Here is a 922,746-nt window from a genome sequence, read left to right as displayed (position 1 = left end):
GCAGCCGAAAATGGAGTTGACGGAATAGGCGCCGCCAAACCCGCCCTCGGCGCCGCGCCAACTGCCATTGCGGCACACGAGCAATCCGGATCCGGTGCCTCGGGCGATCAACCCTTCGTCGGGGCATGCCGCGCCATAGCTCGCCCCGCCGCCCAGCAGCAAATACCTCCCGTGAATGCGGTCGTTCACATGAAGTTGCCCCCCGACGGCGGCATTGCGGGCCATATGCGCATCGCCGTAAACCGTCGCGTTGCCGCCGATGTGCGCCTGGGCAGCCACATGCATGTCGCCGCCGGCATCGAATCTGCCGTTGACTCGGGCATCGCCATCGAATTGCGCGTCACCTCCGAAGTGGGCGCTGCCGTCGATTTGCGCACCGCCAGCCAGATGCGCGTTACCGCCCACGCGCACGCCGCCTGCAACCGAGAGTGGCCCCTGGAAGTCCGGATCACGAGCGTCGCGAACGCGCAGGTACCTGTCGTAACCGGCGCGATCGAGTCCCGCCCAGATCGCGACGGTACCGGGCGCGAGGGTCGTCATGTCGCTCGCCGGGGGATTGGGCAGGGAGAACGCCGTGCCCTGCAACCGGGCCGGCGCGAGCCGCTGCACCGCGCCACCATAACCTTGCGTGGCAGCCAACACCTGGGCAATGGCCATGTCGTTGGGTTCAGCCAGGGAACCCGACGTGAGCGGTGATCGGCTATACGCCACCGCATCGATGCGACACCCCTCGCCCGGGCAGCCCGCGCCGGCCAGGAAACGCAACGCCGCTTCGCCACCCAAAGGCGGCTGGGCCGGAAAATCGACCGAGAGAAACCCTGCGCGCTGCAACTCTGCCAACGTGGGCGCGAGCGGCGCGGCAAACGGCGGAGGTGGCGCACCGCCGGGATCCGGTGCAGGAAACGCGGCCAAGGCATCGAAGTGCTTGAGCAAAGCGCCATCGAGCGCCCGCTTGATCTCGAGATACCAGACGCCGGTGGCGGTCGCAGCGGCGTCCTCCACCTGCTGCATCCACTTCGACGCGCCCCAGATGGCGACCATGACCGCCAGCGCCGTCGCCAGCGCAAGCTCGGCCAACGCAAAACCGCGCTGCGCGTGCCGCCGCGCGCCCAAGGCATGCGCCAGCTTCCCGGATGCGCCGAACCCATCGGCCTGCACCTCGTGCGTGGCCGAGTCGCGCGCGCCCATCGCGTTCGCACCCATCTCAGCGCACGACAAAGGAAAAGGTATTCACGTCGCCACGTGCACAACGGGCGTCCGCCAACGCCGCGTTGTAGACCATGGGCGGTTGCTGGGTGGCGTCCTTGACGACCGTGTCTGCGCCCGATCCGCCAACGCGGATGATCTCCGCCATGCGCTGCATGACCGAGGCGATGCCGGGACATGCTGCGTGACTCACATGATCCAGCGTCAGGGTGAAACCCGACCCCAGCGCACCGCCCGCCACGGCGCTCGGCGCCAGTGTGACCGTCCCGTTGCCCGAAGTGCCGTTGCCGCCCAGATTGTGCGCCACGATGGCCGAATCGCCGTCGCCCGATACCGACACCACACTCGAGTCGCGCAGGGCATTGGCCAGAACGCCCGTTCCCATGCCCGCATAGGGCGCCGTGCCGATACCCTGTGCGTTGGCCTTGGTGCGGGCGACGAAGCGCTGCAACGCTTCCCCGACCTTGGGCACTTTGTTTTCGATGACGTAGTTGCCGATCGCGGGAATCCCCACGATCGCGATGAGCAGCACGATGGCCGTGACGATCGACACCTCGATCAACGAAAAGCCGGACTGTCCGATCGACTGCGGCGGATAGGGCTTGGTAAAGGCATGGCGTGCGAACATAAACTTCCTTTTCAGTTAAGACGCTGCATCTTCAGGCAGCGCATATCACAGCGGTAATCGGCGTCTTGCACCCCTTGATCGACTTCTTCAAGCCTTCAACGGGTCTTCCTAAACCGATGCATGAAACTGCGTCATCGAACGTCTCAGTTCGTCGATGACCGCGTAATGCCAGAACGCCACGCCAAGAATGAGCGCCAGCGACCCGAGCAACAGCGACCAGCGCAGGACCGAGGCGTGCAGCACGACACGGTGCATCACGTGGTTTTCGACGCGATCGCGCGCAAGCGACAAGGCCATTCCAAAGCCGCGCGCGAGGATCAAATCGGACAGATACCACCAGGTCTCACGATCGATGAGGCCGGTGTCGAACACTTCGGCCCCCGACGTGCCGGCGTCCAATCGCGCCAGCATGAGATCGACGTGCCACGCCAACCACGGCCGCGCGCCATGGCGGTAGGCCATCAAGGCATCGCGCAACCGTGCATCGGCACTGACATGCTGCCGCAAGAGAATCGCGAGCATGGCGAGAAAGCGGATGCACTGCACATCGCGATACAGCCGCCCGATGGCCATGCGATCGAACACGGCCCGCCGTGGGCCCACTGCCCGCGGCAACGACAACGTGATGGCCACCAGCCCGACTGCCACCAGCACGGCCAACGGCAATCCAAGCACGCGCAACAGTGCCGATGTGTGCCACAAGGCGCGCGTGAGCCCGCCGTAATACTCAAGCGGCACGGACTGAAAAACCTGCTGCAGCTTTGGCACCGTCAGCCATGGGATGGCGCCGAGCAACGCGATCGCGACCCCGCACGCGGCGAGTCCTGCGGCAGTCGTTCCAAGCAGCACCGCACGGGTCTTCTCGATCAATTGCGCAGCCCGCGCCAGATCGCGCAAGGTCGCCGGCAATGCACCGGCACCGGCGTCCTGGGCTGCTCGCAGCAAGGCAACCTCGCTCTCGGGCAATGTGTCTTCCCACGTGCCGTGCAGATCGCCGCCGGTCTGACGATAGCGTTCGAGCCAATAGGCGGCCAGGCGTCCGCGCACCGTGCTGCGGCCATACCGATAGACATCGTCCTCGAACACGTCATGTAGCGTCTTGCGGCCATCGACATCGGCGAGCAAGTGAGCGAGATAGCTGTAGTAATCCGCGCGCTGCGTCCGAAAGCGCCAGGCGTCGAGCCGCAATCCCAGGGCATGGGCACGATCGGCCACGTGCTCGATCAACAGGCGCACTGTGAACCCTGCTGCATCAAACATCACGCTTGCTCCCGATCGACCGTTGCCGCGCCTGCGCAATCGACTCGAATGCGCGAAACCGCATTTCGATCGCCCGCGGATCGACCCAGCCTTGCGAGGCCTTGTATACGGCGCATGCCATCGCCGATTTTCCCGACATGTCCTCGTGATCGAACGGGGCGTGCGGGTTTCCGTATACATGGTCCTGCAGGCGGGCGTTATCGCGCTGCCGCACACACGTCAGAAAGAACGGATCGTCGCCGGGCTCGACCACTTCAGCCGCCACGGTTCGGCCGCGAATGCCGCGCAGATCGTCCGGCCGCGCACCGCCGCATTGCGCGCATCCGTCGGGATTGCGAACGCGGATGAGACTGGCGTCCAGCGCATAGAGCGTCAGGAAACGCTCGCTCCAACGTTGCCACCACGCGCCATCGCGCCACATGCCATCGACACCCCTGGCGCCCTGCCACAGCGCGGTCAAAGGTAATGCGCAGTGATCGCACAAGCGTGGCAGCAACGCTTGGTAGACCAGCAACTTGAGCACACCCGGCGTGGCCAGAAAATCTCGCGACACACCAATGAAATCGGACGCCAGGCGCTCGGGAATCATCGCGGCCGAGCCGGTATGCGTGGTGGTGTAGACACTGACGCCCGAGCCCGCCACATCCATGAACGCACGGCCGGTTTCGCGATCGCGGACCTCGCCGATCAACAGATCGTTCATGGCGGAGCGTTTTAGCGTTTTCAACTTTGCATCGAACGCGTGGGTATCGTCATCGTCGAGGGCGCGCCCCACCGTATTCTGCAAGGCATTGGGAATCAGATACTCGACCGGGTCTTCCATGGTGATGACCTTGCGTGTGGGCGCAATGTCGCGCATGAGCGTGGCGAGCGTCGTCGATTTGCCGGAACCCACGACGCCGGCCAGCACGACTGCGCCCCCTTCGGTCAACCGCGCACGCTCCAGGGCGTCGATCTGCGTAGGCAGGTAGCCCAGGCTGAGCAGCGAACGCGCGGCGGGATCGGCATCGAGATGCAGCATCCGCAGGCACACGGAAGGACCGCCATCGGTGGCCAGAGATGCCCAGCGCAACATGATGGCGTGATCTTCGACGTCCAACCTTATTCGTCCCTGCTGTTCGACCGTGGGATCGAAGATCGCCCCATTGCCCCCGCGCACGCTCATCCACGCTACCCCCAGCACATCCATCAGGGTCGACGTGGGGATGCGGCGAAAGCGCTCCGGCACGACGTACTGTCCGTTGATGGTGTAGCGAATCTCGGATTCAGGCAGACGCGATGCCACATTGAGATGCATATCGCTTGCGCCTTCGCGCACGCCCCAGGCGACCCATTCGTGGAAGATGGTGGCCAATGCCGAGCGTCGGTGCCCTGCCCGATCGGCCAACCGCAGGCCAAGCGTTGCCACCGTCATCTGACCGCGCGACACCGCCATCAGCAGGGGCGCGGGCAAACGGAAGCGCGCGGGGGCATGCAAGCGGAATCCTTGATGCACAAGCACGCGCTCCAGCTCATCCAGCGAATCGGAGACGACGTAATCGGCCAGGCAGAAGATCGCCACGCGATCGCCCTCGAGCATCACGGGGCACACCCGTCCGGCAAGCGCGCCCAGATCGACCGCCTGCGCCAGCGCGCGCACGAACGCCGGCTGCAAACGCGCCAGCGCCTGGCGATCGTCGATCCTGGGAGCCGCGTGATCCATCGGCATCGGCGTCTTCATCGGCGGCTCCCCGCTGAGAGCATCACAGGCGTGGCGCGCGCCATGTCGGAGGCCAGGTCGGCATGCTCAGGCACCGCCTGCGCATCGCCGCCGGCAAACGATGAGCCAGCCGGCGTCAGACATGCCGAACGCTCGACCCCTGCCCGCCGCAGGACGACACATTGCCGCGCATGATCGATGCGGACGATGCCGTCACCATCGTTGTGACCGGCGTCTTTGCCGCGCGGTAGCGTGCGCAAACGTTGCCGCTCGCCGTCGATCGTGATCTCAGCCGTCAACGCTCCCCCTACGCCATAGATCGCGTTCAACACGACCGGCTCCTGCTCGGTCTCGCGTGTCAGCGATGGCATCCCGCCGGCGATCGCGCTGGATACCCCACGCGGCGGTGTCGAAGGCCGAACGATGGCCAGCAAACGATCGATCCGTTTTCTTTCGGCAACGAGCGCGGCCTGCGCATCCAACTGCAAGAGCGTTTCGACGGTCGGCGCAGCCGACCAGCCAGTTGCCCCTTCGGTCGTCGGCGCTATCTCGATCTTTTGCGACGCCGGATCGGAACTCAAGCTGCGATCGGATTCGGCGTTGGCTTCGGCCGGCACCGCCATCGGGCCTAAACAGACCGTGGCGGCAAAGACCGCGCAGCGGCGCGTATAACGACAAACGTCAAAGAGGGTCATAGACAAGTCCGGTAAGTCGTGCGGTGAGGGGGCTGAGCTTGATCGAGACATCCGGCGGCGTGTCGACACCGACCGTGATTTCGTGCCAGGCAATCGTGGCCGGCGGATGCGCGAGCAATGCGAACGATCGCAATGGGCCCTCCAGACGAAGCGCGCGTTGCCACAATTCAGGCATCGCGGCTGTGCGGGCGATCGGCAACCCCGTGGCGTCTACGGGAGGAATCAACGGCACCGCCTGGCGCGCCGATAACGACACGTGCGTGAACGCGGCGCCAATGCGCTGCATGTGGCTGGCAAACTGCACATCGACCGCCTGCTCGTGCCGTTGAGTCTCCCGCTGCGGCCACGTCACCACCGCGCGAAGCGGGGTTACGGCAGAGGGCACCGTCCACGTCAATGCGGCACCTTGCAAGAGATCGAACCGCACGCCCCAGCCCGGGGGCACCCGAGTATTGAAGAGGGCATTGGTGGCGGTGGACACATCGCGCACGAATTGCGCTTCGCATCGCCAGACGGTAGTCGCCGCGCGGCAGGTGGCCTGACGCAAGCCCCACCCCGCTACATCGATCGGCAAGCGCTCGAGACTGCCCATCACGCGCCGCAACTCGTCAGGCAAATGCACTTGTGTTGCGCCCCACTGCTGCTGCACCGCCGAGTGCCACAGCAGCGCGCGTTGCGCGGCCGACAATGTTTTAGAGCGCGGCGGCTCGATCGGATGCGCAGGCTGAAGCGCGCGCCACACCAGTGCAACGACGACGACCGCCGTCGCGCCCAGCCCCAACCCCACCTTGAAGCGGCGCACCATCCGCAGCCACGCAGGCTGGACGGCGCGCAACGCCCACTGCGTCGCGGGTTTGCCGCACAGCGCATGCAAAAACGCGTCAGCATCCGGCACATCGACCGTGCGGCAACCGGGCAAGACCCGCACTAGAGCCTCGAGCGCGGCATGGGCCTCGGCCGGATCCTCGAAAAGCGTGTCGGTGCGAGCGATGACCGTGCCCTCTTGCGCGGCAATGAACCACATCCGGCCATCGGGTAACGGCACCAACGCCGCCGCGATTCCTTCCGGGCACGTTCGCGCGAACGCAAGCGCCGCAGCACACCACTGTCGTGCGTGCAGGGTGGGCAGTTGCCCGTAGCCGGCAACAATGCCGCGTTCGCCGCCCCACACGTAATGCGTGGCCTGCGCGCGGCGAGCCCGCGCGCGAGCCTGGCGATCGGCATGTCCGCCGATGAGTGGCGTCCAATGCAATCCAAACAGCCAGACCGCCTCGCCATCCATCGATAAGTGTGCGTAACGCGTCGGCACCGGCGGCACCGTCATGGCAGAGGACGTGTGCTTGCTCATCGTTCAGTCCTCCTCGACCTGAGCCGTGACGATGACCACGGTGGTGTGCCGAGCCTGTCCCAGTTTGTCCTGCCCGCCGGCGATGAGCGGCAGGCCATCGCCCAGGCGACTGCGCGATGCATCCGCCTCGTCACGCTCGAATCCGGAGATCACCATCGGTTGGCCCGGGCGCAGTGCCACCTGCTGGACGGTGCCGTTGCCATCCACACTGATCTGCTGCAGTTGCATCGGCGTATCGCGATGGCCGAACGTGACGGTCTTGAGCGGTTGCGCAACGGTGTTGTCGTAGGCGACCGACAACAGGATCTGGCCGTCGTCCTGCACATCGGGCACGAGGGTCAACAGCGAACCCACGGTTTCTTCCTTCTGACTCACCGATGTCTGCGGCGCAGCGTTCAAGGTATTGGCCGCCCCGCCGACCGCACTTACCGTTTGCACCTGATCGATATACGTGAAGGTGTTGCGCACGGCATGCGTGACCGGCCGACGATTGAGCGTCATGACGGGAATGCTGCTGTGACGCCGTACGCTGCCCATCTCACTCAACGCGGACACGATGGCTTCGGACCCGCGAAACAATCCGGCACCCAGCGACGCGCCGAGCGTGCCCGCCTGCTGCACGGCGCTACCCGGCATGAGCGCCGTTGCGCCTGCGCGGCCGGCGGCATACACCAGGCTCCAATCGATCGACTGATGCGCATCCCGCTTGAGCGTGATCGTGAGCTCTTCGAACAGCAGACGCACACGACGTGTGAGCACGCGATTCTCGCGTTCCAGGAAAGCGGCGACACGGTTCAGGGCGGGCGGGGTATCGGTCACGACGATGGCGCCTCCGGCACCCGCCTGGGCCGCCACCGTACCGGCGCGCGTGAGAAAGGGCTCGATCCGTGCGCGCACGGCATCCAGCGTGTCGTGCGCGGCCAGCGTCAGTGCCGTGTTCGAGGTGTTGTCGAAGCCGCCCGTGCCCTGCCTTGCGGACCGTCCCAATCGCGCATCCGCACTGGCGCCCAATGTGAGCGCGCGCACGGTGAATACGCGCGTCTCGGTGCGATAGAACACGATGTGGTCGTCTGCGTAGCGCCAGTGCACGTCGAGCTGCGCGGCAATACGGTCAAGCACCCGCGGCAACGGCTGCGGCCCGTGATCCAACGCGGCCGTCATGGCGGCGTTCAGTGGGGCACTTTGGTTACCCTGAAGACGCGGCAGGAAGGCCTCCGGCGGCAGCAACGCTTCCGGGGCAATACGCACCGGAATACCGGTGGCGCGCATGATGCGTTCGGCCAGTTGCGGCAAACGGACTTGGCCGCCGGAGAACATCAGTGTGGTGTCGACCCGCGCACGCAAGGCGGGCGGCAACGTCACCTCGCGCGCCAACGGTTGCGGCCGGCCGGCGAGCCAGGGCTGCGCCACGTCCTGACTGGCCCGCCGCACCGCAGGATCGGTCAACTCGTCACGGAATCTCGCATGTGCCGACTGTACCGTGCGCTCGTCGCGCGCCACGTCTGCCCGCCGCTGCAGGAACTCCGCTGCGCTGATGCAGCCGTTCAATGTGAACGCCGAGAAGATCACCGCGATCTGCAGCCTGCGGCTTGATGCTGCGATGACGGCGCTCATACCGACGCCCCCGTCTCGCTGCGGGGCTGGCAGGTACGCGCATAGGGCACCACACGCAGCACCTTGTTGCTGTAGAAACAAGGTTGAATCGGCCGTTCGGCAAGCTCGGTGGCCGCGAGCAATGCTCGTACGGCATCCTTGAAATCACCGTCGAACGACGCCGTGCCAGCGACGGGGATGTCGACATCGACAGCCCAGTGCTGGGGATCGAACGTCCATCCGGCAAGGCCCGCCCACCGCGCCAGACCCCCGCGAAGCGTGACGTCCTCAGGACCGATCCGGAAGCGCGCGCGGGCGGCCACCGACGCGTCTGGCGAGCCCACGCTCGCGGCCGGGCCAGGTGACGGTACCGGCCGCCCGGCAACGCGAGGATCCTGCTCTATCAATGGGCGATGGGCAATCGCGGCATGATCCGGCACGCCTGGCGCCGGCCGCGTCAACGCGATCGACGCGGCGGCCGCAGCCTCTGCGGCCCCAGTATCCGTGGCGATGCGGTCGGCATACGCCTTGAGCGCGCCGCCCTGAAAGACCAGCCCTGCCCGATGACCCGCCACCACGACATAGGGCGGATGACGCCGGTACGCGACGGCACGCGCGCCCGCCCCACGACCCGAGAAAATGGCCGGTACCGCTTGATCGGGTGCGAACTGAAGCCAGACATCGCGGCCATCGTCGAATACCTGCAGCGGTGCCACGCGCCGGTCGCCGGACAGGCGCCAGTCGAAGTTGGGCGTACCAGCCAACTGCGGTGCGGATTCGGACGCCGCCCTGCCCATATCCCAAGGCGACGACGCGCACCCAGAGATCGACATCATCCCGATCGCAAGCAAAAAAAACCTCACGCCACTTCTCCGGCAACGCATTCCGAAAATGGAATGCAGAAACCGAATGGTGGCGTGAGGCGGTCGGCCTAACTAGACTGACTTATACGAACGGACATTCGCGCAACGCACGTTGTCCGGCAACGCAGCGATACTCAACGCGGCAAGTTCTTGGCGCGTGCCTGCACGTTGTTCAATGCTGCCATCGGCGGCGTCTTGCCTTCGAAAGCGTCGTCGAGCTCACGGTCGATCACGGGCTGGATGCGATCGTAGTTGGCCATGCGGAAACCGCGCTCATTGGCGGTGGGATTGTCACGCATCGAGGCGATGACGGCTTGCGCGCCCGGCACCTTGCTGTAGAACGACACGTCCGACGCGCGGAACGCCGCATCGGTCAGGGGCAGGAAGCCCGTGCGCTGATGCCAGGCGGCAGCCACGACCGGTTTGGACAGGAACGCCAGGAAGCCCGCGGTGGCCTTTTCTTCGGCTTGCGGACGGCCATCCATGGCCCAGAACGCCGAACCGCTTACGAACGGACGGCCGCCTTGCTTGGTGGCCTGCGCGTAGAACGGCAGCGGTGCCACGCCGAACGACAGCCCGCGCTTGGCATTGAACTCGCCGAATGCGCCCGAACCGGACGTGAGTACGGCACATTCACCGCTCGTGAAGGCCTTGTCGGCTTCGTTGCCCGAGGTGTGCTTGGTGAAGAGCAGCGAGCGCTTCCAGCTCACCATCAGCGAGATGTGGCGCATGTAGAGCGTGTCGAACTGGAAGTTCGAGGCCACCTTGCTCACCGTCAAGCCGTTGGCATTGGAGGTGTAGGTCTGGTTGTTGATGGGCGCCAGATTTTCGATGTGCACTTCGACCTGGTCGCTGGTGGCGTACGGGCAGTCGCTTTGCGCCACGTCACGCAGCTTGAGCAACTCGCCTTGAAGATCCTGCCACGTGCGCGCGGGCGCCTTCACATCGAGACCGGCCTTCTTGTAGAGGTCGGTGTTGTAGAACATGACGGGGATTTCGGCCATGAACGGGAACGCCAGCAAACGGCCCTTCGCGTCCTTGGTGAAGCTCGCGGTGCCCGGCAGGAACCAGTTCAGGTCCTTGATCGGGTACTTGGCCAGCAGCTCGTAAAGCGGCAGCACGGCCTTGTGCTCGGCAACCACTTCAGGCGAGTGATTGTCTTCGAACTGCACCAGATTGGGCGCCTTCTTGGCGCTGATCGCGGCACGGGTCTCCGACTGCAATGCCTGCTGCGACGGGAAGGCACGGGTCTTCACGACAACATCGCTCTGGTCGCTGTTGTATTGCTTGACCACCTTGTCGAATTCCGCCTTGTTGGTATCGCTGAGCGAATGCCAAACCTGGATTTCGGTCGCTGCCTGTGCCGCAGATCCGGCGGCAAGAGCAACACCTACTGCGCATGCATACCGAACGGCGAGCATGGTACGGGACGCGCCCGACAACAGAAATTTTTTCATAAATCTCACAAACCGAGAAAAGGAAATTCGGGCTCGGGCCGTCGTCCGGACAGGAGATCGGCCAATGCCCGACCCGAACCTGCGCCCATCGTCCAGCCGAGCGTGCCGTGACCTGTATTGAGATACAGATTGGCGATGCGCGTCCGGCCGATGAGCGGCACGTTCGAAGGGGTGGTCGGGCGCAAACCCGACCAGTAACGGACGTCTTCGACATTGAAGGCGTCGGGAAAAAGCGTGCGTGCGTAGTCGAGCATCGACGCGCAGCGGCGCGCATCGAGAGCGCGCGAATAACCGGAAAGCTCTGCCGTGCCGGCCAGGCGAAAACGATCGCCGAACCGGGACATGACGAGCTTGTGCGAACTGTCGCTCAAGCTGACCGTGGGCGCGAGCGCGCCGGGCCGTACGGGCAAGGTGAGCGAATAGCCTTTGGCAGGATAAACGGGCACCCTCAGGCCGAGCGGTTTGACCAGCGCGGGGCTGCCCACGCCCATGGCCACGACGAAGGCGTCGGCTTCACGGGTGCCGAAGCTGCCGTCGGCGCCGATCGTTTCAACCGCGCGGATCTGTCCGCCCTCGGGGATCAATCGCGTGACCTGCGTGTCGTACTGAAAAGCGACGCCGGCGCGCGCGCAATGATCGGCCAGGGCCAGGGTGAATTTGTGGACATCGCCGCTTTCATCGTCGGGTGTGAAGTCGCCGCCGACGATGCTGGCGCGATGAGGGCCCAGTGCCGGTTCGAGCGCCACGACCTCGTCGGGCGAGACCACGCGCCGGTCGATGCCCAGGTCGCGCATGATGCCGCCGCCGCGCTGCGACGCTTCGAATGCCGCCGCGTCGCGATAGAAATGCAGGATGCCGCGCTGCACCTGATCGTATTCCAGGCCCAGCTCGCTACGCATGGCGCGCAAGGTGCTGCGACTGTACTCGGACAACCGGACCATGGCGCGCAAATTGGGTTCGAAGCGTCCGGGCAGACATTCACGCAGGAACTGCAGGCCCCACGCCCATTGCCGCGCATCCAGACGGGGCCGAAACACCATCGGCGCATCGTCGCGCATCATCCAGCGCAGCAGTTTGAGGGGTGCGCCCGGGCTGGCCCAGGGTTCGGCGTAGGAAACGGAGATTTGCCCGCCGTTGGCGAAGCTGGTTTCCTGGGCGGGGCCGGAGCGGCGATCGATGACGGTGACGTCATGGCCGGCGCGCGACAGCCACCATGCTGTCGATACGCCGATTACGCCGCTGCCAAGAACCACAACCCTCATGCCCGACCGACTCCAAGACGCTTGCCGGCGGTTACAGCCGCCAGGCCAAAACGGGCGCCGCAATCGACGCCGATCGGGCAGTGTACATCGCCGCTCAGCCGCTCGACCGCGCCCCGCGCAAGCACGCGGGCCGGGCGTTGCAGGGCCGCATCAGGTAGCAGCGAGATCGGCCTGCGACGTGAAGGCATCGGCAAAAAATTCAGCTTCAGGCAAACCGCGCTGGGCGACGAACTCGCGGCGCGCGGTATCGACCATGATGGGCACGCCGCAGGCATAGACCTGGTAGCCCGACAAGTCGGGAAAGTCGGCCATGACGGCTTCGTGCACGAAGCCGGTGCGCCCATGCCAGCCATCTTCCTGCAGGGCATTGGAAATGACGGGCACGAAGGTGAGCTGGGGCATCGTATCGGCCCACGACTGCGCCATGGCGCTCATGTAGAGATCATTGGGGCGACGGCCGCCCCAATACAGGTGCACCTGGCGTTCGATACCCAGATGCGCCATGTGTTCGACAATGGCCTTGATGGGTGCGAAGCCCGTGCCGCTAGCCAGCAGCACGATCGGCTTGTCGCTATCTTCACGCAGGAAAAACGAGCCGAACGGCCCCTCAAGACGCAGAATCTCGCGCTCTTTCATCTGCGTGGTGCCTGCGCCGAACACGTGATCGGTAAAGCGGCCACCCGGCAAATGACGCACGTGCAGCTCGAGCGGGCTGCCCGAATGCGGCGCGCCGGCCATCGAATAGCTGCGGCGCGCGCCATCCTTCATGATGATTTCGACGTACTGACCGGCGTAATACCGGAACGGATCGGCCGCCGGCAATTGCAGCTTGATGATGGCCACATCATCGGTCATACGCTCGAGCACTTGCACACGTGCCGGCAGCTTGCGGATCTGGATATCGGTGGCGAGCCGTACCTGCGGCGCGTCGATCACCATATCGGACTGCGGCTTGGCCTGGCAGAACAAGGTAAACCCTGCCGCGAGATCCTCAGGGCCGAGCACCTGCGCTGGATGGGGGCCGGCGTCGAAGTCGCCTGATACCACGCGGCCCTTGCAGGACGAACACGCGCCGTTGCGACAGCTATAGGGCAGGACGATGCCCGAGGCCAGCGCGGCGTCGAGCAGCGTTTGACCGGGTTCGGCAGTGAAATGGTGCTGGCTGGGCTGAACGGTGACCTGGAAGCTCATGATGGCGATGCGTAGTGCCTGCGAACGGCAATGGATTCGAATAGCCTGCCATTCTATTATTTAATTCGGCCCGGGACGAACCGGGGCTTTTCAGGGCGGTGCTGCGCTGCGAATGGGCCGGATTGCGTATCAAAAATCGTAGATGACCTCGACCGCGTCGCCCACCCGCAGCACGGCACCCGGCGGCGCGTCAACAATACCGTTCTCGCCGAAAATCACCCCGCCCTCTTGCTGCCGGTAGCCGGCGAGGGTGGCACCCGGCTCGGTATGCACACTGGCATCGCGGGGGTCGACATTCGGAATGCCGCAGCGCGCGCACGGCTTGACGAAGCCCAGCCGGATGTCACCCACCCGCAAGAGTGCGATGTTGTCCTCGTCGAAGGCGTCCAGACCGCTCACGACGATATTCGGCCGGAACCGGTCCATATCGATGTCGGCATGGCCGGCGGCGCGCAAACGGCGATTGACGTCCTCGAGCGAGGCCTCGTTGGTGACGAGCAGCGGAAAGCCATCGGCAAAGCCGAAGGCGTTGGCGTCCGCCATGCCCGACGCGTCCTCTTCGTGATTCTCGATCCAGGCCCGCACGCGAGCGGGATCGGCCAGGCGTTGCGCCTCGGGATGCACCCGCACCAATTTGCAGGGCACCTGCAGAAATGCCGAGCACCAGGCGGCGGCCTCGGCCGAGTCGTTCTGGGCATCGAGCGTTTGCGAAAATACCGCCACCTGCCGCGGCTCGCCGCGCGGCACGCTCAACGGCACACGCAACGTGGGCATATCGGGGCCATCGAGCACCAGCGCGTCGGCTTCGATCGCAGTGCGGATCAGCGCCATGCGGGGATAGGCACGCTGCGTCATGAAGCCGCCGGCATCGGCCACGATCATCCACTGGCGATCGTGTTGCAGGCCCGCGACGCCGATGGCCGCAGCGTCCAGCGGGATGCCGGCGCAGGACTTGACGGGATAGATATACAAACGCGAGACGACGATAGACATGGCGAAGCCCGGAAGAATGGCGCGATAGCGGCGCAAACAAATCGAATCCGCGCATCATGCCTGATCGCCGGGACCACGCCAAGACTGCGTTGTCATCGGTAGGCCGGAACCGTGCGACGGCAGCGACGAAAGGCAACGCTCAGCGCGCGACCCCACAAAATAAAACCCCGACCGGGGTCGGGGTTCTGCGGCAGGGCCTGAGCCACGTCAACGCGATGGCCTGAAGGCGCTTGCGCCATCGTGCGCCTCGCGCTTAGCTCAGCTCAGCTCACGATCTTGAGCGAATCGAGCGGCGTGAGCGCCTTGAAACTCTTGCGATGGGCAATGTGTTCGGGGCGCGGATCCAGCCCGTACTTCGGCGGATTCAGCGTGTTCTCGACGCTGTTGTACACCATGAACACATTGGCGCGGGGCCACGGCGAAATATTGCCGTTGGAGCCGTGCATGGTGTTGCAGTCGAAGAACACCACCGATCCGGCCTTGGCCGTGATGGGGGTGATACCGCCCTGCTCCACCAGCAATTGCAGGCTGACCGGATCGGGCACGCCGTACTCCTGCTTCTTGAGCGACTGCTTGTAGTTCTCGTCGGGCGTCTCGCCCACGCACGAAATGAATTGGCGGTGCGAACCGGGCACCAACATCAACGGGCCATTGCAGGCGTTGTTGTCGGAAAGCAGAATCGAGCAGCTCAGCGCCCGCATCGAGGGCATGCCGTCTTCGACGTGCCACGTTTCGAAATCGCTGTGCCAGTAGAACTCCTTGCCCTTGAAGCCAGGTTTCATATTGGCGCGCGACTGATGCATGTACACCTCGGAGCCGAGGATCTGACGCGCGACGTTGACCAAGCGCGGATCGCGCGCCAGGCGCGCAATGATCGGGCTCAACACATGCACCATGAAAATGGAGCGCACGGCATTGCTATTGGGTTCGGTAATGGACTCTTCACGGCGGACGATCGCCGGATCGCGCGTCATGCGTTCGACTTCGGTCGACAGCGCGCGCACTTCCTCTTCGGGGAACAGATCCTCAAGCAACAGAAAGCCATTGCGGTCGTACGAATCGATCTGCTCGCTGGATACGCCATCGGCATAAGTGCCGCCACCGTAGACGACGGGATCCTGACGCGAAATGATCGCGGAGCCGCGATCGGTACGTGACGCATATGGATCTTTTGCAGGTGAAATCATAAAACTACCTCCCTATCTTCCGGGCCGCTCAAACCATTCGGCCCGGCTTCGAACACGCTTGACCGCAATCGCTTCGCCGCCAGGGCGGAGTCGGTCGGGCAAGTCGGTGCTCTCATCAACGGTCCGAGACGCGACACGCGCCCCGGAACTTGCCCTTATGCGTTACGCCGCCGCTTTTTCCGGCAAGGCGTACACACCATCGGCATCATGCACTTCCTGACCGGTGAGCGGCGGATTGAACACGCAGATCACACGCAGCGCTTCCTTGCCGCCGCACAGCCAATGCTCGTCGTTCTTGTCCAGCGCATATACCACGCCGGCACCGAGCTCGTGACGCTTGCCGTCGGCCACGACCTCGAGATGGCCGTCGCCCTCGATGCACCAGACCGCTTCAAGGTGATTCTTGTAGTGGATGTGCGTGCGACCGCCCGGGAAGATCGTGGTTTCGTGGAATGAAAATCCCATGCCGTCTTTCTGCAACAGCACGCGGCGGCTCATCCAGGTATCCGTACGGACTTCGTCCGCGGTTCCGATCACATCCTTGACATTACGTACGATCATCGACGCTTTCCTCCAAATTTAAGAACACGTGCGGAGCCTTGACCGGCGGCATCGCCGAGCACTTCGCCCAGGCTGCGTTCGATCACGTCCAGACCACGCGTCAACAGTTCATCTTCGATGGTCAACGACGGCAGCAGCTTGAGCACTTCGTCGTTGGCCCCCGACGTTTCGATCACGACACCGTGTTCGAACGCCTTGTGCGCAATCTGATTGGCCAGGCCATGATCGCCGGCGGTGACCAACCCTTGAATCAACCCACGGCCGCGCACTTCCAGGCCGGCGTTGGGATAGCTGTGCGCCACGTTCTCGAGCCAGTCGCGAACGATGCGTTCCTTGCGGGCGATTTCTTTCGAAAACGCATCATCGGCCCAGTACGTATCGAGCGCTTCGGCAGCGGTGACGAACGCGAGGTTGTTGCCGCGGAACGTGCCGCTGTGCTCGCCCGGCTTCCAGATATCGAGCTCGGGCTTCATCAGCACCAGCGACATCGGCAGACCGTAGCCCGACAGGGACTTCGACAGCGTGATGATGTCGGGGCTGATGCCGGCCGATTCGAAGCTGAAGAAGCTGCCGGTACGGCCGCATCCAACTTGAATGTCGTCCACGATCAACAGCATGTCGTGACGCTTGCACAACTGCTCGAGCTCTTTGAGCCAGCGCAGCGTTGCCACATTGACACCACCTTCGCCCTGCACGGTCTCGACGATCACGGCGGCGGGATGATCCATGCCGCTGCTCTTGTCTTCGATCATGCGCTCGACATACGCCATCGTGTCGACGTCGGGACCGAAGTAGCCGTCGTACGGCATGAACGTGGTGTTGCCCAGGGCATAGCCCGAGACATTACGGAATTTGCTGTTGGCGGTGGCGGCAAGCGAACCGCCGCTCACGCCGTGAAAGCCATGCGTGAACGAAATGATGTTCGAACGGCCTTTGACCTGGCGCGCAATCTTCAACGCGGCTTCCACGGCATTGGTGCCGGTGGGGCCGGTGAACTGCAGTTTGTAATTCCAGTTGCGCGGCTTGAGCAGCACGCGATCGACCGTTTCGAGAAAGTGTTGTTTGGCGCTGGTGGCCATATCAAGGCCGTGCACCACGCCGTCCGACTGCAGATAGTCGACCAACTTTTCCTTGAACACCGGATTGTTGTGGCCGTAATTCAAGGTGCCGGCGCCACTGAAGAAATCGATGTATTCGTTGTTTTCTTTGTCGATCAGCAGCGAGCCGCGTGCTTGATTGAAAATAACCGGAAACGAGCGGATATACCCGCGTACTTCGGATTCCATACGGTCAAAAATCTTTAGGTCCATGCTTTTTTCCCTCCCTGAAATGAGTTGCTGAATGGCAGACCGGGCAAGGCCAACGCCTCAAACCCGGCTTCTGCCGGCTCGCGCCGCCTTAGAGCGGCGTGAGCATGTCGATATCGAAAGGCCCGATGCGCAAAAGACGTTCGTCTTCGTGTGCGTCGTCGCCCAGGAGCGTGGCGTCGAACAACGCCGTCTCGGCGATCGGCGCCTCGGCGGCGAGCGCCACGGCCTCGAATGTCTTGCGGGACGCGATGTTGTCCGGGCCAACCGTGGTTTCGATGTAGCGGATCGGCTTGGCCGCGCAGCGCCACACCAGTGCATGCAGCATGCGGGCGGCCAGGCGTGAGCCTCGGGCACGCTCATTGACGGCCACCTGCCACACGAAGAGCACATCGGGCTTTTGCGGGGGAATGTAGGCAGAGACGAAACCGTCGATCTCGCCAGACTCGCCAACCGCGACCACGCACGTCTGCGAAAAGTGTTCGCAGAGCAAGAGATAGGCGTAGGTCGAATTGGTATCGAGCGGCGGGCAGTCGCCGATCAGGCGGCTGATGGCGGCGCCATCTTCACGGCGCGGGGCGCGGAATACGGTGCCGGTTTCAACATCGGATGGGGCGATCAATTCGTCGACTGTCATACCACCAACCCCGACTCGGGCGGCGCGCCATGCGTAGGCACTTCCAGAATCGGCGATTGCGGATCGGCGCTGGGCTCGGCGGCCTGGCCCCCCTTTTCCATCAGCGCCACGATGCGTTCGAGCGACAGCGTGATCGTGGCCTGTTCGAGCTCGGGCAAGGCATTGAGCGCGTCGGCCAGATGCTTCTGCAAGGGTGACGGCGCTTCGCCCGCCAGGACGATGCCGGCGTCAGTGGGCCGCACGAAGACGATGCGGCGATCTTCTCGGCCGCGTTCACGGCGGATCAGCCCTTTGTCTTCAAGGCGATCGAGGATGCCGACAACGGTGCTCGGGCTGACGTGAATCTCGCGGCTGATCGCGGTCGCCGTCAGCGGACCGTTGGCGATGACAGCGCGCAAGCACATCAGTTGGGGCGCAGTGATGTGACTTACCGCCGCCAGTTGGCGCGAATGCAGCGCGATCGATCGCGTGATCTGGCGGAGCGCCCGCAAGATCCGCAAGTCGTACTGATGCGTCGGTACTGTTGGGGTATTTGTCATATGTGAAATAACTTCACTCCAATTAATTTCAACACGAATGATATCGACGTGAATGAGTGATGTCAAACCTTGACGTTCACGATAAAGGTAATTATCCCCTGGCTAAATCTGTCATCTGTGACATATTCCGCCGCCAATTCACCGATTGGTCGAATGCCACCCCGCGACTAGGCACACGAATGATTTCCGTCCAAGCCTCCGGTATCGCAGCGTTTTTCCGACGCGACGGTCGCGCAATTGGTTTGCGTAGCGAATCATTCGAACATAAATCGATTTTAACTATCGCCTCAATAAGTATGATTAACTTACAAGTAGCCGACGAAAAAAAACACCCCGAAGGCCGGATCGGGATCCAACCTTCGGGGTGCTCCATGTTGCGCATCGGACTGACCCGGTGCGCGTCCACATCAAAGCACTGGTGAGAGCAGCGGCGATTTCGGCCGCACATCGAGTTGCCGGCCTTTGCGGGCCCGTTTGCCCATATAGATGATGAGTTCCTTGTTGCCGAGGATGTCTTCGACTTCCTTGTTGCGGTAGATCCCCACCACGCGCAAGCCCTTTGGCCCCACCGGAACCACCTGCGACAACGTGTCGTTGCCGTCAAGCCCCATCAACGTCGTTCCCTTGCCGCCGCCCGTCATCACTTTGATTTCAGCCAGCTCGACGAGCAGGAATTTGCCTTTGGCCGAGAGCAACGCCAACCGGTCGGCGCCCTCGAAGACCGGCACCGGACGCAGCAGCACATCGCCCTCTTCCAACGACACGAATTGCTTGCCTGCGCGTTGCCGGCTCATCATGTCGCCGAGCTTGGCCACAAAGCCAAAGCCTTTTTGCGTCGACAACAGCCATCGGCTTTCGGTACCGGCGACGAGCATATGGACGATACGGCGATGCGGCTCCAGATCGATCATGGTCGTGACCGGCTGGCCGTCACCCCGCGCCGACGGCAGCGCCGCAACCGGCACGCTGTAGGCACGGCCGTTATCGCCGATGGCGATCATGGTGTCCGTCGTGCGGCACTCGAACGCGCCGTACATATCGTCGCCCTGCTTGAAGGTGAACTGACTGGCGTCGTGCCCGTGACCCTGACGGGCCCGCAGCCAGCCCTTCTGCGACACGACCACCGTCACCGGTTCGTCGATCACTTTCGTCTCGAGCACGGCGCGCTCGGCGGTCTCGATCAATGTGCGGCGATCGTCGCCGAAGGCCTTGGCGTCGGCCTCGATCTCGCGCACGATCGTGCGCTTGAGCGAGCTCGGGTTGTCGAGCAACTCTTGCAGCTTGATTTGCTCTTCGCGCCGCGAGGCCAATTCCTGCTCGATCTTGATACCTTCGAGCCGCGCCAATTGACGCAAGCGCATTTCGAGAATGTCTTCAGCCTGGCGGTCGGACAGGTTGAAGCGCGCTTTCAGCGCTTCCTTGGGCTCATCGGCTTCGCGAATCGTCTTGATCACCTCATCCACATTCAAGTAGACGGCCATGCGCCCCTCGAGCACGTGGATGCGATCGGTCACACGGTCAAGCCGGAAACGGCTGCGGCGGGTGACGGTATCCGTGCGGAACGCCAACCATTCGGTGAGGATATCGCGCAGGCCCTTCTGGCGCGGACGGCCATCGGTGCCGATACACACGAGGTTGATCGGCGCACTGCTCTCCATCGACGTCTGCGCGAGCAGAATATTGACGAATTCTTCACGATCGATGCGCGAGCTCTTGGGCTCGAACACCAGCCGCACGGCCGCGTCCTTGCCCGATTCGTCGCGCACCGCGTCCAACATCGACAGCATCACCGCTTTGGACTGCTGCTGATCGGCAGACAAGGCTTTCTTGCCGGCCTTGATTTTCGGATTGGTGAGATCCTCGATCTCTTCCAGCACGCGCTGACCCGAGGTGCCCGGCGGCAATTCCGTCACCACGAGCTTCCACTGACCGCGTGCCAGCTCTTCGAATTGCCAGCGCGCCCGGGCTTTGAGCGAGCCCCGGCCATTGGCGTAGATCGCGGCGATTTCGGCAGCGGGCGTGATGATCTGGCCGCCGCCGGCGTAATCCGGCCCCGGGATGATGCCGAACAGTTCGGCGTCGTCCAGCTTGGGATTCTTCAGCAAGGCCACGCAGGCTTGCGCCACCTCCCGCAGGTTGTGCGCAGGAATTTCAGTGGCCATGCCCACGGCGATGCCCGATGCGCCATTGAGCAGCATCATCGGCAGGCGCGCCGGCAACAGCACCGGCTCCTGCTGGCTGCCGTCGTAGTTGGGCATGAAATCGACCGTGCCTTCGTCGAGTTCATCGAGCAGCAGGCGGGCGATGGGCGTAAGCCGCGCTTCGGTGTATCGCATCGCAGCGGCGTTGTCGCCGTCGCGCGAACCGAAGTTGCCCTGTCCATCGATCAACGGATAGCGCAGCGAGAAATCCTGCGCCATGCGCACCAGGGCGTCATACGCCGCCTGGTCGCCGTGCGGGTGATACTTACCCAGCACGTCACCGACGACGCGTGCCGACTTGACCGGCTTCGCGCCAGCGGCCAGACCCATGGCCTGCATGGCGTACAGGATGCGCCGTTGCACGGGTTTCTGGCCGTCGCCCACATCGGGCAACGCCCGGCCGCGCACGACGGAAACGGCGTAGTCGAGATAGGCCTGCTCGGCGTACCGCGCAAGCGTGATGGCCGGATCGCCGGACGGCGTATCGAACAATCCAGGTTGAGTGCTGTCTGTCATGGTCCTACATTCTTGTTGAGTCGCCCGGCCGCGTCATCGCGCGGACGAGGCTTCAGATATCCAGTTCGGCAAGGTTGCCCTTGTCCTCGATCCACGTGCGGCGCTGCGCCGACTCGCCCTTGCCCATCAGCATGTCGAACATGCGCGTGGTTTCGGCGGCGTCGAGTTCGCCATAGCCCACCGGCAGCAAGCGGCGCGTGTCCGGATTCATCGTGGTGTCCCACAGCTGCTCCGGACTCATTTCGCCCAAGCCCTTGAAGCGGCTGATGCTCCAGGCACCTTCGCGCGCGCCTTCCTTGCGGAGCTTATCGAGCACCACCTCGAGCTCACCGTCGTCCAGGCAGTACACCTTGCGCGCCGGACGCTTGCCCGCGGCCGGCACGTCGACGCGAAAGAGCGGCGGCTTGGCGATGTACACATTGCCGGCTTCGACGAGCTTGGGGAAGTGCTTATAGAAGAGGGTCAACAACAGCACTTGAATGTGCGAGCCATCGACGTCGGCGTCGGACAAAATGCAGACGCGGCCGTAGCGCAAACCCGACAAGTCGGGCGTATCGTTGGGGCCGTGCGGATCGACGCCGATCGCCACCGAAATATCGTGAATTTCATTATTGGCGAAGAGCCGGTCGCGGTCGACTTCCCACGAGTTGAGCACCTTGCCGCGCAGCGGCAGAATGGCCTGGAATTCTTTGTCGCGGCCCATTTTGGCCGACCCGCCGGCTGAGTCGCCCTCGACCAGGAACACTTCGGTACGTGTTGGATCGCTCGATTCGCAATCGGTCAGCTTGCCGGGCAGCACGGCCACACCCGAACTCTTGCGCTTCTCGACCTTCTGCAGCGAGCGCGCCCGGGCCTGGGCCTGGCGAATCGCCAGCTCGGCCAGTTTCTTGCCGTACTCGACGTTCGAATGCAGCCACAGGTCCAGCGCCGACTTGGCGAAACCGCCGACCAGCCGCACTGCGTCGCGGCTGTTCAACCGTTCCTTGATCTGCCCTTGAAATTGCGGATCCAGCACCTTGGCCGACAGCACGAAACTCGACCGGGCGAACACATCTTCCGGCAGCAGCTTGACGCCCTTGGGCAACAGGCTATGAAGTTCGGCGAAGCTCTTGACCGCGGTAAAAAGCCCGTCGCGCAAGCCCGCTTCGTGCGTGCCGCCTGCCGGCGTGGGAATCAGGTTCACATACGATTCGCGCACCGCAGCGCCGTCTTCGGTCCACGCCACGACCCACTGCGCACCTTCGCCGTCGGCGAAGCTCTCATGGTCGCGGCCGGCATACTGCTCGCCTTCGAACAACGGAATCATGAGTTCGGCGCCGCCCAGGGCTTCGGACAAATAGCCCTTCAAGCCATCGGCGTAATGCCAGGTTTTGGTGTCGCCCGTTTTTTCGTTCTTCAGCGATACCCGCACGCCCGGCAGCAGCACCGCCTTGCTGCGCAGCAGATGCGAGAGTTCGGCCAGCGGAATATTGGGGCTGTCGAAATATTTTGGATCCGGCCACACCTGCACCCGCGTGCCGGATTTCTTGCGGCCCGCTTCCGGGTAAGGCGCCAGCGGTTCGACCACGTCACCGCCCTTGAACACCAGCCGGTTGACGGCGCCGTCGCGCCACACCACCACTTCCAGTTTGGTGGCCAAGGCGTTGGTCACGGATACGCCCACCCCGTGCAATCCGCCGGAGAAGGCGTAAGCGCCGCCGCCCGCCTTGTCGAATTTGCCGCCGGCGTGCAGCCGGGTGAAGACGAGCTCGACCACGGGCGCGCCCTCTTCGGGGTGCATCCCCACGGGGATGCCGCGACCGTCGTCTTCGACCGCCACGCCGCCGTCGGCCAGCAGCGTGACTTGAATGTTCTTGCAGGTGCCCGCAAGGGCTTCATCGGCAGCGTTGTCGATGACTTCCTGGATGATATGAAGCGGATTGTCGGTACGGGTGTACATCCCCGGGCGGCTACGCACGGGCTCGAGTCCTTTCAGGACCCGGATCGACGCTTCGGTGTAACGCGAGGTGGCCAAGTTATCCCCAAGTTCTGTGGAAAAAAACCGACATTTTAGTCATCGCGCCAGCATTGGCGCGGGTTGAGCTGGGTTGGTCAGCAGTTAAGCAGCCCCATGTCGGCCCCGAGCATCCTACACAAGATTGCCGATGCCGGCCGGAGGGACTCCGGTGGTATGCTCCTATTTTCTCTCTTCCATTGCCCGCGCGACCGCGTTTTCTGCCGCCGTCCCGCCCAACTGAGCCAGTGCGACCACAATGAGCGATCAAATCAAGCACGTCACCGATGCCTCCTTCGAAGCCGATGTTCTGAAGTCGAGCCAGCCTGTGCTCGTGGACTACTGGGCCGCCTGGTGTGGCCCCTGCAAGATGATTGCCCCCATCCTTGAAGAAGTGGCGCGCGACTACGCTGGCCGCCTCACGGTTGCCAAGGTCAACGTCGACGAGAACCAGGATACGCCTGCCAAGTACGGCATCCGCGGCATCCCCACGCTGATGCTCTTCAAGGACGGCGAAGCTGCCGCCACGAAGGTCGGCGCACTGTCGAAATCGCAATTGACTGCATTTCTCGACGGCGCGTTGTAAACTACGTCTTTCGTCATTTCGCGCGGGTCCGTCCGTGGCCCGCCGCCTCAACGTCTTCATTCCTCTCCCTTTTCCACCACGATGCACCTTAACGAACTGAAGGCGCTGCACGTCTCGCAGTTGCTCGAAATGGCCGCCGGCCTCGAAATCGATAACGCCAACCGTCTGCGCAAGCAGGAGATGATGTTCGCCATCATGAAGAAGCGCGCCAAGCAAGGCGAGCAGATCTTCGGTGATGGCGTGCTCGAAGTGTTGCCCGACGGTTTCGGCTTCTTGCGCTCGCCCGAGACGTCCTACCTCGCCAGCACCGACGACATCTACATTTCGCCCTCCCAGATCCGCCGCTTCAATCTGCATACCGGCGACTCGATCGAAGGCGAAGTGCGCGTGCCCAAAGACGGCGAACGCTACTTTGCGCTGGTCAAGGTGGACAAGGTCAACGGTGTGCTGCCCGAGTCGCTCAAGCACCGCATCATGTTCGAGAACCTGACGCCGCTGCATCCCGACTCGCCGATGAAGCTCGAACGCGACATCAAGAGCGAAGAGAACCTGACCGGCCGCATCCTCGACATCTTTGCGCCGATCGGCAAGGGCCAGCGCGGTCTGATCGTTGCCAGCCCGAAGTCGGGCAAGACGGTGATGATGCAGCACATGGCGCACGCCATTTCCGCCAACTTCCCCGATGCGGTAATGATCGTGCTGCTGGTGGACGAACGCCCGGAAGAAGTGACCGAAATGCAGCGCACGGTGCGCGGCGAAGTCGTCGCCTCCACGTTCGACGAGCCCGCGACGCGTCACGTGCAAGTGGCCGAAATGGTCATCGAAAAGGCCAAGCGCCTGGTCGAAATGAAGAAGGATGTGGTGATTCTGCTCGACTCGATCACCCGTCTGGCACGTGCCTACAACACCGTCGTGCCCGCCTCGGGCAAGGTGTTGACCGGCGGTGTGGATGCCAACGCCCTGCAGCGCCCCAAGCGCTTCTTCGGCGCGGCACGCAATCTGGAAGAAGGCGGTTCGCTCACCATCATCGGTAGCGCCCTGATCGAAACCGGCAGCCGCATGGACGAAGTGATCTACGAAGAGTTCAAGGGCACGGGCAACTCCGAAGTCCACCTCGAGCGTCGTCTGGCCGAGAAACGGGTGTACCCGTCGATCAACCTCAACAAATCCGGCACCCGCCGCGAAGAGTTGCTGATCAAGCCTGACGTGCTGCAAAAGGTGTGGGTGCTGCGCAAGTTCATCCACGACATGGACGAAGTGCAGTCGATGGAGTTCATCCTCGACAAGATGCGCGCCACCAAGAACAACGCCGAATTCTTCGACATGATGAAGAAGTAATCGACGCCGGTTTGCCGTCGAGCACGGCAACCTGCGGTCAAAAGCCCCGACGTGATCGGGGCTTTTTTACGTTCGCTCAGTTTTCGACGTGATCGCGTACGGCTTTTGCCGCATCGTGCGGGCCGCCGCTGATCGTATCCACCGGATTGACCTGTGGATCGTCCCAAGGCCCCGACACGCGATATTGCATGGCCATCGCTTTCGAAAGTGGACGCTGGAGCACCCATTGCGTGAGAAACGCGCCAATGCCGATAATGGGATTGACGGCCAGGCCGGCCGCGACGGCGGCACCGCTCACGTCAAGATTGGGCACGACCAGGGCATTGACGTCCCAGCGTTTGGCCACCAGGTTCGATGAACCGGCCAAGACGATCGCGGCCACTGGGCCGTTGATCTTGTAGTCGTCTGTGGACACATTCCCGTTGGCGACGCGAAGATGTCCACGCACGGTGTCGAAAGGGAAGCCGTCGCGTACGAGGTCGGCTGGATTGGCCTTGAACGTGGCGATGCGCTCGAGCGATTGCAGCGAGAGCAGCTCCAGGAGCCGCGCCGACCGCGATGTGACGTGCACGAAACGGCCTTTGTCCAGGGCCACATCCACGTCGCCATCCACATCGGCTGCCCGATAGCTCCACGGCAGGTTGTGCCATGTGAGCCGGGCCTGCACCGACCCCGAACCGCCCCGCACGGTGTCGGCATGCCCCAGGCGATTCAGCAGCTCGCCCAAGTCCGCAATATCGATGTTCGCCTGCGTGGTGAGGCCGCGATTGGCGCCACGCAATTGCAGCGTGCCGGTGGCATTCAATTTGGCCGCATCGTTTTCGATCCGCAGTTGCGTCAAGCGCCAACGATCGTCGCCGCGCGCCGTGGCATCGCGCTCGCCCACCACTTTGAGCGAACCCAGGCGCATGCCCACATAGGTCAAGGCCTTGATCTCGACATCCATGCTGGGAATGTCCAGCGGGGGGTCGTCCTCCGAAGGCGCGTCGCGCGCCGCTTCGACAGCGGTATCGGCGCTGTCGGTTTCGCTCAGGATCAATCGATCCAGGCGCACGATCCATTGTTCGCGGCCGGCATCCACACCCTGGCTCGGCGCCGTGGCACTGCGCCACTGCACGCGTCCCTTCACTTCCTTGGCGTCCACATCGGCTTGCCAAAGCCCGGTTTGCGGCCGGGTCAGACTCGCCTTCATCGCGGTCCACTGGTGCCCGCTTGCCTGCAGGCGTTCGAGGTCGATGTCCGCGCGATCCAGCCATACCGGTGCGGTGCGCGGCGCGCCGATCGCGGCGGCATTGGCGGCGGCCGCCGGTGAAAGCGCCTTGGTGGGGGTGCGGGCGGCAATGCTTTCGTCGCGCTGATCCTGCACGACGCGCCAGGCATCGAGATCCAGAAACGGCATCGCGATGCTGGCACGGATGCCCGCAGGCGGTAACGCCACCTCGCGGTTCACGCCGATCGCGCCGCGCGTAAACAGGAAGGCGCCCTCCGCCCCCGGCGCCCACTCGATGCGCGCCGTCAAACTATCGCCGCCCGTCACATCGAGCCACCGCCGTCCCTTCACGCCACTATCCCGCGCACCGCTCCAGGATACTTTCACGGGCCGGGCGGTGGCCGCGTTCTTCCCCACCGGCGCCGGCAAGTCGATGGCCACACCGACCAGGTCGCTTTCGATCGTCGCGTCCACGACACCGCCGCGTCCGTAGGTCAAGCGACCGCTGTAGGCGGCGCCGCCCGTTACGCGCCGGGTCAACGGATCGTCCAGCAAACGGGTCGCCTCGGCCGCCGTGGCGTTGCCTTTGAATGTGAGGTTTTGACCGCTGCGCTTGAGCTCGCCCACGATCAAAAGCGGTCCGCCCAAAAACCGGGATCGCAGGCCATCCGTCGACACGCCCTGCTCGTCGAATCGCAGCGGCCCGGTCAGTTGCGTGGCCGCCGGCACGGTGGGCGCAAACTGGAACGTATTGTTGTCGAAGCGGGCTTCGCCGCCGATCTTGGCGTCGGCGATGTGCGTGAGCGGCAAATCGAGATTCAGATCCAGCCGCATCTCGCCGGTGCCCTGGGCGCGATCCAGGGCGTGATCGAGCAGTTCGCTCAATGGTGAGCGCTGCACGAGATGGATGTAGGCCGGTACGGTACCGCGCGTGGTGCCCTTGAGCATCAGCACGGCATCGTGCTCGAGATTGGGGATGGCTGCGTGGATGGCGCCCAACGTGACCCGCGGCTCGCTGCCGACGGTGAGCACGGCGCCGGGCGCCGTCTCGATCTTGAGCGATTGGCCCTCGATGACGACGTTCCCCGCCACGTTTTCCACTCGCGGCCAGCCCGGTTGAGTGCCCTCGGCCGGGGCGTAGTCGATCGTGGCGTCTCGCACATTGCCGGCGAGCAAGAAGCGGCCCCCCTCCGGCGCGTCCACAAACGGAAAGTCGCGCAAATCCCCTTTCAGCACCACGGAGGCGCGTGGGATCGCTCCTGCCACGAGGCCCTTTTCCAACCACTCGCGGGCGTCGACGTTGACCACATCGGGAAGATAGCGATGCACGGCGGCCAATCGGCCATCCGTCAGCTCGGCCTGAAGATCTGCCGTACCTGCGGGCGATTTGCCACCGCTTCGCCACTGGCCCTGCGCCTGCACTTTCACGTCGGCATTGGCGACTTGCGCACGACCGATCGTCGCTTGCCATTGCCCCGTCGCGTCGCGATAAAGTGCGCCATCCAGGGTGCCTTCGTCCACGACCACCGGGCGGTCGGGATAGGCCTGCGGCACGTCGACAACCGCCTGCTTGAGTTGCGCGCGGATCGTCATGCGCTCGCGTTCGGGGCGCTTGACCACGGGCCAGACGTCTGAGGCCACCAGCGTGCCGGCATAGCCCTCGGCGTGCAGCGTAGCCTGGGCGAACCGCAACCCCACAGGCTGCTCCGCCGAAGGCGCGCCCGAGTCGATATCGCGCGCGGCGGCATCGAAAGCGACCTGGCCTACGCGGCCATCGCTGAAGTCGGCCCAAACCCGCGCCGCCATGCGTCCCTTGACGCTGGGCACATCCACCCAGGGCTGCCACGCATCCGGGATCGCGCCGTCGAGCGCGGCATAAGCCCGTCCGTGCCAACGCGGCGACGTGTCTGCCGCCTCGTGGCGCAGGGCCCGAAAAAATCCCGCCTCGAGTTCAAATTCGCCACGCACATCCAGGGTGCCTGCCAGCGCCTGCGGCCCCTGCGCCTGCATCGCGAAACGATGCGTGCGAAAGCCGTTGCGCAACGCCAGGCTTACGTCGGTAAACGTGACGGCCGGCGCGCCACGCCGTTCATCCAGCCAGGTGAGATTGCCTTCGACCAGCGAAATGTCGCCCTGGTTGGAGAGCCACTGCAGCACCGCATTACGGCGCAGTCGATCGGGCTCGCGCGTTTCGGAAAGATCGATAACCTGCCCGGCGATCCATAACCGGTTATCGGCGTCGCGCCGCGCCTGCAGAGTCAGCCCCTTGAGTGTCAGGGCGGCGAAGCGCGGTTCGAGCCTGAGCACACTGCGCCAGCCAAGCACGGCCGACACATCGGGCAAAACCAACAAGGGTTCGGTGGGCCGCTCGAAAATGACGACGCGCTTGGCGCGCAGTTGAGGATGCAGGCCTTTCCAGTCGGCTTCGATACTGCCGATGGTCACCTGGGTATCCAGGGCATCGCCCAGATAGCGTTCGATATCGGGTCGCCACGCGTCCACATTGGGCAGCACGAGATAGCGCACACCCAAACACACCAGCGACACCAGGATGATCCCACTCACGAAGGCCCAGTACGCGCAGCGGAGGAGAGTTCGGCAAAAAGACACGGGCGGGCAACTGGGCGGGAGTGGGCGACATGCGGTATTGTCCCCACTTATACCCGAATCACGTCCCGCCGTCTCTCGAACACCTTACAACTTATGTCCGCTTCCGTATCGCTTGCCCCCGCCCTTGCCTGGTCCGGACACCTGCGTCGTCGCCTGGATGCCTTGCCGGCGCTCAGATCCTGCCTCGAAAACACCGTCCAGTCCCCGGTCACGCCCGCCGTGCTCACGAATTGGTTTGAAACGTTGTCGGGCGCACCGCTGGGGGCACATTTGACGCAGGAGCGTTGCCGGGCGAGCTTGCGACAATTGCGTGAGCGTGTGTTTTGCACGTTGATGGCCCGCGATATCGCGGGCCAGGCGCCACTGGCCGAAGTGGTCGGTGCCATGACGGCGCTGGCCGATCTTGCGGTCGCCGCGGCATATCGTTGCGTGGCCGCCGAAATGGTCGAGGTGCACGGCATGCCGCGCGACCCCGCCACCGGCGCGCCTCAAGAAATGCTCATCATGGGCATGGGCAAATTGGGCGGTTGCGAACTGAACGTGTCGTCGGACATCGATCTGGTGATGCTCTACGGCGAGGAAGGCGAAACCGACGGCCGGCGCCCGATCAGCCACCACGAGTTCTATGGCCGGCTGACCCGCCGCATGATGCCGATCATCTCAGAGGTGGATGCCAACGGACAGGTGTTTCGCACCGACCTGCGGCTGCGGCCCGATGGCGACGGCGGACCGCTCGCGTGGAGCCTGGAGGCATTCGAGAATTATCTCGTCGGTCAGGGGCGTGAGTGGGAACGTTATGCCTGGCTGAAGGCGCGCCCGATCGCCGCCACGGCGTTCGAAGGCAGCGACAGCACGGCGCAATATCGCCAACTCGAGATGTTGCGCACGGCATTCGTCTATCGCAAGTACTTCGATTTCGATGCGCTGGCGTCGCTGCGATCGCTGCGCGAACGCATCCGCCAGGATTGGGAGCGCCGTGCCTCTGCCCGCAGCGGCATCGATACGGCCAACAACATCAAACTGGGCGACGGCGGCATCCGCGAGATCGAATTCGTGGTGCAACTGTCGCAGTTGATCCGTGGCGGCCGCATGCCGGCGCTTCAACTGCGGGGATTGCTGGAAGCGCTGCAGTGCGAGCGCGACGCCGGCGTGCTGCAGCCGGACGACGCCGACCGGCTCGCCGCGGCGTATGGGTTCTTGCGCCAGGTGGAACACGCGCTGCAGTACCGCGAGGATGCACAAACGCATTTGCTGCCCTCGGATCCGGAACTGCGCGTACTGCTTGCGGCGGCCATGCGCCAGACGCCGGACGCGTTCGAAGCCGAATTGGCGGCGCATCGCGCCTTCGTAGCGCAAACCTTTCGCAACGCATTTCGTACGGCAGGCATCGAAAGCGAGAGCAGCAGCGAGACGCCGCAACCCTGCGCCGACGCTACGCCCGACGACGCCGAAACACGGCTCACGACGCTCGTCGAAACGGCTTTCAGTGGCGATACCACGCCATTGCTGCAACGGGTTGAAGCCCTGCAACGCAGTCATCGGGTGCGCACCTTGCCCGACAACAGCCGCAAGCGCCTGGAGGTGCTGCTGCCCGCCGCCCTGCAAGCGGCCGCCCGCACGGACGCGCCGATCGAAGCGGCTGCGCGGCTGCTGGATCTGATCGAAACCATCGCGCAACGCAGCGCGTATCTGGCCCTCCTGGCCGAGTTTCCGGAAACGCTGGCGCGCGTGGCCCGCATGATGGCCGCCAGCCCTTGGGCGGCGCAATATCTCACGCAGCACCCGCTGCTGCTCGACAGCCTCATCGACTGGCGCACCCTCTTCCAACCGCTGGATTTTCCGCAGATCGCCGCCCAACTGACGCGCGACCTGAATGCCTGCGTCTTGCCCGATGGCGAACCCGACGTCGAACGCCAGATGAATCTGATGCGTGACGTGCAACGCCAGGCAAGCTTCCAGTTGCTGGCGCAGGATCTCGAAAACGAGCTCACGGTGGAAAAGCTGGCGGATCAATTGTCTGCCCTGGCCGATCTGCTGCTGGACGAGACGATCCGGCGCGTGTGGCCGCTGGTCAACAAGCGGCCCGAGCTGGAACCGAAATTTGCCGTGATCGCCTACGGCAAATTGGGCGGCAAGGAACTGGGCTACGTCTCCGATCTGGACATCGTGTTCCTGTTTGACGACGACCGGGACGACGCGGCCGAGGTGTATGCAAAGCTGGGGCGCCGCATGACATCGTGGCTATCGACCATGACGTCTTCGGGCCGGCTGTACGAAGTCGATCTGCGGCTGCGCCCCGATGGCGATGCCGGGCTGCTGGCCGTGTCGGTCGAAGCCTTTGCCTATTATCAGCAGAAGCATGCGTGGGTATGGGAGCACCAGGCCATCACGCGCGCCCGGTTCGCGGCGGGTCACGCCGCCGTGGGCGAGCAGTTTGAAAAGATCCGCCGCGACGTGCTGCTGATGCCGCGCGATCCGGAACGGTTGCGCGAAGAAGTGTGGGGCATGCGCGAGAAAATCGGCGTGGGCCATCGCAACACCAGCGACCGTTTCGATCTCAAACACGACCATGGCGGCATGGTCGATGTGGAATTCACGACGCAATTTCTGGTGTTGCTGCAATCGGCTGCCCATCCTGACCTGGCCGAGAACCTGGGCAACATCACCCTGCTGCGCCTGGCGGCACGCGCGGGCCTCATCGCCCCCGATATCGCCGAAAATGCCGGCAACGCCTATCGCGTGTTTCGCCGGCTGCAGCATCAGTTGCGCATGCAGGGCCATGAGCGTGCGCGCGTCGCACCCGAAAAGATGGCCGCGCACCGGGCTGCCGTCGATGCCCTGTGGCAATCGGTGCTGGGCGCAGACGCCCCGGCGACGAAAGCGTAAAATAGCGCTTTTACCCAGAAGATCGTTGAAGCTATGTCCGAATTCGTGCGCCCCAAGCTGGATCTGCCGCCCGGCCGCAGCAAGGTGCTCATGCACTCGTGTTGCGCGCCCTGCTCGGGCGAAGTCATGGAAGCCATGCAGGCTTCCGGGATCGACTACGCCATCTATTTCTACAACCCGAATATCCATCCGGTGAAGGAATACGAGATCCGCAAGCAGGAAAATATCCGCTTCGCGGAGCAGCACGGCATCCCGTTCATCGATGCCGATTACGACATGGATAACTGGTTCGATCGCATCAAGGGGCTCGAGAACGAACCCGAGCGCGGCGAACGGTGCACGCAATGCTTCGACATGCGCTTCGAGCGCACGGCGCTCTACGCGCACGAGCACGGCTACGACACGATCACCAGTTCACTGGGGATTTCGCGCTGGAAGGACATGCAGCAGATCAATGGCTGTGGTGAACGCGCGGCCGCCCGCTACGACGATCTGGTGTACTGGACCTACAACTGGCGCAAAGGTGGCGGCTCGGCGCGCATGATCGAAATCAGCAAACGCGAGAACTTCTATCAGCAGGAGTATTGCGGCTGCGTGTATTCGCTGCGCGACACCAACCGCCATCGCCGTTCGCAGGGCCGCGACCGGATCTATATCGGTGTGAAGTTCTACGGCAAGGATGGCTTGGTCAACGACGAGACGCTGTAAGCCTGGCGCGCAGCGCGACGTTTCGATATCTGCATCGCAGCCGCACTCATGCGGCTGTTTTTACATCCGCCGGCAGAGGTGATGCGCATCTGGTGCGTCATTTGCGCCATGGGCGCCATCCGCGTCAAGTGCCCGTGGCGCCTCATGTGCCCGTTGTGCCTCACGTGCCAGTTGTGCCTCACGTGCCAGTTGCCTCACGTGCCACTTGCGACAGGCGGCGCACCAAGGGTTCGAACAATTCGGCTGACGTATTGCCGTAGCCCAGCACCAGCCCGTTATCTTCAACCCCACGGCACATCGCGAAACCCGATAAGGGATCCGGTGCCATGCCGTGCTGCCTGGCGTCTGTCGCAATGCGCTCATCGGGATAGGCTGCGGGCAGGCGCACGGTCAAATGCAGGCCGCTATGACCGCCCAGGATCTCGTGCGGCACGTCCAGGTGCAGGCCGAGCGCCTCGCGCAAGCCCAATTGCCGCTCGCGATAAAGCCGGCGCATGCGGCCGAGATGCCGGGCAAATTGACCGCTTTCGATGAACTCGGCGAGCGCCAGTTGCTCGTGACGATGGCCGCCACGCAACAGCTCGGACAACGGCTGCGCCATATCGACCATCAACGCTTGCGGCAAGACGATAAATCCCAATCGCAGTGCGGGAAACATCGTCTTGCTGAACGTGCCCACATACAGCACCGGTGCGTCCTCGACCAGCCCCTGCATGGCCACGATAGGCTCTCCGGCATGGCGAAACTCGCTGTCGTAGTCGTCTTCGATAATCCACGCCCCATGCGTGCGTGCCGCGTCGATCAGCGCGAGGCGGCGAGCAATGGTCAACACGGCGCCGGCGGGGTACTGGTGCGACGGCGTCGCGTACACCAGGCGCGGCGGTTGGGTACGCCAATCCTCTCGCGTGGCCACGATACCGTCGGCGTCGACGCGCATCGGTAAGATACGCAGGTCGCCCCCATGCATGGCAGCGCGGGCCCCCCGATAGCCGGGCTCTTCGATCCAGGCGGTATCACCAGGATTGGAGAGCAACCGCACGCACAACGACAACGCCTCCTGCGCGCCTTCCGTGATGATGACTTGATCGGCTTCGCATCGCACACCGCGCGCGATCGCCAAATGACGGGCAATGGACGCGCGCAGCGCGGGTTCGCCGGCCGGCGCGCCATAGCCGAGGGTCGCCGGACCGGCATGACGCAACGTGCGATCGAGCGTGCGGCGCCATGCCGCCAACGGGAAATGCGACAGCGCCGGAATGCCGGGCCGCAAGGCGGCTGTGCTGTCGCCACGCGGGCGCGACCGCTGCAAGCGCGTCACCCGGTCGGCAGCCACGGGCGCGTGCGCTTTCCGTGCCGGTGTGGCCGGACGCGACAACGCCGCCACTTTCGTACCCTGCCGGTCGGGATGGAGGAAGCCCTCGGCGGCAAGCTGCTCATAGGCCGACGTAACCGTGTTGCGTGAGATGCCTAGCGACTGCGCCAAAGCACGCGTGCCGGGCAGCCGGCTACCCGGCAGCAGCCGTCCCCCCAGAATCGCCATGCGCAAACGGGTGTGCAACTGGCGCTGCAAAGACGGGGCGTCGCCGTCGCGTGCCAGCGGCGCATCGAGCAGCGTTTGCGCCCAGTCATCGAAGCGGGTGCGGCTTTGGGGCAGCATGTCGAGAGTCATCGAAGGGTCAGGGCCTGTCAATTTGAACGATCGACGCGGGCATGGCGTCATTGTGTGGTCGGGCAAGCAACTCATTGTGTGGTCGGGCCAGCAATCCATTGCGTGGCACCATTAAATGTACGCCATCTGGAACTTTCCGAGGTGCCTGGCAAGCGCTATCTTTTCGTTGGGGCCGGCACGTCGCCAGCCGCTTTACGAGAAGAAGTCTGCCCATGTCAGCCGTATTGAATGCGTACCAACAACCCGTGGGCCCCGATCTGCCCCAATGGACTGCACGCCCCCGTCCTGCGCGCACCACGCTCGATGGCAGCCACTGCCGCATCGAGCCGCTGGATGCCGCGCGCCATGGCGACGATCTCTATGCCGCCTACGTGCAGGCCGCAGACGCTCGCGACTGGACCTATCTCACGGTGGGTCCGTTTGCCGACCAGGCCAGCTTCCGCACGTATCTCGAAGGCGCCGCGGCCAGCACCGACCCCCTGCACTTTGCCATCATCGATCTGAAAACGGGTCGCGCGGTGGGCACCTATTCGTTGATGCGCATCGATCCGGCCAACGGCGTAATCGAAGTCGGCAACGTCAATTTTTCCCCACTGCTCAAGCGCACCGCGATCTCCACCGAAGCCCAGTATCTGTTGATGCAATATGCCTTCGATGCGCTGGGCTACCGGCGCTACGAATGGAAGTGCGACAGCTTGAATGCCCCCTCGCGCAAGACAGCCGAGCGCCTGGGTTTCCAATTCGAGGGCATCTTCAGGCAGGCGCTCGTCTACAAAGGCCGCAGCCGCGACACGGCGTGGTTCTCGATTACCGATCGCGAATGGCCTGCGGTAGGCGCGGCGTTCGAACGCTGGCTGGCACCGGAAAACTTCGACGCACAGGGCCGGCAGCGCGTATCGCTGACGGACATCCGCAACGCCCTCGACACCGACGGTGCCGCCGTGCCGCCGGTGCGCCAGCCTCCCCCCACGATTCGTGCGTTGACCGAAGCCGACTACGCTCAATGGCTGCCGCTGTGGCGCGGCTATCAAACGTTTTATAACGTGACGTTGGGCGACGCGATCGATCGGCTCACCTGGTCGCGTCTGCACGATGCCGCAGAGCCGATGTTCGTTTTAGGGGCCTTCGATTCCCAGGACCGGCTCGTCGGCATCGTGCACGCGATCTATCATCGCTCGACGTGGACGGAAGGCATGTACTGCTATCTGCAGGACCTGTTTACGGTGCCCGAATCGCGGGGCAGCGGCGTGGGTCGTGCGCTCATCGAAGCGGTCAGCGCGCATGCGAGCCAGGCCGGTGCAGGCCGCCTGTATTGGCTCACGCACGAGAGCAATGAAGCCGGCCGAGCGCTGTATGACAAGGTGGCGCAAAACGCGGGATTCATCCAGTATCGCCGCCAGCCTTGAGGGTAATGAGCGGCGTCGCGTCCGCCTGACACCGGTCAGAAAGAAACGCAAAAAAAAGACCGCGATCGGTGACGATCGCGGTCTTTGGATTGACTGCAGGTGGGCCTGGTCCAGTAGTCGGCAACGGATCCCAAGTGCATCGGGACCGCTGCCTGTCTTGCTTACTGCAGCGTGCGCGTAAAGACGAACTTGCCGTCCTGCCAATCCACCGGCACCACATCGCGCGGGCCGAACTTGCCTTCGAGGATCAGGCGTGACACCGGGTTCTCGATCTTCTGCTGAATCGCGCGCTTCAACGGCCGCGCGCCGAACACCGGATCGAAGCCCCCGCGAGCGATTTCCGCCAGCGCGGCATCCGTCACTTCCAGCGTCATGTCCTGCTGCGCCAAACGCTCGCGCAGACGTTGCAGTTGAATCGTGGCGATCGATTCGATGTGCTTGGCATCCAACCCATGGAACACGACCACTTCGTCGATCCGATTGAGGAACTCCGGACGGAAACTTACCTTCAGCTCATCCCACACCGCCGACTTGATTTCCTCGTACGGCTGACCGGCCATCGCCTGGATGTGATGCGAGCCCAGGTTGGACGTCATCACGATCACCGTATTGCGGAAGTCGACCGTGCGGCCTTGGCCATCGGTCAAGCGGCCATCGTCCAGCACCTGCAACAGCACGTTGAAGACATCAGGATGCGCCTTCTCGACCTCGTCGAGCAGGATCACGCTGTAGGGCTTGCGCCGCACGGCTTCCGTCAGATAACCGCCCTCTTCGTAGCCCACATATCCCGGCGGTGCACCGATCAAGCGCGCCACCGAATGCTTCTCCATGAATTCGCTCATGTCGATGCGCACCAGATGATCTTGCGAATCGAACAGGAACTCGGCCAAGGCACGCGTGAGTTCGGTCTTCCCGACGCCCGTCGGACCCAGGAAAAGGAACGAACCATAGGGCCGCTGCGGATCCGACAACCCGGCGCGTGAACGACGAATCGCATCGGACACCAGGCTGACGGCTTCATCCTGCCCCACCACACGATTGTGCAGATAGCTTTCCATGCTGAGCAGCTTGTCGCGCTCACCCTGCATCATCTTGGACACCGGAATGCCGGTGGCACGCGACACGACTTCGGCAATTTCCTCTGCCCCCACCTGCGTGCGCAGCAGGCGCGGCTTGTCGCCCGGCTTGGGCGCTTCGTCCGCATTGCTTTCGGCGGCCTTCAGGCGCGCTTCGAGCTCAGGCAGCTTGCTGTATTGCAGCTCGGCCAGCTTATCGAATTGACCCTTGCGTTGCAGCTCGGCCATCTCGCCGCGCACATGCTCGATCTCTTCCTTGATGGCTTGGCTGCCTTGCACGGCGGCTTTCTCGGCTTTCCAGATCTCCTCGAAATCGTTGTACTCGCGTTGCAGCTTCTCGAGCTCTTCCTCGATCGCTTGCAGACGGCGCTTGGACGCATCATCGGACTCGCGTTTGACGGCTTCGCGCTCGATCTTCAACTGAATGATGCGCCGGTCCAGGCGATCCATAACCTCGGGCTTGGAATCGATTTCCATGCGGATGCGTGCACCCGCTTCATCGATCAAATCGATGGCCTTGTCCGGCAGGAACCGATCGGTGATGTAGCGATGCGACAACTCCGCCGCCGCCACGATCGCGGGATCGGTGATCTGCACCCCATGGTGCAGCTCATAGCGTTCCTGCAACCCGCGCAGGATGGCGATGGTCGACTCCACATCGGGCTCGTTGATCAGCACCTTCTGGAAACGGCGCTCGAGCGCGGCATCTTTCTCGATGTACTTGCGGTACTCGTCCAGCGTGGTGGCGCCGATGCAATGCAGCTCGCCGCGCGCCAGCGCCGGCTTGAGCATATTGCCCGCATCCAGTGCGCCTTCGGCCTTGCCTGCACCCACCATCGTATGCAGCTCGTCGATGAAGACGATGTTGCTGCCGTCATCGGCAGCCAACTCCTTGAGCACCGACTTCAGACGCTCTTCAAACTCGCCGCGATACTTCGCGCCGGCCAGAAGCGCGGCCAGATCCAGCGACAGCACGCGTTTGCCGCGCAGCGTTTCAGGCACTTCATCATTGATGATGCGTTGCGCGAGCCCTTCGACGATGGCCGTCTTGCCCACGCCGGGTTCACCGATCAGCACGGGATTGTTTTTCGTGCGGCGCTGCAGGATCTGGATCGTGCGGCGAATTTCATCGTCGCGGCCGATCACCGGATCGAGCTTGCCTTCGCGTGCGCGTGCCGTCAGATCCTGGGTGTACTTGCTCAGCGCTTCGCGGTTGGACTCGCCTTCGGCACCGGTGACGTTCTGGCCCCCACGCACGGCGTCCACGGCCGCTTCGAGGGCTTTTTTCTGCAGGCCCGCATCACGCAGGATGCGACCGGCCTCGCCCTTGTCGTCGGCGAGCGCCAGCAGGAAAAGCTCGCCGGCAATATAGGTGTCGCCACGTTTGGCGGCTTCTTTATCGGTGCGGGTGAGCACCGACTGCAGATCGCGGCCGATCTGCACATTGCCATCACCGTTCTGCACTTGCGGCAGGCCCTTGATGGCGGTGTCCAGGGCCGTATTGACGCGGTTGACCGCGACGCCGGCGCGCGCCAACAGGCTGGACGCCCCGCTATCGGGATCGCCCAACATGGCGGCAAGCACGTGCACCGGCTCGATATAGGGATGGTCGTTACGGGCAGCCGCGCTTTGCGCATCGCCCAACGCCTGCTGAAACTTGGTCGTCAGTTTGTCGAATCGCATGATTTCTTTTTGCTTGTAGAAGGGAGCCGCATCAGACACGGGCTCGATGCACAAAAGGTGCGGGTGCAAGGCGCATTTTTCAATAGCCGCATGACACGCTAACGCGAATTCGGCAAATTGCGCAGAGAAAACCGAACATCGGCCCTTTTAAGGGTCAATTCCGTCACACAGGCGCGGTCTAACTCCTTACAATACGTCATATGTCATTCAAAACGACCGTACTCGCATGTTGAAACGCGTCACGCCTCCCCTCGAGAACCCGAATTGCGCCACCTGCGCGTTGGGGCACGAGTGTGTGACGATCGGCATGGCCCCCGCCGAAGCCGAACGGCTCGATGCACTGATCTCTCATCGTGCGCGCTTGAATCGCGGCGACGCCTTGTACCGTTTGGGCGAGCCGGTGCGGGAGGTGTTTGCAATCCGCTTCGGTTCGATCAAAACGCAGATCGAGGATCAAGCCGGGCACGCACAAATCACCGGGTTTCATCTGGCAGGCGAACTCATCGGCTTCGACGGCTTGGCCACCGGCACGCATGTGTCGGGTGCCACGGCATTGGAAGATGCCGAGGTGTGCGTGATCAAGCTCGAGGCGATCGACAAAGTGGCCACAGCGTTGCCCACATTGCAAAACCAGTTTCGCCGCCTGATGGGCCGCGAGATCTTGCGCTCGCAGCAGTTGCTGCACACGGTGGGCGGGATGCGTTCCGAACGCCGCCTGGCGTCGTTCCTGATGAGCCTCTCGCAGCGCTATGCGCGCCTGGGCTACTCCGAAGCCGAGTTCAATCTGCGCATGAGCCGCGAAGAAATCGGCAACCACCTGGGGCTCACGCTCGAAACGGTGAGCCGGTTGTTTTCGAAGTTTGCGCGCGACGGCGTCCTCAATGTGCGCCAGCGCAGCGTGCGCATCATCGATATGCCGCAATTGCAGCGCATCCTGAGCGACGAGCACTGAAGCACGTACGCTCATCCGGGTCACACACCAGCGCAAACGGGCATCGTCTTCACGATGCCCGTTTGCCTGGCGGCTTGCGCGCCTATGGCTCAACATTGGGCGACGACGCGCCTCCCGCGCTTTCGCTTCCCGCCCCTACACTGCCCGCCCTTACGCTGCGCGCACCACGCGCGGGCTTTCTTCATGCCCGTGACTATCGAACTGCGTGGCTTCCGTTGACCCGGTCAGCGCGGTGGTCGATGATCGACCGCCTTCGATGGCTTGCGTAACGGCATCAAAATAACCCGTGCCCACCTCGCGTTGATGCTTCACCGCCGTGAACCCCAAATCGGCTGCGGCAAATTCCTTTTGCTGCAGTTCGACGAAGGCGCTCATCTGGTTGCGCGCATAGCCGTGGGCGAGTTCGAACATGCCGTAGTTCAGCGCATGGAAACCGGCCAACGTAATGAACTGGAACTTGTAGCCCATCGCCCCCAGCTCGCGCTGGAACTTGGCGATCGTGGCATCGTCCAGATTCTTTTTCCAGTTGAACGACGGTGAGCAGTTGTAGGCCAGCAGCTTGCCCGGATATTTGGCATGAATGGCATCGGCAAAGCGCTTGGCGTAGTCGAGATTGGGTGTGGACGTTTCGCACCAGATCAGATCGGCATAGGCGGCATAGGCCAGGCCGCGCGAGATCGCCTGATCGATGCCGGCGCGCGTGCGGTAAAACCCTTCCACCGTGCGCTCACCGGTAACGAATGGCTTGTCGTTTTCATCGATATCGCTCGTCACCAGATCGGCGGCATCCGCATCGGTGCGCGCCAAAAGCACCGTGGGTACGCCCATCACATCGGCCGCGAGCCGCGCCGATACGAGCTTGGCCACGGCATCTCGTGTGGGCACCAGCACCTTGCCCCCCATGTGCCCGCACTTCTTGACCGATGCCAGTTGATCCTCGAAGTGCACACCAGCGGCGCCGGCGGCAATCATGGCTTTCATCAGCTCAAAGGCGTTGAGCACGCCGCCAAAGCCGGCTTCGGCATCGGCCACGATCGGTGCGAAGTAATCGATGTAGCCGGCGTCGCCCGGCTCTTTGCCTTCCATCCACTGAATCTGGTCGCAGCGCGAGAGTGCGTTGTTGATGCGCGTAACCACCTGCGGCACAGAGTTGGCCGGATACAGCGACTGATCGGGGTACATCTCACCGGCGCCGTTCGCATCGCCCGCCACCTGCCAGCCAGACAGATAAATCGCCTTCAGGCCTGCCTTCACTTGCTGCATCGCCTGGTTACCGGTCATCGCACCCAGCGAATTGACGAACGGCTCATCCTGCAGCAACTGCCACAAGCGCTCCGCACCATTGCGCGCCAGCGAATGGGCGATCGGCATCGAGCCGCGCAGGCGCACCACCTCTTCGGGGCCATAGCCCCGCTTGATCCCTTGCCAGCGAGGATCCTGATCCCAGTTGTTCTGAAGCTGACGCGCTGCATGTTCACGTGTAGACATCACTATCTCCTTGGGGCTTTGTATGAAACCGGCAGGTTTCGGTCGATTGAAAGCGGGTGATTCGATGGCTAAAGTCTAGGCGCGTCGTGCAGTGCAAAACCGAGTCAAGTCCTCTACAAGACGAATTTTATTATTTAACGATATCAACCACTTGCAAGCGCCGTTTCGCAGTGCGAAACGACATCGCTGCGCATGAAATGCGCAGTGAGCGCGTTGCAGCATTGCGTTTCATAGCGTGAAACGCCGATGTTGCATCATGAAAAAACGGCAGGCTTGACGACTACAATGGGCGGTCTATCCATCGCCCTTGAAGCCGCTTATATGTCCTTGGCTGACGCCCCGTTGGGGCACACCGTCGCATACCCCAATCAATACGATCCGTCGCTGTTGTTTCCGCTTCCGCGGGCAACCAATCGCGATGCCCTTGCGTGGGCGAGTCTCGGGAATTCCGCCGGCAGCGCCGTACCGCACCCGTTGCCGTTCGACGGTTGCGATATCTGGAATGCGTATGAGGTGTCGTGGTTGAATGCGCGCGGCTTGCCGCAGGTGGCGATGGCACGATTCTGGTTTCCGGCGACGAGTCCCAACATCATCGAGTCGAAATCCTTCAAGCTCTACTTGAACGCGTTCAACAACACCCGTTTGAGTCACGCCGACGAACTGCATGCACGTTTGACACACGATTTGAGCCACGCCGCCGGCGCCCCGGTGCAGGTTGCATTGATCCTGCCCGCCGAGTTCCACACGTTACGCATGGGCGAAGGCTTGGGTATCGACATCGATGACCAGGACATCGAGATCACTGGCTATTCGCCGGATGCCGCTTATCTGAGCGCCGACGCCGCCGCACCGATCGTGCAGGAATCGTTGCGCTCGCGGTTGCTGAAATCCAATTGCCCCGTTACCGGCCAACCCGACTGGGCCACCGTGCACATCGATTACCGTGGCGCGCCTATCGATCGCGCGGGCTTGCTGCGTTATGTGGTGTCGTTTCGGGATCACGCCGAGTTTCACGAGCACTGCGTGGAACGCATGTTTGTCGACATCATGGCGCAATGCCGCCCGCAGACGCTATCCGTCTACGCGCGCTACACACGCCGTGGCGGACTGGACATCAATCCCTGGCGCAGCAATACCGGCGCCCCGCCGCCGGCAGACCTGCGTACGGCACGTCAATAGAAGCGGCGCACGCTAGAAGGCATACAGGCGCGCGGGGTTGTCGACAAATATTGCCTGGCGCACCGCACCGTCCAGCGTCCAGCGATCGATCAGGTCGGCCAGCGCACCCGCCTGCGGCGTCTCGCCGGACAACTCGGTATGGGGCCAATCGCTGCCCCAAAGCAGCCCACCGGCGCGCGCGGCGATCAATGCTTGTGCGAAGTTGCCGATATCGTCGTGCGGCCAAGGTTGGCGGCTCAACCGATAAGGCGCGCTGAGCTTCACCCAACACGCCGACCGTGCGAAGAAGTCGACAAAAGCATCTCTATCGCCGGGCGTATCCGGCCGTCCCATGTGATCGATGACCAGCGGCACGCCGGCGCGATCGGCCAAGGTGCGCAGGTCCCACACGGTCGCGCCGCCGCCACCACTGGCCGACGTCAAACGGATCTGCACCTGTAGATGCCACCCCAGGTGACGCACCCGCTGGCACAGGCCGATCGCGTCCGTGGTCGAGAGCACGTGCGGATTCACCAGATTGAGACGAATGCCCCGCACGCCCAGGTCGTGCATCTGCTGCAACTGCGCATCGCCGATATCAGGCGGCGGCACGACCACGCCTCTGAAATGCGAACCGCCGGCGCGCAATGCATCGAGCAGCGCGCGGTTGTCCAGCCCATACACGCTGGGCTGAACCAGCACGGCGCGGTCGACGCCGAGCGCCTGCATCACGCGCCGGTAGTCGTCGAGCGTGCAGACGTGCGGGGTATAGCCCCTACCCGTGGCGAGGGGATAAGCAATCGGATCATTGAAAACGTGCAAATGGGTATCGCACGCGTGGGCGGGCAGCCAAGACGTGCTGGGCACATAGACCTGAGGCGGCGGGGCACAGTCGGGTGTGGGAGGTAGGGTCAAGACGATATCCAAGGGTCGCGGCACAAGGGCGAACATGCCAAGCGGCCGATGGATTGTCAATAATCACGGCAGACTAATCAATAATTACCGCTCACTGCAAGGCACATCTACGGGAAACCACTAGTGACGGCAAGACGTGGTGCTCTATAGTATTAATAATGCGATGGCGTCGACCATGCAACATGGGCGTGACCATTAGAAAAAAGAAAACCACTGGAGACGCCTCATGACCACCCCTTTCAAGGCCCCCGCACGCCGGCGGTCCGCCACTCTCGCTGCGCTCGCCGCGCTTGGCCTCACGTGCGCGCTCGGCGCACAGGCGATTGCCGCCGAGCAGCAAACCATCACGATGTGGAGCCACTGGCCCGACGAGGCCTCCAAGCGCACGTTCATCGAAGCGCGCGTCAAGGAATTCGAGGCCGCCGATCCGCAATGCAAGGTCAACCTGCAGTTTGTGCAGAAAGCCGACCTCTACACCTCAGTCAAGACCTCGGTGCGCACCGGTCAGGCCCCGGATATCTTCTGGCTGGAACCCGACGAAATCGCATTCGCCAAGAGCGGCTATCTCGAACCGCTCGACAACTACATCGACCTGAATAATCTCGAGGATTGGGCCAAGCGGTCGTGGACCTGGGAAGGCAAGGTATACGCCATGCCGCAGGAAGCCTATTCAGTCGAGCTGTATTACAACGTCGACCTGATGAAAAAGCTTGGGGTGCAGGTGCCGGAAAACGGCCAGATGAACCAGGCCCAGTTCACCGACATGGTCAAGAAATCGGTAGCGGCGGGCATCACCCCGCTGGCGCAAGGCGTGGGCGACCGGCCTTATCCCGGCGCGTATTTCCTCGGCGAAGTGCTGCTGCGCAAATTGGGACCCGACGATTACGGCCGCCTGCTGACCGGCAAGCTCAGCTTCCAGGATCCGCGGGTGGTCGAAACGCTGACCTGGGTGAAAGAACTCGTCGATGCGGGCGCCTATCCCAAGAGCCTGGCGACGTTGAAGTTGGGCGAGTCGCACTATTACTTCCACACCAACCCCGGCGCCTTGATGTTTCCCATCGCCAGCTGGTACACGGGCCGCGCGTTCGTCTCGCCCGACAAGGGTGGGCAGCCCAAGGATTTTTCCCTTGGCCTGATGAACTATCCCGTGATGAGCGATAGCAAGTGCCCCGAGTGCAAGACCCTCGCCGTGGGCGGCAGCTACGTGATGTACGCCCGCAGCAAGAAAAAGGAATGCGCCGGCAAGATGCTGAAGTCGCTCGCCACCGTGGAAAACGGCAACAAGTGGATGGAAGGCGTGCTGTTGCAGACCGGCGTGAAGACCGATCCGTCGCGCATCACCGGCATCTATGCGCCCTATTTCAAAGCGCTGCTCAAGCGCAGCGAAGGCGCCACGTTCTTCATCGGCACACCGCTGCACTTCATGAGCGGCAAGTGCGGCGACACCTTTGCGCAAGTGCTCAACCGGGCGTTTCCGGGCGGGTTTCTCAGCGTGAAGGAGGCGACCGCACAGATGGACGCCGCCTGCACGGCGAAGTCCTGACGTCGTCGGAACGCTGACATGACCCGTTCCTCATCCCCAACGCCGGCGGGCCTGCGCGGCGTGCTGGCGCGTTGGTTTGCCGCGCCCGAAACCGACTCGCGTCGTGCGTCGATGTTTACCTTGATGGTCTTCCTCGCGCCGGCGCTGCTGGTGTACGCCGCGCTGACGGCCTATCCGGTGGCGCGCACGTTCTACAACAGTTTCTTCGTGGTCGCAGACATCTCATCGTCCGAGTTCGTGGGCTGGGATCATTATCTGGCCGTGCTGCGCGATGAAACGTTCTGGGCCGCGGTGCGCAACACCGCGATCTGGTCGGTGGTGGGGCCCATTCTCGATGTGGTGGTCGGGCTGCTGCTGGCGTTGTGCCTGTATGCCGGCGTGCGTTTCGGGCGCTTCTTGCGCGTGGCCTGGTTCACCCCCGTACTGTTGTCGTACGTGGTGGTCGGCATCATGTGGGTGTGGATCTACAACTACGACTGGGGCGTGGTCAACGCCTTGCTGCGCGCGGTGGGGCTGGGTGGATTCGCGCAGGCCTGGCTGGGCGATCCGAAGTATGCGCTGGGTGCACTGATCGTGACGCACGCCTGGAAGTGGGCGGGCTTCAACATGGTGGTGTGCCTGGCGGCCCTGCACTCACTGCCGTCCGAAGTGCTGGAAGCCGCCGAACTCGATAACTGCGGCTGGTGGCACAAGCTGGTGCACATCATCGTGCCCATGCTCTGGCCCACCTTGCTCAATCTCTACATCCTCGCCTTCATCGGCAAGATGAAGGTGTTCGATCTGGTGTGGATCATGACCGAGGGCGGCCCGGTGTGGGCCACTGAAACGGTGTCGACCTACGTGTACAAGCGCGCCTTCAACTGGAACACCTTCGACCTCGGCTACCCCTCGGCCATCGCCGTGGTGTGGTTCTTCGTCGTGGTGGGTTTCGTGCTCCTCTTCAACTTCTTGTTCCGGTCTCGCGAACGGATGGAATACTGACATGGCAGACCTGCCGGCGGTTCATGCTGTCCCTGCCTACCGCCAGCGCGCAAGCGTGGGCGAGACCTTGTCGCGCATGCTGCGCAACGGCGGCCTGATGGCCGTGGTGGTGCTTTACACGCTGTACTCGGCGTTGCCCTTCGTGTGGGTCGGCACGATGTCATTGCGTACCACCGCGGAGATCAGCGCCAACCACTTCGCGTGGCCGGAAACCTTTCACTGGGAAAAATTTCGCATTGCGTGGGTGGATTCCAACTTCGCACAGTACTTCTGGAACAGCACGCTGATCGTGGTCTCGGCAGTGGCCATCGTGACGGTGCTGGGCGCGGCCGCCGCGCATTGCCTGGCCCGCTACAACTTCCGCGGCAACCGCCTGGTGTATTTCATTCTCTTCAGTTCGATCGTCTTCCCGCCGCAGATCATTCTGATCTCGCTCTTTCAGGTGTTGGTCGAGTATGACCTCTACAACTCTCGCCTTGGATTGATGATCGTGTATGTGAGCCTGCAATTGCCGCTCACGGTGTATCTGCTCGAGAGCTTCTTTGCCCGCATTCCGCAGGATCTTTTCGATGCGGCCAAGATGGACGGGTACTCGGACTTCGAGATTTTCTGGCGCATCGTGGTGCCGGTAGGCATGCCGGCGATTGCCACCACGGTGATCCTCAACTTCATCCAGCTCTGGAACGAGTTCCTGTTTGCCGTAGTGCTGCTCAGCGACCAGGACTCGCGTACGTTGCCGTTGGGCATTCGCGCCTACATGGGCGATTACTTTCAGGATATCGGCATGATCGCCACCGGCATGATGATCGCCGTGATCCCCGTCGTCATCCTCTACGCATTCTTCTCGGAAAAACTGATCCAGGGCATGACGGCCGGTGCCGTCAAGTAAAGCCGTCGACGTTTTTCTCGTGTCATCTACAGGAGCATCCTCTTGGCTGCGGTTCACCTAGAAAATATCTACAAGCGCTACAAGGGCACCGCCCAAGCCGCCGTCGAAGATGTGTCGCTGTCGGTCAAGGACGGCGAATTCATGGTGCTGCTCGGGCCCTCGGGGTGCGGCAAGTCCACCACGTTGCGCATGATTGCGGGGCTCGAGTCGATCAGCGAAGGCACGCTCGCCATCGGCGATCGCAAGGTCAACGACGTACCCGCCAAGGATCGCGACATCTCCATGGTGTTCCAGTCCTACGCGCTCTATCCGCACATGAGCGTGGCCGACAACCTCGCATTCGGACTCAAGCGGCGCCACGTCGCCCCGGCCGAAATCACATCGCGGGTGAATGCCGCGGCGGCCGTACTGGGCCTGACGGAATTGCTGGCCCGCAAGCCGGCTGCCCTGTCGGGCGGCCAACGCCAGCGCGTGGCGCTGGGGCGCGCCATCGTGCGCGAGCCCAAGGCCTTCCTATTCGACGAACCGCTGTCCAACCTCGATGCATCATTGCGCGTGCGCACGCGCAATGAACTGGTGCGCCTGCACAAGCAACTGGACGCCACGATCATCTACGTCACGCACGATCAGGTCGAGGCCATGACCATGGGTCAGCGCATCTGCGTGATGAATAAGGGCCGAGTGGCGCAGATCGGCAAGCCTCTGGACGTGTACCGTCAGCCGGCCGATGCCTTCGTCGCGCGTTTCCTGGGCAATCCGCCGATGAATGTGCTCAAGGCACGCCTGCACACCGACCAGGGACAGCCGGCCGTGCGTCTGGCAGGCGCGTCGATGTCGCTGGCGCGGTGGAATCGGCAAGTGGGCGCGGGCTTGCCGCGAGAAGGCGAGGTGCTGATCGGCATGCGACCGGAAGAGATCTCGGTCGAGACGGCGGTCGAGGGTGCAAATAGCCTGCGCGGCGTGGTATCCGGCGTTGAGCCGCTCGGTGCCGAGACGTTGGTTCTGGTCGAACTCGATGACGGCGCGGGCGAAGTCACCGCGCGCGTGCATCGCGACATCACCGCCAGCCTGGGCGACCGGATCGGGCTGCGCGTACCGGAATCCGCGATCTATCTCTTTGACGCGCACACCGAAAAATCCATTCCGCACGACGGTTTGCAATGAGCACGCCGGCAATCGAACCGCGGTTGCGCGTCGGGCTGATCGGCGCGGGATGGGTCACGCAGCATCATCTGGCGGGTTGGCAGGCCATTGCGGACCGGGCTGAGGTCGTGGCCATCGCCGATCCGAACCTCGACCAGGCGCATCGGCGGGCCGAAGCGTTCAACATCACGCATGTGTTTGCATCAGCCGAAGCGATGTTCGACAGGATGACCCTGGATGCTGTGGATATCGCCGCACCGCGCGAGACCCATGCACAGCTCGTGCGCCTGGCCGCCTCGCGCGGCGTGGCAGTGATGTGCCAGAAACCGCTTGCGCCCACCTACGACGAGGCCGTACAGGTGGTTGCCGATGTCGCGGGCCAGACCCGGTTGATGGTGCATGAGAACTGGCGTTTTCGGCAGTACTACCGCGACCTGGGGACGTGGCTGGCCGAAGGCCGGATCGGCCGCGTGTTGCAAGCCGAGATGACGCTCTTCACCTCGGGACTGGTGCCCGATGACAAGGGGCTGCTGCCCGCACTGGAACGGCAGCCCTTCATCGGCACGCTCGATCGCGCCCTGGTCATGGAAATCCTGATCCACCATATCGATACCCTGCGCTACCTGCTCGGTGATCTATCGCTGCAGTACGCCCGCCTGGGTCATGCCAGCGAGGCGATGCGCGGTGAAGACCGTGCCGCGATCTGCTTCGAAACGGCGCAAGGCGCGCCGGTGCTGTTGATGGCCAACCTGCGGGTGCATGGGCGCGCTGCGGCCCAGTCCGATCGCCTCACGCTCATCGGCGAGCGCGGCACGATCGAGCTCGAAGGCATGACGTTGCGCTGTCTGGGCGAGCAAGCCGCCACGCTACAATATGATGCCCCCACGACCTATCTCGGGTCCTACGCAGCGGCGATTGCGCATTTCGTTGACGGCCTCGATCGCGGCACACCCTTCGAAACGAATCCCGAAGACAATCTTCAGACCCTTTCACTGGTCGAAGCCATTTACGCACGTGGGGGCAGTGCAACGGAACAGTCATGACGGAGCGGGCGTTGATCGATCAGGCAGAGGAAGCAGCCGCGCTGGACGTGGCCGACATTGCCAAGACCTTGGGCGAGGACATCATCTTCGGGCGTCTCGCCCCGGGTGAGCGCCTGACCGAAGACACCTTGATCGCCCGCTTCCGCGTTACGCGCCATTTCGTGCGCCAGGCGCTCGCCGATCTCGAACGCACCGGCATCGTGGTGCGGGAAAAGAACAAGGGTGTGGCGGTGCGATCGCTCACCCCGTCCGAAGTGCGTCAGATCTATGAAGTGCGCGAATTGCTGCAACGGCAAGCCGCCCTGCGCATCCCGCTGCCGGCGCCCGCCGCGGTGCTGGAAGAACTCGAGCGCCTTCATGCCCATTACGGCGCGTGCCTGCGGGCACGTGATTTCACTGGCGTGCATGAAGCCAACGATGCGTTTCACCTGACCATGTTTGCCGCATGCGGCAACCAATACCTGGTGGCATCGATCAAGCACTACATGTGGTTGACGTTGCCGGTGCGCGCCAAACGCACGGCAGACTATGCGCACGCGATCGCCTCCGAACGCGATCACTACATGATCATCCAGCTGCTCAAGGGCACGGACAGCTGGGCGCTTGCGCAATTGTGCGTGGATCACCTGCAGAGCGCGAAGGTGGAATACTTGAGCAAAATCAGCGGGCAGTACGACTGAGCGACAGCGGACGGATCGACCGATCGAATGCTTGAGTGAGTGATCTGCCGGGTGACTGAGTGACAAGTGACTGACTGACCGCCAGACGGAGTCACAGAGTGATTCAGCCCCGGACGCGCGTGACCTACTCCGCAGCGCTGGGCAGCAGCACCATGTCCGCGCCTTCTGCACCGAAGAACAGCAAGTGGGTCTCGAACCAACGAAACTGCGCGTTTGGCATCCCCTCGACGAATTTCTTCGCGACGAGCTGATCGTCCTGCACGCGATAGACCCGCACATAGCCGTCGAGGTAATACATCCAGTCCGATCCCCCGCCCGGCATCGACATGCGCGGGACGAGATCCGAGAAGCCGTACGTTCTCGAGAGCTGATAGTAATAGTGGTGATTCGGGCTGTAGTGCCTGCCTTCGTAGGGCAGCCCGCGAAGATTGAGGAAGGCGTATACCAACGCCGCAACCACCAGGGCAAGGCCCCACATCTTTCTCGCGCGTGTCATGGCGCTCGCCTATCTCGATCGCGTGGCGCGAGCCCAATCGCCTGCTTCAGCCCGAACTGCGCCCTGCTTGCCAGGCATCCCTACTGCCCTGCCCGGCGCGCGTTCAGTGCAATCCATTGAGCGAGCAATGCCGCGGCAACGAAAGCGATACCGGCGCCGATCCACGGGCCGCGCAGCATGCCCACATCCAGCATCAAGCCGAAGAGCATCGGCCCCACGGCCGCACCCACGTCCATGCCGCAATACACGAGGCCATAGACCGAGCCGACGGCGCCCTTGGGCGTCACGCGGCGGATCAGCATGTCGCGCGAAGGCGCGGCCACGCCGGAGCAAAAACCCGCCACCATGATGACGGCTGCCGCCCAGCCGGCGGGTACGCTGCCTGAGGCGAGCAGCACCAGCGTGGCTCCGGCCAGCACCAAAGAAATCGCCACGATGCGCTCGACGTGCGGTTGTGCCGACACGAGGAACCCGCCTGCGATCATGCCGATTGCCGAGGCCACCATATAGCCGGACAACGCCGAGCTGGCGAGAATGGCCGTGACACCGTACAGGTCGTGGAGCAACGGAATGGTGTAGTTCTGCACCGACGACAGCGCAATCGACGTGCAGGCGAAAAAGAGGAAGGCGCCCCATAAGGCGGGTTTGGCCAACAGCGCGCGCAGCGTTTCCATCGCGGTGGGCGTGGCGACGGCCGGGGCCGGCTCATCGACCGATGTGGGCGGCACGACCTGCTCGCCGGGGGTGGCCGCACGCAAGGCCGCGTCGGCCTGGGCCGGCGAGACGGCGGCGGACGCCGAGCCTGCTGCTGCCGGTGCCCCGCCTGTGGCGGCGCTATTCGCACTATGGGCTGCCTTGCGCGCCGTGCCGGGCGAGGTCAACAACCCGCGGGCAAACACCGTGAGTGCCAGCACGACCACCACGAGCACGGCCACGCCGAACGCGGCGACGCGCCAGCCCCACAGCGTGGTAAGCGTCGCGATGAACAACGGCGCCAGCGCCCACCCGAGGCTGCCGGTGAGCCCATGCGCGCTGAAGGCATGGCCGAGGCGCCGGCTACTGATGCGATGATTGATGAGCGAGTAGTCGACCGGGTGAAAGACCGAATTACCTACGCCCCCCACGCAAGCCGCCAACAGCAGCATGCCGTAGCCGGTGGCGGTACCGATCAGGATGGCGGCAGCAACGAAGCACGACAAGCCGAACCACAACACCGGGCGGGCCCCGATGCGGTCGACCACGAATCCGGAGGAGGCCTGCCCCAGGCCGGACACCACATAAAACGCCGACACGAGCAGGCCCAGGCGCGCAAAGTCCAGGTCGAACGCCTGCGCGAGGGGCACATACAAGGAAGGGATAACGAGCTGGAAGAAGTGCGAGGCGGCGTGGGCAATGCCGATGACCGCGATGGTCAGCCAGTCCTGCCGCCGCAATTGCGGCGTATCCGACGCGTCGCCGGCCCAAGAGGCTGGCGTGGCGCTCACTGCGATTTTTCCCGGATCGCGGGCCAGGCCCGCTGCAGGTAATAGCACATCGACCACACCGTGAGAATGGCCGCGATGACGATCAGCACCATGCCGACGATGTGGGCGCTGACGCCATACACCGGGCGGTAATACAGCAAGCACGGAATCGCGATCATCTGCGCGGCCGTCTTGAACTTGCCCAATCGATGCACCGCCACGCTGGCGCTGGCGCCGATCTGCGCCATCCATTCGCGCAAGGCGGAGATGGTGATTTCACGGCCGATGATGATGAGGGCAATGAAGTCGTCGACGCGGCCCAGGTCGAGCAGCACGAGCAGTGCGGCACATACCATCAGCTTGTCGGCCACGGGGTCGAGGAACGCGCCGAAGGCCGACGTCTGGTTCCAACGGCGGGCGAGCCACCCATCGAACCAGTCGGTGAGCGCGGCGACCACGAAGGCGGCCGCGGCGAGCGTATCGCGTACCGGCACTGACATCCAGGTGTCGGGAAGATAGAACAACCCGACCACCATAGGAATCATGGCGATGCGCAGCCAGGTCAGAATGATGGGTACGTTTAAAGGCATGGTGGGCGTATGCTACATCAGTTGCTCGGGGTTTACCCGAGCGAATTAGCCGCGCAGTGACTCGTAAATCCGTTCGGCCAGCTCTTGCGAGATGCCATCCACGGAAGCCAGCTCCTGAATACTGGCGCGCGACACGCCCGAAAAGCCGCCAAAACGGGTGAGCAATCGTTGGCGCCGCCGCGCGCCGATGCCTTCGATTTCCTCCAGCCGCGACACGTTTCTCGTTTTTGCCCGCTTGGCGCGCATGCCCGTAATGGCAAAACGGTGGGCCTCGTCGCGAATCTGCGCAATCAGCATCAGGGCCGCCGAACCGGGCCCCAACGCGACCGCCGGCCGCTCGTCGGCGAAGATCAGCGTTTCCAGGCCAACCTTGCGGCCCTCCCCTTTGGCGACGCCCACCAGCACGTGGATGTCCAGGCCCAGCTCGGTAAACACTTGCCGGGCCACTTCCACCTGGCCCTTGCCGCCGTCGATGAGCACGAGCCCGGGCAGTTGCGCTTCGCCATCGGCCACTTTTGCGAAACGGCGGTTGAGTACCTGCCGCATGGCGGCGTAATCGTCGCCCGGGGTAATGCCGGCAATGTTGTATCGCCGATACAGCGAGGGCTGCATGTCGTGATGCTCGAACACCACACAGGAGGCTTGCGTCGCTTCGCCTGCGGTATGGCTGATGTCGAAGCACTCGATCCGCAACGCATCGAGCGCGGTCTCGTCGGTATCCATATCGAGCGCTTCGGCCAGCGTCATCGTTCGGGCGGCGCGGGCACCGGATTCGGTAAGCGCGCGCGCCAGGGCCATTTCGGCGTTGCGCTGCGCCTGCTCGAGCCACGAGCGGCGCGTGCCCTGCGGCCGGCTCAGAAATCGCACCTTGGTGTTGCCCTCGTCGGCCAGCAATTCGATCAAGGCCGGGTCGGGCAGTGCCGTATTGCTCACGATCACCGCCGGCAATGCCCCGCCGGCGTAATGCTGGCCCACGAAGGCCTCGAGAATGTCTTCGGCCGATTCGGCCTCTGCATGGCTGGGGAAAAACGGTTTGTCGCCCAGATGCCGACCGCCGCGCACCATGGCCAGGTTGACGCACACGCGCCCGCCGGCCATCGCGATGGCGATCACATCGGTATCGCCACCGGCGGTGTCTTCCATCGTCTGCTGATGCAATACGCGCGACAACGCGCCCATCTGATCGCGCAACGCGGCCGCCCGTTCGAATTCGAACACTTCGGCGGCCTTCATCATCCGCGTTTCGATTTCACCCAGCACTTCCTTTGCCTGGCCATTCAGAAAGCGCGAGGCCCGTTGCACGTCGTTGGCGTAGTCGTCAGCCGAAATATTGCCCACGCACGGTGCCGAGCACCGCCCGATCTGATGCAGCAAACAGGGCCGGGAGCGGTTGGCGAACACCGAATCCTCACAGGTGCGCAGCAAAAACACCTTTTGCAGGATCTGGATGGTTTCGCGCACGGCCCACGCATTGGGGAACGGCCCGAAAAATTCGCCGCGTTTGTTGGTGCCGCCCCGGTAATACGCGATGCGCGGCCACTGATGGCCCGTCACCCACAGATAGGGATAGGATTTGTCATCGCGAAACAGGATGTTGTAACGCGGTCGCAGGCGCTTGATCAGGTTGCTTTCGAGCAGCAACGCCTCGGCCTCGGACCGCGTCACGGTCACCTCCACCCGATCGACGCGCGACACCATCTGGGCAATCCGCGGACTGGCCAGGTTTTTCTGGAAATACGACGACACGCGCTTCTTGAGATCGCGCGCCTTGCCGACGTACATCACCTCGCCGGTGTCGTCCAGGTGCCGGTAGACACCGGGCAGATGCGGCAGATCAGAGAGAAACGATTTGAGATTGAAGGTGTCGGGCATGCTGGTAATACGGATCGCTTTGCAGGGCATCCCAGGACAACGCCTGAGTGTGCGGCATGAGCCGGCGCAGGCGAGCCACCGAATCGGGCTGGAGGGGTCGCGTGAAGCGAGAGAGCAAGTCGTCGGCCCAGTCGGGATGATTGCATACCAACGCCATGTCGCAACCGGCGTCGAGCGCCGCCTCGACGCGGGCCAGAATGTCACCGGCGACCGAGGCTGCGGCCATCGTCAGGTCATCCGAAAACACCATCCCATCGTAGCCCAGGCGCCCGCGCAAAATCTCGCGCACCCAGATCGGCGAAAATCCCGCCGGACGCTCGTCCACTTCAGGATAGATGACGTGGGCCGGCATCACCGCCGGCAGAATCAGATCGCCAAGCCAGGTATAGGGCGCGGCATCGTCGGCCAGAATCGTGTCCAGACTGCGGGGATCGACCGGAAACGCCACATGCGAGTCGGCCCTGGCATAGCCGTGTCCGGGAAAATGCTTGCCGCACGCCCCCATGCCGGCCAGTGCCAACCCTTGCAGCACCGCGCGCGCCAGCATCGCCACCACGCGCGGATCGCGGTGAAAGGCACGCGTGCCCACCACCTTGCTCACGCCGTAATCCAGATCGAGCACGGGGGTGAAGCTGAAATCCACGCCGCAGGCGCGCAACTCGGCGGCGAGCACATAGCCAGCGGCGGTTGCCTGCTGCATGGCCAGAAGAGGGTCGCCATCCCAGACGCGGCCCAAGCCGGCCATGGGCGGCACGGCCGTAAACCCGTCGGTACGAAAGCGTTGCACGCGGCCGCCTTCATGGTCGACGGCAATGAGCAACGGCTCACTGCGTGCGGCATGGATAGCCGCGGTCAACACCACCAATTGGGCCCGATCGGTGAAATTGCGGGCAAAGAGAATCACCCCGCCCACCGCCGGCTGGCGCAGGCGTGCGATCTCGCGGGAAGTGAGCGTCGTGCCCGCCACATCGACCATGATGGGACCGGGCGGCAAGGTATTCAAAGCGTCAGCAAGAGACATAACGGCAGGATATCAATCCGTAAAACCAATTCGGGAACCACCGATGGCAGCGGGTAAAAAAAACGATTGGGCACTCACGCGCGCCGAGTCTCGACAATGACGTAAGCGGCCGCCATATCCGACTCATCGGTGATCGACACGTGCGCCGCGCCAAAGCGCTCGTCGTACCAGGCCTGCAACTCGGGACCGATCACAAGCATCGGGCGGCCACTGGGCGCGTTCAAGGTTTGCACACGCGTCCAGGTCATGGGCATGCGCATGCCAAGGCCGATCGCCTTGGAGAATGCCTCCTTGGCCGCAAAACGGGTGGCCAGAAAGCGAATCCCGCGGGCAGGATCGCGGGCGCGTCGGGCGAGGAACTTGTCCATTTCCTGGGGGCCGAGAATCTTGGTGGCGAACCGGTCGCCATGACGCGCAAGCGCGCGCTCGATACGATCGACGCGCAGCAAATCCATGCCGATGCCCGCAATGGCGGCGCCGTTGTTGCCGCTACCCACACTCATGATGATGATCCGTTCCTGGCTGTTGCCCGCTATTCGAAATCGGGTGGCGTGTAAGACATTCGAAATGATACGCGAGCGGCAGCCTTGCTCCCGCGCGATGCGGATCCTGCCGGCCAGCCGACCCTGCCTTGGGGCCGGCCATCGGCGGGAGGTATCTTGGCGCTACACTGCCTCGCATATAACGAGAAGAGGCGGAGATCGGTCATGCGGTTGTTGCTGGCGGAAGACAATCTCGATCTGGGGGACGCCATCGAGAGCAAGCTGCGCGGTGCGGGCCATAGCGTCGAATGGGTGCGCGATGGCGCGGCCGCGTTGCGCTACGCGGGCGAAGGCAATTGGGATGCCCTGGTGCTCGACATCATGCTGCCCGGAACGGATGGCTTTGCCGTGATCCGGGCGCTGCGCGCAGCCGGTGTGGATACGCCCGTGCTGGTGATCACGGCGCGCGCCGAAATCGAAGACAAGATCGACATGCTCGACCTGGGCGCGGACGACTATCTCGTCAAGCCGTTCGACCTGCGCGAGCTTGAGGCGCGACTGCGCGCCCTCATGCGCCGGCCTTCCGGGCAGACGACCAGCCACCCCCACTACGGCAATCTCGTGGTGGATCAGGCCGGCCGCACGGCGAGCATCGACGGCCTGCCGATCGAGCTCGGCCGGCGTGAGTTCCGCCTGCTGGAAATTCTCGTGTCGCGGCTCGGACAAACGGTGACGAAGGAACGCCTGATGGTGCAACTCTTCGACGCTGAAGATGCCTCGCTCAACGCATTGGAACTGCTGATTTCGCGTCTGCGCAAGAAACTCGCGGCCGCGACGTTGGAAATCGTCACGATACGGGGCGTGGGCTATCGGGTGACGGTGCATGACGGGGCTTAAGTCGTTTTCGATTCGCCGACGGATCTTCACGGTGGCCTGCCTGTTGCTGATTGCGGCCACGCTTGCGCTGATCGCGTTCCTGCGCGGTTATGCCCATTCGGCGTCGGACCAGGCATTCGACCGCCTGCTGGCGGCATCGGCGCTCACCATCGCAGGGTCGGTGCAGATGGGCGACGACGGCGTTACGGTCGAACCGCCCTTCTCGTCGCTGGCCATGATGTCCGGCCAGGAGCGCGTGTTCTACAGCGTGCGCGATCCAGCGGGCGAGCCCATTACCGGCTACGACGATCTGGCACCTGCCTTGCCGCTGGCCGCGTCCGCCACCCCCGTGTTCGCCGATCAGCGCTACCACGACGATCCGATCCGCGTGGTCACGGTGGGCCGTCTCGTATCAGCCGCGCAGCACGTGGGCTGGGTCACCGTGCGGGTGGCCGAAACGCGCGGGGCGCGCGAAGTGCTGGCCGCAGAAATCCTGAATCGCAGTGTGGTGCCGCTGGTCGCCCTGGTGCTCGTGGCGCTGGCGCTGATCTGGTTCGGCCTGCGGCTGGCGTTTTCGCCGCTGCGCACGATGGAACGCGCATTGCGCGAACGCGCGCCCGACGACTTGCGCGCCTTCGACGCGCCGGTGCCGCGCGAAACGCAACGCCTGGTCGAAGCGCTCAATGCGTTCATGCACCGCCTATCCGGCGTGATGGCAACCCTCAACGATCTGGTCGCCGATGCGGCGCATCAGGTTCGCACCCCCCTTGCCTCGTTGCGGGCACAAGCCGAAGTGGCGCTGGACGAACCCGATCCCGAACGCTTGCGTGAACGCGTGGTGCGCATTCATCGCAACGCCACGCAAGCCAGCGATCTGATCAACCAATTGCTGATGGATGCCACGATCAGCCATCGCCTGGGCACGCATGGCCGCGACTTCGTGGGCGTGGCCGAAACCATCAACGAAACGCGACGTCGCATCGGCCCCTTGCAAGTGCCGCGGCTGAAAATTTCCATCGCACCCGACGTGCGGCGCGCACGCATTTCCGGCGACCGGCTGGCGTTGCGCGAAATGCTGCGCAATCTGGTCGACAACGCCTTGCGTTATGCGCCGGACGGCGACGTGGAGATTCACGCCACGCCCGTATCGAACTACCGCGTCGCCATCACGGTGCTCGACCGCGGCCCCGGCGTGGCCGACGATGAAAAAGAAACCGTGCAAGCGCGCTTCGTGCGCGGGCGCAGCGGCGCGGATTCGAGCGGCTCCGGACTGGGACTGGCGATCGTGCGCAATGTGGCCGAGATGCACGGCGGCTCACTGCGCCTGCAGGATCGGGCCGGTGGCGGCCTGTCGGCGCGCGTGGTGTTGCCCCTGGCCCGCGGACGCGTGCATGCCGGCGGCAATATCTCGCGCCCGATGTCTCCACACCCCACGACAGCACGCCCTGCACCGGATCGCACGGCGCCGGTCACCCGCGCGCTGGTGCTGTTTGCGTTTGTTTCGATGATGCTGCTGCTCGGGCAGCCCGACGCCCGCGCCATGGAAACCGATGCACCGGCATTGACCACCGAACCCGGCACCACTGCCGTGCCGCGCATGATCGAAACCCGCTACCCGGCGCCGCGCCCATCGGGCCGCACGCTCGTGATTGCCGGGCCCACGGATACGCCGGTGGTGGTGCCGGTGATTCGCGGGTTTCAGGAAGAGCGGCCCGACGTGGATGTGGTGTATCGCGAAATGGGTGGCCGCGAAGCCTACGACGCCACGGTGGCCGGCAAACTGAACGACGTCGATGTGCTGATGAGCTCGGTGGCCGATCTGCAGGTGCGCCTGGCCAATGACGGCTTTGCGATGCAGTACGCCTCGCCCCAAGCCGCGCGCTTGCCGACCTGGGCCAAATGGCGCGATGAGGTTTTCGGCTTCACGTTCGAGCCGGCAGTCTGGATCTACAACCCCGATCGATTCACCGAGGCCACGATCCCGCGCACGCGGCAGGATCTGGTCGCGCTGCTCGAACGCGAACATCAATCGCTGCAAGGCCGCGTGGGCACCTACGACATCGCCGTGAGCGGCGTGGGTTATCTGCTGGCCGAACAGGACGAATTGCTGTCGTCCAACTTCTGGGGGTTGACCAATGCGCTCGGGCGGGTCGATACGCGCCTGTCCGCCACATCGGCCGGCATCCTCGATGCCGTCGAACGCGGCGACATGGACATCGGCTACAACGTGCTGGGGTCGTACGCGCTGGCGCGCCAAGCCGAAGGCGCGCGGATCGGGGTGGTATTCCCGCGCGATTACGTGCTGGTGCTGGCACGCTCGGTACTCATCATGCGGCGCGCACCGCGCCCTGAGCTCGCGCGCGCCCTGGTCGACTATCTGCTCTCGCCGTCCGGTCAGTCCGTGGCGTCAAGCCAGTCGGGGCTGGGCTCGATCATGGAAGACACCCCTGGCCGATGGACGGCGGAAAAGGTGCTGGCGCGCTCGCAAGGTATCGTGCAGCCCGTAGTGATGAGCCCGGCACTGCTGGTGGGATTGGACCGGCGCCGCCATTCGCGCTTCATCCAGAACTGGAGCCGGCTGATTACCGATACCGGGATTTCCCTGATACCGCCAACCGCACCGTGACAGGACGCTGACAGTAAGCGACTCCTATGATGCATCACGCCGGGCGTAGACCCGCTGCGATGAATCCTAATGGAGAAGACACTATGTTTGCCCAGTCACGTCTGACGGCCGCGTGCGCCGTCGCTTTCGCCCTCGCCACCGGCAGCGCCATCGCGCAAACCGTGCCGCAAGGGTATCCCGCCGCCTACCAGAGCATCATCGACGGCGCGAAGAAAGAAGGCAAAGTCGTCATCTACTCGACCACCGATACGAAGGCCGCCGGCCCCGTCATCAAAGCGTTCGAAGCCGCCTATCCCGGTGTGAAAGTCGAATTCAATGACATGAACAGCACCGAGCTGTACAACCGCTACATCAGCGAGCAAGCGGCAGGCGGCACCAGCGGTGACCTGGTGTGGAGCTCGTCGATGGATTCGGCGCTCAAGCTCGCCACCGACTACGCGCAAAACTACGCTTCGCCTGAATTGCCCAAACTGCCGAAGTGGTCGGTATGGAAAGACTCGGCCTACGGCACCACGTACGAACCCGCCGTCTTCATCTACAACAAACGCCTCGTGCCCGAAGGCGACGTGCCCAATTCGCACGCCGCGCTGGCCAAGCTGATTGCCGCTCAGTCCGACAAGTACAAGAACAAGGTCACCACCTACGACGTCGAGAAATCGGCCGTGGGTTTCATGCTCGCCGTGCAGGACAGCCGCAACGACAAGACGTACTTCGAAGATCTGGCCAATATCGCCAAGGGCGGCCTGGTGGTGCAATCGTCCACCGGCACGATGATGGAACGCGTGTCGTCGGGTGAGAATCTGATCGGCTACAACATCCTGGGCTCGTACGCCGAAACCCGCGCGAAGACCGATCCGTCGATTGGCATCTCCTATCCCAAGGATTACACGCTGGTGCTCTCGCGCGTGGCCTTCATCAGCAAAAAGGCCAAGAACAAGAACGCCGCCCGCCTGTGGCTCGATTTCCTCCTGTCGGCCAAGGGTCAGGACGTGCTGGCCAATCAGTCCGATCTGGCCTCGATCCGCGATGACATCCCGGGCGACAACGACGTCGATGGCATGACCAAGAAGCTGGGCGACTCGCTCAAGCCGATCCCCGTGGACGAAACGCTGCTCGAGTATCTCGAACAGAACAAACGCCTGGACTTCATCAAGAAGTGGCGTACGGCCGCCGGTAAGTAACCGGCCCCTCGTTCCCCGCGTTACCGAATCTGCCGCCGGCACACCGCCGGCGGCGTTCTCAACGCACGCTCCATCAGGACGATTCAATGCTTGCCCTACGCAGAAAATGGCAATCCTTGCCCCGCGGCGTGGTCGTGGTGCTCACAGCGATTGCGATATATGTGCCCTTGTCGCTGATTGTTTATCAGAGCTTTCTCTCGGCCCCCTTCTTTCAACCGTCGAAGGTATTCAGCCTCGACGCGTTCCGGTTCATTTTTGCCGACGACGATTTCTATAAGGCGCTCAAGAGCGGCTTTATCCTGGCCTTCGGCCTGGCGATCATCGCTATCCCCTTGGGCGGGATGCTCGCGTTTCTGATGATTCGAACCGACCTGCCCGGCAGACGCTGGATCGAGCCGTTGATTCTCGTGCCGATCTTCGTCTCACCCATGGTGCTGGGCTTCGGCTATGTGGTGGCAGCCGGCCCCGTCGGCTTCATCTCGCTGTGGGTCAACGACCTCATCGGCTTTGTGCCCTGGAACGTGTACTCGCTCACCAGCATCGTGATCATCGCCGGTTTGACGCACGTGCCGCACGCCTATCTGTACATCTCGTCGGCCTTGCGCAGCATGGGATCCGACGTCGAAGAAGCCGCGCGCGTCGCCGGTGCGTCGCCGTTGCAAGTGATGGTATCGGTCAGCCTGCCCATGGTGCGGCCGGCCATCCTTTACGCCACGGTGCTGCTCTTCTTCCTGGGACTCGAAGTGTTCGGCCTCGTGCTGGTGCTGGGCGACCCCGAGGGCAACCTGGTGTTGGCGACCTATCTGTATAAGCTCACGAACAAACTCGGCATCCCGTCGTATCACTTGATGGCGGCTGTGGCCGTCGTGCTGATCTGCATGACCGTGCCGTTGGTCGCGCTGCAACGCCGCCTGATGCGCACGGCCAACCGCTTCGTCACCGTCAAAGGCAAGGCGTCGCGCGCCCGGCCGTTGCCGTTGGGCAAGTGGCGCTGGGTGGCGGGTGCAGTCGTGGCATTCTGGTTGATCGTCACCATTGCGGTGCCGCTCCTGGGTGTGGTGCTGCGAGCGTTCGTGTCGAACTGGGGCATGAACATCAACCTGATGGAAGTGCTGTCGCTCGATGCGTTTCGCACGGTGTTCTCGCAGCCCAATTTGATTCGCGCCATCGTCAACTCGGTCGCGATCGGTGTGTTCGGCGGTGCCGCTGCAGTGCTCTGCTACACCTTCGTGGGTTTGGCCATGCACCGCAAGCCGGACGGGGTCACCCGCTTCATGGATTACAGCGTGCTCGTGCCGCGTGCGGTGCCCGGGTTGCTCGCCGGCTTGGCGTTCTTGTGGGTGTTCCTGTTTGTGCCGATGTGGCTCGACAACTCGCTTGAGGACGGTTGGCTCTCCGTGCTGCCCTTCGCCGAGTGGCTGCGCGAGAACCTGGTGGAAGCCTTGCGGTCGTTGCGCAGCACGATCTTCAGCGTGTGGCTGGCCTACACCGTGGTGTGGATCGCTTACGGCCTGCGATTGATCTCTTCGACCTTGCTGCAAGTGGGCCCCGAACTCGAAGAAGCCGCGCGCAGCGCCGGCGCCACCCGTTCGCAGGTGACCCGCCACGTGACTGTGCCCTTGGCCAAGTTCGGCCTGATCGGCGCGTGGTTGTTGATGTTTCTTATTTTCGAGCGCGAGTATTCGACCGGTGTGTATCTGCTGTCGCCCGGCACCGAAACCATCGGTTCGATGCTGGTGTCGCTCTGGGCGGCCGGCGCCATCGATATCGTGGCCGCGCTTTCTCTGATCAATATCGTGCTCGTGGTGGTGGGTCTCGGCATCGCCCTGCGCTTTGGAGTGAAATTACATGATTGAGCTTTCGGTAGAAGACCTGCATCTGGACTACGGCGATACGCCGGTGCTCAAGGGCGTTTCGATGGACTTGAAGCAAGGCGAAGTCGTCTCGCTGCTGGGGCCGTCGGGAAGCGGCAAGACCACCCTGTTGCGTGCCGTGGCCGGCCTGGAAGGCCCCAAGGCGGGCCGCATCAAGATCGGCGAACGCGTGGTGTACGACGGCGTGGCGCGCAACGAAGTACGTGCCGAAGATCGCAATCTCGGACTCGTGTTTCAGTCGTACGCCCTGTGGCCGCACAAAACCGTGTTCGAGAACGTGGCTTACCCGCTGAAGCTGCGCAAACTGCCCGCCGCGGAAATCAAAGAGCGCGTCGAAGCGGTACTCGGCCAATTGGGCTTGGGTCACCTCACGCAGCGCCATCCGCATGCCTTGTCGGGCGGACAGCAACAACGCGTGGCGATCGGCCGCGCGCTGGTCTACAACCCGCCCGTGATCCTGCTGGATGAGCCGCTATCGAACCTGGATGCCAAATTGCGCGAAGAGGCACGCGCCTTCTTGCGCGAGCTGATTTTGCGGCTGGGGCTGTCGGCCCTGATGGTGACGCACGATCAAGGCGAAGCCATGGCCATCTCCGATCGCATCCTGCTCTTGAACAACGGCAAGATTGAGCAGCAAGGCACGCCGCAGGAAATGTATGGCTCGCCATCCACCCTCTTCTGCGCCGAGTTCATGGGCAGCAACAATCGTCTGGCCGGCAAGGTCACCGAATTGCGTGACGGCGCGGCGCGCGTACAGGGCGAAGGCTGGTCACTGTGGGGCAAAGCCGCCGCGGGCGTGCAGGAAGGCCAACCGGCCACGGCCGTCATCCGCGTCGAACAAGTGCGTCTGGCCGCGGAAAACACCGAGGACAACGCCATTGCGTTGCCGCTCGTGACCAGCATGTATCTCGGCGACCGCTGGGAGTATCTCTTCCGTGCTCCCGGCGAAATCACGGCAGGCAAACTGGCGCTTCGCGCCTACGGGCATGAAAGCCTGCCCACCGCTCAGCATCGCTTGTCGCTCCCGGCCAAGCACGTGTGGGTGTATCCAAGCGCCTGACCGTCAGCGCAAACACGCTAGGCACATCGTGCCACGCCGTCGGGCGGCCATACCGCGCCCGACACGTTGACGGCCTATCTCACCGCGACGTCTGGCGGGGAATATCCCTTGTAGCGGCGGCCGATGGCCGCCGTCATGCATTGCGGCACTGTTTATTTGCCGCTGCGCCGCAATGCCATCGCGTCGGCGTTGAGCGTGAGCAACCATTCGGTGAGCACACTGCGCGGCGCCATGTCGACCGTACCCGCCATCGTCGCATCGGTACGCCTGCGTCCCGACGTGCCGCGCTTGATTTCACGCGGCGACATGCCGAATTGCCGCTTGAACGCGCGCGAAAACGCGCTCTGGTTGCCGAAGCCCCACTCATAGGCGATATCGGCAATGTTGCGCTGCGGATCCGACGCCATCGACTCGAGGCATCGCGTCAATCGTCGCGACTGCACGTAGCGCGTAAACCCGCCGCTCGATTCGAAAAGCCGGTGCAACCGCGACCGCGAGACGCCGAAACGCTCGCCCACCACGACCGGCGTCAGGCTGCCCGCCGCGAGATTCGCTTCGACGTAACGCTGAATCCGGCGCGCGATGGGCGACACCGCAGCCGGCTCGGCGGCATCGGCCGCTGCGCTGGCGGCGTTCACACTCGCCGAAATCAGCGCGATCGACCCGGGGATCAGCCACGATAGCGCGTCGGGCGACAACTGCGGCAGATGGCGCACCAGCGACATCACGTGTTCGTGGAGCAAGCGTCCAACCGCACTATCGGCCGACACATGCGCGAAGTACGGCACGCCGTGCACATCTTCCAGCGGCTTGAGCGTCAATCGAGGGATCGTGAGAAAGACGCAGTGCGCCTCGCCCATCCGCACCTCCTGGCGCGCAGCCAGATCGAGCAGCACGATATCGCCGGGCGCGACTTCGAACGTCCCGCGCTCGTTGCGAATGTGGGAGACGCCCTCGATGTGGGTATAAAGCATGAGGTGATCGACCTGCGCACGGGCGCGCGCATCGTGATCCCGAATCCAATGCTGGGTGGAGAGGCGCGTATCCGAGACGATGACCGGACCGGGATGCCAGAGCCGCACGTGCGCGTAAAAGTCGCGATCGGCCGCCATGACCGGAGGGGTTTGAACATCGCTGTTGGCCCGTGTAGCGATCGCGCTGTCGTCAGCGTGGATCGCGCCGTCGTCATCGCGGATCGCACCGTCGTCATCGCGGCCGAACGAGAGGACGTCGAAGTAGGCTTCGATAAAGTGCTGCCACGCAGCACGCGCCTCGGATCCTGAGGGGTAGCGGCTGCTGTCGAACGCCAAGGCCTCGCATGATGCTGCATTGCTGGCCATCTGTAGTCTCTGCACTCGAACAAACGAGTCTAATTACGATTATATATTTCAAGATACTACAGCTCGTCCTGGCTGTCGATGGCAATACGCGCAGGGTGTGTCACATACAACATAACGGCTTGTATCCGGCACAGCGCGCACACTTTGCGGCACAACGGGCACAATTTCCGCGCAGTTGCGCTCACATACTTCAACCTCGTTTGAACGATGAGGACGCGCGCACCCGTGCGTACCCGTCAGCCCTCAAAGGACAGCCTGGTGAGCGGAGGAGACTTGGAACGCCGGTATCGAGAGGCGCGGCGCGACGACACGTTGCAGCTCGCGCTGTCGACGTGCGAGCGCCTTGCGGCGCAAGCGTTGGCCGCGTTATCGCACCAGACCACTGCCCCATTTTCGGCCGCACAGTTCATGGCCCGCGCACGCGACGGCGGGGTGCCCGCCACCCCGGCGTACACCCTCATGCAAATGGAATCGGTGATCTGGCGCAGTGGCGCCCACGAGAACGACCCGTCTGACGATACGGGCGGCCCACCTGGCAACGAAGACGAGACGCCGGACGAGGGCAACGACGCGCCCGACGCGTAGCGTGCGCTTCCGGTTAAGCCAGGCGTACGGCGTACTGCGTTTCGTGTTTGACAGGCGCCCCATTTAAGGGCGCGCCCATCCTCGGAATCAGACGGCCGGCGGCGGCATATTGCCTTGCGCCACGTGCGCGGCAATCATCAATGCTTTCATATCACGGATGGCTTTTTCCCAACCATCAAAGACCGCTTGCGCCACGATGGCATGACCGATGTTCAATTCAGCCAGCCCCGGCAACGCCGCGATCGCGTGCACGTTGCCGTAATGCAAGCCGTGGCCGGCATTCACGCGGAGTCCCAACTTGATGCCGAACGCGATTGCGCGTGCAATCCGCTGCACTTCGTGCTGGCACACGGCAGCCTGGGCGGGATCGTCCGACACATGCGCAAACGCGCCCGTGTGCAACTCGATCACGGTGGCACCGCACTCGGCGGCGGCCTGGATCTGGTCGGCTTCGGGATCGATGAACAACGACACGCGCGTGCCTACATCGTGCAGGCGCGCGACGGCCGCAGTAATGGCGGCGCGACCGCCCAGCACGTCCAACCCGCCCTCGGTCGTGAGCTCGTGACGTTTCTCGGGCACCAGGCACACATCGCTCGGGCGAACCTCGCACGCGATCGCCAGCATTTCCTCGGTGACGGCGCACTCGAGATTCATGCGGGTGAGCAACAGCGGACGCAGGGCGCGTACGTCGGCATCCTGAATATGGCGACGATCTTCACGCAGATGCAGCGTGATCAGATCGGCACCCGCCTCTTCCGCACGCAACGCCGCAGCGACAGGGTCGGGGTAAATCGTCTTGCGCTGCTGACGCAAGGTTGCGACGTGATCGATGTTGACGCCGAGTTCTATCATGTTGGCCAAGCCGCCCGCTCAAAAGCGAGTACTTTAGCGCATCGGCACGGCTTCCATAAGCTTTTGGTCACGTGCTGCCGATACCCCTCGGGTCACCCGCCGCCAGTATCGTCCTGCACGAGCCGGCCGATGAACACGTAGCCCATCCCATGCACCGTGTGCAACGGTAACCGCAGCCCGCTCGCGCGTACCTTCTTGCGCAGCCGGCTGATTGCCACGCTGATCGACTTGACCTGGCAACCGGCTGCACTGCGCACCAGCGCTTCGCGCGAAAGTTCGCGCCCCGGATCGCTCAACAGCGCCTGGAAGAATGCCCGCTCCACGCCCGTGAGATTGATCGGCGCGCCCTGGGGCGGCACGAGCACCCAGCCCTGAAAACGCACCCACCACTGCCCGCGATTGTCGTCGGCGGTCACCTTGCGCCCCCCTCCCGAACCGAGCGCCGATCCGATCGTGGCACCGTTGCGCGCTCGCAGATCGTGGTCGAAACGGCGAGCACCGTCGTCATGGGTGCGCGCATCGCGATCGCTGCCGCGCCCGTCCATATCGAAGGCCCGTTCGGCCAGCTCGCCGCCCCGGTAGATCTCCTGCGCCAGCCGTGGCAGACCCTCGAAAAATCGGCCGGCCTCGTGACGCCCGGCGTCGTGCTCCACGTTCGGATCGTGCGACCCCACAGGACGAGGCCAGGCACGGCCACGCGTTTGCGCCCGCAGCAGCGCAGCAAGCTCGCGCATGTCGTATGCGTGATCCAGACACAGGTCTGCCCCGGCCTGCAGCGCATGCAGGCGCTCATCGGCCGAACAATCGATGGAGTCGACCACAATGCTCATCGAATAGTTGGCGCGCAATTGCGGCAACAGCACGTCGATCAACGCAGCCGTTTCCGGTGCGCGGCGCAACAGCACGGCATGGGTTGGACGCTGGTTGATGACGTTATAGAGCGCCGCAAGATCGCGGCAACCATAAACGTGCAAACCTTGCGCAGACAACCCATGGGCGGTGTTGATGCGCAAGGTTTCGTCGGTATCGAGCAGGGCAACGCAGGGGGTATCCATCGGCACTCCTTGAGAAAACAACGTACATCTCAATAGCGCCAAAGATTACGATCTACCGCCGTTGCAACGACCATTTCCTCCAAAAAACAGACGAATCCGACGTGTTGCATCACGTCGGACAGCGCACCCGCTCAGCGTTTGCCGTCGGGCAACTGCGACTGGCCATAACCTGCACGAAACGGATAACGGGTGAAGATATTCGCAACCGATTGCTCGAGGCTTTTCGCCGTCATCGCCTGGGAGGCGTCGTCGACCTGGCCCGACGTCACGCCTTCCCACACCAACTGTTTCTTGCGAGCATCGACCAAATCCACATTGACCGTGCCCTCGTTATAGCGATAGACCTCGTCGCCCCACGCGTAACCAGGCCAGCCGCCATAGAAGCCGCCGCGATAGCCGTAGTACGCCGGAAATGGCGAAGGCGACACACGGGTTTTTTCTTCGATCCGGGTGTTGAAATTCACGAGCAGGTCGGGATTGGATGCCGAATAGGTATATCCCCGCATCTCCATCTGCCCCTGTGCGGCGCGCTTCAACCGCTCGGTAACGAGCGTGCTGTAGCCGTTCTTATCCGTACCGGCCGGCGACACGAAGCCGAACGTGCGGTAGCGCGAAAAATCGGCGCTGGTATCGTAATCGGATCGCACCTGCGGCCCTGTGGCGCACCCCGCCAACAGCGCGGCAGCAGCGATCAGTCCCAGCCCTTTCGTCACATTCATGATGAGTTACCCCCGTTTGGTAATCATCATGATGCCGTCAACAGACGCTTGAGGCAACGACGGCCGCTTACCTGGATGGATACCCGCTCAGCGCATCGCGCATCTGGCGGCGCAACGGCGTGTCGTCCGGAATGTCGCCCACCAGTGTCTGCCGCGCACCGGCGAAGCGCTCGCCGGTGCGAAGGTCGAGCTCCTGCACGATCCGACCCTGCTCATAGACGAAGGCCACGTCCGCCAACGCGAGCACGTCATCCACGTCGTGAGTGATCATCAGTACGGGGATATTCCATTGCTCACGCACCTGCGCGAGTTCCTGCCGCAACGCCCCGCGCAGCATCGGGTTGAGCGCCGCAAAGGGCTCGTCGAGCAGCAGCACCTTAGGCTCGCAGGCCAACGCCCGCGCCAGCGCCACCCGTTGCTGCTGGCCGCCCGATAACGTGTCCGGGCGACTGTCGGCCATGTCGGCCAACCCAAAACGCGCCAACAGCATCTCCACCCGCTCGCGATCGGCCGGCGCGGGCCACCGACGGCGCCACGACGTCAGGCCAAAGCTGATGTTTTCCCGCACCGACAAGTGCGGAAACAACGCGTAGTCCTGAAACAGATACCCGATGCGGCGCTCGGGCGGGCTCAGATCGATCCCTCGTTCGGCATCGAACAAGGTGCGGCCATCGAGCAGAATTCGTCCGGCGGTGGGTTTCAATAACCCCGCGATCGCTTGCAGCGTCAATGACTTGCCTGCGCCGGAGGGACCGTACAACGCCGCAAAGGGCGCGTCCGTGGCAAAGCGGACCGCAAGCTCGAAGTGCCGCTTGCCATCCTGCATCCGTAATGCCACATCGACGTCGATCATAAATGCCCAGATTGATTAAGAAACGATGTGAATCGTGTGCGCCTCGCGCGATCAAGAAAGGATCTGAATCGTGCACGCCATGCGCGACTCAGATCGAATCATATAAAACAGCTGGACCTGCGGGCGCGGTGCATGTTCAGGGGGCCCATCAAGGCTTGCCGAAACCGTAACGTGCCAACACTTCCTGGGCCGGTGCCGAGGCGAGGAAGTCCACGAACTGCTGCGCGAGCGCCTTGTGCTTGGTGTCCGCGGTCAACGCGATCGGGTACGAAACGGGGGAATGGCCACCCACGGTCAACGCGATGTTCACTGTATCCGGCATGATGGCCGCGTCGGTGCGATACACGAAACCTGCCTCGACCTCACCGCGGCTCACGTAGTCGAGCACCTGGCGCACGCTATCGGCCTGCACGAACTTCGGCTCGAGCTTGCTCCACAACTTGGCGCTGTCCAACGCTTCCTTGGTATAGCGCCCCACCGGCACCGTGGCGAGCTTGCCCACCGCGATGCGTTTGATATCGGCGCGATCAAGATCCTGGAGCGTTTTAACGGCCGGGCTGCCCTGCTTCGGGGTAATCAGCACGAGCGCATTAGTGACGAAATCCTTGCGTGTCGCGGGGTCGATCAGCTTTTGCTCCACGCCCTTATCCATGGTCGGCTGATCGGCGCTGGCGAATACATCGACAGGCGCGCCTTGGCTGATCTGCTGCAGAAGCGTGCCGGAGGCGGCAAAGTTCAGACGCACCGTGTTGCCCGGCGACTGCGCTTCGAATTGCTTGGCCAAATCTTTGAAGGCGTTTGTCAGGCTGGCCGCAGCTGAAACGGTCAGTTCATCGGCAAACGCGGAAAACGGAACGGACAAAGCGAGAACGAGACAAGCAAGACGGGAGCGGTGGCGCATGGCATTCCTCTGGATGGGCAAAACAATGAGTGAAATCGACGACGCAGTGATCGGGATCGACGAACCGCTCCCTCAACGAAGCGAAAGGTAGCGGTTGGAAATCACCAGAATGGCAATGGAAATGACTGACGTCACGAGAACGAGCAACAGGGAAAGGTCGTCCTCACCTGCCTGCACCGCGTCGTAGATCGCCATGGATAATGTCTGGGTTTGATTGGGGATCGAGCCCGCCACCATCAGGGACGCGCCAAACTCGCCCATCGCTCGGGCAAACGCCAGCAGCGTGCCGGCCAGAATGCCGGGCCATGCCAGCGGCAGCGTCACCCGCAAAAATACCGACCACCGCGATTGGCGCAGGGTACTGGCTGCCGCCTCCAGCGAGCGGTCGACGCCTGCGAACGCCGAACTGGCCGATTTCAAGACCAAAGGCAACGCCACAATGGCCGACGCCACAACAGCACCGTGCCAGCTGAAAATGATCGTGTAATCCAGGTGCTCGCGCAGCCAGGCGCCCAGAGGACTGCGGCGCCCGGCAGCGACGAGGATCGCGTAGCCGATGACGGTAGGCGGCAACACCAGCGGCAGCATGAATACAGCCTCGAGCACCGTGCTGCCAAAGAAACGTTTGCGCGCAAACACCCATCCAAGACTGACGCCCGCGATCAATGCCAGGAGGGTGGCGAAAGCAGCGACTTTCAGGGAGAGGACAAGCGGAAACCAATCGAAGGCATCAAACGCAGCGTTCGTCATATCCGGGAGAATACAACGAAATTCGAACGATCAGCGTGACCATTGAGATCGACTACTTGGCGAGCATCGCCATGAGCACGGCGATATCGTTAGCCGCAGCCGCCGCCGCCGTCTCTTCAATCGAACGATAACGTTTGATCAACTCATGCCCGGCATCGGTAACCGTCGTTCCTCCGCCTTTGGCGCCCCCCGTCATCGTTGCAACGGCGGGATGCTTCAGCGATCGGTTCAATTCGTCGATCAACAGCCACGCACGTCGATACGACATGCCGAGCTTGGCGGCGGCGGCAGTGATCGACCTTTCCTGCACGATTGCCTCAAGCAGCGCGACCTTGCCGGGCCCGATGGCAATATCCGCGTCACGGTAAACGCGAAGACGAAACTGCGTATGAGAGGTCATGGGGGTGGTTATAGCCCGAGATCGACGAGAGTTGGCCACGAATGCATGGCCCCCTGCCGGTATCGTTATCCCAACAGCAACGCGTCGTCAGACAGCTTTTCGCCGCGCACCCGCTCGAACATCTGCAGCAGATCCGGCACGTCCATTGCACTGCGCTCGGGCCCGCTCACATCGAGCACCACACGGCCCTGGTGCAACATCACCGTGCGCTCACCCACATCGAGCGCCTGCCGCATGCTGTGCGTGACCATCATTGTGGTGAGACGATTTTCGGCCACGATGCGCGCCGTGAGGTTCAGTACGAAATCGGCGGTGCGTGGATCGAGCGCCGCAGTGTGCTCGTCCAAGAGCAAAATGCGCGATGGCTGAATCGCCGCCATCAACAGGCTCACCGCTTGGCGCTGACCACCGGAGAGCAACCCGATACGGTCACCAAGCCGATTTTCCAAGCCCAGCCCCAGCGTGGCCAGGCGTGCGCGAAAATCTTCGCGCGATGCGGCTTTCACGGCTCGCCCAAGGCCACGCCGTGTGCCACGCGCCTGCGCCAGCGCCATGTTCTCTTCGATGGTGAGATCTTCGCAGGTGCCCGCCATCGGATCCTGAAACACACGCGCCACCTGATGCGCGCGCGTCCAGACGGGTTGCCTGGTGACATCCACGCCGTCGATATCGATACGTCCCGTATCCACCGGCAGATCGCCGGAAACGGCATTGAGAAACGTCGATTTTCCCGCGCCGTTGGAGCCGATTACCGTGACGAACTGCCCCTCTTCGATCGCGAGCGACATGCCTTGCAGCGCCCGGTTCTCGATGGGCGTGCCAGCGTTGAAGGTGATGTGCAGATCCTGTGCATTCAACATATCAGCGCCCCCTGCCCTTGAATATCCGTCGCTTGACGTTCGGCAACACCAAGGCCAGCGTGACCAGCACGGCCGTCACGAGGTTGAGGTCCTGCGCCTGCAGGCCGATGAAATCGCTGTTGAGAGCCAACGCAATGAAGAACCGATAGACGATTGCGCCCAGAATCACGGCCAACGTCATCATGAACAAACGCCGCGACGGCAACAGGCTTTCACCGACGATCACCGCAGCAAGACCGATGACGATCGTGCCGATACCCATTGAGATGTCGGCACCGCCCTGCGTTTGCGCGAAGAGCGCGCCCGCCAGCGCCACCAGGGCATTGGACAAGGCCATGCCACCGAGAATCATGCGGCCGGTATTGACGCCCTGCGCGCGCGACATGCGCGGATTGGCACCGGTCGCGCGCAGGGCGAGACCGGTTTGCGTCGACAGGAACCAGTCGAGCAACAGCTTGGCCACGATCACCACAACAAGCAGCATCAAGGGTCGCGCCACGTAGTCGCTCAAGAACGCCGGCTGCAGGATGCTGAATACGGTGGGCTCCATGATCAGCGGTACGTTGGGCTTGCCCATGATGCGCAAATTGATCGAGTACAACGCGATCATCATGAGAATGCTGGCCAGCAGATCCATGATGCGCAGACGAACATTGAGCCAGCCCGTAAAGAGCCCCGCCACGGCCCCCGCGCCGGTGGCGGCAATCGTCGCGAGAAACGGATCGTGCCCGAATGAAATCAACGTGGCGGCAACGGCACCGCCCAAGGGAAAGCTGCCGTCGACCGTAAGATCGGGAAACCGCAGCAAGCGAAACGAAATGAGGACGCCGAGCGCGACGAGACTGAAGATCAGTCCGATCTCAAGCGCGCCCAGCAATGAGAACATCGACATGTAGGCGCTCGTCGATTACTTGATGATTTGAGCGGCCGACTTCAGCACCGCTTCGGACAGCGTGATGCCCTGCTTCTGCGCCGCGCCCGGATTGACGAAGAGTTCGACCTTGCTGCTGCTCTCGGACGGAATCGCGCCCGGCTTTTCGCCTTTGAGAATACGCACGACGATCTTGCCCGTTTGCACGCCCAGCGCACGGTAATCCACGCCCAGCGCGGCAATCGCGCCACGCTTGACGCTATCGGTATCCGAGGCGATCAACGGTACTTTGGCGTCATTGCCCACTTTCACGAGCGACTCGTAAGCCGACACCACGTTGTTATCGGTGCTGGTGTAGATGACATCGACCTTGTCGATCAAGCTGCGTGCCGCCGAACCCACATCCACCGAGCGCGGTGCCGCCGCTTCCACCAGCGTCATGCCTGCCTTGGGCAGCAGTTCCTGCAGTTGCTTGACCACGACCACCGAGTTGGCTTCGCCGGGGTTGTAGACGATGCCGACCCGCTTGGCCTGCGGCACGATCTTCTTGATGAGTTCGATTTGCTTGTCGAGCGCCAGCCGGTCGGACACACCCGTGACATTGGTGCCCGAGGCTTCCCATCCCTTCACGAGCTGCGCCGCCACGGGATCGGTCACGCCGGAGTACACCACCGGCACATCCTTGGTGGCGGCCACGACGGCCTGGGCCGAGGGCGTGGCGATCGCAACGATGGCATCGGGGCGGTCGCCCACGAACTTGCGGGCGATCTGGCCAGCCGTACCCGGATTGCCCTGGGCGCTCTGGTATTGCCAACGGAGGTTCTTGCCCGCGTTGTAACCGGCTGCCTTCAGCGCATCCTGTACACCGTCACGAATGGCATCCAGCGCGGGATGCTCGACGATCGCGGTCACGGCAACCGACTTCTCCTGTGCCAGCGCGGGCGCGCCCGACAACAGGGCGGCCATGGCAGTGGCGCCGACGATGGCGCGAACAGACAGGCGATTGAACATGGGTGGACTCCTTTATCTCGTGGACGGGGCGATACGCGGTCGACGCTTGAAGTTTTGCTTGTGGCGCGCCGCTTGCTAGATTTGAAAAAGCGATAGTCTAACGTGACCCGCGTTCGACAGTGTCCGGGCTTTCCCTGTGTTGAATGTAAGTCGGACTTATGTCGGACAACGCACGCAACAAGCCGGGTCGAGGCCCGATATACTGGCAACTTAACTGGAGAACGTTATGCAACGACGCGCATTAGGACGATCAGGACTGACGGTCCCCCCGCTGACTTTCGGCGGCAACGTTTTCGGCTGGACCGTAAGCGAAGTGGACGCGTTCTCGATCTTGGATGCCCTCGTCGATGCAGGTCTGAACTTCATCGACACGGCTGACGTGTATTCGCGCTGGGTGCCAGGAAACCGCGGCGGCGAATCCGAGGTCATCATCGGCCGCTGGCTCGAAAAAACGGGCAAGCGCGATCAGGTCATCATCGGCACCAAGGTCGGCATGGACATGGGTCCCGGCGCGAAGGGTCTGGCGCCTGCCTACATCAACCGCGCTGTCGACGATTCGCTCGCTCGTCTGCATACCGATTACATCGACCTTTATCAGGCCCACGAAGACGACGAAAGCACCCCGTTGGCCGACACCCTCGGCGCCTTTGCAAAGCTGATCGAACAGGGCAAGGTGCGCGCCATCGGCGCCTCCAACTACACGTCGATTCGACTGTCCGAAGCGTTGATCGAAAGCGAGCGTCACGGCCTGCCCCGCTACGAGAGCATTCAGCCCGAGTACAACGTGTACTCGCGCGAACCCTATGAGTCCGGCATTCAAGCCGTCGCCACGGCTCAGGATATCGGTGTGATTCCTTATTTCGCATTGGCGGCAGGGTTTCTGACCGGCAAGTACCGCAGCGCTGCGGACGCCAGCAAGAGCTTGCGGGGCAAGAAGATCATTGAGAAGTACCTGAATCCGCGCGGAGAGCGCATTCTTGCGGCGTTGGATCAGGTTGCGGAAAGCACAGGCGCCACGCTCGGCCAGGTCGCCCTGGCCTGGCAACTGGCACAGCCGGGCATTACCTCGCCGATTGCGAGTGCCACCTCGCTCGAACAACTGAACGAGCTGGTGGCGGCCGCGCATTTGGAGCTCGCCCCCGCAGATATCGATGTGATCACGCAAGCCAGCGCATGGCAAAAGGAACACGTTTAAGGGGAATGGTTTTAAAGGCAAAGCAACGCCGCACATCATGCCGTGCGGTTGTCGCGAAGGATGGCGGGAACGCGCCGCACCGCGTGCACCTTGTTTGACGCCGTGCTTGTTTCGGCCGCAAACGCAGCAGCCCGGATCGATTCGAATACCGCGAATCGATCCGGGCTGTTTTGGTTAAATCCGGGCTGTTTTGGTTATTTGGTTAATTCAGGCCGTAACGCTCGCGCAGCACGTTTTTCTGCACCTTGCCCATCGTATTGCGCGGCAGTTGATCCACCACGTGGATACGCTTGGGTACCTTGAAGTTGGCGATGCCCGCTTTCAAGGCCTTGAGGATAGCTGCGGCATCGAGTTCCACACCCGGCTTCGCCACGACGACGGCTACGACCGCTTCGCCGAAATCCGGATGCGGCACGCCGATCACGGCCGATTCCGCCACGCCCGGCAAATCATCCAGCACCGTTTCGATTTCCTTGGGATAGACGTTGAACCCGCCGGTAATGATGAGATCCTTGCTGCGGCCCACGATCGACAGATAATCGTCCGGCACACCCGGCGCACCGCCGAAACGGCCCACATCGCCGGTCTTGAACCACCCGCCTGGCGCAAACTCTTCACGGGTCTTCTCAGGCATGCGCCAGTAGCCGGAAAACACGTTCGGCCCGCGCACCTGCACATTGCCAATCTCGCCCGCCGGCAACGCTTGATTGCCATCGTCGACCACACGCACCGACACGCCCGGAAGCGCGCGGCCTACCGTGCCACCCAGTCGTGCGCCGTCTTCGCGCCGGTACGGGTTGGAGGTGAGCATATTGGTCTCGCTCATGCCGTACCGCTCAAGAATGGGCTGCCCCATCCGGTCGGCAAAGCTTTCGAACGTTTCGGTGAGCAACGGCGCCGAACCCGATACGAACAATCGCACTTTGGGACACACCGATCGGTCGAAGCGCGAGTCCGCCAGCAGCCGCACGTAGTAGGTGGGCACGCCCATCATCACGGTGGCATGCGGCAAGGCAGCCAGCGCCTCGTCCACATCGAACTTCGTTCGCCACAACATGCGCGCCCCGGCCAGCAACGCGCCCTGCGCAGCCACGAACAGCCCATGGACGTGAAAGATCGGCAACATATGCAGGAGCACGTCGTCGCCGCGCCACCCCCAGTAATCGCGCAGCGTAAGCGCATTGGCGGCCAGATTGCCGTGCGACAACATGGCGCCCTTGCTGCGCCCGGTCGTGCCGGAGGTATACAAAATCGCGGCCAGATCGTCGGCCTGTCGCACGACGGTCGCGCACGTATCCGGGAAATGCGCGGCCGCGGAGATGAGGGTGCCGTCACCGTTGGCATCGAGCGTGAACCCATGCACCGTGCCGGATGCCGCAATGCGGCGCTCGAGCAGCGGCGCCATCCACGCCATGTCGGCGCTGCCGTACACCACCACTGCAGGCTCGGCATTGCCCAGGAAATAGTCGAGTTCGCTTTCGCGGTAGGCCGTATTGAGCGGCAGATAAACCAGGCCGGCACGCAGCGTGGCCAAATAAAGCATCAGGGCCTGCGGTGACTTTTCGGTATAGGCAGCCACTCTGGCGCCCGCCGGCAGATGGAGCGAACCCAGCAGATTGGCCATTCGCGCCGTGGCCGCGTCGATATCGCGCCAGGTATAGCGTTGCGTGGTGGTTTCGATGGCCACCGCATCGGGTTTGCCGGAGAAACCGGAAGCCAGCAGCGTGAAAAGATTATTCGCGCCGCCCAGCGCGTCGGTCGAAACCACCATCAAACGTCTCCAGAATGTTCATCGCAATCGGGATTATCGCAAGCGCGCGATCGCCCGGCTGACGACGGGGGTACCGTCGTTCAATCGAGCCAGATTGTCGTCGAGGTCATCGAGCGCGTAAAGGTAATTGACCATCATGGCGCTGGACTGAGCGATCCCTTTATCCGAGCGATCGGCCGCCCAGTTGAGCCGTTCAACCCGAGCACCGTTGCCCAGGTGGAAGCGCGCGACGGGGTCCAGGGGCTGGCCATTCTTCATGCTGGACAAGTAATGCGCAGCAAGCTTGAACGCGGCGCGCTGCACGACCTCATTGGCGCTCCCGCGGGCTGCCTTCTGCAGCCGCGCCACCCAGCGCTCGCCGTCCGGCAAGCGGCCACGCGGACGTTCTTCCGGCTTTTCCCGCAGCAGCTTTTCAATGGCTTGAGCATCCTGCTTCGCCAGCCACTCGTTGAATCCAGGAATCGGCGAGAGCGTTGCAAACGATTTGAGCTTGGGCAGGTCCTCCACCATCGCATCGATCACGCGCTTGAGCAGAAAATTGCCGAAACTGATGCCGCGCAGCCCCGCCTGGGTATTGGAAATGGAATAGAAAATGGCCCACCGTGCACGGTCGAGATCGCCGGATGGCGCCTTCGTATCCAGCAACGACTGGACGTTGTCAGCCATGGTGGGCGAAAACGCCACTTCCACGAAAATCAGAGGCACATCCGGCATCTTGGGATGGAAATAGGCATAGCAACGGCGGTCGCCGGCCACGCGATGGCGCAAGTCTTCCCACGACTGGATCTCGTGCACCGCTTCATACACGATCAACTTCTCGAGCAGAGACGCCGGCGAATCCCACGTCAAACGGCGCAGTTCGAGCAGGCCCACATCGAACCAGGCCGAGAGCAGATCCTGCAGCGTGCTGTCGAAAGCCGGGAGGCCCGGCACCTGTTTGCGCCACTTGAGCATATCCGTGCGCAGTGCCACCAGAAAGCGCAGTCCATCGGGCAACGCATTCATACGTTTGAAGAGACGCTGGCCGCCGCCGATGTCGGCGTCGTCGATCGATTGGGCAGCTTGGGTCAATGTGGTGAGCAAGGCCCGCCGCACGCGCGCATCGGCGGCAAGATAAGCGGCACTCCATTCACGCGCCAGGCGATTGGCCGCAACGTCGGTCAGCCGGGCCGAGAGCAGCGCCTGCGCTTGTGCGGCGGTAAAGCTCACATCGCGATCCCACAATCGGCCGATACGGGCCATCAGCCCGGTCGCTGCGCCTGCTGCTGCATCGTTGTCAGCGGCATCGGCCCGTGCGGGCGAAGGGCTGGTCGGCTTTGCCGCAGCAGCGGACTTACCGGAAGGCGCGCGACCGGCGGCACGCGGATCTGGGGACGACATGGCGACACACTCCAACGTTTTCTCCCAACGCACGGCGCGCCGAGAACCTACAAACTTCGAAGATGTTAGCAGTCGTTGTACGAACTTTGAAGGTGCGTTAACGCGAAATTGCTACTTTTAACGACCAAAGATCCCGGTATTTTCGACTGACTTTGCGACCGATTGGACTGATCGCAATAGGAGGGACCAGGGCGCACCCCACAAGGGCGGTCTGGCGTCCGCAAATCATCCAGATCCGCCTAGACGCTGAACACACCATCCTTGGCATATGCCATCAGTGCCCGCCCCCATCGGCGCGCCGGCAGGCCGAACTGCGCTTCGACCTCTTCGGCTCGGGCCATCAATGTGTCCGCCTCGATGGCGATCGGCGGCCCGGTGAAGGCCAGTGCAATACGGTTGCCGGCGTCGATCTCAGGCAACAGCACCACCCGCTTGTCGAAGGCGCGTTCGATGTGATCGATATTGCGCGGAAAGCTGTCGTGGTCGCCGAACAGGTTGACCGTCATCACGCCGACGTCACCCAATGCACGCCGGCAGTCGCGGTAGAACGCGACGCTGTCGCGCACCGGACCGCGGGCCTCGGCGTCGTACAGGTCGACCATCAAAATCGGCGTGCGGCCGCGATTGAGCGGATCGGCCACCCAGGCGGCGGCATCCATATGCTCGACGTCCAGACGCGCCTGCGGCGGCAGCTTGAAGAACATCTGGCAAGCGCTGGTGACGCGCGGATTCCATTCCACGGCCAGCACCTGGCTCCGGGTGCGCTTCAAACAAAATCGTGCCAGCGAGCCCGCGCCCAACCCCAGCAAACCGATGGCGTCACTGCCCTTCGGCGGCGCCAGGAACAACAACCACGCCATCATCTGCGCGGTGTATTCGAGCACGAGCTCGGTCGGCGCGCGCACCACCATGGCGCCCTGTATCCAGGCCGTATTGAAGTGCAGATACCGCACGCCATCCGATTCGGATAGCGTGGGTTCGTCGAGTTCGGTGGGAAGCGAGTAGGCAGGCATGGGCGGCATTGTAGCCAGCCCCGCCGCTTACATCCGCTCGAAGATTGCCGCGATACCCTGGCCACCGCCGATGCACATCGTCACCAAGGCATAACGCCCCTTGATGCGTTGCAATTCGTGCAGCGCCTTGACGGTGATGATGGCACCGGTGGCCCCGATGGGATGCCCCAGCGCGATACCGCTGCCGTTGGGATTGACGCGCGCCGGATCGAACTCGAGTGCCTTGGCCACTGCGCAGGCCTGAGCGGCAAAGGCCTCATTGGCCTCGATCACGTCCATTTGATCGATGGTGAGCCCCGCACGCTTCAACGCTGCCTGTGTGGCCGGCACGGGGCCGATGCCCATGATCTTGGGATCGACGCCCGCGTGGCCATAGGCCACCAGCCGCGCCAGAGGTTGCACGCCGCGCTTGCTGGCCACCTCCGCATTCATCAGCACGATGGCGCCCGCCCCGTCGTTGATGCCCGAGGCGTTGCCCGCCGTGACCGTACCGTTTTCCTTTTGGAAGACGGTCTTGAGCTTGGCCAGGCTTTCCAGCGTCACATCCCGGCGCACATGCTCATCCGTGTCGAACGTGGTGTCGCCCTTCCGGGTCTTGAGCACGACCGGCACGATCTGATCGCGAAAGTAGCCCGCGTCGATGGCGGCCGCGGCACGGCGATGCGACTCCACCGCCAGCGCATCCTGTGCGGCGCGGTCGATGCCGAACTTCGCCGCCACATTCTCCGCCGTCACGCCCATGTGCGAACGATCGAAAGGATCGGACAAGGCGCCCGTCATCATATCGAGCAATACGCTGTCGCCCATTCGCGCGCCGAAGCGATGCGCAGGCGAAATATACGGTGCGCGGCTCATGCTTTCTGCCCCTGCACCCACGGCGATGTCGGCGTCGCCCAGCAGAATCGATTGCGAGGCCGAAATGATGGCTTGCAGACCGGAGCCGCACAAGCGATTGACGTTGAAGGCAGGCGTTTCCTTGGCCAGTCCGGCACCCAGGGTCGACACCCGGGAGAGGTACATATCGCGCGGCTCGGTATTGATGACGTGCCCGACGGCCACATGCCCGACTTCGTCCGCGCCCACACCGGCGCGCGCGACGGCCTCGCGAATGACGGTGGCGCCCAGGTCCGACGGCGGCACATCTTTGAGACTGCCGCCAAAATCGCCGATGGCGGTACGAACGGCGGCGGCAACGATTACTTCAGTCATAACGATCCTTTGCAAGGCGCGACGCACTGAGCGACGCTCGATCCCTATAGTAGTCACCCAAGGCGGCACTTTTCAACGTAGGCATCGGATGCCTGTCCGATGGGCGGTCGAGATTCTGAGTGCGTGCGACCGAGCGATATCCCGGTTAGAAATGATCTCGGCATGGCGCTCACGGCCGTTGGCCTGTCGTTTGAGGCGATAACGAAATCCTATCGAAAGTGCACAAAAGAATATTAGACAGCGATGGCTCGAACGTCGATAGTCGTCTGCGATATCGATTTTCAACTCATCGTGGCCTCGGATAACCGTGGCCCGCCTCCCACCGCAACCCGCCTCACACACACTGGAACCCGCCTCACACGAAAACGTCACATGGTCCTCGCAACACCTCCCGCCACGCTTCCAATCCAGCCATGATTACCGCACTCGATCTTGCCTACATTCCCGAAGAAGACGAACGCCTGCGCGAGCACGTGCGGGCGTTTCTCGACCAGCGCCTGGCAGAGACGCCACCGGATATCCGCGCGCGCTCGTGGATGGAATTCGACGCCGACTTCAGCCGCGCGCTGGCCGAACGCGGCTGGCTGGGTTTGACGCTGCCCCGCCAATACGGCGGCGCCGAACGCAGCGGCTATGCGCGCTTCGTGCTGACCGAGGAACTTCTCGCCAGCGGCGCGCCGGTATGCGCGCACTGGATTGCCGACCGCCAGAGTGGCCCGCTGATCCTGCGCTACGGCACGGCTGCGCAAAAGGATTTTTATCTGCCGCGGATTTGTCGTGCCGAAGCGTTTTTCTGCATCGGCATGAGCGAACCCAACAGCGGCTCGGATCTGGCGAGCATCGGCAGCCGCGCCGTGCCGCGCGATGGCGGCGGCTGGGTGTTGAACGGCAGCAAAATCTGGACGACCTACGCCCACCGCGCGCACTACATGATTGCCTTGGTGCGCACGTCGGGCGATGCCGCCGCGCGGCACGCCGGGCTGTCGCAAGTCATCATCGATCTGTCCTTGCCTGGCGTCACCGTGCGGCCAATCGAAGACCTCGCAGGCGACGCGCACTTCTCCGAGGTGTTCTTTGAAGACGTGGTTCTGAGCGCGGATGCGTTGATCGGCACTGAAGGCGACGGGTGGGCCCAGGTCAACGCCGAACTCGCCTTCGAGCGCAGCGGCCCCGAACGCATCTACTCCAGCATGGTGCTCCTGGAAACCTGGATCGACGCCTTGCGGACCGACGGCCATGGCGACCCGCATGCCGTCACGCTGCTGGGCAGTTTGCTGGCCCGCCTGGCTTGCCTGCGCGCGCTATCCCTCTCGGTGGCGGGCAAACTCACACGCGGCGAATCGCCGGCGCTGGAGGCCACCTTGATCAAGGATCTGGGCACTGAACTGGAGCAGGATATGCCACGGCTGATTGCCGATGCGCTGGGCGCCCAACCGGAGAAGCCTGTTCCCGAACCCTTGCTGCGCACATTGCGCTATCTCGAATCGGTGAGCCCGACCTTTTCCTTGCGTGGCGGCACGCGCGAAATTCTGCGCGGCATCATCGCCCGCGGCCTTGGTCTGCGTTAACGCTTTTGGACATCCCCATGGACGATATGTTTGGAGACGCGGCCGAACGCCTGTTCGCCGCCACCTTTACCCCGGCCCTGCAGCGCGCCGCAGCCGTTGGCGACGGGCGTAGCGTTGGCAATGCAAACGTCGCCGATACCGATCACGGTGAGCGCGCGGGTAGTGGCGAGGCATTGGAAGCCGCCTGGTCGGCCTGCGAGAACGCGGGCTTCGCCGACGCGCTCCTGCCCGAAGCGGCCGGTGGATTGGGGCTGACGCTGGACGCGCTTTTCACGACTGCGCTCGCGGCAGGCCGCCATGCCTTACCGGTGCCGCTCCTTCACACCGCCCTCATCGCGCCGGCCCTGCATGCCGCCGGGGTCACGCGCCCCGCGGGATCGATTGCCCTGGCACCGTTCGCGCAACGCGATCGCGAGCACCTCCATGCGCGTGCCCTACCCTGGGGCAAGACGGCGAGATGGGTCGTGGCGCAGTGTGGAGAAGAGACGCGCCTGCTCGATGTCCATGAGGCCGTGATCGCGCCCGATGCGACCTATGGCAGCGAGCAGGCCGACCTGCGCTGGCCGCGCACCGCCGGTATGCCCGTGGCCATCGATGACGTGGCGGTGATCGCCGCAACCGCGTACGCAGGCCTGACGGCCGGCGCGATGCAACGCGTACTCGAGATGACCGTCGGCTATGCCGAAGATCGCAAACAATTCGGCAAAAGCATCGGCAAGTTTCAGGCGATTCAGCAGCAACTCAGCGTGATGGCCGAGCTTGTGGCGGCCGCACGCATCGGCGCGCAGATGGCGTTTCAATCCGCGCATACCCGCCCGGATCCGCTCCTTGCCGCCGTGGGCAAACGCGCCGCAAGCGCGGGCACCCCGGTCGTCGCAGCCACGGCGCACGCCGTGCATGGCGCCATCGGCATCACAGCGGAATACGATCTGCATCGGTATACGCGCCTGCTGCATCAATGGCGGTATGCGGCGGGCAGCGAATCGTATTGGGACACGCGCATCGGTCATGCAGCGCTTGGGTCAGCGGATCGCGCCCTTGACTTCATGCGCCTCAGACTCAACCCCAATGTCGTCCCCCCAACATCGCATCGCGCAGGCGGCCGGCTGATGCGCTGGCGCCATCGCGATTGATCACGATGGATAAGCTCAGCGCGCCGCGCGCATCGTCATCGAGCAGATCGATAAAACGTACGTGAGGATTGCTGTACGCACGCGCCACGGCGGGCACCAGCGCCACGCCCATGCCGCTGGCCACCAGACTCACCACGGTCTGCACCTGAATCGCCTCCTGGCTCACGCGCGGCGAAAATCCCGCGCGTCTGCATAACTCGTGCGTCACGCTGAAGAGTCCGGGCACTTTGTCGTGGGCGTAAAGCACGAAGTCCTGTCCGCGCAGCGCATGCAAGGCCACGTGCGCTGCGCCTGCCAGCGCATGGCCGGTCGGCACGGCCAGGATCAGATCGTCGCGCTCGACCTGCGTCACTTCCAGATCCGGATCGTCGGCGATGGGACCGCGAATCACGGCGGCGTCGATTTCGTTTGCGCGCAGCATATCGATCAAGCGCACCGTCGTTTCTTCGCGCAGTGCCAGTTGCACTTGCGGATAGCGGGCGCGAAAACGCGGCAAGCACTGCGGCAGCAAGGCGTAGGTCGCCGACCCCACGAACCCCAATCGCAAATCGCCGAGTTCGCCCAGCGCCACGCGGCGCGCGGAGCGTCGCGCCTGATCGGCGAAGAACAGGCTGCGGCGGGCATCTTGCATCAAGGCCTCGCCTGCCGGCGTCACCGTCACGCCTTTGACCGACCGATCCAGCAGTTTCACGCCGACGGCATGCTCCAGCTTCTGTATCGACACCGACAATGCGGGTTGCGCAATGTGCAGCACATCGGCCGCACGGCGAAAGCTGCCGAGCTCGGCGATGGCGACGAACTGGCGAAGCTGGCGGAGATCCACAGACATAACGCAACGGTATCGGTTGATATGAAACCTATATTAGACCGCTATACATCACCCGACTAGCATCCCTGCGTATGACCACACCGCATGTATCGCCCGATGCCGCCCCCCTTACGCCCACCGTGTCGCCCGGCGCCCTCTGCGGCGTGCGGATTCTCGATCTCACCACAGTGGTGTTCGGCCCCTACGCCTCGCAGATCCTGGGTGACTACGGCGCAGACGTGGTCAAGATCGAAGCCCCGGGCGGCGACTCCACCCGGCAAACGGGTCCGGCGCTCGAAGCCGGGCTTTCGGCCATTTTCCTTGGGATGAATCGCAACAAGCGCAGCGTGGTGCTGGACCTCAAGCAGTCCGACGCGCGCGCTGCCCTGCTGACACTGATCGATCGCGCGGACGTGATCATGCACAGCATGCGACCGCAAAAGATGGCTAAGCTCGGCTTGGACGCAGCCACGTTGTGCGCCCGCAATCCGCGCTTGATCTACGCCGGTTTGTACGGCTTCGGCGCGGGCGGCGCCTACGACGGGCGACCGGCCTATGACGACATCATTCAAGGCTTGTCGGGTGTGGCCGACATGATGGCGCGGCAAGGCGGCGCGCCGCGTTATCTGCCGACGATCGCAGCGGATAAAACCTGCGGCCTGATCGCCACGCATGCCATCCTCGCCGCGTTGTTTCAGCGCGAACGCACCGGCCGCGGTCAGGCCATCGAAATTCCGATGTTCGAATCGATGACGTCCTTCATGCTGGTCGAACACATGTATGGCCGGCATCTGGTCGACGCCCCGCCCGAAGACCGCACCGCCGGTTACCCGCGCATGCTGGTGCCGTGGCGCCGGCCCTATCAAACCGCCGATGGGTACGCCTGCGTGCTGCCCTATACCGATACGCACTGGCGTCTGTTTTTCACCCATGCCGGCCATCCCGAAGATGCCGACGACCCGCGTTTTGCATCGATTGCGTCGCGCACGCGCCATATCGGTGCCCTCTATGAGCGGGCGGGTGCCATCGTCGCCACCCAAACCACGGCGCATTGGCTGGCGCTGTGCGAACGCCTGGAAATCCCGGCGGCACGCGTCAACGGCCTGGACGAACTGGAAGACGATCCGCATCTGGCCAGCGTGGGGTTTTTCGTCGACCTCGAACAGAACGGCCACCACTACCGCTTTACGCGCAATCCCGTCACCTTGGCCGACTCGCAAGTCGCGCCCACGATGCCGCCGCATCTGGGCGCACACACGCGCGAGATCCTGCGCGAAGCAGGACTGGACCCCGCCCATATCGAAGCCATGCTGGCCAAAGGTGCGGCAATCGATCGCGCCTCGGCGGCCCCCCCCCTCACACAAGGAGAACACCCCATGACCGAACAACGCCCCACCACACTGCTGGGCCGAGGCTTCTACTGGCAGGAAATCGAGGTTGGCCAGCGCTTTCATACCTTCAAGCGCACGGTGACCGAAACCGACATCATCAACTTCATCAGCGCCACCGGCATGCTGGAAACGATTTTCATCGACACGACATTCGAGCATGGCGCCATCCAGGGCCGCCCGGTGCCGGGCGCGCTCACCTACGGTTTGATCGAAGGCATGCTGATGCAGACGATGGTGCAAGGCACGGGCCTCGCGCTGCTCGAGGTGCACAAGAAGATGCTGGGGCCGGTCGTCGCCGGCGACACCATTTGGGCCGAAGTGGAAGTGACCGGCGTGCGGCCCACGTCGAAACTCAATCGCGCCGTGGTGACCTCGGCCATTCTCGTCAAGAATCAACATGGCAAGGCCGTGATGGATTACACCGCGGTGCGAATGCTGGCGGGACAACCCTAGCCGCACCCGCCCTTTCCGCCTTGTCAGGCCCACCACAACAATAACGGAGACAACATGACAAAGCATCCTCTCAACATCCTGCTGGCCGCGCTTGGCGCATGCGCGAGTGTTGTGTGGCCGGCCGGCGCCAGTGCGGCCGAAAGCGCCTGGCCGCAACGGCCGATCACGATGATCGTGCCCTTTCCGCCGGGCGGCCCGACCGATCTGGTGGCCCGCGTGCTGGCCAAACAACTGACCGATCAAATGGGTCAGACCATCGTGGTCGAGAACAAAGGCGGTGCCAACGGCAACATCGGCATGCAAGCGGCCGCGCTGGCCAAGCCCGATGGCTATACGGTGCTCTACAACACCTCGTCGATTGCCCTGAGCCCGAACCTGTATGCGAATCTGGCGTTCAATCCTGCGAAGGACTTCACTGCCGTGTCGTCGACGGCCGTGATTCCACTTGTGTTGCTCGTGCATCCATCAGTGCCGGCCACCGACGTGAAATCCTTCATCGATTACGCGAAGTCGAAAGACGGCGCTTTGTCGTACGCGTCGGCAGGCGCCGGCAACGTCACGCATCTGGGCGCGTATCTGTTTCTGCAATCGGCGGGCGTGAAAGCCACGCACGTGCCTTATCGGGGCAGCGCACCGGCAATGACCGACCTGGTGGGTGGGCAAGTGCAATTCAGCACCAATACGCTGAACGACTCGCTGCCGTTCATCCGCGATAACCGCGTGCGCGCGTTGGCGGTGACGAGCAAGGTACGCAGCGATCGGTTGCCCGATGTGCCCACTGTTGCGGAGACGGCCATTCCGGGATTTGAAGTGGGCGCCTGGCAAGGTGTGGTCGTGCCGGCCGGCACGCCGCAAGCGATCGTGCAAAAGCTCAATGCCGAGATCGGCCGGGCGCTGAAATCGGACGAGATGCAGAAGCAACTCGCCGTGCAGGGCGCGCAGGCGCTGGGCTCAACGCCCGAGGCCTACGCGCAATACATCAAGAGCGAGACCGCCCGGTGGGGCGAGGTGGTCAAGGCCGCGGGGGTGAAGCTGGACTGACCTTGGCAGGGCCGGCGTCCTGCGCATCGGCCACGGCCTGCGCATCGACGCGCGGGGCGTCGGCGGGTTGTGCGTCGGCCACATGCCCTGCAGCAGATCGCCCGTCTGCGGCCATGGCGTTGTTGCGCAGCTCCTCTTGAGTCACGGCGACAACGCCATCGTCCGACGTCGCCGACGCCGCATCGTCGGCTGGCGTCATACCATCATCCACCGGCGTGGGATTGACGAGCTCGACCACCTTGCGGCGCGACAACATGCCGACGAATTCATCGTTCTCGTCGGTCACCGCCATCGGCTCATTGCTGTTGAGCAACTTGGCCAACACTTCATCGAGCCCGGCCGTGGACGGCACCGTGGTGAGATCTTCCACGAAGCGCGCAATATCGCGAGCGTTTTCGCCCACGGCACGGCGGGCGGCGTCGAGCGTCAACACGCCGGCCAGCCGCTTGCCGTCGAGCACCGGCGCATAACGCCAATCGAGGGCCTGCAACCGCTCCAGCACATGCGCCGGACGCGAACGCATCGTGAGCGTCAAGCGCGGCGGGTTGACCGCGTGCGTGGCGTTAAGCACTTTGCCCCGATTGACATCCTGCAGGAACGCCTGCACGTAGTCGGTGGCCGGATTGAGCAGAATGTCTTCGGGCGTGCCCTCCTGCACCAGCTCGCCGTCTTTCAGGATCGCAATCCGGTTACCCAGGCGCAGCGCTTCGTCCAGATCGTGCGTGATGAACACGATGGTCTTATTCAACCGCGCCTGCAATTGCAGCAGATGATCCTGCATTTCGCGGCGAATGAGGGGATCGAGCGCCGAGAAGGCCTCATCCATCAGCAGGATTTCCGCGTCGGTGGCGAGCGCCCGGGCCAGGCCCACGCGCTGCTGCATACCGCCCGACAACTGGTGAGGATACTGGCTCTCGAAACCCGCCAGGCCCACTTGCTCCAGCCAGCTTCGCGCCGTGGCCTCGCGGGTCTTGCGATCCACGCCTTGCACCGTCAAGCCATATGCCGCGTTATCCAGCACGGTGCGATGGGGAAACAGGCCGAAGCGCTGGAACACCATGCTCATCTTCTTTTGACGGAAGCGCTCGAGATCGCGGTTGTTGAGCTTCATCACATCCTCGCCATCGACCAGGATCTGGCCGGAGGTGGGATCGATCAGACGATTGAAGTGGCGAATCAGCGTCGACTTGCCCGAGCCCGACAGGCCCATGATGACGTAGATGCTGCCCTCTTCGATCGACAGGCTGATGTCGCGCAAGCCGAGCGTGTGACCGCTCTTGGCCAGCAGGTCGTCCTTGCCGATCCCGGCTTGCGCTTCGGCCAACCACTTCTTCGGATTGGAGCCGAAGACTTTATAGATATTCTTGACTTCGATCTTGCTCATCGTTGGCCTCCTTGGCGGCGGACACGGTGTCCATAGGATTGGGTGATGCGGTCGAACAGCACGGCGAGCACGACGATGCCCAGACCGGCCAACAACCCGCGTCCCACCTCAAGGCGGTTGATGCCCAACAACACTTCATAACCCAGGCCGCGTGCGCCGATCATGGAGGCGATCACCACCATCGACAACGCCATCATCGTGGTCTGGTTGATACCCGCCATGATGTTGGGCAGGGCCAGCGGCAATTGCACGCCAAACAACTGCTGGCGCGACGAGGCGCCGAACGCACGCGAGGCTTCGAGCACTTCGCGGTCGACCAGACGAATCCCCAGATCGGTCAGGCGGATGAGCGGCGGTACGGCATAGATCACGGTGGCGATCAGCGCGGGAATCTTGCCCAGGCCGAACAGCATCACGACCGGGATCAGATACACGAAACTCGGCATGGTCTGCATCACATCCAGCACCGGCAGCATGATCGAACGCAGCCAATTGATGCGCGCCATCAGGATGCCCAGCGGAATACCCACCAGCACGGAGAGCAAAGTGGCCATGATCATGAGGGACAGCGTCTGCATGCCGGCATCCCACAAGCCCAGCACGCCCAGCAGACACAGCAGCGCGCCCATCGCCAGGCTGAAGCCGATGCGACGGCTGACGCCGAAGGCGATGACGATGGCGGCAATGACCACCACCCACCATGGTGTATTGCGCAGCAGTTGCTCGAGCCAGACCAGCACATCCAGAATCGGCTGCGACAGGTCCTCGAGATGACTGGCGTAATTCTCGACCAGATGATCGACGAAGCCGTCGATCGCCCCGCGCACGGCGCGGGCAGGAATAATTTCGGGAAACATGAATAAAACTCCGCGGAGTCACGCCAGGGGCGGCGCAACTAGCAAGTCGCGCGCCGCAAACCGGCATGGGGAGGAGAAACAACGACACCGGCCACTTGCGGGCACCGGCAATGAAAGAAAAGATCGAAGCGGGAGACACCGCTTCGCTCATGGGCGCGCCGTCTGGCGGCGCGCCCGGATCACACAATTACAACGCCGCCTGGACGCGCTGGGCGACGTCCGCCGGCACCCACTTCATCCACACGTCCTGCTGGTTTTTCAGGAACCAGGTCGAGATGTCCTTCGAATCGTCACCCGACTCTTCCATGTGCGCCAACGTCTTGTCGATCACGTCGGTCGGCACCGACATCTTCGAGAAGAAGGCGGTGAGCTTCGGGGCATCCTGCGTGAACTGCGTATTCAACGCGGTGAACACTGGATTGTCCGGATACGCGCTGGGCTCGGGATTGGCGCACTTGGGCGACGTCAGGCACTTGTGCTTTTCGGCGTCGTAGGGCGGCAGTTCGAGCTTGACCAGATCGAGCGCCCCCACCAGCGGCGTCGGATACCAGTAGTAGAAAACGATGTTTTGCTTGCGCTTGTAGGCAGACATCAAGGCGGCTTTCTGGGCCGCGCCGGTGCCGGGCGAATACAGCGTGTAGCTGTCGTCGAGCTTCAACGCGCGATAAAGATTGCTGCTGGCGACTTCGCAGCCCCAGCCTGCCGGGCAGCCGTAGAAGCGGCCCTTGCCGGGTTCTTCACGATCCTTGAACTCGTCCTTGTACTTGGGCAGGTCGGCCGCGCTTTTCAGCTCCGGCAGACGATCGGCCGTGTACTTCGGAATGAACCAGGCCTCGCCACCGGTATACAGATCGGCGACCCGCTTGACCTTGCCGCCCTTCTCGGCACGTTCCCACGGCTCGGCGACGCTGTTGAGCCAGACCTCGGTGTTGACATCCAGGTCGCCGCGCTCGAGCGCCGCCAGTGCGGGCAGCGTCTCGGTGGGCAGCACCTGGGTCTTGCAACCGTAGCCCTTCTCGACGATGAAGCGTTGCACATCGGCCAGGACCAGATTGGACTCCCAGTTCATGCCACCGAAATTGACAGGACGGTTGACTTCACACGTGGGGGTATCGGCGGCTTGAGCGACACCGCAGGCAGCGAACAAGGCGGCGGCGATGGCGAGATGCTTGGGGGAAAACGACATGGGTTGAAATCTCCTATAGGTGGCAGACCGAAGCCGCCCTGGCAGGGCGTTTCGATCCTGGCGCTAAAGGGGAATGCATGGGGCGCAATGCCCTAACAGACCGGCTAGCAGGTGGGCTGGATCGAGAGATCCAAAACCCGCGCAAGGCGCATCGGGATAACGCGGCGGTGCATGGCGTGCATTACGGGAACACACTGCACCGCACAGGCGTCGGATCGGGCAAGCCACAAGTGGCGATGCCGATCGCAATCTCGATGTGCGAAAGATGGGTGCAACTGAACGACGAAGACAGCATTTTAGACAAAACTTTACCTGCCGCCAAATGCAAAGGCCGATTTCCGTAACATTTCGCGCACTTTTGGGCCATTTCCCAGGGGCAATGGGCGCCGGCATCGCCTGCTCAGTAAATGGCAGGGAGATCGCGCCAGTTGCATTACGTGACAAATCAGTGGCTCCCGGCGCTTGCGCGCGGGGAACTTACGGATAACTGAATACGGCAATCCGACGTGCGCAAAAATACCGCATTGCAACATCTGCAAGCCGATCACATGCCGATGGCGCGCTGTCGCATCACGCCTTGCGGACGATGTAACTCTGCTCCGCCGGCTCGATCTGCGCGTCCGACTCGGCATAGATATAGTCCCGCCGCCAGGGGTAAGCCAGATCGGCAGGATCGTCCAGCTCGTCGCTGCGACCGGTCGCTGGTGGTTGTGCGAGGATCTGATGCAGTTCCAGCCACCCATGCTCGAACCCCATCGCGCACCCCGCAAGATACAAGCGGTAGGCGCGCAACGAGCGCTCGCCTTGCTCGCCGGTGAGCACTTGACGCGCCTCGTCCATCCGCGCTTCGAGTGCATCGCTCCACGCCCACAACGTGCGCGCATAGTGAGGCCGCAGGTTCTCGACATCCACCGCCTCCAGACTGCCGTTGGTCATCGCTTCGAGCACGCGGCTCACATGGGTCAATTCGCCACCTGGAAAGATGTAGCGCTCGATGAATTCGCCCATGCCGTTGCCCAGCTCCGAGTTGCGCACGCCGGCAGCTGTAATGCCGTGATTGAGCACCAGTCCGCCTGGACGGAGCAGACCGTTGAGCTTGGCAAAATAATTGACGAGTTGCGCTCGCCCCACATGCTCGAACATGCCCACCGAGGCGATCTTGTCGAAGGGTTGGGCGGAATCGAGCGTGCGATAGTCGCGCAGCTCCATGCGCACGCGCCCCGACAGGCCCTTTTCCTCGATCAGCCGGTTCACATGCGCATGCTGGTTACGCGAGAGCGTGATGCCCGTGGCGTCCACGCCGTAATGCTCAGCCGCCCAGAGAAGCAAGCCGCCCCAGCCTGCTCCCACATCCAGAAACCGTTCGCCGGCATTCAGGCGCAGCTTGCGGCAGATGTGATCGAGCTTCGCTTCCTGCGCCTGGGCCAGCCCCATATCGGGCGTGCGGTAGTAGGCGCACGAATAGACGCGACGCGGGTCGAGCCACAGGGCGTAGAAGTCGTCGGAGAGGTCGTAGTGGAATTCGATTTGCCTGGCGTCGCGTTCGATCGAGTGACGCCAGACCGACATCACCCGCTTGACGATATCGGTCAGCCAGCCGCCACGTGCGGCCTCCACGGGCGATCCCGGCAGCGAGGCGGCCGCCGCGCGCATCACATCGTGCATGGCGCCGTCGATATCGACCCGCCCTTCGACATAATCCTGCCCCAGAATCCCCACATCGCCACTGGCCACGTGGGCCAGCGCCTTGGCGTCCTTCACCGTGAAGGTGACCTGTTCGTCAGGCGGGCCGAGCCGTCCGCCGTCGGGAAGAATAAGCGCCACGCGCACCGGCAAACTCTTCAACTTTCGATCAACAGCAGACTGCAACGGATTCACGATGCCCTCTCCAATAGGTCGGTACGAGCGACTTTATCGGAAAAAAGCGTAAATCTGTATGTAAGGTGCCGCATGATAAAGTTACCGGTCGTACCGCCGTCATCGCCTGCAGACCATGCCCCCTTCCCGTTTTGCCGCCAGCCTGCCCGGATGGCTGATCCTCATGGGCGCGCTGACGGCCATCGGTCCATTTTCGATCGATATGTATCTGCCGACCTTTCCGCGGATCGCCGCCGATCTGATGGTGTCGCGGGGAGACGTCGAGCGTACGCTTGCCGCCTACCTCGTCGGGCTGGCCACTTCACAGATTTTCTACGGCCCCATCAGCGATCGTTTCGGTCGCCGAATTCCGTTGATGGTCGGCCTGACCATCTATATGTGTGCATCGCTCGGCTGCGCCCTTGCCGGAACGATCGAGTCGCTTACCTTCTGGCGGTTCGTTCAGGCCATCGGCGGGGCCGCCGGCATTGTCATTCCGCGCGCCGTGATTCGCGACAATTACGACACGCAGCAAGCTGCCCGCGCGCTCTCCCTCCTGATGCTGATCATGGGTCTGGCACCGATTCTGGCCCCCATCGTCGGCGGGCAGGTCGTGAGCTTCACCTCCTGGCGGGCCTTGTTCTGGATCATGCTGTTTGCGGGTGCCGCATTGATGCTGTCGGTCATCTTCATCATGCGCGAAACGCTCGCACCCGAGCGTGTGGTCACGCTCAGTTGGGCCAATATCATCGGCAACTTCCGCGCGCTGCTGACGCATCGCGGTTTCGTGGCGCACAGCTTCGCCGGCGGAATGGGCCAGGCGGGGATGTTTGCGTACATCATCGGCTCGCCCCGGGTGTTCATCGAGGTGTATCACGTCGACCCGAAATGGTACGGCGTGTTGTTCGGCATCAACGCCATCAGCCTGATCGCGGCCTCGCAAGTCAGCGCCAGGCTGCTCCGCACCTACAAACCGCAGCAGTTGCAGCGCCCGGCGCTCAACTTCCTGGCATGTGCCGGCATCGCCACCTGTGCGTTGAGCGTCGCGGGCGTGATGACGCTGCCGATATTGATGGTGTGTCTGATGGCCTACATGGCCTGCCAGGGGTTCGTGAACCCCAATTCGGCCGCGCTGGCGCTCTCCGATCAGGGCAAGCGCCTGGGCGCGGCATCGGCGCTGTTGGGCACGCTGCAGTTCACGTGCGGGGCGACGGCCGGGCTCTTCGTCAGTATCTGGCAGACTGAATCTGCCCTGCCGCTCGCCACGATTATGGGGGTTTGCGCCAGCTTGTCGTGGTTCTCTGGCCGCATTGCACGTCGTGCGACTTGATTCCGGGACCTTTTTCGTTTTAGAATCTACGGCTTAACCAAAACTTTTCGTATGAAGCGCGCATTTAGCAGTCGGCGCTTCATTACACAGATCGCCTTTACGGCCTTGCCCCCAATCTGCGTGACCTTAACGCAGATGTATTTTTGGCAGAAGCAGGTTTGCAATTCACGTTTGCGGCCTCGGATGAAAAGATACTGAAGGCAATGCCGGCTTGGCAGCTTCATTTAAAGAGGTGCAATGATGGCACGCGTATGCCAAGTAACCGGCAAGGGCCCCATGGTGGGCAACAATGTTTCGCACGCGAACAACAAGACCAAGCGTCGCTTCCTCCCCAACCTGCAATCGCGCCGGTTCTGGGTTGAGAGCGAAAACCGCTGGGTCCGTCTGCGCGTGTCCGCTAACGCGATCCGCACGATCGACAAGAACGGTATCGAATCCGTTCTGGCCGACCTGCGTGCCCGCGGCGAACTGGCCTAATCGGCCCCTCCTAACCAGAACCTAACAGGAGCCCGACATGGCCAAAGGTATCCGCGAAAAGATCAAGCTCGAGTCGACCGCCGGCACGGGCCATTTCTACACCACGACGAAGAACAAGCGCACCATGCCCGAGAAGATGCTGATCAAGAAATTTGATCCCGTCGCTCGCAAGCATGTCGACTACAAGGAAACCAAGCTCAAGTAAGCTTGGATGGTCCTGCCACGCGCCCTGGCGGCTGCGATGGTTTCGTCTCAAAAAAGGCTCCCTAGGGAGCCTTTTTTGTCGTGTGCCGATATGCCGCTCTGGCGCTGCGCCAGAGTGGCGTATCAGGCCTGAGCGCCCATTGCTGGATCGCTCACCGCATCGCGGCCATTTTCGACGCGCCCGGCAAAGCGCCGGTAAAACGCCTCCGATCCGCTCATCTTCACCTCGAAGTCGTACCACTGTCCGCTATCGGCCAAGCGCCATCCCTGCTCCACCACCTCGCCCGGCGCCACGTTCAATACCCAAGGACCATCGGTGCGATAGGCCAACGCGCGAATGCTGACTTCGCACGGCGCGGCACCGGCATTCGACACCTTGACCGACACCGCAGCGCCGGCCGGGTCATAGCACACCTGGATCTCAGGCCTTGCAGCGGATGCCGATGCCGCACCGCTTGCGGGCAGTTCGCCGGCAAAGTGCCGGTGGTAGCCATTTGGCCCCAATACCCACAGATCGTAGCGTCCCGCATCGGCGGGTTGCGGCAGCCACACATCGTCCAGCGTCTTGCCCGCCTCCACCATGTACCGCCTCGGCAGGAGGTCGAGATGAAGCTTGTCATACACATGGAAAACCGCGCCTGCCGTGCCTCCATTGGCAAACAGTAATTGCACTTGGCGCGCATCGGTCTGCACTCGCGCACTGGTGTGCAATACGTAAGGCAGCGCGCGCGATGGCCGCGTGCCGCTTGCCTGCTGCGGCCGCACCTGATTGGCCGGCACGGGGATCTGGGGCAGCGCCTGTTGCGCGGCCCGCCGGGCGTCCGCCTCGGCACGCGATTGGCGTCCAGCCAGTGCCGGCAACGCGTCGGCGTTAGGCGTTTTGAAGTTGAATGCGGACGTGAGATCGCCGCACACCGCTCGCCGATAGGCGGAAATATTGGGCTCCATCACACCAAAGCGGGCTTCCAGAAACTGCAGCACCGAGGTGTGATCGAATGTCTGCGAAGCCACCCAGCCCCCTCGGCTCCACGGCGAAATCACATGCATCGGCACCCGCGGCCCGGGCCCATAGACGCCACCATCAGGCTGCGGCTGCTTCACCGTGCCCGGCGGGTTCGGATGGATAAACCGCTCGAAGGCCACGTCGCTATCGGGCAACGTGGTTTTGCCGGCCGGTGAGCCGTCTGGGTTCAACGAAGGCGCGGACGGCGATGGGATGTGATCGAAATACCCATCGTTTTCGTCGTAGTTCACGAGCAGTACGGTCTTGCTCCACACGTCAGGATTGGCGGTGAGCGCGTCCAAAAGCTCCTGCACATACCAGCCGCCCTGCACCGGGCTCGACGGCCCGGGATGCTCGGAATAGGTCTCGGGCGGAATGATCCACGACACCGCGGGAAGACGGTTGTTCAACACATCCTCGCGCAGGCTGCCCAGCAATCCGCCATCGGGCATCGTGTTGCCGATGCCCTTGTACAGCGGGTTGCCAGGATCGTCGATGGCGGGATCGTAAGCTGGCGAAACCACCTTGCGATCGCTGCTCACGCGACGGCTGGGCGGGGCCAGTTCATTGGCGCGCCGGAACTGCCTGAACGCCATCATCTCGTTGCACCCGAAGTTGTCGGGCATATTCTGATAAACCTTCCACGACACGCCGGCCGTTTCCAGACGTTCCGCATAGGTGGTCCACGTATAGCCGTCGGTCGACGGGCCCATATTCGGATCGTTGAACTCGTTGTTCAACACCGCCACGCCCGCACCGGTGGGGCCATTGGTGCCCGTCCAGTAAAACAGCCGATTGGCGATCGTGCCGGTATGGATCCCGCAGTGATAGGCATCGCACAATGTAAAGGCGTCGGCCAGCGCATGCTGGAACGTCACTTCCTGCTCGCCGAAGTAGGACATGGCCACGGGCGTTTTGTGGCGCGCCCATTCGTTCATGCGCCCGCCATCCCAGGCATCCTGGCTGTCGCGCCACTGATGCGGCGTCCCTTTCACGCGCTGCGCATTGCCGCGGCTTTCGTCCAGGCGATACGGCAGCACGATCTTGCCGTCCTTGTCCTTCTGTTCCCACACACTCAAATTGCCGGCGAGCGGGATCGTGAAGCGATCGCCAAACCCCCGCACGCCGCGCATCGTGCCGAAGTAGTTGTTGAACGAACGGTTTTCGAACATCACCATCACGACGTGCTCGACGTCTTTGATGCTGCCCGTGAGATTGTTGGCGGGAATGGCGAGCGCGCGGCGAATCGCCGGCGGAAACAAGGACAGCGCCGTGCCGGCACCGGCGACAGTCGCGGCCGTGCGCAAGAAATGGCGACGGGGATGATCGGTCATGACAACTCCTGAAAAGCGAAGACGCACAGGGCAAACGCAATCGAGTATTTGCGGCAGCGCGTGGCAAACGTGCCGGGCACGTTGCAAAACAAGGCGAACGAATGCGACAGCGCGCGGCGGCAACTGAGCAGATGCCGAAACATCGGCACGCCGTCATTTCGCGCGGCGATCATGGCGCGCATTGCAGTTGGCGCTCCGGGGGCGTGGGCGGCGGTGTGGGATCGCCCGGCGTCGTGGGCGGATCGACCGGTGTGCCTGGGTTGCCGGGCACGGCAGGCGGCGCTGGCGGGGCGTCGTTGTCGTCATCGCCGCCACAGGCGGTCAGGCCCATGCTCAACACGGCGATGAAAGCGAGCGGGACGGCTCGCCGATGAAACCACTGCATCGTTGATACTCCTGAGATCGTTTAGCTGAGATCGTTCAAGCGAGACAACCGAAGTCGTCACATCACAAACTAGACCTCCGGGATGACGACGGCATGAACCCTCATGGCGAGGATGTACGCAGTTGTTTCGATGGCCCGAATTGCAGGCGTCGTCGCCGCCGGCCCAATCCCAAGCCTCACCATCAGCCCGGTCCGATACGGCGATTCGACTTCGCCGAGCCAATCCACTAATATCTCGATATCAAGATTCTTTATGTAGAGATAGATAGACCGATGTCGGATCACGTTGATTTTGTGCTTGCCCAATGGCGCGCGGCCCTGCCCGAGACCCCTGTGGACGATATGGCGGTGGTGAGCCGGCTGTTTCGGCTGGCGGTCGTTGCCACCCGCGAGGTCGACGCCACCTTCAAGCAACATGGCTTGAACCAAGGCGAATTCGATGTGCTGGCCACGGTGTATCGCTCGGGCGCGCCGTATCGCCTGACCCCGCAGCGGCTCATCGACGCCCTGTTGCTCTCTTCAGGTGCGATGACGAACCGCCTCGACCGGCTGACGTCGGCCGGCTGGATCGTGCGTGAGCCCAATCCCGACGACCGGCGCAGCCTGTTCGTCACGCTCACCGATGCAGGGCGCGACAAGACCGATGCCGTGCTGCACGATTATCTGGCGGCGCTGGCGCGCCTGACGGCACCGCTGGATGGTCCACAGCACGCTCAGTTGGCCCACCTGCTCAAAACGCTCCTTACCGATCACGACAGCCGCGCCAAAGGCGGTATCACTGCATGACTTCCCACCGCTCACTCAGTACCCCTGCCGCGATCTTCGCGGTGGTCGCCATCATCCTGGTCGGCCTGAGTCTACGACCGGCGCTTGCCGCAGTGGGACCGTTGCTCGATGCCATCCGCGCATCGACGGGGTTGTCGTTTCAGGCGGCAGGCTGGGCCACCAGCCTGCCGATTCTCGCCATGGGCGTGCTCGCCTTGGGCGGTGCCGCGCTCTACGCCATCGGCATGCGCCGTGGCATCGCCATCGGCGTGGCCTTGATCCTGATCGCCAGTGTGCTGCGAATCTGGTTCGACACGACCACCGGTTTGCTCCTTACCGCAGCACTCGCCGGCATCGGGATCGGTGCGGTGCAAACGCTGATGCCCGGCTATATCAAGTATCGGTTTCCGCACGGTGCCGAACGCGTGATGGGACTCTACGTGACGGCCATCATGGGCGGTGCCGCATTGGCGGCCATGACGGCACCCACGCTGCTTCCCGCCATCGGCTGGCAATATGCACTGGCCGCGTGCGCCATACCGGCCGTGCTGGCGCTGGCGGCCTGGTTTGCCGCAACGCGCACGCGGGCCTCGGTATCCGCAACTACGCCCGGCACGCGCACCCCGCCCACCGGCATACCGCCCACTCATCCCGCGCGCCGTCTGCGCACCTGGGCCCTGGCGTGCGTCTTCGGGATCGAGACGGCCTGCTACACCCTTTTGCTTGCCTGGCTGGCGCCCTTCTATCTTGAACGCGGGTGGTCCGCATTCGACGCCGGCGCGTTGCTCGCCGGATTGACCGTGTTCGAAGTGATTGCCGGGCTGACGGTCTCTACTGTAGCGGCGCGCTTTCCCGACCGGCGCGGCCCGCTGATCGTCTGCATGGGGCTGGGCGTTACGGGCTTTGCCGGGCTGATCTTCGCGCCCGATGCGCTCGCCTGGCCCGCCGTGGCGTGCCTGGGATTGGGCGTGGGGGCACTGTTTCCGCTCACGCTGATCCTGACGCTGGATCACAGCAGCCGCCCGGAGCGCGCAGGCGTTCTGACGGGCTTCGTACAGGGCATCGGCTACCTCATCGCCGGCAGCATGCCCTTCGCCGCCGGCCTGTTGCGCGACGAGTTGGGCACGTTCACAGCCGCCTGGGGCGTGATCGCCGTGGCGTTGCTCGCGGCCATTCCGCTCACCGTGCGCTTCTCGCCGCGCAGCATCGCCCGGTTCGAACCCGTGCCCGAGCATGCTGCCGCGCCTAGTTCCCCATCCGCCTCGGCATTCAGTCCCACATGAGCCCTTCAGCCACGCCCCCGTCCACCCCGCCGGGCCTGCCGCCCCTCACGCGTTTCATGGTCGCGCTGATGGCCTTGGCCACGGGCCTGGTCGTGGCCAGCAACTATTACGCGCAGCCGCTGCTGCATACCATCGGCCAGGCGTTTGGCGTCTCCAACGCCGCTGCCGGCACCATCGTCACGGTGGCGCAACTCAGCTACGCTGCCGGCCTGCTGTTGCTCGTGCCCCTGGGCGACCGGCTCGAGCGCCGCACCCTGATCTGCGGCATGACGCTGGTATCGGCAGCAGGCCTGCTCGTAACGGCCAACGCGACCAGTCTGAGCATGGTGCTGCTGGGCACCGGGATGACCGGGTTCGTGTCCGTCGTGGCCCAGATCCTGGTGCCATTCGCCGCCACGTGGGCCGCGCCCGAGGTACGCGGCAAAACCGTCGGCACGATCATGAGCGGTCTGTTGCTGGGCATCCTGCTGGGACGCACCCTGGCCGGCGGCCTGGCCGAGATCGGCAGTTGGCGCACGGTGTACTGGGTTGCCGCCGCACTGCTTGTGGTCATGGCGGGCCTGCTGTGGCGCCGCTTGCCGGTCAACCGCGAGCGCAGCACCTTGAGCTATCCCAAGCTGGTGGGGTCGGTGTTCATGCTGTTCGTGGAAGAACCGCATTTCCGCACCCGAGCTCTTCTGGGCGCCAGCGTATTCGCCTCGTTCAGCATGCTGTGGACGTCGCTGACCTTTCTGCTCGCGGGCCCCGCTTATGGATTCAGCGATGGCACGATCGGGCTCTTCGGCCTGGCAGGTGCAATGGGCGCCGTGGCCGCCGGCCGCTTCGGGGTCTTCGTGGATCGAGGCTGGGGCAACCGGTCCACCGCCGCCGCGTTGATGCTGCTCGTGGCGTCCTGGGGCGTGCTGTTTGCCGCCGAGCACGCGATCGTCGCGCTCATCGCGGGCATCCTGATTCTCGATCTAGCCGTTCAGGGCGTGCATATCACCAATCAAAGCGCGATCTACCGGTTGCGTCCCGAAGCCCGCAGCCGGTTGACCTCCGGCTACATGACGGCCTACTTCATCGGCGGTGCGGCCGGTTCGCTGGCTTCGGCAGCCGCGTTCGCCCATTGGGGCTGGCACGGCGTGACCACGATCGGCGTCGCATTATCGGCGGCCACATTGGCCTACGCCATCGGTTCGCGCCACGCTCGTATCCAGTAAGCAGGCACAGGGGGCGCGCAACTCTTATAATCGACGGTTTTGACGCTGGCGTGCTGCCGGCGCCAACCGCCCTTTCGTCCCAAGAGTCCCATGCAGGAACGCTACAGTCCCCTTACCGTCGAATCCTTTGCCCGTGAAGATTGGCAGACTCGCGATGTCTATCGCGTCACCGAACACGCCCTGGCGGCCGACGGTTCGGAAAAGCCGAAGTTCTACGCCTGCTCCATGCTGCCCTACCCCAGCGGCAAGCTGCACATGGGCCACGTGCGCAACTACACCATCAACGACATGATGGCGCGTCAGCTCCGCATGCGGGGATTCAACGTGTTGATGCCCATGGGCTGGGACGCGTTCGGGATGCCGGCCGAAAACGCCGCCATCAAGTCCAAGGTGCCGCCTGCAAAGTGGACCTACGACAACATCGCCTATATGAAGGGCCAGATGAAGGCGATGGGCCTGGCGATCGATTGGTCGCGCGAAATGTGCGCCTGCGATCCCAAGTACTACAAATGGAACCAGTGGCTGTTCCTGAAGATGCTCGACAAGGGCATCGCGTACCGCAAGACGCAGGTCGTGAACTGGGATCCGGTCGACCAGACGGTGCTCGCCAACGAGCAGGTGATCGACGGCCGCGGCTGGCGTTCGGGCGCACCGGTCGAAAAGCGCGAGATTCCCGGCTACTACCTGCGCATCACCGACTACGCGGATGAGCTGCTGGGCTTCGTGCAGGATGGCCTGCCCGGCTGGCCCGAGCGCGTGCGCCTGATGCAGGAAAACTGGATCGGCAAGAGTGCCGGTGTTCGCTTCGCGTTCCCCCACGAGATCCGCGATGCGTCGGGCGCGCTGATCCAGGATGGCCGCATGTACGTCTTCACGACGCGGGCCGATACCATCATGGGCGTGACCTTCTGCGCCGTCGCGCCCGAGCACCCCCTGGCCACACACGCCGCTCAAACCAATCCCGAACTGGCCGCCTTCATCGAACTGTGCCGTCAAGGCGGCACGACCGAAGCCGAAATGGCCACGCGCGAGAAAGAAGGCATGCCCACGGGCCTGCAGGTGAAGCACCCCGTCACCGGCAACCTGATCGACGTGTGGGTCGGCAACTACGTGTTGATCACCTACGGCGACGGTGCCGTGATGGGCGTGCCGGCCCACGACGAGCGCGACTTCGCGTTCGCACGCAAATACGATCTGCCGATCAAGCAGGTGGTCGCCGTCGAAGGCAAAACCTACGACGACACGACCTGGCACGATTGGTACGGCGATAAGCAAACCGGCGTCACCGTCAACTCCGCACCGTTCGATGGCCTGTCGCACACAGCCGCCGTGGATGCCGTCTCGCAAGCGCTGGCCGCACAAGGCTTGGGCGAAAAGCAAACCACGTGGCGCTTGCGCGACTGGGGCATCTCGCGTCAACGCTACTGGGGCACGCCCATCCCGATCATCCACTGCGAAGATTGCGGTGCGGTGCCGGTGCCCGAGGCCGATCTGCCGGTGGTCCTGCCTGACGATCTGATTCCGGATGGCAGCGGCAATCCGCTGGCCAAGCACGAGGCCTTCCTGTCGTGCACGTGCCCGTCTTGCGGCAAGCCCGCACGCCGCGAAACCGACACGATGGATACCTTCGTCGATTCGTCGTGGTACTACATGCGCTATACGTCGCCGGACAACGATCAAGCCATGGTCGATGCCCGCAACGACTACTGGATGCCGATGGATCAATACATCGGCGGGATCGAGCATGCGGTCCTGCATCTGCTGTATTCGCGCTTCTGGTCGCGTGTGATGCGCGACATGGGTCTGGTCAAGTTCGACGAGCCCTTCACCAAGCTGCTGTGCCAGGGCATGGTGCTCAACCATATCTACTCGCGCAAGAATGCCCAGGGCGGCATCGAGTATTTCTGGCCCGAGGAAGTCGAAAACGAGTACGACGAGAAAGGCGCGATCACGGGCGCTCACCTGCGCGCCGACCAGTCCCCCATCACCTACGGTGGCGTGGGCACGATGTCGAAATCGAAAAACAACGGTGTCGATCCGCAATCGCTGATCGACACGTTGGGCGCCGATACCGCACGCCTTTTCGTCATGTTCGCCAGCCCGCCCGAGCAAACGCTCGAGTGGTCCGATTCGGGCGTGGAAGGCGCGAACCGCTACCTGCGCCGACTGTGGTCGCAAGGCTATGCCAACCGCGAATCGCTCGCGCGCGGCCTTGCAGCCAAGGTCGATTTCGCGGATGCGCCGTCGGCCGTCAAGGATCTGCGCCGCGAGGTCTATGGCCTGCTCAAGCAAGCCGACTACGACTATCAGCGCATCCAGTACAACACCGTGGTGTCGGCCAGCATGAAGCTGCTCAACGCCTTCGAAAACGCCGTGCTGCCCGAAGGCGCGGTGAGCGACGCGGCGCGTGCCGAAGTCTTCGGTATCCTGCTGCGCGTGATCTACCCGGTCGTGCCGCACGTCACGTGGCACATGTGGCGCGATCTCGGTTACGCCGATCAATACGGTGAGCTGCTCGACGCGCCGTGGCCGCAGGTCGACGAAGCGGCGCTCATCGCCGACGAAGTCGAGCTGATGCTGCAGGTCAATGGCAAATTGCGCGGTGCCATTCGCGTGGCTGCCACGGCGGAACGCAGCGCGATCGAGGCATTGGCAGCCGGGCACGAGGCCGTCGAACGCTACCTCGAGGGCCGTCCCCCGAAGCGGGTTATCGTGGTGCCCAACAAACTGGTTAACGTGGTCGGTTGATGAGGTCTAGCATGAATTCTGCGCGTCATTTCGGAGCCGCCCGAGCCCTTTTGGGGCGTGGCCCCCGATGGCTTGTCGCCTCGGCGGCGCTGGCGTTGCTCGCCGCCTGCGGCTTCGCGCCGCGCGGCACGTCGCCGTTGCCGTTCAACACGCTGTATGTGGGCGTGCCCGACAATTCGCCCTTCGGTGCCAGCTTGCGGCGCCAACTGGTCGCGGCCTCGCCCAACACCACGATCACCGAAACGGTGAAGGGTGCCGAAGCACAGCTGCAACAGGTGTCGCAGACGCAAAACCTGCGCGAAGTGTCGTTGAACTCCGCGGGCCGCGTCGAGCAGTACGAACTCACGTTGCAGTTCACGTTCCGGTTGATCGACGGCAAGGGCAATGTGCTCCTGCCCGATACGCTGCTTACCGTGCAGCGTGAACTGCCTTACAACGATCAGGTCGTGCAGGCCAAGGAAGGCGAAATCACGGTGCTGTTCCGCAATATGCAGCAGATTCTGGTCGATCGCATCGTGCGCCGTGTCACCTCCCCCGAAGTGCGCGAAGCCGCGCAGGCCGTGGCGGCCGGGCGCCCCATCAGCGCCGACGTGCCCGTGATCGACCCGTCGGTCACGCTGCCGCAGACGCGCCCACCTGTGTGGGAACAACAACGCGTGTCGCCCATGGACCGCTATTGATGCGGATGTGCGCATGACGCCGCCGCTCGATGCCGACCGCTTCGTCGAGCAACTCCGCCGTTCAGGCGGCACGCTCGCGCCGCTGTACGTCATCAGTGGCGACGAACCGCTGCTCGTCACCGAAGCGCTCGACGCCATGCGCGCCGCCGCGCGCGCGGCAGGCTACACCGATCGCAACACGCTGGTCATGGATGCACGCAGCGACTGGAGCGCCGTCGCGGCGGCCACGCAAAGCGTGTCCCTCTTCGGCGACCGCACCTTGGTCGAAATCAAGTTGCCCACCGGCAAGCCGGGCAAGGTGGGGGGTGAAACGCTGGCGGGGCTGGCTGCCAAACAAGGCGGCCAGACGAATCCCGATACGCTCGTCGTCATCACGTTGCCGCGCCTGGATAAAACCACGCGCGACAGCAAATGGGCCACGGCGCTTGCGCGCGCAGCCGTCTCGGTGGATGTGGGCACGATCGAACGCACGCGTCTGCCCGCCTGGATCGGCGCGCGGCTGGCCCGCCAGAAGCAGCAGGCCGACCCCGCCACGTTGCAATGGATTGCCGACAAGGTCGAGGGCAACCTGCTGGCGGCCCACCAGGAAATCCAGAAGCTGGGATTGTTGTATCCCGAGGGCGCGCTGGCGGCCGAAGACATCGAACGCGCCGTGCTCGACGTGGCGCGCTACGACGTATTCGGCTTGCGCGATGCCATGCTGGCAGGCGATGTGGCGCGCACGGTCCGCATGCTCGACGGCTTGCGGGCCGAAGGCGAAGCGCTCCCGCTGGTGCTATGGGCAGTCGGCGAAGAAATCCGCATCCTCGCCCGTGTGGCCGACGCGCGCGCCAGCGGCCAGGACATGAATGCGGTGATGCGCCGCATGCGCATCTTCGGTGCACACGAACGTCTGGCGCAGCAGGCCTTGGGTCGCGTGGCGGCGCGTGCCTGGCCGGCGGCCGTGCAGCACGCACACGACGTCGACCGCTTGATCAAGGGCATTCAAGTGCCCGGACGGCTGAGCGATCCTTGGGAAGAAATGACGCGGCTTGCCCTGCGCGTCGCGGCGGCAGGCGCGCCGCGCCCTCGACCTCGACCGTAACGCCCACGCTCAAGCCAAGGCCGCGCGACGTGTCGGGGCCGCAGGTACGGATAGCACGTCTGCCCTCGCCCGCTGATCCGTCGTCCCCCACTCGATCGCCGTGGCAGCCGCGCCGATAGCCAGACGGCTCCAGGCACCCCCTGAATATTCATTGCCAGATACATGATCATGACGTCCTCTCTTTCCATTGAAGACAAGCTGCACCGCATGGGCGAATCTGCCCGTGCCGCTTCCCGTGTGCTGATGCGCACGTCCGACGCGGACAAATCGCGCGCCTTGCTGGCCATGGCCGATGCGCTGCTGGCGCAACGCGACACCGTGCGCGCCGCCAATGAGCGCGACCTGGCCGCCGCCCGCGCGAACGATCTCGCACCGGCCCTGCTCGACCGCCTGACCCTCACCGATCGCGGCATCGACCACATGGCGGCGGGCCTGCGCCAGATCGCCGCCATGCCCGATCCCGTGGGCCGCATCAGTGAAAGCACGTTGCGGCCCAATGGCATGCGCGTGGCCCAAATGCGTGTGCCGCTGGGCGTGATCGGCATCATTTACGAATCGCGGCCCAATGTGACGATCGATGCCGCGTCGCTTTGCCTGAAGTCCGGCAACGCCGCCATCCTGCGCGGCGGCAGCGAGGCCCTGCACGCCAATCTGGCGCTGGGCGAGATCATCCGCGCCGGCCTGGAACATGCGGGCCTTCCGTCCACCGCCGTGCAAGTCATCGACACACCCGATCGGGCCGCCGTGGGCGCGTTGATCACCATGACCGAGCATGTGGACGTGATCGTGCCGCGCGGGGGCAAGAGCCTGATCGAGCGCCTCGCACGCGACGCCCGGGTGCCGTTGATCAAGCACCTCGATGGCAATTGCCACGTCTACATCGACCGGGCTGCCGACGCCGACCGCGCGCACAGCATCGCGTTCAATGCCAAAACGTATCGCTATGGCGTGTGCGGATCGATGGAAACCCTGCTCGTGCATGCGTCGCAGGCCGATACTGTGCTGCCGAAGCTCGCCCAAGCCTTCATCGACCATGGCGTAGCGTTGCGCGGTTGTGCACGCACGTGCGCACGCGTGCCGCAAGCCACCCCGGCCACCGATGAAGATTGGGCCACCGAATACCTCGGTCCGATACTGGCCATTCGCGTGGTGGATGATATGGACGAGGCCATCGCTCACATTGCCCGCTGGGGCTCGGGGCACACGGATGCGATCGTCACGCAGGATAGCGATGCAGCCACCCGCTTTCAGCGCGAAGTGGACTCGAGTTCGGTATTGGTCAACCTGCCCACCTGCTTCGCCGACGGCTACGAATACGGGCTGGGCGCGGAGATCGGCATCTCGACCAACCGCCTGCATGCGCGCGGCCCCGTGGGCCTGGATGGCTTGACCACCTACAAATGGGTGCTCAACGGCGAAGGCCAGACGCGGGGGTAGCCTGACGGCGAACGATACAATGCCGCTTTAGCGACCGTATCGGAACCCCCGCCATGACCATGCTTTGGATCAAGACGCTGCACATCGTATTTATCGCTTCCTGGTTTGCAGGCTTGTTTTATTTGCCGCGCATCTACGTCAACCTGGCGCAAACCACCGATGCGGCAACGCGAACCTGTTTGATCGGCATGGCCCGCCGCTTGTTCCGGTTTACGACTATTCTGGCAGTACCCGCCATCGTTTTCGGTGTGTGGCTGTTCATGGGCTACGGCATCGGCATGGGCCCCGGCAACGGCTGGATGCATGCCAAATTGTTGTTCGTGGTGCTGGCCATCGGCTATCACCATGCCTGCTGGATCATGCTGCGCAAGTTCGAAGGCGATCGCAATACCCGTTCGCATACGTTTTATCGTTGGTTTAACGAAGTTCCCGTCGTGCTGCTGTTCGTCATCGTTGCGCTCGTCGTCGTCAAACCGTTTTGATGACCTTCTGTCTGATGACTTTTTGCTTTCCCGCACATGACTACTGATGATTCCGATTCGCCGCGCAAAACGCTGACGGCCAAACGCGACCCCGCCACCGACGCCCCTGCGGATGCGCCCAAGCGCACGCGCAGCGGCGCCCGCGCGCGCCTGGTCGCGCAAACCGAGCGCAGCCGCCAGCAAACGCAGCGCATGGCGGCCACCGAATTGCCGCCCAAACCGGCGGCGGGCGAAAACGCCGGCGACGAGCCCGCCAAACCTGCCGTCGTGCACCGCCCGGCACCCCCACCGCGCGAATCGCGCTTCGGCCGTGACGACGCGCGCAGCGATCGGCCCGCCCGCTCGCCGCGTCCCGATGGCGGATCGCGCTTCGAACGCCCCGACGGCCGTGCTGCCGGTCCCCGTGGCGACCGTCCCGAGCGCAGCGCCAGTGACCGTAGCAGTGCAGACCGTGGCAGCGCCGGCCGCAGCAGCCCCCAACGCGGCGCCTCCGACCGCGGCGCTGACCGCTACGATCGCGGCGGCCGTCCAAATGACGTCGATCGTTCCAATCGTGCCGAGGGCCGCGACCGCCCCGCGCGTGAAAATGAGCGTTCCAGCGACGAGCGCCCGCGTTCGCGCAACGCCAGCGTGCCCAACGACGACCGCGATCTGTCGGCCAACGCCGCCTCGCGGTTTGCCGTCCAGGTGCCGGAGGTCGAGCGCTTCGGTATTTTCGCGTCGTGCCCGCAAGGTCTGGAAGACGCGTTGGCAGCAGAAATGCAGGCCTTGGGCTTCGAGGATGCCACCCCGGGCCGCGCCGGCTGCCAGTTCAGCGCGGACTGGGAAGGCGTGCAGCGCGCCAATCTGTATTCCCGGTTGGCCACTCGCATCCTGGTGCGCGTCGCGCAAGCGCCGATCAGCACCGAAGACGACATTCTCGAGCTGGCGCGCGCCACGCCCTGGGAGCGCTGGTTCGGTGCCGAGCACACCTTGCGCGTGGACACCTCCGCCATTCGCAGCCCGATGCAGAGCTTGCAGTACTGCAATCTGCGCGCCAAGGACGGCATCTGCGACCGCCTGCGCGAACTGGAAGGCGAGCGCCCCAGTATCGACACCGTGCGCCCGGATGCGCGTGTGCACCTCTTCCTCACGGCCGATACTGCCACGCTCTATCTGGACACCTCGGGCGAGTCCCTCTTCAAGCGCGGCTGGCGCCTGGACAAGGGCGAAGCGCCGCTGCGCGAAAACCTCGCCGCCGGCATGCTGGCCCTCGCGGGCTGGGATCCTTCTGCACCCCTGCTCGACCCGTTCTGCGGCAGCGGCACGATCCTGATCGAGGCGGCCTGGATCGCGCTCGGCATTCCGCCGGGTATCGCACGCCCGTTGGGCTTCGAGCGCCTGCGCGGCCATGATGCCGCCAAGTGGCAAGCCGTCAAGGACGAGGCCGAGTCGCGGATCCAATCGCACCTCGAAACGCCGCTTATCGGCTACGACATCGATCCTCAGGTCATCGAATTCGCCCGCAACAATATGGAGCGCGCGTGGCTTGCCGACGAGGCCATCCGTTTCGAGGTGGGCGATGCGCGTCATATCGAAGCACCGGCCCCCAGTGGCTGGATCGTCACCAATCCGCCTTACGGCGATCGCTTGCCGTTGGAAGACGACACGCTGCTTCCCGAATGGGCCAGTTGCCTGAAGCGCAACTTCGATGGGTGGCAGTTGCACGCCATTTCGAGCGACATGAGCTTTCCACAAGCCCTGCGACTGAAAGCTGCCCGCCGCACGCCGCTCTTCAACGGCGGCCTCGATTGCCGCCTGTTCGGCTTCGATATCAAGAGCGGAGATTTTCGTAACACTTAAGTTGGCGGTATCCCTGGAGACGTGCTTGCACAAACCTAGGGATAACCCTAGAATTGAAACTTCAGTACCGATTTTCCCCTTGGGGGCTTTACCGCCCCTTTTAAGCCCGCCTCTTGAAGGCGGGTTTTTTTTGGCCAAATCAAATGCGCCCGGCGCCCCATCAGCCCCATTTGCCGGGGATGCGTGATAATACGGCCCCATGACCGTCACGCTTCCGACCAAAACGCCCAGCCGATTCCGCCGCTTCGCCTGCATGATGTATGAAGGCGTGCTGTTGTTCGGCGTGATTTTTCTGGCCGCCTATCTTTTCGATACGCTCACCCAGAGCAAGCATGCGCTGATGTACCGGCATGGTCGTCAGGCGTGGCTCTTCCTGGCGCTCGGCGTGTATTTCATCCTGTGCTGGCGTCGGCGGGGCCAGACGCTGCCGATGAAGACCTGGAACATCAAACTTGTCGATCGCGACGGTCAACCGCCCACGCTCGGCCGCCTCATCCTGCGCTACATTCTCGTCTGGCCCATGATTCTGGCCGCTGCCGGTCTGGTATGGCTGGCTTCGCGCGCGACCGGATTCAGCTCGACCGACATGCTCATCGTGATCGCGCCCTTTGCCGCATTTGCCTGGACCTGGATCGATCGCGACGGCCAGTTCCTGCACGATCGGCTGCTGGGTACCCGGCTTGTCGATGTACAACCCGGCAGGAAGGTGACCAGCGCGGGCACTGCCGATCCCGTGGCGCCCTAGCGACACCTTGGGCGATCGCGCACAGGAGGCGCCCCCCGGCGCCGCCGGTAGCGCGACCCCGGTCATCGACGCGTCACAAGACTGTCATGACAATGTAACGCCCGTGCTTTGAGATAGTCGTCACACGCACTCTCAAGGGCAAGAACGGCATGGTGACGGAGATCGACCCCACGCACTGGCGCACGCTGTGGATCTCCGATCTGCATCTGGGCAGCGCGGCCTGCTCGGCCGAGAGTCTGCTCGACTTCCTCGATCGCCACGATGCCGACACCCTCTATCTCGTGGGCGACATCGTGGATGCGTGGCACTTGAAACGTTTCGGCCATTGGCCCCGGGCGCACAACGATGTGGTTCAGCGCATCCTGCGCCGCGCCCGCAATGGCACCCGGGTCATCCTCATCCCTGGCCGCCGTGACCCGTTCGTGCGTGATTGGGCGGGCGTTTCGTTCGGCGACATCGATATCGTCGAAGAGGCCATTCACCGCATGGCATGCGGGCGACGGCTGCTCGTCACCCACGGCGACCAGTTCGACAGCCGCTGGACCACTCGTCTGGCGGGGATCTATCACACCGTGCAGCGGTGGCGCGATGAGCGGCGCAATCCCGAGACCGCGGAACGGGCCAACGATGACCGGGAAGATGGCCATCAGCGCGGCCGCGCGGGATATCTGCGCCAGGTGCAACACGTCGGCCTCAATGAAGTGCGCCGCCGCATGCTCGACGGTCTGATTTGCGGTCATGCCCACGCCCCCGCACTCGAGACGGTGGACGGGCTGATCTACGGCAACGATGGCGATTGGGTGCACAGCCTGTCGGCCATTACAGAGGATCACGAAGGCCGCCTGAGCCTCCAATATGGTCAGCCGCAGGCGCGGCGCTTGCCCTCATCGCGGGACGCCACCCGCCCCTTGGCGATGCCGGCGTTGCCTTCAACCCTGCGCCGCTAGAGGCATCCGTACAAACCCTAAGGGTTTCGGCCGACACGCACACAAATATTGCAGTTCACGTCCCTCTCCGTCATGCTTGCACATGGCGACGACGGCCCTGCTCGCGGGTGCGTAGTGTCGTAAACCTGCTTTCTCTGCTGCAAAGGGCCATGAACGACCAATATCAAGCGCTCTATCAAACCTTCAGCTGGCTCGTTCCGACGCAGTTCAACATTGCCCAGGCATGTTGCCACCGCTGGGGCGAAAGCACCGCCGATGCGCGTCGCATCGCCATCTTCTACGAAGATGAACAGGGGCAACGCGAGGTTTGGACATACGCGCGACTGACAGAGGCGACCAATCAACTGGCCAACGGACTGCTGCGCATGGGTGTGCAGCGCGGCGACCGGGTTGCAGTCGTACTCGGCCAGCGTCCCGAAACCGTGGTCGCCCAGATGGCGATCTTCAGCGTGGGGGCGGTATTGCTGCCGCTATCGTCGTTGTTTGGCCCGGATGCGCTCGAGTCGCGCCTGCGCGACGCCGAAGCCCGTGTGGCCATTGTCGACGAATCCTCCAGCGCTCAGGTCATTGCGGTCGCCGAGCGCATCCCTGCCTTGCAGCAGATCGTCGGCATCGGCTTTGCCGACGAGCGCGTGCTGCCTTGGCGCAGCCTGCTCGCCCGGCAACCCACCGAATTCAAACCGCTGCCTACGCGCGCACTCGATCCCGCCATCCTGCTCTATACGTCGGGTACCACCGGTACGCCTAAAGGCGCGATGCTCCCGCATGCTGCCTTGATCGGTAACTTGCCGGGATTCGTGGCCTCGCAAGATTGGTTTCCCAAGACCGGCGACGTGTTCTGGTCGCCCGCCGATTGGGCATGGACAGGCGGGCTGATGGACGCGCTGCTGCCCACGCTGTACTTCGGGCATCCCATCGTGGGCACCAGCGGCCGGTTCTCGCCGGAACGCGCCTTCGAGCTGATGGAGCGCTACCAGGTCACGAACACGTTTCTCTTTCCGACTGCCCTCAAGCTCATGATGAAAACGGTGCCCAAGCCACGCGACTATTACGCGTTGGCCCTGCGCGCCATCATGAGCGCGGGCGAAGCCGTGGGCGAGCCGGTATTCGACTGGTGTCGCGATGCCCTGGGCGTCGTCCCCAACGAGATGTTCGGTCAAACCGAAATGAACTACCTGGTCGGCAACAGCGATGGCCGCTGGCCCGCGCGCCCGGGCAGCATCGGTCGCCCCTATCCCGGCCATCAGGTTGCCGTCGTCGATGCCGAAGGCAACCCCGTGCCGGCCGGCACGATCGGAGAAATCGCGCTCAACCGCTACGACATTCACGGCTACCCCGATCCGATCATGTTTCTGGGTTACTGGCGCAACGAGGCCGCTACGCGCGACAAGTTTTCGGGCGACTGGTGTCGCACGGGCGATCTGGCCAAGGTGGATGAAGACGGCTATTACTGGTATGCCGGCCGTGCCGACGACATGTTCAAATCCTCCGGCTACCGCATCGGTCCAAGCGAAATCGAGAACTGTCTGATCGGCCATCCGGCGGTCGCCAATGCCGCGGTGGTGCCCAAGCCCGACGCCGAGCGAGGCGCCCTTGTCAAAGCCTACGTCGTGCTCACGCATGACGCGGCAATGCAATCCAGCGAAACCATCAGCGCCGATCTGCAAAATTATGTGCGCGAGCGGCTCGCGACCTATCAATACCCCAAGGAAATCGAATTCGTCGATACCCTGCCGATGACGGCCACGGGCAAGATCCAGCGCAACATCCTGCGCCAGCAAGAGTGGGATCGCGCCCAGGCAGCCACCTTGTCGTCGTAATGACCGCCCGATAACACTGGAGTGTTTGGTATGCCTTTGTACGAACTGGACGGCGAAGCGCCGATTGTCGACGCAAGTGCCTATATCGCCGACAGCGCCGATCTCATCGGCCGAGTACGGCTGGAAGCCGGCGTCAGCATTTGGTCGCACGTCTCGATCCGAGCCGACAACGACACCATCGTGATCCAGGAAGGCACCAATATCCAGGAGTCCAGCGTCCTGCACGTCGACGCGGGCCAGCCCATGTCCATCGGGCCGAACGTGACGGTGGGCCATCAAGCCATGTTGCACGGCTGTACCATCGGTGCCGGCAGCCTGATCGGCATGCAGGCGATTGTGCTCAATGGCGCCGTGATCGGCAAGAACGTGCTGGTGGGCGCCGGCGCCATCATTCCGGAAGGCCGTGAGATCCCCGATAACGTCCTGGTGATCGGCATCGGCAAAATCGTGCGCGAACTCAGTGCCGACGAGATTGCCAATATGCACGGCAATACCCGTCATTACGTGGAACGCGGCCTGCACTACAAGACGGCGCTCAAGCGGGTCGGCTGACGCGTCGGTGGGCACGCGGCCATTGGGGCTTTTCATGGCATCCAGACGCGGATCGGCTAACATTCCAGCATGACCGATCATCTCAAAAAATACCTGCTGGAAGACCGCACCGTGCGCGTGCAGGCCGTTCGTCTGCACGACACCTGGCGCGCCGCGCAGGTCAATCACCAGTATCCGCCCGCCATCACCAAGCTGCTGGGCGAACTGGTCGCCGCCGCCACGTTGCTGGCCGCCAATCTCAAATTCGAAGGCGCCCTCGTCTTGCAGATGCAAGGCGACGGCCCGATTGCACTGCTGGTCGTCGAATGCCGCGCCGATCTCAGCCTGCGCGCAACCGTCAAGCTGCGCGAAGAATATGTGGTGCCAGATACCGGCTCTCTGCAGAGCCTCGTCAACCCGGGCGGCAAAGGCCGCTTCATCGTGGTGCTCGATCCGCAAAGCCGCCATACCGGCCAGCAAGCCTATCAAGGCATCGTGCCGATCGAAGGCGACACCGTCGCCGACGTGCTCGAGCACTATATGAAAGCGTCGGAACAGCTCGATACCCGCATGTGGCTCAGCGCTGACGGCGATCACGCCGCCGGCATGCTCGTGCAGCGCCTGCCCGATAACGGCGGCAGTGCGGCGCGCGCCGGCATCAGCGAAGAAGAAGCCGTCGAAGCGGCCGCCGAAACCTGGCGTCGCACCGTGCACCTGGCGTCCACGATCAAGCGCGAAGAACTGCTTGAACTCGACACCGATACGCTGATGCATCGCCTCTTCTGGGAAGAAACGCTCGTCGCCTTCGACCCGCAAACCGTGCAGTGGCATTGCCCCTGCACGCGCGAGCGCGTGGCTGAGATGCTGCGCATGCTGGGCCGCGACGAAGTCGAGGACATCCTGGAAGAACAGGGCAAGGTCGACGTGGCCTGCGACTTCTGTGGCAAGCCGTACCACTTCGATGCCGTCGACTGCGCGGAGCTGTTCATCGACAAGCCCAGCTTGTCGTCGCAGAACCCGCCAACGATGCATTGATCGTCAATGCGACGCGCATCGGCAACACGATCAATGAAGCATCGACCGGCCATGGCAGGATACAAGACAATCCTCGCGATCGTGGCCGGTTTCGCGGCCGCTTTCGTGCTGCTCGGCGGCATTTCCGTGGGTTACTCGCCGATCAGCATCGTGCTGCTGGCAGCCGTCGGCGTCCTCTTCGGTGCCGTGGCCGCGCCGGAAATCGAGCCCGGCCTGTTTCGCCGTCCCATCCTCTGGCAAATGAGCTTTACGGTGCTGGGTTGCATATCGGTCGCAGCCCTGCTTGGTGCCGCCTTCGAAGGCTACGCCCTGGCTGCGATCGTGGGCATCGTCGCAGGGTATCTCGGGCCATATTGGATCCGGCAAGTGCGCTTGCCGTAATGAAACCGCGACCTCAATCCCTGCGACATGTCTGAATCCAATACCGACCTGCGCGCTTTTTCATTCGTGCTCGCCGTACCCGATCTCGAACGCAGCGCAGCTTATTTCCGTGATGCGCTCGGCTTCCGACTGGCGTGGCCGGAAGGTTCGGGCTGGCAACTCGTTTCCCGGGGCGCCGTGCGCATCATGTTGGGCCATTGCCCAGATGCGCTCGCGCCGGCAGACATCGGCGATCACAGCTATTTCGGCTATCTGCATGTGGACGATGCCGACACGCTTCACGACGAGTTTGTCGGCCGCGGTGCCATCATTCTCCAACCGCCCATGGATCGTCCCCACGGCATGCGCGAGTTCCTGGTCGCCACGCCAGACGGCCATCGCTTGATGATCGGTCAGAATGTGCCGACCGCTCCCAAGGGATGACGACGCGGATCGCAGGTCACCCAATCTGCAACGTCCGAATCTTTTTGCCTTGCAGTTGAAACGTGTAATCCACGACTGCTGGGCTACCCGGAAAATTACCGGCCAACCTGGCCGACATGACGACCTGACCGTCACTTTCCCGGCACGCCAGCGGCTCGACGGTGTATCGATATTTCTGCCTGGCCGCTTGCTTCCACTGCTTGATGGCAGCGATGCCCTCAATCGTTTTACCCTCGTCCTTGACGACCGCATCAGCTGCGAAAAACGCCTCCAGGCGATCAACGTCCGGGTCGGCTTCACTGTCGATGTAGGCTTGAACCACGGCGGGCAGCGTCGGCGTCATTTGCGTTCTCCTTGAAGATTTTCGATGACGCTATGATCCGATAGCCCGATCGAACCCACAAGAACGCACAAAAAAGTGAGTGCCCCTTGAGCGTAAGAAAAATCTATACGGCCGATATAGCCGCCAGAGATGTAGAGGCCGTTTTCAAGCTTCTGCGAGGCAAATGGAAGCTCCTGATTCTGTTTCATCTCTTCGATGGTCAGGTCCAGCGCTTCTCGGATCTCGAACGGCGAGTAAGCGGCATCACCCAAAAAATGCTTGCCCAGCAACTGCGCAGCTTCGAACGCGATGGCATCGTTGTTCGTACCGTTTCCGGTGACGTCCCGCCGCACGTGGACTACCGGCTGACACCGTGGGGGCAACAACTGTGTCCCGTTCTCGATAGCATGCTGGAATGGGCCGAGCACTATCCCGCCAGCGCCGGCGATGCCGACTAAGCCGCTAGCCTTACGCTACCCATGCGCCGCATTGATGCGTACACTTCCGGCATGCTGCGCATCGACAATCTCACCAAACGCTATGGCGATCACGTTGTATTCCAGGGGCTCACACATGAGTTCCATGCTGGATGCCTGGCGCTATGCGAAGAAGAAAGCACCGGCAAATCCACCTTGCTGAGTATTGTCGCGGGCGTTATCGCGCCGGATACCGGCGACGTATGGATCGATGGCCATTCAATCGTTCAGACGCCGCAGCTCGCCAAGACGCGCCTGGCTTATGTGCCTGACAACTGCATGGTGTTTCCCACGCAAACCGGACGGGGACTGCTTGAACAGATCGCGTCGGAAAGAAACGTCGCCCTTGACGATGCCGTCATGGCTATCGCGCACCGACTGGGCTTGGAACCGCATCTGGACAAGCGCTTTGAACAAATGTCCACGGGGACGCGCCGCAAGGTGTATCTGACGGCTGCGGCCTTGGGCGAGCCTGCCGTCGTCATCGCGGACGGCGCGAGCAACGGGCTCGATGCACCAGCGCGCGCCGTGCTCGCCGACCTGTTCAAGACCTGGGCGCAGGATCGCGTCGTTTTTTTTGCGAGTCACGATGCAGAACTGGTTGAAGCATGCGAAGCTAAGGTACTCAACCTGGCCGAATCGCGCTGAGTCACCTGCGGCGGATATGCCTTGCGGTTTGATGCAGGCGGCACCTGTGAATCGCTATCTATCGTCTGCTCGATACATCGATGTGTAGGCGCGCCAAAGTTCCCGACATAACGATCGAGCAACCGCCGAGGTCGCGATGAGTTTCATGGGCGAGCACAATCAGATCTGCCGCGCTGCAGTCGCATCGCTTGGCCGCGAACTAGCGGCGTGGCGGCCCTCCAGGGACCGAGCGACCTTCGGCGTCGAAACGGTGCTGTCCGTCGCACTTGCCGTTGGCGCCGCACATGCACTGCATCTGTCGAACACCTGGTGGGCCGCCATCAGCGGTTTCGCCGTCATGCAAACGAGTTTCACCGGTTCCGTGCAGCGTGCTGCGCACCGGATGCTGGGCACGCTGAGCGGCGCCGTATTGGGGATCGTTGCGGGGTCTTCGCTTGGAGATCGGCCCTGGCTGTTCGTTCCCGTCCTCGCCGGGATAGGCGGTGTGGCCGTGTACTACGGCAATGGCTCTCGCGCCCCTTACGCATGGGTGCTCGGCGGCGTGACCGCATTACTGGTGACATATGAAGCGCATCTTCTTCTCTCCGTCAGATCCACCGCGATATTCGCCGCGCTGCGAGTGGCCGAGGTAGCCGTCGGCACAGTGTCGTGCGTGATCGTGACAAGCGCGTTTCATTTCGGACCGCGTTGGTATGCACGTGCGCGTGCACGGCCAGCGGTACCTGCGCCTGCTCACGCGGATCATGACGTCGGCACGCCCGCCATGCCGGACAAGCCGTCTTCAAACGCCATGCAGCCCGGTCGCGTATTGCTCAGTGTGCAGAGCGCACTTGCCGTCGCGATCCTTGCCACGCTCACCTACTCCCTGAATCTGCCAGGGTTTGCACAAGCCATGGTCACGGCGATCGCGGTGCTGATACTGCCCGCGGGTGCGCCCGCACACGACATGCGACGACCGATCACAGAAAAGATGATGCATCGTCTGCTCGGATGCTTGCTGGCCGGCGCTCTGGGCATCGCGTTGCTGCCCTTGATGCAAGGGCAGGTTGTGCTGTGTATGCTCGCGCTATCTTTCGGCGTGTGGATAGGGTGCCATGTGCAAACCGGTCAAGAAGGTGCGAGCTATGTCGGCCGGCAATTCACGATCGCGTTCATCATGGTGTTCGTGCAAGATCATCAGTGGTCAGCCGACCCCGTTCCTGCGCTGATGCGGCTATCGGGAATACTTGCCGGGATCGTCGTGATCACAGCGGTTGTGCTCGCAACGAGCCGGCTGCATGGGCCATCGGCCTTTCGCATATCGGCGAGATAGAAACCAGGGCATCAGGCCGCGCCGGCTCTCACCTAACGGCATCCCAATCAGCGCTTTTTCGATCGGCGCGACTCGAACGAGACAGCAGTATGCTTGATTGCTTTGCCCACCTGTCTGTCGGCATGTCTTTATATCTGTTTTCCTTCATTTCTGGAGCATCACCATGGTCCAAAGAAACACGATCTGCCTTTGGTATGACGGCGCCGCCCAAGACGCCGCCGAGTTTTACGCCCGCACGTTTCCCGACAGCGGAGTAGTGGCCGTCCATCGTGCGCCAGGGGATTACCCCGCCGGCAAACAAGGCGATGTCATCACGGTTGAATTCACCGTGGTGGGCATCCCCTGCCTTGGCTTGAACGGCGGGCCGATGTTCAGGCACAGCGAAGCCTTCTCCTTTCAGATCGCGACCGAGGATCAGGCCGAAACGGATCGCTTGTGGAACGCCATCATCGATAATGGCGGCCAACCCAGTGCATGCGGGTGGTGCAAGGATAAGTGGGGATTGTCTTGGCAAATCACGCCAAAGGCGCTGACGGATGCGATTACCGATCCGGACGTCGCTGCGGCCAAACGCGCATTTGCAGCGATGATGGGCATGACTAAAATCGACATTGCTGCGATCGAAGCCGCCCGTCGGGGTGAGTGAAGACGCTCGCGCGACGTGGTTTGGACTGGGCTCGCCGCCGCCCACGCGTCATCGCGTTGTCGGAAGGCCGCATGCCATTCAAGTTTGATGAGGAAGACATGCGTTTTTTGGTGGTCGGTACGAGCGGTGCCGGCAAGTCGACGTTTGGGCAGGCATTGGCAGCCGCGTTGCAGTGCCGCTTTGTTGAACTGGACGAGCATTATTGGGGCCCGCAATGGACACCCGTTCCGCATGCCGACTTTGAAACGGCCGTGCGCGCGGCCACGATAGGCGAACGTTGGGTTGCCGACGGCAACTACAGTGCCGTGCGCGACGCGCTCTGGCCGCGCGCCACCCATGTGGTGTGGCTCAACTACAGCCGGCGAGTCGTGTTCATGCGTGTGCTGCGGCGCACGCTGCGCCGAGGCGTGACACGATCGAAACTCTCGCACGGCAATCGCGAATCCCTGCTCACGGCATTTTTTTCCAGAGACTCGATTCTTTGGTGGTCATACTCGACCTTCGAGAAAAACCAGCACAAGTACGCTGCGCTTCGCCGAGATCCTGCTTATGGGCATCTTGAATGGACGGAACTGAACCGGCCGTCGCAAGCGAAGGCGTTCATTGCAAAGCAGATGCGCGCGCCAGCCTGAGCCATCCGTTTACGGCGAAAGTTCGGCGCACGACATGCGCACTACGTATAACTCGCACTAGCGGTGCGTGGCCGGGGCAGCCAGACTGGCCTGCATGTCGCCGTCTGCCCTTCCGATCTCGTTGCTCATGCCATTGCCGCGGCGTCCACTCGTGCCGTTGCCACAGCCATCACTCGTGCCGTCGCCACAGCGTTCATTTTTGCCGTTGCTGCGTCGTCCGCTCATGTCGTTGCCGGATCGTTCTCCCGTATCGCCCAATCACCGTTTGCACTGGGGGGCGCCCCGTGGTCTGCACGTGTCGCTGTCACTGAGGGTGTCGCCGGGTTCTTGCCCGCCGGCCTCATGGCGAGCGCGTCAAACGGGCCAGGCGCTCATCGAATTCGCGATCGTGGCGATCCCGATACTGCTTGCAGGCGCGGCCATTATCGAAGTGGCGCGGTGGCAAGCCGCGCGCATGATGGCGGGCATGGCACTCCTGGAGGCCGCACGTGCAGCCAGCACGCAGCATGGCCACCCTGATGCGCTGCAATCCGCTTTTGAGCACGCGCTGCGGCCTTGGTTTGCCGCCAGCGGCAGCCATCACGACAGCGCTCACCGCCAACGGACCCGCTTCGCAACAATCGAGGCGCAGCTTGCGCAAGCGCCCTATCGAGTGCAGATCGATGCGCCAAACGACGACCACTTCGCCCGCTTTGCCGATTCAGCGCTCAAGCTGGCCGTTGCAGGCAGCCGCAAGATCATCAACACGGACTATCTGGCCGAGCAACACGCAAGATCGAAAAGTCGGCGTGCGGCAAGCGGCGACACCATTTTCGACGCCACCACACTCAAGCTGCGGTTGACCTATCTACATGCGCCGATCGTCCCAGGCGTGCGTGCCCTCGTGCAGATGCTGGGTGCGTCGAGCGATGCCTTCGGCACGCAGGCGATTGCGCAAGGATTCATCCCGATTCGACGCGATATTGCACTCGAGATGCACTCCCACCCCGTGCAGTGGACCACCGTCAATCACGCCATGGCGCGCGTCGTCCATACGCGCGCGTCATCCTCCCCAATGGTGCCACCCACAAGCGCCACGCCGCCCACATGGCAGTGGGGAACGCCGTCGATTACGCATCCAGGCGCCGGCCCAACACCGCCCGCAGGCCATGGATCGGAGGGGCCCGATGCGTGGCGGCCCATCACCGAACCCGATGTACCGACAACAGATCCCCCACCTGGCGCAGGAGACGATCCATCCGGTGCCGGCACTGAGGGGGACAGCCCGTCAGATCCTGCCTGCGGCACAGTGATTTGCTGCGATCGTTGAACACCCACCGCAGCGCTGGGTGCGCAGCGGTGGCCGGTTGACCTACTACTTAAACAATGACGCCGCAGCCAATTCTGTATAAAGTTTTATACGAAGGTGCCTGATGGATAAAGAAATTCGCTGGGCTGGCTTAGCGTATAGCGACCTTCTATCTTTTCCCGTCGAACCACGTCGACAGGCTGGGTTTCAGCTGGGCAAGATCCAAGCGGTCTGGATCCGGCAGACTGGAAGCCCTTCGATGAGGTAGGAGCCGGCACACGAGCCAACAGGACAAGCGCATCGCCGAAAAGCGCTATAGCGCAATCGTCAACGCCAGGAAAAACAAGCCATGAAGATCGACACTGAGATCCGCCATGTGACCAAGCCGGGAGAGAATCTGTTTTTGCAACTTGGGTTCCCACCGGAAGAAGCCAAACGCCTGCAGTTGGCGTCACAAAAACATATCAATGACACAAAGCAGCTTAAGGAACAACTCATGGCAGAGCTCGCGGCGTGGATTGAACTGCATCATTTGAAGCAGGCCGAAGCGGCTGAAATCTTAATGCTGTCCCGACCGCGCGTGTCTGATGTGGTGAACAGGAAGACGACCAAGTTCACAATCGATACGCTGGTCGAAATGCTCAGCCGCATCGGCAAGCCTGTTCGGTTGGCGGTGGGTCAGTAAGGCACCGTCACAGCCGATCTCACTGCGCCGGCGGTGCCAGCATCGTCTTGATCACGGCGGCCATGCGCGGCGCCAGAATACTGCCGGCCTGAGGCCGATAGATGGCGCTATAGGTGTTTACAGGCAGAGCGGGTCTGATATCCAGCGACATCAACCGACCCTCAGCAATGTCGTCGCGGCAAAAGGTTTCTGGCAGATTGGCCACCCCGAAACCCGCGACTGCCAAGGCTTTGAGTCCTTCGAGGCTATTGCACGAAATCAATGTCGGCAGCGCCGCATGGTGCTCGACAAACCACCGTTGCACGATTCCGTTGAGCACTGAGCTGCTGGGTTGCAGGATCAGCGACAAGGTTGTGAGCCGCGCCGGCGTAATGGGAACCTCGCCGTAATCGAAGTTCGGACTGCACACCCACAGGTTGATGCTTTCGAATAACGTCATCGCAGCCAGTCCGTCCAGCAGGACGGGCGTGGGCACGATGACCAGATCCAGCTCCCCTGCACGGAGGTCCTTGATCAGGTCGAACGTGAGGCCTACACGGGGTTCGAGCATCACATGTGCGTACTGCGATCGGATGCCTTCCACCAGCGCGGGCAACCACGATTTGGCAATCAGTTCGGTCATGCCGAAGCGAAACCGCCGGCCCACGAATTCGGGGCTGCTCGCCAATTCTTCAATGGCATCGCGGCGCTCGAGAATTTCCACACCCAGCCGAAGCACTTCATGGCCCTTTTCACTCAACTTGAGCGCCCGGCTTTGACGGTCGAAGAGCGCCACGCCAAGACTGCTTTCCATTTCGAGCAGACGTTTGGAAATCGCCGACTCTGTCGTGAATAACCGCTCAGCGGCGCGAGCAAGACTGCCGCAGCGCGCCAATGCATCCAATGCTTCGAGTTGCTTGATGGTGATCATCGCGAGTTGTTCCTCAAAGGCTGCGTGCCAGATTGCCGGGATAACTGCTGCGGTCTTTGCAGAAGCTAAACCAGCCAGCATCGTTGCTTACCCAAACGCCGCGCCAGCCACCTGATGAGCCGTTGAAAAAACGCCCGCGACAGCAGCGGGCGATCGACGACCAGGTTGCGGCCACGAGAGACGGCAAGCAGTTTGGCCAAGTTTTTCGATACTGGAATAAAACGCTAGCTTAACTTGGATTCATTTCGCTTATCTTCTTCAGAGCGGAATGCCATGATGCAAAAAAAGGAGCTGCACATGGATACCCCGCTTTCGTTTGACCCCACGCTCACCGACGCCTATCGCGCCCTCTCGACCTCGCTGATCAGCGACAACCTCGACCGGCTGACGGGCGCTGTCGGGCTGCGCGCGCTTCATGCGACGCCACGTCTGGTGGGACGCGCCTTTACGGTCAAGACCCGTCCCGGCGACAACCTGTTCGTTCATCTTGCGCTCGACCTGGCCGCCCCCGGCGATGTGGTTGTGGTGGATGCGGGCGGTGACGTGACCAATGCACTGGTGGGCGAGATCATGCGCCGTTATGCCGAGCGCCGCGGCCTCGCAGGGTTTGTGATCGACGGCGCCATCCGCGACGCCGATACCTTCGCGCAAGGCAACTTCCAGTGCTTTGCCCGTGCGGTTTCCCATCGCGGCCCCTACAAGAATGGACCCGGCACCGTGCGCGAAGCGGTGTCCATCGGCGGCATGACGGTTCATCACGGCGATCTGATTGTGGCTGACGGCGATGGCGTGATCGCGATTCGCCCCGATGTGGCGACGCCGCTGCTTGCCCGCGTGCAGGCGTCACTGGCGTACGAGACCGAACTGATGCGGCAAATTTCCGTGGGCGAGTTCGATCGCAGCTGGCTGAATGATCTGCGTGCCAAGCACCAGTAAAAGGCACTGGAAACGCTTCGCCCCATCCCACCGCATCACCTCTCATTCTGGACGCCAAGACGATGTCACGTAAAACCTACCTTCCCTTGCTCACCAATGAAGAAGCCGCCGCAGCCAGCCGCGCAGGCGAGGTATTGCTGCTGCCACTCGGCACGGTGGAGAGCAATGGGCCCCATCAGATTCTCGGCTGCGACTTCATCGTCGCGGAACGCTTGGCCGAAGTCGTTGCCGCACGGACCAACGCTTTACGCATGCCCACGTTCCACTACGGTATCTCTGAGTTGCATGGCGGCCTGCCGGGCACCTTTGCACTTTCAGAACCGCTCTTCACGCAGATGATCGAGGCACTGTTGCGCGGTGCGGCCCACAATGGTTTCAAGCACGTTGTTCTGTTCAACTGTCATCGTCACAACCACCAGCCGATCGAGATCCTGGCGCGCGCGTTGCGCCGTGAGCAGTGCATCGGGGTGGCCGTCATCGATCCGCTGGAAGTCGCGCGCGATCTGGCACGCGAGCAGTTCGCGGGCGACCCGGCGGGTGCGGTGGGTCACGGTGGCGAACCGTTGATGTCGCTGATCGCGCACCTCAACCCTGACGATATTCGGATGGATCGTGCCGCGTCGCCTGACCTGGCCACGTTTCACGGCCTGCAGGCGCTGTCGTCCACCCGCTTCAAATTCGGCGGCAGCAAGGTTGGCTTGTTCCCTTATGCCGAGGAGGTCAATGCGAGTGGCGCGTGGGCAGACCTGTCGACCATGAGCGCCGAGCGCGGTCAGATCGCCTTCGAGCGCCTGTGCGACTTCACAGTCGATTTCGTCGAGGCGTTTCGCGCGATGCCGTTGATCGCCGAACACTCCCCACGTGGGGCGAATCCCGGGGCAGGCGCATGAACCGTCCCGCTGACACGGCCGCCTATGTCCGGCATGCGCTGCTGTTGCAGCGCTACGAAGGTGACGACGCCTTTCTGGGAGAGGTAACCGTCGAGTTCGAACGCCTGCGCGACATGGCGCAACGCCTCGACGACCCGCAGTTGCCGCACACGTTGCAGCCGGCGCCGGAGTTCACGCCATGAAGGTGACGGCACACGATATCGCGGGTCAGATCGCTCGGGGTGAGCGCAGCGCGGCAGAGGTTGTGGCAGCGGCATTACAGGCGATCGACCACGATAATCCTCGCTTGAACGCCTTCACCGCCATCACCGCCGATCGGGCGCGCGCCGAAGCGGCGGCGATCGACACGCGCCGGGCGCAAGGCGAACCGCTGCCGCCTCTGGCCGGCGTGCCCTATGCCGTCAAAAACCTGTTCGATGTCGCGGGGCACGTCACGTTGGCCGGTGGCCGCGTAAACGCCGGTAATCCGGCCGCACTTGCCGACGCGGCGCTGGTGGAACGCATGCATCACGCCGGCGCCATCCTGGTGGGCACGCTCAACATGGATGAACATGCCTATGGCTTTACGACCGAGAACACCCATTACGGCGCATGTCGCAATCCGGTGGATGTGACGCGGGTCGTTGGCGGCTCGTCGGGGGGCAGCGCGGCGGCCGTGGCGGGCGGTATCGTTCCGCTGAGCTTGGGTTCGGACACGAACGGCTCGATTCGAGTACCGGCGTCGCTGTGTGGCATCTACGGGCTCAAGCCCACGTATGGACGACTTTCGCGCGCAGGCGTCTTCCCATTCTCGTTCAGCCTGGATCATGTGGGACCGATGGCGGCAACGCTGGACGACCTTGAACTGGCCTACACCGCACTGCACGACGCGCCGCGCGACCGCCAAGCCGTGCCGACGCGGCGCGGATCGCGGCTGCGCGTGGCCGTGCTTGGCGGATATTTCGACGAATGGTCGAGTGCTCCGGCGCGCGCCACCGTCAATCATGCGGCACGCATCCTCGGCGCCAGCGAAATCGTGACCTTGCCCGATGCAGCACAGGCCCGCGCGGCGGCATTCATTATCACTGCAGCCGAAGGCGGCGCGTTGCATGCCCCGCGACTGCGCGAAGCGTATGCGCAGTTCGAACCGCTCTCGCGTGCGCGTCTGGTTGCGGGCAGCCTGGTGCCTGCCGAGTGGGTGCAAAAAGCCCAGCGCGTGCGGCGCCGTTTTCTCGAGCAAGCCAAAGCGGCATTCGATCGCTACGACGTTCTGCTCGCGGCCGCAACGCCGGTCTCGGCACCCAGGCTGGGCGCAACCACCATGACGATCGGCAACTCGGACGTTCCGGTGCGGGCTGGGCTGGGACTGCTCACGCAACCGATTTCCTTTATCGGATTGCCCGCGTGCAGCGTGCCGGTACCCATGCCAAACGCCGCCCTACCGATCGGGGTGCAGGTGATTGCCGCACCGTGGCGGGAACAGGATTGTTTTACTGCTGCGCGCATTCTCGAATACGCCAGTAGCGGCCGTTGCCGTCCGGCCTGAAGATATCGCAAAGACGGCATATAAAAACCAAGGGGAATACCGATGTTCAACGCATTCAAGCACACAGCAGGCGCAACGGCGGCCGCTACATTGGCCGCTGCATTATCGATAGGCGCAGTGCACGCCGCGCCCTATCCCGAGCGCAGCATTCAAATTGTCGTACCGGTAGCACCGGGCGGCAACACGGATATCGCCACACGATTGCTGGCTGCAAAGCTTAAGGATCGGTTGCACCAAAGTGTGGTCGTCGAGAATCGTACCGGCGCGGGCGGGGGCATCGGGGCCGACTACGTTGCGCGCGCCAAGCCCGATGGCTACACACTGCTTTCAGCATCGAACGGCCAACTGGCGGTGAATCCCGCCGTCAACAAGAAACTCTCCTACGATCCGATCCGCGACTTCGCGCCGATCGGACTCATCTCACGCGTGCCGCTTGCATTGACCGTGCCGGCAGATTCTCCCATCACGACACTGACGGCGTTCATCGAAGCCTCGAAAAACAAAGCTGGCGGCTTGACCATCGGAACGTCGGGCACAGGCGGCGCCCACCATTTGGTGATGGAAGCCTTTGCTTCGCAAACCGGCGCCAAGCTGATCCAGGTGCCTTACCGCGGCGGCAACGCCATCATCCCGGACCTGATCGCCGGCAGCATCGACGGCACGTTCAACGAATTGCCCAATGTGATCGCATTGCATCGCGAAGGCCGGGCGCGCATCATCGCCATCGCTTCCACAGACCGTGCAACCTTGCTACCAACGATTCCAACATTCGATCAAGCGGGTGTAAAAGGGTTTACTGCGTACAGTTCAAACGGTTGGCTGGCGCCTGCGGGCACCCCTCCGGATGTGATTGAAGCCTTGCGCGCCGCGCTGGTGGAGGCCCTGCACGATCCGGCCGTGCGCAAACGCTTCGAGGAAATGGCGCTGATCATCGCGCCGGAGAACGAGACGTCCCCTGGCCAATACGGCGCCATCATGCAGCGGGATCTCGACGCCGCTCGTCATACCGTGGCCGAGCACAACATCAGCATCGAGTGATGGCAGCGCGTGCCTGGCTGCCAATACATCAAGCCCGATGCGTTCCTGAAAGCGAATGGCGGTTTTGATTCCTGGCGGATCACCGTTTCATAAGCCGAATCCGATTCACGACGGCAGCGACGCCCCACCGCAGATCGCGATATCCTGCCCGGTGATCGCGGCGGCGGCGTCGGAGAGCAAGAACGCCACCAGCGTGGCGATCTCTTCCGGTTCGATCAGTCGACCCAGTGGCGGCAAACGCGGTGCGCTGGCCGCGCGTGACGGATCCTGCAGCATGCCAGTGGCGGTGGCTGCCGGCGACACCACGTTTACCGTCACACCGTGGGCCGCCACTTCACCCGCCCAACTGCGCGCCATCGCGATCAGCGCGGCCTTGGTCGCCGCATATTGACCACGCCCAGGCATACCCTGCGCCACACGGCTGCCGACGAACACCACACGGCCGCTGCCACGAGCTGCCATCGCGGGCACCATGACATCGGCCAGGCGTGCCGCGGCGTCCACATGCAGCCGCCACATCAGCGCCGCGCCAGCGTGGTCGAGTTCACCCAGGCGCCCGACCCGCAGCACGCCGGCGGCATGCACCAGCGCATCCACGGGCGGCAATGCCGAAGCGGTGCGTGCAATGGCTTCACCATCTGCCAGATCGACGGTCACCGGCGTGAAGCCCGCTTCGGCCAAACTGGGCGGCGCGATATCCAGACCGCTTACCCGCCAGCCTCGGCCGAGCAGATGCGCCGCGATCGCCCGGCCGATACCGGCACTGGTACCGGTCACCACGGCATGTTTATTGTTCGACACGGATATTGCCCTCGGTCACGATCTTCTGCGAACGCGCCATATCCTCATGCTGAAACTTGGCGAAGTCAGCCGCAGAACCGGGCGTCAACAACAGGCCTTGTTCGACCAGCCGGTCGCGCATGTCGGTACTCAGCGCTTTATTGACCTCGGTGTTCAAGCGGGTGGCGATATCGGCAGGCAGTTTCGCCGGCCCCCACAAGCCATACCAACTATAGAACTCGTAGCCCGGAATGGTTTCCGCCACGGTAGGCACTTCCGGCAGATTGGGTGCCCGAGCCGCCGATGTGACGGCCACCACCTTCAGCATGCCGGATTTGTAGTACTGCAACGAGCCCAGAATGGGATCGATAAACCCGTCGATTTGTCCCCCGATCAGGTTGTTGAATGCCGGCGCCGTGCCCTTGTAAGGCACGATCAGATACTCCAGATTGCCGGCGCGCTTGAGCAGCTCGGTCGACAGATGGCCTGCCGATCCGATGGAGCCTACCGCAAACGTCATCTTGCCCGGATTGGCTTTGGCATACGCCATCAACGATTTGATGTCGGTGATCGGCAAGTCCTTGTTGATCGCCACCGACAACGGCGCTTTGGCAACCAACGCAATCGGCGTGAAGTCGCGCTCGACTTCGTACGGCACCGACTTCATCGTCATCTGCGCCGATGTAAACGTGGATGCATTGAAGAGCAAGGTGTAGCCATCGGCGGGGGCCTTGGCAACGAGATCGCCCCCGATCACGCCATTGCCGCCGGAGCGATTTTCAACCACGATGGATTGCCCCATCTGCTCGCCCAGTTTTTGCGCCAGCATGCGGCCCACGATGTCGAGCGTGCCACCCGGCGGAAAGGGAATGACCATTCTGATGGGTCTGCTGGGATAAGTGTCGGCCGCTGCGGCTTGCGCCGAGACGGCAAACGCGACTGCCGTGCACACCGCGCCCACGATCTGTTTGATCTGCATGAAGTTGTCTCCTCGTTTTAGTTATCGAGACCGCGTGCTGAACACGTCGGCCGTACTTTCTGGTGCATCTGCAAACTCAGTCGCCCGTACACGTACGAGCGCTTCCCCGTCGCGCCGTCAACGCGTCAGCAATCCCGCCTGCTTCACCGCCGCGCGCAGCGCGTCCATCTCTTGCGCGTTGGGTGCTTCGGTGGGCGGACGCACCGTGGCGTCGTCGAGCACACCTGCCAGATACATTCCGCCCTTCATGCGCGCGTGAGCCTCTCCAGTGGGCTCACCGCCGCCATACACGGCATCCTTCAGCGGCGTGATCAGCGCCTGCACGGCCATCGCCTTCTTCAGATCGCCGGCCTTCACAGCATTCCACAGGTCGATGATGAGTTGCGGAATGAATGTGGCGAAGCCCACCAGGGCGCCATCAACGCCTTGCACCATCGAGGCGAGCAAATATTCATCATGGCAGGTGAGAATGGCCTTGCTGGGATCGGCTTCGCGAATGGCTTGGATGTCGCGCGCATATTTGTTCATGTCGCGCTGTCCCACCTTGAACGCCTGCAGGTACGGCAAACGTGCGAGATCGGCGAGCAGTTGCGACGAATACGCGGCACGGGTCCAGGCGGGATACACATGGCACACCAGATCGAGGTCGGGCGCCGCCTGGTGAATGGCATCGAAGTACTGCAACGCATGGCCGGGCGTAAATCCGAAGCGCAGCCAGTGGTGCGGGGGCATGACGTCCAAGGCGACGGCGCCGGCCTCGCGGGCGGCGCGCGCATGATCGGCGGCATCGGCCAAGCCCTCGCACACGATCGATGAGATCACCGGCAGCTTGCCGCGCAGTTCGTCGGCCACGATACGCGTCACGTCGGCGCGCTCCATCGGGGTGAGCGAAAACACCTCGCCCGTATGACCGTTGGTCATGATGGCGACCACGCCGTCATGACCGGCCAACCATGCCGCCAGCTTGCGCAGGGCCGGCTCGTCGATGCGGTGATCGGGCGTGAAGGGGCAGGAAATGGCGGGTATGATCCCTCGATAATTATCGATGGCAGGCATGGATGTCTCCGGGTCTGGTTATAGGTGTGCGAACACACGTATGTTTTCCCAACCGCAGGCCTGCGTCCAATACTCGAAACGCATACAACTATCCATAAACGACCATGGGCCCTGGCAATCGACCGCTCGACCTCGAATGGCTGGAAGATTTCTTATCCCTGGCCGAAAGCGGTAACTTTTCACGCGCCGCCGAAGCGCGGCGCATCGCCCAGCCTGCTTTCAGCCGGCACATCCGGGCGCTTGAAGAATGGGTGGGCGTAGACCTTTTCGATCGCAGCGCGCATCCCACGGCCCTGACGGCGGCGGGCAAGCGCATCCATCCCCTGCTCGAAGATGTGCTGGCCGGGCTGGAGGCTGCGCGCATCAAGGCGCGCATTGCGCATGACCTTTCTGCAGCCAGCTTGCGCTTCGCCGCGACGCACGTGCTGTCGGTCACGTTTTTTCCGGCGTGGCTGGCCACCATGGAGGCGCAGCTGCATCTCGGTCCGATCCAGACCATGTCGGACAGTGCCCAAGCCTGCGAAGACCTCATGCTGCAACGCCGCGTGCAGTTCGTGCTGTGCCATGGCCACGCGATCGCGCCGAGCCGCCTGGATGAGGCACAGTACCCCATGCGGGTACTCGGACAAGACGTGCTCGCACCCGTGTGTGCACCGGACGGGACCGGGAAACTGCGCTACACAACGGGGCAAAGTGAACCGCCGCCCCTGCTGGCATACAGCGAGGTCTCGGGATTGGGGCGCATCATGCGTGCGCAATCGCGCAGCGCGTTTGCACACATCGGCGAAGACGCAGCGTCCGGCCGTGCCAACGTTGTGTTTACGGCGCATCACGCGATTTTGTTGAAGGCGATGGCGCTCGCCGGCCGCGGCATCGCCTGGCTGCCCTTGAGTCTGATCGGCGAGGAACTGGCAAACGGCACACTGATGCACGCCGGCGACGAGGCGTGGCGCATGGCGATCGAGATTCGGCTTTATCGGCAGCCGGCCGACATGGCGCCGGCAGCAGAAAACCTGTGGCAACTCACCCGCGACGGCGTTGCACCGACATAGTCAGTCGGCACTAGCGCCGGGATGTTGACGGCGCTGATTATGCCCAGCGGGGGCCACGTGCGCCAAACGCTTTCGGTATGGACGCGTGCGGGTATTGACGGCAACAGAGCGAATGGCTGACGTGAAAATCGCTGCAGGGATTGTCGGCGGCGATGATGGACCGCTGCAGGTAGGGCTCGCTGCAGCAACGAACGACCGCGATTATTGAAGGGCCCGCTTATTGACGGCGCTCGGTGCCAGCCGGTTGTGCAGGGCGTGAGCCTGTGGTGTTGGCACCGGCCGGTGCTGCGCGCGAAGGCGTGGTCGTCGCGCCGGCAGGCGCGGTACGCGACGGTGTGGTTGTGGCTCCCCCGGACGCAGGCGCAGACGCCCCCGACGCCGGACGTGCCGGATTGGCTCGAGGCTGTGCCCCAGGTACCCGACCCGACGCGCCGTTCTGCACTGGCGGCTTGGTAGGATCCGTGCCCGGCGGCGCTTCGCCGGCGGCAGCTGCACCGATGGACGTATGCGCGCCAGCCGGTGGTGCCGTGTGCTGCGGCAGGATCTGCACGTAGACCTCGCCTTCGCGCATCATGCCCAGATCGCCCCGTGCACGTTCTTCCAGTGCGCCCGTGCCGGTTTGCAAGTCTTGCACTTCGGCGTCGAGCGCCGCATTGCGCGCGCGCAAGCCTTCGTTCACCGTTTTTTGTTCGGCAAGCGCCCCTTGCAATTCCCAGGCATTGAACCAGCCGCCCTTACCCAGCCACAGCGGGTACTGGATCAGCGCAGCCAGCACAACAACGATCAAAAACACCAAACGCATGCGCAACACACCTAATACGCGAAATCAGGGCAGCGCCGTGTGCGGCGCTGCCCTATTCGATCAGCGCAGATTGTAGAAGGCTTCGATGCCCGGGTAGGAAGCAACTTCAGCCAATTCTTCTTCGATACGCAGCAACTGGTTGTACTTGGCCATACGATCCGAACGCGACAACGAACCGGTCTTGATCTGCATGGCGTTCGTCGCGACTGCGATGTCGGCGATCGTCGAATCCTCGGTTTCGCCCGAACGGTGCGAAATGACGGCCGTGTAGCCCGACCGCTTGGCCAGCTCGATTGCCGCAAAGGTTTCGGTCAGGGTGCCGATCTGATTGATTTTGATCAGGATCGAGTTGGCCACGCCCTTCTGAATGCCTTCTTTCAGAATTTTCGTGTTGGTCACGAACAGATCGTCGCCCACCAGTTGCACTTTCTTGCCCAACTGATCGGTCAACAGCTTCCAGCCGTCCCAATCGCCTTCGGCCATGCCGTCTTCGATCGAGATGATGGGGTACTTGTCGCACCAGGTGGCGAGCAGATTCGTGAACTCTTGCGAGGTCAGCGAGATGCCGCCCTCGCCTGCCAGATGGTATTTGCCATCCTTGTAGAACTCGGAACTGGCGCAATCCAATCCCAGCGCGATCTGCGTGCCGGCTTCGTAGCCCGCTTGCGAGATGGCCTTCAAGATCAGCTGAATTGCCGCTTCGTGATTGGCCACGTTGGGGGCAAAGCCGCCTTCGTCGCCCACGGCGGTGGACATGCCTTGATCGTTGATCAGCTTCTTCAGGGCGTGGAACACTTCGGCGCCCCAACGCAGCGCTTCGCGAAAGCTCGTGGCGCCGACCGGCAGGATCATGAATTCCTGGATATCGAGCGTGTTGTTGGCGTGCGCGCCGCCGTTGATCACGTTCATCATCGGCACGGGCATGCTCATGGCGCCGCTACCGCCGAAGTAGCGATACAGCGACAGACCCGACTCTTCGGCCGCGGCGCGTGCCACGGCCATACTGGCGGCCAGGATGGCGTTGGCGCCCAGGCGCTCTTTGCCTTCGGTGCCGTCCAGCTCGATCAGGGTGCGATCGACGAAGGTTTGCTCTTGGGCATCCAGGCCCATCAGGGCTTCGGAAATTTCGGTGTTGAGGTTTTCAACGGCGCGCAGCACGCCCTTGCCCAGATAGCGATCGCGATCGCCGTCACGCAGCTCGATGGCCTCGCGCGTGCCGGTGGACGCGCCGGACGGCACGGAAGCGCGGCCCATGGCGCCGGATTCCAGCAGGACATCGCACTCGACCGTGGGATTGCCCCGCGAATCCAGAATTTCGCGGCCGATGATATCGACGATTGCACTCATTCTCGTAAACCCCCAAAAAACAAAGAAAGCGTTGCAGCTATCCGGCGTGAAACGAAAGCCTGGACGAGCCTTGCGCGACCGGCGCGCGTAATGGTTGACGATTGTACCCGCCACTCGGGTGCCGGACGCCCAAAAAGAAAAAGGGAATCAGCTGGTCTGCCGATTCCCTGTGGATCACCGATGCGGATGCTTACACACCCTGCACAATGATCATGTTCATGTCGGCCGCACCTTCACGCGCGTTGCGCGCACGGCGGTACTGCCAGGAGTCGTAAAAGGCCTGCGCCTTTGCCATCGTCGGAAACTGCAGCAGCACGGTACGCCCGGGGTCGCGGCCCTCGAGACGCCGCGATTCGCCGCCGCGTACCAGCACCTTGGCATCATGGGCCGTCATCGCGAGCGAGGACAGGCGCTTGTACGCTTCATATTGGGCCGGCTTGGTCACATTGACATCGACAATGATGTAGGCAGTCATCGTTTCTCCTTCAGAATTGCGATTCGAGAAATCCGTTTTTCTTGGTGACGCGATCGAGTTCGACCAGCGTGGCCAACAGATCCTGCATGCGTGCCAGCGGCACCGCATTCGGACCGTCGGACATGGCATTGGCAGGATCGGGGTGGGTTTCCATGAACAATCCCGCCACGCCTACGGCCACGGCCGCACGTGCGAGCACCGGCACGAATTCGCGTTGCCCGCCCGATGAGGTGCCTTGTCCACCCGGCAACTGCACCGAGTGTGTGGCATCGAATACCACCGGGCAATCCGTCTCGCGCATGATGGCCAACGACCGCATGTCCGACACCAGATTGTTGTAGCCGAACGAAGCGCCACGTTCGCAGACCAGAATGTTCTGACCGTCGCCACCGGCTTCGATCGCCGCGGCGCGCGCCTTGGCGACCACCTGCAACATATCGTGCGGGGCCAGGAATTGACCCTTTTTGATATTGACCGGCTTGCCGCTGGCCGCGCAGGCGTGGATGAAATCGGTCTGACGGCACAGGAATGCCGGCGTCTGCAACATGTCTACAGCGGCCGCGACTTCGCCGATCTGATCGATCTCGTGCACGTCGGTCAGCACCGGCACGCCCAACTGCGCGCGCACGTCCGACAGAATCTTCAAGCCTTCCGCCATGCCGGGACCGCGGTACGACTTGCCCGAACTGCGGTTGGCCTTGTCGAACGAGCTCTTGTAGATGAACGGGATGTTGAGCGCTGACGTGATTTCCTTCAGCCGCCCTGCCGTCTCGAACGCCATCTCGCGCGATTCGATTACGCAAGGACCGGCGATCAGGAAGAATGGATGATCGAGACCGATATCGAAGCCGCAAGCCTTCATGCCGTTTCCTTGGCGCGTGCCTGGTGGTTCGCGATCGCAGCCTTGATGTAGGCCGAGAAGAGCGGATGGCCATCACGCGGGGTGGACGTGAACTCGGGGTGGAACTGCACACCCACGAACCACGGGTGCTGCGGCAACTCCATGATCTCGGGCAGGTTTTCAGTGGGCGTGCGCGCACTGATCACCATGCCGGACTCTTCGAGACGCGGCACATAGACGTTATTGACTTCGTAACGGTGGCGATGGCGTTCGTTGACTTCGGCGCCGTAAATGCTGAACGCGCGGCTGCCGGGCTTGACCGGGCACGCTTGCGCGCCCTTGCGCATGGTGCCGCCGAGGTCGGAGGTGGTGTCGCGCTTTTCGACGCGGCCTTCACGATCCATCCACTCGGAAATCAGCGCCACGACCGGGTGCGGTGCAGCGGGTTCGAACTCGGTACTGTTGGCACCGCCCAAACCGGCCACATGGCGCGCGTACTCGATCACGGCCAATTGCATGCCGAGGCAGATGCCCAGATAAGGCACATTATTTTCGCGTGCGAATCGAATTGCCGCGATCTTGCCTTCGGTGCCGCGCTTGCCGAAGCCGCCCGGAACCAGAATCGCATCCAGCGACTTGAGCGTATCGGTGCCGTTGGCTTCGATATCTTCCGAGTCGATGTACTGGACCTTGACCTTGGAGCGGGTGTGGATGCCGGCATGCACCAGCGCTTCGGTCAACGACTTGTACGACTCGGTGAGGTCGACATACTTGCCGACCATGCCGATCGTGACTTCGTGCTCGGGATGCTCGAGCGAATAAACCAGATCGTCCCACATCGACAGATCCGCGGGCGGCGGCGTGATGCCCAGCGCTTCGCAGACGAGATTATCCAGGCCTTGCTGATGCAGCATGGATGGAATCTTGTAGATCGAATCGGCATCCCACACCGAAATCACGGCGTCCAGCGGCACGTTGGAGAACAGCGAAATCTTGGCGCGTTCGTCGTCGGGCACGACCCGGTCGGCGCGGCACAGCAACGCATTCGGATAGATCCCGATTTCGCGCAGCTTCTGCACCGAGTGCTGGGTGGGCTTGGTCTTGAGTTCTCCGGCCGAGGCAATGAACGGCACCAGCGTCAAATGAATGAACGCGGCACTGTTGCGGCCCATGCGCAGGCTCATCTGGCGCGCGGCTTCCAGGAACGGCAGCGACTCGATGTCGCCCACGGTGCCGCCGATCTCGACGATGGCCACATCGGTATTGCCGTTCCAGGCGGATTCCGCACCGCGTGCGATGAAGTCCTGGATTTCGTTGGTGATGTGCGGGATCACCTGAACCGTCTTGCCCAGATAATCGCCGCGGCGCTCCTTGCGCAGCACCGATTCGTAAATCTGGCCGGTGGTGAAGTTGTTCACCTTGCGCATGCGCGCCGAGATGAAGCGCTCGTAATGGCCCAGATCCAGATCGGTTTCGGCACCGTCTTCGGTGACGAAGACCTCGCCGTGCTGGAAGGGGCTCATCGTGCCGGGATCGACGTTGATATACGGATCCAGCTTGAGCATCGTGACTTGAAGGCCGCGCGACTCGAGAATGGCGGCAAGCGACGCTGCGGCAATTCCCTTACCCAGGGAAGAGACCACGCCGCCGGTGACAAATACATACTTGGGCATTGTTTTAACGCCCGATGGGGATCGGGCGGGTGCGGGAAATTTGGATTATAGCCGGGCCGAACGACTCTTTCGATACCCCCGAGCGCATTTGTGCAGTCCGCCCTTGCTATGATCGGCCTGCTACGCCCGGCAATGCGCCGGGCTGGAAACCCGGAGCTTTTTTTGCAACTGCCCCGCAACGCCTCCTTCTCCACCCCAGCCCGATGGGCACTGTGCGCGACGGCCATTCTCATCGTCGTCCACTTGGTGGACATCGTGTTCGAGACGTTTACCGGCCCGTTTGCTCAGCAGGCGCGCACGCTCTATGCCATGTGGTCGTTCCAGCGGCTGGTGGGCATCGGCATGCTCTTCAATGGCGCCGTGGCGTGCGTGGCGGCGTATGCGCTCATCGCGCGGCGCATGGCGGTGCCCCGGCTGCGGCACGCGCAAGCATTTGCGGCGCCGGCCCCTGCAGTGGCCGCAGTCGGCGCCCCGCCGCTATGGCGCTTCGCGCTGATCCTGAGCGTGATGGCACTGGGGGCACACCGGCTCACGCCCTATCTCTTCGGCGGCGTGCTGGAAACGATGCAATCGCTGGAGGGGCCCGAACGATTGGTCCGGATCGCCATTACGGGGGTCGACATGCTGCTGGCGGCCTTGGTGACTGCGCTGCTGGTACAGATTGCCGTGTGGCTCGCATGGCGGCCGAACCGTGCCGCCACCCGGTCCCCGGCCTCTCTGGGCGCGGCCTACACCGCTTCGCTCTACGGTGCGATGTTCGCCACCTTATGGCTCACACAGTTGCGCCTGGGCTGGGCGACCGATTTGATTCCGGAAACGTCGATAGCGCTGGAGCTACCGCTGCTGCTGTTGGTGCCGTTGCTGGTGGGCGCCTACGCGCGTCACCTGGCCACTGCCGCCCTGGTGCTGGGCGACGGCCCACAAGACGCCGGGGCAGACGCGCTCTGCACCGAACAGGCGCGACCGGGGCTGCGCACTGGCGCCACCCTGAAGGCGGCGCTGTTCGGCTTCATTCTCGCAGGCCTGGCGGCCTGGATACTGGTCCAGGCGTTGAATCTGGTGGCCCCGCTTTTCGAGTGGGACAATGCTCTGGGCCTGGTGGTGATGGTTGCGGCGATGCCTGCGGCGATCAAGCTCAGCATGCGCAAGCGCTTGAAGCAAAGCGGCCCCTGAACTACGCGGCGGCCTCGACGCGCCGCCGCCAGACCTGCCCGCCTGATTCGCTTGTTTGACTTGGCCGCTTGAACTGGACGCCAGACCTGCCCGTCTGATCTGCCGCCAACCAGCCAACCTGCCGCGCGCCCTCACACAGGCAACGGGTCGCCTCAAGCAGCGGACCCGCGGAATACCGGCCCAATGACCCAACGACCCGATAACGATGGGCCGACGAGCCAACGGGCTGAACCTCAACCCGCCAGCGGCTGCGTGCGCGATGTGAGCCAGGCGGCCACTTCGGGTTCGACCAGCGGCACGATCGCTTCCCGCACCTTGTCATGATAGGCGTCGAGCCAGGCGATTTCGTCGGGCCGCATCAAGCTGAGATCGATGCATCGCACATCGATCGGGCACAAGGTAAGCGTTTCGAAATTCAGGAATTCGCCTAGTGCGGTTTCCTGCCAGGGGCGATTGGCCACGAGGTTTTCGATCCGCACGCCCCACTGGCCGTCACGATAAATGCCCGGCTCGTTGGACGTGATCATGCCCGGTTCCATCGCCATGTTGGGATTGCCCGGCGAACGATAGGAAATCACTTGTGGGCCTTCGTGCACATTCAGGAAGTAGCCCACGCCGTGGCCGGTGCCATGACCGTATTCCGCGCCGCCGGCCCAGATCGGCGCGCGCGCCAGCGCATCGAGCGCGGGCGCCGGTGTGCCACGCGGAAAGATCGCTTGCGATAGCGCGATCATGCCCTTGAGCACCCGCGTGAAATCCTGCTTTTGCGCGGCGGTGGGGGTACCCACGGCGACCACGCGCGTGATATCGGTGGTGCCCCCCACATACTGGCCGCCCGAGTCGATAAGCAGCAGGCCATCACCTTCAATGGCGCTGTGCGCCTCAGGCGTGGCGCGGTAGTGCGGCATGGCACCATTGGCATTGAAGCCGGCAATCGTGGGAAAACTCAGCCCCACGAAGCCCGGCCGGCGCGCTCGCGCCGCGGTCAACCGTTCATCCACGGTCAATTCGGTCATGGGCGTTTTGCCCTGGTTGGCGTCGAACCAGGCAAAGAACTCGCACAATGCCGCGCCATCGTTGGCCATCGTCGCGCGCACGTGCGCCAGATCGTCGTCGGTCTTGCGCGACTTCAACAGTGTGGACGGATTGATCGCTTCCACGCGGTGCACGGCGGCAGGCACGTCGGCCACGCCCCCTACCGTGACGCGTGCCGGGTCGATGAGCAAGGTGGCGCCCGCGGGCAATGCCGCCAAGGCTTGCGGCAAGGCAAAATAATCGTCGACGACAATGCCATCGCTGGCGAGTTCGGCGCGCAAGGCCGCGTCGATGGTGCCGGCCGCCACGAACAGCGTGACCGTGTCCCGACCGATCAGCGCATGCCCCAGAAAGACGGGGTTGTAATCGACATCGCTGCCGCGCAGATTGAAGGCCCAAGCGAGATCGTCGAGCGTGGAGATGAGGTGTACATCCGCCTTGTGCTTGGCCATTCCTGCACGGATGTGCGCCAGCTTGGCCGCACGCGGCTCGCCGGCGTAAGGCGCGGCGTGGGCGTACACCGGCTGGGCCGGCAGGCCGGCTCGGCCCGGCCAGATGGCATCGAAGAAATCGTGCGCGGTATCCAGCACGATGGCCGCAACGGCGTCGGTCGCCATCGCGTCGATCGACTGATCGGCCAGCGCACCTGCGCCACCGTCCGCGGGCGGCACGGTCACGACGTTGGTCGCACCCAACGCCAGCGTCAGCGCGCGTTCGGCATTCAAACTCAATACATGGGCGTCGACCGCCACGCGGCGTGCGCCGGTTGCAGCACCCAGCGACGCGAAATGCTCCGCGAGCCACTTGGGATGCGGCAGTATGTCATCCTCACCCAGGCGCATCAGCACGATGCCGGATCCGGCCAACTCCGCTTCGGCCTGCGACCAGTAGCGGCTATCGGCCCACAATCCGGCAAAGGTATCCGTGACGACCACGGTGCCTGCCGACCCCTTGAAACCCGACAGCCACTCCCGGCCTTGCCAGCGCGGCGGCACGTATTCCGACAAATGGGGATCGGATGTGGGCACGACCACGGCATCGACGCCGGCCTCGCGCATGGCGGCCCGCAATCGGGCAACGCGTTGTTTGGGAGTATCGGGCGTCTGGGTCGTGGCAGGCATCAAAGGGTTATCTCAGCATGAAGGACATGGCGGCCAGGCTATTGAGCATGCGCACGGCGTCCCCCATGCTGGCGGCATTGAACCGCACGAGGTTGCCGTCGACGCGCTCGAGCGCCGGCCACAGACAAAACAGATCGGCGAGCGCCGAATTCTGCGTCTGCAGTACGCATTCTATAGGCGGTGCGATCACGAAGGGCTTCAATGCGGACAAATTGGACAGCGCGTTCTGCACGCCGATCTGAATCCGGTCTCGCGACAGCGCCGGCGACAGCGTGACGCCCGTGCCCTGTCCGCGCGCCACTTTGGTTTCGACCCAATGCGTGGCCGGAAACAGGCTGCGGTTTTCCGAAATGAACACGTCGTCGCCCGTACCGATGGCCACCGGCACGCCGCGCTCGCCGGCCAGCGCGCCGTAGATGCCGGCTTCACCCAGCTCCATGCCATTGAGGGTGACGCGTGCAAAGGCAAAACCGTTGATGGTATGCGCGAGAATGCCGCGGCCTTGAGCACGGGAGTGATAGCCGATCAGGCAGACCGCATCGCAGCCCTCTTCCAGCCCCGACATCATGCCTAACTGACGGGGCTTGCCCAGCACCAGACGGGCGCGGGGATCGATCGCATCCGGCAGCAGATTGCGAAAGCCGCCGTGCGAGTCGTTCACCAGCACTTCGGACGCGCCGGCCGCGAATGCCCCCTGCACGGCCGCGTTCGCTTCGCCGGTCATCCAGCCCCGTGCGCGCTCGTATTCGCCATTGCCCGGACGGACTTGCTCGGCATGAAACACGCCGGCCACGCCTTCGATGTCGGTGGAAATCAGAACTTTCATGACGGTATCCCGGTGCGGAACAAATGATCAGGGGGCAGCGTGCGCGGCACGCCAGGTCGGCCAATCGGTGATGGTGTCGGTAATGGCGGCGCGCAAGTGGCCGCCGCGGCCCATCACAGTTTTGGCACGCCACAAGGCGTTGACGATCGCCTGCTCGCAGGCTTCGGCAGCCGCTTCGAAAAGCGGGTCCAGCAGCGTTTCGTGTACGCACGTCACCGCCGGCATGGGCGTCTTCGCATCGTGCGGCACGGTATAGGCCGTTGAAAAGGCCAGCGCGATATCGCCGCTGCCGTGGCCGAACACGGAACCGGTGCGGGCCAGGCCGGCGCCCGCGCGCAGTGAGAGCCGACGCAGTTGCCGCGCATCGAGCGCGGCATCGGTGGCGAGCAGCAGAATGATCGAGCCTTTCTCGGGCGCCCGTGCGGCCTCGGCATCGTGGGCCAAGTGTCGGCCTACCGGATGCCCGGCGACGGTGAGTTGATGCGGGCGGCCGAAGTTGGACAGCACCAGCGCGCCCACCACGGCCGGCACGCCAGCCAAGGCCACACAGCGCGAAGCCGTGCCGATGCCGCCTTTGAAACCGAAGGCGGACATTCCCCGCCCCGCGCCCACGGCGCCTTCGGGCACCACGACATCGGCAGCGGCCAACGCGCGATCGTAATGCGCGCGCGTGACGGCCATTGCCTGGATGTCGTTCAGATAACCGTCATTGCATTCGAGCACCAGCGCGTTGACCGTGGGCCACGCGCGGCCGATCTCGGGATTGGCTTCCACGGCCGCGCGAATCTGCGCGTCGGCCACGGCCGGCACGCCAAACGTGTTGGTCAGCGCGATCGGCGTTTCCATCACGCCCAACTCTTCGATCTGGATCAGGCCGCAACTTTTGCCGAAGCCGTTGATCACGGTGGCGGCCGCCGGCACCTTGTCGCGGTAGACATCGCCGGCATGAGGGCGAACCACGGTCACGCCGGTTTGCAGTGCGCCGTCGGCAATCGTGTCGTGGCCGACAGTGACGCCGGCCACATCGGTGATTGCGTTGCGCGGGCCGGCGGGCAACCAACCCACACGCGGCGTGGCGGTCGTCATCGTTTACTTCCGATCGATCTTGGGATCGAGCGCGTCGCGCAGGCCGTCGCCCAACAGGTTGAAGGCCAGTACCGTCAGGAAGATGGCGATCGCCGGGAAGATCGCGATGTGCGGCGACATCACCATATCCGCGCGCGCTTCGCTCAACATCGCGCCCCATTCGGGCGTGGGCGGTTGCGCACCCATGCCCAGGAACGACAGGCTGGCGGCGGTGATGATGGAGGTACCCACACGCATCGTGCCGTAGACCACGATCGGGGAGATCGTGCCGGGCAGGATGTGGCGCATGATCACGGTCCAGTCCGAGGCACCCACGCTCTTGACGGCTTCGACGTACGTCATCTGCTTGATCGCCAGCGTGTTGCCGCGCACGAGACGCGCAAACGCCGGCACGCTGAAGACGGCCACGGCCACGATCACGTTGATCATGTTCGAGCCCAGAATGGCGACCACGCCGATGGCGAGCAGCATCCCGGGGAAAGCCAGCAGTACGTCGGACAAGCGCATCGTGATGCGTTCCCACCAGCCTTCGTAATAGCCTGCCATCAGGCCCATGAAGGTGCCGACGACGGCGCCCATGGCCACGGAGAGAAAGCCTGCAGCCAGCGAAATACGCGCGCCCATCAGGATGCGGCTGAAAATATCGCGGCCCAGCGAATCCACGCCCAGCCAATGCGTGGCATTGGGCAAGGCATTGAGCGCGTCGTAGTCGAAGAAGTTTTCGGCGTCGAACGGCACGATCCACGGCGCGAACACGGCGGCAATCACGAGCAGCAGCACGAACACGCCGGCGGCGACCGCCAGCTTCTGCTTCTTGAACTTGCGCCAGAACTCCGACGCGGGCGTACGAACGTCGTTGACGACGGGTGCGGTGACCGGCACGGCGGCATTATCGGTAACAGTCATGCCGGCCTCACCTGTAGCGGATGCAGGGATTGATTGCGCCGTAGAGCACGTCGACAATCAGGTTGATCAGAATGAATTCGAACGAGAACAGCAGCACGAGGCCCTGAATGACGGGGTAGTCGCGCTGCGTGACGGCGTCGACCAGCAAACGGCCCAGGCCCGGCCAGTTGAAGACCGTTTCCACCACGATGGAGCCGCCCAGCAGGAAGCCGAACTGCAAGCCCATCATCGTGACGACGGGAATCATGGCGTTGCGCAGCGCATGCTTGATGATGACGGTGCGCTCCGAAAGCCCCTTGGCGCGCGCGGTACGCACGAAGTCCTCTTGAATCACTTCGACGAACGAGGCGCGGGTAAATCGTGCCATCACGGCGGCGACCGCGGCACCCAGCGTGAGCGACGGCAGGATGTAGTGCTTCCAGGTGGAGGCGCCCACCGTGGGCAACCAGCCCAGGTTGACCGAGAACACCTGCATCAGCATCATGCCCAGGGCGAACGCCGGAAACGAAATGCCGGAAACGGCCAGCGTCATGCCCAGGCGATCGGGCCACTTGTTGCGCCAGACCGCCGACACGATGCCGATGATCATGCCGAACATCACGGACCAGATCATGCTGGCAAACGTGAGGTACAGCGTAGGAAGAAAACGGTCGGCGATTTCAGTCGACACGGGGCGCTTGGTGCGCAACGAGGTGCCGAGATCGCCTTGCAACATGTGCGAGAAATAGCGGACGAACTGTTGATGCATGGGCAGGTCGAGGCCCAGATCCTTGCGTACCAGCTCGACGGTGGCCTGGTCGGCCTCGGGGCCGGCGGCAAGTCGCGCGGGATCGCCCGGCAGCATATGAACGAACAGAAACACCACCACGGCCACGAGCAGCAGTGTGGGGATCATGCCCAAAAGACGTTTGACGATATAGGTCAGCATTGCACTTCCTGCGCTCGCGCCGCCTGCCCCGTGCGGGGCGGCGGCGCGATGGGTAAAGCCTGAGTTTTTACTGCTTCAGATCGATGTCGCCGAACCAGAACGAGGTATCGGGCATCACGTACACGCCGGAGAGGTTCTTGCTCTGCACGGAAACGTTGTTCTGAGTCACCAGGAAGGCCCAGGGCGCTTCCTTGTAGATGATCTCTTGCGCTTCTTTGTAGAGCTTTTCCTTCTCGCCGCGATCGGTCGTGGCCAATGCCTTCATGATGTTGGCGTCGACCTGATCGTTCTTGTAGTACGAGATGTTGTTCAACACGGGCGGGAAAGCGGTGCCCGACAGCAACGGACGCAGGCCCCAGTCGGCTTCACCGGTCGAGGACGACCAGCCGGCGTAGTACATGCGGACCTTGGCATCTTCAGGCTTCTGCACCTGCTGCACGCGCTGCACGCGTTGACCCGATTCCAGCACTTCGACCGACACCTTGATGCCGACTTGCGCCAGTTGCTGTTGCAGGAACTGAACCACCTTCACCGACGTGCCGTCGTTGTAGGCCGACCAGAGCGTGCTTTCGAAACCGTTGGGGTAACCGGCTTCCTTCAACAGTTCGCGCGCCTTGGCGGGGTTGTATTCCCACGGGTTCATTTTGTAGGCAAAGTCCACGCCCTGGGGCACGACGCCTTCAGCCGGGCTGGCGTAGCCCGAGAATGCCACCTTGGCCAACGCTTGCTTGTTGATGGCGTAGTTGATGGCCTGGCGAACCTTCACGTCGTCGAACGGCTTTTGCATGACGTTCATCGACATGTAGCGCGTCATGATCGACTTCTTGTCGACCACATCCAGCTTGTCGTTCTTGGCCAGCGAAGCGGCTTGTTCGAACGGCACCGGGAACGCAAAGTGGGCTTCGCCCGTTTGCACCACGGCCGCGCGCGTGTTGTTGTCGGTGACGGTACGGAACGTGATCGTGTCGACCTTCGGATAGCCCTTCTTCCAGTAGCCGTCGAACTTTTCGACCTTCATGTATTCGGCGGGTTTCCACTCGACGAACTTGAAGGGACCGGTACCCACGGGGTGGAAACCGATTTCCTTGCCGTATTGCTTGAGCGCGGCAGGCGAGATCATCATCGCGGCGGGGTGAGCCAGCGCGTTGATGAAGGCCGAGAACGGCTCCTTCAGCGTGATGCGGATCGTGTTGGCGTCGACCACTTCGGTCTTGGCCACGCGGTTGAACTGGGTGTAGCGGGCCAGGCGGTTCTCGGGGTTCGAGACGCGGTCGTAGTTGACCTTGGCGGCTTCAGCATTGAAGTCGGTGCCGTCCTGGAATTTCACGCCTTCGCGCAGCTTGATCGTGTAGACCAGGCCGTCGGGGCTCACTTCGTAGCCCGTGGCCAGGAGCGGCTGGATCTTCAGGTCCTTGTCGAACTCGAACAGGCCTTCGTAGTAGGCCTTGCCGGCCGCCTGGTTCAGCGTGCTGTTCGTGTTGTAGGGATCCAGCGTTTCGAGAGCGATGGAGACTGCGAAGGTCACGTCCTTGGCTGCGTGAGCCAAGGGCGCCGCCAGCACCCCGAAAGCCAGCGCTGCGGCGGCCACGAGACGGGTTGGGCGCAATGTTTTCATGAAATGCACTCCTGTTCCGCGAGGGAATCGGTTTGATGGAAAGAAAGGTACCGCAAGCAAAACAAACAACGATCGATCAGTACGCGCCGCCCACCGGGTGACGCGCCACAAAATGGTCCGGACCCACTTGCACCAGCGGGGCGACTACGGGGTCGTCGCCCAGATTGCGGATCGGGCTGGGGATTTCATCCACGAGCAATGTGCGCTTCAGGTGACGGCGCGCCGGATCGGCGATCGGCACGGCCGACATGAGTTTCTTGGTGTAGGCGTGTTGCGGATTCTCGAAAATCGCACGACGCGGGCCGATCTCCACGATCTGGCCCAGATACATCACCGCCACGCGATGGCTGATACGTTCGACCACCGCCATGTCGTGCGAGATGAAGAGGAATGCCACGCCCAGATCGCGTTGCAGATCGATCATCAGGTTCACGATCTGTGCCTGGATCGACACGTCCAGTGCAGACACGGACTCGTCTGCGATCACGACTTTAGGGTTCAACGCCAACGCACGTGCGATACAAATCCGTTGCCGCTGACCGCCCGAAAATTCGTGCGGATAACGCTGTGCCATCTCCGGCGGCATGCCGACCCGCTCGAGCAGCTCGGCCACGCGCTTGCGGGCCACCTCGCCCTTGGCCACGCCGTGCACCAGAAGCGGCTCCATGATGGAGAAGCCCACGGTGACGCGCGGATCCAGCGACGCGAACGGATCCTGAAACACGAACTGAATATCGCGGCGCAAGGCCTGCAGTTCACCGTGCTTGAGCTGCACGATATCGCGGCCGCCGAAGCGAATTTCGCCACCCTGCGAATCGACTAGGCGCAGCAGCGAGCGGCCCGTGGTCGACTTGCCGCAACCCGATTCGCCCACCAGCGCCAAGGTCTCGCCGGGATACAGATCGAAGCTGACTTTCTCGACCGCGTGCACGCGACGGCGCACCCGATTCAGAATGCCGCCCCGCACGTCGAAACGCGTAATCAGTTCGCGCACGCTCAGCACCGGCTCGCGCGCCTCGGCGGGCTGTTCGAGCGGCGTGGGTGCGGCTTCGGCGATGGCCTCTTCCTTGGCCGCATCGACCACGGCCACGGCCTTGTCGCCGAACAACTGCACCAGCGGAAAACGCGCCGGCTTGTCGGTGCCCTGCATCGCGCCCAGCTTGGGCACGGCCGACAGCAATGCTTGCGTGTAGGGGTGCTCGGGACGCGCGAAAATCGTTTCCGACGGGCCTTCCTCGACCTTGTCGCCGCGATACATCACGAGCACGCGGTCGGCCACTTCGGCTACCACACCCATATCGTGCGTGATGAAGATCACGCCCATATTCATCTCATCCTGCAGTTGACGGATCAACTGCAGAATCTGCGCCTGGATGGTCACGTCCAACGCGGTGGTCGGCTCATCGGCGATCAGCAACGCGGGCTTGCACGCCAAGGCCATCGCGATCATCACCCGTTGACGCATGCCGCCCGACAATTGATGCGGAAAGCGATCCATGATGGCGCGCGCTTCCGGAATCCGCACCTGCTCGAGCATGCGCAACGCTTCGGCACGGGCCGCTGCAGCATCCTTGCGTTGATGCAGGCGAATCGACTCGGCGATCTGCTCACCGGCGGTAAATACCGGATTGAGCGAGGTCATCGGCTCCTGGAAAATCATCGCCATATCGGCGCCGCGCACGCGACGCATCGCGCGCTGGTTGGCCGCCGTCAAGTCGATGATCTCATCGTTGCGGCGACGCAGGGCGATCTTGCCCGTCAACCGGCCGCCGCCGTTTTCCACCAGGCGCATCAGCGCCAGGGAGGTGACCGACTTACCCGAACCCGATTCGCCGACGATGGCGAGCGTCTCGCCGCGATCGACGTGGAACGACAGATGTCGTACCGCTTCGACCGTGCGCTCGGAGCCCACGAAGCGGACACCCAAGTCGTCCACCTGGACGACGCGGTTCGCTGGGAGCGACGGGGTTTGAATATGTTGGGCCATGCTGTGAGAAAACCTTTAACGACTGCTTCTAAGTAAACGCTTAACGATAGATGGCGGTAACCGGCTTTTCGCCGACCCGCGCATAACCGCGATACATCCCTTCGGTATTGAAGGGCAACACCACATTGCCCGCGGCATCGACGGCGATCAGCCCGCCCTTGCCGTCGATCGTGGGCAACTTGTGGTGCACCACGCTATCGGCAGCTGCGGCCAAGGTCGCGCCCGCATACTCCATCTGAGCCGACACGTCATAGGCCGCCACCATGCGAATGAACATCTCGCCGGTGCCCGTGGTCGACACGGCGCACGTGCGGTTGTTCGCATAGCAGCCCGCGCCGATCATCGGCGCATCGCCCACGCGGCCCACTTGCTTGTTGGTCACCCCGCCAGTGGAAGTCGCCGCAGCCAGGTTGCCCTGCGCATCCACCGCCACGGCGCCTACCGTGCCGAACTTGCGATCGGGATCGATCGGCTCGGGCGCGCGCTGCACACCGGCCACCATGGCCTGGCCATCGTGGTCGAGCACGGCGGCATCGGGGTGCTCGGCCTGCACGCGCTGCAATTGCTCGCGGCGGGCATCGGTCGAGAAATAGCTCGGATCGACGATATCCAGGCCCTGTGCGCGGGCAAACGCTTCGGCACCCTCACCCACGAAAAACACGTGCTTGCTGTCGGTCATGACGCGGCGCGCCGCCAGAATCGGATTGCGCACGCAATTCACATTGGCGATCGCACCGGAGCGCAATGTGGCACCGTCCATGATGGAGGCGTCGAGCTCATGGGTGCCGGCGCTGGTGAAGACGGCGCCGTGACCCGCATTGAACAGCGGGCAATCTTCCAGACGCGTGACGGCCTCGGTCACGGCATCCAGGGCACTGCCGCCCTGGGCCAGCACGGCCTGGGCCGCGACGAGAATATCGTCCAGCGCGGACAGATATTCGGCTTCTTTTTCGGGCGACATCGCCGCGCGCGACATCGCGCCGGCGCCGCCATGAATGGCAATTACGGGTTGCATCAACGTTTTCCTGAGTCTGCGCCGTGGAACAGCCACGGCATGACGGATTGGGTCACGCCCATCGCGGCGGCCACGGAGTCCTTGGCGCGATAGGCAACGGCTGCGCTCAAGCCTTCGATGAGGCCCAGCGCAGCGGTTTCGGAACTGGACGAGAGTTGTCGGCTCGTCTGGGCATACAACGCGACCGTGGCGGTAGGCGCCAGCGGTGACGTCGGTGAATCGGTCAACACCAGCACGGGCACGCCGTTCTTTTGCGCGGCCCGCGCCAGGGTGACCGTGTCGGCCAGATAGCGGGGAAACGCGATCGCGATCAGCAGATCGCGCGGCGACATGCGCGACATCTGCCGGGCGGCATGCGACACGCCGCCGGGGCCGGAGAGCAGCTCGACCGTTCGGCAGTGCATGCACAACCCGCGCTGCAAGAGGCCGGACAAAAAGCCGCTGGCGCCGAAACCGACGACAAACACCCGCTCGGCATCGAGCACGGCCGCAACGGCGCGCTCACAGGCATCGGCATCCAACGACTGAAGCGTACGTTGGGCGTTGCGGATATCTTCTTCGAGTGTGGCGGCAAAAACTTGAACGGCCGAGGCCGACGTGGACAGCGCCAACTCGGTGCGCAACTTTTCGACCGGTGCCAAGGCGGCTTCAAAGCCGCGGGCCAGCTCGGAGCGAAACTGAGGATAGCCCGGCAGATCCAGCGCACGCGCGAAGCGATTTGCCGTCGCGATCGACACGCCGACCGCAGTGGCGAACTCGTCGATCGTCATGGTCGCCACCCGAAACGGGTGCGCCAACACATACTCTGCCATCCGATGCTGCGTACTGCTCATCCCCGCTTGCGCACGCGCAATACGGTCGGAAATGCTGTTGGGTGAGGTGGTAACGGCGGACATGGCGCGACGGCAAGCGTCTGAAAGTGAATTTACATGACGATTTTAAGCAAGAAAAGAAATTTTCATCCCTAGGATAAACCCCTAGAAACCTGTCAGATCCGAAAATGGCGTTCCAAGGCCCCGGCCAGCATCGTGGCGGCAGGCATCTGCGCCGCACTCGGCGCGCTGAGCAACACCACCTCGTGGGGTGCGATGGCGGGTAGTCCGGTCAACACGCGCATGCGGGTGGTCACGCGGGAACGATCCACCACACTGACAGCCAGCCCCACTTCCACACAGGTCTCGATCGCCTGACTGGAAGGGCTTGCCAACACCACGCGCCAGGCATGACCGGCCCGATCCAGGCTGTCAGTCATTGCCGTACCGTACGGACAGCCCGCGGCGTGCAGCGCCAGCGGCAACGGATCGGGCAGTGGCACCGGCATCGTGGCCCCGCCTACCCATACGGGCTGCACCATGGCCAGCACCGGCATCGCGTGATCGTCTGCCACGCGTCGTGCGGTGACCGCCATATGCAAGCGCTTTTTGGCGATCTGGTCCTGCAAAGTGCCGCTGGGCGCCGTGGTGACGTCCAGCACCACGTTAGGCCACGCTGCGGCGAATCCGGGCAGGATGTCGCGGATGACATGGGCGGCATATTCGTCGGGGACGCCAAAACGCACGCGCCCCGCCACCTCCGCGCCAAAGAGCGCGCCAAGCGCCCGATCATGCGCCTGCAGCACCTGCGCCGCGTGCTGGGTAAACCGCTCTCCCAACGGCGTCAGCGTGACGGATTGATTATCGCGATCGAGCAGCCGACCGCCTGCGATCGCCTCCAGTCGCTGCACATGCACGCTCACGGCGGCCGGACTCTTATGCACCTGTTCTGCCGCGGCGCGGAATTGGCCCAGGCGCGCCACTGCCTGAAAGGTGCGCAACAACTCGATGTCGAGGGTTCGGTTCATAGGACGGGCCCTGTATGGATCATGCGCACCGCCGCCGCAGGCGCTAGCCAATGATCTTGTTTTATTGAACTACCTATCCAATAGGTTTTGATTTATTAAATCTTTCCGTGAGCCTACCGTCAAGGCTTCACTGGAGATGACATGACCACGACTGCATCGCGCGCCCTGCCGCCTGGCAAGTCCGAACGACAAGCGCCGCCCGTACCGCCCCATCGGCCCGCGTCGCGCGTGCAGCGACTGATCGACGCCTTGCCGTTGCTCGTGCTGGAAGGCGGCCTGATTCTCGCGTGGAGCTCAGGCTTCATCGGCATGCGGTTCGCGACGGATCACGCCCCTGTGTTCACCGTTTTGCTTTGGCGGTGCCTGCTGGTGGCGATCGTCCTGTTGCCCTGGGTCATGCGCAGCCTTCGGGCAGCCCCAGCGTCGGTGCTGCTGCATCACGCGGCCATCGGGTTTCTGTCGATGGCGCTCTATCTGGCTTGTGTGGCGCGTGCCATCGAGCTCGGTGTATCTGCCGGCTTCGCGGCGCTGATCGCCGATCTCATGCCGATCGGCACGGCCTTGTTGGCCACGGTCGTCTACCGGGCTCGGCTGAGCGCTCGCGTCTGGGCGGGACTGGCCATCGGCCTGGTGGGCGTGCTGATCGTCGGCCACGATGTGCTTGCCGCAGGCGACGCGCCGCTCTGGGCATATGCCCTGCCCTTCGTCAGCATGCTCGCCCTGGCGATTGCAACGCTATGGCAAAAGCGCACGCAACATGCGCAAGCGCTGGGCGTGTTGCCCACGTTGTGGGTGCAATGCGTGATTTCCGGCGTGGCCTTCGGCGCCGTCGCGGCCTACGATGGTGAATTCATGCCGGTGTTCACGCCCGGCTTTGCGGCGGCCACCTTGTGGATGGCCGTGCTGGCAACGCTCGGCGGTTATGGCCTCTATTGGATATGCCTGCGCCGCTCGTCGCCCACGCGCGTGGCCAGTGTGCTCTATCTAAGCCCGGGTGCCACGGTGCTCTGGGCCTGGGCCATGTTTGGTGAGCCGCTCTCCTGGCGCATCGCCATCGGCGTGGCCATCTCCGCGGTCGGCGTCTGGCTGGTGATCCGCGCCTCGTCTGACGAATAGATCGAGCCGCCGCGCCGCACTGGCGTCTCGCTTGTCACCCCATCATGCGCGAAGGCACCGGGCTCCCCATAAGGGAAAGCCGATCGGGATGGGATCCCGATCGGCTGTGAGCGTGCGTGATGCGTTGGCGGTGAGCTTACGTCATGCCTCGGCCGTGCACGTGCGTCATGCCTCGGCCGCTTTCACCGAGGCGTTCGCCCGCCGATGCGACGCTTCCAGCGCAACATACCCCAAGGTCGCGATCAGCAGCGGGGCCAGGTAATAAATCGCCCGGTAGACGACCAAGGCCCCAATCAATTGCGAACTGGGAATCTTCGGCGACAGAAACGCCACGAAGACGGCCTCGATCACCCCGATGCCACCCGGCACATGCGCCAAGGCACCCGCCATGCCGCTCAACAGAAACACGCCCAGCACCAGCCAATAATCGGCCCGCTCTTCGAGCAAAATCCAGATGATGCAGCCGATGCTGGCCCAGCTTGCAATCGCCAACGCGTTTTGAACCACGGCAATCCGGAACGACGGCAGTTCGATGTCATGGCCCTTGATCGTCCATTTCTTGCGTTTGGACAGTCCGCACATGGCGATATAAGCCACGCCCGCCAGCACCATGGCGCCGCCGATCAAACGCAATGCTCCGGTACCGATCTCCCAGCCCTTGGGCGCCTGCAATAGCCCAGACGCGAAGATCGCCCCTGCGAGCAAGCAGTAGCCGATCCAGTTGGTGGCCAGACTCAAACCGAGGATGCGCGTGATCACGCCGTTTTTCAAACCGAGTTTCGAATACAGGCGATACCGAAACCCCACCCCGCCGATGAACGATCCCAGGCTCAGATTGAACGCATAACTGATCGCACACACCGACAGCACTTTCCAGTTGGATAACTCATGGCGCGTGTACCACTTGCCCACCAGATCGTAGGTCGAGTACAGCATGTAACTCAGCAGCGCACACGCAGACGCCAGACCGAGCACACTCCACTTCGTATCGTGAATGGCTTTCACGACCTCGTCCCATTTCACCTCGCGGGCGAGCATGATCAAAAACACCACCACGCAGCCGACGAAGATCCACATGAGGATCTTTTTGATCAGCGGCCAGTTGCGAACGGTCCACGCCCACACGCCCTGTTTATCCGACGATTTCGCGTTCGCGCTGCTGCTCATGACTCAATTCCTGTACGGGGGGCTCTGCCGTGGTCAAGGTGAACTTATGCGTCGGCAACATGCTTACCCAAGCCGGGAAGCGGCGCAAAAAGTGGAAAACAACCACACCGATGAAGGTGCGATAAATCTTGCGCCGAGGGCGCTCGTTGGGTTTGATCTGCTTGCAGTGGTTATCGATCAACTGCTGCAGATTGTCCCGCAGCACGCGATTGAACGCCGCGTCGCGGATCATGACGTTGGCTTCCAGGTTGAGCGACAGGCTCAACGGATCCAGGTTGCTCGACCCCACTGTGGACCATTCGTCGTCTGCGATCGCCACCTTGCCGTGCAACGGCCGCTGGCAATATTCGAAAATCTGCACACCGGCCGACAACAGATAGTCATACAGCATCGACGCGGCAAGCTTGGCGATCGGCATATCCGGTTCGCCTTGCAGAATCAGCCGCACGCGCACGCCACGCTTGGCGGCGCGGCGCAAATCGCGCAGCAGGCGATAGCCGGGAAAGAAATAGGCGTTGGCCAGCAGAATCTCGGATTTGGCGGCGCGAATGGCGATGCGGTAATGCTGTTCGATATCCGTTGGATGGTCGACGTTGTCGCGCGTGACCAGTGCGGCCGACGCTGTGCCATTCTCGCCCGCCGGCAACGATTTCAGGCGCTTGCTGCGGCGCTGCCACCAACGCTTCGGTTTGACGGGCGCGAGCGCCATGCGCACGAATTGATGGATGTCGTCCACGACGGGACCGCGTATCTCGACCGCGTAATCCTGCTTGGCCTCAGGCCCGAATTCGGCCAGATGGTCGAGGCCGTAATTGATGCCTCCCACGAAGGCGATCTCACCATCGATCACCACGATCTTGCGATGCATGCGGCGAACCGGATTGGTACGCACACCGAACAACTTCGACGTGGGATCGAACACATGAAAGCTCACGCCCACGGCAGTCATGCCGTCGATGAACGCCGGCGTCAGATCGGCAGATCCCCAACCGTCGACGAGCATATCGACGCGGACGCCGCGTTCGGCAGCCGAGATGATCGACGCCCGCAGTTCCTGCCCCACCTTGTCGTCAAACAAAATGAAGGTCTCGAGCATGACCTCTTTTTTCGCTTCACGAATCGCTTCGAACACACGAGGGTAAAACTCCTCGCCGTTTTCAAGTAATTTGAAAGCATTGCCTTTCGTCCAATGCGCACTCATACCACTACCTCTGCGGCCAACGGCGCGTGATCCGACAAATGCGTCCAGGGACGCGGTGGCAATGCCAGCGGACGAAACTCGCGGGCATTGCGAACATAAATACGATCCAGGCGAAGGATCGGAAACCGTGCGGGAAACGTTTTGGCGGCTTTGCCGTGCGCGTCGACGAATACTTCGCGAACGCCGGGCACACGCATCAGTCGGCGATGCGCGTGCAAGCGCCAATCGTTGAAGTCGCCCGCAATCACCAGCGGGGCGTCGGGGGGAATTTGCTCTTCGATCAGCCCGGACAGCAGTTCGAGTTGCTGTTGGCGATGCGATTCGCGCAAGCCAAGGTGCGCGCAGATCGCATGGATCTGCGGCCGATTCCCTGGCGGCTGCAGCACGCAATGCAGCAGCCCGCGCTTTTCCTGCTCACCCACCGATACGTCGAGATTGTCGTAGCGCACGATCGGGAACTTGGACAGCAACGCGTTGCCGTGATGACCATGCGGATAGACGGCATTGCGTCCATACGCGAAATCGGTCCAGATCGTGTCGGCCATGAATTCGTAATGCGTGGTCGTCGGCCAGTCGGCCACTTTGGCCGCGTGGCGGTGATGCTCACCGAGGACTTCCTGCATGAACACGATATCCGGCCCCACGTCGCGAACGGCCTCACGCAGGTCGTGCAGAATGAACCGCCGATTGAAGAAGGTGAAACCCTTGTGCGTGTTGACCGTTAAAACTCGTAAGCTCAGATCTGCTGCGCCATCGGTCATGATGCCCCGGTTGCTTTGTCATAAACGCGCGGTTACAGCAAAACCCGTGCCCAAAAACAAAAAACCCCGATAAAACCGGGGGTTGGCCAACATGGGCGGCAGTGATGTGACGATAGCGTTGTGCCACACGCCCGAAGGTCAGCCGGCGAGCCGCGCCGGCCGCCGACCGATCCTTCGCAGCATTTATGCCGCTACTGCCGACACGTCCACCTTGGCGCCAGTCTTGGACTGAATCTCCTCGGCGGTCACGCCAGGTGCCGTTTCGATCAATTTCAAACCGGCATCCGTCACTTCCAGTACACCCAGATCGGTAATGATCAGGTCGACCACACCGACGCCGGTGAGCGGCAAGGTGCACTCGGGCAGCAGCTTGAGATCTTCGCTGCCGTCCTTCCCGCGCGCCACATGATCCATCAGCACCACGACCTTGTTGACGCCAGCCACCAGATCCATGGCGCCGCCCATGCCCTTGATCATCTTGCCCGGAATCATCCAGTTGGCCAGATCGCCGCGCTCGGAGACCTGCATGGCGCCCAGGATCGCCAGGTTGATCTTGCCGCCGCGAATCATCGCGAACGAGTCTGCGGATGAGAAAATCGACGAGCCGCGTTGCGTGGTGACCGTTTGCTTACCGGCATTGATCAGATCGGCGTCGACCTGATCCTCGGTAGGGAACGGCCCAATGCCCAATAGTCCATTTTCCGACTGCAGCCAGACTTCGATGCCTTCCGGCACATAGTTGGCGACCAGGGTCGGCATGCCGATACCCAGGTTCACATAAAAACCGTCTTGCAGTTCTTTTGCCGCCCGTGCGGCCATTTCTTCACGTGTCCATGCCATTATTTTTTCTCCTCAAGCCGGGCGGACGGTGCGTTGTTCAATGCGCTTTTCGGGCGAAGCATTGAGCACGATGCGGTGGGCATAAATGCCGGGCAGATGAATCTCATCCGGATCGAGGTCGCCGGTATTGACGATCTCTTCGACCTCTACGATGGTGATCTTGCCGGCCATGGCCACGTTGGGATTGAAGTTCCGCGCCGTGCGGCGGAACATCAGATTGCCGCTGCGGTCGGCCACGTGGGCCTTCACCAGCGACACGTCCGGCACCAGCGATTGCTCCATCACGTACTGCTTGCCGTTGAACTCGCGGATTTCCTTGCCGTCGGCCACGATGGTGCCCACGCCGGTGGCCGTAAAGAATGCCGGTATCCCCGCGCCACCGGCGCGCAGCTTTTCAGCGAGCGTGCCTTGCGGCGTGAATTCGAGCTCGAGTTCGCCCGCCAGGTATTGGCGCGCGAATTCTTTGTTCTCCCCCACGTAAGAGGCAATCATCTTGCGGATCTGACGCGTGGTGAGCAATTGGCCCAGGCCGAAATCGTCGACACCGGCGTTATTGCTGATGCACGTCAATCCCTTCACGCCCGAGTCGCGCAACGCGGCGATCAAGGCTTCCGGGATACCGCACAGGCCAAAGCCGCCCACGGCGATCATCTGACCATCCTGGACCACTCCCGCCAGCGCCTCAGGGGCGCTTGCATACACTTTATCCATGACTCCTTCTTCCTTATTGGTTTGATCGCCGTCAGCAGACGTATTGTTATTCCAGCCCAGCGCGGCGGCCGCCCGGCCGGATACTTTCCCGGTTATTGCCCTAGATACTAACTAATGTTCGCGCTTGAAAGTGACACCACGGACTTTTTTAAGACGAAGTCCCTCCGGCCAGGCCAACGTGGGGGCGTCGTGCCGACGGACTGGCGCCAGCCCCTGCTTGGCGTCCGGGCGCGCCAGTCAAGCGTTATGCGCCGAACGTTCTGGCCAGCGCGGCCAGCACATGCTCCGGCCACGGCAACGAACGGCCCGTCTCGGCATCCACCCATACAAGTACGTTGCTGCCGCTGGCGTACTCCAAACCGGGTTCGGCCTCGTTCTCGATGACCAGCTGAAAGGTCAGGCTCGAGCGGCCGACGCGCGTGACGTGGTGCGTGACCACCGTTGTCGCCGGATAGACCAGCGGCTTGCGGAAATCGCATGAGGCGTGCGCCAGGATCGCGTACTGATGCTTGGGCTGCACATTCATGCTGCTCGCATGAAAGAGCTGGATCCGTGCCTCTTCCATCAGACGGAAGTAAATGGTGTTGTTGAGATGATTGAGGGCATCCATATCGCCCCAACGCAGCGGAATCGTGCAGCGGAAAGTCTGTCCCGGCTGCAGTGCGGGAGCGGCTCGTGCGGGGGCGTCGCCCATGTTGCGGTTCTCTCTATGTAATCGGCAAACGGCCATGTTACTGCGCGATGCAAGCGTTGCCCGCAGTGCAATACAATCAGGCGATTACCGGCCGCAGCGTAGCGGCGAATATCTCGCAGGCAATGAGATGTGCGCCGCGGCAGAAGGCCTCAAGACTTATAAAACTCAGCAGGGAGTCGGGACATTATGTCTGAACGGGAATCGATGGAATACGACGTTGTCGTAGTAGGCGGCGGCCCAGGCGGCCTCGCCACGGCAATTCGTCTGAAGCAATTGGCGGCCGAGCGCAATCACGACGTCAGCGTCTGTGTGCTTGAAAAAGGCAGTGAGATCGGTGCGCACGTGTTGTCCGGTGCCGTGATGGATCCGGGCGCGTTGACCGAACTGATCCCCGACTGGAAAGCCAAGGGCGCGCCGCTCAACGTGGCCGTTACCGAAGACAAGTTCCTTTTCCTGAGCGCCACCGGCAGCCGCGCCACCCCGAATTGGTTGTTGCCCGCCTGTTTCCAGAATCACGGCAACTACATCGTGCGCCTGGGCGACGTCACCAAATGGCTGGGCGAGCAGGCCGAGGCCCTGGGCGTTGAGATTTTCCCGGGCTTTGCCGCTGCCGAAATCCTGTATGACGAGGCCGGCGCCGTGCGCGGCGTGGCCACCGGCGACATGGGCGTGGCCCGCGACGGCAGCCACACGGCGCACTACCAGCCCGGCATGGAGTTGCACGCCCGTTACACCGTATTCGCGGAAGGTTCGCGCGGCCAGTTGGGCCGCCAACTTATCGACCGCTTCAAGCTCGACGCGGGCCGCGATCCGCAAAGCTACGGCATCGGCATCAAAGAACTGTGGGAGGTCGATCCGGCCCAATCCAAGCCTGGCCTGGTGGTGCACACCGCCGGCTGGCCGCTGGACTCGGATACCTACGGTGGCTCGTTCCTTTATCACCTCGATAACAATCTGGTGGCGGTGGGCCTGGTGGTCGGGCTCGATTACGCCAATCCCTGGATTTCGCCGTTCGAGGAATTCCAGCGCTACAAAACCCATCCCGCGATTCGCAAAACCTTCGAGGGCGGCAAACGCATCTCGTATGGCGCGCGCGCGCTCACAGCGGGTGGACTGCTGTCGCTGCCGAAGGTGGTGTTTCCCGGCGGCGCGCTGGTGGGCTGCGAAGCGGGCTTCCTCAATGCCTCGCGCATCAAGGGCAGCCACGCCGCGATCCTCACCGGCAAAATGGCCGCCGAAGCCGCCTTCGACGCCGTTGTGGCCGACCGCAAGCAAGACGAACTCACCGCCTATCCGGCCGCTTTCGAGCGCTCGGCCTTGTACGAAGAGCTGAACAAGGCGCGCAATTTCAAGCAATGGTTCAAGAAGGGCCGCACGGTCGCCACCGTGATGACCGGCGTCGAACAATGGCTGCTCAAGGGCAAGATGCCCTGGACCATCCATCGCACCAAGCCCGACCATGCCTGTCTGCAACCGGCGGCCGAATGCGCCCGCATCGACTATCCGAAACCCGATGGCAAGCTCACGTTCGACAAGCTGAGTTCGGTGTTCATCTCCAATACCAACCACGACGAAAACGAACCCGTTCACCTCACGCTCAAGGATCCGAGCGTGCCGGTCAACGTGAACCTGGCGAAGTACGGCGGGCCGGAAGCGCGATACTGCCCGGCAGGCGTGTACGAGTTCGTCAAGGACGACAGCGGCGCCGACCGACTGCAGATCAATGCGCAAAACTGCGTGCATTGCAAAACCTGCGACATCAAGGATCCCACGCAAAATATCGTGTGGGTGGCGCCGCAAGGCGGTGAAGGCCCCGTGTACAGCGGAATGTGAGCGTGACACCGCGCATCCTGATCGTCGGTTGCGGCGATCTCGGCACCCGCGCCGCGCGCCTTCTGGCCGCGCCCCACGCGCCGCATGGCGCGGTGCCGGCCCAGGTGTGGGGGCTGCGCCGTCATCCGCCGATGACGCAGCCGGCACAACCGGGCGATCCGATCTGGATTGCGGCCGACATCGGCGATCCCGCCACCCTCTCTTCCCTGCCGCCAGGGATCACGCACCTCGTGTTTTGCCAGACACCCGGCGGGCGTACGCCTGAAGCCTATGCGCGCGCTTTTCTCGACGGCCCGCGCAACATGCTCAATGCGTTGGACCGCAAGACGCTCGAACGCATCGTGTTCGTGTCGTCGTCGGCCGTGTACGGCGAGCACGCGGGGGCCTGGATCGACGAAACGACGCCCACCGGCCCGCTGGGCTTCAACGGCCGCATTCTGTGCGAGGCCGAGGCCAGTTTGTGGGCTGAGTTTCCGGCGACAGTGGTGCTGCGTCTGGCGGGGCTCTATGGCCCCGGGCGTACCCAACTGCTCGATCGTCTACGCCGCGGCGAAGCGCACGTGCCGCCGGCATCGCCGCCGCAGTGGGCCAACCGCATGCATATCGAAGATGCCGCTGCGGCTTGCGCGCATCTGCTCACGCTCGCCACTCCCGAATCGCTTTATTTGGGCGCGGACGATACGCCGCTGCCCCTCGATATTCTTTACCGCGATCTCGCGCACGCCTTGGGGGCTCCCGCGCCCCTTCCCGGCGACCCACCCAAAGGGGTGGGCAGCAAACGCATGCGCAATGCGCGTCTTCGCCAGAGTGGATTCGTTCCGCGCTGGCCCGATGCCCGCGAGGGCTACCGTGTTCTTATCGCTCCCACATGAAACTTGTACGCTTTGCCGGTTTGCTGATCAGCGCAGCCGCGTTCGTCAGCCCGACCTTGTCGGTTGCGGCTGCCGCCCCGCTCAACTATGACGCCTGGATGAACCGGCAGGCGCCCGCGGCCGACCCGCAGGCGCGCGACGCCTTTGTGGAAAATCTGCTGCGGCAGATGACACTGGACGAAAAAATCGGCCAATTACGGCTGATCAGCGTGGGCCCGGACAATCTGCGTCCCGATGTGATCAAGGACATCGCCGCAGGACGTATCGGCGCCATCTTCAATACCGTCGTCGCACGCGACATCCGGCCGATGCAACAAGCTGCCGTCGACAACAGCCGCCTGAAGATCCCGCTCTTTTTTGCCTATGACGTGTTGCACGGTCATCGCACCGTCTTCCCGATCGGGCTGGGATTGGCCGCCAGTTGGGATATGGAAGCCGTCGCGACCAGCGCGCGCATCGCCGCGCAGGAAGCGGCAGCCGATGGCCTGGACATGAGCTTTTCGCCGATGGTCGATATCACCCGCGATCCGCGCTGGGGCCGGGTATCGGAAGGCTATGGCGAAGATACGTGGCTCACCTCCCGTATCGGCCAGGTGGTGGTGCGTGCCTATCAAGGCACCGACCTCACCGCACCCGACAGCATCATGGCCGGGGTCAAGCACTTTGCGCTGTACGGCGCGGGCGAAGGCGGACGCGATTACAACACCGTCGACATGAGTCCGCAACGCATGGCGCAGGATTATCTGCCGCCGTACAAGGCCGCCGTGGATGCCGGCGCGGGGGGCATGATGATTTCCCTCAATTCGATCAACGGGATCCCCGCCACGTCCAATAAATGGTTGCTTCAGGACGTGCTGCGCAAGCAGTGGGGCTTCAAGGGCCTGACGATCAGCGACCATGGCGCCATCCACGAATTGATGCGCCATGGCGTGGCGCGCGACGGCCGCGAGGCTGCCAAACTGGCCATCCAGGCCGGCATCGATCTGAGCATGAACGACCGTCTCTACGCCGAACATCTGGCGCCATTGCTGCGCGACGGCGACATCGCGCAGGAAGACATCGACCGCGCAGTGCGCGACGTGCTCGCCGCCAAATACGATCTCGGCCTGTTTGCCGATCCGTACCGACGACTCGGCCCGGCATCGGAAGATCCGCCGGACGTCAATGCCGAGTCGCGTCTGCATCGCGAAGCGGCGCGCGATATCGCCCGCCGCAGCCTGGTGCTGCTCAAGAACGACAAGCAAACACTGCCGCTGCAAAAGCAAGGCACGATCGCCGTGGTCGGCCCGTTGCACGATAGCCAACGCGATGTGATGGGCAGTTGGTCGGCGGCCGGCGTGGCCAAGCAATCGGTGTCGGTGCTGACGGGCATGCAGCGCGCCGTGGGCGATCGCGTGCGGTTGATCACTGCACACGGTGCAAACGTGACCGACGACCCCGCCATTCAGCGCTACCTGAACGAGTATCTGCCCGATGTCGTGGTCGATCCCCGTCCCGCGCAAGCGATGATCGACGAAGCCGTGCAAGCGGCGCAGGCGGCCGACGTGGTGGTGGCCGTGGTGGGCGAGGCGCAAGGCATGGCGCACGAGGCCTCGAGCCGCACCGATATCGACGTCCCGCCCAGCCAGAAGCGTTTGCTGGAAGCGCTCAAAGCCACCGGCAAGCCGCTGGTGATCGTGTTGATGAACGGTCGCCCGCTGAGCCTGACTTGGGAAGATGCCAACGCCGATGCCATGCTCGAAACCTGGTTTGCCGGTACGGAAGGCGGCAACGCCATCGCCGATGTGCTGTTCGGCGACTACAACCCAAGCGGGAAGCTGACGATGACGTTTCCCAAGAACGTGGGCCAGGTGCCGCTGTACTACCAGCATCTGAATACCGGGCGTCCGTTCAATCCCGCCGCCCCCAATAAATACACCTCGCGCTACTTCGATATCGAGAACGGCCCGCTCTACCCCTTCGGTTACGGTTTGAGCTACACCCAGTTCAGCCTGTCCGATGTGAGCCTCTCGAGCAAAGCGATCAAGGCGCGCGATCCGTTGACGGCGAGCATCACCGTACGCAATACCGGCAAACGCGCCGGCGAAACCGTCGTGCAGCTGTATCTGCAAGATTTGGCCGGCTCGATCAGTCGCCCGGTCAAGGAACTCAAAGGTTTCCAGAAGGTGATGCTGCAGCCCGGCGAGCGGCGCACGCTGCAATTTCCCATTACCTACGACGACTTGTCGTTCATCGGCAACGACCTCAAACGCGTGGTCGAACCCGGCGATTTCAAGGTGCATGTGGGCCTGGATTCGCAGGATGTGAAAGAGGCGCAATTCACATTGCAATAACGCGGCTGAGGCACCTGCCTCATCCGCAGCGTTTACCGCTTTGAAACAGCCGGCATCGCCCGGCTGTTTTTTTGTCGGGTGCGACGCCTAAAGGATGACAATCCAAGTTTTACCGCTGATAGAATGTTTCACCATGAAAGGCGCGGAGTTCGACTCGAGTTCAGTATCTGTCAACACTGCCGCACGTGCAGGATCGAAGCTCGGCCTCGAATTGGAAATGGCGGTCGTCGACCGTGCATCCGGAGCCAGTCATCCTGTCAGGGGTTATTTCGAGCGGTTGGCCGAACGCCGCCGCAAGCGAGGCGAACCGGTCGCCGAAACCAAGCTCGGTGGCCGCCTCGTCGATCTCGCCGGCCCCGCCGGCCATAGCGGTCTGGACAACGCCTTCAATCTGCTGGAAACCGCGTTCGATCCCATCGTGGCGCCCGACGGGCTCGACGCGCTTCATCGCATCGTGGTGGCGGAGATTGCCGATGCAAACACGGTGCTCGCCGAAGAAGGGGCGGTGCTGCTGAATGCCGCCGAGCATCCCGATTGTGCGTTGAGCGACGCGTGGTACCGCAGCGTCGTGGCCCCACGCCGCGTTTATGCCGAGATGGCCGGCTTTCGCGGCTGGCGGCATCAATTGGGGATCGACGCCAAGGCGCAGAACAGCCCGTGCACGGCCATACCCATCGCCAATGCCGCGCGCGCGCTGAATGTCATCCTGGCCCTGGCGCCGGCCAATATCGCCCTCTTTGCCAATAGCCCGCTCGAAAACGGCCGCGATACCGGCCTGCAGGAAAACCGCCTGACGCTATGGGATCGGATGTTCAGCGGCACCCGTTTCGCCTGCGATCATCGGCTGCAGCAGCTGCCGAACGCACCGTTTGCCGACCTGGGCGCTTACTTCCGCTGGATGTTCGGACCGGAAACCGTGACGCGCGCCCTGCCCGCCTCCACCGGGGCCAGCTACAAGTCCGGCGCCCACGTGTACCTGAACGACAACCCGCCGCTCAGCGCATTCCTTCGCAGCGCATCGTGGCCCGGCGTCACCGACGACGGCGACGCCATCGTGCTGGCGCCTGAAAGTGCCCATTTCGTGCATGCCCAATTCGGCAACTTCATCGACGCCCGCTGGCGCTACCGGCTGGCCGATTTCCCGGACCTGCCCGTCCTGCTGCGCGCCTGGGAAACGCCGGGCGGACTCGAAGCCTTGTTCGCACAACACGGCGTGGACGGGTATATCGAAGGCCGCGCCCCGGGCGCCAACTTCGCCGACGCGCAACTGCTCGCGCTGGCGGGAGAGGACATCTGCCGAACAGTGACCATCGCGCCATCGGCCATTCAACTCGGCTTGATGCGCAATCTCGACGAGGCCGAAGCGCTGGTGCGCCAATGGGGTTGGGCCACGCTCGCCGCGCTGCGAGCCGATGCCATCCGCTACGGCATGGCGTCGGACCGTATCCAGGCGCTGGCGCGCGACACCCTGGCGGTGGCCCGAAGCGGGCTGAACGGGGACGAGGCAAAGTGGCTGGCATACGCCGAATACGTGGCCACCACCCGGCAAACCGGCGCCGATCGACTGCGCCAACTCTGGCGGGCGCATGAAGCGCGACCGCGCGACCGTCTGGCGCTAGTGTGTGGTCAGCGCCACTGTTTGGCGCTCTGACGTGACCTCGTCACGCACTGTGGCCCCACTTTCTCGCGCGCTCGTGCTACACCTGCAACTGCCGTCGGATGGAACGTTTCGCGCCGATCCGTTACCTATTGGGTTCAATTTGCATTACCGCGCCCAGCCCTATGCCTAGTTCGCTCTCGCCGCATGCGTCAACCCGACCGCCGCGACACCCCATTCTGGCGGTGACGTTGGCGAGTCTGATCGTGCTCGTGCTGGCGCAGGCGCTGATCGGCTCGTTGAGTCTGGCCGCGTTGAATCGGCTGATGGCGCAAACGACGGCCGACCGGATCGAGGTCACTGCACGCAGCCTGGGCGCCGAAATCCAGAACGGATTGCGGTTGGGAAAGCCGCTGGCGCAATTCTTCGGTCTGGACGATATCCTGCGCAAGTCGTCGACGGGCGATCATCCCCCCTCGTTGCAGGTGGTCCAGGTGGACGGCACCGTGCTCGCCAAGCGGCAGGGCGATGGCCGCGCCGACATCGGCGGCGATGCGCAGGCGCTACTCGCTGCGCTGGCACTGCCCCCCACACGCGGACACAGTCCGCCGCCCGATTCCCGCGAAACGCCTGTGCGGCTGCCCTCGGGCACTGCCATGATCGCGCGCGACCAAAGCGTGACGATCGCCGCCCCCCTGATGAACACCGCCGGCCAATTGACGGGCGCCATCATCGTCGATGTCGAACGCAATGCGCTCGCCTGGCGTGAGCTGGTGGTGCGCAACACCACCGTGCTGATCCTGGTGACCGCGTGCGGTGGCTTGCTGCTGGCCGTGGGATTCCGATTGTTCGCGCCGTATGGCGGATCGACTGCCGGCAGCCGCGCCCGTTTCATCGTGCCGCTGGTGGCCATTCTGCTCGCACAGGGGTTGTACGCCGCCTACACGATCTCGAACTTCCGCACCGTGTGGCTACAGGTCACGCGCGAAAACGCCAATATGCTGGCTGAGGGGATGCAGCGCGACCTCAATCGTGTGCTGGGCTACGGCTTGACGGTGTCGAAGCTGCGCGGGCTGGAAGCTCCATTCACGCGTTTGCAAACGTCGTTTCCGGCCATCGGCCAGATCGCGGTCACCGATGCCGAAGGCAAGGTACTGGCCGTGAGCCGGCTGCCCGACATGCCGAATCCCGGGCTGGATCTTCGGCCCGACCTGACGTTCTCACTTCCGCTGAATGACGCCAATCCGGCGCAATCGGCCGGACAGCTCAGCATCACGCTCAACGCCGCCATCATCGATGACGGCGTGCGCAATCGCGTGATCGACGCGTTGACCGTCAGCGCCGTCGCGTTGATCACGGCGATGGAAATGCTGATGTTGCTGTCGCTGCTGATGATCACCGGCACGTTGCCGACGCGGCGCGCCGCCGATGAAATCCTGAAGCAGGACGACCGCGGGCAAGCGGCGCTGGTCGGCCGGTTGGCACGGCCGGTGATGTTTTCGTTTCTGTTCGCCTGGGCCTTGCCGTTGGGATTTCTGCCTGTGTATGCGCGTACGCTGCCTCCCGGAGCGCTGGACTTGCCGCCCAATCTGCTCTTGGCCTTGCCGATCTCGGTTGAAATGGCCTGCGGCCTGATTGCTGCGTTGCTGGCCGGCCGCCTGACCGATCGCCGCGGCTGGCAAACGCCCGTGATCGCCGGACTTGGCGTCGCTGCGGCGGGCATGCTGGCCTGCGCGCTGGCCAGCACATTGCTGGGGTTCGTGGCCGCACGCGGCCTGGTGGGCTTCGGCTACGGACTCGCGTGGATGGGGTTGCAGGGATTCATCGTCACGCGCAGCGCGCCCCAGGCACGCGGCCGCAACATGACGAGCGTGATCGCCGGTCTTTTTGCTGGACACTTGTCGGGCGCGGCCGTGGGCTCGATGCTGATGGAGCAAACCGGCTACCACACGGTGTTCGTGGTGGGCGCCACGATGCTGATCCTGCCGTTGAGCGGCGTCTGGTTCTTGTTGCGTCCCTACATGACGGGGCCGCTTGCTGCGAAGGCCGGCGCCGTTCCCGCCGCCAGTGCCCCGTCCGCCGCCGAAGCAGGTGCGGCTGCAAGTGCGACGGCGGTGGCGCCTGCGCCGCCTGTCGCCCGCGCACCGGCACTGGCTGCCCCGCCGCACCGGCTGGCCGAAACGATCAGGCTCGTGTTCACCCGCGACTTCGGCATGTTGCTGGCGGGCAGCATTGTGCCGTTCTCGATCGCACAAGTGGGCCTGATCTCGTTCGCGCTGCCGTTGTACCTCGAGTCGCAGGGCGCCGCCGCCTCCAGCGTGGGCCGCATTTTGATGCTTTACGGGCTGTGCGTGATCTATGTGGGTCCCATCATGGGACGAATCGCGGATCGCAGTGCATCGAAGAAGCGCTGGATCGTCGTGGGCGGCATGATCGGCAGCCTGGGACTCATGGCGCTCTACCTCAACAGCGGTATGCTCGCCGCTGCGGCCGCCGTACTCTTGCTGGCGTTGGCAAGCTGCGCCAGTGGCGCGTCACAATCGCCGTACATGCTGGGGTTGCCGCACGTGCAGGCGTACGGTGCAGCCGGCGCCACCAGCGTCATGCGCGCGGCGGACAAGCTGGGCCAGATGGCCGGCCCATTGATCGTGGGCGGCCTCTTCGGCGTGGTGGGCATGGGCACCGGCCTGGCCGCCACCGGCGCGATCTACCTGTGCGCCACGCTTGCCTTCTGGGCCTTTGCGCCTGCGGGCGCTCCCAAAAAAGAAACGCTGACATAACCTCCCCAGGAGAAAGCCTTTGACTGCAGCGCTGCCGCTTTCCCTTTTTGCCAGCGAACGGGTATACGCCAAGATCTATCCGCAAGCGGTGGCCAATAACCTCGCGATACTCAAGCGCGCCTTGGCGCGAGAAGACGGCGGCGACGCGCCACGCGTCTGGGCCACCGTGAAGGCCGATGCCTACGGCCACGGGGTGGCGCACATCATGGCCGGGCTGCGCGCGGCCGACGGTCTGGCCGTCATGCACCTGACCGATGCGCATATCTGCCGCGATGCCGGCTGGAGCGGTCCCATCCTGGTCATGGCCGGCCTGGCCCACGCCTCGGAGATTGCGCTGCTCGATATGCCCGACCTGCACCTGCTGCTGTCGCGTGAGCCGCAACTGCAATGGCTGGCCGCAGCACCGGCCTTGCGGGCCACGCCCACGGTGTGGCTGCGATTTCGCGGCGATATCGGCATGGTCGGTTTCGATGCCGCCAGCTACCGATCGGCCTACGCGCAATGCCAGTCGCTGGCCGGCACGGGCCGCATCGGCGGGCAGATCGGGCACCTCAACCACTTCGGCAGCGCGGAACGCGCCGACGGCATCGACGAAGCATGTGACCGCTTCCAGGCCGTCACGCACGATCTGCCCGGCCCGCGCTCGACCAGCAACTCCGCCGCCATCATGCGCCATCGCGGGCATGCCGCCATGAACGACTGGGTGCGCCCGGGCTTGACGCTTTACGGTGCGAGTCCGCTTGCCGATCGCAGTGCGGCCGACCTCGGCTTGCTGCCGGCCATGTCCCTGCACGCCCGCGTCCTCGATATCCGTACGCTGGCGGCCGGCGATCGCATCGGCTACGGCGGCAATTTTCAGGCGCCCTCGCCCTTGACCGTGGGCCTCGTCAACTGCGGCTATGCGGACGGTTATCCGCGCCACGCGCCGGCGGGCACGCCAGTCATGGTGGCAGGACAACTCACCCGTACATTGGGTACGGTCACCATGGATTTGATGACCGTCGATCTCACCGGTTTGAATGCAGACGTCGGCGCGCCCGTCGTGCTGTGGGGCGATCCGAAGCTTCCAGTGGAACGCGTGGCGGCCTCGATGGGCACCATCGCCGCCGAACTGCTGACCGGCCTGACGCGCCGCGTGCCCTTGCTCACTGCACCGATATCATGAGTACCGCTTCGCGCCTTACCGTTACCGCACACACGTGCGTCCCCGTCGACCACCGCAGGAAGCTGCCCATGCACCTCACCGCCGCCGCGTTCGCGTTATGCCTGGCGCTGTTTGCGCCCGTTGCCATGTCGGCGCAACCCGCCACGCCGCAGGCCATCCCCACGGCGGAGAAGGAAAAGGTGTTTCCGACTACGCCGCGCGCGCGCGCCGATGGCAAGCGCTGGCGGGTGGGTTATTTCGAAAGCGGCGACTACAGCGAGTATCCGCGCACGATGAAGGTCCTGGTCGAAGGCATGGAGCAACTGGGCTGGATTCAGATCCCCACGATTCCAGAGGGGCTCGACGGCCATGCCACGTGGACGTTCATTGCGCGTAATGCGCGCAGCGATACGGTCGAGTTCGTGGATGACGCCTATTGGCAGCCCGGCAACTTCGATCCGGTCAAGCGCCCGGGGGTGCGCCAAGCCATCACGGAACGGCTGACGACGAAGCAGGACATCGATCTCATCATCGCAATGGGCACCTGGGCCGGCCAGGATATGGCCGCGCTGGGCGCGCCGGTACCCACCATCGTGGGCTCCACCAGCGATGCCGTCGGCGCGAAGATCGTCAAAAGCGCCGAAGACAGCGGCTACGACAACCTGCACGCCCGCGTGCAGCCGGAGCGCTATCAGCGTCAAATCCGGCTGTTCCACGAAATCGTGCCGTTCAAGACCCTCGGGCTGGTGTACGAAAACAGCCCGGAAGGCCGCACCTATGCGGCCGTCGATGCCGCCACGCAGGTCGCCGCCGAACTCGGCTTCACGATTCGCAGTTGCGACGCCCGCTCCAATGGCATCGACCTCGAACTGGCCAAGCAGAATGTGCAGGAGTGCTACCGGCAGGTCAGCACGCAGTCGGATGCCGTGTACGTGACGGTGCATCGCGGGCTCACGCCCGACAACGTGGGCACGGTGGCCAATATCCTGCGCGAGGCGAAAGTACCCAGTTTCGCCATGCTCGGTTCCGAGGAAGTAAAGAAGGGATTGCTGATGAGTCTGGCGCAGGCCGATTATTCGTACGTGGGCCTGTTCTATGCCGAAAACATTGCGCGCATCTTCAATGGCGCGCAACCGCGGTCGCTCAGTCAGATCTGGATCGATCCCGCCAAGATCGCGCTCAATATCGAAACCGCACGCATCATCGGTTTCGATCCGCCGGTAGATATCCTGCTCGCCGCCGACGAGGTGTACGAGTCGCGCTGATCGCCAGCCCAACGGTCGTACCCCGTCGCGTCACACCTTCGGCCGGCGCATTTTGAAGAGATTGTCCGGCGTGATGCCGAAATAGTCGGCCGGACCGCCGCCTCGCATGATCGGTTGTGCGGCTGCGGTGTCGTAAATGCCGTCCACAAGCAGTCGCTTGTCGATGTGAATGCCGACGACTTCGCCCAGCACCAGCCATGTGTCCACGTCGTCGCCCGCCGCCGTCTTGAGCTGAATGATCTGCGTGGCGCGGCACTCGAAGCTGACCCGCGCCCGGGCCACGCGAGGCACGGCGATATGCGTGGATGCCACCTTTTCCAGGCCAGCGTAGTCGAACTCATCGACCTCGGGTCCCACGGCGGCACAGGTCTCGTTCATCGCCTCGGCCAATGGACGGGTCACCAGGTTCCAGGTGAATTCGCCGGTGGCCGCCACATTGGTGACGCTATCTTTGTAGCCAATGCTGGAAAATCCGACGATGGGCGGCACGTAGTTGAACGCGTTGAAAAAGCTGTAGGGCGCGAGGTTGACCGCACCGTGCGCATCCTGAGAGGCCACCCAGCCGATCGGCCGCGGCGCCACAATGGCATTGAAGGGATCGTGCGGCAGCCGGTGGCCTTCACTCGGCGTGTAAAAGTGGAAGTCGGCAGGGGTATCGTGCGATTGAGCGGTCATGGATGCAACGTCGCCAAGCCGACTCAACCGCAGCGCACGGCGGTGATCGCGCCTTGTGCGTCGACCAGCACATTCAGGCGGCTGGGGTTGTATTCCATGGTGATCATCTCGCCCGGCTTGAGCACACGCGCCGAGCCGGAACCCGATTGGCTGCGCAACTGATCAAGAACGGATTGCGACATCGCGGTGCCGATCGCCTTTTGCACCGGGCCGCTGTTGCACTCGCCGGCCTGCCCGGGCCCACCTGACACCAGGCCTGGACTGCGCCCGGTATCGGCGCTCGCGCTGGCAGATGGGGAGGATCCCGAGTTCATCATCGAGCAGCCCGCCAAGCCGACCACGGCCGCCATCGTCATGAGTTTCCAAGTCATACTCGCTCCAACATTTGCATCGTTAAAAAAGGTAATCCCGGTGCCACGCGACACGCATCGATCAGCCTCGATGCCGTTGATGGCAGCAACCGACGCATCATGAGCGGCGTCAGTCACTGCTCCATTCTATTCGCCGCGAATTCGGCGCGTTACGCGCCGCCTCATTTTCGGCAATTCAGTCGACAGGTCAGTCGGCGCGCATTTTTTCGATCTGCTGCTCGCCGGCCCGCCGGGCTTCATCTTCGGTTGCATAGCCGGTGGTCGCACGCTCGATGCGCGGCATGGTGCCGATATCGCCCTCGACCGCTGTAACGACCCAGATGAATTTGCCGTCGGCCGTCTTATCGATGGCAAGCGTCGCTCTGATTTTTTCCGACATAACGATCTCCTGATGATTGAGTTGTGCCGTTGATGAGCAAGCCCGGTTCCCGGCGCCGATCGCCATCCTGCCCCCATTCGACGCCGCCCGCATAAACGGGGACAGGCATCGAACTCGCTGCGGTGCAATAAGGGAATACAACCGTTGTCAGGGTTTGACAAGGTGGTTATGTTCATAAGCTGGGTCATGCTCGCACGCATCTACGCACCGCCCGCACGACGAACACACCAACGGAGTTTTGAATGGCACTACGCTTTACACGCGCTCTGGCGTGCGGCTCGGCCGCCGTTTTTCTTGCCATGGGAGCCACGGGATCGGCTTGGGCTCGCGACCTCACGATCGCACTCAAAACCGAGCCCAGCGCCATGGATCCGCAGTATCACGCGCTCACTCCCAACAACCAGATCGCTCAAACCATCTTCGACCCGATGATCCTCCTGGACAAGGATCTCAAGCCGCAACCCGGTCTGGCCGAATCGTGGACTGTCGACGGCAAGGTGTGGACGTTCAAGCTGCGTCCCAACGTCAAGTTCTCCGACGGCACACCGTTCACGGCGGAAGACGTGGTGTTCACCTACGATCGTATTCCGAAGGTGCCCAACAGCCCGTCGCCGTTTACGCTCTACCTCGGTTCGGTCGCCAAGACGGAAGCGGTGGATCCGATGACGGTGCGCATCACCACCAAGGAGCCGTCGCCCTTGCTGCTGGTGAACCTGGCGCAACTGCCCATCCTGTCCAAGAAAGCGGCATCGGGCCCGGCTGCCGAAGGCAAGACCACCATGCAGCTCAACAGCGGCGATGGCTTGATCGGTACCGGTCCTTATAAATTCGTTTCCTGGCAGCGGGGTTCGGAATTCATCCTGGCCCGCAACGATAACTACTGGGGTGCCAAGCCCACCTGGGATCGCGTCATCTATCGCCCGATGACCAATCCCGCCGCCCGCGTGGCCGCGCTGCTGGCCGGCAACGTCGACATGATCGAAGATCCCCCAACGGACGATCTGCCCGCGCTGAAGAAGAACAAGGCGCTGGCCGTCGAGGAAACGCCTTCGGTGCGCACGGTGTATGTGGCGCTGGATCAGTTCGCCGAACCCAGCCCGGGCATCAAGGGCACCGACAAGAACCCGCTGAAAGACAAGCGCGTGCGTGAGGCGTTGTCGCTGGCGATCAATCGCGACGCCATCGTCGAACGCGTGATGGGCGGCGTGGCCCTCGGCGCCGGCCAGATGTTGCCGTACCCGATGTTCGGCGCATCCAAGGCGCACTCGGTGCCCCCGAAGGCGGATATCGAAAAGGCCAAGAAGTTGCTGGCCGATGCCGGTTATCCCAACGGGTTCGAGATCACGCTGGGCTCGCCGTCGGGCCGTTACGTCAACGACTCGAAGGTCGCCCAGGCCGTGGCCGGCATGTGGAGCCGGATCGGTGTGAAGACGAACGTCGACGCCATGGCGCCGCCGGTATTCTTCAAGAACCGCGACAGCTATGCGTTCAGCGCTTACCTGGCCGGCTGGTCGGTGTCGACCGGCGAAATGTCCAATGCGCTGTCGTCGTTGCTGGTCACGCCCAATCCGGCCGCGGGCCTGGGCACGACCAACCGCAGCCGTTACTCCAACCCCAAGATGGATGAGCTCGTGGCGCAATCCGGATCGGTGATGGACGACGGCAAGCGCGCCCAAATGCTGCAGCAGGCAAGCGACCTGGCGATGAACGACTATGCCATGTTGCCGCTGCATTACGAACTGTCCGTCTGGGCCATGAAAAACGACATCCAATACCAAGGTCGTCCGGATCAGGTCACGCTGGCGCAGTTCGCCACGCTCAAGAAGTAAGCGATTCGTGAAGTAAACGGATGGTGAAGTAAACGATTCGCGGGTGGTGCGTGCGATGCGCGCCACCCCCGCCCGAATCGCCGAATACCGCAGCGCGCGTCGTGCACGCCTGCTGTCAACGAGAGTGAACGCTGTGCTAGCAACCATTATTCGCCGGCTGCTCCAGACCGTCGTCGTCATGCTCGTCATGTCGGCCCTGGTCTTTGTCGGTATCTATCTTGTCGGCGACCCCATTTCGATGTTGGCCAGCCCCGAAGCCACCGAGGCGCAACGCGACGCCATCCGGGCCTCGCTGGGATTGGACCTTCCGCTGTGGCGCCAATACCTCGTCTTCATGGGCCAGGCCGTCCAGGGCGACTTCGGCAATAGTTTCCTGACCGGTGAGCCCGCCATGCGGCTCATCCTGCAACGCGCGCCCGCCACGCTCGAACTCGCCATCACGGCCATGCTGCTGTCGGTGCTGATCGGCGTGCCGCTCGGCATCCGCGCCGGGCTCAAACCGCAGGCGGTGTCGTCGCGCGCCATCATGACGGGCTCGGTGCTGGGGTTTTCACTGCCCAACTTCTGGGTTGGCCTGATGCTCATCATGGTTTTCGCCGTCACGCTGGGCTGGGTGCCCGCCAGCGGTCGCGGGCAAACGGTTGCCATCGGCTCGCTCAACCTGAGCATCTTCACCGTCAGCGGCTGGTTGAGCCTGGCCTTGCCGGCGATCACGATCGCAATGGCCAAATGTGCCACCATCATCCGCGTCACCCGCGCCGCCACGCGCGAGTCGCTGCCGATGGATTACATCAAGTTCGCCCGCGCCAAGGGGCTCTCCGAGCGCCGCGTGCTGGGTGTGCACCTGCTCAAGAACATCCTGATTCCCATCGTCACGGTGGCGGGTTTGGAGTTCGGACAGGTCGTCGCTTTCGCGGTGGTTACCGAAACCGTCTTTTCGTGGCCCGGCATGGGCAAACTGCTGATCGACTCCATCATCAATCTGGATCGTCCGGTCGTGGTGGCCTACCTGCTCCTGATCGTGTTCTTCCTCGTCATGCTCAATCTGGTGGTGGACATCATCTATACCGTGCTCGATCCCCGCGTTCGTCTGGAGGGCCGTCGATGAGCCAAGCCGAAATCGTTAAACCGGCAATCGCCGCGGCCCGCAAACCGGAAGGCCCGTGGCGCCGTTTTTTTGTCGACTTCTTCGCCAGCAAACTCGCCGTCGTCGGCCTGATCCTGCTCACCGTGACCGTGGTCGCTGCCGTTTTCGCGCCGTGGATCGCGCCGCAGAATCCGTTCGACATCGGCACCCTGGACATCATGGATTCCAAGCTGCCGCCGGGCAGCGAAAGCGGCGACGGCACGATGCGTTATCTGCTGGGCACCGACGGCCAGGCGCGCGATCTGTTCTCCGCCATTTTGTACGGCTTGCGCACCAGTCTCATGGTGGCCGGCATCTCGGTGTTCTTCGCGTTTGCGATCGGCGCCACCGTCGGCCTGATCGCCGCCTACTTCGGCGGCAAGCTCGACGCGCTCCTGATGCGCATCGTCGACATTCAATTGTCGTTTCCGGCCATTCTCGTGGCACTCATGCTGCTGGCGATCCTGGGCAAAGGCGTGGACAAAGTCATCATCGCCCTGATCGTGGTGCAATGGGCCTACTTTGCACGGGCCGCACGCGGCGCAGCCCTCGTCGAACGCAACAAGGAGTACGTCGAGGCGGCGCGATGCATGTCGCTCTGCTGGTGGCGCATCTTGTGGCGTCACTTGCTGCCCAACTGCATGCCACCGCTCATCGTGATCGCCACCATTGATCTGGCGCACGCCATCGCCCTCGAGGCCACCCTGTCGTTTCTCGGCGTGGGCGTACCGGTCACCGAACCGTCACTGGGCATGCTGATCTCCAACGGCTTCGAGTTCCTGCTGTCGGGCCGCTACTGGATCTCGTTCTTCCCGGGCATTGCCCTGGCGATCGCCATCATCGGCATCAACCTGGTCGGCGACCATCTGCGCGACGTGCTCAACCCGCGCAACGCGAACTAATTCAATGCAACACGGCATGGCAACTTCTCAAGCAGATTCCGCGGCTGCGGCGCCCATCCTCGATGTGCGCGGCCTGCAAACCCACTTTTTCACCCGCAACGGCGTCGTCAAAGCCGTCGACGGCGTCGACCTCACGCTCAAGCCCGGCGAGATCCTCGGTCTGGTGGGCGAGTCGGGCTCGGGCAAGAGCATCACCGGCTTTTCGCTGATCGGCCTGCTCGATCCGCCTGGACGCGTGGTGGGTGGCGAAATCAACTTCGACGGCCACGACCTGCGTCACGCCACGCAAGACCAGTTGCGCGATGTGCGCGGGCGCGACATCGCCATGATCTTCCAGGATCCCATGATGACGCTCAACCCCGTGTTGCGCGTGGATACGCAGATGATCGAGGCGATCCAGGCGCATCGCAAGGTGAGCCGCGACGAGGCCCGCAACCGCGCCCGCGATGTGCTCACCATGGTGGGCATCGCTTCGCCCGACGAGCGGTTGCGGTCGTATCCGCATCAGTTTTCGGGCGGCATGCGGCAACGCGTGGCCATCGCCATCGCCTTGCTCAATTCGCCGCGCCTGATCATTGCCGACGAACCCACGACCGCCCTGGATGTGACCATCCAGGGCCAGATCCTGTATGAAGTGCAGAAGCTCTGTAAGGAGACCGGGACGGCGCTGATCTGGATCACTCACGATCTGGCCGTGGTGTCGGGTCTCGCAGACCGCGTGTCGGTGATGTATGCCGGGCGTATCGTCGAGACGGGCAGCACCGCCGACGTCATCGGCCACCCGCAGCATCCTTATACCCACGGGCTGATCGACTCGATCCCGCGCCCCGAAACCCGCGGCGCGCCGCTCGCCCAGATTCCGGGCATGACGCCGTCGCTGCTCAATCTTCCCGAAGGCTGTGCGTTTCGCACGCGTTGCCCGCGCGCCACCGAGGTCTGTACGAAGGATCCGCAGCCCGTCGAAATCCGCCCGGCGCAATGGGTGCGCTGCTGGCATGCCGGGGAGCCCGATCCCAAATGAATGCGCCTGTGAATACGCTCTCCCCGCCCACCGGCGCCCCCGGCCATCTGGCCGTCGACAGCCCCGTGTTGGCGTCCGACGCCCCCTTGCTCGCCGCGGCGCCCAACGCGCCGCTGCTGTCGCTGCGGCAAGCCGAACTCAAGTTCTCCCAGCCGCTGGATATCGCCGGACGCATCGCCAATGTGTTCGGCGCCGGATTGCACTCGAGTGTGGTGCATGCGGTGGCCGGCGTCGACCTGGATGTGCAACGCGGCGAGGTGATCGGCATCGTGGGCGAATCCGGGTGCGGTAAATCCACACTCGGCCGCATGATCGCCGGCATCCTGTCGCCCACCGCCGGCGAAGTGCATTACCAGGGCATGCCTGTGAAGGCGATGAGTGCCACCCAGCGGCGCGCCTATGAACTCGGCGTGCAGATGATCTTCCAGGATCCTTACGCGTCGCTCAACCCGCGCATGCGTGTGCTGGACATCGTGGGCGAGGCGCCCGTGGCACACGGTCTGGTGTCGTCGCGCGACAAGGCCGAATACGTGGCGGGGCTCATGCGGCAAGTGGGCCTGGATCCGGCCTATGCGCAGCGCTACCCGCATCAGTTTTCGGGCGGCCAGCGGCAACGCATCGGCATCGCCCGGGCACTGGCCTTGAAGCCCACGGTCATCGTGTGCGACGAGGCCGTGGCGGCGCTGGACGTGTCGATCCAGGCGCAAGTGCTCAACCTCTTTGCGCAACTGCGCCGCGACCTGGGACTGACCTATCTGTTCATCAGTCACAACCTGGGCGTGGTAAGCCATGTGTCGGATCGCGTGGCGATCATGTATCTCGGCCGCATCGTGGAAATCGCCGCCACCGAGACGATTTTCGACCGCGCGAATCACCCCTATACTCAAGCGTTGCTCAAAGAGTTGCCCAGCCTGACGCCGGGCCGGCGCACCTACCAGCCGATCAAGGGCGAGCTGCCCTCGCCGCTGGCGCCGCCCTCGGGCTGCACGTTCCACCCCCGCTGCCCGCACGCGATGCCGCGGTGCAAGACCGAGCGCCCGCTATTGCGCACGATCGCATCGGGGCACACGAGCGCGTGCCATTTGAACGACATGGAAGGAGCACAGTAGTCATGCACATCAGCGATTCGGCCTTCGAACCGTTCATCCTGGCCGCGCCACGCGCGCCGGCCTTGCCGCTCGTATGCGATTCGCCGCATAGCGGCACCACGTATCCAGCCGATTTCGGCTTTGCCGTGGCACCTGAGGTGCTTCGCACCGGCGAAGACACGCACGTGCACGAGTTGTGGCACACCGTGCCCGATGTGGGCGGCACGCTGATCGCCGCGCAGTTTCCACGTACGTATATCGATCCCAACCGTGAGCCCGACGACATCGACGTCGGGCTGCTCGATGCGCCCTGGCCGGGCGATGCCCGGCCCTCCGAGAAAAGCCGCCTGGGTTACGGCCTGATATGGAAGCGCGCCGGCGGACAATTGATCTACGATCGAAAACTCACCGTGGCCGAAGTGCAGCAGCGTATTGCGCGCTATCACGCGCCGTATCATGCAGCGATGGGCAAAGCGATAGAAGCGGCCTACGCACAATTCGGCGCGGTGTGGCATTTGAATCTGCACTCGATGCCGGCCGACTCGTACGAAGTGCTTGAGATCGACAGCCCGCACCGGCTGGCCGACTTCGTGCTCGGCGATCGCGATGGCACCACGTGCGATCCCGAACTGGTCGATGTGGTGGAACGCACCTTGCGCGCGCATGGTCACACCGTGGCACGCAACGATCCATTCAAAGGCGTGGCATTGATCGCCCGCCTGGGTCGGCCCGCCGAGCGCCGTCACAGTTTGCAGATCGAGATCCATCGCGGTCTCTACATGAACGAAACCACTTTCGAGAAAAGCAAAGACTTCGGCACCCTTCAGAATACGTTGACGCACGTCTCCGAAGCCGTTGCCGACTACATCCGGAGTTCGCTATGAAAACCCTAGAAGCCATCCAACGCGCGCACGGCGAATTGACCGCCATCCGCCGCGACATTCACGCTCATCCCGAAATCGCTTTCGAAGAAGTTCGCACCTCGGCCCTGGTGGCCGAACGTCTGCGCGCCATGGGCATCGAGGTGCACACCGGCCTGGGCAAGACCGGCGTGGTGGGCATCCTGAAAGCCGGGACCAGCGGCAAGACGATCGGCATCCGTGCCGATATGGATGCCCTGCCGATGCCCGAGCTCAACAAGTTCGACCATGCGTCGAAAAACGCAGGCCGCATGCACGGCTGTGGTCATGACGGCCACACCACGATGCTGTTGGGCGCGGCCCAATACCTCTCGGCCAACCGCGATTTCGATGGCACCATCGTCTTCATCTTCCAGCCCGCCGAGGAAGGCGGCAACGCCGGCGCGCGCGCCATGATGGAAGACGGCCTGTTCGAGAAGTTTCCGTGCGATGCCGTCTTCGGCATCCACAATATGCCCGGCATGCCTGCCAATCACTTCGGTTTCCGCACGGGCCCCTCGATGGCCTCGAGCAACCGTTTCGACATCGTGATCAAGGGTACTGGCGGCCACGCAGCGCAGCCCAACAAGTCCGTCGACCCGATCGTGATCGCGGCCGAAATGGTGCTGGCGCTGCAAAGCGTGATCTCGCGCACGCGCGATCCGCTGGATCCCGCCGTGCTGTCGATCACGCAGATTCATGCCGGCGACGCCTACAACGTGATCCCCGGCGAAGTCGTGCTGCGCGGCACCGTGCGCACGTATACCACCACCAATCTGGACGTGATCGAAGACACCATGCGCCGCATTGCCACCACGCTGCCGCAAGTGCATGGCGCCACCGGCGAACTGGATTTCATCCGCGCCTATCCGCCGCTCATCAACTGGGAAAAGGAAACCGAATTCGCCGCGCAAGTGGCCGAAGAGGCGTTCGGCAAGGAAAACGTGAGCCGCAATATTCCGGCGTTCATGGGTGCCGAGGATTTCTCGTTCTATCTCGAGAAAGTACCGGGCGCCTATCTGTTTCTGGGTAACGGCGACGGCGACCATCGCGAAAAAGCCTACGAGGGCATGGGCCCCTGCCAGCTGCACAATTCCAATTACGATTTCAACGACGCGCTGCTGCCGGTGGGCGCCACGTATTGGGTGAAGTTGGTCGAAGCCTATTTGCCCAAGTCGGCTTGAGTGTCGGCCTGGCCGCTGCATCGAGCAGCGGCTGGCCGTTGACTTGCAATCGGCGCCACCCGCATCACCCACGACTGAGGAGGCACCGATGCGTATCGAGATGAACATGCGCCACGTCGAAGCGTTTCGCGCGGTCATGATCTCGGGAAGCGTGGTGGGTGCGGCGAAAATGCTCAACGTCACGCAGCCAGGAGTCAGCCGAACGATCGCGCTGCTGGAGATGCGGCTGGGCTATGCGCTCTTTCACCGCAACGGCAGGCGGTTGGTGCCCACCTCTGAAGGTGAGGCGCTCTATCGGGAAGTTGAGCATCTCTACGTCGGCATCGACCGGATCACGCAGGTCGCCTACGACATCCGGCATCACCGGGCCGGCGCACTGCGCCTGGCGACACTGCCCGCGCTTGCCCAGTCGCTCGTGCCTGCCGTGATCGCCAGATTCATGCTGACGCGGCCGCGCGTTCGAATTTTTGTACAAACGATTCCATCGAATCAAATCGCAGAACTCGTGGCGACGCGTCAATTCGATCTGGGCATCGTCGAACTGCCCCTGACGAAATCAGGGGTCAGCATCGATCCCCTGCCCTCGGCACCGGTGGTGGTGCTTTTACCGGCGGGCCACCGTCTAGCTCATCAACCCGTCATATCGCTGATCGATCTTGCGGTAGAACGGCTGGTGCTGCTCTCCCCGCAAAGCTATCTGCGCTATGAAATCGACAATGCCTTTACGTCCGTCGGCTGCACGCCCGACGTGGTGGCGGAAACACCGACCTCGCCGATGATCTGCGCCCTGGTGGCGGAAGGCGCGGGCGTTGGCCTGGTGTCGGCCTGGACCCCGCTCACGATTGCGGATGCACGCGTGGTCCAGGTACCGCTCAAGGAAAACCTGCAGTCGCAATACGCGTATCTGCGACCCGAAGGTGCCATGCCGATGGCGCTTGCCGATGAGTTTCAGGCCTTGCTGGTCGAGCACATGCAGGCGATGACGCCACCCGAAGGACGTCAAAGCGCCGCCGGATCAGCCTTGCCCGGGTCGATGCCGTAACGCTCGATCGCTTCGCGCATGCACGTGCGCGCGATCGTGCCGTCGTCGGCCAGGGCTTTGAGCGCAGCGAGCACGATGAAGTGCCGGTCGACTTCAAAGAACGTGCGCAGCGATTCGCGCGTATCCGACCGCCCGTAGCCGTCGGTGCCGAGCGCCACAAACCGGCGCTGACCCACGAACGGGCGAATCTGATCGGCCACGATCTTCATGTAGTCGGTGGCCACCACCAATGGCCCCGTCCGCCCTGCCAGGCACGCCTCGGCATAGGGCACGCGCGGCTCGGCATCGGGGTTGAGCAGGTTCCAGCGTTCGGTCGCCATACCCTCGCGGCGTACTTCGGTGAGACTGGTGCCGCTCCACACATCGCTGTCCACGCCAAAGTCATCGCGCAGCAGGTCGGCGGCGGCGATCACCTCGCGCAGTATGGCGCCACTACCCATGAGTTGCACGCACGGTCGCGATGTCGGTGCGCAGCGATCGGCCTCGCTTGCCCGCAACGACGGCGGCTCGCCGCCGGTCCCCACCCGCACCTGCTTCAACACGTACATGCCTTTCAGGATGCCGTCCTGCATGCCCTCGATCAAACCGGGATGCGGATAATTTTCGTTGAGCAGCGTGATGTAGTAGTAGATGTCTTCCTGATCGACATACATGCGCCGCATGCCGTCATGGACGATCACCGCCAGTTCGTACGCAAACGTGGGATCGTAGGACAGGCAGGTAGGAATCACCGACGACAGCACATGGCTGTGGCCGTCGTCGTGCTGCAGGCCCTCGCCCATCAATGTGGTGCGCCCCGAGGTGGCCCCAAGCAGAAAGCCTCGCGCACGCGCATCGCCTGCGGCCCACGCCAGATCGCCCACCCGTTGCATGCCGAACATCGAGTAGAAAATGTAGAACGGGATCGTCGTCACACCGTGATTGCTGTAGGACGTGGCCGCCGCGATCCAGGACGACATCGCACCCGACTCGTTGATGCCCTCCTGCAGGATCTGGCCGTCCTGCGCTTCTTTGTAGTAACTCAACTGCCCGGCATCCTGCGGCGTGTAGCGCTGGCCGAGATGAGCGTGAATACCGATCTGGCGAAACAGCCCTTCCATGCCGAAGGTACGCGATTCGTCGGGCACGATCGGCACCACGATTTTGCTCAAGGCCGCGTCCTTCAGGAGCGTGCCGAGCATGCGCACAAAGGCCATCGTGGTGGAGGCACTGCGCTCGCCGCTGTCCTTCAATTGCGCGGCGAACGTTTCCAGTGGGGGGATGGGGAGCGGCGCGCCTTGGGTCACGCGAGAAGGGATATACCCGCCAAGCGCGGCACGGCGCGCCGCGAAGTATCGCGCTTCTTCGCTGCCGGGTGCAGGCTTCAGATAGGGCATCGCTTCGAGCTGCGCGTCCGCCACGGGCAAATCGAACCGATCGCGAAACGTCCGCACGGCATCCACGCTCATCTTCTTCAACTGGTGATTGATATTCAGGCCCTCGCCCGCCTCGCCCATGCCGAAGCCTTTCACCGTTTTGGCGAGGATGACCGTGGGGCGTCCCCGGGTGCGCATCGCTTCACTGTAGGCGGCATGCACTTTCTCGGCATCGTGCCCGCCGCGCGCAAGCTTCCAGATGGCGTCGTCCGACATATCCGCCACGAGCTCGAGCAGCTCGGGGTACTTGCCGAAGAAGTGCTCGCGCACGTAGGCACCGCTTTGCGATTTGAAGGTTTGATATTCCCCATCCACGCATTCCATCATGCGTCGACGCAGCAATCCGGTGCGGTCGCGCTGCAGCAGCGCGTCCCAGCCGCTGCCCCAGATCACTTTGACGACATTCCAGCCTGCGGCGCGGAACGTGGCTTCGAGCTCTTGCATGATTTTGCCGTTGCCGCGTACCGGTCCATCCAGACGCTGCAGATTGCAATTGACCACGAAGATCAAGTTGTCGAGCCGCTCGCGCCCACCCAAGGCAATCGCCGCGAGCGATTCGGGCTGGTCCATTTCACCGTCGCCGAGGAAAGCCCATACGCGCCGATCCTGATGAGGCTTGAGCGCGCGATATTCCAGGTAGCGCATGAAGCGCGCTTGATAGGCTGCCGTAAGCGGCCCCAGTCCCATCGACACCGTGGGGAACTGCCAGAACGCGGGCATCAGCCGGGGATGCGGGTAAGACGACAATCCCTCACGCCCCGCCTCGCGGCGAAAGTTGTCGAGCTGGGCCTCGTCGATGCGGCCTTCGAGATACGCCCGGCCGTAAATCCCAGGTGCCGAGTGCCCCTGGATATACACCAGGTCGCCTTCGAACGTATTGGTGCGGCCCCGAAAGAAATGATCGAACCCGACGTCGTACAGCACCGCCGCCGAGGCATAGGTGGCGATATGCCCGCCCACGCCCGAGTGCTTGCCCGCACGCAGCACCATCACCATCGCGTTCCAGCGAATAAAGGCATTGATGCGGTGCTCGAGCGCCAGATCGCCGGGGTAAGCCGGCTGCAACGCCAGCGGAATCGTGTTGACGTAGGCTGTGTTTACCCGCCCGTAAGGGTCGCCATGACGCGCCTCATCGCGGTCGAGCAGGCGATCGATCAGGTAATGCGCGCGTGGGCGCCCTTCAACGGCGACCACCGCGTCGAGCGCATCGAGCCATTCGCGCGTTTCCTCGGGATCGACATCGGTAAATTCAACGGGCGGGGTCATGCAGGTCTCCGAAAGCAATGGCTGTGGCGGCTCGATCGCCGGTCGCATCGACGATGGATCGGTGTCCGATCGACTGGCGAAAGATCGACGGATCGAACCGCACTTCATATAACGATTGCATTTGCAATCGTTGCAACTGCAATTGTACGAGCGTGATTTAGAATTGCAACTGCAACCACTTTGCAAGGCTTCATCATGGCAAGCGCCCCGCCCGATCTTTGGTTCTCCTTCGTCCGCACCCACCGCCGCATGATTCGTGAGATCGAGCGCCGGCTGGCGGCGGCTGGGCTCCCTGCGTACGCGTGGTACGACGCGCTTTGGGGCTTGGAAAGCGGGCCTGACGGCACACGCCGCATGCACGAACTCGCCGACGTGCTGGCCATCGAGCGATACAACCTCACCCGCTTGATCGACCGCCTGGAGAAAGAGGGTCTCGTCATGCGAACGCGCTCGGCCGATGACGGTCGCGCAGCCTTCGCGGCGATTACGAAGGAAGGCCGCGCACTGCGCAAGAAGATGTGGAAGATCTACGAAACCACCGTGGCCGAATTCTTTTTGGATCAATTCACGGCAGCCGAGCAAGCTGCGTTTGCTCATGGGCTGGATCGGGCCTCGGCAGCCGTTCAGGCAGCCGACACCGACATCTGACCCTCCGTCGGCGACCCCGCACCGGGGCAGATGACCGCCTGCCGTTTCGCTTGCCGACTCGCTTGCTGTTTCACTTGCCGTTTCGCCAGCCGTCTCACCTGCCGGCAGGCGCGGGTGGTCGTACACGACCCGGTAACCCGTTCATTTCATCGCTTTGATGTGGCGATGCGTCATGGCCTTCGCACGTCAAATGCCTCCCCGCAACGTGCCGCGCGAGCGATGTGTTCGACCACGGCAATCGAACAAATTGAAGTGAACTGACAATTTTGTTGCGAACCCGAAATATTCCCTTTTTCGCATCAATATTACTAATCGTTAACGTGGCAAAAAAGGCAAAAACGCGTTAAATACCGCTCGAACTAATCCGAATGGTGTAAAACACTCACATTAGTGGTTACTTTTCTGCTCATTTATTACAACTTCACACAGTTGGATGGATGATTCGGTTTTTTGTGCATTGCAATGCCGGGAAAGAATTACATGAGTCATTCCAGCGACATCGCCAATCTCTACGGTCACTTCGATGGCAATGCCGTCGAGTATCAAGAATCGATGCAACAGAGCGACGCGATTCACGCCAAGTCCCGGTGGCCGCTGCTCGCCGCCACTGTGTTTTCCAGCGCAGCGCCCCCGCCCGTGGTTCGGGTTACCTCAGCCACTGCCGCAACGGCTGAACCGGCATCCGTCCACGTTACCGTTGCCTCTGACGACGGCACCCCTGTTGCCGAACGAAAAGCGCAGTTCGTCGCGCCACGCCGCAAGGTACTGAGCAGCGCGGCACTTTCCGATTGGGCCACCACCACGGCCGCCACCGCGCCCACGGAAGCCGACGTGCGCATTGCGCGTCAGTACGAAACAACGTGATCATCGTCGCATTGGTGTCTACAAAGGGCGGCGTCGGACGCACGACCCTGACGGCCAATCTGGCCGCGGCCTTGAGCGACCAGGGTCGCACCGTCTATGCCATCGAAATGGATCCGCAGAACAGCCTGCAATGGCATCTGGGCTGTGCGCCCGGCAACGTCGACGGCTTGGCGCGTGCCACGATCGCGGGCGCTGCCTGGCGCAACGCCACGCGCACGGTAGGCAAGGTGACGCTGTTGCCCCACGGCGCATTGGATGAAGTCGATCGGCTGGCGTTCGAACAGGCACTTTATGCGCAGCCCGATCTGCTGCAACGGCACCTTCTGGCGCTGGCCGTGCCCGACGATGCCGTGGTGCTGATCGACACCGCCAGCGGCCCATCGGTTTACCAGCGCCAAGCGTTGGGCGCAGCCGATATCGCACTGATGGTGATGCTGCCGGACGCAGCGTCTTTCGCCGGCATGACCACCATGACGCAACAAGTGCAAGCCTATGGCCGCGCCGGCGCCAAGTTTTTCGATACGGCCGTCATCGTCAATCAGATCGACAACGCCCGTCAACTCGCCAAGGATGTGGTGCGCGTGTTGCCCGGTGCCCTGGACGACGTGCCATTGGGCCGCATCCATCGCGACGAATCGGTGGCCGAAGCACTTGCCTGCCAAGCCTTTGTCGCCGACTACGCCCCCAACGCGATGGCCACGGCCGATATCGCCTTGTGCGCGCAGGCGCTGGGGGCACGCATCGACGCGGCGCAATTCGCCCAGGACGCGCAGGCATGAGCGCCCGCCCCGCGTCTTCTGCGCCCACCTCGGCCGGATCGGTGACACCGCTCAGGCGCGGGTTGCGCCTGTTCGCCAGCCGCGGCATCCGGGTGGTCGCACTCTTGATCTCGGCAGTGCTGCTTGGGCTGGCGATTACGGTGCCGCTCGATCTCGAGCAGCAATTCGGCTTTGCCGTGAGCACCTTCCTGGTGGCGTTGGTACTGCGGCGCTTCGCCAATCGGTTGGCGGTGCTGATGATGATCGTGCTGTCGTGCACGGCATCGCTGCGCTACCTGTACTGGCGCGTGACCGAAACCGTCGCCTTCGAAACCCCTGTGGACGCCTTTTTCGGCTGGGGGCTGGTGGCGGCCGAGCTGTATGCACTCACGGTGCTGCTGCTGGGTTACCTGCAAACCGCGTGGCCGTTGCAGCGCAAGCCGGTGCCACTGCCGGCCGATAGCCGCACATGGCCGACGGTAGACGTGTTCATCCCCACCTACAACGAATCGTTGAACGTGGTGCGTCAAAGTGTGTTCGCCGCGCTCACGCTGGATTGGCCTGCCGACAAGGTGCAGGTCTTCGTGCTCGACGATGGCCGCCGCCCCGAGTTTCGTGCGTTTTGCGAAGAAGTCGGCGCGGGCTATATCACGCGCGAAGACAACCGCCATGCGAAAGCTGGCAACCTGAACTGGGCGCTCACGCAAACGGACAGCGAGTACGTGGCGATCTTCGATTGCGATCACGTGCCCACGCGTTCATTCCTGCAGATCTGCATGGGCTGGTTTCTCAAGGACGCCAAGCTCGCGATGCTGCAGACGCCGCACTTCTTTTTCTCGCCCGATCCGTTCGAGAAGAACCTCCACACGTTTCGCAAGGTGCCCAACGAAGGCGAGCTGTTTTACGGTCTGGTTCAAGACGGCAACGACCTCTGGAACGCGTCTTTCTTTTGCGGGTCGTGCGCCATTCTGCGGCGCAAACCCTTGCTCGAGATCGGTGGCGTGGCCACCGAAACGGTCACCGAAGATGCGCATACGGCGCTCAAGCTGAGCCGCGCCGGATACGACACCGCTTATCTGGGGCTGCCGCAAGCCGCCGGGCTCGCGACCGAAAGCCTCTCGGCCCACATCGGTCAACGTGTGCGCTGGGCGCGCGGTATGGCGCAGATCTGCCGCATCGACAACCCGTTGCTGGGCCGCGGACTGAACCTGGGCCAGCGGCTGTGCTACCTGAATGCCATGCTGCATTTTTTCTACGGCTTGCCGCGGCTGGTGTTTCTGACCGCACCGCTGGCGTATCTGTTTTTCGGCGCCCATGTGTTTCAGGCGTCGGCGCTGATGATCACGGTGTACGCATTGCCGCACATCTTTCACGCCAGCATCACCAACTCCCGTATCCAGGGCCGCTTCCGGCACTCGTTCTGGAACGAAGTCTACGAAACAGTGCTGGCCTGGTACATCATGCGCCCAGTGCTGCTGGCGATGATCAACCCGCGCCTGGGGAAGTTCAACGTGACCGCCAAAGGCGGCGTGATCGAGCAGGCGTACTTCGACAAGACGATGGCCAAGCCCTACCTGGTGCTGTTGTCGCTCAATCTGGCGGGCCTCGCCGTCGGCGTCTACCACCTGGCGGTCGGCACCATAACGCCTGACGTCATGATCACCATCGCGATCAATCTGGGCTGGACGATTTACAACATCATCATCACGAGTGCCAGCGCGGCGGTCGCTGCGGAGTCGTTGCAGATGCGCGGCGACCCCCGAGTGGCCGTCACCCTGCGCGCCATGATCGGGCTGCCGGACGGCAAGACCATCGCCTGCGAGACGTCCGACTATTCGCAGACGGGCGTGGGCATTACCCTGCCCGACGGCGTCGCCATTCCTTCCGGCACGGCCTTGCATGTGTCGCTCTTTCGCGGCGATGAAGAGGGCGTGTTTCCCGCAACCGTGGTGTTCAGCCGCGGCGAACGCCTGGGTTTGCAGTTCGACACCTTATCGGTCAATCAGCAAGTGGAACTGTCGCAGTTGACGTTCGCGCGGGCCGACACATGGGCCAATAGTTGGGGGCAGCGCAAGCCGGACAAGCCGCTTACCGCTCTCTACGAAATCACCGCGATCGGCATGGGCGGCATGCACATGCTCATCCGCCAAACCGTCAAAGCCCTTTTTCCGCGCTGGTCGCGCGCCTACCTGGCCGCACGCCGCAAACCGGTTATGCCCGCCCCCGAAACGAGACTGCCATCATGACCACCCCCAGTATTCGCGCCCGCGGCCCGAAGCACCGCCGCGCACTGCTCACCGTACTGGCCGCGATGATCGGCGTATCGAACGTGGGTGGCGTGTGGGCCGCTGCCGCAGCCGATGCGCTGGCCACGACAGCCTCGGCGCCGGCGTCACCCAGCGGCGTTCGCACCTACCGTCTCACGCTCAAGGAACTGGGCGCGCAATATCCGCTCAATCTGGCGGGTGTGGACGGCACCAACGGCGTGCCTTTCGGTGTGCGGGCCGACGAGATCGTCACCGCTGCGCGCGTCAGCCTGAACTATGCCTACTCGCCGGCACTGCTGCCGGACCTGTCGCACATCAACGTGATGGTCAACGGCGAAGTCGCACACAGCATCCCGGTGCCGAAAGAGGACGGGGGCAAATCGCTCAAGACCGACATCGATCTGCCGGTACGCCTCATCACCGATTTCAACCGTCTGAACCTGCAACTCATCGGCCACTACACGATGGGGTGCGAAGACCCGCTGCATTCGAGCTTGTGGGCCAACGTGGCCAACGATAGTGTGCTCGAGCTGACGGTCGCGCCACTCAAGCTGCAGAACGATCTGGCGTTGTTGCCGCTGCCGTTTTTCGATCGCCGCGATGTGCGCCCGCTCAATCTGCCGTTCGTGCTGGTCGGCCAGCCCGACAGCGCGCTGCTCGAAGCGGCCGGCACGCTGTCGTCGTGGTTCGGGGCGCTTGCCAGCTACCGCGGCGCCCGCTTTCCGGTAAGTCTGGATGCCTTGCCCAAAACCGGCAATGCCGTCGTGCTGCTCGCGGGCACGGCCGCCCTCCCCGGAATGAATCTGCCGGCAGCGCAGGCGCCGACGATTTCGCTGCAAGCCAACCCGAACGATCCGATGGGCAAGTTGCTGGTGATCTCGGGCCGCGATGCCGCCCAAGTGAAAACGGCGGCAGCCGCTTTGGCGTTGGGAACGCAAACCCTGTCTGGCCAGACGGCCACGATCGTCAAATTCGATGCCCTCGCGCCGCGCGTACCGTATGACGCGCCCAACTGGGTACGTAGCGATCGCCCAATGAAATTCGGCGAGCTCGCCGAATCGCGCGATCTGAATGTGGCCGGCTATCGGCCAGATATCGTACGTCTCAACTTGCGTCTGCCGCCCGATCTCTTTGCCTTGCGCGACAAGGGCGTGCCGGTCGATCTGAAGTATCGCTATACGCCGCGTCCGAGCAACGACAAGTCGACGCTCAACATCAATGTGAACCGCGACTTCCTGCAGTCGATTCCGCTGAAGTCGGTCGAGCAACTGGGCGGCTCGGATTCGCTCGTGGGCAAACTGCTGAGCGACGATACCCTGCCTGCGGACAAACGCATGCAGATCCCGCTCTTCATGCTGCCACCGCGCTCGCAGATGCAACTGCATTACTACTACGACTATCTCAAGCAGGGCGAATGCCGCGATGTGATCATCGACAACGTGCGCGGCGCCATCGATCCGGATTCGACGATCGATATCTCCGGCTATTCACACTTCATGGCCATGCCCAACCTGGCCGCATTCGACCAGGCGGGTTACCCGTTCACGCGCCTGGCCGATCTCTCCGAGACCGCCGTGGTGCTGCCGGAAAACCCCACCGCGCGCGATTACAGTGCCTACCTTGCGCTGGTGGGCCGTCTGGGCGAATCGACCGGCTATCCGGCCACGGCCGTGACCGTGACGAGCGCGAACCAGATCGACGCGCAACGCAATAAGGACCTGATCGTGATCGGGTCCGGCAAGAACCAGCCCTTGCTCACGAAATGGGCCCAATACATGCCGGGCAACATCGAAGGTGCCGACAAGCGCTTCGTGATGTCGGATCTGGTGTATCGCCTCTCGGGCTGGGGCACCGCACCGGCGCGCCGCGATGCCATCACCCTGTCGAGCGACGGATCGGATGCCATTCTGGCCGGCTTCGAGTCGCCGCTGCAACCCGGCCGCAGCGTGGTCGTGGTCGCCGGCAATCGTCCCGAAGGTCTGGACGATGTGGTCAACGCCCTCCTGGTATCGGAAAACGACGCGCACCGTATCGAAGGCAGTCTGGCCATCATTCGCGGCAAGCAGGTCGACAGTGTCGTGGCGGATCAAACCTACTACGCGGGCAAACTCGAGCCGCTCCAATATGCCGCGTGGTACTTCAGCCGTCATCCAGCGATGTTCCTGCTGGCCTGCCTGGCCGGTGCGGCACTGCTGGCCAGCCTGCTGTTCCTGTCGCTGCGCAAGCGCGCCAAGCGGAGACTCAAAGCGTGATGCCGCACCTGCAACGCTGGCGTGACGCGCTCGGCGCCGCCGGCCGCCTGCTGACGATGGCGGGACTGGCGCTCGGCGCCATGACGCCCCACGCTGCCCACGCCGCCGCGCCAGGATGCCCCGTCATGCCGTGGCCCTTGTGGCAAGAATTGGAACAACGCTTCATCCAGCCCGATGGCCGCGTGCTCGATGCGAGCACGCCTGAAAAACACACGTCATCCGAGGGCCAGTCGTACGGCATGTTTTTCGCCTTGGTCGCCAACGATCGCGAACAGTTCGACCGACTCTGGGCATGGACGGTAGACAATCTCTTTGCCGGCGATGCGGCCGCACGCCTGCCGGCCTGGTTCTGGGGCCTGGCGCCCGACGGCACATGGCGCGTGCTCGATGCCAACTCGGCGTCCGATGCCGACCTATGGTTTGTGTATGCCCTGCTGGAAGCCGGCCGCGCCTGGCAGCGGCCCGACTACACAGCGGCAGCCAAACGATTGCTCACGCGCATCGAACAGGAAGAAGTCGTCACGCTGCCGGGCCTGGGCCCCATGCTGCTGCCGGGCAAAGTGGGCTTTGCCACCCCGCAGGGCGAATGGCGCCTGAATGCCAGTTATCTGCCGCTGCCGCTGTTGCGCCGCTTTGCGGCCGAGCACCCGCAGGGCCCCTGGCGCGCGATGGCCAGCGAAACGGCTCGCGTGTACGAAGGCGGTCACACCACCGGTTTCGTGGCCGACTGGATCGGCTACCGACGCGACGCCAACGGCCAGGGCCATTTTTATACCGACCCGGTTAAAGGCGATATCGGCAGTTACGACGCGATCCGCACCTACATGTGGGCCGGTATGACGCCCAAGAGCGATTCGCAGTCCGCGCGCCTGCTTCAGGCCACGCGCGGCCTCGCAAGTGCAACGGCGCTGACGGGTGAGCCGCCCGAGGCCGTCACCATCACGACGGGCCTCACGCGCGGCACCACCGACTTCGGTTTCTCGGCTGCCCTGCTGCCCTACTTGCACACCACGGGCCAGCACGCTCAACTCGAGCGTCAGCAGGCGCGCGTGCTGGCGCGCATGGATCAGGCGCGCGCGGCCGCCGATGCCGCGAAAACGCAGGCGCCTTATTACCACTATGTGCTCAGCCTGTTCAGCCTCGGCTGGCTGGACGGCCGCTATCGCTTCGGCGAACGCGGCAGCCTGAACCTTTCCTGGAAAAAAGCATGTCCAAGCGCCACCGCCCCCTAGCAGCCGGTCTGCTCGCGCTCGCGCTCGCGCTCGGTCACGCGGCATATGCACAAACCGATGCGCTCACGCTCCTGATCCAACAAGGTCAGTATTGGCAAAAGCAAAGCAATCCCGAGCGGGCGACCGAAGCGTGGCAGAAGATCCTGCGTATCGATCCCAATCAACCCGATGCGCTGCTGGGGCTGGGACAGGTCGCCTTGAGCGCCAATCAGCCCGAGCGCGCCACGCAATATCTGGCACAACTGCGCACCGTGGCTCCCGATGCGCCACAAACGGTACGGCTGCAGCAGGCCATCGCGCTGAGCCAGGGCGAGGGCAAGCAGAAGCTTTCCGAAGCGCGCCTGGCCGCGCAAGCGGGCGAACTCGATCGTGCGGTCGACGGCTACCGCTCGGCGCTCACCGGCATTGCCGCGCCGCAAGGCCAGGTGGCGTTGGAGTACTACGAACGGCTCGCCTATCAGCCGGCGAATCGGGATGAAGCGATTGCCGGCCTCGCGCGTCTGTCGCGCGACTCACCGGCCGACATGGAAGTGCAATTGGCCTACGCGCAAGCGCTGACGCTCAATCCCGCAACACGTGTAAGCGGTATCGAACGGCTGCAGACGCTGGCGCAGCGTGCCGATATCGGCGGTGCGGCACGCGAACGCTGGCGTGCCGGGTTGACGTTTTTCGGCGAGGCGCCGCCGAAGTCCACGGCGCCGTTGTTCCAGGCCTATCTCGCGGCGCAACCCGATGACGAAGACATCAAAAAGCTCGCCGCCAACATCGGCAAAGCGCCCGTCGGCAGCAGCGATGCGGCACCGGCAGCCGACCCCGTGCGCCTGCGCACGGCGGCGGGCTTTCGCGCGCTCGATCGCGCCGACCTGACGGTCGCCGAAGCCGAGTTCGGTGCGGCATTGCGTGCGCGTCCCAACGATGCCGAAGCCCTGGGGGGCCTGGGCATCTTGCGGCTGCGCCAGGAAAGCTTTGCGGAAGCGCGCGCGTTGCTCACCCGGGCCACCGCGCAAGGCGGCGGTGCCCGCTGGCGCAATGCGCTCGATAGCGCCACGTACTGGACGCTCTACAACCAGGCCGCCACGGCACGCGCGGCTGGCGACACCGCGTCGGCGCAAACCCTGCTGCGCCAGGCATTGAGCATCGATGCCGAAAGCGCGGCCGCCCAGAATGCGATGGCCGAGTTGCAAGTCGCGTCAGGCCGGCTCGATCTGGCGCAGGCGATTTACGAACGCGTCCTCACCCGACATCCGAACGATGCCCAGGCCGTACGCGGGCTGGCCGGGGTGTTGGCCGAAAGCGGCCAGACCGCGCAGGCACAAGCCTTTGTGGCCGGCCTCAGTGCTTCACAGCGTGCTGCGCAGGGCGACGGCGCGCCGTTGCAGGCTGCCGTCTCGGGTGGCGCCGCCCGCGCCGCGTTGCAACGCGGCGATGTGGCCGCAGCCCAGAACGCCTTGCAGCAAGCCGTGCGCGACGATCCCCTCAACCCTTGGCTGAATGCCGAGTTGGCAAGGGTGTACTTGAAGCGCGGCAACACCGCAGAGGCGCGCCGGGTGATGGGTGCCCTCACCACGCGCAGCGGTCAGCCGCAAAGCCTGTACGCCAGCGCCGTGATTGCGGCTGAAGCCGGCGATCAACGCGGCGCGCTGGCCACCTTGGGCACCATCGCGCCCGGCGATCGCACGCCCGAAATGGCGCAGTTCGAAAAGCGCGTCTGGGTGCGATCGCAAGCCGAATTGGCGTCGCGAATGAGTCAGTCCGGACGCCGGCTCGAAGCCATTCGGCTGTTGGGTGAAGCCCTGCCCTACGCCAACCAGGATCCCGAGATGCTCGGCGCGGTGGCCAGCGCCTATGTGGATGTGGGCGATACGCCTCGTGCGTTGAATCTGTTGCGCAGCGCAATGGGCGCACAACCCACGCCGGCCCTCAAACTCCAGTACGCGCAGGTGTTGCTCAAGGCTGGACAGGACGTCGAACTCGTCAACGTATTGCGCGATCTGCAGGCGCAACCCCTCGGCCGCGCCGATCAGATCGCCTACGATGATCTGCGCGCACGCTATGTGATCCGCCAGGCCGATGCCTTGCGCGAGCGCGGCGATCTGGTTGCAGCCTACGACACACTCTCGCCGGTATTGGCCGAGAAGCCCGAGGATGTGGGCGCGGTGGGTGCACTGGCCCGCATGTATGCCGCCGCCGGCGACTATCCGCAAGCGCTCGATCTGTACAAACAACTGCAAGCGCGCAACGCCGACAGCCTCGACGTGCAATTGGGCGCGGCGCAAATGGCCACGCGGTTGAAAGACTACGCCTATGCCGAACAGGCCATCGATCGCGCGCTGACGATTGCGCCGCGCGACGCCGACGTGCTGACGACCGCTGCCCGCCTTTATCGCGATCAAGGCAAGACCGGCAAGGCTGCGGATTTCTTCAAACAGGCCCTGGCCGCGCGCGGCAATAGCGGCACGGCATCGCCGCTGTCGGCCACCGCGGCCAAATCCGCCAATCCTTTCGTCGGCCTGCCCGGCCAACGTGCGCAGGCCGCGGCCAACGTCGGCAATGCCCCCGTACCGGTGCCGGCAGCCTTCGCGCCGCGCGCAGGTGCGGCGGGCGGCTATCTGCCGCCGCCGGTTGCAGCGACCCCGCCCACGGCCCGATACGCCGCACCGGGTGCCTCGAGCGGAGCCGCGCCGCAATACGCCGCCTACGACAGTGCGCCACCCTATGGGGGTGCACCGGTGGCCCCCGGTTACGCCAATGCGGCCTACCCCGCGCCCGGCTACGCCACGCCAGCCGCCATGGGCAATCCGGCAGGCGGCGACAACAACGCCCCGCTTTCGGTGCAGGACGAGCTCAATCAACTGCTTGCACTGCGCAGCCCCACCGCGCAAGGCGGCGTGCTCGTGCGGCAGCGCAAGGGCGAGAAAGGCACCAGCAATCTGGTCGACGTGCAAACGCCTGCCACCGTGCGTTATCCCGCCGGCGACGGCATGCTTGCCGTCACGGTCACCCCCACCACGCTGAACGCCGGCCGTGTCAGCAATACCGACAACGCTGCCGCGCGTTTCGGCGGCGGACCGCAAGCCAGTCTGGCGCAACCCAATGGCGACCCCGGCAAGCAACGCGATTCGGGCGTCGGCCTCTCGGTGGGCTACGAAAAAGGCAACCTTGCCGCAGACATCGGTTCCACCCCCATCGGCTTTCGCTATCCCACAGTGGTGGGCGGCGTGAAAGTCACCGGCGCCGTCGGCGACGTGGCCGGGTTGTCATATCAAGCCGAGGTGTCGCGCCGTGCCGTCACCGATAGCGTGCTGTCGTTTGCGGGTGCACGCGACAACCGCACCGGTCAAAGCTGGGGCGGGGTCACCGCCAACGGCGCGCGCGTGCAACTCGTACAGGATTATGGCGATGCCGGCGTCTATGGCTACGGTTCATTCCACAGCCTGGTCGGCCACAACGTCGAGTCGAACACCCGTGCCGGTGCCGGCGTCGGCGTCTATACCCATCTGCTGCGCGAATCGGATCGCCAGCTGACCACGGGCGTCAACCTCACAGCCACCGGCTACGACAAGAATCTGCGCTATTTCACATACGGCCACGGCGGCTATTTCAGCCCGCAGGAATTCTATGCGTTGAGCGTGCCGGTGAGCTGGTCGCAACGCGGCGATCGTTTCAGCTATCTGCTCAAGGGCAGCCTGGGCGTGCAACGGTTCAAGGAAGACGGCGCGGCCTACTTCCCCGGCAGCAGCGGCCTGCAGGCGGCCTCGGGCGATGCGCGTTATGACGGTCAATCCAAGACCGGACTCGGCTACAACGTGTCCGCCGCGGGCGAGTATCGCATCAGCCCACGCCTGTCACTCGGTGGCGCCCTGTCGATGGACAACGCTTCCGACTACCGCCAGTGGATCGGCGGCCTTTACGCCCGCTACACCTTCGAAACCATTGCCGGACCGCTGGCACTGCCGATCGAGCCGTTCCGCTCGCCCTACGGTCCCTGATTCTTCTTTATCCCGGAGACATACATGATCACTTCCGTGCTTGCAGGCCTGACGATTCTGATCGTCGGCGACAGCCACATGACCACGCCCAGCTATCTCATCACCACGCTGCAGGATGGCCTGGTCGCACAAGGCGCGAAAGTCCATTCGCTTGGCATCTGCGGTGCGAACGCCGGCGATTGGACGAAGGTCACGCCCGGCACCTGCGGCGGCGCTGAGCGCACCGGCAGCGAGGCAGTCAAGATGCTGGGCACCGCACCGGCCACGCGCCCCATCAAGGAACTCATCGCGGCCGACAAACCCGATCTCGTGATCGTGGTGCAGGGCGACACGATGGCCGCCTACGACAAACCCGATTTCCCGAAAACCTGGGCATGGCAGCAAGTGATCGCGCTGACCAAGGACATTGCGTCCACCAAGACCGCCTGCGCCTGGATCGGACCGGCCTGGGGCACCGAAGGCGGCAAGTTCGGCAAGACGTTCGCCCGCGTGAAGCTCATGTCCAGCTTCCTCTCCGCCAACGTCGGCCCCTGCACCTATATCGATTCGTTGACGTTCTCGAAGCCCGGCGAATGGGCCACGCTGGATGGCCAGCATTTCACCGCCCAAGGCTACAAACAATGGGGTGCCGCCATCACCAATGCGCTCGTGCAAACGCCGGCGATCGCGGGATTGAAGAAATGATGCCTACCGTTTTCATGCGCACGCTGCTGAGCCGCGCCGGCATCGCACTCCTGCTGGCGGGTACCGCTACGCAAGCTGCCGAAACGCAGTTGTACGAGACGGGCCCGTCCGAAGATGCATCGTTCGTGCGGTTCGTGAACGGTACGGCGCAGCCGGTCGCCCTGGCGGCCAACGGCAAGCAAGCCACCGTCACGTTGGACGCCGTCAAACCTGCAACCGACTACATCCCGGTCAAAGCCAACAGCGCCATCTCAGGCACCCTGACGCAGCCGCCCGGCCCCGCCGCGAATGTGAGCCTGAAAGTGGCTCCAGGTGCATTCTCGACCGTGATTGCATTGAACCAGGCAGGCGCGTTGAACACGCTGATCGTGAGCGAGACGCCGGACGACTTCAACAGCATGAAGGCATCGCTGGCGTTCTATGCCGCCGATGCCACTTGCACGAACGCCGGTTTGAACGCCGCCGGCCGCGATGTGGCGATCTTCTCGCAAGTCGAACAAGGCAGCTTGAAACGCCGCAGCATCAATCCGGTCAAGCTTGCCGTACAGCTCGTCTGCGGCGGCCAACCGCGCGGACTGGCACTGGATCTCGGCGAACTCGAAGCCGGCCAGCGCTATAGCGTTTTCGCGGTGCCTGCCGCGGAAGGCTCGCGACTGCTTCTGGCACCCGACACCCTGGCACGCTGACCGCGTCCGCTCGATTCCCGCAACCCGAAAGCAGCCCCATGGTCTTCGCGTCCCTCGAGTTTCTGACGCTGTTTCTGCCCACGTTCCTGATTCTCTACGTGCTGGTAGGACAGCGTCTGCGCAACGCCACGCTGCTTCTCTGCAGCTGGGTGTTCTACGGTTGGTGGAGCCCACTTTTTTTGCTGCTTTTCATCGCCATCACGATTCTGGGCTGGGGTGGCGGCATCGCGATCGATCGCGCGGGATCGGATCGTCGGCGCAGCATCGTGCTCACCGCGTTGATCGTCGTCAGCCTGGCCATTTTGTGCTGGTACAAATATGCCAACATCGTGGTCGAGACGTTCAACAGCGCGCGCGTTTACGCAGGCGCCATGCCGCTCGAATGGCAGCGCGTCGTCCTGCCGATCGGCTTGTCGTTCATCATCCTGCAATCGATTTCGTATCTGATCGACGTGCAGCGCCGCACCGTGCCGGCCGACTACAGCTTCATCAACTTCGGGGCGTATCAGGCGATGTTCGTGCACCTGATCGCCGGCCCCATCATTCGCTATGACTGGGTCAAGCGCGAACTCGTTTCGCGCGCGGTCGACTGGACCAACTTCTCGTTGGGCGCACGGCGCTTCATGATCGGCATGAGCATGAAGGTGCTGATTGCCGATACGCTCGCGCCCATCGTCGACATCGCTTTCGCCCTGCCGCAGCCTTCGCTTGCCGACGCGTGGCTGGGATGCCTGGGCTACACGCTGCAGTTGTTCTTCGACTTTGCCGGTTACAGCGCCATGGCGATCGGACTGGGGCTCATGCTGGGGTTTCATTTTCCCGAAAACTTCATGCATCCCTACCTCGCCCGCAGCATGCAGGATTTCTGGCGGCGCTGGCACCTGTCGCTCTCGACCTGGCTGCGCGACTACCTCTACATCCCGTTGGGCGGCAACCGAGGCGGCGCCTTCAATACCTATCGCAACCTGCTGCTGACCATGGGCATCGCCGGCCTGTGGCACGGCGGCGACAGCTGGAATTTCCTGCTCTGGGGCATCGCGCATGGCCTTGCCCTGTGCGCAGAGCGCCTCTGGACTCGACAAGGTCTGCCCGATCTGCCGCGCCCGCTCGCCCATATCGCCACACTGCTCTTCGTGATGTTGGCCTGGACCTTGTTTCGTGCGCATACGCTGGACTCGGCGCTCACCATGTATGCCGGCCAATTCGGCCTGCACGGCATCGCCTTGGGCGACGCGCTTCGGCTGGCGATGCGGCCGGCGCAATGGATGACGATCGTACTGGGCATCGCCTGCTGCGTGGCTCCCGCATGGGGTCCCTACTGCTTGCGCCGCGGTGGCGCTTGGGCGCAGGGCGCGGCGCTCGTGTGGCCCATTCCCGCATTCCTTCTCGCGTTCGCGCTGATTGCCAGCCGCGGCGCCGTCCCTTTCCTGTACTTCCAGTTCTGATGACGCGCCCACCCGACGATCCCACCTCCGCCACGGTCGCGCATGCGCCCGGCGTTCTGCGTGCGCTGCCCGGCGCCGTCTTCATGCTGCTCATGATGGTCGGTTTGGCCACCACGCTCTGGGCCACGTGGCGTGGCCATCTCGATCTGTTTCCACAGGGCGTGTCGATACCGACCTTCATGGATGGCCGCGTCATGCAAAAGATGGCGGATTCGCTCAGCCTGGCGCCGCTGCCTGCCGAGTCGGCAAAGCTCGAACGCGGCTTCAGTTGGCGCGCCATCGGTGACCTCGGTCCGCGTGTACGCCAAGGCTGCCCGGGATGGCTGTTTCTGGCCGATGAACTGCGGCCCTACCCACACGCCGGCCGCGACGCCGACGCGCGCATCCAGGACGTGCTGGCCGTCAAGCGCGAACTCGCGCAGCGCAAGATCAATCTGCTGGTCGTCGTGGTGCCGGACAAGGCACGTATCGAGGCCCAGCAATTGTGCGGCGTCGCAAGGCCATCTTCCTTTGCCTATCGCGTCAAAAATTGGACTGCCGCGCTTGCGCATGCGGGCATCGATACCCTCGATCTGACGCCGGTGCTGGCCGCCGTGCAGGCCGATCCGCAAGGCATGCGCGCCTTTCTGCGCACCGATACGCACTGGAACGAAACCGGCGCAGCCGTGGCAGCCGCCGAAATTGCCAGGCGCGTCAACAGCCGGGGCATCAACGTCACGCCGCGCGTGGATTACACGACCGCCACCACGCAAGCGGCGCGGCCGGGCGATCTCGTACGCCTGGCAGGCATCGACTGGCTGGCCCCGCAGCATCAGCCGCAGCCGGAAGTGGCGGCGAATACGGTATTCAAGAAACGCGACGCGGCACAGCCTGGTGCATCGCCCGTTGCGGCCGGCACGCCAGCATCGGCGGTTCAATCGACGCCATCGGCCTCTGCACCGTCATCGTCGTCAGGCACATCGAACGACGCGGCCGACGATCTGTTTGGCGACGACAACCTGCCCACCGTCGCACTGATCGGTACCTCCTTCTCGCGCACGTCGAACTTCGTGGGTTTCGTCGAACGCGACCTGCATACCCGAATCGGCAATTTCGCCAAAGACGGCGGCGATTTCGAAGGGTCCGCACGCGACTATTTCGGCGGACCCGCGTTCAAGGAAACGCCCCCGAAACTCGTCATTTGGGAAATTCCGGAACGCGTGATCCAGGCGCCGCGTGACGGCCTGCCGGTGTGGACCACGAGCAAGAAGACGAGCGGCGCGCAATAACGCCGACGTCGCTCGACAGCGATCCAGGCGCCGACATCTCACGCCGTTGAACGGGCCTTCGCCCGGCGCGTCTGCGTCATGCCATCGTTCGGTCACATTACATGTTCATACTCGCCGGCATGTTCTCTTACCGGCCCATGACCATGAAAATGCAACTCGCGTTGTCCATCGCCTTGATCGGCGGTGCTGCCCTTTTGCCCGCGCTCGACGCACATGCCCAGGATTGCCCGCGTGGTGCACTGGACGCGAAGTACTGCGATCGCGATGGCGACATGGTGGCTGACGCGCCCGAGGATCCCAAAGCGTGGATCGATCCCTCGACGTTGGTGTTTGCCTATACGCCGGTCGAAGATCCCGAGGTGTATCGCGGCGTGTGGGATGGCTTTCTGAAGCACCTCGAAAAAGTCACCGGCAAGAAAGTGCAGTTCTTCCCCGTGCAATCCAATGCCGCCCAGCTCGAAGCCATGCGCTCGGGCCGTCTGCATGTGGCGGGGTTCAACACCGGCAGCAATCCGCTCGCCGTGAACTGCGCGGGTTTCGTGCCGTTCACGATGATGGCCGACAAGAAAGGCAACTTCGGCTACGAGATGGAAATCATCGTGCCCGCCGACAGCACCGCCAAGCAGATCACCGATCTCAAAGGCAAGACCATCGCGTTCACCTCGCAAACGTCCAACTCCGGCTACAAGGCCCCGTCGGCGCTGCTGGCAAGCACGTACGGCATGACGGTCGACACGGACTACAAGGCTGCCTTTTCGGGCAAGCACGACAACTCCATCATCGGCGTGGCCAACAAGGATTACGACGCCGCCGCAGTCGCGAATTCGGTCATGAATCGCATGGTGGCGCGCAAGGCTGTAGATGGTGCCAAGTTGCGCAGCATCTACAAATCAGAACCCTTCCCGACCACGGGCTATGGCTACGTCTACAACCTGAAGCCCGAGTTGGCGGCCAAGGTGCGCGAAGCGTTCATGTCGTTCAACTGGGAGGGTTCCACCCTGCTGGCCGAGTTCGGCAAATCCGAGCCGCCCCAGGAAGCCTTCATGCCCATCACCTACAAGCAGCACTGGGCCGTGGTGCGCGACATCGACGCCGCCATGAAGATCAACTACAGCTGCAAATGAGCACGGCGCAAGTCACGATAGCGCAGGATACGGCGCCGGCGCTGCTGACGCTTCAGGGGCTCTCGAAGCGCTACCGCACAGGCGATCTCGCACTGCGCGAGGTGGATCTCAGGGTGCCGGAAGGCCAGGTGCTGGCGCTGATCGGCCCCTCCGGCGCCGGCAAGAGCACGCTGATCCGCTGCATCAATCGCCTGGTAGAACCCACCTCAGGCCGCGTGCTGCTCGATGGCGCCGACATCGGCAGCGGCAACGCACGCACCTTGCGCCAGCATCGCCGCAAGCTCGGCATGATTTTTCAGGAGTATGCGCTGGTCGAACGGCTGAGCGTGATGGAAAACGTGTTGTCCGGACGCTTGGGCTATACCGGGTTCTGGCGCAGTTGGCTGCGCAAGTACCCGCAACACGATATCGATCAGGCCTTCGACTTTCTTGATCGAGTGGGGCTCGCGGGCTTCGAGAACAAGCGAGCCGATGCCCTATCCGGCGGTCAGCGGCAACGGGTGGGCATCGCACGCGCGCTGATGCAGAGCCCTCGCTTGCTGCTGGTGGATGAACCCACCGCGAGTCTCGATCCCAAAACGGCGCGTCAGATCATGCGACTGATCTGCGAGCTATGCCGCGAACGCGGATTATCGGCCGTGATCAACATTCACGACGTGGCGCTGGCCAGCCAGTTCGCCGATCGGGTCGTGGGCCTGCATAAGGGCGCCATCGTGTTCGACGGCGTGCCGACCACCCTGGATGCTGCGGCGTTGACGGCCATCTATGGCACCGAAGACTGGGGCACGCCCGCGTCCGCTAAACAAGACGGCGCATCCGATCGTCCCCCCGCCTCGCCACCGCTCGATACCCCGCTACGCGTCGCCTCGGCGACGGCATGACGCCACGTTCGATGGGGTGTTATGCAAGGTGCATGCGCCTGCATCCGCTCAGGCATCGGCGCTCGCCCATTTGCATGCGGCAGGTTGGCCGCTTCCTGATTTCTCCGCCCTGTCACAGGCCCTGCCCGCTATGACCTCGCTACGCACCTGGCACCGACCGCCCTTCATTCAATCGCCCGTCTGGCGCATGGCGTTGTGGATCGCCGTTGCGCTCTATCTGATTGCCGCGACCACCTCGATCACCATCAGTTGGGATCGCCTGGCCGAAGGCCTCGTGCGCGGCTGGCGCTTCGTGGCAGCGTTCTCCTCACCCGACTTCGTCACGCGCTGGCGCGAGATCAGCGAAGGCGTGCTGGAAAGCGTGGCGATGGCCGTGGCCTCGACCTGCATCGGCGTGGTGTTGAGCATTCCCGTTGGCCTGGGCGCCGCCCGCAACATCAGCCCCGTATGGATCCGGGTGAACTGCCGCGGCTTCATCGCCGTATCGCGCGCGTTTCCGGAACTCATCATCGCCATCCTGCTCGTCAAGATGTTCGGCTTCGGGCCGTTTGCCGGGATGCTCACCTTGGTGATTGCATCGATGGGATTCCTCGCCAAGCTGCTGGCCGACGACATCGAAGCCGCCGACCGCGCCCAGATGGATGCCGTCGCCGCGACGGGCGCCTCGTGGCTGCAGTGGGTGACCTATGCCGTGATACCTCAGGTCATGCCGCGCCTGATCGGCCTCTCGCTGTACCGGCTCGACATCAACTTCCGCGAAGCTGCCATCATCGGCATCGTGGGCGCCGGCGGCATCGGCGCCACATTGAATACGTCCTTCGATCGTTATGAATTCGAAACGGCCGCGGCGATCCTGTTGCTGATCATCGCCATCGTGATGCTGTGCGAATACGCTTCGGGTGTCGTGCGCCGGAGGTTCATGTGAATCGACTTTCCCCTCCCCTGTGGCAACGCCGCACGCGATCGGCGCAATGGCTCATCTGGCTTGGATGGCTTACCGCTGCCCTGGCGTTCTACCTCAGCGGTAAGCTGATCAGCGACAACACCATGTGGGTTTTCGTGGCCGACGCCCCAAGCGCCGGTTGGGACATGATCGCGCGCATGTTTCCGCCCCGCTGGCCCTACGCGCAGACCATCCTCCGTCCGCTTTGGGACACCCTGAACATCGCTACCCTGGGCACGGCAATCGGCACGCTCATCGCGATACCCGTCGCATTTCTGGCGGCGCGCAACACCACCCCCAGCGTCCTTGTGCTGCGCCCCCTGGCGTTGACGATAATCGTGGCCTCACGCTCGATCAACTCGTTGATCTGGGCCATTCTGCTCGTCACGATCGTGGGGCCCGGCGTGCTCGCCGGCATCATCGCCATCGCATTGCGGTCGATCGGCTTCATGGGCAAACTGCTCTACGAAGCCATCGAGGAAGTCGATGCACGCCAGGTCGAAGCCGTCACTGCGACCGGCGCCACTTCGGCTCAGGTGCTCACCTATGCCGTCGTGCCGCAGGTGCTCCCCGCTCTCGTCAGCACCGCCGTTTACCGCTGGGACATCAACATCCGCGAATCCACCGTGCTCGGCATCGTGGGCGCCGGCGGCATTGGGCTGCCCCTGGCCGCGTCGATCGACACGTTGGCCTGGCCGCAGGTCACGATCATTTTCATCGCCATTCTGGGCACGGTGATCTTTGCCGAATGGTTATCGAATCGCGTACGGCAAGCGATCATTTGAAGGCTGACAATCGGGCCGGGTGGCCCGATGGCGTGCGTGCGGCCTCATCGCTACCGCACACACGCGCTTCAACCCGCTCAGTTCCCGGCGTAAGTCTTGGTGCTGTAAAGCGCCGCCGGCAACTTGCGGATCACCGGCAATTGGGATACCGGATCCTTGGGCAACCCATCGATATACGTCTGGAACACATCGCTATCGAGCACACCGATATCGGTGCGGCGATCGGCGGGAACCTTGGCCAACGTGGCATACCCATCACCACCGGTCGCATTGAAGCTCAACACGAACAGCTTGTACGTTCGCGTCGCAGTCAACGGCGCCCAGGTGCCTGACGCGGCATCGAACACCTCGATATTGCTTGCGCGCTGCCCTTTGGCCTGCGCCGCATTCACATCGAAACGCATGCCGCCGGTGTAGGGATAAGGGCCGGTGGAACCGCCGGTCTTGTACACCGCATCCAGGCCGTCCTCGATCATGCCGCGCGCCTCGTCGCCCGTGATGTCCAGACGATAAAGCAGGTTGCCGAACGGCAGCACTTCGATCACATCCGCTGCGGTCACATTGCCGGCCATCGGCACACGCACGCCGCCGCCGCTTTGCAGGGCAATGTCGGCGCCACCGTAGCTGGCATTGGCCACCTCCAGATAAGCTTGCGCCACGAGTTGTTGAATATCCCCGCCCCGCAGGCTCACCTCGCCCAGCGCATTGCACGCCGCGCTCGAGCGACTGTAATCCACCGTACCCGCGCCCCCCGGCACTCGGCGCGAGCAGATCTCGTCGGGTGCTTGCGCCACGACCTTCGCCTTGAACACATCCACTTCGGCCTTATAGGGGGCCAACACTGCGGTCGCTTGCGCACTGGGTGCGGTCACGCGCAGAAAGCCGCTCGCCGCAATGTCGTTCAAAAACGCATTGCGATCCGCAGCCGATGCCGGTGCGCCGCCAACCTGGAACGTGTCGCCGATCAACACATGCGGGGTACCGCCGCACGCGGTCACGCGACCATCGATGTCGAAGCTCACCTTGATTTCGCCCACCACCTGCGTGTACTCCCACGCTTGCGCCAGGCACACGGTGTCGCCGTCCTTGTTCTTCAGGGGCTCGGCATACGCGCCGGCCGGCGAACCCACGCCGTAGGTGGTCATCGCCGCAGGCCCGAGGAGCGTGTGCGAGTCCCCGCCCACCACTACATCCACCCCACTCAGATTGGCGAGCACCTGACGATCCAGGCTGTAGCCGATGTGGCTGAGCAACACGATCTTGTTCACGCCCTGCGCGGTCAGCCCATCGATCGCACGTTGCGCAGCTACCGTCTCTTCTTCGAACGTGGTATCCGGATCGGGGCTCGACGAGCCCTTGGTCTTGAGTGCCACCGTGAGGCCCACGATACCGATCTTCTCACCTTCGCGCTCCACCACAACGGCAGGCCGTACATACCCTGGTGCACGGCTGGCATTCAGCGCCGATGCGGCGCCGAAGTTCACGTTGGCGCTCAATACGGGGGTCTGGCAACTGCCGCCATGCAAGCGGTCGATAAAGGCTTTGAGCTCGGTGTCGCCTTTATCGAACTCGTGGTTGCCCAACGTAAACGCATCGAAGCACACCGTATTCATCATCGCGGCATCGGCTTCGCCGATCGCGCCTGCACGATTGAAGTACAGCGTGCCGGTCAACGCATCGCCCGCATGCAGCTTGAGCACATTGCCCGCGTTCTGCGAGAGTTCATCGAACGCGGTTTTCACGCGCGGAAATCCCGCCGCATCCACGGTGGCGGCCACGCGTGTGCCAGCCGCATTCTGCAACTGCAACGTCTTGGCCTTGCTGTCGAGATTGGAGTGCTGGTCGTTGATGTGCAAGATCGTCAGATCGATTGCACGTGCGGTGGGGCTGGGTTCAGGCGGCGCAGGCTCTGGCGCGGGCTGCGTGGGTGTGGGCGTTTCCACGGGCGTGTCGTCATCATCGTCGCTGCCGCAACCGGCCAGCAATCCTGCGCTGAGCAGCGCCGCCAGCAGCAGCTTGCCGCCACCAACCGGCAGTGCGCCGCGTGATTCGATGTGCCCCTGCGGCATCTTATGTGCGTGTTGCATTGCGCGCGATCCTTTCGCTTATAAGGAGTCGCCAGCGTGATCAGGGCACGTGACACGCGCATTAAAATGCGGAGTCTTGATGAAGAATCAGACGTTGAAATCGTTCGTCATGACGGCGTCAATAAATGACGGTAAGGCAAGCGAATCGGCGAACGTATTACGCAAGGCTGCGTGTCCATCCTGGCCATCGACGCAGTGAGCTACGCCAGCAGGCCATCGACGAATCACGGGTATCTGGATGATAGGCATCGCTGGACAACGTCGCAGTCGATGACATTTCTTACTCCCTATAGATCGATATCTTTTCTGTAAAAACACACGAATCAGGGTGCCCACCGCATCGAAATGAATGCTTCCATCACTCAAAGAAAAAGGCCCCTGACATCCACTGCCGCGATCAACTCGCAGCGTGAACATCAGGGGCCCGTGCACTGCGTCACGTCATACCGTCATCTCAAATCGGCTTGGCCAACTGCTCCAGAATCGCCGGATTTTCAAGCGTCGAGATGTCTTGCGTGACCTCTTCGCCCTTGGCCACCACGCGCAACAGTCGGCGCATGATTTTGCCCGAACGGGTTTTCGGTAAGTTATCGCCAAAACGAATGTCCTTGGGCTTGGCGATCGGACCGATTTCGCGACCCACCCAATCGCGCAGCGTCTTCGCAATGGCCAACGCTTCGTCGCCTTCAGGACGGGCACCCTTCAGCACCACGAAAGCCACCACGGCTTCGCCGGTGGTGTCGTCGGGCCGGCCCACCACAGCGGCTTCAGCCACCAACTCGTGCGAGACCAATGCCGACTCCACCTCCATCGTGCCCAGACGATGTCCCGATACGTTTAGCACGTCGTCGATACGGCCCATGATCCAGAAGTAGCCGTCGCTGTCGCGCTGCGCACCGTCGCCTGCCAGGTAATAGCCTTTGAGTTCGGGCGGGAAATAGCTGCTCTTGAAACGCTCGGGGTCGCCCCAGATATTGCGGATCATGCCGGGCCACGGACGCTTGACCACCAGGAACCCGCCATTGCCCTGCTCCACGTCGCCACCGGCTTCGTCCACGATCGCAGCGGCAATGCCCGGCAGGGGCAGCGTGCACGACCCTGGCTTCATCGGCGTCGCGCCCGGCAACGGCGTGATCATGTGGCCCCCGGTTTCGGTCTGCCACCACGTATCCACGATCGGGCAACGTTCACGACCGACCTCTTTGTAGTACCACATCCAAGCCTCGGGGTTGATCGGTTCGCCCACCGTGCCGAGGATGCGCAAGCTGCTCAAATCGAAATGTTTGGGATGCGTGTCGGGATTCGTATCGGCAGCCTTCACCAGCGACCGGATCGCGGTAGGCGCCGTGTAGAACGTCGTCACCTTATGGCGATCGATCATTTCCCAGAACCGGCTTGCGTTGGGGTAGGTCGGCACGCCTTCGAACACGACTTGCGTCAGCCCGGCAGCCAACGGGCCATAGGTGATGTAAGTATGGCCCGTGATCCAGCCCACATCGGCCGTGCACCAGTACACATCGCTGTCTTTGGCGTCGAACGTCCACTTCACCGTGAGCAACGCCCACAGCAGATATCCGGCCGAGGCATGCTGCACGCCCTTCGGCTTGCCGGTGGATCCCGATGTGTAGAGGATGAAGAGCGGATGCTCGGCATCGACCGCCACCGGCTCGCACGTATCGGCCTGATTGGCTTCTACATCGTGCATCCACACATCGCGCGCCTCGTCCCAGTTGACCTTGCCGCCGGTACGGCGATACACGATCGTTTTCTTGACGGCGTCGCAGCCGCCCATCTTGAACGCATCTTCCACAGCGGGTTTGAGCGGAATGGTCTTGCCGCCGCGCACCTGCTCATCGGCAGTGATGACAAGCGTGGCGCCGACGTCGACGATGCGCTCCTGCAAGCTCTTGGCCGAGAATCCGCCGAACACCACCGAGTGCGTGATCCCCAGGCGCGCGCAGGCCTGCATGGCCACCACGGCCTCGACCGACATCGGCATGTAGATGATGGCGCGATCGCCCTTTTTGTAGCCCAGCGCCTTGATGCCATTGGCAAATCGGCAGACCCGCGTGAGCAATTCGGCGTAGCTGACATGCGTGACCTTGGCATCGTCGCTTTCGAAAATCAGCGCGGTCTTCTCGCCCTTGCCCGCCGCGACATGCTTGTCCAGGCAGTTGGCCGACACGTTGAGCTGGCCGTCGTCGAACCACTTGTAGAACGGCGCATCCGATTCGTCGAGCACGCGTGTGAATGGCTTCAGCCATTCGAGTTGCTCGGTTGCCTGCTTGCTCCAGAATCCATCGAAGTCGTCGTCGATGGCTTTGCATAAGGTGCGGTACGCATCGAGACCCGAAATCGTTGCGGTATCCACCAGCGCTTTGGGCGGTTGGAATACGCGGGTTTCATGCATGACGGACTGAATGGCGTTGGACATGGGGTCTCCTATTGGTTTCTATCCGCGCAAGCGGTGAACCGTGAAGGCCACCCTATCGCCAAGCTCTTACTGACACCTTACGCAGACGCTATCTCGACCGACAGAATACCAGTCCTGATCCCCTAAAAGCCGTCAGTAAAGTTGGCTCATGTGACCGGGTCTGTCCGCTTCGTATAAAAGCCGACCGCCTCGTTGGGATCGCGAGTGCGGGCGAAGGGCGGCAGGCCGCGCCACAGGCGTTTGCCGTAGGGCTTGTCGACCAGACGGGTGTCGCCTACCACCAGCACGCCCCAGTCTTCGATCGTGCGGATCAGGCGCCCCGCCCCCTGCTTGAGCGAGATGGCCGCGTCCGGCAATTGAAACTCGGCAAATGGATTGCCGCCGCGCTCGCGACAGGCGCGCAGCCGCGCTTCGATCACCGGATCGTCAGGCGGTGCGAACGGGAGTTTGTCGATCGCCACCAGCGTGAGGAGCGTGCCCGGCAGGTCGATCCCTTCCCAGAAACTCGCACTGCCCACCAGCACCGGATGCTCGAGCGTACGAAAGCGATCCAGCAAGTCCCGGCGCGTCGCATCGCCCTGCTTGAGCAGCGGCCACTCCACGCCATCGCGGTCGAAGGCATCCTCGAACAAGGTCGCAAACCGGTCTACCGCGCGCAACGTTGTGCACAAAATCAAGGCGCCGCCCGGGCTGGCATGCAGCATCGGCATCAACACCTCGACGAACCGCTCGGCAAACTGCGGAGAATGCGGCTCGGGCAATCCGCGCGGCACATACAGCAGGCCCTGGGTGGCGTAATCGAAGGGCGAGGCCCACTGCCCCGTACGCGCGCCCGACAGCCCAAGCTGACGCGTGAAGTGCCCGAAGTCGCCTGCCACCGACAACGTGGCCGACGTCAAAATCCAGGACTGGTCGGAACGGCGGAAGCGCGAAAACGCGCGCGCGACCGACAACGGCGCGGCATGCAAACGAATATGATGCGCGCCGAGTTCGACCCAGCGCACCGCCGGACCCGTCCAATTGGCCCAGGACGACTTCGGCGCAGCCGCCCCGGACACGCCCGGCGCCACGAACCGCGCATCGGCGGCCTTGGCATCGGCCGGCGTCTGCCCCCAACCGGCGCCCGGCACCTTGCCATCCAGCGCATCGGCAAGTTGCTGCACGCCGTCTTCCGGCTCGGCGTCGTCTTCCTCGGCCAGCATGGCCGCCTGACCGCGGCCGGGCTCGCTCCAGCGCTTCAGGCGAACCATCAGATCGGCCCCGGCGCGCGCAGCCGCGGTGAGGTCGGGATGCTTTTCCGACACGACGCTCAAGGCCTGCACGACCGTTTCCAGCGTATTGCGCAGGGTTTCGAGCGCCTCGTCGAAGGCTTCGGGTTCGGGCATGGCTTCGAACGTCGCCTTGCGGCCCGGCATGCCTTCCAGCGGCGCACAGGCCAGACGCAATTCGCGCGTGGCTTGCTCAACGCGGCGATTGGCATCGCTCCAGTTGGTGACTTCGCGCGCGTGCGCCAACCCCGCCACTTCAAGCATGCGGCCGAAGTCGAGCAACTGATGCGTGGACACACTACTGCCCAGAAAGCGCGTCGCGGTGTCGGGCAATTGATGGGCTTCGTCGAAAATCACCGTATCGGCCTGCGGCAGCAAATCGGTAATCCCTTCTTCACGCAGCATCAGGTCGGCCATGAACAATGCGTGGTTGACCACCACGATGTCGGCTTCCTGCGCTTGCCGTCGCGCCTTGACCACGAAGCAATCGCGGATGTGCGGGCACTCCTGGCCCAGACAATTCTCGCGGGTGGAGGTCACGCGCTGCCAGATGTCGGCGTCTTCAGGCACCTGGCCCAGATCGGCGCGATCGCCGGTCTGGGTTTGCTTGGCAAACAACTGGATCTTGCGCAGCTGGCCGACTTCGGTCCGCGACTTCAGCGCGCGTTCGTCCTCGCCCAGGCGTTCAAGATGGTAATGGCACACATAATTGCCGCGGCCCTTGAGCAACGCGGCCGTCACCGGCATGGACAGCGCCTTGCGCACGCGCGGCAGATCGCGGCCGAAAAGCTGATCCTGCAATGTGCGCGTACCGGTGGAAATCAGTACCTTGCCACCACTGGCAAACGCGGGAATCAGATACGCCCAGGTCTTGCCGATACCGGTGCCCGCCTCGGCCACCAGGGTGCCGCGCTTGCGGATGGTTTCGTCGATCGCCTGCGCCAACTCGATCTGCGCCGCGCGCGGCCGGTACCCGGGCAACGCTGCCAGCGGGCCCTCTTCGGAAAAGAATTCGGAAATATCGACGTCGAACATGCGCGCAACAGGGCCAGGACAAGGGCGCATCATACTCGGTGGGTCACCGCCACCCGCGACCGCAATGTCGCACTGTGACCAAATGTGCCACGCTGCGCCAGGCGGAAAGCCGTACCGGGTATGGCACAATCCGGCCCTTGTTCGACGTTCGCCGCCTGACGAGATGACCCAGATTACCGCTACCACCACCGCAGCCGAAGACACCGCCCGCATCCTTGCCCAGCTCACCACCGAGTTGGGCGCGCGGCCCTCGCAATTGGCCTCCGCCATCGAACTGCTGGATGGCGGCGCAACCGTGCCGTTCATCGCCCGCTACCGCAAGGAAGCGACGGGCGGTCTGGACGACACCGTGCTGCGTAACCTCGAAGTGCGCCTGGGCTATCTGCGCGACCTCGAAGGCCGGCGCGCCGCGATTCTCGAATCGGTGCTGCAACAGGGCAAACTTACGCCCGAACTCCAGCAGGAGCTCAAGTCGGCCGATACCAAACAGCGTCTTGAAGACCTGTACGCCCCCTACAAGCCCAAGCGCCGCACTCGCGCCCAGATCGCGCGCGAAGCGGGCCTGGAGCCGCTCGCCGACGCCATCCTGGCCAACCCGACCTGCGATCCGGCTGCACTCGCCGAAGGCTATCTGAACGCCGAAGCGTCGATTGCCGACGCCAAGACGGCCCTGGACGGTGCCCGCGATATCCTGGCGGAACGCTTTGCCGAGAACGCCGATTTGCTCACCCACATGCGCGAGCATTTGTGGTCGACCGGCCTCATCTACTCCAAGATGGCCGACGGCAAGGAACATGAAGGCGCGAATTTCCGCGACTGGTTCGACTTCAACGAGCCCCTGCGCACCCTGCCCTCGCACCGCATTCTGGCGCTGCTGCGCGGCCGTCAGCAAGGCGTGCTCGAACTGCGCATGGGTCTGGAAGCCGAGCTCGAAGCGCAGACGCCGCATCCCTGCGTGGCGCGCGTAGCTGACTTTCTCAAATTCGGATCGAAACCGTTTGCACTGGACGCGTCGCCGCGCGACCGCTGGATGGGCGAAGTGTGCCGCTGGACGTGGCGCGTCAAACTGTTGACGACCTTCGAATCGGAAGTCATCGCCCGGTTGCGCGACGACGCTGAAGCCGAAGCGATTCGTGTATTTGCCGCCAATCTCAAAGATCTCCTGCTTGCGGCCCCCGCCGGCCCGAAAGCCGTGCTGGGCCTCGATCCCGGCATCCGCACGGGTGTGAAGGTAGCGGCCATCGACCGCACGGGCAAAGTCGTGGAAACCGCCACCGTCTATCCCTTCGAGCCGCGTCGCGATCGCGAAGGCGCCATCAAGGTCATTGCTGCGCTGGCCGCTCGCCACAACATCGAACTCGTCGCCATCGGCAACGGCACCGCATCGCGCGAAACCGAAAAACTGGTTGGCGATCTGATGGGCTTGTTCCCTGAGATGCCGCTCACCAAGGTCGTCGTGTCCGAAGCCGGCGCCTCGGTGTATTCCGCATCTGAAATCGCCGCACAGGAATTTCCCGACCTGGACGTTACGTTGCGCGGCGCCGTCTCGATCGCGCGCCGGCTGCAGGATCCGCTGGCCGAACTGGTCAAGATCGATCCCAAAGCGATCGGCGTGGGGCAGTATCAGCACGACCTCAACCAGCGCGAACTGGCACGATCGCTTGACGCCACCGTGGAAGACTGCGTGAACGCCGTGGGCGTGGACGTCAACACCGCCTCGGCAGCGTTGCTGGCCCGCGTGTCGGGTTTGAACAGCCTCCTGGCACGCAACATCGTCGCCTGGCGCGATGAAAACGGCGCCTTTCCCACGCGCGACATGTTGCGCAAGGTACCGCGCTTCGGCGACAAGGCATTCGAACAAGCCGCCGGCTTCCTGCGCATTCCCAACGGCGACAACCCACTCGATGCGTCGTCGGTGCATCCGGAAGCCTACCCGGTGGTCCAGCGCATCGTGGCGCGCATCAAGGCCGACGTGCAAACCATCATCGGCCAGCGCGAAGCCCTCAAGGGCGTCTCACCGTCAGAATTCACCGACGAGCGTTTCGGTTTGCCCACGGTGCGCGACATCTTCGCCGAACTCGAAAAGCCCGGCCGCGATCCGCGTCCGGAATTCAAGACCGCGACCTTCAAGGAAGGCGTGGAATCGCTCAACGACCTGCACGTGGGAATGATCCTGGAAGGCGTGGTCACCAACGTCGCCAACTTCGGGGCTTTCGTCGATATCGGCGTGCACCAGGACGGATTGGTGCACATTTCGGCGCTGGCGGAAAAATTCGTCAAGGATCCGCGCGATGTGGTGCGCGTCGGGCAAACGGTCAACGTCAAAGTGATCGAAGTGGACGTCGCGCGCAAACGGGTTGCACTCACGATGCGCCTGAACGACACGGCAGCGCCCGTTCGTCGCAGCGCCGATGGCGCCCCGCCTCCGCGCGGTGGCAATGCCGGCGGCGGCCGCCGTCCGCAGGGCCAGCAAGCTCAGGCATCCAAGAGCGACGGCGCGATGGCTGGCGCACTTGCGCAAGCATTTGCCAAGCTTAAAAAGTAAGGCGAACGTAAGACGTAGAGCGTAGAACGCCAGACCCCGCAAAAAAATCCCGCTTCAATTCAGAAGCGGGATTTTTCTTTGGCAGCACAGTTGGCCGCTCTGCGGTTACTCCGCCTGCGACATCGCGGCCAACGTCTCGCGCACATGCGCCATGCCGGCGTCGCGCTCGGCGGTGTCGGCGCCGGCACGACCGTAGGCCACCAGTTCATCCCCGACCATCACGCGATAGCGCAAACCGTCGATGACCAACTCGACGTTGGCATCGGACGACTGCAACAGGCCAGTGATGCGCCCGGCTTCCTTTGGCTGTGCGAAAGGCTCAGAGGTGAGCAACTCTTCGCCCGCGGCATCCAGCAGGCGGAAACGGAAGCTGCCGTCTTCGTCGCGGAAACTCACGAAGCGTGCGCCCTTGCCGCCCGACTTGGCCTTCGACTTGCCCGCCTTGGCCACCGTCGCACTTTGGCGCAAGCCCACAGCATCACGAATCTGTGCCATGAAAGGCGTGGCCAGACTGCGCGCCTTGATCGCACCGGCTTGCAGGATTTCCTCGATACGTTCCGGGTGGGCGATCAGATCGTCGTAACGCTCCCGCATCGGCGCCAGATCGCGCTCCACCCGTTCGCACAGCGCCTGCTTGGCATCGCCCCACCCCATGCCGCCTTCAAGCTCGGCACGAAACGCCTGCGACTCTTCGCGCGTGGCGAACGCTTTGTACAACGTGAACAGATGCGAACCGTCAGCATCCTTGGGCTCGCCCGGCAACCGCGAATCGGTAACGATGCGCATGATCGCCGCGCGCGTTGCCTTCGCCCCCCCTTCGAACAAGGGAATCGTATTGTTGTAGCTCTTCGACATCTTGCGGCCGTCCAGCCCGGGCAACGTGGCCACGTCTTCCTCGATCACCACATCCGGCAGCACAAACAAAGGCGACGTCGGCGCGTACAAATGATTGAAGCGCTGTGCGATATCGCGCGTCATTTCCAGGTGCTGCACCTGATCGCGGCCCACCGGCACTTTGTTCGCATTGAACAAAAGAATATCGGCCGCCATCAGCACGGGATAGGAAAACAGGCCGAGCGTCACGCCATCGTCGGCTTCCACACCCTTGGCCGTATTCTGGTCGACAGACGCTTTGTACGCGTGCGCACGATTCATCAACCCCTTGGCCGTCACGCACGTGAGCAACCACGAGAGCTCGGGAATCTCAGGGATATCCGACTGACGATAGAACGTGACGCGCTCGACATCCAGACCGGCGGCAATCCAGGTGGCCGCCAATTCGAGCCGCGAACGCGCGATGCGTTCGGGATCCTCGCACTTGATCAGGGCGTGGTAATCCGCCATGAAGAAGAAGGCGTCCACGTCGTGCTGTGTACTGGCACGGATGGCCGGGCGAATCGCGCCCGCATAGTTGCCCAGATGGGGAGTGCCGGTGGTGGTAATGCCTGTCAGAACGCGCGTATTCATTCGAAAAATGCTTCAGGTGTGAGGCCAGTGCACAGTGTAACGTGCTCGGCCCACCCTACCGCTGGCGCGCGCTGAACACTTGCCGCAACACCATGGCGATCGCAGCGGTCGGCACCGAAATATGCGTTTCGTCCGGCAAGGCCGCGTAATGCGTGCGCAGCCCGAAACCCGACAACGCCTGCAACCGAACGGCTTGCGCCTGGGCATCCTGCAGTGTTTGCGGCGTTTCTGCGCCACCTGCCAGCACCAGCACACTGTGCCGCACCGGCTTGAATGTCCCGTCCTTCACCTGAGCGGTAAAGTGCTGTTCCTCGGCGATCAAATAACGGTCTTGCCACCAAAGCGACGGGCTCACCGCCACGTAATGGGTAAACAGCGACGGCGCCGTAAACAAGACGTGTAGCGCATACATGCCGCCAAACGAATGGCCGAACACACTTTGCTGCGCTGGATCGACAGGATGCCGTCGCGCGATTTCCGGCATCAACACATCGCGCAGAAACGCGGTGAATGCACCGTCGCCGCCCAGCAACGGGCGGGTGTGTGAACCACTGGACGCCGGCTTCGCGTGCTGCGATGCCGCTGGCTGCGGCGAGAAGTCGTGCGAACGGCGCTTGAAATCGAGCGGCTCATCGGTGGGGTACCCCACAGCAACGATGATCGCCTTGCCATACAGCTTCGACTGCATCCGGCGCGCCTCGTGAAAGCTTGCAAACGTCGCATTGCCATCCAGTACGTAAAGCACAGGATGACCCCGTTCGTCAGCCGGCTCCGTGGGTGGCGAAACCATGATGCGGTAAGGCAGTGCGTCCGGGCCCGCCGCTTGAAGGGCGAATTGGTACGCGCCGGGCAGCACGACCGGCGCCGCGTCAGCAGTTTCGGCAGCGTCGGGGCTCGCCTGATGGACGCCTTCGCGCAAGCCCGCCGCAACGGGCGTGCGGTCGTTGGTGGCCCAAGCATCGCGTGCGCATGAGAACAGCACCGCGCTCCATACTGCAGCGATGCAAACCACACGTTTCATCCTGGCGCTACGTCTCTGCATCATCTCCCCTCCTTACCAGCGATAGCGCAGCGAGCCGATCACGGTGCGGCCCTGACCGCGATAGCAGAAGCCGGCGTTGCAAACCTGATCGTCCCGGTCAAACAAATTCTGCGCATTCAATGCCACTCGCCATCCTTTGAACTGCGCCGAATTGCGACCGAGATCGTAATGGATCGCGGCGTCGATGAACGTGTTGCTGGGGTTCCTGGCGATGTTGCCCGACGTGGTGAACGTGTCGCTCGTGTAACGGACGCCGGCGCCCGCGCCAAGTCCCGCCAGCATGCCCGTGGGTTGCGTATAGTCCAACCAGGCTGACGCAACATGACGCGGCGTGACGGCTGGCGTTTTGCCCAACTCGGCGGCCGAATTGCTGCCGACGATCTTGGCGCGATTGTAGTTATAGGCCACCAGCAGATCCAGTCCGGATGTCAGGTTGGCCGTGCCTTCGATTTCGATGCCCCGTGAACGCAGTTTGCCCACCGCTTCGGAAGCGGTGGTGCCCGGAATCGCACGTACCGCATCGCGCTCGGTCAGTTGATACGTCGATAGGGTCACGAAGCTACGCGCGCCTTGAGGTTGGAACTTCACACCAGCTTCAACTTGCTGGCCACGTGTGGGATCCAACGCCGACCCGTTGATATCCATCGCCGTCGTTGGATTGAATGACGTCGAATAACTGACGTAGGGAGCCAACCCGTTATCGAACAGATATAGGGCACCCGCTTGATATGTCATCGCGTTATCGGTCTGGCGACCCGTGGCCACACCGCTCAGCAGGTTGCGCTGATCGCGCTGCGCATTATCGAAACGCGCACCCAGCGAGAAGCGCCACCGGTCCAACGCCATTTGGTCGGATGCGTACACGCCCGTCTGACGGATGCGGGTGCCGCTCTTGGACGTGATATCCGGTGTGGGCCCTGACGCCCCGATCACTGGGTTATCGATATCCAGCGTCGGATAAAAACGGGCCGGCAAAGTACCCTGTCCCAACGACGACTGGATCCACTGATAATCCACGCCCATCAGCGTTTTGTGACTAACCGCTCCCGTCGCGAAGTTTGCCTGCGCCTGGTTGTCGATCACGAACGTATCGAGTTCGCCGCGCAGCGCGACGGCCGAGCGATTGATCGACGAGGTGCCGGGGATAACGCCGGCGCTGGTCAGATAGCGCGCCTTCTGATTCACCAGCCCATAGCGCGCGTTCTGACGAAACGTCCAAGTGTCATTGGCCTGATGCGACAGCCGATACCCGACTTGATACTGGGTCTGCTTCTGGTAGTCATAATCGCCGTCGCTCACGCGCGTATGCGTAGCGCGTCCATCGCGATTGAAGAGCCCAACGTTGGAATCGGTTTCGTCTTTTTGTACCTGTGCCAGTACCGTCAATTCGGTTTTTGCCGACGGCCGCCATGTCATCGCCGGCGCGAGGAACAACCGATCGTCTTCGATATCGCGAATGGCCTTGGCATCGCGCGCCAAACCCGTCACCCGATAGGTGACCTCGCCACTGTCGCCGAGCGGTCCGCCCACATCGAATGCGCCTTGATAGCGGTCGTGATTGCCGCCCTGAACCTCGACTTCGCGCAGCGGCGTATCCGTGGGCATTTTGCTCACGCGATTGATCAGACCGCCTGGCGTGCCCTGACCATACAGCACCGACGCCGGGCCTTTGATCACATCGATACGTTCCAAGCCATAAGGCTCGGTATTGAAGTAAGTGTACGATCCGGCTCCCTGACGCAGGCCATCACGATAATCGCCAGTGGTGTTGACGGCGAAGCCTCGGATGTAAATCTGGTCGAAGCGCGGATCGAAGCCGAAGGCGCCGGTCGTCACGCCGGCGGTATAACGCACCGCTTCGGGAATCGACTGCACATTGCGGGCCGTCAGTTGATCGCGCGTCACGACCGAGATCGAACGCGCAGTTTCCAGAATGGGCGTATCCGTCTTGGTCGCCACGGCGCTTTGTGTGGCCACATAGCCATCGGCCGGCCCGAACGCCGACTCGCTGCGCGCCACCACCGTCACCGGCTCCAAGGTGGTCGTGCCGCCGCCCTGAATCGGAGGCAACGCACGTAATGTAAAGGCACTGCCACCTGCCGGCACGGCGCCGACGCCACTGCCTTGCAACAGCCGATCCAGAGCCTGGCGGGCTCCGAGGCGCCCCTGCACGCCGAGTGAGCGACGTCCCGCCGTCACGGCGGCTTCGGCGGAAATCGTCAGGCCGGACTGCTGCGCGAACCGTACGATCGCGGCATCCAGCGGGCCCGCCGGCACCGCATAGTCGCGCAGCGCCACGGTGCTTGCCGCGCTGGATGTCGCGTCCTGGGCCCACAGAGACTGCGTGGGCGCAAGTGTGATCGACGTCATGCCGGCGGCCATCAAATAGGCGCGAAGCGATGCGGGACGACGAGAACGGGGGACCTGACGGGGCATGGCGGGCTTTCCTTATATGAGCGATGCGTCCAGGCGAAACGACGCTGCGCGGTGGATCGATATCAGGTATGCCCCGCGAGATTCACAAACCTGCCATGTCCGCTCAAAATAAGTTGTAAATGCCTGCGGGCACCCACTCGCGCCGCGTCACACTCGATCGATCACGATCCAGTAGCGCGTGCGGCGCACGATCCGTACCGGAAGCGTCTGCGCAATCACCTGAAGTACGTGATCGGAGTCCCGCAGCGCAAAGGCGCCGCTCAAACGCAGGTCGGCGGCCGTCTCGCGGCATTGAATGATTCCCGGCCGATACCGACTGAGGTCGGCGCAGAAGTCAGCCAATCGCGTGTTTTGCGCGGCGAGCATCCCTTGCATCCACGGCGCGTAAGCCGCGACGGTCGATCCCTGCAACGCACCTTGGACGCGATCCAGGCAGCCGGATTCGCCAGTGGACAAGGTGACTTCGGTCCCATGAACGTTATTGCTTCGAAGTCGCACCCGACCCGCCGCAACCGAAACATAGGCCCGCGATTGACCCGGTTCGTCCAACTGCACGCTGAACCGCGTGCCCAGGGGTTCCGCCACACCATAAGGCGTCAACACACGCAGTGGACGGCCCTGCATGCCCGGCGCACTTTCAATCGCAATTTCTCCGGCATACAAAGCGATATCGCGGCGCCTCGCGTCGTACCGTACGTCCAGCGCCGTGCCTGTATTCAGGCTGAGCTGCGTGCCATCTGGCAATCGCATGGTGCGCACCTCGCCGACGGCGGTACGCTCATCGGCGGTCCAGGCTCGCCAGGGCGCAATGCCCTGCACGCTCCAGGCGAGCATACCTGCTCCGCCGCCTGCCGCAAGCAGGACCAGCATGCGGCGCCGGCGGTCATCGATCTTGTCGGTTCGCGCCAGTACGGCGTCGGCGTGGGCGGCGGCAAGATCCCCGCTGCACCCGCTCACCTCGCTGCGCACGTTTTGAAGACGCTGCCACACGCGCTGATGCAGCGGATCGGCCGCGCACCAACGGGCGCACGCTTGCCGCTCTTCAGGAGTACACACGCCCGATGCAAGCACCACATACCACTCGATGGCTTCGCGCACCACCCGCCCCTGCGCATCGTCAGCGCCATCGGCGCGCCGGTGTTGCGGCCCCGTCATGCGTCGTCGTCCCACATCACGCGATAGCATTGCGCCATGGCGCGGCTCATCGCTTTCTGCACCACATTGATCGACACGCCAAGCCGATCGGCAATGTCGGGATAGGTGCAGCCGTCGAGCTGCGACAACAAAAAAATTTGCCGCGTGCGTGCACCCAGACCGTCGAGCATCGCATCGAGGGCAGCAAGCGTTTGAAGGATTTCCAACCGGACTTCAGCGCTGGGCACTAAGACCTGCGGCATGGCTGCCAAAAGCTCGTTATAGGCGCGTTCGAGATCGGCACGGCGAAAGTGATTGGCCAGCACGCCGCGCGCTACTGTACGCAGATAGGCACGCGGTTCGCGCAACGCCTCGCGATGGCGCGAGGTGAGCACGCGCACGAAGACGTCCTGCGCCAGATCGGCGGCCTGGTGCGAGCAGTGCAGCCGACGCCGCAGCACCTGTACCAGCCATCCGTGATGCTCGACATACAGTCGCTGCACGCACCCGGTGTCGAGGGGAGGCGCGGTCATATGCCTTTCACATCATGGCAAACACGGGTGCCGCCACTGCGCAGCCCGCGCCCAGCCCCAATGCCACACGCGGCCGGTAGGTGAGGATCCAGATCAGCGCCAATCCGGCGAGTGCCAGCATGCCGATCCACTCGATCACCCCGTACGACCACCCGTATGCCTGCGCTGCGGCCCACAGCGACAGCGTCAGGGCCAAGGCCCCGAACCAGCGCAGCGGCACCCGATGCCGGCTTGTGATCGCCCGATCGAAGAAATCTTCGTAGTGGCGGTCCATCGCCAAACACAACGCGGCAAAGCCGGCGTAGGCCAAGCAGAAGGCAGCGATCGTCATAGCGTGACCTCATCGGGGTTGATAGGCGGAAGCTGGCGGCAAGGCGTCGTCGCGGCGCTCGGGCGGCGCCGCTGTGGCGGTCTTTACCGGCGGCGCCACGGCAGGTGCGGGTGAGGTGGGCGGCGCTTTCGCAGCGGTGCTCGTGCCCGGCGCGACGGCAGCAGACTTCGCCATTGCGCTGGCCTCACCGGACGCTGCCGATGCCGCCTGGGGCGCGGCACGCGGCGCCGCTTTGGGCTTGACCGCTGCCGGCGCTTTGGCCTTGTGGCGGTTCACCTTCCAGGACAACCACACACAAAAAATACCGGACGCGATCATCGTCAGGTCAAAGCCTGCCATCACCCAATCCTGCGCCGGCAACGATTGCCCCAGATGCCTGGACGTCGTCAGGGCGTTGACGATCGGTACCGAGAGGAACAGCAGGCCCGCCAAGGCATTCAGATCGCGCCACGCCTGGCGCTGGCGTACGAAGCCGTACACGAAGGCGGCACCCCAACTCCAAAGAAAAAGTTTGACCTCCCAGTTCGCGTGATCCGGGAGATCGACCGGCAACAGGCGGTTGGCCAGAAAGAACACCGGCATCGCGATCAGCAACCCTGCAATGGTGCCGCTGTTCAGGCTATCGACCAGACGCAACGAAAAGCGATTGGCGGCGTCCTTGCCCGCCTTCTGGCGGCGCTTGGCCACCCACAACACCAGACCGCTCGCGACCATTGCGGTGCCGGCCAGGCTTACGATGAAGTACAGCCAGCGCAGCCACGGCTTGGCGAACTTGCCCAGATGAAGGCCCACGATCGTGCCGACGGTGGTCATGATTGCACTGTCGTTCTCGCTGGCCGACGTGACCTCGCCCGTTACGCCATTGAAGATCATGGACGGCGGCAAACGACCGTACGACACGCGTTCCGACACCAGCCGCGTCAGCGATACGGTCATCGCGCTGTCGCCCGGATGATTGACGGTCACGCGCCCCACACTGGCACCGCCCCAGGCGGTATTGGCTTGGGTAATCATGTTCTCGATCGGCGCCATGGGTGCCGGCACGTTCGTGCGCGGCTTGGACGCAAACGAGGGATAGGCGTCTGCCGTGAATTGATTCGGCGTCTCATACATCGCGTAGATACCTGCCGGCATCACCATGATCATGAAAAGCATCAGGCCACTGAACGTGATCATCAAATGAAATGGCAGCCCGAGCACCGAAAGCGCGTTGTGCCCGTCCATCCACGATCGTTGCCCGCCCTTGCCGGGCCGGAATGTAAAGAAATCCTTGAAGATCTTCTTGTGCGTGATGATGCCGCTGATGATCGCCACCAGCATGAACATGCCGGCAATGCTGGCAAGCCAGCGCCCCCACGGATAGCCCATCTCGAGTTCGTAATGAAAGCGATAGAAAAAATCGCCCCCGCGCGTTTCGCGCGATTGCACGGCTTCGCCAGTGGCGGGATCGAGCTGCACGCGCTGGAAGCTGCCGCGGCCCGTTTTGCCGGGCTTCTGGTAACTTACTTCGATCACTGGATCGCGATCCGAATACGGCATGACGAACCATCGCAAGGCATCGGGCGCATGCGTCTGCAGATAGCGCACGCCGGTGATCATCGCTTGATCGGACGTCACGGCCTGAACTTGAACTTCGGGCTTCATGTAGGCCGTGATTTCGTCCCGGAAGAACGCCAGCGTGCCCGTCATGAACATCGCATACAGCACCCACCCCAGCAATAGCCCGGCCCAGGTGTGCAACCACGACATCGACTGCCGAATGCCCTCGGGCTGGGCCTCTGCGGCCGCGTTGCCCTTTACGTGATCGACCGTCGTCATACGCCCAGCACCCATCTTTTCAATGCAAACAAACCGCCAAACACCGCGATCGGCCACAGCACGCCCTTCCAGGCCCGCCACGCGTCACGCACGGCAAACACCCAGAGCACCACGCAGGTATACGTGACGAACGACAGCGTCAGCCCCGCGGTGACCGCGTCCACACGGCTAACGGGTAGCCAGACGGCCAGGCAAGCGGCGCTTGCCGAAGCGGCGGCGTAACCGCCAAAAATGGCGGCGATCGCGCGCGAAAAAACCGCAACGCGATACCAACCCCAGGATGCGCCAGGCGCCGGTGCTCTCATGTCTTGTTCTCGAATGTCAGGGTCGACACGTAACGAATGCGTTGGAAGGGTTGGCCGTCGAACTCGCCGGCCGACTCTTCACGATGCGTGGCCTCGGCCACGTACTGTCCAGGCCAGGGGGTGTCTATTTCGATCTGCCCTTTGGCATCGGTTTTGAAAACGTACTGCGACTTCGTCGGCCCGAACACAGTGACGGCTTTACCCGCCAGAGGTTCGCCCTTGAACATCAACGTCAAGGTGTTGCTGTTTGCTGAGGCCGGCACCAGCTCGAGATCCAGTGTGCATGCGGTCGATGTCCGCCCCACCCTGGCTTCGAACTTGACGAGGTCATCGTCGAACACGATCGGATTCTGCAAGCGCACGTCGCGTCGGGACGCGCCGTCGATCCCGATCGCATCGAAACCCGCCATCGTGCCCGCCCGCGCCAAGTGCGCAGCGTCGCGCCCGCGCGGCTTGGCCAGGATCTCGTACACCGCACGCACCTTGGGCTCGCGGGTGTCATCCACCCACTCACCGTAGTAAGCGCGCGCCCCTTGGTCGGGCGATCGTTCCACCCACACCATCTGGGCGCTCACGCCGTGCGTGACGCCCGCCAGTGCGGCAGCCATCCAGATGGACTTCAGATTCATCGTGGTTCGTTCTCCAAGCCGCTAATTATAATGATATCCATTCCTAATTAGTGACTTAGCTTATTCCAGACTGCCTGGGCGAAATGTGGGGCGTTGATTACCAGCGGTAGCGCAACGTGGCGCGTACCGAGCGCTGATAACCGTACCAGCACCACGACTCCGACGAGCACGACGCTACGTATTCTTTATCGAACAAGTTGGTCACATTCAGCGCGACGTTGATCCCCTTGAACTGAGGGTTCATGCGGCCCAGGTCATAGTCGATGGCAGCATCGACCAAGGTTGCATCCGGCACCTTCAATACGCCGGAGTCGTCTGCACTGGCACCCAGGTAGCGCACGCCGGCGGCAAGACCCAAGCCTTGAAGTGCGCCGTCCTGCAACTGATAACGTGTCCACAGCGACGCCTGATGCTTGGGCACGCCGTAAGGACGCTGACCCACGCGGCTGACACCCTGTGCGTTCGGGTTGTCTTTGGTGTACTTGTTGCTGATGAACGAATAGTTGCCGATCACGCTCAGGCCTCGTGCTACTTCGCCGCGCGCTTCAAACTCCATCCCGCGCGTGCGGACTTCGCCCGTCTGCACGACGCAATTGGCTTGATTAGGTGTGCACCCTGGGGCCGTTGCCGTCAAATTTTGGCGACGAATGTCGAAGCCGGCTGCGGTAAAGATGGCATTCGATCCGACCGGCTGATATTTGACGCCGATCTCGTACTGCTTGCCTTCGACGGGATCCAGCGGATTATTGTCGACATCAAAGCCGCTTTGCGGTTCGAACGATTCCGAATAGCTGACGTAGGGCGCAACGCCGTTATCGAAGTTGTAGATGGCACCGGCACGGCCGGTGAAGGCTTCGGAACGTGTGGTTGGGTTGTGACGAACGGCACCACTCGCCAAGGTTTTCGTGTCGCTAACCGAGCGCGCCCAGTCATAGCGACCGCCCAACACGATGGACAACTTTTCGATCTTCAACTGGTCTTGCAGATAGAGGCCGGTCTGATATTGACGCTGTTTGGCAAACGACGTCCACGTCGGATCCGGGATATCCATGTGGTAATCCGGATTCAGTACATCCAGCGATGGCGCGGCGTCGAATGCGCTGTTGAGCGTGCGTGAGTTCTGATGCTGCAGATCGAGCCCGGCAATCATCGTGTGTTGAACCGCGCCCGTGCCGAATCGCGCCTGCAGATTGTTGTCCGTCACAACGGCGTCATACTCGGCGTTCACGCCACCCTTGTTCCGCCGCAAGAACAGCGCATCCGGATCGACATAACCGCTGCCGCTTGAGTTCGTGTACACCGTGCGATAGATGCCCTCCGCGTGCGTGAAGCGCGCGCTCGATTTTGCCGTGAACGTGTCGTTGAACTTGTGCGACAGCTCGTAGCCGATCGAGTGGTGACGACGATTGCTGGTCTCGTAGCCTGCGTCGCCATCATAGAAGCTCGGATCCAGCTTGATGCCATCCGGCGCGCGGCGCAGCGAACGCAGGGCCGGTACGCCACCGTACGAACCCATATGCGGGTCGCGCTGGATGTTCGCCAGCAACGTGAAGCTGGTAGCGGCCGACGGGCGCCACGTAAATGCAGGCGCGATGTAGTAACGGCGTTCCTTGGTGTCGTCCAGCTGACCGTCGGACATATAACCGGAGCCAGTCAAGCGGTACAGCAACTTGCCTTCTTCATCCATCGGACCGGTGAAGTCGAAGTTTGCGCGGCGATAGTCGAAGTCGCCCAACTGCAGCTCGACTTCACGCTGCGTGGTGTCCAACGGACGCTTGCTGGTCAGGTTCACCGTACCGCCCGGGCCGCCTTGGCCATACAGCACGGATGCCGGACCTTTCAGCACGTCGACGCGTTCCAGGCGATACGAATCGACTTGAGGCAGGGCATCGCGCGAGCCGTAGACCCGCAGGCCGTCGAGATAAGTGGTCGCCGAGAACCCGCGCACATTGAACTGGTCCAGACGGGTCGCGGCTGCGCCACGCGTTTCGGGCGCCACGCCCGAGGTGTAGCGCAGAATCTGGTTCAGGGTGTAGGCGCCCTGTTCGCGCATCTGGTCTTGGGTGATCACCGAGATCGATTGCGGCGTCTCGATGATGGGCGTATCTGTTTTCGTCGCGGTCGAACTTACCGGCGCCGTATAGCCGAACGTGGGCGAGGTCGACGTGGCATCCACGCCATACACCTGAACCGGTGCCAGGGTCGTCACATTGCTCGACGCTGCGGCCGTAGCGGTGGGTGTCATTGTGGAGGTGCCTTGCACCGTTGCAGCCGATTGCGCCCACACCGGGGCGCCAGTGGCGGCCAGCATAACCAATGACACTGCCGACATCGCCTGTAAAGACGGCCGGGTCCGCGCACTCCCCACGCGCAACCTCGAAGAAAACATGATGAAACCTTACAAAATATTGACTGAGGCTGGATGATAAATGATAACTACTATCGTTATCAATTTCTTTAATGAGGAATGTGGCTTTCAGGCCTCTTTCAGCAACGTTGCCGGAGGAGACAAACATTACGAACGCGATATCGAGGACGGATGTGCGTCCATTCGCGCAATGAAAAAAGCACTGCGCCCACCCGGGGGCTGCAGTGCTTCAAATACATCTTGATGGACGAAACGCCCCCGATGGTCTTGCCGATCTTCGGTCTCGACGGGCAGTTGCAGCTTGCGAAGAAGGCGCTATGGGGCTCCCGCCTCAAGACGTCTACAAGGTTCGCACCTTACAGATCAACCGTCTTCCGACGCTCCGAATCCAGATACTCCTTGGATTGCATCTCCATGATGCGCGATACCGTGCGATGGAATTCGTTGGCCAGCGTACCGTCGGTATACAACTCCTCCGGCTCACACGCGGCGGACATGATCAGCTTGACCTTGTGGTCATAGAACACGTCAATCAACCAGGTAAAACGGCGCGCCTCGGACGACTGCCGCGGGCCCATCTTCGGCACGTCGGACAAGATCACCGCATGGAAACGGCTGGCCAACTCAAGATAATCGTTTTGCGATCGCGGGCCGCCGCACAGGGTGGCGAAGTCGAACCACACCACGCTGCCGGCGAGCTTCTTGGCACGGATCTCACGATGCTCAATACGCAACACCGGCTCTTGCGCGGGCGTATCCGACAACCGCTTGAACGCTTCGTCCAGCGCGGCTTCGGCAGCCTCATCCAATGGCGTGTGATAGCACTGCACCTGCTCAAGCGAGCGTCGGCGGTAGTCCACCCCGGCGTCCACGTTCATGACGTCCATCTTGGCCTGGATCAAGGCAATCGCCGGCAAAATACGATCGCGATGCAACCCGTCGGGATACAACGTCGAAGGTTCGTAATTGGACGTCATCACGAACGACGTGCCGTTCTCGAACAGCTTCAACAGCAGGCGATGCAAGATCATGGCGTCGGCCACGTCGGATACATGAAACTCGTCAAAACAGATCAGGCGGTATTTCTTGGCGATGCGCTTGGCCACTTCGTCCAGCGGATCCTGCATGCCCTTCACTTCGTCGAGCGAACGATGCACGCCGCGCATGAACTCGTGAAAATGCAGCCGCGTTTTACGCGTCACCGGCACAGTCGCGAAAAACGCGTCCATCAAAAAGCTCTTGCCCCGCCCCACGCCGCCCCAAAGATACACGCCACGCGGCACGTCGGGCCGCGTCAGCAGCTTCTTGAGGGCATTGGACCGCTTGCCCTTGAACGCCACCCAATCGTCGTAAAACGTTTGCAGACGATCGATCGCGCGGGCCTGCGCCTCATCGGGCTGATAGCCGCGCTCGGACAACTCGGCGTGGTAATAATCTCGGACGTTCATATTCGGACAGGGGCCATTCAATAAAAAAGGGGCGGGTCGTAAAACCCGCCCCCATCACACGTGAATCACGTGGGGTCGCAATCAGAAGTTCAGTGCGCGCTTATCGACAGCCAACGCCGCTTCCTTCATGGCTTCCGACAAGGTCGGGTGCGCATGGCAGATACGGGCGATGTCTTCAGCGGCGCCGCGGAATTCCATGATCGTGACGGCTTCCGAGATCAGCTCCGACGCCATCGGGCCCACGATGTGGACGCCAAGCACTTCGTCGGTCTTGGCATCGGCCAACACTTTCACGAAACCGGTCGTGTCACCCAAAGCGCGTGCACGGCCGTTGGCCACGAACGGAAAGCTGCCGGCGCGGTATTCACGGCCTTCGGCTTTCAGTTGCTGCTCGTTCTTGCCGACCCATGCGATTTCGGGTGCGGTGTAGATCACCCACGGCACGGTTGCGAAATTGACGTGACCGTGCTGACCGGCGATACGCTCGGCAACGGCAACGCCCTCCTCCTCGGCCTTGTGCGCGAGCATCGGACCGCGCACCACGTCACCGATGGCCCACACATTCGACAGATTGGTCTTGCAATCTTCGTCCACAGCCACGAAGCCGCGCTCGTCGAGCTTCAGGCCCACGGCAGCAGCGTTCAAGCCACCGGTGAACGGCACGCGGCCGATCGAGACGATGAGCTTGTCGACCACGAGGGTTTTGTCGGCGCCCGAGGCGTCCTGGTAAGGCAGCGTGACCGACTTGGCCGTCGCTTTCACTTCGCCGATCTTCACACCGGTTTCGATCTTCAGGCCTTGCTTCGTGAAAGCCTTCATCGCTTCCTTGGCCACTTGCGTATCGCAAGCTGCGAGGAACTCGGGCATGGCTTCCAGGATCGTCACGTCGGCACCCAGGCGGCGCCACACGCTGCCCATTTCCAAACCGATCACGCCGGCGCCGATCACGCCCAGCGTCTTGGGCACGCCACCGATGCGCAGTGCGCCGTCGTTGGAGAGCACCTGCGTTTCGTCGAACGGCAGACCCGGCAATTCACGGGCGGCCGAACCAGTCGCCACGATGATGTGCTTGCCCACGAGGTCGTCTTCCGTCTTGCCGGTGACCTTGATGTTCCAGCCGCCGTCCACCTGGCCGGCGAATTCGCCCTTGCCGTGGAAAAACGTGATTTTGTTCTTTTTGAACAGATACAGCACGCCTTCGTTGTTCTGCTTCACCACCACGTTCTTGCGGGCCAGCATTTTGTCGAGCTTCAGGCTCAAGCCCTTGACTTCGATACCGTGCTCTTCGAAGTGGTGATTCACTTGCTCGAAGTGCTCGGACGACTGCAGCAGTGCCTTGGACGGAATGCAGCCCACGTTGGTGCACGTGCCGCCAGGTGCCGGCTTGCCGTCAGCGGTTTCCCAAGCGTCGATGCAAGCGACCGACATTCCCAATTGGGCAGCGCGAATCGCTGCAATGTAGCCACCGGGACCTGCGCCGATCACCACCACGTCAAACTGTTTGGACATAACCATCTCGCAAAAAAAGTTCAGGGCGGTTCGAACTCGCGTTCAAACCCCAGAGCGCTAGAAAAACGCGGCGCCTGGGCGCCGCGTTCATCCTGCCGACGCTTACAGGTCGAGCAGCAGGCGCTGCGGATCTTCCAGCGCATCCTTCATGGCGACCAGCGCCAGCACGGCTTCGCGGCCGTCGATGATGCGGTGGTCATAGGACAACGCCAGGTAGTTGATCGGACGGATCACGATCTGGCCCTTCTCGACCACGGCGCGTTCTTTGGTGGCGTGAACGCCCAGGATGGCCGATTGCGGCGGGTTGATGATCGGAGTCGACAACATCGAACCGAACACGCCACCGTTGGAGATGGAGAACGTGCCGCCCGTCATTTCTTCGATCGTCAGCTTGCCTTCGCCGGCACGCTTGCCGAATTCGGCGATCTGCTTTTCGATTTCGGCGATGCTGAGCTGATCGGCGTTACGCAGAACCGGCACCACCAGACCGCGCGGGCTGCCCACGGCAATACCGATGTCGAAATAGCCGTGATAGATGATGTCCTTGCCGTCGACCGACGCATTGACGACCGGGTACTTCTTCAGGGCGGCAACAGCGGCTTTGACGAAGAACGACATGAAGCCGAGCTTCACGCCGTGCTCTTTCTCGAACTTTTCTTTGTACTGATTGCGCAGGTTGATGACAGCCTGCATGTTCACTTCGTTGAACGTCGTGAGGATGGCGTTTTCCTGCTGCGATTGCAGCAGACGCTCAGCCACGCGAGCGCGCAGACGGCTCATCGGCACGCGTTGTTCCGGACGGCCATCCAAAGACACCTGGGCCGGCGCGGCCGAGGCTGCGGCAGCCGGCTTGGCGCCGCTTTCCGAGGCCGACACAGCGTCGCCCTTGGTGACGCGGCCACCGCGACCCGTGCCGCTGACGGACGACGGATCGACATTGCTGTCGGCCATGATCTTGGCGGCAGCAGGCGAAGCGGCGGTGCTGGCCGAACCGGCAGCGGGTGCCGACGCGGCGGCAGCCGGCGCAGCGGCCGCAGCAGCCGGTGCAGCAGCTTCAGCCTTCGGAGCCGGCGTTGCAGCGGCAGCGCCCTTGCCTTCGGTGTCGATGCGGGCGATCGGCTCGCCGGAGGTGACCAGGCTGCCATCGGCCTTGACGATTTCGGTCAAGACGCCCGAGGCCGGTGCCGGCACTTCGAGCACGACCTTGTCGGTTTCGACTTCAATCAGGATCTCGTCCTCTTTGATTGCATCGCCCGGTTTCTTCTTCCACGTCATGAGCGTGGCTTCGGAAACGGACTCGGACAACTGGGGGACGACGACGTCTTTGATAGCCATGATGTATGTATGCCTTATGAATTTTTTCGAGTTGCGAGATCGTGATTACTTGGTCAGCATGAAGCCTTTGAAGCGCGGCGCCAGAGCGGCGTCGACCAACGCCTTTTGCTGCTCTTGGTGCTTGGCCAGGTAACCCACTGCAGGCGATGCCGACGCAGCGCGTCCGGCGTAGCTCAGCTTCTGACCTTCACGCATGTTTTCGTACAAGTGGTGCTGAACGTAGAACCAGGGACCCTGGTTTTGCGGTTCGTCCTGCACCCATACGATCTCGGTCGCTTTCGGATATTTGGCGAGTTCGGACTGGAACGACTTGTGCGCGAACGGATAGAGCTGTTCCACACGCACCACGGCGATGTCGTCGATCTCGCGTTCCTTGCGTGCATTGACCAGGTCGTAATAGACCTTGCCCGAGCACGCCAGCACGCGTTTGACCTTGGCGGCATCGACGGTGTCGCTGACTTCGCCGATCACCGGATGGAAATGACCGTTGGCCAACTCGTTCAACGGCGAACCGGCGTCCTTGTTGCGCAACAGCGACTTCGGCGTGAGGATGACCAGCGGCTTGCGGAACTGGCGGATCATCTGACGACGCAGCAGGTGGAAAATCTGCGCGGCCGACGTCGGCTGCACCACCTGGATGTTGTTGTCGGCGCAAGACTGCAGGAAGCGCTCGATACGGGCCGACGAGTGCTCCGGGCCTTGACCTTCGTAACCGTGCGGCAGCATCAAGGTCAGGCCGGATTGACGGCCCCACTTGGCTTCACCGGCAGTGATGAACTGATCGATCACCACTTGCGCGCCGTTGACGAAGTCGCCGAACTGCGCTTCCCAGATCACGAGCGTGTTGGGCTCGGCGCTCGAGTAGCCGTATTCGAAAGCCAGCACGGCCTCTTCGGACAGCACCGAGTCGATGACCGTAAACGGAGCCTGCCCTTCCGACACGTTCTGCAGCGGAATGTAGGCGCCGTCGTTCCAGCGTTCGCGGTTTTGATCGTGCAGCACGGCGTGGCGGTGCGTAAACGTACCGCGGCCCGAATCCTGACCCGTGATGCGGATGGCGTAACCCGATGCCACCAGCGAAGCAAAGCCCAGATGCTCGCCCATCCCCCAATCGAGGTTCTGGTCGCCACGGCCCATGTTGCGGCGGTCGTTGAGCAGCTTGGCCACGAGCGGATGAACGGTAAAACCGTCCGGCACCGTGGTGATGCGCTCAGCCAGGCGCTTCAGTTCGGCCAACGGCACGGCCGTATCGGCTTGATCGGTCCACTTGGCGTTCATGTACGGCGACCAGTCGATCGCGTACTTGCTCTTGTAGTCGGTCAGCACGGGTTCGATCGTGCGCTGGCCGTCTTCCATGAGCTGGCGGTAGTTCTTGACGAATTGATCGCCCTCGCCTTCGCTCAGCACGCCTTGCGCTTCGAGCTTGTCGGCGTACAGTTTGCGCGTGCCGGGATGATGGCCGATACGCTTGTACATCAACGGCTGCGTGAGCGACGGGGTATCTTGCTCGTTGTGGCCCAGCTTGCGGAAGCAGACGATGTCGACGACGACATCGTGATGGAATTCCATGCGGTACTCGAGCGCGAGCTTGGTCACGAACACAACGGCTTCGGGATCGTCGCCGTTGACGTGGAACACCGGCGCCTCGATCATCTTGACCACGTCGGTGCAATACAGCGTCGAACGCGAGTCGCGCGGGTCGGACGTCGTGAAACCGATCTGGTTGTTGATGACGACGTGCAGCGTACCGCCCGTGCCGTAACCGCGCGTTTGCGCCAGGTTCAGCGTTTCCATCACCACGCCCTGACCGGCAAACGCCGCATCGCCGTGCACCAGCACCGGCAGCACTTGCACGCCAGCGTGATCGCCGCGGCGCTCTTGGCGCGCGCGCACGCTGCCTTCAACCACGGGGTTGACGATTTCAAGGTGGGACGGGTTGAACGCAAGCGACAGGTGGACCGGACCGCCACGGGTCGAGACATCGCTCGAGAACCCGTTGTGGTACTTCACGTCGCCGTCGGTCAGACCTTCGGCGTGCTTGCCTTCGAACTCGGCAAACAGATCGCCGGGCATCTTGCCCATGATGTTGACCAGAAGGTTCAGGCGGCCGCGGTGAGCCATGCCCACGATGACTTCCTGCACGCCCTTGTCACCGGCGTGATTGACGATTTCGTCCATACACGCGATGAAGCTCTCGCCGCCTTCCAGCGAGAACCGCTTCTGGCCGACATACTTCGTATGCAAAAAGCGCTCCAGCCCTTCGGACTCGGTCAACTGCTGCAGGATGTGGCGCTTTTCTTCAGCGGTGTAATTGGGGGTGCCCAACGACGTTTCCAGGCGCTCCGAGATCCAGCGCTTGGCGGCCGGGTCGGACATGTGCGTGAATTCGGCACCCACGCTGCGGCAATAGGTATCGCGCAACGACTTCAGGATCTCGCGCAGCGTCATGGTGCTGGCGGTCGTGAAATAGGTATTGGTGGCCGAATAGACCTGGTCCAGATCCGATTCGCTCAAGCCGTAAAAGGCCGGATCGAGCTCGGGAATCGTGGGGCGCTCCTGGCGGCGCAGCGGATCGAGATCCGCGATGCGCGAGCCGAGCGAACGGTAGGCGCCAATCAGCGATTGGACCGAGACCTGCTTGCTGGCCTTGTCGAGATCGGGCGCCTGGCCGCGAACGACATGGAACGCATTGGCGCGTGCGCGCTGTGCGAACGATTCCACGATCGGCGCATGCGCCTGATCGCGTGTGGATTCCTGGCCGTCCGTAGCTGGCGCATGCTGCAACTGATCGAAGTAGTTGCGCCAATTTTCAGGAATCGCGCTTGGATTGTCGAGATAGGACTCATAGAGCTCCTCGACATAGGGCGCGTTACCCCCGAACAAATAGGACGTGGATAGGGATTCTTTTTCCGAAGACATTAATTGCTTCACCTTGCCGGGTGTCTCACCCGATGCGATGCAGGAAAACCTTCCGCGACACGGCTTAACCGGTTAGCGGATAGCGGGGGCAGAAGGCGACGTACTAGCCTTGATAGCCGTATCCAATGAGTATAGCGCCTTGAAACGTCCCCCGTCTTTGAGTGCGTTACATCGCTGTGGAAGTTACACGACATGGTGCGATGCCGCATGATCAACACGTCGGCATCCTCTGGAAAGTCCACCGATACGGCGGGCAAGATGAGTACACCTCCCGAACAGAAAAATTATTTCAGTCGATGTCGCATCCGGATGGACAAGTCGAATGCAACAACTTGGGTCTCTCCAGCGCCAGGTCGCCATCACGTTTTCAGCACCCGCCGTGCAATGAAAAGCGCCACGATCGCAAACACGCCCAGCCCCAGCCCCTCGGCCGTGCCCGCAAATCCCTCGCCGACCAGCGCCAGCGGTGTGCTACTGCCCGAGGCGCCAATGACCCCCGCCAGCATGACGCCCACCAGACTCTCGCCGACGATCAACCCCGAGGCGATCAACACGCCGCGCCGGTTGGGCGCATCCGCGTACGCCGCCTCTTCCGCCCCGGCTGCGCGCGCCCGGCGCGCGAGCACACCCGCGATTACCCAGCTGAGCACCGCACCTACCACCAGCGGCGCACTCACGGTAGGCGGCAGATAGATACCGATGCCGACCGCCAGCACCGGCATCCGCGCCACCTTGCAATTCCGCGCAAGCACGGCGTCCACCGCGATCAGGGCCACGCCCACGGCCGCGCCGATCGCGATCATGGTCCAGTTCAGCTGACTGGTGAAGATGCCGCGCGCAATCGCCAGCATCAACGTCGCCTGGGGCGCAGACAACGCCTGACCCGCGTCCATGTCGGCGCGGGGCATCGCATCCGAAAAACCGTAGGCGTTATAGAGCAGTTCGAGCACGGGCGAAATCACCGCCGCCCCGACCACGCAGCCGATCAAGAGTGCCACCTGCTGGCGCCACGGCGTGGCGCCCACGAGCCAGCCCGTTTTGAGATCCTGAAGATTGTCGTTGGCGATCGCCGCAACGGCCAGTACGGCAGACACTGAGAAAATCGCCAGCGCGATCCCCATGCGTTGCCCGTCGGGTGTCGCCAGCAGCCCGTCGCCGCGTCCGATCAACAGCATGAGGGACGACACCAGCACCATCGCCACGATGCCCACGCCCGAGATCGGGCTGCTCGACGAGCCCACCAGCCCGGCCATGTAACCGCACGCGGCGGCCACCAGAAAACCGAAGATGAACGCAAACAGCACGCCGTACGCGATCAACCCCCAGAACGCCGCGGGCGTCACCGGCACACCGCGCAGGAACACGTGAAAGCACACCACCAGAATGGCCACCAGCACCAGCGTGACGATACCGATCCAGACCGGCGGCAGGTCGCGCTCGGTGCGCGGCACGGCTGAAAGCCGTTCTGCGCTGCTCCGCAAACTGCCGAAGGAGGCCTTCATCCCGGCCAACATGGGTTTGAACAATACGGCAAGGGTCCACAGCGCCCCTACCCCGATCACGCCGGCGCCGATGAACCGTACGTGCTCGCTCCACTGCGCGGTGGCAAACTGCTGGATCGTCTGCCCGGCAGGCATCGGCGTGGTCGCCGTCAGAATGGGAACGGCGATTCCCCAGGCGATGACCAATCCCGTCAACATGGCGATACCGGCCACGATGCCGATCAAATAGCCTGCGCCCAACAGCGCCAGCGAGAAGCCGAAGGGCACTCGAAAGACCGACGTGCCCACGGCAAACCAATAGCTCCAACTGTCGCCCAACACACGCAAACCGGACGCCGCGAAACTCACCACCGCGGCAATCCCGCCGCCCAACGCAATGTCGCGAATGCCGGGCGGCGGTCGGGATGATGCACCTGCTGTGTTGGTTGATGATGTCCCCACGGTGCTGAGTGACGATGTCCCTGCAGTCGTAAGCGACGACGCCCCTGCAGCGTTCAGCATCGATGGGTCCGCAGGCATACGGCTGTCGGCAGACGCCTTGGCACCCGCCTCGCTACCCACCCGCAAAATCTCTGCGGCTGCCACCCCTTCCGGATAAGGCAGATCGCTTTTCACCACCATCACGTGGCGCAATGGAATCGAGAACATCACGCCGAGCATGCCGCCGGCGGCCGCAATGCCGAAGGTCTGCCAAAACGGGAAGCCCTGCCAATGCCCCATCATCACCAATGCGGGCAGGATGAAAATGATCGACGACAACGTGCCCGCCGCCGAAGCCTGCGTCTGCACCATATTGTTTTCAAGGATATTGGCATCGCGAAACAGCCGCAGCACCGACATCGAGATCACCGCAGCCGGAATCGCCGACGAGAATGTCAGCCCCACTTTCAGCCCCAGGAACACATTCGAGGCGGTGAACACCACCGTAATCAGTGCCCCCAGAATTACGCCGCGCAGCGTCAATTCCGGCAGCAACGTGCCGTCGGGTATTCGACCATCTCGATTCATTGCGCTCTCCTCAAGCCCTCGGCATCGTCTGCTGCGATGCGCCACGGCCGCATGCAAGCACTCGTCATACCCGGATTGATGTGTCGGCGATCGCCCATGCGCGCGTGCTTTCTGTTGAAATAGCGCATTGCCGTAAACGCGTGGCCACGTGCCCGCCTTGTTCGGCGCGTTTCGCGCACCCGTTCGACATCCGAAGTTCGCGCTTCATTCGCCCGGACGACGCGTGCGCCGCGCTACCCTTTTTTTCCTTTCTGCAGCAGGCCTATCAGCATGGACGATACCTTTACCAAGTTGGCGTTGGACTACCACGCTTATCCCACCCCGGGCAAAATCTCGGTCACGCCGACCAAGCCGCTTGCCAATCAGGACGATCTGTCGCTGGCCTACTCTCCCGGCGTCGCCGCCGCTTGCATGGCCATCTTCCACGAGGGTGACGAGGCCGCCGCCAAGTACACTTCGCGCGGCAATCTGGTTGGCGTCATCACCAACGGCACCGCTGTATTGGGGTTGGGCAATATCGGCCCCCTGGCCGCCAAACCGGTGATGGAAGGCAAGGGTTGCCTCTTCAAGAAATTTGCCGGCATCGATGTGTTCGATATCGAACTCGCCGAAAACGATCCGGACAAACTGGTCGACATCATCGCCGCGCTCGAGCCCACGCTCGGCGGCGTGAACCTTGAAGACATCAAGGCGCCCGAGTGCTTCTATATCGAGAAAAAGCTGCGCGAGCGCATGAAGATCCCGGTCTTCCACGACGATCAGCACGGTACCGCCATCATTTCGTCGGCCGCCATCCTGAACGGCCTGAAAGTGGTCAACAAGGAAATGTCGCAGGTCAAACTGGTGTGCTCCGGCGCGGGCGCCGCGGCCATTGCCTGCCTGGACTTGCTGGTGCACCTTGGCGTTCGCCGCGAGCACATCTACGTGGTCGATTCACGTGGCGTGATCTGGGAAGGCCGCGATGAAAACATGGAGCCCAACAAGGCCCGCTACGCGCAGAAAACCGATGCGCGCACCCTGGCCGACGTCATCGCCGACGCCGATGTGTTCCTGGGTTGCTCGACCGCCGGCGTGCTCACGGGCGACATGGTCAAGACCATGGGCGACCAGCCGCTGATCCTGGCACTGGCCAATCCCGAACCTGAAATCCGTCCCGAAGTGGCTCGCGCCGCGCGTCCGGATTGCATCATCGCCACGGGCCGCTCGGACTATCCGAATCAGGTCAACAACGTGCTGTGCTTCCCGTTCATCTTCCGCGGTGCCATGGATGCCGGCGCCACGCGCATCACCGAAGAGATGAAACTGGCGTGCGTGAAAGCCATCGCCAAGCTGGCCCAGGCCGAGCAAAACGACGAAGTGGCCCGCGCGTACGCCGGTCAGGAGCTGAGCTTCGGTGCCGACTACATCATCCCGAAGCCCTTCGACCCGCGCCTGATCGTCGAAATTGCGTCGGCTGTTGCGCAAGCGGCCGCCGACTCCGGCGTGGCGCTGCGTCCGATCGAAGACATGGATGCCTACCGGGCGAAATTGACGGCATTCGTTTACCACTCCGGTCAACTGATGCGTCCGCTCTTCATGCAGGCGCGCAAGGCCGCCAAGCGCGTGATCTACACCGACGGTGAAGACGAACGCGTCTTGCGCGCCGTGCAGGTCGTGGTCGACGAAGGCGTGGCTTTCCCCATTCTGGTGGGCCGCCCCAGCGTGATCGAAATGCGGGTGAAGAAATGCGGCCTGCGTCTGGTGGCCGGCCAGCACATGGAAATCGTCGATCCCGAAGACGACGAGCGCTTCACCGAAACCTGGACGGCCTATTACAAGCTCAAGAGCCGCGACGGCGTGACGCCCGAAATCGCCAAGGCGATGATCCGCAAGCACAACACCCTGATCGGCGCGATGCTGTTGAACCGCGGCGACGGCGATGCCATGCTGTGCGGCGTGGCCAGCCGGTATGACCGCCAGCTCGACTATGTGAATGATGTGATCGGCCTGAAGCCGGGTGCGAAAACGTTTGCCGCCATGAACGTGCTGATGCTGCCCGAACAAACGCTCTTCATTTGCGACACGCACGTCAACGAAGATCCGACTGCCGAGCAAGTAGCCGACATGACGATTCAGGCCGCTGAAGAAATGCTGCGGTTTGGCGTGGTCCCCAAGATTGCGTTGCTCTCGCACTCCAACTTCGGCAGCCGCCCGTCGGCCTCGTCGCGCAAGATGGCGCAGGCGCGCGAACTGATCGAAAAGCTGGCGCCAAACCTGGAAGTGGATGGCGAAATGCATGCCGATGCGGCCCTGTCCGAATCGATTCGCCTGAAAGCCTTCCCGGACAGCACCCTGAAAGGCCGTGCCAACCTGCTGGTCACGCCCAATCTCGACACCGGCAACATCACGTACAACATGCTCAAGATGACGGGCAGCAACGGTATCGCGATGGGCCCGATCCTGCTGGGTGCCGCGCGCCCGGTGCACATCCTCACCACCAGCGCCACGGTGCGACGCATCATCAACATGACGGCTTTGGCGGTCGTGGATGCACAGCAGGAAGCCGGGCTGGTCGCCCGCGGCGTGGTGTAAACCGCGACCCCACGAGGCGTCGACCGGGTGAGCACGCCGGTCGACGTGTGGCGAAGACGGCGAGGCGTACCCTGACTGCGCCGTCGATACGCAGCAAAAGCCCGATCCTGGATCGGGCTTTTTTTTCACCCTAAAATCATTTTTCCCCGAGACTCACCGAAAGGCGCGCCCATGACACGGATTGACGATTCGAACGCCCTCACCTTTGCACCCGAAGTCATCGCGGCGCAGGATGCGCTCAAGGCCGCGGGGATCGGTGCCGCAAACATCCTCGTGCAGCCGTTGGCTGAGGCACGCGAAACCAACCGGATTTTTCAACGTTTCCTGAACGTGCCGGTACCGGACGTTGGCCACATCGTTGAGCATCGCCTGGACCACTTGGCGCACCCGGTCAACGTGCGGCTGTACTACCCGGCATCGGAGCGCCCTGGCCCCCTTCCCGCTTATCTTCACATCCACGGCGGCGGGTTCGCGCAGGGCGATATCAATAGCCTGGATCGATGGAAACGCGAGATTGCCAATGAGGCCCACCTCGTCACGGTAGGCATCGAATATGCCCTGTCGCCTGAAGCGCATTACCCCGTCGCGATCGAGCAGGTCATCGGCGCATTGCGCTGGTTGCGTGACCAGGCCGCTACGCTGGGGCTGGACGGCGAGCGCATTGCGGTCGGCGGAGATTCTGCCGGGGGGAACCTGGCGCTCAATGCGCTATTGCGCCTGCGCGATCAAAACGATGACTTCGTCAAAACCGGCATCATCATCTACGGCATGCTCTCGGCCGACCACGACACGCCATCGCACCAAACACTCGGCGATGGACGCTATGGCCTGTCGACCGAAAAGCTGGCGTGGTATTGGGAACGCTACGCCGGTGACGCCGCGCGTTTGCAGGATCCCGGCGTGGCCCCCCTGTACGCCGACGTCAGCCACCTGCCGCCCCTGTTGTTGCTGGCGGCGGCACTGGACCCGCTGCTCGACGACACCTTGAATCTGGCCAGGAAGCTTGACGCCGCCGGCCAGCCCACCGAGCCTCGCATCTACCCGGGCGTACCGCATGCGTTCATCGCCATGACGCGCATTCTGCCCCAGGCGCGCGAAGCGCGCGACGATGTGATCGCACATCTCAAGCAGCATCTTTTCATCCCCGCCGGCATTTAGTCTTTTGCAAGCGCGCGGTCGCGAAAGCCCGGCACCTCCCAGGCGCGCATCGCCGGCGCCGGCGCCGCGTGGCGTTCGATGTCGACCAAAGCGGATTGGGCGCTCGGCCCTTGCGCCAAGCGTGAGGTACCGACGTCCGCCGTCAACACATTTGGATTGCCGTGACGATCCAACGTTCCGTCGGGATCGGACCACGCACCAGTGGCCATGATCACCACGCCCGGCGTCAGTCCCGCATCGACACGCACGCCGGCAAGACACGCACCGCGATCGTTATGCACGCGCACCAGATCGCCATCCGCGATGCCGCGATCTGCCGCATCCTTGGGGTGCATCGCGATCGGTTCGCGGCCCTGAATCTTGTCGCGACGCGAGAGCTTTGCTGGATCCATCTGACTGTGCAGCCGATTCTTCGGTTGATGGGTCAACAGGTGCAAGGGCCATTTGCGCGCCAGCTGCGCGCCCAGCCATTCTCGTGGCGGCAACCATGCCGCATGACCCGGACAGTCGTCGTATTCGAACGCGGCAACCGATTTTGAATACAGTTCAATGCGGCCCGAGGGCGTGCCCAGCGGCTTGGCGATCGGATCGCGGCGAAAGGCCTCGAACAGCACATACTCGCTGTCGGCCGGCGGCAATGCCGCATAGCCTTGCGCCCAGAATTCATCGAACGTCGGCAACGGCACGCCGCGATGGGCGCAACCGGATCGCATGCCCTCATACACATGACGGCACCACGCCATCTCGCTTCGCCCTGCAGTAAAGGTATCCTCAAACCCCGCACGTTGTGCCAACGCCGCAAAGATATCGAAATCGTTGCGCGCCTCACCCTGCGGCGCGATTGCGCGATGCATGGCAAACACATAGGGGTCGCGTGCCGAACCGCCCACGTCGCAGCGCTCGAGCGGCGTGGTCGCGGGCAAGACGATATCGGCGCGGCGCGCCAATGGTGTCCACCACGACTCATGCACGATCACCGTTTCTGGTGCGCGCCACGCTTCACGCAGGCGATTCTGGTCCTGATGATGGTGAAAGGGATTGCCACCGGCCCAATAGATCAGCTTGATATCGGGATAGACGTGCTCGGTGCCATTGAATGCATACGATGTTCCAGGCGCAAGCAACATGTCGGCAATGCGCGCGACCGGAATGGCAAGACCAGCCGGGTTGCGCGGCACCGGCACCTCCGGCCCCGGCAAGGGACGGTGAGGATGCCCGATCCCGTTGAGCGACCCATGGCCGAACGCGAAGCCGCCGCCAGGCAGTCCGATCTGCCCCACCAGCGCCGCCAACCCGATCAGCGCCCAGTACGGCTGCTCACCATGTTCGGCACGCTGCAATGCCCACGCCGCCGTGAGCAGACTGCGCTGCGCGCTCACCCGATGCGCCAACGATCGGATCACCTCTGCCGGGATGCCCGTGATGTACGACGCCCAGTGCGCATCCTTGACCTGGCCATCGCTATCACCGCGCAGATACGCCGCCCACGTATCGACACCGACACAATGCGTTTGCACGAACGCCGCATCGTGACGCGATTCGTTCAACAACGTATGCGCCATGCCGAGCATGAGCGCCGTGTCGGTATTGGGTCGAATCGATATCCACTGCGCCTCGATGCCCGATGGAATATCCGCACGCGTGGGGCTCACCACAACCAGTTCGATCCCGGCCTCCCGGGCCTGCTTCAGATACCCCGGCAAGCTGTGCAACCCCGCCCCACCGGAGGTGACCTGCGCATTTTTCAACGGCATACCGCCAAACGCCACGATCACACGCGTGTGATGCAGCACGCTCGCCCAATCCGTCACATCGCCACTCACCGGACTGGCCGTGCCGATCACATGCGGCAGCAGAAACTGCGCGGCGCCCCAACTGTAGTTGCCGATTTGATCGACGCACCCGCCACCCTGAAACAGGAACCGCCGGATCAGGCTGCGCGCGTGATGCACGCGCCCGGCCGACGACCAACCATATGAACCGCCAAAGATGCCGGACGCACCGTAATCGCGCCGCACGCGTGCCAACTCGCCGGCCACCATATCGAGCGCCTCATCCCACGGCACCTCGACGTACGTGTCGCCTTCGCGATCGCGATTGCCTTTGAGCCAACCGCGCCGCACCGCCGGACGCTTCACGCGCAATGGCGAATGCACCATCTCGGCAATCGAGTTCAGCATGGGCGACGGCGCCGCATCGGCCTCGAAGGGTTCGCAACCGATCACGCGGCCTGAGTCGACCACGGCGGTAAAAGCCCCCCAATGGGCCAGCGACGGATGGCGTGTCAGTGTCATGCGATCCTTTAAGGGCGGAGAAAACCATGAAGGGGCGACGGTGCAATCCGGCACCCGATCGCGCGCGCGTCGGAATGCGAGCCGATCTCCTGCGCACTGAAATCATACGTCCTGCGTACATCAACGGCCGCCGCCGGTCACTGCGACCGTATCAAAACGCGAGGGGAAGCAACGGCATCATCGAAAAGTGGCCGGCCCCGCTCGTAGCGGTTATTTTCTGGTGTCTACGATCACACAAAAGAGGAATCGACGATGGGCCTTCGAGAACGGTTGTTCGCACTGGCGCTACCCGCAGCGATACTGATGACGCACGGCCTGCCCGCACACGCCGAAACCGCCACGCTCAAAGTGAAAAGCGCCGTCGCCGCCAAGGATGAGCACACCGCTATCGATGTGATCGATGTGACCCTTGCGCCCGAAAGCCGTCGCGACCTGGCCGCGTTCACCAAAAACCGCGTGGGCAAGCGAATTCATTTGCGCGCGGGCGATGTACTGCTCACCTCCGTCACCGTGCAAAGCCCGATCGCATCCAGCAGCCTGCGGCTCACGGCAGGCGTGCAAGGATTCGGCGGCAGGTCGGCCGACGAGATTGCAAACCGGCTGAACCAGGGTGGATCGCTGTCGGTGTCGGACGAAAAGTAGCGCAGCGTGGCCGGTATCCTCAATCCCCTCGCCGCCCGATCGCGCACCAGGCAGAGCGCGCTCGCGTGGATCCTGGAAGCCTTCGAGCGGGATGCGACTTACATGCACAAGCGGATGTTCGGTTGCGACGCGGCCTATATCGACGGCAACTTGTGCGTGGTCGTGGCCGACCGCGACGAGCCCTGGAATGGGGTGCTCGTATGCACATCGCAAGATCGCCACGCGGCCCTGATTGCCGACGTCCCCGCGTTGCAGCCCCACCCCGTACTGGGCAAATGGCTCTACGTGAGCCAACACGATGCCGGCTTCGAAGCGGCGACCGCATCGATCACGTCGCTCATCCTCGAACGCGACCCACGCATCGGCGTCGAACCGAAACCGCGCACGCGCCGATCGAAGACGCGCTGACGTTCGGTTGCGTGCCACCTGCGGTTATCCCCCAACGACACAGGCCACGCTTTCCTCTACCCTGATGCTTTGCGATTCACACCGGCAATGAGCAGACAGCATGAGTAAAGAACAGGCATTCGAACACGCAGCGCGCACGTTCACCGACGGCAGCTTCGAGCGCGAACTCGCACGGCGCGTGGCCGTGCCCTCGGTGAGCGGTCCGGGTGCCGATGACGCGCCATTGATGGCGTACTTCGAGACCATCCTGCAACCCGATCTCGAATCGATGGGTTTCACCTGTGCTTATCTGCCCAACCCGATCGCGGGCCAGTCGCCCTTTCTGCTCGCCGAGCGTATCGAATCGCCCAACGCGCTCACCGTGCTGAGTTACGGCCACGGCGACGTGGTGCCCGGTTATGACGATCAATGGGAAGCCGGCCTGTCGCCCTGGACGCTCACGCTGCGCGATGGCGCCTGGTACGGCCGCGGCATTGCCGACAACAAAGGTCAGCACACCATCAATTTCGCAGCCCTGCGCGCGGTGCTGGACGCCCGCCATGGCAAGCTGGGCTACAACGTCAAAGTCTTGTTCGAACTCGGCGAAGAGCGCAGCTCGCCCGGCCTGCGTCAAGTGTGCGCGCAGCATCGCGACGCGCTCGCGGCCGACGTATTCATCGCCTCCGATGGCCCCCGCGTGAGCATCGACGAGCCGACGATCTTTTTGGGATCGCGTGGCTCGCTCGTCTTCGAGCTCTCGTGCAACCTGCGCGAAGGCGGACTGCATTCGGGCAACTGGGGCGGCATCATGAAGAATCCCGCCGTGCTGCTGGCCAACGCGATCGGCACGCTGGTGGACGGACGCGGCCGGATCGTAATTGACGGCTTGCTGCCGCCCGCCATCCCGGAGCCCGTGCGCGAGGTGCTGGCCAAGCTCACCGTCGACAGTAAAAGCCTGGGCAAGCGTATCGACGACGATTGGGGCGAGCCGGGCTTGACCGCCGCCGAGCGCCTCCTGGGATGGAACACGCTGGAAGTGCTCACGTTACATGCGGGCAATCCCGCCAAACCGGTCAATGCCATTCCGCCATCAGCAAGCGCGCACGTACAACTGCGTTTCGTCGTGGGCACGAACTGGCGCGAGGCCGAATCGATCCTGCGTGCCCATCTCGATCAGGCGGGCTACACAGACATCAACGTCAAGATCGTGCGCGGATCGCCCGCCACACGTCTTGATCCGGCCAGTCCCTGGGTCACATGGATAAAAGACGCGATCGCGCAGGCCACCGGCGCCGAACCTTCGGTGGTGCCCAATCTGGGCGGCACCGTACCCAATGACGCCTTCTCCGAGATCCTGGGCCTGCCTACGATCTGGGTCCCCCACTCGTACCCCGGCTGCAAACAGCACGCCGCAAACGAGCATTTGCCGCTGAACATCGTGCAACAGGGATTGCGCATGATGACGTCGGTGTTCTGGGAGCTGGGCGAAGCCCCGGCGCAGGTGGCATGGCGCGAAGCCAATACACCGGCCACAACGCAAGCCGCAACGCAGTCCGCCACGCAAGCTGCGACGCAAGCCAACGCATAGGCGGAACCGCGGGCAAAACCGTACCAAAGGCGCCCACCCTCACTGCATCCAGAACCCGCCGTCCATAAAAAAACCCGAGGTCCCCCTCGGGTTTTTCACATCGACTCGCGCGCGTGCCGCGCACGGATTTCAGTGGATCAACGCTTGTCCATCGGGGGCACCGGACGGGTGACCGGGCCGGTAAACAGCTGACGCGGACGGCCGATCTTGTAATCGGGATCCGACAGCATTTCGTTCCACTGGGCAATCCAGCCCACCGTGCGAGCCAGCGCGAAAATCGCGGTGAAGAGCGACGTGGGGATGCCGATCGCGCGTTGCACGATGCCCGAGTAGAAGTCGACGTTCGGGTACAGCTTGCGTTCCACGAAGTACGGATCTTCCAGCGCGATGCGCTCGAGTTCCATGGCCAGCTTGAAGAGCGGATCGTCTTGCAGGTTCAGCGCTTCGAGCACTTCCTTGCACGTCTGTTGCATCAACTTGGCGCGCGGATCGTAGTTCTTGTAGACGCGGTGACCGAAGCCCATCAGGCGTACGCCCGAGTTCTTGTCTTTCACCTTCTCCATGAACTCGCCCACTTTCTCGACGCCGCCATTGGCCTGCAGCTCTTCGAGCATTTGCAGGCACGCTTCGTTGGCGCCACCGTGAGCCGGACCCCACAGGCACGCCACGCCGGCGGCGATGGCCGCAAACGGGTTCGTGCCCGACGAGCCGCACAAGCGCACCGTCGAGGTCGATGCGTTTTGTTCGTGGTCGGCGTGCAGGATGAAGATGCGATCGAGCGCACGCTCGACCACTTCGTTGACCTTGTAGTCTTCGCACGGCGTGGCGAACATCATGCGCAGGAAGTTGCCCGTGTAGGACAAATCATTCTGCGGATAGATGAACGGCTGACCTTGCGAGTACTTGTACGCCATCGCCACCAGCGTCGGCATTTTGGCGATCAAGCGGATCGCAGAAATGTGACGGTGCTGGGGATTCGTGATGTCGTTGGAGTCGTGATAGAACGCCGAAAGCGCGCCCACCAGACCCGTCAATACGGCCATCGGGTGTGCGTCGCGACGGAAGCCGCGCAGGAAGAAATGCAACTGCTCGTTGACCATCGTGTGATGGGTCACCTGATGATCGAAATCTGCCTTTTGTTCGGCGTTCGGCAGATCGCCGTTCAGGATCGTGTAGCAAATGTCGAGGAAGTCGCAGTTGGTCGCGAGCTCTTCGATGGGGTAACCGCGATACAGCAGTTCGCCCTTGTCGCCGTCAATATAGGTGATCCCCGACGCGCACGCAGCCGTCGACATGAAACCGGGATCGAACGTGAACATGCCCGTCTGGCCGTACAACTTGCGGATATCGATTACGTCCGGACCTTCCGTGCCTTGAAACACGGGAAACTCTACGGACTTGCTGCCATCCGAAAACGATAGGGTGGCTTTCTTATCGGACAATTTCATCGTTATTTCCTCAGATAATTTAGAGCGCGCGCATCTTGCCGATGATGTCATGGATCAAAGGCGTATCCAATCCACCTTCGGGTTGAGCGCGGTTCAGCAGAATGTCGAGCAGTTCGTTGTCTCCAAGCTCGAATAACTGCGTCAAGGCAGTCACGTCGACATCCGTCAGCTCAGTCTCGTAAGCATCCAGATATCGCGTAAAGATCAAATCGTTTTCCAGCAAGCCGCGACGCGCCCGCCAACGCAGACGCGCACGGCCCAGCTCCGAAAGCTTTTTTGCGCCGGAATCCTGCGTCACACCGACCGCCGGACCATCAACTCTTTGATCTTGCCGATTGCCTTCGTCGGATTCAGACCCTTGGGACAGACATCGACGCAGTTCATGATGGTGTGGCAACGGAACAGACGATACGGATCTTCAAGGTCGTCCAAACGCTGGCCGGTCGCCTCGTCGCGGCTGTCCGCGATGAAACGATAGGCCTGCAGCAGACCGGCAGGACCCACGAACTTGTCGGGGTTCCACCAGAACGAGGGGCACGAGGTGGAGCAGCACGCGCACAGAATGCATTCGTACAGACCGTCGAGCTCTTCGCGCGCTTCCGGAGTCTGGAGGCGCTCTTTTTCGGGCGGCGGCGTATCGTTGATCAGGTAGGGCTTGATCGAATGATACTGATTGAAGAAGTGCGTCATGTCCACGATCAGATCGCGGATCACGGGCAGACCCGGCAGGGGCTTGAGAACGATGGGTTCCTTCAGCTCACGCAGGTTAGTGGTACAGGCAAGACCGTTCTTCCCGTTGATGTTCATGGCGTCGGAGCCGCAAACACCTTCGCGGCACGACCGGCGCAACGCCAGGCTGTCGTCGACGTCGTTCTTGATGCGCACCAGCGCATCGAGCAACATCTTGTCGGTCGGCTGAAGCTCGACGTCGAGCTTCTGCATGTACGGACGCTCATCCTTGTCAGGATCGTAGCGGTAGATCTCGAACTTCACGATACGTTTGGTGCTCATGCCAGCATCCTGCTTAGAAAGTACGTGCCTTGGGCGGGAAGGAATCAACCGTCAAAGGCTTCATCTGAACCGGTTTGTAATCGAGACGGCTGCCTTCCGAATAGAACAGCGTGTGCTTCAGCCAGTTCTCGTCGTCGCGCGTCGGGTGATCGTCCAGCGCGTGCGCGCCACGGCTTTCAGTGCGGGCCGCAGCCGAGTGGATCGTCGCGCGGGCCACTTCCGTCATGTTCTCCAACTCGAGCGCTTCGATACGCGCGGTGTTGAACACCTTGGACTTGTCCTTGAACGCGATGTTCTTGGCCTGCTCGCAGATGGCTTCGATCTGAACTTCGCCTTCCTTGAGCATCTCGACCGTGCGGAACACACCGCAGTGCTTCTGCATCGAGTTGCGGATCGCCTGACCCACGTCCTGCGTTTTTTCGCCGGTCTTGCGCTGTTCGAGCGCATCGATGCGGGCCAGCGAAAAGTCGAGCGACTCTTGCGGCACGGGCTGATGCGAACGTTGGCGTTCGAGGTGCGAATCAACGATGTGATTGCCGGCCGCGCGGCCGAACACCACCAGATCGAGCAGCGAATTCGTACCCAGGCGGTTGGCGCCGTGCACCGAGACGGCCGAGCATTCGCCGATGGCGTACAAGCCATTGACGACCTTGCTTTCGCCGTTCAGCGTGGACATCACCTGACCGTGGTAGTTGGCCGGAATGCCGCCCATCTGATAGTGGATGGTGGGCACGACGGGGATCGGTTCCTTGATCGGGTCCACGTTGCCGAACTTCATCGCGATTTCGCGAATCGACGGCAAGCGCTTGTTGATCACGTCGGCGCCCAGGTGGTCGAGCTTGAGCACGACGTAGCTGCCGTCGGGACCGCAACCGCGGCCTTCCTTGATTTCCTGATCCATCGAGCGCGACACGAAGTCGCGCGGGGCCAGATCCTTCAGCGTGGGCGCATAGCGCTCCATGAAGCGTTCGCCATCCTTGTTGAGCAGGATGCCGCCTTCACCGCGCACACCTTCGGTGATCAGCACGCCCGCGCCGGCCACGCCGGTGGGGTGGAACTGCCAGAATTCCATGTCTTGCAACGGCAAACCGGCACGTGCCGCCATACCCAACCCGTCGCCGGTATTGATGAAGGCGTTCGTGCTCGCGGCCCAGATGCGACCGGCACCGCCGGTGGCCAGCACCGTCGTCTTCGCTTCCAGGATGTAGACCTCACCGGTTTCCATTTCGAGCGCGGTCACGCCGACGACGTCGCCGTCATCGTTGCGCAGCAGATCGAGGGCCATCCACTCGACGAAGAACTGCGTACGGGCCGACACGTTGCGCTGGTAAAGCGTATGCAACAGGGCGTGGCCGGTACGGTCTGCGGCCGCACAGGCGCGCTGAACGGGCTTCTCACCGAAGTTGGCAGTGTGGCCGCCGAACGGACGCTGATAAATCGTGCCATTGGCGTTGCGATCGAACGGCATGCCCATGTGCTCGAGCTCGTACACGGCATTCGTGGCCTCGCGGCACATGAACTCGATGGCGTCCTGGTCACCCAGCCAATCCGACCCCTTGACGGTGTCGTACATGTGCCAGTACCAGTTGTCTTCGCTCATGTTGCCCAGCGACGCACCGATACCGCCTTGCGCCGCAACCGTATGCGAACGCGTCGGGAACACTTTGGAGAGGACTGCCACCGAGAGACCCGCTTGGGCCAACTGCAGCGAACAGCGCATGCCGGCTCCGCCGGCGCCAACGACCACCACATCAAACTGGCGGCGCGGCAATGAATTCTTGACAGCGACCACGGCTTATAGACTCCAGAGAATTTTGGCGAAAAACGCGAGCGAACCGGCCAGCCACAGAATGGTCAGCACATGCAGGGTCAACCGCACGCCGACGGGCTTGACGTAGTCCATCCAGATGTCCCGCACGCCGATCCAGGCGTGATAGACCAGCGAGGCGAACGCCAGGGTCGCCAATATCTGCCCCAAGGGCAGCGAAAATACCGTAAACGTGAAAATTGCGCGCCAGTTCTCGAACGTGAATCCGGACATCGTGAGGATGCCAATGAGGATCACGAGGGTGTACACCGCGAGAATGACGGCAGTGATGCGCTGGGCCAGGAAGTCACCCACACCGTAGTGGGCACCGACGACCAGGCGCTTGTTGCCGTAGTTTTTCGACATTGCCATCTCACCACACTCCGAACAATTTCAGCGCAAAGACCAGCGTCAACGCCAGGCTGACACCAAACACGATTCCAGCGCTTTTTTGCGCCGCTGCCTTGTCAAGGCCGATGTGCAAGTCGAGCATGAGGTAGCGAATACCGGCACAGAAGTGATGCAGATAGCCCCACATCAAGACCAGAACGATCAGCTTCATGATCGGGTGCCCCATATAGGCGGCAACGTCGTTGAACGTTTCTTGCGAGGTCACGCTTGCTGCGAAGAGCGGCAGAATGACCAAGGGCAGACAGAGAAAAAGCAGAGCGCCGCTTACGCGGTGGAGAATGGACAGCTTGCCGGCGAGAGGCAGGCGGTAGCTCATGAGCTGCGTTACGCTGATATTGCGAAACTGCGGCCGCGGCTTGGCAACTGGGTCGGACATGACAACCTCGGGGTTACATACAAAAAATCGGTGTGAACAACGACTGTCCCGTCGGGACAAACGCACTATTTTCGCCCAATGTATGGGTCGGTATCAAATCGCCTCTGAAAACCACGTTAATTCAAACTATTGCGGTAGTGATAACGGTCGGTCAGATACCAACCTCGCCGGATTTCAACCGGCCGGTCGCCGTAGCTGTATGACAGCCGGTCGACCTGCAAAATAGGTGTGCCCTGATCGATGCGCAAAATACTTGCAGCGTCTTCATTGGCGGCCACCGCCCTGATTTTTTCGTCGGCGCGCACCATGCTCACCCCGAATTCGGTTTCGAAGAGCGCATAAAGCGGGCCGCGATTGCGCGCCAGCACTTCTGCCGTAAGCCCTTTGAACACCCCACCGGGTAACCAGATGTCGTCGACCACCGACGGCACGTCGCCAAAACTGAGCAGGCGCCGGATCGCGACCACCGTTTCACCGGTCCGCAGATCGAGCACCCGCGCGATGTCCAGGGGCGCGCGCAAGCGCTTACAGGACAGAATCCGACTCTGCGCCGGCTGGGCATCGCTTTCCTGATCGGGTGCCAACCTGAGGAAACGAAAACGCACGCGCGCCTCGTTATGAGTGGACACAAACGTGCCGCGACCCTGCCTGCGTTGCAACATGTGCTCAGCCGCAAGCTCATCCACGGCCTTGCGCACCGTCCCTTGACTGACCTGAAACCGCGCGGCCAGGTCGAGTTCGCTGGGGATCAGTTCGCCCGGCTTCCACTCGCCCTGCTGAAGGCTTTGCAGCAGCAACGCCTTGATCTGCCTGTAGAGCGGGCTGAAAGCCGCACTCTGCGGCTTATCCGCGAGCGATGATCTGACGAGGGGTTCGGGCCTGGGTTCTGCCATGGAAGATTGGGTAAACAGGCGAGCACGGGGCTCGCGTCGGGGTGCATTGTCGCACAGCAATAAAATTCTGGCAGCCATCTTATGTCTTATATAAGATATAAGAGGCGTTGACGCTTACGTCAATTCGATCTAGGATTCGAGACCTGCCGATGCAAGGCTTTCGAAAGCAGCCGCATCGGCCACGCATTACACTGTTCGACGAGATTTTTTCTCGTCAAACTACTACGGAGATCCGCTTCATGTCCAAGCCCGCCATGCGCGTTGCCGTCACCGGCGCCGCCGGCCAAATCGGCTATGCCCTACTGTTCCGTATCGCCTCCGGCGAAATGCTGGGAAAAGACCAGCCGGTCATCCTGCAATTGCTCGAAATCCCCGATGAAAAAGCCCAGAAGGCGCTCAAGGGCGTCATCATGGAGCTGGACGATTGCGCTTTCCCGCTGCTGCAGGAAGTCACCGCCCACAGCGATCCGCTGACCGCATTCAAGGATATCGACGTCGCCCTGCTGGTCGGCGCCCGTCCGCGCGGCCCCGGCATGGAGCGCAAGGATCTGCTGAGCGTGAACGCCCAGATCTTTACGGCGCAAGGCAAGGCACTCAACCAAGTGGCCAAGCGCGACGTGAAGGTGCTGGTCGTGGGCAACCCGGCCAATACCAACGCTTATATCGCCATGAAGTCGGCACCGGATCTGCCCGCCAAGAACTTCACCGCAATGCTGCGCCTGGACCATAACCGCGCGCTGTCGCAGTTGTCGGCCAAGTCGGGCAAGCCCGTCGCCGAAATCGAAAAGCTGATCGTCTGGGGCAACCACTCGCCCACGATGTATCCCGACACCCGTTTCGCGACGGTTGGCGGTGAAAGTCTGCAGAAGCTGATCAAAGACGACGCATGGAACAAAGACACGTTCATCCCCACCGTGGGCAAGCGTGGCGCCGCCATCATCGAAGCCCGCGGTCTCTCGTCGGCGGCATCGGCTGCCAACGCCGCCATCGACCACATCCGCGACTGGGTGCTGGGCAGCAACGGCAAGTGGGTCACGATGGGTATTCCCTCGGATGGCTCCTACGGCATTCCCGAAGGCATCATCTACGGCGTGCCGGTCACGACCGCCAATGGCGAGTACACCCGAGTGGAAGGCCTGGAAATCGACGCGTTCTCGCGCGAACGCCTGGACTTCACCTTGAAGGAATTGCTCGAAGAGCGTGACGGCGTGGCCGATCTGCTGAAGTAAATCCTGTGAATGATCGGGCCCGCTTAGTCGGGCCCGATTGTTATCTCCCGCCGCACGTTCGCGAATCCATCCCTTCGGAGCCTGTCATGTCCCGTTCCCCCTCTCCCGGTGCCCTCTTCCGCCAGGCCCTGGCTGAAGAAAAACCGCTGCAGATCATTGGCGCCATCAACGCCAATCATGCGCTGCTGGCCAAACGCGCGGGATATCGCGCCATTTATCTGTCCGGCGGCGGCGTGGCGGCAGGTTCGCTGGGCTTGCCCGATCTGGGCATCAATACGATGGACGACGTGCTGACCGACGTGCGCCGCATCACCGATGTCTGTGACGTTCCCCTGCTGGTGGATATCGACACTGGTTTCGGCGCCTCGGCCTTCAATATCGCCCGTACCGTCAAGAGCCTGATCAAATTCGGCGCTGCCGCCTGCCACATCGAAGACCAGGTGGGCGCCAAGCGCTGCGGTCATCGACCCGGCAAGGAAATCGTATCGACCGAGGAAATGGCCGATCGCGTCAAGGCCGCGGTAGATGCCAAGACCGACAGCGACTTCTTCATCATTGCCCGCACCGACGCCATCGCCAGCCACGGTGTGGATGCCGCCATCGAGCGTGCGATCAAGTGCGTGGAAGCCGGCGCGGATGCTATCTTTGCCGAAGCCGCCTACGATCTGCCCACGTACGAAAAATTTGCCAAGGCCGTCAGTGTGCCGCTGCTGGCCAACATCACCGAGTTTGGCCAGACCCCGCTTTTTACCGTGGAAGAACTTCGCGGCACGGGCGTCGGCATGGTGCTCTACCCGCTTTCGGCCTTCCGCGCCATGAACAAAGCGGCAGAGAATGTGTACACCGCCATCCGCCGCGACGGCCATCAGAAGAATGTACTCGACACGATGCAAACGCGTGACGAGCTGTACGACCGCATCGGCTATCACGCATTCGAGTCGCAACTCGATGCGCTGTTCGCAAAGAACAAGGGCTGAGCACTGCCCCCACCATCCTTCGAAGGAGTTGAGACATGAGCAGCAACGAAACAGAAAAGACCGGGTTCAAGCCCAAGAAGTCAGTCGCGCTCTCCGGCGTCGTCGCCGGCAATACCGCATTGTGTACCGTGGGTAAGAGCGGCAACGACCTGCACTATCGGGGCTACGATATTCTCGATATCGCCAACACCAGCGAATTCGAGGAAATCGCCTATCTGCTGGTGCACGGCAAGCTGCCCAACGAAGGCGAACTACGCGGCTACAAAGCCAAGCTGCGCAGCCTGCGCGGCCTGCCCATCCAGCTCACGGCCGCGCTCGAAGCGCTGCCCGCGGCGAGCCACCCGATGGACGTCATGCGCACGGCGGTATCGGTGCTGGGCTGCATCCTGCCCGAGAAAGACGACCACAACGCGCCGGCCGCGCGCGACATTGCCGATCGCCTGATGGCCAATCTGGGCTCGGCCCTGCTGTACTGGTATCACTACAGCCACAACGGCCAGATCATCGACGTCCAAACCGACGACGACAGCATCGGCGGCCACTTCCTGCACCTCCTCCACGGCAAGAAACCGTCGGAAGAGTGGGTGCACGCGATGCACGTCTCGCTCAACCTGTACGCCGAGCACGAATTCAACGCCTCAACCTTCACGGCCCGCGTCATCGCAGGCACCGGTTCGGACATGTACTCGGCTATCGCCGGCGGCATCGGCGCGCTGCGTGGCCCCAAGCACGGCGGCGCCAACGAAGTGGCCTTCGAGATCCAGAAGCGCTACGACACGCCGGATGAGGCCGAGGCCGACATTCGCAAGCGTGTGGAGAACAAGGAAGTCGTGATCGGCTTTGGTCACCCCGTGTATACGGTGTCCGACCCGCGCAACAAGGTCATCAAGGATGTGGCCAAGAAGCTGTCGAAAGACGGCGGCAGCACCAAGATGTACGACATCGCCGAGCGGCTTGAAACCACGATGTGGGAAGTCAAGAAGATGTTCCCCAATCTGGATTGGTACTCGGCCGTGAGCTATCACATGATGGGCATCCCCACTGCGATGTTCACGCCGCTCTTCGTGATCGCGCGCACCGCCGGCTGGGCCGCGCACATCATGGAACAGCGCGTCGACAACAAGATCATTCGCCCCACGGCCAATTACGTGGGCCCGGACGATCAGAAATTCGTGCCGCTTTCGAAGCGCAAATAAAACAAACGAGATCAGAGGAAGACTTTAGATGTCCGCACACATTTCCAATGTTCGTCCCGAGCCCGATCAGGTCCTGGTCGATATCGTCGATTACGTGCTCGACTACCAGATCAAAAGCGATCTGGCGTATGAGACGGCGCGCAACTGCCTGATCGACACCCTGGGCTGCGGCCTCGAGGCGCTGGAATATCCCGCCTGCCGCAAACTGCTCGGCCCCGTCGTGCCCGGCACGGTAGTGCCAAATGGCGCCAAAGTGCCCGGTACGCAATTCCAGCTCGACCCCATCCAGGCCGCGTTCAACATCGGCACGATGATTCGCTGGCTGGACTTCAACGACACGTGGCTGGCTGCTGAATGGGGCCATCCGTCCGACAACCTCGGCGGCATTCTCGCCACCGCCGACTGGCTCTCGCGCAACGCCGTCGCCGCCGGCAAGCCGGCGCTCTCGATGCGTGACGTGCTTACGGGCATGATCAAGGCGCACGAAATCCAGGGTTGCATCGCCTTGGAAAACTCGTTCAACAAGGTCGGTCTGGATCACGTGGTGCTGGTGAAAGTCGCCTCCACCGCCGTGGTTGCGCAGATGCTGGGCTTGAACCGCGACGAAGTGCTCAACGCCGTCTCGCTCGCCTGGGTCGATGGCCAGAGCCTGCGCACCTACCGCCACTCGCCCAATACCGGCAGCCGCAAGAGCTGGGCGGCGGGCGACGCCACCAGCCGCGCCGTGCGCCTGGCCCTGATCGCCAAGACCGGCGAAATGGGCTATCCGTCGGTGCTGTCCGCCAAGACGTGGGGCTTCTACGACGTGCTGTTCAAGGGTCAGCCCTTCAAGTTCCAGCGCCCGTACGGCAGCTATGTGATGGAAAACGTGCTGTTCAAGATTTCGTTCCCGGCCGAGTTCCACTCGCAAACGGCCGTTGAATGCGCAATGGACATCAACAAGCTTCTCGCTCAGAAAGGCAAGTCGGCCGAAGACATCAAGCAGATCACGATTCGCACGCACGAAGCCTGCATCCGGATCATCGACAAGAAAGGCCCGCTCGATAACCCGGCCGATCGCGATCATTGCATTCAATACATGGTGGCCGTGCCGATTCTCTTCGGACGCCTCACCGCCGGCGATTACGAGGACGAGATCGCCGCCGATCCCCGCATCGATGCCCTGCGCGACAAGATCGTCTGCGTTGAAGACACCACGTTTACCCGCGATTATCACGATCCGGAAAAGCGGTCGATCGCCAACGCTGTCACCGTCGAATTCAACGACGGCTCCAAGCTCGACGAGATCGTGTGTGAATACCCCATCGGCCACAAGCGCCGCCGTGGCGACGGTATTCCGCTTCTGGAAGCCAAGTTCCGCACGAACCTGGCGCGCCAGTTCCCGGCCAAGCAACAACAGCGTATTCTGGATATCTCGCTCGACCAGAAGAAGCTCGAGGCGATGCCGGTTCACGAATACGTCGATCTCTACGTGATTTAAGTCGACGGCGTGATTCAGGTCGACTGCATGGGAATGCGGTCGGCAGCATCACCCAAGCGGCCCTGGCTGAATGGATCCGGAAAGCCGGATCGGTTCAAGCGGGCCGCTTTTTTCATTTCAGGAGCCCTGCATCATGACTGTTCCGGTTACCCATCTGGCCGACGCGAACCGCTTCGAAGCCATTGTCGACGACATCACTTGCGAACTTGATTACGCGCTGAACGATGGCGTGATGACGATTCTGCATACCGGCGTGCCGGCCGCCGTCTCGGGTCGCGGCATTGCCGGCGATCTCACCCGCGTGGCCCTGGATACGGCGCGCGAAAATGGCTGGCGCGTCGTGACCGCGTGTTCTTACGCGGCCGAGTATGTGCGCCGCCATCCGGACTATGCCGACCTGACGGTTTGATGCGTTGACGATCTTATGATCGGTGACGGCGTGATTGCCTGGGGATCACGACGATGGCCCGTGCAGCGCCGACAGCGCCACAACCGGCGCCCCGGGGCCTGAAACGATGGCATCGGAGCGTCGATCGGCATTGACCCTTACAATCGCGGGTTATTCCTTCACTCGCCCGCCGCATTCCTCATGAACTCACCGGTTATTGCCTACGTGCTGCAGCTCAGCTTCAGCACCCTGGTGGCCTGTTTCGTTGCTGCCACGGTCTCCGCCATTTTCATTTACTTCAATACGCGCAAGATCAACCAGGCCATGAAACACCCATACCTCGAACATCGCACGTTCGAGCAGTATCCGATGGCGATTCGTCTGGGTATTCTGCTGGACTATTTTCTGCGCGTGACGTTTCCCACGTCGAAACTGTGGCTGGCGGGTCACGCCAATCGCATGCTCAAACACGTCGATCCCAAGAAAATCTCGCTCGGCCTCAAATGGCCGCTGGTGGGGCTCTGGGGCGGCTGCTTTCTAGGAATGATTGCCATGATCGCCATGTGGACCACCCTGCTGGTGTCACGATGAGCCGCGAACGTCCGTGCCCCTGCGGCAGCGGCCGCATGTACCCGTCGTGCTGCGCACGCTGGCACATGGGCTCGTTCAAGCTGCGCGCCCCCGATGCCGAAACGCTGATGCGCTCGCGCTATACGGCGTATGTGATGGACGACCTCACCTACTTGCGCGATACATGGTGGCCCGAGACCCGTCCGGCCACCATCGAACCCAATCCGGCCGATCTGAAATGGCTGGGATTGCAGGTCAAGGGCGTCGAGAACATCGATGCGGACAATGCCGTCGTCACTTTCGTTGCCCGCTACCGAGTGGCCGGCCGCGGCATGCGCATGCAGGAAACCAGCCGCTTCAAGCGTTCGAAAAGCCGTTGGTACTACGTGGACGGCGACGTCAGCTGATTGTGCGGGCGCATCCGTCCAATCGAACGGCATGTGTTGCATCGATCGGATGACGCGTCAAAAAAACGGCACGGCCTGTGCTTCGGGGGTTCGGAGACAGGCCGTGCCGTTTTACTTGAACGCACGAACTTGCCTGGGTGCGCTGCCCGGCGCTCATCATGAGCGATCAGGCGCGCTCAGGCAGAGATCAATAGCGGATGCCGGGGGCTTGCGGAGCCGGCGCCATCGGGGCGGGAGCCATCGGCGCAGGTGCGGCGCCTTGCGGCATCGGAGCCGGTACCGGGCGACCGGCACGCGGCATCGGCGCGGGGGCAGCGCCCGGAGCATTGACCTGGTTGGCGGGTACCTGGATGGTCATTTCACGCAGCACACCGCCGCCTTCCACGCTACCCATGGTGCGGCCTTGGCCGGACATTTGCGCGACGCAAGCCGAACGGTCGGCGGCGGGCAAGGCATTGCAACGTGCGGTGGCGTTCTGGTCGTACTGCTGGTTTGCGTTCACCAGGCGGCTGCGCATGGCTTCCTGGCGGGCAGCGCCAGCTTCCTGCAAGCAGACGTTCTTCGGCTGAGCGGTCTGGCCGGCGTTGCATCGGGCAACGTCGGCTTGATATTGGCGTTGAATCTCGGTGCGCGCCGAATCGGCGGCGAAGGCCGACGATGCGGAAGCCAGCAGCAGGCCAGCGGTACACAGAGCAAGGCTCGGCAAACGAACAGACATTCGACGTGCATTCATAGAACACTCCTATTTTCGCCCAGCAGGACGGATTGCGATTTAACGTACGGCATCGGAAAAGCGTCGCGGCCTCATCTGCATGAGCGATATAGACCTTTGACGCCAGTCCGACCCCGACGCGATGGCGGTTACGTTAGCAAGCGCTATGCCGCGGCCTTGCTCATCCCATTCCCACGTATCCCCCATCTTGATGTTGGTGCAGCGCATAACGTTAAGCCGGAAGCCTAAGTCATTGACTTCGCTGCATTACGGCAACACTTTATCGTGAAGTCGAAAATTTATATTGCACTGCAATACGATGAGCATAAGATGAAGACTCACCCACGCAGCAGGACTTCTCAGGGAGAAGACCATGAGCATCAAGTCACTCGCCAATGCCCGTCTTACCGATACATTGGAACGCAGCCTCGTCGAAGTGGAAGCTGAGCATGCACGACAGATCGCACCGAGCGTCGGCCGATTCGCCGGCCGCGCGGCGCACGTGCTTGGCGCTTTCGCCTGGATGGTGCAGGACACGCTTCGCGCGCAACGCGCCGGCCGACAGCAGCATCCGGTGATTTCGGCCTACCGCGCCAACTGATGGCCAAAGTTGATCGCTGCGGTTGATCCGCTGGCGGTCGGCTGAAGGGGCACACCGAACACCTGAAGTGTCGGGCGTGCCCTTTTTGCTTTCGCCGCGCTTTAAGACTGACGCCCGTCGTTATGCCGGGTTGGCTCGCGCTTCTCGACATCCTCGCGCGGCTCGCCGTCTTCATCCACCACCGTATCGAGTTCGTTGCCCAATACATCCTCGGCCGACGAAGCCGGCACACGCGTCAACGGCCGAGGCGTATGCCCCGGCGCAGGGGCGTTTTCCGCCACCTGAACCCGCACCGGCCGGCCCAGCGCATTGCCCGGCGGCAAAGCGCGATCGGTGCCCTCCTCGCCCGCTGTTTGCGCCAGATTGACGTTGGCGCCAGGCGCCGCGCCCCGCTTGTCTTGCCCGAAATACACGACGGTATGCGGATACGGCAACTCGATGTTGGCAGCATTGAAGTGCTTTTTCACCAACCGGTTGTAGCCCCGCTGCACGGCCCACTGCATGCCCGGCGTCGTCTTGATCAGCACACGGATCGTGAAACCGCGCTCGTTGAGCGCCGTCACGCCCGGGATCGTCATGTCTTCCAGGATCTCCGGCGCGAGCACGGGATCCAGCTTCAACTCTTCAAACGCTTGTTCCAGGTGATACATGGCATCGTCCACGCTTTCGCGATAGGCCACCGTGTATTCGCCCAAGTGGTAGGAGAAATCGCGCATGTGATTGGCGACCGTGGTCACTGACGAGAACGGAATCAGGTGGTAACCGCCATCCAGCGTGCGAATGCCCACCGACCGGATCGTCAGCTTCTCGACCGTGCCGAATACACCTGCCGCCTCGACCACATCGTTCTGATTCATGCCGTTTTCGAGCTGGATGAACACGCCTGTGATGATGTCCTGCACCAGCTTCTGCGCGCCGAAACCGATCGCCAGGCCAACCACGCCGGCCCCTGCGATCAGCGGCGCGATATCGATGCCGATCTGCGACAGCAGAATGAGGATCGTCATGGTCACGATCACGATCAACGCAGCGTTACGGAACAGCGACAGCAGCGTTTTCTCGCGCGCACTGGGCGCGCCCTTGCCTGACGACACACTCAACCGATGCTCGATGATGCTGGCAATCACCGTCCAGGCCAGGGCGGCGACCAGCAGAATGATCGCCACGTGAATTACCGTGCTCACCGTTGCGCGCCCACTCTCCGAAGCAATCCACACCGCCAGATTGAAGGCCTGCCACGCATCGAACACGACGAGCACGACGGCGATCAGGATCAGCATCCGTATGCCCTTGAGCGTGGCGGGCACGTACGCGTTGAGCCGGGCCTCGAGCATGGGCAAACGCGCCCGCATGTCGTCCGAGAGCCGGAGCGGCCGCGACAGCGCCAGACTCAGGATCGACGAGAGCAGCATGCCGATCGCAATGGCAATCAAGGTTTGCACCGTGGCGCGCGCCATGAACGGCAATGCATCCTGCGGCGCGATCTGGCTCACCACCAGCAGCACCGTGAAATAGGCGATTGCAGCAAGATGCCACACGCGCGCCAGCATGCGGATCAGGGTGCCGAAAAACGCCGTCGAGGCGCGATCGGCCCGGGCCTCGAGCCGATGACGAATCAGCGCGCGGTTACTCCAGATCACCCGTACGGCATAGATATAGACGCCAAGCATGATCAGCAGGCCCAGCATCTGCCCCACTGCGGCCGAGAACATGGCCTTGACCAGCGGCACCACGATCAGCATGCCGTAACCGGTCAGGCTCACGACCACCGCCAGCCAGCGATTCCAGTACGTGGCCACATCGTCGGCCATCGGCAGCAAGCGCAAATGGCCATAGCGCGTGGCGAACACCACGCGGATCAGCACCTTGGTGATCTCGACTGCCATGAACGCATTGATGAAAAAGAGGTCCAGCGTTCCGATCGAGCCCTGCCGGCCAGTGCCGAAAAGTCCCACGCCGTAGCCCACCAGGCAGGCAAGCAACACGACTGCGAGATCCACCAGGAATGCCGCGCCCATGGCGATCGCGGAACGGTACCAGCCGCGCGCGTGAAAAACGCGATGGCACGACGAAGAGCGCGGTGCCGCGGCGGCCGCCACCGTATCGGCATGCGCCGGACTGACCGGCCCGGCAAGCGCGTCGTCCACCTGCGGCGAAGCCACCACGTCACCGTCGGGCAACGGGCCGATCTGTGCAGCGGCCGGCGCAGCGTCCTCACCCCTGGCCACCCAGACGTCAAGGCGCGCGAAAATCAGTCGGGCCAAGGCGCGCAACACCGCAAAGGCAATCACCGTGGCCAACAGCACGATGGCGAAGCTGGTAAGCGCCTGGGTCCACTGCGCCCAGGTCACGCCACGCGCGCCCCCGCCGCTTCCCAACGACTTGAAGGTGTCGATCGCCTCGCTCACGTCCAGCGCAATTCCCGCCACGAACGCCTGTGTGCCGTCGGCGATGCGCCGGCCAAGCGATGCGTCGCCTTGCTCCTCCGGCAAGGTGAGCTGGGCGTTGGACGCCGCGGCGATCGACTTGTCCGTGGCCGATGCGCCTTTGGCGGGCGCCGCAGGCGATCCCTGGCTCGATCCCGCGGCAGGCGGCGCTGCGCCCGCAGCCGGCGCAGGTGCAGCACTGCCCGACGCCGGTGCCGTGGCGGCCGGTTGCCCGGCGGCCAGCGTGCGCAGCTGTTCAATCAGTTGCCGGCGTGAGGATTCGTTTTCGAGGGCGTCGGCCAGGGCCCCATATGAAGCCAGGCCTGCGCCAGAGCTAGCCGTTGCGGCAACATGCGCCGGGTCGGACGCCGTTGCAGTGCCCGGTGCCGGGTTCCCTTGCGCGGATGGTGGTGAGCCGGCCGACGGTGCGGCCGAGTCGGCCTGGGCCCAGGCGCGCGGCGCCCACAGGCAGACACTACTGATCAACAACACAATAAACAGAAACGGCGCCCAGACCGGGATGCGGCTTCGAGGAAGATGGGGGGTGGTGTTGGCGATCTCCCGCAAGGGCGCCCTCCGTGTGAATTTTTTTGGGAAAAGTGCCGGGTGCGGCGCACGACCGTACCCGGAAAAGCCCTAGAGGATAACAAGCCCTCTGCGGAAGACCTGCAACAAGGGTCAAATTCAGCCCTGTCTTATATAAGATACAAGACCTTGAAGTCCGCGCGGGTTGGCACTAAAATCACCGCCGTATCGTCTTCTCCACCCCTCTCTTTCAAGGCCTGCAATGCTCGAATCGTATCGCCAACATGTCGCCGAACGCGCGGCGCAGGGCATCCCCCCGCTGCCCCTCTCCGCCACCCAAACTGCCGATTTGATCGAGCTGCTGAAGGCGCCTCCCGCCGGCGAAGAGCAGGTGCTGCTTGACTTGATCACGCACCGCGTGCCCGCCGGTGTGGACGATGCCGCCAAGGTCAAGGCGTCCTACCTCGCCGCCGTCGCGCTGGGCAAGGAGAGCTGTGCCCTGATTTCGCGCAGCCGCGCGACCGAACTGCTCGGCACGATGCTGGGTGGCTACAACATCGGCCCGCTGGTCGAGTTGCTGGATGACGCCGAAGTCGGCGGCATTGCGGCCGACGCGTTGAAGAAAACGCTGTTGATGTTCGATGCCTTCCACGACGTGAAGGAAAAAGCCGACGGCGGCAATGCCAACGCGCGCAGCGTCATGCAAAGCTGGGCCGATGCCGAGTGGTTCACGAGCCGTCCGGAAGTACCGGAAAGCCTGACCATCACGGTCTTCAAGGTCACCGGCGAAACCAACACCGACGATCTCTCGCCCGCGCCCGACGCCTGGAGCCGCCCGGATATTCCGCTGCACGCCCTGGCGATGCTGAAGAACCCGCGCGATGGCATCACCCCCGAAGAGCCCGGCAAAACCGGTCCGGTGGCATTCATCAACAGCCTGAAGGAAAAAGGTCACCTGGTTGCCTACGTCGGCGACGTGGTCGGCACGGGATCGTCGCGTAAATCGGCCACCAACTCGGTGCTGTGGTTCACCGGCGAGGATATTCCCTTCGTGCCCAACAAGCGCTTCGGCGGTGTGTGCCTGGGCAGCAAAATCGCCCCGATTTTCTACAACACGATGGAAGACGCCGGCGCCCTGCCGATCGAGTTGGACGTGTCCGACATGAACATGGGCGACGTCGTCGAACTGCGTCCGTTCGAAGGCCGTGCCCTGAAAGACGGCAAGGTCATCGCCGAATTCTCGGTCAAGTCCGATGTCTTGTTTGACGAAGTGCGCGCCGGTGGCCGCATTCCGCTGATCATCGGCCGCGGCCTGACGGGCAAGGCGCGCGAAGCGCTGGGCCTGCCGCCCTCGACGCTGTTCCGCCTGCCGCAAGATCCGGTCGATACCGGCCGCGGCTACACGCTGGCACAGAAGATGGTCGGCCGCGCCTGCGGTCTCACCGACGGCAAGGGCATCCGCCCGGGCACGTACTGCGAACCGAAGATGACCTCGGTGGGCAGCCAGGACACCACGGGCCCCATGACCCGCGACGAACTGAAAGATCTGGCTTGCCTGGGTTTCTCGGCCGACCTCGTCATGCAGTCGTTCTGCCACACTGCCGCTTACCCCAAGCCTGTGGACGTGAAAACGCACCACACCCTGCCGCAATTCATCAGCACCCGTGGCGGCATTTCCTTGCGCCCGGGCGACGGCGTGATCCACTCGTGGCTCAACCGCATGCTGTTGCCCGACACGGTGGGTACGGGCGGCGATTCGCACACGCGTTTCCCGATCGGCATTTCGTTCCCGGCCGGTTCGGGCCTGGTGGCGTTCGCCGCCGCCACCGGCGTGATGCCGCTGGACATGCCTGAATCCGTGCTGGTGCGCTTCAAGGGCAAACTGCAGCCCGGCGTCACCCTGCGCGATCTGGTCAACGCCATTCCGCTGTACGCGATCAAGGCCGGCCTCCTGACGGTGGCCAAGCAAGGCAAGAAGAACATCTTCTCGGGCCGCGTGCTCGAGATCGAAGGCTTGCCGGATCTGAAGGTCGAACAGGCGTTCGAACTCTCCGATGCGTCCGCCGAACGTTCGGCCGCCGGTTGCACGGTGCATCTGAACAAAGAGCCGATCATTGAATACATCAACAGCAACATCGTGATGTTGAAGTGGATGATCGCCAATGGCTACGAAGACGAGCGCACGCTGGGCCGCCGCATCAAGGCGATGGAAGCCTGGCTGGCCGATCCGCAATTGTTGCAACCGGACGCCGATGCCGAGTACGCCGCCGTGATCGAAATCGATCTGGCCGACGTGCACGAGCCGATCGTCGCCTGCCCCAACGATCCGGACGACGTGAAGACGCTGTCGGACGTGGCTGGCGCCAAGATCGACGAAGTGTTCATCGGCAGCTGCATGACCAACATCGGTCACTTCCGCGCCGCGTCCAAGTTGCTCGAAGGCAAGCGCGACATTCCGGTCAAGCTCTGGGTGGCACCGCCCACCAAGATGGATGCGCAACAGCTTTCCGAAGAAGGCCACTACGGCGTGCTCGGCGTCGCCGGTGCGCGCATGGAAATGCCCGGCTGCTCGCTGTGCATGGGTAACCAGGCGCAGGTGCGCGAAGGGGCAACCGTGATGTCGACCAGCACGCGCAACTTCCCCAACCGCTTGGGCAAGAACACGTTTGTGTACCTGGGATCCGCCGAACTCGCCGCCATCTGCTCGCGCCTGGGTCGTATCCCGACCAAGGAAGAGTACATGAGCGACGTTGGCGTCATCGCCGAGCACAGCGACAAGATCTATCAGTACTTGAACTTCGACAAGATCGCCGACTACAAAGACGTCGCCGACGTGATCGAAGTCTGATCGGTCTTTAGAACGTTTCGATCCGCGTGCTTCGTGCAGCGGATCGATAATGAAAATGCCACGATGTATTCGCATCGTGGCATTTTTTTGCGCGCGAGCCGGGCAAAGGCCCATCGCCGGCCATGATGGCCGCCGGCGACGAGGCCGGCGTCCGGCCAGGAGCGCCGTTGAGCCGGCGTTGCGTTACGCAGCAGTCGTCTTCTTTTCCAGACTCACTGCCGTCATATAGCCCACCGCTGCGCCAAAGCCGTCCTTGTAGTTGGCCTTGATCAGCGGATCGAGCACCGGCTTGACCACGTTGTGGATCGCGCCCCAATCGCCCGCGTGCTGGAAGTTGGCCGTGATGTACGTCCAGCCGTTGATCTCGTCCACCGCCTGCAGGCCAGTGGCTTCCGCACCGGCCGGCGTGGACAGGATGCGCGACAACGCTTTCGTGTCGACGTTGTACGCCCACAAGAAGTTGTTGACGTGATTGCCGCTGTCCTCACCGATGAACAAGGTGCGCAACTTTTCCGAGAATTTGATGTTGTCGGGGCTGGCGATGTTGTCCGGGTTGGCGGTATTCCCCAATGCATCCGCTGCGATGTCTTCGCCCAGCAACAGCATTTTCGATGACGTGGGCACCCACTCGCTGCCGATGGCGCCGCCTGTGGTGTCGACCTGGCTACCGGCCAGGGTGTGGGCCAGAATGCCGCCTGCCTTGACCACCTTGGGCAAGGCAATATTGGCCGACGCGCGCCACGTCTTGTCGCCCTGAATCATCGACGCCTGGATGTTGGCCAAAGCCGAATAGGCGATCTTGTCCTTGGCGTTGACGGTCGTGCCTTCCATCTTGGTGAACGCCATGCTCGCGCCCAACAGATCGGCGTAGCGGTGCGTTTCGAGAAACGCAGCCGCCTGCTCCATACCCGGCACCAGCTTGACCCAGTTGGCCACGCCATCCGAAAACACTTTGGTGAACGACGCATCGACCGGATCGACCACGCGCACATCCATGATGTCGCTGGTGACGAGCGTATTGGCCAGCGCTTCGATCTGCGCACTGGTGGCATGACCCATCTTGATCCACTGGATGCCGGCGCCGGCCGCGTTCACATCGAGCGACAGGCCCGGGGCATAACGCGCCACGTACAAATGGCCGGAGGAAAGGTCCTTCGGACGATCCGCGACGAACATGAACAGGCCACCGTTGGTGTAATCGTCGCCCATCAGCACCGTCTGATTGTCGGGCATGACTTCGACCAGCTCGTGCGAAATGCGGCCCATGCAGTAGTGCTTCACAACCTTGCCGGTGCCGTCAGGCTGCACCGTAATCTCGGGCATGTGGCCATAGTGATACGGTTTGGCGATAGCGGGGTCGTTGTACACGCGCTGGCTGAAGGCGGCAAAGCTCTTCTTCACGCTCAGGGCGGCCGCATCGGTGCGCGTGGTGCTGGTGATGGCGGCGGCGTCGGGCTCGTACTCTTCGCTGGACAAGTGCGTGTTCCACGGTGACAAGCTGGCGCCGCAGGTGATCCACAATCCATGCACCGAAGACGTATCGACGTTGTGATACTTCACCAGCGTCAGGTTGCCCGTGGCCTGATCCTGATCGAGCGTGAGCACGCCGATCGGCGACGGCAGTTGACCGTACGTGCTGTTGCCGGCCAGATCGTGATCGTTGTATTCGAACTGCACCACGACGAATACCGGCTTGCCCGTAATGCCGGGCACATTTGCATTTTCGAGCGCGAGCATCGACATGCCGTCCGGGCAATTGGAAAAGAATTGACGCGCCGAGCCCGGCACCGACGTATCGATAATAGGCTTGTTATTGATGTCGTAATAGCCACCCGACAACATCGTGCCGCCGTTGCCATCCGGCACGAGGTCGCCGGTAATGAAAAACGGTTTATAGGCGAGCGTCATCGTTTCTTTGCTGCCGTCGCTGAATGTGAGTTCCATCGCCGACTCGACCAAGGTGGTCGCCATCTTGGCGGGATCGCTCAGATTGGGCGCGGCCATGGACGTGAATGCAGCCGAGGTGAAGGTGACGACCGGCGGCGGCGTGACGGGCGTGCCGGTGTCCTCGTCATCGTCGTCATCGCCGCCACAGGCGGTGAGCAGACCCAGCGAGCCGAAGCTGGCCAGCGGCAACACAGGCGCGCCGCTGAGCATCTTGAGCAGGCGACGACGAGATTGGTTATTCACTTCCGACATTTTTTAGGACTCCAAGTTGAATCGAGGCGAAGCGAATCCTATTTGTCGACTGTGACAGTTTGAATGTTGAGAAACGTTCGGCGACGCGACAGCAACAGATGTCCGTCCACATGCAAAACTGCACGTGGTTTCATTAGATTGTCATGCACTTATGCCGCGTTACCGGCGATGCGCGCTATTCCGTCTTTCATACGAGTGCGCAATGGACGCAGTCTGTGCTATACACCCCCAAGGTGCTGCCGCTGTACACGCCGACGATGACGTGTCTGTGAATGGCGCCGCCGCCCTCTGGAGATGCTCCCCATGCCCGTTCGTACCGAAATTGCCGTTCGCCCTTATGACGACAAGGATGGTCCCCGGCTTCTCGACATCTTTCATGATGCAGTCCATCGTGGCGCAGCGGGCGAGTACTCCGAAGAACAGCGCCGCGCATGGGCGCCGGAAAACATGGATCTCGCGGCCTTTACCGCAGCACTCACCACGCAGCAAACCTGGGTCGCCGAGATCGACGGCACGGTCGTCGGTTTTTCGGATCTGGCGCCAAACGGCTACGTCAACATGATGTTCGCGCATCCCGACTACCAGGGCCAGGGCATCGCCACCACCTTGCTGTCGCAAGTCGAACAGGCCGCCACCACCCAGGGCATGCAACGCTTGATTACCGAGGCGAGCGTGACCGCTCGGCCATTTTTCGAAAAGCGCGGTTTTATGCTGACCGCCGAGCAATGGGTACCGCTACGCGGCCAGACGCTGACGAACTTCTTGATGGAAAAGTGGTTGACGCGTTAAGTGCCGCCCGTCAATCGGGGGTTGCGAGCAGCTTCCCCGTGCGCGAGTAAAAAATCCAACAGATCGCAGGCGGCATCTTGCGCACCGCTGCATTCTCGTTGCCTGCCGACGTTTGCAAGCGGATAATACAAACCATTCTTATTGCGTTGTTTGTTTCTATCCAAGGCGATCCATGTCGACTGCGCGTCCGTCTGCCCCCTCCGCATCCTCCCCCGCAAGCCAATTGAAACCGTTGCCACTCGCCGTGCATCTGGCGCTGACCTCGGCACTGATCGCCGCCGCGATCGTGCCCACGATGGCTTGGGCGCAAACCGTGCAAAGCCCCGTGACCACGCTCGAGGCCACCACGGTAACCGGTGAGGCGAGCATCGCCACACCCTCGGCTGCGCCCTATGCCGGCGGACAAGTGGCCCGTGGCGGCCAGCTGGGCGTATTGGGCAATATCGACAACATGGATGCCCCCTTCGTGGTGACCAGCTTCACGTCGAAACTGATCGAAGACCAGCAAGCGCGCACGCTGGGGGATGTGGTCAAGAACGACCCGTCGATCCAGGTTGGCAATGGTTTCGGCAACTCGGCCGAAACGTTCTCCATTCGTGGGTTCGCGCTCAACAACGACGACCTGTCCTTCAACGGCCTGTACGGCATCCTGCCCCGTCAAGTGCTGCCCACCCAAATGATCGAACGGGTTGAGGTGTTCAAAGGCGCAAACGCGTTCTTGAATGGCGCGGCGCCTGGCGGGTCGGGTCTTGGCGGCTCGATCAATATTCAACCGAAGCGTGCGGGCGAGGATCCCCTTACCCGCGCCACCATCGACTACACCAGCGACTCGCAGGTCGGCGGCGGCGTGGACATCGGCCGCCGCTGGGGCACCGACAATAAGTTCGGCATCCGCGTCAACGCGGCTCATCGCGATGGCGAAACGTCGGTCGATGACGAAAATCAACGCCTGACGGTGGGAACGGTGGGACTGGACTTCCGCGGCGAGCAACTGCGCGTATCGCTGGATGCCGGATACCAGAAATACCGCTTCTCGCAGCCGCGTCCGACGATCCGCGTCATCGGTACCGACGTGCCGTCTGCGCCGTCCAACCGCACGAACTACGGCCAACCTTGGACATACTCGGAGTTGGAAAGTACGTTTGGTGTGCTGCGGGCGGAATACGACTTCAATAACAACTGGATGGGCTATGCAGCGGCTGGCGTCAGCCACGATCGCGAGCTTGGCGACTACGCCACGCCGAACGTCGATGGCAGAGGCATCGGTACCTTCAGCCGGCTCTCGGTGCCTTACGATCGCGACTCAGCCACAGGCGAAATCGGGTTGCGTGGGCAATTCAAGACTGGCGCGGTGGGTCACCGCGTGAATGCCGCCCTATCGGCATCACGCATCAAGGGCGCTACGGCCTACGAGTTTGCGAGTGGCGGTGCCATCGACATCAACAATCCGGTCTATATTCCTCGCCCGGCTGGTGGCTTGATCGCTGGAAATTTCAGCGATCCCGACGTGACCGATCGCCGTCGCCTCTACAGCGTTGCACTGTCCGACACGCTGTCTTTCCTGGACGATCGCGTGCTCTTCACCGCCGGCGTTCGCCGCCAGACCCTCAAGCAAGACGCCTTCGGTTATGACGGCGTGCAGACCGCCGCCTACAACGACTCCGTGTGGACGCCGGTGTTTGGCGTCGTGGTCAAGCCGCTGGATTACATGTCGCTCTATGCCAACCATATCGAAGGCTTGACCGCCGGCGATAGCGCCCCCGCCGACGCAATCAACTTCGGCACGACGCTCGCCCCTTACCGCACCAAACAAACCGAGGTGGGCGTCAAGCTCGACTTCGGCACCGTCGGCGGCAGTGTGGGTGTGTTCCAGATCGAGAAACCCGAGGCCTACACGGATGTCGTTACTGGGGTCTTCGGTCGCGCCGGCGAGCAGCGCAACCGCGGCATCGAACTCAACGTTTACGGCGAGGCCACGCGCGGCGTACGCTTGCTGGGCGGCATCACCTTCATGGACCCGGAACTGCGCGACACGGAAGTCGCGGCGCAGAACGGCAATGACGCGGTAGGCGTGCCGCGCTATCAAGCCGTGATGGGCGCAGAGTGGGACGTGCCTTACGTCAATGGCCTGACGCTGCAAGCCTATGCCCAGCGCCGTGGCTCGCAGTACATCAATGCCAATAACTCGGCCAAGATCCCGGCGTGGAACCGCTTCGATCTGGGTGCTCGGTATGCCACCAAAATCGACAATCGCAATGTGGTGTGGCGCGCCGGTGTCGACAATGTGACCGACAAGCAATACTGGTCGACAGTGGGCAACGACTTCGCCCAGATCACGCAAGGCCGTGGCCGCATCTACAAACTGTCGATGTCGGTCGACTTCTGACAGCGACTGACAACACGCGTTCGATGGCGTGCGGCGCGCGATCGAAGCGTTCACATCAGCAAACGCGCACCAATGCAATCATCGTGCGCCGACTACGCACCAGCATGACGCCCAACGCCCCATATCGGGGCGTTTTTTTCGTCTGCTGACAGCGCATCGTAAGCAATACCAAGTGTAAGAAATTGGCATCGATATTGCATGTGTCTGGGTCCTACGCGCCTGCCGCGCGGTTTTTTTCAGGACCCCGAACACATCATGACGCTGCACCCCGGTTCACTTTCCTTCCGCATCCTTGCTCGCACAGTCATCGCAGCCGGATTATTCGCCGCTGCGCTGGCCGCCACGCCATCTGCGCACGCCGCGTATCCGGAACGCCCGATTCAAGTCATCATTTCCTTTCCGCCCGCCGGCGCCACCGACGTGATGGCGCGTGCCGTCAGCCAGCAACTGGCCGCCGAACTCGGTCAATCGGTAGTGGTTGAGAATCGCCCGGGCGCGGGTGGCATGATCGGCATCACCGCAGCCGCGCGCGCGCCGGCCGATGGCTACACGCTTTATCTCGCGGCGGTCACCAACCAAGCCATTGCCGAAGCGTTGTACACGAACAAGCAAGCCACGCTGGAAGGCGACTTCGTTCCCGTGGCGGGCGTCGGCTATGCACCGCATGCGCTGGTGGTGCCCGCCACTTCACCCGCAACGGACGTCAAAAGCTTGATCGCCATGCTCAAGGCTTCGCCAGGCAAATACAATTTCGCCTCGCAAGGCACGGGCACGTTGTCGCACCTGGAATCGGAACTCTTCGTCTCGAAAGCCGGCGTACAAGCCGAGCACATCCCCTACAAGGGCAGCTCGCAAGCCCTCCCCGAACTGGCCAATGGCACCTCGGCTCTAATGTTCGACAGCATCACAGGATCGCTGCCGCTGGTGCAGGGCGGCAAGCTCAAAATGCTGGCTGTGGCGTCGAGCAAGCGGGTGTCGTCCCTGCCCGATGTGCCTACCGTGACGGAAGCCGGCTTGCCTGGATTCGAGGCCGACAACCTCTTCGGCTTTGTGGCGCCGAAGGGCACGCCGCCCGCCGCCATTGCCACGCTGCAAAAAGCGCTTGAGAAGGTGCTCGGCTCGCGTGCACTGATCGAAAAGGTCGCCGCTCAAGGCTCCGACCTGGTCTATATCGGACCGGACAAATTCAAAGCCGACGTGGCGAGTGAAATCGCCACCTGGGGCGGTGTGGTGAAAAACGCCGGCATCACGCCGCAGTAACGCTTTACGCTTCGACCGGGCGGTTGCGCGTCACTCGCCCGCGATCGCAGCCGCGCTGCAAGCGGAGTTGCCCACGCTAGCGCTCCAGGCACCCCAATAGCCGAACACCGTTCGCGCTTTTGGGGTGTTTTTACGTCTGCGGCGCGAAGTGCAGGGTGCGATATTCGTCCAACGATCGTCACGAAAAGCGTGCATCATTCTTGCTGAACGGCTGCCCATGCAATGGTCAGCCGTGCCGGCAACCTTGACCGCCCCACAAGTCTTATATAAGATATAAGACCTAAGAACTTGATACGTTTTGGTCCTCACTAGACATGACAAACGGCTCAAAACGCCACAAAATGGCGTTCTCTATTGTGGACACACCCTACCCTCGGAGTCCTTCATGCCGCATAACACGTTCAACACACTAAAAAACTTCAAAATCGGCAGCCAGTCCTGTCAGTACTATTCGCTGCCCGCACTGGGCAAGGCGCTTGGGGTAGACGTGCAGCGATTGCCGATGTCGATCCGCATCGTGCTGGAATCGGTATTGCGCAACTGCGACGGCAAGAAGGTCACCGAGGAGCACGTCAAGCAACTGCTCAACTGGAAGCCAACCGCCAAGCGCAATGACGAAATTCCGTTTGTCGTCGCGCGCGTCGTGCTCCAGGATTTCACCGGGGTGCCGCTGCTGGCCGATATCGCCGCGATGCGCGCCGTAGCTGAAACCATGGGCAAGAACCCCAAGGCGATCGAACCGCTCGTGCCCGTCGACCTGGTCGTCGATCACTCGGTGATGATCGATTACTTCGGTACCAAGAATTCGCTCGACCTGAACATGAAGCTCGAGTTCCAGCGCAACAAGGAACGCTATCAGTTCATGAAATGGGGCATGCAAGCGTTCGACACGTTCGGCGTCGTGCCCCCGGGCTTCGGCATCGTCCACCAGGTCAACCTCGAGTACCTGGCGCGCGGTGTGCACTTCGACAAGACCAATAAGGTTTACTACCCCGACAGCCTGGTGGGCACCGATAGCCACACCACGATGATCAACGGCATCGGCGTGGTCGGCTGGGGCGTGGGCGGCATCGAAGCCGAAGCCGGCATGCTCGGTCAGCCGGTGTACTTCCTTACGCCTGACGTTGTAGGCGTCGAATTGAAAGGCAAGCTGCGCGAGGGCGTCACCGCCACCGATCTGGTGCTCACGATCACCGAGATGCTGCGCCGCGAGAAAGTGGTGGGCAAGTTCGTCGAGTTCTGTGGCGAAGGCACGGCCAGCCTGACCGTGACCGACCGCGCCACCATCGGCAACATGGCACCCGAATACGGTGCCACGATGGGTTTCTTCCCCGTCGACGAACGCACCATTTCGTACTTCGAAGGCACCGGCCGCACGAAGGACGAGATCGCGGCATTCGAAGCCTACTTCAAGGCGCAGAAGATGTTCGGCGTGCCCAAGGCCAAGGATGTCGACTACACCACGTTGCTGAGCTTGGACCTCTCAAAGGTCGCGCCCTCGCTTGCCGGGCCGAAGCGCCCGCAGGACCGGATCGAAATCGGCAACGTCAAAACGCAATTCACCGATCTCTTTTCCAAGCCGATCGCCGAGAACGGCTTCAACCAGGCCCCGGAACGTCTGGGTCAGGTATTCACCACCAGCGCCGGCACCAAGGTGCAGAATGGCGATATCCTGATCGCCGCCATCACGTCCTGCACCAATACGTCCAACCCGAGCGTCATGCTCGCGGCCGGCCTCCTGGCCAAGAAGGCCGTGGAAGCAGGCTTGAAGGTGCCCAAGCGCATCAAGACTTCGCTCGCTCCCGGCTCGCGTGTCGTCACCGAGTATCTGACGAAGACCGGCCTGTTGCCTTACCTCGAAAAGCTCGGCTTCGACGTGGCGGCCTACGGTTGCACCACGTGTATCGGTAACGCAGGTGACCTCACGCCCGATCTGAATGAGGCCATTGCCGACAATGACCTGATCTGCTCGGCGGTGCTTTCCGGCAACCGCAACTTCGAAGCGCGGATTCACCCGAACATCAAGGCGAACTTCCTGGCCTCGCCGCCATTGGTGGTGGCTTATGCGCTGGCCGGCACCGTGCTGCGCGACCTGATGACCGAGCCCGTGGGCCGCGGTACCAAAGGCGATGTATGGCTGGGCGATATCTGGCCGTCGTCGGACGAAATCGACGCGGTGCTCAAGTTTGCGCTGGACCCCAAGGTGTTCAAAGCCAACTATGCCCAGGTCAAGAGCAACCCCGGCAAGCTGTGGGAAAAGATCAAGGGTGTGGATGGCGACGTCTACAACTGGCCTGATTCCACCTATATCGCCGAGCCGCCCTTCTTCAAGGACTTCGGCATGACGCCCGCTGCCATGCCGGCCGTCACGGGCGCGCGCGCCTTGGGTATCTTTGGCGATTCGGTCACAACCGACCACATCTCGCCCGCTGGATCGATCAAGGAATCGTCGCCCGCCGGCAAGTGGCTGAAAGAAAACGGCGTGCTGAAAGCCGACTTCAACAGCTACGGTTCGCGTCGCGGCAATCACGAGATCATGATGCGCGGCACGTTCGCCAACGTACGGATCAAGAACCTGATGATCCCGGCCGCCGCTGACGGCACCCGCTTCGAAGGCGGTGAAACGCTGTTCCAGCCCACCGGCGAGCAAATGTCGATCTATGACGCCGCCATGAAATATGTGAGCGAGAACACGCAAACCGTGATTTTCGGCGGTGAGGAGTACGGCACGGGTTCGTCGCGCGACTGGGCAGCCAAAGGCACGCAACTGCTGGGCGTGAAGGCGGTGATCACCCGCAGTTTCGAGCGCATCCATCGCAGCAATCTGGTGGGCATGGGCGTGCTGCCGCTGCAGTTCATCGGTGACGACAGCTGGCAATCGCTGGGCATTACCGGCCGCGAAACGTACGACATCACGGGTCTGGAAAACGGCATTCGTCCGCAGCAGGACGTGACGCTGACGATCCATCGCGAAGACGGCACCAAGCAGGACGTGAAGGTGCTGCTGCGCATCGATACGCCGATCGAAGTGGATTACTACTTGAACGGCGGCATCCTGCCCTTCGTGCTGCGTCAGTTGCTGGCCGCCTGATCGCACACGTGCACAACCCAAAACGCCCGGTTCGCCGGGCGTTTTTTTATGCGGCGCGGATGGGAAGCAGACAGCATTGCCCCTAAACGCAGGGTGTTGGGTTCAACCTTGCGGATCGGCCTATCTCGCGGCGCGGGCAGCGGTTAAACTAACCCGTTCCGCTTCAACGACAGGATCGCCCCTCCGTCATGCCCCGTGCCCGCCGTTCTGCATCGCCCCGCCTGACCCGCGACGCCCAGCGTCTCATCGCGCTTGCCGACGGCCTCGATCGTTCCGGCAGCCGTGTCGAAGACCAGTTCTGGGAGTCGCAGTTTGCCCAGGCCATTCCCAAACTGCTGAAGGCCGGCAACGATGCGCCGCTTGAAGCCGCGCTGGAGCATCTCGCCCAGAACCAGCCGGGTGCCTACGAAGTGCTGATCGAACAGGCCGAAACACTGTCCGAATCCGCCGTGGTCGAGAAGAACGGCGTGCGCTACGACGTCCTGCTGGTCGTGGCGCCGATCGTGGCCTGGACGCGCTACACCATCCCCACGGGGCCGCTGCCAGCCGCTGCGCGCGAGGCTATCGTGGCCCAGTTGCACGGTCATATTCTGGCCGACGATGTGCGCGTGGCATTGATGCCGCATCTGGTCTGCATCGACCAGATGCCCCGCACCTTCTCGGAAACCTGGGCCTGGCTGCAGCGCCTCGGATCCCAGGCGCTGGGCGCCGAAACGGCAAAGCCTGCGCTTAACGACGATGGCGAGATTGCCAACATGCTCGCCGACACTCGCTATGTGGTCGCCGCCGCAGCCGTGCCCGCAGGTTCCCCGATGTTCCAATGGCAAAACGCGCAGGCCGAAGATGGCGCCACGCGCGACAGTTGCCTGGCCGCCTGGATCGAGCAGGCTCAGCCCACGTTGGCAGCGCTCTTGCCGGGTTGCGGCATCGAGTGCCTGCTGCCCGATGCCTATTACGTCAGCAATCGTGAAGCGGATCGCCGGGTGCGCCCGCTGTCGCTGCGTGCTGCCGTAACGTGGCTCGAAGGCGCGGTCAACCTCGAACCCGCCGCCTTGCGCGCAGTGATCGCCGGTTGCGGCGAAACGCGGGCCGACGAGTATCGGATCAGCTTCACCGCGCGTCAAAGCAACGACGTGTTCTACGGCTGCGTGTGGCCGCTTTACGGCCGTGAAGATGACGCCATCATTCCCGAAGGCCAGCCGGATACGGTGGACGAGATCGTCGCGCAGTTGAAGGAACTCGGCGTGACCGAAGTGCGCCGGATTCCGGGCGTTGTGCCCGCTGAGTACTGCGAAGACTGCGGCGCGCCGTTCTTTCCCAATCCGCTGGGTGAGATGGTGCACGCCGAACTGCCCGACGACGCCGACGCCACGCCGGCGCATTTTCACTGAGTCGTGCCCGCTACACCCGCGATTACCGCCGACATCTTTTGCCGGGTCGTCGATAACTTCGGCGATATCGGCGTGTGCTGGCGGCTCGCGCGGGGTTTGACCGCCGAACACGGCTGGCATGTACGACTCTGGGTCGACGACCTGCACAGCTTTGCGCGGCTTGCGCCCACGCTCGATGTTCAGGCGCCCCGGCAGATGCTGGACGCGGTCGAAGTGATTGCGTGGCGCGATGCTGCGCCGCATGCGAGTGCCGGGCCGTTGATGCCTCAAGACGTCGTCATCGAAGCCTTCGCCTGCGATCCGCCTGCCGGGTTCGTGACGGCCATGCAGGCCATGGCCACGCCTCCCGTCTGGATCAATCTCGAATACCTGAGCGCAGAAGACTGGATCGAGGGCTGCCACGGTTTGCACTCGCGTCGTCCGGACGGCCTCGAAAAGATATTCTGCTTTCCCGGCTTTACAACCCGGACCGGCGGATTGCTGCGCGAGCGCGATCTGTTGCTTGCACGCGATCGGTTTCAAGCCGATCCCAACGCGCAGGACGCTCTGCTCAAGACCTGTGGCGTGCCGGCCAATACGCGCACACGGATCGCACAAGGCGCCGCTGTGGTATCGCTGTTTTGCTACCCCGATGCACCGTTGCAGGCGCTTTTCGCCGCCTTCGCGCAGCGCCACCGTCCCAGTGTGCTGATCGCACCGTACGGCGTCGCCCCGCAAGCCGAATCGTCATTGGCCGCGCTACCGCCTGCCGAACGCGCGCAACTGGTGCTCTGCCGCATCCCGTTCGTACCGCACGAGGCGTTCGACCGCCTGCTGTGGCTGGCGGATTTGAACGTGGTGCGGGGCGAGGATTCGCTGGTGCGTGCGCTCTGGGCCGGGCGCCCGCTGCTGTGGCACATCTACCCCCAGGAAGACGCCGCACACGAGGTCAAACTGAATGCCTTCCTGGCACGCACCGGCTGGCCGGAAGCCGCCCAGGACGCCAATCGCGCATTTAATGGCGCAGCGCTGGTGAACCGGCCGTCCGGCAAGGTTGCCCCGCTGCCCGCCCAAAGCGACTCTCCTGAAGTGCGCGCTGCGGAGCGCGCCGATTTTGCCCTGGTGCACGATGAGACCGCCTGGCAGGCGTGGCACGCTGCCGCCCAGCGCTATGCCGCCACCGTCGCTGCACATCGCGATCTGGCCAGCACGATCGCCAACTATGGCGTGCGCGCGACGGATTGATCGCGAAAAAAAGACACAACTGACAGGAAACGCTAGAATATTGGGTTGTCTTTTTTAGTGCTCGCCCGGCAAAGACTCTGGCGGAGCATTCCCCAACGGAGTTTTAGTAATGAAAACCGCTCAAGAATTGCGAGTCGGCAATGTGGTCATGGTTGGCCAGGACCCCCTCGTCGTTCAAAAGACCGAATACAACAAGTCCGGCCGCAACGCTGCCGTCTGCAAACTGAAGTTCAAGAATCTGCTGTCCGGTTCGGCCAGCGAGTCGGTCTACAAGGCCGACGAAAAATTCACCGTCGTGAACCTCGATCGCAAGGAAGTGACGTACTCCTACTTCGCCGATCCGATGTATGTGTTCATGGACGAAGAGTACAACCAGTACGAGATCGAAGCCGACAGCATGGGCGATTCGATCAACTACCTGGAAGACGCGATGCCTGCCGAAGTGACCTTCTACGAAGGCCGCGCCATCTCGGTCGATTTACCCACGACGATCGTGCGCGAAATCGTCTACACCGAGCCGGCTGTCCGCGGCGACACGTCGGGCAAGGTGCTCAAGCCTGCCAAGCTTTCCACGGGCTATGACATCAGCGTGCCGCTCTTCTGCGCCATCGGCGACAAGATCGAGATCGACACCCGCACCAATGAGTACCGCAGCCGCGTGATGTAAATCACCTCTCTGCGCTACAAGAAAGCCCCCGCGCTGAACCGCCCCCCGCTCTGGGATCGGTTCATTGCCGGGGGCTTTTTCTATGCGAAGCCATGTCTCAGCCCACGATTCTCGTCGTTGACGATCACCGCAAAGTGCGAGAGCCGCTCGCGCTGTATTTGCGACGCCACGATTTCAACGTCGTGACGGCAGGCGACGCTGCGCAAATGTGGTCGATGTTGGCGCACACTGCGTTCGACGCGATCGTGCTGGACGTCGGCTTGCCGGATGGCAACGGATTCGATCTCTGCCAGACGTTGCATCGCCGCATGAACGTGCCGGTGATTTTATTGACGGCACTGGGCGAATCGGCCGACCGGGTGCGGGGGCTGGATCTGGGCGCGGACGACTATGTGGTCAAACCATTCGAGCCGCGAGAGCTGGTCGCGCGCATCCACAGTGTGTTGCGCCGCCGCGGGGTGCAGCAGACCAAGCAGACGGAAGTCATGCTGGCCCCCGCGCCGACGGCCGATCTGCGATACCGCTTTGCGAACTGGACCTATGACGCCGGCGCCAACGTGCTGAGCCGTCCGGATGGCTCGTGGGTCAAACTCAGCACGGCGGAAGGCCGTCTGCTGCACGTTTTTCTGCGGCATCCGCAAACCGTGCTGGCGCGCGATCGCCTGATCGATCTGGTCACGCGCCCAGGCGCCGAAGTGTTCGACCGCTCGATCGATCGCCAGGTCAGCCGCCTGCGCCTGAAGTTATCCGATCCCACCCGCGAAATCGACCTCCTGCGCACCGTGTGGGGCGACGGGTATGTGCTCACTGCGGACGTCACATGCCTGGCATCCTGAGGCGTCTGCGTCCCGAACGCATGGCCACGCAACTTGGCGTGCTGTTCGTGATTGCACTGCTCACGTCCAGCGTGATCGCCGCCGTATGGCTGCAAAACGTCGGCGCACTGATCCATCCCCTCTCGCGCTCGCATGTGCTCTCGGTGATGGCCACCGCCGTCGAAGCCACACGGCGTATGCCACCGACCGCGGCCGCCACATTTCTCACCGACGTGTCGGACGACGCGACCCGGCTGTGGGTGGCCGGCAGCGCAGACGTACCGCCCTTCGAGATGCGGCCCGAGGAGCGCGCCATCGCCCGCGATCTGCTGGCTCGCGCCGGTTTGCGTGACGGCACGCCGATTTTCATGCAGCTCGAGCGCGTCACTGGCGATCATGCGCGTGCGTTTTTTCTGTCGCCCGCTGGTTGGGCGCCGTTGCGGCTGCGCACGAGCATTCAGCTGCCAAACGGTACCTGGCTCAATGCCCTCCAGCACCCCTCCGGTGGCTACGAATGGCAGCGCATTCTGGCGTACTCGTTGCCTGTGAGCACCTTGCCGGTGTTGCTCGTCGTGCTGTTCTCGATCTATCGCGTGGTGCGCCCGATCAAACGCCTGGCACAGCATGCCGAACGATTCAGCCGTGGCGAAACAGTGCCGCCGCTCGAACCCAGCGGACCGCTGGAAGCCCGGGAGCTCACCGCGTCGTTCAATACGATGCAGCAGCGCATTACCCGGCACATGCAAACGCGCACGCGCATGCTGGCCGCGATCAGTCACGACCTCAATACGCCCATCACGGCGCTGCGCCTGCAAGTCGAACTGATGACCCCGTCGGACGCCCGCGACGACATGCTCGAGAGCTTGAATGAGCTGCGCTACATGGTGCGCGAAACACTGGATTTCGTGCGCGGCGATGCGGTGGCCGAGCCCACCTCGATGGTGTCGTTGAACGCGCTCGTTGACGACTTGTTGCGCCGCTACACCCTGATGGGCAAGCCGGTGCGGTGGGCGCAGGCGGATCCGGTCCGGTGTCTGTGCCGGCCGGTGGCGCTCAAGCGTGCGATCACCAACATCATCGACAACGCCTTGCATCACGGCGGCGACGCGCACGTTTCATTGCGGCTTGCGCCATCCCAGGCGATCGTGCTCGAAGTGCTCGATCATGGCCCCGGCATTGCGCCGGATATGCTCGAACAGGTATTCGAACCCTTCATTCAAGCCCGCGAGCGCACCGACGGTGCCGCGCGTGAGGCCGATCTCATCGGCATTGAATCGAATGACGGCACTCATCGCGATACGCCCGGCCTTGGATTGGGGCTGGCCATCGCCCGATCGATCGTCAACGCGCACGGCGGCGAGCTGACGCTGGAGAACCGTCCGCCCGCCGGGCTGTGCGCAGTGATACGACTGCCGCCAGGCGGCATCAGAACGTGATGCTGGCACTCACCCACACATTGCGGCCGTAATTGACGGTGCCGTACGTGTCATCGTCCAACCGTTTATCGGTCAGGTTGTTCAATGAGGCATTAAGCGTCAGATTTTTGCTGACGTCGTAAGAGCCGCCAAGATCCACCGTCGTGTAGGCGGGCGCCGGCTCACCGTCGATCGTGGTGCCGTATTCCTTGCCGTAGTAATTGAGCGCCGTCCACACGCTGGCCTGGTTCGAAAACGCCCACTCACCCCGCAAATTGGCCTTGTGCTCCGGAATCAACGACAGCGGCGCGCCGGCATTGGCGCCCCCTTTCTGCTTGGAATCGGTATAGGTGTAATTGGTTTTGATGGCCACGGTAGGCATCACGTCCCACCGGCCATTCAGCTCCAACCCCTTGATCACCGCGCGATCCAGATTGACCCGTTGCATGATGCGGTAGCCATTCCACCGGTCGTTGGTGGTAATGGTCGAGAGCTTGTCTTTGACGTCGTTGTAGAACACGGTGGCGCCGGCGGATAAGTTATCGCGGTTGGACCACATCGCCGAGACTTCATAGTTCGTGCTCGTTTCCGGATCGAGATCAGGATTGCCCAACATCACGAACGTATTGCGACGCAAGTACGCATAGCCCGGCACCACCGCCCGAATCTCCGGCGCCTTGAAGCCGCGCGACACTCCGCCTTTCAGCGTCCAGTTGTCCGTCGTGCGCCACACGCCGTACAGACGTGGACTCACATGCGAGCCGTATTGTTCGTGATCGTCCAACCGTACGCCACCCGTGAGCGAAAACCGATCCGTCATGGCCCATTCGTCTTCGACGAAGACGGCTTTCTGCACCACGCCAAACGTGTACTGGTTGCGATCGCCCAGGCCCTGGTTCCAGTCATGCACCTTGCCTTGGTTCCATTGCACGCCGCCGGTCGCAATGTGATTCGCAAACGGCACGACGAGCTTGGCATCGAACACCGTGTTTTCGACCTCCGGTTTGCGGCCATAGACGTCGGTTTGATCGGGCGTGGCCAGGCCATCGCGCGATGTCTTCTCATGCGAGATCGACATATCGGACTGCGCACGGCCCCAGCGCGCATGGTTGGAAATCGACCAGTGGCTGCGATCGTTATCCTGCTGGCGGGTCGCCCAGTTGGGACTCAGGCCGTTGCCGTTGCGCAGCCTCGTTTCACCGGCTTCAAAGAGAAATTCCTGATTCACCGTAGGCGTAACGGCCAGGCGCACCGTGGCGTCGCGATGACGTGCCTTCGTATAGCCCAACGTGCGCTCGACGTCATCATCGGACTGGCGATCCAGATAACGGCCCCACGCCTGCAGGCCCAGCAGGTCGGTCTTGATCGGACCGTTCAGGTAGAACTGCGCCTGGCGCGAGTTGCCTTGGTCGCTGTGCTGCTGCGCGGTGTAATCCAGCGTCAACGCGCCGCCCCATTCGTTCGCCACTTTTTTGGTGATGATATTGATCACGCCGCCCATGGCGTCCGAGCCATACAACGACGACATCGGTCCGCGCACGACTTCGATACGCTCGATCGCGGCCGCCGGCGGAACAAAGCTTTGCTCGTAACCCCGGTTGCCGTTCACACGGGAATCGCGCCCGCTCTGCCGTTTGCCGTCGACCAGAATCAGCGTGTAGTCGGGCGGCATGCCGCGAATCGAAATATCCGCTTCGTTCGCGCTGCCGTTGACGACCACGCCTTCGACGTCGCGCACAGCGTCACCCAGGTTGCGCATCGACCGGCGGCGCAGTTCTTCGCCGGTGATGACGGTAATCGATGCGGGCGCATCTTCAACCTGCTGTTCGAAGCCCGAAGCGGTGACCACGACCGCATCCATCGTGGCGGGCGCATGGGTTGGCGCGTTGGGTGGCGTAGTGGCGGACTGCGATTGGGCTGCAGTGGCCGTAGCAGCGAGCGTCAGAAGTGCCCATGACCACCGGGGCGGCGAAGAAGACATAACGTTCCTTGGCGTAATCAAATGAAAACGAGAATCGTATTCATTCGTCGCCCGGAATATTGGACAAGATAAGACAGGAATGCCTGCCTTGAACCGCAGCGGTGTCCCCTAGCTGGCGGTCGATTACGCTGCTGTGTTCGCGTCGCCCAAAGAAAACACCCCAAACGCTGGCGGCATGGCCAAACAACGTTGGGGGTGATGGCGATGTGGGCGCCTGATTGCGATGCTTCCGTTGCAGCGCTTCCGTTGCAATGCTCAGTCGCAGCGCTCAGTTGCAGCGCTTCACTACTGCAACGTCAAATGCAGCGTTTAATCGATGCTCGCATCATGTGCGCGTTCGCGTACGAAGAACGCTGCCACCAATCCCAGCGCCACGCCGAACATCACGTAGTACGCCGGCGACATCGGCGAACCGGTGGTGCGGATGAGCCAGGTGACGATGAACTGGGCGAAGCCGCCAAAAATCATCACCGCCACGTTATAGGCCATCGACATACCCACCGAGCGAACGTTGGCAGGGAACATTTCGGCCATCACGGTGCTGAAGACGCCGAAGAACGCGGCGACGAACACGCTGATGATCACCTGCACGATCAGCAGCTTGCTGATCGACGGTTCATTGGTCAGCCACGCGTACAACGGCAGCAGCACCACCATGTAGCCGAGCAGCGAACCGATCAACAGCGGGCGGCGGCCAATGCGATCGGACCAGGCACCAATGAACGGCATCAGCACCACCATCAAGGCGGCGCCCGCCATCTGAACCAGGAAGGTATCGTGCAACGGTAGTTTGAGCGTCACCGTCGAGAACGTCACGAGGTAGGTGAACGTGATGTAGATCGAGACGGTGCACGTCACCACGAGGCCCATGCCGACGAGCGTTTCGCGACGATAGGTGCGCAGCATTTCGAGCACGCCGATCTGCTTGACCGTACCGGCCGCCTGCGCCGCCTTGAGTTGCTTGAACGCTTCGGGCTCTTCCACGTTGCGGCGAATGTAGATCGCCACGGGCACGATCAGCAAACCGAATGCGAACGGCAGGCGCCAGGCCCAATCCATCAACTGCTGCTGGGTGAAGATATCGGTGATCAAGGTACCGATCGCAGCGCCGAGCAGCAGTGCGGTCATCTGACCGGTCATCTGCCACGACCCGTAAAAGCCGCGTTTGCCGGCCGGAGCCAGTTCGATCAGCAGCGCCGTCGAGGTGCCGAACTCACCGCCGGCGGCGAAGCCTTGCAGCAGACGCGCCATCACGATGAACATCGGCGCCAGCAGGCCGACTGCCGCATACGTGGGTGCCAGCGTGATCAGCGCAATGGCGACGGCCATCAGGCCGGTCACCATCACCATGGCCGCCTTGCGGCCCTTGCGATCGCCGTATAGCCCCAAGATGATGCCGCCTACGGGCCGCATGAAGAAGCCCACGCCGAAGACGGCGGTGGTCAACAGAATCTGGTTGATGTTGTCGCTGGGATCGGCCGGGTTGCTCGGAAAGAAGAGCTTGGCCACGATCGGGGTCATGAAGGCGAAGACGAGGAAGTCATACCATTCGAGCGCATTGCCGATAACGGCCGCGAGAATGTTTCTCTTGGGAACTGCTTGCTCTTGCACGAAAGGTCCTTTATTGCGGGACGATTCCTGAGGTCGTGCGCGAGGCACGCCTAAGCCTGGAGCACAGCGCGCATCGGCCCACAGGAGGGTTGTAGGATGTCTGCGGCCGTGACTTTACCTCTTTTGCGCCCGCCCGACAGTCCAAGTGCAACTTCTGCAAGTACGACGTCGACCCGACGTCACCCGCGCGATGTCGGCCAATGCAACGTCGACCCCTGCGAGCGTCACACGATGCAACCTTTGTCCGCGCACGATCGGTCAGTGCAGATTGTCGTCGCCGTCGAAGATATCGGGCAGCGCCACGATATCGATGCCGTCTTCCGCAAGCGCCGCCTGTTCCTCGCGGGTGGCCGTACCGCGAATGGCGCGGGTATCGGTGTCGCCTTCATGCATCTTGCGCGCTTCCTCGGCAAAACGCGGGCCGACGTTTTCGGCGCGGCGCACGAACGCCTTCACCTGTTTGAACACTTCCACCTGCAGTGCGGCAAGTCGCTCGGGCGTCATGGGTTCGCCCTTGCCGCTCGCCCCGCCAGGCACGGGGGCCATGGCCGACGAACGACCGACGTCGGTGCCGCCCGCCGGTGCACGATCGCGCGAAGGCGATGACACGACGGCCGGGTGCAAGTGACCCACGTTCAGGCGCGGGGCCGACAGGCGCTTGACGACCTGCGCATCGCCGCATACCGGACAGACGATCAGCCCACCGGCATGTTGCGTCTCATAGTCGTCATGCGAGCGAAACCACCCCTCGAAGACGTGGTGCTGCGCACACTCCAGATCGAAAACTTTCAGGCTCATGCAGGTTAAATGGGGGTAGCGGGCTCGAACACAAGCCGGGGCACGGCGGCCAGCAATCGCTGGGTCATGGGGTGCTGCGGGTGGCGCAACACCGATTCGGCCGGGCCTTCCTCGACGATGCGACCGCCATCCATGACGGCAATGCGATCGGCAAGGTACTCGACGACACCGAAATTGTGGGTGACGAAGAGATATGCAATTCCCAGCTCGGCCTGCAACTCGCGCAGCAAATCCAGAATCTGCGCCTGTACCGACACATCCAGTGCGGACGTCGGTTCATCGCAGATCAATATTTTAGGCGAGACGGCCAGCGCGCGGGCGATCGCGATGCGTTGCCGTTGTCCGCCCGAGAATTCGTGGGGATAACGCGACACTGCATCGTCCGGCAAGCCCACACGGTCCAGCAGGCTGCGCACGCGGTGGGTACGTTCGGTGGCGCTCAGATCGGGGACGAGCGCGTGCACGCCCTCCTCCAGGATCGCGCCCACGCGCATGCGCGGATCGAGTGACGCAAACGGATCCTGAAACACGATCTGGATATCGCGCCGCAACGCGCGCAACGGCCGACCGCGCGCCGCCAGCAGATCTTGCCCGCCCAGCGTTGCGTTGCCCGATACCCGCGCCCCGCTGGTGAGTTGCAGCAACGCCTTGGCGGTCGTGGTTTTGCCGCACCCCGACTCGCCCAGAAGCGCCAGGGTTTCGCCGGCACGCAGGTCGAACGAAACGCCGTCGACCGCCTTGATCCAAGATGCCGGGCGCCGCAGCACGCCGCTGCGAACCGGGTAATGCACGCGCAGATCTTTCACCACAAGCAGCGGCGCACCGGACGGCGTCACCCGCTCGACAAACGGCCGGGCCGCACCTGCCGCCCGCGCGGCCTCCTCGCGCACGCCGCCGGCGGCCGAAAGCGCATGGCCGCGCTTCTCGAATGTGGGAATGGCGTCAAACAGCTCGCGCGCATAAGGATGGTCGGGCGCGGCAAAAAACCGATCCGCCGGCGCACTGGTGACGATTTCACCGGCGCGCATCAGTGCCACATGATGAGCGGTGTTGCGTACCACTGCCAGATCGTGCGTGATCAGTAGCATGGCCATGCCGAGATCCCGCTGGATTTCGGCCAGCAGGTCGAGCACCTGCGCCTGCACCGTCACGTCCAGCGCCGTGGTGGGCTCGTCGGCAATCAAAAGTGTGGGTTCGGCCGCCAGGGCGATCGCAATCATCACCCGTTGCTTCTGGCCGCCCGAAAACTGAAACGGATAGTCGTCGATGCGTCGTTCGGGCTCCGGAATGCCTACGCGGCGCAGCCAATCGATGGCGCGTGCGCGGGCCGCCCGGCCGCGCAGGGTCGTGTGCGCCTGGAGCGTTTCGACGATCTGATCGCCCACCCGCATGACGGGATTCAAGCTGGTCGCAGGCTCCTGGAAAATCATGCCGGCGCGTGCCCCGCGCACGTCGCGCATATCTGCTTCGGACAGTTGATTGACATCTTCACCGGCGATGACCACCGCACCGCCCATCACCTGGGCCGCGTCCGGCAGAAGGCGCAACAACGAGAGCGCGGTCACGCTCTTGCCGCATCCGGATTCGCCCACGAGCGCAAACGTTTCGCCGCGCGCGATCGTCAGCGCCAGGTCCTGTACCACCGAACGAATTCCGGCTTCGGTCGCCATCGTGATGTTCAGCCCCGATACCTCGAGCACCGGCGCCGTGCCTGTCATGGCCTGATCGCGCGCGCTCATTGCGGTACTCCCGGTACGGTAGGCGTGGCTGCCGCCACCGACGCCTGCCCCTTGCGGCGCGGCCGGAATCGCTGGGTGCGCGGGTCGAACGCCGCGCGCACCGCATCGGCAAACAAGTTGGCCGCCAGCACCAGCGTCAACATAAACAGAAAGGCAGTGAGCAAGCTCCACCAGATCATCGGATCGCGCGACATCTCGAGCCGCGCGCCATCGATCATCGAACCGAACGAATTCATGGTGGGATCCACGCCGATACCCAGATACGACAGCACGGCTTCGTACAGCACCAACCCCGAAAATTCGAGCACGATCGTGATGAGCACGATGTGCATCACATTGGGCAGCAAATGGCGGCGCATGATGGTGAAGTGCGATACCCCGAAAGCCCGAGCGGCCTGCACATAATCGAGTTCGCGCAACTTGAGCGTTTCGGCGCGCAGCAGACGGCACAGTCCCGACCAGCCGGTCAGGCCGAGAATCATGCACAGCATGAAGAGCCGCAGGTCGGCACGGGCAGCCGAGGTGGGAAAGAGCGTGGGATTGGCGTCGATATATACCTGCATCATCAATACGCAGGCGGCCACCAGCAGCACGCCGGGGATCGAGGTGAGCGTGGTGTACACATACTGGATCACGTCATCGACACGGCCTTTGAAATAGCCGGCCGAGATACCCAGAACCAGCGCCGGCGGCAGCATGGCCAGCGTGGTCAGGCTCCCGATCACCAGCGCGGTGCGAATACTTTTGAGCGATTGCCACAGCACATCGTTGCCGGTGTTGCCGGTGCCCAAGGCGTGGTAGCCGCTCGCCAGGCCGCCCAGGCCACCCACCACCACGGCCAGAATCGCAACGGTGCCCCAGATGGCCCGCCAGGGCATGTCGGTCTCGCCGCGCATCCAGGCGCGCCGGGCGGCAGCAAAGCCCACCCCGCGCCGCGCTTGCACGGCGGTCATCGCCACGGCCGCAATCAAGGCGAACACCAGACCGGCGGCGACACCCGCAAAGAGGCGCCAGGCAATGTCGGGACCGCGTCCGCTATCTGGATCGGGCAAATGCGCGCCGCCAAACTTCAGCCGCGGAAAATCGCGCACCGGCTGATCGTTGATGATTTCGGTTTCCTTGGTGAACTGACGCGTGGCCAACGGCTGCGAGTACGTTTTTTCGGGGCTGGCCAGCACCGTGCCGTCCAGCAAGCCATCCAGCGCCGACTTCACGATGGGGGCATACAGCTTGGGCGCATCGGGCGCGGCATTGGCCACAGGCGGCAAGAGCGGACGGTAGTGGATGGAATCGAGCAAGCCCACCGTCACGAAAGCCATCAGGATGACCGCCGAGCACATCGCCGGTGCGTCGGTCGCAACCCGCCGCCACGTCACACGCAGCGTGGGCGTGCGGCGCACATGCCAGATGTACAACAACACGCCGGCCACCATGCCGAACATGGCGATATCGGTCCATAGAAAAACGAATTCAGGCATGGTCGCTTACTCGAATCGAACGCGCGGATCGGCGAAGGTGTAGGAGATGTCGGCCAGAATCAGCCCCACGATGTATAGCGCCGAACCCAGAAACACCATGGCGCGCACGATGGAAAAATCCTGTGCGTTGATGGCATCGATGGTGTAGCTGCCCAAGCCGGGAATGCCGAAAAACGATTCGGCGATCAGGCTGCCCATGAAGAGCAATGGCAAGCCCGATACCGTACCGGTAAGGATGGGCAGCATCGCATTGCGCAGCACGTGACGAAACATCACCGCCGTTTCAGAGAGCCCCTTGGCTCGTGCGGTGCGCACATAATCCTTGCCCACCTCTTCCAGAAACAGCGTTCGATAGAAGCGTGCCTCCGGCCCCAAACGCGAAATCACACCCACCAGCACCGGGAGCGCGAGAAACTTGATCGCGTCCAGCCCGTTCAAATATCCCGAATAGGGCACCAGCCGCAGCAGTTTGGAAAACATCCACTGCCCCGCGATGATGTAGAACAGGCTTGAGATGGAGAGCAGGAGTACGCAAAGCACGACCCCCCAGAAATCGAGCCGCGTCGCCCGGAAAAACACCAGCGTGAACGAAAACACGATGCTCACGATGATACCGAGCAGAAAGGTCGGCACTGCCAGCGCCAGACTCGGACCCATGCGGTTGAGAATTTCGCTGCCAATGCTGCGACCACCATCCGAGGCGCCAAAATCGAACTTCAAAAGCGGCACCGAACGTTGGTAGAAAATCGTGTCGGTCACGCGCGCCGTGCCTTCGGCCGCACGATTGATGAACAGCGGCTTGTCGTAGCCCCGTTCGCTTTTCCACTTCTCGACCGCGTCCTGGCTGACGCGCTGGCCGCCGATGGCCAGACGCGCCATATCGTCGGGCGTGTTGACGGCAAAAAACAGCGCAAACGTAAATAGATTGACGCCGATCAGAATGAGCACGCCATAGCCCAGGCGCCGAGAGATATAGGCGATCATGCGGAGTCCTTCGCGTTGGCGCGAGCCGCCGCGCCAAAAGCCGTGCGCGTGCTGCGCCGGCGGTAGGTGACATAAGCGGGCAAAATCGCCAGCGCAATAACGAGCGCCAGCACGATCAGCGGCCACCAGATGGGGTTGTTCCATTCCCGGATCTTGGCGTCGCGCAAAACGGGATCGATCTTCATGTACTGCAGGGTATTGCGCACCATCTGCGTGGGCTTGGCATTGCCTACCCACTGATGATAGGCACCGCCCGAGAACGGAAAGTAGCCGAACATCCACGGCGCATCACGCTGCACGAGTGCCGTCATCTGATGGATCAACTGCTCTTTTTCCGGCCCGTCATCCAATGTTTTCATCCGCTCGAACAGCTTGTCGTATTCGGGATTGGCATAGTTGGACGCGTTTTCGCCGTTGTGATCGGCCTTGGCGTTCGGGCCGTACAGCAAGAATAGAAAATTCTCGGCGTCCGGATAATCGGCCTTCCAGCCCCACAGGAACAGTTGTGCCGCACCGCGGCGCATCTTGTCCTGAAATCGGTTGTAGTCGGTCGCGCGCACGTCGAGTTGCACGCCGATGCGTGAAAGCTGCCGCCGCATCCAATCGAATCGGGGATCGGCACCCGCCCCCACCATCGAGTCGTAGTGCAGCACCAGGGGCGCGCCCGTCTTGGTGGCGCGGCCGCTGGGATAACCCGCTTCGGCAAGCAGACGGCGCGCTTCATCCAGCGACTTGCGTTGCGGCCGGCCACCCACGTCGTCATACACCGTTTTATTCATGCCGGCGGGCGGCGGCTGGTAACCCAGCACGCCTGGCGGCACCGGGCCATGGGCCACTTCGGCCTGACTATTCTCGAACACCGCCACGTATTCGTCCCAATTGAACGCAATACTGATGGCCTGACGCAGCTTGCGGTTTTTCTCCTGCTGCTCGGGGGTGTCGCCCTGCCCCACCACCGGGTCTTTCCAGTTGAAGCCCATGTACCAGTTGGACGTCTCGACCGTCGTGGGCAGCGCGATGCCGCGGTCTTGATAGAGCGACGCCTTCTGGGGCGAGTCGCTCGCGGCCACGCGCATGCTCACGCCATATTCGCCGCGATCGAGTTGCGGCACATCATAGTAGCCCTGCAAAAACTTGCCCGAGAGCGGAATCGCTTCCTTTTCCAGGCTGAACACGGCCCGATCGATGAACGGCGTGGGCTTGCCGCAATCGGCGAGCAGGCCCGCGGCGGCATCGCCCGGTTCGCCCTCGCAGGGATACGGCTCGCCGTGAAAATTGGGATTGCGTTCCATGACGTGACGGCGATTCTGAATCGACTCCGTCAACATATAAGGGCCCGTGCCAACCGGCCAAGTATTGAACGACAAGTCACGCGCGGCCATGCCGGGTTGGCTGTAGAACCGATCGGCCTCCCAGGGAATCGGCGCCACGAAGGTCATCGCCAGCCAATACTTGAATTGCGGATACTTGCCTTTGATGCGGATACGCAGCGTATGCGGGTCGACGGCCTCGATGCCCGGGACGTCGGTTGCGCGCAAGTCGAGCCACGGCAGATCACGGCCGCCCGGCGGCACGCCTTCGCGCAGCTTGGCATCAACCTGCTTGAGCTGAGCGCCGTACGCATCGAAGCCGACGATGTAATCGGCCATCAACGAATAAATCGGCGAGGCGACGCGCGGACTGGCGAGGCGCTTGATGCCGTAGGCATAATCGGCTGCCGTCAGTTCGCGGGTTCCGGTTTCCTTGAAATCGGGCACCGCGACGATATCTTTCAGGGCGTCCGGCGCCAATGGAAAATAGGTGCTCGTGCCGTCGGCCTTGGTGGCAAACGCCGGATGCGGCTGAAACCGGACGCCCCGGCGGATGGGGATGTCGTAGATACTCTCGGCGATGGCGTCGCCCGGCGCGTCGTCGGGCAAGGGGCGTCCCTGTGCGTCCACATAGCGCGGGGCCAACACTTCCGCCGCCCCGCGCGGCGTCAGCACATAGGGTCGCTTCAGGTAGTCATAACCATATAACGGTTCGTATATGTTGTAGGTGAACGTGGTTTCGTCCACCGAATACGACTGCGCCGGATCGAGGTACTTGGGCGATCGGCCCGCAAAGGCCGCGAACAACGTATTGCCCGATTCCGCCCCCGCTTCGTAGGGACTATTGATCGGACTCGCCGCCGTCGCAGGGCCCGCCGCACCCGACATGGCGGCGATTCCCAACACGGTATTTCTCAACCATACGATCCAACCCATGACCCACCTTTCGTGCAATGCCCACGGAAGGATAGCAAACGCCGTTTTTATCAGTCACATTGGGCTTGGCGCCAGCAGTCGTAGCGCCACTGCCAAGGGGCTTTGGGATCGCGTTCGGCCCACAATCCACGGCGGGCAGCGCTTGCCTGGGACTGCAAACCGGGCAACGTCTTATCGCGCAGATACTCGCCTTTGCGCGCAGTGTAGGCCCAGGCAAATCCCGCCCGCACCTGCTCGCGGCTGGCGGTATCGCCATCAGGCGCGACCAGATCGCAGATGCTGCGCTTGTACTGATCGGTGTCGTAGCAACGCGCGGTAATCGTTTTACCGGCCAACCACTGACCCAGATGATCCTGCGATGCATTGCTGAACGGCTGCCCCGGCTGTTTGCTGCCGTGGCCCTGCTCCGGCGCATCGATGCTGTCCAGACGGATCTTGAGCTGCTCACCCGAGGCGGTGAGGAACGTGACCGTGTCGCCATCGGCAATGCGAACGACGCGACCGCTATAGGTGCCGCGACCGGGCGCCGAGGCCGTGCGGCGGGCCGCGTCACTCCCTTTATTGGCGGTGTCGCGATGCTCAGCCGGAACGCCATTGGGCCCCATTGCCGACACATCGATATTCCAATAAGCGGCCAACGACCCGGTCACGGCCACCAATCCGGCGATCACGATGCCGGCTACTTTCTTTTTCATACGCTGGCGAAACTGCCTGGTGATGCGACGCGTCAAAGCCACCCCGTCTTACGAAAACGCCAATAGAGAAAACTGCAGGCCGACACGATCACGCCGAGCGTGACCGGATAGCCGTACACCGATTTGAGTTCGGGCATGTGTTCGAAGTTCATGCCGTAGATGCCCGCGATCGCCGTGGGCACGGCCAGGATGGCCGCCCAGGCCGCGAGCTTGCGGGTTGTGTCGTTTTGCGCCGATTGCCCGATCATCAGACTCGCTTCGAACGCAAACGCCAACGCCTCACGAAACGAATTGATGAGTTCATCCACGCGCACCACGCGGTCGGCGACCTCGCCGAAGTAGGGTCGCGCATGCACATCGATGTTCGAGACCTCCACCCGCGACAGGCGCCGGCAGATCTCGGCCAGCGGCGAAATCGCGGCGTGAATGCGCAGCAGATCGCGCCGTTGACGATAAACGCGCCGCACATCCGAATCTTTCTGACCGCGAATCAATAGTTTCTGCTCGGCGTTTTCGACCACGTGTTCGAGCTTGGTGGCCGCGGCCACATAGCGGTCGACCAGCAAATCGAGCAGTTCTGCCGCGACGAAGTCGCTGCCGCGCGCCAACAATTCCGGCGCATTCTCCAGCCGCTCGCGCAGTTCGCGATGCGTGGAGACCGCACCGCGGCGCACCGTCAACAAATAGCCTTTGCCGATCAGGATCTGCGTTTCGCCGAAGATTGGACGTTCGTTGCCCACCTCCACCGTGATCGCCACAACCAATACGGCGTTGCCGAAGTCGATGATCTTGGGCCGGCGATGCGGTGCCAATAATTCCTCTTCTGCCTTACAGCCAATATTCAGTTCGGCGCTCACACGCTTGAGCAATTCTGGATCGGGATCTTTCAATCCCAACCAGATCAGGCCATGCTGGCGCGACACGACGTCATGCAGATTGTCGATCGACACATCCTGCCCGCGCTTGCCGTCCACGTAGCAAATCGATGCCACGACGGCGCCGCCATGGGGATCGGCGGAGGCATCGCCTGCCGCGGGTGTGGCCGCGGTATCGGCTACCGACGGCACCCCGATCTCGTCGCTCGTGCCAGGATCATCCGTGAAATCCTCGGAGAAAGTATCGTCCTGCGCGTCTTCGCTCTGCGCTTTGGCGGGGTCCGCATCGAACGGACGTTCGGTTTTCGCCATGGCTGCCTCATATCTTGTCGGGTTCGCGCGGTCCGCAGCGCATCGCCCAAAATGTCGCGCCGATGATATCACCGGCCTCCCGCGATGCGCACCCGATCAAGGGTCGAACGCGTCACCGCGCGCACCGCATGCGGCGGGCCTGCATTGCTCGCAGATGCACCTGCGTTTGCGATATGGCATTGCAGTCGATGCCGATCGCACGTCGCTGCCTTGATCGATCGATCGCTCGGTCGTGTTCCGGCCACACGCGCGGCGACTTGGAGGTGAGTAGGTACTGCGCTTGCTGCACGCTGCGCCGGATCGGGTCGCGCGGCGAGGAAGTACGGCGCGTTCGCGATCGCAGGTACGCCGTCGCCTTCGAACGCGCATCCGCACCTCTCTAAACAGGATCTTCGCCATGGCGCCAAGCGTCACACCTGCACGCACAACCGCGCTGCGCATCGGCATCTCGGGCTGGCGCTATCCTCCATGGCGCGGCACCTTCTATCCCGACGATCTGCGTCAAGCCGACGAATTGCTGTACGCGTCGCATCAGCTGCCCACGATCGAAATCAATGGCACGTTCTACAGTCTGCAAACGCCGGAACGCTTTGCGACATGGGCCGCGTCCACGCCGAGCGGCTTTGTGTTCAGCGTCAAAGCGCCGCGCTACATCACACACATCCGGCGGCTGCGCGACATCGAAGAGCCGCTAGCCAACTTCTTTGCCTCCGGGCTGTTCGCGCTGAAGGAAAAACTCGGACCCGTGCTGTGGCAGTTTCCGCCGAGCCTGGCATTCGATCAGGCGCGCTTCGAAGCGTTCGCGCGCGCGTTGCCCGCCGATACCGAGGCCGCCGAGCGGCTCGCCCACAAGCACAGCCATCGGCTGGACGGCCGCGCGATGATGACGGCCGACGCGCCGATGCCATTGCGCCACGCCATCGAAGTGCGGCATGAAAGCTTTGTGAGCGAGGCGTTCATCGACCTGATGAAAGCCCACAACATTGCGATCGTCACGGCAGACACGGCCGGCAAGTGGCCGCGCATTTCTGCTGCGACCGCCGATTTCGCCTATGTGCGTTTGCATGGCGACAGCGCGCTTTACAGCAGCGGCTACACGGAAGACGCAATCGCCGCATGGGCGCACACGTTATATGGATGGTCGCGCGGCGAAGACACGCCGCTGCCCGGAAGCCGCGTGGGCGCACATCCTCCGGCCGATCATGCGCGTGATGTTTATTGCTACTTCGACAACGATTTGAAGGTGAAATCTCCGCGCGATGCACGCCGCTTGATGAGCGCTCTTCATTTGCCGATGGCACCAATCGAAACATAATCATGCGTGCATGCGCTTTCACACCATCTTCGTTTTTGAGATCATGATTGCTGCGTGCACGCGACGAACCGCTTCCTAAACATCAATTAGTTGATCTTTAATTGCAGATTGCCTTGTCAGCGTGAACCATTCACATAACACTTGCGCTATAAAGCACGGTATTACGCGGCACCACGCTAGACCTTGAACGCTAAAGCGGAGAATAAACACATGGGCTCAACAACACCCAACAAGCCAGACGCGGCTTCGGATCACACATCCGAGCCCAATAAGGAACCGGTGGCCACTTACCAACAAGCCGTCGACGAGGCATTGGATCAATCCTTCCCGGCAAGCGATCCGATCCCGCCCAGCGTCGCTGAAAAAGCAGATGCCCCCACTTCCACCGCCAAAGACGAAAAGGACTGGACCTTGAATTCCGACACCAACAAAACCCCGAAGAAAAGCCCGCGCAAGCCGGCTGCCAAAAAGGCCGCACCTGTTGCCGCTGATGCCGTTGCCGCCGCACCTGTCGCCGCAACCAAGCCCGCAGCCGCCAAGCGCGTGACCAAGAAGCCTGCCGCCAAGAAGTCGACGGCCGCGACCACCGCCGCCGCGACGACCGCGCCCGCCAAGAAAGCAACGGCCAAGAAAGCCGTCGCCAAGAAGTCGACCGCGAAAACGGCCACCGCCACCAAGGCCGTGAAGAAAGCGACGACCAAGAAAGCGGCTGCCAAGCCGGCCACCGCCAAGAAAGCGACGGCGACCAAATCGACGGCCAAGAAGGCCACCGTGAAGAAAGCTGCCGCGACGAAAGCCGCCAGCAAGTCGACCGCCAAGAAAGCCACCACCAAGAAAGTTGCCGCCAAATCGGCAACGGCCAAGAAAGCCACGGTAAAGAAAGCCGTCGCCAAGAAAGCCACGGCGAAGAAAGCGGTTGCCAAGAAAGCACCCGCCAAGAAAGTGGCGGCCAAGAAAGTTGCCGTGAAGAAAGCGCCGGCCAAAACAGCCGTCAAAAAGGCAGCCAAGAAAGCCGCCAAAAAAGTCGCCGTGAAAAAAGTACCGGCCAAGAAAGCCGCCGTCAAGAAAGCACCGGCTAAAAAAGCTGCTGCCAAGAAAACGGTCGCCAAGAAAGCCAGCGTAAAGAAAAGCGCCGTCAAGTCGACGCCCAAGAAAGCCACCGCCAAGAAAGCCACCACCAAGAAGACCCCGGTGACGCGTGCAGCCGCCAAGAAGTCGACGGCCTCGAAGTCGACGGCCAAGAAAGCCACGGTCAAAAAGACCCAGGCCAAAAAAGCCACGCGCCGTTGATCGGCATGCGTCTCGCAGGCGGTTATCCGTCTGAACGATGACGCTGGTGCATCAAGCGCAAAATGCCACCCCTAGGGGTGGCATTTTTTTTGGGCGCGCGCGGCACCATCGCCCAACAACCGCCTGTGCGCTATTGCCAGATCGACCGAATGCGGCTGGCGATATCGATGCGCTTCTCGGCAAGTGCCGGATCGGCGGGAGGCAATGGCCCCAGAGCGGGCGGCTTCGGGAGCAACTCGAACTGCGCCAGCATGCTGTCTGGAATGAAGCGGGTGCGCGAGCCGTACACGTGGCGATCGCCCATGGCGCTTTGCTGATGCACATAAAACCGTTGCGGCACCACCAACTGCAATTGCTCTTTGGCCCGCGTCATCGCCACGTACAGCAGACGACGCTCTTCCTCGATCTCCTCGCTGCTGCCGGTGGCCATATCGGACGGAATGCAGCCATCCACCACATTCAATACATATACCGCCTTCCATTCCTGCCCCTTGGCCGAATGGATCGTCGACAGGATCATGTAGTCCTCGTCGCGTAGCGGCACGCCGGATTCGTCGCTGGTGGCATCCGGCGGATCGAGCGTGAGTTCGGTGAGGAAGCGCTCGCGTGTGCCATAACTGGCGGCGATGCGCGCCAGTTGATCGAGGTCGGCACGGCGCACCGCATGATCGTCATACAGGCGCTCGAGCTGCGCGCCGTACCAGCCAATCGTGAGATCGATGTCGGCAGGCCAGCTCAATCCCGGCGCGCGCAACTGGGCGTAGCACGCGGCAAAGGCCGCCCAGTCTTCCGCCGAAGCGCCGGCAGGCTTGAAGGCGCTCACCACTTCGGACGACTCGCGCGAACCCATCAGCGTGTCCATCAACTTGCCTGCGGTGGCCGGCCCGATCCCGGGTATCAATTGCGCCACGCGGAAGCCGGCGATACGCGACTGTGGATTGTGCGCAAAACGCAATACCGCCAGCACATCCTTGATATGTGCGGCCTCGAGAAACTTCAAGCCGCCGAACTTCACGAACGGGATATTGCGCCGGGTAAGTTCGAGCTCGACCGCCGCGCTGTGACTGGACGTGCGAAACAGCACCGCCTGCGATTTGAGCGTGGCCCCTGCCTCGCGATTGGCCAGTACTTGATCGGCGATCCATCGCGCCTGACCTGCATCGTCGCTCACGGTGACCAGCGCCGGGCGCTGGGGCGACGGCCGATCGGTCCACAGATTTTTGGCGAAGCGCTCGCGCGCCAGGCCGATCACGGCGTTCGACGCATCCAGGATCGATTGCGTGGAACGATAATTTCGGTCGAGCGTGATCACCCGCGCGGGTTGCGAAAAATGCTGCGGAAAATCGAGAATATTGCGCACCGTGGCGGCGCGAAACGAGTAGATCGACTGGGCGTCGTCACCCACCACCGTCACGCCCTGCCCCGTGGGCTTCATCGCCAGCAGCACTTTCGCCTGCAGCACGTTGGTGTCTTGATATTCGTCCACCAGCACGTAATCGAAGCGATTGCCAACATCGCGCGCAATCTCGGCATCCCCCATCATCTCGGCCCAATAGAGCAGCAGGTCGTCGTAATCGAGCACATGCTGGTCTTGCTTGGCCAATATATAGGCGCGAAACAGCTGCTTGAGCTGATCCTCCCACTGCGCGCACCATGGGAAAGACGACTTGAGCACATCGGCCAGGGAGGCCTGACTGTTGACCACGCGCGAATAGACCGACAGGCAGGTGCCCTTGAGCGGGAATCGTGTTTTGCTCTGCGTGAAGCCCAACTCGTGACGCAGCATCCCGATCATATCTTCGGCATCGCCTCGATCGAGAATCGTGAAGGTGTCCGAGAGCCCGATGCGCGGCGCGCAGTCACGCAACAGCCGCGCACCAATGCTGTGGAAAGTGCCCGCCCAAGGCAATGAGGGTGGCGCATAGCCACTGCGCATCCCCAACGCCCGCTGCAGCACGCTACCCACCCGCCGCTCCATCTCCATCGCCGCGCGGCGCGAGAACGTCAACAACAGCATGCGCTGCGGATCCGCGCCATTGCGAATCAAGTGCACGACACGGTGCGCCAGTGTGTTGGTTTTACCGGACCCGGCACCGGCAATGACCAAAAGCGGCGTGTGCATACCATCGGCGATGCCGTGCTCGACGGCATCGCGTTGGGCGGTATTGAGCTCGTCCAAAGGATCGGGCGTGGCAGGCTGGGAAGGCGCAGGCGTAGGGGTCATGCGATTATTTTACTGTATGGGCATACAGATGTTTGGAAGCGCTCTTTTGCACGGCAACACCCTGCGCACGTTATTAACCGGGCACAGCATTTGCGTCATGGCAATCACATGATTATTTGCGATATCGACACATTCGGTGATTTTCGCCGACGTTCGAATCGATTTACCAAGCCCTTAAAGGAGCCCACAACATGTCCGATAAAATTACGACGTTGCTGAATGAACTGGTGGAAACCTCGAAGAATGGCGAATTGGGTTTCAAAGCCGCCGCCGAGGATGCCAAGAATCCGCAACTGAAAACGGTATTCTCGCGTCGCGCGAGCGACTGCGCCTCCGGTGCTGCCGAGCTGCAGGCGCTGGTGTCGCAACTGGGTGGCAAGCCCGAAGATAGCGGTACCGTTGCCGGTGCCGTGCATCGCGGCTGGTTGAACCTGAAGGCTGCCGTAACGGGCCGCAGCGATCTGTCGATCCTGGAAGAATGCGAGAAGGGTGAGGACGTGGCCAAGAAGAATTACGGCGACGCACTGAAAGAGCCGCTTCCCGAAAATGTTCGTGCGGTCGTGCAAAAGCAATACGACGGCGTGCTGAAGAACCACGACCAGATTCGTGATCTTCGCAACGAATACCGCGCCGCCGAAAAGGCCTAAGCGGAAGACGGCGCCCGATGGGCGCCGTTACCATAGAGGCTAGCCCTGCTCCCTGCACGGCTAGCCTCTTCGCTTTTCGGGACCCTGCCTTGAATCCCAATGCCTCGATTGCCGTCGGCACCGCATCGTGGACCGACAAGTCTCTGCTGGCCAGCAAGCGGTTCTATCCGCCAAGCGCGAATACCGCCGAGGCGCGGTTGCGCTACTACACCACACAGTTTCCGCTGGTTGAAGTGGATGCCGGCTTCTACGCGATGCCCACGCCGGCGCGTAGCGTACTGTGGTGCGAGCGCACGCCGCCGTCGTTCATCTTCAATGTGAAGCCGTTCCGGTTGTTTACCGGGCATCAAACGCCAGTGAGCAGTCTGGACGCCGATATCCGCCAGGCGCTACCTGCGGGGCTGCCGGCGACGGTCTTCATCGATCAAGTGCCAAGCGACATTGTGGACGAACTATGGCGGCGATTTCTGCTCAGCCTCGATCCCTTGCGCATGGCCGACAAGCTGGGCATGGTGCACTTCCAGTTTCCACCCTGGGTGCGCAACGATGCTCGCGGCCGCGCGCGCATCGCCGATTGCGTCTCGCACATGGAAGACATGACAGCCGGCGTCGAGTTGCGTCACCACAGCTGGTTTGCGTCACCCGCGACCACCGCCAGCACACTCGCTTTCGAACGCGAACTGGGGGTGGTGCATACCGTGGTGGATAGCCCGCAAGGTTTCGACAACACCGTACCGGACATCTGGGCGGCCACGCATCCGGAATTGGCCCTGGTGCGCCTGCATGGCCGCAATCAGGCGGCGTGGAACGCCAGCGGTCCGGCATCGTCGAGTCGCTTCAACTACGACTACGCGCCGCACGAACTGGCGGAACTGGCCGAACACATCCGGCGACTGGCGCAAAAGATCGAACGCACGCACGTCGTCTTCAACACCAACTATCAAGACCAAGGGATGCGTAACGCGAAGGGACTGATGTCCGCGCTTGACGCGTCGCTCCCGCTCCTCAATTGAAAAAGGAACCGATATGTCAACTCAAGCCAAATCGCTCGAAAGCCTGCTCACCCGCCGCGAACTGTTGCGCGATGCGTGCTTCATCAACGGCAAGTGGCGCAGCGCCAAAGCCGGCGCCACCATCGATGTGAGCAATCCGGCCACAGGAAAAACGGTGCTGTCGGTACCGAAGTTCGGCCGTTCAGAGACGACCGAAGCGATACGCAGCGCGCAGAAAGCGCTGCCCGCCTGGCAGGCGCTGACCGGCAAGGCGCGCGGCGCGATCCTGCTGAAATGGGCAAACCTGATGATGGCAAACCAGGATGATCTGGCGGCCATCATGACGGCCGAACAAGGCAAGCCGCGCGCCGAGGCCGCGGGCGAGATCGCTTACGCCGCCTCGTTTCTCGAGTGGTTTGGCGAAGAGGCCAAGCGGGTCGACGGCGATGTGCTGCAGAGCCCGAAGGCCGGCCAGCGCATCATGGTGCTGAAGCAACCGATCGGCGTCTGCGCCGCGATCACGCCGTGGAATTTTCCGGCCGCCATGATCACCCGCAAGGTGGGTCCCGCCTTGGCGGCGGGCTGCACCATGATCGTCAAACCGGCGAGCCAAACACCGCTATCGGCGCTGGCGCTCGCCGTGTTGGCCGAGGAAGCCGGTGTGCCGCCGGGCGTGCTGCACGTGATCACGGGGTCTTCGAGCGACATCGGCGGCGCATTGTGCGAAGACGATACCGTGCGCAAGCTGAGCTTCACCGGCTCGACCGAAGTGGGCCGCACCCTGATGGCGCAATGCGCGCCCACCATCAAAAAGCTCTCGCTCGAACTGGGTGGCAACGCGCCTTTCATCGTGTTCGATGACGCCGATCTCGATCGCGCCGTGGAGGGCATCCTGGCCTCGAAGTACCGCAACGCGGGTCAGACTTGCGTCTGCGCCAACCGCATCTACGTGCAAGCCGGGGTATATGAGGAGATCGTCCAGCGTCTGGTGAAAAAGGTCGACGCTATGAAAGTGGGCGATGGCTTCGAAGACGGCGTCACGCAAGGGCCGCTCATCGACGAACATGCAGTAGAGAAAGTGCAGAGTCACATCAAGGACGCGACCGAAAAAGGAGCAAAGGTGGTGGCGGGTGGCAAGCCACACGCATTGGGCGGCACTTATTTCCAACCGACAGTGGTGCGCGACGTCACGCAGGACATGCAGTTTGCGGTGGAAGAAACGTTTGGCCCGGTGGCACCGCTTTTCAAATTCGATGACGAAGCGCAAGCCATTGCCTGGTCGAACGCCACAATCTTCGGCCTCGCAGCTTACTTCTACACCAAGGATTACGCACGCATCTGGCGCGTTTCTGAAGCATTGGAATACGGCATCGTCGGCATCAACACCGGCCTGATCTCCAACGAAGTGGGCCCCTTCGGCGGCGTAAAGCAATCGGGACTGGGGCGCGAAGGATCGAAATACGGCATCGAGGATTATCTCGAGTGCAAGTACCTGTGCGTCGATCTGGGGGCCGGCGGGTAAACGACCCGCCTATGCGCGCAGCGCCGCCAGAGCGTCGGCGCTGCTGCGCGCCACCTTCAAGGTAAGCAGCTCATCCGCGCGGGTTTTGCCCAGATTGATCGCGGCGATGGGCTTGCCATCGGCTGCCGCGGATCGCACGAAGCGAAAGCCCGAATACACCATCAACGACGATCCCACCACGAGCACAGCCTGTGCGCGCGCCAGCGCAGCCAGCGCCCGATCGACGCGATCGCGCGGCACATTCTCGCCGAAAAACACCACATCGGGCTTGAGAATGCCGCCGCACACGGGGCACGGTGGTACGACAAAATCGGCGAAATCGTCGCGCTCCAGGTCGGCATCGCCATCCGGCGCCTGCACTGCCTCCAGATGCACCCAATCGGGATTGGCCTGCTCGAGCCAGCCCTGAAAATCGTGGCGGTCGAAGAGCGAATGGCACTGCATGCACACCACCCGGTCGAGCCGGCCATGCAGATCCACCACATGACGACTGCCGGCCGATTCATGCAGGCCATCGACGTTTTGCGTCACCAGCAACTCAACCTGCCCGCGCGCTTCCATGTCGGCAAGCGCCAGATGCGAGGCGTTGGGCGAGACCGAGCCAAAGCGTCGCCAGCCGATCATGCTGCGCGCCCAATAGCGTGCCCGATCAATTTCCGCCCCCATGAACTTCTGAAAATTCATGGGCGGCGGCCGCTTCCACTGACCGTCGCGATCGCGATAATCGGGGATGCCGGAATCGGTACTCACCCCGGCACCCGTCAGTACGAAGAGCCGGGGATAACGCGCCACGAAATCGCGCAGCTGTGTGAGATCCTCAGCCACCTCACTCACCCAGGAACTCCGCCACGGCTTCCATGCCCTCGATATGATCCGCCACCACCTTGGCGATAAAGGCGATCGGAATGGACAGCAACGTGCCCCAGATCCCCCATAGCCACGTAAACAGCAGCAGCACCACGAAAACGGCCACCGCGTTCATCTTGGCGATCCGTCCGGACATCCAGGTGGTGACGACCACGCCGATCAGCATGGCGATCACGACCGAACTTCCCATCACCACCAGCGCCGGACCGATCTGACCGAACTGCAGCATTGCGGCCACACCCGTGCCGATTGCCGTGAGCAACGGTCCAAAATACGGAATGATGTGCAACGCTGCCGCCACCACCGCCCAGGTAGCCGCGTTTTCCAGGCCCAGCAGGCGAAACGCGCCCCAACTCAGCAACCCCAGCGCCACGTTCGTGACCAACATCATCATCATGTACATATGAATCGAGTGGTTGATCTGGTCGAGCATGTGCACACTGATCTTTTTCTGCGATAACGATGTGCCGGCCACTTTCACGAACTTGCGCTTGAAGGTGTTGCCCGACAGCAGCAGGAAGAACACCAGAAAAAGCACCATCGTGGCCTGACCCAGAAAGGTGGCCAGGCTCCCCGCCCCCGAGATCAGCATCGCCTCGAAGCCGCTGCCCTGATCCACAACCACACGCCGCGCCCCGGTCGCCTTGTTGGCCTCCTGAAATACACTCGCTGCCCCGCGCAACTTATCGATGAACGAACCATCGCCGCTGGCAAACCCGCCGAGCGTACGCGAGACCTTGCTGGAAATTTCGGGCAGCGAATTGATGATCCCGCTGACCTGATCCTGCATCACGTAGCCGATCCCGCACAACAAGCCGATGATGACCAACATGACGATCAATGTGCCGAGCGCACGCGGCACGCGGCGGCGATCCATGAAAGCCACCGCGGGATCGAGTGCATAGGCAATCACGATGGCCATGACCAGCGGCACCATGAATTCGGCAGAATATTTGAGCGCAAACAGCACTGCCAGCACGGTCAGCGTGGCGAGGCACGCCCCCCGGGCGCTGATGTGCGGCAAAGGATGAGACGTGTCGGGAATCAGTCCCGCGCGTTCCGCCGTTACCGGCTTATCGGCCGCAACCGACTCTCTGACCTCGCTGTAGTCTTCGTCCGTGGACGACGCAGGAAGGGTTGGCGCAGCATCAGCCACAGTGTTTACTCCTAAGGGGACAGCGCCCTGTAAGCAAAAAACCGGCCCAGGGGCCGGTTCCACATCGATGGCCAGGCCACTGCCCACCAGGGGTTTCCCTGACAAGGCAGTGACGATGCCTCCGATTATCCCTGATCGATCACACGAGCGGGGGATCGCTGTCGCGCATGGGGTGGCGATGCAACGCCAGCGCGGCGATGAACTGCTTGGCTGCCGCCGAGCCGTCGGCCGAGGCCTTTTCCATCGGCACAATAATCAAACCCGAATCGTCGCTGCCGTCGGGCAGCTTGGGCGGAATACCGGCCACATCGAGCAATTGGCGGCCTGCACCCAGTGCGAGGATCGTCTTGCAGTGGCGATACTGGTCGCGCACATACTCGACGATGTGACCGTCCGACTGAAGATTGGCGATCGCACCTTCGCCATCCGGAATGATCAGGCCATCGAAAAGAACCGTTGGCGTATTTTCCATCGACGCCATGGCATCGAGCTTGTCGCCCTCAGCCGTGGTCACGCCGCCCAGACGCTTGCCAACCAGCAACGGCACGGCACCCGCATCGACCAACGCCTTCTGGATCTGCGTGAGCGTGGCGCCATTTACGCCGTCGGCCACGAGAATCGCCACCTTGCGGGTACGGATCTCGCCATCGCCCGGGCGCGCCGTCAATGACAACGCATGCGATGCGGTCACTTCCGGCGTGTTGGGCTGCTCCAATACACGCGGCAACGCCGCGGGCACGTCCATGCCCAGGCCGTCGGCCACGCGCTGCGCCAACTCAGGCGACACATTCACCAGCATCGCCAACACGCGTTCGCGAATGGCCGGCACCGTCAGCTTGCTCAACTCGAAACGGAAGCCGCCCACGATGTGGTCTTTTTCCCAGTCGGCCTGGCTATTGAAAAACAGCGTGGCTTGCGTGTAATGATCGGCGAACTTCTCCGGCTTGCCGCGCACCTTGTCTTCCTGCACCGGTTGCGGGAAGGACACGAAGCCCTTGGCACCCGCCTGGAACGGACAGCCGCCACCCAAGGAATTGGGTTCGTATGCCACGCGCCCGCGATTGACGGTTTGACGATGAATGCCGTCGCGCTGGTTGTTGGCGACAGGTGCCAACGACGAGTTGATCGGGATCTCGTGGAAGTTCGCGCCACCCAATCGGGTAATCTGGGTGTCCGTATAGGAATGGATACGGCCAGCCAACAGCGGATCGTTACTGAAATCGATGCCGGGCACCACGTGCGCCACGCAGAACGCCACCTGCTCGGTCTCGGCAAAGAAGTTATCCGGATTGCGATTGAGCACCATCTTGCCCACGATCTTTACCGGGACCAGTTCTTCAGGCACGAGTTTGGTCGCATCCAGAATATCGAAGCTGAAGCTCTCGGCTTGCTCTTCCGTGAAGATCTGCAACCCCAGTTCCCACTCGGGATACTCACCGGCTTCAATCGCTTCCCACAGATCGCGGCGATGGAAGTCGGAGTCGGCGCCCGAAATCTTGACGGCTTCATCCCACACCAGCGAGTGGGTGCCGAGCTTCGGTTTCCAATGGAATTTACAGAACACCGACTCGCCGGCTGCGTTGATGAGGCGGAACGTATGCACGCCAAAGCCTTCCATCATGCGATAGCTGCGCGGCAGACCGCGATCCGACATCACCCACATCAACATATGGGAGACTTCCGGCATCAAGGACGCAAAGTCCCAGAACGTGTCATGCGCCGAGGCCGCCTGCGGCATGCCGTGGTGCGGTTCGGGCTTCACGGCGTGGATCAGATCGGGAAACTTCATCGCGTCCTGGATGAAGAACACCGGAATATTGTTGCCCACCAAATCCCAGTTGCCTTCATCGGTGTAAAACTTGACGGCAAAACCGCGCGCGTCGCGGGCGACATCGGTCGAGCCCCGCTCGCCCGCCACCGTCGAGAAGCGCACGAACACCGGCGTAATCTTGCCGGCTTCGGCAAACGGTGCTGCGCGCGTGTACTGCGTGAGCGCTTCGTAAGCTTCAAAATAACCATGCGCCGCCGAACCGCGGGCGTGAACGATACGCTCGGGAATGCGCTCATGGTCGAAGTGGGTGATTTTCTCGCGCAGGATGAAGTCTTCGAGCAGCGTGGGACCGCGCAGGCCGGCCTTCAACGAGTTCTGGTTGTCGCCGATCGGCACACCATGATTGGTGGTGAGCACTTGACCGGAGGCATCGGCGCGCCGGGTGTCGAGGCTGTCGATCGTGGCATTGGTACCGATCGTGGGCTCACCCGAACCGGTTTTTGCCGACGGGTTCGATTCCGACAGCGTGCTGCCCGACACATTGGCCGGCACGTCGACATGGGCGCCCTCGGGCGGATTGACGGCGTTTTCACGGCCGAACTCGCCCGGCTTGTTCGCGTTGAACGGCATGCGGGCGACGGCGGCGTTGGTATCCGCCGCGTGCTGCACGAGCGGATCGTTGCTGGAACCCTTGGCCGGGGCTTTGGAGGGGGCACTGCCGGTGTTTCGTGTGGCGGCCTTGTCGGCCGTGCCATTCGATTTTTTGACCACGGGGAATCTCCGATTGCATTGACGTGCGGCCGATCGTGCTGACCGAAACGTGGGGTAAGGCGTAAGCGCAAAGCACGCCTGGCCATTCAACCCCATACAGCAATCCTTGATCCCAAACACAAGAGCGCCTCGCAAGCGGGCGCTCTTGTTACGTTCTCGTGCGTTCAAGGCAACGCTACGAGGGTGGATGACTCGGCATGGCCGCTGCGATACAGCGATCCGATCGATACCGGCTGCCCTCTCCTAAATCGCGGCCACCGCAACATCCTCGCGCGCACGTGGGGTCGCCACTGTGTCGTAACCTTGGGGATTGCCCTGCTGCCAGTGCCAACCGTCGCGGCACATATCGGCCACACTGCGTTCGGCCGACCAACCCAGCAGCGCCTGCGCCTTGGTCGAATCGGCAAAACTGGCAGCCACATCGCCGGCTCGCCGCGGCGAGCCCAACCAGGGGATCGCAACGCCCGTACTCGATTCGAACGCTGCGATCAGTTCGAGCACGCTGGTGCCCTGCCCCGTCCCCAGATTGATCGCCGTAAAGCCGGGCTGTGCATGAACGTAGTTCGCGGCGGCGACGTGACCGCGTGCGAGATCCGTCACATGCAGATAGTCGCGCACGCCGGTGCCGTCCACGGTGTCGTAGTCGTCGCCAAATACGCTCAGTTTTGCGCGTCGTCCCACGGCCACCTGCGTGATGTAGGGAAAGAGGTTATTTGGCGTATCGGCCGGATTCTCGCCGATCAAGCCGCTGGCGTGCGCGCCGATCGGATTGAAATAGCGCAGGGTGACGGCACCGAACTCGGGGTCTGCAGCACAGAGGTCTGCGAGCATGTCCTCGACCATGGCCTTGGTGCGGCCATACGGATTGTTGGGCACCATCGGATGATCTTCGCGCAGCGGCAAATGCTGCGGCACGCCGTACACCGTGGCCGACGAACTGAACACCAGGCGCTTGATGCCGTGATCCCGCATCGCATGCAACAGGTGCTGCGTACCGATGACGTTGTTGTCGTAATACTTGAGCGGATCGGCAACCGATTCGCCTACAGCCTTGCACCCGGCCAGATGCAGCACCGCCTGAATGGGATCGCCCGCACGCGCCCAGGCTGCCAAGACTGCTGCCACGGCGCCGGGGGTACGCAGATCGCCTTCCACAAACGGTACCGCGACGCCCGTGATCCGGGCAACGCGATCCAATGACTGCCTGCTGCTGTTGCTGAGGTTGTCGAAGACCACCGGGCGAAAGCCCGCGGCAATGAGTTCGACCAAGGTGTGGGTGCCGATATAACCGGCCCCACCCGTGACCAACAACGATAACGACATACCGAACTCCATGAATGAATAGCGACGTGGCGCGGCTAGAACGGAAGTTCCAGATCGGGCGCCACGTTCAGTAGCTGCTTGCGAAACTGGCCTTGTATCCGGGCCAACGCGCTTTCGCTGTCGCCCTCGAATCGAAACACCAGTCCAATCCCTGAACGCGATGCTCGCGCCAGGCCAAATCCATCGGCGTAATCCACGCGCAATCCATCCAGCGCCACCACCGATTGTGCGCCCTGGAAGGTGCCTTGTTCCTGCAATCGCGCCACCAGCGCGCGCTTTTCGCGTTCGGCACCGGGGAGCCGGATCTCGGGCGTGGCGCATGACTGCGGCAACGCATCGAGCAGCGCGGAAGCGTCGTCCACCTGCGATACCAGCTCAAGCAATCGCGCCGCCGCGTAGAACGCATCTTCAAAGCCGTACCAGCGTTCGCGAAAGAAGAGATGGCCGCACATTTCACCGCCCAGCAGGGCGTCGCTCGCCGCCATGGCATGCCGGATCTCGCTGCGGCCACTGGCCGCCATCTGTGCGGATCCGCCGTGAGCGGCGATGTCGCGCGCGACGTTACGGCTGCTCTTGACGTCGTAGACGATTTTAGCGCCGGGTCGGCGCGACAAAAGATCGCGGGCGAAAAGAATCAACTGCCGGTCGGGCCAGACGATGCGGCCGCTTTTGGTGACCACGCCAAGCCGACTGCCGTCGCCATCGAACGCCAGACCCAGCTCGCAGTCCGAATAGCGCAGGCAATACACCAGATCCTGCAGATTTTCGGGCACGCAAGGGTCGGGCAAATGGTTGGGAAACGCCCCATCCACCTCTGTAAACAACCCTACGGTTTCGCAACCGATCGCGTCGAAGAAAGGCGTCGCGATCGCGCCGCACACGCCATTGCCGCAATCGACGGCGATCTTCATCGGCCGCTTGATGCGGATATCGGCCGCCACCCGCGTCAGATAGCACTGCAGCACGTTCATCGTGATGCGATGACCGGGCGTGCGAGCGTCGTCTTCAGGGAGCGAGAAATCGTCATGCAGTTGACGCCAGGTCGGCGCATCGGCCGGCTTGCCGTCAAAGGCCAATTTGAAACCGTTGTAGGTCGACGGCAACTGACCGCCCGTGACGGCAACCGCCACATCCACGTCATGCAACACTGCGGCAAATTGTGCCAACGGTGTCGGCGCCATGCCGACATCGATCACATTCACGCCGCCGGCGCGAATGCCTGCCTGCAATGCCGCCGACAGCTCGACACTGCTCGAGCGACCGTCGCGGCTGACCACGACAGCCCGGCTGTCCAGCCGTTGCGCCTGCCGCGCAACGGCTGAGCCGAGCCGATGCGCATATCGCGCATCGATCTCCGCAGGGAAGACACCCCGCACATCGAGTGCATCCGCGCTCGATGATGAGGTTGGGAAAGCGACGCCGCGGCGGGCGTTCCGAAGCGGCGTCTGACGCATGTCAGGTCGTCGTCGAGTAGTAGTCGGAACGCGCGTAGCGATAGCGACCGTACTTCGAGCGATAGCCCAACTTGCCGGGAACGAGCTTCAAACCGTTGAACAACACGCCTGCCACGGGCGCACCGGCCTGAGTCAAACGCTTCTCGGTTTCGCGAATCTCGCCCACGGTGTTCATGCCTTCACGCGTCACGATCATGACGGCAGCCGCATGCGACCCCACCACAGCCGCATCGGAGCAGGCCAGCACCGGCGCGGTATCGATGATGACGATGTCGTATTGCGACGACAGGGCATCCAGGCATTCGCCGAAGGCAGGCGAGGCCAGCAACTCGGACGGATCGAACGTGACGTTACCCGTCGAGATGAAATCCACCCCGTTGGACATATTGCGCTTGCGCACGTCTTTCAACGGCACCGTGCCGGCCAGGACTTCGAACAGACCGCGTTCGGTGCCCGTGCCGTAGTACTTGTTGAGCTGACCGCGACGGAAGTCGGCATCGATCAACAGCACCCGCTTGCCGATGGCAGCCTGGATGAACGCGAAGTTGGCCGATACGAACGACTTGCCCACGCCAGCCACCGGACCGGTAAAGACGACGATGTTGTTGTCGGTATCGCGCATGGCCATCTGCAGCACCGAGCGGAAACCGCGCAGGCTTTCGATGGACGGCGCATTGCCGTTGCTTTGCGCCAGCAGCGCGCCACCCTGGGCGTTCTTGCGACGGCTCTTGCGCCACAGCTTGTCTTGCTCATCGCTGTAGGGAATCGTGGCGAGCACCGGCAGACCGGTAAAGCGCTCGACTTCATCCGGATCCGACAGACCGCCGAACAAGGCATTGCGCACGAACGCGAACAGGATGGCGAGGATCGCACCGATCAGGGCGGCGACGGCGATGATCAGGGCCGGCTTCGGTCCGATCGGCAGTTCCGGCACAGCGGCGTTATCCAGCAGACGTACGTTGCCGACCTTGCCGGCCTTGATCAAACGCAGTTGCTGCGCATTGTTCAAGAGCGCCGTGTAGAGCTCGGTATTCACCGTCACGTCACGCGACAACCGAACGATATCCTGTTCGAGGGTCGGCAAGGTGCGGATGCGGGCGTTCAAACGCGTGGCATCGGTGGTCAGCAAAGCGATCTGACGGTCGATGGCTTGAATGCTCGGATGCGAGCCGGCGAAACGGGTAGCCAGTTCCGAACGACGCGAACGCAGTTCGGTCAGCTTGGTTTCCGAGTCGACCGATTGCGCCAGCACGAGCTTGGATTCTTCGCCCAGGTCGATCGTGCCACGCGAATTGCGCAAGCTGCTGTAGCGCTGTTCGGCTTGATCCAACTGCTGCTTCAAGAGCGGCAACTGCGTGTCGAGGAACGTCAACGACTTCTCGGCCTGTTCAGCCTTACGGTTGACGTTCTGACGCACATATTCGCGGCCGATCTCATTCAAAACCGCAGCCGTCATGACCGGATCCTGACCTTGCAAGGTCACGCCGATCACGCCCGACTGACGGCCGCGTTCGAAAATGCCCATATTGCCCTGCAGGCGCTCGGTTTCGACCAGCTTGGAGAAGCGCGTCACGTTGTAGCGCGTGCCGGTGGCGCCCACCAGGCTATCCACCCGGATGTTGATCACGCCATTCGGCACTTCGAAGCGCTCGTCCTGACCGACGCGACCCTGGAAGGCGCGATCGTTGACGTTGTCGCGCAGCGAGTACATGCCCTCGCCCACCTTCACGATCTCCATGCGCTCGGACACGAGTTCGGGCGGCACTTCCAGCTTGCCGATTTCGATTTTCTCGTGACCCCATGCATACCCGCCAAACTTCAGAAACGACGGTACGGTGATCTTGTCGGCACGCTGTGCGAACCACTTGCCGATCACGGGAAAGTACTTCGGCTGGGCGTTGGTCGCCAGGCCGAAGGCATCGACGGCGGGGCCGACGACCATGCGCGAACGCAGCACTTCCATTTCACCGGAGGCGGCCGGCTTCACATCGAAGATGGCCGACACATCGCCGAGCAGGGTGCGCCCGCCACCGCCCCCTGTCGGGGCTTCCTCTTCCACCTGGACGGTGATGTCGGCCTGATAGACAGGCGGTTTGAACAACACATACAGGGTTCCGACGATGGCAAACAGCACCGTGACGCCGAGAATCATCCAGCGGTTCGCAACCAGTACGTCCAGGTACGAAGCCAGTGGCGTCTCGGGCGACGCTGGCCGCTGCGTCACCGGGGGTGACTCGATCGCTTCAATAGGCAGGTTCATTTCAGATCTCTAAAAATGTCAGGCAAAGGTCAAGCCGTGCTCAACGTACGGAGCCAACCGTTTGCACTGTTTGGGCGCTCGGGAACAACAAACTGATGAAGCGGTTCCACCGGACCAGGTTGCCGGCGTCAACGAAGACGACATCCTTGGGTTCGAGTTGGAACTTGGCACCGACGGCCAGGGCCGAAGGCGACGATGCATCCAGGTGATAAACCAGCGGCATGGCGGTTTCGGTGCTGCGGACAACGAATACCTTGCTGCCGTCGGCGGTGAGCTGGCTGGGACCGCCGGCTTCACCCAATGCGTCGGTCAGGGTCAATGCGCCATCACGCAAGGGCATGGCGAGCGGCTTGGTCACTTCGCCCATCACGTACACCTGGTTTTCGCTGCTCGGCGTCACACGAACCGAATCGCCCGAACGCAGAAACAGGGTGTTGGCATCGATGCCGCGACGTTCCAGTGCCGTCATGTCGACACGAATGCGTTGACCGGCGCGGGTCACATAGATGCGGCTGCGGTCGCCCGTGGCCAGCGCACCGCCTGCCTGATTGATGGCTTGCGACAGCGTCATGGGCACATCGGTCATGGCAACGGCACCCGGCGTCTTGACTTCGCCGTCGACGTACACGCGTTGGCTGCGATAGCCCAGCACGCGAATCGTGACCTGCGGTTCCTGGATGAATCCGCCGATACGACGGGTCAACGCCAGCCGCGCCTGGTCTTCGGTCAGACCGACAACTTTGAGGCGTCCCACATAGGGAAACTGGATGTATCCGTCATCCGAAACGGGGTATCCCGGGATCCCTGCGGCGGCATCCCCAACGGTTACTGCTGCCGGGCCTGTACCGATGCTGTAGGTTTGCGTCGGAAGGACCAGCTCGGGGTGGTCCCAGATCACCACGGAAAGGATGTCACCCGGCCCGATGGTGTATTGGGTGGCTTTGCCGACCAGGGCACGATAAGCGTTGTCGGCAAATTGCTCGCGCTGCCGAAGATCGTCCATCACCAGAGCGGGCGTCAGGATCTTAACGACGGGAGTGGAATTGGGATCTGCGGGGTCGACAGGCAGGCTTGCGTCGAACCGCATCCCAGGGGCGTAGGCGCAGGCGCCGAGGGTCAGCAAAAGCAGTGCGGCGCCAGCGGCGCGGCAGAGAGTTCGGAAGTGCGGGTTCATTGGCAGTCCGTGCGAAATGTAAGAGTCAAAGGGGACACAAGCCGAGGCCTATCGGTGAGGCAGATTGCACTCCGATTTGCGGCAGACGCACATTGGACGAATGGCCTACACCTTCTACTCATGCCTTTGGACGTTTCTTGCGATCCGGTCCACGCCTATGATTTTTGTGCCATGCGGCATTTTTGTCGCCACGGTGCGAAACCCCGTTTTCCCGGTGTTTTGCGGAACGTCAGGAGCACAGAATGAATACGCCGTTGAACGACGCCTCGCATCGTCCGCCCGGTCGCGGCTACCCGTATCGGGCGTTGGACGCGGCCGTAGTCCTGTGCACGGGCATCCTGTCCGCGCGCTGGCAGTTCGATCAAAACGTCCCTCCCCTGCATTACTTCCTCGCCTATCTATGCAGCATGGCGACTTTCGCGCTTTTCCCTGCCTTCGGTCTATACGCCTCATGGCGCGGTAGACGCCTGGGAGAATGGGCCGCACGCAGCCTGCTCGCCTGGATCTGCATCTTTACGTTAGGCATCTTCATCGCCTTCCTGATTCACCAGGTCGCCACGCTCTCGCGTCTGGCCACGGGCATCTGGTTCGTTTCGGCCGCCGCCACACTGGTCGGCATGCGTGTGGCCGCCTTCTTCCTGATGCGTGCCGCCCGCGATCGCGGGATGGATCAGAAGCGGGTGTTGATCATCGGTTTCGGCCCGCTGGGGCACGATCTTTGGCGCCGGGTGGACCGCTACCGCGGCGCCGGCTATGAGGTCGCCGGGATCTTCGCCCAGGAGCATGAGCGGCTGCCCGCCGGCGTGCTGCGCGTCGAATCGCTCGAAGATCTGCCCACCATCGTCAACGAACAGGCCGTGCGCGAGATCTGGATCGCCCTGCCGATGGAAGCAAGCCCCCGCGTGCGGGAAGTGCTCCATCATCTGCGTCACGATCTGGTTGAGATTCGCTGGATCCCCGACGTGATGTCGGTCGAACTGCTCGGCCATCGCGTGGGCGACTTCCTGGGGATGCCCACCATCCATCTGAACAGCCTGCCTGCCTCAGGCATCCGCGGCATGGCCAAGGAAGTGTTCGATCGCACCTTCGCCGCCTGCGTATTGTTGTTTTTGGCGCCGTTGCTGCTGGGAATCGCAGCCGCCATCAAGTTCACGTCGCGCGGCCCGGTGTTTTTCCGCCAACCGCGTCTGGGCGTGGATGGTCAGGTCTTCAACGTCTTCAAATTTCGCACGATGACCGTGCATAGCGAGCACGGCCAGGTCACACAGGCCACCCGCGACGATGTGCGGGTCACCAAGCTGGGCGCGTTCCTGCGCCGCACGAGCCTGGACGAGCTGCCGCAGTTCCTGAATGTGCTGCGCGGCGAGATGTCGGTGGTGGGTCCGCGCCCGCATGCGCTGGCGCACAACGAGCAATACAAGGAAATCGTGGCGCGCTACATGATGCGCCACCGCGTCAAACCCGGCATCACCGGTTGGGCGCAGATCAACGGCCTGCGCGGCCAGACCGACACCCTGCGCAAGATGAGCGATCGCGTGGAGTTCGACATCTACTACATCCAGAATTGGACGTTCCTGATGGATATGCACATCATCATGCGCACGGCCTTCTCGGGTTGGACGGGCAAGAATGTTTACTGACGCCGTGCGTACGTCCACGCCCCCCCTCCATTTGGCGTATGACGATTTTCGACAGGCTGTGGCGCATATGCCACTGGTGTCGATCGATCTGATCGTCGAGAACGCCAACGGCGACTGCCTGATCGGATTGCGGCGCAATCCGCCGGCGCGCAACTGGTGGTTCGTGCCCGGCGGCCGGATCCTGAAAAACGAATCGCGCGATGAAGCGCTCGAGCGCTTGTTGCTCGAAGAACTCGGCGCCGGCTTGAGCGCGGGCGCCCTGCCCCGCTTCACCGGTGTGTACGAACACTTTTACGACGTCGACTTCACCGGTACGGCCGGTACCAGCACGCATTACGTGGTGCTTGCCTATCGCGTGCGACTCGACGGCGATGCGGGGCAGTTGCCTCGCGCCCAACACACAGACTACCGGTGGGTTTCTCCCGCCGAGATCAACACGGATGCCACGGTGCATCCCTACACCAAAGCGTATTTCACGGAGTGAACGCGATGACGAACCCGTTACCCGAATATCAGCCCGTCATCCTCTGCGGAGGATCCGGCTCGCGGTTGTGGCCGCTGTCTCGTGAACTGTTGCCCAAACAGTTCATCCGCCTGACGAACGACCGCAGCCTGCTGCAGAACACCCTGCGGCGACTGCAGCATGCGCCCAGCGCCCGCCCCGCCATCCTGGTCTGCAATGAAACCCACCGTTTCATCGCCGCCGAACAGGTGCTGCAAGCCGGTGGCGGCCCGGTCGAGTTCCTGCTCGAGCCGTCGCCCCGCAACACCGCCCCCGCCATCACCGCGGCCGCGCTGCGGGCGATGCGCGATGGTGCCGACCCCATCCTGCTGGTGATGCCGTCTGATCACGTCATGGAAGACGACGACAATCTGGCCGTGGCGTTTGACGCCGCACTGACCGCCGCCAACGAAGGCGCGCTGGTCACGTTCGGCATCGTCCCCACCGCCCCCCTGACGGGCTATGGCTATATCCAGGCCCACGGCGCCGACCAGAGCGCGAGCGATGGCGTTCAGCCCAATGCGCTGAAGGTGCAGAAGTTCGTGGAGAAGCCTGACGCCGCCCGCGCCGCCGAGTTTCTGGCCTCCGGCGATTATTACTGGAACAGCGGCATCTTCGCCTTCAAGGCGTCGACGTTTCTGGCCGAAATGGCGCGCCACGCCCCGGAAATCCTGAACCAGGTGCGCGCGGCTGTGGCCGTGGGCACCGGCAGCGACGACGCCTTCAGCCTGGCACCCGAGCCTTTTGCGGCATGCCCGAACGATTCGATCGACTATGCCGTGATGGAACATACGGCGCTGGCCGTGGTGATTCCGCTCACGACCACGTGGAGCGACGTGGGCGCGTGGGATGCCGTCTGGGACATCGCCGCCAAGTCGACCGACGGCAATTCGGTCAGCGGCGACGTCGTGCTGAAGGATTCGCACAACTGCCTCGTCCATTCGACCCATCGTCTGGTGGCCACGATCGGACTGGAAAACATCGTGGTGATCGAAACGGCCGATGCGGTGCTGGTCGTGCACAAGGATCGCACGCAAGACGTCAAGCCGATGGTCGAGCTCTTCAAGACGCAACATCGCCACGAAATGACGCACCATCGCGAAGTGCAGCGCCCCTGGGGCTCGTACGACTCGGTGGGCACCGGCCCGCGCTACCAGATCAAGCGCATCATGGTGAAACCGGGCGCCAAGCTCTCCTCGCAGATGCACCATCACCGCGCCGAGCACTGGATCGTGGTGTCGGGTACGGCTCGCATCCGCAATGGCGACAAAACCTACCTGCTCACCGAAAACCAGTCCACCTACATACCGTTGGGTGAAGTCCACAGTCTGGAGAACCCGGGCAAGATCCCGCTGGAACTGATCGAGGTGCAGTCGGGCGCTTATCTGGGAGAGGACGACATCGTCCGTTTCGACGATATCTATGGTCGTGTCTGAGCCCGTTCTACACCCGATTCGCGCGCGTCGTTGCCTGCCGATTCTGGCGCTGTTCTTCATTACGCTTCTGGTTCTGGGCAATCTGCCGCGCATGGCGGCAGACATGTCCCAGGCCTTCGGCGACAAGCATCTGCACTTTGCGGCCTACGGCTGCATGGCGGCGTTGCTGTACATGTCGTTCAACCGGCACGCGTTCTGGGCCGGATGGATGGGGGCACTTGTCCTAGGCATTGTGGACGAGACCATCCAATCTTTTGTTCCGTATCGTTCGGCCAGCCTATTAGACCTTTTGGCCGATGCCATTGGTGCAGGGGGGACAGTAATCTTCCTTCACCTGATCCGAACCGCCATGCCCCAGGCGTGGCAACGGATCACCCGAACTCTCGAAGGCGCTGCAGCCCGCCAGCGCCCTATTCCCTCCACGCGCGTTTCGCGCAGATCGAACTAAGGAACCATCATGCCGAAAAAGGCGTTGATTACTGGTATTACGGGTCAGGACGGTGCGTACCTCGCCGAACTGCTTATCGGCAAAGGCTACGAAGTGCACGGCATCAAGCGCCGCGCTTCGATGTTCAATACTGCCCGTATCGATCACCTCTATCAAGACCCGCATGAATCGTCGCGCCAGCTGGTGCTGCATCACGGCGACATGACCGACTCGTGCAGCCTGACGCGCATCGTGCAGGCCGTGCAACCCGACGAAATCTACAACCTGGCCGCGCAAAGCCACGTGGGCGTGTCGTTCGAAGAGCCGGAATACACGGCCAACGCCGACGGCCTGGGCACGCTGCGCCTGCTCGAATCGATCCGCATCCTGAAGCTCGAAGAAAAGACGCGTTTCTACCAAGCGTCGACCTCGGAGCTGTATGGCCTGGTGCAGGAAGTGCCGCAAAAGGAAACGACGCCATTCTATCCGCGTAGTCCTTATGCCGTGGCCAAGCTGTACGCCTACTGGATGTGCGTGAACTACCGCGAAGCCTACGGCATGTATGCCTGCAACGGCATCCTGTTCAACCACGAGTCGCCCCGCCGCGGCGAGACGTTCGTGACCCGCAAGATCACCCGTGCGCTTGCCCGCATCGTGCTCGGTCTGCAGGATTGCGTCCACCTGGGCAACTTGTCGGCCCTGCGCGACTGGGGTCATGCCCGCGACTACGTCGAAATGCAATGGATGATGCTGCAACAGGATCAACCGGAAGATTTCGTCATCGCCACCGGCGTGCAATACAGCGTGCGTGACTTCATCAACGCTGCCGCCCGTGAACTCGGCGTCGTGCTCGAGTGGCAAGGCGAAGGCGTGAATGAGACGGCCACCGTGCTGTTCAGCCCCGCCTTCGACAAGCTCAAGCGCGGTCAGGTGATCGTGCGCGTCGACCCGCGCTACTACCGCCCCACCGAAGTGGAAACGCTCCTGGGCGACCCCACCAAGGCGCGCGAGAAGCTGGGCTGGACGCCGACCACGTCGTTCGACGAACTGGTCAAGGAAATGATCCAGAGCGATCTGAAAGAAGCCAAGCGCGATGCGCTGGTGGAAGAAAACGGCTACGAAATCTTCGCCTACAAGGAATGACGGTCATGAGCCTCACGTCACAGCGCGTCTTCGTCGCCGGCCATCGCGGGATGGCGGGTTCCGCCATCGTGCGCGAATTGCGCCGGCGCGGATATGAGCACATCGTGACTCGGTCGCGTACCGAGCTCGATCTGATCGATCAGGCACAGGTCAAGGCGTTCTTCGAGACGGAGAATATCGGCGTGGTCTACCTGGCAGCCGCCAAAGTAGGCGGCATTCTCGCCAACGATACCTATCCGGCCGATTTTCTCTACGACAACCTGATGATCGAGGCCAACGTCATCCAGGCGGCGCATGCTGCCGGGGTGGAGCGCCTGGTGTTTCTGGGATCGTCGTGCATCTATCCGAAGCACGCCGAACAGCCGATGCATGAAGATGCGTTGTTGACGGGTCCGCTCGAACCGACCAATGAAGCCTACGCGATCGCCAAGATCGCCGGGCTGAAACTGTGCGAAGCGTATGCCCGCCAGCATGGCGCGCGCTACATCTGCGCCATGCCGACGAACCTCTACGGAGAGAACGACAGCTACGACTTGAATAACAGTCATGTGCTGCCGGCCTTGATTCGCAAGTTTCACGAAGCGCGCGAAGCCAATAGCCCCACGGTCACGTTGTGGGGCAGCGGCAAGCCGTTGCGCGAGTTCCTGTATGTGGACGATCTGGCAAGCGCCTGCGTGACGCTGGCCGAATCGGACGCCGCAGCCGGCGTCTATAACGTCGGCGCCGGTAGCGATATCACCATTGCGGATCTCGCCACGATCATCGGCGAAGTGGTGGGTTACGACGGCGAGATCGTGTATGACGCGACCAAGCCTGACGGCACGCCGCGCAAGCTGCTCGACTCCTCGCGCATGCAGGGATTGGGCTGGCAGGCGCAGACCGGTCTGCGTGACGGCATCGCACAAACCTATGCGCACTACCTGGCCGGCCGGGTACATGGCGCGGCCCCCACCGTGGATCAAGCGCAATGCCTGGTTTGATCCGGCGCGCCCTCAAGGGCAATGCGTCATTCTGGGGCCTGGTGGAGTACGGTGTCGGTCCGCTGACGGCGTTGGCTGCCGTGCCGTTGCTCTTCGGGCAGCTGGGCACGGTGGGCTACGGCCAGTTCGCCATGGTGTTGGCGCTGGCCGGCTTCGGCAACGTCGCCAATCTCGGGGCGGCAATCACCGCCACGAAACTGGTGTCTGAACGCGTGCACGAAGAAGGCGGCGCCGTGCGCGGTGCGTCCGTCAGCGTGGCGCTGGTGTCCCTGGCGCTGGGCGTGGTGGCGATCGGCGCCGTCATCGCCTGGCTTGCCATTCTGTTGTTCTGGCCGCATGTGACGTTCGGCGGGTTGCCGATCGCCGCGTTGGCACTGCCTGCCCTGGCGGTGTATCTGGGTCAGCAGGTCGATCAATTATTCAGCGGCTGCCTCAAGGGCAGCGAGCATTTTTCAGCCACGGCGCTCTGCGAGGGCGGCGGGCGCATCGCGGCACTGGCGATTTCGGTCACGGTGGCATTCATGACGAAGTCACCGGCCTTGACGGCGCTGGCGCAGGCGGCGGGCTTGCTGTGCACCGGGCTGCTCAAGATGCACCTGTTTGCACGTCAACATGGCCGCAGCGTCATCCTGCCGCACTACGACAAGCCTGCGATGGGCACGGCCTTCCGCTTTTCCCGCTGGTCGTGGCTCAACAGCCTGAGCGCGTTGGCGTTTGGCTCGGTCGATCGTGTGCTGGTGGGTAGCCTTTTGGGGCCGGCCGTGCTGGCCATCTACACCGTCGGGGCGCAAGTCGGTCAGATCATCCATACGGTATGCGTCGCCCTCTTCCAGAAAGCGATGCCGCGCGTGAGCCGTCTGCTGTCGCAAAGCAAGGAAGGCGTGGCCCCGGGCCGTGAAATCCGCAAGATGGTGCTGGTCAACTTTGCACTTTCCGCGATCGGCACTGTGCTCGGCCTGGCCTTCGCCGGACCGCTCCTGCGGATGCTGGCCGGTGAAGACGCCACGGCGCACTTGCATACCTTCCAACTGCTGATCGTCGCGTCGGGCCTGTTGTCGTTGAACGTGGCGTCGCACTTCTCGCTGCTCGGTCTGGGCAATGCGCGCGTGGTCGCACTGCTCAATGGCGGCGCGGGACTGGTGATGATCGGCGTCCTGGTTTTTGGTGTCCCGTTGATGGGCGAACCCGCTGCCGGCTGGGCACGGATTCTCTATGCACTGGTCACGCTTCTCGGCATCTGGGTGGCGTTTCGCGAAACGCGCCCGATGGCATCTCCGATTGTTTCTCCCGGCTTACGGTAAAAAATTATGTTGAGGGCTTATATGTACAAGCGTCACGCCGAAACGACCGCCACACTCGTCGACTTCGTCAGCGGTCTCAAGCCCGCCAAACCCGTACCGGCAGGTCGGCTTCCCAAAATCAGCATCATCACACCGTCGTACAACCAGGCGAAGTTTCTGGAGCGCACGATTCTTTCCGTGCTCAACCAGAACTATCCGCGCCTGGAGTTCATCGTCATCGATGGTGGTTCCACCGACGGCAGCGTCGAGATCATCAAGCGCTACGAGAAGTACCTGACGTACTGGGAAAGCGCCAAGGATCGCGGCCAGTCGCACGCCTTGAACAAAGGCTTTGCGCGCGCCACCGGCGATTATGTAGGCTGGCAGAACTCGGACGATCTGTATTACCCCGGCGCGCTGCTCAAGCTCGGCGAAGCCGCCTCGCACGGCCGGCCTTCGATCGTGAGCGGCAACCTGCTGGTGGCCGATGCCAACAATAAGGTTTTGCGCCGCGTGCACTACACGCCCATGACGCGCCGTGAGCTTACCGTCATCAAGGCGTCGATCCCCAATCAATCGGCCCTGTTCCGCCGCGATCTGTTCGAACGCCTGGGCAGCATCGACGAGAGCATGCGCTATTGCATGGATCTCGAGCTGTGGAGCCGCTTGTTGAAGGAAGGCCCCAACAAAGTCGTGCCCAGCGCGTACGGCGTATACACGTCGCACGACGAAACGAAGACGGCGCTGCTCGACGACGTGCATCGCAGCGAACGCGCGATGATCGTCGAGCGGATCCAGAAGTCGGAACCTGGAATGGGGTCGTTCTTTCGCCTGTCGTGCCGCGCCGCGCAAGTCGCCGCGCACGCACGCCAGGGCGACTTCCCCTACCTGATGGACAAGCTGCTCACCAAGATGGTGGGACGCGACACGTGGAATGCTTACTAAAGCGAATGCCGCCATGCCGAACATCTATCATAAATACTCGACCCTGCCGCTTCTAGGATGGGCAGCGTTCACGGCGCTGTGCCTGAACGAAGAGATGTTCATCATCGGCGTGGGGTCATTCAAGCTCTCGCCGTACGACTTGCTGTTCGTCGGCATCCTGCTGGCCAAGTTCATTCGCCTGGCCGAGCCGTCCGCCTATCAGTTGCCTGGCGGCAAATTGGGCGGCATCCTGGCCTTTGCGGGCTTTGCGGTGTTGTATTGCCTATTCATGGCCGGCAACCAGCCGGGCATCGAAACCGGCGACGTCTTCCGCGATCTGCGGGTGGTGTTCTATTTCCTTTTGATGCCTCTGCTTTGCTACAAGGACATCAATACGCCGCATGCCCTGCGCATGATGCAGTGGTACCTGGTGGCGGCCGGGGTATTCGTGGCGCTGTACGGCCTGGGTGAACAGGCCTTGGGCTTCAGCGTGTCCAACCCGGTGCGCAACGTTCGCCTGGGCATCTGGGTGCTGCCGTTCTCGATCGTTTCGCTCTTGTACTTCCGCCCGCAACTCGGTATCAAGACGCGCACCTCGTACGCCTTGATCCTGTTGATGTTGATGACGTTGGCGTTCTCGCTCAACCGCAGTCAGTATCTTCAGGCCATCGTGGCGATCGGACTGGCCATGCTGATGGGTGGACGCGTCAACGCCATGCGCCGGGGCATTGCGCTGTTTGGCCCCGCGCTGGCGGTGGGACTGAGTGCGTTTTGGGCGATCGGCTACATGGACGTGCTGATCCAGCGGATCTTCAGCGTGGGCGAGCTCGAGTACGACTCCAGCTACGGCGCGCGGATCCAGGAATACGTGGGTCAGATGGAGTTTTTCCGCGAAGCCCCGATCGTGGGCAAGGGCGCGGGCTTTCGCAGCTGGGTGATGGGCGAGAACGGCTTCGAACTCAGCACGTTCGCGCACAACTCCTGGTCCTTCTACCTGATGAAGTTCGGCATTCTGGGCACCACCATCATCATGCTGCCCTGCGTGTTGATGATCATGTTCTCGCTCCTCAGAAGCTATGGCAACCCGACGCTCGAACTGCATCGCCGTTATCTGTTGGCGTGCTTCCCGGTTTACCTGTTCGTCGACTCGCTGTCGGGCGGGTTGGCCTATGCCCCCAAAACGGTATTTATCGGCTTTCTCCTGGCTTACTGCCTGGCGCTCTTGAACAATGCTCGCACGTGGCCTCGCGCCACTCCCGCCCAACCGGCTCCCGCATATACCAGGATCGCGCATCATGCTTGATATTCTTTTCGTCTCGCCCGACTTGCATCGGGGCGGTGTGGGACGTTGCGTCTCGTTCGTGGTCGATGCGCCCACGGCGGACGGCGCCACGGTGGGCCTCTTTCTGGCCCGCGGCCGCGACGACGCCTATCCGGTGCGCAACCCCCGGGTCGTTCAGGCGCTGGGCGTGATCGAGTCGTCGATCGGACTGCTGGCACGCCTGCCCTATGTGGCCTGGCGTTTGTACCGCACCGTCAAGCGCGAGCAACCCAAGGTGGTCTGCACGCACGGTCTGCTGTGCAACGCGATGATCATTCCCATCAAGTGGCTGCTGGGCAACCGCTTCCGCACCGTCGCTTTCGAACACAATAGCCCCAGCACGCATTACGCCACCACGCGTTTCGGCGGTTTGAAGCGCGCGCTGCTGTCGTATTGCTATCGGCGCCATGACCGCATCGTCGGCGTATCGCAAGGCGTGACCCGCGATCTCGAATCGATGTTCCCGGCACTGCGCGGCCGTTGCCATCACATCTACAACGGCATCTCGCTTGAGCTGGTGCGCCAGATGGTGCAAGTGGCCGCAGCGATGCCGGTGTCACCCACCTTTCGTATCGTGGCGCTGGGCCGCCTGGTCGAGGCGAAGGACTATCCCACGCTGATCAGTGCCGTCTCCATCCTGAACGATCCGGAAGTCGTCGTCGACATCATCGGCGACGGCCCCGATCGCGCGCTGCTCGAAGCGCAAATTGCGCGCGAGCCGTCGCAAACGAAAATCAATTTTCTCGGCCATCTCGACAATCCGTTTCCGAATCTCGAATCGGCGGATCTGTTCGTGCTGCCGTCCAAGCGCGAAAGCTTCGGCAACGTCCTCGTCGAAGCCCTGGCCTTGGGCAAACCCATCGTCGCGGCGGACTGTCCGTCCGGCCCGGGAGAAATTCTGGATCGAGGCCGCTACGGCGTGCTCGTGCCAGTGAGCGACCCGGCCGCCATGGCCGCCGCTTTCCGTCGATTGATCGATGACGCCCCCGCTCGCGCCAAACTGGCCGCCGGCGGCCCGCAACGTGCCGCCGACTTCTCGTTGGAATCGCACTGTGTGGCGGTCTTCGATCTGTTCCGTCCGCTAATGAAACCGTCATCCTGACCCGGAGAATCCCGTAATGGCCCGCATTCCTGTCTCGGTCGTCGTCATGACGAAAAACGAAGAAAGAAACATCGCCAAATGCCTGCAAGGTTTGCAGGATTTCGACGAGATCTTCGTCATCGACTCTCACAGTACCGACGCCACCTGCAGCATCGCCACGTCGATGGGCGCCAAGGTCGTCAATTTTGCCTGGAACGGCCAATACCCGAAGAAGAAGCAGTGGTGCCTCGAGCAGCTGCCTTTCTCGCACCGTGTGGTGCTGTACGTGGATGCCGACGAAGAAATGACGCCGGAGCTGGCCGAGGATATCCGCCGCGCCGTGCCCCAGTTCGACGGCAAGGTCGCCGGCGCGTTCGTCGCCTTCGACTATGTGTTCTGCGGCAAAAAGCTCAACCACGGTCATCGCGTGTTCAAGCTGGTGCTGCTGGATCGCGAGCGTTCGCGCTTCCTGGATTATGACGACCTGGACGTCGCCAATATGTGGGAAGTCGAAGGCCACTACCAGCCCACCGTGGACGGCAGCACGATTGCGCTCAATGGCCGCATGGTGCACAACGACCACGACTCGCTGTATCACTACTTCGACAAGCACAACCGCTATTCGGATTGGGAGGCCAAGCTGCGCGTGAAGGGCTTGCTCAACGATCCGCGCGAAGCCAACGTCGGCATGCGCAGCATCATGAAGAAGGTGTTCCAGGCTCTGCCGTTCAAGGGCCCCACCGCCTTCGTGCACAGCTATCTGTTCAAGCTTGGTTTTCTGGACGGCAAGGCGGGCTTCGATTTTGCAGTGGCCCGCGGCTTGTACTACTGGCAGATCGGTTTGAAGATCGACGAGTTCGAGTCCGAAAGTCAGAAGCGCAAGGCTCGCCCGACTGCCGTGGCGACACCCGCCGCGCAGGCCGGTAAGTAATCCGGAGCGCCACAGATGGATACCTTGCAACGGCTCGATCAGTTCAGCGTGGCTCCCGGGTCACGCGGACGCTCGGCGCTTTACGTTCAACTCTGGTGGGTGGTGCAGGCGACGCTCTTTCGCGGCTCGCCCCAGATTGCCTATGGCTTTCGCCGCTGGCTGTTGCGTTGCTTCGGCGCGAAGGTGGGCACGAAGGTGCTGATCCGCGCCACCGCCACCGTGACTTATCCCTGGAAGGTCACGATCGGCGACTACTCGTGGATCGGCGACGATGCCGTGATCTACAGCATCGGCCAGATCGTGATCGGGGATCATGCCGTCGTCTCGCAACGCAGCTATCTGTGCGCGGCCGATCATGACGCCGCGCAGATCGATTTCCCCATCCGCGAACGCCGCGTCGATATCGGCAGCGGCGCGTGGGTGGCCACGGATGTGTTCGTGGGGCCCGATGTGACGATCGGCCGCAATACGGTCGTCGGCGCCCGCAGTTCGGTGTTCAAGAGTTTGCCCGACAACATGATTTGCCACGGCACGCCGTGCCGTCCGGTCCGCGCACGCACGCTGCGTGATGCCGGAGTTGTCGCGGCATGAAGATCCTGATCTATGGCGTGAACTACGCGCCCGAGCTGACCGGCACCGGCAAGTACACCGCCGAGATGGCGGCCTGGCTGGCGGCGCGCGGACACACCGTGGACGTCATCGTGCCGCCGCCCTACTACCCGCAATGGCGCATTCAGGACGGCTATCGCGCAGGCGCGTACATGCAGGAAACGATCGATGGCGTGACGGTTCACCGCGCCCCCATCTGGGTGCCGCCGCAACCCGGCGGCGTGAAGCGTCTGATTCACCTGGCCACGTTTGCGCTGTCGAGCCTGCCGACGCTGGTTCGGCGGGCACTCGGCCGACCCGACGTGGTGATGATCGTGGCACCTGCCCTCTTCTGCGCGCCTGCGGCATGGGTTGCCGCGCGCGCCAGCGGTGCGCGCGCCTGGCTGCACATTCAGGATTACGAAGTGGATGCGGCCTTCGAGCTGGGACTGCTGAAAGGCCGTTGGCTGCGCCGCATGGTGACGGCTTGCGAAGGCGCGCTGCTGCGCCGCTTCGACCGCGTGTCGACGATATCCAGCCGCATGCTGGCGCTGGCCACCGCCAAAGGGGTGCGTGCCGACCGTCTCTTCAGCTTGCCCAACTGGATCGATCTGCACGCCATCCAGCCCACCGAGGGCGTGAATCCCTATCGCGCCGAATGGGCCACCGAGCCCGGTCATAGTGTGGCCATGTACGCCGGCAACATGGGCGGCAAGCAGGGACTGGAAACCTTGGCGACGGCCGCCTATCTGCTGCGCCATGAGCCCATCGATTTCGTGTTCTGCGGTCAGGGTTCGGGCCGCGAGGAGCTCGAACGGCGTTGCGCCGGACTGCGTAATGTGCGGTTCCTGGATCTGCAACCCGTCGAGCGCCTGGGCGATCTGCTCAACGCGGCCGACATTCATTTGCTGCCGCAGCGCCGAGGCGCTGCCGATCTGGTCATGCCGTCCAAACTGACCGGCATGCTGGCCAGCGGCAAACCGGTGGTGTGCGGCGCCGCCGCCGGCACCGAGCTCGCTGCGGTGGTGGCCCAATGCGGCATCATCACGCCGCCTGAGAATGCCCGCGCGATGGCGCGCGCGGTACGTGCCTTGGCGCACGATCCGCAGCGGCGCGCCACACTCGGCCGAGCAGCCCGCACCTACGCCGTTACCACGCTGGATCGCGATGCCGTCCTCACGCGACTCGAGCAGGCCCTGCTGGACAGCGTCGCCGCCAAGCCGGGTGCGCCCGCGCAAGCGGCGGTAAGACGGGGCTGAGAGGCTTCGGGCCGACGCCATTCGCTGGCGTTGCCGATGGCACTGTAAGGCATCACAGCCGCATCAAGGTCGCATCAAAGGAAACGCCGGCGTCATGACGACGCCGGCGTTTTTTATGGGACGCGATGAATCATTGCGCCACCGTTGCGGGATACTGCCACAAGTCGATCGAGGGTGACGGTCGCAGTTGAGCGACCGCTGTCGGCGCGTCGCCGTTGGACGGTCACTGCAGGATGGCTGCTGCCGAAGGGAAATGGAACGCTCCGGTGCCTATGGTGAAGCGACCACGCACGATCTGCACCCGCGCCAAAGCGCCTGCAGACCGCACGCGCGGTGCTTACAGCAACCCTTGATGAATCGCGATGAAGGTCGCCTCGGCCTGGTTGCGGGCGTTCAACTTCCAGTACAAGGTGCGCGCATGGCTCTTCACCGTGGCGACCGAGATCCCCATCTCAACGCCAATCTCCCGCATGGTGTTGCCCTGCGCGAGCAGCTTCAGGATGGCCAGCTGACGCGGTGTCAGCGCGCGGCTCGAGATGCCATCCACTTCCATCGAGCGTGAGCCGTCGCGCCGGCCCTGCGGGTTCGATCCATTCACCAGTGCCAGCACCGGTCGGCCATCGTTATCCGAGGCGGTTTGCGCCGGCGGCCGGGGAAAGCACTCGCCTTCCAGCATGACCAGATTGATGGCGAGCAGAATCGCCTCCGGCGTGGACGACCGCGGTATGAATCCGCGGAACTCGGCACGCACGCACGCCGCCAGCAAAGCTGGATCGGGCGAGGCATACAACATGATGGCGCGATCGGGCGAAAACAACGATGTTGCCAACGCAAACGACTGCAATGTGGCGTGATCGGCATCGCCGGCGCCAAACAACAACAGCTCGGCGTGAATGTCGGTATCCGACTTCACTGCCGCAAGTTGTTCAAAAGATAGTGCATGTACATCGTCAAACCCCGGCACCCCATCCAGCAGGTGCTTGAGCGCGACGCGCACTATCGCGTAGTCCTCAATCAATACGATCGTCATTCCGTGCAACGCCCCGTTCGCACTCACTTGTGCCCACGTTGACACGCGATGCAGACAGCCTCTGTCCGATACGCGTGCGGCATGTTTTCTTCCATGCCTTACGAGGGACCCACTCCCATGCTCGTTCACTCAAACGCGGTGCATGTTGCGTTGCGTGAATAAGCACTGAATCCAAGGTCATGCTATCAGCGTGCTCCGCGAATTCCTCTCGCTCAAGAGGATGACGCGATGGCCTAGTCAGGTGGGCTGATGGGGCCCGCCGAGACTCAAGCCTGACGCCGAGCCAGGCCATAACGCGAATCGACGGCAGGAGGTGCCTGACGAGCCGGATCCCAATCGAGCGTGGCGCCGCGTTGCAACGCAGCGTAAACAGCCTCGCCCTTATTCTTCACGTGCAGGCGCTGATAGAGCGTGCAGGCGTGCGTCTTGGCCGTCGCCACCGAGATGTTCAGCAACCGGCTGACCGTCTTGATCGGGTAACCACGCGCCAGCAGCACCAGCACTTCATATTGGCGCGGCGTGATCTTCAGCAACTGGGCACCGGCCGTCACGGGCATCGCGCCTTTCAGATCGGGTACGCCGCCAGCGGTTGCGCTCTCGTCTTTCATTGCTGCGAAGCCGGGGCCCGCAGTAACCGGCATGGCATTGCCGCTCGGAAAGCACTGACCGCCCGCCATCACCAGACGAATTGCCGCTTCCAGCACTTCGATCGAGGCCGTCTTCATCAGGCAGCCCAGCACCGTGCCATCAGGCAAACCCTGCGGCGGCATCTGCCAGGTGTTGGCTTCGGTCAGCAACAGAATGCGCTTCGGTTGCAGCGTGCGCTGAACTTCCTTCAGTGCCTGCCAACCCGCCGTCGTATCCACCGGCAGACCGAAGATCAGCAACTCGACGCCGACGTCGCTTTCCGGCAGGTTCGCTACCTGATCGATGTCCAGCGCCGAGATATCCCAGACACCTTCGATCTTGCTCAAAATTTCGCGCAGACCCAATCTCAGGAGTGGGTGTGTTTCGATAAGGACCATTCTGGCCATGTTGATTCCCCTGCTGCGCCCCCGGCTTACGGGAGCAAAAGAGCTAAAGACAAGTACCTAATCAATACTGCCTACTTCGGGTAAACATTGCGTCTCGCCCTGTTCACCTTCTGAAACCTAATTAGGATGGTGAACATCATTCCGAGTACGCCAGACGGATGTTAGGAGCAGCCTGTTGCGAAATCAACGTCACACAAATGGTGGATTAGAAGCACAAACAGAAATCATGACGCAATATTACTGAATAAAGGGCAAATGCCGATTTATTGCGCTTTCTTTTAATACTTTAGGCTGAGATTAGACGACTAGTCTCATCCAAAATTGCGACTTTCTAGGCGCTTGAAATAGAACGATATTTTGTAACTTTGTGCGGCGCAGCAGCAACGGCAACACTAGGGAAGCTTTGGAAATACAGACATTTCAGCTTATTGCACCCGCCAAATCTGTAACTTATGACAAAGTTATTGCATTGCATTAAGTTGTAAGGCCGAAGTAAGACCGGCAGATTTGCGACTCAGATAAAGCCGTCAGCTAGATAATATATTTATTATTTTATTTGGATAATCTACTGCTTAAACTGCCGGTCAAATACCAACCAACTATTCGACGTATGCGAAATCAAAAACAGTCATTCCCTTTGTGTGATGGCAATGATGCATGGACGGCCGTGACCGATTGACCAGTCGGGCGTAATGAATCGGCCCTTCCGTTTCTACATACTCATCGGGTGTGAGGGTCACGATACGGTTCAGTGACACACCCTTGCCGTAATGGCAGAAGCCCTGGTACTGGGCACAACGTGTGAGCTCGCCTGTGGGCGAGACGACGATGCCGGCATTGCGCGCCCGGGACGGGCTGCGGACCACAGGATTGGCCTGATGCGCGGTCCACGAAGTAGACGTCGGGCTATCTGCGTAAAACGCAAACAACTCATCGGAATGGCTATAACCATTCGCGCGATCAATATTGGTGAGCAACCACCATCGCCCATCGCGCGGAAAAATAATCGAATCCACTGCCGACACATCTTTCATAAGTGTGGAGGCAAGCTCCCACTTCAAAGGAAAGTCGACGCACTTCCATAACTCAATCGTACGATTCCCACAAGTTTCCGGCATCATAAATATGCTGCCGTCGTGCTCGAAGATGTAAGGAAACGACAAATGATAGGGTAAATCCAGCACAACGCCCAGGAAAGTGAACTTGCCATCGATGTAGGATGCTGCCGAAATCTTTCCTTTTCCTTCAGAGAAGGCGTAATCCTCGAAGAACACATAGGGGGTGCCGTCATGGGTGTAGGCGAAAGGATCAGCGTAAAAGGAGCCCTTCGGTGCGGTCAGCACCTCTGCCGGTGCGGAAAGCGTCTGCGCGGGAGCATCCGCGCACATGCCGATGCGCCAGGTGACGTTCTTTCGGACCATGCGCAGCCACATCAGATTAGTCATCAGCGCCGTTTGCCGCATCAAATAAGCCGCGCTCTGCCAGTTGTCAGGGCGCGAGCGTAGATCGATCGCCTCGCCCTGAAGCGTTATGGGCAACTCGAGCTTGTGCGGCGTGAGGGTCAGCCGGTTGAGCGCATCGAACAGCATCAGGTTGCCCAGGCTGAGCGAGCGCACGTGGTTCTTGAGCCAGAACACCTCGGTATTGAAGGTGCGCGACTCGATCAGCGCATCGGTTTCGCATGCACCGCCCATACGCCACAATTTGACGGACGTATGATCGGACCGCGCCATGACCTGCCAGAAGCCGGCATGCCGGTCGCACACTTGCGTCACATCGGCGTAGGACAATTGCCATAGTCCCATCGGTGCGAAACGCACCATCGTGCCGCGTAGCACCGGCATCCCGAGCGCAATGACCAGATCGAGCGGCGCAGCGCGCGACAATCCGGCCAGCGATGCGTCCGATACCGTCATGACGCCGTGGGCATCGCACGAGGTATCAACCTCATAATGCGACAGCGCCTGCAAATCCGGCACCGGCGCCGCCTCGTCGATCAACACCCGCTCGCGCGCCGCCAGCAACTTCGATTCCAGCCGGGCGAGCCCGCGATAGAAGATCGATGTGCGAGGATGGCTGGGCGCTGAGCGCGCGCCACTGCGCTTTTCGCGCGCAATCAGAACGGTACAGTCGATGTCCGATCGCGCGCGCACCCAGGCAATCACATCGCGTATCCAGCCTGGCTGATCTTCACCGTCGATCAGAATCCCTACCGTTAGTGTCTTCATTGGAAACCTTGCCTCCGCAATTGCCGTCAATATGAAGTAGTGACTGACACACGCTTGCATAGTGCAATGTTGTCGCTCCCACATCTAGGCTGCATTCAGGCTACGGCGTCCGATTTAACGGCACGGGTAGGGACGCGTCTTAGGGCTACCTCCGAGGCTGGCGCATCAGCGTCAACGTACTTCTTCCGACTCGGCCATCGGCGGGTACGCCGGCCGCCGTCTGCTCCATACGCACGGCATCCCGCGTCTTGGTGCCAGGTATTCCATCGGGCACGCCGACGTCGTATCCACGGGCCTGCAGCACCGTTTGCACCTCTTTGATTTCTGCGCGCGACAACCCAGGGTCATCGGTTGGCCAAGGCGTTTTCAACGCAGTGCCGCCATCGATACGGTTGATGAGGAGGCCTACAGCAAGTGCGTAGCGCTTCGATTGGTTGTAGTGCAAAATCGCGTCGAAATTGAAGGTGGCCATAAAGGCGGGGCCATTGGCACCGGTTGGCACAAAGAGGTAGGTTTGCGCCGTGCCGGGCAATTGCAGGCGCTGCGCACCGACCAATGGCGAGCCATCCGCCAGCGTAACGCCCGCATCCGCCCAGGCTGAGGCGGCCCGACGACCGCCAGGTGCCATGACCTCGGCATCGGCGTTCTGCGGCAACGTATTGCGCAGCGATGCGGGCAACCGCACTTCCGTCACGGCCGGCAATCCATGCGTCCATTGCGCGCCCCGCTTGCGCAGGTGATTGGCCGTCGACGCCAAGGCGTCCGGCAAGGAACCGTAAAGATCGATGCGGCCGTCGCCGTCACCATCGGCAGCCAGCTCATAAAATGAGGTTGGAATGAACTGCGTCATCCCGAAGGCGCCACTCCACGAACCCACGAATGTGGGCGCTTGCACCGTGCCGTCACGCAGCAGGCGCACCGAGGCGTACACGTTCTTTTTCCAGAGCGGATTGGTTTCCGTACACGCGCGGGTCACCCAGGCGTCCAGCACATTGGTCTTGCCCAGCAGACTGCCGTAGTTGGTTTCGATACCGAAGATGGCGACCAGCACCTCCGGGTCGACGTCATAGCGCCGCGCGATATTCTGCAGATCAGCACCGGTCTTGACCAGAACCGCACGGCCTTGCGCGACGCGCTCGTCATCGACGGTCTTGGCAAGGTAATCCCACCAGGTTTCTCGTCCTTCAGGTTGACCCTTGCGTGCCGATACCGTGGAGGCCAGCAACTTGGCATTGGCGGTATAGCGATCGAAGTCGGCCACCGACACCCCGTTGGCGGGCGCCGCACCGCGCATTTGCGCCATGCAGGCGGACGCATCGGCGTCGGCTTCGAGCGCCTGTACGGGTGCCGAGGCAAGCAGCGAAAACAAGACCGAGAGCGCGCCGGCGGCAGTGGCGCCACGCTTGAGTGACCGGTTTGACGGCATCGAATGTCCCAAAGAATGAGGAAAAACCCCTACCCTGCCCGAATCGGACGGGGTCGTCCAGTCGGATGACAAAAGGGCGCCCGGCACCAAGCCGTGCGCCCTCATTCCATAACGATCGCGCTATGAGGCCCGTTGGGCTACGCCGTCGTGACCGCTCCCATCCGCCAGGAAGGGGTAGTCGGTGTAACCATGCTCGCCCCCGCCGTAGAAGGTCGTCTGATCGGGTTCGTTCATCGGAGCATCGTCGCGCAGGCGGCGCACGAGATCGGGATTGGCGATGTACAGCTTGCCGAATGCGATCAGATCGGCCTCGCCCGACTCAACCGCCTTCAAGGCCAGGGCACGGTCGTAGCCGTTATTGGCCATCCACAGCGCGCGGCCGCCGGCCTCTTTATAGACGCGGCGCAATGCGGCGTAGTCGAAGGGGGTATCACCTTGCTTGAAGTCGCGCGCGCCACCCGTGGCGCCTTCGATGATATGAACGTAAGCCAGGGGATACTGGGCGAGCTTCTGCACCACGGCTTCGAACAGCGTCTGTGCATCCGGATCCGACGCATCGTTGGCCGGCGTCACTGGCGAAATGCGGATACCCGTGCGGCCTGCGCCGATCTCCTGCGTGATGGCGTCCAGCACCTCACCCAGGAGCCGAATGCGGTTTTCGATCACGCCGCCGTATTCGTCCGTGCGATGGTTGCTGCCCGAACGCAGGAACTGGTCGATCAGGTAACCGTTCGCCGCATGAATCTCCACGCCGTCGAAACCGTTGTCGATCGCCGCCCGGGCGGCACGGCGATAGTCCTCGACCAACCCGGGCAATTCGTCGATCTCCAGCGCGCGTGGCTCGGAAGTCTCCACGAATTTGCCCTTGCCGTCCTCGATGATGTAAGTCTTGGCCTTGGCGCGCAGCGCGGACGGCGCCACCGGCTTGCCATCATCCTTCTGCAGGGAGGTATGCGAAATCCGGCCCACATGCCACAACTGCACCACGATTTTGCCACCGGCGGCATGCACCTTGTCGGTCACGTGCTTCCAGCCCGCCAGTTGCTCGTCGCTGTAGAGTCCGGGCACATCGGCATAGCCCTGACCCTGCTGCGTGATCGCCGTGGCTTCGGTGATGATCAACCCGGCGGACGCGCGTTGTTCATAGTAGGTGGCCGTGATGGGGGCCGGCACGGCGCGCGGCGAACGGTTGCGCGTCAGCGGCGCCATCACGATGCGGTTGGCCAGATCGATATCGCCAGCTTTCACGGGGTCGAACAGCGTTGTCATGAATCATCCTTTTCTAAAACGGAAGTAGGCGCACGGGAGAGCAAACGGCGCGCCCGAAACATCATCACCTTACATCCAGCCGATATCAAACAATAATCCTACATTTCTTCTGGTTATATGGATAAGTCGAGAAGTTAGTTTGCCCCATCCAGGTGCGCGGGCATGATCGCTCTCACAAGGCCATCGGCCCATTTCATTCTGGAGAAGTACGTGATCAAGCGAATCCTCGCCCTGTCCGCATTGGCAGTCTCGACCGTGACGGCGGCGCCCGCATCGGCGCAACAAACGATTTTGAACACGTCGTACGACATTGCGCGGGAATTGTTCACGGCCATCAATCCGAAGTTTCAAGCCGACTGGAAAGCCAAGTCCGGCCAGGATCTGAATATCGAGCAATCGTTCGCTGGCTCGTCGCGTCAGGCGCAAGCCATCCTGCAGGGGCTGAAAGCCGACGTGGTCACGTTCAACCAGATCACCGACGTCGATACACTTGCGCAGCGCGGCTTGATCAAGAAGGATTGGCAGAAGGCGTTTCCCAACAACAGCTCGCCGTACTACAGCACGATCGCGTTTTTGGTGCGCAAGGGCAATCCCAAGCAGATCAAGACGTGGGACGACCTGACGCGTGACGACGTGAAGCTGGTGTTCCCCAATCCTAAAACCTCGGGCAATGCGCGCTATTCGTATCTTGGCGCATGGCTGTATGCCAACGAGAAGTTCGGTGGCGACGATGCCAAGAATCGCGCGTTCGTCGGCAAGCTGCTGAAGAACGTCGAGAGCTTCCCCACCGGCGGGCGCGGCGCCACGGTTGCCTTCGCGCAAAACAATCAGGGCGATGCGCTGCTGACGTTCGAATCCGAAGTCAACAACATTGCCGCCAGCGACGAATTCAAGGCATTGGGCCTCGAAGTGGTGGTGCCGCCCATAAGCGTGCTGGCCGAATTCCCGGTAGCCGTGGTCGACCGCGTGGCCGATGAGAAAGGCACGCGCAAGGTGGCCGAGGCGTATCTGAACTATCTGTACACCCCCGAGATCCAGAAACTGCTGGCCAGCTTCTACTACCGCGTGCACGACAAGGCGGTCGTGCAGGAAACGGCCAAGCAATTCCCGGCCATCAAGCTGATCAATCCGCAGGACGTGCTGGGCGCGTGGGACGATATTTCCAAAACGCACTTCGCCTCCGGCGGCGTCCTTGATCAGTTGCTGGCGCAAGGCCGCTAAACTGCGATAACGCTCGACCCTCGATCCCTGCGGTCGGCCGCCTTTCCCAGGCGGCCGATTTGCATTTTCCGGTTCCGCCTCTCGCATGTCGTTCTTCAAACAACATCCCACCCTGCCCGGCTTCGGCTTGAGCTTTGGCGTGAGCGCCCTGTTCATCACGCTCGTCATTCTGGTGCCCTTGGCCGGACTGCTCGCTTATCTGAGCAATATGTCCGGCGCCCAGTTCCTGGCCGCCGTCACCGATCCGCGTGTGGTGGCCAGTTACCGCGTCACGCTCACAGGCGCGGCCTACTCCACCCTGATTGCCCTGGTGGTGGGATTGCTGCTGGCGTGGGTGCTGGTGCGCTACCGTTTCCCCGGGCGCGAACTGCTCGATGCCCTGGTCGATTTGCCTTTCGCCTTGCCCACCGCCGTGGCGGGCCTGACGTTATCGGTGCTGCTGGCGCCCAATGGCTGGGTGGGCCAATGGCTGGCCCCGTTCGGCATCAAGGTGTCGTACGCCTTTCCCGGATTGGTGATCGCGATGGTGTTCACCAGCCTGCCCTTCGTGGTGCGCTCGGTGCAACCCGTGCTGGCCGAGATGGGGCCGGAATATGAAGAAGCTTCGCACACGTTGGGCGCCAACGATTGGCAGACCACATGGCGCGTGATCCTGCCTGCGCTCGTGCCCGCTATCTTCACGGGCGCTTCGCAAGCCTTCATCCGCAGTCTGGGCGAATTCGGCGCCGTGGTGATGATTGCCGGCAACATCCCCTACAAAACCGAGATCACGTCGCTGATGATCTTCGTACGGCTGTCCGAATACGACTACGCCGCGGCCTCGGCGATCGCCTCGGTCGTGCTGGGTGCCTCGTTGCTGTTGCTGTTCTTGCTGCAAGTGCTGCAAGGCCGTTTGCTGCCGTGGCAGCGCCCGGGGGTATGAGATGAAACCGCAATCGTTCAAACAATGGCTGCTCGTGGCCCTCGCCGTGATCGCTGCACTGCTGTTGCTGGTGCTGCCGCTGGCGTTGATCTTTGCGCGCGCGCTGTCGGGCGGCTGGGCCATGCTGGTCGCCAATCTGCACGAGCCCGACATGATCGCGGCGATCCAGCTCACGTTGCTGGCGGCCGTCATCACGGTCCCGGTCAACCTGGTGTTCGGCATCCTGATGGCGTGGTGCGTCACCCGCTACGACTTTCGTGGCCGCAAGCTGCTGATGACGTTGATCGACATCCCCTATGCCACCTCCCCCGTGGTGGCAGGCCTGTGCTACCTGGTCGTGTACGGGTTGGAGAGCGCGGTAGGCAGCTGGTTTTACGCGCGCGATATGCAATTGATGTTTGCGTGGCCGGGCATCGTGATGGTCACGATCTTCGTCACCTCGCCCTTCGTGGCGCGCATCCTGATCCCACTGATGCAATCGCTGGGTACGGAGGAAGAACATGCCGCCCTGACGCTGGGCGCCACCGGCTGGCAGATCTTTCGCCGGGTAACGTTACCCAATATCAAATGGGGGCTGATCTATGGCACGGTGATCACCAATGCCCGGGCAGTCGGTGAGTTCGGTGCGGTATCGGTGGTGTCGGGCGCGATTCGCGGCAAAACGGTAACGCTGCCGCTGCTCATCGAGCAATTGAACGACGACTACAAAACGGTAGGCGCGTTTACCGCCGCCGCGTTGTTGGCCTGCATGGCGTTGTTGACGCTCGTGATCAAGACCGTCATGCAATGGCGCGGCAACCGCGCCGGCAGCCCGGCAGCGGTGCCCTCGGGCCCGACGCATTGAAGCGATCGGCGGCTAAATCCAACGGCGTGTGACGGGCGATTCCTCACGACGCGTCCCCAGTACGTGACTGATCGCCGTTAGCCGATCGACGTCGGGTCGCGCTCCGGCCCGGCCACCACACCGCTGTCGTGCAAGCGCCCGATGGCCCCGCTGTCCAGTCCCAGCACCGTGGCGAGCACCGCATCGGTATCGGCACCCAGGAGCGGCGCCGGCCGCACCGGCTCGCGCCCGGCATCGCCTAAGCGCACGGCCGATCCCGCCGTCAGGTGTTCGCCCACGCCCACCGTTTGCACCCGCTCGAACACCGGGTTGGCCACATTGACGCGAGCATCGTGCGCCAGCAGGTCGCCCACGGTGCGGTATTGCCCCCAGCACACCTTGTTCGCATCCAAGGTGGCCGCAATCGTTGCAAACGACCGGGCAGCGAACCAGGGCTCGAAGATGGCCAGCAAGGTATCGCGGGCCGCGTAGCGCGCGGCCTCCTGCATGAAATCCACGCCCGATCGGGCCTCGAGCTGCGCCACGGCGGACGCCGCGTCGCAAGCCTTCACCAATGCCTTCCACTGCCCGGCCGAAATGGCGGCAACCATCACCCGCTTGCCATCGCTCGACCCAAAATCGTGGCCAAAGGCGCCGTAGATGTGGTTGCCGATGGATGGCCGCTCCTGGCCCAGCAGTTCGGCTTCGGCCAGCACACCCAGATGCGCCAGCGTCGTGAACGCCATATCGGACAAGGCCAATTGCAAAGCCGCGCCCGTGCCGAACCGGCGCCGCCGATCCACCGCCGCCGAGATGGCGAACGCCGCTTGATAGGCGCAGGCGATATCCCAGGCGGGGAGCACGTGATTGACCGGATGCGTGACGTCGCCGCCGCCCGTCGTGGCGGGATAGCCAGTGGCGCAGTTGACGGTGTAATCGACTGCCGTAGAACCGTCGCCGTTGCCCTGGATCACGCACGTGATTACATCGTCGCGGCGTGCCTGCAGCACGTCGTGCGCCAGCCACGGTGTGCCGATATTGGTGAGCAGCACGCCCGCGTCGGGTCCGGGAGCGGTTACCAGCGCCTGCATCAGCTCACGTCCTTCAGGCCGGCGAATATCGATGGCGATCGAACGCTTGCCTTTGTTCAAGCCGGTCCAATACAAGCTGCGCCCGCCAGGCATCAGCGGCAGGCGGCCATAGTCGATACCGCCGCCGATCAGATCGACGCGAATCACATCGGCGCCGAATTGGGCCAGCGTCAAGCCGGCCAGCGGCGCTGCAATAAACGCCGAGCTCTCGATCACGCGCAACGGTGCCAGCATGGGATAGGTCATGGCGATTCCTTCAAGCGCGTTCGAAGAGCGCGGCAATGCCCTGCCCGCCGCCAATGCACATCGTTTCGAGCCCATAGCGCACATTGCGGCGCTTCATCTCGTGCAGCAGCGTCGTCATGATGCGCACGCCGGTGGCGCCTACGGGATGGCCGAGCGAAATGCCCGAACCGTTGACGTTCAAGCGATCCACGTCGTCCCAGTCCCAGCCCTTCAATACCGCCAGCGCCTGGCAGGCAAAGGCTTCGTTAAGCTCGACCAGATCGATGTCCTTGAACGACAGCCCGGTTTTGCGAAACAACTTCTGCACGGCAGGCACCGGGCCAATGCCCATCACAGCGGGTTCGCAACCGGCCGCCGCCCAGCCCGAAAGAAAGCCGATGGGCTCCAGACCCAACTCGGCCAGCCTGTCTTCGGCCACGATCAGGCATGCTGCCGCCGCGTCATTCTGCTGGCACGCGTTGCCGGCCGTCACTACGCCGTCTTTCATGAGCGGACGCAATGCGGCCAACTGCTCGAGCGTCAGGTCGCCACGGATACCCTCATCGGTGGCGAATACCAGCGGATCGCCGCGACGCTGCGGCACCGACACCGGCACCACCTCGTCGGCAAACGTGCCGCGCGCCCAAGCCTGAGCTGCCTTGCGATGACTGCTAAGCGCAAAGGCGTCGGCTTGCTCGCGCGAGATGGCGTAGTCGCGCGCCAGGTTTTCGGCGGTTTCGATCATGCCCGAGATGCGACCAAAGCGGCTTTCGGGCTGCGACCGTTCCCGGCCACGCTCCAGACGGTCGTGGAACTTGACCGTGCCGGCGCGTGCGCCCCACCGCATCGAGGTCGAGTAATACTCGACATTGCTCATGCTCTCCACACCGCCTGCCATCACGACATCGGCCGCGCCGCTCTGGATCATCATGGCTGCGGTCGCAATCGCCTGCACGCCGCTGCCACAGCGGCGGTCGAGTTGCATACCCGGGACGTCAACCGGAAATCCCGCCTCGAGCGCTACCCACCGACCCGTGCACGGCACTTCGCCATTGGCATAGGAATGGGCAAACACCACATCTTCGATCAAGGCCGGATCCAGCCCGGTTCGCTCGACCACCGCGCGTGCAACCGTGGCGCCCAGGGTTTCGACGGGCACACTTTTCAAGCTTCCGCCAAATGCGCCGATGGGCGTGCGCAAAGGGGATACGATGGCTGCTCTTCTCATGCTGTTCTCCAAAGACGCACCAGCGGGCTCATCGGCCCAGCGGGATCGTCGTGAATACGGGGGATTGCTTGGCAAAGAAGGCGCGCACGCCCTCCTTGCATTCGTCCGAACTGAAGGCTTGATCGCTCATCGCCAGCGACTGCCGGATCGCGTCGGCTTCCGAGCCATCCAGGGCCAGATCGATGGCGCGCTTGCACAGCGCCAAGGCGCGCGCCGGGCGCTGTGCCAAGGTCTCGGCCAGCCGCAATGCAGTGGCAAGACTCTGCCCTTGTGGCACGACGCGATTGACCAGTCCCCACGCCAATGCGGTCGCCGCATCGATGGGTTCGCCCAACAGCATCATCTCTTTGGCCCGCGTCTCGCCGATGCGGCGCGTCACGCGCAGCGGGCCCCCACTGCTGGGAAACACGCCCAGCTTGATTTCAGGCAACGCCAGACGCGACACGTCCTCGATCACGATCAGATCGCAGCAGGCGGCGATCTCCAACCCGCCGCCGAAGGCCAGACCGGCCACCGCAGCCACGGTCGGTTTTGGAAAATGATCCAGAAACGCGAAGATCTCATTCTGCCGGCCGAGCTTTTTCGGCACCACCTGGCCCGGTGCCATCAGATCGTGAAACTCACCGATATCCGAGCCCGCGCAAAACGCCCGTTCGCCCGCTCCGGTCAACACCACGGCGCGCACGGTATCGTCTACCGCCAACGCATCGAGCGTGCGGCCCAAGGCATGCGTGAGGCCCAGCGTGACCACGTTCAGCGGGGCGTTGTCCAGCGTCACGATCGCCACGAACCCCTGACGGCCAACGCGTATCCATTCGCGGTCTTCAGCCATAGCGGCCACCGGTCACATGCAAGGTTTCGCCGGTGATGAAGCTGGCACATTCCGAGGCGAGAAACGCCACCGCATCGGCGATATCGGTGGGATGCCCCACGCGCCGGATCGGTTGCGACTTGATCGCCTTTTCCTTGATCAGATCGTAGCTGGGCAAAGACTGCACCATCTCGGTTTCCATGAAGCCGGGCGCCACGGCATTGACGGTGATGTTGTAGCGGCCCTCTTCCAGCGACAACGCCTTGGTCAGGCCGATAATCCCGGCCTTCGCCGCCGAATAATTGGCCTGCCCCGGATTGCCGTAATGGGCGCGCGACGAGATATTGACGATGCGACCCCACTGCTGGGCGATGAAGTGCGGCATCACGGCGCGGCACGTCAGAAAGCTGCCTTTCAGGATGACATCCAGCACCAGATCCCAGTCGTCATCGGTCATCCTGGTGATCAACCCATCGCGCGGGAAGCCGGCGTTATTCACCAGCACATGCACGCCGCCGAACACCGCAATCGTCTCGTCGACCAAGGCCTGCACATCGGCCGTGCGCGTGATGTCGCCCACGATGCAATGCGCCTTCAGGCCTTCTTCGTTGATCTCACGCGCCGTCGCTTGCGCAAGATCGGCATTGATATCGGTGACGACGACGCGGGCGCCCTCGCGCGCCAACCGCTTGGCCGTCGCCGCTCCAAGACCACGCGCCGATCCGGTCACGATGGCCACTTTGTCGTTCAATCCCAAATCCATAGTGCTCACTCCTGTTCGTTCAGATTCAAATCAGCATTCAGCATTCAGCATTCAGCAATGCAACCTGCCGCGTTACTTGCCGCGTTACGCCAGATCCACGCGCCCCGCCGTCAGCACCACCACCTCCCGCGCGGGAATGCTGCAGCGAAACGACATCACGCGGCCGTCGCGCCACATCTCGGTGCGCAGGGTTTCGCCGGGATACACCGGCGCGCTGAAGCGCACCCGCATGCCGCGCACGGCATTCGCGTCAAAGCCCAGCATGGTGGCCACGATCGCGTGCGTGGCCACGCCCAGCGTGCACATGCCATGCAGGATCGGTTTCTCGAATCCCGCTTGCCGCGCGATATCGATATCCACGTGCAACGGATTGAAGTCGCCGTTGAGCCGATACAGCAGCGCGGCGCCCAGTGCGATCGGCAGATCGCACGTTGCATCGGGCGCGCGATCGGGCAACGCATGCGGCGCGGCAGGCGCACCCTCGCAGCCGCCGCAACCGCCATTGCCGCGCAGCATCGTGGTTTGCGTCACCGTGCCAATCGCCCCGCCGGTGTCGGCATCGACGATCTCGCGCGACTGCACCATCAACGCACCCTTGGCGGCACCTTTGTCGTATATGGCTGACACCCGATTGCGGCCCACCACGCGCGCGGCCACGGGCACCGGGGTGTGCAGCACATAGGCTTGCTCGGCATGCACCAGGCGGCGCCAATCGATTCCGGTTGTGGGATCGTCGGCCCAGAATCCCGGATAGGCCAGCAGCGATACCATCGTGGGCAGGGCCTGCAGGTCCCGCTCATACACAAAGCGCAGCTGATCGGCATTCAGCGGATCGGTGCCCATGCCCACACTCAAGGCATACAGCATGGTGTCGCGGGTGTCGTACCGGTGCACGATCGGCGCAAACTCCCGCGCCATCAACGCCTGCGGATCGAAGGCAGTCGTCATACCGCGTCTCCGATATCGAGCACCGCATCCGCGGCATACGCCCCTTGCCCCACAGGCAACGCAAACACGGGATTCAGATCCACCGCTTGCAGACGCGGACCGGCTGCGACGGCAAACGCCGAGAACTGCGAAAGCATGTGCGCCAGCGCCGCGATATCGACGGGCGGCGTACCGCGCGCCCCTTGCAGGATGGCCGCGGACCGGATGCCCAAGATCATCTCCTGCGCCACATCGGGCCCGAACGGACAGCGGTGAAACACCACATCCTTGAGTACTTCAACGAAAATGCCACCCAAGCCGAACATCGCCACCGGGCCAAACACCGGATCGCGATGAATGCCCATGATGCATTCCACGCCGCCCGCCATCTGCCTGGCCACGAGTACCCCTTCGATCCGGGCGCCGGGCACGGCCGCGCGGGCACGCGCCATCAGCAAGGCAAACCCTTCGCGTACGCCGGCGGCATCCGCCACGTTGAGCAGCACGCCACCGATCTCCGATTTGTGCAAGATATCGGGCGACAGGATCTTCATCACCACCGGATACCCCAGTGCATTTGCGGCTGCGACGGCGTCATCGGCGGTTTCGCACGCGCGTTCCGGCACGCTCGGCACCCCGGCTTGCGCCAGGAGCTGCTTCGCTTGCGCCTCGGAAGGTGTGGTGGGCGGCAACTTGACGGGCGCGATCTGCGGCGCAGGCAAACGCGGCTTACCGGCAAAAGCATCGCCAAACCGGCCCATTGCAGCGATCGCCGCCACCGCACGCGACGGATCTTCGAACACCGTCAAGCCGTCGTCTTCATACTCCGCCATCCGTTCTGGATCGGCTAACAGCGACAGCACGAACAGCCGTTCGGGATGGCGTTCGCGCACGGCCTTCAGTTGCGCGCGCAGTCGGGGCGCAATCGACGGCGCGCCGCCCGTGTACGTGAAGAATCCCAGTACCGAGCCGTATCCCCCTTCCTCGATCACCGCGTTGGTGAACGTGCCCGCCAGCGACATATCGTTCAGAAACTGGGCGGTGCAGTCCACCGGATTGCGTGGTGACGCAAACGGCAGCAACGCCTTCAGCTTGACCTGCGCCGCCTCGGGCATCTCCGGCATCGGCAGGCCCAGCGTTTCGGCGGCGTCCGATACCAGCACACCCGCCCCGCCGCTGACCGTGATCATGCCCAACGTATTGTTCGCCGGATAAATCCGGCGCGTGGCCAACCGGGCGACATCAAGCATATGCTCGGTGGAGGTCGCACGCACCACGCCGAACTCCTTGAGGACGGCGCTTGTGATGGCATCATCGCCTGCAATCGAAGCCGTATGCGATTGCGCTGCGGCGCTCCCCACCACGCTCGTGCCCACTTTCATCATCACCACGGGTTTGCGCGCCAGGCGTGCCGCTTCCAATGCCGCCATGAACCGCTGGCCATCGCGAATGCCTTCGGAGTACACCGCGATCACGTCGGTATCCGGATCGTCCACCATCATCTGGATCACATCGCCCAGGCTCACGTCTGCCTCATTGCCCGTCATCACCACAGACGAAAGCCCGATGCGGCGCTGCCTGGCGATACACAGGATGTGGCCGCCGTACGCGCCCGACTGGCTCGCGATCGCCACCCGCCCCTGGTATGGAAAACCCATCTCCACGCTGGAGACGAACGTGCCGTAAAACCCATTGCGCGTATTGATCAGGCCAAGCGAATTGGGCCCCAGGAGCCGCATGCCGCTGCGGCGCGACGCCTCGACCATCCGCTGCTGCAGCACCGCGCCTTGCGGATCGGCTTCAGCGAACCCTGCGGTAAACACGATCGCGGCGCCCGTGCCCCGCGCCGCGAGGTCTTCGATCGCGCCCACGGCCAGCTTGGCCTGAACGGCCACGATGGCCACATCGGGCGCTTCGGGCAGATCGTGCACCGATGCAAAGGCCGGCAAGCCCTGCACCGACGAACGCGCAGGATTGACCGGGTAGATACGCCCCTCGAAGCCCTGCGAGCGCATGTAATCCAGTGGCCGCCCGCCGATGCGCAAGGGGTCGTCGGAGGCGCCGATCACGGCCACCGCGCGCGGGCTCAGCAGCCGTTGCAGGCCCGTGCACGTATCGGAGGAAGCAGAAGCAGGATTGGCAGACATATCGCCCTCTTCAAAACGGATGGAAAATGCGCCGATCGAGATCGACGCCGTCGTTGCACACTGTGTCGACGTAACGACGAATGACGCGTTACTGGATCGTCACATCAGCCTGCTTGACCACGCCGCCCCAGCGCGTGACCTCGCCCGACACCAACGTGCCGAAATCGGCTGGCGTGCTCCAGTGAGCCCGAAAGCCCTGGCCTTCCAACCGCTTTTTCAGATCTTCGCTCGCCAGCGCCTTCTTGATTTCGGCGTTCAGCCGATCGACGATCGGCTGCGGCGTGCCGGCCGGCACCATCAAGCCATTCCAGGCTTCCACATGAAAATCGGGCACACCGGATTCCGCCACCGTGGGCACATCCGGCAGCACGGGCGAACGTTCCTTGCCCGTGACGGCGATCGCGCGCAACTTGCCGCTCTGCACATTGGGCAGACCCGAGAACATCAGATCCATCACCACTTGCGCATTGCCGGCCATCACGTCCGTCATCGCCGGCGAACTGCCGCCATAGGGAATGTGCGTCATCTTGATACCCGCTGCACGATCCAGCATCTCCGTCGCCAGATGAGTGGACGAGCCATTGCCGGCCGACGCGAAGTTGAGCGAACCGGGTTTGGCCTTGGCCTGAGCGATCAAGTCCTGCACCGATTTGATCGGCAGTTGGGGATTGACCATCACCACCAACGGCCCGCTCGTCAATTGCGAAACCGGAGCGAGATCGCGGCGGATGTCGTAGCGCATATCCTTGTAGATCGACGGTGCAATCGCATGGCCGGTCGTCACGAGCACCATCGAATAGCCATCGGGCTTGGCCCGCGCCACCTGCTCCGCGCCGATATTGCCGGACGCGCCCGCCTTGTTCTCGACGATCACCGGCTTGCCCAGCGAATCCCCCAGCTTTTGCGCCAGCAATCGCGCCACGATGTCGTTCGTGCCACCCGGCGTGTACGGCACCACTAGCGTGATGGGCTTGCTGGGAAAATCGTCTGCTGCAGTCGCGGTGGCGCTCATGCCGAGGACAAGCGCAGCGGCCAGAGCGGTCGCGCAGAAACGCGGGGTGAAACGGGGCATTGCAGTCTCCAGGTTATGTTCACTCGCGGCTTGAGGCCGCGGCGATGTTTTTTTCATGTTAGGTGGCGATCTATACTCAAACAAATACTTTTCATCGCGCGATCCATACATGGGATGTATATGGAACTTCGACAGCTTCGCCAGTTCATCGCCGTGGCCGACGCGCAGAGCTTCAGCCGCGCAGCCGAAAAACTGCACATGGCTCAGCCGCCGTTGTCGGTCGCGATCCGCAAATTGGAGGAGGAAGTGGGTACGCCGTTATTCGAGCGTGAGGCTCGTGGCGTACGTCTCACGCCGGCCGGTCATGCCGCGCTGGATGCCGCACGGCGGTGCCTGGTCGATGCAGACGACGTGATCACGCGCGCGCGTCTCGCGGCCGATGGCGATGAGGGCACACTGCGCATTGGGGTGATCGGATCGGTGATCTTCGGGCTCATGCCGCAGTTCATCAACCAATACAGCACCCGACATCCGCGGGTGCGCCTGGAAGTGCGCGAAGCCACGAACTACGAAATCATGACGGCGTTGGCCGACGGCACACTCGATGCCGGTTTCGTGCGGGTGCCCACCACACGGGTCAGTGGCGTGCAGTTGTTGATGATCGAAGAAGATGTGTTTTGCGTCGCCATGCCGTTGACGCATCCGCTCACGAGCAAGAAAACACTGGTGCCGGAAGATCTGAACGATCAGCCTTTCATCGGCTACTCGCCTTCACGCGCCGGCGGCCTGCATGCGGCCGTCACATTGCTGCTGCGGCGCGCGAACATCACGCCCCGCCTCACGCAGGAAGCCGTGCAGGTGCGCACGGCCATCGGTCTGGTGGAGAGCGGCCTGGGCGTGGCGCTCGTGCCGCAGATCAACGTGGCCCACATGCCGCGCAACGTCGCCTATCGGCCGTTGCGCAAGCAGCCGCCCGATACGCACATCGGCATTGCCTTCGCGTATCGGGAAACCAACGAAACCCCGCCTGCCAAGCGATTTCGGGAGATGGTGGGGGCCACGAAGGTGCGGCAGGGGAAGTTCTAGCTTACTTCGCCTTCAACAGCTCGCCCACTTCCAGCAGGACCATCTCGTTGTCATCGGCCACGTTGGGATCGCGGCTGCTTGAGAACGGCAGGTTATTGTCGTTGCCCACCACAATGTGCGTGCCATCGACCACGTCCACGTTCTCGATCGTAAAGAACGGGAACGTGAGCACACCGTTGTTCAACGGCTTGCGTGCCGCCTTTTGCGGATCCTTGATATCCAGCAGATCGATATAGCCCACCTTGCGCAGCGACTTGCCCACATTGCTGTCGTCGAAGGCCACCTTGTACACGCGCTTGAACTTGGCGATATCCGAGAAGCAGGTCGTGCCCTTCTCACCCGCCGGGCAAGCCTTGTCCGCCGTGCCTTCGCCATTGTCGCGCTCGATGATGAGACCGCTTGTGGCGTCGATCATATTGAAGTCACCGATCGCATGACCCGGCTGCTCCAGCGGGTACATCCAGTGACGGCCCGTCCACGCTTCCTGCTTCACGTCGAACTCGAGCACGCGCAATGCGCTTTTTCCTTCGTATTGTTCCGGGCCTTTGCTCGCGGCATCCCACAACCGCCCTTCTAGCAGCGCATACAACTTGGCACCGTCCTTCGACGCCGCCATGCCTTCGAATCCCTTGGAGCGGCGCACCTGGAAGTTCATTGCATCGGCCGGCCATCCGGGTGTGGCGACGGCGGGATTATCCGGCGAGCGCACCGGCTTGCCGTCGACCAGCGTGTCGAACACTTTCAACACGCGACCTTGCATATCCGTCTTGATCAGATAAGGCCCGAACTCGTCGCCGATCCAGATCGCACCGCCCGCAAATTGAAAGCTCTCGGGATCGAAATCGGCACCGGTGAGATACCGGGTTTTGGAACCTTCCTGAACGATCCGAAACGGCACCTGCTTGTTGGGGTCGCTCAGGAACACCGTCGCCAGGCGCTGAAACTTGCCCGTCTTGAAGTCGATCTTGTAGTGATTGAGATAGAGCATCGAATCGGCCGAGTTGGCCTTGGCGCCCAAGCCGTTATCGGTCAGGATCCAGAAGCTGCCGTCGGGCATGTGCTTGATGCCTGAATGCCCTTGCGCCGGCTGCCCCTTGAACGGCAACGACATGCCGGTGGGACGATTGTTCGACATGCCCATTACCGTACCGACTTTCTCGGTACGTTTGCCATTCGAGAACTTGCCGCTCGTGGTGAGATCGGCGGGCGCGTTCTCGGGCGGCGTAATGAAGGTTGCGGCCGGCAAGACGGCGTGCCCGGCCAACGTGGCGGGATAGGCTGCGGCCGCCGTTTGCGCGTGCGCGGCGAGCGACACGCTGCACAATGCAGCGGCGATTAACGTAGAAGTGACGGTATTGAAGCGCATGGCCGGAGCGGCTCCCACATGGAAAGAACGCACACGATGAGGCATGCTTGTGTCATGACCATGACAGCGGCCAGCGCGTCGTGCAGCCACCCGCAACGCGCCGCGAACGCACAAAAAAAAGGTCTCGAAGCATTCGCTTTGAGACCTTTTTCAAACCATGGATGAACCATGGAAAATTCTGGTGCGCCCGGCAGGATTCGAACCCACGACCCCTTGGTTCGTAGCCAAGTACTCTATCCAACTGAGCTACGGGCGCTTTGGTAAAGAGGCGACTTTATACCATGAAATTTTGACCGTTTGCAAATCGATGCGAAAGCCCGTTATTGGCAACCGTTCTTTTTGAAATCGATCACCATGAAGCCATCGTGCGCGTAGCTGTCGAAGCGTTCGCCGCGCACCTTGTATTCCGGCCGGCATGTGGTGCGAATGACCTCGGGCACGTCTTCCGTTTCGATGAACGGGTAGTTGATCCCGAAGAGGGCCAGATAGAGTTCGCTCGTCCAACCGGTATCGTCCAACGTCTGCGGCAACACCGTGTCCAGCACCGGGAAATGGTTGAGGATCAACGCGGCCACGGGCGACGGTTTCACGAGGCCATGGAAGTACATGCCGCGTGGCGCGCCCTCGCGTGTGTTGTCCAGCCGGCTCAATATGCTTGCCGCAATCACGCTGTCGTAGCGCTCTTGCGCATGCAGCGCATTGCCGTAGGCAAACACCAGCGAGTACGCGTAGATCATCGGCACCAGCAGGAAATACCGCAGGATGGGCGCGCGCTTTTCGATGGTCAGCAGAAACATCAACGCTACGGCGTACAGTGCTGCGCCGAAGCCGATCATGGTGCGCGGCTCCATCACAGGATCTTTCAGCGCGAGCAAAATGCCGAAGACGAAAACCGGGATGCAGAATGTGGCGATGACCGCGAGGGCCGCAACCACGATGCCTGCGGCGCTGCGATAGATCGTGGCGTAGCGGCCGGCGCGGTAAAGCGTGCCAAGGAGCGCCACGATCGTGAGCGGCAACAGAATCCACATGGTGCTGGGCGTCAGCGCCGTACCTAATGTGGCGTAGCCTGTCTGGATATTGCGCCACACGGCCGCGGGCAAATCGCCATTGAGCGAAACGAAATCGCGGTGCGACATCGCATAGCTGCCCTGCACCAGTTGACTGGCGCTCACTTCATACAGCACATTGCTAAGCAGCAACGCGCCCACGCGCACACCCAACTCGCGCCAGATGGCGGTGGGCGTGGCCTGACGCGCGACGGCATACAGCACGGCCGTGATCGATAGGATGATGTAGGCGTTGAGCGCCGCCTGATACAGGCACAACAACAGGAACAAACACACCGTGGACCATAGCAGCTCGACCTTCCATTCCCGCCGCAAGGTGAACGGCGCGATCGCAAAGGCCAGGGCCAGGCACATGCTCCAGACATCGAAGCGATACGACAGGTTGGAAAGAAAGAAGGGATTGGCGACCAGCAGGAACGCGGCCATCATCGCAAACGGGCGCGTCGAGACGGGTTGCACCCGGCACAGGCCCCATAAGGCCAACGCCACGCTGACTGCACCCAATACCAATGGCAACGGCGCAAGATCGACCACGATGGGTTCGGAGATGCGCAGATTCAGCAACATCATGATGCCGTCGGCGAGCGGACGGCCATTCGTGGACCAGGACGCATAACCATTGGCCACGCGGTCGAGATCGTCGAGGTAGTACACGTTTGCCAGCGCAATCGGCAGCACGTAAAACAGGCACATGGCCAGCGCCAGCGTCAACAGAAACTTGGACGGCGTAGTACGGAGTGATTCCACGGATGACATCGGGCAAAACGTTCAACTTCGGCACGCGGCGAACGCGGCCGGCCAATCCGCACTTTGCCCGAATTGCGCGCCCTAAAGTAGTGCAGAATCAAAAAAAACGGGAAAGTTGGCGTTTTCGCAACTTTCCCATCCTGCATCATCGCGAAGTGCTGCATTGCACGATGAAGGGGCTGACATCACGCTGAAGTCAATGCCACCGCGCCAGATTCCGCGTGGCTATGCCGAACGTCCATCGGTTCGCATACCCGTAACGACGACCGCCGCCGGAATCTCGACGGGGTCGATGACGTCAAGCGTCATCAATGCACGTAGTAAGCCTTGATGCTGTCCACCAGCGTCTGCAGATCCTGTCGCGATACATCGAGGTGTGTGACCAGCCGCGTGGGCCCGCCGTAGGTTGAGCGCATCAAGATGCCCTGCGATTGCAAGTGCTGCTCGAGCGGCTTGGCATCGGCGTCGGGAATGCGGAGGAACACCATATTCGTGGCTTGCGACAGCACATCGATCTGGGCGACCTCGCCCAACGCGCGAGCCAGCCACGCAGCATTGTCGTGGTCTTCGGCCAGACGGTCGAAGTGATGATCGAGCGCGTAGTGACAAGCCGCCGCCAGCACGCCGGCTTGCCGCATGCCGCCGCCCAGCACCTTGCGCCAGCGGCGCGCACGCTCTATCAACTCGGCATCGCCCACCAGCACCGATCCCACCGGCGCACCCAAGCCCTTCGAAAAGCAGATCGACACGGAATCGAACGACTCGCACATCTGCTGCAGTGTGGCCTTCGACGCTACAGCGGCATTGCACACACGTGCGCCGTCCAGATGCACCGACAACCCCAGCGATCGCGCCAGCGCTGCCGCATCGCGCACATAATCGGCCGGCAACACTTTGCCGCCAATGGTGTTTTCCAAAGCCAGCAAACGGGTGCGCGCGAAGTGCGGATCGATGGCCTTCATCGCACCGCGAATCGCGTCGAGCGGCAAACTGCCGTCTGGCGCATGTTCCAGCGGCTGCGGCTGAATGCTGCCCAGCACGGCAGCGCCACCGCCTTCATATTTGTAGGTATGCGCCTGCTGGCCCACCAGATACTCGTCACCGCGGCCGCAATGCGCCATGAGGGCCGCCAGATTGCTTTGCGTGCCGGTAGGAAACAACAAGCCGGCAGCCTTGCCGGCGCGCTCTGCCACCACCGCCTGCAAACGATTGATCGTGGGATCGTCACCGTAAACGTCATCGCCCAGCTCGGCCGCGACCATCGCGTCGCGCATGCCAGGAGTAGGACGGGTAACGGTATCACTGCGCAGGTCGATCATGAACGGCTCCGAAAGTTGAGGCCATGATCGTACTCCCCGTTGTCGTCGAACGCGGGAAGATTTGCGGTGGATCGCATGCAACGGGCGTGCAAAGCCGGAATGGTGTCCAGCGACATCGCGGCGCGGCGTGAGCGTAGACGTCGCGATGACACGCTGGTGGCGACGTCACACCGAGAGGTTTAGGCAAGGATCAGCGCCAAATCGGCTTTTCGTGTCGTGGGCCGTAACGCTATCGTGAAGGCTCGACGAACGTCTGACAAAGGACATGTGATGCCCCAATTCAACGCAACATCGACCGCCGATGATGTTCTGGCCAACGTGGATCTTCGTGGCCGGCGATTTCTGGTGACGGGTGTGTCTTCGGGAGTGGGCCTCGAAACGGCCCGCGTGCTCGCGTCGCGCGGCGCTGAGGTGGTGGGCACGGTGCGCGATATCGCGAAAGCTGACAAAGACGCCGATAGCATCCGCGCCGCCGCCAGGCAAAGCGGTGGCAGCCTGCAATTGATTGCGCTCGATCTCGCATCGCTCGCAAGCGTGCGCGCCGGTGCCGACGGCCTGTTGGCGGCGGGTGCGCTGTTTGATGCCGTGATCGCCAATGCCGGCGTCATGGCTACGCCCGAGGGTCGTACCGTCGATGGCTTCGAAACTCAATTCGGCACGAACCACCTGGGCCATTTCGTGCTGATAAACCGTATCGCCGCGCTGCTGCGGATCGGCAGCCGAGTCGTCGTGCTTTCCTCCAACGGCCATCGCGGCGCCGATGTCGACCTCGACGATCCAAACTTCGAGCACAAGGCGTACGACCGCTGGGCGGCCTACGGTCAGTCCAAGACGGCCAACGCGCTCTTTGCGGTGGAGTTCGATCGCCGCCATCGCGATCAAGGCATACGTGCCGCTTCGGTCATGCCGGGCACCAGCGATACGCCGCTCATGCGGCACCTCGGCCAGGAGGATCTGAAGGCGGTTTTCAATCAGATCGCGTCCGATCGCAAGGCCGGAGGTGAGGCGCCGCTCAAGATGAAAACGGTCGAGCAGATGGCCGCGACATCCGTGTGGGCGGCCATCGTGGCCGACGCCGATGACATCGGTGGCCGGTACCTCGAGAACTGTCATGTTGCAGAGATCGACGATGTGCCCGGCATTCGGGACGGCGTGATGTCTTATGCGCTGGATGGCGAGCGGGCAAAAGCGCTGTGGATCAAAAGCGAAGCATTGGTCGGCGAGCGTTATCGATAGCCGGGTCATCCTTCATTCTTGAAACGACCGCCGTTTGGCCGAACGCAGCACAAACAAAAAAGCCTCCGACTTGCGTCGAAGGCTTTTTGCAGAAATGTGGTGCGCCCGGCAGGATTCGAACCCACGACCCCTTGGTTCGTAGCCAAGTACTCTATCCAACTGAGCTACGGGCGCATATTGACGGCATACGCTAAAAGCGCCACCGCTGCCCCAATGAAGCCTACGCTCAAATCAGTATGATCAGACTTTGAAAACTTGATTTGGCCTTCACTGCGGCTGGCTGATCGGTTTGCTACGAACATCCCGTCAACCAAGACAGCGACTATAACACGAAAAAAACTAACCCTGCAACGTCACCTTCTCGCCGAGTTGTTTTTTCACTTGCGTGAGTGCCGGCGGCAGGCCTTGCTGCAGCGTCTGGAACAACTCGCGATGCAACGCCAGTTCCTGTTTCCACGAATCGGCATCGATGCCGGTGATCTGGTCGAACTGCGCTTGCGAGAAGTTCAGGCCGTCCCAGCTGATATCCGTGTAGCGCGGCGTCACGCCAAACAAATGCTCTTCGCCTTCGGCGTTGCCGTCGATACGTTCCAGCATCCACTTCAGGACGCGCATATTGTCGCCAAAGCCGGGCCAGATGAACTTGCCGTTCTCGTCGGTGCGGAACCAGTTGACGCAGAAAATATGCGGCAGCTTGAAGCCACCCGCTTCCAGACGCTTGCCGAGCTCCAGCCAATGCGTGAAGTAATCGCTCATGTTGTAGCCGCAGAACGGCAGCATGGCGAACGGATCGCGACGCACCACGCCTTGCTGGCCCGTTGCGGCGGCGGTCGTTTCCGAACCCATCGTGGCTGCCATGTAGACGCCTTCGACCCAGTTGCGCGCTTCGGTCACCAACGGCACCGTGGTCGAACGGCGGCCGCCAAAGATGAAGGCATCGATCGCCACGCCTTGCGGGTTATCCCACTCGGGATCGAGCGCCGGATTTTGCTCGGCCGACACCGTAAAGCGAGCATTGGGATGCGCCGCCTTGCGGCCGGTTTCGCGACCGATCTCGGGCGTCCACGAACGGCCTTGCCAATCCGTCAGGTGCGCGGGTGCGGGACCCATGCCTTCCCACCAGATGTCGCCGTCATCGGTCAGTGCCACGTTGGTGAACAACACGTTCTGACGCAACGATGCCATGCAGTTGTAGTTGGTTTTTTCGCTGGTGCCCGGCGCCACGCCGAAGTAGCCGGCTTCCGGGTTGATGGCGTACAAACGGCCATCCGCACCCGGCTTGATCCAGGCGATGTCGTCGCCGATGGTGGTGACCTTCCAGCCCGGCAAAGCAGCGGGCGGCACCAGCATCGCGAAGTTGGTCTTGCCGCAGGCCGAGGGGAACGCAGCAGCCACGTGCATCTTGCGGCCTTCGGGCGAGGTCACGCCCAAAATCAGCATGTGCTCGGCGAGCCAGCCTTCTTCGCGGCCCATCGTGGAGGCGATACGCAAGGCAAAGCACTTCTTGCCCAGCAAGGCATTGCCACCGTAACCCGAACCGAACGACCAGATTTCGCGCGTTTCGGGATAGTGCACGATGTACTTGATGTCGTTGCAAGGCCAGGCCACATCCTTCTGGCCGTCTTCCAGCGGCTTGCCCACGCTGTGCACGCAAGGCACGAACTCGCCGTCGGTGCCCAGCACGTCATACACCTTCTTGCCCATGCGCGTCATCAAGCGCATGTTGACGACCACGTAGGGCGAGTCCGAGAGCTCGACGCCGATGTGGGCGATCGGCGAGCCCAGCGGGCCCATCGAGAACGGAATCACATACAGCGTGCGACCGCGCATGCAGCCCGTGAACAGATCGCTCAGGGTGGTGCGCATCTCAGCCGGATCGCACCAGTTGTTCGTGGGGCCGGCATCGGCTTCGTTGGCCGAACAGATGTACGTGCGATCTTCCACCCGCGCCACGTCGCTCGGATCGGACCACGCCAGATACGAACCCGGACGCTTCTCCGGATTGAGTTTTTGCAAGGTGCCGGCGTCGACCATTTGCGCGCAAAGGCGGTCGTACTCTTCTTGCGAGCCGTCACACCACTCCACTCGGTCGGGCTGGGTCACGGCGGCAATCTCGGCCACCCATTGCTTCAGTTTCTCGTGCTTGACCCAAGCCGGGGCTTGGGCAGCGGTGCGCTTATCGATAGTCGGAACAGCACTCATGGTCGAACTCTCCTGCCTGGCGATCGGACGATCCTGTTGCGGATCGTCGCTTTATTGCTCGGATGAACGAATCGGCCGCCATCCATCGCGCGGTAACGCGATGTCATGCGACCGAAACATTGACTATAAACCGGCCTGCAAATTATGAATAATCATCCTAATGGTGCATTGCAAGCAGCTGTAAGCAATCCGTCCCCGGTTGTCGGCGTATTCCGGCGATAGGGGGGCACGCGTCCAGCGCCCATTGCCTGATGATCAACCGCGATAGGTCTTGGGCGGACTGCCCAGCGTCCGATGGAACATGGCCGTAAACGCGCTCGGGCTCTGATAGCCCAGATCGAGCGCCACCGTGGTGACGGTTTGCCCCTCCGCCAAGCGCCGTACCGCTTCCAGAAGCTTTGCCTGTTGCAGCCAGCGCACGAACGTCAGCCCGGTTTCGCTCAAGAATCGCCGGTAGAGGGTTTTACTGCTGATCCCCAAGCCGGCGGCGTACGCCTGCGTATCCAGCGGCTCAGCCAGGTCGGCCAGCACCCGGGCGCACAAGGCACGCAGGTCGGCGCTTTCGGGCAGCGGCAAATCGAAGCCGCAGGACTGCAACCGGCGCAGCTCAGCAAGAATCAGCGTGGTTAGAAGCGGATAGTCACTGTCGCGCGCGGCGTCTGCCGCGGCCTGAACCGCGGCCGCATCCTGCACCGACGGCGCATCCGCCGTCACGCGAACAATCAACTCCCGCATCAGGGGCGTCATGTCGAGCACCGCGCAGTCATCGGGCATGCCGGCGATATGTTCAGCGTCGATGTACAACGTCCGCATATCCACCGATCCAGACATGCGGATCTCATGCACCACATGCGCGGGAATCCAGAGTGCGCGCGTGGGCGGCACGATCCACAGTCGGCGAGGGGTGCCTACCCGCATCACGCCGCTCGCGCCAAACAAAAACTGCGTGCGCGCGTGCCAATGGGGCGGGATATGGAAATCCGGTTGCAGTAGCCGGCGTCGCGTCACCATGGCGGGCGCATCGGCGTCCGCCACCTTGATCTCATGCGGTGCGGGCGGCAGGCCTCCCTTCGATTCGCTCATGTCCATTTCGCGATAGTTTCGGTCATAAAGTCGAAAGACAGAATCACGCCAGTTTCTCACAATGCCATCAATGCGGTCAGAAGCCGCAGCCCACCCTCACCTTCCAATGCACGCGACGCCAGCGATGAACCCAGCCAACCCATCCGATCCCTTCACTACCGAGCCCCGTGCGCATCCCCGCGCCGTCATGCTGCTGCTGAATATCGCGCACGGCATCGATCACATGTTCCTGCTGATCTTTGCTGCTGCGGTCACCACCATTGCAGCCGAATTCGGCTTTGCGCGGTGGGAAGACTTGATGCCCTATGGCGTGGCGGCCTTCTTTCTGTTCGGTATCGGCTCGTTGCCCGCCGGCCGCCTGGGCGACATGTGGGGCCGCCGCAGGATGATGCTGCTGTTCTTCTTCGGCATCGGCGGCGCGGCGATCCTGTGCGCGCTCACGCAAAACGCGTGGCAATTGGCCGCCGGATTGGCGCTCATTGGCGCGTTTGCCGCCATCTATCATCCGGTAGGCATCCCGATGATCGTGCAAAACGCCCCCAACCCGGGTGCCGTGATTGGCGTCAACGGACTCGCCGGCAACCTCGGCGTTGCGCTTGCCGCGTTGATCACGGGGTTGCTCATCAAAACGATCGGCTGGCGTGCCGCGTTCGCACTGCCCGGCTTGATCGCGATCGTGTGCGGACTTCTCTTCATGCGGGTATGCCCGCACGAAACGGAAGCGCCCGCCAAGCGTCGTGGCCGCGCAGCTGTGGCGCTCAATCCCGCCCAACTTGCGCGCGCCTTCGCCGTCATGACGGCGGCTGCGGTTACCGGCAGCCTGCTCTTCAACTTCACCACCAATGGCAACGCCCAGCTTTTAAGCGAGCGTTTTCGCAACATCGTCGAAGATCCCGCGCTGCTGGGCGCGATGCTGGCGGCGATCTACGCGCTGGCCTCGCTCGCGCAGGTGGTCGTGGGACGATTGATCGACCGCGTGTCGCTCAAACCTTTGTACCTGTGCATCGCGCTGGCGCAGATCCCGTTGCTGATGTGGGCATCGGTGGCGCAAGGATGGGGGTTGTTTGCTGCCTTGGTAGGCGCCATGGTGTTTATTTTTGGCGCCATCCCCTTCACCGACGCCATGATCGTGCGCTACGTCGACGACCGCAGCCGCTCGCGCGTGGCGGGCATGCGCCTCACCGTGTCGTTCGGCATCAGTTCGCTTGCGGTGTGGTTACTGGGCCCCGCCGTGAAGGAGATGGGATTTACCACCTTGTTGGGCGTGATGGCGGCGATTGCGGCGTGCACTGCGGCGATGGTGATGCTGCTGCCGACCGAGCCAGCGAAGGTGGAGGCCGCAAAGGCCGTCGCTTGAATGTCAATGCGGCCGTTTTAGTGTCAAGGCAGCCGCGTGAGTATCAAGGCAACGGCTTGAGTGTTACGGCAGCGGCTTGAGTATCAAGGCGACGGCCTGGCAAGGGTGGGCCGTTGGCTTAGGGACGTGACCACATCGTCCAGTGCGGCGACGATCTCGGCAAACGCAGGACGGCTATCGCGATCCTCGCTGATGCACCGCTCCTGCAACCCATCCAGTATGGCGAATTCAGCAGGCGAAGCATCCCGCTCGTGGCAAGCCAGCGCCAGCAGCTCTTCCAGCAACAAACCAAACGCCCGCACCTCGATGCGCCCATAAGCTTCTTCGGTGGCGTCGTAAAACGACGCTGCGCCAAAGTCGCCCAAAAACGCACGTCCATCATCAGCGTAAAGAATGTTGTGCGCATACAGGTCGCCATGCATGATGCCCCGCGCGTGCAGATGTCGCGCGGCATCTGCAATCCCGCGTGCCACGCGCAGCGCCGCGGCAAGCGTCAAGCGCTGCCCGGGCGCATACACATCGCGCGTGCAACTGGCAAAGCTCGGCGGATCCGCCAAGTTGCCAAGGCTCGAATCGATCAACGCCAGTACCAGGCCTTCCGTGCGATCGGGGTGATTGTCGATGCGTGCATGCACCGGGATCAGACTGGCATGACCGCTACCGGCAATGCACGCTGCCATCTCGTTTTGCGGCAACCCGTCGCTGGTCACCGCCCCTTTGAAAAGCTTGATCGCCACGGGCTTCGGCGTATCGGCAGCGGTTTGCGCCCACTCGCCCCGATAGATCACGCCCGACGCGCCTTCGCCCAGCTTTTCCTGCACGTCGATCCGATCCCAGTCGACATGCACCGGCACGTCGTTGGCACGGCCAGCCGCCTCCTCAGCGGCAAAAACCGGATTGCCCGCCACCGCCAGCCACGCCAGCCTCGGCAAGGCGTGCAACCACGATGGCAGCGCCTCGAGCCGATTGGCCGACAGCCGCATCAACTCGATCTCCTGGCACTGCGCCAAGGTATCCGGCAACGCCGTCAACCGATTGCCGGCCAACAGCAGCTTGCGCAAGCCGGTGCAATTGCCGATCTCTGCCGGCAAGGCAGCGATCCGATTGTCGGTGAGCGTCAGCCACTGCAGGGTGGGTGCCAGCGACGCCCCGCTCACCCGTTCGATCGCATTGGCTTTCATGCCGAGCATGGTGAGCGCGGGGCATCGGCCCAGGACGTCGGGAATATGGTCGAACGCGTTAAACGACAGAAACAGGATCCGCAGCCTATGCAGGCGATCGAAGTCCGCTGGCAATTCCGTTAACGCATTGCCGCTCAGATCGAGAATTTCCAAGGTATCGGCAAGCGATAGGATCTCGCGCGGGAATGTGGTGAGGCCACCGGCGATGTGAAGCTGGCGCGCGCCTGCCAACTCACCGGCGCGCAGTTGGGTCAAGGTGTCTGTTGCGGGGTTTTTATCTGGCATTGCTGGCTGGTAAGGTGTGTCGGTCGCCAACGAGTCGACGAAGTTCATTCGGTGGCCGTTTGTCCGGCGCCGTGTGTTCACAGGCTATTTGTCGGACGCTAGATGTGTGACGCGCTCCGCCAGACGCAATGCCTATGACGCGTTGAATCTCTCGCTACCGAGCGCCGGCGATTCGATTGGCGCAGTGTAATCGGCACCGTTCGTGCTCAATGCCCATCAAGTTGAAAACGTTCGAATCGGTGCAATGCCTCGTCGATACGCGCTTGGTGCCGCGCGGCGTTCCCCTGCCCCACCCACGTCCATTGCTGCACCAGCAACTTGCGTTGCGCGCGATCCGTTTTGAGATCGATGGCCGCCACTACTTCATCGTCCACCAATACCGGAAGCGAAAAATACCCATACACGCGCTTTTCCTTCGGCACATACGCTTCGAATCGGTGCTCATAATCGAAGAAAAGCTGCAGTCGCTTGCGCTGAATGATGAGCGGATCGAAGGGCGAAAGGATATGCACGCCGGGACGTGTCGGCGCCGCTGTCAGCGCCGCGTCGACAAGCGCCGGCCTTACCCAGTGCGCAACCTGCTCGCCGCCTGCGATCACCGCCGGCACAAGCTGGCCCCGGCGCACGCGCGCCTCGATCACGGCCCGGATCATCGGCTTGCGCTTGGCGTCCAGATGGCAGATCGAATCGAGGCTCACCACGCCTTGCGAACGCACGGCCCGATCGAGCAGGTAATCCAGTACCTGCTTTTCAGTCGCTGCCCGCGGTGCCTTCTCCCACCCGAAATGGCGATCGATGAGCTCGTAGGTTTTCAACATGCCGGCACGCGCACTGATCGTGACGGCGCCGTTGTAGAACGCCAATTGCAGCGCACGCTTGGAGGGCTTTTTGCTTGCCCACGCATGAGTTTTCTCGACGAGCTCGTCGTCGGCAATGTCGCGAATGGACAGCGCACCGTCGCGCCGAATACGCGCCAGCACTTTGCTCAGTTCCTGCTTGCTCACCGAATCGAACCCATTGCCAGGCGCCAGCCGGTGCCGCTTCATCTCGCCGATGAAGCATGGCAGGTCCGCTATCGGCACATACGACAGCGCATGCGTCCAATATTCGAACACCGACTTATCCACCGACTGCGCTTGCCGCAAATGGTCGCGACGGTAATCGGGAATGCGGCTGTACAGGATGTGGTGATGGCATCGTTCGATCACGTGGATCGTATCGATCTGCACATAGCCCAGATGTGCAATGGCCTGCGGCGTGGCCTCGGGGCCGCTGCCAAATGGCGCCGGCTCGGCCAACCCCTGCGCCCGCAGCCAGATCTGACGCGCAATGGACTGCGGCAAAACGACGGGCTTAGCAGGCAAACGAGGCATAGGGCAAAGGTTGTAGAACGGTTATCGACGCCGGATGCGTGACGATTGCCGGAATGGCAATGCACGAGGCAACGTCGCATAAAGGTGCAACGCTTGGCAGACGAGACAAGACAAACCACACATCACGCGCCAATGCCTCGCACAAGCATGAATCAGAACCGAAACGGCCAGAAACGCGAAAGCCCCTGAGTCCGTTGGCGTACCAACAAAATCAGGGGCTTAAATACTTCTTGGCGGAGACGGAGGGATTCGAACCCTCGATGCAGTTTAACCCACATGCTCCCTTAGCAGGGGAGTACCTTCAACCACTCGGCCACGTCTCCGCGAAGCACAGGATTCTAGCACGGTTTTTTAATCACTACGCCGCGCCAGCCTTCTGTGTTCAAACCTTGTCGGTTCCCGGCGCTTGATCCAGGCCAAAAGCCTTGTGCAACGCGCGCACGCCGAGTTCCATGTACTTGTCGTCGATGATGACCGATGTCTTGATCTCGCTGGTGCTGATCATCTGGATGTTGATGTTGTCGGCAGACAGCGTCTGGAACATCAGGCTGGCCACGCCGACGTGCGAGCGCATGCCGATACCGACGATGGACACCTTGGCGACTTTCTCATCGGTAACGAGTTCGCGGGCCTGAACGGCCGGGATCACGTCGCGCTTGAGCACGTCGACGGTGCGCTGGAACTCGTTGCGGTTGACCGTGAACGAGAAGTCGGTCGTGCCGGCAACCGATTGGTTCTGCACGATCATGTCGACATCGATATTGGCCGCGGCCACGGGGCCGAGGATGGAGTAGGCGATGCCGGGCTTGTCCGGAACGCCCAACAACGTGATTTTGGCTTCGTCGCGGCTGAAGGCGATGCCGGAGACAACGGCGGCTTCCATTTTTTCGTCTTCCTCAAAAGTAATCAGCGTGCCCGAACGCATTTCGTCGTCGAGCGGAATGAGCGGGTCAGTCAGGGATGACAGCACGCGGGTCGGCACACGGTATTTACCGGCGAACTCGACCGAGCGGATCTGCAGCACCTTGGAGCCCAGGGAGGCCATTTCGAGCATTTCTTCAAACGAAATGACGGCCATGCGGCGTGCTTCCGGCACGACGCGCGGATCGGTGGTGTACACCCCATCCACATCGGTGAAGATCAGGCATTCATCGGCCTTGATGGCGGCCGCCACGGCCACGGCGGAGGTATCGGAACCGCCCCGCCCCAGCGTGGTGATGTGGCCGTCGTCGTCGATGCCCTGAAAGCCCGTGACCACGACCACCTTGCCGGCATCGAGATCGGCACGGATGCGCGTATCTTCGATCGAGGTAATGCGGGCCTTGGTATAGGACGAATCGGTGCGCACGGGCACTTGCCAGCCGGTGTAGCTGCGGGCAGCGACGCCCTCGGCTTGCAGGGCAATGGCGAGCAACGCGCTGCTGGCCTGCTCGCCGGTGGCGGCAACCATGTCGAGTTCGCGACCGTCGGGTTGCGGCGCGAGTTCGCGCGCGAGCCCCAACAAACGGTTGGTTTCACCCGCCATGGCGGAGGGGACAACAACGACCTGGTGGCCTGCGGCATGCCACTTGGCGACGCGACGCGCCACATTCTTGATGCGCTCGACCGAGCCCATCGACGTGCCGCCATACTTATGGACGATTAGGGACATCTATCTCATTCTCTGGCAATGGTTCCCTGCCGAGGGCAGCTGGCAGGCAAAGCTCACTAGTGTAACGCGTGATGATGACGTTGAGAACCGTTCAGGTTTTCTCGACGCAGATACGACCGCGTACGCAGACGATGCAGAACGCGCCGTGCTGCCATCGCAACTGCCGATCGTGGCCCAGACTATGCAACTGACGTAGCTGCCGCACCAGTTCGCCCAGCCGGGCATCGGTCGGCATGGGTGCTCCCATCCGATCGAGCCAGTGGCGCAGCACCTGCCGTTGCCGGGCGGGCGACAAGGTGCGCCACGCCGCGAGCGACACGCTGGCGCCGTCCGGCGCCGGCTCCAACCGCGCCAGATCTTCTGCAGCCACTTCGGCGAGCATTTCACTCGCCTCGCGCATGTGCCGGGCATGCCGCGCCAGAATGCCGCGCCATTGCGGCCAGCGCGCGTTGAGCACCGGGGCGAGCAACGTGCGCACGGCGGCGCGCGTATAGGCCGCGTCGGCGTTGCTGGGATCGTCGACCGGTGCCCACCCCGTGGCCTCGGTGAACCGCTCGGCGCAGGCACGGATCACGGCGCGGTCGATCTCCAACCATGGGCGTACGAGTGTGAGACCGGAACGGCGCGTGTGTGCGGCCATGCCGCCCATGCCGGCCACCCCACTGCCGCGCAGCAGCCGGAGCAGCACCGTTTCGGCCTGGTCGTCGCGATGGTGCGCCATCCATAGGGTATCGATACCGGCGGCCGCCGCCATCTGCCCAAATGCCGCATAACGCGCCTCGCGTGCCGCGGCTTCGATGCCGCGGCCGGTGTTGCGCGCGACGTCAACGTGCACCACATCGAGGGGCAGATCAAGCCCCGCGCACAAAGCACGAACGTGGTCGGCCCAGCGATCGGCCTCGATAAACAAGCCATGATGAACGTGAAACGCGCGAACGAATCGAGCGGATAATCCCGCCTCACGCGCCACGGCAACGGCCGCCAGGGCAAGCATGGCGGAGTCGGCGCCCCCGCTGAGAGCAATGGCGATCCGGGCGTGGGGATGCGCCGCGAAGGCCTGCCGCACGGCGTCGAGCGTGACTGGGCTCAACACCCCCGAATGCGCGACCATGTCAGACATCGGGGCGGCGTCGCGATCGCGCAGGCTGAACGGTTAAGCCCGCACTTCCTGGAAGCGGCCATAGCCCATCAGTCGCTGAATGCGCTGATCGACCAGTTCTTCACTCGATTGACCGGAGAGCTGGCGCAAGGCATCGCTCAACGACCGGCGCAGCAGGCGCGCCATGACGCGCGGATCGCGGTGGGCGCCGCCCACGGGCTCATTGACCACGCGGTCGACCAGACCGAGATCTTTCAGACGCGGTGCGGTGATCGCCAGCGCTTCGGCGGCCTCGGCCGTTTTGTCGGCACTGCGCCACAAAATGGAGGCACACCCTTCGGGCGAGATGACCGCATAGGTGGCGTATTGCAGCATCAGCACGGTGTTGCCTACCGCCAGCGCCAATGCGCCGCCCGAGCCGCCCTCACCGATGATGGTGGTGACGATCGGCACCTTGAGCTCGGCCATCGCGTAGATGTTGTGGCCGATGGCTTCCGACTGACCGCGCTCTTCCGCGCCGATGCCCGGGTAGGCCCCGGGGGTGTCGACGAACGTGAAGACGGGAATCTTGAACTTCTCGGCCAGACGCATCAGGCGCAACGCCTTGCGATAACCCTCGGGACGCGGCATACCGAAGTTGCGCATGGCGCGCTCCTTGGTATCGCGGCCCTTCTGATGACCGATGACCATGCAGGCTGCGCCATTGAAGCGCGCCAGGCCGCCGACGATGGACTGGTCGTCGGCATACATGCGGTCGCCGTGCAGCTCGTGGAAATCGGTGAAGATTTCGCGCACGTAGTCCATGGTGTAGGGGCGTTGCGGATGGCGGGCGACGAGCGCGGTCTGCCACGGCGTCAATTTGCCGTAGATTTCCTTGGCCAGGCTTTGGCTTTTTTGCTGCAGCCGGCTGATTTCATCCGAAATATCCACCGCCGAATCGGCCTGCACATAGCGCAGTTGCTCGATCTTGTTTTCAAGTTCGGCCAGCGGTTGTTCGAATTCCAGGAATGTATTGCGCATGGGAAAAGATTCCGTTGAAGGGCGTCTGCTATCGGGCTCAGTACTGAACGGCGACTGCGTCCAGACTGCGCCACAAATACCAGGTGGCGACGGTACGCCAGGGCTGCCAAGCGTTTGAGACCTCTCGCGCCTCGAAGCGGGAGACGGGCTCGCCGCTAAAGTAATGGAGCGAGATCGCCTTTAGCAAGCCCAAATCGTCCAGCGGCAGGACATCCGGCCGCTGCAAGTTGAAGATCAGGAACATTTCTGCGGTCCAGCGGCCAATACCGCGGATGGCGACGAGCTCGGCGATGACCTGCTCGTCCTCCATTTCGGACCAGCGATCCGGATGCACCCGTTTTTCGGCAAAGTGCGTGGCCAGATCGATCAGGTACTCGGCCTTGCGCAGCGACAAGCCATTTTCGCGCAAGCCGGGCACGGTGGTCTTGAGCACCGACGCAGGCGACGGCCGTTTGCCGGCGAGGTCTTGAAAGCGCGCCCACAGGCCATCGGCCGCTTTCACGGTGATTTGCTGCCCAATGATGGCGCGCGCCAAGGTAATGAACGGCGTGGTGCTTTCCCCCAGCCAGGCTTCGGGATGCTGAGGGATGATTTTCTTGAGAATGCGATCGCGTTCGGTCAGGTCGGCGACGGCCTCATCCCAATACGCGGGCTTGATCGAGGCGGTTTCGGCGATAGACATTCGTACGGATCCTTGGGGGCTTGAAGCTGTGGGCACTTCAGGCCCGACGCCATTGGGTGATACCGCCGGCCTTGTCGTCGAGTTCGATGCCGGCGGCACGCAAAGCGTCGCGCAGACGATCGGCTTCGGCAAAATCACGGGCCTGCTTGGCCGCGCCGCGCGCCGCCACCATGGCATCGATATCGGCGTCGCCCAGCGTATCGGGACGTTCGGCAGCGCCCGCCGAATAACGGCTCGACCACTTGAAGTACGCATCCGGCGCCTGTTGCAACAGGCTGAGCACGCCGCCCAGCGCCTTCAATTGCCCCGATACCGCAGCATCCTTGGTACGGTTCGCCTCCGACGCCAGTTCGAAGAGCGCGGCGACGGCGCCCGAACTATTGAAGTCGTCGTCCATCGCCGCCGTGAATGCGACGGCGGCGGGCGCAGCCCAATCGATGTCGACCTCTGCCGGCGGCACATTGAGCAACGCCTGATAAAGGCGATCGAGCGCGCTTTGGGCATCGGCAAGGTTATCGGGCGCATAGTTTTGCGCGCTGCGATAGTGATTGCGCACGATGAAAAACCGCAGCATCTCGGCTTCACGCGCGTTGACGGCATATTCGGCCGCGTCATCGCCCGGCTCGCCCTGCGCGATCGTCTGGCGGATCGTGCGGAAGTTGTTGAGCGACTTCGACATCTTGTCGGCATCGACCATCAACGGGCCGCAATGGATCCAGGTATTGGCCAAGGTGCCGCCAAACGCCCCCTCGGACTGCGCGATTTCGTTTTCGTGGTGCGGAAACTTCAGATCGGGGCCACCGCCATGGATATCGAGCGGCTGGCCCAGGAGCGCATTCGCCATGGCCGAGCACTCGATATGCCAGCCAGGGCGGCCCATGCCGTAGGGCGACGCCCACTTGGTATCGTCGGGTTCCTCAGCCTTGGCCGACTTCCACAAGACGAAATCGAGCGGATCGCGCTTGGCCGATCCCACGGCGACGCGCTCGCCGGCCCGCAGATCGTCGAGTGTCTTGCCCGACAGCTTGCCGTAGCCCGGAAACTCGCGCACCGCGAAATTGACGTCGCCATCGTCGGCCTGATAAGCGAGGCCACGGGCCTCCAGCTTGCTGATGATGTCGACCATCTCACCCACATACTGCGTGGCGCGGGGCTCGCGATCGGGCGCTGCGACGCCCAGGGCCCGCTCATCGGCATGCATGGCGTCGATATAAAATGCGGTGACTTCGCCCAGACGCTTGTTGGTCTGGACGGCGCGGCGGATGATTTTGTCGTCGATATCGGTGATATTGCGGACGTAATCCACGCTGTAGCCGCTATGGCGCAGCCAGCGCTGCACGACGTCGAAACTGACGAGCATGCGGGCGTGACCGAGGTGGCAATAGTCGTACACCGTCATGCCACAGACGTACATCCGCACCTTGCCCGGTTCGACCGGCTTGAAGGCTTCTTTCTTGCGGGACAACGTATTGTAAATTTGCAGCATGGCGCTAACGTCTTGGCCGGGGCTAAAATGGCGGTCTTTAAGTATAGCAAGCGGGCGCACGACGGCGCACGGGCGGGTATGCCCTCGGTCGTCACCGCCCGATATATCGGATGAACTTGTGACCATAACGCAGCACGCTTTATCGATTGCCCTGGCTTGTATGCTGGCCGGCGCATCGACGACGGTCCTTGCGGCCCAGGCGGCGCCTGGCGGTGCCTTGTACCCGTCGTCCTCGCCCACGGCCACCACGCTGGACGATCCCGTTCGCGAAGGCGGCTGGGAAGGACTTGCGCGCCTGCTCGACAAAGCCCGGCCCAGCGTCAATACCGCGCTGCAGCCCACGCCATCGCAGGTCACCAACCGCATCGAGCTGCTGTTGAGCCAAGGCCGTTACGACGAGGCGATCGCGCTGATCGAAAAACGCAAGGCGGAACTGGAAGCGCGCGCGCCGTTGGGCGGCGGCACGGATGTGCAGCTCGAGTTTCTGCATGCCCGCGCCTTGTCCGAAACCGGCAAGCCCAACGAAGCCATCGACATCTACAAGAACATGACGGTGTTGTATCCCGAGCTCCCCGAGCCCTGGAACAACATGGCTGCACTGTATGTGGCACGCGGCGAGCTCGAAAGCGCCGAAGAAGCGCTGCAGGCGGCACTTCGCGCCAATCCCAACTACACCACCGCGCGCGCCAATCTGGGCGATGTCCAGATGATGAAGGCGCAACGTTCGTATCAGCAGGCCGGCACCGGCGCGCCCAAGCCCGTCTCCCGCCCTGCTTCCCCTCCCGCCCCCACAAAGGCGCCGGGCACCGGTCGATGACCGGCTGTACAGCGGCTTTTTTGGCCCCGTGGAATTCCCACGCTCAAGCACAGGACTCGTTTCGAGAATGATGACCCGTTTCTTGCAATCGCCTCTGCTGCGCGCGTCGATACTTGCCGTGTCGATGTTGGCCGTCGCCCCTCTGGGCGCCCAGGCTGCGCAGCCCACCTCTACCACTAAGAAAGGAACCGCCTCCATGTCCACGACTCCTCGCGTCGCTCTGCAAACCAACCTCGGCAAATTCGTCATCACGCTGGACGCCGAAAAAGCGCCCAAGACGGTTGAGAATTTCCTCACTTACGTGAAGGAAGGTTTTTATGACGGCACGGTGTTTCACCGCGTGATCGACGGCTTCATGATCCAAGGCGGCGGTTTCGAACCCGGCATGAAGCAAAAGCAGACGCATGCCCCGGTTGAAAACGAAGCCAACAACGGCTTGAAGAACAACCGCTACACCGTTGCCATGGCGCGCACCAGCGACCCGCACTCGGCTACCGCCCAATTCTTCGTGAACGTGGCCGACAACGACTTCCTGAACTTCAGCTCGCCCACGCCCAGCGGCTGGGGCTACACGGTATTCGGCACGGTGACCGAAGGCACCGACGTCATCGACAAGATGCGCGGCGTGAAGACGGGCAACCGCGGCTTCCACCAAAACGTGCCGGCCGAAGACATCGTGATCGAGAAGGCCGAAATCGTTGAGTAAGCTTGTTCTGCCAGGCACAATCTGGCTCGCTTCGGATCTGCACCTGGGTCCTCAGGCACCGGCGACGCAGGAGGCCTTTCTGGCCTTCCTGCAGGCCGCGGCCGACGAGGCCGATGCCTTGATCCTGCCCGGCGACATCTTCGATGCGTGGATCGGCGATGACGTCATCCGCGCGGCGCCGCCCTGGTTGGCCCAGGCCCTCGCGGGCCTGAAAGCCACCGGTGCGCGCACGCAGTTGTGGATCGGCCATGGCAATCGCGACTTTCTGATGGGTCAGGAACTGGCAGACGCGATCGGCGCACGCCTGCTGCCCGACCCGGTCACGCTGGTCACGGATTTCGGCGAGATTCTGCTCTCGCACGGCGATGCATACTGCACCGACGACGCGGCCTATCAGCAGTTTCGCGGCATGGTGCGCGATCCGCGCTGGCAGAATGAGTTCCTGTCCAAGACGATTCCCGAACGGCTCGCGCTTGCGCAAGCCGCGCGCGGCGAAAGTGTGTCGGCCAATCAGGCGAAGTCGGCCGAGATCATGGACGTCAATGCACAAGCGGTGGCCCAGGCGTTTGCCGACGCTGGCGTCGGCTTGATGGTGCATGGCCACACGCATCGGCCTGGTCGGCATGTCGAGATGATCGAGGGCCGCCGGCGCGAACGCTGGGTGTTGCCCGACTGGGACCTGGATCATGCCCAACCGCCTCGCGGCGGCTGGATGGTCATCGATCGCGATGGCCCGCAAGTCTTCGATATCGATCTGGAAGACTGACTTCGGCGCGCTTGTTGGCAGGTCTGCCACCTGGCGTAGCCGAATCCTGCGCCCTCACCCCCGATTGGGCCCCACGCCCAGAAACGACCCGCCGGCATCGAAGTCGCACACTTGCTGTGCGATCTCGATCACGCTGGCCACGACCGGGTTCATCAGCGACTTCTTGAATACCGCGTAATAACTCACTTGCGGCAGCGGCGGACTGACGCGCAATTGCAGCAGTTCGCCACGCGCGACCAGCGGCGCGAAGTAGGCCGGGGGCAGATAGCTGATGCCCATGCCGAGAATCGTCATCTGCGCGACCACGCCCAGGCTGTTGCATGACAGCACCTGCTTCACGCTCAAGCCCTGCTCGGTAAACCAGGCGTCGTACAGGTACGAGAGCGCCGAATTGGTGGGCTGCGTAATCACGGGGTATGGAGCCAGATCCTCCGGCGACAGCATGCTCGACGAATCGATGTCCAGCGACGGGCTGCACATCCACACATTGCGGATCGTGCCCAGCGGGACGCAGTCGTATTCGTAGCTCCAGAAGGGTCCGGGCATGATCGCCAGATCCAGGCTGTCGTCAACGAGCCGTTGATACAACGTGACGCCGCCATCGATCTCGGGCAGCAACTGCACCTTGGGATGTTGTTTGCTGACCTGACTGATCAAACTCGCCAGCCAGGTGAGCCCGACCAGTTCCGTGGCGCCCAGCCGCACACTGCCTTCGACGTTGGCCGCATCCCCCAGTTGCTGGACGATGTTGCTGTTGAGCGCCAACATATCGCGCGCGAGCTCGGAAAGCTTGCGGCCACGGTGCGTGAGTCGCAACGTGCGCGGACCGCGCTCGAAAAGCGGCGTGCCGGCGAAGGCTTCGAGCTCTCCCACCCGCTTGGCGATGGCGGATTGCGTGGTGTGCAGCTTGCGCGAGGATGCGCTGAAGCTGCCGAGCTCGGCACTCCAGTAAAACGCTTCGAGTTGTTTGAGCGTGACCATCGACGACAGGGCAAGGCGCGGGGAACGCGTAACCATACCATCGTCCCCCAGCGCGGCCCTGCCGCCTTACGCCTTGTGCAGAATGTCGGCGAGAAAGCGCTGCGCGCGCGGATGTGCGGGCGCCGTAAAAAACTGCTCGGGCGTCGTCTCTTCCAGGATTTGGCCCGCATCCATGAACACCACGCGGTCGCTCACGTCGCGCGCGAAGCCCATTTCGTGCGTGACGCACACCATCGTCATGCCGTCGCGAGCCAGCGACTTCATCACCTGCAGCACTTCGCCCACCATTTCGGGATCGAGCGCGCTGGTCGGCTCATCGAACAACATGATCGGCGGCTTCAACGCCAGCGCGCGAGCGATCGCCACCCGCTGTTGCTGCCCGCCCGACAGATTGCCGGGATAGGCGCCCACTTTCTCGGCCAGGCCCACGCGCTCGAGCAACTGCATGGCTTCGCCGGTGGCCTCCTTGCGCGAGCGCTTCTGGATGGTGGTGGGCGCGAACAACACGTTGTCCAGCACCGTCATGTGCGGGAAAAGGTTGAACGACTGGAACACGAAACCAATGCCCTGGCGCAGAGTATTGAGGTTGACGTTTTTCGCGTACACGTCCTGACCGTTGACCGTGATGGCACCCTTCTCGATGGGTTCCAGACGGTTGATCGTGCGGATGAGCGTCGATTTGCCGCTGCCCGACGGGCCGCATACAACGACGACCTCGCCCTGCGCGATCGTGAGATCCACATCGCGCAGCACGTGATGGGGGCCGTACCACTTATTGACTTTGTCGAGTTTGATCATGGGATGAGTCACCGATATCGATTAGGCCATGGCGCGCGCGCGGCGCACACGGAAGTCCAGCCAGTACAGGCCGCGGCTGAGCGTGAAGCACACCACGAAGTAAATGATGGCCAGGATGCCGAAGACTTGCAGCGGCTTGGTGAGCACCAGATTGTTGACCTGATTGGCGGCGAAAGTCAGTTCGTTCACGCTGATCACATAGCCCAGCGACGTTTCCTTGATGGTGGAAATGAACTGGCTGGTCATGCTGGGCAGCACGTTGAGCATCGCTTGCGGCAACACCACGCGCCGCATGGTGGTCCAGTAACCCACACCCAAAGAGCGCGAGGCCTCGATCTGCCCCTTCGGAATCGCCTCGATGCCCGAGCGAATCACTTCACTCAGATACGCGCTTTCATAGATGACGAGCGCGCATACCAAGGTGGTGAAGCCGCTTACGCTGTAGCCCGTGAGCTTGGGCACCGCGAAGTAGGCCCAGAAGATCAGCATCAGGAGGGGCATGCTGCGCACGATCTGCACCAGCCCCGAGGCGAACAACGCCAGCGGCCGGATGCTGCTCACGCGCGCCAATGCCAACAGCAACGCTAACGGCAAGGACAAGGCCAGGCCGCAGATCGCCAGAATCAGCGTGAGCGCGAGTCCGCCCAACGGGCCGTTGGGATATTGGCCCACCAGCAGCGTGGGCCAGAAGTCGTGAAGGATCTCAAGCACGGCCGCTGCCTCCCGCAATGCGGTAGCGCGCAGCGATGCGCGAACCGACGAACAACAGGAGGAAGGAGCCGGCGATATACATCAGGGTCGCAGCGCCGAAGGTCGCAAACGTGCGATACGTTTCGTTCTCGATTTCGCGCGCCTGATAGGTCAGCTCGACCACGCCGATCGCCATGGCCACGCTGGTGTTCTTGAACAGCAACAAGGCACGGCCCACGAGCGGCGGAATCGAGATGCGCAAGGCCTGCGGCACGATGATGTGGCGCATGCACTGGATGTAGCTTGCGCCCAGGGCACGCGAGGCCTCGAACTGCGTGGTGGGGATGGCGCGCAACCCGCTGCGGATATCCTCGGCGATGTAGGCCGCCGATCCCAGCGCCAGCGCGATCGCGGCCAGCGAGAGCTCCGCATTGTGCTGATACAGCCAGGTGCGAAAGCCTTCCGGCAGCAATTCGGGCATCCCGAAGTACCAGAACAGCACTTGCACCAGAAGCGGCACATTGCGGTGATATTCGACGTAGATGTCGACGAACCAGCGCGCCACGCGAACGTTGGTGGCGCGGATGACGGTCAACAGAATGGCGATGGTGAAGGCCATGGTCCAGGCCACGAGAAACAGCTGAATCGTGGTGACCATGCCTTGCCACAATTGGTGCAATTGGGCGGCATCGAGCATAAGGGAGTCCTCGCAGTACGGACAAAAAAAACGGCGCGGGCGCGGATCGCTGCTGCGATCGCGCGCCCGGTGGCCGTGGCGATCAGGCCGTGGCCGTCATCAACCCGCGATCGGGCCGATCACAAACGAGCGCTTGAGCTTGTAAGGCGTTTCAGGACCGAACCACTTCTCGAAGATCTTCGCGGCATCGCCCGATTTCTCGGCATCGTCCAGAATCTTGTTTACCGTTTCGATGAATCGCGGCTCCGATTTACGCATGCCCAGGCCCCAGGCTTCGTCGAATACCGACTTTTCCATGATGGTTACCGGCGCGGTAGGCGGACTCTGGATCACCAGGCGCGCGAGCACGAGTTCGGAGGCGAACTGGCCGTCCACTTTTTTCTGCTGCAGCGCCAGGTAGGCCGCCGAGCTGTCCGAGTAGCCGATCACTTGCGAATCGGTCAAACGCGCCTTGATTTCACGCTCCGAGCTCGAACCCTTGGTGGCACCCACGCGGCGGCCATTGAGTTGCTCGATCGTGGTCAGGCCCGAGTCGGCGCGCACCAGCAGCTTTTGCGGGCTCACGTAGTAGCGGTTGCTGAACGCGATCTGCTCGGCGCGGTCGGGCGAGTAACCCAGGTTGGCGGCGAGAATATCGACGCGCGATTCGTTCAGTTCAGGCACGCGGGCCGCGACCGACAACAGCTTGTAGTTCACGCGCACACCGATCTTGTCGGCAACCAGCTTGCAAAAGTCGATGTCGTAACCAATCAGCTCGCGGGTGGAGGCGTTTTGAAAGCTGAACGGCTGCGACGTGCCCAGCGTGCCGCAAACGAGTTCACCACGTTGCTTGATATCGTCGAGCTGGTCGGCCGAGGCGCTGGCCGAGACCAGGGCGGCGGCGGCGAGCACGCCGATCGACAGTACGGATTTGAATGGCATGGATTTTCCCCTTATTGATAAACGGCCGCGGGCGGCCGACGGCAATGCAGTCGAGATCAGACGAGCTTTGCGCAGGCAGCGCGGATACTCTCGCAGCCCGCCGCGATATCTTCCAACGCGGCGGCGAACGAAAGCCTGAACGTGCCGGGCGCGCCATAGGCATGGCCGTCGATCACGGCCACACCGGCTTCGCGCAGCAGGTAATTGGTGAAGTCGGTATCGGTGGCGATTACGTCGCCGCCGGGCGTCTTCTTGCCCAGCAAGGCCGAGCAGTCCGGAAACACGTAGAACGCGCCCTCAGGCACCACCACCTTCAATTCTGGCACCTTCTGCAAGGCGGCCACTGCGGCGTTGCGACGTTCGCGGAAGCGATCGGCAAAGATCTGTACGCACGATTGGTCGCCGGTCAAGGCGGCCAATGCAGCGGCCTGGCCCACCGAGGACGCGCCCGACGTGCTTTGCGATTGCACGATGGCCATCGCCTTGATGAGTTCGTCGGGGCCGGCACCGTAGCCGATCCGCCAGCCGGTCATGGCATACGCCTTCGAGACGCCATTGATGGCCAAGGTCCGCGACGCGAGGGCGGGCTCGACCTGCAGCGGATGCACGGTGGGCGTATCGGTGAAGTTCAGACGTGCATAGATATCGTCGGTCATCAGCCACACATGCGGATGACGCGCGAGCACGGCCGTGAGCCTGGCCCAGTCGTCGCACGAGTAAATGGCGCCGGTGGGATTGCTGGGCGAGTTCATCAATACCCACTTGGTGGCCGGCGTGATGGCGGCTTCGAGCGCCTCGGGCGTGAGCTTGTAATCGGTTTCCGGCGTGGCGGCCACGATCACGGGCTTGCCGCCGTTGACGATCACCATGTCGGGATAGGACACCCAGAATGGTGCCGGGATGATGACCTCGTCACCGTCGTTCAGCGTGGCGGCAAGCGCATTGAAAATCACTTGCTTGGCGCCGGTGCTGACGATGATCTGGTTGACCGGATAATCCTGACCCGTATCTTCCAGCATGCGCGCGCGGATGGCGCGGCGCAGCGGTGCGGTGCCCTGGGCGGGCGGATACTTGGTCTCGCCGCGATCCATGGCGGCCTTGGCGGCTTCGCGGATGAACTCGGGCGTGAGGAAATCCGGCTCGCCGATGGTGAGATCGATCACACGGCGGCCTTCTTCGCGCAGTTGCGCAATGATGGCGCGCGCGGCCACGCTGGGCGAAAGTTTGATGCGGCGAACGCGTTCGGACACAAAGCTCATTTGGCGGCTCCCAAGGCGGCGAGCGCGCGATCCATCCACGGCTTCTCGTAGGTGCCCGACAGAATCTTCTCTTTCGACACGGCCTCGTCGCGCTCTTTCTTGAGCGCCAGGGCCAGCACGGCTTCGGCATGCGCTGCGGCAATGACCACCACACCATCGGCATCGCCCACGATCACGTCGCCGGCCTGCACGACCTGGCCGCCTACCGAGACGGCCACATTGATTTCGCCCGGGCCGTCTTTGTAGGGCCCTTTGTGCGACACGCCACGCGCAAAGCACCCGAAGTCGTTGGCGGCAAACACGTCCGCGTCACGCACGGCGCCGTCGATCACGAAGCCCACTACGCCGCGGCGGCGCGCATCCATCATCATCAATTCGCCGACGAGCGCGTTATTGCAGTCGCCGCCCCCGTCGACCACAATCACGTCGCCGGCTTGTGCCAATGAAATCGCCTTGTGGATCATGAGGTTGTCGCCCGGACGGGCCTTGACCGTGAGCGCGCGGCCCACGATGCGCGACGTGCCGCCATGCAGCGGGCGCAGTCCCACCACGCCGTACAAGCGGCCCATGCAGTCGCTGATCTGCGCGGCGCCAACCGTGCGATATTGGTCGAGAACGGCATCCGAAACGGCAATACCGTCGCGGTCAAGAATACGAAGGCCAATCGGGTTCATGGTGAAACGACGCGCTTATGCAAACAACGAAGCGCTTATTTGACCCGTCCTCGCCTGATCCACAAAACGATATAAATTCGGGGGGAAGTACGAATTTAATTCGTATCAGGTGGGATGCCTAGATGTGCTGAGGGGCACTGAGGAGGCGCGGACGCGATGGCGACACGGCGAGGCGACGTGGCAACGAAGCGATGAAACGGCGTTACTTCGCGTACTTGTCGATCACGCGCGCCAGCTCGGCGCTTCGGCTCAGATCCAGGCACTGCAACACGTGCAGCGAACGGCCGCTTTTGCTGGCATAGGGTGATTGCATATGCCGTTCGACCACATGACCGATCTCGTCGTACACCTCCACATCCGACTCGCCCAGCTCCACGTAAGCGGCTGCCGCTCGCCCGGCGTCTGCGGCGAACGGCGTATCGGGAAAGGCCTGAGCGAGACAGTGGCTGATGGCAAGATCGATCAGGCGCAAGCGCTCGGGACCCGCCTTGGCGGTGCTGATTTCGGTTGGCGTTGTGGCGTTGGAAGCAGCGGCGAAAGGCACGGGCGCCCATAGCGCCCCCATCAAGGACCACTGAACCGCACGCCGCCAGAACGCCGTCGTCAGTGAGGTCGAGAGCGTCGTGGTGAGCGCAGTCTTCGGCCCCGTCGACGCCGGCACACGCTCCTGCGCGGGCATCAGGCGGTGCGCGTCAGCACCCAAATGCCGACGATGATGCCCAGTGCAATGCGGTACCAGGCAAACGGGCGATAGGTGTGATTGGCCACGAAACGCAGCACCGCGCGCACCACGAAAATCGCGCTGATGAAGGCACCGAGAAAGCCCACGCCGATCGCGGCCATGGCCTGATCGTTGAGCAGGCCGAAGTTCTTGTAGCCGTCATACACGGCCGCGCCCAGCATCGTGGGCATGGCCAGGAAAAACGAAAACTCGGTGGCGACCTTGCGCTGAATGCCGGCCACCATACCGCCGATGATCGTGGCACCCGAGCGCGACGTACCCGGGATCATGGCCAGGCACTGCGCCGCGCCCACGCCCAACGCCTGCTTCCAGGTGATTTCCTCGACTGAATGCGCCGTGGCACGGCTTTCGGTTACGGTGTCGTCCGCATGCGGCGCACCGCCCGAGGGCGTGGCCTTGGAACGGCGTTCGACGTAAAGCATGATCAAGCCACCGATGATGAGCGTGACCGCCACCACACCGGGGTGATAGAACAGCGCCTTGATCGCCTTGATGAAGATCGCGCCGATGATGGCGGCCGGAAAGAAGGCGATCAGCAGATTGCGCATGAAGATGCGCTCGCCTGGCACCCCGGTGACCGTGCCGTGCACCAGCTTCCAGATCCGCGCACGGAAAATCCAGATCACCGCCAGAATGGCGCCGAACTGGATCACCACTTCAAAGACCTTGCCCTGGTCGGACGAAAACTGAATCCAGTCGCCCACGAGGATCAAATGCCCCGTGCTCGAAACGGGGATGAATTCGGTCAGGCCTTCAAGGATGCCCAGGAAGAAGGCCTTGATCAAATGTAGAGTGCTTTCGGTCACGATGGTTACGCCTTCGGGCTAGCAGGTGCGGCGATGCGTCAGGATGACGTATCGGCGTCGTCGTCAGGATTGGGAATGTCGTACGGCAAACGCTCGACGCGCACGGATGCGATCCGGCGCCCGTCGAGGCGGACCACTTCGAAACGGTGGCGCGCATGCGGACTGATGTGTTCGCAGGCATCGCCCGGCTGAGGCAACTGGCCGAAGCGCTCCAGCAGATAGCCGGCAAGGGTCGAATATTCCTGCTCTTCGTCGACCAGGCCTTCGATTTCCAGTACCTGCTCAACATGATGGATATCGGCCGCGCCGTCGATGCGCCAAACGCCCTCGCCTTCTTGTGCGATATCGGCCACTTCGTCTTCATCCGGAAACTCGCCGGCAATCGCCTCGAACACGTCGATTGGCGTGACCAGACCTTCGATGGCACCGAACTCGTCGGCCACCAGCACCAGTTGGCCGCGCGAGCGTTTGAGCACGTCCATCAATTTCAGGATGCCCGTGGACTCGGGCACGATGATGGGATCGCGCAAGCGCTTGCGGCTGATGCGGCCGTCCGTGATCAGATCGGCGATCAGATCCTTGGCGCGGCCGATCCCCAACAACTCGTCGAACGAACCGCGGCATACCGGGAAAAAGCTGTGCGGCACGCTCACCAGCTGCGCGCGGATGGTTTCGGCATCGTCATCGATATTGATCCACGACACATCGGTACGCGGTGTCATGATCGAGGTAATGGGCCGTTCGGCCAGGGTAAGCACGCCGCTCACCATATTGCGCTCTTCCACGCCGAAGGCATGAAGCACTTCCGCATCCGGGCTGGTCGGGGCATGCACTTCATCGGGCGTGGGCGGGCGCTTGCCCAGCATGCGCAGCACCGCCGAAGCGGTACGTTCACGCATGGGACGCCGGGCGTCCATCTTGAGCAGGTTGCGTCGCGCCAGTTGATTGATGGCTTCGATGGCGACCGAGAACGCGATGGCTGCGTACAGATAGCCCTTGGGCACCTTGAAGCCGAAGGCTTCGGCAAGGAGCGAGAAGCCGATCATCAACAGGAAGCCCAGGCACAGCACCACCACCGTGGGATGCGCGTTGACGAAGCGCGTGAGCGGCTTGGACGCCAGCAGCATGACGCCCATGGCGATCACGACGGCGATCATCATGATGGCGAGGTGATCGACCATCCCGACCGCAGTGATCACCGAATCGAGCGAGAACACGGCATCGAGCACGACGATCTGCGTGACGATGACCCAGAAACTGGCGTAGACGCGCGGCCCGCCTTCGCTTTCCTGGTGGCCGCCCTCGACGCGCTCGTGGAGCTCCATCGTGCCCTTGAAGAGCAGGAACAAGCCCCCGATCATGAGGATCAGGTCACGTCCGGAAAAAGTGAGGGGTCCCACGGAAAACAGCGGTTGCGTGAGCGTGACCAGCCAGGACATGACGGTCAACAAGCCCAGGCGCATGACCAAGGCCAGACTCAGGCCGAGGATGCGTGCCCGGTCGCGCTGGCTTGGCGGAAGCTTGTCCGCCAGGATGGCAATGAAGATGAGGTTATCGATCCCCAAGACGATCTCAAGGACGACAAGGGTAAGCAAGCCGACCCACGCGGCGGGGTCTGACAGCCACTCCATCAGGTACTCCAATAGTTCATCAGCCGGCAATCGTACCTAAAAAAAGGCCGATCCGTCGGTCATCTTCGCGCACCTCCGCCAAACGGCGGAGGTGACAGCTGCCTGTCAGCAGCCGGATTTACGCCTCTTTGGGCGCCATGCTGGTCAGCATCTGCGTGAAGATCTTGGGCGAGCCCGCGATGACGTTGCCGTGATCCAGCCACGTCTGTTCACCGTCGAAGTCGCCGATCAGGCCGCCGGCCTCGAGCACGAGCAGGCTGCCCGCCGCGAGATCCCAAGGCTTCTGACCCACGGCGCAGTACCCGTCGAGACGGCCGCAGGCGACATAGGCCAGATCCAGCACGGTGGAACCCGTGCGGCGCACGCCGAGGGCCTTTTCCGACATTTGACGAAAACGCGGCGAATGGCCGCCATCGGCGTCGGCCGAGCCGGGCCAATGCGAACCCAACAGCGCTTCATGAAAGCGGATGCGGCCCGATACACGTACCCGGCGGTCGTTCAGGAACGCACCGCCCCCACGGCTGGCCGTAAAGAGTTCGTTGCGCGACGGGTCGTAAATGACGGCTTGCGTCATCTGGCCACGCTGCATGAGCGCCACCGACACCGCGTAGTGCGGGAAGCCATGAATGAAATTGCTGGTGCCGTCCAGCGGATCGATGATCCATTGCGAGTCGGCCTGTTCCGGGCCTTGCAGGCCGAACTCTTCGCCCAGCACGGCGTGGTCGGGATACGCCGTGCGCAGGACTTCCGCGATCGCCTCTTCGCAGGCGCGGTCGACTTCCGTGACATAATCGCCCGGCCCTTTGCGCGCCACGGCCACTTTATCGAGATCGAGACTCGCCCGATTGATGATGGTACCGGCGCGACGTGCCGCCTTGATGGCGGTGTTGAGCATGGGGTGCATAGAATTCCGTAATTTTGCAGATGAAAAATGATGGCCGCACCGCTTGCGCCGCGTCGCCAAACACGCCATTTTAAATGACTCACGACTTTTCACGCGTTCGCTTCGTCATGGTGCAGCCCAGCCACCCCGGAAACGTCGGTTCGGCGGCCCGCGCCATCAAGACAATGGGGTTTTCGGAGCTGGTGCTCGTGGCCCCAAAACTGCCCGACATGACGGCGCATCCCGACGCGATCGCGTTGTCGAGCGGCGCCCAGGATGTGCTGGCTGCCGCCCTCATTTGCGACACGCTCGAAGACGCGTTGGCGCCTGTGACGCTGGCCTGCGCCCTCACGGCCCGGGTGCGCGATCTCGGACCGCCGCAAAGCGATATCCGTGAGGCGGCCCATATTACCCAATCTCACCTGGCCGAGTATCCGTCGGGTCGCGTGGCGCTGGTGCTGGGCACCGAACGCAGCGGCTTGACCAACGAGCAGATCGCCCGCTGCCACCGCATTTGCCATATTCCGGCCAACCCGGAATACAGCTCGCTGAATGTGGCGCAGGCGCTACAACTGGCGGCCTGGGAGATGCGATATGCGCTGCTCGTGGCCGCCGAAGCACCGCTGCTCCCCCCGTCGCGCGCCCTCAGCCCGCAGCCCGGCAGCACGCCGGCAACCAGCGAAGCCGTCGAAGCGTTCCTCACGCATTGGGAAACCGCGTTGGTCGCCACCGAGTTCCTGGACCCGCAGCATCCCAAGAAGCTGATGCCGCGGATGCGCCATCTTTTCGGCCGCGCCGGCATGACGCGCGACGAAGTGGATATGCTGCGCGGCGTATGCACGGCGATCCTGTCGCGCATCAAGGGCCGCAACAAGTAGAAGGGCTCAGCGCCGCGGCGCAAGCGGCGCAACGCGCGTGTTCGTGGACGTGCTGGTGCTCGCGTTCAACCCGTAACGCCTGCCCGGCGCCCGGACAGACGACAAAAAGCCCGGCCAAAGATGAGCCGGGCTTTTTATTGGGAGCCTGCCACACGCTGCCGGACTTCGCCCGGCAGCGCCGCCGATCAGTCGACCTTCGCGCCCGAGGCCTTGACCACCGGACCCCACTTCTCGACTTCAGCCTTCACGAACGCGCCAAATTCGGCCGGCGACTGCTTGGCGCCGACAGCACCCAGCTGCTTGAAGTTTTCCTGCACGTTGGGCTTGTCCTGCGCCTTGACGATCACGTCGTTCAGCTTGGCGATGACATCGGGCGGGGTGCCGGCGGGGGCCAGCAAACCAAACCAGGACGACACGTTGAAATCAGGGAAGCCCGATTCCTTCATCGTGGGGATATCGGGTGCCGTGGGCGAACGTTCGGCCGTGGTCACGGCCAATGCCCGCAGCTTGCCCGACTGCACGTGCGGCCAGGCGGCCGGCATGTTGTCGAAGTCATACTGCACCTGACCGCCGATCAGATCGGTCAAGGCCGGTGCGCTGCCGCGATACGGCACGTGCAGCACGTCGATACCGGCCTGAATCTTGAACAGCTCGCCCGCCATGTGGATGGAGGTGCCGCTGCCCGACGACGCAAACGCCAGCTTGCCCGGATTGGCCTTGGCGTGCGCCACCAGTTCCTGCACCGACTTCACCGGCAGGTTGGGGTTCACGACCAGCAGGTTGGGCACTTGCGCGCCCATGGCCACTGGCGCGAAATCCTTGAGCAGGTCGAACGACAGGTTGGGATAGAGCGTGTAGTTGATGGCGTTGGTGACCGCTGCGAAATACAGGGTGTAGCCATCAGGTGCGGCGCGGGAGGCTTGCTCGGCGCCGATGTTGCTGCCGGCGCCCGGTTTGTTCTCGACCACGAAGGTTTGACCCAGGGATTCGGTCAATTCCTTGGCCATGATGCGGGCCACGATATCGGTGGTGCCGCCAGCCGAGAAGCCAACGATAATGCGCACGGGCCGGTCGGGGTAAGCCGCCATCGCGGCGGCAGGCACCGCCATGGCCGTTGCCAGACCGGCGGCCAATAGCGTTTTGCGCCAGGCGCGCGCGAAAATTCCGCTGCTCATACTGTCTCCTCGTTATATGTCCATCTATTGGACGCTAAAATAGTTTTGCGGGTCGATTCTGCCCGTCCCGAAACCATAGAGCAAGCCACCGTCCACAGGACGGACGAGCATGCCAACGAGGAGACCACGGTGCGGCACCCTGCCGCGCCGATATTTGCCCATGATGGATACCGATACCAACGGCGCCGGACCCCGTACGCTGCGCCGCGGACTCAATGTGCTGGCGGCTTTGCGCGACGCGGGCGAAGCCGGCGCCAGCGTCACCGAGCTGGCACGCGTCACCGATATACGCCGCCCCACGATATACCGTTTGCTGGACGCCTTGCTCGATGCCGGACTGGTGATGCCCCTGGCCGGCACCAAGCGCTACCGCGCGCATTGGTCGGCGTCGTCTTCGGCCGCCGACCCCGATCCCCGCATCGCACCCGCGTTGCCCATGCTGCGGCGATTGGCCGAGCGCACAGGCGACGCGGTGTTTCTGGTCGTGCGCGACGGCGCGGACTCGTTGAGTTTGCAACGCGAGATCGGCAGCTATCCGGTTCAGATCCTGGCGACCTATGCCGGCAAGCGCCAGCCGTTGGGCGTGGGGTCAGGCGGCATGGCGATTCTGGCGGCGCTGCCCGACGAGCAAGCGTTTGCCATCGTCGATCGCAATGAAGACCGGCTCGACGAATATGGCGGCATGACCGCCGCAGAGATGAAGCGCCTGATCAACAACACGCGCTCGCGGGGCTATTCGGTCGTGGGCAACCATGCCGTGCGCGGCGCGCTGGGAGTGGGCTGTGCGCTGCTCGATGCGCAGGGACTGCCGCAATTGGCAGTGAGCGTGACCGCCATCATCGAACGGATGCCGGCCACGCGCCAGCGCGCGATCGCGGGCTGGATACAGGACGAACTGGCGCACTACCGGCCGTGATCGCCTCAGCGCGGCGGTGGTAACACCGTGCCCGTCGGGGGTGCGACGCCGTCGCCTGCAGGCTGCGGCTGGCCCGTCGCGCCGCCCTCGCCCGCTGCCTGCGGTTGACCGCTCGACACGTCATACACCGGCACCGGCGGCTTGAAGCCTTTCTCGTCCAGCATCTGACGGGTGGTGCGCAGCAGGTCGCCGCGCATTTCCCAGTACTTGCCGACTTCGGCCCAGACGCTCACCATCACCACGACCACGTTGTCGCGATACTCATTGACGCGGATGACCGGCGCCGGATCCTTCATGATCATCGGATGCGCATCCACCAAGGCCGTCAACTGCGCCATGGCCTGGTCGAGATCGTCGCCATAACGGATCCCCACCGGCATATCGAGCTTGCGGGTGGTGTTGCGCGAGAAGTTGGTGATGGTCGCGTTCCACACCACACTATTGGGCAAGGTAACGTGCACGCCATCGCCTTTCACCAATCGCGTCAGGAACAGGCCCACTTCGGCCACCGTGCCATCCGTGCCCGAGCTCAACGCGATGGCTTCTCCCGCACGAATCGGACGCAAGACAAGCAGCATGATGCCGGCGGAAATGTTCTGCAGCGTGCCCTGCAACGCCAGACCGATGGCCAAGCTGGCGGCGCCCAGCACGGCAATGAGACTCGCCGTCTGTACCCCGAAGCGTGCCAGCACGGCAATCACGGTAAAGATGCGCACCACCCAGACGACGGCACTGTAGAACATCGGCACGATGGTCGCGTCGATACGCGGCGAGCGCTGCGCCGCGCGGCGCACCCAGTTGCCCAGAATGCTCGACAACCACCAGCCCGCAATCAGAATCAACAGCGCGATGACGAGGTTGACCCCGATATCGAAGAATTTCGGCACGAGCGCCGCGAAACCCAGGTACATATTTTCCATACGAACTCCCGATGAAGCCAAACCTGCAAAAAAGATCGGGTTCAATGTATCAGATCGATTTTCAGATCGCGCGCAGGTGGTTGTCCCAGGCTAGGCCGCTCGCGGCGGGCAATGTGACGATCGGCGGGCGCGCGGGTGACACGCGTTCGAGCGTGCCGTTGCCGCTGCTGAACAGGAAATCGTCGTCGCCCAGAGGGGCGATGCCGCAGCCATCGTGCAGTGGGGTCACGCCCAGATAACGCCCGGATGACGCTTCCCAATACACCACCTGCCCCCCCACCGGGCTGGAGGTGGCGATCACGTGACCGCTCCGGTCTGCCGTCACCGAGCCGATGTAATTGCCGAACCCGCGCAAGACTTCGGGCGGGCCCGCAAACAGTTCCGGCGCGTGCCCGCGGCGATGCCGCCCCACGAGCGGCGGCCGGTCGCCGGCCGGTCCGTTGTACTGGCAGCCGAACCAGAGCGTGCCATCGCCCGCCAGCCCCAGGTGACGCAACGACAGCGCCCCCAGGCTGCGATCCAGCGTCACATGCTCCAGCAACGTCCCCGAGAGGGCGTCGATGTAGTCCAGCGACGGCGTGATGGCGCTCTCGTTCAACGCCAGCTTGCCGTAATCGGGATGCGTCAACACGCCGCCGTTGGCCACGCACAACGTGCGGCCGTCCGGCATCGCAATCACTTCATGCGCGCCGATGCCACCGCCATCGAATTCACCGATGCGCCGGTAATCGCCCCCGGCGCTCGCGTCATAGACGCCCAGCACACTGCGGCCCTGCTCGTAATCGTTTTCGGCGGCAATCAATCGCGTGCCGTCCGGGGTGAAGACGCCATGACCAAAGTAATGGCGGCCCGCCGGCAACGGCAACGCCTTGGGTGCCTGCTTGCCGGCCAGGTCGAACGCCAGTGCGAAAAATCCGGGCTGGCGCCCAAACGCCACCGCCCGGCCGCGTGCGGGGTCGATGGCAAAGCTGTGACCGCGGTCAGGCAGCGGCACCACGATGTCGGTTGTTCCTTGCGCGTTCATCACAACAGCTTCGAACCGGCCCGCGCGTTGCCGGGCAGTCAGGTAGCGCGGCGCCTCGCTCGCCGCCCAGGCCCGCGCAGCGGTGCGGGGCGCACAACCGGCCATCGCGGCCAGTGCCACGAATTGCCGGCGGTCAATCGCCATCGAGCGCGTTGAAGCCGATCGTCACGCCAAAGTACGCCGCCAGATCTTGATCGACCAATTGCTTGGCGTTCTTCGACGTCAGTGCCGTCAGGGTCAGCAGGCGATACCCCTCATCGGATGCGGCTGCCGTCTCGAAAGGATGGGCGACGGCCGCGACCGTATTCGCAGCGCGGGCGAGTTCAGCCTGCGTCTGCTCGCCGATCCATGCCTCGTCGGCGCCATAGCGAAAACCGCCGGCAACAAGAAAGTCGCGCATCGCAGTGAGATTGGCGGCCAGCGCCGTGGTCGTGAGATCGCTGCGCCAGAATGCGGCACGCCTGGGCCGCACCTCGCCCACGGCCTTGCCCAGCACCGGCGCCAGATGGACGTCGCGCGCAAACTGCAGGCCGGTCGACAAGGCTTTCAGCGCTTCGGCGGCCACTTCCTGCTGGCTGCGGTAAAGATTGTTTTGCGGGCCGGGCGTACGAAATTGCTTGCCGAAATCCGCCTCCGCCCCCCAAGCGCCCGTCAAGTCGGCTGCGATGCGCGCCAGATTGGCCGCCACGGCGGCGGACAACGCGCAGGCCGCCGCAAACGTCGGCGCGGTAGGTGTGGCCAGCACCTCGCCATCGCCGTACAGCAGCCATTCCAATGCCGGCAGGCCTTGCACGGCCACACTGCGCCCATACAACCCGCCCGGTGCCAGATCGGCAGCGTCGGCTGCGCGCACCATCGTGCCTAACTGTCGCGGCACGATATTGCGAGGATCCGGCCAAAACGCGATGCGCTCATAGCGGTTGTCGGCCACCAATGGGCCGAAGCGCAAGAAAGCAATGGCCAACCACGCCTTCACCGTTTCGCCGAAAGCCGCCTTGACGGCACCGGCTTGGGCCGGTTGCGGCGCGGGGCAATAGCGCGTCAGGGCAGTGCTGAGTGCCGTCGTGGCGCTGGCCCAGCGCTGCATGGCCGGTGCAACGTAACCGGAGGCCAGGCGTTGCCCGAGATCGGCGGGCACGGGCGCGGCATAGGCTGGCGGAAGCGCGGCAGCGCTTGCGGCAAGCAGAGCAATCGCCATCACGCAGCGGGAGACACGCATCACAAAGACTCCAGAAATCGAATCAGGTCGGCCCGCTCGGCGGGCGACATCGCCACAACCCGGTCACGCGACGCTTGCGCTTCGCCCCCGTGCCAGAGAATGGCTTCCAGCAGTGTGCGGGCCCGGCCGTCGTGCAACCAGGTGGCTTGGGGGTTGACGGTCTTGGTCAAGCCGATCCCCCAAAGTGGCGGCGTGCGCCATTCGCGTCCGTTGGCTTCGCCGTCCGATACCCCGTCAGCCAAGCCATCGCCCATGTCGTGTACCAGCAGATCGGTATACGGCCAGATCAATTGAAAGCGGTGCTCGGGGCGTTCGGCATCGCGGCGCGTGACGTACTTCGGGGTATGACACGCAATACAGTTGGCCGCGTAAAACACCTGCTTGCCGGCCAGCACGCGTGCATCGTCGATGTCACGCCGCTCGGGCACGGCGAGGTTGGACGAGTAGGTCGCCACGAAATCCATCAGGCGGCCCGGCACCTCTTCGTCGCCCAGGCGCGGCTGCGCGCCGTGCGGCATCTCGAAGCACTGCTTTTGCGCCGGCGTGCAATCGCCGTAATGGCTGGGAAACATCGGCGTGGACAATCCCATGTCGTTGGAAAACGCCACCGCCGATTGCTGCGCGACGGTAGGCTGCGCCGCCTTCCAATTGAAGCGGCCCAGCACTCGCTTGCCGGTCGCGCCGTCGTGCACCCAGTTGGGCTTGCCCGACACCCCGTCGGCGTGCACGCGTGCAGCGTTGGCCAGGATATCGTTCTCGTGAATGGCTTCCAGCAAACCCAGCCCGATCATGGGCGGGGCCAGCCGCGGCGATATCTGAACGTCGGGATGCATGGGGCCGTAGCCCAGATCGGCAATGCGGTAACGCGGCGCCATCAAGGTCGCCGACTCGCCACCCGCCAGCGCCACGGGCACTTCCGTATATTGGATGTCGAGACTGCCCTCGCCGGGCATGCCCGCCACGGCAAAGTTCTGCAGTTGCACGCCATACACCGGATCGCCCACGTCCACCGCCTGCGAGCGATCCACGGTCTTGTCCGACCCCGGGGTTTGCGGCACCGTGGCGACAGCCCCGGGCACCGGCGGCACAGCCAGGCGCATCAGCAGCGCCACGGAATCAGGACGCTCCGAGACCTCGAAGCCGGGAATCGTGCCCCGGCCGTCCTTCACATGACAGGCCTGACAGGACCGCGCGTTAAAGAGCGGCCCCAAGCCATCGGACGCTTGGGTGGACGACGGCGCCGACACCCAATCCTTGCGAAAAAGCCCGTTGCCGATCAGGAAATTCTGCCGGCCTTCGAAGGTCAGATTGGCGGAGGGGTGCGAGAAGATATCGGCGTTGATCAGTTTCTTGATCGTGGTGGCGCCCGCCTGCATCAATTCGAAGGGCTCTGCCTTGGAGAAATCGGCGGCGGGCGCCGTAACGTCAGCCACGCGTGCGCGATCGGCCGGCGTCAGGTCGTCACGCTGCAAGGCGCTTGGAGCGCTTGGAGCGGTTGCGACGGTTGAAGCGGTTGCGACGGTTGCGGCATGCGTGACGGGGGCCGGCGTGCCGGCGACTGGCGCATCGGCCGACGCATTGGGCGCCGGCTGACTGGCGCTCCAGGCCGCTGCGCTGACGACCAGCACCGCGGCGCCCCCAAGCAGAACGCGCCTGTCGATCACTGGAACACGGCGTTGGGATTGTCGAGGCTATCGGAGCCTTCGAGCTTGATATCGCCCAGTTCCAGGGCCACGATCACCCGCTCGATGCTGCGCGTTTGATCGATCAGGCGATCGATCGCACCCTGCACGACCGCGTTGCCTTCCTTATTGCCTTCCGCAATCATCCGGTCGTACGTCTCGACCTTCTCGGCGCGATCCTTCAACACCGTCATTGCGGCCACGGTGGCGTCGAGCTTGGCGCGCACTTCGGCATCGAGCTTGGGATCGCGCGCGCGCACCAGGTCGGAAAGGCTGGCGCCGCTCACTTCCTTGCCGTCTGGGCGGACATACTTGCCGAGATAAACGTTCCGAATACCCAGCTGATTGTAGAAGTGCGAATTGTGGGTGTTGTCGGCAAAGCAATCGTGCTCTTCTTCAGGATCGTGCAGGATCAGACCTAGCCGCATGCGTTCCCCGGCCAGTTCGCCGTAAGACAAACTACCCAGCCCGGTCAGCATGGCGGTCAACCCGGCCTTGGGATCGGTCACGACCGCTTGGCGCGCGGCGCCCTTGCTGTCCCAGTTGCCCACCATTTCTTCGAGATCGGTAACGAGCAGATCGGTGACCGCCTTCAAGAATTGAATCCGGCGTTCGCAGTTGCCACCGGTGCACTGCCTGGGATCGAAATCGGTATACGGCCGATTGCCGGCGTGCCGCTCCTGCGGCGTGCCGGTGCGATCGGCGGGAGCGGGGCCCGATCCGTTGAGATCCTGACCCCACAACATGAACTCGATGGCGTGATATCCCGTGGCCACATTGGCCTCATTGCCATCGGCCTCGTGCAGCACTTCAGACAACAGCTTCGGCGTGATGGTGGTGGCGTCGATCGCTTTGCCGCCCACGGTGAGTTTGGGATTGGCGATCAAGTTGACGGCGTAATACGCGTTGGCGTCGCTCTCGGTGCCATAGGAGGCATCGACGTAATCCAGCATGCCCTCGTCCAGCGGCCACGCATTCACGCGCCCTTCCCAATCGTCGACCACGGGATTGCCGAAGCGAAACGCTTCGGTTTGCTGATACGGCACGCGTGCGGCAATCCAGGCTTCACGCGCTTTGCGCAGCGTGGCATCGCTGGGCGTGGCGATCAGCGCGTCGATCGCGGCGCGCAAGGTTTTTGCCGTCGACAACGCATCCTGATAAGCGGCCTGCGCAATATTCGAATAGGTCGCCACCACCGCAGTCGGTTGAACGTCGGCCGCGTGGGCCACGCCTGCCGACAACGCCGCGGCCAACGCGGCCACCTGCATCAATTTGCGCATTGCGCACTCCTTCAAGCGCGCAAACAGCCCCGCGGGCCGTCGCGCATAGCAGTCAAAACACGGGAGATGAAATTGTAAACGATTTACGTTCGCGCATTCAGCATGAAGTCAGCATCCCAAGCCTGCCCCACGGATGATCATTGGATCGCCGGGACCCGGCCAGGCTGACGCCATGCAATGCGCACCGAAACAGTGCCTCACGCTCACATGCGGTGCATGGAAAACAGAAATAAAGCGGGTCGCTAGCCGGCAAGACATCCTCTGCGCGCCTCCAGCCGTGCCGCGGCGGCACGCTGCCGATGCGCCACGCCATCGACCACGCCGCTGAATAACTGGCGACATTCCAACCGAATTTTCGTCGGCAAAAATTGGCATCGATATTGCTTTCGAAACGGGTATACAAGTTTGTCGCCAAGTGCGCAGACTGGCCTTCACTTTCGTAGGAGTTGTCATGACCACGCGTTCCCGCCTTGCCGATCCCACCCGCCGCCGCCTCGTTCAAACCGCTGCGGGCGCCTTGACCCTTGCCGCGATCGGCGCGCCTGCCGTATTGCGGGCCCAAACCGCGCCCAAGATCCGCATTGGGTACTGGCCGGTCGCTTCGGGCCTGCCCTTTTATGCCGCCATCGAAAAGGGCTACTTCAAGGAGGCCGGGCTGGACGTGGAGGCCATGAAATTCGCCGGTGCCCAGCAAGTGATGGAAGCCATGCTTTCGGGTCGGTCGGATGGCAGCGCCAATGGCACCGGGTCGGGCAACCTGGCGATCGGCGAAATTGCGTCGCCCGGGCTCTTCAAGATCTTCTGCGCCAATCCGACCAACGCCAAGTACGTGCTGGACGAGTTCATTGTGCCCAAGGACAGCCCCATCCAGTCGATCGCCGAACTGAAGGGCAAGCGCGTGGGCTCCGGCCCTGGCATCCAGAACATGACGCTCACAAAGGCAATTCTGGAGAAGGCCGGCGCTACGGGCGCGACGGTCACCGAACTGGCGATCAGCCAGCACGTGGCTGCCGTGGCGGCAGGCCAGCTCGATGCCTGCTACACCCTGGAACCCACGGGAACGGTGGGCCGCCTGAATGGCACGACCCGCGTGCTCGAGCCGGGTGTGGTGGCGAAATACATTCTGGGCGACCCGATGGCTCCCTGGTTCGGCGGCTCGGCCACGCTGACCACCGAATTCATCAAGAAGCACCCCGAGGTCACCAAACGCTTCATCGCGGCCTATCTCAAGGGCGTGGAGCTCGTGCGCAATCAGCCGGACGAGGCGCGCCCGTTCATGAAGGGCTACACCGCGATCGAAGGACCGATGACCAATGAAGTGCCGCTTGCGGCATACACGATGTACAACGAATTCACGCCCAGCGATATCGCCTACTTCCAGAAGTACTTCGACCTCTTCACCGAGCGCGGCGTGTTTTCCACCAAGGTGGATGTGGCCAGCCTGATCTACAAGGGTTGAGCATGACCGCAGTGACCACCACACCCACCACAAAGGCGCCGCGGCCATCGTACGCGTCCCGTTTGCTGCCGCTGATCGGCCCGATCGTGTTGTTCCTCGTCTGGGATATCGTGGTTCGGCTCAAGCTCGTGAGTCCGGTGCTGTTGCCCACGCCCTGGGCCACGCTCGTGGCGCTCTTCAACGGGCTGATGGGCGGACCGCTGCTCACCGACTTCCTCGCATCGCTGTCACGCATCATGCAGGCCTTCGTGCTGGCCGCCGTGGTCGGCGTGCCGCTGGGTGTTCTGCTGGGCAGTAACGAGCGCGCCTATCGCAGCGTCGAATTCCTGATCGACTTCTTCCGATCCACGCCCTCGTCCGCACTCATTCCCCTGTTCCTGATGATTTTCGGCGTGAGCGATCTCAACAAGGTCGCGATCGCCGCATTTGCAGCGGTACTCGTCATCTTGTTCAACAGTGCCTATGGCGTGATCAACGCCCGCAAGCAACGGGTGATGGCAGCACGTGTGATGGGCGCGACCCGCTGGCAGATCTTCAAGGATGTGCTGATCTGGGAAAGCCTGCAGCCCACCTTCGTGGGACTGCGCAGTGGCGTCTCGATGGCACTGGTGATCGTGATCGTGGCCGAGATGTTCATCGGATCGGAAACCGGCCTGGGCAATCGCATCATCAATGCGCAGCAGGTGCTGAACGTGCGCGACATGTATGCGGCCATTCTGGCGGCCGGCGCGCTCGGCTACATCCTCAATATCGTCTTTCTCGTGCTCGAGAAACGTGTCGTGCACTGGAGCGGCCGCTAATGAATACCGTCGTCAACCCGCTTCTCGCGCCTTCGCCTGTGGGCGCGCCGTTCAAGCCCGGCCCGGCCGGCACCCACATCACCATTCGCGGCCTGACGAAGTATTTTGCAGGCTGGCCGCTGTATGAAAACTTCGATCTGGACATTCCCAAAGGCAAAATCGTTTCGGTATTCGGTCCCAACGGCTGCGGCAAATCGACGCTGATCAATATGATCGCCGGCTTGATTCCGGTAGATCAGGGCGAGATTCTGTTCGACGGCAAATCGCTGGCGCAAACCAAGATCGGCTATGTGTTTCAGAACTATCGTGAAGCCTTGTTCCCCTGGCTGCGCACGATCGACAACATTGCCTATCCGCTCAAGCTGGAAGGCCGCCCGAAAGCCGACGTGAACCGTCGCCTCGAAGAACTCGTCGCCTCGTTCGACGTCAAATTCGACCTCAATCGTTATCCCTACGAGTTGTCAGGCGGACAGCAACAAACCGCGTCCATCATGCGAGCCTTGGCACCCGGCCCTGAAGTGCTGTTTCTGGATGAACCGTTCTCGGCGCTCGACTTCGAAATGACGCTTTTCATCCGCGAAAAACTGCAGGAGGTGTTCATGACGACTGGCACCACCATGATGCTGGTATCCCACGATCTGGAGGAAGCCGTCTATCTCGCCGACGAAATCCTGCTGCTCACCAAACGTCCCACCCAGATCGCGCGCATTTTGAAGTACGACGATGTGCGACCCCGCACCGTAGACACGCTGAGTGAGCCGAGCTTCATCAGCGCCAAGAAACTCAGCCTGGAGATCTTTCAGCAAGAGGTGCGCAAATAGTGGCGCTGGCGCTCACGATGATGCCGGCGTCACGCCGGCACGTGCGCGCCGGCGGCCACCTCGGCTTAGCGCCGGTTCAAGCGCCAGCGCGGCGCCACGCGCCACAGCACCCGACGTTTGGGCTGTGCGGGTTGCAACCAGCCGCGCAGCAGGCGCGTGATGACCGGAATGCACACGAACGACAAGATCGGCGTCATCGTGGCCGTGGTGATGAGTACCCGCCAGAACAGCGGCAGGCTTGCCAACTGATCCTTGAAGATGAACGAGAACAGCAGCAGCATCGGGAAGTAAGCGATCCAGATGCTCACGGCCTGCTTCCAACGCGGCGGCGCCAGCTTGGGCGAACCAAACCACGTATCCATGCCGCTCGCGCGATCGATCCGGCTTTCAAGCACCAAACCCGTTCCGCGCTCCAGCCACATCCGGCGCGGCAGCGAGTGCTCGAAGCGATGCAGGCTGTCGGGCGCGTCGAAGCGCATGACGATTTGAAACTGGTCACCGCCTTCCGGCGGATGCAGCACACCCGATCCCAAAAAACCCGGAAAGCCGGCGGCCAGGATTTCGCCCTGTCGCATCCACTCGCGAAAGTCGGCGTAACGCTCCGGCGAGATGTGCCGGGTAACCATCATGGTGACGGGGGCGGAATGGGCTTGCGTGTGCTGCATGGTGACACCTGGAGAATTCGTGCCGCGGCAAAGTGCGCTGCGTCAGTACTTACCCTAGCAAAACCTGTGCCAACTTTTGTGCAGCGCAACACTGACCGAGGCAGACGTTGCGTCACCGATCTGCGCAATCGGCTCAATGCCTGGGCAGACAACGCATGGCGGCGATGGAAGTGAGATCAAGGGGTGGATAAACCGCCAAGTGACCGGCCGGATGCGAGCACGCCTCGCGATCGATCCAGCGCAGATTGCGACTGCAACGCCGCCACGTGCCCTGCACGATGACCCAATATAGTGAAAACCCTTAAATCAGCACCATATCGGTGCACATCGGAGATTGTATGGAAATCAACCGCCCCGACGTCCTTGCGACGCTCACTGCAGCGTTCGAACGCTACGAGCGCGCGCTGGTCACCAATGATGTGAAAGTACTCGATACGCTGTTCTGGAATAGTCCTCACACGGTGCGCTACGGCGCAGGCGAAAATCTCCACGGCTTCGACGCCATCGCTGCGTTTCGCGCGAGCCGACCGGGAGCAGGTCTGGATCGCACGATCACTTCTCAGGTGTTGACCACATTCGGCGATAGCTTCGGGACGGCAAGCATGACGTTTACGCGCGCTGGGAGCGACGCGATCGGTCGGCAAAGCCAGACCTGGGTGAAATTCGCTGAAGGCTGGCGCGTTACGGCAGCGCATGTCAGTACAATGAAGCGCGGCACCTGACGTGCGAAACAATAGTTATGCACGGCAAATGTGGACAACCTTGAGGAAAGCACGTGCGCAGGTGGAAAAAGCCTAGTGCCACCAAGGAGTTACCCCACGCGGGCAGAATGCGTGCAACGGCACGCGTGTGATTGCCGATTCTTTGCCGCAAAACGTGTTGAACGCGATCCACTCGATATGCTGTGGATGCGCCTAGGGTTATCCCCAGGAAATGTGGACAAGCCTTGGGATAGATTGCTGGCAACCGCGCATTCTCCCGGTTTTTCATGCACTTAAGTGCACCGGGTCAAAACTGTCCATGTGCGCATGAATTGCGCATTTCAGGACGTGAAAGCGCCAAAAAGCCTGGATGCATCACCAGTGGTTGCACAACCCGAATCATCTGAGAAAGTGCCTGCAGATGCCGCGTCACGCCAATGCCGAAGATGGTGGACATCCACATCGCCATTTGATCGGCAAACTTATCCCCAAGAAATGGGGATAAGAGTACGGAAACCCACTTGAAAACTTTCAAATGCCCAATGAATTCAAACGCTTACACCTGGCGAGCCGAATCTGTCCAATATCGCAGGCGAGGCACTTTTCGAGTTGATTTAGGCTGCCATGCAGACAGCGCGCGCTGTTATCCCCAGCAAATGTGGACAAACCTAGGGAAAGCAGCCTAAGAACTCATCAAAGTGCTTTGAATTCATCGACTTAGCAGTAGTGAGCCAATGTTGTGCATCAAGCCGAGATAACGGAACGCTCTCGTTGATCGAGCGGGACTGCCCCACCGGCCTGACTTATCCCCAAGAAATGTGGACAAGCCTAGGGACAGCTCGCTGGCAACACCTGCTTTACTAGCCTAATCAAGCACTTGCACTCACCGGGCTCCTTTGAACCACTGAGCATAAAACGCAAGCCGCCCGGTATGCAGTGAATGCAAACCGGGCGGCAAATGAAGTTGTCCCCAGGAAATGTGGACAAGCTTTGGGATAGCTGGCTGGGAACGTTCAATTCCCCATATCGTTCAATGGCTTATGCCTACCGGGTCATTATTGTTCACATCGGCATTGAGGCAGGCCAATCGAGCGACGTCGCAACGCTTAATCTTCGGCGCTGCTGTCGATGCGCAGGCCAATCTTGATGCCCACCTGCCAATGCTTGACCTTGCCATCCACCACATGGCCCCGCGTCTCGGTGACTTGGAACCACTCGATGTTGTGCACCGTCTCCGACGCCTTTTCGATTGCACGACGAATGGCGTCGTCCGTCGAGGTCGTGGAAGAACCGACGAGTTCGATTTGCTTGTATACGTGGTCCGACATACATCACTCCAATTGTTGGCGTTAGGTACATCGATTCAAGCAACCCCCGTGCCGGAAGCAGCGCGGGGTCGAGGCAGTTAAAGCACGTCCGAGCCGTCGTCAGGGCAATTGCTTTTCAACGTGCCCTGCGTCACCACGCTACCGGGCGCCACATCGCGCGTAAGCCACACATTGCCGCCGATCGTGGAGCCTTGGCCGATCACCACCCGGCCGAGAATGGTGGCACCCGAATAAATCACGACGTCGTCCTCGACGATCGGGTGGCGCGGCAATCCCTTCTCGAGGTCGCCGGTAACGGTCTTGGGAAAGCGTTTCGCACCGAGTGTGACCATTTGGTAGAGACGCACGCGCTCACCGATGATCGCCGTTTCGCCGATGACCACACCCGTGCCGTGATCGATGAAGAAGCCCGCCCCGATTTGCGCGCCGGGATGAATATCGATGCCGGTGGCCGAGTGCGACAGTTCCGACACCACGCGTGCGACCAACGGTGCGCCCAGACGATACAACGCGTGCGCCACACGGTGGTGAATCACCGCCGACACGCCCGGATAGCACAGCAGCACTTCATCCACACTGCGCGCGGCGGGATCGCCGTTGTAGGCAGCCATTACGTCGGTGTCCAGGAGCCGGCGCATGGCCGGCAGCCCCAACGCAAACTGACTGACGATCTCTGTCGCGTGGCGATCGACTTCACCCTGGTCAGGCACCACGCCGCCATGCGTACTGCGTGCCACATGGCGCAGCGCGAGTCGCACTTGGGCGTAAAGCGTATTCAAGGCGGAGTCGAGGTTGTGCCCGACAAAGAAATTTTCGCTCTCTTCGCGCAGATCCGCCGGCCCCAGACGCATGGGAAACAAGGCCCCACAGAGCTGCTCCATCACCTGTTCGAGCGCATCGCGCGAGGGCAGATCGCGGCTGCCGGTTTCGCGCTGACGCGAATGCGCCGAGCGCCAGTCGCGGCGCGCGCCGTGCAACTCGTCGACGATGCGGGCCAGTTGCCAGTTATGCGGCACCGTGCGACCGGTGGTATCGAGCGCCGCGCTCACGTCACGAGCGGCTGCGGCGTCGCCCGGTGCGAGCAGGTTGTCGGGATGGGTAGGTTGGTTCATAACCTGATCTCTTGAGCAAGGATCGATTAAATATAACAACTCACTCATCTTCGCGCCCGGGAAAACCCCTGTTTAAAAATGGAGATCGTCAGCCCGGTTATATCGATACGGCCGAATCGATCGTTTCGTTCATAAGTCGCAGCGCTTTTTCACCGTGACTGTATATCCCAGTTGCGCACTCGCCGCTTCGGCCTCGTGTCGCACAGCCGAAGCGATCGGCCCAGCCGCATCCGGATCGAACCCGCCCGACGCTCCCAACGCTGTGAGTACGGCACACACGCGCCCTGAGTAGTCGTACACCGGCGCCGCTACGGCGCTGATCCCGGGTAGATACGTATCGCGCACCACGGCACAATGCGCCGCGATGACATCGCGGCGCAGGTTGCCGATGGGATCCGACGCGTCGAGCTGCCGGCGCCGGGCCGGGGCGGCCGCCGCGATCTCCGCCTCGGCCAGCGCCCGCACCCGCGACTCGTCAAGCGCCGCCAGAAATGCCCGCCCCGTCGCCGACCACACCATCGACATCACTGATCCCACGCGCACGTTGACGGTAACCGGCAAGCCGGGCTCTTCGAAACGCACGATGGTGGGCCCCAAATTGCCCATAACGGCCACGAAGCTCGTGACCTCCAACGTTTCCCGCAACCGTATCAGCGAGGCCTCGGCCACCCGAATGGGATCGGCCTGACGCATGGCGGCCAGCCCGATCTGAATGGCCTCGGCGCCCAAATGGTAGTGCTGCGACCCCGTATCTTGCGACACGAGATTCTCGGCCATCAGGCTCACGAGATAGCGATGCACCTTGGCCGGGCTCTCGCCCACGTGCGCCGCCAGCGCGGTGAGGCTCGCACGGCCATTCAACTGCGCCAGCCCTTTGAGCACGGCCATTCCCAACTCCGCCGACTGCACGCGTTGACGCCGCTCGCGCGAGCGCGGCACGGCGGTGGTATCTCGCTCGGCATCGGCGTTGGAGGCAGAAATGGAAGGCGGCAAAGACATGCGTGGCGGCTCGCTGAAAACCGGTGCGGTCAACCGGTACCGATAGAAGCATTGAGGGAAATCCCTGAGTCAAGAGATTACGCAATGCGTACTAGAATTACGCAAAATCATAACAGTGAAGTACCCCGAGGAGACAACATGAAGAAGCTTATCGCCTGCGGTTTGCTTGCCCTGCCCATGCTGGCAGCCAGTCAAGCATTTGCCCAAGCCCAGGCCTATCCCAATAAACCTGTTCGCTGGTTGGTGCCCTACGCCGCCGGCGGCGGATCCGACTTTCTGGCGCGTACCATCGGACAATCGCTGTCGTCCAAACTTGGGCAGCCAGTCGTGATCGAGAACAAGCCAGGGGGCAACACCGCCCTTGCCGCGGCCGAAACCGCGCGCGCGCCAGGCGATGGCTACACGGTGCTGTCGGCCGACAACGGCACGATGGTGTTCAACCCCGCGCTCTATAAAACGCTGTCGTATCAGGTGAAGGATCTCGCACCCGTCTCGTTGATGGGCAAGTTTCCGATGATTCTGGTCGTAGGGCCTAACACCGGCATCACGAGCGCGAAGGACTTCATTGCGCAAGCGAAGGCCAAACCGGGTGTGTTCAATTACGCGTCCGCCGGTTCGGGCAGTCCGCACCATCTGGCCATGGAACTGCTCAAAACCCAGACGGGTCTGACGATGGTGCACGTGCCCTATCGCGGCGCAGCACCGGCTTTGGCCGACGTCGCAGGCGGCCAGGTACCCGCCATGATGGTCGATCTGGCGGCGGGTGCCGGATTCATCTTGGGCAACAAGGTACGTCCGCTTGCCGTGGCCAATCCCACGCGATTGAAGCAATTGCCCGATGTGCCTACCTTCAAGGAATTGGGCATCGACGTCGAAGCCGCGGCATTGGTCGGCATGGTGGCCCCCGCTACCACGCCCCCTGCCGTGATCGACACGCTGAACAAGCAGGTTGTGGCCGCCATCAAGGATCCGACGGTCAATCAGCGCATGATCGACTTCGGTGTCGAACCCGTGGGCAGCAGCGCCGCCGAGTACGACGAGCTGCTGAAAGCCGAAACCACCCGTTGGCACAAGCTGATCAAAGATCTGAACATCACGCTCGACTAATCGTCGTGCTCCACCCGTGACGTTCGTTCGAGCGCACGCGAAGGCCACCTCGACGTGCGGCCTTCGCACGTCGCGGCTTCGATCGGACGTCCCTTTCTTTCTGGAGCGATCCGCATGACTCTCCCGCACCCTGCCGCCGCTCGCGGCTGTCCCATCGCCCATGGCGCCCTCTCCGATCAACGCTCACCCACCGGCTGCCCCGTCAGCCAGCGGGCGGCCGACTTCGATCCCTTCGAAGAAGGCTATCAGCAGGATCCGCCGGAGTACGTTAAATGGGCGCGAGAGCAGGAGCCCGTGTTCTACAGCCCGAAGCTGGGCTACTGGGTGGTCACGCGGTACGCCGATATCAAAGCGATCTTCCGCGACAACATCACGTTCAGCCCGTCGAACGCACTGGAAAAGATCACGCCCACGGGCGACGAAGCCAATGCCGTGCTGGCAAGTTATGGCTACGCCATGAACCGCACGCTGGTCAACGAAGATGAGCCGGCCCACATGCCGCGCCGGCGTGCGCTGATGGATCCGTTCACGCCCGAAGAACTCAAGCATCATGAGCCGCTCGTGCGGCGGCTGGCGCGCGAGTATGTGGACCGGTTCATCGACGACGGCCGCGCCGATCTGGTCGATCAGATGCTGTGGGAGGTGCCGCTCACGGTGGCGCTGCATTTCCTCGGTGTGCCCGAAGAAGATATGGACACGCTGCGCAAGTACTCGATCGCCCATACCGTCAATACCTGGGGCCGTCCCAAGCCTGAAGAACAAGTCGCTGTGGCACATGCCGTGGGCAACTTCTGGCAGTTTGCCGGCAAGGTGCTCGAGAAGATGCGACAGAACCCTGACGGCGCCGGCTGGATGCAGTACGGCATTCGCAAGCAACAGCAGCAACCCGATGTCGTCACCGACTCATACCTGCATTCCATGATGATGGCCGGCATCGTGGCGGCCCATGAAACCACGGCCAATGCCACCGCGAATGCCATGAAGCTGCTGTTGCAGCATCCCGACGTCTGGCGTGAAGTGTGCGACGACCCCAGCCTGATTCCCAACGCCGTGGAGGAGTGCCTGCGGCACAACGGCTCGGTAGCGGCCTGGCGCCGCCTGACCACGCGCGCGGTGCAGATCGACGGCGTCGATATCCCCGAAGGCGCCAAGCTGCTGATCGTGACCTCGTCGGCCAACCACGACGATCGCCATTTCGAAGGCGGCGATCTGTTCGACATCCGCCGCGACAACGCCAGCGATCATCTGACATTCGGCTACGGCTCGCACCAGTGCATGGGCAAAAATCTCGCGCGCATGGAAATGCAGATTTTTCTCGAAGAATTCACGCGCCGGTTGCCGCACATGCGACTTGCCGAGCAAGATTTTTCGTATGTGCCGAATACCTCGTTTCGCGGCCCGGAACACGTCTGGGTCGAATGGGATCCCGCGCGCAACCCCGAGCGTACCGACGCGCGCGTGCTGCAATCGCAAACGCCGGTGCGCATTGGCGAACCGTCCAAGCATGCCATCACGCGCCCGGTCGTGGTCGAGCAGGTGACGCCAGTCGCCGACGGCATCGTCAAACTGCGCCTGGCCGCCCCGGATGGCCGCCCGCTGCCCCGCTGGACGCCCGGTTCGCATATCGACATCGAATGCGGCACCAGCGAGATCAGCCGTCAATACTCGCTGTGCGGCGATCCGGACGACACCGGTGCCTACGAAATCGCCGTCCTGCGTGAGCCCGCCAGCCGTGGCGGATCCGCCTGGGTGCACGGCACCCTGCGCGCGGGCGACCGCCTCAGGATTCGCGGCCCCCGCAATCACTTTCGTCTGGACGAGAATGCCGGCAAGGTCATCCTCATCGCGGGCGGCATCGGCATCACGCCGATCAGCGCCATGGCGCGGCGCGCCCAGGCCCTCGGCATCGACTACAGCGTGCACTACAGCGGGCGCCGTCGCGCCACCATGGCCTTCGTGCCCGAACTCACCGCGCTGCACGGCGACCGCCTGCACGTTTATGCGCAAGACGAAGGCCGCCGCAACGATCTGGGCGCCCTGCTCGCCCAGCCGCAGCCCGGCACCCAGGTCTACGCCTGCGGCCCGCAGCGCATGCTCAGCGCCTTGGCCGAGCACTGCAACGCTTGGCCCGCCGACGCCTTGCGGGTCGAGCATTTCGAATCCACCCTCGGCACGCTCGACCCCACCCGCGAGCATGCCTTCGAGGTCGAACTGAAAGATTCCGGCCTCGTCCTGACCGTCCCGCCCGATCAAACGCTACTCACCGCGCTGCGTGCGGCCAACGTCGACATTCAAAGCGATTGTGAAGAAGGCTTGTGCGGATCGTGCGAGGTGCGGGTGCTCGCCGGGCGCGTGGATCATCGCGACGTGGTGCTCACTCGGGCCGAACGCGAGGCCAACACCAAGATGATGACGTGTTGCTCGCGGGCATGCGATGGCCGATTGGTGATCGAATTGTAGGAAAAAGGCGGCCTGCGCGGGCGGGCAATAAAGTGGCGGGCACGCTAAACTCACCGGTTGATCCATCACCGCAAAAAAGCCCGTTTCAATGCAGGAATCCAAGGCCCCGCGGGCCGATTCGTCCCGCCCGCCCGCCAGCGCTCCCGGTCACACACCCATGATGCAGCAGTACCTCCGGCTGAAAGAAGAAGCCGGCCATCTGCTGCTCTTTTATCGCATGGGCGATTTTTACGAGATGTTCTATGAGGACGCCGAGCGCGGTGCGCGTCTGCTCAACCTCACGCTGACCAAGCGCGGCGCCAGCAACGGCGCGCCGATTCCCATGGCGGGGTTGCCGGTGCACGCCATGGAGCAATACCTGGCGCGCCTGGTGGCCGCGGGTGAATCGGTCGCCATCTGTGAGCAAATCGGCGATCCGGCGTTGTCCAAGGGCCCCGTCGAGCGCCGCATCGTGCGCATCGTTACCCCGGGCACGCTCACCGACGACGCGCTGCTGCCGCCCAAAGCCGACCGCGCCGTGGCCGCCGTGCACCTCGGCAAAAACGGCCGTCAACCGCGGGCCGGCCTGGCGTGGCTCAATCTGGCCAGCGGCGAATTCCGCCTGACCGAATGCGCATTGGACCAGATCGAATCCGAACTGCACCGCATTGCGCCGGCCGAGCTCATCTGCGCCGATCGCACGCAATTGACGTTCGTGTTTGAAGGCGCCCGGGCCCGCGTCCCCGATTGGCACTTCGAACACGACGGTGCCTTGCGCCATCTCACCGCGCACTTCAAAACCGATGCGCTGAGCGGTTTCGACGTGGACGACATGCCGGTGGCCGTGTGCGCTGCAGGCGCCCTGCTGCGTTACGCATCGCGCACGCAGTCGGACACCCTGCCGCATGTGCAGACGCTCACGGCCGAGCGGCCGGGCCAGTATGTGCTGATGGACCCGGTCACGCGCCGCAATCTCGAGCTCACGCAAACGTTGTCGGGCGAAGACGCCCCGTCGCTCTTTTCGATTCTTGACGACTGTCGCACACCGATGGGCAGCCGGCTTCTGCGCCGCTGGCTGCATCATCCCCTGCGCGACAACGCGCCGGTGCAGGATCGGCAGGATGCGCTCAGCCTCCTGCTCTCTGCCGAGATCGATGGCGACGTGCTGCATCGCCAACCCGCCATCGACACCCTGCGTCGTCTGCTCGACGTGTTTCCGGATATCGAACGCATCGCCACGCGCCTGGCGTTACGGTCGGTGCGGCCGCGCGAACTGGCCAGCCTGCAGCAGGCGTTGGTCGCGTTGCCCACGTTGTGTGGCCATCTCGCCAAGCTTGCGCTCACGCCCCATTTGCGCGATCTCGCCACACACCTGTCGCCCGATGCGGCCTTGGCCGACTTTCTGAGCCGCGCGATCCAGCCCGAGCCCGCGGCCGTCATTCGCGATGGCGGCGTGATCGCAACCGGCTTCGACAGCGATCTCGACGAACTGCGCACCCTGGCTACCGATGGTGGCGCGTTCCTGATGGAACTGGAAACCCGCGAACGCGAACGCACGGGCATCAACAACCTGCGCGTCGAGTTCAACCGGGTCCACGGCTTCTACATCGAAGTGACGCGCGGCCAGGCCGACAAGGTGCCGGAAGATTACCGCCGTCGCCAGACGCTCAAGAACGCCGAGCGCTACATCACGCCCGAGCTCAAGAAGTGGGAAGACCGGGTGCTGTCGGCGCAAGACCGCGCGCTTGCCCGCGAAAAATGGCTGTTCGAACAAGTGCTCGACACGTTGGCGCAGTATGTGACGCCACTCTCGCGCGCCGCTGCCGCCCTGGCCGAGCTGGATGCCTTGATGTCGCTTGCATGTCATGCCCAACAGCACGGCTGGACGGCACCTGAACTCAGCGAAGGCGCCGAGATCGATATCGAGCAAGGACGCCATCCGGTCGTCGAGCGCGCCATCGAACGCTTTACGCCCAACAGCAGCCGCCTGGACGGCACGCGCCGCATGCTGCTCATCACCGGCCCCAACATGGGCGGTAAGTCGACCTACATGCGCCAGGTGGCCTTAATCGTGCTGCTGGCCCGCATCGGCAGTTTCGTGCCCGCCACCCGCGCGCGCATCGGCCGCATCGATCGCATCTTCACGCGTATCGGCGCTGCCGACGACCTGGCCGGTGGCCGGTCGACGTTCATGATGGAAATGACCGAGGCCGCCGCGATCCTCGCCTCCAGCACACCCAACAGTCTCGTGCTGATGGACGAAATCGGCCGCGGCACGTCCACTTACGACGGTTTGGCGCTCGCCTGGGCCATCGCCCATCGGCTGATCACGCACAATGGCGCGCTCACGCTCTTCGCCACGCATTATTTCGAGCTCACCCGCATGCCGGCCGAGCAGGCCACGGCCGCCAACGTGCACCTGGCGGCCGCCGAAGCGGCCACGGGCATTGTCTTCCTGCATGAAGTGCGCGATGGGCCGGCCAGCCGCAGCTACGGGATTCAGGTTGCGCAACGCGCCGGTGTGCCGGCCGCTGTGATTCGCCACGCCACGCGCGAACTCGAACGTCTCGAAACCCAGGGCGCTCCCACGCCACAGTTGGGCCTGTTCGCCGCCCCCGGCGAAGCCGACGCGCGCGCCGCCGAAATCGAATCGCTCGAGCGTGCCGCCGCCGAAGGCGACGCGTTGCGGCTGGCCGTGGCCGCCATCGATCCCGATAGCCTCACGCCGCGCGAAGCGCTCGACGCCCTCTATCAACTCAAACACAGCCACCCATGACCCGCGATCGCCAGCACCCGCCACTGGGCGACATCACGCCCGAGGTTTTCATGCGCCAGTATTGGCAGCGCAAACCGCTGCTCATACGCCAGGCATTCCCGGCATTCAAGCCGCCTATCAGCATCGCTGGGGTCAAAAAGCTGGCCAAATCGGACGAGGCCGAATCGCGCCTGATCTCACGTGAAGGCGACGCATGGCAAATGGAAAGCGGCCCGTTCGGGTCGTTGCCCAAGCGCACCGATCCCGACTGGACACTGCTCGTGCAGAGCGTGGACCTGCATGACGACGCGGTGGCGGATCTGCGCGATGCCTTCCGCTTCATCCCGGACGCGCGCCTGGACGATCTGATGATCAGTATCGCCGGCGTAGGCGGCGGTGTAGGGGCACACTTCGACAGCTACGATGTGTTCCTGCTGCAAGCCGTGGGCACACGCCACTGGCGCATCGGCCAACAAAAAGACTTGTCGCTGAAACCGGGCTTGCCGTTGAAGATCCTGAAGGATTTTCAACCTGAAGAAGATTTCGTCCTCGAACCCGGCGACATGCTTTATCTGCCGCCGCACGTCGCGCACGACGGCATTGCGCTGGATGAGTGCATGACGATTTCCGTGGGATTTCGCGCCCCCACCATGGCCTTTCTGGCGCAAGGCATGCTTGAAGCGGCAGCAGACCAGATTCGTGCCCGCGCCGGGATGGGCGCCGGCCCCTTTGGCGAGCCGCCGCTTCCCGGGCCGGCACTGGCTGGTCGCTACCAGGATCCCGGTGAAAAGCCGGCCGCGCAGCCGGCGCGTATTCCCGACAAGCTGATCGACGCCAGCCTCAAGGCCGTCAGTGCCGTGGCATTCGACACCACGCTCGCCACCCGATTTCTGGGGTGCTGGTTGACCGAGCCTGGCCCATCGACCCAATTCGATAATCCCAGCGACGATGCGCCGGATTTGACCGTTGAGTGGCCCACCGGCGCCACCTTCAAGCTCGACCGGCGCACCCGCATGCTGCATCGCGACGGCAACCTTTTCATCAATGGCGAAGTCGTGCCCGGCAAGCCCTCGGACTTTTTGATTGCCTTGGCCGATGCGCGGCGGATGAGCGTGCCAAGCGCGAAAGAGGCACGCGTCACACCGAGCGTGAGGCAGCTTCTGGACAACTGGGTGCAGGACGGCTGGCTACTTATTGAGTAAGTAGTTCCCACCATAGACACATCCGGTCAGCTCTGACACTGCTGTGTTAAGACTGTTTCGTTTGGGACGCGAAGGCTTTAATTTTCACACGGAACCTTTGCGGCGATTCAGGTAGTCTGTGGCATCGCTTCAACGCGAAGCACGCAATTTTCTTTTTTACAAGAGGAGCTACCCTATGTTGAGCAAAACATTGATCGCCGCTTCGGTTGTGGCCTTTGCCCTGACCGCCTGCAAGAAGGCTGACGAACCCGCTGCCCCGCCCGCCACGCCGACGCCCTCCACGGCACCGGCAACGCCTACGGCACCTTCGACCGGTGGCACGATGGGCGGCACCACGACGCCCGCCACGCCGGCCGCTCCCGGTACGGGCACTGGCACCGCACGTTAATCTCGCGGCGAGCCAGAGCGCATGATCGTATGCGCTCGATGACGGTCCAGCAACGCTTTGGCGGCTGGGCCGTTTTTCATGGCCAAATAAAAAAGCCGATCCTTGAATCAAGGATCGGCTTTTCTTTCCGTTGAAGACCGGGGCGTACGCGCCCGGGTTCAACTGTGTCTTACATCTTATCGCGCAACACGCCGAGCAACCGCTGAGCCGTAGCGCTGTTATCGCGCTGCCCGTTGGGATCCAACACGCTCACGCGCGTGGTGCCGGCCTGCTCGACCAATTTGATACGGTATTGCGCCGCTGCCGCACGCTTGTCACCGCCAAACAGGCGGCTGAAGATGCTGGGCTGTTCGTTTTGCACGCCCGTGTCAGTATCCACATAACGCACGAAGTATTCACCCGTCGAACGATCGCGATCGTCCACGGCGAAGCCACCCGAATCCAGCGCGATACCCACACGACGCCAGGCCCGGTCGAACGACTCGGAAATCAACAGGCCCGTGCCGTCGGACGACACGCCTTGCACGGTGGGCTTTTGCGGCGACTTCTCAGCGGACGCCACGATCTGCTTGGCCTGATTGACGTCGGTGCCCAGATAAACCATCAAGCGTGCGATCATCGCGGCATTCAAACCAGGATCTTCAGCGCCCGGTTCCCAACGCACTTGCATGCCGTCGTAACCGATGCGTTTTTCTTCCATCTGCTGATGGCTGATATAGATCTCGGTGCGATTGCCCACGCGCTCGACGCGCGTGCGGAATTTTTCGCGCTGGCCGCTATCGTAGGCGCTATCCAGAATCATCCCCAACGCCTGGCGCAGCCAGCTTTCGGGAATCTTGGAACGATTTTCGGCCCAGGCCGTTTCGATCAGGCCAGATTTGGGATCGTTGGTTTGCAGCGTGAAGCCGGTATCGGTCCAGAAGTCGACGATGCGCGGGAAAAGCGCCTCGGGCGGCTGGTCGATCACGAGCCAACGCAGGTCGCCATCACGTTCGACGCGCATGCCCTCGGGCTGCACGAGCACATTGGACGTTTTGGTGGCTGCGCTCTGCTGCATCTGCGCCTGACCTTGCTGCTGATACTCGGAGAACGTTGCCGAACCCGAAGACGGCGCGCGATATCGCGGATCGTTGGCAGCCTGCGTCAGGTCTGGGGGAATACTCAGCGGGTCGCCACGCGGCGCCGTACTTTTGTAGTCGATGGATTCTTCACGACCCAGCATCTGATTGATACTGCTGCAACCGCCCAGCGCAAGCAGGGCAGCCATTATGGCCGATACGCCAACATGGCGTGTATTCATACGTGTCCTCACGATTGATTTACAGCAGTCCCGCGTCGCGCAACGCACCGCGCACGACGTCGTGGTTTGCCGCACTCAGCTCCGACAAGGGCAGACGATAGCCCAGAGCCGTAAGCCCCATTTCTGCAAGCGCCCATTTGACCGGGATGGGATTGGCCTCGACGAAAAGAAGCTTGTTTAGACGAGCAAGACGCCCGTTAAGTTCGCGCACGCGAGGCACATCGCCCGCAAGCGCCGCCGCACAGAGGTCATGCATCATGCGCGGTGCCACGTTAGCCGTGACGGAAATATTGCCGCGCGCGCCCAGAAGAATCAGCGCCGCAGCAGTGGGATCGTCACCACTGAACACTTGGAAGCTCGCCGGTGCCTCGCTCAGGAGCAGCGCGCCGCGGCCGATATCGCCGGTGGCTTCCTTTACTCCGATGATGCCGGGCACCTCGGACAGGCGCAGCATCGTATCGTGGCTCATGTCGGCCACACTGCGGCCCGGCACGTTATACAGAATCGTGGGCAGATCGACGGCTTCGACGATGGCCTTGAAGTGACGGTACAAGCCTTCCTGTGTAGGACGGTTGTAATACGGCACCACCGACAGGCCGGCATGCGCGCCGACTTCCTTGGCGCGCCGCGACAAATGAATCGCTTCGACCGTGGAGTTCGCGCCCGTTCCGGCGATCACCGGAATCCGGCCGGCGGCGTGCTCGACGGCGATGCGAATCAATTCGGCATGCTCGTCGACCGACACCGTGGGCGATTCGCCCGTGGTGCCCACCACAACCAGCGCATCCGTACCCTCTTTGACGTGCCAGTCGATCAAGGCGCGATACGCGTCCAGGTCGAGGGCGCCATCGGGCTTCATGGGAGTGACCAGAGCCACCATGCTGCCCTGGAACGTTACGCTTGCGGCGGATGCCATAAATCAGGACTCCAGCGCCCGGCAGCGTCGTGCGCCCGGGCCCAAAAATCGTTAAAGGACGGAAAGTTTAACGGATACGCACGAACTAGAGAAACCAGCCGACGAAGGCCTGCCCCAGTTCGAGCACCGGCCGCAGCAGGGTCCACAGCACCCCGGTCGCCAAAAGCACCAGCACGATCATCAAGCCGTAGGGCTCCAGGCGCGAATACTGCCATGCCCAGCGGTGTGGCAACAAGCTGAACAGGATCCGCCCGCCGTCCAGCGGCGGGATCGGAAACAGATTGAGCGCCATCAGCACCAGATTGACCTGAATCCCGGCAATGGCCATCTGCGGCCAGAAATCCTGCAAGCTGCTCGTATCGGAAATCATCAGGCGCAGCGAGATGGCCCAGATCACGGCCATCACCAGATTGGAGGCGGGGCCCGCGGCCGCCACCCACAACATGTCACGCTTGGGGCGACGCAACCGTCCAAAATCCACCGGCACCGGTTTGGCCCAACCGAACAGCATGCCGGCCCCGCCCAGCATCTTGGAGGCGAGCAAAATCAGCAGGGGCACGAGCAACGTGCCGACCGGGTCGATGTGCTTGATGGGATTCAGCGTGATCCGGCCCGCTTGCGCGGCTGTGGGGTCGCCGAACATGCGCGCCACATAACCGTGGGCGGCCTCGTGCAGGGTGATCGCGAAGATCACGGGAATGGCGTAGACCGCAATGGTCTGGACGATGTCGTTCATGCGGCGATTGTAGGGGGATCAGGCCAGACCAAGTGTGGCAGGATCGCCGGCACCCAATCGCACGATCAGCGGGGTGTCGTCTACCAGATCGATCACCGTGGTCGGTGTACGGCTGCAGGAACCGCTATCCACAATGCCGGCAAGCTGGTTGCCCAGCAGCCGTTGAATTTCTTCGGCATCGTTGAGCGCATCGGTTTCGTTGGGCGGAATGAGCGTCGTCGACAACAGCGGCGCACCGAGCTGCTCGAGCAAGCTCAGCGTAACGGGATGACTCGGCACTCGAATGCCGATGGTGCGGCGGGACGGATGCGACACGCGGCGCGGCACTTCCTTCGTCGCTTCGAGAATGAACGTCCAGGGGCCAGGCGTGGCCGCCTTCAACAAACGGTACTGGCGATTGTCGACCTTCGCGAAGTGCGCGATCTCGGTCAGATCGCGGCAGAGCAGCGTCAGGTGGTGCCGATCGTCCAACCCGCGCAGCCGGCGCAAGCCGTCCGCCGCTTCCCGATCGTCCAGATGGGCGATTGCCGCATAACTGGAGTCGGTCGGCACGGCCAGCAGTCCGCCGTTATCCAGCAGCTGCGCAGCCTGCTTCAGCAGACGAGGTTGGGGATTATCTGGGTGGACAGTGAAAATTTGAGCCATGGGGCATGCTAACACTCAAGTTCTCGTCCCGGGCGAGCCGAAGGCTGTCCGCTGACCGACTAGCCCTTACCTTCTCAATGTGAAGAGATCAGGAAGCGTCAACGCGAAACCGACCTGCCGGCGCTCGCCGAAAGCATAACCACCCTGATCGGCAGCGCCGCCAGCGTGGCTCAGACGTTCTGGAATCGGCCGGATTTGCGCCACTGCCGATAGGCTTCGATCGAACGCGCGATCTGGGCATGAACGGGTGGCCATTCGCCGTCGGGGTCGATCCAATCGATGCCCACCGTTTCTTCGCCGTCGAAACCTGCGGTGCCGCTGTAATCGCGACAGTGCAGCAGCGCGGCGTGATATTGGCACACATGCCCGTTGGGCAACGTCATCGTCTCGATATCCGGATCAGACGAGTAGCCGAACATCTCGACTTCGCCCAATGTGAGTCCGGTCTCTTCAAGCGTTTCGCGCCGCGCCGCATAAATCACGCTTTCGCCCAATTCGATGTTGCCGCCGGGCAACCCCCACATCCCCAAGTAGTCGCCCCGGGCCTGCATGAGAAAGCGGCCATCGGCATTTTCGATGAAGATGCGAACGACGGGACACAGCAAGGGCTGCGCGCCTACAAGCGCCCGCAAACGGCCAATGGTCGAGTTGGCAAAATCCGACATCGGCGTTACTTGGGCGCCGCCGCCACGACGCCATCCGTGAGCGCGTCCACGATATCGCAGCCATGCGAGACCGCCACGTGCACGGCATCGCGCGGACTATCGACATGGTCACCCTTCGCAAACTTCGGCACCACGTAATCCTCGCCGAAGCTCTGGATCATGTTCGCACGCGTGACGAGCACCGTGGCGGTGAACTGTGGCGCGGTGCCGTCATCGGCCGAGCCACCGGGAAATTCACGCGAGACCCTCGCATTGAGGCGAAAGCCTTTGTAGACCAAGTTGTTTTGATGCACACGAAAACCTTTCAAGGCCAAGCATCACGCCCCTTGGCGACAGGGAAGTGCATAGATTCCAACAAACACGGCGCAGGCTACACGTCATGCATTTAGCTTTTGATGGTAGCCGGAATCGTCGGGGTCGGATAGCGCTTTGCGTCGTGGATTTCCCCGATCGAACCGCACGCCCCTATTAAAACGGTTATCGAAACCGTCACAGGCATGACACATGGCACAACAATGCAATCGGCCACCGCGACAACGGCGAAAAAAACGTGCTAGAATTTCGTTCTCAGCAGTACAGCGGTGGCTGTAGCTCAGTTGGTAGAGTCCTGGATTGTGATTCCAGTTGTCGTGGGTTCGAGCCCCATCAGCCACCCCATCTTGCATTGCGCTTCATGCCGATGCCCCGGTTCTTCGAGATACTCGCCGAACTGTCCTGACGCCAATGTGCCGTCAATCCAACCCCCCTCTTTGCATCGCGCCGTCAGCTTGCGTTTTCGCGTGCACGTGTTTCGCTTGCGCGCCGTTTCGCCCGCTGTGGTAGCAGACCAGTGTGCCACGCCACGCCTCGCCACGCCTCGCGCGGCATGCCGACAGCGGCGACACCGGCCATCACCGCAATTAACGCCGCGGTTAACCACGAACGCACTGTGCTGCGATGAGACGCGAACGTCCCGCTGCGCCAGGCGGTTGCAGAACCGCGCAGAGGCTACGTTCCGCTTCGGCGTGCCGAGCTGACTTGCGCGTCCGAAATCTCAACGAGCGACTCCATGAAGATGTAGCCGCGCGAACGCTCGCCAATCAGCGGAATCACCATGTCGTTGCGGCTGCCTCGCGCGCGCAATCGGGAAACCAATATGGCCAGACGATTGCGCGCCCGGTAGTCGTGATCGTCCAACGCATCGAGCAACTCTTCGAACGATCCACGATGGTCATTGGCGCGCGCCAGCAATGAAATGACAGTGGCCTCGGCTGCAGCCAACTTGAGCACCACACCATCAGGTGCGGTCAACAATCCCTTGACCGCGTCGACTTCCCATGTGCCCGGCATGGCCTTCGAGACGCGACCTTGAGCAAGGGCCTCGGTAATGACGCGAGCACGGTCTAGACATTTCTTTAGTTCTTTGAGGAGCGCGGAACTGTTAGACATATTCATCATGACAAATGATTAGGTGCCTAACGCCATCGCCCTCCTGCCGGAGTTTGTTATGCAATCTTAGACAGCCGAAATTAATGGGCTTGACACAACCAAGCTCCATTCCTTGGCGTGTCAGCTGAAAATCTTACTACTGCTCATCCGTATTACCCACCCGCAAAGCCCATAATCGCAACGCGATAAAAGACATCAAATGCAATTGGCCCGCAATCATTCGATATGGGACGCAATCGATAATCACGCTGTGACATCGTAATAAAAGTTACTTGCTCAGGGAGGGTCGTTTTTCCAATCATCGACAACAGGCTGGCTTTGAGGCTTCAGACCCGGCCGCCCCGCCTGCAAAACCCGCTTGACGGCATCAATAGCGCCACACTGATGCCCTTCGATCGCATCATGCGCCCTGCACAAGCGGCATGATTTCCGATCATTTCCGTTCATACGCGATGTCATTTGATCGCTAGGACGGCATTTGTGGCAGATTCCCCACACTTAATGCCTGCGTTCAAGTCTCCTCGGGGGGCAAAAAGCGATTGATCTCGCCATCGCCTACAGCAGTGCCCGCATTCGGTGTGTGAATGTCGGGAAGCAGCAGCCTTACGCTGCCATCGGTCTGACGGACAGCGCCCTCCACGAAAAAACTCCGCGGCTCCGAAAAATATTTGATCGCAAAGCGCACACGGGCAGGCGCATTCTTGTCGATGCCATCGAACGCATCAGGTGCGCAGCCTTTCACGATCAACGCGCCGGCGCTTGCCGTGGTCTCGGGCAGGCTCACTGCAGCTAAAAACGACACCGAACGACAGGCGATCTCGGTCGCCGTGCTCGATCCGTCGACGTGCAAAGACTCCAGCGTAATCGCCGTCACTTCCCATTCTTCCGCACCGGACACGGCACCCGCTTTCGATGTATTGGCCATTGACGATCCTTGTTGATGACACGGTTGTGACCGGCCGACGCCGCATAAGTTGTGCCACACCGTCACCCGCACGGCGCGTTCATCGCAGCGTCATACCGCGTTTCTAGAATGCGACCGCACCCCTTGGATTACCTCTGCGTGATCAAGCGGCCGAGTTTCATTCAACGCTCCCCCCGACGCATGCTCCCCTATAAACGATGCAAGACGCTGGTTGCGATCGCCATCATGACCGCAGCCCTGACCGCCTGTGGCGGCGACGACAACGATTCGCCACCGGTCGAGTCCACGCCAACGCCGGCCCCGACGCCGACACCGGCCCCGACGCCCGCGCCTGAGCCCGGCACCCCGGCACCCGTGCCGACACCCGATCCCGCACCACAGCCGGAACCCGAACCCACGCCCGCGCCCCAATTGCGCTGCGCACCCTGACGCCCTTTTGCCTTCAAAAAAAATGACTTCACGCCGTAATTTTTTGCAGACCGCCTCGGGCGCAGGATTCGCCGCCGCCACGCTGGCGGCGTTTCCGCCGAGCATTCGCCGGGCGCTGGCGATCCCCGCCAATAACGCCACTGGAACGATCAAGGACGTCGAACATGTGGTGATCTTGATGCAGGAGAATCGGTCATTCGACCACTACTTCGGCACGCTCAAGGGCGTACGCGGCTTTGGCGACCGGTTCACGATTCCAATGCCCAACGATCGAAAAGTGTGGCAGCAGGAGCGCAGCACTGGCGCGCTCCTGACGCCCTATCATCTGGACGGCAGCACGAACAACGCGCAACGCGCCGATGGCGCGCATCACACCTGGAAAGACAGTCAGGACGCATGGGATCATGGCCGCATGTCGCAATGGCCCAAGCACAAGAAAGACATCTCGATGGGGTACTTCAAGGAAAAGGAGATTCCGTTTCCGTTCGCGTTGGCCAATGCCTTCACGCTCTGTGATGCCTACCATTGCTCGATGCACACCGGCACCGATGCCAATCGCTCGTTTCATCTCACCGGCACGAACGGCCCCACCGCTTCGGGCGCCGCATTCGTCAACAACGAATGGGATGCCATCGACGGCCTGCCGTCCTCGGCCAATATCGGCTACACCTGGAAAACCTATGCCGAACGGCTGGAAGCCGCCGGCGTGAGTTGGATCTCCTACCAGAACATGCCCGATGAATGGGGCGACAACATGCTGGGTGCGTTCCAGCAGTTTCGCCAGGCCAACCTGGCCTCTGGCTTTCCGGTGTCGAGCGGCGGCGCACCAGGCAGACCGTACGCGCAAACGGGCCAGGCGCTGCCCTATCATGCGTACAACCCGATCACCGATAACGCCGCCAACCCGCTCTACAAGGGCGTGGCCAACACCCTGCCCGGCACCACCCCGGAAGCGTATCTCGACGCCTTCAAGCGCGACATTCAAGCCGGCACGCTGCCGCAAGTGTCGTGGATGAATGCGCCATCGATTTACTGCGAGCATCCCGGCCCGTCCAGCCCCGTACAAGGTGCGTGGTTCATTCAGGAGGTGCTGGATGCGCTCACCGCCAATCCCGAGGTTTGGAGCAAAACGGTGCTGCTGATCAACTTCGACGAGAACGACGGCTACTTCGATCACGTGCCGTCGCCCTCGGCCCCGTCGCGAAACACCGATCGTTCGCTGGCCGGCAAGTCCACCTTGAGCGACGCCGACATGGCGTTCGAGTACTTCGACCAGCCGGCGCCTGCCGGGAGTCGTGTGCAGCCGGCGCCCGATGGCCGGGTATATGGTCCGGGTCCGCGTGTGCCGCTGTATGTGATCTCGCCGTGGAGCCGCGGCGGCTGGGTCAACTCGCAGGTGTTCGACCACACCTCGGTACTGCGTTTTCTGGAGCAGCGCTTCGGCGTGGAAGAGCCCAATATCAGTCCGTACCGCCGTGCCGTGTGCGGCGATCTGATGACGGCATTCAACTTCGCCACGCCGAACAATGAAGCCTTGCCGGCACTCAACGGCCGCGCCACGCGCGATGCCGCGGATCAACTTCGCCGCGCCCAGCAAGCCCTGCCGGCCATGCCTCTGCCGCTCGATATGCAGTTGCCGCTGCAAGCCAGCGGCACGCGGCCGTCGCGTGCCCTGCCTTACGAACTGCACACCAGTGCGCGAACCCAGGCGAGCGGCACGGTCGACCTGATCTTCTCCAATACGGGTACGCAAGCGGCCGTTTTTCATGTGTACGACAAGTACAACCTCGAACGCCTGCCGCGCCGGTACGTGGTGGAATCGGGCAAGTCGTTGACCGATACCTGGAATGTGTTTCAGGACAATCTGGGTCAGTACGATCTGTGGGTGCTGGGGCCCAATGGCTTTCACCGGCATTTCAAAGGCGACACCAACCAGATCGCGACCACGCAAACGCAGCCGGAAATTCGCGTGTGCTACGACATCGCGAACGGTCATGTCTATGCCGAGATGATGAATGCGGGCACGCAAGCCTGCACGTTCATCATCACGCCGATGGCATACCGCACCGACGGCCCGTGGACGGCCGCAGTAGAACCGAGCGCCACGGCGTCGCGCCATTGGCCCTTGGCAACAAGCGGCCAGTGGTATGACTTTGCGATCACCGTGGAGAACCATCCGGGGTTCTATCGCCGCTTTGCCGGCCGGGTCGAAACCGGGCGGCCCACGGTAAGCGATCCGGCCATGGCCACGCCCTGAACACCAGGGCAATGCGTTGAGCGCGACAGCGATACCTTCCGGCGAAGGGTCTGCATGACGCCAATACGCCGCGAATCGGCGATATATCCGTAAAGGGTTCGCGATGCCGTCGCCAGGACTTGTTATCCTAGCGCGGCATCGACTCGACCACTTATTCGCCTTATGGATCCTTTCCGCGCGCTATTGGCCGAATACTGGCCGCACATCGTTTTTACCGTCAGTACCGTGGCCGGTACCGCTGCGGCGATTCACGCCGCGATGACCAAGCAGGATGTGCGCGCGGCGATCGGTTGGGTGGGCGTGGCCTTGCTCTCGCCGTTCTTTGGTGCCCTCTTCTATCTGGTCGCCGGCGTCAATCGCATCAGGCGCACGCAGGTGGCGCAAGAACGTGACGCGACCATGCTGCGCTACGCCACGGTGCGCGAAGCCGCTGACGTCGACGTGATGCCCATTTCAGGACCGCAGTTCGCGTCGCTCAAAGTGCTGGGCGACCACGTCAGCCAGTTTCCGCTGCTGGGGGGCAATAAAGTGGAGCCGCTGGCGGGTGGCGATGAGACCTACCCTGCCATGATCGCGGCGATTCGCACCGCGAGAGTCACCATCGCGATGCAAAGCTACATCTTCGATAACGATCGCATCGGCCGCGAATTGGCGCAGGCGCTGATCGACGCGGCCAAGCGCGGCGTGCAAGTGCGCGTACTGATCGATGCGGTGGGTGCAAAATACTCGCGGCCACCCATCATGGGCGTCCTCACGCGCGGTGGCGTGCGCGTGGCGCGGTTCATGACCAACCCGCTGGGCGTATGGCGCATGCCTTATGCCAATCTGCGCAGCCACCGCAAAATCCTGGTCGTGGACAACAGCATCGGCTTCACGGGCGGCATGAACGTACGCGAGGCGTTCGTCGCCAGCCTTGTAGGCGACCGCGTCAACCGCGATACCCACTTCCGTTTCGAAGGTCCGATGGTCACGCAACTGCTATCCGTATTTGCCCACGATTGGGACTTCACGACCCGCGAAGCGCTCTCGAACGACACCTGGTTTCCGCACGGCACTCACCCGGCCAGTGGCGCCACGCCAGTGCGCTGCGTGGCCTCGGGGCCCGATCGCTATATCGGCAGCACGCATCAGATGCTGCTGGGCGCCCTGGCGGTGGCGCAACATCACGTGCGCATCCAGTCGCCTTACTTCCTGCCCGATCTCGCGCTCGTCGGCGCATTGGCCACCGCCGCACGCCGCGGCGTGATCGTCGACATCGTCATTCCCGGCATCAATAATCTGAAACTGGTGGATTACGCGATGTCGGCCCAGCTCGATCAGGTGATGCGCACGGGCTGCCGCGTCTGGCGTGCGGGCGGTGCGTTCGATCATTCGAAACTGATGACGGTGGACGATGCGTGGTCGTACACGGGATCATCCAACCTCGACCCGCGCAGCCTGCGGCTGAATTTCGAACTCGACACGGAAATCTACGATCCTGCCGTCGCCACCTGGATCAACCAGCGCATCGATGGCCTGATTGCCACCGGCCGCCGCGAAACGCTCGCAACTCTCGCCGATCAATCTTTTGCCAAACGGCTGCGCAACAAGATCATCTGGCTGGCCAGTCCGTATCTGTGACTCAAAACGTGTACTGCACGCTCGCCCCGGCATACCAAGCCATGCCGGCCGCGGGTTCGTAATAGCGTCCGTTGCCATCGCCCACGATCACCGAGCCGATATAGTTGCGATCCGTCAGGTTATCCAGGCGCACGGTTTGCCGGAAGGTCCAGGGTCCCGTCTTCTGCGTGAATGTCGTGCGCCAGTTCAAGAGCGCATAACCCGGCGCCGGGCGATCGCGGTTGGTGTCTTCCACAAACACCTTGCCGCGCACCACACCTTCCACGGCCGTACTCACCCAGGGTTGCGGCGTCCATACCACTTCGCCGAAGAGGCTGTTCTTGGGCACACCGGGCAGACGATTGCCGCTGTCGATCCGCGTCGTACCTGCGTCGAACGATTTGTCGTAGGTGGCGTCGAGATAAGTCCACGCGCCATTGAGTGCAACGGTGGGCGCAATCTGGCTTTCCACCGACAATTCAAAGCCGCGGCGCAATGTCTTGGCGGCGTTCTGATAGGTGGTGCGGCCGCCCAAGGAGCCGGCCACGACCAGCTCATCCTTGGTGCGGATCTGGAACAACGCTGCATTCACTCGGGTATTGCCGAATCGGGTCTTGATGCCGGTTTCGAGTTGCTCGCTGCGTGACGGCTGCAGGCCGGCGTTGAAACCGGCACCGTTGGCCGCGTAGGCCGACTCGGTAAGCGTGGGCGTCTCGAATCCGGTCCCGGCACTCGCATACACATGCACATCGGGCGTGATGGCATACAAGGCGCCCACTGCGGGTGTGGCGCGCTCGTAGCGTTGGCTGCCGCTATCGTCACCGTTGAGCAGGTAACGGTCGTCCACCTTCAGCTTGACGGTGTTGTAGCGCAAGCCTGCCTGCAGGGTCCAATCGCCGAGCAGCCAATTCGCCTGCACGTAGGGATCCAGGCTGGTGGCGGTATCGATCTCGTTGCGGCGCAACGCGCCCTTCACGCCCAGCGTGGACCCCACGAAGTTTTCGTAGCCTTGTCGATCGTCGCGGCTTTGATCGAAATCCAGTCCAGCGGTGACTTCAAGCGCACCGCCACCGAGCATGAACGGTTGCGACCACTGGATGCCGCCGCCATAGAATCGGCGCGAAAAGTCGATCACGCCACCCGACTGACGGATATTGGACTGCACCGCCCGAGGGATCGACTGATATTGGGTCACGTCGCGCTCACCGCCATAGGCATTGAGTTTGAGCGTGCCGGTGCCGATCCGTTGCGTGTAATCGATGCCGACCTGATCGTTGTCGATACTCTTGCGGGTGTTGTAGAGCAGCGCGCTGGGCGCGGCCTGACGCCGGTCGGATTTGTACTCGTCCCACGTCAAGCCTTGGGGATCTTGCGTGTTTTTCTGGCTCAGCCCGTTGTACACCACGCGCAAGGTGCTGGTATCGGTCGGTTGCGTGGTGATCTTGGCGAAACGTTGATCGCGGCGCGCCTCGCTGTGGTCGCGAAAGCCGTCGGTGTCCATGCGGGACGCATCGAGCACAAAGCCGATGCCATTGACCTCGCCTTCCGCACCCAGCCGATTCTTGCGCATACCGTACTTGCCGAACAAGGTTTCGGCCGTGATGCGCGGATCGCCCTTGCCGTCGCGCGAGAACATCTGAATCACGCCCCCGGCATTGCTGCCGTAGATCGTGGTCATCGGTCCGCGCAGCACCTCGAAGCGCTCGGCCGTATCCAGGTTGAACGTGGCCGCCTGCCCCTGGCCATCCGGCGTGCTGGCGGGAATGCCATCGGTGAAAAGCTTGATGCCACGCACGCCGAAAGCGGCCCTCGACCCAAAGCCGCGCGAGGAAATCTGCAAATCCTGGGCGTAATTCTGCCGGTTCTGCACCACCAATCCCGGCACGCGGTTGAGCGCTTCCGACGCATTGATGCGCAGTTGGCCTTCGCCGATCTGCCTGGCATCCACCACGTCCACCGAAAACGGCGCATCGAAACTCGCGATCTCAGAGCGGCTGCCGGTGACCACGATCGGGTTCAACACGTCGGTCGTGGATTGCGCGAACGCGCTCGTGCTGACGGCAATGCCGCCCAGGAGAAAAACATAGGATTTCATGCGGGGATTCGGTGAGGGAATGCAAACGTTATGGCAGTTTAGCCCGCTGCGCTGCGGCACACCTGTGAGCATTGGCGTCGATGTTGGATTCGTGCCGCAGTTGGTCACGATTTACAACCTTTCCAGCGATTGAAATTGTGCGTCGCAGCATGTAGGCTGAACTTCAGTTTTCCATGAGGATGTATCTCATTGCGTAGCCTACTTCTGCTCACCAACCGCCATCGTGCGCCGTCGACCAACCGCGCCTTTGGATTTTTACTGGCCTTCAACGCGGGCGCCCTCAACGCCGGCGGCTTTCTCGTATTGCACCGCTACACCTCGCACATGACCGGATTTGCGTCGCAGCTGGCGGATGCGATCGTCACCGGAAAAACGTGGCTGCTGCTGGGCGCTTTGGGCGCGATCCTGGCGTTCATGATCGGTGCGGCAACCTGCGCCGTGCTCATCAATCTCGGCCGCCACTACCGCCTGCACAGCCTGTATGCGCTGCCGCTGCTGCTGGAAGCCGCGCTCTTGTTGCCGTTCGGCTTGGCGGGCGCCGATACGGTGAAATTCATGACGCCGTTCGCCGTCCCGATTACGGTACTGCTGCTGTCGTTCATGATGGGGCTGCAGAACGCGGTCGCGTCCAACTCATCCAAGGGCAGCATCCGCACCACGCACATGACCGGCAATCTGACCGACTTCGGCATCGAGCTCGGCAAATTCCTGTATTGGAAAAGCGCGCGGTCGCCGCGCGGTGACGGCGTGCGTCACAGCACCGGCCGCATGGGCATGACCGGCGGCCTGATGGCGATGTTTATCCTGGGCGGCGGCATCGGCGCACTCGGCTTCAAATACATCGGCTTTATCTGCGTGGTGCCGCTGGCCGCGCTGCTGCTGGCGCTTGCCATGCCCGATGTCGTGCGTGACGTACCGTGGCGCCGCACGTCCACCCCGTCCAAACTTTTCAAATCACGCACGTAAAGCGACGGACTTGAAAACGCGTTACCGCGCAACCGGGCTTCACGCCGCTGAAGTAAACCGCAGCACCATTTGCTGTTCGTCGAACCAGTTGCCGTCGACGAAGAGGGCTTTGGGTTCGTGGCCGTATTGCACGAAGCCCAGGCTCTCGTACAGGGCACGGGCATGCAGGTTCGAAGCGGTCACGCTGAGTGTGACCTGCCGAATCTGGGGCAGCGTGCGGGCGTGCGCGATCATCGTCTGCATCAGGCGCCGCGCCAGTTGCCGACCGCGAGCGTCAGGATCCACGAATACGCCCCAGATCAACGCCTTATGGCGCATCTTCGCAGGCCGTTGGCGAAACAGTCCCACCGAGCCCACCATGCGGGTGCCGATAAAGGCGCCAAAGAGTGCCGTGTTGTCGTCCGGCCCGATACGCGCAGCCCACGCGTCTTCGCTCAGCACGGCTTCGTCATCAGGACTGGCGCCGAACGCGCTGGGCGCATCGCGCAACATCGCCAAACGCAGATCGCGGAAGCCCGCCACATCGTGCCGATCCAAAAGGCGGATCTGCACAGGTTCGCTTGAAGGGGGTGGGGTCGAGCAGGAAGGGGCGGCGGATGTCATGTGGGAACGGCGGCGTGGCAACGGCAGGAGTTGAAAGATACCCGCTCAGCAGGCGCGCGGCAATGCCGGCGCGCCCATTGAATGCCGCCCCCCTGCTTCTTATCCCGCTTTCAAGCGGGTTCGACGCCGCAGGGCGCCGATCCGCGTCGTGGGTGCCAGCGTGTCAACACCGGTCTGACACGACAGAAATTACTTCTTCTTGGGGCTGCACTGAGCTTCGCTGTAGGTTGCCTTGTCGAACGGCGTCAGGCCAGGCGTCACATAGGCCGTGCAGGCAAACTTGCGGCCGCGCGCCGTGGTCGCGTCGTAGCTCAATTCCTGGCCGCCCAACGCGTTCTTTTCTTTGTACTGAACGTTCGCGACCGTCAGCTCATCCGACGATGCCAACCCGAGCGACTTGGCCGTCGTGGTCTGCATTTCCGTCATATTGATTTTCGTCGAGCCGCAGGCCGCGACAAGCAAGGACACACCGGCCACCGCGGCCAATCGAATCAGCGATTTGTACATTTTTGGCATTCCAGGAGATCGAGAAAGGCGCAAAAATAATGGCTTTCCTGATCAACGGCCGGCGCTTGTGCACTCGGTTTCAAAACATACCGATGGTTTACAAAGCGTACTAGTACACCTCCGTCAGCGTATAGAATCGCACTCGCGCCCATCGAAACACAGGACTCATGTCGAAAAAGATCAGCTCACCGCGTCAGGAAAATTGGGATCAGCGCCTGGGGTTTCTCATGCACGACGTGTCGCGTCTGCGCCGCAAGGTGTTCGACGACGTGATGAAACCCGTCGGCATCACGCGTTCGCAATGGTGGGTGATGGCGCATCTCTCACGCCACGATGGCATGAGTCAGAGTGACCTGGCGGATGTGCTGGAGCTTGGCCGCGCTGCCCTGGGCGGATTGGTCGACCGGCTGGAGGCCACCGAACTGGTGCGGCGCGAATCGACGCCGGCCGATCGCCGCACCAAACTCGTTTTCCTGACCGACAAGGGTCGCGGCATGATCGACACCATGCGCGGTCAGAGCGATCGCATGAGCGAGGTCATTCTGGCCGGCCTGGATAACGACGATCGCTTGCGTCTGACCGAGATGCTGACCACCGTCAAACGCAATCTGCTCGAATACAAGAACGAGTGACTCACACGATATCGTCATGCAGGCGGATCAGCCGCTTGCCGATGTTCTCACCGCGATACAGCCCGGCAATCGCATCCGGCGCCGCATCGATGCCCTCGAGCACTTCCTCGCGATAGTTCAATCGGTGCTCGCGGATTTGCTGTGCCAGATAAGCGACGGCTTCTTCGTAACGCGATTCGTAATCCCACACCAGAAAACCTTGCATGGTGGCCGTCTTGTTCAGCAAGTGCCGCTCAACCCGCGGCCCCGTGGGCCAGGGTTGCCAGTTCGATACCGAGGCCGTCCCGCAAATCACGATGCGGGCATTCTTGTTGATGCGCGGCACCACGAGGTCGCTGATGCGGCCCGACGTATTGTCGAAGTACACGTCGACGCCATCCGCGCTCGCCGCGTTGAACGCTGCCTCGAAATCGGCCTCCTTGTAATCGACCGCAGCATCGAAGCCGAACACGTTCCGGCATAGGGCGACCTTCTCGGCCCCGCCTGCTATGCCGACCGTCCGGCAGCCCCATCCCTTGGCCAGTTGGCCCACCGCCGAACCGACAGCGCCCGCAGCCGTCGACACGACCACCGTATCGCCCGCATGCGGCCGGCCACATTCCTTCAACGCGAAATAGGCCGTGACGCCATTGATCCCCAATACGCCCAGCGAAAGCGACAACGGCAGATCGCGCTCCCTGACCTTGCGGCGGATCGCGCGGCCATCGGTGATGGCGTAGTCCTGCCAGCCCAGCATGCCCATCACCACGTCGCCCTCCGCATAGTCCGGATGGCGCGACGCGACCACCTGCCCTGCTGCGAACGACCGCATGACCTCGCCAATCCCGACCGGGTCCGAATAGTTGGCGGCGGCGTTCACCCAGCCCCGCATGGCGGGCTCGACCGAGAGATAGGCGTTGCGCACCAAAATTTGCCCGGCTTCGAGTTCCGGCACGGACGCCGTCTCGATCTTGAAATGTTCCGCCTGGGGAATGCCGGCGGGGCGGGACGCGAGAACGACCCTGCGATTGACGAACGGCGACGACATGACATCCTCCTTTTCCGGTATTGTATGCAACCATACAATATGGCAGTATATTTTAATGGCACAGACGGCCCGAAGGCCGCGCCTCACGACATCCGGCAGGAGACAGCCATGGCAGGACGCTATTACGAACAGTTCAGCGTAGGGCAAACGTTCACGCACGACATCCGGCGCACCGTTACCGAAACGGATAACGTACTGTTTACCACCATGACCCACAATCCGGCGGCCATTCACCTGGACGCGGAGTACGCCAGCCACACCGAATTCGGGAAACCCCTGATGAACAGCGCCTTCACGCTGGGGCTGATGGTGGGCATATCGGTGGGTGACACGACGCTGGGCACCACGGTGGGCAATCTCGGTTGGGACGAAGTGCGGTTTCCGCGTCCCGTGTTCGTGGGCGACACACTGCATGTGACGTCGACCGTGCTCGAACTGAAAGCCAGCACATCGCGTCCCGATAACGGCATTGTGGTGTTCGAACACGTGGCGTTCAATCAACGCGATGAAGTCGTGGCCACCTGCAAGCGCGTGGCGCTGATGCTCCGGCTGCCCGGTTCTTCGCAACCCACGCGCAACCCGGAGGGCTGATCATGGACTTCGCCTTGAACGACGATCAAGTCGCCATCGTCGACGCCGTGCAACACGCGTGTGCGCCTTTCGACGACGAGTACTGGCTGCGCCGGGATCGCGAAGGCGGCTTTCCGGAAGACTTCTATCGCGCCATGGCCGATGCGGGCTGGTTGGGCATCGCCATGCCCACGGCCTATGGCGGCGCAGGCCTCGGCATTCTGGAGGCCGCGCTGATGATGGAAACGGTGTCGGCCACCGGTGCCGGACTATCGGGTGCCTCGGCCATCCACATGAACGTCTTCGGCCTGCATCCGGTCGTGGTGTACGGCAGCGACGAGCAAAAGGCGCGCTGGTTGCCCCCCATCATTCAAGGCGAGCAGAAAGCCTGCTTCGGCGTGACCGAACCCAATACCGGGCTGAACACCCTGAAGCTCAAGACGACCGCCGTGCGGCACGGCGACAAGTACGTGGTGCACGGTCAGAAGATCTGGATCTCCACGGCACAAGTCGCCGACAAGATCCTGCTCCTCGCGCGCACCACGCCGATCGATCAACTCGATAAGCCTTCACGCGGCCTGAGCCTGTTCTACACCGATCTCGATCGCAGCAAGGTCGACGTGCGCGAGATCGAAAAGCATGGGCGCAAAGCGGTCGATTCAAACGAGCTGTTCATCGATGGCCTGGAAATCCCGGTGGCCGACCGCATTGGCGAAGAAGGCCGCGGTTTCGAGTACATCCTGCACGGCATGAACCCCGAGCGCGTGCTGCTGGCAGCCGAAGCTACGGGCCTGGGGCGTGCAGCCCTGCGGCGCGCGGCCAAGTATGCGGGCGAACGGATCGTATTCGATCGGCCGATCGGCCAAAACCAGGGCATCCAACATCCGCTCGCCGAACGCTGGGTCGAGCTTGAAGCCGCAACCTTGCTGTATCAGCGCGCCGCCTGGTTGTATGACCAAGGCCAGCCGTGCGGCGGGCAAGCCAATGCCGCCAAGCTGTTTTGCGCCGACGCGGGCTTCCGCGCGTGCGAAACGGCACTGATCACGCACGGCGGCATGGGCTACGCCCGCGAATATCACGTGGAGCGATATCTGCGCGAAGCCATGCTGCCGCGACTGGCCCCGGTGTCGCCGCAACTCATCCTTTGCTACATCGCCGAGAAGGTGCTGGGGCTGCCGAAGTCGTACTAAAGTGGCATGAGGTTGCATGCCGTCAGAGCATTCGTTTGCCACGCGTAAACGAGCCGACAGGAGACAAGTCTTGAAGAAAGCCAAGAAGGTCATCATCACGTGCGCCGTCACGGGGTCGATCCATACCCCCAGCATGTCGCCGCATCTGCCCATCACGCCGGACGAGATCGCCGATCAGGCCATTGCCGCAGCAGAAGCGGGCGCCGCCATGCTGCACCTGCATGCCCGCGATCCCGCGACCGGCAAGCCCGATCAAAGCCCCGAGCTGTTTGCCCAGTTTCTGCCGCGCATCAAGCAGCACTCGGATGCCATCATCAACATCACGACGGGTGGCGGCTTGGGCATGACGTTGGACCAGCGCCTGGCGCCCGCGAAGTGGGCGCAGCCCGAAGTGGCGTCGATGAACATGGGGTCGTTCAACTTCAATATCTCGGGCGCAGCGGGCAAGCTGGAAACGTTCAAGCACGACTGGGAAAAGCCGTACCTGAACATGACGCAGGATTTCATCCTGTCCAACACGTTCTCGCAGATCGAACGCGGCCTGGCCGAGCTTTCCGCCATGGGTACACGTTTCGAATTCGAATGCTACGACGTCGGCCATCTCTACAACCTGGCGCACTTTGCCGATCGCGGGCTCGCCAAGCCGCCCTTCTTCGTGCAATCGATCTTCGGCATCCTGGGCGGCATCGGCGCCGATCCCGACAACCTGCTGCACATGCGCATGATCGCCGATCGCCTGTTCGGCGACGACTACTACCTCTCTGTACTCGCGGCAGGCCGGCATCAGATGTCGTTCGTCACGATGAGCGCCTTGCTGGGCGGCAACGTGCGCGTGGGGCTGGAAGATAGCTTGTACGCGGGCCGCGGCAAGCTGGCCACTTCCAACGCCGAGCAGGTCGCCAAGATCCGCCGCATCCTGGAAGAACTGTCGTTCGAGATCGCGACGCCCGATGAGGCGCGCGCCATGATTCAAACGAAGGGCCGCGACAACGTTGCCTTCTGACTCGACCGGGATGAACTGACATGGATGCATTGAAAGGCTTGCGGGTGGTCGACTTCTCGAAGGTGTTGGCCGGCCCGCTGTGCACGCAGTATCTGGGCGACATGGGCGCCGAAGTCATCAAGGTCGAGGCGCTCAACGGCGACGACACGCGCCGCTGGCCGCCCTTTCGCGATGGCGACGGCACGGTGTTTCTGAGCGCGAACCGCAACAAGCAAAGTATCGCGATCGATCTGAAAACGCCCGGCGGCAAAGAGGTTGCACAACGCTTGATCGCCTCGGCGGATATTCTCGTGGAGAGCTTCGGCCCGGGCGTCACCCAGCGGCTCGGCATGGATTACGCCACGCTGCACGCGCAATATCCCAGCCTCGTGTATTGCACGATCACGGGCTTCGGCACGGAAGGTCCGCTGAACCGCGGCAAGGGCTACGACGTCATTCTGCAGGCGTTCAGCGGCATGATGTCCATCACCGGGGATGATGCCGGCCCGGCCGCGCGCAGCCCGATTTCGCCGATCGACCAGGCCACCGGCATGCACGCGTCGATCGGCATCCTCGCCGCCGTCATCAAGCGCATGCAGACGGGTGTGGGCACGCATATCGACGCCTGCCTGTTCGACACGTCGCTCGCATTCATGGCGTACGTGATGCAAAGCTACTGGGAGCGCCACACCGAGCCGCGCCGCTGGGGCTCGGCGCACGAGTCGCTCTGCCCCTATCAGGTGTTCGACACCAGCGATAAGCCGATGCTGCTGGGTGTGGCGAACGACACCCTTTGGCAGGCTTTCTGCCGCGAGGTCAACGCACCCGAGTTGGCGCAGGATCCGCGCTTCACCACCAACGCCGACCGTGTCGCGCATCGCAGCGAAGTGCTGGCGGAAGTGGGCGCGCGGCTGGCGCCCCACTCCTGCGCCGATTGGCTCGCGCGCTTCTCCAAAGCCGGCATCCCGTGCGCGCCCATTCACGGCATCGGCGAAGTGCTCGACCACCCGCATACCCAGGCCAGTGGCATGGTGCATCACTTCGACGTCTCGGGCCATCGCGACCTCAACGTGATTGCGCAGCCCTTGCGATTCGACGGCCAACGCCCCCAACCCTCGCGGGCCCCCCCGCTGCTCGGCGAGCACACGCGATCGATTCTCGGCGACCTGGGCTACGACGAAGACCAGATCGCGGCTCATCTTGCGAGCGGCGCGTTGTTCAGCCGCCCTGCCACCGTTTAGCGCGCCCACCTGCTCAAAGGAGCATCGTCGTGTCCATCGATCTTTCAGTTGCCGGTGGCATTGCCACCATCACCATCAACCGCCCCGAAAAACGCAACGCCCTCGATCAGGCGCACTACGACGCGCTCTCGGCCGCTTGGTGCGAAGTGCGAGACAACGACGCCATCCGCGTGGCGGTCGTCACCGGTGCCGGCGATCAATCCTTTTGCGCCGGCGCCGACATCAAGGCGTTTCTCGGCGATGCGCCGCCGCTCAACGCGCTCATGCACACGCAGCAATCGCAATTGCTGAACCGCGGACTGGAAGTATGGAAGCCTGTCGTGGCAGCGATCAACGGCTACTGTCTGGGCGGTGGCATGACCTTGCTTCTGGCCACCGATCTGCGCGTGTGCGTGCCCACCGCCACCTTCGGCTTGAGCGAGGTCAAGCGCGGCGCGTTTCCAGCCAACGGCGGCACGCAGCGCATCGCGCAGCAGCTCCCGCATCCGATTGCGATGGAAATGCTGTTGTTGGGCGACGCCATCGATGCCACGCGCGCCGAGCGGTGGGGCCTCGTGAATCGCATCGTCGAGCCGGCCGATCTGCTGCCCACCGCTATGGATTACGCCACCCGGCTGGCCGCCAATGCGCCGCTCGCCGTGCAGGCGGCCAAGGAACTCGCCTTACGCAGCCGCGACGCCGACCTCGCCACGGGCTTGCGCATGGAACAACTGTTCTTGCGCATTCTGCAGAACTCCGAAGACCTGACCGAGGGCCGCGACGCATTTGCCGAAAAGCGTCCGCCGGTGTTTCACGGACGCTAAACCGATCGCCATTTCCTGTACGGCCGGCATTGCCCCCGATGCCGGCGGCCAAAAATCAAAGGAACCTGTCATGCCTTTCCGATCCCTCCTCTTCGTTCCCGGCGATAGCGAGCGCAAGCAAGCCAAGGCTGAGAGTGTCGGCGCCGATGTGCTCATCCTCGACCTCGAAGACTCGGTCGACATCAGCCGCCTGCCCATCGCGCGCGATATGGTGCGCGACTATCTGACGGCGCACACCGCGCGCCGCGCGCAACTGTGGGTGCGCATCAACCCCCTGGATTCCGGCCTGGCGCTCGATGACCTCGCGGCTGTCGTGCGCGGCAAACCCGACGGCATACTGCTGCCCAAGGTGGCAGGCGGTGCCGACATTGCGTTGCTGGACAATTACCTCAGCGCGCTGGAAGCCCGCGATGGTGTCGCAGCAGGCACGATCGGCATCCTGCCGGTCGCCACCGAAACGGCGCAGGCGCTGTTTGGTCTGGGCACGTACTTCGCCAAGTCCGAGCGCTTGCGCGGGCTGACCTGGGGCGCGGAAGACCTGGCGGCTGCGGTCGGCGCCATCAGCAATCGGCTCGACGATGGCGAATACGACTTCACCTACAAGCTCGCCCGCTCGTTGTGCCTGCTGGGCGCGCACGCCGCAGGTGTGGCACCCATCGACACCATCTGGGGCAACTTCCGGGATGCCGAAGGGCTGATGCGCGACGCCAAACTGGCACGCCGCGCGGGCTTCACCGGCAAGATCGCCATCCATCCCGATCAGGTGGGCCCAATCAACGAGGCGTTCACGCCTACCGATGCCGAGCTCGCCCGCGCCCAACGCATCGTGCAGGCGTTTGCGGACTCACCCGGCGTCGGCACGCTGCAGCTCGATGGCGAGATGCTCGACCGGCCGCATTTAAAGCAAGCGCAACGCACCCTGGCGTCGGCACCCGCCGCCGCCTGACGCTGTCAGGACGATCGGCCATCAGAGTCCGGCGTCTACCCAGGAGACAAACCATGCGATTCCCTTTCAAACCGTTCTGCATTGCCGCGTGCCTGGCCGTTGCTGCCACGGCCCACGCGGCGGACACCTATCCCAATAAACCCATTCGCATGGTGACGGCGTTCGGCGCCGGCAGCGCCAGCGATATCGTGGCCCGCATGCTGGGCGAACGACTGGGTGCGGCGCTGGGCCAGCCCGTGATCGTCGAAAACAAACCCGGCGCCTCGGGCCAGGTGGCCAGCGATTTCGTGTCACGCGCCGACCCCGACGGTTATACGCTGATGCTGGCCACCAACACCACGCACTCGTCCAACCCTTATCTCTTCACCACGTTGCGCTACGACCCCATCAAGGATTTCACCCCGCTCGTGCAGGTGTGCAACTTCCCGTTCGTGCTGGTGGTGAGTTCGAAGCTGGGGGTGGACGACGTGAAAGGACTCGTCTCTTACGCCAAAACGCATCGCGACACGATGAACTACGCGTATGGCAACAGCACCGGCCAGATCGCCGCAGCCTCGTTCAACAAGATCAGCAACCTGGGGGCCGATGCCATTCCCTACAAGAGCACGCCGCAGGCGATGACGGACGTGATCGGCGGACGGGCATCGTTCATGTTTGTGGATCTGGCGTCGGCCGCGGGGCAGATCGAAGCCGGCAGCCTGAAGGCGCTCGCCGTGTCCACCGAAAAGCGCAGTGCACTCGCGCCGAAGCTGCCCTCGATCTCCGAAGCACTCGGTCAGCCTGGGTTTGACCTGGCGGCATGGGTCGGCATCTTCGGTCCCGCCAAGATGCCGCCAGCCGTGTCGGATCGATTGAGCACCGAGCTCTACAAGATCGTGTCCTCCAAGGAAGTGCAGGATAAGCTCACGCAGATGGGCGCCGAGCCGACGCCCTTCAAGGCCAGCGAGTTCGGCCCTTATGTGCAGCGGCAGTTGGGTGTATGGGGCGACAAGGTGAAGCAAGCCGGGATCGAACCGCAATGACGCCGCACGAGGACCTTCCCATGGATCCGCCGGATCCCATGCTCGACGAACGCGTCACCGTCGAGCGCGATGGCGGCGTGGCCATCGTGCGCCTGAACCGGCCCGATCGGCTGAATGCCCTGGCCGAGCCCATGAAGGAAAAGATGGGCTCGGTATTCGAGTCGCTTAGCCGCGACCCCGAGGTGCGCGCCGTGTTGCTGTGCGCCGCGGGCCGTGCATTCTGTGCCAGCGGCGACGTGACCTCGATGGGTGCGTTCACCGTGGATTCGGCGCAGGATCGGCTCAAGCGCGCGCATCGCATGATCATCAATCTCGCGCGCATCGATAAGCCCGTGATTGCCGCCGTGCAAGGGCCGGTGGTGGGTATCGGCTGGAGCATGGCGTTGGCTTGCGACACGATCATTGCCGCTGACGACGCCTACTTCGCACAGGTGTTCAAGAACGTGGGCCTCACCCCGGATGGCGGCGGCGTGTTTTTTCTGGCGCAGAATCTGGGCGTGCTGCGGGCGAAGGCGCTGGTGCTGTCGGGACGCAAGGTACCGGCCGAGGAAGCGCTTGCGCTCGGACTCGTCGAGCAGGTGGTTGCCGCCGAGGCGCTGTTTGACACCGCCCTCGCCCACGCGCACACGCTCGCCGCCGGCCCCACGTTGGCGTTCGCATTGGGCAAGCGGATGTTCAAGCACGTTGACACCCCCGCTCTCGAAACGTTTCTGGACGCCGAGTCCTGGGCGCAGTCCGTCGCCTTGTTGAGTGAAGACCATGCGGAAGGCGCACGCGCCTTCCTTGAGAAGCGTAAACCGCAGTTCTCTGGCCGCTGAGGCTGGGAGATCGCCATGCATGCACTGTCCCGCACCCTCGCCGCTGTGATGATCACGGCGGCTATAGCCGCCGCCGGCGCCCTCTCCCCCGCCTATGCGCAGCGCTTTCCCGATCACGCGGTGCGCTTGATCGTGGGCTATGCCGCAGGCGGCGGCACCGATCTGATCGCGCGCATCGCTGCCCAGCATCTCGCCGAAGAACTCAACGTACCGGTGATCGTCGAAAACCGTCCGGGCGCAGGCGGCAATATCGCGACCGAAGCGGTGGCACGCGCGACACCCGATGGGTACACGTTGCTCCTGGCCGCCAACACCGTCACCATCAACCCCAGTCTTTACAAGAATCAGCCTTTCGAGCTGGAGCGCGATATTCGAGGCGTGGGCGTGATTGCCAATTCACCGATCGTCTTGCTCACGAGCCCCGCCTCGCCCTATGCGTCATTCAACGACATGATTACCTATGCGAAGGGCCATCCCAACGCGATCAGCTACGGCACGCCGGGCGTAGGCACGCCGCAGCATCTGGCAGTCGAATTGATGACGCACATGACCGGCGTGAAAATGACCCACGTGCCGTACAAAGGATCGAGTCAATCGTTGAGCGACGGCATGGCAGGCCATATCGGTCTGGTATCGGCCGCGATCAATTCGGGGCAGCCGTTCATGGTAAGCAACAAGCTGCGCGCATTGGCGGTGGCCGACTCCAAGCGCGTCGCCAGCTTCCCCGATATGCCTGCCGTGGGCGAGATCGTGCCCGGCTACGAAGTGCGTATCTGGTACGGCATCATGGCACCGCGCCGCACGCCCGATGCGATCGTCGCGCAGCTCAACGCCGCGCTGGGGCGCGCCGTGGCCAAACCCGCCATGGCCACGCAGATGAAGGAACAGGGCTATGAAGTGGCGTTCGACAGCCCGGCCAACATGGACCGGCAGGTACATGCCGATATCGAAAAATGGGGCGCGGTGGTCAAAGAGGCGGGGATACAGCCGGAGTAGCGGCGGTCTCGTCCAACGTCAATGGCAGCACCGTGACGTTGGGTAAAGACGCGAGCAGTTGGGGATCGAGCAACAGCTTCGCCTCCCGCACGCCGGCGCCCATCACCACCTGATCGCGCGTGAGCACGGCGGCATCCACCAGCACCGGCCAATCGGCGGGCAAGCCGTAGGCCGTGATGCCGCCGAACGCCATGCCGGTTTTCTCGGTGGCGTCTTCGCGCTTGGCGAACGACAACCGCTGCGCACCGAGCGCCGCCTTGACCGCGCCGTTCACATCCAGGCGCCGCGACCCGAGCGATACCAACGCGGCGTGATGCTCGCCCCCTGCCTTCTTGAATTTGACGATGATGGTATTGGCGCAATCTTCCAGGCCGAAACCGAACCGCGCGCTGAAGGCGGCCGTGTCCGACGCGTCATCGGGCACGGCAAACACAATCAAATCGTCCAGCGGGGCCGCATCGGCCACGCACGCAGGAAGATGTGCCGCAATGCGATCGCGTGCGATAACGTGCTGCGCAATGGCGGCAGCGCCAACAGCGGACGACATACAGGCTCCTTGGGACGTGGTCGAGGTGCGCGATGCGACGAACCGGATCGCTTCCGCATCATATCGTGCGCCCAGAGTGCCGAGGCGCAGACCCGATCGCGATAGCGCCATGGCGCTCGGCACGGCTATTGCACACGTCGCTCAACCTGTTTCACCCCTACAATCGACCCAGAATGAACGATATGTCGACCTCCCAGCCCTCGGGCGCGTCTTCCAGCCATGGCGTCATCATGACTCTCTCTACGCAAGACCTGACGGCGCTGCAGCGTGCGAAAACGCTACTCGAAAATCCGGGTTTTGCCGCGCAAGTCACGAACGTGGTTGGCGCGCCGATCGAAGCGGCCTTGAAGCGCCTGCCCGACGGCGTTCATCGCAAGCTCGGCGATGCCATCGAAAGCGCCCTGCTGAAAGTGGCCACGGGTGCAGCGCGCACGATGAAAGACACCCCCGGCGGCACCCCGTCGACCAAGCTGCATACGCTCGGCGCCGCGGTGTCCGGTGGTGTGGGCGGGTTTTTCGGCGCCTGGGCGCTGCTGGCCGAAGTGCCCGTTACCACCGGCATTATTTTTCGATCGATCGCGGATATCGCACGCAGCGAAGGCGAATCGGTGAAAGAAGCCGCCACCCTGCTGGCGTGCGTGGAGGTGTTTGCGCTGGGTGGCGCATCGGATGACGACGATGCTTTCGATAGTGGCTACTACGCGGTGCGCGCCGCCATGACGCAACAGGTCAAGGCCGCCACCGATTTTCTGACCAAAGCCGGCACCGACTCGTCCACCCCGGCACTCGTGGCCTTGATCAAGAAAGTGGCCGAACGACTTGGGGTGGCCTACACCGAAAAGCTCGCGGCACAATTGGTGCCGGTCGTGGGTGCCGTCGGCGGCGCTGCGGTCAACCTGCTTTTCATCACGCACTTCCAGAATATGGCGCGCGGCCACTTCGTGGTGCGCCGGCTCGAGCGGCAGTATGGCGTAAGCGCTGTGCAGGACGCCTACAAGGCACTGCCGCTCAAGGGTTGAGCGATTGGGGAATGCCCTCCCGATCGCGCGCCGTCCGTCGGCATGAATACGCAAACGCACATCGTTCGATCCCCGCCGCTATGCTTTCGTTTGCGAAGCGGCTTTCCACTTTCCATCGGGCTGCCGGCACATGGAAAACAACCAATTCTCGCGCGCGGTGCCTTGCATGAACGTCGCGTGCAGCTTGCGGCAGGTGTTGCCGGCAACGGGTGCAGCAGTGCCATCGGCATACACCTGGCCGGAAATTGCTGTTTTGCGTGTCGAGGGACTTTGCCATAGCGTCACAGCGCCGTCCTTCGCGTTGTTGAGCGCTTTCGCGCTCGCGTTGGTAAACGCCGCATTCTCCTCCTTCGTCATCGATCCGAAGAGCGAATCCTTGAGAGGTTGTCCGTATATCTGAGCGTGACCGACACCGTTCACACCCACCAGGAGAATGATCGCGAGCGTACTTCTCGACCAGGAATACGCTGGCCGCGTTGTGTATGAATTCAGCATTGCATTTCTCCGTTCGATCCCATGTGGAAATCGACATGGCGATTCAATTCCCGGGCACGTCGCAGTCTGACGGGAGCATGCCCAGGCGCGACAGCATGCGGCTTTCCTGCCTGCGATTCGACGCGGTCGATAATCGGCGCGCGTCGAACCACATGCTCAGGGGTATCTGCCATCCGCTACCGCTGCTTTGTGCTGGCGTTGAGCTTCTCGATAACCTGATCGATCGAGAATGAAGCGGGACGTTGCCGCGGCGGAAAATCCTTGTAAGTGGCCAGATAATTGCCCACTTTCTCCACTGCCGGCAGCAGCAGAAACGCACGATCCACAAACCACTTCTCGTACAAGATGGATCCGTCCACCGAATACTCGAAGGGATCGGCCTTCAAATCCATGATGATCGGCGCACGCAAGGTCGTGAGCGGATTGCGCCAGATCTCCATGCCTTTGGCGTACTGCACCCCAAAGTTGTACTTGAAGCGTTCATCGCGATACGCCACGAGCCCACCATCGTCGTCAAAATAGACGAACTCCTTGCGCGGCGATTCCGTCACTTCGCCTTTGAGCATCGGCAACTGGTTGTACCCATCGAGATGCACCTTGAACGACTTTGCGCCTACCGTCGTCCCTTTCAGGAGCTTGGCCTTGACATCGGCGTCACCCGCGGCCGCGAGCAATGTGGGCAGCCAATCCTCAGCGGAGAACATACCCGGCAGCACGGTGCCCGGCTGAATCACGCCCGGCCAACGCACCAGCGCAGGTACGCGAACCGCCCCTTCCCAGTTGGTGTCCTTCTCGGATCGGAAAGGCGATACGCCCCCGTCGGGCCACATGTTCTTCATGGCGCCGTTATCCGTGGTGTAGATCACGATGGTGTTGTCGGCGACGCCCTGATCCTGCAGGAATTTCAACATCTCGCCAATCTGACCGTCATGCTCGGTCATCCCGTCGGCTTGCAGGCCCAAACCGGTCTTGCCGTCCGCATTGGGGCTCAGGTGTGTGAACACATGCATGCGGGTGGTGTTGAGCCACACGAAGAAGGGCTTGTCGGCTTTGACCTGACGCTCGATGAAATTCTTGCTCGCGCCGATGAACTCCAGATCGACCGTCTCCATCCGCTTTTTGTTGAGCGGCCCGGTGTCTTCGATCTTGCCGTCTGCCGTCGCCTTGATCACACCGCGCGGCCCGAACTTCTTGCGAAACTCGGGATCCTTGGGATAGTCGGGATTCTCCGGCTCCTCCTCCGCGTTCAAGTGATAGAGGTTGCCGAAGAACTCGTCGAACCCGTGTGCCGTGGGCAGATACTCGTCGCGATCGCCAAGGTGATTCTTGCCGAATTGCGCCGTGGCGTAACCCAGGGGTTTCAACATATCGGCAATCGTGGGATCTTCTTTTTGCAGTCCTACCGCGGCACCCGGCAGACCCACCTTCGTCAATCCGGTACGGAAAGGACTTTGCCCGGTGATGAAGGCGGCCCGCCCGGCGGTGCAGCTTTGCTGACCGTAATAGGTGGAAAGGAGTGCCCCTTGCTGGCCGATGCTGTCGATATTGGGCGTGTTGAACCCCATCATGCCGCGGTTCCAGATGCTCAGGTTCCACAGCCCGATATCGTCGCCCATAAGAACGAGAATATTGGGCTTTTTGCCGCTTGCCTGTGGGGTGGCCGGCGACGCTGCCGGTTGCACCGGCGGCTGACTGACGGTGCCCGAAGCACCCGTGGCGGCAGAGGCCTGCCACCCGAAGCCGCCGGCAAACATGCCGGCAGCCAACGTCAATGTGATGATGCGCTTGCTTCTCATGATTGGAACTCCCAGTGAAATAGTGAGTCTTGCGACGCGACTTCGACTGCTCTTCCGACTTTCACGTACGACTACCACCCCCCCTTTCAGGGATTCGTTTCGAATGCATAGACACGGTTCCATTCGTTCGCCATATCGACCACGGTCCAGCCACGCTGCGTGGCTTCATCCAGCGCCCGATCCAGACGTCCGATCTTCGACTGGCGGTCGTAGGCCCATTCGCGTTTCGCATCGGTGTGATGCACCAGGCCCGCGAATCGTTTGCCGCTGCCGGCCATCGTCCACTGCAGCATCTGCAGATCGCCATCCGAATTGCCGAAAGCGAAGATGGGACGCCGGCCGATGAACTTGTCGATGGAGACGGGCTTGCCCGGTCCGTCATCGTTGAAATCGAGCTTGGGTGTGCGCATCAATACCGGCTTGCCATCCACCATTTTGAATTGCGTCACGACGGTGCTGCCGATGACCTGCTCGGGCGGGATGCCGTAGGCGTCTTGCGTCCAGGCGCGCATGAAAGCCACTTCGCCGCCCGATACGATGTAGACCTTGAAACCATTGGCACGCAGGTAGTCCAGCAGTTCATGCATGGGTAGAAAAGTGAGCTTCGAATAGTGCTGTTTGAATCGGGGATGCTGCGCACTGGCGATCCAGGCCTTCACTTTTCCGGCGAAAGCATCGGTGGTCATGTTGGTGTGGGTCACCGCCAGGATCTTCATGAGTCCTTGCGCACCCGACTGGCCAAGCGCAGCGTAATCGCGCTCGATTGCGGCCTTGAAGGGCTGCGTGGTCTTCCACTCCGGATGCTGCGGCGCCATCTTCCTCACTTCGTCCAAGGCGAAGATGATCTGGAAGTACATCGGTTGTTCGCTCCACAGCGTGCCGTCGTTGTCGAATACGGCGATTCGGTCTTCCTGCGGCACGAAGTCGGGCGTTCCGGCATTGGTCACCGTCTCGACGAACGCGACGATCGCTTGTTTGGAAGGTCCGTCGCGCCACGACGGCAAGGGCTCTTGCGCCAACGCCGCGCTCATCGCGCCCGTCGTGAGCAACAGGGCCAGCGCATAGGCCCAGGCGATCGCCAAACGTCTATGGATCGAGTGCGATGTCATATCCAATCTCCTTTTGCGGACCGTGCCGACTCACGTGGCGGCCGAGGATTCAAGGGGGCCAGCGAATGCCTAAGCATCGATGGATTTGCGTGTTTGAACCGCCGCCGCAAGGCGATCAGCATGTCGATAAAGGCAGCGTTACCTTCCCATTGCGGTCGGTGCGCGCCATAGCCGCGCCGCATGAACGCGTCGGCCTGCACGGCGTAATGAGGCGGCAGCGGATCGAGTGCGGCCGACAAGGTTCGCGTGCCACGGATGCGGCGCAGCCACAGATAGAGGGCGTTTGGATCCGGATCGCCGTGGCGCGACTGGCGCAGGCGTCGCCAGGCGTAAGACTCGGACGATCGCCATCGGCGCCGCGCCTTGACCCACAGCGCGCGCGTCCGCTGACCCAGCGCACGCCGATACCGCCAGAGCACTGCCAGCACCACGATGAGGAGCAGCGCGACGGTACCCATGGCGATCGTGGCGCCGTGCAGCACACGTCGGGTGCCCTGGCGCAATTGCGTTAAATCGGCCGCGATGGAAAATGGCGCCGCGGTGGCAGGCGCGGCGACCACGTCGACCGAGGCGCCAGGCAGCGAAAGCGTTTCGACCTTCCCGCGCTGAATGTTCCACCATGTGATCTCGATCGGTGGCAGCGCCAAGGCACCAGGATCGGCTTTCACATACGACGCGCGATCCACGCGGCGCCCGCCGGTCACACCCCCCCGCCCGTCCGTCAACGTCACAACGTCGGCCGCCCCGTCGTAGCGCACGGCGCCTTCAACGTCCGCGAATGCTGGTGGCGGCATCAACATGGCTTGCGCGCCGTCGGCTACGAGCGTCACCTCCCGCATGACCGATTCGCCCGTGCGCAACGGCGTCTGCGGTTGTGTGAAGCGCTGCGTTGCCCGCACGGCGGTGGCGGCAAAAGACCGCGATCCCAGGCCGATCGCTTCCGCACCGACGGGCACCGCCGCACGAGTAGCAAGTGGCCGCGATTGCACGTCAATCGCCTGTGTGGCGCCACCGGCCATCACGCGCACCTTCAGCGCGGGGATGGTGATCGGCCCCGCTGCGGTTGGTGTGAGCACGTAGGTGTAGCGCAGCACCGTGAGCGCCACGCCGTCCCGATTGACGCTCAAACTGTCGGCGCTGCCCTGCGGCGAGGCCACGGCCACATCCACGATATCGATCGGCGGCAACACCGGGGGTTGCGAAAACCAGGTCGACGTCGATACATCGATCTGCAAGCGTGCAGGCACGCCCACCGAAAGCGGGCCGGCCGGATCGATGCGCGCCTCAACCTGCACAAGCGGCATCACGTCGCCGGCATGCGCAGGCCCCGTTGCGGCAACGCCGCACATCAGCCATGCGCCGACCAGAATCGCTGCGCGTCTCATGATGGGCTCCCGGCTGCTACGGATGCCGGCGCAGACAACGGAAACGGCACAGGCACGGGCGTGGATGAAGACGGAGAAACCGGTGACGGCACCGGTGCCGACGGCGGCGCGGCTTCGTCGCTCAGGAATTTGCGGCGCAGAAAATCCGCAGGCGAAGTCGTTAGATTGCTCAGCCACAACTCGGCCGAATCCGCGCCTGGTGTAGTCACGCGGCCCGTCTTGCCGCGCTGCTTGTCGTTATCGAATACGAGCTTATCCGCCTTCTCGCTGGGATCGGCACCCTCGCGCGCTTTATCGCGTTCAGCCTGCAACCGGCGCACCAGTTGGCGATTGAACGTGGCTTGCGGGAAGTCGACACGACGGCGCAGCGCTTCGTCATACGCCGCAATCGCGGCAGGATAGGCCTGCAGCCGTGCCTGCGTATTGCCGATGTAAAAGTAGCCTTCGGCGGTTTCGACATGCGCAAACGCATCGAGCGCCTGTTCGAAATCCGCCGCCTCATACGCGGCGCGTCCTTTCCAATACGGATCGACGAACAGCGCCGCAGCGTCGCCATAGCGGCCGTGCTCAAAGGCCCAACGCCCTTGCTGATCGCGCGTGGCGAACGCATCGGCCAGCGGCCCTGCCTGCGCAGGCGCCGCTGCCGCCATGATCACGATCATCATCACGCCCGCCAGCCAATTCACGGCAAAGCCCCGTCGCAGGCACACCCCCGCCAATAAAACGAGGGGCAAGCAGAGCCAATAGCCCGCGTCCTTCCAGTGCGCCCCGGCATCCCTGGCTCGAACGTCGCTGAAATGACGCTGCGCGTGACGCGCGATCCATTCGAGATCGTCGCCGTTGACCGTCATGCTGCCCAGCGGTGCCCCGGCGGCCATGGCCAACCGCTTGAGGCCGTCCGCATCGAAGCGGCCGACGACGGGCAAGCCTCGCGCATCGACGCGCACGGCGCCCGTCACATCCCGCAGCACGCCGCCATCCACCGCACCCACGGCAAGGATGAGCACCTGCACATCGCTTGATCGGGTCAACCGCTCCACCTCGGGCAGGCTGGCTGCGTCATTGCCGTCGGTCATCAGCACGATGGAGCCGCCGCGTCCCGCCTTGGCCAGCAAGGACTGACCCAACGCGATCGCGGCTGCCGCGTTTGTGCCGGGATCGGAAAGCAGATCGGTCGCCAGCGCACGAATGAACAACCCCATCAATGCGGGATCGTCGGTCGAGGGCAACACGGTATGCGCGCGGCCGGTATACACAAGCAAGCCTGTCTTGGCCCCCTTGCGCTGCGCCACGAGATCCAGCATTTTGCGCTGCACCGCGTCCATGCGGGAGGGTTGGATATCGCTGGCGTCCATCGAGGGCGCCAGGGCCAAGGCAACGATGAGCGACGCTTGATCGTCGAGAAAATCGGGCCGATCCTGTTGCCATGTCGGTCCCGCTACCGCGACGCCGCCGAGCACAAGCAACGCCGTCACGGTATGCACAGGCCGCCAGCCCTGGCGCTGCGTGGGTTGCACGATCAGATAGGGCAGCAGGTGCGGCGCGATGCCCGTCAAACGCAGCTGCCGCGCGCGCTGCAACGACGACCAGCCCCACCAGGTCAGCAGGCCCGCCACAGGCAGCAACAATCCCCACGGCCGCAGAAAATGAAAGGCGCTCAGGTCGATGGCCATGCCGCCTCCCCGCGTGCGGCGCGCGTCTGCGTCCGCGTTTGTGTCCAATAGGCTGCCGCCATCAGGTAAAGCTGCAACAGCACCAGCAGCGCCAGCGCGGCTCCCAGGGGCACCCAGAAGAAATCGTGTTTGGGCTGATGGGAAATCACCGTGGTGTCGTGCGGAATCGACCGGTTCAATGTCTCGTACACCGCTGCCAACGCATCCGCATCGGCGGCACTGAAGAATCTTCCGCCGGTGAGCTGCGCAATCGATTGCAATGCCGCGAAATCTGCCCGACCTTCGCCTTGCGAATTAGGGTCGCCGATGCCGATCGTGTGAATGACGATCTTGCGTTGCGCGGCTATCTGTGCGGCTTGTCCGGGCGGAATGGCGCTTCCGGTATCGGCGCCGTCGGTCAGCAAAATCAGAATCTTGTCGGCGGCAGGCGTTTGGTCGAATTGCTTGATCGCCAGCCCGATGGCGTCACCGATGGCTGTATTCGGTCCCGCCATGCCGGGCTGCAGTTGTGCCAGCAGATCCTGAACGGTGCTGTGATCCATCGTCAACGGCGCCTGCGGATAAGCGGCACTGCCGAAGATCGTCAGCCCAATGCGGTCGTCCGTGCGCGCCGCGATAAACGTATTCACGACCGCTTTGACCACGCTCAATCGATCGCGCGGCGCCGCACCGGCCGCCGCAATATCGACCGTCTCCATCGATTGCGAAATATCGACGGCCAGGACCATGTCGCGCACCGCTTGATGATGCACAATCGGCGGCTCCACGCGAACCGGACGGCACAGCGCAAGCACTGCCAAGGCAAAAACGAGGGTGTAGACGGCCCGTTGCATCGGCGATCGGCGCAGCCCCGGCAGGCTGGCCCGCTGCCCGGTCGCCGCCGCGATCTCGTCGAAGAACGGCACGCGCAGCGCGCTGCGCGGCTCCATATAGGGCGGCAGCCAGCGGTAGGCGGCCAGCCCGGCCGCGAGCACGACCAGCAGCCAGGGGTAGTCAAGTCGCCACATGATGCCGCTCCACCCACATTTCGCTTGCATGAATGACGAGCGCCAGACCCGGCTCGGACAAAGCAGCGAGAGCCGCATCGTCGCCATAGGCGAGCGTGGTGAGCACTGCACCCGCATTGTCGGGAAACCGGCCCCCGGTGGATTGCAGATAGGTCACGAAAGCGTTCCCGGTCAATGACGCCGCATAGCGATCGGGAGTCGCCGCGAGCGTGACGCGTTTGAGCAGCACCGGAAGTTGCCGAATAGCTCGACGATCGGCCTGGGCGGCGGCCTTCATGCGCTGCAGCGCGACGATCGCCTCGCGTCGGTAGCGATTTCTTCGATGGTGCCGCAGCCACAGCGCGGCACTCACCACAAGCGCACACGCCAACGCTCCCGCCACGACCGCCCAGCCCCAGGTTTGCGGCAGCCACGCCACCGCAGGCGGCAAGGGAAGCTGCTGCAGTTGCTCGATCTTGGCCGCCGTGTCGCTCATCGCCGCAGCCCCTTTCCTTGCCGGCCCAACTCGCGACGCAGTTGCAGCACGGTATCGTCGGCCGTGCTGATGGCCAGCAACGGCAACCGCGCGCGTTTGAGTAGCGCATCCACATGCGCCAGGCGCTCGCTGAAGAACGCGCGCAGCGGTTGATGCACGACGCGCCGGCCCAGTCGAATGTCGAGTTGCAATTCGCCTTGCGTGACGACGACCTGGCCCGTGCTCGGCAGGTTCGCCGCCATCGGGTCGAACACCAGAACCGCCACGATGTCGTTATGCGCCGCCAAGCCCCGCAACAGCCGCACGGTGTCGTCGTTCGCGCCTGCGAAGTCGCTCACGATGATGATCAATCCGTTGTGCGAAGCGACCGCGAGCGCCGTCCGCAACGCGTCGTTCAGTCGCCCGTTGGCATCCTCCGCGCGCTTGATGGCGCAGAGCTCACGATTGCGTTTGACGATCGCGCCGCACAGTTGCTGGATGCGGGCGCGGCTGCGCAGCGGCTTCACGCTTTCGATGCCGCTGTCGCCGATTACGATGCCGCCCACCCGGTCGCCCGCGCGGTAGGCCATCCATGCCGCGAGCGCTGCCAGACGCGCCGCCACCACCGACTTGAAGTACAACGTCGAGCCAAAGAACATGCTCATTCGCTGATCGACCACCACCCATGCCGTACGATCTTTCTCTTCCAGATACGTGCGTACGTAAGGCTTGTTGAAGCGCAGGGATGCGCGCCAGTCGAGCTGCCGAAGATCGTCGCCGGGCAGATACTGCCGCAGGGTATCGAAGTCGAGCCCCCGGCCGCGCACTTTCGAACCATGCTGTCCAGCGAGAATGCTGCCTACCGGTTGATGGCCGGCAAAACTCAATCCTTGCGCCCAGGCCTCCTGCGACATGAGATCGGTCATGTCCACATAAACATCGTTATCGGCGGAGGGCGTTCGCGTTGTCATGATCGTGCGTGCTCGCTAAACCGGGATGGCCACCACATCGATCAGGCGATCGATTACCTGATCCGGGCCCACCCCATCGACCATCGCGTCATACGTCAGGTGCAGCCGGTGGCGCAGTACAGGATGGATGACGGCGCGAACGTTGTCCGGCGAGACGAAGTCGGCGCCACTCAGAAACGCATGCGTTCGTGCCACACGATCCAGCGCGATCGCGCCGCGCGGGCTGCTCCCCACGTCGATCCAGCGGGCAAGATCCTTGTCGTAGTCCGACGGCCGGCGCGTGGCGTTGGCCAGATCGACCACATACGTGTCCAGCAGATCGCTCACATGAATCGATGCGATCGCGCGCCGGCAGTCGAATAGCGCCTCTTGCGTGACTTTGAAATCGTCTTCCGCCACCACGTTTCGGGCTTCCTGTCTGAGCAGGGACAACACCTGTGCCTCGCTTGCCGCATCGGGATAGTCGAGCACAATCTTCATCAGGAACCGATCCATTTGTGCTTCGGGAAGCGCGTAGGTGCCCTCCTGCTCGATCGGATTCTGGGTCGCGAGCACCATGTAGAGAGACGGCATCGGATGCGACACCCCGGCAACCGTGATCTGCCGCTCTTCCATCGCTTCGAGCAACGCCGCCTGCACCTTGGCCGGTGCCCGGTTGATCTCATCGGCGAGAATGATGTTGCCGAAGAGCGGGCCGCGCTGAAACACGATCTCGTTGACACCCGCATGTTGCTTGAGTACCTCCGCCCCCGTGATATCCGAAGGCAGCAGATCCGGCGTGAACTGAATGCGGCTCATCTCGGCCGTCATGTGGCGCGCCAATGCCTTGACGGTGCGTGTCTTGGCAAGCCCTGGCAAACTCTCCAGAAGCACGTGGCCGTCGGCCAGCAAGCCCATGACGACCTGCCTGACGACAACACCTTGGCCGAGCACCGATTGGGTGATGACCTGCTCGAGCTTGAGTATGGATTCGCGGTCCGACATAAGTGCACTCTCTTGGCAACCGTTGGACGAAACCGAAGGGAACGACAGCAGCGTGCCGCTAGCGGCGCACGAGTTGTTTCTCGCGCGCCTGCGCCATCTTCCATTGATCGGGTGTCATCACCGTGCGAAAGCCGAGATGCGACATACCGTTCATCGGATCGGTGCCGCGCCGGGCACTCGTGCGGTAGCTGATGCAATAGGTGTCGCTACACAAAAACGAGCCGCCTCGCGTTACCCGCTTCGGCGCCGAGACCGGGACGCCAGGATCTTCGGGGTCGAAACTTTCCTTGGGACCTGCAGGGTCCAGCGGCGCCTGACGATACTGCGCCTGCGTCTTGAAGAAATCCGCGCGATACCAGTCTGCCGTCCACTGCCATACGTTGCCCGCCATGTCGTACAAGCCGTATCCGTTTGGCGGAAACGCCGCGACCGGTGTGGTGCCCACGGCGATTTTCTCGTCCGTTACCACGGGGAACGGTTGTGCCTGTTGCGTGTCCCAGATATTGGCCATGGCCTGACCGTTGGGTGCGCGCTCATTGCCCCAGGCGTAATTGGCCTGTTCCAGCCCGCCGCGTGCCGCGAACTCCCATTCGGCTTCCGTCGGCAAACGCTTTCCGGCCCACGCCGCATAGGCCGCCGCATCCTCGTACGACACTTGCACCACCGGATGATCGTCGCGGCCTTCGATCGTGCTGCCGGGCCCCCGTGGATGTTGCCAGTTGGCGCCGGGCACGAACCGCCACCACTGCGAAAAATCACGCAATGACACCTGCTCGGCCGTACCGACGAACACCATGGCGCCCGGAACCAGGAGGCTGTCGTCGGGACGCGGCGTACCGGGCGGCAATTGCACCCGCAGATCGTCCCACCTGGGCGGGCGTTCGGCCGTCGTGACATAGCCGGTCGCCTGCACGAAGCGCCGAAACGCCGCGTTCGTCACCGCATTGGTATCCATCCAGAAACCCGTGAGCTTGACCTGATGCGCGGGCATCTCGTTCGGCTGCGCCAGTTTATGGCTGCTGCCCATCATGAACGTGCCATCCGGCACCCACACCATGTGCAACGGACCGCGCTTGCCATCACCCTGCACCACTTTCGCTGCGAGCGGATGCGGCGCGCGCCAGATGCTGTCGTACACGGCCGCGCCCGCTGCGCCAACGAGCGCCAATGCGGCAAATGCGCCAAAGACTAAAAGTTGTCTGTTTGCTTTCATTGCGTTCTCCCAATGATGTTGCACACTGCAGTGCCGATGCACCCGGTCTCAGGGCAGCGAATTGTCGGTGTGCCGCAACGCGGCGGCAGGCCGTGGATGTCGGACACGCCGAACTTTCAGACGCTCGAAACTCTGCACCATGTCGCTGTATCCCGACATGTGCCGAACGAGGATGTCGGCCACACTCTGGCCGCCCGATCGCACCTGACGCTGGAGTTCACACGCCACGCTGTACCAATCAACGATCTGCGCGCCGGCATCGGCCATACGGCGCCAGGCGTTGTGACGCGTCGTTCGGCTCAAGCTCCCGCAGGCATCGGCAACCACGAACACCTCGAAGCCTTCCTGCACGGCAGACAGTACTGTCGACGTCACACAGGCTTCCGTCAGTACGCCCGACACAATCAGCTGCTTGCGTCCCGCCGCATGCACCGCATCGACCACTTCGCGATCGTCCCAGGCATTGAGCGCAGCATCGCGCCGGACCAGGGGTGCGGCAGGAAATGTGTAATTCAGCTCATGGATAAGCGGACCGTTGGCGGCGTCGTCGCACGATGTGGTGAGCACCGTCGGCAAAGCGAAGAATTTCGCAAGATCGGCCAGGGCAAGAATGCCGTTGCGCAGTTGCTCGGTGCTCGGCTCGCGCACAAGCGAGAACAGACCGCTTTGATGGTCGATGAACAGCACTGCGGCGGCGTCTTGTTGCAGACGTTTGTATTGAAGACCCATAGGTAAGCTCCAAAGGGTGCCGCGTGAAACATCATGGGACGGCATGCGGACTCGCATCCATCTCGCTTTCGCTTCGCACGCCGCAACAGCGACGTGCGAAGCCCCGCTCATTTCGACTTCACGTACTTCGCCACCTCACCCGCTGCGGCGTCGGTCCACTGATCGATCAGGGGCTTCAAGTCGTCGGGCTGAACGGTTGGCGCGCCTTGTGATGCAGACTTGATCTGCTCTCCCGTGCCGCCCCGCACCGAAGCAAACAGCAAGACATTCGTGGTGCTGTCGGTAACATGATTCTCGATCGCGATCGACGCCATCTGGGGTCGCCCGCCCTCGGCCAACGCCATGGCGCCAGTGATCGCCAGGCCGATCGGAATGTACTGATAGGCCTTCAACGCCTCGGTATCTGCACCGACTGCGGTCACGGCGATCTGCCACCGCGCTACACGCGGACCTGGCGCGTTCACGATGCGGATACGTTGACCGACCTTGCTGCGCAACGATTGATCGGCATACACCCGCAGCGTTTCCAGCGTTTGCATCGAGACCTTGTCGCTGGGCTGAGGCGTGGGGTAGTAACGCAAGGGCTCCAGATAGATCGCATCGTAGTTCGCGGGCACGAACGCCGGATTCACATACAGCAGACGCGTGCCGCCGCCGGGTGCGTCGGCTCGCTGCAGCTTGCTGTAGTCCGGCAGGAAGCCGGATTCCTTGGGCGGCGCGGTGGACGCGCAACTCGCCAGTAGCACCACGGCCGCTACCGACATGGACAGGACTTTCAATCTGGACGTGTTCATCGCTGACCTCTTGGTTGATATCGCGAGCAGGGTTGCATCGCGCTTTTCACTGCCCGCTATAAAGCGATCTCGCGCCAATCGCCGACAACCCCGTCGAAAAGCGCATTCAAGCTGGATGCGGTAGGGATGCGGCCGTCGCTTACGCGTTCGAGCATGCGACTGCTGCTTAGATAAACGAACATGTGCACACCGGACTTGCGCGGTTGCGCCGGCCACGCAAGCATGGCGTAACGCGATGCGGAGATTGGTACGATGCTGAAGCGATAGCCATAGAACGCATCGGCAACTGGTGTATCCGGCAGCATCGCCCAAGCGGCAGGCCCCACGGGGCTGGCTGGTTCACCATCGGCCGCCGGCCAGTACAAACCATCGGTCGTGCCGCGTGCGCTGACCAGCTTGCGGGCGTAACCCTGGCCCGCACCACGGGCGATGTAATCCTGCTGCGCCGTCGCCAGCTGAAACAGCACATCGATGGCCGCCAGTTCATTACGCCCCATCGCGCGCCGCGAGATTTCGCGCCGCCCCGCAGCCAGATCGAAATGCCAGCCCCGCGCGGTCGGCACCATCGGCACCGGGAACGTCCAGCCGTGTACGCCGACCGATAGCAGCACCGCATTGCCAGCCCCCGCCATCAGCGTGCGTTGCTGGGCGGCAGCCCCCAGAAACGCATAGATGTCGTCCTGCGACACCCCGTCAGGCACAAGCGATCGGTAATCCCGTCCCAGCACGCGTGCAAGCGCCTGATCGTCGCTTGTGGCGACTGCTTCTACCAACGCATCCGCGGCGGCGCCGGGATTGGGATAGACCGCCTGGGCATGCCCCTGCGCAGACGCAAGCATCATCGCGCTTGTCGCGGCGATCGCAATGAGCACCCGGCGCGTCACTGTCCACCCTATCGTCCAGATCGTCATCATGTGTCTCCTTAACCGCGCCCGCGAACGTGCGGCATCCCGCCACCACCCGGCAATCGTCCTCCAGGCTCGCGCACGCCTTGCACAGGCAAACCTATACGCTGCGCTTGACGCCGCATGGCATCACCGTCGCCTGCGCCTTGGAACGCCGACGGTCGATTCATCGCCCGCGATGCCGAACGCGCTCGATCGATATCGGCGCCATGGTGCGATCCTGCTGCTGAGGCGCGTGGCGAGCCTGTAAAGGAAGGGGAATGTGACGCGTGCCTCGCACCGGATATCGATCCGTCGCCGGCCGTGCGGCCCGCGGCGCGAGGGCGATTCGCAGTGGCCGTCGAACCGTGGCCGATATTCACGCCTGTGCGCTGTTGTACGGTCTGCGATGCACGCTGACGCGCGGCCTCACGGTCACTATTGCTGGGCGTGGAAGCGGCACGCGCGAACCCTTGTTGCGACATTGGCCGCGACGCAACGCCGGCCTGGCGTGCAGCCTCGTAGCGGCGGTTCGCCCCTGCCGTGGTGTAAGGCGTGGATCCACGATTGGCGGGATTATGCTGCCATTGCGCACGTGCGCCGGAGACATCGATCCGTCGATTGGCGTTGATATTGTTATAGCGATTGACGTTGATGTTCACATCGCCGCGGCCCCAATCGCACCCGCCCCAGAGCGAGTCCACAGCCGCCACGCCGATCCCGAAACCGATGCCGGCGGCAACCGCAGTGAAAAAAGCCGACTCGGGCGGCGGCGGATAGTACGCCGGGGGCATGTTGGGATAGGGCCAGGCGCCATACACCACATTGGGGTTGTAGCTCGGCACATAGACCACCTGTGGATCGGCAGGCTGAATGACCACGACAGTCTTGCCGCCGTCATTTGCCGTCGTCACTTTCTGCTGGGCGTTGGACGTCAGCGTACCCACGGCGCGCGCCTGCCCGCGCAGCCGCTGCACCGAATCCATGACCTTGTCAGGCGCATCGAGAAACGCATTCCCGATCGCGACCACCCATTGTGGCTGGCGGCCCATCATGTCCAGCACCGATGGAAACGCCACCAACGACTGCACGCTGGGATCCCAGTTCAGGTCGGCCACCGATTTGACGGCGGCATCGCCCGAAACACTGGCGTGTGCGGCCGACCATTGCGCCGCAGCCACGACGTCATCCGGATAGGTCGTGGCCATCAGCACCTGCGACACCAACGCATCGGGATAAAGCGCGATCGGCGCTGTCAGCGCATCGAGCTGCGCCGCCGAAGGCGCAGTGATGGGAGAAGGAACCGTAGCCGCCGGCGGCACAGTAGGCGGCGCGGTCTGTGCGCGGGGGGCTTGCGACTGTGCAAGCGCCGCCGGCGCGACACACCACACGATGGCCGCCCACCCATAAGCAGAGGCATACTTCACGAGATCCATCATCATTCGCTTCCTTGAACGTCCGGCCTGTTGAAGCCGCATGTGACGCCTACGTCGCTGACTTGCGCTTCGCCGTCGTCGAGACGGCGAAGCAGCGTTAAAACGATGCCGTGAGATTGAGCAGATACGCGTTACCTTTGGGGCGGTGGCGCGTGTCTATCTCATTGATCCAGCGGAACGATGCGTTCAGGCTGTGTTCCTTGTCGAGCTTGTGCGTCCAGGTGGCAATCGGACCCAGGCCGAGCGCATAGCCTTTGTTGCCGTCGAGGCGATCCGCCAGCGTGCCCTTGTCGTTTTGCAGTTGCTGAATCCAGCCCACCACGCCGCCAAAGCCAAAGCCATTCTCGAAGCGTTTGATCAACGTAGCGTCAACCGTGTTGAGCAATCCGCTGTGGTAATCCGTTGCTGTGTTCCGCGTATAGACCTGCAGTCCCCAGGTCGCGCTGAACTCAAGATTCTGTTTGGGCCACAGATGCGTGTACGAAAGATTGGGAATGAACGTCCACACGTTCTGACCTGCGTTGGCCAGGCGGTTCGAGTCGTAGCTCCCCGTTGGCGCATACATCTGCAAACCCAGCGCCATGTGCGAGGTTGGACTGAAGTGATAGCTCGCCATGATGGGAATCAACAGGATATCGGCGAAATTCGTCGAGTGATCCGATATCCGGCGATCGTTCAGGAAAGCCGACGCATGCGTGTATTGCAACGGCATACCCACACCAGAGGCGAAGTTCCAGTGCGGATCGTGCGTGTCCCACACATAAATCGCGTTTGCCAACGTATACGACGCTTCGATATCGAGCCCAGCCCGAATCGAGTTTCCGATCGCCGTCTCTCTCGTGCGCCCCTGACTGGCTTTGTAGTAAATCGTAGAAAGCGACAACGTTAGACCAGGATCCGGGGGCACGATGCCGGCATAGGGGGTGATCTGCATGCCAGTGATCGGGCGGCCCATCCCGCCCTCTGTGGCCGCCGCTGGAACGCACATCGCCAGTGCGCCCATTGCGGCGATGGCACGCATTGGATTGGACACGACAGACGCAACGATCCAGCGACCCAAGGTATTGAATACCGTGATCATGTCTACCCCTTCTGAGATGATGGCGCCGCTTGAGCGCTTTTTTTCGTGCTTGCGATAGATCGGTCGGTCAGTGCCCGAACGTCATGTTCAGGCCAAGCAAAACAGTGAACTGCGGTAGCCCCGGCCCTGCTCGCGCGACTGTCCATTGCGGCTCGGCGTATAGGTTGAAAATGGTTTTCCCGTCGCGCCAAGTTTTTCCGGCACCGGCCCCCACTGGGATGTAGTAGTTGCCGCGATCGAGATCGAAGCTCCACGTCGCTGTCGATCTCAGATACCACCCCTGCGGCAGGTTGTAGATCAGGAACGGCTGGAATGATCCCGTGTTGACCGTGGGGCGGCTGCTTTGGCCGGCAAAGGAGTGCTGCCATTGCACCAACGCGCCGATCAACCGCTTGGGGGAAGGGTCTACGACGACGGCCGCAAGACCCGCTGACCACTTTCCCGCGCCCAACTCAGGCCGCGTTGCCGTCGGTATCGTCAGCAATGGCCCTACGCCGAGCTGCATGCCTCGACCTGAATCGAACAGAAAGATATCGAACACGTTGACGTCGCCCAACGCTGTTTTGTAATCACCATTACTTGTGGGCCGCGTGCTGATCGGAATCGTGCCGCGCAAAATTTGAGGCACCTTGATCCAATCACCGGGTGCCAGCGGCACGGTGGGACGCAAAAGAAAATCATTGGTATGGGCATTCGAGCCGAACAGACTCGGGGTGTAATAGTTCTGCAGGCCTAGCGATGACGCTGCGGTCAACGGATTATTGCTTTTGTTGGCGTCTCCGGTGGTCTCCTGCGCCGATGCAACGCCTAGGGCGAAGATACCTGACGATACGGCAGCGCAGCAGCGCAGCGCGCCTAAAGCTGGATCACAGGCACCTGACATTATCCACCCCTATATAAAAATGCGATTTTTTTAGCCAAAATTTATTTAAACTAAGGCGAAACAGTGCCTCGCATATTCAGCGAATTTTATTTAATATTTTTTGGCGGATACTGATTGCGAAAATGAATATTCATTTCCGGTCAGAAACCCAGTGCGTAACGATGCCGAATGCGCCGTAGGAAAACCACGGCATCGGCTAGCGACTGAAGATGCTATAGCCGTGCAATCGTTGGCTGCCTGCGCCTGCAGGGCACTGGCGCAAACGCCTGGTGCCAGGAGACGATCAGAGAGGCTGTCGAGCCAACAGGGGTGAAGCGCTCTCTTCTTTCCCGGGCAGAGTGCGCAGCGGTACAATTTACGGGGACGGCTGAAAACATTCCGAGCTTCATCACATCTCTCCCACGCGACGAACGCGTAGATGCAACAGCATGGGACTGCGTACGACGCCTACGAACTTCTTGCTTGCCTATTATTTAATACTTGGCAGATGCATTAAACCGAAGTTCGATGGGTTTATTCTGACACGACCGGCAAGATTTGCATCCAGATTAGTTCACAATATATTGCAACAATCCATTGCTGTGAAATTTGCGAATATCGGCAATTTCGCACTATTTGTTTGCTAATCCATTTTTCAGCACATCATGACATTTCATCTCAAGCGTTTGACATCCATTTGTGCACTGTTATTGGGCGTCATAGCAGCCGATGCGGTGCACGCCGGAGAACCGATGACGAAACCCGTTCGTCCAGGTGATGAGGTCTACGCGGCAAAGTGCACGTCGTGCCACGATCTGGGCATGAGTGGGGCGCCTACGTTGAAGAACAAAGCGGCATGGACCGCACGCATCGCGCAAGACCGGGAACTGATTTACCGGCACGCGATAAAAGGTTATGGGTCGATGCCCACACGGGGCACCTGTTCAACCTGCTCAGACGAAGAAATCAAAGCCGCCGTGGATTACATGATCTCTCGCGTGCAATAAGGCGTGGGCTGAGCCGCGCGGCGGACTGCCCCTCAGCTTGGGCGGCATGCACTTACGTTCTGTGTATGTATTACGGGCGCCCGAAACAACGTCAAATGCACTTGGCGGTAAGCTGTCGATCTTTCGGATATCGCTCGGGTGCGAGACTTGCTTCGTGATTACCCGCTAAATGCCATTCTGAACGCGACCGGCGACGGCGGCCAACCCCTAACCCCCGAATTTCATGACTGACGCCATCCGTATCGCCGTGCCCTATGCCGACATCTTTGTCGGAGACAGCGAAATGGCCAATGTCATGCGGCGCCACGATTGGGCGAAAACGCCGCTCGGGCCGCCGGAGCACTGGCCGCAGACGCTCAAGTCTGCACTGCGCATTCTCTTGACCTCGAAGTTCGAGATGTGGGTGGGATGGGGACCTGATGTCGCGTTTTTCTATAACGACGCCTACCGCCCCACGCTCGGCCGCAAACATCCCGAAGCCCTCGCACGCCCAACGCGCGACGTGTGGTCGGAGATCTGGGATGACGTCAAGGATCGCATCCATTCGGTCTATCACGATGGGGCCTCCACCTGGGACCGCGCGCTATTGCTGATCATCGACCGGGCGGGTTACGAAGAAGAGACCTATCACACGTTTTCGTATAGCCCGCTGGTGGGTGACACCGGTGATATCGAAGGCCTTTTCTGCGCCGTATCCGAAGATACCGATCGCGTCATCAGCGAGCGCCGCCTGCGTAGCTTGCGCGAAACGGCGGCGGCCATTACGAAAGCAGACAATCGTCGCGATCTGACGCGCGCCGTATGCGCCGCGTTGGGCGAGGCGCGTCACGATGTGCCGTTTGCCGCGCTGTATTTCCTGGACGACAGCGGCGAACCGCGCCTAGCAGGTGCTGTGGGTGTGGAAGCAGGTCATCGTCTCGCCCCGCAAATGATGTGGACGTGCGATGCACCACCCGGTATCGCCCGGCCACCGATCAAAGGAAAGTCGACCTACCTGATCGACCTGCCCGAAGCGGACGATTTGCCGTCGGGGCCGTGGAACAAGCCCATCCGCAAGATGGCCGTCGTGCCACTGACGGCAAAGGGGCAGGAGTTCGCCACGGGTTACCTGGTCGCCGGCCTCAACCCCTACCGGCCCGGTGTGGACGGTGATGTCGATTTCGTCGAGCTGATGGCGGGGCAGATTGCGGCCGCATTCGATCACATCGGCGCGCTCGAAGTGCGTACCGAAGAGCGCGACCGGCTGCGCGGACTGTTCCAGCAGTCGCCCGGTTTTATCTGTGTATTGAGTGGCCCCAACCATCGCTACGAGTTGGTCAACGAATCCTATCGACGCCTGGTGGGCCGCAGCGACGTGGAAGGTCTTACCGCGCGCGACATTCTCCCCCAGGGCGGCAACGAGGCCATCTTCGATTTGCTGGACGAGGTGTATCGCACCGGTCGTCCATTCGTTGGGCAGGATATGACGGTGATGATCACCACCCTGCCGCAAGAAGCACCGGCCAAGCATTATCTGGACTTCGTCTTTCAGCCGATCATTGACGAGACCGGTGCCGTGACGGGCATCTTCGCCGAAGGCTACGACGTGACCGCAAAGGTGGTCGCGGAGAACGATCTGCGGCGCATCAACGAAACCCTCGAAGTCCGTATTCAGGAACGCACCGCGGATCTGGAAGCTGCGCTGGAGCGGTTACGCGAGCAGGCGCGCGAGCGCGAGCTGGTGGAAAGCGCGTTGCGCCAGGCGCAAAAGATGGAAGCGGTGGGACAGCTCACGGGCGGGCTGGCGCACGACTTCAATAATCTGCTGGCCAGCGTGAGCGGCAGCCTCGAATTGATGCATCGCCGCTTGCAGCGCGGCGAAACCGGCGATCTGGAGCGCTACATCGCCATCGGTCAAGGCGCCACCAAACGGGCCGCCGCCTTGACGCATCGTTTGCTCGCCTTCTCGCGGCGGCAAACGCTCGATGCACGCCCAACGAACGTCAATATCCTCATCAAGGGCATGGAAGACCTGATCCGGCGCTCCATCGGCCCGCACGTAACGGTAGAAGTGGTGGGTGCAGCGGGACTCTGGTCCAGCCAGATCGACCGCAATCAGCTCGAAAATGCGCTCCTCAACCTGTGCATCAATGCAAGCGACGCGATGCCCGATGGCGGCCGCCTCACGATCGAAACGGCCAACAAGTGGATGGACGAGCGCAGTGCCAAGGAACGCGATCTGCCACCAGGACAGTACATTTCACTGTGCGTGACGGATACCGGAACCGGCATGTCCCCCGAAGTGATCGCACGAATCTTCGAACCGTTTTACACGACCAAGCCCCTGGGCATGGGTACGGGTCTGGGACTGTCGATGGTGTATGGTTTTGCGCGCCAATCCGGTGGCCAGGTTCGTGCGTATTCCGAAGTGGGCATGGGCACTACGTTGTGCATTTATTTGCCGCGTCATGACGTACGCGGCACCGAGGCCGAACCTGCGCCGGTCGCCGAAGTGCCGCCGGCCGTGAGCGGCGCAGGCACCGTGCTGCTGGTCGATGATGAAACAGCGATTCGGGCGCTCGTGCAGGAGTCCTTGACCGAAGCCGGCTACACCGTCATCGAAGCGGACACCGGCGCTGCCGCGCTGACCATTCTTCAGTCGAGCATCGCGATCGATCTGTTGATCACCGACGTGGGCTTGCCGGGCGGCATCAATGGCCGCCAGGTCGCCGACGGCGGGCGCCAACACCGTCCTGAACTCAAAGTGCTCTTCATCACCGGCTACGCGGAAAATGCCGTGATCGGCAACGGGCAGCTCGAACAGGGCATGCACCTGCTGACAAAGCCGTTTGCGCTGAACGTGCTGGCCGAGCGGGTCGGCGAGTTGATGCAGCACAGCGACGCAGCGTAACCGTCGTGCACCGCACGACGCAGCACGCGCTACGCAGCAGCCGGCGACACGAAGCCTTTGAGCAGCAGCGATACCGGCTGCGGGCGCCCGAAGAAATACCCTTGAAAGAGTGAGCACCCTTCGCTCTTGAGCTGGTCGAACTGATCCAGGGTTTCAACGCCTTCGGCGGTGGTCTCGATCGCAAGACTGCGGCTCATGCCGGTGATTGCGCGGATGATCGCTAGGGCTTCCGGGCTCTTCTTCATATCGTGAATGAATGATTTATCGATCTTGATCTTGTCGAACGGAAAGGATCGCAGATAACTGAGCGATGAATAGCCCGTGCCGAAATCGTCGAGTGCAATGCGCACGCCCATCGCCTTGAGCTGTCGCAGAATCTCGAGATTGCCCTGTGTGCTGTCGAGCATGACCGACTCGGTGATCTCCAGCTCCAGTCGGGTTGGAGGGAGGCCGGCGTCGTTCAGCGCCGATTCGACCATCGCCACGAATCCGGCATTCTTGAACTGAACCGGCGACAAATTCACCGCCACCGTTTGGTCGCTGGGCCACCGCGCGGCTTCGCGGCAAGCGTCGTAAAGTGCCCACGCGCCGATATTGTGAATCAGGCCCGTTTCTTCCGCGATCGGGATGAAGTCCATCGGCATGATCATGCCCTTGACCGGATGATGCCAGCGCAACAGGGCTTCGTAACCCACGACGCGCTCATGATGTTTGTCGGTGATGGGTTGGTAGTGCAAAGCGAAATGCCCCTGCGAAATCGCGTCGCGCAGATCGATCTCGATCTCGCGCCGCTTGCGTGCCGACTCGTCCATCTCGGCGCGGAACACCTCAAACCGGTTGCGGCCGTTGTGCTTGGCTTCGTACAGCGCCATATCGGCACTGCGCAAGAGTTCATCCGAACTGTCCATGCCATTGCCGGTCATGGCGATTCCCACACTCAGGCCCACGCTGAGCGTGTGGCCATTCACGATCAATGAAGGGCGCACGGCCTCGATCAAACGCCGTGCGGTGAGATGCGCGTCCTCTTCACTTTTCAAGCCGGGCAGCACGATGGCGAACTCGTCACCCCCCACGCGCGCGAGCGTGTCCTGCTCGCGCAATACTTTACGCAGCCGGCTCGCGATGGCACGCAGCAGTTCATCGCCGACCTGATGGCCCAGGGCATCGTTCACATGCTTGAAATTGTCCAGATCGAGACACAGCGTGGCGGTCATGCGCGGCGACGAACGCGTCTCGTCCAGCGCGTTGTCCAACCGCTGACGAAACAACTCCCGATTGGGCAAGCTGGTGAGATTGTCGTGATGGGCCATGTGATGAATGCGCGCATTGGCCGCGTGTTCGTCCGTCACATCATCGGCGATCAAGAGCACATAACTCGTGCGCGAATCCGTGCCGCGGATCACCATGGTCGTCGTACGCAACATGCGCGGCCCCTGCGCCGTCTCGACCTGCCCTTCGTTCTTGTGCCGGCCTTCCGTGCGCAACGCCGCATCGGACAATCGCTCTATGTAGCCGCTCAGGCGCGGCGCCATGCAGTCGATCGGTTTGGCACCGATCAATTCGTCGCGCCGATGGCCGAACAGCGCTTCGGCATGCCGGTTGACCAGCAGGATGTCGCGCGTGACGGCATCGAGCACCATCACACAGGAGGGAATATTGGCGATTACCGTATCGAGAAAAATCGACAGTGCGGCCGTGCGCTCGCTGTGCTGCTCGGCCAATTCCTTGGCTTGCAGCAACTGCTGCTCGTAGGCCCGCCGCTCGGTGATGTCGCGCGTTACCTTGGCAAAACCGATGATCACGCCCGATTCGTCGCGAATCGCGTCGATCACGACCGCAGACCAGAACGCGGAGCCGTCCTTGCGGTAGCGCAGGCCTTCGCCAGCAAAGCGGCCGGTGCTGCGGGCCGTTTCCAGGCCCGCCTCGGGCAACCCGGCCCGCCGATCTTCTTCGCCATAGAAGCAGGAAAAATGGCGACCGACGATTTCGTGTTCGAGATACCCCTTGGCGCGCTGCGCGCCGGCATTCCAGTTGACGATGCATCCGGTGGGATCGAGCATGTAGATCGCGTAATCGGTCACGCCTTGCACGAGCAGGCGAAACTTGCGCTCTTGTTCCATCTGCTCGGCTTGCCGTCGCCGTTGCTCGGTGCAATCGCGGGTGACTTTTGCGAACCCGATCAACGTGCCGGTGGCGTCCTTCACTGCATCGATCACCACGTGTGCCCAGAACGCCGTACCGTCCTTGCGGTAACGCCACCCCTCGGCCTCGAATCGACCGGTATCGGTAGCCGTTTTCAAGCCACGCTGCGGCATGCCGAGCGCTTGATCCTCCGGGCTGTAGAAGCACGAGAAATGTTTGCCGACGATCTCTTCGCGCGTGTAGCCCTTGGCGCGCTGGGCGCCGGCGTTCCAGTTGGCGACGGTGCCATCCGGAAGCAGCATGTAGATGGCGTAGTCGACCACGCTTTCCACAAGCAGGCGATACATCACATTCGAGTCGTCTTTCATTTCGTTCTGCCAGAAAATCGCGGTGGGAATCAAACATCAAACACGCGCTTGGCGCGGCTCCCACCACACGAACCTTCACGCTTTAAGTAAAAAGCAGAAGAGTCCTGAACGCTTTTAACGACTCAGATTTTAATTAATTAAGACATGAAATATATATTTCCTTAAATATCACATTCATTCCGAAGAAGCGCCATTACGCGTATTGCGTCCTTCACGTGTACTGCGTCTATTACGTGCATGCCGTCCGTCTTGTCTATTCGTCATCGCCCTATCCGCCGCCGTTACTCGCCCGTCCTCGTTGCTTACGCGCGGCCGCGCACTAGCCACCGCGGGTCGCGCCGTCAAGCACGGCCGACGGGATGACCTGCGACCCACGCTCGGCTGTTTCAACGCCGATGACGCCACGCAATCGGATCGCAATCCTTTCATTTTGATGTCATCGCTATTCTCGACCGCTAATAATATTCAGCGCGGCGTTGAAAATCATCGCGGGACAATGCCTGGAAATGTGTCACCGATTGGTCACAGTGCGCTTGGCATCATTCGCGACAGCCGGCAAATATCAAAGCCGCGATGATGGGACGCGCAAGATACCCATGCGCGACTTAGGTGCGACTTCGGTGCGATGGGGGTGCAACGAGAGTGCAACGGTAGTGCGATAGGAGCGCGATAGCGGTGCGATCGCATGCGAGATGGGCACGCGACGAATATCGCTGCGTCAGCGTTTCATACTGAAAACGAGAAGTTTCAGGCAGCGCTGCGCGCCAGCAGCGGTTTCAGTTCGGCAGCGAAGGCCGCGCGCCGCGCCGGCGTGACCGCCCGGCCGATCTGCAGCACCTTCGATCCGTGGTGCAGCCAGATGAGATTTTGCGGCGGCTGCAGGGGCGACATGCGAACCCGTTGCGGGTTCAGCAGCACGGTGCTGCACTGCGCGCCAAGCACCACGTCGATCTGCAACTGCCCGTCGCTGCGCAACAGGATTGTTTCGCCATCGCGGGCGTGGCGCGCGAAGCCATAGGCAGCCACGCCGATCACCAGCAGTCCAGCAAGGCACGCCATCGCTTCCACGTGCATACCGCCCAAGCTCAGGCCGCTGCTCAGCAAGATCACCGTGATACATAATGTGCTGACCACGGCCAGGAACTGGCGCGGTGTGATGGTGCGTTTCAAAGACCACCGAGGTGCCGAATTTTGCGGCACAGCAAACACAAACGCGGGGTTGAGCATGGTGAACCCTGGTGTCGTGACAGCGGAAAGGTCACACGCCGGCAGTGTGACGTGGCCCGAGAGAAGGCGAATGATGCAAAGCCTTGCGAGCGGATCGAGATCGGATGCAAGAATCCGTCATCGACCGATTATGTGGATCGCTCGCAAGTCTGTCAATAATTTGTGCGGTGCAATAGTCGCTTAAAACGAGAAATCACGTGGATATTCGGTACCTGCAGAGTTTCGTCACCGTGGCCGACAGCGGCTCGTTCGCCCAGGCCGCACGGCAACTGGATCTGACGTCGACGGCGGTGGCCGCGCGTGTCAAAGCCTTGGAGCAAACACTCGGCTTGTCGCTCATCCAACGCGCTGGACGTTCCGTGCGGCCGACCGATGCCGGCCTGCGAATTCTGGAACGATCGCGCGCCCTCCTGCGCGACGCCCGTGATCTGGCCACGCTGGTGGATGACACCGCGCCCTACGGCGAGTTACGCCTCGGGGTGTTCGTCTCCGCCATGACGAGTGTGCTGCCGCCCGTGCTCAAACGCTTCTACGACCTTTATCCTAGCTTGTCGGTGTTTGTCACGCCGGGGTCATCGGTCGAACTGTGCCGCCAGGTAGGTGCGGGAGAGCTCGATGCGGCGGTCGTCGTCCAGCCGCAGTTCTCGCTTGCGAAGACCTGCCGATGGCAATCGTTGATGGAAGAGATTCTGGTCGTGGTGGCGCCCGCCGCGATGGCGGGCCGCGATCCGCTCGAGCTGCTGCGCACGCAACCCTTCATCCGCTACGACCGATCGGTGTTGGGGGGGCAGCTCGCTGACCGCTATTTGCGCGATCAAGGCATCAGCCCCCATCAACGCCTGGAAATCGACAGCCTGCTCGGCGTGGCCGCACTCGTCGATCAAGGCCTGGGTGTGGCGCTGTTGCCGGATTGGTCGTCGCTCTGGTCGACCCGCTATGAACTCGCGCGCATTCCGTTGCCCGGTCGGGCGCCTGTGCGGCGCGTGGGGCTTGTATGGCAAGAGCGCGGGCCGCGTGCCCAATTGGCCGAAGCCTTCCTGCGCGAAGCGCAGACGGTGTTTCCGACGGCACTTGCACTCGACGGCGATTAGGCGTTCACGACGGCGCAGGGAGCCTGCCGGCCGGGCATGTCCAACTCTGCCCGACCAGCTTGCCCATGGCTTCCGACCGGCCTGGATCGCGACCGGCCGACGGGTTCGCCTCAGGGCTTGCCGACCGGCGTGCTGCCACCGTCGCCCAAACCCTGCAGGAAGTCGAAGTCGCATCCTTGATCGGCTTGAGTCACCGTGGTGAGGAAGAGCTTGCGGTAACCGCGCTGATCCTCCTCGCGTGCCGGCTTGGCCTGCCACTTCGATTTCCGCTCCGCGAGCTCGGCATCGCTGATCAGCAACGACAATTCACGATTGGCCACGCTCAGGCGAATGCGATCGCCATTCTTCACCAACGCCAACGGCCCGCCGATCGCGGATTCCGGCGTGACGTGCAGCACGATCGTGCCCGATGCCGTACCGCTCATGCGGCCGTCAGAAATACGTACCATGTCTTTCACGCCGGCACGCGCCAGCTTGCGGGGGATCGGCATATAACCGGCCTCCGGCATTCCGGGCGCGCCCACCGGGCCGATCTCCTTGAGCACCATGAAGTCGTCGGCGGTAATGTCCAGGTCGTCATCATCGACCCGCGATGCGAGATCCTGAAGATCGTCGAAGACGACGGCGCGCCCTTCCTTCTCCATCAACACCGGCGAGGCCGCCGATTGCTTGATGATGGCACCGCCGGGCGCCAGATTGCCGCGCAACACAGCGATGCCGCCCTGCGCGTAGATCGGGTTGTTGAAGGGACGCACCACATCCTGCGTGAACGCCGGGCCCGCGTCGTCGAGCTCTTCGCCCAGCGTGCGGCCCGTAATCGTCAAGGCATCGAGGTGCAGCAGAGGCCGCAGCTCACGCAACAACGTGCGCAGGCCGCCCGCCTTGTGGAAATCTTCCATGTAGTGCTGACCCGACGGTTTGAGATCGACCAGCACCGGCGTTTCCTTGCCGATGCGATCGAACGCTTCCATATCCATCTTGATCCCCAAACGGCCGGCAATGGCCGTCAGGTGAACGATCGCGTTGGTGGACCCGCCGATGGCCAGCAGCACCCGCAGGGCATTCTCGAATGCCTTCGGCGTCAGAATACGATCCGGCGTCAGATTCTGGCCGATCATCCGCACGGCTTGCGTGCCCGTCAGCTCGGCGATGCGAATGCGGTCGGCAGTCACGGCCGGTGGCGAAGCCGCGCCAGGCACCATCATGCCCAGCGCTTCGGCAATACACGCCATCGTGCTTGCGGTGCCCATCACCGAACAGGTGCCCACACTCGCCACCAATTGGTTGTTCACATCGGCGATTTCGGTGTCGTCGATTTCTTCAGCGCGATATTTGCCCCAGAAACGACGGCAGTCGGTACATGCGCCAACGCGCTCACCGCGATGCGAACCGGTCAGCATCGAGCCCGTCACGAGTTGAATGGCGGGCACGCGGGCGCTGGCAGCTGCCATCAATTGAGCCGGCACCGTCTTGTCGCAACCGCCGATCAACACGACCGCATCCATCGGCTGCGCCCGAATCATTTCCTCGGTATCCATCGACATCAAGTTGCGCAGATACATGCTCGTGGGCGCGGCAAAGCTTTCATGAATCGAGATCGTGGGAAACTCGACCGGCAAGCCGCCCGCCAGCATCACACCGCGCTTCACCGCTTCCATCAACTGCGGCATATTGCCGTGACAGGGGTTATAGCCGCTGCCGGTATTGGCGATGCCGATCACCGGCCGGCCCAGCGCGTCGTCGGTGAAACCGGCGCCTTTGATGAAGGCCTTGCGCAAAAAGAGCGAGAAGCCGGTATCACCGTAACTGGTCAGGCCGCGGCGCATGCCGGTCGCGGATTCGGTCTCGGGCTTATCTTTGGATGACTTCGAAGACATGACTTTCCTTGTACTGAAAACAGGTAGTGATTCGTGCTTATTCGAGCGTGATCTTGGCGTCGGCGATCACTTTGGCCCACATATCGACTTCGGCCTGCAGACGTTTGCGGGCTTCCGGCGCGGAGGCCGGTGCCACGGCATACGCGCCCTGCTGCAACAGTTTTTCCTTCACATCGGGCATCTGCAAGACGCGTGTGACGGCGGCGTTGAGCTTCTCGACAATCGGCGCCGGCGTCTTGGCGGGCACCAGGATACCGAACATCGAGGCCACTTCGAAACCGGGCAAACCCGCTTCGGCAGCCGTCGGCATGTCGGGCAGCATCGAGATGCGCTCGGGCGTGGTCACCGCGAGCGCACGCAATTGACCGCTCTTGATGAAGGGCAAGGCTGCAGGCACGGTCTCGACCATGGTGTTGACCTGACCGCCCACCAGATCGGTCATTGCCGGGCCACTGCCGCGATAAGGCACGTGCAGCATATCGACGCCGGCCTGGCGCTTGAACAATTCCGCACCCATGCGCTGCGGGGCGCCCGCACCGGATGAGGCATACGTGAGTTTGCCCGGATTGGCCTTGGCGTAAGCAATCAGCTCCTTCAGCGACTTGGCCGGCACGTTGGGATTGACCACAAACACCAGCGGCACGGCGGCCACGGTGGCCACCGGCGTCAGGTCGTCCATCAGCTTGTACGAAATCGTCGGCTTTTCCAGCGTCGCCATGATCGAGTGCGAGGTGATCGCGCCCATCAGCAACGTGTAGCCGTCGGGCTCGGCACGCGCCACCGCATCGGCGCCCAGGTTGCCACCCGCGCCACCCCGGTTTTCCACCACGACCTGTTGCTTGAGCTCGTCGGACAGCTTGGCGGCCAGCACCCGGCCCACCACGTCGGTAGCGCCACCGGGAGGATAAGGAATCACCATCCGCAAAGGACGATCGGGGTACTCGGCGGCTTGCGCTGACGCCGCGCCCAGCGCACAGGTCAGCATGGCGGCGCCCGCGGCGCTGAGGATGCGGCGGCGTTGGGTGAAAACGAATTGGGGCATGTCGGGTCTCCGTGTTATGTCGTAGGCGGCCCCGTCGAGGGGTGCCGCATCAACATTATTGGAGTGCCGGCCATGGTCAAACCATCGAGTTATTGGGTTCTATGCGAGAGATTCTTGGGGTTTGCCTGAACTTCCCAGTAACGAACGACCCGCAATCGCCCTCACAACCGGCGCAAGAATGCAGCGTCGAGCGCCTTCAGATCGGTCACCCCCAACAGCCCCATATCCCGCTGCACCTCTGCCACGATCAGGCCGATGGCATGCTTCACGCCTTCCGGGCCCGCCACCGCGGCCGCGAAATTGAACGGCCGGCCAACGAAGCAGCATTTCGCGCCCAGCGCCAACGCCTTGAGCACATCCGTGCCGCGGCGAATGCCGCTATCGAGCATGACCGTCATTTCGCCAGCCGCGGCCACCACCTCGGGCAACACGATCAGCGGCGCCACCGTGCCGTCGAGCTGCCGGCCGCCGTGGTTGGACACGATGATGCCGTCCATGCCGTGGTTACGCGCAAGCGCGGCATCTTCGGCCGACAAGATGCCCTTGATCACCATCGTGCCTTTCCATTGCCGCCGGATGGCGGCCACGTGTGTCCAGTTCAAATGCCCGCGGTCGGAAAAATCCCGCAGCACGTTGGCCGACACGATCGGCGCCCCGCGCTTGGCATAGTTGTTCTCGAAGTGCGGCATGCCATGGCGCGACAGCGTGCGTAGAAAATTGCCGAACAGCCAGCGCGGGTGCGTGACGCCCTGATAGGCCAGCGACAGACTCGGGCGCAGTGGCGTCGAAAATCCGGCGCGGACATTGTTCTCGCGATTCGCCGATACCGGCGTGTCTACCGTGAGCACCAGGGTTTGCACCTTCGCGGCCGCCACACGATCGATCAGCGCGCGTATCTGCTCGCTATCCCCCGGCAGATACGCTTGAAACCACGTGCCGGGCGCCTGTTCCATCACCTCTTCGAGCCGGATCAACGACGACCCGCTCATGATCGCCGGTACGTTTGCGTCCATCCCCGCGCGGGCGAGCACGATGTCGCCGCGATAACTCGACATCGCCGAAATCCCCATCGGCGCCAACCCCACAGGCGCCGCGTATGTGCGGCCGAAGATCTCCACGGTTTGATCGCGCTTGGACACGTCCACCAATACGCGCGGCACGAATCCATATCGATCGAACTGCGCGCGATTGGCGCGCTCGGACATGTTGTCTTCCACGCCGCCCGCCACGTAGGCGAAGATCGGCTTGGGCAAGGCCCGCTCGGCGGCAGGCTGGAAATCGTTCAAGCTAAGAAATTGACGCAGCGACTTCGGCACGGCTTGGGTCTCCCCCGGATCGAAAAAGTGGCGCATGGCGTGCGCCACTCCGAGATGTTGTCATTTAAGTCATGGACTATAGGCCAAGGTGAGATCAGAATAAAGCGCGTTTATCGATCGCTTTTCATTCACTTTTATTCGCTCTCGCCAGCGCCAGAGTTTTGCCATGACGCTCAAACAGCTCGAAGCCTTTTACTGGGCGGCCACCTGCCGCAACTTCGCGATTGCCGCCAGCCGTCTCGATATCTCGATTTCGTCCTTGTCCAAGCGTTTGGCCGAGCTGGAGATCTCGATCGGTGCCGACCTCTTCACGCGTACCGCGCGCAGCGCCACGCTCACGCCGTTGGGCGAACAGCTCGTGCCGCATGCCAAGGAACTGCTGCGCAGTGCGGATCAGTTCACGCGCCGCGCCAGCAATCGCATGACGCTTTCCGGACGCTGCCGCTTCGGCGTGGGCGAATTGACCTCGCTCAGCTGGATGCCGAAGCTCATCTCCGCCATCCAGGCGGCACATCCTGCGCTATCGATCGAACCCACGGTAGACGTGGGCGAATGGCTCGAAAAAGGTCTGGAAGAAGGCGAACTGGATTTCGCGATCATCGCCGGCCCTTCGACCCGAACCGCCATCGCCTCGAGCGTGATCGGCGAAGCCCGGTTCGAGTGGGTCACCACCCGGCGCGCCGTACCGCATCCCGAAGACTTGCCGCCGGAAGCGTTGGCCGACCTCACGCTGGTCACGTTGCCGCAAAGTGCCGGCACCGTGCGCATGCTCGATGCATGGCTGACCGATCAGCGCGCCGCGCCCGGCCGCCACCTCAGTTGCAATAACTGGGGCGCCGTCGCGGGATTGATTCGCGAAGGTCTGGGTGTGGGCTTTCTGCCCACCGCATGGGCCCAGTTGCTGATCGCACGCGGCGATCTGGCGCCCTTGCCGCACTTCCCGCCCCTGCGTCCGCTGACCTACACCTATCAATGGCGGCGCGACGACACCCGCCCGATGGTGCAAGCGATACGTGAACTCGCCCAGCAAACCGTGGATTTCCATGCGCCAACCTGCCTCATCTGAGCGCTCGCCCCCGCGCACACCGAGACACACTAAAAGCCAACAGTCACCCGGCGTTTTTTAGAAGCAACAAAGCGCACAATGTGACGCAACCGCGCGGGGGCAACGGCGACGGCGCCTGACCCGCCGAAGACGCAGCGCAGCGACGGCGCACGACCTGTCGCATGCACCCTGACAAAAGAAGCGCGACCGAGAACGCGCGCCCCACCTTCATCTGGAACGGAGACTATGAACGACATCGCCCACACGGCGCGCGTGCGCCGGCTGGACCTCTGGCTGAACGATGCCTTCGACCGCTTGATCGCCACCGACCCCGGCGTCTCGCTGGAAGTGCTGCCGTCGCGCGGCGACGATGCGCGCACGTTGGCGGGCCTGCGCCAGGCCCACGCGTACCACGTCTCGGCCGCGAAAGACGAAGTGCCCGTCGCCTGGCAGGTCAATGCCGCGCTCATTGCGCAATGCCCCGATCTGGTGTGCGTATCGTCAGGCGGCGCGGGCTATGACACGGTCGATGTGGCCGCGTGCACACAAGCCGGCATTGCCGTCGTCAACCAGGCGGGCGCGAACGCCAACTCGGTGGCCGAGCACACGTTCGCCTTGCTGCTCGGCATCGTCAAACGTGTCGTCGAAGCCCATACACGTTTGCAACGCGATGTGGGCTTCTCGCGCGAAGACGTGATGGGCAACGAGATTCACGGCCGCACGATGGGGCTCATCGGATTGGGCGAAATCGGCACACGCACCGCTCGCATCGCGCGCGGCTTCGGCATGGACGTGCTGGCCTATGACCCTCACCTCACCGACGCCGAGATCCGCTCGCGTGGCGCCGAACCGCGCACGTTCGAGAACCTGATCGCGCAAGCGGACGTGGTATCGCTGCACTGCCCTCTGGACGCCACCACACGCGGCATGATGAACGCCGATGCCTTCGCAGCAATGAAGCGGGGTGCGCTTTTCATTTCGACGGCACGTGGCGGCATTCACGACGAAGCCGCTTTGCTGGCCGCATTGCAGTCCGGCCATCTGGCCGGCGCCGGCCTGGACGTGTGGGTGCAAGAACCGCCCCCCCGCGATACGCCCCTGCTGCACCTGCCCAACGTGGTTGCGGCCTATCACACCGGCGGCGTCACACACGAAGCGCGCCGCAACGTGGCCGTGTCGTCCGCAGAACAGATCCTTGCGATGCTGCACGGTCGGCGACCGCCGAAGCTGGTGAACCCGGAAGTGTGGCCCACTGCGCTGGCACGTATCCAGGCGTTGAAGCTGGGCTGATCCGATCGACGTCAACACCCCATAAATAGATTTTGAGGAGACAACACATGAACAAGAACAGACGCGCCGTACTCGGTTCGCTCGCCATCGGTAGCGCCATGCTGATGGGCCTCACGCCCGCGGCACACGCGGCCACCTATCCCGAGCATCCCATCAATCTGATCGTTTCCTACGGACCCGGCGGCGGCACCGATCTGGTCGCGCGCATGATGGCACCCTTCATCCAGAAATACCTGGGCAACGGTGCCCGCATCGTGGTGCTCAACCGCCCGGGCGCGGGCGGCGCCATCGGCTTTGCAGAAGTGGCACGCGCACCGGCAGACGGCTACACCATCGGCTTCGTCAACACGCCCAACATGCTCACCATCCCGATCGAACGCAAGTCGACCTTCGACTGGAAGAGCTTCGATCTGCTGGGCAACGTGGTCGACGATCCAGGTGCCTTTACGGTATTGAACAGCAGCCCCATCAAGACGCTGGCCGAACTGGCCGATTACGCGAAGAAGAATCCCGGGAAGGTCACGGTAGGCACCACAGGCACCGGCTCCGACGATCATCTTGCGATGCTGCAATTCCAGAAGGTATCCGGCACGCAGCTCAGCCACATTCCCTACAAGGGTGCGGGTGAGGTACGCGGCGCGGTGGCCAGTGGCGAAATCATGATCGGAGCCATCAACGTGGGTGAAGCGCTGGCCTATCAGAAAGGCGGCACGCCGATCCGTTTCCTCGGGCAAATGGGCAAGACGCGCTCGGTGATCCTGCCCGACGTGCCAACCTTCAAGGAACAGGGCTACGACTACGAACTGGCGTCGCTGCGCGGCCTTGCCGCGCCCAAGGGATTGCCGCCCGAAGTGCGCAAGCAGCTCGTGGATGCAATTGCCAAAACGCTGGCCGATGCCGAGTTTCAAGCGAAGGCGGCCGAACTTTTCGCCCCGCTGCGCTACCTGACGCCTGACGACTATTCCCGCGAACTTGCGCGCGGCGAAGCCGAATTCCAGGCGCTGTGGAAACAGATGCCCTGGATTGATCAGTAGGCAAATTGTATTTCGGTTGTTTTCGTTCGCATTCTATATACCGGGTAATCCCGCATATCTTGGCTTCTTTTTCAACGCTACAACATCATTCTGTATTTTTTTTGTACTGATGAACATGAAAATAAGCCTCATAGGATGCGGCGAGGTCGGGAGATGCTACGCCGAGGCGCTCGCAGCAGCGGGCCACCAGATGGTGGATCTTTGCGACGAGCGCCCTACGGATGCGCTGCGGGCTCTGGCCGAAGCACTGTGCGCAAGGGTTCAAACGGCGCCCGGTGCCTGGCTGGCCGATGCGGAGGTGGTGATCAGCGCGGTGTTCGGCGGCGTGGCGTTGGACGTCGCTCACCGCGCGCTGCCGCTGATGACGCCCGGTGCAATCTACGCCGACTTCACCACCGCCAACCCAGCGCACATGACCAGCGCGGCAGCGCAAGCGACTGCTCACGGCGTGCGCCTGGTCGACGTGGCGATCACGGGCGGCATCAGCATGACGAAACACAAGACGCCACTGCTGTGCGCTGGCATCGGTGCGGAAGATATCCGTGTGCTGCTGGCGTCTATCGGTGCGCCGATCAAGGCCGTTGGCGATCGCGCGGGCGATGCCGCCACCCTGAAACTGCTGCGCAGCATCTTCACCAAGGGCATTGAAGCGCTCGCGGTCGAATGCCTGGTCGCCGCCGAGAAAAAGGATTTGCGGCACACCCTGTACGACGTGCTTTCCGATGTCGATCAAACACCGCTGCCCAGCTTTCTCGAAGCGTGCGTGCGCACCCATGTGATTCACGCGAAACGGCGCCTGGCCGAAGTACAAGAAGCCAAACGACAATTGCGGCTCGACGATCTCGAGCCGTTGGTGCTGGACGGTGTGGAAGCCTTGTTTCAACGCACCACCAACGCGTTGAACGCCGAGACGGCACCGATCGACAACACGATCGAGGGCAGTCTGACGTGGCTGCGGCAACACGCCGAATCGTCACGGCCGTCGGTTTGATTAGCCGCTTCGACCCATGCAACGTTGGACGGTCACGACGTTTAAGTTCTTAGACTCATAGACCGTTTGATCGTCGAGACCCATCACCCATAGACCTTTATATCCATAGACCACTGACCATTTTTTATCGTCGCGACCCCGATCCACAGAGCCTGTGATCGTCGCGATCGAAAGATAAGAAAAAACCAAGATTTCGGAGGATGACAATGAAAGCACTGAGCAAACTCGCCGCCCTGGCAACCCTGTCGGCATGCGCCTTCGCGGTGACAGCGGCCGATCTCTCGCAAAGCCCCATCAGCATGATTTCTCCGTTCCCGCCCGGCGGCGGCACCGACACCCTCACCCGCATGGTGGCCACCAGCATTTCGGCCAAGACCAAGTGGAATATCGTGGTGGAGAACAAGCCTGGCGCCGGCGGCAACCTGGCACTGGACAGCACAGCGCGGGCCAATCCCGACGGGCATACGCTCGTCATGGCGCAAACCGACAACATCGTCCTCAATCCCTGGCTATACACCAAACTCTCGTACGACACGTTCAAAAGTTTCACGCCCGTCGGACTGGTGGCGACCTCACCCAGTGTGTTTGTGGTCATGCCGGATTCGCCGTACAAAACGATCGCAGATGTCGAGAAAGCCGCCAAGGAAAAACCGAACGAGATCACGCTGGGCATTCCCGGCGTGGGCGGCACCGGCGATCTGTTGGGCCATCTCTGGGGCAAAGCCGCCAAGATGCAGCTCTCGCATGTGCCGTATCGCGGCTGGTCGCAAGCGTTCCCCGATCTGATGAGCCAGCGCATCGCGCTTTACACCGGCTCGGTCGCATCGCTTTTGCCGCAGATCAAGGCCGGCAAGGTGCGCGCCCTGGCGGTTGTGGCAGAGCAGCGTTCGCCCGCCCTGCCCGATGTGCCCACCTTCGTGGAAAGCGGCTACAAGGACATCAATCAAAGCATCTGGTGGGGCTTGATGGCACCGGCAAAAACGCCTGACGCGGTCGTTAAAACGCTGAACACCGCGCTGAACGACACGCTGCGCGATCCCGAATTGATCAAGAAGCTCGAGGAAAGCGGCTACAGCGTCATCGGCGGTACGCCCGACGATCTGGCCAAGCGCCACAAGGCCGACCACGACACCTTCGGCAAAATCGTCAAGGACGCCGGCATCGAGCCACAATAACGCAGTCCGTTCTTAATGCCGAGCGACGTACCCGGGATAGTCCAGGTACGTCCCTTTCGTTTTTCACATTGGAGACATCATGATTGGCTTTCAAATCCACACCCGCACCCGCGCCGTCAGCGCCGACACCGTCAAGAAATTCGCCGCCATTCCGGTAGCCAATATCAGCGACATGATGTCGCGCATGACGGCCGGCGGCGCGCGGCTGCGCCCGATGCACGACGGCACGCTGCTGGCCGGTGCCGCCGTCACCGTGCGCACGCGCCCGGGCGACAACCTGATGGTGCACAAGGCGCTCGATATCGCCCAGCCCGGCGACGTCATCGTCGTGGACGCCGGTGGCGACCTGACCAATGCCATCATCGGCGAAATCATGGTGGCTTATGCACAAACGCGCAAACTGGCCGGCATCGTCATCAACGGCGCCATCCGCGATGCGGGCACCTTGCGCAAGGGCAGCTTCCCGGTGTACGCGGCTGGCATCACCCACCGCGGTCCCTACAAGGATGGCCCGGGCGAAATCAACTGCACCATCGCCTTGGACGGCATGACCATCGAGCCGGGCGATCTGATCCTCGGCGACGAAGACGGACTCTTGAGCATCCCGTTCGATCAGGTCGAAGCCGCCTACAAAGCCGCCAGCGACAAGCATGTCGTGGAAGAGAAAATGCTGGCCGATATCGCGGCCGGCAAGTTCGACACCAGTTGGGTCGATGCACGCCTGAAGGCACTCGGCTGCATCATGTGAGCACCGGCCATCTCGCTTGATGGACGTTGGCATCGAGCGAGATGCCAGCCTGCGCGTCACGGCGCGCAGGCGGCGAGTGAACCCATGTGCTCAGTGCTTGCGCTGATTCTGGAACAGCATTCGTGTGGCCGCCAGATGATATCGGGTGGCCACTTCGGCAAACGCGCGGTCGCGCGCCCTGAGCGCCGCGATGATCTGACGATGATGCTCCACACTCGTCAGCATGTCCTGCGTGGTGTAGAAATAGAACGACCCAATGATGATCGGCATGTCGAGAAAGCTTTCGACCAACGATTTGAGGCGCGCCGAATGCGACGCGTCGATCAACTGGTGGTGAAACGCGTTATTGATCTGCTGAATACGATCGACCCGATCGGGATCGTCGGATTGAACGGCGTCGAGCATTTGCTGATTGAGCGCCTCGAGCGCATCCACCTCCGCCGCCGTCGCGTGCACTGCAGCCACGCCGGCTGCATGCGGCTCGAGCAGCAACCGCACGTCAAAGGCCTCTTCGATATCGCGATCGGTCCAGCCGACCACCACGGCGCCGCGATGCTCTTCAAAACGCACCAGGCCGTCGGCGACCAACTTCTGGATCGCCCCGCGCACCGGCGTGCGGCTCACCGAAAGATCGCTCGCAATGTGCTCTTCACGTAAACGCTCGCCTGGCAGAAATGCGCCCGACATCAGCTTGCGCCTTAATTCCGCATAGACCACATCGCGCACGTTTGCCATAACACCTTTATCGAATGGACGGCTGAAGATCGACGTCGCCAGAGTGAGTTCGAGCGGTCAACAGGCCCGCAGGCCTTGCCCGGCGACAACCCGAATTATACGGGGCGAGGCCCGCCGCCACACGTTGCATCGGGCATCGCGCAAACAAGGCTTCCGCTTCCTGCCGGCCACGCGAATACTTCCCCATGCGCGCCACATCGCCGATGCGGCAAGCGCAATCAAGCAGCCTTCAAGGTAGCGCCATGCGTCGTCTTGCCATCGTTTCTCTGCTTTCCAGTGTGTTGGCCCTCGCGCTATCCGCGTGCGGCGAAATGGCCAAATATCCCGAGCAGGCCGGGTTTGGACCCACGCCTACCCTTCCGGCGCCCACCACCACCCTGATACCCACGGTGAATATCGCACCCGCCGTCGGCTGGCCGGAAGGCACGCTTCCCACGCCGGCCGAGGATCTGCAGGTCGGCGCATTTGCCCGCGATCTCGATCACCCGCGCTGGCTGTATGTGCTGCCCAACGGGGATGTGCTCGTCGCCGAGACCAATGCGCCGCCCAAGCCCGACGATGGTCGTGGCATCAAGGGATGGGCCATGCGCACGGTGATGAAGCGCGCCGGCGCCGGCACCCCCACCGCCAACCGCATTGTGCTGCTGCGCGACACGAACCACGATGGCGTAGCCGATATGCGCACCGTGCTGCTGCAGGATCTCAATTCGCCGTTCGGCATGGCGCTCGTCGGCAACGACCTCTATGTGGCCAACACCGATGCCTTGCTGCGCTTTCCCTATCGCAGTGGCGATACGCAAATCACGGCGCCTGGCGTCAAGGTGATGGATCTACCCGCGGGCCCCATCAACCATCACTGGACCAAGAACGTCATCGCCAGCCCGGACGGGGCTCATCTCTACGTAACGGTGGGATCCAATAGCAACGTCGCCGAAAACGGCATCGAGCAGGAAAGCGGACGGGCCGCAATCTGGCAGGTGAACATCGCCTCAGGAGCCGCCCGCCCTTTCGCTACAGGCCTGCGAAACCCCAATGGTCTGGCGTTCGAACCCGTCAGCCGAGCACTGTGGACCACGGTGAACGAACGCGACGAGCTGGGCAGCGATCTGGTGCCGGACTACATGACGTCCGTCAAAGACGGCGCATTCTACGGCTGGCCTTATAGCTATTACGGTCAGCATGTGGACACGCGGGTACAGCCGCCGCGCCCCGATCTGGTCGCACAAGCGATTGCACCGGACTACGCGCTGGGCACGCACACGGCATCGCTGGGGTTGGTTTTTTACACGGCAAAGCAGTTGCCCGCACGCTTTCAAGGCGGTGCGTTCGTCGGCCAGCACGGCTCGTGGAATCGGCAGCCGCGCAGTGGCTACAAGGTGATTTATGTGCCCTTCAGCGACGGCCGCCCTGCGGGCGCGCCGCTCGACGTGCTGACGGGCTTCGTCGATGATGCCGGCCAGGCGCGTGGCCGGCCGGTGGGCGTCGCCGTCGATCAAACCGGCGCGTTGTTGGTTGCCGACGATGTCGGCAACACCATCTGGCGCGTCAGCGCGCGTTAGCCCGTCGTTAATCCGTATGGCGTCCTCAACGGTCGTCGCTACCCTGGGGGCCGTCTACATCCTCAACACCATCATCCTTGCGTTTGGCGGCATCCGGATCTTCCTGCTTGTGCAGGGCATCAGGCGCAGCCATCCGCAGGGAAAGCCGGCCCTTATCCGTCACGCGCAACAACCCGAGCGAATCCGGGCGCACGACGCGCAGGCTCACCAGCATGTCGACGAATTTCTGGGGCACCGGCGTGCGTGTGCGACCGGCAGCTTCGTTTTCAGCCACCACGCGCAACCATTTTTCGAGCTCGCCGCTTTCAAGTCCATAAAGCATGATTCAAACTTCCTGTGTGATATCCGGGGACGCTGCAAAGGCTTTCAGATCGTCCCCAGCCATACGGTAACGTATCCACTCGTCTTGCGGCTTGGCGCCAGCCGCGCGATAAAAGTCGATCGCCGGCGTATTCCAATCGAGCACGCTCCACTCGAAGCGCCCGCAATCGCGATCCACCGCCACACGTGCCAGATGTTGCAGCAATGCCCGGCCAGCGCCCCGCCCGCGACCGCTCGGCGACACGTATAAGTCTTCGAGGTACAGGCCATTCTTGGCCAACCACGTCGAGTAGCTGAAAAAGTAGATCGCGAATCCCACCGGCTGCCCGTCCAGCTCGCAGATCAGCGCACTCGGCACCGCGTTCGGCCCGAACAGCGTGGCGGTCAAGCTTGCTTCGGTGGCCAGCACCTCGTGTTCGGCTTTTTCGTACACCGCCAGCTCAGTGATGAACTGGAGAATGACGGCCACGTCGCTTTCCAGCGCGGGGCGTATATGAATGGTCAATCGTTGTCTCCTGCGGGAAAAAACCGGAATCAATACCGATTACGCCAGCAGTCTACGACGATCGTCCGCACTAGGTGTTTCCTTATGCCGTGCGGCCCCCGACGTCGCGAACCGGCTTCCAGCCGAACGCCGCCAGCGGAACTAACCCGATCAGGATCGCCAGAATCGACACCCCGCCCACGTAGTAGGCAGCGGCCATGCGATCCTGCTGCAACCACAATTGCGTCAGCACTGGCGTGAAGCCGCCGAAGACGGCGTAAGCCACGTTATAGGCAAACGACAGCCCGGAAAAACGGATCGCCGGCGGAAACGCCCGCGTTCCCACGATCGGCATCGTGGCGATCACGCCGCAGAACAGCCCCACCAGACCGTAATGAAACACCAGGCTCTCATGCGTAATGCCCGGCAGGCTGGCGAAGAACCAATAGCTGGCGATGGCCAACCCGCCCCAGCCCAGCACCAACGTCGCGCGGGTGCCGATCTTGTCCGTCAGCCAGCCGAAAAGCACGCAACCCAACGTGAGCATCAGCGTGGCCACGCAGTTGGCGACCAGTGAAGACGGAATCGAGATCCCATACTGCGTCTGCAGCAACGTGGGCGTCATCAAAATCAGCACGACGACGGCGGTCGACAGCGACCACGTCATCCCGGCCGTCACCAGGCAAGCCTGGCGGTGCTCGCGCAGCACCGTCTTGACGGGCAGCTCACGAGCCAGCGCACGCTTGGCCGCCAGCTCCTTGAACACCGGTGTCTCACCAAGGAAACGACGCAAGTACACCGACACGAAACCGAACACGCCGCCGATGATGAACGGGATACGCCAGGCGTAGTCCAGGATCTCTTCGGCAGCGAACGTGCGATTGATGAAGATGGCGATCAACGAGCCCAGCAAAATGCCGCCCGTGATGCCTGCGGTCAACGTGCCAATGCCGAAGCCATAGCGATTGGCCGGCACGTGTTCGGCCACGAACACCCAGGCGCCAGGCATTTCACCGCCGATCGCCGCCCCTTGCAGCACGCGCATCGCGAGCAGCAACAGGGGCGCCGCGATGCCGATGCTGGCATACGTCGGCATGACGCCGATCACGAAGGTCGGCACCGACATCAACAGGATCGACAGCGTGAACATCTTCTTGCGTCCGAGCTTGTCGCCAAAGTGGGCAATGATGATGCCGCCCACCGGCCGCGCCAGATAACCGGCCGCGAAAATGCCCAGCGTCTGCAGTTGCACCAGCCAGCCCGGCATGGACGGCGGGAAGAACAAATGCCCCAGCGTGACGGCAAAGAATACAAAGATCACGAAGTCGTAGAACTCCAGCGTGCCGCCCAAGGCAGCCAGGCCCAGGGTTTTGTAGTCGTTGCGCTCCAACGGACGGGCGGCGGCGTGTACTGCGGCAGAATCAGCGGGTGTCATGGCAAAGAGAGTAGATACACAAAAGAGAACACAAAAAAGCCCGCAGCGGTGTGCATGCGGGCTTGTCTGAAAGTGAATGAGCGTCGTGCGGTAATGGACAGCAGCTACGACGATCAGCCCAACAAGCCCTGAATGGCTAGTAGGCTGGTCATAATCGAAAGGGCGTCACGGCAAACGTTCATCGTGTGGACAGTATACATGCTACCGAATGGTCGCAACGACAGGCGTATCATCAGAAGGTTGACGACGGACGCCGCGCGGCTTGCGCGTACAGCCCTGTGAGCCGCCCGCTATGGGCGGTGCCTGCTTTTCAGGGCGGAGCATATTGCCTGCGTCAACTTAGCCAGGAGCACCCTCGATGAGCCAAGCGCCCGCATCCACGCCGCCGCAAGCGGTCACGCCCACCGCTGCGCAACATACGGAAGATTTGATCGACGAGGCTGGCGACGAAAGTTTTCCCGCCAGCGACCCGCCCGCGTTGTCATCGGAAGCCGATCGGCGCAGAGCAAACGATCCCGCGCGCACGCCTGCCGGCAAGCCCACCTGACACCCCTCGCCGGCAAGCCCCCCCCTTCTCTCACGCCCCCGCGGCGCTTTCAATGATCACGGGTTTGCATGTCTCCAGCATCCTCCTTCCTCCCCGCCTGGCCCGATTTCAACCCCAGACGCCATGCCGGCGTGATCGAGTTTCCGGTTCACCACATGCGCGGCGGCACATCGACGGGGCTCGTGATCAACGAGCGCTGCGCGCCCACCGATCCAGCACTGCGTGAAGAACTATTGCGACATCTGATGGGCGTTCCGCTCACCGGCACCCATCCCGGCAATCGCCAGATCACGGGCCTGGGCCGAGGCACGGCAACGAGCAACAAGGTGTTCTTCGCCAATTGGGAGGTAAGCGAAACCGGCGCGCGCATCGTGAGCACATTGGCCCAACTTGCCGGCAACCACGGCGGCATCGACTGGAGCGTGAACTGCGGCAATATGTCGTCCGCCCTGCAACTTTGGGCAATCGATGCGGGCATCGTGGCCCCCGTGCCATCCGCCACTTGCGATACCGACATCCGCAATACCAATACCGGTGTGATCACCACCTCGCGGATGACCTTGATGGCCGACGGCCGCTTTGTTGCAGCCGAGATCCCTGGCGTCGACGGCGCTTTTCCCAGCGTGGATCTCTTTCTGCATCATCCCGTGGGATCGAAAACCGGCAAGCTGCTGCCGACCGGCGCACCGCAAGACCTCATCGAGGGGCATGCCGTGTCGTGCGTGGACGTCGCCGTCCCCATGGTGATTGCCGACGCAGCCGCTTTCGGCAAAACGGCACACGAGCCGATCGACGAACTGGTGGCCGACCTGGATTTCATGGCGGCCCTGCGCCGAGTGTGGACGCAGGCCGCCTTGCGCATGGCGTTGAAACGACGCGACGGTCAATTGATGACGATCGACGACATCGCACGCAGCGAGACCATCCCGAAAGTGTGCATCGTTGGCGTGCCCCGCCATGGCGGTCATATCGCCGCACGTTACTTCACGCCACAAACAGGCCATGCCTCGATGGCCGTGTCGGGCGGCTGCTGCCTGGCCGCTGCCACCTTGGTGCCCGGCAGCGTGGCGCACCGGATCGCGCAGGGCGTGCCCGCCATCCGCGACGAATTTGGCGATATCGAGATCGGCATCGAAAATCCGGCGGGCATACTGAGTGCGACCGTGGTGGCGAGGCAGGAGGGCGACCGGCTCGAGGTGCGCAGCGCGGCCTACCGGCGCAGCGCCCAAATCTTGTTGCGTGGCCACGTCGCCCTTTATCGCGCCAGCCCCGCGCTTGTCGCCAGTTTGCTGCCTCCCGTCTAACATAAGGGGTAGTCCGTGACGCGTTGCGCTCGGGCCCCACATCAATCAAGGGTTCGGATGAACGACGCCGTACAGACCATCTCCACGGGCAACGCAGGCCTGGACATCATCCTCAAGGGCGGTCTGCCCAAGGACAGGCTTTATTTGCTCGAAGGTGCACCCGGCTCGGGCAAAACCACCCTTTCGCTACAGTTTCTTCGAGAAAGCGTGCGCGTGGGAGAGACCGCGCTTTACGTCACGCTGTCCGAAACCAAGGATGAGCTCGCGGTCGTCGCCCGCTCCCATGGCTGGGATCTCGACGATTTCGATGTGCTGGAACTCAGCGCGGTCGAAGACCTGCTGGGCGGTGAGCGCGATCAATCCATTCTGCATCCCTGGGAGCTCGAACTCGGCGAAACGGTGAAGCTGATCAAAGCTGAAGTTGAACGGGTCAAGCCCAGCCGCGTCGTGCTCGACAGCCTTTCCGAGATGCGCCTGCTGGCGCAGGATCCGCTGCGATACCGTCGCCAGGTTTTGGCGTTGAAGCAATATTTCGCCAAACTTAATCTCACCGTCATTCTCGTCGACGACCTGTCTGCAACCGAACATGGGCAGGATACGCATCTGCACAGCCTATGCCATGGCGTGATCACGCTGGAACGCTTGACGCTGGATTTCGGCGCTGCCCGCCGCCGCCTGCAAGTGCAGAAAATGCGCAGCGTCGATTTCTTCGCCGGCTTCCACGATTTTGCGATTCGACGCGGCGGTCTGGATATTTATCCGCGCCTGATCGCCGCCGATCACCAAGTTGACTTCACGTCCGAACATGTGACGAGCGGCGTCCCGGAGCTCGACGCGTTGCTCAGTGGCGGCCCGCTGCGGGGCACGTGTACATTGCTGACCGGACCGGCCGGCACCGGCAAAACGACCATCGCCTTGCAGTATCTGTTCGCCGCGTGCGAGCGTGGCGAAGCGTCTACGCTCTATGAGTTCGACGAGCGCATCGGCACGCTGATGACGCGTGCCCAGGCCTTCGGACTCGACCTGCAGAAGTATGTGGATAGCGGCTGCCTGCTGATCGAACAGATCAATCCTGCCGAGATGTCGCCGGGCGAGTTCGCCCACCGTGTGCGGCAGCAGGTGGCCGAGCGCAATGCACGGATGATCGTGATCGACAGCCTGAACGGCTATATGGCCGCCATGCCGCAGGAACAACAACTCATCCTGCAGATGCACGAGTTGCTGTCCTACCTGAGCCACCAGGGCGTGCTCACCTTGCTCATCAATCCCCAGCAAGGCCTGCTCGGTTCGATGGCCACGAATCTCAACATCTCCTACATCGCCGACGCGGTGGTGCTGCTGCGCTTCTTCGAAGCCGAAGGACGCATCCGCAAGGCCATCTCGGTGATCAAGAACCGCGCCGGCCGCCACGAGGACACGATCCGCGAGTTTCGCGTCGATGCGCAAGGGGTGCGCGTTGGCGAGCCATTGATCAATTTCCGCGGTGTGCTCACCGGCACCCCGGAGTACGTGGGCAAGCCGCATCCCTTGCTGGAAGATCGGCAAGATGACGCATAGATCCGCAGCCGAGGGGCACCGCGTCATCGTCGCGGCGCCTTATGGCAACGACGCGGCCAGCATCATCAGCCTGCTGAACCAACATCAGTACGATGCGCTGGCATGCCCGACGATGGACGACGTGGCGGCGGCTCTGGACGACCATGCCGGCGTGGTGCTGATCACGGAAGAAGCGATTCGTTCCGTAGGGCTGGACACGCTCAGAGACCGATTGTCCGAGCAGCCGGCCTGGTCGGACATTCCCTTCATCGTGCTCACCGCGCGCCGCACCGGCGTCGAACGCGCTCGCGAGAATGTGCTGGCCCGCCTGCTGCCGTTCATCGGTAATGCCGTGGTCGTCGAACGCCCCCTCAGCCTGGCGTCACTGCTCAGTGCGCTCACCTCTGCCATGCGATCGCGGCAAAAGCAGTTCGACATGCGCGACCGCCTGCTGGAACTGGAAGCCGGCAGGATTGCGCTGGCCGCCAGCGAGGCAGAGTTGCGCCGCATCTCCGATGCGCTGCCGGTGCTTATTGCCTTTGTCGGCCTTGATCTTCGCTACCGCTTTGCCAATCGTGCCTACGAGCATTGGGTCAAGATGGATCCCGCCGACATCGTCGGCAAGCATATTCGCGACCTCGTGGGCGAAGAAGGATTTGCCCTGCGCCTGCCCACGATTCAACGCGCCCTCGATGGCCACGATGTGCGGCTCGAACTGAGTTGGCCCCATTTCGACGGCCGGCGCCGCGACGCCGATATGCGTTTGCTGCCCCGTCGCGATGCCTCCGGCGTCGTCGATGGCTTTCACATTTTCGTGCAGGACATCACTGCGCAGAAAGAGACCGAAGAGCGGCTCGAGGCGCACGTGGCCCAGCGCACGGCCGCACTGACGGACGAAATGAGTCGCCGCGAGGGCGTGGAAGAGGCGCTGCGCCAAAGCCAGAAAATGGAAGCCGTGGGCCAATTGACCGGTGGCATTGCGCACGACTTCAACAATATGTTGACCGGCATCACCGGCTCGCTCGAACTCGTCAAGCGACGCATGGCTGCCGGTCGCACCGACGGCCTCGATCGCTTCATGGATGCGGCCTTATCCTCCGCACAACGTGCCGCGGGCCTCACTGCCCGCTTGCTGGCGTTTTCGCGGCGCCAATCACTCGACGCCAAACCGCTCGATGTGAATGTGCTCGTGCAATCGCTCGAAGAACTGCTCTATCGCTCGATCAGCGAAAGCATCGTCCTGCACGTCGAAGGCGCGCCGGATCTGCCGCACGCGATTGCGGACGCCAATCAACTCGAAAATGCGATCATCAATCTGGTCGTCAACGCGCGCGATGCCATGCCCGACGGTGGCACGCTCACCGTTGAGACCAAACTCGTCGAAGTCGATGCCCACACGGCTGAGAAGCAGCCTGACGTCACTGCCGGGCATTATGTTGTCGTGGCGGTAAGCGATACCGGCGTGGGCATGACGCCAGATATTCTCGCCAAGATTTTCGATCCGTTCTTCACCACCAAGCCGATAGGCCAAGGTACGGGTCTTGGATTGTCGATGGTGTACGGCTTTGCGCGCCAATCGGGCGGTCAGGTGCGCGTGCACAGCGTGCCGGGTACCGGCACTACCGTGTCGATCTATCTGCCCTGCGCGTCGCAGCAGCAATCGCGTGCGCCGGTTGCAGCGGCGGCGTTGGCGGCCCTGCCGCCACAAGGCAAAGGCGAACACGTGTTGATCGTGGAAGACGATGCCGCCGTCCGACTGTTGATGCGGGAAGGCCTGGAAGAATTGTCGTACAGCGTCCTGGAAGCTGAAGAGTCCAATGCCGCGATTCGCGTGCTGGCGTCGAACCGGCCACTGGCCATGATGATTTCGGACGTGGGCCTGCCCGGCATGAACGGCCGCCAATTGGCCGAGATCGCCCGTCAGCACCGCCCCGACCTCCCCGTGCTGTTCGTGACCGGCTATGCCGAAAACGCAGCCATCCGTGCCGGATTCCTCGGTACGAACATGTCGATGATCACCAAACCGTTTTCGTTGGATGGCTTAGCGGTCAAGGTGCGGGAAATGTTGAACGAGTAGCCCACCTAAAGGTGGAGACACGATTGAAGCCTGCTACCGCGCGCTTCCAATCGGTAGTCGTTCGGCGCAATAATCGGCGATGGCTCTTTTCGGGGATCGTCATGGCGCATGCTGCACTCGGCTTCAAACGTTGCGATCACATCACGTGGACAGTGGCCGACGTGGACGCCGCCGCCGACTTCTATATCCTCGTGCTCGGCGCGAGCCTGGTCTATCGCATCGGCCCGATCGATCCTGCGGATCTCACGCCCGATGAGCATGGCCGCGATTGGACGCACGCCCATCTAGGCTTGCCCGGCGCACGGTTCAAGGTGTCGATCGTGGAGCTGCCGGATGGCTTTCGCATCGAGCTGATCCAATTCGATTTTTCCGATGAAGCCGCCGACGCCCCCATCGAACGCGAGCGAATCGGTGCGGGCCACCTGGGCATCGAGGTTCAGGACATCGAGGCGGCCTCGGCGTTTCTCAGAGAACACGGGTGTACGTTGCACACCCCGTTCTACGTCGACATGGATATCGACGAATCGGCTATCTTTCGCCATTGCGTGGATCCCTGGGGCCACACCTTCGAGCTGGTCGAACGGCGCTGAAGCGCCTTCGACCATCGGCACTCAAGTCAGGCTCAGCTTGAGGCTCAGGCAGGCAACAAGCGCGCGCGGCTGCCGGGTGCGTACTCGACGTCGCGGCCACGTGGCTGCCCATCGACCCGAAACTGCGCCACGGCCTGCAGCAAGCTGCTGGCTTGCTCGGACATGGACTGCGCAGCAGCTGCGGCCTCTTCCACCAATGCGGCGTTCTGCTGCGTCACGCTATCCATTTGCGACACAGCGATGTTGACCTGCTCGATACCTGTGCTTTGCTCGCTTGAGGCCGATGCGATTTCGCCCATGATGTCCGTCACGCGCCTGACCGAACGCACCACCTCTTCCATGGTCTGCCCGGCCTCGGAGACGAGCACCGACCCCGACGACACATGCTGCACCGAGGTTTCGATCAGCTGCTTGATCTCCTTGGCCGCTGTGGCGCTGCGTTGCGCCAACGTGCGTACTTCGCTGGCCACGACGGCGAAGCCCCGGCCTTGCTCACCGGCACGCGCCGCTTCCACCGCCGCATTCAGCGCCAGAATATTGGTCTGGAAGGCGATGCTCTCGATGACCGAAATGATGTCGGCCACGCGGGCGGAACTCGTCTTGATATCCTGCATCGTGGTAACCACGCGCCCCATTACCTGGCCACCCGCGCTGGCGGTTTCGGACGCGGACGCCGCCAACGTGCTGCCCTGCTGTGCACTTTCGGTATTCTGCTTCACTGCGGAGGTGAGCTGCTCGATGCTCGCCGCCGTCTCTTCCAGGGACGCGGCCTGCTCTTCGGTCCGCTGCGACAAGTCGACGTTGCCTTGTGCAATCTGGCTCGACGCGCTCGATATCGACTCGGCCGACGATTGAATGCCCGACACCACATTGCTCAGTTGCAGCCGCATCGCCTCCAGAGACGCCATCAAACTGCTCGAATCGCCCGTTGCCACACGCATTTTCACAGTGAGGTTGCCATTGGCGATTTCACCGGCAGAAATCTGCGCGGCATGCGGCTCGCCGCCCAACTGACGCAAGATGCTGCGGGTGATCAGAAACGCGGCAAGGACGCCGAGCAGCAGCGCGAGCGCCACCATCGATAACGTCATCGTCAGCGTGCGATCGTAGTCCGCGCCTGCCGCCTGCGCCGCCTCGTTGTTCAACTGCGTTTCGACGTTGACCAGTTCACGCAATGACGTGAGCCAGGCGGCCTGTTTGGGTCGCACATCCTCGATCAGCATTTTCATGGCCCCGGCCACGTCGTTGCTTGAGCCCAGCCGCATCACCTGCGCCATCGCCGGAATCGTGGCCGCCTCTTCGGATTTCAGGCGGGTGTACAAATCGCGTTCCTTCTGTACGGTCGAGGTCGATTCGACGAAGGTGCGCCCAAGTTCCGTATAGGCTGCCGCGTAGCTCTTCTCCTGCCGTGCAATCCGATCGGTTTCGGCGCGAACGAGTGCTGGATCGGTCATCAGCACGATGTTGCGCAAGGCGATGCCGCGGTCCATAACCGACTCGAGCATTTGCGACGACAGCCGCCCTTGCACGTTATTGACCTCAGTAATTTCGCGCAGGCTTTCGCGAACGCTGCTTAGACCGAACAGGCCCATACCCGCGATCAGCAGGACGAGCAATAACAGGGTGCCAAACCCCATGGCCAGACGGGTAACTACCTTCAACTGATTCATTATGCTTCCCTGCATAGTCATTGAGCGATGCAGGCAATCCAGATGTTTCTGAACGCCCTATGGGTAATGACGGCATAACGGATCAGTTATTAAATTTCGAATTGTTTCATCGCGTAAATAGCAGATGGGCGATCATGCGCGACGATCCTGTCTTTGCGCCAATTGCTCTGCCAACGTCAACGCGTGGAGAAGAAAAGAGCGGCGTCATCCAAGATCAATTGAGGGGATGGGCAAGTGCCGTCACGGCACACGGTGGCTCAACCTGCCTGAATGAAACACAGCGTGCGATGCGCGCTGCTCGGCACATCACACCGGGCCGTCCGAGCGCTTGTGCGCCATCTCGTAAGCTGCGCTGCGCAGCGCATGCAGCACCCAATCATTACGGCGGGTATGCCGCATATAGACGCCATAACGCTGGCGCATCCCTGCGAGGTCCACCAGATCTTCACCGCGCTTCAATGCATAGACATGATTGAGCCAGGGTTCGGCATGCACGTGCTGCGCGGCAGGCGCCAACGAAATCTTGTCGTCGTACGCTTTGGAAAACTGACGCCAGATTGCCTTGGGCCTCGGCGGCATCGACGGCACGGTCACACTCGGCAGCACGCCCGCCAGTTCTTCATTGCGCGCAAACTGCAAGATAGCGGCGTACAAGGTGGGCCCATATCCCTCGTCAGCGCCAACCGTGCACATGTGAATCGTCGGCAGCTGCTGCTCGCCGGTCACGACCGTTTCCACCATGGCGCAAGCCACGAACGTGGTGTCATCGGGCACGGAACCCGTGAACGACGTGGGGCTCAACCAACGGCCAAGCACCCCACGTGACGCGGTGCGATCGCAGTGTTGCGAGCGAAACAGTCCGATCAGATAGGGATCAGTGACGACCGCCTTTGCGTCGCGATCAGTATAGAAAAGAAGGTCGGATGTGGATTTCAATGGCATCCCTGCTCACCGAACAGGTGTTTCATAGGCTCCTCCAGTTGCAGCACGAAGCTCAAGGCGCGTGCCTCTGGCTGAACGCCGACACCCGTCGAAATATACAGCCAAGGGATTGCCGAGCCTGTAAACGTACGTGTCATCACGTCACGCGACTTACGCGTGATGCGCCTGCCTCAGGTCGATTCCCACGGCGGCAGCCCTTTCACGAAATCCACGAATACCCGCAACGGCGCGGGCAGGTGTCGCCTGCCCGGATAGTATAAAAACGGTCCGGAGAAGCGCGGCCACCAAGGCTCCAGCACGGGTTCGAGTTCACCGCGTTGCATATAAGGCCGCAACCAATCCTCGAAGAGATAAATCACGCCGCAACCTGCCACTGCGGCATCCACCGCGAGATCGGTTGCTGCGCCGATACGTACCAAAAGCGGGCCGGTGGGCTCGATCTTGACCACATCGCCACGTCGCTCGAACTCCCAGGCCGGCATGGATCCGCTCGCGAACTGCCCCCGCAGACAATCATGCATCATCAGGTCGTGAGGATGCACTGGCGTGCCGCGCTCACGCAGGTAGCGCGGCGATGCCGCCGTGGCAAAGCGTTGTTCGCGAGGCCCGATCGGAATCGCGATCATGTCCTGCTCCAGACGCTCATCGTAGCGAATGCCCGCATCGCAACCTGCCGCCAACACGTCGACAAAACTGTCTTCCGCGATCACCTCAAGTCGGATATCGGGATACGCGGCAAGAAATGCCGGCACGATTCTAGGGAGGACCAAACGGGCGGCACTTACCGGTACATTGAGCTTCAATGTGCCAGCAGCCTTGTCACGAAACCCGTTGGCCACATCGAGCGCCGCATCGACTTCTTTCAACGCAGGTTCAAGACGCTCGAGCAATCGCGCGCCGGCTTCGGTGGTGGCCACGCTGCGCGTGGTGCGGTTCAGTAGCCGCACCCCAAGTTGATCTTCGAGACGGCGAACGGCCTCGCTCAACCGCGACGCACTGCTGCCCGTCAGGCGGGCCGCCTCACGAAAACCGCTGGCGCGCGCAACCGCCAGGAACGCGTGGATATCGCTCAAATTCGCCGTCATGCGCCGCTCACTGTTCGCCATTCCGCACAAGCTGTGCCGATTGAGACGGATTGTCGCACGCCCGCAGCGTGACTACAGTTGGACTGTCACCCATCCACGGAGCCTTCCATGAACACCCCCGCACTCGCATCAGCAGGTACTTATTCGCTCGGCGACCACACGGTCAACCGGCTCGGCTATGGGGCCATGCAGCTGGCCGGAAAGGGCGTTTTCGGCCCACCCAAAGACACCGATGCCGCGCTGGCCGTTTTGCAGGCGGCCGTCGAAGCAGGCGTCAACCATATAGACACGAGCGATTTCTATGGCCCCCACATTACCAATCAACTCATCCGCCAGGCGCTTCATCCATACGCCTCCGATCTCACGCTCGTGACCAAGATCGGCGCGTTTCGCGGCGCCGATGCCTCATGGCTTCCCGCCCTGGGGCGAGACGACCTCACGCGTGCGGTGCATGACAATCTACGCAATCTGGGTGTGGACGCCCTGACAGTCGTCAACCTGCGCATCATGTTCGACGTTCACGGTCCGGCCGAGGGATCCATCGAAGAACCGTTGACGGTACTCGCCGAGTTGCAACGCCAGGGACTCGTGCGTCATATCGGATTGAGCAACGTCACGCGCGCCCAGGTCGCCGAAGGCCGCGCGATCGCCGATATTGTCTGCGTACAGAATCAGTACAACCTGGTGCATCGTCGGGATGATGCCCTGATCGACGAACTGGCTGCAGCCGGCATTGCCTATGTCCCCTTCTTTCCGCTCGGCGGCGTCACGCCGTTGCAGTCCGATGCGCTGTCCAACGTCGCCCGGCAGTTGAAGGCCACGCCCATGCAGGTGGCGCTTGCCTGGCTGTTGCAGCGCGCTCCAAATATCCTGTTGATCCCTGGCACGTCGTCCGTTGCGCATCTGCACGAGAATCTCGGTGCCGCGTCGCTGGTACTGCCTGCGGATGCCCTGGACACACTCGAAAAGATCGGTTCGACCGCCTGACCGCGCGTGGCGTATCGAGGCCTGCAGCACATTGACCGAATCGAGTAAGAGAATGGTAAGACTCGCGCCACCACAATCGCGTTTTTCAACGTGGATGAGGAAAAGCGATGCCTTGGTCAAATGCAGGCTCGAACCGAGCGATAACGGTTGCTCTTATCGCGATGGTCCTGGGGCCCATGCCGACTCACGCTGCCGAAATCGGCGACCCCGAACCCACACAGGAATATGCATCGCAATGGGGAGTGGGTGCGGGCGTAGGCATCAAGCGCAGCCCGTATCGCGGCATCGGCAATGAGACCAACGCGATCCCCTTGTTGAGCTTTCAGAACCGATACGTGCGCTTCTTCGGCACCACACTGGATGCCAAACTGCCGTCGGCCGGCCCCATCGATTTTTCCGTCCGCGCCAGATATGGCTTGGGCGATGGCTACAAATCGTCCGACGCATCCTATCTTTCCGGTATGGAAGAGCGTAAAGGTGGTCTATCCCTGGGCTTGGCCACCACATGGCATACCGATCTGGCCAACGTGTCGCTGGAGTGGATGCGCGCCACGAGCAACGGCAAAGGCAACCGCATCAAGCTGGCCGTCGAGCGCTCGTTCGACGTATCCAACAGCATCACGGTGACCCCTTATGCCGGCATCGAGCGCGCCGATCGGAAAGACGTCGATTACTATTTCGGCGTCACGAACAGCGAGATCCGGGCCAACCGGCCGGGTTATGAAGGACGCGCCACAACCAATGTCGAAGGTGGCATCCGTCTGGACTATGCATTCACGAAGCAGCAGAATCTTTTCTTCGACGTCGGCGTGCAGCACTGGGGTGCCGGCGTCACCGACAGTCCCCTGGTCGATCGCAGCACGTCGCCCTCGCTGCGCATCGGCTACCTGTATCGTTTCTAACCCGCCCATGTCAACCAACCGTGTTGCGCTACTCGAAGACAATCCGCGTATGGCCGCCCTGATGTGCAAGGCACTGTCAACGGCGGGCATTCCTGTGGATGTATTCGAGCGCATCGACTCAGCCTGGCAGGCCATCGCGCAGGGCGGCTATGCCGCGCTGGTCATCGATCGCAGCGTGCCCGATGGCGACGGACTCGATCTGGTGAATAATTTGCGTGCTCGGGGCAACGCGACGCCCTGCCTGATGGTGACTGCGCGCGACGCGATCCATGACCGCATACAAGGACTGGAATCCGGCGCCGACGACTATCTGCCCAAGCCTTTTTCGCTGGAAGAATTCGTTGCTCGCGTTCGTGCGTTGATGCGACGCTCAATCGTGTTGACGAGTTTGAGTCCGTCGTTCGGCGGCATCACTGTGCACCCGAACAAGGGATGCATGACCCACGGCACCACCCACGTCCCACTGCCACCGGCAGAATTGCAAATTCTGTTGGCACTGGTCAAGGCGGCAGGCCAAGTGGTCCGCCGTAGCCGACTGGAGGCCACGGGCTGGGGATTGGGCGAAGGCGTCACACCCAATGCGCTCGACGTGGCCGTGCATCGCCTGCGTCGAAAGATCGCGTCGGCGGGGGCAGCCGTGCAGATCGTCAATCTGCGCGGCCAGGGTTTTGCGCTGCAAGCGACGCATGGCGTGCATGAATCGCATGCCGCGCAATAGTCTGACCGTCCGGTTGCTGGCGGCCACTGCGTTGGCCCTCCTGATGACCACCACCGTGGTCGGTGCCCTCTCCTACGTCGTGGTCACGCATTACCCCGGCGTGTGGCTCGAGGCCGACTTCGTCTCGACCGCCGAAGAGGTGGCTGACGGGCTCATCTTCGATGCGGCGGATCGCCCGATCGCACTCAAAATCCATCCCGGGCTGACGAGCGCCTATGAGGCATTGCATAACGACATGCTGTATCGCGTCGTCGATCCGGATGGCAACGTGTTGCTGGCGGCCGATGCCAATGCAAAGCCCCTGGCGCCGCATGGCGAAGCGTTCGATCCGGCACTGACGCGCTTCGATCTGATGCGCGATGGCAATCTGCTGCACGTGGCCACCTTTCCGCTGGATCGCCCCGGCCCTATTTACTTCCTGCAGCTCGCACGCAGCGAGCGATTTCAGCAGGCGATGACCGGGCTCGAAAGCAGCACGGCTCACGAGGCAGGGCTGACGGCAACCCTCGCTGCGTTGCTGATTTTCAGCGCCATTGTGTTCTACACCATCCGCCGCGTGCTGAAGCCCTTGCATACGGCGTCGGAAGCGGCGGCCCACATCACGCCCGGCAATCGCCACACGCGTCTGTCTACTGAAGGCATGCCGAGCGAGCTGGTGCCGCTCATCACGGCACTCAATCAGGCACTGGAAAGGCTATCGGTCGGCTACGCGGTCCAACAGGAGTTTCTGGCGACCGCTGCGCATGAGCTCAAGACGCCACTCGCACTGATGCGAGGCACCGTGGAATTGGGCAATTCCCCCGATCGCACCACACTGCTGGCCGACATCGATGGGATGTCGCGACAGGTGCAGCAACTGCTGCAATTGGCCGAGTGCAGCGAATCGCAGAACTATACGATGGGGCAAACCGACATGGTCGGCGTCGTCGCGGATGCCACGGCCAAGTTGAGCCGCCTGGCCACCAATGCTCACGTCGTCATGCACACCACGCTGGCACCGTGCGTCATTTCGGCCGACCGTGCCGCCCTCTTCATCCTGCTACGCAACCTGTTGGAGAATGCCGTCCGCTTTGCGCCTCGCGGGAGCGCTATCGATATCGTTTTGAATGCTCAAGGGCTATCTGTGCGGGATTACGGCGTTGGGATCAGCGCGCAGGATATTGCCATGGTCTTCAAACGCTACTGGCGCGGCAGCGAGTCCGGTAACGGCGAATTCGGCACTGGCGGATCTGGCCTCGGGCTCGCGATCTGCCTGCAAATCGCGCAAGCCCACGGCTGGACGATATCCGTCCACGATGCCGAGCCAGGCGCTCGCTTTCAGGTTGATTTTCTACAGCCACGCGGGGCTTGATGCGCTTGCGCCCGCTTTGAAAAGGCGCTGCGCACTTGCGATTACGTCGATCTGTAATGATGTACGTCGGTAGATCGACAGCCTGCTTCGATTCGACGACAGGTGACTGGCGCCGCAATCGTCAAATGTCCAATTGCGTCTTCTTCAAGAACGTTGCTATCATCCATTCATGCAACTATTGAAGTTATATGAAACGCGATAGCAGGCTTTCAGGTGTTCTCCACGTTCTTCTGCACATGGCCGAGGTCGATGGCCCCGTTACGTCGGAAGCGATGGCGCGCACCATGCAAACGAATCCGGTCGTCATTCGCCGCATCATGAGCGGTCTGCGCGACCAAGGTTTCGTGCGTTCCGAAAAAGGTCACGGCGGCGGGTGGACCATCGCGCGCGATCTCGGCAGCATCACCCTGCTCGACGTGTATCGGGCCTTGGGTGAACCCGAGCCTTTCGCAATGGGGCACCGCACCGAAGCGCCCGGATGCGCGGTCGAACAAGCCGTCAATGCCGCATTGGAGAGCGCTTTCCAGGACGCTGAAGCGTTGCTGCTCGCGCGTTTTCAAACCGTCACCCTGGCACAGCTGAGCATGGATTTTCATGCAAGGCTCACTGCCGCCGGCTGCACTACGCTGAACCTGGAGAATACGCATGATGCATGACGCCATCGTCGTTGGCGGAAGTTTTGCGGGCCTGTCCGCCGCCTTGTACATTGCCCGCGCCCGCCGCAAGGTGTGCGTGATCGATACAGCCGCACCGCGCAATCGATTTGCGTCCGCCTCGCACGGCTTCTTCGGTCAAGACGGCAGCAAGCCGCAAGATATGATTGCGCGCGCTCGCGATCAGCTGCTGCAGTATCCAAGTGTGCAGTGGCAACCCGGTGCCGCCGTGGCAGCCGTGGCTCAGAACGATGGCTTCGACCTCCGTCTGGCCAGCGGCGAAACGCTCGCCGCGCGCAAGCTCGTGCTTGCGTTCGGCATCACCGACGTGCTGCCGGACGTGCCAGGGCTTAGCCAACGTTGGGGCAAGAGCGTGCTGCATTGCCCTTACTGCCACGGATTCGAATTCGCGGATGCAGCACTTGGCGTCTTGTACGCCGCCGAGGGCTTGGTTCATCAGGCGTTGCTGATCGCCGAATGGGGACCCACCACGTTGTTCCTCAACGGCAACGAATTGCCCGACGACGCCACGCGCGAGAAACTTCTGGCGCGCGGCATTGCCATCGAGCCCGCCCCGGTACTGCGCCTCGAAGGGCCCCACACCACGCTTGCCGCCGTGGTGATGGCAGACGGCCGCAGCATCGCGCTGCAAGCGTTGTTCATCGCCGCACCCACCCGGTTGACCAGCGATCTCGCCGAGCAACTCGGTTGCGCGATCGACGATGGCCCGTTCGGTCCCATGGTGCGCACTCGTGCCGACAAGCTCACCACGGTGCCCAGCGTTTATGCGGCGGGCGACATTGCTCGCGCACCGCACAGCGTGGCGTGGGCCGCCAGCGACGGCGTCATGGCCGGCACCGCGCTGCATCGTGCGCTGGTGTTTCCCGAAACCGGTCAGTGATGCCGTGGCACCACGAAACCTGACATCAACCGGCCGCAGACCGATACCGTAAATACCCCAGCACGGCCTGCACCACTTCGTGTTCGGCAACGGCCAGCACGTCTTGTTCCAAGTCGACTTCTGCGCCCTTCTCGTCGTCTTTTTCTGCACCCGCTGCGTTGCCTTCCGCGCCGTTTTCCGCATCCGCTGTGCGCGGTTCCGGCGCTGTGCGCAGCCCGCCCGATGCCGTCCAGTGATCCATGATGGCCTGGATGATGACGGGCACCGTACGCGCCGCGCGCCGGTGATCCAGGCCATCGAGCTCGCGGCATTGGCTGAAGAACTGCAGGCACAGATCGCTGCCCTGCTGCAGATATGACGCGATCACATCGCCGATCGGCAGCCGTGCTTCTTCATGATCGATTGCGCTTGCCAACAACCCATCCTCGCGGCTGTGTTTGATCACGGCACCGATGAGAATGCGCACCGCCGCTTCCAGATCGTCGTGCGGCGCAGCGCGGATTGCCTGCGCCATGTCGTTCAGCATCCGCATCTTCTGACGATGAATCAACGCCAGCATCAACGCATCCTTGTTCGGGAAGTATTGATACAGGCTGCCCACGCTCGTACCAGCGCGCGCCGCAATGGCATTGGTATTGAATCCCTTCAATCCATCGCATGACAAAAGCTGAGTCGCGGCTTGCAGGATGGCGTCGTGCGTGGCCTGCGAGCGCGCCTGGCGCGGGGCTTTACGCGGTTCGAGCGAGGGGTTGGGCATATTGGACGAGCGCTGAAAAATGCGAGTAAGAAATATGAGCATTTATTCATAAACTGATCGGTGCCGCAAGCCTGGCCATTCACGGCCGGCCGCCATATCACCAGGACGCTTCCATGCCTTCGTTGATTCACGATCTGCTCGCCAGCCCATCCTTCGAAATATTCGCACGCGTGCTGCTCACGTCTTTCTTTTGGGTCGCGGGAATCTTCGGTCTTTTCAAGTTCGACATGATGGTCAACGTCATCAAGCGGCAGTCGCTGCCGGCACCGCGCTTGATCGTTGCCGCCATGGTGATCACCGAGCTGGTGGGTTCGACGTTGCTGATCACGAACGTGCACGGAATGGCCTGGCTAGGTGCCGGCGCATTGGGTGTGTTCACGTTGTTGTCGATACCGCTGGGCCACCCCTTCTGGCGCTATACGCCACCCAAGAAAATGGAGGAATTCCAGATCGCGCTCGAGCATCTTGCGGTGACCGGCGGGCTCATCTGCGCAGCGATCCTCACCGTCCGATAAGGGTTATGCAGCGTGGGGGTCTCCCAGCGATTCGGCCAGAAAATCCACCAATGCGGCCACGCGGCGCGGTGGCGACCCGCCTGGATATACCGCATACATATCGGTCGCCCCCACCACGAAATCCTCGAGCGCCACCTCGAGCTCCCCTGCAGTAAGTTCGTGCTGGATATCCCACCGATTCTTGATGATGACGCCGATGCCATCCACTGCCCATTCGCGCAACACCCCGCCATCGCTGGCTTGCCGGTCGCCCGATACCTTCACGCTGAACTGCCGCTCGGCATCGCGAAACGGCCACGCAGCCAAAGGCGCGCCGGGCCGCGCAAGGATCAGGCAATTGTGATCGGCGAGATGATCGGGATGGGTGGGCTTGCCATGGCGCGCCCAGTACTGCGGCGAGGCGCAAACCAGGCGCTTGCCGCCGATCAACAGCCGCGCCCGCATGCCCGAATCGCGCAGCGGGCCATTGCGCAGCGCCAGATCGATACGCTCCTCAATCAGGTCCACGGTGCTGTCGCTGAGGACCAGACTGACGTGAATGCCGGGATGCCGTGCCTGAAAGGCATCAAGCAGCGGCCTCAGTTGCCGGCGCCCAAAATCGTTGGTGGTGCTGATCCGTATCGAGCCCGACAGCGGACCGTCTTCGCGCAACTCCCCCATCGCCGTGTCCCAATCCGAGACGATGCGGCGCGCATCGTTCAAGAGCGACTCGCCTTCGCGCGTAAACACCAATCGCCGCGTGGATCGCGTCATCAATCGCGCGCCGGCCTCTTCCTCAAGCTGCGTGACCGCGAGCGCCACCGTCGACGTGGCCATCGCACGCTGCCTGGCGACACCCGAAAAACTGCCTGTGTCGGCGACCTCGATCAGCAAACGCAGCGCATCGATTCGATCCATTTTGTAGGGTCCTCAGACGTGTGGGGGGAGATGCGGCGAACTCGAAGGATACCTGGATCATCATTCGAGAAACTCGAACAGTCATTTCGAGCGTAACCGCTTCACCCCTTCATCTGAAAGGTACAGAATGGGCCCAACACAGCGAGGTACTCATCGTGATCATTGACTTCACCCACCGCAACGTTTTCATTTCGGGATCCACCAGCGGCATCGGATTCGCAACGGCTCAGGCCTTTCTGGCCTCCGGCGCCAATGTGGTCATCAACGGCCGCAGCGAGGCGAGCGTCGACGCTGCGCTGACGAAACTCGGCGGCGCCGGTCCCAGGTTGACCGGGTTTGCCGGCGATCTCAGCACCCCAGCCGCCTGCGACAAACTCATCGCCGCCCACCCCGACTTCGATATCGTCATCAACAATCTTGGGATCTTTGGCCTGCAGGACTTCTTCGACACCGCTGACGACGACTGGGAGAATTTTTTCCAGACGAACGTCATGTCGGGCGTGCGGCTGGCGCGCGCCTATGCGCCGGCCATGGCTAAGCGCGGCTGGGGCCGCATCGTCTTCATCTCTTCGGAGTCGGCGATCAACATCCCTTCGGACATGATCCATTACGGCTTCACGAAAACAGCGCAGCTTTCCGTTTCCCGCGGCCTGGCCAAGCGCCTGGCCGGAACCGGCGTGACGGTCAACGCAGTGCTGCCCGGTCCCACGTTGTCCGACGGCGTGGCCGCCATGTTGCAAGGCGATGTCGACCGCACCGGCGACAGTCTTGAAAAAGTCGCTGCCGACTTCATCGCCGCGCACCGCAGTTCGTCGATCATCAAACGCGCGGCAACTGTGGATGAAGTGGCCAACATGGTGCTGTACGTCAGTTCCGAGCAAGCGTCGGCCACCACGGGCGCTGCACTGCGCGTGGATGGCGGCGTGATCGAAAGTATCTAACCTGCTTTTCCACGCTTCGCCCTTATTTCCTTCAATCGCTTGTGCGACCGTGACCGATGCCTGAGGCGCGGTCGCGCGCCTCAACACACGGATACGCCATGACTCACCCCATCATTGCCGCCATCGAAGCGCGAAATACGATCAATCTTTTCGACCCTTCGCAAAGCATCAGCGACGAACAGATCAGCGAACTGGTCCGCCTGGCCACGCGCGCGCCCACAGCGTTCAATTTGCAGAACTGGCGCTTCATCGCCGCCCGCACGACTGAGGCCAAACAGCGGCTGCGCAAGGTGGCCTGGGATCAGGCAAAGGTGGAAGAAGCCGCCGTCACCTTCATCGTGTGCGGCCAGATGACCGATGAACGCGTGCTGGCCGATCGCCTGGCACCTGCCGTAGACGCGGGGATCATGCCGGCGAGCATGGTGCCCAGTTGGGAAGCCGGCGCAAAGATGCTCTATGCCGGGCAGGTCTGGCGACAGCGCGATGAGGCTGTGCGCACGGCCACGTTCGGCGCCACCACGCTTATCTATGCGGCCCACGCATTGGGATTGGGTGCCGCGCCGATGATCGGTTTCGACCACGAAGCGGTTGCGCACGAGTTCGATCTGCTGCCCAACGAAATTCCGGTCATGCTTCTGGCGGTGGGTCACGCCAAGCCGGAGAACTGGCCACAGAAGCCGCGGCGCCCCCTGGCGCAGGTGCTCGACATCATCTGAGCATTGAGCAACACCCCCTGAGAAAGCACCATCGCAGCACCGGCGCGCGCGCTCGCCGCACCGGTGCGACATCACCGAAAGCATCCCGCCTGAGCCATCGGCTTCGCGGCGATCGGCACTGCCCACGCCACCAATCCCCTGCGTCCCCCACATCCGAATTGCATCGGTAAGCGCGATCGATACCAGGGTATGACGCCACGTCGATCGACCCCGCGCCAGGAACACTCCCCCCTTTTTCTTCCGCGGTATCAACGGCTTGGGCCAACGAAGTCAACTCATACCCCCGATGATTTCATCTTTATTAATGCATTCACACGGATACGTTTGCTTTCACTCGATAACGCTCACCCCACTTACATTTATTTCGTTTTGTGTAAGTGGTGTAATTATCTGAAAGATTAGATCGCTTTATTACGACTGCAGTCGCTCATCTCAACATAAACGGAAATACTCGGAAACGATCCTTGCGTGATCGCCCCGCTACGATTCGTCCGTTCGCTGCCCTGCACCATTTTTAGGGTATCGATATGTAATCCTTTTAGAGCATTGCGCTCGCCAAAACAACGCGCTCGTCACGCCTTTTTGCGTCGATCCGCGTCGTTTTGGGCATCGATTTCTAGTGTGTTCCACACGACGAAAACAATGAGGCTCCAGTGGTAAAACGAATCGCAGTGTGTGGCCTTGGGTATGTCGGCCTGCCAGTAGCCGTCGCATTCTCAAGACGCTTTGATGTCATCGGCTTCGATGTAGACGAACGGCGAATCGCACGATTGAAAGCGGGGGACGACTGGACGGGCGAAATCGAACACGACGTCCTGGCTGCATCCCCGATGACGTTCACCGACCAGGTGGCAGACCTGGAAGGCTGCGACTTTTTCGTCGTCGCCGTTCCCACGCCCGTGGACGAAAGAAACAACCCCGACTTCTCCCTTCTCGTCAGGGCGTGCCAATCGATCGGTCCGGTAATGCGCGCCGGCTGCATCGTCGTCTTCGAATCTACTGTGCACCCCGGTGCCACCGAGGAAATCTGCGGACCCGAACTCGAACGCGTATCGGGCCTGCGCTGCGGTATCGACTTCAAGCTGGGCTATAGCCCCGAACGAATCAATCCGGGCGATCGCGAACATCCGCTCGAGAAAATCGTCAAGATCGTCTCCGGCCAGGATGAGGAATCGCTGGACATCATTGCCGGCGTCTACGAAAAAATCATCGACGCCGGCGTGCACCGTGCCTCCTCCATCAAAGTGGCCGAGGCGGCGAAAGTGCTCGAAAACACCCAACGCGACATCAACATCGCGCTCATGAACGAGATGTCGAAGATCTGCGATCTGGTCGGCATCCGCACCTCGGAAGTCCTGACCGCTGCCGGTACCAAATGGAACTTCCTCAAGTTCACACCGGGTCTCGTGGGCGGCCACTGCATCGGGGTCGATCCGTATTACCTGACGTCCAAAGCCCAGGAGCTGGGCTATCACCCCGAAGTCATCCTGTCGGGCCGCCGCATCAACGACGGCATGGCCAATCACGTGGCTTCACGTGTGGTGCAAACGCTGGCGCGCAACGGTCGCCTCAACGCGTCGACCCGGGTAGGCATTCTGGGCATGACGTTCAAGGAGAACGTCCCCGACATTCGCAATTCGAAGGTGGTCGATCTCTACAACGCCCTCGGCAGCTACGGCATCACTCCGATGGCGTGCGACCCGATGGTCGATTCGGCTCAGATGGAGCACGAGTACGGCATCACCCTCGTGGCACGCGACGGTTTTCGCGATCTGGACGTCCTGATTCTCGCGGTGCCGCACCGCGAAACGATGGACACCATTTGGGAAGACATTCCCCAACTCGTCAAGCATGGCGGCATGGTGTGCGACTTGAAGTCGGTGCTCGACAGCAAGCGCCTTCAGTCCGACCTCGTGTACTGGACGCTCTAAGTTCAATCTCGTTATCCATCACTGCAAGAGAGGCCCTGAATGGCTGCTTTTACCATCGCTCCGATTGGAACCTGCCGCATCCACACGCCACTGCGCGATGCCGTGGGACGCTACCCGATCAAGCTGCAACTCGGCCGTAATTACGGTTTCGTGCACACCAGTGGAGAGGCGCTGCAGCAGGCCCGATTCATGTTTGGTCAAAGCGATATTCCCGCCGACGTCCAGCGCTTGATCTTCCGGCCTTCGAATGGCGAACAGGCTCGCCGCGGCACGCACAAGCCGGCCGACCTGTACATGGTCGAACTTTCCTCGCGCAAGCTGTTGACCGTCGACGGGCATCCCATTCAGTCCAACTACCTGGTGCGCTATTTCAGCGAGTTCTTCGCCGATCGTGCGCGCACCCGGATGTTCTGGTCGCTTGCCAGCACCGACCGGCTCGTTGAGCGGCGCGCGTTGCTTGAACAGGATCCCGTGTTCAAAAGCCTCGACTCGGACGACCGAGAATTGCTGGCACGCATCCTGAAGCGCGATCCGGCCGATGACGAGATTCAACAGGATATGCGTGAGCTCGTCGACTTGCTCGGCCGCGACAAGGTGGTGTTCGTCACGCACGTCAACGCCTTGACGCCGGAGAACGCACCGATCGAACAGCGCGAGCAACTCATTTCCGCCATCATTGCCAGTGCACAGCACATCGGCGTGCCTTGCTACGATCCGACGCCGTTGATGAACAAGATCGGACAAGCCGACGCCATGGAAGACGGCGGCCTCGATCTGACCCATTACACCCCGCTCTTCGCGGAGCGTCTTTTCGGTGACTGGTTCAAGAACTTCATGCGTCCCAGGATGGGCACGACCACGCTGCAGCCGGTCGCGCCGAAGCTTGGCGCCGACGAGAGCGCCGAATACCTCGAAAAGGTTTGGGAATCGGGTGATTTGCGCCGCGCCTCCGAGGGCGTGCGCGACGTGCTGCGCCGCCATCCCGGACTGCTCGATCACGTGCTGCTGTTTGCGAAGATGCAGGAAGAACTGGGCGACTACGAAGGATCGCTTGCATTGCTGGACAGCGCCGATGGCGCCATCGCCTCGGGCAGCAAGGCCGAGCAGATCTTGATGCGCAATCAATTCAAGCTCGGACGCCATGACGTGGCGTACCCACTCGCGGTGGGCCTGCTGGGCGACGAAATCGAAACCCCGGAAATCGTGCGGATCGCGGCGGTCTCCGCAGGGCAATTGGGACACATGGACGAAGCCCTGGGTCACTGGAAGCAGCTGTTCCGCATCACCGACGCGCATGAGGCAGGTGCGGTGGAAGCGGCCGACACGGTGCTCACGCTGCTGCAGACCGCCGGCGACATCGAGGCCGCCCTGCGTTGGGTTCACGAAGTACGTGCGACGGTACCCTCATATGGCCGGGGCTTCGCAGTACTGTGGCGTGACCGGCTCCTGGCCGGCGATCGCACGGGACTGCGTGCCCTGGCGTCCGAGTCTCCCGCGCTCGAGGATGTCGACGTCCTGGAGCTCGTCAAGGAAGCCACGTGGCGCGGCTTCATCATGGCCGCGGCGGCGTTGGCGGTGTCGTGCCGCCTGGCACATAGCGATCGGGAAGAGATCGGCGCCTGGCTGCAGGCGCAATCATCGGCCTGGGCCGACGAAGGCACGCGCGCCTTGCAAGAGGGGCGTCTGCGCGACGCTGCCGACAGGATCTGCGCGCATCGCCTGCTCAATCCCGATGCCCTGACCGGGCTGCGCGCGCAGCGCGCATTCGAACGTGCCATGCGCCTGGGTGTGCGGGCTGCGCTCCTGGCGGGCAACCACAAGGAAGTGATCGACCTCACCGACATCGCACTCGATACCAACGTGCAATTTCCCGAGCTCGACGCCATGCGCGGCCGAGCGGCCGACGCCCTCGGCGACAAGCAAACGGCGTTGTGGCATCTCGAGCAGGCAGCGGCCGACGACGCTGCGCCACTGAGCACGCAACTGTACTTTGCACGTGTCGCCTTCAACGGGGGCTGGTTCGGTCAAGCCATCGATGCGTACAAGGCCGTACTCGCCCACGCATCGGCCGACGAAGGCGCGAAAGAAGAAGCGCAGCGGCAGCTTGGCCGTCTCGGGCCCCGCGCCATCCGAAGCGCACGCGAAATGCTCTCTGCCGGCGATCATCGGGGGGCCTGGGATCTGCTTGAACGCGTGGCCCAATCGTGGCCGCAGATGACCGAAGTCGAGCACGAGAAACGCCGCATCCTCGCGGTCTTGTATGCGGAAGTGCGCGCACTCGATCCATCCAGCACCACCGAACGTCTGGCACTCGGCGAGCGGATCCTGCAGCTCGTGCCCAACGATCTCATCGGCCTGCGTCTCGCCGCCGTGGGCGCCATGCGTCTGCACCGCTTCGAGCAGGCATTGCCGTACTGGCGCACGCTCAAGGCCCATTCCGACAATCCGGCACAGTTCGACCACTACATCCAGCGTTGCCTGGTATGGATCGAAAAAGCCAACCGCAGGAAGGCAGCATGACGCCCCCGCTGGTTACCGAGCGGGAGGACGTCAAGTCCGACCTGCTCGGGATTCACGCGCAACTGGAAGAGATCGTTGCGGCGTCGGGGCGGGTGCAGGTGGCCCAGGAAAACCTGGCACGCGCAGAAGCGCTGGCCGGCGCTCACCTGGCGGACGCCAAGGTCCGCTTTCTTCTCCTTCGGTTGAAGGAAGCAGCGGGGTTGAATGAGGGCATGTCCGAGCAGTGGTCCGCATTGCTGGAAGCATGCCCGGACGACCTCCAGATCGTGCGCTACCGCGCGACCCGACTGGTAAAGGAACGGCATCTGGACGCTGCCTTATCCCTGGTCGACCGCCATCTGCCCGAATCGACGGACGTTCCCGCCAACCTGTTCGCCCGCGCGAAACTGTTGAGCGACATCCGTGCACATGAGCAATCGGATGCGTTGTTTCGCCGGCTGATCTCGCAGCATGTCGATCGCAACATACGCGTCGAGTTTGCCAAACGCTTGCGCAAACGCGGCCTGCTGGCGGACGCATTCGCCACGATCGCACCCGTGGCGAAACAGCTTGTGCCGGGTAGCAAGGCGGCAGAACTCGCCACGGGGCTGGCGAGCGACTATGTGTTCTACCAAGGTTTCGAGTCCGACGCCGACCTGGCGGGCAAAGATATCAAGATCGTGTCGATGAAGCACGCGATCCTGCACTTCCGAAATCGGCAGATCGCCGAGCACTCCCCCGACAAACCGGTCTCGGTCGCCCTCGTGACCGGGAGCCTGGGGCCGGGCGGTGCAGAGCGCCAGCTCACCCGGCTTGCCGGTGAATTGAGCAGAATGTCCGAGTTTCCTGCGCACCCGCCCGCTGGGATGCTCATGCGGCCGGAAAAGGTCGAAGTGCTGGTCAAGCAGCATACCGAGCCCACCGGCTCCAGCAAGAAACAGGGGCTGGACTTCTTTCTTCCAATCCTCGTCAAGGCGCAGATTCCAGTCACGGAAATCAATCGCCTGCCGGCGATCTCCGCGGCTCATCAATCCGTTCCGGAAGGCAGCCTCGGCCGCTTGCTGGAGCAATTGCCGCCCCCCGTCCATTACGGCGTCACCCGTCTTGCCCCCCTTTTGCGGGCAAATCCCTTCGACGTGGTGAGCTTGTGGCAGGACGGCACATGCCTCTTCGGTGCGCTGGCAGCCCTGCTGGTCGGCGTGCCCACCATCCACCTTGTGTTTCGGGGCCTGCCGCCGAACATTCGCAAGGATCGCTTTCGCGAAGAGTATCCCGAGCTGTATCAAGCGCTGGCCCAGGTACCTGGGGTGTACTTCGTCAGCAATAGCCGCACGGCGGCCGAGGCCTATGCGCAATGGCTCGACATTCCGATCGTGCGCTTTCACGTCCTCTACAACGGCGTACCGGACTTGACGACCGACAGTTCGGTGGCCGATGAAAACAAATGGCACGCCTTCCAGGAAAACACGACCGAAGCCACGGAGACGATCGGTGGCGTCTTCCGCCTGGAGCCGGACAAGCGGCCTCAACTCTGGATCAAGTTGGCCGCGCAGTATTTGAAGCGACGACCGCACGCGCGCTTTGTCATCGTCGGTGACGGACGTCTGCACGAAATCATCGTGGCACTGGCTTCCGAGCTGCGCGTGACGGACAGGCTGTTGCTCGTGGGACTATCGAATCATGTGGGCTACTGGTATTCGAAAATGGACGCCAGCGTTCTGCTCTCACGGTACGAAGGCTTGCCCAATGTGCTGATCGAGGCCCAGCTTTTGGGCGTTCCGGTCGTCTCGACACCCGCTGGCGGTGCAGGGGAATGTTTTGTGGAAAACGAGACGGGGCACCTGCTCAGCGATGTCGAGCACCCGGACCTGACCGAGGCCTGCGACAAGATCGAGTCGATGGTGGATCTCGCGCGCAGCAATGACGAATTGAAGTCGCAAAGCCGCCATCGAGCGCAAACCTTGTTTTCGCTCGAGTCGATGCTGTTCAAGTTTCTGTCTTTGTGCGTGCCGGTCATGCCCGTGTCGGGAAATGACGAATGCATCGATTTTCAACCCCTGCGCCGCAAGACGGCCTGACTACCGCTTCAGCCCTCGCTCAGGCCCAAAAGGTATACGATTTTATGCAAACGAACGTTCCGGCTTCCGGCCGGCCGCGCGCCGCCGCGCCGGTCATTGTGCTGTTGGCAGCCCTTGCACTGACGGGCTGCCAACTGCCGCGCTCCGGTCCGATGTTGAGCGAGATGACCGGTGCCCACGATGACAAGGATGTCGTGGTGATGCCCGTCTCGCGCGAACTCGTGCGTGCGAGCCAGGTGCCTGCCGTTGCCGATTTTCCCGTGCGCTATCGCGATCTCACGCAGGCGGGATTCGATCGCCTGGTTTCAGGCGACGGCATCAATGTGAAAGTGTGGGAGCGCGGCGGGCTGGGCGTGTTCGCAGCAGATCCCTCTGGCGTGAGCGATCTGGGCAATCAGGAGATCGACCGGGCGGGAAATGTGCATTTCCCCATCCTCGGCAAGTTCCGCGCCGCGGATTTGACGCTGGGGCAACTGCACGATGCCATCATTGCCCGCCTGGCCCGGCTCGTCGTGGGTGCGGATGTGAGCGTCACGCGCGCGGCCGATGCGCGCGGGCAGATGGTCACCGTTCAGGGCAATCTCACCAAGCCCGGCATGTATCCGATCACCCAGACCGCTCAACGCTTGAGCAGTGCGCTGGCACTGGCGGCACCGGTGCAGACCAATCCCGAGCAGCTCGTCATCAGCCTTCGCCGCGATAATCAGGTGGCTTCGGTCAGGCTGTCGGACCTCTATCGCAATCAGAACAACGACATCCTCTTGCGGCCGGGCGATGTCATCACCGCCTACGACTCGCGAGAGTATCTGACCGTACTGGGCGCGGCCGGCAATCAAGGGCGCGTGGCCATCAGCAAGCGCAACTACTCCGTTCTGGACGCCCTGGCCGATTCGAAGGGACTCGACGACGCAACGGCAGACCCGCGCTCCGTATTCCTGTTCACGCCTGCAACAGCCGGCGCGGCCGGCAAGCCCGACCTGCTGCCGGTGGTGTATCAATTCGACCTCACGCGTCCGGAGCAGATTGCGCTCGCCCGCGAGTTCAGTGTGCATGAAGGCCAGGCGATCTATATCTCCGATGCGCCGTTTACCCAAGTGCAGAAGGTGCTGTCCGCCTTCCGCGTCACGATGAGTGCAGGCTTCAGCGCGACACGGTCGATCGACAGCGACTCGGGTTCGACGACTACCGGCATCCCTTGATCGCGTGTCGATAAGCAACGAAGACCGGATCAAGGGCTGGCGGGCCCGCCGCAAGGACAGCACTTACGCGGTAGGCGCCGGCGTCAAGGATTGGCGCCTGGATCCGGCCGCGCTGTTTGAAGCCACGGCCTCCCCGGCCGTCCTGCTCAAGCCCTTGCTCGCGCGGCTCGAAGGTGAGCCACACGATTCCGTGGCCGCCCGGCGCACCGTCTATGAGGCCGTGCAGACGGAGCTGAATGCAGAGATCGCGCGCAGTGCAGTCGATGAGGCGCTTGCCGACTTCTCCCGACGGCGTTTGCGTGTCATCGTCCGTCTGCTCGAGCAGGATGTCCGCGCCGGCGTCGACGTGTTCGCACCGGGCTACTTGCCGGCCAAGCTGGTCGCGGAGGACGAGCGCCTTGCCGTGGCGCACGCTCGGCGCGCCGAACGGCGCAAACAGGACGCCGCGCGCGATGCCCGCCGTCATGCCTCACGCAACGACATCGCGCTGCAAATCGACCTCCCTCAGGGCGAGGCCGGCGATCTTGCGATGCTGCGCCAACGCTTGCAAGGGTTGCACGACGCCCATCACGCGCGCGATACCGGCCGCAGTCTGCCCACCGGGCGCACCTTGCTGGCCCTATTCGTCTATCAATTGCGCGTGATACAGGGCGAAAGCCGAATTGCCCTGGTGTGGGCGCTGGTCGGCCCCGTGGTGTTGCTCACGCTGATTTCGTCGCTCTACATCCTGCTGGGCACCCATTACATCCTCGGCATGGACGTGCAGACGTTCTCGCTCCTGGGGGCCACGACCTGGATCATGTTCCGCCAGATCATCTTCAGAAGCAGCACGGCCTATATCTCGGCGCGTGGCATGTTGAATTTCATCGGCGTGACACCCCTGATGTGTGCGCTGGTGCAGGCGCTCATCTACGTCTCGGTGTATCTCGTCGTGTTCGCGATATTGATCAGCGCGGGCCATGCGCTGGGGTACATCACACTGGCCCAAAGCTGGACGGGGTTCGTGCTCTACGTCGTGCTGATGGCATTCGGTGGCGCGGCAATGGGCGTGCTGTTCGGATCGATTGCGACCTTCTGGCACTTCTTCCTCAGGCTCGCGCCGATCATCGAACGGTTTCTACAGATCTTCGCCGGGGTGTTCTTCGTCTCGGAACAGTTACCCGAGCAATTGCGCCCGTGGATACTCTGGTCGCCGTTCGCGCACGGCATGCAACTCCTGCGCTCGGCGTATTTCAGTGCCTACACGTCGCAGGATGCGAGTCTGGCTTATTTCCTGACGACGCTGGTGTTCCTGATGGTCGTCGCACTGGCCGCCGAACGTCTCGCCCGCCCCAACGTGCAACCCATGTGAGGCCCAAGCGAATGATTCACCTCAACAGCGTCACCGATAAACCCTATGCGTTCGGAAGCCGGCAACCGTTGCTCGTCGATGCCGATCTCGACATCGGCGTCGGCCGCTACGCCTTGCTGTCGCATTCGCCAGAGCGGCATCGTCAGTTGGTCGACGTGCTGTGCGGCCTGCGTCCCACAAGCCAGGGATTCGTCACGCACGATGGCAACGTGTCGTGGGCGATAGGCCGGCAAGGCTTCATACGCGGCAAAGCCAGCGGTCTGAGCATGATCGCGTTCGTGAGCGAGATGTATGAGATCGACGCGAACGCCACCTACGAGTTGGTCGCCGACCTCGTCAGCGATCCCGAAGGCCTGGCCAAACCCATGGAACATTGGCCGCTTTACGCGCGGCAGGAGTTTTCGTTCGCATTGGCCCTGGCCCCGGCCTTCGATGTGTACGTCATCGAAGGGGCCATCCCATTCGAGCCCTGCCGGTTTACCCGTCTCTGGTTGGCGCTGTTCGAAGAGCGGCTGATTGGCCGGACCTTGATTCTTTCCAGTTATCGCCAGAACCAGATGGCCGACTATTGCCTAAAAGGCTTGATTTATGAACGACACGCCCTCCGCATCGACGACGACCTCGACCAGTGCCTCAGCAGGTTCCCTCCAAGACGATCGAGGAGCGAATCCGGTACAGGCGACGACGGACTCGGAGGCGGCTTCGACGAAGGACAGCTCGGCCTCTGATGCGGGTTCCGAGATCGAACGCCGGCGTCGCGAACGGCAGCGCGCGCAGCAAGCACGACGTCGCCATCGATGGATCAACGCCATCATCGTCGTGGTGCCGGTGGTGCTCGCGCTGGTTTATGTGCTCTGCATCGCGACGCCGCGCTACGAAGCGGAGTCGCGCTTCTTCGTGCAATCGGGATCCAGCCAGCAAGGCGGCGGCGGTGCAGCGAGTCTGCTCACCACGGGCAACATGGGCGGCATGCTTGGCGGTTTCGTCGACGGATGGGCGGTTGCGGATTTCCTGAAGTCGCGCGACGCCATGCAGCAACTCGATCGTCAAGTCGATCTGCGCCAGTACCTGGTTCGCCCGGGCATCGACCCGCTCAATCATCTTGCCGACGATGCAAGCGAAGACGATCTCTATCGCGCCTACCAAGCGTCGGTGCATGTGTCCTTCAATGCACTGGAGCAGATCGACGTGTTGCGCGTGAGCGCATTCTCTCCGGCGGACGCGGCAACCCTTTCGCGGGCGCTCATCGGACTGGCGGAAACCTTCGTCAGCACGATGAACAAAAAAGGGGTGGCCGATACGTTGAAGGTCAGCGAAGCGTCGGTCCGGCTCGCGGAAAAAAAGGCCCTCGAGGCCAGGGAGGCGCTATCGGAATGGCGCACCGCCCATGGCAACATCGACCCGACGGCGACGGTGGCCCTGCTGCTGAATCTCTCCAGCCAGCTCGAGAGCGAACTCAGCAGCGCACAGATCAACCTCGACAAGCTCCGTGCGCTCGGCAACAAGGATCATTTCATGTTGAAGCCCGCTGAACTGCAGGTCGCGGCTTTGCAGAAGCGGATTGCCGCATTACGCCGGCGCTTGAGCGGCGAAGGCAACACGGAAGCCAAGCAGCTCAAGTCGTATGAAGCGCTGCGGAACACGCAAGCGTTTGCGGATTCGAATCTGACCCTGGCACAGCAGACGTATCAGCAGGCCGTGACGGATACGCTCCGATTGCAGCGGTACTTGTCCATCATCGCGCAGCCCGTGCCGACCGACCGGCCGAGCAGTCCACGCCTGGCCATCCTGCTGTTGCAAGCGCTGGCGCTGGGCTTTGTGCTGATGTTCATCGCCCGCGTTGCGATGTCTTTATTGAGAGGGTTGCGTCATGGTTGACACCGCATCTGCACACCGTCAAGCCGAAGCCGATGCGGCCGCCCGGTTGCGTACCGTCATCGAGGCCATCCATGCTGCGGCCGATCCCGTGCGCGAAGTCGGCATGCTCGCGCCGGCACTGGCACACGTGCGCGAGGGCTGGCGCGACGTTCGACGATGGCTGATCTCGCCGCTGGTGCGCGAGGCCCGGCTCGCGCCTGCAATCGCGGCGCTCGACGTCCTTGTAGCGGCCTATCCTTTGCGCGTCGATGATCGCCGCCTGCTGGCGAGCCTTCTGGGCCGCACGGAACAGTGGGCGCGCGCCATTGCCGAAGCCGACGCCGCCGCGGCGATCGAGCCCGATACTGCAGCGCTGCAGGCTGTCCGCATTCAATTGCGCGTGCAGGCTGGGCAACTGACCGAGGCGGCCCAGGTCGCCCGCGCCACCGTGGCGCTGGCGCAGCGCGACCCTTCCCAGGCGTACTTCTGGATGCTGGCCTTCGTGCGCAATGGCGATGCCACCGAGGCGGCAGATGTTGCGGCGGCCCTGGATTCGCACCACCTCCCACATGAACGTGCGGCGGCAATGGCCGTGCGGGCCTTGATCGACGACGGCCGAGCGGAGGCGGCCATCCGGCTGGGCACGGCGGCATTGAGCGCAGGCCACGACTGCGCCGCCTTGCGCTCAGCGCTCGGCCTCTCGCACCTTCGTCGCGGCACCGACGACGACCGCAAGGTGCATGCGCTCGCGCATTTCGAAGCGGGCTTGACGGCTTCGCCCGAAGACGTGAGGCTGCTGTCGCTTTATGGCGAAACCTTACTGCGGGCCGGGCAATACAAGAAAGCCGTCGCGCCGCTCAAGCACGCCCTCGACCTCGCGCCAGAATTGGAACAAACGCGTGGGCTCTATGCGCGCGCGTTGCGCTACACGCTTCAGTACGACGATGCCGCCGATCAACTGGTGAGAATGGTCGAAAAATCGCCTGAGAAACTGCTTTGGCAGCGTTCGGCGATTGGGGCCTTATCCCAGGCCGGCCGCGAGCAGGAGGCCGAGGCACTGTTTGAAAAATACGTGGCGAAACGACGCATGCAGTTGCCGCCCACCTTCCAGGAGGCGATGCGCCGGCTGGACGAGCGGCTCGATACTGCGCCGATACCGCAGGCACGGCTGGACTGGGCCTGGTCGCTGCGCGGCGATACCCATGTGGATCGCGCGCAGTGGGAGCGCCGGGCACGCTGGGGCCATCTGGTGGATCATCTTCTGTTCGACTGGCTGGAATGCCGCGAAGAAAGTGTCGAAGAGGCCATGCCGCTGCTTGGCGAGCTCGACACCGGCGAGCGGTTCTTCGCGCCGCTGCTGGCAGCCGGCCGCGGCGTGGTGGTTGCCACGGCGCACGTCGGCCCCATGTATGCCGGGCTCATGGCGCTCGAACTGCTCGGCATTCCCTCGCGCTGGCTTGCAACGGCACCCAAGATCGCCCAGAGCAGCTACGCTGCCGCGTTGATTTCCACGGCGGACCAAACCGAAGCGCAAGTCGCCAAGGCCTGCATGCGCGCGCTGGGATCCGGCTACGTGCTGTGTCTGGCCATCGACGGCGCGGCAAACCCGGCAGCGCCGCGCACGATCTTCGAAGGGCAGGACGTCACGTACTCCAGCTTCGCCTCGCTTTTGGCGCATCGCCTGGGCGTGCCGTCGGTCTTCTACGTACCGCGCTGGGAAAACGGGCAGGTGGCGTATACGCTGAAGATGCTGCCTGCAGCCCATCCCGGCGAGGATGCCGATGCTTATTCGCGGCGATGGCAGGCGGCCTACTTCCAGCACCTCAAGGCGCATCTCGCCGGCCCTCCGGAAGACCTGCGCCTGAGCGGTGGCATCTGGCGGCACGTGAAGTCCGCAGACCGATCCGAGCAACGATAGGGAGTAAATGCCGATGACGTCAGCCATGATGATGCGGGGAGTCGTGCTTGCCATGGTCTTGTGGCACGGTGGCGCGAGCGCTGCCCATGGATCGTGCGACCGACCGAACGAAGATTGTCCATCCGTCTCTTCGCTGCTTGAGCAACGCGAAGGTTACGGCGCGCGGGCCGCAGGCGGGTCAGGCGGCACATTCGTCGAGGTCACGTCCAACGAGGACGCCGGGCCGGGCACGCTGCGCGCCGCGCTTGCCCAGGCCAGGCAAGGCCCCACCTGGATCCGCTTTGCGTCCGACATGACGATCGTCTTGAAGTCGCAACTTCGCGTGCCGTCGAACATCACCATCGACGGACGCGGCAGGCGCGTCACCCTGCTGGATGACGGCCTGGGTGTGTATGGCAGCAAAAACGTCATCCTCACGCATCTCACGATCGATGGGCGCTTGAGCAGGCTCACGCAGGCGGTGAACGTGGCCAACGGCAGCCGCGACGTGTGGGTCAATCACCTCGATCTTTCGCGCATGTCCGATCGGCTGCTCAATGTGAAGAACGGCTCCACCGACGTGACGATCTCATGGACGAAATTTCACAACTCGAACAAAGTCATGTTGCTCAACAACATCACCAACGAGAACCTCTTCCACAACTACGACCGCGATGCGATCGCGCGCGTGACGCTGCACCATAACTACTTCTTCAACACCGTGCAGCGCAATCCAAGAGCGCAGTTCGGTACGTTTCATTTATTCAACAATCTATTGGAGAACTGGGATTTCTACGGCATGAGCTTCAGCCTGGAAGCCAAGGCGCTCGTTGAAGGCAACATCTTCAGCAACACCACCGCGCGCCAATGTGTAGAGCCCGCGCGGTCCCCTACGGTTGAAGGTGTCGACGTCAATTACTGCCGCTTCATCCCGATCGCTTCAGAACGAAGTGCGCTGGAGAACGGCGAATCCGATCGCCGTGCCTATGAAAAACTGAAGGCCCAACACGGATACACGCGCGACTACAAAGCGTATCTGCGGTTGAAAGATAACCTGTACCTGGGCGATGCGAAGCCGGTGCTGAAGGATTACCGGCCTGAGTCGGTTTCCACGCCGCCCTATCGCTATCGCTACGAGCCGCCCACGCCGGAACTGGCCGAAAAAATCCGCAAGTTCGCCGGCAACACGAGCACGCAGCAAGCGGACGAATAGCAGGCAGATAACCCGCGGGCAGCCGAGCCGCGAGCGGCTGACCAGCAGCCGGGCGGCTAGCGGCGCCTTTAACATGGCACCGCACCGCAGCGTCGTTCTCACTTGCGCAACAGTACACGCGCCGCACTGTCTTGCAACGCATTCACGAAGGCCTGGACGGCCGGATGCTGCCGTTCGCCCTTGCGATAGGCCAGCAGAATGCGGCGTTGAATCTCCGGCCGCAGACGCACCGCCGTCACCCCAGGCAAGGGTTTGATCAGGCGCAACCCGGATGCGAGCGAAATCGAACAGCCCGACGCCACCATGGCTGCAACCATCCCGAAACCCGAGCAGTGCGCATTGATTCGCGGTTCGAATCCGGCGCGCCGGCACAACCCGGCGATGAATGCCCCGAACGAACTGGACGTCGAATCCAGCGCCCATGCGGCATCGCGCAGATCCACAACCCGCAGCGATGCGCGCGTGGCCAGCGGATGGTCGCTCGGCAGCAACACATGCAGCACATCCTGCCCGACCGGCAGCAAGTCGTAGGCATCATGACGCCCGCCGGGATCGGCGGCCAGATCGTCGATGATAGCCACATCGGTGTGCCACGCACCCAATGCCGTGAGGCCCTCCTGCGGCTCCATTTCCTGCACCACGATCCTCAAGTGGGGATGGGAATCCTGCAACTCCCGCACCGTATCTGCGAGTACGGCCACCGCGATGGAGGGAAACGATGCCACCCGCAACTCCCCGGCGATGTCGCTGCGCAATTGCGCCAGTTCGGCCTTCGCCTCATCGAGCACGCCCATGATGCGCTCGGTGTGACGCACCAACGCTTCTCCTGCGGGCGTCAACGCCACGCCACGTCCGCGGCGTTCGGTCAATCGGGTATCGAGATCGCGCTCGAGTTGCGCGAGCTGCTGCGAGATGGCCGACGGCGTGAGGTGCAACGACTGCGCAGCCGCTGCCATCGTGCCGCAGGTGGCTAGCGCGCGCAGCGTCAAAAGGCGATTCATATCCATTGCGTCAGGGCCCTTGCCTCTTTCTTTAATCGATAGATATTCTAATGAATATGCTTAATTTATATCAGTAGACGTAACGATATCGCCTTCTTACCATGGGGCGATCAATAAATATCCGCGTGGCCATTCAGCGCGGCAAAGGGAGACCCATACCGTGGCAGTCAGCGTCTTCGACCTGTTCAAAATAGGCATCGGGCCATCGAGCTCGCACACCGTGGGTCCCATGCGAGCGGCGGTGCTGTTCACGCGCGCATTGCAGCATGGCAATGAGATCACGAATGTCGCACGGGTGAGCGTGGCGCTTTATGGGTCGCTCGGCGCCACAGGAAAAGGTCACGGTAGCGGCACGGCCGTCATGCTGGGACTCGCCGGACATGAGCCGGATACGGTAGACGTCGACGCCATTCCAAACCGCCTGGACGCGATCCGCGCCACACAGTCGATCTCGCTTGGCGGCAGCCACGCCGTGGCGTTCGACGACGCGCAAGACATCGTCTTCCATCGCACCCGGTCCCTACCGTTTCATGCCAACGGCATGACGTTCACGGCTTTCGACCGAAACAACGCCCTGCTCCGCGAGGCGACCTACTACTCCGTAGGCGGCGGGTTCGTAGTGAGCGACGCCGTGGCGTCCGACGGCAGCAGGCAGAAGATCATCGCGCCGGATACCACCATCCTCCCGTATCCCTTTCATCACGCCGACGATCTGTTGCGCCTCACGGAGGCGCACGGGATCAGCATCGCAGCGCTCATGCGCGGCAACGAACGCCACTGGCGCACCGATAGCGAAATCGATGCCGGCCTGCTCAAGATCTGGCAAGTCATGCAGGACTGCGTACAGCGCGGCTGTCGTACGGAGGGCATCCTGCCTGGCGGCTTCAAAGTGCGCCGTCGCGCCGCACGCCTGGAACAGCGGCTGGGTGTCTTCAGCCCCACGCCCGAGGATCCGCTGCGCGTGCTGGATTGGGTCAACCTCTGGGCGCTTGCCGTCAACGAGGAAAACGCGGCCGGTGGCCGGGTGGTCACCGCGCCGACCAATGGCGCGGCCGGCATTATCCCCGCCGTCCTGCACTACTACACACAGGCGATCCCGGACGCCTGCGATCGAGGCGTGATCGACTTTCTGCTCACGGCCGGTGCCATCGGCATCCTGTACAAGGAAAACGCGTCGATCAGCGGTGCCGAGGTGGGATGCCAAGGTGAGGTCGGCGTGGCGTGTTCCATGGCCGCAGGCGCATTGTGCGCCGTGCTCGGCGGCACGCCAAGCCAAGTGGAAAATGCCGCCGAAATCGGCATGGAGCACCATCTTGGCCTAACCTGCGATCCCGTCGGCGGCCTGGTGCAGATCCCCTGTATCGAGCGCAATGCCATCGCATCGGTGAAAGCCATCAATGCGGCCCGCATGGCGCTCTATGGCGATGGCGCGCACCACGTGAGCCTGGACAAGGTCATCAAGACCATGCGCGAAACCGGCGCCGACATGCTCAACAAGTACAAGGAAACCGCACGTGGCGGACTGGCGGTGAATATCGTGGAGTGCTGAGATGAAAAGGTGCTCAGGCGAAAGTGCATGGACGAAAAAATGGGGCGGATCATCTCCGCCCCACGTTCATCACCAGCTGATGCTCAATGCAGATTACTTGATGACGGCGACATCGCCGGCGCCCAGTTCAGCACCCGTCTGCGGATCGATGTTGGGATCCGACACGGTGCGCGACACCATGGCCTGCAGGTCCTCGACTTCATAGGATTGCAAGGCAACCGTCGCCGTGCCATCGCCACCGTCTACCGCGCGCTGCGCCTGACGATCGGAGATGTACTCGAAGTTCTCATCGCTGTTCCACGAACCGCGCATATCGCCATCGCCTTGGGACATGTTGAAGTACACCGACGTAAATCGCGGGTCGCCCTGCAGTTTGCCCGGCGGAAAATTCGGCTCCATGGCATACAGCGCCTTTTCGAACGACTTCTGGTGGGCGATTTCACGCGTCATCAAGAACGTCAGCGTATCTTTCACGCCGGGGTCTTGCGTTGCATTGATCAATCGTTCATAGATGATTTTGGCGCGTGCCTCGGCCGCGATATTCGACCGCAAGTCAGCGGACGGATCGCCTACGTTATCGATATAGCCTGCGGTCCACAATTGACCGGCCGAATTCGTGAGGGCCGGACCACCGCCGTACAGCAGTTGCGTGGTGTGCGAATCGTTACCCGGGCCGTTGAGCCCCTTGTAGATTTCGGCTTCACTTGCCGTGGCTTCGGCTAGCTGACCCTTGGCACCCTTGTTCAGCATCGCAACCAGGTTGCCGATGATTTCCAGGTGGGACAGCTCTTCGGTCGCAATGTCCATCAACAAGTCTTTACGACCCGGGTCATCGTCAGCCAGCGATTGACCGAAGTAGCGACAGGCGGCAGCCAACTCGCCTTGCGGACCGCCAAATTGCTCGAGAAGCAGATTGGCCAGGCCGGGATTCGATTCGGATACCCGTACGGTGTACTGCAAGCGTTTGTTGTGCGCGAACATGGATAGCTCCAGATGTTTTTGATATCCACGGGGCAGAATGCGCGGCGGACTGTCGATGCGTTGACCATGACGTGCTTCGACGCAGCGTCATGCAGAAAAGATCGTTTGGATCCTGTGCCTGTTCTCTCGCATGGACAGTGCCGAGATGACCGCCATCATCATTAAAGGCGCATAAATCATCGTCTGGCGCAACCGAATTTGCCGAATACCCGTACCGCTTCATAGCAAGCGCAACTCAATCGAAACACCGTGTGTCCACAGCGTTGATGCCGATAACATGAGAGGCAACGCAGGTCAGAAGAATCGGCTGTGCGTTGCGGCGCCGTGCACACCGGCATCGCACAATCGTGCTCAACCATGCAATATCTTCGTGCCGGGTCGTGCGATCGAATGGCTCAGGAAGGTGTTCGATCGGCGAGATCGACTGCGCCGCGCGCCGATAGATCGCTTCGCATCTCATGCGCTTCTTCCGCCGATGTGCAGCTCACGAATAACGTGACGGAGCCATCGATCCGAGGATTGGCATATTGCTCGTCGTAATCGCCCGATTGTTTGCCGTCATGCCGCTTGTTGCCAATCACAAAGTTGCCTTCCGTGGGGCCCGCCTCGTCTTCACGAACGTCGACGCGGATACGGTCGGCATCGATCCTGTTCGAATCGATCAGAGCCTGTCGCGCGACCTGCGCGTCGTCGAAGCTGGAGAATATGAAGGCGATGGTGTGGTCTTGTTGCATGGCGATCCCGAGTGAAAGTAGTGCGCATGGCGCGCATCGCACATGCCTGCGCGCCAACAACCCTCGCGAAGACTCCCCTTATCCCTCAACGATCCCCGCCACGGCCTCGGCGGCCAGCAGCGCTTCCTGTCTGGAATCGCAATTCTTCGTTCGCAAACGCATGCGGCCATCGCGCGCCACCGCCTCCGAACTCACCCAGCTGACCCAGCAAAAGAACTTGTCGTGCTTTGTCTTGAACACATCGATTTTGGGATCCGCGCACATATCCGTTCTCGTATTTTGCTTTTTACGGAGATTACACAGGTCCTCATGCGGCATGAAGGCTAAAACGGACTAGTTTGATTAGTTGAAATACGGGCAGGCGTACGGCGCAGAGTAAACTCCTGTACGTTTTACGGCGCATCAGGTCGATTTACGACGCATCTTCAAAGACGGAAGTGGCAGAGCGACGCCCCACTGCCACGAACAGGAACATTCGGTGCACTTCAACTTCAACACGTTTGACTGGCGTCAGACGTTGCTTGGGCCCAGGGATCAGTGGCCGGCATCGTTGCAGATCGCTTATGACATCGTCATGTCCAGCGGATTTGGCATGTGCATGGCATGGGGTCCCGACAGGACATTGATCTACAACGAGGCATACGCGTCCTTCCTGGGGGATCGCCATCCACGGGCCCTGGGTCTCCCCCTGAATGTGGTCTGGAAGGAGGTGTGGTCCGACATCAGCCCGCTGGTCGATCGGGTCATGACAGGCGAATCCTTGCGTTTTGACGACATGCACCTCGTGATGACGCGCAAGGGCTACGACGAAGACACCTACTGGACCTTCTCTTATAGTCCGCTGCGCCATGAAGGTCGCGTGTGCGGCTTTCTCAACGTCGCAACCGAAACCACGCCGATGGTCATGGCGAAACGGCGCGCCGCGCAATATGCCGAACGCGTACAACTTGCCCTTTCGGCCGGCGCCATTATCGGCACCTGGGTGTGGGATCTGGTCGAAGACCGCTTTACGGTGGATGAAGCCTTTGCCAAAAGCTTTGGGCTGGACCCATCGCTTGGCCGCAGCGGGCTTAGTCTGAATCAAGTGATCGCCACGGTTCATCCCGACGATCGAGACGGTCTCGTCGGCGCGATCGATGAGGTCGTCGCGCGAGGCGGCGCCTACGCACACCAATATCGTGTGCGACGTGCCGACGGTCATTATTATTGGATCGAGGCCAACGGGCAGGTCGAGCTGTCCCCAGAGGGTATCGGCGTTCGCTTTCCCGGCGTGTTGATCGACGTCGAAGGTCGGCGCGCCGTCGAAGCTGAACGCGATCACGCCATCGCGCGCTTGCGATCGCTGAACGCCGAACTTGAACAAAAAGTGATTGCGCAGTCCCTGGCGCGCGGTCGCACATGGCATCTCAGTCCGGACATCCTCGGCGTGATCAACGCGAGCGGCTATATCGAGGCGTCGAACCCCGCATGGTTGACCACACTGGGCTGGCCGGAAGAGAAAATCGCCCAATGCACCTTCTTCAGTCTGGTGCATCCCGAGGATGAGCCGGCGACCCGCCGCGCATGGGCCAACACGTTCGATCGCGGTCAGTCGTCGCTTGCCTTCGAAAACCGGCTACAGCATCGCGACGGCAGCTGGCGCTGGCTCTCTTGGGTTGCCGTGCGCGACGACACCAAGGTTTACTGCTCGGCACGCGACATCACATCGGAGAAAATGCGGCAGGCCGATCTGATCAAACGCACGGCCGAACGCGATCGACTTTGGGAGCGTACCAACGACCTGATGGGCACTGCCGGGCTGGACGGTTTCATCCGCGCGGTGAACCCGGCCTGGACCGCTTTGCTTGGCTGGAACGAGGCAGAGCTTTTCGATCGCCCCTTCATGACGCTCATTGACCCCGAGGATCACGAAGCGACCCACGAGACCCTCCGCCGCCTCGCCGCGGGCGAAGAGATCTCAGGATTCATGAACCGCTTCATTGCCAAGGACGGCACGCGGCGCTCGATCACGTGGACCGCCAATCCCGCCGACAACATGGAAGCGTTCTTTGCGGTCGGTCGCGATGTGACTGACCAATTGGCTGCGGAGGCCTCGCTGCGCCAGGCGCAAAAGATGGAGGCCGTGGGCCAACTGACCGGCGGCATCGCGCACGACTTCAATAACCTGCTGGCCGGAATCACGGGCGCGCTGGAACTGATGGGTGTGCGGATGAAGCAAGGCAGGCTCGAAGACCTCGAGAAATATCGCAACGCCGCACACGAAGCGGCCGCGCGCGCTGCAGTGCTGACGCACCGGCTGCTGGCGTTTTCAAGGCAACAGCCGCTCACGCCAAAGGCGTCAAATCTCAACGACGTGATCGATGGCATGCTTGACCTGATCCGGCGAAGCGTGACCCCCAGCATTGCGGTGGTCTGCCGCCCCGAATCGCACTTGTGGGCGGCCGTCGTCGACGTCTCGCAATTCGAAAACGCCCTGCTCAATCTGTGCATCAATGCACGCGATGCCATGCCTGAAGGCGGCCGCATCGTTATCGAAACAGCCAATCGCAGCGTTGACCCCGACTTTGCACGAGAACTGGAAATTGCCGCGGGCGATTACGTCGTCATGACGGTGAGCGATACGGGATCGGGCATGTCGCCGGATGTGGTCGCAAAGGCATTCGAACCCTTCTTTACCACCAAGCCCATCGGCAAAGGAACGGGGTTGGGACTATCGATGATCTACGGATTTGCAAAACAGTCCGATGGGCAAGTGACCATTTCCTCAACCGCCGGCATGGGCACACACGTCAGCATCTACCTGCCCCGCCATTTCTGAATCGGCGCGGACCGATCGCATTCGCCGCTTGTTATGTCATCGAAGCGTTGACTCCACTTCGCGCGGCAAAATGATTCACAGCGGTGATGACGCGGCGCGGCGGATCGCGGCGCTGAATCCGATTGTGCAGCCATTGGCCTGCCGATTTTCGAAATGCACCTGCAACCCATGCAAATGCGCGATGCGGTGCGCAATCGAAAGTCCCAAGCCGCTGCCGCTTTCCTGCTGTCCGGCGATGCGAAAGAACCGGTCACCCAACCGCCCGATCGCGGACGGGTCAACGCCCGGGCCCTGATCCTCAACGGTGATGGCATCCGCGCTGAAACGCAAGGCGACCACGCCGCTGGCGGGACCATAACGCACGGCATTGTCCAGCAGATTGCGCAGCATCATCCCCAACAGATGTTCGTTGCCGACCAGCGGCAGCGGTGCCACACCGGGCTCCGGCCAGTGCATGTCAACGTCCACATCCTTGCGGCGCGCGAGTGCCAGCGAATCGGACAGTGCCTCCTGTGCGATATGCGGCCAATGCACTTCGTCCCCAAAACCGGATTGGATGGCGCTCTCCAACCGTGCCATTGCCAGAAGCTGTGACACCAGTCTATTGAGACGCTCGATGCCCGCTGACATGCTGACCTGAGCATGGTCGCGCTCGGCCGGGTCAGTCGCCCGCTGCGCGACGTCCCATTGCGACTGCAATGCAGCCAGCGGAGTACGCAGCTCATGCGCGGCGTCCGCCGTCAGCCGGCGTTCGTGCTCGATCGCGCCGGCCACCCGCGCCAGCAACTGATTCATGGCGTGCACGAGCGGCTGAAGCTCTCCTGGCGCCGCCGACGCATCGAGCGGGATGGGATCCTCCGGATCGCGCTGCGCGATCTGGTCCGACAGATCCCGCACCGGACGTAGCGCATGGCGCACCGCCCAGATCAGCAGCGCCAACAGCACCGGAAGACCGAAGAGCCACGGAAACGCCTGCCCGATCAGGTAAGACTCGACCAACTCTTCGCGTTCGCCCAGGCGCTGCCCTACCGCCACTCGCCAGCCGTTGGATGCATTCTCGAGGTAATACAGACGCCATGGCACGCCATCGATCATCGTGGCGCTGAAGCCGTCTGCGCCGGGCGATGCAGGAAGCCGGTCCCCATCGGGATCGATATGCAATCGACCACCGTCCGCCGCCCAGGCCGACACGGCAAGATCGGCCAGCCCCGCCTCGCCCAGATTGCCCAGCGGCACATTTTCCACGGTGTCTGGCGCGCCGAGGCGGCGATCGTCGAGTAACGGCAGCAGCGCGCGCATGTGCTGCGCCAGGCGAACCATGTCGGTGTCGTAAAGTTCGTTGATCTCGTGCTGGGCGCGCCAGTACGTGACGCCCAACGTGAGCAGCCAGGCAAAGGGCGCGGCGAACAGCACCGAAACGATCAAGCGGCGTTGCAATGTCATGGCAGGCTTCCGTCAGCCAAGCGTGTAGCCCGAGCCGCGTAGCGTGCGAACGATCTTCGGGTGAATTTTTCGGCGCAGATGATGAATGTGGACGTCGAGCGCGTTGCTCTCGAGGTCGTCGTTCCAGTCATAGAGTTTCTCGCGGATGAAGTCGCGCGTGAGCACACGATTGGGGTGCGACAGCAGCAACTCGAGCAGCGCGGCCTCACGATTGGTGAGCTCCACAGCTGAGCCCTGCCAGTACGCCTGACGCGAGGCGGGATGAAATTGCAGCTCGCCATGAGTCCAGACCGGCTCAGGCATGCCGGCACTGCGGCGGGTGACCGCCCGCAACCGCGCGGCCAGCTCATCCAGTGTGACCGGCTTGATGAGGTAGTCGTCCGCGCCGGCGTCCAGCCCGCCGATACGGCTCTCCACCGCGTCTCGGGCCGTAAGCACCACGATCGGCGTTTGCCGGCCGCGTTGCCGCCACCGCTTGAGCAGCGCCATGCCGTCCTCGCCCGGCAGCCCGAGGTCGAGCACGATGGCATCGTAATGCACCATCTGCTGCGCATGATCCGCATTGGCGCTGTTGTTGAACCAGTCCACCGCGTAGCCCATGAGTTTCAGCCCGCGGGTAATGCCATCCCCCAATAAGGGGTCGTCCTCGACGATCAAGATTCGCATGAGAAAACACTCATCCTTTCAGTGGACTGCTCAACCAAACCGAGCGTAACACTCCCGGGGGCATGGGCGTTCAACCCTAATTTCGCGCTTAATGTCGCGTTAATTTTGGCTGTCTATCGTGCGGGCATATTCAAAGGAATCTGCTTATGTCTGCCTGTCCGATTACCGCTGCGGGCGTTCTGGCCTCCAGCACCCCGGCCCGCCGCCCGCACCGCACGTCCGCGGCACGCCTGTGCATCCACGGCCCGGAAGATGCCGGTCGCGCCGCCATCGAAGACTACATCCAGGCACGATACCTTCAACGGTTCGGCGCCCGCATCGTCGACTGGCTGCCTACCCTGGTCAGCCTTGAAGTGCACGGCGAAATCGTAGCTGCCGCCGGCTACCGCTCCGCCGCCCACCCGTTGTACCTCGAACGCTACCTGCCGCAACCGATCCAGACTTACCTGGCCTTGGGCGACAGTCCGTCACCCGGCCGATCGCAGATTGTGGAAACCGGTCAATTCGCATCGGATCGGTCAGCAGGCCGGCTGTTGGTGCCCTTGCTGGCTCAACACCTGTCGAGCAGCGGATTCCTTTGGGCCGTGAGCACGTTAACCAGTGAACTCGCCCATTTGTTCCAACGGATGGGTCTGACGCCGCTCGTCCTTGGCACCGCAGACCCGGCATGCCTGACGGCAGCCGAGCGCGAGGCCTGGGGCACCTATTACGCGCACACACCGCACGTGGTCGCCGAGCGGCTGTCGCTGGTTGTGCGCCAATTGAGGTCAGCATGAATACCACCCAGTTTTTTGAACAGCTTGTGGCGCACACATCGGCCGCGCGCGGTCCTGCGGTAATCGGCGACGGCACAAGCTGGCGTTATGCCGATCTGCTGATTGCCACGACGCGTTTGGCGGGCCAGCTTCAACAATCCGACGCACGCGTGGTGGCCACCCTGCTCGACAACGGCCCGGTATGGATCGCGGCCGACCTCGCGGCGCTGCTGGCCGAAGTCGTTCACGTACCGTTGCCACTATTCTTTACGGCGGAACAAAGCGCGGGCGCGCTGGCGGCGAGTGGCGCAGATACCCTCATTTGTCCGCTTCGCGTTGCCGATCGCTTTTCAGCGCTCGGCTTCTCACCCAGGGAAACGCTCCAAGGCGACCTGGTGCTTTTGCACCGGCAGACTGCGCCTGTGGCGATACATGCAGGTACGGCCAAGATCACCTTCACCTCCGGATCCACCGGGCAGCCAAAAGGGGTCTGCCTGACGGCCGCCAGCATGCTCAACGTCGCGAAAAGCCTCATTTCCGCCACCGCGGACCTCGGTCTGCTTCGGCACGTCAATGCATTGCCGCTTGCCGTGCTGCTCGAAAACATCGCCGGGGTTTACGCCCCACTGCTGGCAGGTGCCACCTGCATCACGCTGCCACTTGACCAGGTCGGCCTGATCGACTCGTCGCAATTCGATCCGATGCGCCTGCACGCCGTCGTCGAGCACCACGATGTCCAGAGTTTGATCATGCTGCCGCAAATGCTGCGCGCTTATGCCGGCATGCTCGGCGCGTGCACGCTTACGGCGCCGCCCGGCCTGCGGTTTGTGGCGGTCGGAGGCGCGGCCGTAGGCCGCGCCGTGCTCGACCAGGCGCACGCCCTGGGGATTCCCGCCTATGAAGGCTACGGGTTGTCGGAAGGGGCGTCAGTGCAAACGTTGAATGTGCCGTCGAAGCACCTGCACGGCAGTGCCGGGCGCCCCTTGTCGCATGCGAAGGTGCGGATCGTGGACGGCGAAATCGAGGTCGCCGGCGCCGCGAGTCTAGGCTACTTGGGCGTACCGGCTCAGCAGAATGAATGGCTGCCCACCGGCGACCTGGGTGAGATCGATGCGCAAGGCTACCTGCACATCCAGGGCCGCAAAAAGAATCTGCTGATCACCGGCTTCGGGCGCAACGTGTCGCCCGAATGGGTCGAGACGGCATTGCGCAGTCATCCCGCCATTCTGCAGGCCGTCGTCATGGGCGATGCGCAACCGGCGCTGGGTGCCGTCATCTGGCCGACGCGTGAAGACATTCCGGATGGCGTTATCCAGTCGGCCATCGACGCCGCCAATGCCAGCCTGCCCGACTACGCGCGCATCGGCCCCTGGCTGCGCGCCGATCGTCCATTCACCACCGCCACGGGCCTGGCAACCGCCAACGGCCGGCCCAGGCGCGACGTCATCGCCGCCACCTACCCGCAACTCTTCCCCCCTTTGGCACGCCGCACCCGTGCAGCCGAACCCAATCCCGCATAAGGAGACATCACATGCCCTTCTTCGAACAACTCGTGTCCCACACCCAAAGCGACCGCCAACGTCTGGTGTCCGCCCCCATCGTGCAAGCCTGCCTGCGCGGCGAAGTCGGCGTCGAGAGCTATCTGGCGTTTCTCGAACAGGCTTACCACCACGTTCATCACACGGTGCCGCTGCTGAAAGCCTGCCGTGCGCGCATGCCCGAGCGACTGGCCTGGCTGCGCGATGCCCTGGATGAATACGTGGAGGAAGAGATCGGCCATGATGAATGGATTCTCAACGATATCGACGCCTGCGGCTGCGACGCCAACAAAGTGCGCCATGGTCGCCCGGGCCCCGAAACCGAGATCATGGTGGCTTACGCCTACGACACCATCGCGCGCAACAACCCTGTCGGTTTCTTCGGCATGGTGCATGTGCTCGAAGGCACAAGCGTTGCCTTGGCGTTAGCCGCAGCCGACCAGATCCAGACGCACCTGGGCTTGCCGGATAACGCGTTCAGCTACCTGCGCTCGCACGGCACGCTCGACCAGGAGCACACCGCCCACTTCGCCTTGTTGATGGACGGTCTGGAAGATCCGGCCGATCAGCAGGCTGTGGTGCACGGTGCACGCATGTTCTACCGTCTGTATGGCGACATCTTCCGCGCCCTGCCCATGGCGCACACAACCACCGCAGGTGTGTCCGCATGAAAATCGCCCAGGCAAGTGTGGTGCTCACGGGCGCGTCCGGCGGCATTGGCGCGGCCACCGGCCGGTTGCTCATTTTCGAAGGGGCTCGCGTCCTGCTCGTGGGCCGATCCAAACAAAACCTGTTGCGCCTTGCTGCGGAACTCGAAGCGCGCATTCCCAATCGCGTCCGCATGGATGCCCTTATCGCGGATGTCACCACGCCCGCCGGGCGCGACGCGATTCGCCATGCCGCCGAAATGCGCAACGTCAACGTGTTGATCAATAACGCCGGCGTATCGAGCTTCGGCGCTCTCGGCACGCTCACCGACGCAGGGATCACTGCCAGCGTGGAAACGAACCTGCTGGCGCCGATGCTGCTCACGTCTTCCCTCCTGCCGCACCTGCTCAAACAACCCCGGGCGCTGGTCCTCAATGTGGGCTCCACGTTGGGCAGCATCGGCGTCCCCGGCTTCTCGACTTACGGCGCCAGCAAAGCCGGCCTGCGCGGATTTTCCGAAGCCCTGCGCCGCGAGCTCGCCGACACCTCGGTTGGCGTGCAGTACCTGGCGCCACGCGCGGTAGACACCGGTTTCAACGATGCGCAGGCCCATGCGTTCAACCACGCCACCGGTTCGCATATGGACAAGCCCGAATACGTGGCGCGCGCCATTCTGAAGATGATCGAAAGCGAAGGTGCCGAACATTATCTCGGCCTGAGCGAGCGCATCGCTGCGCGCCTGAACGCGCTGGCGCCCCGCTTACTGGACGGCGCTTTCGCCAAACACCGCAAAGCCCTCAAAACCCTGCCCCAAACATTGCACGCCGAAGGAGAAATCTGATGCGCCATAAACTTTATCGTCTGCCGCTTGCCGCACTGGCGCTGATGAGCGCCTTTGCCGCCCCACCCGCCTGGTCCCAGGCCGCAAGTGCCGAGGCTGGCGTGGCCAGCATCCAGCAAGAGTGGGCCCTCATTCAATACCAAACCGAAGCCCCTGCCCGCGAGGCGAAGTTCGAAGCGCTTGCGGCGCGGGCCCACACGATCACGGCGCAATATCCGCAGCGTGCCGAGCCGCATATCTGGGAAGGTATCGTGCTCAGTTCATGGGCAAACGCGCGCGGCGGCCTCGGTGCCCTTGGACTGGCAAAGCAAGCCAAGGCAGAATACGAAACCGCCATCGGCATCGATCCCAAGGCGCTCGATGGTTCGGCACTCAGCAGCCTGGGGGTGCTGTACTACAAGGTTCCGGGATGGCCGGTAGGTTTTGGCGACAACAAGAAAGCCGAAGCGCTGTTGAAGCAAGCCCTGGCCGTCAGCCCGAATGCCATCGACACCAATTTCTTCTATGCGGATTATCTGGCCTATCGCAACGACAAGGCCACCGCCGTGACGTACCTGCAAAAAGCGTTAGCCGCCCCGCCGCGACCCGGACGTGAGGTTGCGGATGCCGGCAGACGCGACGATATCCGTAAACTGATGGCAGAAGTCAAAACCGGCAACTGAGGAATCGATCGATGAGCCCGCACGCCCACAAGTCAAATCGTCACGCCGAAGATCACCGCACCTCGAGAATTGGCTGGCTGCGTGCGGCGGTTCTGGGTGCAAACGACGGCATCCTGTCTACCGGCAGCCTCATGATGGGCATCGCCGCCGCGAACGCTTCGCAAAGCAGCATTCTCCTTACCGGAATCGCCGGGCTGGTCGCCGGTGCCATGTCGATGGCCGCGGGCGAGTACGTCTCGGTGCACTCGCAAGCCGATACGGAACGTGCCGACCTCACCCGCGAAAGCCTGGAGCTGCACGCCAACCCCGCAGCAGAGCAGCGTGAACTGTCTGCGATCTATGTGGGCCGGGGGCTGGATCGGGCGCTGGCCGATCAGGTCGCCGAGCAACTGATGGTGCACGATGCATTGGGTGCCCATGCCCGCGACGAACTGGGCATTTCCGAGACCATGAGCGCCAGGCCGCTCCAGGCTGCGCTGGCGTCGGCCGCCAGTTTTGCCGTGGGCGCTGCCCTGCCGTTATTGGTCGCGGTGGTGTCGCCGACACCGCTGCTGATGACCGCGCTGCCGCTCACCCTGCTCGTCTTTCTCGCCTTGCTGGGTGCGATCGCGGCACGCGCGGGCGGTGCGAGTGTACTTGCTGGCGCCTGGCGCGTAACGGTGTGGGGGACCCTTGCCATGGCCATCACGGCGGGCGTAGGCAAGCTGTTCGGCGCTTCGCTTTGATACATCAGGCTAAACTTTTGGATGTGACGCGCAGAATGGGAATCCACCGATACATCCGTGCGACCTAAAAGTTATCTACCAAAGGTCTTCTCGCTGCTCTCGGATCATCACAGGGGTTTCGTGGATTTTCCTTCATGCCACGGCAGGAATCAGGGACACCAAAATTTTAATTGACGCCATAAAATAAATTAATCTTATTTATACCATTTAATATTAATATAAATATCATGAACGAAAAAACAACAGAAACATTAAACTCCATAGGGATAAAATATGGTCTTGATCAATCCTCTCTAAAACATAATTATTTTGAAATTTATGAGAAATTTTTTTCAGTCGATCATAATTTTAGGATAGCCATAGTGGGATCGAGCGAGCTGGCGGTAAAAGAAGCCATCGCAATATCAGAATCATATCCATCCTCCACCGTATATTTCATATTATTTGGTCCTGAAAAAAATATAATAGAGCAATATCAAAATACAAAACTTTTTAATTTCATAAGATCAAAGGATTATGATGAACTTAGAACAATTATAGCGTCACTAGAAAACATTGATTTTCTTATCGAGCACAGTAACAATAAGAAATCAACCAAGTTGAATATATTTTTAAATGTATTCTTGACGCTTCCACCGGGGGCCACTTATTTCATTGAGGATCTTCATTCTACTTTCATGGAAAAATATGAAGATTCTTCCGGGCCAAATATCTTAGAGTATATTTGCTTGCTTACGCGAGAAAAAGCAAGCTCAACTTTCAGTCACGGCGAAATTAAATATCATCTAGCATCGGCACTCGGCAGCTTCAATAACTTCGGGAGATTAGGTGCTGCACAGCGATCGCAAAAGAAATATTTAACAAAGATTACGGAGTCGACAGCTGATTTATATTTTAGTATTGGAAATAAAAATTTCCTTAAATTTACTAGAAATTTTGAAAAAGAAGATCTCTACCCGACAAATTTACAATTTCATTCTAATAGGAAAGAATTCGATTCGCGCTTTAAAACTCACATTGCCACACCTGCTGTAAAAATCAGAAGCTACTCAAATGTGATCTGCGCGCCCGGGCAAGTCGTTGCAATAAATAACGTAGTTCTCCCAGAAACATTTAGGATGCCTTTGAAAAAAATCGGTAGGAATCGGCATTTAAATGCGGTCGGTCATTTCTTTGCAGAGGACATCTACAAAGACATTCATTATCTAAGCGGTGACTACTTATATTTGGACAACGAGGTACCAGGCCATTTCGGCCATATCACTGCAGAATTAATTTCGAAACTATGGGCATGGGAATCTCTTAGCGCTCAATATCCAGAAATTCATATAATTTCAAGCAGTAAAGACGGGATCCGATCAAAAGTTCTAGATGAAATACTTTCCATTTTTGGCATTCCTTTGCAACGAATAATTTATTTCAGCTCACCGACTCTAGTTGAAAATCTTCATTGTCCTACACAAAAATTTCACATAGGAAAATATGCAATAAAGGGAATTGAGAAAACTTGGAAACATATATTTGACTCCGCGTTCGTCGACACCGATCTAAACGGTAAAAAGATTTTTCTCTCCCGTTCCAAGGCAACCGATAGAGGGTGTCTTAATCAAGAGGAAGTGGAGAAAATCTTCTCTGAATGTGGCTTTGAAATAATTTTCCCGGAAAACTACACTATTCGCGAACAAATATCGATCTGTGGAACAGCTACAGCGATCGCTGGCTTTGCTGGATCGGCTACGTTAAATGCGGTTTACTCAAAACCCGGAATAAAGAAAATTATCATATCTAGCGAAACCTTTGATGCTGATAACGACATTGTGATTTCAAGTCTAAAAGGAGATAAATTATATTATTTTTGGTGCGATTCTTCCATCAAGCATCCGACAAATGGTTGGAGCGAAAAAGCATTTCATTCCGATTACATTTTTGATATAAATCGTGATGCACTTTCCCTAAAGGCGGCCGCAGATGTCGAGACGCCGTAAACCGCTTTATCTAGTTCAGTTCGTCGACATAATTTCTGTTAGCGCGCAACCCTTTACAGCATGCCTTATAAATTCGACGAAAAAACTTTTTTGATCAATAATACCTTCCCCGTCGTATCGAAAGGCGTATTAATAACCAAACTTACGCGTTAGCGACTATATATCAAATTTATATCATTTGAAATATATTATTATTTTCCTGACTGAATTCCTGTGTTTCGGCGCCCCAGCAAAGTCATCCGTCAAACTGCGAGAAATATTGCGCTTATCCCGCAGGTCAACTCGCCAACGATCGTTACACCCTGCCGTACCTTATTTCTTCACAGGCTTTACAACATGTACAGGAAACTCGATTAACGCATTGACCGGAACACTACATGGCTGAACTGTCGAAAAAAGGTCCCCAAGATCTCCCCATTGCTGGGCACGCGCCCGCGACCCCGCAGCAAGGTACGACAGAATGTAGTGCCGATAACAACGCAAAAAAAGAGCCGGACAAGACCCGTGTCAAGCCGATCCCGGTCTGTGTGGGACTTGCACTCTTCGCTGTCGTATTGATCCTGCCTGCGCCGGCGGACATGTCGCCCGAGGCCTGGCGCCTGCTCGCGGTAGCCGTACTGATGATCGCGTGGTGGATCACCGAAGCCATCCCTGTTGCCGTCACTGCATTGCTGCCCGTCGCCCTGTTCCCCTTGGTGGGTGCCACCAGCGCCGGCGACGCCGCCACGCCGTATGGCGATCCGATCATCTTCCTCTTCATGGGCGGCTTCTTTCTCGCCATCGCGATGGAACGCTGGAACCTGCATCGCCGCATTGCGCTCAACATCGTGTCGCGCACGGGCTCGCAGCAGCATCGCATCGTAGGCGGCTTCATGCTTGCCACCGCCTTTTGCGGGCTTTGGGTGTCCAACACGGCCACGGCCGTCATGATGCTGCCCGTCGCCCTCTCGGTGGCCAAACTCATTTCGCAGAAAGGCGGCTCGTCGAAATTTCCGCTCGCCCTCATGCTGTCGGTCGCCTACGCGGCGTCGATCGGCGGCATCGGCACGTTGATCGGCACGCCGCCCAATGCCTTGCTGGCCGGCGCGCTCAACCGCACCTATGGCTACGACATCGGTTTTGCGCAATGGATGATTTTCGGTATCCCCATCATGCTGGTTATGCTGTTCGGTGCATGGCTGTTGCTTACCCGAGTCTCCATCCGTCTGGATCGCAGCAAGATCGAAGGTGCCGACGAACTCTTCCAGTCGCAATTGAAGGCATTGGGCGCATGGTCCAAAGCCGAGCGCCGGGTAGCCCTGGTTTTCGTCGTGACCGCTCTGGCGTGGATGTTTCGCACCCTGCTTCAGGACATCATTCCCGGCTTGTCCGATGCATCCATCGCCATTGTGGCCGCAGTCGCCCTCTTCATCATTCCGTCGAGCGACAGGGAGGGTGGCGCCCTGGTCGACTGGAACATGACCAAGAACCTGCCCTGGGGCATTCTCGTGCTCTTCGGTGGCGGCTTGAGCCTTTCCGCTGCCGTCGTGGCCACGGGTCTGGACAGCTGGATCGGTGACCAGCTCGGCACCTACGCCAGCGCACTTCCCACTTTCGGCATCGTGGTGCTGGTCGCGCTGGCCGTGCTGATCATGACCGAGTTCATGTCCAACACCGCCACGGCAGCGACCTTCATTCCGATCGTCGCGGGGCTGTCGATGAGCCTCGGAGAGAACCCGTTGCTGCTGATGGTGCCTGCCACCCTGGCCGCGTCGATGACGTTCATGTTGCCGGTGGCCACGCCCCCCAATGCACTGGTGTTCAGCTCGGGCCACATCACCATCCCGCAGATGGCCAAGCACGGCTTCCTGATGAACATTTTGTCGCTTGCGGTGATCACGGGCATGGGCTACTGGTTGCTCGTCACCTTCTTCGGCGTGGTCGCCGGGGAGATGCCGAGCTGGGCAAGCCGCGCCGCATCGTAGCGCGCAGCGTGGGCGAGCAGGTGCTGCGCCCGCGCGGCGCCTGCTTGGCCGATGGGCGCGCGACTTGAGGCACAATTGCGGTCCAACAAAATAAGTACCGGAGTGACGATGCTGCACAACGCCCGCAATCCCTTCATCGTATTGGCGCTCGTGGCGTTGGCCGGTTGCGCCACGCGCATGGCCGTTACCGGCGACACGCGCGCCGGTGCCACCTTGCAATCGGATGTGGCGCAACAAGTGTCCAATTGGGCCAAGGTCGAGACCGGGTGCAAGCAGGTGGACGCCATCCAGACCCAACTGCTGAGAGAAAATCCGATCGGAACAGGCAAGTCCGCTGCGGCACGCCAGTACGGCAGCGTCGATGAACGGTGGACCGTTCAGCTGTGCGGCAAGACGATCCCGTTCGCAGTCACGCTCACGCCCGATGGCAAGGGCGGCACGTTCTTCTCAACGTCGCGCGAGCGATAGATCATGCGAGCCCAAACGTTCCTCGCCGCGATCGTGCTGTCCAGCCTGCTTAGCGGATGCTTCCATTTGCAGATCATCCGCTGATCGCCCGCAACGGCGTTTAGCCAACAACGACCCTCTGCATCCAAATCGATCCGCGGCATGAGGCGTGGGCGTTATGCCGTTATCGGCGACACCTTCGCCACGCGGTTCACCATCACAAGCAGCAGCCCCGCGGCGGCGAGGATTGCGCCCGCGATCGGCACAGCCGCATAGCCCAGGCCCATCGAGATTACCGCCCCGCCCGCTGCCGCACCCAGCGCGTTGCCCAGATTGAATGCGCCCACGTTCACGGAGGCCGCCAGGCCGGGCGCTTCATGCGCGGCCTGCATCACGCGGATCTGCACCGGCGGCACGATGGCGAAGGTCACCACCCCCCAGATCAGCAAACCGATTGCCGCACCGATATGGCTGGTCAACACCAAGGGCAGCACCAGCATCACAATGACCAACAGGGCCAGGAAGATCTTCGTACTGCCATCCAGCGACCAATCGGCCATGCGACCGCCCACGGTGTTGCCGATGGTGAAACCCAAGCCGATCAACACCAATGCCAAGGTGATGAAGGCCGCGGAAGCACCCGTCAAACTTTCCAGCACGGGCGCCACGTAGGTATAGAGCGTGAACATGGCGCCAGCACCCAGCACCGTGGTCGCCATTGCCATCAGTACGGTCGGACGCGTCAACACCTTCAATTCCGCGCGCACATCGGGCATTGGGCTTGGCTTGCCTTTGGGCAGGGTGAGCGCCAGCGCCACGATCGCGAGCACGCCCAGCCCGGCGGTAATGCCGAACGCCATGCGCCAGCCGATCTGCTGCCCGATCCAGGTCGCCGCCGGCACCCCGCCGATATTGGCGATGGTGAGCCCCAGAAACATCGTCGCAACAGCGCTCGCCTGCTTTTCCTTGGCAACCAGGCTTGCGGCAAGCACCGAACCGAGGCCGAAGAACGCACCATGATTCAGGCTCGTAATGAGGCGCGACACCAGCAACGTCCAATACCCCGGCGCAATCGCCGAAAACAGATTGCCCGCCACGAAGATGCCCATCAACAACATCAACGCGAGTTTGGTGGGAAAACGCGCGAACGCCAGCGTCATGATGGGCGCGCCGATCATCACGCCCAGTGCATACGCGGTGATCAACATCCCTGCGGTAGGGATAGATACCTCGACGCCGTTGGCAATCACGGGGAGCAGCCCCATGGGCGTGAACTCCGTGGTGCCAATCGCAAAGGCGCCGATAGCGAGCGCGAATAGTGCCCAGATGGGTTTCATGATGAGGACTCTGAAAAGGGAGAAAGTGAGACGATCGTAGCGCCGCGCGAAGTTGACATAAACGTGCGACAGGTCAAAAGATTGTTGATGCCGGATCAACGATCCCCGCTCGACGCGCGGATCGTCGGGCAGAAACCTCACAGCCCCAATGCCAGCGCCTCGATCGCCAACCGCTGCGCGCCCAGGTCGGAGCAGCCATTCTCGCTTGTCGCTTATGCCGCGATAACCCAGGTAATTGACGAATCACCCTTCGAGAAACTCGCAAGACGTTATCTCAGCGCTTGTCGGCATTCCCGTCAGCGGCATCGTCCTGATCGTATCGGTCGCGCGCAGCGCGAAATCCATCGGCGTTATCCGCCACCCACATCCAGAGCGGAATCATCCGCGCAAGCAAGCCCCGTCCCAGCTCGGACAGTTCGTAGTCCACGCGTGGCGGCACCTCGTTGTGATCGCGCCGTAATACCAGGCCATCACGCTCGAGCTGACGCAAGCTGCGCGTCAACATCCGCTGGGTCACACCACTCATGCGGCGTGCGATCTCCGCATGACGCAACCGACCTTCCACGCCCAGTGTGTGAACGATTCCCAGCGACCATCGATTGCCCGCATGGGTCAGCACTTCGCGCTTCAAGCCATCGTCCGCTTCGCTGAGCGCTTCGCACGCAGCCTGCGACTGCCTGATGATTTCTTCGGTATCCATTCGCCCCCAGGATCACTCGTGTGCCTACTTATGGACGAGCGCCAATCCTGACAGAATCATAACCACTCGCTGTTCAACGCTGGAGAAAAGGAATTCGATGCAGGCCATCAACGCGCTACAAAGTCATGACAACATTCTGGTGCTGGGTGCCGGAGAACTCGGCATGTCGGTCATCCATGCACTGATCGAGGCCGCGCCGAAAACGCAGCAAGTGCGGGTCACCGTGATGTTGCGCTCACGGATGGCCAGAGATCACGAGGCGTCCAAAAAGCGCGACTTGGCAGCGCTTGAACAACTCGGCGTCGAGATCCTCCAGGCCGATATCGCGCACGATTCGATCGAAGTGCTTGCCGCGCATTTCGCGCGATTCGACACCGTCATCGGTTGCGTCGGTTTCGTGGCCGGTGCGGGCACACAACTCAAGCTCGCGCGGGCCGCCCTCGCGTCGGGCGTCAAACGTTACGTGCCGTGGCAGTTCGGCGTCGACTATGACGTCATCGGCCGAGGCAGCCCGCAGAATCTGTTCGATGAGCAACTCGACGTACGCGATCTGCTGCGTGCGCAACACGCCACCGAGTGGATCATCATTTCCACAGGCATGTTTACGAGCTTTTTGTTCGAACCCGCATTTGGCGTTATCGATCTCGCGCAAAACACCGTGCGTGCGCTGGGGAGCTGGAACACGCAGGTCACCGTAACGACGCCGGAAGATATCGGCATGCTGACGGCGCAGATCGTATTCGCCGAACCACGCATCGCCAACGAAGTGGTTTTTACCGCTGGCGATACGCTCACTTATCAGCAACTGGCCGATTCGATCGACAAGCAACTTGGACGAAACGTGTCGAGAATCGAATGGAGCGTTCCCGAACTGAAGCGCGAACTTGCCGCCGCCCCCGAGGATCAGATGAAAAAATACCGGGCCGTGTTTGCGGAGGGTAAAGGCGTGGCGTGGCACAAGCACCGCACATTCAATGCAGCCCGCAACATCTCAGTCACCACCGTATCTGATTGGATCGATCAAAACGGGATCGTCGATCGACTACGACACCCGCCTGCAGAATGATGCACGGTCGCCCGCCTGCCGGCCTACTGAATCCAGACCACTTCCTTGCCGATCTGCTGTCGCGCCTCGATGCGCGCATGGGCCGGCCTCACACTTTCCAAAGCGTGCAGCGCGGTGAAATCGATGGTCAAGTCGCCCTCCCGGATGGCGGCGAACACGGCATCGGCACGCGCCTGCACCACCGCGCCGGTCTGCATATGATCGGCAAGCCGCGGACGCGTCAAAAACAACGATCCGCTCTCTCCCAGCTCGATCGGATCCAGATCCTGAACCGATCCCGACACGGATCCATAGTTCACCACCAGACCGCGGGTTCGGGTGGCCCGAAAACTGTCTCTCAGCGTGGCGCGGCCCACTGCGTCAAACACGACATCGACACCCGCACCGCCGGTTGCGGCGCGTACCGCATCGGCAAATGCGCCATCGTCATAGGGCAACACGATGTCGGCACCGCGCGCGCGAGCGACCTCGCGCTTTGCCGCATCGCTGGCGGTGGCGATCACGGTGGCACCCTTTCGCTTCGCCATCTGCACCAGCAGTTGGCCAATGCTGCCCGCTGCGGCATGCACCAGACACGTACTGCCGGATGCCAGTCGGGCGACATCTTCCACCAGATAATGCGCGGTCGAGCCTTGAAAGATGGCGGCGGCGGCGAGGTCATAGCCGATGTCATCGCTCAGCTTGGCTGCGCGCGCAGCAGGGATCGAAACGTATTCGGCGTGACTGCCCCACGCAATGCACCAAGCCACACGATCGCCTGCGGCGTAGCCGGTCACGCCCTCGCCCACACCCACAACGTCGCCCGCCCCCTCCATGCCGAGTGTGGTGGGCAAGCGGACCGGATAGGTGCGCGAGTTCGCATACTTACCCTGACGCGTATGGATGTCCATGAAATTGATACCGGCACACCGCACGCGAACAAGCAGATGACCCGCCTCAAGCACGGGAACCGGAGCATTCTGTTCGAGTTGGACCACATCGGGTCCGCCATACGTTGTGATCGTGAGCGCTTGCATGCTGTTGAAGGCCTATTCGAAGGGTTGGCGCATCGGGCGATACGAATGCAGCACGTTGTGCTCTCAAGACTCCGGAGCGCCACGCACTTTCGCGCGGAAATCTTAACAGGGCGCGTCGACGCCCACTGCTGCTTCACGCACTGCCTCGCGCTGCCTTCACGCAATCGGCGTCACCTGCAGAGAGGGCCGTTGCGTCAAGTCACCAAGCAGTGCATCGAAGCGGGCCGCTTGTGCGGCGATCTCATCTGCAAGCGGCCCATGCACCGGCCGCTCGCCCGCGCCATCCGGATACCCCAGCAAACCGGTTTCGCAATGCCGATCGTCGCCCCAGCCCGGATAGTCGGTAATCGGGTAGAGGCAGATGCCCGTCAACACGACGCCTGCATTCATGGCGGCAACCGCTTCGTCGCACACATACCGGAACCAGGGCAGGCGCTCTTTACTTTCGGCGCCAGTTTCCGAGATCAGAATCGGACGCTCGTAGCGCATGAAAATCTCTTGCAGGATATGCCGTAGCGGACGATAGGTATTCGATTCACGCCCAATGCATTCGCCGCCCCAAAACCACTGGTTTTGTGGATAGAAGTTAACGCCCACCACATCCAGGCAGGCACCGTGACCGCCCAGCTCCGGATGGGTCTTTCCCAAGAGCATGTCGCTGGCCTCAAATTGAAGCGCATCGAAATAGCGGGCCACTTGCGCGTCATCCGCCGTTTGCGGGGCAACGTGGATGGCGGGCTCGGCGCTCAACAATATTGCGCCGGGGTCCACTTCTTTTATTGCTGCGATGGCCATGAGATTGGCACGGACGAGTTGCCGTTTCAGCTCGGCACCGCGCCCGACGGCACTGGGCCCGAAATGGCTGACGTCGCCTCCGGCCCATGCCCAATACGAGATCTCATTGATCGGACAGAATATCGACGAGTGCCCCGAAACACGCCGGATGACCCGGGCCGCCTCACGCGCAAAGGCCGCGAAACGCTCCGGAAACTCGCCCGACCACACGTCGATGTGAGGCGGGATGCCGTAATGGCAGAGATCCCACATCACCTGGACCCCCGCCTGCGTGGCAGCAAGCACTGTGGGTAAGGCACTGCCCCATTCGTACTTGCCGGCTGACGCCTCGATGAGGTGCCAGCATATGCCGTCGCGAACGGTACGTATACCGCAGGCGGCAACCGCTTCAAAATCCTGTGACGGATGATAGGCGTGGCCCGTCGACGCACTGAGATCCAGACGGCGACCATCCGGCCACAGGTGGCTGCCGCACTCGAACCCGCCTTGGATAAAGCTTTCAAATTGCGGGACCACCACCCTATGCCACCGCCGCCAAGCCATCTGTGGGCGACACGTTCGCGCACATGCGATCGTACGTCGCAAGCGCCTGAGCCACCACTTGGTCCATGTTGTAGTACCGGTATGTGGCCAGACGCCCAACGAAAGTGACGTCCGGCGCCGCATCGGCAAGGTCTCGGTACTTGGCGTAGAGCGCCGCATTTTCGGGTCGTGGCACGGGATAATACGGGTCACCTTCGTCGCCGGGGAACTCGTAAGTCAGGCTCGTCTGCGGGTGCGTCTGGCCGGTCAGATATTTGTATTCCGTCACGCGCGTGTATGGCACAGAGGCGCTTGGATAATTGACCACGCCCACGGGCTGGAACGTTTCGGTGTCAACGGTCTCGTGCTCGAATCTGAGCGACCGATATGGCAGTGGGCCGTACTGGTAATCGAAGTACTCGTCGACCCGGCCCGTATACACCAGCTCGCTGTAATTCACCTGCTTGGCCACGTCGCTGAAATCCGTATCGAGCAACACATCGATGTTGGGATGCGCCAGCATGCGCTCGAACATCGCCGTATAGCCGTTGGCTGGCATCTGCTGAAATTCGTCGTCGAAATAACGATCGTCCTCATTGGTACGAATCGGGATGCGCGCCGCGACGGCAGCATCGAGTTCACTCGGATCGAGCCCCCACTGCTTGCGGGTATAGCCGCGATAGAACTTCTCGTACAAGTCTCGGCCGATGCGCGAGACCACGATATCTTCCGACGTTTTCGGATTCTCGACAGGAACGGCCAAATCATCGAGAAACGCTTGCGCACTCTCGGGCGTGAAAGCCCGTTCGTACAGCATTTCCAACGTGGTCAGATTGATCGGAACGGGCACGAGCTGGTCATCGACGTTTGCCAGCACGCGGTGCTCATACGGCCGCCAATGCGTAAATTGCGAAAGGTAGTCGACAATCCGTTTGGCATTGGTATGGAAGATGTGCGGGCCATATCGATGGACCAAAATGCCCGCGGCATCGTAGTAATCGTAGGCGTTTCCGCCGATATGGGAGCGCTTGTCGACCACCAGCACACGTTTGCCCGAATCGGACGCCAGGCGCTCCGCCAGCACACTGCCAGCAAAGCCTGCGCCCACGATCAGATAGTCATAATCGGCGTGCTGCGGGATGGCGCGCAATACATTCACTGCGCTGTTTGCACTGGCTTTCAGGGTTGGCTTCAGCCCATCCACGCGGGCAAGCTGCTTACGCATTTCACCCACCGTGTGATCCCACGACTTGCCTTCGATCGCAGCGTCGCAAAGCGCGAAGATCTCATCCTTATCGGGCGCGCTTTCAAGCGCCGAAACAATGGCCGCCTGAAACGCTTCCGCGCTATCGGCAATCTTGACGACGCGGCCATCCTTGTAATCCGACATCACATCTGCAATTGGCGTGGATACGACGATGCGTCCACCCGCCAGGTACTCCGGTGTCTTGGTGGGACTGATATAGCGCGTCGATTCATTGCGCGCGAAAGGCATCAGGGCCACATCCCAGCCTGCGAGATAGCACGGCAATTCGTCATAGGATTTGCCGCCCAGGTAATGAAGGTTCGCTTGATGTGGAAGCGTTGCTGGATCGATCTTCACCACTGGCCCCACCAGCACGAAATGCCAGTCCGGCCGCGCAGTCGCCAAGGCGCTGACGAGCTCGATATCGAAGCGTTCGTCGATCACCCCGAAGAAACCCAGGCGCGGTGAGGGAATCGCTGCCTGATCTACAGGCGATGCAATCGTGGGCGCGCGCGCCTGCTTGAAATGATCGATGTCCACACTACTCGGAAAAGCATGCACATTAGGGTGCAACGTGCGTTTGGCCTCAAACAAACTGAATCCGCCGGTAAACACCACATCGGCTTTGGCGAACAGCTTCTTTTCCCACGCGATGAGCGACGCCGGTGCCCCCCGGAATGCAGACAACTCGTCCATGCAGTCATACACCACCACATCGGCGTGAATTTCTGCCGAGAACTCAAGACTCATCGGCGTGTAATACCAGAACGTGCGACGCGTCAGGCGCTCGGAATCGATCAATTCCTGCAGCAGATGACGCTGCGCATCCACCTTCTGCGCTTCGTTCATAGCGTGCGGCAAATGAGGAACCAGTACGGTGACGTGAGGCGTGACCTGGGTGCGGATCAACATTGGCTTATCGCCGTTGGACAGCACGGGCTCCTCGAAGAAGAACACCGGCTGATGCACCGACATGCGAGTCATCAAATGCTGTGGGCGCTGATACACGAAGTTCCAACGCAGATGCGAAAAGCAAATCAGTGCGCCTGCGGCTTTGGCGGTGGTGTTGGCGTTAAAGGGGAATCCGCCAAGGCGCGAGGCGCGCGTCGGCATCGGTTTGAAAGTGCGTGTCATGGTCCCGCCTGGGGAAGTCGTGCGTTTGCCTCAAGTCGTGAGGCGCGTGTGGCAGGGATCGCCGGTGTGGCAGGTGGTGCTGATAGGGGCGCTTGGGCCGACGCGGCTATTCGGCCTGATCGCCGTTGCGGCAATAGGCTCAATGCAGTCTGCATGCCCGACCTGAAACCGGGTGATTTGCCATGCTCGAACGGCTACGTCGGGCAGGCTGACCGCGGAAGTTATGTGACAACAGGCCAGGGGAGTCCCAGTACTGCTCATCCATGACACCTCAAACTCACACGCGGCGTTGGCGATGTTTGCAGGTGCAGCATCCGAAATGTAAGCGGAGGCGTCTGGAGGAGGCGCTGTTCGCAAATGATGCAAACAGGCCGCGATCTGCCCCGATACACACTGGAACGATCAGTGTTTGACAGCTTACACTTGGCTGAATAGAATCCATCTCGTACTCACACGGGGAGTAGCCGGGGCGCCCAACGCTCCCGCAGTGTCGTCAATACGGTAAGCGGTTGGAGCATCGGCTCCGGCACGCCATACCCGGCACTACGGACCGCATGTCATCACACATGCGGCTGGCGAGACCGAACGGGGTTTTTATCCACCTGTCCGCTAAAGGTTTCGCCATGATTTCAGTCGGTACGCCACTGTTGTGGTCTCTGTTTGCGTGTTTCGTCGTTGTCGCTCTGCTGATCGACTTCTTTGCCCTCAATCGTCAGGGCGCTCAAAAAGTGTCAATGCGTGCTGCCGCCATCTGGTCTGCGATCTGGGTGGCCGTCAGCTTTGTCTTCGTCGGCTTCCTGTGGTGGATGCTCGGCGGGATGGGCGACGATGTGGCCGCTCGTTCGATGGCGAATTCGAAAGCGCTGGAGTTCGTGACCGGTTATCTGGTCGAGAAGGCTCTGGCTGTCGATAACATCTTCGTCTTCCTGCTGCTCTTCACCTACTTCGGCGTACCGCCGCAGTTCCAGAAGCGCGTGCTGATGATCGGTATTCTCGCGGCGCTGGTGCTGCGCGGCATCCTGATCCTCGTGGGCTCGTGGATGATTCAGGAGTTCCACTGGATCATGTACGTGTTCGGTGCCTTCCTGGTATTCACCGGCATCAAGATGTGGATGGCTTCGGGCGAAGAACCCGATCTCGACAAGAATCCCGCGTTGAACTGGGTCAAGCGTCGCGTGCGTATCGCCCCGGATTACGACGGTGAGCGTTTCTTCACCAAGATCGATGGCGTCAAGGTTGCCACGCCGATGCTGTTGGTGGTGCTCTTGATCGGTATCGTCGACGTCGTGTTTGCGGTCGATTCCATCCCCGCCATCTTCGCCATCACGACCGATCCGTTCATCGTGCTGACCTCGAATGTGTTCGCTATCCTGGGTTTGCGTGCACTGTATTTCCTGCTGGCCGGCATGCAAGAGCGCTTTCACCTGCTCCCCTACGGCCTGGCGATCGTGCTGGTCTTCATCGGTACGAAGATGCTGTTGATCGACATCTACAAGATTCCGGTCGCATGGTCCTTGGGCGCCACGGTCACCATCCTGGCCTTGACGATGATTCTCTCGCTGTACATCAAGCCCAAGGGTGAGGTTACCGCCAGCGCCTACCCGTTCGACGGCAAGTCCAAGAAGCACGACTAACGGCAGGTAAAGGCATCCGGGCAACACGCCCGGATGCCGCCGAAGCGATCGATATGCACACACGCCAAGCGGCGACACGGGCAAAAGCCCCGGTCGCCGCTTTTTCACTTCAGCGCGTCACGCCGCGCGCGATCAACCACTCGTTGACCAAACCTGCGATCTGGTCGGAATTTTTATCCATCATCAGCATGTGGCTATTGCCCTTGATGCCCATTTGGGGAAGCATGAGCAGGTCGGCCTGCCCACCTAGCGCAGTGAGCTTCGCACGAACCTTTTCCTGGCGTGCCACGATCGCATTCCAGAACGGCGACGCCTCGGTGTAATCGCCCCACACCCACAACATCGGCACGCCCTTCAACACCGAAAAGTCGGTCTTTTCCGGATCCGGCGAGCCGCTGGGTTCGACCATCACCATCGCCTTGATCTTTTCGGGATGCTTCATCGCTGCCTTGTAGGCGAAGTTCCCGCCTTGGCTATGAACCACGATGACGCAAGGGCAGGCCTGCTCGACATACTGGTCATAGGCCGCCTGCGTCAGCTCGTCATTGGTGGCCCAGCGCGGCACGCTTTGTTTGACGAACTCGCCGAACGATTCGATCGGGAACTGTGTGCCCTCTTGCGCCACGCGCTTGTCAGGATCCGGATCATAGGTTTTCCCGATACGAAAGAGTTCCCATGCCTCTTTCTCGTTACGGAAAAACGGTGCGTCCTGATAGATCTCAGGGTAGCGTGCCCAGGAGGATCGTCCGCGCTCTACGGCATCGCTCGTGTACACATCCCAGCCTTGCTTCAAGAAGAACATTTCCCAGCCGGGCTTGCGATCGGGCTTCGATTCCCAATTTGCACCGGTCAGTCCGCCGCCGTGCCACATCAGCATCGGGTAATCCGCGCGCGGCTTTTCGAGGCGAATGTAATGCACATACATTTGCCCGGCAACGAATTCGCCATTCTGATTCACTTTCACCGGCGGGGAGCCGGGGCTGTAAGTCATTTCGCGATCGGGCAAGCCGGTCAGCGAAATACGCTTGCCCCCTACGTAGTAGCTGCCGATCTCCTTCACTTGCAGCGACGTGTAACTGGCCGATGCGGGCAGCGATGCCGATGCCGCCACGACGACTGTCGCCACCAGCAAGGCGGTCGATTTGATTGTTATTTTCATGTGAGTCTCCTGTCAGGGAACGATAACGATGGCTCCTGCGTTTTTTCGACTTTCCGCCAATCGATGCGCGTCGGCCACGTGGTCCAAACCGACTCGCGATGCGATCGATACGTCGATCACTCCATCCTGCATCGCCTTGAATACTTCGGCCGCGTTTGCACGGAAGGTGGCCGTATCGGCGTTGTGCGGAAACACGGAGGGGCGGGTGAGAAACAGGCAGCCCTTCTTATTGAGCAGCTCCGGATCAAAATCAGGCACCGGCCCCGATGCCGCACCGAACAGCACCACCATGCCAAACTTCGCCGCACAATCCAGCGAACCGAGAAAGGTGTGCTTGCCCACCGAGTCGTACACCACGTTGGCCTTGCGCCCACCGCTCGCCTCGATTACCCGGTCAACCCATCCTTCTTCGCTGTAGTTCACGGCGTGGTGGCATCCCGCTTCCTTGGCGATTCGGCACTTTTCGGGCGAGCCGGCGGTGCCGATCACGGTCGCGCCAAGTGCCTTGGCCCATCCGCTCAGTACTTGCCCCACGCCTCCCGCCGCCGCGTGAACCAACACGACGTCGCCCTGTTTGACCGGGAACGTTTTCCGCACGAGATACTGTGCCGTCATCGCCTTGAAAAATATCGCGACGGCATCCTCGTCGTCGATATCGTCCGGGATGCGCACGAGTTTCGCCGCCTGCACATTGCGGCGATCCGCGTAAGCACCAATGCCCGCGTTGATATAGATCACCCGGTCGCCTACGCCAAGATCGGTTACCCCGGCGCCAATGGCTTGCACCACGCCCGCCGCCTCATGCCCAAGCCCGCTGGGTAGCGGCAGGGCATACTTCCCGGCCCGCTGGTAGATGTCGATGAAGTTAAAGCCAATGGCGGTTTGCTTGAGCTGTACCTCGTCAGGTGCCGGCGCGGCAAGCTGCACTGCCCGCAGCGTCATCACATCGGCCTCGCCAAAGCGGTCGAGCACGATGGCGCGGCCTTGCGTGGTGTGTGGATCGGTCATCTCATCTCCTGAAGCCGTTTCTGGGCGGCACGTGCGCACACCATGCGCGACGACGCTACCGTCATTCGCGCACCAGGCTCACACCGCGGGCGAACAGCGCGCGCTGCCGCTGCAGATATTCACCATACTCCTTGGGTCCGAGCACGCTCACCTCCGCACCGATCCCCGCCAGTGTCTTTTCCACCTCGGTGCCCTGTTCAGCCACCACTTTGCGCGCGGCCTGATACAGCGTATCGATCACTTGGGGCGGCGTATCCTTGGGCGCCATCAACCCATAGATCGTGGGGCTGCCCACGTCGTACCCCAGTTCGCGCACGGTGGGCACATCCGGGAAAGCGCGCATGCGCTTGTCGCTGAAGACCGCAAGCGGCCGCAGCCCGCCCGCAAGAATATGCGCCTGGGCCGGGCCCACTGCCGAGACGGCAATATCGGTGTGCCCACCCAATAGCGCCGTTACCGCCGGCGTACTGCCCTGGAAAGGGATGTGACGCAGCTTGATTTTTGCTTCTGAAGCGAAGATCTCCCCGAGCAGATGGCTGATCCCCATCGCGCCCGATGTGCCGTAGGAAATCGCATCGGGCCGAGCCTTGGCATCCGCCACCACGTCACTCAGCGTTTGATACTTGGATTTGGCTTGCGCCACGATCATCATCCCGCCAAGTGAAATTGCCGCCACCGGCGCGAACGAGTCGGTCGTGTATTTGACATCCTTGTTGGCAAGCGGCACCACCACGAGTGCGCCGGGCGAACTGCCCACGACCGTGTAGCCGTCCGGCGCGGCGCCCGCAGTGAAGGCTGCGCCGATGCCGCCGCCCGCGCCAGGCTTGTAGCTCATCACGATCGGCTGCCCAAGATACTGCCCCATCTTTTCGGTAATGGGCCGCAGCATTTGATCGGTGTCGCCGGGTGCAAAGGGGATCACCAGTTGCAGGGGCCGCGTGGGAAAGGTTTGCTGCGCGTGACTCGGCGCGGCGAGAACGACGCCCAGCACGCACGACGCGATAACGCCTTTGAGGGGGATGTGCATTGTTGTCTCCAATTATCGTTATGGCGCCCGGCTATATGAAAAATGTCTGGCGCTCCTTTACTCGTGATCGACTTGAATGGCCTCCAGAAAGCGCGACACCATGTTGTAGGCACCGATGGTGGCCGTGATCTCGACGATCTCGCGATCGTTGTAAACCTCGCGCAACGACGCGAAGGTGTCTTGCTTCACACGGATATCGCGTGTCATCTCATTGCAGTACGACAGCGCCGCACGCGACTTCTCGTCCAATGCATCGAGATCATTCGCCTTCAACGCCTCGATTTGCTGCGCGGTGCACCCTTCCTTCAATGCGATCGGCAGGTGCTGTTCAAACTCGTAGTCCGCCTCATTCAGCACTGCCACGCGCAGGATCAGCATCTCGCGCAACTGCGGCGGCAGGCTGCTTTTCTGGCGAACGGCCGTGAGGTAGTTGAGCCAGCCCTCCGCAATCGGCGGGCTGTTGAGCAGCATTTTGTACAGATTGGGCAGGCTGGCGCGCTCGCGCTGTATGCGCGCGACCAGCGGCTGCGTTTCCGGCTTCGTGATATCTGCGTAATCAATTCTTGCCATCGTGATGCTCTTTCGATCAATCGCACCGTGCACTCATGCCGCCATCGACGATGAGTTCAGTGCCGGTTATGAATCTGGCCTCGTCGGATGCGAGGAAGAGAACGGCATTTGCCGTATCGCGGCCATCGCCCGACACGGGCAGCGGGATGCGCTTGCGGCGCTTCTCGAGCAGTGCCTCCACATTGCTGCCCTGCTGTTTAGCGAGAAACGCGTCGACCAACGGCGTGTGCAACTGGCCCGGGAGTACGGTGTTGATGCGCACCCCGTGCTTGGCGTACTCCACGCCAACAACGCGGCCGTACTGCATCACGCCCGCCTTCGAGGCGGCGTAGCCGACTGCCGGCGCACCAGTCCATCGAATCGCAGAGGTGGACGACACGTTCACCACCGCCCCACTGCCCTGCCGCGCCATGATCGGCAAAATGTGCCGGCACGTCGTAAACACGCTGGTGAGATTCAACGACAGCTGACGTTGCCACGCCTCTTCTGAGAGATCGGCGGCACCGCCCGCAGCCGGGCCGCCCACGTTGTTGACCAAGATGTCGATTCGGCCATAGCGCGCCAGCGTGGCCTGAACAAGCGCGGCGATCTGCGCAGCATCCTCCACGTCGCAAAGCTGCGTCTCGATGCGCACCGCGCTGTCCCCTGCACGCGCAAGGGTTTCGGGCAGCGACGCCGCATCGCGATCGACGGCGATCACCTGCGCGCCCTCCTGCGCCAGACGCACGGCAATCGCACGGCCGTTGCCCCAACCCGGGCCGGCGCAGCCTGCGCCAAACACCACCGCCACCTTGCCGGCAACCCGTCCTGCCGATCGACGTTCCACCGCGGGATCTGGTTCACGTCCAGACGATCTCTTCGTGTCAGCCGTCGTATCTGTTTCGCTCATGGGTGCGACCTGACTCATGGTGTGCACATCGTGATGCCGCCATCGACCACCAACTGCTGGCCGGTAACGTAGCGGCTTTCATCGCAGGCCAGAAACGCCACGGCATGCGCGACATCCCAGCTTTCCCCCATGCGGCCGGTGGGCACCTGCTGGTGGCGATGCGCCACGAACCCTTCGAAGTCGCCCTTGGCGTACTTTTCGGCGAGGCGATGTACCAGCGGAGTAAAGATCAATCCCGGTACCACCGAATTCAAACGCACGCCGTCTTTTGCGTAGATGACGGCAGTGGTGGCGGTCATCTGCATCAGCGCCGCCTTGGCGGCGGCATAGCCCACCTGGGGTTTGCCCGCATACCTCAACCCGGCGATCGATGAGATGTTGATGATCGAACCGCCACCGGCTTCCACCATCAACGGAATGACGTGCTTGCAGCACAGAAAGGCAGACGTCAGATTGACATCGATCTGATCGTTCCAGGCCTCTTCCGACATCGTGACCGGATCGCCCGGCTCGGAACGACCCACGTTATTGACGAGGATATCGATGCGACCGTACTTGGCCATGCAGGAGGCAATGAGGTCGGCAACCTGCTTCGCATCGCGAACATCGCATTGCAGCACTTCGATTGTTCCCCCTTCGGACCTGATCGCGGCCGCTGATTGCTGCGCTGCATCGATATTCAGATCGCAGCCGAAAATCGATGCGCCGAGTCTTGCCAACACGGCGGCCGTGGCTTTGCCATTGCCCCAACCCTCTCCCAACGTACCGCACCCTGTGACCAGGGCAACCTTTCCATCCAGGCGAAACATGTGCGCTCCAAGTCTTTTTATCTGGAGCAAAGGTTAAGGTGGCGATACCCGCACGTTAAGTTCCGATTCGAACGCTATTCATAGATAACAAGAATGAATCTGACACCCCGCCAACTGAAGATATTCGTGGTGCTCGCCGAAACGCTGAGCTTCCAGAAAACGGCCGACAAGCTGCACATGACGCAGCCGACCTTGAGCAAGCTGCTGAAGGAAATCGAGACGACCATCGGGATGAAACTCTTCGAGCGCAGCACGCGCATGGTGCGTCTCTCTCAAGAGGGCCAGGACATCCTGGAGGTGGCGCGTCAAATCACGCTGCGTTACGACCAAGGCATGCTGGAACTCAACGAGCGCATGCGCGATCGGCACAACCGTGTGGCGGTCGCTGCCCTGCCCACCTTGGCCGCATCGCTGCTGCCTCAACTGATCAAGAATCTGAAGATCGCCGATCCACAGGCGCACATCGATGTGTATGACCCGATAGCAAACGAGGCGCTGCAATTGCTGCGAGAACGCCGTGTGGATATTGCGGTCACCGCAATGGGTAATGACGGCTCGCCCGATCTGCACTATCAAGAGCTCTTCACTGAGCCTTTCGTGCTGTTTCACAGCCATCGCACCAGGATCGATGTCACACGCTGGATACCCGCCGAGCTTGCACGATTGCCGTTGATCAGCATGGCGCCTGGCACGAGTGTGCGCGTGCTCACCGAGCGCGCGTTCCAGAGCGCGTCACAACCTTTCGATCCCGTGTATTCGTTGCGCGATCTGAATACCATCGCCCGCTTCGTGCAAAACGATTGCGGGATTGCGCTGCTCCCCGAATCGTCGCTCGATCAAACCGTCCATCACGGTGTGGCCAAAACTTATCTGCAGGGTGCGTTGACGCGATCGGTGGGGATGTTCATTCGCCGGGAATATCGTGCGTCCAAATTGGCGCAACAGACGCTGGATGAACTGCGGCGATTGGGGCGGGACAGGCAGTCGTGAGGGTGTATCGGCGCGCTACTTGCTATCGCCCGAGGTCGCTGAATTTGCGGCACATTCAGACTTTGGGAGTCACAGCTATGAAAACCATATCCAAACATCTCGTGTGCTTAACGACTGCAGGCTTTTTGCTGACCGGGTGCGCGACCCAGCAGCAAAACAATACGGCTGTAGGTACCGGCGCAGGTGCTGCACTGGGTGCAGGGATCGGTGCCATATTCGGCCAGGGTAAAGGCGCCGCGATCGGCGCGGGCATTGGTGCCGTCGCCGGCGGCGTGGTGGGCTACAACTGGAAGGTGGTGAAAGACGACGTGCAGCAATCCGGCGCATCGTCGTTGGGCATCGACGTGGTGGAAATGCCCGACGGCAGCCTCAAGGTCAATATCCCGAGCAATGTGTCGTTCGATACCGATCGTGCGGACTTGAAGCCTGCCTTGTTGCCCGTGCTCGATAGCGTGGGACGCGCACTGGTGCAGCATCCCGAGCTGCGCGCCAAGGCCGTCGGACATACCGACAGCACCGGCGCCGCCGCGCACAATCAAACGCTTTCCGAGAATCGCGCGCGTAGCGTGACCAGCTATCTTGCCAAGCAAGGCGTGGGTGCAACCCGACTCACCACCGAGGGTCGCGGTGCCACCGATCCGATCGCCGATAACAGCACTGCCGAAGGACGTGCGACGAATCGTCGCGTTGAGATTTATTTGTACGCGACGCAGATGTAAACCAGTCGTCGTATCGAAGCGGATGGACGCCCATGCGGCTGCCATCCGCTTTTTTTTATCCTGATGCGCTTCAGATGCCATCGCAGGCCGCGAACCATGCACAGGGTCATGTCAACGCTCGAGCACCCGTTCACCCCTAACGGGAAAACCCCCATATCCCACACAACGCATTTCGATAGAATTCGTATTCAGTCCTGGCGCATCTCAATCTTCAGCGCAAAAAAACAGCCCGCTTGCCATTTACAAGGCTTATCTGCACGATTTTTAACCAAATCGCAAAGGCCAGACAAGAAAACATGTCCAATACTGAATACGTATTCAACGAATCTAACATGGTCACCCTGCTCAAGCAGCCGCTTGGGGCTGAGTTGCCCTTGGTGGATCGCGCTCAGGGCGTCTACATCTACGACCGTCATGGCCGTGACTATCTGGATGGCTCCGGTGGGGCAATGACGGTCTCAATCGGGCATGGCGTTCGAGAGGTGCTGGACGCCATGCACGAACAAGCCGAGCGGGTGTGTTTCACCTATCGCTCGCACTTCACGAATGAACCCGCTGAAAGATTGGCCGCGGCGCTCGTCGAGCTGGCGCCCGAGGGTGTCAGCCACGCCTTCTTCGTCAATAGTGGATCGGAGGCGACGGAACTTGCCATGCGCACGGCACAGCAGTATTGGCGCGATCAGGGTCAGCCGGGCAAGACCCACGTATTGGGCCGGGCCATCAGTTATCACGGCATGACCATGGGGGCACTGTCGATGTCAGGCCATGCCGCTCGCCGTTCGGATTACGGTAATCTGCTGCACACGTTTGCCGTGGCCCCCCCGCCGTACCCTTACCGCTTTCCGCTCTCCGGTACAGATGCAGAGGATCATGGGGCGAAGGTCTGGGACCGCATCATCAGCGAATACGGCGCGGACAAAGTCGCTGCTGTCATCGTCGAACCTATCGTGGGTGCGGCGGGTGGCGCGCTTACGCCGCCCGTGGGCTACATGCGCGCGCTTCGAGCGATTTGCGACCGTCACAACGTGCTGCTGATTTCAGACGAAGTGATCACCGGCATGGGCCGCACAGGCGCCTGGTTCGGATGCGACCACGATGGCATCGCACCGGACATGATCGCGACCGGCAAGGGGATGACCTCCGGCTACACGCCCATGGGTGCAGTGCTATTCCATGAGCGCATCATCGATGCGTTCCGTGCCAACGGAAAGACGGTGCCTTTCGGACACACCTTCAGCGCCAATCCTTTAAGTGCCGCGACGTGCCTGGCTGTCGTGAACTACATGCGCGAGAAGAACGTCCTTGAAAACGTTGCCGCGCGCAGCAAGCAACTCGAGGCTGGCCTCAGAAAACTGGCTGAGAAATTTTCGTGGATGGTGGATGTGCGCGGACGCGGCTTGTTATGGGGCTTCGAGTTCGTGACCGATGCGATCGATAAGACACCGCCCGATGCTGGCTTGAATGCGAATGCCGTTTTCACAGCACATTGTTTTCGTGCCGGCCTGATCGTATACACCGCCGGCATTGCACCGCTCAACAACGCCACATTGCTCGCGCCGCCGCTGGTGATCACGGCAGCGGAAATGGATGTGCTGCTGCAACGGCTGGAAAGCGGTCTGGTCAGCTTCGGTGCAGAAATGGGATTTACGTCGTAGCCAACAGGCGGGTCTCGCATGCGGAGCCCGCATCATCAATCGTAGGCAATGCGCCCAGCGAATACGCGGCGCCAAGGGGAACCACCATGACTTCAAGTAAAAAAATCGATCGACGCACTATTCTCAAAGCTGGCGTGGCGGCGCTGGGCTCATCGCTGTCGGGCGTGTCGTGGGCGCAAGGCGCCGGCGATACGCTGACGATGGGCGTGATCTCGCAGCAAACCGGAACGTTTGCCTATGCCGGCGACTTGGTACTCAAGGGTGCGCGTCTGGCCATCGACGAACGCAACGGCAGCGTACTCGGCAAGAAAATCAACTTGATCGTGCGCGATGACGAAGGCAAGCCAGCCGTGGGGGTTCGACGACTCACCGAATCGATCGCGTCGGACAAGCTGAGTTACTTCATGGGGAACTTCTCAAGCGGCGTCGGCCTGGCCGAGTTGGAGGTTGCACGCCAGGAAAAGGTGTTGCAATTCGCCGCGGGCGGGTCGGAAGACTTCACGGGGTCACGCTGCAGCCCGTATACGTTTCAGTGGTCCGCGCATGCTTACACGGCATTGCGCGCAACCTTGGAGTACGTGAGCAAAACCCTTCCCGACAAAAAGAAGATTTACACCATCACCGCCGATTACGCGTTTGGTCAATCGCTGCTGCACTACACGCAAGTTGCCGCGAAGGAGCTTGGCCTGGAACTGGTCGGCAACGACAACCATCCCTCCGGCGAACGCCAGTTCACGCAGTACTTCACCAAGGCACTGTCCACTCGCCCCGACATCATTTGCTTGCTGACGGCAGGTGCCGATGCCGTATCGGCCGTTCGTCAATTTCAAAGTTTCGGGGTCAAGACCGTTCAGATCGTCGGCCCCTGGACCCTGGAAGTCGAACAGCTACGCGAGCTTTCGCCCGCCATGCGCACAGGAATGATCCTTGGCCTCAACTACTACCAGGATATCGACACTCCGGTAAACAAAGCCTTTGTGGACAGCTACATGAAGGCGTACAAGAACGTGCCGTCGTATGCCGCAGCGTACGGCTACGACTCGATGCGAACCCTGTTCCTGGCAATGGATAAAGCAAAGAGCACGGACGTGGAAGCTGTGATCAAAACGCTGGAAGGCATGCAGTTCGACAGCATCTTTGGTCCTACGCAGATCGACGCGCGCACGCACCAGACGCAACGGCCCTACTACGTCGTCGAGTGCAAGGCACCGGACGCCATGAAAAACGAATTCGACCTGGCAAAAATCGTCGCCCAAGGCGATACGCCGCAGCCTCCTGAGCTGAATCAGTGCAAACGCACCGTGTGATGCCACAACGTATTCGGACGCGGGCGCGCCGCATACCCGCAGTCCCCTTGCCGAAAGGTCGACCATGATTTCTTTGTTAGCCGCACAACTCTTGAACGGGTTGGCGATCGGGATGATCTACGCGCTCACCGCGTTCGGGCTTTCCATCATCAAGGGATTGCTCAATGTGCCCAACTTCGCGCACGGTGCGTTCTACGCGCTGGGCGCCTATGTCTGCTACGCCGCGATGCATGCGGGCATGCCGTTCGCCCTTGCTCTGGCGTTGTCGTTCATCGCACCGGCCGTCGTGGGCACCATCGTGGAAAAACTAGGTGTCGCACGGCTCATGAATGGCCCTTACCTTTATCAGCTGCTCTTTCTTTTCGGCACCGCGTTGATACTCGAACAGTTGATCATCATCGTTTGGGGTACGGTGGGGCTGAGCGTGACGCCGCCGGAGTGGCTGCAGGGCGCGTTCGACCTGGGTTTCACCTATCTGCCAAAGTACCTCGCGTTCAACGGCTTGATGGCGGCACTCACGATTGCTGCCGTCTGGCTGCTCATCGAACGCACCCGTCTGGGGTCGCAGATTCGCGCTGGGATCGATAAACGTGAGATGGCGCAGTGCCTGGGGATTGACGTCTCCAGGCTGATCACCGCCGGATTTGCTTTGGGCACGGGTTTGGCCGGACTATCCGGCGGCCTTGTGGTGCCGCTGCTTGGCGCCAATAGCACGATGGGCGCAGAGATGTTGTCGATTGCGTTCGTCGTGCTGGTCATCGGCGGACTGGGATCGCTATACGGCGCGCTCGCCGCGGGCATTCTCGTTGGCGTGATTCAGAGCGTGTCATCGGTATTTGCACCCTCGGCCAGCACCGTACTCATCTATGTGGCGATGGTTGCCACGCTGATGATCCGTCCCCAGGGACTTTTCGGGGAACGCTAATGCAACGCAAACCATCCACTTACCTGATGTCCGCCGTGGCGGCCGTGCTTGCGCTCATCGCTCCATTTTGCATGCCCATCAACATCGCGACCGAGATCGTGATCTTCAGCATCTTTGCACTGGCAACGTATCTCCTTATCAGCGTTGCAGGTCTCTACTCGTTTGGCCAGGCCGCGTTCTTCGGCGTCGGTGGCTATATCGCGGGTTATCTCTACATCAACACCGACGTGCCGCTTTTCGTGGGCCTGCTCCTCGCGGCACTCGGCAGCGCCGTGGCCGCGTTGGTTGTGGGCATGATGAGCATCAAGCGAATCGGCATCTATTTCATGATGCTCACGTTTGCCTTCAATCAGATGATCTTTTATCTGGCCTATAGCTGGCACAGTGTCACGGGCGGTGAAGATGGTCTGGGCGGCATCCGGCGACCGGACATCACGGTGCCCGGTGTGGGCAAGATCGACCTGTCGAATCACGTGAATTTCTACGTGCTTTGCGCGGTGCTGTTCGTCGTCGTCTTCGCGGGGCTCTACCAGATGATGCGCAGTCCGCTGGGGCTGGTGCTCAGCGCGGCCAAACAAAACATGCGCCGTACCGACTCGCTGGGTTTTTCGGTGTATCGCGCACAGCTGCTGGCCTTCGTGGTCGCTGGCGCGGCGTCGGGTGTCGCAGGTGCCCTCTTCGCGATGCTCTATCGCATCATGCCTATCGATGCGATCTCCTGGCACAGTTCGGGCACGGCCGTCTTCATGGTGATCATCGGCGGCATGTCGTCGATATTCGGCCCCGTCATCGGCGCCGCGATCTTCATCTGGCTACAAGGTTTCTTCAGCTTGATGTGGGCCCGCTGGCCGCTGCTCTTCGGGGTATTCATCATCCTCGTCGTGCTGTTCCTGAAAGGCGGTGCCATCGAACTATTCGACCGCGTACGGCGTCTCGTCACGGGCGCTCGCGGCGAGCGGAGCGCTCCATGACCGCAAATACCTACGCATTCGAAGCGCGAAACGTCACCAAGAAGTTCGGTGCCAACGTGGTAATCGAAGATCTCTCGATCGGGTTCGAGCCCGGCATGCTGCACAGCATCCTGGGGCCGAACGGCGCGGGCAAGACCACCCTATTCAACCTGCTCACGCGCGACCTGCCCGTCACCTCCGGCGAGATCCTGCTCAAAGGCGACACCGTCACAAAACTGAAACCGCACCAGATCGCCCGGCGTGGCGTGGGCCGATCCTATCAAATCTCGAGCGTCTATCTGGATCTGACTTTCCAGGAAAATGTCTGGTTGGCTGCCTATCGCGCCGCCCATGGCGGGCGCATCGGCTGGTGGCGCCGTGTCGAGCATTACGACGCGCTGCGCGCACAAGCCAGCCAACTCCTTTCGAAGCTCGGACTCGAACAATACGAGCACACCTTGGCGCGTTCGGTGTCGTATGGCGATCAGCGCCTGCTCGAAATCGCCGTCACGCTTGCCACCCGACCCGAGATCCTGCTGCTGGACGAACCGACGGCCGGTTTGTCGCAGCGGGAGACCGAGCGCGTCAAGACGTTCATTGCATCGATCAAAACGGAGTACACCATCGTCATGATCGAACACAAGATGAACGTCGTCATGGAGATCTCGGATCGCATCCATGTCATGAACCGAGGCGCGCTGATCGCTGCCGGCACGGCCGCCGAGATATCGCAGAACCAGGCAGTGCACGCTGCCTACTTTGGACTTTGACCATGCTGCTACAGGTGAACTCGATCAACACCTTCTACGGTCCCAGCCAGGCGATCCACGATGTGTCTTTCGACATCGGCGCGCGTGAAGTCGTCGCACTGCTGGGCCGTAACGGCGCCGGCAAGACGACGACGCTGCGCTCCATCATGGGGTTGAACAACGTGGCGCAGGGCTCGATCACATTGGATGGCAACGACATCTCCCATAGCCCGCCGCAGGCGATCTCACGACTGGGCGTGACCCTGGTGCCCGAAACCCGCGACCCGTTCGTTCTGCTGACCGTGCGGGAGAATATTCTTCTTGGCTATCGCGAAGGCTCACCCTACACGCTCGATCGACTGATGGATCTTTTTCCGCTGCTGAAAGAATTATTGAAGAAAAAAGGCGGTGAACTTTCCGGTGGACAACAGCAAATGATGGTGATGGCGCGCGGGTTGGCCATGGGACCTCGCCTGCTTTTGCTGGATGAACCCTCGCAAGGGCTGGCACCCATCATGGTGAAGACGGTAGCGAGCGTGCTGAACGCGCTCAAGCAAGACGATTTGACGATATTGCTGGTGGAACAGAATCTGAGTATGGCGCTGGACATCGCCGATCGGGTGGTCGTGCTTGAGAACGGCGCCGTGGCCGACACCTTCACCAGTGCCGAAGGCCGCGCCAACCCAGGCCGTCTGGAGCAATACCTCGCGGTGCACTGAGCGCCGGCCGTTCTGCCCCTTCCAGGCGGATACGACTGCCCTCCCATCATCTCCATCGAACAACCCTGGAAGCGCATGAACACACCCCTTACCCACCCTCCCATTCTGGGCTACGTCACCCCGTTGAGTGCGCAGCCGGGTCAGTCCCTGTCGTTTCGGATCACCTCGGCGGGCAATCAGCCCTTCAGTGCGCGCGTGGTCCGCATACATTGCGCCGACCCGAATCCCGCCGGTCCGGGGATGAGACTGGACGCCGTGCCTTTTGCGCTTGACGCCGAGTACGCCGGCCGCGAACAGGACGTGCATCCGGGTTCCTGCGCGATTGCAAGGCTTCCCGGATTGAAGGATCGAGAGCACATCGACGTGCGCTTGCGTATCAAACCCACCCTCGTCGCCCATCCCATGCAAACCGTCTGCAGTCTTCAAGATGCGTCTGGGCAAGATGGCATCGCGCTGGCTATCGAGGATGGCGAGTTCGTCGTGCAAAGGTTCACCGCCGCTACCCAGCGCATCACGACACTGCGCACCGGGCTGCACGCCCAGCAGGATCGTTGGCAGTCGATGCGTTTGCGCCTGGATATCGGCGCGGGCAATATTGCACTCGACATTGCCCCGGTGGCAGTGGGTGCGCCAGGCGCGGCACCCGCCGATTCCGCGCGCTCGGCTCGCCTCGACCTGACCGAGCAGGCCGATCGACTGGCCCCGGTCCTTCTGTGTCTTGGTGCGCGCTGGCTTGGTCATCCCGTTGCCGGCTACCACGGTCTGATGGAAGCCCCCGAGGTTTACGCGGCGCTTGGCGCTGACGTCGCCGCCCATTCTGAACTCCTCGCGCAATGGTGCTTGGCCGATGACATGCAGGAACAATCGATACGCGGCACCCGTCACGACATGCCCGCGTTGACCTTGATCAACATGCCTGTGCGTGCCGTGCGATCGGCGGATTGGACCGGCCTGAATCTGGACTGGAAGACTGCCCCCGCGCAGTACGCCGCCATCTATTTCCATGCCGATGCGTTGTCCGACTGCGGTTGGGACGAGAGCCTGAGCCTGACCATTCCCACCGGCATGGCGTCCGGCGTGTACGGGCTGGAGGTAACGCATCCTGAAGGCCAGGACACCATCCCGTTTTATGTCACCCCCGCCACCGGTGGCCCGCGCGCCCGTATTCTGTTCCTCGCCCCCACATTGACCTACCAGGCCTACGCCAATCACGCCCGAAACAACTACGCCGGCGCATTGGCCGAGCGCATCACGCAGTGGGGGGCTTATCCTCACAACCCCGATGTCGTGACGCAATATGGGGCATCCACGTACAACCGGCACAAGGATATGGCAGGCATCAGCCTGTCGTCGCGACTGCGTCCGATGTTGACGATGCGACCGGGCTACCTGACGTTTCCCGACCCCAACGGCTCGGGCTTGCGCCATTTTCCAGCGGATTCGCATCTGACGCATTGGCTGCTGGAGAAAGGGTATGACTACGACGTGATCACCGACGAAGACCTGGACGACCAGGGGGTGGAAGCCTTGCAGCACTACGATGTGGTCTTGACCGGGTCGCATCCCGAGTATCACACCCGCCGCATGATCGAGGCGCTCATTGCGTATCGCGAGGCAGGTGGCTATTTGATGTATCTCGGCGCCAATGGGTTCTACTGGAAGATCGCGCGCCCCACATCGGCACCGCACATGCTTGAGATTCGCCGTGCCGAGGGCGGCATACGTGCGTGGGCAAGTGAGCCGGGGGAGTACTACCACCAGTTGGACGGTGGCTACGGCGGCATGTGGCGGCGAAATGGAATCGCGCCTCAGACCACAGCTGGCGTGGGATTCGCCGTGCAGGGCGGATTCGAGGGCGTGGGCTACCGACGCACTCCAGAGTCCTACGAACCCGAGGTGTCGTGGCTATTTGAAGGGGTAAGCGGCGAGACATTCGGCGACTTTGGCCTGTCCGGCGGCGGCGCCGCGGGCTTCGAGCTCGATCAGGTCGTGCCCGAATTAGGCTCGCCGAGTTATCTGAAAATCGTCGGTGTGTCGGATAATCACGGCCCAAGCTTTAAACTGGTGCCCGAAGAAATTCTGACGTGGACCATTGCCGCGTCGATACCGCGCAAGTACGAGGGCGTGCGCGCCCATATGGCCGTGGGGGTCGCCGAGCACGGTGGGGGACTGTTTGCCGTAGGATCGATCACTTTCCTGGGCAGCCTCGCGCACAACCGATGCGAGAACGACGTCTCCCGCATCGTCGAGAACTGCCTGCGGCACTTTCTGTCGCGGTCCTCGTCCGCCACACGCGCGGCGACTTGAACTTATTTTTGTAGACTGGCGTGACCAAGAAAACTCCTACGCAGAAAGATGTGGCAAAGCTTGCGGGCGTATCCCAGGCTGCCGTTTCGCGTTTCATTTCCGGGAAAGGCGCCATCTCGCAGGAAGTCCGCGAGAAGATCTTGAAAGTGGTCGATCTGGTCAATTACCAACCCGACCCCCTTGCCCGAGGCTTGAGCAGCGGTAAGTTCAACATCATCGCGATCGTGATGGCCAACATTACCAATCCCTGGTATCCGATCGTGCTTGAAACGATCACGCGCGAACTGCATCGGCATGGCCTGCAGACACTGCTGTTCAACGCCACACCGCCCCAGACCGTCGACGATCTCATGCCGCTCGTGCTGCAGTATCGCGTGCGCGGCGTCATCATCACGACCGCGTCACTCACGTCGTCCGGTGCCGATCTATGCGTGCGGCAAGGCGTACCGGTGGTCATGTTCAATCGCTATTCGCAGATCGGCAACGGCCACTCTGTATCGACCGACAACATCGGCGGGGGAAGGCTCGCCGCAGACGTCTTGTTGCGATCGGGCAGCAAGGAACCCGCCTTTTTGGGGGGCATGCCGTTGGTCTCGACCAATCGCGACCGGCGCACCGGTTTCATGGAGCGGCTGGCCGAGCTGGGCATGACATCGATACCGCAGCTTGAGAAAGAGTTCAGCTATAGCTGGGGCTATGAGGCCACCCAGATGTTGCTTGCAAGGCATCCCGGTATCGATGCGCTGTTTTGCGCAGACGACGAAATCGCCTCTGGGGCCATCGACGCCTTGCGCTACGCGGTAGGCAAACGCGTGCCGGAAGATGTGCGCGTTTTTGGATTCGACGATCACCCCGTCGCCTCCAACGCCGCGTATCACATGACGACCATTCGGCAGCCCGTCGAAGACATGATCAGCGCCGCGATTGAATTGCTATTGCAAGACAGCGACAAGAATGAACGGCGCGTCTTGCCCGGCCAACTCATCTACCGAGGCTCGACACCTGAGATGCCGGGCGCCGCCTGAGCATCGAATACGGTCAGAAGGGAATCCAACCCCAGACGTTCGATATTCACGTCTACCGCTGCGCGCACCACCGGCTTGGCACGATAGCCAACCGATAATCCTGCCAATGCCATCATCTTCAAATCGTTTGCGCCATCGCCCACCACGATGGCATCGCTCGTGGGGATGCCTAAATCAAGACAAAGGGCCTGGACACGACGCGCTTTCACATCCGCATTGATCAACGTGCCCAATAGTTCGCCGGTCAGTTTGCCCGCCACGACCTCAAGATGATTTGAGTAATCTTCGTCCACACCCAGTTCAGCCCGCACCCGCCCTGTGAAGTAGTCGAAACCGCCGGAGACGATGGCGGTTTTCAACCCCGCCATTTTCGCCGTCTTGACCAATGCAGCAGCACCCGGGGTAATCTGCAAACGTTGTGCATAGAGGTCATCGAAACGAGCGACGGAAAGTCCCGCCAACAGGCGCGTACGCATGCGCAAACTGGTGTCGTAATCAACATCACGATTTTGCATGGCCCGTTCGGTCAGCGCCGCAACCTCCTGCTTCTTACCCACCAGATCCGCCAACTCATCAATGCATTCGATATTGATGAGGGTCGAATCCATATCAAACACGAGCAGCTTGAACGCACTCAAGGGACGTGGGGTCTGAATAATCGCGCTGTCGACGTCGTGCTCGCGACACACGGCGTGAAGTGCATCACGCGCGAGCGGTGCGCGGGCCAGCATATACACCACGCAGGAAGATGAACGGCGCGTCGAATCGTTGGCACCAAGCGCATGCGACAAGTGCCTCGCGAGGTCGTCTGAAAACGGTCCAGCGCGTTGGGTCACGATCTGCATGACTGGGAACTCCAGGTCGTCCACATTAAGCGGCATCGTCGCTCTGCACTCGAAGGCGGATCGCGCGACGTCAAAGACTACCGCAACCGCAGCAATAACGAAGCGCAGCAGGAAGCGCCATGCTTGACGAAATACTGGCCTGCCCTACTGGATTCGAACCAGTGACCGCTCGCTTAGAAGGCGAGTGCTCTATCCAACTGAGCTAAGGGCAGATCTTGGAAAGCGCGGTAGTTTAACCGACGCAAGATTAAACGGGACGCATGCGTTCGCGCCAGCGGTCGCCGACCTGATATCCCCAATACGTGGCTTGCGCTGCAGCGCGGCCCAGAACGCCACCCGCCCAAGTCAGCCCAAACGGTGCAAACGCGGCAATGCGGTCCGTTTCACCCGTGATCGCCTCCGCCACCACCCGCCCGGCAATCGCGGTCGTATTCAAACCTTGCCCACCGAACGCCGTGCAATACCAAAGCCCAGGTGCCAACTGCCCCACTTGCGGCATGCGATGGCGCGCATAGCTCATCAACCCTGACCACGCCATGTCCACGGAGACGTCGCCCAACTGCGGAAACACCCCCTGCAATTCATGTTTGAGCCGATCGGCCAACTGCGGCGGTGGGCTACGGCGCACGCTGATGCCGCTGCCCCATACGATGCGATCCCCGTCGAGCACGCGGTAATAGTTGCCGGCCCGGCGGTCGTCGATGATGGCGGCTGTGGTGTCGATCGCATCGCCGATGCGTGCCCCCAGCGGCCCGGTGGCCAACATATACGTGGCAATGGGCAGCATCGCGCGGCGCAGCGCGGGCACGAGCGCATCCGTGTAGCCGCCCGTTGCCATCACCACATGACGGGCGCGGATCGTGGTCCTGTTTGCCGTCAAGCGGTGCCGGCCCTGCACTGGCGCGATTCGGGTCACCCTGCTCTTCTCGTACACGGCTACTCCGCGTGCCGCGGCATCTGCCGCGAGCGCACGGGTGTAGTTGAGGGGATGGATATGAAAGGCATCGGCGTCAAACAGGCCGGGGCCATAGGCAGGCGAGTTCACTTGCGCACGAACGTCGTCGCGATTGAGCAGGGTGAACCGCCGGCCGTAAGCTGCCATGCGGTCCCGATGGGCGGCCAGCCCTGCCGGATCGTCGTAGCGCAACACCTTCAAGATGCCGGGGGTAAGGCCGCCCGCCCCAGCGCCCAAGCGCCGACAGGCGTCCCGCACCATTTCCATGCCTTCGATCGACAGCCGGTACAGGGCGTCGAAATGCGCTTGGCCCACCTGTTTCAAGACAGCGTCGTCATCGGCGGCGAACCCGCTGGAGACCTGTCCGCCATTGCGGCCCGATGCGCCCCACCCCACGCGATTGGCGTCGAGCACCGCCACGGATTGGCCGCGCATCGCCAATTCGCGGGCAGCCGTCAGCCCGGCCAACCCGGCGCCCACCACGCATACGTCGACGTCGCAGTCGGCGGTCAAAGCTGGATAAGCCGTGGCGTCGCAGGCCGTGCGGCTGTAGTAGGTGTGGGGATAGTCGCTCATGACGGTATACGGGGCGATGCGGGCACGCCACACTATTACACACGGTTTCCGAGCGGGGGGTCGTCGATGCTACATTGCGTTCGTCCCCTATTCTGCAAGAAATCTGTCATGAGCCGTTCCCGCTCCTTAGTGCCCACCCTGCGCGTGGGTATCGCATTGGTCGCGCTTGCGGCCGCCGTTCCTGCGGCTCATGCCGGTGTGACCTACCGATTGGATCGCCCCAGCGCCGCGCCCGGCGAAACCGTGCTGATCGAGGCCGTGTTCTTCAACGATACGCCCACGGGTGCCGCCTGGAGCGCGCCGCGCCGTATCGTGGTGCAGTGGCGTGGTGCCACGGGTCAGCCGATCCGCACCACTGCACGTGCGGTGGGTGCTGCGACCGAATTCAATGTGCCGGTCAACAACTTTGCCCGCATGAGCTGGCAAGCCGTGGTCCCCACGCAGGCGCGTGGCCTGCAGGCCGTGTCGATCGAGGGCCAATCCGCCCTGATGGCGCTGGATGCGACGGGTCGCGAAAGCGGCACGCCGGCCACGATGGCGGCCAATACGCCCGTGGTGGATGCCCGCACCGGCGAGCCACTGCCACCGGCCGAAGTGACCCGCCTGGGTGCTTCTCCGGACACTGGCCCCGCCCCCGAGCAAACGGCAATGACCCAACCGGCTGCGATTCCCACGGCATTCAATTCGTTTACCTCGTCGCTATCGGCTTATCAACCGGTGTATTTTGCGGTGGGCACGCGCGGCGGGACGACGGCCCGCTTTCAGTTGAGCGCCAAGTACCGGTTGTTCACGCCCGAAGATGCAGCCACGCCGAAGTTCTATGAAAATCTGTATCTGGGCTACACACAAACTTCATTGTGGGATTTGCAAGGCGATTCGAAGCCGTTTATCGATACGACGTTCAACCCCAGCGCATTCTGGCTGAACGAAAACCTGTGGACGTCGGCCAATCAAAACTGGCGCTTCGGCAGTGCGGCGGGTATCGAGCACAAGTCCAACGGCAAGGCCGGCGACGACTCACGCTCGCTGAACGACTTCTACCTGCAGCCGTCATTCAACTATCGTTTCGATGGCGGCAGCACGTTGTCGTTCGCGCCCAAGATCATGTCGTACGTGGCCGTGGCGCGCGAGAACAGCGATTATTCCGACTACAACGGCCATGTGAATTGGCGCGTGCGATGGGCGCAGGATAACGGCCCGGTCGTCTCTGCCATGTACCGTCAGGGCGACCAAAAACGCCGCACGACCCAAGTCGATCTGGCCTACCCGCTCAAGCAAATCGGCTTGAACGCCAACGGCTACGTCTATCTGCAGTACTTCAACGGCTACGGCGAAACGCTGCTGGGTTACGACGAGCGCAACCGCTCGCAATTCCGCATCGGCCTGTCGCTGGTGCCGTAAAAAGGGACCTCACGCATGAAGCGACCCGCGCCGCCCGCCCAGCCCCTGCGCCGCGTGCGAGCGTGGGGCGGCATGCTGCTGGTATGGGGCGCGGCAACGGGCATCGCGCACCTGCTCAATCACCATGTGTCGGTCACCGTCCTGGCCATGGTGTATCTGGCGGCCGTGATGCTGGTCGCGTACGTGACCAATCGCTGGCTCTCGATCGCCTGTGCCTTCCTGTCGGTCGCGGCGCTCAACATCTTGTTCGTGCAGCCGCGCGGTGCGTTTCGCGTCGATTCCACCGAACACGCCATCACCCTGGTGGCGCTCTTGTTCGTCAGCCTGCTGGCGACGAATCTGTCGTCACGACTACGCGCGTCGACGCGCCGGGCCGTGTCGCGCGAACGCCGCGCGCGCACGTTGCAGCACCTGGCCGCGAGTATGGCGCTGCTTGAAGACGAGGCCCCGATGGTCGATGCCGCCGTCAAGGCGCTGGAGGCGGATTTCGGTCAAGGCATCCTGGCACTGATGTCGCGCGAAGGTGATCTGGTGATGCACGGCGCAATGCAAGCGCCTGCCGCCCCCGCCGAGCGGCGCGACGATGCCATCGCACATTGCGTGAAAAGCGGCCATGCCATGGGCCCGGGCACCGGGCGATGGGACGCCCTGGCAACGTGGTATCTACCGCTGCGTGCGGGCGAAAGCCGGATCGGCGCGATCGCGATTGCAGCCCCGCCCCAAACGGCATTGCTCCCGGGTGCGGAAGAGCGGCGCGAACACGCACAGGCCATTGCCGATCTCACCGCTGGTGCCCTGCTGCGCACGCGGCATGCGGCCGAGGCCGCGCGAGCCCGCGATCAGGCGCAATCGCAACAGCTGCGCAGCACGTTGCTGGCCTCGGTATCGCACGATCTGCGTACGCCGCTGGCCGCCATCCTGGCGGCTGCCACATCGATGCAACGACAGGCCGATCGCCTGGACGCAGAAAGCCAGCAACGCTTGCTTGCGTTGATCGAAAGCGAAGCCCGCCACCTCACCGCCGTTACCGACAACACCCTGCACTGGTTGCGCGTGTCTGGCGACCATCCCGTTCTGAAGATGGATTGGGAAGCACTGGAAGAAATCGCCGGCACCTGCATTGCCCGATTGCGCGCACGCCATCCGCATCGCCATGTGACGGCCACGCTGCCTGCGGATTTGCCGCTGATACGGGTAGACGCCGTGCTGTTTGCGCAATTGATTACCAATCTGCTGGATAACGCGCTCAAGTATTCGGCAGATGACGTGGAACTCACGGCTTACGCCGACGACGAGACCATCACGATCGATATTCTGGATCGCGGCCGCGGCATCCCGCCGGGTGATGAGATCCGGATTTTCGAGACGTTTTACCGCGGCGCGGTGCCCCCGGCGCAGCGAGGCGCCGGCCTTGGGCTGGCGATCTCCCAAGCGGTGGCCAGCGCTCATAACGCCCGGTTGAGCGTGGGTCCGCGCGAAGGCGGCGGTTCGCGCTTTTCCATCTTCATGCCGCTGGTTCCCTCGCCGCCCACGCCGGCCGACGAGGGCATGTAGATGGCCATTCGAGTGCTGATCGTCGAGGACGACCGCGATATCCGCAGCTTGCTGCACTCGGTACTGACCGTGGAAGGTTTCGAGATCTCCACCGCAGTCAGCGTCAGCGAAGCGCGGGCGATGGTCGACCATGAGGCGCCGGATCTGATCCTGCTGGATCTGGGATTGCCCGACGGCCGCGGCGAAGATCTGCTTGCGGCCTGGCGCACGCTGGCGGTGCCGATCATCGTGGTGTCTGCCCGTGAAGACGAGGCAGGCAAGATCGCACTGCTGGATGCTGGCGCCGATGACTATCTGGTCAAACCTTTCGGCGTGGGCGAGCTGCTCGCGCGCATGCGCGTGGCGCTGCGCCATCGCGGCACGTCGATCTCGCCGGCGCAAACGACTTACGAGTTGGAAGGGCTGGGCGTGGATCTCACCACGCATCGCGTAACCCGCGACGGCGTGGAGATCAAACTGACGGCGACTGAGTTCAAACTACTGGCGCGATTGGTGCAAAAGGCGGGGCAAGTCGTCACACACCGGCAATTGCTGATCGATGTGTGGGGCGCCGAGTATGCCGAGCACACGCATTATGTGCGGGTGTATATGGGAAACCTGCGTGCGAAATTGGAACGCGACCCCACCGATCCACGGTATGTGCGTACCGAGGTAGGGGTGGGATATCGGCTCGCCGTGGAGTAACCGCCACACCCCACCCCATCTTTATGCGTTCTTTACACGCCGCCGCCTATAACGGCGGCTGGCCTGTTCTCCGCATTCAAGATGTCTACCGCTGATTCCCCTAAAAATCTTGCCGCCCTCTCGCTCGGCGCCCTCGGCGTCGTCTATGGCGATATCGGTACGAGTCCGCTTTACGCCATGAAAGAGGTGTTCCTGCCCGCCAATGGCGTGCCGCTGGACATCACGCATATCGTGGGTGCGGTGTCCGTCATTTTCTGGGCACTCCTCATTGTCGTCACGCTCAAGTACGTGATCCTGGTGCTGCGCGCCAATAACCGCGGCGAAGGCGGCATCATGGCGCTGTCGGCATTGGCGGCGCGCGCCACCGGCAACAATCCCAAGCTGCGTCACACCCTGCTGCTCCTGGGCGTGTTCGGCGCCGCACTCTTTTACGGCGACAGCATCATCACGCCTGCCATCTCGGTGCTGGGCGCGGTGGAAGGCATGAGCCTCATTACCCCGGCATTCGACAGCTTCGTGCTGCCGATCAGCGTGGGCATTCTGATCGGCCTGTTTCTGGTGCAGCGTCATGGCACGGCCACCGTGGGCAAGCTCTTCGGCCCGATCATCGTGGTGTGGTTTGCCACACTCGCCGTGGTGGGGATCCACCAGATCGTTCAGTCGCCGATCATTCTGACCGCGCTCAATCCCCTCCATGGCCTGGCATTCCTGATCGATCGCGGCCCGGGCGTCTTCGCCGCCTTCGGTGCCATTGTGCTGGCGCTCACGGGTGCCGAAGCGCTGTATGCCGACATGGGCCATTTCGGCAAGAAGCCGATCCGCCTGGCGTGGCTGGGTTTTGTGCTGCCGGCGCTTGCAATCCACTATATGGGCCAGGGCGCGCTGCTGATTTCCACGCCCAGTGCACTCGAGAATCCGTTCTATCTGATGTTCCCCAGCGGCTGGTTGATCCCTGCCGTGATTCTCGCCACGCTGGCCTCGGTGATTGCCTCGCAAGCCGTGATTTCGGGCGCGTACTCGATGACGCGTCAAGCCATGCAACTCGGCTTCCTGCCGCGCCTGCAAGTGCATTTCACGTCGGCCAGCGAGGCGGGCCAGATCTTCATGCCGCAAGTCAATCGCATCCTGTTGCTGGCGGTGGTGATCGTGACGATCGGCTTCGGCAGCTCGTCTGCATTGGCCTCGGCCTATGGGATTGCCGTCACCGGCACCATGATGATCACCACGGTGCTCACCTACTTTGTGGTGCGGCACGCCTGGCATTTCCCGCGTTACATCGCGATCGGTGCAACCGGCGTATTCCTGGCCATCGACGTGCTTCTCGTGGTGTCGTGCAGCCTGAAGATTGCAGATGGCGGCTGGTTCCCCTTGCTGCTGGCGATCGCCATCTTCGTGGTGATGTCGACCTGGTATCGCGGCCGTGAATTGCTCGTGAACCGTATGCGTGACGACGACCCCGCGCTGCAACCGTTCATCGAGGCCATCGTGCTCGATCCGGATCTGCCCCGCGTGCCGCGCACGGCCGTCTATGCCACCGCAAGCCAGGAGACCGTGCCGCAAGCCTTGCTGCACAACCTGAAGCACAATCGCGTGCTGCATGAGCAGAACATCATCATGAGCGTGATCTTCCACGAAGTGCCGTGGATACATGCCGACGAACGCGTGGATGTGGACGATGCGGCCGCAGGCTTCTGGCGCGTACGGGTCAACTACGGTTTCATGAACAAGCCCGATATCCCGGAAGCGCTCGAATGCTGCCGCAAGCATGGTCTGGCCGTCAACGCTTTCGAAACGAGCTACTTCCTCAGCCGCGAAACCGTCGTGCCCACGTCGGGTTCGGGGATTGCCAACTGGCGCGAGCACCTGTTCTCGGCCATGTCGCGCAATGCCGGAAACGTGGTCACCTTCTTCCAATTGCCGGATAATGCGGTCATCGAATTGGGAACGCGCGTGCAGATATGACGGCTTCGTTTGCGGTGATCAATGCCTGGGGTACGCCCACGCCATTCGGCGTATCGCGATCGCCGCGGGAGGTTGCCACCGCTGCGGCCGATGCACTCACCCAGCACACGGATATCGAACGTCTGCAGGATGCCGTTGCCGCTCTGGTCACGGCACAGGCCGGCACCGAAGCCGCCTGCTTCTGCCACTGCGCCGCGGCGGGCGTGACATTGGCGGTGGCTGCAGCACTCACCGGCGTTGATCCCTCCCGCCTTGCCGCACTGCCGGATGTGTCGGGCGCAGATATCGTGGCGATCCAGGCCGAGCATCAGGTCAACTACGGTCATCCGATTACGCAAGCGATACGGCTTGCCGGCGCACGCGTGCTTGTGCTCGACGGCACGATCGAACAGCGGATCCGGCAGCTCGACGAACATCGCGCGGCGGGCACGTTGGCGGCCGTCGTGGCGGTATCGTCAACCCTGGTCAAAAGCCCAGCGCCGATCGGCCTTGCAGCGCTCGCCAAACTCGCGCGCGATGCGGCTGTTCCCTTCATTGTGGATGCGGCCGCCCAGGATTGGCGGCTGGGCGATGCGGCCTGGTTCGACGGCATCGACATCGCGATCTTCAGCGCACAAAAATACCTCGCCGCGCCGACGTGCGGCATGCTCACCGGACAAGGCCCGTACATCGCTGCGGCGCGGGCCAATTTGAGTGGGATCGGACGCGGCATGAAACCCACCAAGGAAGCGCTCGCCGGCGTGGCATCCGCCCTGCAATTGCGTGTCGGCGTGTCGCTTTCGGACGTGCGCAGCGTTAATGTGGCGCGTGCGCAGCGCCTGATCGCCGCCTGCAATACGTTGCCGTATCGATTTGAAGTGCTCGACGGCGCCGACTTTGGTCCCTATCCGCGTGTCGCGCTAGCCTGCCGCGATGCCGGCGAGGCGACTGCGCTGGCGGATGCGCTGCGCCACTATCAGCCATCGATCGTGGTGGGCCGCCATGCGCTGTCGAGCGGGACCGTAACGCTTGAACTGACTCACGTCACCGAAGATGAAGCGGAGACGCTGGTCAACGCCTTGCACGCGATAGCAACGCCCACGCGTTAGCACCGGCGATCACCGCCGCGTCTTCAGCCATCGAGCTCAGGATAGTGACGGAAGATGCCTTCGCCGAAGGCCAACCGTCGATCGCTTTGCAGATAAGCGCTCACGTTGGGAAGGGCACCCACGCGAGCGTGCAGCGCCATCACCTTGCTCAAGCGCCGCGACTGCTTGCTCATCGTGACGGGAAACGCATAGGCCAGACCGTCCACCACGTGAAAGAGCGACAGATCGGCGTACGACCAGGTTTCGCCGCCCGCCAGCCACCGGCCCTGTTCTTTCAACACGTTTTCGAAGTAGCCGAGAAACTTTGGAATGCGCTCTTCACGGAACGACTTTGCCCGCCGCTTGGCCTCCTCCTGCTGGTCTTCGTAGTAAAGGCTGGCTGCGATCGGGTGGTGAACGTCATGCGCCTCGGCGACGAGATCGGCCAAGGTCAATTGCAATTGGTTGACCCATAATCGCCCCGCCAGATCCTTCGGCGCAAGTTGGTGCTTCTCGCCGAGGAAGAACAGAATGTTTGCGGTTTGGCCGATCGTCTCACCGTCCGCCACCAAATACGGCGGCGCAAACGGCGGGTGCTTGCGAGGCGACTGCATATCTTCTACCAAGGCATCGGCACTGCCCCCACCCGATGCACGACCGCGTTCGCGATAGTCGATGCCGGCGGCTTCGAGCGCAAGACGCACAAACTCGCCGCGCCCTGGAATGCCGTCCCAATACCATAAATCGTAAGTCATGCGTGGATCCTCCGTTGGCCGAACGCGCCTGCGTCGGCATCTGATGCCCACCTGCCCGCAAGCGTTGTTCCGCCATTCTGTGAACGTCTTCTTACGACGATTGCACGATCGCCCCTATCGCGTATCGACTGCACCGTTGCCGCCGGTCGGAACATACGGCGCTAAACCGGCAATTTATTGCTGCGCCGCATCACAAATGCTCAGGGTTTTCCCCCGCAATTCCCATTTATTGAGAATCTGAAGTGGGACGAATGGGAATCGACCCCTATGATCCGAAAAAAGAGATCAACAAGGGGTTTTTATCCATGCCACCAGACCGCGCCATTACCGGCGGCGCCGATCGTGTGCTGTCTGTGCTCGCCACCCTGGCGCAGCACGACCGACCGCTGAGCATCGCGGCGCTCGTCGAACGCACGGGGTTGGCCCAGAGCACCTTGTATCGCCAGATCGCGCTACTCAAGCGCTGGGGTTTCGTGTTCGAGCATGCTGGTGAATACGGCCCTGGCCCGCTCTGCTTGCAGTTGGCCTGGGGCTTCGATCAGTCATCCTTTCTGGTTCACGAAGCGCAAGCCGACATGGCGGCGCTGGCCGATGCCTCCGGCGAAACGGTGGGATTGATGGCTGCCGTCAAAGACCAGGCCGTATGCCTCGACATGGTCGAGAGCCGGCACCCCTTGCGGTGTTCGTTCGTGAAAGGCCGAGGCCTGCCATTGATCAACGGTGCATCGGCCCGGTCGCTCATCGCCTTCATGCCGGACGGCAAGCGCCAATCCGTACTGCATCAGATCGCCCGCACGATCGACGCCGCCACGCTCGCAGCATTGAACGCGGCGCTCGACGATATCCGCGCCGCAGGTTTTGCCGTCACCGATGGCCAGGTCGACCCCGGGGTATGGGGCGTCAGCGCGCCGATCTTTCAGCGCCCGCAGCAAGCGGTCGCCTCACTCACGCTGATGGCGCCGTCTACCCGCGCGGCCGACCGTGCGCCACAACTCACGGCCCTGACCGTCCAAGCCGCACAACGCATTTCCGCCCGTTTGCAGAGCCTTTGACGCGCGAACACGTTCGCGCACCCACACACATTTTTCCCTCCCTTTGCCTGAAGGACTTCCCCATGCTGACCCGCCGCCGTCTTCTCTCCGCTATCGCCACGCTCACGCTCGCCGCTTCCGCCGGTGTTGCACATGGCCAGGACACGCTCCGCGCCGTCACCGACGCCACCTTCCCGCCTATGGAGTTCGTCCGCGACGGCAAACGTACCGGCTTCGATATCGAACTGGTCGAAGCCTTGGGTCAAGCCATGGGCAAAAAGGTGGAGTGGATCGACGTCGACTTCAAGGGTCTGATTCCTGCCGTGCTGGCCGACCGCGCCGACATCGCCGTCTCGGCCATCTACATCACCGACGAACGCCGCAAAGTGGTCGACTTCACGGATTCTTACTATGCCGGTGGGCTGGTGGTCCTGACGAAAAAAGACGGCCCGATCAAGAGCTTGAAAGATCTAGAGGGCAAGAGCGTTTCGGTGCAGGTGGGTACAAAGTCGGTCAACTTCCTGAAAGAGCAATTTCCCAACGTGAAGCGTGTGGAAGTGGAGAAGAATCAGGAGATGTTCAACCTGGTGCAGATCGGCCGTGCCGATGCTGCCGTGACGGGCAAGCCCGCCGCCAAGCTCTTCGCGCAAAGCACCAAGGATCTGACGGTACTCGACGAGCAGATCACCACGGAAGACTATGGCATCGCCGTGTCGAAGAACACACCGAAGCTGACGCAAAGCTTGAACGTCGCACTCAAAACGATCAAGCAGAACGGCACGTACGACAAGATCGTCGCAAAGTGGTTTGAGGCCCCGGCACAATGAATCTGGACTTCTCTCCCGTCTTCGCCGACTGGGAGTCGCTGGCCAGCGGCGCCCTCGTCACCATCGAAATCACGGCGTTCGCGCTGCTGCTGGGCTGCGTGATCGGCCTTTTGGTCGGCATCGGCCGCCTCAATCCGCAGCGGCGCGTGGTGTACGGGCTGTGCAGCTTCTACCTGCTGTGCTTTCGCGGTACCCCGCTGCTGGTGCAGCTGTTCATCTGGTTCTACGGCTTGCCGCAGTTTGGCATCAAGCTGCCGGCCTTCGCGTGCGGTGTACTGGGTCTGGCCATGTACTCGGGCGCGTATGTGTCGGAGATCGTGCGCGGCTCGATTCAGTCGATCGATCGCGGCCAGGCGGAAGCGGCGCGTTCCCTGGGGATGTCATCGGGTCAGGCCATGCGCATCATCATCCTGCCGCAAGCCGTGGTGCGCATGATTCCGCCGCTGGGCAACGAGTTCATCGCGCTGATCAAGAACTCGGCACTGGTATCGCTGCTCACGATCCACGACCTGATGCATGAAGGTCAGAAGATCATTGCCGTGTCGTACCGTTCGCTCGAAACCTATCTCGTGATTGCCCTGGTGTACCTCGTCCTGACCACGATCACCACAACCATTTTGCGCTACATCGAAAACCGGTTACGCGCTGGAGGCATGGTGCAATGAGCACGCCAGACATGATTCGCATCCGCGACCTGCACAAATCATACGGCAGTCACAAGGTGCTCACAGGCATCGACTTCAGTGTGCCAACCTCGCAAGTGGTCGTGGTGATCGGCCCCAGCGGCTCAGGCAAAAGCACCCTCCTGCGTTGCTGCAATGGACTCGAAGTGGCACAGGAAGGCACGATCGAGATCGATGGCCGCGCGCTGCTGGAGCACGGTAGATTGCTGCCCGAAGTGCAATTGAATGCGCTGCGTACGCAAGTTGGCATGGTCTTCCAATCGTTCAACCTCTTCCCGCATCTGTCGGTGCTCGAAAACGTGACCGTGGGTCCGCGCACCTTGCGTGGCATGCGGCGCGCCGAAGCCGACGCGCTCGCCATGACGCTGCTCGCCAAAGTCGGCCTGCAAGACAAGACGGGCGCGATGCCGGGCAGCCTGTCCGGCGGTCAGAAGCAGCGCGTGGCCATCGCGCGCGCATTGGCGATGGAACCCAAGGTCATGCTGTTCGACGAGCCAACCTCCGCGCTCGACCCCGAACTCGTGGGCGAGGTGCTGCAGGTCATGAAGCTCCTCGCCAAGGAAGGCATGACGATGATGGTGGTGACGCACGAAATGGGCTTTGCGCGTGACGTGGCCGATGTCGTGGCGGTGATGGACGCGGGGCGCATCATCGAGTCGGGTGCGCCTGAGGTCATCTTTACCGCACCGCGCGAAGCCCGTACGCGGGAGTTTCTCCACGCGGTGTTAAGCGCACAAGGCAGCGTGGCTGCCGCCTTGCCGCCCGCGGCTTCAGCAGACGCCGCCGCTGCGGCGACCCCCTTGGGTTGACGCCAACGTGATGCATCGGATCAACGACCGCGCTGTGCCCTGGATCTCATTCGACGCCGCAACATGCGCAGCCGTGCCATGGCGCAACGGCGGCGGCACCACGTGCGAACTGCTGGCGTTGGTTGCATCGGATGCAACCGGCGCTGAAGCGAACCACGCCTTCGACGCCCGCGTGAGCCTGGCCACCATTGCGCAACCGGGACCGTTCTCAGCGTTTCCTGGTATCGATCGGCAGATCACCTTGCTCGATGGACGTGGCGTGCGGCTTGCCGCACAAGACGGTGCGGTCGATCATCGCCTTGAGCAGGCCCTCGTCCCGTTTGCATTCGACGGCGGCATCGCGTTGGATGCCGCTTGGGCAGACGGCGGTGCAGGAACCGTTAACGGAGACGGCGATGCGGCACGCGTGCTGAACGTGATGACGCGTCGTGGGCGATGCCACGCCACGGTCGAGATCATGACCACGAGCGCGACCCTTGGAGAAGCATCGCCGTCATCGAACCGAAAGGTGACATTGCACCTCGTTGCACGCGGCGCGTGGCGCGTCGCCGGCCCGGGCGATGCCGTTGCAACGGCAACATTGACCGCTGGCCAGGGCGCGTACAGCGATTCCCGTCTGGACGCTTTGCCTGATGAACGTTCAGCTCATCAAGAAGCATCTCACATGGATTCACGCCTCCAACACTCACATGAGCGCGCTGCGAGTCTGCATCTGGCGCCACTTACGCCGGGCGCCGCCCTGATCGTCGTTCGCATCACCTTTCTTGCAGCACCCTAAATCGATGTCCTCTTCGCACACCCTGTTTGCCGATCACGCGTTGCTGCCCACGGGCTGGGCGCGTGATGTTCTTTTGAAGTGGGACACGCGCGGCTGCTACACGCAGATTGCGCCGAATGCCAATTGCCCACCCGATGCCATGCGCGCCGCAGGCCCGGTGCTGCCGGGCATCACCAATCTGCATTCGCATGCCTTTCAGCGCGCCTTCGCGGGCCTGACCGAATATCGCGCCGAAGCGGCCGACAGCTTCTGGAGCTGGCGCACCTTGATGTATGGTTTTGCCAACGCAATTTCGCCGGAACAGGTAGAGGCGGTGACCACCTATCTTTACGGCGAGATGCTGGCGGCCGGCTATACCAGTGTGTGCGAGTTTCACTATCTGCATCACGATCCCGACGGCCACCCCTATCTGGACGATGCGCTGCTCGCGCAAGCGCTGCTGCGCGCGGCGGGCAACACCGGCATCCACATGACGCTCTTGCCGGTGCTGTATCAGGCAAGTGGCTTCGGCGGCGCGCCGCTCTCCAGCGGCCAACGCCGCTTCGGGCACCATGTGGACAGCATGCAGCGCCTGCTCGAACGTCTGGCGCCGTTATGTGCAAGCCAGGACGCTCGACTGGGCCTCGCCCCGCACTCGCTGCGCGCGGTCACGCCCGATGCCTTGAAGGCGGCGCTCGCGATGCTGGATGCCATCGATCCCACGGCACCCGTGCACATCCACATCGCCGAGCAAACCAGGGAGGTCGACGATTGCGTGGCCTTCTGCGGTCAACGCCCGGTGGATTGGCTGGTCGATCACACTGACCTGAGTTCGCGCTGGTGCCTGGTGCACGCCACGCACATGACGCCGCTCGAAGCCCGCCGCGCCGCCGCAACAGGCGCGATCGCGGGCCTGTGCCCCAGCACCGAGGCCAATCTGGGCGACGGCATTTTCGATATGGCGTCTTGGACTGGCGGAGATGGCCAGTGGGGCATAGGGTCGGACAGCCACGCGTGCGTGAACGCCGCCGAGGAATTGCAGCTACTCGAGTACAGCCAACGCTGGGCCACACGCCAGCGCAATGTGCTCGCCACACCGGCCCATCCGCATGTGGCGGAAGCCATGACGCACGCTGCCGTCGCCGGTGGCGCCCAAGCGGCCGGCCGCGCATCGAGCGGTGTGCAACGAGGCGTCCTGCAACACGGCAGCTCGCAACGGGGCGAGCCGCAAGGCCTCGGCGAGCGACACGTCGGCCGAGGACAAGGCGGCTTGCAGGTGGGGGCCGCTGCGGATTGGGTGGTGCTCGATGCGCAGCACCCCGCGCTCGCCGGACTTGCGCCTGCCGACATGCTGTCGGGTCATGTGTTCGGCAGCCACCGCACCTCTGCGATTGCGGAAGTGTGGACCGGGGGCACGCAGCGGGTACGGGCGGGCCGGCACCATCGCCATGACGCCGACGTCAGAAGCTTCGTGACGGCGCGAGCCGCGTTGCTGGGCGCGATGGGGCGTTGATTATCGCGGCTCGCCGCGTTGCATGGCTTCGTGCTCGAAACGCGCGTCTTCGAGCTCGTCCATCAGCTCATCGAGCTTGACGGGTGTGGTGTCGATGTCGACGTGACCGGTGAGCGCCACGCCGGGAACCAAGGCACCCGCCTCGAACAGGCGCCAGATTTCCTTGCCGTAATGCATCGTCAGCAACTGCGGCGCGAAGCGTGAAAAATACGTCGCCAGATTATCCACGTCGCGTTCGAGCATGACCTGGGCTTCGCTATTGCCGGCCGCGTTCACGGCCTGCGGCAAATCGATGATCGTGGGCCCCGCATGGCTCAACAGGATGTTGTATTCCGATAGATCGCCATGGATGACACCGGCGCATAGCATCAGCACCACCTGATCCAACAGCTGTCCATGCAGCGTGAGCGCATCGGCTTCGCTCAGGTCAACGTCGCCCAAACGGGGCGCCACGTCGCCGTTCTCATCGGTTACGAGCTCCATGAGCAGCACGCCATCCGTACAGATATAGGGCTGCGGCACTCGCACGCCGGCGTTGGCCAGCAAAAACAAAGCGTCGACCTCGGCGTTTTGCCACGATTCTTCCTGCACCTGGCGCCCGTAGCGAGAGCCTTTTTCCATGGCGCGCGCTTCGCGGCTGTTCTTGGTCTTGCGACCGTCGCGATACGAAGCGGCCTTGCGAAAGCTGCGCTGCTGCACATCCTTGTAGACCTTGGCGCAGCGGATATCGTCACCACTGCGCACCACAAACACCGTGGCTTCCTTACCGCTCATCAATTGGCTGATCACCTCATCGATGAGGCCCTCTTCGACCAACGGCGCCAGGCGCTTGGGGACTTTCATGGGCGCACCGGCGACAGGGATGCCGCGAAAGGCGTGTGGGCGGTCATGCACAGGGGAGAAATTGTGATCATTGCCCGATTATATGGGCAGCGCCTGGCTCATGCAGCCACACGTTCTCGCCGTGTTGCAGCCGCCTCGAACGCCTGTGCCAGATCGGCTTTCAGATCGGCAGGATCTTCGAGTCCGATATGTAAGCGCACCACCGGCGTCGTGCCCTGCCAATAGCTGTGCTCGTTCAGGCGCTCGGGTGCAGCGATCAAAGCCAGGCTCTCGTAACCGCCCCACGACGCGCCGATCCCGAAGAAACGCAGGGCATCGACGAATGCATGCGCCGCTGCCAGATCGCCGTCCCGAAACGCAAACGACACCAGTCCGCTCGCCCCCGTGAAGTCCCGTTGCCACAAGGCGTGGCCAGGATCGGTGGATAGCGCGGGATAGAACACCCGCTCGACCTGGGCCTGCGTTTGCAGAAATTCGGCAATTTCGGTGGCATGCCGCTGATGTTGCGCCAGGCGGATCGGCAACGTGCGCACCCCGCGCAGTGCCAGATAGGCATCGTCCGCACTGACCGACAGCCCGAGTGCCTCATAGGCCAGCCCGATCTTTTCCGCCAGTGCGGGGCTGTCGACCACGACCACACCTTGCATCACATCCGAATGCCCGGCGATATACTTCGTGGCGGCCTGAATCGAGATGTCGGCGCCGAGCGCGAGCGGCTTGTAGAACCAGCCGCCGCTCCAGGTATTGTCGGTGGCGACCAATACGCCGTGCTGATGCGCGAGCGCCGCCAGACGCGGCAGGTCCAGAACCTCGAACAGCAGCGAACTGGGCGACTCGAGATACACGAGCTTCGTCGTGGCTCGGATTTTCGACCCCAGGTCGTCATGGGCGGGCGAAAAATATTCCAGTTCGATCCCCAACCGCTGCAGCAAGGTGCGATCGACGCGGCGCACGGGCGAGTACACGCTATCGGCCACCAGCGCATGATCGCCCGGCGAGAGCAACCCCACCAGCACCAACGCGATTGCCGACAAACCCGAGGGCGCGAGGAACGCGCGGTGGCCCCCTTCCAGACCGAGAATGGCCTCTTCCAGCGCACGATGCGTGTCGAGCCCATGGCGTCCATAAGTGGCCACCGGTTCGCCCGCCGCCCGGCGATGATGATGGTCCTCGTGGGCCTGAACGCTTTCAAAGCGCACCGTGCTGGTACGCACCACGGGTACGTTGACGGGTCCCGAGCCCTCCCGCAGTGCGGGCGCGCCGGCATGCAGCAGACGGGTTGCGTCGCCGATGGTGCGGTCGCGATGAATGGCATAGGGGGTTGCGGATGTGGGCTGAGACATAAGAAGCATTCCTTGAAACGTTCGGCCGCCACGGCACACGCCGCGGCGGGTGGCGTGGCGTACGGTCAGTACGACACCCAAAGGCGCTCGCGCTTGGCGGCGGCAAATGGATTGGGCGCAGATGCGGCGGCGCGCACGCCCTGCCCCAATGTGCGCTGCAGGAACGCGCGCGTGCGCTCGCTGGCGGGATGTTGAAAGATGGCCGTGGGCGGTCCCTGCTCGACGATGTGCCCCGCTTCGGTGAAGTACACGCGATCGCTCACTTCCTCGGCGAAACGCATTTCGTGCGTGACAAGGACACAGGTCATTCCGTCACCCACGAGATCGCGGATCACAGTGAGCACGTCGCCCACGGTTTCGGGGTCGAGTGCCGACGTCACCTCGTCAAACAAAATCAGTTCGGGCTTCATCGCCAACGCCCGCGCGATCGCCACCCGCTGTTGCTGGCCGCCGGAGAGCTCGCCGGGATAGGCTTGCGCCTTGTTCGACAACCGCACACGATCGAGCAACGTCAGCGCCTCTCGTTCGGCATCGGCACGGCTGCGCCCCAGCACCCGCACAGGAGCAATCACCAGATTCTCAAGCACGGTGAGATGCGGAAAAAGGTTGTACTGCTGAAACACGAACCCCACCCGCGTGCGCAGTGCGATCAATTCGGCTTCGGTCTTCAAGGTGTCGACCCGTGTGCCGCCCACGACGATCTCACCGCGTTGCGGCCGCAGCAGGCCAGTCAACGTGCGCAAGATCGTGGATTTGCCGGAGCCCGACGGTCCGATGATCGACACGACCTGCCCGCGACCGACCTCGAGATCGATGCCCTTGAGCACCTCATTGGCACCAAACGCCAGGTGCACGTCGCGCAGTTGTACGAGGGGAGTGGCCGGTGAGCGATCCGCCCCGCCGTGGGTGACAGCCGCGCCAGTCCCTTTCTGCGGCACGGGATAGAGAAAGCGTTCAGTGGCGGTCATGACGTCGCTCCAGAGCGCGGGTCGCGCGGGCTATCGGATAGCAATAGGCAAAGAAAAGGGCGAGCAGCGTGAAATACACGAGGATGGTGAAGTCGGTGCGCGACACGGTATTGCTGGCGATCTGTGCGGTATCGACGAGATCGTGCACGCCCACCAGCGACGCCAGAGCGGTACTCATGGTGATGCTCGCGTAGAGGTTCATCCACGGCGGCATCATCCGCCTCACACATTGCGGCAGCACGATCAGGCGGAAGATTTCGCGGCGTTTGAACGCAAGTGACTGGGCAGCCTCCCACTGCGCGCTGGGGATCGATTGAATCGCACCGCGAAAGATCTCGGCTACGTTTGCGCTCGTGGGCAATGCCAAACCCAACACAACCTTGAGCCAATCCGGAAACGCAAACGTCCAGCTCAGCACGCGGACTTCAAACGGAAATGCGTAGGTCGTGAAATAGATCAGCACCAGAACCGGTGCGTTGCGAAACAGATTCACATACCAACGCGTACTCACGCGCCATGCGGCTACCGGCGAGAGCGATAGCGCGCCGATCGCCAATCCCACGAAGGTGCCCAGCGCCATTGCCAGCATGCTGATCTGAATATTTACCCACAACCCTCGCAGCAGCGCCGGCAGCCACTGCCATAGATATGCGACGGCCGCAGGCGTCGTGCCGGTGGTGACCCAGAATGTGATCACACATACCGCCAGGATCGCCGACGCCGCCCAAGGCTTGCGCCACAGAGAAATATCTACGCCGTCTGCGCCGTGCGGCAATGTCAGATCATTGGCCATAACCCGGCATCCTCAGTCGCGTTTCAAGCCAGCGCCCCACCACACTCACCAACCAGGTGAGCAGGCCGAAATAAAGCAGGATCAGCAACAGCAGTTCGAGTACGTTGTCGCGCTGCGTCCAGATCATGATCGATTCGTACGTCACATCGCCCACCGCGATGGCCGACGCCACGGCCGTCATCTTCACCAGATCCACCAGGTTGTTGATCAGCGAGGGCAAGGCGAATCGCACGGCCAGGGGCAATTCCACGCGCCACAGCAACTGACGTCTGGAAAAGCCTAGCGACCTTGCCGCCTCCAAGGTGACGCGCGGCACAGCCTCGATGCCGGCCCGCAAGGCCTCGGCATGAAACACGCCTTTATGCAGCGACACCACGATCACCACCCACATCAGCGGGGTCAGCGGGTTGGCGCCGTACTGATGCAATTGCTGCGTGATGAGCATGTTCAGCACGAGAAAGGCGCAATACAGTTGCACCAGGGTCGGCGTATTACGCGTGACCTCCACGAAGGCCCGGGTGGGGAGCGCCAGCCATCGGCGTCCCGACGTCAAGGCGGCGGCGATCAGCACGCCTGCGGCAAGACTGCACGGGATCACCAGCAGACAAAGTTCGAGCGTGACCCCCATTCCGCGCCAGAACGCCTGCCGATCCATCGCGTCGAGCAGAAAGGCGTAGTTCAACCCAAGCGGCTTGAAGAACGCCACGACGGGTGCGAAGACCGCATCGATCACTTCTGCGCCCACTGCGGCAACGGTGCTTGCGCTCGTGCGGCACCCTGCAACTCCACCAGTGCCGCCGACGGCCGCGAGATGCCGACTCTTTTTTCGGTCGCGATCAGCCAGCCGTCGCGATGCCACCCCTGGATCACCCGATCCACGGCTTGCGCAGTATCCTTTTCGCCAGGGCGCACCCACACCACGCTGGGTGACGGAATCAGCTCATCGAATGGGGCGGCGTAGCCCTTCCATTCGGCGTCGTCTTCCACCAGGCGATAGATCAAGGTGCCGTCATGGACAGCCGCGACGCAATTGCCGCCACGCAAAGCCAGGAGAGATTCGGAAGCGCCGCGAAACCCTTTGAGCTGGGCACCGTATTGCTCCGTCAGCGGCTTGCCATAATTGCTGCCTTGAGAGAGGCAGACGGGCTTGCCGGCCAAGTCTTCCCAACGGGTAATGCCGCTGTCTTTTCTGAAGATGGCCGCGCCACCGTTGCGGTAGTACGGCGTGGGTGCAAACGTCAATTGCGTTGCCCGCTCTTCGGTCCACTCCATGCTGGCCACGAGCAGATCGACCCGCTTTTGCTGCAGGTACTGGATGCGGTTCGACGGCAGCACCGCCACCAACTCCACATCAGTGCCCAATCCTTGCGCCAAGCCTCGCGCCACTTCCGGATTGAATCCTGTGAGCTGTTGCGTGGCGGGATCGATCGCGCCAAAGGGCCCCCCCGAGACCACCACACCGATCACGACGCGTTTGCGCTCTTTAATGCGATCGAGTGTGTCGTCGGCATGTGCCGGCGTGCTGCCCAGCCATGCTGACGCTGCTGCCAGGGTCAACGCTACCGCGCTGCGGGTAAATCCAAATTTTTGTGTAGACATAAGGGCGCCGATAGACCGTCAAGCGATAAGGCACTCAAGCCTAAAGACGATGCGGGCCGCTGTGAACGACGAAAAACTTGTGTGCTTATACGCTGATGCTTATGCCTAAAAACGATTTTGTTCAGGCTGGCGACGAACCTATATTGAATGTCGCGTGCCGCGCCACCTGGCGGCCACAACGCTGGCATTAACGGAGAATTCATCGTGTCCCTGCAACCCGAACGGCAAGCGGCCGTCGATCAGACACTGACCGCGATCAAAGCGATCGCGGCAAGCGACGGCATCACCTATTCAAGTCTGGAGCGGATCGCGCTCGAACTCAAACAACTGGCGGCGCAACCACACCTTTTCAGCGCCGACGACTTCACGTCGCCGGATCCGGGCGATCCGGAAGCCTCCACCCGCTACCTGCTTCACAAGGAAGCAGACGATACGTTTGCGCTTTACCTGAACGCCATCAACCCGGGCAAAAACACCGTGCCGCACAATCACACCACCTGGGCGGTGATCGTGGCCGTGGAAGGCGACGAACTCAACCGCATCTATACGCGCCTGGACGATGGCGCAAGCGACGATCATGCCGACCTGCGTCTCGATCGCGAAGTGGTGGTAAGCCCGGGTGCCGGTCACGTGGCCTTCCTCGCCGATGACATCCACAGCATCCATGTGCTCGGCGACCATGGCACGCGCCACTTCCACTTGTATGGCCTCGCATTGGACCGCCTGACTGAACGCGTGGGCTACGACCTCGATAACAAACGCGTCCTCAACTACAACCGCACCTATCACGCCAAGCAAGACGAGCGGAGCCACGCATGACGCACCCCAATGCCCTTGCCCCCATTCTTTCGCCTGACGACCTGCACACTGCGTTGAACGCCCAGGGTGAGCTCGCCGTCATCGACGTTCGCGATCTTGGCGTGTTCGCCCGGAAGCACGTGCTGGCCGCCACCCCTGCGCCGTTGGCGCACCTGGCTCTGGTCATCGGCCATCTGGTCCCGCGCCTCGATACCCCGATCGTGCTCACGGATCTCGACGAAAGCCTCGTTCACACCGCTCGCGAGCGACTGCGTGAGTGGGGCTACAGCCGCATCTCGATCCTTGCCGGGGGCACCTTGGCCTGGGAAGCCGCAGGCTTCGAGGTCTTCAGTGGGGTCAACGTGCTCAGCAAGGCGTTCGGCGAGATCGTCGAACATGAAGCCGGCACGCCGCACATCGACGTCGCGTCGTTGCGCGAGCGCATTGCGCGCCGCGACAACCTGGTCATCGTCGATGGACGCACCCCCGAAGAGTTCAAGAATTTCAGCCTGCCCGGCGCGTACAGCGTGCCCAATGCCGAACTGCCCTACCGCATTCGCGAACTGGCGCCGGATCCCGAAACCCTGGTGGTGGTGAATTGCGCGGGCCGCACGCGCAGCATCATCGGCGCGCAAACGCTGATCGACGCCGGGGTACCCAATCCCGTCGTCTCGCTCAAGGACGGCACGATGTCGTGGTTGCTCGACGGGCATGCGTTGGATCAGGGCCGTGAGCATGCGCTGCCTGAACCGTCGGCGGAAAACGTTGCAGCGGCACGCGTCAACGCAGCGGCCTTCGCGAAGAAAGTGGGTGTGCGCACCATCGACGATCAAGGCTTGGCCGCGTTCGAAAACGACGCTTCCCGCACCTTGTATCGGTTCGACGTGCGCAACGCGGCCGAGTATCGCGCCGGCCATCTGGTGGGCTGGCGCTGGGCGCCCGGCGGGCAATTGGTACAGGCCACCGATGAATACATCGGCACCCGCGGTGCGCGCGTGGTGCTGGCCGATTGGGATGGCGTGCGCGCGCCCACCACCGCCGCCTGGCTGGCCCAGCTGGGTGGATTCGAGGTATATCTCCATCGCCCGGCCGCGAACGCCCCGCTCGAAACAGGCGACACGCCGCGCCGCATTTTGCGTGCGGCGACGGCCAAGCAAGCGCAGTGGATCGATGTGCAAAGCCTGCACGCCGTGACGCAAGCCACGTCGGCGGGCCGCCAGACGCTGAAAGTATTCGACGTTGAAAAGAGCGTCGCTTTCCGCGACAAACATATCGCAGGCGCGCAGTTCGCGGCGGCCGGCCGACTGCCCGCTTTGCTGGCGGATCTGACGCCGGGCACAGCCATCGTCATCACGTCGAGCGATGGCGTATTGGCGCAGGTGGTGGCGACCGAATTACTTCGCCATGGCTATGCGGCGCGCGCGGTACTGGGCGGCAATCGCGCCTGGTTCGATGCCCAGTTGCCCACCGCCTCGGGAAGTGAGCACATCCTTACCGGCGAAGACGATGCGTGGCATAGCGGCTATGCCTACACGGAGGAAGACCAGCGACACGCCGCGTTTCGTGCGTATCTCGATTGGGAGGTTGGGCTGGTCGAACAGTTGGCGCAACCCGGCGCCGTGACGGCGTTCAATGTACGAGGCCGCGCACGCGACGGCGATCGTCGAGCCGCGATCACGGCCACGGCCTGATCGGATCGGCCTGAGCGGATCGAGCTGAGCGGATCTGGTTGAGCGGTCTAAGGAAAGCGTGGACGATCCGCGAGGCGGTATGCTCGCGGATTGTCCATTTTCCCGTGCCCGACCGCTGGGTTGCCTGCCGCGCCATGCCACTCGTCATTTCCGCCATCCACGCCGAAAACTATCGGACGCTCAAACGCATCACCCTGCCGACCGCCAACCTGAATGTCTTCATCGGCGCCAATGGCGTCGGGAAGACGAACCTGTATCGGGCACTTCAATTGATCCAGGCTGCGGCGGCCGGCACCCTGTCGCACGAATTGGCTGCCGAAGGTGGAATGGCTTCAGTGCTGCATGCGGGCGAACGATCGTCCCGAAAGCCGGTGCGGCTCACCTTGCGGGTGGAATTGGCAGACGCCCGCACGGCATGCGTCGAGTATGCATATGAAGTGTCGGTGGGCCTGAAGGCCCCCACCAGCGCAGCTTTCGATGACGAACCGCTCATCAAGCAGGAAACCTTGCGCCAGTTTCAGCGCGGTCGCAGCTATACGTTGATGGACAGGAAAAATGGCGCCCTGACGTTGCTGGACGAAAACGGGGTCAAGGTGCAGATGGCCATGGACTTGCTGGCCTCCGAGACGGCACTCGCCAACGTGCAGGATGCGGACCGTTTCCCCGCGCTGCAACTGATACGGCGCACGTTGCTCGATTGGCGGTTCTACCACGGCTTTCGGACTGATCGAGATGCCATGTTGCGACGTGACTGCTTCGCCGTGGCCGCACCCACCCTCGCCTCAGACGGCGGCAATCTCGCCGCAGTGTTCGCCACCTTGGCCCATATCCGAGAGGACAAGCAGGATTTGGACGACGCCATCAGTGATGCATTTCCCGGCGCCCGTCTCGTCATCCCGGTGCCGCATCGCTATGCGTCATTCGGCCTTCAATACCCCGACTATCCGCAGCGCGTGTTCGAGCCCCTGGAGCTTTCCGACGGCACGCTGCACTACCTGGCGCTTTGCGGGGCACTGCTCGCTTATCGCCTGCCGGCATTCGTCGCGTTGAACGAGCCCGAAACCAGCCTGCATCCCGACCTGATCGATCCCCTGGCGCGGTTGATTGTGCGCGCGTCGCAACGCACGCAGGTCTGGTTGGTGACACACTCTCAAGCGCTGGCCGACGCCTTGGCCACGCACGGCGGGGTGCCGCTCCGGCAGGTCGTCAAAACCAAGGGTGCGACCTGGATCGACGGGTTGACGTTAGGCGGCGATTTTAGCGACGACCGCGACCCTGTGCCGGACGACGAATGGCACGATAGGTAGCGACATCCGGCACGATGCGTTGGAGCGCCGTTGGCGTCGTGGACTTCTGGCAACGTCCCCAATTTTCGGGGAAATGTAATGAAGAATGACTAAAAGATATGGAATAATTGCTTGGGGAACACTTACATCAAGCTGTCAAAGAGCAGCGTAAATGCCGGGAAGCCGCATGCAGTTGCTTGATGATATTCAAGAAGTAAATCTGGCCTATCTTCACATCGTGCGCCGCGCGATCGCAGAAATGCAAACCGACATTCTCGGCGGGATGTCGGACGCCACCCGGGACTGGATCGCCGGATTGACGCCGCACCAACTGGCGCGCGTGTCGCGCTCCAGTCTGTTGATGTGCTCCCTGAACAGCAATTCGGCAGATTTGCTGGGCGGCCTGGCGCATTCCTTACATGCGTTGGTGGCAGAACGCCAAGGCGCGCCGGCGGCTGCCACCGCGTAACGGGCGCTCGAAAAAGCTCAGCCGGCGACGAACGGCTTCACTTGCGTCGCCAAGCCGTGGTTGGCGGGATCGCGCGCATCCTTCAAGCAAGTTGAAACGCGCTGACCGAATCGTCCAGTTGCACGGCCAACGCATCCAGACTGCGGCCCACGCTCGCCGCCTCGTCTGCCAATGCGGCATTGCGTTGCGTCATCGTTCCGATATGAATGACCGCCTCGTTGATCTGGCCCACGCCGGCCGATTGTTCGCGCGTCGCCGTCGAAATGTCGGCCACAAGCAAAGCCACATCGCGCATTTGCTTTGCAATCGTGCCGATCGCGGCGCGCGTCTGCGCCGCCTGCGCGTGTCCCTCACCTACCCGCTCGACCGATGCGCGAATCAGCGCCTCGATTGATTTAGCGGCTTCGGCGCTGCGTTGCGCCAGTTGCCGCACTTCCGCAGCCACCACTGCAAATCCGCGACCCTCAGAGCCCGCTCGAGCCGCCTCGACGGCAGCGTTGAGCGCAAGAATATTGGTTTGGAACGCAATGCTGTTGATGACGGCGATGGCTTCGGACATCTTGGCCGACGCGGCACTGACGCCATCCATCGACTGCACCAGCGTATCGACCATCGTGGCACCGCGATCGGCCGCGGCCGCCACCTCGACCACGCGCGCATCGGCGAGATCGGCATTACCGGCATTCTGCTGCACGGTCGCAGTCAACTGCTCCAGACTCGCCATGGTTTCCTCCACGTTGGCCGCCTGGCTTTCAGTTTGCTCGGAAATATCGGCACTCGACGCAGCGATAGCCTGGGTCTGCCCCCCGATCTCGCCGGCGGCCGCACGCACGCGCCCTACAATGCCGATCAATCCATCACCGATGCCGTTGACCGCTTGCGTCAGCCGGCCGATTTCATCGGCGCGGCCCACATCGGCGCGGGCGCGCAGGTCACCTTGCGCCAGTCTCTGCGCAACGGCCATCACGGCATTGAGACGTTTTCCCACCAGTTGCCGCACGAGCGCAAACAGCGCGGCAGCCAACACCATCAATGCCAGCAACGCCGCACCCGCATAGATCAGACGCGTTTGCCGCATCTCGGCCGTCAGCTCGGACATGCTGGCATCACCCACCACCAACCAATGCCATTCTGGCGCATAGTCATACGCGAAGATCCGCTCATCGCCTTGCTGCTGCGCCCGCAAGACGCCTTGCCGTCGATCCAGCATGCCGGGAATGAGTGCCGTGCCGCGGTCGTCGACGATTGCGTCGGCGCCACTGGTGGCACTGCGCGCGGCGCGGGCGACCGGCGTGAGATACGCCCCCCGCTCCTGGCCGGCGGCCCCGGACACGACGAAATAGGATCCGGTCTCGCCAATCTTGCGCGCCTCCACATCGCGCTTGAGCGCCTGGGTTGTGGCACCGATATCGACCCCGACGAACAACGCGCCCACCACCTGGCCTGCAGCGTCTCGGATCGGTCGATATACCGTCATGTAGAACGTACCAAACAACGTTGCTGGTCCCGTAAACGATTCGCCCTTGCTCAGTTGCGCATACGCGGCGCTGTTCGTGGCGAGCAGCGTGCCCATCACGCGTTGACCGTTGGCGTTTTTCAGCGACGTACTGACGCGAACAAAATCGGTGCCGCGCTTGACGAAAATGGTCGCCACGCCGCTCGTGCGCTCGGTAAACCGATCCGGCAGCGTGAAATTCAAATTCAAAATCTCGTCGTTGGCGCGCAATGCTGGTGTCGATTCCTCGCCAACGATGATCAGCTGAGTGTTGTCGACAGAAAACCGGCTGCCGTAATCGGCTGCAAATACGTCCATGAAGCGGCCAGCTTCGGTTTGAACGGTGGCGCTATACATCTGCACCATCGACACGATGCCGCGGGCTTCGACCTGCATGCGTTGCGTTGCTTCGCGCTCGAGGCTTGTCACCATGCCGCGATAAAGTGCGGCAGCAAAAACAAAAAATACAATGCTGACCATGACGAGGACGAGCAGGGATAAACGGGTCGCGACGCTCAAGGCGCGCGCTTGAAGAGGTAGTGCCATGGGGATTCTCGGGAGTCGAACGACGTTGATCGGCACTGGTATGCATTCAGGCCAGATGTTTCAACGACGCGCCACCCGCAAAACTTAAATAAACCCTATAAATCAAAGGGTTTTAGCGCAACACAACACGGTGGCATACCCCGTTCCCCAGGCGGTGGTGCAAAAAAAACCCGCTCGCGATGAGGCGAACGGGCTTTTTAGTATCTTCGGCAACGCGCGGGAGCATTTCAGCTCCGCAACGCGCGCAGATGTCAGCGCAGGCCGAAGAAGCTCAGTACTGCAACGATGACGACGACCAGACCCACGATATAGATAATGCCGTTCATATTGTTCTCTCCCTCAAATTAAAAAAAAGCGCATGGTGCACACCTTGGCACGGCAGCAGCGTGAGCGGTGCAGAACCTGCAACTTCTCATGCCTACCCCCGCTGGGGCATGTTGATCATTGCCTTAGCAAGTGGCGGGCCTGACGCCCTCGAAGAATAAAAGGCTTGCATCCGCATCACTCGCGTGCTAGTCTTAAAAGCTGTTCTGCCTCACGACCTTTGTTTCGGGGCAAAACTTTTCCGCTATATCTACCCGCAGGGCAATGCCCTCTAGCGTGATACGGACGATGCTTTTACGAATCAGCCTCACCCAAGAGGCCCTCGTTGTGGCGTCAGGCCACAAGCAGCCAAATGGAAACCCGAACCGGGCAACCTCACAGCCGCAACACGAGCAGGCAGCACACGCTGCCACTGATATAGCTTTACCCGTCAGGCACATAATTTCTTAAGAAAAAAGCCTGACTCACTGCAGTCACGGCGCCACGTTTCAACCCGATCGGCAATTCGAATGCGCGAGATGCGCACGGCCACCGGAAAACAACGCGCTTCATTTGTGTCATGTCTCCGTCCGATACGCCAGGCGTACCGGTCATACAGCCACGAACGCCTTTACCTGCTCCGGCACTGCTGGTGCCAGGCCTTGTCGTTCAACGCTGGCAGTCCTTAATCCGGATTACACGGAACTTACATAAAGGCGTGACGCCTTATGGATGATAAAAATTATGCGTAACACCAATCAACTGAACACCACCACGAAGAACCTTTTTCCGCAGTCGTTTACTGCCTCCACCACCAAAAACATCTGGCGCGACCAGTTGATCCGTCGAACCAGCGGCGATCGCCTGGATCAAGCCGCGATTAACGTGGGCGACATCGTCTACCTCAAGCCGGTCGACGGCCCGGCTTTCCGCAGCCGCGTGATTTTCAATACGCCGATTGCTGGCCAGACCACGTACACCAGCGAAACCGTGGGTCATCCGCGAATTCGTGCCCGATTCCATCATGCCGACGTGCATGCAGTGGAATCGGCTCAAGAACTTCGTAGCTAATCCTCGCGCTCGTCGCTATCCAGCGCCGCTTCGCGTTGCTCGATATCGTTTAAGGCTTCGGTCACCATACCAATGAACGCCTCCATGCGCTCCGGTAACTGCCGGCCCGTCATGACCTGGATCTGCACGCTGCGGAAATGCATTTCCGCATCGGTCAGCGGCACCGCCACCAGATCCATGCGTGCCAGACGGTCGGCCATCGACACATAGCCTGCCAGCAAAATCGAATCGCTTTCGCGCACCATCGCCTGCAGCGATCCCGCATAGTTGGTCGTCACCGCCGGCTCCACGAACACCCCCGCCATGCCGCGCGAATGATCGAACATCTTGCGCGTGATCGATCCCTTGTCCGTCAAGGCCAGCGGATACTGCTCGATCTCGGCCATGCTGACGGCGCGGCGGCCGGCCAGCGGATGCCCTTTCGCCATTACCGCCATCACCGATGATTGAATCGCATGCCGTACGGCGATGCCCGGCTCGGGCTCCACACTGAAGGTGACGGCAATATCCGACTCGCCTTCCATCACGCGATCGGTCGCGGTTTTTGCGGAGCCCACCCACATAAAGAAACGCGTGTCCGGAAACCGCTTTCGAAAATGCGCAATCGCGGTCGGAATCACATCATTGGATAATCCCTGCGCGCACGACACGCGGATCAGATTGCCCGGCGAGCCATGCAAACTGGCGATGGCATTGAGCGTGGCTTCGGATTCGAGCGCCGTGCGGCGCGCGTGCGCCAGCAGCACGTGTCCGGCAGGTGTGAGCGACATGCCGCGCGAGGCGCGATCAAAGAGCGGCGCCCCCACCTCCTGTTCGAGTCGGGAAATCTGCCGGCTGATGGCCGAAATCGCCACGTGCAACGTGGCCGATGCGGCGCTCAAACTACCCGCCTGAGCCACTTCCAAGAAATATTTGAGTCCGGAATTGAGCATTGGGGTTAACCCGAAATTTCCAATAAAAGCAAATGCTTTGCGAATCATTCTAATTGTTGGCAAAGCGTTGCGTCTCTAGAATCGACCCCTTTTCGCCCCCAAAGGGATAAAAACTCGTCATGTCCGCACGCTTTTCGCTTCTCGCCCGGCTCGTCTGTAGCTTAGGCTGTGTTGTCGCCACCGGCGCGCACGCTCAGACGTTGAAAATCGGTTTGGCCTCCGAGCCGACTGCCATCGACCCGCATTATCACCAGGCCACGCCGAACGACGCGCTCACCGCGCACATCTTCGAACCGCTGGTGGGCATGAACGGCGACATGAAGCTGCAGCCCGTGCTGGCCTCCTCGTGGGAAGCGACCACCGACACGACCTGGACGTTCAAGCTGCGCCCGGACGTCAAATTCTCCAACGGCGAAGCTTTCACGGCCGACGACGTCGTTTTTTCGCTTTGCCGCGTGATCAATAACGAAACCGCCATCAGCGGCGGTGCGATGAACGTGGTCAAGCGCATCGCCAGCATCGAAACGCCCGATGCGCACACCGTGAAGATGACGACGAAGTCGCCCTACCCTGTGCTGCCCAATGAATTGGCGCGCGTGGCCATGGTGTGGAACGGCATTGCCGAGCACGGCAAGCTCAATTTCGACCCGGCCAAAGGCTGCGGCGTGACAGGCGCCTGGCCCACGGTCAACGACTTCAATAGCGGTAAAGCCACGATCGGCACCGGCGCCTACACGCTCAAGTCGTACGTGAAGGGCAATGCCATCGAACTCACGCGCAACGATCAGTACTGGGGCGAGAAGCCGGCCTGGGAAAGCGTGCGCATGGTGTCCGTGCCGTCGGCGGGTCCCCGTTTGACGGGTCTGTTGGCCGGTGACTTCGATCTCATCGAAAACCCCGCAGCCCGCGATCTGAAGCGCATCAAGGAAGCCGGCCTGGGGTACACGATCAAGCCGTCGGTGCGCGTGATGTTCTTCCAACTGGACGCCGGCCGCAATCCGAGCCCGATGGTGAAGTCGCCCAAGGGCGATAATCCGTTGCAGGATGCCCGTGTGCGTCGCGCCATGTCGATGGCCATCGACCGCAAGACCATCGTCGAACGCATCATGGATGGCGTCGCCACTCCAGCGTATCAGTTCCTGCCCGATGGCATGTTTGGCGCCCTGCCCAACGCGCCCGAGTTGAAGTACGACCCGAAGGCGGCCAAGGCGCTGTTGACCGAGGCCGGTTATCCCGATGGCTTCGAGCTCACGCTGTCGTCGACCAACGACCGCTACATCAACGACGCCCAGATCACGCAAGCCGTGGCCCAGTATCTGAGCCGCATCGGCATCCGCACGACCGTCGACACGATGACGCGTTCGGTGTACTTCCCGCGCCGCGCCAAGCGCGACTTCAGCGCGTCGCTGGGCGGCTGGGGGTCGGAAACGGGTGAAGCCAGCAACTTCATCCAGTACTGGACCACGACCACCAATACGCAGCTCGGCCTGGGCAGCAGCAACTACGGCGCGTTCTCCAATCCCGAGCTCGACACGAAGTTCGTGGAAGCGCTGCGCACCGTGGACGACACCAAGCGCGCCGCCCTGCTCAACGACGTCATTAAAATCGCTTTGGACGACATGCCCAATATCCCGCTACATTTCGAAAGCGGCGTGTGGGCTTTCCGCAAGGGTTTGAGCTATGAAGGCCGCGCCGATCAGCGCACGACCGCCATGGCGACCCGTCCGGTCAAGTAAAAGCCCGCTTTTCAAGTCGTTATAGGAATCCGTACCTTGGCGCTGTTCATCTTACGCAGGCTGCTTCAAAGCCTGTTCGTTCTTCTTGCGGTATCGGTCGTCGTCTTCTTTGCCGTGTATGCGGTGGGCGACCCCATCGAACTGCTGGTCAGCCCCGAGGTCGGGCAAGCCGAGCGTCAAGCGCTGATCGCGCGGCTCGGCCTGGACTTACCCATTTGGCAACAGTACGGCCACTTTCTGTGGAACGCCTTGCATGGCGATCTCGGAAACTCGTTCGTGCACGGCATGCCCGCGGTCGAACTGATCGTGCAACGCATCCCGGCCACGTTCGAGCTGGTGGTCGTGGCCATCACGCTCACCTGTATCATCGGCATCCCGCTCGGCCTGGTGGCCGGGCTGTACCGCGACGCCCCGCTGGGCCGCGGCATCATGGCCACCTCGGTGCTGGGCTTTTCGTTGCCCAACTTCTGGCAAGGCATGGTGTTCATTTTGCTGTTTGCCGTCTGGCTGGGGTGGTTGCCCGCCTCGGGCCGCGGTCCCACGGTGGACGTGCTCGGCGTGCCGTTCAGCATTTTCACTGCCGAAGGCTGGCGCCACGTGGCCATGCCGGCCGTGAACCTGGCGATCGCCAATATCGCTCTGGTGCTGCGCCTTACCGCCACCGGCGTGGTCGAGGCCCGCTCGCAAGACTATGTGAAGTTCGCACGCGCCAAAGGCGTCAAGCCGGGGCGCATCGTGCGCCGTCACATCCTGCGCAACATCCTGATCCCTGTCGTGACCGTGATCGGCATGGAGTTCGGCAGCCTGATCGCCTACTCCACCATTACCGAGACGGTGTTCTCGTGGCCCGGCATGGGCAAGCTGTTGATCGACAGCGTGTATCAGCTCGACCGCCCCGTGGTCGTGGCCTACGTGATGCTCGTGACCCTGATTTTCGTGGTGATCAACCTGATCGTCGACATTCTCTACGCCGTGCTCGATCCGCGCGTGCAACTCCTCGAACCGGCGCACTGACCATGGCAGATCCCAATCAAACCAAGCGCGTGGCTACGCGCGGCCCCATGCTGGAAACGCCGCGCCGCAACGCCATTCTCAAGAAACTCAACGCGCGTCCCACCGTGCGCGGGTCGGCCATCGCGCTTGCCGTGCTGATGCTGTTCGTGCTGATCGCGCCGTACTTCGCGCCGCAAAATCCGTACGATCTGATGGCGCTGAACATCATGGACGGCCGGCTCGCCCCCGGTGCCGAAAGCATGGAAGGCGGGCGCTACTGGCTCGGTACCGATTCGCAGGGCCGCGACATGTTGAGCGCCATCCTCTACGGCCTGCGCATCAGCCTGCTCGTGGGCCTCTCGGCCGTGCTGCTGTCCACCCTGATCGGCTCGTTCCTCGGCCTGCTGGCCGCATTCAAAGGCGGCTGGATCGACACCGCCATCATGCGCCTGGTCGACTTCATCCTCGGTTTCCCCACGATTCTGGTGGCCCTCGTGCTGCTGGCCGTGATGGGCCGAGGTGTGGACAAGGTAGTGATTGCGCTCGTCGTGGTGCAGTGGGCGCATTACGCGCGCATCATGCGCGGCCGAGCGCTGCAGGAACGCCGCAAGGAATACATCGAAGCCGCGCAAAACCTCGGCTTTCCCGCGTGGCGCATCATGCTCTTTCATCTGATGCCCAATTGCCTGAGCCCGGTGATGGTGTTTGCCACCATCCAGATCGCGACGGCCATCGTGCTTGAAGCCACCCTGTCGTTCCTGGGCGTGGGCGTGCCGGTAACGGAACCGTCGCTGGGCCTCCTGATCGCCAGCGGGTTCGAATACCTGCTCTCCGGCGACTACTGGATCAGCATGTTCCCGGGCATCGCATTGCTGCTGCTGATCCTGTCCATCAACATCATCGGCGACCGCATGCGCGCCAGCCTGGATCCGCGATGAGCCAAGATAAAACACTCCTTGACGTGCGCGGCTTGCGCACCGCCTTTCATACCGAAGCCGGCGCCTGGCCGGCGGTCGACGGCGTGGACTTCACCGTGCGACGCGGTGAGATCGTGGGCCTGGTGGGCGAATCGGGATCGGGTAAATCCGTGACCGGCTTTTCCCTCATTGGTCTTATCGATCCGCCGGGCGAAGTGGTCGCGGGCGAAGTGATTTTCGACGGCGTCGACCTCTGTACGCAGACGGAAGAGCAACTGCGCAAACTGCGCGGTGACCGCATCGCCATGATCTTTCAAGATCCGCTGATGACGCTCAATCCGGTGCTCAAAGTGGGCGAGCAGATGCGCGAAGCCATCTTCACGCACTACCCCAAGACGACCCGCAAGCAGGCCGACGCGCGCTGTGTGGAAGCGCTTGAAATGGTGGGTATCCCGAGCGCCGCCACGCGCCTGGATAATTATCCGCACGAGTTTTCGGGCGGTATGCGCCAACGCGTGGCCATCGCCATCGCGATGCTCAACCAACCCGAACTCATCATTGCCGACGAGCCCACCACTGCGCTGGACGTGACGATTCAGGGCCAGATCCTGTATCAGATGCAGAAGCTGTGCCGCGCACACGACACCGCACTCATCTGGATCACCCACGATCTGGGTGTGGTGGCCGAACTGGCCGATCGCGTGGCCGTGATGTATGCCGGTCGCATCGTCGAAACCGGCACGGTGGATGAAGTGCTGTCCGCACCGCGTCACCCCTACACGCGCGGCTTGCTCGACTCGATGCCCAGCACTGCGGAGCCGGGCCAACGTCTGCACCAGATCGACGGCATGGCGCCAACGCTTGCCGGCCGCGAAATCGGCTGTGCCTTCCGCCCCCGCTGCCCCAACGCCATTGCGCGTTGCGCCGAAGTGCCCCCTGAAAACACGGTCGAAGGCGAGCGTAGCTATCGCTGCTACGTGCCCCTCGTCCAGGAGCTTGTATGAGCGATACCGCCGTTATCGAATTGCGCGATCTGCGCAAGCGGTTCGAACCCCGTCCCGATCTCGCCCAGCGCATCCTCACGATGGCCGGCAAGACGATGCCCAAGCGCACCGTGCATGCCGTCAACGGTGTGGACCTCACCCTCGCGCGCGGTGAAGTCGTGGGCCTGGTGGGCGAATCGGGTTGTGGCAAATCCACGCTTGGCCGCATGGTGGCCGGGCTGATTCGCCCCACCGAGGGCACCGTCACCTACAAGGGTCGCGATGCCGCCAAGCTGACGGGCCGCGACAAGCTTGAATACACGCTCGGCGTGCAGATGATCTTCCAGGATCCGCAAGCGTCGCTCAATCCGCGTCAACGTTTGCACAAGATCCTCGGCGAGTCGCTGCGCGTGCATAACCTGGCCGCCTCCAAGGATGTGCAGGCACGTGTCGATCAGGCCTTGTCGGAAGTGGGCCTGAGTGCCGAATACCGCGATCGCTTTCCCCATCAGATATCAGGCGGCCAGCGCCAGCGCATCGGCATCGCCCGCGCGCTGATGGTGCAACCCTCGTTTCTGGTGTGCGACGAGCCGGTGGCCGCGCTCGACGTGTCGATCCAGGCGCAGGTGATCAACCTGTTCATGGACCTGCGCGACCGCCATGGATTCACCTATCTCTTCATCAGTCACGATCTGGGCGTGGTGCGCCACATCTCGGATCGGGTGGCCATCATGTATCTGGGTCGCATCGTCGAGATCGCGCCGGCGCGCGAGATTTTCGCCCGCGCCAATCATCCGTACACGCAAGCGCTGCTGACCGAGATGCCCAACGTGGCGCAACGCGGCCGCAACTTCACGCCCATCAAGGGTGAGATTCCGTCGCCCTTGAGCCCGCCGTCGGGCTGCACGTTTCACCCGCGCTGCCCGCATGCCATGCCCCGCTGCAAGGTCGAAGAGCCCGTGCTCAAAGACATCGCCTCGGGTCACCGGTCCGCCTGTTTCCTTAACGATACGAGTGCTGCATGAACGATATCAACGCCTTGCGCGACGTGCTGTCGCAATCCGGCCGCCAATGTGTGGCGTACGTCGACCAGGCCGGCAACCCCGACCGTCCGTTGGCGCTGAACACCTATCGCGGCAAGGGCTACACCCCCGATCGCCCGGTGGTGCTGGTGCAGCACGGCGTGCTGCGCAACGGCGACGATTACTGCGACTTCTGGATGCCGGCGGCCGACAAGCACGGCCTCCTGATCATCGCGCCCACGTTTTCGGACGCCGACTGGCCCGGGTTGGACAGCTACAACAACGGCCGCGTGACCGATGCCGAAGGCCGCGTACGCCCAGTTGAAGACTGGACTTACGCCATCCTTGAACGCCTCTGGGCGGACGTGCGCGCCACCGGCGTCACGCAACGCGATCGTGCGCATTTGTTCGGTCACTCGGCCGGCGGCCAGTTTGTGCATCGGTTGATGAGCAGCCAATCGCACGCCCCCTTCGAGGCCGTTGTCGCGTCGAACTCGGGCTGGTACACGTTGCCCGATCGCGGTCTCGACTTCCCCGAAGGCCTGAACATCGCGGGCTTGAGCGACGCACACCTCGAACGCCTGCTCGGCTATCCCCTGCTGCTCTTGCTGGGCGAGTGCGACAACGACGTCAACGCGCCCAACCTGCCGGCCAACCCGGAAGCCTTGCGCCAGGGCCCGCACCGCTTCGCGCGTGGCCACAACTATTTCGCCGCAGGTAAAGCCGCCGCCGAACGCCTGGGGTTACCCTTCAACTGGCAAGTGCAGAACGTGCCGCACATCGGCCACGACGGTCGCTCGATGTCGGCCGTGGCGGCCAGCCTGTGGTTTGAAGGCAAGATGCCGACCGATGAAGAACTTGTTCGCCTGGCAGGCAGCCAGGTCGCCTAATTTCATAGTGGAGAAAAGCATGTCCGTAGAACGAAGCGCCGACCAGCTGGTCGACGGCATCAGCACCTGGGTACGCTTGGAATCGCCCTCGCACGCCCCCGATACGCTGAGGGCCATGGCCAAACTGATCAGCGACCAATCGCGCGCCGCCGGCCTGACCGTGACTGAAACCGACCACGGCGCCACCACCGGCCCGTCGCTCACGATCACCAATCGTGCCGCCGGCGACGACCGCAAAGGCATCCTGATCCTCGCGCACTACGACACAGTTCACCCCGTGGGCACGCTCACCAAGAACGACTGCCGCATCGAAGACGGCAAGCTGTTCGGCCCCGGCACCTACGACATGAAGGGCGGCACGTACCTCGCGCTGACCGCACTGGGCGATCTTTCGGGCGCCAACGACACGCAATTGCCGGTCGAATTTTTGATCGTGCCCGACGAAGAAGTGGGCAGCCTGCATTCGCGCCCCACCATCGAATCCCATGCGGCCCGCGCCAAGTACACGCTGGTGTGCGAACCCGCGCGCGCCAATGGCGGACGCTGTGTGTCGGCCCGTAAAGGCACGGGCTTCATCACCGTGGAAGCGCACGGCCGTCCGTCGCACGCCGGCGTGGCCCACGAAAAGGGCCGCAGCGCCATTCGCGAAATCGCCCATCAAGTGCTCGCACTCGCAGCGATGACCGATTACGAGCGCGGCATCACGGTCAGCGTGGGCAAGATCGAAGGCGGCACCACCACCAACGTGGTGCCCTCGTTTGCCAAAATCACAGTCGACTTCCGCATCCCCGATCCGGAAGCCGGCGTGGAACTGAAGGCGAAGGTGGATGCACTGAAGGCGCACGATCCCGACGTGAAGCTCGTCGTGAATTTCGACCTCAATCGCCCGCCGATGCCCCGCACCGAAGCCACCGGCGAACTGCTCAAGACCGTGCAAGCCTACGCCACGCAAGCCGGCTTCGCGCTCGAGGAAGCCCCGATGACCGGCGGCGGCAGCGATGCCAACTTCACCGCCGCGCTGGGCGTGCCCACGCTGGACGGCCTGGGTGCAGACGGCGATGGCGCTCACACGCTCTTCGAACACATCCTGATCGCGACCCTGCCCGAGCGTTTAAAGTTCTGGCAGTTGACGCTCAAGCAGTTGGCGTAACCGAAGACGGCATCGCTTTACGGCGATGCCCTGGCCGACCGCGTGATCGTTGCGAGGCTATGCCTCAGGCGGTGATGTCAGAAAATTTTGCGCAACGCGGCATGACGCGAAGCGCAAAAATAAGCCGAATCTGTTCCTCGAGAACGGTTCGGCTTTTTACGTCATGACCGCGAGCTTTGACGCCATCCAGCATGCATTGAATTCTTCGTTAGCCAGCTTTGGCGCTACCCTCAACGAAGGTTTCCCAATGCTCCAGAAGCGCAGGCCCGCATTGCTTGACCCAGCCCCCACTGAGTTTCCTGCCGTGAAGCGTCTTGTACTCCTCGATCCTCGCCTCTTTCTCTACCCACACTTTGCCACTATCGGGGTTGATCGCAAGTAACCCGCGATCCCAAAGCGTGTGCAGATCGGCGCGAAGCAACAGGCCGTTATGAACGTGATTCGTGGCCGCACCGAAATACGGCGTGATGTGCGCGGCCTCGAGTACCTGATCGACCCTACATCCGCTAATCGCGCACTTGCCGTCGTAACGACCGACGAGTCGCTTGCGAAACGCAGCTTGGCCGCGACGTACCGCAACAGCGCGCAGCGCGCGTTGCCGGGCATCTTCGACGCTGCCAGGATCAAAATCGGCGTCGGTATCGGTCAAGTCGGTGATGACCGCCTGCGTTGCAAGTCGATTCGCCTCTGGACTTAAGCGCGCCGCTTCGCCACCAAAGGTTCGAAACGAACCTATGACATCGTTCAACGCCGTAAGCGCGCCGTCCGGTGAGATCACAATATCGAGGACGTGATGCGGATAACCCAGTCGGTTCTTGATCGTCCTGCTTTTGTGCACGCCTTGGGCATATGGACCATACAAATGAAAGCGCACGGTCGTGTGCCGCTTTCTGCCGATCAGCTTTGCGCCTTCCATGACAAGGTCGTCGGCAGCGCGTCCGAAACGATATTCAACCTCGTCTGTCGACCGGTCGATATACCCTCGGTGAGATCCCAGATAACGCTCCGACATCGCTTGCACGATGCGCTTGATATTCCGCGAGGCTCTCGGATTTTGCTTCATCCAGGCGGCAGCATGCGGTTTGTCGCGCAACACCTTGCTTCTGCTTTTCATCGTTTCATCGCCTCATGTCAAACGCGCTGAGGAACTCGAAGATCGATGACATCCCGGCGCGGCGGGTGATCATAAATGATGCTCTTGGCTATCCGGCGTCGACACGCCCAGCCGTTTCATCTGGACTTGAGCATTGCGCGACCGCACAACCGTGCAATGACAGGAGGCTCCTCCCATGGCTAACCTTCAAACAAAAAACAGCCCTTGGTTTTCAAGGGCTGTTTCGCGCACATCGCGGACGAGCGCGACGACTTCCCGCTTACTTCAACGTCAACGCCTGCTGTCCCACCGGTGTCACGGTGCGGCCGTTCAGATCCACGGCAAACTTCATGTTCGGCGGCGCTTGCGTCACGCGGCTCATCGCTTCGAACAATGGCTTGAAGCGCGATTGAAACACCGCGCCAATCGTGTTGCTATCTGCCGGCTTGCCGCCTGTGGCCTTGATCGAGGCCGTCGACGTCCCCAATGCCGCATTGAATGCGCGGTACAGCCCGGCGCGCGGCTGCACATCGGCGTAGGCCAACTCCCCCGCATTGAACAAGCGATGAAAGTCCGTCGCCAGATCGATACCGGGCACCGCCGCCAGATCGCTCATCGCCAGGCCTTGCGCGCTCGCCAGTTGCGTCGCACGCACCCGTGCCGCATCCAGATCGGCGGTGAAGCGCGCCGTGTCGGTCGCAGAAGGCGCTGTGCCGTCCGGCACTGTGCAAGTGGTCAGATCCACCGGGAAGCCCCCATCGCGTTGCAACTGCGCCAATGTCACCGGCGTTTGCAGCACTGCCAGCGTGAGCAACTGATCGGCCGTGAGCTTGGTCACCATCTCACGCATCTCGCACGGCCAGTTGTTCTGCAGGAAGCGCAAGCGCGTGAGCTCAGAGATGTGCCACGACGCAAACTCGCGGTACGACTTGGCATTCAGCGCGTCCTTGTTCCACAAGATGCTGCCGGCTTGCGATTCGAGATAAGCATGCTCGGTGGCGTAATGCTCGAACAGCTCATTGAAGCGCGGCACGTTTTCCAGCACCACCGTGTCGATATCGACCTGATTGCCCGCCTTGAACTCGGCCAGCTTATAGGCCGGCACGTAGGCAGCCAGCGACGGCACCTGCACGTTGACCAGATAGTTTTCGCCGTTGTAGATCGCCGTATCGTTGGTATGCAAATGGCCCGCGAAGTGCAACTGCACGCCCGTTGCCGCCGCTGCAACGGTGGTGGCATCCGTAGGCTTGCGCTTCAGGTCCAGACCGCTTTCACCGAAGATCTGCGCGATCTGCTCGTTGCTGTTCTTGTAGAACTGCACCATCGGATAGTGGCCTGTGGTGATCAGCGTTTTGCCTTGCGCCTTGGCGCGGGCCGACACATCCTGCATCCACGCCACTACATGCTGCTTGTGCGTGACCATGCGGTTCCAGCCCGCATCGCCCGAGCCGGCGAAGTTATCGGCGCGCGTGCGTTGCGCGAGATCGGCATTGGCTTGCGGGATATACACGTTCGAATCCACCGCCATCACCCACACGCCCGGGATCGGCTCGACCAGATAGGTGGCGTCCGGTGTCTTCAGGCATTGCGTGTAATCCGCCTGCTTGAACGTATCGCCCGTGCCTTCGCGGCAGATTTCATATTGACGCGTATCGGCGCCCGACTCGCGTTGCGCCTGCGGCAGGCTGTAGCCCTCCACCGTGCGGTACGAGCTGTAAGGCGTTTCCCAATAGGTGTACTTGGCCTGCGGCGTGGAGCCATACAAGCTCATAAACGCCATCAGCGGTTCGTACCCCAACTGCTGGATTTCTTCCGTGCACACCGTGGGCAGATCGGCGCCTGCCGCCTGCTTCAATGCCCATGAGCTGGTGTAGTTGGCGCACTCCGAAGCGCCACCCTTGCTGTAGATGCGCTGCGTTTTGCCACCCACCCCCAGGAAATCGCTTTTGCCTGCCGCCATCGTGAAAGGGCGCACCGGATCGTGATTGCCGAACGTGGCCAGAAACTCGACCCCGTGGCGTGCCGCGTACTCGTCCATGATGCGCTTCAAGCCACGCATGTGCACAGGTTGTCCGTCATCGCTGAAGTCGCCCGGCAACACGATAAGCTTCACGCCTTTCGCGACCGCGTCGTCCAGCGCCGCACGAAATGCGAAGTAGTTTTCGTTGAACAGGCGTGTAGACGTAAGCTGCGCGTACATCGTGCGGATCGTCGCGTTCTGATTACTGGCGCGCGTGGGCAGGCCTGCGAACGAGCCGTCTTCGAACTGGCCATACACATCGTGGAAGTGAACATCGGAAATGAACGCCACTTTCACCGATGGCTTCGTGGGCGTCTCGCCAACGGGATCCGTGACGGGCGGCGTGCCGGGATCGGGATTGCCGGGCGTGGTGGGTGGTGTACCGGTGTCGGGCGGCGTGCCGCCCCCCGGCGTTTCAGCCACCGGTGGCGTAACGGAGCCGTTATCGTCATCGTCATCGCCACCACATGCCGTCAATGCAAACGCCGCGGCCAACACCACCGCCAGCCGGCGTTTCTGAAATCCCAACATCGCTGCCACCTTACAAACTCATGAAAGGCGGTCATAGTGCCCCGCGAATATGAACGGGGTATGGCAATGGCGCTAAAGTTGATTCTCGATCGGCAACCAACCGAGCACCCGCACGCTGGCACGTTGCCACCATGAGGTCTCCGGGTCCACATCCAACTGCTTAGGCGGCTTGCTTCGACGATCCTCCCACACCAGGCGATCGTCGGTCAGTTGCACGCGATAGCTGTGGTCAGGCCCGGTATGCAATGTAAAGAGCGCCATCAGCTCCTTTGCCACATCGGCGTTGTCGAAGAGCAGCCCCATCTCCGTATTCAACCGTACCGAGCGTGGATCGAAATTGAACGACCCCACAAAGCCCCGCTGCCCGTCGACAATGAACGCCTTGGTATGCAGGCTGGCCCCACTCGATCCAAACAGACTCGTCTCCGTATCGCCAAACGGCATCAGCTCATAAAGCCGCACGCCGCCACGCAGCAAGGCTTCCCGATAGCGCGAATACCCGCTATGTACCGCCGCCACATCGTTCGAGGCCAGCGAATTGGTCAACACGGTCACCTGACGGCCCTGCTGCGCAGCATCGATCAGTTGTTGCGTGCCGTCGGCGCCCGGCACAAAGTACGGCGAAATGATCGACAGATCCTGCGTCGCGGTGCGACCCACCGCGAGAATGTCCTCGATCAACCAGTTGCTTTCGTCACCCTGCCCCAACGCTTTCTCGGGCGGGTCCGACACGATCCGTGCCGACGACGTCCAGTGCGGACGCTTCGACCCATCGAGATACGCGCCCACCGTAGCCGAGCGCGCCACGTGCGACAAATAAGGTTCGGCGTCTGCACTTGCACGCAGCGCCCGCGAACTTTCCCGCAAGCCGTCGAGTGTGAGCGACGTGCGCTCGCGCAGCGCATCGATGGGCAGTAGCGCGCGGCTATTCCAGAATGCGTCGAAGATGCCGGCCGCCTCACCCACGGCGCGGCCCAACACCAGCACATCGGCATCGAGGAAGTTGGTGGCATGCGCCGCATCGAAATACTCGTCGCCGATATTGCGCCCGCCCACCACGGCCAATTGCCCATCGACGATCCAGGCCTTGTTATGCATGCGCCGATTGAGACTCAACCCGCGAAACAACATCTCGAACGCTCGACCGATCGTGCCGCCGCGATTGCGAGAAGGATTGAATAGCCGGATGTCGATGTTGGGATGCTTGACCATGGCGCGCATGGCATCGTCGCTGCCATGCGCATTGATGTCGTCCAGCAGCACCCGTACGCGCACGCCCCGATCCGCGGCGGCAAGCAGTTCGCCCGCCAGGAGACGTCCGGTGAGATCGTCGTGCCACAGGTAATACTGCACATCGAGCGTGCGTCCCGCATGACGCGCCGAGAGTGCCCGTATGGCAAAGGCATCGGCGTTATCGGAGACCAGCACGAGCCCACTTCGATCGGGATGGGCCGTCACCAGGGGTGCCACCGCTGCGTCGATCATCGTGGTGGCGCCGCCCGGTGCAATCGAATGGCTCGGCTCGCCCATCGCCGAATCCGCAAATCGCCCATACGCATAGAGCGACAGCCACGATCCGACGACCAGAAGGGTTACCACGATAAGGATGAATTTCACCGCACGACGCATATGTTTTCCTGCCGGCCGCAAAGGTTGAAACGGGAGAGCACGTCGATACGGGCCTCCGCAGGGACCTCCGCAAGGGCCTCCATCCGGGCTTGTTTGAGCTGCCATTGAACCACGTCGTAAGCGTGGCTTAGTTCGATCGTTCACTGCGCAATTTGCCGGATCGACGGGCGCGGTCCTTGCTGCGGGAGGCCGCGGCGTCGCCGTCACCTTTGCGTGCTTACCTGGAGATAGGCAATGAATATATTCAAAGCAATTCTCAATAAAATCTTCCCGTCCGATCATCCCGCCAACGCAGAAGCCTCAGGCAGCGCCCCCTCGGGTGGCGTACCGGGCACCCAAGCCGGCACCGCCGCTGCTCCCCCGGCCGGCACCCCAGCGCCGGGCGGCGCCCCTGCGGCCACCGCGACGCCTGTCGATGTGAATGCCGTACTCACCGAGATGCAATCGCACAACAGCGAAAAGCTCAATTGGAAAACGTCTATCGTCGATCTGCTCAAGCTGCTTGGCCTTGACAGCAGCCTTAACGCACGCAAGCAATTGGCTGCCGAATTGAACTACACCGGTAGCACCGATGACTCCGCCGCCATGAATATCTGGCTGCACAAAGAAGTGATGAAGAAACTGGCCGCCAACGGTGGCAAGCTGCCGGACGATCTGAAAGACAATTGATCCGACGATACCGTCAGGGCGCATCCGTCGGCCGAGCCGGGTCGACGATGCGCCGTTCATGCCACGCAGCAAGATCTTCATCGCTGATGCTGGCCTCTCTGCCGGAATGCTGCGATAGGCCATCTCGCGCCCATGTCTCCAGCGCCAGTGATGCAACCTCGGTCTTATAAAGCTGGATCCTGCCATCCACGACCAGTCCCGCGGGTAACGCACGGATCGAGGTGCCCGTGATCGTCAGATCGCCGTGCACGACCAGCCGGGTCGGTAGCCGTTGATAAGCCCAGGGATCCTTGCCGTCAGGGGACCATCCACCACGCAAAATCCGGCGTCGTCTGGGTGTGCGCCGTTGACCGAGAGGCTGTCGCAACCCGGTGTGCGATCTTCGTAGAGCTGCCACGCGCCCATCGCGATTGCAATCGCGACACCCACCCCCACATAGCGCAACAGATGGCTTTTTTTCACTTTGTTTGTCCGCTCGCGGATACGTTGCGCAACCCTATGTTGCGGCGCGGCATTTCATCGCTTACCGCGATACACTACGCGCCCAGTCTAACTGTAAGTACCTGATTTTGATCAAACCTTCCGAGCCCATGAAGACCTTGCCTCCTGCCCGCTTAGGCTTTTTGCCCGCCCTGATTTTCAGCTCGCGCTGGCTGCAATTGCCGCTTTATCTCGGCCTCATCGTCGCCCAAGGCGTTTACGTATTTCTGTTCTTGAAAGAACTCTGGCATCTGGTCACCCATGCCTCGTCATTCGGCGAGCTGGAAATCATGCTGCTGGTGCTGGGCTTGATCGATGTGGTGATGATCTCAAACCTGCTGCTGATGGTGATCGTGGGCGGGTATGAAACGTTCGTGTCGCGCCTGCGGCTGGAAAACCACCCCGATCAGCCGGAATGGCTCAGTCACGTCAACGCCAGCGTGCTGAAGGTAAAGCTGGCGATGGCCATCATCGGCATCTCGTCGATTCACCTGCTGCGCACCTTTATCGAAGCCGGCAGCATCGGCATCGAAAACTCCCGCTTCACCGAAGCCGGCGTGATGTGGCAAACGATTATCCACGTTGTGTTTATCTTGTCGGCAATCGGAATTGCTTACGTAGATAAGCTCAGCACGCCGGTGTTTCATCCGGAACATGCGACACGCGATCCGTTGAATTGATGCGGTAGCGCGCCCATGCCAGATAGAAGAAGAGCCCGATCGGCAAGACTGCCGATCGGGCTCTTCAGCATGCGGGCGATCGAATTGCGACGCGTCAGTCAGTGACGCATCAACTCGTCAACGTCAACCTGCGTGGCCGGGATCGACCACGTGCATCATGAACGTCTCGAGCGCACGCTGCACGTTGGCCTCGAATTCGGGCGCGTCAGGCGCCCCCAGACTCCATCGGGTCTCGCCCGAACCGGCGCTGCCGGACGTCAACGCACCCACCGGCTGCGCCGCTGCATAAGCCAAATTCTGATCGGCATGCACGTCCACCGTAAATTTATAGATCACATTCCGCCGCACATCTTCGGGCGTCGTATTGAGCGTGAATGACAGCGCCACGTACAGCCGATCGCCGCGATAGATCGGACCTTCGATCGTGGGCTTGCCGCCATCGCGCTGGATCGCGGCGGACTCCAGCTGCAGTTGCTGCTCCAGCCGGGCGGCCGGTCCCGCCAAACGGCGTTTCACGTTTTCAGTGCGCTCGGTTTCGGCACGCTGGCGGTCGACGCGAGCGGCTTCGGACACACGGGCACGCTCCGCCTTGTCCACTTTGGCCCGCTCGTAGGCCGTCATTGCGGTGATCGTCGTCATTGCCTTCCTTAAATACCGTTCGCTTATGAATACCCATAGTAGTCCTATGAATATTGCGAGCGTGACATTGTGTATTTACCCAGCGCGAATTAAGGAGACGCACGCTATCCTACGGGGCTGAATTTTTGTCCGACATAACGACCGGCGTGTGAAGCGCCGCAGCGCAACCGAGGTTTCCCCTGACGTTTTCCCACACGGTCGCTCGCACTGCCGCGACACCATCCCATCCCTTCGCGCGCATGCGCGCCCTCCTTGCCGCCAGCGTGCTGGCTTTGTTGACCGCCTGTGCTTCGACGCCATCGACCGGTCCGGTCGGCCCCGGCGAGTACCGCGTGCAAGCCGGCGACACGCTCACCTCCATCGCGCGCCGTAACGGCACCACGGTCAGCCAGATCATGCGGTTGAATAACCTGCCCAACGCCAATCGCATCAGCGTGGGAGAAGTGCTGAAGGTGGGCGGCGGTAGCACGGCCACCGCGAGTTCCTCGCCGTCGGCACCCGCACGCAGTCCCAGCCGACGCGCGCCCGCCAGTGCGCCCGAGGCGCCTTCAGGCCCCGTGGGCAACATCAGCCTGGCGTGGCCCGCAGCCGGTAATGTGTCGCGCCGATTCGATGGCTCGGCGCAAAAGGGAATCGATATTGCGGGCACCTCAGGCGCGCCGGTCACGGCTGCTGCTGCAGGCGATGTGGCCTACGCGGGCGATGCCTTGCGGGGATATGGCAACCTCATCATCCTGCGTCATCCCGGTAACTTCTTGACGATCTATGCGCATAACCGCAGGTTGTTGGTGAAGGAAGGGCAGAAGATTTCACAAGGGCAAAAAATTGCTGAAGTAGGCGGACGCGCCAACGGTGCACCCACGCTGTACTTTGAAGTGCGGGCTGGGGGTGTGCCGACCGATCCGCAGCGGTATTTGCCCTCTCGATAGTGGCGTGTGACGTTGCCCTGTTACGTTCTCGGACCGGTTTGACACCGTGTCGGCTAGACATCTGCTCGGACTGCGCGCTCCCTCGCGCCCCGCATCCATGCTGCATCGCGGCGATAACGTGCATCGCCAACGCATGATCGTTTCCATCCAAATTTCGTCGCGTCAAACAGACGAAGTCGCCTGAATTTGTAATTGAGGCAGGATGAGGGCGTAATTCTTTCGTACGAATCCCACGGCAGCAGCTTATAAAGAGACATACCGCTTGGAGTCTCGCGCCATGTTTGTTGTTTTCGCCGTTTTTTTTGCCGCGTCGCTCGGATTTGCTGCTGGCGTCATCTGCCGCAGCGCCTGGGGCCGCGAAGAAGCTTGAGGGGTCCGGACCATTCAGGGTCCACTTGCGTCATCTCCTCAATGACCAAAGCTTGCCGGGTTGAAGCCCGCGCGAGTCATGGCTCCTTTGCCGTTGGCCGATGGCCGTTGCCCAATGGCGTTGAACGGCCAGGCAATGCATGCCGTTGCCTAATGCGCCGTACGAGGCGTACCCAGCTCAATCCCCCGAGCACACGGGCAATCCACCTCAAGCACATGCTCATGCCGCATACCACTCAGCTGCATCATCCATGGTTGAGTACCACACCGATTCGGCAAAATCGGCAATTATCATTCAATCGTTGCTGAATCCCCACTGAATCGGTAATGACCCGCGCTAAATCGCTGCGATAAATCGATTAATCCACCACAAGTGTTTCAAGATTTATCATCATCACTACTGTCCCATAATTTCGACGATTATCTCGCCCCACGTCGAGATACCTCGTCACACGGCAAGTGTTGTGATCTCGCTGCCAATTGCCGTCCAAACGTTTCCAGGCGGCCTGATTTCATCCTAAAGTTGTAATACTATCTATCCCCGCTCAGCATTGGCCCTTAAAATCGCCTGTGCTGGACACATTTTTATACATCGGACTTTCTAACAATTGACGAGTTGACTCGCAATTAATCGACGTCCTATCCATGCATTTTAATTGCACTCGATTGCGTACCAATTGTTTCCGATACAGGTGGGCAACATATCCGCCTCAGCAAATACCAGGATGAGAGTAAATGAGTAAGCGTGTCGCAATAATCGGTTACTCATTCCGGTTCCCTGGCACCACCGCAGCCACATATTGGCAAGATCTGCTCAAAGGCGCTGACCTCGTCACGCAAGTCGAAGCCTCGCGCTGGGCCGACGATGCCTACCTGCACCCCGCCAAATCGCAGCCCGGCACGGCCTATACCTTCGCTGCGGGCTCCATTGGCGATGTGTCAGGCTTCGACGCCGCCTTCTTCGGCATTTCCCCGCGCGAAGCCGCGCTCATGGATCCGCAGCAACGCGTGCTGATGGAGCTGTGCTGGGAAGCCATGGAGCACGCCGGCGTCAAGCCCTCTGCCTTGCGCGGCAGCGATTGCGCCGTCTACATCGGCATCGCCAGCGCAGACTATTCCTATCGCTTTGCAGACGACCTGTCGGCAGTCGATTCGTCAATCGCCACCGGCAACACCGCCAGCATTGCCGCCAACCGCCTGTCCTACGCGTTCGACTTGCGCGGGCCCAGCATGGCGGTCGATACCGCGTGCTCATCGTCGTTGGTCGCGTTTCACCAAGCCTGCCAATCGATCTTGTCTGGTGAAAGCACACACGCTGTGGCCGGCGGCGTCAGCCTGCATTTGCACCCGTATGGCTTCATCACATTTTCAAAGGCGTCGATGCTGTCGCGCACCGGCCGCTGCCAGGTGTTCGACGCAGCCGGCGACGGCTACGTGCGTTCCGAAGGCGGTGGCTTGTTCCTGCTCAAGGACTATGACCAGGCTGTGGCCGATGGCGATCGCATCATTGCCGTCGTCGCCAACACATCCGTCAACACCGACGGCAAGAAATCCGGGTTGACGGTACCCAGCGCCGACGCACAAATCGCGCTGATGCGCCGCGCCTACGAACAAGCCGGCATCGATCCCGCGCGCATCGACTACCTGGAAGCCCACGGCACCGGCACCGCAGTCGGCGATCCGATCGAATCGCGCGCCATCGGCGAAGCGCTCGGCAAAACGCGTCCCAAAGGCAACCCGTTGCCGATCGGATCGGTCAAAAGCAATATGGGCCACCTCGAAGCGGCCTCTGGCGTGGCAGGCTTGGTCAAAGCCTTGCATTGCCTGGAGCATCGCGAGATACCGGCCACGATCGGGATCAAGACGCTCAACCCCCTCATCGAATTCGACGCGTGGAACATCGATGTGGTGCAGTCGCGCCGCGCGCTGCCTGCCACCGGCGATCTGGTGGTGGGCGTGAATTCGTTCGGCTTTGGCGGCGCCAACGCCCACGTCGTGCTGCTGCGCGAAGATAGCTCGCGTGCGCCCAAGGTCAATAAGCTTGCCAAGACCGCGCCCATTCCGATGGTCGTGTCAGGCAAAACCGTGGAGGCCCTCAAGGCTGCGGCGCGCGACATGGCCGCCGCCCTGGCCGACAGCAACAGCGCCCATTTCTACGACATCGCGTATCACGCCGCGCAGCGTCGCGAATGGCACGACCAACGCGCGTTGGTGTTTGGCACCAACGGACGCGACGTGGCCAAGAAGCTGGCCGACTTCGCCGACGACAACGCACCCAAATTCAGCGTGCAAAGCGGCACGGCCGTCCCCCACGCCAATGGGCCGGTGTTTATCTATTCCGGCAACGGCTCACAGTGGGCCGGCATGGGCCGCCGAATGCTGGAAGATCCGGTATTTGCGGAAGCCATTCACGAAGTCGACGCGCTGTTCTCGACGTATGCCGACTACTCGCTTGAAGACGAATTGGCCGGTCGCAATGGCGAGGACCGCTACGCCTTCACCGAAATCGCCCAGCCGGCGCTGTTCGCCATCCAGGTTGGCGTCACACGCATGTTGCGCCAGCGCGGCGTAAGCCCGGTTGCCGTAGCCGGCCACAGTGTGGGCGAGGTGGCTGCAGCATGGGCCTGCGGCGCCCTGCCCTTGGCGCAAGCGGTAAAGGTGATCTTTCACCGCAGCCGTCTACAAGGCACCACCAAAGGCAGCGGTCAGATGACGGGCGTGGGTCTCGGCGGCGATGCCGTCGCGGCCTTGATCACGAGTCTGAAGCTCGACGCCGTATGCGTGGCGGGCCGCAATAGCTCGTCGGGGTCCACCGTTGCCGGTCATCCCGATCAGCTCACCATTCTGGAAAGTGCGTTGGCCAAGCAGCGCACCTTCTGCAAACGTCTCGATCTGGATTACGCGTTTCACAGTCCGGCCATGGCCGAGATCGAAGCCGACCTGCGCGAGGCCTTGTCCGACATCGGCCCGCAAGCCGGCACGATCCCGTTTTATTCCGCGGTGACCGGCGAGCGGATCGAGGGCGGCGAGCTCGATGCCGAATACTGGTGGCGCAACATCCGCGAACCGGTGCTCTTCCAACCCGCCGTCGATGCCCTGGTCGCCCAAGGCCACAACGTATTCGTTGAAGTGGGCCCGCATCCTGTGCTGCGTTCCTATCTCAACCACGCGCTCAAAGACGCCGCACTCGAAGGTCAGGTGTTCGTCACTGCCGCTCGCGGCGACGACGACCCCGCACGCGTGCGCGCGGCCGCCGGCTCGATCATGGTGGCGGGTGTGGACACGGATTGGTCGTCGATCTTTCCGTGGGTGGGCAAGCACGTCGATCTGCCCGGCTATCCGTGGCAACGCGAACGTCACTGGCACCCGGTCACGCAGCAATCGCTGGGCTTGCTCGAACGCCACAACGTGCATCCGCTGCTGGGGCACCCGTTGCGCCAGCACGCCAATACCTGGGAAGTGCGGCTCGATACGCTGCTGCACCCGTGGCTGGCCGATCACGTGGTGGGCGGCGCCACCGTGTTTCCCGGCACCGGCTTTGCCGAAATCGCGTTGGCCGCTGCCCTGCAGGCGCATGCCACCGATGTGGTGGAAATCGAAGAACTCGAGATTCACGCCCCGCTGCTGCTTGCCGAAGAACCCTCGAAACTGCTGCGCATCACGGTCGATCCCAGCGATGGCCGCATCGATATCAGTGCCAAGGAACTCAATAGCGACGAGCCCTGGACGCGCCACGCCAGCGCACGCATTTTGCAGCAGGCCAATATCGCCACATTGTCGGCGCGCGAGCCCGTGCCTGCCCCCCGCGATGCGCTCGTCTTTACCGGCGAGCAGCACGTGGCCATGACGCAGGCGGCAGGCCTGGACTACGGCCCCGCCTTTCAAGCCATCACCCGCGGTTATCACGAGGCGGACGGCGTAGTGGTCGCCCGCCTCCAGTTGCCGGCCGCGTTGGCCACACAGCAAGCAGACGCACACACCGCGCTGCACCTGCACCCGGCGCTGCTCGATTGCACCTTTCAGCTCATCATCCAGTTGCTGGCGGACGAGGCTGCCGCCGATCGCGGCATGGCGTTCGTGCCCGCCAAGATGGGCCGCATCACCGTGCGCGCCGGCAATGCCGTGCCGCATACCGTGCGCGCGCGCTTGCTGCGTCGTGCGCCCCACTCGCTGGTGGCCGAGTTCGAACTGTTCGACGCCAAGGGCGTCCACATTGCCGCCATTCGCGACGCTCGTTTTCGCAGCATCCGCTTGCGTAAAAGCGCGGCCGAACATCTCGACTTTCTGGACTATGCCGGCACCTTGCAACCGCATCCGCTGCGGGCGCAACACGGCGCGGCCCCCCTCGCGGCCAGCACGTTGCACGACGCCTTGGCCACTGCGGCCGCCACGGCCGGTGAGCTGCTCAGCGGCCAGCGTTACGCCAATGAAGTCGATCCGCTGCTCGACAGCCTTTGCGCGCGCTTCACCATCGAAGCCTTGCGCGAACTGTGCAGCGACGGCGCCCACCTGAGCTCAGCCACGGTGATGGCCTGCCGCAAGCAAGGTCAGGATGCCGCAGTGCTGCTCGACCGCCTGCTCGCGCGCACGATCGAAGACGGCATGGCGCACGCCACAACGTCCGGCTGGACCATCCTGCCCGATGGCGAAGAAAGCCCCAGCGCTGAAGACATCTGGAACAGCCTGGTACGCGAGTACCCCGACTACTTCCCCGCAGTGCAAGCCGTGGGCCGCGTGGGCCTGCATCTCACCGCCCTGTTGCGCGGCAAGATCGGCCTGGATGAGGTGCGCCCCGCCCACGTTACGCCAGCCGCCTTGGCTGCCTTGATGCAAGGCACCGACGCCCGCGAACACATCGCCAAGACGATCGCGCGCCAACTGCGTGATGCCCAACTGCGCACCACGCACCGGCGCGTTCGCGTATTGGAACTCGGCGCCGAAGGCCCCGTATTCGGCGTTGCGTGCTGCAACGCGATCGACCCCACACGCGGCGACTACCGGTATGTGAGCCTGGACGACAGTTTGCCGGAAGCCGCCCAACGCCTGCACGAACGCTTTCCCGATGCCGACGTGATGACGCGTTCGGTGGCGGACGACGCCAGCGCGCCGGTCGACCTCGCCATCGTCAGCGCCGACTTTTCCTCCCTTGAAGAAACCCGCGCTGCCCTCGAGTACGCGGGCCAACATCTCGCAACGGACGGCGTGCTGCTCTTCAGCGGCCAGCATCCTGCAAGTTGGCTCGACTTCATCTTCGGCGGGCATGCCGCCTGGTGGGTCGACAGCCCCACCAAAACCAAAGTTTCCAGCGCGCAAGGCATCGCGTTCTGGCAACACGAGCTTGCGCAAACGCTCAACACTGAGGCCAAGCCTGCGCTCGGCTTTATCACCGATGCCAATGCGGGTGCTTACGTGCTGGTGGGTAGCCATGCAGCTGCCGCAGCAGCCGTAAATGCCACCTCGCGGGCCGGTAGTGCGGTGTCAAGCGCCACCGTGCAAGCCGGCGCAAGCTGGCTGCTCCTGGCCGACGAAAAGGGTGCCGATCGCGATATCGCCATCACGCTGCTGGCGCATCTGGTGCAAGCCGGTGCCCGCGCACGCATCGTGGCCGCGCACGACACTACCGCCATCGCTGCGCACTTTTCAGCGATCACGATGCATGCCAAAGCGGCCGTCAACGTGGTCATGCTCGCCGGCCTCAATCTGCCCCAGGCACTGGCGCAAGACACGACCGACGCCGACGCCCTCGTCGCCCTACAGGCCGAGCGCTGCGCGCACACGGCCGGGCTCGTGCAGGTGTTCGAACGCCAGCAAGTGCCGGCCACGCTCTGGCTCATCACGCGCAACGCCATGCAGTCGCTGGCGTTTGCCGAAGTGCCCGCCCAACCGGCCTCGCAGCTGGCTGCGCTCAACGACGCCGCCTTGTGGGCCTTCGGCCGCACCTTGATGAACGAGGCCAGCAACTTCCGCGTGCGCCTGGTCGACCTGCCGCTGGACGCTCGGGAATCGAAGTCTGCCAGCACACAAGACGTGGTGAACGCCCTCTCGCGCGAGTTGCTGCATCCTACGGACGAACACGAAGTCGTGTTGACCGCAGACGGCAGCCGCTATGCGCCGCGTCTGCGTCCGCACGCGCGCCCCGTCAACGTCGCGGCCACCACAGTGGCCAACGATAACGTGCGCCTGGGCTTCGAGTTTCCCGGCCAATTGCGCAACCTGCGTTGGGAAGCCTGCCCCTCGATTGCACCGGCCGATGACGAACTTGAAGTGGAGATTCGCGCCACGGGTCTGAACTTCCGCGACGTGATGTATGCGCTGGGCCTGCTCTCTGACGAAGCCATCGAGAACGGCTTTGCCGGCCCTTCGCTTGGACTGGAATTTGCCGGAGTAGTGACGCGTATCGGCGCCAACGTGGCCGGCTACGCCATCGGCGACGCCGTGGTCGGCTTCGGCCCCACAAGCTTCAGCGCGCGCACCCTTACGAAAGCCAGTGCCATCTCGCACATCCCGGCCGGCTTTTCGTTTGAAGCCGCCGCGACCATCCCCAGCACCTTCTTCACGGTGTACTACGCGCTCAATCACCTGGCGCACCTGGAAGCAGGCGAGAAGATCCTGATCCACGGCGCTGCCGGCGGCGTCGGGATCGCCGCGATCCAGTTCGCGCAATGGCGTGGCGCGGAAATCCACGCCACCGCAGGATCCCCGGAAAAGCGCGACTTCCTGCGCTTGATGGGTGTGAAGCACATCTACGACTCCCGCACCCTGACCTATGCCGACGAGATCCTGCGCGCCACCGGTGGCCGCGGCGTCGACGTCGTACTCAACTCGCTCGCCGGCGAGGCCATCAACCGCAATCTGAATGTGCTCAAGCCGTTCGGGCGTTTCCTGGAACTCGGCAAACGCGACTTCTACGAAAACACCCGCATCGGTTTGCGCCCGTTCCGCAACAACATCAGCTACTTCGGCATCGACGCCGATCAGCTCATGCACGAACGGCCCGCCCTCACGCATCGCCTCTTTGGCGAAATGATGGCGCTGTTCCAGCAAGGCGTTCTGCACCCGCTGCCCTACCGCGCGTTTGATGCCAACCAAGTGGTCGATGCGTTCCGCTACATGCAGCAAGCGCGCCAGATCGGCAAGATCGTGGTCACATACCGCGAGCACTTGCGCCATGTAGCGCAAGCCCGCGCTGCCGCCAAGCCCGCGTTGGCTTTGCAAAGCGATGCCACCTATCTGGTCACTGGTGGCTTGGGCGGATTCGGCCTGCGCGCGGCGCAATGGCTCGTTGAAAAAGGCGCACGCAACCTCGTCCTGCTTAGCCGATCCGGCCCCGCCAGCGAGGTGGCACAAGCCGCCATCGGCGGCTTCGAAGCCGCAGGCGTGAAGGTCCTGGCCGCCGCCTGCGACGTGACCGATCGCGATGCCGTTGCCGGCCTGCTCGCTCAAGCAGCGCTCACCCTACCGCCATTGCGCGGCATCGTGCACGCGGCCACCGTGATCGACGACGGCTTGATCCGCAGCACCGATCTTGCCCAGATCAACAACGTACTGCGCCCGAAGATCGTGGGCGCCACACACCTGCATCAGCTCACGCTGGATGTGCCGCTCGACTTTTTCGTGATGTTCTCATCGGCCACCACCTTGTTCGGCAACCCCGGTCAAGGCAACTACGTGGCCGCCAACGGCTGGCTCGAAGCGCTGGCGCAACATCGCCGTGCCAACGGCCTTGCAGCCACGTGCGTACGTTGGGGCGCGATCGATGACGTGGGCTTTTTGGCCCGCAACGAAAAAATCAAAGATGCCCTGCAAGGCCGCATGGGCGGACATGCCCTGCACTCCAATGTGGCCTTGAGCGCGCTCGAAGACATGATGCTCACGGATGCCTCTGGCCTGGGCGTGCTCGACCTCGACTGGCGCGCCTTGGCGCGCTTCCTGCCCAGCGCCGAAAGCCTGAAATTCGACGCCTTCGCCCGCCGCAACCGCGGTGGCGAAGGCGACGACGGCGGCGCCGAAGACATCGCGCTCATGCTTGAAACGCTGGCACCCGAAGCACTGCATGAGCGGTTCGTCGACATGCTGAAAAGCGAAGTGGGCGAAATCCTGCGCGTTTCGAACGACAAGATCGATGCCGCCTGCTCGCTCTACGACATGGGCCTGGATTCGCTGATGGGTGTGGAATTGGTGGTGGCGCTAGAAAGCCGATTCGGCGTGCGCCTGCCCGTGATGGCCTTGAGCGAAAGCCCGACCATCAATCGACTGGCGGAACGCATGATTAACCTCGTGCGCGGCGGCGACGATGACGTAGGCTTGGACGCAGTGGCAGTACAAGTGAACCAGATCGCATCGCAACACGCTGCACATGTATCCGATGCTGAGATCGAGCGCATCACCAAAGAATTGAAGTCCGGTACCAACACCTCCTTGATTCGCGGCTAATCCCATGACAATGACCTTGGGCAAAAAGCCCGGATTGACGCTCCAACTTAAAGACAAGCTGATTCAGCAAGCACTCGAGCGAAAGCTTAAACAAGTGGGAGATATTGCCTCGGCGGCGTCCAGGGTACTCGGCAATAGCAGTGCTATACCGGAGCAGCACTATCGCTTCCATTTGCATCCCGGCTATCAACAACTACGCATCATTAATGACGGTGCTGCACGGATGGGAGTTGCTAGCCCATTCTTCAAAGTGCATGAGGGCACCGCTGGAGCCTCAACGCAGATCGCGGGGAAGTCGTACGTTAACTACGCAAGCTACAACTATCTGGACTTATCCGGCGATCCAGAAATTGCGAAGGCTGCAAAAGACGCCATCGACAAGTATGGAACATCGGTGTCCGCCAGCCGTTTGGTTTCTGGTGAACGACCGATACATCGTCAGCTAGAGCGTGAGCTCGCTGACCTATACGAAGTAGACGACTCAATCACATTTGTCAGCGGCCATGCCGCAAACGTCTCGACAATCGGTCACTTGTTTGGCCCGCGTGATCTGGTGCTGCACGATGAACTGATTCACAACAGCGTACTTCAAGGCATTCAGCTTTCTGGGGCCCGCCGCTTGCCGTTTGCTCATAATGACTGGGAAGCGGTAGACATCATTCTGTCGCAGCAACGGCGCAATTTTGAACGTGTGCTAATCGTGGTCGAAGGCATCTACAGCATGGATGGTGACTACCCGAACCTTCCGGAATTTGTCGATATCAAACGGCGTCATCACGCCTTCTTAATGGTTGACGAAGCACACTCCTTAGGTGTGATGGGCAAGCGGGGCTACGGCATCCGCGAGCACTTCGGGTTATCCGGCAAAGATGTGGACATCTGGATGGGCACGCTCAGCAAGTCACTTGCAGGTTGCGGTGGCTATATTGCCGGAGAATCTGCTCTTGTAGAACATCTAAAGTTCTTGGCACCGGGCTTCCTCTATAGCGTGGGAATGCCCCCATCAGTAGCGGCGTCGTCCCTTGCAGCATTGCGCAAGATGAAACGGGAACCCGATCGTGTCGGCTTGCTGCAAGCGCGAGGTATGTACTTTCTTGAACAGGCGCGAGCAGCAGGAATTGATACAGGCACCAGTACGGGATTCGCCGTCATCCCCGCCATTGCTGGAAGTTCGCTCAAGGCAGCGAGAGCGTCGGCTGAGTTGTTCAAACACGGAATCAACGTTCAGCCCATTCTTTATCCAGCTGTGCCTGAAAAGGCTGCACGCCTTCGCTTCTTTGTGTCGTGCCGACACACCGAGCAGGATATTTCCACCACGGTTGATCTGCTAGCAAGAGCGTTCTAGGCTAAATCGTCGGCGCAACCGAACGGCACCCGCCTGGCGTCTGCCTGCAAGCAAACGGCGATGTACCAAATACGGCTGTAGAATTCAAGAACAGCATCGGCAAATCGTGCGCACTAAGAGCTTGTGGTTCGCGTGGGCCAGGATCAGTGTCAAGTGAAGCGGATAGCTCCAAATTGCGCCATATAAAGTAATCGGTATTGCCGGCTGGGACGCCGTAGTGCGCGTACACCGCAGGCATGATGGGAACATGATCGCCAAAATGGCAAAGTGCGGCCGGTCTACCTAGTGTGTTCAATGTCGTGCGCAGATGAGCGAGCATCGCGTTGTGGTTTGCAATATGGCGCACATAGGCGACCAGATCTGAGCATCCCGCTGCAGGCGGAGCTTTGAAGAATCGATCGACGTCAGCGTCGTTAGTTTTTTCCCAATGTAGCGGACCATGGTTCTCCATAGTGATCACATAGACGAAGAGCGGCTGATCTGACATTTCTTCGAGTCGGCTGCGCACGTAATCTGCGACAGCCAAATCGCTTACGTATGAGCCGAACCGCGGTGCGTCTCTAAACCACTCAAGATCAATAAATTCGTCGAATCCAAGAGCTGGGAAGATGCGATCACGGCGATAAAAGGATGCAGGGTAAGGGTGTACGCAAATCGTTCGGTAGCCTTGTGACCTCAAAAAAGATGCGATCGATGCAACACCCTCCAATGCGAGCTTCCGGTACGGGCTAAAACGATGAACGCCCAGTACATCAGGATTGAGTCCTGACAACGCTGCAAACTCCGTCCGCAACGTATTTGCTCCCCATGCGGGAACGCAAAGCTGACCATGGTGCGATGCTTCAGAACGCATCACATCGTATGTCGAAAAAACTGTCGATTGGATGTTGCTCACAAGCCTGCGCACGTCAAAAAATGATTCGCTCTGCACCATGATCAAATGGGGCATAGCTTCAGCAATGACTTTTGACGATTGGTGGCCGGCAAACGGCGCACTTTGTCGTAGAGACTCAGTGGGCCGGCGCTCTTGTACCCCATAGTTCCAAAGTGCTGCTGCCATCCCCAATCTGTGCGTGTCCCTCACAGCATCGAAACTCAAGTCTGTACGACGCTGACCGCAAAGGACGCTAACTACCAATCCGCAAGAAGCAATCAGCCCACTCAACACTAGAAATGGCAACAGCGGCATATTCACATCCACCGGTGCTTCCTCAAACAAGTCGAGAAACGAAGCCAACCACAAGCCTGCTCCCGCTGTTAGGGATTCTTCGAAGACCGTTCCGGCCCACAAAGCCGCTCCATATCCACCACCCGCAAGCAAAGCCCGGCCAACGCCAAAAAACGGCAAATAGAGACGAGGATGCCGAAGCGCATCAGTGAAATATTCAAAATCGGAAAAGACAAACGGCTCGCGCAACGAGTGGAACTTAGCGTTGTTGACCAACACCAGCAATAGCTGAATTGCTAGTACGTTTAGAGCACCAAAATATGGACGCCTAAACAGCATGAGTTCAAGTCCAAACAAAAGTGTCCATAGGCCCGCATGAATTCCGATTGAGGAAAGTGGCCGACGCCACAAACTCGCTACTCGCGGCTGAAGCCCCGCCTCTAGCGTCAAGCTAGCCAGCAATCCCAGTAGGTAAGGCCATACGATCGATCCTGCAAAATCTTCAAGCACCGTACTTCATCCTTCGCAGGATGAAACTCGATAACGAAGGATGAATGACGGAGAGCAACCAACAGCCAAGATTTAGAGGGAACGGAAAGCTAATGCGCGGGCGGTTCTTAGCAACCTTTCGACGTATTAGCTTCGCCGCCTGCTCAGGCTGCATCAGAAACGGTTTAGGCCCCGGCATTTCGCGGCACATTTTTGACTCGACATAGCCAGGCATGACTACATTGACCTTGACACCTTCTGGAGCAAGCCAGTCACGCAAACCTTCACCGTATGCCTTAATCGCGGCCTTGCTCGCGCTATAACTCGGCGTCATCGGTAGACCACGATAAGCGGCAAGTGAACTCATCAACACAATCTGACCCTTTCCGCGAGCGCGCATAGCAGGTAATACGGCTTGCACAGTTGCCAGCACAGCTCGAAGATTTATATCGAATAACCCCTGAATCTCATTCCATGTCTCACCTTTAGATTGAGGCCCGATATTGATATTGACGCCAGCATTCGCAAATACGATGTCTAACTCGAAACGTAAAGAAATTTCATCCAGCCAACTATGTAACTGTTCGTGATCCCTAATGTCAAAAGCCTTCGTTTCTACAGCGGCACCTGCGATCCGACAAACATCTGCCAAATTGCTTAGTACATTATGACGTCGGCCGTGCAAGAACAGCGTAACACCTGGAGCAGCATACTCGATTGCTAGAGCCGCTCCGATTCCACCAGTCGCGCCAGTTATGACAATATGAGTTTCCTTCATAGCAAAGATTCCAACGGCGAACGCTCACCCAGAATTCGCGGCAGGGCTCCATCTACCGCCATTCCTATACCATCCTTAGTATAAAATCCACCGTTAATTTGAGTGGTGTGGATAACAACATTCCGAAAGGCATCTAGCAAACGTCCATCTGGCCGAGTGCCGTCCAACCAAAACCGATCAAGCTCACCCTGAAACGTTAACCCTTTTATATTAAAAATAGCCTTCCCCAAGGCGATGGTGGGACACATATGTACCAAGGCCGATCCGCCTACGGTGCTATTGATAGTCACGACGCCACGAGTGTTACGAAGCAAGTCGGGAAGACTACCATCTTCAAGATAAATCACCCGGCCCGTCAAAAAGAAGTCTTTGGTGAGTTGGCGAACAATCGCTGCATGATTGACGACCCCGGCATCGAGCGGATGATTCTTGATGACTAATAATGAATCTTGCGGCGCATGCAGCGCAAAAGATCGCATCGTCAGCGCTAACATCTCTCTCATATTTGAGAATTCCGAATGCACTCGGATCTGTGAGTCACTATTAAGCTGAAGCGGAATGAAATAAAACGGACGTCCAGATACTAATAATTCATTAACATTATTAACATACTTTTTTTTTGAAAGTGAAATTTTTGCACCACGTCGAATATAGTAGGCATACTCCTTAAAGGGACTTACAGGCGCATGATTTCTATAATTGCGATAAAAAACTGGATTCGAAATACCAAGGCTATTGTAGCGAAGATCGTGCCAAGCCCGAGCAAAGAAAGAAGAAGAGAAGGCGTTTCCATTTCCATACTGAGCGACCGAATTGCGCATATCAAGGTACCACTGAGGGTCCTTGGGTAATGACGAGTAACCATTAACTCCACCTCGCTCCAGCGTCACCCAATAAGGACGGAAATAGCCTTCTTCAAAGACATGCACCTTTATTCCCAAGCGTTTCGCTAAATCTATTGCGGGTATATGAACCGGTCGGGTATCACCAAAAACCAAAACATCCGTGATACTACGTTCATCAAATATGGACTGAATAAAAGGCGCCAACTGGTCCAGTGGCCGTCGAAATGAAACGGCGTCTCGCCCCTTCCAAAAAGCATTATCACCGGAAGTAAAGTTAATCCTTGCCACGGCAGAGCCACTTTGGCGAAGCGCCGCCGCAAGCTCAGAAAAAAATGGAGAACATACACCTTGCAAAAATAGAAACGACCGTTTCATAGCCGGTTCAATATCCGGGCTATCAACCGTCGCAACGGAGATCGTCTATTATTTTTGACACCCCAAGCTTCGAGCTCGTCCAATGCACGCTCCGGAGTTGTGTATAAATGAGTCACCCGACTTATATAAGTCGGGTAAGCAATCAAGGACGAGAAAACCAATTGCTCTAAAGATAAACGTCGACGGCGTCTGGCAATTACCTCAGGCGTCAATGCTCGGTCGACCGTCAATCCCCATCCGGAATAAAAAGGCTGTCCATAAGTAGTCACGCTCTTTCCTCTAAGGAGAGCCTCAAACCCCGATAAGGAAGTGAGTACACATACTTCGTCAATTTGCTCGAACAAATTGGCAATTGATACATCATAAATAATCTCGTCACAATAATGACTGACCTCTGTCTCAGTTGGACCCGCCGCCCGAAGGCCCGCTACGACATCGGGATGCTGCTTGTAAATAACATACGCGTCCGGCGAATCCCTCCGAACTGCCTTTAATAACTCCAGATTGGACGTTATACCGCTACTGCCAAACTGAATCGAAGCATCATTCTCAACTTGTCCAGGAACGAGGATCACACGCCGCTTCGCGCTAGGCCTCGTCCATGTGCAGGACTGGATCAAATTATATTTGGTGATGCGATGCTCCACGATTCGATGTATTAGTCGGCCCGCTCTGTACAAATCAGCCTCTGTATAATCTCGATTGTTTAGGTCAGCTTCAAGTCCTGAGGGCGTACGGGCGTCATAGTGAATCCCCTTATCGTCCAAAACCCAGGAAAGTGGCTTGATAAAGTCGGCACCCAGACCAACTGATCTCAGGAACCCATCTTCCACTCGAGTCACTCTAGAGTTAGTTTGATTGCCGCAGAATTTCTTTACGAGTTCCTCATGCCGGCAGCCCCAGACAATAAGGTGATCACAACGCGATCGCTGACCGATCAATTTTTTTTCCGAGTTAAAAAAACTAATGTTCACACCCGCGAAAAAATGTCGAAGCGTCGAATGCTTCCACTTTGAGAAGCCCACGGCATATGCCCGGCCGTCGAAGCGCGCACGATTCGCAATTTGAACGCCAACCCACTCCACTAGATGCTCCACTTCACAGCGCCGACCAGATTCGGGATCAGCATAGCGCGAATAATCAACTAGAGCAGCGTGAAGTAACTGTTCTATTGAGGCCACACATCGCCGTGGAGTAGGGGGACCTCTGTCCACGGTAAGGCCCCAGCCCGCGTAAAAAGGAACGCCAAAAGTTATGACAGGCCGCCCCCAAATGAGCGCCTCGAAACCGACCTGTGATGTCACAACGTAAACTGCTCGGGCGTTGGCCACTAAATCAGCTATGCACACATTGACCGCAATGATTACTATCCGACCATTTCTTGAAAGATTGCTTAAGTCGAAATGCCCTCGCTTGCGGCCCGCTAGAACATCTGGATGAACCTTTACGACGACAAGCACATCGGAGTTATCACACAACGCTGCTAACAGCATCCTTTCAAAGGTGCGATGATCGGCTTGACCGCCCGCGATCGAGGCGTCTCCCTCCGTTTGATCGACAACCAGGACGTAATCCTGTTCTATCGCTGAACGAACGGTGGCACTGTTATATTTTGAGACACGATTATCACGCCACGATTTCCTAAGCATTCGCGCGCGCTCAAATTCCTTGACCGAAAGCTCTCGACTAATTAGCTGTTCAAGCCTAGAAGGGTGGCGACTGTCAAAATAAATGCCGACGTCGTCTATTATGATGGATGATGGCGGATCCTGGTGACCTAGGCCCAATGAGCGAAGAAATCCATCCTCGATTGAAAGAACCGGCAAATTCAGACTTCCAGCGTCTTCAATCGACTTTAAGGCATTAGGTTTTCGGCCCCAAACAACCACGAACTCCGATTGAACAGCGAGCCGCTTGTCGAAAAAAAATTCAAACTCCTCCAGTAGCACACGAATCGTTGAATGTCTGACTAAGCTTTTTGAAAAACAAAGCAGATTTGGGAACTTAATTTTTCTTCCGTAGATAGACGGTGAACACTTGACGCGCGTTAGAGGTTCGCTTGAATTAATGTGAGACATCAACTTGCCTTAATTTTCGATATATAGATCCGGGAAAACAAGGAAGAAATCCGACTCTTCGAATCAAGAAAGAAGCGAACGGGATCACGATTAATCTTCTTTTTCTCGCGCTCAGTTAAGAAGCATTCAAATAGGAGCTGGATAAATCTCACCATTAAGCTATGCGTCCTAGGATCAATCACTTTGGTCAGAATCTGCTCTGCCCCATCCGCGCTGGCTAGCATTCCCTTACGAGCACCGTAAGATTTATGAGAGAAGCGTCGGTTTGATTTCAGGCCCGAGCCGCAGTTATCAGCACTGCCGTCCCAGACAAACCGCTCGACGGAGATGTCTGCATATCGGTGAATGTCGCGTCCTGCGCCTTTCTCTATAACATCTTTTGCAATAAAAAAACTATACTTATCTCTAATTAGCCAAGCTATAAAGCACTCGACTGAGGTCATAGACGTTGGAATCGCCGTACGTTTTTCTATGCTCGCAATCGCTTTGTCTAGATCGACACATTTATTAGCGAGGCCGGAAGCACCAGAATAGTACGAGTTCCCTATCGTAAATGTCGTCTTCCCGTGTAGTAAAGCCAACAGTCCCATACCAGAATTATAGGTTACAACATAATCCGAAGCTTCAATGATTGCATGCGGGTTTGCACCAGACGAGATAATTTCAATGTTCTTTGACTGAAACTTTGACGAATCTTTAGATAGCGGATGCGATTTGACCACGAAAACGTATTGCGGATACTTTGAAGCCACGGTATCGATGTCGTCTACAAAGCTTTGATATGAACAATAAGAAGAGGTAAATTTATTAACCGCCATATCTTCCGACAACTGCAGCGGTATTAATATATGCCGTTTTGCTATCGGACGGATTGCAAGTTCATCCAAAGTAACTTCGTAGTCATCACAATCCTCCAGCGAAAAATCTCCGCCAATCAAGACATCGATCAATTTTCGAGCTTTTGATCGGGACTCATCGTCAATTTCTGAAATAACTGAATCTATATTTTTGTATGAAGAGTCGTTGTAAACGACGTCTTTAGCATAATATATCGAGTTTGGCAATCCGCCCCTTTCGACGATCATTACCTCAACCCCAGTTGACCGTGCAAGTTCAATAACTGGCAGAAAAACTCGATGACTCACCATATATGGATTGAATATTGCGACTAGATCAGCATCAGGAATTGTTTCTTTTAATCTATCCGATACTAATTTAGAACTTGTCGACAATACCATTTGAAGTCGGTAGCCCCGGAGACGCAATGGTAGAAAATATGCCCAATGACTTAGATCCTTCAATAAACATATTGCAGTCTTTTCTCGCGGCAGATCGTCTACCGTCAACAACATATGTTTATTCGAACTGTATCTCGCAACTAACGCCTTAAAAGCATTTCTCTTCCAATCATTGTTAGAAGTCCAGTAACCCTGTGAGGAGGGTCTTTCATGCCAGAGATGGTACGCCCGCAACCCCAGTCGCTCGCAGGGGGCAGTAAACGCTTCAAGATAAGCGCGAAAGCCTGCGTAAGTTGATCTCTGAAAAAAGGATGTCGTGCGAGGTCCATAGAGATCAGCGGATAGCTCGACAGGTAAAGGAATATCTGACGACAGCATGGCCAGCCTGATTTGATATTCAAAATCTTCAGAGCCATGTCCGCGGAAATTTTCCGAATAGCCGCCACTAAGTTCGAAAAATGACCTTGTTATTAAGAATGCATTACTGTAGGGAGCGACATACTCCAACTCGCCATCAAACGCCGCATGAGAACATGAATAGCAAAGCTCAGACAAAATTGCATCCGTTTCTGAAACATCGGAGATAGTTTCCAGACGCTCCGTCGCGATCTTACCGATATGATAAATAGGCATCGTCAACATACGGCGCGGATAACTCGAAATCTTAAGCTGGTTCGCAAGCTGACAGATAGTCAAGAAAATATTACTGCCGAATATAAAATCCACATCGGTAAAAAATATATATTCAGTTTTTATCCTTCTCGCGGCTATATTCCTAGCTCGGCTTGCAGAAAATAACCCTGAATCCTCCACAAAGAAATAAGAGCAGTCGTTTTTGTTACACAGCGCCTCGATTTGGCTTCGATAATTATTGTCAGATCCGAAGTCGACCACCAGAAATCTCGGACTCGGGTCGTAACGCGACAGAATCCGCTTCAATCTCGGCAAAATCCAAGGCGTATAGTTGGTCACACGGACCGCCACACATACGGTAATGTCATGCGGCGAAATGTGACTGCTCGGCTCCGCCTCGATCAATGTAGCAACGGGAATAGTCATATTATTTAGCGTAACTACATTAGGTCTGTAATGAGGCCTCGCCAATTACCGCGTTATTCTGTGTGCCTAGTTGGTTGACGGCTACACGAAGCGCGTTCGTGGAATTCAGCATTCGCACCGAGTGCAAGCTGGAGATTGTCTTTGGCGTTTCAAAATTCGGAAACAATCTCAGAAGATTTTCGAAACATATCTCCGCGTACTCGTAGTCTCGTTCGATATAGGCAAGTTCTGAAGCGAGCAACAAATCAGCAGGCGTTTTTGCATCAGATTTCGGGACACCCTTGACCACCAATAATGCCTCACGCGTCAGTCCCATCGCACGCAAGCTCGTTGCCAGCTTGAAATTCACGTTTGGATCGGCAGAGTAAAGGTGGCTCCAAAGCAGACAAGCCTCGTCCCATTTCGAATCAATCATGGCAAGCTCCGCACGCTCTCGAACCACAAAATCGAGATCTAGCATGGTATGCGATAGCTGAGCAATTGAGTTTCGACATGTATCCAAGCTTCCGGCAAGCCTGAACGAGGCAAGACATACCTCTAATGTATTAGTTGGCATGCTATTTACACCGCCCGGAAATGCCGTCAACGCGGACTTCGCAGCATCGGAATAGCTTCCAGAAATATATTGCACTCGCGCTGTTAGTCGATGGTAAACCGCATCGCCGCCAGCAACCTTGCGGTAGCGCACTAGCGCCCTCGAGGCAGAGTCACTCATCCCAAGCTTTAAAAACGACTCAATCTGAACGATTAGAATTTGAGGGGAAGCGTTGACTGATTGCAACAAGAAAAATTCGCTTTGACTAACCACATCGAACGCACCCTCGGCGAATTCAATAGCAACCTGAATGAACGGAATCACAACATCGGGTAGTCCTCGGCTCATTAGGGCTTTCAAAGCTGCACATTCATTAGACATCGATAACCCAAGAACGTGATTTAGGATTTCGTCGTTGGATGCACAGCGTTCCGACAACGACGCCGTCAATGCCCAATCTTCGAGAGCGATTGCCAATAACTGGGACTCACGAGCTAGCAACTCTGCATCCAACCCGTCAATAACGTTCCCTTGGATATCGTGGATCTTATGCGCTTCGCATAAGTTGTCCGTGGCCGCCTTATGCCGCCTTAGCCTACGGTTCGCTTTTGCAGCACGTACGAGAACGGCAACAGTCCTCCGTAGATTGTGAAACGTATCTTGTTGCAAGTAGATTTCCGAAGCCTCCTGGACCAAATTCCAGTCGCCGCGTCTATCCCCCCAAACAATTAAAGCGTGAAGGCTGCCGATATTTGGCGAAGGGACGAAGTCAGGTCGGTACAAGTTCCGGATTGCTTCTAGCACCCGCTGGGAATTATTCCCATCCCTGAACGGAAAGAAACCCAACATCCGTTTCCTATATTGCTCATCGACTTGCTCTCGTTCAATTACCTTGGTCAGTTCGTCAATCAAACTTCCAAGTTCTAAACATACCGGACCGAAACCGTCATTGGTATAGTCGAAATATCCTTTCTCGTAGCTATGACCGCGATAGAAATCATCCTGATCAAATTGATAGTAGATTAATGATTTCTGCAAATACGCAAAATCAAACGCGACAGATGAGTAGTCGGTTATCAATATTCTAGAAGACGTCATCAATTTCTGGATTGATGCGCCCTCATGAGATAGCTTTAATACGTGTTCCGGCGCAACAAAAGTATGCAGGTATGGCTGCACGTTTGCATGTGGAAAAAAGATAACCTTGTACCCAAATTTTCTGCAAAGCAACTCTAATTCCGAACTCTGCAGAAACTCACTCCATCGACGAGCGTATTCCGAATTCGAAAATTCCTCATTTAATAATCGCTTACTACCTAAAGAATTCTTACCAACAATATTGTTTCTCCAGGTCGGCATAATGAGGATCGTTTTGTCGATCGCCCCCTTCTGCCCCGTTAAGGTGTCGTGCCGAGGCAGTCCGGAAAGTACCACCTCTTTTTCTGAGAACTTGTATCTGTTCCCTGATGAGACAATTGAATCATATTCGGCCGACGAAGAAGTGACGAAAATATCCAACTTCTTAGAATTCAGCCAACGTGACAGATCGTCTTTAATCACACCATGCTGAAGAAAAACAAACTTTTTGTCCTTGGTTAGATTTCCATCTTTAAAATAGTCGACTACGTAGTTATCAGCATGCGAACTGATAATTACTGACGCTGACTTAAGCAGAGCTTCGTGCTGCACAGTTCCATAGGGGATTAGATTGAATCCTTCTAGGCTGAGCCTAGGCCAGTCGTGTGACCCTGCATCTAGGACAAAATAGTGCTGCGCACTCTTCTCCGTCTTAACCGCATAGCGATAAAAATGTTCGGCATTGTCGTCAGCTTGCACATCCCGATCCATATAGATCCAGATAGGTGGCTGATTCGTAGTGTTAATGGGGGGGCGACGTGAGGCGAACGCATCCAAAACCGCGGCGAGACTGACTTCTCGCTTGGGGTTCGCCCCAGGCAGAGAAAGCTTTGCGGGGATCCCGGAGAGCATCGCGCTAAGTTTTGCGGACCCCTCTAGGTCGCCGTATCGTAGCCATAGGTGACGTTCTAAGACGAATGTTTCACCAAGAAAATCATGCTTAATAGTCTTCTCATAGACGCACGCCCTGAACTTACCGTCGGCTGTAATGGACTCTGCTTCGACCAAAGGCGTGAAGTAGCGGACTTTTAGAATTTTTTTCTGATGGTCAATATCGTCGATATATCCTATCTGAGTCGAAGGGTTTCTCCCTTTGTAAAGACCAAGCCAAGCAACTTTATGATAAAACCATACCCCTGCAAGGTTAAAATCCAAAATTGTCTTTTCGTCGATGTGTCGGAACACATCCCTTAAGAGGCTGTGCATACGCTGAATCTGATCTGCAGATAGAAACGCGACAATGTTTGAATTATTAACTAGCTGTTTGTAATACCAACAGATCTGGTAGAGCACGGTCCACTGCAAATGTTTTGGCGCTCCGTTTGGGGAACTTTTCAGTAGATCGAGGCATCCATGCTCGAGCACTTGATCGAAAAGACCTGGATGACTCCAAGCCTTGTCTAATGAAGATGACTGGTCTTCACGCTTTCGGTACAGGTAGCGTGAATCTGGGACGAAAGCGACATATCCATCACTCAACGAAAGAAATTTGTTGAGAAAATGCGCGTCCTCAAATGTTGGACGTATGCGTACATCAAACTCGCATCCAGTAGATCGAATCGCTTCAACATTGAAAATCGACGCACTGGCAGACAAATTTATGTTTCGTCCTAATTCGCCTATTTTCGTTACAACAATCCCGGATTCAAAGCGAAACTTTAAAGGATGAGTATGGGAGTACGCGCTGCTCTTTTCTCTAAAGAATATCGTATTCGCAACCAGCATCAATAGACGCTTCGATTTATGATTGCCGATTACTGTAGAAAAGTTCGAAAAGTAATTTACATCTAGAAAATCATCGGGGTCAACAAAAGCGACCCAATCACTATCGACGTACGCCAGCCCCATATTTCTAGCCGACGCCTGCCCGCCGTTCTCTTTGTAAACATATTTGATGTTCTTCGGATACTTCTTCTGCCACTTTTTAATTTTCTCGGCAGATTTATCCGTGGATCCATCGTCAACCGCTACGATATATATATTGTCGAGAAAACCATTTGTTTGAGAAACGATCGAACTAAAATAGTCGTCAAGATACTTGTCAACGTTATAGATTGCGCTAACGATAGTGTAGCTAGTTCGCGAAACTTTGCTATCTTCAAGTATCGTAGGCCGTGAACGTCCCTTAGAGTCACTGGGTGCGTTCACCCCTCGGCCTACAACAATGCTGTTGGAGTTGCTCTTAGAAACTGATCTTGTACGTGAGAATCCAGTGGGATCGACACGTTTAGCGTACATGTCCAAAAAGAAAAGCTTAGGATCTCGCAGAAGCTTTTTGAACTTTCTATTTCTAAATAATTTGATCATTTTTCGTCGATGAATGCACTAATTCCGTTTTCAGAAATTCTCAACGCGCTGTCCGAGGATTAAAGTTTGTACGATAGGAGAAATTATTTTCTGCCATTCATATACCGGCGAGTTTGTGACATATATTGCATCCTCAGGCCTTAACAGAAAATTCTTCGCGAGGAAAATTGCGCTTGGCGCTCTCATATCCAAGCGTATTACCTCCGTGCGCATTTTGCCTGGGTCTGCTCCGAAAGAGCGCATCGACCGGAATATGAACACCCCGCGCGGATCAGCGGAACGTTCATTTAGTCCTCCGACCATGCCAAGAGCTTCCAACAGCGTGGGAAATTCTGATGGCATATCGTGCAATCCGGGCTTGTTCACTGCCCCCATGGCAACAAAACGTTTTTTTGCGCGCTCGACGACGATTTCCGATCTGGGTGGAATCTGACGATTCAGACCTCCAAGCAGCTCCTGATAATTGATAGAGGTGACCTCATTTCCCGTTCTTAAAATCACATTCGTTAGATGCGGCTCCATTATTGGTCCTCCTGCCATATTGATGGCATCCAGTAATGTCAATGGACCTTTTAAGACGGAGAAGCGCCCAGGGTTCCTTACGGCACCTGCCACAAGCACGGACCCTGACAGGTCGCTTATTATTTCTAGGTGGATTTGTGCTTCGGAAACGACACCCTTCAGTTTTTCAAGGATAGCAATCTCACTTTCCCTAAGAGTGCGTCCTGAAACTTTCACCTGGCCAGCGTACGGTATGGATACAAAGCCCAACGCACCAACTCGAACCGAAGAGAATACCGTCCCACCACTTGACAATGGGGCGAATATGGCACCATCCGACACGCTATCGGAAATCATTATCCTTAGAACATCGCCGGGCGCTAGCTTGATCTCGATCCCTCCGATCTGCGCTACCGACGCATTTGGCGGTAATTCTTCAGAACGCGCATATCGTGAACTATTAGCAGCGTTGAGATCGATTACAGTATATCCGTCGCGCTCGCTTTCGGCGTTCGTAATAGCCGACATGTACGGCCCTGCGCCCGAAAGGGAAGCGCAACCGGCAAGCGCCGATGCAGTGGCCGCAATGTAGAATAGTCGTCTGAATGCGGCGAATCGCAAAGCACTAAGCCTTCGAATTGAATATAGACATGGAAATTCTGGAATTTTAATCACGATGGTCTTCGACAGTTGCTGCCACGAATCTGTAAATGCCGAAAATTATAAGCAACACTATGAATATCGTTATTAAGTTATATATCTTACGAGGAAAAGCCGCCAATTCCGATAGACTTGGCGTGGAAACGGTCACCAAGCTGCGTATTTTCTTTGTCGCCTCAATCCGTGCATTTTCTACTGCGCTTATATTAACCTTGTAAGTTTCCTCCGCGATCGCTGCTTGAATAGTCAAATTACGATAATCCGCAGCGAGAACATTAAGGCGGTTCGCTCCAGCGTCGACTAGTAGCTTGGACCGTTCCGCTTGCAACTGTTGCTCCGTCCCCTTTATCCTTGATTTAATCTGTCTTATTTGAGGAGAGTTAGGACTAAGGGTGTTCTCATACGTGGCAAGCGTCGCACGATCTCGTATTACCGTAGCTTCGATCTCATAGATTACTTCAGCGCGCCCCTTAGCGTTACCCTGAGCATCGAATGTTTTTGTTTTAGCCTGAAAACTTATTAGATTATCAGTAGCCGCGTTATAGCTAATAAGTGATTTTTCTAATTCTCCTTTTGCGAACTCCATTTGATCGCGTGCCATACGATGTGAAATCTCATTAACAAATTTTTCGCTTTCCGCCAAAATTGTAGTCAATACAAGCTGCGAGTATTCTGGATCATAACTTTGAACCTCGACTCGGAGGAGACCTGTAACATCGTCCAGATGCGCAGAGACCATCCTTTTGTAGAACTCAAATACGTCATCGGATGGAGAGTCATCGGATAGCCAGAAAAGTGGATCTGATTTGTTTCTAGTAAAGTGTTCTTTCCAGGAAAGCTTGTCGTTTAGGATCTTCAACATGTCTGGCGATTTTAAGTAAGCTCCTAGGTAAAGAGTTTCCTCTCTTGAAGTCGTGTTCCCAGCGCCAAGTAAAACCGCCAATCCGGGTAACCGACTGCTCTCGTTCCCGCCGCTTCGAATAACCACTTCACTTGAACTAACATAGCGGTCGGCAGCCAGTACGACGTAATAGAGTACCGAAATTAAAAAGGGAAACACTACGATTATCAGAAACGGCGCCTTAAAATAGAAGCTTTTTTTTCTTTCAGACATATTATCTAGGCTTTGTAGGCCCTTATCCCCTCTTCCACATCTATAAACGTTGTTGCAGTGCCATCTTGAATTAAAACAACCAAATCGCAAAACTTTCGAACATCACTCATAGAGTGCGTTACAAGAATTATCTTCGATTTTCTTAACTTATCATTGAATACGGCACTACATTTTTCTTTAAATTGCGCATCTCCGACTGACATCACTTCATCTATGAGAAAGTAGTCAAAGTCAAATGCCATGCTCAAACCGAATGCCAATCTAGATCTCATTCCTGAAGAATATGTTTTTACGGGCTCTTGAAACCAATCACCTAATTCGGAGAACTCCCTAACATATTCGACCTTATCTCTTATCGCTTGTCGATTGCAGCCGTTCACTCGACACACGAACTTAACGTTCTCCGATCCACTCAAACTGCCCTGAAAACCACCACTAAGTCCGACCGGCCACGAAATACTCTTATCGGTTGTGATTGTTCCATAGTCTGCGCGATCAGCGCCACCTATCAATCTCATCAACGTAGATTTTCCAGCACCATTACGCCCGATTAACGCAACATTTTTATCGGGAGGCACAGAAAAATTTAAGTTTTTAAAGATGTACTTTCTCCCTGATGGAGTAAGGTATGACTTTGTGAGTTGGCAGATTTCGAGCATTAGAGCCTCAATAGCTCGTGCCGCCGTGTCCTGTACAAGGCGAGACCAATAAACAGGGACAACATAGAAGCCGACATTAAAAATGCCAGCGACACGCCGTCTGCGACCTTGTAATTTGGCAGAGCACTTAATCTCAAGAACTCAATGAGGTGGAGAAATGGATTCCACAAGAGATAATTTATCGCTTGGGGGGGAAGCTTTGAAGGCGGAAAAAAAACACTAGAGGTGAAATACAGAGGTAAAAAACTTAGCCGTATGAATATTTTTATCTGAGGTGCGAAGTCAGTAACTACTGCAAACATGCAGCCCAGCCCAAAGGAAAACATTATGCCTGCTAACAATATAATAAGCCATGTCAGTACATTGTTAATTCCAGCTGCCATTCCGTACCATTCAAATGATACGCTTATGATTACGAACACTATCGTGGCTAGTGCGCACTCAACTAAGGTTCGGGCTATAAATGTATCTAGCGGGAGAATTTGACGATAAGCAAATAAGGCTCGGTTCGCTTCTAAACTCTCCATCATCTGTAATGCGATATTTCTGAAAAGTAGGAATGGAGCAAGGCTTACTAGCAGAAAAACAGAATAGTCAACACCGCCTACCGTTCCACCGCGGATCATCCCAAAAATTACCGCGAAACCCAATATGTGTAGACATGGCTCAAGCACGGTAAATACCGCGCCCATTCGCAACGTCCCAAACCTACCTTGCACCTCACGCAAAACGAGTGCGTACAAAACATTTCTAAATATTTCAAATGATGATCGTTTTCGCACGTGGATGCTTTTGGATACTTACTGTCGGCCCATGCCTAGTAACAAGGTATGAAGTTAGCCCAGATTACAGAACTCAACAACTCGACATCTGTAATGCGTTTTATCTTCGCAACACCTATGTTCTTTTCACATGACCAGAGTCGCATACATGTTGAGAGCGTCGACATTCGAAGTGCTCTTTATTGCGATAAAAAAAACCGGCAATGAAAAAGTTCATTGCCGGCTTTTTGTTATTTTGGTCGGGGCGGTGGGATTCGAACTCACGACCCTCTGCTCCCAAAGCAGATGCGCTACCAGGCTGCGCTACGCCCCGACTGTTGATGCGGAGCGGATTGTACATCACTCAGGAGATACCTTTTTCTGACTGCGTCCATTAGTGCTAATGTCTTCTGCACCCGTCGACGTTTTCGAACCGCAAAGCCGCCATGTTCCTTGCCCACACAACGCGCGTTAACCATCGGTACGGCGCCTTTGCACTGCCGCTAGGCCTCCTAGCGGCAGCGGCCACGATCACGTTTTCAAGTGCGGTGAAAGCCGCATCACCCACGCAGCCACCCGCTCCCCAAACCTGCACCACAGCCGCCCCCGCCTGCTTCACCACCTTCACACCCCCAGGCGCCGCAGGCACCCTCACCTACTACACCTCCCAACCCACCCCAAGCTTTTCCGCCCCCACCGCCGCCCTGATTGCGCTGCACGGCCACCCGCGCGACGCGAACAGGACCTTTAACGCCGCCATCTCGGCCGCGCAATCCGCTGGTCGACTCTCCGATACCCTGATCATCGCCCCCCTCTTCCAGGTCGCGGCCGATAACGCCTCCCGTTGCGAAACCCCTGGCGCCCCCGCAGCCCAACCCGGCAACATCGTGTGGACCTGCAGCAGTTGGATGGCGGGCGGCGCGGGGAAGGTTGCCTCCGCCCCCAGCATCACGTCCTTCGCGGCGCTAGACGCCTTGATCGACGATCTGCACCAGAGATACCCCTCGATCAAAACGATCACCGTATTTGGCTTCTCTGCAGGCGCACAGACTATCCAGCACTATGTCGGTTTCGCCAACCCAAGCGCTGCGGGCACGGTCCGCCTGCGCTTCGTCGTCTCCGATCCCGGCACGTGGCTCTATTTCGACGCCTACCGCCCTCAACCACCGGCAGATCCCGCCACCTGCCCCACGATCAACACCTGGAAGTACGGCACCGATAAGCTGCCTGCCAATCTAGGCCGCACGGCGGCGCAGGCGCGCGCGCATTATGCGCAGGCCGAGGTGCACTACATGGAAGGCGCGTTGGATACGGGGGATGGCCGAGCGGCTTATTACAAGATTCTGGATAAGTCGTGCGCGGCGCAGGCTCAAGGTCCTTATCGGCTGGAACGCGGTTTGGCTTATGCCGCCTACGATCGCAAGCTGATCGCGCCGCATAAGAACCGTGAAGTAACGGTGGTGCCGGATTGTGGGCACAAGGTGGAATGTGTGCTGCCATCGCCTGCGGCGCGGCCGGTGGTGTTTCCTTAAGCCAGGATACTCCTCAGTTCGGGCGCTGCAGCGCCAATGCCTCTAGCGGCAGTTCCATATCTCGCGCGTCAAGCACGGCAAGCATCCAGCTCACAAACTTCAGATTCAGCGTGAGAAAGCAGATGGCCAACCTGCCCGCCGCATCTACCGTGGCCCATTCGAGGAGCCCGCCGTCTGCTGCACCCTGCTCGTCAAGCGCCAGGGTTTGCGCAAAGCTTGCGCACCCGCCTACCAATCCGGCCGTTTCGCAGGTATCCACGGCTGTTGCCATTGCCAGCACTTTCTCGCCGCGCACCACAAGCTTTTCACCCAACTGAATGGCGTCAGCCAATGCATTGAACTGGTTGAAAGCAAATCCAAACCCGCTGGGCATGCCGAGCTTGCCGCAGAGCATGACTTTGGTGGGAAACGGCACGACCAGTCGCGTGAACATGTCCGAGTCCGCAGTCATCTTCGAAGCCCAGACGTTGAGCAAACGTTCCAGGCATCCCTGCGCGCAGGCGACGACCACGGCGGCGTCAGACTGGCTGACAGCGCGCGTAAGCGTGACGAAATCCTGGGGGTTAAGTGCGCTTTCGAAGCCGAGCCCGAGGGGCACGGTGGTGGCGGAAAGATTGAAATCGTTCATGACGGGCGACGCGGCGGATGTCATTCGTTTGGATGAGGTTGAGCATGCCACAAAAAGGGCCGCGATTCCGGGTTGTTGCACATCCCCATCACTCTCGCGATGCTGTACGATAGGTTGATGTACTCCCTTTGCCCCCGAACCCTCGTGTTGCCCGCCGCCGATCGTGCGCGGGCGATGGGTCGTCGGTGCGGCCAGCTGTACATTCTCAAGCCGGACCGCGACGCACATATTTAAGCCCGGCGGCCTGTCACACCTTCCCTCCTGCAGTTTTGGACCGCCGGGCCACAGTTCTCTCGTGTCACGCGTCCGTCAATCATGCCGGGCGTTTATCCGGAGCTCGCCATGCCAGCCTCATTTGGACCCGACCGAATTTTTTCGGAACTCGACCACGCGCGCATTTCGCGTTTGGCGCAACAGCACGTGTCGCCCGACGGCAATCCGCCGGCGATCGTGGATACCCTGGACGAAGGCGATACCGTTCCGCCGCGCGATATCCCGCCCGATGTGGTGACGATGAATTCGCGCGTGCTGGTGAGCGACACCGCCGGCGACCAGCGCGAAGTGGTGCTGTGCTATCCCAAGGATGCGGATATTGCCCAGGGCAAGCTGTCGATCCTGTCGCCGATCGGCGCAGAGTTGCTGGGCCGCCGCGTGGGCGAAGAAGCGACGTTTGCTACGCCCAACGGCAAAGAGACAACGCTACGTGTGGAAGGGATTCCTTTCCAGCCTGAAGCGAACGGCGATTATCTGCTGTGATGGCGGGGCAACAGGCCGCGTTCCGCAGGTAAGTGCGCGGCGCTCGCGCCACTGCAGCCACAAAACAAAAGCGCCGAATTCAACTGAATCGGCGCTTCGTTTTATTTGCGTCAACGCTTTATGCATCGGCGCTTTTCCGCGGGCGCGGCTAACTCAAACACCGCCGCACGCGTTCAAGCCCTTAACCGAATCGACCAGTGATGTAGTCCTCGGTTTCCTTGCGCGTGGGCTTGACGAAGATCTGGTCCGTTTCGCCAAATTCCATCAGCTCGCCCAGGTACATGTAGGCGGTGAAGTCCGAGCAACGGGCCGCTTGCTGCATGTTGTGGGTCACGATCACAACGGTGTAGTCGTTCTTGATCTCGGCGATCAGCTCTTCGATCTTGGCGGTGGAAATGGGATCCAGCGCCGAGCACGGTTCGTCGAGCAGTAGCACTTCGGGCTTGATGGCCACGCCGCGTGCGATGCACAGGCGTTGTTGCTGGCCGCCCGAGAGGCTGTTGCCGCTTTGGTGGAGCTTGTCTTTCACTTCGTTCCACAGCGCAGCCTTGGAGAGCGCCCATTCGACGCGCTCTTCCATTTCGCCTTTGCTGAGCTTTTCAAACAGGCGCACGCCGAAGGCGACGTTGTCGTAGATGCTCATGGGAAACGGGGTGGGCTTCTGAAACACCATGCCGATCTTGGCGCGCAAGAGCGAGATGTCCGTTTTCGAGGTGAGCAGGTTCTCGCCGTCGAGCAGGATTTCGCCGTCGGCGCGCTGGCCCGGGTAGAGCTCGAACATGCGGTTGAACGTGCGCAAGAGCGTCGATTTGCCGCAGCCCGAGGGGCCGATGAAGGCGGTGACCTTTTTCTCGGCGATCTGCATGCTCACGTTTTTGATCGCATGAAACTTGCCGTAGTAGAAGTTGAGATCGTTGACCTGCAACTTGGAGTGCAACGGCGCGGCGGCAATAGCGGTTTTATCCATGACGGCAAAATCCTGTACGGGCGCCGATGCGCCCGGGTTTGGCATTTATTGTTGACGGAACAAGTTGCGGGCGATGATGTTGATCGCGAGCACCAGCAGAGTGATCAGTGCAGCACCGGCCCAGGCCAGCGTGTTCCAGTCGGGGAAGGGGCTGGCGGCGAATTGGAAGATCACGACCGGCAGGTTGGCCATCGGCGCATTCATATCCCACGACATGAACTGGTTCGACAGCGCAGTAAACAGCAATGGTGCGGTTTCGCCGGCGATGCGGGCCACGGCGAGCAATACGCCGGTGATGATGCCCGAGCGTGCAGCGCGGTACGACACCATCATGATCATGCGCCACTTGGGGCAACCCAAGGCCACGGCGGCTTCGCGCAGGCTGTTGGGCACGAGCATGAGCATGTTATCGGTAGTGCGCACAACGACGGGGATGACGAGAATCGACAAGGCGATCGCGCCGGCCCAGCCAGAGTAATGACCCACCTGATACACATACACGGCGTAGATGAAGAGGCCGATGATGATCGACGGGGCCGAGAGCAGCACGTCGTTCAGGAAGCGCGTGGCCGGCGCGAGCCAGCCGCGTTGGCCATACTCGGCCAAGTAGGTGCCGGCGAGAATGCCGATCGGGGTGCCGATGAGCGTACCCACGCCCACCATCATGACGCTACCGAAGATGGCGTTTGCCAATCCGCCCATTTGACCGGGCGGCGGCGTGATTTGCGTGAACAGCGTATACGACAAGGCGCCGGCGCCTTTGTAGACGAGCGTGCCGATGATCCAGAACAGCCAGAAGAGGCCGAACAGCAGCGCGATCAGCGACAGCACGAGCATGATCTTGTTGACCATGCTGCGGGTCTTGTACACCTTGTTGTTCATCGAGAGAACGGGATTGGCGGCCATGCTTTTTCCTAGTGTAAGCGCGACGCGAGACGCGATCAGCTCTTCGTGCCTTCGGATTTCGACAGACGCACCAGCATGAACTTGGCCAAGGCAAGCACGATGGTGGTGATCAGGAACAGGATGAGTCCAAGCTCGATCAAGGCGGCCTTCTGCAAGCCCCCAGCTTCGTTGAACTCATTGGCCAGTGCCGATGCAATCGAGTTGGCGGGCGAGAAGATCGAATCGGGTGTACGGAAGGCATTGCCGATCACGAAGGTCACGGCCATCGTTTCGCCAAGCGCGCGGCCCAGGCCCAGCATGATGCCGCCCACCACACCTGTTTTGGTGAAAGGCAGCACCACTTTCCACATGACTTCCCAGGTGCTGCTGCCCAAGCCGTAGGCCGACTCTTTGAGCAACGGCGGCACCAGTTCGAACACGTCGCGCATGACCGCGGTGATGAACGGGATGACCATGATGGAGAGGATCAGGCCGGCGGTGAAGATGCCGATACCGAACGGGGGGCCGGTGAAGAAGCCGCCGATGAAGGGGATGCCGGAAAGCACCGCAATCATGGTGGGCTGGATGTACACCTGGAAGATCGGGACGAAAACGAACAGGCCCCACATGCCGTAGATGATGGACGGGATGGCCGCCAGCATTTCGATGGCGGTGCCCAAGGGGCGACGCAGCCAGGTGGGCGAGAGTTCGGTAAGGAACATCGCGATGCCGAAAGACACAGGCACGGCGATGATGAGGGCGATCGCTGACGTGAGCAAGGTGCCCACGATCGGCACGACCGCGCCGAATGTGGTGTTGACGGGATCCCAGTCATTGGTCCAGAGGAACGACGGGCCGTAACCGACCAGAGCATCCCAACTGCCGTAGATGAGCGAGATCAGAATCGCGGCGAGAAGGCTGAAAACCAGAAACGCAAAGGTGCGTGTGAGGTTTCTGAAAATCGCATCGAATAACGCGTTGCGGCTTTTTTTCATGGGCTCAGGGGTGCCAACCGTAGCACCAGACTTGGGTTGAGACATCGGCCCATTATGATTCATTACCGCACTCATGGATGCGTGTTCCTAAAGGTTGAACCGGTGGCAAGACAGGAGACCGATGATCGACACGGCGCGCGTACCCTTTTCAGGCAACACGCGCCGCGCGATGATTTGACGCTTACTGCTCATCGCTTCGCTTGAAGCATTACTTCCAGATTGCCGAACCGTCGGCAGCCTTGATGTCCGTCTTCCAGGTGGCGACGATTTTGTCCGTCACTTCCTTGGGCAGGGGCACATAGTCAAGCGCCGAAGCCGACTTGCCACCGTCCGTCCAGGCCCAGTTGAAGAAGTCCATCACAGCCTTTGCTTGCTGCGGCTTGTCTTGCGACTTCTGCATCAGGATGAACGTGGCGCTGGTGATGGGCCACGACGCGGCACCCGGTTCGTTGGTCAGCACGACACCCATGCCCGGGGCGCTGGCCCAGTCGGCGTTGGCGGCGGCAGCAGCGAAGGCCGATTGCTCGGGTTGCACGAACTTGCCGTCGGCGTTTTGCACTTGCGTGTGCGACAGCTTGTTTTGCTTGGCGTAGGCGTATTCGACGTAGCCGATCGAGTTCTTCAGCTGGCCGACGTAGGCGGCGACGCCTTCGTTACCCTTGCCGCCTTGACCCACGGGCCACTTCACAGCCTTGCCTTCACCCACGGTCGACTTCCACTCGGGGGACACTTTCGACAGGTAGTTGGTCCAGCCGAAGGTCGTGCCCGAGCCGTCCGAACGGTGAACGACGACGATGTCGGCGCTCGGCAACTTGACGTCGCTGTTCAGCTTCTGGATCGCGGGATCGTCCCACTTCTTGACCTTGCCCAGGTAGATGTCGCCCAGCAGTGCGCCGGAGAGCTTGAGCTGGCCGGGCTTGACGCCGTCGATGTTGACGACCGGCACCGTGCCGCCGATGACGGCGGGGAACTGGACCAGGTTGTTCTTCGACAGGTCTTCAGCCTTCATCGGATCGTCCGATGCGCCGAAATCGACCGTCTTGGCGATGATCTGTTGCTGACCGCCGCCCGAACCGATGGATTGGTAGTTGACGGCCACGCCCTTGGCGGCCTTGTAATCCGATGCCCATTTGGCATAGATCGGGTACGGGAACGAGGCGCCTGCGCCCGTTACGGAGGTCGATTGCGCGTGCACCGCGAAAGCGGCAAAGCCCAGAGCTGCGCCGATCGTAACTTGTTTGATAACACGGTTGAACATTTCAGTTCCCTTCAGTGTTCGTTGGAGATTGCGACCGCGGCTGATACGCCGCTGTTCCTGTCTGCAGGCCGTCACCGCTGTGATCGGCCATCAACGGAACGAATGGTAAACACCGAAGATGACAAGATAGTGACAGTAAAAAACATGTCTTTTTGGCGGTGCAACGGCTGCGCATCCGAGCGAAATGACGGATAGCGGGTCAACGCCCGCCAGTCGACCGGAGCGAGGGCCGGATGAAGATCCAGCATTAAGCGGCTTTTGCGATGGCAAGTCTGGCCAGCTCAGCATGCGCCATCAAAACGTAACAGCCCAGCGCGGGCCTGTGCCGGCGCTGGGCTGCTGAGCCGGTAGGTCACCCTACCCCAGGACGCGGATCAGCTCCTGATGCAGGTTGACGGGCTCGCCACGGCCCTTCACGCGGGCGTAGTCGCCATCGGGTTGCTGCACCCAGGCCAATTGGTTGTCACGCAAGGCATAGGTGAAGGATTCGTTGATCACGCGCTTTTTGAGCACGGGGTCATTGACCGGGAAAGCGATTTCGACGCGGCGGAAGAAGTTGCGGTCCATCCAGTCGGCCGACGACAGATAAACGCGCTCTTCGCCCTCGGCGTGGAAATAGAACACGCGGGCATGCTCAAGAAAGCGGCCGATGATGGAACGCACGCGGATGTTGTCGGACAAACCCGGCACACCGGCGCGCAGCGCGCACACGCCGCGCACGATCAGATCGATTTTCACGCCGGCCTGGCTGGCCAGATAGAGCTCCTCGATCACGGTTTGCTCGAGCAGCGAGTTCATTTTGGCCATGATGCGCGCCTTGCGGCCGGCCTTGGCCGCTTCGGCCTCGGCGCGAATCATCTCGACCATCTTCTCGTGCAGCGTAAACGGCGCCTGCAAGAGTTGCTTCATCGGCCGGCGTGCGCCAAGACCGGTGAGCTGCGAGAACACGCGATCCATGTCTTCGCACAGCGCCGAGTCGGCGGTGAGCAAGCCAAAATCGGTGTAGAGCTTGGCCGTGCGGGGATGGTAGTTGCCGGTGCCAAGGTGCGCATAGCGGCGCAGGCGGCCTTTTTCCCGACGCAGCACGAGCGCCATCTTGGCGTGCGTTTTATGGCCCACCACGCCATACACCACGTGCGCACCCACTTCTTCGAGGCGTGCGGCCCAGTTGATATTGGTTTGCTCGTCAAACCGCGCCATCAATTCCACCACCACCGTCACTTCCTTACCGGCCTGTGCAGCCCGCAGCAGGATCTGCATGAGCTCGGAGTCTTCACCGGTGCGGTAGATGGTTTGCTTGATGGCCATCACATCGGGATCGAGCGCGGCCGCCGTCAGGAAGTCGATCACCGGCTGGAACGATTGATACGGGTGATGCAGCAAGCGATCTTGCTGGGCGATCGCGGCGAACATGGCGGTCGGCTTGTCGTCCACCTCGTCGAACGGCGCCGGCATGATGGCGTGGTAATCCGGAAACAGCAGATCGGGGCGACCCACATTGCACAGCTGCATCAGGCGCGTGAGGTTGACCGGACCGTTGACGCGATAGGTGTCGTCCGGTCCCAGTGAAAACTCGCGCTGCAGAAAAAGTTCGAGCTCGGGCGGCGTGAGCTTGTCGATCTCCAGGCGCACCGCTGCACCGAAATGCCGTTGCGACAATTCACCTTGCAGCGCATGGCGCAGGTTCGTGACTTCTTCTTCGTCGACGAACAGATCGCTGTTGCGCGTCACGCGCCACTGGTAGCAGCCCTGGATTTCCAGACCGGGAAACAGTTCGCCCACAAACGCGCGCAAGAGCGATGTCAACAGCACATAGCCGTGCGGATGACCGGAGATCTCGGAGGGCATCGACAGCAATCGCGGCAAGGCGCGCGGCGCCTGCACAATGGCGATCGTGGCTTTGCGGCCGTAGGCATCTACGCCGGAGAGCGGAACGATGAAGTTCAGGCTCTTGTTGTAGACGCGCGGAAACGGATGCGCCGGATCGAGGCCGATCGGCGTCAAGAGCGGCATTACATCGCGATTGAAGGTTTCGCGCGCCCATTGCAACTGGGCTTCGTTCCATTCGGAGGCGTGATGCAGCACGATGCCTTCGGCATGCATGCGGGGGAAGATATCGTCGTTGAGCAGCGCATACTGGCGCTGCACGAGCCGATGGACGGCGCTCTCCACTTCGTCCAACGCCGCGTCGGCATTCAGGCCGTCCATGCCCAGCAGTTGGGGATTGGTGCGTTGCTGAACTTTCAGGGTCGAAATACGGATCTCGAAGAACTCGTCCAGATTCGAACTCACGATGCATACGTACCGCAGCCGCTCCAGCAACGGGGTGCTGGGCTTTTCGGCCATGGCCAATACACGCTCATTGAACTTCAGCAGGGACAGCTCACGATTGAGAAATAGCGGCTCATTGGGCAATCGCGTCGTCATACAAGGTCCATTTGTGACAAGTCATCCAGTTTTACTGCAAATTCGTGACGCTTCCATGACAGCGCGTTAAAAAGGACAAAGGGTGTGATGAGTGGGGCGCTCACCTTAAGGCACAAACACACGTCACCCCCCCGAAAAAGCGTCCATCCAATTGAAATAACCGCGCCCACCGGTGCGCTCCCGCCGATGGATGAGAGCGTAAGCCTTCATGGCCCAGGGACTGTCATATGACGTACTTATAATCCCCCCACATTTCAGCTTTTGAACACGGATGTCATGAACAATCTTCTGGCAGCGGTCGACCTCGGCTCCAACAGCTTTCGCCTGTCGCTCGGACGCGTCGTCACGCAGGATGGCGTGCCGCAGATCTATCAGATCGACCGCCTGAAAGAAACGGTGCGGCTGGCGGCTGGGCTCGATGCCGACAAGCGCTTGAGCGGTGAAGCCATCGATCGCGCCGTGGCGGTATTGGAGCGGTTTGGCGAGCGGTTGCGCAGCTTCCACCCGGATCGCGTGCGCGCCGTGGCCACGAACACCTTTCGCGTGGCCCGCAATACCCCTGAGTTTTTGCCGCGCGCAGAAGCGGCGTTGGGTTTCCCCATCGAAGTGATCGCGGGGCGCGAAGAAGCACGGCTGATCTACAACGGCGTGGCACACACGCTGCCGCCCTCACCCGAAAAGCGCCTGGTGGTGGATATCGGCGGCGGATCGACCGAAGTGATCATCGGCAAGGGTTTCGAGCCGCAGTTGATGTCGTCGTTGTACATGGGCTGCGTAAGCTATAGCCGCCAGTTCTTCGCCGACGGCATCGTGGATGCGCATCAGATGAAGCTGGCCGAACAGGCCGCACGCCGCGAGATCGAAGTGATCGCCCGCCAGTACCGCAAGGTGGGCTGGAAGGAAGCGTACGGCTCTTCCGGCACGGCCAAGGCGTTGTTTGCCATTCTTACGCAGTGCGGGTTTTCGGAAACGGGCATCACGCGTGCCGGCCTGGCCCGCCTGAAAGACCGGATCGTGCGCTCGGGCCGCGTGGTGCCCGAAGAATTGCCCGGCATCAAGCTCGAGCGCAGCGATGTGCTGCCGGGCGGGCTGGCGATCATGTCGGCCATTTTCGACGAACTGAATATCGACGTGATGTACACCGGCGACGGCGCGCTGCGATTGGGCGTGCTGCACGATCTGCTGGGGCGCGACGCCGAGCACGACAAGCGCGACGAATCGGTGCGGCAGTTCACGAAGCGCTATCACGTGGATACGGCGCAAGCCGCACGCGTACGGCATGCCGCGATCGCGTTGTTCGACAGCATCGTGCCGCAAGGTCAGCAAACCGAACTGCGCCTGGCGCTGGGCTGGGCGGCCGATCTGCATGAAGTGGGGATCTCGATCGCCCACAACACGTATCACAAGCACACGGCCTACATTCTCGAAAACGCCGATATGCCGGGATTCTCGCGGGCCGATCAGCAATTGCTGGCGCTGCTGGCACTGGCACACCAGGGCAAACTCAACAAGATCGAGCCGCTCGTGCGCCAGCACAAGCAGTGGCTGGCGATCCTTTGCCTGCGGCTGGCCGTACAACTGGCCCGCCGCCGCGAATCCATCTCGCCGCTGCCGCTGTCCTTGGCGGTGGATCACGACGACATCAAGATCCGGATCGATCAGGACTGGCTGGCCAAGCACCCGCTGAGCGACTTCACCCTGCGAGCGGAGGAGTCAGAATGGAAGAAGGTTGGTTTCTCTTTCGAGTTGCTTGAGTGCTGATCGCACTCCCCAGGTAAGACGGCGTACCGTTTTTACCTTCAGGCGGCGCCAGGCGCGCATCATGGCGCCGCCTAGCGCGAAAAACGCGGTGTGGTGACAAGGTCGGGCGCGGCGGTCCAACGGGCCGTCTCGCGCACTTGCACCTTGGCTGGCCTCGTGCCTGAGGCCGTGCCCGATCCCGTTCCTGTGCCGGTGCCCGATGCGCTACTCGACGCGCGACCAGCAGCGGCCATGGCAGCGTGCCCCGTGCCGCCTACGGCATGCAATGCGGCAGGCTTGGTGGGCGTGTATTCCAGCCCCAGATGCCGTCGATAGCGCGGATCCATGTTGAGGATATCGAGCATGACCGGAAAATCAGCGGCATTGAAATCGGGGTCCCAGGCCGGCTCGCCACACACCGTGGCGCCCAGCTTCATGTAGCCCTTGATCAGCGGCGGCAGACGCGCCGGCAACGTGCTGTTGAGCCGTTCGAACGGGTAGCGGTGCAGCGGTTTGACCTGCAGGTGTTCGCCTTCGGTACGGCGCGACGACACCTCGCGCCACACTTGTGCGGCCGTCACGCCATCGTCGCGCAGGCTCACGCTGGCGCAGCCCAGCACATAGCGATAGCCACCCGCGCGCAGCAATTGCGACACGCCGGTCCACAACAGCATGATGACGCCCCCGTTGCGGAAGTCGGGGTGGGTACACGAACGGCCCACTTCAACCAGGCCACTGCGAATCGGCGCGAGTGCGCTCAGATCGAATTCGGATTCGGAGTAGTAGCCGCCGGCAGCCAGCGCTTTTTCGGGGGTAAGGATACGATAGGTGCCCACCACCCGGCCGGTACTGAGTTCGCGCACCAAGAGGTGCTCGCACCATTGATCGTACCGGTCGCGGTCGATGCCATCCTTCGCGTGAGGAAAGACGACGCCCATTTCCTCGGTAAAGACGTTGTAGCGTAAACGTTGGATTTCTTCGATCTCGTCGGACGAGCGAGCCAGCCCGACGATCAGGCCGTTGCTCTCGACTTGAGGTAAAGCGGATAACACGTTGCGTTGCGCTTCAATGCGGACAAGTTCGTGCATATCAATCCCTCCAGGACGTTCATGGAAGTCTGACGGCCGCACATGTCACGTATTTGACGGTTGAGTGACAAGACTGTGAAAGTCTACCGCTGCCCGCCCTACCCCAGGCTGACAAGGCTGCGAATGTTGCAAACCGTTGTTTCTATTCAAGATGTGGAGGCGTTTGGCGCGATGAACGCCGTTGCATTGGCGCGACGCTGTTCGTTCTTGCAGGCGACGGAACGGCGGCTTTCGATGCCGATTTACCGCACTGTCAACTTACACGCGTAACATCTTCGGCGTGAAACCAGACGAACGTTGGCGCTATCTCTCCGCACGAACCCGCCGATTGGCACGCCGCAAGGCGCGTCAGACTGGCCGCCTGTCCAGAAAAAGCGCCCAGATGGGCCTGCTGCTGGGCGGTGCCGCGCTGGTCAGCCTGGTCTCGCTGGCATTTGCGCAGATGGCCGATTGGGCGCTCGAGAAGAATGCGGAGTGGATTGCGCACAACGGACTGTGGGCGTTTCTGCTGCTTCCCATCGGGCTGCCGATCATTCGCTGGCTCACGTTGCGTCTGGCACCGAATGCATCGGGCAGCGGCATTCCGCAGGTGATTGCCGCCTTGAGCCTACCACCGGGCCCCGCACAGTCGCGACTCGTGGGCTTGGCGCAATGCCTCTGGAAAGTGCCGTTGACCTTTGCCGGCATGCTGGCCGGCGCATCGATCGGCCGAGAAGGCCCGTCCGTTCAAGTGGGTGCGGCGCTCATGCTGGCCTGGGGCCAATTCTGGAAAGCACGCGGCTGGTCGTTGCGCGGATTTCATGCCAATGAATTGATTGCCGCAGGCGCCGCCGGCGGGTTGGCAGCGGCCTTCAACGCCCCGCTTGCAGGCGTGATCTTCGCCATCGAGGAACTCGGGCGCGGCACGGTGCTGCGTTGGCAGCGGCTGGTGTTGATCGGTGTGCTGGCAGCCGGCTTCATCGTGGTCGCCATCGCCGGCAACAACCCCTATTTCGAGCGTGCTACCGGCGTGGTCATCGCACAAAGCGTGGTCTGGTGGGTGCTGCTGTGCGGCGTGGTGTGTGGCGTGCTTGGTGGCATCTTTGCGCGGCTGTTGGGCAAAGGGCTGGCCGGTGTGGCGCCCGCGCGCTGCCGCGCGTGGGTGCGGCGTCATCCGATCTACTGCGCGGCCCTGCTTGGCCTGGCGATCGCTTGCCTGGGCGCGCTCACGCAGGGGTCGGTGTACGGCACGGGTTATGGGATCGCCAGTGGCTTGCTGGCCGGCGAGCATCCTGCGCCTGAGGGATTCGGTCTGGCCAAATTGGCCGCTACCGTGGCGTCGTACTGGGCAGGCATCCCAGGCGGGATTTTCACGCCGGCACTTACCACCGGAGCGGGCATCGGTGAACAAATCTGGCAGTTGGCCGGCGGCGCCGTGGATCAGCGCTTCATCGTATTGATTGCAATGGCTGCCTTTCTTGCGGCCGCCACACAGGCGCCGCTCACGGCCAGCGTGGTGGTGATGGAAATGACGGGCAACCAGCCCGCCCTCTTCTGGCTGCTGTTTGCCTGCCTGACCGCCTCGATGGTGGCGCGGCAGTTTTGCCCGCAACCGTTCTACCACCTCGCCGCGGGACGCTTTCGGCGCCAGTCGGTGGTGGACGCCGAACGCGAGACGCGCGAGCCGCGCGATCGGGCGTAACGACGCCTGGCCGTCTACCAGCGATAACTGACGGTGGCGTACAGCGTGCGCGGATCGCCGTAACGGCAGCCCGTTGCACCCGAGCATGTGACGAACCCGCGGTTGAACAGGTTGCGGGCGTTTACCGTCAGGCTCAGGCCGGCCATGTCGGGCGACACCGCGCCGAAGTCGTAGCTGGCCAGCGCGTCCACCAGGAACTGACCGGAGACGTTGCCTGGATAACCCGCCAGATTGGTCGAGCTGCCGTAGCGCACGCCTGCGCCAAGCTTCAAGCCGGTCAAGCCGAGGGAGCGCATGTCGCGATCGACCCAAAGCGAGGCGGTGTGCAACGGCACGAGCGACACCCGTTGATCCACCAGCAGGGGGTCGTTTGCTTTGATGGTTCGTGCGTCGGTATACGCGTATGCGGCCGTCACATTCCACGGACCCGATCCCATCTTGGCCTCAAGCTCGAGACCACGTGAACGCACTTTGCCGGTTTGCACGGAGAACGTGCTGTCGGCCGGGTCCACCGTGAGGGCATTGCGCTGCGTCAGATCGTAAATGGCTGCGCTGTAGAGCATGTTCGAACCGGGCGGCTCGTAACGCAGGCCAAGTTCGTATTGCGTCCCCTTCGTTGGCTCGAACGCATTGCCACTGCGGTCTACACCGATGGTCGGCGAGAACGATTGGCTCGCGCTCACATACGGCGCCAGGCCGTTGTCGGCCAGATAGACCACACCGGCACGCCCGGTGGTCGCGCTGTCCTGCAACGTCGTGTCGGCACCGGTCTGGTAGCTTTTCTGTTTGGTGTCGGCCCAATCGTGCCGCCCGCCAAGCACCACCACCCATCGGTCCTGCAGCTTGATCTGGTCTTGCGCATATAAGCCGAAGGCATCGCTGCGCGTGGCGATGCCGTAGTCGGCACCGGTCTGCACTATCGGTCTGGCGCCGTAAACCGGCGCGTAAATGTTCGCCAGCGGTGCCACGCTGCCGCTGTGACGATGCGACGTGTAGCTGCTTTTGTAGTAATCGGCGCCCACCAGTACGGTGTGATCGAGCGGGCCTGTGTCGCCCTTCCATTCGAGCGAGGTGTCGCCTGCCACACCGTAGGATTTTTCGGTGCGACTGATGACGCCGCGGCGCAAGGTTTGGCCGTTCGCCTGCAAGCCGCCGAAAGACAAATAATCCCAGTTGCCGTCGGCAGTGAAATAACGCGCGCTTTGGCGCACTTTCACGCGGTCGTTGAAGGCATGCTCAAACACATATCCTGCGGTGTAGCTGTCGGTGTTGTAGCGGTCGAAATTGGGTTCGCCGATAAACAGATCGCGCGGCAATGCGCCATTCAATGTGACCGCTGCGGGCAAGGGTGCCGCGAATTTGGTGCGGATGCGCTGGTAGCTGGCTAGGAAGGTGAGTGAGGTCGCCGCCGACGGCCGCCATGTCAGCGCCGGCGCCAGATACGTGCGATCGTCGGGCACATGATCCATCCAGTTATCGGCGTCGCGTACCAATCCGGTCAGCCGATACGACCACACCCCGTCTTCCGTCAGCGGACCCGAAAAATCACCGGAATACTGGCGCCGGCCATAACTTCCCGCCTCAACGTTGAGCTCTCGCAGGGGCTCGGTCGTGGGCCGTTTGCTGATGGTGTTCACCACGCCGCCCGGGCCCAGCTGGCCGTAGAGCACCGAGGCTGCGCCGCGCAACACTTCGACGCGCTCCAGACCGTACGGCTCCTGGCCGCCGTCATATACGCTGGATTGCAGCTTCAACCCATCGCGCAACTGACCGCTATTACCCGCCGCAACGTTGAAGCCGCGCAGCATGAAGTCGTCGACCATGCGGCTGAACGCGGGGGACTGCGACGCGAATCCCGGCGTGTAGCCCAAGGCATCGGCCACTGAGCTGGCCTTGACGGCACGGATCTGATCGCTGGTCACGACTGAAATCGACTGCGGCGTTTCGACGAGCGCGGTGTCGGTTTTCATTCCTGCGCTACCGCGATGTGCCACATAGCCGTCGACGTGGGCAAACGCCGTTTCGGCCGTTCCCAGCACGCGCACCGGCTCCAGTTCGGCTGCGGCCCCGGCGAGCGGCACTCGCCGCGCGCTGATGGTGTCGTTCGACGTCACCCACACTTCCAGGCCGGTGCCCTGCATGGCGCGGCGCACGGCCTCTTCCACGCTGTACGCACCCTGCACGGGTTGCGCCCGAACACCGGTGACCAATGCGGGATCGACCGATACCGAGCGGCCGCTTTGCTGCGCAATGCGCACCAAGGCATCGCTAAGGGGCATGGCCGGCAAATCGTAGCGCGCCACGCTGGCGGCACCCGTGCGGTTGGCCGCTGCGGATTGGGCGGCGACGCCGGTTGCCGACGCCGAAAGCGCGATCGCTACGCCTGCAACCAACCATCGAGGGGACGTGCGCGATGCGCGGAACTTGGACAAGCGGGGCATGGACGGAAACTCCAGATTCAGGGCGAGGTTTCCATGTCTGTGCAATGAGGTCGGCAAATGTGTTCAGCTAATGTGTAACGGTGAGCCTGATCGAGGCGGTGGCGATCGCCGACGCGGTGAATTGGCGATCGCTGCGTCGCTCCTCACGTCTTGCGTCTTGCGTCTCACGTCTTGCGTCTTGCGTCTTACGTCTTACGCCTACGCTTCACGCCTAACAACCTCACGTCTCACGCCTCACGCCGCACGCTACACGCAGCACAGCCTAACATCTCACGTCTCACGCATCACGTCTCACGTATCACAGCCTCATATCTCACGTTTCTCGCGTCTCGACCATCACCAATAACGCGCTGAAACGTCTGACAGTAATGGGCAGCGTCTGCGCCAGCGACACTAGCATCCCATCCGTATCATCGAGCGAGAATGCACCGAGCACGCGCAAGCGTGCGGCAGCTTCCGATACGCGCACCAGTCCACGCCGATATGGGCGCATGGCATCGATCACGTCGCCGAGCGATACGTCGCGGGCAACGAACATACCGGCGCGCCATGCCGCCAGATCCGCCAGTTGCGTAAGCGGCGCTGCGATCGACTGGCGCGTGAAGCGCAGCCCCATACCTGCTGCCACCGTTGCCCGCGACCCCGCAGCGTTGACGATGTCGACAGACTGCTCGACCACGGCCACACTGCTGCCTTCTTCCTCGCGTGCCAGCATGAAGTGCGCGCCCGCGGTGCGCGCCTGACCGTCTGCCGTACTGGCCACGAACGGCGCGGTCGCATCCTGCATGGCGCGCGCGAAAAGCGCACCGGCCTGCAGATGAATGCGGCGTTCGCCGCCGCCATACGCCACATTGACGGCCGACCGCGCATTGAGCGTGACGTCGCTGCCGTCCGGCAGCACAAACGTTTTGCGTTCTCCCGTGCCGGTGCGCAAATCGGCGGTGAGCGTGGCGAGGGGAATCTGGCGGTTGACGATCGCCGCGCCCGCGCCGGCGGCGACCAATACCCCGAGCGCGTTTCGCAGCAGCTTGCGCCGTTGCGGGCGCACGCGCAGCGCGGCATCCGCCATATGCGCCGAACTACTGCGCCGCAAGGGTTCGAAGGCGTTTGCCAACGCACCGCTCACTTGCGCCCAGGCCGCGTGATGACGGGGGTCGGCTGCGCGCCAGTCGTCAAAACGCCGTCGCTGCGCCTCGGTCATCGTGCCGGAACGCATCTGCACCATCCAGTCGATGGCGGCCTCGAGCGCAGCATCCGGTAAAGCAGCCGTGGGTGAGCGGACAACGGGTGACACAGTCGACGTCATGACGAAATCGCGATCATGAACGGAAACGGCAACGTGACGAAGCACCTCATCGAGAACGCGCTCACGCAGCGTCCGCCAACACGCATAACGTGATGGCCTGCTTCATGTAGCGGCGCACGGTCATCGCTGAAAGCCCCAAGCGCGCCGCAATTTCGGGATAGCTCAGCTCATCGATCTGGCTCAGCAAAAACACCGACCTTGCCTTGGGTGGCAGTCGCTTGAGCGCATGATCGATATGCATGAGCGCATCGACGACCAGCGCGCGTTCTTCCTCGGAGGGCACGCTCGCCGGCGTCGCCAGCATCAGCCCATCGAGATAAGCGCGCTCCAGATCGCGGCGCCGCCAGAAGTTGTACACAAGGCGCTGCGCAAGCGTGGTGAGAAACGCGCGCGGCTCGCGAATGGCGTCGAGTTCGCGGGCAGCCAGCAACCGCGCGAAGGCGTCATGTGCGAGGTCGGCGGCATCATGCCGGCAGCCGAGGCGGCGGCGCAGCCACTCCTGCAGCCAGGCGTGATGTGCGAGATAGAACCGCGATGCGTCGCAGTCTGAAGGATGCGCGGAAGTCGCCATGCGCGCGTTGACCAATTCGTAAATGAGAATTATGGTCATTTGCATCGCGCGGTGTCAAGGCACAGGGCGTGAAAAAGCCGCTTCGTTTGGAAGCGGCTCTGGGTTCGATGGTGTGGCTGAGAGACGGTTATCGCTGACTACTGCCAGCCGCCCTCGCTCACCGCAGCCAGCTTCTTGGCCGAGCGTTCGGCCAAGTCGGCATCGGCGGCTTCGACCATCAACCGCAACTTGGGCTCCGTACCCGACGCACGAATCAACACGCGGCCACGTTCACCCAGATCGGCTTCGACTTCGGCGCGCGCGCGCGCCAGGCCCGCGTGGGTTTGCCAATCGATGCCCGGCGTGAGGGGCACGTTGATCATCTTCTGCGGGTACATCTTCAGGTCGCCCAGCCATTCGGGCAGGCTCTGTCCGCTGCGGCGCAAAGCCTTGAGCACTTGCAACGCCGCAATGATGCCGTCGCCGGTGGTGTGGCAATCGAGGCACAGCAGGTGACCCGAGCTTTCGCCGCCGTACAACCAGCCGCGTGCCTGCATTTGCTCCAGCACGTAGCGGTCGCCAACGTTGGCGCGCTCGAACGGCACACCCATGCTGTTGAATTTGCGTTCCAGGCCAAAGTTGGTCATAAGGGTGCCCACCACCCCGTCGACCTTGCCGGCCTCGAGGCGCTCGCGCACGATCGCGAACAACAACTCATCGCCGTTATAGATGCGGCCGTCGCGGTCCACCATCTGAATGCGGTCGGCATCGCCGTCGAGCGCCACGCCGAAATCGGCACCGCGCGCCTTGACTTCACGTGCCAACGATTCGGGGTGCATCGCGCCCACGCCTTCGTTGATATTGAAGCCATCGGGCTCGCAGCCGATGGCGAATACTTGCGCACCCAACTCGCGAAAGACGTGCGGGGCAATGTGATAAGCCGCGCCGTGTGCCGCATCCACGACGATCTTCAACCCGTTGAGGTTGAGATCGTTAGGAAACGTGCCTTTGCAGAATTCGATGTAGCGGCCGGCGGCGTCGTCCAGACGACGCGCGCGACCCAGCTCTTGCGAGCCGACGCAGCCCAGCGGCTGATCGATCTCGGCTTCGATGGCGGCTTCGGTCGCGTCCGGCAACTTCATGCCTTTGGACGAAAAAAACTTGATGCCGTTATCGTTGAATGGATTGTGCGAGGCGCTGATCACCACGCCAGCCGCCAGGCGGAACGTGCGGGTGAGATAGGCCACACCCGGCGTGGGCAGCGGACCGGCCAGTAGCACGTCGATACCGGCGGCCGACAGGCCTGCTTCAAGGGCGGACTCAAGCATGTAGCCCGAGATGCGCGTGTCTTTGCCGATCAGCACGCGCGGGCGGCTATAACCCGAATTCGCGTTTTCGCGCACCAGCACGCGGCCGGCGGCATAGCCCAGACGCAGGGCAAATTCGGCGTTGATCACCGGTCCACCGACTTCGCCGCGTACGCCGTCGGTCCCGAAATACTTACGCTCGCTCATTATTGTGTGCCTCCAATTTCTACTGCTTGCCAGACTTTTAACGCGTCGACCGTTTCGGCAACATCGTGCACCCGCACGATGGACGCGCCACGCGCGACGCAAGCCAGGGCACCTGCCAGACTGCCCGCAAGGCGATCCCCCACCTCGCGGCCCGTGACGTTACCGATCATCGATTTGCGTGAAAGACCCACCAGGATGGGATAGCTCGAGACGCGCAAGTTCGAAAGCCGGCGTAAAAGTTGATAGTTTTGATCGACCGTCTTGCCGAATCCAAAGCCCGGATCGAGCACGATACGGCGCGGGTCGACCCACGCAGCACGCAAGCGTTGTGCACGCGCGCCCAGAAACACGCCGATTTCACCCAATAGATCGGTGTACTCGGGCGCGTCCTGCATGGTGCGGGGTTCGCCTTTCATGTGCATGACACACAGCCCGCATTTCGAGCCGGCCACCGCTTCGATGGCACCCGGCTGACGAAACCCGTAGATGTCGTTGATCATGTCGGCGCCGGCGTCGAGCACGGCACGCATCACCTCGGGCTTGAAGGTGTCGATCGACAGCGGCACGCCGCAATCGCGTAACCCTTCGACGATCGGCAGCACGCGGGCGAGTTCGTCCTCCATCGACACGGCAGGCGCACCTGGACGCGTCGACTCTCCACCGATGTCCAGGATATGGGCACCGTCGGCGATCAGACGTTTGGCATGTTGGATTGCGTGGTCGGGATCATCGTGCTGGCCGCCATCGGAAAACGAATCCGGCGTGACATTGACGATGCCCATAACCAACGGGCGCTCGAGGTCAAACTCGAAGCGCCCGCACAGGAAGTTATTGGCCATACTTCAACAACTGAAACCTCAGACGGCAGCCGGAGCGTTGCCGCTACCCGGCGCCACGCCGGCTGCGGGCGGCGGAGGCGAATCCGGCGTATCCGAGCCTTGCGGCACCTTGGGCGGACGCGGCGGGCGACCTTCCATGATGTCGTTGATCTGGTCAGCATCGATGGTTTCCCATTCGAGCAGCGTGGCCGTCATGACTTCGACCTTGTCACGGTTTTCTTCGAGAATCTTGCGCGCCACACCGTACTGCTCGTCGATGATGCGGCGGATTTCGGAGTCCACCTTCTGCATGGTCGCTTCCGACATATGCGTGGTCTTGGTCACACTGCGGCCCAGGAACACCTCGCCTTCGTTCTCGGCGTACACCATGGGGCCGAGTTCGTCGGTCATGCCGTAGCGGGTAACGATGTCGCGCGCGATGGCCGTGGCACGTTCGAAGTCGTTCGAGGCGCCCGTGGTCATCTGGTTCATGAACAGCTCTTCAGCGATACGGCCACCGAACAGCACGGCGATCGTATCCAGCAAGCGGCTCTTGTCCATGCTGTAGCGGTCGCTTTCGGGCAACTGCATCGTGACGCCCAATGCACGGCCACGCGGAATGATCGTGACCTTGTGCACCGGATCGGTCTTGGGCAGCGAGCGGGCAACGATGGCGTGGCCGGACTCGTGGTAAGCCGTATTGCGACGCTCTTCCTCGGGCATGACGATGGAGCGGCGTTCGGCGCCCATCATGATCTTGTCCTTGGCCTTCTCGAAGTCCGACATATCGACCGTACGGCCGTTACGACGGGCAGCAAACAGCGCCGCTTCGTTGACCAGGTTGGCCAGATCGGCACCCGAGAAACCGGGGCAACCGCGAGCCAGCACGTGCGCATCGACGTTGTTGGACATCGGCACCTTGCGCATGTGCACCTTCAGGATCTGCTCGCGGCCACGAATATCGGGCAACGGCACGACCACTTGACGGTCGAAACGACCCGGACGCAGCAATGCGGGATCCAGTACGTCGGGACGGTTGGTTGCGGCGATGACGAGCACGCCTTGGCCCGACTCGAACCCGTCCATCTCGACCAGCATCTGGTTCAAGGTTTGTTCGCGTTCGTCGTTACCGCCGCCCAGACCGGCACCGCGCTGACGACCCACCGCATCGATTTCGTCGATGAAGATGATGCAAGGCGAATGCTTCTTGGCGTTTTCGAACATGTCGCGCACGCGGGCCGCGCCCACGCCGACGAACATTTCAACGAAGTCCGAACCCGAGATACTGAAGAACGGCACCTTGGCTTCGCCGGCGATGGCCTTGGCCAGCAGCGTCTTACCCGTACCCGGCGAACCCACCATCAGCACACCGCGCGGAATGCGTCCGCCCAGCTTTTGAAACTTGGTGGGATCGCGCAGGAAGTCGACCAGTTCCTGCACGTCTTCCTTGGCTTCGTCGCAACCGGCGACATCCACGAAGGTGATCTGGTTGGTATTTTCGTCGAGCATGCGAGCGCGCGACTTACCGAAGCTGAACGCCCCGCCCTTGCCGCCACCCTGCATCTGGCGCATGAAAAACACCCAGACGCCGATCAACAGCAGCATCGGGAACCAGGAGACGAAAATGCTCATCAGCAACGACGGCTCTTCGCGGGCCTTGCCCGAGACTTGCACGTTGTACTTCAGCAGATCCGAAACCATCCAGATGTCGCCCGGCGATGTGAGCGAGTACGGACGGCCGGTATCAGGCGTGACATACAGGACGTCGCCCTGCACATCGACCTTACGGACACGACCGGCCTTGGCCTGATCGATGAATTCGGTATAGCTCACGCCGTCTTGCGTCTGGGCGCGGCCGTCAAACTGCTTGAATACTGTGAACAGTACCAGCGCGATGACCATCCATACCGCGACTTTCGAAAATGAGTTGTTCAAGGTCGATCTCCCGCTCTCGCTTCCGACCTGTGGCAATGCCTTGGGGCACGTTCACATAATTAAGTCAATAATCGATTCTACCCCGGTAAACGCGGTTGCGTTTTTGGATTCCGGGGATGCTCGCGTAAACACTAACGTGCGTACCTCTTTAAGACTGCTTCTTTAGACCGCGGCCCACCAAAAACGTTTCTGAAGATTTCAGACGCGAGGCCTTCGGCTTACGCTCAACGACGCGCTTGAAGCGAAGTTTGAACGCTTCGACGATTTGGGAGAAACCACTGCCGTGAAACGCCTTGACGATCAAAGCGCCGTCGGGCTTGAGGTGTTCGCAGGCAAACTCGAGCGCCAGATCGCATACATGCTGGACGCGCGCGGAGTCCGCGACCCCTACGCCGGATAAGTTGGGGGCCATATCCGAAATTACAAGGTCGACCACCTGATCGCCGACCAGCGCGTTGAGCTGCTCGCCGACCTCATCCTCGCGGAAGTCGCCCTGGATGAATTCCACCCCGGCGATCGGCTCCATCGGCAAGATATCGAGCCCGATGATGCGACCGTCGACAACCCCCCCAGGACCCACGAGGCGCTCCCGCACCACCTGGCACCAGCTGCCGGGTGCTGCGCCCAGATCCACCACCACATCACCCTTTTTCAGCAGCTTTTCTTCGTCGAGAATCTCGATCAACTTGAAAGCACCGCGCGCGCGGTACCCTTTTTGTTGCGCCAGTTTCACATATGGGTCATTGATGTGCTGCATGACCCACTCTTTAGAAAATTTATTCTTGGCCATTCCCGTACAATTCCGCCATGCCTACATTAGAAATTACTCCGCGTGAGCGCAGCGCCCTACGCGCCGCGGCTCACCCCCTGCGTCCGGTCGTCCTGATCGGCGACAACGGCCTGTCGGACGCCGTGCTCAAGGAAATCGAGCTTAACCTGAATGCCCACGGCCTGATCAAGGTTCGTGCCGGTGGTCAGGATCGCGACGCCCGCGATGAAATGTTGCAAACCATCTGCGACAAGCTATCCTGCGCGGCGGTTCACCACCTCGGCAAGATGCTCATCCTGTATCGCCCCGGCTCGACCAAGGCCGTGCCCGGCGTCGAACCGGAGACCCCGGCTGCTGCTGCCAAGCGCCGCGCGTCCGAGCCGCATACGCCCAAGAAGCTGGCTGCCGAAGGCAAAACGCTCGAAAAACGTTCGAATCGTTCGCCCAAGAAGTTGGAAGAAGAACCGGACAATAAGCCCAAACGCTTCGATCCGTTCGCCCCGGTCAATAAAAACGGCAAACCGTTGCGTCCCGGCACGCGTAAAGTGGCTACCGGCATTCCCCGTCGTACGGGGAGCGCCATGAGCCTGCGGGCGGGTGCACGCAGTGGCGGCGCCGGTTCCGGCATCGCCCGTCTGGCGGGCGGCGCCCGCAAGACCGTCAAAAAGTAGGCAATTCGTTAGAAGCGAAACGTATGGGTTTCGCTTTTGGGATCGACCGGCCGGTGTGCAACACCGGCTTTTTTTCGTCTGGACGTACCGGCCTCGGCTTGCAGCGACTCGCCATGTGTTGGCGTTGGCCCTGAAGCGCCGCACCGGCCGTCATGAACCGGCGACGGCCCAGGGGCCGCCACCGGCCCGCCCGCGATCACACGTAGTTGACGTTCAGAATCTCGAATTCACGTACGCCCGACGGGGCTTGCACTTCGACCACATCACCTTCGGATTTGCCGATCAGCGCTCGGGCCACGGGGCTGGAAACCGAAATCTTGTTCGTGCGGATATCCGACTCGGCATCACCGACGATTTGATAGATCAGACGCTCGCCCGAATCGAGATCTTCGATATCGACCGTGGCACCGAAGACGATGCGGCCTTCGGCATCCAGCGATTTGGGATCGATGATGTGGGCGTTGGAGAGCGTACCGTCGAGCTCGGCGATACGGCCTTCCACGAAGGCCTGGCGCTCGCGCGCAGCATCGTACTCGGCGTTTTCAGACAAATCGCCTTGTGCGCGCGCTTCTGCGATGGCCGTGATCACTGACGGACGTTCGACTGTCTTCAGGCGATGGAGCTCTTCTTTCAAGCGCTCAGCCCCGCTTGCCGTGAGAGGGATGGCAGACATGTAGTTTTCCACACAAAAGATAAGACGCTCCCGAGAGGGGGAGCGTCTTGGGAGGCTGGGCCTCGGCACGGCTGCCGCAAGCGGCGACTGGGAACCCGGTCACCTCGCATCGCGAGGTCGGATTCGGCCAAGCCGTGGGGCACGCCTCGGATCGGTCAAAAATAAAACCCCGGCTCGGATATGAACCGGGGTGATGAGGTCATATTGTGGTCAAACTCAGGCAGAATTGCAAGCCGACCGCCCCCGTAGAAGCGCGTATAGAATAATCGCGCCGAAAGTGGCGGTACCAATGCCGCCCAGGGCGAAATTGCCGATTTTGAGGGTGAAATCGCCCGCGCCCAAGACGAGTGTGACCGCCGCGGTAATGAGGTTGCGGTTGTCGCTGAAATCGACCTTGTTGACCACCCAGATGCGGGCACCGGCAATGGCGATCAAGCCGAACACCACGATGGACATCCCGCCCAGCACCGGCTGCGGGATTGTCTGGATCAGGGCTCCGAATTTGGGCGAAAAGCCCAACACGATCGCAATCAGGGCCGCGATCACAAACACCAGCGACGAATAGATGCGCGTGACCGCCATGACTCCGATGTTTTCGGCATAGGTGGTGACGCCGGTGCCGCCCACGGCCCCCGATACCATGGTGGCCACGCCGTCGCCCACGAAGGCCCGTCCCATGTAGCGGTCGAGATCGCGGCCGGTCATGGCGCTGACGGCTTTGACGTGGCCAAGATTTTCGGCCACGAGGATGATGGCAACCGGCGCGATCACCGAGATCGCCGAGAACTGAAATACCGGTGCGGAAAACGTGGGCAACCCCAGCCATGCCGCGTTGGCCACGATGCTGAAATCCACGGGCTTGCCCCACCCCATCACATTGGTGGCCAGTACGTACAAGACGAATGCCACAATCAGGCCGACGAGGATCAGCAGCCGCTGGACCATCCCGCGAGTAAACACCGCCACCCCGCCCACGCAAAGGATGGTCACCAGCGCCATCGCTGCTTCGAATGTGGTGGTGCCCATGGCCCCGCGCACGGCGATCGGCGCGAGGTTCAAACCGATGACAGCCACGACGGCACCCGTGACGACCGGCGGCATCAACGACTCGATCCACCGTGAACCACCGCCGCTCGCCGCACCCGCCCCCCACACGACCAGACCGATGAGGGTATAGACCAGGCCGCACATGATGATGGCGCCCAGCGCTACCCCAATGTTGAGGTTGGCCCCGCCGCCCGCATACCCGGTGACGGCGACCACGCCGCCGATGAAGGCGAAGCTCGATCCCAGGTAACTCGGCACGCGGCCGCCCACGAACAGAAAGAAGATCAGCGTGCCGATGCCGGACATCAGAATGGCCACGTTGGGATCGAAACCCATCAGCAACGGCGCGAGCACCGTAGACCCGAACATGGCAACCACGTGCTGGGCGCCCATGGCGACATTGCGCGGCCATGACAGGATTTCATCCGGCGCAATCACCGCGCCCTCAGGTGCGTGATCGACGCGTTTCCAGGTGGGAAAGTAGGACATGAGCGGACCGGTGAGTGGGAAAAACGGGGAGTGTACTCATAGCGCCGCCGCATTTCACTAAAATGCGTGCTTCGTTTGAGAGACTTCAATGACAGAGATCTGGTTTATCCGGCACGGCGAGACCGACTGGAACCGTGTGCGACGCCTGCAAGGCTGGAAAGACATCCCCATGAACGCCGAGGGCGACGCGCAGGCGCAACGCCTGGCCACGCGCCTGGTGCGCGATGCCGAAACGCAACCGTTTGCCGCGCTCTATAGCAGCGACCTGGGCCGCACACTGGCCACCGCCCAGCCTGCCAGCGAGCAATTGGGCTTGCGGGTACGCCCTGAGCCCGGCCTGCGCGAGCGCTGCTATGGCGTGCTGGAGGGCCTGGAGGCGCATCGCCTGGAAGAGCTTGCGCCCGCCGCTTATCCGGTCTGGGCCAGCCGCGAGGTGGATGGCGTGATCGAAGGCGCCGAAACGCTGCGCCAGTTTCATTCGCGCGTGACGAGCACGGTGGACGACATCGCCGCCCGCCACGATGGCGAACGCATCCTGATGGTGACGCACGGCGGTGCGCTCGACATCATCTGGCGCCACGCCCAAGGCATCAAGCTCGACGATCCGCGCCGCACGCCCATGCTTAATGTGAGTGTGAACCGCGTCACGATCGAAGACGGCCAATGGTCGATGCAAAGCTGGGGCGATGTGTCGCACGTGTCCAATGCCGGCGCGGTGGGCGACGATGTGGTGGCAGGCCGCGCCGGCGTTTAAGGCTCGCGGCGGGGTTTGCGCGGCGCGTTGCGCGCAAACCGGTCGAATACGATATTCGGCAGCAACCGCATCACCTTCGCCACTACGCCCATCTGCCACGGAATCACACGGTATGACGTGCCGCGTGCGATCGTTTGCACCGCGCGACGGGCGAACACATCGGCATCGGTGAGAAACGGCATGCGATAGGGATTCTTGGCCGTCATCGCGGTGCGGATATAGCCCGGCGCGATGGTCACGACCCGGATGCCGTCGCCGCGCAGTTCGTTGCGCAGGCTTTCGCAGTAGGTGATCACGGCCGCCTTGGACGCACTGTAGGCGCCCGCGCCAGGCAGGCCGCGAATGCCGGCCACGCTGGCGATGCCCACCAGCCTGCCTTCGCCCCGCGCGCGCATGCCCTCGATGAAGGGTTCGAAGGTCGCCACCGTGGCCAGCACATTGGTGGCGATGATCGCATCGAACACGTCGAAGTCGTCGTGCTGATCGGTGAGCGTGCCGGCGCTGATGCCGGCGTTGGCGATCACGACGTCCACGCGGCCCGCATGGTGGTGCTGAAAATCGTGCGCGGCGGCATGGAGCGCCGCGCGATTGCGCACATCCAACGCGTAGCAGCGGTGACGCCCGCCGAGTTCGGCATTGAGCGCCTGCAACACCTCACCGCGGCGCGCCACCAAGCCAAGCGTTGCGCCTTGTGCCGCATATTCGCGGGCGAGGGCCATGCCCAAGCCGCTGCTGGCGCCCGTGATGAAGACGTGCAGCACGTGTGACGTCACAGAAAAATCCACGCCAGGATGGCAATCACCAGCAGCCATTTTGAGGCGTAGTAAAGCGGTTTGCTCTTCTTGCGCAGCCGTTTGCCGAAGCGCCGAACGGCGTACACCGTACCGAAAATGCGATTGATGCCGCCAGTACGATCGCCTTCCTGGTTGGGCGAGGCCGCCGCACGCAGCAGGATCACGCTGAAGAAATGATTGATAGCCTGCGCCCAGCGATAACGCATGGGCCGCTCGATATCCGCAAACAAAATGATGCGATTGACGTCGGTTTTGTTTTCCGCGTAGTGGATGTAAGTCTCGTCGAACATCACCGCCTCGCCGTCACGCCAGTGATAGCGCTCGCCATCCACCTCGATGAAACAGGCGGGGTCGTTGGGCGTGATCAAGCCAAGGTGATAGCGCAACGATCCCGCATACGGGTCGCGATGGCGCGGCAGTTTGCTGCCTGGCGGCAATGCCGCAAACATCGCCGCCTTCACCGATGGAATGCCCGCCAGCAACTGCGTGGTGACAGGGCATAGGGCCGTCGCAGAAGGATGATCGGTGTCGTACCACTTGAGGTAGAACCGCTTCCAGCCACTCTTGAAGAAGGAGTTGAAGCCTGCGTCGTTGTAGCTGCCTGCCACCTTGATGTGGCCCGCGGAAAACAGTTGCACGGCTTCGGCGCGGATGTCGTCGGCGCGCGCTCTCAGAACCTCAAGTTCCGGAAACGCGGCCAGCGGCAGATACGGCTGATTGGGTACACCGGAAAAGGCATACATGAACACGTTGATCGGCCCGGTAAACGTCGAGTGATCGAGCGCTTGCCGGGAAAATCGGTGTCGTACCTTTCCGCGGTAATGAACAATGAAACCACACACAATGAATATTGCGAGAATGATCCACTTCACCGCGGTCTCCTACACCCGATGTACTACCGTACAGTTTACTTCTTCAACAATTGAGCGTGCAATTCCTGCAGAGGATAGACCTGCAGGCCATGCCCCTCGCGCAAATACTGCATGCCTTCCACAGCGGCGCGCGCTCCGGCCAGGGTGGTGAAGAACGTGACGTTGCCGGCCAAGGCTTGCGTACGAATCTGACGCGAGTCGGCGATGGCATTGCGGCGTTCTTCGACGGTGTTGACCACCAGCGAGATCTCGCCGTTTTTCAGCAGGTCGACGATGTGCGGACGACCTTCGGTGACCTTGTTCACGTACTGCACCGGAATGCTGGCCGCTTCGATGGCTGCCCCCGTGCCGCGCGTGGCGACGATCTTGAAGCCCAGGCCGTGCAAACCGCGTGCTACTTCAACCGCACGCGTTTTGTCCTGATCCTTCACGCTGATAAACGCGGTGCCGGACTCGGGCAGGCGCACGCTGGCGGCCATCTGCGATTTGACGAAGGCTTCGCCGAAGCTCTTGCCCACGCCCATCACTTCGCCGGTCGACTTCATTTCGGGGCCGAGGATGGTATCTACACCCGGGAACTTCACGAACGGGAATACCGCTTCCTTGACCGAGAAGTACTCGGGCACGACTTCTTCGGTCACGCCTTGCGCGGCCAGCGTGATGCCGGCCATCGCCCGGGCGGCGATCTTGGCCAACTGCAGCCCCGTCGCCTTCGACACGTAAGGCACCGTGCGCGAGGCACGCGGGTTCACTTCCAGCACATACACGTCGCCCTTTTGAATGGCGAACTGCACGTTCATCAGGCCTTTGACGTTGAGCGCACGGGCCATCATGCTGGTCTGGCGCTTGATTTCGGCGATCACTTCCGGCGACAACGAGTACGGCGGCAAGCTGCAGGCGGAGTCGCCCGAGTGCACGCCGGCTTGTTCGATATGCTCCATCACGCCGCCGATGAACACCTGCTCGCCGTCAGCCAGGCAGTCCACATCGACTTCGGTGGCGTCGTTCAGGAAGCGATCCAGCAGCACGGGCGAATCGTTGCTCACCTTTACGGCTTCGCGCATGTAGCGCTCGAGGTCTTGCTGCTCGTGCACGATCTCCATGGCGCGGCCGCCCAGCACGTAGCTGGGACGCACGACCAGGGGATAACCGATTTCGGCCGCATGCGACAGCGCTTCGGCTTCGGTGCGGGCCGTGCGGTTGGGCGGCTGACGCAGGCCGAGCTTGTTGAGCAGCTTCTGGAAGCGCTCGCGATCCTCGGCGATGTCGATCGACTCGGGGCTGGTGCCGATGATGGGCACACCGTTGGCTTCGAGCGCACGCGCCAGCTTCAACGGCGTTTGGCCGCCATACTGGACGATCATGCCCACGGGCTTTTCGACGTGCACGATCTCGAGCACGTCTTCGAGCGTCAGCGGCTCGAAGTACAGGCGATCGGAGGTGTCGTAGTCGGTGGATACGGTTTCGGGGTTGCAGTTGACCATGATGGTTTCGAAACCATCTTCGCGCAGGGCGAGCGCGGCATGCACGCAGCAATAGTCGAACTCGATGCCCTGGCCGATCCGGTTGGGGCCGCCGCCCAGCACGATGATCTTCTTGCGATCGGTGGGTTTGGCTTCGCACTCTTCCTCGTAGGTCGAGTACATGTAGGCCGTATCGGTGGCGAATTCAGCCGCGCACGTATCCACGCGCTTGTAGACCGGTCGCACGTCGAACTGATGGCGCACCTTGCGCACTTCGGCTTCTACCGTATCCAGCAGGAACGCCAGGCGACGATCGGAAAAACCGCGGCGCTTGAGCTGGAACATCGTGTCGCGGTCGAGATCGGCGAGCGTTTTTTGCTCGAGCGCGAGCTCGATGTCGACGATTTCCTTGATCTGCGACAGGAACCACGGATCGATCTTGGTCAGCGCATGCACCTCGTCGAGCGAGAAGCCCTGTGCGAAAGCATCGCCCACATACCAGATGCGTTCCGGACCGGGCTCGCCCAGTTCGATCTGCAGTTTTTCGCGATCGGTGGTTTTCTGGTTCAGACCATCGACGCCCACTTCCAGACCGCGCAGGGCTTTCTGGAACGACTCCTGGAAGGTGCGGCCGATGGCCATCACTTCGCCGACCGACTTCATCTGCGTGGTCAGGCGCGCATCGGCGGTGGGGAATTTTTCGAAGGCGAAACGCGGCACCTTGGTGACGACGTAATCGATCGAGGGCTCGAACGATGCGGGGGTCTGGCCGCCCGTGATTTCGTTTTTCAGCTCATCCAGCGTGTAGCCGATGGCCAGGCGTGCCGCCACCTTCGCGATCGGGAAACCCGTGGCCTTGGAGGCCAGTGCCGACGAACGCGACACACGCGGGTTCATTTCGATCACGATCATGCGGCCGTTTTGCGGATTGACGGCGAACTGCACGTTCGAGCCGCCCGTATCCACGCCGATCTCGCGCAACACCGCGATCGATGCATTACGCATGATCTGGTATTCCTTGTCCGTCAGCGTTTGCGCGGGTGCCACCGTGATGGAGTCGCCCGTGTGTACGCCCATCGGATCGAGGTTTTCGATCGAGCAGACGATGATGCAGTTGTCGGCGCGGTCGCGCACGACTTCCATCTCGAATTCCTTCCAGCCGAGCAGCGATTCTTCGATCAGCAGCTCATTGGTGGGCGACGCTTCGATGCCGCGACGGCAGATGGTTTCGAATTCTTCGGCGTTATAGGCAATGCCACCGCCCGATCCACCCATGGTGAAGCTGGGACGGATCACGACCGGGAAGCCCGCGGTACCAGCTTCGGCTGCGATCCGGCGCTGCACTTCCCACGCTTCGTCCAGCGTGTGCGCCACGCCCGACTTGGCCGATTCCAGGCCGATGGCGCTCATGGCCACCTTGAACTTCTGGCGGTCTTCAGCCTTCTCGATGGCGTGTTCGTTGGCGCCGATCAGTTCCACATTGTGCTTTTCGAGCACGCCCTGGCGGGCCAGATCGAGTGCGCAGTTCAGCGCGGTCTGGCCGCCCATCGTGGGCAACAGCGCATCGGGCTTCTCGCGCTCGATGATCTTTTCCACCGCTTGCCACGTAATGGGCTCGATATAGGTGACGTCGGCCGTTTCCGGGTCCGTCATGATCGTGGCGGGGTTGCTGTTGACCAGGATGACGCGGTAGCCCTCGGCCTTCAGGGCCTTGCAGGCTTGCGCGCCGGAATAATCGAATTCGCAGGCCTGACCGATGATGATCGGGCCGGCGCCGATGATGAGGATGCTTTTGAGGTCTGTACGCTTAGGCATGATGCAATCTTTATTTCTGGCCGGCCATCAGGCTGATGAATTTGTCGAACAACACGATGATGTCGTGCGGACCGGGGCTGGCTTCGGGATGACCCTGGAAGCAGAACGCCGGGCGGTCCGTGAGTTCGAATCCTTGCAGCGTGCCGTCGAACAACGACACGTGCGTGACGCGCGCGTTGCTGGGCAGGCTGGCCGCATCCACTTCAAAACCGTGGTTCTGGCTGGTGATGAATACGCGCTTGTTGTCGAGATCCTGCACCGGATGATTGGCGCCGTGGTGGCCCGTTTTCATCTTGATGGTCTTGCCGCCTACGGCCAGACCCAGGATCTGGTGCCCCAGACAGATACCGAACACCGGCAGCTTTTGCTCCAGGAACGTACGCGTGGCGGCCACGGCGTAGTCGCACGGCTCGGGATCGCCGGGGCCGTTGGCCAGGAACACGCCATCGGGCGAGAGCTTGAGCACCTCTGCGGCGGGCGTTTGCGCCGGCACCAGCGTGATTCGGCAACCCCGGTCGGCCAGAAGGCGCAGGATATTGCTCTTCACGCCGAAGTCGTAGGCCACCACGTGATACGGGGTTTCAGCCGGCTTGGTGAAGCCTTCGCCCAACTGCCAGGTGCCGTCGGTCCAGGTTTGCGTTTCGGTGATCGACACGGTCTTGGCCAGATCTTGCCCGGCCATGCCGGGGAAGCTGCGCGCCAGTTCGACCGCACGGTCGGCATCGATGCCGACCAGGATGCAGCTGCCTTGGGCGCCCTTCTCGCGCAGAATACGGGTGAGTTTGCGGGTATCGATGCCGGAAATGGCAACCACACCCTGCTCTTTCAGGTACTCGGGTAGCGACTTGGTCGAGCGGAAGTTCGACACGCGCGCCGGGCAGTCACGCACCACGAGGCCGGCGGCAAACACCTTGCGCGACTCGGTATCTTCGTCGTTGATGCCGGTATTACCGATATGCGGATAGGTGAGCGTGACCGTCTGACCCGAATAGCTCGGGTCGGTCAGGATCTCCTGATAGCCGGTCATGGCGGTGTTGAACACCACTTCGGCAACGGTGTGTCCTTCGGCGCCGATGGACACTCCCCGAAAGATGGTACCGTCCGCCAAAGCCAAGATTGCAGGAGAAAACCCGTTGGTTCCCTCGGGAAAAAGTTGCGGCAGCACAGTCACACCCCGGAATTAAGAATCGACAATCAAACCTATCGATTATACCCGTTTTGGCTTTAAGTACCTGTAAGCCCGGCGAACGGTGGGGGAATGAGGGCCTGGAGTGATACGCTAGCGGGCTCGTCCGGCACTGCCCCGAACCGCGTTTCGCGGCCCGCCGGCTCCTTCCAATAGTTGATCGAAACAGAACCTATGTCCAGTCAGCTCGATGCTTTGCGCCGCCACTCCACCGTTGTTGCCGATACGGGCGACTTCGAGGCCATGCGGTTGTTTCGTCCCACGGATGCGACGACCAACCCCTCACTGATCCTGAAGGCGGTCCAGCAGGATGCCTACCGCCACCTGCTCGAACGCGTGGTGCGCGAGCACCAGGGCGCATCGACCGAAGATCTGCTCGACCGCCTGCTGGTCGCCTTCGGCACCGAGATCCTGAAGATCGTGCCGGGCCGCGTGTCGACTGAAGTCGACGCCCGCCTGTCGTTCGACACCCAGGCCAATATCGACCGCGCGCGCCGCCTGATTGCTCTGTACGCCGACGCCGGCATTGACCGCGAGCGCGTGCTGATCAAGATTGCGTCCACCTGGGAAGGCATCCAGGCCGCCCGCGTGCTGGAAGCCGAAGGCATCCGCTGCAACATGACCTTGTTGTTCGCGCTTCCGCAGGCGATCGCCTGCGCCGATGCCAAGGTGCAATTGATTTCGCCCTTCGTCGGCCGCATCTACGATTGGTACAAGGCGTCGGAAGGTGCCAAGTGGGTGGAAGCCGACCGCGCCGGCGCCGCCGATCCGGGCGTGCAATCCGTCACCCGCATCTATCAGTATTACAAGGCGCTGGGCATCAAGACCGAAATCATGGGCGCGAGCTTCCGCAACGTGGGTCAGATTCTGGCCCTGGCCGGTTGCGACCTGCTCACCATCAGCCCCGATCTGCTCAAGGCGCTGTCCGAAGCCGAAGGCGACGTGCCGCTGGCGCTCACCCCGGCCAGCGTGGCGCCCGCCACCCCGATCGCATGCGACGAAGTGGCCTTCCGCACGATGCTCAATGACGATGCCATGGGCACCGAAAAATTGGCCGCCGGGATTCGTCAGTTCGTGGCCGACGCCATCAAGCTCGATGGCTTGATCGAGGCGGCTGCCGGGCGCTGATCCGTCATCCGGTAACCGCCATGCCGCGCGGCGGGGCTCCCCGCCGGTCGCGCGGCATGATATGGTTTCGATCAGATTTCAATCTTCCCTGCTTCACATGCACCCACCCATCCCCCGTTCCGCGCACCCCCTTTGCCTATCGGCCGAGGCGAGTGGGCGCATGGGCGCGTGCTCGTGCGTAGGCATGCAAGGATTGAAATCCAAAAAACGACTTCTCCGCTGACGGGGACGTCATGTCCCGTCGGGCGGAAGCCGGACGGGACGAACAGTTAAGCCACACGCTTGATTTTTGCCTCGATCCGGTACTGCCGGAAGGGACGGTTCATTAATCGTTCACTTATCGAGGCGCACCATGCCCCTACATCTTGAAGGTATCTGGATCCCCATCGTGACCCCGTTTCGGGACGATGCGATCGATCACGCCGCGCTGACGCGGCTGGCCCGTTATCTAACGGCTGCCGGCATATCCGGCTTTGTGGCCGGCGCCACAACCGGCGAAGGCGCCCTGCTCTCCATGGACGAACAGGCTGCAGTGTTCGATACCCTGCGCCACGCAGCACCCCACCTGCCTGTCGTTCTGGGTGTGTCGAGCGCCTCCACCGCCGCGGCGGCGCATCAAGCGACGACGCTTGCAGCACTGCACCCCGATGGCTTGCTCGTGACGCCACCCAGCTATGTGCGGCCCACCCAACTCGGCGTGCAGAAGCACTTCGAAGCGGTCGCCGACGCAGCACCGCACGCGCCCATCATCGTCTACAGCATTCCCTACCGCACCGGCGTAACCGTCGAGGTGGAGACATTGCAGACCTTGGCGCAACAAGGCTGCGTGGTGGGCATCAAGGAATGCGGCGGGGATATCGCGCGCATGCTTCGTCTGATTCACGACACGCCGTTGCAGGTGTTGTCTGGTGACGATGGCATGAACTTCTCGGCACTGTGCCTGGGCGCGCACGGCACGATCGCCGCGTCGGCGCACATCCTGCCGCACTGGCACGTCCGGATGCACAACCTGCTGCGCCAGGGCGAACTGGCACGCGCCAGACAGATTGCCGTTGCCTTGCACCCGATCACGCAACTGCTGTTTGCCGAACCCAATCCATCGCCGCTGAAGGCGCTACTGGCCGAGACGGGGCACCTCGCTGCCGATGTTCGCCTGCCTTTCGTGCCGGTAAGCGATGCCCTGCGAAGGCGTCTGGTGATCGCACTGGACACGCTTCAGCGTGCCGAGGCGGCGCTAATGACCGATGCGTGACGGCGCGGCGGCGATCACCCCGTCACGGGCGCAACCCGCGGCGGCATGGCGCCGCCCAACAGCGCGCAGGCCTGCATGATGTGTTCGCGCATCAGAAACTCGGCGCGGCCGCTGTGGCGTTGCACCACCGCCTCGAGAATGCGCGCGTGCTCTTCGTTGTAGCGCTGCATCCTGGCGCGGATTTGCGGCTGATCGGCCGTGGCACCGACCACGTCGTGCACGCGCGGCATGCGGCCGATGCTGCGATGGGTGCGCTCCAGCAAGCCACCCGGCGCCTGCGCCATCAGCAAGGCATGAAAGCGGATATTCAATTCGCGCCATTGCGCCAGCGCATGCGCGTCGAGATCGGCAGCCAGCAACGCATCGACGGCATCCACACACCCGCGCAACTCGGCGATTGCCGCATACGGCAAACCCTGCTGCGCGACCACGCCGCAGGCATAGCCTTCGAGCAAGGCGCGCATCTCGTACGCCTCATACAGATCCTGCCGGCTGAATTGCCTGACCCGAAAGCCGCGATTGAGCGCATAAGTCACCATGCCTTCGCGTTCGAGCGCCACCAGGGCCTCGCGCACCGGCGTGCGCGACAACGCAAATTGCGCGGCCAGATCCACCTCGCGCAACTTGCTGCCCGGCGCCAACGTGCCGTCGACGATCATGGTGCGCAACGCTTCGAGCAGCTCATCGGTCTTGAGCGGCGTCGTCGTCTTCTGATTATTCGAAAAGAACTCTTCCAGCATGTTGTCCCCTGCTTAGCGCGCTCGTCTTGCTCGTCCACTCGCCACGGTCATCGGTGCACGCAGCGCGAAGCGCATTGCTCGTCGCATTGCGCATTTTAGGCGGTACGCTGCCCCCGGTCGTGGATCCGCCGTTGCGCTACAAAGACGACGCGGCTTGGCGGCTGATGCGTGCCGTGTGCCGGTGCGACAAACGACGCGCGATGATGGGGCCAACAATCACGACCGCGAAAAGCCGCAGGGTCTGCAACGCAGTGATGAACGCCAGATCGGCATGCGCACCCAGCGCGATCACCGCCACCGAGTCGAGCCCACCCGGCGTGGTCGCCAAATAAGCCGTAACGCCATCGATAGGCATGATCAGTGTGAGCACCCAGGCCGAGACCCCGCACAAGAGCATCAACCCAACCACCGCGAGCAGCATGGTGGGCAGTGCGCGCATCAGCGGACGCGCCAGATCGCGCCGGAACTTCAGTCCGATGGTCGCTCCGATCGTGGCGAAGGCCAACGCCAGCAGCAGGTCGTGCACGGCCATCACGGCGATGCCGGACACACCCAGTATCGCGCCCAGGAAAAGCGGCACCAGAATCGCGCCCGCCAGCACCCGCGTGGCCATGCCCACGTAGGCGCCGATCGCCACCACAACGATCGTAGCGGCGATATCCCATAGCTGCGGGTCATGCCGGGCGAGATTCATCATCGGCGGCACCATCGTGATCCGGCCGCTCAACTGGCCCGCCAGCGCGTGCACCACGATCGACCCAGAGCCCACCACCAGCACCACGCGCAGGTATTGCATGACGGCCACCATGCGCGCGTCACCGCCGTATTCATCGGCCAGCGCAATCATGGCGGGGGCCGCCCCCGGCAGCGTGCCCCACGTGCCGGTGGTGCCCGGCAGGTTGCCGCGGCGCATCAACAGCCATCCGATCAGGGCCGCGAACGTCACCGTCATCGCGACGGACAACATCATCTGCCACCAGCTTGCCGCCACCGTGGCCAGCACGCTGCTGCTGATGGCGCTCGAGATGACGGCGCCGGTGGCGGCCTGCGCCAGATTGAAGCCCAGGCGCGGCACTTCGATGCCGCCGCCGGCCAGGCCGAATGCCATCGCCACCAGCATCGGCCCCACCAGCACGCCAGCGCCGAAGCCCAGCCGCACAAGCCCGAACGCCATGGCGCCGGACAACACACACAACATCACCCACTGAACGGCTGGTTTCACATTACCCACACACTACGCCCTGACACCATTGATGTATTGCAGCACTTCGCCCACCGGCATCACGTCGCCGTACTTGGCGTTGATGTCGAAGAGCGCGGCATCGTGCGGTGCCTGATGCCGGTCGCCGGCGCATTCGGCCGGCACGATCACGTGAAATCCGTTGGAGACGGCGTCCACTGCCGTTGCACGCACGCAGCCACTGGTCGAGCAGCCCGTGATGATCACGGTGTCGTGCCCCATCGCCCGCAGCATCGTACTCAACGGCGTGCCGAAGAATGCAGACGAGTGGTGCTTGGTGATCACCAGGTCGTCCGGTTGCGGCGCGATGCGCGCATCGAAGCGCGTGAGCGGCTCATCGGCCACGAAGCGGCGCAGCGCCGGCACCTTGCGCACGAACATCCCGCCTTGCGACGCGGTCTTGTCGTACAGCACATTGGTGTAGATCACCGGCATACCCGCCGTGCGGGCAGCCGCATACAACGGCGCGCTTTGCACCACGGCGTCGACCACGCCCTGACCGTAGAACGGCGCGCCGGGTACGGTGTAGAAATCGATGAAGTCGATGGACAGCACCGCTGCGCTCTTGCCGAAACCCGTGCGGGTTTCATACAGGCCGGCATAGTTGGACTTCAAGTCTTCGCTCAAGAAAGCCATGATCAATGATCCCGATTCAGTGATGTGAGGGGCATGCGGTGCAAAACCGCCGTGTCCGGAAAGTGACAAGCCACCGCACCGGCACGATGCGCGCGCAAGGGTGGATCTTCATTGGCACACAAGCCCGGCACGGCAATGCCGGCGGGATCGTGGGCGATGTCGGCACGCGCGCCGCCTTCGGCGGCCAGCATGCGGGCTCGAAAGCACCGCGGATGAAAGCGGCAGCCGGAAGGCAACTGGGTGGCCGAGCCGATCTCACCGATGGCGATCGCCGGCTTTTTGGCGCGATCGTCGTACGGATCGGGATGCGGCACGGCAGACAGCAACGACTCGGTATAGGGATGGGCCGGCCGGGTATATAGCGTGTCGCGATCGGCGAGCTCGACGATCTTGCCCAGGTACATCACCGCCACGCGATCGCTCACGTGCCGCACCACCGCCAGATCGTGCGCGATGAAGAGATACGACAGATTGCGTTCGCGCTGCAGCTTCTTGAGCAGGTTGATGATCTGCGCCTGGATCGAGACGTCGAGCGCCGAGACCGGCTCATCGAGCACCAGAATCTTGGGATTGAGCGTGAGCGCGCGCGCGATGCCGATACGCTGGCGTTGCCCGCCTGAAAACTGATGCGGATAGCGGCTTGCATGATCGGGATTGAGCCCCACGCGCAGCATGATGTCGCGGATGAGGGCGGGCGAATCTGCGTTGTACAGGCCGTGCACTTTCAACGGCTCGGCCAGCGTGGCGCCGATGCTCATGCGCGGATCGAGCGATCCATAGGGGTCTTGAAACACCATCTGGATATCGCTGCGCATGGCGCGCACCGCAGCGGGCTTGAGCGTGGTGATTTCCTGGCCGTCCAGGCGCACCGAGCCGGACGTGGGATCGATCAGCCGCAGGATCAGCCGGCCGAGCGTGCTCTTGCCGCTGCCGCTTTCGCCGACCAGTCCCAGTGTTTCGCCCGCGCGCAGCGTGAACGACACGCCATCGACGGCGTGCACGGCCTTGCGTTGCCGCGTGAAGAGCCCGCCTTGTGCGCCGAATGTCTTGCGCAGATCGACGACCTTGAGAAGTGTGTCGGTAGCAGCCATCAATCCTCCACGACCAGAATGGGCAGTGTGCGCCAGTGCAAACAGGTGCTGCGGTGTTCGGGGTTGTCCGTCACTTCAGACAAGGGTTTGATGCGGCGGCAATCGTCGCGGCCACCGCCATGAAAACAGCGCGGCTCGAAGGCGCATCCCGGCGGCAGATCCGCCACGTTGGGCGGCGCGCCTTCAATGGCCGGCAGATCCTCGCCCGCAACCGAATCGAGCCGCGGGATGCTGCGAAAGAGCGCATGCGTGTAGGGATGCTTGGCGCGGCGAAAGATATCGTCGCGCGTGCCGGCCTCGACCACCCTGCCCGCATACATCACCGCAACACGATCGGCATATTTCGCGACGAGCCCAAGATCGTGGGTGATCAGCACCACACCCATGCCCGTCTCGCGCTGGATGTCGGCCAGCAGATCGAGAATCTGCGCCTGTACGGTCACGTCCAGCGCGGTGGTGGGCTCATCGGCGATCAGCACTTTGGGCTCGAGTGCGATCGCCATCGCGATCAGCACGCGTTGACGCATGCCGCCCGACAATTGATGGGGGTAATCGTCGATGCGGCGGCTGGGATCGGGAATCTGCACCCGTGTGAGCAAGGCGACAGCACGCTCGCGCGCCTCGCGCCGGCCCACCGACTCATGCGCGCGGATCACCTCGATCAACTGCTGGCCGATCGTGAATACGGGATTGAGTGCCGTCAACGGATCCTGAAATACCATCGAGATCACTTTGCCCCGCAACAAGCGCAACTCGGACGCCGGCAACGAGGTGAGGCTGTGGCCGTCGAGAATGACCTTGCCCGCCACCACCTTGCCGGGTGCCGCGACCAGCCCGAGCGCAGACAGAAACGTCATCGATTTGCCGGAGCCGGACTCGCCCACCACGGCAAGCGTCTTGCCGGGTTCGACCCATAACGACACTTCGTCGACCACCGTGATCGCACGGCCGTCGCCAGGAAAGGCCGTGGTGAGTCCGAAAATGTCGAGCACGCGATGCGGGTTGCGCGTTTGGGGCGCCGGCGGGGGTATCGCTGCCGCTGTTGCTGCCGCATAGGCAGATTGCAATGATGCAGTCGTCATCGTGGTCTCACATCATCTTTGCGTTGGAGGTTTTGCGCATCTGCGGATCGAGCGTGTCGCGCAGGCCGTCACCCAACAGATTCAGGGCAATCACCATCATGGCGATACAGAAGCCGGCCGACAGCGAGATGATGGGGTTGGATTGCAGGAAGCTTTGCCCATCGGCGATCACGTTGCCCCAGGTTGGGGTGGGCGGCTGTACCCCCAGGCCCAGAAAGCTCAAGCCCGCTTCGCCCAGGATGGCCGTGGCTGCACCGACTGTGGCCACCACAATCACCGGCGGCAGGCTGTTGGGGATCACATGAAAGATCAGGATGCGCATGCGCGTCATGCCGATGGCGTGCGAGGCTTCAATGTACGGCCGCGGCGCAATGGTGAGCACCACCGCGCGCATCACCGCCGCCACACGCGGGGTGAACGCCAGCGACACGGCCAGGATCACCGATTCCAGCGACGATCCGCGTGCCGCCACCAAGGCCAATGCCAACAGAAAGCCAGGAAACGCGAGCAGGATATCGATGATCGATACGGTGACGCGCTCGATCCATCCACCGAGAAAGCCCGCCATCGCGCCAATGGTCATGCCCAGCGTCAGCGATAACGCCATCACCGATAACGCCACTTTGAGCGAAATGCTGGTGCCCCAGATGAGGCGGGAAAGGATGTCGCGGCCGTACTGATCGGTGCCCAGCCAATGATCGCCCGACGGCACGGCAAGGGTGTTGGCCAGATCGGTATGCAGCGGCGAGTACGGCGCAATCCACGGCGCAAGCAATGCGATCAGCGTCATCACGACCAGGATGATGAAGCCGGTCAGAAAACCGGGGTGGTGGAAGTGGCGCATTATCGGCTCCTCATGCGCGGGTCGACCAGCGCATACAACATGTCCAGGATGGTGTTGACGATCACCACGCCCACGGCGAGCACCACCACGCCGGCTTGCACCAGTTGGTAATCGCGCGCCGACACGGCCTTGAGAATCGTCGAGCCCACGCCCGGACGGCTGAACACGACTTCGATCAGGATGGCGCTACCCAACGAGTAGGCAAACGTGACGCCCACAATGGCGAGCACCGGGATCAAGGCGTTCTTGAAGGCCAGGCGCCAGATGATGCGATGCTCGGGCACGCCCATCGCGCGGGCCACACGGATGTAGTCCTGCCCAATGATTTCCAGCATGGCCGACCGGGTGAGCCGGGTCACGTAGGCCGCAACCGACACCCCCAGCACCGTGGCGGGCAGCGTGAGGTAGTACAGACTATTGAAGAAGCCTTGTCCGGAGGACGATCCCAACGCCGGAAACCATTTCAGTTCTTGCGAGAACAGCACGATGCTCGCCAACCCGATCCAGAACACCGGAAACGAAATGCCTGCCAGCGCCACGAGCATGATGAGCGTATCGGTCCAGGTGCCCTGGCGCATCGCCGTCACGATGCCCATCGGCACGCCGATGATCACCGCCAGCGTCAACCCAGAGAAGGCCAACGCCGCGGATTGCGGCAAGCTCTCGAAGATCTCGGCCAGCGCGGGCCGGCCGGTGATCACCGAGATGCCCAGGTCGCCCGTGAACACGTGCCCCATGTACATGAAATACTGCCGCCACAAGGGTTGATCCAACCCCATCTGTGCCCGCAACGCCGCCAGCGCGGCATCGGTCGCGTAATCCCCCAGCATGTACTGGGCAGGGTCGCCCGGGATCATGCGCACCATGAAGAAGGCGACGGTGATGATGCCGACCAGCGTGATCGCCAGTTGCGTCAACTGGCGCGAAAGATAACTTCCCATGCCGTCACCCGAGGGAAACGGGATACGCGTTGACGGTAAAGAGCGAGTTCTGCACCAGGCCCTTCACTTTTGCCGTATGCGCCATGTAGAGGTTGTCGGCGTAGAGCGGAATGACCGGCACGTCGGTCATCGTCTTCTTGAGAATGGCGGCATAGGCGACTTTGCGGCCGGCGTCGTCGGGCGCCGCGGCCGCTTGCGCAATCAAATCCTCAATGGCGGCATAGTGGGAGGTATTCAGGCCCGGCGGAAATGACGAACGGGCAAAGAGCGACAGGATCGGGCTATCCGGATCCGGCGCGCCGACCACGCCGGTAATGGCGGTGGGAATATTGCCCTTGTTGCGCGCCTGCAGGTACGTGCCGCGCTCGAGCACCTTGATGTTGGCGGTCACGCCCACGGCCGCGAGGTCGCTGGCGATCGCCACGATGATCTTGTCGTACGGATTGGCCGCCGGCGTGACCAGATCCAGTGAGAACGACGTTTGACCCGCTTCCTTCAACAACGCGCGCGCGCGGGCGGGATCGTAGGGATAGCGCGGCACGTCATCGGTGTATTCCGGAAACGAAGACGTCAGCACATTGAAGGCCTCGCCTTTCGTACCCTTGAAGAATCCTTTGATGAGTGCTTCGCGATTGATCGCGTACATCAAAGCCTGGCGTACGCGCACATCGGCCAACGGTTTCATCTCGGTGTTGAGCACGAGGTTGATCGTGTGGTTGGCCGGCCGGTTCATCACCGTCACGCCCTTCGACGCGCTCAAGCGCGTGATCACCTCGGGCTGTTGCAAGCCGAAGAAAATATCGATTTCGCCGTTTTCCAATGCAATCGCCGAGGCGGTTTCGTCGCGGATGAGGCGGAACACAACCGCCTGCACCTTGGGTGCGCCACCGAAATAGTCAGCGTTTGCCGTCAATCTGATTTCCTGGCCCGGCGTCCAGCGATCGAACACAAAGGGGCCCGTACCGATCGGATTCAAGCGGTATTTCTCTTCGCCAATCTCGGTGACGGCGCGACGGCTGACGATCCAGCCCTGATTGAACGCGCTCACTTTGTGCAGGAAGCCCGAGTTGGGCGCTTTCAAGGTGATGACGACCTTGTCAGGCGCGGGTGCCTCGATACTGGCCACGGACGCAAATTGGCCGGCATAGCTGCTGCCCGTTTTCGGATCGAGTACCCGGTCGAACGAGAACTTCACGTCGTCCGAGGTGAGAACGCCGAAGTCCTTGTGCCATTTCACTCCGGTGCGCAAGGCAAACGTGTACACCTTGCCGCCGTCGGTGACTTCCCAGCCGGTGGCCAGATCGGGCACGATTTTGTTGGTGGCTTCGTCGTATTTCACCAAGCCACTGTAGAGATGCGTGGCGACCGATTGGTTTTCGATCTGGAAGATTCGGGCTGGATCCAGGTTGCCGATATCGGATGCGATCCGAATCCGCACGGTGGTCGCTTCTTGCGCCTGCACGATGCGTCCCAAACCGAGCGACATCGTTGCTGCCGTGCCGAGCGCTGCCGCAGTAAACCGGCGGCGCGACATGCGCAGCCCCAGTTGATCTTTCGCCATGCCATTCCCCTTGTCGGTCTGATTTGTGCAAACGCACATAGAATGCATGCAATTTATACGACGGCATGCAAACTCGACTATTGGGGAGAAACCCTATGAAATACATAGGCCTGATGTGGAGTAAGGTTATACGCACGGGGCAAATGATGGACCTTTTCAGGTCTAAATCGTGCAATTGCAGCATTCTCCGCCTGGATTTTCCCGTCATTTCCTCAATATTGCATGCAATCCAATTCATTAGCTAACCAGCAGGAGTCGTCAATGACCGACATGGACATCTTTGAGAAGCAGGCGTTTGGCAAGAAACTAGGCATCGGCCACCGCGCAGCCGTCCTTGTGATCGATTTTCAGGTGGGGTTCACCAGCGACGCCAAGTTTGGCGGCTACAACATCAACGATGCGATCGCCAACACCGTCGATCTGCTGGCCGCGGCGCGGGAGGTAAACATGCCGGTGGCGCACGTGCGCTTCATTGCGCAGCAAGGCGGCTTCGACATCGGCCCCTTCGGTGAGAAGGTGCCGAATCTGCGTGAACTTACGGCCGACAATCCCGACTCGGCCTTCGTGACCACCGTGGCACCCATCGCGGGCGAGTACGTGGCCGAGAAACGCCATGCCTCCGCATTCTTCGGCACCACGCTGTCGTCATGGATCATTTCGAACAATGTCGACACGCTGTTCATCGCGGGTTGCACCACCAGCGGTTGCGTGCGCGCGGCCGCAGTGGATGCGTCGGCTTACGGCCTGCGGCCCATGGTGGTCGCCGATTGCGTAGGCGATCGGGCACAAGGCCCGCATGAGTTCGCGCTATGGGATTTGAGCCAGAAATACGCCGACATCATGTCGCTGGCCGAGGTAAAGCAATACATGCAGACGCTGGAGATGGCGGTCGCGGCTTAGTCTGGCGCTGGGCCACGCGGGACTTGGGCTGGGCTTCAGTGTCGGCTTCTGCCTGCGTTTTCGGCTTCGGTTTTGGATCCGGCCTCGACGTTGAATTCGGCTTGGGCGCGTAGCGGTTGCGCCGAGTTCAAAAGAAGCGGTAGGTGTAGCCGGCTGTGCGCCCGCTACACCTGCCGACTCAATCCTTGAGCTTGGAGGGGTCGAGATGGACGCCCTTCTTGCGATTGACCAACACGGTCACGCCCCACATCACGACACCGAGGGCCAGCAACCAGCCGGCAACTTGGTATTGAATGGCGTCGCGCCCTGTAATGGGCAGCACCAGGAACAAGCAAGCCGCAGCGCCCAAGCCGGCAATCACGGTATTGGTACGGAAGTGTTCATGCTCCACCTTGTCGCGGCGCAGGACCAATACGGCCACGTTGACGAAGGTGAACACGCCCAACAGCAGCAATGCCGTGGTGCCGCCCAGCGCCTTGATGGCTTCCGAATCGGTATTGGCCACCAGTGCGATCAGGCCCGCGCCCAGAACCGTGGTGAACACGATGGCCGCCCACGGCGTTTGCGTGCGCTTGTGGACCAGCGACAGGAACTTAGGCAACACGCCTTGATTGGACATGCCATACAAGAGGCGGCTGGCCATCATCATATTGATCAACGCCGAGTTCGCCACAGCAAACATCGAGATGATGGGCATGATGGTGTCCATCGGCAGATTGGGCGCAGCACGCTGCACCACCAATACCAGCGGCGTTTTGCTGGCAGCCAATTCGCCCACGGGGATCAGTGCCACTGCGCAGATCGACACGAGCACGTAGATGACGGCCGTGATGCCCAACCCCGTCAACATGATCTTCGGGAAGATCTTGTTGGGGTTATGCGTTTCTTCAGCCATGTTGACCGAGTCTTCGAAACCGACCATGGCGAAAAACGCCAGACCGGTTGCCGATGCAACCGCCAGGAACACGCTCTTGTCTTCGGGGGTATTGAAGGCCACGACGCGTGAAAAGTCAGCGTTCCCGCCGGCCATGGCGTAGAAACCCAGGCCGATCACCAACAGCAATCCTGTCAACTCGACCAGCGTGAGCACGACGTTGAACTTCACACTTTCGGACGCGCCGCGAAAGTTGATGATCATGATCAGGAGCATGAAACCGATCGCGCCCGCCGTCACATAAAGCGGGTTGGTTTCGACACCGATGGATACGAAGAGGTTGGCGGCAAAGGCCTGCGACGCGGTCGCCGCCGACGTCAAACCGGAGCACATCACCGTAAAACACACGATGAATGTGAGGAAGTGAATGCCGAAGGCTTTGTGCACATAAAGCGCGGCACCGGCGGCTTTCGGGTATTTCGTGACGAGTTCAAGGTACGAAAATGCCGTGAGCAATGCCACGCCGAACGCAATCAAAAAGGGCAGCCAAGCTGCCCCGCCTACTTCTTGTGCCACTTGCCCGGTGAGAGCGTAGATCCCGGTACCCAGGATGTCGCCGATAATGAATAAGAGCAACAGTTTGGGACCCATTACCCGCTTGAGTGGGGTATTTTCAGTCGCGTCCAGAGTGGCCATGGTATCGAGTTTCCGCTTTGCAAAAGGGGCAACGAAGCCCCGGCTCAAATGATCGGAAGCGATTCTACGGGATAGAAGTGAGCGTAGATTTACACAGCGGTGACAAGAAATTTCTTGATCGGCGATCGCATCGATTCAGGAGGTCGTCCGCGCAGCGATGTTCAAGCGGGCCACGCAGCGGGCTATCGACGTTCCATCAACGCCCAGGCGATCGTGCCGGCGTCCACATATTCGAGTTCGCCGCCGGCAGGGACACCGCGCGCGAGACGCGTGACCTTCAAGCCACGCTCGCTTAACGCCTCACTGAGAAAGTGAGCCGTGGTTTCGCCTTCAGCCGTGAAATTGGTCGCCAGGATGACTTCCTGCACCTGGCCATCCGTTGCACGCTCGACGATGCGCGCGAAGTCGAGTTCTTGCGGGCCGATGCCTTCGAGTGGCGCAAGCCGGCCCATCAGCACGAAGTACAAGCCGCGATAACCATGGCTGGCCTCGATCGTGTTTTGATCGGCGGCCGTTTCCACAATGCACAGCAGCGATTGATCGCGCCGTGGATTGAGGCACGTCGCACAGATCTCGTCCTCGGTAAACGTATTGCAGCGCGCGCAATGCTTGAGCCGCGATACCGCGCCGCCCAATGCGCGAGCGAGCACGTCCGCCCCCTGCACGTCGTGCTGCAGCAGGTGGTACGCCATACGGCGCGCCGATCGCACCCCCACGCCAGGCAACCGGCGCAGGGCTTCGATCAGCGCCGTAAGCGGTTCGGGCTCAGGCAGTTGCGGATCCATATCAGAACGGCAACTTCATTCCCGGGGGCAACGGCATGCCGGCGGTCACGCCAGCCATCTTTTCTTGCGACGTGGACTCGGCCTTGCGCAACGCATCGTTGAACGCGGCAGCGACCAGATCCTCGATCATGTCCTTGTCGTCGCCCAACAGGCTCGGGTCGATCACGACGCGCTTGACGTCGTGACGGCAGGTCATCGTGACCTTGACCAGACCGCCGCCCGAAGCACCTTCGACCAGAATGTCCGCGAGGGCGTCTTGCGCCTTCTTCATGTTTTCCTGCATCTGCTGTGCTTGGCGCATCAGACCGGCAAGTTGTCCTTTCATCATGATGGGAGCGTCCTCGGAAAATGAATATATTGATTGAAAGAGATGACGGGACGCGTACTCAGGCAGCCCGAGCAGCGTCCACGTAACGTATGGAATCGGCGACGACACGACCACCGAAATCCGCAACCAGGGCACAAACGAAAGGATCGTTGGCCACCGCCTGTTCGGCTTCGACTTGTTGCGCCGCGCGCACCGACTTCTCGACCGCGTGAGCCGTCTCGTCGCCTGTGGCACCGAGAATCACGTCCAACAGCACCGCCTGACCGAAATGTTCGCACAATACGGTCTGCAAGCGCACGCGGCTGGCGCTGTCGGCCAAGGTTTTGACAGCGATCCGCAAAGTGACGGTATTGCCCGTGACGCCCGACCACTCGCTTTGGCGCGCCACTTCGGCCGCCAAGCCTGTTACCGGCAATACCGCTGCCAACGCGGGCCAATTGGCCGAGGTCATGTCGGTCAGGCGAGGGGCAGCTCCCTTGCGGGCGCGACGCACGGGCGGCGCAATCGGACGACCGGCCATCGGCGGCGAGGCCGGCGTCGCGGCGCCGCGAACCGGCTCGGACATGGCGGAGGCATCGGCCAACGTTTCGAAATCGTCGTCATCGTCGGCGCTCGACATGAAGGCGTTGTCGTCCTGCCCGAAACGCATATCGAGATCGTCGTCGCTGCCCGACCGGCCCGGCGGTGCCGTGTAGCCATCCTCGTCATCGGGAATGGCTTCATCGACCCACGACGGCGGGCCATCGTCCGTGACCGGCACGGCCGTCGGCGGCGCAGGCGTGGCGACCACTTCGGCCACACTCGGGATCGCCACGGGCTCGGGCGGTGCGACATCTGCCGGTGCTGGCGCAGATACCGGGGTCGACTCAAGTTCGGATGAAGATGCCGGTGCCGGTGCCGGTTTGGTTGCTGGCGCCGCCTCGGCAGGCGCGACCATCGGTTCTGCTTTTGCAGCGATAGCATCGGGCGTTGGCACCGGGCCATCGTCCAGGGGTCGGGCCGCAGCAGCGGCCGCAGCCGCTTTGGCTGCAGCCACGGCTTGCGCGGCGGGATCGATACCCACGGCCGACGCGGTCGGCACGCCCGCCAGGGGCTCCGGATCACGTAACGTGGCATCGATCGGTTCGGGTGGCGGCTCGGCGGGCGCAGGTTCGGTAGCGGCAACGGAGACTTCACCCACGGGCACGCCGGGATCCATCCTGGAGCCGCCCACATCCCAAGGCGGCGGCTGCACCGGCTCGGCTTGAGACTGCGGCGCAGCGGCAACGGGCTTCGGCGTCGCGGCATTGGGTGCCGCGGCTGGCGCGGGTGCGGCGACAGCGACGGTAGGTGCAACCGGCGCGACCGATGTCGATTGAGGCGGCGACGAGTCGGCCGATGCCGGCATCGCCACTGAAGGTTCAGCAGCAATCGGCGCAGCCGAAGCGGCATTGACGGGCGCCGCGACCGACGCGGGTGCCGAAACGGCCGCAGGCACATCGGCGCCTGACGCGCTCGGTGTGCCAACTGGCTTGCGTCCGGCGGGCGGCGGCGTGGGCATCGGGCCATCTTCGCCCTCGCCTGCCAGCGCGAGCATGCGCAGGCACGCCATCACGAAGCCGGCATATTCATCCGGCGCCAGTGCAAGTTCGCTGCGGCTGTGCACGGCTACGGAATAGAACAACTGCAGCCGATCGGGGTGCAGCAACGTTGCCAGGCGCACGATATCGCCTGCCACCGGGTCTTCGTCGGACGTGACGCCCGGCACCCGCTGCTCGATCGCGACCCGCGAGAGCAGCACGGCCAGATCGGCCAACGCGCCGCTGTAGGACAGCCCGCGCGTGGACAACTCATTGGCAATGTCCAGCACAGCGGACGCTTCCTGGCTGGCCAAGGCTTCGAGCAAGCGCACGAGATGGCGCTGATCGATCGTACCCAGCATGCCGCGCACGGCGTCGTCGGTGAGATTGCCGGCGCTATAGGCGATGGCTTGATCGGTGAGCGACAGCGCATCGCGCATCGACCCGCCGGCCGCCTGCGCGATCAGGCGCAGCGCGGGCGTTTCGGCGGCGATTTCTTCCTGACCCAACACTTCCTGCAAATGGCCGACGATGGATTCGGGCGGCATTTGTTTCAGGTTGAACTGCAGGCAGCGCGACAGCACCGTGACCGGAATCTTCTGCGGATCGGTGGTGGCGAGAATGAATTTGACGTGTGGTGGCGGCTCTTCGAGCGTCTTGAGCATCGCGTTGAACGCATGCCCGGTGAGCATGTGCACTTCGTCGATCATGTAGACCTTGTAGCGGCCGGCGCTGGGGGCATACACCGCCTGCTCCAGCAGCTGGGTCATCTCGTCCACGCCCCGATTGGAGGCGGCATCGAGCTCGAGGTAGTCGACAAAGCGGCCCGCGTCGATCTCAGTACACGCCCGGCAGACGCCACAGGGGGTGGGCGTAATACCGGTTTCGCAATTGAGCGACTTGGCCAGGATACGGGACAACGTCGTCTTGCCGACGCCCCGCGTGCCCGTGAACAACCATGCATGGTGCAGCCGCTGCGTGGTGAGCGCGTGCGTCAGTGCGCGGACCACGTGGTCCTGTCCAATGAGGGTATCGAAGGATCGCGGCCGGTATTTGCGGGCCAGTACGAGATAAGTCATGGCGTGATTGTAGAGCCAATGACGTGCCGCTTGCAGCGCGGCGATTTGAAAAGCGGATGGATGCTTCGCGACCTGGAAAATCGGACAACGAAGGTGGCGAGCCTTACTCCGGCACTGACCCTAAGCGACTATGGCTGCTTCGTTCCCGACCTGACCAGTTTCACCGCCGGACCATGCGAAGGGGCCCGCCGGGGTGAATTCTAACAGAGCGGCGCGAGGGCTGCTTTCACCACTCCTTCCGGCATCAATACAGGCATAGCAGCGAACGCATTGGAGGTAATGTCTGACCAATTGACATTGCAAAAGTGCATCTCGGAGGGAATCTCGGGTATGGAACCAATATCTAACATGCAGCTATGAAAAGGAGACTCAAGTATTTCTGTTCCATCTCCCTCCAGTGACAACTAAAGAAATATCGATGCTTTTTGACCACTTCATCCGCACCGACGGAACGCCAAAAAAAAATCGCGAGAATGACTTCGACTTCCTGAATCGCTCAGCTCGAGTCGAAATGGAGAAAACTCGAAAATTCCTCGCGCAACTTTTGGACAGCTATCCTTCAACCGAGCAAGACGAACTGGTATCTCGAGTCCAATCTGGAGACGACACCCTTTTTCAGTCGGCCATTTTCGAACTTCTTCTTTACTCGATACTGCGGAGAAGTGGATATCAGCTCACTGCACATCCTGTACTAGAAAACGGATCAAACGCGAGACCTGACTTCCTTGTAAAGGCGGCGGATGGCAGCAGCTTCTATTTGGAAGCTGTCCTAGCGTCAGAACAAATCGGTACCGTCGACAAGTCCGCCGAAGCAATTATTGGAGCAACACTGGACACGCTTTCGCAAAGCAGCCATCCCAACTTTGTGATTGGCGTGGAATCGAACGGCAAGCCAAAAACACAACCAAAGGCCGCCCGCTTAAGAAAGCAGATTCTTTCTTGGCTGGACTCTCTTGATGCAGACGAAGTCCTGCTTAATGCCAATGCGCATGGACTGATGCATGCTCCGACGTTTCGTTGGACGCACGAAGACTGGCACGTCACCTTCCGTGCACTACCTGTGTCAAAACATCTGCGCGGAAAGTCGAGCGTGCTAATCGGCGTGCTCGACCAAGGTGGCGGCGTAGTCAACCGCCACGGCCCGATTAAAAAAGCGGTGAAATACAAAGGCAACAAGTATGGAAAGCTAGATCTTCCGCTCTTAGTTGCAGTGAATGTCTCTAGTTTTCGACTTGATCGAATCGACGAGATGCAAGCGCTATACGGCGAGGAAAAATTCCAGTTTTCTTCAGGTGACAACTCAGAACAGCACGGATTTACGCGAGCATCGAATGGGGTCTGGACGAGTGAAAGTGGCCCTACATTTACGCGAATCAGCGGCGTTTGGTTGTTCGACGACTTAAGCCCATACACGATTGGACGCCGCAGCCAAACGATCTACTTCAATCCATGGGCGTTGCATAGACTACCTGACGACCTAAAGAGATTTCCTCACGCAATTCCGAGCGATGGGAAAGTAAGCTGGATCGAAGGGGAAAATCTCGGCGATATTCTGGGGCTTCCGAAAGACTGGCCGATCTAGTCTAGACTTCTACCCGATATTTATGGAGTCGATTGGATTCTGCACCAAGCCAAAAAAATTACACGTCGATCCACGCCCCTGCCCGCGGAAAATACAGCGCGGCTCGCGCCGGGCGGCCATCCAGCGCGGTCACTTGCGCGCAGTACCGCGCCAGTTGATCGCCGTGTCGGGCCCTCATCCTGTCGGCAAACGCCGCTTCGCTTTCGCCGGGATGCTGACGGCCGGTTTTGTAATCCACGATCAGCCATCCTGCTTCCGTACTCAGCGCCAGATCGATCACCGAGACCTTACCGGCGGCATCGATCAGCGGCCACTCCCGGCGGGCACCGGCTTGCGAGAGCAGCCAGCGGCCACGTTCGTGACTCACCGTGGCGAGCAGGGTTTCCAAGACCGCTTGTGCGGACGCCTCGGCGTGCGCGGCCGGTACACCGGCACGCGTCAGCTGGCGTTCGAGTTGATTGCCATAGCTTGCGAGCGTAGCGGCGGGCCAGCGGTCCATGCCGTCTTGTCCGATGCGGGCAAGCCAGGCGTGGGCCAGCGTGCCGATGGCGGCATCGAACGTGGATTCGGTGCGCCAGGCGGAGCGATCGCCGCCCGCGTAACGCAAGGGCGCGCGCTGCTCGCGCCAGCGATTGCGGGTGTCGTCCTGCGTGGCCAGCATAGCAACAGCGGCATCATCGATGCGCGAAAGAGGTTGCCCGGGCGGGGCCACCAGATCGACCACCTCGCCGGCTTGCGGGGCGTCGCCATTGGCGGGCGGCGCTTCGCACTGCAGGCTGGGCCAAAGCCGCGCGAGCAAACTGCTGGCCGCCGGCGCTTTGGGCGCACCGCTGGCATTGTCCAGCGATACGTGTGCGATCAGATGAAGACGTTGTTTCGCTCGGGTCGCCGCCACGTAAAGCAAGCGATCGGTTTCGTACTCGGCGCGTTGCTTCTCGCGCATGGCCAGATAGCGTGAGATGGGATCGGCTTCCTGATCGGCGCGCGCCTTGATGGGGCCGAAGAGCACCCTGCCCCCGCTTTGTTCGATACGCACGAGCGGCGACTGATCCGAGCGCGGCGCGCGGTGCAGGCCGTACAGCACCACGGTATCGAACTGCAAACCTTTGGATTTGTGCATGGTCATGATGTCGACCACGTCGGACTCGGCGGGATCGGGATTGGCGTACAGCCGCTGAACAGCCGCGTCGAGCCGCTCGGCATCCAGTCCGCCATGCGGTGCCAGCCGCTCGATGAGCATCAACAGGCTCTCGACGTCGTGCTCGGCGGCGCCACCCCCATACAGCGCGGCCCCGCCCAAACGTTGCCACGTACGCTGCAATGCGGCGGCCATCGGTAACGCGCCCGAGGCGTTGTCGTCATCGAGCAGGATATGCGCCACGCGATTCAGACGGGCGAACTCCGGTGCGGTGAGCACCCGTTGAGCGGGACTGTCGAGACCATCGCCTTTCAAGGCCGCCGCGATCAATGCCGGGATCGGGGTGTTGTGATCCTCGCCAAACAACGCCTCCAGACTATTGAGCGTGAGCCCGCACCACGGCGCGCGCAGCACCGACAGCCACGCCATGCGGTCGCCCGGATGCGCTTGCGCCCGCATCAGCTGGATCAAATCGGCCACAGCGGGACGCGCGTTCAATTGCACCAGATCGACGGCGCGGCTGCGAATGCCCCGCGCGGTCAGGGCACGCGCCAATCCGCCCAGATGGCCGCGCGCGCGCACCAGGATCGCAATACGATGATCGCTCCCGTACTGCGCACGCGTACGGTCGATGATGTCGATCACATGCGCTTGCGCCTGACGCTCGGTGAGCACGGCATCTTCGCCGCTCCACGCAGCGGCAAACGACACGGCATCGCCTTCGAGCGCCGCATGAAACGGCGTCGACTTGGCATAGGCAATGGCGCCACTGGGCGCGTCGTCACGCGCCGGCATGATGCCGTGGAAATTGCGGTTGACCCAATCGACGATACCGGCCTGCGAACGGAAGTTGTCGGTGAGCTGCAGAAACTTCGGTTCCAACAAGCCCAGCCCTTTATCGCGCACTTTCAGAAAGAGACCGACTTCCGCTTTACGAAAGCGATAGATGGACTGCATCGGATCGCCCACCAGAAATAATGTGCGGCCGTCGTGTTCCTGCCAGCCCGAAGTGAGCGTGGCGAGCAGGTCGATCTGCGTTTGACTGGTATCTTGAAATTCGTCGATCAGCAAATGGCGGATGGTCGCATCGAGTTTGAGCAGCAGTTCGCCCGGCTCATCCGCGCTGCCCAATGCCATGGCTGCGCGTTGGGCGATCTCGATAAAGTCGACCTCGCCCGTTTCGGCGAAGCGCATACGCAGTTGGGCCACGGCGATGCGCAGCGCCATCATCTGAGCCGAGAGCACTTCCCACTGCGCATCCGAAAGAAACGGCGGCGGCACATGCCGCACGCCGGCCAATAGCGGCACCCAGCGTGACGCGTGCGGACTGCCCGCAGCGTCTTCCAGCCATTGCGTAAAAGGCGTTTTGTGCGCGCTGCCGGCGGGAAAACCCAGGTTCTTGTTCACGCCTTTGGGGCTACGCAAGCCGCCTTGCGCGGTGAGCAGCAGATCGGCCACGGCCGTCCACATCGGCAATGCTGCGGCGTCGGCAGGAAGGTCATGTTCCCAATCGCGCAATGACGCCAATTTGTGGGCAGGGTCGCCCAGCGCATCGAGCGCTGCGGCAGCCATGCGGGCCGGGCCGCTCAACGACTGCGCCCACCCTGTCGGCATGGCGTCGTAGACGCGAGCGATGTCTTCTTCGACCGCCTCAGCCAAGGCCGCTTCGACGGCATCGCGATCTTCGGCATGGGCCAGGAGCGGTAGCCATTGGTCGCGTTGACCCAACATGCCGGCAATGGCATCGCGCGCGGCGGCGACGTCCACATCCAGGTGTGCGAGCAACGTGCGCACGGCCTCGAAGTCGTCGGCCAAGGCCAGCGTGGCATCGGCCGCAGCGGCAAAGTGCTCGCGCGCATCATCCACAATCGCGGGCATGCCGCCCAGCGCCGACAACCACGGCATGGCGCGAATGAGGCCGGCGCAGAACGAGTCGATGGTGCGTATCGAGAGCCGAGCCGGGTGATCCAGCAAACGCCAGCCTTGCTCGGCATCGTGTGCCAACGCGGCACGCGCCAGCAGCCAGCTGCGTCGTGCGTTGCCACTGTCGGGCTCGGGGCCGCTGTGCGCCTGCTGAAGCTTGTGCAGGACGCGCGCGTGCATCTCGGAAGCCGCCTTGCGCGTGAAGGTGATCGCCACGATTTCTTCAGGCCGCGTCACGGTAGGCAGCAACGCCAGAATGCGGTCGGTGAGCAGCTCGGTCTTGCCGGACCCGGCCGGTGCTTGCACGAGAAACGACCCGGAAGGATCGAGTGCCGCCAGACGCGCGGCATGATCCTGCGGCAACCGCTCTGCGGGCGGTTGCGAGGCGCCGTCGCCTTCAAGGGGGTAAAGGCTCTCGCTCACGCTACGTGCTCCTCGTGGTCGTCATCATCCAGGGCGAGGCGCAGAAACGGTAGCGCGTCGCAATACAGCAGGTCGTCGGGTCGCAAGACGATGTTGGGCGCATGCCCGGCCGCGTATTCATCGGCCAGCGCATGAATGGCGTCACGCCAACGCGCCAGAATAGCTGCCCAGGTCATGCCTGCGAACGCTTCCGTTTCGCCCGGCGTGGGCACGCCTTCAATCCCCAGGTCGGTATCGGCCAAGCCCTGCACCGCGATGCGGCGCGCGTGGATCTGCGCCAGGATCAAGCCCGCCACATCGTCGGCATTCACCGCTTCGCCATCAGCCAGCACTGCGGCGTAAAACGGTAATTGCAGATTGACCGGCCGCGCGCGCGACCAATCGGACTGGGGACGCAGCGGCGCCATGCCGGTTTTGTAATCGACGATCAGGCTGCGTCCATCGGCCAATCGATCGCGGCGATCGAGCCGTACCGAGAGCGACAACAGCCCGCGGCGCCACTCGATCAATTGCTCGACCTCACCGATCGTAAACGGCTCACGCTGCGCCTCGACATCGAACCAAGCCGCCAATACGCGCGCACCACGTGCGCACTCGAGCTCGCGCAGCGCCGGCGGATAGGCCACAAGCTCGCTATCCGCAGCGGCTGCGACGGCCTGCTCGATCACGGCCGACAAGGTGTCGTCACCGATCGCCTCATGCAAGCGGTCCTGATCGAGCACCATGCTCCACACCACTTCAAGCGCCTTGTGCAGGAACTGCCCGCGCACATTGACGCTTGCCGCATCGCCGTACGGCAGCAAGGCCCGACCGCCCAAACGATGGCGCACGAACGCCCACTGCGGATTGCGGGCTTGCGCTTCCAGTACATCCAGACCGCCGCGCGTGGGTGTGTCGCGGGTGAGCGGCGGGCCTTGATCGTCCTGGATCGAGGCTAAGGCCATTGGTGCAACAACGGGCGCAACCCCGGCGTTCAAAACCGCTTGCAAGTCATCGGCGGCATCAGGCAAGCCCGCGATCAACGGCGACGGCCGCAACTCGCGCTCGCCCTCCACTGCCGGATAGCTGGCGATCACGGTAGGTGCACAGCGACATAGCGCGTTGAACATGCCTTCGGCCCACAAGCGCTCACGCTCAGGCGTGGCGCGCGGTGTGCCCGCCTGGCGCAAAACGGCCAGCGGCAAGAGCGGATTGGGCTTGGGCGAGGCCGGCAACACGTCATCGGTGAGCCCCAGTACCCACACGCCATCCCAGTGCCCACCTTCGGCTTCGAGCATGCCGAGCACGTCCAAGCGCGCCAGCGGATCGCGTTGCGGCTGAAACACCGTGGCCAACGTGAGTTGCTCCAGCAGCCCCACCGCATGCACGGCATCCAGATTGCCTGCGGCCGGAGACAACGCGGCATATTGATCCAGCACATCGCTGAACGCACCGACCACCTGAAAGGACACGGAGTCGGGCGAGGCCTCCCCCGGAAAACCGAGCGCGGTCAGGGCCTCGCGCAGGATCTTGCCCCAACGATCGGTGCCGGCCTTAGCCGGTGCGGCATTGAATACCACGATCGACGCGTCCCACGCGTCGGCCAATCGCGGCAGCCCGCCCAACGCGGCACGCCAGCGAGCCTGATCGATACGTGAAAGCGCGCGCCGCCGCCATTGGGCATCGCACGAGGCACGCGCCGCCATCTCCGGCCGCTCCCCGGCGCAGTGCCCGGCAAGCAGGGCCGCGCCCAGCGTGCCGGGCTCGGCATGGCCCGCCTGCAACATCGCAGCCCACGCCTTGAGCCACGCCAATGCCGCCCGCACGGCAGGCCACTCATTGAGCGGTCGCCCCACAGCCACGTTGAAACTGTGGCGCGGCGCACCGCTCTCGTCGGCAAGCGCTTGCGTGAGTACCCGACGCGCAAACGGCGCATCCGCATCGAGTTGCGTCGACACGATGGCGTACCGCCCTTCGGGCGCGGCGTCGAGCCAATATGCGGCCCATGCCGCCGCCGCTCGCCACTGGGCGCCATGATCGGCGGCGCAATAGCGTTGCGGATGCGCAGGCTGCGCGAGCGTGTCTTCAAACCGGAGCCACGCCGTGCCGCGCTTTTCCAGCGCAGCCAAGAGACACGCAAGACGCGGCGATATTTCGGAAAAACCCGCCAGCACCACGCGCTCGGGCAGCGCCAATGCGCCTTGCGATACCGCATCCAGCACTGCGGCATAACCCCGATTCGCGTCTTCCGCGTCCAGCGTGCGCAGCCGCGCGCGATAGGCTTCACGCCAGCGCTCGAAGCCACGATATTCATCCGTCTCGGCGCCGGACGGCACATGGATCGCCCATTCGTCCATCAGGATATCGGCGTCGATGGCGAGTTTGGCGGCTTGGCCCATATCGAGCAATACGCGATCGGCTTCGGCGACGCGAATCACATCGCGCCACAGCAACTGCGTGGCAAAACCGTCGAGGCGAAAGCGTGCCACCTGCCATTGCGGATCGAAACTGAGCTCCTGCGCCGCTTCCACCAGCCATGCCGACAACGGCAAAATGCGCGGCAATTCGCTCACCTGACGTTCGCGCCGCGCACGCTGGGCGAGATCCAGCGTGAGCCGGCGCGCCAGACGATTGTTGACCGTCAATACCCAGGTGGACGCGGCCGGCAGGCGTGCCAGATCGTCGAGGGTAACGGCGGGCGAGAAGTCGAGCGATTCCTGCATCTGGGCGGCCTTTTTCGAAGAGGGAAAAGGATACCCCTAGATGGCAGGGCGCGCTGGCCCGCGGGCGGTCAGTTTTGCGCCAGATGAATGTCAAACCCAGCACGATCGGGTGCCAGTCCGGCGCGCAACGTCAACGCGGGAATGGTGTAATCCCCGGCATTCTGTTTGCGAAACGGAATGGGCGCAGTGCTCATCAGGGTATCCAGACGCTTGCCCAACGCTTCGCTCACCCGCTCGAATCCGTCCTCGTCGATCTTGCCGGTGCGATAGATCACATGCGGCGGCAGCACATCGAAACCCGGGTAGAACAACACGCCGTGCTGAATCGGGAAAAGGAGGTCGTCGATCGGCCCGTTGATACCACGGGGTCCATAGTGCGAATCCCAGCCTCCGGTCGTGACGACCAGCATGGCGCGCTTGCCGGCCAGGGTGCCTTCGCCGTAGCGGTCGCCCCAATGGCTGTCGGAGTGTTCTCCAACGCCGTAAGCGAAGCCGCACGCATACACCCGTTCGATCCAGCCCTTGAGGATGGCCGGCATGGAAAACCACCACAGCGGAAACTGCATGATGACCACATCGGCCCAGCGCAGCTTGTCCTGCTCGTGCGCAATATCCGCGCTTTGGGTGCCGGCTTCAAACGCCGCTTTCGAGTCCTGCGATGCATCGAAGCGCGCGCCTGGCGCTGCGGCCGTGTTGTCGCCCGCATCCAGCACCGCATTCCATTTCATGGCATACAGGTCGGAAACCTGAACGGTGTGGCCTGCGCGCTGCAGGCGATGCGTGGCGAAATCCTTGAGCGAGCCATTCAGGGAGCGAGGCTCGGGGTGAGCATAGACAAGAAGAACGTTCATGAGGGCAACTCCATCGATAAGTGCACCCACGATAGGATTGCCAGCGCTATATTGGAAATGAATTTCTGAAATGACAGGTATGTCTATGGCCAATTCCAAGTCAAGCGCGTCGACTGGCGCCCGCGCGGCTGCCGCCCCGTCTGCCCCGGTATATGCCTCTAACACCCCTTCTCGTGCCGCAACCTTCTCACTGAGACAACTCGACCTCAATCTTCTCGTCACGCTCGACGCGTTGCTGATCGAGCACAACGTCACACGTGCGGCCGAGCGATTGCATCTGACGCAACCTACGGTGAGTCTGCAACTTGCAAGACTGCGGGATGTGTTTGGCGACCCGCTCTTGCTGCCCGGCCCTCGCGGCATGCGGCCAACGGCACGCGCGGACGAACTTCGCGAACCCCTGCAGCACGCCCTGACAGCACTCAACCAAGCGCTGGCGCCCTCGACGCCCTTCGATCCCGCGCTATCGCAACAGACCTGGCGCGCAGCCGCGTTCGACTACAGCGAGTTCACCGTGCTGTTGCCCGCGCTGGCGGGCTTGCGGACATCGGCACCCGGCACGCGGCTCGCCGTGCTTCAGACCACGCCCGCGCGGGTGGGGCGGATGGCGGAGCAGGGAGAGATCGATTTCGCTTTCCTGATTGGCGCCGAAGCACCGCCCGATCTGCACCGCTTGCCCCTGTTCAAAGAGCGCTACGTGCTCGCCGGACGTGTCGGACATCCACGCCTGCAGCGCCGCCCCACTCTGGCGCAGTTCTGCAAGCTCGATCATGTGATCGCGTCGCCGGACGGCGGCGGGTTTCATGGCGTGACGGACACGGCCCTGTCCGAGCGCGGCCTGACGCGCCGCGTGGCATTGTCGGTGCCGCACTTTCTCTTTCTCAGATCGGTGCTGGAGAGCACCGATCTTGTGGCGATGGTGCCCTCCCGGCTGGTGCGCGACAACCCGGCACTCCAGGTCGTCGAGCCGCCCATCGAGGTGCCCGGGTTCGAGATGCTGATGCTCTGGCATGAGCGGGTGCATCGCGATCCCGCGCACCGATGGCTGCGCGCGCACATCGCCGGTTCAGTCTAGCGTTGCGGAGGTGGCGCGCCGCCCACATCCTTGCGCACCTTGGCCACGTCCGAAGCCGATACTGCGGCCGCGTTATTGCCCCAGCTGTTGCGCACGAACGTCACGACATCGGCCACTTCCTTGTCCGTCAGGCGCCAGTCGAAACCGGGCATGGCGTACTCGGTCGGTGCGCTTGCCGTGCCCGGCATCTGTGCACCTTTGAGCACGATGTGGATCAGCGACGTGGGATCGGCGGTGTTCACCGTCGAGCTCAACGCCAACTGCGGAAACGTCTCGGCATAGCCCTGACCCGTCGAGCGGTGGCAAGCCGCACAGTTGTTCAGGAAGGCCATTGCGCCGTCGCTTTTATCCGAACCGACGCGCAGGGCTTGCGCGGTGGCAGGGTTTGCAGCCAACGGCGTCTTCGCCTTGTCATCGACCGGCGGCAAGCTCTTCAGATAAACGGCGATCGCGTTCAGATCGGCATCGGTGAGGTATTGCGTGCTGTCCTGCACCACCTGCGCCATGCCGCCAAATGCTGCCGCGTGGCTGTTGCGGCCGGACTTCAGGAACACGGCAATATCTTCCTTCGTCCAGGTTCCCAATCCGCCCACCATATCGCCGCGCAGGTTTTTGGCAAGCCAGTTGTCGATCACCGCACCCGACAGGAACGCCGTGCCGTCGGCATCGCTGACGGCTTTCTCCTGCAACGCAAAGCCACGAGGCGTATGGCAACTGCTGCAGTGGCCCAGCCCTTCGACCAGATACTTGCCCCGCAGCAAAGCATCCTGCTCCGAGGGTGCCGCACCTTGCGCGCCGGCGGCAGCCGTGCTCGTGCCGGAAGCGCCGGCCGGGGTGCCGGCCGTCGATGACGGCGCCATCGCATTCGTCGGTGCGGCATTGGGCGCGGCGGTCTTGCTTGCCGAGGCGCTCGCGGCTACGGGATCGGGCGCGAACATCCACCGCCAGATTCCCAACGGCCAACGCATCGATAACGGCCAGACGATGTCGGTATCCTTGTTGGCCTGGTTCACGGGCGTCACGCCATGCATGAAGTACGTGTACAGCGCGTTGATGTCATCCGGCGTGACGTTGGCATAGGCGGTGTAGGGCATTGCCGGATACAGCGAGTGCCCGTCACGCGCCTTGCCTTCGCGCAACGCGCGATCGAAGTCTTCGAGCGTGTAATGGCCGATACCCGTGTCTTTGTCCGGCGTGATGTTCGTCGAATAGATCGTGCCCAGCGGGGAGGCAATCCCCAGGCCACCGGCAAACGGTTTGCCACCCCCTGCCGTATGGCAGGCGATACAGTCCCCTGCGCGCGACAGGTATTCGCCCCGCTTGATCATCTGCGCGTCGACATTGCCTGCCGCCGCGCCGGCACCCGCACCGGCGCCAAGTTTGGCGTTGGTATCCGCGGCGGCCCGGTCGACATTGCCTTCGGTTTTGGATGTGGTGCCCAGGGCCGGGGTATCGGAGACGGCCTCAGCCGCCCATACGCCGCCCGCGGCGCCCAACGACATCGCGGAGAGTGCCGCAACAATGGCATGCTTGATCATTGTGCGTCTCCTTAAGCCTGAACCAGCGGACCGGGGTTCTTCAAGTACTGTTCGCAGATGGCTTGCGCCGACCAGTACGCCAATGCGCCCACGACGCCGGTCGGGTTGTAGCCCATGTTCTGCGGGAAAGCACAGGCCCCCATCACGAACACGTTGGGCACGTCCCAGCTTTGCAGGTATTTGTTGACGACGCTTTCCTTGGGATTGGTTCCCATGATTGCGCCGCCGGTGTTGTGCGTGCTTTGGTAGGGACGCGTGTCGTAATGCGAGCCCTTCTTGCGCACGCCAACGAAATACTTCTCAGGCTTCATGGCTTTCGCCACCTCTTCCATTCGCGTGCCCATGTAACCCAGCATGTTGTATTCGTTATCGTGCCAGTCGAACGTCATGCGCAAGAGCGGCTGACCGTAGTGATCCTTGTAGGTGGGATCGAGCGAAAGATAAGCGTCGCGATACGACATGACGGAACCGGAAATGCCGATCGTCATATAGCGCTGATACGCGTCCTGCACGCCCGCTTTCCATGCCGTTCCCCAACTCGGCGTGCCGGGAGGCGTGGCCGCCTGCTTGATGGGACGCCCGCCCGTGCGCACGTGACGAATACTCGCCCCGCCCAGAAAACCCAACGGGCCGTGATCGAACTGATCGCCGTTCAGGTCGTCCATACCCACGCCGCCGGCGCCGGTGCCTGCGAACGGATTGAGCTGCGTGCCTTTGGGCAGCAGCACATTCACGCCGCCGTTCATTTGATAAGCGTAGTTTTTGCCGACCGTGCCTTCGCCGGTTTTGGGATCGTAGGGCTGGCCGATGCCCGAGAGCAGCAGCAACCGCACGTTGTGCATCTGGTACGCCGACAGGATCACAAGATCCGCAGGCTGCTCGATCTCGCGACCCTGCGCGTCGATGTAGGTCACGCCGACGGCTTTCTTCCCGGTTGAGTCGAGATCGACCTTGATGACGTGAGCACGGGTACGCAACTCGAAATTCGGTTTCTTCAACAGTACCGGCAAGATGGTGGTTTGCGGCGACGCCTTCGAGTACATATAGCACCCGTAGTTTTCGCAGAACCCGCAGAAGTTGCACGGGCCCAGGCGAACGCCGTACGGATTGGTGTACGGCGCAGAGGCATTCGCCGCAGGCGCGGGGTAAGGATTGAATCCGACTTCGCGGGCTGCCTTATCGAACAGCTCCGCACCCAACGTGGTCGCCAAAGGCGGAAGGGGAAACTCTTTACTGCGCTTGCCCTCCAGCGGATTGCCGCCGGCGACGATCTGTCCGTTCAGATTTCCCGCCTTGCCGGACGTGCCGCAAACATACTCGAACTTGGAGAAGTATGGCTCCAGCTCATCGTAGGTGACACCGAAATCCTGGATCGTCATGCCCTCGGGAATGAAATCCTTGCCGTAGCGCGTTTCGTAACGGGTACGCAGCTCCAATTCTTCAGGCAACGCGCGGTAATGCATGCCGTTCCAATGGAACCCGGCCCCGCCCACGCCATCGCCCAACAGGAACGAACCGTTCTGACGGTAAGGCACCGCCACATCGTCGACCTTATGGCGGATCGTGACGGTTTCCTTCGACAGATCCTGGAAGAGTTTGCCGCGCACAGAATACGCCAGCTCATCCAACACCTTGGGATACTCGGCGTCCTTGGGCGTATCTTTCATCTCGCCGCGTTCCAGCGCGAGCACGTGCAAACCCGCATCGGTCAATTCCTGGCCAAGAATGGCACCGGTCCAGCCGAAACCGACGAGCACGGCATCGACTTTGTCTTTTTTGATTGCCATCGCTTAGCCCTTTTCTCCGGAAATCGATACTGGCCCATAGGGGTACTTGGCGTTCGGTTGGTCGACCCAGTCCATGAAGTCGCCACGAGCGCCCGGGAAACCCACCAGTTTCCAGCCCACCATGCCCTTGTTGCCGCCGTAGATCGGGTCTGCCAGAAAGCCTTCCTTGGTGTTGGAAAGCAGAAAATCGAAGAAGGTTTTTGCCGGCACCGATTCAAAATCGGGTTTGCCCGACTGCACATCTTTCAGTACCTGTTCCTGCGTCGGCCGGTCGAGTTCCACAAACACCTTGCCGTGCATTTTTTTGCACCAGGTGTCGCAATCCTGGATGCCATGCCGATACGCTTCACGCGGACTCTGATTGATCTGATAACCCATCTCCGGGATGGAATCAGGATGAAATGGCCCCTGCATATACCAGAGCTTGCCGTGCCCATAGGGCATTTCCATTTGCCGATCGATGAATTCGGGCACACCGGCCTGAATCGCACCTGGGCCGAAGTCGTCGGCCGGAATCAAATGATCGACAGCGGCGTTGATGAACGCCCACTCCTGCTTGGAGAAATACGTGGGTGAATACGCTTTATTATCCTGGCGCGCGACGGGCGCCTCGTTACTACAGGCCGTTTGCGTAAGCGCGGCACCGGCTGCCATGGTCGAGGCAGGAACGATCGCCAGCGCTTGCAGGAAGCGTCTGCGCGGTCGCGTATCTTCTGTCATGTGATTCTCCGTGAACAATCCGCGTTGTCACGGTAGCCAAACACGTCATTTCAATAATGGCAGAGAGGATCGCGACAACACCATCTGCGCCCAAAAACGCAAAAGGCCTTCTGTGTCGACAGAAGGCCAGATGATTATCCGCGCGGTGTGCGCAAAAGCGCTCGAAGCTTGAGCAGAACAGTGTGGTTTAAGTTTTTTGTCAACCAAATAATATAATGGCGCTAAACGCTCATATTTTGCGTTGAACGACAAACGATTAACTTTTTGTCGCTTAAATGACGACAAGCTGAATATACAACAGCGCCAAGAATGTTTGTAGATGATCGAGCGGTTGTCAGAATCCGCAGAGGGCGGCAACCGTCTCCCAATTGATCCGCATTTCGGGCGATTGATACGCCCAAAAGCCAAGCATGAGCACTGCTGTGATGGCAACGTACGTCGTCCAACGCCACCCCCGCGGCACCCGCGACCATGCGAGGCCATCGGCCGCGTTCTCGGCAGGCGGATTGACGGCGGTCTCGTCGGGCACCCGGAGGGACACCTGATCGGACCCGTGGCTGGATCGATCGCCCCGCATGATCAAGCGGCCGCCTGCGCGGGTAGGCGCACGGCAATCGCCTGTTCACGCACCGGGAAGCACAACAGCGCTGCCACGACAGCGAGCACCAGCCCGATCCACCACATCGCGTCGTAGCTGCCGGTGCGGGAATACAGCCACCCGCCCATGCCGACGCCGATGAAGCTGCCGATCTGGTGCCCCAGGAAAACGATGCCCGATAACGTGGCGGCGTAGCGAAAGCCGTAGATCTGGCCGATCAAGCCCTGCGTAAGCGGTACGGTGCCCAGCCAGAAAAGGCCCATCCACGCGGCAAACACATACAACACCATTGGCGTGAGCGGCACGAACAAGACAAGCGCCATGCCGAATGCCCGCAGAAAATAGATCGCCGCCAACAGGTGTTTTTTGCTGTACTTGCCACCCAGCTTGCCGGCACCGAACGATCCGGCCACATTGAACAATCCGATCAACGCCAACGCCGTGGCGCCATGCGTGGCCGTCAAGCCGCTATCGGTAACGAACGCCGGCAGGTGCAGCGTGATGAAGGCGGTATGGAAGCCACAGACGAAGTAGCTCCAGAAGAGAAAATGAAACGAAGGATGCCGGAACGCCTGGCGCACCGCACCGCCCAGCGACAGATGTACTTCGCCAGGCGCCGACTGGGCCGGTTTGCCGCGCAGGAAATACGCCAGCGGCAAGATCAGCGCAACCATGGCGGACAAGGCCCACAGTGCGCCCGTCCAGTCGAAACCGTTGATGAGAAATTGACCCGACGGCACGATGAGGAACTGGCCGAGCGAACCGCCGGCGCTGGCGATGCCCATGGCCGTACTGCGTGAGGCCGGCGGCACCGCGCGGGCGATCACGGGAAGGATGACGGGAAACGTGACGCCGCCCTGCCCCAGTCCCACCAGCACGCCGGCCGTGAGATAGAGCATCGGTTCGGTGGTGGCGAAGCACATGCCGATCAGGCCGACAATGTAAATGACGGCGCCGAGCGCCATCGTGCGGCCTGCACCCCACCGGTCGGCCATGATGCCCATGCCGATGCACGACAGGCCCCAAACGAGATTCTGGATCGCAAAGGCGATCGAGAACACATCGCGGCCCCAGCCGTTCTGCAACCCGACGGGCTGCATGAAGAGGCCGAAGGTGGCGCGCACCCCCATGGCAAACAGCACAACGAGCGTGCCCATGATGATGATGCGCAGGGGCTTGCTGTCAGTGGGGCTCATGGGGCGTCCTAAGGGACTGTTATCGAGAAACCGCGGGATGTGCTGCTGCGCGCCTACCCTTGTCTCGAGGGCAATACAGCGCGCGCAGGTAATACGGGTGGTGTCGCCAGCAGGAATCGAACCTGCAATGCAGTCTTAGGAGGACCGGGGTATATCCATTTACCTATGGCGACAACGCCTTGGATTGTAGACGCAAAATTCGGGTCATTTGCCACGCCCTGCCATCAGGCTGATGGAAGACGACACGTGGCGCGCTGCCGATCTCGAAAAACCGCCACGCGATTGCCACCTCACGACGGCGTGGACACGGAAGGTCCGCTGGGCCGGCGCTCGAGCATGAGATCGTAAAGACTGCGCGCCGCAGGCGACAACACCGTACCGCGGCGCTGCACGAGGTACAACCGCCGCACCAGTCCGCGCACGCGTATCGGGCGGCTGATCAGATCGGGGCGCTGAAACTCGAAGAGCGTCAACGCGGGCACCACCGTGATGCCGATGCCGGCCGCAATCATGCCGGTAAGCGTGGCCAATTGCTCCACTTCCAGCACCGTGTTGAGCGGCATCGGGTGAAATGCCAGCTCGAGTTGCTGGCGCACGCTGTGGGATCGCGCCAGATGAATGAAAGGTGCCGCAGCCAGATCGCGCAATCCCACGCGCGCCTGCGACGCCAGCGGGTCGTCGCGACGGCACACCAGGTGAAATCGGTCTTCGCACAGCAATTCGGCCTGCAGGTCCTTGGCCTGCACATTGGACGAGGCCAAGGCGAAATCGACGCGTCCGGCACGCAGCAGTTCCAGGCACGGTGCGGAGAGCACATCGGCCAGGCGGAGCTCGATACCGGGGTAGCGACGCATGAACTCGGCCACGATCCCCGGCAGCCAACCCGAGGCGACCGACGGCAACGCGGCGACTGCCACCCGCCCCTTCTCACGCGCGGCACGCCCCCGGAAATCGTCCACCATTTCGTCGAACTCGGACACCATGCGGCGGATCGACTGCTCCAGCACCTGACCTTGCGGTGTGAGCGAGACGTTGCGCGTATCGCGATCGAAGAGGCGGTCGCCCAGGCTCTCTTCGATGGCACGAATCTGCGTGCTGAACGCCGACTGCGACAGGTTGCATTGCTGCGCGGCCCGCGTAAAGCTGCGCTGATCCACCAACGCCAGAAAGGCGCGTAGATCGCGGGTCGATAGATTGATCTCTTTCATCGCAGGTCATTGCTCCGTCTTGCAGACGTAGGTGAGCGCCGTAAGCTCGCCGCCATTGCGGCGGCAGTGGTTTGCGCCGTCGCCCATTTATCTGCCAGGTCGTTTAATCGATCTGAATTTTCTGTTTTACCAATTCTAAGCCAGGCGATAAAGTGGCGGTGCCTGCTCGATCGGGCCCACGAAATCTAGAACATCACACATCGGCATCAACCCCCGAGGAGAGAGACAACATGTCTACGATGACGCGCCGTACCGTCCTGCGTGCGATGGCTGCCGCGCCCGCCATGTATCTGGGCATTCCGAAGTTTGCACACGCGGCCGAGTTCAACTTCAAGTACGCCAACAACCTGCCGATCACGCATCCGCTCAACGTGCGGTCGCAGGAGGCGGTGGACCGGATCAAGCGCGAGTCGAACGGCAGGTTGGACATCACCATCTTCCCGAACAATCAATTGGGCGGCGATACCGATATGCTGTCGCAGGTGCGCAATGGCGGCATCGAACTCTTCACGCCGTCCGCGTTGGTGATCGCTACGGTGGTGCCAGTGGCTGCGATCAATGCCGTGGGGTTTGCATTCGCCAATTACGATCAGGTCTGGCAAGCGATGGATGGCCCCCTGGGCGCCCATGTGCGCGAAGCGATCGGCCGCGCCAATCTGTATGCCTTCGAAAAAATGTGGGACAACGGCTTTCGCCAAACCACCACCAGCAATCGCCCGGTCACCTCGGCCGCCGATCTGGACGGCACGAAGATCCGCGTGCCGGTGAGCCCGCTGAGCATCTCGATGTTCAAGGCGCTGTCCGCTTCGCCTGCGAGTTTGCAGTTCAGCGAGGTGTATTCCGCGCTGCAGACGCGCATCGTGGATGCGCAGGAAAATCCCTTGCCCATCATCCAGGCCGCGAAGCTGTACGAAGTGCAGAAATTCTGCTCGCTCACCAATCACATCTGGGACGGTTATTGGTTCATCGCCAACGGTCGCGCGTTCAAGCGCCTGCCGCCCGATCTGCAACGCTTGTGGGAAACGGCCTTCAACGAGGCCGGCATGAAGCAGCGCGACGATCTGAAAACGATGAACCAATCGATTCAGGCCGATCTGGAATCGAAGGGCCTGAAGTTCAACACCACCCGCCCGGATTCCTTCCAGACCGCCTTGCGCAAGGCAGGCTTCTACACCGAATGGAAAACCAAGTTCGGCGATCAAGCGTGGGGCTTGCTCGAAGCCGTGTCCGGCAAACTGGCCTGACGCCATGGACGCCGTCGCCGCCTTCACCCAACAGCAACCCGGCGCTCAACCGGTTCAACGCCCCCGGTTGGCGGCGCTGGATCGCTGGTTGGGTTTTCTCACGGAAGTACCGGCCGCTCTCCTGGTCGTAGCCGAGATCGTTCTCCTCTTGGCCGGCGTGATCGCGCGCTACGTGTTTCACGCGCCGCTGGTGTGGACCGATGAGCTCGCCTCCATCCTTTTTCTGTGGCTGTCGATGCTGGGCGCCGTCGTGGCGTTGCGCCGCGGCGAGCACATGCGGATGACCGCCTTGCTCGCGCGCGTCTCGCCCAGCACCCGGGCGCTGCTGGATGTGGTGGCGATCGCCGCATCGCTAGCCTTCCTGGCGATGGCGTTTCCGCAAGCGCTCGACTATGCGATCGAAGAAGCGGTCGTGGTGACGCCCGCGCTGGAGATCCCCAACGCCTGGCGCGCCGCCGCGCTGCCCACCGGCTTCGGGTTGATGCTAGTCGTGGGGGTGGTGCGCCTGCTGCGCGTGGGCAGCCTGCGGCAGGCGGGCCTTGCCGTATTGATCGTGGCCGCAGTGGTCGGGGTGTTCGTGCTGGCCCAGCCGCTCCTGATGCCGCTGGGCAAACTCAATCTCATCATCTTCTTCGTGGGCGTGGTGGCGGCCAATGTGTTCATGGGCGTGCCGATCGCGTTCTCGTTTGCCTTGGCCACCTTCGGCTATCTGGCGCTCACCACGCACACGCCATTGATGGTGATCGTGGGCCGCATGGATGAGGGCATGTCGCACCTGATTCTGCTGGCGGTGCCGATGTTCATTTTTCTGGGCTTGCTGATCGAAATGACGGGCATGGCGCGCGCCATGATCGGCTTTCTGGCGAGCCTGCTTGGGCACGTGCGTGGCGGCCTGTCGTATGTGCTGATCGGCGCGATGTACCTGGTGTCGGGCATCTCGGGGTCGAAGGTGGCCGACATGGCGGCCGTGGCGCCGGCGCTGTTTCCGGAAATGAAAAAACGCGGATCCAAGCCCGGCGACCTGGCGGCGCTGCTGGCATGCACCGGCGCGCAAACCGAAACCATTCCGCCAAGCATCGTGCTCATCACCATCGGCTCGGTAACGGGCGTATCGATCGCGGCGTTGTTCACCGGCGGCATGCTGCCCGCGGTGGTGTTGGGTATCACGTTGGGCGCCATCGTCTGGGCACGCACGCGCCATCAGGATTTGAGCCACGTCACGCGTTCACCGGGACGCGAGATCCTGAAGGCCATGGCCATCGCGATTCCCGCCCTGATCCTGCCGTTCGTGATCCGCGCCGCGGTGGTCGAAGGCGTGGCCACCGCCACCGAGGTGTCCACGATCGGCATCGCCTATTCAGTGCTCGCCGGATTGCTGATCTATCGCCAGTTCGATTGGCGTCGTCTGCCCACGATGCTGATCGAAACGGCGGCGTTGTCCGGCGCCATCATCTTCATCGTGGGTGCGGCCACCGGCATGGCCTGGGGGCTCACGCAGTCGGGCTTCTCGCGCGATCTGGCGACTGCCATGGCGTCGTTACCGGGCGGCACCACCGGCTTTCTGATCGTGTCGATCATTGCCTTCGTCATCCTGGGCAGTGTGCTGGAAGGCATTCCCGCGATCGTGCTGTTCGGTCCGTTGCTGTTTCCGATTGCACGCGCCGTGGGCGTGCATGAGGTGCACTACGCCATGGTCGTGATTCTCTCGATGGGCGTGGGCCTGTTCGCACCGCCCTTCGGCGTGGGCTACTACGGCGCATGCGCCATCAGCAAGGTCAATCCGGACGACGCGATTCCATATATGTGGGGTTATCTGAGCGCACTCATCATCGGGGTATTCCTGGTGGCGTTCATCCCCTGGATCTCGATCGGTTTTCTGTAATCAACGCATCGATAAGGTGGCATGACATGAGTCGTTTTTTTGGTGAAGTGCGGCAGGCAGGTTACGTGGTGCACGATATCCACGAAGCCATGACCTATTGGAGCGAAACGCTGGGCATCGGCCCCTGGTTTTATGCGGATCGCGTGCCGGTCGAGAATTTTCATTATCGCGGCAAACCCTCGCCGATTCAGGTCTCGGTCGCGCTGGCCAACTCCGGCCCGTTGCAGATCGAACTGATCCAGCAACGTAACGATGCGCCGTCGATGTACAAGGATTTCCTCGATGCCGGCCGCACCGGACTGCAGCACATGGCCTACTGGACCGAGGACTTCGAGGCCGATCTCGAACGGCTCTCGCAGCAGGGTCTGGCGGTGGGCATGAGCGGCGAGGTCGGGCAGCGCGGACGGTACGTGTATTTCGACACCGAAACGCATCCCGGCACCGTGATCGAATTATCGGAAGTGGCCGGCCCCAAGGGCAAGCTCTTCAAGCTGATTCGCGAAGCCTCGCTGAACTGGGACGGCACCCAGCCCGTACGCCCCTTCCCCGATCTCTCGACGTTGTGACACCATGACTTCCACCCCGCGTCCCGAGTTCGAAGCCACCTACCTGATCGAAACGCCGTTTGCCTTGGAGCAAGCGGCCAACGTGTTGGCAGGCGAGCAATCCAGCGGCACGTTCGTGCAAGTGGCCGGCGAAACCGCCGACCTGCGTGCCCGCTCGCGCGCCACCGTCACGGCCATCCGCGAATTGGGTACGGTGCATACGCCCAGTTTGCCCAATGCGTTTCTCGAACGCCGTCAGATCGGTGGGCCGTACAAGCGCGCCGAAATCACCGTGCGCTTTCCCATCGATAACGTGGGTGCAAATTTACCGACGCTGGCGGCCACCGTGGCCGGCAATATCTACGATCTGGGCGAGATGACGGGCGTGAAGCTGATGACGCTCACGCTGCCGCCCGAGTACGTACGGCAATTCGACGCGCCGCGCCATGGCGTGCAAGGCACGCGGTTGCTCACCGGCTGCACGTCGGGCCCGATCGTGGGCACCATCGTCAAACCCAATGTGGGCATGTCGCCGCACGATACCGCGCGCGTGGTCGACGAGCTGTGCACGGCGGGCGTGGACTTCATCAAGGACGACGAAGTGATGGCCAACCCGCCGCATTCGCCGCTGCACGAACGGGTTGCGGCGGTGATGGCGGTCATCAACCGGCACGCCGAGCGTACCGGGCGCAAGGTGATGTATGCGTTCAATATTTCCGACGATCTCGACGCGATGCGGCGGCACGCGGATCTGATCGAGAAGGCCGGCGGCACGTGTGTGATGGCGAGCCTGAACTGGTGTGGGTACGCGGCGATTCAATCGCTGCGGCGCACGACAGCGCTGGCGCTGCACGGCCATCGCAACGGCATGGCGATGATGTCGCGCCATCCGTTGCTGGGCATGGACTTCCAGGCGTATCAGGTGCTCTGGCGGTTGGCTGGCGTGGATCAACTGCACGTCAATGGGCTGGCCGGCAAGTTCTACGAAAGCGATGACAGCGTGGTGGCGTCCGCGCGCGCCTGCCTGCAACCGCTGGCCGGCGACGATGCGGTGATGCCGGTGTTTTCGTCGGGCCAATGGGCGGGCACGGTGCCGCCCACGTTCGCAGCGGTCAAGAGCGACGACCTGATCTTCCTCTCCGGTGGCGGCATCCTGGGCCACCCCGATGGCGCAGCCGCCGGCGTGCAAAGCATTCGCGACGCCTGGCGCGCGGCAGGCGAAGGCGTGCCGCTGCCGGTCTATGCCGAGACGCGTCCGGCGCTGGCTCACGCGCTGGCGTTCTATGGCTGACACGGTAACGCTCGCATACTACGGCGACGACTTTACCGGCTCGACCGATACGCTGGCGACAGCGGTGCAGTCCGGCTGGCGCGCGGTCTTGTTCATGCGCGTCCCCAGCGCCCAGGATCTGGCCGCGTTCGGGCCATTGGATTGCATCGGCATCGCGGGCACGGCACGCGCGCAATCGCCGGCGCAAATGGATGAGACGCTGCCGGCCATTTTTCGGGGGCTCGCGGCCACCGGTGCCCCCTTCATCCAATACAAAACGTGCTCGACATTCGACAGCGCGCCGCACATCGGCAACATCGCGCATGCCATGGCGATTGCGCGTGAGGTGCTCGGTGCGCAATCCGCTGCTATCGTGGGCGGTCAACCCAGTTTGGGACGCTACTGCGCGTTTGCCACGCTGTATGCGCGCGCCGGCCACGATAAGGCGGTGTACCGCATCGACCGCCATCCCACCATGTCGCGTCATCCGATCACCCCGATGCTCGAACCCGATCTGCGGCGGCATTTTGCCGCACTGGGCGCGCCCGGCGTCGTGTCGTTCGATACGGTTCGGCTGGACGACGCGGACCACGCGGCGCGCTGCGCGGCATTGGATGCGATGCTGGCGGCCGCGCCGCCCGCGGTGCTGTTCGATGCGATGTCGACGACACATCTGGCGCGCATCGGTGCGCTGATGCGCCATCGCGCGCAATCCTCGAGCGGCCCGCAACTGCTGGTGGGGCCGACGGGCGTGCTGCAGGCGTTGGCCGCATCGGCCGAAACGGCACCCGATGCGCCGACGCCCGCCGAAGTTGACCAGACGTTCATCATCTCCGGCAGCCGCTCCCCCACGACTGCCGCACAGATCGATGCGGCAGAGGCGGCCGGCTTCGTGTCGCTGGCCATCGATGCCCAAGCGATGGTGTCGCAAGCCGATTGGTATATCGACGTGCTGGCCGACACGATCGCCACGTCGCTCGCCGCCGGTCTGAGCGTGATTGCGCACAGCACGTTAAGCGATGGCAGCCGCAGCAAGCACCCCGGGTTCACGGAAGCATTGGCACGCGGTTGCGGCCAGTTGATGCAAGCGGTGCTCGCGCGCCACCCCTTGCGGCGCGTGGGCTTCGCGGGCGGCGATACGTCGAGCATCGCGGTGGCCTCCTGGCACATCCAGGCACTTACGTTTGCGTTTTCGCTGAGCCCGGGTGTGGCGGTGTGCCGCATCCATGCGCCCGACTCGCCGCTGGATGGGGTAGAGCTCATGCTCAAGGGCGGACAAATGGGTCCACCCGACGTGTTTACCGCCTTGCTGGGCGGCGCACGGTCGCCCGCCTGACGCTATAGTGATCCGCATCCACGACGCTCGCGGATTCGCGACGCGCGTCCATCACGGAGACACCAGGCATGAACCTCGAATTGACCGGTAAAGTCGTATTGATCACAGGTGGCAGCAAAGGCATCGGATTGGCGTGCGCGGCAGCATTCGCCGCCGAAGGGGCGCGGGTGGCGATCGTGTCGCGCGACGAAGCCAATCTACGCCAGGCCGTCGAGCACTTGAAGGGATTGGGGCATGCGGTGCATGCGGAAGCCGCCGATCTGGGTGACGACGCCCAGGCCGAACGCGCAGCACGCAATGTGGAAGCGGCGTTGGGTCCGATCGATGTGCTAGTCAATTCGGCCGGCGCCGCGCAAAAAACCGCCCCGCCCGACCTTACGCCGGCCATCTGGCGCAAGGCAATGGACGCCAAATACTTCACTTATATCAATGCCATGCAAGCCGTTCTTGCGGGAATGGTCGAACGCAATCAGGGAAGCATTGTGAACATCGTGGGCGCGGGCGGCCGGGTGGCAAGCCCGATTCACCTGCCCGGCGGCGCCGCCAACGCGGCGCTCATGCTGGCCTCGGCCGGGTTGGCCAACGCCTGGGCCGGCAAGAACGTGCGCGTCAATGTGATCAATCCCGGTGCCACCATTACCGATCGCCTCACCCAGTTGCTCAAGGCCGAGGCGGATTGGCGCGGGGAAGACCTCGACACCCTGCAGCGCGAGGGTGAGAAACGGATTCCGATCGGCCGCTATGGCCGTCCAGACGAGGTGGCCGACGTGGCCGTCTTCCTGGCCTCTGCCCGGGCGAGCTACGTCACCGGCGCCATGATCACCATGGACGGCGCGATGCATCCACTGCCGGGTTGAGGCCGCAGTGTTCGTCGACCGGGCGGCGGCCCGGCGTCGCGGCACGCTTACACAACAGATGCTGCAATCGACTTCAGGCGGCCCCCGCGCCGCCGTCAACCTCACCCATATGCAGTAAAAAAAGAAACCGGGTGAGATGAATCTGATGCCGCGAACGGCGAGATCGGCCGTTCGCCGGACTTAGCGTGTTTTGCTTCATCCGGTTATTTAATGTCGGCTAACGTCGCGCTTTCGTCGTTTGTATGCAAATTGTCACGGTTTCCGAGCGGCACAGCAGTCAAAAATCTGCCATCATGGCGGCCGGCCTGTACTTAACTTGATTTTTCGTTTAGATTTGGGCCGTAACCCCATAATTCGTCAGTGTTTTTCGGGCGTCGTCCGAAGCAATAATTTTTTACATTCAATAAGTGAGCGGTGGCGATGACGTCGTTTTGGACACGAATGGCAAAGTTTGGGACGGGCGCAGCGACCGCGCTCGCCTTGGTGCTAGGCACCACGCCCGCAACGGCCGCGCGCGCCGACCCGTGCAAAACCAATAGCAAATCGGCCGCCTGCAAGGCGACCAAGACCCCGGCCGCCAAAACGTCGACGGCCAAGTCGACCAGCGCGAAGAACAGCTCGAAATCCAGCGCGCAGGCCACCAAGGCATCGACTGCGAAGAACACCAAAGCTGCCGCCTCGAACTCGAAGGTAAAGGTAGTACTGCGATCGAAGAAGTCTGCTGCTGAAGAAGCCGATCGCCAGGCCGCATCGCGCGCCACCGCCGAGAAAACGGCCCGGGCCACGTCCGCCCGCTCGCGCAACGCCTTGGCCGTGTCCGCCGCGGCAGCCGCGACCGAAACCGATACCCCTGCGATTCTGTCCGCCGGCACCACGCGCGCAGAAGCTGCCGCTGTGCGTTCGAGCATCGCCTACGTGCAGGATCTCGAATCGTCGACCGTGCTGTTTGCCAAGAACGACCGCATGGTGCGCCCGATCGCCTCGATTTCGAAGCTCATGACCGCGTTGGTCGTGATCGACGCCAACCAGCCTCTCGACGAAGTGCTGGAAATCACCGAAGACGACGTCGATCGCGTCCGTCATTCGCCGTCGCGTCTGACGGTAGGCACGCGTCTTACTCGTGCCGATATGCTGCATCTGGCGCTGATGTCGTCGGAAAACCGGGCCGCGCACTCGCTCGGCCGCTACTACCCGGGTGGCCTGCCCGCCTTCGCCCGCGCGATGAACAACAAAGCGCAATCGCTGGGCATGTACGACTCGCATTTCGTGGAGCCCACGGGCTTGTCGAGTCAGAACGTGTCGTCGCCGCGCGATCTGGTGCGCATGATGCGCGCTGCTGGCCAGCGCCCCCTGATCCACCGCTATTCCACCGACACCGAATATGAAGTGGCCGTGCGCAGCGGGCGCACCGAGACGTTCCGCAACACGAACGCGCTGGTGCGCAGCGCAGACTGGGATATCAAGGTCTCCAAGACCGGCTTCATCAACGAAGCCGGCGAATGCCTCGTGATGCTCACCCGCATCAACGGCCGCGATCTGGCGATCGTGCTGCTCAACTCGCAAGGCAAATACTCGCGTATCGGCGACGCCGTGCGCGTGCGCCGCCTGGTGCAGAACGAAGTCGCAATGATGTAAACGACGCGTCACAACGCCCCATCGATCGGCCGCGCGGCATTCGCCAGCGGCCGATTTTTCATTCCAGCGCGACCGATACCGGCTTGGCGCCCAGCAATTGCGTCAACACACCGGGCGCAATGCCGAGCAGATAGCCACGCCGCCCGCCGTTGAGATAAATCTTGTCGTAGGCCAGGATGGTTTCCTCCAGCCACACCGGCATCTTCTTGCGCGTGCCGAAGGGCGACGTCCCGCCCACTTGGTAACCCGAGTGGCGCTGCGCCACCTCGATCGCGCACGGCGCGATCTTCTTCACGCCGGCCTGGCGCGCCAGATTTTTGGTCGACACCTCACGATCGCCATGCATGAGGATAATCAGTGGCGCGCCCTTTTGATCTTCCATGATCAGGGTTTTGATCACGGCATGCGGGTCGACCTGCAACTGGCGCGCCGATTCGGCGGCACCGCCATGGTCGACATAGTCGTACGTGTGCTCGGTGAACGCGATCTTGTGCTGCTTGAGCAGCTGCGTGGCCGGCGTTTCGGAAACGTGTTTTGCTTTGCTCATGGAACGGTCATTCTATGCAAAATGGGCGCCTCGCGGCGCCCATCGGGATCGCGATCTCTCAGGAGATCGCGCGTCGTGCCCACCCGGATCGGGCCGGCACGACGCTACAGTCAAGCCTTAGTCGAGCTTGATGTTCTGCTTTTTCACCACGTCGCGGGCCCAGTCGTATTGCGTCTGGATTTCCTTGGCGAACTCTTCAGGCGTATTGCCCGACGGTGCCGAGCCTTGCTCGTCCAGGATCTTGATGACCTTGGGATCCTTCAACGCGACGACAGCGGCATCGCGCAGCTTGTCCACGACCGCCTTGGGGGTCTTGGCCGGGGCCAGCAAACCGTACCAGACGGGCTGGTTCAGCACCGGGAAGCCGGCTTCGGCAAACGTCGGCACGTCTTTCAGCGTACCCACGCGCTCGGGCCAGGCCACCGCCATTGCCTTGAGCTTGCCCGCCTGGATCTGCGCGATCGACGACGGCAGGTTGTCGAACAGGATGCCGATCTGACCGCCGACAGCGTCAGCCACGGCCGGACCCGATCCCTTGTAGGGGATGTGCACGATGTCGGTGCCGGTCGCCATCTTGAACGACTCACCCATCAGATGCAGCACGCCGCACGTGCCGGAGCTACCGTACGAGTACTTGCCCGGGTTCTTCTTCAGCTCTTCAAGAAATTCCTTGAAGTTGTTGGCTGGGAATTTCGGATTGATCGACACGACGTTGGCCGTGTTGGCGAAGTTCGTGATCGGCGCAAAATCCTTGATCGGATCGTAAGGCAGATCGTTCGGGCGGCAAGCCGGGTTCACGGCCATCGTCGAGACGGTTGCGATCGACAGGGTGTAGCCGTCGGGATCGGCCTTGGCGGCTTCGGCTGCGCCGATGGCGCCACCCGCACCGCCCTTGTTCTCGACCACCAGCGGTTGGCCAAGCTCCTGGCTCATGCGTTGCGTGACCAGACGCGCGATGATGTCCGTCGAGCCCCCCGGGGCAAACGGCACGATCACGCGGATCGGACGCGTGGGAAAGTTTTCGGCGGCGTGCGCAACCGACCCGGCAACGGCGGCGAACCCCCCTACCGCAATCGATACTGCCGTGACCAGGGTGCGAATCTTATTCATGTGTGTTTCCTCCGAACTGCTCATACCCGCTCGTAGCGGGCGGATTGACAGGGGTCGCGCTTTTATTGTGACGGGCGCGCGACATAGCTGAACCGCGGAGAATAGCAGGGATATGTAGCACTTGGTAGTACGCTACCGGCTTTCCTCCAGACCAATTGTCATGACAGTCGCCCTGCTGGTTCTTCCCGATTTCTTCCTGGTGGCACTCGGTTGGGTGTTGCGGCACCGCCTCTCGTTCTCCCGGGAGTTCTTCGCGGGCTGCGAGCGGATGACGTATTTCGTGCTGTTTCCGGCACTCCTGTTTCAATCGATCCTTAAGACGCCGATCACCGCCGGCAGCGCCCTTACCCTGCTGCAGGCGGTGCTGATCGTGCTGGTCGTGGGTATCGTCCTGGCCCGGCTGGCCGGCCCGCTGCTCAAACCGCCTTCGCTGGCGCTCGCATCGGTGTCGCAATGCGCGTATCGCTTCAACACCTACATCGGCCTGAGCCTGGCCGCCAGTCTGGGTGGACCGCAAGGCCAAACGGTCATGGCGTTGCTGGTGGGGTTTGCCGTACCGGTGGCGAATGTGGCTGCGGTGTACAGCCTGGCGCGACACTCCGGCGGCTCGCTCTGGCGCGAACTGCTGCGCAATCCGCTGGTGGTGAGCACGGTGATCGGCTTGATCGCGAACTTCGCGGGCCTGACGTTGCCGCAGGTCGTGGACGTGATTCTGGGCCGCCTGGGTGCCGCCGCCATCGTGCTCGGCATCGTGTGCGTGGGCGCCAGCCTGTCCTGGCAGAGCGGCAAGACGCAGCCCGTGCTGCTGGGCTGGATGCTGGCCGTGAAGCTCATCGTGCTGCCCATCACGGCCATCCTGGTGGGCAAAGGCTTGGGATTGAGCCCGCTCGAATCGCAAATGCTGGTGCTGTTCTCGGCATTGCCGACGGCATCGGCTGCCTACGTGCTGGCGATGCGGATGGGTGGCGACGGCAGGATGGTGGCGTGGCTGATTTCGGCCGGCACGTTGCTTTCCGCGTTTACGTTGCCGATGTGGCTGGCCATCGCGCAATAGCACCCCAGCGCGTCAAGGCGAGCGAACGGGATACGGGCGCGCACGGATAGGGCGTGCCACGGTGTGTCGCACTGGAATTTGCGCGGTCGTCGCGCGGGATGCCCATAAAAAAGCAGTGCGTGGTTTGCACGCACTGCTTTTTTTTGAACGACGCAGCGACAATGGCCGAGCCGAAACAGGCGGTTAACGCTTATCGGCGTTGGTCATGGCGCCAGGTACAACCCATTTGGTGAACTCTTCCTCAGTGACGAAACCCAGCGCCAGCGCCGATTCCTTCAACGACAGGTTCTCCTTGTGCGCCTTCTTCGCGATTTGCGCAGCCTTGTCGTAGCCGATGTGCGGATTGAGCGCCGTCACCAGCATCAAGGAGCGATCCACAAGTTCGGCGATGCGTTCATTATTGGCCGTGATACCGGAAGCGCAGTGCGTGTCGAAACTATGCATGCCATCGGTCAGCAACCGCACCGATTGCAGGAAATTGTGGATGATCAGCGGCTTGTAAACGTTCAACTCGAAGTTGCCGCTTGCGCCACCGATGTTGATGGCCACGTCGTTGCCCATGACCTGGGCGGCCAGCATCGTTACCGCTTCGCATTGGGTGGGATTGACCTTACCCGGCATGATGGAGCTCCCCGGCTCGTTCTCCGGAATGCTGATTTCACCCAGACCCGAACGCGGACCGCTGGACAGCCAGCGCACGTCGTTGGCCAACTTCATCAGCCCGGCCGCCAGCGACTTCAAGGCGCCATGGGCGAACAACAAGCCTTCGTGCGACGCCAAGGCCTGAAATTTATTGGGTGCCGACACGAATGCGCAGCCCGTGTCATGCGCCAGCGCGGCCGATACCTTGGCGCTGAACTCGGGATGCGCGTTCAGGCCGGTGCCGACGGCGGTGCCGCCGATGGCCAATTGGTGCAAGCCGGATAACGTGGCGCGGATCTGCTGTTCGGCCAGATCGAGCTGGGCCACATGGCCCGACAATTCCTGCCCCAGCGTGAGCGGGGTGGCGTCCTGCAAATGCGTCCGCCCGATCTTGACGATGTCCCAGAACTCGGCGCTCTTGGCGGCGAGCGTGCCGCGCAACGCCTTCAAGGCCGGCAGCAGGTGCTGTTCGATCTGCATGGCGGCGGCCACGTGCATGGCCGTCGGGAACGTGTCGTTGGAGGACTGGCCGCGGTTGACGTGATCGTTGGGGTGGATCTTGCGCGACTCGCCGCGCTCGCCGCCGAGCAGCTCCGAACCGCGGTTGGCCAGCACTTCATTCATGTTCATGTTGGACTGCGTGCCCGATCCCGTTTGCCAGACCGAGAGCGGAAACTCCTCAGGCCACTTCCCGGCGATGACTTCATCGGCCGCGCGCACGATGCCGTCCGCCACGGTCTTGTCCAATTCGCCCAGACCAGCGTTGACTTGCGCCGCTGCACGCTTCAAGCGCGCCATCGCTTCGACCAACGGCACCGGCATTTTCTCGGTGGAGATCGCAAAAAAATGCAGCGACCGTTGTGTTTGCGCACCCCACAGGTGTTCGTTGGGAACTTCAATAGGGCCAAATGTATCTTTTTCCGTGCGCGTGCTCATGGCGATGACAACTCCGGCTAGCCGACCGCGGCCGACTGTTATTGAGAATAAAAATCACTTGAGAGATTAGCAGATCGAACGCTACCTATAATCCTACGCTTACTCTCCAAACATCAGGTCGAATCATGTCGGCACCCATTCCATCGCGTGTGTTGCAAACCGTTCGCAGCTATTTGCCCGACGAAGCCGCGACAGACGCACTGGCCGCTGCGATTGCGCCGTGCGTGGCGCCCCATCTGCGTGTTAACGAACCGAGGGAAGACGAGTCCACAAGCACGATGCCCCAGCCTCTAAGCGGCCTCCCACAGGGGGGGCGCATCCACCTCGAGGGCGATCTTGGCGCGGGTAAAACGGCGTTTTCACGTGCCCTGCTTAGGGCGATCGGTGTAACAGGTCGAATCAAAAGTCCGAGCTACGCGCTACTTGAATCCTATAAAGTTTTTAACTTATACTGCTATCACCTTGATTTTTATAGATTTAGCGATCCGCGAGAATGGTTGGACGCTGGATTTCGAGATGTACTGCGTGAAGATGCCCTCGTTTTGATCGAATGGCCGCAACGCGCAGGCGACTTGTTACCCGCGCCAGACTTGACGATAGCCCTGGATTACGCCGAGCCGGGCCGCGACGCTACGCTAAGCGCAACGACTGAAAGAGGACAAACATGGCTGAACGCAATTGTCCCCCTGCTACCCCCACCGCGGGTAGCCACGCCGCCACGCGCCGGCGGCTGATTGGCGCTACGGCGACCCTGCTGCTGTTGCCGGTGATCCCCCGCCTGGCCCATGCCGCCACGATTCTTGCCGTCCGTATGTGGCCGGCCGATGAATACACCCGCGTTACCCTCGAACTCGACCAGGAACTCAAGGCAGAGCAGTTCGTGCTTGAGAATCCTCACCGGTTGGTGGTCGACATCGAAGGGCTGTCGATGAGTCAGGCGCTCAACCAGCTGCCGTCAAAGATTCGCACGGGCGACCCCTACATCTCGTCGCTGCGCGTGGGCCAGAATCGTCCCGGTGTGGTGCGGTTGGTGTTCGACTTGAAGCAAGCCGTGGCGCCTCAGGTGTTTACGCTCAAGCCCGTTGCCGACTATCAATACCGCCTGGTGCTCGATCTGTATCCCAAGGTTGCGCAGGATCCGCTGGTGGCGTTGCTCAAGCAGCAACCCAGCACGATCGATCAGGACGACCCGCTCGCGCGCATTCTCGAAGACATCTCGCGCGCGCCCGGCTCGACCGTTCAGCCGGCTGCGCCCCCCGTGGCCATGCGCCCGGCCCCGCCACCGCCCTCGGTGCCCAACCTCACACCGGGGAGCATTCCCGCGCCGCCGCCCCAGGCGATGGCGCCCCGCCCCACCACCGCCAGTCGCAAGAAGAATATCGTGATCGCGCTCGATCCCGGCCACGGCGGCGAGGATCCCGGTGCGATCGGCCCCAGCGGCATGCATGAAAAAGAAGTCGTGTTGCGTATCGCACGCCGGCTGAAAGCCTTGATCGATTCGCAGCCCAATATGCGGGCCTACATGACGCGCGACGACGATTATTTCGTGCCGCTGCATGTGCGGGTGCAGAAAGCGCGCCGCGCGAACGCCGATCTGTTCATTTCGATTCACGCCGATGCGTTCATCAAACCCACGGCCAATGGCTCGTCGGTGTTTGCCTTGTCGCAGCGCGGCGCTTCCAGCACGCAAGCGCGCTGGCTGGCCGATAAGGAGAACTCGGCGGATTTGATCGGTGGCATCAACCTGGGCACGCACGACAAGTCGATCGCCAAGGTGCTGCTCGACCTGTCGACCACGGCACAGATCAACGACTCCAAACGCGTGGGTACGGCCTTCCTGGCGGAGATCGGCAAGATCAACCGCCTGCATAAGGACAGCGTCGAACAGGCGGGCTTTGCGGTCTTGAAGGCGCCAGACATTCCTTCCATTCTGGTGGAGACGGCATTCATCAGTAATCCGCGCGAAGAGGCCCTCCTGCGCAGCAGCGAGCACCAGGACAAATTGGCGACCGCAATGTTCAAGGGCATCACGAATTACTTCAACACCCATCCGCCGCTGGCGCGACTGGGCGACGTAAGCTGATTGTTGAGTGCCAGCACGTTCGCAGCATCGGGAAAGGGCTGAGGCTACCCAATCGAGCCGATCGCTGGCTGAGTGATTGCAGACATGAAATGGGGCCGCATCGAGCGGCCCCATTTCATTGATGATTCCAGATGATGGCGCGACACGTCGCGCTAAGGATCGACTTACAGCGGATCGCGTGCCGTCTTGACGGCGACTTGCGCGGCGCGGACATCGGCTTGACGCTGGCGGCGCTTGATGAGCTTCCAGCCGCCCGCCAGAATCAGCGGCAACACCGCGGCACCCAATCCAAGCAGCACGATGGTGTTGAGATGTTCTTTCACCAGCGGGATATTGCCGAAGAAATATCCTGCCGCGACCAAGCCGCCCACCCACGCGACGGCACCCGTGATGTTGAAGAACTGAAACCGCAGCACGTCCATGTACGCCGCGCCCGCCACAAACGGTGCGAACGTACGCACGATGGGCACGAAACGCGACAGCACAATGGTTTTGCCGCCATGCTTTTCATAGAACGCATGGGTACGCATCAATGCCGTGCGATCCAGAAATCGGAAGTGGCCGGCAAACACCCGCGCGCCGAGCCAGCGGCCGATGTAATAGTTGAGCGTATTGCCCAGAATGGCAGCGGCGATCAACAGCGCGGAAAGCACAAGGGGATCGATATGCCCCGATGCGCCGAAGGCACCCGCGATGAACAAGAGCGAGTCGCCCGGCAGAAAGGGCAGCACCACGAATCCCGTTTCCCCGAACACGATCAGGAACAGCACCAGATAGACCCAAACGCCATAGTTGGCCACCCACAGGCCAAACGTTTGGTCGATATGCAGCACCATGTTGAAAAAGTCGATCATGTAACAACCGTAATCAGGATTAACACGCTGAGGCCACTATAGCCTACGCTCAACGGGACTTTGCGCCCGGACTAAAATTCTTTTTATTCCCGGGCTCGCACCCGCCATCTGTTGCTTCAAAAATACTGTCACGCCATGCCTTCTCGCCGTTCCATTGCCGCCCTCCCAGACCTGCTGATCAGCCAGATCGCCGCGGGTGAGGTCATCGAGCGGCCCGCGTCCGTGCTCAAGGAACTGCTCGAAAACGCCATCGACTCGGGCGCGCGCGCCATCGAGGTCCGGCTGGACGGCGGGGGCATCCGCCGCATTGCCGTCTCGGACGATGGCGGTGGCATCCCCCCTGAGGAATTGCCCCTGGCGCTCACTCGCCACGCCACCAGCAAAATCTCAACGTTGAATGAGTTGGAGTCGGTTGCGTCGATGGGGTTCCGCGGCGAAGCGTTGGCATCGATCGCCTCGGTGGCGCAAACCACCATCACGTCCCGGGTGCCGGGCGCCAATAGCGCGTTCCAGATTCAGTCGGGTAGCCAGGCGGTGGAACCGGCCGCGGGCCCGCCGGGCACCACGGTGGACGTGCGTCAGTTGTTCGACGCCGTTCCGGCCCGCCGCAAGTTCCTGCGCGCCGAGCCCACCGAGCTCGGCCACTGCCTGGACGCCATGGAACGCGTCGCGCTGGCGCATCCGCAGGTCGCGTTCCGGCTCTTCAATCAGGATCGGGCCTACCGGCAATGGTTGCCGGCCGACCCGATCACCCGGATTCGAGACGTACTGGGCGCGGAATTCTCATCGCAAGGCATCGCGCTCAGCAACTCGGTGGGATTGGTCACCCTGTCGGGCATGGTCACCAAACCTACCGCAGCACGCGCCCGTGCCGACCGGCAATATCTTTACGTCAACGGCCGCTATGTGCGCGATCGCACGGTGAGCCACGCCCTGCGCTCGGCCTATGCCGATGTGCTGCATGGCGACCGCCAGCCGGCGTACGTGCTGTTTCTGGACATCGACCCCACCGCCGTCGACGTGAACGTGCACCCCGCCAAGAGCGAAGTGCGCTTTCGCGACAGCGGCGCCGTGCATCGTTTCGTTTCGCAATCGGTGACGGCGGCATTGGCGCAAACGGGCGGGCAGGCGCAAGGCGAGGAGCACGATGCGTCACTGCATTCGACCGATACCGCCCAAGCGACGCATGGCCGTTCAGGCGGCGGCGCACCCGTGCATGCCATGCCGCGCCATCAGGCTACGTTCCGATTGAACCCGGCGGACACCGGCGGTAATCCGGTGCAAGACTGGCGCTCCCTTTATCGCCCCCTGGATGAGACGACGCGGCAAGGCACCTCGGACGCCCCCCACGACAACGCGCATCCCTACGATCCGGCCGCACCCGGCGCGCGCGTTCGCACGACTATCGACAGCGACGGCGTCGTGACCCATCACCCGCTCGAAGAACCGGGCCGCTCGTCTTCCAGCCCGCCGTCTCATCACACCACCGATGACGCCGAATCTCTGGATGCCCGTCATCCCTCGTCCGGCACCGATCGTTACGCGACAACGTCCGACACCCAGGATCCTGGAACGTCGGCGGGCGCGACACCCTACGGCATACCAGCCGGATCGCATACGGTTTCCCCCTTGCGCGATCCGGCGGCGAGTACCGTGTACGCTGCCCGGACGGCCACCGATCCTTTCGCCGGCGGCGATCAGGCCGAGGAAAATCCCCTGGGCGTTGCCTTGGCTCAATTACACGGCATCTACATCCTGGCGCAAAACCGCCGCGGCTTGATTCTGGTGGACATGCATGCGGCGCACGAGCGCGTGGTGTACGAACAGCTCAAGAGCGATCTGGACGCACGCGACCTGCCGCGCCAGGATTTGCTGGTGCCGGTGGTGTTCAACGCGCCTGAGAAGGATGTGGCCCTGATCGAAGAGTTCGGCGACGAACTCGAATCGCTGGGCTTCCTGCTACGCCCCGCCGGCCCCACGTCGATCGCGGTGCGCTCGGTACCGGCGATTCTGGCGCGCGGCGATATCGAAACCTTGGTGCGCGCCGTGCTGCGCGACATCGACACCGCCGGCACGTCGCATCGTCTGACCGAAGCGCGCAACGAACTGTTGTCCACGATGGCCTGCCATGGCTCGGTACGGGCCAACCGCCGGTTGAACATCGACGAGATGAACGGCCTGCTGCGCCAGATGGAGCGCACCGAACGCGCCGACCAGTGCAATCACGGCCGCCCAACGTGGATCCACTGGACCATCGGCGATCTGGACAAGCTCTTCTTGCGTGGCCAATGATGACGGCGCCGTTATTGTGTGTGGCGGGTCCGACGGCTGCCGGAAAAAGCGCGGCTGTGCTGGCCATTGCCGAGCGCTGGCCGATCGAAGTGATCAACGTGGATTCGGCCACGATCTATCGGCACATGGACGTAGGCACCGCCAAGCCCAGCCGCGACGAACGTGCGCAGGTGCCGCAGCATCTGCTCGATATTCGCGACCCCATCGAAAGTTATTCAGCCGCCCAGTTCTTCGACGACGCGCATCGGCTGGCCGATGAGATCGCGGCCCGGGGCCGCACGCCGATCCTGGCGGGCGGCACCATGATGTACTTCAAGGCGTTGCGCGAGGGCTTGAGCGATCTGCCTCAGGCCGATCCCGCCGTTCGGGCGGAGCTCGACGCGCGCGCCGCTCGATTGGGCTGGCCGGCGATGCATGCCGAACTGGCGGAGCGCGATCCCGAAACGGCCGCGCGTCTGGCGCCCAACGACAGTCAGCGGGTGCAACGGGCGCTTGAAATCTGCATCATCGCGGGCCAGCCGATGTCTGCCCTGCTCGCGGCGCATCGTCCGGTGGCGTCCAGCCGCACATTCGTCACGCTGAGCCTGGAGCCGTCGGACCGCCTGGCATTGCATGCGCGGATTGCCCAACGCTTTGACGCGATGCTCGACCACGGCCTGGTGGACGAAGTGCGCGCGCTCCATGCCCGCGACGATCTGCACACCGGATTGCCCTCGATCCGGTGCGTCGGTTACCGCCAGATCTGGGGCTACCTCGACGGTGAGGTCGATATGGCCACTGCGCGTGAACAGGCCATCGCCGCCACGCGGCAATTGGCCAAGCGGCAACTGACGTGGTTGCGCGCCCTGCCGGAGCGCATCGCGATCGACTGCCTGGCCGCCGACGCCGTCGCGCAAGTGATCGACACGATCGCCCCATGGATGCCGCCGCGCGCGGCTTAGGCGGCCACGGTGCACGGCCGCCGTCAGTCGTCGATCGTTTCGTGCACACCGGCCGCGCCGCGCTTCCAGTAGCTCGAGGCGCGGATGCGTGATTTCGCGATGCCGTGTTCATCCACCATCACCAGGCGCACCGCACGGGTGACGATCGATTCGGCAGCGACCCACACATAGCCTTCGCCTTCGGGCAGCACGAGCGCCCGCGCCGCACGCGCCAGCAGCGGTTCCGCAGCATCGACGGCCGCACGTCGATGCACCCATGTGACGTGCGCTTGTGCCTGCGTGGGCAATGCAATCTGTGCCGCCGCATCATCCACTTCGATCAGCGCCACGATTTTGGCCTGGGGCGGCAGCTCCTCAAACCGACGCGCGATGGCCGGCAATGCACTTTCATCACCGATCAATACGTGCCAGTCGAAACCGGTGGGCACGACGAACGACCCGCGCGGGCCGCCGACGCCGAGCGTGTCGCCCGGTTGCGCGGCGCGCGCCCAATCCGATGCCGGCCCGGTCGCATGCAGAAAGAACTCGATGTCCAGCTCACGCGTGTTTGCGTCGTAGCGGCGCGGCGTGTAGTCGCGGGCGATGGGTCGCGGCGCGCCTTCCGCATACACAACGCCGTCCGGGGTGGCCGTGGGCAATGGCGGCATCACACCGTCCGCATCGGGCAGGAACACCTTGATGTGATCGTCGAACGACGCCGATAGAAAGCCGTCGAGATCGTCGCCCGTGAGCGTGATGCGGCGCAGTTGGGCCGAGACCTGATGGGTGCGCAGCACGCGCAGTTGGCGAAATTTAAGGGGATGGCGCACACGGTGCACCGCCAGGGTATCGCTTTCGGAAATGGGGTTTGTCATAAGCGTCGATATAAAGAATGTTGGAATGAATGCAGCGTCTTGCCACGCCCAGCCTTGCATGACGGCTGACGTCTCGCATGCCCTCGAGCTCAGCCTGTCTGCTGAATCTCGGCCACGGCGCGCGCCAGAATGGCGGCAATGCGCCGCTGTTCGTCCGGACAGGCATCGCTCGCTTCGAACAGCGCCTGCTTGAGCGCGCGACGTTGCTGTACGAATGCCGGCAGCCAGCCGGTGGCGAGGTCTTCCCCCTCGGCACCCACCTCCATATCCTGGTTGGCCAGGGTGCGCTGCATCCACGCCATCTTGCGCGACACATGGCGCAGTCCTGCAAACAGCCGATCGGCAGCCTCGCGGTGCACGTCCAGATGGGCACGACCCGCGTCCGACAGGCGGTAGCGTTTGCGGCTGCCGGCCGACTCGACGGTGGCCAAGCCATCGGCGTGCAGCGCCGCCAACGCTGGATAAACCGTGCCCGGACTCGGCTTATAGAACCCATTGCTACGTGCGTTCAGCGCGTTGATCAATGCGTAACCATGACTCGGCCCTTCCTGCTCGGCCAACAATGCCAAGAGCATCAGCGCCAGATCGGCGGCATTGAACTTTCTGCCGCGCGTGAGCGCGGCTGATGGCGATGGACCGGAAAGGGAGGACATGGCATGAGCCTTGAATAAACGATGCGTAGGGGTGGGCCACTATGAATCCGACGCCGCCTATGATGCACACAACGTCGCGATTAAGTCTTAAGATATATCGTACGATATAAAATAATGTCTGCCAAGTGCCGATCGCGTTGGCCACATTGGATAGCCTGTCGCCTCCCCGCGCAGGGAGACGTTGCATCGCGCAGGGCCCAGCAATAGAATGCAACTAAATCTCATTTACTTTTAGCAAGTGCATTCATGTTTTCGGCTGCCCCCGATTCGCCGCACGGCGACGTTCGCGATCTCTACCAGGACCATCACGTCTGGCTGGTCTCGCTGCTGCGCCGCAAGCTGGGCAATCGTGATTGCGCGGCGGATTTCGCGCACGACACCTTCGTGCGGGTGCTGCTCAATCGACAAGCGCGACCCGACGCCCCGTTGCCCAATGAGCCACGGGCATACCTCACCACGATCGCGCGCGGGCTGGTAATCGACCACTGGCGCCGGCGCGAAGTCGAAAGGGCGTATCAGGACATGCTGGCGACGCTTCCCGAAGCCGTGGCGCCTTCCCCCGAAGTGCGGATGCTGGTGATGGAAACCGTTTGCCGGATCGACGCCATGCTCGATGCGCTGGTGCCTGCCGTGCGCCGGGCGTTTCTGCTCGCGCAGGTCGAAGGACTTCCCGCGCCTGAGATTGCCCGGCAGTTGGGCATTTCGCGCGCGACCGTGGACCGCCACATTGCCAGCGCATTGCGGCACTGCTACAGCTTGCGCTATGCCTCAGAAAGCGCCTGACGCTGCGGCTGTGGATGCCGCCATCGATTGGGTGGTGGCGCTGCGGTTCAACGATGCCGAGCCGGAAACGTGGGCGCGCTTCCACACCTGGCGCGCCGCCGATCCTGCACACGATGCGGCGTGGCGCCGCCTGGAAGCCATGCATGCGGATTTTCCCGATGGGCCGCAAGCCGATCTCACGCGCAACACCTTGACTTCCCTGTATGACCGGCGCGGCGGGCGGCGGCGCGCGCTCAAGATATTCAGTGGGTTGGCGTTGCTGGGCGGATCGCTTCTGGTGACCCGGGAATTCACGCCGTGGCAGCGTCTGATCGCCGACTACAGCACCGGCTATGGCGAACGCCGCACGTTGGCGTTGGACGACGGCACCCAAATCGTGCTCAACACCGACTCCGCAATCGATGTGCAGTTCTCAGTGCACACGCGCCGCGTCCGGATGCTGCGCGGCGAAATGCAAGTGATCACCGGCGCCGACGCCCGGGCCGCATCGAAACGTCCATTATTCGTCGACACAACCTTCGGCGCTTTCGAGCCCATCGGCACCACGTTCCTGGTGGCGCTCAAATCCGCCGCCGCCGAACTGAGCGTTCAGGAAGGCGCGGTCGCCATGCACCCGCACGCATCGGGGCGGATGACCGTGGCGCAAGCCGGTGAAACCTGGTCGCTGCGGGACGGCAGTGCCTATCGCGTCACACGCCCGCCGATTCAGCCGGGCGCATGGCTGCGCGGCACGCTCGTCGTGGAAGACATGCCGCTGGGCGATTTGATCGGCGAATTGAGCCGTTATCGGTTGGGCTATCTGCACTGCGATGCGCGCGTCGCGCAACGCCGCATTACCGCCGTGGTGCATCTGGGCGATCTCGACCGGGCGCTCGATTTTCTGGCGGCCGCACATGGCTTGACCATCAGACGTCGCTCAGCCTACTGGATCGACGTGACGGATCGCATGCCCACCTAAATGCAACAATTGTTACGGCAGTGAGGAAATCGTAGGCACCGTTCGGTAGACGAGGCAAGGGCCCCTCAACCGACCACCCACCTATCGAGATCCACTGCCATGCCTTCTTCCCGATCACGCCTCCCCCGTGTCGCGCCCTTGATGCTCTGCAGCGCCTTGGCCATGGCGTTCGACGCCGGCGTTGCACACGCCCAGGCAGCGCCGTCCGTGACAAGCGCTACCCGAACCTATGAGATTCCGGCCGGCGCGCTGGCCCCGGCACTCAATCGGGTAGCCCAGGAAGGCGGCGTCAATCTCACCTACGAACAATCCGATACCGCCGGCAAACGCACGCGCGGGCTGAGCGGCAGCTACACACCTGCCGCCGCACTGCGCATGCTGCTGCAGGAAAGCGGGCTGGCGGCCGTGGCCACGGGCGCCGGCGGCTTTCGTCTGATCGCCGCCCCCTCGCGAAGCGATAGCGTATCGACCCTCGCGCCCATCACAGTGAGCGCAACCAGCGCGCGCACGGGTGTGGACGGCATCGTTGCACATAGCGCCACCAGCGCCATGAAGAGCGATGTGTCGTTGCTGGAAACGCCGCAGTCCATTTCGGTCGTGACGGCTGAGCAAATCAAGGCGCAGGGCGCGCAGAGCGTGAACGACGCGTTGCGTTATACCGCAGGCGTTCGCACGGAGAGCAGCGGCAGCCAGAAACTGGACGACAACCTGTACCTGCGCGGATTCGTCCAGGGATCGCAGGACATGTACCAGGACGGCTTGCGCGTCATCACGCCGGGATACTTCGGCTTCTACGCAGGTGAGACTTATGGCCTGGAACGCATCGAGGTGCTCAAGGGACCGTCGTCCGTCTTGTACGGCCAGCAATCGCCGGGTGGACTGGTGAATATGGTGAGCAAGCGGCCCACTGCCGATCCCGTGCAGGAAGTCGAACTGACGGTGGGCAATTTCGACCGCTATCAAACTGCGTTCGATTTTGGCGGAACCAACGACGACAAGACCATGCTCTATCGTCTGGTCGGTCTCGGACGCGATGCGAATACCCAAGTCGATCATGTCAAGGACGACCGCGTCTATATCGCGCCGAGTTTCACATGGCAGCCTAGTGCGGCCACGCAGTTCACGGTGCTGACGTCATATCAGAAGAACCGTGGCGACTATTACGCGCAAGTACCTGCCAGTGCGGTGCTCACGCAGAATTCGAATGGTCATATTCCTTTCAGCCGCTTTCTGGGCGAGCCCGATTGGGAAGGCGAAACCACCGAGCGCATGACGGCGGGATATGCGTTTTCGCATCGTTTCAACGAGCGCGTGAAGTTCGAGCAGAACCTGCGCTACTCGCACTTCGATAATCATCGGCAGTATCTGCAGGCCAATGGCGGCCTCGTCGATGAACGCTTGTTGAATCGCCGCTACACGATTCGAGATATCAAGGGCGACGGGCTTGCTCTGGACAACCGGCTCAATGTGGACTTCGACACGGGCGCACTTGCCCACAAGACCACATGGGGTATCGATTACCTGTGGGGAAAGTCCCATTGGAACGAACAGATCGGCGCGGCGTCGCGCATCGACATCTACAAGCCGGTATATGGGGCCATTCCCAACACGTCCGTATTCACCAGCAAATCGCTGCAAGACATCACGGCGTCCCAAGTGGGCCTCTACGCGCAAGACCAGATCAAGTACGACAAATGGGTCGCGACCTTGGGCGTGCGACAGGACTGGGCCTGGCGCGACACGAAAAACCGCACCACGCGCATCGATACGAAGCAAACCGACGACGCATTCACGTGGCGGGGCGGGCTCACCTACCTTTCGGATAGCGGCTTGGCGCCGTACGTGAGTTATTCACAGTCGTTCTCGCCTGTGGTGGGCTCGGATCGGCTGGGCAATGCCTACGTGCCGGAGGAAGGTCAGCAATACGAGGTGGGCGTGAAGTTTCAGCCGGCGGGCTACAACAGCTTCATCACGGTCAGCGCCTTCAATCTGGCGCGTCAGAACGTGCAGACGATCGATCCGGTCAACACGAATTTCTCCGTACAAACCGGCGAAGTGCGGGTGCGCGGACTGGAAGTCGAAGGCGTGGCGGCGTTGGACAATGGCGTGAGCCTGACCGCGGCGTACACCTATAACGATGCGGAAATCACCAAGACCAATATCGCGGCGCAGAAAGGCAACACACCCTTTCGCGTGCCGAAGCACGCCGCCTCGGCGTGGGTGAACTACGATTTTCAGGTCGCCGCACTGCAGGGCTTGAGTGTGGGCACCGGTGTGCGCTACATCGGTTCGACGATGGGCGACGACGGCAACACCTTCAAAGTGCCCGCGTTCACCCTGGTCGACGCCGCGTTGCGCTACGACTTCGGGAAAGCGATTCCGGCCGCGAAAGGCCTGACCGGCAGCATCAACGTGAGCAACCTGTTCGACAAATACTATGTGCCGGCATGCTTCACGGTGAACGCATGCAACTACGGGTCGTCGCGCACCATCATCGGTAGCCTGAACTATCGCTGGTAAGGTGTCGGCGCGGACGCTAGTGCGTTATCCTCGTCGCGCCCGCCACCCTGCACCCCACTTGCCATGCCGCCGTTGTCAGCCCGCACGTCTTCCGCCATTCCGCGCACGGTCTGGATGCTCGGTATCGTGAGCATGCTCATGGATGTCTCGTCCGAGATGATTCAGACGATGCTGCCGGTGTACATGGTGTCGACGCTGGGGCTGTCGGCGATCTGGATCGGCGTGATCGAAGGCGCGTCGGTCACGATCGCGATGACCACACGCCTTTTCTCCGGCGTGCTGTCGGATATTTTTCAGCGCCGTAAAACCCTCACGTTGATCGGCTACGGGTTGGGCGCGCTGTCCAAGCCGTTTTTCCCGTTGGCGGATGCGGCGCTCACCTTGGTGGGCGCGAAGTTCCTCGATCGCGTGGGCAAAGGCATTCGCAGCGCACCGCGCGACGCCATGATTGCCGACGTGGCCCCGCCGGGCCTGCAGGGCGCGAGCTTCGGGTTGCGCAAGTCGCTTGACACCGTGGGCGGCTTTCTGGGCCCGCTGATCGCCATCGGCATCATGCTGGCCAGCGGCGGCGATATCCAGTTGCTGTTCTGGATTGCCGTGATTCCGGCGTTTCTCGCCATCGTCGTGCTTGCTGTGGGCGTGAAGGAACCCGCGCGCGTCAGCGACGCTACGGCCCGCCAAGAAAAGAAAAAACTTACCGTCAAAGATGCCGTGCGCTTGAGCCCGGCGGTGTGGTCGGTGATCGTGCTGGCGGTGCTGATGTCGGGCGCGCGCTTCAGCGAAGCGTTTCTGCTGTTGCGCGCGCAACAGGCCGGCTGGTCGCTGGCGTGGTTGCCGCTCGTGGTGGTCGCCATGCATCTGATCTACGGCCTGGTGGCTTATCCCGCCGGCAAGCTGTTCGATCGTCTGGGCGCGCGTGGCGTGCTGGCCGCCGGCATGCTATGCCTGGCTGCGGCCGATCTGGCGCTGGGGCTGGCCAACGGCATGCCGCTGCTCATCGTGGGCATTGTGCTGTGGGGCCTGCATATGGGGTTGTCGCAAGGCGTGCTGGCGGCCTTGGTGTCGTCAGTGGCACCGGCGCACCTGCGTGCCACGGCCTTTGGCGTACTGCATCTGGCCACGGGGCTGGCCGTGCTCGCGGGCAATGTGCTGGCCGGCGTGTTGTGGGAAACCGCAGGCCCCGCATACACGTTTTACGTGGGCGCCGGCCTGAGCCTGGCGGCACTGGCCGTGGTGCTGTTCATGCTGCGGGCCAGGCCCGAAGCTGCGGCGTAAGCGATAAGCGGAAAACGCAGATCGAACAACGCAAAACGCAATCGGCGCCATATGGCGCCGATTTGCAATACCCGATCTACACTTATTCGACGGTCGTTTGCGCAGCGCCTTCGGCCTGCTCGACGATCTCGCCCAGTGCGTACACCGTCTCACCTTGCGCACGCAGCGTGTCGGCAATCGCGTCGGCACGCGCGGCCGGCACGATCACGACCATGCCGATGCCGCAGTTGAATACGCGGTGCATTTCATCATCGGCCACGCCGCCTTCTTTCTGCAGCCACTGGAAAAGCGGCGGCAACGTCCAGGCGCTGCGATGCAACTTGGCCGAAAGACCCTTTTGCAGGATGCGCGGCACGTTTTCGGTCAGGCCACCACCGGTGATGTGTGCCATCCCCTTGATATCGGCGCCGTGGGCCTCGAGCGCGGCGAGCATCTGCTTCACATAGATGCGCGTGGGCGCCATCACCACATCCACCAGCTTTTCGCCGTGGAAATCGTCATCGGGCTTCGCACCCGCGCGATCGATGATCTTGCGGATCAGCGAGTAGCCGTTGGAGTGCGCGCCGCTGGACGCCAGGCCCAGCACCACATCGCCCGGCACAATCGACTTGCCGTCGATGATCTTGGGCTTGTCGACCGCGCCGACGGCAAAGCCGGCCAGATCGTATTCGCCATCGGGGTACATGCCCGGCATTTCGGCCGTTTCACCGCCGATCAGCGCGCAACCGGCCAACTCGCAACCGCGCGCGATGCCGCCGACGACCGAGGCCGCCGTATCGACCGACAATTTGCCGCAGGCAAAGTAGTCGAGAAAAAACAACGGTTCGGCGCCTTGCACGAGAATGTCGTTCACGCTCATGGCGACCAGATCGATGCCCACGGTATCGTGACGCGACCACTCGAACGCCAGGCGCAACTTGGTGCCCACGCCATCGGTGCCGGACACCAGAACCGGCTCGGCAAACTTCTTGGGCACTTCGAACAGCGCACCGAAACCGCCGATGCCTCCCAGCACACCGGCACGCATGGTGCGGGCGGCAAGCGGCTTGATACGGTCGACCAGGGCGTCGCCTGCGTCGATATCGACACCGGCGTCGCGATAGGTCAAAGGAGCGTTGTTTGCATTCGTCATGAGAAAAACCGTGGGGTATGTAACAATTGCGGGATTCACTAGGTATCGCCCATTTTACGATGACACGACTGTACGCGCGTGCGCAACCCCGCAAATCAGGGTTAGAAGGCCGTTTCACGGCCCTCTTGGCCCTATGGGAGCGCCGCGCATGACCCGCCAGCTGGTGCTCGACATGCTGCCGGTGACCGCGCCCACATTGGCCAATTATTTGCCTGGCCAGAACGCGGAAGCGCTGGCGGCACTGAAGTCGCTCACCCCCGGACACGCCATCTATCTGTATGGTGCGGCCGGTTGCGGGCGGACGCATCTCGCGCGCGCCACCACGCAGTCCAACGGCCGCTACCTGATGGGTCCGGACGATACCGCGGCGCTCGAAGCGCTGGCGCATGCCGAAGGCGGTACCCCCTTGCCGGCCCGCATTGCGGTCGATGATGTGCACCGCATGGACGAGGCCGGCCAGGCCGCGCTCTTCGCCCTGTACAATCGCTGGCGCGAATCTGCGGCAACCGCCGGCGCATTTGCCCTCGTGGTCGCTGGCGACCGCGCCCCCCTGAACATGCCCCTGCGCGAAGATCTGCGCACCCGGCTGGGATGGGATCTGGCGTTTCGCCTCGAACCGCTGTCCGACGACGACAAGCGCGCAGCGCTGACCGCCCAAGCAGCCGACCGCGGGCTGCAATTGAGTCCCGAAGTCCTGCAGTGGATGCTGACCCACTACGAACGCGATATCCGGCGGCTGTCGGCCTTGCTGATCGCCGTGGACCGGCATTCGCTGGCCACCGGCCGCCGCATCACCGTACCCTTATTACGCGCCATGCTGGCCGACCCTGACTCTCCGCTCACATGACCTCTCGCCGTCTCGCGCTTTTCGATCTGGATCACACGCTGCTGCCTCTGGACAGCGACTATCAGTGGGCCGACTTCATGGCCCGCACCGGCCGCGCCGGCGATCCCGAGGTGGCCCGGGCGCGCAACGAAGATCTGATGGCGCAGTACAACGCGGGCAATCTCACGGCCGAAGCCGCCGCAGCCTTCATGTTGGGGCTGCTGGCACCGCATCGGCCGTCCGACCTGGCCGCGTGGCACGAAGCCTTCATGCAGGAGGTTATTCGCCCCAGCATGACCGAGGCCGCCATCCAGTTGGTCGAAAGTCACTTGCAGGCCGGCGATCTGTGCGCCGTGGTCACCGCCACGAATACCTTCGTGACGGCGCCGATCGCGCGCGCCTTCGGCATTCCGCACTTGATCGCCACCGATCCGGAGTACGTTGCCGGCCGCTATACCGGCCGCATCGAGGGTGTGCCGAGTTTCAAGGAAGGCAAGGTCACGCGTGTGAACGCGTGGCTCGACACGCTTGGTCTCTCGTGGCAGGATTTCAGCGAATCGTTTTTCTACAGCGACTCGATGAACGATGTGCCCTTGCTGGCCGAGGTCAGCCGTCCCTTTGCCGTCAACCCCAGCGACGCCTTGCGCAAGTACGCGCAAGCGCAAGGCTGGCCCATTCTGTCGCTTTTCGAAGCGACGCAGGATGCGAAGTCCTAATGATCACCGACACAATAAAAAAATTCGTCAGCCGACTGCTCACCCCCAAGCCGACCGGGCCCTTGCGTATCGGACCGGAAAGCCACGGCATCGACCGGCGAAATGTGTCGCGGCATGCCATCAAAGTCTGTGAAGTGCTCCAGCACGAGGGGTACGAGGCTTACATCGTCGGCGGCGCGGTCCGCGACCTGATCGTCGGCATGGAACCGAAAGACTTCGACGTGGCCACCAGCGCCACGCCGGATCAGGTGCGCCCGCTCTTTCGCCGCGCCCGCATCATCGGCCGCCGCTTTCAGCTCGTGCACGTGGTGTTCGGCCAGGAAATCATCGAAACCTCGACCTTCCGCGCCCCCGCCAACGAAACGCAGGAAACCGACGAGCACGGCCGCATCCTGCGCGACAACACCTTCGGCAATCAGGAGCAGGACGCCGAACGCCGCGACTTCACGATGAATGCGCTGTTCTACGATCCCGTGACCGAACAGGTGATCGATTATCACGACGGCGTGGCCGACCTCAAGGCCCGCCGCATCCGCATCATCGGCGATGCCGCGCAACGCTATCGCGAAGATCCCGTCCGCATGCTGCGCGCCGTGCGTTTTGCGGCCAAGCTCAACGCCACCATCGACCCGGCGACGCGCGAGCCCATCGCCACCATGGCGGAATTGATCAACAACGTGCCGGCCTCGCGCCTGTTCGATGAAATGCTCAAGCTGCTCACCTGCGGCCACGCGATGGATTGCCTGCGCCAGTTGCGCGCCGACGGTTTGCATCACGGCTTGTTGCCCATGCTCGATGTGGTACTCGAACAACCGGGTGGCGAACAATTCGTCGAACTGGCACTTGAACGCACCGATGCGCGTGTGCGATCCGGCAAAACGGTCAGCCCCAGCTTCCTGTTCGCCGCCTTGCTGTGGCAGCAGGTCGACGTGCGCTGGAAGCAGTACCTGGAGCAAGGCGAGCCCACCATCCCCGCACTGTCGCAGGCAGTGGATTCGGTGCTCGACGAACAGACCGAGAAGATGGCCATCCAGCGCCGGTTCTCGTCGGACATGCGCGAAATCTGGTTCATGCAACCGCGTTTCGAGCGCCGCATCGGCAAAACCGTCTACCGCATGATCGAGCAACCGCGCTTTCGCGCGTCGTGCGACTTTTTGCAGTTGCGCGCCGCCGCCGGTCAATTCGACAGCGTCCTGGCGCAATGGTGGATGGATCTGGCCAACGCCAACGATGAAAAGCGCGCCGAGATGATCGAGGACGCTGCAGCCTTGCCCCGGCCCGCCGGACAGCCCGCCGATCCGGCCAAGCGCCGCCGCAAGCCGCGCCGCAAACCCGCAGCCGCCCCCCCGGTCATTTGAGACGCGCTCTTCTAGCCTCGCTGTTGAGGACGCCGACTTGACGCCAGTCTCTGCATACATCGGACTGGGTGCCAATCTCGGCGACCCCGCGGCCACGCTCCAGGCTGCATTGGACGACCTCGCCGCGCAGCCGGGGATCACGGCGTGCACGGCATCGCCCCTCTATCGCACGGTGCCGATCGACACCGATGGGCCGCTTTTCATCAACGCCGTCGCCCGCATACACACCACGCTTTCACCCCTGACATTGCTGGACGTGCTGCAGGCAATCGAGAACGCGCACCACCGCGAGCGGCCTTACCGCTACGCCCCGCGCACCCTCGATCTGGACCTGCTGCTGATGGATGGCGTGGAGATGCACACCGAACGGCTCACCGTGCCGCATCCGCGCGCGCATCAACGCGCCTTCGTCTTGCGGCCCCTGCAGGATCTGGCGCCCGATCTGGTGCTGGCGCAGGGCAGCCTGACAGCGCTGCTCGCGGCCTGCGCGGATCAAGCGATTCAGCGGCTCGACACGGTTTAATCGCCCGGCAACCACGCCGGCAGATCCTTCAACATCCCGTCGCGCGCCCGGGGGCCACCGTAGCCTTCGGTTTTGCTGTCGTCACGTACCAGCCGGGCAAAGGTCACCGTGCGCTTGCCATTCGTGGCCCATCCCACGAACCAGCCAAACTGGCGCGCGCGCTCGATCGCACCCTTGGCGTCCTTCTGAAACCCCGACCCCGTCTTGCCGTACAAGGTCCAACCGGGCTTCACGGGAAACGTGGGCATGGCCGATTGCGTCTTCGCCATCACGTCCGGTGGCAAACCAAGCTGCTGTTGCTGCAGCCGGCGCAGAAAGGCCACTTGCTCGTCGGGTGAAATCGCAAGTGACGAACTCAGCCACGCGTGCGTAAGACCGTTGTTTTTGCCTGGGTCGCCGGTGACGTCGCGATTGCCGTACGACCAGGCGTCGAGATAACCTTTGAATGCCGCCATGCCCATTTTCTGGGTGAGTTCCTGCGAGTACCACACCACTGAATCGCGCAGCCATGCGGTGGGGTCGATATCCTGCTTCCACGCCGCCATCCAGGCTTCGTACTCGGGCTTGTACTTCCACACCGGCGCATGCGCATCTTGCAGCACGCCGCTCGCAAAGCCCATCACCGCCAACGGCACCTTGAAGCTGGAGGCCGGACTTTCGCGGGTGTCGCATTCACCCGAGCGGTGCAGGACCTGACCCGACGCGGTATCGATCACGACCGAACAGGTCGGTGCCGCAACCGCGCCCGGCGCCCACGCCGCGCTTGCCACGCTCAACGCGGCGGCCATCATCCATTTGCTCATTACATCTGTCCTTATCGATCCTGTTAAAACGAGCCGCCACGATACCGGGCCGGTCATGGCCCCACAATCGCAGATAATTGAGCCGACCCATAAGAAAAACGATGCCCTGGAGACCCGTATGCAGTTACCGCTGAACGCGCTGCGCGCCTTCGAAATGTCGGCCCGACACTTGAGTTTCACGCGTGCGGCGGTGGCGCTCAACGTGTCGCAAACCGCCGTCAGCCAGCATGTGAAAAACCTCGAAGAGCGGTTGGGTGTGGTGCTGTTTCGGCGGCTGCCGCGCGGCCTGGCGCTCACCGACGAAGGTGCGGCGATGCTGCCCGTCCTCACCGACGCCTTCGAGCGTATCGCAACGATGCTGGAGCAATGCAAGAACAAGCATTCGCGCGAGGTATTGTCGGTGGGCGCCGTAGGCACCTTTGCCACCGGCTGGCTGCTGCCCAGACTACGGGCCTTCCAGAGCCGGCACCCTTTCGTCGATTTCCGTCTCTTCACCAATAACAACAACGTCGATCTGGCCGGCGAAGGTCTGGACTACGCCATCCGCTTCGGCAATGGTGCGTGGCATGGCACCCATGCCGAGCCGCTGCTCGATGCGCCCTTATCGCCGATGTGTGCCCCCGAGGTGGCCGCGCGGCTCACCGCCGCAAGCGATCTCGCGCGCGAGGCGCTGCTGCGCTCCTATCGCGCCGACGAATGGACCCTGTGGTTCGAGGCCGCAGGGGTGCCCTGCCCGGTCGTGCACGGCGCGGTATTCGACTCGTCGCTGGCCCTGGCGCAAGCGGCGGCACAAGGCGCCGGCGTGGCGTTGCTGCCGGCGCGGCTCTTTCAGCGCGAACTGCGCCGGGCGGAACTGGTGCAGCCGTTCGATCTGTCCATCGTCTGCGGCAGCTATTGGCTGACCCGCCTGCACTCCCGCAGCGAAACGCCCGCGATGCTGGCGTTCAAAAACTGGTTGCACGACGCGACCCACGCGTAATTCACCTGCCGCCGGAGGTGCCTCCGAGGAGCCCACTGGCCCTCGGTCGACCCTCGCACCGCCTTGCCGACGCTGCGGCAACAGGCGGCCCGCCTATAATCTCCGATTGCATATCCTCTTCGTGGGCACGCCTGCCCCGTCTCATGTCCGCTCTGCCGCTCCGCGTCCTGTCCGTCATCCCGCCGATGACGCAGCTCAATACGCCCTACCCGTCCACCGCTTACCTGACCGGTTACCTGCGCTCGCGCGACATTACCGCGTACCAGGAGGATCTGGCCTTGGCGCTCGTGCTGCGGTTGCTCTCGCGCGAGGGGTTGCAGGCTGTGGCGGAGCAGATCGAGGCGCTCGATCCGCGCGATCATACGCAGCCGATCCAGGCGTTCGTGGCGCAACAGGCACGCTATTTCGCCACCATCGGGCCCGCCATCGCGTTCCTGCAAGGGCGGGATTCGACGCTGGCGCACCGCATCGCGGGGCGCAACTTCCTGCCGGAAGGCCCGCGCTTCGCGTCGCTCGACGTGTACATGGACGAAGAAGGCGGCGACCCGCTGGGCTGGGCGTTCGGCGCCCTGGGCTTGCACGACCGCGCCAAGCATCTGGCCACCCTCTATCTGAACGATCTGGCGGACGTGCTGCGCGACGCGATCGATGAGCGCTTCGAGTTCGTGCGCTATGCCGAGTCGCTGGCAGGCAGCCAACCCACGTTCGATCCCTTGGCCGAAGCGCTGGCCGCCCCTACCAATCTGGTGGACAACACCTTGAGCGCGCTGACGCTGGCCGCCGTCGACCGCCACACGCCCACCGTGGTGCTGCTCTCGGTGCCGTTTCCGGGATCGGTGTACGCGGCCTTTCGCATCGCGCAAACCATCAAGGCGCATCACCCGCACATCGTCACGGTACTGGGCGGCGGGTATGTGAATACCGAACTGCGCGAGTTGAGCGAGCCACGCGTGTTCGACTATTTCGATTACGTGTCGCTGGACGCCGGCGAACGGCCGCTGTCGGCCCTGCTCGATCACATCCAGGGCAAGCGCTCGCGCCAGCGCCTGGTGCGCACGTTTCTGCGCGATGCCGAAACGGGGCAGGTGAAATACGTCAACATGGTGGAGCCCGATGTGGCGTTTGCCGAAGTGGGCACGCCCACCTGGGACGGCCTGCCACTGGACCGCTACCTCTCGCTGCTGGACATGCTCAACCCCATGCACCGGCTGTGGAGCGATGGCCGCTGGAACAAGCTCACCGTAGCGCACGGCTGCTACTGGAAGAAGTGCAGTTTTTGCGACGTGAGCCTGGACTACATCGGCCGCTATGAAGGCGCCTCCGCCACCGTACTGGCCGACCGGATCGACGCCATCGTGCGCGAAACCGGCCAAACCGGCTTTCACTTCGTGGACGAAGCCGCGCCGCCCAAGTCGCTCAAGGCCCTGGCCACCGAGCTCATCGCGCGCGACACCGGCATTTCCTGGTGGGGCAACATCCGTTTCGAGAAAACATTCACGCCCGATCTGTGCGATCTGCTTGCCGATAGCGGCTGCATTGCCGTATCCGGTGGGCTTGAAGTCGCATCGGATCGACTGCTCAAGCTGATGAAGAAAGGCGTGTCGGTCGAACAGGTCGCACGCGTCACGCGTGCCTTTACCGACGCCGGCATTCTGGTGCACGCCTACCTGATGTACGGATTTCCCACGCAAACGGTGCAGGATACCGTGGACGCGTTGGAATACGTGCGCCAGCTTTTCGAAAACGGCTGCATCCAGAGCGGCTTTTTCCACCGCTTCGCCTGTACGGTGCACTCCCCCGTGGGCCTGAATCCCGAAGAATACGGCGTGACCTTGCAGCCCTTGCCGCCGGTGAGCTTCGCGAAGAACGACATCGGTTTTCACGACCCCACCGGCGTGGATCACGACGAACTCGGCCGCGCGCTACGCAAGGCGATCTACAACTTCATGCACGGCATCGGGCTTGAAGAAGACGTGCGCACCTGGTTTCCGTTTAAAGTGCCCAAAACCACCGTGCCGCGCAACAAGATCGAGCTGGCGTTGCGCGAGAGCGGCCAGTACGTCGACTGACAGCGGGCGTGGCGCGACTGTTCTGTCGTCGTCAAGCCAGACGATCAACCCAGACGGTCAAGCCGTCTCGGCCACCATGTAGACCTTCTTCACGAAGCTGTCGATCTCCCACCGGCCCTTGTAGCCTTCGGGCATGATGAAGGGATCGCCCACGTTCAGCGTGTGTACGGTGCCGTCCGGATCGACGATGCGGCAGTCGCCTTCCACGATATGGCCGTACTCGATATAGCCGGTGGTGTCGGCCTGGAACACGCCGCTGGTGCTTTCCCACACGCCTGCACGTACCTTGCCGCCACGACCTTCGAACACCTTCATGCCGTTGAATTTGGCATCGCCTGAAATCGGGCGCTTGGGTGCGGCAGGCTTGGGATTGGCCAGGGGGCCCGTGGAAATGCGCACCAGTTTGGGTTCAGTCGTCGACATGCAAAGCTCCAATGCAAAAAAACGGGCGACGGCACATGCCGATCGCGATGAATGAGGGTAGCCCGGGCGTGTCCAACGCAGACGCGCCGAGGCATGAAAACGTCTAGCGCGCAAACCGCGCCAGCCGGTAAGGATGGGGATCGACCAGTGGGGGATGGCCCTGCACCAGATCGGCCATCAACGCGCCGGCCGCCGGCCCGATACCGAAGCCGTGACCGGAGAAACCTGAGGCCAGAAAGAATCCTGGCACATGATCGACGCCAGAGATCACCGGAATGGCATCCGGCGTGACGTCGATGAAGCCGGCCCACGCTTTCGCGACCGTCGCCGCATCGAATGCAGGGAACGCCTGCTTGAGCTTCGCCAGCGCCACATCGATCGTCTTCATGGTGGGCGCCGGATCCAGCGTGCGCTGGCGTTCGAACGGCGTCTCGCGATCCAGCGGAAAGCGGCGTGGCAAGGCGAGTTCTTCAAAGAAGCGTTTACCGAAACGCAACTTCAGGTATTTGCGCTCGGCCAACCATGCCGGCAGAAACTGCCGCATCAACCGAATGCTGTCCGGCGTGAGATCGGCATACGAGGCGCCCAATTGCGACACGGAATACCCGCCATCCAACCGCTTGCGGCACGTGAAGTCGCCGCCGTTGATGGCCAGATCCAACCCCGTTTCGAGCGGTGCGGTACGCAGCACCGATGCATGCACCTTAAGCTGCGGAAACGATACGCCGCTATTGCCGCAAAAAAGCCGCGACCATGCGCCGCCGGCCAGCACGACCGCATCGGCCGCCACGCGGCCGGCCTCGGTGATCACCCCCGCCACCTTGCCGCCTGCCTGATCCAGCCCACGCACGGCGCACCGCTCGAAGATCTGACATGTGGCGGCCTGCGCCAAACGCGCGATGGCATGCGTGGCCAATGTCGGCTCGGCCACGCCATCGTCTGCGCTGTAGAGCGCGCCGGCCCATGCGCGCGGCGACGGCTGCGAGAGGATCTCCGGCAGATCCGCAGCACCGATCAATCGGGCCGTCACACCCAGCGCTTGCGCCCGCTCAAGCCAGACCGCATGCCTGGCCATCTCGGCCTCACTGGCGGCCAGGTATGCCAGACCCGTCTGCCGATAACCCACGTTCTCCGCCTGCTGGATCTCGCGCCACAGGCCGTTGGCATGCAACGACAGGGGCAATTCGGCGTGGTCGCGTCCCACTGTTCGAATCCAACCCCAGTTGCGCGACGATTGTTCGCCTGCGATCGTGCCTTTCTCGAACACCGCCACGCGCAAGCCCCGGCGAGCCAGCGCCCACGCAGTGCTCATGCCGATGATCCCCGCGCCGACGATGGCCACGTCGACGCGTTCGGGTAATGCAACAGTCATAACGTCCTTGGGCGCATCGCAACCGCGCCGGTGCAAAATAAAATCGGCGCGTCACTGCGCACGTGATCGGCTCATCAGCAGCGCGCAGAAGGCCACCGCGCCCACCGCGATCAGATAGTAGGCAGGCGCCATGATGCTGCCCGTAGCCGCCACCAACGCACCCACCACCAGCGGCGTCACGCCACCGAAGAAGGTCTGCGACGCCACGTAGGCAATCGACACGCCGGTGGTGCGGCACGAGGTGGGAAACAGTTGCGCCAGTACCGAGCCGATGGGTGCGTAGTAAAAGCTGAAGAACACCAACGACATCAAGCACTGAAAGAACACCAGCGAGCCGAACGATGGCGTTTGCGTGAGCACGTAGAAGGCCGGCACGATCACGATCAAGCCGAGAATCATCGCGGTCATCATCGTCTTGACGGCGCCCACACGATCCGCCACCAGGCCGGCGACCATGGGAAAGATCGTGCAGACCAAACCACTGCACAACGAAGCGATGAACGCCGCGTCCTTGGTGATGCCGAGGTTGTTGGTCGCAAACGTCGGCATATAGATGTTGACGTAGCTCGCCACGTTGCCGCCGGCGGTAATCAGCGCGCCGATCAGCAAATACTTTTTGTGAAACTTGAAGGTTTCCGAAAGCGGCTTGGCCGTCTTGGCCTTCTGCTCGTCGAACTCCGGCGTTTCGTTGATCTTGAAGCGGATGTATAGCGCCACCGGCCCGATCAGGCAACCGAAAATGAACGGCACGCGCCAGCCCCAGCTGTTCACCTGATCGGTGCGCAGATAGTGATTGATCAGGTAGGCAAACAGCGACGACACCACGATCGCGAGACCCGTGGTCGCAAATTGCAGGCTGCCGAGAAAGGCCTTGAGTTTGGGATTCTGTTCGGTCAGATACGAGTTGGCGCTGCCAAATTCGCCGCCGGCCGAGAATCCTTGCATCAGGCGGCCGAACACCAGAATCACCGGGGCCCAAGCACCGATGGCGCTATAGGTGGGCACCACGGCCATGAGTGCTGTACCCAACAGCATCAGCGTGGCCGTCAACGACAGCGCGGCTTTGCGACCTTTCTTGTCGGAGTAGATCCCCAGCAATACGGCGCCCAGCGGCCGAATCAGATACGAACTGGCGAACGTGAGCAAGCTGTACAGCAGTGCCGTCTGCGGGTCGGCTGAGGGGAAAAACAGCGCGGAGATCGTCACCGCAAACATTGCGTACACGAGCAGGTCGTACCACTCGAAAAAGGCGCCGATATTGGCCGCCACAATATCGCGCACCATCCCCTTGCGTGGGGCGCCGGGGGCTGCCGATCCGGCAGGCATCGCGCCCGCGGTCGTCGTTGTCAAAGTCATGTTGGCCTCAGTGCGGGCGCAAGAGCGCCCGCCGTATCTTTCGATGCGGAAAAAAGTACAGGCGACCGGCCTGCGCGTCAGACGGAAAAGGGGAGACTCGCGATCAACGCGATGAGGGGAACTTACACATAGAAGTGATTGCTGTTGACGACCAGAAAGCGGGTCTTCTTATCCCACCCGTTGACCCACCGGTAGGCCTGGTTGGCGGCAAAACCGTAGGTATCGCCGGTCTCGAGCAGGAAAGATCGATCGCCGATAAACAACTGCAACTTACCCTCGATCACATAGCCCACCTTGTCGCCGGTTTGCACCAGAAAATTGGGATCGGAGCAGGCGCCGGGATCGAGTTCCATCAAATACGCTTCCATGGCATTGCAGCTTGCTGGCGTCACCCGATACTTCGTGATGCCGGTGCCATGCAGACGCAAGGGTTTGTGCCGATCGGCACGCACCAGATACTCGCTCGACGATGCGGCGTCGGCCGGCCGTGCAGCGGCAAGTGCAGCGTCGGCCTTGGCCAATGGCGCCGACTGCCCTGCCGCAGTGGCTGCGTCACCGCCGGCGCGCGAAGCCGCAGCCGCGTCGACGACGTCGGATGCATTGGATGCGTCATCGGCAGGCGCAAACAACTCTGCACCATCGATTTCCAATGCATGACAAATTCCACGCAGCGTGCGGATCGATGGCGAGCTCACACCGCGTTCGATCTGACTGATCGATCCGATGGACATCTCGGCACGCGCCGCCACATCCTTGAGGGTCAATCCTTTCGCCACCCGCCGCGCGCGCAATCGCTCGCCGAGCGCTTTGTCGTCGTGATCGACAGCACTGGGTGAGACATCAGCAGGTTGAAGCATGGGCATGGCAAGTCGGAAATCAGTATGTGAGCCGCGCAGCAGAAATAGCTGCTTGATCGCGCGCAATTTCACAAAAATATATGCCGATTTCATTTTTATGTCAATTTAGCGTTAACCATTACGTAAAAGTGAAATCGATGCGTGCGCCTGGCTGGCGTGCGCGGCGATCGGCACCGTGCACAAGCGATCTTGCCGAGCCGGTTGACGCATCCCGTCCCACTGGATTGCGGTTTATCAATAAAAAAAGGCGGCACCAACCGCGCATCCCGACACCAAGAGGCGAAGCAAATTCCCGCAATAATGTGACAAATTGATTAATCTAAATCGGAATCGTTTCTATTAGCGTTAGAATGCGCGGCGCTTTTGTTTCATTCTTCGGCGCGCTGCGACTGCATCACAGGGCACACCGCGCCGCCTCCCTCCAGGAATCGCCACGCATGACTGCATCGCATCGCCGCCCTCTTTCGACCTCCCCTCGCCCGCTGGCGCTTGCCTGCTATCTGGGTTTCACGAGCGCGATGCTCATACCGGCGCTGTACGGGACGGCAGTGCAGGCGCAGTCGGCGGCGGCGAGTCCGGGCGGCGACCAATCGATGATGCCGACGGTTACGGTCGTGGGCGACGGCGTGGATCTCGAACGCAGCCTCAATGTGCCTGCTGCCTCGGGCGCCCTCGGCACGCGCAGCGTGCTGGATACCCCCTTTTCGATCACCAGCGTGAGCCAGTCTGAGATCGAAGAACGGCTGGCGACCAACATCGAACAGGTGTTTCGCTACGATGCCTCGACCACCATGACCGGCGTCGAGTACGGTCAAAGCCCTTCGATCAGCGTGCGCGGCCTGGGGATCGACGGCACGAATGGCCTGAAAGTCGACGGTCTGGCCATTGCCGGATGGAGCAATGACCTGCCGCTGGAATTTTTCGAACGGGTCGACCTGCTCAAAGGCTTGAGTGGATTCATGTACGGCTTCGGGTCGCCGGGCGGCATTCTCAACTACGTGGTCAAACGCCCGACCGACGAGACCCAGTTCAACGCCTCGCTCGGGTACAAATCCGATTCGCTGTTCTCTCAATCCATCGACATGGGTGGCCGTGCCGGCCGCGACGATCGCTTTGGTTATCGCGTGAATCTGTTTCGCGAAGAAGGCGATACCTACATCGACGACGGCAGCCTGCGCCGCGAAGGCGCTTCGCTGGCGCTGGATGCCCGCCTTACCAACGACGTCACGCTCACCTTCGATGCGCTGTATGCCAATCGCAAATCGCGCAACAACAGCTTCTGGGGCTACGACATCGGCGACATCCAGGCCATCCCCGGCACGGTCAACCCCCGCATCGCGTCGCAACCCGAAGGTGCTTATTTCGACACCAAGGATCGCGTGGTCACGACCGGGCTGCAATGGCGGATGGCACCAGGGTGGAAAACCAGCGTCACGTACCGCAACGCACGCAAGGACCTCGATTACAACAACAGCACGCTGTATGTGTCGAACCTGGCCGGCGACTACACCGCCGACCAATCGTTGTATCGCTTCGCCCAGGAATACAAGCAATGGCAGGCCCTCGTCGAAGGCGAAGCGCGCACGGGGCCGATCGGTCACAAGCTCACCTTCGGCGCATCGCGCCAGTCTTTCGGCACGTTATCCGATCGCGAATCGACCTACACCGCCAACATCGGCTCAGGCAACATCTATCGCGGCACCACCCTCACCGCCTATGGCGACGCGGGCGGCCACAGCCTTTATAAAACGTCCGCCATCGTGCAGGACGCCTTGTTCGCCAGCGACACGTTGAGCTTCGGCGAACACTGGTCGGTGATCGGCGGCATTCGCTACAACCGTTTCGACCAGAGCGCCTACAACCTGGCCGGCGCACGCACGACGCGATACGAGCGCAACCCGCTTACACCCACCGTCGCGCTGATCTACAAGCCCACGCAAAACGACACGCTGTACGCCAGCTACGTCGAGGCGTTGGAACGTGGGGGTACGGCCGGTGTCAACACGATCAACTTCGGCGAGGTGATGAGCCCGGTCAAGAGCAAGCAGTATGAAGCCGGCTACAAGTACGAAGCACCCACCTGGGCCACCACGGCTGCGCTGTTCCGCATGGATCGCACGGCGGAATACACCAATGATGCCAACCGGTTCGTACAAGACGGCATCACGCGCTACCAAGGGGTAGACCTCAACGGCACCTACGACATCAACCGCGACCTGAGTTTATCGGGCGGCGTGATGTACCTGAACTCGACCTATGTGGAGAGCAGCGCCGGGCTCGAGGGCAAGCGCACCACCGGCACGCCGCACCTTCAGGCGGCCACGCGGTTGAGCTATCAACTCCCGGTGATGCCGGCAGTGAGTGTGTCGCTGGGCGCGAAGTACGTGGGCGGCTCGCAGATGAACACGGCGAACACCTACAGCGTGCCGTCATACACCGTGTTCGATGCCGGCGCGCAATACCGGGCACGTATCCTCGATCGCGATGTGACGCTCACAGCCCAGATCCAGAACCTGGCCAACCGCCGCTACTGGACCTACAACGGCAGCAACTACATCGCCCCCGGCGCGCCGCGCACCGTGAGCTTGAATGCGCGGATGGCGTTCTAGTCGAACTGAAAATCACGGACGCCCTGAACGCCTGGCCAACGGTAGCAGGGGTCCGTCATGGGGCTATACCGCGCCTGTTTGATGCAAACCGGCGATCGCGACATCATCGAATCCAAGCTCCGCCAGGATTCGATCGCTGTGCTGCCCCACACCGGGTACGGCCGTCATCTGCGCATCGAAGCGGTTGTTGGTGGCGGGCGGCAGCAGTGCAGGTAACGGGCCTGCGGGGCTGTCGACCGTGCGCCACCGATCGCGCGCCTTCAGTTGCGTGTGGTCCCAGACGCCGGCCATATCGTTGACGCGCGCATTGGCAATACCTGCGGTTTCGAGCGTCTGCGCCACGTGATCCGCATCGAATGCTTTGAACGCATCGACGATCAAGGCGCGGAGTTCCGCGCGATTTTCGTTGCGCTTCGAATTGGTATCGAAGCGCGGATCATCGGCCAATGCCGCGTTGGCCAACACGCGATCGCAGAAGATGCGCCACTCGCGCTCGTTCTGCAGCCCCAGCATCACCACCGAACCATCGCCCACGGGAAACGGGCCGTACGGATAAATGGTGGCGTGCGACGCGCCCGCGCGCACCGGCGGCGGCGCCCCGTCGTACGCGTAGTACATCGGGTAGCCCATCCACTCCACGCTGCTCTCGAGCATGGACACATCCAGGCGGCTGCCCTCACCGGTGCGGTGACGCAACAGCAACGCGTTGAGAATGCCCGAATAGGCGTACATGCCCGCTGCGATATCGGCGATCGAACACCCGGCTTTCGAGGGATCGTCGGGCGTACCGGTAACCGATAAAAACCCGCTTTCGCTCTGGATCAACAGGTCGTAGGCTTTCTTGTCCTGATACGGGCCGCCTTCGCCATACCCCGAGATGTCGCACACGATCAGGCGTGGGTAGCGTTCGTGCAGTTGATCGAAATCCAGGCCCAGCCTCGCTGCCGCGCCCGGTGCCAGGTTTTGCACCAGCACGTCGGCCGTTTCGAGCAGGCGCGCCATCACGTCGATGGCACCCGCCTCCTTGAGGTTGAGCGTGAGGCTTTCCTTGGATCGATTGGTCCACACGAAGTGCGACGACAGCCCGTTGACGCGCTCGTCGTAGTTGCGCGCAAAATCGCCGCCGCCTGGCCGTTCGATCTTTATCACGCGCGCGCCCATGTCAGCCAACTGCCGCGTGCAAAACGGCGCCGCAATGGCGTGTTCCAGACTGATGACGGTGATGCCGTCGAGCGGGCGGGGCGACGCCGATGCGCTCGTTTTCTGGGTTGGCGTGGTCACTCGAAGGTCACCTCGCCCTGATGCGCCAGCGTGCCGTCTTGCGCGGCCCACACCTGCGCCCGGCCGTCCTCGCCGATCGTGCCACCCACATGAAAATCGGTCGGCGAGATCAACGGCCGCAAACCGCGATAGGCATATTCCTTCACGCGACGCTCGGGGTGGGCATGCAGCAAACCGGCCAGCATGTAGGTCGAGATCATGGGACCATGCACCACCAGCCCAGGATAGCCTTCGGTATCGGTGACGTACGGAAAATCGTAGTGGATGCGATGGGTGTTGAAGGTCACCGCCGAATAACGAAACAGCCGTTCGGCCGACGGCGAGATCGCCTCACGCCATTGCCCTTCGGGCTCGGGCTGGGTGCCGACGAGCTTCGGTGGACTGGGCTCCCGATACACGATGTCCTGCTGCTCGCTGATCGCCAATACGCCGGCCTGACGGTACTCATGCTGCACCGTCACGAAGCGCAGTGCGCCGGTGCTGCCGACCTTGTCCTTCACGGCAATCACGGTCGACGTCCGCGAGGCTTCCACCCCCACTTTCAGCGGCTGGTGAAACGACAATCGGCCACCGGCCCACATGCGATTGCGGCCGGCAGCCTCAGGCAAAAACCCGCCGCGTTCCGGATGTCCATCGGGGCCCAAAGCCTCCACGCCCACCGGGTTCATAAAGAATGCCCACTGCCACAACCACGGCAGATCCGCGCCCTCGCCAGGATGCGGTTCGCCGAGCGTTGCGGCGATGCGCTGCGTGTGCGAGGGGTCAAGCCGATCGCCCACGGTTTCGGTGTGGCCAATCCAGGCGGAGGGATCCGATGCAGTCATGAGAGTCCTTACTTATCGTGTTGCCGCATGATGCCCCATGCGGATGGGGACGGGAATTCGTATTTGTACAACCCTGTGTTCACCGCGCCGAAACGCGATGCAAGACAGGATGAGACCGGCGGGCGAAAAAACAGCGACCCGCAGGTCGCTGTTTCGTCGTGTCTGGCGCCTTTGTCGTGCCTGGCGCATCAGGCAACGAGCGCACCAGCGCACTGGCACATCAGGCGACGGCAACCGGAATCTTGCCGATCTTGGCCTGCCACGTCTTGGGGCCGGTGTTGTGCACCGACGTACCTTGCGCATCCACAGCCACGGTGACCGGCATATCCTTCACGTCGAATTCGTAGATGGCTTCCATGCCGAGATCTTCGAAGCCGACCACTTTGGCGCCGCGAATGGCTTTCGACACCAAGTACGCCGCACCGCCCACGGCCATCAAATACGCCGAGCCGTGTTGCTTGATGGCTTCGATGGCAACCGGGCCGCGCTCGGATTTACCGATCATGGCGATCAGACCGGTCTGGGCCAGCATCATGTCGGTGAATTTGTCCATGCGGGTGGCGGTCGTGGGACCTGCCGGCCCCACCACTTCGTCGCGCACCGGGTCGACCGGGCCCACGTAATAGATCACGCGATTGGCGAAGTCGACCGGCAACGATTCGCCGCGGGCCAGCATATCCTGAATGCGCTTGTGTGCCGCGTCCCGGCCCGTCAGCATCTTGCCCGACAGCAGCAACGTCTGGCCCGGCTTCCAGCCAGCGACCTGCTCGCGCGTCAGCGTATTCAGATCCACTTGCTGGGAAGCGTTGTAATCCGGCGCCCAATGCACATCGGGCCATTCCGACAAGGCCGGCGGATCCAGACGCGCCGGACCCGAACCGTCCAGCGTGAAATGCGCATGGCGCGTGGCCGCACAGTTTGGGATCATGGCCACAGGCTTGGAGGCCGCATGCGTGGGGAACGTGCTGATCTTCACATCCAGTACGGTCGTCAGACCGCCCAGGCCTTGCGCGCCGATACCCAGCGCATTGACCTTTTCGTACAGTTCGATGCGCAATTCCTCGAGTTTGCTTTGCGGGCCGCGCGCCAGCAATTCGTACATGTCGATGTCTTCCATCAACGATTGCTTGGCCATCAACATGGCTTTCTCGGCCGTGCCGCCCACACCGATGCCCAGCATGCCCGGCGGGCACCAGCCGGCACCCATCGTGGGCACCGTTTTCAGTACCCAGTCCACCAGCGAGTCGCTCGGATTGAGCATCACGAATTTGGACTTGTTTTCCGAACCGCCGCCTTTGGAAGCAATCTGCACGTCGACCGTATCGCCCGGGATCAGTTCGACGTTGAGAATACAGGGCGTGTTGTCGCGCGTGTTCTTGCGCGTAAACAGCGGATCTTCGAGCACGGAAGCGCGCAGCGGATTGTCGCTGTTCAGGTAGCCGCGGCGAACGCCTTCATCGCACAGCTCCTGCAAGCTCCTACAGGAGTCGAAGCGCACGTTCATGCCCACTTTGAGGAACACGTTGACGATACCGGTGTCCTGGCACAGCGGGCGCTTGCCTTCGGCGCACATCCGCGAGTTGGTCAGAATCTGCGCCATCGCATCTTTCGCGGCTGGGCTTTCTTCGCGCTCATACGCGCGCGCCAGATGGCGAATGTAGTCAACGGGATGGTAGTAGCTGATGAACTGGATGCCATCGGCAATGGACTGAATGAAGTCTTCTTCTTTGATCAAGACGGACATGAGAGCACTTGCAGAGAGAGGAGAAAATTGGAAAAACGCCGCGTGAACGTTGATATTGCTGTCAACACTCATCGTTGACGCACACGATCGCAGTTTGCGGCGTTGGACAATGCGTTATTTACCTTGCCAGACGGGCGCACGCTTTTCGGCGAACGCGGTGGCGCCTTCTTTGGCATCGGCCGACGTAAAGATGTGTGCGACCAGCGGGCGCTGACGATCAAACATCTCTTCGCGCGACCAATCGCCCGATTCGGACACGATGCGTTTGGCGGTCTGCACCGACAACGGGCCATTGGCCACAATCGTGCGGGCCAGCGCCTGGGCGTCGGCCAATGCCTGGCCCGGTTCGCTCAAGCGATTGACCAAGCCGAAGCTGTGCGCGCGTTCGGCGGGAAACATGTCGCCGGTCAACACGATTTCCATGGCGATGTGATAGGGCAGACGGCGCGGCAAGCGCATCATCCCGCCGGCGCCGGCCACCAGGCCGCGCTTGACTTCAGGCAGGCCGAAATTGGCGGCGCGCGAGGCCACGATCAGGTCGCACGCCAGGGCCAGCTCGCACCCGCCTGCCAAGGCGTAGCCTTCGACGGCGGCGATCAGCGGCTTTTTGGGCGGCGCTTCCGTCAGCCCGCCAAAACCGCGGCCTTCGACGTAGGGGCGTTGACCGCTGGCGGCGAACGCCTTGAGATCCATGCCGGACGAGAACGTGTTGTTGGCACCGGTGAGCACGCCGATACGCACGCTGTCGTCGCTATCCAGCCGGTCGAGCGCGGCGGCCAGCGCCTGGGCGGCCTCGAGGTTGATCGCGTTGCGCGCTTCAGGGCGGTTGATCGTGATGGTCATGATGCCATCGGCGACGTCCACGTGGATCAGGTCGGACATGTCTCTTCTCCTATTTTTGTCGGGGAATCGGGCACTGGGCGCAAAGGCCGGCAGCACCCGGCTGTCGAATATCGGAAACATCATACAACCGGCCTGTGCACCCCATCCGCCGCATCCGGCCGAAGCCAGTTAAAATCGTTGGTTTGTCATGACCAGCCGACGCTTGCAAAAGCAGCGGCGCAACGCAAAGCTCCATGCTCACCTTCCAGCAGATCATCCTCACCCTTCAGGATTATTGGGACAAACAGGGCTGCGCCCTGCTCCAGCCCCTCGATATGGAGGTGGGTGCCGGCACGTCCCATCCCTCGACCTTCCTGCGCTCGCTGGGCCCAGAGCCGTGGCGCGCCGCGTACGTCCAGCCGTCGCGCCGTCCGAAGGATGGCCGATATGGCGAGAACCCCAACCGCCTGCAGCACTACTACCAATACCAGGTGGTCTTGAAGCCCGCCCCGGCCGACATCCTCGATCTGTACGTGGGGTCGTTGAAAGCGCTGGGCATCGATCCGCTCGTGCACGACATCCGCTTCGTGGAAGACGACTGGGAGAATCCCACGCTCGGCGCCTGGGGCCTGGGCTGGGAGGTCTGGCTCAATGGCATGGAAGTCACGCAGTTCACCTACTTCCAGCAAGTGGGCGGCATCGACTGCACGCCGACCACGGGTGAAATCACCTACGGCCTGGAACGCCTGGCGATGTATCTGCAAAACGTCGAAAGCGTCTACGATCTGGTCTGGACCGAAGGCCATAACGGCCAACGCGTGTTCTATCGCGACGTCTATCATCAGAATGAAGTCGAGCAATCGACGTATAACTTCGAATATGCGTCCACCGAAATGCTGTTTGCGCATTTCAACGACTATGAAGCCGAAGCCAAGCGCCTGATGGATGTGCCGCTGGCCTTGCCCGCGTATGAAGCGGTGCTGAAGGCCGGACACGCCTTCAACATGCTCGATGCACGTGGCGCCATCAGCGTCACCGAACGCGCCGCGTACATCGGCCGCATCCGCAACCTGTCGCGCGCCGTCGCACAGGCCTATTACGATTCCCGCGAACGATTGGGCTTTCCCATGCTGGCCGCCAGCCAGAAGCCGGAGGCCGCATAAATGACTGACAAAGCATCCCCCGCCGATATTCGCCCCTTGCTGGTCGAACTGCTCACCGAAGAACTGCCGCCGAAGGCGCTCGAAAACCTGGGCCTGGCGTTCGCCGAAGGCCTGCGTGCTGCATTGGACAAGCATGGTCTGCTGGCCGACGGCTGCACCGTGACGCCGTTTGCCACGCCGCGCCGCCTGGCCGTGCGCCTGTCGGCCGTGCAAGCGTGTGCCGCCGATCGCGACTACACCGAGCGCCTGATGCCGGTCAAAGTGGGCCTGACGCAAGACGGCGCCGCCACCCCTGCGCTGCAGAAGAAACTCGCGGCCAAGGGCTGGGCACATCTGACGCCCGCCGATCTCACCCGCGAATCCGACGGCAAGCAGGACTATCTGGTGGCGCGCGGCACGTCCGAAGGTGCAGATCTGGCCCACGGCCTGCAAGACGCGCTGGATACGGCGATTGCCGGTTTGCCGATCCCGAAGGTCATGCGCTATCAATTGGCCGACGGCGTAACCTCGGTGCGCTTCGTGCGTCCCGCCCACGGCCTGATCGCCTTGTTCGGCACCGACGTGATCGAAGTGCACGCCTTGGGCATGACCGCCGGGCGCAGCACGCACGGCCACCGTTTCGTGTCGACCGATCCGGTCATCCTGCCCGATGCCGACAGCTACGAATCGCATCTGGCTGAATTCGGCAATGTGATTGCATCCTTCGATGCGCGCCGCGCCGATATCGATGCCCAGTTGCAGGCGAAGGCGCGCGAGCTGGGCGCCACGCTGGGCGACGACCCGGAAGTGCCGGCGTTGCTCAATGAGGTTACGGCGCTGGTCGAGCAACCCACCGTATACGTGGGCGCGTTCGACGAGGCGTTTCTCGATGTGCCGCAGGAATGCCTGATCCTGACCATGCGGCTCAATCAGAAGTACTTCCCGCTGTTCGATCCCGCCACGGGCAAGCTCACGCATCGCTTCCTGATTGTCAGCAATATGCGTGTGGCCGACCCGATCAATATCGTGGGCGGCAACGAACGCGTGGTGCGCCCCCGCCTGGCCGACGCCAAGTTCTTTTTCGACACCGACCGCAAAATGCCGTTGGCCAGCCGCGTGGCGCAACTGGACACGATGGTCTATCACAACAAGCTCGGCACCCAGGGCGCCCGCGTCACCCGTGTCCGTGCCCTCGCTGCCTTCGTGGCGCAAACGCTGGGCGGCGATGCGCAAGCCGCTGACCGCGCCGCCCTGTTGGCCAAAGCCGATCTGGGCACCAACATGGTCGGCGAGTTTCCCGAACTGCAGGGCGTGATGGGCGCGTATTACGCGCAAGGCGACGGCGAACCGGCTGCCGTGGTCACGGCATTACGCGAGCAGTACCGCATCCGCTGGGACCAACCCGTCGATGACGCCACGTTGCCCGCCGTCGCGCTCTTCATCGCCGATCGCGCCGAAACGCTGGTCGGCATCTGGAGCATCGGCGGCGCACCTACGGGCGAGCGCGATCCGTTCGGCCTGCGCCGCGCGGCGCTCGGCCTGATCAGTGCTTTCGAACAACTGGCCGCTGGTGGCCGGTTGAAGATCAGCGACGACGGCCCGCTCACGCTCGACGCCGTGCTCGAACACGCTGCACAAGCCTTCGGTCCCGGCAAGATCGACGCTGCGGTGATCGCCGAAGTACGGACGTTCCTGTTCGAACGCTACCGCAATCAGTTGGCCAACACGTTCGACCGCAGCGGCGTGGATGCGGTGATCGCCGTGTCGCCCCCGCTGCACCAGGTGGCCGAGCGCGTGCGTGCCGTGGTCGCTTTCGGTGCCCTGCCCGAAGCGGCCAGCCTGGCAGCTGCCAACAAGCGCATCGGCAATCTGTTGAAGAAAGCCGAAGGCGACATCGGTCAGGTCGACGAAGCGCGTTTGTCCGAGCCGGCCGAGCGCGCCCTGGCGGCCGCCATCGCCGAACTCGAACCGCAATCGGCCGCCCAGTTTGCCGAAGGCGACTTCGCCGGCAGCCTGCAAACGCTGGCACGTGGCCGCGCCGCTGTAGATGCGTTTTTCAATGACATCATGGTGATGGCCGAAGATCCCGCCATTCGCGCCAATCGTCTTGCGTTGCTGGCCCAGTTGCACCGCTTGATGAATCGCGTGGCGGACATTTCCAGGTTGGCCCAGTGAAACTCATCGTTCTCGATCGCGACGGCGTCATCAACGAAGACAGCGATGCCTTCATCAAAACGCCTGACGAATGGATTGCACTGCCGGGGAGCCTGGCAGCCATCGCACGCTTGACGCAGGCGCAGTGGCGCGTCGTGATCGCGACCAATCAGTCTGGACTGGCGCGCGGCTTGTTCGACATGGCCGCGTTGAATGCCATGCACAAGAAGATGAAGCGCGAACTCACCGCCTTTGGTGGGGTGATCGATGCGATCTTTCTGTGCCCGCACGGCCCGGATGACGGCTGCACGTGCCGCAAGCCATTGCCGGGCATGTTTCAGCAGATCGCGCTGCGCTACGATCGCCCGCTCACGGGCGTGCCGGCGGTGGGCGATTCGCTGCGCGATCTCCAGGCCAGCGCCGCGGTCGGCTGCACGCCATGGCTCGTGCAAACCGGCAAAGGCGCGGCCACCGCCGAAAGCGGCGGCCTTCCCGAAGGCACCCACATCCGCGCCGATCTGTCGGCCGTCGTTGACGATTTGTTGAAGGAAGCCTGACTTGGCCCGCCTGCGTTCCCTGCTCTACGCGTTGTTCTTGACGGTTACCGTCATTCCGTACGCCTTCGCCTGTCTGTTGTGGTCGTTTCTGCCGCTGCATCAGCGGTATCGGCTCACCGTGGGCTGGCCGCGTCTCGCCGTCTGGGGTGCCCGCGTCATCTGCGGCATCCGCTGGCAAGTGAAGGGCTGGGAAAACCTGCCCGATGGCCCTGCCGTCCTGCTGTCCAAACATCAATCCGCCTGGGAAACCTTGTTTTTCCCCGCTTACATGCCGCGCGACCTGTGTTTCGTCTACAAGCGCGAACTGCACAAGGTGCCCTTCTTCGGGTGGGGCCTGGCACTGCTGCGCATGATTCCTATCGATCGGGCGCGCGGTCGCGATGCGTTCGATCAGGTTGTGGCGCAAGGCAAGCTGCGGCTGGCTGAAGGCCGTTGGCCCATTCTGTTTCCCGAAGGCACGCGTGTTGCCCCAGGGCAAACGGCGCGTTTCAAAATGGGTGGCGCGTTGCTTGCGTCACGCACTGGCGCGGTCGTCATCCCCGTTGCCGTCAATTCGGGCGAATGCTGGCGCCGCAATGCCTTCGTCAAGCGCCCCGGGATGATCACCGTGTCCATCGGCCCCGTCATTCCCTCCGCCGGATTGACGCCGGAGCAATTGAACGAAAAAGTACAAACCTGGATCGAAGACGAAATGCGCCGTCTGAACCCGGAAAGGTATGTCTCGAACTGATCAGCTCGACCTGTTTGCGCCGCCACCGCGTATTGAAGAGGCGGCGCCGTCTGTCAATGACCCGGCATCGCCTTCGCGGCCGGCGTCAGAACCTGGCGCCACACCGCGTGGGGTTGCATCGCCCGCTGTGGATGCTTCGGCTGGAACCGGTGATTTGGCTGGAGCCGGTGCTTTGGATGGAACTGCGCCGACGCCAAGCCGCGTGCCGCCGGCGACGCCCGGTGCTGCGGCGTTGGACGCTAGTGCGTTATTGAAGAGCGATGCGGGCGAATTGCCGTTTTTGAATTCAAGCAACAGCTTGTCCGACAGCACCCCGATTCGCATCCAGACCACCTGTCCGGCGACGTTGCCGCCGAATGCGCGCTGGCGCGAAGTGCGAACTGAGCAGCAAACCATCGGTTTCGTATTGCAGCGCTCAAAGCGCCGCAGCATCGGCTTTTTGATCACCGACGACGGCCTGCGGGTGACGGCGCCCAATTGGGTGACGTTGTCGCAGATCGACGAAGCGGTGGTCGAGAAGGCACGCTGGATTCTGAACAAGCTGCGCGACTGGCATGCACGCCAATCGCGTCTCGCGCTGGCACAAACGCTTTGGCAGCAAGACGGCGAAATGCCTTACCTGGGCAAGCGTATTCGGATCGCGCTGGGTTCGGGACGATCGGCCGCCTTCATGACCGGCGACATGAACGACCCGCAAGACGGCGACACGCTGCATCTTCCGTTGCCCGCCAACGCCGATGACGCGCGCGTGCGCGACGCCGCGCAGGCGTGGCTGCAGGGTCGAGCAGGTGCCTGGTTTGGCGTGCGCTTGTCGCACTTCCTGGAATTGAGCGGCCTGCGCATCAAGCGCTGGCGGCTATCGGGTGCCGCCACGCGTTGGGGTTCCTGCACCAGCGATGGCAACATCATGCTCAACTGGCGACTGATTCACTTCTCGCCCAGCATCATCGACTACGTGATCGTGCATGAACTGGCGCACCTGCGTGAAATGAACCACAGCCAGGATTTCTGGGCGGAAGTCGGCAATATTCTGCCTGGCTTCGAGGATGCAAAGAATCTGCTCAAGCATCACGATCCAGGCAGTTTGCCGGCGTTCTAACGTCGCTCTGCGCGGGGACCGGGCACAGGGTTCAACAGCACCGCCAGCCAAGCGCTTCGCCCTGCAGCGTCGATTGTTGAATTGAGCGCCAGGCCCTGTAGCGTCCATTGTCGAGCTGAGCGCCAGGCCCTGCAGCGTCGATTGTCGAGCTGAGCGCCCAAGACCCCATGAGATAAAGCGTGTTCAGGTTTTCTTCTGAATGAACTCGATCTTGTAGCCATCCGGATCTTCGATGAACGCAATCACCGTCGTGCCGTGTTTCATCGGACCCGCCTCGCGGACGACGTTGCCCCCTTGCTGTTTCACGCGCTCACAGGCGGCGTAGGCATCGTCGACTTCCAGGGCAATATGGCCATAACCCGAGCCGAGGTCATACTTGTCAGTTTCCCAGTTATGGGTCAGTTCGATCACCGCACCGGTAGACTCCTCTTCATAGCCCACAAACGCCAACGTGAACTTGCCTTCCGGGTAGTCGCTGCGGCGCAAAACGCGCATGCCCAAAACATCGGTGTAAAACGCGATCGATTTATCGAGATCGCCAACGCGCAGCATCGTGTGAAGTAGTCGCATAATTCGTATTTCCGTCAAAACATCAAAAGACTCGAGGGTGCGCCCGAGCCTGACCGGCGTCTACCGGGCGCATCCAAACCATCATGTTAGACCATCGCATGGACGCTTTATGATTCGAGACCTGCTGAAGATGGGCGATCCGCGCCTGCTGAAGATCGCCGAGCCTGTCACCCAATTTGCCACACCCGAACTCGACGCGCTGATCGAGGATATGTTCGACACCATGCGCGACGCCAAGGGGCTTGGTCTGGCCGCCCCACAGATCGGGGTCGACCTGCAACTGGTCGTGTTCGGCTTCGACCGCGTCGAGCGCTTGCCGGGCACGCCCCCCGTGCCCTTCACGATCCTGTGCAATCCGGTGATCACGCCACTGGACGCCGCACACGAGGAAGGCTGGGAGGGCTGTCTATCGGTGCCCGGCATGCGCGGCGTGGTGTCGCGTTATTCGCGCATCCGTTACGAGGGCTTCGACGCCCAAGGCAACCCCATCGTCCGCGAAGCGGAAGGCTTTCATGCCCGCGTGGTGCAGCACGAATGCGATCACCTGATCGGTCGCCTGTACCCCTCGCGCATCGAAGACTTCACGCGCTTCGGCTTTACCGACGTGCTGTTTCCTGAAGGGGAAGGCAAGCGCGCCGACTAAAGACGGCCGCGCCGCCGCGCCCAGTGGTCAGGCGCCACGCATCCTCAAAGCATGGGCGACGCACCCTGCTCCGCTTCGCTGGCGTTATTGCGAAAGAAGCCGAACAACTCCCGGCCGATACCGCTCGCATGCGCCGATAGATCCGGCTCGGGCGTCTCACGCGCGGCCAGCGTAGCGGCATCGACGTCGACATGAAGCACACCGGCCTCGCCATCGACGGTCATCATGTCGCCATCGCGAATATGGGCGATCAGCCCGCCGCCCAAGCCTTCGGGTGAGACGTGGATGGCGGCAGGCACCTTGCCCGATGCGCCCGACATCCGGCCATCCGTGACAAGCGCCACGTGAAAGCCTTCGTCCTGCAGCACGCCCAATGCGGGTGTGAGCTTGTGCAGCTCAGGCATGCCATTGGCGCGCGGCCCCTGATAGCGCACGACGACGACCACATCGCGATTGAGCTCGTTGCGCTTGTAGGCAGCCAATACGTCTTCCTGGCTGTCGTACACCGCAGCCGGGGCACGCACGATACGGTGCTCGGGCTTCACCGCCGACACCTTCAGTACGGCACGGCCGATGTTGCCTTCAAGCACCTTGAGACCACCATTATCGGAGAAGGCATGAGCGTGCACGCGCAGCACGTTTTCATCGCCACTCTGTGCAGGCGCATCGCGCCAGACCAGGGTGTCACCGTCCAGGAACGGCTCTTGGCTGTAGTGCGACAATCCCGGCCCCGCAACGGTTTGCACATCTTCGTGCAGCAAACCTGCCGCCAGCAATTCACGGATCAGGAAGCCCATCCCGCCCGAGGCATGGAAGTGATTTACATCGGCGCTGCCGTTGGGATAAATGCGCGCCAGCAAAGGCACCACATTGGACAGCTCGGCGAAATCGTCCCAGTTGATCAGAATGCCCGCCGCTTTCGCCATGGCGACCAGATGAATGGTGTGGTTGGTGGACCCGCCCGTTGCATGCAGACCCACGATACCGTTGACGATGGCTTTCTCGTCGATCACATGTCCTAACGGCGTGAACGCATTGCGGTCGGCAAGCGCCAGGACGCGCTTGGCGGCATGCGCAGTGAGCGCATCGCGCAGCGGCGTATTGGGATTGACGAAAGCCGCGCCCGGCAGATGTACACCCATGATCTCCATGAGCATCTGATTCGAATTGGCCGTGCCATAGAACGTGCACGTCCCGGCATCGTGATACGCCTGCGACTCGGCTTCGAGCAAAGCCTCACGCGTGACTTCACCTTTCGAGAAGCGCTGGCGGATTTTGGCTTTTTCATCGTTCGGCAAACCCGACGTCATTGGGCCCGCCGGTACGAAAATCCCCGGCAGGTGGCCGAACTTGAGCGCGCCAATGAGCAGCCCCGGCACGATCTTGTCGCACACCCCCAGGCACAGCATCGCGTCGAACACGTTATGCGACAAGGCCACTGCCGTGGACAACGCGATCACATCGCGCGAGAACAACGACAGTTCCATCCCGGCAGCACCCTGCGTGACGCCGTCACACATGGCCGGCACGCCGCCCGCAAACTGCGCCACGCCACCGGCATCGCGTGCGGCCTGCTTGATGATGCCCGGAAAGCGCTCGAAAGGCTGATGCGCCGACAGCATGTCGTTGTAGGCCGACACGATACCGATATTCAAGCGACGCTCTTCGCGCAGCATCAGTTTGTCGTTGACTGGCGCAGCGGCAAACGCATGCGCCAGATTGGTACAGGACATGCCGGCGCGCGTGGGTCCCTGCTTGCGGTCGTGCTCGATCTGCGCGAGATAGCGCGCGCGCGTATCGGTGCTGCGCGCAACGATGCGATCGGTAACGTGGCGGACGGTGGCGTGAAGCGTCATGACAAATCCTTGAAACGAACCCCGAACGGGCTTGTGGGCAATTGCGGCTTACGGCGCGTACCAGACATCCACAGGCACCGAGGTTTGGTGGAGAAAAAGCGATATCGGGAGTGCAAGTGTGGGCGCGGCGACCGCACGCTGAAAGACGTCTCGTTTGGCCGCACCCGACCATTGCAGCACCAGACGTGCCGATTGGCGGGCAAGCGCGTAACGCGTCAACGAGAGGCGTGCCTGCTTGGCCGCTGGCGGCATGATCGCCGCGCACAGGGCGTGGCGTGTCAGGTCGGTTGCGACAGTGAGTTCGGGCGCATCCGGGAAGAGCGAGGCAGTATGCCCGTCGTCGCCCATGCCCAGCAATACCACGTCGAAGGGCAAGGGCAACGCCTGCAATGCCGCTTCGCAAGTCGCCTGACCGGCGTAAGGGTCGGCCGAACCGTCATACCATGGCACGAAAGTCGCCGCGGCGGCCTTCTCCTGCATGAGATGACGCCGCACGAGCCCGGCGTTGCTGTCGGGATGATCGTCGGGCACCCAGCGCTCGTCTACCAGAGTGACGGTGATCTGGGACCACGGCAGGTCGAGCCCACGCAGCGCCTCAAAGACCGGGATGGGTGAGCGCCCGCCGGACACCGCCAGCACGGCTTGACCGCGCGCGGCGCACGCCGTCGCAAGATGCCGGGCCACATGCACCGCCAGATCGCGCGCCATCACCTCGCCTGACGCGCTCCCGTGCGCAACGACGTTCGCGGGCAACGCATCGGCGATGGTTTCCGAGAGCGAGAATGCGTCGCCCGTCACAGCTCCTCCGCCCATTGCGTGCCTTCCGATGCCATCAACGATGACGAAGCGGCCGGCCCCCAGGTGCCGGCGTTATACGGCCGCGGCCGATCGCCCAACTGCTGCCAACCGCGCAGGATCGGTTCGACCCACGACCACGCCGCTTCCGTTTCATCGCGACGAATGAACAAGGTTTGCCGGCCGCGGATCAGATCCAACAGCAGACGCTCATACGCATCGGCGCGGCGCGAGGTGAACTCGTCGTTGAAGTCGAAATCGAGATTGACCGGTTTGAGGCGCATGCCGTCGCCCGGCACCTTCGCCATCATCTGCAGCTTGACCGCTTCATTGCGTTGCAGGCTGATCACCAGCCGATTCGGGCGCAGGATGGCCTGGCTGGAAAAGATCGAATACGGCACGTCGGCAAAATTGATGACGATCTCGGACACCCGTTGCGGCATGCGCTTGCCCGTACGCAGGAAGAACGGCACATTCGCCCACCGCCAGGTATTCACATGCGCACGCAGCGCCACGAACGTCTCGGTGTTGCTGTCGGCAGGAATGCCTTTCTCGTCCAGATAGCCCGGCACGGCCTCGCCCTGCTCCGACCCGGCGGCATACTGGCCGCGCACGGTCCAGCGCGAAATATCGGCCAGCGACATCGGACTGAGCGACCGCAGCACCTTGATTTTCTCGTCTCGCACCGCGTCCGAATCGAGTTGCGCCGGCGGCTCCATGGCAACGATGCACAGCAATTGCAGCAGGTGATTCTGAACCATATCCCGCAAGGCGCCGGCACGGTCGTAAAACCCACCGCGGGTGCCCACACCCACCGTTTCGGACACGGTGATCTGCACGTTGCGGATGGTGGGCGCCCGCCAGAGCGGTTCGAAAATGGAGTTGCCAAAGCGCAACGCCATCAGGTTCTGAACCGTTTCCTTGCCCAGATAGTGGTCGATGCGATAGATGCGCGATTCGTCGAAGTAACGATCGGCAGCGGCATTGATCTCGCGCGCCGAGGCGATATCCTTGCCCAGCGGCTTTTCAAGCAGCAGACGGCTGTCCTTCAGGATCAGCTCGGCGGCGGCGAGGTTATCGCAGATGGGAATGAAAAGATCGGAAGACGTGGCAAGGAAGAAGATACGCAGCGTATCCGGCGCGAGCCAGTCGCCGAGCCTGGCGTAATCCTCGGGTTTGGTCGCATCGACGCGGACGAAGTGCAGGCGCTTCAGGAATGCCTTCCAGACAGCCTCGTCATACGTGCTGTCATCCACGAAAGGACGGGCTTGCGATTCCACGAAAGCCAAGAACGCCGCATCGTCGAAATCATTGCGCCCCACACAGGCGATCCGGCCTTGCGCAGGCAGGTTCTCGTCGCGATGACAGATGTAAAGGGCAGGCAGCAGTTTGCGCATCGACAAATCGCCGTTGCCGCCGAATATGACCAGATCGAGCCGGTCGGGGCATCCTTCAAGCATTGTTTCGCCTTTCCGTTGTGACAGGGAGAGCATACGCCTCATCGCCGCCGCTACATCCACGGTGTGCGATGGTTTACGACGGGCTAGGCGCGATGCAAACCCGATGACTGAGCCTCTACGACCCCTCAAGTATAGAAAGGGTTCACGCAATCATCGATGACAGAACGGAAAAAATCGGACAAGCGGAAGGATGAGGGTCAGCCCACGGCTGCTGCTTGCTCCTCGAGGCCGTAGCGGCGCAGGCGTGGACCCGAACGCAGCACCTGCCCGGGCAATGGCCGCGCCAGCACGGTTTCGAGATGGCCAGCCACGCCCAGCAAGGCGTCCAGATTCACACCCGTATGGATGCCCAGCGCGTGCAGCAGGTGAACAGTATCCTCGGTACAGATATTGCCGGTCGCGCCGGGCGCAAACGGGCACCCGCCAATGCCGCCCAGCGACGACTCGAATGCGTCGATGCCGAGGTGCAAACCTTCCATCACATTGACCAGCCCCAGCCCGCGCGTGTTGTGGAAGTGCAGGGTAAGCGGCATATCGGGAAGTTCGGCGCGCAGCGCTTCGACCGTGCGGCGCACGACCGGCGGCGTGGCCATGCCGGTGGTATCTCCCAACGTGATGCCGTCAAAGCCCAACGAGGCAAACCGATGCGCGATCTCGACCACGCGCTCAACCGGCACATCGCCTTCGAACGGGCATCCGAATGCCACTGCAATCGCCCCTTGCACCTGAACGCCCGAACCGCGAGTCGCCGCCGCGGCGTCGCGCATGTCGCCGAGCGACCGCTCGATGCTGCGATTGAGGTTTTTCTGATTATGGCTCTCGGAGGCGGACAGGAACACGACCACACCGTCGGCCCGCGCGGCCAACGCCCTTTCGATCCCTTTGACATTGGGCGCCAACACCGACAGCGTCACCTCAGCGCGCCGATCCACGCCAGCCAGCACTTCGGCGGCGTCGCGTAATTGCGGGACGGCTTTGGGCGAGACGAACGACGTCACTTCAAGATGCGTCAATCCCGTTGCGATCAAGTCGTTGATCATGGCGATTTTGGTCTCGGTGGGCACGAAGTCGTGCTCCATCTGGAGGCCATCGCGCATGCCGACTTCGGTCAACACGACGTGGCGAGGATAGGTTGTGGACATGATCAACTCTCGAATTCATCGACGTCCCAGCATACGAACGATCGGCGCTTCGATCCAGTGCCGTTTCACGACGGTGCCATCGCGACCGGCGACGCAAGGGCGTAGAAATACGACGAGACAGCGCGCGGCGTGCCATGCCACCATGCCGTCATCGCGGTCGGGATTCGGCTGCCGGCGGCATCGCACACCGGCGTCCCTTACTTCCTCCCGCAGGCTTCCAAGGACAGGCATGCAACTTACAGGCATTCGCGTGATCGATCTCACGCGCATCATCTCGGGACCCTTCTGCTCGATGCTTTTGGCGGATATGGGCGCGGACGTCATCAAGGTCGAGCCACCCGAAGGCGACCCGGTGCGCCAGCAGGGCGTCATCCTCGAAGGCATGAGCTGGTACTTTGCGGCCTGCAATCGCAACAAGCGGTCCGTCAAACTCGACCTGCGGAGCAAGGAAGGGATGGCGGCGCTCAAGCACCTCCTGCAAACGGCCGACGTCGTGATCGATAATTTCCGGCCCGGTGTGATGGATGCGATGGGTCTGGATTGGGACACGCTGAACACCTTGTCACCCAGGATCATTCACACGAGCATCAACGGGTTCGGTGAAACAGGGCCCTATGCCAAGCGGCCCGCCTTCGACTTCATCGCGCAGGCGATGAGCGGCTTCATGAGCATGAACGGCACGCCCGACACGGGCCCCATGCGCAGCGGACTGCCGATCAGCGACACTGTGGCCGGCACATATGCCGCCCTGGGCACGGTCGCGGCGCTCTTTCGCCGGACGCAAACCGGGCAAGGCGAGCGCGTGTGCGCGTCGTTGGTCGATTCCTTGCTCAGTTATGGCGCGTTTGCCAGCGCGAATTTTCTCGCCACCGGCGAACAGGCCGCTACGACCGGCAACGACCATCCGCTGGTCGCGCCCTATGGCTTGTTTACTGCCTTCGACGGCGACATCGCGGTCGCCCCCTCCAACGACATGGTGTACGGAAAGCTGCTGACGGCACTCGGGTTGACGCATCTGCATGACGATCCACGCTTTGCCAACAATGCCGCACGCGTGAAGCACCGCGCACAGATCAATGCGGCGATCAACGCCGTGACGCAACATCACCCGAAATCGCATTGGATCGAGGTCTTGAATCGTGCCGGCGTGCCTTGCGGCACCGTGATGTCGCTGGCCGAGGTGTACAGCGATCCCCAGATTCAATCCCAGCAGATGGTGCTCGATGTGCCGCATCCCGGGCACGGCACGGTGCGCATGAATGGCTTTCCCGTCAAATTTTCCCAGGCGCCCTGCGGTGTTCGGCATCCCGCGCCCGACCTCGGCGCGGACACGGCCAACATCCTGCGGGAAACCGGCTACGACGAGGCGGCGATCGCCGGATTGACCGAGTCATCTGTTGCGTCGGAGGCCGCTGCGCACAGATGATTCAGCAGGCGGCGTGCAGCACTGGTCAGTGCACGCTTGGACCGCACGCACAGCTTCAATTGCCGGTTGGCCCATGCATCGCTCAGCGGCATGATGGCCAGCCCCTCGTCGGCAAACAAGGCGATCGCATCGTGGGGCATCACGCCGATACCCAGGCCGGCCTTGATCATCGAGATCATGGCGTCGTAGGACGTCACCTGGAAATGCATGGTGAGCGTACTGCCCACCGCTTCAGCGGCACGCAGCAACTGATCGTTGCCGGCGCTGCCCGGATGCATGCCCACAAAGGCGAAAGGCAATGTTTCAGTGAACGCGACGGTGTCGGCACCGGCGAGCGGATGATCGCTGCGCGTGACCAGCACCATGCGATCGCGACGATACGGAAACACTTCCAATGCGCCGTCGTCGGCCGCGTCGGTGTAGATGCCGATGTCGGCCGCGTTGTCCGCCACCATTCTCGTGACCACATGGCTTACCCGTTCTTCCAATTCCAATCGGATCCGGGGATGCGCCTCAGTGAAACGTTTGAGATCGGCGGGCAAGAACTGCGTGAGCGAGGAGAGGTTGGCGGCAATGCGGACGTGCCCCGACGCCCCCAACGCGAAGTGCTGTAACTCGGTGGACAGATCGTCGGCATGATGCAGGAGGAGCCGCGCGCCGCGTGCAAGAATTCTGCCGGCGGCCGTGGGCTCCACCCCCCTCGCACGCCGGGTGAGCAACGGCGTATCGACCGCGCGTTCGAGCTCCGAGATCCGCTTGCTGAGCGCCGATGCGGCGATGTGCTCGCGCTCGGCTGCGCCCGCGATCGTGCCCTCTTCCACCACGGCCACAAACAACTGCAGTGAATAGAGATTAAGCCGCATCGCAGAGCATCCCTGAAACGGGCGGCCTTCCCGGCACCGAGTCGATCGGTCGAACCGTAAAGGCGCGACCGCGCGCGTCGCAGGACATGACTTCGATCCTATGGACGCGCAGCGTCGCCATCATGGACGATCAGTCGAGCGTAACGCCCGACTTGGCCACCACGTCGCGCCATTTGGCGTTGTCTTCCTTCAAACGCTGACCCAGGGCTTCGGGGGTACCCGGACGGGTTTCAACCCCTTGATCGGCCATCAACTTCTGCGTGGCGGGCAACGCAAGAATATCGTTGACCTTCTTGTTCAAGATGGAGATCACGTCCTTGGGCGAGTTCTTCGGGACGAACAAGGCATACCAGACGCTGTAGTCGAAATCCTTGTAGCCGGACTCGGCAATGGTCGGTACGTCGGGCAACGTGGCGCTGCGCTTGGCTGAGGTGACCGCGATGGCGCGCAATTTGCCCGCCTGGATCTGCGCCAGTGCCGACGGCACGGACGTCGACAGCAACGCCACCTGCCCGCCCAGTACGTCGGCGACGGCAGGCGCCGACCCCTTGTACGGAATGTGATTGATCTTGATCCCGGCCGCGGTCTGGAAGATCTCCATGACCAGATGCGGCACGGTGCCGGTGCCGGCAGACGCGTAAGTGACCGTACCCGGTGCAGCCTTCGCCGCCTTGACCACGTCATCGAGCGTTTTATAGGGCGAAGCGGCGTTCGTGACCAGCACCACTGGCGAATCGGCCACAGCGGCCACCGGCATGAGGTCGCGCTCGGCGTTATAAGTCACTTGCTTGTAAAGCAGCGGGGCCACGACGAGATTATCGAGCTGACCCATCACCATTTCGTAACCCGTAGCTTCGCCGCGGATCGCTTCGTTGATGCCGATGGTGCCACCGGCGCCCGCCTTGTTCTCGACGACGACCGTCCAACCCTTGGTGTCGCCCATCTTGTTGCCGACCGCGCGCGACAGGAAATCGGTGCCGCCGCCCGGCGTGAACGGCACGATCAGACGAATCGGCTTGTTCGGAAAATCCTGAGCGAATGCTGCGCCGGGCAGGCCTGCCACAGCCGCGATGGCCACAATGGAACACCACTTCTTGATCATTTGTTGTCTCCTGGTTTGAACCGGCTCGGGGCCGACCGTTTATTTTTACGGGTTGCCCTATCGTAGCCGATCCGCAGGCGTTTTCTGACACAATGACGCAGCTTCCACGCGCCTTTATTGCCTCTCCGCCCTTCGATGCTCAATATTCTCTGGCTCGCTTTTTTCCTGATCGCCGCCGTATCGGCCCTGGGCCGCTGGCTGATTCTGGGCGACGCCAACGTTTTTGCCGGGATGGTGACGAGCCTGTTCGACATGGCCCGTCTGTCGGTGGAAGTGATGGTGCTGATGTTCGGCACACTCACGCTGTGGCTGGGTTTCCTGCGGATCGCCGAAGCGGCCGGCCTAGTGGAATGGCTGGCGCGATTCCTGGGTCCCCTCTTCGCCCGCCTGATGCCCGGCGTGCCGCGCAATCACCCGGCCATCGGGCTGATCACGCTGAACTTCGCGGCCAACGGGCTGGGCCTGGACAATGCAGCCACGCCGATCGGGCTGCGCGCCATGCGCGAGCTGCAGAAGCTCAACCCGACGCCCGATACGGCGACCAATGCGCAGATCCTGTTTCTCGTGCTCAACACATCGTCGTTGACACTGCTGCCCGTCACGTTGTTCATGTATCGCGCGCAGCAGGGTGCCGCCGATCCGGCGATGATTTTCCTGCCCATTCTGCTCGCCACTTCGGCCTCCACGTTGGCCGCCCTGCTGGCGGTCGCGTACTGCCAGCGCCTGCGGCTGCAGGATCCCGTGGTACTGGCCTGGTTGGGCGGCGGCGCGCTCATCGTCGGCGGATTCATGGCGTTGCTGGCTGGCTTGTCCGCCACCGCGATCACTGCCCTGTCGTCCCTTTTGGGCAATCTCACCCTCTTCGGCATCATCATTGCATTCCTGACAGTGGGCGCATGGCGCCGCATCAAGGTTTACGAGCAATTCATCGAAGGCGCCAAGGAAGGCTTCGATATCGCCAAGAGTCTGCTGCCGTATCTGGTGGCGATGCTGTGCGCAGTCGGTGTGCTGCGCGAATCGGGCGCCCTGGATCTTTTCCTGGACGGCATTCGCTGGTCCGTCACACAGTTGGGATGGGACACCCGCTTCGTGGATGCGTTACCCACGGCGCTGATGCGCCCCTTCTCGGGTAGCGCCTCGCGCGCGATGATGCTCGAGGCCATGTCGCATTTCGGCGTGGACAGCTTCCCCGCCTTGCTCTCGGCCATCCTGCAAGGCAGCACCGAGACCACCTTCTATGTGGTCGCCGTATATTTCGGTGCCGTCGGGATATCGCGAGTGCGCCATGCGGTAGGCTGCGCGCTGCTCTCGGATCTGGCCGGGATGCTGGCGTCGATCGGCGTGTGTTACTGGTTTTTCGGTTAGATCGACGTCTGGCAGGTTCTCAACCTCGCCTCGCCGCATGCATAGGCGCGTTGCACGGGGCCCGCATCATCGCGTGCCCCTCGCCAGACGGCTGCAACCGCCGCCATCGGTCGCGATTGCCCTGCGACAACCTCAAACGCTGGGATCGAGTTCCGCGCTATGCGGTCGGTCGCGTCCCACCAAACCGTGATCGAGCAACACATCGGCCAGGGCCACGAATTTGTCCACGCCCACTTCTTCGGCGCGTGCGGTAGGCGGAATGCCGAGGGCTTCCCAGGGAATATGCGGCACCCAATCGCCCAAGGCGCGACGCAACATCTTGCGGCGTTGCGAGAACGCGCGTGCGACCACTTGCTCAAGCGCCGCGGCATCCTTCGCTTTCACGCGATCTTCAGGCAGCGGCACCATGCGCACCACAGCCGACACCACACGCGGCGGCGGATCGAAGGCCTCGGGCGGCACGTCGAACAATTTTTCCATCCGGTAGCGCGACTGCAGCATGACCGAAAGGCGGCCATAGTCCGACTCGCCGGGGGCAGCCACCATGCGGTCGATCACTTCACGCTGCAGCATGAAATGCTGGTCGCGGATGCGATCGGCCACCGTCATCAGGTGAAACAGGATGGGGCTGGAAATGTTGTATGGCAAATTGCCGACCACACGCAGGCGATCGCCGAACTGACCGAAATCGACGGTCAACGCGTCGGCCTCGATCACCTCGAGCCGGTTGGGCGGATATTGATTGCGCAACTTGGCGGCCAGATCGCGATCGATCTCGACCGCGAGCAGATGATCGACCCGCTGCAGAAGCGGACGTGTCAGTGCAGACAACCCCGGGCCGATCTCGACGATACGGTCATCGCGCGCAGGCGCGACGGCACGGACAATGCCGTCGGTGATGCTTTCGTCGACCAGAAAATGCTGGCCGAAGCGCTTACGAGCGATATGTTGAGCCATAAAACCGGGTAATCGTCGATCAGGAGTTATTGGCGTTGATCGCGTCTTGGCGCTCAAGGCGATTGTCGATGAACGCACGGTCGCGCAACTGGCTCAACCAATCTTCCATGGCGGGCTGTGCACGGCGCTCGAAGAGCACCTGACGCGCCTGCATCCGTTGATATTCGTCGGCAATATCCTGCTCGCGGCGTTCGATCACCTGGATCAAATGCCACCCGAATGGCGACTGAATCGGCTGACTGATCTGGCCGGGTTGCAAGGCGTTCATCGCTTGCTCGAACGCGGGCACGGTCTCGCCCGGATTGAGCCAACCGAGATCGCCGCCTTGCGGGGCAGTGCCGTCATTGGAATACTGACGCGCCAATTCGGCCATATTCTCGCCGCCGGCCGTGATGCGCTGGCGCAGTTGCTCCAGACGCTGACGGGCCTGCGTGTCGCTCATCACGGTCGAGGTCTTGATCAGGATGTGACGGGCATGCGTCTGGGTGACCTGCATCGGTCCCTGCGGCGCGCGCGTGGCCTGTTGTTCGGGCTGCGGGGCCGGCTGAGCGGGCGCGGCGCCGCCACGTTGCGCCTGCTGCGCGCCTGGCGAGCGGCGATCGAGCACTTTCAGAATGTGGAAACCGTTGCCGCTCTGGATGATGCCGCTGGTCTGACCGGGTGCCACGTTGGCGACGGCCTGCAGGAAGAGATCCGGCCAACCGTCGGCGGCGCGGGCACCCATCACCCCACCTTGCAAGGCTTCGGGGCCATCGGAAGAGGCGGCGGCCACGGCGGCGAAATCGTCGCCGGCCTTGACGCGGGCCAGCAGGCCTTCGGCCTTCTTGCGCAGCGCCGTGAGCTGATCGCCGCTGGTGCCTTCCGGCACGCGCACCAGAATCTGGGCCAGCGCCAACATGGCCGGTCCCGACTGCACGGGTGCAGCCGGTGCGGCTTGCTGCTGAGCGGGAGCCGGGGCCGATTGACCCAACGCGCTCATGCCGCCGCCACCCTGCCGCTGCTGTTCCTTCAGGAAAGCATCGACTTCCGCGTCGCTGATCACGATGGTGGAATCGACCGCGCGCTGACGCATGCGATCGAGTTGCAGCTCCTTGCGCAACCCGTCGCGGTAGGCTTCCCAGGTCGTGCCCGATTTCTTGATCTCGGCCTGCATGGTCGCGATCGTGATGCGATTGCGCTGCGCAATGCCGTTGATGGCCTGATCGACCTGTTCGTCGGTGACCTTGATGTTCATGCGTGCGGCTTCCTGCTGCTGCACGCGATCCATGATCAAACGCTGCAACACCTGACGCTGCAGATCGCGGTCATTGGGCGCTTGAATCTTTTGCGAAGCCAGTTCGCGGCGTGCCTCGGCGGTCGCCACATTGACTTCGCGCAGCGTAATGACGTCCTTGTTGACGATGGCGGCAATGCCATCGACAAACTGATCGCCTGCAGGCGCCTGCGTTGCGGGCTGACCCGCACGGGCCGGCGTACGCTTGACCGGTTCGGCCGCGTGCACGGCGGGCATCGCCGCGCATAGCGCCATGATCAAGACGTGACGCGACAGGCGATGCAGAGGAAGGGGACTACGCATTATTCATACCTTTCAAATGACGTACCGGCGGGCGTGGACGGGTTCACACTCTGATAGCCCGATATGCTTCTGGACAGCAAGCCCATCGGATCGGTTCCCAGAGCGCCCAGGCCGTTGAGCTCGAGCTGGAAGAACAGCGCGGTATTTTCTTGCTGTGCCGCAACGGCATAGCGTTGGAAGACGACCCGGCCCGTCCAGCAGCAATCGCCCTTGTACTCCAGACCGGCAATGGCCTGGGTGATGCGGGAATTGTATTGGTCGGGATCGGACACGAACGTGTTCGCCGGCAGATTGCGACCCAGCGAATAATCGACCCGGCCAATGCCGTAGATGCGGTTGGTGAACGGCCACTGGAATGCCAGGCTGACCTGGTTTTGACCGGTAGGCAGGAAACCGATGTTGGTGGTGGGATCGCGCTGATATCGATACGACAGCGTAACCGAAGTCAGACGTTGCGGCCGCCAACGGGTGCTGGCCAGCACGCGGGATACTTGGCTTTCATACGGGTTGTACTGCGCCGCAAGCTCGGTGCTCAAGGTATCGGTAAGCGCGGCCGTGGCCCCGACCAGATAGTCGGAGCGCACGTTCTCGCGCGGCGTCTCGCCCGGCAACGTCACGCGCTGATCGGCGAAATACAGGCGCTGCGCGGCCGACAGCGACAGCCGTTCGAAGCCGGTATCGGCATCGAGCCAGCGCGTGGTCAAGGCGGCCGTCAATTGGTTGGCGTTGGAAATACGATCCCAGCCACCCGAATAGATGTTTTCCTGGAAGGCCTGCAGGAAACTGAAGTCGGCCAGCGACGTGTCATAGACCGGCATGCGCGATTGATCGCGGTACGGCACATAGAGGTAATACAGACGCGGTTCGAGCGTTTGCACAGCCGACTTGCCGAAAAGCGATGCATCGCGTTCGAACGTCATCCCGGCATCGACCGACCCGATCGGCAATGTGCGCGAATCGCTGCGGCGATACATCGACGGATCCGTCAATGCGTTGGGGTTGCCGCCGAAACGCTCGGTGCCCTGATACTGCGTTGCGTGCACACCGAACTTGGGCGTCACGTACCAGGACGAGCGCACCACGGGGAACGAGATCGTCGGATAAGCCGTGAGGCGATCGCCGTTTTGACCGAATCGCTGGCCCTGGAACTTCGGTCGGCTGAAGCGAATGGCCGACACGTCCATTTCAGTGTCGAAGCCGCCCCAGTTGTAGCGCGAAGCGCGCAACGACAACTCGGGCAATTTGTCGTACTGCGGCAGGATCGGTGCATCCAGATCCTGAAGCGTCTGATACTTCGAGGCCGAGACGCGCGTCTGGATGTAGCGGCTGGCCCAGTTCACGCCACCGGTCGACGGCAGATAAGTACGCGAAGCCTCATTCAACCCGATGGTTGAGAAGTCGCGAAAGTAATCGTCGTCGGAAACGCGATTGATGTCCCAATCGGCGGTAAAGCCACCGCCCAGAACCTGGTTGTGACGGCTCGAAAACAACCACCGCGCCTCGCCTGTTTCGCGATCGCTTTGCAGGTACGTGCCCGACATCACGCCGTTATAGGTGGGCTGCAAATAGCGGAACTCGGCACCCAGCTGCACGCCGCGCTTGCTGAGGATACGGGGCGTGATCGTGGCGTCGTAATTGGGCGCCAGATTGAGGTAGTACGGTTGCGCATATTCGAAACCGCTGTTGCTCGACAAACCATAGGTGGGCAGCAACAGACCCGACTTGCGCTCTTTCTTGATCGGGAAGGTCAGGTAAGGCGATGCCAGCAGTGGCACATCCTTGAAATACAGCACGCCGTTGCGTGCAATCCCTTCGTTTTCGTCAAAGTTCAGATCCAGCGTGCGCGACTTGATGTACCACGACGGCACTTCGCAATCGCAACCGCTGTAAGTCACGCCCGACAAGCGCATCGTCGAACGGCTGAAAATGTCGGCATGCTCGGCACGCGCAAATCCGCCCGAGGCGCCCATCCAGAAATTGGGGTTCTCGATTTGCCCGGTTTCGTTATCGACGTTGTAGATCAAGCCGGGCGCGGTCACCAGCGTGCCGTCGCGCAGCAGCCGGGCGCTGCCCTGCGTATTGATGTCGCCCGTGTTGCGGTTGTAATCGATGCGATCGCCCTTCAGCACCGTATCGATCCGACGCACCTGTGCGTTGCCCGTCAACACGATTCTGGAATCGGGGCTGCCGTCCATTTGATCGGCTTCGAGGTACGACGAGATCTCGTCGTCGGTAAGCTTATGCATGCGCAGACGCGGCGAAACGCGCAATTCGCGCGACTCGGCCTGCGCCGCCTGCTCGGCGCGCTCTTCACGCGAATCGCTCAAGCTGGGCGCCACGCGCAGGCTTTGCGCCTGCGACGCGCCAGCCACGCATACAGCGGAGAGGACAAACCATTGGACCTTGCGCACGCTAAAACCAGACCCTTGAAAGATAAAGATAAGGCAAGGGCAATCGTCGCGAAACGCAGCCGTGCCAGCCCAAGTGACCCGGTATTATAGAGAAGCTGCGCCGCATGCCCCATTTCATTGCATCGGCGCCCGCTTTTTTCTTCTTTTTCGCTCAACCGTTACGTTTCGGACCCACCTTGACCTCTGCTGCCGACCCCCGCCTGGACGCCCTGCGCGCCTGGCTCGCCTCCCTCCCCCTCGAGCTGAATCTCGCGCTGGAGACGCTGCGGCCCGCGTCCAGCGACGCCAGTTTCCGCCGTTACTTTCGGCTGGACGCCGCCGCCGGCACGCTGATCGTCATGGACGCGCCGGTCGACCATGAAGACAGCGCACCCTTCGTCCATGTGGCTGGCCTGCTGGCCGCAGGTGGCGTCAACGTGCCCCGGATTCTTGCCAAGGATCTGGGCCAGGGTTTCATGCTGCTGACCGACCTGGGCCAGGAAACCTTTTATCAGCGCATCCAGCGCGGGATCGACGATCGCGAACTGCAGAGCCTTTATCGCCGTGCCTTGACCGAACTGGTCCGCATGCAATCGGCCGCGCCCACCCAGTTGCACACCCTCGACGGCGATCGGCTCAAGGCCGAACTCGCGTTGTTTCCGGAGTGGTACGTGGGGCGTCATCAAGCCGTCACGCTCACCGATGCGCAGCACAATGCACTGGCCGATACCTTCGATCTACTCGCCCGCAGCAGCCAGCGCGAGCATGTGGTGCTGGTGCATCGCGATTTTCATTCGCCCAACCTGATGGTGCCCGAAGGCGACGCTGCCGATGGCCCCCCGGGCGTCATCGACTTTCAGGATGCGCTTGCCGGCCCGATCACGTACGACATTGCGTCGCTCGTGATGGACGCGCGCACCACGTGGGAAGAACCCCAGCAACTCGATTGGGCAATCCGCTACTGGGAGGCCGCCCGCGCCGCCGGCCTGCCGGTCGATGCCGATTTCAGCGAGTTCCATCGCGCCTACGAATGGATGAGTCTGCAGCGCAACCTGCGCATTCTGGGGGTGTTCGCACGCTTGAATCACCGCGATGGCAAGTCGAACTATCTGGCGCATATGCCGCGCGTGAACGCCTACGTCCGCCAGGTGGCCGAGCGTTACAACGCCTTCGGCCCGTTGCGGCGCATTCTCGACGTGGTCGACAATCGCCAGATCACGAGCGGATTCACGTTCTGATGCGCGCCATGATTCTCGCAGCGGGGCGCGGGGAGCGGATGCGCCCCCTCACCGACCGGTTGCCGAAACCCATGCTCGCCGTGGGCGGCAAGCCCTTGATCGTGTGGCACATCGAGCGTCTGGTCGCGGCCGGCATCACCGATATCGTCATCAATCACGCCTGGCTCGGGGAGCGCATCGAGGCCGGCTTGGGCGATGGCAGCTCCTGGAGCGCGCGGATCCGCTATTCGCCTGAGATCACCGCCCTCGAAACGGCCGGCGGCATCGCCCAGGCGCTGCCGCTTCTGGGCGAGCAGCCTTTTCTGGTCATCAACGGCGACATCTTTTGCGATTGGGATCCGGGTCAGGCCGCCGCACACGTGCGTCAACTCCAAGCGTCGCAAGCGCGTGCGTGGTTGTTGCTCGTGGACAATCCCGCGCATCACCCGCGCGGCGATTTCGCACTCGAGGCCTCGGGCTGGGTCTCCTCAGCGCCTTCGCTTCCCTGCCTGACGTTTGCCGGCATCGGCATCTACGAGCCCGCGCTCTTTGCCAGGGTCGCGCCGGCAGCACCCATGCCGCTCGCGCCTTTGCTGCGCGATGCGATCGCCACGGGCGCCGCGCTGGGCCAACATCATCGCGGTGCCTGGACCGATGTGGGCACCCCCGAACGCCTGCGTGAACTGGATACCATCTTGTCTGCCGACGGTATTTCACAATATCAATGAACGAAACGAGCCTTTTCGGAAGCGCGTCTTTATGTGACTAAACGGGTATGCTCTTGCATTTTGATTGTCCGGAGTCGCCCATGTCGAGCGCCGCGGGACAATTCGCAGGATAAGGATCAAGAGTCAGATGGGGATGTTCGGTCGCTCGCAGCGCGCAAGTTTCAAGCCTTCCGTTTACCAACCCGGTAAGCGGTCGCGTCGCATGCCGAGATGGCTCGTCCTGCTATTGGTGGGTATTGCCATCGGTGCGGGCGGCGTCTTGTTCTTGCAGGCCAATTACGGTCCCCAACGCTTGACCGTCGAGCAATCAGAAACCTTGCACAGCGACCTGAGCGCGGCCAATGTCGATCGCCAGCGTTTGCAGAGCCAGTTGACGGAAGCCACGCAGCAACGCGACGCAGCACGCACGGGCGGCCAGCAGACCACCACGGATCTGGCGACGGCGCGCAAGACGATCGAATCGCTGCAAGCCGACGTGAAATTGTTCATGGATTCGGTTCCGCCCGATCCCCGTGGCGGCCCCATTGGTGTGCGCGCAGCCGACCTGGCACGCGAACCTGGGCAGGTGAACTACAAGATCCTGATCATGCGCGACGATCCCAAGGGCGCGCCGTTCGAAGGCACGATCGAGTTGGCCGTGCAGGGCCGCTACAGCAATGGCCGCACGAACACGCTCACCTCCGAGCCGATCAAGGTCAAACTCGACAAGTATGAGCAGGTGTCCGGCCAGATGGCCGTGCCCGCCAACTTCACGTCACGTCAGGTCACCATCCGCGTACTGGATGGCGCGCAGCGCCAGCAAGCGATGCGCATCTACTACGTGCGTTAAAGGACCTCGCTGAAGGTGTGTGGCGTGGATGCGCAGCACCCTTCAGATCGCGTCCGCCACGGTGCCACGTTGCCCTTTGGCACCCTCAGCTGCAAGGCGGCAACAGCAAGATCGGCACGCCGATCGCGACGATCGCCGCGATCGCAATCCCATCCAGCGTAAGCGTGAGCCGTTCGAGAAAACCGGCCGCGCCGCCCTCATTTCGCGGCGGCGCATCGCGATCGCGCCAACTGCCGTAGAGCAAGGCCGCGGCACCGATCACATGCACGAGCCACAGTCCCGTAAGCCACAGCGTGACGCCATCGGTGCTCATCCATGGCGCGGGCGACAGCGCCGCTCGACAGCCTACCGATAAGCCGCCATACAAGAAAACGAATGCGCTCACCCAAAGCGCCAGGCCGGCAACCGGTCTCAGCCCGCCGCCGAATCGAAAGCGGCGACTATCGTTCCGGCGCGACGATGCGGTGTGGTGACGATCGGTCATCGTAGCGGCTCCACATGCGGCAAGCCCGCCACCACAGCCACCACGATCAATGCCGTAACGGCCACATAGCGCCACCAGATCAGCGCCAGCCGCAGATCGGTGCCGGTGAGCACCACGTGCTGCGTCGATCGTCCGCGCCGCCAGCTCACCGCGCTGAACACGAGGCCGACCGCAGCATGCAGGATGATGTAGCCGAGCAGCACGCTCGTCGTGGCCGCATACGCGTGCTCGCGCGCGGGCGGCGCACCGGCCAGAATGGCGGCCATGCAGCCTGCCAACACCAGCCCGCCAACGCCACACACCAGTACGCCTTGCTCGCGTGTGGCGATGCGGCCGCGGCGCTCGGCGCGCAGTGCGCGGCCCGCGCCGAACCACGCGAGAACCGCCGCCACCGCTGCGCCCGCAAACCATACGGGCGACACGTCGATGAATGTTGCGGGCGGCCAGTTCGGCGCGATCAACCAAAGGAAAACATACCCGAACAACAACGCGGCGAAGAGCGTGCCGTTTGCGGTGAGGGCCAGCCCCACGCCCCACACGCCTGGCGTGCCGGACACATGCGTGTGCGGCAGCAAGGTGTCGGATTGTTCGGGGGTGATGCGCGTACGGTCATCGGCGCCGGTGCGCCACGCCCACACGATGAAGAGCGCCAGCGCGACGACGGCGCCCACGATCGCGCCCGCATACACCTTGAAGAGCACGCACAGGAAAAATGCCGCCGTGGCCATGGCGGCCGCGAAGGGCATGAAACTCGGGCCGGGTAGCCGCACGACGTGCGTGGGCTCGCCGTCGACGATATCCACCGCCAACGTTTCCCGCACGCCTGGCGTCCAGTTGGCCAAGGCACCGCGGCCGCCCGCCAGATCGCCGCCCAATCCCGGCGTGCGCCACAGCGGATCGCGATCGTCGACCGCCGGCAGCGCGGCAAAGTTGTAGCTGGGCGCCGGATTCGGCATCGCCCATTCCAGGGTACTCGCGCCCCAAGGATTGCGGGATGACAGACGCCCGATGCGGGCATGCACGAATACATCGAGGATGAAGAGCGCCACGCCCATCGCCATCACGAAGCTGCCGATCGACGACACCATATTGATCGTGTCCCAGCCCAACCCCTCGGGGTATGCAAACACCCGCCGCGGCATGCCCAGCAGCCCGGTCAGATGCATGGGCAGGAACGCCACGTTGAAGCCGCCGAAGATCAACCAGAATGACCAGGTGCCCAGGCGTTCCGAGGGCATCCGGCCGGTCATGTGCGGCATCCAGTAGTACACCGCCGCAAACAGCGGAAACAGCAGCCCTCCCGTGAGCACATAGTGCATGTGGGCCACGACGAAATGCGTGTCGTGCACCTGCCAGTTGAAGGGCACCAGCGCCAGCATGACGCCGGTCAGGCCGCCGGCCACGAACACGAACAGGAACCCCGCCAGATACAGCATCGGCAAACGCCACACCGGCTTGCCCATCCACAGCGTGGCGATCCACGCGAAAAATTGGACACCGGTGGGAATCGCCACGAGCATGCTGGCGATCGAGAAAAACGATTGCGCCAGATGCGGGATGCCGACGGTAAACATGTGGTGCACCCACAGCCCGAAACTCGCCACGGCCAGCAACACGATGCTGGCCACGATCCAGCGATAGCCCACCATCGGATGGCGTGCGAAAGTGGGAATCATCGTGGAGACCATGCCCGCTGCGGGCAGGAAGATGATGTACACCTCGGGATGCCCGAACATCCAGAAGAGGTGCTGCCACAACAAAGGATCGCCGCCCCGCGCAACCTCAAAGAATGGCAAGCCGAAGGCGCGCTCGAGCTCGAGCAGAATGCTGCCGAGAATGAGGGGCGGGAAGCCGATCAGAATCATGCCGGCGGTGACCAGCACATACCAGGCGAAAAGCGGCATGCGATCGAGCCGCATGCCGGGTGCGCGCAAGGTGAGGATGGAGGTGATCAATTCGACGCCGGCACAGATGGCCGAGATCTCGGCGAATGTGATGCCAATCAGCCAGATATCGGCGTTGATGCCGGGGCTGTATTGCGCGCCCGACAGCGGCGTATACATGAACCACCCCGACGACGGCGCCAGACCCAGCGCCATGCCGCCCAGCAGGATCAGCCCGCCACAGAGATAACACCAATAGGCGTATGCGCCCAATCGCGGATAGGCCAGATCGCGGGCGCCCAGCATTTTAGGCAGCAGGTACATCGCGAATCCCTCGAGCATGGGAATCGCAAAGAGGAACATCATCAATGTTCCGTGCATGGTGAAGATCTGGTTGTAGGTTTCGCTATCGAGGAACCCGGCGCCGGAGGTTGCGAGCTGCGCGCGGATCAACATCGCGAGCACGCCCCCCACCAGGAAAAAGATCAACGCCGTCAGGATGAAGCGACGGCCGATGGTCGAGTGATTGACGGCTGCAACACTGCCCCAACCGGTCGGGTCGCGCCAGAGCGCTTCCAGTGCACGGTGACGCGCGATCGGTGAGGCGTTGCGTTGGGCGTCGGCGGTTGACAGGGGCGAACTCATTGCGAGGCTCCAGATTGTGCGGGGACCGCTTGCGGCGCGGAGGGCGAAACGGCCGCGCCCTCGGGGGCCTGTGTGCCTTCGGAGGGATGCTGCGCATTCGGCGTATCGGCAGGCTGTGCGCCGCGCTCCAGCGGGGGCAACGCCACGGCAGCGGCATTGCGCTCCTGCGCCGTGCGCGGCGTGGCCTCGGCGGCCACACGGCGCGGTGCCGTCTCAGCCGCCGCGCGCAATGCGGCCGGCAACGCATCGGGCGCATGGGCGATCACACGCACGCGCATGGCGGCATGTTCCAGGCCGCAGAATTCGGCGCAGGTCCCGGCGTACTCACCCGGCTCGTCGGCCTGCAACCACAACACGTTGGCGCGGCCCGGAATCGCATCGATCTTGCCGCCCAGGCGCGGCACCCAGAAGCTGTGAATCACGTCGGCACTCTCGATCGTGAAGCGCACCGGTTGGCCCGCCGGAATATGAATGTCGTTGGCATCGCGCGCCGGCGCTTGCGCCTCTCCCGGATAACTGACCTCCCACCACCACTGATGGCCGCGCACCTGCACGTCGAAAGGCGTGCCGCCCGCCGAGGGGTTACGCAACGCGTCGCCTGCGGGCAAGCCCCAGATCAGCAACGCCGTCATCGCCACGGTGGGCAGCACCACGCCACCGCCCACGATCAGCCGCCCTGCGCCCCGCGTGGACAATCGGCGCGATCGACTGCGCATCGCCCAAGCCGCACAGCCAACGACGAAGATCAGCACTGCCGTGCCCACGCCCAGCATCCACCACCAGACCCGCGCGACCGAGGCGCTTGCCGGCCCCGCCGGTTGCAGTGTGGAGAGCGCACCATCGCTGCAACCGGCGCATGCCAGCACCATCAGCAGCAGCAATGCCCTGTGGTACTGTGCGAACCAGTTGCCCAGCGAGGCGCGCCCCGCCTGGATCCGACCCTTCCCTTCTCGAGTATTGTCGTCATGAAGCCCTTTCATCGTCCTTTGCCAAAGGGTACCGACACGCACGTGGCCATCGCGCGCCACCCCCTGCATCCGATGTTGGTGACCTTTCCGATCGCGTTCTATCTTGGCGCGTTGGCGAGCGACGGCGCATTCTGGTTTTCGGGCGATCTGTTCTGGGCACGCGCGTCGATGTGGCTCCTGGGTTCGGCCACCATCATGGGCACCTTGGCCGGGTTGGCCGGCACCATCGAATTGCTGTGGGTGGCCGACATCCGTCATCGCGCGGCCAGTTGGACGCACTTCGTGGCGGCAGTCATGCTGTTGGCGGTCGGCGGCATCAATTGGCTCTTTCGGCTGCGCGACCCAGTCGAATCGATCCTGTACGAAGGCATCTACCTTTCCGGCCTGGGGGCTGCGCTGGTGGGGACGGCGGGCTGGCTGGGCGGAAAATTGGTGTTCGAGCATCAAGTCGGGGTCGAGGAATCGGATGAGAATTAAAACGGCTTGGCCATCACGAGCCAAAGCGTAAGCGGCACGAGCACGGTCGGCGCCAGCATCATGGCCAACGAGCGTGCAGGTTTGAAAGAATGAGGCCGTACATCGATGGCCGTCACCATCCGGCCGCATTGCAGGTGATAGAACACCATCAGGGCCACGACCGTGAGTTTGGTCACGAACCACAAGCCCCCGGCGCCCGCGACGACGGCAAGAAACGTACCGCTCACGATCGCAATAATGGCCGCCGGTGAAATCAGCACCACATACACCACACGCGCCATCACATGGGAACGATGCAACGCGCTCCGATCCGGTGCGCGCGCGATCTCCGCGAACACGGCCGGCAGATAGAACAACCCGCCGCACCAGATCACCAAAGCCGCAATATGTAATGCCTTGAGCCACACCACGATGCGTTTTCCAAAAACAAAAGACCAGTCCGATAGTACCGGACTGGTCTGGCATTCAAGCGTGGCGATCTATCGAGCGCCGGTCAACAAGGCGTATAGGCTTAATTCCGGGCCGGCAACGCCATGAGACCAGGGCAGGCGATCGCCCGAGAGGCGACAGCCAGTATCGCAAGTTACTTGGGATCGCCGTACAAGGTGATCGAATAATCCGACAGGTTGTAGCCCATATCCAGCGCGATCTTCTGCAGGCGTTTCTCGATCTGCGGATCGAAGAATTCCTTGACCTCGCCCGTTTGCGAGCACACCAGGTGACCGTGATGACGCTCGCCGTCATTGAGTTCGTACACCGCGCGGTTGCCGCCCAGCTGGCTGCGCTTGAGCAGATCGGCATGCTCGAACTGCGTGAGCACGCGGTAGACGGTGGCCAGGCCCATTTCGACGCCTTCGTTCATCAGCAACCGATAGACATCCTCGGCGCTCAAATGACGTTGGCCGCTATTGCGAAAGATATCGAGGATCTTCAGGCGGGGGAACGTGACCTTCAGGCCACTGCTCTTGAGTTCGATCGCGTCAGTCACGAGATACTCCGGAAAGTAGAGACAACGGTAGCGGCCACGATGACGCGTCTATCCGTTCCGACCCACTGAAACAATATAGCATCGCCCTACCAGGGAAAGGCGATGAGGTCGCCATACAGACGCCGCAGCGTGGCCTTGACCTCGGGCGACTGCTGATAGATCGCAATGAAGCGCTGCAAACGCGGATCGTTGGCACGCGCAGGCAGCGCCACCCAACGAATCGCATAACGTCGCACATTATCCGCGTCCTGGTTGTCGAATGCCAGACCATCTTTCTCGTCCAGCCCGCCGTGCTTGGCAAATGTGGTGTAGGTCACCGACGCCGTCACATCGTCGAACGAACGGGCGGCCTGGGACCCCTCGATCTGGATGAACTTCAGGCGCTTCGGGTTCTCGGTGATATCCGCAATGCTGGCTTGATGCGTGACGCCGGCCTTCAAGGTAATGAGCTTGATGGACTGCAGGAGCAGCAATGCTCGACCGGTGTTGACGGGGTCGGACGGAATGCCGATCGTGGCGCCGTCCGGCATGGGGTCGCCCCGCTTGAGCTTCTTGGAGAAGAGGCCGATCGTGGTCGAGTAGCCGTAGGCGATCGGCGTCAGGTTCGTTTTGCGGCTGGCGTTGAACTGCTCCAAGAACGGCGCATGTTGGAAGAAGTTGGCATCGACCGAACCTTCCGCCACGGCTGTGTTGGGCATGACCCAGTCGCTGAACTCGACCAATTGCACCTCCAACCCCTCGCGCCGGGCCTGCGCAATGGCTTGCTCGGTCGCTTCGTTGGCCACGCTTGGGATCACGGCGATACGCAGCGGCTTTTCGGCTGCCTGTGCGATCGTCATGCCATTCAGCGACATCATGGAAATCAGCGCCGCATTGAGCAGGGCACGGCGGGAAAGACGAAGGGGAGCGAACATAAAACGTCCATGGCGTGAGCGGTTTGCCGGATCATAGCCCGGCATGCGACGTGCGGCGCGCAGAACCCCTGCACCGTTTAAGGAATTAATCGATGACGCATTCTTTTCGTCTTGCCGGCTCGACCGCCGCACTGGTGATGGCGGGCCTCTTTGCCGCCGCCGCACCTGCTGCAGCACAGTCGGCACCTGCAGCAGGATCGGGCCCCACCTACGGCCCGGAACTGCAGGGCTTCGACTATGCCTATCCCGTTCGGGATTTCGTGTTTCGCTCGCAAGGCAAACCCATGAAGATGGCCTATATCGACGTGGCACCTGCGCAGCCCAATGGCCGCACCGTCGTCCTGTTGCACGGCAAGAACTTTTGCGCCGGCACCTGGGAACAAACGATCGCCGCGTTGAGCAGTGCGGGCTATCGCGTGGTGGCGCCGGATCAGATCGGCTTCTGCAAGTCGAGCAAGCCCGACGGCTACCAATACACCTTTCAGCAACTGGCCGACAACACCCACCGCTTGCTGGATCATCTGGGCGTAAAGAATGCCTCCATGTTGGGTCACTCCATGGGCGGCATGCTGGCGACCCGCTATGCGCTGCTGTATCCCGAGAGCACCGATCGCCTGTTAATGGTCAACCCGATCGGTCTGGAAGACTGGAAAGCGCTCGGCGTGCCGTATCAAACCATCGATCAGTGGTACGCCTCGGAACGCAAGACGTCGTTTGCCGGCATCAAGAAGTACCAGCAGGCCACGTACTACGCAGGGCACTGGGAACCCGCCTACGACAAGTGGGTGACGATGCAGGCCGGCATGTTCAACGGCGACGGTGGCGATCGTGTGGCCTGGCATTCCGCGTTGACCTACGACATGGTCTACACGCAACCCGTCGTGTATGAATTCGATCGCCTGCGGGTACCCACCACGCTGTTCATCGGCCTGAAGGACAACACCGCGGTCGGCAAGGGCACCGCGCCGCCGGATGTGCAGCCCACGTTGGGCCGCTACACCGAACTGGGCAAGCGCACGCGGGATCGCATTCCCAATGCGCGATTGGTCGAATTCGAGGATCTGGGCCACTCGCCGCAGATCCAGGCGCCGGATCGCTTCCATCGCGCACTGCTGGATGCGCTGGCGAGCTGATGCTGCAACACAGCTCGGGCGCGGCGTCTCTTACGCGCACCCGATGAAATCAGGGCTCCCAGCGATCGATCGTTGGGAGCCCTTTTCATCTGGGTTATCGCTCTTCATGCAGCGCGGTCATGTCTGCACCGCGCTTCTGTGCCAGCGCTATTTCGGTGCACCCTCCTTCGATGCCAGCGTTATTTCCACGCCGTGGTTATCGACGCGGCCCTCGTTGTCGCGGACCCAGCATTACTTCTGCGGCACGGTCCAGAAATACACCGATTTGCCTTCGACCGTCAGCGTTTGATCCGGCTTCCAATCGCCCATATCGAACGCATGCGAAACGATCCGCGTGCCGGGTTTGAGCGCCAGCAACTTCGGCCGCAACTTCAGATTGAGCGACGGCAGCAGATAAAGGCTGATCACCGTGGCCTTGGACAGATCCTGTTCGAACAGATCGCCTTCGACAAACTTGACCTTGTCGGTCACGCCCTGCTCTTTCGCGTTGGCGTTGGCCTCCTTGATGCGCTGGGGATCGAGGTCGAAGCCGATACCGGTCGTGCCGAATTTCTTGGCCGCCGTCACAGGGATGCGGCCATCGCCGGACCCCAGGTCATACAGCACATCGTCCTTACCCACCTTGGCCACGTCCAGCATCGCCTCGACCACGGCAGGCGGCGTCGGCACATAGATCACATCGGGGCTACGCGGCTGCGTGGTCTTGGTGACTTCCAATTGCGCATGGGCAGCCGTCTGAACGCCGAGCGTGGCGGTCAACACCGCCGCAGTCAGGAAGGCATAACGTTTCTTCATAGTCGACTCTCCGGTAGGTTCCTAGGACAAATCAGGATACGGGGCGACGGTCTACGTGTTGCTTGCGCACGTAGAGCAGGATGCCCCCGATGATCAACACGGCCACGCCGACGAAGGCGCCGCGGCCGGTGTAGACCACGCTCGAATACAAGAGGTACAGGCTGCTGCCGATAAAGATCAGCGGTGTAATCGGATAAAGCGGTACGCGGAACGGGCGCGGATGATCGGGCCAGCGGCGGCGCAGCACGAACAGCGCCACGCCGGACAGCACGAAAAACAACCAGAACACCGGCGCGGTGAACTCCACCATGGTCTTAAAGCCGCTATACGTAAAGGCGCCGAAAGCCACCAGCGCCAGCGAAATCGCCGATTGCGTGAGCAAGGCGCGCGTGGGCACGTCGTGGCGCGCGTTCCACTTTCCGAGGTAGCGGAACATCGGTTCGTCGCAGCCGAACGCATAGGTTGTGCGGGCACCCAGCAAGATGGTTGCGTTGGCCGACGTCAACGCGGAAATGGCGATCAGCAAGCTGATGATCTGCGCCCCGCGATCGCCCATGACCGCACGCAAGGTGTCGGCGGCCACGGCCGTCGAACCCGACACGCCGGCCAGTCCCAGCACCTTGAAGAAGGCCGCGTTCACGAGCAGGTAAGCGACCGTGATGATGGCCAGACTCCAGAACAACGCGCGCGGCAGATTGCGTTGCGGATTGACGATTTCCGCCGACGCGTACGCCGCTTCGTTCCAGCCGCCGTAGGTGAAGATCACGAAGACGAGGATCAGGCCCCACTGGGTCACCTGCGGCGATGTGGACGCGGCTGCCGCAGCGGGCGCGGCGCTGGGCGCCATCGTCAGTCCCACCACGATGATGAGCAGGACGCCGCCCACTTCGAGCGCGGTGAGAATATTCTGCGTGCGCGAGCCCGACTTCAATCCGATCACATTCAGGGCGGTCATCACCACGATCATGGCCACGGCATAGAGCGCCGATGAGTGCGCGCCGAGACTATAGATCTCGGTGGCATAGTCGCCGAACACATACCCCAGCACTGCGATGGATCCGGTGGGAATCACCGTCAATCGCGCCCAGGCAAACAGAAATCCGACTTTCTCGCCGAACGCCAGCCGCAGGAAGTGATAATCGCCGCCCGCATGCGGGTGCGAGGTCGTCAGTTCGGCGTAGCACAGTGCGCCTGCAAGCGCGATGAAGCCGCCCAGGGTCCACGCGATAAAAGCATCCTGCATCGACGCGGCGTTCCCCGCGATCAAGGCGGGGGAACTGAAAATGCCTGCCCCGATCACGATGCCGATAATGAGCGACATCACGTCCATGGTGGACAGCAGGCGTTTGGGCTGGGCGTCGGTCGCGACCGATGCAGCGGACGGCGACGCCGTGACGGCTGGGGAATCAGAGGGCATGGGAATCGACTCGGATGGCAGGCGGGCGGGAAAGTAACCCCTTACTGACAGCGAGCTTAAAGTAATAATTCCCTATGCTGCGGCGCAAAAATGTGACGAGGCGAAACAACCGGGATTAACGGGACGCGGACAGCAGGCGCGCCCTATCGCGTGTCCGCTATGCCTGCAAATGCGCGTGCGCGAGCGACTGGCCCAGCGAGCGCGCCGCCGGGTGTGGCGACGCGTCAAGATAGGCAAGGAGCTTGATCAAGAAAGACGCCGTCGCCGTTTGCGGCACGCGTTCCAGCCAAACGAGCGCGGCCGCAACATCGCCCGACGCCATCAAGCCGCGCGCGTAATTGAACTGACCGCGAAAGTCGCCGCCCTCGGCAGCTTCTGCATAGCAACGCATTGCCGCCTGAGCATCCTGCGCGACCACCCAGCCTTCCTCGTAAAAGCCGCCGATCAGATTGATGGATTTAAGGTGGCCGAGCGCCCGCGCGCGCTCGAGCAGCGCAAGCGCGGCGCGCTTATCTTCAGCCACCCCGCGCCCCAGCGCCAGGCTGGTCGCGTAGTTGTACATGCCCCAATCGAGCCCGGCTTCGGATGCCAGGCGAAACCAATAGGCGGCCACCTCCGCGTGCGGCATCACGCCCCAGCCATTTTCATAGCATCGGCCAACCATATTCATGCTCATCGCATGACCGGTTTGCGCGGCCCGCTTGAACCATGCCAGCCCGCTTGCCGCATCGCGCGGTATGCCATCGCCGTCGAGCAGCCATTGGCCGTACACCGCCTGCGCATCGACGACTCCAAGCTCGGCAGCCGCCGCGACCCAGGGGATGGCGTGTTCGCGCGGGCCGGCCAGGATGGCGGCGAACCCTGCCGCATCCAGCCGATTCAGGTCCCGCGCCGTAACCGCTCGCGGCTCAGTACTTGACGTTGACACTGACGATCGCCGCACGGCCCGGCGCCACGTTGGCATAGTGCGCCGGATAGGCCTTGTCGAAATAGCGCTTGTCGAACAGATTCAATACGTTCAACTGCAGGTTCAAATTGCGGCTGACCTCATAGCCCGCCATGGCATCGAAGCGCCAGTACGACGGAATGTAGGTGGTGTTGGTCGTATTGCCGTACTGCTTGTCGACGTAATACGCGCCACCGCCCACCGTGAACTGCGGCAGTACTTTGTAGGTGCTCCACAGGCTCAGGCTGTTGCGCGGGGTTTGCGGGAAGTCGTTGCCCTCGTCGGTGCCGGCCGGTCCGCCATCCTTGATCTCGCTTTTCATGAAGGTATAGCCGCCGAATACCTGCCACTTCGGCGTGATGGCACCGGATACGCCCAGCTCCAGTCCATTGACCTGGCGCTTACCGGCCATGGCATAGTTGCCCGAGGGCAAGGTGATGCGGGCGTTATCGGTTTCGGTGCGGAAAAGCGCCGCCGTCAGGCTCATGCGGCGATCGAGCACATCCCACTTCGTGCCCACTTCATAGGTCTTGTTCTTCTCGGGCGCCAGGTCGGCGGCATTGATGCCGACGCCCCCGCGGCCCGGTGTGATGCCTTGGGTTTCACTGCCTTCGCCAAGCGTGCCGTTGGTGGGCGTGGACGAGGTGCCGAAGCTTGCATAGAAGCTCGTGGTCTCAACCGGCTTGTACACCACACCAGCCTGATAGTTGACCAGGGTGTCGTCGCGGCGAATCACCTGGTAGTTGTTGGCCGGCGTGTTGGTGAACTTGGTGCGATAGTCATCCAGGCGCAAGCCGCCGTTGAGCAACCAATGCTCGCTCAACGTCATGGTGTCGAAGGCATACAGCGACACGGACGTGTTGCGCGACTTCGACGGCTGGCCGACGCGTTCGCCGCTCAATGTGTTGACCCAAGGATCCGACGGGCTCGGATTGTAGAGACTCGTGCAGAAGTATCGCGATAGCGCGCCGATCCCGGCGTTGCAGCTTGTGCCGGTGCCGCGATTGACGGCCAACGTGTCGCGCTGGCCGTTCTCGACCGACCACTCGGCGCCCGTCAGAAACGTGTGCTTGAACGCGCCGGTATTGAATTCGCCGTCGAGCTCGGTCTGGTTGGCGAAGCTCGACACATCGCTGCTGCGCGTATTGGCACGGCGCCACACGCGGCCGTTGAGCACATTGCCCTGGCTATCGTCAGGCTGCGTCCAGACGTAATTCTGATTCGAGTACGTGTAGCGTGACGTATTTCGCAGCGTGAGTTTGTCGGTGAAGTCGTGCTCCAGCGCAATCGTACCGATGTCGGTATTCGTGCGGCGGTAATCGCTCTTCAAACCATAGAAGTTGTCGCGATCGACATCGGCGGGACCCGTGCGCGTGATGCCCATGTAGCTGCCGGTACGCGTGACGCGCGTGCTCGGGTAGGCATACGGAATGCCGCCATCGGGAATATCGTTGGTCTTCAGATGGTAATAGCTGAACGTGGCGCGATTGGGCGTACCCAGGCCGAATGCAAGCGACGGCGCGATCCCCCAGCGTTCGTTGCTGACCACGTCGCGGCCTGCCACGTCGGCGTTGTGATACATCGCGTTCAAGCGAAACGCGGTCGAGTCGGACAGCGCGAAGTTGCTGTCCAGCGTGCCGCGATAGTAGCTATCCGTCCCGAACGCCAACGAGGCCGCGTTGAAATCCTCTGCCTTGGGCGTCTTGCTGATCAGGTTGATGCTGCCGCCGGCGCCACCGCGGCCACCATACGCGCCATCGGACCCCTTGATGACTTCGATCTGCTCGAGGTTGAACACTTCGCGCGAGGTGGCGCCAATGTCGCGCAGGCCGTCGATGAAGGTGCTGGACTGCGCATCCGAGCCGCGAATGAACGGCCGGTCGCCCAGCGGATTACCACCCTCGCCTGCGCCAAACGTAATGCCCGGCGAATTGCGCAGCGCTTCTGTCAACGTGGATGCAGCCTGATTCTGCAGCAGCTCTTGCGGGATGATCTGCACGGACTTCGGCGTGTCCAGGAGCGGCGCCGTGAATTTTTGCGATGCAGACGACTTGACGTCATACGTCGGCGCGCTATCGCCTTCCACTCGCACCGGGCTCAACTGCGGCACGGTAGCGGCATTCTGTGCCATCACATCGGCTGCGGTAAACATCAATGCGGGGGTGGCGAACGCGGTCATCAGCGCACCGGCCATCGGCGTGCGGGAGGACGGCGATGCGCTTTCGGTCAGGGACGAAGTCACGGCAAGCTGCTCCAAAAGAAGTGAGAATTGTTCTTATCGGGAGCAATTCTAGGAGCGAAAATGCGTTTGATTCTTATCTACTTACAGACATTGCTGCAAATACAACATATTCATGACGCATAAAATTCACAGCCTGACGATCAGCTTAAATATCAGTCACTTATGACGATCGTAGAGCCTATTTTTTGTAAGCTGGGGACGGATCAGTACGGCTGTGCAGGGTGGTTTTTACGGAGATTGATCCCGTCATGGCGCTTGCGCCAACACATGCGGCCCCACATCGGCCAAGGTCGCGCAGCCCGTCAACGCCATGGCGGTCTCCAGCTCGGCACGCAGGATATGCATCACGTGCGCCACGCCCAAGGCACCTGCCACCGCCAAGGCATACACCGCCGGACGTCCGACCAGCACGGCATCGGCGCCCAACGCCAACATCTTCAACACATCGGTGCCGCGCTGAACGCCGCCATCGACCAGAATTTTCACTTGCCCTGCCGCCACCTTCGCCACTGCGGGCAGTTGCGACGCGCTGCCGGGCTGACCATCCAGCGTGCGCCCGCCGTGATTCGACACCACGATACCGTCCACCCCCGCCTCGATCGCGCGCCGCGCATCGTCGGCGGCCGTCACGCCCTTGACCAGCAAGGGCAGATCCGTTTGCTGCCGCAGCCACGCCAGATCGCGCCACGTCGGCGCCGCCGTCAACAAGCCGGAACCGAACAATGGGCTGGCGCCCAGCGGCGCGGTAAAGGAGGCATGGGTTTGCATACCCACCAGATTGACCGCGCTGACGTCGGCCGGCAGGACGAAGCCCGCCCGATGCTCACGCGCCCGGATGCCATTCACCGGTGCATCGACCGTGACGACGATCGCGGCACAACCGGCTTGCCTGGCACGCGCGAGCAATTGGCGAGTGTGGTCGCGATCCGGCTGCATATACAGTTGAAACCACGACGGCACTTGCGTGGCCGCCGCCACATCCTCCAGAAGCATGCTGGCTTGCGTGCTGATCACCATGCCCGCCCCCACGGCAGATGCGCCTGTGGCCATCGCCACCTCGCCCTCGGGATGCGCCAGACGTTGATACGCCACGGGTGCAATCAAAATGGGATGCGCGTAAGGCACGCCGAACAGCGTGCATTTGGTGCTTGCACCCTCCAGCCTCGACAGCACGCGATTCTGCAGCCGCAGCGCATCGAGCGCCTCCCGATTGTGGCGCAGCGTCGACTCGTCGCCCGCGCCGCCTGAAAAGTAGGCCCAGGCCTGCTCGGTCAGGTGGGCCGGCGCGGCGGCGGCATAATCCGCCGCCGACACCAGGGAACGCGGAATATGGGAGAGCGGAGCGTCGGGCGTGCTGTTCATGTTTGCGACCATTCGCGCAGCAGGTTGTGATAAACGCCGGTGAGGCCGACGAGCGCGGGATGGCCCGCATCCGTGGCGGTAAGCGACTGCACCGCTTGATCGAGGTCCCACAACATCCGCCGCCGGCCGTCAGCCGCGACCAGGCTCTGGATCCAGAACACCGCCGCCAATCTCGCACCGCGTGTGACGGGCCGTACCCGATGCACGCTCGTGCCGGGATAAATCACCAGATGCCCTGCAGGCAGCTTGATCGACTGCGAGCCGTAGGTATCCACGATGTCGAGCTCGCCGCCATCGTAGCTGGCGGGATCGGCCAGAAACAGCGTGGCCGAGATATCGGTGCGCACCCGATGCGTGGTGCCGGGCAGTGCACGAATCGCGTTGTCCACATGCTCGCCGTACGTGCCCCCCCCGGCATAACGATTGAACATCGGCGGCAGTACTTTCAAGGGCAACGTGGCCGCGAGAAAGCCCGGATGCGCGCCCAGGCGGTCCAATACCAGATTGCCCCACCGCTGCGCCGTTGCATCGTCGGCGGGCAATTGTTCATTACGCTTGGCGGCCACCGCGCCCGCCCCCGCCGTGCTGCGGCCATCCGTCCACACGGCCGCCGATAAGTCGGCCGCGCAAGCCCGCAATTCATCGGGCGTCAACACATCGGGGAACGTCAGCAGCATCGTTTCGCTTCCAAAAAAAGACCGGACAAAAAAAACCGGACCTTCAAGCCACTGAGGCCCAAGGTCCGGCAACGATACAAGAAATTGCAGGCGGCGATCGAACCCGCGCGGCAGGCGTCAATCAATCCGTCGATCCAACCATCCCTTCATCGTCTGACGATCAATGCCTCGGTCGACTGCGATCAGTCGGCCGATCTGCATCGACCGGTCAATCGATAGACACCTTCGGCGCATTGGCCGCCGTCACCGCATCGGCCGAGGCCATTGCCGGCAACTGCTGCGGCCAACCGCCAGCCAGCGATTTGTACAGGGCAATCAGCGACGTGGCTTCGCGCGCACGGCTTTGAACCAACAGATCCTCCGCGTCCAGACGGGTGCGCTCAGCGGACAACACGTCGAGCACGCCGATCGCGCCAGCGTCGAACTGCACCCGCGCGACGTTCACGGCGCGCTCGCTCGACTGCGCGGCGCGCGTCAGCGCCTCACGCTCGTCATGCGACCGTGCCAGGCGCACCAACGCATTCTCGGTTTCTTCCATCGCCCGAAGGACGGTTTGCTCATAGCTGGCCATCGCCCCTGCCGCTTGCGCATTGGCGCCGGCAATCCGGGCACGCACCCGGCCGACGTCCAGAAACGAGCCGTCGATACCCAGCGTAAGCGCGCGAATTTCGCTGTCTCGGCCAAAGAGCGCCCCGACCGACAAGGCTTGCGAACCGATCAACCCGCCCAGCGTGAAGCGGGGGAACAGATCCGCCGTGGCCACGCCGATGCGCGCCGTCGCACCGTGCAACCGCTGTTCGGCAGCCGCGATGTCGGGACGCCGGCGCAGCAGATCGCCGGGCACGCCGGCATTCACGGATGCCGGCAACGCGATCTGCGGTGCCGACTGCGCCAATTGCACGGCCAGCGACTCAGGCGTTTGACCGGTCAGCACCGCGATGCGATGCGCCAGCACGGCGGCCTGCGCTTCGAGCGGCGGAATACGCGCTTCGGTGAGCGCCAATTGCGCTTGTGTACGGTCGCTATCGAACGCCGTGCCGCGGCCGTTCTGCAGCAAGGCGTCGATCAGGCGCAGCGTATCGCGTTGATTGGACGCGTTGTTGCGCGCCACCAGCAGTTGCGCTTGCACGCCGCGCATCTGAAAGTAGGCGTCGGCAAGTTCGGCCACGATGCCGACCTGCACGGCTGCCAGATCGCTGGCCGACGCTTCCGTCTCCGCGCGCTGCGACTCGATACTGCGGCGCACCCGGCCGAAGAAATCGAGTTCCCAGATGGCCGAGAGACGGGTGTCGAATAATTCGCCGTCACGCTGCGAACGCGGCACGCCCGGCAATTGGGAGGCGCTCGAACGCCCCGTTTGCGCATCGGCCGTCGCGCTCAATGTGGGATAGCGATCGAACTTCGATGCGCCCAGCAACGCATTGGCTTCGTCGAAGCGCGACAGGGCAATGCGGATATCGTGATTGGCCGCCAATGCCGCGTCGACCAGCTGCGTGAGTTGAGGATCGCCGAGATCGCGCCAGAACGCGAGGTCGGGCGCGGGTGGCGGCTCGTTTTGCTCAGCCGCCGATTGCCGCACGTAGGCATCGGAGTGCGGCGCCTTCGGGGCCGTGAAATCGGGGCCCACCGCGCATGCCGCCAAGAGCGACATGAGCGTCAGCGCGCCGAATGAACGGAAGACACGATCAAACATGCGAATTCTCCTGCGTGGCGAGCTGGGCCGCGGCACGGCGTTCGCCGCGGGTAGCCAGGCGTCGCAACGCGACATAAAAGACCGGGGTCAAGACCAGGCCGAACAGCGTCACGCCCAGCATGCCGGCGAACACGGTCACGCCCATGGCGCGGCGCACTTCGAAGCCGGCGCCATGACCCACCATCAGCGGCACCACGCCGGCGATGAAGGCGATGGAGGTCATGATGATCGGACGCAGACGCAGGCGGCACGCTTGCAGTGCGGCGTCGATCGTGCTCATGCCTTTCTCTTCGAGTTCGCGGGCGAACTCCACGATCAGAATGGCGTTCTTGCAAGCCAGGCCGATCAGTACCACCAACCCGATCTGCACGAAGATGTTGTTGTCGCCTCCCGACAACCACACGCCCACCATGGCCGACAACAAGCACATCGGCACGATCAGGATCACAGCGAGCGGCAACGTCCAGCTTTCGTACAAGGCTGCGAGCACCAGGAATACCAGCAGCACCGCCAAGGGGAACACGATCATCGCCGCGTTGCCTTGCGTGACCTGCTGATAGCTCAGGTCGGTCCATTCCAGATGCATGCCGGACGGCAGCACCTTGTCGGCCACGGCCTGCACCGTCTGCAGCGCTTCGGACGACGACACCATGCGCGGATCGGCCTCGCCGATCAGATCGGCGGACGGATAACCGTTATACCGAATGACGGGATCGGGACCGTAGCTCTCGCGGATGTTGACCACGCTGCCGATCGGCACCATGTCGCCGCGATCGTTGCGGGTGCGCAGATTCGTGATGTCTTCGATCGACTGACGATACGGCGCATCGGCTTGCGCCATCACCCGGAACGTGCGGCCGAATCGCGTGAAGTCATTCACATAGGTCGAGCCCAGATACACCTGCAGCGATTCAAACAGATCCGTCACGGCCACGCCTTGCGCCTTGGCCTTCGTACGGTCGACCTCGGCATCCAGCTGCGGCACGTTGGCCTGGTACGAGCTGATCGGGAACTGAAAGCCCGGTTGTTGCACCAGTGTGCCCGCCATGCCCTGCATCGCGTTGTTCAGGGCGGCATAACCTGCCGCGCCGCGATCCTGGATGTACAGCGAATAGCCGGATCCCGTGCCCAGGCCCATGATGGCCGGCGGCATGATGGCGAATGCCAGACCTTCCTGAATGCTCGAGAACTTCACGTTCAGTTCATTGGCGATTTCCTGCGCCGTGCGGGTACGTTCCGAGAACGGTTTGAGCGTAAAAAACACCACGCCGCTATTGGACGTATTGGTTTGCTGCAGCACGTTGAAGCCCGGGAAGCTCACGGCCTTGGCCACGCCTTCCGTCTTCAGCGCGATCTCGCTGATGCGCTTGAGCGTCTCGTCCGTGCGTTCGATCGATGCCCCATCCGGCATCTTCACAGCACCGATCACATACAGCTTGTCTTGCGTGGGAATGAAGCCACCCGGCACCACCTTGAACATCACACCGGTTGCCACGAGCAACACGATGTACACGGCAAACACCGCGCCGCGCTTGCCCAGCGTGCGAGCCACGCCGCCACGATAGGCATCCGAGCCGCGCTGGAACCAGCGGTTGAACGGCCGGAAGAGCCAGCCCATCGAGCGGTTGATGCCGCGGGTGAGGAAGTCGGGCTTGGCATCGTGCGACTTGAGAAGCAACGCGGCGAGCGCCGGCGACAGCGTCAACGAGTTGATGGCCGAGATCACGGTCGAGATCGCGATGGTGACGGCAAACTGCTTGTAGAACTGCCCGGTCACGCCGGACAGGAACGCCATCGGCACAAACACCGCGCACAGCACCAGCGCAATGGCCACGATCGGCCCACTTACTTCCCGCATCGCCTGATGGGCGGCCGCCAGCGGCGCGAGCCCCTCTTCGATGTTGCGCTCGACGTTCTCCACCACCACGATGGCATCGTCCACCACAATCCCGATCGCCAGCACCAAGCCGAACAACGTCAACGTGTTGATCGAGAAGCCCAGCGCCAGCAATACCGCGAACGTGCCCACCACCGACACCGGCACCGCGATCAACGGAATGATCGACGCGCGCCAGGTTTGCAGGAACAGAATCACCACCAGCACGACCAGCAGCACGGCTTCGCCCAGCGTGGTGATGACGGACTTGATCGAGTCGCGCACAAAGATGGTGGGGTCGTACACCACGTCCCAGGTGATGCCCTCGGGGAAACGTTGCGCGAGTTCGCCCATCTTGGCGCGCACTTGATCGGACACATCGATGGCATTGGCACCCGGCGATTCGAAAATCGGAATCGCCACTGCCTGCTCGTTGTCCAGGTAGGCCCGCAGCGCATAATCGGCCGCACCCAACTCGATACGCGCCACATCGCCCAATCGCGTGACCTGACCTTGCGATCCGGTTTTCACCACGATATTGGCGAATTCGTCTTCCGTGACCAGACGGCCTTGGGCATTGATCGGCAGCAGGAAATCGCTGCGATTGGGATTGGGTGGCGCCCCTAATTGACCGGCCGACACCTGCACGTTCTGTTCACGCACGGCGGCAATGACTTCACCGGCCGTCATGCCCAGATTGGCAATCTTGTTGGGATCGAGCCACAGGCGCATCGAGTAGTCGCCCGACCCGAACAGGCGGGCATCGCCCACGCCGCGCAAACGCGCCAGCTCGTCGCGCACATGGAGCACCGCATAGTTGCGCAGATACAGCGCGTCATAACGCCCATCGGGCGCACGCAAGTGCACCACCATCGTGATGTTGGGCGACTGCTTGGCCGTGACCACACCCTGGCGGCGCACCGCTTCGGGCAGACGCGCTTCGGCTTGCGCGACGCGGTTCTGCACCTTCACCTGGGCATCGTCGGGATCGGTGCCCGGACGGAACGTCACCGTCAGCGCGAGCACGCCATCGGCGCCGGCCACGGACTTCATATAAAGCATGTCCTCGACGCCGGTGATCGCTTCTTCCAGCGGGGCGGCCACGGTGTCGGCGATTTCACGCGGGTTGGCGCCGGGGAACGTGGCGCGCACCTGCACGCTGGGCGGCACCACATCGGGGTACTCGCTGATCGGCAGCAACGGGATGGCGATCAGGCCGACCACGAAAATGATGATCGACAACACTGCCGCGAAAATCGGCCGGTCGACAAAGAATCGGGCGAAGTTCATGGCGTGACCGCTCCTGCAGCTTGAGCGACCGAGCGGCCACCCTCGGCGTTACGCGCCGGCACTTCCGTGGCGGCCACGGGCATGCCGGGCATCATCACTTTCTGCGTGCCATTGACGATCACACGGTCACCGGGCGTGAGGCCTGCGCGCACCACGCGCTGACCATCCTCCACGCGGCCGAGCTGCACATCCTTGCGCTGCGCCGTGCCCTTGGCATCCACCACAAACACGAACTTGCGGTCCTGATCCGTCATCACAGCCTTGTCGTCGATCACGATCGCACGCTCCTTGCGCTCGCCTTGCAGTCGAACGCGGGCATACAGGCCGGGCGTCAAGGCCCGATCGGCATTGTCCAGCGTGGCGCGCACGCGGATGGTGCCGGTTGCACGATCGACACTGTTGTCGACGAAATCGGCGATGCCGTTATGCGGGTAGCCGTCTTCGCCCAAGAGTCCGACGCGCACCGGCACGCCCTCCTGCTGCTCACTCGGGCGGCCGCCCTCGCGGGCCAGGGCCGAGTAACGCAGATAGCTGCGTTCATCGGCATCGAAGTGCACGTGTACTTTATCCAGCGAGACGAGCGTGGTGAGCACGCTGTCGCCATCGGCATTCACCAGGTTGCCTTCGGTGATGAGGGCACGTCCCGCGCGGCCCGAAATCGGCGCGCGTACCTGCGTGAACGACATATTCAGTTCGGCAGTGTCGACGGCAGCTTGCGCGGCCAGCACATCGGCACGCGATTGCGCGGCAGCGGCGCGGCGTTGATCGAGTTCTTCGGTCGACGCGGCCTGGATGGCAGCCAGCTTTTGCGAACGCGCCGCTTCAGTGGTGCGCAATTGCGCGGTGGTGCGGGCGCGGGCCAGATCGGCCTGCGCACCGGCCAACGCGGCCTGATAACGGCGGGCATCTATCACGAAAAGCACATCGCCGCGTTTGACCTCCTGGCCTTCGCGGAAATTCACCTTCTCGATATAGCCGCTGACGCGTGGACGCAACGCAACGCGGTCCACCGCTTCCACACGTCCATTGAAATCGTCCCATTGTGTAACGGGCGCTTCGGTGACGACCGCCACGCTGACTTGGGGCGGCGGCGGTGCGGCGGCAGCCGCTTCGCCCTTGGAGCAGCCCGAAATGGTGAGGGTGAGTGCAGTCGCCAGGGCGGCAAGCCCGAGGCTGATACGCGTGCGGCGGCTCGATAGCGCCGTCCGATGGAAGTCGTCGTAGTTCATTGTGTCTGGCCGATTGATTTTCATAACGAACGCTATGAATATGGACTAGACTGTAGACAGCTTGCATCGGTGCGTCAAGGAATTTAATATCAACCATTATGAAAACAGCAAATACCCCTGCAATGGAGACGGATACTGCGGTGGTTACGGAGCGCCGCCCGCGCGGGCGGCCGTTGTCGTTCGACCGCGAAACCGTGCTCGAGCGCGCCATGCATGTGTTTTGGCGCCAAGGCTACGAAACCACGTCGATCAGTGACCTCACCACCGCCATGGGCATCACGGCGCCCAGCCTCTATGCGGCGTTCGGCGATAAGGAAGGCCTGTATCGCGAGGCGGTGCAACGCTATCGCAAAGGACCCGGCGGCTACAACGAGTGCATGATGTCGGATCCGCACGACACGCGCGCCGTTGTGCGCGAACTGCTGGTGTCGGCTGCAAACAACATGTCCTGTCCCGAAACGCCGTCGGGCTGCATGATCGTGATGTCCGGGGTGAATTGTTCGCCGGAGTCTGCCGATATCCAATTGCTGCTCACCGAGTGCCGTACGGGATTTGAGACCGACCTCACCGCGCGCATTCAGCACGGCATCGACAACGGCGACGTGCCGGCATCGGTATCCCCGGGTGCGCTGGCCAAGTTTTATTCGGCGGTACTGTGCGGCATGTCGATGCAGGCGCGAGACGGCGCCACGCACGATGCGTTGATTGCGATCTGTGACGCCGCCATGGCGGCCTGGCCGGCCAGGCCGTAGCGGTTGGCTTGGACAGGAAAGTGCTCGAGCGCTCAGTGCGCTTGATGCGCTTTGCCGATCACAGCGCTTTACACGGCGCGGAATGGCGCATTGCACAATCGGACTGCTGACAATAGAATGCGAATCAGTCGCGTTTTCAACGTCGGCATTCCTTTTGTCTTTTGTCGTCGACCATGTCTGCCCCTTTGCCGGCTCCCCACCCCTTGTATGCGTTCTATCAGAGCCACCACGGTTGGCTCTATGGCTTGTTGCGCCGCAAGCTCGGCTCGGAAGGCGACGCGGCCGATCTCGCGCATGACGTGTTCGTGCGCCTGCTGGTCAAACCCAGACAGTTCGACGGCGAATCGGGCGCTCGTGCCTATCTGAGCACCATGGCGCGCGGCATGTGCATCGATCTTTGGCGCCGCCGCGACATCGAAGCCGCCTGGCTGGCCGCGCTCGCGGCCAAACCCGACATCACCGAACCTTCGCCCGAACAGCGCGCCATAATCTTCGAGGCGTTGCGCCAGGTTGACGCCGTGCTGCGCAAGCTACCGGCCAAGACAGCCGATGCGTTCGTGATGGCCATGGTCTACGGCATGTCCGGTACCGATATTGCCGCTCGTCTGGGCGTGTCGGATCGCATGGTGCGCAAGCACACCGCACGCGCCATGCTGCAATGCCTGGTGCTGCGGATGCAGGATGACGTCACACCGCAGGCGGCATGACATCGTCCACGCGTCCTTCGCAGCCGCTGCACATTCCCTATGAAGCGCTCGAAAGCGCAGCGGACTGGTTTGCCCAACTGCGCGCCAGCCAATGCGATCCAGCGACCCGGGCCGATTGGCAGCGCTGGCTCGACGCCAGTGACGACCATCGCCAAGCCTGGCGGTATGTCGATCTCGTCAACGCGTCCTTTCAAGCAATGCGGCAGCCGGACAACGCCGTCATCGGCGAAGCGGCGTTGCAATCGTTGCGCACGACCGGCGTTTCTCGCCGACGGGCACTTGGTGCGATCGGATTGCTCGGCGGCAGCAGCCTGTTGGCCTGGACGAGTTGGAAGGTGTCGCCCCTCCCCGCCATGGCGGCGTATTGGTTGGCCGACTGTCGTACGGCAGTCGGCGAGAGGCGTTCCGTGCGACTGGCCGACGGCGGCCAGGTGTGGCTCAACACCGACAGTGCCGTCGACATCGCCTATACACCTCGAGAGCGGCTGCTGCGGCTGACGCGCGGCGAGATCCTCATTCACACTGCCGGCCAGCGCGATCCGCCCGACTCCCGTCCCTTTCGGGTAGCGACGCGCGACGGCCGCATCGATGCCCTGGGTACGCGCTTCGGCGTGCGGCAATTCGATGCGACGACGCGCGTGGCCGTATTCGAAGGCGCGGTCGCCGTCAATACTGCGGCGAGCGCTTCCCACAGCGTGCTGCGTGCCGGCGAATCGGCCAGCTTCGACCGCAGCGGCATCGGCGCCCTGCAACCCGCCGATGCAGCCCAGGCGGCGTGGCAACGGGGGGTACTGCTTGCCGAGAACATATCGCTCAGCCAATGGGTTGACGAGCTTGGCCGCTATCGCCGCGGCCATCTGAGTGTGGATCCCGCCGTCTCCGATCTACGCGTGCTTGGCAGCTTTCCCACAAGCGATACGGATCTCGCCCTGAGCCTGCTCGAAAGTGCCTTGCCCGTGGTGGTGCGTCGGCGCTTCGGTTGGTGGACCACCATCGGCCCGCGTTCCGTGACGTAGCGGGCAGCGCTTTATTTTCAGCCAAGGGTTCCGGATTTCCGCCTTCGTTCGATTCGTAAGGTGACGCCCTATCTTCGAAGAACTCCGGAACGCATCGCATGCCCTTCACGTTTTCCTCCCGCCCCGCATCTCTCAAGACCCGACCCCACACGCCCATCCTGCCCATGTTGCGTGCACTGCCCCTGCTGCGCGCGCTGCAGCTTGCAACGCTTGGCACCAGCGTGTTTGCCGCAACGGCACTGGCGAACGCGCAAACGCGCCTTGAATCGCCCCGGCCGTTGCGTTTCGACGTGGCGCCAGGCCCCCTCCCCGTCGTGTTGGCGCGCGTCGCCAGCATGGCAGGCGTCTTCCTTGCAGGCGACGCGGCGCTGGCCGACGGTCACACGAGCGCAGGTTTGCACGGCGTGTACAGCGCACCGGACGCCCTTGCGCGCGTGCTGGCCGGCACGGGGCTGGTGGCCATCGCGCAAACACCCGACGCCTACATTCTGCAACGCGCCTCGTCCGCCGGCATCGCCAGCCTGGCCCCGGTGACGGTGACGGGCGTTGCCGACGCCACCACTGAAGACACGGGCGGGTATGCGGCCCCGAACGTGACGATCGGCAAGTCGATCCAGGCGCTGCGTGAGATTCCGCAATCCATCACCGTGGTCACGCGCCAGCAAATGGATGACGAACGCTTGACCACGCTCAATCAGGTGCTGGAAGCCACCAATGGCGCCACGGTGGTCAAAAGCGATGACGCCAACGAGCGGTCCGAAATATTCTTTCGGGGTTTTCGATTGGACAGCGTCAAGGTCGATGGCGTATCGGTGTCGAGCAACAATGAAGTCACTACCTTCGATACCGCCATCTACGATCGGGTGGAAATTCTTCGCGGGCCTGCTGGCGTGTTGCAAGGCGCGGGCGAACCGAGCGGCACCGTCAATCTGGTCCGAAAGCGCGCGCCCGGCGTATTTTCAGGCAATGCCGAACTCAGCGGCGGCTCGTGGGATCGGCAACGCGCGGCGGTCGATCTCGGCGGCCCGATCGTCGCCTCCGGCGCCGTTCGCGGCAGGCTCGTCGCGGTGACGGAGAAAACCGGCTCGTATATCGACCTCGTCAATGCCGAACGCCAGCTCGTCTTCGGCACCCTCGACATGGATCTCGGCGAGCGCACCACACTCACGCTGGGCGGCACGCATCAAAACGGCGACAGTCGCGATTCCCGCGGCCTGCCCACGTACACCAACGGCGAATTGCTGAACGTTGCGAGATCGACATTCATCGGGCCCGATTGGGCCCACAACGACACGCGCGCCACCGATCTGTTCGCCAATCTGGAGCATCGATTCGGTGGCGGCGCCGTTTTCGCCTTGAACGGCAATCTGCTCGATCGCCGGCGCGACAGCAAGCTCGCATTCGCCGATAGCCCGGTCGATCGCATGACCGGCAATACCACGTTGCTGCCGCAGCATCGCATCGACACCGAGCGCAATCAAAACGTGGATGCTTCGTTGTCGATGCCCTTCGACGTGGGCGGCCTCGAACAGCAGCTCATCGCCGGCGCCGAATATCACAACGCCACGCAAAGAGGCACCCGCGCCCGGGCCGGCGACATCGTGCAGAACGTGTTCAATCCCGATCACGGGGTCGCCGAACCCGATTTCGTGTTCGACCGATTCGATCAGGTCGACATCGAGCAATATGGGGTGTACGGTCAAAGCCGCATCAAGCCTGTGGCCTGGGGCACGATCGTGCTGGGTGGCCGCATGAGCTGGTGGGACAGCACGTCGTTCGATCGCGCAACACGCGAGCGCACTGCGGCCTCGCGCGAGAACGGCAAGTTCACACCTTACGCCGGTGTGGTCGTCGATCTTTCGCAGAACCTGTCGGCCTACGGCTCGGTTGCGTCGATCTTCGTTCCCCAGCAAGAGACCACGGTGGCGGGCAGTGTGCTGCCGGCGCGACAAGGCAAGCAATACGAATTGGGTTTGAAAGGCGATGCCGATGAGGGCAGGCTAACCGGCAGACTGGCGATTTTTCAGATCGACGATGAAAACCGTGCGGTGAGCGATCCGGTCGACGACGACTACTTCCTCGCATCCGGCAAGGTACGCAGTCGCGGCTTCGAGGCCGAAGCCGCCGGTGCCATCACGCCGGCGTGGCAGATTGCCGCCGGCTACACGTATCTCTCGACCGCATTTCGAGAAGGCAACGCCAACGAAGGTGCCGCCTTCGAAACGCGCGCGCCCAAGCATGCCGTGCGCGTGTCCACCAAGTACACGTTGCAGAATGGACCGCTGCAAGGGCTCGATGTGGGCGGCGCGTTCCGTGCCTACACGCGCACCTACAGCGCGGACGATGGCCCGCGCATCGACCGGGCCGGCTTTGCGACGCTCGACCTGCGACTCGGGTATCGCTTCAGCAAAACATTGAGCGCGAGCCTGAACGTCACCAACCTTCTGGACAAGAAGTACTACGCCTCAACCAGCTACACGGACCGCCAGAACTACTTCGGCGATCCGCGCGCGGTGTGGCTGGGCCTGCGGGCGCAGTGGTGAAACGCTTACTTGCCGCGCTTGCCGCTGCCGATCTCTTGCTGACGACGCTGCAAAGCGTCGATCTGCGCCTGGATCGCGCGCAATTCCTCCCGCGCCTGCTTTTGCTGTTGTGCCAGCGCGTTGGCCTGCTCGCGGCTCTGCGCCTGACGGGTCTGTACTTCGCGTGCCTGCTGTTCGCGCACACTTTCATCGGCCTGCAACGTACTCAACAACTCGCTCCGCGTTGAAAGCGTGCGCTCGGCAAGTGCGTTTTCAGCCTGCAGGCGGATGCGTCGCAGGTCGACCTCGGCCAACTCGGCCGACTGCGCGACGAAACTGCGATAGGCGGCTTCGGCCTGCCGCTCCGAACTGGTTTTGACGATGCGCCAAAAATTCTTCTGCTGAAACAAGGCAGCGTAGTACGTCAACGTTTCGGCGTTGAACAACAGGCTGGCGCCGTAGCTGCCGTTGTAAGCCGTGCGCAGTTCGGCCACTTCGCGACTTTGAATCATGCCTTGCAATTCGGACACCGTGCTTGCAGGCGGCGTAGTCGTGGCGGCAAGTGACGGCGCCTGCGCAGCGGCCGGCGGCGTCACGGGCTCAGGCGCGGCGGGCGGGGCATCCACTTGCTTGACGGTCGGCCGCGGTGCCGGTTCGGGCTTTTGATTTCCCAACACGCCGCAAGCGGTCAACGTGGCCAACAGCAGCGACACGACGCCCAATCGCGCAACGCGTCGAACCGACCCTGCGGCACCGTATTGCGGCCTGACTTTCATGCTTTATTTCCTCTTCCAGTGGGCGTGCACAAGGTGCACGCGCAATATTGTTCTTGATCAGCCTTCATATGCATCCTCGGTCATCGAACCGTTGACGCGATTGAGCTGCAATTTTCGCATCTTTTCCCATAAAACCTTACGACTGATTCCCAGCGCCTGCGCCGTGTCTTGACGGCGCCAGCCATTCGCCTGAAGCGCCGTCATCACGCGTGCACGCTCGAGCAACTCGGCAGGACTCAAACCGCGCCCATCGGTGGGTTCGAGATCGGCAGAATCGGCAATGTGCATCTGCGGTGCCGTGGCGGCGATACCCGCGTTGCGCATCCGCATGCGATCGAATACCGCCTGGATCCGCACGAAATCCCAATTGCCCAATTGCCGGCGCACCAGGGCCACGCGTTCCACAAGATTGGACAACTCGCGCACATTACCGGGAAATGACGTTCCCCCAACCTGGTCGAGCAGCCACTCCGGCGGCTGTCCGCCTTCGATCGCGTCCTGCCCGCTCTCCCAGAAACGGGCCAGCAGCGCGCGGAACAAGGCGATCTTCTCATCGCGGCCACGCGTGTCCAAGGTAGGCACCGTCAGTTCGATGACCGCCAATCGGTAATACAGGTCCGCGCGAAATAGTCCCCGCGCCACGAGATCGGTCAAATCCTTGTTGGTGGCCGACACCAACCGAAACCGTACGGGCACTTCGGTGGTCGATCCCAAACGCGTGACGGTGTTGTGCTCCAGCACACGCAGCAACTTCACTTGCTGATACAGCGGCAAATCGCCGATTTCGTCCAGGAAAAGCGTGCCGCCGCTCGCCTGCTCGAAGTAGCCTTTATGTGCGCCGATAGCGCCCGTAAACGCGCCCTTTGCGTGGCCGAAGAAATGCGCTTCGAACAAGCCTTCGGGCACGGCGCCGCAGTTCACCGCCACAAACGGGCCCGACGACCATGCCGCCTGATCGTGCAAGCGGCGCGCGATGCGTTCCTTGCCCACGCCGGTTTCGCCGAACACGAGCACATTGCTGCCGCAGTCGGCAAAGATATCGACCTCTTCCAATACGGCGCGCATGGCTTGCGATGTGGCGACCAGGGGTGCCGCCTCCGTGGGCTGCATGGCGCCGCGCGCCGCCGCGCCGCCGGCGATACGGTTGAGCAACGCGCGCAGCTCTACGCCACTGAACGTATGCGGCAACGTATGGGCATGACTCGGCGGAAAAAAGGTGGGATCCTGACCGCGCGTTTCGGCCGCGACCCAGATCACCGGAATCGCCTCGTGGGTAAGCCAATCCAGGCCGAAGAAGTTGCCGTCGCCCATCAACGCCACCGACACCAGCGCCACCTGTGTCCGGGCCGCATCGCGCAGCGGCGGAAACCCTGCATCGACGCCCGGCCGGATCACATTGACGTCATAGGCCGCCAACATGCGCTCGGCCCGCACCCCTACATCGGTGCCGCCTTCCCAGACGTAGAGATCGATATCTTCAGTGACGATGGCGGATCGATTCATGGCAAGCGGATCAGTAAACCAGCCGCGGCTGGCCGCACTGGATGTCGAACAACGTGACGTCGGTGCGGCCCAGTTCCACGCCCACGATATCGCGCGTGGTGGTGAGCAAGAGACTGCTCACGCTGTTGAGCAGCGGCGAGAGCACCGTTTTGCTCAGGCGGCACACGATGCCGCACGCGTGCACGGCGGGGAGCACATTGGTGGGTGCGGAAGCGATGAACTGCGCAAGGTTGCGCTGCACGCAGCCGGGGTTGCCTTCCAGCACAACCGTCAAGATGCCGCTGCAGCCACTCAAGCCGACAAGGTTGGTAATCGATCCCAGCAAACCCGGCGTCGCGCTGACGGTGTTCGAAAACGCCGTCCACACGGAAACGCGTTCGGTCTTGCAAATCACTAACAAGGTGCAGGAGGTGTAATCCACCTGCCAGTCGCCCAATGGCGGCAACGCCCCGGGGGCCGTCTGATTGCGGCTGCCGTTACGCAGCGCATACACCGCTTCGGCAAGGTTGTAGGTGCCATTGCTGTTGCGCGTGGCGTTCAAGTACTGCGAGGCAAGTTGCTGCGCGCCGCCGACATCGGCCGAATTATTTGACGCGCCGTCCAGCAACCCAACCAGATCGAGCGCTTGCGACAACGCAGCAGGAATGACGTTGAGCGACAGCGCATTCGTGGCACCGGTGATCGTGGTCGGCAGCGATGCCGGCGTGGGTGCCGAAAACTGCAGATTCTGCACCGTGCCCCCGCCAACGTTCGTATCCATTGCGTTAAGCAACACACGTGACGGCGGCAGCGAAAGCCCAAGGAATCGCAACACGGTGACTTTCTGCAGATTATCGTCGCAGGCCTGCTTCAATGAAAACTTGGTGCCCTCGTTCGGTATGCCGATGCACGCCTTCACCAGCGACGACTGCAAGGCGATCGTGGCCGTGCGCACGGGCGGCTGGCAGGAGAGCGCCGTCAAGGTGCCCTTACCGCTTGCGAGATCAACGACCAGCGGCAAATGCACCCGTAGATTGAGCGTTTGCAATACCGTCTTCAACAACGGCCACTTCGCAGCGGTAATCTTGTCGGTGTCGATGTCGACGTAAATACGCGTTTGCGCGTTGTAAGCGACGGTTCCCACCCCGCCCACGGCGAGCGACGGCGGCTCGACGATACCGGCCTGAACGGAAATGGCGCTGTCGAGAAGGCTCAGGTTAGGCACGAACGCCGCGCGCCCGGCGCTGGCCACACTGATGGCGGTCGACACGAGATCCAGTGCGCTGATGGAGGTGGTGAGCGCCGCATCCTTCCCTGCGTTGGTGACCGTGGTGAGCAACCCTGCCGTGTTGCCATCGCCAAACAGATTGATGTTGACCTGATTGACGTCAAGGGATGCCGGCAACTGTCCGATCAACGCACGAATCTTGGCCGCCTGATCTCCGCCCACCACCGTCGCCGTGGCGTTGATCAATTGCCCCAGCGACAGCTTCGGCACATTCAACAGCGCATTCGCACCACCCAGCGTGAGATCGGTCGCCAACGGAATCCCGGCGGCCTGCATCAGCGCCAGCGGCGTCAGCTTGGCATTGGCGATGCCGCTGGCATCCAGCGCCGAGAGGTTCACGCCAAGCAGGCCGAGCAGGTTGTTCTTGGTGGTCGACGTGCGCGCGAGTTGCGACGCGACCGAGAACACGGCGGCCGGCTCGGTATTGGCGGCGATCGCTTCGCCACCGGTGATGAGGGTGCTGGAGGCACCGGTGATCGCCGGCACGATGGGGTTGATGGGCTTGACGATCTTGACGCTGATCGCGTTGAACGCTTCGCCCGCCGCCGGTGCGCGCAGATGCCTGCCGGCGGCATCGGTGCTCGTGCCGTCCCACCGTTGACAACTCACTTGCAGCTCATTGCCGGCCATTGCCCCCACGTAGGACGGCATGTTGGCCACCACCGTCGTCCGCGCGGCTGCGATCGCAGCGGTGCACTCGGCGGCAGAGCCGCCATACAGCACCTTCGCGCCGGTCAACGCCGCCATATCGGCCGCGTTCTGCGCCGCGCGCTTCATGTAATACAGATAGCCGATCTGCGCCGAGCCCATCAAGACCAAACCGACGAGCACGGCGAATATTGCGGGGACCGCTATCGATCCGCGCTGATCGCGACGCGTCGGCCGGCCCGAAATCATTGCTTGTTCCCGCCGTCTTCGACGCGTTCTTTGTAGAACTCGGGAATCGGATGCGTAAAGCTTTCGATATACCGGTTCCAGGAGGCGGTTGCGACCGCACCGGGGATCAGCAGCGTGTTGCCGGCGCGACGGCCGTCGGCCTGCGCGGCAAGCAGCGCGCGCGTCGTGGTGCCCACCTCGTCCGCAGGCACGGCTGCCGGTGCAGGTGCGGGGGTAGCGGGCGGCACGGCGCGAACCACGCCAGCACTGGCGGCCGTCGCGGGCGACCCCGGCGCCTGTTGTTGCGCCTGGGCCGAGCCGATGCCGGCAAGCGTTGCCACGGTCGCCGCAATCAACGCGCAGGCGGTTGGCGGCGAAACTCGGAAATGAATCATGACAGGGTCTCCGCTTTGCCCGGTGGGCGGTCATGGAAAAAGTCGTCGTTCGCGGCAAGCGCCTGACGCGCCACGGGTAGCGTGACGCCAGGCGCCGCCGGTCGATACAGGATGACGGTCATTGCACCAGCCTCCCATGGTCAAGCCCGCCGTCGCGCACTGCCGTGGCGGCCAGGGGCGCGCGGCTTGACGGCGTGGGCACATCGCGATTGCGCACAACCGGAGCGGTGGCGCCAGCGGCACTGATGCCGCTGGCAGCGCGTACGGTTTGCGGTGCCACGGCCGCGATGGGGATGGCGGCTTGTGCGCGCCGCAACTGCGCTTCGCGTGCCAGCACTCCCACCTGCTCGCGTGCCGCCGCGCTCAAGCCGGCGCGATCCATGATGGCCTGCGCCCGAGCGGGCTCACCCTCAAGCGTGAGCAGCAACGCAAGATTGGCCAGTGCCTTGGCATTGCCCGGCGCCAACTCGGCCGCCTGACCCAACGGTACCCGCGCACCCGCGATATCGCCATTGCGGATGCGTGCAAAGCCCAGATCGCTCAGCACATCGGCTTGCGTGGGCATCAACTGCGCCGCTCGCCCGAGATCGTCCGTCGCTTGCGCGAAATTGCCTTGTGACGCGGCCAGCAGCCCGAGGCCGTGCCACGCCCGGGCTTGCTGTGCGCCACCCAGCAAGGCGCGATAGGCCTGTTCGCTTTCAGCCCGCTGGCCCGTCAAACGCAAGGCATCGGCGCGCAGCAGATTCACTTCGGGATTGGCCCCGAACTGCTGGATGTAGGCATCGATGTAGGCCATCGACGCGAAGTGCCGGCCTTGCGCCTGCGTCTCGCGAATCAACGACAGCATCAGCTGCGGCTGCGATTTCGCCTGCGCCCGATCGTCGTCGCGTTCCTGCTGCTGCAGCGCCGCCTGTTGCGCCTGTTGTTCCTGCATCACCCGCCAGGCCGACATGCCGTCGCCATTGCTTTGGCACGCGGCAAGCAGCGCAAGCGCGCCGCTCATGAGGGCGATACGTCCGCCGGTTCGGAGTCGTGTCAACATCAAAATCCTCCCGATACGCGCGACATCCCGCGCAGTACCGCAATCAAGCCTGCACCGCCCGTCACGATCATCAACGCCGGCAACAGCGTGACCACCATGACGCCCGTCATCTTGACGGTGAGGCGTCCGATTTTTTCTTTCAATCCCATGCGCCGTTTGTCGCGCACGCGTTCGGCAAACCGCTGCAGCGGTTCCTGCACCGCGCCGCCATGACGGTCGACCTGTACGATCAAGCGGCAGATGGCCTGCAGATCGTCGTTCTCGAAACTCGTCGCCAGGCGTTGCAGCGACTGCTCGCGCGTACGCCCCCGGCTGTGCAAATCGACGGCGATGCGCAACTCGGACGTGAGCACCGGCAAGACGTGCGCGAATTCGGTCGTGATCACTTGCAGGCTTTGATCGATGGACAGGCCCACGCCCTGCAGGAGACGCAGCAGATCGATCAGCAGCGGCAGTTCCTCATCCGCTGCGAGACGGCGTCTTTTGGCGCGGCGCGAGATCGTCCATTTCGGCAGCATGTAGCCCAACGCAAAACCGAAGAACAGCGCGGTCAGGCTGCGCAGGCCCGGCGGCAACACGCTCAGCCAGGTGTGCCGCTCCACCATCGCCACCACGCACAGCACCACAATCGCAGCCACTCTGGCGACGATGAACCACGCGCGTGCCCGGGCCATATCGGCAAAGCCGCACATGTCGATCAGCTCACGATCTTCGCCGGCCAGGAGCGCATCCGACCAGCGGCCACGTTCCAGGCGGGCACCCAATCGTTCGGCGGCACGGATGGCGGCCGCCATCCGGCCATCGCCATCGGGTACCGCATCGACCGCGTCGGCACGACGCGACTCGCGCGCCGCCAGTGCCCGATCGACCACGCGGCGATTACGGCCCTGCCGCGCCTGCCGAATCCAGATGCCGGCGGCAAGCGTAATGGCGGCCAGCGCCATCAGCAGCAAGGCCACGACGAACAGCAGATTCGATCCCGTCATTGTCATCGGTGCCACACTCAAATCGACTTTGCCATGCGATACAGCCAATACGATCCGACGATCTGCAGGATGAACGCGCCTACGAGCATCTTGTAGCCCAGGTCGTCCTCATACATCGTCATGAACAATTGCGTGTTGAAGGTCACGATGAACCCCGCGATGAACACGGGCAGCAGCGCCAACACCCAGGCCGACAATCTCACTTCGGCGGACATTGCCACCAGCTCGTTGCGGGCCTGTTCGATATCGCGAATGAACGCCGCCATGCGATCGAGCACGTGGTCGCTGCGCCCCCCAAACCGCATCGCGACCGCAATGATTGCCGCGATCAGCTGGAGCTCGGCAATGCCGTAGTGCTTGGCCACTTGCGTAAGCGCCACATCGAGTTCCTTGCCCGAGCGCGTTTGGCTCACTGCACGCGCCAACACGTCCGACAGCGGTGCATTGGCGGCCTTGGCCGCCTCCTGAAAAGCCGCCGGCATGCTGTTGCCGATCGTGATCAGGCGCACCATCCCGTCGAGAAAGTCGGGAAGCTGCTCGACGATGCGGCGGCGGCGGCTGTCGGCACGCAGCCAGATCGCAAAGACGGTGGCGAGGCAGGCACACAGCAATACGACCGCACCCGCCAGGGGTGACGCCAGCAGGGCTGCAATCAGCGGCGCAACCAGCAAGACCGCCAGCACCCGAATATAAAACGCACGACTGGGCACAATGCCGGCACGCGCCAGCAAACGATCCCACCACCGCAGCCGGAAACCCGACCGCTTCTTCTGGACAGCACTCGCCGCCGCCTTCGGCTCGGCGGCTGCCGGGCTGGCCGCATGCCGCGTAGCCAGGCGATCGTCGATGAATCTGGCCCCAGCCGCCTTCTGGGCGCGCGTGCCGGCCGTGCGCCACAACAGCGCGCCGCCCATCAAGGCGATGAGCGCCAATGCGGCTAGGGTGATGGCGAGCGCCATCAGCGCCGCCTGCCCCAAAAGCCGCCGCCACCCGAGTCGTCGGGGGCTTCGGCCGCATCACGCTCGGCCCGCACTTGCTCGCGATACTTCGCCAGCTTGGGTGTGTGGGGTTGAATACCCAGGCTCGCCCAACGATCGCTTTCGTCGCCATCGGGGGTGGCGAAGCTCTCGTGCTTGAACAACTCCTGCGTGGCGATCACACCGTCGCCCATGCCGGTCACTTCGGTGACGGAAAGCACGCGGCGTTTGCCGTTGGGCAGGCGGCCGATTTGCACGATGAAATCGATCGCGCTGGAGATCTGGCGGCGCAGGCTATCCTCGCTGCCTTGAAATCCAGCGAACCCGGCAAGCATCTCGATCCGGTACAGGCATTCGCGCGGCGAGTTGGCGTGAATGGTGCCCATCGATCCTTCATGACCGGTGTTCATGGCTTGCAGCATGTCGAGCACTTCAGCACCGCGCACCTCGCCCACCACCACGCGATCGGGCCGCATCCGCAAGCTGTTGCGGATCAGGTCGCGAATCGAGACGAGGCCTGTGCCATCGAAGCCCCCCTGCCGCGATTCCAGTCGCACCACATGAGGATGATTGAGCGACAGTTCGGCCGTGTCTTCCACCGTCACGACGCGCTCGGTTTCGGGGATGAAGAAGGCCAGCGCATTCAACAACGACGTCTTGCCCGAGCTCGTGCCGCCTGATACCAGGATATTGCATCGGCTGCGAACCGCCGCATTGAGCAAGGCGAACACCGATTCGTCGAACGTGCCCAGCGTCAGCAGGTCATTGGGCTTGAGCGGATCTTGCCGAAACTTTCGAATCGACACCATGGGACCGTCGACCGCCAGCGGCTCGATGACCACGTTCAGCCGTCCGCCATCGGGCAGGCGCGCATCCACCATCGGTGCGGACTCGTCCAGCCGGCGCCCGAGCGGCGCAAGAATCCGGCGCACGATCCGCAGCACGTGCTGGTTATCGGTAAAACGCAACTCTTCACGCTGCAGGACGCCGCGGCGCGACACGAAAACATTGTTGAAACCGTTGATCAGAATATCCTCCACGGCGGGATCCGAGAGCAGATCTTCCAACGGTCCCAGCCCCGCCAACTCTTTGGTCAGCGCGGAAGCAATCGCACGAATCTCCTCCTGATTGATGGGCAAGCGTCGCTGACGTACGAAGCCCGCCACCTCGATCCCGACGAATTCCTGGATTGCCTCACGCGTCCAACGCCCGAACTCGGCACCGAGCTCTTCGATGCGTGACAAGAGGTGCTCATATGCCGCTCCTTTGATCTCCTGGAAACGATCGCTCGAACCGAAGCCGTTTCCGTCGCTAAATTCCACTGCAGCGCTCATGATCATCGGCCATCCTCAATGGTTGTTTGGCGTGACCAGCCGGCGGTGCACGCCAGGCAGCCAGCCGGAGAGCCAATTGCCCTTTGCGTTGGGCGCCAGGAAATCCGCCGTCATCATGTCGGCGATCTGCTGCAGGGCGCGCACGTACGCATCGCGCTCGGATACCTCATGCAAAAGCTTGCCCTGGTTGGTGCAAACGACGAGCTGCAAGGTGCGATCGGGCAATGTGCCCACCAGTTGGATGCCGAAGCGCTCTGCAATCTGCTGTGCAGTCATGCCGTAACGCTCGTCGTATTTATTGACGACCAGGCGCAGATGGCTGAGATCGACATGCTGGGCGGTCAACTCCTTGATCACGCCGGCAAGCGAGACCAGCGATCCCACGCTCTGGTCGGTAACCAGCCAGGTTTGCTGCGCGCCGCGCGCCAGACCGGCCACGAACTCGGGATGATTGAAGCCGCCTGCGTCGGCCAGCAGAAAGCCGAAATGGTGACGCAGCCGATCGAAGAGCAACAGCGAATCGGGTTGTGAGACTTCGCGCATGGCGGCCATATCGCGCGGCAGCGACACCACACTCACACCGCTATCGGTATGCGCCAGGGCAGACGTGAGCAGCGTGGCATCGAGACGGCGCAGATTGCGAACCGCCTCCACCACGTCGAACTCACTGCTCACATTCAAATAAAGCTGGCAGTCGCCCACGGGCCAGCCCAGATCCATGATGCCGACGCGATCCGCGAGCGGCAACGCGCTTCCCGTGACGACAGGACCGCGCATCGGCCGATCGGCCGCACCATTGCGTGTGATCGCAGACTGAGCCAGACGCTCCTGCAGAATACCGGCCAGATGCACGGCCATCGTGCTGGTGCCCACCCCGGCACGCGCGCCCAACAACAACACGCTGCGATGCGCAGTAGGCTTGTCATCCAATTGCTCGGTGCCCTGCAACAACCGCAGCACCACCTCGTGCACTTCATCCGGCGACGAAAACGGATCCACGAACTCGGTCAAGCCGGCGCGCATGGCCGCGAGCGTGCCCTGCGGCTGGGCCAACATGCCCACCGCGATGCGCGGCACTGTGGGCGCCACACGTGCAAGCAGCCGGGCGAGGTCCGCCGAACGCAACAGCTTGCCCGGCTCGTCGGCCTGCAAGGTGAAGTCCAGAAAGACGGCCTTGGGGCTCAGTTCGCCCAGGCGCCGCGCCAGGGCTTCGGTCGACGGCACTTCCTGCACCAGCATGCCCACATCGCCCAGCGCTTCGGCAAGGCGCGCGGCCACCACGTTGTCGCTGGAGCAAAACAGCATCGCTCCCGATTTCTGTAAACCGACGATCTCTTTGGTATGGGTCTTCATACGCGTCACCGAGAAAATCCGGGCATCTGCTCGCCACCGATCGGACCGAGCAGATAATTACCCCAGGCATTGAAGGCCGTGTCGCTGCGCTCTTGCGCGGCGCCAGGTAAAGGCAACGTCACCCCGCGCGCGATCGGGCGAACGAGGCGCGGCGTGACCAGAATCACAAGTTCGCGATCTTCCTGCGAGTAACGCATGCTGCGAAAGAAAGCGCCGATGATGGGCAGATCGCCCAGCAAGGGAATTTTTTCCACGGCGGCCGTGGTCTGCCGCGATACCAATCCGCTGATGACGAAGCTCTCGCCGTCGCCAAGCTCCACCATCGTATCGGCGCGGCGGGTGCGTATGGCAGGAATGACGGAGGTCTGATTTCCGTTAACGATAGGAATTGCGTTCACGAAGTCGAGTTCACTTGCCTCTGGCGCAACCTTCAACGCGATGCGGTCGCGCGACAACACCGTCGGCGTTACAGTCAATCCGATGCCAAAAGGCTTATAACTCACCGAAGTAGTACCCAGCCCCCCGGACTCCGGAATCGGAATTTCTCCACCGGCTAGAAAACTCGCGCTTTGCCCCGACAGGGCGAGAAGAGTGGGCTCCGCCAGAATGCGCGCCATACCATTGGTCTGGAGCAATCGCAACGTCGCATTCACGCCATTGGTGCCATAGAGGACGTTGAAGCCATTCTGTAACACGGAACCGACACCAGCGGTAGGGAACTCACCTACGCCGGACTGAATTTGCCACGGCCCGTTATTGCGGCCAAAGCTCACCCCCACTTCCTTCAGCGCGGATCGCGACACCTCGACCACCTTGACTTCAACCTGTACCACGCCGCCGGTATCCAGATTCGAGAGATCGACCACGTTATCGGCGCCGCCGCTCGCCTGCGCGGCAGCCAGACGCGCGGCTTCATGACTTTGGGCGGAGGTCGCGCGTCCGCTCATCACGCTTTTTCCACCGCCATGATCGGTCGTGATGCCGGTTTCGATTCCACGCGCGGCAAGTGCCTGCTCGATATCGCCCGACACCCGCAGGGTCCAGACGTCAGGCGCCGCGCTTCCGCGCTGCCATACCCGCAAGGTGGTCGCGCCCGGCTTCTTGCCCACGATTAATACGCTTCCCGCACGACCGCCCTCGCCGGATAGCACCTGCACATCCGCGACCTCGGGATCACCCACGGCGATACGCGCCGGCGCACCCGAAAGCGTCAAGGGAACATTGCCGCGTACGGGCACATCGATGGTACGGGGCGCTTGAGTCTGCGATGCCACCGCACCTGCGGCGACAGGCGTAGCCACGGCGGGTGTCGCCGCACGCCGCGCATTGGACTGCGGTGCAGTCTGGCTCCATGATGCCGTGTGCGCGAAGAGCGCGGCCGCAGTTACCGCCGCAATCGCCCACGTCGTGCCGCCGCTCGCGCGCGCCACCCTGCCGATCCCCTGTGCTGCCCTACGCATTTTTCACCTACTACAACATTTAATAAGGTACGGTTTCCGAGGCGCTGCCCCGGATGATCTGGATCGTCCGGCCTCGCGCCGGGGTATTCGACGTGCGCGCCGCACTGGGCGCAGGCGTTGCGGCAGCCACCGATGCAGGCTGTGTGACTGCAAGCGCTTGCAACTGCATCAAGCTATCGCCGGCATAAGCGGCATTGGACGGCGTATCGATACGCGCCTTGTCTGCAGCCGACAGATCCTTGCGCGGCGCCAGGACGGGACGGCGTTCGGCAAACAAAGTGCGATCTGCTGTGAGCTCGTCATTCGGATTACGCAACGCCATTTGCAGCCGGCCTTGTTTAAGCGCCAACAACAACTCATTCACTTGCTCGATGGGCACGGCCAGCATCGCGGTACGTGCGCCCTGGGTTTGACCGGATGCGGCGGCGGCACCCTCTGTACTGAGCGGACCATCGACCGAGGCCTCGCCATAGGCCAATACGCGCACCTTCGACTGCAGCAGGCGCGTTTGCGCACCTTGAATTTCCTGCCCCTTGTCGAGCATGAAGAACAGATCGACGTAATCGCCGGGCACCACACGATGCGACGCCCCGATCACGTCATCCACGGGAATCGACACGGCCCGCTGGCCAGGTTCGAGATAGGTCGCCAGACCGACAGCCAACGCGCCCGCGGTGATCGGCTCGCCCTGAGCCACGTCGTGCCGCAGACGTTTACCCACCACGCCATCGGCCGATACAAAACCGTGTGCCGGAGAGACTGGCCACTGCACCACTTCGAGTGCATCGGCTGCGATGAGCCCGCCTGCGGGCAGCGCTTTGGTGGCAACCAATACGCCAAAGGTCGGGGCAGCGTCGCGCCTCGCCAACGGGGCCAAGGGTTCGGCTGGCGCAACCACGACGGGCGCGGGCGCTACCGCCAGCTGATACGCCACGATGCCCAACACGACAGCAAGCACCAGCAAGCCGAGGGCAAGAAACTTCGTCAAACGGCCCATGTTGCCGATGCTCCTATTGAACTTGAACAAGCGCACGGCCTGACAACTGCCAGGCTTGCGCATTACTGAAGGCGGGAATGAAATTGCCAACCAGCCGCAGGCCGCTCATCGGCGCCCAGTTGTAGGCGTTGAACGACAAACTGATATTGGCGCACATCGGCGTGGGGGCCAGGCTCGATGCCGCACCCCAAGCGCACGATGTGGTGCTCACCGCACAACCAAGTACGCCATCGCCCGAAAATTTCGCGCGCGCCTGATCGCAAGCCGATGAAGATGCGTCCGACCATTTCGTACCCATCAACTGCGAACGCATCATCGTGCGCGCCACGTCGCCCGCCTGTTGCGAGAGCCGCTGCTGCATCCAGAATAGAAAACCAAAGCCGGCGATAGCGACGATGATGGTGATGAGCAATACGGCGATCATCGCGAACTCAACGGCCGCAGCGCCCGTTTGCTTGCTTGCGCGCGTGCTTGCCATCTCACGTCCCCTTCGCCACCGTGGCGGGCATGCCGATACCCAGGCTCGTCACGGCGCGCGATTCCAATATGGTGCTCTTAGGAATCATCAATCCGCCGATCAAGGGCAGTTGCGGCGTCAAGGGATGCGCACCGTAGGGGTACTGAACCACCAGTTCCATTTGATCTTCCGCCAGCGCAGCCGGGCTGCATGTGGCTTGCCCTACCGCAACCACATTGGCGTTGCCCTGCCGATAGCACACGCCCACACGCATCGCTGTACCGCTCATTGCGGCCACCCAGGATGCCCTATCGTTTGCCACAGAAATCGCGGCCTGGCCGCGAGACACGGGAATATTCGTCGCGCTCGTCCAGCGCAGCAACTGACGCGCACCGTCTTGTGCGGCGAGGTTCAGCGACTGCTGTGCGGTAAACAAAAACCCATACGTCACAATCACGTAGAACACAGCGAAAAAAACGACAAACACGAGTGCGAATTCCACCGCATAAGCCCCACGCTGAGGCCTGCAATGGCCAAATAGGCCCCGTACGGAATACCGCGGCGCACGCGCGCACGGCTGAGAATCACGTCGCGCCGCTTGCCCCAGAATTGGGTTATTGCATGGATGAATGATGGAATCGCGCTCCACATCAGAATGTCGGGCATCGCCACGATGCCCATCACGAAGCCGAGCGCCGCCAAGAATTTCACGTCGCCCGCGCCCAACAAGCGCCAGCGCCAGAAGACGACGAAGGCCGCGCCAAGCGCGAAACCCGCCAGAGCGTTCGTCCAGGTCACCGCCCCCCAGATCGAGGGCTCCCATGCGGAAAACTGAACGGTCAAGAGCCAGAAACTCTGGCAAGCGAGCGCCACAAGGACCAGCGGGTTGGGAACGCGCCGCCATCGCAGGTCGTAGACCACGATCGCAAGCAGCCATATTGCGCACCCAATTACCCACAGAGTATCTCCTACCCTCACGTTGCAACTTCCAGCCAGAGACTAGGCATGTAATGCAATATCAGTCGCTGTTTTTGTGATGCGGCGTTAATTACCAGTTGCGGGCGGCGTAGTAGTCGAACCGCTAGTCAGCGAACTCGTCACTCTTTCGCCAATCGTCTTAAAAAATGCATTGACCGTTCCGGAGAACGTTCCCAACGCCACTACGATGCCCAATACCAACACGCCGACCAGCAAGCCATACTCGATGGCCGAGGCACCGTCTTCTTCATTCCAGAACTTCAACAATTGCGCCTTCATGTCACGCTCCTTTGCGTCACGTAAACGAGCAGCGATATTTCGCCTGTGCTCATAATCGCCGTCGGATGACGGCACTCATATGTGCGGCGGCGGCGATGAATACCGTCTCCACACCCCCTGTCGCATCACGCGTTCTTGCGCTCTGCGATCAGATCTGCTGCCGGCGGAATGGCCGCCGTATCGATCAACGCATCGACGCGAGCGGCGAGATGCGCACGAAAATCCTTCGAGGAGCGCTGCAACTGCCAGCGCATCGCAATCAATACCACCGCCGAAACCAGGAACGTCATATAGGGCAGCGACAAACCGCTCAAATCCCACGCCCCGTTTGGCCGCGGCGCCGTACAGATCACCATCGCGGCCGCGGCACCGGTGTAATGCATGCCGCATACAGCGCCGGCCATCACCAGGGCAGCCAAGCCGCGCTGCAAAATCGACTGCACATGAAACGCCAACCACAACGCGGCGGCAGCGGCCACCACGGCAATCAATACCGAAACCACGATCAAAAGGGGATGCCAGTCGAGATCGGCCGGCATACGCATCGCCGCCATACCGATGTAATGCATCGCCGCGACACCCACCCCGGCAAGCGCTCCCCCGATCAGGCAACGAATACCGCTGAACCGGGCACGTCCCACATACCAAAGCGCTGCACCGCTGAAACCCACCGCCACAATCAAACTCAGTACCGTGTAGCCAATGCCATAGCCCACGACAAACGGCATCTTCTGGGCCTGCATGCCGATGAAGTGCATGCTCCAGATCGCAATGCCGCCAAGCGAAAACGCCGCAATCGCGACATAGCTCACGCGAACACCGATGCCATCTTCGTGGCGGATGTGCGTCGCCGCGAGCAGCGCGACGTACGCACCTAGTGCCGCAATGACATACGACAGCGCGACCAGGCCGGCGTCGAATGCAAGGGGAACCACCGTTCCTTCCACCATCATCACCTCGAGTACAAGTGCGATTTATCGTTAATAAGAACTCAGCAAAACCTGCGGCAGAGTTACTAAGTCTTCACATTTGGAAATCGGGCAACTTCCTAATTTTCCAAATATCTTTTATCGCTCAACTAATACTTAGGACTTAATCCATGTTGCTGATCAGTGTCTGATAAGTCTACGACAGTTACATTAGGATTTTCCCTATAGGCATGGACGAGTAACTTCTTTTTGTCATGGAAGTGGTGGGATCGCAACATCGATGCGCCGCGCAACTTCCAAATTTATCAATTACTTATACCTGCTTTAGCAGCGACTCTAAGCCACCTGCTTAGCAATTGGCGACCGCATCGCCCCCAATAGACATGAATTAAAGTCATACCAGAACTGCGATCATCTCATTCAGCTAGCGCATCCGACGCAATCTAAAAGATTGAGTCTTTCGCGAAACTTACATTTCCAAAATTGCCGATTATCGATTAATAGGTATGCCCATCATTAATAAAGAAGTCGGCGCTGAAACTAATTGTCGCAGCTAACATTTGCTGGCAGTATGTCGTTTGAGCGGGGCAGCTTGCCGCCGTATTTCTTTGAACTCGGATGCCCGCGCGCCGCGCCTTGCCTCCAGCGATGGGTTGTTTTGCATGAGCCTCCGTTTGTCGTTTTCCGCTGGTCTGCTGACGCGCGCCGCACTTGGGTTGACCGTTGTCATAACGCCGTTGTGTGCCCAAGCGGCGTCGCCATTGCGCGGCAATCCGGTCGATTCCGTACCGCGCATCGAATCGCCGCCCGACCAAACCCCTGCTCCGGCGCCGGCAGTCCAGGCGCCCACGCCGCAACAGCAAGCCATGCAGGCGCGGCTGGCGCAGCAAATCATTCCCCGCAACTTCGACGTGACGGGCGTGCGCAGCATTGATTTCAATGCCGTCACCGCCATCCTCACGCCGCTTGCCAATCGCACCGTCACGTTGGGTGAGCTCATCGTCGAGGTGGACAAGATCACGGCGCTGTATCGCGCGCAGGGTTATCCCCTCTCGTTTGCCCTGCTGCAAAATCAGAACTTCGAGAATGGTCTGGTTGTGGTGTCGGTCATCGAGGGCCACGTCGGCGATGTTCAGATCGACGGCGACATCGGACGCGCAGCAGCCCGCCTGAATGCGCTGGCGGAACCCCTGCTCGCCGAGAAGCCATTGACGCAAGCCACACTCGAACGCACGCTCAACCTGATGCGTACCGTGCCGGGCGTGACGATCACCCCCGCGCTCGACCTGCCGCGCCGCTCCGATGGCGCAAGCACGTTGGCGATCAAGGCGGAACGCCAGGCGTTCACGGCCACCGGTGGCGTGGCCGACCTGGGCACCGGCATGCAGCCGCTTGCCACCGTTGCCGCCAACAGCCTGACGCCACTGGGCGAACAGGTACGGCTGACGAGCAGCGTGCCGCTGGCCAGCGACGACGTCCGATATGTGCAGGGCGAAGTCACGGTGCCGATCGGCAATCAAGGTACGGCCATCAAGCTCGACGGCTATCACTATCGTGCCGAGCCCAGCGATGAGGCTGTGCAGGCGCTCGGTTTCGATCGGCGCGTGCGCAACAACCGCATCGGACTCGGCGTCAGTCATCCGTTTCTGTTGAACAATCGCCAGTCGCTGACCGGCACATTCGGCGTGTACGCCGTCGACTCGAGCGATCTCTATACGCAACGCGGCGGTGATCGCACGCTCGAGCAAGACACGCGTGTACGTGCCGCCACCGTCGAGATGCGCTATTTCCAGGTGAGCGACACACGCTCGTCAGAAATAAAGTTCGGTGTGTCGCGAGGCGTGGACGGATTGGGCGCCCGCAAGACGATCGAAAGCAACTACGGCTATAGCGCCATCCCGGACGTCGATCTCGATTTCACGCGCGCCAATCTGGATCTGCGGCAGACCTTCACCTTGCCCGCACAGTTCGGCGTGGTGCTGGCCGGCACAGGTCAATTCAGCGATAACACCCTGCCCAGCTCCGAGCAAATCTCCTTCGGCAGTTGGCGCTACGGCATGGGCTATCCCCAAGGCGAAAAAAGTGGCGACAAGGGCTTTGGCCTGTCGGCCGAATTGAATCGGCGCTTTGCCACCGGCTGGTCTTACGTGTCGAGCGTGCAGCCTTACGCGCTCGTGGATTATGCGAAGTCCTGGTACAACAGCGCCGCATTGTCGACCTTGCGAAATCGAAACTTGTCTTCAGCTGCGCTCGGTATTCGATTCACCGACGACAAGTACTACCTGCTCGATTTCAACGTTGCGAAACCCACTGGGGCCGTACCCACCAACGGCGATCGCGACTTGCGCTTCAACGCCAACTACACCCTCTTCTACGGCGCGCGCTAAGGCGCCTCCGCTGTCGATCGTCGGCGACGACGACGACCCAGACGGCACGCCCGCCGCGCCAACGAACGCGGGCGTCGACCCACATCGGGCTGCGGCTGTCATCTGGCGTTTCGTCGCCTATGTCGGTTGCGCACGCCGTGCATCGGATCCCAAATGATTGACACATCCTGGCGAGCAAACGTGTTCGCCCGGCATCGCACGCGCGTCGTTACGCCGCACGTTACGCCGCACGTTACGTGACGCCGTAACGTTCCGGGCGATGTTCCGAAACACCCCAACATATGTAACTGTCGCAATGATCCGATTTTGCCGAATATGCGACTACTGCGCGCCGATGAGCGTCGCCGCCTAAATTCATATGTCGTTGATTCAAATAGGTTTTTATTTTTCTCGAGGGAATTTTCGCCGTTAGATTTGCGACGATTCAAAAGTTGGCATGGGTTTCGCATTAAAGGGTTATCGGGCCAGCTGCCCGCCATACAGACCCTCAGGAGCTTTGCCATGAATTCCCCGATCACCTCGCGTTCCAAGCAAGTTTTTGTATCCACCCTGTTGGCCGTGGCCCTCACGGCTGGCCTCAGTGCATGCGGCAGCACCAACCATCACAAGAACACCGCGACACCCGGCATGCCGGGCGACGGCGGCAGCATTCCCGGCGGCGGCGATAGCGGCGGCGGTTCGGGCGGCGGCGCCGGTGGCGGTGACGGTTCGGGTGGCGGTGGCGGCGGCGACAACGGCGGCGGCAATCCCGGTACCCCGGGTAACCCCGGTACCCCAGGCAATCCGGGAACGCCCGGCAATCCCGGCACGCCTGGAAACCCCGGCACCCCGGGCAACCCCGGCAATCCCGGTAACCCTGGCAATCCCGGAAATCCCGGCACCCCCGGCACCCCGAGCTCGCTGCTCGAAACGCCGCTGGGTACCGTCGGCAAAGCTGTCGACAACGTGCTGCCTTTGAACAGCCAAGGTTTGCTCACCGGCGTCGGCAGCAACCTCGATACGGTCGTCGCCCCGATCGGCACCGCCGTTACCGGCGTGACGCAAACCGTCGGCGGCGCAACGGGCCTGGGCCAACCGGTCGACAACCTGTTGACGCAAGTCGGTGGCGTGGTGCGCAACGTGGGCGATCAAACCGCCGGCACCGCACTGCCGGGTGGCCTGAACGCCGGCGTCGGTGGTCTGCTGCAAGGCGTGGGCAACGGCGTGGCCGCGGCCGGCGGTTTGCTGAACGCCAACCCGAACAACCCGCAACCGTTGACCTCGGTATTGGACAACGTCACCGGCGGCGTGGCCGCACTCACCGCGGGCTTGGCCGGCCAGAACGGCCTGCTCGCACCGGTCACCGGCGCACTCGGTGGCGTCACGGGCGGCAGCACGGCCAATCTGCTGGCGCCGGTCGCGGGTCTGGTTTCCGGCGTCACCAGCACGGTCGTCCCGACCGTGGCAGGTGTGGTCGGAAGCGTGACCGGTACGGCAACGGGTGCACTCAATAACGGTGGCCTGCTCGCTCCGGTCACGGGTCTGGTTGCCGGTGTCACCGGTGGCGCGTCGGGTGTTGGCGGCGGCTTGCTGGCTCCGGTACTCGGCACGGTGGGCGGCGTTACCGGCGGTTTGACCGGCGGCACGGGTGGCGTAACGGGCGGCCTGCTCGCTCCGGTCGCGGCAATCGCTTCCACGGCAACTGGCGCAGTGGGCCAAGGCGTCGGTGGTCTCGTCTCGGGTGTGGTTGCCCCCACGGTAGGCGCAGTCGGCGGTGTGGTGAACGGTGTGGTGGCACCGGTGGGCGGTTTGGTCGGTGGCCTGGTCAGCGGTGTGGTGGCCCCGGTCGTCGCCACGGTCGGCTCGACCGCAGGCGGCGCAACCAACGGCGGTGGCACCCAAGTCTCCGGTGGCCTGGTGGGCGGTCTCGTCACCTCGGTGACGGCGACGGTTGCCGGCGTGTCGGCAGGTGCCACGGTGGGTGCAGGCGGCGCGGCAGGCGGTTCGGCCAGCACGGGCACCGGCACGGCAACCAACAACGGCGGCCTGGTCGGCGGTCTGTTGGGTGGCCTGGGTGGCGCCTTGGGCGGCCGCCGCTAAGCGGTCCTGACGAGAAAGGCGGCATGCCGCCTTTCTCGTCTTTCTCATTCTTACGTTCACGCAGCAATTTCATCGAGAGCCACATGATCCCGTCCCGCTTCCGCAGCCCCTATTCCGCCCAGACGGCTCCGGCCGCTGCAGCACCCGCCAGCCGCCAATCGTTGGTGAACGATATCGCCGACATGCTCGGTCAGCAGTTTGCGTTGTACACGTCGGTCAGCCAAAGCATCCTGGCCTCAAAACTCGACATGGCGCTGTCGGACGTCAAGGCCCTGGACTTCATCATGACGATCGATGAACTGTCTACCGGCCAACTGACGAACATGCTCGGCGTGAGCGCCGGCGGCATGACCGCGATCATCAATCGTCTGGAAGTGGCCGGCTACGTGACGCGTGCGCGCCATCCGCTGGATCGGCGCGTGATCATCGTGCGGCCCGTGGCCGAGAAATGCGACCCGCTGCGCGAGGACCGCCAATACCTGATCGATCAGGTCAGCTTTCTGGCCTCGCAATACGATCACGAACAATTGGCGATGATGCACGGCTTTCTCAGCCAGTGCATTCGCCACCTGAAACGCGACACGCTGCGGTGGATGGAGCAAAGCAACCGCCAACGTCTGGCAGCGTGAAGACGCGTCCCGCCGGGACGCGCTAAGCCTTACTCGACCATGCCTTTCTCGGCGTTGGGGTCGAGCAGTTTTTCGTAGTGCACCGTGGGCAGTTCGGCAAACGGCTGGCGGTACTGACTCCACAAGCGACGATCTTCGTCGGTGTGGAAGATCTGCGCCGCCGGCATCGCGGGCCAGGTCGGCACGTGCAGCCACAGGCGCAGCAAATGGCGCCGGTCGGCCAGTTCCTTGTGATCCTGGTAGTCGGTGCGTCCGTGCACCATCATGCGATTGTTCAGAAACTGGATGTCGCCCTCCTTGAACCCCATGTCCAGATAAAGTTCGGGCGACGCCGCCGCCTTGCGCACTTGATAGAGCGCATCCGACTCGGCCTGACTATAGGGGCGCTGGCCGCTTTTCTCGGCCAGACGCGCGTAGCCGGTGGGCAGGTAGCATGTGATTTCGTCACCCGCCTGATGGAAGAACGGCACACGATCGGGACTGAAGGTGCGCGTCGCGCGACGGCCGTCTTCATCGGTGCGCTTCAAATGCAGTCCCTCGATCAGTACCTGCAGAAGATCGGGATGATGTTCGACCATGTAATTGTGCACGGCCAGCGCGCTGCTGATGCGGCTCTCTCCGCCTGAGATCGCCGAGCGCAGGCACATCAGGCCGATGATGTCGCACGAATCGGTGTGCATCAACTGGCCGCCGCCCTTGCGATAACCGCGCGACTTGGGCTCGTAGTCACTCACATCCATCACGTGCCCCAGGATGTCGCCCAGGTAGGACTGCGTCATCGGCGTGCCGATGTACGCGCCCAAACCGAAATAGATTCGCGTCATGTCGTCGTCGGAATACTTCTCACGCGGCAGACCGCGCACCATCAGAAACCCTTGTCCCTCGCGCAACCGCTGCGGCAGTCCAGCCATCAACGCGCCCACCCGATTCAGCGGGAAGTTGTCGCGCGTGATGTCCGGAAAATCGACCTGGCCCAGCGAGAGCAGGTGCTGCAGGGCAGCGTCGATCTCCTTCAAGTCGTCGGCCGACAACACATGCAGGCCTTCCTTCGTCCAGTCGATCTCCGGCCCTTTCCAGGCGCCGCGCGATTCGATACGTTCTCCGAGTTTGTTCATCAGTGTTCTCCTGTTCCTGATTGGACGGCAATGGCTTCTTGCGGATGAGGGGGTGTTTGATCGCGGGCCGGGTGCGCGAGCACGACGCCCTCGGCCAGCAAGTGCTCGTAATGGTCTGCGCCACACAGCGGCAGCAGCACTTCGGCGGTGTGTTCGCCTTTGCGCGGCGCCGGGCGCTTGAAGCCTCCAGGCGTGCCCGACAAGCGCGCCACGACGTTGTGCATCGGCATCGATCCGATGTCTTCGTCTTCGAGTTCGACCAGGCTTTCACGCCCGATCACGTAATCATCGGCGCTCAGATGGGAAGCGTCATAGATCGGCCCGGCCGTCACGCCGGCGGCCTCGAAAAACGCGAGATTTTGCGCCAGCGTGCGGGCGCCCACGAAAGCGCCCACGACGCGATCGACATCTTCCACATGCGCCAACCGCGCCACATTGGTGGCATAGCGCGCATCGGTGTTCATGTCGCCATGGCCGATGGCTTCGAACAGACGGTGGGCCATCGAGTGCGTCGACGTCGAGATGCAGAGCCATTGATCGTCCCCGGTGCGGTACGCATTGCGCGGTGCCGTGGTGCTCGACCGACTGCCGGTGCGTGCCTTCACGCGCCCGGTCAGCTTGAAATTTGCCGCCTGCGGACCGAGCATCGACAACGTCGGTTCGAAGAGCGACAGGTCGATGACCTGCCCCACGCCGCCATTCACGCGCACCTCCCACAATGCCGTCATGACCGCGGTCGCCCCATACAGGCCGGTCGTCATGTCACCCAGAAACATCGGCGGCAGTACCGGCTCGCGATCCGAGAATCCGTTCATCGCTGCAAAGCCCGAATAGCCTTCGACCAACGTGCCGAAGCCCGGCTTTTCGCGATAGGCTCCGGTCTGTCCCCAACCGGACAGGCGCATGACGACCAGGCGTGCATTGCGCGCAAGCAATGCGGCGGGCGACAACCCCATCTCTTCCATTACGCCGGGCCGAAAGCTCTCGACCAGCACATCCGCCTCTTCACACAGCCGCAGAATGAGCTTGCGCCCAGCCGCGGAGCGGAAATCCAGGCATACGCTGCGCTTGTTGCGCGCGTACACCTTCCAGTAGGTTTCAACATCGGCCGTACGAAACGCCCGCAGCGTGTCGCCGGCCAACGGCTCGATCTTGATGACGTCGGCACCGAAGTCGCCAAGCTGGAGCGTGAGCATATTGCCGGCCACCAGCCGTGAGAGGTCGATGATGCGGATTCCCGCCAGGGGGCCGCGATAGCCGGCGTCGTACGATTTTCGGGGCAACGTGCTCATGGGCTGTCAACGCGCAGTGCGCGGCCTCCTGTGTTGTCGTTTTTGTCTTGCGGCGTTCAAGCGCCACAGCGTCGGATCAGTCTACATCCAAAATAGACATGATGTCTATTTCTGAAAATGGCAAAATGCGGATCGTCCATGCCGCGCCCATCGAGCGGCCTGCTATTCGCTGTTTGTGGGAGTTATCCGGTTGAGCACCAAACCCGAACCTGGCGTGGCCGCCGTCAATCGCGCCATGTCGATCTTGAAAGCCTTCGAGGACAGCGTCGAGGGCATGAGCCTCACCGACCTGATGAACGCCACGGGCCTCTATCACAGCACCATCCTGCGCCTGTGCGAATCGCTCGAACATGCCAACCTCCTCAAACGCCTGGACGATGGGCGCTATCGCCTCGGCCCCTACGCGCTTTATCTCGGCATGCTGTACCAAGGCGCTTTTCGGCTGCAGGATTACGCCGCCCCGGTGTTGCGCGAGCTCGTAAAAGCGACCGAAGAAACCGGCGCGATCTATATCCGCGAAGGCGATGACCGGATCTGCCTGCATCGCATGGTGCATCCGCGCACGGTGCGCATGCACGTGCGCGAAGGCGAACGGGTGCAACTCGAGCTTGGGGCGGCCGGCAAGGTGCTGCTTGCATTCGGTGGCGGCGACGCCCCCGGCTACGACGCGATCCGCCGCAAGGGCTATGCCATTTCGCTGGGCGAGCGCGATCCCGAAAGCGCCGCGATCGCCTGCCCCGTATTCGACATCAAACAGGAGATCGTTTGCGCGGTGTCGCTGGGTGTGCCGCGCTATCGTTTCGACCAGGCGGCGTTCGATCGCTGCCTGCCGGCGGTCATGCAGGCCGCCACCACACTCACGCGCGATCTAGGTGGCGACGCCACGCTCATGCAACCGCCGCACACCGGCAGCCGAGTGCCCGCGCCGCGCCGTTAGCACTGCCGGCGCGCGATCAGCGCGGCGCCGGCTCACGTTTATGAGACGTCGGCGCAATGGGCTCTATTCGATCTTGATGTTGCGCTCTTTCGATAACGTCTTCCAACGCGTCACTTCGCGATCGACGTACGCCGCAAACTGCGCCGGTGTCAGGCTGCTCGGTTCGGTCGCCTCGCGGGCAAACAGCTCGCGCATGGCGGGATCCTGCGACACGGTATTGATCGCTGCATTGAGCTTCTCGACCACGGCCGGCGGCGTTTTCGCCGGTGCGAAGACGCCCCACCACGCTTCCACGGCAAATCCCGGCACGGCGTCGGCCACCACCGGCAGGTTCGGGAAGAATGGCGATTTCTCGGCCGACGTCATCGCCAAAGCGCGAATCTGTTTGCCCTGAAGCGCGCCGCTCACAGACGCCGGCGTGGTGATCATGGTGTCCAGACGATTGCCGATCATGTCGGTCACCGCGTTCGTGATGCCCTGATAAGGGATGTGCAACGGCTTGGCACGCACCTCCGACCCCAACGATTCCATGGCCATCTGCCCGATCGAGCCGATGCCGGCACTGCCGTAATTGATCTGCTGCTTGGGATCCTTGAGCGCGGCCACGAAGGCTGCCAGCGTTTGATAGGTCGACTCGGGCTTGGCCACGAGAATCATGCCGCCGCGCGCGACCAGCGCGACGGGTGCAAACGATTTGATCGGATCGTAAGGCAGGGAAGTTTCAACCCCGGCTTTCGTGGTGAATGACACGGACGTGAACAAGAGACGCGAGCCATCGGGCGCGGCACGCGCGACGTCTCCGGTGCCGATCGTGCCGCCGGCACCCGCCTTGTTCTCCACCACGACCGTATTGCCCAGTGCCTTGCTCAGACGCATGCCGAGTTCGCGCGCAAACACATCATTGCTGCCGCCAGGCGAGAACGGCACCACCAATGTCATCACCTTGGGAATCGGCGCCGTGCCTTCGGCCGCGGCGTGCGCACCGCTCCCACCCCATGCACATGCTGCCAGAAGTCCTGTCGTCAGGACGCCTTTCAAAGCTGTATTCATGTTGTCTCCGTTTTTTTAGACATGATGTCTATTTTTAAAACGAGTATAGAGACGCACGTTTGGATTGTCTACAACGCAAACGGCGCAGGACGCCGATCGCCCGGCTTCCGGCAGCGGCGGCGAGAGGGAGTAACCTTGCGCGAGCGTCCGCCGTGGCGCCGTCATGTCGTCGCGCCGAGGAGCCCCCGTGTTAGTGGTCGAGAATGTGCACAAATCCTTCGTCACCGGAGATAGCCGGGTACCGGTGTTGCGTGGCGTCGACCTCGACATTGCGCGCGGCACGAGCCTGGCGCTCACGGGTGAATCGGGCAGTGGCAAGAGCACGTTGCTGCATGCGATCGCGGGACTTGAACGCGTGGATAGCGGTCGCATTCTGATCGATGGTGTGCCACTCGAAGGGCGTAATGAAGCCGCGCTGGCACGCTGGCGGCGCGACGGCATCGGGCTGGTGTTTCAGCAGTACAACCTGATCGGCAGCCTCACCGTTGCGGCCAATCTGGCGTTTCAGGCCCGGTTGGCCGGCCGCAACGATCCCGCATGGACCGGCTATCTGGCAGAGCGTCTGGGCATTGCCGCATTGCTCGAACGCTATCCGGAACAGCTCTCCGGCGGCCAGCAACAGCGGGTCGCCATCGGGCGCGCACTCGCCTCGAAGCCACCGCTGGTATTGGCCGACGAGCCTACCGGCAGCCTGGATGAGCACAGCAGCGAAGCGGTCCTCGACCTCATGCTGGGTCTGGTTGCGGAGGTGGGCAGCGCGCTGCTCATCGTCACCCACAGCGCGCATCTGGCTTCACGGCTCTCCCACCGCATGCATCTGCACCTGGGCCGTGTGGCGCCGCAGGCCATCGCATGAGGGGAATGCATATCGTGCTGGGTGCGCTGCTGAGCCATTGGCGCCGCCATCCCTTGCAACTGGCCAGCGTGGTGGCCGGCCTGTGGCTGGCGACGGCGCTCTGGACCGGTGTGCAGGCCCTCAACACGCAGGCCCGGGCCGACTACGCGCGTGCCAGCGCCGTGTTGACCGGACCGGCGCAAGCGCAACTCGTCCCTGCCCGTGGCGATCGCCTCCCACAGCGCGCTTATGTGGAACTGCGGCGCAGCGGCTGGCGCGTCTCACCGGTGCTCGAAGGCCGACTGCGTCTGACGGGCGCCACGCCGATCAATGTGCGCCTGATCGGCATCGAGCCGCTCACCCTGCCCACCGGCACCGCAGTTGCCGGACGCACCGACGCCGACATCGATCTGGGCGCCTTCATCGGCATACCGGGTCAGGCCTGGATCGCGCCCGACACCTTGCAGCGACTGGGATTGCGTGCGGGCGAGCGCGCCTCCACCGGCGACGGTCAGCAGTTGCCGCCGCTGCACGTCCATGCGGGGCTTGCGCCCGGCGTGGTGATCGTCGACATCGGTCAGGCCCAGAAGCTCCTGCACGCCCCGGACGCGGTGTCGCGGCTCCTGCTCCCGCCCGAGGCCGCGGCGCGCCAATCGGCCCTGCCGCAAGCGGTGGCAGGCGATGTGCAGTGGCAAGCCGCTACCGACACCGGCGATCTCGAGCGGCTCACGGACAGCTTTCATCTCAACCTCACGGCGCTCGGCATGCTGGCCTTCATCGTCGGTTTGTTCATCGTGCATGCCGCCATCGGCTTGGCGCTCGAACAACGCCGCGGCCTGTTGCGTACCCTGCGCGCCTGCGGTGTGGGCTTGAGCGCCCTGATCTTGGCCCTGACTGTCGAGCTCGGTGTATTGGCGCTCTTGAGCGGCTTGGGCGGCGTGGCCACCGGCTACGTGCTCGCCGGGGCACTTTTAGGCGATGTGGCCGCCAGCCTGCGAGGACTCTATGGCGCCGAAGTCGCCGGCCAGTTGAGCTTGCCGCCTCAGTGGTGGCTGGCCGGATTGGGCATGAGCATCCTGGGTGCGTTCATCGCGGGCGGCAGCAGTCTGCTGCGCGCGGCGCGCCTGCCGGTACTGGCGCTGGCCCAACCCGAGGCGTGGCGCGGTGCGCAGGGGATATGGCTCACGCGCCAGGTCGGCGTCGCTGCAATCCTTGCCCTGGGTGCCTTCGCTTGCTGGCAGTGGGGCAACAGCCTGCTCGCCGCGCTGTGCATGGTCGCGGCCGTGTTGCTTGCCGGCGCCCTGTTACTGCCCGGGCTGCTGGATATCGCGCTGAAGCAGCTTGCCCGCTATCGGCGCGGGCCGATCGGCGAATGGTTCGTGGCGGATGCGCGCCAGCAATTGCCTGCGGTGTCGTTGGCGTTGATGGCATTGCTGCTTGCGCTGGCAGCCAGCGTGGGCGTGGGCAGCATGACCGAAGGCTTCCGGAAAACGTTTGTGGGATGGTTGGACGAACGGCTTTCCGCCGATCTTTACATCACGCCCCGCGATACGACGCAGGCGCTCGATATCGAAATCTGGTTGCAAGACCGACCGGGCATTGACGCGGTGCTGCCGCAGTGGCGCACCGAGGTGCGGATCGACGGCTGGCCCACGCAACTTCAGGGCGTGGTCGACGATCCCAGCTATGCGGCGCATTGGCCGTTGCTCGATCGAACGCCGGACGCATGGCAGTGGCTTGCCCGCGGACAGGGCGTGATGGTGAGCGAGCAGCTTGGCCGCCGCCTCAGACGCGGGGTAGGCGATACGCTGGCGATACCCGTCGATGGCGGCACGCGCACGCTCACCATCGTCGGCCTGTATGCGGACTACGGCAACGCGAAAGGCCACGCACTGCTGAACGCCACGTGGCTGCGCACCCACGTCCGCGAAGCCACGCTCGCCAGCATCAGCTTGCGTGTGACGCGCGAGCGCGTCGCCGCCGTGCGAAACGGCCTCGAAAAGCAGTTCGAACTCGATGGCCGCCAACTGGTCGATCAGAGCGTGATCAAGCAGTGGTCGGTCGAGGTGTTCGAGCGCACATTTGCCGCCACCGGCGCCCTCAACATTCTGACGCTGGCGGTCGCGGGCATTGCCCTCTTCATCAGCCTGCTCACCCTGGGACAAAGCCGGTTGGCGCAACTGGCGCCGTTGTGGGCGCTGGGCGTGGGCCGAGCGCAATTGGCGTGGCTCACGTTGGCGCAAACGCTGATGCTGGCCGGATTGACCGTGCTGCTGGCCATGCCGCTGGGCCTGCTGCTCGCGTGGTGCATGGTGGCGGTGGTCAATGTGCAAGCCTTCGGCTGGCGCTTGCCGCTCAACGTGATGCCCGAGCAACTTGTGCGGCTTGGGCTGCTCGGTTTGGCCACCAGCCTGATTGCCGCAGCCGGTCCGCTATGGCGGCTCGCGCGCCGGCAGCCGGCCGATCTGCTGAGGCAATTCGCCGATGAACGCTAGCGGGCGGTACCCGATGCTGTGGCGGGCCGATGTCCTGCCTGCGACCGTGACGCCCGCGCAGCGGTGCACGCGCGGCACCCTGAGGTCGATTGCGATGCAGGGGCTCGTGAAGGGCGCGCTCGTGTTGTTTGCACTCGCACTGCTGGCCGGATGCGACGCCTCCCCACCGCCTGCGAGCAGCAGCTATGCTGGTCTGGGCCAGGATGCCGCCGACTTTGCGCAGGTCGAGCGCGGACGGCCCTTACGCTTTCCGGACGATTTCGGCGCGCACCACGGCTACCGGATCGAATGGTGGTATGTGACGGCCAATCTCAAGGACGATCAAGGTCGTGACTGGGGCGTGCAGTGGACGCTGTTCCGGTCCGCGCAACGTCCCGGCCCTGAAGAGGCCGGGTGGAACAGCCCGAATGTCTGGATGGGGCATGCCGGGTTGAATGGTCCCACCGGACATCGCGCGGCGGAAACGCTGGCGCGCGGCGGTATCGGACAGGCCGGCGTGAACGCGCTGCCCTTCCGTGCCTGGATAGACGACTGGCGCCTTGAAAGCCGCGACGGCGTGAATATGGATCGACTGCTTATGCAGGCCGGCGGACACGACTTCACCTATCGTCTGCATCTCGATAGCGAGGGCCCGCTGGTCGCCCATGGCGATCGCGGCTATAGCGAAAAGTCTGGCCAAGGCCAGGCCTCGTACTATTTCAGCCAACCCTTCTATCGCGTCGACGGCGAGATCGAACATGCAGGCGAACGCGTTCACGTGACGGGATCGGCCTGGCTCGATCGGGAATGGAGCAGCCAGCCACTATCCGCCGAACAAAAGGGTTGGGACTGGTTTTCGCTGCACTTGGGCAATGGCGCCAAGCTGATGTTGTTTCAGGTTCGGCAAACGTCTGGGACGCCCTACCGCGCCGGCACGTGGATCGCGGCCGATGGCACCGCGACGGCCTTGCGCAGCGATCAGATCCTGCTCACCGCGCTGACGTGGACGCGGCAGGACAACGGCAAACGCGTGCCCACCCAGTGGCGCGTGCAGGTGCCGGACCATGCCGTGGATGTCACGGCTGACGCCATCCAGCCGCAATCCTGGATGGGCACATCGTTCCCGTATTGGGAAGGACCGGTACGGCTATCCGGTGCGCCGGGCGGACGCGGCTATCTCGAGATGACGGGCTACTGACCGCGCTGGCGTTGAGTGAGCACCACGATTGGAATGGCGAGTGCGGCGCAAATCGCCATCCCGCCAAAACCCCACCCTGTGACGGCGGCGCCCGCCGCGTTGACGGCCTGCACGCTGGCAAACATGAACACGCCGGCCGACAGCATGGTGTAGAGCGCGATGGCGGTCGTGCGGACGTCGGGCCGAACCGCTTGCGCGAGAAACGCCATGATCGCCATATTGTTGCCTGCCAATGTGAAGCCCTGCAGCAGTTGAAACGCGGCGATGGGCAACCAGGCCTGCGTCATCGACAAGGCCGTCCAACGCACCGTGGTCATGACCGCCGACAGCACGATCAAGTGGGTGGCGCTAACCCTGGCGAGGATTTTGCGCGCCTGCATGAAGAAGAACACTTCGCTCGCGATGCCGACGGTCCACAATCCGCCGATCTGCGACAACGTCAACCCGTGGCTCACCCAATACAGCGACGCGTACGAGTACAGATAGCCATTGCTCGCCTGCACCAGGGCCGACGCCGCGATGCAACCCATCACGCGGCGATCGCGCAAGATGTCCAGCACCGGCCAGCGCCCCTTGCCCGACGTGCCGGCAACCATATTCTCGGCGCCGGCCATCTCGGCGGCCGGCAGATGGCGGCAAATGGCCACGCAACCCAACGCCAGCAGCACGCCCAGGGTCAATACCCCGTTGGCGCCGGCCCGGTCGATCACCATGCCACCGGCCAACGAACACACGGCAAAGCCCAGCGATCCCCACAGGCGGATCTGGGTGTACTGCGACGTGCCGGTCTGCGACATCTGCGCCAGCGCCGCACGATCCATCAAGGGCATCACGGCGGGCACGAAAAAATGGACGGTGAGCGTCAGGAACAGCAGCCAGGCCGGCGCGTGACCCAGTGCAAACAAGGCCAGCACCACGATCGTGATCGTCAGCACGAGCAGCATCAGGCGACGATACTGGCCGTGCTTGTCGGCATAGTGGGCGAAGAGCGGCTGCGACAGGATCTTCGGCAGGAATGCCGCGGCGATGACGACGCCGACCGTTTCGCGGTCCAGCCCCCGGCTTGCCAGCCAAATGGGCAGGTACGGAAGGATGACGCCGTAAAACCCGTAGAAGAGAAAAAAGAAGGCACGCAACGCCGTGCCGGTCGAAATACGCATGAGGCTCAATCGGATATGGCGCGAACGTCCTGCTCGGGCCCGGTGCGCGGCGACCGCCCACCTCACGAAGAAATATACGGGCGCCCGTCACAGGTGTAAAACGCCTACACATTCCTCAGCCGTATTTCCTTATTTTCTGACCCGGTTTTGCAACGCTGCGGCATGTATCTTGTGTACACGGTGGCGCAGATGGCGACCCGTGAGCGTCCGTGAGCGCCGCCTCTCTCCCCTTTCTGGATGCGACCGCCATGATGCCGACACCCTCCTCGCCCGCCGCGACCGATGCGTCCACTGCCGGACGAACGCTATTCGGGCTGTCTATCCCTGCCGCGGGCCTGGTCGGCGTCAACTTTTTCATGGCAGATGTCCGGGATGGCCTGGGCCCGTACCTCGCCGCCTTTCTGCAGACGCATCAATGGGGCACCGCCGAGATCGGCACGGCGATGACTTTGGGTGGGCTGGTCGGGATGATCGCCACCATCCCGGCAGGCGCCCTGGTCGATGCCACGCACGCCAAACGCGCCTTGATGGTGTTCGCCTCGGTATTGGTGATGGCGGCCTGCCTCTTATTGCTGTGGCGAACCGATCTGGCGGCGGTCGTCATGGCGCAAGTGGCCATGCCCTTGGCAGGCGCGGTCATTCCACCCGCCATTGCCGGCATCACCTTGGGGGTGGTGGGGCAAAAAAGACTGGACCGGCAGTTGGGGTTGAATGAAGCCGCCAATCATGCCGGCAATGTGTTCGCCGCGTGCGCCAGTGCGCTCGGCTCGTGGCTCTGGGGCATCGGTGGCGTGCTGATCGCTCAGATCACGATGAGCGTGGGCGCCATCGCCGCGACGCTCTCCGTGCCCGCCAAGTCCATCGACCACGAACAAGCGCGCGGCAAAGCCACGGGCGGCGACGACAACGCCAGCTTCATGTCGCTGCTGCGCAAACGGCCGCTGCTTCTTTTTGCAGTGGCAATGGCCTGCTTCCACCTGGGCAATGCCGCCATGCTGCCGATGGTGGGCCTGCAACTCGGCGCGCAAGGCGCGTCGACCGGTCTGTGGCTCTCCGCCGCCATCATCATCGCGCAACTGACGATGATCCCGATGGCGATTCTGGCCGCGCGTATCGCCGCAAAGCGCGGTTATCGCACCGTCGTGCTCATTGCGTTGCTCGTGCTGCCCGTGCGCGGATTGATCGCCGCAACCCTGCCGCCGTTGTGGAGCATCATTCCGGTACAGGTGTTGGATGGCGTCGGCGCCGGCCTGCTCGGCGTGGCCACGGTTGGCGTCGTGGCGCGGATCATGCACGGTACCGGACGCTTCAATGCGGGGCTCGCGGGCGTGCTCACGCTGCAGGGCTTGGGCGCGGCGTTGAGCCCGGCGCTGGGCGGATATATCGCCGAGCACATCGGTTTCGGTACGGCCTTCCTGGTGCTGGGCGGCATTGCGATCCTGGCGATCCCCGTGTTTCTTGGCGTTCGGATCGGTGATTTGCCGGACGAGGGCCCGGCGCCCGCCGCCGCCAGTGTTTGACGCTATGGATGAGCACGGCCGGTAACGCCTTCTACAAAATCCCTTATCAGGGGCGTCGCGTTGCGCGGTGCGCGGTCGCCGTCATGTTTTTTCGCCGCACGCGTTGCGCCGGGCGTCAGGCCCCGGCAAACGGCCCGCGCGACACTGATTTAACGTTGTCCGCATCGAAATGGCACGCGCTCGGGTACATCGATTGCGCGATGAAATAGCCGGTCCGTGATTTCTACAAGCAGTGCGCATGTCTTCGGCAAATTCGGAAATCAACCGCACCGGAGCACCGCACGATGAGAGCACTCACTTGGCATGGCAAACACGATATCCGTTGCGATACCGTGCCCGATCCTGAAATCGAACACCCCCGCGACGCCATCATCAAAATGTCGGCATGCGCGATCTGCGGCTCCGATCTCCATTTGTTCGACGGCTTCATGCCTACCATGGAATCCGGCGACATCATGGGCCATGAGTTCATGGGCGAGGTGGTCGAAGTCGGGACGGCAAACAACGCATTGAAGATCGGCGACCGGATCGTCGTACCCTTCACCATCGCCTGCGGCGAGTGCGATCAATGCAAGCGCAGCAACTTCTCGGTTTGCGAGCGCAGCAATCGCAACCGTCCCATGCAGGAGAAACTGTTCGGCCACGGTACCGCCGGCCTGTTCGGATACAGCCATCTGACCGGCGGCTACTCAGGCGGCCAGGCGGAATACGTTCGCGTGCCTTTTGCCGATACCACCCACATCAAGGTGCCCGACAATCTCAGCGACGAACAGGTGCTGTTTCTGGGCGATATCTTTCCCACGGGATGGCAAGCGGCCGTCCAGTGCGATATCGAGCCCACCGACACCGTCGCGATCTGGGGGGCCGGACCCGTCGGCCAGATGACGATCCGCAGCGCCTTTCTGCTCGGCGCCAAACAGGTCGTCTGCATCGACCGAGTACCGGAGCGTCTTGCGATGGCCCGCGCAGGTGGCGCGATCACGATCAACTTCGATGAAGAAAGCGTGGTCGATCGTTTGAACGAACTCACCCAAGGCAAAGGCCCCGAGAAGTGCATCGATGCCGTCGGCATGGAAGCGCATGCCACCCGCTCCATCGACTCGATGATCGATCGCGCAAAACAGGCCGTCATGCTCGAGTCGGACCGCCCGCATGTGCTGCGCGAAATGATTTATGTGTGCCGCCCGGCAGGCACGCTGTCGATTCCCGGTGTGTATGGCGGGATGGTCGACAAGATTCCCTTCGGCGTGGCAATGAACAAAGGGCTGACTTTCCGTATGGGCCAGACCCACGTCAACCGCTGGTCGGGGGATTTGTTGCGCCGTATCGAAGAAGGCCAGATCGATCCTTCCTTTGTGATCACGCATAGCGTGAGCATGGAAGAAGGTCCAGGTATGTACGAGACCTTTCGCGAGAAACGCGATGGGTGCATCAAGGTCGTCATCAAGCCCTGAGGCTCAACAGCAGATCCGTATCGCCGTGTGCCCGCTCAGGCCATGGCAAACGCGCAACTACTGCCGAACCCTTTTCAATCGTCACGTTGCTCGACTGCGGCCTGGAGGCCGCGCGAGCCACGTCGACACACGTCTTCACCGTTTGTTTTTACCGCTTCAACTTCGCCTGCACACGCAAGCACAAAGGATAGCCATCATGTCAGTCAAGACCCTCCACGACCTGTTTGTCCACGATCTGTCGGACATCTACAGTGCCGAAAAGCAGCTCTCCAAAGCCTTGCCCAAAATGGCACGCGCCGCCACCGACCCCATGCTCGCCCAGGCGTTTACCGACCACCTGGCCGAAACCCACGGCCAGATCGAGCGCATCGATCAGATCGTCGAAAGCATGCAGATCAAACTGAAACGCATCAAGTGCGCCGCGATGGAAGGCCTGGTAGAGGAAGGCAAAGAAGTGATCGAGGAAGTGGAAGAAGGCCCGGTACGTGATGCCGCGCTGATCGGCGCCGCGCAAAAGGTCGAGCATTACGAAATCGCCAGCTACGGCACGTTGGCTGCACTCGCCAAGCATCTCGATCAGCCCGACGCTGTAAAGCTGCTGCTGGAAACGCTCCAGGAAGAAAAGTCCACCGACGACAAGCTCTCCAAAATGGCGGAGCAAGGCGGCGGCAACGCTGCGGCGGCCGCAGGAAAGGAGGGTGGCGACACGTCCAAGGCGTCGGGGAAGGACGCCGGCAGCGCATCGAAGGCCATCGCAAAGGATGATGGCGATGCGTCGAAGGCGACGACAGGCGTGAAGAAGTCTGGCGATGCCGCCACGACTAAAAAATCGAGCGACACCGGTTCGTCGAAGAAGGCAGCATGAATACGGTTAACGCCGTGTTGGCTGGTGGTCGATGACCACCGCGCCACCGCCGGACTCGCCCCCGAAGCCGCCGCGCAAGCGAGGCTTCGCGGCGCTCGACGCGCATGCGCGCAGCCTGATCTCGGCGGCAGGCGGTCGCGCGGCGCATGCGCAAGGCGTGGCGCACCGGTTCGACTCGGCCGAAGGCCGTCTGGCGGCCGATACCCGCTATCGCAAGCTGAAGTCGTCTGCCGATAAGAAGGCGGATACCCACCCTGAAACCGAGGGCGACGTGAAAGCGGATGCCGATGGGAAAGCGGATCGCACCGAATCGAATGCGCCTACCGGAAAAGACGGCGACTCGTCAGATCGACGGTGAGCCAGGCGACGCATTGAGACCCCTATGGGGTCTCAATCGCTTACTCTTCCGGCGTGGCCGCGAACCATGTCCGAGGCGACAACCCACGATCCGGCCCAAGCGCCGAAAAGCCGCCGTCCACCGGGATGTCGGCGCCGGTGATCCAGGACGCCGCATCCGAACACACGAAGCACACGGCCGCCGCCACCTCACTGCCACGACCTACGCGCCCCAGCGGATGCACGGCCGCGCCCACTGCGTCGGCGCGCTCACGTGAGCCCTCGGCCAACGATTCCAACGCCGGCGACCATGTCCAGGCGGGCGATATCGACACCACCCGCACTCCGAGCGGCGCAAGCTCAACTGCAAAGTTTTTGGTGAGGTGCAATATCGCGGCTTTCGATGCCGGATAAAGCGCGCGGCCAGCCGCACCGAACTTTCCCCCGGTGCTGCCCACATTCACGACGACGCCGCCACGCGGCAAATGCGGCGCCGCCTTCTGGGTGAAAATCGCCGCCGAAATCAGGTTGATGTCGAGCGTGTGATGCCACTCTTCGCGGGTGGACGCCAAACCGCGATCGGCATACACGCAGGCGTTGTTGACCAGAATATCGAGCCGCCCGAACGCCTTGAGCGTGGCGTCGATACTGCGCGCAATATCCGCGTCGCTGCCGATATCGGCCGCGCAATAGATCGCGGCTGCGCCAAGTTCGCGCGCCAACGACTCGCCCGCATCCGTGCCTCGGCCCAGAATCGTCACACGGGCGCCGGCCGCCACCAAGCCACGCGCGATATCCGCGCCCAGGCCCTGCGTGCTGCCCGTCACGATGGCGACCTTGCCTGTCAGTTGTTCCGTACTCATGTCGTCTCCAGATCGCTTTGCGCGGCCCATGCCAAGGCGGTCGCCACGTCGCCGACCTCGGCAATGAGCCGCATGTTTGCCAACGAGGCATCGTGCATGGCCTGCGCCGCGCTGGCGCAGGCGTCGGCCGCCACCATCACGCGAAAGCCGAGGTCGGACGCATGGCGCACGGTGCCCTCCACCACCGAGTGGGTGGCCACGCCGGCCACGAGCACCCGAACGATGCCCCAGCCCCGCAGCAATTCAGCAAGCGGCGTCCCCTGAAATGCGCTGATGCGCGTGTGCGTGACGACCACTTCGCGCCGGCTTTGCACATCCGGCTCAAGCCCCGCCAGGAATCGACTTCCCCACGTGCCCTCCACAACTGCGCCCGACGCGGCCACTGCCTTGAAGATCGCGCAGTTGGCGACCAGGTCTGCATAATCGGCGCGAAACGCGACTCGCACGTGCACGATCGGCAACCCTTGCGAGCGCGCGCCGGCGAGCAGCGCGCCCGCCCGCGCGATGACACGGTCGCGATCGGTACTGTCTTGCGCCAGACCCACACGGATACGGCCGTCGGCATGGAGCACGTCGTTTTGATAATGCAGCGCCAGGAGCGCCGCGTCAGGCCCTGGGCCCGTCACACGAACACCTCGAAAATATCCTGCACGCTGTCGGCGGTCACGAGATCGATGCGTTTCATATGCATGCGCCACCCCTCATCCACGGGCGTCAGTTTGTGGGTATAGGCACCGGCCAATTGCCGCGGCGCAACCTTGCGCCACTCCGTCATCTGGAACACCGAGCGCACCACCAGATTGCCCTCGGCATCCTCACCGACGACCGTCACATTGCCCACCAGCCGTGCCGTGTGCGACGGCGGCTGCTGCGACCAATTGCGCGCATGCTCGAGACGGCGGATACGCACACTGCGCATCATGCGATCCTCCCAGAACAACGAAATATGGTCGTACGGACTTTCCTGTTCGTGCATCTGCGGCATCCAGTACATGCCCGTGTCGGTCCACAGCGCCTGCCACGCGTCGAACCGCTGCTCATCGAGCAGGCGCGCCTCGGCATACAGGAACTGCTGCACACGGTGCTGCAGGTCGTGCGACACCGCCACCGGTGTCAGGTTTCGGGTCGATACGTCGAAATCGATATCCAGCAACATTGCCGCGCTCCTCACACCGGGCTGTCGGAAAGCATGTAGCGCTTCCACGCTTGAAACTGATTGCGCATGGGCAATTCGCTGGTGCCATTGACCGACACCAGGCCGTGCGCGTCCTGTTTGTCGGTACCGTGGAAGCGATGCATGCTGACCCACGTGCCGCCGCGGGTGCCATTGCCTTCCTGACACCGGTTGTAGAGTTCGACGTCGTCCGGCATCACGTTGGACGATGGCGAGTTGATCACGTTGGCATAAAGCATCGCGCGCTTGAACACACCCTCCGGCGCACCTTTCAAGCGGAACGTCTGAATCTCGATCAGGGTGCGGTCGACAGCGATCGGACGAATCACCCGAAACTGCTGAAACACCGTATGCGGCGAGCCGCTACCGTAGATCACCGTGTTGTGGCGGTTCATGCCCAGAATCTCGCGAGCGCGATCTTCGCCATAAGCCTCGGCGAGCACTTGAAAATGCGCGCGCGAGACCGGGTCGCGCTCGGCAGCCCCGGGATTGAAAATGCCTTCCATGTAGCCGTGGCCATTGGCGTACGCACGCAATTCGAGCTTCTCCCAGAAGTCGTACGGCTCGCCGTTGCCGTCCATGATGTGCAGCTCGAACGGCATCTCACCCAAGGCTGCCGCCTCGTCACGCGCCGCCTGCACCGACGACTCGTGCGTCACGCGCGCGTGCATGGTGTCGTGCAGATTCTCGTAGAAGATCTTCCAGTTGGAGCGTTGCAGCACCTTGAATACGCCGCCTGCCACTTCCACTTCGCCGGTAGGCGACCGATCGCACAGATTGTCGATCGAGGAGCGCACGCCACCCAGAAAATCTTCCAGCGACGGGCCCGATTCGGCTTGGCTGGCGAAGACGAAACCGCGGTAGTTCTCGACGCGCGCCACCGAGCGCATCGAGAAGTCGGCGCACTGCGCGTCGTAGCCGGTGCCTTCAAGCCCCTGCTTGAGCGGCACGCCCAGGTGCTTGCCGTCGAGCTTGAAGGTCCAGGCGTGATAAGGACAGCGAAAGAACTTGCCCACACAGCCATCGCCATCGGCCACGACCTTGGCACCCTTGTGCGGGCAACGGTTGTACAGCACGCTCACGCGGCCATCGCCCGTGCGTGTCATGACCACATCCTGCGTGCCCAGGCGCGTGGTGTGGTAATCCCCCGTGCGCGGCACCTGGCTTTCGTGTCCAACATAAATCCAGGCCGTGCCGTAAATGCGCGCCATCTCGAGCTCGAAAATGGCGGGATCGGTGTACACGCTTTTGTGCACGCTATCGTCGCGAACCATGTTGGATAACACTGCAGCATCCACGGTCATGGCGCTCTCCTTTTTCGTGAAGTCGGTATGTGTGACGTCGAACTGTCGAAGACGATTGCCGTCAGCGGTTGCCGTCGGCGGCGCCCGTCACGGCATCTGGCACAGGTCGGCGAACGGGTCGCGGTAGTCGGTCAGCAACGTACCGGCCATCTTGTTGGTCAGCTTGCCATCGGCACCCTTCTGCACCACGCGCAGGTAGTAGTTCTGCACCGGATACTGATTGCGGTCGAACTTGAACGGCCCGCGTACGGATGCAAACTCGGCCCGTTTCAACGCGGGCCGCAGGCTGTCGGGATCGAGCTTGCCACCGGTTTGCTTGACGGCCGCATCCAGCAGCATGGCGGCGTCGTAGCCCTGCGAGGCATACAGCGTGGGGGTGCGACCATACTTTTGCTTGAAGTCGGCCACGAAACGGCGATTGGCGGCGTTATCCAGATCGGCCGCCCATTGCGACGCGTTGTACAAGCCTTCGATGGGCGCGCCCACTGCGCCGATCGTGTCTTCGTCGCCCGAGAATCCCGGCGCCAGCAACGCGATGTCCCGATCCAGGCCGGCACTGTGAAACTGCTTGATGAAGTTCACCCCCATGCCGCCCGGCAGAAAGAAGAACACGGCATCGGGCTTATTGGCGCGCAACTGCGAGATTTCGACGGCGTAATCCAGTTGACCGAGGCTGGTGTATACCTCGTCGATCGCGCCACCCTTGAACAACCGCTTGAAGCCGTTGAGCGACTCGCGGCCGCCGGGATAGTCGGGCGCGATCAGAGCCACCCGCTTGAAGCCCTTGTCGGTCGCGTATTTGCCCATGGCCGCCGGAATGACTTCGTTCTGCCAGGCCACGGCAAAGAAATTGGGATGGCATCCCGCTCCGGCATAATTTTCCGGTCCGGTATTCGTGCTCAGGTACACCTTGGAGGCGAGGATCGCCGGCATCACCGGCAGCAGCACGTTCGAGAACACGATGCCGGTCATCACGTCGACCTTGTCGCGGCGCAGCAGGCGATCGACGGCCTGGCGGCCCGTGTCGGCCTTCTGCTGATCGTCCGCCACGATCAGTTCCGCCGGCAGGCCGCCCAGCGTGTTGCCGGTGTGCGCAAGCGCAAGATTGAAACCATCGCGGATCTCGTTGCCCAGTGCGGCGCCCGGACCCGTCAACGTGGTGACCATGCCAACCTTGACCGCGTCGGCGGCGCTCGCCGCCGACACGCTCATACAGAGTGCAAGGGCGGTCAGCGTCCGGACCTGCCAGTGGTGCTTGCTCATGCGCGTTTTCCCTGTGGTGTATGCGAACGTTCGAACGCCCGCGATTCGTTTCCCGCACTGCGACTGCGTTCATAAGATACGAACTTGGCGCCGCCCGCTCTATCCGTTTCATGCAGGGATCATCCGGATTTCTTTTAATTGTCGAATGTTCATAATTCAACGATCCCGGATCGCCGGCTAACGTTCCTCCTCTCGCGGAGACCGTCATGACCGCCCTGTCGCGACAGGAATTGGCCCCGCTGTATGCCCGACCCGTATTCCAGTCGACTCACGCCGACGATGCCCGCCGCCGCGTGTCGGACGCGCTGAAGGATCATCGGGTGCGCTGGCGTCCCGGTGCGGTCGATGCCGCCCTGTATCGCGGCCGGCTGGGCGCGCTCACCGTCTGTGCGCTGCGTTACGGCGCCGAAGTCTCGATCGATCCAGACCGGCTCAAGGACTTCATGCTGGTGCAAGTGCCCCTCGCGGGCCGGGCCGATATCGAGTGCGGCGGTACGCGCGTCGCGGCGCACCCCGCCTGTGCGGTCGTGATCGCTCCCAACCAGCCGGTGAGGCTGCATTGGGAGGCCGGATGCGAACAATTGATGCTCAAAATTCCACGCGAACGACTCGAGGAGGTGGCCGCGCGCAGCTTCGGCCGCCCCATGCAAACCGCCTTGGCTTTCGAACCGGCCATGCCGCTGGATACGCCCGTTGGCGCCGCCTGGCGCGGCATGATGATGGGGCTGGTGAATCTGCTGCCGCTGCTGGACGATCGCGCGGCACCGCAAGGCGCCTGGCTGGCCCGATTCGAGGAAGCGCTGATCCTGCATCTGGTGCATCACCAGCCCAACTCGTGGCGGCGCGAAATCGGGGCAAGCCCGTGCAATGCGCCGCGCCGCCTGGCCGCCGCCGAAGACTACATGCGGCACCGGCTGTGCGAGCCGTTGACGCTCGCCGAGATCGCCGCGCATGTGGGGTTGAGCATCAGTGCGCTGTCGAGGCTGTTCCAGGTGCATCGCGGCACCACGCCCATGAACGATCTGCGCCGCCTGCGGCTGGAAGCGGCGCACGACCGTCTGCGCCGCGATGCCGGTGCCAACGTCACCGAGGTCGCGATGGCCTTCGGGTTTTTCCATCTCGGCCGGTTTGCCGAGTATTACCGCCAACGCTTCGGCGAGCTGCCCAGCGATACGGCACGGCGCTGACGCGTCATCGCCCGACGCATGCGCCTGGGAACGCACGGCGCACAACGCACGCCGAACCCTATCGGCGGGTGCGACTGACCGTCACGCCTAGCGCGTTTTCGCGCTCACCGAACTAATGGAAAACCAATATATACAGCACGGTCCTTAACGGATAAATTTTTCGAATCCATGAAAATGCATAGTTTTTAGTTGACACCTAAAGTGTTGACTCCTAAATTAGTTATGCATCGTTGACAGCACAGCAGACGCGGTGCGGCACCCTTTCGAGGGTGGCGGCCGGCAGCATGAGGATCACGAGATGAGCGACATGTTTTTTGCATCGGCAGCCGAGACAGACGCCGCAACCGATCAAGGTGCGCCGTGCAGCGTTTGACGTTCGTCGTGCGTGAAGTGCGGCAGGAATCGCCGTTGATCTGTTCGATCCGCATGGTGCTGGCATCGGGCGATCCCCTGCCCGCCTTCGGTCCTGGCGCGCACCTTAAAGTGCAGGTGCCGGGACTCGACGAGCCGCGCTGCTATTCGCTGGTCCAGACCGATGCGGATGCTGGCGCGTTTGCCGCGCCCACCGAGTATCGCCTTGGCGTGCGCCGCGATGATGCAGGCGGCGGCGGATCGCGTTACATGCATGCGCTCAAGCCGGGCGATACGCTCGAAGCGGTTGGCCCCAAGAACGATTTTGTGTTGCATGAAGCGCCGGCGGGCGAGCCTGCTGCGATCCTGATCGCCGGCGGCATCGGCATTACGCCGCTGGCATCGATGAGCGCGGCGCTGACTGCAGCCGGCCGCGCGCACGCGTTCCATTACTGCGGCCGCAGCCTGGATCAATTGGCGTTTCGCGACGAGCTGGCGGCACTGACCGGCGATGCGTTGCATCTGCACCCCGACGACGACGCGTCCTGTGCCTTCGATCTGAACGCCATCCTCGATGCCGCATCGCCGCATCAGCATCTGTACGTTTGCGGGCCGAAAGGCCTGATCGATGCGGTGATCGCCGCCGCCCATGCGCGCCACTGGCCCGACGCTCACGTGCACTTCGAGTTGTTCTCCGCACCGGCGCCCCTGGCGGGCGACCAGCCGTTTGAAGTCGAGCTGCGCGAGTCCGGCATGGTGCTGACCGTGCCTGCGGACCGCACCATCGTCGACGTGATGGAAGAAGCCGGTTGCGATCCGATGGTCGACTGCAAGCGCGGCGAATGCGGCGTGTGCCAGGCCGATGTGATCGAAGGCATTCCCGATCATCGCGACTACTACTTGTCCGATACCGAGCGCGCGAGCGGCAAGGTCATTCAGATCTGTATCTCGCGGGCCAAGTCGGCCCGTCTGGTGCTGGCGCTGTGAGCGCGCCTACGGAACATCGTCTACCTGACAGGAGGCCATCCATGGCCCACTATCACGACAACCCCGAAGCCGTACGCGCGCTGGTGCGCGAAACCGAAGTCCACAAGGACTTGTTCATCGACGACGCGCTCTTCGACCTCGAGATGGAGCATGTATTCGCACGCACCTGGGTGTATGTCGGGCACGACAGCCAGATCCCCAATACCGGCGACTACTACACCACCACAATCGGCAACCAGCCCGTCGTAATGGTGCGCCACACCGACAAAAGTGTGCGCGTGCTCTACAACCGATGTCCGCACAAGGGCACGATGGTCGCCGGCGAGGTGTGCGGCAACACCGGCAAATTCTTCCGCTGCCCCTATCACGCGTGGACGTTCAAGACCGACGGCAGTCTGCTCTCGATTCCCCTGAAGAAAGGCTACGAGAACACCGGGCTCGAATCCTCGGAAGCTGCCCAGGGCATGGCCCGCGTCGACCACGTCCGCAATCATCGCGGCTTCGTTTTCTGTCGCTTGAGCGACACCGGCGACAGCTTCGAGGATTTCTTCGGCGAGTCGCTTTCCACGCTGGACAACATGGCAGACCGCTCGCCCGAAGGCCGGCTTGAAGTGGCGGGCGGGGTGTTGCGCTATCTGCACGGCTGCAATTGGAAGATGCTGGTCGATAACCAGACCGACACCTGTCATCCCATGGTGGCCCACGAGTCATCCGCCGGCACGGCAGTGCGCGTGTGGAAAGAGGCGCCCGAAGGCACGCCCAAACCGATGGCGGTCGAACTCTTTGCGCCGTTCATCTCACCCTACGAGTTCTTCGAAGGCATGGGCATTCGCGTTTGGGAGAATGGCCACGGCCATACCGGCGTGTCGGATTCGATTCACGCCTCGTACAGCGGCATCCCCGGTTACTTCGAGGCCATGACGGCGGCCTATGGCGAAGCGCGCGCCAACCAGATTCTGGGCGACGTGCGCCACAACACCGTCTATTTTCCCAACATCATGGTGAAGGGGCCGATTCAGACGCTGCGCATCTTCAAACCGCTCGCCGCCAATCGCACCCTGGTGGAATCGTGGACCTTCCGGCTTGTGGGCGCACCCGACCTGCTGCTCGAACGCACCCTCATGTACAACCGCCTGATCAACGCACCCACCTCGGTAGTCGGGCATGACGACCTCGAGATGTATGAGCGTGCACAGGAAGGCCTGCATGCGCGGGGTCGCGACTGGGTCAACGTCGGGCGCCTGTATGACGCGTCCGAAGTCGGCCGGCGCAATGAGGTCACCAACGGCACCAACGAGTGGCAGATGCGCAATCAGTATCGTGCCTGGGCGCGATACATGACGGAGGGTATGACCGAAGCCGCGGCTGTGGCGCAATCCACCGCCAGCCAGCCGCCATCCAGCAGCGCCGCGCTGCCCCAGGCGGTCTCATGACAGCGATCGCGAACGCCGCCTTGATCGACTTCGTCTACCGCGAAGCGCGCCTGCTCGACGAACTGGACTTCGAACCCTGGCTGGACCTGTTTACCGAAGACGGCCATTACTGGATGCCGCTCGCCCGCGATCAGCAGGATGCGCGGCTGCATGCGTCGCTGATGTATGAGGACAAGCTGCTGCTGCGCGTGCGCGTCGAGCGCTTGACCGGCCAGCGCACCTTCTCGCAGCAACCGAAAAGCCGTTGCCATCACTTGCTGCAGCAGCCGACGGTCGAACACGATCACCCAGCCGCCGACCCCGATAACGGGCGCTACGTGGTGCGCACCGCCTTTCATTACGTGGAAACGCGGCTCGACAGCCAAACCCTCTTTGCGGGCTGGGCCACGCATCATCTGGTGGCCACATCGGAAGGGCTGCGCATCCACCTCAAACGTGTCGATCTGGTCAATTGCGATGCCGCCTTCGGCAATATTCAACTCTTCATGTAAGGGACGCGCGTGAACGCTACCGTTTATCAAGCCTTTCAGACATCGGTGGCGCAGTGGCGCGACCGACCCATGCTGTGCGTCTTGGCGGAAACGGCGGCGCTCTACGGTATCGATGCCGGCGAGATCACCTACGGCACGGCCGCAAACGACGTCGAACGTCTGAAATCGGCCTATGCCGCTGCCGGATACGGCCACGGTCATCGTGCCGGCTTGCTACTTGAAAATCGGCCTGCATTTTTGCTGCACTGGTATGCACTCAATGCGCTCGGCGTCTCGGTGGTGCCCATCGGCCCCGATCTGCGCGCCGCAGAGCTCGAATACCTGATCGCTCATTCCGAGATCGCGATTGCCGTTGCGATCCCGTCCCGGCATGCTGCGCTCAACGCCGCAGCGGTGCAGGCCGCGCGGCCATTGCAGGTCATGGCGCCGGAAGACGCACCCAAGCCCGCGTTGTTTGCCGCACCCCATGCCGGCACACCCATCGGTGCCGGCACCGAATGCGCACTGCTCTATACCTCGGGCACCACCGGGCGACCCAAAGGCTGCATCCTGCCCAACGAGTACTTTCTGCATGCCGGGCACTGGTATGCGCAGGTCGGCGGCCTGGCAGCGCTTCAGCCTGGCACCGATCGCATGCTCACGCCGCTGCCGCTGGTGCACATGAATGCCATGGCCTACTCGGCCATGGCGATGATGTTGACGGGCGGTTGTCTGATCGTGCTGGATCGCTTCCATCCCAAGACGTGGTGGGAGAGCGTGCGGGCAAGCGGCGCCACCGTGCTGCACTATCTGGGCGTGATGCCGGCCATCCTGATGAAAGCCCCGCCGGCCGCCAGCGATCTCGACCACAACGTGCGCTTCGGTTTCGGCGCGGGCGTGGACCGCGCGCTGCAAGGGCCGTTCGAGGCACGCTTCGGTTTTCCGTTGCTCGAGGCCTGGGCCATGACCGAGACGGGCGCCGGCGCTGTCATCATGGCGCATCTCGAGCCGCGTCACATCGGTGAGAGCTGCTTCGGGGCCGAAGGCGACGACGTGCTCGTGCGCGTGGTGACCGATAACGGCGGCGACGCCCAGGCGGGAGAGCCCGGCGAACTGCTGGTCCGCCACGCGGGCGATCGCCCGCGTTTCGGCTTCTTCGCCGGCTATCTGAAAGATGACGCCGCGACCAACGACGCGTGGCGCGACGGCTGGTTTCACACGGGCGACATCGTGCGGCGCGAAGCCGACGGCGCGTTCCGCTTCGTCGATCGCAAGAAAAACGTGATCCGCCGCAGCGGCGAGAACATCTCCGCCGTGGAAGTGGAAAGCGTGCTCGCGCGCCATCCCGATGTGCGCGCCGTCGCCGTGGCCGCGGTGCCCGACGCGGTACGCGGCGATGAGGTGCTGGCGTGCATCGTCACTGAGGCCACCGATCCTGCGGCACGCCAAGCCATCGCGCACAGCATCGTCACCTGGTGCCTCACGCAACTGGCTTACTACAAGGCGCCGGGCTATGTGGCGTTCGTCGACGCGTTGCCGCTTACCCCAACCAACAAGATCCAACGCGGCGAGATGAAAACCCTGGCACCCACCCTCGTGGGTAGCGAGGCATGCGTGAACACCTGCGCGATGAAAAAGCGCGTCGAGGTCACGTCATGAGCCGCACACGCCGCGACTATGCCGGCGTGGTCGCCACAGTGCCGACCACGTTGCCGTACGTTCGATTCTCGCCGCACAGCGCGCATTGGTGGTTGGGCGGCGTGCTGCGCGAACTCATCGTCGGCGCAGGCATTGCCAAAACCGATATCGACGGCCTGTGCGTGTCGAGTTTTACCCTCGCTCCCGATACCGCCGTCGCGCTCACACAGCATCTGGGCATGAGCCCCCGGTGGCTCGACCACATTCCCATGGGCGGCGCAAGCGGCGTGGTGGCGCTACGGCGTGCCGCACGCGCCGTTCAAGCCGGTGACGCCGACGTCGTCGCCTGCATCGCCGGCGACACCAATCAACCGGACTCGTTTCGCGACACCATCAGCGCATTTTCCCGTTTCGCCCAGGATGCCGTCTATCCCTATGGCGCAGCCGGCCCCAACGCCAGTTTTGCGCTGCTGACCGCGCATTACATGCGCCGCACGGGGGCCATGCGCGAAGACTTCGGCAAGCTCTGCGTGGCCCAGCGCGACAACGCGCTGCGCTACCCGCACGCGTTGATGAAGAAGCCGCTCTCGATGGACGACTACATGCAGGCGCGCCCGATCGCAGATCCCATTCATCTTTTCGATTGCGTAATGCCCTGCGCCGGCGCGGACGGCTATCTGGTCATGACCGAAGATCGCGCGCGCGACCTGAAACTTCCGTTCGTGCGCATTCTTTCGACCATCGAGCGCCATAACGCATGGAGCAACGATCCGATCCAGATGCGCGGCGGCTGGACGGTCGATGTCGATGAGCTTTACGGCATGGCCGGCGTGGGGCCCTGGGACATGGACTTCGTGCAGGCCTACGACGACTATCCGGTCATCAACATGATGCAGCTGGAAGACCTGGGCTTTTGCGGCAAGGGCGACGGGCCCGACTTCGTGCGCGCCAATACCTTCACCGTCGATGGCAGCTTTCCGTTCAACACCAATGGCGGACAGTTGTCCGTGGGCCAGGCCGGCGCGGCGGGCGGCTACCTCGGCATCGTGGAGGCCATGCGCCAGCTCACCGGCGCGGCCAAGGGCCGCCAGGTGGAAGATGCCGAGCATGGTTTGGTCAGCGGCTTCGGCATGATCAATTACGACCGCGGGCTATGTACGGCCGCCGCGGTATTGTCGCGGGGGCAGGCATGAGCACGGACCTCGATACGCAAGCCTTGCCGCCGGCCGCACGGAGCGCGAAGGCGCAAGAATTGAATGCCATCGCGGCGCAGGCGCGCTTCGCACTGCAAGGCTGCACGCACTGCGGCACGATCCAATACCCACCGCGCGAAGTATGTGTGAACTGCCTGAGCGACGCGCTGAAGTGGCGCGACGTTTCGTCCGAAGGCAAATTGCTTGCCGTGACCACGCTGCACCATAGCAACGAGCCCTATTTTCAAGCGCGGCTGCCTTGGCGTGTGGGCATGGTGCGCTTCGATTGCGGCCCCTCCGCGGTGGTGCATGTGGATGCCGACTGCATCCCGGACGGCCGGGTACGCATCACCCTCGACCTCGATGCCAGCGGCCAGGCCGTCCTGACGGCGCACGCCATTGCCCCCCCGGGCGCCGTCAACGCCCCGCTTCCCTCCCCCCTTCCAGGCGCGTCGACATGAACTCATCCGCATTATCTTCCGACGCCGCGAATGCCGATCGCATCGCCCTGGTGACCGGGGGCAGCACCGGCATCGGTGCCGGCATTTGCCACAGCATGCTCGACGCCGGCTACACGGTGATATCGCTGGCACGCCGCGCGGCCGATATCACCCACCCCAATCTGCACAACATCCAGGTGGATCTGCTCGACGCCACCGCTACCGAGCAGGCTGCGGCAGAGGCCGCCCGCCGCTTCGCCATCAGTCACGTCGTGCACAACGCAGGCGTCATCTGGCCCGCGCTCTTGCCCGAGGTCAAGCAGAGCGATCTGCAAGGCTTGACGCAATTGCATCTGGGCGCCGCCATCAGTCTGGTACAGGCGGCGCTGCCCGGCATGCAGGCGCGCCAGTTCGGCCGCATCGTGCTGCTCTCGTCGCGCGGCGCGTTGGGCTTGCCAACCCGCACCGCCTACTCGGCCACCAAGGCCGGCATGATCGGCATGGCGCGCACCTGGTCGCTCGAACTGGCCGCGCACGGCATCACCGTCAACGTGGTCGCGCCCGGCCCGGTACAGACCGACATGTTCTACGAGGTGGTCGAACGCGGCAGTGCGCGCGAGCAGCAACTGGCCCGCAGCATTCCGGTGGGCCGACTGGGTCGTGCCGACGATGTCGCCCGCGCCGTGATGTTCTTTTCCGATCCGCAAAACAGTTTCATCACCGGCCAGACGCTGTTCGTCTGCGGCGGTGCGAGTGTGAGTTCCATCACGATCTAGGTTATCCACCCATCTCCCATCCGGAGGGTTCACCATGCATTCCAAGAAATTCGCGCTGGCCGCAGCCGTTCTCGCCACCCTCTGCACCTTGCCCGCGATGGCGCAAGTCAAGATAGGCGTGGTGACGTCATCCACGGGGCCCACGGCACTGGTCGGCATCCCGCAGAAAAACTCCGTGCCGCTCTTGCCCAAGAAGATCGGCGATCTCACGGTCGAATACATCTCGCTGGATGACGCCAGCGATTCCACCGCATCGGTCACGGCCTTCAAGAAGCTGATTTCCGAGCAGAACGTGGACGCCATCATCGGGCCTTCAGGCTCACCCAACGCCATGGGCACGATCCAGTTCGCAGCAGAATCGGGCACCCCCATGCTGGCGCCGGTCGGTACGGCCGCCGTGGTGCTGCCGATGAATGAGCAAAAGAAATGGGTGTTCAAGACCACGCAAAACGACGACATCATCGCGCGCGCGCTGGTCGAGCACATGGCCAAGACCGGCATCAAGACGGTGGGGTTCATCGGCCTGAACGACCCGTACGGTGAGAATTGGTACAAGGTGTTCTCGGGCATGGCGGCGGAGAAAGGCATCAAGATCACGGCCAACGAACGCTACGTGCGCACCGATAGTTCGGTCACCGGGCAGGCGCTCAAGTTGCTGTCGGCGCGCCCCGATGCCGTGCTCATCGCCGCGCCGGGTGCCGCCAGCGTTCTGCCGCAAAACACGCTCTTCGATCAAGGCTACAAAGGCAAGTTCTATCAAACGCACGGCGCCGCGTTGCCGGACTTTCTCAAGCTGGGCGGCAAGCGCGTCGAAGGCACGATCCTCGCCGCGAGCCTGATGTTGGTCTTGCCTGAAATACCCGACAGCAACCCTTCGAAGAAGGTCGCCACCGACTACATCGCCGCTTACGAGAAGCTCAACGGGTCCAAGCCCGCCACCTTCGGCGCAAATGTGTATGACGCCGGGCTCCTGCTCGAGAAAGCGGTGCCGATTGCAGGCAAAACGGCCAAACCCGGCACGCCCGAATTTCGCAGCGCCTTGCGCGATGCACTCGAACAGACGCGTGAGCTCGTGGGCACGCAAGGCGTCTACAACATGTCGGCGGCCGATCACAGCGGTTTCGATGAGCGCGGCCGTGAGTTGATCACGGTCAAGAACGGCGACTGGGCCCTGATCAAGTAACGGCCCGGAGCGACAACACGCCATGGATGCCCAGATCGCCCTGATCCTGACGCAGGACGGCATTACCAACGGCGCGGTCTACGCGCTGCTGGCGATGGCCATCCTGCTCGTCTTCACCGTAACCCGGGTGCTGTTCATCCCGCAGGGGGAGTTCGTGGCGTTCGCCGCGCTTGCGATGGCGGCCCTGCAAACGGGCCGCCCCACCACGCTCGTGTGGTTGCTTGCGGGCTTTGCCGTGGCCGAGGCCTGCGCCGACGCCTGGGCGATACGCAAGCGGCGCGGCGCCTGGCACCTGCCACGCGGTTTGTTGCTCAAGCTCGCCTACCCGTTCGCACTGGCCGCATTGCTCTATACCCTGCCCCTGGCCACCCTGCCGATGGCCGTGCGCGCACTGCTCGTTCTGGCGCTGCTCGTGCCGATGGGACCGCAACTCTATCGCCTCTTCTATCAACCGATCGCTTCGGCGTCGCCGCTGATTCTGCTCATCGTGTCGATCGCCGTGCACATTGCATTGGTCGGGCTGGGGCTTTTGATCTTCGGCGTGGATGGCGGGCGCACCGATCCCTTCACCGACACCGTCTTGACCGTGGGCCCCGCCAATGTGCCGAGCCAGGTGCTGTGGGTGATCGGCGTCTCGGTGGTGTTGATCGTCGTGCTGTATGTGTGCTTCGATCGCACGCTGTACGGCAAGGCTTTGCGCGCTGCGGCCTATAACCGCACCGGCGCGCGATTGATGGGGATCTCGCCCGTGTTTGCCGGTCGCGCCACCTTCTTTCTGGCCGCGTTGATCGGCACCGTCTCCGGCATTCTCATCGCGCCGATCACCACGGTGTACTACGACTCGGGTTTTCTGATCAGCTTGAAGGGCTTCGTGGGCGCCATCATCGGCGGCCTCGTCAGCTATCCGCTGGCGGCCGGTGGCGCAGTCCTGGTCGGGATGATCGAAGCCTTTTCGGCGTTCTGGGCCAGCGCCTACAAAGAGATCATCGTGTTTACGTTGATCATTCCCGTCCTGCTCTGGCGCTCGCTGCGCAGCCACACGGTCGAAGAGGAAGACGAATGACGCCGCGCCGCCTGATCCTGATCTTTCTGGCGCTGCTGGCCGTGGCGCCCCTGGTGCTGCCGCCGTTTTACGTCACCTTGCTCAACTACATCGGCTTGTACGCGATGGTGGCGCTGGGGCTCGTCTTGCTCACCGGCGTGGGCGGACTCACCAGCTTCGGCCAGGCTGCCTTCGTGGGCCTGGGTGCCTACACCACCGCCATCCTCACCACGCAAGGCGACACGCTTCCCGCATGGATGGCGTGGCTGGGCGCGTCGCCCTGGATCACGTTGCTGGTGGGACTGGCGATCACATTGGTGGTGGCGTGGCTGCTCGGCGCCATCACCCTGAGTCTCTCCGGCCACTTCCTGCCCCTGGGGACGATCGCCTGGGGCCTGAGCTTGTACTACGCCTTCGGCTCGGTCGACGGTTTCGGCGGCCACACCGGCCTGCCCAATATCCCGGTGATTTCTTTTTTCGGTATTGCGCTCAATACCGGCGAACGCATTTTCTATCTGATCTGGGCGTTCATGCTGCTCGCGCTCTGGTCCACGCAAAACCTGCTCGATTCACGCGAGGGGCGGGCGATCCGCGCACTCAAGGGCGGACGCATCATGGCCGAATCGATGGGTGTGAATACGGCGCGCGCGCGCGTCATTATTTTTCTCGTGGCCGCCCTTCAAGCCAGCGCGTCCGGCTGGCTTTATGCCCACATGCAACGCTTCGTCAACCCGCAGCCCTTCGGCTTGCAGATGGGGATCGAATATCTGTTCATGGCCGTGATCGGCGGCGCAGGCCATGTGTGGGGCGCCATCGTGGGCGCAGGCCTCTTCACGCTGCTCAAACAATGGCTGCAGGACTGGCTGCCCAGGTTATTGGGGCAAACGGGCAATTTCGAGATCATCGTGTTCGGCTTCGGGATGGTGCTGCTGCTGCACCGTGCGCGCGGGGGACTGTGGCCGCTGATCGCCAGATGGGTGCCGGTGCGCCGCGCGCCGCGCGCGATCGATTCGACCGCACCGCCGCTGCCCGCCAAACCCATGCCCACGCGGGGCGACGTCGTGCTGCAGGCCGATCGCATCACCCGCAAGTTTGGTGGCTTGGTGGCCAATAACGACATGAGCCTGGACGTGCACGCCGGTGAAATCCTGGCCTTGATCGGACCCAACGGCGCAGGCAAGAGCACCTTCTTCAATCAGCTCTCGGGCGTGGACACGCCCACGTCCGGCAGCGTGGTGTTTCTAGGGCGGGAGGTGACCGGGCTCGGCGCACGTCACATCGCGCGCATGGGCCTGTCGCGCACGTTCCAGCATGTGCGGCTGCTGGGCAAAATGAGCGTACTGGAGAACGTCGCCATCGGCGCGCATCTACGCGGGCACAAAGGCATCCTGTCTTCGGCATGGCGCCTGGATCGCAGCGAGGAAGCGCAATTGCTGGCCTGCGCCGCGCAGCACATCGAGCGTGTCGGTCTCGGCGCGCACATGCATGACGAGGCCGGTTCGTTGTCGTTGGGCCAGCAGCGCATCCTCGAAATCGCCCGCGCGCTCACGTCCGACCCGGCCGTGCTGTTGCTCGACGAGCCGGCCGCCGGCCTGCGCTACCTCGAAAAGCAGGCGCTGGCGCAGTTGCTGCGCCGCTTGAAAGATGAAGGGATGGCCATCCTGCTCGTCGAACACGACATGGAATTCGTGATGGGCCTGGTGGACCGCATCGTCGTCATGGACTTCGGCGAGAAGATCGCCGAAGGCTTGCCTGCCGAGATTCGCGAAAATCCCGCCGTGCTCGACGCTTATCTGGGAGGCGTGGACTAAATGAGCGATCTACTCACCGTACGCGGCCTGCAGGTGGCCTACGACAACATCACTGCGGTGGGCGGCGTCGATCTCACCGTGGGCCGCGGCCAGATCGTGACGGTCATCGGGCCTAACGGCGCCGGCAAGACCACGCTGCTCTCGGCCATCATGGGCATGCTGCCGTCACGTGGCGACATCGTGTTCGGCGACCGGCCGTTCGTCCATGCCGAGGTCGAGGACATGGTCGCCGCCGGGATGAATCTCGTCCCGGAAAAGCGCGAGCTCTTCGGCGAGATGACGGTCGAAGACAACCTCGCCCTCGGCGGCTTTCATCGCTACCGCACCGGGCAGCGCGATCAAACGCAAAGCCTGCAAGAGGTGTACGACCTCTTCCCGCGCCTGCGCGAACGCCGCGGTCAACTGGCGGCCACGCTGTCGGGGGGTGAACGCCAGATGCTGGCGCTGGGCCGCGCGCTCATGGCGCGCCCCACGTTGCTGATGCTCGACGAGCCAAGTCTGGGCCTGGCACCGCGCATCGTGGGCGAAGTCCTCAACATCGTCGTGGAGCTGCGGCGTCGCGGCGTTTCGATCCTGCTGGTCGAGCAGAACGCGCGCGCCGCATTGAAGATCGCCGATTACGCCTACGTGCTCGAACTCGGCGCCGTCACGCTCGAAGGGCCGGCCGCGGAAGTCGCGCAAAACCCGAAGGTTATCGACATCTATCTGGGGCATGGCAAACCGGTCGCCCCAGCGATTTAACGCACCATCACACCGATAAGGGAACCGTCGTGAGTACAGTGGTCGCAGGATCCGGGCAACCGGTCAGTCTTCGCAAAATCGTCGCCGCATCGGTCGCCGGCAACGCCCTGGAATGGTATGACTTCTTCCTGTATGGCACCGCCGCCGCGCTCGTGTTCGGGCAACTGTTCTTTCCGGTGGGCACCGATCCCCTCACCGGCACCCTGGCCGCGTTCGCCGGGTTTGCCGTCGGGTTCATCGCGCGCCCCTTCGGCGCGGTGATCTTCGGCCACATCGGCGATCGCATCGGGCGCCGCACGGCGCTGGTGGCCACGCTCTTCATCATGGGCGCCTCGACATTCCTGATCGGCCTGTTGCCCACCTATGCCACGATCGGTATCTGGGCACCGATCGGGCTGGTCTTGCTGCGCCTTCTCCAAGGCATGGCGGCCGGCGGCGAGTGGGGCGGCGGGGTGCTGATCATCTCCGAAAACGCGCCACCCAATCGGCGCGGGTTCTACGCCGCCTGGAGCCAGGCGGGTGTCGCAGGCGGCTTCGTGCTGTCGGCGGCCGCCTTCCTTGCCGTGCAGCAACTGCCGCCGGAGGACTTCCTGGCGTGGGGGTGGCGACTCCCGTTCCTGGGCAGCGTGGTGCTGTTCGGCGTCGGGGCCTACATTCGCCACAAGCTGCCCGAGACGGAAGACTTCAGCAAAGCCGAAAAGGCCGGGAAGTCAGGCACGCACGTCCCCAAGAAAGCCGAGATGCCCTGGCTGCGCGCGTTCAAGGAGCATCCCAGGGGCATGCTGGTGGGCATGGGCCTGCGAATCGCCGAAAGCGGCGGCTCATATATCTTCCTCGCGTTCTCGCTGGCATACGGCAAATACATCGGCGTGTCGAATACGGTGATGCTCGCCGGCGTCATGATCTCGATGACGCTGGCCCTGCCCGCCATGATTGCCTACGGCGCCCTGTCCGACCGCATCGGCCGTCGGCCGGTATACCTGATGGGCACCATCGGTTTGATGATCGTGGCGTTTCCGTTTTTCTGGATGATCGCCACCAAGGACACCACATTGGTCATCCTCGCATTCGTCCTGGCCAACACCTTGTGCCATGCCGCGATGATCGGCACGCAACCGAGCTTCTACACCGAACTCTTTTCCACCGACGTACGGTACTCCGGCATTTCGATCGGCCGCGAAATCGCGTCGGTGGTGGGCGGCGGCTTTGCGCCCTTCATCGCCACCGCATTGCTGTCGCGCTACCAGGCCGCCTGGCCCGTATCGCTTTATCTGATCTTCCTTGCCGCCGTCACCACTGCCGCCGTGCTGTATTCGCGCGGCATGACGCGCAACACGTGATGCAAGCCCCTTTCGAATTGGAGAATGCCCCATGACCGACGCCACCCTCACCTTCATGCAGCAACTGGCCGCCGGCGAACTGCGCCTGATCGATTTGACGCACACCCTCTCGCCCGAATTTCCGTCGTTGCAGCTGCCGCCCCAATTCGGTCAGGTCACCGGATTCAAGATCGACAAGATCTCCGAGTATGACGATGCCGGTCCGGGCTGGTACTGGAACAATTTCACCTGCGGTGAACACACCGGCACGCACTTCGATGCGCCGGCGCATTGGATCAGTGGCCGCGATCATCCAAACAACACCGTCGACACGATCGACCCCAAGAACTTCATTGCGCCGGCCGTCGTGATAGACGCGCGCGCCGAGGTCGCCGGCGATGAAGACTGGCTGCTCACCGTGGCGTTTCTGGAGAAGTGGGAAGCCCAACATGGCCGCATCCCGGCGGGAGCCTGGGTGCTGTTCCAATCCGGCTGGTCGAAACGCGTCAACGACCCTGCCGCGTTCCTGAATATGAAGGAAGACGGCGCGCACACGCCCGGGCCCACGCAGGAAACCGTGGAGTGGCTGATTCGCGAACGGGACGTGCACGGCTTCGGTGTGGAAACCATCAATACCGACGCCGGGCAATCGTATGCGTGGCCAACCGCGTACCCGTGCCACACACTGATGCACGGCGCCAATCGCTATGGCTTGCAGTGCCTGAACAACCTCGACCAACTGCCCGCCGTCGGTGCGGTGATCATTGCGGCCCCCTTGAAAATCCAGCGCGGCTCGGGCTCGCCGTTGCGGGTGCTGGCCCTCGTCCCTTAATCGTTTCAGGCAGATTCCATCGATGCAGACCGCCTCGCCCCAGATCATCATCGTCGGTAGCGGCATCAACGCGCTGGTGTGTGCCGCCGTACTCGCCAAACGCGGCAAAACGGTGCACGTCTTCGAGCGCAACGACACCCTGGGAGGATGCATCCGCACCGTGGAATTGTTTCCCGGGTATCGGCATGAGACGCTGTCGTCCTGGTATCCCCTTTTCATGGCCAGCCCCGGCTACGCCGAGCTCAAGGACGACCTCGCGGCCGCGGGCGTGCGCTTTCCGAGTAACGGATATACCACCGGCCTCGTCACCCCCGACGGCGAGCACCTGGCGCTCACGCATGACATTGCAGACACCGCCGCCCGCATGAATCGACTGGCGCCGGGCGATGGCGACGCATTCGCGACCCTGGCCGGGCAGCTGTTCCAACGCGATGCTCAGCTCACGTTCGGGCTGCTCGGCGAAGACCCCTACGGCTTCAAACTTTTGCGCACCCTGTTTGGCGCCTGGCGCGCGCGCGGCATCGGCGGATTGCTGAACTTTGCGTCGGAATCGCTGGAAAGTTTTCGGCGCTGGTCCGAGCGCACCTTCACCTCCCCCACTTCACGCGCGCTGCTCGCCCCTTGGGTGCTGCACAGCGGCATCGGCCCGGACGATGCCACCTCGGCGCTGATCGGCAAGGTCACCTTCGCAGCCGTCACGGCTGGCGGGATGCCGGTGGTGGAAGGCGGTGGCGAAAAACTGGTGGAAGGCCTGGCCGCCATCATTCGCAAGCACGGCGGACAACTCAGCACCGGCGCACATGTCGAGCGCGTGCTGCTCACCGGCAACACGGCGGTGGGCGTGCGCGCCAATGGCCGCGATTACCTTTGCAGCGAATCGGTGGTGTGCAACGTCACCCCCACACAGTTGTATCGCGACCTGCTGCCGCAAGCACCGCAAGCGGTTCGCGACAGCGCCGCGGCCTATCGCTACGGCCGGGGCTGCATGCAGATCCACTTCGCACTGAGTCGTCCGCCCACCTGGCCGGATGCCGAGCTGCTCTCCGTGCCGCTGGTGCACGTGACGGAAAGCATGGAAAACGTTTGCCTTGCCGTCGTGGAAGCCAACAACGGCCAGTTGCCGCGTTATCCCACGATCGCCGTCGGACAACCCGTGGCCGTCGATGCCACGCGCGCGCCTGCCGGCGGCTGGATCTTGTGGCTGCAATTGCAAGACATGCCATCCAAAGTGCGCGGCGATGCCGCAGGTGAAATCGCAGCGGAGGCCGACTTCACCTGGAGCCCGCGCATCCGCGAGGCGATGGCCGATCGCATTCAGCACCGTCTCGAACGCGTGCTGCCCGATCTGGCGTCGTGCATCGTGGGTCGGGTCGCCTACTCGCCCGCCGATCTGGAAGCCATGAACTGCAATCTGGTGGGCGGCGACCCCTACTCCGGCATCTGCTCGCCCGATCAATTCTTCTGGTTTCGGCCCTTCGCCAAGCGCGATGGCGTGGGCGGACACAAGACGCCATACGGCAACGTCTTTCACATTGGCGCAGCCACACATCCGGGGCCGGGGTTGGGCGGCAACTCGGGTTACCAGGTAGCGAACAAGCTCGCGAAACGCCGCTGAGAGCGGCGCAGCGCCACCGCCATCAACACGCGCGACGATCGACATCGCCCGGCTGGAGGTGCGAGGCGCATCGGAAGTGCAGCACGCCCGATCCGGCCGACGCGATCGATAGCGGCAAACCAGAGGTAAGGCCTGCACCAATTCATTGAAAAGCAGGAACAATTCGTGCTGCGTGTTATCACACATTCATGAATTCTCTTCGGGTTTGCCCGCTTTTTGGCCATGTTTTTTGCTCCTCCTACTCTCGTCGCTGAGCGCACGCTTTCATCCCGAGGCGCCGTTGCCGAGCGTGCTGCGCGCTTGCGGTTTCGCTCAGTTGCCACCGGCCTGCTGCTCGCAGCAGGCTTTGCCGCCAGCCCATCCAGCCAGGCCCAGAGCGTGGTGGCCGGCTGGTACAACCAGGCGAGCGATCGCGTCAGCCAGGTCTGGACGCAGGGCGACAACGAGCTCTACCTAACAGGCTACGCGTGGCATAACCGATGGGCGTACTCGCGCAGCAAGGTGCGTGAGTTCAACGAAACGTCATGGGGCGGCGGCTTCGGCAAAGGCCTTTACGACGAAGACGGCGACTGGCATGGTCTTTATGCGATGGCGTTCAAGGATTCGCATGACGACTGGCAGCCCATGGCGGGCTATGGCTATCAAAGCATCGCGCGGCCCACGGAAAACACGCGACTCGGTGCCGGCTTCACGGTATTCATGACTGCACGACGCGACATCATGAGCTACGTGCCGTTTCCCGGAATCCTGCCGCTCGTGTCCGCCGGCTATAAAAAAGCGACATTGTTCGGCGCGTATGTTCCGGGCAAGAAAGGCAACGGCAACGTGGCGTTCATTTTTGGCAAATACACGTTTTGAATTCGGCGCATCAGTGCCAGTCGGGCATGTCGATTCAAGTGGATCATCGTCACCTATGGCACCCACACGTTGCCCGTCGACGCGGCCTGCCTTTCGACCCATCTCGATATTTTTCTGAGCTAAGCCCTGTCAACCCGGCAGTTAATTTGAGCCGGTAGTTACCCTGAGGCCTGGCGAATGTCCCCTGCCAAACGCATCGCCACGCGGCAAAGTTATAACCCTGCAGAATACGAGACGTATAAAACGGACTTTGACAGCATGTTCGCCTGACCACTAGTGTGACCGTCATCCATCCATGACTCACCGATCAGGGAACACCATGACACGTCGACTTTTATCTGCCATAACGCTCGCAGTGCTGGGCGCTGCCTCCGGTTTCAGCAGCCTTGCGCACGCGCAATCCGCGGCCCGGCAGGAAATTCGTGTCAGCTCCAACGCCAGCGATATTGCGACCCTCGATCCGCATCGCGCGACCTCCACGGCAGACAAAAGCGTGGCGCAAATGCTGTTCAACGGATTGGTGCGGTTTCCGCCGGGGAGCGCCGACCCCGCCAAGCTGGAGGCCGATCTTGCCGAACGATGGGAGGCCAGCGCCGACAAAAAGCAATGGACCTTCTTCCTGCGACCGAACGTGAAGTTCCATGGAGACAATGGCACCGTCACCGCAGACGACGTGGTGTATTCCATCCAGCGTGCGGCCGATCCCAAACGATCCAGCTTTGCCGGCGCTTTCTCGATGATCGAGAAGGTTGAAGCCGTCGATCCCTTGACGGTTCGCTTCACCCTGAAATATCCGGATGCCGCTTTTCTCGGCCGAGTGTCGAATTACCACGGCGGCAACATCGTGAGCAAGAAGGCAGCGGAGGCATTGGGCGACAAGTTCGGCAACGCGCCCGTGGGCACGGGCCCGTTCAAGCTGGCGGAGCACGTCACGCAGCAGTACGTAAAGCTCGCGGCCAACGATCAATACTTTCGCGGTCAACCCAAAATCGGCGCGATTGTGTACCGCATGATTCCGTCCGACAGCGCCCGCGACCTGGCGTTCGCCTCGAGCGAGATCGACCTGATGCAGGGCAAGCGCGAGCAACGCTGGGTTGAACGGGCGCGCAAGCGCGACATGGCCGTGGACATCTTCGAGCCTTCGGAATTCCGCGTGCTGCACGTCAACCGCAACATCAAGCCGCTGGACAACATCAAGGTCCGGCAGGCACTTGCCATGTCGATCAACGTCGACGAGATCGTGCGCTACGTGGGCGCGGATGTCGCAGCCAAGACCTGTTCCGTTGTGCCCAACGGTTATCTCGGCGTCGATTGCTCGGCTGGCGAGTACCGATACGACGTAGCGGGTGCCAAGAAACTGCTGACCGAGGCCGGCTTTCCAAGCGGCATCGAGATCAAATCGATCGTTTCGAACATCTCAGCACAGCAGCCGATCATGGAGATCGTGCAGTCGCAGTTGGCGAAGGCCGGCATCAAGTTGAATCTGGAAGTGGTGGACCACGCGACGTATCAGGCGCAAAGCCGCAAAGACGTCAGTGCGTTGGTGTTCTATGGTGCCGCACGTTATCCGGATGCCGATAACTGGCTCAACGAGTTCTTCGATTCGGCCTCTGCAGTAGACGCGCCGACGGCGATGTCGAACTTTTCACACTGCGCCATCGCCGATAACGCAATTCGAGCCGCTCGCACCGAACCGGATGCGAACAAGCAACTGGCACTTTGGAAAGACGCGCAGACCAGCATTCACAACGACGTCTGCGCCGTACCGCTCTTCGGACTCAAGCAGGTGTGGGTGCATGCCCCTCGCGTCAAGTACGGCTATGACCTGCAGGGCGCACTGAACCTTGCACCGCCGATTACCGAGAACACGACCGTCACTGCCCCTTAAGACTGCCGAAACACAGTTCCGTGGCGACGTCACGCGCCTGGGCGATAAACGCCTCGGTGAGCGCGGAGTTGCGCACGGCCTGACTGCGGCAGATATAGAAGTCGAACAGCAATTCCGGGTCGAAACGGCGCAGCTTCAGGCGCGCCTGCATACCATGAGCAAACAGCGGATGAATCAGCGAAACGCCGAGGCCGTCGGCCACGAATTCGCACACGCCGGGCGCGGTCGAGCAGTCGAGCACCACATTCAGGTGCGCGCCGGCGGCATGAAAAGCGGCGGTCGTCAGTTGATAGGACTGGCTTTCCGGACTGAACGCGACAAAGGGTACGCCGTCCAGATCGCGCGGTCGGATCACGCGCTTGTTGGCGAGCGCATGGTTGGGATGCATGGCGCAAACCAACGGCGATTGCACCAAACGTTCCCCATTGACGTTGGCCCCATACATCTCATGCACGATCAGCCCCACATCGATCTTGCGCGCCACCAACCAGTCGGCGACGAAGCGGGATCCACGCGTTTCGATCGACACGCGGACACCGGGATGCTGCTCGAGAAAACGCGTCGTCACTCGGCGGATGAACGAACCGGAAAGCGCAGGCATGACGCCCACGCGCAGCGATCGCTGCTCGTCGCGGCGAATGGCATCAACCGATTGTTCGATCTGCTGCAGACCCGAAAAAACACGCTCGATGGATTCATAGAGCAGCTTGCTGTGATACGTGGGCAGAAGCTTGCCGCGCGTGCGATCGAACAGCGACAGGCCCGTTTCTTCTTCCAGGTGCGTCAACAGCTTGCTTACCGCGGGCTGCGACACGAACAGCGACTGGGCGGCGCGGCTGACGGAGCCATGTTCGATGACAGCCTTGAAGGCTTCGATCTGACGCAAATTCAAGGGGCGTTTCATGCTGGGGTCCCACGAGGTCGGCGGCCGAGATTAACGCAGATCGGCGCACGGGAGAAGTCCGCGTGATGAATGACGACTACGACGTGATCGTCTGTGGCGCCGGCGTCATGGGCGCCGCCATCGCGCTGGGCCTGACACGTCTGGGCCAACGCGTACTGGCACTGGACGGCGGCGACGGCGACTTTCGCGCCGCCCGTGCCAACTTCGGCCTGCTGTGGGTGCAAGGCAAGGGCTACGGCAAGCCGGACTATCAGGCCTTATCCCACGACGCGGCCGATCGTTGGCCAGACTTTGCCGCCGCATTGCAAGCGCAGAGCGGTGTCGATCTGCAATTCGAACAACGCGGCGGACTCCAGTTCTGTCTGGGCGAGGCCCAAATGGCGGCACGCGCCGAACGTGTCGCGACATGGCAGGCGCAACTCCCAAATATCAGCCCCTGCACGGAAATGATCGAGCGAAGCGCACTGATGCAACTGATGCCCGACGCCACGCTGGGACCCGATGTATCAGGTGCCAGCTTCTGCCACCGTGACGGCCAGATCAACCCGCTGAAACTCTTGCGCGCGTTGCAGGGCGCGTTGGTGGCCGGTGGGGGAACCCTCGTTCATGGCGCCCCTGTGTCGCGTATCACACCTGAATCGCGCAACGGTTTCAGCGTCCAGGCCGGCACCCGGATCTGGCGCAGTGCCAAAGTTGTCATTGCCGCCGGACTCGGCTCGCCGGCCTTGGGCGCCATGGTCGGCCTGGACGTGCCGATACGGCCGCAACGCGGGCAACTGCTTGTCACCGAGCGCCTCGCGCCCTTGCTGCCCTACCCCGCCAGCGGCTTGCGCCAAACCGGCGAAGGCACGGTGATGATCGGCGTCACGCAGGAAAACGTCGGTCTGGATATGAACACCACCACCGCCGCTGCGGCGCAGATGAGCCGCAAAGCCTTGCGTGTGCTGCCGGCACTGTCGGAAGTCAGGTGGGTTCGGCAATGGTCGGCGCTGCGCATCATGACCCCCGATGGCGCGCCGGTGTATGCACAATCCGCCACCCATCCGGGTGCCTTCATCGCCCTCTGCCATTCCGGCGTCACGCTGGCGCCGATCCACGCCGGCCCCGTGGCTGCAGCGATCGTCGATGGCGCATTGCCCTCTGCATTCAATTTCTTTCATCACAGGCGGTTTCATGTTTCGCAAGCTGAATGAATCGAGCGCGCAGGCGCTGACCCTGACGATCGACGGTGTGCCGGTCGTTGCCGAGCCCGGCGAAAGCGTTGCGGCGGTGCTGGTGCGCCAGCAGAATCCCGTGGCACGCAATACGCCGGTCGCGCAGAGTCCACGTGCGCCCTATTGCATGATGGGCGTGTGTTTCGACTGCCTGGCGATCGTCGACGGCGTGGCATCCACGCAAACCTGTCTGGTGACTGTGCGCGATGGCATGCGCGTGGCGCGCCAGTACGATAAACGCAAGGTGGTGGCATGAGCCGATCCTTCGATCTCTTGATTCTGGGCGCGGGCCCGGCCGGCATGAGCGCCGCCATTCGTGCCCGGCAACTCGGTCAAAGCGTGCTGGTGCTCGACGAGCAACCCGCACCGGGCGGGCAGGTGTGGCGCGCCGTGGAGCAGGTCGCGGCAACGCCCACCGGTGCACTGCTGGGCGACCAGTATCGTTCCGGTGCCGCCATCGCTGATGCCTTTCGCGCGTGCGGCGCAGTCTATGAACCGGGCAGTCAGGTCTGGCAGATCGAGCCTGGCTGGCAGGTGTATCTCAGCAGGAACAACGCGGCCGAGGTCGTGCAGGCGCAAAGCGTCGTGCTGGCGACTGGCGCGCAGGAACGCCCGGCGCCGTTTCCGGGCTGGACCCTGCCGGGCGTCATGACGGTGGGTGCCGCACAAATTCTGCTCAAGACGTCGCAACAGGTTCCCGCCAACCCGGTGTGGGTGGTGGGCAGCGGCCCGCTGCCGCTGCTTTACATGGTGCAGCTGCTGCAAGCAGGCGGCACCATTGCAGGCTGGCTCGACACCTCGCCCCGCGATAGCTTGCGGCGTGGCCTGCCGCACCTGCTGCAAGCGCTACCCGCCTGGCGAGACCTGCTGAAAGGTTGGACATGGTTGCGGCAATTGCGTCGTGCCGCCATACCCATTGCACCCGGCGTAGATCGATTTTCGGTCGCAGGCGCCGGTCGTGTGAACAGCCTGACCTACACGTCGGCCGATGGCGCCACAGTGACGGTTCCCGCCACGTTGGTGCTGGTACACGAAGGGGTCGTACCCTCCATCCACATCACGCAAACCATCGGATGCAAACACTCGTGGCGGGAGGCGCAGCAGTGCCTCGCCCCGGATGTCGATCGATGGGGGGAAACGTCGGAGGCCGGTATTTTCGTAGCAGGCGACGGCGCGGGTATCGGCGGCGCCACGGCGGCTTGCATGAGCGGCGAACTTGCCGCCATCGGTGCCGCACGTCGTGCCGGCGTACTGGATGACGCGGCAGCTGAGCAGGCGGCAAGTCACCTGCGCCGCCAGTTGACTTCGGCCCTGTCGAGTCGCCCACTGCTGGATGCGATGTACCCGCCGCGTCCCAGCACCTTCGATCCCAGCGACGACACCGTCGTCTGTCGCTGCGAGGAACTCACCGCCGGAGACATCCGGCGGGCGGCCCTGATCGGACGTCCCGGTCCCAATCAGATCAAGTCGTTCACGCGGGCCGGCATGGGCCCTTGCCAGGGACGTCAGTGCGGCTACACGATAGCCCACATCATCGCGCGAACCCAGCAAAGGCCGGTCGCCGAGGTGGGCTTCTATCGCATCCGCCCGCCCCTCAAACCGCTCACCCTGGGTGAGCTGGCGACGCTCGACATCGAGGAGCCGAAATCATGATGCGCACGGGATTCGACGTCATCGCGATCGGTGGCGGCTTGCATGGGCTTTCAGCGGCGCTGCGTTTGGCGCGCGCGGGGCAACGCGTACTTGTTCTGGAGCGCTCCTGGGTCGGCAGACACGCATCCGGCGCCTCGGCAGCCGGCGTGCGCACATTGAATCGGGATCGCGGCGAACTCGATCTGTCTCTGGAATCGATGGCAATGTGGCACGACATCGAAGCGCTCGTGGGCGATACGTGCGGCTTTCATGCCAATGGGCAGATCTGCGTTGCGGAAAGTCCGGCGTCGTTGGCCAAGTTGACTGCCAAAGTTGACGCGTTGCGGGGCGCTGGCTATACGCATGAAGAAATGATTGGGCCAGATGAGCTCAAGCGACTGCTGCCTGCGCTGAGTGGACACTGCGTGGGCGCCTCCATCGCTCGCAGCGATGGCGCGGCGGACCCCCATCGCACGTTACGCGCGTTTCGGCGCGCAGCAGAGGCCGCTGGGGTGACGATCCAGGAGCAATGCGGCGTGACCGCCATCGAACGGCAAGGTGGCGACTGGTGCGTCGTTGCTGGCGAGCGGCGCTGGACGGCAGCGGCGGTCATCAATGCGGCCGGCGCCTGGTCGGCCCGGATCGCCGCAATGGTGGGCGACGAGATTCCACTGGACACCAAGTCGTCGATGATGATGGTGACCGAGCGGCTGGCGCCGTTCATCAAACCAGTCGTATCGATCATGGGCCGATCGCTTTCATTCAAGCAATCCGACCAGGGCACCCTGGTGATCGGCGGCGGCTTGCAGGGCACGCCCAATCTCGATCGCGGGGCGTCGACGGCACGCATGCGCGTCTTGTCCAAAGGCGCACATGCGGCCGTGGATCTGTTTCCCGACGTGCGGGATATTCGCATCGTTCGGGTGTGGGCCGGGCTCGAAGCCAAGACCGAAGACATGCTGCCCATCGTCGGCCCATCGCCCAACGCACCCGGCGTGTTTCACGCATTCGGGTTTTCCGGCCATGGCTTTCAACTCGTGCCGGTAGTCGGCGCGGCGCTAGCCGACCTGATCGTTGACGGCCACACCGCGCGCCCGATCCAGAATCTTCAGGCCGCGCGACTGATGGGCGCGTCCATGGAAATGACGTTGCCGCCCTTATCCGGACAGCCCCCTCTCATCTCCGTCAAGGAGTCCACAGCATGATGCGTTACACCATCAAGCGACTGTTGCTGGCGTTGCCGACATTGCTCGCCATGCTGACCGCAGTCTTCATTCTCGTTCGTCTCGTTCCGGGAGACCCTGCGGCGGTGATGCTGGGCGACCAGGCCAGCGCCGAGGCGCTGGCGGCATTGCGCACGAAACTCGGGCTGGATGCGCCCGTCTACGTGCAGTATCTGCACTTTCTGCGTGACATCGTCACGGGTAACTTCGGCATTTCCATGTCGAGCGGACGGACGGTCTTGCAGGAGGTGTCGCTGGTATTGCCCTGGACCATCCAGCTCACCTTGGCCGCCATGCTGATCGGTGTGACGTTCGGTTTGCCGTTGGGCATCTGGGCCGCGTTGCGGCGCAACGCCTGGCCGGACTACATCGGGCGCCTTTTGTCGTTGACCGGTCTGTCTTTTCCCGCCTTCGTTTCGGCCATTCTGATGCTGCTCGTTTTTGCCATCCAACTGCGGTGGTTCCCGGTCATCGGTTCGACCGCACAAGGCGACTGGCTCGCGCAGCTGCGGGGCCTGGCGCTCCCGGCCTTCAATCTGGGGCTGATCATGATGGCCTACGTCATGCGCGTCACACGCTCATCGATGCTGGGCGTCATGGGCGAAGACTATGTGCGCACCGCCCGCGCCAAAGGCGTCCGACCCATGCGATTGATCTTGCGGCATGGGTTGCGCAACGCGCTCATTCCCATCGTCACCGTCGTCGGCCTCTACTTCGGAACGCTGATCGGCAACTCGGTGCTCACCGAAATCGTGTTCAACCGCCCAGGGCTTGGAAAATTGATCCTCGGTGCATTGAACGCGCGCGACTACAGCCTGCTGCAGGGGCTGATGATCGTCTTCGCCGCTTGCGTGATCGTCGTCAACCTCCTCACCGACCTGGTTTACGGCCTCGTCGATCCACGGGTGAAATACAAATGAGCGCTGTCGCCTTGACCCCCGCCGCACGACCCAATGCCCTATGGCTGGCACTGCGCAAGAATCGACTGTCCTGGATCGGGCTCGGCCTGCTGGCCGTCATCGTACTGGCCGCGATCTTCGCGCCCTGGCTGGCGCCGCACGATCCGTTGCAACAGAACATCGCCTATCGATTGGAGCCACCATCGGAAACCTTCTGGCTGGGAACGGACAGCTACGGCCGAGATGTTCTTTCGCGCCTGATCTACGGCGCGCGCATCTCGCTCTTCGTCGGCTTCGGCGCCATCATGATTGCGATGACCATCGGCTCGGCCCTCGGCATTCTGGCCGGTTATGTGGGCGGCCTGCTGGACCAGCTCATCATGGGGCTCGTCGATGTGCTGCTCTCATTTCCGACTTTGCTGCTGGGCCTGATGATCGCGGCAACGCTGGGGGCCAGCCTTGAGAACCTGATCATTGCCATCGCCATCACGGAGATTGCACCCTTCGTGCGCGTCGCCCGTGCGCCAACCATCACGCTCAAGCAACGCGACTTCGTTGAAGCCGGCCGCGCACTCGGCTTCGGCCCCATGCGCCTGATGCGGGTGCACATCCTGCCGAACATGATCTCCGATGTCGTGGTGCTCGGCTCATTGTGGATGGCCTCGGCGATTCGTACCGAAGCCTCGTTGAGCTTTATCGGATTGGGCGTGCCGCCCCCCACCGCAACGTGGGGCAGCATGATCCGGGAAGGGTTCGAGAACATCCTCGACGCCTGGTGGCTGACGGTGTTCCCAAGCCTGGCGATCTTGATCACGGTGCTGGCGTTGAACCTGCTGGGCGACGCCCTGCGCGACGCCATCGACCCCAAACTGCGCTCGGAGTAACCATGAATGCAACGCAACCTGTGCTCGAGCTGCGCGACTTGCGCACCGAGTTTCGTATCGGCGGCCAATGGCATGCAGCGGTACGCGGCGTCTCACTTACCGTTCATCCAAACGAAACCCTGGCGATCGTGGGCGAATCGGGCAGCGGCAAAAGCGTGACGGCGCTTTCCGTGCTGCGTCTTTTGCCCGCCAGCGGTGCGCGTCACGGCGCCGGATCGGTGTGGCTCGACGGTATGGAGATCAGCAACATCCCCGAGAAAGCGATGGCCAATCTGCGCGGCGACGCGATCGCGATGATCTTTCAGGAGCCCATGACGTCGTTGAATCCCACCATGACCATCGGCGACCAGATCGCGGAGGCCATTCGCCAGCACCGGCGCGTTTCGTGGCGGGAGGCTCGAGCGCTGGCCTTGGACGCCTTGAATGAAGTCAAGATACCCGCAGCGGCCAAGCGTTTCGATGATTATCCGCATCAGTTTTCCGGCGGTATGCGGCAGCGCGTGATGATTGCAATGGCGCTGGCGTGCAAGCCGAAGGTGCTGCTGGCCGACGAGCCCACGACAGCGCTTGACGTGACGATTCAGGCGCAGATCCTGACGCTGCTGGACGACTTGAAAACGGCACATGGCATGGCCGTCGTGTTCATCACCCACAACCTCGGCGTGGTTGCGCAGATCGCCGATCGCGTGGCCGTGATGTACGCCGGTGAAGTCGTCGAGCTGGCTGATGCCGGCGCCCTGTTCGCCCGCCCTACGCATCCGTATACAGAGGCCCTGCTGCGCGCCATGCCGCGCGTGGATATCGACACGAGCCATCTGGACCCCATTCCCGGCCGCGTCCCGCCACTCACCAGTATGCCGGCCGGTTGTGCCTATGCGTCGCGCTGCGCCTTGCGCGAGGATCGCTGTCTGGAAACCCATCCCATGCTTGAGGCATTGCCCGGCAGTGAACATCAAGTGCGTTGCATCGTGCGCGCCGAACACTTGAGAGAAACCGCATGAGCGCCCTGCTTGAAGTCCGACATCTGGTCAAACGCTTTGAGAGCGGCGGTGGTTGGCTAGGGGGTGAGAAACAGATCGTGCGTGCCGTCAATGACGTCTCGTTCAGTGTGGGCCGTGGCGAGTCGATCGGATTGGTTGGCGAATCCGGTTGCGGCAAATCCACCGTCGCACGCACGCTGTTGCGCTTGATCGAACCTGATGAAGGCGAGATTGTTTTCGAAGGCAAGGATCTGCGAAAGGCGACCTCCGCCGAGCTGCGCAAATTGCGCCAGCGCATACAGATCGTGTTCCAGGATCCCTACGCATCGCTGAACCCGCGCCGCACTGTGCGTCAAACGCTCGCCGAACCGTTGGTGGTACACGGGTTGGGCAACGCGGCGCAGATCGAAGCGAAGGTCACGAAGACGATCCTCGAAGTCGGCTTGCCCGCGACGGCACTGGATCGTTATCCGCATGAGTTCTCCGGCGGACAGCGCCAGCGCATCGGCATTGCCCGCGCTTTGGTGCTCGACCCCGAATTGATCATCGCCGATGAGCCCGTGTCGGCATTGGACGTGTCGGTGCAGGCGCAGATCCTGCAACTCCTCCAGCGATTGAAGGAAGAACGGGGACTATCGTTCGTGTTCGTCTCGCACGATCTGGGCGTGGTGCGGCACTTCTGCGATACGGTGTGCGTGATGTATCTGGGACGCATCATCGAGACCGGTCCCACGCGCGACATTCTGGATCGGCCACACCATCCTTACAGTCGCATGCTGCGCGACTCCTCACCTGTGCCCGATCCCTCGGCGCGCATCACACTGGAAAAGATCGTGGGCGAAATTCCGGCGCCAACGCATTTGCCCAGCGGCTGCACCTTCCACCCGCGCTGCTCCCGCGTGCGTGACGATTGCAAGGCAACACTGCCACCGTTGGCAGCCATGCCGCCCAGCCGCGCGTGTGCGTGCTATCACCCGATCGGCGAAGGGTGACACCGCTTGCCTCTCGGGCAAGGCCTCATCCCTCGTAGATCAACGCCAGCGCTTCGCGCGACGCGCCCAATCGCTCCGACAGATCTCGCGCGGCATTGCGCAACAGCAACGTCATGCGAGGCGCGTCCAGCGTATGAATACGAGCGGCCAGGCCGGCCAGCGTCAAGGCCGCGACGAAGCGATCTTCATTGCCGAAGATCGGTATCGACCACGACGCGCTGTATGGATCGCGCACGCCGCTGGAGAAGAACGGCAAGGGATCCTTCCCTCGCTTGGCCAGTTGATCCCAGATCTTGAACACGCGGCCAGTGGACGACTGATCGGGCGGCATCACACTGCCCGCCAGCACCTGACTATGCAGTCCCTCATAAGGCTGCGATCGAAACAGGCATAAGCGGGAACCGTCCTTTTGCGGCGTGTAGTACGACGCGCTTTCTCCCGTTTCTTGCATGAGTGCCGTCAGCACCGGCATCACGACTTCGGCGAGTTTGAACCCCCGCTCATACACCCGCCCCAGGTACAGCACCCGGGGCCCGAGCGAATAAATGCCCTCTTGATTGCGCACTACATAGCCCGCACGCATCAGCGAGTTCAACAGCCGGAATATCGTCGTCTTGTGCAGCGGCGACAAGGCCGCCAGTTCGGCCAGCGAAAGGCTTGGACGTTGGGGTGAAAAGCAGTCCAACACGCTCAGTGCCCGCTCCACGGCGATCACGCCATCGTTACTCATATCTGCCTTCCCATCTACCCGCTTCGAACTCGCCACTGTACAGAGTACAACGCCATTTCACTCGATATAGTGGGCGTTCGAGCGTAAACAGAAACGAGGAAGACAATGACCGGCACATCACTTTTAGTCGTGACCGCCCACGTCGGGGACTTTGTCTGGCGGTGCGGCGGCGCGATCGCCCTGCATGCCAAACAAGGCATTCCAGTACATGTGGTTTGCCTGAGCTTCGGCGAGAACGGCGAATCGAACGCTGCATGGTCGGCCGCACCCGCGCCCAGCCGCGAGGAGGTCAAGGCATGCCGTCGCGCAGAAGCCGAAACGGCCGCTACCCTTCTTGGCGCCGCGCACGTCGACTTTCTGGATCTTGGCGACTACCCGTTGCCCGAATCGACGGCGACGGTTCAACGGATCGCACAGGCGATCAGGCGCATCAAGCCGGCCACCATCCTGACCCATCCTGAGCGCGACCCATCGAACCTGGACCATTGCCGCACCTTCAACATGGTGCTCGGGGCGCGCATGATGGCGCTCGCCCCCGGTCACGGCGCCGATATCGCGTCGCCTGCGCAAGTGATGTCGTTCGAGCCGCACCAGCCGGAGCTTTGCGACTTCAAACCCAACGTCATGCTCGATATCAGCGATGTGTGGGACACCAAAAAACAAGCCATGCAGGCGATGCCCACTCAGAAGAACCTGTGGGCGTACTACGAACGCGTCGCCCTGCAACGGGGTGCCCAGGCAGGCCGGCGCGGGCAAAGCGCGGCCGTTTACGGAGAAGCCTTTCAGAGCATTTTCCCGGCAGTGCGATCGTCATTGGTTTAAGCATTACCCATAAGAAAGACCGAGGAGACAACATCATGAAAACGCATTTCCTTCGTTATGCCACAGCCGCCATCCTGCTTGCCGGGTTCTCGGTGCAAAGTGCGGCCGCCGAGCCGTATCCCACGCGCCCGATCAAACTCGTCATTCCATTTGCTGCAGGCGGCCCCGCCGATATCGTCGGCCGGGAAATTGCCCGCGTGCTCGATAAGGAACTCGGGCAACCGATGGTGATCGTCAACCTGGGCGGCGGCCATGGCGTACCGGCGCTCAACCAAGTCCTTGGCGCACCGGCCGACGGCTACACCTTGTTCATGCCGGCTTCGGGCAACATGACTATTCCGCATCCCGCCACCAAGGATCTCGACCTCAAGCGGGTGCTGACGCCGATCAGCCAACTGACGTCGAGCCCGCATGTGCTCGTGATATCGAAGACGATTCCCGCCGACAACATCAAGGACTTCATCGCCTATGCGAAAGCCCATCCCGGCCAAGTCAACTTCGGTTCCGCAGGAACGGGCGGCGTGGCGCACCTCGGCATGGAAATGTTCAAAAGCCAGGCGGGCGTCGACGTGGTGCATGTGCCGTATCGCGGTACGTCGCAGGCCGTTACCGATCTGGTACCCGGCACGATCCACGCCTTGTTCAGCAGCATGCCGTCACTCAAAAGCATGATTGATAACGGCACCATCAAGGCCATCGGCATGTCCGCTCCCAGCAAGAGCGATATGACGGCGTCCATACCGGTTATCGCCAATGCGGGCCTACCGAAGATGGAATACACCACGTGGTACGGCTTGTTTGCCAAGGCAGGCACCCCGCCGGAAATCGTCGACACCCTCAACCGGGCGGTCAAGACGGCGTTGGCGGATCGGGCACTCGTGGAAAAATTGGATCCGCAAGGCATCGAACTGGTCTCATCTTCGCCTGAAGGATTGGCGCAGCTCGTCGACGTGGACACCGACAAATGGACGAAGCTCATCGCAGCCCAGCACATCACGATCGAGTAATTTTGGGCCTCATGCTCAACCGCACTAGCCGTCTGACGCGGTAGGTGCCGGCGACGGCACGGGGGGTCCAGCGCTCGCCCCCTGTATGACCAGCATCCCTGCAACCACCAGGAGGGCGCCCATCACGCGCAATGGCGTGATGGCTTTGACGGGCAGCCCCATCAAACCCACGTGATCGATCAGCATCGCGCACACCACCTGCCCGATCACCACGCACACGATGAAGGTGGTCGCACCCAGCCGGGGCAGCAGCACCAATGCCGCCGTCACGTAGATCACCCCGGCGATCCCGCCGACCCAAAGCCACCACGGCCCTTGCACGAGACGTCCAATCTCCGGCACGGGCACGCGCAGGGCCAAGATCAGGGGCAGGACGACCAACAGGCTTACCGCCAGCGATATCACCGTGGCCCACAGCGGATGCCCCAGCGCTCGGCCAAGAGCGGCATTACTTCCCGCCTGAAGCGGCACGGCCGCCCCGGCCAGCATCGCTAGCCCCAGCGGCATCAAGGTTGAAAACGAATAAGGCACGGCCATCGATCAGCACTCCAAAACACGATGAATAAGATTGCCAGATCATCAGCCATCCATTTAAATAATGGAAATTCCAATTTTTTATCCTAACTATTCGCGCCATGGATGATTTAAGACGGATCGATCTCAATCTGCTGCTCACCTTGCATGCCCTGTTGGCCGAAAAACACGTCACGCGGGCCGCCTTGCGTCTGCACAAAAGCCAGCCAGCCGTCAGTCACGCCCTGGCGCAGTTGCGCAGTATGTTCGATGACCCCCTCCTTGTGCGGCGCGATGGCGGGCTCGTGCTGACGCCGCACGCGCAGGCGCTAGAAGGCCCATTGGAAGCCGCCCTTGACCACGTGCGGGGGCTGTTGCGCACACCGGGTTTCGATCCTGCCCAGGCGCGGCGTCGATTTCGGCTGGCGCTGTCTGACTATGGCGCACGGATCATCCTGCCTCGGTTGATGCGCGCGTTGCGGCGCGATGCGCCTGGCATCGATCTGGCTGTGACGCAAGGCAGCAGGGAGGCGATGCAAGCGCAGTTGATCGACGGCGAACTCGATCTGGCATTGGGCGTTTTTATTGATCCGCCCCAACAGATCCTCACAGCCCCCCTGTTCCACGAACATTTCATCAGCGTGGCTGATCGCGCCACCTTACCGGCCACCGGCCGCTTGTCGCTCAACGACTGGCTTGCGCGTCCGCATGTACTCGTGGCGATGAGAGTCGACGGCGAGAACGAAATCGATGCCGCTCTGGCCGCCGCCAGTGCAAAGCGCCGGGTGGCGCTCGTGATGCCGCACTGGAGCACGGCGTTGGAGGTGATCGCAGGAACCGATCTGATATTGACCGTGGCCAGCCGCTGCGTGCCGGCATCCAAAAGAGGCGCGGGATGGCGGACTTTCGCACCACCCATCCCTCTCGCGCCATTTGAGTTTCAACAGGCTTGGCACAACCGGCGCGATAACGATCCGGCACACATCTGGCTCCGTGAGCGCGTTGCACAGTGCGCGGCCTTGCACCACCGTTGATGTGGACGATCCTTGCGATCGTTCAGCCCACGGCGTGGGCACAGTCCTGACGAACACCACGCATGACGCGTCTTATCGCACCGGCAATCCACCCGGCGCGGCTTGCCCGGGCGCAATCGCCAGGATCAATTCCACCCGACGATTGGCCGCACGGCCATCGGCGGAATCGTTGCTGGCCAGCGGCCGCGTGTGAGCGTAACCCACTGCGCGCAGACGATCGCTCGAAATCCCATCGTTGATCAGCTCGCGCAACACGCTGGATGCCCGACCCGAGGAGAGCTCCCAGTTCGAAGCAAACTGCTTGTTCTGGATCGTGACCGAGTCGCTGTGCCCTTCCACCGACACCTCGTAGGGATTGTGACGCAGCGCTTCAGCGATCGACTTGATGACCGTCGTTCCTGCGGGGCCCAACGTGGCCTGACCGGATGGAAACAACAACTCGCTGCTGATGCGCAGGCTGATCGTTTTTTCGTTGACGATGACATCGACCGAACTGCCCAAGCTATCCAGCCCCAGCGCCTGCAATGACGGCGGTTCGGGATCGGCGGGCGGCGGCGTGGCCACGAGCGGCGCCACAGGCGCATTGACAGACACCAGCGGCGCGCCTTGATGCTCAGCCGTCGATGCGGTCGCAGCCACTGTTGCATTTGGCGTATGGGCATCTTTCACCCACACCACCGGGCCAGGCCGATCGATATCCGGCACCGGTGCCCAACTGCCGCCGGGCGTCATCGTATCGGGAATGGGTGGCAAGGCCGTATGCAACGCAGTCGTTGCCGGTGCGGGCGTGCCGGCGGCGGATGCCACCATGGCCGACAGCGGCACCTGCATGGTTTGCGCCACCGGATCATCGCTCGCCGATGGCGGCTTGCTCATGCGCGACAGCCCCAGCATCACGACCAGCATCGCCAGCAACAACGTGAACAGATCAAGGTAGCTCAACAACCAGTTTTCGTCCGACTCGGCTTCAGAAGGTGCACCGAAGTGCCACCGCGCAAACCGCCCCGAGCCGCGCGCCGCGATCAGGGTGCTGGCGCGGCGCGCTGTCGCGACGGGCGGCGCCGTACGGCTGCCGCCCGTGCGTTCGGCCCGATCGAGGCTGGCCGCTTGCGCGCTCATCGCCGGGCCGAGAAATTGTAGGCCGGGGTGGCCGCGGGCCGGGCTGTGGCGGCACCGGAACGCGGCGATGCGGCAGCCATGGCCGCAGCGCTCATCGCATCCGGCTTAGGCTCGGACGTACGTTTGGCCGCCCGGCTGCCATCATCGATTTCGTCTTCGATGTGCAGCATGAAGGCTTCCAAGGTGGCACGCACTGCAGAGGGACCGCGCTTGTCGCACATCATCGAGATGCCTTGCAGCACCAGATTCATGCGTTCCACGCGCTGTTCGGTGCGGCGCTCGAGCTTGATCGCAATGGGCTTGGCGATCATGTTGGCCAGCAGAATGCCGTAGAACGTGGTCATCAGCCCGACCGCCAAGTGGTGGCCGATGGTGTCCATGCTGCCCGAGCCCAGCACCGTCATCAAATTGATCAATCCCACCAGCGTACCCAGCATGCCGAACGCGGGCGCAAAAGTGGCGATGATGCGGAACATGTGTGCTTCGGCACGTTCGCGCGCGCGCAGCCGGGCGATGCGCCACTGCAGCAGATCGATGATTTGGTCTTCGGGCGTATGGTCGATGATGAGTTGCACACCCGTGCGCAAGAACGGGTTCGATACCTTCTCGAGCTCGCGTTCCACCTTGCGGATGTCGTCGTTCATCCACAGCTTCGCCATGGCAACGAGTTCGTCGATATCGCTTTGGCTATCGATGCGATCGTCACGAAACACCGTGCGCACCAAGGTGCCGATGCGCTTGATCTCATGCAGCGGATAGGCCATCAGCAAGGCGGCGCAGGTGCCGCCGATCACGATGACCAGGCCGGGCAAGTTGATGTAGTTGCTCGGCTGGCTGCCCGAGAAGGCGGCCGCGATCAGCAGCGTCAAGGCGCCGACGGCGATGCCGATGACGGTGGATAAGTTCATGAGTGTGTGTCCCTGAGCCGGGGAGCAGCAAAGGGCAAAAGCCCCGGCGACACACGATTCTAGTCAGCAAGCGTCATCGACTATCCCGCGAAAAGCAGCCGATAAATGCCTCAGGTCGCGGCTTTCACAGGTCGGATGGCCGCTTCGGGATGAGTGTTACAGCGACCCCGGCCACAACGGCGGCGATAGCGAACACGATGAAATTCCACTCCGCACCTCGCCCAATGCCAGCAATGTAACCGCCCAGCAACGGGCCGCTCATTGCGCCTACGCGCGCAAAGCTCAACGCCCAGCCCGTGGCCGTACCCCGCGCATGCGCCGGATAATAATCGGCCAGATAGCCCGTCAAGATCAGCGAGGCCGAAATGCTGCCGATGCCGGCCAGCGCCACGAATACATAATTGAGCCACAGCGAATACCCCTGCATCAGACCCAGAATCGCGCCGGCACCTAGCAAAAAAGCTGCAGCCACCGCCCGCTTCGGGCCGACCTTGTCCGCAATCGCCCCCAATGCCAGCCCACCGATCGCCGAGGCCAGGCTGAATACGGCAAGAAACAGCAGGCTCGACCCCAGGTCGTAACCCAGCTTGCGCATGATCTGCGGCAACCAGGTGTTCAATCCATAAACGAGCAGCATCCCCAGGAACAACGCGATCCAGAAGAACACCGTGGCGCGCAGGTTGCGTGGCGCGAAGATGGCCGACAGTACCGCTTTCCAATTGGCACGCGGGCCATCGGCCGTAACGGCCAACGCTCGCGGCACGTTCAATCCGCTCAATCCGAAGCGTGCTGCCAGTCGTGCAGCCTCCTTGTGACGCCCCTTGGCGATCAGATATTCCATCGACTCGGGCAGCATGCGCGCCATGAACGGCACCGCCAGAAGCGGAATGACGCCCGCACCGATCACGCCGCGCCAGCCCAGATGGGGCACCAGCCAAATGGCCAACAGCGCGGCGCTCAAGATGCCGAACGAGTAGCCGGAATACATCACGCCGTAATTGAAGCTGCGCCGATGCGGTGGCGAATACTCGATCGTGAGCGCGGCTGCCACCGGGATCACGCCACCCAGCCCCAGTCCGCCGATAAACCTGAATACGCCGAACATGAACGGCGTAGGCGCCAACGCGGCGCCGATCATCGTCAATGAAAAGAGCGAGACGCACATCAACAGCATGCCGCGCCGTCCCACCAGATCGCTCAGGGTGCCGATGAAAAACGCCCCGAAGAACATGCCCACCAAGGCATAACTGCTCAACACGCCCAATTGCAGCGGCGACAGCATCCAGGCGCGGTCTTCGGCCATGGTGGGCAGCACCGCTCCCATGACCCCGACGTCATAGCCCTCGAAAAGAATGGCCAGCCAGCACACGAACAACACCGTTTTCGTGGTGCGTGCAGGCACGCTCCATTCAGGCGTCGAAGCACCCGGATGGGGCGCGGGTGCATTCGGGGCAAGAGCGGGTGCAGCAGTCGTGGAGGATGTCATCGTGGTGCCTGAATGATCGCGCCTGCGCGCGCCGTGCGTGATCGGTTATTCGTCAGACGTGATGCGCGAGGGGTAATGGCGCTGGCGTCTGCCGTCGTGGCGCTGGCGTCTGGCATGACGGCTCGGGCGTCATCCCTCACGCTGGCGCGTACTGCGCCATGACTCGGGCCAAGGCGGTGCCATGTTCATCGGCAAGTGCGGCGTCGCGCAGTTCACGCAGCGCCGCAGGCGACAAGGTGCCGGGTGCGCGATCCACCATCCCCATCAGCAACTCATAATTTTTCACGCCCCGCGCATGCGTATCGCTATAGCCCTTGACCAGCCGCTGGCACAGCGCGATCTCCAAGGCGAGCGCGGGATGCGCCGCCGCGTGATGCGCGATGCGTCCCAGCCAGCCCTCGATGCGCTGCGTCTCGGCGTGGTGGCGCAACGTCGACCGGCGCCAGCGCCGCATCCCCGACACCATCGACAGCATGAGATAGCCGCGCAACGAGCTGGTTCGAATCACCCGCCCGGAGCGCGTGAACGCACCCACCACACGGTTCAGAAGTCCGGGCGCCAGCAGTCGCCGGCCCAAGGCCGCCGGCAAGGTTTCCGCAATCTCTTCAAGCCGCGGATGCATGTACTCATTGATGGTCAGCAATTGATCGTCGGCCACCTTGACTTCGCGCCGCACGCGATCGAAACGTGTGGCCCGCGTCTTCAGATCCGCAACCCGGATCGTGTCTTCATAAGACATCCACAGTGCCAAGTGACGCGCCGTCTCGCGTAACAGCCGCGGGTCATCCGCCCGGCACTGCCGCTGCACGGCCTCGAGCCGATCGAGATACTGATCGGCATAGGCCGGATCCTGATAGTCGATCAACCGCCGCACGCCTTCGATGGCCACAGCCTGCACGTCGGCCGCAAACAGATCGCGTACCCGCACGACCAGTGCCGCCAACTGCGGTTGCGCAGGCCGCGGCAACGGCGCGGGATCGACATTCGACGCCGGCGGCACCACACCGGGCGCGTCCACACGCGCATACGCAGCGTCGAACGCCCGCAAACTGGCCTTTACGCCCACACCGCCACGCTCGATGGTCGCTTCGAATGCGGCGCGCCCAAACGGCAAGGTGCCGGTGGCTGCGAGCGCACCGAAAAGAATGGCGCTGATCACACTACCCGCCTGCTCGGCGGCCTGGGCCATATCGAAATGCACGAAACGCTTGGCCGCACGCGATGCATGCGCAAGCAGCGCCGGACTATCGACGCGGCCGTCGCCCATGGCGGACTTTTCGGCAATCGAATACACGCGATGGGTGGATGCGATGAAGGTCGTACGTGACGGCGTGACAAGCCCGCGTTGCACCGCGCGCCCGGCTTCCATCAGTTCCGAAGCCAACACGATATCCACGTCGCCCGGCATCGGCATCAATGCAAATACCGGCTCGCCACCGTCGGCCTGTGCGCGCTCGCGCGGATAAATCTCGACGTAATAAATGGTGGCACCCGTGCGTTGCGCCACGCCAGGCACAGACGTGGTCTGCGCCAGATAGCCGTTGCTTTCCGCCAGATCGACGATCCAGTCGGCCAGCACACCGCCCCCTTCCCCGCCCATGGCAAGAATGGCGATCTTGATCGGTTTGACGGAAGACATGGTCGTCATCACAGCACCCACTGCGCGCGACGTGCTTCGGCGCGCCGTTGCAGCCAGCCGATCACGGCACCACGCAGCCGCTGCCGCGCCCGATCCCAACGCGTGGGATTGCTCACGATCTGCGCGCGATAAAACGAGGGGCACAACACCGCAGCGTGCGATACCTCGCCGCACAAGCCGCAACCCACACAGCTATCCATCACGGTGGCCACCGGATCGGTGCGCAGCGGATCGGGATTGGGTTTGATCGAAAGCGACGGGCAACCCGATAGCCGGATGCACGAGTGATCGCCCGTACAGGTATCGGCATCGACACCAAATCGCTCGCGCACCACGCGTTCACCCGCGGCGATCGCCTGACGCACTTTAGGCTTCTCGCGCCGTTGCATATTGAGCATGCATTCGCTTTGCGCCACCAGCACCTTGGGCCCTTTCACGGTCGTGGTGAGCGCCTCGCGCAATGTGTCCGTCATCGCCTTCAAATCGTAGGTGCGCCGGATGGTCTTTACCCATTCCACGCCCACACCGCGCGCCGCCTTCTCGATCAGGTGACCGGTACTGCGCGTGGGATTCAAGGCCTTTGACGACAGAATGTCCTGTCCGCCCGTGGCCGAGGTATAGCTGTTGTCGACGACGATCGTCAGATTGTCGCTGCGATTGAACACCGCGTTGGCGATGCCGCTCGTCAAACCGTTGTGCCAGAAGCCGCCATCGCCCATCACCGAGATGGCGCGCTTGCCCGCCGGCACGTTCAACGCGGCCGCCCCTGCTGCGCCGAGCCCGTACCCCATCGTGGTATTGCCCAGATTGAACGGCGGCAGGATTGAAAACAAATGGCAACCGATATCGGCCGAAACGTGATGCGGGCCCAGTTCGCGCTCGACCAGTTTCATGGCGGTGAAGATGGGCCGTTCCGGACACCCCGTGCAGAAACCCGGCGGGCGTGCATGCACGGTATCTTCCAACGCCAGCACGGGCGCCGGTGTTTCTTCTTCGGCCATCGCCACGTCGGCGGGCGTCAACGGCGTTTGCCCTGCGCCTTCCGGCGCGTCGGCATCGACGTTGGCGTTGGCGTTTAAACCAGCGTTGGCGTTTGAACCAGCGTTGGCGTTGGCGTTTGCACCGGCATCGACCCTGCCACGGGCCTCCCCACCTGCATTGCCTTGCCCGATCGCCTCCGCGCCCGCATTGCCTGACACCTGCGCAGGCACCGTCGTCCGGCGTACTTCCTGCGCCACGAGCGGAATCACGCGCCGCGCCACCGGCTCCACCGGCACCGGCTCGATACGCCCGTAATGCTCCAGGAAAAGACGAATCCCCTTCAACATCGTGGCTGCGGTGTATTCCCCCGCCATCGGCAGCATATCCTTGCCATGCAGCGCCGCCGTGTGACCCGCGCGTCTCAGAATCGACGCGATGTTTTGCTCGACGAAATTCGGCTGCCCTTCTTCCAGCACCAGCACCGCGCGCTTGCCTTCGCAGAAGCGCAACAGTTCGGAGTCGATCAAGGGGTACGCCACGTTCATCACGTAAAGCGGTATCGCCGACTCACCGTACACGTCCGACAGCCCCAAATGATCGAGCGCCCGGATGGCCGTGTTGTAGCCCCCACCTTGCACGATCAGGCCGATGTCGTCGGCGCCTTCAGAGAAAAACTCATTGAGCTGACGTTGCTCGATAAACTTGATCGCCGCCGGCCAGCGATCCTTGATCTTCTCCTGCTCATGCAGAAAGCTTGCCGGCGGCAACACAATGCGGCTCACATCGCGATGCGGTGTTTCCATCGCCTCCTTGATGGTGAACGCGGGCCGGCGGTTATCCGAGGCCACAAACTGACCGTGCACGTGGCATGCACGGATCCGCAATTGCAGCATCACCGGCGTATTGGTCGCTTCGGATAAATCGAAGCCGTCTTTCACCGATTGCACGATACAGGGCAGGTTGGGACGCGGATCGAGCAGCCACATCTGCGACTTCATCGCGAATGCGTGGCTGCGCTCCTGCATGATCGACGACCCCTCGCCGTAGTCTTCGCCCACGATAATCAATGCGCCACCCGTTACCCCACCGGACGCCAGGTTGGCCAACGCGTCCGATGCCACATTGGTGCCCACCGTAGCCTTGAATGTGACGGCACCGCGCAACGGGTAGTTGACCGAGGCCGCCAATGTGGCAGCCGCGGTGGCCTCGCTGGCGCTGTTCTCGAAACGGATGCCGTGCTCCTGGAGAATGTCCTGCGCATCGGCCAGCACGTCCATCAGATGCGAAATCGGAGCGCCCTGGTAACCCGCCACATAGGCCACGCCCGACTCGAGCAGCGCCTTGGTCACGGCCAGAATGCCCTCGCCGCTGAACACCTCGCCCGCGCCAAGCCGCAATTTCTTGACCTCTTCAACGAATGAACGCTCAGCCATATGTCGCCTTTGGTGGGGAAATCGGGGTGTCGCGAAAGAATTCCATCCGAAGTAATATATTTTCAAACCAATATATTCAAAATCATGGTTTTCCCGCAAGCTCGCCCTGCCGTCGCGTTTGTGACACACTGCTCGCGTTTTCCCGCGAGCGTGTCACCCCATTTATGTCAGACCACGACAATCATCCGTTCATCGACGACTATCTCCCGGCCCTGCTCGCGCAGGCCAGTCACTTGATATCGGATGAATTTCACAAGACGGTGCGCAAGAACGGCGTTTCCGTCACTGAATGGCGTGTGCTCGCCACGCTTTACGGCGCGGGAGAAATCAGCATCGGCAGCCTGGCGGACATGGCCACCACCAAGCAGCCCACCGTCACACGTCTGCTCGATCGACTGGAAGTGCTCGGACACGTGCAACGCGTGGCGCACGCCACCGATGGCCGCGTCACGCTCGTGCGCATCACCGATCCCGGCAAGAAGTTGATCGCGTCGCTGATCAAACAGGCGAAGAAACACGAGGATCAGGTGATGGAAGACCTGATGCCGGGCGAATCGAAGGCGTTGAAAGAAACGCTGCGGCGTTTGATCGCGCACTACCGCTGAGCGATCCAGATCCGGCAGGTGATGATGGCCCGTCGGGTTCGAGCGACGTGGAAGCGCATGCCGAAGATGTACCGGAAGACGGGAGGCAGGTGCATCTCGAGAAACGGCCGACCCGCTAGACGCGCTGCGATCAGCCCTGGCAACTAACCTTCAGCTTGTTCACATGCCTTGCAAACCAAAGTACGTATTCATTGTTTACGCACTATAGTTTGTAAATTGGGTCTACAACATGGGATTTGTATGGCGGACTTTACCGTACGCACTGCTCAGCAGATGCCTATACTGCTCAAGGCTTTTCGCAGGCAATCAGGCCTGACGCAATCCGCTGTTGCCATGCGTTTGGGAGTCACCCAACAATCACTGTCCTCTCTCGAGCGCAATGCTGCGAAAGTAAGTGCCGATCGCCTGCTGGAAGTTCTGAGCATTCTGGGGGTGGAGCTTGTGCTGCGCAACGCCGACAAATCGCCCACGCACGAATCATCGGATGGTCCGAACTGGTGAGTCAGCGTCAAGCAAATCACACCAGCATCTCAGACAATACGACGTGCTTACCCGACTCACCGCCCAGCGCTGCCGACACCAATGCCTCGGCGATATGTGCCGCCGGATTGATGCGAAACCGGCGCGGCAGAACCGGCGCCAGCGCCCCCAACACTAAGGATGCGATGTGTTCGCCGGTTCGCTTTTCCGCGCGATCGCCACCAATCAGCCCGGGCCGCACGATCGCCAATGACCGAAAGCCGATGCGCTCGATATCGCGCTCCACCTCGCCCTTGATCCGGGAATAGAAGATTCGCGATTCAGAATCCGCGCCGCGCGCCGAGTTGAGCGCAAAGCACGTGGCGCCATGACGATGCGCGAGTGTAGCCACAGTGAGCGGATAGCCGTGGTCCACACGCCGAAACGCAGCCTGCGAACCGGCGGCTTTGATCGTCGTACCCAGTGTGCAGATCACGCTGTCCACCTTCCACCACGGCTCATCGGAAGCCAGTGCATCGAAGTTGACGATGGGATTGACGAGTTTGGTGTGCGCAGGCAAGGGCCGTCGGGTCAACGCCACCACGCGATCGACCCGCGCATCGGCAAGCAATCGCTTGAGCACTTCCGCGCCTACCAGCCCCGTGGCACCTACCAGCATGACCGTGTTCATCGCTATCCCTTCTCTTACGTAGCCGATCGGACAACCGCATCGTAGAGCGTGCGCACATACCGCTCGCATTGCCCGACCAATTGTAGGCTGGCGCGCCGAAACTACGCGTGCATATCGCGCCGCTACAGCGCGCGACTGCGCCAGCAATGCACCCGCCGTGCCCTCAACATGGCAGTGCCATGCCCCGCAATCGCAACGTTATGCAACATCGCGGCACAGCCGTGCCGTTATCCGGATAATCGCGTCCCGCCGGTGCTTGCCGGTTTACATCGACGCGGAGCCGCCATGCGCATCGTCTTGATCATCATTGGGGCCGCCGTCGTGGCCTACTTTCTCGTCCAGGGCATTCGTGCCCACAATCGCAAAAACAAATAATGAAAATCGGAAGCGCTATGAAGCCCACAGATATTTCCCCCAACGGCCGCGGGCCGAAGATCGATGGCGGGTCGATCAAATACATTGGCATGGGCGCCGTCATTTTCGCCGTCATCATCTTCTGCGCACTGGGCTCCTGGTATCAGGTCGACCAGGGCGAACGCGGCGTGGTGCTGCGCAACGGCAAGATCACGCGCATCTCCGAACCGGGCCTGGATTTCAAGGTGCCGTTCATCGATGAAGTGCGCCATATCTCCGTGCGCGATCACACATTCAACTTCGCCAAGCTCGAGGCCTACAGCTTCGACCAGCAACCGGCCACCTTGCGCGTGTCGGTAACCTACCGCGTGCCGCCCGAGCGTGTGGACGATCTGTACTCGGAGTACGGCAATCTCGAGAACATGCAGGTGCGCGTGCTTGAACGCAAAACCTACGATGTGGTGAAGAACGTGTTCGGCAAATTCACCGCCGTGAGCGCGATCCAGAATCGCGAGAAGCTCGGTGTGGACGTGAACGCTGCCGTGCGCGCGGCGATGGGCGAGACACCGGTGATGATCGTGGGCGTACAGATCGAAGAGGTGGGTTTTTCGACGGCTTACGAGCAGTCGATCGAACAGCGCATGCTTGCGCAGGTGCAGATCGAAACCACACGCCAGCAGAAGGAAACCGCCACCATCAATGCCGAAATCATCGTGGTGCAGGCCAAGGCCGATGCGGACGCGCAACGCGAACGCTTCACGGCCGAAGCCGACGGCATCCGTCTGCGCGGTGAAGCCGAAGCCTCTGCCATCGAGGCGCGTGCCAAGGCACTCGCCGCCAATACCAACCTGGTCAGCTTGAATGCGGTCGAGCGTTGGGACGGCAAGCTGCCCGCCACGCAGGTGCCGGGCTCTGCCCTGCCCTTCATCGGCATCAAGTAAAGCGTCAGGCTCGCTTGCGCGATGCGGCCAACTGCATGCGGCGATCGATCGCATCGCCGTCGCCGCACGAGCCATCCGCGCCGGCGCTGACGCAAGTTTCTGCGCCTTCAAGGCGCCGTGCGAGCGGCCTCCAGCGCTCGCGTCATATAGCGAGCACCCGCGCCGTAACCCACGAGCTTGGCGGTGAGATCCGGCGACAACTGGGATGCCGGCGTATAGCCGTGCCGCAGCCAGTAGGGCACCGCGCTCTCCAATGACACCAGACTCGCGTGTGCGAAACCGTCCGCGCCAGCCCGTGCCGCCGCCGTCCGCAGTAGCCGACCGCCCAACCCCGTGCCTTGCGCCTCAGGGTGCACGGCACAGTCGTGCAGAAACCAACTGGTGCATACTGCAGGAAGACGCGCGACGGCAACGTTCAGGGCGGGCGGCACGCCGTCCACCCATGGATAAGCGATCAAGTAAGCGCCGACGTGCGCCGTATCGCTTGCCGCCACCCAACAATGATCGGGCGCGAGCGCCAACCGGTTGAGAAAGAAGTCGGCGTCCTCAAGCAGGATGTGGGTGTAAGCCAGCGCTTGGACATCCAGAACACCGGTCACGTCAGACGGCAGCATGGGCCGGATGCGATAGGAAGATTGCAAGGTCATTCAGCCTATTTTAAGTGCTGACGTTAAAGCCGTAACCACGCGTAAAGGACGCAGTGGCCACCAGCGCTGCCGGTTAGCATCGCGACCTTCAAATTTCCATCGCCTCGGCGGCACCTCATGAAGCTCCTGAAATTAATTGCCCTGCTCATCCTGGTTCCCCTGCTGATGACAGCGTTCGGCACCTGGGAAAAAATACGGGCCGACGAAGATCGGGCGGATCTGCAATCGCTTGCTGCCAATTTGGACGAGTCGATTCCGAAACTGCGGCAACTCGTGGCCGAGCGGCCCATGACGTCCGTTACGGTGGGTGACCAGAAAATGGCGGCGACCCTGGCCTTGTCGCGCTTCGAAAGCGCGGCCGACGAAATGGGCACGATGCTGGCGCTGTCCGCCGTGCGCGTCGGCTTGGCCGTGGCCACGATCGCCTTGGGCATCATCGCGGCCACGATCGGTGCGCTCGCATTGGCGGCCACCATTGCCGCGGGCGGGATCGCCCGCCAATCACGTGCGCGCATGCTGCGGGCCTTCGAAGCGGGCCGCCGGCTGCTGCCCTATGTGCTCGTGAGCCACATCGCCATCATCGCTGCCGCTGCCGCAACCATCATCGTGTTCGAAGCATTGGGCATGTGGCACATGGGCCGCATGTCTTCAGGCGATTTCAAGCTGCTGCTGGCCGGCGCCGCCATTGCCTTCGGCTGCCTCTTCACCGCCTGGAGCATGTTCAAGCAACTGGGCCTGATGCTCCAGATGTTCGAGCCCACGCCGATGGATGCATTGGGCCGTACGGTATCGGAAGCCGAAAGCCCCGCGCTGTGGGATTACGTGCGCGGCCTGGCCACTCGCCTGGGCGCCCTGCCGCCCGACCATATCGTGGTGGGCTTGACCGAGGGCTTTTACGTGACGTCGCACGACGTCCTGCTGCAGCCCAGTGCGCAAGTGCTGCACGGCCGTACCCTCTACCTGCCATTGCCGTACCTTGCCACACTGGATCGTGACGAAACCAGCGCCATCATCGGGCATGAACTGGGTCACTTCGCCGGTGCCGATACGGAATACAGCCAACGCTTCGTGCCCATCTACGATGGCGTGTCGCGCAGCTTGCATGTGGTTGCCGGCTCGATCATCCAGGGCGACCTCCTGCAACGCACGATGATGCGACCGGCGTTTCTGTTCGGGGTGTTCTTCATGGAACAGTTCGATCACAGCGTCAATCACTGGAAGCGTGAACGCGAGTTTGCTGCGGATGCCACTGGCGTTCGTGTCTCCAGCGCAGAAGCCGCCGGTGCCGCGCTGGTGCGCAGCGTGGCCATGATGCCGCGCATCGACCAGGCGTTGAGCGCACGCGCGGAAGCGTCCGATGCGATTGCTGAAGACGCCATCGAGCAGTTGCTGCGCGCGCTGAGCGGCGCCCCGCTGACGGCGCCCGACGAGCACCTTGACGAACGCCTGCCCCACCCCACCGATTCGCACCCGCCCACGCGCAACCGGATCGAAGCGCTCGGCACCACCGTGCCCGCCGTGCTCGCACGCGGTCTGCGCCCGGTCACGGTAAGCGAAGGCCTGAAAACGCTGGATGATTATCTTGGCAACGCCGCACCGCTGCGCCGAGCGCTGTCTGACGACTTCGACGCACACGTGAAGGCGCAAGACCAGGAAATCACCGAATTGCTCCAGGCGCACGCCGACGCCGTCCAGGACGAAACCACGCTCGTGGAAGGCGCACGCAAGCACGGCATTTTGATGTACGTGTTTGGCGGGTTCTTCGCCCTCGTTACAGCGTCGATGCTTGTTTTTGGCCTGATGACGGCAACCACGCTGGGCAATTCGTTCACCACCGTGATCATCGTCGCGGCGTTGTTCGGCGTATTTTCCGCCGGGCTGTTCTGGCGCGGCCGGCATTTCGTGCGCGACCACGACAAGCCGCTGATCACACTCACCCCGGATCACTTCATCATCGCGAACGTGGCCGATCCGTTACCCATCGCGCATATCGCCGACATGGGCCTGCAGGTCGGCAACGGCATCCGCATCACCCTGACGTTGGAGCCCGAGGCGGGCACGCCTCGGATGCTGCCGCGCAAAGTGGGTGCGCGCGGCGGCAAGTTCAATGCGCGCAAACGCACGTTGACGATTCTGATGGCGCAGGCGTCGGCCAACGGCGAGCGCCTGAAACCGGATCAACTGCTCGATTTGCTGTCGAACTATCTGAAGGCGGGACAGGCGCGCCAGATCCTGCACGACCGGGCCTGAGTCCCAAGCCGCCCTCTACGGGGCGGCCATCTCGCCAGCGCAGGGTTGCTGCGCTTGTTCAAGGCTGGCTGTGACCTGCCCTCAGGCCGGGCTAATCAAGCCGGCTCAAGCTAGCCAAGCCGGTCCAGGCCTAGCCAAGCCAGGCCAAACAGGAACACGTCGGTGAGCGCTTGCCGCCTACCAGCCTGAACCGCCACCGCCCCCCCCTCCGCCGCCCGACGATCCGCCACCGGAGGAGCCGCTGGACGACGAAGAGCTCGACGAGGATGACGATGAGCTGCTCGACCAGCTCCCGCTCGACCCGGGCGCGCTGGACGACGACGGCGTACTCACCGGACTCACATCTCGGCTCACCTCGCGCACCATATCCGATGGGTCGCGCTGCATCATGTCGTGACCGCCGTAATCCCGCTGCATCATCTCGAGTGCAGCCATGCCCGCCACGCCGGCAAACAGTCCCGAAAACGCGGCCGCCCATTCGCGGCCCACATCCAGCGCCACGGCATACGGCAGGCAGCGCTCATACACCGCGAGCTTCTCCTCAGGCGTGACGAGTGCTTGCAGACGCGGACCTTCGGCCAGCGTGAGGTACTGCTTGAAGCCTTCAAGTTGATCCAGGATGCGATAACCCGCTTCGGTGTAGCCGCGCAGCACGGTAAAGCCACGGATGACGGTGGGCACCAGCAGCATCGGCAGCACGACGGTCAAAGCGACCCACTGCCCGCTCAACAACATCTGCAACTGCGCAAGGAGGATGAAGCCCAGCATGGGGATCGCCATCATCACGATGAAGATGGTGGCGACGACGCTGAAGCCATTCTTGCGCCACGAGCGGACGTAGAACGTCATCACCGCCATCCAGAAAATCGACATCACGACGATCACCCCGTAGGCCGGCGATCCGGGTTCTTGCCACCATGCGGCGGCGATGCATGCCACCACATAGCCGAGCCACAGCATCAATCCCCGCCCAGCCCAAGGGCTGCTCGACACGAACAACTTCTTGTCCCAGGTTTTCTCCAGCGTTGTCTGCACCTGCTCTTGTGCGTCGCGAAACCGCCGATTCTCCAGCCCGTCGTTATCGAACGCCTGATCCTTGCGAAACAGCTTCTTGAGTATCACGGCAAGAACCGGATCCGTTGCCGCAGCATCGGCCTGCTCGCCACGTTCGAAACGGGTGCCGGTGTCGGTCTTGCGCATGCGCATGGCGCGCAGCGAAATCAACTCCAGCATGCCGACCACATACGACCGGTCGTCGTAGGCTTGCCGCACGATGTAGCGTGCCGATGGCGCCGACACCCCCTCTGGCGCCTCGTACAACGGCACGATCATGGGTTGCGACGTGCGGCGCACGCGCCGGCGCGCCACCCAATAGAAGACGGCGACCACGATGAAACCCAGCAACGCGACCGCCGTACCGATATTGTCGCGCACGGCGTAAAGCCAAATCTGCAGATCCGAGGGTGCGTCCACGATGCCCTTGGGCCACGCGGCCGCCACGGTCAGACCTTCTTCGATTCCCAACGGCGTCGTCGTCTCGAACGACACGCTGCCGGCACGCCGATCCGTCACCCGTGCGTCCTTCGCGGTTGCGCCCTGACGACCGGTGTACACCGCCGTGCGCAGAATCTCGCCGGCTTGAGGCAGCGTGATGCGCGCACTCGCACGATCGATGGGAAACACCCACCCGGTGCCCGTCACGTTCCAATACAGCTCATCCACGTCGCTGAAAAAGCCGACCTGACGTGTGGTGCGGTATCGGATCACATATTCGTGCGCGCCGCGCTCCAGCAACACATCGCCACTGCCGATGCGAATGCGCACGCCGTTGGTCAGATGCTCGGTTTGATAAGGTTCTGCGTGGCCGCCCCGCGAAACCCCGAGCACGTCGAAGCCCATGACCACGCTCGTGCCGTCAGTGCGCCGATAGCGTGTGGGGAAATCGCGCAGGATCCCGCGCGAGATCTCGTCGCCCTCGGCAATCAAGCGAATCCGTTCACTCACGATCAGGTCACCGTTTTTCTGAACGGCGATGTCGCTGAAGAAATCGGTGATGCGTTCGTCTGCGCGTGCGCCGCTCACCAGCGTCACGGCCAACAGCAATGCGCCAAGCCAGGCTTTCATGATGGCGTCTCGCTCAGAACTTGACGGCAGGAACGGTGGCGGCCGCGGGATCGCCCAGGTCGAAATACGGCGCCACCTTGAAGCCGAAACTCGACGCCACGATCACGCTGGGAAACGACTCGACCAGGTTATTGAGTTCGCGGGCCGTGCCGTTGTAGTAACGGCGTGCCATCTGCAGGTGATCCTCGATCTCGGACAGTTGCGCTTGCAGATGAAGGTAATTGCCGTCGGCCTTCAACTGCGGATAGCCCTCGGCCACCGCGAAGAGCCGCCCGATGGCGCCGCTCAGCGCCTTCTCGGCCTGCGCCTGATCGGCCACGCCATTGGCGTTGATGCTTTGTGCGCGCTTGGCGGCGATATCCTCGAAGATGCCCTTCTCGTGCGCCGCATACGATTTCACGGTCTCCACCAGATTAGGGATCAGATCGACGCGGCGGCGCAGTTGAACATCGATGCCGCTCCAGCCCTCGCGCGTCATGTTGCGATGGCGCACCAGACTGTTATAGAGCTTGATCACGTACAGCAAGACAACGACAGCAACCGCAACGGCCACCCAGGCGCCGATAGACATGGACTTCAATCCTTATTGTTGTGAGGGGATACCGTGCGTCAATACGCATGCGCCATCTTCCGCAGGGGGTAGTTAACCCCAATAGGATGAACCGCGGCGGCGACATTCGTTACGGCGCGCAACGAAATCGATCCAGATGCGTATTCGTTCCGGGTTCACTATGATGTCGGATTGTTCACGGAGTACATCGCATGGAATCGCTGACCACACAGGGCATTCAGATCCCCCGCCTAGGCCTGGGCACGTTCAAGATGGAGGGCGACGTTTGCCGGTCCGCCGTCGAGAGCGCCATCGAACTGGGCTACCGCCACATCGATACGGCCACGCGGTACGGCAATGAAGCCGCCGTGGGTGAGGCGCTGGCCAATATTTCGGTGCCGCGCGGCGACCTGCACGTCACCACCAAGGTCTGGCACGATCAGCTCGCCCCTGATGCCATCCGGCGTTCGTTCGATGCCAGCCTGAAAAACCTGCGGCTGGACTACGTCGATCTTTACCTGGTGCACTGGCCGTCGCCCAACATGAACCTGCATGCGATCTTCGAGACGCTCGCGGAACTGCAGGCCGAAGGCCGCACGCGTGCGATCGGCGTCTGCAACTTTACCGTCGACCTGCTGCGCCAGGCGATCGAAGAGGTGGGTGCACCGATCGCCTGCAATCAAATCGAGTTTCACGCGCTGCTCGATCAAACGCCGGTGCGCAGCTATCTGGCGTCGAAGTCGATTCCGGTGGTGGCCTACTGCCCATTGGCACAAGGCAAACTGACCGCACATCCGGCCATGGTCGAGATCGGCAAGAAGCACAATGCCAGCGCCGCACAGGTGGCGTTGCGTTGGTTGCTGGACCAGGACGGCGTGCTGGCCATTCCGAAAGCCTCGCGCGTCGAAAGCCAGCAGGCCAATCTGGATGCGCTCAAAGTCAAGCTGGATGACGACGATCGCCGCGCGATCGCAGCGCTGCCGAAGAACGAACGTTGCGTCAGTCCGGATTTCGCACCCGCCTGGGATTGAACGCATCATGCCCGGCGAAGGTTAGGCTAACGCTCGACTAACGCCCGGGTAACGCTGCGTTAACGCCCGCCCGCCACATCCACCACGGCGCCGTGCACGTACGACGCCTGTGGCGAGGCCAGCCACAACACCGTTTGCGCCACCTCCTCGGCACTGCCCGAACGCGCCATCGGCACCGCGGTCTTCGCGAGCTCGCGCACATGGGCCGTGCCGCCGTGAAGGTCGTGGATATCGGTCTCGATCAATCCAGGCCGGACGGTGTTTACCCGGATGCCTTCGGTGCCCACTTCCTTGGCAAGCGCGAGCGAGAAACTGTCGATCGCGCCCTTGGTCGCGGCGTAATGACTGCCCCCTGCCATGCCGCCCAGGCGCGATGCCACCGACGACATGTTCACGATCGCCCCCCCTGCACCGCCGTGCCGGGTCGACATCCGCCGCACAGCCATCCGCGAGCAATAGAACATGCTGAAGACGTTGGCACGAAACACGCGTTCGAGCGTCGCCGCGTCCATATCTTCCACGCGGCAACTGCCCAATACCCCGGCATTGTTCACGAGCACATCCAATCGCCCGAATGCGCGATCCACGGCATCGAACAAACGCTCCACGTCGTGCGGCAAACCCACATCGGCCTGTATGGCAATCGCCGCGCCCCCTGCACCCAAGATGCCACGCACCACCGCGTTGGCCGACGCCTCATCGTTGCGATAGTTCACCGCCACGCGATAGCCCTCGATTGCGGCCAGGCGCGCAATGGCCGCGCCGATCCCCCGGCTGGATCCGGTGATCAATATGGTTTTCGTCATTGCGGTTCGATCCCCGCTTCCTTGACGAGCTTGGCCCACTTGTCGATCTCGGTGGCGATGAACGCTTTCAAGGGGGCCGGATCCTGATACGCGGGTGCGATACCGTTGGCAATCAGCCGCTGCTGCAACGCCGGATCGTCGAGCGTCTTGCGTGCGGCCGACGTCAGCTTGTCGACCACGTCCTGCGGTAGCCTCGCCGGACCCACCAGCGCAAACCACGCGGTGATCTCGAAGCCCGGCAGCACTTTGGAGAGCGGCGGCCAGCCTGGCGTGAGTACGCTCTCTTCTCTGGCCGTGACTGCAATCGCGCGCAAACGCCCGCCCTTGGACTGCGCCAGCGCATTGGCCGCATCGACGAAGGTGAAATCGAGATTGCCACCCAGCACATCGTTCACCGCGTCGGGAATGCCTTTGTACGGCACGGCCAGCACATCCAGCCCGGCCATCGACTTCAACATCGCCAGCGACACTTGCGAGCTCGACGATCCGTAACCCGCCGAGAGTTTGCCCGGACGCGACTTTGCGTAGGCGATGAATTCTTCGGTGGTCTTGGCCGGAAAGTCCGACCGCACCATCAGCACCAGCAGGTTCGAGCCCAATCCGGCGATCGGCGTGAAGTCCTTCAACGGATCGTAGGGCAGCTTCTTGAAGAGGCTCACATTGGCGGCGATCGCGGTATTCGCACTGATCATGAGGGTATGGCCGTCCGGCGCGCTCTCGGTTAACGCCGCCACAGCGATGATCCCCTGAGCGCCCGGCTTGTTTTCAACCACCATCGTCTGGCCCAGCGCTTTTTGCATGTCGCTGCTGACCAGACGTGCCAACTGATCGGTGGCGCTGCCGGCGGGAAACGGCACCAGTACCCGTATCGGTCGGTCCGGATAGGCGTGCACGGCGCCGCCGGTGAACATCCCCACCGCCAGCAGCGTCACACTGGCGAGCCGTCGAAGCAAAACATTCATGGTTGTCTCCTGCTATGCCGTCCTGCGGACGGTCTGTTTTGACATGCGCCTAGACGTCCGTTTGCCCCTGCGCTTGCGGATGCTCGGCCGGCAAGGCAATCGGCAACGTCAAGAGGTGGAACGACAACGATTTGCCGTGCGTGTCGAGATTGAGCGAGTCGTTGACACCGCCGTCCAACACATCGTCGAGCACGAAATTCATCGCGGCAATCTTGGGCAGCAGATAGCGTTTGACGGCCGTGGGCCGACGATCGGCGAACAACGCCATCACGCGCGCTTCAGTCACCTCTGCCACCAGCAGCGCATAGTCTTCCGCGCGGTAAGCAATCACGCTGATATTGGAGCGGTTGCCTTTATCGCCCGTACGCGCGTGGGCGAGGCGATGCAGAAGAACCGTCTTTTCGAGGTCGCTGGACATGATGCGGTCACTCCACAAAATGAAAGGATGCGGGCACATGCTCGCGCGGGATCAGGCACGACGATGTCGAGAGCCGCTTGCGCTTGGCCAACCGCACCCCGCCGCCGCCCGCCGGCCCGCAGGTATAGAGCGCATCGACTTCACGCAACAGCCGATCGATCTGATGCTGCTCCGCATGCGCCGCCGCGATGCGCAACCGCACTTCGGTAGCGCTGCCCACGGGCTCCCGCGCCAATGCCGCGCCGCGGTCGTCGCCCAGGATGCTCATCACGCCGATCAGATCGAAACGCAACGTAAAGTCGTTGCCCAGCCGCTTGCGGATGATGTCGGCCGCGAGACGCGCCCGTGCTTCGGCGTTGGGGCCCGCGTACGAAATCTCCCCTTCACCCAGCCACCCGCCCTCGAAAAACACAGTGGCCTTCAGCGTATCGGTGCGAGGATGGCCCTTGATGCCGGTCAAGCGAACGCGATCGGGGCCGATCTGCTCGACTTCCACCGCGCTGAAATCCGCCACCACATCCGGCGTGATGTAAGCGGCTGGATCGTGCACTTCATAAAGCATCTGCTCCTTCACCGTACGCGGATCCACCAGCCCCCCGGTGTGCGCGGCTTTCGTGATCACGCACCCCCCGTCGATGTCGATCTCGGCGATCGGAAATCCGGGGTTGTGCACATCCGGCACATCCTTGAAACCCGGATCGGCAAAGTACCCGCCCGTGACCTGCGCACCGCATTCAAGCAGATGACCCGCCAGGATCCCACCGGCCAGTTGATCCCACTGATCCTCGCGCCACTTGAACGCAGCCATGGCCGGACCCAACACCAGCGCTGAATCGGCCACGCGTCCGGTGATCACAATCTGCGCGCCGGCGGTGAGCGCGCGGGCGATGCACGACGATCCCTGATAAACATTGGCGCTGACCAGCTTGCGTTCGCGCTCGGCCGGTGTCAGATGCTTGAGAAGTTCCTCCATGCCCATCGGTGTGGACATGTCGTCGCCCTCGACCACTGCAATCCGGGGCGCCGGCAAACCCAGCGCCTGTGCGAGTCGCTGGATGTGCCGCGCGGCACCCCGAGGATTGGCCGCCCCCATGTTGCTGACGATGGGAATGTCGTGCGCGAGGCAACGTGCCAGCACCGGCCGCAGCTCCAGTTCGAGCAAGGGTTCGTACCCGCTGTCAGGGTCGTCCTGCCGCATGAGTTGCCGCAACGCCAACGTGCGCTCAGCCAACATCTCGAAGATCAGTGCGCGCGGGCCGTCGTGCGCAATCAGGGTGTCCACCACCGGCCCGGGCGCGTCGATCCGATCACCCGAAAAACCGGCGCCCGCTCCCACCGCAATCGTGCGCATGGTTGTCTCCCGTTGTTGTCGCTTTATTATCGGAACCGCCTATCGTTCTGTAAAATTAATTTATCTGCACAATTCATTAGCCAATATGATTAATTTCAGCGGTCGAGCGTTGCACGCGTTTCTGGTGCTGGAAGAGTGCTTGCAGTTCACGGTGGCGGCCAAGCGGTGCAATGTGTCGCAGTCGGCCTTCAGTCAAACGATCGCCAAACTCGAGCAGCAGGCGGGCGCCCGGCTCTTCGATCGCAGCACGCGGCAGGTGGCGCTCACGGCCGAGGGCAAACTTTTCTCGATCAGCGCCCGCCAGCTTGCCTTCGATATCGACGCGGCATTCAAGAACATCGGTGAGCACGCCGCGCAACGCCGCGGCAAAGTGGCCCTCGCAGCGCCCCCCTCCCATCTCTCCGACTGGCTTCCCGCCATTATTGCCACCTATCGGCGCGAGCATCCGGGCGTGCAGGTCAGCGTGTTCGACACCTATTCCGATCGTTGCCTGTCGCTCGTGCGCGAGGGCTCGGCCGACTTCGCGCTCAATGCCCAACGAGGCAACGATCGAGAATTCGAGAGCACGCTGCTGTTTCAAGAGAACTTCTATCTCGTCTGCCGGCAAGATCATCCGCTGGCCACACGCAAGCGGCTCAACGTGGCCGATCTGGCGCAGGTGGACTTCATCCATACCGTGCGCAGCGGCAGTGTGTGGCAGCAGCTCATGCCGGTGCTGCGCGCCGTGCCGATTCGCGATACCGGCATCGAGGTCGAGCATTTCACCACCCTCGCCGGGCTGATCGTCCATGGATTCGGCGTGAGCGTGATGCCGCAGTTCAGCCTGCCCACTTTTCACAACGCGGGGCTCGTCTCCATTCGCCTGCGCGATGCCGGACTGAAGCGGCCGGTATACCTCGTGTGGGCGCGCGGGCGCAGCCTGTCCATTGCAGCCCAGACCCTGATCGGCATGATCAAGCGGCAAAAACCGGTTTGATGCGCTGCACGGAACGACCCTCGGGTTTCCGATAGGTAGGCCATTTCATGCGCCAAGGCCGTGCGCCTGCGCCGGCGCAACCGAGGCCTCTGCGCACACTGTGCGAGCGCCGATTTACCTATGACGACAGGGGTTTGGCGGCGGGTTCCAGCAGGCCGCGCCGGGCGCTTCAAGCGCAAGCACCAATTCGACGCATACCAAATTGGCATGAGGAACCCCCCTTTTCGCATTTGACCCGTATGGAGCACGGCTCGCAGAATGGTCTCGCACCGTGGCCTTGCCCGGATGCCATTGCCGATTTCACATATCGTCATCACAAGGGGAATACTCGTCATGAAGCTTCGCACCCACGCCGTCACGACCGCCCTCGCAGCCCTCTGTTGCGCTGCCGCCGCCACCGCCTCGGCACAAACGCTGTATGTCGCCGCCAACGGCGGCTCGACCGAGAAGCTGATGAAGGAAAAACTCTTCCCTGAGTTCGAGGCGGAGAACCCCGGCGTGAAGGTGGTGCAGGTCACCGGTACGTCGACCGAAACCTTGGCCAAGATGCAGGCGCAGCGCAACAAGCCCGAGATCGGCGTGGCCGTGCTGGACGACGGTCCGATGTGGCAGGCGCTGCAGCTGGGCTTCTGCGATCCCATCCAGGCCGATACCTTCAAGGGCCTCTACGACATGGCCAACATCGACGGCAAGGCCCTCGGCGTCGGCCTGGTCGCCACTGGTCTGGCCTACAACACCGAAGCCTTCAAGAAGCTGGGCCTGCCCGCGCCCACCTCCTGGGAAGCGCTGGTCGATCCCAAGTTCAAGCAGAAGGTGGTGATTCCGTCGATCACCAATACGTACGGGCTGCACACGCTCGTGGTGTTTGCCAAGTTGCGCGGCGGCAGCGAAAAGAATATCGACCCCGGGTTCAAGGCCATGGTCGATGAAGCCGGCCCCAATGTGGTCGCGTGGGAACCCGCGCCGGGCAAGCTGGCGGAGATGTTCCAGAACGGCAGCACCATTCTTGCCGCGCATGGCAGCGGCCGCGTTCAAGCCTTGAAGAACACCGGCTTCCCGGTGGAATTCGTGTACCCCAAGGAAGGCGCAGTAGCGTTGCAGGTCGCGGCCTGCGCGGTCAACAAGAGTCCGGAGCCCGAGCTGGCGCAGAAATTCCTGAAGTTCATGGTGCGCCCCAAGACGCAGGAACTGCTCGCGCAAAGCGAAGGCTGGGGTCCGACCAACACCGAAACCAAGCTGCCTGAAGACGTGGCCAAGCGTGTGCCTTACGGCCCGGAAGCCGTGAAGAACATGCAGGTGATGGACTGGACCACGATCAATGCCAAGCGCAGCGAGTGGACCACCCGCTGGAACCGCACCGTTGAACGGTGATCACCCCGGTTGATCACGCCGGTCGATCACCTTGGTTGATCACGACCGGTTGATCTCCCCGATTGATCAACCCAGGTTGATCGCGCCCGGGGCGGCGTGCTGCCGTCCCGATGCCATGTACGCCAGTCGCCTCGTAAAGGACTCGCCATGACTTATCTCCAACTAGACGGTTTGAACAAGCGCTACGGCGACATCAACGTCGTCGAAAGCGTCAGCCTCACTGTCGAACAAGGCGAGTTCGTCTCCCTGCTGGGCCCCTCCGGCTGCGGCAAGACGACCACGCTGCAGATGATTGCGGGCTTCACCGAACCCACGCGCGGACGCATCCTGCTCGAAGGACGCGACGTGACCCGCGTGCCGCCCGAGAAGCGCGGCATGGGGATTGTCTTTCAAAGCTATGCCCTCTTTCCCCACATGACCGTGGCCGAGAACATCAGTTTCGGCCTGGAAATGCAGGGCATGGGCGCGGCCGACCGCAAACGCCGCATCGGCGAAACGCTCGAGCTCGTGCGCCTGGGCGGACTGGGCGATCGCTATCCCCGCAATCTTTCTGGCGGCCAACGCCAGCGGGTCGCCATTGCGCGCGCCCTCGCCATTCGGCCCAAGGTGCTGCTGCTCGACGAGCCGATGTCCAATCTCGATGCCAAGCTGCGCGAAGAGATGCACGTCGAATTGCGCAACATTCAAAAAACGCTGGGCATCACCACCATCCTGGTCACGCACGATCAGGTCGAAGCCATGACGATGAGCGACCGCATTGCCGTGATGTTCGGCGGCGAACTCGTGCAGGTCTCCACACCGTTCGATGCCTATGAAAAGCCCGAGTCCGCCTTCGCGTCGGGCTTTCTGGGCAAAACCAACCGTATCGACGGCCGCGTCACCGTGCGCAACGATCGCTGTTGCGAAGTGCAGTCCGGCACGCTTTCGATGAAGATTCCGCACAACAACCGTGCCTGTCCGGAGGCCGTGCAAATCTACGTGCGCCCCGAAAAAATTCGTCTGGTGTCGCCCGAAGAAAGCCGCATGACCAGCACGGTAAGTGCACGGATGTTCCTCGGCAGCCACTGGGCGCTCGAGGTAGATGGCGATCTGGGACGCCTGCGCATTAGCGTGCCCAATGTGGGGGTGCCGCCGCCGCAGGAAGGTGAACCGGTGCATCTGGGTTGGCAGGACGACGACATGCGCATCCTGGCGCACGAGGCCAATCATGGCTGATTCCACTGCGATGTCGCCATCGGTTGCACCGGGCATACGACCCCGCTTCAACCCCAGCCCGTTCTACCTGGCGAGCCCGGCACTGCTGCTGTTCGTCGGCCTGTTGCTGGTGCCGCTCGGGTTGACGGCGATCCTGTCGTTCTCGGTCTACGACAGCGCGCTCGGCGTGGGCCAGGGCTACACCATCGCCAACTACATCGAGGTGCTGTCCGATAGCTATTACCACGAGATCTTTCTGCGCACGCTGCTGATGTCGCTGGCCGTCACCGTGATGTCGATCGTGCTCGGCGTGCCCGAGGCTTTGATCCTCTCGCGGATGCGCAGCCCCTGGCGCGCGATCTTCCTGATCGTGATCCTCGCCCCACTTCTGATCTCGGTGATGGTGCGCACGCTGGGCTGGGCCATCCTGATGGGCAACGAAGGCTTGATCAACACGGCCCTGATCACGCTGGGTGCCACGCAAACGCCGTTGAAGATGCTCTACACCATGACGGGCGTGACGATCGCGCTCACGCATGTGCTGATCCCCTTCATGATCATTTCGATCTGGGCGTCCCTGCAGAAGCTCGATAGCTCGGTCGAACATGCCGGCCTGTCGCTCGGCGGCTCCCACGCCACCGTCATGCGCCGCATCATCCTGCCGCAGATCATGCCGGGCATCCTGTCGGGCGGCATCATCGTCTTTGCCTTGTCCGCATCCGCATTTGCCACCCCCGCGATCCTGGGCGGCCGGCGCTTGAAGGTCGTGGCGACCGCCGCGTACGACGAATTCACCGGCACGCTGAACTGGCCGTTGGGCGCCGCCATCGCCGTGCTGCTGCTCGTGGGCATGCTGGCCGTGATCCTGGGCAGCAATCGCTACATCGAGCGCCGTTACGCGCAAGTCTTCGAGAGCTGAGGAGCGCATCATGAAAAAGAACGGCTGGCTTGGCCTGACCTATCACGCGTTTTTCATCGCGTTCATTCTCGCGCCACTGGTGGTGGTGATCGCCGTCTCGTTTACGTCGCGCGGCTATATCTCCCTGCCCACCGACGGCTTGTCGCTGCGCTGGTTCGAAGCCATTCTCGAGCAGCGCCAGTTCATCAATGCGTTTCTGATGTCGTCATGGCTGGCCTTCGTTGCCGCCACGGTCGCCATCATTCTGGCGGTGCCTGCGGCGCTGGCGTTGGCGCGCTATCGCTTTCCGGGGCGCAGCACGTTGATGGCGTTCTTCTTGTCGCCACTGATGATCCCGCACGTGGTGATGGGCATCGCCTTCCTGCGCTTCTTCAATCTTGCGGGGTTGAGCGGTTCGTTCGGCTGGCTCTCGATGACGCACGTGATCGTCGTGTTCCCCTATGCCCTGCGGTTGACGCTGGCGTCGGCCATCGGCATGAACCGCGACGCCGAACTCGCCGCACGTTCGTTAGGTGCAGGCCCGGGCACCGTGTTTCGCCGCATCGTCCTGCCGCTCATCGTGCCGGGTGTGGCCGGCGGCTGGATGCTGGCGTTCATCCAGAGCTTCGATGAAGTCACCATGACGATTTTCGTGGCCACGCCAGGCACCACCACGTTGCCTGTGGCCATGTACAGCTACATCTCTCAAAGTATCGATCCGCTGGTCGCCTCGGTTTCCACCGTCCTCATCGTCGCCACGCTCATCGTGATGGTCGTGATGGATCGGCTGGTGGGACTGGACCGCGTGCTGGTGGGTAAAGGGTAAGCATGCAACATACGAGCGACATCATTATTCTGGGCGGCGGTCTGGTCGGCTCCGCCTGTGCGTACGGGCTCCTGCGGCAAGGCCTGAAAGTGGCGTTGCTGGACGAAGGCGACGTGGCCTTCCGCGCCTCGCGCGGCAACTTCGGCCTGGTGTGGGTGCAAGGCAAAGGCTACGGCACGCCGCAATACGCGCGCTGGTCGCTGGGGTCGTCCAAGCTCTGGCCGGCGCTGGCCGCGGATCTGTTGAAAGAAACCGGCGTGGACGTCGAACTCAAGCAGGATGGCGGCTTTCACTTCTGCCTCACGCAAGCTGAATTCGAGGAGCGCGAGCAACGTCTGCAATCGCTGCGCGACGCAGTCGGCGAGGACTACCGCTACGAGATGCTGCCGCAAGCGGCATTGCACGCGCGTTTGCCGGCGGTTGGACCCAACGTCTACGGCGCGAGCTATACGCCGATGGACGGCCACGTCAATCCGCTCAAGCTGTTTCATGCCCTGCACCGGGCATGCGACACGAGCGGCGCGATGTATCACGTCGAACGCCGCGTCGACAAGATCGAGCACGACGGGAAAGCCTTTTCCGTAAGCTCGGGTGGCGACACCTGGTGCGCGCCGCGCATTCTGCTCACGGCAGGACTAGGCAACAAGGCACTCGCCGAGCAGGTGGGCCTGCATGCGCCGGTGGCGCCCAATCAGGGACAAGTGCTGGTGGGCGAGCGCGTACAGCCCTTCCTCACCCATCCCACGATCTACGTGCGTCAAACCGACGAGGGCACCATCCAGATCGGCGACTCGCTGGAAGATATGGGTCTGGACGACACCACCCGCACCGAAGTGCTGGCCCGCATCGCCCAGCGCGCCATGGTCTGCTTTCCGCAGTTGTCGGGCTTGAATGTGATTCGCAGCTGGGCCGCGCTGCGCGTGATGTCGCCCGATGGCTATCCCATTTACGACGCGTCGACCACGCATCCGGGCGCTTTCGTCGCCACCTGCCACAGCGGCGTCACGCTCGCGGCTGCGCACGCGATGCGGCTCGCACCCTGGATTGCCGGCGGCCCCAAACCCGACAAGCTCGATACGTTTTCCGGCGCCCGTTTCCTGGATCCCACCCGAGAGTTTCACCATGGCCATTGAGCTGTTTACCGTTCTGCCCCAACCCGATGCGGCGCCTAGCGTACGCATTCAATTCAACGGCACCGAAAAACGCGTGGGCGCCGGCCTCACCGTGGCCGCCGCGCTGCTGTCCAGCGGCGAATCGCGCTTGCGGGCCTCGCCCGTAAGCGGCAAGCCGCGCGCCCCCTACTGCATGATGGGGGTGTGCTTCGAGTGCTTAGTCGAGATCGACGGCGTGCCCAATCGTCAGAGCTGTCTCATCCCCGTACGCGACGGGATGTCGATTCGCAGCCAGGAAGGCTATGCCGCCCTGGCGCCCCAGGAGGCGTTGCATCATGAGTGAATCGGTGGATGTGATTGTGATCGGTGCGGGTCCCGCCGGCATGGCCGCCGCGGCCACCGCCGCGCGGCACGGTGCAAGCGTGGTGTTGCTGGACGAACAAAGTGCGCCCGGCGGCCAGATCTGGCGCGGCATCATGCAAGCGCCGGCGGCACGGCTCGATCGGCTGGGCACGGACTACGCCGCGGGCAAGCCCCAGGCGCAGTTGTTTGCCGCTTCAGGCGCGCGCCACATCACACGTGCGGCGGTGTGGCAGGTCAACCGTGACGGCATCGTCAACTACCTCGAAAACGGCGTCTCGCACAGCATTCGCGGCAAACATGTGGTGCTGTGCAGCGGCGCCATGGAACGCCCCTTCCCCATTCCGGGCTGGACCTTGCCCGGCGTGATGACGGCCGGTGCCGCGCAGATCATGCTCAAAAGCGCCGATGCCGTGCCTCAGCAACCGGCGGTGTTGGCCGGCTGCGGTCCGCTGCTCTATCTGCTCGCCTGGCAGTACGTGCGCGCCGGCCAGAAAATCCAGGCCATCGTCGACACCACCACGAACGACGACTACCGTCGCGCCCTGCCCCATCTGCCCGCGGCGCTGGCCGCCTGGCCCTACCTCAAGAAAGGCTTGGGCCTGATCAACACCATCAAGCGCGCTGGCGTGCCGTTCTACAAAGGCGCGTCGGACCTGGCGGTCGTGGGCGATCAGGCGGCACAGGCCCTTACCTTCAGGGCGGGGGGCCGCACGCATCGGCTGGAAACGAATCTGGTGCTGTTGCACCAGGGCGTGGTGCCCAATACGCAATTCACCTGGTCGCTGCGGGCCGCACATACGTGGGATACCGCGCAATTGTGCTGGCGTCCCGATGCCGACCGCTATGGTCGACTGAGCGGCATCGAACGCGTATTGATCGCCGGCGACGGCCGCGGCATCGGCGGCGCAACGGTCGCCGGACTCCAAGGTGAACTTGCCGGATTGGCGGTCGCGATGGATATGGGCATCGTGACGCCACAGGAAGGCGCCCGGCTTGCCGCTCCCTTGTTGGCGGCTGTCGACAAGAACTTGCGCATCCGGCCGTTTCTGGATGCGTTGTATCGTCCCAAGGACGCCAATCGCATGCCGGCCGACGACGTGCTCGTGTGCCGGTGCGAAGAAGTCACCGCCGGCGCGATTCGCAGCTATGTCGACATCGGCTGTGCCGGCCCCAATCAGACCAAATCCTTTGGCCGCTGCGGCATGGGACCCTGCCAGGGCCGCCTGTGCGGGCTGACCGTGACCGAGGTGATTGCCCAGGCACGGGGTGTATCGCCTGCCGAGGTCGGATACTATCGCATTCGGCCCCCGATCAAACCCATCACGCTGGCGGAACTTGCCGCCACGCGCGAAGATTTTCCAACCGCAACACCTGGAGTTCAACCATGACAGACATCACCCGCATCGAATCCAACGCACGTATGAGCCGAGTGGTCATCACCGGCGGCATCGTTTACGTGGGTGGACTTACGGCCGGCGATGCCACGCAAGACATCAAGGGCCAGACCGCCCAAGTGCTCGCCAAGATCGAAGAATATCTGGGCAAGGCAGGCGTAGACAAAACCCGTCTGATCTCGGCGCAGATCTGGCTGAAAGACATCGAACGCGACTTCGCCGGCATGAATGAAGTGTGGGACAAGTGGCTGGCCGAAGGCACCCAGCCCGTGCGCGCCACCGGCGAATCGAAATTGGCCCGCAACGATCTGCTCGTCGAAATCATCGTGACCGCCAAAGCGGCCTGATCGCACAAGCGGATCATGAACCCCAAGGAAATCGAGGCGTTCCGGGCAGTCATGCTGTCCGGCTCGATGACCGTGGCGGCGCGGGATATTCATACCACGCAGCCCAATGTGAGCCGGCTCATCGCGCATCTCGAATATCAGCTCGATATGAAGCTGTTCGAACGAGCCGGCAACAAACTCACCCCCACTGACGAAGCGATCGCTTTCTTCAAAGAGGTGGAGCGCTATTACCTCGGGCTCAAGACCCTCAGGGATACCGCGCACAACATCAAACGTTTCGGTGCCGGACGACTACGCGTGGCCACCGCCCCCGCGTTGAGCGTGAGCTTTCTCTCTCGCGTCGTGACTGAGTTCACCAAGCACTGCCCGGGCGTCACGCTGTCTATTCGCACCAATAATTCGGCCTCGATCGAGCATCTGGTGGCTTCGCAGCTGTGCGATATCGGGCTGGCAGTCTACGCGGGCGTGAACGCGCAGAATGCCGTCATTGCCGAGAAGGTCGCCGATCCGCGTGGCGTGTGCGTGTTGCCTGCAGATCACCGGCTGGCGAACGCCAAGACGATCAAGGCCACCGATCTTGCTGGCGAAAGCTTTATCTCACTCTCGCATCATGACGGGATGCGCGAGCGCATCGATGCCGCCTTCGAAAGCAAGCGCGTGTCGCGTCAGCTCACGCTTGAAGCCGATTTGCTGTCGTCGATCTGCAGCATGGTGGCACACGCCCAAGGCGTGAGTGTGGTCAACCCGATCACCGTGCGCGACTTCCTGCACCTGAACATCGTCGTCAAACCCTTTACGCCGTCGATCGGTTTTCCGATCATCATGCTCACGCCCAGTCATCGCCCCACCGGCGTGCTGGCGCGCACGTTTTCAGATGCCGTGCGAACGGTGCTGGCTGAAGATGGGCACGGATTGGCGCGCGGCAAGCGGGCGCCGGGTTCGCAGAAATAACGCGGCTCAAGCGGCCTTCGTGCGCCAGGTATCCTGCCCGAATCGCGCTGGCGACAGCCCCTCGATCGGCACCTTGCTCGCGCCGTCCAGCACCAGCTCGGATACGGCCCGTCCCGACGCCGGCCCCAACTGAAAGCCGCTCGCCGAAAACCCGCAGGCATACACCAGCTTTGGCAAGGTGGTGCTGTAGCCGATCACCGGCAGCTTGTCTGGGGTGAACCCTTCCACACCCGACCACGCCCGATTGAGCGACACATTCTTCAAAAACGGAAAGAGATCCGTCACGATCCGTGCGCTATTGGCCAGTCGTGAAAAGTCGAGCTCCGCATGCGCGGCGTCGATGTCCACCTCGCAATGCAATTCGCCGCCAATCACCACCGTGCCGTTGTCGTACTGCTTGAACGACAGCCCGCGCGAGGTTGCACCGACCACGGGGTCCACGAAATGCGGCAAGCGTTGCGTCACCATCAGCATCAGGCCGCCAGGCTCCACAGGTATCGTCTCGCCCAGATCGTGCGCAAGCCGCCCAGACCAGGCACCGGCCGTCATCACCATGTATTCGGCGCCTACCGTGCCTTGGGGCACGCCCACGACCCATTTGCTGCCCTGTTGCGCCATGCTCGACACGCGCCAGTTTTCGATGAACGTGGCGCCTAATTTCTGCGCCTCGCGGCGAAACGCCGTCACCGAGCGATACGGCACTGCAAAGCCGTCGGATTCCACCCACACGGCGCCCGTCACGTGCGGTGATACCGCAGGCAAGATCTCGCGGGTGGTGGCCGAGTCGATCAGCACTTCGTGGTGGTAACCGTGCGATGCAAGCAGCGCCACGCGCTTTTGCAAAGTGGCGATATCGGCTTCGCTTTCTGCAACCTTGATCTGGCCGCCGGTGTAAAAGCCCAGGTCGCGCCCAAAGGTTTGCGACAGTTCATGCCATAGCGCACTCGACGCCAGCGTGAGCGGCATTTCCTGGATTGGCCGGCCCAGCGTGCGTACGCCGCCCGCGTTCACGCCCGACGCATGCCGGCCGGGATAATCGGCCTCGATCACCACCACGCGCGCGCCGCGCTTGGCCAGATGATAGGCCGTGGAGCAGCCATGAATGCCCGCGCCAATGATGGCGACGTCGTAGTCGGTATGCGACATGGCGCGATTCCCAAAGAAGAGAGTTTCACTCTACCCAAGGCGCGCGCGCCGAGCCAATGCCAATATGCGCGGGACGCATGTGGAAAATGTATGGTCGCTGATCAGCACGACTTACGGGGTGTGCATGACCAGCTGGCCACGACAACCACGAAGGCTGTGCGGCCCGCTATTCCATACGGCCAGCAGTGCGATCAGAAAGGCTCATCAAACGTCGAGCGACGCCGGTTTGGCCGCACTGATCACCTTCCCCGCCACCACGAAATTGCCGGCGCCCAGATGATGCAGCGTGTGCAATGCCGCATTGGCGTCCGAGAATTGCCAGTGTCCGCCATTGAACGCCAACGGATCGGCCGCCGCATTGACCACTTCGGCGAAGCAGGTGTCGTACGCGTCCTCGGTGTGGGCTTCGGGAATCAGGCGGCATTCCATCCATGCGGCGGCGCCGTCTTCGATCAACGGCACGCCGAGCACCGGCCCGTCGAACGACGCGATCCCGAATCGCTCGAACTTGTCGCCCTCGCGACCGGACACACTTCCCACCGCATACGTTTCCTGCACAAACGACGCAGCAGGGATGCACACGCCAAAGTGCCCACTGGCCGCGATCAGTTCGCGCGAAAACGTCGCCTTGTCGATCACGATCGCAATGCGCGGCGGGCTGAACTCCACCGGCATCGACCAGGCGGCCGCCATGATGTTGCGCTTCTCACCATGCCGGCTGGTGACGAGCACGGTGGGCCCGTGATTGATCAGACGGCAGGCGTGCGCCAGGGCGACAGGCTCAAATCGGCTTTGCATGGGCGGTGCTCCTCAAGACAAATGGATTACTAGACGACTGGTCTATTCTACTGCTATATTCTCGGACATGATGAAGAAACCCGCTGCAGACACGCGCCAGCACATCCTTGATGTGGCCAGATCGCTCATGACCGTCAAAGGCTACACCGCCGTCGGCTTGGGCGAGCTGTTGAGCCAGGCCGGCGTACCAAAGGGTTCGTTCTATCACTACTTCCGCTCGAAAGAGGAATTCGGCGAAGCTCTGCTGCACGCCTACTTCTCCGAGTACCTGACGCGTGTGGATGCGCTGATGGCGGCAGATGGCACGGGTGCCGAACGGATTGTTGGCTATTTTCAATATTGGGCGCGCACCCAAGGCACCGATGTGCTCGAAGGCAAATGCCTGGTGGTGAAGCTGGGCTCGGAAGTTTGCGATCTTTCCGAAGACATGCGGGCCGTGCTCGACACCGGCACTCAGGCCATCGTAAAGCGCATCGCCAGTACCGTCGCCGAAGGCCAATCCGATGGCTCGATCAAGTCGACGGCCGATGCGCGTGAACTCGGCGAATCGCTGTATCAGATATGGCTCGGCGCGTCGTTGATGGCCAAACTTGGCAAAAGCGAAGTGCCTTTTGCAAATGCGCTCGGCACCACGCGGCGCTTGCTCGCGCATTGATGGGCTGTAGTTTTCATCGGATGAAGGCGTGAGCGCTTTAAGCGTTAAGGGCGTCTCAAGTTTGAAACGCTTCACGCCTTAGCCGCCTGATGTCTTAGCCGCTTGTTGTCTAGCCGCTTCGAGTTTCAACCCCATTTATCGTTGGCGTCATCAGTACAAACGCCCTCGAACAAAATCTAGACGACTGGTCTACTAAGAGGACAAATCCGTGGTTCAAGCAACTCATCAACCCCAACAAACCGACCTCTTCTCCCCAATCAATCTGGGCGCATTGCACCTCGCGAATCGCATCGTGATGGCGCCGCTCACGCGCAGCCGCGTCGGTGCCGACGGGGTGCCAACTGCCCTGCTTGCCACCTACTACGCGCAACGCGCCAGTGCCGGCCTCATCATCGCCGAGGCCACCAATATCTCCGCACAAGGCCGCGGCTACGACATGACGCCCGGCATCTGGACCGACGCTCAGGTGGACGGCTGGAAAAACGTGACGGATGCCGTGCATGCCGCCGGCGGTCGCATCGTTTGCCAACTTTGGCACGTAGGCCGTTTCTCGCATGTGAGTCTTCAGCCTGACGGCGCAGCGCCCGTTGCCCCCACAGCCATCAAGGCCGAGGGCCAAACCTACACCGCACACGGCATGGTCGACGTCTCCATGCCGCGCGCGCTCGAGACCGCCGAAATCCCCGGCATCGTCGAACAGTATCGGCACGCGGCCGAATGCGCCAAGCGCGCGGGCTTCGATGGCGTCGAAGTTCATGCAGCCAATAGCTATCTGCTGGATCAGTTCCTGCGCGACTCGACCAACACCCGCGACGACGCCTATGGCGGCTCGATCATCAAACGCACGCGATTGGTGCGCGAGGTGGTCGAAGCGGTCGTGGCTGTTTGGGGCAGCACACGTGTGGGCATCCGGCTGTCACCCACCACGCCAGACGCCGGCAATACGCCGGTCGACAGCGACGTCATGGCCACCTATGGCGCGCTGATCACGCAACTCAACAAGTACGGCTTGGCCTATTTGCACATGGTCGAAGGCGCCACAGCGGCGGCGCGCGACGTGCCCGCCGGCATCGATCTCGACGCCCTGCGCGATCTGTTCACAGGCGCGTATATCGGCAACAACGCCTACGACCTGAACCTGGCCATCGCACGCCGTGCCGCACACAGGATCGATGCCGTCGCATTCGGACGACCGTTTATCGCCAACCCCGATCTGGTCGAACGGCTTCGCGACGGTCACGTGCTCGCCGTCGCGCCGCGCGAAGCGTACTACGGTGGCGGCGCCAAGGGCTACACCGACTGGCCGCGTGCAGATCACAGTAACCACGCGTCGCAGTAGCGCGCTGGCGCAGGTCAATCGCCAGAGCCTAGCCATGCGCTTTGCTCAATCTACAGGGCGCACGCCGTGCGCTCACTTTTAAAGGAAACACCATGACGAAAAACATCAAAGCAGTGGCCACCAAAGACTATGACGCCGTTATCGCAGCGGCCAGCCGTTACGTTGAGGGACTGCGCACCGGTAACCGCGAAGGAGTCGCAAGCGCTTTTCACAATGATGCCGTCATGTATGGCTTCACAAACGGCAAGTTGATGGGCGGTCCTATTCAGAATCTGTACGACTTCGTCGAACAGCATGGTGCCGCACCCGATATCGCCACACGGCTCGACGTGCTCGCGATCACGCCCACCACCGCCGTCGTGCGTGTGGACATGGAAAAAGATGCGATCGGCGCCGACTACAACGATTACCTCGCCCTGCTCAATATCGACGGCGACTGGCAAGTGATCGCCAAGGTCTTTCACCAGTTCGATCAGTGATCGCTAAGGTCTCTCACCAGTTCGATCAGTGGTCGCTAAGGTCTTTTATCGGGCCGATGAAGAATCGCCGTAGTCTTACATCCGTCCGATCAACGATCGCCATCGTCTCTCGTCAATCCGACAACTGACTGGCGTCTTGCTCGGGCCGGTTTCTTGCCGAGCGAGCAGGCGATCGATATAGACAACGTAAGGAGTCATCATGAGCAGTGTTTTTATCGTCGGCGCTGCCGGCAACATCGGCCGCCGCCTGGTCGAGCGTCTGGCCAATCGAGGTCATGAGCCCCGGGCGCTACACCGCAAGCCCGAACAGGCCGATACCCTGAAGGACCTGGGTGCCACGCCCGTCGCGGGCGACCTGACGGCACTCGATGCCCCGGCGTTGGCCCAACTCATGGCGGGCAGCAAAGCCGTTGTCTTCACCGCCGGGGCAGGCGGCGCGGGCATGGACGTCACCAATGCGATCGATGGACGTGGGTTGGAAACAACCGTGGATGCCGCGCAATTGGCCGGCATCAAACGCTTCCTGCTCGTGTCGGCATTTCCCGACGCCGGCCGAGGCAAGACGCCATCGGAAGGATTCGAGAACTACATGGCGGTCAAGAAACGCGCCGATGTGTATCTCGTCGACACCGATCTGGACTGGGTAATCGTGCGCCCGGGCACGCTTTCGGACGAGCCAGGCACGGGCCACGTGCGCGCCGACGTTGCCATCCCCTATGGCAATGTGCCGCGCGACGATGTGGCTGCGTTCCTGGCCGAGGTAATAGATCAGCCAACGGTCAATCGCATCATCATTGAACTCACAGAAGGTGAGACGCCGATAGCGAACGCAGTCGATCGGCTGCAGCGGGGTTAGTCATCAAACGCCTCCCACGCCGACGCCGCGTAATGGTCACCGATGATCTGCAGGTTCGATCTGCCGATCACAGGCGTCACCATTTCATTTCGCCCTTATTCACCTTTGCGCCAATCTCCAATGCCACCATCAAGCCGGCGTCCGGATAGGCGGCCTTCATGGCGTCGATAAGCGCGGCGCTGTTGGCCGCCTTCGGCAACTCGACGTCGTAGCGCGTGAGGTAAGCCTGGCTCCACGTAATCTGCGACGCATCGCGCGCCACACCCGGCAAACTGTGACCGGCAATCACCGTCACTGGCGACAGCGCCGCCATGCCGGCAAGTTTCTTGTTCCAGTCGGCGCGCTCCTGCACGCTTTGCGCGTCGGCCGTCCACAGGTGCAGATTGCCGTACACATTCACACCGCCCGCGATCGCCTTCAGCGACGGAATCCACACATAGCTGCGGTGCGGCTGGCTATCGTTCAAGCCTTTGATCTCAAGCTTCTCGCCTTCGAGCATGATGGTGTTGCCCTGCAGCACCTCGGGCAGCGGTACCGACTTCGGTGCATTCGCACCCATGCGCGGCCCCCACACCTGAAGCTTCGTGGCCATCGTGGCCTCGATCTTCTTCAACGTGGGCGCGGTGGTGACCACCTTCGCGTCGGGGAAATACTGCTTCAGGACTTCGATGCCGAAGTAGTAGTCCGGATCGGGCTGGCTGATGTAGATCGTCTTCAGCGTTTTCTTGCTATCCAGCACCATGGCCACGATACGCAGCGCATCGGCGCGGGTGAAACCGGTATCCAGCAGCACAGCATCCGTCTTGCCCGACACCAGCACCGCATTCACATGAAAACTGCCGGCGTCGGCGTTGTAGACCTGCAGGCTGAGCGGCGACGTTTGGGCGAGCGCGTCCTGCGGCAGCGCACCCAGCGTCAGGGCAAAGGGAGCGATCAAGCTGGCAAGGGTGGCGGAGCGAATATTCATGGCGAGACCTTTGATGTAAGGATGAAGTGACGCCACTTTATTAGAGCCACAGCAGTAGATAAACAGTAGAATTGTTGAATCTTTATCTACCAGATCGAGCTAATCGTGGATCGCCTTACTGCCATGCAGGTGTTCGTGGAAATCGCCGAACGCAGCAGCCTCACCGATGCCGCACGTGTGCTCGACATGTCGCGCGCCATGGTGTCGCGCAACCTCGAAAGCCTGGAGCAGTGGCTCGGCGTGCGGCTCCTGCATCGCACGACGCGCCGCGTGAGCCTTACCGACGCCGGCAACGAAGCCCTGCAACGCTGCCGCGATGTGCTTGCACTTACTGAGGATGTGCAGGCAATCGCCGGCGTGCGACAAGCCGCGCCACGCGGCAAATTGCGCATCGCCACCAGCGTCTCGTTCGCGCAGGCGTTCCTGGCTGACGTGGTCGGCATATTCTTGGATCGGCACTCCAAGGTCGAGATCGAGCTATTGGCGCAGGAACGTTCCGTCAATCTCGTTGAAGAGCGCATCGACCTGGCCGTACGCATCGGCAACGCGCCAGACAGCGCCTTGGTTGCGCGTCGTTTAGGTGTATGCCGATCGGTGCTGTGCACGTCGCCGGAGTACTTGCGTGCGCACGGCGTACCGACCGATCCCGCGTCGCTCGAACAGCACCGCTGCATCAGCCATGCGTATGTGGGACGCAATGAACTTCGGCTGTCGCGGCAGAAGCAGATGATCAAGGTACCGTTTCATGGTGCGCTGCAGACCAACGAATCCACCGTGGCACGACAGGCGGCGCTGCGTGGTGCGGGAATAGCCCTGCTGCCGACGTATCTAGTGAGTGCAGACCTGCGCGAGCATCGACTGGTTCGCGTGCTGCCGGAGTACGAGCCAGAGGCATTGGATATTCATGCGATGTACTTGTCGCGCCAACATCAGCCGCCGTTATTGCGATTGATGCTGGATCATCTTGCCGAGCAATTTGGTCAGAGCGATGCGCCTTGGGATCTTACTGATGAGGGCGATGCCCCAGTGGCTGATGGGCGGAGAGCTGCTGAGACGCTGATCAACGCGAGGTCGAGCGCACGTTCGGTTGCAGGTGCGAAAGCAAGTGGTGCGAGCGCCGGTGCCGACGCCCTCGCCGGTCTCGGTGCCATTGCTGATGCTGGTGCCATTTCAATTGGAAGTTTGAGTGAGAATTCGACCGCGAAGCGAAGAGTGGAACCGAGTGCGAAACCAGTTACGCGATCGACATCCCGTTCAGCCTCGCGCAAGAAGTAAGCGCGACTGTTGCGCTCAGATCAAGAGTCTTTGACCCGGCGACGGGTGTTTCTCAACCCTCGCGATGGCCATACTGAACGCCTCACAGTGCAAACACACAAAGGACATCGATCATGGCCATCTTCATTACCGGCGCTTCAGGCTTCATCGGCGGCTCGCTTGCCCGCCACTTTATCGACGCGGGCTATGCCGTTCGCGGCCTCGTGCGATCGGAGAGCAAGTCCGAACAGTTGAAGGCCATGGGCATCGAGCCCGTGCTTGGCACGCTCGACGATAGCGATCTGCTCACGCGCGAGGCACGCGCCTCCGAAGGCGTGATCAACGCCGCCGACAGCGATCACCTCGGCGCCATCGATGCCTTTATCGAAGGCCTGCAAGGCACCGGCCGCCCGCTGATCCACACCAGCGGATCGAGCGTGATCGGCGACGACGTAGGCGGCAATGCACTCTCGCCCAACATCTTCGACGAAGACACACCCCTGATCGTCGAACCCAAAAAAGCCCCGCGTCACGCCATCGACGAACGCGTGCGCGCTGCCGCCAGCCAAGGCATCCGCTCGATCGTGTTGTGCAACACCATGATCTACGGCACCGGGCGCGGCCTGCATCCGGATAGCGTGCAAATCCCGCCATTGGTAAATCAGGCGCGCAAGAACGGCGTGGTGCGTGTGGTGGGCCAAGGCATCAACCGCTGGTCGAATGTACACATCGACGACGTGGTTGCCCTGTACTTATTGGCGTTTAAAAACGCCCCCGCCGGCAGCTTCTATTTTGTTGAAAACGGCGAAGCCTCGTATGCCGAGATTGGCGCCGCGATCGCGCGTCGGTTGAACTTGGGACCCGTACAGTCGTGGACGGTCGACGAAGCCGCCGTCGAATGGGGCCGCGGTCATGCGCAGTATTCGTTTGGCTCGAACAGCCGCGTGCGCGCAAAGCATGCGCGATCGCAACTGGGCTGGAAACCCACGCACACTTCGATCACAGCGTGGATCGAGAATGAGATGCCGCTGGCTTCTGCGTAGATGCCTGACCACTGAATCGGATTGGTAGTGCGGCGACCATGCGAAGATATCCAAGCGACGAAGTCGTGTAGGGCTTCTTAGTCGAGGACGTTTAGGCAGTCGTAGTCGTGGCGCGGCGCGGCAAACAAGACGCGACTTTCAAGTATCTACTTCATACCCCTAAGCCACCTCGCTTAAGGCGAGGTCACGCCAACTTTTTGCCATCTGCCGAACGACTTTACGCATGCGGTGGAAGATCGAAGCGAAAAAGATCGAGTCGCCCGCCTCGAACCGAGGGAAGAATCGCTGGTCTGCATAATCATTCGCGATCGGCTGATTTAGGCCACGAACTGCCCGTCGCAGCACCTGCCTGACCGACTAATTCAGGCTGACTGCGGGCATAGAGCACTGTAGATGTGAGAAATTACTGAGGCAGCCACGGCATAAGCTTTACGGCGACACACGAGCCCATGCGATTCGCATCGAAAACAACTTACCATCGAACCGAGCCTCTCATTGTTCGATATCCACCACCGCAGCGAAGACTTCCAATACCCTTGCACGCCATCATCGGCCAGATATCCGTTTCCTAGCTATTTCCAAGACTGCCATTCAGACCCTTGCATGCCCTCCAACTGGGATGCCAATTAAGACACGGTGGCGGTGCAGCCAAGATGTTGCTACAATTTGTAGCACTTAGCGCTTGGGCCGACCATTACGGTCACAGAGCATGACGGACTGCCGCAGTGCAGAGCAGGGGAATAGGAGGAGCAATTTGAGTTCTGCAGCATACGCCGACGATGGAGGTCACTCCGCCGTCAATGCGGCGTTGGGATTCTATTACCAATCGCTGTACGGACTTCTGTCCTTAGTCAGAGCATCCCATGATGACGCTGCCGTGTGTCTCGAGCGTCTCGATGACGTGGAGATTTTCACGAATGGGCAATCACTTCTATCTCAGCTTAAGCACTCCCTGAGCAAAAAACCGGCGCCCGTGACACTTAGTTCCGCTGCCCTATGGAAGACGCTGAAAGCGTGGATAGATGTATTCCCAGTTGTGAAATTGGACGACACCCGTTTTCAACTTGTGACAGTGGCCCCACTTCCCATAGGCAGCCCGCTCACAGTCCTTCTAGACGATCTGTCGTCTCGCACGTGCCTTCTAATTCTTCTCCAAGACGAGGCCCAGCGAGTCGTAAACGAACATCAGGCGGGTAAGCTGGTGGGGAAACAACCTCTTCCGCACGCGGACCGCGTCTCCAGCTGCGCTGCGTATCTAAAGCTCAGCGACATCGTTCGGGCGAAGTTCCTTTCCAGAATCACGGTTCAATCCGAAGTCAGTAATATCAATGAGATCCCGGAGGATATAGCGAAGGAGCTGAAGAACTTTCCTCCGGACCGGCGAAAGGCCATCACCGAAAAGCTTATGGAATGGTGGGATCTTCAAGTCATCTACTCGTTTTGCGACAAGAGAGATCGGGCCATTTCGATGCTTGAGGTTCAGCAGAAGGTAGCGGAGATTGCATCGGAGTTAGAGCGCGACGATCTCCTCGCCGACTTTCAGTTCGTCACGCCGCCTGGGGACCACACCCCTCCCTCCATGATCTCTCAGCAACTTCATTTAGTGGGAGCAACCAAAGTAGAGATGCAAGCGGCGGAGCGCGAGGAGTGGCGAGCTCGGTCTCAGCGCCACAAATGGATTAGTGAGCGTGTAGACATGGCAGTGCGCGTCCACCTCTACGACCGACTCCTCGTCGAGGCTTGGGGGGACAAACACCGCGTGGTGGTGGAGACGCATGTTACCGCTACGGAGGAAGCAAAGCGTGCCTCTGGTCTGGAGATATTCAGATGGTCGTACAACCAGGCACACGCACAAATACCACCTTTCGCGCGTAACTGGAACACGTCCTACTACGTACGAGGAAGCTACCAAGTCCTGGCCGTGGAAGAGGAGGTCGGCTGGCACCCCGACTACAGATTACTGCTCACCGAGAAAAAGACATGACGATCGCCCGTGACGTTTTCGCGGAGACCAACCCCGCCTTTTGCTGCGTCGTGTTCGCCCAGTTTTGCCTTGCCTATCAACAGGCGCAACCGGCTGAGCAACCTCCATCGGCTGCGCTGATCTACCTGGTAATGCCCATCGCAATCTCAGAGGACCTAGCTCCCACGTTTCAGAACTGCAACAAAGACACCGGCCTTGTCGTCTGGCTGAATCGAAATCCGAAAGTGATGACCGAGCTCGCCAAGAAGGTCAACTTGACGCTGGAGATCACCACGGCTGCAATCAGGTTCGGCTGCGTGGCAGGAACCCTGCGTCTGACCCGAGATGGCGATCTGCAATCCTCCTTGAAGAAATTCCCCGCATCGGTGACGGGCAGCGTTGCGGGCCCAGTCCTCAAACGCGCCCGGCTGTTTGGCACTTGGGCCGCCGCAATGGGTTCCCCCAGAGCAGTTCTGGAAGCACTAGGAGTTTCGGTATGACGCGGTGGAACATCGCAAGCATCTTTTTTATCGGTGAAGAAGGAGCATTCCGTATCATCGACTTGGACCCCGGCCGCGTGAACGTCATCACTGGGGCTTCGGGCACGGGCAAGTCTGCGGTCATCAAGGCGCTGGACTATTGCCTGGGTTCCTCCAAGTGTCAGTTGCCCGTCTACGTCCGCCGGCGCTGCGTGGCTGTAGGGGTAAAGTGGGTCAAAGGGCAGGACGAGATGATCTCGTGCCGCCAGGTTCCTCTCGTCGGAAAGGCGCCAAATGCCTATATGTTTGTGACGACCGGCCGCAACCTGAGTACCCCACGCACCGTCGAACAATTCGAAGGCCGAGGAACAGTTGAAGCCAGTAAGGCCAGACTGGGTCAGGTATTCGGAATCGATGGAGAATCGACAGCAGATAACGCGTTGCCTGAACGGGAATCACGATATAGACCAACAGTTCGCCAGTTCACACCATATATCTTTGTCACCAAGGAGGTAATCGATAGCGAGACGGTGCTGCTGCACGGGCTTGATGACAATCGCAAGGCCCCTCTCATCATTTCTACGATGCCATATTTCTTGGGTGTCGTGACGGAGTCGACGGCGGCAGCAGAAAGACGCCTGCGACAAGCTCGCAGAGTCTTGGAAATTGACATCTTGCGCGAAGAGGCCCGTCTTACGAAGGACAGCCTTATCAAGCAGCGATCTCGGGTACTGCTGAACGAGGCGCAGCAGCTTGGCCTAGTCGAAGGCACACCAGGTGCGGCAGACGAGACGTTCCTCCTCGATATGCTACGTGCCGCCATTTCTCCATCCAAGCATGCGCTGCAATACCCGAACGTTGACCAACTCGATAGGCTGCAAGATCAACGCCAAACGACTTTGATGGAGTTGAATCAAACCAAGCGGAAGCTGCGAGCAATGTCCGTGACTGCGCAGGAGTCGCGGGACTACGAATCAGCGGTCACCAGCCAGCACGATAAGCTACGCATCGCCGAGCATCTCCAACTGCTTGAAGTTCCGACCACCTGCCCGGTTTGCGAATCCCACACAGAGACCGGCGCTCAGGTCGCACTTGCGATGAAGCGTTCGCTGGAGACCATTCGTTCTGAGACAAGTGCGGTCGGGAGACTACGGCCACAAATCGAAGCGGCGACCGAGCAATTGAGCCAACGCGCGGAGGACCTGAGCGGCCTGCTCAGGGAGATCGATGCAGGTATTGTCTCCATTCTGAGTCAAATCTCAGAGGCTAAGCATTTCACTGATCTCGCCCAAATGCATGCCTACTTCCGAGGCAAGGCGTCCTACTTCTTGGAGACGATCGAAGACCAACTCCTCCGACCCGCAAAAAACCTGGCAAGGCAACAAGCGGAAATTGCCGAACTTGAGAGCTTCGTGGACGCAGACAACCGAAGAATTCGCATGCGCCGGGCCGAGGAAGAAGTTTCGAGGTTCGCCTCTGAGGCATTCTCTAATCTTCCCAAGGTCGAGCCTTGCGTCGAGGCGGAGCTAGTCTTTTCGGCACGAGAGCCCCAGGTGAACGTCATCGAGGCCGGTCCCGAAAGTGCAGTTCTTTCAATGGCCGACCTTGGTTCCGACCAAAACTGGCTTGCCGTCCATGTGGCGCTGGCCTTTGGACTACAGAGGCACTTTGAGAAGGAACGCCGACCAGTTCCCGGTGTAATCGTGATCGATCAACTGAGTCGACCGTACTTCCCGAACCAGGTAGAGAAGATGCGCGACGAGGACGACGGAGACTATGAAGACAATGAAGAGCTTGACGTCAGCGCGGATCAAGAGCGCCCCGACGAAATCGCCATAGGAAACGATGATGAGGATCACTTGGCGATGCGCCAGCACATTGACTTCCTTTTCAAGGAGGTTGCGGCGCGCAGCGACCTTCAAGTACTCCTGTTGGAGCACGCATACTTCCCGCAAGACCAGCGCTATGTAGCGGCGACAAAGGAGCGTTGGACGCGGGCATCTGGCAGAGGGTTGATTCCCCGTGACTGGAAGCGCAGGCGGCTCTAAGCAACATCGGATAAAGACGATCCGGCATTCAACAAGTGTCTTTGGGGATTCGCTGCGATGCAATTGAATGCCTGCACTCGCTATTTCGCATACTTAAAAATTAGCTATATGGAATAAACAATCAATACTGCGTCGACAGCAGCCGCGCTGATTGCTTCTATGCTAATAGAGCGTTCGCGATCACTAACCCCTCGGTTAGGCAGGTTTAGGCGTACAGGAGCTAATCAGAAACATCTAGGAAAATAAGGGGCGATCAAGTACGTCTTCTCAAGCCTTTTTCCCCATGCTCCGGCGTACGCATGTGTGGCACTCACGGCGATTGAGTCGAGGGGGTTAAATATTTTGAACGCCTAAATCTTGCCTTCCCCTAAAATCAAGCTGCCAGCGAACGCCTTTGTAGATGCAGAAAGATCCTTTGTTGTGTTCATTAATAGTTGCGCTGAAATAATATTCACTCAAATACGGATGCTAAAGATGTTTCATAAAATTGCTCAGTCTGAAAATGGATGTACTTCAGTAATAATTGATATGCCGGCTGAGAGCTACATAAAGCTTGTGGAAAGAATTTACGAGGATGAGCAAGGTGGACTCCCAGGTCAACGCGCGGCGCTTAAAACAAAAACGGCAAAAATAATTCGTGAAAGGATGGTAGCGGATATATCGAAAGGCGCCTCATTGCCACCTTTGGTGGTCGGGGTTCTGGTCGACTCGGATGATTACGGTTCGCACACCAGCGGACTAAATGATAGGGAGAATATGCTTGCCTTAGTTGAAAGCGTAGATCTTTCGAGGTTATCGATCATTGATGGTATGCAGCGAACTACCGCTATATTAGAGGCCTCGCGAGCATCTGGTTTCGCTGGCGTAAGTGATTTGCGTGTCGAATTTTGGATCTCGGATAGCGCTAACAATTTGATATACAGAATGCTGGTATTAAATACGGGACAGGTTCCGTGGGATATCGCTCGACAGCTCGAGGCTATTTATAGACCTCTTTTAGAAAAGGTGGAGGCTACAGTTGCAGGCACAATCAAATTTCTGTCGAAAGACTCCGGACGTCGATCAAGACTTTCAGCCAGCGAATACGAATCTGAAGACGTCGTAGAACTGCTTCTAATCTTTTCTTCGAGAAAGCGGGAACTTAACCTTAAAGATCGCGTCGCACAGGACTTTGTCCGATTGGATATGATTGAGTCTTCGTCGCATGTCGATGTGATGCGGTACTTCAGTGAAGCTATTTTGCTTCTTAGTAAATTGAACTTTGCTTTCTCCACTTTCGAGGCAGAGTCAGTTCTTAGTGAAACGTTGAAACGGTACTCAAGCGGCAAAGAGGTTTTCCGAGCATTCCCTCCAAAAGCGGGCTTCGTCTCAGCGCTTGCAATATATCTCTTCGGCAAGCCTGGCACAGAAACCGATTGGGATGCAGTACCTAAAAAATTTGAATTAGTAAAAACCAATCTTGAGCTTCTGATTGATTCGATTCAGAATGCCAAAACACCGAATGAGAAAGAGGAAGTGCTCTGTCTTGAGGACTTGGAGGAGAGGGTCACGGCACATCGAGTGGCAGCATCTCAGGTTGGACGTTTCGAACGAGAATATTTTGAAAAAGCTTTCGGTGCTCTTTTTGAAGATGGGCAGGCTCTTCAAAATTTCAAAGCTTGCTGGTACGCATATTGATATGCGTATTCAATGGGATTCCTACATATCTGCTGCTACGAGCAAGCTATCTCGACTAGCATTTTCAGAATCAAATACTAAACTTGTTACCTCTGAAGTGTCAGCAGATCGAATTGAAGCGGTCGGTTTGCTTGCACACCTAAGTTTTGATGCTGACCGCCCGGTTGTTATAGGTAATAGTGGCATATTGGTTCCTCTGCGCGCAAATAACGACCGTTACGTTGTTCTATATCGATTGGATCGCAGCGACGCCTTGACGCAGAAGATGAAAGAGTATTGCAAAGAGCGCGAAGTGGTGACCTGCAATTATGTCGATGCGTTCTTCTTCTTTTTGGTTAAGGAGCTTGATATTCCATTGCTGCAGAGCGTTACGAAGGCTGACGTTAAAGCGCGCATATACATAGAGAATAATAGTTCCATAATAAATTTTGATGAAACGGTCAGTTTCCATGGCTCTTTCTTTGCATGGAGAATCGAAGAAACTACATCTTTCGCAAACTTTATAGATTTGCTGACGTGGCAGGTGGGTGGGCACCATTGCATAGAATTTTCCACTGATAGCCCCGCGTATGGGATTGATCGCATCAAGAGCGCTACGCCTAGCATTGAAGTGCTTGATCTGCGACAACTTTGTCGCGCTGTCGTTGGCCCAATTGCTATCGCCACTGATAAAAAAGTCCATCAGGCGACCGTGATTTTGACAATGCCGGAGTTGCTGGGCAAAGCTCTAGTGAGTATTTCGCCGAGCAAAGACGAGTTGATATTTGGTCCAGGTGGAGGAATCTGTTTTAAATTTACGCGGGAGGGCACCCATTTCTTGGCGCTATCGCTAAGAAACTTCTATGATTTTGAAATTGGACCTGTTCTAAGTGCTTTAACAGAGATAGGGATCAATGAAGTAGATTTTGACGCTGCGCATTTCTTGTCTTTCGTATTCACGCATGGGCAATACCTTGATGTTGCGCGGGAATTCCTGTCTCACCCAGAAGAAATTGATAATCTACTTGACGTCAAGGATACATTTTCTTGTACGGTGGAAGATGCAACGTCGGTGTATGAGAATGTTCGTGTATTCGAACTCACTCAAGCATCCGTCTCATCGCCATTTGCAGTTCTTTGCCATTTGGCGGCCAAATTTAAAACTGCGCGATCACCTTTCGTTCCTGTCGAGATAATTGATGTCTCTAAACGTATAATGGAGCTTCCGAACGCGCCATACGAAAACATATACTTGTCCCTTTCCGCGAGTCATTGGAAGCACTCGTTTATTGAGATATATAGAGTGATCGAGGGACTCTACTATTTTGGTTGGATGTACGGAGTTAAGGAGGCCTTCGGCGGTGAATATGCAGAATACGAGCTGTATTTAAAGCTTCAGGATCAGCTCTCTTGGAGATATAAAGAAAGGGCGTCCATCGTTAAATTGTTCGAAATTGTGCCTAGGACCGTTTTAGCGGCTCATGATCCGTTAGATATTAAGTCGTTGAGTGGTCGATTTGAAGAGCGCACAGATAATGCGGTTATGATTAAATTTGCAAATTTGATTTATTCGATTCGCAACTCCAATGTGCATCAAGGAAATTCCGAAGATGATCCATCAATAGAGGTCAGCGCTGATTGCTGGCCCAAACTGACATACTGCTTGTTTTTGATTGTTGAGCATCTTTATTCCGCTCACACGACAGGCATGCCACAACCTCCCACATCACAATCGTCCGTTTCGCTGAAGCTTGCTCAAGCGTCGCACAATTTTTGAAGCTCTTGCGATCAAATGAGTCAGGCCTGGTTTATTATCAGCATCATGATATAGATAATTTTAGCCAAAGAACATTATCAATGGAGCGCCTATTTCCTCACCTGCGAAAAAGTCAGACCACGTTGAACAAAGTATCCCAGCATCCTCCGGCGCGGTATAGTCCAGATTCTGTAAAAATATTCAATCTCAAATTGGTGAAATTGCTGCGACTGTACGTTAATTTATTTCAAATAAGCGAAACGTTAGCTAATAGCAGATCAACGCTTGCATCAAGGATTGCTGGAGACGAAACCGACTCCCAAGCTCAGTTTGCTGATTTAAGCCATACTTAAATTCGGCACCCCACCAAATTTTCCATCGTAATAATCCCTTGCCGCCTGAGCAATCTCCTCACGCGTCTTCATAACAAACGGCCCCTGCGCCACCACGGGCTCAGCAAGCGGCGCAGCATACCCATACAACAGCCGAGCATCGGTCACTGCGGCAACCTTCACATCATTGCCATCATCATTCAGCTCAACCAGTTGCCAAGGTGCCACCGCCGCACCACCAATCGACACCTCACCCGACACCACATACATGAACACAGCCTGCCCCGCCGGTGCCGGCAAGGTAACTTCGCCACTCGCCCGCAGCGCTGCCGTCGTCATCGTCACACCAGTCAACGACGCCACAGGCCCCGAAACCCCAAACACCTCACCCGCAATCACATCCACTGTCACCCGCCCATCATCAAGCGTAACGACCGGGATATCTTCGCGCTGCAGCCCGGTGTAAGCCGGCGCGGTCATCTTCAAGCGGCTCGGCAAATTCACCCACAACTGCAAAATCTCCAACGGTCCACCCGATCGCTTAAACGACGAAGGCGACACCTCGGCGTGGATCAAGCCCGACCCCGCCGTCATCCATTGCACGCCCCCGGCATGAATCACACTGGCATGCCCACCACTATCGAGATGCGCCAGATCACCCTCAAGAATGAACGTGACGGTTTCAAAACCGCGATGCGGATGCGGACCGAAAGGCAACCCCTGATTGTTCGGCCCATACTGCATCGGGCCATGATGATTGAGAAAGAGAAACGGATCCAACTGCGCCAGACGCGGGCCAGGCAAGGGACGGCGCGTGATGAGATCGCCGATATCATCGCGATGGGCGGGATGCAGGGTGCGGACGGTACGGCTCATGTAAACCTCTTGGCGAGAGCACACGATTCGCGCGCAGCGCTAGAATCGACGGCTTCATTTGAATACCAAAAGGATACCCGCCATGGAACCCGACGTCGTCGAGCGGCTGACCATTCAGCACACGCGCACCATCAACAGCTTGATTTTTCAGTTGTTGGCCACGCGCCAGGCGTTGCACGCCGTAATGGCCACGGTGCCCGATCCGGATCACGTGGCGAGTGTGTTTGAGAAGCAGGTGGCGGACACGCTCAGTGATCTGAGCCAAGAGCCGGATCAGGCGTATCTCGCGGAAGCGTACGCGCAGAGCGCGGACGAGACGTTGGCCGGGCTGGGCCAACAACCTAAATTCGACGTGTGATCGCTGACGGTTGATCGCCGATCAATCGGCAACGAACGAGGATTGGCGATCATCAATCAGTGAAAGTCGCATTACGATCGTTGCCTGCCGATCAATACCTGACGATCATGAATGGCGAAGGCCGATCGCGGATTGCGGATCCACTATCGATCCGCAATGCTAACCAACTCAATCAAGCGATCGGCTTGATGCCCACCGTATACGCGGCCTGATTGCCGTGCGCGGGGTTGCGGATCTTGAGCATGGTGCCCCCGGGTGCGTAGTCGAACGTTTGGCGGGGCACTTCAAACCACTCGTGAAAGCTGGTGCGGGCAAACTCGGGCACAAACACCTTGGCACGTTTTTCGTCGCAATAGAACTCGACCACGGTGCGCTCGATCGTCAACGGGCGTGTGTTGCCCATGCGATAGGTGCACTTGAGTTCGGCTTTGAAGGTCTTGCCGAGTTGCCATGGAAGTCCGATGAATTCCATGAAGTTCTTGATGGCAAGGTAAGGCTCTTGCACGGGCGCTCCGGTGATAGGTCAATAACAGGGTAACCGCTAGTTTAGTGGCTTTTCGCCTACGGCCATGCAGGCACGGGCAGATACGGAGGCGAAGGCGGTCAGCCTGCTGGCCGCCTCCGCACCACGCTTTACTCCTCGGCTGGTGCTGCCTTGCGCGGGCGTCGGCTGCGCGACGGGGTTTTGCGGATAGGCTTGGGCGAGGCTTCCGGTGCGGCGTCTGCGGCGGCGGTGGGCGCTGCAGCCTCAGCCGCCACCGGTGCTGCAGAAGCCGTGGGTACCTCCGCCGCTGCTGTCGTCTCTACTCGTGTGCGGCTACGACGCGGACGGCGCTCGGGGCGGGCCGGCGCTTCGGACGACGCATCCCCATTCGATGTCGTTGCCGCGTCAGATAAAGCGGCATCCTCACGGGCACCAGAAGCACGGCGTCCTGCGGATGCGGGCGCGGTTGCGGTCGTCCTTGCACGGCCCGTTGCAGGCGATTCCGCCGTTTCCAATGACGACAGCGGTTCGGGCGTTTGCGCCGGTTCCACAAACGGATTGGCAGCTTCGCGCTTGCGGTCGGATGCGCGTGAGCGTGCGCTCGTCCGGCGCGATGACGTGCGCGTGCGTGCAGGTGCGGCGTCGGGCGCGGCTGGCTCGCCCCACGGATCCTGAGCGGCACCGCCGTCGTAATGCGTGGCGTCGTCGCCTTGGTCCTGTTCGGAATAAGCTTGTTCGGCGGGCGCCTGATACTCAGGCTCTTGATACACCGGCGCCTGGTAATCGGGATCCTGATAATTCTGGTCATCGTCGAACGACGCGCGGCGCGGCTGGTCGTTCGCTTGCGCGTCAGCGGATCTGCCGGCCGACTTGCGGCCGCCGCGCGTTCTGCGGCGCGATTCAGGTTTGGTGGGGGCTTCTTCTACGCCGGGCAATGATGCGGTTGCCGGCACAGCGGCGATGTCGCTGGCTGAAGCGTCGCCCTGCCCTTGCGCACTATTGGCGCGATACACGTAGGCGCCGGATTTCTCGTCGCGGCCAAACTCCAGCAATCCACGCGATTGGGCTTCTTCGAGCAAGTTGCCGAAGGCGCGAAAGCCATAGTACGACTCGTTGAAATCGGGCTTGCGGCGTTTGATGGCTTCTTTAAGTACGGAAGCCCAGATCTTGCCGCTATCGCCGCGTTCCGAGACGAGCGCGTCGAACGTTTCCACGGCGATGTCAATGGCCTTGCCGCGGCGCACGTCCAGATCGTCTTTGCGGCGGCGGTCGGCATCGGCCGGGCGCTTGTTCGCGGCCGGTGCCGGGTTGCGGGCCCCGCGCTTGGCAGCCACGTGCTGGCTTTCGCGCACGAGGTCGTCGTAGAAAATGAATTCGTCGCAGTTGGCGATCAGCAGGTCGGAGGTCGATTGCTTCACCCCCACGCCGATCACTTGCTTGGCGTTTTCACGCAGCTTGGAGACAAGCGGGGAGAAATCGGAGTCGCCACTGATAATCACGAACGTGTTGACGTGCGACTTGGTATAGCAAAGGTCCAGTGCGTCGACGACCAATCGGATATCAGCCGAATTTTTGCCCGATTGGCGCACATGCGGAATCTCGATCAATTCGAAATTGGCTTCGTGCATCGTGGCTTTGAAGTTTTTGTAGCGCTCCCAGTCGCAATACGCCTTTTTGACGACGATGCTGCCTTTGAGCAGCAAGCGTTCAAGCACCGGCTTGATATCAAATTTTTCGTATTGCGCGTCGCGTACGCCGAGTGCGACGTTCTCGAAGTCGCAGAACAACGCCATGCTGACGTTTTCGTTGGAGGAATTCATAAAAAATGTCGCCCGAAGGCGCCTGTCAGGCAATCGTTCGATCCTAACAGATGCGGCCTTCATGGACGAGTCATGCCGCCCTCATGAATGAGAGCGGCCGACGTCACTTAGGAGGCGTGCCCCTTATTGGCAATAGGTGCACCACTTGGATATCAACCACAGCGCTCAACGTGCGTCGCACAGGCTGGTCGGTGCAGTCGATTCTGCAGTTGGCTCACCCTCCGGCTTTGCCGTTGCCGACGCCGGCAACCCAAACACGCGGTCGAACGCCAGGCTGAACACATACGTGTAGACCAGGAAGAACACGATCAAGCCCAGATCGAGCAAAAACGCCTCCCAGAGCGACACCTTCAACCACCAGGCGAAGAGCGGCACGATAAACACGACCAGGCCGATCTCGAAGCCGATGGCGTGTGCCGCCCGGCGCAGCATGCCGCGGCCGCGCACGGTTTGCCGGGCTTCCCAGGATTCGAACGCGGCGTTATAGATCAGGTTCCAGACCACGGCGATCGCGGACGCGCCCACGGCGGCCACACCTGCCTGCGCGCCGCCATGGCCGCCAAGCAGCGCCAAGCCTGCGCTGGTGCACGCGATGGCGATGATTTCGTAAAGGGTGACGTAGACTATCTTGCGTTTAATGCCTTGCACGGTAATGTCCTCTAACGCTTCGCGGGAGCACGATCCAGAATCGCTTCATCCGCTAACACAGCCCAAATGTTATGCCGCAGATTCAGAACAAAAAAGTTAGGTTCTTTCAATTTTTCTGATAGACCTCTGTTACTGTGACGTCATGGCCTTCTCCAGTGACAACGTCCGCGTGTTTCTCGCCGTGCTCGATCACGGCTCGTTTTCAGCCGCCGCGCGCGCGCTGGGGCGGGTGCCGTCGGCCGTAAGCATGACGATTTCGCAGCTTGAAGCCGAGCTGGATATGGCGCTCTTCGATCGGTCGGCCCGGGAGCCGCAGCCGACCGAGAACGCGCTGGCGCTCGAGCCGCAAGCGCGGCTGCTTGCCAGCCAACTGCGGCAGTTGCAGGCGCATGCGCTATCGCTGCACAAGGGTCTCGAGCGCAAGCTGTCGCTCGTGGTGGTGCCGGAGCTGCTTTCTGCGCCATGGAGCGAGCCGCTGGCCATCCTGGCGGCCGAGTTTCCATCGTTGGAAGTGGAGGTGTTTTCGGCGCCACAAGCCGATGCCTTGAAGCGCCTCTTCGACGGTGAGGCGCAATTGGCGCTCGTTTTCGAGCGCCCAGGCACGGATGAGCGGGAAGAGTTCATCGAGTACAGCGACGAGCTGTTCGTGGCGGTAATCGCGCCGGGCCATGCCTCGTTAAGCAAACGCGGCGGTCGTTTGAATCACAGCGATCTGCTCAATATCCGTCAGATTGCGGTAGCAGGTCGCGATGCGGGCGTGGCGGATCCCAAATTTCTGGTCGGGCGCCAGATTTGGCGCACGGATAGTCACTTGGCTACCCTCACCTTGGTTCAGGCCGGCTTGGGGTGGGCGTATCTGCCGCGTACGTTGATCGAGCCGTTGCTGGCGAGCGGCAGTCTGCAGGAAATCAGGTTTGCGAATATCAGCAACGCGCTCAGGCTGTGGGTGGACGTGGTGTGGTCAAACGAGCAACCGCTGGGGCTGGGTGCTCAGCGATTCATCGAGTTGATGCGCGAAACGGCGGGCCGCAACACAAAGCGCGATCCACGCAAAAAATAGCCGATGTGGTCGCTCAAGTCTTAGAAGCGAGCCGCAAGATAATCTCAAGCGTCCAGCCTCTCGATTTGACCTGCAACCTCCCCCGTTTGCCTATCGCGCTTGCCGTCAGGCGAAAAACGGCACCACGCGCTCAAGCAATGCTTCGGGCGCTTCTTCCGCCACGTAATGACCGCACGGCAACGCTCCACCCTCCACATTGCGTGCTACCAAGCGCCACTCTTCCAGCGGTTTGAAGCAGGTGTTCACCACCCCCGCCTCTCCCCATAGCGCCAGCACCGGCATCTCGAGCATCTGGCCTGCATCGCGATCTGCCCGATCGTGTTCCAGGTCGATCCCGGCGGACGCGCGATAGTCTTCGCACAATCCCCGCGCCGCGCCAGGTAATGTGAGGCAGTGCTCGTAATGTGCCAGCGCCACGGGGTCGAACGGCGCCAGCCCGGCGCTACGGCGTCCCATCACGTCGCGCGCATAGGCGCGCGGATCGGCCTCGATCAGGCGTTCGGGCAGCGGCGCGGGCTGGATCAGAAAAAACCAATGCCAATACGCTCGTGCAAACACTTCGGTGGTTTGGGCATACATGGCCAGTGTGGGCGCGATATCGAGCATCGCCAGGCGTTGTACGGCCTCAGGATGGTCTGCGGCCAAGCGATGCGCCACACGTGCCCCACGATCGTGGGCCAGCACATCGAAGCGATCGAAACCCAATGCCGCCATCAGTCGCAGCTGGTCCTGCGCCATCACCCGTTTGGAATACGGCAGATGATCCGAAGTGCTTTCGGGCTTGGCGGATTCGCCATAACCGCGCAGGTCGGCTGCGACCACGGTATGGGTGCGCGCCAACGTAGGCGCTACGCGGTGCCAGATCGCATGCGTTTGCGGATGGCCGTGCAGCAACAGCAACGGTGGTCCGTCGCCACCCACGACGCAGTTGATGTGCACGCCGTCGCCCACATCCACCGTTTCCTGTGTGAAACCCGGAAAGAGCGCTGCGGTTGAAAACGATGTTGATTGGGATGCGGATGCCGGCAAAGCTGTCTCCTGAACGCGGGCGCTTGATGGCAGGTTGCCTGCGCCTCGCGCTCCATCATAAAGACAACCTCGCGGCGGATCGTTTCACCGGGCGGGATTCACCCTTTCGTCATAAGCAGCAATTCAACGGATTCGTTTCAATCGTTCAACGCTGCGCGCGCGGCCTCTTCCGGCGTCAAGCCTTCATAGAACTGATCGGTAAACCATTCGGCCTGCTCGTCGATGTGTTCCTGCGCCTGCTCCAGCGTGGCGCCGGCCGCCACGAGAAATCCCTCGACTTCCGTGCACCACTGGATGAGTTCCAACGTTTCCGGATCCAACTCTTCTTTTTTCTTTGCCATGATGATGTCCTCGATACGCCGGGCGCTCATCGGCGCCAGACCAAACTTCCCCGGTCAAACCGGGGCCAGTGTCCGCCGATGCGCAGACACGAAACGCCAGATTAAAACAGAAGCGTCGGGGCCGCTGCGGGTATTGAACTTCAAGGCCTCGTCGCCGCCACTCCACGCGTGGCCCACATGGGCAAGTTCGCACCAGCGCACCAGCGTTTTGCGGCCCTTCACGTAATCGGTGCGCCGGTATGCGCCCGTTTTGCCGTCAGCCAAACTCTTGACGCTGGTCGGTTTCGCGCCGGTAAGTTGGTTGACGTGCAGAAACTGCTCCACGAGTTGGTGGGCGTTGCGCGGGGCGACCACGGCATCCTCTTTGCCATGCAGCACCATGGCCGGCAAGCGAATGGCATTGGCTGTGTTCGCATAAGGCGCCACCAGGGCCGCCACTTCGCCCTCGGCGCCCTGCTTCATCGTGCGCAATCCTGCCCGAACATCGAGCGCATCGCCCACGACCGGGCCAGAATGCATGGCCACGGCCGCGATGGTCTCAGGATGCCGCAAAGCCAGCAGTGCAGCCATACCGGCGCCAGCCGACAGTCCCGCCACATACACGCGCGATCCATCCAGGAGGGGGTGCTGTGCCAAGACCTCATGAATCAACATCGCCAACGCATCGGCTTCAAGACAACCGCCGCGGTCGTCGGGCTGAAACCAGCGCCAGCAGCGATGCGATTGCCGGGTGCGCGACTGCTGCGGATACAGCACCGCGAAACCTTCCTTATCGGCCAGTCGGTTCATTCGTGAACCTGCCGCAAAATCCTGAACGGTTTGTTGGCAGCCGTGCAGCATCACCATCAGCGGCAAATTTGCAAGATCGGCGTGCTTGGGCCAGTACAAGGCGTATGACAGGCGCACCATGGCGGCCGCCCCCTCGGGCTTGGCGAAAAAGGTCATGTGCCGGCAGTCGCCTGCGCCAAGGGCTGATGGACGCAGCGTTTTCGGACCAACCGGGCGGCGCACGACTCCGGGTTTACGCACCAGCGCCGTGGGCTTTGGGGCCAACAGCGTTCGCGAGCCACCTAGAGGCTTCTTGCGTGTTGCACTGCGCTTGACCGGCGCAAGCGGCCCCAACCCGAGCAGCGTTCGCTGTAACCGGGACCATTTTTTTAGCGTTGGAATCAACAACGACGACCGTTTGCGCGCCATGCAACCTCACCCTGATGATTGGGGGCCAGATCACCGCACCCTTTTCCACCGGCCTGCACAATGCAAACCTTGTTGCGATGCAGCATACACCGAGCCTAAACCATGATCGTCGCCAAAAAAAGAAAAAGGCACGGGGTCTAGGTGGCGTCATATTCGAGTTGAGACTGCTCGGCCGCCAAGTAGCCGCGCCTGTATCGACGTTTTCCGGTGAACGATGCGACAAGCCAGCCTGCGTGCCATTCACGTCCCCTCCGAAACCGCACCGGCGCTCAGTTAAAGTTGCGTCAAACGTGCGCCGTTGCGGGATGGCGCGATCGAACAGACATGGAGAGACCGTTATGCCGAGTGCATTCGCGCGAATCTGCGCCCTTACCACCTTGTCATTGGCCTTTGGCGCCACCGCATTTGCGGCGTCCGACGTGGCGCCTGCTGCCGCACAGGCGACATTCGCGCCGGCGTTGGGCCAGAAAGGCAAGGACGTGATGTGGTTGCCGACCCCGGATGTGCTGGCCACGCGCCTTTTGACGATGGCCAAACTCGGCCCCAACGACAAACTCGTCGACCTGGGGTCTGGCGACGGCAAGATTGTGATCATGGCCGCACGCGATTTTGGCGCCACCGCGCGTGGGGTGGAGTTCGATCCCCGCATGGTCGCGCACTCGGAAGCGGCTGCGGCCGACGCAGGCGTGAGCCAAAAAACCCGCTTCATCCAGGGCGACATTTTCAAGCATGATTTTTCCGACGCCACTGTGGTGGCCCTGTATCTGCTGCCCGAACTGAATCTCAAGCTGCGGCCGCAGCTGATGGCCATGGCGCCCGGAACGCGCATCGTCTCGCACTATTTCGATATGGGCCGATGGTCGCCGGATCAGGAGGCCGAACTGCAAGGCCGCCCCGGCTTTCTGTGGATCATTCCCGCCAATGCGGGCGGCACGTGGCGCATCGACGAGAACTCGGCATCGCCATCCACATCGATATCCACGTCAGCGTCCACGTCAACATCGACAACATCGACAACCCGATCGCAAGCGAAGCCCGCCGTGCTGTCGCTACAGCAGTCGTTTCAACTGCTCAAGGGCACGATGACGATCGATCAACGCAGTCAACCCGTCGAACAGGCCCGCGTAACGGGCCAGGCCGTTGCGTTTTCGATCATCGACGAAAACGGCAAGCCGCGGAAGTTCGAAGGCAATATCGACGGCGATCGTCTGCGCGGGACGATTACCGACGCCTCAGGCAAAACGCCCTTTTCGGCCACCCGCGAGGGCGCTGCCCCCGCGATCGACGGGTCGGGCCCGCCCACGCAAGACGAGCAAAACCAGGCTGCGCTTGCGCTTGGCGCGCAGTAAAGGGCTTGCCGAAATAGGCTTGCTGAAAGAGGCTTGCTGAAATAGGCCTGCTGAAATAGGCCTCCAACAGGTGCGCCTGGATCGATTTGGCGGCATGCCGCCCCAACCCCTTAAGATTCGCTTCATCCTCACCCGCTAGGCTCGAACCCATGCGCATTCTATTGGCCGAAAACGACGTCTCCCTGGGCGGCACGATTCAATCGTGGCTGCAACTTGACGGCTATGCCGTCGATTGGGTGGTGCGTGGCGATCTGGCAGACGCGGCACTGCGCACGCACGATTATCAATGCATCCTCCTCGATCGGGGACTGCCGGGTCTGGACGGCGACGCCCTGCTCACCGCACTGCGTGCGCGGCAGAACACCACGCCGGTGCTGCTGATCACCGCTCGCGACGGCATCAACGATCGCGTGCAGGGTTTGGATTTGGGCGCTGACGACTATCTCGTCAAGCCCTTCGATCTGGAAGAGCTTTCGGCGCGCATCCGCTCGGCCTGCCGCCGGCATCATGGCGGTGCATCGCCCCTGCTGGTGCACGACACGCTGGCGCTCGATCCCGTGGCCAAACGCGTCACGCTGGATGGCGAAGCCGTCATGCTCACGGCACGCGAGTTTGCCGTGTTGCACACGTTGATGCGCCGGCCAGGCAGCATCGTGTCGCGCGAACAACTCGAAGATGCGCTGTATAGCTGGGGCGACGAGGTCGAAAGCAACGCGATCGAGGTTTATATCTACAACCTGCGCAAGAAACTCGGCACCAAGGCCATCGCCACCGTGCGGCGCCAAGGCTACAGGCTGGGCGAATGAGTGCCCTTGCCTCGTGGCGGCAACGCCTCTCACGCGGTCGCGCGGGGCGGGGTTATTCGCTGCGCCGGCGCCTGATTGCCACCACCGTAGGATCTAGCATCGTGTGCGGCTTGATCTGCGTGGCCATCGTGATCGGCATCGCGTGGCACGAAACGAGCGACGCTTTCGACGATGCCCTCGAAGAAGGCGCAAGACTCACCATCTCCTTGGGCGCATCGATGGCGCGCAGCGGCGTCTTGAATGACGATGACGAGCAGGTCGACAACCCGCGCAAGCGCGTGCATCTGTACTACCAACTGATCGACGATGACGGCGATGTGGTGCGCCGCGCGCGCGGTGCCCCAAAGCGCCCCTTTGTGGATAGCGATCGCAAAAGCGACCGGTTCTACAACACCTGGGTGGACGGCAAACTGTGGCGCGTGTATGTGCTGCGGCAAGACAATCCCGATATCTCGGTGCAGATCGGTCAGCACTGGGACGACCGCAATGATCTGCTCTACGAAACGATCGAAGATCTGGCCTGGCCTGCAATCGGCCTGTGGCTGCTGCTGGCGCTGGTGAACTGGATCGCCATCCGGCGTTTGCTCCGGCCACTCGAAACGCTGGCGCAAGGCATTGCAGCCAAGTCGCCCAACGACCTGACGCCGGTGCCGGATACGCATCAGCCGCATGAGTTGCAACCGATGCTGGCGTCGCTGAATCTGGTGTTGGGCCGACTATCGGCCACGCTCGAATCGGAGCGCCGGTTTACGGCAGACGCCGCGCACGAATTGCGCACGCCCTTGGCGGGATTGAGCTCCAAGATTCAATTGATGCAACGGCATTACGGCACATCGGCGCCAGTGGCGCTGCAGGACGATCTATTGCAACTGCGGCAGGATGTGGCGCGCAGCACCGCGCTCGTCGAAAATCTGTTGTTGCTCGCACGGCTCGATCCGCAGGAAGGCACGCCGCTTGAACGTGCGCCGGTGGATCTGGCGGCGTTGATTCGCGAAGCCGTGCAAGCCAGTGCGCCGCCCGCCGCAGCGCGTCGCATCGCGATCAACGTTGCGTGCGATGTGGACAGCGTGCTCGCCAATCGCCAGTTGCTCTACAGCGCGATACGCAATCTCATCGACAATGCCGTGAAGTATGGCGTGGACGACGGCCAGGTGCAGGTGACGGCGCGCGCAATCGGCACTAGCGTTGAGATCCGCGTGTGCGACGATGGACCTGGCGTATCCGACGCCGATCGGGAGCGGCTCACGCTGCGGTTCTTTCGCGTGTTGGGCAGCAACACCACCGGCAGCGGCTTGGGACTTTCGATCGTGGCGCGCATCGCCGCGTTGCATGGCGCCACGTTGTCGTTCCTTCCGGGAGACAACGGCCGCGGATTATGCGTGACGCTGCAGTTGCCGAAATCGGCGTGATGCGCGACCCGATGTGTGGCGAAGGCGCCCAGTCGTCGCACGCGCGCAGCCTATGTGAGCGATAGGTGGTTTGCTTGAATGCGTGATTGGATGCGAATCGATGCGGCATAACGCGACGCGGCACGCATTGAAGAGATGATGCGTTCATACATTCGGATCGCACGCGGCACATCTCGTTTCAAGTCGATTGGGTGTCCTCAGATTCGCTTCATGTTGCGGCGGTTAAATGAAAGCTCCAAACCACCACATACCTCCAACACGAAGGAATCGCCACTATGAAGAAGCACACGATCCACGCCTTTGCCCTGGCCGCCCTGTTGAGCGCCGGCTCCACCGCCGCCTTCGCGCAATACACCGGTCCCAGCTCGATTCCGCAAAGCACCGTGAAGCAATTGCTGGATAGCGGCACGGACGATCAGAAGGCCATCCTGAAAGGCCGCATCGTGTCGCACGATGGCAAGAAGCACTACACGTTCGAAGACAGCACCGGCCGCATGAGCGTCGAGATTTCCGACAAGCGCATGCCCGCCGGCCAAGCCTTCGACGACAAGCGTCAGGTTGAACTGACCGGTGAACTGGACAAGGATCGCAACAAGGTCGAGTTCGACGTCGACAGCGTGCGCTTGCTGTAAACGTGATCAGCCTCGATGCGCCTAACACCGATCGACAGAGACGGTGATGGCGCATCGATCACACCGCAGGAACAGCACATGCGGTTAGCGCACCTCTCGGCTGTCATGAAATTTGGGAAGTGCTTTGCTAGGCGTTGTGCAATCTGTCCGTCAAAAATTTGAAGCGCTGGGCCTTGCCCGGCGCATCCATCGCGACGACGTTCGCGTCCCCCTGCAAACCGTCGTTGCCGTCATTCTGGCGTACGTGGTCAGCCGTTTCGCGCAGATCTCAGATATTTCCTGGGCCGTCTTTTCAGCGTTGTTCGTGGTTCAAGCGAGCTTGGGCGGCACGCTGGGTTCGGCCATGGATCGCGTCTTCGGCGCGCTGGTTGGTGCCCTGCTGGGCAGCGGGCTGGTGTGGCTGATGGTGCAATTCGAGCTGCCGCCTTCGATTCCGCTCGTCGTAGGCGTCGGGGCCATGAGCTTGATCAGCGTCTACCGCCCGGCCTTGTCTTACGGACTTGTCACCGTCACGATCCTGACGGTCACGCCTGAGCTCCAGATGTTTGAAGGCGCACTGGCCAAGGTTTGGGCCATTGCACTGGGTTCGCTCTCGGCGGCACTCGCGGGAGCCGTGGTGCTGCCGGTGTCTTCGCGCAAGCGCGCCAATCAGGATCTCGCCGATACCGTGCTGGCCATGAACGAGTTGCTCGAAGGCTGCACCGAACGGCTGCTGGACTGCGGCAAAGCGCAGGATTTCACGTTGACGCATGGCCGCATCGATCGTGCACTCGAGGATGTGCAAGCCACGATGTGGCAATCCCGCGAGCGTTTCGATTGGCGGCCCAAGAAGCACGCGCCGCGTCATACTCACAACGAGAAAATCAAACGGCTGCGCTATACCATCGCCATCCTGGAACGGCTAGGCTGGGCGCCGTTGCCGCCAAGCGCGTGCGAGGTGCTGGGCGCTCCGCTGCGCGCCATCACGCTAGCCGCCACCACCACCCTTGCGCAGATCGCCGCCTCGTTGGCGGTGGGCCGCGAGATCGAGGCCCCGCACCCGCTCGCCGACGAACTCAAGGCATTGGAGGCCGCATCCGGCGAGATGATTGCCGCCAACGCGGCTCTCTCCATCGCCGAGCGCGATCAAATCGGTGCAATCAACTGGGCGTGGCGCACGATGGATCGGCAGATCTGTCAGTTGGCCGGCGAGACGAAACCCGATTCGGCACAATCGGCCAGCGACTGATCGCCTCCGCGTTGGGTTCACTTAGCGCTCTGACGTTAGCGCGATCGCGGGCCCGATGTACCCGCCCGAAGTACCCGCCCGAAATTCCACCCCGAGATCAGAAAGTCTCACGGCCCGATCATGAAAAACGCCTCATCTTTCGTTATCGAAAATTCCCGTCCTGCGGGTCGCGCCAAGCCAAGATGCGCGCGCAATGTTTGCCCTTCATACGCGGTGCGAAACAGACCGCGTTGCTGAAGAATCGGCACCACACCGCCGACGAAATCCGAGAGTCCATCCGGCAATGAATCGGGCATCAGATTGAAGCCATCTGCTGCGCCCGCCACAAACCACTGCTCGATATCGTCGGCGATCTGTTCGGGTGTGCCCACCACCACACGATGGCCGGTGCCACCGCCCATCTCTCGAATCAGTTGCCGCACGGTGTAGCCATTGCGGCGCGCCAGGGCCACGGTGGCGTTGAAAAACGTATGGTTGCCGTTGCCATTCAGCGGCACCGCGAGATCCTCGGGCAACGGCCGATCGAGATGCAGCCGATCGACATCGATGCCCAAGACGCCGGCAATGCGCTTCAAACTGTAGTCCCACGGAATCAGATCGACCAGATCGTCGCGGCGCTTGCGGGCCTGCGCTTCGGTCGCACCGATGATCGTGGTGAGACCGGGCAGCACGCGGATCGCCTCTTCACCGCGCCCAAACGCCGCTGCCCGTTGTTTGACGTCGCGGCTGTACGCCAACGCTTCTTCGAACGATTGCGACGCAGAAAAGACGGCTTCGGCATGCCGTGCCGCCAGGTTGCGGCCATCGGCCGAGCCGCCTGCCTGCACCAACACGGGATGCCCTTGTGGCGAACGCGGAATGTTCAGCGGCCCCTGCACCGAAAAGAAATCGCCGTCATGCGCAATCGGTTTGACGCGATCGGTATCGACGAAGCGGCCATCGGTTTTGTCGCCCACGAACGCATCGTCGGTCCAGCTATCCCAGAGATCCTTCACGATCTGCGTAAACTCGGCCGCCCTCGCATACCGCTCCGCGTGATCCGGAACGGCGTCGCGTCCGAAGTTGCGCGCCGAGCCCAGATCGGCGGTCGTCACCACATTCCACCCGGCGCGCCCGCCACTGATGTGATCCAGGGTAGAAAATCGCCGCGCGATGTTGAACGGCTCGTTGTAGCTCGTGGAGGCCGTTCCGATCAAACCGATGTGCGTGGTGGCTGCCCCCATTGCCGTGAGCAGCAGCGTGGGTTCAAGCGCGGTGATCGGACGAAAATTGATTTGATCGGCGATCGATGCATTGTCTGCAAGAAACACAGCGTCGAACTTGCCGGCTTCGGCAATTCGCGCGATGTTCACGTAGTGCGCGATGTCGATGAACGCCTTCGGATCGGCGTCCGGCAACCGCCACGCGGAGGGCACGAATCCCGAGTGCAGGATGTTGACGTTCAGATGCAGTTGCCGGGGAGCCACGATGGCGCTCATATGGAAGTCGCTTGAAAAGGCAGGCGTGCGGGTGTGTCGGCCAAGCCGTCGCGATCACCGCGCAAAATAGTCGGGCAAGCGATAACCTTTCCAGGCCGGGTTGGCGTCGAACGCTTTCTGAAACGCCGGCGAGTGATAAGCGGCCACGATGTCCCGCGCGAATGCCTTGTCTTGATTGCCGCGCTTGACCACGACCACGTTCACGTACGGCGGCGTCATGTTTTCGAGCTTCAGCGCCTCGGTCAATGCAAGTCCGGACGAGACCGCGAAGTTGCCCTGGATGGCCGCCAGATCGGCATCGTCGAGCGAACGCGGTGCCTGCGCCGTTTCCAGCGGCACGAGCTTGAGCTTGCGCGGGTTGCTGACCACATCGCGCTCGGATACGGTAACGGGATCCACCCCGGGTTTGAGCGCGAGCCATCCCAGGCCGGCGAGCAGGTTAAGTGCGCGCGTGGCATTGACGGGGTCCGAGGGGATCGTAATGGTGGCGCCATCGGGCACGTCTTCCAGCCGCCGATGACGCTTTGAATATAAGCCCATCGGCGGCGTGGGAACCTGCACGATGGGTTCGAGAGCGAAACCTTGCCGTTCACGCGTGGCTTCCAGATACAGCGAATGCTGGAAGATGTTTGCATCGATATTGCCGCGATCGACGGCCTCGTTGGGTTGCACGCCCTGGCTGAACTCCACGTACTGGATGGTGTAGCCCTTCGCTTCGAGCTGCGGCGCGATGCCCTTCTGAAAAGCATCGCGATACGGACCGGGCATGAAGCCTACTTTTAGATCGGCTGCTTGCACGGCCATCGGCCACGCTGCCGCCAAGACCCACGCGGCGCACGCGCCCCGCACCCATCGCTTCACGCCGCTCGATACCTGCACCATGACCGCACTCCATTCAAATCGCTGAGACGGTTGAGTGTGCGTGCGGCGGGCCGTGCGCACCACTACAAATAAGCAGATTGTTTATGCCGTCAGGTAGGAACGATGCGCCAGAATTGGTCTAACCACTTTAAGCCACGGCCAAAGGATGAGTTTTCCACATCGCGCATCACTGGCACACGGCGCTCGCCAAGATATCCGCGGAGCCTTTATTCATGCGCTTTTGCAAGCACCCAATGCAATCGGCCACCCGAGCGCGCAAACCGATGCTTGGGCTCTAGTGGTAAACCATAATGCCAAAATTGGCGAACCAGATCATAATTTGGTCAGACCACTTTGAACCGCCATGAAACTGCACCTGCTTCCCGAATCCGCCCCGGCGCCTGCTGCGCCCACCGCCGCCACCGAGCGCGCCTATCAGCGCCTGGCCGCCGATATCGTGGGATTGATTCGCAGCGGGGAGTTCAAGGCCGGCAAACGGCTGCCCTCTGAACGCGCCCTTGCCGAGCGCTTCGAAGTCAGCCGCACCTCCGTTCGCGAAGCCATCATCGCGCTCGAACTGCAAGGTGCAGTGGAAGTGCGCGGCGGGTCTGGCATCTACGTGTCGCATCAGCCCGAGCAGGCCATACGCTTGCCCGTTGCGCGTGAGAACAACGCCGGCCCGTTCGAATTGCTGCGTGCCCGCTGCCTGGTCGAATCGGAGATCGCTGCATTGGCCGCGACCACGCGCAAGGATAGCGATCTGGACCGCATCTTCGGTGCGCTCACCACCATGCAAGAGCAGATCACCGACAAGGTCGCGAACGCCGAAGCGGATTGCCAGTTTCACCTGCACATCGCCGCCGCCACCGGCAACACCGTACTGCATCAGACGGTGGCCGCCATGTGGGATCAGGCGCGCGGCCCGATCTGGTCGAAGATCGAACAACATTTTCATACGGACGCCTTGCGTGAAGCCTCGCAGGCCGATCACCGCCGCATTTTTCAAGCCCTGGTGGCAGGCGACGCCGACGCGTCGCGTGCCGCCATGCGCGCCCACCTCGAACGCGTGATGAGCGAGTTCGCACAAGGATGGCGCTAGCACGACGCAGTAAAGGCATCGCATAGACGCACCCCACGCCGGGATCGGTAATCAACGCGGAATATCCCGCGAGCCGATCCACGGCGCGTCATACGGAGGAGACACGATGACGCATCACCACACACCCGCCGGCAATCGGCGGTGCAGGACCCTGCTCGCCCGTACGCTGCTCACGCTGCTGCCGCTGTCGATGGCAAGCGCGATGGCGCAGGAAGCCCCGGCGCCGGGCGTGAGCCCGCGCATCGATGCCATCCGCAAGGCCGGCGAGCTACGCGTGGGTGTCTTGCAAAATGCACCCTGGCTGATCGAAAACACTACCGGCCAAGGCCCCGCATGGAGCGGCCCGGCCTGGTTGCTCGCCAATGAATATGCGCGCCTGTTGAAGGTCAAACTCACCCTGGTTCCCGTCTCGCACGAGACCAAGGTGCCGGTATTGGCCGCCAATCAGGTCGACATGACCATCAGCCCCTTGGGCGAAACGCCGGAACGCTTGAAAGTGGTGGACTTCGTGCTGTATTCGAAGACCAGCGTGTGCATGTTCGGCCGCGCCGATAACGCTAAGTTCGCCAAAGCCGAGTCGGTGGATGCGCTCAACAGCCCCGACGTCACCATCGCCTATTTCACGGGCGGCGCCGAAGAAGGCTGGGTGAAGGAGCGCTTCCCGAAAGCGAAACTGCGCGCGGTCGCGAGCTCCGGTGCCACCGCACCGGTAGAAGAAATCATGGCGCGCCGCGCCGATGCGGCCCCCATCAACCGCGTGCCCTGGGTGGGCTTGCAGCGCAAGGTGAAAGGCCTCGCGGTACTGCCCAATGCCAACAACTGCCAGGACAGCACGGAGAAGGCCTCACCCGTGGGCCTGGCCGTGGATCGCAATCAGCCGGCTTATCTCGAATGGCTGCGCGCGGTGGAAGTGACGCAGCAGCCCAAACTCGATGCCGACGAAAAGCGCGTATTGAGCGAGATGCAGTGATCCGGGTCCTGAGTCACGCACGCCTTACCCCATAGCCCCTACCGCCGTCCCTATCGCGCATCCCGATGCGCAAACCGATGAGCAAACGAGCTGCCGCACACGACAGGCAGCCGACCCCCATTCTGGAGACAACGATGACCCAACGCTTCAATCCGTCACGCCGCGCCGCGCAACTCTGCCTGACCCTGGCCGCCCTCACCGTCAGCCACGCCGCATTGGCGCAAACCCCGCCTGCACCCGGCGTGAGTCCGCGCATCGACGCGATCCGCAAAGCAGGCGTGCTGAAAGTGGGCGTGGTGAACAATCCACCCTGGCTGGCGCAGAACACCACGGGCCAGGGCGAAGCCTGGACCGGCCCATCGTGGACGCTCGGCAAGGAGTTCGCGCGCTTGCTCAACGTGCAGATCCAACCCGTGCCGGTGAGTCACGAAACCAAAGTGCCGGCGTTGATCGCCAACCAGATGGACATCATGATCGGGCCGCTCAATCAAAACGCCGAGCGCGCCAAGATCATCGATTTCGTCACCTTCTCGAATACCAGTGTGTGCATGTTTGGCCGTGCGAACAATCCCAAATTCACCAACGTGAAGAACGTCGAAGAGTTCAACTCGCCCGACTTCACGCTCGCCTATTTTTCCGGTGCCGGCGAAGAGCCGCTGATGCAACTGCAGTTTCCGAAGGCCAAGCTGCGCGCCGTCACCAACTCGGGATCGGTCGCCCCGATCGAAGAAGTGCTGGCGGGCCGTTCGGACGCCGCACCGCTCAACCGCATGCTGTGGCCCAACATCGAAAAGAAGGTGAAGGGACTCGCCGCCTTCCCGAAAGAGAACAACTGCCAGGACAGCAAGATCTTCCAGATCGATGCCGGCATGGGTGTGGCCAAGAATCAACCGGAGTACCTGGCCTGGTTGCGTGAAGTCGAGAAGCGCATGCATCCCGAACTCGCCGAAGAAGAGCGCCGCATGACGGCCACGCTCAAGTAAACCGCCACTCCCGCGGCCCCCTCTTTCTGGCAGAAAACACTCATGTTGAATTGCGAAATCCACGGCGCACAGGACCTGCGCGCCGGAGAATGCGATGTAGCGCCGGTCGGCCCCACGCAAGTGCGGGTCGCCGTCAAGGCGGTCGGCATTTGCGGCTCCGACCTGCACTACTACCGTCATGGCCGTGTGGGCGACTTCGTGATTCGCGAGCCGCTCACGCCCGGACATGAAGCGTCTGGGCAGGTGCTTGAAGTGGGGGCCGCGGTGAGCACTATCAAACCCGGCGATCGCGTGGCGATTAATCCCTCGCGCGTGTGCGGCGTGTGCAAATACTGCCGCATGGGTGCATCGAACCATTGCGAGAACGTGTTCTTCTTCGGCAGCGCCAGCCGCTTCCCGCATATGCAGGGCGCGATGCGCGAGCAGGTGGTGGTCGAAGACTATCAATGCCTGCCGGTGCCCGATGCGCTGTCGTTTGAAATCGCCTCGTTCGGCGAGCCGCTGGCGGTGTCGTTGCATGCGGTGCAGGAAGCCGGATCGTTGCTGGGTCAAACGGTAATGGTGGTGGGTGCCGGACCGATCGGCGCCCTGATCTTGATGGCCGCCAAACTGGCCGGTGCGAGCCGTTTGATTGCGGTCGACATCGTCGATCAAACCCTCGAGGCGTGTGCACGGGTAGGCGCCACGCAAACGATCAACGTGGCGCGCGACCCGGAAGCGCTCGAAGCGCTCACGGCCGGCAAAGGCCAGGTGGATGTGTGCTTCGAGGCGTCAGGCAACTACGTGGGCCTGGCCAACTGCATTCGCGCCACGCGAGCACGCGGCACCATCGTTCAAGTGGGCACGCTCAGCGGCAATAGCGATGGCTGCCCCTTCAACCAGATCATGGTGAAGAGCCTGAGCATGGTGGGCAGTTTCCGCTTCATGGATGAATACGCGTGGGCGATCGACTATCTGAGCCGTAGGCTTCTGGATGTGTCGCCATTGCTCACGGCCAGCGTGCCGGCGGCTCAAGCGCGTGACGCCTTCGAACTGGCGGGCGACCGCACCAAAGCCATGAAAGTCGTCGTTACCTTCTAAGCTGGAGATCCGCATGGATTTCGATTTTTCTCCCATCGTCGACAACTGGCGGTTTTTCGCCAGCGGTCTCGGCGTGACGATCGCCCTCAGTGCGATCAGCGCGCTGACCAGCATCCTGGTGGGCCTGTTCATCACGCTGGTGCGGCTCTACGGCCCGCCGATCTTCAAGCCCTTCATCGTGTTCTACATCGACACGATGCGCTCGATCCCGATTCTGGTCGTGCTTGTGTGGATCTACTTCGCCTTCCCGATTCTGGCCGGCGTGACGTTCCCGCCGTTCTGGGCGGCCTTGGTGGCGCTCACGCTGCACATTGCCGCCTATGCCGCCGAAGTGGTGCGTGCCGGTATCGAATCCGTGCGCCCCGGCCAGACGCGCGCCGGCCTGGCATTGGGGATGTCGCGCGCGCAGATCCTGCGCAAGATCATTCTGCCGCAAGCCACCATCCGCATGCTGCCGGCGTTCGGGTCGGTACTCACCATCGCCATCAAGGATACGGCCATCGCCACCGTGATCGCCGTGCCGGAACTGATGCACCGTGCCGAAACGGTTGCCGGGCAAAGCTATCGGCCAATCGAAGTGTTTACCTGCGTGATGATCGCCTACTTCTGCATTCTCTTCCCGGTCACCCGAGGTGTGGACCGGCTGTACCAACGACTCGCACACCTGGGCCGCTCATGAACCTCGACTGGAACATCATCTGGACGCATCGCGACGCCTTGTTTCACGGCGCGTTGATGACCGTCATGCTCACCGTGGTCACGATGCTGCTTGCCGTTCCGGGCGGCATGGTGCTCGCGCTGATGCGGCTATCGAACAGCAAAGTGCTCTCCGGCATCTCCCTGTGCTTCGTTGAGTTCTTTCGCAACCTGCCGCTCATCCTCATCATCTATTGGGCGTTTTATGTGATGCCCATGGCGCTGGACGTGCAGTTCTCGGCGTTGACCACAGCCTTGGTCGCCCTGGTGCTCAATATCTCGGCCTACAACGCCGAAACGTTCCGCGCCGGTATCAACTCCATCCGCAAAGGCCAGATGGAGGCGGCGCTCGCCATGGGGATGTCGCATCGGCAAGCCATGTTCAAGGTCGTCATCCCGCAAGCGGCCCGGCGCATTTTGCCGGTGTTCGCCAGCACCTGGATTTCGCTCTTCAAGGATACGTCGCTGGTGTCGGTGATCGCCGTCAGCGAACTGGCCTACACCTCGATGCAGATTCGCGCGCAAAGCTATCGCGTGCTGGAAATGCTGACCGCCATGGCGGTGATCTATTGGCTGATGGGTTACCCCCAGGCCAAGCTCGTCGACTGGATACACCGCAAATACGGAGTGAAAGAATGAACGTCACCATCAGCCCCATCGGCGCGCCGGGCGCGGCCACCGGCACCGCCCCCACCGCTTTCACACGCAAAGGCGCCGGCGACAAGCCCGTGCTGGTCTACGAGAACGTACGCAAGACGTACGGCGACTTCGTGGCGCTCAACGGCGTGTCGCTGCAAGTGAACAAAGGCGAAGTGATGTGCCTGATCGGCCCGTCCGGGTCGGGCAAGTCCACGCTCTTGCGGTGCACGAACGCCCTCGAAACGCTGAACGGTGGCCAGGTCTACCTGGACGGCGTGCCGTTGCCCACGCGGGAGTCCGAAGTGCGTCGCGTGCGCCAACGCATGGGCATGGTGTTTCAGAGCTTCGAACTCTTCCCGCACAAGTCCGCGCTCGACAACGTGGCGATGGGGCCGATCACCGTGCTGGGCATGAAGGAAGACGAGGCGCGCACCCGTGCCCGCGCCCTGCTCGACAAGGTGGGACTCTCGAGCAAGGCCGACAACTTTCCGGCCAACCTCTCTGGCGGCCAGCAACAGCGCGTGGCCATTGCGCGAGCGCTGGCGATGGAACCCGACGTGATGCTGTTCGACGAACCCACCTCGGCACTCGATCCCGAAACCGTGGGTGAAGTGCTCAACGTGATGAAGAAGCTCGCGCAGGAAGGCATGACGATGATTGTGGTCACGCACGAAATGAGCTTCGCGCGCCGCGTGGCCAACTGGGTGGTGGTGTTCGAGAACGGCGCCATCATGGAAGAAGGCCCGCCCGAGCAGATTTTCGATCATCCCACGGTGGCGCGCACGCGCGACTTTCTCAGCCATCTCGGTTGGGACGGCTGAGCCGCCGCCACGCTGCTATGTACCCGCGCGCCGCGGCGTCACCGCATCACCGTGACCCTGTAAACGCGCCACCGCCCCCTTCCTTTTCCCGCTCCGCGTTCCGTCTCTGGAAACCTCGATGAAAATCACCAACGCCCGCGTCATCGTTTGCTCGCCCGGCCGCAACTTCGTCACCCTCAAAATCGAAACCGACGAGGGACTCACCGGCATCGGCGATGCCACGCTCAACGGCCGCGAATTGTCGGTGGCCTCTTATCTCACCGATCACATCATTCCTTGCCTGATCGGGCGCGATGCCCACCAGATCGAAGACATCTGGCAGTACCTGTACAAGGGTGCCTACTGGCGTCGCGGCCCAGTCACGATGACCGCCATCGCGGCCGTCGATACGGCCCTGTGGGATCTGAAGGCCAAGGCCGCCGGCCTGCCGCTCTATCAAGTGCTGGGCGGCAAAAGCCGCACCGGCGTGATGGTGTACGGCCATGCCAACGGCACCGATATCGAACACACAGTGGACGAGGTGCTGCGTTACGCCGACATGGGCTACAAGGCCATCCGCGCGCAGAGCGGCGTGCCGGGCCTGGACAAGGTGTATGGCGTGGGCCGCGGCAATCTGTTCTACGAACCTGCCGACGCCGACCTGCCCAGCGAGCACGACTGGTCGACCGAGAAGTACCTGCGGCACACGCCGAAGCTCTTCGAGCGCCTTCGCGAAAAGCTGGGTTTCGACCATCATCTGCTGCACGATGTGCACCATCGCTTGACGCCGATCGAGGCCAGTCGCCTGGGCAAGTCGCTCGAAGAACATCAACTCTTCTGGATGGAAGATGCCACGCCTGCCGAAAACCAGGAGTCTTTCCGCCTGATCCGCCAGCACACTACCACCCCCCTGGCCGTGGGCGAGATCTTCAACTCGATCTGGGATTGCAAGGAACTCATCGAGAACCAGCTGATCGACTACATCCGCGCCACGGTTGTGCATGCCGGCGGCATCACGCATCTGCGCCGCATCGCCGATCTCGCTTCGATGTATCAGGTGCGCACGGGGTGCCACGGTGCCACCGATCTTTCTCCCGCCTGCATGGGCGCGGCGCTGCATTTCGACCTGTGGGTGCCGAACTTCGGCATTCAGGAATATATGCGGCACACCGAAGAAACCGATGCCGTCTTCCCGCATGCCTACACGTTCGACAAGGGGATGCTCTATCCGGGCGATGCACCCGGCCATGGTGTGGATATCGACGAGAAGCTCGCTGCCAAGTATCCCTACAAACGCGCCTACCTGCCCGTCAATCGCCAGCAGCATGACGGCACGCTCTGGAACTGGTAATGGACCGATTGCATCCCGATACGTTGGCGCGAGCGCTGCCCGCCGTTGACCGCCCCCGGTACGATCGCGATGCCTTGCGTATCGGCATCGTTCACCTGGGGCTTGGTGCCTTCGCGCGTGCGCACCTGGCGCCGGTGAACGAGGCCGCGATGGTGCAGGCAAGCGATTGGCGCTGGGGCATCTGCGGCGTGTCGCTGCGCCAGCCCGATACCCGCGATGCGCTGGCCCCCCAGGATGGCTTGTACACGCTGGCGATCCGGGATGCCGATGCAGCGGGCGCCAAGCGCGAGCAGCTATCGATTATCGGCGCGCTGCGCGAGACGCTAGTGGCACCCGACGATCCCACGCGGGTTCTGGCGCGCATCGCGGCGCCGGATACGCGCATCGTCAGTCTCACCGTGACGGAGAAAGGCTACTGCCACCATCCGGCGACCGGAGCGCTCAATGCCGATCATCCGGATATCGTGCATGACCTTTTGCATCCCGAGTCACCCCGCAGCATCGTAGGCTTCATCGTGTATGGGTTGCAGCGTCGCCATGCCGCGAAGTCGCCGCCGCTGACCCTCATGTCGCTCGACAATCTACCGTCCAACGGCAAGCTCCTGCGCGGGCTGGTGCTCGATCTCGCGGGGCGTGTCGACCCCGGCCTGCAGGAATGGATCGGCACCACCTGCACCTTTCCTTGTTCGATGGTGGATCGGATCGTGCCGCGCACGACCGACGCCGATCGCGAATCGATTTCGCGCGCGATCGGTCTCGTCGACGCGTGGCCGGTATTGGGCGAACCCTTCCTCGATTGGGTCATCGAAGACGACTTTGCCGCGGGCCGGCCGGATTGGTCAGCCGCTGGCGCGCGCTTCGTGACCGACGCCACACCCTACGAAGTATTGAAGTTGCGGATGGTGAACGGCACCCACTCCGCACTGGCTTATCTTTCCGTACTGGCAGGCTGGCGCACGGTGGACCAAGCGATTGCGCAACCTGCCATGCGCCGCTATATCGGCACGTTGATGCGTGACGAAATCGCGCCCACACTGCCTGCGCTGGAAGGCCTGGATCTCGCGCAGTATGCCGAGCGGCTGCTCGCCCGATTTGCCAATCCCGCGCTTCAACATCAAACCGGTCAGATTGCGATGGACGGCTCGCAGAAGCTGCCGCAGCGGCTGCTCGGCACCATTCGCGAACGCTTGCGCGACGGGCTGCCGATCGACGGATTGGCGCTCGCCGTGGCAGCGTGGTTGGTGTATCTGCAAGGAAGGGATGAGGCCCACCAGGCATACCCGATTTCAGACCCGCTTGCCGACGCACTGAGCATCGAGGTGGCTGCTGCGGTTGCGGCTCGCGATGCCACCGAAGATCCGCTGCTCCAAGACACCCGCTATGTTGCACGTTTGACGGGCTATCGACCGGTGTTTGGCGACTTGAGCGGCAACGATCGCTTTGTGAACGCGGTTGCGGTGCAGGTAAAACAGTTGCGCACGAGAGGCGTCGCGGCCACACTAGAGGCACTGGGAACCGCGCGGGCCGATTGACCACGTCGCCCATGTAAACGTGAAATGGATTCAATTGCGTGAATTCAATTTTATATCACGTTGTGATATATTTATGGCTCATCATCACTTGTCATGGATCGACGCGTGAACGCCTCTTCGCTGCCTCCGCTTCGCAAAACCGACTACGAAGCGTTGTCCGATTTTCGGCATCAGCTTCGAAAATTCGAGCGCTTCTCAGAGAACGCGGCACAGGCCGAAGGCATTACCCCACTGCAGTACGTCACGTTGCTGCATATCAAAGGCATGCGCGAGCGGCCTTGGGCCAGTATCGGTGAATTAGCCGATCGCCTGCAAGCCCACTCGCACGGCGTCGTGGCGCTTGTGTCGCGATGCGAAGCGGCCGGGCTGGTCGAGCGGCGGCAAAACGCCGAAGACCGCAGACTCGTCGAAGTGCACCTGCTTGAAAAGGGCGAAGCCGTCCTGGCCCGGCTTGCGGCACTGCATCGCGAAGAACTCAAGATGCTCGGCGGCGTTATCCATCGGTCGATCCAGCCTTACTAGGAACGTTCATGCGCCACGCAAACGCCAGAGGCGATTTTGCGGCCACGTCACGCCTGTTACGCACTGCGGCCCTCGCCGTAGTGGTCGGGCTGTTGAGTACCGCCGCCGCTTACGCCCTCATTCACCTCATCCGGTTCTTCACCCAGCTGTTCTTCTTCCAGACGCTGTCGTTCGCCGAACGGTCGCCGGCCGAGAACACCCTCGGCCTGTGGATCATCGTCGTGCCGGTCATCGGCGGATTGATCATCGGCCTCATGGCACGTTACGGCAGCGAAAAGATCCGCGGCCACGGGATCCCAGAAGCGATCGAAGCCATCCTGTTCGGCAAAAGCAAAATCTCGCCCAAGGTGGCCGTGCTCAAGCCGGTGTCTTCCGCCATCGGCATTGGCAGCGGCGGTCCGTTCGGTGCCGAAGGCCCCATCATCATGACGGGCGGCGCACTTGGATCGTTGCTCGCTCAGTTCTTTCACCTCTCGGGTGGCGAGCGCAAAACGCTGCTGGTGGCAGGTGCAGCCGCCGGCATGACCGCCATCTTCGGCACACCGGTGGCCGCGTTGCTGCTGGCGGTTGAATTGCTGCTCTTCGAACTGCGCCCCCGCAGTTTGCTGCCTGTTGCGCTGGCCTGCGCCGTCGCCGGCTTCGCGCGCCCACTCTTGCTGGAAAGCGGTCCGCTCTTTCCGCTGGAAACGGCAGCACTCGGCCCGCTCGGTCTGTTTTCCTGCGTGGCAGCCGGCATCGTGACCGGGGCGTTGTGCTGGGCCTTGTCGACCTCGCTCTACAAGGTCGAAGACCTGTTCGGCAAGCTACCCATCCACTGGATGTGGTGGCCCGCACTGGGCGGCCTTGCCATCGGCATCGGAGGCTACTTCGAGCCGCGTGCGCTGGGTGTCGGTTACGACGTCATCGCCGACCTGCTGGCCAATCATCTGGCGGCCGGCATCGTGATCGGCCTCATCCTGGTGAAGGCGGCGATCTGGGTGATTTCGCTGGGCTCGGGCACCTCAGGCGGCGTGCTTGCCCCCTTGCTCATGATGGGCGCGGCCGTCGGCGCGGTCGTTGCGCCCTACATGCCGGGCGGCGCGCCTGCCGTATGGCCGCTGGTGTTCATGGCGGCCACGCTGGGCGGCATGATGCGCGCACCCATCATGGCCGTGGTGTTTGCGTTCGAACTCACGCACGACGTCAATGCGCTGTTGCCGTTGCTGATGACCTGCGCGGTGTCATACGGCTTTACCGTGCTGGTGATGAAGCGGTCGATTCTGACCGAGAAGATCGCCCGCCGCGGGTATCACATCTTTCGCGAATACGGCATCGATCCGCTCGAACGCCATGCGGTCGGTGAGGTGATGACGCGCGAGGTCGAAACGATCGACGCCGGTGCCGCGATCGCCGATGTACTGACCGCACAGTTCGGGCCGACCCAGCAGCATCGCGCCTACCCGGTTGTCGAAAACGGCGAACTGCTCGGCATGCTGGATCGGGAAACGCTGGTATCGGCCGGCGGGCGCCACGCGCAGGCCCGCGTTGGAGACTTGTTTGGCGTGAACACGCCAGTGATGGCGACCGCCCACGAAACCTGCCGCACGGTAGCAGGCCGGCTGGCCGTGCATGCAGTGGAGCGCCTGCCGGTGGTCGAAGACGCACAGACGCGCAAGCTGGTGGGGATCATCAGCCGCAGCGATCTCGTCAAACCTGCGCTCTCCCAATTCGATGACGAGGAGCGCCGGGAAGCGTTCCGGCGCACGCCGCTAGGCGTCTGGCGCGACCGCCGCACGCGGGCCTGAATTTCGCGTGGCGCATGGCGGCGCGCGGAACGCCGCGCACACCCAAGCCTCAGCAGCAGCCGATCCGCCCCTTGCCGCCATATCGCGCATCCTGCCGATTGCGGAAGAACTCCGCATACGACATGGCGGGCAAATCGGGGTGGTTGAGCTTCATGTGCGCCAGGTAGCCATCGTAGTCAGGAACGCCCACCATGAGTCGCAGCGTCTGCCCCAGATAGCGGCCGGCGCGGCCGACCGAGTTGCCTGCATTCGCCAGATTCAACAACATGGTGTGCTCCCTTTCAGTTGCGCCGGGCGGGGCAGCACGTGCTCCCACCCGCGGCGTACCGCGACCGCCATCAATGGCTGCTCGCGACCGCATTCGGCGGCAACGTCTCGAACGGCGTTTCCTTTACCGTCGGTCGGCTCTCGCGACGCGCTTGCAAAATCGTGCGCGCGCCGAAGAACACAATGCTCACCACTACCGCCATGAAGATCGCGCACAAGCCGGCGTTCACATAATCGTTGAACACCACGCGGCTCATCTGATCGAGGCTCTTGGCCGGTGCCAACACGCGCCCTTCCGCGATCGCGGCCTGGTAGTTTTTGGCGTGCGTGAGGAAGCTCACGCGCGGATCGCTATGGAACAGCTTCTGCCAACCTGCGGTAAGCGTGCACACCAGCAACCACAACGTGGGTGCGATCGTGACCCACGCATAGCGATCCTTCTTCATCTTGAAGAGCACAACGGTGCCCAGCGTGAGCGCGATGGCGGCCAACATCTGATTGGCGATACCGAACAGCGGCCACAAGGTGTTGATGCCGCCCAGCGGATCGACCACCCCTTGATAGAGGAAGTAGCCCCAGGCCGCCACGCACAGTGCGGTGGCGATCAGGTTGGCGGGCAGTGAATCGGTGCGGCGCAGCGCGGGTGCGAACGTGCCCAGCAGATCCTGCAGCATGAAGCGGCCCGCGCGCGTACCGGCGTCAACAGCCGTCAGAATGAACAGCGCTTCGAACAGAATGGCAAAGTGATACCAGAACGCCATCATGCCTTCGCCACCGATCACCTGATGCAGGATGTAGGCCATGCCTACTGCCAGGGTGGGTGCGCCGCCGGCTCTGGAGATGATGGTGCTCTCGCCCACGTCCTTCGCCGTTTGCACCAGCTGATCCGGCGTGATCGCAAAGCCCCAGCTCGACACCACTTGCGCGACTTGCTCGGGCGTCGTGCCGATCACCGCCGCCGGACTGTTCATCGCGTAGTAAATGCCGGGCTCGATCACGCAGGCGGCCACCAGGGCCATCACCGCCACGAACGACTCCATCAGCATGCCGCCGTAACCGATATAGCGGGCCTGGGTTTCGTTTTCGATCAACTTCGGCGTCGTGCCCGAAGCGATCAACGCATGAAAGCCCGACACCGCGCCACATGCAATGGTGATGAAGAGGAAGGGGAACAAATTGCCCGACCAGACAGGGCCGGTGCCGTCGACAAAACGGGTCACGGCCGGCATCTTCAATTCGGGCGCCACGAAAACGATGCCCAGTGCCAGGCCGATGATGGTGCCGATCTTCAGGAACGTCGACAGGTAATCACGCGGCGCGAGCAGCAGCCACACCGGCAACACGGCAGCAATGAAACCGTAGATGATCAGGATCCAGGTCAGCCCGCGGCCGTCGAAATCGAAATAAGGCGCGAGCGTCGCACTGGCGGCCACGTTCTGGCCGAAGATGATCGCCGCCATCAAGCCCACGAAGCCGATCACAGAGACCTCAAGAATCTTTCCCGGACGGATATAGCGCAGGTACACGCCCATGAACAACGCGATGGGAATCGTCGCGGCCACGGTAAACGTGCCCCACGGCGAATGCGTCAGCGCCTTCACCACGATCAACGCCAGCACGGCCAGAATGATCACCATGATCATGAAGGCGCCAAAGAGCGCGATCACGCCCGGGATCACGCCGAGTTCGGCTTTGATCAGGTCGCCCAGCGACCGGCCGTCGCGGCGTGTGGACACGAATAGCACGATGAAATCCTGCACGGCGCCGGCGAAAACCACGCCCGCGAGAATCCACAAGAGCCCCGGCAGATAACCCATCTGCGCGGCAAGCACGGGCCCCACCAAAGGCCCCGCACCGGCGATGGCCGCGAAGTGATGACCGAACAGCACGTTCTTGTTGGTTGGCACGTAATCCAGACCATCGTTGTGCTTCCATGCCGGCGTCATGCGCGTGGCATCCAGCCCCAACACCTTGTTCGCGATGAACCGGCTGTAGTAGCGGTAGGCAATCAAATACACACATACCGCCGCCACGACGATCCATAGCGCATTGATCGTCTCGCCGCGCGACAAGGCCACCGTGCCGAGCGCGAACGCCCCTACGACAGCCAGGCCGGCCCAGCCCAGATGACGGACGAATCCGTTTTGACTTGCTTGCATTACCGCTCCTCGCACTTTTTATCTTGGTCCCGGGCAGACGCGCAGGACGCGGTAGTATTTGGTTTGTCCTGCACGCGAACAAGCGCAGGATCACGTAAATCGCCTGCGTAAAACTACGTAGTGCAACGCAACAGATTCTGCGTGCGCCGATGACGAACACACGCCACCTTTATTCGTTTCACCTGCTGCACCCATGCGCTCGACGCGTGCTGCACCGCAAAATCCGGAACCGTTGTCGTCGATGAAACTTCGACTGAAAATTCTGCTGCTGGCTGTTGTTCCGT

Annotated in this window: 781 protein-coding genes, 7 tRNA genes, 1 other RNA gene and 5 pseudogenes (2 of these 794 running past the window's edge); 389 read left to right on the top strand and 405 right to left on the bottom strand. The window is 62.1% G+C overall.

Annotation, left to right across the window (positions count from 1 at the left end; genetic code table 11):
• The 19 genes from EYW45_RS23655 to EYW45_RS23565 all read right to left on the bottom strand — a co-directional run.
• A protein-coding gene (locus EYW45_RS23655; RefSeq protein ID WP_161137876.1) for a bactofilin family protein crosses the window boundary here: on the bottom strand, positions 1 to 1,203 show its 5' portion. 150 nt of this gene lie to the left of the window's left edge; the window shows 1,203 of its 1,353 coding nt (coding positions 1-1,203); its start codon is at positions 1,201 to 1,203; the stop codon falls past the left edge of the window.
• Position 1,204: 1 nt separating this feature from the next.
• Positions 1,205 to 1,834, bottom strand: coding sequence for a type 4 pilus major pilin (locus EYW45_RS23650; protein ID WP_161137875.1), 630 nt, complete (start codon positions 1,832 to 1,834; stop codon positions 1,205 to 1,207).
• 108 nt (positions 1,835 to 1,942) lie between these two features.
• The gene (locus tag EYW45_RS23645) at positions 1,943 to 3,094 is read right to left on the bottom strand and encodes a general secretion pathway protein (RefSeq protein ID WP_235939250.1); all 1,152 of its coding nucleotides are present in this window, start codon (positions 3,092 to 3,094) and stop codon (positions 1,943 to 1,945) included.
• Complete coding sequence (locus EYW45_RS23640) at positions 3,087 to 4,814, bottom strand: ATPase, T2SS/T4P/T4SS family (protein WP_161137874.1); 1,728 nt, start codon at positions 4,812 to 4,814, stop codon at positions 3,087 to 3,089. The genes EYW45_RS23645 and EYW45_RS23640 overlap by 8 nt, the downstream gene beginning before the upstream one ends.
• Entirely contained in the window at positions 4,811 to 5,488 is a 678-nt protein-coding gene (locus EYW45_RS23635) for a hypothetical protein (protein WP_161137873.1), read from the bottom strand. The genes EYW45_RS23640 and EYW45_RS23635 overlap by 4 nt, the downstream gene beginning before the upstream one ends.
• Complete coding sequence (locus tag EYW45_RS23630; RefSeq protein WP_161137872.1) at positions 5,475 to 6,836, bottom strand: type 4b pilus protein PilO2; 1,362 nt, start codon at positions 6,834 to 6,836, stop codon at positions 5,475 to 5,477. The genes EYW45_RS23635 and EYW45_RS23630 overlap by 14 nt, the downstream gene beginning before the upstream one ends.
• 3 nt (positions 6,837 to 6,839) lie before the next feature.
• Positions 6,840 to 8,450: a type II secretion system protein GspD gene (locus EYW45_RS23625; protein ID WP_161137871.1), complete on the bottom strand. Its 1,611-nt coding sequence runs from the start codon at positions 8,448 to 8,450 to the stop codon at positions 6,840 to 6,842.
• A complete protein-coding gene (locus EYW45_RS23620; RefSeq protein ID WP_161137870.1) occupies positions 8,447 to 9,265 on the bottom strand; it encodes a TcpQ domain-containing protein in 819 nt (272 codons plus the stop codon). The genes EYW45_RS23625 and EYW45_RS23620 overlap by 4 nt, the downstream gene beginning before the upstream one ends.
• Positions 9,266 to 9,426: 161 nt before the next feature.
• Positions 9,427 to 10,749, bottom strand: a complete 1,323-nt coding sequence (locus EYW45_RS23615; protein WP_161137869.1) for an extracellular solute-binding protein — start codon at positions 10,747 to 10,749, stop codon at positions 9,427 to 9,429.
• 5 nt (positions 10,750 to 10,754) lie between these two features.
• A complete protein-coding gene (locus tag EYW45_RS23610; RefSeq protein WP_161137868.1) occupies positions 10,755 to 12,011 on the bottom strand; it encodes a D-amino acid dehydrogenase in 1,257 nt (418 codons plus the stop codon).
• Positions 12,012 to 12,161: 150 nt separating this feature from the next.
• Positions 12,162 to 13,202, bottom strand: coding sequence for a CDP-6-deoxy-delta-3,4-glucoseen reductase (locus tag EYW45_RS23605; protein WP_161137867.1), 1,041 nt, complete (start codon positions 13,200 to 13,202; stop codon positions 12,162 to 12,164).
• 129 nt (positions 13,203 to 13,331) lie between these two features.
• Positions 13,332 to 14,195, bottom strand: coding sequence for an MOSC domain-containing protein (locus EYW45_RS23600; RefSeq protein WP_161137866.1), 864 nt, complete (start codon positions 14,193 to 14,195; stop codon positions 13,332 to 13,334).
• Positions 14,196 to 14,458: 263 nt separating this feature from the next.
• Positions 14,459 to 15,382 carry an ectoine hydroxylase gene (thpD, locus tag EYW45_RS23595; RefSeq protein WP_161137865.1) on the bottom strand — a complete coding sequence of 308 codons (924 nt, stop codon included), beginning with the start codon at positions 15,380 to 15,382 and terminating at the stop codon, positions 14,459 to 14,461.
• A 162-nt stretch (positions 15,383 to 15,544) separates the two neighbouring features.
• Positions 15,545 to 15,943, bottom strand: coding sequence for an ectoine synthase (locus EYW45_RS23590; RefSeq protein WP_161137864.1), 399 nt, complete (start codon positions 15,941 to 15,943; stop codon positions 15,545 to 15,547).
• Positions 15,940 to 17,253: a diaminobutyrate--2-oxoglutarate transaminase gene (gene ectB / locus EYW45_RS23585; RefSeq protein WP_161137863.1), complete on the bottom strand. Its 1,314-nt coding sequence runs from the start codon at positions 17,251 to 17,253 to the stop codon at positions 15,940 to 15,942. Before ectB ends, EYW45_RS23590 begins: the two co-directional genes overlap by 4 nt.
• An 88-nt stretch (positions 17,254 to 17,341) precedes the next feature.
• Entirely contained in the window at positions 17,342 to 17,887 is a 546-nt protein-coding gene (ectA, locus tag EYW45_RS23580; RefSeq protein WP_161137862.1) for a diaminobutyrate acetyltransferase, read from the bottom strand.
• On the bottom strand, positions 17,884 to 18,426 hold the full coding sequence (locus tag EYW45_RS23575) for a MarR family winged helix-turn-helix transcriptional regulator (protein WP_161137861.1): 543 nt from the start codon (positions 18,424 to 18,426) through the stop codon (positions 17,884 to 17,886). The genes ectA and EYW45_RS23575 overlap by 4 nt, the downstream gene beginning before the upstream one ends.
• Positions 18,427 to 18,833: 407 nt before the next feature.
• Positions 18,834 to 21,143, bottom strand: a complete 2,310-nt coding sequence (parC, locus tag EYW45_RS23570) for a DNA topoisomerase IV subunit A (RefSeq protein WP_161137860.1) — start codon at positions 21,141 to 21,143, stop codon at positions 18,834 to 18,836.
• Between the two features lie 52 nt (positions 21,144 to 21,195).
• Entirely contained in the window at positions 21,196 to 23,157 is a 1,962-nt protein-coding gene (locus EYW45_RS23565; protein ID WP_161137859.1) for a DNA topoisomerase IV subunit B, read from the bottom strand.
• Positions 23,158 to 23,395: 238 nt separating this feature from the next.
• Between EYW45_RS23565 and trxA the strand changes: the two genes are divergently transcribed.
• The gene (gene trxA, locus EYW45_RS23560) at positions 23,396 to 23,722 is read left to right on the top strand and encodes a thioredoxin TrxA (RefSeq protein ID WP_161137858.1); all 327 of its coding nucleotides are present in this window, start codon (positions 23,396 to 23,398) and stop codon (positions 23,720 to 23,722) included.
• A gap of 81 nt (positions 23,723 to 23,803) precedes the next feature.
• Positions 23,804 to 25,060, top strand: a complete 1,257-nt coding sequence (gene rho, locus EYW45_RS23555; protein ID WP_161137857.1) for a transcription termination factor Rho — start codon at positions 23,804 to 23,806, stop codon at positions 25,058 to 25,060.
• A gap of 76 nt (positions 25,061 to 25,136) precedes the next feature.
• On the opposite strand, the gene EYW45_RS23550 is transcribed toward rho, so the two are convergent.
• A complete protein-coding gene (locus EYW45_RS23550; protein ID WP_456238884.1) occupies positions 25,137 to 28,880 on the bottom strand; it encodes a YhdP family protein in 3,744 nt (1,247 codons plus the stop codon).
• A gap of 93 nt (positions 28,881 to 28,973) precedes the next feature.
• Between EYW45_RS23550 and glnE the strand changes: the two genes are divergently transcribed.
• Positions 28,974 to 31,766, top strand: a complete 2,793-nt coding sequence (glnE, locus tag EYW45_RS23545) for a bifunctional [glutamate--ammonia ligase]-adenylyl-L-tyrosine phosphorylase/[glutamate--ammonia-ligase] adenylyltransferase (protein ID WP_161137855.1) — start codon at positions 28,974 to 28,976, stop codon at positions 31,764 to 31,766.
• 33 nt (positions 31,767 to 31,799) lie between these two features.
• Positions 31,800 to 32,474: an epoxyqueuosine reductase QueH gene (locus EYW45_RS23540; protein WP_161137854.1), complete on the top strand. Its 675-nt coding sequence runs from the start codon at positions 31,800 to 31,802 to the stop codon at positions 32,472 to 32,474.
• Positions 32,475 to 32,652: 178 nt separating this feature from the next.
• On the opposite strand, the gene pdxR is transcribed toward EYW45_RS23540, so the two are convergent.
• Positions 32,653 to 34,143: a MocR-like pyridoxine biosynthesis transcription factor PdxR gene (pdxR, locus tag EYW45_RS23535; RefSeq protein WP_235939193.1), complete on the bottom strand. Its 1,491-nt coding sequence runs from the start codon at positions 34,141 to 34,143 to the stop codon at positions 32,653 to 32,655.
• A 212-nt stretch (positions 34,144 to 34,355) separates the two neighbouring features.
• On the opposite strand from pdxR, the gene EYW45_RS23530 reads away from it, so the two are divergent.
• The gene (locus EYW45_RS23530; RefSeq protein ID WP_161137853.1) at positions 34,356 to 35,549 is read left to right on the top strand and encodes a GNAT family N-acetyltransferase; all 1,194 of its coding nucleotides are present in this window, start codon (positions 34,356 to 34,358) and stop codon (positions 35,547 to 35,549) included.
• 161 nt (positions 35,550 to 35,710) lie between these two features.
• Here the strand turns inward: EYW45_RS23530 and clpB are convergent, their stop codons facing one another.
• Positions 35,711 to 38,308, bottom strand: a complete 2,598-nt coding sequence (gene clpB / locus EYW45_RS23525) for an ATP-dependent chaperone ClpB (RefSeq protein WP_161137852.1) — start codon at positions 38,306 to 38,308, stop codon at positions 35,711 to 35,713.
• Positions 38,309 to 38,534: 226 nt separating this feature from the next.
• Here clpB and EYW45_RS23520 point away from each other — a divergent pair, with 226 nt between their 5' ends.
• Positions 38,535 to 39,260 carry a helix-turn-helix domain-containing protein gene (locus EYW45_RS23520; protein ID WP_161137851.1) on the top strand — a complete coding sequence of 242 codons (726 nt, stop codon included), beginning with the start codon at positions 38,535 to 38,537 and terminating at the stop codon, positions 39,258 to 39,260.
• A gap of 150 nt (positions 39,261 to 39,410) precedes the next feature.
• Here the strand turns inward: EYW45_RS23520 and aceA are convergent, their stop codons facing one another.
• The gene (gene aceA, locus EYW45_RS23515) at positions 39,411 to 40,748 is read right to left on the bottom strand and encodes an isocitrate lyase (RefSeq protein WP_161137850.1); all 1,338 of its coding nucleotides are present in this window, start codon (positions 40,746 to 40,748) and stop codon (positions 39,411 to 39,413) included.
• A 321-nt stretch (positions 40,749 to 41,069) separates the two neighbouring features.
• Here aceA and queF point away from each other — a divergent pair, with 321 nt between their 5' ends.
• A complete protein-coding gene (queF, locus tag EYW45_RS23510; RefSeq protein ID WP_161137849.1) occupies positions 41,070 to 41,927 on the top strand; it encodes an NADPH-dependent 7-cyano-7-deazaguanine reductase QueF in 858 nt (285 codons plus the stop codon).
• Positions 41,928 to 41,939: 12 nt separating this feature from the next.
• On the opposite strand, the gene EYW45_RS23505 is transcribed toward queF, so the two are convergent.
• On the bottom strand, positions 41,940 to 42,821 hold the full coding sequence (locus EYW45_RS23505) for an amidohydrolase family protein (RefSeq protein WP_161137848.1): 882 nt from the start codon (positions 42,819 to 42,821) through the stop codon (positions 41,940 to 41,942).
• A gap of 226 nt (positions 42,822 to 43,047) precedes the next feature.
• Between EYW45_RS23505 and EYW45_RS23500 the strand changes: the two genes are divergently transcribed.
• Genes EYW45_RS23500 through EYW45_RS23475 form a run of 6 tightly spaced genes read left to right on the top strand, consistent with a single transcriptional unit; the run spans position 43,048 to position 49,100 of the window.
• Entirely contained in the window at positions 43,048 to 44,364 is a 1,317-nt protein-coding gene (locus EYW45_RS23500) for an ABC transporter substrate-binding protein (protein WP_161137847.1), read from the top strand.
• Between the two features lie 18 nt (positions 44,365 to 44,382).
• Entirely contained in the window at positions 44,383 to 45,345 is a 963-nt protein-coding gene (locus tag EYW45_RS23495; RefSeq protein ID WP_161137846.1) for a carbohydrate ABC transporter permease, read from the top strand.
• A 1-nt stretch (position 45,346) separates the two neighbouring features.
• A complete protein-coding gene (locus EYW45_RS23490) occupies positions 45,347 to 46,234 on the top strand; it encodes a carbohydrate ABC transporter permease (RefSeq protein ID WP_202444872.1) in 888 nt (295 codons plus the stop codon).
• A gap of 42 nt (positions 46,235 to 46,276) precedes the next feature.
• The gene (locus tag EYW45_RS23485) at positions 46,277 to 47,398 is read left to right on the top strand and encodes an ABC transporter ATP-binding protein (RefSeq protein WP_161137845.1); all 1,122 of its coding nucleotides are present in this window, start codon (positions 46,277 to 46,279) and stop codon (positions 47,396 to 47,398) included.
• Positions 47,395 to 48,420, top strand: coding sequence for a Gfo/Idh/MocA family protein (locus tag EYW45_RS23480; protein ID WP_161137844.1), 1,026 nt, complete (start codon positions 47,395 to 47,397; stop codon positions 48,418 to 48,420). Before EYW45_RS23485 ends, EYW45_RS23480 begins: the two co-directional genes overlap by 4 nt.
• Entirely contained in the window at positions 48,417 to 49,100 is a 684-nt protein-coding gene (locus tag EYW45_RS23475; protein ID WP_161137843.1) for a GntR family transcriptional regulator, read from the top strand. The genes EYW45_RS23480 and EYW45_RS23475 overlap by 4 nt, the downstream gene beginning before the upstream one ends.
• Before the next feature lie 124 nt (positions 49,101 to 49,224).
• Here the strand turns inward: EYW45_RS23475 and EYW45_RS23470 are convergent, their stop codons facing one another.
• The 6 genes from EYW45_RS23470 to acpS form a co-directional block, all read right to left on the bottom strand.
• The gene (locus EYW45_RS23470; RefSeq protein WP_161137842.1) at positions 49,225 to 49,596 is read right to left on the bottom strand and encodes a hypothetical protein; all 372 of its coding nucleotides are present in this window, start codon (positions 49,594 to 49,596) and stop codon (positions 49,225 to 49,227) included.
• 80 nt (positions 49,597 to 49,676) lie between these two features.
• Positions 49,677 to 51,080, bottom strand: a complete 1,404-nt coding sequence (locus EYW45_RS23465; protein ID WP_161137841.1) for an MFS transporter — start codon at positions 51,078 to 51,080, stop codon at positions 49,677 to 49,679.
• Positions 51,077 to 51,649, bottom strand: a complete 573-nt coding sequence (pgsA, locus tag EYW45_RS23460) for a CDP-diacylglycerol--glycerol-3-phosphate 3-phosphatidyltransferase (RefSeq protein WP_161137840.1) — start codon at positions 51,647 to 51,649, stop codon at positions 51,077 to 51,079. Before pgsA ends, EYW45_RS23465 begins: the two co-directional genes overlap by 4 nt.
• 45 nt (positions 51,650 to 51,694) lie before the next feature.
• On the bottom strand, positions 51,695 to 53,521 hold the full coding sequence (uvrC, locus tag EYW45_RS23455; RefSeq protein ID WP_161137839.1) for an excinuclease ABC subunit UvrC: 1,827 nt from the start codon (positions 53,519 to 53,521) through the stop codon (positions 51,695 to 51,697).
• Positions 53,484 to 54,542, bottom strand: a complete 1,059-nt coding sequence (gene nagZ / locus EYW45_RS23450) for a beta-N-acetylhexosaminidase (protein WP_161137838.1) — start codon at positions 54,540 to 54,542, stop codon at positions 53,484 to 53,486. The genes uvrC and nagZ overlap by 38 nt, the downstream gene beginning before the upstream one ends.
• Positions 54,543 to 54,616: 74 nt before the next feature.
• A complete protein-coding gene (gene acpS, locus EYW45_RS23445) occupies positions 54,617 to 55,045 on the bottom strand; it encodes a holo-ACP synthase (protein ID WP_161137837.1) in 429 nt (142 codons plus the stop codon).
• Between the two features lie 204 nt (positions 55,046 to 55,249).
• Here acpS and EYW45_RS23440 point away from each other — a divergent pair, with 204 nt between their 5' ends.
• From EYW45_RS23440 to EYW45_RS23420, 5 genes are all read left to right on the top strand, one after another.
• Positions 55,250 to 55,921, top strand: coding sequence for a response regulator transcription factor (locus EYW45_RS23440; protein ID WP_161137836.1), 672 nt, complete (start codon positions 55,250 to 55,252; stop codon positions 55,919 to 55,921).
• Positions 55,908 to 58,526, top strand: a complete 2,619-nt coding sequence (locus EYW45_RS23435; protein WP_161137835.1) for a sensor histidine kinase — start codon at positions 55,908 to 55,910, stop codon at positions 58,524 to 58,526. The genes EYW45_RS23440 and EYW45_RS23435 overlap by 14 nt, the downstream gene beginning before the upstream one ends.
• Positions 58,527 to 58,609: 83 nt before the next feature.
• Positions 58,610 to 59,707: an ABC transporter substrate-binding protein gene (locus tag EYW45_RS23430; protein WP_161137834.1), complete on the top strand. Its 1,098-nt coding sequence runs from the start codon at positions 58,610 to 58,612 to the stop codon at positions 59,705 to 59,707.
• An 86-nt stretch (positions 59,708 to 59,793) separates the two neighbouring features.
• A complete protein-coding gene (locus EYW45_RS23425; protein WP_161137833.1) occupies positions 59,794 to 61,563 on the top strand; it encodes an ABC transporter permease in 1,770 nt (589 codons plus the stop codon).
• Positions 61,556 to 62,641, top strand: coding sequence for an ABC transporter ATP-binding protein (locus tag EYW45_RS23420; protein WP_161137832.1), 1,086 nt, complete (start codon positions 61,556 to 61,558; stop codon positions 62,639 to 62,641). Before EYW45_RS23425 ends, EYW45_RS23420 begins: the two co-directional genes overlap by 8 nt.
• Positions 62,642 to 62,793: 152 nt before the next feature.
• Here the strand turns inward: EYW45_RS23420 and EYW45_RS23415 are convergent, their stop codons facing one another.
• Complete coding sequence (locus tag EYW45_RS23415) at positions 62,794 to 63,981, bottom strand: helix-turn-helix domain-containing protein (RefSeq protein ID WP_161137831.1); 1,188 nt, start codon at positions 63,979 to 63,981, stop codon at positions 62,794 to 62,796.
• 258 nt (positions 63,982 to 64,239) lie between these two features.
• Between EYW45_RS23415 and EYW45_RS23410 the strand changes: the two genes are divergently transcribed.
• Positions 64,240 to 64,566 carry a hypothetical protein gene (locus tag EYW45_RS23410; RefSeq protein WP_161137830.1) on the top strand — a complete coding sequence of 109 codons (327 nt, stop codon included), beginning with the start codon at positions 64,240 to 64,242 and terminating at the stop codon, positions 64,564 to 64,566.
• An 87-nt stretch (positions 64,567 to 64,653) separates the two neighbouring features.
• Here EYW45_RS23410 and pdxJ read toward each other — a convergent pair whose 3' ends face one another.
• From pdxJ to EYW45_RS23360, 10 genes are all read right to left on the bottom strand, one after another.
• Positions 64,654 to 65,421, bottom strand: a complete 768-nt coding sequence (gene pdxJ, locus EYW45_RS23405; protein WP_161138058.1) for a pyridoxine 5'-phosphate synthase — start codon at positions 65,419 to 65,421, stop codon at positions 64,654 to 64,656.
• Positions 65,422 to 65,513: 92 nt separating this feature from the next.
• Complete coding sequence (locus EYW45_RS24645; RefSeq protein WP_235939192.1) at positions 65,514 to 66,476, bottom strand: winged helix-turn-helix domain-containing protein; 963 nt, start codon at positions 66,474 to 66,476, stop codon at positions 65,514 to 65,516.
• A 131-nt stretch (positions 66,477 to 66,607) separates the two neighbouring features.
• Positions 66,608 to 67,195 (bottom strand): DUF4136 domain-containing protein, encoded by a 588-nt coding sequence (locus EYW45_RS23395; protein WP_161137829.1) that lies wholly within the window; start codon positions 67,193 to 67,195, stop codon positions 66,608 to 66,610.
• A gap of 67 nt (positions 67,196 to 67,262) precedes the next feature.
• Positions 67,263 to 68,048 (bottom strand): ABC transporter ATP-binding protein, encoded by a 786-nt coding sequence (locus EYW45_RS23390; protein ID WP_161137828.1) that lies wholly within the window; start codon positions 68,046 to 68,048, stop codon positions 67,263 to 67,265.
• Positions 68,049 to 68,196: 148 nt separating this feature from the next.
• On the bottom strand, positions 68,197 to 68,949 hold the full coding sequence (gene modA, locus EYW45_RS23385; RefSeq protein WP_161137827.1) for a molybdate ABC transporter substrate-binding protein: 753 nt from the start codon (positions 68,947 to 68,949) through the stop codon (positions 68,197 to 68,199).
• A gap of 72 nt (positions 68,950 to 69,021) precedes the next feature.
• Positions 69,022 to 69,699, bottom strand: coding sequence for a molybdate ABC transporter permease subunit (modB, locus tag EYW45_RS23380; RefSeq protein WP_161137826.1), 678 nt, complete (start codon positions 69,697 to 69,699; stop codon positions 69,022 to 69,024).
• Between the two features lie 52 nt (positions 69,700 to 69,751).
• Complete coding sequence (locus EYW45_RS23375) at positions 69,752 to 70,099, bottom strand: winged helix-turn-helix domain-containing protein (RefSeq protein WP_161137825.1); 348 nt, start codon at positions 70,097 to 70,099, stop codon at positions 69,752 to 69,754.
• Between the two features lie 65 nt (positions 70,100 to 70,164).
• A complete protein-coding gene (locus tag EYW45_RS23370) occupies positions 70,165 to 70,959 on the bottom strand; it encodes an ABC transporter ATP-binding protein (protein ID WP_161137824.1) in 795 nt (264 codons plus the stop codon).
• A gap of 1 nt (position 70,960) precedes the next feature.
• On the bottom strand, positions 70,961 to 71,851 hold the full coding sequence (locus EYW45_RS23365; protein WP_161137823.1) for an ABC transporter permease: 891 nt from the start codon (positions 71,849 to 71,851) through the stop codon (positions 70,961 to 70,963).
• Between the two features lie 15 nt (positions 71,852 to 71,866).
• Positions 71,867 to 72,841 carry an ABC transporter substrate-binding protein gene (locus EYW45_RS23360; protein ID WP_161137822.1) on the bottom strand — a complete coding sequence of 325 codons (975 nt, stop codon included), beginning with the start codon at positions 72,839 to 72,841 and terminating at the stop codon, positions 71,867 to 71,869.
• 226 nt (positions 72,842 to 73,067) lie between these two features.
• On the opposite strand from EYW45_RS23360, the gene EYW45_RS23355 reads away from it, so the two are divergent.
• A complete protein-coding gene (locus tag EYW45_RS23355; protein ID WP_161137821.1) occupies positions 73,068 to 74,036 on the top strand; it encodes an aldo/keto reductase in 969 nt (322 codons plus the stop codon).
• Between the two features lie 202 nt (positions 74,037 to 74,238).
• Here EYW45_RS23355 and EYW45_RS23350 read toward each other — a convergent pair whose 3' ends face one another.
• The 4 genes from EYW45_RS23350 to EYW45_RS23335 all read right to left on the bottom strand — a co-directional run bounded on the left by EYW45_RS23350 (position 74,239) and on the right by EYW45_RS23335 (position 79,409).
• Positions 74,239 to 75,807, bottom strand: a complete 1,569-nt coding sequence (locus EYW45_RS23350) for a malonate--CoA ligase (protein ID WP_161137820.1) — start codon at positions 75,805 to 75,807, stop codon at positions 74,239 to 74,241.
• Between the two features lie 33 nt (positions 75,808 to 75,840).
• Positions 75,841 to 77,187, bottom strand: a complete 1,347-nt coding sequence (locus tag EYW45_RS23345) for a malonyl-CoA decarboxylase domain-containing protein (RefSeq protein WP_161137819.1) — start codon at positions 77,185 to 77,187, stop codon at positions 75,841 to 75,843.
• A 239-nt stretch (positions 77,188 to 77,426) separates the two neighbouring features.
• Positions 77,427 to 78,200 (bottom strand): class I SAM-dependent methyltransferase, encoded by a 774-nt coding sequence (locus EYW45_RS23340; RefSeq protein WP_161137818.1) that lies wholly within the window; start codon positions 78,198 to 78,200, stop codon positions 77,427 to 77,429.
• Between the two features lie 27 nt (positions 78,201 to 78,227).
• Entirely contained in the window at positions 78,228 to 79,409 is a 1,182-nt protein-coding gene (locus EYW45_RS23335) for an acetyl-CoA C-acyltransferase family protein (RefSeq protein WP_161137817.1), read from the bottom strand.
• Between the two features lie 413 nt (positions 79,410 to 79,822).
• On the opposite strand from EYW45_RS23335, the gene EYW45_RS23330 reads away from it, so the two are divergent.
• Together EYW45_RS23330 and EYW45_RS23325 are read left to right on the top strand one after the other, a co-directional pair.
• A complete protein-coding gene (locus EYW45_RS23330) occupies positions 79,823 to 80,977 on the top strand; it encodes an acyl-CoA dehydrogenase family protein (RefSeq protein WP_161137816.1) in 1,155 nt (384 codons plus the stop codon).
• A gap of 17 nt (positions 80,978 to 80,994) precedes the next feature.
• Positions 80,995 to 82,110: an acyl-CoA dehydrogenase family protein gene (locus EYW45_RS23325; protein WP_161137815.1), complete on the top strand. Its 1,116-nt coding sequence runs from the start codon at positions 80,995 to 80,997 to the stop codon at positions 82,108 to 82,110.
• Here the strand turns inward: EYW45_RS23325 and EYW45_RS23320 are convergent.
• Positions 82,037 to 82,939 (bottom strand): LysR family transcriptional regulator, encoded by a 903-nt coding sequence (locus EYW45_RS23320; RefSeq protein ID WP_161137814.1) that lies wholly within the window; start codon positions 82,937 to 82,939, stop codon positions 82,037 to 82,039. The two genes, EYW45_RS23325 and EYW45_RS23320, sit on opposite strands and share 74 nt — an antisense overlap.
• A 71-nt stretch (positions 82,940 to 83,010) precedes the next feature.
• On the opposite strand from EYW45_RS23320, the pseudogene EYW45_RS23315 reads away from it, so the two are divergent.
• The 3 genes and pseudogenes from EYW45_RS23315 to EYW45_RS23310 form a co-directional block, all read left to right on the top strand.
• Positions 83,011 to 84,243: pseudogene (locus EYW45_RS23315) on the top strand (CaiB/BaiF CoA transferase family protein); the annotation flags it as partial.
• The gene (locus EYW45_RS24640; RefSeq protein ID WP_328703693.1) at positions 84,226 to 84,762 is read left to right on the top strand and encodes a MaoC family dehydratase; all 537 of its coding nucleotides are present in this window, start codon (positions 84,226 to 84,228) and stop codon (positions 84,760 to 84,762) included. The pseudogene EYW45_RS23315 and the gene EYW45_RS24640, both read left to right, overlap by 18 nt.
• Positions 84,763 to 84,816: 54 nt before the next feature.
• Positions 84,817 to 85,803 (top strand): Bug family tripartite tricarboxylate transporter substrate binding protein, encoded by a 987-nt coding sequence (locus EYW45_RS23310; RefSeq protein ID WP_161137812.1) that lies wholly within the window; start codon positions 84,817 to 84,819, stop codon positions 85,801 to 85,803.
• Here the strand turns inward: EYW45_RS23310 and EYW45_RS23305 are convergent.
• The 3 genes from EYW45_RS23305 to EYW45_RS23295 form a co-directional block, all read right to left on the bottom strand.
• Positions 85,775 to 87,187, bottom strand: a complete 1,413-nt coding sequence (locus tag EYW45_RS23305) for a quaternary amine ABC transporter ATP-binding protein (RefSeq protein WP_235939191.1) — start codon at positions 87,185 to 87,187, stop codon at positions 85,775 to 85,777. The genes EYW45_RS23310 and EYW45_RS23305 overlap by 29 nt on opposite strands.
• Positions 87,184 to 88,044: an ABC transporter permease gene (locus tag EYW45_RS23300; protein WP_161137811.1), complete on the bottom strand. Its 861-nt coding sequence runs from the start codon at positions 88,042 to 88,044 to the stop codon at positions 87,184 to 87,186. The genes EYW45_RS23305 and EYW45_RS23300 overlap by 4 nt, the downstream gene beginning before the upstream one ends.
• 187 nt (positions 88,045 to 88,231) lie before the next feature.
• Positions 88,232 to 89,230, bottom strand: a complete 999-nt coding sequence (locus tag EYW45_RS23295; protein ID WP_161137810.1) for an ABC transporter substrate-binding protein — start codon at positions 89,228 to 89,230, stop codon at positions 88,232 to 88,234.
• A gap of 77 nt (positions 89,231 to 89,307) precedes the next feature.
• On the opposite strand from EYW45_RS23295, the gene EYW45_RS23290 reads away from it, so the two are divergent.
• Positions 89,308 to 89,574, top strand: coding sequence for a hypothetical protein (locus EYW45_RS23290; RefSeq protein ID WP_161137809.1), 267 nt, complete (start codon positions 89,308 to 89,310; stop codon positions 89,572 to 89,574).
• Between the two features lie 226 nt (positions 89,575 to 89,800).
• Here the strand turns inward: EYW45_RS23290 and EYW45_RS23285 are convergent, their stop codons facing one another.
• Positions 89,801 to 91,108 carry a class I SAM-dependent methyltransferase gene (locus EYW45_RS23285; RefSeq protein WP_328703682.1) on the bottom strand — a complete coding sequence of 436 codons (1,308 nt, stop codon included), beginning with the start codon at positions 91,106 to 91,108 and terminating at the stop codon, positions 89,801 to 89,803.
• A gap of 115 nt (positions 91,109 to 91,223) precedes the next feature.
• Here EYW45_RS23285 and EYW45_RS23280 point away from each other — a divergent pair, with 115 nt between their 5' ends.
• From EYW45_RS23280 to rpmG, 3 genes are all read left to right on the top strand, one after another.
• On the top strand, positions 91,224 to 92,417 hold the full coding sequence (locus EYW45_RS23280) for a multidrug effflux MFS transporter (protein WP_456238883.1): 1,194 nt from the start codon (positions 91,224 to 91,226) through the stop codon (positions 92,415 to 92,417).
• Between the two features lie 240 nt (positions 92,418 to 92,657).
• Positions 92,658 to 92,894: a 50S ribosomal protein L28 gene (gene rpmB / locus EYW45_RS23275; protein ID WP_161138054.1), complete on the top strand. Its 237-nt coding sequence runs from the start codon at positions 92,658 to 92,660 to the stop codon at positions 92,892 to 92,894.
• A gap of 37 nt (positions 92,895 to 92,931) precedes the next feature.
• Positions 92,932 to 93,099, top strand: a complete 168-nt coding sequence (rpmG, locus tag EYW45_RS23270; protein ID WP_161137808.1) for a 50S ribosomal protein L33 — start codon at positions 92,932 to 92,934, stop codon at positions 93,097 to 93,099.
• 122 nt (positions 93,100 to 93,221) lie between these two features.
• Here the strand turns inward: rpmG and EYW45_RS23265 are convergent, their stop codons facing one another.
• Together EYW45_RS23265 and EYW45_RS24370 are read right to left on the bottom strand one after the other, a co-directional pair.
• Positions 93,222 to 95,435, bottom strand: a complete 2,214-nt coding sequence (locus EYW45_RS23265; protein WP_161137807.1) for a phosphocholine-specific phospholipase C — start codon at positions 95,433 to 95,435, stop codon at positions 93,222 to 93,224.
• A 169-nt stretch (positions 95,436 to 95,604) separates the two neighbouring features.
• On the bottom strand, positions 95,605 to 95,820 hold the full coding sequence (locus EYW45_RS24370) for a hypothetical protein (RefSeq protein ID WP_202444871.1): 216 nt from the start codon (positions 95,818 to 95,820) through the stop codon (positions 95,605 to 95,607).
• A 273-nt stretch (positions 95,821 to 96,093) separates the two neighbouring features.
• Between EYW45_RS24370 and EYW45_RS23260 the strand changes: the two genes are divergently transcribed.
• From EYW45_RS23260 to EYW45_RS23185, 16 genes are all read left to right on the top strand, one after another.
• Positions 96,094 to 96,606, top strand: coding sequence for a MarR family winged helix-turn-helix transcriptional regulator (locus tag EYW45_RS23260; RefSeq protein ID WP_161137806.1), 513 nt, complete (start codon positions 96,094 to 96,096; stop codon positions 96,604 to 96,606).
• Positions 96,603 to 97,868, top strand: a complete 1,266-nt coding sequence (locus tag EYW45_RS23255; protein ID WP_161137805.1) for an MFS transporter — start codon at positions 96,603 to 96,605, stop codon at positions 97,866 to 97,868. The genes EYW45_RS23260 and EYW45_RS23255 overlap by 4 nt, the downstream gene beginning before the upstream one ends.
• A complete protein-coding gene (locus EYW45_RS23250) occupies positions 97,865 to 99,070 on the top strand; it encodes an MFS transporter (protein ID WP_235939190.1) in 1,206 nt (401 codons plus the stop codon). Before EYW45_RS23255 ends, EYW45_RS23250 begins: the two co-directional genes overlap by 4 nt.
• A gap of 90 nt (positions 99,071 to 99,160) precedes the next feature.
• Positions 99,161 to 101,818, top strand: coding sequence for a leucine--tRNA ligase (gene leuS, locus EYW45_RS23245; protein ID WP_161137804.1), 2,658 nt, complete (start codon positions 99,161 to 99,163; stop codon positions 101,816 to 101,818).
• Between the two features lie 11 nt (positions 101,819 to 101,829).
• Positions 101,830 to 102,498, top strand: coding sequence for an LPS-assembly lipoprotein LptE (locus tag EYW45_RS23240; RefSeq protein ID WP_161137803.1), 669 nt, complete (start codon positions 101,830 to 101,832; stop codon positions 102,496 to 102,498).
• A gap of 13 nt (positions 102,499 to 102,511) precedes the next feature.
• Complete coding sequence (gene holA, locus EYW45_RS23235; RefSeq protein WP_161137802.1) at positions 102,512 to 103,582, top strand: DNA polymerase III subunit delta; 1,071 nt, start codon at positions 102,512 to 102,514, stop codon at positions 103,580 to 103,582.
• A 168-nt stretch (positions 103,583 to 103,750) separates the two neighbouring features.
• Positions 103,751 to 105,019, top strand: coding sequence for a glutamate-5-semialdehyde dehydrogenase (locus EYW45_RS23230; RefSeq protein WP_407924949.1), 1,269 nt, complete (start codon positions 103,751 to 103,753; stop codon positions 105,017 to 105,019).
• Between the two features lie 59 nt (positions 105,020 to 105,078).
• Positions 105,079 to 105,501: a CopD family protein gene (locus tag EYW45_RS23225; RefSeq protein WP_161138052.1), complete on the top strand. Its 423-nt coding sequence runs from the start codon at positions 105,079 to 105,081 to the stop codon at positions 105,499 to 105,501.
• Between the two features lie 192 nt (positions 105,502 to 105,693).
• Entirely contained in the window at positions 105,694 to 107,343 is a 1,650-nt protein-coding gene (locus EYW45_RS23220; RefSeq protein ID WP_407924953.1) for a THUMP domain-containing protein, read from the top strand.
• Positions 107,344 to 107,542: 199 nt separating this feature from the next.
• The gene (locus tag EYW45_RS23215) at positions 107,543 to 108,088 is read left to right on the top strand and encodes an RDD family protein (protein WP_161137799.1); all 546 of its coding nucleotides are present in this window, start codon (positions 107,543 to 107,545) and stop codon (positions 108,086 to 108,088) included.
• Positions 108,089 to 108,237: 149 nt separating this feature from the next.
• Complete coding sequence (locus EYW45_RS23210) at positions 108,238 to 109,035, top strand: UDP-2,3-diacylglucosamine diphosphatase (RefSeq protein ID WP_202444870.1); 798 nt, start codon at positions 108,238 to 108,240, stop codon at positions 109,033 to 109,035.
• A gap of 149 nt (positions 109,036 to 109,184) precedes the next feature.
• Positions 109,185 to 110,855, top strand: coding sequence for an acyl-CoA synthetase (locus EYW45_RS23205; RefSeq protein ID WP_161137798.1), 1,671 nt, complete (start codon positions 109,185 to 109,187; stop codon positions 110,853 to 110,855).
• 30 nt (positions 110,856 to 110,885) lie between these two features.
• Positions 110,886 to 111,407 carry a gamma carbonic anhydrase family protein gene (locus EYW45_RS23200; protein WP_161137797.1) on the top strand — a complete coding sequence of 174 codons (522 nt, stop codon included), beginning with the start codon at positions 110,886 to 110,888 and terminating at the stop codon, positions 111,405 to 111,407.
• A 69-nt stretch (positions 111,408 to 111,476) separates the two neighbouring features.
• Positions 111,477 to 112,421, top strand: a complete 945-nt coding sequence (gene hslO / locus EYW45_RS23195; RefSeq protein WP_161137796.1) for an Hsp33 family molecular chaperone HslO — start codon at positions 111,477 to 111,479, stop codon at positions 112,419 to 112,421.
• A 33-nt stretch (positions 112,422 to 112,454) separates the two neighbouring features.
• Positions 112,455 to 112,802 (top strand): hypothetical protein, encoded by a 348-nt coding sequence (locus EYW45_RS23190; protein WP_161137795.1) that lies wholly within the window; start codon positions 112,455 to 112,457, stop codon positions 112,800 to 112,802.
• Positions 112,803 to 112,829: 27 nt separating this feature from the next.
• Entirely contained in the window at positions 112,830 to 113,225 is a 396-nt protein-coding gene (locus EYW45_RS23185; protein WP_161137794.1) for a VOC family protein, read from the top strand.
• 16 nt (positions 113,226 to 113,241) lie between these two features.
• On the opposite strand, the gene EYW45_RS23180 is transcribed toward EYW45_RS23185, so the two are convergent.
• Positions 113,242 to 113,568, bottom strand: a complete 327-nt coding sequence (locus EYW45_RS23180) for a nuclear transport factor 2 family protein (RefSeq protein WP_161137793.1) — start codon at positions 113,566 to 113,568, stop codon at positions 113,242 to 113,244.
• 86 nt (positions 113,569 to 113,654) lie between these two features.
• Here EYW45_RS23180 and EYW45_RS23175 point away from each other — a divergent pair, with 86 nt between their 5' ends.
• The 5 genes from EYW45_RS23175 (at position 113,655) to EYW45_RS23155 (ending at position 117,261) form a co-directional block, all read left to right on the top strand.
• Positions 113,655 to 114,005 (top strand): winged helix-turn-helix transcriptional regulator, encoded by a 351-nt coding sequence (locus EYW45_RS23175; RefSeq protein ID WP_161137792.1) that lies wholly within the window; start codon positions 113,655 to 113,657, stop codon positions 114,003 to 114,005.
• Between the two features lie 51 nt (positions 114,006 to 114,056).
• On the top strand, positions 114,057 to 114,671 hold the full coding sequence (locus tag EYW45_RS23170) for an ABC transporter ATP-binding protein (protein WP_161138050.1): 615 nt from the start codon (positions 114,057 to 114,059) through the stop codon (positions 114,669 to 114,671).
• Positions 114,672 to 114,816: 145 nt separating this feature from the next.
• Positions 114,817 to 115,983, top strand: coding sequence for an FUSC family protein (locus tag EYW45_RS23165; protein ID WP_161137791.1), 1,167 nt, complete (start codon positions 114,817 to 114,819; stop codon positions 115,981 to 115,983).
• Positions 115,984 to 116,146: 163 nt separating this feature from the next.
• Entirely contained in the window at positions 116,147 to 116,629 is a 483-nt protein-coding gene (locus EYW45_RS23160; protein WP_161137790.1) for a VOC family protein, read from the top strand.
• 98 nt (positions 116,630 to 116,727) lie between these two features.
• Entirely contained in the window at positions 116,728 to 117,261 is a 534-nt protein-coding gene (locus EYW45_RS23155; RefSeq protein WP_161138049.1) for a shikimate kinase, read from the top strand.
• 57 nt (positions 117,262 to 117,318) lie between these two features.
• Here the strand turns inward: EYW45_RS23155 and EYW45_RS23150 are convergent, their stop codons facing one another.
• Positions 117,319 to 117,486, bottom strand: coding sequence for a hypothetical protein (locus EYW45_RS23150; RefSeq protein ID WP_161137789.1), 168 nt, complete (start codon positions 117,484 to 117,486; stop codon positions 117,319 to 117,321).
• On the opposite strand from EYW45_RS23150, the gene EYW45_RS23145 reads away from it, so the two are divergent.
• The 3 genes and pseudogenes from EYW45_RS23145 to EYW45_RS23140 all read left to right on the top strand — a co-directional run bounded on the left by EYW45_RS23145 (position 117,485) and on the right by EYW45_RS23140 (position 119,234).
• Positions 117,485 to 118,570, top strand: a complete 1,086-nt coding sequence (locus EYW45_RS23145) for a TadE/TadG family type IV pilus assembly protein (RefSeq protein WP_328703681.1) — start codon at positions 117,485 to 117,487, stop codon at positions 118,568 to 118,570. The genes EYW45_RS23150 and EYW45_RS23145 overlap by 2 nt on opposite strands.
• Before the next feature lie 103 nt (positions 118,571 to 118,673).
• A pseudogene (locus EYW45_RS24635) lies at positions 118,674 to 118,840 on the top strand (type II toxin-antitoxin system RelE/ParE family toxin); the annotation flags it as partial.
• A gap of 58 nt (positions 118,841 to 118,898) precedes the next feature.
• Positions 118,899 to 119,234 carry a helix-turn-helix domain-containing protein gene (locus EYW45_RS23140; protein WP_161137787.1) on the top strand — a complete coding sequence of 112 codons (336 nt, stop codon included), beginning with the start codon at positions 118,899 to 118,901 and terminating at the stop codon, positions 119,232 to 119,234.
• A 19-nt stretch (positions 119,235 to 119,253) separates the two neighbouring features.
• Here EYW45_RS23140 and EYW45_RS23135 read toward each other — a convergent pair whose 3' ends face one another.
• Positions 119,254 to 120,144 (bottom strand): LysR family transcriptional regulator, encoded by an 891-nt coding sequence (locus EYW45_RS23135; RefSeq protein WP_161137786.1) that lies wholly within the window; start codon positions 120,142 to 120,144, stop codon positions 119,254 to 119,256.
• Positions 120,145 to 120,441: 297 nt separating this feature from the next.
• On the opposite strand from EYW45_RS23135, the gene EYW45_RS23130 reads away from it, so the two are divergent.
• The 5 genes from EYW45_RS23130 to EYW45_RS23110 all read left to right on the top strand — a co-directional run bounded on the left by EYW45_RS23130 (position 120,442) and on the right by EYW45_RS23110 (position 124,533).
• On the top strand, positions 120,442 to 121,080 hold the full coding sequence (locus EYW45_RS23130) for an RraA family protein (RefSeq protein ID WP_161137785.1): 639 nt from the start codon (positions 120,442 to 120,444) through the stop codon (positions 121,078 to 121,080).
• A 62-nt stretch (positions 121,081 to 121,142) separates the two neighbouring features.
• Positions 121,143 to 121,970, top strand: coding sequence for a creatininase family protein (locus EYW45_RS23125; protein ID WP_161137784.1), 828 nt, complete (start codon positions 121,143 to 121,145; stop codon positions 121,968 to 121,970).
• Complete coding sequence (locus EYW45_RS23120) at positions 121,967 to 122,152, top strand: AtzG-like protein (protein WP_161137783.1); 186 nt, start codon at positions 121,967 to 121,969, stop codon at positions 122,150 to 122,152. The genes EYW45_RS23125 and EYW45_RS23120 overlap by 4 nt, the downstream gene beginning before the upstream one ends.
• Entirely contained in the window at positions 122,149 to 123,495 is a 1,347-nt protein-coding gene (locus EYW45_RS23115; RefSeq protein ID WP_161137782.1) for an AtzE family amidohydrolase, read from the top strand. The genes EYW45_RS23120 and EYW45_RS23115 overlap by 4 nt, the downstream gene beginning before the upstream one ends.
• A gap of 42 nt (positions 123,496 to 123,537) precedes the next feature.
• Positions 123,538 to 124,533, top strand: coding sequence for a Bug family tripartite tricarboxylate transporter substrate binding protein (locus tag EYW45_RS23110; RefSeq protein ID WP_161137781.1), 996 nt, complete (start codon positions 123,538 to 123,540; stop codon positions 124,531 to 124,533).
• Positions 124,534 to 124,638: 105 nt separating this feature from the next.
• Here EYW45_RS23110 and EYW45_RS23105 read toward each other — a convergent pair whose 3' ends face one another.
• The 3 genes from EYW45_RS23105 to EYW45_RS23095 all read right to left on the bottom strand — a co-directional run bounded on the left by EYW45_RS23105 (position 124,639) and on the right by EYW45_RS23095 (position 127,348).
• On the bottom strand, positions 124,639 to 125,334 hold the full coding sequence (locus tag EYW45_RS23105) for an SDR family NAD(P)-dependent oxidoreductase (RefSeq protein WP_161137780.1): 696 nt from the start codon (positions 125,332 to 125,334) through the stop codon (positions 124,639 to 124,641).
• Positions 125,321 to 126,292, bottom strand: coding sequence for a Bug family tripartite tricarboxylate transporter substrate binding protein (locus EYW45_RS23100; RefSeq protein WP_161137779.1), 972 nt, complete (start codon positions 126,290 to 126,292; stop codon positions 125,321 to 125,323). The genes EYW45_RS23105 and EYW45_RS23100 overlap by 14 nt, the downstream gene beginning before the upstream one ends.
• A 117-nt stretch (positions 126,293 to 126,409) precedes the next feature.
• On the bottom strand, positions 126,410 to 127,348 hold the full coding sequence (locus EYW45_RS23095; protein ID WP_161137778.1) for a dihydrodipicolinate synthase family protein: 939 nt from the start codon (positions 127,346 to 127,348) through the stop codon (positions 126,410 to 126,412).
• Positions 127,349 to 127,452: 104 nt separating this feature from the next.
• Here EYW45_RS23095 and EYW45_RS23090 point away from each other — a divergent pair, with 104 nt between their 5' ends.
• Positions 127,453 to 128,400: a LysR family transcriptional regulator gene (locus tag EYW45_RS23090; protein WP_161137777.1), complete on the top strand. Its 948-nt coding sequence runs from the start codon at positions 127,453 to 127,455 to the stop codon at positions 128,398 to 128,400.
• 217 nt (positions 128,401 to 128,617) lie between these two features.
• Here the strand turns inward: EYW45_RS23090 and ftsB are convergent, their stop codons facing one another.
• From ftsB to EYW45_RS23065, 5 genes are all read right to left on the bottom strand, one after another.
• Complete coding sequence (ftsB, locus tag EYW45_RS25060; RefSeq protein ID WP_161137776.1) at positions 128,618 to 129,202, bottom strand: cell division protein FtsB; 585 nt, start codon at positions 129,200 to 129,202, stop codon at positions 128,618 to 128,620.
• Between the two features lie 60 nt (positions 129,203 to 129,262).
• Complete coding sequence (gene eno / locus EYW45_RS23080; RefSeq protein WP_161137775.1) at positions 129,263 to 130,549, bottom strand: phosphopyruvate hydratase; 1,287 nt, start codon at positions 130,547 to 130,549, stop codon at positions 129,263 to 129,265.
• 190 nt (positions 130,550 to 130,739) lie between these two features.
• A complete protein-coding gene (locus tag EYW45_RS23075; protein WP_161137774.1) occupies positions 130,740 to 131,024 on the bottom strand; it encodes a DUF1330 domain-containing protein in 285 nt (94 codons plus the stop codon).
• 10 nt (positions 131,025 to 131,034) lie between these two features.
• Positions 131,035 to 131,886 carry a 3-deoxy-8-phosphooctulonate synthase gene (gene kdsA, locus EYW45_RS23070; RefSeq protein WP_161137773.1) on the bottom strand — a complete coding sequence of 284 codons (852 nt, stop codon included), beginning with the start codon at positions 131,884 to 131,886 and terminating at the stop codon, positions 131,035 to 131,037.
• Positions 131,883 to 133,538 carry a CTP synthase gene (locus EYW45_RS23065; RefSeq protein ID WP_161137772.1) on the bottom strand — a complete coding sequence of 552 codons (1,656 nt, stop codon included), beginning with the start codon at positions 133,536 to 133,538 and terminating at the stop codon, positions 131,883 to 131,885. The genes kdsA and EYW45_RS23065 overlap by 4 nt, the downstream gene beginning before the upstream one ends.
• Before the next feature lie 162 nt (positions 133,539 to 133,700).
• On the opposite strand from EYW45_RS23065, the gene EYW45_RS23060 reads away from it, so the two are divergent.
• A complete protein-coding gene (locus tag EYW45_RS23060) occupies positions 133,701 to 134,711 on the top strand; it encodes a hypothetical protein (RefSeq protein ID WP_161137771.1) in 1,011 nt (336 codons plus the stop codon).
• Positions 134,712 to 134,944: 233 nt separating this feature from the next.
• Here EYW45_RS23060 and EYW45_RS23055 read toward each other — a convergent pair whose 3' ends face one another.
• The 10 genes from EYW45_RS23055 to EYW45_RS23010 all read right to left on the bottom strand — a co-directional run bounded on the left by EYW45_RS23055 (position 134,945) and on the right by EYW45_RS23010 (position 147,070).
• Positions 134,945 to 136,867 carry an aminopeptidase P family protein gene (locus EYW45_RS23055; RefSeq protein ID WP_161137770.1) on the bottom strand — a complete coding sequence of 641 codons (1,923 nt, stop codon included), beginning with the start codon at positions 136,865 to 136,867 and terminating at the stop codon, positions 134,945 to 134,947.
• A 7-nt stretch (positions 136,868 to 136,874) separates the two neighbouring features.
• The gene (locus EYW45_RS23050) at positions 136,875 to 137,693 is read right to left on the bottom strand and encodes a M55 family metallopeptidase (RefSeq protein ID WP_161137769.1); all 819 of its coding nucleotides are present in this window, start codon (positions 137,691 to 137,693) and stop codon (positions 136,875 to 136,877) included.
• A gap of 27 nt (positions 137,694 to 137,720) precedes the next feature.
• The gene (locus EYW45_RS23045) at positions 137,721 to 138,779 is read right to left on the bottom strand and encodes a DmpA family aminopeptidase (protein WP_161137768.1); all 1,059 of its coding nucleotides are present in this window, start codon (positions 138,777 to 138,779) and stop codon (positions 137,721 to 137,723) included.
• 3 nt (positions 138,780 to 138,782) lie between these two features.
• Positions 138,783 to 139,685: a glutathione ABC transporter permease GsiD gene (gene gsiD, locus EYW45_RS23040; RefSeq protein ID WP_161137767.1), complete on the bottom strand. Its 903-nt coding sequence runs from the start codon at positions 139,683 to 139,685 to the stop codon at positions 138,783 to 138,785.
• 7 nt (positions 139,686 to 139,692) lie between these two features.
• The gene (gene gsiC, locus EYW45_RS23035; RefSeq protein ID WP_161137766.1) at positions 139,693 to 140,613 is read right to left on the bottom strand and encodes a glutathione ABC transporter permease GsiC; all 921 of its coding nucleotides are present in this window, start codon (positions 140,611 to 140,613) and stop codon (positions 139,693 to 139,695) included.
• A 67-nt stretch (positions 140,614 to 140,680) separates the two neighbouring features.
• Positions 140,681 to 142,228, bottom strand: coding sequence for a glutathione ABC transporter substrate-binding protein GsiB (gene gsiB, locus EYW45_RS23030; RefSeq protein ID WP_161137765.1), 1,548 nt, complete (start codon positions 142,226 to 142,228; stop codon positions 140,681 to 140,683).
• Positions 142,229 to 142,304: 76 nt separating this feature from the next.
• Positions 142,305 to 144,215 (bottom strand): dipeptide ABC transporter ATP-binding protein, encoded by a 1,911-nt coding sequence (locus tag EYW45_RS23025; RefSeq protein WP_161137764.1) that lies wholly within the window; start codon positions 144,213 to 144,215, stop codon positions 142,305 to 142,307.
• Between the two features lie 40 nt (positions 144,216 to 144,255).
• Positions 144,256 to 145,233, bottom strand: coding sequence for an isoaspartyl peptidase/L-asparaginase family protein (locus tag EYW45_RS23020; RefSeq protein ID WP_161137763.1), 978 nt, complete (start codon positions 145,231 to 145,233; stop codon positions 144,256 to 144,258).
• Positions 145,230 to 146,126 (bottom strand): MurR/RpiR family transcriptional regulator, encoded by an 897-nt coding sequence (locus EYW45_RS23015; protein WP_161137762.1) that lies wholly within the window; start codon positions 146,124 to 146,126, stop codon positions 145,230 to 145,232. Before EYW45_RS23015 ends, EYW45_RS23020 begins: the two co-directional genes overlap by 4 nt.
• Before the next feature lie 92 nt (positions 146,127 to 146,218).
• Positions 146,219 to 147,070, bottom strand: coding sequence for a LysR family transcriptional regulator (locus EYW45_RS23010; RefSeq protein ID WP_161137761.1), 852 nt, complete (start codon positions 147,068 to 147,070; stop codon positions 146,219 to 146,221).
• A 141-nt stretch (positions 147,071 to 147,211) separates the two neighbouring features.
• Between EYW45_RS23010 and EYW45_RS23005 the strand changes: the two genes are divergently transcribed.
• Positions 147,212 to 148,186, top strand: a complete 975-nt coding sequence (locus EYW45_RS23005) for a DMT family transporter (RefSeq protein WP_161137760.1) — start codon at positions 147,212 to 147,214, stop codon at positions 148,184 to 148,186.
• 165 nt (positions 148,187 to 148,351) lie between these two features.
• Here the strand turns inward: EYW45_RS23005 and EYW45_RS23000 are convergent, their stop codons facing one another.
• The 6 genes from EYW45_RS23000 to EYW45_RS22975 form a co-directional block, all read right to left on the bottom strand.
• Entirely contained in the window at positions 148,352 to 149,353 is a 1,002-nt protein-coding gene (locus EYW45_RS23000; protein ID WP_161137759.1) for a lysylphosphatidylglycerol synthase transmembrane domain-containing protein, read from the bottom strand.
• Entirely contained in the window at positions 149,319 to 150,554 is a 1,236-nt protein-coding gene (clsB, locus tag EYW45_RS22995; RefSeq protein ID WP_161137758.1) for a cardiolipin synthase ClsB, read from the bottom strand. Before clsB ends, EYW45_RS23000 begins: the two co-directional genes overlap by 35 nt.
• Positions 150,551 to 151,315, bottom strand: coding sequence for an endonuclease/exonuclease/phosphatase family protein (locus EYW45_RS22990; RefSeq protein WP_161137757.1), 765 nt, complete (start codon positions 151,313 to 151,315; stop codon positions 150,551 to 150,553). The genes clsB and EYW45_RS22990 overlap by 4 nt, the downstream gene beginning before the upstream one ends.
• Positions 151,316 to 151,498: 183 nt before the next feature.
• The gene (locus EYW45_RS22985) at positions 151,499 to 152,155 is read right to left on the bottom strand and encodes a CoA transferase subunit B (protein ID WP_161137756.1); all 657 of its coding nucleotides are present in this window, start codon (positions 152,153 to 152,155) and stop codon (positions 151,499 to 151,501) included.
• A 12-nt stretch (positions 152,156 to 152,167) separates the two neighbouring features.
• The gene (locus EYW45_RS22980; RefSeq protein ID WP_161137755.1) at positions 152,168 to 152,866 is read right to left on the bottom strand and encodes a CoA transferase subunit A; all 699 of its coding nucleotides are present in this window, start codon (positions 152,864 to 152,866) and stop codon (positions 152,168 to 152,170) included.
• 244 nt (positions 152,867 to 153,110) lie between these two features.
• Positions 153,111 to 153,560 (bottom strand): acyl-CoA thioesterase, encoded by a 450-nt coding sequence (locus tag EYW45_RS22975; RefSeq protein ID WP_161137754.1) that lies wholly within the window; start codon positions 153,558 to 153,560, stop codon positions 153,111 to 153,113.
• Between the two features lie 186 nt (positions 153,561 to 153,746).
• Here EYW45_RS22975 and EYW45_RS22970 point away from each other — a divergent pair, with 186 nt between their 5' ends.
• The 7 genes from EYW45_RS22970 to EYW45_RS22940 all read left to right on the top strand — a co-directional run bounded on the left by EYW45_RS22970 (position 153,747) and on the right by EYW45_RS22940 (position 165,384).
• Entirely contained in the window at positions 153,747 to 155,393 is a 1,647-nt protein-coding gene (locus EYW45_RS22970) for an electron transfer flavoprotein-ubiquinone oxidoreductase (RefSeq protein WP_161137753.1), read from the top strand.
• A 2-nt stretch (positions 155,394 to 155,395) separates the two neighbouring features.
• On the top strand, positions 155,396 to 156,265 hold the full coding sequence (locus EYW45_RS22965; protein WP_161137752.1) for an NAD-dependent epimerase/dehydratase family protein: 870 nt from the start codon (positions 155,396 to 155,398) through the stop codon (positions 156,263 to 156,265).
• Positions 156,262 to 158,598 (top strand): beta-glucosidase BglX, encoded by a 2,337-nt coding sequence (bglX, locus tag EYW45_RS22960; protein ID WP_161137751.1) that lies wholly within the window; start codon positions 156,262 to 156,264, stop codon positions 158,596 to 158,598. Before EYW45_RS22965 ends, bglX begins: the two co-directional genes overlap by 4 nt.
• A 133-nt stretch (positions 158,599 to 158,731) precedes the next feature.
• On the top strand, positions 158,732 to 160,249 hold the full coding sequence (locus EYW45_RS22955; protein WP_161137750.1) for a glutamate-cysteine ligase family protein: 1,518 nt from the start codon (positions 158,732 to 158,734) through the stop codon (positions 160,247 to 160,249).
• 131 nt (positions 160,250 to 160,380) lie between these two features.
• Positions 160,381 to 162,975 carry an MFS transporter gene (locus tag EYW45_RS22950; protein WP_202444869.1) on the top strand — a complete coding sequence of 865 codons (2,595 nt, stop codon included), beginning with the start codon at positions 160,381 to 160,383 and terminating at the stop codon, positions 162,973 to 162,975.
• Positions 162,976 to 162,994: 19 nt separating this feature from the next.
• Complete coding sequence (gene alr / locus EYW45_RS22945; RefSeq protein ID WP_161137749.1) at positions 162,995 to 164,140, top strand: alanine racemase; 1,146 nt, start codon at positions 162,995 to 162,997, stop codon at positions 164,138 to 164,140.
• Positions 164,141 to 164,208: 68 nt separating this feature from the next.
• The gene (locus EYW45_RS22940) at positions 164,209 to 165,384 is read left to right on the top strand and encodes an ABC transporter substrate binding protein (protein WP_161137748.1); all 1,176 of its coding nucleotides are present in this window, start codon (positions 164,209 to 164,211) and stop codon (positions 165,382 to 165,384) included.
• A 30-nt stretch (positions 165,385 to 165,414) separates the two neighbouring features.
• On the opposite strand, the gene EYW45_RS22935 is transcribed toward EYW45_RS22940, so the two are convergent.
• The 3 genes from EYW45_RS22935 to EYW45_RS22925 all read right to left on the bottom strand — a co-directional run bounded on the left by EYW45_RS22935 (position 165,415) and on the right by EYW45_RS22925 (position 166,875).
• Positions 165,415 to 166,059 carry a flavin reductase family protein gene (locus tag EYW45_RS22935; protein ID WP_161137747.1) on the bottom strand — a complete coding sequence of 215 codons (645 nt, stop codon included), beginning with the start codon at positions 166,057 to 166,059 and terminating at the stop codon, positions 165,415 to 165,417.
• 23 nt (positions 166,060 to 166,082) lie between these two features.
• Positions 166,083 to 166,430 (bottom strand): I78 family peptidase inhibitor, encoded by a 348-nt coding sequence (locus EYW45_RS22930; protein ID WP_161137746.1) that lies wholly within the window; start codon positions 166,428 to 166,430, stop codon positions 166,083 to 166,085.
• 187 nt (positions 166,431 to 166,617) lie between these two features.
• Positions 166,618 to 166,875, bottom strand: a complete 258-nt coding sequence (locus EYW45_RS22925) for a hypothetical protein (RefSeq protein WP_161137745.1) — start codon at positions 166,873 to 166,875, stop codon at positions 166,618 to 166,620.
• A gap of 176 nt (positions 166,876 to 167,051) precedes the next feature.
• On the opposite strand from EYW45_RS22925, the gene EYW45_RS22920 reads away from it, so the two are divergent.
• From EYW45_RS22920 to EYW45_RS22885, 8 genes are all read left to right on the top strand, one after another.
• Positions 167,052 to 168,638, top strand: a complete 1,587-nt coding sequence (locus tag EYW45_RS22920) for an ABC transporter substrate-binding protein (protein WP_161137744.1) — start codon at positions 167,052 to 167,054, stop codon at positions 168,636 to 168,638.
• A gap of 133 nt (positions 168,639 to 168,771) precedes the next feature.
• Positions 168,772 to 169,746 (top strand): ABC transporter permease, encoded by a 975-nt coding sequence (locus EYW45_RS22915; RefSeq protein WP_161137743.1) that lies wholly within the window; start codon positions 168,772 to 168,774, stop codon positions 169,744 to 169,746.
• A complete protein-coding gene (locus EYW45_RS22910) occupies positions 169,743 to 170,666 on the top strand; it encodes an ABC transporter permease (RefSeq protein ID WP_161137742.1) in 924 nt (307 codons plus the stop codon). Before EYW45_RS22915 ends, EYW45_RS22910 begins: the two co-directional genes overlap by 4 nt.
• A gap of 16 nt (positions 170,667 to 170,682) precedes the next feature.
• On the top strand, positions 170,683 to 171,687 hold the full coding sequence (locus EYW45_RS22905) for an ABC transporter ATP-binding protein (protein ID WP_161137741.1): 1,005 nt from the start codon (positions 170,683 to 170,685) through the stop codon (positions 171,685 to 171,687).
• A gap of 65 nt (positions 171,688 to 171,752) precedes the next feature.
• On the top strand, positions 171,753 to 172,796 hold the full coding sequence (locus EYW45_RS22900) for an ABC transporter ATP-binding protein (RefSeq protein ID WP_328703692.1): 1,044 nt from the start codon (positions 171,753 to 171,755) through the stop codon (positions 172,794 to 172,796).
• Positions 172,797 to 172,798: 2 nt separating this feature from the next.
• Positions 172,799 to 173,659, top strand: a complete 861-nt coding sequence (locus EYW45_RS22895; RefSeq protein WP_161137739.1) for an N-formylglutamate amidohydrolase — start codon at positions 172,799 to 172,801, stop codon at positions 173,657 to 173,659.
• Entirely contained in the window at positions 173,656 to 174,858 is a 1,203-nt protein-coding gene (locus EYW45_RS22890; protein WP_161137738.1) for a M20 aminoacylase family protein, read from the top strand. The genes EYW45_RS22895 and EYW45_RS22890 overlap by 4 nt, the downstream gene beginning before the upstream one ends.
• Positions 174,859 to 174,946: 88 nt before the next feature.
• Entirely contained in the window at positions 174,947 to 175,900 is a 954-nt protein-coding gene (locus EYW45_RS22885; RefSeq protein ID WP_161137737.1) for a LysR substrate-binding domain-containing protein, read from the top strand.
• Here the strand turns inward: EYW45_RS22885 and aceE are convergent.
• Positions 175,858 to 178,581, bottom strand: coding sequence for a pyruvate dehydrogenase (acetyl-transferring), homodimeric type (gene aceE / locus EYW45_RS22880; RefSeq protein WP_161137736.1), 2,724 nt, complete (start codon positions 178,579 to 178,581; stop codon positions 175,858 to 175,860). The two genes, EYW45_RS22885 and aceE, sit on opposite strands and share 43 nt — an antisense overlap.
• Positions 178,582 to 178,776: 195 nt before the next feature.
• On the opposite strand from aceE, the gene EYW45_RS22875 reads away from it, so the two are divergent.
• From EYW45_RS22875 to phnE (EYW45_RS22805), 15 genes are all read left to right on the top strand, one after another.
• Positions 178,777 to 179,229 carry a MarR family winged helix-turn-helix transcriptional regulator gene (locus tag EYW45_RS22875; RefSeq protein ID WP_161137735.1) on the top strand — a complete coding sequence of 151 codons (453 nt, stop codon included), beginning with the start codon at positions 178,777 to 178,779 and terminating at the stop codon, positions 179,227 to 179,229.
• 480 nt (positions 179,230 to 179,709) lie between these two features.
• The gene (bcsR, locus tag EYW45_RS22870; protein WP_161137734.1) at positions 179,710 to 180,093 is read left to right on the top strand and encodes a BcsR/BcsP family cellulose biosynthesis protein; all 384 of its coding nucleotides are present in this window, start codon (positions 179,710 to 179,712) and stop codon (positions 180,091 to 180,093) included.
• Positions 180,090 to 180,872, top strand: a complete 783-nt coding sequence (bcsQ, locus tag EYW45_RS22865) for a cellulose biosynthesis protein BcsQ (RefSeq protein WP_161137733.1) — start codon at positions 180,090 to 180,092, stop codon at positions 180,870 to 180,872. The genes bcsR and bcsQ overlap by 4 nt, the downstream gene beginning before the upstream one ends.
• Complete coding sequence (gene bcsA / locus EYW45_RS22860) at positions 180,869 to 183,097, top strand: UDP-forming cellulose synthase catalytic subunit (RefSeq protein WP_161137732.1); 2,229 nt, start codon at positions 180,869 to 180,871, stop codon at positions 183,095 to 183,097. Before bcsQ ends, bcsA begins: the two co-directional genes overlap by 4 nt.
• A complete protein-coding gene (gene bcsB / locus EYW45_RS22855) occupies positions 183,094 to 185,370 on the top strand; it encodes a cellulose biosynthesis cyclic di-GMP-binding regulatory protein BcsB (RefSeq protein ID WP_161137731.1) in 2,277 nt (758 codons plus the stop codon). The genes bcsA and bcsB overlap by 4 nt, the downstream gene beginning before the upstream one ends.
• Positions 185,370 to 186,602: a cellulose synthase complex periplasmic endoglucanase BcsZ gene (gene bcsZ, locus EYW45_RS22850; protein WP_161138047.1), complete on the top strand. Its 1,233-nt coding sequence runs from the start codon at positions 185,370 to 185,372 to the stop codon at positions 186,600 to 186,602. The genes bcsB and bcsZ overlap by 1 nt, the downstream gene beginning before the upstream one ends.
• Positions 186,578 to 190,591: a cellulose biosynthesis protein BcsC gene (locus EYW45_RS22845; RefSeq protein WP_161137730.1), complete on the top strand. Its 4,014-nt coding sequence runs from the start codon at positions 186,578 to 186,580 to the stop codon at positions 190,589 to 190,591. Before bcsZ ends, EYW45_RS22845 begins: the two co-directional genes overlap by 25 nt.
• Before the next feature lie 24 nt (positions 190,592 to 190,615).
• Complete coding sequence (locus tag EYW45_RS22840) at positions 190,616 to 191,275, top strand: SGNH/GDSL hydrolase family protein (RefSeq protein ID WP_161137729.1); 660 nt, start codon at positions 190,616 to 190,618, stop codon at positions 191,273 to 191,275.
• Positions 191,272 to 191,961 carry an alginate O-acetyltransferase AlgF gene (locus EYW45_RS22835; protein WP_235939189.1) on the top strand — a complete coding sequence of 230 codons (690 nt, stop codon included), beginning with the start codon at positions 191,272 to 191,274 and terminating at the stop codon, positions 191,959 to 191,961. Before EYW45_RS22840 ends, EYW45_RS22835 begins: the two co-directional genes overlap by 4 nt.
• Before the next feature lie 38 nt (positions 191,962 to 191,999).
• Positions 192,000 to 193,406 carry an MBOAT family O-acyltransferase gene (locus EYW45_RS22830; protein ID WP_161137728.1) on the top strand — a complete coding sequence of 469 codons (1,407 nt, stop codon included), beginning with the start codon at positions 192,000 to 192,002 and terminating at the stop codon, positions 193,404 to 193,406.
• On the top strand, positions 193,406 to 194,674 hold the full coding sequence (locus tag EYW45_RS22825) for an alginate O-acetyltransferase AlgX-related protein (RefSeq protein WP_161137727.1): 1,269 nt from the start codon (positions 193,406 to 193,408) through the stop codon (positions 194,672 to 194,674). The genes EYW45_RS22830 and EYW45_RS22825 overlap by 1 nt, the downstream gene beginning before the upstream one ends.
• Before the next feature lie 101 nt (positions 194,675 to 194,775).
• Entirely contained in the window at positions 194,776 to 195,798 is a 1,023-nt protein-coding gene (gene phnD / locus EYW45_RS22820; protein ID WP_235939188.1) for a phosphate/phosphite/phosphonate ABC transporter substrate-binding protein, read from the top strand.
• Positions 195,795 to 196,679, top strand: coding sequence for a phosphonate ABC transporter ATP-binding protein (gene phnC / locus EYW45_RS22815; RefSeq protein WP_202444867.1), 885 nt, complete (start codon positions 195,795 to 195,797; stop codon positions 196,677 to 196,679). Before phnD ends, phnC begins: the two co-directional genes overlap by 4 nt.
• 130 nt (positions 196,680 to 196,809) lie before the next feature.
• Positions 196,810 to 197,604: a phosphonate ABC transporter, permease protein PhnE gene (phnE, locus tag EYW45_RS22810; protein ID WP_161137726.1), complete on the top strand. Its 795-nt coding sequence runs from the start codon at positions 196,810 to 196,812 to the stop codon at positions 197,602 to 197,604.
• Positions 197,601 to 198,407: a phosphonate ABC transporter, permease protein PhnE gene (gene phnE / locus EYW45_RS22805; protein WP_161137725.1), complete on the top strand. Its 807-nt coding sequence runs from the start codon at positions 197,601 to 197,603 to the stop codon at positions 198,405 to 198,407. The genes phnE (EYW45_RS22810) and phnE (EYW45_RS22805) overlap by 4 nt, the downstream gene beginning before the upstream one ends.
• 77 nt (positions 198,408 to 198,484) lie before the next feature.
• Here phnE (EYW45_RS22805) and EYW45_RS22800 read toward each other — a convergent pair whose 3' ends face one another.
• The 3 genes from EYW45_RS22800 to EYW45_RS22790 form a co-directional block, all read right to left on the bottom strand.
• Complete coding sequence (locus EYW45_RS22800) at positions 198,485 to 200,476, bottom strand: bifunctional metallophosphatase/5'-nucleotidase (protein WP_161138043.1); 1,992 nt, start codon at positions 200,474 to 200,476, stop codon at positions 198,485 to 198,487.
• A gap of 472 nt (positions 200,477 to 200,948) precedes the next feature.
• Positions 200,949 to 202,928 carry an acetate--CoA ligase gene (gene acs, locus EYW45_RS22795; protein WP_161137724.1) on the bottom strand — a complete coding sequence of 660 codons (1,980 nt, stop codon included), beginning with the start codon at positions 202,926 to 202,928 and terminating at the stop codon, positions 200,949 to 200,951.
• A gap of 146 nt (positions 202,929 to 203,074) precedes the next feature.
• A complete protein-coding gene (locus EYW45_RS22790) occupies positions 203,075 to 205,231 on the bottom strand; it encodes an ATP-dependent DNA helicase (protein WP_161137723.1) in 2,157 nt (718 codons plus the stop codon).
• A 163-nt stretch (positions 205,232 to 205,394) separates the two neighbouring features.
• On the opposite strand from EYW45_RS22790, the gene tex reads away from it, so the two are divergent.
• Complete coding sequence (gene tex, locus EYW45_RS22785; RefSeq protein ID WP_161137722.1) at positions 205,395 to 207,776, top strand: RNA-binding transcriptional accessory protein Tex; 2,382 nt, start codon at positions 205,395 to 205,397, stop codon at positions 207,774 to 207,776.
• A 105-nt stretch (positions 207,777 to 207,881) separates the two neighbouring features.
• On the opposite strand, the gene EYW45_RS22780 is transcribed toward tex, so the two are convergent.
• The 15 genes from EYW45_RS22780 to EYW45_RS22710 all read right to left on the bottom strand — a co-directional run bounded on the left by EYW45_RS22780 (position 207,882) and on the right by EYW45_RS22710 (position 229,560).
• Positions 207,882 to 209,243 carry a tryptophan--tRNA ligase gene (locus tag EYW45_RS22780; RefSeq protein ID WP_161137721.1) on the bottom strand — a complete coding sequence of 454 codons (1,362 nt, stop codon included), beginning with the start codon at positions 209,241 to 209,243 and terminating at the stop codon, positions 207,882 to 207,884.
• A 55-nt stretch (positions 209,244 to 209,298) separates the two neighbouring features.
• Positions 209,299 to 210,288: an alpha/beta hydrolase gene (locus EYW45_RS22775; protein ID WP_161137720.1), complete on the bottom strand. Its 990-nt coding sequence runs from the start codon at positions 210,286 to 210,288 to the stop codon at positions 209,299 to 209,301.
• 9 nt (positions 210,289 to 210,297) lie between these two features.
• Positions 210,298 to 212,721, bottom strand: a complete 2,424-nt coding sequence (locus EYW45_RS22770) for a TonB-dependent siderophore receptor (protein WP_202444866.1) — start codon at positions 212,719 to 212,721, stop codon at positions 210,298 to 210,300.
• A gap of 147 nt (positions 212,722 to 212,868) precedes the next feature.
• Positions 212,869 to 213,876, bottom strand: coding sequence for a FecR domain-containing protein (locus EYW45_RS22765; protein ID WP_161137719.1), 1,008 nt, complete (start codon positions 213,874 to 213,876; stop codon positions 212,869 to 212,871).
• On the bottom strand, positions 213,873 to 214,388 hold the full coding sequence (locus tag EYW45_RS22760) for a sigma-70 family RNA polymerase sigma factor (protein WP_161137718.1): 516 nt from the start codon (positions 214,386 to 214,388) through the stop codon (positions 213,873 to 213,875). Before EYW45_RS22760 ends, EYW45_RS22765 begins: the two co-directional genes overlap by 4 nt.
• Positions 214,389 to 214,395: 7 nt before the next feature.
• Positions 214,396 to 214,719, bottom strand: coding sequence for a DUF3325 domain-containing protein (locus EYW45_RS22755; protein ID WP_161137717.1), 324 nt, complete (start codon positions 214,717 to 214,719; stop codon positions 214,396 to 214,398).
• Positions 214,720 to 214,728: 9 nt separating this feature from the next.
• A complete protein-coding gene (locus EYW45_RS22750; protein WP_161137716.1) occupies positions 214,729 to 216,537 on the bottom strand; it encodes a PepSY-associated TM helix domain-containing protein in 1,809 nt (602 codons plus the stop codon).
• On the bottom strand, positions 216,534 to 216,842 hold the full coding sequence (locus EYW45_RS22745) for a DUF3649 domain-containing protein (RefSeq protein WP_161137715.1): 309 nt from the start codon (positions 216,840 to 216,842) through the stop codon (positions 216,534 to 216,536). The genes EYW45_RS22750 and EYW45_RS22745 overlap by 4 nt, the downstream gene beginning before the upstream one ends.
• A complete protein-coding gene (locus tag EYW45_RS22740) occupies positions 216,839 to 217,471 on the bottom strand; it encodes a DUF4198 domain-containing protein (RefSeq protein ID WP_161137714.1) in 633 nt (210 codons plus the stop codon). Before EYW45_RS22740 ends, EYW45_RS22745 begins: the two co-directional genes overlap by 4 nt.
• Positions 217,472 to 217,568: 97 nt before the next feature.
• Positions 217,569 to 219,794 (bottom strand): TonB-dependent siderophore receptor, encoded by a 2,226-nt coding sequence (locus tag EYW45_RS22735; protein WP_328703680.1) that lies wholly within the window; start codon positions 219,792 to 219,794, stop codon positions 217,569 to 217,571.
• A gap of 401 nt (positions 219,795 to 220,195) precedes the next feature.
• Entirely contained in the window at positions 220,196 to 221,287 is a 1,092-nt protein-coding gene (zapE, locus tag EYW45_RS22730; RefSeq protein ID WP_161137712.1) for a cell division protein ZapE, read from the bottom strand.
• A gap of 81 nt (positions 221,288 to 221,368) precedes the next feature.
• Positions 221,369 to 222,796, bottom strand: coding sequence for a dihydrolipoyl dehydrogenase (lpdA, locus tag EYW45_RS22725; protein ID WP_161137711.1), 1,428 nt, complete (start codon positions 222,794 to 222,796; stop codon positions 221,369 to 221,371).
• Positions 222,797 to 222,898: 102 nt separating this feature from the next.
• Positions 222,899 to 224,131, bottom strand: a complete 1,233-nt coding sequence (gene odhB, locus EYW45_RS22720) for a 2-oxoglutarate dehydrogenase complex dihydrolipoyllysine-residue succinyltransferase (protein ID WP_161137710.1) — start codon at positions 224,129 to 224,131, stop codon at positions 222,899 to 222,901.
• Between the two features lie 45 nt (positions 224,132 to 224,176).
• Positions 224,177 to 227,050 carry a 2-oxoglutarate dehydrogenase E1 component gene (locus EYW45_RS22715; RefSeq protein ID WP_161137709.1) on the bottom strand — a complete coding sequence of 958 codons (2,874 nt, stop codon included), beginning with the start codon at positions 227,048 to 227,050 and terminating at the stop codon, positions 224,177 to 224,179.
• A gap of 359 nt (positions 227,051 to 227,409) precedes the next feature.
• The gene (locus EYW45_RS22710) at positions 227,410 to 229,560 is read right to left on the bottom strand and encodes an OPT family oligopeptide transporter (protein WP_161137708.1); all 2,151 of its coding nucleotides are present in this window, start codon (positions 229,558 to 229,560) and stop codon (positions 227,410 to 227,412) included.
• Between the two features lie 270 nt (positions 229,561 to 229,830).
• Here EYW45_RS22710 and EYW45_RS22705 point away from each other — a divergent pair, with 270 nt between their 5' ends.
• Both EYW45_RS22705 and EYW45_RS22700 read left to right on the top strand, forming a co-directional pair.
• A complete protein-coding gene (locus EYW45_RS22705; protein ID WP_161137707.1) occupies positions 229,831 to 232,131 on the top strand; it encodes an NADP-dependent malic enzyme in 2,301 nt (766 codons plus the stop codon).
• A 171-nt stretch (positions 232,132 to 232,302) separates the two neighbouring features.
• Positions 232,303 to 233,289 carry an alpha/beta hydrolase fold domain-containing protein gene (locus tag EYW45_RS22700; protein ID WP_161137706.1) on the top strand — a complete coding sequence of 329 codons (987 nt, stop codon included), beginning with the start codon at positions 232,303 to 232,305 and terminating at the stop codon, positions 233,287 to 233,289.
• Here the strand turns inward: EYW45_RS22700 and EYW45_RS22695 are convergent.
• Positions 233,286 to 235,583 (bottom strand): molybdopterin-dependent oxidoreductase, encoded by a 2,298-nt coding sequence (locus EYW45_RS22695; RefSeq protein ID WP_161137705.1) that lies wholly within the window; start codon positions 235,581 to 235,583, stop codon positions 233,286 to 233,288. The genes EYW45_RS22700 and EYW45_RS22695 overlap by 4 nt on opposite strands.
• A 252-nt stretch (positions 235,584 to 235,835) precedes the next feature.
• On the opposite strand from EYW45_RS22695, the gene EYW45_RS22690 reads away from it, so the two are divergent.
• From EYW45_RS22690 to EYW45_RS22680, 3 genes are all read left to right on the top strand, one after another.
• Positions 235,836 to 236,225: a hypothetical protein gene (locus EYW45_RS22690; RefSeq protein ID WP_235939186.1), complete on the top strand. Its 390-nt coding sequence runs from the start codon at positions 235,836 to 235,838 to the stop codon at positions 236,223 to 236,225.
• Positions 236,226 to 236,231: 6 nt separating this feature from the next.
• Positions 236,232 to 236,633: a hypothetical protein gene (locus tag EYW45_RS22685; RefSeq protein WP_328703679.1), complete on the top strand. Its 402-nt coding sequence runs from the start codon at positions 236,232 to 236,234 to the stop codon at positions 236,631 to 236,633.
• 100 nt (positions 236,634 to 236,733) lie between these two features.
• A complete protein-coding gene (locus EYW45_RS22680; RefSeq protein ID WP_161137704.1) occupies positions 236,734 to 238,200 on the top strand; it encodes a M20 family metallopeptidase in 1,467 nt (488 codons plus the stop codon).
• A 137-nt stretch (positions 238,201 to 238,337) separates the two neighbouring features.
• On the opposite strand, the gene EYW45_RS22675 is transcribed toward EYW45_RS22680, so the two are convergent.
• The 7 genes from EYW45_RS22675 to EYW45_RS22645 all read right to left on the bottom strand — a co-directional run bounded on the left by EYW45_RS22675 (position 238,338) and on the right by EYW45_RS22645 (position 244,146).
• Complete coding sequence (locus EYW45_RS22675; protein WP_161137703.1) at positions 238,338 to 239,648, bottom strand: citrate synthase; 1,311 nt, start codon at positions 239,646 to 239,648, stop codon at positions 238,338 to 238,340.
• A 19-nt stretch (positions 239,649 to 239,667) separates the two neighbouring features.
• On the bottom strand, positions 239,668 to 239,946 hold the full coding sequence (locus EYW45_RS22670; protein ID WP_161137702.1) for an FAD assembly factor SdhE: 279 nt from the start codon (positions 239,944 to 239,946) through the stop codon (positions 239,668 to 239,670).
• Positions 239,943 to 240,659: a succinate dehydrogenase iron-sulfur subunit gene (locus EYW45_RS22665; protein WP_161137701.1), complete on the bottom strand. Its 717-nt coding sequence runs from the start codon at positions 240,657 to 240,659 to the stop codon at positions 239,943 to 239,945. Before EYW45_RS22665 ends, EYW45_RS22670 begins: the two co-directional genes overlap by 4 nt.
• Positions 240,660 to 240,672: 13 nt before the next feature.
• The gene (gene sdhA / locus EYW45_RS22660) at positions 240,673 to 242,451 is read right to left on the bottom strand and encodes a succinate dehydrogenase flavoprotein subunit (RefSeq protein ID WP_161137700.1); all 1,779 of its coding nucleotides are present in this window, start codon (positions 242,449 to 242,451) and stop codon (positions 240,673 to 240,675) included.
• Positions 242,452 to 242,454: 3 nt separating this feature from the next.
• The gene (gene sdhD, locus EYW45_RS22655; RefSeq protein WP_161137699.1) at positions 242,455 to 242,838 is read right to left on the bottom strand and encodes a succinate dehydrogenase, hydrophobic membrane anchor protein; all 384 of its coding nucleotides are present in this window, start codon (positions 242,836 to 242,838) and stop codon (positions 242,455 to 242,457) included.
• Position 242,839: 1 nt separating this feature from the next.
• Positions 242,840 to 243,253, bottom strand: coding sequence for a succinate dehydrogenase, cytochrome b556 subunit (sdhC, locus tag EYW45_RS22650; protein ID WP_161137698.1), 414 nt, complete (start codon positions 243,251 to 243,253; stop codon positions 242,840 to 242,842).
• Between the two features lie 116 nt (positions 243,254 to 243,369).
• Positions 243,370 to 244,146 (bottom strand): GntR family transcriptional regulator, encoded by a 777-nt coding sequence (locus EYW45_RS22645; protein WP_161137697.1) that lies wholly within the window; start codon positions 244,144 to 244,146, stop codon positions 243,370 to 243,372.
• Between the two features lie 239 nt (positions 244,147 to 244,385).
• On the opposite strand from EYW45_RS22645, the gene EYW45_RS22640 reads away from it, so the two are divergent.
• The 7 genes from EYW45_RS22640 to EYW45_RS22610 all read left to right on the top strand — a co-directional run bounded on the left by EYW45_RS22640 (position 244,386) and on the right by EYW45_RS22610 (position 250,393).
• On the top strand, positions 244,386 to 245,375 hold the full coding sequence (locus tag EYW45_RS22640; protein ID WP_161137696.1) for a malate dehydrogenase: 990 nt from the start codon (positions 244,386 to 244,388) through the stop codon (positions 245,373 to 245,375).
• A gap of 86 nt (positions 245,376 to 245,461) precedes the next feature.
• Positions 245,462 to 246,352: a methylisocitrate lyase gene (gene prpB / locus EYW45_RS22635; RefSeq protein WP_161137695.1), complete on the top strand. Its 891-nt coding sequence runs from the start codon at positions 245,462 to 245,464 to the stop codon at positions 246,350 to 246,352.
• Positions 246,353 to 246,387: 35 nt separating this feature from the next.
• On the top strand, positions 246,388 to 247,548 hold the full coding sequence (gene prpC / locus EYW45_RS22630) for a bifunctional 2-methylcitrate synthase/citrate synthase (RefSeq protein ID WP_161137694.1): 1,161 nt from the start codon (positions 246,388 to 246,390) through the stop codon (positions 247,546 to 247,548).
• 28 nt (positions 247,549 to 247,576) lie between these two features.
• On the top strand, positions 247,577 to 249,028 hold the full coding sequence (locus EYW45_RS22625) for a bifunctional 2-methylcitrate dehydratase/aconitate hydratase (RefSeq protein WP_161137693.1): 1,452 nt from the start codon (positions 247,577 to 247,579) through the stop codon (positions 249,026 to 249,028).
• A gap of 133 nt (positions 249,029 to 249,161) precedes the next feature.
• Entirely contained in the window at positions 249,162 to 249,437 is a 276-nt protein-coding gene (locus EYW45_RS22620; RefSeq protein WP_161137692.1) for a GNAT family N-acetyltransferase, read from the top strand.
• A gap of 180 nt (positions 249,438 to 249,617) precedes the next feature.
• Positions 249,618 to 250,007 carry a hypothetical protein gene (locus EYW45_RS22615; RefSeq protein WP_161137691.1) on the top strand — a complete coding sequence of 130 codons (390 nt, stop codon included), beginning with the start codon at positions 249,618 to 249,620 and terminating at the stop codon, positions 250,005 to 250,007.
• A complete protein-coding gene (locus EYW45_RS22610) occupies positions 250,004 to 250,393 on the top strand; it encodes a YchJ family protein (protein WP_161137690.1) in 390 nt (129 codons plus the stop codon). The genes EYW45_RS22615 and EYW45_RS22610 overlap by 4 nt, the downstream gene beginning before the upstream one ends.
• A 187-nt stretch (positions 250,394 to 250,580) precedes the next feature.
• On the opposite strand, the gene EYW45_RS22605 is transcribed toward EYW45_RS22610, so the two are convergent.
• Positions 250,581 to 251,126 (bottom strand): hypothetical protein, encoded by a 546-nt coding sequence (locus EYW45_RS22605; RefSeq protein ID WP_235939185.1) that lies wholly within the window; start codon positions 251,124 to 251,126, stop codon positions 250,581 to 250,583.
• A 352-nt stretch (positions 251,127 to 251,478) separates the two neighbouring features.
• Between EYW45_RS22605 and EYW45_RS22600 the strand changes: the two genes are divergently transcribed.
• On the top strand, positions 251,479 to 251,706 hold the full coding sequence (locus EYW45_RS22600; RefSeq protein WP_161137689.1) for an XRE family transcriptional regulator: 228 nt from the start codon (positions 251,479 to 251,481) through the stop codon (positions 251,704 to 251,706).
• Between the two features lie 101 nt (positions 251,707 to 251,807).
• Here the strand turns inward: EYW45_RS22600 and EYW45_RS22595 are convergent, their stop codons facing one another.
• The gene (locus tag EYW45_RS22595) at positions 251,808 to 254,699 is read right to left on the bottom strand and encodes a mechanosensitive ion channel domain-containing protein (protein ID WP_235939184.1); all 2,892 of its coding nucleotides are present in this window, start codon (positions 254,697 to 254,699) and stop codon (positions 251,808 to 251,810) included.
• A 220-nt stretch (positions 254,700 to 254,919) separates the two neighbouring features.
• Here EYW45_RS22595 and acnB point away from each other — a divergent pair, with 220 nt between their 5' ends.
• Positions 254,920 to 257,505 carry a bifunctional aconitate hydratase 2/2-methylisocitrate dehydratase gene (gene acnB / locus EYW45_RS22590; protein ID WP_161137688.1) on the top strand — a complete coding sequence of 862 codons (2,586 nt, stop codon included), beginning with the start codon at positions 254,920 to 254,922 and terminating at the stop codon, positions 257,503 to 257,505.
• Positions 257,506 to 257,688: 183 nt separating this feature from the next.
• Here acnB and EYW45_RS22585 read toward each other — a convergent pair whose 3' ends face one another.
• A complete protein-coding gene (locus EYW45_RS22585; protein WP_161137687.1) occupies positions 257,689 to 259,704 on the bottom strand; it encodes a PhoX family protein in 2,016 nt (671 codons plus the stop codon).
• A gap of 303 nt (positions 259,705 to 260,007) precedes the next feature.
• On the opposite strand from EYW45_RS22585, the gene EYW45_RS22580 reads away from it, so the two are divergent.
• The 9 genes from EYW45_RS22580 to EYW45_RS22540 all read left to right on the top strand — a co-directional run bounded on the left by EYW45_RS22580 (position 260,008) and on the right by EYW45_RS22540 (position 272,763).
• Positions 260,008 to 260,493: a GNAT family N-acetyltransferase gene (locus EYW45_RS22580; protein WP_161137686.1), complete on the top strand. Its 486-nt coding sequence runs from the start codon at positions 260,008 to 260,010 to the stop codon at positions 260,491 to 260,493.
• Between the two features lie 172 nt (positions 260,494 to 260,665).
• Positions 260,666 to 262,879 (top strand): TonB-dependent receptor, encoded by a 2,214-nt coding sequence (locus tag EYW45_RS22575; RefSeq protein ID WP_161137685.1) that lies wholly within the window; start codon positions 260,666 to 260,668, stop codon positions 262,877 to 262,879.
• A 255-nt stretch (positions 262,880 to 263,134) separates the two neighbouring features.
• Positions 263,135 to 264,139, top strand: a complete 1,005-nt coding sequence (locus EYW45_RS22570) for a Bug family tripartite tricarboxylate transporter substrate binding protein (RefSeq protein WP_161137684.1) — start codon at positions 263,135 to 263,137, stop codon at positions 264,137 to 264,139.
• A 385-nt stretch (positions 264,140 to 264,524) separates the two neighbouring features.
• Positions 264,525 to 267,230, top strand: a complete 2,706-nt coding sequence (gene acnA, locus EYW45_RS22565; RefSeq protein ID WP_161137683.1) for an aconitate hydratase AcnA — start codon at positions 264,525 to 264,527, stop codon at positions 267,228 to 267,230.
• 188 nt (positions 267,231 to 267,418) lie between these two features.
• Positions 267,419 to 268,621 carry a DUF2863 family protein gene (locus tag EYW45_RS22560; protein WP_161137682.1) on the top strand — a complete coding sequence of 401 codons (1,203 nt, stop codon included), beginning with the start codon at positions 267,419 to 267,421 and terminating at the stop codon, positions 268,619 to 268,621.
• Positions 268,622 to 268,642: 21 nt separating this feature from the next.
• A complete protein-coding gene (gene earP, locus EYW45_RS22555) occupies positions 268,643 to 269,845 on the top strand; it encodes an elongation factor P maturation arginine rhamnosyltransferase EarP (protein ID WP_161138037.1) in 1,203 nt (400 codons plus the stop codon).
• A gap of 109 nt (positions 269,846 to 269,954) precedes the next feature.
• Complete coding sequence (gene efp, locus EYW45_RS22550) at positions 269,955 to 270,512, top strand: elongation factor P (RefSeq protein ID WP_161137681.1); 558 nt, start codon at positions 269,955 to 269,957, stop codon at positions 270,510 to 270,512.
• Positions 270,513 to 270,604: 92 nt separating this feature from the next.
• On the top strand, positions 270,605 to 271,348 hold the full coding sequence (locus tag EYW45_RS22545) for a response regulator transcription factor (RefSeq protein ID WP_161137680.1): 744 nt from the start codon (positions 270,605 to 270,607) through the stop codon (positions 271,346 to 271,348).
• The gene (locus tag EYW45_RS22540) at positions 271,333 to 272,763 is read left to right on the top strand and encodes an ATP-binding protein (protein ID WP_202444865.1); all 1,431 of its coding nucleotides are present in this window, start codon (positions 271,333 to 271,335) and stop codon (positions 272,761 to 272,763) included. The genes EYW45_RS22545 and EYW45_RS22540 overlap by 16 nt, the downstream gene beginning before the upstream one ends.
• On the opposite strand, the gene EYW45_RS24745 is transcribed toward EYW45_RS22540, so the two are convergent.
• From EYW45_RS24745 to EYW45_RS22495, 9 genes are all read right to left on the bottom strand, one after another.
• Positions 272,753 to 274,723, bottom strand: coding sequence for a TonB-dependent receptor domain-containing protein (locus EYW45_RS24745; protein WP_202444864.1), 1,971 nt, complete (start codon positions 274,721 to 274,723; stop codon positions 272,753 to 272,755). The two genes, EYW45_RS22540 and EYW45_RS24745, sit on opposite strands and share 11 nt — an antisense overlap.
• 309 nt (positions 274,724 to 275,032) lie before the next feature.
• On the bottom strand, positions 275,033 to 276,334 hold the full coding sequence (locus EYW45_RS22530) for an MFS transporter (protein WP_161137679.1): 1,302 nt from the start codon (positions 276,332 to 276,334) through the stop codon (positions 275,033 to 275,035).
• 258 nt (positions 276,335 to 276,592) lie between these two features.
• The gene (locus EYW45_RS22525) at positions 276,593 to 277,132 is read right to left on the bottom strand and encodes a DUF1178 family protein (RefSeq protein WP_161137678.1); all 540 of its coding nucleotides are present in this window, start codon (positions 277,130 to 277,132) and stop codon (positions 276,593 to 276,595) included.
• Between the two features lie 5 nt (positions 277,133 to 277,137).
• Positions 277,138 to 278,850, bottom strand: a complete 1,713-nt coding sequence (locus EYW45_RS22520) for an ABC transporter ATP-binding protein (RefSeq protein WP_161138034.1) — start codon at positions 278,848 to 278,850, stop codon at positions 277,138 to 277,140.
• Positions 278,851 to 278,867: 17 nt separating this feature from the next.
• On the bottom strand, positions 278,868 to 280,349 hold the full coding sequence (locus tag EYW45_RS22515) for an ABC transporter permease (protein WP_161137677.1): 1,482 nt from the start codon (positions 280,347 to 280,349) through the stop codon (positions 278,868 to 278,870).
• Between the two features lie 6 nt (positions 280,350 to 280,355).
• Entirely contained in the window at positions 280,356 to 281,333 is a 978-nt protein-coding gene (locus EYW45_RS22510) for an ABC transporter permease (RefSeq protein ID WP_161137676.1), read from the bottom strand.
• Complete coding sequence (locus EYW45_RS22505; RefSeq protein WP_235939237.1) at positions 281,330 to 283,531, bottom strand: ABC transporter substrate-binding protein; 2,202 nt, start codon at positions 283,529 to 283,531, stop codon at positions 281,330 to 281,332. Before EYW45_RS22505 ends, EYW45_RS22510 begins: the two co-directional genes overlap by 4 nt.
• 98 nt (positions 283,532 to 283,629) lie before the next feature.
• The gene (locus EYW45_RS22500; protein WP_161137674.1) at positions 283,630 to 284,274 is read right to left on the bottom strand and encodes a thermonuclease family protein; all 645 of its coding nucleotides are present in this window, start codon (positions 284,272 to 284,274) and stop codon (positions 283,630 to 283,632) included.
• 32 nt (positions 284,275 to 284,306) lie between these two features.
• Positions 284,307 to 285,461, bottom strand: coding sequence for a magnesium and cobalt transport protein CorA (locus EYW45_RS22495; RefSeq protein WP_161137673.1), 1,155 nt, complete (start codon positions 285,459 to 285,461; stop codon positions 284,307 to 284,309).
• Between the two features lie 397 nt (positions 285,462 to 285,858).
• On the opposite strand from EYW45_RS22495, the gene EYW45_RS22490 reads away from it, so the two are divergent.
• Complete coding sequence (locus tag EYW45_RS22490) at positions 285,859 to 286,776, top strand: DUF72 domain-containing protein (protein ID WP_161137672.1); 918 nt, start codon at positions 285,859 to 285,861, stop codon at positions 286,774 to 286,776.
• A 210-nt stretch (positions 286,777 to 286,986) separates the two neighbouring features.
• Complete coding sequence (locus EYW45_RS24615; RefSeq protein WP_235939183.1) at positions 286,987 to 288,066, top strand: hypothetical protein; 1,080 nt, start codon at positions 286,987 to 286,989, stop codon at positions 288,064 to 288,066.
• Between the two features lie 130 nt (positions 288,067 to 288,196).
• Here EYW45_RS24615 and EYW45_RS22480 read toward each other — a convergent pair whose 3' ends face one another.
• On the bottom strand, positions 288,197 to 290,290 hold the full coding sequence (locus EYW45_RS22480; protein WP_161137671.1) for an ATP-dependent helicase: 2,094 nt from the start codon (positions 290,288 to 290,290) through the stop codon (positions 288,197 to 288,199).
• A gap of 191 nt (positions 290,291 to 290,481) precedes the next feature.
• Between EYW45_RS22480 and EYW45_RS22475 the strand changes: the two genes are divergently transcribed.
• The 3 genes from EYW45_RS22475 (at position 290,482) to EYW45_RS22465 (ending at position 293,451) form a co-directional block, all read left to right on the top strand.
• Positions 290,482 to 290,937 (top strand): PA2169 family four-helix-bundle protein, encoded by a 456-nt coding sequence (locus EYW45_RS22475; RefSeq protein WP_161137670.1) that lies wholly within the window; start codon positions 290,482 to 290,484, stop codon positions 290,935 to 290,937.
• Positions 290,938 to 291,026: 89 nt separating this feature from the next.
• Complete coding sequence (locus tag EYW45_RS22470; protein WP_235939182.1) at positions 291,027 to 291,950, top strand: DUF72 domain-containing protein; 924 nt, start codon at positions 291,027 to 291,029, stop codon at positions 291,948 to 291,950.
• Between the two features lie 13 nt (positions 291,951 to 291,963).
• A complete protein-coding gene (locus EYW45_RS22465) occupies positions 291,964 to 293,451 on the top strand; it encodes an NAD-dependent succinate-semialdehyde dehydrogenase (RefSeq protein ID WP_161137668.1) in 1,488 nt (495 codons plus the stop codon).
• A gap of 9 nt (positions 293,452 to 293,460) precedes the next feature.
• Here the strand turns inward: EYW45_RS22465 and EYW45_RS22460 are convergent, their stop codons facing one another.
• The 7 genes from EYW45_RS22460 to EYW45_RS22430 all read right to left on the bottom strand — a co-directional run bounded on the left by EYW45_RS22460 (position 293,461) and on the right by EYW45_RS22430 (position 304,140).
• On the bottom strand, positions 293,461 to 294,285 hold the full coding sequence (locus EYW45_RS22460) for an NAD-dependent protein deacetylase (protein WP_161137667.1): 825 nt from the start codon (positions 294,283 to 294,285) through the stop codon (positions 293,461 to 293,463).
• A complete protein-coding gene (locus tag EYW45_RS22455) occupies positions 294,278 to 295,474 on the bottom strand; it encodes an AI-2E family transporter (RefSeq protein ID WP_161137666.1) in 1,197 nt (398 codons plus the stop codon). Before EYW45_RS22455 ends, EYW45_RS22460 begins: the two co-directional genes overlap by 8 nt.
• Positions 295,475 to 295,613: 139 nt before the next feature.
• Complete coding sequence (locus tag EYW45_RS22450; RefSeq protein WP_328703678.1) at positions 295,614 to 298,016, bottom strand: catalase; 2,403 nt, start codon at positions 298,014 to 298,016, stop codon at positions 295,614 to 295,616.
• Between the two features lie 243 nt (positions 298,017 to 298,259).
• Positions 298,260 to 299,339: a UDP-glucose 4-epimerase GalE gene (galE, locus tag EYW45_RS22445; protein ID WP_161137664.1), complete on the bottom strand. Its 1,080-nt coding sequence runs from the start codon at positions 299,337 to 299,339 to the stop codon at positions 298,260 to 298,262.
• Positions 299,340 to 299,374: 35 nt separating this feature from the next.
• Positions 299,375 to 300,793 carry a phosphomannomutase/phosphoglucomutase gene (locus EYW45_RS22440; protein ID WP_161137663.1) on the bottom strand — a complete coding sequence of 473 codons (1,419 nt, stop codon included), beginning with the start codon at positions 300,791 to 300,793 and terminating at the stop codon, positions 299,375 to 299,377.
• A 1-nt stretch (position 300,794) separates the two neighbouring features.
• Complete coding sequence (locus EYW45_RS22435) at positions 300,795 to 303,053, bottom strand: polysaccharide biosynthesis tyrosine autokinase (protein WP_161137662.1); 2,259 nt, start codon at positions 303,051 to 303,053, stop codon at positions 300,795 to 300,797.
• Positions 303,054 to 303,093: 40 nt separating this feature from the next.
• A complete protein-coding gene (locus tag EYW45_RS22430) occupies positions 303,094 to 304,140 on the bottom strand; it encodes a polysaccharide biosynthesis/export family protein (protein WP_328703677.1) in 1,047 nt (348 codons plus the stop codon).
• Between the two features lie 329 nt (positions 304,141 to 304,469).
• Between EYW45_RS22430 and EYW45_RS22425 the strand changes: the two genes are divergently transcribed.
• Genes EYW45_RS22425 through EYW45_RS22365 form a run of 13 tightly spaced genes read left to right on the top strand, consistent with a single transcriptional unit; the run spans position 304,470 to position 317,739 of the window.
• Positions 304,470 to 305,867 (top strand): undecaprenyl-phosphate glucose phosphotransferase, encoded by a 1,398-nt coding sequence (locus tag EYW45_RS22425; RefSeq protein WP_161137660.1) that lies wholly within the window; start codon positions 304,470 to 304,472, stop codon positions 305,865 to 305,867.
• Positions 305,857 to 306,351, top strand: a complete 495-nt coding sequence (locus EYW45_RS22420) for a GDP-mannose mannosyl hydrolase (RefSeq protein WP_161137659.1) — start codon at positions 305,857 to 305,859, stop codon at positions 306,349 to 306,351. Before EYW45_RS22425 ends, EYW45_RS22420 begins: the two co-directional genes overlap by 11 nt.
• 5 nt (positions 306,352 to 306,356) lie before the next feature.
• The gene (locus EYW45_RS22415; protein WP_161137658.1) at positions 306,357 to 307,805 is read left to right on the top strand and encodes a mannose-1-phosphate guanylyltransferase/mannose-6-phosphate isomerase; all 1,449 of its coding nucleotides are present in this window, start codon (positions 306,357 to 306,359) and stop codon (positions 307,803 to 307,805) included.
• Positions 307,798 to 308,253, top strand: coding sequence for a VanZ family protein (locus EYW45_RS22410; protein WP_328703676.1), 456 nt, complete (start codon positions 307,798 to 307,800; stop codon positions 308,251 to 308,253). Before EYW45_RS22415 ends, EYW45_RS22410 begins: the two co-directional genes overlap by 8 nt.
• Positions 308,254 to 308,262: 9 nt before the next feature.
• Positions 308,263 to 309,375: a GDP-mannose 4,6-dehydratase gene (gmd, locus tag EYW45_RS22405; RefSeq protein WP_161137656.1), complete on the top strand. Its 1,113-nt coding sequence runs from the start codon at positions 308,263 to 308,265 to the stop codon at positions 309,373 to 309,375.
• A gap of 5 nt (positions 309,376 to 309,380) precedes the next feature.
• Positions 309,381 to 310,355 carry a GDP-L-fucose synthase gene (fcl, locus tag EYW45_RS22400; protein WP_161137655.1) on the top strand — a complete coding sequence of 325 codons (975 nt, stop codon included), beginning with the start codon at positions 309,381 to 309,383 and terminating at the stop codon, positions 310,353 to 310,355.
• A complete protein-coding gene (locus EYW45_RS22395) occupies positions 310,343 to 311,656 on the top strand; it encodes an oligosaccharide flippase family protein (protein WP_161137654.1) in 1,314 nt (437 codons plus the stop codon). The genes fcl and EYW45_RS22395 overlap by 13 nt, the downstream gene beginning before the upstream one ends.
• A 21-nt stretch (positions 311,657 to 311,677) precedes the next feature.
• The gene (locus tag EYW45_RS22390; RefSeq protein ID WP_161137653.1) at positions 311,678 to 312,580 is read left to right on the top strand and encodes a glycosyltransferase family 2 protein; all 903 of its coding nucleotides are present in this window, start codon (positions 311,678 to 311,680) and stop codon (positions 312,578 to 312,580) included.
• 13 nt (positions 312,581 to 312,593) lie between these two features.
• Entirely contained in the window at positions 312,594 to 313,862 is a 1,269-nt protein-coding gene (locus EYW45_RS22385) for an O-antigen ligase family protein (protein WP_161137652.1), read from the top strand.
• A complete protein-coding gene (locus EYW45_RS22380; protein ID WP_161137651.1) occupies positions 313,855 to 314,982 on the top strand; it encodes a glycosyltransferase in 1,128 nt (375 codons plus the stop codon). The genes EYW45_RS22385 and EYW45_RS22380 overlap by 8 nt, the downstream gene beginning before the upstream one ends.
• A gap of 16 nt (positions 314,983 to 314,998) precedes the next feature.
• Positions 314,999 to 315,892 (top strand): glycosyltransferase family 2 protein, encoded by an 894-nt coding sequence (locus EYW45_RS22375; RefSeq protein ID WP_161137650.1) that lies wholly within the window; start codon positions 314,999 to 315,001, stop codon positions 315,890 to 315,892.
• Between the two features lie 15 nt (positions 315,893 to 315,907).
• Positions 315,908 to 316,483: a putative colanic acid biosynthesis acetyltransferase gene (locus EYW45_RS22370; protein WP_161137649.1), complete on the top strand. Its 576-nt coding sequence runs from the start codon at positions 315,908 to 315,910 to the stop codon at positions 316,481 to 316,483.
• The gene (locus EYW45_RS22365; protein WP_161137648.1) at positions 316,480 to 317,739 is read left to right on the top strand and encodes a glycosyltransferase WbuB; all 1,260 of its coding nucleotides are present in this window, start codon (positions 316,480 to 316,482) and stop codon (positions 317,737 to 317,739) included. The genes EYW45_RS22370 and EYW45_RS22365 overlap by 4 nt, the downstream gene beginning before the upstream one ends.
• Positions 317,740 to 318,076: 337 nt before the next feature.
• Here the strand turns inward: EYW45_RS22365 and EYW45_RS22360 are convergent, their stop codons facing one another.
• From EYW45_RS22360 to EYW45_RS22340, 5 genes are all read right to left on the bottom strand, one after another.
• A complete protein-coding gene (locus tag EYW45_RS22360; RefSeq protein WP_161137647.1) occupies positions 318,077 to 318,769 on the bottom strand; it encodes a helix-turn-helix transcriptional regulator in 693 nt (230 codons plus the stop codon).
• Positions 318,770 to 319,035: 266 nt separating this feature from the next.
• Complete coding sequence (locus EYW45_RS22355; RefSeq protein WP_161137646.1) at positions 319,036 to 319,803, bottom strand: response regulator transcription factor; 768 nt, start codon at positions 319,801 to 319,803, stop codon at positions 319,036 to 319,038.
• Between the two features lie 599 nt (positions 319,804 to 320,402).
• Positions 320,403 to 321,968, bottom strand: a complete 1,566-nt coding sequence (locus tag EYW45_RS22350) for a glucosamine inositolphosphorylceramide transferase family protein (RefSeq protein WP_328703675.1) — start codon at positions 321,966 to 321,968, stop codon at positions 320,403 to 320,405.
• A gap of 208 nt (positions 321,969 to 322,176) precedes the next feature.
• Positions 322,177 to 323,457, bottom strand: a complete 1,281-nt coding sequence (locus EYW45_RS22345; protein WP_235939181.1) for a lytic murein transglycosylase — start codon at positions 323,455 to 323,457, stop codon at positions 322,177 to 322,179.
• A 120-nt stretch (positions 323,458 to 323,577) separates the two neighbouring features.
• A complete protein-coding gene (locus EYW45_RS22340) occupies positions 323,578 to 324,726 on the bottom strand; it encodes an alkene reductase (protein WP_161137644.1) in 1,149 nt (382 codons plus the stop codon).
• A gap of 162 nt (positions 324,727 to 324,888) precedes the next feature.
• Here EYW45_RS22340 and cysP point away from each other — a divergent pair, with 162 nt between their 5' ends.
• From cysP to cysW, 3 genes are all read left to right on the top strand, one after another.
• Complete coding sequence (gene cysP, locus EYW45_RS22335; protein WP_161137643.1) at positions 324,889 to 325,947, top strand: thiosulfate ABC transporter substrate-binding protein CysP; 1,059 nt, start codon at positions 324,889 to 324,891, stop codon at positions 325,945 to 325,947.
• 85 nt (positions 325,948 to 326,032) lie between these two features.
• Positions 326,033 to 326,869 (top strand): sulfate ABC transporter permease subunit CysT, encoded by an 837-nt coding sequence (cysT, locus tag EYW45_RS22330; RefSeq protein WP_161137642.1) that lies wholly within the window; start codon positions 326,033 to 326,035, stop codon positions 326,867 to 326,869.
• A gap of 1 nt (position 326,870) precedes the next feature.
• Positions 326,871 to 327,713: a sulfate ABC transporter permease subunit CysW gene (cysW, locus tag EYW45_RS22325; RefSeq protein WP_161137641.1), complete on the top strand. Its 843-nt coding sequence runs from the start codon at positions 326,871 to 326,873 to the stop codon at positions 327,711 to 327,713.
• A 77-nt stretch (positions 327,714 to 327,790) separates the two neighbouring features.
• On the opposite strand, the gene EYW45_RS22320 is transcribed toward cysW, so the two are convergent.
• From EYW45_RS22320 to EYW45_RS22290, 7 genes are all read right to left on the bottom strand, one after another.
• Positions 327,791 to 329,029, bottom strand: a complete 1,239-nt coding sequence (locus tag EYW45_RS22320) for a CoA transferase (protein WP_161137640.1) — start codon at positions 329,027 to 329,029, stop codon at positions 327,791 to 327,793.
• A gap of 10 nt (positions 329,030 to 329,039) precedes the next feature.
• Entirely contained in the window at positions 329,040 to 330,236 is a 1,197-nt protein-coding gene (locus EYW45_RS22315) for an acetyl-CoA C-acetyltransferase (RefSeq protein WP_161137639.1), read from the bottom strand.
• Between the two features lie 28 nt (positions 330,237 to 330,264).
• Entirely contained in the window at positions 330,265 to 331,068 is an 804-nt protein-coding gene (locus EYW45_RS22310) for an enoyl-CoA hydratase/isomerase family protein (protein ID WP_161137638.1), read from the bottom strand.
• Entirely contained in the window at positions 331,061 to 331,810 is a 750-nt protein-coding gene (locus tag EYW45_RS22305) for an SDR family NAD(P)-dependent oxidoreductase (protein ID WP_161137637.1), read from the bottom strand. The genes EYW45_RS22310 and EYW45_RS22305 overlap by 8 nt, the downstream gene beginning before the upstream one ends.
• Before the next feature lie 84 nt (positions 331,811 to 331,894).
• Positions 331,895 to 332,758: a MaoC/PaaZ C-terminal domain-containing protein gene (locus EYW45_RS22300; protein WP_161137636.1), complete on the bottom strand. Its 864-nt coding sequence runs from the start codon at positions 332,756 to 332,758 to the stop codon at positions 331,895 to 331,897.
• Positions 332,755 to 334,884 carry an acetate--CoA ligase family protein gene (locus EYW45_RS22295; RefSeq protein ID WP_161137635.1) on the bottom strand — a complete coding sequence of 710 codons (2,130 nt, stop codon included), beginning with the start codon at positions 334,882 to 334,884 and terminating at the stop codon, positions 332,755 to 332,757. The genes EYW45_RS22300 and EYW45_RS22295 overlap by 4 nt, the downstream gene beginning before the upstream one ends.
• Before the next feature lie 88 nt (positions 334,885 to 334,972).
• Complete coding sequence (locus EYW45_RS22290; protein WP_161137634.1) at positions 334,973 to 335,956, bottom strand: tripartite tricarboxylate transporter substrate binding protein; 984 nt, start codon at positions 335,954 to 335,956, stop codon at positions 334,973 to 334,975.
• 120 nt (positions 335,957 to 336,076) lie between these two features.
• Here EYW45_RS22290 and EYW45_RS22285 point away from each other — a divergent pair, with 120 nt between their 5' ends.
• A complete protein-coding gene (locus tag EYW45_RS22285) occupies positions 336,077 to 336,982 on the top strand; it encodes a LysR family transcriptional regulator (RefSeq protein WP_161137633.1) in 906 nt (301 codons plus the stop codon).
• A gap of 1 nt (position 336,983) precedes the next feature.
• Here EYW45_RS22285 and EYW45_RS22280 read toward each other — a convergent pair whose 3' ends face one another.
• The 4 genes from EYW45_RS22280 to ltaE form a co-directional block, all read right to left on the bottom strand.
• A complete protein-coding gene (locus EYW45_RS22280) occupies positions 336,984 to 338,348 on the bottom strand; it encodes an esterase-like activity of phytase family protein (protein ID WP_161138031.1) in 1,365 nt (454 codons plus the stop codon).
• Positions 338,349 to 338,527: 179 nt separating this feature from the next.
• A tRNA-Arg gene (locus EYW45_RS22275) sits at positions 338,528 to 338,604 on the bottom strand.
• Positions 338,605 to 338,668: 64 nt separating this feature from the next.
• Positions 338,669 to 340,165: a glucosyltransferase domain-containing protein gene (locus EYW45_RS22270; RefSeq protein ID WP_161137632.1), complete on the bottom strand. Its 1,497-nt coding sequence runs from the start codon at positions 340,163 to 340,165 to the stop codon at positions 338,669 to 338,671.
• A gap of 308 nt (positions 340,166 to 340,473) precedes the next feature.
• Positions 340,474 to 341,484: a low-specificity L-threonine aldolase gene (gene ltaE / locus EYW45_RS22265; protein WP_161137631.1), complete on the bottom strand. Its 1,011-nt coding sequence runs from the start codon at positions 341,482 to 341,484 to the stop codon at positions 340,474 to 340,476.
• A gap of 270 nt (positions 341,485 to 341,754) precedes the next feature.
• On the opposite strand from ltaE, the gene EYW45_RS22260 reads away from it, so the two are divergent.
• Positions 341,755 to 342,720 carry an SDR family NAD(P)-dependent oxidoreductase gene (locus EYW45_RS22260; protein ID WP_202444863.1) on the top strand — a complete coding sequence of 322 codons (966 nt, stop codon included), beginning with the start codon at positions 341,755 to 341,757 and terminating at the stop codon, positions 342,718 to 342,720.
• 97 nt (positions 342,721 to 342,817) lie between these two features.
• On the opposite strand, the gene EYW45_RS22255 is transcribed toward EYW45_RS22260, so the two are convergent.
• The 3 genes from EYW45_RS22255 to EYW45_RS22245 form a co-directional block, all read right to left on the bottom strand.
• Positions 342,818 to 342,894: transfer RNA gene (locus EYW45_RS22255), tRNA-Arg, on the bottom strand.
• A 165-nt stretch (positions 342,895 to 343,059) separates the two neighbouring features.
• Positions 343,060 to 344,922: a phosphoenolpyruvate carboxykinase (GTP) gene (locus tag EYW45_RS22250; RefSeq protein ID WP_161137629.1), complete on the bottom strand. Its 1,863-nt coding sequence runs from the start codon at positions 344,920 to 344,922 to the stop codon at positions 343,060 to 343,062.
• A 255-nt stretch (positions 344,923 to 345,177) separates the two neighbouring features.
• Positions 345,178 to 346,005, bottom strand: coding sequence for an AraC family transcriptional regulator (locus EYW45_RS22245; protein WP_202444862.1), 828 nt, complete (start codon positions 346,003 to 346,005; stop codon positions 345,178 to 345,180).
• Positions 346,006 to 346,129: 124 nt separating this feature from the next.
• Here EYW45_RS22245 and EYW45_RS22240 point away from each other — a divergent pair, with 124 nt between their 5' ends.
• Positions 346,130 to 347,362, top strand: coding sequence for an MFS transporter (locus tag EYW45_RS22240; RefSeq protein WP_235939180.1), 1,233 nt, complete (start codon positions 346,130 to 346,132; stop codon positions 347,360 to 347,362).
• An 83-nt stretch (positions 347,363 to 347,445) separates the two neighbouring features.
• Here the strand turns inward: EYW45_RS22240 and EYW45_RS22235 are convergent, their stop codons facing one another.
• From EYW45_RS22235 to cysS, 8 genes are all read right to left on the bottom strand, one after another.
• On the bottom strand, positions 347,446 to 348,828 hold the full coding sequence (locus EYW45_RS22235) for a leucine-rich repeat-containing protein kinase family protein (protein WP_161137627.1): 1,383 nt from the start codon (positions 348,826 to 348,828) through the stop codon (positions 347,446 to 347,448).
• 206 nt (positions 348,829 to 349,034) lie between these two features.
• The gene (locus EYW45_RS22230; RefSeq protein ID WP_161137626.1) at positions 349,035 to 350,201 is read right to left on the bottom strand and encodes a winged helix-turn-helix domain-containing protein; all 1,167 of its coding nucleotides are present in this window, start codon (positions 350,199 to 350,201) and stop codon (positions 349,035 to 349,037) included.
• Positions 350,202 to 350,432: 231 nt separating this feature from the next.
• A tRNA-Ser gene (locus tag EYW45_RS22225) sits at positions 350,433 to 350,524 on the bottom strand.
• A 59-nt stretch (positions 350,525 to 350,583) separates the two neighbouring features.
• A complete protein-coding gene (locus EYW45_RS22220; RefSeq protein ID WP_161137625.1) occupies positions 350,584 to 351,852 on the bottom strand; it encodes an aspartate kinase in 1,269 nt (422 codons plus the stop codon).
• Between the two features lie 91 nt (positions 351,853 to 351,943).
• Complete coding sequence (tilS, locus tag EYW45_RS22215) at positions 351,944 to 352,972, bottom strand: tRNA lysidine(34) synthetase TilS (protein WP_161137624.1); 1,029 nt, start codon at positions 352,970 to 352,972, stop codon at positions 351,944 to 351,946.
• A 33-nt stretch (positions 352,973 to 353,005) separates the two neighbouring features.
• Positions 353,006 to 353,971, bottom strand: a complete 966-nt coding sequence (locus EYW45_RS22210; protein WP_161137623.1) for an acetyl-CoA carboxylase carboxyltransferase subunit alpha — start codon at positions 353,969 to 353,971, stop codon at positions 353,006 to 353,008.
• A 37-nt stretch (positions 353,972 to 354,008) separates the two neighbouring features.
• Positions 354,009 to 354,653 (bottom strand): DNA-3-methyladenine glycosylase family protein, encoded by a 645-nt coding sequence (locus EYW45_RS22205; RefSeq protein ID WP_161137622.1) that lies wholly within the window; start codon positions 354,651 to 354,653, stop codon positions 354,009 to 354,011.
• A 37-nt stretch (positions 354,654 to 354,690) separates the two neighbouring features.
• A complete protein-coding gene (gene cysS / locus EYW45_RS22200) occupies positions 354,691 to 356,139 on the bottom strand; it encodes a cysteine--tRNA ligase (protein ID WP_161137621.1) in 1,449 nt (482 codons plus the stop codon).
• A gap of 118 nt (positions 356,140 to 356,257) precedes the next feature.
• Here cysS and EYW45_RS22195 point away from each other — a divergent pair, with 118 nt between their 5' ends.
• The 3 genes from EYW45_RS22195 (at position 356,258) to EYW45_RS22185 (ending at position 358,428) form a co-directional block, all read left to right on the top strand.
• Positions 356,258 to 356,956, top strand: a complete 699-nt coding sequence (locus tag EYW45_RS22195; protein ID WP_328703674.1) for a tetratricopeptide repeat protein — start codon at positions 356,258 to 356,260, stop codon at positions 356,954 to 356,956.
• 196 nt (positions 356,957 to 357,152) lie between these two features.
• Positions 357,153 to 357,662, top strand: a complete 510-nt coding sequence (locus EYW45_RS22190) for a peptidylprolyl isomerase (protein WP_161137620.1) — start codon at positions 357,153 to 357,155, stop codon at positions 357,660 to 357,662.
• Positions 357,655 to 358,428, top strand: coding sequence for a UDP-2,3-diacylglucosamine diphosphatase (locus tag EYW45_RS22185; RefSeq protein ID WP_161137619.1), 774 nt, complete (start codon positions 357,655 to 357,657; stop codon positions 358,426 to 358,428). Before EYW45_RS22190 ends, EYW45_RS22185 begins: the two co-directional genes overlap by 8 nt.
• Positions 358,429 to 358,482: 54 nt before the next feature.
• Here the strand turns inward: EYW45_RS22185 and EYW45_RS22180 are convergent, their stop codons facing one another.
• From EYW45_RS22180 to EYW45_RS22130, 11 genes are all read right to left on the bottom strand, one after another.
• Positions 358,483 to 359,409 carry a LysR family transcriptional regulator gene (locus tag EYW45_RS22180; RefSeq protein WP_161138029.1) on the bottom strand — a complete coding sequence of 309 codons (927 nt, stop codon included), beginning with the start codon at positions 359,407 to 359,409 and terminating at the stop codon, positions 358,483 to 358,485.
• A gap of 66 nt (positions 359,410 to 359,475) precedes the next feature.
• On the bottom strand, positions 359,476 to 360,207 hold the full coding sequence (locus EYW45_RS22175) for an amino acid ABC transporter ATP-binding protein (RefSeq protein ID WP_161137618.1): 732 nt from the start codon (positions 360,205 to 360,207) through the stop codon (positions 359,476 to 359,478).
• Positions 360,208 to 360,228: 21 nt separating this feature from the next.
• A complete protein-coding gene (locus tag EYW45_RS22170) occupies positions 360,229 to 360,918 on the bottom strand; it encodes an amino acid ABC transporter permease (RefSeq protein WP_161137617.1) in 690 nt (229 codons plus the stop codon).
• Positions 360,911 to 361,594, bottom strand: a complete 684-nt coding sequence (locus EYW45_RS22165; protein WP_161137616.1) for an amino acid ABC transporter permease — start codon at positions 361,592 to 361,594, stop codon at positions 360,911 to 360,913. The genes EYW45_RS22170 and EYW45_RS22165 overlap by 8 nt, the downstream gene beginning before the upstream one ends.
• Before the next feature lie 99 nt (positions 361,595 to 361,693).
• Entirely contained in the window at positions 361,694 to 362,515 is an 822-nt protein-coding gene (locus EYW45_RS22160; protein WP_161137615.1) for an ABC transporter substrate-binding protein, read from the bottom strand.
• Between the two features lie 56 nt (positions 362,516 to 362,571).
• Complete coding sequence (locus EYW45_RS22155) at positions 362,572 to 363,774, bottom strand: aminotransferase class I/II-fold pyridoxal phosphate-dependent enzyme (RefSeq protein ID WP_161137614.1); 1,203 nt, start codon at positions 363,772 to 363,774, stop codon at positions 362,572 to 362,574.
• The gene (locus EYW45_RS22150) at positions 363,771 to 364,448 is read right to left on the bottom strand and encodes an RraA family protein (RefSeq protein ID WP_161137613.1); all 678 of its coding nucleotides are present in this window, start codon (positions 364,446 to 364,448) and stop codon (positions 363,771 to 363,773) included. The genes EYW45_RS22155 and EYW45_RS22150 overlap by 4 nt, the downstream gene beginning before the upstream one ends.
• Positions 364,449 to 364,650: 202 nt before the next feature.
• Positions 364,651 to 365,127 carry a T6SS amidase immunity protein Tai4 family protein gene (locus EYW45_RS22145; RefSeq protein ID WP_161137612.1) on the bottom strand — a complete coding sequence of 159 codons (477 nt, stop codon included), beginning with the start codon at positions 365,125 to 365,127 and terminating at the stop codon, positions 364,651 to 364,653.
• The gene (locus EYW45_RS22140) at positions 365,127 to 365,996 is read right to left on the bottom strand and encodes an undecaprenyl-diphosphate phosphatase (protein ID WP_161137611.1); all 870 of its coding nucleotides are present in this window, start codon (positions 365,994 to 365,996) and stop codon (positions 365,127 to 365,129) included. Before EYW45_RS22140 ends, EYW45_RS22145 begins: the two co-directional genes overlap by 1 nt.
• Before the next feature lie 38 nt (positions 365,997 to 366,034).
• A complete protein-coding gene (locus tag EYW45_RS22135) occupies positions 366,035 to 367,627 on the bottom strand; it encodes a TerC family protein (protein WP_161137610.1) in 1,593 nt (530 codons plus the stop codon).
• A 118-nt stretch (positions 367,628 to 367,745) separates the two neighbouring features.
• Positions 367,746 to 368,531 (bottom strand): inositol monophosphatase family protein, encoded by a 786-nt coding sequence (locus EYW45_RS22130; protein ID WP_161137609.1) that lies wholly within the window; start codon positions 368,529 to 368,531, stop codon positions 367,746 to 367,748.
• A gap of 74 nt (positions 368,532 to 368,605) precedes the next feature.
• Between EYW45_RS22130 and EYW45_RS22125 the strand changes: the two genes are divergently transcribed.
• Entirely contained in the window at positions 368,606 to 369,388 is a 783-nt protein-coding gene (locus EYW45_RS22125) for an RNA methyltransferase (RefSeq protein WP_202444860.1), read from the top strand.
• Between the two features lie 185 nt (positions 369,389 to 369,573).
• Here EYW45_RS22125 and EYW45_RS22120 read toward each other — a convergent pair whose 3' ends face one another.
• Complete coding sequence (locus tag EYW45_RS22120) at positions 369,574 to 370,563, bottom strand: Bug family tripartite tricarboxylate transporter substrate binding protein (protein WP_161137608.1); 990 nt, start codon at positions 370,561 to 370,563, stop codon at positions 369,574 to 369,576.
• A gap of 160 nt (positions 370,564 to 370,723) precedes the next feature.
• Between EYW45_RS22120 and EYW45_RS22115 the strand changes: the two genes are divergently transcribed.
• Positions 370,724 to 371,479: an IclR family transcriptional regulator gene (locus EYW45_RS22115; protein ID WP_161137607.1), complete on the top strand. Its 756-nt coding sequence runs from the start codon at positions 370,724 to 370,726 to the stop codon at positions 371,477 to 371,479.
• Between the two features lie 5 nt (positions 371,480 to 371,484).
• Here the strand turns inward: EYW45_RS22115 and EYW45_RS22110 are convergent, their stop codons facing one another.
• The 5 genes from EYW45_RS22110 to EYW45_RS22090 all read right to left on the bottom strand — a co-directional run bounded on the left by EYW45_RS22110 (position 371,485) and on the right by EYW45_RS22090 (position 377,604).
• On the bottom strand, positions 371,485 to 372,399 hold the full coding sequence (locus tag EYW45_RS22110) for a mechanosensitive ion channel family protein (RefSeq protein WP_161137606.1): 915 nt from the start codon (positions 372,397 to 372,399) through the stop codon (positions 371,485 to 371,487).
• 61 nt (positions 372,400 to 372,460) lie between these two features.
• A complete protein-coding gene (locus EYW45_RS22105) occupies positions 372,461 to 373,567 on the bottom strand; it encodes a DUF1513 domain-containing protein (RefSeq protein WP_161137605.1) in 1,107 nt (368 codons plus the stop codon).
• Entirely contained in the window at positions 373,557 to 374,642 is a 1,086-nt protein-coding gene (locus EYW45_RS22100; RefSeq protein ID WP_235939178.1) for an imelysin family protein, read from the bottom strand. The genes EYW45_RS22105 and EYW45_RS22100 overlap by 11 nt, the downstream gene beginning before the upstream one ends.
• Positions 374,642 to 376,114 carry a di-heme oxidoreductase family protein gene (locus tag EYW45_RS22095; protein WP_235939230.1) on the bottom strand — a complete coding sequence of 491 codons (1,473 nt, stop codon included), beginning with the start codon at positions 376,112 to 376,114 and terminating at the stop codon, positions 374,642 to 374,644. Before EYW45_RS22095 ends, EYW45_RS22100 begins: the two co-directional genes overlap by 1 nt.
• Positions 376,115 to 376,302: 188 nt before the next feature.
• Positions 376,303 to 377,604 carry an imelysin family protein gene (locus EYW45_RS22090; RefSeq protein ID WP_161137604.1) on the bottom strand — a complete coding sequence of 434 codons (1,302 nt, stop codon included), beginning with the start codon at positions 377,602 to 377,604 and terminating at the stop codon, positions 376,303 to 376,305.
• A 451-nt stretch (positions 377,605 to 378,055) separates the two neighbouring features.
• On the opposite strand from EYW45_RS22090, the gene EYW45_RS22085 reads away from it, so the two are divergent.
• Genes EYW45_RS22085 through EYW45_RS22075 form a run of 3 tightly spaced genes read left to right on the top strand, consistent with a single transcriptional unit; the run spans position 378,056 to position 380,684 of the window.
• Positions 378,056 to 379,063 carry an ABC transporter substrate-binding protein gene (locus EYW45_RS22085; protein ID WP_161137603.1) on the top strand — a complete coding sequence of 336 codons (1,008 nt, stop codon included), beginning with the start codon at positions 378,056 to 378,058 and terminating at the stop codon, positions 379,061 to 379,063.
• 2 nt (positions 379,064 to 379,065) lie between these two features.
• Positions 379,066 to 379,863: an ABC transporter permease gene (locus EYW45_RS22080; RefSeq protein ID WP_161137602.1), complete on the top strand. Its 798-nt coding sequence runs from the start codon at positions 379,066 to 379,068 to the stop codon at positions 379,861 to 379,863.
• On the top strand, positions 379,863 to 380,684 hold the full coding sequence (locus tag EYW45_RS22075; protein ID WP_161137601.1) for an ABC transporter ATP-binding protein: 822 nt from the start codon (positions 379,863 to 379,865) through the stop codon (positions 380,682 to 380,684). Before EYW45_RS22080 ends, EYW45_RS22075 begins: the two co-directional genes overlap by 1 nt.
• 65 nt (positions 380,685 to 380,749) lie before the next feature.
• On the opposite strand, the gene EYW45_RS22070 is transcribed toward EYW45_RS22075, so the two are convergent.
• Positions 380,750 to 381,349, bottom strand: coding sequence for an antibiotic biosynthesis monooxygenase (locus EYW45_RS22070; protein ID WP_161137600.1), 600 nt, complete (start codon positions 381,347 to 381,349; stop codon positions 380,750 to 380,752).
• Positions 381,350 to 381,687: 338 nt separating this feature from the next.
• On the opposite strand from EYW45_RS22070, the gene hpxZ reads away from it, so the two are divergent.
• Entirely contained in the window at positions 381,688 to 382,071 is a 384-nt protein-coding gene (gene hpxZ, locus EYW45_RS22065) for an oxalurate catabolism protein HpxZ (RefSeq protein ID WP_161137599.1), read from the top strand.
• 286 nt (positions 382,072 to 382,357) lie between these two features.
• Here hpxZ and EYW45_RS22060 read toward each other — a convergent pair whose 3' ends face one another.
• The 4 genes from EYW45_RS22060 to EYW45_RS22045 form a co-directional block, all read right to left on the bottom strand.
• Positions 382,358 to 382,507, bottom strand: coding sequence for a hypothetical protein (locus EYW45_RS22060; protein WP_161137598.1), 150 nt, complete (start codon positions 382,505 to 382,507; stop codon positions 382,358 to 382,360).
• A gap of 649 nt (positions 382,508 to 383,156) precedes the next feature.
• The gene (locus tag EYW45_RS22055; RefSeq protein WP_161137597.1) at positions 383,157 to 383,378 is read right to left on the bottom strand and encodes a dodecin; all 222 of its coding nucleotides are present in this window, start codon (positions 383,376 to 383,378) and stop codon (positions 383,157 to 383,159) included.
• A gap of 77 nt (positions 383,379 to 383,455) precedes the next feature.
• Positions 383,456 to 384,490: a serine O-acetyltransferase EpsC gene (gene epsC, locus EYW45_RS22050; RefSeq protein WP_161137596.1), complete on the bottom strand. Its 1,035-nt coding sequence runs from the start codon at positions 384,488 to 384,490 to the stop codon at positions 383,456 to 383,458.
• Positions 384,491 to 384,619: 129 nt separating this feature from the next.
• Positions 384,620 to 385,489, bottom strand: coding sequence for an IclR family transcriptional regulator (locus EYW45_RS22045; RefSeq protein ID WP_161137595.1), 870 nt, complete (start codon positions 385,487 to 385,489; stop codon positions 384,620 to 384,622).
• A gap of 138 nt (positions 385,490 to 385,627) precedes the next feature.
• Here EYW45_RS22045 and EYW45_RS22040 point away from each other — a divergent pair, with 138 nt between their 5' ends.
• The 5 genes from EYW45_RS22040 to EYW45_RS22020 all read left to right on the top strand — a co-directional run bounded on the left by EYW45_RS22040 (position 385,628) and on the right by EYW45_RS22020 (position 393,380).
• Complete coding sequence (locus EYW45_RS22040) at positions 385,628 to 386,596, top strand: Bug family tripartite tricarboxylate transporter substrate binding protein (protein WP_161137594.1); 969 nt, start codon at positions 385,628 to 385,630, stop codon at positions 386,594 to 386,596.
• A 114-nt stretch (positions 386,597 to 386,710) separates the two neighbouring features.
• Positions 386,711 to 389,056 (top strand): cytochrome P450/oxidoreductase, encoded by a 2,346-nt coding sequence (locus EYW45_RS22035; RefSeq protein ID WP_161137593.1) that lies wholly within the window; start codon positions 386,711 to 386,713, stop codon positions 389,054 to 389,056.
• Between the two features lie 88 nt (positions 389,057 to 389,144).
• On the top strand, positions 389,145 to 391,811 hold the full coding sequence (gene mutS / locus EYW45_RS22030) for a DNA mismatch repair protein MutS (protein ID WP_407924948.1): 2,667 nt from the start codon (positions 389,145 to 389,147) through the stop codon (positions 391,809 to 391,811).
• Positions 391,808 to 392,992, top strand: coding sequence for a cupin domain-containing protein (locus EYW45_RS22025; protein ID WP_161137592.1), 1,185 nt, complete (start codon positions 391,808 to 391,810; stop codon positions 392,990 to 392,992). The genes mutS and EYW45_RS22025 overlap by 4 nt, the downstream gene beginning before the upstream one ends.
• Before the next feature lie 175 nt (positions 392,993 to 393,167).
• The gene (locus EYW45_RS22020) at positions 393,168 to 393,380 is read left to right on the top strand and encodes an endopeptidase (protein ID WP_161137591.1); all 213 of its coding nucleotides are present in this window, start codon (positions 393,168 to 393,170) and stop codon (positions 393,378 to 393,380) included.
• Positions 393,381 to 393,549: 169 nt separating this feature from the next.
• Here EYW45_RS22020 and bamC read toward each other — a convergent pair whose 3' ends face one another.
• From bamC to EYW45_RS21990, 6 genes are all read right to left on the bottom strand, one after another.
• Positions 393,550 to 394,680, bottom strand: coding sequence for an outer membrane protein assembly factor BamC (gene bamC / locus EYW45_RS22015; RefSeq protein ID WP_161137590.1), 1,131 nt, complete (start codon positions 394,678 to 394,680; stop codon positions 393,550 to 393,552).
• Positions 394,681 to 394,699: 19 nt separating this feature from the next.
• Entirely contained in the window at positions 394,700 to 395,596 is an 897-nt protein-coding gene (gene dapA, locus EYW45_RS22010) for a 4-hydroxy-tetrahydrodipicolinate synthase (protein WP_161137589.1), read from the bottom strand.
• Positions 395,597 to 395,681: 85 nt separating this feature from the next.
• On the bottom strand, positions 395,682 to 396,332 hold the full coding sequence (locus EYW45_RS22005; RefSeq protein ID WP_161137588.1) for a site-2 protease family protein: 651 nt from the start codon (positions 396,330 to 396,332) through the stop codon (positions 395,682 to 395,684).
• A gap of 18 nt (positions 396,333 to 396,350) precedes the next feature.
• Positions 396,351 to 396,977 carry an L-threonylcarbamoyladenylate synthase gene (locus EYW45_RS22000; RefSeq protein WP_161137587.1) on the bottom strand — a complete coding sequence of 209 codons (627 nt, stop codon included), beginning with the start codon at positions 396,975 to 396,977 and terminating at the stop codon, positions 396,351 to 396,353.
• Between the two features lie 170 nt (positions 396,978 to 397,147).
• The gene (locus EYW45_RS21995; protein ID WP_161137586.1) at positions 397,148 to 397,642 is read right to left on the bottom strand and encodes an NUDIX domain-containing protein; all 495 of its coding nucleotides are present in this window, start codon (positions 397,640 to 397,642) and stop codon (positions 397,148 to 397,150) included.
• A gap of 5 nt (positions 397,643 to 397,647) precedes the next feature.
• Positions 397,648 to 397,935 carry a hypothetical protein gene (locus EYW45_RS21990; RefSeq protein ID WP_161137585.1) on the bottom strand — a complete coding sequence of 96 codons (288 nt, stop codon included), beginning with the start codon at positions 397,933 to 397,935 and terminating at the stop codon, positions 397,648 to 397,650.
• 288 nt (positions 397,936 to 398,223) lie between these two features.
• Between EYW45_RS21990 and EYW45_RS21985 the strand changes: the two genes are divergently transcribed.
• Positions 398,224 to 398,299 (top strand) — tRNA-His (locus tag EYW45_RS21985).
• A gap of 330 nt (positions 398,300 to 398,629) precedes the next feature.
• On the opposite strand, the gene EYW45_RS21980 is transcribed toward EYW45_RS21985, so the two are convergent.
• Together EYW45_RS21980 and EYW45_RS21975 are read right to left on the bottom strand one after the other, a co-directional pair.
• Positions 398,630 to 398,971 (bottom strand): helix-turn-helix domain-containing protein, encoded by a 342-nt coding sequence (locus EYW45_RS21980; RefSeq protein ID WP_161137584.1) that lies wholly within the window; start codon positions 398,969 to 398,971, stop codon positions 398,630 to 398,632.
• Between the two features lie 610 nt (positions 398,972 to 399,581).
• Positions 399,582 to 399,995 carry a hypothetical protein gene (locus EYW45_RS21975; protein ID WP_161137583.1) on the bottom strand — a complete coding sequence of 138 codons (414 nt, stop codon included), beginning with the start codon at positions 399,993 to 399,995 and terminating at the stop codon, positions 399,582 to 399,584.
• Positions 399,996 to 400,220: 225 nt separating this feature from the next.
• On the opposite strand from EYW45_RS21975, the gene EYW45_RS21970 reads away from it, so the two are divergent.
• The 3 genes from EYW45_RS21970 to EYW45_RS21960 all read left to right on the top strand — a co-directional run bounded on the left by EYW45_RS21970 (position 400,221) and on the right by EYW45_RS21960 (position 404,301).
• Positions 400,221 to 400,424 (top strand): hypothetical protein, encoded by a 204-nt coding sequence (locus EYW45_RS21970; protein ID WP_161137582.1) that lies wholly within the window; start codon positions 400,221 to 400,223, stop codon positions 400,422 to 400,424.
• A gap of 22 nt (positions 400,425 to 400,446) precedes the next feature.
• Positions 400,447 to 402,681, top strand: a complete 2,235-nt coding sequence (locus tag EYW45_RS21965; protein WP_161137581.1) for a phosphocholine-specific phospholipase C — start codon at positions 400,447 to 400,449, stop codon at positions 402,679 to 402,681.
• A gap of 162 nt (positions 402,682 to 402,843) precedes the next feature.
• Positions 402,844 to 404,301: a phospholipase D-like domain-containing protein gene (locus tag EYW45_RS21960; protein ID WP_161137580.1), complete on the top strand. Its 1,458-nt coding sequence runs from the start codon at positions 402,844 to 402,846 to the stop codon at positions 404,299 to 404,301.
• 1 nt (position 404,302) lies between these two features.
• Here EYW45_RS21960 and EYW45_RS21955 read toward each other — a convergent pair whose 3' ends face one another.
• On the bottom strand, positions 404,303 to 406,375 hold the full coding sequence (locus EYW45_RS21955; RefSeq protein ID WP_161137579.1) for a TonB-dependent receptor family protein: 2,073 nt from the start codon (positions 406,373 to 406,375) through the stop codon (positions 404,303 to 404,305).
• 189 nt (positions 406,376 to 406,564) lie between these two features.
• On the opposite strand from EYW45_RS21955, the gene EYW45_RS21950 reads away from it, so the two are divergent.
• Positions 406,565 to 407,341: a YoaK family protein gene (locus EYW45_RS21950; protein ID WP_161137578.1), complete on the top strand. Its 777-nt coding sequence runs from the start codon at positions 406,565 to 406,567 to the stop codon at positions 407,339 to 407,341.
• Positions 407,342 to 407,380: 39 nt separating this feature from the next.
• Here the strand turns inward: EYW45_RS21950 and EYW45_RS21945 are convergent, their stop codons facing one another.
• Together EYW45_RS21945 and EYW45_RS21940 are read right to left on the bottom strand one after the other, a co-directional pair.
• Complete coding sequence (locus tag EYW45_RS21945) at positions 407,381 to 407,893, bottom strand: GNAT family N-acetyltransferase (protein ID WP_328703673.1); 513 nt, start codon at positions 407,891 to 407,893, stop codon at positions 407,381 to 407,383.
• Positions 407,894 to 408,133: 240 nt separating this feature from the next.
• Positions 408,134 to 408,451 (bottom strand): hypothetical protein, encoded by a 318-nt coding sequence (locus EYW45_RS21940; protein ID WP_235939177.1) that lies wholly within the window; start codon positions 408,449 to 408,451, stop codon positions 408,134 to 408,136.
• A 167-nt stretch (positions 408,452 to 408,618) separates the two neighbouring features.
• Here EYW45_RS21940 and EYW45_RS21935 point away from each other — a divergent pair, with 167 nt between their 5' ends.
• Positions 408,619 to 409,083, top strand: coding sequence for a MarR family winged helix-turn-helix transcriptional regulator (locus EYW45_RS21935; protein WP_161137575.1), 465 nt, complete (start codon positions 408,619 to 408,621; stop codon positions 409,081 to 409,083).
• A gap of 1 nt (position 409,084) precedes the next feature.
• Here the strand turns inward: EYW45_RS21935 and EYW45_RS21930 are convergent, their stop codons facing one another.
• On the bottom strand, positions 409,085 to 410,110 hold the full coding sequence (locus EYW45_RS21930; protein WP_161137574.1) for an NADP-dependent oxidoreductase: 1,026 nt from the start codon (positions 410,108 to 410,110) through the stop codon (positions 409,085 to 409,087).
• Between EYW45_RS21930 and EYW45_RS21925 the strand changes: the two genes are divergently transcribed.
• The 9 genes from EYW45_RS21925 to EYW45_RS21885 all read left to right on the top strand — a co-directional run bounded on the left by EYW45_RS21925 (position 410,039) and on the right by EYW45_RS21885 (position 418,678).
• Complete coding sequence (locus EYW45_RS21925; RefSeq protein WP_328703672.1) at positions 410,039 to 410,701, top strand: MaoC family dehydratase; 663 nt, start codon at positions 410,039 to 410,041, stop codon at positions 410,699 to 410,701. The genes EYW45_RS21930 and EYW45_RS21925 overlap by 72 nt on opposite strands.
• 2 nt (positions 410,702 to 410,703) lie before the next feature.
• Positions 410,704 to 411,870: an acyl-CoA dehydrogenase family protein gene (locus tag EYW45_RS21920; RefSeq protein ID WP_161137572.1), complete on the top strand. Its 1,167-nt coding sequence runs from the start codon at positions 410,704 to 410,706 to the stop codon at positions 411,868 to 411,870.
• Positions 411,871 to 411,940: 70 nt separating this feature from the next.
• A complete protein-coding gene (locus tag EYW45_RS21915; protein WP_161137571.1) occupies positions 411,941 to 412,873 on the top strand; it encodes a BKACE family enzyme in 933 nt (310 codons plus the stop codon).
• Between the two features lie 20 nt (positions 412,874 to 412,893).
• A complete protein-coding gene (locus tag EYW45_RS21910; protein WP_161137570.1) occupies positions 412,894 to 414,093 on the top strand; it encodes a CaiB/BaiF CoA transferase family protein in 1,200 nt (399 codons plus the stop codon).
• Positions 414,094 to 414,122: 29 nt separating this feature from the next.
• Positions 414,123 to 414,896, top strand: coding sequence for an enoyl-CoA hydratase/isomerase family protein (locus tag EYW45_RS21905; protein ID WP_161137569.1), 774 nt, complete (start codon positions 414,123 to 414,125; stop codon positions 414,894 to 414,896).
• A gap of 70 nt (positions 414,897 to 414,966) precedes the next feature.
• A complete protein-coding gene (locus EYW45_RS21900) occupies positions 414,967 to 415,842 on the top strand; it encodes an HpcH/HpaI aldolase/citrate lyase family protein (protein ID WP_161137568.1) in 876 nt (291 codons plus the stop codon).
• A gap of 53 nt (positions 415,843 to 415,895) precedes the next feature.
• The gene (locus tag EYW45_RS21895; protein ID WP_161137567.1) at positions 415,896 to 416,864 is read left to right on the top strand and encodes a Bug family tripartite tricarboxylate transporter substrate binding protein; all 969 of its coding nucleotides are present in this window, start codon (positions 415,896 to 415,898) and stop codon (positions 416,862 to 416,864) included.
• A 20-nt stretch (positions 416,865 to 416,884) separates the two neighbouring features.
• On the top strand, positions 416,885 to 417,682 hold the full coding sequence (locus EYW45_RS21890) for an enoyl-CoA hydratase/isomerase family protein (protein ID WP_202444857.1): 798 nt from the start codon (positions 416,885 to 416,887) through the stop codon (positions 417,680 to 417,682).
• Between the two features lie 15 nt (positions 417,683 to 417,697).
• Positions 417,698 to 418,678 (top strand): tripartite tricarboxylate transporter substrate binding protein, encoded by a 981-nt coding sequence (locus tag EYW45_RS21885; RefSeq protein WP_161137566.1) that lies wholly within the window; start codon positions 417,698 to 417,700, stop codon positions 418,676 to 418,678.
• On the opposite strand, the gene EYW45_RS21880 is transcribed toward EYW45_RS21885, so the two are convergent.
• A complete protein-coding gene (locus EYW45_RS21880) occupies positions 418,650 to 419,225 on the bottom strand; it encodes a YbaK/EbsC family protein (RefSeq protein ID WP_161137565.1) in 576 nt (191 codons plus the stop codon). The two genes, EYW45_RS21885 and EYW45_RS21880, sit on opposite strands and share 29 nt — an antisense overlap.
• Positions 419,226 to 419,455: 230 nt before the next feature.
• Between EYW45_RS21880 and EYW45_RS21875 the strand changes: the two genes are divergently transcribed.
• A complete protein-coding gene (locus tag EYW45_RS21875; protein ID WP_161137564.1) occupies positions 419,456 to 420,244 on the top strand; it encodes an EcsC family protein in 789 nt (262 codons plus the stop codon).
• Positions 420,245 to 420,322: 78 nt separating this feature from the next.
• Here EYW45_RS21875 and EYW45_RS21870 read toward each other — a convergent pair whose 3' ends face one another.
• From EYW45_RS21870 to EYW45_RS21795, 16 genes are all read right to left on the bottom strand, one after another.
• Entirely contained in the window at positions 420,323 to 420,739 is a 417-nt protein-coding gene (locus EYW45_RS21870; protein WP_161137563.1) for a hypothetical protein, read from the bottom strand.
• Between the two features lie 176 nt (positions 420,740 to 420,915).
• Entirely contained in the window at positions 420,916 to 422,535 is a 1,620-nt protein-coding gene (locus EYW45_RS21865; protein WP_161137562.1) for an arylsulfatase, read from the bottom strand.
• Between the two features lie 86 nt (positions 422,536 to 422,621).
• The gene (locus EYW45_RS21860) at positions 422,622 to 423,644 is read right to left on the bottom strand and encodes an HAD family hydrolase (protein ID WP_161137561.1); all 1,023 of its coding nucleotides are present in this window, start codon (positions 423,642 to 423,644) and stop codon (positions 422,622 to 422,624) included.
• Positions 423,641 to 425,029 (bottom strand): BatD family protein, encoded by a 1,389-nt coding sequence (locus EYW45_RS21855; RefSeq protein ID WP_161137560.1) that lies wholly within the window; start codon positions 425,027 to 425,029, stop codon positions 423,641 to 423,643. Before EYW45_RS21855 ends, EYW45_RS21860 begins: the two co-directional genes overlap by 4 nt.
• Entirely contained in the window at positions 425,026 to 426,702 is a 1,677-nt protein-coding gene (locus EYW45_RS21850; protein WP_161137559.1) for a VWA domain-containing protein, read from the bottom strand. Before EYW45_RS21850 ends, EYW45_RS21855 begins: the two co-directional genes overlap by 4 nt.
• Positions 426,687 to 427,709 carry a VWA domain-containing protein gene (locus EYW45_RS21845; RefSeq protein ID WP_161137558.1) on the bottom strand — a complete coding sequence of 341 codons (1,023 nt, stop codon included), beginning with the start codon at positions 427,707 to 427,709 and terminating at the stop codon, positions 426,687 to 426,689. Before EYW45_RS21845 ends, EYW45_RS21850 begins: the two co-directional genes overlap by 16 nt.
• Complete coding sequence (locus EYW45_RS21840) at positions 427,696 to 428,184, bottom strand: DUF4381 domain-containing protein (RefSeq protein WP_161137557.1); 489 nt, start codon at positions 428,182 to 428,184, stop codon at positions 427,696 to 427,698. The genes EYW45_RS21845 and EYW45_RS21840 overlap by 14 nt, the downstream gene beginning before the upstream one ends.
• Complete coding sequence (locus EYW45_RS21835) at positions 428,181 to 429,134, bottom strand: DUF58 domain-containing protein (protein WP_161137556.1); 954 nt, start codon at positions 429,132 to 429,134, stop codon at positions 428,181 to 428,183. The genes EYW45_RS21840 and EYW45_RS21835 overlap by 4 nt, the downstream gene beginning before the upstream one ends.
• Positions 429,135 to 429,149: 15 nt before the next feature.
• Positions 429,150 to 430,118, bottom strand: a complete 969-nt coding sequence (locus EYW45_RS21830) for an AAA family ATPase (RefSeq protein WP_161137555.1) — start codon at positions 430,116 to 430,118, stop codon at positions 429,150 to 429,152.
• A gap of 58 nt (positions 430,119 to 430,176) precedes the next feature.
• Entirely contained in the window at positions 430,177 to 431,331 is a 1,155-nt protein-coding gene (locus tag EYW45_RS21825; RefSeq protein ID WP_161137554.1) for a formylglycine-generating enzyme family protein, read from the bottom strand.
• Positions 431,332 to 431,379: 48 nt separating this feature from the next.
• On the bottom strand, positions 431,380 to 432,060 hold the full coding sequence (locus tag EYW45_RS21820; RefSeq protein WP_161137553.1) for an isochorismatase family protein: 681 nt from the start codon (positions 432,058 to 432,060) through the stop codon (positions 431,380 to 431,382).
• 107 nt (positions 432,061 to 432,167) lie between these two features.
• Complete coding sequence (locus EYW45_RS21815; protein WP_161137552.1) at positions 432,168 to 432,854, bottom strand: DUF3313 domain-containing protein; 687 nt, start codon at positions 432,852 to 432,854, stop codon at positions 432,168 to 432,170.
• A 56-nt stretch (positions 432,855 to 432,910) separates the two neighbouring features.
• Positions 432,911 to 433,768: a DUF2950 family protein gene (locus EYW45_RS21810; RefSeq protein ID WP_161137551.1), complete on the bottom strand. Its 858-nt coding sequence runs from the start codon at positions 433,766 to 433,768 to the stop codon at positions 432,911 to 432,913.
• 8 nt (positions 433,769 to 433,776) lie between these two features.
• Positions 433,777 to 435,180 (bottom strand): DUF3300 domain-containing protein, encoded by a 1,404-nt coding sequence (locus EYW45_RS21805; protein ID WP_235939176.1) that lies wholly within the window; start codon positions 435,178 to 435,180, stop codon positions 433,777 to 433,779.
• Between the two features lie 91 nt (positions 435,181 to 435,271).
• Positions 435,272 to 436,255, bottom strand: coding sequence for a SphA family protein (locus tag EYW45_RS21800; protein WP_161137550.1), 984 nt, complete (start codon positions 436,253 to 436,255; stop codon positions 435,272 to 435,274).
• A 67-nt stretch (positions 436,256 to 436,322) separates the two neighbouring features.
• Positions 436,323 to 437,138, bottom strand: a complete 816-nt coding sequence (locus tag EYW45_RS21795) for a hypothetical protein (RefSeq protein ID WP_161137549.1) — start codon at positions 437,136 to 437,138, stop codon at positions 436,323 to 436,325.
• A 644-nt stretch (positions 437,139 to 437,782) separates the two neighbouring features.
• On the opposite strand from EYW45_RS21795, the gene EYW45_RS21790 reads away from it, so the two are divergent.
• Together EYW45_RS21790 and EYW45_RS21785 are read left to right on the top strand one after the other, a co-directional pair.
• On the top strand, positions 437,783 to 438,124 hold the full coding sequence (locus EYW45_RS21790) for a c-type cytochrome (RefSeq protein WP_161137548.1): 342 nt from the start codon (positions 437,783 to 437,785) through the stop codon (positions 438,122 to 438,124).
• Between the two features lie 223 nt (positions 438,125 to 438,347).
• On the top strand, positions 438,348 to 441,014 hold the full coding sequence (locus tag EYW45_RS21785; RefSeq protein WP_161137547.1) for an ATP-binding protein: 2,667 nt from the start codon (positions 438,348 to 438,350) through the stop codon (positions 441,012 to 441,014).
• 29 nt (positions 441,015 to 441,043) lie between these two features.
• Here EYW45_RS21785 and EYW45_RS21780 read toward each other — a convergent pair whose 3' ends face one another.
• On the bottom strand, positions 441,044 to 443,524 hold the full coding sequence (locus tag EYW45_RS21780; protein ID WP_161137546.1) for a sensor domain-containing protein: 2,481 nt from the start codon (positions 443,522 to 443,524) through the stop codon (positions 441,044 to 441,046).
• A 747-nt stretch (positions 443,525 to 444,271) separates the two neighbouring features.
• The gene (locus tag EYW45_RS21775) at positions 444,272 to 444,694 is read right to left on the bottom strand and encodes a DUF2244 domain-containing protein (protein WP_161137545.1); all 423 of its coding nucleotides are present in this window, start codon (positions 444,692 to 444,694) and stop codon (positions 444,272 to 444,274) included.
• 254 nt (positions 444,695 to 444,948) lie between these two features.
• Between EYW45_RS21775 and EYW45_RS21770 the strand changes: the two genes are divergently transcribed.
• The gene (locus EYW45_RS21770; RefSeq protein ID WP_161137544.1) at positions 444,949 to 445,842 is read left to right on the top strand and encodes a LysR substrate-binding domain-containing protein; all 894 of its coding nucleotides are present in this window, start codon (positions 444,949 to 444,951) and stop codon (positions 445,840 to 445,842) included.
• Positions 445,843 to 445,952: 110 nt separating this feature from the next.
• Here the strand turns inward: EYW45_RS21770 and EYW45_RS21765 are convergent, their stop codons facing one another.
• The 3 genes from EYW45_RS21765 to EYW45_RS21755 all read right to left on the bottom strand — a co-directional run bounded on the left by EYW45_RS21765 (position 445,953) and on the right by EYW45_RS21755 (position 450,113).
• Positions 445,953 to 447,719: an IlvD/Edd family dehydratase gene (locus EYW45_RS21765; protein WP_161137543.1), complete on the bottom strand. Its 1,767-nt coding sequence runs from the start codon at positions 447,717 to 447,719 to the stop codon at positions 445,953 to 445,955.
• Between the two features lie 37 nt (positions 447,720 to 447,756).
• Positions 447,757 to 448,761, bottom strand: coding sequence for a Bug family tripartite tricarboxylate transporter substrate binding protein (locus EYW45_RS21760; protein ID WP_161137542.1), 1,005 nt, complete (start codon positions 448,759 to 448,761; stop codon positions 447,757 to 447,759).
• 161 nt (positions 448,762 to 448,922) lie between these two features.
• Positions 448,923 to 450,113, bottom strand: coding sequence for an alpha-hydroxy acid oxidase (locus EYW45_RS21755; RefSeq protein WP_161137541.1), 1,191 nt, complete (start codon positions 450,111 to 450,113; stop codon positions 448,923 to 448,925).
• Between the two features lie 130 nt (positions 450,114 to 450,243).
• On the opposite strand from EYW45_RS21755, the gene EYW45_RS21750 reads away from it, so the two are divergent.
• From EYW45_RS21750 to EYW45_RS21725, 6 genes are all read left to right on the top strand, one after another.
• A complete protein-coding gene (locus tag EYW45_RS21750) occupies positions 450,244 to 451,143 on the top strand; it encodes a LysR family transcriptional regulator (RefSeq protein ID WP_161137540.1) in 900 nt (299 codons plus the stop codon).
• A gap of 225 nt (positions 451,144 to 451,368) precedes the next feature.
• A complete protein-coding gene (locus EYW45_RS21745; RefSeq protein WP_161137539.1) occupies positions 451,369 to 452,412 on the top strand; it encodes a hydroxyacid dehydrogenase in 1,044 nt (347 codons plus the stop codon).
• Positions 452,413 to 452,459: 47 nt separating this feature from the next.
• Positions 452,460 to 453,446 carry a Bug family tripartite tricarboxylate transporter substrate binding protein gene (locus EYW45_RS21740; RefSeq protein ID WP_161137538.1) on the top strand — a complete coding sequence of 329 codons (987 nt, stop codon included), beginning with the start codon at positions 452,460 to 452,462 and terminating at the stop codon, positions 453,444 to 453,446.
• A gap of 109 nt (positions 453,447 to 453,555) precedes the next feature.
• A complete protein-coding gene (locus EYW45_RS21735) occupies positions 453,556 to 454,437 on the top strand; it encodes an NAD(P)-dependent oxidoreductase (protein ID WP_235939226.1) in 882 nt (293 codons plus the stop codon).
• A 206-nt stretch (positions 454,438 to 454,643) separates the two neighbouring features.
• Entirely contained in the window at positions 454,644 to 455,612 is a 969-nt protein-coding gene (locus tag EYW45_RS21730; RefSeq protein ID WP_161137537.1) for a Bug family tripartite tricarboxylate transporter substrate binding protein, read from the top strand.
• 79 nt (positions 455,613 to 455,691) lie between these two features.
• Positions 455,692 to 456,360 (top strand): RraA family protein, encoded by a 669-nt coding sequence (locus tag EYW45_RS21725; protein ID WP_161137536.1) that lies wholly within the window; start codon positions 455,692 to 455,694, stop codon positions 456,358 to 456,360.
• Positions 456,361 to 456,450: 90 nt separating this feature from the next.
• Here EYW45_RS21725 and EYW45_RS21720 read toward each other — a convergent pair whose 3' ends face one another.
• Positions 456,451 to 457,095 carry a GntR family transcriptional regulator gene (locus EYW45_RS21720; RefSeq protein ID WP_161137535.1) on the bottom strand — a complete coding sequence of 215 codons (645 nt, stop codon included), beginning with the start codon at positions 457,093 to 457,095 and terminating at the stop codon, positions 456,451 to 456,453.
• A gap of 242 nt (positions 457,096 to 457,337) precedes the next feature.
• Between EYW45_RS21720 and EYW45_RS21715 the strand changes: the two genes are divergently transcribed.
• Positions 457,338 to 458,654 (top strand): PQQ-dependent sugar dehydrogenase, encoded by a 1,317-nt coding sequence (locus EYW45_RS21715; protein ID WP_161137534.1) that lies wholly within the window; start codon positions 457,338 to 457,340, stop codon positions 458,652 to 458,654.
• A 25-nt stretch (positions 458,655 to 458,679) separates the two neighbouring features.
• Here the strand turns inward: EYW45_RS21715 and EYW45_RS21710 are convergent, their stop codons facing one another.
• From EYW45_RS21710 to EYW45_RS21700, 3 genes are all read right to left on the bottom strand, one after another.
• Positions 458,680 to 458,976 carry a hypothetical protein gene (locus tag EYW45_RS21710; protein ID WP_161137533.1) on the bottom strand — a complete coding sequence of 99 codons (297 nt, stop codon included), beginning with the start codon at positions 458,974 to 458,976 and terminating at the stop codon, positions 458,680 to 458,682.
• Positions 458,977 to 458,979: 3 nt separating this feature from the next.
• The gene (locus EYW45_RS21705) at positions 458,980 to 459,480 is read right to left on the bottom strand and encodes a GNAT family N-acetyltransferase (RefSeq protein ID WP_161137532.1); all 501 of its coding nucleotides are present in this window, start codon (positions 459,478 to 459,480) and stop codon (positions 458,980 to 458,982) included.
• Between the two features lie 82 nt (positions 459,481 to 459,562).
• Positions 459,563 to 460,894: an MFS transporter gene (locus tag EYW45_RS21700; RefSeq protein WP_161137531.1), complete on the bottom strand. Its 1,332-nt coding sequence runs from the start codon at positions 460,892 to 460,894 to the stop codon at positions 459,563 to 459,565.
• A gap of 358 nt (positions 460,895 to 461,252) precedes the next feature.
• Here EYW45_RS21700 and EYW45_RS21695 point away from each other — a divergent pair, with 358 nt between their 5' ends.
• The 5 genes from EYW45_RS21695 to EYW45_RS21675 all read left to right on the top strand — a co-directional run bounded on the left by EYW45_RS21695 (position 461,253) and on the right by EYW45_RS21675 (position 466,948).
• Positions 461,253 to 461,441 (top strand): hypothetical protein, encoded by a 189-nt coding sequence (locus tag EYW45_RS21695; RefSeq protein ID WP_161137530.1) that lies wholly within the window; start codon positions 461,253 to 461,255, stop codon positions 461,439 to 461,441.
• A 68-nt stretch (positions 461,442 to 461,509) separates the two neighbouring features.
• On the top strand, positions 461,510 to 462,745 hold the full coding sequence (locus EYW45_RS21690) for a PrpF domain-containing protein (RefSeq protein WP_161137529.1): 1,236 nt from the start codon (positions 461,510 to 461,512) through the stop codon (positions 462,743 to 462,745).
• Between the two features lie 57 nt (positions 462,746 to 462,802).
• On the top strand, positions 462,803 to 464,302 hold the full coding sequence (locus EYW45_RS21685; protein WP_161137528.1) for an ATPase domain-containing protein: 1,500 nt from the start codon (positions 462,803 to 462,805) through the stop codon (positions 464,300 to 464,302).
• A complete protein-coding gene (locus tag EYW45_RS21680) occupies positions 464,292 to 466,358 on the top strand; it encodes a hybrid sensor histidine kinase/response regulator (protein WP_161137527.1) in 2,067 nt (688 codons plus the stop codon). Before EYW45_RS21685 ends, EYW45_RS21680 begins: the two co-directional genes overlap by 11 nt.
• Positions 466,359 to 466,381: 23 nt before the next feature.
• Positions 466,382 to 466,948: a VOC family protein gene (locus EYW45_RS21675; protein WP_161137526.1), complete on the top strand. Its 567-nt coding sequence runs from the start codon at positions 466,382 to 466,384 to the stop codon at positions 466,946 to 466,948.
• A 44-nt stretch (positions 466,949 to 466,992) separates the two neighbouring features.
• Here EYW45_RS21675 and EYW45_RS21670 read toward each other — a convergent pair whose 3' ends face one another.
• The 3 genes from EYW45_RS21670 to EYW45_RS21660 form a co-directional block, all read right to left on the bottom strand.
• A complete protein-coding gene (locus EYW45_RS21670) occupies positions 466,993 to 468,618 on the bottom strand; it encodes a methyl-accepting chemotaxis protein (RefSeq protein WP_161137525.1) in 1,626 nt (541 codons plus the stop codon).
• 306 nt (positions 468,619 to 468,924) lie between these two features.
• Entirely contained in the window at positions 468,925 to 469,560 is a 636-nt protein-coding gene (locus EYW45_RS21665; RefSeq protein ID WP_161137524.1) for a hypothetical protein, read from the bottom strand.
• 170 nt (positions 469,561 to 469,730) lie between these two features.
• Entirely contained in the window at positions 469,731 to 470,645 is a 915-nt protein-coding gene (locus EYW45_RS21660) for a LysR family transcriptional regulator (protein ID WP_161137523.1), read from the bottom strand.
• 108 nt (positions 470,646 to 470,753) lie between these two features.
• On the opposite strand from EYW45_RS21660, the gene EYW45_RS21655 reads away from it, so the two are divergent.
• The 6 genes from EYW45_RS21655 to EYW45_RS21630 all read left to right on the top strand — a co-directional run bounded on the left by EYW45_RS21655 (position 470,754) and on the right by EYW45_RS21630 (position 476,157).
• Positions 470,754 to 471,632 carry an aldo/keto reductase family oxidoreductase gene (locus EYW45_RS21655; protein ID WP_161137522.1) on the top strand — a complete coding sequence of 293 codons (879 nt, stop codon included), beginning with the start codon at positions 470,754 to 470,756 and terminating at the stop codon, positions 471,630 to 471,632.
• Between the two features lie 176 nt (positions 471,633 to 471,808).
• Entirely contained in the window at positions 471,809 to 472,534 is a 726-nt protein-coding gene (locus EYW45_RS21650; RefSeq protein ID WP_235939175.1) for a MipA/OmpV family protein, read from the top strand.
• 7 nt (positions 472,535 to 472,541) lie between these two features.
• Positions 472,542 to 473,252, top strand: a complete 711-nt coding sequence (locus EYW45_RS21645; RefSeq protein ID WP_161137521.1) for a response regulator transcription factor — start codon at positions 472,542 to 472,544, stop codon at positions 473,250 to 473,252.
• The gene (locus EYW45_RS21640; protein WP_161137520.1) at positions 473,230 to 474,603 is read left to right on the top strand and encodes a sensor histidine kinase; all 1,374 of its coding nucleotides are present in this window, start codon (positions 473,230 to 473,232) and stop codon (positions 474,601 to 474,603) included. Before EYW45_RS21645 ends, EYW45_RS21640 begins: the two co-directional genes overlap by 23 nt.
• 188 nt (positions 474,604 to 474,791) lie before the next feature.
• Positions 474,792 to 475,259, top strand: coding sequence for an Rrf2 family transcriptional regulator (locus tag EYW45_RS21635; protein ID WP_161137519.1), 468 nt, complete (start codon positions 474,792 to 474,794; stop codon positions 475,257 to 475,259).
• Positions 475,249 to 476,157 (top strand): NAD(P)/FAD-dependent oxidoreductase, encoded by a 909-nt coding sequence (locus tag EYW45_RS21630; protein WP_161137518.1) that lies wholly within the window; start codon positions 475,249 to 475,251, stop codon positions 476,155 to 476,157. Before EYW45_RS21635 ends, EYW45_RS21630 begins: the two co-directional genes overlap by 11 nt.
• Positions 476,158 to 476,182: 25 nt before the next feature.
• Here EYW45_RS21630 and EYW45_RS21625 read toward each other — a convergent pair whose 3' ends face one another.
• The gene (locus tag EYW45_RS21625; protein WP_161137517.1) at positions 476,183 to 476,956 is read right to left on the bottom strand and encodes a TetR/AcrR family transcriptional regulator; all 774 of its coding nucleotides are present in this window, start codon (positions 476,954 to 476,956) and stop codon (positions 476,183 to 476,185) included.
• Between the two features lie 71 nt (positions 476,957 to 477,027).
• Here EYW45_RS21625 and EYW45_RS21620 point away from each other — a divergent pair, with 71 nt between their 5' ends.
• A complete protein-coding gene (locus EYW45_RS21620) occupies positions 477,028 to 477,429 on the top strand; it encodes a DoxX family protein (protein ID WP_161137516.1) in 402 nt (133 codons plus the stop codon).
• 3 nt (positions 477,430 to 477,432) lie between these two features.
• Here EYW45_RS21620 and EYW45_RS21615 read toward each other — a convergent pair whose 3' ends face one another.
• Entirely contained in the window at positions 477,433 to 478,326 is an 894-nt protein-coding gene (locus EYW45_RS21615; RefSeq protein WP_161137515.1) for a LysR family transcriptional regulator, read from the bottom strand.
• A 155-nt stretch (positions 478,327 to 478,481) separates the two neighbouring features.
• Here EYW45_RS21615 and EYW45_RS21610 point away from each other — a divergent pair, with 155 nt between their 5' ends.
• The 11 genes from EYW45_RS21610 (at position 478,482) to EYW45_RS21560 (ending at position 494,008) form a co-directional block, all read left to right on the top strand.
• A complete protein-coding gene (locus EYW45_RS21610) occupies positions 478,482 to 479,267 on the top strand; it encodes an SDR family NAD(P)-dependent oxidoreductase (RefSeq protein ID WP_161137514.1) in 786 nt (261 codons plus the stop codon).
• A 98-nt stretch (positions 479,268 to 479,365) separates the two neighbouring features.
• Entirely contained in the window at positions 479,366 to 479,983 is a 618-nt protein-coding gene (locus tag EYW45_RS21605; RefSeq protein ID WP_161137513.1) for a nitroreductase family protein, read from the top strand.
• Positions 479,984 to 480,654: 671 nt separating this feature from the next.
• The gene (locus EYW45_RS21600; protein ID WP_161138020.1) at positions 480,655 to 481,914 is read left to right on the top strand and encodes a nucleotide sugar dehydrogenase; all 1,260 of its coding nucleotides are present in this window, start codon (positions 480,655 to 480,657) and stop codon (positions 481,912 to 481,914) included.
• Positions 481,915 to 481,953: 39 nt separating this feature from the next.
• Positions 481,954 to 484,434, top strand: coding sequence for a hypothetical protein (locus EYW45_RS21595; protein WP_161137512.1), 2,481 nt, complete (start codon positions 481,954 to 481,956; stop codon positions 484,432 to 484,434).
• Positions 484,431 to 486,491 carry a glycosyltransferase gene (locus tag EYW45_RS21590; RefSeq protein ID WP_161137511.1) on the top strand — a complete coding sequence of 687 codons (2,061 nt, stop codon included), beginning with the start codon at positions 484,431 to 484,433 and terminating at the stop codon, positions 486,489 to 486,491. The genes EYW45_RS21595 and EYW45_RS21590 overlap by 4 nt, the downstream gene beginning before the upstream one ends.
• A gap of 44 nt (positions 486,492 to 486,535) precedes the next feature.
• Entirely contained in the window at positions 486,536 to 487,690 is a 1,155-nt protein-coding gene (locus EYW45_RS21585; RefSeq protein WP_161137510.1) for a polysaccharide biosynthesis/export family protein, read from the top strand.
• A 10-nt stretch (positions 487,691 to 487,700) separates the two neighbouring features.
• Entirely contained in the window at positions 487,701 to 489,041 is a 1,341-nt protein-coding gene (locus EYW45_RS21580) for an ABC transporter permease (protein ID WP_161138019.1), read from the top strand.
• An 11-nt stretch (positions 489,042 to 489,052) separates the two neighbouring features.
• Positions 489,053 to 489,769: a P-loop NTPase family protein gene (locus EYW45_RS21575; protein WP_161137509.1), complete on the top strand. Its 717-nt coding sequence runs from the start codon at positions 489,053 to 489,055 to the stop codon at positions 489,767 to 489,769.
• A 121-nt stretch (positions 489,770 to 489,890) separates the two neighbouring features.
• Positions 489,891 to 490,919 carry a sugar ABC transporter gene (locus EYW45_RS21570; protein ID WP_161138018.1) on the top strand — a complete coding sequence of 343 codons (1,029 nt, stop codon included), beginning with the start codon at positions 489,891 to 489,893 and terminating at the stop codon, positions 490,917 to 490,919.
• Positions 490,912 to 492,816 carry a CDC27 family protein gene (locus tag EYW45_RS21565; RefSeq protein ID WP_161137508.1) on the top strand — a complete coding sequence of 635 codons (1,905 nt, stop codon included), beginning with the start codon at positions 490,912 to 490,914 and terminating at the stop codon, positions 492,814 to 492,816. The genes EYW45_RS21570 and EYW45_RS21565 overlap by 8 nt, the downstream gene beginning before the upstream one ends.
• Before the next feature lie 13 nt (positions 492,817 to 492,829).
• Positions 492,830 to 494,008 (top strand): pectate lyase family protein, encoded by a 1,179-nt coding sequence (locus EYW45_RS21560; RefSeq protein WP_161138017.1) that lies wholly within the window; start codon positions 492,830 to 492,832, stop codon positions 494,006 to 494,008.
• A gap of 98 nt (positions 494,009 to 494,106) precedes the next feature.
• On the opposite strand, the gene EYW45_RS21555 is transcribed toward EYW45_RS21560, so the two are convergent.
• Entirely contained in the window at positions 494,107 to 495,009 is a 903-nt protein-coding gene (locus EYW45_RS21555; protein WP_235939174.1) for a LysR family transcriptional regulator, read from the bottom strand.
• Between the two features lie 160 nt (positions 495,010 to 495,169).
• On the opposite strand from EYW45_RS21555, the gene EYW45_RS21550 reads away from it, so the two are divergent.
• The gene (locus EYW45_RS21550; RefSeq protein WP_161137506.1) at positions 495,170 to 496,558 is read left to right on the top strand and encodes an L-serine ammonia-lyase; all 1,389 of its coding nucleotides are present in this window, start codon (positions 495,170 to 495,172) and stop codon (positions 496,556 to 496,558) included.
• Positions 496,559 to 496,651: 93 nt separating this feature from the next.
• Here the strand turns inward: EYW45_RS21550 and EYW45_RS21545 are convergent, their stop codons facing one another.
• From EYW45_RS21545 to EYW45_RS21535, 3 genes are all read right to left on the bottom strand, one after another.
• The gene (locus EYW45_RS21545) at positions 496,652 to 497,539 is read right to left on the bottom strand and encodes a manganese catalase family protein (protein ID WP_161137505.1); all 888 of its coding nucleotides are present in this window, start codon (positions 497,537 to 497,539) and stop codon (positions 496,652 to 496,654) included.
• Positions 497,540 to 497,934: 395 nt separating this feature from the next.
• Positions 497,935 to 498,273: a hypothetical protein gene (locus EYW45_RS21540; protein ID WP_161137504.1), complete on the bottom strand. Its 339-nt coding sequence runs from the start codon at positions 498,271 to 498,273 to the stop codon at positions 497,935 to 497,937.
• 78 nt (positions 498,274 to 498,351) lie between these two features.
• Positions 498,352 to 498,537: a hypothetical protein gene (locus EYW45_RS21535; protein ID WP_161137503.1), complete on the bottom strand. Its 186-nt coding sequence runs from the start codon at positions 498,535 to 498,537 to the stop codon at positions 498,352 to 498,354.
• Positions 498,538 to 498,847: 310 nt separating this feature from the next.
• On the opposite strand from EYW45_RS21535, the gene EYW45_RS21530 reads away from it, so the two are divergent.
• The gene (locus tag EYW45_RS21530; protein WP_161137502.1) at positions 498,848 to 501,091 is read left to right on the top strand and encodes a hybrid sensor histidine kinase/response regulator; all 2,244 of its coding nucleotides are present in this window, start codon (positions 498,848 to 498,850) and stop codon (positions 501,089 to 501,091) included.
• A 75-nt stretch (positions 501,092 to 501,166) separates the two neighbouring features.
• Here EYW45_RS21530 and EYW45_RS21525 read toward each other — a convergent pair whose 3' ends face one another.
• Together EYW45_RS21525 and EYW45_RS21520 are read right to left on the bottom strand one after the other, a co-directional pair.
• On the bottom strand, positions 501,167 to 502,534 hold the full coding sequence (locus EYW45_RS21525) for an ATP-binding protein (RefSeq protein WP_161137501.1): 1,368 nt from the start codon (positions 502,532 to 502,534) through the stop codon (positions 501,167 to 501,169).
• A 12-nt stretch (positions 502,535 to 502,546) separates the two neighbouring features.
• The gene (locus EYW45_RS21520) at positions 502,547 to 503,200 is read right to left on the bottom strand and encodes a response regulator (protein WP_161137500.1); all 654 of its coding nucleotides are present in this window, start codon (positions 503,198 to 503,200) and stop codon (positions 502,547 to 502,549) included.
• A 146-nt stretch (positions 503,201 to 503,346) separates the two neighbouring features.
• Here EYW45_RS21520 and EYW45_RS21515 point away from each other — a divergent pair, with 146 nt between their 5' ends.
• The 9 genes from EYW45_RS21515 (at position 503,347) to EYW45_RS21475 (ending at position 512,786) form a co-directional block, all read left to right on the top strand.
• Entirely contained in the window at positions 503,347 to 503,976 is a 630-nt protein-coding gene (locus EYW45_RS21515; protein ID WP_161137499.1) for a thermostable hemolysin, read from the top strand.
• On the top strand, positions 503,973 to 505,475 hold the full coding sequence (locus EYW45_RS21510; RefSeq protein ID WP_161137498.1) for an AMP-binding protein: 1,503 nt from the start codon (positions 503,973 to 503,975) through the stop codon (positions 505,473 to 505,475). The genes EYW45_RS21515 and EYW45_RS21510 overlap by 4 nt, the downstream gene beginning before the upstream one ends.
• A gap of 11 nt (positions 505,476 to 505,486) precedes the next feature.
• Positions 505,487 to 506,164 (top strand): TenA family transcriptional regulator, encoded by a 678-nt coding sequence (locus EYW45_RS21505; RefSeq protein ID WP_161137497.1) that lies wholly within the window; start codon positions 505,487 to 505,489, stop codon positions 506,162 to 506,164.
• The gene (locus tag EYW45_RS21500) at positions 506,161 to 506,982 is read left to right on the top strand and encodes an SDR family oxidoreductase (protein ID WP_161137496.1); all 822 of its coding nucleotides are present in this window, start codon (positions 506,161 to 506,163) and stop codon (positions 506,980 to 506,982) included. Before EYW45_RS21505 ends, EYW45_RS21500 begins: the two co-directional genes overlap by 4 nt.
• On the top strand, positions 506,982 to 507,644 hold the full coding sequence (locus EYW45_RS21495) for a tetratricopeptide repeat protein (RefSeq protein ID WP_161137495.1): 663 nt from the start codon (positions 506,982 to 506,984) through the stop codon (positions 507,642 to 507,644). The genes EYW45_RS21500 and EYW45_RS21495 overlap by 1 nt, the downstream gene beginning before the upstream one ends.
• 11 nt (positions 507,645 to 507,655) lie before the next feature.
• The gene (locus tag EYW45_RS21490; protein ID WP_161137494.1) at positions 507,656 to 508,369 is read left to right on the top strand and encodes a VIT1/CCC1 transporter family protein; all 714 of its coding nucleotides are present in this window, start codon (positions 507,656 to 507,658) and stop codon (positions 508,367 to 508,369) included.
• A 227-nt stretch (positions 508,370 to 508,596) separates the two neighbouring features.
• Positions 508,597 to 510,354 carry a glycosyltransferase family 61 protein gene (locus EYW45_RS21485; RefSeq protein ID WP_161137493.1) on the top strand — a complete coding sequence of 586 codons (1,758 nt, stop codon included), beginning with the start codon at positions 508,597 to 508,599 and terminating at the stop codon, positions 510,352 to 510,354.
• A gap of 527 nt (positions 510,355 to 510,881) precedes the next feature.
• Positions 510,882 to 512,318 (top strand): SLC13 family permease, encoded by a 1,437-nt coding sequence (locus EYW45_RS21480; RefSeq protein WP_202444855.1) that lies wholly within the window; start codon positions 510,882 to 510,884, stop codon positions 512,316 to 512,318.
• Between the two features lie 108 nt (positions 512,319 to 512,426).
• On the top strand, positions 512,427 to 512,786 hold the full coding sequence (locus EYW45_RS21475) for a hypothetical protein (RefSeq protein ID WP_161137491.1): 360 nt from the start codon (positions 512,427 to 512,429) through the stop codon (positions 512,784 to 512,786).
• 155 nt (positions 512,787 to 512,941) lie between these two features.
• Here the strand turns inward: EYW45_RS21475 and EYW45_RS21470 are convergent, their stop codons facing one another.
• The gene (locus EYW45_RS21470) at positions 512,942 to 514,102 is read right to left on the bottom strand and encodes an MFS transporter (protein ID WP_161137490.1); all 1,161 of its coding nucleotides are present in this window, start codon (positions 514,100 to 514,102) and stop codon (positions 512,942 to 512,944) included.
• A gap of 274 nt (positions 514,103 to 514,376) precedes the next feature.
• The gene (locus EYW45_RS21465) at positions 514,377 to 514,802 is read right to left on the bottom strand and encodes a winged helix-turn-helix transcriptional regulator (protein ID WP_161137489.1); all 426 of its coding nucleotides are present in this window, start codon (positions 514,800 to 514,802) and stop codon (positions 514,377 to 514,379) included.
• Between the two features lie 97 nt (positions 514,803 to 514,899).
• On the opposite strand from EYW45_RS21465, the gene EYW45_RS21460 reads away from it, so the two are divergent.
• Complete coding sequence (locus tag EYW45_RS21460) at positions 514,900 to 515,868, top strand: aromatic alcohol reductase (protein WP_161137488.1); 969 nt, start codon at positions 514,900 to 514,902, stop codon at positions 515,866 to 515,868.
• Between the two features lie 23 nt (positions 515,869 to 515,891).
• On the opposite strand, the gene EYW45_RS21455 is transcribed toward EYW45_RS21460, so the two are convergent.
• From EYW45_RS21455 to glf, 3 genes are all read right to left on the bottom strand, one after another.
• The gene (locus tag EYW45_RS21455) at positions 515,892 to 516,884 is read right to left on the bottom strand and encodes a quinone oxidoreductase family protein (protein ID WP_161137487.1); all 993 of its coding nucleotides are present in this window, start codon (positions 516,882 to 516,884) and stop codon (positions 515,892 to 515,894) included.
• Positions 516,885 to 517,040: 156 nt separating this feature from the next.
• Positions 517,041 to 518,195 carry a glycoside hydrolase family 1 protein gene (locus tag EYW45_RS21450; protein WP_328703671.1) on the bottom strand — a complete coding sequence of 385 codons (1,155 nt, stop codon included), beginning with the start codon at positions 518,193 to 518,195 and terminating at the stop codon, positions 517,041 to 517,043.
• A 4-nt stretch (positions 518,196 to 518,199) separates the two neighbouring features.
• Positions 518,200 to 520,581 carry a UDP-galactopyranose mutase gene (gene glf / locus EYW45_RS24915; protein WP_202444853.1) on the bottom strand — a complete coding sequence of 794 codons (2,382 nt, stop codon included), beginning with the start codon at positions 520,579 to 520,581 and terminating at the stop codon, positions 518,200 to 518,202.
• 566 nt (positions 520,582 to 521,147) lie between these two features.
• Here glf and EYW45_RS21440 point away from each other — a divergent pair.
• Positions 521,148 to 522,215: a TerC family protein gene (locus tag EYW45_RS21440; RefSeq protein ID WP_328703690.1), complete on the top strand. Its 1,068-nt coding sequence runs from the start codon at positions 521,148 to 521,150 to the stop codon at positions 522,213 to 522,215.
• A gap of 109 nt (positions 522,216 to 522,324) precedes the next feature.
• On the opposite strand, the gene EYW45_RS21435 is transcribed toward EYW45_RS21440, so the two are convergent.
• The 6 genes from EYW45_RS21435 to EYW45_RS21410 all read right to left on the bottom strand — a co-directional run bounded on the left by EYW45_RS21435 (position 522,325) and on the right by EYW45_RS21410 (position 527,677).
• Positions 522,325 to 523,374 (bottom strand): alpha/beta fold hydrolase, encoded by a 1,050-nt coding sequence (locus EYW45_RS21435; protein ID WP_161137484.1) that lies wholly within the window; start codon positions 523,372 to 523,374, stop codon positions 522,325 to 522,327.
• A 12-nt stretch (positions 523,375 to 523,386) separates the two neighbouring features.
• Entirely contained in the window at positions 523,387 to 524,349 is a 963-nt protein-coding gene (locus EYW45_RS21430) for a quinone oxidoreductase family protein (protein WP_456238885.1), read from the bottom strand.
• Between the two features lie 94 nt (positions 524,350 to 524,443).
• Positions 524,444 to 525,409 (bottom strand): Bug family tripartite tricarboxylate transporter substrate binding protein, encoded by a 966-nt coding sequence (locus tag EYW45_RS21425; protein WP_161137482.1) that lies wholly within the window; start codon positions 525,407 to 525,409, stop codon positions 524,444 to 524,446.
• A 57-nt stretch (positions 525,410 to 525,466) separates the two neighbouring features.
• Complete coding sequence (locus EYW45_RS21420; RefSeq protein WP_161137481.1) at positions 525,467 to 525,979, bottom strand: carboxymuconolactone decarboxylase family protein; 513 nt, start codon at positions 525,977 to 525,979, stop codon at positions 525,467 to 525,469.
• A gap of 16 nt (positions 525,980 to 525,995) precedes the next feature.
• On the bottom strand, positions 525,996 to 526,805 hold the full coding sequence (locus tag EYW45_RS21415) for an SDR family NAD(P)-dependent oxidoreductase (protein WP_328703670.1): 810 nt from the start codon (positions 526,803 to 526,805) through the stop codon (positions 525,996 to 525,998).
• 77 nt (positions 526,806 to 526,882) lie between these two features.
• Positions 526,883 to 527,677 carry an SDR family NAD(P)-dependent oxidoreductase gene (locus EYW45_RS21410; RefSeq protein ID WP_161137479.1) on the bottom strand — a complete coding sequence of 265 codons (795 nt, stop codon included), beginning with the start codon at positions 527,675 to 527,677 and terminating at the stop codon, positions 526,883 to 526,885.
• 93 nt (positions 527,678 to 527,770) lie between these two features.
• Between EYW45_RS21410 and EYW45_RS21405 the strand changes: the two genes are divergently transcribed.
• The 10 genes from EYW45_RS21405 (at position 527,771) to EYW45_RS21360 (ending at position 539,023) form a co-directional block, all read left to right on the top strand.
• A complete protein-coding gene (locus EYW45_RS21405; RefSeq protein WP_161137478.1) occupies positions 527,771 to 528,667 on the top strand; it encodes a LysR family transcriptional regulator in 897 nt (298 codons plus the stop codon).
• 77 nt (positions 528,668 to 528,744) lie between these two features.
• Positions 528,745 to 529,386 (top strand): OmpA family protein, encoded by a 642-nt coding sequence (locus EYW45_RS21400; protein WP_161137477.1) that lies wholly within the window; start codon positions 528,745 to 528,747, stop codon positions 529,384 to 529,386.
• Positions 529,387 to 529,682: 296 nt separating this feature from the next.
• Positions 529,683 to 531,041 (top strand): aminotransferase family protein, encoded by a 1,359-nt coding sequence (locus EYW45_RS21395; RefSeq protein WP_161137476.1) that lies wholly within the window; start codon positions 529,683 to 529,685, stop codon positions 531,039 to 531,041.
• Positions 531,042 to 531,127: 86 nt separating this feature from the next.
• Complete coding sequence (locus tag EYW45_RS21390; RefSeq protein ID WP_161137475.1) at positions 531,128 to 532,348, top strand: ABC transporter substrate-binding protein; 1,221 nt, start codon at positions 531,128 to 531,130, stop codon at positions 532,346 to 532,348.
• Positions 532,349 to 532,412: 64 nt separating this feature from the next.
• Positions 532,413 to 533,273, top strand: a complete 861-nt coding sequence (locus EYW45_RS21385; RefSeq protein WP_161137474.1) for a branched-chain amino acid ABC transporter permease — start codon at positions 532,413 to 532,415, stop codon at positions 533,271 to 533,273.
• Entirely contained in the window at positions 533,273 to 534,244 is a 972-nt protein-coding gene (locus tag EYW45_RS21380) for a branched-chain amino acid ABC transporter permease (protein WP_161137473.1), read from the top strand. The genes EYW45_RS21385 and EYW45_RS21380 overlap by 1 nt, the downstream gene beginning before the upstream one ends.
• The gene (locus EYW45_RS21375) at positions 534,241 to 534,993 is read left to right on the top strand and encodes an ABC transporter ATP-binding protein (RefSeq protein WP_161138015.1); all 753 of its coding nucleotides are present in this window, start codon (positions 534,241 to 534,243) and stop codon (positions 534,991 to 534,993) included. Before EYW45_RS21380 ends, EYW45_RS21375 begins: the two co-directional genes overlap by 4 nt.
• Before the next feature lie 2 nt (positions 534,994 to 534,995).
• A complete protein-coding gene (locus EYW45_RS21370; RefSeq protein WP_161137472.1) occupies positions 534,996 to 535,691 on the top strand; it encodes an ABC transporter ATP-binding protein in 696 nt (231 codons plus the stop codon).
• 75 nt (positions 535,692 to 535,766) lie between these two features.
• The gene (locus EYW45_RS21365; protein ID WP_161137471.1) at positions 535,767 to 537,998 is read left to right on the top strand and encodes a N,N-dimethylformamidase beta subunit family domain-containing protein; all 2,232 of its coding nucleotides are present in this window, start codon (positions 535,767 to 535,769) and stop codon (positions 537,996 to 537,998) included.
• A gap of 20 nt (positions 537,999 to 538,018) precedes the next feature.
• Positions 538,019 to 539,023: a LacI family DNA-binding transcriptional regulator gene (locus EYW45_RS21360; RefSeq protein ID WP_161137470.1), complete on the top strand. Its 1,005-nt coding sequence runs from the start codon at positions 538,019 to 538,021 to the stop codon at positions 539,021 to 539,023.
• Here EYW45_RS21360 and serB read toward each other — a convergent pair.
• The 3 genes from serB to EYW45_RS21345 all read right to left on the bottom strand — a co-directional run bounded on the left by serB (position 538,984) and on the right by EYW45_RS21345 (position 541,399).
• Entirely contained in the window at positions 538,984 to 539,868 is an 885-nt protein-coding gene (serB, locus tag EYW45_RS21355) for a phosphoserine phosphatase SerB (RefSeq protein WP_161137469.1), read from the bottom strand. The genes EYW45_RS21360 and serB overlap by 40 nt on opposite strands.
• Before the next feature lie 135 nt (positions 539,869 to 540,003).
• A tRNA-Arg gene (locus EYW45_RS21350) sits at positions 540,004 to 540,080 on the bottom strand.
• Between the two features lie 35 nt (positions 540,081 to 540,115).
• Positions 540,116 to 541,399 carry an NAD(P)/FAD-dependent oxidoreductase gene (locus tag EYW45_RS21345; RefSeq protein WP_161137468.1) on the bottom strand — a complete coding sequence of 428 codons (1,284 nt, stop codon included), beginning with the start codon at positions 541,397 to 541,399 and terminating at the stop codon, positions 540,116 to 540,118.
• A gap of 108 nt (positions 541,400 to 541,507) precedes the next feature.
• Between EYW45_RS21345 and EYW45_RS21340 the strand changes: the two genes are divergently transcribed.
• The 5 genes from EYW45_RS21340 to EYW45_RS21320 all read left to right on the top strand — a co-directional run bounded on the left by EYW45_RS21340 (position 541,508) and on the right by EYW45_RS21320 (position 548,088).
• Positions 541,508 to 542,800: a phospholipase A gene (locus EYW45_RS21340; RefSeq protein WP_161137467.1), complete on the top strand. Its 1,293-nt coding sequence runs from the start codon at positions 541,508 to 541,510 to the stop codon at positions 542,798 to 542,800.
• Between the two features lie 15 nt (positions 542,801 to 542,815).
• Positions 542,816 to 544,354, top strand: a complete 1,539-nt coding sequence (locus tag EYW45_RS21335) for an ATP-binding protein (RefSeq protein WP_161137466.1) — start codon at positions 542,816 to 542,818, stop codon at positions 544,352 to 544,354.
• Positions 544,355 to 545,038 carry a response regulator gene (locus EYW45_RS21330; protein WP_161137465.1) on the top strand — a complete coding sequence of 228 codons (684 nt, stop codon included), beginning with the start codon at positions 544,355 to 544,357 and terminating at the stop codon, positions 545,036 to 545,038.
• Positions 545,039 to 545,119: 81 nt separating this feature from the next.
• Positions 545,120 to 547,000: a potassium transporter Kup gene (locus EYW45_RS21325; RefSeq protein ID WP_161137464.1), complete on the top strand. Its 1,881-nt coding sequence runs from the start codon at positions 545,120 to 545,122 to the stop codon at positions 546,998 to 547,000.
• Positions 546,997 to 548,088, top strand: coding sequence for a hypothetical protein (locus EYW45_RS21320; protein WP_161137463.1), 1,092 nt, complete (start codon positions 546,997 to 546,999; stop codon positions 548,086 to 548,088). Before EYW45_RS21325 ends, EYW45_RS21320 begins: the two co-directional genes overlap by 4 nt.
• 23 nt (positions 548,089 to 548,111) lie before the next feature.
• On the opposite strand, the gene EYW45_RS21315 is transcribed toward EYW45_RS21320, so the two are convergent.
• The gene (locus tag EYW45_RS21315; RefSeq protein WP_161137462.1) at positions 548,112 to 548,822 is read right to left on the bottom strand and encodes a glutathione S-transferase; all 711 of its coding nucleotides are present in this window, start codon (positions 548,820 to 548,822) and stop codon (positions 548,112 to 548,114) included.
• Between the two features lie 305 nt (positions 548,823 to 549,127).
• Here EYW45_RS21315 and EYW45_RS21310 point away from each other — a divergent pair, with 305 nt between their 5' ends.
• The 6 genes from EYW45_RS21310 to EYW45_RS21285 all read left to right on the top strand — a co-directional run bounded on the left by EYW45_RS21310 (position 549,128) and on the right by EYW45_RS21285 (position 554,442).
• Complete coding sequence (locus tag EYW45_RS21310) at positions 549,128 to 549,874, top strand: IclR family transcriptional regulator (protein ID WP_161137461.1); 747 nt, start codon at positions 549,128 to 549,130, stop codon at positions 549,872 to 549,874.
• A gap of 62 nt (positions 549,875 to 549,936) precedes the next feature.
• Positions 549,937 to 550,680 (top strand): transporter substrate-binding domain-containing protein, encoded by a 744-nt coding sequence (locus EYW45_RS21305; protein ID WP_161137460.1) that lies wholly within the window; start codon positions 549,937 to 549,939, stop codon positions 550,678 to 550,680.
• Entirely contained in the window at positions 550,677 to 551,345 is a 669-nt protein-coding gene (locus EYW45_RS21300) for an amino acid ABC transporter permease (protein WP_161137459.1), read from the top strand. Before EYW45_RS21305 ends, EYW45_RS21300 begins: the two co-directional genes overlap by 4 nt.
• Positions 551,342 to 552,172 carry an amino acid ABC transporter ATP-binding protein gene (locus tag EYW45_RS21295; RefSeq protein WP_161137458.1) on the top strand — a complete coding sequence of 277 codons (831 nt, stop codon included), beginning with the start codon at positions 551,342 to 551,344 and terminating at the stop codon, positions 552,170 to 552,172. The genes EYW45_RS21300 and EYW45_RS21295 overlap by 4 nt, the downstream gene beginning before the upstream one ends.
• Positions 552,173 to 552,206: 34 nt before the next feature.
• Entirely contained in the window at positions 552,207 to 552,950 is a 744-nt protein-coding gene (locus tag EYW45_RS21290) for a HutD/Ves family protein (protein ID WP_161137457.1), read from the top strand.
• A 4-nt stretch (positions 552,951 to 552,954) separates the two neighbouring features.
• Positions 552,955 to 554,442 (top strand): formimidoylglutamate deiminase, encoded by a 1,488-nt coding sequence (locus tag EYW45_RS21285; protein WP_161137456.1) that lies wholly within the window; start codon positions 552,955 to 552,957, stop codon positions 554,440 to 554,442.
• Here EYW45_RS21285 and EYW45_RS21280 read toward each other — a convergent pair whose 3' ends face one another.
• From EYW45_RS21280 to EYW45_RS21255, 6 genes are all read right to left on the bottom strand, one after another.
• The gene (locus EYW45_RS21280; RefSeq protein ID WP_161137455.1) at positions 554,443 to 555,285 is read right to left on the bottom strand and encodes a PA4780 family RIO1-like protein kinase; all 843 of its coding nucleotides are present in this window, start codon (positions 555,283 to 555,285) and stop codon (positions 554,443 to 554,445) included.
• Positions 555,286 to 555,383: 98 nt separating this feature from the next.
• The gene (gene metC / locus EYW45_RS21275; protein WP_161137454.1) at positions 555,384 to 556,628 is read right to left on the bottom strand and encodes a cystathionine beta-lyase; all 1,245 of its coding nucleotides are present in this window, start codon (positions 556,626 to 556,628) and stop codon (positions 555,384 to 555,386) included.
• Positions 556,629 to 556,693: 65 nt separating this feature from the next.
• On the bottom strand, positions 556,694 to 557,596 hold the full coding sequence (locus EYW45_RS21270; protein WP_161137453.1) for an amino acid ABC transporter ATP-binding protein: 903 nt from the start codon (positions 557,594 to 557,596) through the stop codon (positions 556,694 to 556,696).
• Complete coding sequence (locus tag EYW45_RS21265; protein ID WP_161137452.1) at positions 557,583 to 558,389, bottom strand: amino acid ABC transporter permease; 807 nt, start codon at positions 558,387 to 558,389, stop codon at positions 557,583 to 557,585. Before EYW45_RS21265 ends, EYW45_RS21270 begins: the two co-directional genes overlap by 14 nt.
• Complete coding sequence (locus EYW45_RS21260; RefSeq protein WP_407924947.1) at positions 558,379 to 559,134, bottom strand: amino acid ABC transporter permease; 756 nt, start codon at positions 559,132 to 559,134, stop codon at positions 558,379 to 558,381. The genes EYW45_RS21265 and EYW45_RS21260 overlap by 11 nt, the downstream gene beginning before the upstream one ends.
• Entirely contained in the window at positions 559,119 to 559,988 is an 870-nt protein-coding gene (locus tag EYW45_RS21255) for a transporter substrate-binding domain-containing protein (RefSeq protein WP_161137451.1), read from the bottom strand. Before EYW45_RS21255 ends, EYW45_RS21260 begins: the two co-directional genes overlap by 16 nt.
• 204 nt (positions 559,989 to 560,192) lie before the next feature.
• On the opposite strand from EYW45_RS21255, the gene EYW45_RS21250 reads away from it, so the two are divergent.
• The 4 genes from EYW45_RS21250 to EYW45_RS21235 all read left to right on the top strand — a co-directional run bounded on the left by EYW45_RS21250 (position 560,193) and on the right by EYW45_RS21235 (position 564,232).
• Positions 560,193 to 560,807, top strand: coding sequence for a cysteine dioxygenase family protein (locus EYW45_RS21250; RefSeq protein WP_161137450.1), 615 nt, complete (start codon positions 560,193 to 560,195; stop codon positions 560,805 to 560,807).
• Positions 560,804 to 562,477, top strand: a complete 1,674-nt coding sequence (locus EYW45_RS21245; RefSeq protein ID WP_161137449.1) for a rhodanese-like domain-containing protein — start codon at positions 560,804 to 560,806, stop codon at positions 562,475 to 562,477. Before EYW45_RS21250 ends, EYW45_RS21245 begins: the two co-directional genes overlap by 4 nt.
• Before the next feature lie 104 nt (positions 562,478 to 562,581).
• Positions 562,582 to 563,784: an AAA family ATPase gene (locus tag EYW45_RS21240; protein WP_328703669.1), complete on the top strand. Its 1,203-nt coding sequence runs from the start codon at positions 562,582 to 562,584 to the stop codon at positions 563,782 to 563,784.
• Between the two features lie 166 nt (positions 563,785 to 563,950).
• Positions 563,951 to 564,232: a flagellar transcriptional regulator FlhD gene (locus EYW45_RS21235; protein WP_161137447.1), complete on the top strand. Its 282-nt coding sequence runs from the start codon at positions 563,951 to 563,953 to the stop codon at positions 564,230 to 564,232.
• Positions 564,233 to 564,314: 82 nt separating this feature from the next.
• On the opposite strand, the gene EYW45_RS21230 is transcribed toward EYW45_RS21235, so the two are convergent.
• Entirely contained in the window at positions 564,315 to 566,273 is a 1,959-nt protein-coding gene (locus tag EYW45_RS21230) for a methyl-accepting chemotaxis protein (protein WP_161137446.1), read from the bottom strand.
• 248 nt (positions 566,274 to 566,521) lie between these two features.
• On the opposite strand from EYW45_RS21230, the gene EYW45_RS24360 reads away from it, so the two are divergent.
• On the top strand, positions 566,522 to 566,758 hold the full coding sequence (locus tag EYW45_RS24360; RefSeq protein WP_202444851.1) for a hypothetical protein: 237 nt from the start codon (positions 566,522 to 566,524) through the stop codon (positions 566,756 to 566,758).
• 562 nt (positions 566,759 to 567,320) lie between these two features.
• Entirely contained in the window at positions 567,321 to 567,647 is a 327-nt protein-coding gene (locus tag EYW45_RS21225; protein WP_235939172.1) for a hypothetical protein, read from the top strand.
• Here EYW45_RS21225 and EYW45_RS21220 read toward each other — a convergent pair.
• A complete protein-coding gene (locus EYW45_RS21220) occupies positions 567,644 to 568,579 on the bottom strand; it encodes a LysR family transcriptional regulator (RefSeq protein ID WP_161137445.1) in 936 nt (311 codons plus the stop codon). The genes EYW45_RS21225 and EYW45_RS21220 overlap by 4 nt on opposite strands.
• A gap of 119 nt (positions 568,580 to 568,698) precedes the next feature.
• Between EYW45_RS21220 and EYW45_RS21215 the strand changes: the two genes are divergently transcribed.
• The 7 genes from EYW45_RS21215 to EYW45_RS21185 are packed head-to-tail and all read left to right on the top strand — an operon-like array spanning position 568,699 to position 576,270.
• Positions 568,699 to 570,315, top strand: a complete 1,617-nt coding sequence (locus tag EYW45_RS21215) for an ABC transporter substrate-binding protein (RefSeq protein ID WP_161137444.1) — start codon at positions 568,699 to 568,701, stop codon at positions 570,313 to 570,315.
• Between the two features lie 36 nt (positions 570,316 to 570,351).
• The gene (locus EYW45_RS21210) at positions 570,352 to 571,329 is read left to right on the top strand and encodes an ABC transporter permease (protein ID WP_161137443.1); all 978 of its coding nucleotides are present in this window, start codon (positions 570,352 to 570,354) and stop codon (positions 571,327 to 571,329) included.
• Positions 571,330 to 571,331: 2 nt separating this feature from the next.
• Positions 571,332 to 572,246 (top strand): ABC transporter permease, encoded by a 915-nt coding sequence (locus EYW45_RS21205; protein WP_161137442.1) that lies wholly within the window; start codon positions 571,332 to 571,334, stop codon positions 572,244 to 572,246.
• Positions 572,243 to 573,229 carry an ABC transporter ATP-binding protein gene (locus EYW45_RS21200; RefSeq protein WP_161137441.1) on the top strand — a complete coding sequence of 329 codons (987 nt, stop codon included), beginning with the start codon at positions 572,243 to 572,245 and terminating at the stop codon, positions 573,227 to 573,229. Before EYW45_RS21205 ends, EYW45_RS21200 begins: the two co-directional genes overlap by 4 nt.
• Positions 573,226 to 574,233, top strand: coding sequence for an ABC transporter ATP-binding protein (locus EYW45_RS21195; RefSeq protein ID WP_161137440.1), 1,008 nt, complete (start codon positions 573,226 to 573,228; stop codon positions 574,231 to 574,233). Before EYW45_RS21200 ends, EYW45_RS21195 begins: the two co-directional genes overlap by 4 nt.
• Positions 574,230 to 575,120 carry an alpha/beta hydrolase gene (locus EYW45_RS21190; protein WP_161137439.1) on the top strand — a complete coding sequence of 297 codons (891 nt, stop codon included), beginning with the start codon at positions 574,230 to 574,232 and terminating at the stop codon, positions 575,118 to 575,120. Before EYW45_RS21195 ends, EYW45_RS21190 begins: the two co-directional genes overlap by 4 nt.
• Positions 575,121 to 575,139: 19 nt before the next feature.
• The gene (locus EYW45_RS21185) at positions 575,140 to 576,270 is read left to right on the top strand and encodes a M20 family metallopeptidase (protein ID WP_161137438.1); all 1,131 of its coding nucleotides are present in this window, start codon (positions 575,140 to 575,142) and stop codon (positions 576,268 to 576,270) included.
• A 208-nt stretch (positions 576,271 to 576,478) separates the two neighbouring features.
• Here the strand turns inward: EYW45_RS21185 and EYW45_RS21180 are convergent, their stop codons facing one another.
• From EYW45_RS21180 to EYW45_RS21170, 3 genes are all read right to left on the bottom strand, one after another.
• On the bottom strand, positions 576,479 to 577,384 hold the full coding sequence (locus EYW45_RS21180) for an HNH endonuclease (RefSeq protein WP_161137437.1): 906 nt from the start codon (positions 577,382 to 577,384) through the stop codon (positions 576,479 to 576,481).
• Positions 577,385 to 577,643: 259 nt separating this feature from the next.
• A complete protein-coding gene (locus tag EYW45_RS21175; RefSeq protein WP_161137436.1) occupies positions 577,644 to 579,914 on the bottom strand; it encodes a metallophosphoesterase family protein in 2,271 nt (756 codons plus the stop codon).
• Between the two features lie 72 nt (positions 579,915 to 579,986).
• Entirely contained in the window at positions 579,987 to 581,543 is a 1,557-nt protein-coding gene (locus tag EYW45_RS21170) for a phospholipase D family protein (protein WP_161137435.1), read from the bottom strand.
• A gap of 234 nt (positions 581,544 to 581,777) precedes the next feature.
• Between EYW45_RS21170 and EYW45_RS21165 the strand changes: the two genes are divergently transcribed.
• Positions 581,778 to 582,212 carry a DUF3597 domain-containing protein gene (locus tag EYW45_RS21165; protein WP_161137434.1) on the top strand — a complete coding sequence of 145 codons (435 nt, stop codon included), beginning with the start codon at positions 581,778 to 581,780 and terminating at the stop codon, positions 582,210 to 582,212.
• 234 nt (positions 582,213 to 582,446) lie between these two features.
• Here EYW45_RS21165 and EYW45_RS24595 read toward each other — a convergent pair whose 3' ends face one another.
• A complete protein-coding gene (locus EYW45_RS24595; protein WP_235939171.1) occupies positions 582,447 to 582,674 on the bottom strand; it encodes a hypothetical protein in 228 nt (75 codons plus the stop codon).
• Positions 582,675 to 582,802: 128 nt separating this feature from the next.
• On the opposite strand from EYW45_RS24595, the gene EYW45_RS21160 reads away from it, so the two are divergent.
• Positions 582,803 to 583,372, top strand: a complete 570-nt coding sequence (locus EYW45_RS21160; RefSeq protein ID WP_161138012.1) for a TIGR00645 family protein — start codon at positions 582,803 to 582,805, stop codon at positions 583,370 to 583,372.
• A 123-nt stretch (positions 583,373 to 583,495) separates the two neighbouring features.
• Here EYW45_RS21160 and EYW45_RS21155 read toward each other — a convergent pair whose 3' ends face one another.
• Positions 583,496 to 584,011 (bottom strand): hypothetical protein, encoded by a 516-nt coding sequence (locus EYW45_RS21155; RefSeq protein ID WP_161137433.1) that lies wholly within the window; start codon positions 584,009 to 584,011, stop codon positions 583,496 to 583,498.
• 239 nt (positions 584,012 to 584,250) lie between these two features.
• Here EYW45_RS21155 and EYW45_RS21150 point away from each other — a divergent pair, with 239 nt between their 5' ends.
• The 3 genes from EYW45_RS21150 to EYW45_RS21140 all read left to right on the top strand — a co-directional run bounded on the left by EYW45_RS21150 (position 584,251) and on the right by EYW45_RS21140 (position 595,087).
• Positions 584,251 to 584,940 (top strand): peptidoglycan DD-metalloendopeptidase family protein, encoded by a 690-nt coding sequence (locus tag EYW45_RS21150; RefSeq protein WP_161137432.1) that lies wholly within the window; start codon positions 584,251 to 584,253, stop codon positions 584,938 to 584,940.
• Positions 584,941 to 586,044: 1,104 nt separating this feature from the next.
• Positions 586,045 to 593,742: a type I polyketide synthase gene (locus tag EYW45_RS21145; RefSeq protein WP_161137431.1), complete on the top strand. Its 7,698-nt coding sequence runs from the start codon at positions 586,045 to 586,047 to the stop codon at positions 593,740 to 593,742.
• 10 nt (positions 593,743 to 593,752) lie between these two features.
• Positions 593,753 to 595,087 carry an aminotransferase class I/II-fold pyridoxal phosphate-dependent enzyme gene (locus EYW45_RS21140; protein WP_161138011.1) on the top strand — a complete coding sequence of 445 codons (1,335 nt, stop codon included), beginning with the start codon at positions 593,753 to 593,755 and terminating at the stop codon, positions 595,085 to 595,087.
• Between the two features lies 1 nt (position 595,088).
• Here EYW45_RS21140 and EYW45_RS24910 read toward each other — a convergent pair whose 3' ends face one another.
• From EYW45_RS24910 to EYW45_RS21085, 11 genes are all read right to left on the bottom strand, one after another.
• Entirely contained in the window at positions 595,089 to 596,765 is a 1,677-nt protein-coding gene (locus EYW45_RS24910; RefSeq protein ID WP_161137430.1) for an LTA synthase family protein, read from the bottom strand.
• Positions 596,758 to 597,531 carry an SDR family NAD(P)-dependent oxidoreductase gene (locus EYW45_RS21130; RefSeq protein ID WP_328703688.1) on the bottom strand — a complete coding sequence of 258 codons (774 nt, stop codon included), beginning with the start codon at positions 597,529 to 597,531 and terminating at the stop codon, positions 596,758 to 596,760. The genes EYW45_RS24910 and EYW45_RS21130 overlap by 8 nt, the downstream gene beginning before the upstream one ends.
• The gene (locus EYW45_RS21125) at positions 597,519 to 598,742 is read right to left on the bottom strand and encodes a capsule biosynthesis protein (RefSeq protein ID WP_161137428.1); all 1,224 of its coding nucleotides are present in this window, start codon (positions 598,740 to 598,742) and stop codon (positions 597,519 to 597,521) included. Before EYW45_RS21125 ends, EYW45_RS21130 begins: the two co-directional genes overlap by 13 nt.
• On the bottom strand, positions 598,739 to 600,820 hold the full coding sequence (locus EYW45_RS21120) for a capsular polysaccharide biosynthesis protein (RefSeq protein ID WP_161137427.1): 2,082 nt from the start codon (positions 600,818 to 600,820) through the stop codon (positions 598,739 to 598,741). The genes EYW45_RS21125 and EYW45_RS21120 overlap by 4 nt, the downstream gene beginning before the upstream one ends.
• Complete coding sequence (locus tag EYW45_RS21115) at positions 600,820 to 603,117, bottom strand: capsular polysaccharide export protein, LipB/KpsS family (RefSeq protein WP_161137426.1); 2,298 nt, start codon at positions 603,115 to 603,117, stop codon at positions 600,820 to 600,822. Before EYW45_RS21115 ends, EYW45_RS21120 begins: the two co-directional genes overlap by 1 nt.
• Positions 603,118 to 603,136: 19 nt before the next feature.
• On the bottom strand, positions 603,137 to 607,096 hold the full coding sequence (locus EYW45_RS21110; protein ID WP_161137425.1) for a CDP-glycerol glycerophosphotransferase family protein: 3,960 nt from the start codon (positions 607,094 to 607,096) through the stop codon (positions 603,137 to 603,139).
• A gap of 30 nt (positions 607,097 to 607,126) precedes the next feature.
• Positions 607,127 to 608,125 carry an SLBB domain-containing protein gene (locus EYW45_RS21105; protein WP_161137424.1) on the bottom strand — a complete coding sequence of 333 codons (999 nt, stop codon included), beginning with the start codon at positions 608,123 to 608,125 and terminating at the stop codon, positions 607,127 to 607,129.
• 139 nt (positions 608,126 to 608,264) lie between these two features.
• A complete protein-coding gene (locus tag EYW45_RS21100; protein ID WP_161137423.1) occupies positions 608,265 to 609,371 on the bottom strand; it encodes an ABC transporter permease in 1,107 nt (368 codons plus the stop codon).
• A gap of 5 nt (positions 609,372 to 609,376) precedes the next feature.
• Entirely contained in the window at positions 609,377 to 610,030 is a 654-nt protein-coding gene (locus EYW45_RS21095; RefSeq protein WP_161137422.1) for an ABC transporter ATP-binding protein, read from the bottom strand.
• Positions 610,030 to 610,812, bottom strand: a complete 783-nt coding sequence (locus EYW45_RS25055) for an ABC transporter permease (protein WP_407924946.1) — start codon at positions 610,810 to 610,812, stop codon at positions 610,030 to 610,032. The genes EYW45_RS21095 and EYW45_RS25055 overlap by 1 nt, the downstream gene beginning before the upstream one ends.
• Before the next feature lie 236 nt (positions 610,813 to 611,048).
• Positions 611,049 to 611,125 (bottom strand) — tRNA-Pro (locus tag EYW45_RS21085).
• 112 nt (positions 611,126 to 611,237) lie between these two features.
• Between EYW45_RS21085 and EYW45_RS21080 the strand changes: the two genes are divergently transcribed.
• A complete protein-coding gene (locus tag EYW45_RS21080; RefSeq protein WP_202444850.1) occupies positions 611,238 to 612,323 on the top strand; it encodes a hypothetical protein in 1,086 nt (361 codons plus the stop codon).
• 13 nt (positions 612,324 to 612,336) lie between these two features.
• On the opposite strand, the gene EYW45_RS21075 is transcribed toward EYW45_RS21080, so the two are convergent.
• Positions 612,337 to 612,951 (bottom strand): hypothetical protein, encoded by a 615-nt coding sequence (locus tag EYW45_RS21075; protein ID WP_161137420.1) that lies wholly within the window; start codon positions 612,949 to 612,951, stop codon positions 612,337 to 612,339.
• Between the two features lie 342 nt (positions 612,952 to 613,293).
• On the opposite strand from EYW45_RS21075, the gene EYW45_RS21070 reads away from it, so the two are divergent.
• A complete protein-coding gene (locus EYW45_RS21070; RefSeq protein ID WP_161137419.1) occupies positions 613,294 to 613,707 on the top strand; it encodes a GreA/GreB family elongation factor in 414 nt (137 codons plus the stop codon).
• A gap of 181 nt (positions 613,708 to 613,888) precedes the next feature.
• On the opposite strand, the gene pstB is transcribed toward EYW45_RS21070, so the two are convergent.
• The 5 genes from pstB to ppk1 all read right to left on the bottom strand — a co-directional run bounded on the left by pstB (position 613,889) and on the right by ppk1 (position 620,239).
• On the bottom strand, positions 613,889 to 614,674 hold the full coding sequence (gene pstB / locus EYW45_RS21065) for a phosphate ABC transporter ATP-binding protein PstB (RefSeq protein ID WP_161137418.1): 786 nt from the start codon (positions 614,672 to 614,674) through the stop codon (positions 613,889 to 613,891).
• A 45-nt stretch (positions 614,675 to 614,719) separates the two neighbouring features.
• Entirely contained in the window at positions 614,720 to 615,580 is an 861-nt protein-coding gene (gene pstA / locus EYW45_RS21060; protein ID WP_161137417.1) for a phosphate ABC transporter permease PstA, read from the bottom strand.
• Positions 615,581 to 615,615: 35 nt separating this feature from the next.
• Positions 615,616 to 616,629 carry a phosphate ABC transporter permease subunit PstC gene (gene pstC / locus EYW45_RS21055; protein ID WP_161137416.1) on the bottom strand — a complete coding sequence of 338 codons (1,014 nt, stop codon included), beginning with the start codon at positions 616,627 to 616,629 and terminating at the stop codon, positions 615,616 to 615,618.
• 133 nt (positions 616,630 to 616,762) lie between these two features.
• Complete coding sequence (pstS, locus tag EYW45_RS21050; protein WP_161137415.1) at positions 616,763 to 617,812, bottom strand: phosphate ABC transporter substrate-binding protein PstS; 1,050 nt, start codon at positions 617,810 to 617,812, stop codon at positions 616,763 to 616,765.
• A gap of 357 nt (positions 617,813 to 618,169) precedes the next feature.
• Positions 618,170 to 620,239, bottom strand: coding sequence for a polyphosphate kinase 1 (gene ppk1, locus EYW45_RS21045; protein ID WP_161137414.1), 2,070 nt, complete (start codon positions 620,237 to 620,239; stop codon positions 618,170 to 618,172).
• A gap of 276 nt (positions 620,240 to 620,515) precedes the next feature.
• On the opposite strand from ppk1, the gene ppx reads away from it, so the two are divergent.
• On the top strand, positions 620,516 to 622,000 hold the full coding sequence (ppx, locus tag EYW45_RS21040) for an exopolyphosphatase (protein WP_161137413.1): 1,485 nt from the start codon (positions 620,516 to 620,518) through the stop codon (positions 621,998 to 622,000).
• A gap of 290 nt (positions 622,001 to 622,290) precedes the next feature.
• Here ppx and EYW45_RS21035 read toward each other — a convergent pair.
• Positions 622,291 to 623,067 (bottom strand): annotated as a pseudogene (locus EYW45_RS21035) (GNAT family N-acetyltransferase); the annotation flags it as partial.
• 382 nt (positions 623,068 to 623,449) lie between these two features.
• Here EYW45_RS21035 and EYW45_RS21030 point away from each other — a divergent pair.
• Positions 623,450 to 624,748 carry a chloride channel protein gene (locus tag EYW45_RS21030; protein ID WP_161138009.1) on the top strand — a complete coding sequence of 433 codons (1,299 nt, stop codon included), beginning with the start codon at positions 623,450 to 623,452 and terminating at the stop codon, positions 624,746 to 624,748.
• A 14-nt stretch (positions 624,749 to 624,762) separates the two neighbouring features.
• Here the strand turns inward: EYW45_RS21030 and EYW45_RS21025 are convergent, their stop codons facing one another.
• The 7 genes from EYW45_RS21025 to EYW45_RS20995 form a co-directional block, all read right to left on the bottom strand.
• Positions 624,763 to 627,189 (bottom strand): TonB-dependent siderophore receptor, encoded by a 2,427-nt coding sequence (locus EYW45_RS21025; protein ID WP_161137411.1) that lies wholly within the window; start codon positions 627,187 to 627,189, stop codon positions 624,763 to 624,765.
• 313 nt (positions 627,190 to 627,502) lie between these two features.
• Positions 627,503 to 628,495: a FecR family protein gene (locus EYW45_RS21020; protein WP_161137410.1), complete on the bottom strand. Its 993-nt coding sequence runs from the start codon at positions 628,493 to 628,495 to the stop codon at positions 627,503 to 627,505.
• A gap of 61 nt (positions 628,496 to 628,556) precedes the next feature.
• On the bottom strand, positions 628,557 to 629,066 hold the full coding sequence (locus tag EYW45_RS21015; RefSeq protein ID WP_161138008.1) for a sigma-70 family RNA polymerase sigma factor: 510 nt from the start codon (positions 629,064 to 629,066) through the stop codon (positions 628,557 to 628,559).
• A 137-nt stretch (positions 629,067 to 629,203) separates the two neighbouring features.
• Positions 629,204 to 630,559 (bottom strand): phosphoglucosamine mutase, encoded by a 1,356-nt coding sequence (glmM, locus tag EYW45_RS21010; RefSeq protein WP_161137409.1) that lies wholly within the window; start codon positions 630,557 to 630,559, stop codon positions 629,204 to 629,206.
• Positions 630,559 to 631,398, bottom strand: coding sequence for a dihydropteroate synthase (gene folP / locus EYW45_RS21005; RefSeq protein ID WP_161137408.1), 840 nt, complete (start codon positions 631,396 to 631,398; stop codon positions 630,559 to 630,561). Before folP ends, glmM begins: the two co-directional genes overlap by 1 nt.
• An 18-nt stretch (positions 631,399 to 631,416) precedes the next feature.
• Entirely contained in the window at positions 631,417 to 633,312 is a 1,896-nt protein-coding gene (ftsH, locus tag EYW45_RS21000) for an ATP-dependent zinc metalloprotease FtsH (RefSeq protein ID WP_161137407.1), read from the bottom strand.
• 148 nt (positions 633,313 to 633,460) lie between these two features.
• Positions 633,461 to 634,102 carry an RlmE family RNA methyltransferase gene (locus EYW45_RS20995; protein ID WP_161137406.1) on the bottom strand — a complete coding sequence of 214 codons (642 nt, stop codon included), beginning with the start codon at positions 634,100 to 634,102 and terminating at the stop codon, positions 633,461 to 633,463.
• A gap of 17 nt (positions 634,103 to 634,119) precedes the next feature.
• Here EYW45_RS20995 and EYW45_RS20990 point away from each other — a divergent pair, with 17 nt between their 5' ends.
• Entirely contained in the window at positions 634,120 to 634,752 is a 633-nt protein-coding gene (locus EYW45_RS20990) for a YhbY family RNA-binding protein (RefSeq protein WP_161137405.1), read from the top strand.
• 196 nt (positions 634,753 to 634,948) lie between these two features.
• On the opposite strand, the gene greA is transcribed toward EYW45_RS20990, so the two are convergent.
• Both greA and EYW45_RS20980 read right to left on the bottom strand, forming a co-directional pair.
• Positions 634,949 to 635,425: a transcription elongation factor GreA gene (gene greA, locus EYW45_RS20985; protein ID WP_161137404.1), complete on the bottom strand. Its 477-nt coding sequence runs from the start codon at positions 635,423 to 635,425 to the stop codon at positions 634,949 to 634,951.
• 216 nt (positions 635,426 to 635,641) lie between these two features.
• On the bottom strand, positions 635,642 to 636,961 hold the full coding sequence (locus tag EYW45_RS20980) for a solute carrier family 23 protein (RefSeq protein ID WP_161137403.1): 1,320 nt from the start codon (positions 636,959 to 636,961) through the stop codon (positions 635,642 to 635,644).
• Positions 636,962 to 637,049: 88 nt separating this feature from the next.
• Between EYW45_RS20980 and EYW45_RS20975 the strand changes: the two genes are divergently transcribed.
• Positions 637,050 to 637,715 (top strand): histidine phosphatase family protein, encoded by a 666-nt coding sequence (locus tag EYW45_RS20975; RefSeq protein WP_161137402.1) that lies wholly within the window; start codon positions 637,050 to 637,052, stop codon positions 637,713 to 637,715.
• Here EYW45_RS20975 and EYW45_RS20970 read toward each other — a convergent pair.
• The 4 genes from EYW45_RS20970 to carA are packed head-to-tail and all read right to left on the bottom strand — an operon-like array spanning position 637,712 to position 643,824.
• Positions 637,712 to 638,476 carry an SDR family oxidoreductase gene (locus tag EYW45_RS20970; protein ID WP_328703687.1) on the bottom strand — a complete coding sequence of 255 codons (765 nt, stop codon included), beginning with the start codon at positions 638,474 to 638,476 and terminating at the stop codon, positions 637,712 to 637,714. The genes EYW45_RS20975 and EYW45_RS20970 overlap by 4 nt on opposite strands.
• 8 nt (positions 638,477 to 638,484) lie before the next feature.
• Positions 638,485 to 639,381: a lipid A hydroxylase LpxO gene (gene lpxO / locus EYW45_RS20965; protein ID WP_161137401.1), complete on the bottom strand. Its 897-nt coding sequence runs from the start codon at positions 639,379 to 639,381 to the stop codon at positions 638,485 to 638,487.
• Between the two features lie 35 nt (positions 639,382 to 639,416).
• Entirely contained in the window at positions 639,417 to 642,659 is a 3,243-nt protein-coding gene (carB, locus tag EYW45_RS20960; protein ID WP_161137400.1) for a carbamoyl-phosphate synthase large subunit, read from the bottom strand.
• A 10-nt stretch (positions 642,660 to 642,669) separates the two neighbouring features.
• Positions 642,670 to 643,824, bottom strand: a complete 1,155-nt coding sequence (carA, locus tag EYW45_RS20955; RefSeq protein ID WP_161137399.1) for a glutamine-hydrolyzing carbamoyl-phosphate synthase small subunit — start codon at positions 643,822 to 643,824, stop codon at positions 642,670 to 642,672.
• A gap of 195 nt (positions 643,825 to 644,019) precedes the next feature.
• Between carA and tal the strand changes: the two genes are divergently transcribed.
• Positions 644,020 to 644,973 (top strand): transaldolase, encoded by a 954-nt coding sequence (tal, locus tag EYW45_RS20950; RefSeq protein ID WP_161137398.1) that lies wholly within the window; start codon positions 644,020 to 644,022, stop codon positions 644,971 to 644,973.
• A 352-nt stretch (positions 644,974 to 645,325) separates the two neighbouring features.
• Positions 645,326 to 646,225, top strand: coding sequence for a 4-hydroxy-tetrahydrodipicolinate synthase (gene dapA / locus EYW45_RS20945; protein ID WP_161137397.1), 900 nt, complete (start codon positions 645,326 to 645,328; stop codon positions 646,223 to 646,225).
• A 14-nt stretch (positions 646,226 to 646,239) separates the two neighbouring features.
• On the opposite strand, the gene EYW45_RS20940 is transcribed toward dapA (EYW45_RS20945), so the two are convergent.
• From EYW45_RS20940 to EYW45_RS20905, 8 genes are all read right to left on the bottom strand, one after another.
• The gene (locus tag EYW45_RS20940; RefSeq protein ID WP_161137396.1) at positions 646,240 to 646,965 is read right to left on the bottom strand and encodes a GntR family transcriptional regulator; all 726 of its coding nucleotides are present in this window, start codon (positions 646,963 to 646,965) and stop codon (positions 646,240 to 646,242) included.
• Positions 646,966 to 647,101: 136 nt separating this feature from the next.
• A complete protein-coding gene (locus EYW45_RS20935) occupies positions 647,102 to 648,196 on the bottom strand; it encodes an AbrB family transcriptional regulator (protein WP_161137395.1) in 1,095 nt (364 codons plus the stop codon).
• 3 nt (positions 648,197 to 648,199) lie between these two features.
• The gene (locus tag EYW45_RS20930; RefSeq protein ID WP_161137394.1) at positions 648,200 to 648,841 is read right to left on the bottom strand and encodes an isochorismatase family protein; all 642 of its coding nucleotides are present in this window, start codon (positions 648,839 to 648,841) and stop codon (positions 648,200 to 648,202) included.
• A 2-nt stretch (positions 648,842 to 648,843) separates the two neighbouring features.
• On the bottom strand, positions 648,844 to 649,932 hold the full coding sequence (locus tag EYW45_RS20925) for an ABC transporter ATP-binding protein (RefSeq protein ID WP_161137393.1): 1,089 nt from the start codon (positions 649,930 to 649,932) through the stop codon (positions 648,844 to 648,846).
• On the bottom strand, positions 649,932 to 651,014 hold the full coding sequence (locus EYW45_RS20920; RefSeq protein WP_202444847.1) for an ABC transporter ATP-binding protein: 1,083 nt from the start codon (positions 651,012 to 651,014) through the stop codon (positions 649,932 to 649,934). The genes EYW45_RS20925 and EYW45_RS20920 overlap by 1 nt, the downstream gene beginning before the upstream one ends.
• A gap of 7 nt (positions 651,015 to 651,021) precedes the next feature.
• On the bottom strand, positions 651,022 to 651,858 hold the full coding sequence (locus tag EYW45_RS20915) for an ABC transporter permease (RefSeq protein WP_161137392.1): 837 nt from the start codon (positions 651,856 to 651,858) through the stop codon (positions 651,022 to 651,024).
• On the bottom strand, positions 651,858 to 652,799 hold the full coding sequence (locus EYW45_RS20910; RefSeq protein WP_161137391.1) for an ABC transporter permease: 942 nt from the start codon (positions 652,797 to 652,799) through the stop codon (positions 651,858 to 651,860). Before EYW45_RS20910 ends, EYW45_RS20915 begins: the two co-directional genes overlap by 1 nt.
• A gap of 4 nt (positions 652,800 to 652,803) precedes the next feature.
• Positions 652,804 to 654,360 (bottom strand): ABC transporter substrate-binding protein, encoded by a 1,557-nt coding sequence (locus EYW45_RS20905; protein ID WP_161137390.1) that lies wholly within the window; start codon positions 654,358 to 654,360, stop codon positions 652,804 to 652,806.
• A 261-nt stretch (positions 654,361 to 654,621) separates the two neighbouring features.
• Between EYW45_RS20905 and EYW45_RS20900 the strand changes: the two genes are divergently transcribed.
• Positions 654,622 to 655,260 carry an isochorismatase family protein gene (locus EYW45_RS20900; protein ID WP_161137389.1) on the top strand — a complete coding sequence of 213 codons (639 nt, stop codon included), beginning with the start codon at positions 654,622 to 654,624 and terminating at the stop codon, positions 655,258 to 655,260.
• A 178-nt stretch (positions 655,261 to 655,438) separates the two neighbouring features.
• On the opposite strand, the gene EYW45_RS20895 is transcribed toward EYW45_RS20900, so the two are convergent.
• The 5 genes from EYW45_RS20895 to ffs all read right to left on the bottom strand — a co-directional run bounded on the left by EYW45_RS20895 (position 655,439) and on the right by ffs (position 660,771).
• Entirely contained in the window at positions 655,439 to 656,830 is a 1,392-nt protein-coding gene (locus EYW45_RS20895; protein ID WP_161137388.1) for an APC family permease, read from the bottom strand.
• A gap of 182 nt (positions 656,831 to 657,012) precedes the next feature.
• Positions 657,013 to 657,615 (bottom strand): recombination mediator RecR, encoded by a 603-nt coding sequence (gene recR, locus EYW45_RS20890; protein ID WP_161137387.1) that lies wholly within the window; start codon positions 657,613 to 657,615, stop codon positions 657,013 to 657,015.
• A 1-nt stretch (position 657,616) separates the two neighbouring features.
• On the bottom strand, positions 657,617 to 657,943 hold the full coding sequence (locus EYW45_RS20885; RefSeq protein WP_161137386.1) for a YbaB/EbfC family nucleoid-associated protein: 327 nt from the start codon (positions 657,941 to 657,943) through the stop codon (positions 657,617 to 657,619).
• A gap of 58 nt (positions 657,944 to 658,001) precedes the next feature.
• A complete protein-coding gene (gene dnaX, locus EYW45_RS20880; protein ID WP_161137385.1) occupies positions 658,002 to 660,581 on the bottom strand; it encodes a DNA polymerase III subunit gamma/tau in 2,580 nt (859 codons plus the stop codon).
• Between the two features lie 92 nt (positions 660,582 to 660,673).
• Positions 660,674 to 660,771, bottom strand: an RNA gene (gene ffs / locus EYW45_RS20875) — signal recognition particle sRNA small type.
• Positions 660,772 to 660,999: 228 nt separating this feature from the next.
• Between ffs and EYW45_RS20870 the strand changes: the two genes are divergently transcribed.
• Positions 661,000 to 662,163 carry a hypothetical protein gene (locus EYW45_RS20870; protein WP_161137384.1) on the top strand — a complete coding sequence of 388 codons (1,164 nt, stop codon included), beginning with the start codon at positions 661,000 to 661,002 and terminating at the stop codon, positions 662,161 to 662,163.
• 58 nt (positions 662,164 to 662,221) lie between these two features.
• Here the strand turns inward: EYW45_RS20870 and EYW45_RS20865 are convergent, their stop codons facing one another.
• From EYW45_RS20865 to EYW45_RS20855, 3 genes are all read right to left on the bottom strand, one after another.
• Entirely contained in the window at positions 662,222 to 665,647 is a 3,426-nt protein-coding gene (locus EYW45_RS20865; RefSeq protein WP_328703668.1) for a UvrD-helicase domain-containing protein, read from the bottom strand.
• Entirely contained in the window at positions 665,644 to 668,349 is a 2,706-nt protein-coding gene (locus tag EYW45_RS20860) for a PD-(D/E)XK nuclease family protein (protein WP_161137383.1), read from the bottom strand. The genes EYW45_RS20865 and EYW45_RS20860 overlap by 4 nt, the downstream gene beginning before the upstream one ends.
• 68 nt (positions 668,350 to 668,417) lie before the next feature.
• On the bottom strand, positions 668,418 to 669,200 hold the full coding sequence (locus EYW45_RS20855) for an NAD(P)H-dependent oxidoreductase (protein WP_202444846.1): 783 nt from the start codon (positions 669,198 to 669,200) through the stop codon (positions 668,418 to 668,420).
• Positions 669,201 to 669,285: 85 nt separating this feature from the next.
• Here EYW45_RS20855 and EYW45_RS20850 point away from each other — a divergent pair, with 85 nt between their 5' ends.
• The gene (locus EYW45_RS20850; RefSeq protein WP_161137382.1) at positions 669,286 to 670,275 is read left to right on the top strand and encodes a LysR family transcriptional regulator; all 990 of its coding nucleotides are present in this window, start codon (positions 669,286 to 669,288) and stop codon (positions 670,273 to 670,275) included.
• Here EYW45_RS20850 and EYW45_RS20845 read toward each other — a convergent pair.
• From EYW45_RS20845 to EYW45_RS20820, 6 genes are all read right to left on the bottom strand, one after another.
• Entirely contained in the window at positions 670,272 to 671,813 is a 1,542-nt protein-coding gene (locus EYW45_RS20845; protein WP_407924945.1) for a c-type cytochrome, read from the bottom strand. The genes EYW45_RS20850 and EYW45_RS20845 overlap by 4 nt on opposite strands.
• Positions 671,814 to 671,824: 11 nt before the next feature.
• Entirely contained in the window at positions 671,825 to 673,600 is a 1,776-nt protein-coding gene (locus EYW45_RS20840) for a GMC family oxidoreductase (RefSeq protein ID WP_161137381.1), read from the bottom strand.
• 3 nt (positions 673,601 to 673,603) lie between these two features.
• Positions 673,604 to 674,320, bottom strand: coding sequence for a gluconate 2-dehydrogenase subunit 3 family protein (locus EYW45_RS20835; protein WP_161137380.1), 717 nt, complete (start codon positions 674,318 to 674,320; stop codon positions 673,604 to 673,606).
• Between the two features lie 579 nt (positions 674,321 to 674,899).
• On the bottom strand, positions 674,900 to 676,114 hold the full coding sequence (locus tag EYW45_RS20830) for an MFS transporter (protein WP_161137379.1): 1,215 nt from the start codon (positions 676,112 to 676,114) through the stop codon (positions 674,900 to 674,902).
• A gap of 98 nt (positions 676,115 to 676,212) precedes the next feature.
• Positions 676,213 to 676,287: transfer RNA gene (locus EYW45_RS20825), tRNA-Arg, on the bottom strand.
• Positions 676,288 to 676,404: 117 nt separating this feature from the next.
• Complete coding sequence (locus EYW45_RS20820) at positions 676,405 to 677,322, bottom strand: LysR family transcriptional regulator (RefSeq protein WP_202444845.1); 918 nt, start codon at positions 677,320 to 677,322, stop codon at positions 676,405 to 676,407.
• A gap of 230 nt (positions 677,323 to 677,552) precedes the next feature.
• On the opposite strand from EYW45_RS20820, the gene EYW45_RS20815 reads away from it, so the two are divergent.
• The 6 genes from EYW45_RS20815 (at position 677,553) to EYW45_RS20790 (ending at position 684,456) form a co-directional block, all read left to right on the top strand.
• Positions 677,553 to 678,566 carry a TRAP transporter substrate-binding protein gene (locus tag EYW45_RS20815; RefSeq protein ID WP_161137378.1) on the top strand — a complete coding sequence of 338 codons (1,014 nt, stop codon included), beginning with the start codon at positions 677,553 to 677,555 and terminating at the stop codon, positions 678,564 to 678,566.
• 4 nt (positions 678,567 to 678,570) lie between these two features.
• Positions 678,571 to 680,448, top strand: a complete 1,878-nt coding sequence (locus EYW45_RS20810; protein WP_161137377.1) for a TRAP transporter large permease — start codon at positions 678,571 to 678,573, stop codon at positions 680,446 to 680,448.
• A gap of 26 nt (positions 680,449 to 680,474) precedes the next feature.
• On the top strand, positions 680,475 to 681,014 hold the full coding sequence (locus tag EYW45_RS20805; RefSeq protein ID WP_161137376.1) for a VOC family protein: 540 nt from the start codon (positions 680,475 to 680,477) through the stop codon (positions 681,012 to 681,014).
• A gap of 4 nt (positions 681,015 to 681,018) precedes the next feature.
• Positions 681,019 to 682,284 carry a ribulose-bisphosphate carboxylase large subunit family protein gene (locus EYW45_RS20800; protein ID WP_161137375.1) on the top strand — a complete coding sequence of 422 codons (1,266 nt, stop codon included), beginning with the start codon at positions 681,019 to 681,021 and terminating at the stop codon, positions 682,282 to 682,284.
• Positions 682,277 to 683,599 (top strand): four-carbon acid sugar kinase family protein, encoded by a 1,323-nt coding sequence (locus tag EYW45_RS20795; protein ID WP_161137374.1) that lies wholly within the window; start codon positions 682,277 to 682,279, stop codon positions 683,597 to 683,599. The genes EYW45_RS20800 and EYW45_RS20795 overlap by 8 nt, the downstream gene beginning before the upstream one ends.
• A gap of 68 nt (positions 683,600 to 683,667) precedes the next feature.
• Entirely contained in the window at positions 683,668 to 684,456 is a 789-nt protein-coding gene (locus tag EYW45_RS20790; protein ID WP_161137373.1) for an SDR family oxidoreductase, read from the top strand.
• Positions 684,457 to 684,767: 311 nt separating this feature from the next.
• On the opposite strand, the gene EYW45_RS24905 is transcribed toward EYW45_RS20790, so the two are convergent.
• Entirely contained in the window at positions 684,768 to 685,364 is a 597-nt protein-coding gene (locus tag EYW45_RS24905) for a hypothetical protein (protein WP_328703694.1), read from the bottom strand.
• On the opposite strand from EYW45_RS24905, the gene pbpG reads away from it, so the two are divergent.
• Positions 685,270 to 686,091, top strand: coding sequence for a D-alanyl-D-alanine endopeptidase (gene pbpG, locus EYW45_RS20785; RefSeq protein WP_407924952.1), 822 nt, complete (start codon positions 685,270 to 685,272; stop codon positions 686,089 to 686,091). The two genes, EYW45_RS24905 and pbpG, sit on opposite strands and share 95 nt — an antisense overlap.
• A 58-nt stretch (positions 686,092 to 686,149) precedes the next feature.
• On the opposite strand, the gene ybaK is transcribed toward pbpG, so the two are convergent.
• The gene (gene ybaK / locus EYW45_RS20780) at positions 686,150 to 686,638 is read right to left on the bottom strand and encodes a Cys-tRNA(Pro) deacylase (protein ID WP_161137371.1); all 489 of its coding nucleotides are present in this window, start codon (positions 686,636 to 686,638) and stop codon (positions 686,150 to 686,152) included.
• A gap of 117 nt (positions 686,639 to 686,755) precedes the next feature.
• Positions 686,756 to 687,748, bottom strand: a complete 993-nt coding sequence (locus EYW45_RS20775; protein ID WP_161137370.1) for a tripartite tricarboxylate transporter substrate binding protein BugE — start codon at positions 687,746 to 687,748, stop codon at positions 686,756 to 686,758.
• Between the two features lie 160 nt (positions 687,749 to 687,908).
• Here EYW45_RS20775 and EYW45_RS20770 point away from each other — a divergent pair, with 160 nt between their 5' ends.
• Positions 687,909 to 688,802, top strand: coding sequence for an AEC family transporter (locus EYW45_RS20770; RefSeq protein WP_161137369.1), 894 nt, complete (start codon positions 687,909 to 687,911; stop codon positions 688,800 to 688,802).
• Between the two features lie 183 nt (positions 688,803 to 688,985).
• Here the strand turns inward: EYW45_RS20770 and fumC are convergent, their stop codons facing one another.
• Positions 688,986 to 690,380 (bottom strand): class II fumarate hydratase, encoded by a 1,395-nt coding sequence (gene fumC / locus EYW45_RS20765; protein WP_161137368.1) that lies wholly within the window; start codon positions 690,378 to 690,380, stop codon positions 688,986 to 688,988.
• Positions 690,381 to 690,505: 125 nt separating this feature from the next.
• Here fumC and tsaE point away from each other — a divergent pair, with 125 nt between their 5' ends.
• Together tsaE and EYW45_RS20755 are read left to right on the top strand one after the other, a co-directional pair.
• Entirely contained in the window at positions 690,506 to 691,114 is a 609-nt protein-coding gene (gene tsaE / locus EYW45_RS20760; RefSeq protein WP_161137367.1) for a tRNA (adenosine(37)-N6)-threonylcarbamoyltransferase complex ATPase subunit type 1 TsaE, read from the top strand.
• The gene (locus tag EYW45_RS20755) at positions 691,045 to 692,463 is read left to right on the top strand and encodes an N-acetylmuramoyl-L-alanine amidase (protein ID WP_161137366.1); all 1,419 of its coding nucleotides are present in this window, start codon (positions 691,045 to 691,047) and stop codon (positions 692,461 to 692,463) included. Before tsaE ends, EYW45_RS20755 begins: the two co-directional genes overlap by 70 nt.
• 164 nt (positions 692,464 to 692,627) lie before the next feature.
• Here EYW45_RS20755 and EYW45_RS20750 read toward each other — a convergent pair whose 3' ends face one another.
• On the bottom strand, positions 692,628 to 693,317 hold the full coding sequence (locus EYW45_RS20750; protein WP_202444844.1) for a VTT domain-containing protein: 690 nt from the start codon (positions 693,315 to 693,317) through the stop codon (positions 692,628 to 692,630).
• A gap of 135 nt (positions 693,318 to 693,452) precedes the next feature.
• On the opposite strand from EYW45_RS20750, the gene mutL reads away from it, so the two are divergent.
• Entirely contained in the window at positions 693,453 to 695,609 is a 2,157-nt protein-coding gene (gene mutL, locus EYW45_RS20745) for a DNA mismatch repair endonuclease MutL (protein WP_161137365.1), read from the top strand.
• Positions 695,606 to 696,550, top strand: coding sequence for a tRNA (adenosine(37)-N6)-dimethylallyltransferase MiaA (miaA, locus tag EYW45_RS20740; RefSeq protein WP_161137364.1), 945 nt, complete (start codon positions 695,606 to 695,608; stop codon positions 696,548 to 696,550). Before mutL ends, miaA begins: the two co-directional genes overlap by 4 nt.
• A 23-nt stretch (positions 696,551 to 696,573) precedes the next feature.
• On the opposite strand, the gene EYW45_RS20735 is transcribed toward miaA, so the two are convergent.
• Both EYW45_RS20735 and EYW45_RS20730 read right to left on the bottom strand, forming a co-directional pair.
• Positions 696,574 to 697,404 (bottom strand): siderophore-interacting protein, encoded by an 831-nt coding sequence (locus tag EYW45_RS20735; RefSeq protein WP_202444843.1) that lies wholly within the window; start codon positions 697,402 to 697,404, stop codon positions 696,574 to 696,576.
• A gap of 89 nt (positions 697,405 to 697,493) precedes the next feature.
• Positions 697,494 to 697,982: pseudogene (locus EYW45_RS20730) on the bottom strand (PadR family transcriptional regulator); the annotation flags it as partial.
• Between the two features lie 321 nt (positions 697,983 to 698,303).
• On the opposite strand from EYW45_RS20730, the gene EYW45_RS20725 reads away from it, so the two are divergent.
• From EYW45_RS20725 to EYW45_RS20710, 4 genes are all read left to right on the top strand, one after another.
• Entirely contained in the window at positions 698,304 to 698,840 is a 537-nt protein-coding gene (locus EYW45_RS20725; protein WP_161137362.1) for a sigma-70 family RNA polymerase sigma factor, read from the top strand.
• Positions 698,821 to 699,798 (top strand): FecR family protein, encoded by a 978-nt coding sequence (locus EYW45_RS20720; RefSeq protein ID WP_161137361.1) that lies wholly within the window; start codon positions 698,821 to 698,823, stop codon positions 699,796 to 699,798. The genes EYW45_RS20725 and EYW45_RS20720 overlap by 20 nt, the downstream gene beginning before the upstream one ends.
• A gap of 99 nt (positions 699,799 to 699,897) precedes the next feature.
• The gene (locus EYW45_RS20715) at positions 699,898 to 702,318 is read left to right on the top strand and encodes a TonB-dependent siderophore receptor (protein ID WP_161137360.1); all 2,421 of its coding nucleotides are present in this window, start codon (positions 699,898 to 699,900) and stop codon (positions 702,316 to 702,318) included.
• Positions 702,319 to 702,390: 72 nt separating this feature from the next.
• Positions 702,391 to 703,593 carry an MFS transporter gene (locus EYW45_RS20710; protein WP_407924951.1) on the top strand — a complete coding sequence of 401 codons (1,203 nt, stop codon included), beginning with the start codon at positions 702,391 to 702,393 and terminating at the stop codon, positions 703,591 to 703,593.
• A gap of 82 nt (positions 703,594 to 703,675) precedes the next feature.
• On the opposite strand, the gene purM is transcribed toward EYW45_RS20710, so the two are convergent.
• Positions 703,676 to 704,725, bottom strand: coding sequence for a phosphoribosylformylglycinamidine cyclo-ligase (gene purM, locus EYW45_RS20705; RefSeq protein WP_161137358.1), 1,050 nt, complete (start codon positions 704,723 to 704,725; stop codon positions 703,676 to 703,678).
• Positions 704,726 to 704,873: 148 nt separating this feature from the next.
• On the opposite strand from purM, the gene hda reads away from it, so the two are divergent.
• From hda to folK, 4 genes are read left to right on the top strand one after another with little or no spacing between them, the layout of a single operon-like run.
• Positions 704,874 to 705,572 carry a DnaA regulatory inactivator Hda gene (gene hda, locus EYW45_RS20700; RefSeq protein WP_161137357.1) on the top strand — a complete coding sequence of 233 codons (699 nt, stop codon included), beginning with the start codon at positions 704,874 to 704,876 and terminating at the stop codon, positions 705,570 to 705,572.
• Positions 705,569 to 706,267 carry an HAD family hydrolase gene (locus EYW45_RS20695; RefSeq protein ID WP_161137356.1) on the top strand — a complete coding sequence of 233 codons (699 nt, stop codon included), beginning with the start codon at positions 705,569 to 705,571 and terminating at the stop codon, positions 706,265 to 706,267. The genes hda and EYW45_RS20695 overlap by 4 nt, the downstream gene beginning before the upstream one ends.
• The gene (gene pcnB, locus EYW45_RS20690; RefSeq protein WP_161137355.1) at positions 706,267 to 707,625 is read left to right on the top strand and encodes a polynucleotide adenylyltransferase PcnB; all 1,359 of its coding nucleotides are present in this window, start codon (positions 706,267 to 706,269) and stop codon (positions 707,623 to 707,625) included. The genes EYW45_RS20695 and pcnB overlap by 1 nt, the downstream gene beginning before the upstream one ends.
• 37 nt (positions 707,626 to 707,662) lie before the next feature.
• Complete coding sequence (gene folK, locus EYW45_RS20685; RefSeq protein WP_161137354.1) at positions 707,663 to 708,148, top strand: 2-amino-4-hydroxy-6-hydroxymethyldihydropteridine diphosphokinase; 486 nt, start codon at positions 707,663 to 707,665, stop codon at positions 708,146 to 708,148.
• Here folK and blaOXA read toward each other — a convergent pair.
• Complete coding sequence (gene blaOXA / locus EYW45_RS20680) at positions 708,145 to 708,951, bottom strand: class D beta-lactamase (RefSeq protein ID WP_202444842.1); 807 nt, start codon at positions 708,949 to 708,951, stop codon at positions 708,145 to 708,147. The two genes, folK and blaOXA, sit on opposite strands and share 4 nt — an antisense overlap.
• A 118-nt stretch (positions 708,952 to 709,069) precedes the next feature.
• On the opposite strand from blaOXA, the gene EYW45_RS20675 reads away from it, so the two are divergent.
• Positions 709,070 to 709,930 (top strand): LysR family transcriptional regulator, encoded by an 861-nt coding sequence (locus tag EYW45_RS20675; protein ID WP_161137353.1) that lies wholly within the window; start codon positions 709,070 to 709,072, stop codon positions 709,928 to 709,930.
• Between the two features lie 143 nt (positions 709,931 to 710,073).
• Positions 710,074 to 711,999 (top strand): B12-binding domain-containing radical SAM protein, encoded by a 1,926-nt coding sequence (locus EYW45_RS20670; protein ID WP_202444841.1) that lies wholly within the window; start codon positions 710,074 to 710,076, stop codon positions 711,997 to 711,999.
• A 57-nt stretch (positions 712,000 to 712,056) separates the two neighbouring features.
• Here EYW45_RS20670 and EYW45_RS20665 read toward each other — a convergent pair whose 3' ends face one another.
• The 4 genes from EYW45_RS20665 to EYW45_RS20650 form a co-directional block, all read right to left on the bottom strand.
• The gene (locus EYW45_RS20665; RefSeq protein WP_161137352.1) at positions 712,057 to 712,422 is read right to left on the bottom strand and encodes a cupin domain-containing protein; all 366 of its coding nucleotides are present in this window, start codon (positions 712,420 to 712,422) and stop codon (positions 712,057 to 712,059) included.
• A gap of 103 nt (positions 712,423 to 712,525) precedes the next feature.
• A complete protein-coding gene (locus EYW45_RS20660) occupies positions 712,526 to 713,794 on the bottom strand; it encodes an NAD(P)/FAD-dependent oxidoreductase (RefSeq protein WP_161137351.1) in 1,269 nt (422 codons plus the stop codon).
• Positions 713,795 to 713,845: 51 nt separating this feature from the next.
• Complete coding sequence (locus EYW45_RS20655; RefSeq protein ID WP_235939170.1) at positions 713,846 to 715,150, bottom strand: MFS transporter; 1,305 nt, start codon at positions 715,148 to 715,150, stop codon at positions 713,846 to 713,848.
• 122 nt (positions 715,151 to 715,272) lie between these two features.
• The gene (locus EYW45_RS20650) at positions 715,273 to 716,007 is read right to left on the bottom strand and encodes a helix-turn-helix domain-containing protein (RefSeq protein ID WP_202444840.1); all 735 of its coding nucleotides are present in this window, start codon (positions 716,005 to 716,007) and stop codon (positions 715,273 to 715,275) included.
• 437 nt (positions 716,008 to 716,444) lie between these two features.
• On the opposite strand from EYW45_RS20650, the gene EYW45_RS20645 reads away from it, so the two are divergent.
• The gene (locus EYW45_RS20645; RefSeq protein ID WP_161137349.1) at positions 716,445 to 718,616 is read left to right on the top strand and encodes a TonB-dependent siderophore receptor; all 2,172 of its coding nucleotides are present in this window, start codon (positions 716,445 to 716,447) and stop codon (positions 718,614 to 718,616) included.
• A gap of 63 nt (positions 718,617 to 718,679) precedes the next feature.
• On the opposite strand, the gene EYW45_RS20640 is transcribed toward EYW45_RS20645, so the two are convergent.
• The 4 genes from EYW45_RS20640 to EYW45_RS20625 all read right to left on the bottom strand — a co-directional run bounded on the left by EYW45_RS20640 (position 718,680) and on the right by EYW45_RS20625 (position 723,347).
• Positions 718,680 to 719,897 carry a CaiB/BaiF CoA transferase family protein gene (locus EYW45_RS20640; protein WP_161137348.1) on the bottom strand — a complete coding sequence of 406 codons (1,218 nt, stop codon included), beginning with the start codon at positions 719,895 to 719,897 and terminating at the stop codon, positions 718,680 to 718,682.
• The gene (locus EYW45_RS20635) at positions 719,894 to 720,721 is read right to left on the bottom strand and encodes an FAS1-like dehydratase domain-containing protein (protein WP_161137347.1); all 828 of its coding nucleotides are present in this window, start codon (positions 720,719 to 720,721) and stop codon (positions 719,894 to 719,896) included. The genes EYW45_RS20640 and EYW45_RS20635 overlap by 4 nt, the downstream gene beginning before the upstream one ends.
• A 220-nt stretch (positions 720,722 to 720,941) precedes the next feature.
• The gene (locus EYW45_RS20630; RefSeq protein ID WP_161137346.1) at positions 720,942 to 722,465 is read right to left on the bottom strand and encodes a fumarate hydratase; all 1,524 of its coding nucleotides are present in this window, start codon (positions 722,463 to 722,465) and stop codon (positions 720,942 to 720,944) included.
• A gap of 114 nt (positions 722,466 to 722,579) precedes the next feature.
• Complete coding sequence (locus EYW45_RS20625; RefSeq protein ID WP_161137345.1) at positions 722,580 to 723,347, bottom strand: crotonase/enoyl-CoA hydratase family protein; 768 nt, start codon at positions 723,345 to 723,347, stop codon at positions 722,580 to 722,582.
• A 194-nt stretch (positions 723,348 to 723,541) separates the two neighbouring features.
• Here EYW45_RS20625 and glyQ point away from each other — a divergent pair, with 194 nt between their 5' ends.
• The 5 genes from glyQ (at position 723,542) to EYW45_RS20600 (ending at position 728,969) form a co-directional block, all read left to right on the top strand.
• Positions 723,542 to 724,450, top strand: a complete 909-nt coding sequence (gene glyQ / locus EYW45_RS20620) for a glycine--tRNA ligase subunit alpha (RefSeq protein ID WP_161137344.1) — start codon at positions 723,542 to 723,544, stop codon at positions 724,448 to 724,450.
• Positions 724,451 to 726,604, top strand: coding sequence for a glycine--tRNA ligase subunit beta (glyS, locus tag EYW45_RS20615; RefSeq protein WP_161137343.1), 2,154 nt, complete (start codon positions 724,451 to 724,453; stop codon positions 726,602 to 726,604).
• The gene (gene gmhB, locus EYW45_RS20610) at positions 726,601 to 727,140 is read left to right on the top strand and encodes a D-glycero-beta-D-manno-heptose 1,7-bisphosphate 7-phosphatase (protein WP_161137342.1); all 540 of its coding nucleotides are present in this window, start codon (positions 726,601 to 726,603) and stop codon (positions 727,138 to 727,140) included. Before glyS ends, gmhB begins: the two co-directional genes overlap by 4 nt.
• Before the next feature lies 1 nt (position 727,141).
• Entirely contained in the window at positions 727,142 to 727,870 is a 729-nt protein-coding gene (locus tag EYW45_RS20605; protein WP_161137341.1) for a lysophospholipid acyltransferase family protein, read from the top strand.
• A gap of 280 nt (positions 727,871 to 728,150) precedes the next feature.
• Positions 728,151 to 728,969, top strand: coding sequence for a M48 family metallopeptidase (locus tag EYW45_RS20600; RefSeq protein WP_407924950.1), 819 nt, complete (start codon positions 728,151 to 728,153; stop codon positions 728,967 to 728,969).
• Positions 728,970 to 729,152: 183 nt separating this feature from the next.
• Here EYW45_RS20600 and gloA read toward each other — a convergent pair whose 3' ends face one another.
• Entirely contained in the window at positions 729,153 to 729,539 is a 387-nt protein-coding gene (gloA, locus tag EYW45_RS20595; protein WP_161137339.1) for a lactoylglutathione lyase, read from the bottom strand.
• Positions 729,540 to 729,648: 109 nt separating this feature from the next.
• Here gloA and def point away from each other — a divergent pair, with 109 nt between their 5' ends.
• Positions 729,649 to 730,182, top strand: a complete 534-nt coding sequence (gene def / locus EYW45_RS20590) for a peptide deformylase (protein ID WP_161137338.1) — start codon at positions 729,649 to 729,651, stop codon at positions 730,180 to 730,182.
• A 44-nt stretch (positions 730,183 to 730,226) separates the two neighbouring features.
• Here the strand turns inward: def and edd are convergent, their stop codons facing one another.
• The 4 genes from edd to EYW45_RS20570 form a co-directional block, all read right to left on the bottom strand.
• Entirely contained in the window at positions 730,227 to 732,038 is a 1,812-nt protein-coding gene (edd, locus tag EYW45_RS20585; RefSeq protein WP_161137337.1) for a phosphogluconate dehydratase, read from the bottom strand.
• A 48-nt stretch (positions 732,039 to 732,086) separates the two neighbouring features.
• Positions 732,087 to 732,836 carry a 6-phosphogluconolactonase gene (pgl, locus tag EYW45_RS20580; RefSeq protein WP_202444839.1) on the bottom strand — a complete coding sequence of 250 codons (750 nt, stop codon included), beginning with the start codon at positions 732,834 to 732,836 and terminating at the stop codon, positions 732,087 to 732,089.
• On the bottom strand, positions 732,833 to 734,293 hold the full coding sequence (zwf, locus tag EYW45_RS20575; RefSeq protein WP_161137335.1) for a glucose-6-phosphate dehydrogenase: 1,461 nt from the start codon (positions 734,291 to 734,293) through the stop codon (positions 732,833 to 732,835). The genes pgl and zwf overlap by 4 nt, the downstream gene beginning before the upstream one ends.
• A gap of 197 nt (positions 734,294 to 734,490) precedes the next feature.
• Positions 734,491 to 735,435, bottom strand: a complete 945-nt coding sequence (locus EYW45_RS20570; RefSeq protein WP_161137334.1) for a hydroxymethylglutaryl-CoA lyase — start codon at positions 735,433 to 735,435, stop codon at positions 734,491 to 734,493.
• A gap of 229 nt (positions 735,436 to 735,664) precedes the next feature.
• On the opposite strand from EYW45_RS20570, the gene EYW45_RS20565 reads away from it, so the two are divergent.
• On the top strand, positions 735,665 to 736,861 hold the full coding sequence (locus EYW45_RS20565) for a CaiB/BaiF CoA transferase family protein (RefSeq protein ID WP_161137333.1): 1,197 nt from the start codon (positions 735,665 to 735,667) through the stop codon (positions 736,859 to 736,861).
• Here EYW45_RS20565 and EYW45_RS20560 read toward each other — a convergent pair.
• Positions 736,792 to 737,724, bottom strand: coding sequence for a LysR family transcriptional regulator (locus EYW45_RS20560; RefSeq protein ID WP_161137332.1), 933 nt, complete (start codon positions 737,722 to 737,724; stop codon positions 736,792 to 736,794). The genes EYW45_RS20565 and EYW45_RS20560 overlap by 70 nt on opposite strands.
• 130 nt (positions 737,725 to 737,854) lie before the next feature.
• On the bottom strand, positions 737,855 to 738,826 hold the full coding sequence (locus tag EYW45_RS20555) for a Bug family tripartite tricarboxylate transporter substrate binding protein (RefSeq protein WP_161137331.1): 972 nt from the start codon (positions 738,824 to 738,826) through the stop codon (positions 737,855 to 737,857).
• Between the two features lie 135 nt (positions 738,827 to 738,961).
• On the opposite strand from EYW45_RS20555, the gene EYW45_RS20550 reads away from it, so the two are divergent.
• Complete coding sequence (locus EYW45_RS20550) at positions 738,962 to 740,191, top strand: nucleoside recognition domain-containing protein (RefSeq protein WP_161137330.1); 1,230 nt, start codon at positions 738,962 to 738,964, stop codon at positions 740,189 to 740,191.
• 132 nt (positions 740,192 to 740,323) lie between these two features.
• On the opposite strand, the gene rsmA is transcribed toward EYW45_RS20550, so the two are convergent.
• Genes rsmA through EYW45_RS20535 form a run of 3 tightly spaced genes read right to left on the bottom strand, consistent with a single transcriptional unit; the run spans position 740,324 to position 745,135 of the window.
• Entirely contained in the window at positions 740,324 to 741,148 is an 825-nt protein-coding gene (gene rsmA / locus EYW45_RS20545; RefSeq protein WP_161137329.1) for a 16S rRNA (adenine(1518)-N(6)/adenine(1519)-N(6))-dimethyltransferase RsmA, read from the bottom strand.
• Between the two features lie 19 nt (positions 741,149 to 741,167).
• Positions 741,168 to 742,727 (bottom strand): peptidylprolyl isomerase, encoded by a 1,560-nt coding sequence (locus tag EYW45_RS20540; protein ID WP_161137996.1) that lies wholly within the window; start codon positions 742,725 to 742,727, stop codon positions 741,168 to 741,170.
• Positions 742,724 to 745,135 carry an LPS-assembly protein LptD gene (locus tag EYW45_RS20535; RefSeq protein WP_161137328.1) on the bottom strand — a complete coding sequence of 804 codons (2,412 nt, stop codon included), beginning with the start codon at positions 745,133 to 745,135 and terminating at the stop codon, positions 742,724 to 742,726. The genes EYW45_RS20540 and EYW45_RS20535 overlap by 4 nt, the downstream gene beginning before the upstream one ends.
• Before the next feature lie 176 nt (positions 745,136 to 745,311).
• On the opposite strand from EYW45_RS20535, the gene EYW45_RS20530 reads away from it, so the two are divergent.
• The 3 genes from EYW45_RS20530 to EYW45_RS20520 all read left to right on the top strand — a co-directional run bounded on the left by EYW45_RS20530 (position 745,312) and on the right by EYW45_RS20520 (position 747,888).
• On the top strand, positions 745,312 to 746,352 hold the full coding sequence (locus EYW45_RS20530; RefSeq protein ID WP_235939213.1) for an aminoglycoside phosphotransferase family protein: 1,041 nt from the start codon (positions 745,312 to 745,314) through the stop codon (positions 746,350 to 746,352).
• The gene (gene murU, locus EYW45_RS20525) at positions 746,352 to 747,059 is read left to right on the top strand and encodes an N-acetylmuramate alpha-1-phosphate uridylyltransferase MurU (RefSeq protein ID WP_161137326.1); all 708 of its coding nucleotides are present in this window, start codon (positions 746,352 to 746,354) and stop codon (positions 747,057 to 747,059) included. Before EYW45_RS20530 ends, murU begins: the two co-directional genes overlap by 1 nt.
• A gap of 133 nt (positions 747,060 to 747,192) precedes the next feature.
• Entirely contained in the window at positions 747,193 to 747,888 is a 696-nt protein-coding gene (locus EYW45_RS20520) for a DUF6776 family protein (RefSeq protein ID WP_202444837.1), read from the top strand.
• 85 nt (positions 747,889 to 747,973) lie between these two features.
• On the opposite strand, the gene EYW45_RS20515 is transcribed toward EYW45_RS20520, so the two are convergent.
• Genes EYW45_RS20515 through coxB form a run of 3 tightly spaced genes read right to left on the bottom strand, consistent with a single transcriptional unit; the run spans position 747,974 to position 751,880 of the window.
• The gene (locus EYW45_RS20515) at positions 747,974 to 748,372 is read right to left on the bottom strand and encodes a hypothetical protein (protein WP_161137324.1); all 399 of its coding nucleotides are present in this window, start codon (positions 748,370 to 748,372) and stop codon (positions 747,974 to 747,976) included.
• Entirely contained in the window at positions 748,369 to 750,900 is a 2,532-nt protein-coding gene (ctaD, locus tag EYW45_RS20510) for a cytochrome c oxidase subunit I (RefSeq protein WP_161137323.1), read from the bottom strand. Before ctaD ends, EYW45_RS20515 begins: the two co-directional genes overlap by 4 nt.
• On the bottom strand, positions 750,897 to 751,880 hold the full coding sequence (gene coxB / locus EYW45_RS20505; protein WP_202444836.1) for a cytochrome c oxidase subunit II: 984 nt from the start codon (positions 751,878 to 751,880) through the stop codon (positions 750,897 to 750,899). Before coxB ends, ctaD begins: the two co-directional genes overlap by 4 nt.
• Here coxB and EYW45_RS20500 point away from each other — a divergent pair.
• Entirely contained in the window at positions 751,866 to 752,345 is a 480-nt protein-coding gene (locus EYW45_RS20500; protein ID WP_161137322.1) for a DUF2231 domain-containing protein, read from the top strand. The two genes, coxB and EYW45_RS20500, sit on opposite strands and share 15 nt — an antisense overlap.
• Here EYW45_RS20500 and EYW45_RS20495 read toward each other — a convergent pair.
• From EYW45_RS20495 to EYW45_RS20485, 3 genes are all read right to left on the bottom strand, one after another.
• Entirely contained in the window at positions 752,342 to 752,755 is a 414-nt protein-coding gene (locus tag EYW45_RS20495; protein WP_161137321.1) for a CopD family protein, read from the bottom strand. The genes EYW45_RS20500 and EYW45_RS20495 overlap by 4 nt on opposite strands.
• A 173-nt stretch (positions 752,756 to 752,928) precedes the next feature.
• A complete protein-coding gene (locus EYW45_RS20490; protein WP_161137320.1) occupies positions 752,929 to 753,333 on the bottom strand; it encodes a transcriptional repressor in 405 nt (134 codons plus the stop codon).
• Positions 753,334 to 753,419: 86 nt separating this feature from the next.
• Positions 753,420 to 754,190, bottom strand: coding sequence for a MetQ/NlpA family ABC transporter substrate-binding protein (locus EYW45_RS20485; RefSeq protein ID WP_161137994.1), 771 nt, complete (start codon positions 754,188 to 754,190; stop codon positions 753,420 to 753,422).
• 149 nt (positions 754,191 to 754,339) lie between these two features.
• Here EYW45_RS20485 and EYW45_RS20480 point away from each other — a divergent pair, with 149 nt between their 5' ends.
• The gene (locus tag EYW45_RS20480) at positions 754,340 to 755,380 is read left to right on the top strand and encodes an alpha/beta fold hydrolase (protein ID WP_202444835.1); all 1,041 of its coding nucleotides are present in this window, start codon (positions 754,340 to 754,342) and stop codon (positions 755,378 to 755,380) included.
• A 231-nt stretch (positions 755,381 to 755,611) separates the two neighbouring features.
• Here the strand turns inward: EYW45_RS20480 and EYW45_RS20475 are convergent, their stop codons facing one another.
• The 9 genes from EYW45_RS20475 to EYW45_RS20435 all read right to left on the bottom strand — a co-directional run bounded on the left by EYW45_RS20475 (position 755,612) and on the right by EYW45_RS20435 (position 768,907).
• Positions 755,612 to 756,175, bottom strand: coding sequence for an SAM-dependent methyltransferase (locus EYW45_RS20475; RefSeq protein WP_161137319.1), 564 nt, complete (start codon positions 756,173 to 756,175; stop codon positions 755,612 to 755,614).
• Positions 756,176 to 756,206: 31 nt separating this feature from the next.
• Positions 756,207 to 757,592: an APC family permease gene (locus tag EYW45_RS20470; RefSeq protein ID WP_161137318.1), complete on the bottom strand. Its 1,386-nt coding sequence runs from the start codon at positions 757,590 to 757,592 to the stop codon at positions 756,207 to 756,209.
• Positions 757,593 to 757,749: 157 nt separating this feature from the next.
• Positions 757,750 to 758,556, bottom strand: a complete 807-nt coding sequence (locus EYW45_RS20465) for a tetratricopeptide repeat protein (protein WP_161137317.1) — start codon at positions 758,554 to 758,556, stop codon at positions 757,750 to 757,752.
• The gene (locus EYW45_RS20460) at positions 758,501 to 760,732 is read right to left on the bottom strand and encodes a TonB-dependent receptor (RefSeq protein ID WP_161137992.1); all 2,232 of its coding nucleotides are present in this window, start codon (positions 760,730 to 760,732) and stop codon (positions 758,501 to 758,503) included. The genes EYW45_RS20465 and EYW45_RS20460 overlap by 56 nt, the downstream gene beginning before the upstream one ends.
• Positions 760,733 to 761,026: 294 nt before the next feature.
• Positions 761,027 to 762,142, bottom strand: coding sequence for an alpha-hydroxy acid oxidase (locus EYW45_RS20455; RefSeq protein ID WP_161137316.1), 1,116 nt, complete (start codon positions 762,140 to 762,142; stop codon positions 761,027 to 761,029).
• Entirely contained in the window at positions 762,139 to 762,819 is a 681-nt protein-coding gene (locus EYW45_RS20450; RefSeq protein WP_161137315.1) for a Fe2+-dependent dioxygenase, read from the bottom strand. The genes EYW45_RS20455 and EYW45_RS20450 overlap by 4 nt, the downstream gene beginning before the upstream one ends.
• 208 nt (positions 762,820 to 763,027) lie before the next feature.
• The gene (locus EYW45_RS20445; protein ID WP_161137314.1) at positions 763,028 to 764,512 is read right to left on the bottom strand and encodes an efflux transporter outer membrane subunit; all 1,485 of its coding nucleotides are present in this window, start codon (positions 764,510 to 764,512) and stop codon (positions 763,028 to 763,030) included.
• Positions 764,505 to 767,678 carry an efflux RND transporter permease subunit gene (locus tag EYW45_RS20440; RefSeq protein WP_161137313.1) on the bottom strand — a complete coding sequence of 1,058 codons (3,174 nt, stop codon included), beginning with the start codon at positions 767,676 to 767,678 and terminating at the stop codon, positions 764,505 to 764,507. The genes EYW45_RS20445 and EYW45_RS20440 overlap by 8 nt, the downstream gene beginning before the upstream one ends.
• Positions 767,675 to 768,907, bottom strand: a complete 1,233-nt coding sequence (locus EYW45_RS20435; protein WP_328703667.1) for an efflux RND transporter periplasmic adaptor subunit — start codon at positions 768,905 to 768,907, stop codon at positions 767,675 to 767,677. Before EYW45_RS20435 ends, EYW45_RS20440 begins: the two co-directional genes overlap by 4 nt.
• Positions 768,908 to 769,029: 122 nt before the next feature.
• Here EYW45_RS20435 and EYW45_RS20430 point away from each other — a divergent pair, with 122 nt between their 5' ends.
• From EYW45_RS20430 to EYW45_RS20415, 4 genes are all read left to right on the top strand, one after another.
• Positions 769,030 to 769,659 (top strand): TetR/AcrR family transcriptional regulator, encoded by a 630-nt coding sequence (locus EYW45_RS20430; protein WP_161137311.1) that lies wholly within the window; start codon positions 769,030 to 769,032, stop codon positions 769,657 to 769,659.
• A gap of 173 nt (positions 769,660 to 769,832) precedes the next feature.
• Positions 769,833 to 770,366 (top strand): sigma-70 family RNA polymerase sigma factor, encoded by a 534-nt coding sequence (locus EYW45_RS20425; RefSeq protein ID WP_161137310.1) that lies wholly within the window; start codon positions 769,833 to 769,835, stop codon positions 770,364 to 770,366.
• Positions 770,363 to 771,382 carry a FecR domain-containing protein gene (locus EYW45_RS20420; protein ID WP_161137309.1) on the top strand — a complete coding sequence of 340 codons (1,020 nt, stop codon included), beginning with the start codon at positions 770,363 to 770,365 and terminating at the stop codon, positions 771,380 to 771,382. The genes EYW45_RS20425 and EYW45_RS20420 overlap by 4 nt, the downstream gene beginning before the upstream one ends.
• 98 nt (positions 771,383 to 771,480) lie before the next feature.
• Positions 771,481 to 773,925 (top strand): TonB-dependent siderophore receptor, encoded by a 2,445-nt coding sequence (locus EYW45_RS20415; RefSeq protein ID WP_161137308.1) that lies wholly within the window; start codon positions 771,481 to 771,483, stop codon positions 773,923 to 773,925.
• 5 nt (positions 773,926 to 773,930) lie between these two features.
• On the opposite strand, the gene EYW45_RS20410 is transcribed toward EYW45_RS20415, so the two are convergent.
• The 16 genes from EYW45_RS20410 to EYW45_RS20335 all read right to left on the bottom strand — a co-directional run bounded on the left by EYW45_RS20410 (position 773,931) and on the right by EYW45_RS20335 (position 789,534).
• Complete coding sequence (locus tag EYW45_RS20410) at positions 773,931 to 774,680, bottom strand: DUF2968 domain-containing protein (RefSeq protein WP_161137307.1); 750 nt, start codon at positions 774,678 to 774,680, stop codon at positions 773,931 to 773,933.
• A 57-nt stretch (positions 774,681 to 774,737) separates the two neighbouring features.
• Positions 774,738 to 776,183, bottom strand: coding sequence for a sigma 54-interacting transcriptional regulator (locus tag EYW45_RS20405; protein ID WP_161137306.1), 1,446 nt, complete (start codon positions 776,181 to 776,183; stop codon positions 774,738 to 774,740).
• A gap of 10 nt (positions 776,184 to 776,193) precedes the next feature.
• Positions 776,194 to 778,347 (bottom strand): pilus assembly protein TadG-related protein, encoded by a 2,154-nt coding sequence (locus tag EYW45_RS20400; RefSeq protein ID WP_268894295.1) that lies wholly within the window; start codon positions 778,345 to 778,347, stop codon positions 776,194 to 776,196.
• Positions 778,344 to 778,721 (bottom strand): DUF3613 domain-containing protein, encoded by a 378-nt coding sequence (locus EYW45_RS20395; protein WP_161137304.1) that lies wholly within the window; start codon positions 778,719 to 778,721, stop codon positions 778,344 to 778,346. Before EYW45_RS20395 ends, EYW45_RS20400 begins: the two co-directional genes overlap by 4 nt.
• Before the next feature lie 118 nt (positions 778,722 to 778,839).
• Positions 778,840 to 779,763: a tetratricopeptide repeat protein gene (locus EYW45_RS20390; RefSeq protein ID WP_161137303.1), complete on the bottom strand. Its 924-nt coding sequence runs from the start codon at positions 779,761 to 779,763 to the stop codon at positions 778,840 to 778,842.
• A complete protein-coding gene (locus tag EYW45_RS20385) occupies positions 779,763 to 780,749 on the bottom strand; it encodes a type II secretion system F family protein (protein ID WP_235939169.1) in 987 nt (328 codons plus the stop codon). The genes EYW45_RS20390 and EYW45_RS20385 overlap by 1 nt, the downstream gene beginning before the upstream one ends.
• Before the next feature lie 17 nt (positions 780,750 to 780,766).
• Positions 780,767 to 781,708, bottom strand: a complete 942-nt coding sequence (locus EYW45_RS20380) for a type II secretion system F family protein (protein WP_407924944.1) — start codon at positions 781,706 to 781,708, stop codon at positions 780,767 to 780,769.
• Positions 781,708 to 783,066 carry a CpaF family protein gene (locus EYW45_RS20375; protein WP_161137302.1) on the bottom strand — a complete coding sequence of 453 codons (1,359 nt, stop codon included), beginning with the start codon at positions 783,064 to 783,066 and terminating at the stop codon, positions 781,708 to 781,710. The genes EYW45_RS20380 and EYW45_RS20375 overlap by 1 nt, the downstream gene beginning before the upstream one ends.
• Positions 783,067 to 783,075: 9 nt before the next feature.
• Positions 783,076 to 784,422, bottom strand: coding sequence for a P-loop NTPase family protein (locus EYW45_RS20370; RefSeq protein ID WP_161137301.1), 1,347 nt, complete (start codon positions 784,420 to 784,422; stop codon positions 783,076 to 783,078).
• Positions 784,419 to 785,873 carry a type II and III secretion system protein family protein gene (locus EYW45_RS20365; RefSeq protein ID WP_161137300.1) on the bottom strand — a complete coding sequence of 485 codons (1,455 nt, stop codon included), beginning with the start codon at positions 785,871 to 785,873 and terminating at the stop codon, positions 784,419 to 784,421. The genes EYW45_RS20370 and EYW45_RS20365 overlap by 4 nt, the downstream gene beginning before the upstream one ends.
• A 19-nt stretch (positions 785,874 to 785,892) precedes the next feature.
• The gene (gene cpaB, locus EYW45_RS20360; protein WP_161137299.1) at positions 785,893 to 786,870 is read right to left on the bottom strand and encodes a Flp pilus assembly protein CpaB; all 978 of its coding nucleotides are present in this window, start codon (positions 786,868 to 786,870) and stop codon (positions 785,893 to 785,895) included.
• Between the two features lie 13 nt (positions 786,871 to 786,883).
• On the bottom strand, positions 786,884 to 787,348 hold the full coding sequence (locus EYW45_RS20355) for a TadE family protein (protein ID WP_161137298.1): 465 nt from the start codon (positions 787,346 to 787,348) through the stop codon (positions 786,884 to 786,886).
• Position 787,349: 1 nt separating this feature from the next.
• Entirely contained in the window at positions 787,350 to 787,814 is a 465-nt protein-coding gene (locus tag EYW45_RS20350; protein WP_328703666.1) for a TadE/TadG family type IV pilus assembly protein, read from the bottom strand.
• Positions 787,781 to 788,305 carry an A24 family peptidase gene (locus EYW45_RS24900; RefSeq protein WP_328703665.1) on the bottom strand — a complete coding sequence of 175 codons (525 nt, stop codon included), beginning with the start codon at positions 788,303 to 788,305 and terminating at the stop codon, positions 787,781 to 787,783. Before EYW45_RS24900 ends, EYW45_RS20350 begins: the two co-directional genes overlap by 34 nt.
• A 66-nt stretch (positions 788,306 to 788,371) precedes the next feature.
• The gene (locus EYW45_RS20340) at positions 788,372 to 788,584 is read right to left on the bottom strand and encodes a Flp family type IVb pilin (protein ID WP_161137295.1); all 213 of its coding nucleotides are present in this window, start codon (positions 788,582 to 788,584) and stop codon (positions 788,372 to 788,374) included.
• Between the two features lie 125 nt (positions 788,585 to 788,709).
• Complete coding sequence (locus tag EYW45_RS20335; protein WP_161137989.1) at positions 788,710 to 789,534, bottom strand: MHYT domain-containing protein; 825 nt, start codon at positions 789,532 to 789,534, stop codon at positions 788,710 to 788,712.
• A 641-nt stretch (positions 789,535 to 790,175) separates the two neighbouring features.
• Here EYW45_RS20335 and EYW45_RS20330 point away from each other — a divergent pair.
• The 3 genes from EYW45_RS20330 to EYW45_RS20315 all read left to right on the top strand — a co-directional run bounded on the left by EYW45_RS20330 (position 790,176) and on the right by EYW45_RS20315 (position 794,608).
• A complete protein-coding gene (locus EYW45_RS20330; protein ID WP_161137294.1) occupies positions 790,176 to 791,900 on the top strand; it encodes a ShlB/FhaC/HecB family hemolysin secretion/activation protein in 1,725 nt (574 codons plus the stop codon).
• 501 nt (positions 791,901 to 792,401) lie between these two features.
• Complete coding sequence (locus EYW45_RS20320; RefSeq protein ID WP_235939168.1) at positions 792,402 to 793,979, top strand: collagen-like triple helix repeat-containing protein; 1,578 nt, start codon at positions 792,402 to 792,404, stop codon at positions 793,977 to 793,979.
• 83 nt (positions 793,980 to 794,062) lie between these two features.
• Positions 794,063 to 794,608 carry a MarR family winged helix-turn-helix transcriptional regulator gene (locus tag EYW45_RS20315; protein WP_161137291.1) on the top strand — a complete coding sequence of 182 codons (546 nt, stop codon included), beginning with the start codon at positions 794,063 to 794,065 and terminating at the stop codon, positions 794,606 to 794,608.
• Between the two features lie 29 nt (positions 794,609 to 794,637).
• Here EYW45_RS20315 and EYW45_RS20310 read toward each other — a convergent pair whose 3' ends face one another.
• Positions 794,638 to 795,723, bottom strand: coding sequence for a TauD/TfdA family dioxygenase (locus EYW45_RS20310; RefSeq protein WP_161137290.1), 1,086 nt, complete (start codon positions 795,721 to 795,723; stop codon positions 794,638 to 794,640).
• Entirely contained in the window at positions 795,723 to 797,015 is a 1,293-nt protein-coding gene (locus tag EYW45_RS20305) for a CaiB/BaiF CoA transferase family protein (protein WP_161137289.1), read from the bottom strand. Before EYW45_RS20305 ends, EYW45_RS20310 begins: the two co-directional genes overlap by 1 nt.
• Positions 797,016 to 797,205: 190 nt before the next feature.
• Here EYW45_RS20305 and EYW45_RS20300 point away from each other — a divergent pair, with 190 nt between their 5' ends.
• Positions 797,206 to 797,952 (top strand): IclR family transcriptional regulator, encoded by a 747-nt coding sequence (locus EYW45_RS20300; protein ID WP_161137288.1) that lies wholly within the window; start codon positions 797,206 to 797,208, stop codon positions 797,950 to 797,952.
• A gap of 63 nt (positions 797,953 to 798,015) precedes the next feature.
• On the opposite strand, the gene EYW45_RS20295 is transcribed toward EYW45_RS20300, so the two are convergent.
• Positions 798,016 to 799,002: a Bug family tripartite tricarboxylate transporter substrate binding protein gene (locus EYW45_RS20295; RefSeq protein WP_161137287.1), complete on the bottom strand. Its 987-nt coding sequence runs from the start codon at positions 799,000 to 799,002 to the stop codon at positions 798,016 to 798,018.
• Positions 799,003 to 799,189: 187 nt separating this feature from the next.
• Between EYW45_RS20295 and EYW45_RS20290 the strand changes: the two genes are divergently transcribed.
• The 3 genes from EYW45_RS20290 to EYW45_RS20280 are packed head-to-tail and all read left to right on the top strand — an operon-like array spanning position 799,190 to position 803,509.
• Entirely contained in the window at positions 799,190 to 799,858 is a 669-nt protein-coding gene (locus tag EYW45_RS20290; protein ID WP_161137286.1) for an ABC transporter ATP-binding protein, read from the top strand.
• Positions 799,855 to 802,332, top strand: coding sequence for an FtsX-like permease family protein (locus EYW45_RS20285; protein WP_161137285.1), 2,478 nt, complete (start codon positions 799,855 to 799,857; stop codon positions 802,330 to 802,332). Before EYW45_RS20290 ends, EYW45_RS20285 begins: the two co-directional genes overlap by 4 nt.
• Positions 802,322 to 803,509: a lipocalin-like domain-containing protein gene (locus EYW45_RS20280; RefSeq protein ID WP_202444831.1), complete on the top strand. Its 1,188-nt coding sequence runs from the start codon at positions 802,322 to 802,324 to the stop codon at positions 803,507 to 803,509. Before EYW45_RS20285 ends, EYW45_RS20280 begins: the two co-directional genes overlap by 11 nt.
• Here the strand turns inward: EYW45_RS20280 and EYW45_RS20275 are convergent.
• A complete protein-coding gene (locus EYW45_RS20275) occupies positions 803,503 to 804,669 on the bottom strand; it encodes an MFS transporter (protein WP_161137284.1) in 1,167 nt (388 codons plus the stop codon). The genes EYW45_RS20280 and EYW45_RS20275 overlap by 7 nt on opposite strands.
• 248 nt (positions 804,670 to 804,917) lie before the next feature.
• Here EYW45_RS20275 and EYW45_RS20270 point away from each other — a divergent pair, with 248 nt between their 5' ends.
• The 4 genes and pseudogenes from EYW45_RS20270 (at position 804,918) to EYW45_RS20255 (ending at position 808,866) form a co-directional block, all read left to right on the top strand.
• Positions 804,918 to 806,189, top strand: coding sequence for an MFS transporter (locus EYW45_RS20270; protein WP_235939166.1), 1,272 nt, complete (start codon positions 804,918 to 804,920; stop codon positions 806,187 to 806,189).
• A 284-nt stretch (positions 806,190 to 806,473) separates the two neighbouring features.
• Complete coding sequence (locus EYW45_RS20265; RefSeq protein ID WP_161137283.1) at positions 806,474 to 807,643, top strand: zinc-dependent alcohol dehydrogenase; 1,170 nt, start codon at positions 806,474 to 806,476, stop codon at positions 807,641 to 807,643.
• Positions 807,644 to 807,839: 196 nt separating this feature from the next.
• Positions 807,840 to 808,331, top strand: a pseudogene (locus tag EYW45_RS20260) (YciE/YciF ferroxidase family protein); the annotation flags it as partial.
• Between the two features lie 208 nt (positions 808,332 to 808,539).
• Positions 808,540 to 808,866 (top strand): hypothetical protein, encoded by a 327-nt coding sequence (locus EYW45_RS20255; RefSeq protein WP_161137282.1) that lies wholly within the window; start codon positions 808,540 to 808,542, stop codon positions 808,864 to 808,866.
• Between the two features lie 40 nt (positions 808,867 to 808,906).
• Here the strand turns inward: EYW45_RS20255 and EYW45_RS20250 are convergent, their stop codons facing one another.
• The 5 genes from EYW45_RS20250 to EYW45_RS20230 all read right to left on the bottom strand — a co-directional run bounded on the left by EYW45_RS20250 (position 808,907) and on the right by EYW45_RS20230 (position 813,448).
• On the bottom strand, positions 808,907 to 809,707 hold the full coding sequence (locus EYW45_RS20250) for a glucose 1-dehydrogenase (RefSeq protein ID WP_161137281.1): 801 nt from the start codon (positions 809,705 to 809,707) through the stop codon (positions 808,907 to 808,909).
• Positions 809,704 to 810,333 carry a cysteine hydrolase family protein gene (locus tag EYW45_RS20245; protein WP_161137280.1) on the bottom strand — a complete coding sequence of 210 codons (630 nt, stop codon included), beginning with the start codon at positions 810,331 to 810,333 and terminating at the stop codon, positions 809,704 to 809,706. The genes EYW45_RS20250 and EYW45_RS20245 overlap by 4 nt, the downstream gene beginning before the upstream one ends.
• A complete protein-coding gene (locus EYW45_RS20240; protein WP_161137279.1) occupies positions 810,330 to 810,863 on the bottom strand; it encodes an aromatic-ring-hydroxylating dioxygenase subunit beta in 534 nt (177 codons plus the stop codon). The genes EYW45_RS20245 and EYW45_RS20240 overlap by 4 nt, the downstream gene beginning before the upstream one ends.
• Positions 810,864 to 810,874: 11 nt before the next feature.
• Positions 810,875 to 812,185, bottom strand: coding sequence for an aromatic ring-hydroxylating dioxygenase subunit alpha (locus EYW45_RS20235; RefSeq protein WP_161137278.1), 1,311 nt, complete (start codon positions 812,183 to 812,185; stop codon positions 810,875 to 810,877).
• An 87-nt stretch (positions 812,186 to 812,272) separates the two neighbouring features.
• Positions 812,273 to 813,448: an ABC transporter substrate-binding protein gene (locus tag EYW45_RS20230; protein ID WP_161137277.1), complete on the bottom strand. Its 1,176-nt coding sequence runs from the start codon at positions 813,446 to 813,448 to the stop codon at positions 812,273 to 812,275.
• A gap of 206 nt (positions 813,449 to 813,654) precedes the next feature.
• Here EYW45_RS20230 and EYW45_RS20225 point away from each other — a divergent pair, with 206 nt between their 5' ends.
• From EYW45_RS20225 to EYW45_RS20145, 17 genes are all read left to right on the top strand, one after another.
• On the top strand, positions 813,655 to 814,635 hold the full coding sequence (locus tag EYW45_RS20225; RefSeq protein WP_161137276.1) for an AraC family transcriptional regulator: 981 nt from the start codon (positions 813,655 to 813,657) through the stop codon (positions 814,633 to 814,635).
• Between the two features lie 360 nt (positions 814,636 to 814,995).
• Positions 814,996 to 815,973, top strand: a complete 978-nt coding sequence (locus EYW45_RS20220) for a PDR/VanB family oxidoreductase (protein WP_161137275.1) — start codon at positions 814,996 to 814,998, stop codon at positions 815,971 to 815,973.
• Between the two features lie 41 nt (positions 815,974 to 816,014).
• A complete protein-coding gene (locus EYW45_RS20215; RefSeq protein WP_161137274.1) occupies positions 816,015 to 817,406 on the top strand; it encodes an aromatic ring-hydroxylating dioxygenase subunit alpha in 1,392 nt (463 codons plus the stop codon).
• Positions 817,403 to 817,897 carry an aromatic-ring-hydroxylating dioxygenase subunit beta gene (locus tag EYW45_RS20210; protein WP_161137273.1) on the top strand — a complete coding sequence of 165 codons (495 nt, stop codon included), beginning with the start codon at positions 817,403 to 817,405 and terminating at the stop codon, positions 817,895 to 817,897. Before EYW45_RS20215 ends, EYW45_RS20210 begins: the two co-directional genes overlap by 4 nt.
• A gap of 9 nt (positions 817,898 to 817,906) precedes the next feature.
• A complete protein-coding gene (locus tag EYW45_RS20205) occupies positions 817,907 to 819,535 on the top strand; it encodes an AMP-binding protein (RefSeq protein WP_161137272.1) in 1,629 nt (542 codons plus the stop codon).
• The gene (locus tag EYW45_RS20200; protein WP_161137271.1) at positions 819,532 to 820,707 is read left to right on the top strand and encodes a thiolase family protein; all 1,176 of its coding nucleotides are present in this window, start codon (positions 819,532 to 819,534) and stop codon (positions 820,705 to 820,707) included. The genes EYW45_RS20205 and EYW45_RS20200 overlap by 4 nt, the downstream gene beginning before the upstream one ends.
• Positions 820,704 to 821,168 (top strand): Zn-ribbon domain-containing OB-fold protein, encoded by a 465-nt coding sequence (locus tag EYW45_RS20195; RefSeq protein WP_161137270.1) that lies wholly within the window; start codon positions 820,704 to 820,706, stop codon positions 821,166 to 821,168. Before EYW45_RS20200 ends, EYW45_RS20195 begins: the two co-directional genes overlap by 4 nt.
• Positions 821,165 to 821,923: an SDR family NAD(P)-dependent oxidoreductase gene (locus EYW45_RS20190; RefSeq protein WP_161137269.1), complete on the top strand. Its 759-nt coding sequence runs from the start codon at positions 821,165 to 821,167 to the stop codon at positions 821,921 to 821,923. Before EYW45_RS20195 ends, EYW45_RS20190 begins: the two co-directional genes overlap by 4 nt.
• Positions 821,924 to 821,957: 34 nt before the next feature.
• Positions 821,958 to 823,106 (top strand): ABC transporter substrate-binding protein, encoded by a 1,149-nt coding sequence (locus EYW45_RS20185; protein ID WP_161137268.1) that lies wholly within the window; start codon positions 821,958 to 821,960, stop codon positions 823,104 to 823,106.
• A 22-nt stretch (positions 823,107 to 823,128) separates the two neighbouring features.
• On the top strand, positions 823,129 to 824,169 hold the full coding sequence (locus EYW45_RS20180) for a branched-chain amino acid ABC transporter permease (protein ID WP_161137267.1): 1,041 nt from the start codon (positions 823,129 to 823,131) through the stop codon (positions 824,167 to 824,169).
• Entirely contained in the window at positions 824,166 to 825,959 is a 1,794-nt protein-coding gene (locus EYW45_RS20175) for a branched-chain amino acid ABC transporter ATP-binding protein/permease (RefSeq protein ID WP_161137266.1), read from the top strand. The genes EYW45_RS20180 and EYW45_RS20175 overlap by 4 nt, the downstream gene beginning before the upstream one ends.
• Positions 825,960 to 826,700: an ABC transporter ATP-binding protein gene (locus tag EYW45_RS20170; RefSeq protein ID WP_161137265.1), complete on the top strand. Its 741-nt coding sequence runs from the start codon at positions 825,960 to 825,962 to the stop codon at positions 826,698 to 826,700.
• Between the two features lie 29 nt (positions 826,701 to 826,729).
• Positions 826,730 to 828,040, top strand: a complete 1,311-nt coding sequence (locus EYW45_RS20165) for an MFS transporter (protein WP_161137264.1) — start codon at positions 826,730 to 826,732, stop codon at positions 828,038 to 828,040.
• 31 nt (positions 828,041 to 828,071) lie between these two features.
• On the top strand, positions 828,072 to 828,851 hold the full coding sequence (locus tag EYW45_RS20160) for a cyclase family protein (protein WP_161137263.1): 780 nt from the start codon (positions 828,072 to 828,074) through the stop codon (positions 828,849 to 828,851).
• Between the two features lie 22 nt (positions 828,852 to 828,873).
• A complete protein-coding gene (locus EYW45_RS20155; protein ID WP_161137262.1) occupies positions 828,874 to 830,466 on the top strand; it encodes a phytoene desaturase family protein in 1,593 nt (530 codons plus the stop codon).
• Positions 830,467 to 830,688: 222 nt separating this feature from the next.
• Entirely contained in the window at positions 830,689 to 831,324 is a 636-nt protein-coding gene (gene pagP, locus EYW45_RS20150; RefSeq protein WP_161137261.1) for a lipid IV(A) palmitoyltransferase PagP, read from the top strand.
• Positions 831,325 to 831,643: 319 nt separating this feature from the next.
• On the top strand, positions 831,644 to 833,212 hold the full coding sequence (locus EYW45_RS20145) for an ABC transporter substrate-binding protein (protein WP_161137260.1): 1,569 nt from the start codon (positions 831,644 to 831,646) through the stop codon (positions 833,210 to 833,212).
• Here the strand turns inward: EYW45_RS20145 and EYW45_RS20140 are convergent.
• Positions 833,199 to 834,116, bottom strand: a complete 918-nt coding sequence (locus tag EYW45_RS20140; protein WP_161137259.1) for a LysR substrate-binding domain-containing protein — start codon at positions 834,114 to 834,116, stop codon at positions 833,199 to 833,201. The genes EYW45_RS20145 and EYW45_RS20140 overlap by 14 nt on opposite strands.
• A gap of 65 nt (positions 834,117 to 834,181) precedes the next feature.
• Here EYW45_RS20140 and EYW45_RS20135 point away from each other — a divergent pair, with 65 nt between their 5' ends.
• From EYW45_RS20135 to EYW45_RS20100, 8 genes are read left to right on the top strand one after another with little or no spacing between them, the layout of a single operon-like run.
• On the top strand, positions 834,182 to 835,309 hold the full coding sequence (locus EYW45_RS20135) for an NAD(P)/FAD-dependent oxidoreductase (RefSeq protein ID WP_161137258.1): 1,128 nt from the start codon (positions 834,182 to 834,184) through the stop codon (positions 835,307 to 835,309).
• The gene (locus EYW45_RS20130) at positions 835,290 to 835,586 is read left to right on the top strand and encodes a (2Fe-2S)-binding protein (RefSeq protein ID WP_161137257.1); all 297 of its coding nucleotides are present in this window, start codon (positions 835,290 to 835,292) and stop codon (positions 835,584 to 835,586) included. The genes EYW45_RS20135 and EYW45_RS20130 overlap by 20 nt, the downstream gene beginning before the upstream one ends.
• Positions 835,583 to 836,983, top strand: coding sequence for an NAD(P)/FAD-dependent oxidoreductase (locus EYW45_RS20125; protein ID WP_161137256.1), 1,401 nt, complete (start codon positions 835,583 to 835,585; stop codon positions 836,981 to 836,983). Before EYW45_RS20130 ends, EYW45_RS20125 begins: the two co-directional genes overlap by 4 nt.
• On the top strand, positions 836,980 to 838,167 hold the full coding sequence (locus tag EYW45_RS20120; RefSeq protein WP_235939165.1) for an NAD(P)/FAD-dependent oxidoreductase: 1,188 nt from the start codon (positions 836,980 to 836,982) through the stop codon (positions 838,165 to 838,167). Before EYW45_RS20125 ends, EYW45_RS20120 begins: the two co-directional genes overlap by 4 nt.
• The gene (locus EYW45_RS20115; protein WP_161137255.1) at positions 838,164 to 839,105 is read left to right on the top strand and encodes an ABC transporter permease; all 942 of its coding nucleotides are present in this window, start codon (positions 838,164 to 838,166) and stop codon (positions 839,103 to 839,105) included. The genes EYW45_RS20120 and EYW45_RS20115 overlap by 4 nt, the downstream gene beginning before the upstream one ends.
• On the top strand, positions 839,102 to 839,968 hold the full coding sequence (locus EYW45_RS20110) for an ABC transporter permease (protein ID WP_161137254.1): 867 nt from the start codon (positions 839,102 to 839,104) through the stop codon (positions 839,966 to 839,968). The genes EYW45_RS20115 and EYW45_RS20110 overlap by 4 nt, the downstream gene beginning before the upstream one ends.
• A gap of 2 nt (positions 839,969 to 839,970) precedes the next feature.
• Complete coding sequence (locus EYW45_RS20105; protein WP_161137253.1) at positions 839,971 to 840,969, top strand: ABC transporter ATP-binding protein; 999 nt, start codon at positions 839,971 to 839,973, stop codon at positions 840,967 to 840,969.
• Positions 840,966 to 841,940, top strand: coding sequence for an ABC transporter ATP-binding protein (locus tag EYW45_RS20100; protein ID WP_161137252.1), 975 nt, complete (start codon positions 840,966 to 840,968; stop codon positions 841,938 to 841,940). Before EYW45_RS20105 ends, EYW45_RS20100 begins: the two co-directional genes overlap by 4 nt.
• Positions 841,941 to 841,965: 25 nt before the next feature.
• Here EYW45_RS20100 and EYW45_RS20095 read toward each other — a convergent pair whose 3' ends face one another.
• Entirely contained in the window at positions 841,966 to 842,670 is a 705-nt protein-coding gene (locus EYW45_RS20095) for an IclR family transcriptional regulator (protein ID WP_161137251.1), read from the bottom strand.
• A gap of 105 nt (positions 842,671 to 842,775) precedes the next feature.
• Here EYW45_RS20095 and EYW45_RS20090 point away from each other — a divergent pair, with 105 nt between their 5' ends.
• Both EYW45_RS20090 and EYW45_RS20085 read left to right on the top strand, forming a co-directional pair.
• Positions 842,776 to 843,492, top strand: a complete 717-nt coding sequence (locus EYW45_RS20090; protein ID WP_161137250.1) for a PIG-L deacetylase family protein — start codon at positions 842,776 to 842,778, stop codon at positions 843,490 to 843,492.
• A 35-nt stretch (positions 843,493 to 843,527) separates the two neighbouring features.
• Entirely contained in the window at positions 843,528 to 844,499 is a 972-nt protein-coding gene (locus EYW45_RS20085; RefSeq protein WP_161137249.1) for a Bug family tripartite tricarboxylate transporter substrate binding protein, read from the top strand.
• Between the two features lie 24 nt (positions 844,500 to 844,523).
• Here the strand turns inward: EYW45_RS20085 and EYW45_RS20080 are convergent, their stop codons facing one another.
• A complete protein-coding gene (locus EYW45_RS20080; RefSeq protein WP_161137248.1) occupies positions 844,524 to 845,036 on the bottom strand; it encodes a DMT family transporter in 513 nt (170 codons plus the stop codon).
• Between the two features lie 98 nt (positions 845,037 to 845,134).
• Here EYW45_RS20080 and EYW45_RS20075 point away from each other — a divergent pair, with 98 nt between their 5' ends.
• On the top strand, positions 845,135 to 846,046 hold the full coding sequence (locus EYW45_RS20075) for a LysR family transcriptional regulator (protein WP_161137247.1): 912 nt from the start codon (positions 845,135 to 845,137) through the stop codon (positions 846,044 to 846,046).
• Positions 846,047 to 846,118: 72 nt separating this feature from the next.
• On the opposite strand, the gene EYW45_RS20070 is transcribed toward EYW45_RS20075, so the two are convergent.
• The 5 genes from EYW45_RS20070 to EYW45_RS20050 all read right to left on the bottom strand — a co-directional run bounded on the left by EYW45_RS20070 (position 846,119) and on the right by EYW45_RS20050 (position 853,612).
• On the bottom strand, positions 846,119 to 847,165 hold the full coding sequence (locus tag EYW45_RS20070; protein ID WP_161137246.1) for an OmpA family protein: 1,047 nt from the start codon (positions 847,163 to 847,165) through the stop codon (positions 846,119 to 846,121).
• Positions 847,162 to 848,073 carry a motility protein A gene (locus EYW45_RS20065; RefSeq protein ID WP_161137245.1) on the bottom strand — a complete coding sequence of 304 codons (912 nt, stop codon included), beginning with the start codon at positions 848,071 to 848,073 and terminating at the stop codon, positions 847,162 to 847,164. The genes EYW45_RS20070 and EYW45_RS20065 overlap by 4 nt, the downstream gene beginning before the upstream one ends.
• A 124-nt stretch (positions 848,074 to 848,197) precedes the next feature.
• Positions 848,198 to 849,559: an MFS transporter gene (locus tag EYW45_RS20060; RefSeq protein WP_161137244.1), complete on the bottom strand. Its 1,362-nt coding sequence runs from the start codon at positions 849,557 to 849,559 to the stop codon at positions 848,198 to 848,200.
• A 136-nt stretch (positions 849,560 to 849,695) separates the two neighbouring features.
• Positions 849,696 to 851,198, bottom strand: coding sequence for an indolepyruvate oxidoreductase subunit beta family protein (locus EYW45_RS20055; protein WP_161137243.1), 1,503 nt, complete (start codon positions 851,196 to 851,198; stop codon positions 849,696 to 849,698).
• Positions 851,199 to 851,206: 8 nt separating this feature from the next.
• Positions 851,207 to 853,612 carry a thiamine pyrophosphate-dependent enzyme gene (locus EYW45_RS20050; protein WP_161137242.1) on the bottom strand — a complete coding sequence of 802 codons (2,406 nt, stop codon included), beginning with the start codon at positions 853,610 to 853,612 and terminating at the stop codon, positions 851,207 to 851,209.
• Positions 853,613 to 853,776: 164 nt separating this feature from the next.
• On the opposite strand from EYW45_RS20050, the gene EYW45_RS20045 reads away from it, so the two are divergent.
• Both EYW45_RS20045 and EYW45_RS20040 read left to right on the top strand, forming a co-directional pair.
• Positions 853,777 to 854,217: a MarR family winged helix-turn-helix transcriptional regulator gene (locus tag EYW45_RS20045; RefSeq protein ID WP_161137241.1), complete on the top strand. Its 441-nt coding sequence runs from the start codon at positions 853,777 to 853,779 to the stop codon at positions 854,215 to 854,217.
• Positions 854,218 to 854,457: 240 nt separating this feature from the next.
• A complete protein-coding gene (locus EYW45_RS20040) occupies positions 854,458 to 854,718 on the top strand; it encodes a helix-turn-helix domain-containing protein (protein ID WP_161137240.1) in 261 nt (86 codons plus the stop codon).
• A gap of 16 nt (positions 854,719 to 854,734) precedes the next feature.
• Here the strand turns inward: EYW45_RS20040 and EYW45_RS20035 are convergent, their stop codons facing one another.
• Positions 854,735 to 855,367 (bottom strand): Rossmann-fold NAD(P)-binding domain-containing protein, encoded by a 633-nt coding sequence (locus EYW45_RS20035; protein WP_161137239.1) that lies wholly within the window; start codon positions 855,365 to 855,367, stop codon positions 854,735 to 854,737.
• 464 nt (positions 855,368 to 855,831) lie between these two features.
• On the opposite strand from EYW45_RS20035, the gene EYW45_RS20030 reads away from it, so the two are divergent.
• Positions 855,832 to 856,662 carry a prohibitin family protein gene (locus tag EYW45_RS20030; protein WP_235939208.1) on the top strand — a complete coding sequence of 277 codons (831 nt, stop codon included), beginning with the start codon at positions 855,832 to 855,834 and terminating at the stop codon, positions 856,660 to 856,662.
• A 107-nt stretch (positions 856,663 to 856,769) separates the two neighbouring features.
• On the opposite strand, the gene EYW45_RS20025 is transcribed toward EYW45_RS20030, so the two are convergent.
• On the bottom strand, positions 856,770 to 857,309 hold the full coding sequence (locus tag EYW45_RS20025; protein WP_407924943.1) for a GNAT family N-acetyltransferase: 540 nt from the start codon (positions 857,307 to 857,309) through the stop codon (positions 856,770 to 856,772).
• A gap of 117 nt (positions 857,310 to 857,426) precedes the next feature.
• Between EYW45_RS20025 and EYW45_RS20020 the strand changes: the two genes are divergently transcribed.
• Positions 857,427 to 859,559: a M48 family metallopeptidase gene (locus EYW45_RS20020; RefSeq protein ID WP_161137237.1), complete on the top strand. Its 2,133-nt coding sequence runs from the start codon at positions 857,427 to 857,429 to the stop codon at positions 859,557 to 859,559.
• Positions 859,560 to 859,736: 177 nt separating this feature from the next.
• On the opposite strand, the gene EYW45_RS20015 is transcribed toward EYW45_RS20020, so the two are convergent.
• Together EYW45_RS20015 and EYW45_RS20010 are read right to left on the bottom strand one after the other, a co-directional pair.
• Positions 859,737 to 861,683, bottom strand: a complete 1,947-nt coding sequence (locus EYW45_RS20015; RefSeq protein WP_161137236.1) for a DUF2207 domain-containing protein — start codon at positions 861,681 to 861,683, stop codon at positions 859,737 to 859,739.
• 13 nt (positions 861,684 to 861,696) lie between these two features.
• Complete coding sequence (locus EYW45_RS20010; RefSeq protein ID WP_161137235.1) at positions 861,697 to 862,254, bottom strand: LemA family protein; 558 nt, start codon at positions 862,252 to 862,254, stop codon at positions 861,697 to 861,699.
• Positions 862,255 to 862,445: 191 nt separating this feature from the next.
• Here EYW45_RS20010 and EYW45_RS20005 point away from each other — a divergent pair, with 191 nt between their 5' ends.
• Complete coding sequence (locus EYW45_RS20005) at positions 862,446 to 863,264, top strand: aldo/keto reductase (protein WP_161137234.1); 819 nt, start codon at positions 862,446 to 862,448, stop codon at positions 863,262 to 863,264.
• A 59-nt stretch (positions 863,265 to 863,323) separates the two neighbouring features.
• Here the strand turns inward: EYW45_RS20005 and EYW45_RS20000 are convergent, their stop codons facing one another.
• Genes EYW45_RS20000 through EYW45_RS19985 form a run of 4 tightly spaced genes read right to left on the bottom strand, consistent with a single transcriptional unit; the run spans position 863,324 to position 866,801 of the window.
• The gene (locus tag EYW45_RS20000; RefSeq protein WP_161137233.1) at positions 863,324 to 864,070 is read right to left on the bottom strand and encodes an SDR family oxidoreductase; all 747 of its coding nucleotides are present in this window, start codon (positions 864,068 to 864,070) and stop codon (positions 863,324 to 863,326) included.
• On the bottom strand, positions 864,067 to 865,032 hold the full coding sequence (locus EYW45_RS19995; RefSeq protein WP_161137232.1) for a Bug family tripartite tricarboxylate transporter substrate binding protein: 966 nt from the start codon (positions 865,030 to 865,032) through the stop codon (positions 864,067 to 864,069). The genes EYW45_RS20000 and EYW45_RS19995 overlap by 4 nt, the downstream gene beginning before the upstream one ends.
• A gap of 49 nt (positions 865,033 to 865,081) precedes the next feature.
• Positions 865,082 to 865,450 (bottom strand): AtuA-related protein, encoded by a 369-nt coding sequence (locus tag EYW45_RS19990; RefSeq protein WP_161137231.1) that lies wholly within the window; start codon positions 865,448 to 865,450, stop codon positions 865,082 to 865,084.
• A 7-nt stretch (positions 865,451 to 865,457) separates the two neighbouring features.
• On the bottom strand, positions 865,458 to 866,801 hold the full coding sequence (locus EYW45_RS19985; protein WP_161137230.1) for an acyclic terpene utilization AtuA family protein: 1,344 nt from the start codon (positions 866,799 to 866,801) through the stop codon (positions 865,458 to 865,460).
• A gap of 85 nt (positions 866,802 to 866,886) precedes the next feature.
• On the opposite strand from EYW45_RS19985, the gene EYW45_RS19980 reads away from it, so the two are divergent.
• The 10 genes from EYW45_RS19980 (at position 866,887) to EYW45_RS19935 (ending at position 876,233) form a co-directional block, all read left to right on the top strand.
• The gene (locus EYW45_RS19980; RefSeq protein WP_161137229.1) at positions 866,887 to 867,777 is read left to right on the top strand and encodes a LysR family transcriptional regulator; all 891 of its coding nucleotides are present in this window, start codon (positions 866,887 to 866,889) and stop codon (positions 867,775 to 867,777) included.
• 333 nt (positions 867,778 to 868,110) lie between these two features.
• Positions 868,111 to 869,148 (top strand): ABC transporter substrate-binding protein, encoded by a 1,038-nt coding sequence (locus EYW45_RS19975; protein ID WP_161137228.1) that lies wholly within the window; start codon positions 868,111 to 868,113, stop codon positions 869,146 to 869,148.
• 147 nt (positions 869,149 to 869,295) lie between these two features.
• Entirely contained in the window at positions 869,296 to 870,363 is a 1,068-nt protein-coding gene (locus tag EYW45_RS19970; RefSeq protein ID WP_161137227.1) for an ABC transporter ATP-binding protein, read from the top strand.
• A 10-nt stretch (positions 870,364 to 870,373) separates the two neighbouring features.
• Complete coding sequence (locus tag EYW45_RS19965) at positions 870,374 to 871,261, top strand: ABC transporter permease (RefSeq protein WP_161137983.1); 888 nt, start codon at positions 870,374 to 870,376, stop codon at positions 871,259 to 871,261.
• 10 nt (positions 871,262 to 871,271) lie between these two features.
• Positions 871,272 to 872,066, top strand: a complete 795-nt coding sequence (locus tag EYW45_RS19960) for an ABC transporter permease (protein WP_161137226.1) — start codon at positions 871,272 to 871,274, stop codon at positions 872,064 to 872,066.
• Positions 872,067 to 872,068: 2 nt separating this feature from the next.
• Positions 872,069 to 873,199 (top strand): NAD(P)/FAD-dependent oxidoreductase, encoded by a 1,131-nt coding sequence (locus EYW45_RS19955; protein ID WP_161137225.1) that lies wholly within the window; start codon positions 872,069 to 872,071, stop codon positions 873,197 to 873,199.
• On the top strand, positions 873,189 to 873,521 hold the full coding sequence (locus EYW45_RS19950; RefSeq protein ID WP_161137224.1) for a (2Fe-2S)-binding protein: 333 nt from the start codon (positions 873,189 to 873,191) through the stop codon (positions 873,519 to 873,521). The genes EYW45_RS19955 and EYW45_RS19950 overlap by 11 nt, the downstream gene beginning before the upstream one ends.
• A complete protein-coding gene (locus tag EYW45_RS19945) occupies positions 873,514 to 874,929 on the top strand; it encodes an FAD/NAD(P)-dependent oxidoreductase (protein ID WP_161137223.1) in 1,416 nt (471 codons plus the stop codon). Before EYW45_RS19950 ends, EYW45_RS19945 begins: the two co-directional genes overlap by 8 nt.
• Complete coding sequence (locus EYW45_RS19940) at positions 874,926 to 875,282, top strand: RidA family protein (protein ID WP_161137222.1); 357 nt, start codon at positions 874,926 to 874,928, stop codon at positions 875,280 to 875,282. The genes EYW45_RS19945 and EYW45_RS19940 overlap by 4 nt, the downstream gene beginning before the upstream one ends.
• Before the next feature lie 15 nt (positions 875,283 to 875,297).
• Positions 875,298 to 876,233: a LysR substrate-binding domain-containing protein gene (locus EYW45_RS19935; RefSeq protein ID WP_161137221.1), complete on the top strand. Its 936-nt coding sequence runs from the start codon at positions 875,298 to 875,300 to the stop codon at positions 876,231 to 876,233.
• A gap of 6 nt (positions 876,234 to 876,239) precedes the next feature.
• Here the strand turns inward: EYW45_RS19935 and EYW45_RS19930 are convergent, their stop codons facing one another.
• Together EYW45_RS19930 and EYW45_RS19925 are read right to left on the bottom strand one after the other, a co-directional pair.
• Positions 876,240 to 877,379: an NAD(P)/FAD-dependent oxidoreductase gene (locus EYW45_RS19930; protein ID WP_161137220.1), complete on the bottom strand. Its 1,140-nt coding sequence runs from the start codon at positions 877,377 to 877,379 to the stop codon at positions 876,240 to 876,242.
• A gap of 204 nt (positions 877,380 to 877,583) precedes the next feature.
• Entirely contained in the window at positions 877,584 to 878,177 is a 594-nt protein-coding gene (locus EYW45_RS19925) for a flavin reductase family protein (RefSeq protein ID WP_161137219.1), read from the bottom strand.
• 67 nt (positions 878,178 to 878,244) lie between these two features.
• Between EYW45_RS19925 and EYW45_RS19920 the strand changes: the two genes are divergently transcribed.
• The 4 genes from EYW45_RS19920 (at position 878,245) to EYW45_RS19905 (ending at position 881,506) form a co-directional block, all read left to right on the top strand.
• On the top strand, positions 878,245 to 878,832 hold the full coding sequence (locus tag EYW45_RS19920) for a TetR/AcrR family transcriptional regulator (RefSeq protein ID WP_407924942.1): 588 nt from the start codon (positions 878,245 to 878,247) through the stop codon (positions 878,830 to 878,832).
• A 208-nt stretch (positions 878,833 to 879,040) separates the two neighbouring features.
• Entirely contained in the window at positions 879,041 to 880,171 is a 1,131-nt protein-coding gene (locus EYW45_RS19915; RefSeq protein WP_161137218.1) for an alkene reductase, read from the top strand.
• Between the two features lie 92 nt (positions 880,172 to 880,263).
• The gene (locus tag EYW45_RS19910; RefSeq protein ID WP_161137217.1) at positions 880,264 to 880,650 is read left to right on the top strand and encodes a nuclear transport factor 2 family protein; all 387 of its coding nucleotides are present in this window, start codon (positions 880,264 to 880,266) and stop codon (positions 880,648 to 880,650) included.
• A gap of 199 nt (positions 880,651 to 880,849) precedes the next feature.
• Complete coding sequence (locus EYW45_RS19905; RefSeq protein ID WP_161137216.1) at positions 880,850 to 881,506, top strand: SDR family oxidoreductase; 657 nt, start codon at positions 880,850 to 880,852, stop codon at positions 881,504 to 881,506.
• Positions 881,507 to 881,582: 76 nt separating this feature from the next.
• On the opposite strand, the gene EYW45_RS19900 is transcribed toward EYW45_RS19905, so the two are convergent.
• Positions 881,583 to 882,473 carry an MBL fold metallo-hydrolase gene (locus EYW45_RS19900; RefSeq protein ID WP_161137215.1) on the bottom strand — a complete coding sequence of 297 codons (891 nt, stop codon included), beginning with the start codon at positions 882,471 to 882,473 and terminating at the stop codon, positions 881,583 to 881,585.
• Positions 882,474 to 882,596: 123 nt separating this feature from the next.
• Between EYW45_RS19900 and EYW45_RS19895 the strand changes: the two genes are divergently transcribed.
• The 7 genes from EYW45_RS19895 (at position 882,597) to EYW45_RS19865 (ending at position 892,693) form a co-directional block, all read left to right on the top strand.
• Complete coding sequence (locus tag EYW45_RS19895) at positions 882,597 to 883,748, top strand: LysR family transcriptional regulator (protein ID WP_202444881.1); 1,152 nt, start codon at positions 882,597 to 882,599, stop codon at positions 883,746 to 883,748.
• A gap of 113 nt (positions 883,749 to 883,861) precedes the next feature.
• Positions 883,862 to 884,770, top strand: coding sequence for an NAD-dependent epimerase/dehydratase family protein (locus EYW45_RS19890; protein ID WP_161137213.1), 909 nt, complete (start codon positions 883,862 to 883,864; stop codon positions 884,768 to 884,770).
• 754 nt (positions 884,771 to 885,524) lie between these two features.
• Positions 885,525 to 886,754 carry an ABC-three component system protein gene (locus EYW45_RS19885; protein ID WP_161137212.1) on the top strand — a complete coding sequence of 410 codons (1,230 nt, stop codon included), beginning with the start codon at positions 885,525 to 885,527 and terminating at the stop codon, positions 886,752 to 886,754.
• Entirely contained in the window at positions 886,751 to 887,233 is a 483-nt protein-coding gene (locus EYW45_RS19880) for a three component ABC system middle component (protein ID WP_161137211.1), read from the top strand. The genes EYW45_RS19885 and EYW45_RS19880 overlap by 4 nt, the downstream gene beginning before the upstream one ends.
• Positions 887,230 to 889,260 carry a DUF3732 domain-containing protein gene (locus EYW45_RS19875; protein ID WP_161137210.1) on the top strand — a complete coding sequence of 677 codons (2,031 nt, stop codon included), beginning with the start codon at positions 887,230 to 887,232 and terminating at the stop codon, positions 889,258 to 889,260. Before EYW45_RS19880 ends, EYW45_RS19875 begins: the two co-directional genes overlap by 4 nt.
• Before the next feature lie 474 nt (positions 889,261 to 889,734).
• A complete protein-coding gene (locus EYW45_RS19870; RefSeq protein ID WP_161137209.1) occupies positions 889,735 to 890,937 on the top strand; it encodes a hypothetical protein in 1,203 nt (400 codons plus the stop codon).
• Positions 890,861 to 892,693 carry a hypothetical protein gene (locus tag EYW45_RS19865; protein WP_161137208.1) on the top strand — a complete coding sequence of 611 codons (1,833 nt, stop codon included), beginning with the start codon at positions 890,861 to 890,863 and terminating at the stop codon, positions 892,691 to 892,693. Before EYW45_RS19870 ends, EYW45_RS19865 begins: the two co-directional genes overlap by 77 nt.
• A 317-nt stretch (positions 892,694 to 893,010) precedes the next feature.
• Here the strand turns inward: EYW45_RS19865 and EYW45_RS19860 are convergent, their stop codons facing one another.
• A complete protein-coding gene (locus tag EYW45_RS19860; protein WP_161137207.1) occupies positions 893,011 to 893,880 on the bottom strand; it encodes a pirin family protein in 870 nt (289 codons plus the stop codon).
• Positions 893,881 to 893,962: 82 nt separating this feature from the next.
• Between EYW45_RS19860 and EYW45_RS19855 the strand changes: the two genes are divergently transcribed.
• On the top strand, positions 893,963 to 894,238 hold the full coding sequence (locus tag EYW45_RS19855) for a hypothetical protein (RefSeq protein WP_161137206.1): 276 nt from the start codon (positions 893,963 to 893,965) through the stop codon (positions 894,236 to 894,238).
• 172 nt (positions 894,239 to 894,410) lie between these two features.
• Here EYW45_RS19855 and EYW45_RS19850 read toward each other — a convergent pair whose 3' ends face one another.
• From EYW45_RS19850 to EYW45_RS19840, 3 genes are all read right to left on the bottom strand, one after another.
• Entirely contained in the window at positions 894,411 to 894,743 is a 333-nt protein-coding gene (locus tag EYW45_RS19850; protein WP_328703663.1) for a hypothetical protein, read from the bottom strand.
• 128 nt (positions 894,744 to 894,871) lie between these two features.
• The gene (locus tag EYW45_RS19845) at positions 894,872 to 896,542 is read right to left on the bottom strand and encodes an NYN domain-containing protein (protein WP_161137205.1); all 1,671 of its coding nucleotides are present in this window, start codon (positions 896,540 to 896,542) and stop codon (positions 894,872 to 894,874) included.
• Positions 896,543 to 896,707: 165 nt separating this feature from the next.
• Positions 896,708 to 897,190 carry a PACE efflux transporter gene (locus EYW45_RS19840; RefSeq protein ID WP_161137204.1) on the bottom strand — a complete coding sequence of 161 codons (483 nt, stop codon included), beginning with the start codon at positions 897,188 to 897,190 and terminating at the stop codon, positions 896,708 to 896,710.
• Between the two features lie 142 nt (positions 897,191 to 897,332).
• On the opposite strand from EYW45_RS19840, the gene EYW45_RS19835 reads away from it, so the two are divergent.
• Positions 897,333 to 898,250 (top strand): LysR family transcriptional regulator, encoded by a 918-nt coding sequence (locus EYW45_RS19835; protein ID WP_161137203.1) that lies wholly within the window; start codon positions 897,333 to 897,335, stop codon positions 898,248 to 898,250.
• A gap of 105 nt (positions 898,251 to 898,355) precedes the next feature.
• Here EYW45_RS19835 and EYW45_RS19830 read toward each other — a convergent pair whose 3' ends face one another.
• From EYW45_RS19830 to EYW45_RS19820, 3 genes are all read right to left on the bottom strand, one after another.
• The gene (locus EYW45_RS19830; protein WP_161137202.1) at positions 898,356 to 899,279 is read right to left on the bottom strand and encodes an alpha/beta fold hydrolase; all 924 of its coding nucleotides are present in this window, start codon (positions 899,277 to 899,279) and stop codon (positions 898,356 to 898,358) included.
• Between the two features lie 137 nt (positions 899,280 to 899,416).
• Positions 899,417 to 899,620 carry a hypothetical protein gene (locus EYW45_RS19825; protein ID WP_161137201.1) on the bottom strand — a complete coding sequence of 68 codons (204 nt, stop codon included), beginning with the start codon at positions 899,618 to 899,620 and terminating at the stop codon, positions 899,417 to 899,419.
• 54 nt (positions 899,621 to 899,674) lie between these two features.
• Positions 899,675 to 900,565 carry an extracellular catalytic domain type 1 short-chain-length polyhydroxyalkanoate depolymerase gene (locus EYW45_RS19820; protein WP_235939164.1) on the bottom strand — a complete coding sequence of 297 codons (891 nt, stop codon included), beginning with the start codon at positions 900,563 to 900,565 and terminating at the stop codon, positions 899,675 to 899,677.
• Between the two features lie 590 nt (positions 900,566 to 901,155).
• On the opposite strand from EYW45_RS19820, the gene EYW45_RS19815 reads away from it, so the two are divergent.
• The 5 genes from EYW45_RS19815 to EYW45_RS19795 all read left to right on the top strand — a co-directional run bounded on the left by EYW45_RS19815 (position 901,156) and on the right by EYW45_RS19795 (position 906,241).
• Positions 901,156 to 902,166, top strand: a complete 1,011-nt coding sequence (locus EYW45_RS19815) for a class I SAM-dependent methyltransferase (RefSeq protein WP_161137199.1) — start codon at positions 901,156 to 901,158, stop codon at positions 902,164 to 902,166.
• A 149-nt stretch (positions 902,167 to 902,315) separates the two neighbouring features.
• Positions 902,316 to 902,972 (top strand): response regulator, encoded by a 657-nt coding sequence (locus tag EYW45_RS19810; RefSeq protein ID WP_161137198.1) that lies wholly within the window; start codon positions 902,316 to 902,318, stop codon positions 902,970 to 902,972.
• Positions 902,969 to 904,381 carry a sensor histidine kinase gene (locus EYW45_RS19805; RefSeq protein ID WP_161137197.1) on the top strand — a complete coding sequence of 471 codons (1,413 nt, stop codon included), beginning with the start codon at positions 902,969 to 902,971 and terminating at the stop codon, positions 904,379 to 904,381. Before EYW45_RS19810 ends, EYW45_RS19805 begins: the two co-directional genes overlap by 4 nt.
• Before the next feature lie 275 nt (positions 904,382 to 904,656).
• Complete coding sequence (locus EYW45_RS19800) at positions 904,657 to 905,013, top strand: YgiW/YdeI family stress tolerance OB fold protein (protein WP_161137196.1); 357 nt, start codon at positions 904,657 to 904,659, stop codon at positions 905,011 to 905,013.
• Between the two features lie 136 nt (positions 905,014 to 905,149).
• The gene (locus tag EYW45_RS19795) at positions 905,150 to 906,241 is read left to right on the top strand and encodes an FUSC family protein (RefSeq protein WP_161137195.1); all 1,092 of its coding nucleotides are present in this window, start codon (positions 905,150 to 905,152) and stop codon (positions 906,239 to 906,241) included.
• 107 nt (positions 906,242 to 906,348) lie between these two features.
• Here EYW45_RS19795 and EYW45_RS19790 read toward each other — a convergent pair whose 3' ends face one another.
• Positions 906,349 to 907,719 (bottom strand): LLM class flavin-dependent oxidoreductase, encoded by a 1,371-nt coding sequence (locus tag EYW45_RS19790; RefSeq protein ID WP_161137194.1) that lies wholly within the window; start codon positions 907,717 to 907,719, stop codon positions 906,349 to 906,351.
• Between the two features lie 54 nt (positions 907,720 to 907,773).
• Positions 907,774 to 908,601 carry a MetQ/NlpA family ABC transporter substrate-binding protein gene (locus EYW45_RS19785; RefSeq protein WP_161137193.1) on the bottom strand — a complete coding sequence of 276 codons (828 nt, stop codon included), beginning with the start codon at positions 908,599 to 908,601 and terminating at the stop codon, positions 907,774 to 907,776.
• A 343-nt stretch (positions 908,602 to 908,944) separates the two neighbouring features.
• Between EYW45_RS19785 and EYW45_RS19780 the strand changes: the two genes are divergently transcribed.
• The 11 genes from EYW45_RS19780 to EYW45_RS19730 all read left to right on the top strand — a co-directional run bounded on the left by EYW45_RS19780 (position 908,945) and on the right by EYW45_RS19730 (position 920,036).
• On the top strand, positions 908,945 to 909,679 hold the full coding sequence (locus EYW45_RS19780; protein ID WP_161137192.1) for a FadR/GntR family transcriptional regulator: 735 nt from the start codon (positions 908,945 to 908,947) through the stop codon (positions 909,677 to 909,679).
• 190 nt (positions 909,680 to 909,869) lie between these two features.
• Positions 909,870 to 910,649 carry a substrate-binding periplasmic protein gene (locus EYW45_RS19775; RefSeq protein ID WP_235939206.1) on the top strand — a complete coding sequence of 260 codons (780 nt, stop codon included), beginning with the start codon at positions 909,870 to 909,872 and terminating at the stop codon, positions 910,647 to 910,649.
• 134 nt (positions 910,650 to 910,783) lie between these two features.
• Entirely contained in the window at positions 910,784 to 911,632 is an 849-nt protein-coding gene (locus EYW45_RS19770) for a substrate-binding periplasmic protein (RefSeq protein WP_161137190.1), read from the top strand.
• Between the two features lie 42 nt (positions 911,633 to 911,674).
• The gene (locus EYW45_RS19765) at positions 911,675 to 912,712 is read left to right on the top strand and encodes an L-idonate 5-dehydrogenase (protein WP_161137189.1); all 1,038 of its coding nucleotides are present in this window, start codon (positions 911,675 to 911,677) and stop codon (positions 912,710 to 912,712) included.
• Positions 912,713 to 912,725: 13 nt separating this feature from the next.
• Entirely contained in the window at positions 912,726 to 913,391 is a 666-nt protein-coding gene (locus tag EYW45_RS19760) for an amino acid ABC transporter permease (protein ID WP_161137188.1), read from the top strand.
• Positions 913,388 to 914,047, top strand: coding sequence for an amino acid ABC transporter permease (locus tag EYW45_RS19755; RefSeq protein WP_161137187.1), 660 nt, complete (start codon positions 913,388 to 913,390; stop codon positions 914,045 to 914,047). The genes EYW45_RS19760 and EYW45_RS19755 overlap by 4 nt, the downstream gene beginning before the upstream one ends.
• Positions 914,048 to 914,136: 89 nt before the next feature.
• Positions 914,137 to 914,868: an amino acid ABC transporter ATP-binding protein gene (locus tag EYW45_RS19750; RefSeq protein ID WP_161137980.1), complete on the top strand. Its 732-nt coding sequence runs from the start codon at positions 914,137 to 914,139 to the stop codon at positions 914,866 to 914,868.
• 118 nt (positions 914,869 to 914,986) lie between these two features.
• Positions 914,987 to 916,198, top strand: a complete 1,212-nt coding sequence (manD, locus tag EYW45_RS19745) for a D-mannonate dehydratase ManD (RefSeq protein WP_161137186.1) — start codon at positions 914,987 to 914,989, stop codon at positions 916,196 to 916,198.
• Positions 916,198 to 917,730, top strand: coding sequence for a mannitol dehydrogenase family protein (locus tag EYW45_RS19740; protein ID WP_161137185.1), 1,533 nt, complete (start codon positions 916,198 to 916,200; stop codon positions 917,728 to 917,730). Before manD ends, EYW45_RS19740 begins: the two co-directional genes overlap by 1 nt.
• 105 nt (positions 917,731 to 917,835) lie before the next feature.
• Positions 917,836 to 918,252, top strand: coding sequence for a MarR family winged helix-turn-helix transcriptional regulator (locus EYW45_RS19735; RefSeq protein WP_328703662.1), 417 nt, complete (start codon positions 917,836 to 917,838; stop codon positions 918,250 to 918,252).
• Between the two features lie 8 nt (positions 918,253 to 918,260).
• Positions 918,261 to 920,036 carry a chloride channel protein gene (locus EYW45_RS19730; protein ID WP_161137183.1) on the top strand — a complete coding sequence of 592 codons (1,776 nt, stop codon included), beginning with the start codon at positions 918,261 to 918,263 and terminating at the stop codon, positions 920,034 to 920,036.
• A 49-nt stretch (positions 920,037 to 920,085) separates the two neighbouring features.
• Here the strand turns inward: EYW45_RS19730 and EYW45_RS19725 are convergent, their stop codons facing one another.
• Positions 920,086 to 920,304 carry a YbdD/YjiX family protein gene (locus EYW45_RS19725; protein ID WP_161137182.1) on the bottom strand — a complete coding sequence of 73 codons (219 nt, stop codon included), beginning with the start codon at positions 920,302 to 920,304 and terminating at the stop codon, positions 920,086 to 920,088.
• 70 nt (positions 920,305 to 920,374) lie between these two features.
• Positions 920,375 to 922,462, bottom strand: a complete 2,088-nt coding sequence (locus EYW45_RS19720) for a carbon starvation CstA family protein (RefSeq protein ID WP_161137181.1) — start codon at positions 922,460 to 922,462, stop codon at positions 920,375 to 920,377.
• 241 nt (positions 922,463 to 922,703) lie between these two features.
• Here EYW45_RS19720 and EYW45_RS19715 point away from each other — a divergent pair, with 241 nt between their 5' ends.
• Positions 922,704 to 922,746 carry the 5' portion of a cache domain-containing protein gene (locus tag EYW45_RS19715; RefSeq protein ID WP_161137180.1) on the top strand. Its footprint extends 1,376 nt past the window's final position, so 43 of the gene's 1,419 nt are visible here — the first part of the coding sequence; it begins with the start codon at positions 922,704 to 922,706; its stop codon lies off the right edge, out of view.

It is taken from the genome of Schauerella aestuarii, assembly GCF_009866805.1.
In the GTDB taxonomy this organism is placed as follows: Bacteria; Pseudomonadota; Gammaproteobacteria; order Burkholderiales; family Burkholderiaceae_B; genus Schauerella; species Schauerella aestuarii.
This window is presented reverse-complemented; position numbering and strand designations above follow the sequence as displayed.

What these genes read in the sequence shown, in the direction of transcription:
- EYW45_RS23650 (WP_161137875.1), bottom strand. Translation starts at nt 1,834, where the DNA reads ATGTTCGCACGCCATGCCTTTACCAAGCCCTATCCGCCGCAGTCGATC.
- EYW45_RS23645 (WP_235939250.1), bottom strand. Translation starts at nt 3,094, where the DNA reads ATGTTTGATGCAGCAGGGTTCACAGTGCGCCTGTTGATCGAGCACGTG.
- EYW45_RS23640 (WP_161137874.1), bottom strand. Translation starts at nt 4,814, where the DNA reads ATGAAGACGCCGATGCCGATGGATCACGCGGCTCCCAGGATCGACGAT.
- EYW45_RS23635 (WP_161137873.1), bottom strand. Translation starts at nt 5,488, where the DNA reads ATGACCCTCTTTGACGTTTGTCGTTATACGCGCCGCTGCGCGGTCTTT.
- EYW45_RS23630 (WP_161137872.1), bottom strand. Translation starts at nt 6,836, where the DNA reads ATGAGCAAGCACACGTCCTCTGCCATGACGGTGCCGCCGGTGCCGACG.
- EYW45_RS23625 (WP_161137871.1), bottom strand. Translation starts at nt 8,450, where the DNA reads ATGAGCGCCGTCATCGCAGCATCAAGCCGCAGGCTGCAGATCGCGGTG.
- EYW45_RS23620 (WP_161137870.1), bottom strand. Translation starts at nt 9,265, where the DNA reads ATGATGTCGATCTCTGGGTGCGCGTCGTCGCCTTGGGATATGGGCAGG.
- EYW45_RS23615 (WP_161137869.1), bottom strand. Translation starts at nt 10,749, where the DNA reads ATGAAAAAATTTCTGTTGTCGGGCGCGTCCCGTACCATGCTCGCCGTT.
- EYW45_RS23610 (WP_161137868.1), bottom strand. Translation starts at nt 12,011, where the DNA reads ATGAGGGTTGTGGTTCTTGGCAGCGGCGTAATCGGCGTATCGACAGCA.
- EYW45_RS23605 (WP_161137867.1), bottom strand. Translation starts at nt 13,202, where the DNA reads ATGAGCTTCCAGGTCACCGTTCAGCCCAGCCAGCACCATTTCACTGCC.
- EYW45_RS23600 (WP_161137866.1), bottom strand. Translation starts at nt 14,195, where the DNA reads ATGTCTATCGTCGTCTCGCGTTTGTATATCTATCCCGTCAAGTCCTGC.
- thpD (WP_161137865.1), bottom strand. Translation starts at nt 15,382, where the DNA reads ATGATTTCACCTGCAAAAGATCCATATGCGTCACGTACCGATCGCGGC.
- EYW45_RS23590 (WP_161137864.1), bottom strand. Translation starts at nt 15,943, where the DNA reads ATGATCGTACGTAATGTCAAGGATGTGATCGGAACCGCGGACGAAGTC.
- ectB (WP_161137863.1), bottom strand. Translation starts at nt 17,253, where the DNA reads ATGGACCTAAAGATTTTTGACCGTATGGAATCCGAAGTACGCGGGTAT.
- ectA (WP_161137862.1), bottom strand. Translation starts at nt 17,887, where the DNA reads ATGACAGTCGACGAATTGATCGCCCCATCCGATGTTGAAACCGGCACC.
- EYW45_RS23575 (WP_161137861.1), bottom strand. Translation starts at nt 18,426, where the DNA reads ATGACAAATACCCCAACAGTACCGACGCATCAGTACGACTTGCGGATC.
- parC (WP_161137860.1), bottom strand. Translation starts at nt 21,143, where the DNA reads ATGACAGACAGCACTCAACCTGGATTGTTCGATACGCCGTCCGGCGAT.
- trxA (WP_161137858.1), top strand. Translation starts at nt 23,396, where the DNA reads ATGAGCGATCAAATCAAGCACGTCACCGATGCCTCCTTCGAAGCCGAT.
- rho (WP_161137857.1), top strand. Translation starts at nt 23,804, where the DNA reads ATGCACCTTAACGAACTGAAGGCGCTGCACGTCTCGCAGTTGCTCGAA.
- glnE (WP_161137855.1), top strand. Translation starts at nt 28,974, where the DNA reads ATGTCCGCTTCCGTATCGCTTGCCCCCGCCCTTGCCTGGTCCGGACAC.
- EYW45_RS23540 (WP_161137854.1), top strand. Translation starts at nt 31,800, where the DNA reads ATGTCCGAATTCGTGCGCCCCAAGCTGGATCTGCCGCCCGGCCGCAGC.
- pdxR (WP_235939193.1), bottom strand. Translation starts at nt 34,143, where the DNA reads ATGACTCTCGACATGCTGCCCCAAAGCCGCACCCGCTTCGATGACTGG.
- EYW45_RS23530 (WP_161137853.1), top strand. Translation starts at nt 34,356, where the DNA reads ATGTCAGCCGTATTGAATGCGTACCAACAACCCGTGGGCCCCGATCTG.
- clpB (WP_161137852.1), bottom strand. Translation starts at nt 38,308, where the DNA reads ATGCGATTCGACAAACTGACGACCAAGTTTCAGCAGGCGTTGGGCGAT.
- EYW45_RS23520 (WP_161137851.1), top strand. Translation starts at nt 38,535, where the DNA reads ATGTTGAAACGCGTCACGCCTCCCCTCGAGAACCCGAATTGCGCCACC.
- aceA (WP_161137850.1), bottom strand. Translation starts at nt 40,748, where the DNA reads ATGTCTACACGTGAACATGCAGCGCGTCAGCTTCAGAACAACTGGGAT.
- queF (WP_161137849.1), top strand. Translation starts at nt 41,070, where the DNA reads ATGTCCTTGGCTGACGCCCCGTTGGGGCACACCGTCGCATACCCCAAT.
- EYW45_RS23500 (WP_161137847.1), top strand. Translation starts at nt 43,048, where the DNA reads ATGACCACCCCTTTCAAGGCCCCCGCACGCCGGCGGTCCGCCACTCTC.
- EYW45_RS23495 (WP_161137846.1), top strand. Translation starts at nt 44,383, where the DNA reads ATGACCCGTTCCTCATCCCCAACGCCGGCGGGCCTGCGCGGCGTGCTG.
- EYW45_RS23490 (WP_202444872.1), top strand. Translation starts at nt 45,347, where the DNA reads ATGGCAGACCTGCCGGCGGTTCATGCTGTCCCTGCCTACCGCCAGCGC.
- EYW45_RS23480 (WP_161137844.1), top strand. Translation starts at nt 47,395, where the DNA reads ATGAGCACGCCGGCAATCGAACCGCGGTTGCGCGTCGGGCTGATCGGC.
- EYW45_RS23475 (WP_161137843.1), top strand. Translation starts at nt 48,417, where the DNA reads ATGACGGAGCGGGCGTTGATCGATCAGGCAGAGGAAGCAGCCGCGCTG.
- EYW45_RS23470 (WP_161137842.1), bottom strand. Translation starts at nt 49,596, where the DNA reads ATGACACGCGCGAGAAAGATGTGGGGCCTTGCCCTGGTGGTTGCGGCG.
- pgsA (WP_161137840.1), bottom strand. Translation starts at nt 51,649, where the DNA reads ATGCCTTTAAACGTACCCATCATTCTGACCTGGCTGCGCATCGCCATG.
- uvrC (WP_161137839.1), bottom strand. Translation starts at nt 53,521, where the DNA reads ATGCCCGACACCTTCAATCTCAAATCGTTTCTCTCTGATCTGCCGCAT.
- nagZ (WP_161137838.1), bottom strand. Translation starts at nt 54,542, where the DNA reads ATGTCTCTTGCTGACGCTTTGAATACCTTGCCGCCCGGTCCCATCATG.
- acpS (WP_161137837.1), bottom strand. Translation starts at nt 55,045, where the DNA reads ATGAGTGTGGGTAGCGGCAACAACGGCGCCGCCATTGCGGGCATCGGC.
- EYW45_RS23440 (WP_161137836.1), top strand. Translation starts at nt 55,250, where the DNA reads ATGCGGTTGTTGCTGGCGGAAGACAATCTCGATCTGGGGGACGCCATC.
- EYW45_RS23435 (WP_161137835.1), top strand. Translation starts at nt 55,908, where the DNA reads ATGACGGGGCTTAAGTCGTTTTCGATTCGCCGACGGATCTTCACGGTG.
- EYW45_RS23430 (WP_161137834.1), top strand. Translation starts at nt 58,610, where the DNA reads ATGTTTGCCCAGTCACGTCTGACGGCCGCGTGCGCCGTCGCTTTCGCC.
- EYW45_RS23425 (WP_161137833.1), top strand. Translation starts at nt 59,794, where the DNA reads ATGCTTGCCCTACGCAGAAAATGGCAATCCTTGCCCCGCGGCGTGGTC.
- EYW45_RS23420 (WP_161137832.1), top strand. Translation starts at nt 61,556, where the DNA reads ATGATTGAGCTTTCGGTAGAAGACCTGCATCTGGACTACGGCGATACG.
- EYW45_RS23415 (WP_161137831.1), bottom strand. Translation starts at nt 63,981, where the DNA reads ATGGCCAGCAATGCAGCATCATGCGAGGCCTTGGCGTTCGACAGCAGC.
- pdxJ (WP_161138058.1), bottom strand. Translation starts at nt 65,421, where the DNA reads ATGATAGAACTCGGCGTCAACATCGATCACGTCGCAACCTTGCGTCAG.
- EYW45_RS24645 (WP_235939192.1), bottom strand. Translation starts at nt 66,476, where the DNA reads ATGGATACCCCCTGCGTTGCCCTGCTCGATACCGACGAAACCTTGCGC.
- EYW45_RS23395 (WP_161137829.1), bottom strand. Translation starts at nt 67,195, where the DNA reads ATGAATGTGACGAAAGGGCTGGGACTGATCGCTGCTGCCGCGCTGTTG.
- EYW45_RS23390 (WP_161137828.1), bottom strand. Translation starts at nt 68,048, where the DNA reads ATGATCGACGTCGATGTGGCATTACGGATGCAGGATGGCAAGCGGCAC.
- modA (WP_161137827.1), bottom strand. Translation starts at nt 68,949, where the DNA reads ATGCGCCACCGCTCCCGTCTTGCTTGTCTCGTTCTCGCTTTGTCCGTT.
- modB (WP_161137826.1), bottom strand. Translation starts at nt 69,699, where the DNA reads ATGACGAACGCTGCGTTTGATGCCTTCGATTGGTTTCCGCTTGTCCTC.
- EYW45_RS23375 (WP_161137825.1), bottom strand. Translation starts at nt 70,099, where the DNA reads ATGACCTCTCATACGCAGTTTCGTCTTCGCGTTTACCGTGACGCGGAT.
- EYW45_RS23370 (WP_161137824.1), bottom strand. Translation starts at nt 70,959, where the DNA reads ATGTTGAATGCACAGGATCTGCACATCACCTTCAACGCTGGCACGCCC.
- EYW45_RS23365 (WP_161137823.1), bottom strand. Translation starts at nt 71,851, where the DNA reads ATGTCGATGTTCTCATTGCTGGGCGCGCTTGAGATCGGACTGATCTTC.
- EYW45_RS23360 (WP_161137822.1), bottom strand. Translation starts at nt 72,841, where the DNA reads ATGTTCAATCGCCTGTCTGTTCGCGCCATCGTCGGCGCCACTGCCATG.
- EYW45_RS23355 (WP_161137821.1), top strand. Translation starts at nt 73,068, where the DNA reads ATGCAACGACGCGCATTAGGACGATCAGGACTGACGGTCCCCCCGCTG.
- EYW45_RS23350 (WP_161137820.1), bottom strand. Translation starts at nt 75,807, where the DNA reads ATGGTGGTTTCGACCGACGCGCTGGGCGGCGCGAATAATCTTTTCACG.
- EYW45_RS23345 (WP_161137819.1), bottom strand. Translation starts at nt 77,187, where the DNA reads ATGTCGTCCCCAGATCCGCGTGCCGCCGGTCGCGCGCCTTCCGGTAAG.
- EYW45_RS23340 (WP_161137818.1), bottom strand. Translation starts at nt 78,200, where the DNA reads ATGCCTGCCTACTCGCTTCCCACCGAACTCGACGAACCCACGCTATCC.
- EYW45_RS23335 (WP_161137817.1), bottom strand. Translation starts at nt 79,409, where the DNA reads ATGACTGAAGTAATCGTTGCCGCCGCCGTTCGTACCGCCATCGGCGAT.
- EYW45_RS23330 (WP_161137816.1), top strand. Translation starts at nt 79,823, where the DNA reads ATGATTACCGCACTCGATCTTGCCTACATTCCCGAAGAAGACGAACGC.
- EYW45_RS23325 (WP_161137815.1), top strand. Translation starts at nt 80,995, where the DNA reads ATGGACGATATGTTTGGAGACGCGGCCGAACGCCTGTTCGCCGCCACC.
- EYW45_RS23320 (WP_161137814.1), bottom strand. Translation starts at nt 82,939, where the DNA reads ATGTCTGTGGATCTCCGCCAGCTTCGCCAGTTCGTCGCCATCGCCGAG.
- EYW45_RS24640 (WP_328703693.1), top strand. Translation starts at nt 84,226, where the DNA reads ATGCTGGCCAAAGGTGCGGCAATCGATCGCGCCTCGGCGGCCCCCCCC.
- EYW45_RS23310 (WP_161137812.1), top strand. Translation starts at nt 84,817, where the DNA reads ATGACAAAGCATCCTCTCAACATCCTGCTGGCCGCGCTTGGCGCATGC.
- EYW45_RS23305 (WP_235939191.1), bottom strand. Translation starts at nt 87,187, where the DNA reads ATGAGCAAGATCGAAGTCAAGAATATCTATAAAGTCTTCGGCTCCAAT.
- EYW45_RS23300 (WP_161137811.1), bottom strand. Translation starts at nt 88,044, where the DNA reads ATGTTTCCCGAAATTATTCCTGCCCGCGCCGTGCGCGGGGCGATCGAC.
- EYW45_RS23295 (WP_161137810.1), bottom strand. Translation starts at nt 89,230, where the DNA reads ATGTCGTTTTCCCCCAAGCATCTCGCCATCGCCGCCGCCTTGTTCGCT.
- EYW45_RS23290 (WP_161137809.1), top strand. Translation starts at nt 89,308, where the DNA reads ATGGGGCGCAATGCCCTAACAGACCGGCTAGCAGGTGGGCTGGATCGA.
- EYW45_RS23280 (WP_456238883.1), top strand. Translation starts at nt 91,224, where the DNA reads ATGCCCCCTTCCCGTTTTGCCGCCAGCCTGCCCGGATGGCTGATCCTC.
- rpmB (WP_161138054.1), top strand. Translation starts at nt 92,658, where the DNA reads ATGGCACGCGTATGCCAAGTAACCGGCAAGGGCCCCATGGTGGGCAAC.
- rpmG (WP_161137808.1), top strand. Translation starts at nt 92,932, where the DNA reads ATGGCCAAAGGTATCCGCGAAAAGATCAAGCTCGAGTCGACCGCCGGC.
- EYW45_RS23265 (WP_161137807.1), bottom strand. Translation starts at nt 95,435, where the DNA reads ATGACCGATCATCCCCGTCGCCATTTCTTGCGCACGGCCGCGACTGTC.
- EYW45_RS24370 (WP_202444871.1), bottom strand. Translation starts at nt 95,820, where the DNA reads ATGCAGTGGTTTCATCGGCGAGCCGTCCCGCTCGCTTTCATCGCCGTG.
- EYW45_RS23260 (WP_161137806.1), top strand. Translation starts at nt 96,094, where the DNA reads ATGTCGGATCACGTTGATTTTGTGCTTGCCCAATGGCGCGCGGCCCTG.
- EYW45_RS23255 (WP_161137805.1), top strand. Translation starts at nt 96,603, where the DNA reads ATGACTTCCCACCGCTCACTCAGTACCCCTGCCGCGATCTTCGCGGTG.
- EYW45_RS23250 (WP_235939190.1), top strand. Translation starts at nt 97,865, where the DNA reads ATGAGCCCTTCAGCCACGCCCCCGTCCACCCCGCCGGGCCTGCCGCCC.
- leuS (WP_161137804.1), top strand. Translation starts at nt 99,161, where the DNA reads ATGCAGGAACGCTACAGTCCCCTTACCGTCGAATCCTTTGCCCGTGAA.
- EYW45_RS23240 (WP_161137803.1), top strand. Translation starts at nt 101,830, where the DNA reads ATGAATTCTGCGCGTCATTTCGGAGCCGCCCGAGCCCTTTTGGGGCGT.
- holA (WP_161137802.1), top strand. Translation starts at nt 102,512, where the DNA reads ATGACGCCGCCGCTCGATGCCGACCGCTTCGTCGAGCAACTCCGCCGT.
- EYW45_RS23230 (WP_407924949.1), top strand. Translation starts at nt 103,751, where the DNA reads ATGACGTCCTCTCTTTCCATTGAAGACAAGCTGCACCGCATGGGCGAA.
- EYW45_RS23225 (WP_161138052.1), top strand. Translation starts at nt 105,079, where the DNA reads ATGCTTTGGATCAAGACGCTGCACATCGTATTTATCGCTTCCTGGTTT.
- EYW45_RS23220 (WP_407924953.1), top strand. Translation starts at nt 105,694, where the DNA reads ATGGCGGCCACCGAATTGCCGCCCAAACCGGCGGCGGGCGAAAACGCC.
- EYW45_RS23215 (WP_161137799.1), top strand. Translation starts at nt 107,543, where the DNA reads ATGACCGTCACGCTTCCGACCAAAACGCCCAGCCGATTCCGCCGCTTC.
- EYW45_RS23210 (WP_202444870.1), top strand. Translation starts at nt 108,238, where the DNA reads ATGGTGACGGAGATCGACCCCACGCACTGGCGCACGCTGTGGATCTCC.
- EYW45_RS23205 (WP_161137798.1), top strand. Translation starts at nt 109,185, where the DNA reads ATGAACGACCAATATCAAGCGCTCTATCAAACCTTCAGCTGGCTCGTT.
- EYW45_RS23200 (WP_161137797.1), top strand. Translation starts at nt 110,886, where the DNA reads ATGCCTTTGTACGAACTGGACGGCGAAGCGCCGATTGTCGACGCAAGT.
- hslO (WP_161137796.1), top strand. Translation starts at nt 111,477, where the DNA reads ATGACCGATCATCTCAAAAAATACCTGCTGGAAGACCGCACCGTGCGC.
- EYW45_RS23190 (WP_161137795.1), top strand. Translation starts at nt 112,455, where the DNA reads ATGAAGCATCGACCGGCCATGGCAGGATACAAGACAATCCTCGCGATC.
- EYW45_RS23185 (WP_161137794.1), top strand. Translation starts at nt 112,830, where the DNA reads ATGTCTGAATCCAATACCGACCTGCGCGCTTTTTCATTCGTGCTCGCC.
- EYW45_RS23180 (WP_161137793.1), bottom strand. Translation starts at nt 113,568, where the DNA reads ATGACGCCGACGCTGCCCGCCGTGGTTCAAGCCTACATCGACAGTGAA.
- EYW45_RS23170 (WP_161138050.1), top strand. Translation starts at nt 114,057, where the DNA reads ATGCTGCGCATCGACAATCTCACCAAACGCTATGGCGATCACGTTGTA.
- EYW45_RS23165 (WP_161137791.1), top strand. Translation starts at nt 114,817, where the DNA reads ATGGGCGAGCACAATCAGATCTGCCGCGCTGCAGTCGCATCGCTTGGC.
- EYW45_RS23160 (WP_161137790.1), top strand. Translation starts at nt 116,147, where the DNA reads ATGGTCCAAAGAAACACGATCTGCCTTTGGTATGACGGCGCCGCCCAA.
- EYW45_RS23155 (WP_161138049.1), top strand. Translation starts at nt 116,728, where the DNA reads ATGCGTTTTTTGGTGGTCGGTACGAGCGGTGCCGGCAAGTCGACGTTT.
- EYW45_RS23145 (WP_328703681.1), top strand. Translation starts at nt 117,485, where the DNA reads ATGTCGTTGCCGGATCGTTCTCCCGTATCGCCCAATCACCGTTTGCAC.
- EYW45_RS23150 (WP_161137789.1), bottom strand. Translation starts at nt 117,486, where the DNA reads ATGAGCGGACGACGCAGCAACGGCAAAAATGAACGCTGTGGCGACGGC.
- EYW45_RS23140 (WP_161137787.1), top strand. Translation starts at nt 118,899, where the DNA reads ATGAAGATCGACACTGAGATCCGCCATGTGACCAAGCCGGGAGAGAAT.
- EYW45_RS23135 (WP_161137786.1), bottom strand. Translation starts at nt 120,144, where the DNA reads ATGATCACCATCAAGCAACTCGAAGCATTGGATGCATTGGCGCGCTGC.
- EYW45_RS23130 (WP_161137785.1), top strand. Translation starts at nt 120,442, where the DNA reads ATGGATACCCCGCTTTCGTTTGACCCCACGCTCACCGACGCCTATCGC.
- EYW45_RS23125 (WP_161137784.1), top strand. Translation starts at nt 121,143, where the DNA reads ATGTCACGTAAAACCTACCTTCCCTTGCTCACCAATGAAGAAGCCGCC.
- EYW45_RS23120 (WP_161137783.1), top strand. Translation starts at nt 121,967, where the DNA reads ATGAACCGTCCCGCTGACACGGCCGCCTATGTCCGGCATGCGCTGCTG.
- EYW45_RS23115 (WP_161137782.1), top strand. Translation starts at nt 122,149, where the DNA reads ATGAAGGTGACGGCACACGATATCGCGGGTCAGATCGCTCGGGGTGAG.
- EYW45_RS23110 (WP_161137781.1), top strand. Translation starts at nt 123,538, where the DNA reads ATGTTCAACGCATTCAAGCACACAGCAGGCGCAACGGCGGCCGCTACA.
- EYW45_RS23100 (WP_161137779.1), bottom strand. Translation starts at nt 126,292, where the DNA reads ATGCAGATCAAACAGATCGTGGGCGCGGTGTGCACGGCAGTCGCGTTT.
- EYW45_RS23095 (WP_161137778.1), bottom strand. Translation starts at nt 127,348, where the DNA reads ATGCCTGCCATCGATAATTATCGAGGGATCATACCCGCCATTTCCTGC.
- EYW45_RS23090 (WP_161137777.1), top strand. Translation starts at nt 127,453, where the DNA reads ATGGGCCCTGGCAATCGACCGCTCGACCTCGAATGGCTGGAAGATTTC.
- ftsB (WP_161137776.1), bottom strand. Translation starts at nt 129,202, where the DNA reads ATGCGTTTGGTGTTTTTGATCGTTGTTGTGCTGGCTGCGCTGATCCAG.
- eno (WP_161137775.1), bottom strand. Translation starts at nt 130,549, where the DNA reads ATGAGTGCAATCGTCGATATCATCGGCCGCGAAATTCTGGATTCGCGG.
- EYW45_RS23075 (WP_161137774.1), bottom strand. Translation starts at nt 131,024, where the DNA reads ATGACTGCCTACATCATTGTCGATGTCAATGTGACCAAGCCGGCCCAA.
- kdsA (WP_161137773.1), bottom strand. Translation starts at nt 131,886, where the DNA reads ATGAAGGCTTGCGGCTTCGATATCGGTCTCGATCATCCATTCTTCCTG.
- EYW45_RS23065 (WP_161137772.1), bottom strand. Translation starts at nt 133,538, where the DNA reads ATGCCCAAGTATGTATTTGTCACCGGCGGCGTGGTCTCTTCCCTGGGT.
- EYW45_RS23055 (WP_161137770.1), bottom strand. Translation starts at nt 136,867, where the DNA reads ATGCCTGCCACGACCCAGACGCCCGATACTCCCAAACAACGCGTTGCC.
- EYW45_RS23050 (WP_161137769.1), bottom strand. Translation starts at nt 137,693, where the DNA reads ATGAAAGTTCTGATTTCCACCGACATCGAAGGCGTGGCCGGCGTGTTT.
- EYW45_RS23045 (WP_161137768.1), bottom strand. Translation starts at nt 138,779, where the DNA reads ATGACGACCGCCACGCCGCGTGTGGGTTGGTTGCCCGCCGGCCCGCGC.
- gsiD (WP_161137767.1), bottom strand. Translation starts at nt 139,685, where the DNA reads ATGACTGTTACCGATAATGCCGCCGTGCCGGTCACCGCACCCGTCGTC.
- gsiC (WP_161137766.1), bottom strand. Translation starts at nt 140,613, where the DNA reads ATGCTGACCTATATCGTCAAACGTCTTTTGGGCATGATCCCCACACTG.
- gsiB (WP_161137765.1), bottom strand. Translation starts at nt 142,228, where the DNA reads ATGAAAACATTGCGCCCAACCCGTCTCGTGGCCGCCGCAGCGCTGGCT.
- EYW45_RS23025 (WP_161137764.1), bottom strand. Translation starts at nt 144,215, where the DNA reads ATGGCCCAACATATTCAAACCCCGTCGCTCCCAGCGAACCGCGTCGTC.
- EYW45_RS23015 (WP_161137762.1), bottom strand. Translation starts at nt 146,126, where the DNA reads ATGTCCGCCGTTACCACCTCACCCAACAGCATTTCCGACCGTATTGCG.
- EYW45_RS23010 (WP_161137761.1), bottom strand. Translation starts at nt 147,070, where the DNA reads ATGAACCGAACCCTCGACATCGAGTTGTTGCGCACCTTTCAGGCAGTG.
- EYW45_RS23005 (WP_161137760.1), top strand. Translation starts at nt 147,212, where the DNA reads ATGACCACGACTGCATCGCGCGCCCTGCCGCCTGGCAAGTCCGAACGA.
- EYW45_RS23000 (WP_161137759.1), bottom strand. Translation starts at nt 149,353, where the DNA reads ATGAGCAGCAGCGCGAACGCGAAATCGTCGGATAAACAGGGCGTGTGG.
- clsB (WP_161137758.1), bottom strand. Translation starts at nt 150,554, where the DNA reads ATGAGTGCGCATTGGACGAAAGGCAATGCTTTCAAATTACTTGAAAAC.
- EYW45_RS22990 (WP_161137757.1), bottom strand. Translation starts at nt 151,315, where the DNA reads ATGACCGATGGCGCAGCAGATCTGAGCTTACGAGTTTTAACGGTCAAC.
- EYW45_RS22985 (WP_161137756.1), bottom strand. Translation starts at nt 152,155, where the DNA reads ATGGCATGGACACGTGAAGAAATGGCCGCACGGGCGGCAAAAGAACTG.
- EYW45_RS22980 (WP_161137755.1), bottom strand. Translation starts at nt 152,866, where the DNA reads ATGGATAAAGTGTATGCAAGCGCCCCTGAGGCGCTGGCGGGAGTGGTC.
- EYW45_RS22975 (WP_161137754.1), bottom strand. Translation starts at nt 153,560, where the DNA reads ATGGGCGACGCCCCCGCACGAGCCGCTCCCGCACTGCAGCCGGGACAG.
- EYW45_RS22970 (WP_161137753.1), top strand. Translation starts at nt 153,747, where the DNA reads ATGTCTGAACGGGAATCGATGGAATACGACGTTGTCGTAGTAGGCGGC.
- bglX (WP_161137751.1), top strand. Translation starts at nt 156,262, where the DNA reads ATGAAACTTGTACGCTTTGCCGGTTTGCTGATCAGCGCAGCCGCGTTC.
- EYW45_RS22955 (WP_161137750.1), top strand. Translation starts at nt 158,732, where the DNA reads ATGAAAGGCGCGGAGTTCGACTCGAGTTCAGTATCTGTCAACACTGCC.
- EYW45_RS22950 (WP_202444869.1), top strand. Translation starts at nt 160,381, where the DNA reads ATGCCTAGTTCGCTCTCGCCGCATGCGTCAACCCGACCGCCGCGACAC.
- EYW45_RS22940 (WP_161137748.1), top strand. Translation starts at nt 164,209, where the DNA reads ATGCACCTCACCGCCGCCGCGTTCGCGTTATGCCTGGCGCTGTTTGCG.
- EYW45_RS22935 (WP_161137747.1), bottom strand. Translation starts at nt 166,059, where the DNA reads ATGACCGCTCAATCGCACGATACCCCTGCCGACTTCCACTTTTACACG.
- EYW45_RS22930 (WP_161137746.1), bottom strand. Translation starts at nt 166,430, where the DNA reads ATGACTTGGAAACTCATGACGATGGCGGCCGTGGTCGGCTTGGCGGGC.
- EYW45_RS22925 (WP_161137745.1), bottom strand. Translation starts at nt 166,875, where the DNA reads ATGGCGATCGGCGCCGGGAACCGGGCTTGCTCATCAACGGCACAACTC.
- EYW45_RS22920 (WP_161137744.1), top strand. Translation starts at nt 167,052, where the DNA reads ATGGCACTACGCTTTACACGCGCTCTGGCGTGCGGCTCGGCCGCCGTT.
- EYW45_RS22910 (WP_161137742.1), top strand. Translation starts at nt 169,743, where the DNA reads ATGAGCCAAGCCGAAATCGTTAAACCGGCAATCGCCGCGGCCCGCAAA.
- EYW45_RS22905 (WP_161137741.1), top strand. Translation starts at nt 170,683, where the DNA reads ATGGCAACTTCTCAAGCAGATTCCGCGGCTGCGGCGCCCATCCTCGAT.
- EYW45_RS22895 (WP_161137739.1), top strand. Translation starts at nt 172,799, where the DNA reads ATGCACATCAGCGATTCGGCCTTCGAACCGTTCATCCTGGCCGCGCCA.
- EYW45_RS22890 (WP_161137738.1), top strand. Translation starts at nt 173,656, where the DNA reads ATGAAAACCCTAGAAGCCATCCAACGCGCGCACGGCGAATTGACCGCC.
- EYW45_RS22885 (WP_161137737.1), top strand. Translation starts at nt 174,947, where the DNA reads ATGCGTATCGAGATGAACATGCGCCACGTCGAAGCGTTTCGCGCGGTC.
- aceE (WP_161137736.1), bottom strand. Translation starts at nt 178,581, where the DNA reads ATGACCCCGCCCGTTGAATTTACCGATGTCGATCCCGAGGAAACGCGC.
- EYW45_RS22875 (WP_161137735.1), top strand. Translation starts at nt 178,777, where the DNA reads ATGGCAAGCGCCCCGCCCGATCTTTGGTTCTCCTTCGTCCGCACCCAC.
- bcsR (WP_161137734.1), top strand. Translation starts at nt 179,710, where the DNA reads ATGAGTCATTCCAGCGACATCGCCAATCTCTACGGTCACTTCGATGGC.
- bcsA (WP_161137732.1), top strand. Translation starts at nt 180,869, where the DNA reads ATGAGCGCCCGCCCCGCGTCTTCTGCGCCCACCTCGGCCGGATCGGTG.
- bcsB (WP_161137731.1), top strand. Translation starts at nt 183,094, where the DNA reads ATGACCACCCCCAGTATTCGCGCCCGCGGCCCGAAGCACCGCCGCGCA.
- bcsZ (WP_161138047.1), top strand. Translation starts at nt 185,370, where the DNA reads ATGCCGCACCTGCAACGCTGGCGTGACGCGCTCGGCGCCGCCGGCCGC.
- EYW45_RS22845 (WP_161137730.1), top strand. Translation starts at nt 186,578, where the DNA reads ATGTCCAAGCGCCACCGCCCCCTAGCAGCCGGTCTGCTCGCGCTCGCG.
- EYW45_RS22840 (WP_161137729.1), top strand. Translation starts at nt 190,616, where the DNA reads ATGATCACTTCCGTGCTTGCAGGCCTGACGATTCTGATCGTCGGCGAC.
- EYW45_RS22835 (WP_235939189.1), top strand. Translation starts at nt 191,272, where the DNA reads ATGATGCCTACCGTTTTCATGCGCACGCTGCTGAGCCGCGCCGGCATC.
- EYW45_RS22830 (WP_161137728.1), top strand. Translation starts at nt 192,000, where the DNA reads ATGGTCTTCGCGTCCCTCGAGTTTCTGACGCTGTTTCTGCCCACGTTC.
- EYW45_RS22825 (WP_161137727.1), top strand. Translation starts at nt 193,406, where the DNA reads ATGACGCGCCCACCCGACGATCCCACCTCCGCCACGGTCGCGCATGCG.
- phnD (WP_235939188.1), top strand. Translation starts at nt 194,776, where the DNA reads ATGTTCATACTCGCCGGCATGTTCTCTTACCGGCCCATGACCATGAAA.
- phnC (WP_202444867.1), top strand. Translation starts at nt 195,795, where the DNA reads ATGAGCACGGCGCAAGTCACGATAGCGCAGGATACGGCGCCGGCGCTG.
- phnE (WP_161137726.1), top strand. Translation starts at nt 196,810, where the DNA reads ATGACCTCGCTACGCACCTGGCACCGACCGCCCTTCATTCAATCGCCC.
- EYW45_RS22800 (WP_161138043.1), bottom strand. Translation starts at nt 200,476, where the DNA reads ATGCCGCAGGGGCACATCGAATCACGCGGCGCACTGCCGGTTGGTGGC.
- acs (WP_161137724.1), bottom strand. Translation starts at nt 202,928, where the DNA reads ATGTCCAACGCCATTCAGTCCGTCATGCATGAAACCCGCGTATTCCAA.
- EYW45_RS22790 (WP_161137723.1), bottom strand. Translation starts at nt 205,231, where the DNA reads ATGTTCGACGTCGATATTTCCGAATTCTTTTCCGAAGAGGGCCCGCTG.
- tex (WP_161137722.1), top strand. Translation starts at nt 205,395, where the DNA reads ATGACCCAGATTACCGCTACCACCACCGCAGCCGAAGACACCGCCCGC.
- EYW45_RS22780 (WP_161137721.1), bottom strand. Translation starts at nt 209,243, where the DNA reads ATGAATACGCGCGTTCTGACAGGCATTACCACCACCGGCACTCCCCAT.
- EYW45_RS22775 (WP_161137720.1), bottom strand. Translation starts at nt 210,288, where the DNA reads ATGATGCAGAGACGTAGCGCCAGGATGAAACGTGTGGTTTGCATCGCT.
- EYW45_RS22770 (WP_202444866.1), bottom strand. Translation starts at nt 212,721, where the DNA reads ATGCCCCGTCAGGTCCCCCGTTCTCGTCGTCCCGCATCGCTTCGCGCC.
- EYW45_RS22765 (WP_161137719.1), bottom strand. Translation starts at nt 213,876, where the DNA reads ATGACGGGGCCGCAACACCGGCGCGCCGATGGCGCTGACGATGCGCAG.
- EYW45_RS22760 (WP_161137718.1), bottom strand. Translation starts at nt 214,388, where the DNA reads ATGACCGCGCCTCCCCTCGACACCGGGTGCGTGCAGCGACTGTATGTC.
- EYW45_RS22755 (WP_161137717.1), bottom strand. Translation starts at nt 214,719, where the DNA reads ATGACGATCGCTGCCTTCTGCTTGGCCTACGCCGGCTTTGCCGCGTTG.
- EYW45_RS22750 (WP_161137716.1), bottom strand. Translation starts at nt 216,537, where the DNA reads ATGACGACGGTCGATCACGTAAAGGGCAACGCGGCCGCAGAGGCCCAG.
- EYW45_RS22745 (WP_161137715.1), bottom strand. Translation starts at nt 216,842, where the DNA reads ATGAGAGCACCGGCGCCTGGCGCATCCTGGGGTTGGTATCGCGTTGCG.
- EYW45_RS22740 (WP_161137714.1), bottom strand. Translation starts at nt 217,471, where the DNA reads ATGAATCTGAAGTCCATCTGGATGGCTGCCGCACTGGCGGGCGTCACG.
- zapE (WP_161137712.1), bottom strand. Translation starts at nt 221,287, where the DNA reads ATGAACGTCCGAGATTATTACCACGCCGAGTTGTCCGAGCGCGGCTAT.
- lpdA (WP_161137711.1), bottom strand. Translation starts at nt 222,796, where the DNA reads ATGTCCAAACAGTTTGACGTGGTGGTGATCGGCGCAGGTCCCGGTGGC.
- odhB (WP_161137710.1), bottom strand. Translation starts at nt 224,131, where the DNA reads ATGGCTATCAAAGACGTCGTCGTCCCCCAGTTGTCCGAGTCCGTTTCC.
- EYW45_RS22715 (WP_161137709.1), bottom strand. Translation starts at nt 227,050, where the DNA reads ATGTCTTCGGAAAAAGAATCCCTATCCACGTCCTATTTGTTCGGGGGT.
- EYW45_RS22710 (WP_161137708.1), bottom strand. Translation starts at nt 229,560, where the DNA reads ATGAATCGAGATGGTCGAATACCCGACGGCACGTTGCTGCCGGAATTG.
- EYW45_RS22705 (WP_161137707.1), top strand. Translation starts at nt 229,831, where the DNA reads ATGGACGATACCTTTACCAAGTTGGCGTTGGACTACCACGCTTATCCC.
- EYW45_RS22700 (WP_161137706.1), top strand. Translation starts at nt 232,303, where the DNA reads ATGACACGGATTGACGATTCGAACGCCCTCACCTTTGCACCCGAAGTC.
- EYW45_RS22695 (WP_161137705.1), bottom strand. Translation starts at nt 235,583, where the DNA reads ATGACACTGACACGCCATCCGTCGCTGGCCCATTGGGGGGCTTTTACC.
- EYW45_RS22690 (WP_235939186.1), top strand. Translation starts at nt 235,836, where the DNA reads ATGGGCCTTCGAGAACGGTTGTTCGCACTGGCGCTACCCGCAGCGATA.
- EYW45_RS22680 (WP_161137704.1), top strand. Translation starts at nt 236,734, where the DNA reads ATGAGTAAAGAACAGGCATTCGAACACGCAGCGCGCACGTTCACCGAC.
- EYW45_RS22675 (WP_161137703.1), bottom strand. Translation starts at nt 239,648, where the DNA reads ATGAAATTGTCCGATAAGAAAGCCACCCTATCGTTTTCGGATGGCAGC.
- EYW45_RS22665 (WP_161137701.1), bottom strand. Translation starts at nt 240,659, where the DNA reads ATGAGCACCAAACGTATCGTGAAGTTCGAGATCTACCGCTACGATCCT.
- sdhD (WP_161137699.1), bottom strand. Translation starts at nt 242,838, where the DNA reads ATGGCAATGTCGAAAAACTACGGCAACAAGCGCCTGGTCGTCGGTGCC.
- sdhC (WP_161137698.1), bottom strand. Translation starts at nt 243,253, where the DNA reads ATGTCCGACCCAGTTGCCAAGCCGCGGCCGCAGTTTCGCAATATCAGC.
- EYW45_RS22645 (WP_161137697.1), bottom strand. Translation starts at nt 244,146, where the DNA reads ATGGCAGAACCCAGGCCCGAACCCCTCGTCAGATCATCGCTCGCGGAT.
- EYW45_RS22640 (WP_161137696.1), top strand. Translation starts at nt 244,386, where the DNA reads ATGTCCAAGCCCGCCATGCGCGTTGCCGTCACCGGCGCCGCCGGCCAA.
- prpB (WP_161137695.1), top strand. Translation starts at nt 245,462, where the DNA reads ATGTCCCGTTCCCCCTCTCCCGGTGCCCTCTTCCGCCAGGCCCTGGCT.
- prpC (WP_161137694.1), top strand. Translation starts at nt 246,388, where the DNA reads ATGAGCAGCAACGAAACAGAAAAGACCGGGTTCAAGCCCAAGAAGTCA.
- EYW45_RS22625 (WP_161137693.1), top strand. Translation starts at nt 247,577, where the DNA reads ATGTCCGCACACATTTCCAATGTTCGTCCCGAGCCCGATCAGGTCCTG.
- EYW45_RS22620 (WP_161137692.1), top strand. Translation starts at nt 249,162, where the DNA reads ATGACTGTTCCGGTTACCCATCTGGCCGACGCGAACCGCTTCGAAGCC.
- EYW45_RS22615 (WP_161137691.1), top strand. Translation starts at nt 249,618, where the DNA reads ATGAACTCACCGGTTATTGCCTACGTGCTGCAGCTCAGCTTCAGCACC.
- EYW45_RS22610 (WP_161137690.1), top strand. Translation starts at nt 250,004, where the DNA reads ATGAGCCGCGAACGTCCGTGCCCCTGCGGCAGCGGCCGCATGTACCCG.
- EYW45_RS22605 (WP_235939185.1), bottom strand. Translation starts at nt 251,126, where the DNA reads ATGAATGCACGTCGAATGTCTGTTCGTTTGCCGAGCCTTGCTCTGTGT.
- EYW45_RS22600 (WP_161137689.1), top strand. Translation starts at nt 251,479, where the DNA reads ATGAGCATCAAGTCACTCGCCAATGCCCGTCTTACCGATACATTGGAA.
- acnB (WP_161137688.1), top strand. Translation starts at nt 254,920, where the DNA reads ATGCTCGAATCGTATCGCCAACATGTCGCCGAACGCGCGGCGCAGGGC.
- EYW45_RS22585 (WP_161137687.1), bottom strand. Translation starts at nt 259,704, where the DNA reads ATGTCGGAAGTGAATAACCAATCTCGTCGTCGCCTGCTCAAGATGCTC.
- EYW45_RS22580 (WP_161137686.1), top strand. Translation starts at nt 260,008, where the DNA reads ATGCCCGTTCGTACCGAAATTGCCGTTCGCCCTTATGACGACAAGGAT.
- EYW45_RS22575 (WP_161137685.1), top strand. Translation starts at nt 260,666, where the DNA reads ATGTCGACTGCGCGTCCGTCTGCCCCCTCCGCATCCTCCCCCGCAAGC.
- EYW45_RS22570 (WP_161137684.1), top strand. Translation starts at nt 263,135, where the DNA reads ATGACGCTGCACCCCGGTTCACTTTCCTTCCGCATCCTTGCTCGCACA.
- acnA (WP_161137683.1), top strand. Translation starts at nt 264,525, where the DNA reads ATGCCGCATAACACGTTCAACACACTAAAAAACTTCAAAATCGGCAGC.
- EYW45_RS22560 (WP_161137682.1), top strand. Translation starts at nt 267,419, where the DNA reads ATGCCCCGTGCCCGCCGTTCTGCATCGCCCCGCCTGACCCGCGACGCC.
- efp (WP_161137681.1), top strand. Translation starts at nt 269,955, where the DNA reads ATGAAAACCGCTCAAGAATTGCGAGTCGGCAATGTGGTCATGGTTGGC.
- EYW45_RS22545 (WP_161137680.1), top strand. Translation starts at nt 270,605, where the DNA reads ATGTCTCAGCCCACGATTCTCGTCGTTGACGATCACCGCAAAGTGCGA.
- EYW45_RS22540 (WP_202444865.1), top strand. Translation starts at nt 271,333, where the DNA reads ATGCCTGGCATCCTGAGGCGTCTGCGTCCCGAACGCATGGCCACGCAA.
- EYW45_RS24745 (WP_202444864.1), bottom strand. Translation starts at nt 274,723, where the DNA reads ATGTCTTCTTCGCCGCCCCGGTGGTCATGGGCACTTCTGACGCTCGCT.
- EYW45_RS22525 (WP_161137678.1), bottom strand. Translation starts at nt 277,132, where the DNA reads ATGAGCCTGAAAGTTTTCGATCTGGAGTGTGCGCAGCACCACGTCTTC.
- EYW45_RS22520 (WP_161138034.1), bottom strand. Translation starts at nt 278,850, where the DNA reads ATGACAGGCACGGCGCCGGTGCTCGAGGTATCGGGGCTGAACATCACG.
- EYW45_RS22515 (WP_161137677.1), bottom strand. Translation starts at nt 280,349, where the DNA reads ATGCCTGAATTCGTTTTTCTATGGACCGATATCGCCATGTTCGGCATG.
- EYW45_RS22510 (WP_161137676.1), bottom strand. Translation starts at nt 281,333, where the DNA reads ATGATCGCCTATATCTCTCGGCGCCTGGGCTATGGCGTGCTCATTCTG.
- EYW45_RS22505 (WP_235939237.1), bottom strand. Translation starts at nt 283,531, where the DNA reads ATGTCGGGTGCGGCGGGCCCTGCGACGGCGGCGAGTCCGATCAATAGT.
- EYW45_RS22500 (WP_161137674.1), bottom strand. Translation starts at nt 284,274, where the DNA reads ATGAAAAAGAAAGTAGCCGGCATCGTGATCGCCGGATTGGTGGCCGTG.
- EYW45_RS22495 (WP_161137673.1), bottom strand. Translation starts at nt 285,461, where the DNA reads ATGGCGAAAACCGAACGTCCGTTCGATGCGGACCCCGCCAAAGCGCAG.
- EYW45_RS22490 (WP_161137672.1), top strand. Translation starts at nt 285,859, where the DNA reads ATGGCGCCAAGCGTCACACCTGCACGCACAACCGCGCTGCGCATCGGC.
- EYW45_RS24615 (WP_235939183.1), top strand. Translation starts at nt 286,987, where the DNA reads ATGGGCTCAACAACACCCAACAAGCCAGACGCGGCTTCGGATCACACA.
- EYW45_RS22480 (WP_161137671.1), bottom strand. Translation starts at nt 290,290, where the DNA reads ATGACCCCTACGCCTGCGCCTTCCCAGCCTGCCACGCCCGATCCTTTG.
- EYW45_RS22475 (WP_161137670.1), top strand. Translation starts at nt 290,482, where the DNA reads ATGTCCGATAAAATTACGACGTTGCTGAATGAACTGGTGGAAACCTCG.
- EYW45_RS22465 (WP_161137668.1), top strand. Translation starts at nt 291,964, where the DNA reads ATGTCAACTCAAGCCAAATCGCTCGAAAGCCTGCTCACCCGCCGCGAA.
- galE (WP_161137664.1), bottom strand. Translation starts at nt 299,339, where the DNA reads ATGTCGTTATCGTTGTTGGTCACGGGTGGGGCCGGTTATATCGGCACC.
- EYW45_RS22440 (WP_161137663.1), bottom strand. Translation starts at nt 300,793, where the DNA reads ATGCGTCAGACGCCGCTTCGGAACGCCCGCCGCGGCGTCGCTTTCCCA.
- EYW45_RS22435 (WP_161137662.1), bottom strand. Translation starts at nt 303,053, where the DNA reads ATGAACCTGCCTATTGAAGCGATCGAGTCACCCCCGGTGACGCAGCGG.
- EYW45_RS22430 (WP_328703677.1), bottom strand. Translation starts at nt 304,140, where the DNA reads ATGCGGTTCGACGCAAGCCTGCCTGTCGACCCCGCAGATCCCAATTCC.
- EYW45_RS22425 (WP_161137660.1), top strand. Translation starts at nt 304,470, where the DNA reads ATGAATACGCCGTTGAACGACGCCTCGCATCGTCCGCCCGGTCGCGGC.
- EYW45_RS22420 (WP_161137659.1), top strand. Translation starts at nt 305,857, where the DNA reads ATGTTTACTGACGCCGTGCGTACGTCCACGCCCCCCCTCCATTTGGCG.
- EYW45_RS22415 (WP_161137658.1), top strand. Translation starts at nt 306,357, where the DNA reads ATGACGAACCCGTTACCCGAATATCAGCCCGTCATCCTCTGCGGAGGA.
- gmd (WP_161137656.1), top strand. Translation starts at nt 308,263, where the DNA reads ATGCCGAAAAAGGCGTTGATTACTGGTATTACGGGTCAGGACGGTGCG.
- fcl (WP_161137655.1), top strand. Translation starts at nt 309,381, where the DNA reads ATGAGCCTCACGTCACAGCGCGTCTTCGTCGCCGGCCATCGCGGGATG.
- EYW45_RS22395 (WP_161137654.1), top strand. Translation starts at nt 310,343, where the DNA reads ATGCCTGGTTTGATCCGGCGCGCCCTCAAGGGCAATGCGTCATTCTGG.
- EYW45_RS22390 (WP_161137653.1), top strand. Translation starts at nt 311,678, where the DNA reads ATGTACAAGCGTCACGCCGAAACGACCGCCACACTCGTCGACTTCGTC.
- EYW45_RS22385 (WP_161137652.1), top strand. Translation starts at nt 312,594, where the DNA reads ATGCCGAACATCTATCATAAATACTCGACCCTGCCGCTTCTAGGATGG.
- EYW45_RS22380 (WP_161137651.1), top strand. Translation starts at nt 313,855, where the DNA reads ATGCTTGATATTCTTTTCGTCTCGCCCGACTTGCATCGGGGCGGTGTG.
- EYW45_RS22375 (WP_161137650.1), top strand. Translation starts at nt 314,999, where the DNA reads ATGGCCCGCATTCCTGTCTCGGTCGTCGTCATGACGAAAAACGAAGAA.
- EYW45_RS22370 (WP_161137649.1), top strand. Translation starts at nt 315,908, where the DNA reads ATGGATACCTTGCAACGGCTCGATCAGTTCAGCGTGGCTCCCGGGTCA.
- EYW45_RS22365 (WP_161137648.1), top strand. Translation starts at nt 316,480, where the DNA reads ATGAAGATCCTGATCTATGGCGTGAACTACGCGCCCGAGCTGACCGGC.
- EYW45_RS22360 (WP_161137647.1), bottom strand. Translation starts at nt 318,769, where the DNA reads ATGACGATCGTATTGATTGAGGACTACGCGATAGTGCGCGTCGCGCTC.
- EYW45_RS22355 (WP_161137646.1), bottom strand. Translation starts at nt 319,803, where the DNA reads ATGGCCAGAATGGTCCTTATCGAAACACACCCACTCCTGAGATTGGGT.
- EYW45_RS22345 (WP_235939181.1), bottom strand. Translation starts at nt 323,457, where the DNA reads ATGCCGTCAAACCGGTCACTCAAGCGTGGCGCCACTGCCGCCGGCGCG.
- EYW45_RS22340 (WP_161137644.1), bottom strand. Translation starts at nt 324,726, where the DNA reads ATGACAACGCTGTTCGACCCCGTGAAAGCTGGCGATATCGATCTGGCC.
- cysP (WP_161137643.1), top strand. Translation starts at nt 324,889, where the DNA reads ATGATCGCTCTCACAAGGCCATCGGCCCATTTCATTCTGGAGAAGTAC.
- cysT (WP_161137642.1), top strand. Translation starts at nt 326,033, where the DNA reads ATGTCGTTCTTCAAACAACATCCCACCCTGCCCGGCTTCGGCTTGAGC.
- cysW (WP_161137641.1), top strand. Translation starts at nt 326,871, where the DNA reads ATGAAACCGCAATCGTTCAAACAATGGCTGCTCGTGGCCCTCGCCGTG.
- EYW45_RS22320 (WP_161137640.1), bottom strand. Translation starts at nt 329,029, where the DNA reads ATGACCTATCCCATGCTGGCACCGTTGCGCGTGATCGAGAGCTCGGCG.
- EYW45_RS22315 (WP_161137639.1), bottom strand. Translation starts at nt 330,236, where the DNA reads ATGAGAAGAGCAGCCATCGTATCCCCTTTGCGCACGCCCATCGGCGCA.
- EYW45_RS22310 (WP_161137638.1), bottom strand. Translation starts at nt 331,068, where the DNA reads ATGGCTGAAGACCGCGAATGGATACGCGTTGGCCGTCAGGGGTTCGTG.
- EYW45_RS22305 (WP_161137637.1), bottom strand. Translation starts at nt 331,810, where the DNA reads ATGGATTTGGGATTGAACGACAAAGTGGCCATCGTGACCGGATCGGCG.
- EYW45_RS22300 (WP_161137636.1), bottom strand. Translation starts at nt 332,758, where the DNA reads ATGACGACTGCCTTCGATCCGCAGGCGTTGATGGCGCGGGAGTTTGCG.
- EYW45_RS22295 (WP_161137635.1), bottom strand. Translation starts at nt 334,884, where the DNA reads ATGTCTGCCAATCCTGCTTCTGCTTCCTCCGATACGTGCACGGGCCTG.
- EYW45_RS22290 (WP_161137634.1), bottom strand. Translation starts at nt 335,956, where the DNA reads ATGCCCCGTTTCACCCCGCGTTTCTGCGCGACCGCTCTGGCCGCTGCG.
- EYW45_RS22285 (WP_161137633.1), top strand. Translation starts at nt 336,077, where the DNA reads ATGGAACTTCGACAGCTTCGCCAGTTCATCGCCGTGGCCGACGCGCAG.
- EYW45_RS22280 (WP_161138031.1), bottom strand. Translation starts at nt 338,348, where the DNA reads ATGCGCTTCAATACCGTCACTTCTACGTTAATCGCCGCTGCATTGTGC.
- ltaE (WP_161137631.1), bottom strand. Translation starts at nt 341,484, where the DNA reads ATGATCGACCTGCGCAGTGATACCGTTACCCGTCCTACTCCTGGCATG.
- EYW45_RS22260 (WP_202444863.1), top strand. Translation starts at nt 341,755, where the DNA reads ATGCCCCAATTCAACGCAACATCGACCGCCGATGATGTTCTGGCCAAC.
- EYW45_RS22250 (WP_161137629.1), bottom strand. Translation starts at nt 344,922, where the DNA reads ATGAGTGCTGTTCCGACTATCGATAAGCGCACCGCTGCCCAAGCCCCG.
- EYW45_RS22245 (WP_202444862.1), bottom strand. Translation starts at nt 346,005, where the DNA reads ATGAGCGAATCGAAGGGAGGCCTGCCGCCCGCACCGCATGAGATCAAG.
- EYW45_RS22240 (WP_235939180.1), top strand. Translation starts at nt 346,130, where the DNA reads ATGAACCCAGCCAACCCATCCGATCCCTTCACTACCGAGCCCCGTGCG.
- EYW45_RS22235 (WP_161137627.1), bottom strand. Translation starts at nt 348,828, where the DNA reads ATGCCAGATAAAAACCCCGCAACAGACACCTTGACCCAACTGCGCGCC.
- EYW45_RS22230 (WP_161137626.1), bottom strand. Translation starts at nt 350,201, where the DNA reads ATGCCTCGTTTGCCTGCTAAGCCCGTCGTTTTGCCGCAGTCCATTGCG.
- EYW45_RS22220 (WP_161137625.1), bottom strand. Translation starts at nt 351,852, where the DNA reads ATGTCCCTAATCGTCCATAAGTATGGCGGCACGTCGATGGGCTCGGTC.
- tilS (WP_161137624.1), bottom strand. Translation starts at nt 352,972, where the DNA reads ATGTCTGACATGGTCGCGCATTCGGGGGTGTTGAGCCCAGTCACGCTC.
- EYW45_RS22210 (WP_161137623.1), bottom strand. Translation starts at nt 353,971, where the DNA reads ATGCGCAATACATTCCTGGAATTCGAACAACCGCTGGCCGAACTTGAA.
- EYW45_RS22205 (WP_161137622.1), bottom strand. Translation starts at nt 354,653, where the DNA reads ATGTCTATCGCCGAAACCGCCTCGATCAAGCCCGCGTATTGGGATGAG.
- cysS (WP_161137621.1), bottom strand. Translation starts at nt 356,139, where the DNA reads ATGCTGCAAATTTACAATACGTTGTCCCGCAAGAAAGAAGCCTTCAAG.
- EYW45_RS22190 (WP_161137620.1), top strand. Translation starts at nt 357,153, where the DNA reads ATGTCCACGACTCCTCGCGTCGCTCTGCAAACCAACCTCGGCAAATTC.
- EYW45_RS22180 (WP_161138029.1), bottom strand. Translation starts at nt 359,409, where the DNA reads ATGGTCACGCTCAAACAACTCGAAGCGTTTTACTGGAGTGCCGAGCTC.
- EYW45_RS22175 (WP_161137618.1), bottom strand. Translation starts at nt 360,207, where the DNA reads ATGATCAAACTCGACAAAGTCAATAAGTGGTACGGCCCCCATCACGTG.
- EYW45_RS22165 (WP_161137616.1), bottom strand. Translation starts at nt 361,594, where the DNA reads ATGCTCGATGCCGCCCAATTGCACCAATTGTGGCAAGGCATGGTCACC.
- EYW45_RS22160 (WP_161137615.1), bottom strand. Translation starts at nt 362,515, where the DNA reads ATGCCATTCAAATCCGTACTGTCGATCGGCGTGCTCGCCGCCGCCGCC.
- EYW45_RS22155 (WP_161137614.1), bottom strand. Translation starts at nt 363,774, where the DNA reads ATGAGCTTTGTGTCCGAACGCGTTCGCCGCATCAAACTTTCGCCCAGC.
- EYW45_RS22150 (WP_161137613.1), bottom strand. Translation starts at nt 364,448, where the DNA reads ATGAACCCGATTGGCCTTCGTATTCTTGACCGCGACGGTATTGCCGTT.
- EYW45_RS22145 (WP_161137612.1), bottom strand. Translation starts at nt 365,127, where the DNA reads ATGCCCGCGCAGGAGCGTGTGCCGGCGTCGACGGGGCCGAAGACTGCG.
- EYW45_RS22135 (WP_161137610.1), bottom strand. Translation starts at nt 367,627, where the DNA reads ATGGAGTGGCTGTCAGACCCCGCCGCGTGGGTCGGCTTGCTTACCCTT.
- EYW45_RS22130 (WP_161137609.1), bottom strand. Translation starts at nt 368,531, where the DNA reads ATGCACCCCATGCTCAACACCGCCATCAAGGCGGCACGTCGCGCCGGT.
- EYW45_RS22125 (WP_202444860.1), top strand. Translation starts at nt 368,606, where the DNA reads ATGACTCACGACTTTTCACGCGTTCGCTTCGTCATGGTGCAGCCCAGC.
- EYW45_RS22120 (WP_161137608.1), bottom strand. Translation starts at nt 370,563, where the DNA reads ATGAGCAGCGGAATTTTCGCGCGCGCCTGGCGCAAAACGCTATTGGCC.
- EYW45_RS22115 (WP_161137607.1), top strand. Translation starts at nt 370,724, where the DNA reads ATGATGGATACCGATACCAACGGCGCCGGACCCCGTACGCTGCGCCGC.
- EYW45_RS22110 (WP_161137606.1), bottom strand. Translation starts at nt 372,399, where the DNA reads ATGGAAAATATGTACCTGGGTTTCGCGGCGCTCGTGCCGAAATTCTTC.
- EYW45_RS22105 (WP_161137605.1), bottom strand. Translation starts at nt 373,567, where the DNA reads ATGGCGATTGACCGCCGGCAATTCGTGGCACTGGCCGCGATGGCCGGT.
- EYW45_RS22100 (WP_235939178.1), bottom strand. Translation starts at nt 374,642, where the DNA reads ATGCGTGTCTCCCGCTGCGTGATGGCGATTGCTCTGCTTGCCGCAAGC.
- EYW45_RS22090 (WP_161137604.1), bottom strand. Translation starts at nt 377,604, where the DNA reads ATGCGCAAATTGATGCAGGTGGCCGCGTTGGCCGCGGCGTTGTCGGCA.
- EYW45_RS22085 (WP_161137603.1), top strand. Translation starts at nt 378,056, where the DNA reads ATGACCACGCGTTCCCGCCTTGCCGATCCCACCCGCCGCCGCCTCGTT.
- EYW45_RS22080 (WP_161137602.1), top strand. Translation starts at nt 379,066, where the DNA reads ATGACCGCAGTGACCACCACACCCACCACAAAGGCGCCGCGGCCATCG.
- EYW45_RS22075 (WP_161137601.1), top strand. Translation starts at nt 379,863, where the DNA reads ATGAATACCGTCGTCAACCCGCTTCTCGCGCCTTCGCCTGTGGGCGCG.
- EYW45_RS22070 (WP_161137600.1), bottom strand. Translation starts at nt 381,349, where the DNA reads ATGCAGCACACGCAAGCCCATTCCGCCCCCGTCACCATGATGGTTACC.
- hpxZ (WP_161137599.1), top strand. Translation starts at nt 381,688, where the DNA reads ATGGAAATCAACCGCCCCGACGTCCTTGCGACGCTCACTGCAGCGTTC.
- EYW45_RS22060 (WP_161137598.1), bottom strand. Translation starts at nt 382,507, where the DNA reads ATGTCCACCATCTTCGGCATTGGCGTGACGCGGCATCTGCAGGCACTT.
- EYW45_RS22055 (WP_161137597.1), bottom strand. Translation starts at nt 383,378, where the DNA reads ATGTCGGACCACGTATACAAGCAAATCGAACTCGTCGGTTCTTCCACG.
- epsC (WP_161137596.1), bottom strand. Translation starts at nt 384,490, where the DNA reads ATGAACCAACCTACCCATCCCGACAACCTGCTCGCACCGGGCGACGCC.
- EYW45_RS22045 (WP_161137595.1), bottom strand. Translation starts at nt 385,489, where the DNA reads ATGTCTTTGCCGCCTTCCATTTCTGCCTCCAACGCCGATGCCGAGCGA.
- EYW45_RS22040 (WP_161137594.1), top strand. Translation starts at nt 385,628, where the DNA reads ATGAAGAAGCTTATCGCCTGCGGTTTGCTTGCCCTGCCCATGCTGGCA.
- EYW45_RS22035 (WP_161137593.1), top strand. Translation starts at nt 386,711, where the DNA reads ATGACTCTCCCGCACCCTGCCGCCGCTCGCGGCTGTCCCATCGCCCAT.
- mutS (WP_407924948.1), top strand. Translation starts at nt 389,145, where the DNA reads ATGCAGGAATCCAAGGCCCCGCGGGCCGATTCGTCCCGCCCGCCCGCC.
- EYW45_RS22025 (WP_161137592.1), top strand. Translation starts at nt 391,808, where the DNA reads ATGACCCGCGATCGCCAGCACCCGCCACTGGGCGACATCACGCCCGAG.
- EYW45_RS22020 (WP_161137591.1), top strand. Translation starts at nt 393,168, where the DNA reads ATGTTGAGCAAAACATTGATCGCCGCTTCGGTTGTGGCCTTTGCCCTG.
- bamC (WP_161137590.1), bottom strand. Translation starts at nt 394,680, where the DNA reads ATGAATACACGCCATGTTGGCGTATCGGCCATAATGGCTGCCCTGCTT.
- dapA (WP_161137589.1), bottom strand. Translation starts at nt 395,596, where the DNA reads ATGGCATCCGCCGCAAGCGTAACGTTCCAGGGCAGCATGGTGGCTCTG.
- EYW45_RS22005 (WP_161137588.1), bottom strand. Translation starts at nt 396,332, where the DNA reads ATGAACGACATCGTCCAGACCATTGCGGTCTACGCCATTCCCGTGATC.
- EYW45_RS22000 (WP_161137587.1), bottom strand. Translation starts at nt 396,977, where the DNA reads ATGGCTCAAATTTTCACTGTCCACCCAGATAATCCCCAACCTCGTCTG.
- EYW45_RS21995 (WP_161137586.1), bottom strand. Translation starts at nt 397,642, where the DNA reads ATGTCGGATTTTGCCAACTCGACCATTGGCCGTTTGCGGGCGCTTGTA.
- EYW45_RS21980 (WP_161137584.1), bottom strand. Translation starts at nt 398,971, where the DNA reads ATGCCGGGCACATGGGAAGTCGACGCGGTCAAGGGATTGTTGACCGCA.
- EYW45_RS21975 (WP_161137583.1), bottom strand. Translation starts at nt 399,995, where the DNA reads ATGGCCAATACATCGAAAGCGGGTGCCGTGTCCGGTGCGGAAGAATGG.
- EYW45_RS21970 (WP_161137582.1), top strand. Translation starts at nt 400,221, where the DNA reads ATGACCGCAGCCCTGACCGCCTGTGGCGGCGACGACAACGATTCGCCA.
- EYW45_RS21965 (WP_161137581.1), top strand. Translation starts at nt 400,447, where the DNA reads ATGACTTCACGCCGTAATTTTTTGCAGACCGCCTCGGGCGCAGGATTC.
- EYW45_RS21960 (WP_161137580.1), top strand. Translation starts at nt 402,844, where the DNA reads ATGGATCCTTTCCGCGCGCTATTGGCCGAATACTGGCCGCACATCGTT.
- EYW45_RS21955 (WP_161137579.1), bottom strand. Translation starts at nt 406,375, where the DNA reads ATGAAATCCTATGTTTTTCTCCTGGGCGGCATTGCCGTCAGCACGAGC.
- EYW45_RS21940 (WP_235939177.1), bottom strand. Translation starts at nt 408,451, where the DNA reads ATGTACAAATCGCTGATTCGATTGGCCGCGGTGGCCGGTGTGTCCTTG.
- EYW45_RS21935 (WP_161137575.1), top strand. Translation starts at nt 408,619, where the DNA reads ATGTCGAAAAAGATCAGCTCACCGCGTCAGGAAAATTGGGATCAGCGC.
- EYW45_RS21925 (WP_328703672.1), top strand. Translation starts at nt 410,039, where the DNA reads ATGTTCCGCCTGGGGAATGCCGGCGGGGCGGGACGCGAGAACGACCCT.
- EYW45_RS21930 (WP_161137574.1), bottom strand. Translation starts at nt 410,110, where the DNA reads ATGTCGTCGCCGTTCGTCAATCGCAGGGTCGTTCTCGCGTCCCGCCCC.
- EYW45_RS21920 (WP_161137572.1), top strand. Translation starts at nt 410,704, where the DNA reads ATGGACTTCGCCTTGAACGACGATCAAGTCGCCATCGTCGACGCCGTG.
- EYW45_RS21910 (WP_161137570.1), top strand. Translation starts at nt 412,894, where the DNA reads ATGGATGCATTGAAAGGCTTGCGGGTGGTCGACTTCTCGAAGGTGTTG.
- EYW45_RS21900 (WP_161137568.1), top strand. Translation starts at nt 414,967, where the DNA reads ATGCCTTTCCGATCCCTCCTCTTCGTTCCCGGCGATAGCGAGCGCAAG.
- EYW45_RS21895 (WP_161137567.1), top strand. Translation starts at nt 415,896, where the DNA reads ATGCGATTCCCTTTCAAACCGTTCTGCATTGCCGCGTGCCTGGCCGTT.
- EYW45_RS21890 (WP_202444857.1), top strand. Translation starts at nt 416,885, where the DNA reads ATGGATCCGCCGGATCCCATGCTCGACGAACGCGTCACCGTCGAGCGC.
- EYW45_RS21885 (WP_161137566.1), top strand. Translation starts at nt 417,698, where the DNA reads ATGCATGCACTGTCCCGCACCCTCGCCGCTGTGATGATCACGGCGGCT.
- EYW45_RS21880 (WP_161137565.1), bottom strand. Translation starts at nt 419,225, where the DNA reads ATGTCGTCCGCTGTTGGCGCTGCCGCCATTGCGCAGCACGTTATCGCA.
- EYW45_RS21875 (WP_161137564.1), top strand. Translation starts at nt 419,456, where the DNA reads ATGACTCTCTCTACGCAAGACCTGACGGCGCTGCAGCGTGCGAAAACG.
- EYW45_RS21870 (WP_161137563.1), bottom strand. Translation starts at nt 420,739, where the DNA reads ATGCTGAATTCATACACAACGCGGCCAGCGTATTCCTGGTCGAGAAGT.
- EYW45_RS21865 (WP_161137562.1), bottom strand. Translation starts at nt 422,535, where the DNA reads ATGAGAAGCAAGCGCATCATCACATTGACGTTGGCTGCCGGCATGTTT.
- EYW45_RS21860 (WP_161137561.1), bottom strand. Translation starts at nt 423,644, where the DNA reads ATGACATCGCACTCGATCCATAGACGTTTGGCGATCGCCTGGGCCTAT.
- EYW45_RS21855 (WP_161137560.1), bottom strand. Translation starts at nt 425,029, where the DNA reads ATGAGACGCGCAGCGATTCTGGTCGGCGCATGGCTGATGTGCGGCGTT.
- EYW45_RS21850 (WP_161137559.1), bottom strand. Translation starts at nt 426,702, where the DNA reads ATGGCCATCGACCTGAGCGCCTTTCATTTTCTGCGGCCGTGGGGATTG.
- EYW45_RS21845 (WP_161137558.1), bottom strand. Translation starts at nt 427,709, where the DNA reads ATGTGGCGACTTGACTACCCCTGGCTGCTGGTCGTGCTCGCGGCCGGG.
- EYW45_RS21840 (WP_161137557.1), bottom strand. Translation starts at nt 428,184, where the DNA reads ATGAGCGACACGGCGGCCAAGATCGAGCAACTGCAGCAGCTTCCCTTG.
- EYW45_RS21835 (WP_161137556.1), bottom strand. Translation starts at nt 429,134, where the DNA reads ATGACAACGCGAACGCCCTCCGCCGATAACGATGTTTATGTGGACATG.
- EYW45_RS21830 (WP_161137555.1), bottom strand. Translation starts at nt 430,118, where the DNA reads ATGTCGGACCGCGAATCCATACTCAAGCTCGAGCAGGTCATCACCCAA.
- EYW45_RS21825 (WP_161137554.1), bottom strand. Translation starts at nt 431,331, where the DNA reads ATGAAAGCAAACAGACAACTTTTAGTCTTTGGCGCATTTGCCGCATTG.
- EYW45_RS21820 (WP_161137553.1), bottom strand. Translation starts at nt 432,060, where the DNA reads ATGGGTCTTCAATACAAACGTCTGCAACAAGACGCCGCCGCAGTGCTG.
- EYW45_RS21815 (WP_161137552.1), bottom strand. Translation starts at nt 432,854, where the DNA reads ATGAACACGTCCAGATTGAAAGTCCTGTCCATGTCGGTAGCGGCCGTG.
- EYW45_RS21810 (WP_161137551.1), bottom strand. Translation starts at nt 433,768, where the DNA reads ATGATGACGATCTGGACGATAGGGTGGACAGTGACGCGCCGGGTGCTC.
- EYW45_RS21805 (WP_235939176.1), bottom strand. Translation starts at nt 435,180, where the DNA reads ATGATGATGGATCTCGTGAAGTATGCCTCTGCTTATGGGTGGGCGGCC.
- EYW45_RS21800 (WP_161137550.1), bottom strand. Translation starts at nt 436,255, where the DNA reads ATGATCACGGTATTCAATACCTTGGGTCGCTGGATCGTTGCGTCTGTC.
- EYW45_RS21795 (WP_161137549.1), bottom strand. Translation starts at nt 437,138, where the DNA reads ATGTCAGGTGCCTGTGATCCAGCTTTAGGCGCGCTGCGCTGCTGCGCT.
- EYW45_RS21790 (WP_161137548.1), top strand. Translation starts at nt 437,783, where the DNA reads ATGACATTTCATCTCAAGCGTTTGACATCCATTTGTGCACTGTTATTG.
- EYW45_RS21785 (WP_161137547.1), top strand. Translation starts at nt 438,348, where the DNA reads ATGACTGACGCCATCCGTATCGCCGTGCCCTATGCCGACATCTTTGTC.
- EYW45_RS21780 (WP_161137546.1), bottom strand. Translation starts at nt 443,524, where the DNA reads ATGAAAGACGACTCGAATGTGATGTATCGCCTGCTTGTGGAAAGCGTG.
- EYW45_RS21765 (WP_161137543.1), bottom strand. Translation starts at nt 447,719, where the DNA reads ATGTCTTCGAAGTCATCCAAAGATAAGCCCGAGACCGAATCCGCGACC.
- EYW45_RS21760 (WP_161137542.1), bottom strand. Translation starts at nt 448,761, where the DNA reads ATGCCCCAATTCGTTTTCACCCAACGCCGCCGCATCCTCAGCGCCGCG.
- EYW45_RS21755 (WP_161137541.1), bottom strand. Translation starts at nt 450,113, where the DNA reads ATGCGCCACTTTTTCGATCCGGGGGAGACCCAAGCCGTGCCGAAGTCG.
- EYW45_RS21750 (WP_161137540.1), top strand. Translation starts at nt 450,244, where the DNA reads ATGACGCTCAAACAGCTCGAAGCCTTTTACTGGGCGGCCACCTGCCGC.
- EYW45_RS21745 (WP_161137539.1), top strand. Translation starts at nt 451,369, where the DNA reads ATGAACGACATCGCCCACACGGCGCGCGTGCGCCGGCTGGACCTCTGG.
- EYW45_RS21740 (WP_161137538.1), top strand. Translation starts at nt 452,460, where the DNA reads ATGAACAAGAACAGACGCGCCGTACTCGGTTCGCTCGCCATCGGTAGC.
- EYW45_RS21735 (WP_235939226.1), top strand. Translation starts at nt 453,556, where the DNA reads ATGAACATGAAAATAAGCCTCATAGGATGCGGCGAGGTCGGGAGATGC.
- EYW45_RS21730 (WP_161137537.1), top strand. Translation starts at nt 454,644, where the DNA reads ATGAAAGCACTGAGCAAACTCGCCGCCCTGGCAACCCTGTCGGCATGC.
- EYW45_RS21725 (WP_161137536.1), top strand. Translation starts at nt 455,692, where the DNA reads ATGATTGGCTTTCAAATCCACACCCGCACCCGCGCCGTCAGCGCCGAC.
- EYW45_RS21720 (WP_161137535.1), bottom strand. Translation starts at nt 457,095, where the DNA reads ATGGCAAACGTGCGCGATGTGGTCTATGCGGAATTAAGGCGCAAGCTG.
- EYW45_RS21715 (WP_161137534.1), top strand. Translation starts at nt 457,338, where the DNA reads ATGCGTCGTCTTGCCATCGTTTCTCTGCTTTCCAGTGTGTTGGCCCTC.
- EYW45_RS21710 (WP_161137533.1), bottom strand. Translation starts at nt 458,976, where the DNA reads ATGCTTTATGGACTTGAAAGCGGCGAGCTCGAAAAATGGTTGCGCGTG.
- EYW45_RS21700 (WP_161137531.1), bottom strand. Translation starts at nt 460,894, where the DNA reads ATGACACCCGCTGATTCTGCCGCAGTACACGCCGCCGCCCGTCCGTTG.
- EYW45_RS21695 (WP_161137530.1), top strand. Translation starts at nt 461,253, where the DNA reads ATGAGCCAAGCGCCCGCATCCACGCCGCCGCAAGCGGTCACGCCCACC.
- EYW45_RS21690 (WP_161137529.1), top strand. Translation starts at nt 461,510, where the DNA reads ATGTCTCCAGCATCCTCCTTCCTCCCCGCCTGGCCCGATTTCAACCCC.
- EYW45_RS21685 (WP_161137528.1), top strand. Translation starts at nt 462,803, where the DNA reads ATGAACGACGCCGTACAGACCATCTCCACGGGCAACGCAGGCCTGGAC.
- EYW45_RS21680 (WP_161137527.1), top strand. Translation starts at nt 464,292, where the DNA reads ATGACGCATAGATCCGCAGCCGAGGGGCACCGCGTCATCGTCGCGGCG.
- EYW45_RS21670 (WP_161137525.1), bottom strand. Translation starts at nt 468,618, where the DNA reads ATGAATCAGTTGAAGGTAGTTACCCGTCTGGCCATGGGGTTTGGCACC.
- EYW45_RS21665 (WP_161137524.1), bottom strand. Translation starts at nt 469,560, where the DNA reads ATGCCATTGAAATCCACATCCGACCTTCTTTTCTATACTGATCGCGAC.
- EYW45_RS21660 (WP_161137523.1), bottom strand. Translation starts at nt 470,645, where the DNA reads ATGACGGCGAATTTGAGCGATATCCACGCGTTCCTGGCGGTTGCGCGC.
- EYW45_RS21655 (WP_161137522.1), top strand. Translation starts at nt 470,754, where the DNA reads ATGAACACCCCCGCACTCGCATCAGCAGGTACTTATTCGCTCGGCGAC.
- EYW45_RS21650 (WP_235939175.1), top strand. Translation starts at nt 471,809, where the DNA reads ATGCCGACTCACGCTGCCGAAATCGGCGACCCCGAACCCACACAGGAA.
- EYW45_RS21645 (WP_161137521.1), top strand. Translation starts at nt 472,542, where the DNA reads ATGTCAACCAACCGTGTTGCGCTACTCGAAGACAATCCGCGTATGGCC.
- EYW45_RS21640 (WP_161137520.1), top strand. Translation starts at nt 473,230, where the DNA reads ATGAATCGCATGCCGCGCAATAGTCTGACCGTCCGGTTGCTGGCGGCC.
- EYW45_RS21635 (WP_161137519.1), top strand. Translation starts at nt 474,792, where the DNA reads ATGAAACGCGATAGCAGGCTTTCAGGTGTTCTCCACGTTCTTCTGCAC.
- EYW45_RS21630 (WP_161137518.1), top strand. Translation starts at nt 475,249, where the DNA reads ATGATGCATGACGCCATCGTCGTTGGCGGAAGTTTTGCGGGCCTGTCC.
- EYW45_RS21625 (WP_161137517.1), bottom strand. Translation starts at nt 476,956, where the DNA reads ATGCTCATATTTCTTACTCGCATTTTTCAGCGCTCGTCCAATATGCCC.
- EYW45_RS21620 (WP_161137516.1), top strand. Translation starts at nt 477,028, where the DNA reads ATGCCTTCGTTGATTCACGATCTGCTCGCCAGCCCATCCTTCGAAATA.
- EYW45_RS21615 (WP_161137515.1), bottom strand. Translation starts at nt 478,326, where the DNA reads ATGGATCGAATCGATGCGCTGCGTTTGCTGATCGAGGTCGCCGACACA.
- EYW45_RS21605 (WP_161137513.1), top strand. Translation starts at nt 479,366, where the DNA reads ATGACTCACCCCATCATTGCCGCCATCGAAGCGCGAAATACGATCAAT.
- EYW45_RS21595 (WP_161137512.1), top strand. Translation starts at nt 481,954, where the DNA reads ATGGCTGCTTTTACCATCGCTCCGATTGGAACCTGCCGCATCCACACG.
- EYW45_RS21590 (WP_161137511.1), top strand. Translation starts at nt 484,431, where the DNA reads ATGACGCCCCCGCTGGTTACCGAGCGGGAGGACGTCAAGTCCGACCTG.
- EYW45_RS21585 (WP_161137510.1), top strand. Translation starts at nt 486,536, where the DNA reads ATGCAAACGAACGTTCCGGCTTCCGGCCGGCCGCGCGCCGCCGCGCCG.
- EYW45_RS21575 (WP_161137509.1), top strand. Translation starts at nt 489,053, where the DNA reads ATGATTCACCTCAACAGCGTCACCGATAAACCCTATGCGTTCGGAAGC.
- EYW45_RS21565 (WP_161137508.1), top strand. Translation starts at nt 490,912, where the DNA reads ATGGTTGACACCGCATCTGCACACCGTCAAGCCGAAGCCGATGCGGCC.
- EYW45_RS21560 (WP_161138017.1), top strand. Translation starts at nt 492,830, where the DNA reads ATGACGTCAGCCATGATGATGCGGGGAGTCGTGCTTGCCATGGTCTTG.
- EYW45_RS21555 (WP_235939174.1), bottom strand. Translation starts at nt 495,009, where the DNA reads ATGAATCGCCTTTTGACGCTGCGCGCGCTAGCCACCTGCGGCACGATG.
- EYW45_RS21545 (WP_161137505.1), bottom strand. Translation starts at nt 497,539, where the DNA reads ATGTTCGCGCACAACAAACGCTTGCAGTACACCGTACGGGTATCCGAA.
- EYW45_RS21540 (WP_161137504.1), bottom strand. Translation starts at nt 498,273, where the DNA reads ATGCAACAAGACCACACCATCGCCTTCATATTCTCCAGCTTCGACGAC.
- EYW45_RS21535 (WP_161137503.1), bottom strand. Translation starts at nt 498,537, where the DNA reads ATGTGCGCGGATCCCAAAATCGATGTGTTCAAGACAAAGCACGACAAG.
- EYW45_RS21530 (WP_161137502.1), top strand. Translation starts at nt 498,848, where the DNA reads ATGTCCAGCGGATTTGGCATGTGCATGGCATGGGGTCCCGACAGGACA.
- EYW45_RS21525 (WP_161137501.1), bottom strand. Translation starts at nt 502,534, where the DNA reads ATGACATTGCAACGCCGCTTGATCGTTTCGGTGCTGTTCGCCGCGCCC.
- EYW45_RS21520 (WP_161137500.1), bottom strand. Translation starts at nt 503,200, where the DNA reads ATGCGAATCTTGATCGTCGAGGACGACCCCTTATTGGGGGATGGCATT.
- EYW45_RS21515 (WP_161137499.1), top strand. Translation starts at nt 503,347, where the DNA reads ATGTCTGCCTGTCCGATTACCGCTGCGGGCGTTCTGGCCTCCAGCACC.
- EYW45_RS21510 (WP_161137498.1), top strand. Translation starts at nt 503,973, where the DNA reads ATGAATACCACCCAGTTTTTTGAACAGCTTGTGGCGCACACATCGGCC.
- EYW45_RS21505 (WP_161137497.1), top strand. Translation starts at nt 505,487, where the DNA reads ATGCCCTTCTTCGAACAACTCGTGTCCCACACCCAAAGCGACCGCCAA.
- EYW45_RS21500 (WP_161137496.1), top strand. Translation starts at nt 506,161, where the DNA reads ATGAAAATCGCCCAGGCAAGTGTGGTGCTCACGGGCGCGTCCGGCGGC.
- EYW45_RS21495 (WP_161137495.1), top strand. Translation starts at nt 506,982, where the DNA reads ATGCGCCATAAACTTTATCGTCTGCCGCTTGCCGCACTGGCGCTGATG.
- EYW45_RS21490 (WP_161137494.1), top strand. Translation starts at nt 507,656, where the DNA reads ATGAGCCCGCACGCCCACAAGTCAAATCGTCACGCCGAAGATCACCGC.
- EYW45_RS21485 (WP_161137493.1), top strand. Translation starts at nt 508,597, where the DNA reads ATGAACGAAAAAACAACAGAAACATTAAACTCCATAGGGATAAAATAT.
- EYW45_RS21475 (WP_161137491.1), top strand. Translation starts at nt 512,427, where the DNA reads ATGCTGCACAACGCCCGCAATCCCTTCATCGTATTGGCGCTCGTGGCG.
- EYW45_RS21470 (WP_161137490.1), bottom strand. Translation starts at nt 514,102, where the DNA reads ATGAAACCCATCTGGGCACTATTCGCGCTCGCTATCGGCGCCTTTGCG.
- EYW45_RS21465 (WP_161137489.1), bottom strand. Translation starts at nt 514,802, where the DNA reads ATGGATACCGAAGAAATCATCAGGCAGTCGCAGGCTGCGTGCGAAGCG.
- EYW45_RS21460 (WP_161137488.1), top strand. Translation starts at nt 514,900, where the DNA reads ATGCAGGCCATCAACGCGCTACAAAGTCATGACAACATTCTGGTGCTG.
- EYW45_RS21455 (WP_161137487.1), bottom strand. Translation starts at nt 516,884, where the DNA reads ATGCAAGCGCTCACGATCACAACGTATGGCGGACCCGATGTGGTCCAA.
- glf (WP_202444853.1), bottom strand. Translation starts at nt 520,581, where the DNA reads ATGACACGCACTTTCAAACCGATGCCGACGCGCGCCTCGCGCCTTGGC.
- EYW45_RS21440 (WP_328703690.1), top strand. Translation starts at nt 521,148, where the DNA reads ATGCGGCTGGCGAGACCGAACGGGGTTTTTATCCACCTGTCCGCTAAA.
- EYW45_RS21435 (WP_161137484.1), bottom strand. Translation starts at nt 523,374, where the DNA reads ATGAAAATAACAATCAAATCGACCGCCTTGCTGGTGGCGACAGTCGTC.
- EYW45_RS21425 (WP_161137482.1), bottom strand. Translation starts at nt 525,409, where the DNA reads ATGCACATCCCCCTCAAAGGCGTTATCGCGTCGTGCGTGCTGGGCGTC.
- EYW45_RS21420 (WP_161137481.1), bottom strand. Translation starts at nt 525,979, where the DNA reads ATGGCAAGAATTGATTACGCAGATATCACGAAGCCGGAAACGCAGCCG.
- EYW45_RS21410 (WP_161137479.1), bottom strand. Translation starts at nt 527,677, where the DNA reads ATGTTTCGCCTGGATGGAAAGGTTGCCCTGGTCACAGGGTGCGGTACG.
- EYW45_RS21405 (WP_161137478.1), top strand. Translation starts at nt 527,771, where the DNA reads ATGAATCTGACACCCCGCCAACTGAAGATATTCGTGGTGCTCGCCGAA.
- EYW45_RS21400 (WP_161137477.1), top strand. Translation starts at nt 528,745, where the DNA reads ATGAAAACCATATCCAAACATCTCGTGTGCTTAACGACTGCAGGCTTT.
- EYW45_RS21395 (WP_161137476.1), top strand. Translation starts at nt 529,683, where the DNA reads ATGTCCAATACTGAATACGTATTCAACGAATCTAACATGGTCACCCTG.
- EYW45_RS21390 (WP_161137475.1), top strand. Translation starts at nt 531,128, where the DNA reads ATGACTTCAAGTAAAAAAATCGATCGACGCACTATTCTCAAAGCTGGC.
- EYW45_RS21385 (WP_161137474.1), top strand. Translation starts at nt 532,413, where the DNA reads ATGATTTCTTTGTTAGCCGCACAACTCTTGAACGGGTTGGCGATCGGG.
- EYW45_RS21380 (WP_161137473.1), top strand. Translation starts at nt 533,273, where the DNA reads ATGCAACGCAAACCATCCACTTACCTGATGTCCGCCGTGGCGGCCGTG.
- EYW45_RS21375 (WP_161138015.1), top strand. Translation starts at nt 534,241, where the DNA reads ATGACCGCAAATACCTACGCATTCGAAGCGCGAAACGTCACCAAGAAG.
- EYW45_RS21370 (WP_161137472.1), top strand. Translation starts at nt 534,996, where the DNA reads ATGCTGCTACAGGTGAACTCGATCAACACCTTCTACGGTCCCAGCCAG.
- EYW45_RS21365 (WP_161137471.1), top strand. Translation starts at nt 535,767, where the DNA reads ATGAACACACCCCTTACCCACCCTCCCATTCTGGGCTACGTCACCCCG.
- serB (WP_161137469.1), bottom strand. Translation starts at nt 539,868, where the DNA reads ATGCAGATCGTGACCCAACGCGCTGGACCGTTTTCAGACGACCTCGCG.
- EYW45_RS21345 (WP_161137468.1), bottom strand. Translation starts at nt 541,399, where the DNA reads ATGAGCGACTATCCCCACACCTACTACAGCCGCACGGCCTGCGACGCC.
- EYW45_RS21340 (WP_161137467.1), top strand. Translation starts at nt 541,508, where the DNA reads ATGAGCCGTTCCCGCTCCTTAGTGCCCACCCTGCGCGTGGGTATCGCA.
- EYW45_RS21335 (WP_161137466.1), top strand. Translation starts at nt 542,816, where the DNA reads ATGAAGCGACCCGCGCCGCCCGCCCAGCCCCTGCGCCGCGTGCGAGCG.
- EYW45_RS21330 (WP_161137465.1), top strand. Translation starts at nt 544,355, where the DNA reads ATGGCCATTCGAGTGCTGATCGTCGAGGACGACCGCGATATCCGCAGC.
- EYW45_RS21325 (WP_161137464.1), top strand. Translation starts at nt 545,120, where the DNA reads ATGTCTACCGCTGATTCCCCTAAAAATCTTGCCGCCCTCTCGCTCGGC.
- EYW45_RS21320 (WP_161137463.1), top strand. Translation starts at nt 546,997, where the DNA reads ATGACGGCTTCGTTTGCGGTGATCAATGCCTGGGGTACGCCCACGCCA.
- EYW45_RS21315 (WP_161137462.1), bottom strand. Translation starts at nt 548,822, where the DNA reads ATGACTTACGATTTATGGTATTGGGACGGCATTCCAGGGCGCGGCGAG.
- EYW45_RS21310 (WP_161137461.1), top strand. Translation starts at nt 549,128, where the DNA reads ATGCCACCAGACCGCGCCATTACCGGCGGCGCCGATCGTGTGCTGTCT.
- EYW45_RS21305 (WP_161137460.1), top strand. Translation starts at nt 549,937, where the DNA reads ATGCTGACCCGCCGCCGTCTTCTCTCCGCTATCGCCACGCTCACGCTC.
- EYW45_RS21300 (WP_161137459.1), top strand. Translation starts at nt 550,677, where the DNA reads ATGAATCTGGACTTCTCTCCCGTCTTCGCCGACTGGGAGTCGCTGGCC.
- EYW45_RS21295 (WP_161137458.1), top strand. Translation starts at nt 551,342, where the DNA reads ATGAGCACGCCAGACATGATTCGCATCCGCGACCTGCACAAATCATAC.
- EYW45_RS21285 (WP_161137456.1), top strand. Translation starts at nt 552,955, where the DNA reads ATGTCCTCTTCGCACACCCTGTTTGCCGATCACGCGTTGCTGCCCACG.
- EYW45_RS21280 (WP_161137455.1), bottom strand. Translation starts at nt 555,285, where the DNA reads ATGAAAGTCCCCAAGCGCCTGGCGCCGTTGGTCGAAGAGGGCCTCATC.
- metC (WP_161137454.1), bottom strand. Translation starts at nt 556,628, where the DNA reads ATGTCTCAGCCCACATCCGCAACCCCCTATGCCATTCATCGCGACCGC.
- EYW45_RS21270 (WP_161137453.1), bottom strand. Translation starts at nt 557,596, where the DNA reads ATGACCGCCACTGAACGCTTTCTCTATCCCGTGCCGCAGAAAGGGACT.
- EYW45_RS21265 (WP_161137452.1), bottom strand. Translation starts at nt 558,389, where the DNA reads ATGGCCAATGATCTGACATTGCCGCACGGCGCAGACGGCGTAGATATT.
- EYW45_RS21255 (WP_161137451.1), bottom strand. Translation starts at nt 559,988, where the DNA reads ATGTCTACACAAAAATTTGGATTTACCCGCAGCGCGGTAGCGTTGACC.
- EYW45_RS21245 (WP_161137449.1), top strand. Translation starts at nt 560,804, where the DNA reads ATGACGCACCCCAATGCCCTTGCCCCCATTCTTTCGCCTGACGACCTG.
- EYW45_RS21235 (WP_161137447.1), top strand. Translation starts at nt 563,951, where the DNA reads ATGCAGTTGCTTGATGATATTCAAGAAGTAAATCTGGCCTATCTTCAC.
- EYW45_RS21230 (WP_161137446.1), bottom strand. Translation starts at nt 566,273, where the DNA reads ATGGCACTACCTCTTCAAGCGCGCGCCTTGAGCGTCGCGACCCGTTTA.
- EYW45_RS24360 (WP_202444851.1), top strand. Translation starts at nt 566,522, where the DNA reads ATGTCAGCGCAGGCCGAAGAAGCTCAGTACTGCAACGATGACGACGAC.
- EYW45_RS21225 (WP_235939172.1), top strand. Translation starts at nt 567,321, where the DNA reads ATGCGTAACACCAATCAACTGAACACCACCACGAAGAACCTTTTTCCG.
- EYW45_RS21220 (WP_161137445.1), bottom strand. Translation starts at nt 568,579, where the DNA reads ATGCTCAATTCCGGACTCAAATATTTCTTGGAAGTGGCTCAGGCGGGT.
- EYW45_RS21215 (WP_161137444.1), top strand. Translation starts at nt 568,699, where the DNA reads ATGTCCGCACGCTTTTCGCTTCTCGCCCGGCTCGTCTGTAGCTTAGGC.
- EYW45_RS21205 (WP_161137442.1), top strand. Translation starts at nt 571,332, where the DNA reads ATGGCAGATCCCAATCAAACCAAGCGCGTGGCTACGCGCGGCCCCATG.
- EYW45_RS21200 (WP_161137441.1), top strand. Translation starts at nt 572,243, where the DNA reads ATGAGCCAAGATAAAACACTCCTTGACGTGCGCGGCTTGCGCACCGCC.
- EYW45_RS21195 (WP_161137440.1), top strand. Translation starts at nt 573,226, where the DNA reads ATGAGCGATACCGCCGTTATCGAATTGCGCGATCTGCGCAAGCGGTTC.
- EYW45_RS21190 (WP_161137439.1), top strand. Translation starts at nt 574,230, where the DNA reads ATGAACGATATCAACGCCTTGCGCGACGTGCTGTCGCAATCCGGCCGC.
- EYW45_RS21185 (WP_161137438.1), top strand. Translation starts at nt 575,140, where the DNA reads ATGTCCGTAGAACGAAGCGCCGACCAGCTGGTCGACGGCATCAGCACC.
- EYW45_RS21180 (WP_161137437.1), bottom strand. Translation starts at nt 577,384, where the DNA reads ATGAAAAGCAGAAGCAAGGTGTTGCGCGACAAACCGCATGCTGCCGCC.
- EYW45_RS21175 (WP_161137436.1), bottom strand. Translation starts at nt 579,914, where the DNA reads ATGTTGGGATTTCAGAAACGCCGGCTGGCGGTGGTGTTGGCCGCGGCG.
- EYW45_RS21170 (WP_161137435.1), bottom strand. Translation starts at nt 581,543, where the DNA reads ATGCGTCGTGCGGTGAAATTCATCCTTATCGTGGTAACCCTTCTGGTC.
- EYW45_RS21165 (WP_161137434.1), top strand. Translation starts at nt 581,778, where the DNA reads ATGAATATATTCAAAGCAATTCTCAATAAAATCTTCCCGTCCGATCAT.
- EYW45_RS21160 (WP_161138012.1), top strand. Translation starts at nt 582,803, where the DNA reads ATGAAGACCTTGCCTCCTGCCCGCTTAGGCTTTTTGCCCGCCCTGATT.
- EYW45_RS21155 (WP_161137433.1), bottom strand. Translation starts at nt 584,011, where the DNA reads ATGACGACGATCACCGCAATGACGGCCTACGAGCGGGCCAAAGTGGAC.
- EYW45_RS21150 (WP_161137432.1), top strand. Translation starts at nt 584,251, where the DNA reads ATGCGCGCCCTCCTTGCCGCCAGCGTGCTGGCTTTGTTGACCGCCTGT.
- EYW45_RS21145 (WP_161137431.1), top strand. Translation starts at nt 586,045, where the DNA reads ATGAGTAAGCGTGTCGCAATAATCGGTTACTCATTCCGGTTCCCTGGC.
- EYW45_RS21140 (WP_161138011.1), top strand. Translation starts at nt 593,753, where the DNA reads ATGACCTTGGGCAAAAAGCCCGGATTGACGCTCCAACTTAAAGACAAG.
- EYW45_RS21125 (WP_161137428.1), bottom strand. Translation starts at nt 598,742, where the DNA reads ATGAAACGGTCGTTTCTATTTTTGCAAGGTGTATGTTCTCCATTTTTT.
- EYW45_RS21120 (WP_161137427.1), bottom strand. Translation starts at nt 600,820, where the DNA reads ATGTCTCACATTAATTCAAGCGAACCTCTAACGCGCGTCAAGTGTTCA.
- EYW45_RS21115 (WP_161137426.1), bottom strand. Translation starts at nt 603,117, where the DNA reads ATGACTATTCCCGTTGCTACATTGATCGAGGCGGAGCCGAGCAGTCAC.
- EYW45_RS21110 (WP_161137425.1), bottom strand. Translation starts at nt 607,096, where the DNA reads ATGATCAAATTATTTAGAAATAGAAAGTTCAAAAAGCTTCTGCGAGAT.
- EYW45_RS21105 (WP_161137424.1), bottom strand. Translation starts at nt 608,125, where the DNA reads ATGTCGGCTATTACGAACGCCGAAAGCGAGCGCGACGGATATACTGTA.
- EYW45_RS21100 (WP_161137423.1), bottom strand. Translation starts at nt 609,371, where the DNA reads ATGTCTGAAAGAAAAAAAAGCTTCTATTTTAAGGCGCCGTTTCTGATA.
- EYW45_RS21095 (WP_161137422.1), bottom strand. Translation starts at nt 610,030, where the DNA reads ATGCTCGAAATCTGCCAACTCACAAAGTCATACCTTACTCCATCAGGG.
- EYW45_RS21080 (WP_202444850.1), top strand. Translation starts at nt 611,238, where the DNA reads ATGTTCCTTGCCCACACAACGCGCGTTAACCATCGGTACGGCGCCTTT.
- EYW45_RS21075 (WP_161137420.1), bottom strand. Translation starts at nt 612,951, where the DNA reads ATGAACGATTTCAATCTTTCCGCCACCACCGTGCCCCTCGGGCTCGGC.
- EYW45_RS21070 (WP_161137419.1), top strand. Translation starts at nt 613,294, where the DNA reads ATGCCAGCCTCATTTGGACCCGACCGAATTTTTTCGGAACTCGACCAC.
- pstB (WP_161137418.1), bottom strand. Translation starts at nt 614,674, where the DNA reads ATGGATAAAACCGCTATTGCCGCCGCGCCGTTGCACTCCAAGTTGCAG.
- pstA (WP_161137417.1), bottom strand. Translation starts at nt 615,580, where the DNA reads ATGGCCGCCAATCCCGTTCTCTCGATGAACAACAAGGTGTACAAGACC.
- pstC (WP_161137416.1), bottom strand. Translation starts at nt 616,629, where the DNA reads ATGAGTGCGGTAATGAATCATAATGGGCCGATGTCTCAACCCAAGTCT.
- pstS (WP_161137415.1), bottom strand. Translation starts at nt 617,812, where the DNA reads ATGTTCAACCGTGTTATCAAACAAGTTACGATCGGCGCAGCTCTGGGC.
- ppk1 (WP_161137414.1), bottom strand. Translation starts at nt 620,239, where the DNA reads ATGACGACGCGATTGCCCAATGAGCCGCTATTTCTCAATCGTGAGCTG.
- ppx (WP_161137413.1), top strand. Translation starts at nt 620,516, where the DNA reads ATGAACAATCTTCTGGCAGCGGTCGACCTCGGCTCCAACAGCTTTCGC.
- EYW45_RS21030 (WP_161138009.1), top strand. Translation starts at nt 623,450, where the DNA reads ATGGGCCTGCTGCTGGGCGGTGCCGCGCTGGTCAGCCTGGTCTCGCTG.
- EYW45_RS21025 (WP_161137411.1), bottom strand. Translation starts at nt 627,189, where the DNA reads ATGCCCCGCTTGTCCAAGTTCCGCGCATCGCGCACGTCCCCTCGATGG.
- EYW45_RS21020 (WP_161137410.1), bottom strand. Translation starts at nt 628,495, where the DNA reads ATGACGTCGACTGTGTCACCCGTTGTCCGCTCACCCACGGCTGCTTTA.
- EYW45_RS21015 (WP_161138008.1), bottom strand. Translation starts at nt 629,066, where the DNA reads ATGGCGACTTCCGCGCATCCTTCAGACTGCGACGCATCGCGGTTCTAT.
- glmM (WP_161137409.1), bottom strand. Translation starts at nt 630,559, where the DNA reads ATGAGCGAGCGTAAGTATTTCGGGACCGACGGCGTACGCGGCGAAGTC.
- folP (WP_161137408.1), bottom strand. Translation starts at nt 631,398, where the DNA reads ATGGCCAATAACTTCCTGTGCGGGCGCTTCGAGTTTGACCTCGAGCGC.
- EYW45_RS20995 (WP_161137406.1), bottom strand. Translation starts at nt 634,102, where the DNA reads ATGGCCAAGAATAAATTTTCTAAAGAGTGGGTCATGCAGCACATCAAT.
- EYW45_RS20990 (WP_161137405.1), top strand. Translation starts at nt 634,120, where the DNA reads ATGCCTACATTAGAAATTACTCCGCGTGAGCGCAGCGCCCTACGCGCC.
- greA (WP_161137404.1), bottom strand. Translation starts at nt 635,425, where the DNA reads ATGTCTGCCATCCCTCTCACGGCAAGCGGGGCTGAGCGCTTGAAAGAA.
- EYW45_RS20980 (WP_161137403.1), bottom strand. Translation starts at nt 636,961, where the DNA reads ATGTCCTACTTTCCCACCTGGAAACGCGTCGATCACGCACCTGAGGGC.
- EYW45_RS20975 (WP_161137402.1), top strand. Translation starts at nt 637,050, where the DNA reads ATGACAGAGATCTGGTTTATCCGGCACGGCGAGACCGACTGGAACCGT.
- carB (WP_161137400.1), bottom strand. Translation starts at nt 642,659, where the DNA reads ATGCCTAAGCGTACAGACCTCAAAAGCATCCTCATCATCGGCGCCGGC.
- tal (WP_161137398.1), top strand. Translation starts at nt 644,020, where the DNA reads ATGTCCAGTCAGCTCGATGCTTTGCGCCGCCACTCCACCGTTGTTGCC.
- dapA (WP_161137397.1), top strand. Translation starts at nt 645,326, where the DNA reads ATGCCCCTACATCTTGAAGGTATCTGGATCCCCATCGTGACCCCGTTT.
- EYW45_RS20940 (WP_161137396.1), bottom strand. Translation starts at nt 646,965, where the DNA reads ATGCTGGAAGAGTTCTTTTCGAATAATCAGAAGACGACGACGCCGCTC.
- EYW45_RS20930 (WP_161137394.1), bottom strand. Translation starts at nt 648,841, where the DNA reads ATGGCTTTCTTGAGCGAAGACTTGAAGTCCAACTATGCCGGCCTGTAT.
- EYW45_RS20925 (WP_161137393.1), bottom strand. Translation starts at nt 649,932, where the DNA reads ATGGCTGCTACCGACACACTTCTCAAGGTCGTCGATCTGCGCAAGACA.
- EYW45_RS20920 (WP_202444847.1), bottom strand. Translation starts at nt 651,014, where the DNA reads ATGACGACTGCATCATTGCAATCTGCCTATGCGGCAGCAACAGCGGCA.
- EYW45_RS20915 (WP_161137392.1), bottom strand. Translation starts at nt 651,858, where the DNA reads ATGCGCCACTTCCACCACCCCGGTTTTCTGACCGGCTTCATCATCCTG.
- EYW45_RS20910 (WP_161137391.1), bottom strand. Translation starts at nt 652,799, where the DNA reads ATGGGAAGTTATCTTTCGCGCCAGTTGACGCAACTGGCGATCACGCTG.
- EYW45_RS20905 (WP_161137390.1), bottom strand. Translation starts at nt 654,360, where the DNA reads ATGGCGAAAGATCAACTGGGGCTGCGCATGTCGCGCCGCCGGTTTACT.
- EYW45_RS20900 (WP_161137389.1), top strand. Translation starts at nt 654,622, where the DNA reads ATGACCGACATGGACATCTTTGAGAAGCAGGCGTTTGGCAAGAAACTA.
- EYW45_RS20895 (WP_161137388.1), bottom strand. Translation starts at nt 656,830, where the DNA reads ATGGCCACTCTGGACGCGACTGAAAATACCCCACTCAAGCGGGTAATG.
- recR (WP_161137387.1), bottom strand. Translation starts at nt 657,615, where the DNA reads ATGGATCCGCAACTGCCTGAGCCCGAACCGCTTACGGCGCTGATCGAA.
- EYW45_RS20885 (WP_161137386.1), bottom strand. Translation starts at nt 657,943, where the DNA reads ATGATGAAAGGACAACTTGCCGGTCTGATGCGCCAAGCACAGCAGATG.
- dnaX (WP_161137385.1), bottom strand. Translation starts at nt 660,581, where the DNA reads ATGACTTATCTCGTACTGGCCCGCAAATACCGGCCGCGATCCTTCGAT.
- EYW45_RS20870 (WP_161137384.1), top strand. Translation starts at nt 661,000, where the DNA reads ATGCTTTTTGACCACTTCATCCGCACCGACGGAACGCCAAAAAAAAAT.
- EYW45_RS20860 (WP_161137383.1), bottom strand. Translation starts at nt 668,349, where the DNA reads ATGCAGGAATCGCTCGACTTCTCGCCCGCCGTTACCCTCGACGATCTG.
- EYW45_RS20855 (WP_202444846.1), bottom strand. Translation starts at nt 669,200, where the DNA reads ATGAACGTTCTTCTTGTCTATGCTCACCCCGAGCCTCGCTCCCTGAAT.
- EYW45_RS20850 (WP_161137382.1), top strand. Translation starts at nt 669,286, where the DNA reads ATGGCCAATTCCAAGTCAAGCGCGTCGACTGGCGCCCGCGCGGCTGCC.
- EYW45_RS20845 (WP_407924945.1), bottom strand. Translation starts at nt 671,813, where the DNA reads ATGATCAAGCATGCCATTGTTGCGGCACTCTCCGCGATGTCGTTGGGC.
- EYW45_RS20840 (WP_161137381.1), bottom strand. Translation starts at nt 673,600, where the DNA reads ATGGCAATCAAAAAAGACAAAGTCGATGCCGTGCTCGTCGGTTTCGGC.
- EYW45_RS20835 (WP_161137380.1), bottom strand. Translation starts at nt 674,320, where the DNA reads ATGACAGAAGATACGCGACCGCGCAGACGCTTCCTGCAAGCGCTGGCG.
- EYW45_RS20830 (WP_161137379.1), bottom strand. Translation starts at nt 676,114, where the DNA reads ATGAGCCCCACTGACAGCAAGCCCCTGCGCATCATCATCATGGGCACG.
- EYW45_RS20820 (WP_202444845.1), bottom strand. Translation starts at nt 677,322, where the DNA reads ATGAAAGAGATCAATCTATCGACCCGCGATCTACGCGCCTTTCTGGCG.
- EYW45_RS20815 (WP_161137378.1), top strand. Translation starts at nt 677,553, where the DNA reads ATGTCTACGATGACGCGCCGTACCGTCCTGCGTGCGATGGCTGCCGCG.
- EYW45_RS20810 (WP_161137377.1), top strand. Translation starts at nt 678,571, where the DNA reads ATGGACGCCGTCGCCGCCTTCACCCAACAGCAACCCGGCGCTCAACCG.
- EYW45_RS20805 (WP_161137376.1), top strand. Translation starts at nt 680,475, where the DNA reads ATGAGTCGTTTTTTTGGTGAAGTGCGGCAGGCAGGTTACGTGGTGCAC.
- EYW45_RS20800 (WP_161137375.1), top strand. Translation starts at nt 681,019, where the DNA reads ATGACTTCCACCCCGCGTCCCGAGTTCGAAGCCACCTACCTGATCGAA.
- EYW45_RS20795 (WP_161137374.1), top strand. Translation starts at nt 682,277, where the DNA reads ATGGCTGACACGGTAACGCTCGCATACTACGGCGACGACTTTACCGGC.
- EYW45_RS20790 (WP_161137373.1), top strand. Translation starts at nt 683,668, where the DNA reads ATGAACCTCGAATTGACCGGTAAAGTCGTATTGATCACAGGTGGCAGC.
- EYW45_RS24905 (WP_328703694.1), bottom strand. Translation starts at nt 685,364, where the DNA reads ATGCTCGAACGCACAGCGGCAGCTTCTGCGCGCGTGGTGCCGGCGGAC.
- ybaK (WP_161137371.1), bottom strand. Translation starts at nt 686,638, where the DNA reads ATGAGCAAAGCAAAACACGTTTCCGAAACGCCGGCCACGCAGCTGCTC.
- EYW45_RS20775 (WP_161137370.1), bottom strand. Translation starts at nt 687,748, where the DNA reads ATGAATAAGATTCGCACCCTGGTCACGGCAGTATCGATTGCGGTAGGG.
- EYW45_RS20770 (WP_161137369.1), top strand. Translation starts at nt 687,909, where the DNA reads ATGACAGTCGCCCTGCTGGTTCTTCCCGATTTCTTCCTGGTGGCACTC.
- fumC (WP_161137368.1), bottom strand. Translation starts at nt 690,380, where the DNA reads ATGAGCACGCGCACGGAAAAAGATACATTTGGCCCTATTGAAGTTCCC.
- tsaE (WP_161137367.1), top strand. Translation starts at nt 690,506, where the DNA reads ATGTCGGCACCCATTCCATCGCGTGTGTTGCAAACCGTTCGCAGCTAT.
- EYW45_RS20755 (WP_161137366.1), top strand. Translation starts at nt 691,045, where the DNA reads ATGGCTGAACGCAATTGTCCCCCTGCTACCCCCACCGCGGGTAGCCAC.
- EYW45_RS20750 (WP_202444844.1), bottom strand. Translation starts at nt 693,317, where the DNA reads ATGATCGACTTTTTCAACATGGTGCTGCATATCGACCAAACGTTTGGC.
- mutL (WP_161137365.1), top strand. Translation starts at nt 693,453, where the DNA reads ATGCCTTCTCGCCGTTCCATTGCCGCCCTCCCAGACCTGCTGATCAGC.
- miaA (WP_161137364.1), top strand. Translation starts at nt 695,606, where the DNA reads ATGATGACGGCGCCGTTATTGTGTGTGGCGGGTCCGACGGCTGCCGGA.
- EYW45_RS20735 (WP_202444843.1), bottom strand. Translation starts at nt 697,404, where the DNA reads ATGACAAACCCCATTTCCGAAAGCGATACCCTGGCGGTGCACCGTGTG.
- EYW45_RS20725 (WP_161137362.1), top strand. Translation starts at nt 698,304, where the DNA reads ATGTTTTCGGCTGCCCCCGATTCGCCGCACGGCGACGTTCGCGATCTC.
- EYW45_RS20720 (WP_161137361.1), top strand. Translation starts at nt 698,821, where the DNA reads ATGCCTCAGAAAGCGCCTGACGCTGCGGCTGTGGATGCCGCCATCGAT.
- EYW45_RS20715 (WP_161137360.1), top strand. Translation starts at nt 699,898, where the DNA reads ATGCCTTCTTCCCGATCACGCCTCCCCCGTGTCGCGCCCTTGATGCTC.
- purM (WP_161137358.1), bottom strand. Translation starts at nt 704,725, where the DNA reads ATGACGAATGCAAACAACGCTCCTTTGACCTATCGCGACGCCGGTGTC.
- hda (WP_161137357.1), top strand. Translation starts at nt 704,874, where the DNA reads ATGACCCGCCAGCTGGTGCTCGACATGCTGCCGGTGACCGCGCCCACA.
- EYW45_RS20695 (WP_161137356.1), top strand. Translation starts at nt 705,569, where the DNA reads ATGACCTCTCGCCGTCTCGCGCTTTTCGATCTGGATCACACGCTGCTG.
- pcnB (WP_161137355.1), top strand. Translation starts at nt 706,267, where the DNA reads ATGATCACCGACACAATAAAAAAATTCGTCAGCCGACTGCTCACCCCC.
- blaOXA (WP_202444842.1), bottom strand. Translation starts at nt 708,951, where the DNA reads ATGAGCAAATGGATGATGGCCGCCGCGTTGAGCGTGGCAAGCGCGGCG.
- EYW45_RS20675 (WP_161137353.1), top strand. Translation starts at nt 709,070, where the DNA reads ATGCAGTTACCGCTGAACGCGCTGCGCGCCTTCGAAATGTCGGCCCGA.
- EYW45_RS20670 (WP_202444841.1), top strand. Translation starts at nt 710,074, where the DNA reads ATGTCCGCTCTGCCGCTCCGCGTCCTGTCCGTCATCCCGCCGATGACG.
- EYW45_RS20665 (WP_161137352.1), bottom strand. Translation starts at nt 712,422, where the DNA reads ATGTCGACGACTGAACCCAAACTGGTGCGCATTTCCACGGGCCCCCTG.
- EYW45_RS20660 (WP_161137351.1), bottom strand. Translation starts at nt 713,794, where the DNA reads ATGACTGTTGCATTACCCGAACGCGTCGACGTGGCCATCGTCGGCGCG.
- EYW45_RS20655 (WP_235939170.1), bottom strand. Translation starts at nt 715,150, where the DNA reads ATGACTTTGACAACGACGACCGCGGGCGCGATGCCTGCCGGATCGGCA.
- EYW45_RS20650 (WP_202444840.1), bottom strand. Translation starts at nt 716,007, where the DNA reads ATGCTTCAACCTGCTGATGTCTCACCCAGTGCTGTCGATCACGACGAC.
- EYW45_RS20645 (WP_161137349.1), top strand. Translation starts at nt 716,445, where the DNA reads ATGACTGCATCGCATCGCCGCCCTCTTTCGACCTCCCCTCGCCCGCTG.
- EYW45_RS20635 (WP_161137347.1), bottom strand. Translation starts at nt 720,721, where the DNA reads ATGACTGCATCGGATCCCTCCGCCTGGATTGGCCACACCGAAACCGTG.
- EYW45_RS20630 (WP_161137346.1), bottom strand. Translation starts at nt 722,465, where the DNA reads ATGTCCGTCTTGATCAAAGAAGAAGACTTCATTCAGTCCATTGCCGAT.
- EYW45_RS20625 (WP_161137345.1), bottom strand. Translation starts at nt 723,347, where the DNA reads ATGTCCGACCTGATCCACGTGGACGTCGCCGATGGCATCATGACCATC.
- glyQ (WP_161137344.1), top strand. Translation starts at nt 723,542, where the DNA reads ATGCTCACCTTCCAGCAGATCATCCTCACCCTTCAGGATTATTGGGAC.
- glyS (WP_161137343.1), top strand. Translation starts at nt 724,451, where the DNA reads ATGACTGACAAAGCATCCCCCGCCGATATTCGCCCCTTGCTGGTCGAA.
- gloA (WP_161137339.1), bottom strand. Translation starts at nt 729,539, where the DNA reads ATGCGACTACTTCACACGATGCTGCGCGTTGGCGATCTCGATAAATCG.
- def (WP_161137338.1), top strand. Translation starts at nt 729,649, where the DNA reads ATGATTCGAGACCTGCTGAAGATGGGCGATCCGCGCCTGCTGAAGATC.
- edd (WP_161137337.1), bottom strand. Translation starts at nt 732,038, where the DNA reads ATGACGCTTCACGCCACCGTCCGCCACGTTACCGATCGCATCGTTGCG.
- zwf (WP_161137335.1), bottom strand. Translation starts at nt 734,293, where the DNA reads ATGCTTGAAGGATGCCCCGACCGGCTCGATCTGGTCATATTCGGCGGC.
- EYW45_RS20570 (WP_161137334.1), bottom strand. Translation starts at nt 735,435, where the DNA reads ATGTCCACAACCTATCCTCGCCACGTCGTGTTGACCGAAGTCGGCATG.
- EYW45_RS20565 (WP_161137333.1), top strand. Translation starts at nt 735,665, where the DNA reads ATGCAACTTACAGGCATTCGCGTGATCGATCTCACGCGCATCATCTCG.
- EYW45_RS20560 (WP_161137332.1), bottom strand. Translation starts at nt 737,724, where the DNA reads ATGCGGCTTAATCTCTATTCACTGCAGTTGTTTGTGGCCGTGGTGGAA.
- EYW45_RS20555 (WP_161137331.1), bottom strand. Translation starts at nt 738,826, where the DNA reads ATGATCAAGAAGTGGTGTTCCATTGTGGCCATCGCGGCTGTGGCAGGC.
- EYW45_RS20550 (WP_161137330.1), top strand. Translation starts at nt 738,962, where the DNA reads ATGCTCAATATTCTCTGGCTCGCTTTTTTCCTGATCGCCGCCGTATCG.
- rsmA (WP_161137329.1), bottom strand. Translation starts at nt 741,148, where the DNA reads ATGGCTCAACATATCGCTCGTAAGCGCTTCGGCCAGCATTTTCTGGTC.
- murU (WP_161137326.1), top strand. Translation starts at nt 746,352, where the DNA reads ATGCGCGCCATGATTCTCGCAGCGGGGCGCGGGGAGCGGATGCGCCCC.
- EYW45_RS20520 (WP_202444837.1), top strand. Translation starts at nt 747,193, where the DNA reads ATGTTCGGTCGCTCGCAGCGCGCAAGTTTCAAGCCTTCCGTTTACCAA.
- EYW45_RS20515 (WP_161137324.1), bottom strand. Translation starts at nt 748,372, where the DNA reads ATGACCGATCGTCACCACACCGCATCGTCGCGCCGGAACGATAGTCGC.
- ctaD (WP_161137323.1), bottom strand. Translation starts at nt 750,900, where the DNA reads ATGAGTTCGCCCCTGTCAACCGCCGACGCCCAACGCAACGCCTCACCG.
- EYW45_RS20500 (WP_161137322.1), top strand. Translation starts at nt 751,866, where the DNA reads ATGAAGCCCTTTCATCGTCCTTTGCCAAAGGGTACCGACACGCACGTG.
- coxB (WP_202444836.1), bottom strand. Translation starts at nt 751,880, where the DNA reads ATGAAAGGGCTTCATGACGACAATACTCGAGAAGGGAAGGGTCGGATC.
- EYW45_RS20485 (WP_161137994.1), bottom strand. Translation starts at nt 754,190, where the DNA reads ATGATGTCGCTGAATGGCATGACGATCGCACAGGCAGCCGAAAAGCCG.
- EYW45_RS20480 (WP_202444835.1), top strand. Translation starts at nt 754,340, where the DNA reads ATGACGCATTCTTTTCGTCTTGCCGGCTCGACCGCCGCACTGGTGATG.
- EYW45_RS20475 (WP_161137319.1), bottom strand. Translation starts at nt 756,175, where the DNA reads ATGAAGAAACGTTATGCCTTCCTGACTGCGGCGGTGTTGACCGCCACG.
- EYW45_RS20470 (WP_161137318.1), bottom strand. Translation starts at nt 757,592, where the DNA reads ATGCCCTCTGATTCCCCAGCCGTCACGGCGTCGCCGTCCGCTGCATCG.
- EYW45_RS20465 (WP_161137317.1), bottom strand. Translation starts at nt 758,556, where the DNA reads ATGCCAACGTGGCGCCGGGCCGTGCGGCGATCGTCAGTGTCAACGTCA.
- EYW45_RS20460 (WP_161137992.1), bottom strand. Translation starts at nt 760,732, where the DNA reads ATGGCCGGTGCGCTGATGACCGCGTTCGCCACCCCCGCATTGATGTTT.
- EYW45_RS20455 (WP_161137316.1), bottom strand. Translation starts at nt 762,142, where the DNA reads ATGAACAGCACGCCCGACGCTCCGCTCTCCCATATTCCGCGTTCCCTG.
- EYW45_RS20450 (WP_161137315.1), bottom strand. Translation starts at nt 762,819, where the DNA reads ATGCTGCTGACGTTCCCCGATGTGTTGACGCCCGATGAATTGCGGGCT.
- EYW45_RS20445 (WP_161137314.1), bottom strand. Translation starts at nt 764,512, where the DNA reads ATGTTTGATCGTGTCTTCCGTTCATTCGGCGCGCTGACGCTCATGTCG.
- EYW45_RS20440 (WP_161137313.1), bottom strand. Translation starts at nt 767,678, where the DNA reads ATGAACTTCGCCCGATTCTTTGTCGACCGGCCGATTTTCGCGGCAGTG.
- EYW45_RS20435 (WP_328703667.1), bottom strand. Translation starts at nt 768,907, where the DNA reads ATGAACTACGACGACTTCCATCGGACGGCGCTATCGAGCCGCCGCACG.
- EYW45_RS20430 (WP_161137311.1), top strand. Translation starts at nt 769,030, where the DNA reads ATGGAGACGGATACTGCGGTGGTTACGGAGCGCCGCCCGCGCGGGCGG.
- EYW45_RS20425 (WP_161137310.1), top strand. Translation starts at nt 769,833, where the DNA reads ATGTCTGCCCCTTTGCCGGCTCCCCACCCCTTGTATGCGTTCTATCAG.
- EYW45_RS20420 (WP_161137309.1), top strand. Translation starts at nt 770,363, where the DNA reads ATGACATCGTCCACGCGTCCTTCGCAGCCGCTGCACATTCCCTATGAA.
- EYW45_RS20415 (WP_161137308.1), top strand. Translation starts at nt 771,481, where the DNA reads ATGCCCTTCACGTTTTCCTCCCGCCCCGCATCTCTCAAGACCCGACCC.
- EYW45_RS20410 (WP_161137307.1), bottom strand. Translation starts at nt 774,680, where the DNA reads ATGAAAGTCAGGCCGCAATACGGTGCCGCAGGGTCGGTTCGACGCGTT.
- EYW45_RS20405 (WP_161137306.1), bottom strand. Translation starts at nt 776,183, where the DNA reads ATGAATCGATCCGCCATCGTCACTGAAGATATCGATCTCTACGTCTGG.
- EYW45_RS20400 (WP_268894295.1), bottom strand. Translation starts at nt 778,347, where the DNA reads ATGATTTCGGGCCGGCCGACGCGTCGCGATCAGCGCGGATCGATAGCG.
- EYW45_RS20395 (WP_161137304.1), bottom strand. Translation starts at nt 778,721, where the DNA reads ATGATTCATTTCCGAGTTTCGCCGCCAACCGCCTGCGCGTTGATTGCG.
- EYW45_RS20390 (WP_161137303.1), bottom strand. Translation starts at nt 779,763, where the DNA reads ATGTTGACACGACTCCGAACCGGCGGACGTATCGCCCTCATGAGCGGC.
- EYW45_RS20385 (WP_235939169.1), bottom strand. Translation starts at nt 780,749, where the DNA reads ATGACGGGATCGAATCTGCTGTTCGTCGTGGCCTTGCTGCTGATGGCG.
- EYW45_RS20380 (WP_407924944.1), bottom strand. Translation starts at nt 781,708, where the DNA reads ATGGCGCTCGCCATCACCCTAGCCGCATTGGCGCTCATCGCCTTGATG.
- EYW45_RS20375 (WP_161137302.1), bottom strand. Translation starts at nt 783,066, where the DNA reads ATGATCATGAGCGCTGCAGTGGAATTTAGCGACGGAAACGGCTTCGGT.
- EYW45_RS20365 (WP_161137300.1), bottom strand. Translation starts at nt 785,873, where the DNA reads ATGCGTAGGGCAGCACAGGGGATCGGCAGGGTGGCGCGCGCGAGCGGC.
- cpaB (WP_161137299.1), bottom strand. Translation starts at nt 786,870, where the DNA reads ATGGGCCGTTTGACGAAGTTTCTTGCCCTCGGCTTGCTGGTGCTTGCT.
- EYW45_RS20355 (WP_161137298.1), bottom strand. Translation starts at nt 787,348, where the DNA reads ATGGCAAGCACGCGCGCAAGCAAGCAAACGGGCGCTGCGGCCGTTGAG.
- EYW45_RS20340 (WP_161137295.1), bottom strand. Translation starts at nt 788,584, where the DNA reads ATGAAGGCGCAATTGTTGAAGTTCTGGAATGAAGAAGACGGTGCCTCG.
- EYW45_RS20335 (WP_161137989.1), bottom strand. Translation starts at nt 789,534, where the DNA reads ATGGTGGAAGGAACGGTGGTTCCCCTTGCATTCGACGCCGGCCTGGTC.
- EYW45_RS20330 (WP_161137294.1), top strand. Translation starts at nt 790,176, where the DNA reads ATGAGCCTCCGTTTGTCGTTTTCCGCTGGTCTGCTGACGCGCGCCGCA.
- EYW45_RS20320 (WP_235939168.1), top strand. Translation starts at nt 792,402, where the DNA reads ATGAATTCCCCGATCACCTCGCGTTCCAAGCAAGTTTTTGTATCCACC.
- EYW45_RS20315 (WP_161137291.1), top strand. Translation starts at nt 794,063, where the DNA reads ATGATCCCGTCCCGCTTCCGCAGCCCCTATTCCGCCCAGACGGCTCCG.
- EYW45_RS20310 (WP_161137290.1), bottom strand. Translation starts at nt 795,723, where the DNA reads ATGAACAAACTCGGAGAACGTATCGAATCGCGCGGCGCCTGGAAAGGG.
- EYW45_RS20305 (WP_161137289.1), bottom strand. Translation starts at nt 797,015, where the DNA reads ATGAGCACGTTGCCCCGAAAATCGTACGACGCCGGCTATCGCGGCCCC.
- EYW45_RS20295 (WP_161137287.1), bottom strand. Translation starts at nt 799,002, where the DNA reads ATGAATACAGCTTTGAAAGGCGTCCTGACGACAGGACTTCTGGCAGCA.
- EYW45_RS20285 (WP_161137285.1), top strand. Translation starts at nt 799,855, where the DNA reads ATGAGGGGAATGCATATCGTGCTGGGTGCGCTGCTGAGCCATTGGCGC.
- EYW45_RS20280 (WP_202444831.1), top strand. Translation starts at nt 802,322, where the DNA reads ATGAACGCTAGCGGGCGGTACCCGATGCTGTGGCGGGCCGATGTCCTG.
- EYW45_RS20275 (WP_161137284.1), bottom strand. Translation starts at nt 804,669, where the DNA reads ATGCGTATTTCGACCGGCACGGCGTTGCGTGCCTTCTTTTTTCTCTTC.
- EYW45_RS20270 (WP_235939166.1), top strand. Translation starts at nt 804,918, where the DNA reads ATGATGCCGACACCCTCCTCGCCCGCCGCGACCGATGCGTCCACTGCC.
- EYW45_RS20265 (WP_161137283.1), top strand. Translation starts at nt 806,474, where the DNA reads ATGAGAGCACTCACTTGGCATGGCAAACACGATATCCGTTGCGATACC.
- EYW45_RS20255 (WP_161137282.1), top strand. Translation starts at nt 808,540, where the DNA reads ATGACCACCGCGCCACCGCCGGACTCGCCCCCGAAGCCGCCGCGCAAG.
- EYW45_RS20250 (WP_161137281.1), bottom strand. Translation starts at nt 809,707, where the DNA reads ATGAGTACGGAACAACTGACAGGCAAGGTCGCCATCGTGACGGGCAGC.
- EYW45_RS20240 (WP_161137279.1), bottom strand. Translation starts at nt 810,863, where the DNA reads ATGTTGCTGGATATCGATTTCGACGTATCGACCCGAAACCTGACACCG.
- EYW45_RS20235 (WP_161137278.1), bottom strand. Translation starts at nt 812,185, where the DNA reads ATGACCGTGGATGCTGCAGTGTTATCCAACATGGTTCGCGACGATAGC.
- EYW45_RS20230 (WP_161137277.1), bottom strand. Translation starts at nt 813,448, where the DNA reads ATGAGCAAGCACCACTGGCAGGTCCGGACGCTGACCGCCCTTGCACTC.
- EYW45_RS20225 (WP_161137276.1), top strand. Translation starts at nt 813,655, where the DNA reads ATGACCGCCCTGTCGCGACAGGAATTGGCCCCGCTGTATGCCCGACCC.
- EYW45_RS20215 (WP_161137274.1), top strand. Translation starts at nt 816,015, where the DNA reads ATGGCCCACTATCACGACAACCCCGAAGCCGTACGCGCGCTGGTGCGC.
- EYW45_RS20210 (WP_161137273.1), top strand. Translation starts at nt 817,403, where the DNA reads ATGACAGCGATCGCGAACGCCGCCTTGATCGACTTCGTCTACCGCGAA.
- EYW45_RS20200 (WP_161137271.1), top strand. Translation starts at nt 819,532, where the DNA reads ATGAGCCGCACACGCCGCGACTATGCCGGCGTGGTCGCCACAGTGCCG.
- EYW45_RS20195 (WP_161137270.1), top strand. Translation starts at nt 820,704, where the DNA reads ATGAGCACGGACCTCGATACGCAAGCCTTGCCGCCGGCCGCACGGAGC.
- EYW45_RS20190 (WP_161137269.1), top strand. Translation starts at nt 821,165, where the DNA reads ATGAACTCATCCGCATTATCTTCCGACGCCGCGAATGCCGATCGCATC.
- EYW45_RS20185 (WP_161137268.1), top strand. Translation starts at nt 821,958, where the DNA reads ATGCATTCCAAGAAATTCGCGCTGGCCGCAGCCGTTCTCGCCACCCTC.
- EYW45_RS20180 (WP_161137267.1), top strand. Translation starts at nt 823,129, where the DNA reads ATGGATGCCCAGATCGCCCTGATCCTGACGCAGGACGGCATTACCAAC.
- EYW45_RS20175 (WP_161137266.1), top strand. Translation starts at nt 824,166, where the DNA reads ATGACGCCGCGCCGCCTGATCCTGATCTTTCTGGCGCTGCTGGCCGTG.
- EYW45_RS20170 (WP_161137265.1), top strand. Translation starts at nt 825,960, where the DNA reads ATGAGCGATCTACTCACCGTACGCGGCCTGCAGGTGGCCTACGACAAC.
- EYW45_RS20160 (WP_161137263.1), top strand. Translation starts at nt 828,072, where the DNA reads ATGACCGACGCCACCCTCACCTTCATGCAGCAACTGGCCGCCGGCGAA.
- EYW45_RS20155 (WP_161137262.1), top strand. Translation starts at nt 828,874, where the DNA reads ATGCAGACCGCCTCGCCCCAGATCATCATCGTCGGTAGCGGCATCAAC.
- pagP (WP_161137261.1), top strand. Translation starts at nt 830,689, where the DNA reads ATGTTTTTTGCTCCTCCTACTCTCGTCGCTGAGCGCACGCTTTCATCC.
- EYW45_RS20145 (WP_161137260.1), top strand. Translation starts at nt 831,644, where the DNA reads ATGACACGTCGACTTTTATCTGCCATAACGCTCGCAGTGCTGGGCGCT.
- EYW45_RS20140 (WP_161137259.1), bottom strand. Translation starts at nt 834,116, where the DNA reads ATGAAACGCCCCTTGAATTTGCGTCAGATCGAAGCCTTCAAGGCTGTC.
- EYW45_RS20135 (WP_161137258.1), top strand. Translation starts at nt 834,182, where the DNA reads ATGAATGACGACTACGACGTGATCGTCTGTGGCGCCGGCGTCATGGGC.
- EYW45_RS20130 (WP_161137257.1), top strand. Translation starts at nt 835,290, where the DNA reads ATGTTTCGCAAGCTGAATGAATCGAGCGCGCAGGCGCTGACCCTGACG.
- EYW45_RS20125 (WP_161137256.1), top strand. Translation starts at nt 835,583, where the DNA reads ATGAGCCGATCCTTCGATCTCTTGATTCTGGGCGCGGGCCCGGCCGGC.
- EYW45_RS20120 (WP_235939165.1), top strand. Translation starts at nt 836,980, where the DNA reads ATGATGCGCACGGGATTCGACGTCATCGCGATCGGTGGCGGCTTGCAT.
- EYW45_RS20115 (WP_161137255.1), top strand. Translation starts at nt 838,164, where the DNA reads ATGATGCGTTACACCATCAAGCGACTGTTGCTGGCGTTGCCGACATTG.
- EYW45_RS20110 (WP_161137254.1), top strand. Translation starts at nt 839,102, where the DNA reads ATGAGCGCTGTCGCCTTGACCCCCGCCGCACGACCCAATGCCCTATGG.
- EYW45_RS20105 (WP_161137253.1), top strand. Translation starts at nt 839,971, where the DNA reads ATGAATGCAACGCAACCTGTGCTCGAGCTGCGCGACTTGCGCACCGAG.
- EYW45_RS20100 (WP_161137252.1), top strand. Translation starts at nt 840,966, where the DNA reads ATGAGCGCCCTGCTTGAAGTCCGACATCTGGTCAAACGCTTTGAGAGC.
- EYW45_RS20095 (WP_161137251.1), bottom strand. Translation starts at nt 842,670, where the DNA reads ATGAGTAACGATGGCGTGATCGCCGTGGAGCGGGCACTGAGCGTGTTG.
- EYW45_RS20090 (WP_161137250.1), top strand. Translation starts at nt 842,776, where the DNA reads ATGACCGGCACATCACTTTTAGTCGTGACCGCCCACGTCGGGGACTTT.
- EYW45_RS20085 (WP_161137249.1), top strand. Translation starts at nt 843,528, where the DNA reads ATGAAAACGCATTTCCTTCGTTATGCCACAGCCGCCATCCTGCTTGCC.
- EYW45_RS20080 (WP_161137248.1), bottom strand. Translation starts at nt 845,036, where the DNA reads ATGGCCGTGCCTTATTCGTTTTCAACCTTGATGCCGCTGGGGCTAGCG.
- EYW45_RS20075 (WP_161137247.1), top strand. Translation starts at nt 845,135, where the DNA reads ATGGATGATTTAAGACGGATCGATCTCAATCTGCTGCTCACCTTGCAT.
- EYW45_RS20070 (WP_161137246.1), bottom strand. Translation starts at nt 847,165, where the DNA reads ATGAGCGCGCAAGCGGCCAGCCTCGATCGGGCCGAACGCACGGGCGGC.
- EYW45_RS20065 (WP_161137245.1), bottom strand. Translation starts at nt 848,073, where the DNA reads ATGAACTTATCCACCGTCATCGGCATCGCCGTCGGCGCCTTGACGCTG.
- EYW45_RS20060 (WP_161137244.1), bottom strand. Translation starts at nt 849,559, where the DNA reads ATGACATCCTCCACGACTGCTGCACCCGCTCTTGCCCCGAATGCACCC.
- EYW45_RS20055 (WP_161137243.1), bottom strand. Translation starts at nt 851,198, where the DNA reads ATGTCTTCCGTCAAACCGATCAAGATCGCCATTCTTGCCATGGGCGGG.
- EYW45_RS20050 (WP_161137242.1), bottom strand. Translation starts at nt 853,612, where the DNA reads ATGGCTGAGCGTTCATTCGTTGAAGAGGTCAAGAAATTGCGGCTTGGC.
- EYW45_RS20045 (WP_161137241.1), top strand. Translation starts at nt 853,777, where the DNA reads ATGTCAGACCACGACAATCATCCGTTCATCGACGACTATCTCCCGGCC.
- EYW45_RS20040 (WP_161137240.1), top strand. Translation starts at nt 854,458, where the DNA reads ATGGCGGACTTTACCGTACGCACTGCTCAGCAGATGCCTATACTGCTC.
- EYW45_RS20035 (WP_161137239.1), bottom strand. Translation starts at nt 855,367, where the DNA reads ATGAACACGGTCATGCTGGTAGGTGCCACGGGGCTGGTAGGCGCGGAA.
- EYW45_RS20030 (WP_235939208.1), top strand. Translation starts at nt 855,832, where the DNA reads ATGGGCGCCGTCATTTTCGCCGTCATCATCTTCTGCGCACTGGGCTCC.
- EYW45_RS20025 (WP_407924943.1), bottom strand. Translation starts at nt 857,309, where the DNA reads ATGACCTTGCAATCTTCCTATCGCATCCGGCCCATGCTGCCGTCTGAC.
- EYW45_RS20020 (WP_161137237.1), top strand. Translation starts at nt 857,427, where the DNA reads ATGAAGCTCCTGAAATTAATTGCCCTGCTCATCCTGGTTCCCCTGCTG.
- EYW45_RS20015 (WP_161137236.1), bottom strand. Translation starts at nt 861,683, where the DNA reads ATGAAAGCCTGGCTTGGCGCATTGCTGTTGGCCGTGACGCTGGTGAGC.
- EYW45_RS20010 (WP_161137235.1), bottom strand. Translation starts at nt 862,254, where the DNA reads ATGTCTATCGGCGCCTGGGTGGCCGTTGCGGTTGCTGTCGTTGTCTTG.
- EYW45_RS20005 (WP_161137234.1), top strand. Translation starts at nt 862,446, where the DNA reads ATGGAATCGCTGACCACACAGGGCATTCAGATCCCCCGCCTAGGCCTG.
- EYW45_RS20000 (WP_161137233.1), bottom strand. Translation starts at nt 864,070, where the DNA reads ATGACGAAAACCATATTGATCACCGGATCCAGCCGGGGGATCGGCGCG.
- EYW45_RS19995 (WP_161137232.1), bottom strand. Translation starts at nt 865,032, where the DNA reads ATGAATGTTTTGCTTCGACGGCTCGCCAGTGTGACGCTGCTGGCGGTG.
- EYW45_RS19990 (WP_161137231.1), bottom strand. Translation starts at nt 865,450, where the DNA reads ATGTCCAGCGACCTCGAAAAGACGGTTCTTCTGCATCGCCTCGCCCAC.
- EYW45_RS19985 (WP_161137230.1), bottom strand. Translation starts at nt 866,801, where the DNA reads ATGCGCACGATTGCGGTGGGAGCGGGCGCCGGTTTTTCGGGTGATCGG.
- EYW45_RS19980 (WP_161137229.1), top strand. Translation starts at nt 866,887, where the DNA reads ATGATTAATTTCAGCGGTCGAGCGTTGCACGCGTTTCTGGTGCTGGAA.
- EYW45_RS19975 (WP_161137228.1), top strand. Translation starts at nt 868,111, where the DNA reads ATGAAGCTTCGCACCCACGCCGTCACGACCGCCCTCGCAGCCCTCTGT.
- EYW45_RS19970 (WP_161137227.1), top strand. Translation starts at nt 869,296, where the DNA reads ATGACTTATCTCCAACTAGACGGTTTGAACAAGCGCTACGGCGACATC.
- EYW45_RS19965 (WP_161137983.1), top strand. Translation starts at nt 870,374, where the DNA reads ATGTCGCCATCGGTTGCACCGGGCATACGACCCCGCTTCAACCCCAGC.
- EYW45_RS19960 (WP_161137226.1), top strand. Translation starts at nt 871,272, where the DNA reads ATGAAAAAGAACGGCTGGCTTGGCCTGACCTATCACGCGTTTTTCATC.
- EYW45_RS19955 (WP_161137225.1), top strand. Translation starts at nt 872,069, where the DNA reads ATGCAACATACGAGCGACATCATTATTCTGGGCGGCGGTCTGGTCGGC.
- EYW45_RS19950 (WP_161137224.1), top strand. Translation starts at nt 873,189, where the DNA reads ATGGCCATTGAGCTGTTTACCGTTCTGCCCCAACCCGATGCGGCGCCT.
- EYW45_RS19945 (WP_161137223.1), top strand. Translation starts at nt 873,514, where the DNA reads ATGAGTGAATCGGTGGATGTGATTGTGATCGGTGCGGGTCCCGCCGGC.
- EYW45_RS19940 (WP_161137222.1), top strand. Translation starts at nt 874,926, where the DNA reads ATGACAGACATCACCCGCATCGAATCCAACGCACGTATGAGCCGAGTG.
- EYW45_RS19935 (WP_161137221.1), top strand. Translation starts at nt 875,298, where the DNA reads ATGAACCCCAAGGAAATCGAGGCGTTCCGGGCAGTCATGCTGTCCGGC.
- EYW45_RS19930 (WP_161137220.1), bottom strand. Translation starts at nt 877,379, where the DNA reads ATGTCGCATACCGACTACGACGTCGCCATCATTGGCGCGGGCATTCAT.
- EYW45_RS19925 (WP_161137219.1), bottom strand. Translation starts at nt 878,177, where the DNA reads ATGCAAAGCCGATTTGAGCCTGTCGCCCTGGCGCACGCCTGCCGTCTG.
- EYW45_RS19920 (WP_407924942.1), top strand. Translation starts at nt 878,245, where the DNA reads ATGATGAAGAAACCCGCTGCAGACACGCGCCAGCACATCCTTGATGTG.
- EYW45_RS19910 (WP_161137217.1), top strand. Translation starts at nt 880,264, where the DNA reads ATGACGAAAAACATCAAAGCAGTGGCCACCAAAGACTATGACGCCGTT.
- EYW45_RS19905 (WP_161137216.1), top strand. Translation starts at nt 880,850, where the DNA reads ATGAGCAGTGTTTTTATCGTCGGCGCTGCCGGCAACATCGGCCGCCGC.
- EYW45_RS19900 (WP_161137215.1), bottom strand. Translation starts at nt 882,473, where the DNA reads ATGAATATTCGCTCCGCCACCCTTGCCAGCTTGATCGCTCCCTTTGCC.
- EYW45_RS19895 (WP_202444881.1), top strand. Translation starts at nt 882,597, where the DNA reads ATGCAGGTGTTCGTGGAAATCGCCGAACGCAGCAGCCTCACCGATGCC.
- EYW45_RS19890 (WP_161137213.1), top strand. Translation starts at nt 883,862, where the DNA reads ATGGCCATCTTCATTACCGGCGCTTCAGGCTTCATCGGCGGCTCGCTT.
- EYW45_RS19880 (WP_161137211.1), top strand. Translation starts at nt 886,751, where the DNA reads ATGACGATCGCCCGTGACGTTTTCGCGGAGACCAACCCCGCCTTTTGC.
- EYW45_RS19875 (WP_161137210.1), top strand. Translation starts at nt 887,230, where the DNA reads ATGACGCGGTGGAACATCGCAAGCATCTTTTTTATCGGTGAAGAAGGA.
- EYW45_RS19870 (WP_161137209.1), top strand. Translation starts at nt 889,735, where the DNA reads ATGTTTCATAAAATTGCTCAGTCTGAAAATGGATGTACTTCAGTAATA.
- EYW45_RS19860 (WP_161137207.1), bottom strand. Translation starts at nt 893,880, where the DNA reads ATGAGCCGTACCGTCCGCACCCTGCATCCCGCCCATCGCGATGATATC.
- EYW45_RS19855 (WP_161137206.1), top strand. Translation starts at nt 893,963, where the DNA reads ATGGAACCCGACGTCGTCGAGCGGCTGACCATTCAGCACACGCGCACC.
- EYW45_RS19845 (WP_161137205.1), bottom strand. Translation starts at nt 896,542, where the DNA reads ATGAATTCCTCCAACGAAAACGTCAGCATGGCGTTGTTCTGCGACTTC.
- EYW45_RS19835 (WP_161137203.1), top strand. Translation starts at nt 897,333, where the DNA reads ATGGCCTTCTCCAGTGACAACGTCCGCGTGTTTCTCGCCGTGCTCGAT.
- EYW45_RS19825 (WP_161137201.1), bottom strand. Translation starts at nt 899,620, where the DNA reads ATGGCAAAGAAAAAAGAAGAGTTGGATCCGGAAACGTTGGAACTCATC.
- EYW45_RS19820 (WP_235939164.1), bottom strand. Translation starts at nt 900,565, where the DNA reads ATGACCTTTTTCGCCAAGCCCGAGGGGGCGGCCGCCATGGTGCGCCTG.
- EYW45_RS19815 (WP_161137199.1), top strand. Translation starts at nt 901,156, where the DNA reads ATGCCGAGTGCATTCGCGCGAATCTGCGCCCTTACCACCTTGTCATTG.
- EYW45_RS19810 (WP_161137198.1), top strand. Translation starts at nt 902,316, where the DNA reads ATGCGCATTCTATTGGCCGAAAACGACGTCTCCCTGGGCGGCACGATT.
- EYW45_RS19805 (WP_161137197.1), top strand. Translation starts at nt 902,969, where the DNA reads ATGAGTGCCCTTGCCTCGTGGCGGCAACGCCTCTCACGCGGTCGCGCG.
- EYW45_RS19800 (WP_161137196.1), top strand. Translation starts at nt 904,657, where the DNA reads ATGAAGAAGCACACGATCCACGCCTTTGCCCTGGCCGCCCTGTTGAGC.
- EYW45_RS19790 (WP_161137194.1), bottom strand. Translation starts at nt 907,719, where the DNA reads ATGAGCGCCATCGTGGCTCCCCGGCAACTGCATCTGAACGTCAACATC.
- EYW45_RS19785 (WP_161137193.1), bottom strand. Translation starts at nt 908,601, where the DNA reads ATGGTGCAGGTATCGAGCGGCGTGAAGCGATGGGTGCGGGGCGCGTGC.
- EYW45_RS19780 (WP_161137192.1), top strand. Translation starts at nt 908,945, where the DNA reads ATGAAACTGCACCTGCTTCCCGAATCCGCCCCGGCGCCTGCTGCGCCC.
- EYW45_RS19775 (WP_235939206.1), top strand. Translation starts at nt 909,870, where the DNA reads ATGGCAAGCGCGATGGCGCAGGAAGCCCCGGCGCCGGGCGTGAGCCCG.
- EYW45_RS19770 (WP_161137190.1), top strand. Translation starts at nt 910,784, where the DNA reads ATGACCCAACGCTTCAATCCGTCACGCCGCGCCGCGCAACTCTGCCTG.
- EYW45_RS19765 (WP_161137189.1), top strand. Translation starts at nt 911,675, where the DNA reads ATGTTGAATTGCGAAATCCACGGCGCACAGGACCTGCGCGCCGGAGAA.
- EYW45_RS19760 (WP_161137188.1), top strand. Translation starts at nt 912,726, where the DNA reads ATGGATTTCGATTTTTCTCCCATCGTCGACAACTGGCGGTTTTTCGCC.
- EYW45_RS19755 (WP_161137187.1), top strand. Translation starts at nt 913,388, where the DNA reads ATGAACCTCGACTGGAACATCATCTGGACGCATCGCGACGCCTTGTTT.
- manD (WP_161137186.1), top strand. Translation starts at nt 914,987, where the DNA reads ATGAAAATCACCAACGCCCGCGTCATCGTTTGCTCGCCCGGCCGCAAC.
- EYW45_RS19740 (WP_161137185.1), top strand. Translation starts at nt 916,198, where the DNA reads ATGGACCGATTGCATCCCGATACGTTGGCGCGAGCGCTGCCCGCCGTT.
- EYW45_RS19730 (WP_161137183.1), top strand. Translation starts at nt 918,261, where the DNA reads ATGCGCCACGCAAACGCCAGAGGCGATTTTGCGGCCACGTCACGCCTG.
- EYW45_RS19725 (WP_161137182.1), bottom strand. Translation starts at nt 920,304, where the DNA reads ATGTTGTTGAATCTGGCGAATGCAGGCAACTCGGTCGGCCGCGCCGGC.
- EYW45_RS19720 (WP_161137181.1), bottom strand. Translation starts at nt 922,462, where the DNA reads ATGCAAGCAAGTCAAAACGGATTCGTCCGTCATCTGGGCTGGGCCGGC.